This window comes from Enterobacter sp. BNK-29 (genome assembly GCF_048684785.1).
Lineage (GTDB): Bacteria > Pseudomonadota > Gammaproteobacteria > Enterobacterales > Enterobacteriaceae > Enterobacter > Enterobacter cloacae_M.
Map to the genome: position 1 here is coordinate 3,083,339 of NZ_JBLQTU010000001.1, position 906,858 is coordinate 3,990,196.

Consider the following 906,858-nt stretch of genomic DNA (forward strand, 5'->3'; position numbering starts at 1 on the left):
TATAGACAGGGTGGCCCGAACGACGGAATGCGGCGATAGCCGGTGCGCTAATTTTGGGATCGGCAAAGCCGCGCTCGGTGAGCTCAAGGGCGATTTGTCGGGGATGGATTTGCCACTTATTCAGGAGCTGACTCAGCAGAGGCGGCAGGATGCCGGAGGTTAAATCGGCAGGGGCGAGGTTAATGGAGATATGCTGATCCGGATAGCGTTGCAGCCAGTGGCCCATATCTTCAAACACCTTTTCGATGACTAACTGCGTCAGCTGCGAGATGAGCCCCGTTTGCTCGGCAAGGGGGACAAAGATATCAGGCGACAGACTGCTTCCGTCTGGCTGCGGCCAGCGCGTTAGCGCTTCAGCGCCCACAATTTTTCCGCTACACAGCGCCACGATGGGTTGATAGTGCACCACAAAATCCCGGCTGTTAATGGCGTCAAGCAGGCGATTGCGCGGCGACTGGATACGCCGCAGGATCCGCAGGACAAACAGTGCGGCGAGCAGGCTTATCAACATGCCGAACGGTAACCAGAAAAGAAGCTGCCGGTGCCAGGTTTCAGCGAGCGGTTTGAGCGTTGCCCATGCGACGACGGTAAATCCAAGCTCAGGTACAGACTTCATGACGTACATTGAACCGTTGTACTGCACGCTTTTCACACCCCGCTCCTGAACCATGTCGCGGATGTGAGAGTCGAGCTTGCTGCTGCTGGCAAATATGCGGTGCGTTGCGCTTCCTACCAGGGCGGCATCAATCGCTATCTCGCCGAAAGGGATCACGTCCACCAGCGAGGCAGGATCGATCATGACAAGGTAGTGGCCTTTTCCCAGCACCGTCATATAGCGGTTAAACCCAAGATCGTTTTGCGTGGTCAGCCACGCGCTGTAACCATCTTCGGTAATGCGCATTGGAGGAGGGAAAGGGGACGCATGGCTGGTTTGCTCCAGGGAGGAGCAGAGCGGTCGAAGGTTGTCGATATATATCACTTCCTGGACATATCGCCACGAGAAAGCGACCCGGCGCATTTCCCGCAATTGCAAGGGGCTACACGGCACTCCCTCAAAAGCCTGCAGGTGATCGAGCGCTTCTTTTGCCTGATCCACAACCCTGTCGGTGCGTACCAGCACGCGGGAGGCATAGTTATCCAGCGCATCGGCGAATTTATCTTCCGCCTGGCGGTGGGCCAGCCAGATGCTCAGGCAAATGGGGACCAGCACAGAAAAGATAAGTACGCCAGTCACCAGACTGACCAGATGTCGGGTTTTCATGCTGTCGTGTCCTTCCTCGTATACCCGTTCCTGGGCATTGAGTTCCCTGCCTGAAGAGAAAGATTTTACCGCGAAATGATATAGTTATAGCACGAGGTTGGCATGGTTTTCATTTTATCTCAGGCGACCAGAAAATATCGTCAGAAGAGAGGGGTTGTTTTTTCAACCTCGCCTGGATATTATTTTGTTATGTTATAACAAAACATAAAGGATTTACGATGAAACCCGATATCCACCCAGCCTATCGCACCGTGGTATTCCACGACACCAGCGCTAATGAATACTTTAAAGTCGGCTCAACCATTAAAACCGACCGCGAAATTGAACTCGACGGTGAAACGTATCCGTACATCACCATCGAGGTTTCTTCAAAATCGCACCCGTTTTATACCGGTAAGCAAAAAACGTTCTCCACGGACGGCAGCGCAGCGCGCTTCCGCAAGCGTTTTGGCGGTTTTCTCAATGCGAAGCGGGGCTAACCATGCAGGTACTTAACTCATTACGCAGTGCAAAGCAGCGTCACCCGGATTGCCAGATAGTCAAACGCAAGGGACGCTTGTACGTGATTTGCAAATCTAATCCGCGCTTTAAGGCGGTTCAGGGACGTAAAAAAAGACGCTAAACGCGCGTTTCTCGCCAGCTTTCCAGGGATCTTTTCTGTTTGCCATCGGCAGTAAAATTGTCGGTGGCAAGCCAGCTTTCAAAGGCGCTCGCCAGCGCAGGCCACTCTTTGTCGAGAATCGAAAACCAGTCGGTATCCCGGTTACGGCCTTTTATGACCAGCGCCTGACGAAAGCGCCCCTCAAACTGAAAGCCCAGACGCAGCGCCGCTTTGCGGGAAGGCTCGTTCAGGCTATTGCACTTCCACTCATAGCGCCGGTACCCCAGGGTATCGAACACGTACCGCATCAGCAGATACTGCGCTTCTGTCGACCCTGGCGTGCGGCTTAACAGAGGAGAAAAGTGAACGTGCCCCACTTCCACGACCCCGTTTTTAGGATCGATCCGCATCAGGGACAGCGTCCCGACAGGAGACTGGGTCCGGTTATCCATAACGGTAAAGTGGATGGGATCGGATAACTCACTTACGCTCGCCACCCAGTCGGCAAACTCCTCTGCGGTGGCATCGGGTTCACGCAGCAGCCACGTCCAGCTGCGGGTATCTTCGGCCAGTGAATAGGCGGAGAACAACGCGTGGGCATGCTCCACGCGCAGCGGCTCAAGCCGACAATAGTGACCCTGAAGGACCACCCGGGACGGGTACTGACGAGGCTGCCAGTCGATAAGGGCTTCGCCTACGGGCTGTCCAAACGCATTGAATGTATTCATCTTTATTTCCATGACGTTGAAAAGATCTCCAGATTAGTGAATTGCTGGTTCCTTAAAAAGAACCACCAGGCTATGTTTTTCTGGTACCACAAGGAGGGAAGATGAATATACCGGGTGATGAGCTTTACGCTTTGTTCCATGCTGCGCTGAAAAAGCGTGGGCAAGAGACGCTTCAGCGTGCGCTCTATCTTGCTTTGCGGGAGGCCATACTGGGCGGAAGGCTTCGGTCCGGCAGCCAGCTGCCCGGTTCACGAACGCTGGCGCAGCAGATCTCGGTTTCCCGAAACACGGTCAATGCGGCGCTGGACCAGCTCACGCTCGAAGGCTATTTGCTGCGTAACCGTCAGGGTACGCGGGTGGGGCAATTCACTCATCGTACGATTGCCCGGGCATTGCCGGATCCTGACGTCAGGCTGACAAAACGGGTCGCCCTGCTGCCCGCGCCCGTGCCGCGCGACACCCCGGTGATGGCGTTTACGCCGGGAACGCCTGCCATTAACTACTTCCCCTTGCCGCTGTGGCGGCGATTGTACGATCGCGTCCTGCGCGAGGAGGGGAGTGCCCTGTTAGGCTATGGCGACCCGGCCGGCGAGCCGTCGCTGCGTGCCGCGATTGCCCGGCATCTCGCCCTGTCCCGCGGTATCGACTGCGACGCCAGCCAGATTGTGATAACCGAAGGAGCACTTGAGGGCGTCAACCTCTGCACGATGCTGTTAAGCGAGCCTGGCGATGTCGCCTGGGTAGAAAACCCCGGCTATAGCGGGGCAAAGAGTGCGTTTGTTAAAACCGGCCTGGCAATGACGGGAATACCGGTTGATGACGAGGGAATGTGCTGGGAAGGGCTGGATGCGCCTGCGCCCTCAATGATTTTTACCTCTCCTTCGCATCAGTTCCCTTACGGGAGCGTGCTCAGCGCGCGGCGGCGGCTGGCGCTGCTGGAGCTGGCCCGGCAGCACAACGCGTGGATCATTGAAGACGATTACGACAGCGAGTTCCGCTATGCCGGTGAGCCCGTACCGGCGATGCTGGGAATGGTCAACAATGCCCCCGTTGTGTATCTGGGGACGTTCAGTAAAACGCTGTTTCCCTCGCTCAGAATGGGGTTCATGGTGCTACCGCCAGCGCTGGCGAAAGCGGCTCGCCCGGCCATCGGCTCGCTGTTGCGCGGGGGGCATCGTGCGGAGCAGCGTACCCTGGCGCTGTTTATTGAAGAAGGCCATTACGCTCGTCATCTTGCCGCCATGCGTAGGCTCTACCGTAAGCGCTACCGCCAGCTGCGGGAGGTGCTGGGCGCAGAGCTGTATTCTCCGCACCGCATTCTGGCAGGCGAAGGGGGAATGCATCTGGCGCTGGCGATAGACGGTATTGACGACCAGAGGCTGGTGGAGCAGGCGAGGGCGTTTCAGCTGGCACCCGCTGCGCTGAGCGGGTACTACCTGGAGGCGAAGCAGGGGCAAACCGGTCTGGTTTTAGGTTACGGCAATACCTCTGCTTCTCAGTTTGCGCCGGGGATCCGACGTCTGCAGACGTTAATTACGCAGCAGCAGGGCGGGAAAGGGTAAAGACATCATAGAAAGAGAGCTGACCTTTGGTGGAGACCATTTTCTGCAGCTTCTCTTTTTGCCCGGCTTCAACCGCCGGAGAGTGCATAATGTTTTCGATCAGCTCTTCTGGCACGTAACGCGTGTTGTACCATTCGCCGTTATAGCAGACCCGAAAATCGAGCACGTCGATATCTTCGTAACGGTAGCGCGGATTCACGTCGAAAAAGAAAAAGGCGTTAAAGACGACAAACAGTACAACCAGCAGCCAGACGGAGTCCACCAGCGTTTCGGACTTCAGCATCACAATCAGCGTCGCCAGCCAGGCGGCATACATGGCGACAAACAGTCCAGGATGTTTGCGAATAAAGCTAATGCTAAAGCGCGGGCGATTGTCGCGCTTTTCGCGGAGGTTGAGATCGTCGATGGTGGCGGTAAGCAGGCGCTGTATCTCGGTCATTTTTTGCCTTCATGAGAGTTGACAATACAGGGTGTCTGCCAATTTTAGGGGAGCCATCAGGCTGAAAAAAGTAACAGTCTGGCGCTAAAAGACTATAACAGTTGACTCCCCGCAACCTCACAGCGTTTTGATGATTTTTGCCGGGTTGCCGCCAACGACGACGTTAGCCGGGACGTCTTTCGTCACGACGGCGCCGGAGGCCACCACCACATTATCACCAATGGTAACGCCGGGGTTAATGACCGCCCGGCCACCAATCCAGACGTTATTGCCAATATTGACGGGTTTTCCAAACTCCACGCCGCTGTTTCGTTCTTCCGCGTCCAGGGGATGGGTAGCCGTATAAATATGAACACCCGGCGCGAGCATGCAGTTATCGCCAATATGAACAGGGCAGACATCCAGCATCACGCAGTCGAAGTTAGCATAAAAGTTTTTGCCCAGATAAATGTTATATCCGTAGTCGCAGCGGAAGCTCGGCTCTATATAAGCTCCTGCGCTTTGTCCCAGAAGTTCCGCCAGAATGTTCTGTCGTTCTGTTTTTTCATCAGGCGCAGTGTGGTTATAGCGGTAAACCAGATGGCGGGCCCGCAGTCGGTCAGCCCGTAACGTCTCATCGCCGGGGCGGTAATGTTCACCGGCAATCATTTTCTGTTTTTCTAAGCTCATTGGAAACCTCTGTGGATGTTATTACCGAAGGGTAATCGGAACAGGCCAGAAGGGGAACGTTCCCGAAAAGCCGATGTGACTGTCGTCACAACATTGCTGCTGATGAACACGTTTTACACGGAGACCTGGCTTACGCACAGGGAGCATAACGGGACAGGTAAATACTCAGAACGAGGCGTAGAACTCTACAGACACCCTTCAAAGATTAACGGACAAATTTCCACACAGAAGTAGGGATTTTGTCATACAGTTTATTCATTGTCAGTTCAGCAAGACGATGGTCAGCGGCTGAATAAAATACCGCCAGCTCATTATCAGAAAGCTCGTATTTATTCTTTTCAATGACGCGCTCAAGCGTGTCAATTGACTGACAACGTCGTAAGCGCATCAAATAATCGATTTTTGTGAGTGGTTTATCAGACATAAATTCACCTTAGTAATTGTAATAATTTTAACAGGAAAGACTCACCGGGTTAGCTCTGCTCACGTTGACGAAACAGCGGAATAGCCGATTTCCCGATTTACGCCATTTTTGCAAATCCTGAGCGTTAATGCCGTAACTGCTGAACAACATAAAGGTGTCGTCCAGGTATTCATCAATTTGCTCAATGAGCTTATTATCTTCATTGTACTTAATTTTATAATTAAGTGCGAAGGTTGCGATATGCTCTATCAGCTCATTCAACTGTAAATTGATGGCAGACGTTGGGTCGTTTACCCAGCCATGGTTGCTTTCATCAAGATTGGCAAGGCAGTCATGGTACAAGGATTCGCAGAGAAATTTCAACTGCGCGATATCATGCCTTTTTGGCGAGTACTCGTCCATAGCGCATCCCCTTCTGAGTGATTTCTTACTCACCGAACATCATTGTCGGGATGGATACAACTGACTTAGCTACATGAGTGCTGTGTTCCTGATAACCTAACTATAAGCCACTCCTTCCTGGATTTCACCGCGCTATTACGAAAAATTACAAATAAAACCGCAGCCTGGGAGCGTGTACGCAAATGGTCACCCTGGACTCAACGTTTTTATCCAAATTAACGACGGGGTTTTATCGCTTCCTTACGTTTCATCATCTTAGCAAAAATGATGAGAAAAGTTCAGATTCAGACTTATCTTTGCAAGAACTTCTTATTAGGAATATTCCTAATACCTTAAGCGGGGAAATGAAATTAAAAAAATCCTGAATTCACCGATTAAGTTATCAGTTAATTATGATATGTCTATTTAAGATGGCAGAAAATAAATAGAGCCACAATAAGCGTAATTTATGATTTTTTCAGAAAATGAAAAAGGCCGCTAATGCGGCCTTTTTATCATGTGGAACCGGTATCAGTGAGGTTCTACCGAATGACTGTGTTCAACATCTTCATTCTTGCGGCTAAAGCGGCGGCGAACCACCACGAAGAACACCGGTACGAAGAAGATAGCCAGTACGGTCGCGGTAACCATACCGCCCATCACGCCTGTACCTACCGCGTTCTGCGCGCCGGAGCCTGCACCGGAGCTGATAACCAACGGCAGTACGCCGAGGATGAACGCCAGCGACGTCATCAGGATTGGACGCAGACGCATACGAACCGCTTCAAGCGTCGCCTCAATAAGGCCTTTGCCTTCTTTTTCCATCAGATCTTTGGCGAATTCAACGATTAGTATCGCGTTCTTCGCCGACAAGCCAATGGTTGTCAGCAGGCCTACCTGGAAGTAAACGTCGTTGGTCAGTCCACGGAACGTTGCCGCAAGCAGCGCACCGATAACCCCCAGTGGAACCACCAGCATAACGGAGAACGGAATCGACCAGCTCTCGTACAGTGCCGCCAGGCACAGGAAGACCACAATCAGTGAAATGGCGTACAGGGCAGGGGCCTGGTTACCGGACAGACGTTCCTGATAGGACATACCGGTCCAGTCATAGCCGATACCCGCAGGCAGTTTGCTTGCCAGTTCTTCCATCAGGTTCATGGCTTCACCGGTGCTTCGGCCCGGAGCAGCCTGACCCAGGATCTCCATCGATGGCAGACCGTTATAGCGTTCCAGACGCGGTGAACCGTATTCCCAGCGTGAGGTTGAGAACGCCGAGAACGGAACCATCTGACCATTGCTGCCGCGCACGAACCAGCTGTTGATATCGTTCGGCAACATACGGTACTGCGCCTCGGACATCACGTACACTTTCTTCACACGACCGCGGTCGATGAAGTCGTTAACGTAGCTACCGCCCCAGGCTGCGCCCAGCGTGGTGTTGATGTCACTGATGGATACGCCCAGCGCCTGGGCTTTCTCCTGGTCGATATCGATCTTGTACTGTGGCGTATCTTCCAGGCCGTTTGGACGCACGCCGACCAGCAGGTCAGGGTGTTTAGCGACTTCACCAAACAGCTGGTTACGCGCCTGCGTCAGTTTTTCGTGACCCAGACCGCCCTGGTCAATCAGCTGGAAGTCGAAGCCGGTCGCCGTACCCAGTTCAACAATCGCTGGCAGGTTAAAGGCGAAGACCATCGCATCTTTAATCTGCGAGAAGGTGCCCATTGCACGGCCGGTGATGGCTTCAACCTTGTTCTTTTCGCCCGGACGTTCAGACCAGTCTTTCAGAGAAACGAAGGCAATACCGGTGTTCTGACCACGACCCGCAAAGCCAAAGCCGTTAACCGCAAACACGGACTCAACGTTGTCTTTCTCTTTGGTGAGATAGTAGTCCGTCACTTCATCCAGCACTTTCTGGGTACGCTCTTGCGAGGCGCCCGCCGGAAGCTGTGCCATCGTCAGGAACACGCCCTGGTCTTCATCTGGCAGGAACGAGCTTGGCAGACGAACGAACAGGAAGGCCATGCCCACCACGATGATGATATAGAGCAGCAGGTAACGACCGGTGCTGCGCAGGATGTTGCCCACGCTGTCGGTGTAGTGGTGCGTGCTCTTATCGAACATGCGGTTAAACCAGCCGAAGAAGCCTTTATGCTCGCCGTGACCGCCTTTCTGAATCGGCTTCAGCATGGTGGCACACAGGGCAGGTGTCAGGATCAACGCCACCAGCACCGACAGCGCCATCGCGGAAACGATGGTAATAGAGAACTGACGGTAAATCGCACCGGTAGAGCCCCCGAAGAAGGCCATCGGGATAAATACCGCAGACAGCACCATCGCGATACCGACCAGTGCGCCCTGGATCTGGCCCATTGATTTACGGGTTGCTTCCTTCGGCGGCAGACCTTCCTCCGCCATCACACGCTCGACGTTCTCGACCACGACGATGGCGTCATCCACCAGCAGGCCGATGGCGAGCACCATCCCGAACATCGTCAGGGTGTTTATCGAGTAGCCAAATATCGACAGGATCGCAAAGGTCCCGAGCAGAACAACCGGCACGGCAATCGTTGGGATAAGCGTCGCGCGGAAGTTTTGCAGGAACAGGTACATCACCAGGAATACCAGGATGATCGCCTCAACCAGCGTCTTAACCACTTCGTGAATCGAGATTTTGACGAACGGCGTGGTGTCGTACGGGTAAACGATTTTCAGACCTGACGGGAAGAACGGTTCCATCTTCTTCAGCTCTGCGCGGATCGCCGTGGCGGTGTCCAGGGCGTTAGCGCCTGTCGCCAGTTTGATACCCAGACCGGAAGCCGGTTTACCGTTAAACTTCGCGATGATGTCGTAGTTCTCACCGCCCAGCTCAACTTTCGCCACGTCGCGCAGGCGAACCTGCGAACCGTCCTGATTCACTTTCAGCAGAATTTTGCTGAACTCATCGGCAGAGGTCAGACGGGTCTGCGCGATGATCGAGGCGTTAAGCTGCTGGCCTTTCACCGGCGGCGTACCGCCTAACTGACCGGCCGCTACCTGGGCGTTCTGCGCTTTAATCGCGCTGATCACGTCAACCGGCGTCAGCTGGAAGTTGTTCAGCTTGTTTGGATCCATCCAGATACGCATCGCGTACTGGGAACCGAACAGCTGCACGTCACCCACGCCGGAAGTACGGCTGATGGCGTCCTTCATGTTGGCGCCCACGTAGTCGGAAATATCCTCCTGCGTCATGGTGCCGTTGGTGTTGATAACGCCGACAACCATCAGGAAGCTACTGGACGATTTCTCGACGCTCACACCCTGCTGTTGTACTTCCTGCGGCAGCAAAGGCATTGCCAGCTGCAGTTTGTTCTGCACCTGAACCTGCGCAATGTCAGCATCCGTACCTGACTGGAAGGTCAGGGTGATCTGAACCGTACCGGTGGAGTCACTGTTTGAGGACATGTACATCAGGTTATCGATACCGTTCATATTCTGTTCGATAACCTGGGTAACGGTGTCCTGCACCGTTTTCGCATCAGCCCCCGGGTAGGTTGCGGAAATTGTCACCGCCGGTGGCGCAATCGTTGGATATTGCGCGACAGGCAGCTTCAGGATCGCAAGTCCCCCGGCCAGCATGATGATAATGGCGATCACCCACGCAAATATGGGGCGATCGATAAAGAAATTAGGCATGTCTTAACGGCTCCTGTTTAAGTTAAGACTTGGTTTGTTCTGACTGGCCAGCGGCCGAAGCTTGTTGTTTATCGTCAGATTTCACTTCCTGTGCTTTAACCTGCGCGCCAGGACGAACTTTTTGCAAACCAGTAACAATCACGCGATCGCCATCTTTCAGACCTTCCGTCACCAGCCATTTATCACCAATCGCCTGGGTGGCGGTGATATTGCGCGTTTCGACTTTGTCATCAGCCCCAACAACCAGCGCGCTCGCATCGCCGCGTGGCGTACGGGTCACACCCTGCTGTGGAACCAGAAGTGCGGTTGGATTCGTTCCTTCTTCCAGACGCGCGCGAACGAACATACCTGGCAGCAGATTTTTGTCAGGGTTCGGGAAAATCGCACGTAAGGTGATGGAACCGGTAGTCTGGTCGACCGTCACGTCAGAGAATTCCAGGGTACCTTCCTGCGGGAACTTAATACCGTCGTTGGTAATCAGCTCCACCTTGGCCTTGCCGTTTTCCTGTTTCAGGGTGCCGTTTGCCAGCTCCTGTTTCAGGCGCAGGAAATCGTTGCTGGACTGCGTCACGTCAACGTAGATCGGATCGAGCTGCTGCACGGTCGCCAGCGCATTGGTCTGACCGTTCTGCACCAGCGCCCCTTCCGTGACGGAAGACTTACCAATACGACCGCTGATAGGGGAGGTCACTTTGGTATAGGCCAGGTTAATGCGCGCGGTTTCGACGGCCGCTTTGGCTGCCACCACGGCCGCGTTAGCCTGCTGTGCATCGGCCAGAGCGGTATCGTAATCCTGTTGGCTGATGTACTTGGTACCGAGCAGCTTTTGGTAGCGGTTCAACGTCAGCTGAGCAATTTTGGCTGCGGCTTGTGCTTTCGCCAGGTCGCCTTTCGCACTTTCATAAGAGGCCTGATAGGTTGCTGGATCAATCTGATACAGAGACTCACCGGCTTTCACATCACCACCTTCGGTGAAGTTACGCTTCAGGATAATGCCGCTAACCTGAGGACGCACTTCCGCAATGCGGTAAGCATTGGTACGGCCTGGTAATTCGGTGGTGATTTGCAGAGGTTCAGATTTGAGCGTCACGACGCCTACTTCTGGCGCCTGCTGAGCTCCTTGTTGAGCTGGTTTGTCGTCACATCCTGTTAGCGCTAAGCTGCCTGAGAGCATCAGAACGACCGCCAGAGGCGTTAACCCTCTGTTTTTGTTCATATGTAAACCTCGAGTGTCCGATTTCAAATTGATCAAGGGTCCTGAGTCTAAAAACCCATTGCTGCGTTTATATTATCGTCATGCTATGGTACATACATTCACAAATGTATGTAAATCTGACTCCTGTAAATTCACCCACCTATGGCACGAAAAACTAAACAACAAGCGCTGGAAACCCGACAACACATTCTGGATGTAGCAATACGTTTGTTCTCGCAGCAGGGTGTTTCATCCACCTCGCTGGCGCAGATTGCTCAGGCTGCCGGTGTGACGCGAGGAGCGATTTACTGGCATTTTAAAGATAAGTCAGATCTGTTCAGTGAAATCTGGGAGCTTTCAGAGTCCAGCATTAGCGATCTCGAGAGTGAGTATCGGGCAAAATTCCCTGACGATCCACTCTCAGTATTGAGAGAAATATTAGTATATATCCTTGAAGCAACGGTAGTTGAAGAACGTCGCAGATTAATGATGGAGATTATTTTTCATAAATGCGAGTTCGTGGGCGAGATGGCGGTGGTGCAGCAGGCACAGCGCAGCCTTAGCCTGGAGAGCTATGATCGTATTGAACAGAATCTTAACCTCTGTATGCAGGCAAAACTATTACCGGCCAATCTTTTGACCCGACGGGCGGCAATCCTGATGCGCAGCTACATTTCAGGTCTGATGGAAAACTGGCTTTTCGCGCCGCAATCCTTTGACCTCAAAGAGGAAGCCCGCAGCTACGTGGCGATTTTACTGGAAATGCTACAGCTCTGCCCCACGCTGCGCAGCGACGCGCCTTCGCTAACGGCCTGATCCCTTTCCAGGATTTATCTCAGAGGATAACGTTCGCGCTATTCTGCTTTCAGCGAGCGTGATATTCTTCACGCCGGACTATTTTCGGTCATCTTCTGACATCATTCACAACTATGCTGCCCATCAATCGCTCGCAACATCCTGTTTTTGCATTGCTCTTTGCGATGCTGTTTTTCTTCGCCACGGCGCCGCTGACCTGGGCCCGCGCCGATAACAGCAACGATATTCCCTCGCGCGGCGATGTTCAGTCGCAGCTCGACACGCTGAATAAACAAAAAGATCTCTCCCCTCAGGATAAACTCGTCCAGCAGGACCTGACGGAAACGCTGGAAACGCTGGATAAAATTGAACGCGTCAAAGCGGAAACCGTCCAGCTTCGTCAGAAGGTGGCGCAGGCGCCTGAAAACATGCGTAAGGCCACCGACGCGCTGAATGCCCTCAGCGATGTGGATAACGACGACGAGACGCGCAAGACGCTCTCGACGCTCTCTTTACGCCAGCTGGAGTCCCGCGTCGCACAACTGCTCGACGACCTGCAAACCGCGCAGTCGGATCTCGCAACCTATAACAGCCAGCTTGTCTCGCTGCAGACCCAGCCCGAGCGCGTGCAAAACGCGATGTACGCCGCGTCTCAGCAGCTGCAGCAGATCCGCAACCGTCTGAACGGCACGACGGTCGGCGAAGGCACGCTGCGCCCGACGCAGCAAACCCTGCTGCTGGTTCAGCAGACCTTGCTCAACGCACAGATTGAACAGCAGCGTAAAAGCCTTGAAGGGAATACGGTGCTGCAGGACACGCTTCAGAAACAGCGTGATTACGTCACTGCGAATATTAACCGCCTGGAACACCAGCTTCAGCTGTTGCAGGAGGCGGTAAACAGCAAACGCCTGACCCTGACGGAAAAAACCGCCCAGGAGGCCGTATCGCCTGACGAAACCGCCCGCATTCAGGCGAATCCGCTGGTGAAACAGGAGCTCGAGGCCAACCACCAGCTTAGCCAGCGCCTGATACTGGCGACGGAAAACGGCAACTCGCTGGTTCAGCAAAATATCAAAGTGAAGAACTGGCTGGATCGTGCGCTGCAGGCTGAGCGCAACATCAAAGAGCAGATTGCGGTCCTGAAGGGCAGCCTCCTGCTGTCGCGTATTCTCTACCAGCAGCAGCAGACGCTCCCGTCCGCCGATGAGCTGGAGGACATGACCAACCGCATTGCGGATTTACGTCTGGAACAGTTTGACGTCAACCAGCAGCGCGATGCCCTTTTCCAGAGCGATGCCTTTGTCGCCAAAATTGAAGAGGGGCATTCCAGCGACGTGAACCCGGAAGTGCACGACGCGCTGCTCCAGGTCGTCGATATGCGTCGCGAGCTGCTGGACCAGCTCAACAAACAGCTTGGCAACCAGCTGATGATGGCCATTAACCTGCAAATCAACCAGCAGCAGCTGGTGAGCGTCTCGAAAAGTCTGCAGGAGATCCTGACCCAGCAGATTTTCTGGGTAAACAGCAACAAGCCGATGGACTGGGACTGGGTTAAATCCTTCCCGGAGACGCTGAAAACGCAGATTAAGAGCATGAAGATCACCGTAAACTGGGAGAAAGCCTGGCCTGCGGTGACGATTGCCCTGCTGGCGGGATTACCGCTGCTGCTGATTGCCGGTCTGATCCGCTGGCGTCTGGGCTGGCTGAAAAAATATCAGGCGAAGCTGGCCTCCGAAGTGGGTCAGCTGCGCAACGATAGCCAGCTCCATACGCCAAAAGCGATTCTCATCGATCTCATCCGCGCCCTGCCGGTGTGTCTGATTATTCTGGCCGTGGGCCTGATTCTGCTCACCATGCAGCTCAACGTCAGCGACCTGCTGTGGGCGTTCAGTAAAAAACTGGCGCTGTTCTGGCTGGTGTTTGGCGTGTGCTGGAAGGTGCTGGAAAAAGACGGCGTGGCGGTGCGTCATTTCAACATGCCAGCGCAGCTGACCAGCCACTGGCGTCGTCAGATTGTGCGCATCAGCCTGGCGCTCCTGCCGCTGCACTTCTGGTCGGTTGTCTCTGAGCTTTCTCCGCTGCATCTGATGGATGACGTGCTGGGCCAGCTGGTCATCCTGTTGAACCTGCTGCTGATTGCGATCCTGATGTGGCCGATGTGCCGCGACAGCTGGCGTGATAAAGAGTCCCACAATATTCGCCTGGCCACCGTGACGGTGCTGGCGATCATTCCGCTGGCGCTGATGGTGCTGACGGCAACGGGCTACTTCTATACCACGCTGCGCCTGTCCGGGCGCTGGATTGAAACGGTCTATCTGGTGATCGTCTGGAACTTGCTCTATCAGACCGTGCTGCGCGGCCTGAGCGTGGCGGCTCGCCGCATTGCCTATCGCCGTGCCATCGCGCGTCGTCAGCATCAGGTGAAAGAAGGAGCCGAGGGCGCGGAGCCGCAGGAAGAGCCGACTATCGCGCTGGAGCAGGTTAACCAGCAGACGCTGCGCATCACCATGCTGGTGATGATCGCCCTGTTTGCGGTGATGTTCTGGGCTATCTGGTCCGATCTTATTACCGTTTTCGCCTATCTCGACAGTATTACCCTCTGGCAATACAACGGTACCGAAGCGGGCGCGGCGGTCATGAAAAGCGTGACCATGGGCAGCCTGCTGTTTGCGCTGGTGTCGTCGGTGGTGGCCTGGGCGCTGATTCGCAACCTGCCAGGCCTGCTTGAAGTGCTGCTCCTGTCACGTCTGAATCTTCGCCAGGGGGCGTCCTACGCCATTACCACGATCCTCAACTACGTGATCATTATTGTCGGGGCGATGACGGTCTTTGGCTCGCTTGGCGTCTCGTGGGATAAACTGCAGTGGCTGGCGGCCGCCCTCTCGGTCGGTCTTGGTTTTGGCCTGCAGGAGATCTTCGGTAACTTCGTGTCCGGCCTGATCATCCTGTTCGAACGTCCGGTACGAATCGGCGATACCGTCACCATCGGCACTTTCTCCGGTACGGTCAGCAAGATCCGTATTCGTGCCACCACCATCACCGACTTCGATCGTAAAGAGGTGATCATCCCGAACAAAGCGTTCGTGACCGAGCGCCTGATCAACTGGTCGCTCTCCGATACGGTGACGCGCGTGGTGATCCGCCTGGGCGTAGCCTATGGATCGGATCTGGAGAAGGTGAAAGAGGTGCTGCTCAAGGCTGCGTCAGAACATCCGAAAGTGATGCACGATCCGGCTCCGGCGGTCTTCTTCACCACCTTTGGGCCGAGCACGCTGGATCACGAGCTGCGTTTATACGTGCGCGAGCTGCGCGACCGCAGCTACACGGTGGATGAGCTTAACCGCTCTATCGATCGTTTGTGCCGTGAAAACGATATTAATATCGCCTTCAACCAGCTTGAGGTTCACCTGCGCAACGAGAAGGGTGATGAGCATACGGAAGTGAAGCGCGACATTAAGGGTGACGATCCTACGCCTGCATAATCTAATTTCCCTCTGCCCTCAGGGGCGAGGGAACGATTTTCCCCCTCTCCCTCAGGGAGAGGGCCGGGGTGAGGGTAATTTACCTTCAAAATCCCGCCGTACAATCTCCAGCGCCTTAAGCACCGTTTCGGCGGGGATCTCATGATTCTCCAGCAGCATAATCAAATCGACGGCCAGCTTGACCTCATCGGGTGCATTTTCCAGCGACATTGGTGTGGCTCCTGTTAACGGGTCAAACGTTCTATGACGCGCTCAATCTCATCCCGCGCCTGACGGCAGCGGACGATACGTCCTTCCAGCGCGCTAATCTCGCGCATCAATAGCTGCTGCTCTTCCAGCGTTTCGCTGTTGTTCAGCCGCGTCTCGCGCTCGCGCTTCATCTCAAACAGCCGGCGCTCAAACTCCTGGTTCTCCAGCCGCTTGCGCTGCCATTTACCGAGCCCCGGCGAGGCGCTGTCCCAGGCGCGCAGCGGCCAGGCGGCTATTTCGCGATGCAGAGCGGTGATCTGTTCAGTGAGATGCTCCGCAAGCCACGCCACCTGTTCCTGCTGTTCACTCTCAACCGCATGGCGAAGCTCGTCGAGGTTCGTCTGCGCTTCCGCCAGGTAATCCTGAATGACGGTGCTGCGGGTACGAAAAAGCTGCCGGTCAAAGCGCGGTTTCAGCGTGGCGTGCCCCATCAGCGGTGTAGCCTGCTCCCGCAGAGCAATGAGCTGATTTTGCAGCCTCTCAAGAAGCAGTGCTGTTTTCAAGGCGCTCTCCAGTGGTAAAGTAGCCGTTCAGTTTGATAACGATTCGCATTATGAAGCGTACTATTTTAATCATCATTGGCTGGCTCGCGGTAGTGCTTGGCACGCTGGGCGTATTTTTACCTTTGCTGCCGACCACGCCGTTTATCCTGCTGGCGGCCTGGTGCTTCGCCCGCTCGTCGCCGCGTTTTCACCACTGGCTGCTCTATCGCTCATGGTTTGGCGGCTATCTGCGGCACTGGCAAAAACACCGGGCCATGCCACCCGGCGCGAAGCCGCGCGCGATCGCGGTGACCCTCATCACCTTCGCTATTTCATTATGGCTGGTGAAAATGATGTGGGTACGTATTCTTCTGCTGGCGATCCTCTCCTGCCTGCTTATCTTCATGTGGCGGATCCCCGTGGTTGATGAAAAGCAACAAAAGCACTGAAGCCTTATCATGACTGTTGCAATTATTGCGCACAGCCAGTAAATTCGACCGTTTTCGAGCACAGGTGCGCCTGGTCAAAGGTTAAACAATTGTTGCCTTGGCCGACTCGTTGCGCGCTGTGAGTAACACTGTTTCATTTAGGCAAAACCGATGACCGCAACTGCACAGCAGCTTGAATATCTGAAAAACAGCATCAAAAGCATCCAGGACTATCCAAAGCCTGGCATTCTTTTCCGTGATGTCACCAGCTTGCTGGAAGACCCGAAAGCGTACGCGCTCAGCATTGAACTGCTGGTCGAGCGTTATAAAAACGCCGGGATCACCAAAGTAGTAGGTACCGAAGCCCGTGGCTTCCTGTTTGGCGCACCGGTTGCGCTGGCGATGGGCGTGGGTTTTGTGCCGGTGCGTAAGCCGCGCAAACTGCCGCGTGAAACCATTGCTGAGAGCTATGAACTGGAGTACGGCACCGATCAGCTGGAGATCCACGTTGATGCGATCAAGCCTGGCGACAAAGTGCTGGTGGTCGACGATCTGCTGGCAACCGGCGGTACCATTGAAGCGACCGTGAAGCTGATCCGTCGTCTGGGTGGTGAAGTGACCGACGCGGCATTCATCATCAACCTGTTCGATCTCGGCGGTGAACAGCGCCTGGAAAAACAGGGCATCACCAGCTACAGCCTGGTGCCTTTCCCGGGTCATTAATCCCGGTTTTCACAACCTCGCTCAATGGGTGAGGTTGTGATAGCATTCCCCTCCATAAATTCACCTTCCAGCGTTGCAGAGCCTGCCCATGAGTTATCAGGTGTTAGCCCGTAAATGGCGACCACAAACCTTTGCTGACGTTGTCGGTCAGGAACATGTGCTGACGGCCCTGGCGAACGGCTTGTCGCTAGGTCGCATCCATCACGCCTATCTTTTCTCCGGCACCCGCGGCGTCGGTAAGACCTCTATTGCCCGTTTGCTGGCAAAAGGTCTCAACTGCGAAACCGGGATCACCGCCACGCCGTGCGGCGTATGTGATAACTGCCGCGAGATCGAGCAGGGGCGTTTTGTCGATCTGATCGAGATCGACGCCGCCTCGCGCACCAAAGTGGAAGATACCCGCGATCTGCTCGATAACGTGCAGTACGCCCCGGCGCGCGGCCGCTTCAAGGTCTACCTGATCGATGAAGTGCACATGCTGTCGCGCCACAGCTTTAACGCCCTGCTGAAAACGCTGGAAGAGCCGCCCGCGCACGTGAAGTTCCTGCTGGCGACCACCGATCCGCAAAAGCTGCCGGTCACCATCCTGTCGCGCTGCCTGCAGTTCCACCTGAAGGCGCTGGACGTTGAGCAGATCCGCGCGCAGCTTGCGCACATTCTTGATGAAGAGAAAATTGTCCACGAACCGCGCGCCCTGCAGCTGCTGGCCCGCGCGGCGGACGGCAGCCTGCGTGATGCGCTCAGCCTGACCGACCAGGCGATTGCCAGCGGTGACGGCAAGCTCTCCACCGAGGCGGTCAGCACCATGCTCGGCACGCTGGATGACGATCAGGCGCTGTCGCTTATCGAGGCGATGATCGCCGCCAACGGCGAACGCGTGATGTCGCAGGTGAATGCCGCCGCTGCCCGGGGTATCGAATGGGAAGGACTGCTGGTTGAGATGCTCAGCCTGCTGCACCGCGTGGCGATGCTGCAGCTTTCTCCGTCCGCCATCGGCGCGGATATGGCCGCTATCGAACAGCGGATGCGTGAACTTGCCCGCACCGTGCCGCCTGCCGACGTGCAGCTGTACTACCAGACGCTGCTGATTGGCCGCAAAGAGTTACCGTTCGCGCCGGATCCACGGATGGGCGTTGAAATGACGCTGCTGCGCGCGCTGGCGTTCCACCCGCGCATGCCGTTGCCGGAGCCGGAAGCGCCGCGGCAGTCTTTCGCGCCGGTCGCCCCTACGGCGGTGATGTCGCCGCAGCAGGTGCCGCCGCAGCCGACACCGCCGCCGCAGCAAAACGTGCCGCTGTCGGATGCCACCAGTTCGGTGCTTGCCGCACGCAGCCAGCTGCAGCGTGCGCAGGGAGTAACCAAACCAAAAAAGAGTGAACCGGCAGCGCCAGCAAGAGCGCGGCCGGTGAACAACGCCGCGCTTGAACGACTGGCCTCGGTAACGGAGCGCGTACAGTCGCGTCCGGCACCGTCCGCGCTCGAGCAGAAAGCCCCGGTGAAAGAAGAGGCTTACCGCTGGAAGGCAACCACCATCACTGAAACGGTGAAGGAAGAGGTCGCCACGCCGAAAGCGCTGAAAAAGGCGCTGGAGCATGAGAAAACGCCGGAGCTTTCCGCGAAGCTTGCCGAAGAGTCCATTGCCCGCGACGCCTGGGCCGCCGAGGTCAGCAAACTCCAGCTGCCGAAGCTGGTCGAGCAGGTCGCGCTGAATGCCTGGAAAGAGCAGGACGGCAATCAGGTGCGTTTGCACCTGCGTCCGGGTCAGCGGCACCTCAATTCCCCTGGCGCGCAAAAGGCGCTGGCGGAGGCGCTCGCCGCATTACAGGGCGCGCCGGTTGAATTGACTATCATTGAAGATGATAATCCGGCAGTGAAAACGCCGCTCGAGTGGCGCCAGGCCATTTATGAAGAAAAGCTCGCGCAGGCGCGCGAGGCGATTATTGCGGATAACAACATTCAGACCCTGCGCCGGTTCTTCGACGCCGATCTGGATGAAGAGAGTATTCGCCCCATTTGATCGTGAGTCTGACTTACGGTTGTAATCCTTAAACGTGAAAAAGAGAGAAGCCTATGTTTGGTGGAAAAGGCGGTCTGGGTGGCCTGATGAAGCAGGCTCAGCAGATGCAGGAAAAAATGCAGAAGATGCAGGAAGAGATCGCTCAGCTGGAAGTCACGGGTGAGTCCGGTGCCGGTCTGGTCAAGGTGACCATCAACGGTGCGCACAACTGCCGTCGCGTGGAAATCGACCCGAGCCTGCTCGAAGACGACAAAGAGATGCTGGAAGATCTGGTTGCAGCCGCGTTTAACGATGCCGCTCGCCGTATCGACGAAACTCAGAAAGAGAAAATGGCCTCTGTTTCCAGCGGTATGCAGCTGCCGCCTGGCTTCAAGATGCCATTCTGATGCAAACCAGTCCGCTGCTCACGCAGTTAATGGAAGCACTGCGCTGCCTGCCGGGCGTTGGCCCGAAGTCGGCGCAGCGCATGGCGTTTACGCTATTGCAGCGCGACCGCAGCGGCGGGATGCGCCTGGCGCAGGCTTTAACCCGCGCCATGTCAGAAATTGGTCACTGTGCGGATTGCCGCACCTTTACCGAGCAGGACGTGTGTAACATCTGTACGAACCCGCGTCGTCAGGAAAACGGTCAGATTTGCGTGGTGGAGAGTCCCGCGGACATCTACGCCATCGAACAAACCGGGCAGTTTTCCGGCCGCTACTTCGTGCTGATGGGGCATCTCTCCCCGCTGGACGGTATTGGCCCGGATGATATCGGTCTTGACCGCCTTGAACAGCGTCTTGAGTCCGAAACCATCAAAGAGGTGATCCTCGCCACCAACCCGACGGTGGAAGGGGAGGCAACCGCTAACTACATCGCCGAACTGTGCTCGCAGTACGGCGTTGACGCCAGCCGCATCGCCCACGGCGTGCCGGTGGGCGGCGAGCTGGAAATGGTCGACGGCACCACGCTGTCGCACTCTCTGGCCGGGCGACACAAGATTATTTTCTGACCAAATGGAGGCTGCGCGCGCGGCCTCCGCTTGAAAATTTCCCCCCTTATCCCCATCTCTCACTCAACGTTTTAAAACCCCATTAAATGGCATTGTTGAGGTCGACATAGATGAAAGGACAAGAAACCCGTGGTTTCCAGTCAGAAGTAAAACAGCTTCTGCACCTGATGATCCATTCCCTGTATTCCAACAAAGAAATTTTCCTGCGTGAGCTGATTTCCAACGCCTCGGACGCGGCGGACAAGCTGCGCTTCCGCGCGCTGTCTAACCCGGACCTGTACGAAGGCGACGGCGAGCTGCGCGTGCGCGTCTCGTTCAATAAAGAGAACCGCACCCTGACCATCGCCGATAACGGCATCGGGATGAACCGCGACGAGGTGATCGACCACCTCGGCACCATCGCCAAATCCGGCACCAAAGCGTTCCTCGAGTCCATGGGCTCTGACCAGGCGAAAGACAGCCAGCTCATCGGCCAGTTCGGCGTCGGCTTCTACTCGGCGTTTATCGTGGCCGACAAAGTCACCGTGCGCACCCGTGCGGCAGGCGACAGCGCCGAGAACGGCGTGCTGTGGGAATCCAAAGGGGAAGGCGAGTACACCGTTGATGACATCACCAAGGCGGATCGCGGGACCGAAATCACCCTGCACCTGCGCGAAGGGGAAGACGATTTCCTGAACGACTGGCGCGTGCGCTCCATCATCAGCAAATATTCCGATCACATCGCGCTGCCGGTTGAGATTGAAAAACAGGAAGAGAAAGACGGTGAAACCGTGGTCTCCTGGGAGAAGATCAACAAGGCGCAGGCGCTGTGGACGCGCAACAAGTCTGAAATTAAAGACGACGAATACAACGAGTTCTACAAGCACATCGCCCACGACTTTACCGATCCGCTGACCTGGAGCCACAACCGCGTGGAAGGTAAGCAGGAGTACACCAGCCTGCTGTACATCCCGGCACAGGCGCCGTGGGACATGTGGAACCGCGATCACAAGCACGGCCTGAAGCTGTACGTGCAGCGCGTGTTCATCATGGACGACGCCGAGCAGTTCATGCCGAACTACCTGCGCTTTGTGCGCGGTCTGATAGATTCCAACGATCTGCCGCTGAACGTTTCGCGTGAAATTCTGCAGGACAGCACCGTCACCCGTAACCTGCGCAACGCCCTGACCAAACGTGCGCTGCAGATGCTGGAAAAACTGGCGAAAGACGATGCGGAAAAATATCAGACCTTCTGGAAACAGTTCGGCCTGGTGCTGAAAGAAGGCCCGGCAGAAGACACCGCGAACGTTGAAACGATCGCCAAACTGCTGCGCTTCGCCTCTACGCACACCGACTCCTCCGCGCAGACCGTGTCGCTGGAAGAGTACGTCTCCCGCATGAAAGAAGGGCAGGAGAAGATCTACTACATCACCGCCGACAGCTACGCGGCGGCGAAGAGCAGCCCGCACCTGGAGCTGCTGCGTAAGAAAGGCATCGAAGTGCTGCTGCTTTCTGACCGCATCGACGAGTGGATGATGAACTACCTGACCGAGTTCGACGGTAAATCCTTCCAGTCCGTAGCCAAAGCGGACGAATCCATCGACAAGCTGGCGGATGAAGTTGACGAAAGCGCGAAAGAAGCCGAGAAGGCGCTGGAGCCGTTCGTTGAGCGCGTGAAAACCCTGCTGGGCGAGCGCGTGAAAGAGGTGCGCTTCACGCACCGTCTGACCGACACCCCGGCGATTGTCACCACCGATGCGGACGAAATGAGCACCCAGATGGCGAAGCTGTTCGCGGCGGCGGGCCAGGCGATGCCGGAAGTGAAATATATCTTTGAGCTTAATCCGGATCATCCACTGGTGAAACGCGCGGCGGATACCCAGGACGACGCCCGCTTTGCCGAGTGGGTTGAGCTGCTGTTGGATCAGTCCCTGCTGGCCGAGCGCGGCACGCTGGAAGATCCTAACCTGTTCATTAAACGTGTGAATGCGCTGCTGCTGGCGTAATTGACCAAGCCTCCCCTGGTCTTCTCCCTCTCCCGTGGGAGAGGGCCGGGGTGAGGGCACCAGACCGCATTAACCCAAATAATCTCCCCTCGTTAACCGTTTCAGCCTTCCCGCCTTCCTTGAGCGATGCCCGTTCTGGTGGTATTGTTTAGCGCTTTTGAAAAATTGAAACGACTTTTGAGGGGATTTTCGCAATGCGTATTATTCTGCTTGGCGCTCCGGGCGCGGGTAAAGGAACTCAGGCTCAGTTCATCATGGAGAAATACGGTATTCCGCAAATCTCCACCGGTGACATGCTGCGCGCCGCTGTAAAATCTGGCTCCGAGCTGGGTAAACAAGCGAAAGACATCATGGACGCAGGCAAGCTGGTGACCGACGAGCTGGTTATTGCTCTGGTCAAAGAGCGCATTGCTCAGGAAGACTGCCGTAACGGTTTCCTGCTGGACGGCTTCCCACGCACCATTCCTCAGGCTGACGCCATGAAAGAAGCGGGCATCAACGTGGACTACGTTCTGGAGTTCGACGTGCCGGACGAGCTGATCGTTGACCGTATCGTTGGCCGTCGCGTACACGCTGCTTCTGGCCGCGTTTACCACATCAAATTCAACCCACCTAAGGTTGAAGGCAAAGACGACGTGACCGGCGAAGAGCTGACCACCCGTAAAGACGATCAGGAAGAGACCGTGCGTAAACGCCTGGTGGAATACCATCAGATGACCGCGCCGCTGATCGGCTACTACACCAAAGAAGCGCAGGCGGGTAACACCAAATACGCCAAAGTTGACGGCACCAAAGCCGTGGCTGACGTACGTGCAGAGCTGGAAAAAATCCTCGGCTAATCGCGCGCCTCTCACCCGGGCTCCCGGGTGAGAAATATTCTCATCTTACCTATTACAGCAATGGGTTTCGTTTAAACGCATTTCCGCTACAATTGACAACCTATCAAATGGTTAAGAGGCGTGAATGAGTCAGGCGAAAACCGGCATCCTGCTTGCCAATCTGGGCACTCCAGAAGCACCTACATCAGACGCGGTAAAACGCTACCTGCGACAATTTTTAAGCGACACGCGCGTCGTGGATTTCCCGAGACTGCTGTGGTGGCCGCTGCTGCGTGGCGTCATTCTGCCGATTCGTTCTCCGCGCGTCGCCAAACTCTATCAGTCCGTCTGGATGGAAGAGGGCTCGCCGCTGATGGTTTACAGCCGTCGTCAGGAAAAAGCGCTGGCCGCCCGCCTGCCTGATATGCCCGTCGCGCTCGGCATGAGCTACGGAAAACCGTCCCTGCAAAGCGCGGTGGAATCACTGCTGGCGCAGGGCGTGGACCATATCGTCGTGCTGGCGCTCTACCCGCAGTACTCCTGCTCGACGGTGGCCGCCGTCTGGGACGAGCTGGCCCGCATTCTGGCGATCCGCCGCCGCATTCCGGGCGTGACCTTTATTCGCGACTACGCGGATAACGATCTCTACATCAAGGCGCTTGCCAACAGCGCGCGCGCGTCGTTTGAAAAGCACGGCGAGCCGGATCTGCTGCTCCTTTCCTATCACGGTATCCCACAGCGTTTCGCCAATGAAGGGGATGATTATCCGCAGCGCTGCCGCGATACCACGCGCGAGCTGGTCTCCGCCCTTGGCCTGCCGCCGGAGAAGGTGATGATGACCTTCCAGTCGCGCTTCGGCCGCGAGCCGTGGCTGACGCCGTACACCGATGAAACCCTCAAAATGCTGGGTGAGAAGGGCGTGAAGCACATTCAGGTGATGTCGCCGGGCTTCTCGGCCGACTGTCTGGAAACGCTGGAGGAGATCGCGGTGCAAAACCGGGAATTTTTCCTTGAGGCTGGCGGCGAAAAGTACGAGTACATTCCGGCGCTTAACGACTCGCCTGAGCATATCGACATGATGGTCTCGCTGGTAACGAACAGCCGCTGATCGCACTCCGGGCCGGGTTTGTGCTACCATTCCCGGCCCATATTCTTCGTACAGTTCAGACCATGAAATTTCCCGGTAAACGCAAATCCAAACACTACTTCCCCGTCGATGCCCGCGATCCGCTCCTGCAGCAAATCCAGCCTGAAAACGAAACCAGCGCGGCATGGGTCGTCGGTATCGATCAGACGCTGGTGGACATTGAAGCGAAAGTGGATGATGCGTTTGTCGCCCGTTACGGTCTGAGCGCCGGTCACTCGCTGGTGATTGAGGACGACGTTGCCGAAGCGCTGTACCAGGAGCTGGTGCGCGAAAACCTGATTACCCATCAGTTCGCCGGTGGCACCATCGGCAATACCATGCATAACTACTCCGTGCTGGCCGACGACCGCTCGGTGCTGCTCGGCGTGATGTGCAGCAATATTGAAATCGGTGGCTATGCCTACCGCTATCTCTGCAACACCTCCAGCCGTACCGATCTGAACTACCTTCAGGGCGTCGACGGGCCTATTGGCCGCTGCTTTACGCTGATTAGCGATTCCGGCGAGCGCACTTTTGCCATCAGCCCGGGTCATATGAACAAGCTGCGCGCCGAGAGTATTCCGGAAGAGGTGATTGCGGGCGCCTCGGCGCTGGTGCTGACCTCCTACCTGGTGCGCTGTAAGCCGGGCGAGCCGATGCCGGAAGCGACCATGAAAGCGATCGAGTACGCGAAGAAATACAACGTGCCTGTCGTTCTGACGCTGGGCACGAAATTCGTTATCGCCGATAACCCGGAGTGGTGGCAGGCGTTCCTGAAAGAGCACGTCTCGATTCTGGCGATGAACGAAGAAGAGGCCGAAGCGCTGACCGGCGAAAGCGATCCGCTGCTGGCGTCTGACAAAGCGCTGGACTGGGTAGATCTGGTGCTTTGCACCGCCGGCCCGGTTGGGCTGTACATGGCGGGCTTCACGGAAGAAGAGAGCAAGCGCAAAACCCAGCACCCGCTGCTGCCCGGTGCGATTGCCGAGTTCAACCAGTACGAGTTCAGCCGCGGCATGCGCTACAAAGATTGCGTGAATCCGCTGCGTATATACTCTCATATCGCGCCATATATGGGCGGACCGGAGAAGATCATGAACACCAACGGTGCGGGCGACGGCGCGCTGGCCGCACTGCTGCACGACATCACCGCGAACGCCTACCATAAAACCAACGTGCCGAACTCCAGCAAGCACAAGTTCAGCTGGCTGACCTATTCCTCGCTGGCGCAGGTGTGTAAATATGCCAACCGCGTGAGCTATCAGGTACTGAATCAGCATTCTCCGCGCTTAACGCGCGGTCTGCCTGAAAGAGAAGACAGCCTCGAAGAGGCCTACTGGGACAGATAAAAGCAAAACGGCAACCTGGGGTTGCCGTTTTTAGTGTTCGTTCCCTCTCCCTGTGGGAGAGGGTCAGGGTGAGGGCATCAGGCCGCACCAAAATTAACCCGTCACAGCCTCTTCAACCGGCGGTTTCTCCAGCAGCATCAGCATCGTATTCGCAATCTCGCGCTCGCCCATCACCACCTTATTCGCACCGCGCTCGGTAATATACTCCACCTCGTCATCATAATGCGCCCGGGCGATAATCTCAATCGTTGGGCACTTCTCGCGCGCGGAAGCCACGATCTCGCCTGCTTCATAGCCGTTAGGTATGGTCAGCAGCAGCCAGCGCGCGCAGTCCAGGTGCGCCAGATTCATGATCTCTTCGTTTGCCGCATTGCCTAGTACTGCACGAATGCCGCGCTCGCGCAGCTCGTCGACGCGGGTGCGGGAGGTCTCAATCACCACCAGCGGGATCCCTTGCGCCATAAGCTTCTCACCGAGCAGGCTGCCCACGCGGCCAAAGCCGACCAGCAGGGCGTGATTGCAAATATCCACCGGGATCTGCTTCTCTTCTTCGATGGCCTCTTCGAGCGTCTGTTCTTCCAGCGTTTCGGTTTTATCGAGGTATTTTTCCAGCAGGGCAAACAGCACCGGGTTCAGCATAATCGACAGAATCGCCCCCGCCAGCACCAGGTTTTGTCCCGCCTGCGGCAGCAGGTTCAGGGCCATGCCCAGGCCGGCCAGAATAAAGGCGAACTCACCGATCTGCGCCAGGCTGGCGGCGATGGTCAACGCCGTGCGCGGAGAGTGGCCGAACATCCGTACCAGGAAGAAGGCGGCAAGCGACTTACCAAAGATGATGATTGCCAGCGTGCCCAGCACGGCCAGGGGTTGATGAATCAGGACCATCGGGTCAAACAGCATCCCGACGGAGACGAAGAACAGCACGGCGAAGGCATCGCGCAGCGGCAGAGTGTCGTGCGCCGCGCGGTGGCTCAGCTCGGACTCGTTCAGCACCATCCCGGCGAAGAACGCGCCCAGGGCAAAGGAGACATCAAACAGCTCTACGGCACCAAAAGCGATACCCAGCGCCAGCGCCAGCACGGAGAGGGTGAACAGCTCGCGGGAGCCGGTTGCCGCGCTGCGGGACATGATCCACGGCACCAGACGGCGCCCCACCAGCATCATGATGGCGATAAACGCCACCACCTTACCGATGGTGATACTCATATCCAGCGCCAGCGAGGCCAGGCCGACGTTGTCTTTTTCCATCATCCCGGCGACGGCTGGCAGCAGCACCAGCGTCAGGACCATGACCAGGTCTTCCACAATCAGCCAGCCTATCGCGATTTGCCCGCGCTGGCTGTCTATCAGCTGTCTCTCTTCAAGCGCGCGCAGCAGCACCACCGTGCTGGCGGTTGAGAGACACAGCCCAAATACGATACCGGTCATTAACGACCAGCCCAGTACCGCCGAAAGCGCCATTCCCAGCAGCGTCGCCACCCCAATCTGGGCGATCGCTCCCGGTATGGCGATCGACTTTACCGCCATCAGATCCTTCAGGGAGAAGTGCAGGCCGACGCCAAACATCAGCAGAATCACGCCCAATTCCGCCAGCTCAGGGGCCAGCTTGGTATCCGCCACGAAGCCTGGCGTAAAGGGTCCCGCCAGTACACCCGCTAACAGATAGCCGACAAGAGGAGAAATACGCAGCTTATTGGCAATCATGCCGAGGATAAAAGCGAGCACAAGTCCACCAACAATGGTGGTGATAAGCGGTGTGGCGTGGTGCATTCCGTCTCCTTTCGTTGTAGGTGTTCCTTTTTGGCGAAAACCAAAAAACCGAGTAATAGTTTATGACAATTTTTACCCTTATGTTTATGAATTATTGTTGAAGTTTGAATAAAACAGCAATATGCACGTAAAAAAGCGCGTTTTGATAAATTCAGCGAGGGGAAGAAGAAGAAACCCTTATGGCATCAGGGTATCAGGTAGCCAAAGTTAAACTTTGGCTACCCGTAATTTAGGCTTTATGACGGTTATCAGGCAGGAATATGGTCAACATCCCAAGAAGCGGCAGGAAAGCGCAGATTTTATAAACCAGGAAGATGCTTGTGTGATCCGCCACCATCCCTAACACCGCCGCGCCAAGCCCGCCCATGCCGAAGGCGAAACCGAAAAAGAGCCCGGAAACCATACCGATACGGCCAGGCAGCAGCTCCTGGGCATAGACCAGAATGGCGGAAAAGGCGGATGCGAGGATAAAACCAATGATCACGGTTAAAATCCCCGTCCATTCAAGGCTGGCGTACGGCAAAATAAGGGTAAACGGCGCCACGCCGAGGATAGAGCCCCAAATGACATATTTACGCCCAATCTTATCCCCCACAGGCCCGCCAATAACCGTACCGGCCGCGACGGCGAACAGGAAGGCAAACAGGTGGATCTGCGCATTCTGTACCGATAATCCGAATTTTTGCATCAGATAAAAGGTGTAATAGCTGCTGATGCTCGCCATATAGAAGTATTTCGAGAAAATCAGTACCAGCAGCACGGAAACCGCCAGGATAACCTTGTTGCGCGGCAGGGGATTGATAACCTTCGCTTTAGGTTTACCTTTATTCACGCGATGCTGAGCGGCATACCAGCGACTGATCTGCGCCAGCACGATAATCGCCAGCATTGCGGCCAGCACAAACCAGGCCACGTTGCCTTTGCCGTAAGGGGCAATAATCACCGCGGCCAGCAGCGGGCCGAGAGAGCTACCAAAGTTACCGCCCACCTGGAAGAGAGACTGCGCCAGACCGTGACGTCCCCCGGAGGCCATGCGCGCCACGCGGGAAGACTCCGGATGGAAAACGGACGAGCCGGTACCCACCAGCGCGGCGGCAATCAGCACGGCTTCAAAGCTCCCCGCCATGGCCAGCAGCACCAGCCCGCTTAGGGTGAAGCACATGCCAATCGGCAGCGACCACGGCATCGGATATTTATCCGTCCAGTAGCCCACCACCGGCTGCAGCAGTGAGGAAGCCAGCTGGAAGGTCAGGGTGATCATCCCGATCTGCACGAAGGTGAGTGAGAACTCGGACTGCAGCAGCGGATAAATGGCCAGAATCAACGACTGGATCATGTCGTTGAGCAGGTGCGAGAGACTGATTGCGCCTAAGACTTTAAAGGAGGTGCGCGACGCCGGCGCGCCCGGAACGGGCTGGGTTGATTCACTGATTGCCATAGAGAGAAGTACCACGTTTTTCGTTATTAGATATGCAGGGTGTAATTATTATCCGACTAACATACCCGCCCGGGACATTTGAAGAAAGTCGCAATTCTGAAAACTTATTTGTCTATTCTTGTTAGTCACTGTAATTTTTGCCTTTGTCTATTGGTCAGGGAGAGAGAAGATGAAGTTAATGAAGCGGGGCGTCGCGCTGGCGCTCATCGCCGCATGGGGCCTGGTAAGCCTGCCCGCGCAGGCGTATGAAAAAGACAAAACCTATAAAATCACCATCCTGCATACCAACGATCACCACGGTCATTTCTGGCGCAGCGAATACGGCGAATATGGACTGTCGGCACAAAAAACGCTGGTGGACGGCATTCGCAAAGAGGTGGCGGCCCAGGGGGGCAGCGTGCTGCTGCTGTCGGGTGGTGATATCAATACCGGCGTGCCGGAATCCGATTTACAGGACGCGGAACCTGATTTTCGCGGCATGAACCTGATTGGCTACGACGCGATGGCCGTGGGTAACCACGAATTCGATAATCCGCTGACCGTGCTGCGTCAGCAGGAAAAATGGGCCAAATTCCCCTTCCTCTCCGCCAATATTTACCAGAAAAGCACCGGCGAACGCCTGTTTAAGCCGTGGGCGCTGTTTAAGCGTCAGGACCTGAAGATTGCGGTCATCGGCTTAACCACCGACGATACGGCGAAAATTGGTAACCCCGAGTTCTTTACCGATATCGAATTCCGTAAACCGGCAGACGAAGCGAAGCTGGTAATTCAGGAGCTGCAGCAAAACGAGAAGCCGGACGTGATTATCGCCACCACGCACATGGGGCACTACGACAACGGCGAGCACGGCTCTAACGCGCCCGGCGACGTGGAAATGGCGCGCAGCCTGCCTGCGGGCTCGCTGGCAATGATTGTGGGCGGTCACTCACAGGATCCGGTGTGCATGGCCTCGGAGAACAAAAAGCAGGTGGACTACGTGCCGGGCACGCCGTGCGCGCCGGACCGTCAGAACGGGATCTGGATTGTTCAGGCGCACGAGTGGGGAAAATACGTCGGCCGGGCGGATTTCGAGTTCCGTAACGGCGAGATGAAGCTGGTGCACTATCAGCTCATCCCGGTCAACCTGAAGAAGAAAGTCACCTACCCGGACGGGAAAAGTGAGCGCGTACTCTACACGCCAGAGATCGCTGAAAACCAGCAGATGCTCTCCCTCCTGACGCCGTTCCAGAGCAAAGGCAAGGCGCAGCTGGACGTGAAAATCGGCACGCTGAACGGTCGTCTGGAGGGGGACCGCAGTAAAGTTCGCTTCGTGCAGACCAACATGGGCCACCTGGTGCTGGCGGCGCAAATGGCGCGCACCGGCGCTGACTTCGGCGTGATGAGCGGCGGCGGTATTCGTGACTCTATCGAAGGCGGAAACATCACCTATAAAGATGTCCTGAAGGTGCAGCCGTTCGGCAACGTGGTGGTCTATGCGGACATGAGCGGGAAAGAGGTGATCGACTACCTGACCGCCGTGGCGCAGATGAAGCCGGATTCCGGGGCCTATCCGCAGTTTGCCAACGTCAGCTTTGTGGCGAAAGACGGCAAGCTTAACGACCTGAAGATCAAAGGCGAACCGGTTGATCCGGCTAAGACTTACCGTCTGGCGACGTTAAGCTTTAATGCCTCCGGCGGCGACGGCTATCCGCATATCGATAACAAACCTGGATACGTGAATACCGGCTTTATCGATGCGGAAGTGCTGAAGCAGTTTATCGAGCAGAATTCGCCGATTGACGTGAATGCGTATGAGCCGAACGGTGAGGTGAGCTGGCAGTAGTGGTGTGCGGCCTGATGCCCTCATCCCAACCCTCTCCCACAGGGAGAGGGCGCGAACACAAAAAACGGTAACGCCTGTTACCGTTTTGCTTTTACCTCGTAGCCGCCACCCGGCTTTTTCTTTTACTCCCGGCGCGCAATATCCGCAAACTTCGCGTCCAGCATTTTCGCCAGGTCGCCCGCCGCCAGCTCAATATCCAGCCCGCGTTTGCCGCCGGATATAAAGATGGTTTCAAACTCCTGTGAAGGGGCATCAATCAGCGTCGGCAGGCGTTTTTTCTGCCCGAGCGGACTGATCCCGCCCACCAGATAGCCCGTGGTGCGCTGCGCCACCATCGGATCCGCCATATCCACCTTCTTCGCCCCCAGGGCTTTGGCGACTTTCTTCAGATCCAGCTGCCCCGCCACCGGAGTAACCGCGACGGCGAGGTGTTTCATATCGCCATTCACCGCCACCAGCAGCGTTTTATAAACCTGGTCAGCATTCAGCCCCAGCTTGCGCACCACTTCATCACCAAAGTTAGTTTCATTCGGATCGTGATCGTAAGTGTGGATCCGGAAAGAAATGTTGTTTTTTTCGAGTAATTTAACGGCGGGAGTCATAGCTATCCTTCTTACGACAGACAAATCATGCCCACAGCATACGCCTGACGTTTGTCTAAAAAATAGCACCATCTTGCGCAATAGTATTGGCAGTGATGGTCACTTTGAGCGACAATCGGCTCAACCGAAGGTCTCCTTCGGCATAATAAAAACGATGAAATTCCTCTTTGACGGGCCAATAGAAATATTGGCCATTTTTTTATTTCAACAGTGACGGCAAATTCCCTTCTCCGTACAAATGTAACGCCCCAACCGCCACCACGTAATGCCCCGCGGGCAAAGCGTGCAGCGTCTGCCGCCAGGCTTTGTTGCGCGCGTTCATCAGCACATCATACAGAGATTCGCTGAAGGTCGACGGTAACGCCAGCTTACCGTCCTCAGGCGGCGCGTCCAGCCACCAGCCAATCATGGTCTGCAGCAGGCGCGCGTTGGTGTGCCAGTGGGTCAACGTATCATCCAGCAGCATCAGGCCGTCGTCGGGAAGCTGCCGCAGAAGCGCAATCTGGCTGTCCGTCCCTTCCAGCTCGATGACGGGCAGGCTGCGTGCCCTTGCCGCGTTCAGCAGCTGGTAATCAATGCCGTAGTCACCGCGCAGTCCCAGACGCTGCGCCTGCGTGGCCTGTAGCACCATCGCAATTTGCCAGAGCGGCAGGGTGTCAATCATGGAGAGCGACACGCCGGTTTCATCCGCAACGCGCGTAAGTTCGGCAAGCCGGGTACCATCCAGACGTTCCGCCAGGCTGAGATCGCTTTCCAGCCCGGCAAACGGCGACTCCTGACCCGAAATGTCCGCCTCAACGACCAGCGCGTCGGCGTGTTTCAGCAGTTTAATCAGCCCGGGTGGCAGGGGAGACATATCCTGCGTACCCATATGAATACTGCCGACCAGATGCAGGTGCTGCCCGCCGGGGAGAGAGATATCCAGACCGGGCCAGGCATAACGGCGAGGAAAGAGGGCGCGAAACGATGCTTTTATACGATTAAACAGACCCATACGCGCTCCATGAATGGAAAGGTTCATGCTAGCGCGTACGGGTACAAGGTTCAATCCTTCGGTTTAAAGCGCAGCAGACGGTTGGCGTTGCTCACCACGGTTATGGAGGAGAGTGCCATCGCCGCGCCCGCGACCACCGGGTTAAGCAGCGTGCCGGTCAGCGGCCATAAAATCCCGGCCGCGATTGGGATACCGAGGGTGTTATAGACGAACGCTCCCAGCAGGTTCTGCTTCATGTTGCGCAGCGTGGCTTTTGAAATGGCCAGCGCGTCGGCAACGCCCATCAGGCTGTGGCGCATCAACGTAATCGCAGCGGTTTCGATGGCGACATCGCTCCCGCCGCCCATGGCAATCCCCACGTCCGCCTGGGCCAGCGCCGGGGCATCGTTGATGCCGTCGCCGACCATCGCCACCTGACGGCCCTGACTTTGCAGCTTCTTGATGGCGTCCGCTTTACCGTCCGGCAGCACGCCTGCAATGACCTCATCAATTCCGGCTTCTTTCGCGATGGCGTTGGCAGTGGTCGGGTTATCCCCGGTCAGCATCACCAGACGGTAGCCCGCGCGGTGCAGGCGCTGCAGGGCGTCCACGCTGTCCTGGCGAAGCGGATCGCGCACGGCCAGCAGCGCGGCGGCTTTGCCATCCACCGCAAGCAGAACCGGCGTAGCGCCCTGAGACGCCTGCGCCTTCAGCTCGCTTTCCAGCGCGGCGGTATCAATACCGTTTTCATTAAGCAATGCCTGGTTGCCCAGCAGCAGCGCGTGGCCTTCTGCTTCACCGCTGACGCCGAGCCCGCGCAGGGTGCGGAAATTGCTGACCTGCGGCAGGGCAGAAGCATTGGCTTTATCGAGAATGGCGCGCGCCAGGGGATGGCTGGATCCTTGCTCCAGCGCGGCGGCGAGGCGCAGCGCCTCCTCTTGCGCAATGCCTGCGGTAGTGACGGCTACCACCTGCGGTTTGCCTTCGGTCAGCGTGCCGGTTTTATCAAACACCAGCGTGTCCAGGGTGCTGGCCCGCTGCAGCGCGTCGGCATCCCGCACCAGTACGCCAAATTCGGCCGCGCGGCCTACGCCGGAGATAATCGACATCGGGGTTGCCAGGCCAAGGGCGCAAGGACAGGCGATGATCAGCACCGTGGTGGCAATCACCAGGGTGTAAACAATCTGCGGTGCCGGGCCGAAGAAATACCAGATAGCCGCGCTCAGCAGGGCAATGCCGACCACCACCGGCACAAAAATGGCCGAGATTCTGTCGGCAAGCTGGCCAATTTCCGGCTTGCTGCTCTGGGCCTGACGCACCATGCGGATAATACGCGACAGCGTCGTGTGGCTGCCGACGGCGCTGGCGGTAAACAGCACGCTGCCGTCCTGCACCACCGTACCCGCATGAACGGCGTCGCCGTCTGATTTCTGCTGGGGAATGGGCTCGCCGGTCAGCATCGCTTCATCCAGCCAGGCTTCGCCCTGGGTTATCTTGCCGTCAACGGGAACGCGATCGCCCGTCGTCAGGCGCAGCGTCATGCCGGGCTGAACTTCCGCCAGCGGGACGCTTTTCTCTCCCTCGTCCGTGACCACGCGGGCCGTCGGCGGGGTTAAATCGAGCAATCTTTCCAGCGCTTTCGAGGAGCGCTGACGGGCGCGGGCTTCCAGCATATGGCCCAGGTTAATCAGGCCGATAATCATCGCACTCGCTTCATAGTAGAGATGGCGAGCCTCCATCGGGAACCACTGGGGCCAGACGTTCACGCTCATCGAATAGAGCCACGCCGCGCCGGTACCGAGCGCCACCAGCGTATCCATCGTCGCGGTGCGGTTTTTCAGGCTCTTCCAGGCGCTGGTATAGAAATGCCCGCCTGCAAACACCATCACCGCAAGGGTAATCAGACCAATCACCAGCCACAGCGTGCGGTTGTCAGCGGTGACCATCATGTTGTCACCCATCATGCCCCACACCATCACCGGAATACCCACCAGCAGGGCGACAATCGCCTGCCAGCGGAAGCGCTTCATGGTGGCGATAGCCGTTTCCTGCTGGCGCTCGCGGCGTTCGGCATCATCTTCGATGGCCTCCGCGCCGTAGCCCGCTTTTTCAACGGCCTGCACTAAATCTGCGGCGGAGGCGCTGCCCATCACCAGCGCAGTGCGCTCCGCGAGGTTTACCCGTGCCTGCGCGACGCCCGGTATGGCCTGCAAGGCGTTTTGTACCCGGGAGACGCAGCTGGCGCAGCTCATGCCGTTGATCAGCAGCTGTTGGCTGTCGTCAATATCATCAGCTGCCGGAAGCTCAGGAGTGGCCGCTGTCAGCGCTTCCGACGGGGATGATGACTCTGCCAGCGGTTTAGCCTTTGGGTGGCTTAACTCCGCCCCGTAACCGGCCTGCTTGATGGTATCAATCAGCGCATCCGCGCTGGCGCTGCCGGTGACGGCTGCATGATCGATAGTCACGTCAGCGCTTTCAACGTCAGGGCGCTGTTCCAGGCTTTCTTTAACGCGTTTGACGCAGTGGCCGCAGGAGAGGCCGACCAGCGTCAGGTCGATAGTGTGAGACATAGTAAAACTCCCGTATAATGATCTGGTCAGTTGTTGACCGATACAGTGCTTTTCACTGACTGTTATAAAGGTTAAACCTTCCATCAAGGGGAAGGTCAAGGGGGAAATGTGAATATCAGTGACGTGGCAAAAAAAACTGGCTTAACCAGCAAGGCAATCCGCTTTTATGAAGAGAAGGGGCTGGTAACGCCACCGCTGCGCAGCGAAAACGGCTATCGCAGCTATATGAAACTGCATATTGATGAGCTGACGCTGCTGCGCCAGGCAAGACAGGTCGGTTTTAACCTGGAAGAGTGCGGCGAGCTGGTTAACCTGTTCAACGATCCGAAGCGTCACAGCGCCGACGTGAAAAAACGCACGCTGGAAAAAGTGGCCGAGATCGAACGCCATATTCTCGAGCTGCAGGCGATGCGCGAACAGCTGCTACAGCTCGCGGAATCCTGTCCGGGGGATGACAGCGCCGACTGCCCGATTATCGATAATCTTGCCGGCTGCTGTCATCGTAAGGCTTCTGCTTAGCAGGCTTTCACCCGCAGGGTAATGCCTTCCACCGCAATGACCTCAACCCGCGTGCCGGCGCTGAGGTCGTCGTCGGCGACCACCGGCCACGAGCTGTCGCCCACGCGCATGTGCCCGCGCCCGTTCACCAGCGCGGTGTCGAGCGTAAAACGCTTGCCGACAATCTGCTGCCCGCGCTGGTTAAGGTGCGCGTCCAGCGGCTTCTGCTCGTTAACCCGCCGGTTTAGCCAGCGCCACCACAGCCACGCGGCCACCAGCGTCAGCACGGCAAATAGCGCGCCCTGCCACGCCCAGTCCAGCGGAAGGATCCAGACCAGAAGGCCAGTAATGACGGCGGCGACACCGCTCCAGAGCAGGTAGCCGTTGCCGCCCAGCATCTCCGCCGCCAGCAATAAGCCGCCGAGGCTTAGCCAGAAGGCATGAGGATGTGCAGCGATCAGCTCAATCATTTTTTACGCTCGTTTCCGCTGTCTTTAATCAGTTCGGCAATACCGGCGATAGAGCCCATCAGGCTGCTGGCCTCCAGCGGCATCATCACCACTTTGCTATTGTTCGCCGAGCCGATCTGTTTCAGCGCGTCGGTATATTTTTGCGCGACAAAGTAGTTCACGGCCTGGATATCACCGGCGGCAATCGCCTCGGACACCATCTGGGTGGCGCGGGCTTCCGCTTCTGCCGAGCGTTCACGCGCTTCCGCCTGTAAAAACGCGGACTGACGGTCGCCTTCCGCTTTCAGGATCTGCGACTGTTTTTCCCCTTCCGCTTTGAGGATCTCCGCCTGACGCACCCCTTCTGCTTCCAGAATGTAGGCGCGCTTGGTTCGCTCGGCCTTCATCTGGGCGTTCATGGAGGCGATCAGCTCCGCCGGCGGGCGCACGTCGCGGATCTCGATACGGGTGACCTTGATCCCCCACGGGTTGGTTGCCTCATCGACAATATGCAGCAGGCGGGTATTGATGCTGTCGCGCTGGGAAAGCATCTCGTCCAGCTCCATCGAGCCGAGCACGGTACGGATGTTGGTCATCGTCAGGTTGACGATCGCCAGCTCCAGGTTGCTGACCTCATAGGCCGCTTTCGGCGCATCAATCACCTGAATAAAACAGACGGCGTCGATGGTAACGTTGGCGTTATCCTTGGAGATGATCTCCTGAGAAGGAATGTCCAGTACCTGTTCCATCATGTTGATCTTGCGACCGATTCTGTCCATGAACGGAACAATCAGGCTTAAGCCTGGCTGGAGGGTATTGGTGTAGCGACCGAAACGCTCGACGGTCCACTGATAGCCCTGAGGGACAATTTTGACGCCTGCGCCCACGATAACCAGCGCAACGAAAATAAGGACAGGAACAACGATAAGCATAAAAACCTCCTGTTTTGCATGCTGTGACGAGTGAAAGTGTGTATTTATTGCTCGTAAGTATAGGTAAAGTCAGAGATGAATCCATCACCCGCTTCGACAATGGCTTTGGATAATCCCTGGTAGTACTTCTCCAGCCCCAGCGCTTCGATACGCTGGATCTGTTCGCGGATAGGGGCGCAGAACAGAACGGCATTCCCCGCTTCTACGCGTTTGTTATTCGGTGGAAGATCGCCCGCGATGGCCTTGAACCACGTCCTGATACCCTGCTTTAAATTATGCGGCGCTTTAGTCAGGTTATCCATGCCCGTCAGGACCTGCAGGGTGGGAAACTCATCGGCCAGCACGGCGGTTTTCATGCGCGCAAAGAACTGGCTGAACAATTCAAACGATCCCAGATCGGTCACGCGCGGTTTGGTCGTTTTGCCGTTCTTATTGCCGATTTTCCCTGCGGCTGACGCTGCGGCCGGAACCGCATTCACCTTTTCCAGCTCCAGCCCGAATAACAAATTACAGTGCGCACGGCGCTCTCTCAGCGGGTAGGACATCAGCACGTCAATGAATTGGGTGGCCTTTACATCGGCAAGATCGTGGTTGATAAGCCACTGGGTACGAGAAAATTCAGCCGGAGAGACGAACCAGTCGGGTACTTCATTGAAACGTTTTGATTTTCCCTTGCCGTCAAATTCCAGGAAGTGTGTCCCGTTGTCGAAGGCGAAATAGCAGTTTTTGAAACTGCCAATCGTGGTGTTCACGATGAGCGCCTTCTTTACAAAATCCACCACCTCTGCACCAATGACAAAACGCGTGAGTTCCGAAGATTTGATGACTTCCATTAATGTTTCGACATCAGGAACACCAGGCTTCAGGGAAGGAAACTCATAAAAGATATGTGCCATGCTGCTTACTTCCTGTAGTGATGGTGGAGACAAATGACAAACAAAAAGTTTAACACTTGCTTTAGCGTGAGGCTATTCGCTCTGTGCGCACGAAAGGATTATGCTACAGGCGGTTATTACACGAAGCGGTTAACGGAAGCGTAATGAACGATAAAAAAGAACTATTACATCTCAGGGATATCGGATTTCGTGCTGGAGAAAACATTATTCTTCAGCACGTCGGGTTTAGCCTATCGCCGGGCGAGTTTAAATTAATCACGGGTCCTTCAGGCTGCGGTAAAAGCACGCTGCTGAAAATTGTAGCCTCACTCCTCAGCCCGACTGAGGGCACCCTTCTGTTTGAAGGACAGGATATCGCAACACTGTCCCCGGAAAACTATCGCCAGCAGGTCTCCTACTGCGTGCAAACCCCCGCGCTTTTTGGCGACACGGTCTACGACAACCTGATTTTCCCTTGGCAAATCCGCAATAAAACGCCGGAGCCGGAAAAGTTTATCAGCGATCTGGCCCGCTTTGGCCTGGCGCAGGAGACGTTAACCAAATCCATCACCGCGCTGTCGGGCGGAGAAAAGCAGCGCGTCTCGCTGATCCGCAACCTGCAGTTTTTACCGAAGGTGCTTTTGCTGGACGAAATTACCAGCGCGCTCGATGACGTCAACAAGCGCAACGTTAACGAGATTATTCATCGCTACGCCCGGGAGCAGAATATTGCCGTGCTGTGGGTGACGCACGACGCTAACGAAATAACCCATGCGGATGACGTGATTATGCTTCAGCCGCACGGCGGGAAAATGCAGGAGGCTAACCGTGGGTGAGCATAACATTACCAATGAATCCCTGGCGTTTTCGATGGTGCTGGTGCTGATTGCGATTGTGGTCAGCTACCGGGAAAAGCTGGGACTGGAAAAAGATATTGTGTGGAGTATCTGCCGCGCGGTGGTTCAGCTCATTATCGTCGGCTATGTGCTGAAGTATATTTTCAACGTCAACCACGCGGTGCTGACGCTGCTGATGGTGCTCTTTATCTGTTTCAACGCGGCGTGGAATGCGAAAAAACGCAGTAAATACATTGATAAGGCGTTTATCTCGTCGTTTATCGCCATTACCACCGGGACGGCGCTCACGCTGGCGGTGCTGGTGCTCTCCGGCTCGATTGCCTTTACGCCGATGCAGGTTATCCCCATCTCGGGAATGATTGCGGGGAACGCCATGGTGGCCGTTGGGCTCTGTTATAACAATCTCGGCCAGCGTTTCAGCAGTGAACAGCAGCAGCTGCAGGAGAAGTTAAGCCTTGGGGCAACGCCTAAAGTGGCCTCGGCGCGGCTGATTCGTGAGAGCATTCGCTCATCGCTGATCCCAACTGTAGATTCAGCCAAAACGGTGGGGCTGGTGAGCCTGCCGGGCATGATGTCGGGGCTGATTTTTGCCGGCATCGATCCGGTAAAAGCGATTAAGTATCAGATCATGGTGACGTTTATGCTGCTTTCCACGGCAAGCCTGTCAACCATCATTGCCTGCTACCTGACCTATCGGAAGTTCTACAATTCACGGCATCAGCTTGTGGTGACGCAGTTGAAAAACGTGCGCTGATTGTGCCGGGCGGCACTGCGTTTGCCCGGCCTACGATTCGTGCTTTTGTAGGCCCGGTAAGGCGAAGCCGCCACCGGGCAAAGTGCATCAATATAACAACGCGTAAAGCTGACGACGATACTTCGACGCCAGCGCGTCTCCGGTGCCCAGCGCGGCCAGAATTTCCTGGAACATCTTACGCGCCTGACCGTCTGCGGCTGCCAGGTCTTTTTGCAGGTGGCTGAACAGCAGCTCCAGCGCCTCTTCGTTACGCCCCACCTGGTGCAGCTGCAGCGCCAGCTGGCTTGCCAGCGCAGCGTCGGCCGGATTGTCGGCAACCTGCTGCTGCAGCTGCTGAATTTCCGGGGTGTCCGCGGCCTGTTTCAGCAGCTCAATCTGCGCGACCAGACCCTGATAGCGGGTGTCCTGATCCTGCAGCGGAACCGTTTTGAGTACGGCTTCCGCGTCTTCTGAACGGTGCAGGGCGATCTGCGTTTCCGCCAGCAGCAGGCCGATCTGGCTGTTCTGATTCGACAGCTGCCACGCCTCTTTGAGCAGCGGCAGCGCCTCGTCGTATTTACCTTCCTGCATCATCGCCATGCCTTCCTGCGCTTTCAGCTCTTCTTCGCGCGGCAGCACTTTATCCAGCAGGGCGCGAATCGCCTCTTCCGGCTGCGGCCCCTGGAAACCGTCAACGGGCTGACCGTTCTGGAACAGATAGACGGTAGGAATGGCGCGCAGACCAAACTGAGACGCCACCATCGGCTCGGCGTCACAGTCCAGTTTGGCGAGAATGAACTGACCGTTGTACTGGGCGGCAAGGCTTTCCAGCACCGGCGTCAGCTGCAGGCAGTGTTGGCTGCGTTCAGACCAGAAGTAGAACAGGACCGGTTTGGTCATCGACTGTTCAAGGGTCTGTTGCAGGTTAGCTTCTGTAATATTGACGATATTCTGTACGGACATGCGGCTTTCTCTTTTGTCGGTTTGTTCTTTACATGGGGATGAGCGTCGTCGCTTCAACTCAACCGTGCAAAATTTTGTCCATCACCCGGCCCGGCAGCAGGCGCTTTAACCAGCCTACGGCGTGGGTGACCAGCGTTACCGGATAGCGCATTTTGGGATGTTCACTCTCAAAAGCATGGCGCACTTTGGCCACCACCGCCTCTGGCCCGAGGGTAAAACGTGCGGCAATGCCGGGGTTCTCGACCGGTTTATCCGCCTGGGTCTGGTTCACGTTTTCGGTAAAGCGGGTGCGGATCGGGCCGGGCTCAATCAGGCTGACCTTAATGCCGCTGTGGCGCAGCTCCATGCGCAGGGCGTCGGACCAGGCCTCCAGCGCATATTTGCTGGCGGCGTAGGCGCCGCGGCCCGGGGTGGAAATCAGCCCCATCACTGACGATGTCATCACGATGCGCCCTTCACCGTGCGGCAGCATCGCGGGGAGCAGACGCATGGTGAGCTGATGCACGCCGAAGAAGTTGGTCGAAAACTGTTTCTCCAGCGTTTCGCGGGAGAGCGTATCCAGCGGGCCATACACCCCGTAGCCGGCATTGTTAAAGAGCCCGTACAGACGATTGTCGGTCAGCGCGATCACTTCATCGGCGGCGCGTTCAACGCTCTCCGGCGAGTCCATATCCAGCAGCACGCCGGTAAAGCCCAGCCCGTTCATGCGTTCGACATCGTCGGGTTTGCGACACGCCGCCAGCACCCGAAACCCCTGGCGCTTCAGTTCGAGCGCGCTTTCCAGGCCGATTCCACTGGAACATCCTGTAATTAAGACCGATTTTTGCATAACTTTACCTGTCAGGATCTCCGCTTAATCAGGAGTCATGTTTAACTAAAGGAGCCAGCCGCGTTGCCATCCAGTCGGCAATAAACGGCTGAGCATCGCGATTGGGGTGGATCCCGTCGTCTTGCATCCACTGGGGTTTGAGATAGACCTCTTCCATGAAAAATGGCAGCAGCGGAATATCAAACTCTTTGGCAAGCTTAGGGTAGATCGCGCTAAAGACTTCATTATACCGACGACCGTAGTTGGCGGGCAGGCGAATTTGCATCAGCAGCGGCTGGGCGTTTGCCGCTTTGATATCCTGCAAAATGGTGCGCAGCGTTTGCTCGGTTTGCTGAGGCTGGAAACCGCGCAATCCATCGTTACCGCCAAGCTCCACCAGCACCCAGCGCGGCTGATGCTGTTTGAGCAGCGCAGGCAGGCGCGACAGGCCCTGCTGCGAGGTATCGCCGCTGATGCTGGCGTTGATTACCGACGTCTTGCTCTGCCATTTGTCGTTGAGCAGAGCGGGCCAGGCCGCGCTGGCCGCCATGCGATAGCCTGCGCTGAGGCTGTCGCCGAGAACCAGTAACGTGTCCGCTGCCGCCGCGCGGAAGGTCATCAGAATCAAAAACAGGAAGGGCAAATGCCAGCGGAAAACAGTGTTGAAGTTCATCATCTTAAGAAGTCCGTCGGTCAGGGGGAACACGAGCTTTCCATCCTTACTGGAGTTGAACTCGTTGTCAAACGCGCTGAAACCATCGCGCTGATTGGCGAATCCGGTTCCGGCAAGTCCACGCTGCTGGCGATTTTGGCCGGTCTGGACGACGGCAGCAGCGGCGAGGTCCACCTGGTCGGGCAACCGCAGCACCAGCTTGATGAAGAGGCCCGGGCCGCGCTGCGCGCGCGTCACGTTGGTTTTGTCTTTCAGTCCTTTATGCTGATCCCCACTCTGAACGCGCTGGAAAACGTCGAACTCCCGGCGCTGCTTCGCGGTGAAAACAGCCGTGAAAGCCGGGCGCACGCGAAGGCGCTGCTGGAGCAGCTCGGTCTGGGCAAGCGTCTCGACCACCTTCCCGCACAGCTTTCCGGCGGTGAGCAGCAGCGCGTGGCGCTGGCGCGGGCGTTTAACGGTCGTCCCGAAGTCCTGTTTGCCGATGAGCCCACCGGTAACCTTGACCGTAAAACCGGCGACAAAATTGCCGACCAGCTGTTTTCGCTCAACCGCGAGCATGGCACCACGCTGATCCTCGTAACCCACGATCCGCAGCTCGCCGCCCGCTGCGATCGCCGCCTGCGGCTGGTGAACGGTATTCTTCAGGAGGAGGCATGATTACCCGCTGGTTCTGGCGCGAGTGGCGCTCGCCCTCGCTGCTGATTGTCTGGCTGGCGCTAAGCCTGGCGGTGGCCTGCGTGCTGGCGCTCGGCAGCGTCAGCGACCGCATGGAAAAAGGGCTTAGCCAGCAGAGCCGGGAGTTTATGGCGGGTGACCGGGCGCTGCAAAGCTCCCGCCCTGTGCCGTCGGGCTGGATTGCAGAGGCGCGTAAACAAGGGCTGAAGGTGGGGGAGCAGATAAGCTTCCAGACCATGACCTTTGCGGGCGACACGCCTCAGCTCGCCAGCGTTAAAGCCGTCGATGATATCTACCCGATGTACGGCGAACTGCAGACCAGCCCGCCCGGGCTGAAGCCCAAGCCCGGCACGGTGCTGCTGGCATCACGTCTGATGGCGCTTCTGAACCTGAAACCCGGCGACAGTATCGACGTCGGTGACGCCACGCTGAAAATCGCCGGGGAAGTGGTGCAGGAGCCCGATTCCGGCTTTAACCCCTTCCAGCTCGCGCCGCGCCTGCTGATGAATACCGCGGATGTCGCGGCAACCCATGCTGTACAGCCGGGCAGCCGCGTCACCTGGCGCTATAAGTTTGGCGGCACGCCTGCCCAGCTTGACGCGTACGAAAAATGGCTTCTGCCGCAGCTCAAACCAGAGCACCGCTGGTACGGGCTGGAGCAGGACGAAGGAGCGCTCGGTAAATCTCTTGAGCGTTCTCAGCAGTTCCTGCTGCTTTCGGCACTGTTGACCCTGCTGCTGGCGGTGGCGGCGGTTGCCGTGGCGATGGGGCATTACTGCCGCAGCCGCTACGACCTGGTGGCAATCCTCAAAACCCTGGGGGCGGGCAGGGCGCAGCTGCGCAAGCTGATTGTCGGCCAGTGGCTGATGCTGCTGATTCTGTCCGCGCTGACCGGCGGAATAATGGGGCTGCTGTTTGAAAAACTGCTGATGGTGATGCTGAAGCCGGTGCTCCCGGCCGCCTTGCCGCCGGCCAGCCTCTGGCCGTGGCTGTGGGCGATGGGCGCAATGACGGTGATTTCGCTGCTGGTGGGGCTACGCCCCTATCGCCTGCTGCTCGCGACGCAGCCGCTGCGCGTGCTTCGCAACGATGTGGTGGCGAACGTCTGGCCGCTGAAGTTCTATCTTCCGGTGATTATTGCCGTGGCGGTGGGGCTGCTGGCGTGGCTGATGGGGGGCAGCACGCTGCTGTGGGCGGTACTGGCCGGGGCGGTTGTGCTGGCGCTGCTGTGCGGCGTGCTGGGCTGGATACTGCTCAACGTCCTGAAGCGGCTCACGGTGAAATCGCTGCCCGTGCGCCTGGCGGTCAACCGCCTGCTGCATCAGCCGTGGTCAACGCTCAGCCAGCTGTCGGCGTTTTCGCTGTCGTTTATGCTGCTGGCGCTGCTGTTAGTGCTGCGCGGCGATCTGCTGGATCGCTGGCAGCAGCAGCTTCCCCCGGAAAGCCCGAACTATTTCCTGATCAACATTGCCCCTGAGCAGGTCACGCCGCTGAAGGGCTTCCTGTCGGAGCATCACATTATCCCTGAGTCGTTCTATCCCATCGTGCGCGCGCGTCTGACGCAGATCAACGGTCAGCCAACGGAGGGGAATAAGGACGAGTCGCTGAACCGCGAGCTGAACCTGACCTGGCAGGATAAACGCCCTGACCACAACCCGATAACCGCCGGCACCTGGCCGCCGAAAGCGGGGGAAGTCTCGATGGAAGAGGGGCTGGCGACGCGGCTGAACGTGAAGCTCGGGGACAGCGTGACCTTTACCGGCGATACCCAGGATTTTACCGCGAAAGTCACCAGCCTGCGTAAAGTGGACTGGGAAAGCCTACGGCCAAACTTCTTCTTTATCTTCCCGCCGGGCGCGCTGGACGGGCAGCCGCAGAGCTGGCTGACAAGCTTCCGCTGGGAAAACGGCAACGGCATGCTAACCCAGCTCAACCGGGAGTTTCCGACGGTCAGCCTGCTGGATATTGGCGCGATCCTGAAGCAGGTAGGGCAGGTACTGGAGCAGGTGAGCCGCGCGCTGGAGGTCATGGTGGTGCTGGTGACGATCTGCGGCGTGCTGTTGCTGCTGGCTCAGGTACAAGTGGGCATGCGCCAGCGCCATCAGGAGCTGGTGGTCTACCGCACGCTGGGGGCCGGAAAGCGACTGCTGCGGATGACGCTATGGAGCGAGTTTGCGCTGCTGGGGCTGGTGGCGGGTCTGGTAGCGGCCATTGGCGCAGAGACGGCGCTGGCGGTGCTGCAGACAAAGGTTTTCGACTTCCCGTGGGAGCCTGACTGGCGTCTCTGGTTGATCCTGCCTCTCAGCGGCGCGGTGTTGCTTTCTCTCTGCGGAGGCTGGCTCGGCACGCGGCTGTTAAAGGGGAAAGCCCTGTTCCGTCAGTTTGCGAGTTGATTTAGAACCGTGATAGTTGCGCGCCGGGTTTTAATGCCGGTGCGCAGTGTTTAAATAGCACAAAGTGATAATACCCACTCATTTAGTAGCACAAAACATTAAAAAACCGACCACACAGCCCGATTATTTCCAGTTAATATTCACCCGCTAAATATTTAGCAGCGTGTCTATTAAGGAAAAATAATGACTATAAAAAAATCAGCGCTGGCGGCAACGATCGGCGCGGCAGTGGCATTGACTACCTTCGCTTCTCAGGCAGAAATCACCGTTCTTAAGCAGGATCCTCAGGCGGGTAACCCGCTGAGCCGCCTGAACTTCACCGTTGGCGGCAGTATTCGTCCTCAGTTCCAGAACATGACCGGCGACGACGGTAAAAACAGCTACAAGCGTAACGGCTTTGACGGCGGCACCCGTTTCCGTTTCGCGGCTGATTACTACCTGTTTGATGACATCAGCTGGATCAGCTACTACGAGCTGGGTGTCAATATTCCTGCGCAGTTTAACTGGGATCACCATTACGCCGACGGCGCACACGACACCACGCGTCGTATGCTCTACACCGGTCTGAAGAGCGACACCTGGGGTACGCTGACCTTCGGTCAACAGAACAGCGTTTACTATGATGTGGTGGGCGCGAAAACCGATATCTGGGACTACGACATGATCGGTCAGGCGCCAGGTAACGGGATCAATGGCGATTACGACGGATCTTACCGTTCACGCCAGATGCTGAAATATAAGAAAACCGTGGGTGATGCCGATATTTATGCATCCTACCTGTTTGAAGACAGCGAATACCTGCCGGGCAACGGCCTGCGCTACAAGCGTAAAGGCGGCGGTTCACTGGGTCTGGATTACCACCTGACCACCGACCTGACCTGGGGCGCGGCGTGGAACTACACCCGCGCGGACATGCGTAACCCGGACAACGGCGACAGCAAAACCTACGACCAGAACATCCTCGGTACCGCGCTGAGCTGGACGCCGGACAACTGGACCTTCTCCGCTGGCGGCGGCTGGTACCAGAACTTCCTGACCACCAAAAAAGTGTCTGTTAACGACTACTTCGCCGGTGATGCATGGGGTATTGAATACTTTGCGGGCTACAAGTTCCCAATCGGTCAGTACGCGGTTAAATCCATCCAGCCTTACTTCATGGGTGACCGTATTGAGTACGTGAACGGCCGTAACTACCAGCGCATCGACAACGGCGTGGGTATCAGCTTCCAGCTGGATTACGGTTTCCGCGTGGATTACGAACACGTGTTCACCTCCAGCACCGACAACCTGGGCGACATGAACCTGGTGCGTCTGCGTTACGACTTCTAAGTCGTCTTGTAGGGTGCGGCCTGATGCCCTCACCCTGACCCTCTCCCACGGGGAGAGGGAACAAACATTAAAAACGGCAACCCTGGTTGCCGTTTTGCTTTTACCTCGCCACCCGGCTTTGTTTTAGCGATTAAGCCAGTCAGCGACCTCGCCATACGTCCCGCGATACACAATCTTCACCGCCTTTTTCTCCAGCTGATAGCCGTACATCGGGTCGTAATAGTCCTTCAGCAGCGGCGCGAGCCAGCTGAAGTGCGCCTCTGTGCTGCCGGAGCGTTGCTGTTCCAGCAGCGCGGAATCTAACAGCGCGGTGAATTCTGCATACCGCTGCAGCCCCAGACGGCGGCGAATGGCGAACAGGCCGTGATGCAGATACTCGCTGTACTCCTTCCAGCCCGCGTCTTCACCGTAGGCGGCAGAAAAATCCGCCCACATGTGGTCGAAATACTCTTCGCGCAGGCGCTCAAGGCGGACGTCAAACGGGTCTTCGACGACAACGATAGGGGCTTCAACCATGCGGTCGCGCAGGCACTCCGGCAGGTGGTTGGAGCCAATCATCCGGCCTTCATCTTCCAGCACCCAGCGCGCGGCGTCTTTTTTCAGGAGCTCAGCCGCAAGGTGATTTTCAAAGCTGGCCTGGGAAAGCTGCGGCGTGAGCGTGCGGCCAAACGACGAACCACGATGGTGCGCCAGCCCTTCCAGATCGATTCCCTGAGCGTGCTGTTTCACCAGCAGGGTTTTACCGTTTCCGGTACAGCCGCCAATAAGCACCATCGGCTTTTGTGACTGCTCGATGGTCACCTGAATCGCCGTCTGACGCAGGGCCTTATAGCCGCCGCGGATCAGCGGGTAGTCGACGCCCGCCTCTTTCAGCCAGGCCTGAGAGATATGCGAGCGCTGGCCGCCGCGCGCGCAGCAGAGAAAGCCCTCAGGATGGGCAAGGCTGGCCTCGCGCCAGGCGTTGATGCGTGCCTCACGCGTCTCGCCGCTCACCAGCTGATGGCCGAGCGCCAGCGCGGCCTCGGGGCCCTGGCGCTTATAGCAGGTGCCGACGGCGGCGCGCTCGTCGTCGTTCATTAAGGGCAGGTTGATCGCCGCAGGCATCGCGCCCTGGGCAAATTCGATCGGCGCGCGAACGTCAATTAAAGGGGTATCAGACGCGAGGATCGCGCGATAGTCCGTTCCATCGTTCATGGTTATTCCAGAAGAAAACTCAGCAGCAATGGGCGGGGATTGTACGCCGGGGAAGGGGAAGGTCAACTCCCCGGCGCAGATGTCTTACTTGAGCTTTGACTGTGCCCAGACAATACCGCTCGCATATTCCGGCGGCAGGAGCGGGATCATGGCTTCCAGGGTGGCGCTCAGACGGCCCGTGTCGCTGTCGTTCAGGTTCAGGTGACCGACCTTACGACCCGCGCGGACCTCTTTGTCATACCAGTGCAGATGCACGAGCGGCAGCTTCAGCCAGTCGTAGTTCAGATCGGTGCCGATCAGGTTGATCATCACCGACGGGCTGTTCACCACCGGCTGCGGCAGCGGCAGGTCGGCGATCGCGCGCAGGTGCAGCTCGAACTGGCTGATGGACGCGCCGTTTTGCGTCCAGTGCCCGCTGTTGTGCACGCGCGGCGCAAGTTCGTTGATCAGCAGACCGGACGGGGTGATAAAGCACTCCATCGCCATGACGCCCACATACCCGAGTTCGTGCATGATGGCAGAGAGCATATCTTCCGCCTGCGCCTGCTGGTCAGCATTGGCGTGCGGGAAGGCGACGCTGGTGCGCAGAATGCCGTCCTGATGCAGGTTATGCGTCAGCGGATAAAAGACGGTATGCCCGTCGTGCCCGCGCGCGCCAACCAGCGACACTTCACCGCTAAAGTTGATGCCCTGCTCAACGATGCACTCGCCGTAGCAATCGTCCGGCAGTTCTGCCGTTTCATCTGCACGCAGGCGCCACTGGCCGCGGCCGTCGTAACCGCCCACGCGGCGCTTCACGATTGCCAGCTCGCCCAGCATCGCGAAAACGTCATTCCACTCGCTTTTATCGGACAGGAGCTGCCACGGCGCGGTCGGCAGACCGAGCTTGTCGAACAGCTGCTTTTGCGTCAGACGGTCGGCGATGATCGGGAACACGTCGCGGTTAACGAAGGCGTTATGACGCGCCAGCTCGCGGGTCAGAGCCGTTTCCGGCCAGCGTTCGATCTCGGCGGTGATCACACTCTGGTGGAACGGTACGGCTTCCGGTTCGGCGTCCAGCCCGACGGGCCAGACGGCAATACCCAGCGGCTCACCGGCCTGACGCAGCATGCGGCCTAGCTGGCCGTTACCGAGGACGCAAACCTGCTTCATGCCGCACCCCGCGGGTCCGGATTGTCCAGCACCTCGTCGGTCTGGGCTTTACGCCACTCCGCCAGACGCTGGTGTAATGCTTTATCGTGCGTCGCAAGAATTTGTGCCGCCAGCAGGGCGGCATTGGCAGCACCCGCTTTACCAATCGCCAGCGTGCCGACAGGAATACCGCGCGGCATCTGGACGATGGAGTAGAGGCTATCCACACCGCTTAACGCGGCGCTTTGGACCGGAACGCCCAGTACCGGCACCAGGGTTTTAGCGGCAATCATGCCTGGCAGATGTGCTGCGCCGCCCGCACCGGCAACGATCACCTCATAACCGTTCTCTTCGGCGCTTTCGGCGAAGCTGAACAGTTTGTCCGGCGTACGGTGCGCGGAGACCACTTCAACGTGGTGCGGAACATTCAGGATTTCAAAGATTTCGGCGGCGAACTGCATGGTAGCCCAGTCGCTTTTGGACCCCATCACGATGGCGACACGCGCCGGATTATTGCGGGAAGACATGCGTCTTAAAACTCCTGTGGTGCGAAACACACTGCTTTCGAGGGCACAGAGAATAGCATGTTATACGGGCAAGGAAAACGGTTGCGCGGTTAAAAGGCGAGCAGTTATGGCGAGAAAGCGATAACAAAAAAGACCGCACGATGGCGGTCTTTTTTGTGATGTTACTGAAGATCCCCTGCGGGCAGGTTCTCGTTGTCGAACGCGCGGCTGACATCGATATGATTCACCATGCTGGTGTCGGCATTCGAGCCCGATTTTGGCACGGAGAAGCGATTCTCCGCGGCCTGTGCGCCAGTGGACACCACGACTGCCAGCAGCAGGGTACTTACGATGCTGATGTTTTTCATTCTCTGTTCCTTCCTCATCGTATTGTCGCTGTCGCACGTCTTAGCTGGCGGCACGGCAATCAGGATTTTTATTTAGTCAGTTCCGCGGTCATGTACACGCGGTTGTTGACCTTCGCGCTCGTGATTTTATAAGAGGCATTCTGCTCGGCGGCCTGAGCGGCAATTTTCGCTTCTGCGCGGTCAAGGGTAGAGGCGGTTGCGCTCACGCTTTGAGCGAAAGAACCGAAAGAAACCAGGGAAAGAGCGGCAACTGCAACGAAAGTTTTGATGGATTTCATGGTCGTATTCCTTAAGTATTTTATCTGGGATAGGGCGTGTTGCCCTGATGTGATAAATAATAGGCCGACCACGGGCTGATTAAAATCGAAACAATTTGCCGATATTGTTCAAAAAAATAGAATGATGGTGTGAGGGGTTAAAACGGAAACGCGATCAGCTCCACGCCCTCTGGCGTGACTTTGACCATGGAGCCTTCGGTGTGCCAGGCACCCAACACCACGCGATGGGCCGCTTCGCCGTTGGCGATAAGGGAATGGACGTCAGGACGGTGCGTATGACCGTGGATCAACCACTGAACGCCATGCTTTTCCATCACGCTCACCACGGCCTGCGGGTTCACGTCCATGATGGTCATGGATTTGCTGCTGTTGGCGGCTTTACTGCCCGCGCGCATTCTGGCTGCGATGCGGTTGCGGATAAACAGCGGCAGCGCAAGGAACACCTTTTGGATCCAAGGGGTGTGGACTTTGGCGCGAAACGCCAGGTACCCGGTATCGTCGGTGCAGAGCGTGTCGCCGTGCATGATCAGGACCCTGCGGCCATAGAGGTCGAGCACCTGCTCTTCCGGCAGCAGCGTCATGCCGCTTTCGCGGGCGTAGCGCTTGCCGATCAGGAAATCACGGTTGCCGTGAATGAAGTAGCAGGGAACGCCGGAATCCACGAGCGCGTGAATGGCGTCTGCCATTTCACGGTGCAGCGGGTTAGGGTCGTCGTCGCCAATCCAGGCTTCAAAGAGGTCGCCCAGGATGTACAGCGCATCGGCGCTTTTCGCTTCACCGCGTAAAAAACGCAGAAAACCGGCGGTTATCGCCGGTTCTTCTGTTTGCAGATGCAGATCCGCAATAAAGAGTGTCGCCACGAATTACTCGCTGACGGTCACGCTTGTAATCACAACGTCTTCTTTAGGAACGTCCTGGTGCATACCGCTGCGGCCAGTAGCGACGGCTTTGATCTTGTCAACCACGTCCATACCTTCAACCACTTCTGCGAATACGCAGTAGCCCCAACCCTGCAGGCTTTCGCCGGAGAAGTTCAGGAAGTCGTTATCAGCCACGTTGATGAAGAACTGCGCGGTGGCAGAGTGCGGAGCCTGAGTACGGGCCATTGCCAGCGTACCGCGGGTGTTTTTCAGACCGTTGTTCGCTTCGTTTTTGATCGCTTCTTTGGTCTCTTTCTGGTTCATGCCAGGTTCGAAACCGCCGCCCTGGATCATAAAGCCGTTGATCACGCGGTGGAAAATGGTGTTGTTGTAGAAACCTTCGCGGCAGTAGTCCAGGAAGTTTTTAACTGTTTCAGGCGCTTTGTCATCAAAGGTTTTGATTACGATATCGCCATGATTAGTGTGGAAAGTAACCATTTTTGCATCCTGTTCCGTTATTGTGGTACGTCGACCCGCGTTCGGGTCATCTATAGGGGCTTGTTATAGCATAACCACAGGATGCGATCACCTTGCATTGTGTGCTGCTTCGGGTTTGAATTACGGGTAGAATAGCCGGTTTTCAACCACACACGTGTTTACATGGAATCTTCGATGTTAAAAATCTTTAATACAATGACGCGCCAGAAAGAGGAATTTAAACCTATCCATGCCGGGGAAGTCGGCATGTACGTGTGTGGTATTACGGTTTACGATCTCTGTCACATTGGCCATGGCCGTACCTTTGTCGCCTTCGACGTGGTGTCACGCTACCTGCGTTTTCTGGGCTACACCCTGAAATACGTGCGTAATATCACCGACATCGACGACAAAATCATCAAGCGCGCTAATGAAAACGGCGAAAGCTTTGTTGCGCTGGTCGATCGCATGATCGTCGAAATGCACAAAGATTTCGACGCCCTGAATATTCAGCGCCCGGACAGCGAGCCGCGCGCGACCCACCATATTCACGAAATCATCGAGATCACCGAAAAGCTGATCGCACGCGGCCACGCGTACGTTGCGGACAACGGTGACGTGATGTTCTCGGTGCCGACGGACCCAACCTACGGTTCGCTTTCCCGTCAGGATCTGGACCAGCTTCAGGCCGGCGCGCGCGTTGACGTGGTTGACGTGAAGCGTAACCCGATGGACTTCGTGCTGTGGAAAATGTCCAAAGAGGGCGAGCCAAGCTGGCCATCCCCGTGGGGCGAAGGCCGCCCGGGCTGGCACATTGAATGTTCCGCGATGAACTGCAAGCAGCTGGGCAAGCACTTCGACATTCACGGCGGCGGTTCGGATCTGATGTTCCCGCACCATGAAAATGAAATCGCGCAGTCCACCTGCGCCCACGGCGGCGAGTACGTGAACTACTGGATGCACTCCGGGATGGTAATGGTTGACCGCGAGAAGATGTCTAAATCGCTGGGTAACTTCTTCACCGTGCGCGACGTGCTGAAATATTACGACGCTGAAACCGTGCGCTACTTCCTGATGTCCGGCCACTATCGCAGCCAGCTGAACTACAGCGAAGAGAACCTGAAACAGGCGCGCTCGGCACTGGAGCGTCTGTACACCGCGCTGCGCGGTACCGACAGGTCTGTTCCTGCTGCAGGCGGCGAAGCGTTCGAAGCACGCTTTGTTGAGGTGATGAACGACGACTTCAACACCCCGGAAGCCTACTCCGTGCTGTTCGACATGGCGCGCGAAGTAAACCGCCTGAAGTCAGAAGATATGGCCGCGGCAAATGCGCTGGCGTCCCATCTGCGTAAGCTCTCCTCCGTGCTCGGCCTGCTGGAGCAGGATCCGGACGCGTTCCTGCAGAGCGGTGCGCAGGCGGACGACGGTGAAGTGGCGGAAATTGAAGCGTTGATCAAAGCGCGTCTGGAAGCGCGTCAGGCAAAAGACTGGGCGGCGGCAGATGCGGCGCGCAACCGTCTGACCGAGATGGGCATCATTCTGGAAGATGGCCCGCAGGGCACCACCTGGCGCCGTAAGTAATTTTCCCCTCACCCTAACCCTCTCCCGCAGGGAGAGGGAATTGTTAGGTTTTCTCCCTCTCCCCGTGGGAGAGGGCCGGGGTGAGGGCATCAGCGCGCACGTTTCCTCCACCACAGCAACCCCGTCAGCACGACTCCCGGCAGCCACACCCACAGCAGCTCCGACACGATCACCTGATGCCCGTAAGGCGTGGTGTAGCGCGACAGCGCAAACGGCGCGACCTTAATGACCTGCCACGGCGCAAAGAAGCGTTCATCTGACCACGGCCACAGCCAGCCGACACCTTTTCCGCCCGTGGTAATCGAATCCAGCAGGCTGTGCGACAGCAAAGACACGGTTAAAAACAGCCAGCACCGCGTCAGGCTGGCCCGGAACCATCGTCGGCCGATCAGCACGCAGAGTATCGGCACCACAAAGGCGAACAGCAGGGAGTGGGTAAAGCCGCGATGGCCGAAAACATTGCCGTACGCGACGCCGAACTTGAACGCCAGCACGTCGGCATCCGGCAGCATGGCGAGGACAATCCCGGCAAACAGCAGGCGGGGAGGAATCACTTTGGTTCCCAGGCCTAAGCCCAGACAAAGCGGAACAGCGGCGTGTGTAATAACGGTAGGCATTGCGATTATCCATGGCAAATCATGGAAATATAGCAGCAATCCCGCGCCGGCAGACCCGCGTCAAATTCTTATTTTTACGCCGACTCGCGTGCGATAAGCTGCCCGGAAAGCGTAATGCGCTGGGTTTGCAGCATCGGCTCCTTCAGCGTGCGAATAATCAGCCCGGCAGCCTGACGCCCGGTCTCTTCGCTGGCGGACGACACGTAGGTGAATGACGGCGAGGTGAGGTTAACGTGGAGCATATCTTCGAAACCGACCAGCGCGACCTGCTGCGTCAGAAACACATCTTTACCCACCGTTCGTCCCACCTGATGAATACCGGAGATGGAGCCGATCATGGCATCCGGAGAGTGGCAGAGGAGGGCGGTGATGGTGTTGTTTTTTTCCAGCAGCTGGCGGGTGGCGAAACCCGCAGCCAGGGTGTCATCGCTGCAGGCCGGAGAGTATTCATCGCGCCAGACCAGCCCGTTCTGCGTCATCGCGCTGCGAAAACCGAGCAGGCGCTGCTCGCGGATAAGGCAGCCTTCACGTCCGCCTATGTAGGCGATATTGCGATGGCCGCGCTCGATAAGATAACGCACCGCCAGATTTGCCGCCTGACGGTTATCGCGCATCACCAGATTGCATTTTTCATCCAGCAGCGACTGAGAGACCACCACCAGCGGCAGCGGGCAGCGGCGAATCTGTTCCGGCAAGGTAGACGTGCGGGTATCGGAGGCCAGATAGATAACCCCGGCGACGCCCTGCTGCTTAAACGACAGCAGGCAGCGCTCAAGATGGTCATGGTCGTTCTGGGGCTGGCCGAGAAAAACCATATACCCCTGTTTTTCAAGATCCTGGACGATGCTCGCCATCACCTTGATGGAGAAACTGTCGCTAAAGTCACGGAGGATCAGGCCAATCAGATTGGACGTATTGGCGCGGAGATTGGCAGCGGCAACGTTATGAACATAGCCCAGCGTATTGATGGCAGCGTTGACCTTCTCGATCGTTGCCTCTGAGATTTTCCCTTTCTGGCGCAAAACCAGCGAGACGGTTGAGACCGACACGCCCGCGTGCTTTGCGACATCAATAATGCTGACTTTCTTCAAAACCGCTCCCTGAAATTCACCCATTATCAGTCAGATACGACAATGCGTCTCCCAGACTACAGGAGACGCGTCGTTCAGGCATCTTATTATTTGCCGATCATGGTGGACATGGTCTGGGCGATAAACTGTGCTCTGGCACCGAAAATCACCTGAATTCCGTTGTCGCCGACGAAGACCACGCCGCGCGCGCCGAGTCCGTTCAGGCCATCCTTATCGACCACCTCGCTTTTTGCCACTTCCAGGCGAAGGCGGGTGATACAGGCGCCGACGGAGTCGATGTTGTGCGCCCCGCCCAGCAGGGTGATGATCTCGGTCGCGAGTTCTGAATCAGACTTATCATCCGCGTTGGCGGTCACTTCAGTGCGGCCCGGCGTTTTCACGTCGAAACGACGGATCACAAAGCGGAACGTGAAGTAATAAATCAGGCCCATTGGAATGCCGATGATAATCGCATTCAGGAAGTTGGTCTTGTAGCCGTTAAAGGACGGCAGGATCCCGAATGACAGATAGTCGATAAAGCCCGCCGAGAACGACTTGGCGATATGCGCATGCAGCAGATACATGGTCATGTAGGCCAGGCCCGCCATGATGGCGTTAAAGACGTACAGAATCGGCGCCACGAAGATAAAGGTAAACTCGACCGGTTCGGTGATCCCCGTCAGGAAGCAGGTCAGCGCCGCAGAGAACAGAATACCGGCCGCGATTTTCTTATTCTTCGTATGGGCTTCGTGATACATCGCCAGGCACGCGGCGGGCAGCGCGAACAGCATCAGCGGGAATTCGCCCTGCATGAATTTACCGGCATTCTGGTAGGTGTCGCTGCTGAAGGACTTCACTCCTTCTTCCAGCATCTTGAACCAGATGGTCTGGTCGCCGTGGATCACCTGTCCTGCCTGGGTGGTGTAATCCCCGAACGAATACCAGAAGGACGGATACCAGATGTGGTGCAGGCCGAGCGGGATCAGCGCGCGCTCTACCAGACCGAAGATAAAGGTCGACGCCGCCTGATTATCGCCGTTCACCACCACTGAGAGCGCGTCGATACCGGCCTGGATATGCTGCCACACGTACGGCAGCAGCAGCCCCATCAGGAACGACAGAAACGCCGTTGCAATGGCCACGAAGCGCTTGCCGGAGAAGAAGCCCAGGAACTCCGGCAGCTGCATGGTGTGGAAGCGGTTATAGCACCAGGCCGCGAGAATACCGCAGATCAGGCCGCCGAAGACGCCCATCTGCAGCGTCGGGATGCCGACGACCATGGCGTATTTCCCGCCCTGGGAGGCCATTTCCGGCGTGATGCTCAGCACGGTGCTGATGGTGATATTCGTGACAAACACCGACACCGCAGCAGACAGCGCCGCGATGCCGGATTCTGACGCCAGACCCACGGCGGAGCCAATGGCAAACAGCATCGGCAGGTTATCAAAGATAACCCCGCCCGCGTTCATCATCAGCGGCAGATGGAACTTATCGCCGAAGGCCAGCAGCAGGCCCGCAGCGGGAAGCAGTGAAATTGGCAGCATTAAGGCGCGACCAATCATCGATAACTTAGACAGCGATTTAACAAACCCTGATATCAGACTCATGCTGATTTCCCCCGAGTAGCGCTTTTTTGGCGCTGTTATTGTAAGTAGAACGTTTTAGTAGAACGTTCTACTTATCGTGGGCAAAGAGTGAAAAACGCGCAACAGAATTTTCATGTTTCAACAGATGAAATAGTGATTATTTGAAGTTGATCGATAAATAACCGCGATGGGTGTGAGGGGATTTAATATCCCCTCTCCCTGTGGGAGAGGGTTGGGGTGAGGGCATCAGACGGCTCAGGCCGTAACGGTTACGCTCTGTCCTTCAAAGCTCACGGTCTGACCCGCGACAATCTTGCAGCGCTTGCGCGTTTCTACCACGCCGTCGACTTTTACCAGCCCGTCGGCGATAACGATTTTCGCCTGCGCGCCGCTTTCGCTCCAGCCTTCCAGCTTCAGCAGATCGCACAGCTCAACGTGCGGGTGTTTACCTAATGAAAAAGTCGCCATCTTACGCGTCCTCTACGTCGTGATATTCTTCGCACGCCTGCAGCGTGTTCTGAATCAGCGTTGCTACGGTCATCGGGCCTACGCCGCCCGGTACTGGGGTAATGTAAGAGGCGCGAGCCGCGGCATCTTCGTACACTACGTCGCCGACCACTTTGCCGTTTTCCAGACGGTTAATCCCAACGTCCACGACAATCGCGCCCTCTTTGATCCACTCGCCAGGAATAAAGCCCGGCTTGCCGACCGCGACGATCAGCAGATCGGCGTTCTCGACGTGGTGACGCAGGTTTTTGGTGAAGCGGTGGGTCACGGTGGTGGTGCAGCCCGCCAGCAGCAGCTCCATGCTCATCGGGCGGCCCACGATGTTGGAGGCACCGATAACCACGGCGTTCAGACCGTAGGTGTCGATGTTATAGCGCTCCAGCAACGTCACAATGCCGCGCGGCGTGCACGGGCGCAAACGCGGCGCGCGCTGGCACAGGCGGCCAACGTTGTACGGATGGAAACCGTCCACGTCTTTATCCGGCGCGATACGCTCCAGCACCTTCACGTTGTCGATACCCGCCGGCAGCGGCAGCTGAACCAGAATACCGTCGATCTCTTTATCGGCATTCAGGGTGTCAATAAGTTCCAGCAGCTCTGCTTCGCTGGTGGTTTCCGGCAAATCGTAAGAGCGGGAGACGAAGCCCACCTCTTCACACGCTTTGCGCTTGCTGCCGACATAAATTTGCGATGCCGGGTTGCTGCCAACCAGCACAACGGCCAGCCCGGGGGCGCGTTTTCCGGCAGCTTTACGCGCCTTCACTTTTTCCGCGACCTCAGAGCGCACCTGCTGCGCAATCGTTTTACCGTCAATAATCTTTGCTGCCATCAGAGAGAAGATTCCGTCTGTAACGTTTGAAAGGGGGGATGGCGTGTATTTTGTCAGAAGCGAGCGTCGCTGTCAGTCACCCTTTACGCGTTTTTATCAGGGAGACGCAAAAACCCTTCTTAGGGGATGGTCAATTTCTTAGGTGGTATTAGGATGTGACCTGGCGAAATGGCAGCGTTTTGACATATTTAAAAAACGCGTCCTGAGCTACTTTGTCTCCTCCGAAATAAGCTTTCAATTAATCAATTGAACGTATTTCTTATTCCCGATTATTCGCGGGAAGGGTTATTTACATTTTAAAGGAATAGACATGAAACTCAGCAACATTGCTTCTACTGTTATTGCTACTTTGGCCCTGGTTGCAGGTGCCGCAAATGCAGCAGATCCTGCTGCGCCGGTTTCCGTTAATGGCGGTACCGTACATTTTAAAGGTGAGCTGGTTAATGCGGCTTGTTCAGTAAATACTGATTCTTCCGAGCAGACCGTTAATCTGGGCCAGTATCGTACCGCGAAATTTACCAAAGTGGGCGACACCACCTCTAATATTCCATTCAACATTGAACTGAATGATTGCGATCCGCTGGTTGCCAAAACTGCCGCTGTTGCGTTCACCGGTCAGATCGACCCAACCGACAAAACCCTGCTGGCCGTGACCTCCGGTAACAACGACAACACCGCGAAAGGCGTGGGTATCGAGATCCTCGACAGCAAATCCAGCGTTCTGACCCCAGACGGTGCGACCTTCTCTGCTGCGCAGACGCTGATCGAAGGGACCAACACCCTGAAGTTCACCGCACGTTACAAATCAACGGCTGCCACCACTGAGCCAGGCCAGGCGAACGCTGACGCCACCTTCGTAATGAAATACGAGTAATTCCTCCGCACAGGGATGTTCAGGCCTCAGGGACGAGGCCCGTCATACGCAAATGCCAGGAACGAAGGATGACAAGGACTGGAACACTACTGCTGTTAACCCTTGCGATGGCTTGTCCGGCATCGGCGCATACCGTGGTGATCGAAGGTGGCAAGGTTCATCTCCGGGGTGAACTGGTGAACGGCGGCTGCGCCGTGGCGCCCGACAGCCAGAATATGCGCATCGACATGGGGCAGTACCGAACCAATTCATTTTCCGGTGTGGGCAGTTTTTCCACGGTTAACGTGCCTTTTACCGTGCGGCTGCTGGACTGCAGCGTTGATGTTTCGCGCACCGTGGGGATCCAGTTTCAGGGCGTGACGCCCGCAGAAGATCCGCAGGTCTTTCTGGCGACATCGCGGCCGGGTGAAACGCCCGTCAGCAGCGGCGTGGGGCTGGCGCTCTTTGACGAACAGCAGCGTCAGATTATCCCAAACGCCACGGCCGTCAGCTGGCTGCCGATCGATACCCGCGAGCTCGCGTTCCATTTTAGCGCCCGCTATCGGGCTATTTCCGAACACCTCGAGCCAGGCAAAATTCAGTCGGATGTCTGGTTTACGTTGATTTATCCATAACACCTGCGAACACATTATTAAAGGTACGGTTGTGATGAATACCCTAATTAAACCAGGACTTTTTTTATCGTTTATTTTGATGATGGTTTCTGCCTGCGCAAATGCTTCCGGCGGTATTGCGCTGGGGGCCACGCGCGTTATTTATCCCGCAGAGGCGAAGCAAACGTCGCTGGCGATCACCAACAGCAACAAACAGGAACGCTATTTAATTAACGCGTGGATCGAAAATGCGAGCGGGCAAAAAGAAAAAACCTTTGCCGTCACTCCGCCCCTGTTTGTCAGCGAGCCGAACAGTGAAAACACGCTGCGTATTATTTACGCCGGGCCAGCGCTGCCAGCCGATCGTGAATCGCTCTTTTACATGAACGTGAAGGCGATCCCGTCGGTGAACAAAGCGAAAACGGAAAACAATAACGTGCTGCAGCTGGCGATCCTGTCACGCATCAAGCTGTTTGTGCGCCCGAACAACCTGGCGATGCAGCCGGAAGAGGCGCTTTCCCAACTGCGGTTTGAGCGCGCGGGCAGCCATCTCAAGGTCAGCAACGCTTCCCCGTATTACATCACCCTCGTCAATCTGAAGATGGGCGGGCAGACGCTGGAAAACCTGATGGTTGCGCCGAAAAGCTCGGCACAGCAGGTGCTGCCAGCCGGTGCCAGCGGCACGCTTTCCTGGCAGAGCGTGAATGACTACGGTGCCATCACCCCGGCGCGTAGCGTTAACCTGTGAGCAGAGTCAGGGCGATGAAAAACCACCAGAGACGTTACTGCCCGGTTGCACTGGCGCTGATGGCTGCGCTCTGGCCGCAGGCTGGCTGGAGCGAAAGTTATTTCAACCCGGCCTTCTTGTCTGACGACACCGCCAGCGTGGCGGATTTGTCGCGTTTTGAACAAGGACACCAGCAGGCACCCGGCGTTTATCGCGTGGATATCTGGCGTAACGATGAGTTTATCGGTACCCAGGACGTGCGTTTCGAGCAGGCCGAGAACACGCCGCCGGTGGCGGGCGGTTTGTCGGCCTGCATTACGCGCGCGATGCTCGATCGCTTTGGCGTCAACGTCGCGGCGTTTCCCGAGCTGGCTAAGGTGCAGGGCGACACCTGCGTTCCGTTGACCACGGCCATACCCGGCAGCGAAACGGTATTCAACTTTGCCTCACAGCGTCTGGACGTCAGCCTGCCGCAGGTGGCGTTGCAAAACAGCGCCCGGGGCTACATTCCGCCTGAACAGTGGGATGAAGGCATTCCCGCCGCGCTGGTGAACTACAGCTTCACCGGTAACCGGGGAAGCGAAGACGACAGCTATTATCTGAACCTGCAGAGCGGGTTGAACTATGGCGCCTGGCGTTTACGTAACAACGGCGCATGGCGGTACACGCAGAATAACGGGCAGCGGCACAGCGAGTGGCAGAATATTGGCACCTGGGCGCAGCGCACCGTCATCCCGCTTAAAAGCGAACTGGTGCTGGGCGACAGCAATACCGGGAATGACGTCTTCGACAGCATGGGTTTTCGCGGCGGGCGGCTCTTCTCCTCTGACAGCATGTACCCGGACAGCCTGCAGGGCTACGCGCCGACCGTGCGCGGGATTGCCCGTACGCCAGCAAAAGTGGTGGTTCGCCAGAACGGCTACGTTATCTATCAAAGCTATGTCCAGCCGGGCGCATTTGCCATTACCGATCTTAACCCGACCTCCTCAAGCGGCGACCTGGAAGTCACGGTCGAAGAGAAAGACGGCACCCAGCAGCGCTATACCGTGCCGTACTCTACCGTGCCGCTCCTGCAGCGTGAAGGTCGCTGGAAGTACGACCTCGTCGCGGGGGATTACCGCAGCGGGAACAGCGATCAGGATACGCCGTTCTTCACCCAGGGCACCCTGGTTACCGGTCTTGCCAACGGTTACACGCTCTACGGCGGTACGCAGCTGGCGTCACGCTATACCGCGGTGGCCGTCGGGGCAGGGAAAAACCTGGGCGACTGGGGCGCGGTCTCGCTCGATATCACCCACGCCCGCAGCCAGCTCGCGGACGACAGCAGGCATGAAGGCCAGTCTCTGCGCTTCCTCTACGCGAAATCTCTTAACGGCTTCGGCACCAACTTCCAGCTGCTGGGCTACCGCTACTCCACAAAAGGGTTTTACACCCTCGACGATGTCGCCTGGCGTTCAATGGAGGGCTATCAGTATGCCGATAGCCAGAACGATAACGATGTGCCGGACGTGCAGAGCTATCACAACCTGACGTGGAATAAAAAAGGCCGTTTCCAGCTCAACGTTTCTCAGTCTCTCGGGGACTACGGCTCGGTCTATATCTCCGGCAGCGAGCAGACCTACTGGGGAACAGACGAGACGAACCTCTGGTACCAGTTGGGCTACGCGGGCGGCGTGAAGGGGATCAACTATTCCGTCTCGTGGTCGTGGAACAAATCCGTTGGGATAGACGGCACCGATCGGATCGCGTCGTTTAACGTCTCCGTGCCGTTCAGCCTCTTTACCCGTCAGGGCTATCGCCGGGACAGCGCGATTGACCGCGCCTACGCTACGGCATCCGCCAGTCGAAACAGCGATGGCGACACAAGCTGGCAAACCGGCGTCAGCGGAACGCTGTTGGAGGACCGCAACCTGAACTACAGCGTGACCCAGGGACACGCCAGCACCAACGGCTCAAGCGGAAGCGCCAGCGCCAACTGGCAGGCGACCTACGGCACGCTGGGCGTGGGCTACAACTATTCCCGCGATCAGCACGATCTCAACTGGCAGCTCTCCGGCGGGGTGGTCGGCCACGCCGACGGCGTGACCTTCAGCCAGCCGCTGGGCGACACCAACGTGCTGATCAAAGCGCCGGGGGCATCGGGCGTCAGTATTGAAAACCAGACCGGCGTGAAAACCGACTGGCGAGGCTACGCGGTGATGCCGTATGCCACCGTCTATCGTTACAACCGCGTGGCGCTGGATACCAACACCATGAGCAACAACACCGATATCGAAAACAACGTGAGCAGCGTGGTGCCGACCAAAGGCGCGCTGGTACGCGCCAGCTTTGATACCCGCATTGGCGTGCGCGCCCTGCTGACGGTAACGCGCGGTAACCAGCCGGTGCCGTTCGGCGCGGTGGTGCGTGAGACCAAAAGCGGCGTGACCAGCATGGTGGGGGATGACGGGCAAATTTACCTGAGTGGGCTGCCGCTGGAGGGCGAACTGCTGATCCAGTGGGGCGACGGGGCGCAGTCCCAGTGTCGCGCACCTTACAGCTTGTCTGAACAGAGCCTGCAACAGGCAATCACACTTAAGGGGATCGGCTGTGATTAAAACTCAACTCTTTGCCTTGTCGCTGCTGGCGTTACTGCCTGCGACAAATGCGTTAGCGACCGTGTGCGTCAATGAAAACGGCGTGCCGACGGAAGTACATTACGACCTGACGGATAAATTCAACAGCTCGAATAACCAGATTGGGCAGGTCGTGACGCTCAGCGAGAAATCGCAGTGGGTAGGGGTAAATGCCGTCTGCCCGAAGGGCACGACCGGGAATACCACCAAGCGCAGCTATGTGACCGATTATCCGGTAACGGGGACCAGCGATGGCTACCAGTATCTGAAGCTTAACGACTATCTGGACGGGGCGATGAAAATTACGGACAGCTATGCTGGCGTATTTTATCCGCCAAAAAGCTATATCCAGATGGGGAGCCATCCTAACGTCTCCAAAAACAAACCGTTTGGCGTTCAGGACTCCAGCCTGGTCTTCCGTCTTAAGGTGACCCGACGTTTTATCAACATGGTGGTGATCCCGCGTGCCACCATGTTCCGCGTTTACGTCACCACTACCTCTTCCGATCCGTTAACCACGCCGGTCTATACCATTAGCTACAGCGGAACCATTCAGGTACCGCAAAGCTGCGCCATCAATGCCGGAAACGTGGTGGAGTTTGATTTCGGCGACATTGGCGCCTCCTTGTTCAGCAAGGCGGGCGTGGGTAACAAGCCGGAGGGCGTCTCATCGCAAAGCAAAACCATCGCCATCAAATGCACCAACGTGGAGGCGAACGCCATGCTGACGATGCGCGTCGAGGCGGAAAAAGTCTCTGATAATGTGCTGGTGTCGGATAACCCGGATGTGGGGTTCATCATCGCCAACGAGAGCGGGGCGCCGCTGACGCCCAACAACCTGACAAGCAAAATTCCGTTCCGCCTCGACGACAGCGCGCAGGCGCAGGTGGGGATCCGGGTCTGGCCGGTGAGCGTGACGGGCAATAAGCCAGCGGAAGGGCGCTTCACCTCGCGCGGGTATTTGCGCGTGGATTACGACTAAGGAGCCGATATGCGAAACGGGATCCGTTTTATCACCGTAGCGCTCTTTGCGCTTTGTACCCAGGCTCAGGCAGACACCGCGTTGGGCGAGATTAACATTCGGCTCTACGGCAATATCGTCGATTTTACCTGCGTTGCCGAGGGCAGCGACAGCGACAAGGCCGTCCCGCTGGGCACATGGCCCACGAAACAGCTCAGCACCACCGGGAGCCGCACGCAGCCTATGCCGTTTACGCTGAAGCTGACCGGCTGCCCGCCGGGCGCGGCGTCCATTACGTTTTCGGGTAAAGCTGACGGGAGCAATAGCGGCCTGCTGGCGCTGAATGACGCCAGTACTGCAAGCCATGTTGCCGTTGAGATCAGGGATGCGGATAAAACGCGCCTGGCGCTTCAGCAGGCCAGCCAGCCGGTCTCGGTTGACGCACAGGGAAATGCGACGCTGTCGTTTTATGCCAATTATATTGCCACTGCCGATAACCCTCAGCCCGGACGGGCTGATGCGGATGCCACCTTCATGATTAATTATAATTAGCACTGACCGCACTCCCTGCAGCTCAGATAAGCTGCAGGGAGTGAATTCAGGTTATAGCAGCTCGTGGGCTTTGGCGTAATCAATTAATTCCACGATGCTTTGCACACCCAGCTTGGAATAAATATTGGATTTATGCGCGCTAATGGTCTTGTTGCTTAATAGTAGCTGCTCAGCTATTTCCTTGTTGGATAATCCATTCGCCAGATACCGTAATACCGTGACCTCGCGATTCGATAATGGCATATCTACTGCCATCCCTTTCCCGGAACCCAAATGGTTTATAAAGTTCAACGTCTCCGACGGGAAAAAGGAATAGCCCATCAGAATCATTTCTACGGCGTTGTAGATCTCACCCAAATCTTTTCGTTTACTGACGAAGCCATTTGCCCCGGCGCGAATGGCGCGACCAGCGTAAAACAACTCTGATTTAGACGAGAGGAACAGAACCTTAATGTTTTTGTTTAAGTTCCTGATTCTCTTTAGTAAAGAAAAGGCATCCGTGCCCGTGAGTTCAATGTCAAGGATCACCAGATCGATAGGGTGATTGCGGATACAGTCAAGGACTTCATGGCTATCGCCAGACTTGAGCTTGACTGTGATATTCTTATTTTTCTGTAGCAGGACTTCTATCGACATTCTGACGATAGGATGTTCGTCCATAATGATAACGGATGCCGGTTTCATTTTTAATGCCTCAGATTGTTAAAAGCGTTATGCAGAGTTTGGTAAAACTCTCGAAATGCCGGAAGGATATAATGTGCAGATCCCTGTACCGTAGTATTTCCCTGGGAAGAGCGAAAGCATCCTTGTTTACGTAATGAAAAGAACTATGCCTCAGCGCGGTCATCTCATTAGGCTGGTGTTGGCAAAAAGGTTTTTCTTATTCAGATTTGATACGCATCTTATTATACAGGGTAAGTTTTTTCCGAAAACCCTGTAAATTAATATGAGGGTATTGGTTTGTATTATCTTCTGGATATGAATCGCTATTTTTTTAAAAATAGCGGAAATATCCTGTTATCCCATTTACCGCATATTTTCATCTTTATGTAATAACAAAAAATAACAGATATCGCTGTATGTTGATTAATTGTTAACAAAAATGCGCGTGTTTTTAAGTTGCGAACCCGCAAAGGTGAGGTTAAAAATTGCCCTCGCAGGCCGTCATACCTTCATCCGAAAGTGCTTACGTTGACCAGGACAACGGCGTCTGATGCACAGGAGAACATGCTACCCGCTTCGCTTTTTACTACTGGCTGTTGTCGCTAAGCTGCTTGTTTTTACATCATTATCATCTTGTTAACGCCTTCTGCATTCACTTAACGGATGGAGGAAAGTGCTGCCGTTCCGTTAATCTGTGGCATTTCACAAGGTTCACGCCCATAAATTAGGAATAGTTATAATTTCGAGTTTATTGTTAAAAATTAACATTTTTGCAACGCTGGTGGTAAGTAATTTCCTAAACCGCTTTAGGAAATAAGGGGTTAGGTGGTGAGTGAAAACGTGCAGTCTGAGAGGTTATTAAGAAGATGGAGCAATTCCTGGCGATGGCTTAGCCCCAGCTTTAAGAGGATGCAGCTGAGACGATAGATAATGCGGCTATAGGGGCGATTCTGCATAAGGGCAATCTGACGCAATGTCTTCCCCCGGGAAAGCTCCTGCAGGATGGGCCACTCGTTGCGCGAGAACCAGTCTTTCTCGGTACCCAGCGGAGGTAGGGTATCCAACAGGCTGTGCTGGAGCGCAGCGGCGCTCAGCTGACGTTCGAGCACATGAAAGGGACCCGCCGCTTTGCAGAAGAGGCGGGTATCGTAATTATCGGCCCGGACCAGCAGCCAGGGCGTCAGGAACGGAGGAAACAGGCTATGCCGTCTCAACTGATCCAGTTTCTCCAGAAGCCCCGTGGACCGGCTTTCAATATCCACGACCAGGCGGGCTGAAGGCCACTGCGTTTGAGCGATAAGGGCGTCGTCCAGCGTGGCGTAGTCGCAGCAGCTGCTCAGGGGAAACTGCGCGTTGATAAAACCTGTGCGCAGGTAGTGATCCTCCGTCACCAGAAGGATAAACGGGGCGTCGGTTTTGCGGGGCTGGCTGATAGACTGGCTCAAAAATTCGAGCCGGTCAAAAAAGGGGGGAGCAAAAGGTGAGCGCGTAAATCCCAGTGCATCACTTCCTGTACGCCGCCGCCGGTAACGGCGCACTGTCATTCGCATGGTCTCCCTCCTGGAAATGGCTTTTTAATCCTCCGGCCATGTCCAGGACGGCCAGTAATATCCCTGGCCGAGGTCTGCGCCTGCCTGCAGTGCCCAGGTACGATCGCGTTCAGTCTCAATACCTTCAATAAGCACTTTCCCGGCAAGCTGAAAGCAAAGGGAAACCAGTTGCCTCAGCGCAGGGGTGTCGCGTAAACGCCAGAATGCTTCCTTATCTATTTTGATGCCGCTTAACGGGAGTCGGCAGGATAAAAACGACTGCACTGTGACGTCATCCACGTCATCAAGCCAGATTGCGTGCCCCTGTCTGCTAAGTTGCCGCAAATTTTGAACGACATGCTGCTTCTCGACGAGGGTCAGCGCTAAAAAGGACGCGAGATCGACAATCTCAATATTGAGCGACACGTCTGGCAGCCGGATAAGTCGCTGAAAAGAGGCTGTCTCTGTCAGGACGGTTATCGGCAGATTAATAAAAAGATTATGGCCGTGCGGCGCATTTTTTAACGCGGCAAGCTGCGCTTCAAGCAGCGCTATCGACCAGTCTGCGGACCGTTCGCAAAAAAAGTCCTCGCTGTGCCGCGTGTCGGACAGAACGCTAAGTACCTCCACGCCAACCAGGCGCAGGGAGGAAAGGGCGACGATGGGCTCAAGCTTAATGCCGACGATGTCCTGAGAAATGTACTGTAACCGGGGGGGCGTATCGATCAGGTTTTGCGCTGTCACTCCATGGTCCTGTTGTCTGCCAGCCTCCAGGCGGCCGGGATACCTGACTCTAGTGTGACGAGCTGACGTTCAGGAAAACAGCAGGCGTTACTTAAATGCAACTAAGCCTTTTCGCAGCGCCAAATTTTACGGTGAAACAGGGCGAAATGTTGAGAAAATAGCCGTATTTACAATCGGCTAGTGGTAATTGCCGTGTAAAGCGGAAAAGGCATTGACTCACCTGCCATTGACCGTATAATTCTTCGCGTTTCACCACCGCGAAGTACACGCATATCAGTGCGCCCTTAGCTCAGTTGGATAGAGCAACGGCCTTCTAAGCCGTAGGTCGTAGGTTCGAATCCTACAGGGCGTGCCATTTCATTTCATAGAGTCACGCCTCCTTCACATCCTCCTGATTTCCGTTGTGGGACATATTTGGGACATCGCCCCTAAAATTTACCGGTCAAGAAGGACTTTTATGTGGTATCTACTCGCAACTTCGCTTGCCGCACTCTTCCTTAATAAAAGCCTGGCTTATCTAATGCTGGGATTAACGGCATTTCTCGGCTGGAAACAAGGCATTCTTGACGCCCCGGCGCTGCTGGTTATTGCATCAATCGTTGTCGGCTGGTGTGCTGTTGAATGGCTACGTAATAAAAATAATAAATATACATATCTGGTCGAAGGCCTGTGCGTGGCCATCGCCGTTGCCCTGGTTTTGCATGTGATCCCAGGCTTCCATAACCCCAAAGTGCTGGATGCTGTCGACGTTGGTCCGCAAAGCATACCGTTCAGTATGTACTTTAATATGGACAAGGCAGTGGTGCCGTTCTTTTTAATTACGTGCATGCCAACGTTATTCGTAGCAAAACCCCTCTATAAAGCTGGCAAGGTCGGCTGGGGAATATTGGTTCTTGCGATACCCGCGCTGTTACTTCTGGCTGTTGCATTGGGCGGACTTAGAATTGAGCCGCATGCGCCAGAATGGTTCGCTCAATTTGCCCTTGCGAATATTTTCTTCGTCTCTTTGGCCGAGGAAGCCTTGTTCAGAGGCTACCTGCAGCAACGCTTGTCCCGGATTATTCATCCTGTTGTCGCGCTGTTGATTGCCTCAGTCATCTTTGGACTGATGCATTATAGCGGCGGTTTACTACTGATTATTTTTGCCAGCCTCTCCGGCATTATTTACGGCCTGGCGTGGATGTGGAGCGGTAAGCTCTGGGTTGCAACGTTATTCCATTTTGGCCTGAACTGCGTGCATTTATTGTTCTTCACCTATCCGATGTATGCCCCTCATGCGGCGATGTAATGCTTTTTAAATGAGTAGTCTTAAAAACTTAGCTACCTCCAGATAAGCATAAAAAGCCCCGCAATATCGGGGCTTTTATATCTGGCGGGCGCATGAATAACAGATTTACCTTTGCGTCATAATGAATAGAAGGCTAATGAATTTCATTGTAGGCAGGCTTAAGGTTTTCTTAATCTAAAAATTATCTCTCATTAAAATTTGGATTTTTATCATTCTAAAATCTGCTAAAAAGAAATTTTACACTTTTACGCCTAAACTGGATTGATACTAATTATCATTAGCGTTGTTGTATGCTTTAATCCTGTCCCACAAAGCTATGAGTCGTTAATCACGTTGGTCTATTAAGGATATGTTCATGAATTCTCGCCTGCTGTCCTGCTTCTCGCTTGCCTTGTTGTCTTCATCACTTTTCCTTTCTACACAATCGGTTGCGGCCGATAACAACGAAGGTATCGTTGTTTATAACGCGCAGCACGAAAACCTGGTGAAGTCGTGGGTGGACGGTTTTACTAAAGAAACCGGCATTAAAGTCACTCTGCGTAATGGCGATGACAGCGAGCTGGGTAACCAGCTGGTTCAGGAAGGCAGCGCGTCACCGGCCGACGTATTCCTGACGGAAAACTCACCGTCAATGGTGCTGGTGGATAATGCCAACCTGTTTGCGCCGCTGGATGCAGACACCCTGAAGCAGGTACCGGCGGAATATCGTCCGGCGCACGGCCGCTGGATCGGCATTGCCGCCCGCAGCACGGTGTTTGTGTACAACCCGCAAAAACTGAACGAACAGCAGCTGCCTAAATCGCTGATGGATCTGGCAAAACCCGAGTGGAAAGGCCGCTGGGCGGCATCACCGTCGGGCGCAGATTTCCAGGCCATCGTGAGCGCGATGCTGGCGCTGAAAGGCGAGAAGGCCACGCTGGAATGGCTCAAGGCGATGAAAGCCAATTTCGTTGCCTATAAAGGCAACAGCACCGTGATGAAAGCGGTCAATGCCGGTCAGATTGATGGCGGCGTGATTTATCACTACTACCGTTTTGTCGACCAGTCCAAAACCGGTGAAAACAGCAAAAACACCCAGCTCTACTACTTCAAACACCAGGATCCGGGCGCGTTTGTGAGCCTCTCCGGCGGCGGCGTGCTGGCATCCAGCAAGCATAAAGCGCAGGCGCAGGCCTTCATCAAATACATTACCGGTAAAGAAGGTCAGGAAAGCCTGCGTACCAACAACGCCTTTGAGTATGCGGTGGGCGTGAACGCGGCCTCAAACCCGAAACTGGTCCCGCTGAAAGATCTTGATGCACCGAAAGTTGAACCTTCGACGCTTAACAGTAAAAAAGTTATCGAGCTGATGACGCAAGCCGGCCTGCTGTGATCCTGAGAGTGAAGTGAACGTCTTATGTCTGGTCTGAGTCTCGACATCGGAAAAAACAGAGTGCAGGAGCCTGCCCGCAGGCGTCCTGCACTGCCGATGGTTGCGTTAGCTGTGTTGTTTTCATTAATGGCGCTTCTGCCTCTGGGTTTTATCATTGCCATTGGCATTGAGACCGGCTGGGAAACCATTAAGGCGCTGGTGTTTCGCCCGCGTGTTGCTGAGCTGCTCAGCAACACGCTGTGGCTGACGGCTTTAGCGGTTCCGCTGTGTATCGTGACGGGCGTGGCAATCGCCTGGCTCACGGAGCGCACGCAGCTTGCCGGGCGAGGGATCTGGTCCGCACTGGCGGTCGCCCCGCTGGCGATCCCCGCGTTTGTGCAAAGCTATGCCTGGGTGAGCGTTGTCCCGTCCATGCACGGGCTCTCCGCGGGCGTGTTCCTCTCGGTTCTTGCCTACTATCCGTTTATCTATATGCCGGTTGCGGCGGTGCTGCGTCGCCTTGACCCGACTCTTGAAGATGTCGCCGCTTCGCTGGGTACGCCGCCGTGGCGGGTCTTTTTCCGCGTGGTGCTGCCCCAGCTCAAGCTGGCTATCTGCGGCGGCGCGCTGCTGGTGGCGCTGCACCTGCTGGCGGAATATGGCCTGTACGTGATGATCCGCTTTGATACCTTCACCACGGCAATTTATGACCAGTTCCAGTCTACCTTCAGCGGCCCGGCGGCGAACATGCTGGCGGGCGTGCTGGCCTTGTGCTGTCTGGCTATTTTAATGCTGGAGGGCGTGACGCGCGGAAAAGCACGCTACGCGCGCATTGGCGCCGGGGCCGCGCGCGAGCAGAAACGCTGGCCGCTGAAGCCTGCGGCCGCCGCGCTGGGCCAGCTGTTTTTCATCGTGCTGATCGTTCTGGCGCTGGGCGTGCCGCTAGTTGTCCTGTGTCGCTGGATTTGGCTCGGCGGCGTACAAAACTGGATGAGTGCCGATCTCTGGCATTCGCTGCGCCAGACGCTGATGCTCGGCGTGGGCGGTGCGCTTCTGACGACCGCGTGCGTGATCCCCATCGCGTGGCTGGGTATCCGCTATCCGCACCGCATCTTCCGGATGCTGGAAGGGTGCATCTATATCACCAGCTCGCTGCCGGGCATCGTCACGGCGCTGGCGCTGGTCACCGTCACCATTCATTATGCCCGTCCCATTTACCAGACGGAAATTACCCTGTTCCTGGCCTACCTGCTGATGTTTATGCCCCGTGCGCTCATCAACCTGCGGGCGGGGATTGCGCAGGCGCCGGTTGAGCTGGAAAACGTGGCGCGCAGCCTGGGCAGCACGCCCGCGAAGGCGCTCTGGAGCGTCACGATGCGGCTGGCCGCGCCGGGTGCGGCGGCAGGGGCCGCGCTGGTTTTCCTCGGCGTCAGCAACGAGTTGACCGCCACGCTGTTGCTCTCTCCGCTGGGCACGCGCACGCTCTCTACCGGATTCTGGGCGCTGACCAGTGAAATTGACTATGTTGCCGCCGCGCCTTACGCGATGCTGATGATCCTGATTTCCCTCCCGCTGACCGCCATTCTCTATATGCAGTCGAAAAAAATTGCAGGGCTATGACATGCTTGAATTAACCGCCATTTCTAAATCGTTTTCTGATGTGCAGGTGCTCGACAGCTTAAACCTGAGCGTGGCGCCGGGGAGCAGGACGGCGATTGTCGGGCCGTCCGGGTCGGGGAAAACCACGCTGCTGCGTATTCTTGCCGGGTTCGAAACGCCTGACACCGGGCGCATTGTCATGCAGGGGAGAACGCTGTTCGATGAAAACAGTTTTGTTCCCGCCCACCTGCGCCGGATCGGTTTTGTGCCTCAGGAGGGTGCGCTGTTCCCGCACCTCAACGTGGCAGACAACATTGCCTGGGGGCTGGACGGCACCCGCCACGAAAAGCGCCAGCGCGTTGCGGCGCTGATGGAGATGGTTTCTCTGGACAGGCAGCTTGCAACGCACTGGCCCCACGAGATTTCCGGCGGACAGCAGCAGCGCGTGGCCCTTGCCCGTGCGCTGGCCCAGCGTCCTTCACTGATGCTGCTGGATGAACCGTTCTCGGCGCTGGATACCGGCCTGCGCGCCATGACGCGTAAGGCAACGGCCGATCTGCTGGCCGAAGCGGGCGTGGCCTCGATTCTGGTCACCCACGATCAGAACGAAGCGTTGTCCTTTGCCACGCAGGTTGCCGTCATGCGCTCCGGGCGCTTCACGCAGGTCGGTACGCCTTATGACGTTTACACCCGTCCCGTTGACGAAGAGACGGCGCTGTTTCTTGGCGATGCCGTGATCCTGCCTGCTCAGCTTGCCGCCGGGTATGCCGTGTGCGCGCTGGGTGAAGTGCCGACGGACAACGCGCATGCGACAGGACAGGGCAGGGTAATGATGCGCCCTGAACAATTACGCGTGACGGCATGTGCAGCGGATGAAAGTTCGATCTCGATTCTCGACGTGGACTTCACCGGCCAGCTGTCGACGCTCACCCTGGGATTGGCCGGACAGCAGCAGCCGGTGATTCTGAAGACCGTAAGCCAGCCAGGATGGAACCCGGGCACGGCGGTACGCGTTGATATTGCTGGCACCGCGCGGGTATTCGAATATTCTTAATATTCGTTAGTAATTTCATGCAACGGGTTGTTATAAAAGATTTTTCCCGAACGTATGGCAATTCCTGAGATTCTCTACCATGCTCATAAAACCTCACCACACTGCGTGAGGTTTTTCGTAGTTGCTGATTAATCTCAAGGAAAAAGGTTATGAAAAAGACGACTGCTATTTTGTTGGGAACGGCATTACTGTTTACGACCAATGCTTTTGCTGCACAGCTACTTACTAAAAGCGAGTTCAAAAAAGTTGCATCTCAATATAAAAAAATCGGTACGGTAAACACCTCGAATGAAGTATCGGTGGATGATGCGAAAAAGGAACTGATTGAGAAAGCCGATAAGAAAGGCGCAGATGTCCTGGTGCTCACTTCAGGGAACACCAACAATAAAATTCACGGTACGGCCAATATCTACAAGAAAAAATAACGTCATTGCAGCCACCTCCATGCAGGGTGGCTGTGCTTTATCAGGTGTGAATACTTCCGATGAGTTCATGAATTTTCATCGGTTTGCAGAAAAAATAACCTTGTAAAAAATCGCTGTTCTTTAAGCGCAGGTAGTTAGCCTGAGCCTCTGTTTCAACGCCTTCTGCAATAATGCTGAGATGCATTCTTTTTGCCAGCTCGATGAGACTGTCCACCAGCCGGGTATCGCCATTTTCACTAATCTGGCTAACAAACAGTTTGTCTATCTTGATAAATTCGGGGTTCAGCGCGTGAATATAAGCGAGGTTTGAATAACCTGTCCCAAAGTCATCCAGCGCCAGAGCTATATTTGATTGTCGAAGCGTTGCAAACCATTCGCTCAGCTGTGGCGTAACATGCAGCGGATCTCGTTCCGTGATTTCGATAACCAACTGAATCTGACCCGACGCAAGTTTTTGCAAAAGCTCAAGAGTATCCGTTTCAAAGCGCGGATCGAGACAGTTATGCGTGCTCAGATTAAGGCTGATATAGAGCCGCTCAGGAAAAAGGTGGATGCGAGGCTGGAGATCGGCAATAACCTGTTGAATCAGATGATGCATTAGTGGGGCAATCAGCCGGTGCTTCTCCGCCAGCGGGATAAACGTATCCGGAGACACCGGGCCATACAGCGGATGATTCCAGCGAGCGAGCACTTCGATACCCGCAATCTTGCCCGTCTGGCTGTCAAAAAAGGGCTGGTAGACCGGTTCAATCTCGCGCTTTTCAATGGCAACCCTCAAGGTGTTTTCCGGGGATAGGGTAAAGAGGCGAGCCAGCAGGGTGTTCAAGCTGCCGAGCAATCCCGGACTTGATTTTGTCATGATTATCATCTAAAGCCTTAAACGCGCGGCGGCCTGTCCCGGTAGCCGCGCGGCAGTTATCAGAATTTAACCCATTCGTCCTGGTCACGGGCGGTAGGGCGTTTAAAAGGGGCCACGCTTGCGGTTTGCATGCCCTCTTTTTTCAGGGTTTCAGGACGCGTGGTATGAGCTTTTGAGACACGGAAAATCGACACCACTTTTTCAAGCTGAACAGCCTGATCCTCCAGCGAACTGGCCGCAGCAGAAGACTCTTCTACCAGGGCGGCGTTCTGCTGAGTCGTGGTGTCCATTTCAGCCATGGCCTGGGCAATTTGTGAAATTCCGCGGCTTTGTTCATCAGTAGCAGCGGCAATTTCGTTCATGATGTCGCGTACCTGCGCCACGGATGTCTCAATTTTCGTCATTGCATCACCCGCGCTTTCAACCAGACTAAAGCCGTTATCCACATGTAGGACCGATTCGTTGATCAGGTTTTCAATCTCTTTTGCGGACTGCGCGCTGCGCTGGGCAAGCGTCCGTACTTCGGCGGCTACAACGGCGAAACCTTTGCCCTGATCGCCTGCCCGGGCGGCTTCAACGGCGGCATTCAGTGCCAGAATATTGGTCTGGAAGGCGATACTGTTAATGACGGTGGTGATCTCAGAAATTCGGTGCGAACTACTGCGCACGTTTTTCATCGTATCTATCACCTTCAATGAGAGCTGGCTTCCTTCAGTCGCATTTTGCGCAGCTTCATCTGCCAGGCGTCGCGCGTGGTTAGCGTTTTCAGCGTTGAGTGCGACGGTAGAGGTTAACTCTTCCATGCTGGCGGCGGTTTCGACGACGGCGGCTGACTGCTGCTCGGTCCGCGACGACAAATCCATATTGCCTGCGGCAATTTCCGAAGACGAACGCGCGACGCTATCTACTCCATTACGTACATCATTAATGATGTTTTTCAGGTTTGCATTCATGGTAGCAACGGCCTGCATTAACAGTCCGGGCTCATCACGACGTGTGCTGGTCACCGTGCTGGTGAGATCGCCACTGGCGATTTGCTCCGCGACGCGCAACGTTTCATTAAGCGGACGGGTGATGGACAGGGTGATACCCATTGCCAACAAGATGCCAAGCGCAAGACCGATTGCGGCAACTATGCCCATCTGTAGTTGAACGCTATCCACCGTATCGGTCACTTTTTTCTGCTGCAGATTAAATAACGTCTGTATGGCATGCGTGAGCGTTATGGCTTTTCCAGTTAAGGTATCGGAGAGCGTCGACTGTTGATTCCAGACTTTTTGGTAATTCAGAAGCTCAGCTGCGACGTTTTCCATGGTTGCAATACCAGATTGCAACCAAACCTTTTGTTCCGTGGTAGCAACCAGTAACAGTTGTTCGGTATCTGATTTCGCGCTATCCAGGCGATCGCGGATCTCTTTCATTAACTCATCCGTAGGTTGCTGTTTATAAAGCGTTACCTGAGAGTCAATGTCGCTCATGATAAAAGCAATCTGTGCAGCCACAAGAGTGTGCTGAGCGTCCAGCATACCATTACGGCTGAGCGCTGAAGCCAGCACGGAGTTATCGCATAAACGCTGTGTGCTGAGTTTTTTTTCACTGATTCTTTTTTCTGAAAGGGATTTTGTGAAAGGTAACAGGGTAGCGACATAGCTATTCACTGCATTTGCTGTATCATCCAGCGCTTTTTTCCCTTCCGGAGACCAGCGCAATTTTTCCATACTGGCGACAATGCTCTGCATGCGCAGCATGCCTGCGTTGGTCTGCTCCAGGTACTTTTGATCCAGTGTGTATTGGAAATTAGTGCGCCCTAAGCGGATCTGCGAAAGTGCGTTAAAGAGATCGGTGGTATGGCCGTTCTTTTCGACTTTATCCTGAATGTTGTTAAGGCCCAATAAACCTGACATCAGAATAAAAATTGTCACGAGCAATACGACGGAAAAACCAAAAAATAACTTCTTACGGACTTTTAAATTGGCAAAATGGTTGATTATGCTCATATATAATTCCAGTGTTGGTATAAACCAAACAACAGTGCTAATACATCATTAACGAAAGAATTGATACCGAAAAGAGATAATGAAAAAAAAGCCCCTCACACAGTTGTGCTCAGGGCAAAAAACCTGAGTTGACATCACTCGCTCAGGCTATCTGTCGTCTCCTCTTTTTTAACGGAATGAGCCGGGAGTTCGCTCATTCTGTAATAAACAGGGATTACATTCGGGTAATTAATGATGTAACCACGCCCTTTAATGTTGCGAATGAAATCTTCGGGTAAGCCTAAGACATTCAGCTTGTTCGTTAGATTATGCAAAACTTGCCATAACCGCTGTGTGGAAGGACTCAGATTATGTGCCTCCCAAATTTCTTCAAATAACTCTTCTTTTGAGACTGGTCTTGTTCTGCCATTCATTAATAAAAAAAGAAAAAGTCTAAGCATCGTTTCATTAAAGTAAATAGATGCGAATGCAATGCTTTTATCAGTGTGACTGCCTGTGAGTCGGTATAGTCTGCGATTAGAAATATCAAAATGAATCTCTTCGCCAATCATAAATCCATATAGACGATAGCCCATATCATTTGCCCACAATTGAGAAACTAACATGCACTCCTACATATAAGCCTGAGATAACCCGCACTCTTTATGTGGTGGATTATATGGCTGCTATGAATGCTTTCCAATACACATCCCTACGCGCTATAAGAAACAGGGTATGCCTTACCCCGGCATGAAGTTTTTGTCGATGTAAGTCGTATTTTTAGATTAAAAAACTACCCGGAATGCATTCGTAGTGCACTCATTCTGAAAATTAATATCTACCCGATGACTCAAGATAAAATGCTTATTTTAGAAAAGTCTCAGCATTTGTCTCTCTTCTTAGCCTGCGATGGTCTTCAAAAGCATCGTTTCGATGGCCCTTACGTTACGGCGCGTCAGCGATAAAGTGGAGTGAAGTTAAATGATTTATACTGATTGAGGTGAACCTTAAGCATGGCGCTGCGATACAAAGCCTCGTCTTCGGAAGGGTGTAGTGGATTGATGTGAAAGCCTTATTTCCTGAATCAGAAAACGGACACGGACGCGTAAACATAACAATGATGAATGTACTATCCCTCTTTACACTAATGGTTGATGCGTCATGAAGCCTGTCTTTTTGATAAATGGGTTAGTGTTTTTTGAACCCGAACAACGTCGACTCTGCCCGCTTTCGGGCTACCCCGAGCGTGCGGTTATCCTTCACGGTCCGGTTAGTGAGTGCCTGCTGCAACTGCTTGAACACAACGGCGAAGTGCTGACGCAGCGTTATCTTTTTTCGGCGGTATGGGAAAAACAGGGGGCGATAGTCTCGACTAATGCGTTATACCAGACTATTGCTTCCATTCGTAAAGCGCTCAAGATGGCGGGTCTGGCAGAGAATGTTGTGCTAACGGTACCAAAGGCAGGGTTTAAGCTCGTTGCACAAATACAAACGGGGACCGTCGATAATTTTATCTCGCTGGCCGTCGCAACGCCGGAGAGTTTACCTTCTAAACCTGATGCCCCGTCACTATCCGTAACAGATAGCAGGTTCCATTTTTTCTCAAAAAAAATTGCGTTTTGGGTGAGCGCTGCGGTTTTATTTGTCTTCTCTTCCACGGTACTATTTCAACAGCTTCATGTACAGGATGCAGGATTTAAGGCATATCAACCGATAGGTAATATTGCAGGTTGCGACGTGTACTCTTCGTGGCATGACAATATAAAAAGCCAGCGTATTTATACCGACTTGATAAAACGTTATCCCATTCATTGCAATGCTGGTGGGGTAGCCTATATGACGATCAATCGTTTTCAAAATGGTAATTCGGTGATCGTATGCGATAAGTTGCCCGATGTTGCTGGCGCTCACTGTGATTCAATCATGTACAGGAAGCAATATAATGAAAATGACTAGTCGGAGTGCGTTCGGATTGATCATCATATTGATGATTGCCGCGCCATTGTTATACGCCTGGTATATTCATTATCAGCAGAATCACTTTACCTGCGAGAGCCATTTAATCATTGTTGAAGATGATTCCTGGGTGGATTCCCTTATGACGTTTACATTTAATAATGGAAATGGCACATACGATTCCACCGGAGAATACAGTCAGTCGGGCCAGCAGACGGTCATCGTCAGCAATAAGATAGCCTTCAATTACTGGCGTGAATTTGGGCGAGTGATTATGGTTTCCAATGAGACTAACGAACTGCCGAAAAAAGACGAACGTTTTCGCCAACATATTCCTGATTTTTTCCATTATCGCGATCATGGTATTAGTGTGGAAATCCTTCCGATAAATGCTTCTGGTTATCTCTTCACCTTCGGAAATTCCCCCGCGTTCTACTGTGCCAAAGGGTGAGCAGAAGCCCCTTTTGTTATGCGTTCTTTGTGCAAGCTCTTACCGATATTTACGCTTGATCAATCAAAGATAATGCGTATAGTTCTCATTTGCATTGCATTCAAAACATTCTAAGGCCCGACAACGGGTCATTTTTGCGCGCACTTTAAAATGAGTTAACGATGAACAACACCATCATGCACAAAACGCTGCTGGCGCTCGCCGTTGGCGCGGCGACACATTCCGCCATTGCGGCGGACGATCAAAAAGAGGACACCCTCGTTGTCCAGGCTGCACCAGCCAGCGATTTCAAACCCGGCGGCGACCAGCTGGTACCGGCCTTTCTTGACGGACAGGTGGCGAACGGCGGGCGCATGGGGATGCTGGGCCAGCAGAACGCCATGGACGTGCCGTTCAACATCATCAGCTACACCTCGAAGCTGGTGGAAGATCAGCAGGCGAAAACCATTGCCGATGTCGTCGCGAACGACGCGGGCGTGCAGTTCGTTCAGGGATACGGCAACAGCGCGGAGACCTACCGCATCCGCGGCCTGAAGTTTGACGGCGACGACATGACATTTGGCGGCCTGTCCGGCGTGCTGCCGCGCCAGGTGGTGGATACCCAGATGGTTGACCGCATCGAGATCTTCAAAGGGGCCAACTCGCTGATGAACGGCGCGGCAAGCTCCGGCGTGGGCGGAATGATCAACCTTGAGCCAAAACACGCGGGCGAACTCCCGCAGGCGAAGGTCGGCGTGGACTACACCTCGGATTCCCAGATTGGCACCACGCTGGATGCGGGCCGTCGCTACGGCGACAGCGACCAGTTCGGCGCGCGGGTGAACCTGGTCCATCGCGAAGGGGAAACCGGCATACCGAATGACCGCCGCCGCACCACGCTGCTCTCTACGGGCCTGGATTACGCTGGCGACCGCTTCCGCACCTCGCTGGATCTGGGCTATCAGAAGAAAACCTTCCACGGCAGCCCGACCAGCGTCAATATTTCTGCGGTGGATTTCGTTCCCGAGCCGCCGAAAAACGATCGTAACTTCTCGCAGAAGTGGGCCTACAGCAATATCGAAAACGAATTTGGGATGTGGCGCAGCGAGTACGACATCACCGACGGCTGGACGGCCTATACCGGTCTTGGCGCGCAGCACGCGCACGAGGAAGGCATCTACAGCGCGCCGAAGCTGGTGGATAAAAGCGGCAAGGCAACGGTCAGCCGTCTTGATACCAACCGCATCAGCGATTCCGTCAGCGGCATGGCGGGCGTTCGCGGTAACTTCAATACAGGCTTCGTCTCGCACAAGGTCAACGTTGGCTATTCGGCGATGACCAAAAACGAAAAAATCGCGTGGAAAATGTCGGCGGCGAAGGATAACCCGACCACCAACATCTACCACAACACCGGCGTCGATATGCCGGACAGCACCAACTTCAACGGTTCCGGCGGAAAGTACAGCGATCCGCTGACCAGCGGGCGCACCCGCACCCAGGGCTGGCTGCTGAGTGATACGCTGGGCGTGCTGGACGACAAGCTGCTGTTCACCGCAGGCGCCCGCCATCAGAAGGTGGTTATTCGCGGGTATAACAAAGTCACCGGTGCGGAAAACGCGGCGGACGGCTTCGACGGCAGCCGCTGGATGCCCACCTACGGCGTGGTCTACAAGCCGTGGGAGGCGATCTCACTCTATGCAAACCACACCGAAGCGCTACAGCCGGGCAAAACTGCACCTAACACCGCCACCAACTACGGCCAGAGTACCGGTATCGTTCACTCTAAGCAGAACGAAGTGGGCGTGAAGGCGGACTTCGGCCGCGTGGGCGGATCGCTTGCGCTGTTTGAGATCAAAATGCCGTCGGCGATCCTCGACGACAGCGGCCATTACGGCCTGGATGCCGAGCAGCGAAACCGTGGCGTGGAGCTGAACGTCTTCGGCGAGCCCGCGCTGGGGATGCGCCTGAACGCCAGCGCCACCTGGCTGCAGGCCGAGCTGACCAAAACCAAAAATGGCGTGAATCAGGGTAACGATGCGATCGGGATTCCGAACTTTTACGCCGTGCTGGGCGCAGAGTACGACATCAAGCCGATTGACGGCCTGACCGCGACCGCCCGCGTGAACCATTCTGGCGCGCAGTACGCTGACCTGGCAAACACCAAAAAGCTGGACAGCTACACCACGCTGGATCTGGGAATGCGCTATCGCTTCGCGGTGAACCACAATGAAAACCAGATGACGGTTCGCGCGGGCATCGACAACGTGACCAATGAAAACTACTGGGCCAGCGTGGACGATTCCGGTACCTATATTACGCAGGGCGAACCGCGCACCTTTAAGGTCTCGGTTGGCTACGCGTTTTAAGCGTTCCACCTCGTTATCCGGGGCAGGGATGCCCCAATCCCTTGCTACCTCCAGCATGAAGTGTTAAAACGTGCCCCTTCTAAAAAAGAGACAGGGGTAGGACGTGAAAGACGCGTCATCCGCTTCAGGCCATGGTAGCGCTGAAGCCTCGTCGGATCAGAATCCGACGCTGCAACGTGGTTTGCAAAATCGACATATTCAGTTAATTGCCCTTGGCGGCGCGATCGGTACCGGGCTGTTTCTCGGCATCGGCCCCGCTATTCAGATGGCTGGCCCGTCGGTGCTGCTGGGTTACGGTATCGCCGGGATTATCGCCTTCCTGATCATGCGCCAGCTTGGCGAAATGGTCGTTGAAGAGCCGGTTTCAGGCTCCTTCGCGCACTTTGCTTATAAATACTGGGGCCCGTTTGCAGGCTTCCTGTCCGGCTGGAACTACTGGGTGATGTTCGTGCTGGTGGGGATGGCGGAGCTGACCGCCGCAGGCATTTATATGCAGTACTGGCTGCCGGACGTCCCGACGTGGATCTGGGCGGCGGCCTTCTTCATCATTATTAACGCCGTTAACCTCGTCAACGTGCGCCTGTATGGCGAAACCGAGTTCTGGTTTGCGCTGATCAAGGTGCTGGCGATTATCGGGATGATCGGCTTTGGCCTGTGGCTGCTGTTCTCCGGCCACGGCGGCGACCGCGCCACGATCGACAACCTGTGGCAGCACGGCGGCTTCCTCGCCACCGGCTGGAAAGGGCTAATTCTCTCCCTGGCAGTGATCATGTTCTCCTTCGGTGGACTAGAGCTGATCGGCATTACCGCCGCGGAAGCGCGCGACCCGCATAAAAGCATTCCCAAAGCGGTCAACCAGGTGGTGTACCGTATTCTGCTGTTCTACATCGGCTCGCTGGTGGTGCTGCTGGCGCTCTATCCGTGGGTGGAAGTGAAGTCCGATAGCAGCCCGTTCGTGATGATTTTCCACGATCTAAACAGCAACGTGGTGGCCTCGGCGCTGAACTTCGTCATTCTGGTGGCGTCTCTGTCGGTCTATAACAGCGGCGTTTACTCCAACAGCCGCATGCTGTTCGGCCTCTCCGTGCAGGGCAACGCGCCGAAGTTCCTCACCCGCGTCAGCCGTCGCGGCGTGCCGGTGAATTCCTTGTTCCTTTCCGGCGCTATCACCTCGCTGGTGGTGCTGATTAACTATCTGCTGCCGAAAGAGGCCTTTGGCCTGCTGATGGCGCTGGTTGTCGCCACGCTGCTGCTGAACTGGATCATGATTTGCCTGGCGCACCTGCGCTTTCGCGCCGCGATGCGCCGCAAGGGACGCGAGACGCAGTTCAAAGCGCTGCTTTATCCGGCGGGGAACTATATCTGTATCGCTTTCCTGGGGCTGATTCTGGTGCTGATGTGCACCATGGATGAGATGCGCCTTTCGGCGATGCTGCTGCCTGTATGGGTTATCTTCCTGTTTGTGGCGTTTAAGCTTTCCCGCAAAAAGTAGCGCGGTTTTCTCCTCTCCCTGTGGGAGAGGGCCGGGGTGAGGGCACCAGACTAAACCTCACCTGCCTTCACGCCCGGTGGCGCTTCGCTTACCGGGCCTACAAACGGATTATCTGGCGATAACGCCCGTCAGGGATCGAATATCGTTTCCGGTCGGGGACTGGTGAATACGCAGCCCAAATTCATCCACCACCGCGAATATATGGTCGAAGATGTCGGCCTGAATCTCTTCATATTCTGCCCAGACCACCGTGTTGGTGAAGGCATATATTTCAATCGGCAAACCATTCGCATCAGGCGCTAGCTGGCGCACCATCAGCGTCATATCTTTGCGAATACGCGGATGGTTGCGCAGATATTCATTCAGGTAGGCGCGGAAGGTACCAATATTGGTCATCTTACGCAGGTTTAATACCGACTCCCCTTCACCGTTCTTCTGATTCCACAGGTTAATTTCCTCATGTCGCGCGGCCAGATAGGGCTTCAGCAGCTTCGCCTGAATGAGTTTCTGCTGCTCCTGCTCGTCGAGAAAATGAATGCTGGTGGTATCAATATTCAGGCTGCGCTTAATGCGTCGCCCGCCGGAGGCCGACATGCCGCTCCAGTTGATAAAGGCGTCGGAGACCAGGGCCCACGTCGGAATGGTTGTAATCGTATTATCGAAGTTGCGTACTTTAACGGTGGTCAGACCGATGTCCGTCACCGTGCCGTTGGCACCGTATTTCGGCATCTCCAGCCAGTCGCCGAGCTTGAGCATATCGTTGGCGGAAAGCTGAATCCCCGCCACAAGTCCGAGTATCGGGTCTTTAAACACCAGCATCAGAACGGCGGCCATGGCGCCCAGACCGCTGATCAGAATCGCCGGGGACTGGCCGATCAGCAGCGAGATAATCAATATCCCCACCAGGATGGCGCTCACCAGCTTGATGCCCTGAAAGATCCCCTTCAGCGGCAGCTGTGATGCGGTGGCCATTTTCTGCGACAGATTAAAAATCACGTCCAGCAGCGAGAAGAAGGAGAGCAGGGCATACACCATGACCCACAGCTTTGCGCAGGTAGTGAGAATTTCCGCCGCTTCGCTGCCCTTTTGTAGCCACAGTACCGCCTGAACGTTGACGATTATCCCCTGAAGGGTGAAGGCCAGACGGTGAAATAATTTATTCTGGGTAATGATCTGCAGCCACAAATGGCTGCTGGCCTGCGCGCGTTTTTCGAACGCGCGAAGCACCACTTTGTGAAGAATAAAATGAACGATGATGGCGGTAAGAAAAATAATACCAAAGATAATCACTAAAGAGGTGGTGTGATTAATTTCAATGCCTAACTCTTCAACCTGAGCAATTAATTCCTGCATAACGTCTCCTGTATTGATGCAGCCCCATAATGGCGGCTGCGGATCTATTATGCAAATTCACGGGATTATTTGGTGGACTGGCAGACCTTTACCACCGGCAGGCACAGGCGATGGCGGATGCGCAGCGTCGCCAGGGCAAGCACCACCATCATCGCCGTTTCCACCATCAGGAAGACGTTCACCGCCTGGGTGTAATCCCCGTGATGGTTCTGCAGCGCGTGTAGCAAAATCGCGCCAAAAATGGCCGGGCCAAGCCCCAGCGCGGCCTGCTGCAGCGTGCTGAGAATAGCGCTGGCGGCCCCCGCGTCGTCAGGCTGAATATCGCGCATCCCGATGCGGTAGAAGCTGTTCACGATCAGCGCCTGCCCGTAGCCGACCAGCCCGGTCGCGGGCGCCAGCGTCAGGGCGGTATTCTCCATTCCCCAGACGCGGAACGTGGCGATCAGCGCCAGCAGGCCGGCAATCTGGATCGCCAGACCCGTCAGCAGAATGGTACTGGTGCTGTAGCGAGCAATCAGCCTCGGCGCGAACCACGCCGAAATAAAGTAAGTTACGCCCAGCGCGATAAAACTGTTTCCGGACTGCCACGGTGCCATCCCCAGACCGGTTTGCATGGTCAGCGCCATACAGAACATAAACCCGGACCAGACGCTGAAAAAGAGCATCGCAATCAGAATGCCAAAGCGAACGCTGCGAAGCTGCAGCAGGCGCGGCGGGATCAGCGGATGGGCATTCTCACGCTCCTTTTTGCGCGCATTCAGCGCCGTCAGCCAGCCCAGCGGAATAATGGCGAGAAGCATAACCTTCAGCGGCCACGACCAGCGCCACTGGGGGCCGAGCGCCATCGGGAACAGCAGGCAGCAAAGAATGATCGCCAGCAGCACGGTTCCGGTCCAGTCGATCCGTGACGGCGTCTCGCGACGGGTTTCGGGTACGAAATGGCGACTCAGCGCCAGCACCACCAGACAGATCGGCACGTTGATAAAGAAGGCGTTACGCCAGCCCAGCCCGGCGATATCCGCCGACACCAGCCAGCCGCCGCCCATCTGGCCGACGATAAACGCAATCCCACCGATGCCGCCAAACAGGCTGATGGCCTTAGCGTGCGCCGTACCTTTCAGCGTCACGTGCAGCGTGGCAAGAATTTGCGGCACGATCAGTGCGGCTCCCGCCCCCTGAACGATGCGCGCGGCCAGCAGCTGTTCAATGTTCCCCGCCATCCCGCAGAGCAGCGAGGCCAGGCCAAAGCTCGCGACGCCCCACATGAACAGACGCCGACGGCCAAAGTTGTCCCCCAGCTTGCTGCCGAGCGCGAGGCAGACGGCGAAGGCCACGCCGTAGAGGGCGACAATCAGCTCCAGCTCGGTGGCGGTGGCGTTCAGCGAATGGGTAATGGCGTCCAGCGCGACGTTGGTGATTGAGGTATCAATCATCGGCAGCATCTGGCCGGTTAGCAGCAATATCAGGCCAGCGCGGCCCGGTGAAACAACTGACGTATTCATGGTAACTCCATTGCGTCATTCAACAGATGGTCGTAGCATCAATCATCTGATAAACGGGTACCAGTTCTTGCTTATACTGGTACTGGCACTACCATGCAGGGGGATTTATGGCCTTGATGTCTGAACCCGTCGTCTCACTTCAGGATGACACCCGAAAACAGCTGGGGGCATTTTTACGTGCACGACGTGAAAGCCTCGATCCGCAGCGTCTTGGCCTGCCGCGCAGCGGTCGTCGCCGCACGCCGGGTCTGCGCCGGGAAGAGGTGGCGATGCTCGCGGATGTGGGCGTGACCTGGTACACCTGGCTGGAGCAGGGCCGGGACGTCAATCCGTCGAGCGCGGTGATGGCCGCTGTGGCAAAAGCGCTGCAATGCACCCCGACCGAGGCCCGACACCTGTTTGTGCTGGCCGGGCTGCCGCCGGGTGAAGCGCCGCAGGCGGTCTGCTGCGAGGGTATCAGCGAGGGCACGCGCCGCCTGCTGGATACGCTTATGCCTAAACCCGCCAGCATTCAGAAACCGAATTTCGACATCGTGGCGTGGAACGACAGCTTCGGGCATCTGATGGGCGTCGATTTCAATGAAATCCCGCCGGAAGACCGCAACTGTATTTACCTGTTTCTCACCCACCCGGCGTGGCGCGCGCGTCTCGGCAGACGTGACGATGTGCTGCCCATATTTGTCTCCTATTTCCGGGCGGCGATGGCCGAACACCGGGGTGACCCGCTGTGGGAGGCCAGGCTGGCGCGCTTCTTTGCTGTGTCGGAAGAGTTTAAAACCCTGTGGCACCAGCGCAACGACGTGCGCGGGGTGGAGAACCAGCTCAAGCTGTTTACCCATCCCGAGCTGGGGGATTTTACGCTGCAGCAGATGTACTGGTACTCCGCGCCGCGAAACGGATCGCGGCTGCTGGTTTATCTGCCGGTGGATGAGGCGGGAGAGCGGGCGATGGACTGGCTGGCAGAAAAAAGCCGATCGTAATACTCATCGCCCGAAGTGTTAATTTTTCACTGTGCCCTCAGTACTGCCATTGCACCGAAAATCCAAGCGTGACGGGACTGGTATGCATCTCATCCGGTTTTGCCAGAGGCACACCCGCAAAAAGGTCATACCCCAGATGGCCTTTTACCCCGCGCACGCCTGCGACCGCACCGGCAATGTGCGCCCCGCTCCAGTAATCATTTTCTGAGCCGCTGACTTCGCCATAGTCTGCGCCAATATAGGGCTGCATTCCCCATACCGGCAGATTCAGGTTGATATCATTACGCAGATACCAGCCTTTGTCGGCATACAATGAGGACTCTCCGTCAAAGCCGCGCACCGTCCAGCGGTTGCCGATGGTGAACTTATCGGGCTGAGTCAGCCTGTCCGGAGTGGTCTGTTGCTTGAAATGCGGTTCATAGCTGAGGGCTAACTTGCCCAGTTTGAACGGGAAAGTACCGTCTGCACTCAGCGTAATGATGCGCGCCTGCGCGTCGGCACTGCCCACCATCTCTTCAGCATCGGGTTCTTCACCAAACCACGGTGCGGAATGTTGATAACCGAGGCCTGCCGTAAGCTGACCGAAGGGAAGATAGGCTAAATGCTCCAGACTAAGCTGCCAGCTGCTGGTGTCCCGGTGCTGAACCTCCACTTCCACGTCGTTAAGATCGTAGCGGGAATCACGCTTGATCCCTTTAAAGCCCAGCGTGGTTTTCTGGCTCGCGCTGCGGTAAACCACGCGGTTAAGCGCGGCGGTCATTAACTTTTCATCGCTACTGTACCGGTAGTGAAAATCACCGCTATGGAGAGTCTGCGTCGTTCTGTACTGGCTGGCATAAAGTTCCAGCGCCCAGTATCCCCAGGGAACGGAGTAAAACGCCGAGGTATTATCGTTACGCTTGCCGTTTTCATTTTTGAAGCCACCGCCATACGCGGCATAAAACATATCGTTGAGCGAGGTGGGGTTATCCAGATATAGCGCCAGGCCCCCCTGATATCGTCCGGTGTATTTACTACCGGAATCATCAAACCAGCTGCCCAGTCGCCAGGCTTTACGCTGGTCGCGCTTGATCTCTACGCGTGTATCACCGGGATTTTCCCCCGGCATCAGACGAATACTCGCCTGCGAACCGGGAATACGCTGCAGGTTTTCCAGCCCCTGTTCCAGACCGCGTAAATCGAGGAGATCGCCCGGCTCTTGCGGGACGTTATTCCAGCGATGAACGGGGAGCCCGCTTTGATCCTGAATAATGACATCACTGACGCGTCCAGGCAGAATTTGCAGGGTTAGCGTTCCCTTATTCAAATTTTGCTCCGGTATTAATACGCGGGTGGTAATAAATCCGTGGGATATTAATCGATCCTGCACGACCGTATGTATGGCTTTAATTCCCTTCACGCCGATACAGTTATTCTCAGCCTGACGAATGACATCGCGAAAGGTGAGCCAGTGTGGAAGCGACTGCGTATTGTCGATTCTCACATGGCGAATGTCATAGCAAACAGACTCTTTCGGAAGAACAAGCGCGTCGCCATTAGACGTGCTTTCAGCCGTAAGCAGCGGCTTACCCTGAGGCGCGAGTTGTTCGTGTCGGGCTTGATCCTGCTGCTGTATCGTTGCTGGTTCGGCATGAAGAAGAGAGGATTGCATTAAGCATAAGGACAAAAAAAGGAAACTGAGGCCCGCTTGATAATTGTTCATTATAATTTACAACGTCCTGGATATATTCATCGCAGAAACATAGTTAGGAAATAAAGCCTCACGAAAATGTGAGGCTTTTTATTTAAAAAGAATTACGCTGCGGTAGCGATGACATAGCCGCCAGGATAATAAATAATGTCCTGAACAACATAGCCGTAATAGATATCACCCGGGTGGTAAACTACGCCATTTTCCCAAACGCCATTACCTTCAGGTGTGCCGTTTGGCTTAACAGTGGTATTTCCACTGTTATCCGCCGTGGCATTTGAATCGGTATTGGTATTACTGTCGTCAGGCGTCGTTGCACCGTTATCCGGGGTCGTTGCACCGTTATCCGGGGTCGTTGCACCGTTATCCGGAGTCGTTGTACCGTTATCCGGAGTCGCAGCACCGGTCTCGTTAATAACACCCATATTATTAACATAGCCTGTGGTGTAAACGCGATCGCCGGTAATTTTACCGCTGGCTTCGTTGTTAATGCCGTTAGTCGTATTCAGCGTAATATCGCTTGCACTGGTGATATTACCGCTGTTGGTCAGGTAGTTGCTGACCAGGGTAATACCGTTATCAGCGGACAGCGTGCCGCCGTTGATAAGGGTTACGCGGTCCATCTGTGCGTTCAGTTTATTACCCGCAGTCATCGTGCCGTAGTTATACGCGGTGCTCTGAGACCAGCCGTAGCTGCCCATCACGTTGAGATTAATGTCATGTGCCGCACGGATATCACCGCTGTTGTCCAGGTTGTTCATCACGAACAGCGTGGCATCAGAACCGGCGTTGATCTTGCTACCTGCATCCGTCATCAGATAAGAGGTGGTGACGTTGATGTTATGGTCGGCGCTAATCGTGCCGTGTCCCCGGTTCTCCAGATTAGTGGTGTTCAGGTTGAAATCATTCTTGCTGACGATCGAGCCGCTGTTGGAGAGGTCTGCCAGCTGAAGATCCAGCTGATTAGCGGTAATGTCGCCGCTGTTGTCGAACTGACTGCTGTTCATCTGCAGCGCCAGGCGACCGCCAGCCGCGATGGAACCGCTGTTCTGCGCCGGGCCGCCATAGCTATTCCAGCCATTAGAACCGATGTTTAACATCATATCCTGACCCGCTTTAAGGGTTCCGGCGTTCTGGAACGTACCGGTCACGGTCATGTCGATGTTGCCGCCTGCTTCCATCTTACTGGCAAGGTCAGAATAGTAGGACGTGCCGTACATAAAGAGGTCTTTGCCGGCTGCAATGGTGCCGGACATATTATCCAGGGCGCCATTGATTGAAACAGAGCCGTCGCTGTGGATTGAACCATTGCGGTTAGAGAGCATGTTGTTGCCGCTCACCTGAAGCTGGCTGTCAGATCCCAGAGACTGAATCACACCGTTATCATTATTCAGCATGGAGGCGCTGATCATGTTCCAGCCGTTCCCGGCGGAGATGAGACCGTTGTCGTTCGCCAGCGTGTCGACATTCACGGCCATCGCTCCGTCGGTTTCTACGCGGCCAGCGGAGTTGTTCAGGCTGGCAGCGTCAACATTGAGGGCACCCTTAGCATCAATGCGGCCACGGGTATTATTCACGCCCTGTGCGTTGTAATTCCTGGAGGCGCGGCCGATCGTCAAATCACCATTGCTGAGAATTTCACCGTCGCTGTTGTCCAGTGAGTCAGCGGTAATAAAGGTATTCTGGCTGCCCTGGATGGAACCATGGCTGTTAACGGTATTTTTGCCGGAAACGTTAACCATCGCGGCTTTAATGACGCCGTTAGTGTTGTCCAGCGTGTTGTCTGCGGCAACGGACACCATACCTTCAGAGGTAATCTGACCGTTATGGTTCAGGACATCACTTCCCATCACGGTAGCTGCATTTTTACCGCTGATATGTCCACCGTTGTTTTCGACCACACCATCAACGTTGATTGACAGCGTGTCGGATGCCGTCAGGTCAGCACGATCGATATGCACGCCAACGCCGGCGTCAGTGCCTTCCATATAGATTTTATTCGCGTACATGGAGCCCAGCGCAGACACATCCAGCGCTACGTCAGGGGTATTGCTGCTGTCATACTTCTTCTGCACGCGACCATATTTATCGATGTGGTTGTTACCCGTGACGATATTCAGCTCGTTAGCCTGAACTTTCGCATTGACCTTCACTGAACGGGCAATAATGTCGGTGTACTGCGTAGAGCGGGTATCCATCCCTTTACCGGTGATGGTCACCTGACCTTTGCTCACATCCAGACCGCTAACATTACCCTTGTTATCGTAGGTGGCTGTACCGGTGGTCAGCGTAGCGTGGTTGGTATTGATAAAGCCGCAACCGTCACAGGTGATGCCTGATGGGTTGGCGATAATCACCTGTGCGGACTGGCCTGCCACTTCGACCATGCCGTTCAGCTGGCTCGGATCGGATGAACGTACTTCGTTCAGGATCACCTTAGCGCTGCCGCCGGCCATATTAGCGTTGCCATCGATCTGGCCCGCTAGCTGGGTGTTGGTTGCCGTGCCGCTGTTATTCAGGATCACGCCGTTGCTGTCGACGTTAAATTCGGAAAAAACGTTATGGGAAACCCCACCTGCGCTCGCCTTGTTGATATCAACGATGGTGGCGCCACTTGCATCGGTATGAATGGCCGGTTTATCGGTATTACCTGCCACGATGGCGGCCTGAGCAGGCATGATCATGCCCAGTGCAAGCATGGTCGCAAAACAGGTCGGCGCCAGTTTAGCGTGTAATACCTTTGTATTAGACCGAGTGCTCACTGCACTTTTATTTTTCATATATCTATCCTTGTTATTCCTTGAAAAAGTGTTCCCATTTCTTTTCATGCGAAATGGGAGCATATAAAAACATGCAGAACCCCGATTCCAAAAATAGACATGTAACAATTCATGCAAAGTTCGCGTTAATTAATGATGTACCAGAGTGGAATAATTAATTTGGGCGCGGGGAAAAATAAGGGGATATATTTTTGAGGGTTATTGATTGGGATGCTGAGAGATTATAGCAGGGGTATATAAAATAGAATAAGATACTCATTAATTAAAAAATTGTATGCGAAATTTCTGATGTGAGTATTTCTGTGCTGTTACAAATTATTTGACTGTAACAGCAAGCAATCGATACACAACGGCAAACCGAGGGATCTAACCTGAATGTTCCACGCTGAGAGAAACGCCGCAGCGAGAGGAAGGCGTAATGGCGAGAGCAGGAGGGTCTGACGCGTGTTCAGGCGCAGAGCGAAAAGGATGCAGCATCCTGAGAGTATGCTGTAGTGAAAACAGGCACGCCGGAACCCAGCGTGCCAGAAAGGATCAGCACTCAGTTACAATCGTGCTCAGCGGCAGGCGAGACTTCGGCAGCGTGGCGTTGAAATCTTCCACGCTGTGGTGCCCAACCGGTACCACCACCAGGCTGGTAAAGCCTTTCTCTTTCAGGCCAAACTCTTCGTCGAGGATCGCGGCGTCGAAACCTTCAATCGGTACCGCGTCCAGGCCCATCGCGCCCACGCCCAGCAGGAAGTTACCGACGTTCAGGTAAACCTGCTTCGCCATCCACTGGTCGTCATCTTTCAGATCCACGCGGTGCATGTCGGCGAAGTAGGTGCGGCCCTTATGGTTTGCGGCTTTGGCTTCCGGCGTGTTGAAACGGCCATCGGCCTCTTCCTGATCCACGACGCGCTCCAGCCAGGCGTCATCCAGCGCGGTTTTCGCGCAGAACACCACCACGTGGGAAGCATCCAGCATTTTGCGTTCGTTGAACACATAGGTGCCCGCGGCGGATTTTGCCACGCGCGCTTTTCCTTCCTCGGTGCTGGCTACAATGAAGTGCCACGGCTGGGAGTTGGTGCTGGACGGGCTGTACTGCAGCAGGGTTTTGATTTTTTCCGCTTCTTCCGCGGTCAGTTTTTTGCTTGCGTCGAACGCCTTGGTAGAGTGGCGTTTCAGGGCGACAGAAATGATATCCATAACAACTCCTGGTGATGAAATTCGCCCGCTCGCGGGCGCGAAAGGAAAGCAGATTACAGCGGGACGCGGAAAAAGATAAGTGCAATTCGAGCGCTTAATCTGTTCGTCTCAGACGAACAATCAGACCGGACGGATCCACTTCTGGTCTTTTTTCGGCAGCTTATCTACCACCAGATTCCAGGAATCAGAAATGAGGTCGGTAACCAGTTCCGGCGTCACGTCGTCAGTGCCGTAAAGGGAAATCCAGTGCTTTTTACTCAGATGGTAACCCGGCTCTATCCCGCGATAGATCTGCTGATTTAACAGTGATTTCTCCGGGTCTGACTTCAGACTGACGTGCGGTCGCCCGTGTGCGACCGCGACGATCATGAAAATCTTTCCGCCCACTTTAAACACGTCAAACTCCGGCCCAAACGGCCAGCAGTGTTCGGTAAAGGGCAACTCAAGGGCCACGCGCATTGCGTGCTCCTGCAAGGATTTACTGTCCATCGCTCTCTTCCTGGGCCAGCCCGCGCCACATCACTTCAAAACCGAGCGCTTTAAAATCAACGGCGCGGGAAGGGTCGCGAGTGGCAAATTCCATCGTGGATTCGGCCAGCGATAAGAAAAGCGCATCGCCAAACGTTTTAAATTCATCTGACATAAACACCTGACGCACCGAGCGGCGGCACAGTTCATGGAGTTCCGGGAACATCTCCTTCACCGCCTGTTCCGTTTCGGCGCTCAGCTTTTCACTGACGCCGATCTGGCGGATAGCCGCATGAGAAACGGGGTTACGAATACCCCAGTCCACGTAGCTGTTCCAGATATTGCGGGTATGTTCTTTGGGCAGCGTGATGGTGCGATCGAGGTTTGCCAGCATGGCCTGGCAGAGATCCTGCTTCAGGTGCAGATAGAGGGCATTCAGCAGATCGTCTTTAGTGGGAAAGTAGCGAAACAGGGTCCCTTCGGCGACGCCCGCGTTACGGGCGATTAACGACGTTGAGGCGGCAATGCCTGACTGTGCAAATGCCACCGTTGCGGCTTCCAGTAAGGCCTGTTTTTTATCTTCACTCTTCGGACGTGCCACTAAATTTTTCCCCCTGTCAATTATAAAAACCCTGATTGAAACACGTGCTTTGACACGCTGCAACGCGGAATGTCAAAGATCGAAAACGTCTTGACGACTTTATCATCATATCTATAATGAGTGCTTACTCACTCATAATCAAGTTTACCCCGCGCAAACTATCGGATGGGGCGCGTTTTCGGGTCTGGATATGAAAAAACCTCTCTTCATCTGCGTGGTGTTAATCATGATTATTGCTTCAGCTGCGAGTTTACCGTTTGTACTGAATGCCGGATTCGGCCAGCCGCCGCAGGGTGAGCAGCTCACTGAAGTGGAGGCCTCTCCCCAGTATCGCGACGGGAAATTCCACAATACGCTGCCAACACCGGGCTATAACGGCGACAAAAACATGCTGGTCGCGACGTGGGATTTTCTGACCAAAAAAACCGAAAACGCGCGCCCGGCCCAGCCGCTGCCGCTGGTGAAAACCGATCTTGCGAGCCTGCCGCTGGAGGAGGAAACCCTGGTGTGGCTCGGCCACTCCTCGTGGTACCTGCAGCTCGCGGGCAAACGCATCCTGATTGACCCGGTGCTCGGCAACTATGCCGCGCCGTTCTCGTTTCTGAATAAAGCCTTTGCCGGGGAGTATCCGTGGCGCGCTGAAAGCATGCCGGAAATCGACCTGCTGATTATCTCGCACGATCACTACGATCATCTGGATTACGCCACCATCAGGGCGCTACTGCCGAAGGTGAAGCGCGTGGTGACGCCGCTGGGCGTGGGATCTCATCTGCGCTACTGGGGGATGAAGCCTGAGATTATTGACGAGCGCGACTGGAACCAGTCGGTACGCATCAGCGATGAACTGACGGTGCATGTTCTGCCGGCGCGTCACTTCTCCGGGCGCGGCATCAAGCGCGATCGAACCCTGTGGGGCAGCTTTATGTTCGTCACGCCAGAGCAGAAGGTTTATTACAGCGGGGACTCCGGCTACGGTCCGCACTTTAAGGCCATCGGCGAGCAGTTTGATGGCGTTGATGTCGCCATCATGGAAAACGGCCAGTACGACCAGGACTGGAAGTATATCCACATGCTCCCGGAGGAAACGGCGCAGGCCTCGGTGGATCTGAACGCGAAAGCCGTGGTGCCCGGGCATAACGGACGCTTCGTGCTGGCAAAACATACGTGGAACGATCCGCTGATCCAGCTGGCTAAAGCCAGCAAGGATAAAAACTATCGGCTACTGACGCCGGCGCTGGGCGAGCCCGTCCGGGTGAATGACGCCACGCAAACCTTTCGCGCGTGGTGGGAATAATGTTTAAGCGAGAAGCAGAGGGGGACAGCAGCATGACCATTTCCGCTCAAGTCATCGACACTATCGTCGAATGGATCGACGACAATCTGCACCAGCCATTACGTATAGAAGAGATTGCCCGCCACGCGGGCTACTCGAAGTGGCACCTGCAGCGGTTGTTTATGCAGTACAAAGGGGAGAGCCTGGGGCGTTATATCCGTGAGCGCAAGCTGCTGCTGGCGGCGCGCGATCTGCGTGAATCCGACGCTCGGGTCTACGACATCTGCCTGCGTTACGGGTTTGACTCGCAGCAGACGTTTACCCGTATCTTCACCCGGACGTTCAACCAGCCGCCTGGTGCGTACCGCAAGGAGAACCACAGTCAGACGCACTGAGCTGTTTTCCGCCCTGGCGGGTCTGGAAAATTGCCATCACCGGCCGGGTAAGGCGAAGTCGCCACCCGGCTTTTTTATTGGCTTACGACGCCAGTGAAAACCAGCGGCGCCAGACGAAACGCAGGACGAAGAATTCGATGGCACCCAGCAGTAAAAACCACACGCAGAACAGAATGGTGTAAAGCTGGTTCAGATCGACCATGTGAAAGGTCTGAACCAGCTTCTGCGCCAGCACCAGACCCAGCGACGGCGCGGGTAAAAGCAGGCAGGAGAGCAGGGCCAGCAATAAAATGCCGCCTGCCGTAAGCAGCGATTCTAACGGGTGTTTCATCGTAATGTTAATCGTCAGTTAAAAATGTCATTGTCCGGCATCCTGTAACGTAAAGCAATATCAGCGATTCAGGCGTTATTGAATAAAACGAGGATATTATTTAGCGGATAAATAACAAAATACGACCCGGTATTTATATTAATATCGCGTTATGTAAATAAACGTCTTTATCAGGAAAATAATTTTACAAATGTATAGGTGCTATAACCAATTAACGTGGCAATAACAATGGCTGCGACAATGTATAACGCCAGGCGTCGTCCGCGATAAATACCAAACATGGTTCCCCCTCGTTTAATGTTGGTTTAGAAATATTTTGTAAAAATCAGGTCATCGAAATAGTTTTAATCAGTTTTGAATAACCGTGAAGTCATTATATTGCGGTAGATCAATTTTACCCGCAAGACTTTAAAATGAATTTATTTAAGCCAGAAAGGAATTCAGGCTTCTGTTCACCGGATATTGAAGGAAAAATACGATGACCGAAAAAAAATTGTCCCCAAACGTGCCGCCTTCCGGCGGGCTGGCATACCAGCAGACCGTAGAGCAGGTGCTTACCCACACGCAGAGCCAGGCCAGCGGTCTGGATCGTGCAGAGGCGCAGGCGCGTCTGCAAAAAACAGGGCCGAACGCGCTGCCGGAGAAAAAAGGCAAACCCGCCTGGCTGCGTTTTTTGGCCCATTTTAATGATGTGCTGATTTATGTCCTGCTGGCCGCCGCCGTATTAACGGCAGTAATGGGCCACTGGGTTGATACGCTGGTTATTCTGGGCGTGGCGGTAATCAATGCCTTAATTGGCCATATTCAGGAAAGCAACGCGGAAAAATCCCTGAAGAGTATTCGCAATATGCTCTCCAGCGAGGCGCGCGTTATTCGTAACGGCACTCACGAAACTATACCTACAACTGAAATAGTCCCGGGCGATATTATTGTATTACGCGCGGGGGATCGTATTCCGGCGGATATGCGTTTAATCGAAGCGCATAATTTACGCGTGGAAGAGGCGATTCTGACCGGTGAATCCACCGTGGTGGATAAACATATTAATCCGCTGAGCGGTGAACTGCCGCTGGGCGATCGCACCAATATGGTCTTCTCCGGGACGACCGTAAGCGCGGGCGGCGGCGTAGGCGTGGTCACCGCGACCGGTAAGGATACGGAGCTTGGCCACATCAACCAGATGATGGCGGGCATCGAAAAGCACCGCACGCCGCTGCTGGTGCAGATGGACAAGCTGGGTAAAGCGATCTTCGCCATTATCCTGGCGATGATGGCCGCGCTGTTTGTCTTCAGCCTGGCGTTTCGCGAGATCCCGATGGGCGAGCTGCTGCTCTCCCTGATTAGCCTGGCGGTGGCCTCCGTGCCGGAAGGCCTGCCGGCGATTATCTCCATCATCCTCTCCCTGGGCGTGCAGGCGATGGCGCGCAAGCGGGCGATTATCCGCAAGCTGCCGACGGTTGAAACCCTGGGCGCGATGACCGTGGTCTGCTCGGATAAAACCGGCACCCTGACCATGAACGAGATGACGGTCAAAGCCATTATCACCGCTGACGCCTGCTACCGCGTGGACGGCAACAGCTACGAGCCGGTGGGCAACATCTACCTAGAAGGCAGCGATGAGCCGGTCCACATCCAGCCGGGCACCGTGCTGGAGCACTACCTGCGCACCATCGACCTGTGTAACGACAGCCAGCTGATCCAGGACGAGCGCGGCCTGTGGGGCATCACCGGTGGGCCGACCGAGGGCGCGCTGAAGGTGCTGGCGGCGAAGGCCAGCCTTGAGCCGGTCATGACCACGCTGGTTAACAAGATCCCGTTCGACTCGCAGTACAAGTACATGAGCACCCACTATCAGATTGGCGGTGAGGAGCAGATCCTGATCACCGGCGCGCCGGACGTCATTTTCGCCCTGTGCGCCGAGCAGCAGACCCGCAACGGTGCGGAAGCCTTCAACCGCGCGTACTGGGAAAGCGAGATGGAGCGCTATGCGCGTCAGGGGCTGCGCATGGTCGCCGCGGCGTTCAAGCCGGCGAACGGCGAGCAGACGCTGACGCACGACGACCTGAGCCACGGCCTGATCTTCCTCGGCATCGCCGGGATGATGGATCCGCCGCGTCCGGAAGCCATTGATGCGATTAACGCCTGCCAGCAGGCGGGGATCCGCGTGAAGATGATCACCGGGGATCACCCGCAGACGGCGATGAGCATCGGCCAGATGCTGGGGATCACCAACAGCGAGCAGGCGGTCACCGGCTACGAGCTGGAGAAAATGGACGACGCCGCGCTGGCGGAAGCGGCGGTGAAGTATGACATCTTCGCCCGTACCAGCCCGGAGCATAAGCTGCGCCTGGTGAAAGCGCTGCAGGACAAAGGCGAAATCGTTGGCATGACCGGCGACGGCGTGAACGATGCCCCGGCGCTGCGTCAGGCTGACGTCGGCATCGCGATGGGCATCAAGGGCACGGAAGTGACCAAAGAGGCGGCGGACATGGTCCTGACGGACGATAACTTCGCCACCATCGCCAGCGCGGTGAAAGAGGGGCGTCGCGTTTACGACAACCTGAAGAAGACCATCCTGTTCATCATGCCGACCAACCTCGCGCAGGGGCTGCTGATTGTGATTGCGCTGCTGGCGGGGAACATCATTCCGCTGACGCCGGTGCTGATTCTGTGGATGAACATGGCCACCTCCGCCACGCTCTCCTTCGGCCTGGCCTTTGAGGCCGCCGAGCGCAACATCATGCGCCGTCCGCCGCGCCAGACCGGGCAGCACGTGATGGACGCCTACGCCGTCTGGCGCGTGGCCTTCGTCGGCACCATGATTGCCATCGCCGCCTTTGCGCTGGAAGCCTGGCTGGCCCCGCGCGGCCACAGCGCGGAGTTCATCCGCACCGTGCTGCTGCAGATGCTGGTCTGCGCCCAGTGGGTGTACATGATTAACTGCCGCAATACCGAAGGGTTCTCCCTGAACCGCGGCCTGCTGGCGAACAAAGGGATCTGGCTGGTGACGGGCGTGCTGTTCCTGCTCCAGGCGGCGATTATCTACCTGCCGTTGATGCAGATGCTGTTCGGCACCGAAGCGCTGCCGCTGCGCTACTGGTTTGTGACTCTGGCGGTGGCGGGCGTGATGTTCTTCGTCGTCGAAATCGAGAAGCGACTGACCCGCAGGTTCCGTAAGGCTGCATAACCAAAACCTTACCCCTCACCCTATCCCTCTCCCCTTAGGGGAGAGGGGACCGCCCGGTTTTCTCCCTCTGCTCTGAGGTGAAGGGGCGGCTCGGTTTTCTCCCTCGCCCCTTTGGGGAGAGGGCCGGGGTGAGGGGAAAACATCTGAGGTACCTCTTAATGAAACTCCCACTCCTGTTCGCACTTCTCGCCTGCACCCTGCAACCCGCATTCGCTGCCGCCATCCCCGTTCGCGTCGCCACCGTGGAGCAGACCGCCCACGCCGCCGAGCGCCAGATCCCGGGCCGCATCGAAGCCATCCACACCGTTGAGCTGCGCGCGCGCACCGAAGGCGCGATCGCCAAAATCCACTTCCGCGACGGGCAGTACGTGAAAAAAGGCGACATGCTGTTTGAGCTGGACGACGCCGAGCCGCGCGCCGCCCTGCGCCTGGCACAGGCCGAGGTAAGAAGCGCCGAAGCCACGCTGCGTCAGGCGCAGCAGCAGCTTTCCCGCTTTGAAAGCCTGGGCAGCAGCAACGCCATTAGCCGTCACGACGTGGACAACGCCCGCATGCAAAGGGACGTGGCGAGCGCCGCGCTGGAGCAGGCTAAAGCCCGGCTCGAAACCCGTAATGTCACCCTGAACTACACCCGCATCACCTCGCCGATCGACGGTCGCGTAGGGCACAGCCGGTTCCACGTCGGTAGCCTGGTCAACCCTGCCAGCGGCGTGCTGGTGGAGGTGGTGCAGCTCGATCCCATCCGCATCGCCTTTGCGCTGGAAGAGGGCGCGTTTGCCACCAAAGCCGGACAGCATGCGGATATCAGCGCCATGAAGCAGGCCTGGCAGGCGTTCATTGACAGCAACGGCCAGCGCGTCAGCGGCGAGCTCACCTCAGTGGACAACCGCATCGATCCGCGCACCGCCAGCGTGATGCTGCGCGCCGAGTTTGCCAACCCGCGCCATCAGCTGTTGCCCGGCGGCAGCGTGAACGTGACGCTGCGCCCGGCCAGCGAGCTGCCGGTTCTGACCCTACCCGCCGCCGCGGTCCAGCAGAACGGCGACGGGTTCTTTGCCTGGGTGGTTAACGCCGACGGAAAAGCCGAAATGCGCCCGCTGAAGATCGCCGGACAGATCGGCCAGCAGTTCCGGATTTCATCCGGCGTGAAGTCCGGTGAGCGAGCGATTACTGACGGCGCGCAGCGCGTGCAGCCAGGCGCGGCCGTCCAGATACTGAATTAAGGAGCCATCATGCTGACGTTTTTCATCAAACGCCCGCGCTTCGCGATGGTGATTGCGCTGGTCATCACCCTGGTGGGGGCCATTGCGCTGAGGATTATCCCGGTGGAGCAGTACCCGCAGATCGCGCCGCCGGTGGTGAATGTGTCTGCCAGCTGGCCGGGCGCCAGCTCGGCTGACGTGGCGGAGGCTATCGCCACGCCGCTGGAGACCCAGCTGAACGGCGTGGATCACATGCTCTACATGGAGTCCACCAGCTCGGACGAAGGCTCGTACAGCCTGAACATCACCTTCGCGGCGGGCACCGATCCGGACCTCGCCGCCATCGACGTGCAAAACCGCGTCTCGCAGGCCGTGGCGCAGCTCCCGACCGAGGCGCAGCAAAACGGCGTGCAGGTGCGCAAGCGCGCCACCAACCTGATGATGGGGGTAAGTCTTTACTCACCGAACAACACCCATACGCCGCTGTTCGTCAGCAACTACGCCAGCACCCAGGTGCGCGAGGCGCTGTCTCGCCTGCCGGGCGTCGGGCAGGTGCAGATGTTTGGCGCGCGCGATTACAGCATGCGCATCTGGCTGCGTCCGGACCGCATGAATGCCCTGAACGTCACCACCGACGACGTGGCGCAGGCGCTGCGCGAGCAGAACGTGCAGGGGGCGGCAGGCCAGGTCGGCACGCCGCCGGTGTTTAACGGCCAGCAGCAGACCCTCACCATCAACGGCCTGGGGCGCTTAAGCCAGGCCGAAGACTTTGCCGACATCATCATCCGCGCGGGCGAGATGGGCCAGCTGGTGCGCCTGAAGGACGTCGCCACCATCGAGCTCGGCTCGCGCAGCTACAGCTCCGGCGCGCAGCTGAACGGGCACGACTCCGCCTACCTCGGCATCTACCCGACGCCGTCCGCCAACGCCCTGCGCGTGGCCGACGCGGTGCGGGCGGAGCTGGATCGCCTCTCGACGCGCTTCCCGGACGACCTGGTCTACGAGGTGAAGTTCGACACTACCTCATTTGTTGCGGCCACGATTAAAGAGATCGGCGTCTCGCTGGCGCTAACCCTGCTGGCGGTGGTGGTCGTGGTGTCCCTGTTCCTGCAAAGCTGGCGCGCGACGCTGATTGTCGCGCTCGCCATTCCGGTATCGCTGGTGGGCACCTTCGCGGTGCTCTACACGCTCGGCTACTCCGCCAACACGCTCAGCCTGTTCGCCATTATTCTGGCGCTGACCATGGTGGTGGATGACGCCATCGTGGTGGTGGAGAGCGTCGAAACGCTGATGGCGGAAGGGCAGAGCCGCACGGCGGCGACCGCGCTGGCGCTGCGCCAGATCGCCGGGCCGGTCATCGCCACGACGCTGGTGCTGCTGGCGGTGTTTGTGCCGGTAGCGCTCCTGCCGGGGATTGTCGGCGAGCTGTACCGCCAGTTTGCGGTGACGCTCTCGACGGCCGTCACGCTCTCAAGCCTGGTGGCGCTGACCCTGACGCCCGCCCTGTGCGCGATGCTGCTGCGTCCGCGCCCGGCGCAGCCCGCGGCGATTTTCCGTGGGTTCAACCGGGGGCTGGAGGCCACGCGTGGCGTCTACACCCGCATCGTGACTATCTTCAACCTTCGCCCGTGGCTGGCGCTGCTGGCCACCGCAGGCGCGGCGACCGTGGTGGCGTTCAGCTTTACGTCGATGCCTAAAAGCTTCCTGCCGCAGGAGGATCAGGGCTACTTCTTTGCCAGCGTTCAGCTGCCGGAGGCGGCCTCGCTGAAGCGCACCGAAGCGGTGATGAACACGGCACGCGAACTCATCGCTAAAAATCCGGCGGTGGAAGATGTGATTCAGGTCTCTGGATTTAACATTCTCAACGGCACCAGCGCCTCCAACGGCGGGTTTATCTCCATCATGCTCAAAGACTGGAGCGAGCGTCCGCCGCTGGATGAGGTGATGGGTACCCTGCAGCGCCAGCTGCTGGCCCTGCCGGAAGCGACCATCATGACCTTCGCGCCGCCGACGCTGCCGGGGCTGGGCAACGCCTCCGGCTTCGACCTGCGCATACAGGCGCAGGCGGGGCAGAGCCCGGCAGAGCTGGAGCGCGTGACGCGTGAAGTGCTTGCGAAAGCCAACCAGCATCCGCAGCTGAGCCGCGTGTTCACCACCTGGAGCAGCAACGTGCCGCAGCTGACGCTGACCGTTGACCGCGAGCGCGCCGCGCGCCTCGACGTGCCGGTGTCGCGCATCTTTAGCAGCCTGCAGACCGCCTTTGGCGGCACGCGCGCCGGGGATTTCAGCGTCAACAACCGCGTCTACCACGTGGTGATGCAGAACGAGATGCAGTGGCGCGAGCGCGCCGAGCAGATCGGCGAGCTGTTCGTGCGCAGCAACAGCGGCGAGCGGGTGCGCCTGAGCAACCTGGTCACTATTACGCCGACCGTCGGCGCGCCGTTCCTGCAGCAGTACAACCAGTTCCCGTCCGTGTCGGTGAGCGGCTCGGCGGCGGACGGTGTGAGCAGCAGCACCGCGATGGCGGCGATGGGCGAGATCCTGGCGGAAAACCTGCCAGCCGGGTACGACTATGCCTGGAGCGGCATGTCGTATCAGGAGCAGCAGACCGGCAATCAGGCGATGTGGATCGTGCTGGCGGCGGTGGTGATGGCGTGGCTGTTCCTCGTTGCCCAGTACGAGAGCTGGACGCTCCCGGCGAGCGTGATGCTCTCGGTGCTTTTCGCCATCGGCGGGGCGCTGGTCTGGCTGTGGATGGCGGGCTACGCCAACGACGTGTACGTGCAGATTGGTCTGGTGCTATTGATAGCCCTTGCCGCCAAGAACGCGATCCTGATCGTGGAGTTCGCCCGCGCGCGGCGCATGGACGGAATGGCGATTGTCGATGCCGCGCGGGAAGGGGCATCGCGCCGCTTCCGCGCGGTGATGATGACCGCCGTGTCGTTCATTATCGGCGTATTGCCCATGATGCTGGCGACCGGGGCGGGTGCCCAGAGCCGCCGCATCATCGGCACCACGGTGTTCAGCGGCATGCTGGTGGCGACCGTGGTGGGGATCCTGTTTATCCCGGCGCTTTTTGTCCTGTTCCAGCGCCTGCGCGAGTGGGGCCACGGACTTACGGACTCGTCGCCCACAGCTCGCAGTGCTTCTGAACCAGAGAAATCAGCGAGCCGCCGTCGGCGATAAACTCCCGCATGCGCTGCGCCTCGCTCTTGCCCTGTTTTAACAGCAGGGCAATTTCATTGACTGCGCTCGTCGCGCCGAGCTTCTCGGCCGACGGCGCAACCTGCTCCAGCAGCCACGCAATGTCTTCCGCCACGGTTTTGTGCTCGCCGGTGTGCACGTCCGTCAGGATCCCCTCCAGCCCGTAGCGACAGGCCTGAAAGCGGTTAAAGCGGTACAGCAGAAAATCTTTTTCCTGATGCTTATAGGGCCGCGCGGTCAGCAGCCAGTGCGACGTCGCCTGAATAAGCCCGGCGATGTTAATGGCGTGGCCGAGCGTCAGCGGCGTATCCATCACCCGCACCTCGACGGTGCCGAAGTGCGGGCTGGGGCGGATGTCCCAGTGCAGATCCTTAATGCTGTCGATCATGCTGGTGGAACTCAGGCGGCGGAACAGCCCCTCGAACTCCTGCCAGCTGTTGACCCACGGCATCTGGCCGTTATCCGGAAATCCCGAGAAGATGTTGAGCCGCGACGAGGAGAACTTCGTGTCCGTGCCCTGCATATACGGCGAGGCGGCCGCCAGGGCGATAAAGTGCGGCACGAAGCGCGACAGGCCGTGCAGCAGGTAAATCGCGTCGTCCCCGGTCCGGCAGCCGACGTGCACGTGCTGGCCGAATACCGTCGCCTGCAAAATCAGGTAGCCAAAGCGCTCCAGCGTGACGTTATAGCGCTCGTCGTCGCATACCTCCTGACGCTGCCACTTCTGGAAGGGGTGCGTCCCGCCGCCGCAGATCTGGATATGCTGCTCCGCCGCCGCGCGCAGGATACTCTGCTGCATCACCGAGAACTGCGCCGCCGCCTGGTCGATGTTCTGGCATACGCCGGTGGCGATTTCGAGCATGCTTTCGGTGATGTCGTGTTTGACCTCGCCGCCTTTGATGTCGTCTTTGACGGCGGCGATAAGCGCGGAGGAGTCCTGGCTCAGATCGTAGCCCGGCGGGTTAACCACCTGCAGTTCGAGTTCGATGCCGAGGGTGAAGGGTTCAGAGGACTTAAAATCGGGTAAAGGCATGGCGCACTCCGTTGTCTGTTGTGTGTTGAGTATAGACAACGACGTGGCGCTCACTTTTCAGGGTGGTATAACTGTTAGCAGGCTTAGCGAAAAGGGGAGTTAACCATGTCTGACAATCCAGTGATTGCGCTGATTGGGCCTGGCGCAATTGGTACCACCATCGCCGCGGTGCTGTATGACGCAGGCCGCACGCCGCTATTGTGCGGGCGCACCGCGCACGCGGAATTACGCCTGCGTCACGACGAGGGTGAAACCGTGGTGCCCGGCCCGGTATTGACCGATCCGGCCGTCATCACGCGCCCCGTCGATCTCGTTTTTGTTGCGGTAAAAACGACGCAAAATGCCGACAGCGCCGGATGGCTGCGGGCCCTGTGCGATGAAAACACCGTGGTCTGCGCGCTGCAAAACGGCGTGGAGCAAAAAGCCCAGCTTGAGCCGTGGGTTAACGGCGCAGCGGTGCTGCCGTCGGTGGTCTGGTTCCCGGCCCAGCGCGAGCCGGATGCCTCCGTGTGGCTGCGGGCGAAGCCGCGCCTGACGCTGCCGGACGTGCCGCAGGCGCAGCGGGTGGTGGAGGCGCTTCGCGGTACGCGCTGCGCGGTTGAGCTCTCGGCAGATTTCGCCACCGTCGCCTGGCGCAAGCTGCTGCAAAACGCGGTCGCCGGGCTGATGGTGCTTTCTAACCGCCGCGCCGGGATGTTCAGGCGCGAGGATATCAGCGAGCTTGCGCTGGCCTACCTGCGCGAGGGGCTTACCGTCGCCCGCGCCGAAGGGGCGAAGCTGGACGATGACGTGGCCCAGGAGATCCTGGCGAACTTCCAGCGTGCGCCTGAGGACCTGGGCACCTCGATCCTGGCCGACCGCCAGGCCGATCGCCCGATGGAGTGGGATATCCGCAACGGCGTGATCCAGAGCTACGGCCGCAAACACGGTATTGCGGTGCCCATCAGCGATGTGGTGGTGCCGCTGCTGGCGGCGGGGAGCGAGGGGCCGGGCTAACGGCCGCTGTTTTTCCGTTCGGCAAAGTAATGGGCGGGCGTGCTGCCCATCGCTTTTCGGAACATGGTGATAAACGCATTCACCGATTCATACCCGAGCGTTGCCGCCACGTTCTGGACGGGCACGCCGCTGGCCAGCTCCCGCAGGGCAATAATCAAATGCAGCTGCTGGCGCCATCGCCCGAAGCTCAGCCCGGTTTCGCGCTGCATCAGGCGGGCAAACGAGCGCTCGCTGAGGGCGAGCCGTTTCGCCCAGTCCTTCAGGGTGCTTCTGTCCTCAGGGCGGCTGACCAGCGCGTCCGCCATGGCGCGAATTTTCGGATCGGTTGAGACCGGCAGGCTCAGCTTCTGCTGCGGCATGCTGACGAGCTCGTCAAGCGTGACCCGGGTCAGCCTCGCGACGTGGCCGTCGGCGGGATAATCCACGCCTTCGCGCGTCAGACGATCGACCAGCTCCTTAATCAGCGGCGAGATCGCCAGCGTGCAACACTTCTCCGGCAGCGCCGCCGCGCCGGGCTCAATAAACAGATAGTTTAGATGCGCGTTCCAGGTCGCTTTGGCGCTGTGCGGGATCCCGCCGGGGATCCAGACGGCGCAGTCCGGCGGCACGATCCAGATATCATTCTCCGCGTAACAGCTGACCGCACCGTATCGGGCAATAATCAGCTGCCCCTTGCGGTGGGTATGCACCGGCACTTCCGCGGCGTAGTCCACGAAGTCCAGATGACGTGCGACCGCCGGGCTGGCGGTAGAGTCAGGGTCATACAGCGTAGTAGCAGGTTGAGGCTTCACGATTCTGGCAACATTTAGGTATTTTTTGACAGAATAGAGTATTTAAGCGGGTCTGCAAGCCGGTAATAATCCCGGCATGAAAAACATCCTATCTCATCCCGTTCGTCTCCCCGCCGCGCTGCGAAACGATGCGGGCGCGCTGATCTATTCCGCGAAGAGTTTTGCCGCGGCGATGCTGGCTTATTACCTCGCGCTGTCGATCGGTCTTGAGCGTCCCTCGTGGGCCATTATTACGGTTTACATCGTGTCGCAGACGTCGGTCGGAGCATCGCTGAGCCGAAGCCTCTACCGGCTGGCCGGTACCGTGGCGGGTGCCAGCGCGACCGTTGTGATTGTGCCTGCCTTCGCGAATACGCCAGTCCTGTGCAGCGTGGTGCTGACGGGCTGGATCGTATTCTGCCTGTGGCTCTCCCTGCTGGAACGCACGCCCCGGGCCTATGCCTTCGTGCTGGCGGGCTACACCGCGAGCCTGATTGGTTTTCCTGCGGTGTCCGATCCCGGCGGCATCTTTAACGTTGCCATCGTCCGCGTGCAGGAGATCGCGATTGGGATTTTCTGCGCGGCGCTGATCCACCGCTACGTGCTGCCCGCGCGCGTATCAGGCCAGTTCAACGCTAAGCTATCCCAGACGCTACAGGCCGCGCGCGGGCGGGTGGCGGATACCTTAGCAGGCAAACCCGACGCGGCTTCCGGCCCCCTGCATCTGGCCCTGGCGCTGCAGTTCCTGCAGGGCATCAGTCACCATATTCCGTATGATTTTGCCCTTTCAGCCCCGGTGCGGCAGGCCAGAAAAGCGATTCACGATCGGCTGGCGCGGCTGGTTATCGTCAACTGTGAACTGCACGATCGCCTGCCAGCGATCGAAACCCTGCCCGCCGACGTGCAGGAATTGCTGGGCGACGTTCAGGCCTGGCTGGCCGCTGAAGGCGCTGATGCCAGCAGTACGGCAGAGTCGCTGCGGCTCCGCTGTGCGCTTCTCATCGATCGGTATGCCGCGCAGGCGCAGACGTTTGACGACGCGTTGCAGGTCAGCTTTATCCGCTACCTCTCGGAGGCTATCGCGCTTCTGCAGCAGTGCGAGCGTCTTTCCGGGGCCATCCACCGTGCAAAACCTGTATTTGGTGAGATGCAAACCCGCGCGGCGAAAGGCTACGTTTTCCACCGCGACCCTCTAACTGCCGCCCGCACGGCGATGGGGGCTTTCGCCATCATCCTGAGCGGCTGTCTGGTCTGGATCTTCTCGGCGTGGCCGGATGGCGGTACGGCGGTTTCGATACTCGGCGTCTGCTGCACGCTGTTTGGCAGCTTCGACACCCCGGCGCCGCACATCGTGAAATACATCATTGGCTCGTTCTGGGGCGTGGTCATTAGCCTGTTCTACAGCTTTGCGCTGCTGCCGCTGGTAAGCGATTTCCCGGTGCTGGTGGCGGTGCTTGCCCCGGCGTATCTGCTGGCCGGGTCGCTTCAGGCGCGCCCGCCCACCACGTTTATGGCGATGGGGATCACCCTGACGCTGCCCATTCTGTGCGAGCTGGGGGCGCACTACAGCGGAGACTTCGCCGTTGCGGCCAACACCGCCATTGCGCTCTTTGCCGCGACCGGTTTTGCCGTCATCAGCATGAGCCTGCTGCAAACCGTGCAGGCGGATGGCGCCATCGCGCGTCTGCTCAACCTCTGCCAGCGCGACATTCGCCGCAGCGTGAAGGGCACGCTGCGGGTTGATGAAACGTACTGGATCAACCTGATGATGGACCGAACCGCCCTGCTGCTGCCGCGCCTGCAGCGCAGCGAGCGTGCGCCAGAGCTGGCGCTCGATCGGCTATTACACGCGCTGCGTCTGGGGCTGTCGGTCATGCATTTACGCCGCAGTAACACGCCGCCCGGCAGGGAGGTTGACGCGCTTTTTCATCGGATAAACGCCGCGGACCGCAACGCCTTGCGCGAACGCATCGCCAACCTTATCGCACGCCATCTGCCTGCGGCAGATGAACATACGCGCCAGTTGGTCTTCAGGCTGGTGGATCTGCACTGCGCATTACGGGGGCCAGACCATGGTTAACGATCTCAATATCGGCGGGGTTTTTATTCCGGGACTGCTGACGGTCGCCCTCGCGGCGCTGGTCTGCACGCTGGGCCTCGTCGCGCTTTTCTCGCTCAGCAGGCTCTACCGGCGCTTGCCGTTTCGCCCGCTGATGGATGTTTCAACCTGGATTGTCACCTTTTTCCTGCTGATGCAGGGCCTGATCGCGTTGGGGTTATTGTCATGAAATCACTGCTCTCTTTACTGGCTCGCTATGCGCTGACCTTAAGCGCGGCCGCGGCGGCCACGCTTCTGGCCTTTATGATGTGGAAACACTACGCACAAACGCCGTGGACCCGCGACGGCCGCGTGCGGGCGGATGTGGTGCAGATTGCGCCGGACGTCTCCGGGCCGGTCATCAGCGTGGCCGTGCGGGACAATCAGTGGGTGAACCGGGGCGATGTGCTTTACACCATCGATCCGCGCTGGCTTAAGCTGGCGGTGGTCAGCGCGCAGGCGGACGTCGAGTCGAAACGCCATGAGATGCTGATGCGCCAGGACGCGGCCCGCCGCCGCACGCTGATTAAAAACGCCATATCGAGCGAGGATTTACAGCAAACCGGCAGCGCGGCGAACGTCGCGGCGGCCAATTATCACGGCGCGCTGGCCGCGCTGGATCTGGCAGAGCTGAATCTGGCGCACGCCACCGTGCGCGCGCCGGTCTCAGGGTTCGTCACGCACCTGCGGCTTCGCCCCGGAGACTACGCGACGGCGGGGGAGACAAAGGTCGCCATTGTCGATGCGCACAGCTTCTGGGTGGTGGGGTACTTTGAGGAGACCAAGCTGCGCCATATTCGCGTCGGGGATGCCGCGCAGGTGGTGCTGATGGGGTACGAGCCTGTCATCACGGGTCACGTGGAGAGTATCGGGCATGGGATCGGGGACAGCAACGACGAGACGGGCGGGCTGGGTCTGCCCGACGTCGAGCCCACCTTCAGCTGGGTGCGGCTGGCGCAGCGCGTGCCGGTGCGCATTCATATCGACAGGTTGCCGGCGGGCGTTGAGCTGGTGGCGGGGCTGTCGGCGAGCGTGGCGGTGGGGGGATAGGGAGGGAGGGGGATAAAAGTGAATATGAATGTCTGCTTTGTGCCAAAAGCAGGCGTTGAATACATTGTAGAATCGTGTATAGCTATAAAAGGTGGAAGAATTAATAAGCCGCCAGCAGACGGCTTATGTGCCGAAAGATAGATTCAGCTGTATTCAACGATATTAAACCCTTCATCAGCTGTTGGTTCTGAGAAATAATGCGTTATGATTTCAAATTGTTGATCTGAGGCCGAAAATTCATGTTCTCCTTCTGCGTTACGAACGCGTAAGCGGGATTTACATACTTCATCAGAAACTTTTAGATAGTGCAGCTGATTACTGGCTCCTGACTCCTTAATAATGCTCATCATCCATTCACGATTTGTTTGTGTGTTTGCCGGAAAATCAAGAACTACTGATAAACCAGCTTTTAGTAGTGAAACAAGATGAGGCTTCATGGCATTTCTTAGTCTTAATGAATACTGCACATAATCAGATATGGATTGCATTTCATTGGCAAAGAGGGTCGCCAGCCAGTGATCCTCGCTGACAATTACAGTCCCAGGTGATGATCCTAATTTTGCTGACAATGTGGATTTTCCTGATGCAATTTTGCCACATAACAAGTGCAAGACCGGTTTTTCAGGCGTCGTTACTGCAGTTGTATCCATTGTTTACCTCACTGGATTGTTACCGGTAAGGCCCGCCTTACCGGCGGGAAAATGGCGATCGTTATCCCACCTGAATTCGACAGGTGATAATAATGATTGATTTGAATAGCACAAAGTTTGTTTTCATCGACATTCAAGTTAACAGGGTCTGGATGAAAAACCAGCACTTTTTTCACTTATACATTTAATGTCCGCTGTTCGCTTTTAACGGACATTCAACAAACAACTCTGTACTTTGAGTAAGGCTGAAATCCTGCTTCTTACTTCGCAGAATTCCGGCTTTCAGTCATCCGCCTCAGTGCGCCTGGATATAAGGCTCCTTCACAAACTCCGCCAATAACCAAACCATATCATGTAGCAGCCCGGTGAGTTCTTTCTCCACGCTCGCAGGCAGCGTCCCGCCCATCACCGCCAGCGTTAACGCTACGGCATAATCCACCTGTAGCGTTGTCTCTTGCCAGCAGTCCGGCACGCAGGAGGTTATCTTTTCACCCGCAATCAGTTGTTCAACCAGATGCGAAGGCAGTTCTGCATTGCAGCATTCCCGCAGCCGCTTCAGCGCAGCCAGCAATCGCGTACAGAGCGTGGCAAACGTCACTGCGTCGTCAGTTTCCACCAGCACGCTGACATACGCAGTACAGGCGTCGGCCAGTTCGAAGAGATCCGCAGAATCGGAAATTGAAGTGTTGATGAGATGATGAACTGCGCTTTCCTCAGAGAGCGCGTAAGAAAATCCAGGAGTAGTCGCCATTTAGCATCCTCTTTGTCTAAAAAAACGTCATGTTATGCTAACGGGTTCCTACGCCCGGTTACGGATGTGCCGCAACGCAGGCACTTTACGGCGGCGAAAAAGGGAAGGAAAGGGATAACCCTGAATTACATAAGGTTGCTTGAAAGTTTGCGAGGCGGCTTCCAGAAGGGCACTGCCGGGTGGCGGCTACGCCTTACCCGGCCTACAAAACCACCAACCAACTTACCCGCGACACAACCCGTAGGCCCGCGCAAGCGCAGCGCCGCCGGGCACAGTTTTCACCGTCGCTACTCCTTCACGCAGACCTTTTCATTTTGAGCAACCCTTCTAACAACGTCTGCGTCGCGCGGGAGGATTTGCCCGCCTGCGAACAAACCAGCCCAAACTCCCGGCACAGCGAAGGCGTCACGGGCACGACGCACAAGCCGCGTAATTCATCCGGCAGAGCGGATTCAGGTATCAGCGCGACGCCCATGCCTTCGCGCACCAGCAGGCAGGCGCTGATCCAGTCGCGGACGGTCACGCGTACGTCAGACATCTGCAGGCCAGCCTGTTCCATCAGGCTTTTTCCATTGACGGCGCAACCGCCGGTTGCGAGCACGAAGGGCTGGTCTGCCAGTTCCTCAAGGGTGATGCCCCGCGAACGCGCATAGCGAGCCTGACGGTGACTGGCTGGCAGCACCGCGACCCACGCATCTTGCCCCAGGAGCGCTTCAGCACGCCCGGGAAGAGGGTTCATGACCACGCCCACATCAACCGTATCTGCCGCCAGCCACTCTTCGACTTCCTGGTCCGTCCCTTCGAGTACGACCACCTCGATTTCAGGATGCAGACGCCGAAAATCACGCAGCAGTCCGGGCAAAAATGTGGATGTCACTGAAGGAAAACTGGCAAGACGAATACGCCCGCCGCTCAGCCCCCGGCTCTCATCCGCCAGCACACGGATAGCGTCCAGCCGCGCCATCATACTCTTTGCTTCTTTGACAACCCGCTCGCCCAGGGCGGTTACGCCGATGTGGCGCCGCTCTCGCGTGAATACCGCAAATCCTAATGAGGCCTCTAACTGAGCGATCGCCTGGCTGGCGCCCGACTGCGTCATGCCGACCTCTTCAGCGGCACGGGAAATATTACTGGCATCGGCCACTGCAACCAGCAAGCGCCAGTGTAAAAGATTCATCATGGATATCAGTAGCTCAGCTAATAGCTATTTTATGAATCATTAATTTTACAGTGAGAATGGCTTTAAGCACAGTGTATGTAAATCACACAACCGCTTTAACGGAGAGATCATGAAACTCTATTACGCCCCGGACACTTGCTCACTCTCACCCCATATCGTGCTTCGCGAACTGGCGATTGAGTTTGATCTGGTAAAAGTGGACAACAGGAGCAAGCTTACCGCTGACGGGCGCGACTTCCTGACCATCAACCCCAAAGGTTATGTCGCAGCGCTTGAGCTGGATGACGGGAAAATCCTGACCGAGGGGCCAGCCATTTTGCAGTACCTCGCGGACCTCAAGCCGGAGAGGGGTCTGGCACCGCGAGCAGATAGCTGGGAGCGAGTGCGGCTTCAGGAATGGCTTAACTTTATCACCAGCGAAATACACGCCGGATCGGCACCCCTTTTCAACCGCGGGCTGCCCGAAGAGGCCAAATCGATTTTTCGTGAGAAGCTGTTCAGGCGGTTCGATTTTCTTCAGGAAACGCTCTCCACTAGCGCTTATCTGGCGGGAGCGTCATTCAGTGTGGCAGATGCCTATCTTTTCACCGTGCTGGGGTGGGCCAGGTTCTTCGCCATTGAGCTGAGCCCCTGGCCTGCGCTGCTGGCGTACAGGGAAAAAATCAGTGCCCGTCCAGCGGTGCAGGCCGCATTAGGTGCGGAAGCGACTCAGTAAGACTCTAAAGCGGGTTTTTGCCGATCGTGAGTGAATATCTGCCATTTAATATCCGACTTACTCAGGATAAAAATGGCCGTGGCCAGCGTGTTCTCTTCATCCGGGTCGTGTGGCGAGAGACGATAAATCGGGAGCGCGGGATCATGCTGGTCTGAAAGAATACCCAGTGCTGCCGCACCATCAAGGTGAGATTGCGTCTCCAGCCAGGCGTTTAGCCGCTGCTGGCGTGACCGGGAGCTGTCAGTGATTACCTGCTCAACCGCATCAAGCTGAGGGTGGATAAGGTGATTAGCATGGGCGAAAACCTCCCGCAGCGGCATAACGGAACAGCCTGTTCCCGTAGCCTCCACGCTAAACAGTCGACTGTCTCCCATTTGTCCCACCGTATGGTGAAATGCACCGGCGCGTGGCTCGGTAGTAAGTATGGAGATGGCTTCATCCAGCGTGGCGGCATTCAGCGCGGCGCGGGCTAATACCTGACGCGGTATGCCGCGTGGACGGTGCAAAGCGCGTATGTTATTCACCGTATTCACCACGCCCTTTTCGTTTACGGCGAAGGTATGTCCGCAAATCGACCCCGGGTAGGCAAAACTGGTAAACGCCAGGCCGTCATCCGGGGTAATGCTGACGATGGCGCAGTCATGCCGAAGCTGCGGGAAACCGTCTTCATTATGCGCAATAATCAGCTCTCCCTCAGCGGTGCTTCCCGCTACCGTGGTACAGCCGTCAGAGGTCGAGCGCACCAGATCGCCGCGGCAGTTCCAGGCAAACACCTCATCAAACGGTGCTTCCAGCCCCTCGGCTAATCCCTCCAGCTCCTGCCAGATAAGGGGGTACTGAGACTGGACCAGCGAGCGCATGCTCCGGGTCTGTTCTGCGTCTTTCATGGCGGTAACGGTTTGCCACAACGCCGTTTGCGTCAGTTTTGCATGCCAGGCTTCGCGGCCGAACGCGCCAAGCGCCTGACCTACTGCAAAAGCGGAACCACGAATGTCTATTTTTTTCATAGTGTTATCATTCACTTCTGTTCAGGATACGTGTTGCAAAAATTCTTTCAGGCGTGGATTGCGACTGTTATTCAGCAGCATATCAGGTGGACCATCTTCGGCAATGGTGCCGCCATCAATAAAGATTAGCCGCGATGCCACATCGCGGGCGAAGCCGATTTCATGGGTCACAATCACCATGGTCATGCCTTCTTCGGCCAGCGAGCGCATGACTTTCAGTACCTCATGCCGTAATTCGGGGTCCAGCGCTGAGGTCGGCTCATCGAACAGCATCATTTTCGGTTTCACCGCCAGGGCTCTGGCAATGGCCACGCGTTGCTGCTGACCGCCAGAGAGCTCTGATGGGTAGTGGCTGGCGCGTTCGCGTAAGCCAACGCGGTCCAGTAACGCGAGTGCCTGTTCCCGCGCGGCGGCTTTGCTCTGTTTGCGTACGCGAACCGGACCAAACATCACATTCTCCAGCGCCGTCAGATGGGGAAACAGATGGAACTGCTGAAACACCATCCCGGCTTCACGGCGGATATCACACTCGTTAGCGTGAGGATCGGTAAGATGCATTCCCGCTACCAGCAGCGTGCCGGAGGAAATTTCCTCCAGCTTATTAATGCAGCGCAGCAGCGTCGACTTACCCGACCCGGAAGGACCGATGATCACCACCACTTCGCCGGCGTCAATTTTTAAATTGATGTCGTGCAGCACCTGAGTGGCGCCGAAATTTTTCGACACTGCGCTAAACTCAACCATGCTCATAAAATATGGATCCTTTTCTCCAGTTGCTTCAGCAGGAAACTCAGGCACAGCGTCACCAGCAGGTAGATCATTGCCACGGCGGTCCAGACTTCCAGCGCGCGAAAATTACCGGCAATTATTTCTTGCCCCTGACGAGTCAATTCCGCTACACCAATCACAATAAACAGCGAGGTGTCTTTAATACTGATAATCCACTGATTACCTAACGCCGGGATCATACGGCGCAATGCCAGCGGCATAATGACATGCCATAGCGTGCTGCGTTGGGATAATCCCATTGCCAGGCTGGCCTCTCTAAATCCTTTATTAATTGAGAGGATCGCCCCTCGGGTGATTTCTGCAATATAGGCACCCGAGTTAATCACAATGGTCGTAATGGCCGCGGTTACCGGGTCGATATGAATCGGTAGCACCATGGGGAGTGCGAAGTAAATAAACATCACTTGCACCATAATAGGCGTTCCGCGGATTAACTCGACAAAGACTAACGAGACTGTCTTTGATATTTTCCCTCCGAGCGCCCGGCAGGTTCCCGCCAGCAGGCCAATAACAAAACCACCCAATAAACCTGATAATGAAATAATCAGCGTCAGCTGTAGTCCTTGCAACAACAGCGGCAGGGACTCCCAAATATATTTACTGTCGAAATTCATATGTTACCCGTTAAGATGCAACGAGGTCGGATCGCTCCGACCTGGCGGGATTATTTTGGCTGTTTAGCAAACCACTTCACGTAAATCTTGCTGTAAGTTCCGTCTGCACGTAACGCCTGTAGCGCTGCGTTGATCTTCGGCGTCAGACTGCTGTTTTTCTGCATCGCAAAGCCGTAGTGCTGCGGCAGAATGCTGTCAGTTTCACCGGTTGATTTCACTTTTCCATCACCTGCCGTTTTTACGTAATAGAGCACGTTGGGGGAATCATGCACCACGGCGTCAAGGTTACCTGCCTGCAAATCAAGATAGGCGTTATCAATATTCGGGAATTCGACATAATTCGCCTTATATTTGCTTTTCATAAAGCTGGCCGCCGCCGTTCCCTGCTTTAATCCCACTTTTTTTCCTGCTAAATCGCTGAATTTAGTAATGGTATTGTCGCTGCTTTTAACCGCCATTAATAAATCAGCATCATAATAACCGTCGCTGAAATCGACAACCTGTTTACGCGCGTCGGTTATCGTAATGCCCGCCATGGCGACATCCAGATTCCGTGATTGCAACCCCGGAATTAGCCCGCCGAAGTCCATCGGGCGTAATTCGTAGCTGACATTCATTTTTTTAGCGATGGCATCCCACAAATCAATATCAAAGCCGACGTATTTATCGCCTTGTTTAAATTCAAAGGGGACAAATGCGGTATCAACGCCAACCGTTAATTTATCCTGTGCTTGTGCCACAAAACTGGCGGAGCAAGCGACCAGCGCTAACGTAACTTTTAATTTAGTCAATAATCCGGACATAATAACCCTCGGCGTCAGTGAAGTAGCGTGCATGAATGTCACCCGGCGAAATACATTGGCGGGGTGGGAAAATAAAACGTTGATATGCAGGGCGCACTTTCATGCGCCAAATTTAAAGCGAAAACTTATGCGGGAATAATCTCATCCCAGGTGTCGGGTACCGGCGTCTGTGCGCCGTTCATAATCATTGAGAGAAAACTGTAATAACCATTGATTCCGATCAGATCCACCACGCCTTTCTCGCCCCACAGCGCGATAGCGTGCTGCCAGGTGGTATCGCTGACCTTCTGCTGTTCATGTAACTCCTTACAAAAGTGATAAACCACCCATTCATCCGGCTGCAGATCCTCTGGAAGACGTTTTTCATTAATCGCCTGCACCGCCGCAGCAGAAATACCCTTCTCGCGCGCTATCGGTGCATGAATCGCCCACTCTACAGGCTGCGACCAGTGCCGCGCGGTCATCAAAATCGCCAGTTCCGACAGGCGCTGTCCCAGCGCGCTGCGATAACGCAGGTATTCTCCCATGCGTTGTGCATGGGCCATCAGCTCTGGGCTGCGCAGCAGCGGCTCGAAAGGGGGCAGCAGCGCACCGCGGGGCCCGTTGATTATCTCTTCGGCCAAAGTACGCTGTTGGTCGTCCCACTCATGCTCCGCCAGCGGCGGTAAACGATTGATCATAATCTGCTCGTCTCTTCGCGAATCACGGTGTTCAGCGTATCCACCACAAAGTCGAGCTGGCCAGGCGTGACAATAAACGGGGGCGCGATCAGGATATGGTCGCCATATTGCCCGTCAATTGTTCCACCCATTGGATAGACCATCAGCCCACGTGACATACAGTTTGCTTTGATTGCTGCATGCAGCTTCAGGGCAGGATCGAAGGGGGTTTTGCTGGCTTTATCGCGTACCAGCTCAACGCCGGCAAACAAGCCGCGTCCACGCGTATCACCGACGTGCGGTAATTCCCCCAGTACCTCGCGCAATGCGTTGTGCAGGTAAGCCCCCTGTTGCTTAACCGCCTGCAGCAAATTATCGCGCGCAATCACCTGCTGGACTGCCAGGGCTGCGGAAGCGGCGGTCGCGTGACAAATGTAGGTGTGCCCGTGCTGGAACAGACCGCTACCGGCCTGCAGGGCTGAGACAATCTTCTCGCTCGCTAATACTGCGCCAATCGGCTGATATCCGCCTCCCAGCCCCTTCGCGATGGTCACCAAATCCGGCACCACATCATCCTGTTCAAACGCATGCAATGTGCCGGTACGTCCCATGCCACACATGACTTCATCCGCGATATAGAGGATGCCGTATTTATCACACAGGTTGCGTACACCTTTAAGATAGCCCGGGGTAGGCGGGGTGGCGCCAGTGGTGGCCCCCACCACGGTTTCTGCACAGAAACCAATAATGGTGTCGGGACCGGCCTCAATAATGGCCTGCTCCAGCTCGTTGAGCAGACGCGTGGTGTATTGCTGCTGGGTTTCGTCTGCGCGGCGGTCGCGATACTCATTGCAGGCCGAAACGCGGATCACGTCGATCAACAAGGGAGCAAACTGGCGGCGGCGCCATTCGTTGCCTCCCACCGCGAGCGCCCCAAGGGTATTGCCATGATAGCTCTGTTTACGGGCGATAAATTTGGTGCGCGACGGCTGGCCGATCTCAACAAAATACTGACGCGCCAGCTTGAGTGCGGTTTCGACCGCTTCCGAACCACCCGAAACGAAATAAGCATAGTTAAGATCGCCTGGCGCCGTACGCGTCAACTGTTCAGCAAGCTGTTCAACGGTGTCACTGGTAAAAAAACTGGTATGGGCATAGGCCAGTTGATCGATCTGGCGATGCATCGCAGCCAGCACGTCAGGATGCGCGTGACCTAAACAGGACACGGCGGCGCCACCGCAGGCATCCAGATACTGTTTTCCCTGTGCATCGAAAATGTACGCCCCCTGAGCGCGTACCGCCACGGCGGGCGTGTTGCGTAGACTGCGGTGAATAATATGGCTCATGCTGGTCCTGCTCCTGAATACGCTGTGCTAATGAAGCGCATCTTGCAGGATCCATTTGTATCACGTCAATTTCATTTTTGATCCAAATGCATTCTGTTTTCTTATGCCAGATGCATATGAATCATTATTCAGGGGTTTCCGGGCACCACATAGGCGCCAGAGTCGATAAGATAGCGTTCAGCATTTTCGATTTTATTCACTGCGTCCCGACCATGGCGCGCGACCAGCATCGCCAGTAAACACTCGGCGAGCCCCATGCCTGACACCACGGAAGGGAAAAACGACGGGCTGTCGATAGAGAACAGCAGCGTGCAGTCGGCGGCCTGTGCTAATGGCGAGACGGGAGAATCCGTGATGGCGACGATTGTTGCGCCCGCCTGCTGAGCCGCGCGCAGGACATCGAGCGACTCACGTGAATAGGGCGCAAAGCTGGTGAGTAACAGGCAATCCTGTGCTGTTAATTCGCGGGTGAACACCTCGATATTGCTCGCCAGCCCATCAATGAGCGAGACTTGCCGATTGAACAGTCGATAGACATAAAACAGCGACCAGGCGATAGGGAAACTGGCCCGGAAGCCGCAAATATAGACATTCTCGGCCGCGTCCAACAGCGATACAGCCTGCTCCATGGCCTGATGGTTTTCATGCTGTGTAAAAGCCAAATTTCTCTGATGCGCCTGAAATACCTCTTCATACAGCTGCGGCTGAGTGCCTTTGGCGATCAGCTTCTCGGCTTTGGAGACATATGTATCATTGCGCAGCCCGAGTTCATCAATGAAAGCGTCCTTGAGTTCACCCCAGCCGTTATAACCCAATCGCTGCGCTAACCGCAGCAATGTGGCGGGTTTTACACCGGCTTCACTGGCGAAGGCACGCATTGATAGCACAACCAGTTGATTGGTATTCTGTAGCGAGAACTCGGCAGCACGCTGTAATTCTGCAGACAACTCGCTGAATGTACTGACAATATTTTCCCTTGGATTCATAGCAAATAGTCCCGCTCTTTAAGGTTAGCGCTGCTGTCGTTAGCGTACGTTCGATCTTCACAGACCGAACGGGTTCGCGTTGTCCCGGAAACGGATGATGAAAACACAGAGTCAATAAGTCAACGGGGAGCTGAACAGGGATTATCAGCCAGGCTATTTTTCATTCAAATAGATATCAGGCCGCGTAATCGTCCATGCATAGTTTTTTCTGTTTACGGGCTCGTAGCCAAATTTTTCATAGAGCCAGGGTGCAGTCGTGGTAAATAACATGATCCTGCGAAGCTGCTCAAACACAGGGTGATGATGTATGCATTCCATAACCCATCTTCCAAGCCCTTTGCCCTGATGTTCTTCAAGGATATAGACATCGCAAAGGTAGGCGAAGGTCGCATAATCTGTTATCAGACGCGCGAAACCAATCTGGTGTTCATTATGATAAAGGCCAAAGTTAAGACTGTTCTCTATTGAAGCAGAAACAATGTCCAGGTGAATGCCTTTTGCCCAGGTTGACCTCGTCAGATATTGATGAATAGCTCGTACATCAAGCTTTTCTCTGTCTGTACTCACCAGATAGTTATTCTTATAGCATTCGTATTACTCTGAAACCTGATAGGGTTTTCTATGAAGCATAGCTTCGCTCCTCGCTCATTCCAGCCCTTCAATATTCAACTTAACCGCTTTCAGCGTCCTTTTACGGATCCAGCCGCTCCCGGCCCGTATTGCCAGCCAGTAGGCTGCCATTTTGAGTTGAGTACGTTTGTCCGGACAATAGACGAAGGTTTCCGTACAGAGTTCATGTTGACCTGGGGCCAGTTCCGTTACCTGGTAGCGCAGCAGCAATGTCGCGCTACCCGGCGCGGCTGGCGACTGAAAAGCCATGGCGTCCGGTGCGTTTTCCAGACCGAAATTTGTCCGCCAGAATTGTCCTTTTAAGCCATAGCAGAGCTCAGATGCAGAGTTTTTCAACAGGGTAAAACTGTGCAGGCCAAAGTTGCTGATTGAGTCAGCCTGCTGATTACGTAGTAATTTTTGCGGTAATTGCCGTAAAGCCATCAGTCGACGAATCACGGCATCTTGCCGGACGTCAAAGTCTGCAATCAACGGCAGAATATTTTCAGGATGCGCGGTATGAATGACCGCTCGGTGTTTTTCATGGAACTGGAACTGGGGGAGAAAAGCGGGAACATCCTGCCACTGAGCAAGCGCTTTGCGGGTAACGAATCCGGGGTTCAGCATTCCTCTTCCTTGTCATCCTTTGAGTCCTGCCAGAGTATCAGATGGTTTGCGGCAGACAATTACCAGGAAAATGTAGTACCGAAGCGTGCATCAGTAAGACCTTTACCGTTCCAGGATCCCGTGATTTGACAACAAAAGCTGACTTGCCGGGTGGCGGCTGCGCCTTACCCGGCCTACAAACCAGCGGCGCTGCGCCGTCACCCCTCGCTCATCATCATCAAAAACCGCTTCACCGTCCGCGAGCGTTCAAAGCGCCGCCAGCAGAGCGCGATATCGGTATAAAGCTCCGGCGAGCTCAGCGCGTGATAGGTGACATTCGGCGGTGAAATGGCCGCCATGGATTTCGGCACCAGCGCGAACCCGCCGCCTGCGGAAACCATGCTCAGGGAGGAGGAAAGCTGCGACGACTGCAGCGCGTGCTGCACGTCGATCCCGGCCCGCTCGCAGCAGCCGTGGACCCGTTCGTACAGCCCCGGCGCGACCTCCTGCGGGAACAGCACCACCGGCGTATCCCGAAGCTGCTCTAACGCCAGCGAATCGCACGCCGCCAGCGGATGCTCGCGATGCAGCGCCACCACCATCGGCTCCCGGTCGAGGATTTTTAACTCGAACGCCTTGCTGCTCTCGCACGGCAGGCGCACGAAGGCGATATCCAGTTCACCCTCCGCCAGCATCGTCGTCAGCGACGACATATTGGCTTCCACCTGATGAACCTGCACCGCCATGTTCTGCACCTGAAACTGGCGGATCAGCGCGAAAATTTTGGGATGAAAAGCGTCGGAGCTGGTGATGCCAATCGACAGGTTGCCGTTCAGCCCGCGCGCGATGCCGCGGGCTTTTTCCAGCGCGGCGTCGCTCAGCGCCAGGATCTTGCAGGCGTCCTCGTAGAAGGCTTCTCCCGCCTCGGTCAGCTCCACGCCCCGCGTCAGGCGTCTGAACAGCGGCGTGCCGACTTCCTCTTCGAGCCGTTTGATCTGCTGACTCAGAGGAGGCTGTGAAATACCCAGCGCTTCGGCCGCCCTGGTGAAGTGTCGCTCGCGTGCAACCGCGACAAAATACCGCAGATAACGAAGTTCCATATCTAAAACGTCTCAAACCAGCATGGTTTCTATATTGGAACTCTCTGCTGAATCGGGTCAACATTTATTTAACCTTTCTAAATAAAGTTGAAGAGGACGAGCACGATGTTGCATTCATCTGCCTGCGACTGTGAGGCCAGCCTGTGCGAGACCCTGCGGGGGTTCTCTGCCCAGCATCCTGACAGCGTGATCTATCAGACATCGCTAATGAGCGCCCTGCTAAGCGGCGTGTACGAAGGAGAGACCACCATCGCCGATCTGCTGGCACACGGCGATTTTGGTCTGGGCACCTTCAACGAGCTGGACGGTGAAATGATTGCCTTCAGCAGCCAGGTGTACCAGCTGCGCGCCGACGGCAGCGCCCGGGCCGCGAAGCCGGAGCAGAAAACGCCGTTTGCGGTGATGACCTGGTTCCAGCCGCAGTACCGCAAAACCTTCGATGCGCCGGTCAGCCGTCAGCAGATCCACGACGTCATCGACCAGCAGATCCCCTCCGACAACCTGTTCTGCGCGCTGCGCATCGACGGCAACTTCCGCCACGCCCACACCCGCACGGTACCGCGCCAGAAGCCGCCGTACCGCGCGATGACCGACGTGCTGGACGACCAGCCGGTGTTCCGCTTTAACCAGCGCGAAGGGGTGCTGGTCGGGTTCCGCACGCCGCAGCACATGCAGGGCATTAACGTGGCCGGCTATCACGAGCATTTCATCACCGACGACCGTCAGGGCGGGGGCCATCTGCTCGACTACCAGCTGGAGAGCGGCGTGCTCACCTTCGGTGAAATTCACAAGCTGATGATTGACCTGCCCGCCGACAGCGCGTTCTTACAGGCCAACCTTCACCCCAGCAATCTTGATGCAGCGATCCGTTCCGTCGAAAACTAACAGGAGAACTACCGTGAACAGTGAGAAACAGTCACGTCAGTGGGCGCACGGCGCCGATATGGTTGTCGGCCAGCTGGAAGCGCAGGGCGTGAAGCAGGTGTTCGGGATCCCGGGTGCGAAAATCGACAAGGTCTTTGACTCCCTGCTGGATTCCTCCATCGAGATTATTCCGGTGCGTCACGAAGCGAACGCGGCGTTCATGGCGGCGGCGGTAGGGCGTCTGACCGGCAAGGCCGGGGTGGCGCTGGTGACCTCCGGGCCGGGCTGTTCTAACCTGATCACCGGCATCGCCACCGCCAACAGCGAAGGCGACCCGGTGGTCGCGCTGGGCGGGGCGGTGAAGCGGGCGGATAAAGCCAAGCTGGTGCACCAGAGCATGGACACCGTCGCCATGTTCAGCCCGGTCACTAAATACGCCGTGGAGGTCAGTTCGCCGGACGCGATTGCCGAGGTGGTATCGAACGCGTTTCGCGCCGCCGAGCACGGCAGGCCGGGGGGCGCATTCGTCAGCCTGCCGCAGGATATTGTCGACCAGTCCGCGACGGGGGCGATTTTACCCGCCAGCGGCCCGGCGCTGATGGGCCCGGCACCGGAGTCCGCCATTAACGACGTGGCGAAGCTTATCGAAAACGCCAAAAACCCGGTCATCTTGCTCGGCCTGATGGCCAGCCAGCCCGCCAACAGTGCCGCGCTGCGCAAGCTGCTGGAGAAAAGCCGTATTCCGGTGACCAGCACCTATCAGGCCGCCGGGGCGGTAAACCAGGAGCACTTCACCCGCTTCGCCGGCCGCGTCGGTCTGTTCAATAACCAGGCGGGCGACCGGCTGCTGCATCTGGCGGACCTGATTATCTGCATCGGCTACAGCCCGGTGGAGTACGAGCCGTCCATGTGGAACAGCGGCGACGCGACGCTGGTGCACATTGACGTGCTGCCCGCCTATGAAGAACGCAATTACGTGCCGGATCTGGAGCTGGTGGGGGATATCGCCGAAACGCTGAACCTGCTCGCTAACCGGATCGACCACAAGCTCGAGCTGAGCCAGCGGGCCTCCGAAATTCTGGTCGATCGCCAGCATCAGCGCGATCTGCTCGACCGCCGCGGCGCCTCGCTCAACCAGTTTGCCCTGCACCCGCTGCGCATCGTGCGCGCCATGCAGGACATCGTGAACAACGACGTGACGCTCACGGTCGACATGGGCAGCTTCCACATCTGGATCGCCCGCTACCTCTATAGCTTCCGGGCGCGTCAGGTGATGATCTCCAACGGTCAGCAGACCATGGGCGTCGCGCTGCCGTGGGCGATTGGCGCGTGGCTGGTGAACCCGGGCCGCAAGGTGGTTTCGGTCTCCGGCGACGGCGGCTTCCTGCAGTCGAGCATGGAGCTGGAAACCGCGGTGCGCCTCAACGCCAACGTGCTGCACATCATCTGGGTGGATAACGCCTACAACATGGTGGCGATTCAGGAAGAGAAAAAATACCAGCGCCTTTCCGGCGTGGAGTTTGGCCCGGTCGATTTCAAAGCGTATGCCGACGCCTTCGGTGCGAAAGGCTTTGCCGTGGAGAGCGCCGAGGCGCTTGAGCCAACGCTGCGTGCGGCGATGGATGTGGATGGCCCGGCCGTGGTGGCCATTCCCGTCGACTACAGCGATAACCCGCTGCTGATGGGCCAGCTCCATCTCAGCCAGATTTTGTGACTCAATATAAGGACAGAGAAATGCAAAAAGTTGCTCTCGTAACAGGCTCAGGCCAGGGGATTGGTAAAGCGATCGCGCTTCGCCTGGTGAAAGACGGGTTTGCCGTCGCCATCGCCGACTATAACGTTGAGACGGCAAGAGCCGTCGCCGATGAAATCATCCGTAACGGCGGCAACGCCGTTGCCGTGAAGGTCGATGTCTCTGACCGCGAACAGGTGTTTGCGGCGGTGGAGAAAGCGCGCACCGCGCTGGGCGGTTTTAACGTTATCGTGAATAACGCCGGGATTGCGCCGTCTACCCCTATCGAATCCATCACGCCGGATATTGTCGACAAGGTCTACAACATCAACGTGAAAGGGGTGATCTGGGGGATCCAGGCCGCGATTGACGCCTTCCGCAAAGAGGGGCACGGCGGCAAGATCATCAACGCCTGCTCCCAGGCGGGCCACACCGGCAACCCGGAACTGGCGGTCTACAGTTCCAGCAAGTTCGCGGTGCGCGGCTTAACCCAGACCGCGGCACGGGATCTCGCGCCGCTGGGGATCACCGTTAACGCCTACTGCCCGGGCATCGTCAAAACGCCGATGTGGGCGGAAATCGACCGTCAGGTCTCCGAGGCGGCGGGTAAACCGCTCGGCTACGGGACCGAAACCTTTGCCAAACGCATTACGCTTGGCCGCCTGTCCGAGCCGGAAGATGTCGCCGCCTGCGTTTCATACCTGGCAGGACCGGATTCCGACTACATGACCGGCCAGTCTCTGCTCATCGATGGTGGGATGGTGTTTAATTAAATTCTAATAAGCTCTGACATGAGTTTTCCCCTGCCCCCGTGCAGGGGCTTTTTTTTGTCTCCTCCGTCATTGTGCATTACACTGCGCGCTGCAAAACTTTAGTCATTACGATCTGACAGGCGGTAACAGCGATGAACGGTACAATCACAACGTGGTTTAAAGATAAAGGCTTTGGATTTATCAAAGATGAAAACGGCGACAACCGCTATTTTCATGTGATTAAGGTCGCGAACCCCGATCTGATTAAGAAAGATGCCGCGGTGACCTTTGAGCCAACCACCAACAACAAAGGCCTTTCCGCCTACGCGGTGAAGGTGATCCCGGAAAGCAAACATCTCTTTATTGCGGGCGAGCGCGTGAAGCTCTCCTCCATCAAATCCTTCGTGGTGTTTAACGAAGAAGAGCCGGCTGATACCAAAATCGACAAAGAGAACGCGGTGCTGTCGGTTGGGCTGCTGATGAACAGCATCAAGCCTAAATCCGAGAAAAAGCCGGGCGAAATGCGCACGGTGAAGAAGCTGGCGATCACCACCTTCCAGAACACGACGCTGATCTTCACCGAAGATGAGATCGACATCGATGCCACGGTGAAGCTGCTTAAGTAACGTTTTGCCGGGTGGCGGCGACGCTTACCCGGCCTACGAAAAACCATCAACGCGGCACGAAACGTAGGCCCGGTAAGCGCAGCGCCACCGGGCACCGCCGCGCGCACTTACCCCATCCGGTGATCGCCCCGTAACATCGCCTCGCGGTCAAACACCCTCTGGATCTCCCCGTGCGCCATAAACGCCGCCCGGTCGGACATATGGGCAATCACGTCCGCGTCGTGGCTCACCAGCAGATAGGTCATGCCGTGCTCGGTCTTAAGGCGGTTGAGCAGGTTCAGGATCTCCGCCTGCACCGACATATCCAGCGCCGAAGTCGGCTCGTCCAGCAGCAGAAGCTGCGGGCGCAGCAGCAGCGCGCGGGCAATGGCAACGCGCTGGCGCTGGCCGCCGGAAAGCTGGTGCGGATAACGCCTGCCCGCGTTGGCGGAAAGCCCGACCTGCTGCAGCGCATCCGCCACTTTCTCCGCAATCTGCGTTTCGCCGTGGATGTTTAACGGCTCCGACAGGGTGCGCGCAACGGTGTGGTTTGGGTGCAGCGACGCCCACGGATCCTGAAACACCATCTGCACGTTGCGGCGAAGCTCGCCTTCAAAACGCCGTCCTGGCCGTAGCGCCTCTCCAAGGATCGAAATGCGGCCGTTCCACTCGCGCTGCAATCCCGCCAGCACGCGCAGAATAGTCGATTTCCCGCAGCCGGATTCGCCGATCAGGCTGAAGGTTTCACCTTTCTCGATGCCAAAGCTGGCGGCGGACACCGCCGTTTTCTCCCCGAATCTCACCTGGAGATCGTTAACCTCAACGAGCGCCATTATCGGCCTCCTTCCACGACTGCGTGCGGTCCAGCGTCGGCAGCATCTGGCCGAAGGTGCTGGCGTTCGGACGGCAGGTCCACAGGGTGCGCGTATACGGGTGCGTCGCCTGCGGCAGCCGGTTCGCCGCCATCTCATCGACCTTTTCGCCCTGATACATTACCAGCATGCGGTCGCAGTGTTCCGCCACCAGCGGCAGATCGTGGCTGATGAGCAGCATCGCCATCTGGCGTTCTTCGCTCTGCTGCACCAGCAGCTCGAGGATCTGATTGCGCAGGCGGGCGTCCAGCGCGGAGGTGGGTTCGTCGGCAATCAGCACCTGCGGGTTGTTGATCAGCGCAATCGCGATCATCACCCGCTGGCCCATGCCCCCGGAGAGTTCGCCGGGATAGCGCTGGAGGACATGTTCGTTGAGCCCGACGGCGCGGATGATGTCGTGAATGCGCGCCAGGCGCTCGGCGCGGGGCAGGCGCTGGTGCAGGGTCAGCGCCTCATCAAGCTGAGCGGCGACGTTTTTCGCCGGATTCAGCGCGTAGCGCGGGTCCTGCAGGACCATCGCAATCCCGTTGCCGCGCAGCGCCTGCCAGCGGCGGGTGCTCAGGTTCAGCAGGTCGTTGCCGAGCACGTTAAGCCGGTTCGCGCTCACGATGCCGGGTTTGCGCACCAGCCCCATCAGGGCGCGGGCGGACATTGATTTGCCCGAGCCGGATTCCCCCACCAGCGCCAGCCGCTCGTTGCCAAGCGTGAAGCTGAGGTTGTTGACCACGCGCGCGGCGGGGTAGTCGATATTCAGCGCATCGACGATGACGCGTTGTTCAGTCATGCTGTGGCTCCAGTACGTCGCGCAGGCCGTCGCCCAGCAGGTTAAAGGCCAGGCTGGCAAACAGAATCGCGCCGCCCGGAATGGCGGCAATCCACCACTGGTCGAAAATGACCTGCATGCCGTCGGCGATCATCGCGCCCCATTCGGCCATCGGCGGACGCGCGCCAAGACCGAGGAAGCCCAGCCCGGCGGCCGCCAGAATAATGCCCGCCAGATCCAGCGCCAGCCGCACAATCGCGGACGGCAGGCACAGGGGCAGAATATGGCCGACCAGCAGGCGCGGACCGCGAATGCCCATCATCTCGGCGGCGGCGAGGTAGTCGCTGTGGCGCAGACGCTGGATCTCGCTCCGCGCCTGCCGCGCGTAGGCAGGCCAGGTAGTTAAGGCCAGCGCCAGCGCGCCGTTGACCAGCCCCGGGCCAAGCATCGCCACAAACGCGAAGGCGAGGATCAGGCGCGGCATCGACATTACCACGTCGGTAAAACGCATCAGGATGCGCTCCAGCCAGCCGCCGTAGTAGCCGGACAAAATCCCCACCAGCAGCCCGGCGGGCAGGGTGATTACGGTAACTAATGCCACCAGCCCGAGCGCCGGACGGGTGCCGTAAATCAGACGCGAAAGCAGGTCGCGCCCGTAGCTGTCGGTGCCCAGCCAGTGCTGGTGATTCGGTGCCTGCAGGCGCGCGGCGGCGTCCTGCCAGTTCGGGTCAAGCGGCGCGAGCCACGGCGCGAACAGGGCGATAACCAACAGCAGCGCGATGGCAGCCAGCCCGCAAAACGCGGCAGGGGAGCGGCGCAGGCGGCGTAAGAAAAGATAAAACGGCATCAGCGCACCCTGGGATCGGTCGCCCGCACGAGCAGGTCGGTGAGGTTATTGATCAGCACAAAGCAGACACCAATCAGCAGCGTGCCGCCCATGACGGCGGTGGTGTCTCCGGCGAACAGGGCGGTGGTGAGGTAGCGCCCGATCCCCGGCCAGGAGAAGACGGTTTCGGTTAATACCGCGCCTTCCAGCATGCTGGTGTAGGCGAGGGCGATTACCGTCAGCAGGGTACCGCGAATGTTCGGCAGCACGTGGCGCAGCAGAATGGTCATCTCCCCGGCGCCCTTGGCGCGGGCAAGCAGGATGTACTCTTTGTTCATTTCGCTCAGGCAGGCGGAACGCGTCAGACGCGTGATGCTCGCCAGCGAGTAATAGGCCAGCAGCAGCACCGGCAGCACCAGGTGGCTGAGGGCGTTGCGGAACGCCTCGCGATCGCCGGAAAGCCAGGTATCCACCAGCGCAAAGCCGGTACGCGGCTCGACGGTGAACTGCCAGATATCGTCCAGCCTGCCGGGACCCGCGCTCCACTGCAGCTTCGCGTAGAACAGGGCCAGCATCAGCAGGCCGAGCCAGAAAATCGGTACCGAGTTGCCGAGCAGGGTGAGGGTTCTGATGGTGAGATCGAGCGGCGAACCGGCGTAGCGGGCGCACAGCACTCCGGCAATCACGCCGAGCACGGCGCCGATGATTAACGCCAGCGTGGCCAGCTCCAGCGTGGCGGGGAACGCGTGCAGCAGGTCCTGCAGCACCGGCTGCCCGGTGGCGCTGGCGGTGCCTAAATCACCGTGGGCAAGGTTTTGCAGGTAGTGCCAGAACTGAACGGGCAGGGGACGATCCAGCCCAAGCTGGTGGCGAACCTGATCGTAGGTTGACTGGCTGGCGTGATCGCCCACGATCTGCAGCACGCGATCGACAGGTGAAAACGCCGAGAGCGCAAACGTGACGAGCAGCAGCCCGAAGAGCGTGAGCAGCAGGGTCAGCAGACCCTGGAGCACGCGGGTGGAAAAATGTGGCATGGGAAATCTCTTCATACCGGGTGGCGGCTTCGCCTTACCCGGCCTACAAAAACTGAAAATATGCACGGACGACCCCCTCTCCCTGTGGGAGAGGGCGGGGGTGAGGGGAAACAGGCGGCTCTGTTGCGCTATGTTGCTCTCACCCCAACCCTATCCCACGGGAGAAGGAGAAGGGCTATTTCGTGACGCGGTCGTACCAGACCATATCCGCGTTCAGCCCCTGCTGATACCCCTTCACGTTATCGCGCACCACGATCTGGGTTTTACCCTGATCGACAAATACGTACGGCGAATTCTGCTGCAGCTGCTCCTGCATCTTCTTGTACAGATCCAGACGCTTCGCCGGATCCGGCTCGGCTACCGCCGCCAGCGTGGCTTTGTTCAGCTCCGGGATTTTCCAGCCGTTCAGCCCGGCCACGGTGCTGGATTTACCGTCGTTCCACGCGAAGGCGCTGGCGTTAGAGTGCGCGTCGAAGTAGTCCGGGATCCACAGACGAATCGCCGCCTGATGCTGCTTCGCGCGCACGCGGGCATAGACCTGGCTCCCGGCGGCAGGCAGCAGATCGACCTTCACGCCGCCCTGAGCAAAGCTCGCCTGCATCGACTGGGCGATGGTGATAAACGGCGGCTTGTTCTCCACGTCCAGCGTGAAGTGCGCGTCTTTAATGCCCGCTTTGGCGAGAATGGCTTTCGCTTTTGCCGGGGCAAACTTAAACGGGTTGTCTTCCAGCGCGCCCGGCAGGCCGACCGGCAGGAAGCTCTGATGAACAAAATACTGGCCTTTCAGCAGATTCTTGGTGATGCCTTCATAATCGACCAGCCAGCGCGAGGCTTCCCAGAACGCCGGGTTGTTCAGCAGCGGGTTGGCGCTGTTGCCGGTGTTAAACACCAGGTAATTTTGCTCGGCTGACGGAATGCTCAGCACCTTCACGCCAGGCTTGCCGTCCAGGGCGCTTATCTGATCTGCTCCGAGATCGCGCGCCACGTCGGCATCACCCTGCTGGATCAGCAGGCGGCGTGAAGCCGGATCGGGGACGTTTTTAATGATGATGCTTTTGAGCTTCGGCGCGCCGCCGGGTGCAGATTCGTTGGCTTCCAGCACGATGGCCTGATGCGGCTGATAGACGCGCATTTTGAACGCGCCGCTGCCCGCCGAGTGCATTTTCAGCCACGCGTTGCCGAAGTCATTATCCTTCACGTTTGCCGCTACCTGCTTTTCATCGACGATGGAGGCAATCGGCGTGGAGAGAATATTCAGCGCCACCGACGGGCTAACGTCCGCCGTCCAGTGAAGCTGGAGGGTATGATCGTCCACCTTTTTCAGCTGGCTGGCGATGTTGCTCGCGTCCCAGCCCAGCACGTTCAGAATAAAGGCCGGGGATTTGTTCAGCGTCACGGCGCGGGTGTAAGAAAAAATCACGTCTTCCGGGCGCAGCGGGTTGCCGGAGGCGAATCTGGCATCGGGCTTAAGTTTGATCGTCAGCGTTTTTGCTGCCGCGTCCGCTTCCCAGCTTTCTGCCAGAATCGGGGTGATTTTTTCCGGGTTATCGCGGTCCGGCTGTACCAGACGCTGATACAGGCTCGGCACGGTCTGGATGCTGGAAAGCTCGTTAGCTTCGGCCGGGTCGAGGCTCACGATGTCATCCAGCCCCTGGGCAACAACCAGCGTGTTGGGCGGAGTAGCGGCGTGGACAGCGCCTGAGAGCGCAGCCAGCACCAGTAACGGCAACAGTTTTTTCGTCATAGCGATCCCTGAGAAGAATATATTGTGATTGTTTTATGCTCCGCTACGTTAGGTCGACTCTGACATTCCGCAAAGTCGAAATTCAGCTTTGCTTATATCTTGCGGGAATATCGCATGCGCTTGGGCTATTAAAATGTGCTGCTTTTCGCCCGCTTTTTAACCTGCTATAACAAATTCTTTACCTTTCAGGGAGTCACCGCCGTGCCCGAAATCAATCAACATGGTCAAACCGTTAACGATATCGTTCCAGACTGGAGAGGCGCGCGCGTATTAACCCGCACGCCGCTGTTCGGCCAGTATTGCCGCCTGGAGCCGCTGGATGCCGATCGTCACGCGGCCGATCTCTATGAGGCCTACGCGCTGGGCGACGACAGCGACTGGACGTGGCTTGCCAGCACGCAGCCAGCGAGCGTGGAAGCCACCGCCCACTGGATCGTGGCTAAGGTGATGGACGATGAGCTGGTGCCGTTTGCCGTCATTGATTTACGCACCGAACGCGCGGTGGGGCTGGTGAGCTATATGGCCAACGAGCGGCTGCTGGGGTCGGTGGAAATTGGTCACGTGACCTGGTCGCGCAGGATGAAAGGAACCCGGATGGGCACCGAAACGGTGTGGCTGCTGCTGAAAAATGCGTTTGAGCACGGCTACCGGCGCGTCGAGTGGAAGTGCGATTCCATGAACGTTGCGTCACGCAATGCGGCGGAGCGGCTGGGGTTTGTCTGGGAAGGACGCCTGCGCCAGAAGCTGGTGCGCAAAGGGCGCAACCGCGACAGCGATATGCTTTCTATTATTGACGGCGAGTGGCCGCAAAGAGACGCCGAGCTGCGCGCCTGGCTGGCGGCGGAGAATTTTGACGGGGAAGGGCGGCAGATTAAGCGGCTTGAGGCGTTTCGGTTATAAGTGTTTTATGTAGGGTACATCTGAAACGGTCGATCAATCTGCGGAAATGGCAATTTCGATCAAATTGGTTTTTCCGGACTGTAGCCCCTGCGTCACCGCCGTGGCGATATCCGCGGCCTGGGTCACCCGGCAGCAGCGGATACCCATCGCGGCGCCCAGCGACTGGAAATCAATTCGCGGGTTAATCAGATCCATCCCGATAAAGCGACCCAGCTTTGTCGAACTGTAGCCCGGCTGTCCTTTCATGAAGTTTTTCAGGATGTTGTACTCCAGGTTATTCATCACGATAAAGGTGACGGGCAGATTTTCGTGCGCCGCCGTCCAGAGCGCCTGCGGCGAGTACAGGGAGGCGCCGTCGCCAACCAGACACACTACCGGCTCGCGTTCTAGCCCCAGCGAGTGCCCTACTGCTGCAGGCATTCCCCAGCCCAAACCGCCGCCGCGCATAAAGTAGTAGCGCGGGTGCTGCTGGTCGGAAATAAACCGGCGAACGTGTCTGGCCGTTGCTATCGCCTCGTCGACAATCGTGGTGCCCGGCGGAACGGACTTTATCACCTCGTAGGCCGCGACCATCGGCGAAATCGCCGGGCGCAGCCGCTCGGCTGCCAGACGCTCTTCCTGCAGTTGCCACTCTTTTTCTCGTTCAGCGCGTGCCGCTTTGAGCAGCCGCTGATGCGTCAATTTGCTTGCCACCCGGCGTTGCTCAAGCTTCGGCAACAGTTCCTTCAGGGAGAGTTTTATATCCCCCATCACCGAGAGGCGTGTGGCGTAGGTGCGGCCAAGTTCGTTCATATCCGCCGAGAGCTGATACACCGCGCAGGTTTCCGGAATGGCCTCGCCCTCGCTATACAAAATGGTAATCAGGCTTCTGCCGCCGATGATAAACACCGCATCGTAGGCATTAACGACGCTGGCGATTTCATTTGCGGTGGTGGGCATATTGCCTCGCCATAGCGCGTGCTGCGTGGGAAAGGGCAAATTCAACGGCCAGGAGGAGCCGTAGACGTGGGCGCCGAGCGCTTCAGCAAGCTGGACAATCTCCTGCGTCGAGCCGCTGGAGTGAACTTCATCCCCCGCCACAATCATGATCCTGCCGGGCGTAACCTGGCTCAACTCTTCGGCCAGTTCGTCCAGCGAGCCCGCCACGGTGTGGTAGTTCACTTTAGAGGCCGTTTGTATCCCGGCGTCGCTCAGCTCTTCCATCACGTTCATTGGCAGGGATAGCAGAACCGGACCCGCCGGAGGGTAGCTGGCGGCATGAAAGGCCCGGCGCACAAGAACCGGGAGTTGATCTGCGCTGGTGACCTCCTGCGCCCATTTCACCACCGGCGATCCAATGGAGACAATGTCATCGTACAGGAGCGGGTCGCGCACGTAGTGCCGGGTATCCTGCTGCCCGACGGTGACAACCAGCGGCGTTTTCATGATCCGCGAATTAATGAGATTCCCCATGCCGTGCCCAAGACCGCTGGCGGTATGCAAATTGATAAAACCGGTCTTGCCGGAGGCTTTCGCGTAGCCGTCGGCAATGGCGACCACGCTGCTCTCCTGGAGTGCCAGAATATAGTGAATATTTTCATGGCGAAGAAGGGCATCAATGAGCGGGAGTTCGGTGGTGCCGGGGTTGCCAAAAATATATTCCACACCTTCACTCTCCAGCACTTCAAGGAGAATATCGGCACCCGATCGCATATTTAAATCTGATAAGGACGTTAATGATTTAATCATAATGACACCTCATTCAGTATTATTTAAGGCATGCTAAAATTCTTCCTGCGTAGGACGGATAATTATTTCATTTACATCAACGTCGCCAGGCTGTTCGATAGCAAATAATACGGCTCTGGCAATCGACTCTGCCGGAATAGCCTGCTTATAAAATTCATGCAGGAACTGTTTGCTCGGGGCATCAGAGCTGCCAAACTGCAGCTCGCTTTCAACGGCGCCGGGGGAAATAAGGGTCGTCCGAACGGTTTTCCCCGCTTCCTGACGTAAGCCTTCACTCAGGGCGCGGACGGCGAATTTCGTGGCGCTGTACACCACGCCGCCGGGGGCAAGGACCTTGACACCCGCCACGGAGGCCACGTTAATAAAGTGTCCGCTCCCCTGGCGCTGGAATACCGGGAATGCCGCTGCGATACCGTACAGCACGCCTTTGATATTGGTATCGATCATCCGGTCCCACTCGTCGGTTTTCAGCTCGCTGAGGGGAGCAATCGCCATAAAGCCCGCGTTGTTGATCAGTACGTCGACGCGCTGGTATGCGGCGACGGCAGCGTCAATCGCGCGCTGAACCTCCTCCTGTCGGGTCACGTCCGCCTTCACGGCAATCGCCTGGCCGCCCTGCTGAATAATGCGATCCACCAGGGCGTTAATTCTCTCCAGACGACGGGCAACCAGCACCAGAGAAAAAGGTTTATTTGCCAGATGAAGCGCAATGGCCTCACCAATACCGCTGCTGGCACCGGTGATAACAACAACTTTGTTTGCACTATTATTCATGATCTTATCTCACTGTTGTGTGATTCAAAAAAAATAAAATGCAGAGAAGGATTAAAGAATGATGACGAATTCTTTAACCCTTTTTAAAAATATATTGTATATATCGAATTAAATAGTATTCGATTTAAACTTAATGGAGTTGCAGGGAGAGTGTCAATAAAGTTTCTAATAATAAAATTCATTGCGGTGCTAATATTTAATTCTTATATGTAACAGCCAATATTAGGTACAGGATTGAGTATTGAAAAATCTCTCTTTTCTTATCACGCGGGCGTAAATCCGGAGAAGGCAGATTAAGAGGCGCGCGGCCCTGCGAACAAGGCCGGAGGATTAAATCTTGCCGCTGTACAGCACGGGGCCGGTGGGTTGACCTGTGGGTGATCCCCCTTTAGGTTCAAGGCTTATGGCTATCATCGCGTCAGGGGTAAGGGTGTTGTTCCTGAGGGCAACATCAGTCGGTATATCACTTTGCAGCAGCCCAAGGGATATCGGGGCCTTCCCGGCAGGAATAAGCCAAAGCTGCAGGCTATTTTGCGCCGCGACAGCGTTCGGTCTGAGAGGGGTGATGCTCAGATACTGGCGGCGGCTGTCCGCACTGACGATCCATTGCCCGTGCTGTTGGGCATCGTTGAGCACCATCAGCGGTGCGAGTTCCGGCGTGCGGGTGGAATACCAGGTCACGACGGTAACGGCGGCGAGGCCGGCCGCGACCATCCAGCCGAGATAGGGCCGGCTTTGACGCAAAGGCTTTTTCGGTGGCAGATCGAGGGCGATTCTCTTCCACACCGTCTCGGGTGGGTTAACGGGCGCGAGATGACTGTCGAGCGTGCTGAACGTCTCCTGCCAGTACGCCACGCGGGCGGCCAGACCGGGCTCCGCGGCAAGCCTTTTCTGGAACTGAAGCCGCGCCCCTCCGCGCAGGGTACCGAGGGCATATTCCGCAGCCAGCATGTCATCGCGTTTTTCGCTGTCATTCATAGGCCCACGCACTCCCGAAGATGATCCATCGCGCGGCGGATCCAGCTTTTTACCGAGCCCACGGGCTGCTGGAGCCAGTCGGCAATGTCGCTGTGGGACATGCCCTGATAGTAGGCGAGCGTAATGCTTTGACGCTGTTCATGACTCAGATGATCCAGACAATGCCTGAGCCGTGCTGCCTGCGCGTCGTCGTGCCAGTTGTTTTGCTCATCGCTTTCGCTCAGCAGAATATCTTCCGAATACGACTCCTCGCGGGCGGCAGCCCGGGTTTGCCCGCTGCGCAGCCAGTCAATACAGCGGTTGCGAACAATATGCGTAAGCCAGGTCATCGGAGAGCTCAGGGCGGCGTTATAGGTTTCGGCTTTACTCCAGACGGTGACAAAACAGTCGTGAAGGATCTCTTCTGCCCAGGCGCGATGGCGTAGCATGCGCAGCGCGACGGCAAACAGGTGAGGCGATGTGAGTCGGTAAAGTTGTTCAAATGCGCGGCGATCGCCGTTAGCGACCGCCTGCATTAATTTCAACTGCTGTTCAGCCAACGCGTTATCCATGTTTTTCCCGGAAGGCAACGTCACACTTCCGAAGTATAGACAACTACTTAGGCATCAGGACGGTATCAATCACATCGATCACGCCATTTTTCTGATGGACGTCATAGGTGCTGATATTCGCCACGTTGCCTTTACCATCCTTGAGCTGAATATTGTGCGGGCCGTTACTCATGATCCACAGCGGTTGACCGTTAACGGTTTTCAGCTCCGCGTGGCCGCCGCCCTGTTTAATTTTCTGCTCCAGCGCTTTCATATCGTAATTACCGGCGATCACGTGATAGGTCAGGATACTGGTGAGCAGCGCTTTATTTTCCGGCTTCACCAGATTGTCGACCGTACCCGCAGGCAATTTCGCAAACGCCGCATCGGTGGGCGCAAAGACGGTGAATGGCCCTTTACTCTGGAGCGTATCCACCAGCCCGGCCGCTTTGACCGCCGCCACCAGCGTGGTGTGATCTTTTGAGTTCACGGCGTTTTCAACAATGTTTTTGCTCGGGAACATTTCCGCTCCGCCCACCATCACGGAGCCTGACGTCATGGCCGCTGATGCGCCTGCACAGAAGAGTAAAGCGCTGGATACGAATGCAACACTGAGTAGCTTTTTCATCATTTATCCTCGGATTAAGGAGCAAAGGCGTTGCTCACATACTCACATACGAGGGCAGGGGGGAAACTGGATGCAGGCAAATGAAAATAAATTTTGGGCGTGGACATAAACTCACTCTCCCGTATGGAGTGAAAGATCCCCAGTCATTTTTTAACCTGAAGCGATGAATGTTGCCTCAGGAAAATGAATGCCTTGCAGCGATGTCCTGGTCCGGCTGTAAATCGCCGAAGCGTTTCCGTAAGGCCGGGGCGAGGCGCAGGGATGCGCCGAGAGGGCGTGGCCTGCAGGGATGCAGGCTCATGCCCGACCCGATAGCCTGAAGGAATAAGCTGAGGGCACCGCGAAGCGGCGATTTACCGCCGGGAGCCCGGGTTGCCAGGGCGGTGGCGATTGAGCCGCCCTGACACGTTCACAAGTTACGCCGTTACAGAGTGGCAAGGAACGTCAAGTGAACGGAATGACCACCACAGCCGTATGTTCCCCCTCACCCCAGCCCTCTCCCTCAAGGGAGAGGGGGCCGTCGGTGCAGGCATTATTTTGTGGGGATCCCTCTCCCGTATGGAAGAGGGTTAAGGGGAGGGGAAATACCCTCAGCGTCGAACCGGTGCCCCGTTCGCCACATAATACGCCGCCGTGCTCTTCGCCAGCGGCTCGCGCCCGCGGATCGCGTCGGCAATTTTTTCGCCAATCATAATAGTGGTGGCGTTCAGGTTGCCGGTGATGATCTGCGGCATGATCGACGCATCCACCACGCGCAGCCCTTCCAGCCCGTGAACGCGGCCTTCGCCGTCGACCACCGCCATCTCGTCATAGCCCATCTTGCAGGTGCCGCACGGGTGGAAGGCGGTTTCCGCGTGGTTGCGCACGAACTCGTCCAGCTGTTCGTCGGTCTGGCATTCGACGCCCGGGCTGATTTCGCGACCGCGATATTTGTCCAGCGCGGGCTGGTGCATGATCTCGCGGGTGATGCGGATAGCGTCGCGGAACTCCTGCCAGTCCTGCTCGTGTGACATATAGTTGAACAGGATCGCCGGATGCTGGTGCGGATCGCGGGACTTGATGCGCACGTGCCCGCGGCTCGGGGAGCGCATGGAGCCAACGTGGCACTGGAAGCCGTGCTCTTTTACCGCGTTCGAACCGTTGTAGTTAATCGCTACCGGCAGGAAGTGGTACTGAATGTTCGGCCATTCGAACTCTTCGCGGCTGCGGATAAAACCGCCCGCTTCGAAGTGGTTGCTCGCGCCCACGCCGGTGCCGCCAAACAGCCACTCGGCGCCAATCTTCGGCTGGTTCCACCACTGCAGGGCAGGGTAGAGGGAGACCGGCTCTTTGCATTCGTACTGGAGGTACATCTCCAGGTGATCCTGCAGGTTTTCGCCCACGCCGGGCAGGTCGTGCACCAGTGGAATATCGAACTGCTTCAGCAGCTCCGCGCTGCCTACGCCGGAGCGCTGGAGGATCTGCGGGGAGGCAATGGCACCTGCGCACAGCAGCACCTCTTTATTCGCCGTCGCTCTGGACGGGATAGTGCTTTCGCCCTCCAGCCACTCGACGCCCACCGCGCGCTTGCCGTCAAAAATAATATGATCGGTCATGGCGTAGGTGCGGATGGTCAGGTTCTGGCGCTTTTTGGCCTGGTCCAGATAGCCGCGCGCGGTGCTGGCGCGTCGGCCCTGCGGCGTGACAGTGCGGTCCATCGGGCCGAAGCCTTCCTGCTGATAGCCGTTGAGATCGTCGGTGCGCGGGTAGCCCGCCTGCACGCCCGCCTCCACCATCGCCTCAAACAGCGGGTTCACGCCCGGCTTAGAGGTGGTGACGCTCACCGGACCGTCGCCGCCGTGATAGTCGTTCGGCCCCACGTCGCGCGTCTCCGCCTTGCGGTAGTAGGGCAGGCAGTTGAGGTAGCTCCAGTGCTCAAGGCCAGATTCTTTGGCCCAGTTGTCGAGATCCATCGCGTTACCGCGGATGTAGCACATGCCGTTGATCAGCGACGAGCCGCCCAGCCCTTTACCGCGTCCGCACTCCATGCGGCGGTTGTTCATGTAAGGCTCTGGTTCGGTTTCATACGCCCAGTTGTAGCGCTTGCCCTGCAGCGGAAACGCCAGCGCGGCGGGCATCTGGGTGCGGAAGTCAAAGCGGTAGTCCGGCCCGCCCGCCTCAAGCAGCAGGACGGTGGTGTTCGGATCTTCAGTCAGTCGCGTTGCCAGTACGTTGCCGGCAGAGCCGGCCCCGATAATGATGTAGTCAAATTGCAAATAAACCTCCCGGTTAAAATATGGACTGGAATTTACCCATCTCAACCTGGATGGACTTCACCTGGGTGTAGCTCTGGAGCGTCATCACGCCGTTCTCGCGGCCAATGCCGGAGTGTTTGTAGCCGCCGACCGGCATTTCTGCGGCGGATTCACCCCAGGTGTTGATCCAGCAGATGCCCGCTTCGAGCTGATGAATGGCGCCGTGCGCGCGGTTCAGGTCGGCAGTGACGATGCCCGCCGCCAGACCGTAGTCGGTGTCGTTGGCGCGGCGGATCGCTTCTTCTTCGCTTTCATAGGTGAGGATGGACATCACCGGGCCGAATATCTCTTCGCGCACGATGGTCATCTCGTCGGTGCAGTCGGTGAACACGGTCGGGGCAACCCACGCGCCGTTGTCGAAGCCTTCGCCCTTCAGCACGTCGCCGCCGCACAGCACGCGCGCGCCTTCCTCTTTGCCTTTGGCGATGTAGCGCAGCACGCTGTCGCGGTGCGGGAAGCTGACCATCGGGCCGAAGTTGGTGCGTTCATCGAACAGATCGCCCGCGCGGATGCGGCCCACGCGCTCGACGATTTTCTGCTCGAACGCGGCCTTGAATTTCGCGGGCACGAACACGCGGGTGCCGTTGGTGCACACCTGGCCGGAGCTGAAGAAGTTCGCCATCATGGCGATGTCTGCCGCGAGATCCAGATCGGCGTCGTCGAAAACGATCAGCGGAGATTTACCGCCCAGCTCCATCGTCACCTCTTTCAGGGACGAGGCCGCCGAGTTGGCCATCACCTTTTTGCCGCTGGCGACGCCGCCGGTGAAGGAGACTTTCGCGATGCCCGGATGCTCGGTCAGGTACTGGCCGGTCTCCGCGCCCACGCCCGGCAGGACGTTAAACACGCCGTCCGGCAGGCCCGCTTCGGTGTAGATTTCTGCGAGCTTCAGGGCGGTGAGCGGCGTCACCTCGCTCGGCTTGAAGATCATTGCGTTGCCGGCCGCCAGCGCCGGGGCGGATTTCCACAGGGCGATCTGGATCGGGTAGTTCCACGCGCCGATGCCCGCCACTACGCCCAGCGGCTCGCGGCGGGTGTAGACGAACGAGGTCTCACGCAACGGGATCTGGCTGCCTTCCAGCGCCGGGATCAGCCCCGCGTAGTACTCCAGCACGTCCGCGCCGGTGACGATATCGACGGTGGAGGTTTCGGAATACGCTTTACCGGTGTCGAGGGTTTCCAGCTTCGCCAGCTCATCGTTGCGCTCGCGCAGGATATCGACGGCGCGACGCAGAACGCGCGAGCGCTCCATGGCGGTCATCGCCGCCCAGATTTTTTGCCCGCGTTTTGCGCTTTCGACGGCGCGATCGACGTCTTCGCGTCCGGCGGCCTGTACGCTCGCCAGAACTTCACCGTTGGCCGGGTTGATGGTCTCGAAGGTGCGACCGCTGGTGGCGGAGGTATAACCACCATTGATATAAAGCTGCTGTTCTGCCATTCGGGACATAAATTCTCCTCGGTTATTCGGTCGGTAAATGCTGGCTGATAAAGTGGCTGGTGAGCGACTGCGCCAGGGTTTTATCCAGCGGCTTGCCGCTCAGCGCGGCGCGTAGCCACAACCCGTCGATCAGCGCCGCCAGGCCGTAGCCCGCCTCTTCGGCCTGTTCGCGCGGCAGCTCACGGCGGAACTCGTACACCAGGTTTGACAACAAGCGACGGCTGCTCACCTGCTGCAGGCGGTAGAGCATCGGCTGGTGCATGCTGCTCGCCCAGAAGGCCAGCCAGGCCTTCATTGCCGCGCCGCTGGTCTGGGTTTCATCAAAATTGCCGCCGACAATCGCCTGCAGGCGCTGCTCCGCGCTGCCGTCCGGAAGGGCGCGTAAGCGGCTCAAAACCGCGTCGCGCAGCTGGCCGGTGATGTCGCGCATGGTCGCTTCCAGCAGACCGTTTTTGTCTTTAAAGTAGTGACTGATGATCCCCGTGGAAACGCCCGCCCGACGGGCGATCTGCGCGATCGTCGCGTCATGCATTCCCACTTCATTTATTGCTTCCAGCGTGGCGTCGATAAGCTGCCTGCGCCGGATCGGCTGCATCCCCACTTTGGGCATTTTTGCCACTCCATTCATCAGCGTTGGTAATACATTAAAGCGGTTTTTGATTGGACGTTCAATATAAAATGTGTCTTAATTGTTGCGGATTTGGATTTCAATAGTTACAAAAACAGTGGGGATACTGGATGACAGACCTTTCACAAGACAGAGAAAAAGACAAAATCAACCCGGTCGTTTTTTATACGTCCGCCGGGCTGATTTTGTTGTTTTCCCTGACGACCATCTTCTTTCGTGATTTTTCTGCCGAGTGGATTGGGCGCACCCTGAACTGGGTGTCGAAGACCTTCGGCTGGTACTATCTGCTGGCCGCGACGCTCTATATCGTCTTCGTGGTCTGCATTGCCTGCTCGCGCTTCGGCTCGGTGAAGCTCGGGCCTGAGCAGTCCAAGCCCGAGTTCAGCCTGCTGAGCTGGGCCGCGATGCTGTTTGCCGCGGGCATCGGCATCGATCTGATGTTCTTCTCCGTGGCGGAACCGGTTACGCAGTATATGCAGCCGCCGGAAGGGGCGGGGCAGACGATGGAGGCCGCGCGCCAGGCGATGGTCTGGACGCTGTTCCACTACGGCCTTACGGGCTGGTCGATGTACGCCCTGATGGGCATGGCGCTCGGATACTTTAGCTATCGTTATAATTTACCTCTCACCATCCGCTCCGCGCTGTACCCGATCTTCGGTAAAAAGATTAACGGCCCGATTGGCCACAGCGTGGATATCGCGGCGGTGATCGGCACCATCTTTGGTATCGCGACGACGCTCGGGATAGGCGTGGTGCAGCTCAACTACGGGCTGAGCGTGCTGTTTGATATCCCGGATTCGATGGCGGCCAAAGCGGCGCTGATTGCGCTCTCCGTCATTATCGCCACCATTTCGGTGACGTCGGGCGTCGATAAAGGCATCCGCGTGCTCTCTGAGCTGAACGTGGCGCTGGCGCTGGGCCTGATCCTGTTCGTGCTGTTTATGGGCGATACCTCGTTCCTGCTCAATGCCTTAGTACTCAACGTGGGCGACTACGTGAACCGCTTTATGGGCATGACGCTGAACAGCTTCGCCTTTGACCGTCCGGTGGAGTGGATGAACAACTGGACGCTGTTCTTCTGGGCGTGGTGGGTGGCGTGGTCGCCGTTTGTCGGCCTGTTCCTGGCGCGTATTTCTCGTGGCCGCACCATCCGCCAGTTTGTGATGGGCACGCTGATTATCCCGTTCACCTTTACCCTGCTGTGGCTGTCGATTTTCGGCAACAGCGCGCTGCACGAGATCATCCATGGCAATGCAACCTTCGCGCAGGAAGCGATGGCGCACCCGGAGCGCGGCTTCTACAGCCTGCTGGCGCAGTACCCGGCGTTTACCTTTAGCGCCTCCGTGGCGACCATCACCGGCCTGCTGTTCTACGTCACCTCGGCGGATTCCGGCGCGCTGGTGCTGGGCAACTTCACCTCGAAGCTGAAGGACATCAACAGCGATGCGCCGAACTGGCTGCGCATCTTCTGGTCCATCGCCATCGGCCTGCTGACGCTCGGCATGCTGATGACCAACGGCATTTCGGCGCTGCAGAACACCACGGTGATCATGGGCCTGCCGTTCAGCTTCGTTATCTTCTTCGTGATGGCCGGGCTGTATAAATCGCTCAAGGTGGAAGACTACCGCCGCGTCAGCGCCAGCCGCGACACCGCGCCGCGTCCGATGGGCGCGCAGGACAGGCTGAGCTGGAAGAAACGCCTTTCGCGCCTGATGAACTACCCGGGCACGCGCTACACCAAACAGATGATGGAGACGGTCTGCTTCCCGGCGATGGAAGAGGTCGCGCAGGAGCTGAAGCTGCGTGGGGCCTACGTGGAGCTGAAAAACCTGCCGCCGGAGGAGGGAGAGACCCTGGGGCACCTGGATCTGCTGGTGCATATGGGCGACGAGCAGAACTTTGTTTATCAGATCTGGCCGCAGCAGTATTCAGTACCCGGGTTTACCTACCGGGCGCGCAGCGGGAAATCGACCTACTACCGGCTTGAGACCTTCCTGCTGGAAGGGAGCCAGGGGAATGATTTGATGGACTACAGCAAGGAGCAGGTGATTACGGACATTCTGGACCAGTATGAACGGCACCTGAACTTTATCCATCTGCACAGGGAGGCGCCGGGAAATAGCGTGATGTTCCCGGATGTCTGAGATTTGAGCTGAATACCTATAAAGGCATCGCCGTCGCCCTCAGGCCGGGTGGCGGCGATGCCTTACCCGGCCTACAAAACCGGTTTACCGTAGGCCTGATAAGCGCAGCGCCATCAGGCATTTAGCAGCGTCCACACGTTCTCATCATTATGCTGCCAGACGAGGGTGAAGCGTTTACCTTCAGGATAGTCTCCAGCAGGGTGCGAAAGCGCCAGCGTGATTGTTTTTTCCGTTAACTCTGTGACTCTCGCACACTCAAACCCCATGTAAATTTTTACCTGCGGGAAGAGGGCTTTAAACAAACTCTCTTTGGCGCTAAAAGCGAGCGTCAATGCCAGCGCAAAAGGGTAGCCCGAGTGCGTCAGGCACATCGCCTCCTGCGCATCAATGATGCCGTCCTGGATTTCGCGGGCTTCGTGGTCTGGAAGAATGGCTTCGCAATCAATACCTACGAGCGCATCTGGATGACGGACGACAACCGCCATCGCCTGCGTGCCGCTGTGGGTAATGCTCCCCGAAACCCCTTTCGGCCAGAGCGGTTCGCCGCTGGGACCGATGCCGGGGATCGCGCGTTCATTTATCGCACCGAGCGCATGCGCGGCGGCGATGCGGCCTGCCAGATGCTCGGCTTTGCGTTTGCGTCCGGCGTTTGAAAGCTCTGCGTGGTGGGGGAGCCAGAGGAGATCGGCATCGGTGAAGGTGGTGGGGTCGAAGGTGACGTGGTGGACGGGGTGGCCGGCAAGAATGAACGTGGTGTGGGTTATGTGCATGTTTTTCCCTTCAGAATTGTGCGGCCTGATGCCCTCACCCCGTCCCTCTCCCACAGGGAGAGGGAGCAAACACTAAAAACGACAACGGGGTTGCCGTTTTGCTTTTACCTCGCCCTCACCCCGGCCCTCTCCCACGGGGAGAGGGGGCAAACACTAAAAACGGCAACTGGGTTGCCGTTTTGTTTTTACCTTAGAAGCGCGTATTCACGCTCATGTACCAGGTACGGCCCGGCTCATTATACGTATACGCTCCCGCACCGTACATATACGCACCGGTGGTGGAATTTCCGGTCGTCTGGGCATTACCCGCGCGCCACTGGCGTTTGTCGAAGACGTTATCAACGCCGCCGGTCAGACTAACGTTTTTGGTCATATCCCAGGTCGCGCTCAGGCCAACGATGCTGTACGGGCTGACTTCGTCTTTCTCAGACCCGGTCACCGGCTGACCTTTGTAGTTGTACTTCTTCGGCTGCTGCTTGCCGTACCAGGTAAAGGTCGACTGGAGCGACACGTCCTGATGAACCTGCCAGCTCAGGGTCGAGTTCAGCGTGTACTCCGGAATGATCGACAGACGGTCGCCGGTCTCCTTGTTTTTGCTCTGCAGCATATAGGTGATGTTGTTGGTCCAGTTGATCGTGTCGCTGACCGGCACGTTCAGGGAGCCTTCCAGCCCTTCGACGACCGCTTTCGGAACGTTTTCCCACTGGTATATATCCGTCTGCACTTTACCGGAAGAGGTATGGCCAATCGGCGCGTAGCCCGCTTCAATCTTGTCGCGATAGTCGTTGCGGAACCAGGTCACGCCCGCCAGCCAGCCGTCGCGTTTCCACTCCAGACCAATCTCTTTGTTGATGCTGGTTTCCGCTTTCAGGTCGTCGTTGCCCATCATGTAGCAGCCCACGCCGTCCGAGCTGGCGTAGCAGCCCTGGCCTTTGCTGTAGAGCAGGTAGTTCGGGTTGGTCTGATACAGGCTCGGCGCTTTATAGGCGCGCGCGATCCCCATCTTCAGCGTGAAGTCATCGCCCAGACCTTGCGACAGGTTCAGGGATGGGCTCCAGTTGTTGCCGACGATGGTGTGGTGATCGAAGCGCAGGGCAGGGGTCAGCATGGTGCTGTCGGTCAGCTCCATGTTGTTTTCGGCGAACAGGGAGAAAATCTCCGCCGAGGTGTACGGGCTGCGGTCGTTGCTCATGCCCGGAATAGTGCCGCCCTGCAGGGTTTGCGTGAAGGAGGTGGAGTCCTTCATGCGCTGCTGGTTCCACTCGGTGCCCAGGGTCAGGTTCTGGTTGACGAGGAAATCAATCGGCAGGTTGATCTCGCTGTGCAGCATCACGTCGGCCAGGTCGGTGTCGGTGAATTTATTGCTGTTGAATAACCCTTCCGTCCCGCCCGCCAGACCTTCGCCCAGGCGGGAGTTGCGGGTGTGTTCGTACTGTGCCCAGCTGCTGGTGGTGATGCCGTTATCCCAGCCGCCGTTCCAGGTCACCGCGAAGTTCTGACGATAGATCCGGTTAGTCTCTTTGCCGTAATTCTTCTTCACCAGCGCGCTGTCGTTGTTGGTGTTCTGCGTGTCGCCCGCGTAGAGGTTGTTCTGGCGGCTGTAGCCCGCCTCAAACTCCAGGGACTGCATGGGCGCGAAGTCCCAGCGCACCACGCCGTTGATGTCTTTGTTTTCCACGCCCTCACGGCCAGCCGGCAGGGTGTTGGCGTAGGCACCGGTACGATCGGACTGGTGGCCCTGGTTAATGTCCCACGCGTCGGCCTGGGTTTTATCGAGATTACCGAACATGCGGAAGCTGAAGTCGCCGCCCAGCGGGCCGCTCAGGCTGAAGTTGGTGCGCTTGGTGGAACCTTCGTCCTTATGCTCAGGCGCGTTCAGGTAGGTGTTCCAGGAGCCGTGCCACTGGTCATCGAATTTTTTGGTGATGATGTTCACCACGCCGCCTGCCGCGCCGTTGCCGTAGCGCGCGGCGGCCGGACCGCGGATCACTTCGATGCGCTCGATCATCTCCGGCGGCACCCAGCCGGTATCGCCGCGGGTGTCTCGCTCGCCGCGCCAGCCCAGACGAATAGAGTTGCGGCTGGTCACCGGCTTGCCGTCGATCAGGATCAGCGTGTTTTCCGGCCCCATGCCGCGAATGTCAATCTGACGGTTGTTTCCGCGCTGGCCGCTGGTGGAGTTCCCGGTCAGGTTAACGCCCGGCATGGTGCGGATGATTTCCGCCACGTCGCGCGCGGGCGGGTTTTTGCGGATCTCGTCGGCGGTGATGGTCGACACGCCCGGCGCCTGTAAATTCTGCTCGGCGGCGGTGATCACCATGGTGTCTTCGTGCTGCGCAGAGGCGGTGTTGTCGTCTGCCACGGCGGGCAGCGCGACACCATAAATCCCTAAATTGACCAGCAAGGCCAGAGAGTGAATCTTCTTATTCATTGTACGTCCCGCTTTTATGGTTATTTAATGAGCGCGCTTCCCACAGCGCGGGCATTACGCTATTGCAAATGCAAATAGTTATCAATAATATTATCAATAAAATTTGCTCTGAAACAAAAAAGTCTGTTAAACATGGGGTTATAAGGGTGACGACGTTAACAACCGGAAGTGAAGCGTGGTGGCAGTCGAAAAACGGACCTGAATGGGAACGTCTGAAGGAGAACTGTCGCGTCACCTTCTGGTGGCGGGATCCGGCAGGAACGCAGAAAACCTCATCGGTCAAACGCGTCTGGCTCTACGTTACCGGCGTGACCGATCACCATCAAAATGCCCGCCCGCAGTCCCTCGAGCGCATCCCGGATACCGACGTCTGGCAGTGGCAGGGCAAATTCAGCCCCGAGTGGCGCGGGAGCTACTGTTTTATCCCTTCTGAAAATGAAAACGATTTTGCCGATACCGTGTTTGAAGGCGAACTGCCGGACCGCATGGCGCTGCGCGAAGGCTGGCGCAAGCTGCTGCCGCACGCGGTGTCCGACCCGCTGAATCCGCAGAGCTGGCGCGGCGGGCGCGGTCATGCCGTTTCGGCGCTTGAGATGCCGGATGCGCCCGTTCAGCCCGGCTGGGACCGTCCCGATACGCCGTATCACCAGCCGGTCTGCATTGAGTGGAACAGCGAGCGTCTCAACAACCGTCGCCGCGTGTGGATTTTTACCACCGGGGACGACGGCCCCGAGCGCCCGATGGCGGTGCTGCTCGACGGGCAGTTCTGGGCCGAAAGTATGCCCGTCTGGCCTGCGCTGGCGTCGCTCACCAACGGGTGCCAACTGCCCCCTGCGGTCTACGTATTAATCGATGCGATCGACATGGAACACCGCAGCCGCGAATTGCCCTGTAATCCCGATTTCTGGCTGGCGGTACAGGAAGAACTTCTCCCTCAAGTAAATAATATTGCGCCATTTAGCGACCGCGCCGATCGTACCGTGGTGGCGGGCCAGAGCTTTGGCGGACTCGCTTCACTTTATGCTGGCCTCAGCTGGCCGCAGCGGTTTGGCTGCGTGCTGAGCCAGTCCGGCTCGTACTGGTGGCCGCACCGCGGTGGGCAGCAGGAAGGGCGCCTCATTGAACAGCTCAGAGCCGGTGAGCTGACCGCGAGCGGGCTGCGTATCGTCCTCGAGGCCGGGCGCAACGAGCCGCTGATTTTCAATGCCAATCAGGCGATTTATGCCGAACTACGCGCGCAGCAGGTGACCTGGAGTCAGGTTGACGGCGGACACGATGCGCTTTGCTGGCGCGGTGGGCTGACGCAGGGGCTGATGACCCTCTGGCAGCCGCTCATTCAATAACGGAGTCTGTATGGAATTCAGCAATCCTTTCGATAATCCGCAGGGACAGTTCGCCATTTTGCAAAACGACCAGGGGCAGTACAGCCTGTGGCCGCAGCAGTGCGAACTGCCGGCGGGGTGGCGCGTGGTGTACGAGGCGCAGTCTCAGGAGGCGTGCCAGCAGTGGCTGGCCGGGCACTGGCGCACGCTTGAACCGTCCCATTTTGCGGAGGGGAGCGCATGAACCGTCTTCCTCTCGTTGCCGCCCAGCCGGGTATCTGGATGGCGGAACAGCTGTCCTCCCTGCCAAACGCCTGGAGCGTGGCGCACTACACCGAACTGAAAGGCGATATCGACGCGCCATTGCTGGCAAAAGCCATCGCTGAGGGCATGATGCAGGCCGATACCCTGCGAATGCGTTTTGCCGATGATAACGGCGAGGTGTGGCAGTGGGTGGATGACACCCTCATTCTGCCGGAGCCGTCCATCGTTCGCGTTGCCTCTCACGACGACGCCGTGGCGCTGATGGAGGCCGATCTTAACCAGAACCTGCGCATCGACAGCGGGCAGCCGCTGGTGTTTCACCAGCTGATTCAGGTGGGGGAAAGCCACTGGTACTGGTATCAGCGCTATCACCATCTGGTGGTGGATGGCTTCAGCTTCCCGGCCATTACCCGCCAGATCGCCGCGATTTACGCCGCCTGGAAAGAGGGTGAACCGACGCCCGCATCTCCGTTTACGCCATTTGCCGAAGTGGTGGAGGAGTATCAGCGCTATCGCGACAGCGAGGCGTATCAGCGCGACGGCGCCTTCTGGGCGGAGCAGCGCAGGCAGCTTCCTTCTCCGGTCTCGCTCTCTTCCGCGCCGCTGCCGGGACGCGCCGCCACCACCGATATCCTGCGCCTGAAAGTCACCGCCGACGGTCGCGCCTTTAGCCAGCTTGCGCAGGCGGCAGGGCAGGCGCAGCGTACCGATCTGGCCCTTGCGCTGGTGGCGCTGTGGCTGGGCCGCCTGACCGGAAGGCTGGACTACGCCGCCGGGTTTATCTTTATGCGCCGCATGGGCTCCGCCGCGCTGACCGCGACCGGGCCGGTGCTCAACGTCCTGCCGCTGGCGGTGAATATCAACCCGCAGGAGAGCCTGCCGGAGCTGGCGCTGCGCCTGGCCAATCAGCTGAAAAAAATGCGCCGCCATCAGCGCTACGACGCCGAGCAGATCGTGCGCGACAGCGGGCGTGCCGCAGGCGAAGAAGCCCTGTTTGGCCCGGTGCTGAACGTGAAGGTGTTTGATTATCAGCTGGATATCGACGGCGTGGAGGCCATCACCCATACGCTGGCAACCGGCCCGGTGAACGATCTGGAGCTGGCGCTGTTCCCGGACGAGCAGGGCGGATTGAGCATTGAGATCCTCGCCAGTAAGCAGCGTTACGATGAAGCGACGCTTTCCCGTCACGTCGCGCGCCTGAACGCGATGCTGATGCAGTTTGCGGCCAACCCGGACCTGCGCTGTGGCGACGTGGAAACCGTATCAGAGCAGGAATACCAGAGGCTTGCGCGCATCAACGATACCGGACTGGCGCTGCCGGCCACCACGCTGGCGGATCTGGTGGCGGAGCAGGCGAGCAAAACGCCGGACGCCCCCGCGCTGGCGGATGCAAACGTCGAATTGAACTATCGTCAGATGCGCGAGCAGGTGGTCGCGCTGGCAAACCTGCTGCGCGCGCGCGGCGTGAAGCCGGGCGACAGCGTGGCGGTGGCCCTGCCGCGCTCGGTGTTCCTGACGCTGGCGCTGCACGGCATCGTCGAGGCCGGTGCCGCCTGGCTGCCGCTCGACACCGGCTACCCGGACGACCGCCTGAGGATGATGCTCGAGGACGCGAAGCCGTCCCTGCTCATTACCACTGACGAGCAGCTCCCGCGCTTTAGCGATCTGCCGATTAGTGCATTTAGTTACAACACCCTTTTACCGGCTGCGGGTGCTGAACCGCTGCGCCTGGCTAAGCCGGAGCAGACGGCGTACATCATCTTTACCTCCGGTTCGACGGGGCGTCCGAAAGGGGTGATGGTCGGCCATACCGCCATCGTTAACCGCCTGAAGTGGATGCAGGACCACTACCCGCTGGACGCGACGGACGTGGTGGCGCAGAAAACGCCGTGCAGCTTTGACGTGTCGGTGTGGGAGTTCTGGTGGCCGTTTATCGCCGGGGCGAAGCTGGTGATGGCCGAGCCGGACGCGCACCGCGACCCGCAGGCGATGCAGAGCTTCTTCGCCCGGTACGGCGTGACTACTACCCACTTCGTGCCGTCGATGCTGGCGGCGTTTGTCGCCTCGCTGACGCCGGAAAACGTCGACTGCTGCAGGACGCTTAAGCAGGTGTTCTGCAGCGGCGAAGCGCTGCCGACCGAGCTGTGCCGCGAGTGGGAGCAGTTGACCCATGCGCCGCTGCACAACCTCTATGGCCCAACCGAAGCGGCGGTTGACGTCAGCTGGTATCCGGCGTTTGGCCCCGAGCTGGCGGCGGTGGAAGGCAACAGCGTGCCGATCGGCTTCCCGGTGTGGAACACGGGGCTGCGCATTCTGGACGCGATGATGCGCCCGGTGCCGTTCGGCGTGGCGGGCGATCTGTATCTCACCGGCATTCAGCTGGCGCAGGGGTATCTGGGCCGTCCGGACCTCACCGCCAGCCGCTTTATTGCCGACCCGTTCGCCCCCGGCGAGCGGATGTACCGCACCGGCGACGTTGCCCGCTGGCTGGACAACGGCGCGGTGGAATATCTCGGCCGCAGCGATGACCAGTTAAAAATTCGCGGACAGCGCATCGAGCTGGGCGAAATCGACCGGGCGATGCTGTCGCTGCCGGACGTGGCTCAGGCCGTGGCCCACGCCTGCGTGTTCAACCAGGCGGCTGCCACCGGCGGCGATGCCCGCCAGCTGGTGGGATACGTCGTCTCCGAATCCGGCTTACCGCTGGACCGCGACGCGCTGCTGGCGTCGCTCAAAGCCCAGCTGCCGCCGCACATGGTGCCGGTGGTGCTGCTGCAAATCAGCGCGCTGCCGCTCAGCGCGAACGGCAAGCTTGACCGCAAGGCGCTGCCGCTGCCGGAGCTGACGAGCAAAAGCTCCGGGCGGCGGCCGCAGTCGGCAACCGAAGTCGCCGTCGCGCAGGCGTTTTCCGCCCTGCTGGGCTGCGAGGTCAACGACATTGAGGCCGACTTCTTTGCCCTCGGCGGACACTCGCTGCTGGCGATGCGCCTGGCGGCACAGCTTAGCCGCGCGTTCGAGCGCAAGGTTACGCCGGGACAGATTATGGTCGCCTCCACGGTGAGCAAGCTCAGCGCGCTGCTGGACTCGCAGATGAGCGACGAACAGGCGCAGCGTCTGGGGTATGAAACCCTTCTGCCGCTGCGCGAAAGCGACGGGCCGACGCTGTTCTGCTTCCACCCCGCCTCCGGCTTTGCCTGGCAGTTTAGCGTGCTGGCGCGCTACCTCAGCCCGCGCTGGTCCATCGTCGGCATTCAGTCGCCGCGTCCGGAAGGGCCGATGCAGCAGCGTGCGGATCTGGATGGAGTCATTGAGCATCACCTGGCTACGCTGCGTAAGCAGCAGCCGCAGGGGCCGTATTACCTGTTCGGCTATTCCCTCGGCGGCACGCTGGCGGAGGGTATTGCCGCCCGTCTGCGCGAGCAGGGTGAAGCGGTGGCCTTCCTCGGCCTGCTGGACACCTGGCCGCCGGAAACCCAGAACTGGTCGGAGAAAGAGGCCAACGGCCTCGACCCGGAGGTACTGGCGGAAATCGAACGCGAGCGTCAGGCATTTATCGCCGCCCAGCAGGGGCAGGGCTCCAGCGAGCTGTTTAACGTTATCGAGGGCAACTACGCCGACGCGGTGCGGCTGCTGACCACGGCGCGCAGCGCGCGCTTTGACGGCAAAGCGACGCTGTTCGTCGCCGAGCGGACGCGAACGATGGATCCGCAGGTCGCATGGGCGCCGTGGGTGGCGGAGCTTGAGGTGTACAGCCAGGACTGCGCCCACGTGGATATCATTTCACCGCAGGCGTTTGAGAAGATAGGGCCGGTGTTGAGGGAGATATTGGGATAACGTCAAAAGCGCCGGGTGGCGGCTGCGCCTTACCCGGCCTACGGATCCGTGGTTGATGTTTGTTGGGTTTGCTCCCTCTCCCTGTGGGAGAGGGCCGGGGTGAGGGCATCAGACCTCCCCGGGGTTACTGAAGCAGAATGTAGGCCGGGTAAGGCGTAGCCGCCACCCGGCAATTACCGCCGACCCAGCGGCACCACCAACGGCGTACCCGCCACCGGATCGTCAATAATCATGCAGCGCATGCCGTAGATCCGCTCGATCAGCTCCGGCGTCACAATCTCTTTCGGCGCGCCCTGCGCCACAATCTCACCGTCGCGAAGCGCAATCAGATGCGTGGCGTAGCGGCACGCCTGGTTTAAATCGTGCAGCACCGCCGCCAGGGTATAGCCCTGCGTGCGGTTCAGCTCGCTCAGCAGCTCCAGCAGGTCAATCTGATGGCTGATGTCGAGCCAGGTCGTCGGCTCGTCCAGCAGCATAATCGACGTTTCCTGCGCCAGCACCATCGCGATCCACGCGCGCTGACGCTGCCCGCCGGAGAGGGTGTCCACGCTCTGCTGGGCGAGCTCGGTAATACCCGTTGCCTGCATCGCGCGGTTCACCGCCTCGTCATCCTCTTTACGCCAGCGGGTAAATAGCGGCTGGTGCGGATAGCGTCCGCGCGAGACCAGCTCCTGCACCGTGATGTCTCCCGGCGTGGTGGCGTTTTGCGCCAGCAGACCGATGCGTCTGGCCACCTCTTTACTGGCGAAGCGCTGGATCTGCTCTCCGTCAAGGAACACGCTGCCTTCAGCCGGCGTCATCAGGCGGCTCAGCGTGCGCAGCAGGGTCGATTTTCCGCAGCCGTTCGGGCCGATAATGGCCGTGAAGTGGCCGTCCGGAATGGCAACGGATAAGTCACGGGCAATGATTTTTTTGCCGTAGCCGAGGGTGAGGTTTTCGCCGCGCAAGCGGGTGGTTGAATCAGTCATTTCCTGCGTGACTCCTGAACGAGCAAGACGATGAGGTAAATCCCGCCGAGGCTGACGGTCACCACGCCCACCGGCAGTTGATAAGGCATAAACAGCCGCTGGGCGCAGAGATCGGCGGCCAGCAGCAGCAGCGCGCCGCACAGCGCCGCCTGGGTTAATCCCCAGCGCGCCGTCCCGCTAAGACGGCGGGCGATGTGCGGGGCCACCAGAGCGATAAACGAGATTGGCCCGGCAATCGCGGTGGAGGCGGCGGTCAGCAGTACGGCGACCAGCATCAGCATCAGGCGCGAGCGTTCGACGCCCACGCCCAGCGCGCAGGCGCTGTCGTCGCCCATTTCCAGCAGACGCATGCGCCGCACCAGCAGCAGAGCGCCGATAAGCATCAGCAAAATCAGCGGCGCGGCGGGCCAGATTTTGCCCCACGTCAGGCCGTTGAGCGACCCGGCGTACCACAGCCCGGCGGAGAGCGCGGTTTCCAGCGAGGCCTGCAGTAAAAGCCAGGTGTTAAAGGCCATCAGCATGGCGCGGATGCCAATCCCGATGATGATCAGGCGGAAGGTGTCGATACCGTTGCGCCAGGCCAGCGCCCAGATCAGTAAGGAAGTCAGAATGCCGCCCGCCATCGCCGTAAAGGTAATGGCCGTCAGGTGCTGACCAAACAGCACCATCGCCACCAGCACGCCGCTCCAGGCCCCGGTGTTGAGGCCCATCACGTCCGGGCTGCCGAGCGGGTTGCGCATCAGCGACTGGAATATCGCGCCGCTGACGCCGAGCGCCGCGCCGACCAGAATCGCCATCGCCACGCGCGGCAGTCGCCACTCCGTCACCACCATGGTGATGTTGCGCGGCGCGCTGTCGAGCAGGGCGTTGAAGACCTGAGTAAAGTCGAGCGTCACCGCGCCGCTGCGCAGGCTCCAGACCGCCAGCAGCAGAATGGCGATAAGCAGCAGCAAGACGCTGGTGAGTAAACGACGGGACGGGGCCATCATGCGCCACCTCCGCGTTTACGGCGAACCAGGAAGATCAGCACCGGCGCGCCGATAAAGGCGCTGACCACCGAGACGCGCAGTTCGCCGGGCACCAGCAGGCGGCCCAGCACGTCTGCAAACAGCAGCAGGGCAGGGGTCGCCAGCAGCGTCACCGGCAGCGACCAGCGGTGATCCGCTCCCACCAGCCAGCGCGCCATGTGCGGCATCATCAGGCCGATAAAGGCGATCGGGCCGACCACGGAGGTCGCGCTGCCGCACAGTACGGTGATGGCAAACAGACCAATCAGCTGCGTGCGCGCCACGCGGTTGCCGAGGGCGGTCGCGGTGTCGCTGCCGAGGCTCAGGCTGTTGAGCGACCGGCTTAAAAACAGCGCCACGGCGGCAGCGATTATGACCGGGATCGCCACTACTTTTAGGGTTTCAAGGGTGCGGATATCCAGCGAACCGGCCTGCCAGAAGCGCAGCTGGTCGTAGACGTCCGGGTTGAGCAGGGCGATGCCGTTGGACAAGCCCTCCAGCACCGCCGCGAGCGCCACGCCCGCAAGCGTCAGGCGGACCGGACTCAGCTGCCCGCCGCCCTGGCTGCCGGTAAAGGCGACCACCAGCGAAGCGGCCAGCGCGCCGCAGAAGGCCATCACCAGCTGTTCGGAGGGTGACGTCAACCCGAACAGCGCCGCGCCGAGCACGATGGCAAAGCTGGCGCCGGAGTTAACGCCGAGAATGCCGGGGTCCGCCAGCGGGTTACGGGTAAGGGTTTGCATCAGGGCACCGGCAAGGCCGAGCGCGCCACCCGCCAGCAGTCCGGCAAGCGTGCGGGGCAGTCGGGCGTCGAGCACGATGACGCAGTCGGCGCTCTGGCAGGTACCGGAGAGCGCATCAACGATAACGGACGCGGGCAGAGGCTTCGCGCCGACCAGCAGGCTGAGTGCAGCCGCAAGGCTCAGGAGCAGCAGTAAAACGGGCACGGCAACGGCGCGCACCGCAGAAGAGGAAAACGACATAGCAACATCCATGATTTGATAATGATAGTGATTATCGTTATCTATCTTATTTGGCTATGTTAGCATGTGCGCCCATGGAATGGGTAGAAATAGACTCAAGGCTTTGTCATGAATCAAAAATCCTGGCTGCTCAACCTCAGCCTGCTGAAAACGCACCCGGCGTATCGCGCCGTTTTTATCGCTCGCTTTATCTCCATTTTGTCCCTCGGGCTGCTCGGCGTGGCCGTGCCGGTACAGATCCAGACCCTGACGCACTCCAGCTGGCTGGTGGGGTTATCCGTCACCTTAACCGGCGGGGCGATGTTCATCGGCCTGATGGTCGGCGGCGTGCTGGCGGACCGCTACGAGCGTAAAAAGCTGATCCTGCTGGCGCGCGGCACCTGCGGCGTGGGCTTTATCGGGCTGTGTCTGAACGCGATGCTGCCGGATCCGTCGCTGATCGCCATTTACGCGCTGGGGCTGTGGGACGGTTTCTTCGCCTCGCTGGGCGTGACGGCGCTGCTGGCGGCGACGCCCGCGCTGGTCGGGCGCGAGAACCTGATGCAGGCGGGGGCGATCACCATGCTCACCGTGCGTCTCGGCTCGGTGATTTCGCCGATGGTGGGCGGCCTGCTGCTGGCGACCGGCAACGTGGCGTGGAACTACGGGCTGGCGGCGGCGGGAACCTTCATTACCACGCTGACGCTGCTGCGTCTGCCGCTGCTGCCGCCTCCGCCGCAGCCGCGCGAGCATCCGCTGAAATCGCTGATGGCCGCTATTCGTTTCCTGTTCAGCAACCCGCTGATTGGCGGGATTGCGCTGCTCGGCGGTCTGCTGACGATGGCGAGCGCCGTGCGCGTGCTCTACCCGGCATTAGCGGGAGAGTGGCAGATGAGCGCCTCGGAGATTGGCATTCTCTACGCCGCCATTCCGCTCGGCGCGGCGTGCGGGGCGCTGACCAGCGGCAACCTGGCGCAGAGCGTGCGTCCGGGGTTGGTTATGCTGCTTGCCACGCTGGCCTCGTTTATCGCCATCGGCTTCTTCAGCCTGATGCCGGTGTGGGCTCTCGGGGCGCTGTGTCTGGTGATTTTCGGCTGGCTGAGCGCCATCAGCTCGCTGCTGCAGTACACACTGATCCAGACCCAGACGCCGGAAGGGATGCTCGGGCGCATTAACGGTCTGTGGACGGCGCAGAACGTGACGGGGGATGCGATTGGTGCGGCGATCCTCGGCGGGCTGGGCGCGATGATGACCCCGGCGGCATCCGCGAGCAGCAGCGGGTTTGCGTTAGCGATGGTTGGCGTGATTTTGTTAGTGGCGCTGGTGGAGTTGCGGAGGTTCAGGCAGGAGGTTGTGTTGAACGACGGGGCGGTCTGATGCCCTCACCCCCTCCCTCTCCCACAGGGAGAGGGAGGGGGAAATGCCTACTTAAACAATGCATTCAATCTGTCTAACACCAACATCGCGCTGTAATAATCCAGGCGGAACGTCTCCGTTCCCAATGCCCAGACCCGTTTGTTTTTCACCGACGGCAAATGCGCCAGCAGCGGGTTGGCGTAAATCGCATCCACGTCTTTCTGATCGCCGGCAAACACAAACAGCCCTTCGCCGTTCAGCCCCGTCGCCAGGTTTTCACCGCCCAGCTGAATAATGTCGTGGCGTTTGCCCTGGCTTTTTGAGGTGTGCAGTCCGGCGGGCAGCTCCGCCAGCGTAAAGCCCAGCTGGTGCAGCAGCTTGCCCTGCGCCGATTCCGCGGTCCACAGGTTGGCGCTGTGAGCAGCGGCGGTGTAGACGATGGCGTTCACCGGCTGCGGCGGCAGCTTCATCTGCTGTTTCACCTGCGCGAGCTGTTTATCAAAGGCGGCAATGCGCTCTGCGGCCTGTTTTTCCTGCCCGGTGAGGGTGCCCAGCTGCGTCAGCAGTTCCTGCCAGCTCTTGTCGTCGTAGTTGATGATAAGCGTTGGGGCGATGGCGGACAGCTGATCGTACAGCGCCAGCGCGGAATCCCCGCCGGTAGCGCTGATCAAAATCAGATCCGGCATTTGCGCGGCGACCGCTTCGGCGCTCGGCTCGCCGATGTACAGCCGCGCAACCTTGCGCTGTTTTGCAATATCACCCCACTGTCGCAGAAAACCCTGCGCATCCGCCACGCGGTTGTTCGGCGTGGTCGCGCCGCTGGCAATGACCGGCGCGTCAATCGCCAGCAGGGAGCCGGTTAAGGTCACGCTGGTGGAGACAATGCGCGTCGGTTTGCTCTCAAGCGTGTGAACGCCTCGGCTGTCGGTCACCTGACGCGGCCAGTCGGCGGCAGCGGCTGAGGCAAGTCCTAAAACAAAAAGTCCAGATAAAAGCAGGGTATTACGGAATAGAGCAGGGAATTTCACAGCGCGACATCCTGTTTTTGTTGAAGATAATGCTTCTCATTTTCATGGTTGCCGTGAAGGGATGCAAGCTTTTGTCGCACAAGTTATTTGTCCGACGGTTGACAGCGAAGCGATGTGGGATTAGGTTAGCCGACGAAAATATAAATGATAATCATTATTGCTTCTTTTATCATTTTGAGGAGGATGATATGGACACGTCCCTGGCTGAGGAAGTTCAGCACACAGCGGCCACGCTGCAATCAGACAGCTTTTTCTTTATGTCGCCATACCGCAGTTTTACTACCTCAGGCTGTTTTGCCCGCTTCTCTGAACCCGCCGTCGGCGGTGACGATCCGGCCGGGCAATTCCAGCAAAAATTAGCCCAGGCCTTCCGGAATGCGAAAACTAACGGTATCGCTCATCCGGTAATGGTAGGGGCTATTCCGTTCGATACCCGCAAGCCATCTTCTCTGTTTATTCCGCAGCGCTGGCAGACCTTTTCCCGCCCGGCGCGTCAGCAGTCCGCACGCTATTTTTCCGGCTCGCAGGCGCTGAAGGTGGAACAACGCACCGAGATCCCGCCGCAGCCCGTGTTTGAAGAGATGGTCGCTCGCGCCGCGTCGCTCACCGCTACGCCGCAGGTGAACAAGGTGGTGCTGTCGCGCCTGATTGATATCGCGACCGATAAACACATTGATAGCGGTGCGCTGATGGAGCGGCTGATCGCCCAGAACCCGGCGAGCTTTAACTTCCACGTGCCGCTGGAAGACGGCGGCGTGCTGCTCGGCGCCAGCCCCGAATTGCTGCTGCGTAAAGAGGGCGCGCACTTTAGCTCGCTGCCGCTGGCAGGCTCTGCGCGCCGTCAGCCGGACGACGTGCTGGATCGCGAAGCGGGCAATAAGCTGCTGGCCTCCGAAAAGGACCGTCACGAGCACGATCTCGTAACCCAGGCGATGAAGGCCATTCTGGCACCGCGCAGCCACCACCTGAGCATGCCGTCTTCCCCTCAGTTGATTACCACGCCGACGCTGTGGCATCTGGCGACGCCGGTTGAAGGTGACGCGCGTGACAACGAAAACGCCCTGACGCTGGCCTGCCTGCTGCACCCGACCCCGGCGCTGAGCGGCTTCCCGCATGAGGCGGCAAAAGAGCTCATTGCCGAGCTGGAGCCGTTCGACCGCGAGCTGTTCGGCGGCATCGTCGGCTGGTGCGACAGCGAGGGCAACGGCGAGTGGGTGGTGACTATCCGCTGCGCGCGTCTGCATAAAAACACCGTTCGCCTGTTTGCCGGCGCGGGCATTGTGCCTGCCTCTTCGCCGGTGGGCGAGTGGCGCGAAACGGGCGTGAAGCTCTCCACCATGCTCAACGTGTTTGGCTTGCACTAAGGATCGCTCATGACCATTCCCTTTACCCGCTGGCCTGAGGAATTCGCCCGCCGCTACCGTGAAAAAGGCTACTGGCAGGATCTGCCGCTGACCCACATCCTGACGGATCGCGCGGACAGCGATGCCGTGGCGATTATCGACGGCGAGCGGCACATCACCTACCGCGCGTTTAATCAGGCGGTAAACAATCTGGCGTCCGCTCTTCAGGCGCGCGGGCTGCAACGCGGCGAGACGGCGCTGGTGCAGCTCGGAAACGTGGCCGAGTTCTACGTCACTTTCTTTGCGCTGCTGCAAATCGGCGTCGCGCCGGTGAACGCGCTCTTTAGCCATCAGCGCAGCGAGCTGAACGCCTACGCGGAGCAGATCAAACCCGCCGCGCTGATTGCCGATCGCGACCACGCGCTGTTTGCAGGCGATGATTTTCTTAACACCTTTGTGGATGCGCACCGCTCGGTTCGCGTCGTGCTGCTGCGCGGCGATAAGGACGAACACGCCCTGGAAGCGGCGATTGCGTGTCCGGCGGACAATTTCATCCCGAACCCGACGCCCGCCGACGAAGTGGCGTTTTTCCAGCTTTCCGGCGGCAGCACCGGCACGCCGAAGCTGATCCCGCGCACGCACAACGATTACGACTACAGCATTCGCCGCAGCAACGAGATTTGCGGCATCACCGCCGAAACGCGTTACCTGAACGCGCTGCCCGCAGCGCATAACTACGCCATGAGCTCGCCGGGATCGTTAGGCGTCTTCACCGCGGGCGGCTGCGTGGTGCTGGCGAACGATCCGAGCGCCACGCTCTGCTTCCCGCTGATTGAACGGCATCAGATTAACGTCACCTCGCTGGTTCCTCCGGCGGTGAGCCTCTGGCTGCAGGCGATTGCCGACGGCGCGGGCAACGCGCAGCTCAAATCCCTCAGGCTGCTGCAGGTGGGAGGCGCACGTCTCTCCGCCACGCTCGCGGCGCGCATTCCGGCGGAAATCGGCTGCCAGCTTCAGCAGGTGTTCGGCATGGCGGAAGGGCTGGTGAACTACACCGCGCTCGACGACGCGCCGGAGCGCATCATCAACACCCAGGGCCGCCCGATGTGCCCGGACGACGAAGTTTGGGTGGCGGACGAGCACGGTAACCCGCTGCCGCGCGGTGAGGTCGGGCGTCTGATGACGCGCGGGCCGTATACCTTCCGCGGCTATTTCAACAGCCCGGAATACAACGCCAGCGCCTTTGACGCCGACGGCTTTTACTGCTCCGGCGATCTCATCGCCATCGACGAGCAGGGCTACATCACCGTGCAGGGACGAGAGAAGGATCAGATCAACCGCGGCGGCGAGAAGATCGCCGCCGAAGAGATTGAAAACCTGCTGCTGCGCCACGAGGCGGTGATCCACGCCGCGCTGGTGAGCATGGAGGACAGCCTGCTGGGCGAAAAAAGCTGCGCGTATCTGGTGGTGAAACAGCCCCTGCGCGCGGTCGAGGTGCGCCGCTTCCTGCGCGAGCAGGGCGTTGCCGAATTCAAGCTGCCGGACCGCGTGGATAGCGTGGATGCGCTCCCGCTGACGCCGGTCGGCAAAGTCGATAAGAAACAGTTGCGCCTGTGGCTTGCTGAACGCGCCCGGGGCTGAGGAACAGAGTATGGCCATTCCAAAATTAACCGCTTACGCGCTGCCGACCGCCGCAGAGCTGCCGACCAGTAAAGTGAACTGGGCGTTTGAGCCTGAACGCGCCGCGCTGTTGATCCACGATATGCAGGAGTATTTCCTGAACTTCTGGGGCGAAAACAGCGCGATGATGCAGCAGGTGGTGGCGAATATCGCCAGACTGCGCGCTTACTGCAAAGCGCACAATATACCCGTGTACTACACCGCTCAGCCGAAAGAGCAGAGCGACGAAGACCGCGCCCTGCTGAACGACATGTGGGGGCCGGGCCTGACCCGCTCGCCGGAGCAGCAGCGCATTGTCCGTGAACTGACCCCGGACGAAGCGGACACGGTGCTGGTGAAGTGGCGCTACAGCGCGTTTCACCGCTCGCCGCTGGAGCAGATGCTGAAAGAGACGGGACGAAACCAGCTGCTGATTACCGGCGTGTACGCCCACATCGGCTGCATGACCACCGCCACCGATGCCTTTATGCGCGACATCAAGCCGTTCTTTATCGCCGACGCGCTGGCGGATTTCACCCGCGACGAGCACCTGATGTCGCTCAACTACGTGGCCGGACGCTCGGGTCGCGTGGTAATGACCGACGAGCTGCTGCCGTCCGTTCCGGCGACCAAAGCCGCGCTGCGTGAGCTGATCCTGCCGCTGCTGGACGAGTCCGACGAGCCGATGGATGACGAAAACCTGATCGACTACGGTCTGGACTCGGTGCGCATGATGGCGCTGGCCGCCCGCTGGCGCAAAGTGCACGGTGACATTGATTTCGTAATGCTGGCAAAAAATCCAACAATCGACGCCTGGTGGGCGCTGCTGTCCCGCGAGGTGAAGTGATGGGTCTGGATTTCACCGGTAAAACCGTCTGGGTGACGGGCGCGGGTAAGGGGATTGGCTACGCGACGGCGCTGGCGTTTGTGGAGGCGGGCGCGCAGGTGACCGGCTTCGATCTGGCGTTTCCGCTGGGGGATTATCCGTTCGCCACCGAAACCCTGGACGTGGCGAATGCCGCGCAGGTGCAGGAAGTGTGCGGGCGCGCGCTGGCGTCGCTTGAACGGCTAGACGTGCTGGTCAACGCGGCGGGCATTCTGCGCATGGGGGCGACGGATCAGCTTTCGCAGGAGGACTGGCAGCAGACCTTAGCGGTTAACGTCGGCGGCGCGTTCAACCTGTTCCAGCAGACGATGGGCCAGTTCCGCCGTCAGCAGGGCGGGGCGATAGTCACCGTGGCGTCCGACGCGGCGCACACGCCGCGCATCGGCATGAGCGCCTATGGCGCGTCGAAGGCGGCGCTGAAAAGCCTGGCCCTGACCGTCGGGCTGGAGCTGGCGGGCAGCGGCGTGCGCTGTAACCTGGTGTCGCCGGGCTCAACGGACACCGATATGCAGCGCACCCTGTGGAAAAGCGACGACGCGGAGCAGCAGCGTATTCGCGGCTTTGGCGAGCAGTTCAAGCTCGGCATTCCGCTGGGCAAAATCGCTCGTCCGCAGGAGATAGCCAGCACGGTGCTGTTCCTTGCTTCCGATGCCGCCAGCCATATCACCCTGCAGGATATCGTGGTGGACGGCGGTTCCACGCTGGGAGCGTAAGATGATCTGGAAACGTCATTTACCGCTCGAGGAGCTGAACGCGACCAGCCTGAACACCCTGGTAGCGCATCTCGGCATTGTCTATACCCGTATCGGTGACGACACGCTGGAAGCGGAGATGCCGGTGGATGCGCGTACCCATCAGCCGTTTGGCCTGCTGCACGGCGGCGCGTCGGCTGCGCTGGCGGAAACGCTGGGATCGATGGCCGGTTTTCTGATGACCCGAGACGGGCAGAGCGTGGTGGGGACGGAGCTTAACGCCACGCACCATCGTGCGGTCTCTCACGGCAAAGTGCGCGGCGTTTGCCAGCCGCTGCATCTGGGGCGTTCGAGCCAGAGCTGGGAGATTGTGGTATTCGACGAGCAGGGGCGGCGGTGCTGCACCTGTCGGTTGAGCACGATGGTGTTGGGCTAAGCCAGGCAGATCAAAGTGATCGGCTTAACACTGTGGTGTAAATCTCTGGTTTGACCACGCATTATTGCGTTTCAAAGTTGTTAAATTTTTCCGGTTGTTCTAGAAACAAAATGTAACATCTCACTGTTTCACAACAACGGACAACAACTATGAACAACTCAGGGAAATACCTTATATGGGCAGGGCTCTCCGTTGTGGGAGCCTTTGCCCTGGGCTATATCGCCCTCAACCGGGGGGAACAGATCAATGCGCTCTGGATCGTCGTCGCCTCCGTCTGCATTTATCTGATCGCGTACCGTTTTTATGGCCGCTATATCGCGAAGAACGTTCTGGGCGTTAACGCGACGCGCATGACGCCTGCCGTCCGCCATAACGACGGGCTGGACTACGTGCCGACCGACAAAAAAGTGCTGTTCGGTCACCATTTTGCGGCAATTGCCGGAGCGGGGCCGCTGGTAGGGCCGGTGCTGGCGGCGCAGATGGGCTACCTGCCGGGGATGATCTGGATCCTCGCAGGCGTGGTGCTGGCGGGCGCGGTGCAGGACTTTATGGTGCTGTTCGTCTCGACCCGCCGCGACGGGCGTTCGCTGGGTGAGCTGGTGAAAGAGGAGATGGGGGCAACCGTCGGGGTGATTGCGCTGGTGGCGACCTTTATGATCATGGTGATCATCCTCGCGGTGCTGGCGATGATCGTGGTGAAAGCGCTGACCCACAGCCCGTGGGGGACCTATACCGTTGCCTTCACCATTCCGCTGGCGCTGTTTATGGGGATTTATATTCGCTACCTGCGCCCGGGCCGCATTGGTGAGGTGTCGGTAATTGGCCTGGTATTCCTGGTGTTCGCCATTATCTCCGGCGGCTGGGTGGCGGAAAGCCCTACCTGGGCGCCGTTCTTCGACTTTACCGGCGTCCAGCTGACCTGGATGCTGGTGGGCTACGGCTTTGTGGCGGCGGTGCTGCCGGTATGGCTGCTGCTGGCTCCGCGTGACTATCTCTCTACGTTCCTGAAAATCGGCACCATCGTCGGGCTGGCGATCGGCATTCTGATTATGCGCCCGACCCTGACCATGCCTGCGTTAACCAAATTCATCGACGGTACCGGCCCGGTCTGGACCGGTAACCTGTTCCCGTTCCTGTTTATCACCATCGCCTGCGGCGCGGTGTCCGGCTTCCACGCGCTGATCGCTTCCGGAACCACGCCGAAGATGCTGGCGAATGAAAATCAGGCCTGCCTGATCGGCTACGGCGGCATGTTGATGGAATCCTTTGTCGCCATCATGGCGCTGGTCTCTGCCTGCATCATCGACCCGGGCGTATATTTCGCGATGAACAGCCCGATGGCGGTACTGGCACCGGCTGGCACCGTTGACGTGGTGGCGTCCGCCGCGCAGGTGGTGAGCGGCTGGGGCTTTGCGATTACCCCTGATACGTTGACGAGCATCGCCAGTGAAGTGGGCGAGCAGTCGATTATCTCCCGTGCGGGCGGGGCGCCGACGCTGGCGGTCGGCATGGCGTATATTCTTCACGGCGCGCTGGGCGGGCTGATGGACGTGTCGTTCTGGTATCACTTCGCCATCCTGTTCGAGGCGCTGTTTATCCTGACGGCGGTGGATGCCGGAACCCGTGCGGCGCGCTTTATGCTCCAGGATTTGCTTGGCGTGATCTCCCCGAACCTGAAGCGTACCGATTCGCTCCCGGCGAACCTGCTGGCAACGGCGCTGTGCGTGCTGGCGTGGGGATACTTCCTGCACCAGGGCGTGGTCGATCCGCTGGGCGGGATTAACACCCTGTGGCCGCTGTTTGGTATCGCCAACCAGATGCTGGCGGGCATGGCGCTGATGCTCTGCGCGGTGGTGCTGTTCAAGATGAAGCGCCAGCGTTACGCCTGGGTGGCACTGGTGCCAACCGCGTGGCTGCTGATCTGTACCCTGACGGCGGGCTGGCAGAAGGCCTTCAGCCCGGACAACAAGGTGGGCTTCCTGGCGATCGCCAACAAGTTCCAGACGATGATCGACAGCGGTAAGATCCCGGCGCAGTACACCGAGTCGCAGCTGTCCCAACTGGTGTTTAACAACCGTCTGGATGCCGGGCTGACCATCTTCTTTATGGTGGTGGTCGTGGTGCTGGCGTTGTATTCTCTCAAGACGGCGCTGGCGGCGTTGAAAAACGATCAGCCAACGGCGAAAGAGACGCCGTACGAGCCGATGCCTGAAAACCTGGAAGAGATTGTGACCCAGGCGAAAGGGGCGCACTAACCTGTGTGCCGGGTGGCGGCTTCGCCTTACCCGGCACACATTTCTTCTCCGGCCTTTCCCTTTGGGAGAGGGCCGGAAACAAACGAGACACTGATTATGTTCGACACCCTTTCAAAAGCAGGTAAGTACCTGGGCCAGGCCGCCAAAATGATGATTGGCGTGCCGGACTACGATAATTACGTCGAGCATATGCGCGTCAACCATCCGGACCAGACGCCCATGACCTACGAAGAATTTTTCCGCGACCGCCAGGATGCCCGCTACGGCGGCAAGGGCGGGGCGAAGTGCTGTTAACCCTCTTTCGGTAAATAGAGGCTGATCTGTTCCTGTCTGCAGCCGTAGATCGCTGCCAGCTTTTCACGGGTGCGCTTTTGCGGACGGGAGTCGAGCGCTTCCAGCTGCGACACGGCGGACTGGGTGATGCCGAGTTTCTCAGCCACCTCCTGCTGGGACATGCCGCGCAGGATACGCCACGCGGCCTGCAGGCTGACGTTCTCGTTATGCATGACGTCGCACACTTCACCAGGTAATCCTACGTCATCATAACAATCGTGTTCGACTTCAATATCCTCTAGATCATCATCGGTTTCGTCGTCGATTTCTGCCATCTGTAAGCACATACGAAAGTATTCATCATAGGGAATAACGACGTACTGCGCTTTTCCGTCATCGTCCTTAATTAGCTGAACAGCCATAGGGGGCTTTCTCCTCGTGAAGGTAGGTCGTTGATTTTCTGCGCTTGACGGCCAAAACATAACAATGGTTATCGGGATCGTCCCGAAGTGTAATCAGAATGCGGTAATCGCCAACGCGTAGCCGGAATTGATTTTCTGTTGCCGATATTTTTTTGATATCGGGCCGGGGAGCTGAGCGATCGTCCAGCTCAGCAAGTTTTGCTTTGATTCTTCGCTGATATCGGCCATCGATTTTGAAAAACTCTTTCTTTGCATTCTTTGACCAGACAATCTTCATCCGTACCTCCACTGTACGCCCACACAAAGCATAAGGAAATAATAAGGCTATTAGATAAATTCCGAATTTCTAATGGGATACTGTAGAGCGGTGAAATAACCGGAGAAAGCGGCAAAACGCGAACCGTCGAGGGCGCTCGGAAACGCCTCTGCCGGGCGACAGAGGCTTGCAGGGAGATTGCGATCAGGCGTTCAAACCGCCGTCCACGTCCAGGCCGGTACCGGAGATCTGCCCGGCCGCCGGGCTGGCAAGAAACGTGACCGCCGCCGCGACGTCTTCCGGCTGACCGTAATGACCCAAAGCAATAAGCTGACGCTGAGAGTCAGCCTGTTCCCCGTCTTCCGGGTTCATATCGCTGTTGGTGGGGCCGGGGTGCACCAGGTTAACGGTAATGCCGCGCGGCCCTAAATCACGAGCCAGCCCGCGGGTGAGGGAGTTCAGCGCCGATTTGGTCATCGAGTAAACGGCAATACCCGGCTGCGCCACGCGGTTTGCCAGACAGCTTCCGATGTTGATAATGCGCCCGCCGTCGGACATGTGTACCAGCGCTTCCTGAATGGCGATCACCACGCCGCGAATGTTGACGTTGATAAGGGCGTCAATGTCCGCCAGCGTCATGGACTCCAGCGGGCCGCCGCGCGCGATCCCGGCGTTGTTGACCAGAATGTCCAGCCCGCCAAGGGAACGCGCCGCATGGGTGACGGCATCCTGAATCGCCTGCGCGCTGGCGCTGTCGGCCTGCACGGCTTCGCTGTGTCGTCCCAGCGACTTAATCTCATCGGCGACCGCCTGGGCTTTATCGGCAGATTTTTCATACGTAATAATCACATCCGCACCGGCGCGCGCCAGCGACAGGGCAATCGCACGACCCAACCCGCGGCTGGCACCGGTAACCAGCGCCTTTTTACCTGTTAAATCGATCTGCATGATGACCTCGTTACGAGAGTGGTAAGAATCATCATTAGGTATAGCCTGTCGGCGCGATCAGCGGCTGAAGGATTCCACTTTCTCAAACGCGGCGCGCAGAACCTCAGGCGTTAACGCAACCGGTAAATAGTGAATCGACTCCACCGGGCGCAGGGTGTGGGCGATGACCCGATCCAGCTCGTCGCGGTTATCGATGTCGACGTCCAGCTCGCGAAGCGTGGTCGGCAGGTTAAAACGCTGGTACGCCGCCACCAGCTGCGCCAGCACGTCGTCCTGGCCGAGCAGTGCGCTCTGCACCAGAATCCCGTAGGCTACCTTGGTGCCGTGCAGGTATTTTTCCGTCTGCGGCAGCACGGTTAAGCCGTTGTGCACCGCATGCGCCGCCGCCACGCGGGTATAGCGCTCGCCCAGGCCGCCAACCATTCCGCCACCGGCGATAATCGCATCTACCACGTCCCGAAACGCCTGCGTCTGTTCGCCGCGCTGCTGGTCGGCCAGCGCCTCTTCGCTGCGCGTCAGCAGCACGTCGCGGATCGCCAGCGCGCCGTTGATGCCCAGCCGCACCGTCAGCGGCAGGTTCTCCGGCTCAGGTGCCAATACCACCGCTTCGTACCACTTCGCCAGCGTATCGCCGATGCCCGCAAGCAGATACTCCGCCGGGGCGTTAAGGACGATCTGCGGCTCCACCAGCACCAGGAAGTTGGCGTCGTCGAAGATCTCAAAATGCAGCGCCTGACCGGCATCGTTGTACCAGACGGAGAGCGGGGTCCACGCCGCGCAGGTGGCGGCAATGGTGGGGATGCCCACGAACGGCACCCCTAAGCGGCGCGCCACGGCCTTGACGGTATCCATCACCGCGCCGCCGCCGACGCCAATCACCACGCTGGCGTCGCTGCCGGATTCATTCACCAGATGGGTGACGTCGCGCTCGCTGCAGTGGCCTTTAAACAGCAGGCGTTTCGCCCCCGGCGCGTTAAAGCTCTCGGGCAGGAAAGGGCGCGCGCCTTCGATAGCGCGCTCGCCGTAGATCCACACCGCGCGGGAAAGCTGTTCCGGGGTAAAGAAGTTATCCAGCCTCGCAAGGCTTCCGGGATGAGAGAAGTAGTTCGCCGGGCCAGGCACGACGCGGATATCGGTGTTGCTCATGATGGTGTCCTTTTGCGGAAGCGCTAACCCGATGTTATGTCTGGACATCCGGATGGCTAATAATATTTCGCTTTAACTTATGCCTTTTCCGTCGTTGTCAGTCAACCGGAGCTGTGAAAAATTCGATAAATCAGAAGAGTAATGAAGGATTTACGCGGATGGTTTCCAGTCGCCTTGAGATGCGCGGTATCAGCCTGGCCTTTTCCGGCTTTCAGGCGCTGTCGCGCGTGGACTTTACCTTAACTGGCGGATCCGTACACGCGCTGACCGGCGCCAACGGCGCGGGGAAATCGACGCTGATGGCGGTGCTGTGCGGCACGCACGACCACTATGAGGGCGAGATCAGCATTAACAACCAGCCGGTGAGCATCCGTGAACCGCTTGACGCCAAACGGCTGGGGATCCACCTCGTTCAGCAGGAGGTGGACGTGGCGCTGATCCCGGGGTTAAGCATCGCCGAAAACATCATGCTCGACCAGCTGGCGCAGCCGGGGCATCGCTTCAACTGGCGCGCGATCCGCCAGCAGGCGAGACAGGCGCTGGCGCAGCTCGACGTGACGCTGGACGTTCGCCGTTCCATCGACGGCTGTTCGCTGGCCGAAAAGCAGCAGATTTTGCTGGCACGCGCCTTGTCCCACCACTGCCGTTTTTTGATTCTTGATGAGCCCACCGCGCCGCTGGACGCGCATGAGAGCGAGCGCCTGTTTGCGGTAGTGAGGCGCTTAAAGCAGCAGGGCATCGGCGTGGTGTTTATCTCTCACCGCATTCACGAGCTGAAGGCCATCTGCGACACCCTGACGGTGTTGCGCGACGGCAAGCTGATCGAGTCCGGCCCGATGGCCGATCTTAGCGGCGAAGCGATCGTCGAGAAGATGCTCGGCCACGTGCTGAGCGATATCTATCCGCCCGCGCGTCCGCCTCACGGCGAAGAGACGCTGCTGCGCGTTGAGGGGCTTCACGACGACGCGCTGCTGAAAGATATCTCCCTGCACCTGCGCAAAGGCGAAATTCTCGGGATTGCCGGGCTGGCGGGCGCGGGAAAAACTGAACTCTGCAAGGCGCTGTTTGGCGCCACCAAAAGCCGCGTGGCGCGCGGTGAGCTGAATCATCAATCCTGGCAGCCGCGCGACCCGGCCGATTCCGTGCTGCGAGGTCTGGCGCTGGTGCCGGAGGAGCGGCGCAAAGAGGGCATTTTTATCGACGAGCCGGTGAGCATGAACCTTGCCGTGTGCGCCGATAACAGCTTTTCGCGCTGGAGCCTGTTTGGCCATCGTCAGGCGTGGCGCTGGGCGGAAGAGGTGGTAGCCCGCATCGGCGTGCGCGCGCGTGGGCCGGGGCAGGTGCTGCGCCGTCTCTCCGGCGGCAACCAGCAGAAGGTCGCCATCGGTAAATGGCTGCGCAATGACGCCAGCGTGCTGATATTCGACGAGCCGACCAAAGGCGTGGACGTGAAGGCCAAAACCGATCTGTTCCAGCTGATTGACGGCCTGGCGCGCGAGGGCAAAGGGGTAATTTACGCCTCGGGCGAATTTGCCGAACTGGTCGGGCTGTGCGACCGCATCTGCGTCCTGTGGGACGGGCGCATCGTGGCGGAAATCGCCGGGGCCGAGGCCCGCGAAGAAACACTACTTTATTATTCAACCGGAGGAACGGCGTCGTGAGCAAGGCCCTTTCAGTGAACGCGGCGGCGTCTGGCCGCCAGCAGATTTTCGATTTTCTCTACAGGTGGGGCATGCTGTTGACCGTCGTCGCGCTGGTGGCCGTCTTTGGCCTGGCGTCGGACAGCTTCCTCGATCCGAACAACATCATCAACATTCTGCGTTCGATTGCCATCGTGACGGTGATTGCCATTGGCGTGTCGATCTCGTTGACCATCGGCGGGTTCGATCTCTCTGTCGGATCCACCGCGTCGCTGGCGAACGCGCTGGTGATTTCACTTTTCGTCTGGCACGGCTTTGGTACCACCGAGTCGATTCTGATCACCCTCGCGCTCTGCACGCTGGTGGGGCTGTTTAACGCTTTTCTGATCGTCATCCTGCGTATTCCGGATATGCTCGCGACGCTTGCCAGCCTGTTCGTCATTCAGGGCGTGGCGATGACATACAGCTACGGTGGGTCGATTACCGAGAACATGGTGCTGCCGAGCGGCGACATGGCGGAAGGCACTATTCCGGCGGCGTTCAGCCTGCTGGGGCAGGTGCCGACCATCGTGATCGTCATGCTGGTGGTGACCGTGCTGGCGCAGCTGGGCCTCTCGTTGACCACTCACGGGCGCCGGATGTACGCCATCGGCGGCAACCCCGAAGCCGCGCGTCTCTCCGGCATTCGCACCACGCGCTACAAGGTGGCGGCCTACGTGATTGCCTCGCTGCTGGCGGGCCTGGGCGGGATTTTGCTGGCTTCGCGCATCGGTTCGTCGCAGGTGAATGCGGGCGGCGGATACCTGATGGATGCGGTGGCGGCGGCGTGGATTGGCTTCTCGCTGGCCGGATCCGGCAAGCCGAACGCGCTGGGAACCCTGGTCGGGGCGGTCATTCTCGGCGTGCTGTCGAACGGGCTGGTGATGCTCTCCGTGCCGTACTACGCCATGGACATTATAAAAGGGCTGGTGCTCGCGGTAGCGCTGGCGATTACCTATATACAAAAACGCTGACAACACAACGGGATAAAAAAATGAAAAAGATTGCACTCTCTTTGGTGGCACTTGGGTTGCTCACTGCTCTGCCAGGCTTCGCGGCTACGCCCGCGCCGCTTCCGGCTGCCATTGCGAACCATGACGGCCCGATCCGCATCGCGGTGATCCGTAACCTCGGCTCAGACGACAACACCACGCAGTTTATTGCCGGGGCAATTCAGGAAGGGAAAAAGCTCGGCTTTAAGGTCAGCACCTTTTTAAGCAACGGAGACGACGCCAAATTCCAGGACTTCGTGAACCAGGCGATCAGCCAGAAATATGACGGGATTATTCTTTCTCAGGGGCGCGATCCGTACTCCACCGCGCTGGTGAAGAAAGCGGTGGATGCCGGGATCAAAGTCGCCGTCTTTGATACGGCGGTTAACGGCGAGATCCCGGGCGTAACCGTCACCCAGCAGGACGATGCCTCCCTGACGAACCTCTCCTTCGGCCAGCTGGCGAAAGATTTCAACGGCAAGGCCAATATCGTCAAGCTGTGGGTGGCGGGCTTCCCGCCGATGGAGCGTCGTCAGGCGGCCTATAAAGAGCTGCAAAAGCAGTATCCGGACATCAAAGAGCTGGAGTCTATCGGCGCCGTTTCCTCTGACGTGCAGGGCGATACCGCCAACAAGGTGGGTGCGATCCTCGCGAAATATCCGAAAGGCAAAATCGACGCCATCTGGGGCACGTGGGACGCCTTCAGCCAGGGCGCGTATAAGGCGCTGAAAGAGAACGGCCGCACCGAAATCAAGCTCTACAGCATCGACATCTCCAACCAGGATCTGCAGCTGATGCGCGAGCCGGGCAGCGCGTGGAAGGTGAGCGTGGCGGTGGATCCGAAGCTGATTGGCGCGACTAACGTGCGTCTGGTGGCGAACAAGATTGCCGGGGAAGCCACGCCTGCGACCTACGATTTCAAAGCGGCGGCCATTCCGCAGGCGCTGCTGACCGCCCAGCCGGGCCCGGTGAACGTGGCGTCGCTGGGGAAAATCATTCCGGGCTGGGGCCAGACGGAAGATTTTATCGCGCCGTGGTTTGCGACGCTGGAAGCGAAAAATAAATAAAACCAGGTCGGGTGGCGTCAGGTGCGGCCTGATGCCCTCACCCCGGCCCTCTCCCACCGGGAGAGGGGGAAAACCCAAAGGAGCTAACGGTGACGCAACTACCCCCACCCGAATACAGCCGCAATATGCGGCTGATTGGCCATAGCGATCAGGGCGGTCGTCCGGACGGCGTACAGCTGATGGTGCATCGCGGTTTCGCCTATATCGGCCATATGGTGTCGCAGGGCTTTTCGATTGTCGACGTGCGCGACCCGAAGAACCCGAAAGCGGCGGGCTACGTGCCCGCGCCGCCCGGCACCTGGAACGTGCACCTGCAGGCGCATGACGACCTGCTGCTGGTAATTAACGCCCGGGATTTGTTTGCCGATGCCCGCTTTGCCGACGAGAAGGTCTACTACACCCGCCAGGTGGGGGAGACCGTCAGCGACGTGCAGGACAAAGGCTGGAGCGCCGGGCTGCGCGTGTTTGATATCTCCACGCCCGACAGGCCACGCGAAATCGGCTTTCTGTCGCTGAGCGGCATCGGCATCCACCGCATCTGGTACGTCGGCGGCCGCTGGGCGTACGTTTCAGCGCTGATTGACGGCTTTACCGACTACATCTTTCTGACCATCGACCTGGCGGACCCGCGCAAGCCTGAAGTGGCGGGGCGCTGGTGGCTGCCGGGGATGAACCAGGCGGAAGGGGAGAAGCCGAACTGGCCGGAAGGGAAACGCTACGCGCTGCACCACGCGATTATCGCGGGCGATACCGCCTACGGCAGCTGGCGCGACGGCGGCCTGACGCTGCTGGACGTGAAGGACCGCACCCGGCCGAAGCTGATTAGCCACCGCAACTGGAGCCCACCGTTTGGCGGCGGGACGCACACCGCGCTGCCGCTGCCGGACCGCGATTTGCTGGTGGTGCTGGACGAAGCGGTGCTGGATAACCAGGAGGACGGCGAAAAGCTGATCTGGCTGTTTGATATCCGCGAGCCGTCGAACCCGGTCAGCATCTCGACCTTCCCGCAGCCGGATGAAACCGACTATGTGGCGAAAGGGGCGCATTTTGGCCCGCACAACCTGCACGAGAACCGGCCGGGGAGCTTCGTCAGCTCGACGCTGATTTTTGCGACCTATCAGAACGCGGGCGTGCGGGCTTATGACATTTCCAATCCGTATCGACCGGTGGAAACGGGGGCGCTGGTGCCCGCCGCGCCGGAGAGAATGATGGACACGCGGCCGAATCGCCCGCAGGTGATCCAGTCGTGCGACGTGTTTGTGGATGCGCAGGGGATTATTTACAGCACGGATTATAACGGCGGACTGTCGGTGATTGAGTATCTGGGATGAGTGCGGTTTGATGCCCTCACCCCGGCCCTCTCCCACAGGGAGAGGGAGAAAATCAGAATCGTAGGCCCGGTAAGCGCAGCGCCACCGGGCACAAAGCCGGCACTCAGCTGTACTGCCGCACTCGTGCCACCAGATCTTCCGCGCTGTCGATGCGGTCGGCAATGACAATCAGCGCTTTACCGAGAGTTATCGCGTGGCGCAGGCACTCGTGGCGCATCGCCTCGTCCTGAATGGTGTCGATATCCGCGACGTGGGAAAGCCCGACGCTGCGGCGAATCAGCTCGGTGCCGCAGAAGCCGATGGCGTCATGCCAGACCTTTTTCAGGAACGCGGAGGCATAGCCCGGTGCGCCGAGCGCGGCGTCGCGCGTTTTCTCGTTTGCCAGCGCCTGGAAGCGTTCCGCGAAGGTGTTCCACAGCTCCTGAATATCGGTCAGGCGCTGCTCGCGCGCGGCGGCGGCATCGCGAATGCCCAGGTGCCCCGGCAGCCCGCAGAAGTTCAGCAGCAGGTTGCCGATGGCGGTGCCGACGTCAAAGCCAATCGGGCCAAAGTAGCCGAACTCGGCGTCGATGGCCTTCAGGCTGCCGTCGGCCACAAAAATCGAGCCGCTGTGAATATCGCCGTGCAGGAGCGCTTCGGCGTGCGAGAAGAAGCGGTGCTTCAGTGAGGCCACGGCAATTTTAAGCTGAGCGTCGTCGCGCAGGGCCGCGACGTCATTTTCCAGCTCGGCCGGGTAGCTGTTGCGTTCGTGGATCTGGTACGGATCGTTGAAGAACAGATCTTCGGTGATCTCGCACATCTCCGGGTTGATGAATTTCGCCACCTGCGCTTTCTTCTCGTGCGGGTGCAGGAAGAAATCGCTGGTGTGGAACAGCGCGTGCGCGAGGTATTCACCCAGCTGACGGGCCGCCTGCGGGTAGTAATTGTTTTTAATCAGCTCGCCGCGCCAGATGCGATGGCTGGAGAGGTCTTCCATCACCATCACCGCCAGCTCCGGGTCAAAGTGGTGGATTTTCACGGTGTGCTGCGGGCTGTGCTGGTAGTGCTCGACCAGGGTTTGCGCTTCAAGGCGGGCGCGGTCCAGCGTCAGCGGCCAGGATTCGCCGACGCAGCGCACGTAGGGCAGCGCCTGCTTAACGACGATGCGGCTCACGCCCGCGCCGTCGAAAATTTTGAATACCAGATTGAGGTTGCCGTCGCCTACTTCCTGCGCCTCTACCAGCGATGAAGGATCGTCAAGTCCGCCATACTGCCTGGCATACTCCACGGCGTCCTGAGCGGTAAAGGTACGGTATTGCGACATGGCCTGCTCCTCACGAGTTTTCTAATTAAGACATGTAGACGTCTATACATCTGGATTTCATCCTGACACAATGTGCTACAACAACGCAACAGGGAATTAACGACATGCAGACATTACAGACGACCAGCCTGCGGGTGACGGATAATCAGCTCTTTATTCTCGATCAGCAGGCGCTTCCGCAGGAGAAACGCTGGCTGGATGTCTCGACGGTAGAGGCGCTGGTCGGACATATCCACGCCCTGCGCGTGCGCGGCGCGCCGCTGATTGGTCTCTCTGCAAGCCTGCTGCTGGCGCTGCTGGCGGAAAACGGCAAAAGCCGCGACGAGCTGGCGGCGGCGCTGGAAACCCTGCGCGCCTCCCGCCCGACGGCGGTGAACCTGATGAACAATCTCGACCGCATGAAGATTGCGCTGTGGCAGGAAGAGTATGTTCCGGCGCTGGTGGCGGAAGCGCTGCGCCTGATTGACGAAGACAAACGGCTTTGCGACGCGATTGCGAAAGCCGGCAGCGCGCTGGTGAAGCCCGGTAGCCGTCTGCTGACCCACTGCAACACCGGCGGGCTGGCAACGGCGGGCGTCGGCACCGCGCTGGGCGTGATTGCCCGCGCGCATCAGGACGGCAACGTCAGCAATGTCTGGGTGGATGAAACCCGTCCGCTGCTGCAGGGCGGTAGACTGACCGCGTGGGAGCTAGGCGAGCTGGGGGTGCCGTATCAGCTGATTACCGATTCCATGGCCGCCAGCCTGATGGCAAAAGGGGAAGTGGACGCCGTGTGGGTGGGGGCAGACCGCATTGCCGCCAACGGCGACGTGGCGAACAAGATCGGCACCTATTCCCTGGCGGTGCTGGCGAAATTCCACGGCATTCCGTTCTACGTGGCTGCCCCGCAAACGACCCTCGATCCGGACTGCCCGAACGGGGACTCGATCCCGATTGAGCAGCGCGCCGCCAGCGAGGTGACGGGCGTGGCCGGAAGCTTTGGCGCGGTGCAGTGGGCGCCGGAAAACGCGCAGGTCTATAACCCGGCGTTTGACGTTACGCCTGCCTCGCTGATTAGCGGCTGGGTGCTGGATACAGGCGTGGTCACGCCGGAAGCGGTGGCAAACGGGAAATTCGCCTGAGTCCGGCTATCCTTTAAGGGGTTCCCTTAAGAGGACAATATCGTGACGCTCGATCCTGAAACTGACTTAAAACTGGAGCGCGTGGTGGATGCACCGCGCGACCTGCTGTGGCTCTGCTGGACCACGCCGGAACACATCAAAAACTTCTTCATTCCTGCTCCCCATAAGGTGACCGAATGCGATCTCGATCTCCGCGTGGGCGGGCGGTTCAACACCGTGTTTGATGTGGACGGTCAGCGGATGGATAACCGGGGCGTCTTTCTGGAAATCGATCCCGGTCAAAAGCTGGTCTTTACCGACGGCTATACCGAAGGCTGGAAACCGGCCGAGAAGCCGTTTATGACGGCGATCCTGCTGCTGGAGGATGTGGGCGAGGGCAAGACCCGCTACACGGCGATTGCGCGTCATCCGACGAAGGAAATCCGCGAACAGCATGAACAGATGGGCTTCCACGAAGGGTGGGGGATTGTGCTGGATCAGCTGGTGGGGTATGTGAAAGGACTGGAGCGTTGAAGCCCGAGCGGCCTGATGCCCTCACCCTGACCCTCTCCCACAGGAAGAGGGAGCAAACACTAAAAACGGCAGCTATAGCTGCCGTTTTGCTTTTACCTATGCGAGGCGTGGATACGCATCCGCGATGGCATCGCCCGTGAACTGCGCCACCCAGCCTTCCGGGTTATCGAAAATACGAATGGCGGTAAAATTCGGCTCGGAGCCCATATCAAACCAGTGTGGCGTGCCCGCGGGAACGGAAATCAGGTCGTTTTTCTCGCACAGCACCTGATACACCTCATCGCCAATGTGCAGGCAGAACAGCCCCGCGCCTTCCACGAAGAAGCGCACTTCGTCTTCGCCGTGGGTGTGTTCGTTCAGGAACTTCGCGCGCAGCGCCTCTTTCTGCGGGTTGTCGGCGCGCAGGCTGATCACGTCCCAGCTCTGATAGCCTTTTTCCACCACCAGTTTGTCGATCGCATGCTGATACGCCGCGATCACGGCTTCGGGCGCGGGATCGTGTCCTAAATCGCGATCCGCAGCCCAGCGTTCAAACCGCACGCCTTTGGCGTTGAGCTGTTGGGCGATCTCGGCGGCGTCGGTGCTGTACCACTGGTGTTGACTGGCGTCTTTATCGGAATAAATGGTCAATGCGCTCATGAAGGGATCTGCTCCGGATTAATCTCGTCAAACTGGTGGACCTGATGGTGATGGCTTGCGCCGTCATCATCACCGCGAATCAGCTGCAGGGTGCGAAAACCTGCCTGTTCAGCCGCGTCCAACTCCTGATGAATATCGGACAGGAACAGGATCTGCGACGGGGCGATACCCGTTTGTGCCGCAATGTTCTGATAGGACTGCACCTCGCGCTTGGCGCCGATGTGGGTATCAAAATAGCCGCTGAACAGATGAGTAATATCACCTTCGTCGCTGTAGCCAAATAACAGTTTCTGCGCGGCGACGGAGCCAGAGGAATAAACATAGAGATCAATCCCTTGCGCCTTCCACTTTTCCAGCGCAGGCAGTACGTCCGGATAGAGGTGGCCGGTAAAGTCGCCGTTCACATAGCCGTCATGCCAGATGATTCCCTGCAGGGCTTTGAGCGCCGTGGATTTGCGGTCCTCATCCATAAAGGCAAAAAGGGCCTCGATAAGCTCGCTGACGCTGGCGTGCGGGTTACCGATTTCATCACGCAGGTTGTCCAGAATGGATTTGACCGGCTCGGCGTACTGCTGTGCGGTCACGAAGGCCGCCAGCCGCTCACGCGCGTAGGGGAACAAAACGTCATGGACAAAACGGATATCGCTGGTGGTCCCTTCAATATCCGTCACAATCGCGCGAATCATACTCTCTCCAGTTGTCGTAAACGCATTTCGCATTCAAATAAGAATTCTAGTCCTTCCAGATGACGGCGGGCCTCGGCCACGTCGCGTCCCCAGCAGGTTAAGCCATGACCGCGCAGAAGAAAACCATAATTAAGCGGGCGTTCCTGTGCGTAATGGGCGATTCGGGAGGCGAGGGCGTCAATATCCTGGTCGTTATCAAAGACCGGGATAGCCACCGTATCCAGATGGGTGATCTGCCCGGAGAGGGACTTTTGCATCTCAAAGCCGCTGATGTTGAGCTCGGCTTCTTTGACCAGACGCGACAGCACCGTGGCGTTGACGGTATGAACGTGCAGGACGGCGTTGGCCTCCGGGAGCAGGCGATAAATCAGCGTGTGAAGACCGGTTTCCGCCGACGGCCTGCGGCCAGACGGCGCGCGGTTGGTGGCAATCTCCACCTGCAAAAAATCCTCCGTCGTCAGGCTGCCTTTGTCTTTGCCGGATTCGCTGAGCCAGCAGAGGTGTTCGTCCTGACGCACCGACATGTTGCCCCCGGTGGCGGGTGCCCAGCCTTTAGCGCCAATCCAGCGGCAGGCGTCAACAAGATGTGTGAGTTGCAGGTTGTCTGTCATTTCCTTTTACCCTCGCGGCCAGGAATATTCATATGGTTTAGACGTCTAAGCGTCTTGATTGCCAAAGACTAACATCGTGTTATAGTGGCAGCAACATAAGTATTACAAGCAGGCACGACACAATGAGCAATAACGCATTGATTCCGCAGAGTAAACTTCCTAATCTCGGTACTACCATCTTTACGCAGATGAGCGCTCTGGCGCAGCAGCACAACGCCATTAACCTTTCTCAGGGCTTCCCGGATTTCGATGGCCCGACGTATCTGCAGGAGCGTCTGGCGTACCATGTGGCGCAGGGGGCGAATCAGTATGCGCCGATGACGGGCGTGCAGGCGCTGCGGGAAGCCATTGCGGATAAAACGGCGGAGCTGTACGGCCATAAGCCCGATGCGAACACCGACATTACGGTGACGGCAGGGGCGACCGAAGCGCTGTATGCGGCCATCACCGCGCTGGTGCGTAAGGGCGATGAAGTTATCTGCTTTGACCCGAGCTACGACAGCTATGCGCCTGCGGTTGAACTCTCCGGCGGCGTGGTGAAACGCGTGGCGCTTCAGCCGCCGCATTTTCGCTCTGACTGGCAGGCGTTTGCCGCGCTGCTGAGCGACAAAACTCGCCTGGTGATCCTGAACACCCCGCACAACCCGTCGGCTACGGTGTGGCAAAAGGCCGATTTCGCCGCGCTGTGGCAGGCGATTGCGGAACGTGAAATTTACGTGCTCAGCGATGAGGTCTACGAGCACATCTGCTTTGCAGAAGAAGGACACGCCAGCGTGCTGGCCCATCCGCAGCTTCGCGAGCGCGCTATCGCCGTCTCGTCATTCGGTAAGACTTACCATATGACCGGCTGGAAAGTGGGCTACTGCGTTGCACCGGCGGCTATCAGCGCCGAGCTGCGCAAGGTGCACCAGTATCTGACCTTTGCCGTGAACACGCCGGCTCAGCTGGCGCTGGCGGATATGCTGCGCGCCGAGCCGGAGCACTATCGCGAGCTGCCGCACTTCTATCGTGAGCGTCGGGATCTGTTTGTGGCGGCGCTAAGCAAAAGTCGTCTGGAAATTTTGCCCTCAGAAGGGACCTATTTCCTGCTCGCCGACTACAGCGCGATTTCGGATCTGGACGACGTGAGTTTCTGCCAGTGGCTGACGAAAGAGGTGGGCGTGGCCGCCATTCCGCTGTCGGTGTTCTGCGCCGATCCCTTCCCGCATAAGCTGATCCGTCTTTGCTTTGCGAAGCAGGAATCGACGCTGCTGGCGGCGGCAGAGCGTCTGAACACGCTCTGATTATTTCACCGTCCAGGCTTCTGAGTAACGACGGTCTGCAAACAGCTCCAGCAGACCGTTTATTTGCCTGAGGCGCAAGACTTCATCGCCGTCCATTCCCAGCTCCTTGCTTATTCTCTCGTCATTCCAGCCAAGCTGCACCAGCTCGCGAACGATCTCCGACATGGCGTTAATCTGGTGTCGACCCCGCGCCCGGTTGTGACGAATAGTGGCAGCCATACGGTTATGTTTATCCTGTCGATCCTGGCGCAGGAAGGTGACAGGGAGATAACCCTTGAGCTGATGCTTCAGCGCCGCCCGGTTTTTACCGATTTCATGGCGATGAAAACCATCCACAATTTCGTAGTGTTGCGGTCCATTTTCTGTCACAACGATAGGTTGGGTGAATCCATCGAGTTCCAGCGACTTAATGAGCAGCTGCTTTTCTGGAGGAGCAACGTTATTGGGGTTGTAGTCGTTAGCGGTAATAGCGTCCTGTCTGATCCAGAGAACGCAGTCTATCGGTTGCGCACGAAACGGACTGTGTTTATGGATCGCTTCACGAAAAGCATTTATGGCGTTAATGCGTTCCTCTTCGGGAAGTGACTGAAGGTACGTTTCCATCTCATTGATTAGTTTTTGTCGCATAATATGCCCCACTCCTTGCGTTTCGCCTTCACTCTTTCGCTGTAGCGCTGATAATGTTTGGGTTTATTTGGGCTGAACGATAGCGCCCTGCACCAGTAGTCGTTATTAAGGAGAACCTTACAAATACGGCGCCATGAAGGAATATCTTTGGAGCCGATATCACCGTCCTGCGTATCGGGAATATCCTTTATGCCTCTCTTCTGATACCAGTGCAGATAAATGGCGATTTTATTGCGGTAATGCTCAGCCGTATTTTGCGGCATGCTGTCGAGGAGCAGCATGGCATATTGGCGCCAGCACAGGTGTTCGGGTTTCAGAATTTTTCGGTGACCATAAAAATGGTTATCGTGTCCGGCGTACATCCCCCCGCTGCGCGCACCGCTCACGCGCTCACACATGGCCGCCCAGCGATCGGGCTCAACAACGTGGTAGAGCCATAATCCCTGACGCTGTTCAGGACCAAAGGGTTCACAGATACGCATGTAGCGTAGCGGTACGCCAGCCTGAAACATCAGGTCATAGAGTGGGTTATAGCAACACCCTGATTTGGCGAACCAGGTCCATATATCGGCGGTTTTCCAGTCGTAGAGAGGGTAGATATACCAGGCATGTCCTCCCGGTGCGACGGTTGTCCAGGGTTTATCGTCGGCAAACCGCTGTTTACGCGCCGACGCGATAGCCAGGAAACGGTTGTAAGACTCATCGGCGCGGATGCCAATCAGTATTGCCGCCGGGCGATTGCAGGAGAACCAGTCGGAGAAACTGCGGACAAAGGTTTCAAACGTCATGCCTGGCTGGTAGAAGGAAAAAAAAGCGGGATCGGTTATCGCATCGTCAGGAGGCTGGCGGACCCATCGGGCGCCGGGTTCCCAGCATTGCCATTCCGGCTGGAATTGTGACAGTGAATTTTGCGTTGTCAGGGGAAGCGCGACCCACCAGAAATGGTCGATGACATCGCTGTACAACTCGCGCATATGTTCCACATGGGTAATAGTATGGGAAAACTGCGCTTCCCAGTCGATAAAGAGCACATCTATTTTGATTTTCATCAGTCGCGCCTGTTGGGCAACCAGATGCAGCATAATGGTGGAGTCTTTACCTCCTGAAAAAGAAACACAGGTTTTGGGAAAATTTTCGAGAGTCCATTTTATTCGCTCCCGAGCAGCAGTAAGAACATCCTGATTTAAAGAGTATTTATAAAGTGACATGCTTATTCTCATCCTGAGGGATAAATACCTGACTGTAGCGTCAATGCTAATGAGAGAGTTATATCAGTCAATTTTAATTAGATATGCTACGGTAATGATATCTCTTCAATAAAACTCGCGAATGCCGAGCTATTGAGCGCGGAACGGTTGTACATCATGTAAATATCAATGCTGGGGAATTGAATGTCAGTTTCCACTTTTCGCAGGTTGAGGGCTGGCCCATATTTTTCGAAAGCCGGCGCGGGTACTAATCCTATGAGATCGGACGAACCGATCACCGACAGAAGGGATATAAAAGAGTCGCTACGATAGACGATATTTCTTTTGGTTAACAGGCTTTCGGCCTTTTCCTGATAGTCTTTGAAGCTGTTCTCATCGTTCAGGTAGGCGGTGAAGTTTTCATTCAGAATCTCTTCACGCGTGGGATTTTCACAAAGACGGGGATGGCCCTCCCGACAAACGAGGACGAAAGGAAGTTTATGGTAGAGGCTACAGGCGACAGAATGATTGTTAGAAGAAGAAAATGAAAATATCAAGTCGGCTCTTCTGTAGGCTAAAAGATCTTCTGCTGAATCAGACGAAAGGAAAACATCATGTAATTCAATTGAATAGTTATGGTTTTCCATCAGCAATTTTATAGGGTCAAGCGTTGCTTTCGTACTCATAAAATGCGGGCAATAAATGACAAAGTTCTTCTTCAACCCGCTGCTGTGCATGATATTGATAGTCTGCTCCAGCTGGTTCAGGTTCTGTTCCAGATGATGATGCAGATTGACGCCGACGGTCGTGGGCGTGATCCCTTTACCGGAACGGATAAACAGAGGATCGTTGAGTTGCCCTCTCAGACGCTGCAGTGACTGGCTCACGGCAGAGGGTGTGATATACAGCGTCTCGGCGGCTTTACTGATACTAAGGTGCTGGTAAATGCACTCGAAAATGACTAACAGATTAAGATCGAATTTTTTAAGGTCATAGAGGTTTGCCATGTTTCGTCCTGAGGGCGCTGCGTTTGCTGTGGTTATCATATAACTGATAACAATAGTTTGAGGCTAACCATTTATAATTCTTTCGGTTAATTCTCTTAGTTTTAAATTAAAAACATCTTAATATATCACGGTGGCAGATTATTGAAATAGCGCTTCAAAGGTGAGGAGGATAATTTTATCTTAAAAGAGGGAGTGATCGTATTAAATGACAATTGTCATTTATATATTGTGATAGTTTTATAATAAAAATAAATTTATAACGCTACGGAATGGTGTTCGACACAACCTATCACAGCCATAGGCAGGAATGCCTCTCTTATGGATTGCTCAATCCCTGCGCGGGTGGTGTAATCAAAAGGCTGTTACCGCCTTGATATAAAGGGTTGTAGAGCGCAACGCAACGCCAGTTTCGGCTGGCACTGAATGTACCTGCGGGGAATTCAGGTATCAGGGCCGCCCGTTGAGGCGGCCTTTTTACTTTCAGGCTTTCCTGTAAAAGGTTCACCTTGTTGTCTTGTCGACGTTGTAAGGTTTGGCTGATTGATTTGATAAAGCATACGCATTAGCCCCGATGAATAAAGTTGGTTACCTTACATCTCAACGAAAACACGGAGGAAGTACAGATGTCTTTGATTAACACCAAAATTAAACCTTTCAAAAACCAGGCGTTCAAAAACGGTGAGTTCATCGAAGTTACCGAGAAAGATACCGAAGGCCGCTGGAGCGTCTTCTTCTTCTATCCTGCTGACTTCACCTTCGTTTGCCCGACTGAACTGGGTGACGTTGCAGACCATTACGACGAACTGCAGAAGCTGGGCGTAGACGTTTACTCTGTCTCTACCGATACCCACTTCACCCACAAAGCATGGCACAGCAGCTCTGAAACCATCGCGAAAATTAAATACGCGATGATCGGCGACCCGACTGGCGCCCTGACCCGTAACTTCGACAACATGCGTGAAGATGAAGGCCTGGCTGACCGCGCCACCTTCGTTGTTGACCCGCAGGGCATTATCCAGGCTATCGAAGTTACCGCTGAAGGTATCGGCCGTGATGCTTCTGACCTGCTGCGTAAAGTGAAAGCTGCTCAGTACGTGGCTTCTCACCCTGGCGAAGTGTGCCCGGCGAAATGGAAAGAAGGCGAAGCGACGCTGGCTCCATCTCTGGACCTGGTTGGCAAGATCTAAGTCTGTAAAGCCTGGCGGCGCTGCGCTTGCACAGGCCTACAGTATCGTAGGCCGGGTAAACGAAGTGCCACCCGGCAATCAATGGGCGCACCCGCGCCCATTTCATTCCAGCACCATGATGCAAGTTGCATTCAGGCCGCCCGTATAAGGCAGCTTGCATGATGACGTCTTAAGAGAGGGAAGAACAATGCTCGACACTAACATGAAAACCCAGCTCAAGGCCTACCTTGAGAAACTGACCAAACCCGTTGAGCTGATTGCCACGCTGGACGACAGCGCCAAATCGGCAGAGATCAAGGAACTGCTGGCGGAAATCGCCGAGCTGTCGCCGAAAGTGTCCTTCAAAGAAGATAACGCGCTGCCGGTCCGTAAGCCCTCTTTCCTGATTACCAACCCAGGCTCCGACCAGGGACCGCGCTTTGCCGGCTCGCCGCTGGGGCACGAATTTACCTCACTGGTGCTGGCGCTGCTGTGGACCGGTGGTCATCCGTCGAAAGAGGCGCAGGCGCTGCTGGAGCAGATCCGCGATATCGACGGTGATTTCGAATTTGAAACCTATTACTCGCTCTCCTGCCACAACTGCCCGGACGTGGTGCAGGCGCTGAACCTGATGTCGGTCCTGAACCCGCGCATCAAGCACACGGCGATTGACGGCGGTACTTTCCAGAATGAAATTACCGATCGCAACGTGATGGGCGTTCCGGCGATCTACATGAACGGCAAAGAGTTCGGCCAGGGCCGTATGACGCTGACCGAAATCGTAGCCAAAGTGGATACCGGTGCTGAAAAACGTGCGGCCGAAGAGCTGAACAAACGCGATGCCTACGACGTGCTGATCGTCGGTTCCGGCCCTGCGGGCGCGGCGGCAGCGGTGTACTCCGCGCGTAAAGGTATTCGTACCGGCCTGATGGGCGAACGCTTTGGCGGCCAGGTGCTCGATACCGTGGACATCGAAAACTACATTTCCGTGCCGAAGACCGAAGGCCAGAAGCTGGCGGGGGCGCTGAAGGCGCACGTCAGCGACTATGACGTAGACGTGATCGACAGCCAGAGCGCCAGCAAGCTGGTTCCGGCAGCGGTTGAGGGTGGTTTACACCAGATTGAAACCGCCTCTGGCGCGGTGCTGAAAGCGCGCAGCATTATCATTGCCACCGGCGCGAAATGGCGCAACATGAACGTTCCGGGCGAAGATCAGTACCGTACCAAAGGCGTGACCTACTGCCCGCACTGCGACGGCCCGCTGTTTAAAGGTAAACGCGTGGCGGTGATCGGTGGCGGTAACTCCGGCGTGGAAGCGGCTATCGACCTGGCGGGGATTGTTGAACACGTTACTCTTCTGGAGTTCGCTCCAGAGATGAAGGCCGACCAGGTTCTGCAGGATAAAGTTCGCAGCCTGAAAAACGTCGACATCGTACTGAACGCGCAGACCACGGAAGTGAAGGGCGACGGCAGCAAAGTGACCGGCCTGGAATACCGCGACCGCGTGAGCGGCGACGTGCACAGCGTTCAGCTGTCAGGGATCTTCGTGCAGATTGGTCTGCTGCCAAATACCACCTGGCTGGAAGGCGCGATTGAGCGCAACCGCATGGGCGAAATCATCATCGATGCGAAATGTGAAACCAGCGTGAAAGGCGTGTTTGCGGCGGGTGACTGCACCACCGTGCCGTACAAACAGATCATTATTGCCACGGGCGAAGGGGCGAAGGCGTCTCTGAGTTCCTTTGACTATCTGATTCGCACCAAAACCGCATAACAGAAGAAAGTAAGGCTACACCTGCAATAGCGAGAGGCCACCTGAAGGTGGCCTCTTTTTTTATCTTACGACCATCACCGGTATGTGGGTGTGGCGGATCACGCTGGAGGCGTTAGAGCCCAGCAGATGCGTGGTAATGGAAGGGTTGCGCGAACCGATGACCACCACGTCTGCTTTCAGTTCGTTCGCCAGTTCGTTTACCGCATCGCGTACGCTGCCGAATCTGACGTGAGTTTTGATGCGCGAAGGGTCGATGCTGAAGTGGCTGACCATGGTTTGCAGACGAGTTTCCGCTTCATGCTGCAAATGCTCCTCGAAGCGACGCACGTCGGCGGCAAAGCGGTGCAGGCTCAGGCTGGCGGAGCCCGGCAGTACGTGCAAAAGATGGATAACACCGTCCTGCTGCGCCAGGAACTCCGCATGGCGAACGGCCTTGTCGCTCAGCTCCATCTCAAAAACATCAACCGGCATAATGATTCTCTGATACATACCCGTTTCTCCTTGTTTATAAACGCTGAACTCATTCAACCATAAAATAAAAGTGGTTTCTGTAAGCGCCCCGTCAGTTTTCTTATCTCGCCAGGATAAATCTCAAAAGGCCCATATTCCGGGGCAGACCTTGAGGGGTAGCTACCCTTATACACTTACCTGGAACCTTTCGGAGGTCGCATGAAAGCACTTACGTATCACGGTCCGCACCATGTTCGCGTCGAGAATGTCCCCGATCCCATTATCGAGCAGCCCGACGATATCATTTTGCGCGTCACGGCCACGGCGATCTGCGGCTCCGATTTGCATCTCTATCGCGGAAAGATCCCGAAGGTGCAGCACGGCGACATTTTTGGCCATGAGTTTATGGGGGAAATCGTCGAGTGCGGCGCAGAGGTAAAGAATTTGCAAAAAGGCGATCGCGTGGTGATCCCCTTTGTCATTGCCTGCGGAGACTGTTTCTTCTGCCGTATGCAGCAATACGCGGCCTGTGAGAATACCAATGCAGGACAGGGCGCCGCGCTGAACAAAAAGCAAATTCCCGCTCCGGCCGCGCTGTTTGGCTACAGCCATCTCTACGGCGGCGTGCCGGGGGGACAGGCGGAATATGTCCGTGTGCCAAAAGGCAACGTCGGGCCATTTTAGGTCCCGCAACTCCTTTCTGATGATAAGGCGCTGTTCCTGTCCGATATTTTGCCCACGGCCTGGCAGGCCGCAAAAAATGCGCAGATTGAAAAAGGCTCAAGCGTTGCGGTTTTCGGCGCCGGGCCGGTGGGGCTATTGACTATTGCCTGCGCGCGGCTGTTAGGGGCTGAGCAGATCTTTGTTATCGATCACCACCCGTACCGTTTGCGATTTGCCGAGGCGCGTTACGGCGCAATCCCCATCAACTTTGATGATGATAACGACGCAGCGGAAAAAATCATCGAGCAAACCGCTGGCCAGCGCGGCGTTGACGCCGTGATTGATGCGGTAGGGTTCGAAGCGAAAGGCAGCACCACCGAAACGATCCTCAGCAATCTTAAAATTGAAGGTAGCAGCGGCAAAGCGCTGCGGCAGTGCATTGCTGCCGTTCGACGCGGTGGCGTAGTTAGCGTACCCGGCGTGTACGCCGGGTTTATTCATGGTTTCCTGTTTGGCGATGCCTTTGATAAGGGGCTGACGTTCAAGATGGGCCAGACCCACGTCCATGCCTGGCTGGGCGAGCTGCTGCCGCTGATCGAAAAGGGGCTGCTTACGCCGGAAGAGATCGTGACCCATTATCTTCCTCTTGCCGATGCGGAACGCGCCTATAAGGTATTCGAAAAACGGGAGGAGGAGTGCCGGAAGGTGATTCTGGTCCCTGGTGCAGAAACGCCCGAGGCCGCAGAGCAGAAAGTTAAGGGCCTGGTGAATGCTTTCCCCGGCGGGGTTGCATGAATACTCGCCTAGCTGTGGCGTTCAAGATAAAGCACGGCCAGGACGATAATCGCCGCAATAATCAGAAAAATAAGTGTGATAGCCAGTATCTCACTCATGACCGTCCCCACGGCACCAAAACAGATTAAGCGTGGATTAAGGGCTTTTTGCGCGATATAAGAAAATGGGGTGAATTTACGGAAAGAGGATGCGGCTGCATCCTCTGTGCAAAGCGGGTGGGCGCTTGTTCAGAAGTGTTTAACGCAGGTAATCGCCCGCGGCTTCTGGCTGGTAGAGCAACGCCAGCACTTCAAGGTGGGCAGAGGCGCCGCCCGGCAATTCCCAGTGGATGGTATCGCCCGTGCGCAGGCCCAGCAGTGCGGCACCCACAGGCGCAAGAACAGAAAGCTGTGCGCTGCTGTCGGTCATCTGAGCCGGGTAAACCAGCGTGCGGGTCAGCTCTTCACCGGTGGTCAGGTTGCGGAATTTTACCTGGCTGTTCATGGTGACCACGTCATGCGGCATTGTCTCAGGCGTGCACATCTGCGCCCGGTCGAGCTCCTCATTCAGGGCGTCGGCCACGGGAAGTGAGGCGAACTCTGCTTTTTCCAGCAGCCTGTCGATACGTTCTGCGTCGAGCTCGTTAATGATAATTGTAGGTCTGGACATTTTTACTCCATGTCGTTAATGCTGCGTGTCACGCAGAAACCAATCCAAAAGAAAACCCTCGCCGTCTGGCAGCGAGGGTTTAACTCTCCCGATGATACTGGCTGAGCGCGCAAGTTTGAAGTGATGAAGGTCACATTCATGGTCCATATGAATTTTCGCTGAAATTTATTCAGTCTTCATTCCGGACGGAATACGTTACGCTGAGAGTCCTGAACCCGGGCGTTGCGCGAAGCGCAATTCGCGTCAGCCCACCAACGAGAGAGAATTATGTACTTCTACCAACCGTCTCAGGGTCACGGCCTGCCGCACGATCCGCTGAACGCCATTATTGGTCCACGTCCGATCGGCTGGATCTCCTCATGCGATAAGGCCGGTCAGCTCAACCTCGCACCGTATAGCTTCTTTAACTGCTTTAACTATCGCCCGCCGATCATCGGCTTTTCCAGCAACGGCTGGAAGGACAGCGTGCGTAATATTACCGAAACAAAGGAATTTGTCTGGAACCTGGCGACGCGCGATCTCGCGCAGGCGATGAACCAAACCTCTGCGATGCTTCCCCACGATCGGGATGAATTTAGCTTTGCCGGGCTAACGCCAGCGGTGAGCCAGCTGGTTAACGCGCCCCGCGTCGCCGAAAGCCCGGTGAACTTTGAGTGCCGCCTGTCGCAGTGCATTCAGCTTACTGGTGCCGACGGCACGCCGGTGGATACCTGGCTGGTGCTGGGGGAGGTGGTCGGTATCCATATTGCCGAAACGCTGCTGGAAGAGGGGATTTACCAGACGGCTAAAGCGCAGCCCATCCTGCGTGCGGGCGGGCCGACGGCGTATTATGGCATCAGTGATGACAACCGGTTTGATATGGTGCGCCCGGGCGCGGATCAGTAACCGGCTTTATCAATCACGAACTGTTTTCCGCAGTTACCCGGATGTGGCTGCGGTACAAATGACGCCGCAGAAAGCGGGTTGTTAATGGTGTCCGCCTTAAGCGAAATCTGCATCTCGGTCAGATACGCCGGATTGCCGTTGCAGGTCAGCTTGATCGCTTTGATGTTCTCCTTGCCCCAGCTTTTGGCAACGGCACTGTCAAAGTCGCTGCGATTGACGGTTTTCCCGTAATTATCGGCGAGGAATTTACCGACCGCGCTGTTTTTAACTTCCTGATTCATCCGCACCATCGTGCCGAAATAGGCATCCGGATCGAAACCAAAGCAGACGCCATGTTTGGCATATTCGTAACGTTCCAGGCAGGAATTACCGCCCGCACCCGGCATGACGTCGTTGAGCTTAGCGGCAGCGGAAAGCGAGAGTCCGGTTTCGGCGGCATCGCATTTGCGGCTGGCCTTCACTTCCGGCATGTTTGGAATCGGGCGTGTGGCACAGCCAAAACGCATCCATCGACGTTCATCCACGCCGCGTGCGGCAATAGATTTTGGCAGGCCAGGCCATAGACCGTGGACGGTCAGAAAATCGGCTTTATTATCGCGCTCTTTTTGCAGGCGACATTCGTCAGGTTCATTGCGGTTGCGCTCGACCATGCTCTGGCAAAACCCGGTTTGCCAGGACAGAGCCAGCACATAGCGATCGAAATCGCCATACTGTGTTGCCTTCAGCGGTTCCGCCTGTGCGGAGAAGAGACAGAGAGAAAGCGCCATTGCGCCAGACGGGATGACGATATCCTTCCTGAACATATGATTTCCTGATCGAATGAGCACGATTTATTTCTGGAAGTTATTAAAGCACAAAAAGCGCCCGCAGGCGCTTTTTGGATATCCATAATTTAGCTTAGGCCGCGCCGGGTACCAGCACTTCCGTGGCGATAATCACGATAATCAGACCAACTATAACGGGCACTGAGGTGCGTTTGACGACTTCGAATGGCGAAATTTTCGCCATCCCGGCAACGGCGACGACCACACCCGACACCGGCGAAATGGTCCGGCCGAGGTTTGAGGCCTGCAGCATGGGAATGGAGAGGTAGGCCGGGTTAATACCGGAGGAGTGAGCCAGTTTCGGGATCATCTCAACGAAGGCGTAGAAAGGCGCATTACCGGAACCGGTGGTCATCGCCGCCAGCATGGTGAGCACCACCAGAACAAGCATCAGGATAATACTGGCCGAGCCGAACGAGGTGGCGATAGAAATCAGGCTCTGGATAAAGCCGATCGTGCTCAGACCCTGGGCAAAAACGCCCGCTGCAACCAGCAGGATCACCACGCCAGCGAAGGCATCCGCCATACCGCGATACGCCACTTCCAGACCCGAGAAGACTTTTTGCGTGTTAAAACCGCGCACAAACTCCAGCACGGCGGCCAGCAGCATACAGATGACCAGAATGGTGATGATGTGCAGCTGTGGACCCCATTTGCCGTCAAAAATCAGCACTCCGACGATCGGGGTGAACGGCAGAATGGCATAGAACGCGGGAGCGGTCGTGGTGATTTCACTCACGTCCATCATTTCATGGCTGATGTTTTCTTTCTTATCGAGATAGCGCTGCCAGAAGAAATGTGCGATCCCCATGCCCACGATGGCAACGATCGAGATCGGTAACGTGGTTTTAAAGGCGAAGTCGATGAGTGACATCTCCGCCGCCTTTGCCGCCAGCACAACGTCGCCGGAGGTAGGGGAGAGAATAATCGCTGCCGGAGACGCGCAAATTGCCGCGGCCGCGCCGCGGCTGATACCGACGTTCACCATGACCGGGAACAGCGTTGCCATGAGCAGTACGCCAAGTCCGGTAGCTGACGAAACGGCCAGCGACATGAGGCAGGCGAGGAAATAGGCGGCGACCATCAGCAGATAAGGCGAGTTGATGTATTGCAGGGGTTTGGAGGCAAGCTTAACGACCATGTCGTTGGCGCCGATGTGGGTCATGTAGGCTGCAAAACCGCACAGCATCATGATCATCATACCCAGGTCACCGCCGCGGCTCATGAGCAATATTTTAATGTATTCAACAATATCTGTAGCAGTGTAACCGGTGCTGGTCGCGCTGGCAGGTAACACCTGGTGCCCCATTATTGCGCTGATAATCAGCAGCGTTAGACCGCCGACAAATAATACGCCCGTGGCCGAGTAGCCTTTAATGATGTAGCGTGCGACGCCGACAATGACGACGACTCCAATAAGGAGTTCGAATAACGTAAGCATGATTTCCCCTGTATCTCTGCTGCTATGGAGCACAAAAAATCAATAAAAAAAGAAGGATGAAAATGTGCCGAATAATTGGCCTGTTCTTGCTGATTAAAATCAATAAACAGACGACTAGAGAACCGAACAACCGTGTTTTGCCATGGCCCGTACATTTATGCCATGTGGCCCTTGACCGTCAGAAATAGCGCAACATGTCCCATTAATGATAACAAATTGTTAATGTTTTGTATGGTTTTTCATGTTGCTGATTAACAAGGAGTAATGTGAAAAGTCACACCCCTTGTAGGCTTATTTGCACGTATCTCTCGCTTTCTTTAAGAATATTCCCGGAAAGGGCCCGAATAATTAGGAATAACGCTGATGTCGTTAAGCTTTGATTCAACTACTTTATGATAAACTTTGCCTCGAATACTAAGAATGGTAATTGCATTGTGATTGTACGTAATACATTTTTCTCTATTTTGTTGTTTATTTTTGGGCAGTTAACGTTTTCTTCTGTTGCACAGGCAGAAGGCAACGCGACGGATAAAGGCTGGTTCTCAACCTTTACGGATAATGTTTCCCAGACATGGACGGCACCTGAACATTATGATCTCTATGTCCCGGCGATAACGTGGCATGCGCGTTTTGCTTATGACAAAGAGAAAACCGATAAATACAACGAGCGTCCGTGGGGCGCGGGTTTTGGCCAGTCGCGCTGGGATGAAAAGGGAAACTGGCATGGCATCTATCTGATGGCCTTCAAAGACTCGTTTAATAAATGGGAGCCGATTGGGGGGTATGGTTGGGAGAAAACCTGGCGTCCGCTAGCGGACGAGAACTTCCACGTCGGTTTGGGCTATACCGCCGGGGTCACTGCACGTGACAACTGGAACTACATTCCGATCCCGGTCCTGCTGCCTTTGGCCTCTATTGGCTATGGTCCCGCAACGTTCCAGATGACCTACATCCCGGGTACGTACAACAACGGTAACGTTTACTTCGCCTGGATGCGTTTTCAGTTTTAACTGACAAAACGTTACATACTGGTGATAAAACGCGCAGTTGTTGATTCATAAGCGATAAAAATCTGTCAGTGAAAATTAACGCGACTTTAGTCACTTTTTATCAAAGATCCGCTGGACAAAAGGTCCCACAATTGATGTACTGATAACCGACACAGCATTTGTGTCGTTTTTTAATGTAAAGGTAATTTTGATGTCTAAGATTAAAGGTAACGTTAAGTGGTTTAATGAGTCCAAAGGATTCGGTTTCATTACTCCTGAAGATGGCAGCAAAGACGTGTTCGTACACTTCTCTGCAATCCAGTCTAATGGTTTCAAAACTCTGGCTGAAGGTCAGCGTGTAGAGTTCGAAATCACTAACGGTGCCAAAGGCCCTTCTGCTGCTAACGTAATCGCTCTGTAATTCAGACGCGTCAGCAAGAATTTCAAAACCCGCTCACTGAGCGGGTTTTTTTCGTTTTGAATCAGCCAAGCAGATACATTCTCAGGAAGCTGGCTACGATCAGCACGCTCAACAATACCATTCCTGCGCTCATCAGACTCTGTTTCATTCTGTCACCCTCGTTCAGTATTGCATTCAGAGTGACAGAGAAAAATTAAGCCAACATTAACGGTTCGGCTGTTAATGCGCGCTTGCGGAAGAAAATAGCCAAAATGCGATCCCCGTCATCGCAAACGAGCCGAACATATTGATCGCCATATTCATCAGCGCCCAGCCAATGCGGCCTTCCTGAAAGAGAAAAACGGTTTCCGCAGAAAAGGTTGAGAAGGTGGTTAACCCGCCGCAGAAACCCGTCGTAATCAGCACTTTCCACATTGGGTCGATGTGCGTCATTCGGTTAAACCAGGCCAGCCCCATGCCGATGATAAAGGCACCAATCAGGTTAGCGGCAAGCGTCCCCATGGGAATCGCCTGATGCAGGGGGTTAAACCGCATACTCAGAAACCATCGCGCAACGCTACCCGTTCCCCCACCAATAAAAACGGCTAAAAGTAGTTGTAACACGCTAAATACCTGCTATTTGATGTGTAAGAGTAGCGAGTTTAACGCCGTTTATGATGAGGGGACAAATATGTATGTAGCGGTAGGGCAGTTTGCCGTCACGCCTGACTGGCATGAGAATGCGAGAACATGCGTCGAACTGATGATGCAGGCCCGGCAGAAAGGCGCGTCGCTGTTGGTTCTCCCCGAGGCGCTGCTGGCCAGAGATGATAACGACCCGGATTTATCCGTGAAGTCCGCGCAGCCGCTGGACGGCGAATTTTTGCAGCAGCTGCTTGCCCAGAGCACAGGCAATACGATGACGACGATTTTAACGATCCATGTTCCCTCAATGCCGGGTCGAGCAGTCAATACGCTGGTGGCGATTCGTAACGGGATCATCGTCGCACGCTACGCCAAGCTTCATCTCTATGATGCGTTCAGCATCCAGGAGTCGCGTCGCGTTGACCCCGGAGACAGTATCCCTCCGCTGCTGGAGATTGACGGATTTAAGATCGGACTGATGACGTGCTATGACCTGCGTTTCCCCGAGCTGGCGCTGCATCTGGCGCAGCAGGGGGCAGACGTACTGGTGCTGCCTGCCGCGTGGGTCAAAGGGCCGTTAAAAGAGCACCACTGGGCAACGCTGCTTGCGGCGCGCGCGCTGGATACAACCTGCTATGTCGTTGCTGCAGGGGAATGTGGCACGAAAAACATCGGGCAAAGCAGGGTGGTTGATCCGCTGGGGGTGACGATCGCCGCCGCCGCTGAAGCCCCGCATTTGCTGGTGGCGGAGATAAACTTAGAGAGAATTGCGCTTGCGCGTCAGCAATTACCCGTTCTTCGCAATCGTCGGTTTGCGCCACCGCAATTATTGTGATGTTTTTTTCAACAATGCTTGATTCACCTTGTTACAGATTGCTATTGTGTGCACGCGCTAAATGACCGTTAATACAGTCAGGTTTTGGCGCTGAATGCAGCCTGTTTTAAGTAAAGAAGGTATCTATGGGTGAGATTAGTATTACCAAACTGCTGGTGGTTGCCGCACTGGTCGTCCTGCTGTTTGGTACCAAGAAGTTACGCACGCTGGGTGGTGACCTGGGGGCTGCCATCAAAGGCTTTAAGAAAGCGATGAACGATGATGATGCAGCGGCGAAGAAAAGCGCCGAGGATGACGTCCCGGCAGACAAGCTTTCTCACAAAGAGTGACAGCAACGCCTGAGGGCTTGCGAAAAAAACCGGCTCATGAGGCCGGTTTTTTTTGTATTACTGTAAATGAATATTACAGCATTATTTAACTTCTTCGCCTTTAGCCTGCATATCGGCATGGTATGAGGAGCGAACGAATGGGCCGCAGGCAGCGTGGGTGAAGCCCATCGCCATCGCTTCGGCTTTCATTTCATCGAATTCGTCAGGGCTCACGTAGCGCTGTACCGGCAGGTGGTGGCGGCTTGGCTGCAGATACTGTCCCAGGGTCAACATGGTCACACCGTGGCGGCGAAGATCGCGCATCACCTCGATGATTTCATCATTGGTTTCACCCAGACCCACCATCAGACCAGACTTGGTCGGAATATGCGGATGCGCTTCTTTGAAACGCTCCAGCAGCTTCAGGGACCAGTTATAGTCAGCGCCCGGACGGACCTGACGGTAAAGACGCGGCACGTTCTCCAGGTTGTGGTTAAACACATCTGGCGGCGTCGCGGTCAGGATATCCAGCGCGCGGTCCATACGGCCGCGGAAGTCAGGCACCAGCGTCTCGATTTTGATGTTAGGGCTTTTCTCGCGAATGGCCGTAATGCAGTCGGCGAAGTGCTGAGCACCACCGTCACGCAGGTCGTCACGGTCAACTGAGGTGATAACCACATAACGTAGCGCCATGTCGGCGATGGTCTGCGCCAGTTTCTGGGGTTCATTAGCATCAGGCGCGACTGGACGGCCATGAGCAACATCGCAGAACGGGCAGCGACGGGTACAGATAGCACCCAGAATCATAAACGTCGCGGTACCATGATTGAAACATTCAGCAAGGTTCGGGCAAGAGGCTTCTTCACAGACGGAGTGAAGGCCATTCTTGCGCATCGCCGCTTTGATCCCCTGGATACGCGAAGAGTCGGCCGGAAGTTTGATTTTCATCCATTCCGGTTTTCTTAACAGCGCCTCGCGCTCTGTAGCCACGTTTTTAACCGGGATAAGGGCCATTTTATCGGCATCGCGGTATTTAACACCGCGTTCCATCACAATGGGTTTACTCATAGCGTGCGTGTTCCAGTTGCGAATATCGAAGGAAAGCGTTTCAATTCAAGGGAATGTTGTATTTATCAACTATTTTTGAACGAACGACAGGCAGTATATCATTGAAACGGTCGTTAAAGCAGCCTGCCAGATCGCCAATTTGTAAAATAGTTGTTGTTTTGTGCCTTTTGCCCTGCGGGTTGCAGGGACTTGTGCTGGCTAAACCTGTCAGAAGGCCTGACGGATAATGCGGATAACGTTTTCCAGGACCGGATCGCGCAAACTCAGCTTGTTGTAATGCAGTGAAATCTCGATAGATTCCGCGTTAAGCTGACTGAGCGGGATGCTTTCCAGCGGCCAGCATTTTTGTAGCAGGCTGTACAGGCGTGATGGCATAACGCACAGCATGTCGCTGCTGCCGATCAGGGATGCGGTGGTAAACATATTGTAACTGCTGAAGCTGATCTGACGTTCCGGGAAAATTTCATCAATACGCTGACGAAGTGCATGATTAGATTGCCCTTCGGTCATGAAAGATGAGTGATCGTAGTTGCGCAGGTTTTCGATGGTTAACGGCTCGCTAAGAGCAGGATGCTGCTGGCGGCAAACCAGTACCAGGTTATCCGCATAAAGCACATTTTGCCCCAGCGCTCTGGCACTGAAGCTGCCGCTTTCAATAATCAGGTCCGTCTGGAACTGGGCAAGCTGAATGTCTGGTTCATTGAGAGGCACGTTGCGAAGCAGGAGCTGCGGAGCATGTTCTTTCACGGCCTGGAAGATCGCCGGCATCACCAGCACCCCTACAGAAGGGGAACAGCCGATGGTGATGGTTCGCTGCTTATCATAGCTCCCGGTTAAATCCAGCGCGCCCAGAATCGACTCCAGCCCCTGACTGATGTACTCATGGAGATGCGTGGCGTAAGCCGTCGGCGTTACCCCCTGGCCCTTGCGGATAAATAATGGGTCAGGAAATATAGCGCGAAGCTTTTGGATTGACTGGCTTATTGCTGATGGCGTGAGATTAAGAATTTTCGCAGCGTTAACGATACCCTTATGGACATATACCGCCTCAAAAATAGTCAGTAAATTGAGATCAATATTACGTAAAGTCCGAAAAATTTGTGGCTTGTCTTCGCCACCGGGTTCATTCAGTCGTTTGGCTGGTAAATTATTATACTCCACGCTTTCACTCCGTATACATTCACAATATGAATGATAGTTGAATTTATTTATTATGCTTGTAGAGATTCGTAAAGTGTTGGTTTTGTTTCACTTGTTTATCAAAAGCAAACAGTTGAGTGATTATTGCTCACGTTACTTATGCCGTGTTTGCCGTGCTTGCTGGAGGCTAAATAATATGTAGCGGTAATATTCGGGCGCTTCGAAAATATAGAATCTGCGGATTATTGTAAAGTGCAAAAGCGGTAAATAAACAGTGGCCCGCCAAATTATCGAGCCATGTTGTATGATATATTAAGCAGGGATATATTCGTGTGGTGGATTGTTAAGTAGTGCTAAAACGTTCTTCAAAAGCACTGGACGAATAGTTTCTGGTGTAGCGGTTTCAACCCACTGGCGTACCTGCGTCATTTCCATGCCGGCATAGCCGCAGGGGTTAATGCGCTGGAAAGGCGCGAGGTCCATATTAATATTCAAGGCCAGGCCATGGAATGAGCAGCCTTTACGAATACGCAGCCCCAGGGAGCAGATCTTCATTTCCCCAACGTAAACGCCCGGCGCATCGGCGCGTGGATGCGCGTCAATACCATATTCCGCCAGCGTGTTGACGACAGTTTGTTCCAGTAAGGTAACCAGTTCACGTACGCCAAGCTTTCTGCGTTTCAGATTGAGCAGGACGTACATCACCTGCTGCCCGGGCCCATGATAAGTGACCTGACCGCCGCGATCGCTCTGAATAACCGGGATATCTCCCGTCATTAGCAAATGCTCTGCTTTACCCGCCTGGCCCTGCGTAAATACCGGCAGGTGTTCGACCAGCCAGATTTCATCCGGGGTGCTGTCATCGCGTGAATCGGTGAAGTCATGCATAGCCTGGGAGACAGGCTCATAAGGTTGCAGGCCGAGGTGACGGACCAGAATTTTATCCTGATACAAAACTGCGTCTCCGAAGACGAGGGACAAAAGGTGTGGGGGAGTATATCACAGCGGGGAGAGGGGTTACCCGGCAAACCGGGTAACCGCAAAGGGACTACAGCACCATACGAACAATTTCGATATTGCCGAGCTCTTCGTACAGCGTTTCAACCTGCTCAATGTGTGTCGCAGTGATGGTAATAGAGACAGAGTGGTAGTTGCCCTTGCTGCTTGGTTTTACTGACGGAGAGTAGTCACCCGGCGCATGGCGCTGTACCACTTCAACCACCTGATCAACCAGCTCAGGTTTCGCCAGACCCATTACTTTGTAGGTAAATGAGGTAGGGAATTCAAGCAGTTCGTTAAGTTTGGTTTTCATGTCAGCTCCGGCGTAACGTCAAAAAATAATAACTCCCACGTCAGGTGGGAGTTATCAGGATACTTAGTATATGGGGATCAAAATCACACTTTCAAGTGTTCAATTTTTAACCAAACCAGTGGTGGAACATCAATTTAATGTAATCAATGATTTTGCCGAAGAAATTGCCTTCAGGAATTTCTTGCAGGACAACCAGCGGACGCTGATCGATCGTTTTTCCATCCAGCTGGAAGTTGATCGTGCCCACAACCTGGTTTTTCTGCAGCGGGGCATGCAGCTCGGTGCTGTTCAGCACGTAGCTGGCTTTCAGATCCTTCATGCGACCGCGTGGAATGGTCAGGTAGAGATCTTTATCAACGCCGAGTGAAGCACGGTCGTTGTCGCCGAACCAGACGGGTTCAGACGCAAACTCTTTGCCTGCTTTCAGTGGATTCACGGTTTCGAAGAAGCGGAAGCCCCAGGTCAGCAGTTTCTTGCTTTCTGTTTCACGACCTTTAAAGGTGCGGCCGCCCATCACGGCAGAGATCAGACGCATTTGACCTTCAGTGGCAGAGGCCACCAGGTTGTAGCCCGCTTTGTCGGTGTGGCCAGTTTTGATGCCGTCAACGTTCAGGCTGTTATCCCACAGCAGGCCGTTACGGTTGGTCTGACGAATACCGTTGAAGGTGAACTCTTTCTCTTTATAGATAGAGTATTCGTTAGGTACATCGCGGATCAGCGCCTGACCAATCAGGGCCATATCACGTGCGGAGCTGTACTGACCGTCTGCGTCCAGGCCGTGTACGGTCTGGAAATGGCTGTTTTTCAGACCCAGCGCGGTAACGTAGCTGTTCATCAGACCCACAAAGGCATCCTGGCTACCGGCGGCGAAATCGGCCATCGCCACGCAGGCATCGTTACCAGATTGCAGGTTGATACCGCGAATCAGCTGGGACACAGGAACCTGCATACCCGGCTTCAGGAACATCAGAGAGGAACCTTTGAAAACAGGGTTTCCGGTTGCCCACGCATCGTTACCGATGGTGACCAGATCCGATTCTTTGAATTTACCTGCCTTCATCGCCTGGCCGATAACGTAGCTGGTCATCATTTTGGTCAGGCTGGCCGGATCACGGCGGGCATCGGCATTCTGTTCTGCCAGCACTTTGCCAGAGTTGTAATCGATCAGGATGTAGGATTCCGCGTCGATTTGCGGAACGCCAGGGATCATGGTCTTGATATTCAGGTCATCGGCGTGAGCTGCAGAGAGCGCAGCAGCGCAAAGGGCCGTGGTCAGCGCCATGCGCTGCACAAAACGAGCAGAAAAAGTGGTCTTCATGGTCAGAACTACGACATCCGTGATGGAATTAAAAAAAGTGCCTTACTATAGCAAATGCTATTCAGGCAGGCATCCGACTTTAAGCATGAGTTTGTGAATGTGTTTTACACTAACTGACAATTCGGATACCGCCGGTTAGTTATTTTGCAACAGCGATAAATGACTGAAGTTGAGCTTCATTCTGCAGACGCTGCTGCAGGGATGCGGCCTGCGATTTGCTGGCAAACGGCCCCATCTGAATGCGCCAGACCGCGCCGTTCTGCTCAACGCGTCCCGGTACGCCAAACTGCTGGCTCAGACGCTGTTGATACTGTTTGGCCCGAGCCTGATCGCTCACTGCGCCTACCTGAACCACATAGCTGCCGCTGGCCGCTGCTGGAGCCGCCGCCGCACTTTGCGTGGCCGCTGGCGCCGTTACGGGAGCCGGCTGGGTCGCTGGCGCAGCAACGGGAGCAGGGGCCGGAGTCGGCTCGCTGCCTTCCAGCACGCCCGAGGCTAAGGTCGTCGGTGCGCCAAGAAAGCCGCTACTCTTTACCGGCGCGCCGGTAGAATCCTCGCTTTGCAGCGTGTCATTGCTGATCGGGCGAATTTCTCCCCCGGCTGAGCAGGCTCTGCCGGAGACGAGACGCTTCCCATTCCGCCGTCAAGATTTGGGCGGTCAGGAAGGGCATAGGTCTGTTTTGCCACCGTCGTACACGCGGTACCCGGCCCGGAGAGCGAACCATCCTGTGCGACGATAATCGGATCAATACGGACTTTGGTGTTGTTCGAGGTGTTCAGGCGATCGGCAGACGCGCGCGACAGGGAAATCACCCGGTCATTCCCGTAAGGTCCACGGTCGTTGATCCGCACGACGATCATACGGCCATTCGCCAGGTTGGTGATACGGGCGTAGCTCGGGATCGGCAGCGTCGGGTGTGCCGCCGTCAGCTGCATTGGGTCGAACGCTTCCCCGGAAGCCGTCAGGTTACTTCCTGGCTCGGCATCATAAATGGCGGCAAAGCCCGCCTGACTGAAACGGGAAGGATCCTGAACAATTTTATAGCTTTTGCCATCGCGCTCGTAATCCTGATTGGCACTGGCATTCAGCGGTTCATAAACGGGATCGGCACCGCTGATTTCAACGATCGGGCCATTACACACCGCAGGCTGCGGCGGCGCGACGGTTGCCTGTTGCTGACCATCATCACTTGTGCAGGCCGCAAGTAAACTTGCCGCGATGCAGATCCCCAGCCACTGCTTACGCATTCCGATCCCCTTATTTTTATACGCTTTTTGACAACATTTTTCTGTGGGTATGGATCGACATCACGATACCAAACCCGGCCATCAACACGATCAGTGCCGAGCCTCCGTAACTCACCAGCGGCAGCGGTACGCCTACCACCGGCAGAATACCACTCACCATACCAATATTTACGAAGACATAAACGAATAAAATCAGCATCAACCCGCCGGCCATGACGCGACCAAAGGTGGTTTGCGCGCGTGCTGCAATCCACAATCCCCGCATGATCAACAGGACGTACAGCGCCAGCAATATTAAGATGCCAACCAGCCCCAGCTCTTCCGCCAGTACCGCAAAGATAAAGTCGGTGTGGCGTTCCGGTAAAAACTCCAGCTGCGACTGCGTGCCGTGCAGCCAGCCTTTACCGCGCAGGCCGCCGGAGCCAATCGCAATCTTGGACTGAATAATATGATAGCCCGCGCCCAGCGGATCGGTTTCCGGATCGAGCAGCATCATAACGCGCTGGCGCTGGTAATCATGCATCAGGAAGAACCAGAGGATAGGAATGAACGCCGCAATCAGCACCACCGCGATACCAATCAGGCGCCAGCTCAGTCCCGACAGGAAAAGGACAAACAGGCCGGAGAGGGCGATAAGAATTGAGGTACCGAGGTCAGGTTGTGCCGCAACCAGCAGCGTCGGCAGGAAAATCAGCACCAGCGCGATGGCGGTATTTTTCAGCGACGGCGGACAGACGTCGCGGTTGATAAAGCGTGCCACCATCAATGGAACGGCGATTTTGGCAATTTCCGAAGGCTGGAAGCGGACAACGCCCAGATCCAGCCAGCGCTGCGCCCCTTTTGAAATGGCACCAAACGCATCTACCGCAACCAGCAAAATAATACAGAAGATGTAGAGATAGGGCGCCCAGCCTTCGTAAACGCGCGGCGGGATTTGCGCCATCACTACCATGATGATCAGACCCATGGCGATCTGGCCGATTTTGCGCTCCATCATGCCGATGTCCTGGCCGCTGGCGCTCCAGATAACCAGGGCGCTGTACACCAGCAGAGCCAGCAGGATCAGCAGCATGGCTGGGTCGATGTGGATTTTATCCCACAGCGATTTTTTATTTGGATTATCCGTCATGATTATTGGTCCTCCGCCGCAGCGGCGGCCGGGTTTTCAGCCGGCAGTTCGGTGTTGTTATCACCCAGCATAATGTGGTCAAGGATCTGGCGCATGATGGTCCCTACTGCTGGCCCGGCACCGCCGTTCTCCAGAATCATCGCCACCGCGACCTGCGGGTTATCATAAGGGGCAAACGCCGTCATCAGCTTGTGGTCACGCAGACGTTCAGCAATGCGGTGCGCGTTATAGGTTTCGTTGGCTTTCAGACCAAACACCTGCGCGGTACCGGACTTTGCGGCCACTTTGTACGGCGTACCGGCGAAGTACTTATGCGCGGTCCCATTCGGGCGGTTTGCCACGCCGTACATACCGTCTTTCGCAATTTCCCAGAAGCCGGAATGGATGTCACCCACCGGGGCCTCGTGCGGCTGATTCCACGGCACTTTTTTGCCGTCTTCAACCGTGCTCTGCAGCAGATGAGGCACTTTTACCACGCCGTCATTGATGAGGATCATCATGGCTTTGTTCATCTGAATCGGCGTCGCTGTCCAGTAACCCTGGCCGATACCCACCGGAATGGTGTCACCCTGATACCACGGTTTTTTAAAGCGCTTCAGCTTCCATTCACGCGTTGGCATGTTGCCAGAACGTTCTTCTGAAAGGTCCACGCCGGTGTAATGCCCGTAGCCGAATTTGCTCATCCACTCTGACAGGCGGTCGATACCCATGTCATACGCTACCTGATAGAAGAAGGTATCCGCGGATTCCTCCAGCGATTTGGTGACGTTCAGATGACCGTGGCCCCATTTTTTCCAGTCACGATAGCGCTTATCTGAACCCGGCAGCTGCCACCAGCCCGGGTCAAACAGGCTGGTATTACGGTTGATAACGCCGGCACTCAGCGCAGAGACCGCCACATACGGTTTAACCGTTGATGCTGGCGGGTAAACCCCTTGCGTCGCGCGGTTCACCAGCGGCGTGTTCGGGTCATTCAGCAGACCGGAATAGTCTTTACTGGAAATGCCGTCAACAAAGAGGTTCGGGTCATAGCTAGGCATGGAGACCATTGCCAGGATGCCGCCGGTACGAGGATCGGTGACCACAACGGCTGCACGGCTGCCCGCCAGCAGGGTTTCGATATACTGCTGAAGTTTAAGATCTAGCGTCAGATAGACGTCATGCCCCGCCTGAGGCGGCACTTCTTTCAGCTGGCGGATCACGCGTCCACGGTTGTTAACCTCAACCTCTTCATAGCCGGTTTGCCCGTGCAGAACGTCTTCGTAGTAACGTTCGATCCCCAGCTTACCGATATCGTGCGTAGCAGCGTAGTTGGCCAGCTTGCCGTCTTTATCAAGGCGGTCGACGTCTTTGTCGTTAATCTTGGAAACGTAGCCAATCACATGCGTCAGCGCGGAGCCGTAGGGATAGTAGCGACGCTTATATCCCTTCACTTCCACGCCGGGGAAACGATACTGATTCACCGCAAAGCGGGCCACCTGGACTTCCGTAAGATTGGTTTTAACCGGAATCGAGGTGAAGCGGTGAGAGCGGGCGCGCTCTTTTTTGAAGGCAGCAATATCGTCATCGTTAAGGTCGACAACGCTTTTCAGCGCTTCCAGCGTATCCTGAACATTATCGACTTTTTCCGGCATCATCTCGATTTGATAGATGGTGCGGTTCAACGCCAGCGGTGTGCCGTTACGATCGTAAATAATGCCGCGACTGGGTGCGATAGGCACCAGCTTAATGCGGTTTTCGTTTGAACGCGTCTGGTAGTCGGTAAAGCGGACAATTTGCAGATTATAGAGGTTGGCGATCAGCACGCCGGTAAGCAGCAAAATCCCGGTAAAGGCGACCAGCGCCCGGCGCACAAACAGCGCGGACTCAGCCGTATAGTCGCGAAAAGAATTCTGTAGTTTCATCCGCTGCTTAATCTACCCTGGTCAGTCATTACTCGCGGTGATAGGGGTGGTTGGTAGTAATGCTCCACGCGCGATACAGGCTTTCTGCCACCAGTACCCGAACGAGCGGGTGGGGAAGCGTCAGCGCGGAGAGAGACCAACTTTGTTCAGCCGCCGCTTTGCAGGCAGGGGATAACCCTTCTGGTCCGCCAATCAACAGACTGACGTCACGACCATCCTGCTTCCAGCGCTCCAGTTCTTGCGCCAGCTGCGGCGTATCCCAGGGTTTACCTGGAATATCGAGGGTGACGATGCGGTTTTTGCCTGCGGCAGCCAGCATCAGTTCGCCCTCTTTATCGAGAATACGTTTGATATCGGCGTTCTTGCCGCGCTTACCGGCGGGAATTTCCACCAGCTCGAACGGCATGTCTTTTGGAAAACGACGCAGATATTCAGTAAAACCGGTTTGTACCCAGTCCGGCATTTTGGTGCCGACGGCGACCAGCTGCAACTTCACGCATTAACCCCAGAGTTTTTCCAGCTCATACAGGCGACGGCTCTCGTCCTGCATGACGTGGACAATCACATCGCCGAGGTCGACTACCACCCAGTCAGCCGTCGCTTCACCTTCAACACCCAGCGGTAACAGCCCTGCTGCACGCGATTCCTGAACCACGTGATCGGCAATTGAAACAACATGACGCGTCGATGTACCGGTGCAGATGATCATGCAGTCGGTAATACTGGATTTACCCTTAACGTCGATAGCGATGATGTCCTGACCTTTCAGGTCATCAATTTTGTCAATAACAAAATCCTGGAGTGCTTTACCCTGCAAGTTTTCCCCCTGGGGTGAATGAGATTGTAAAACTTTGAATTCGTAGCCAGACAGTATACCTGAACTCACGCCTGCGTCGGGACAAATGTCTTCGGCCGGGCTTTTGAAGGCGGGTATCATCCCACCCTCCGCCTGAGATTGCATCGCCATTTTTGTAAAACAATTTCTGTAAAGCAACGATCGGCGGGAAAGTCTGGCAGCGGAGAATAACAGTATGGCTTACCCTGTCAAGGCAGGATAAACAATAAGCCGCTTTTTATGCTCTCCGGCTATTCATCTGCGCTTTTCTGATACAAACCGTGCGCATGGATATAGGCCAGCACCGGGGTTGGCAGCAGATCGTCACACGCTAAACCCTGCTGTAAACGCTCGCGAATGAGAGTCGCAGAGATATCGAACCACGGCGTTTCCGCCAGATAGATCTTCCCGGCAGGCTGGTTGTGAAGATCTTCAACATTATCGGTGAGATGGTCTTCCAGCCACTGCTGGTACTGCTCTTCGCGCATGGTCAGCGGATAGCCGGGACGGCGGCAGACGAGCAGGTGGCTGTTCTCCAGGATGGTTTCATACTGATGCCACGTAGGGAAATTCAGCAGAGAATCCTGGCCGATGATAAAGGCAAGCGGCTGGTCTGGTCCTTGTTCGGCGCGCCACTCCTGAAGCGTCTGAGACGTCCAGGAGGGCGTGTCGCGACGCAGCTCACGCTCGTCAAGTCGGAAGAGCGGTTTATCTGCGATGGCAAGGGCAAGCATCTCTTTTCGCTGCTCGCTCGTCGCCTCGGGCTGTGGACGATGGGGCGGGACATTGTTGGGCATGATGGTGACGCGCTGAAGTCCGATCAGATTCGCCAGAATTTCAACCGGCTTCAGATGCCCGTAATGTACCGGGTCGAAGGTGCCGCCATATAAGGCCTGTAACGAATGCATGCTATCCATCAATAAAAACGTCTGCCAGCGCCTTGTGGCAGAGCAGCAGAGAAAGGCTTTCCAGCTCCGCCCAGACCGACTGACCGTAATCTTGTTTTAACGTGAGCTCAGCGCGCATCAGAAGCTGTACAGCCTGACGAAGCTGTTCGTGACTCAGGCGGTTGACGGCCTCGGTGGTCAAAGCCCGGCGATTTTGCCACACGCGGTGTTTATCAAACAGCGAACGCAGCGGCGTATGGGCAGACTGACGCTTCAGAGTAATCAGCAGCAGCAATTCGCGCTGCAGCGTACGCAGCAGAATAACCGGTTCGCTCCCTTCGAGACGCAGCTGTTGCAGAATATGCAGGGCGCGTTTGCTCTTCGCCGACAGCAGCGCGTCCACCCAGTGGAACGGCGTGAAGTGTGCCGCGTCGTTAACGGCCTGCTCGACGCGCGGCAAGGTCAGCTTGCCATCCGGCCAGAGCAGGGAGAGTCTGTCCAGCGCCTGCGCCAGGGCCAGCAGGTTACCTTCATAGCAGTAGCAGAGCAGTTGGTTCGCCGCATCATCCAGCTGAAGGTTGTTCTGCTTCGCTCTCGCTGCCACCCATTTGGGCAGATGCGCCTGTTCAGGCGTCTGACAGGTCACCTGCACCGCGTGGGCAGCGAGTTGGGTGAACCACGCCGCATTTTCCTGCGCTTTGGTGAGCTTGTTGCCGCGCACAATCAACAGCAGATCGCTGTGAAGCAGGCTGACCAGCGTGGCCAGCTGTTCATTGATGGCCGCGTTAGGGCCGTTCTCAGGCAGCAGGATCTGAATAGTCTGGCGCGAGGCAAAAAGGCTCATCGCCTGACAGAGTGAGAAGAGGGCATTCCAGTCGGTGTTGTTATCCAGCTGGACGGTGTGGTGTTCATCGAAGCCCTGAGAGGCGGCCTCATGCCGCACGGCATCCAGGCTTTCCTGAAGTAATAACGGATCGTTTCCAAGAAGCAGATACGCCGCGCGCAGCCCTTCTTTGAGCTGCGCGCGGAGTTGTTCAGGATACAGCCTGATCATCATTTACCCAGAGAGTTAGCAGCAGGAAGCGTGCCGGCAACCGGTTTTTCAACAATGTCAGAGCCTTGTCTGGTAGACGCTGCAATACCTGGCAGTTTACGGATCAGCTGTTCCGCCGCCTTGTCGTACATTTCGTTGATGATAATCTGCTGTTCGGCATCTTTTGCCAGCGCCGTCTGCGGGTTATCGAAGAACGAACGGTACACTTTCGTGCTGATCGGATAGATGTCTTTACCCGGGATCAGGACCGCTGCGTTGACCGTCAGCACCATCTGATATTCAGCTGTACGGCCATCCTGGAAGATAGAGGCCGTATCTCTCGACAGACCACTTCCTGTAACGCGCAGAGACGGTACATCCTGGCGCAGCGTTTGTTTCTCAACAAGCTCAACGCCGTTCAGACGCAGCTGATTACGAATTGCCCGGCTGAGTGGACCATTCGGATCTGATGAGTCGAAAATCATCGTTTTCATCTCAGCAGGCACCGCCGTGGTATTGCGCAGGTGCCAGCCGCAGCCGGCGGTGACAAGCACCGCCAGTGATAAGAGTATTGTTGCCAGTTGTCGCACGTTTCCTCCCGCGCTTAGCCAACGACCAGATTGAGCAGTTTACCCGGTACGTAGATCACTTTACGTACGGTAACGCCCTCAAGATATTTTGCGACCAGAGGTTCCTGGCCCGCGCGCTCGCGAACCTGTTCTTCGGTTGCATCGACCGCCACGGTAATTTTACCGCGGACTTTGCCGTTTACCTGGACCACAACCAGCGTTGTGTTTTCTACCATCGCTGATTCGTCAGCCTGCGGCCACGGCGCGTTGTCGATATCGCCTTCGCCTTTCAGCTCCTGCCACAGGGTGAAGCTGACATGCGGAGTGAACGGGTTCAGCATGCGAACAACAGCAAGCAGCGCTTCACGCATTAAGGCACGATCCTGCTCGCCGTCCTGCGGAGCCTTCGCCAGCTTGTTCATCAGTTCCATAATAGCCGCAATTGCGGTATTGAAGGTCTGACGACGACCAATATCATCGGTCACTTTCGCAATCGTTTTATGAACATCACGACGCAGCGCCTGCTGATCTTCAGTCAGTGCGGCGGCGTTCAGCGCCGGGGCATCGCCCAGTGCAGTGTGTTCGTAAACCAGTTTCCAGACGCGTTTCAGGAAGCGGTTCGCCCCTTCCACGCCGGACTCCTGCCATTCCAGGGTCATGTCCGCCGGAGAGGCAAACATCATGAACAGACGCACGGTATCCGCACCGTAACGCTCAACCATCACCTGCGGATCGATACCGTTGTTTTTCGACTTGGACATCTTGCTCATGCCGGTGTAGACCAGTTCATGACCTTCGGCGTCTTTCGCCTTAACGATACGGCCCTTCTCGTCACGCTCGACGATCGCATCAACCGGTGAAACCCAGTTACGCTCGCCGTTGGCACCAACGTAATAGAACGCATCTGCCAGTACCATGCCCTGACACAGCAGCTGTTTTGCTGGTTCGTCAGAGTTCACCATGCCTGCATCGCGCATCAGTTTGTGGAAGAAGCGGAAGTAGAGCAGGTGCATGATGGCGTGTTCGATGCCGCCGATATAGATATCTACCGGCAGCCAGTAGTTTGCCGCATCGGAATCGAGCATACCGTCCTGATACTGCGGGCAGGTGTAGCGCGCATAGTACCAGGATGACTCCATAAAGGTGTCAAAGGTGTCGGTTTCACGCAGCGCAGGCTGTCCGTTAACGGTGGTTTTTGCCCACTCAGGATCGGCTTTAATCGGGCTGGTGATACCGTCCATGACCACGTCTTCCGGCAGGATCACCGGGAGCTGATCTTCCGGGGTTGGCATCACGGTGCCATCTTCCAGCGTCACCATCGGAATTGGCGCACCCCAGTATCGCTGACGGGACACGCCCCAGTCGCGCAGACGGAAGTTAACTTTACGCTCGCCCACGCCCAGAGAGGCCAGTTTATCGGCGATGGCGTTGAAGCCCTCTTCGAAGCTCAGACCGCTAAATTCACCGGAGTTGAACAGGGTGCCTTTTTCAGTCAGAGCGTGTTCAGACAGGTCTGGTTCTGAACCGTCAGCCGCCAGAATAACAGGCTTGATGGTCAGGCCATATTTGGTGGCAAATTCGTAGTCGCGCTGGTCGTGACCCGGAACAGCCATCACGGCGCCAGTGCCGTACTCCATCAGAACGAAGTTGGCGGCCCAGACAGGGATTGCTTCGCCTGTCAGTGGGTGAATGGCTTTAAAGCCGGTATCAACCCCTTTTTTCTCCATTGTCGCCATGTCGGCTTCGGCCACTTTGGTGTTGCGGCACTCGTCAATGAAGGTCGCCAGCTCCGGGTTATTTTCTGCCGCTTTCTGCGCCAGCGGGTGACCTGCGGCCACGGCCAGGTAGGTCGCGCCCATGAAGGTGTCCGGGCGGGTGGTGTAGACAGTCAGAGTCTGGTCGTAGTTCTCAACGTTGAAGGTAATCTCCACGCCTTCAGAACGGCCGATCCAGTTGCGCTGCATGGTCTTAACGGTATCTGGCCAGTGATCCAGGTTATCCAGATCGTTCAGCAGCTCATCAGCGTAAGCGGTGATTTTGATAAACCACTGTGGGATCTCTTTACGCTCAACTTTGGTGTCACAGCGCCAGCAGCAGCCGTCGATAACCTGTTCGTTCGCGAGAACGGTCTGGTCATTTGGACACCAGTTAACGGCTGAGGTCTTCTTATACACCAGGCCCTTTTTGTACAGCTCGGTGAAGAACTTCTGCTCCCAGCGATAGTATTCCGGGGTACAGGTTGCCAGCTCGCGGCTCCAGTCATAGCCAAAGCCCAGCATTTTGAGCTGGTTTTTCATGTACGCGATGTTGTCGTACGTCCACGGCGCCGGTGCGGTGTTGTTTTTGACCGCCGCGCCTTCCGCAGGCAGACCGAACGCATCCCAGCCGATAGGCTGCAGAACATTTTTACCCAGCATGCGCTGGTAGCGTGCAATCACATCGCCGATGGTGTAGTTACGCACATGGCCCATGTGTAGTCGACCAGAAGGATAGGGAAGCATCGACAGGCAGTAATACTTCTCTTTGCTCTCGTCTTCGGTTACTTCAAAGGTGCGCTTCTCGTCCCAGTGTTGCTGGACTTTTGATTCTATCTCTTCCGGGCGGTATTGCTCTTGCATGGCAGCCAGTGGTCCTGTTTTCAATACAGCTACAAATGTAGCCAATGGATGTGGTAATTCAGATCCGCATAGCATAGCCCAAACGCCCGCGTCAAAACAGCCTTTCGCACAAATGCGCTTTGCAGGAATTTACCGGGTCTGTGCTTCACCTGACAAAGCGGCGATGAAATAAGGTCTATTATTAGAAATAGTTACTTACCCGGGAGGCAAAATGATGAACAAGGTTGCTCAATTTTACCGCGAACTGGTGGCGACACTGACGGAACGGCTGCGTAACGGCGAGCGAGATATCGACGCGCTGGTGGAGCAAGCGCGTGCCCGCGTGACGCAAACGGGTGAGTTAACGCGAACCGAAGTGGAAGAGGTGACGCGCGCCGTGCGTCGCGATCTGGAAGAGTTCGCGCGCAGCTACCAGGAGAGTCAGGAGGAGGTCACGGACAGCGTTTTTATGCGGGTGATTAAAGAGAGCCTGTGGCAAGAGCTGGCCGACATCACGGATAAAACGCAGCTGGAGTGGCGCGAGGTCTTTCAGGATTTGAACCATCACGGTGTTTATCACAGTGGTGAGGTGGTCGGCTTGGGAAATCTGGTGTGCGAGAATTGCCACCACCATATTGCGGTGTATACGCCGGATGTCCTGCCGCTGTGTCCGAAATGCGGCCACGATCAGTTCCAGCGTCGGCCGTTTGAGCCATAATTAAAAGCAAAACGGCAACCATGTTGCCGTTTTTAGTGTTTGCCCCCTCTCCCCGTGGGAGAGGGTTGGGGTGAGGGCATCAGGCCGCACAAGGTCAAAGCAAAACGGCAACCATGTTGCCGTTTTTAGTGTCTGCCCCCACTCCCCGTGGGAGAGGGTTGGGGTGAGGGCATCAGGCCGCACTATAGTAAGCCAGCCTCTCCGCCAGCAAATCCACAAACGCCTCGCGGTCGATGTCCACCATCACCGTGGTATTCGGTTTATTCCCCGTCAGCGAGTAGTAATCCACCACCGTCATTCCCTGGGTGTATTTTCCCTGCGTCTCAACACCAACCCATCTGTCCACCGTGGTGAACATCTCGGGCTTCAGTAGCCAGGCAATGGTGCACGGGTCGTGCAGCGGCGCGCCGTGGAAGCCCCATTTCTCGGCTTTGTGATACTCCATAAAGAAGTCGAGAAGTTCGGCCACGGTTGTCGCGACCGTATTACCCACGGAGCGGAATCGCTCAATATCGTCCGCCATAATCTGCGCGCGATGGGTAACGTCCAGCCCGGCCATCACGATCGGTAAGCCGGACTGAAAGACGATTTCCGCCGCTTCCGGGTCGACAAAGATGTTGAACTCCGCCGCAGGCGTCCAGTTCCCCAGCCCCATTGCCCCGCCCATAATCACAATTCGGGCAATTTTATTATGCAGCTCAGGATGGCTGTTCAGCAGCAGCGCAACGTTGGTTTGCGGTCCGGTTGCCACCAGCGTTACCGGTTCTGCACTCTCACGTAGAACCTTCGCCATCAGCTCCACGGCGGTACTGTTTTGCGGCGTGAAACCCGGCTCCGGCAGTGCCGGACCATCCAGCCCGCTTTCACCATGAACGTTGTCGGCAATAATCAGCTCGCGCATTAGCGGCTTCACGGCCCCGCCGGCGACAGGAATATCGGTGCGTTTAAGCAGCGTGAGCATTCGCAGCACGTTGCGCAGGGTTTTGTCTGGCGTCTGGTTTCCGGCGGATGAGGTGACGGCTTTTACCTCTAGTTCAGGGGAGGCAAGAGCGAGGACGAGCGCGATCGCGTCGTCATGACCCGGATCGCAATCGAGAATAATAGGCTGTGCCATAGCGTTCTCCATACGTAGCGTTATTTTGTGACAAGGTTAACGCTGCAATGTGACGCCGACGAGAGGAACTGAGTGAAAGCGTGAAGCAGTGCGCAATCCGCAGATTGCGCACCGGGAAGGTTAGTGCAGGATTTTTGCAAGGAAATCTTTCGCACGCTCGGATTTCGGGTTAGCGAAGAACTCTTCTTTCGGTGAGTCTTCGACAATTTTCCCTTCGTCCATGAAGATCACGCGGTTGGCCACTTTACGGGCAAAGCCCATTTCGTGGGTCACCACCATCATGGTCATCCCTTCGTGCGCCAGCTCGACCATCACGTCCAGCACTTCGTTGATCATCTCTGGATCGAGCGCCGACGTTGGCTCATCAAACAGCATTGCCACCGGATCCATACACAGCGCGCGGGCGATCGCCACACGCTGCTGTTGGCCGCCAGAAAGCTGTGCCGGGAACTTATCGGCATGCGCCGAAAGCCCAACACGTTCCAGGAGTTTCAGACCTTTCTCGCGCGACGCTTTTTTATCACGCTTAAGCACTTTTACCTGCGCCAGCGTCAGGTTCTCAATAATGGAGAGGTGAGGGAACAGCTCAAAATGCTGGAACACCATGCCAACGTGAGAGCGAAGCTGAGCGAGGTTGGTTTTCTTGTCGTTGACCTTTGTGCCGTTGACGACGATCTCACCCTGCTGCACCGGCTCCAGTCCGTTGACGGTTTTGATCAGCGTCGATTTACCGGAGCCGGACGGCCCGCACACTACCACCACGTCCCCTTTTTTCACTTCGGTGGAGCAGTCGGTCAGCACCTGAAAGTGCCCATACCATTTAGAAACATTTTTCAGGGAAATCATTATACCGTCCTTTTCTTCAGCCAGCTGACCAACAGCGACGCGCTTAAACTAATCACAAAATAGACCGCCCCCGCAAAGAGCACCATCTCGACCTGCGTACCATCACGTTCACCGATGGTTGACGCGGTACGGAAGAAGTCTGCCAGACTCAGAACGTAGACCAGCGAGGTATCCTGGAACAGCACGATACCCTGGGTCAGCAGGAGCGGAACCATGGCGCGAAACGCCTGCGGCAGAATAATGAGCTGCATGGACTGCCAGTGCGTCATTCCCAGCGCCAGCGCGGCGCTGGATTGCCCGCGGGAGATACTCTGAATGCCCGCTCGGATAATCTCAGAGTAGTAAGCGGCCTCGAACATTGAGAACGCCACCATGGCGGAGATCAGACGGATATCGGTTTTCGGCGACAGCCCCAGCACGTTCTGCAGGAAGCCGGGCACAATCAGGTAAAACCACAGCAGCACCATCACCAGCGGGATGGAGCGGAACACGTTAACGTAGGCGGTCGCAAACCAGGCGAGCGGCTTAAAGCTCGACAGGCGCATGACGGCCAGCAGGGTGCCCCAGACGATACCAATGATGATGGCAATAACGGTGATTTTTAAGGTAATCACCAGGCCATCAAGCAGGTAAGGCATGGATGGAACGATAGAACTCCAGTCAAATTCGTACATTATTTGCCCCCCAGATTACCCGGCAGGCGGATTTTGCGTTCAACCAGGTTCATCACCAGCATGATGAAAGCGTTAATCAGAACATACGCGAGCGTGATCGCGGTGAAGGATTCCCACGCGTGAGCGGAGTAATCCAGCAGCTTGCCCGCCTGCGCGGCCATGTCGACCAGGCCGATAGTCGAGGCGATGGCCGAGTTTTTCACCAGGTTCATCATCTCAGAGGTCATCGGTGGAACGATAACCCGGTAGGCGTTAGGCAGCAGCACATAGCGGTAGGTTTGGGGCAGCGTCAGGCCCATTGCCAGGCCCGCGTTTTTTTGTCCACGCGGCAATGACTGAATGGCGGCACGCACCTGCTCGCAAACGCGCGCAGCGGTAAACAGCCCCAGACACATCATGGAGGAGACAAAGAACTGCACGTTCGGATCCAGCTCCGACTTGAACCACATGCCAATATTTTCCGGCAGCAGTTCCGGGATGACCAGATACCAGGTAAAGAATTGCACGATCAGCGGAACGTTACGGAACAGTTCCACATACAGGGTGCCAAGCGTTGAAAGAAAACGGTTAGGGACGGTGCGCAGAATACCGAACAGAGAACCGACAAGAAACGCGATAATCCACGCCGTTATCGATAATGCCACGGTAACCTGAAAGCCGCTCCACAGCCAGCCAAGATAGGTGGTGTTGCCGAACGGGGCTTGTTGCAGGAATATGCCCCAGTTCCAGTCTATTGACATAATAAACTCCAGAAAAAAAAGGGTAGCAGCGCTACCCTCGAAGATTGGTGAGAAGCTCATTTTTCGCGCTGAGTGGGGAACGACCACTCAACGTATAGTCTGTCCATGCTTCCCGACAATCGAGAGGGCAGGAGATCCCGCCCCTGTAGTTCTAATTAGTTAAGAGCCTTGTCATTTGGAGATTTGAACAGCGCTTTCATGTCGTCAGACAGTTCAAAATTCATGTTCAGGTTTTTTGGTGGAATCGGGTTCTTGAACCATTTGTCGAACCATTTTTCCGCTTCGCCGGAGGTCTGTACCTGAGCGATAGTGTCATCGATCAGCTTTTTGAACTGCGGATCGTCTTTACGCAGCATACAGCCGTAGGCTTCTTTGGACTGCGCGGTACCGACGATATCCCAGTTGTCTGGTTTTTTCGCTTTCGCACGTTCACCCGCCAGCAGAGCATCATCCATCATAAACGCGACGGCACGACCGCTTTCCAGGGTACGGAAAGAGTCGCCATGGTCTTTCGCGCTGATGATGCGCATATCCATTTTCTTCTCGTCGTTCAGCTTGTGCAGCAGCACTTCTGACGTGGTACCGGAGGTCACAACAACCGCTTTCCCTTTCAGGTCAGCGAAGTCTTTGATCTCACCGCCTTTCTTCGTCAGCAGACGGGTGCCGACGACAAAGATGGTGTCAGAGAAGGCAGCCTGTTTTTGGCGCTCGAGGTTGTTGGTGGTGGAGCCACACTCGAAGTCAAAGGTGCCGTTTTGCAGCAGTGGAATACGGTTCTGTGAAGTGATTGGGATCAGCTTCACCTGCAGGTCAGGTTTGTTCAGCTTTTTCTTCACAGCTTCAACGATGGCGTTGGAGTAATCCTGTGAATAGCCCACGACTTTTTGCGTGTTGTCGTAGTAAGAGAACGGGACAGAAGATTCACGGTGGCCGACCACGATCACGCCGTTTTTGGCAATCTTGTCGAGAGTGCTGCCTGCTGCCGGAGCATCTTCAGCGTGAACCACGCCTGCAGACATTCCCATAACCAGCATTGCTGTGGCCAGTTTACGTAATTGCATACCCAACTCCTTTTTTATCAGCGCCAGAGACGCTTTGATACCCATTGTGATGTTGTTATATCTCGCGCAATGCGAGTGCAGTGTTATGCAAGCTTGTTAACATTTAGTCTGGCTTAATGTAAAGATTTTGCTGCGTTATTGTTTATTTTTGCGAAGCGCGCCGCACCATTCAGAGGCAAATATCTCCCGTTGCACCGTTTCGGTGCTACCGATGATCTACGCTGGTGCGACAAAGTTGCACGTTAAGCCAAACTGCGTTTACCTGAATAAACTAAGCAATAGGCGTGCCAGAATGGGAGTCTGGAGAAAATTGTCGGGTGGCGGCTACGCCACCCGACAACAGAAGGAAAGGTTATTTACGACGCTGACGCAGGCTCATCAGCACTGCGCCAAAGCCGAACAGCGCGGTCAGTACCCACAGCGGCCAGTTGCCGGTGCGCGCATATGGCGTCAGCCCCGTGGTTGGCGTGACTTTAGTGGTCAGCACCTCGCGGGTAAACTGCGGGATCATCGCCTGAATCTCGCCCTGCGGACCAATCACAGCGGTGATGCCGTTGTTGGTGCTGCGCAGCAGCGGACGCGCCAGCTCCAGAGAGCGCATACGTGCCATCTGGAAGTGCTGCCAAGGGCCGATTGACTTACCAAACCACGCATCGTTGGAGATGGTCAGCAGATAGTCGGTATCCGGGCGGAAGTTATCGCGTACCTGCTCGCCGAGAATGATTTCGTAGCAGATGGCCGCCGTCAGGGCCATGCCGTGCGCGTGCAGCTGAGGCTGTACGTACGGGCCGCGGCTGAAAGAGGACATCGGCAGGTCAAAGAACGGGGCCAGCGGGCGCAGAATCGACTCCAGCGGGACAAATTCACCAAACGGCACCAGGTGGTTCTTGTTGTACCGGTCAGTGGAGTGGTAGCTGTACTCGCTGTCTTTTCCTAGCGTAATGATGCTGTTGTAGGTGTCGTAGCGGTTCTGCTGATTCAGACGCGCATCGACAATCCCGGTGATCAGCGTGCTGCCGCGCGCCAGCAGCAGGTCATTCATCATGTTGAGGAACGGCTGCTGGTTAATTTCCAGATCGGGGATAGCAGATTCCGGCCAGATAATCAGCTGGGATTTACCCATTACCTCTTCGGTGGCGTTGGCGTAGATCTTCAGCGTATTCAGCAGCTCTTTCTCATCCCACTTCATAGACTGCGGAATATTCCCCTGCACCATGGAAACCTGCATGGCGCGCTCTGGCTCGGGCGTGAACCACTGGATATAGCGCAGCGGGAAGGGCAGGGCGAACAGCACCAGTGCCACAGCCAGCGGCTTCCAGCAGCGTGTGACCAGCGCTAATACCAGCAGGCCGCTCACCACCATCAGCAGGAAGTTAATGGCCTCAACGCCCATTACCGGTGCCAGGCCTTTCAGCGGGCCGTCAATCTGGCTGTAGCCGAACTGTAGCCACGGGAAGCCCGTCAGCACCCAGCCGCGCAGGAACTCGGTTATTTGCCAGACCACCGGCGCGGCAATGGCGACGCGCAGCCAGGTGGTTTTTGGCCACAGGCGAGAAAGGATGCCGGCGAACAGACCGGTATAGAGCGAGAGATACGCGGCGAGCAATACCACCAGGAAGACGTTTACCGGGCCTGGCATACCGCCAAACTGGGCGATGCTGACATAGACCCAGTTGATGCCTGAGCCAAACAGCCCCAGCCCCCAGAAGTAACCGATGGCAGCGGCCTGTACCGGACGACGATTCAGGGTCAGGCCCTGAAGCCCCATCAGGGAGAGAATAGCCGCAGGCCAGATATCGTAAGGAGAAAAAGCCAGCGTACCGCTGGCTCCGAGTAACAGCGCCAGCAGCAAACGGACGCGCTGGCGTTCAAGCAGTGGGGCAAATGCCATTTACATTAATCTTCCAGTTTTGGCACCGGTGAGTCGTCCGGCGTTCTGACGTGAACCTGTATAATACGTCGGCTGTCGGCCATTGCCACTTTGAACTGGTAACCGTCGATGTCAACGGTCTCACCGCGCGCCGGGAGGTGGCCAAAGGCCTGCATCACCAGCCCGCCAATGGTATCGACCTCTTCATCGCTGAAGTGGGTACCGAAGGCGTCGTTGAAGTCCTCAATCGAGGCCAGCGCACGCACGGTCCAGGTGTGGCGGCTAAGCTGACGGAAGTCGATATCTTCTTCTTCGTCGTACTCGTCTTCGATTTCGCCCACGATCAGCTCAAGAATATCCTCGATCGTGACCAGACCGGAAACGCCACCAAACTCATCAATAACAATCGCCATGTGGTAACGCTGAGAGCGAAATTCTTTCAGCATCCGATCCACACGTTTACTTTCCGGCACAACCACAGCCTGGCGTAACACTTTTTCCATGCTGAAGGCTTCGGCATCGCTGCGCATAAACGGCAGCAGATCTTTGGCCATCAAAATCCCTTCGATGTGATCTTTGTCTTCGCTGATGACCGGGAAACGCGAGTGGGCGGATTCGATGATCACATCGAGGCACTCGTCCAGGGTCTGGTTACGTTTCAGGGTGATCATCTGCGAGCGGGGGATCATGATATCGCGAACGCGCTGGTCGGCGATGTCCATAACCCCTTCGAGCATTTCGCGCGTATCTTCGTCGATAAGGTCGTTCTGCCCGGAATCACGAATCAGCTCCAGCAGTTCATCACGGTTTTTGGGTTCGCCGTGGAAAAGCTGGTTCAGAATGAGGGAGAAAAATCCCTTTTTACTGGTTGTCGTGTCGCTACTGTGTGAATTGTCGTCGCTCATGGCGTTTGTTAAGGGTTCTCTTGTTAGTTCAACGTTTACCGCCACGCGATATCCTTTCGTGGCGGCATGTGAGTCAGTCAGGTGACGGACTATTCTTTCTCGGCAATGTACGGATCCTCATAGCCCAGAGCAAGCATTATCTCTGTCTCGAGGGACTCCATCTCTTCCGCTTCGTCATCTTCAATGTGATCGTAGCCGAGCAGATGCAGGCTGCCGTGTACCACCATATGCGCCCAGTGGGCCTCAAGCGGCTTTTGCTGCTCTTTCGCTTCCTGTTCAACCACCTGACGGCAGATGATCAGATCGCCCAGCAGCGGCATCTCAATGCCCGGAGGCGCTTCAAACGGGAAAGAGAGTACGTTGGTCGGCTTATCTTTCCCGCGATAGGTCAGGTTAAGCTCATGGCTTTCTGCTTCATCCACCAGGCGAATCGTAACTTCTGATTCTTCCTGAAACTGAGGAATAACGGCATCCAGCCATTTCTGAAACTGTGCCTCATCTGGCATGCCGGAATTGTCTTCACAGGCCAGCTGTAAATCGAGGATCACCTGACTCATTTCTGTTCTTGCTCCTGCGCTTCGCGCTTACGTTCTGCGGCCAGTTCGGCCTTACGCTTCTGATCCGCCTCTTCCCAGGCTTCATAGGCGTTAACGATACGCGCGACCACCGGGTGGCGTACCACGTCTTCACTGTGGAAGAAGTTAAAGCTGATTTCGTCGACCTCGGCCAGTACCTCAATGGCGTGGCGCAGGCCTGATTTGGTACTGCGCGGCAGGTCGATCTGGGTGACGTCACCGGTAATGACCGCTTTCGAGTTAAAGCCGATACGCGTCAGGAACATCTTCATCTGTTCGATGGTGGTGTTCTGGCTCTCATCGAGAATGATGAACGCATCGTTCAGCGTACGACCGCGCATGTAGGCGAGCGGGGCAACTTCGATAACGTTACGCTCAATGAGCTTCTCGACCTTCTCAAAACCGAGCATCTCGAATAGCGCATCGTATAAAGGACGCAGATATGGGTCGACCTTCTGGCTCAGATCGCCCGGTAGGAAGCCGAGTTTTTCACCCGCTTCGACGGCAGGGCGGGTCAGCAGGATGCGACGGATCTCCTGGCGTTCCAGCGCATCTACCGCAGCGGCAACGGCCAGATAGGTTTTACCCGTACCCGCCGGACCCACGCCGAAGGTGATGTCGTGGTCGAGGATATTGGCGATGTACTGCGCCTGGTTTGGCGTACGCGGCTTAATGACGCCACGTTTGGTCTTGATGTTAATGGCCTTGCCGTAGTCCGGCACGCTTTCCGCGCTTTGCTCAAGCACGCGCGCCTCTTTAATGGCGAGGTGGATCTGTTCCGGCTCTATATCCTGCGTTTCGCCGCGCATTGGGGCGGTATCAACATACAGGCTACGCAGAATGTCCGCAGCGGCGTTGACGCAGATAGGGCGTCCGGTAAGTTTGAAATGATTATCGCGACGATTGATTTCGATACCCAGACGTCGCTCCAGTTGTTTGATGTTGTCATCAAACGGCCCGCACAGGCTCAGCAGGCGAGCGTTGTCTGCTGGCTCAAGGCTAATTTCACGCGTATCTATATTCAAACTGTTCCTCTTTAATTGGTTGACTGACCCATTGCGATAGGACGTAATAAAACGGTCATTACCGAAATTATTCACGCCACAGAATAAAGGCGCAAGCGTTGTGGAAGATATTGGGGACGATGAGAGGAAATACAAGGCCTGCCGGAAAGGCAGGCCAGGAGGATTAAGGCTGGTAAATCCCCACGCCAGAATCGTTTTCTTTACGGGTTCGAGAGATCACGGATTCCGGTGACTCGGCAATACGCAGGCCCATTTCGTCCTCGGTGCGTACCAGCTTCGCGCGCAGCGAGTTGGTCAGCACTTCGACAATCTCGACGTCCACGAATTTACCGATCATATCCGGGGTGCCCTCAAAGTTCACCACGCGGTTGTTTTCGGTACGACCGGAGAGTTCCATAATGCTCTTGCGGGAGGTGCCTTCCACCAGAATGCGCTGAACGGTGCCGAGCATACGACGGCTCCACGCGTTGGCCTGCTGGTTAATACGCTCCTGCAGAATATACAGACGCTGCTTTTTCTCTTCTTCCGGCACATCGTCAACCATATCGGCCGCAGGTGTTCCAGGACGCGCAGAGAAGATGAAGCTGTAGCTGACGTCAAAATTCACTTCACCGATGAGCTTCATGGTGCGCTCGAAGTCATCAGCGGTTTCGCCAGGGAAGCCGACGATAAAGTCGGAGCTGATCTGGATATCCGGACGCGCTTCACGCAGCTTACGAATGGTGGACTTGTACTCCAGCACCGTATGCGGGCGGCCCATCAGGTTCAGCACGCGGTCAGAGCCACACTGAATCGGCAGGTGCAGGAAGCTCACCAGCTCTGGCGTATCGCGATACACGTCAATGATGTCGTCAGTAAACTCCATCGGATGGCTGGTGGTAAAGCGAATGCGGTCGATACCGTCAATCGCGGCCACCAGACGCAGCAGCTCGGCAAAGCTGCCGGTGGTGCCGTCGTAGTTTTCCCCGCGCCAGGCGTTAACGTTCTGGCCCAGCAGGTTCACTTCGCGAACGCCCTGTGCGGCAAGCTGCGCAATTTCAAACAGAATATCGTCTGCCGGACGGCTGACTTCTTCACCGCGGGTGTAAGGCACCACGCAGTAAGTGCAGTATTTATTGCAGCCTTCCATGATGGAGACGAAGGCGGTCGGGCCATCGGCGCGCGGCTCCGGCAGACGGTCAAACTTTTCGATTTCCGGGAAGCTCACGTCAACGACCGGGCTACGGTTGCCGCGAACCTGATTGATCATCTCCGGCAGGCGGTGCAGGGTCTGAGGGCCAAAGACAATATCCACATACGGGGCTCTCTGGCGGATCAGCTTGCCTTCCTGCGACGCGACGCAGCCACCCACGCCGATGATCAGGTCCGGATTTTTTCGCTTGAGAAGCTTCCAGCGGCCTAACACGTGAAAGACTTTTTCCTGCGCTTTTTCACGAATCGAACAGGTGTTCAGCAGCAGCACATCCGCTTCTTTCACATTTTCTGTCAGCTGGTATCCGTGGGTTGAATCCAGCAGATCGGCCATCTTGGATGAATCGTATTCGTTCATCTGACAGCCCCAGGTTTTTATATGGAGTTTTTTAGTCATCGACTTGCTCAGCTCAGGATTGCAAGCCGCGTATTGTAATGCTTTGGTGGGGTTGTGACCAGTATGAAGGTTATGTGTCTCAGGACCGCAAAAATCCGGTAAACTTAAGGGATTCTCCAATAAGGAAAATTGACCATGACACTCCTACACACCGAAGTTGCCGTTGTCGGCGGCGGTATGGTCGGCGGCGCGCTGGCGCTGGGGCTGGCGCAGCAGGGATTTGAGGTAACGGTAATTGAACAGGCTGCTCCGCCGGCCTTCGATCCCGCCAGCAAACCGGATGTGCGCATATCCGCTATCAGCGCGGCGTCCGTCGATCTGCTGCGCGGGCTGGGCGTCTGGGAGGCGGTGCTGGCGATGCGCGCCCATCCTTACAGCCGTCTTGAGACCTGGGAGTGGGAAAATGCCCACGTCGCGTTTGATGCCGCTGAGCTGAAGCTGCCGCGCCTGGGTTATATGGTGGAAAACAACGTACTTCAGCAGGCGCTCTGGCAGGCGCTGGAGGCGCACCCGAAGGTGACGCTGCGCGTTCCGGCGTCGATTAAGGCTCTGCATCCCCAGGAGAGTGGGTATTCGCTGACGCTCGACAGCGGCGATGAACTGGCCGTGAAGCTCGTCGTCGGAGCGGACGGCGCTAACTCGCAGGTCAGACAGATGGCGGGAATTGGGGTCCATGCCTGGCAGTATGAGCAGTCCTGCATGCTGATTACCGTCGAGTGCGAGAATGCGCCGGGAGAAAGCACGTGGCAGCACTTTACGCCGAATGGCCCGCATGCGTTTTTACCGCTGTTTGATAACTGGGCATCCCTGGTCTGGTACGACAAACCGGCACGCATTCGTCAGCTGCAGGGGCTTTCAATGGAACAATTGCAGCGGGAAATTCGCCTGCATTTTCCGAGCCGTCTGGGCAACGTTACGCCGGTGGCTGCCGGGGCGTTTCCCCTCACGCGACGCCATGCTTTGCAGTATGCCCGTGAAGGGCTGGCGCTGGTGGGCGATGCGGCACACACCATTCATCCGCTGGCCGGGCAGGGCGTGAACCTGGGGTACCGTGATGTCGATGCGTTACTGGATGTGCTGGGCAGCGCCCGCGGGCACGCGGAAAACTGGGCCAGCCATCAGATTCTGAAGCGTTACCAGACGCGACGCATGGCGGATAACTTTATTATGCAGTCGGGGATGGATCTGTTCTATGCCGGATTCAGCAATGACTTAGCCCCGGTGCGCATTCTGCGTAATATTGGACTGATGGCAGCGGAGCGTGCAGGTGGTTTGAAGCGTCAGGCGCTGAAATACGCCTTAGGACTTTAGTTTTCATTTCCTCTCCCCGTGGGAGAGGGTCAGGGTGAGGGCATCAGGCTGCACAATACTAACAACAAAAACAAAAAAGCCCGCAGAGCGGGCTTTTTTGTTACTTAAGTGGCTGGGGTGCAGGGATTCGAACCCCGGAATGCTGGTATCAGAAACCAGAGCCTTACCGCTTGGCGACACCCCAATTGCGTTAAACAAACTGCTTAACGACTTTTTAAATTGGCTGGGGTACGAGGATTCGAACCTCGGAATGCCGGAATCAGAATCCGGTGCCTTACCGCTTGGCGATACCCCAACAATTTGTCTTGATTACCGAAAAATCGACAATCTTAATTTGGTGGCTACGACGGGATTCGAACCTGTGACCCCATCATTATGAGTGATGTGCTCTAACCAACTGAGCTACGTAGCCAGTACTGCAATCTTCGATGGCTGGGGTACCTGGATTCGAACCAGGGAATGCCGGTATCAAAAACCGGTGCCTTACCGCTTGGCGATACCCCAATACCGCGGAGAACCGCAAAATCGAAGAAATATGGCTGGGGTACCTGGATTCGAACCAGGGAATGCCGGTATCAAAAACCGGTGCCTTACCGCTTGGCGATACCCCATCCGTGCAACGCTTACCCGGGAATGGTGCGGGAGGCGAGACTTGAACTCGCACACCTTGCGGCGCCAGAACCTAAATCTGGTGCGTCTACCAATTTCGCCACTCCCGCAAAAAAGATGGTGGCTACGACGGGATTCGAACCTGTGACCCCATCATTATGAGTGATGTGCTCTAACCAACTGAGCTACGTAGCCATCTTTTTTCGCGTTACCTTATCGGCGTTGCGGGGCGCATTATGCGTATAGACCCTTGCAGCGTCAACACCTTTTTCAACGAAAATAGCCGGAATGTGACTGTTTGGTTAGGTTGCGAACAGCGTGACCGAATATTCGGCAATTATTGGTTATTAATCAGATTTAGGCGGTGAAATGTGAGGCAAAAAAATCAGGCCCCTGAGGGGCCTGATTGCGATCTGAGTGATTATTTGTAGGCTGACTGGTGAACGCCTACCGCGCGTCCTGATGGATCGTTCATGGATTTGAAAGATTCATCCCATTCAATCGCTTTGGCAGAAGAGCAGGCGACGGACGGGCCACCCGGTACGCACTCCGCAGCACTCGGTACCGGGAACAGCTCTTCAAAAATTTCACGGTACAGATAGGCCTCTTTCGAGCCCGGCGTGTTGTACGGGAAGCGGAAGCTTGCGGTTTCCAGCTGTTGGTCAGAAACCTGTTTTGCCGCGACCTCTTTCAGGGTGTCGATCCAGCTATAGCCTACGCCATCAGAGAACTGCTCTTTCTGACGCCATGCCACGCTCGCCGGCAGGTAGGATTCAAAACATTCGCGCAGGATATGTTTTTCCATTTTGCCGTTGCCGCACATCTTGTCCTGCGGGTTGATGCGCATCGCGACGTCGAGGAATTTCTTATCCAGGAACGGCACGCGCGCTTCCACGCCCCATGCGGACATCGCTTTGTTGGCACGCGCACAGTCAAACATATGCAGGGCCTGCAGCTTGCGCACGGTCTCTTCGTGCAGCTCTTTGGCGTTCGGCGCCTTATGGAAGTACAGGTAGCCGCCAAACACTTCGTCAGAACCTTCACCGGAGAGCACCATCTTGATGCCCATCGCTTTGATCTTACGCGACATCAGGTACATTGGGGTCGAGGCGCGGATGGTGGTCACGTCATAGGTTTCAATGTGATAGATCACATCGCGGATCGCATCCAGACCTTCCTGCACGGTGAAGTGAATCTCATGGTGCACGGTGCCGAGGTGGTTCGCCACTTCCTGCGCGGCCTTCAGGTCAGGTGCGCCTTCCAGGCCAACGGCAAAAGAGTGCAGCTGTGGCCACCAGGCTTCTGAGCGCTCCTGATCTTCCACGCGACGGGCCGCGAATTTCTTGGTGATCGCGGAGATCACGGAGGAGTCCAGACCGCCGGAGAGCAGCACGCCGTACGGCACGTCGGACATCAGGTGGCTTTTCACGGAATCTTCCAGGGCCTGACGCAGCTCGGCTTTGTCCGTGACGTTGTCTTTTACCGCATCATAGTCGAACCAGTCGCGCTGGTAATAGGAGCGGATCTCGCCGTCTTTGCTCCACAGATAGCTGCCCGCCGGGAACTCTTTAATGGTGCGGCAGACCGGCACCAGGGCTTTCATTTCAGAGGCGACGTAGAAGTTGCCGTGCTCATCGTGGCCCATGTACAGCGGGATAATGCCGATGTGGTCACGGCCAATCAGGTAAGCGTCTTTTTCGCTGTCGTACAGGGCGAAGGCAAACATGCCCTGCAGGTCGTCCAGGAACTCGGGCCCTTTCTCCTGATACAGCGCCAGGATCACTTCACAGTCAGAACCGGTCTGGAACGCGTAGCGGTCGCCATATTCGGCGCGCAGCGCCTGGTGGTTGTAGATTTCACCGTTGACAGCCAGCGCGTGCGTTTTTTTCTCGTTATACAGCGGCTGTGCACCGGCGTTGACGTCAACAATAGACAGACGTTCGTGAGCCAGAATCGCTTTGTCACTGGCGTAAACGCCTGACCAGTCCGGACCGCGGTGGCGCATCAGGCGGGACAGTTCGAGTGCCTTTTTACGCAGTTCGCCCGCGTCAGTTTTAATATCCAGTACGCCAAAAATTGAACACATAACCTTCTCCGTTAACCCTGTTGCTTTGTAATGTTGCTTGCTTATGAAAATGCCGCAAAGGGGCAGGGCGCGCAAGCGTTTTACGGGGGAAAACGGAAATAGTGCAATAGTGATTGCGGAATAGTGAAAAAAGAGTACGTCATGGACTCTTTTATTGATGATTATGCAATAAAACGTGTTTTTTGTTAGATGGCGTTCTATTTGTGTAGGCTATAAATGAAAAACCACGCCCTGTGGCGTGGTTCGTTATCAGATAATGTCGATTTCATCGACGGAGGGGTAAATCCAGCTTGGCCGGAACGGCATCGAATCAATGTCATCAAGTTGAGAGACGCCGGAGAGGACCAGAATCGTCTCCAGACCTGCCTGAAATCCGGCCAGAATATCGGTGCGCAGGTTGTCGCCGACAATAACGGTTTCTTCAGAGTGGGCCTGCATCTTGTTGAGCGCGGCACGAATGATCCACGGGCTCGGTTTACCGACCACAAACGGCTGACGACCTGAGATTTTTTCGATACCGGCGCACAGCGCGCCGCAGGCCGGATAAAAACCACGGCCGTGCGTATCCGGGTTGGTAGCGATAAAGCGCGCGCCGCTGGCGACAAAGTATGCTGCCTTATGCATCATCTCCCAGTTAAAGGAGCGCGTTTCGCCGACAATCACAAAGTCCGGGTTCACGTCAGTGATGGTAAAGCCAGCTTTGTACAGCTCGTGTATCAGCGCACCTTCACCCACCACGTAGGCTTTTTTCCCTTCCTGACGCTTCAGAAAATCCGCCGTGGCCATTGCCGAGGTATAAAACACGCTGTCCGGAACGTCGACGCCCGCCGTGGCAAAGCGGTTAGCCAGATCCTGACCGGTTTGGGAAGGGTAGTTCGTGAGCAGAACCAGAGGCATTCCTTTGTCGATGATGCGGTGAAGAAACTCCGCAGCACCCGGCACGGCAACGTTGTCGTGCATCAGCACGCCGTCGATATCACAAATTACATTCTTAATGGTCATGGACAGTCCGACATCAAAAAAAGAAGGCGTTACTATAAGGTCCGATCAACTTTCCAGCAAATGCTGCAGCAGAATTCCGTTGAGCATGGCGCGTTTGACCAGCGCGAACGCGCCGATCGCCGAGCGATGGTCAAGCTTTGAACGAACCACCGGGAGGTTCTGGCGGAATGCTTTCAGCGCCTGGGTGTTAATACAGCCTTCAATGGCGGGGAGCAGCACCTTTTCCGCTTCCACAATTTCACCGGCGATCACCACTTTTTGTGGGTTAAACAGGTTAATGGCGATGGCGATGGTTTTCCCCAGGTGGCGTCCTACCTGCTCAATCACTTCGCAGGCCAGCGCGTCACCCTTATTGGCGGCTTTGCAGATGGTGCCAATTTTGCAATCGTCCAGCGTGACGCGGCTTTGGTAACCCTGTTCAAGGAGATGGCGAACGCGCTGCTCGATGGCCGTGTTGGCGGCAATGGTTTCAAGACAACCGAAGTTGCCGCAGTGGCAGCGCTCGCCGAGTGGCTCAACCTGAATGTGGCCAATCTCGCCGACGTTACCGTTGCGACCAATAAAAATACGGCCGTTAGAGATAATACCGGCGCCCGTTCCGCGGTGAACGCGCACCAGAATAGAGTCTTCGCAGTCCTGGCTCGCACCAAAGTAGTGCTCTGCCAGCGCCAGCGAGCGAATGTCGTGGCCCACAAAGCAGGTCACTTTAAAACGCTTTTCCAGCGCGTCGACCAGCCCCCAGTTTTCAACCTGAATGTGTGGCATATAGCGGATAACGCCGCTTTCCGGGTCGACCAGGCCGGGCAGAATCACGGAGATGGCGATGAGTTCGCGGATCTTGCGCTGACAGCTTTCAATAAACTGCGCGATGGTATTCAGCAGCGCATGCTCCAGCGTCTCCTGGGTGCGCTCCGGAAGAGGGTAGTGCTCTTCCGCAATGGCTTTACTGCTCAGATCGTAAAGCGTGAGCGTGGTGTCATGGCGGCCCAGACGGACGCCAATGGCCTGAAAATTGCGGGTTTCGGTGATAATGGAGATGGCGCGGCGGCCGCCGGTGGAGGCCTGCTGATCGACTTCTTTGATCAGACCGCGCTCAATGAGCTGGCGGGTAATTTTTGTCACGCTGGCGGGAGCAAGCTGGCTTTGTTCGGCTATCTGAATTCGCGAGATTGGTCCGTGCTGGTCAATCAGGCGGTATACCGCCGCACTGTTAAGTTGTTTAACGAGATCGACATTACCGATTTGAGCTTGTCCGCCAGGTGTCATACTTTTACTTACTCAGTGACGACCTCGTTACCATTAACGATGGTCTTAATAATTTTATAATCGTGTGTGAATGCCGTCAGGTTTGCAACCATACCTGGTGCAATTCCGCCAAGCTGTTTATCCACGCCCATTGCGCGAGCCGGATAAAGGGTTGCCATACGCAGGACTTCATCAAGCGCAATCCCGCAATGTTCAACCAGGTTACGCACCCCTTCAATCATGGTCAAAGAGGAACCGCTCAGCGTACCGTTTTCATCCACACACAGTCCATTGCGGTAGTATATTGTTTTACCGGCAAAAATGAACTGCTCAATATTTGCACCTGCCGGTGCTGTGGCATCCGTCACCAGACAAAGCTTGTCACCTTTCAGCCGCTTAGCGTTGCGGATGTTGGTGTAATCGACGTGCATGCCGTCAGCAATAATGCCGCAGTAGACGTCTGGCTCATCCAGAATCGCCCCGACCAGACCCGGTTCACGGCCTGTGATATACGGCATGGCGTTGTAAAGGTGCGTCGCGAAGGTAATGCCTGCGCGGAAACCGGCTTTCGCTTCTTTCAGCGTCGCGTTTGAGTGACCTGCTGAAACGATAATCCCGGCACCAGCCAGTTTGCTGATGACATCCGTACCCGTCATTTCAGGCGCCAGCGTCACTTTGGTGATCACATCGGCGTTCGCACACATGTAGTCAACCAGCTCCGCATCAGGTTTACGCACGTAATTCGGGTTATGCGTTCCTTTCTTGACCATATTCAGCCATGGCCCTTCAAGGTGCAGACCCAGCGCCTGATTAGGATGTTTGGCCAGGTATTCGCGCATCACGCGGATACCCTGCTTCATTAGGTCATCACTGCTGGTGATGAGCGTTGGCAAATAGCTGGTGCAGCCCGATTTCTCGTTGGCTTTCTGCATGATCTCCAGCGTTTCGACCGTCACCGCATCCGCGGTGTCATTGAATTGCACACCGCCGCAGCCGTTGAGCTGTACGTCGATGAAACCGGGGGAGATTACTGCTCCATTGAGTGAGCGCTGTTCAATCTCCGGCGGCAGTTCTGCCAGCGGGCAAACACGTTCAATCAGGCCATCAGCGATAACAATCGCATGGTCATCCAGAATTTCATGGCCGGTATAAATCCGACCGTGGGTTAAAGCGTACATAACGACCCCCGGTTAAAAAAAGCGGCCGCCTCTTGTTGAAGAGGCGGTTATTCAATTACAGACCTTTGATGTTCTCAGCTTCTAACTCGTTGAAGTATTTCAGCGTTTTAACCTTCAGTTCCATCGTGGACGGTTCGTCGCAGACGATGACTGATTTCGGATGCAGCTGCAGGCAGCTGATGGTCCACATATGGTTAACGTTGCCTTCAACGGCAGCCTGGAGCGCTTGCGCTTTCACGCCGCCCAGCACCAGAATCATCACTTCTTCGGCATCCAGCAGGGTGCCTACGCCTACGGTCAGGGCGTATTTTGGAACCTGGTTAACATCACCGTCAAAGAAGCGGGAGTTTGCCACGCGCGTGTCATGGGTCAGCGTTTTGATACGGGTGCGGGAAGCCAGAGATGACGCCGGTTCGTTAAACGCAATATGACCATCATTGCCTACGCCACCCATGAACAGGTGGATCTTACCGTAAGAACGGATTTTTTCTTCATACTGACGGCATTCTGCGTCAATATCAGGCGCGTTTCCATTCAGCAGGTTAATATTTTCAGATGGAATATCAACGTGATCAAAGAAATTGCGGTGCATAAAGCTATGGTAGCTTTCCGGGTGGTCTTTCGGTAAGCCAACGTATTCATCCATATTGAAGGTCACAACATGTTTAAAGCTAACCTGGCCTGCTTTATGCATCTCAACCAGCGCCTTATAGGCGGTCAGCGGCGTGCCGCCTGTCGGAAGTCCAAGAACGAAAGGACGATCGGCGGTCGGTTTAAAGGCGTTAATACGGTTAACGATATGGCGAGCGGCCCATTTACCGACTTGTTCAGCAGTTGCCAGGGGAATCAGTCTCATTGTTCACCTCAAGAGTTAAAGTATAAGAGTGGGCGGATGGCTATCGGAACCTGATACTTAAGCGTAACCTGGAAACTTTCAGGCCGGATCAATCCGTCTTGATTTTTTGAATGATAAAATAAGTTTTCGCTGTTAGCCAGTATAAGGGAGGGTAAATAACGATATTTGGTGACAAAAATCACAAAAAGTACGCGTTTAATTTGCGATACGAATTAATTTTTCACACACTCACAATGCCAGTGAAGCATCAACTGTATCTATAGTTCGTGACACAATAAAAAACAGAGCTGAGAACATGCCTTAAACGGGGTCTCATAGGGGGAAGAAAGTGAGTATTCTAGGTTATTTACAAAAGGTTGGCCGCGCGCTTATGGTGCCGGTCGCCACGCTGCCTGCCGCAGCCATCCTGATGGGTGTCGGCTACTGGATCGACCCCAACGGCTGGGGTAATACCAGCGCGCTGGCGGCGTTCTTTATCAAGTCAGGTTCCGCCATTATCGACAACATGTCCGTGTTGTTCGCGATTGGTGTGGCTTACGGTATGTCCAAAGACAAAGACGGTGCCGCTGCGCTGACCGGTTTTGTCGGTTTCCTCGTGTTAACCACCCTCTGCTCGCCTGCAGCGGTGGCCATGATCCAAAAAATTCCGGCGGACCAGGTTCCGGCGGCGTTCGGTAAGATCAGCAACCAGTTTGTCGGTATCCTTGTGGGTATCATCTCCGCCGAACTGTATAACCGCTTCAGCAGCGTAGAGCTGCCGAAAGCGCTCTCCTTCTTTAGCGGTCGCCGCCTGGTTCCTATCCTGACCTCGTTTGTGATGATCGTTGTCGCGTTCATCATGATGTACGTCTGGCCGATGATCTTCGACGGTCTGGTGAACTTCGGTGAGCATATCCAGAAACTGGGTTCTGTCGGTGCGGGCGTGTACGCGTTCTTCAACCGTCTGCTGATCCCGGTCGGTCTGCACCACGCGCTGAACTCCGTATTCTGGTTCGACGTTGCCGGTATTAACGATATCCCTAACTTCCTGGGTGGCGCACAGTCCATCGAAGCAGGTAAAGCGGTTGTCGGTATCACCGGTCGTTACCAGGCGGGCTTCTTCCCGATCATGATGTTTGGTCTGCCGGGTGCTGCGCTGGCTATCTACCACTGCGCGCGTCCAGAGAACAAAGCAAAAGTGCTGGGTATCATGATGGCGGGGGCGTTCGCGGCCTTCTTCACCGGTATCACCGAGCCGCTGGAGTTCTCCTTCATGTTCGTGGCGCCGGTTCTGTATGTGATCCACGCCGTGCTGACCGGTATCTCCGTGTTCATCGCTGCCAGCATGCACTGGATTGCCGGTTTCGGCTTCAGCGCCGGTCTGGTGGATATGGTGCTGTCGTCCCGTAACCCGCTGGCGACCCACTGGTGGATGCTGATCCCGCAAGGTCTGGTGTTCTTCGCGATCTACTATATGGTGTTCCGTTTCACTATCACCAAATTCAACCTGATGACCCCGGGTCGTGAACTGGCCGTGGCCGGTAGCGAAGCGGATGGTCAGGATGTGAACGTGAGCGGTGCTCAGGATCAGGACGTTTCAGGCCTGGCGCGTCAGTACATCGCCGCTGTCGGCGGTTCTGAAAACCTGACCGGTATCGACGCCTGTATCACTCGTCTGCGTCTGAACGTCAAAGACTCTTCCCTGGTGAACGAAGCGCTGGCTAAACGTCTGGGTGCTTCCGGTGTTATTCGCCTGAACAAAACCAGCGTGCAGATTATCGTTGGCTTCGTGGCAGAGAAAATTGCTAACGCCATGAAAACCACTGGTCCGGTAGCCGCAGCAGACGCTTCTGCCGCCCCTGCAGTCGCGCCAGCGGCTGCAAAACCGCAGGCGGTACCAAACGCCAAAACGGTAGCCGCGCTGGTTTCACCGGTAACCGGTGAAGTCGTTGCGATTGAGCAGGTGCCTGATGAAGCCTTCGCCAGCAAAGCGGTTGGTGACGGTGTGGCGGTGAAACCAACGGAAAAAACCGTTGTGTCTCCGGCGGCCGGTACCATCGTGAAAATCTTCAACACCAACCACGCGTTCTGCCTCGAAACCGAAAATGGCGCGGAGATCGTTGTCCATATGGGTATCGATACCGTTGCGCTGAACGGTCAGGGCTTTACTCGCCTGGTGGAAGAGGGCGCTGAAGTGGTGGCCGGGCAGCCGATTCTGGAAATGGATCTGGACTTCCTGAACGCCAACGCGCGCTCCATGATAAGCCCGGTCGTTTGCAGCAACATCGACGACTTCAGTGGCCTGGTCATTCAGGCGAAAGGTCAGGTTGTTGCGGGTCAAACACCGCTGTATGAGATTAAAGGCAAGTAATCGCTCCTGAGTAGAGTCATGCCTTAAGCGGCGGGGGATATCCTCCGCCGCTTTTTTTTGCAGCAAAAGCCCCCATTATTTTCTTCAGAGACGTTTTAAGGGTTGTCACTACGTCCGGCTTATAAGATCATATGCCGTTATACGTTGTTTACGCTTTGAGGAATCCACGATGAGTGAGGCAGAAGCCCGCCCGAGTAACTTTATTCGTCAGATCATCGATGAAGATCTGGCCAGTGGTAAGCACACCACAGTTCATACCCGTTTCCCGCCGGAGCCGAACGGCTACCTGCATATCGGGCATGCGAAGTCCATCTGCCTGAACTTTGGCATTGCGCAAGACTACCAGGGACAGTGCAACCTGCGTTTCGATGACACCAACCCAGTAAAAGAAGACATCGAATACGTTGAGTCCATCAAGAATGACGTGCAATGGCTGGGCTTCAACTGGTCTGGCGATATCTGCTACTCCTCTGACTATTTTGATCAGCTGTACGCCTACGCGGTTGAACTGATCAACAAGGGTCTGGCGTATGTTGACGAACTGTCTGCTGATGAAATCCGTGAATATCGCGGTACGCTGACCGCCCCGGGCAAAAACAGCCCGTTCCGCGATCGCAGCGTGGAAGAGAACCTGGCGCTGTTTGAAAAAATGCGTGCCGGTGGCTTCGAAGAAGGCAAAGCGTGCCTGCGTGCCAAAATCGACATGGCGTCTCCGTTCATCGTGATGCGCGATCCGGTGCTGTACCGCATTAAGTTTGCGGAACACCATCAGACCGGCAACAAGTGGTGCATCTACCCGATGTACGACTTTACCCACTGCATCAGCGATGCGCTGGAAGGCATTACGCACTCCCTGTGTACGCTGGAGTTCCAGGACAACCGTCGTCTGTACGACTGGGTTCTGGACAACATCACCATTCCTGTGCATCCGCGCCAGTACGAGTTCTCTCGTCTGAATCTGGAATACACCGTGATGTCCAAGCGTAAGCTGAACCTGCTGGTCACCGACAAGCACGTTGAGGGCTGGGATGACCCACGTATGCCAACCATCTCGGGTCTGCGTCGTCGTGGTTACACTGCCGCCTCTATTCGTGAGTTCTGCAAACGCATCGGCGTGACCAAGCAGGACAACACCATCGAGATGGCCTCCCTTGAATCCTGCATTCGTGAAGATCTCAACGAAAATGCCCCGCGCGCGATGGCCGTTATCGACCCGGTGAAGCTGGTTATCGAAAACTATCCGCAGGGTGAAAGCGAGCTGGTCTCCATGCCTAACCATCCGAACAAACCGGAAATGGGTAGCCGTGACGTGCCGTTCAGCGGTGACATCTGGATTGACCGCGCTGACTTCCGCGAAGAAGCCAACAAGCAGTACAAGCGTCTGGTGCTGGGTAAAGAAGTGCGTCTGCGTAATGCCTACGTCATCAAAGCCGAGCGCGTAGAGAAAGATGCAGAAGGGAATATCACCACCATCTTCTGTTCTTATGACGCTGAAACGCTGAGCAAAGATCCGGCGGATGGCCGCAAGGTGAAAGGCGTTATTCACTGGGTGAGCGCTTCCCACGCGCTGCCGGTAGAAATTCGTCTGTACGATCGTCTGTTTAGCGTGCCTAACCCAGGTGCAGCGGAAGACTTCCTGGCGACCATCAACCCGGAATCTCTGGTGATCAAGCAGGGTTATGCGGAGCCTTCGCTGAAAGCCGCTGAAGCGGGCAAAGCGTTCCAGTTCGAACGTGAAGGGTACTTCTGCCTGGACAGCCGTTACAGCACGGCGGAAAAACCGGTATTCAACCGTACCGTAGGTCTGCGTGATACCTGGACGAAGATCGGCGAATAATATTGCTGGTCTGGTCAATGAGAGACAAACGCCGCACCATGCGGCGTTTTTTTATTTAACGATCAGGGTATTAAGACAGGGCCTAAAGAGGCGTGATAAAAATATCAGGTCAATGAGGTGCTACTTATTTTTTTAAAAAAAGTTTGTGTCATTACGAAAAACAAAAAGGTGATAAAAAAGGAAAGAGATCTCACGTCTAGCTACTGAAATACCTGATAATTCCCCGCCATTCCTCGCCTCCCCGCAAATGTTACAAAGCACTACCAATTATGTGCACTTCGTCATAATCCTGACTTTTGTCCGCTAAAAAGCATTGATAATTCGCGTCGCGAAAAATAACCTAAAGACGGTAGTTAATTCGAGGGTATTTAAAACTACCCCTGACCATTTGGTCTTTTTTATTTACGCCGCTTCAGGCGTTTTAATTCGTCAAAGAGGAATAATCTATGCGTACGTTCAGTGGCAAACGTAGTGCGCTGGCGCTGGCTATTGCCGGTGTGACAGCAATGTCGGGCCTGGTGGTGACACCAGAGGCGAAAGCGGCAGGCTTCATCGACGATTCTACCCTCACGGGCGGTATTTATTACTGGCAGCGTGAACGTGACCGTAAAGACGTCACCGAAGACAAATACAAAACCAACCTTTCTCACTCCACCTGGAACGCCAACCTGGACTTCCAGTCAGGCTATGCCGCGGATATGTTCGGTCTGGATATTGCTGCGTTTACCGCGATTGAAATGGCGGAAAACGGTGACAGCGCCCACCCGAACGAAATTGCCTTCTCCTCCAGCAACAAAGCCTATAAAGAAGACTGGTCCGGGGATAAGAGCGGTATCAGCCTTTACAAAGCCGCAGCAAAATTTAAATACGGTCCGGTTTGGGCGCGCGGTGGTTATATTCAGCCAACCGGTCAGACTCTGTTAGCGCCGCACTGGAGCTTTATGCCGGGTACCTATCAGGGTGCAGAAGCCGGGGCGAACTTTGACTACGGTGACGCGGGGGCGTTGAGCTTCTCCTATATGTGGACCAACGAGTACAAAGCGCCGTGGCACATCGAAATGGACAAGTTCTACCAGAACGATAAAAAAACCAAAGTTGATTACCTGCACTCGCTGGGCGCGAAGTACGACTTCAAAAACGATCTGGTGCTTGAAGCGGCATTTGGTCAGGCACAAGGCTATGTCGATCAGTACTTTGCCAAGGCCAGCTACAAATTTGATGTCGCGGGTAGCCCGCTGAGCACCAGCTACCAGTTCTACGGTACGCGCGACAAGGTCAGCAACGGTGGCGTCAACGACATTTATGACGGCACCGCGTGGCTGCAGGCGTTAACCTTCGGCTACAAGGTCGGTCAGGTTGATTTACGTCTGGAAGGCACATGGGTGAAGGCGGAAGGGCAGCAGGGCTACTTCCTGCAGCGTATGACCCCGACCTACGCCTCCTCCAACGGTCGTCTTGATATCTGGTGGGATAACCGCTCTGACTTCAACGCCGACGGCGAGAAAGCGGTCTTCTTCGGCGCAATGTATGACCTGAAAAACTGGAACCTGCCGGGCTGGGCGGTGGGTGCCTCTTACGCTTACGCCTGGGACGCAAAACCTGCCGATATGGCCACGCCGGACGCATACTACGATCCCAACTATCGCCTGAAAGAGTCTTCCTACAGCCTCGATGCTATCTATACCCTGCAGGATGGCCGCGCGAAAGGTACGATGTTCAAACTGCACTTCACTCAGTATGACAACCACTCCGATATCCCGAGCTATGCGGGCGGTTACGGCAACATCTTCCAGGATGAACGTGACGTGAAATTCATGGTTATCGCCCCATTCACCATCTTCTGATGAACGCACCGGCGGGCTGAGTCCCGCCGGTATGGAGACTGCACATGATGAAAAAAATCGTAATCGTCGCGTTGCTGGCATCAGGGCTGGTGGCGTGTGCTCAGAATCAGGCGCCGAAAGAGGACTCCCGTCTGAAGGAGGCGTATAGCGCCTGTATTAATACTGCGGAAGGATCGCCGGAGAAAATTCAAGCCTGTCAGAGCGTGCTGAACGTGCTGAAGAAAGAGAAAGCGCATGAGCAGTTCGCGACGCAGGAGAACGTCCGCGTAATGGATTACCAGGCCTGTATCCAGGCGCGTAAAACCGGTAACGATCAGGAAGTGGCGAAGCGGTGCGATAAGATCTGGAACGAGATACGCAGTAACAATAAATAAGTGCTTTAAACCCGGTGGCGCTGCGCTTACCGTGCCTACAAAGGTGTCATAGCCCGTAGGCCCGGTAAGCGCAGCGCCACCGGGCTTTTTCAAGCAAAAAAAAGCCAACCTTGCGGCTGGCTCAGAGTATGAATACTGATTATTTCGCGTCGTGCGCGTGGTCGTCTTCGCGGCAGTCGCCTTCAGCGCAGTGACCGTAAAGATACAGGCTGTGGTTCGTCAGGCGGATGCCATGACGCGCCGCGATTTCACGCTGGCGTGATTCAATGGAATCATCGCTGAATTCAATGACCTTGCCGCAATCGAGGCAAATCAGGTGATCGTGGTGCTGCTGCTGGGTCAGTTCGAAAACAGATTTACCGCCTTCGAAATTATGACGGGTAACAATGCCCGCGTCATCAAACTGGTTCAGCACGCGATAGACGGTAGCCAGCCCAATCTCTTCACCCATGTCGATAAGACGTTTATAGAGGTCTTCCGCACTGACATGGTGATTGTCTGGACCCTGAAGCACTTCAAGGATTTTTAACCGAGGAAGCGTAACTTTCAGGCCAGCCTTCTTTAATGCGGTATTGTTGTCAGTCATGCGGAATCTGTCCTGTTGCTAAACGATTCACTTCTGTAGGAAGTGACAGAAAATGCACCCGGGATAATGCGTCTCATTATAGAACTGCCATGGCTAAATGAAAACTGCAAGTCTCAGGCAAAATATGCTTATAAAAACGTGGTATCACCAACAAACTTGCTCATCGGAAAACCACGTTTTATCAGGGAGACATTGTACAGGTCTGGGCGAAAAAGTTAAAAGATTGTAGCGATTAATTTAATCGGTTTGACCTGGAGCACGGGCGCAGCCGCCGCTGCGCCGCGATAAAATCAGGCGTTCAGAATATCGTCCAGGTGCAGTTCTTCACGGATCTGCTTCACCCACTTCTCAACACGCTCTGCGGTCAGTTCTGGCTGACGGTCTTCGTCGACGGCCAGACCCACGAAATGATCGTCATCGGCCAGGCCTTTAGACGCTTCGAAGTGGTAACCGGCGGTCGGCCAGTGGCCTACGATAACCGCGCCGTTCGGCTCAATGATATCGCGGATGGTGCCCAGCGCGTCACAGAAGTATTCGGCGTAGTCTTCCTGATCGCCACAGCCAAACAGGGCGACCAGCTTACCGTTGAAGTCCACTTCTTCCAGCGTCGGGAAGAAATCATCCCAGTCGCACTGGGCTTCACCGTAGTACCAGGTTGGGATACCCAGCAGCAGAATGTCATAGCCTTCCAGATCTTCTTTGCTGCTCTTGGCGATGTCATGCACATCAGCAACGTCTTTACCGAGCTGTTTTTGAATGTTTTTTGCGATATTTTCGGTATTGCCGGTATCACTGCCAAAGAAAATGCCGATGATTGCCATGAGTAAAATAACCTCTTGAAACTTAATAGTATGGTGGCGCAATTTGGCCACGGATAAGGGCAATAATAGCAGAACTGGCAACCCTGCGGAAACAGCTATCGCGCAGGACTGCACTCTGTGCTACATGAAAAGAGCGATAAAGGGGATTTTCAGACTTATGCCTGGCTGCGTAACGTCTCAAGCTGTGCGATCAACATCTCTTCAATGAGCTCGCTGCGGCTGATATTTCGCGCGTCAGCCAGCTCGTTAAGTGCATCGACGGCGTCGGCGTTAAGCTTCAGTTCGACACGCTTAAGCCCACGATTTTTATCGCGTTTAAGCTGGTTGCGTTTATTGATACGCAGCTGTTCATCGCGCGAAAGCGGATTCGTCTTGGGTCGTCCCGGGCGACGCTCATTCGCGAACAGATCTAGTGTCGTACGGTCCGTTTGTTCTTTGGCCATGATTCTGAGACTTCGGGGGAAACACGCCGCCCTGCTAATGCCCGGGCGATAAGCGCGCCATCATACATCACCAAAAACGGCACGCCAACGACTGGAAGCCCGCAGCCTTCCAGTCGCTTTCTTTTTAATCAATTTGCAGTATCAGAGAGATAGCGGCGGATGGCGCGCAGCACAGCATCCGGTTTTTCCGCATGCACCCAGTGCCCTGCACCGGCAATCACGTGGGCGCGAGCCTGCGGGAATTGGGCCAGCAGCGTGTCGCGGTACGCGTCGGTAACGTAAGGCGAGTTGCCGCCGCGAATAAAGAGAGTAGGGTGTGGCCAGGCGGGGACGGTTTCCCAGCCCACGATGTTATTGTACTGGTCCCAGAGCACCGGCACGTTAAAACGCCATTGCCCGTCAACAAACGACTTCAGCAGGAACTGAACGACGCCTTCTTCATCAAGATGCTCACGCATGACGGCGGCCGCCTGTTGGCGCGTCGCAACACCCGCTTCTGTGACTGCATTAATGGCGGCAAAAATCTCGTCGTGACGACGGACGTCGTAATCCACGGGCGCGACGTCAATCACCACCAGGCCGCTAATACGGTCCGGGGCCAGCGCCGTCAGGGCCATCACCGCTTTGCCACCCATTGAATGCCCGATGAGGGTCACCTTTTGCAGGTCGTGGGCATCCAGCGTATCCAGCAGATCCTGCGCCATCGCCGCGTAGGTCATCTCGTCGGAACGCCCGGAAAGACCATGATTGCGCATATCGACCTGTAAAATATCGTGGTCGGTAACCAGATCGCGCGCCAGCACGCCCAGGTTATCCAGACTGCCAAAAAGCCCGTGAACCAGTACGATGGGAGAATTATTGTTCGGCGATTGTGCAGTTTGCGCTCGGGTATTCAATTTCATGGCAAAGTTCTTTTTTTACGTATGTCAGGTTAGGGTATCATGTTGACCATTCTGCCGCCCGGCTGCAAGGTTCCAGTTTAATCTGACTTTTGCTGCCAACCTGGTTTGACGCTATCCGCTGTTGGGATTTGACCTTATAATCCCAATGACTTGTATTCAGATAAGATATCGCACTGGATTAAGATGAAAACAATCGAAGTTGATGACGAACTCTATCAGTATATTGCCAGCCAGACGCGGCATATCGGGGAGAGCGCGTCCGACATTTTACGGCGCATGCTTAAAATTTCCGCCGCTTCACAGCCTGCTACCCCAGTCACCAAAGATGTCGTGTCTCAGCCGAGCGTTGTTGCACAAGCAAAACCTGCGGTGACGCCGGCAAAAGATAAAGTGCGCGCGATGCGCGAGCTGCTGCTCTCCGATGAATACGCGGAGCAGAAAAAGGCGGTTAACCGCTTTATGCTGGTGCTGTCTACACTTTACTCACTGGATAACAAAGCGTTTGCTGAAGCGACCGAGTCGCTTCACGGCCGTACTCGCGTCTATTTCGCGGGCGACGAGCAGACGCTGCTGCAAAATGGCAATCAAACCAAACCCAAACATGTTCCTGGCACCCCGTACTGGGTGATCACCAATACCAATACGGGCCGCAAGTGCAGCATGATTGAACACATCATGCAGTCCATGCAGTTCCCGGCGGAATTGATTGAAAAGGTTTGCGGTACAATTTAACCCTTGCATCAGAAGGACCCGGTAATGGCAAATCACAGCCGTGCAGGCCAACCTGCACAACAAAGCGATTTGATTAACGTCGCTCAGCTGACCGCGCAGTATTATGTGCTGAAACCGGTCGTGGGCAACGCAGAACACGCAGTGAAGTTTGGTACATCTGGTCACCGCGGCAGCGCGGCGCGCCACAGCTTTAACGAACCGCACATTCTGGCCATTGCTCAGGCCATTGCGGAAGAGCGCGCTAAAAACGGCGTTACCGGTCCGTGCTACGTGGGGAAAGATACCCATGCCCTGTCTGAACCGGCGTTCATCTCTGTTGTGGAAGTGCTGGCGGCAAACGGCGTCGACGTGATTGTTCAGGAGAACAACGGCTTCACCCCAACGCCTGCGGTCTCTAACGCCATCCTGGTGCACAACAAAAAAGGTGGCGCGCTGGCTGACGGTATCGTTATCACGCCATCCCACAACCCGCCGGAAGACGGTGGTATCAAATACAACCCGCCTAACGGCGGCCCGGCCGACACTAACGTCACCAAAGTGGTGGAAGATCGTGCGAACGCGCTGCTGGCTGACGGTCTGAAAGGCGTGAAGCGCATTTCTCTGGATGCTGCCATGGCGTCCGGTCACGTGAAAGAGCAGGATCTGGTTCAGCCGTTCGTGGAAGGGCTGGCGGATATCGTCGATATGGCGGCCATCCAGAAAGCCGGGCTGAAGCTGGGCGTGGATCCGCTGGGCGGCTCCGGTATCGAATACTGGAAACGTATCGCCGAGCATTACAAGCTGGATCTGACCATCGTGAACGATCACGTCGATCAGACCTTCCGCTTTATGCACCTGGACAAAGACGGCGCGATCCGTATGGACTGCTCATCCGAGTGCGCGATGGCGGGACTGCTGGCGCTGCGTGATAAATTCGATCTGGCGTTTGCTAACGACCCGGATTATGACCGTCACGGTATCGTCACCCCTGCCGGGCTGATGAACCCGAACCACTATCTGGCTGTTGCAATTAACTATCTGTTCCAGCACCGCCCGCAGTGGGGCAAAGAGGTGGCCGTCGGTAAAACGCTGGTTTCCTCCGCGATGATCGACCGCGTGGTCGAGGCGCTGGGTCGCAAGCTGGTGGAAGTGCCGGTGGGCTTCAAATGGTTCGTTGACGGTCTGCACGACGGCAGCTTCGGCTTCGGCGGTGAAGAGAGCGCGGGCGCATCTTTCCTGCGTTTCGACGGCACGCCATGGTCAACCGATAAAGACGGCATCATCATGTGCCTGCTGGCGGCGGAAATCACCGCTGTCACCGGTAAGAACCCGCAGGAACACTACAACGACCTGGCGGCACGCTTTGGTGCACCAAGCTATAACCGTATTCAGGCTGGCGCGACGTCAGCCCAGAAAGCGGCCCTGTCCAAACTCTCTCCTGAGATGGTCAGCGCAAGCACCCTGGCGGGCGATCCGATCACTGCTCGTCTGACGGCGGCACCGGGCAACGGCGCATCCATTGGTGGTCTGAAAGTGATGACCGAGAACGGCTGGTTCGCCGCGCGTCCGTCCGGTACGGAAGATGCGTACAAAATCTATTGCGAAAGCTTCCTCGGCGCTGAGCACCGTCAGCAGATTGAGAAAGAAGCGGTAGAGATTGTCAGCGAAGTGCTGAAAAACGCGTAAGTGATGTTCGGGTGCGGGCTGATGCCCTCACCCCGGCCCTCTCCCACAGGGAGAGGGAGAAAACACTAAAAACGGCAACCCTTGGGTTGCCGTTTTGCTTTTACTTAACTGTGCTTATTCTTCAATTCAAACCGCGGTGACACCAGACCGTACAGCGTCCAGCCCATAAAGGTCACCATTGCCCCGTAGAGCATCGCTTCCTGGCCGGATGAGTAGAGCGCATAGAAGCTGTAGACTGCCCCAATCAGCGCCACGATATTGGCCGCACGCGCTTTGCGTGGATCCACCTTCGCCACCTTCTGGATGATCACCAGCGCTGCCATCGACAGAATATACGGAATGATGTTCGTCACCACCGCCAGGTTGACCAGCACGTTGAACTGGCTGTTCAGCGACGGGCTAATGGTCATCAGAGACAATCCACTCTGGAAGATAACAATCGCCAGCATGCCCTGCACCGGCGCATCCGCTTTGGTCACGCGGGAGAAGATTTTCGGGAAGTAACCTTCATCAGCCGAGGATTTAAACACCTGCGCGATGGTGAACTGCCAGCCGAGGAGCGAACCGCAGCAGGACATGACCATCAGACCCATAATCACCTTCCCGACTTCCGGGGTGAACATCTGCGCGAAGGCCAGCCCAAACGGCGCCGTAGAGTTTGCCAGATCCATGTTTGGCACAATACCCGCAATCACGTTAGTCGAGACGATATAGATCACCGCCGCGCCCAGCGTGCCGCCGAGGACCGCAATCGGCACGTTCTTTTCCGGATTCTCTACCACTTCCGCGTTCGCGCAGGCGGATTCCAGACCCAGGAAGGCCCAGAGCGTCATGGCGATAGAAGAGCCGACCGCGGTAAAGAACGGCACATGGTGCGGGTTCCAGGAGTTGGCGTAGAGCGTCGGGCTAAACCAGAACCAGCCGATGATGCACAGGCCGACAACCGGAATAATCACGCCCCAGACGGTGATGCTGGATAGCTGTCCGGTGATACGCGCGCCGCCAAAGTTAGCCACGGTGCAGATCCACAGCACGCCGATGGTCGCCAGCCCAATTTGCACCGGGCTGAGCGTCGCGCCAAACAGCTCCGTACCGTAACCCACGGCGGAGATGGCAATCGCCACGTTGGCGATCAGCAGCGACACCCCGTAGGTATAGTTGGCCATAAAGTTGCCCGACTTGCCAAAAGCGTATTCGGCATAGCCGCCCATGCCGCCTGACTTACGGCTGAACATTCCGCACTTGGCAAATGCCCACGCCAGCGCCATTGAACCGACTGCCGTCACCAGCCAGGAGATGATAGAGATGGTGCCCACCTCTGCCAGTTTGGTAGGCAGCATGATAATCCCGGAGCCCATCATGTTCACCATGGTGAGGATGGTCAGCTGCACCACGCCCATCTTATTGGACTTACTCATAATTTCTCTCCTTTCAGCAGCGCGGGCTGAGCGGCGGGTTGTTTGATGACGTTACAGCGAACCTGCTTGCGACCCTCACACTCCTCGACGTACACACCCTGCAGCTCCGGCGCGAAGCCCGGCAGCAGGTTGATGCCTTCTTCCAGCGCGGCAAAGTAGCGCAGCACGGAACCGCCCCAGACTTCCCCTGGGACCACGCACAGCACCCCCGGTGGATAAGGAAGGGCGCCTTCGGCGGCGATGCGGCCTTCCGCGTCGCGCAGGGAGACCAGTTCAACTTCACCGCGCAGATAGGCGTAGTTCGCGACCTGCGGGTTCATCATCACGCGCGGGAAGTGAGACTTGCGGAACATCTCTTTCTGCAGCTGTTTCACGTTGTGGCGGGCGTACAGGTCATGCATCTCCTGGCAGATCTGGCGCAGGGTGTAATCCGCGTAACGTTCCGGATGTTGTTTGTAGAGAGAAGGCAGGACGTCTTTCAGCGGAACATCGCTCTCGAGCAGTTTTTCGAAGCGCACCAGCTGCGCCACCAGCTGTTGCAGTTTGCCCATATCTTCCGCAGGCGTGAGCAGGAACAGGATCGAGTTGAGATCGCATTTTTCCGGCACGATGCCGTTTTCACGCAGGAAGTTGGCAAGGATAGTGGCGGGCACGCCGAAGTCGTCATACTCCCCGGTGCGGGCGTTAATGCCCGGCGTGGTCAGCAGGAGCTTGCACGGGTCGATAAAATACTGATGCTCAGCGTAGCCTTCAAAAGCGTGCCAGTTTTCACCCGGTACGAAGTGGAAGAAGCGCAGATCGGTCGCAATTTCCGCCGTGTCCCAGCTTTCCCACGGGCGGCCATCTACCGTCTCCGGCACGAAGGGGCGCAGATACCGGCAGTTCTCCAGGATCAGCTTGCGCGCTTCGATACCGTTCACCACGCAGTCCATCCACATGTTGCGGCCGCTCTGGCCTTCATGCATACGGGCGTTAATGTCCAGCGCAGCGAACAGCGGATAAAACGGGCTGGTGGAGGCGTGCATCATAAAGGCATTGTTCAGCCGCTTGTGCGGGACATAGCGCTGTTGCCCTTTGATATGGCTGTCTTTCTTATGGATTTGCGAAGTCTGCGAGAAGCCGGCCTGCTGTTTATGCACGGACTGGGTGACCAGGATCCCCGGATCGTTTTCGTTCAGCTCCAGCAGCAGCGGAGAGCAGTCGGCCATCATCGGAATAAACTGCTCGTAACCCACCCAGGCCGAGTCAAACAGAATGTAATCACACAGGTGCCCAATCTTATCCACCACCTGACGGGCGTTATAGATGGTGCCATCGTAGGTACCCAGCTGGATCACCGCCAGACGGAACGGACGCGCATCGCGTGCACGGCCCGGCGCCACCTCTGCCACCAGCTCGCGCAGATAGCTTTCTTCAAAACAGTTGGCGTCAATGCCGCCAATAAAGCCGTACGGGTTGCGCGCGGTTTCCAGATAGACCGGCGTTGCGCCAGCCTGGAGGAGGGCACCGTGATGGTTAGATTTGTGGTTGTTACGGTCAAACAGCACCAGGTCACCCGGGGTGAGCAGGGCGTTAAGCACTACTTTGTTGGATGACGAGGTGCCATTCAGCACGAAGTAGGTTTTATCGGCATTAAAGACCTTTGCCGCATGCTGCTGGGCGATGCACGGCGCGCCTTCGTGGATCAGCAGATCGCCCATCGCCACGTCGGCGTTACACAGGTCGGAGCGGAAAAGCGTCTCACCAAAGAAATCGACAAACTGATTACCGGCAGGATGACGGCGGAAGAACTGGCCACCCTGATGCCCCGGGCAGTCAAACGCGCTGTTGCCCTGCTTCACATAGTCGACAAGGGCGCGGAAAAACGGCGGGCGCAGCTGGGTTTCATACTTCTGGGCTGCCGCTTCCAGCTGGCGTCCATAAAAGTCGTTGCTGGTGTCTGAATACTCAAATACGCCGTGAATGCGCGATAAATAGTCTGCCGGAATGAATTCCTCTTTGTGCGTCGCGACAAAAACAGGAATGCCAAAACCGGTGGCTTCTATTTCGTCCAGGATACCGCTGGCAATATCCGTGACCGCCAGAACAATGGCGGCAACATCAATATAATCAGAGGCGCGGACATCTACCAGTTCACGCTGGGTAGTAAAGCAATCCGGACATGCACGGCTGGCTGCGATTTTTAAACTTTTCATCTTTCTCTCTTTATTTTAGGTAATAAGCGTCCCTCGATTTCTTGCAAGAAAGAAATCGATAATTTACCGGAAAAAAAGCAAAGGGTGGCCGCTGATTAAAATCAGTGAATTGCTTTTTGATGATTGAAATTCAGTCCGCCCGGTGCGGATGAGTCTGAATTAAAATGAATGAGCGCACGAGTTCACAGGCAATGGCCTGTAAAATAAGGTGTTTCAGGATAACCTGTAAGCGAGTGCGCCAGAAGTCGAAGGACTACCGGGCATTAAAGAGATGAAAGTCAAAGCAGTTTCGGTGGGCAAACATCATAATATGTGTTGTCCGCCTTATATGGGGCATTAAGCGATTGTTGTTTTCCATGTTTCATTTTCCTTTCAGTAATTGAAAGCATGGTCATTTTATCCAGGGAAAGGCGATTAACCGTGAGGTAGATCACCGTTAACCGATCAAATTAGAAATAAATATTCGTTTTAGATGAATATCGCAGATCAAAATTCTGATTTGTTGGTGTTACGTTAACAGGTTGTGTTATCAATGTTTTAAATGAGCAAGAATAACCCGTAAAAATAATGCATGGGTTATTTATGAAATATTTTCTGAGGTATTTTGATTTTATTTAAAAATAAAATGAATAGTTATTCAAAGCATAAACCGATAACCGATACCGGTTTCAGTTAATAAATGGCGAGGGCGAGCGGGGTCAACTTCGAGTTTCTGACGAAGATGTCCCATATATATGCGTAAATAATGACTATGTTCCACCGCGTTGGGCCCCCACACCTGACTTAGCAGCTGGCGTTGGGTGAGAACCTTGCCGTGGTTGTTGAGCAGAACGGCGAGCAGGCGAAATTCTATTGGCGTCAGATGGATTTCTTCTTCACCGCGCACAATGCGTCGCGCGGCCAGGTCAACCCGGATATCCCCAAACGTGTAGGTTGGGTCAGCTGGCGTGGTTGCGCTGTGGCGACGCAGCGCCACGCGAAGGCGAGCCTGTAACTCGCCGATACCAAAAGGTTTAATCAGATAGTCATCCGCCCCGGCATCCAGCGCCGCGATTTTATCCGTCTCTTCCGTACGCGCGGAGAGCACGAGGATCGGCATCTGGCTCCACTGACGAACTTCCCGGATAAAGTCGATGCCGTCGCCGTCCGGCAGACCAAGATCGAGGATCACCAGGTCCGGCTTGCGGGTGGCGGCTTCAATTAAACCCCGTTGAAGCGTACCCGCATCATGAACGCGCAGACCGTCCCCTTCCAGCGCAGCGCGCAGAAAACGGCTAATGGCGATCTCATCTTCAACAATCAGAACGTTGATCACAAATCCTCTGGTAATTCATTAAGTTCTGGCGGGGTTTCCAGAGGAAGTGTAACACAAAACCGCGCGCCGCCTTCGGGACGATTCTCTGCGGAGATGGACCCGCCATGGACGTCAATGATCGCCTGGCAAATCGCCAGCCCCAGCCCCACGCCCGGAATGGCCGACTCCTTATTGCCGCGCGCGAATTTTTCGAAAATAGCCAACTCCTGCCCGGCGGGAATGCCGGGTCCGGTATCCCAGACGTCAAGGTGAAGCGTGCCGTCGTCCACCGTCGCATCCACGCCAATTTGCGCGCTGGCGCCCGCATATTTGCCGGCATTTTCCAGCAGGTTGATCAGCACCCGCTCAAACAGCGGACCATCAACGTGAATTAAGGTCAGGGGCTCGGGCATGTTCAGCGCAATATGCCGCCCGCCCAGGCCGGGTTCGAGCATTTTCAGGGCGCTGCCCACCACCTCTTCAAGCGTGAGCCACTCTTTTTTGAGGTTAAAACCGCCTGACTGGATACGCGCCATATCGAGCAGGTTATTCACCAGACGCGTGGTATTCAGCACATGCTGGCGGATCTCGCTGGCCTGAAGGGCGTGTTTAGAGCCTTCCGCCGCCAGGTCCAGCGTCAGGATTTCTGACTGACCAAACAGGACGGTGAGCGGGGTTCGCAGATCGTGAGAGAGTGCCGCCAGCAGCGAGTTACGAATGCTTTCACGCTCGCTCGCCAGCCGGGCCTGTTCTTCGCTGGCGGTGAGGGCCAGCCGCTCCAGCGCGCTGGCAACCAGCAGCGTAAAGGTCTCCAGCAGCCGCTGCTGTTCGGGGATCATCAGCTGGCGCAGGTTTGAGGGCTCAACAATCACCAGCCCCTGATTTTTATCGGCGCTGCGCAGCGGCAGAATTTGGTAGGGCACGCCGGGCAGGGTGTCGGTCCCTGCGCCCGCCGGTAGCCCTTTATCAAAGCTCCAGCGCGCGATGGCTTCGTCCCAGGGCGTCATGCCTGAGGCCGACGTCAGCGGGCGCAGTTTGCCGTGTTCGTCCGGGAGCAAAATCAGGTTGCTGGCATGAAACGTCGAGCGAATGAACTGCTCGCTGGTCTGCACGATATCCAGCGGCGTGCGTCCCACCGCCAGCGATTTCGACATCTCATAGAGATGGCGCGTGCGCTGCTCGCGGTAGCGGGCGATACGCGCCTGGTAGCGCACGCCCGCCGTCAGATTCCCGATCACCAGCCCGACGGTGAGCATCACCGCAAAGGTGAGGATGTACTGCACATCCGACACGGCGAGCGTCCCGCGCGGGGCAATAAAGAACAGATCGAAGCTGATGACGTTGATCACCGTCGCCAGTACCGACGGCCAGCGCCCGTAAAAGAGCGCCACCACCACTACGCCAAGCAGGTAGATCATCACCAGGTTGGCGGCATCAAACGCGATCAGCCACTGGCTGGCAATCACGGTAATCAGGGCGCAGAGCACGACGGCGACAAGGCAGCCGCGCAGCTGAATGCGCCATTTATCGCTGAAGGCACGGCTGTCCGGCGCGCGGCTGGGTAACGGCGTGGGCTTATCATCCAGCGCCACGATCACCAGGTCCAGATCCGGTGCGCGGCGGGCCAGCTTGTCGGCAAAGGATTCGCGGCTAAACCAGCGGCGATGCTGGCGACGGCCAATCACGATTTTCCCCAGATTGTGCTCACGGGCGTAGCGCAAAATGGCTTTATCTTCCTGAGGGTCGGAAAGGGTGGCGGTTTCGGCACCCAGCTCCTGCGCCAGGCGAAGCGAACTCAATATCGCGCGACGCTGGTTCTCGGGCAGCGCGTGCAGCTGCGGCGTTTCGACATACACCGCATGCCAGACGCTGCCAAATTTGGCCGCCAGGCGCGCGGCGGTGCGGACAAGCTTTTCATTGCCGCTGCCGTGCCCTACGCACAGCAGGATGGCATCTCGCGTATGCCAGACGCGCTCCTGACCCTGCAGGTCGCGCCAGGCACGCATCTGATCGTCGACGCGATCGGCAGTACGACGCAGGGCCAGCTCGCGCAGGGCAATCAGGTTGCCTTTACGGAAGAAATGTTCGATGGCGCGCTCGGCCTGGCCGGCGATATAGACTTTGCCTTCATGCAGGCGCTGGCGCAAATCGTCAGGGGGCAGGTCGACCAGCACCACTTCATCGGCGGAATCAAAGAAGGGGTCGGGCACCGTCTCGCGCACCTGAATGCCGGTCACGCCGCTGACCACGTCGTTCAGGCTCTCCAGATGCTGAACGTTAACCGTCGTGAATACATCGATGCCGGCTTCGAGTAGTTCTTCTACATCCTGCCAGCGTTTTGGATGGCGTGAGCCTGGCGCATTGCTGTGCGCCAGTTCGTCCATCAGGATAAGGGCGGGACGGCGGGCGAGGGCGGCATCGAGATCGAATTCGGTGACTAGCCGACCGCGGTGGCTGATACGGCGGGGCGGCTGGGTGGCCAGCCCCTTCAGCAGCGATGCGGTCTCTTTGCGTCCGTGGGTTTCTACCACGCCAATCAATATATCGAGCCCCTGCGCCCGAAGCCGCTGGGCTTCCGTCAGCATGGCGAAGGTTTTCCCGACGCCTGCGCAGGCGCCAAAGAAAATTTTCAGTTTGCCGCGATGGGCTTCGGCCGTCTGTTCAAGCAGCCTGTCCGGATCCGGGCGCATGGGCTCGTCGGTCATTTAGTTTTTCCTTAGCGCGTCCAGCGCCAGATTCAGCTCAACAATATTCACCACGGGCATGCCGATAAAGCTGACCAGCGGCTTTTGCGTGTGCTCTGCAACCAGCTGGCTAACCTGCTCGACGGTCAGCTGACGGGCCGCGGCGACGCGCGGGATTTGCCATGCCGCGGCTGCCGGTGTCAGGCTGTAGTCCAGCCCGCTGGCCGAGGCGGTCACCAGCTCTACGGGCACCTCACGGCTGGCCTGCGGATTAGCGGCGCGCAGGGCTGCCACGCGCTCAGCAACGGCTTTGTCCAGCTCGGGGTTGCTGCCCGCCAGGTTACTGCCGCCGGATGCCATCGGATTATACGGGCTTTCGGCAGTGGCGGAAGGGCGTCCCTGGAAGTAACGGGCATCCGTAAAGTTCTGACCAATCAGGAGTGAACCGCGGTTTTCACCGTTTTGCATTATCAGCGAGCCGTTGGCCCGATCCTTAAACCACCACTGGCCCAGCGCGGTGGTCACCAGCGGGTACAGCCCGCCGGTAATGAGAGACAGCAGAATAAACAGAAGTATAGCGGGGCGTAACATCGTCATTTGATTCACCTTTTAAACCAGGCCGAACAGCGTTAACAGCAGGTCGATAACCTTGATACCGATGAAAGGCACCACCAGCCCGCCCAGGCCGTAAATCCACAGGTTGCGGCGCAGCATGGCGGCGGCCGTGAGCGGCTTATAGCTCACGCCTTTCAGCGCCAGCGGGATCAGGAAGACAATAATCAGGGCGTTAAAGATCACTGCGCTCAGAATGGCCGATGCCGGAGAGTGCAGGTGCATCACGTTCAACGCGTTTAACTGCGGGTAGGTCGCAGCAAACGCCGCCGGAATGATGGCGAAATATTTCGCCACGTCGTTGGCGATACTGAACGTGGTCAGCGACCCGCGCGTCATCAGCATCTGCTTGCCGATGTGCACCACTTCAATCAGCTTGGTCGGGTTAGAGTCGAGGTCGACCATGTTGCCCGCCTCTTTTGCCGCCTGGGTACCGGAGTTCATCGCCACCGCCACGTCGGCCTGCGCCAGGGCTGGGGCATCGTTGGTACCGTCGCCGGTCATCGCCACCAGACGACCTTCCGCCTGATACTGACGAATCAGTGCCAGTTTCGCTTCCGGTGTGGCTTCAGAAAGAAAATCATCCACGCCCGCTTCGGCGGCAATCGCCGCGGCGGTAAGGCGGTTATCCCCGGTGATCATCACCGTTTTGATCCCCATTTTACGCAGCTGGGCGAAGCGCTCCTTGATGCCGCCTTTGACGATATCCTTCAGGGCAATTACCCCCAGCACGTGTGCGCCCTCGGCCACCACCAGCGGCGTTGCCCCCTGACGGGCAACGCTTTCGACCAGGCTGTCCACTTCCGGTGGGAAGTGGCCGTTGTTGGCCTCAATGTGGCGACGGATGGCATCAACAGAGCCTTTACGGATCATGCGATCCTGAATGTTAATGCCGCTCATGCGGGTTTGCGCCGTGAAGGGCACGAAAGTGGCGTGCAGGCTCTGAACGTCGCGCTGGCGCAGGTTAAAGCGCTGCTTGGCGAGGATCACGATGCTGCGGCCTTCCGGGGTTTCATCGGCAAGCGAAGAGAGCTGGGCGGCATCCGCCAGCGTTTTTTCATCCACGCCCGGGGCGGGCAGGAAATCTGACGCCTGGCGATTACCGAGGGTAATGGTCCCTGTTTTATCCAGCAGTAAGACGTCCACGTCACCGGCGGCTTCCACCGCGCGCCCGCTGGTGGCGATGACGTTGGCACCGAGCATACGGCTCATGCCGGCTACGCCGATGGCTGACAGCAGGCCACCAATGGTGGTGGGGATCAGGCAGACCAACAGCGCCACCAGCACCGTGATGGTGACCGCGGTGCCGCCATAGGCGGAAAACGGCCACAGCGTCGCGGTTGCCAGCAGGAAGACGATGGTCAGGGCCACCAGCAGGATGGTCAGGGCAATCTCGTTCGGCGTTTTACGACGCTGCGCGCCTTCCACCATGGCGATCATCCGGTCGAGGAAGGTTTCCCCCGGATTAACGCTACACTGGATCACCAGCCAGTCGGAGAGAATGCGCGTCCCGCCCGTCACGGAGGCGAAATCGCCGCCGGATTCGCGGATAACCGGCGCGGATTCCCCGGTAATGGCGCTTTCGTCCACCGAGGCGCCCCCTTCGATGACTTCACCGTCGCAAGGGATAATGTCCCCGGCTTCCACCAGCACCACATCGCCTTTGCGCAGTTCATCCGCCGGAACGTGGTCCATCTGCGCGCCGTATTTCGGTTCACGTAGCTTGCGCGCGAAGGCGGTTTTCTTCACCCCTTTCAGGCTGTTGGCCTGGGCTTTACTCCGGCCTTCCGCCAGCGCTTCCGCAAAGTTGGCGAACAGCACGGTAAACCACAGCCACAGGCTGATGGCGCCGGTAAACATCGCATTTCCCGGCATGTGGCCCGTTCCCATGGCAATCGCCAGGGCGGTGGTCAGTACGCTTCCCGCCCAGACAATAAACATCACCGGGTTGTGCCATTGCACGCGCGGGCTCAGCTTTTTCACCGCATCCATGAGCGCCTGGCGAACTAATGACGGTTCGAACAGGGCCAGTTGTTTACGACTCATGACAATTTCTCCGCAAAATCAGCGTAAAGAGAGGTATTCCGCGACCGGGCCTAACGCGAGGGCGGGGATAAAGGTCAGGGCGCCGACCAGTAAAACGGTACCCGTCAGCAGGCCGATAAACAGCGCGCCGTGGGTCGGCAATGTCCCGGTGGTGGTCGGTTGGATTTTTTTATTCACCAGCGATCCGGCAATCGCCAACACCGGCACAATGATCCCGAAGCGACCCACAAACATGCAGAACGCCAGCAGGCAGTTCCAGAACGGTGAGTTGGCGCTTAAGCCCGCAAAGGCGCTGCCGTTGTTGTTGGCGGCAGAGGAGACGGCATACAGCACTTCGCTAAAACCGTGAATGCCGGGGTTAAAGATGCCGCTGCGTCCGGCCTCGGTCATCAGCGCCAGCGCGGTGCCGAGCAGCACAAGCGCCGGGGTGACCAGAATCGCCAGCGCGGTTAATTTCATCTCGCGAACGTCGATTTTTTTACCGAGGTATTCAGGGGTGCGGCCAATCATCAAACCGGCAATAAATACCGCCAGCAGCACGAACAGCAGCATGCCGTACAGACCCGAGCCCACGCCGCCAAAGACGACTTCGCCAATCTGCATCAGCCACATCGGGATCATGCCACCCAGCGCCGTAAAGGAATCGTGCATGGCGTTGACTGCCCCGCACGAGGCCGCCGTGGTGACCACCGCATACAGGCTGCTGGCGAGAATGCCAAAGCGGCTCTCTTTACCTTCCATGTTGATATTGCTGTTGGCCCCCAGCTGCATGAAATGGCTGTTGCCGTTCCATTCAGCCCACATCACCAGCGCCACGCAGACCACAAAGATCAGCGACATGGTCCAGAGCAGGGTGCGGCCCTGACGGCGATCGTTAACCACATCACCAAAGGCAAAGCAGAGCGCGGCGGGGATCAGGAAAATCGCCAGCATCTGCACAAAATTGGTTAATGCGGTAGGGTTTTCAAACGGATGCGACGAGTTGGCGTTGAAGAAGCCACCCCCGTTCGTCCCGAGCATTTTGATGGCTTCCTGTGACGCTACTGGCCCCATCGGCAGGAGCTGTTTTGCACCTTCCAGCGAGGTATAGGGTGCGTAAGGCATCAGGTTTTGCAGGGTGCCCTGCTGGATGAAGAACAGCGCGATCAGCAGCGCAATTGGCAGCAGGATCCACAGCGTAATGCGGGTCAGATCCACCCACGCGTTACCCAGGGTATTGATTTTCTGACGCGCAAACGCACGCGTCAGCGCGAAGATCACGGCGATACCGCTGGCGGCCGAGAGGAAGTTTTGCACGGTTAACCCGACCATCTGGCTGAAATAGCTCAGCGTGGTTTCACCGGCGTAGGACTGCCAGTTGGTGTTAGTGACAAAGCTCACCGCCGTGTTCAGCGCAAGATGCCAGGACAGGCCCGGTAACTGTTGCGGATTCAGCGGCAGGATGCCCTGCAACATCAGCATGGCAAAAAGCGCAATGAGGCCAACGATATTCAGCAGTAGAATGGCGATCAGATACTGACGCCAGTTCATCTCCCGATCGTCTATTCCCAGTACGCGCCAGATCCCTTTTTCAATGCTTCCCGTGCCGGGCAAAGGGACATTGTTGATTAATCGTGCCAGTCCCGATCCCAGTGGCCTTGCCAGAATGAACAGTACCACTAAGAAGCTGGCAATAAGCAGAAACGCCTGAGCAGCCATCAGAAGGCCTCCGCATTTATCAGGGCATAGACCAGATAACCCAATAACAGGAACACCAGCACGATGCCGGCAATAAGACCTGCACTCACAATCCACCTCCGGGTGACTTTCGTTGTTGTACTAACGGTAGGATTTTCGGCGCAAAGATTTCGCAAAAATGGGGAGGGCGGGTGTAAAAAAAGTATAAAAATGGCAAAGCCCACAATTTAACTATTGGTAAGTAAATCGTTAACTTTTTTGTAACTTAATTACGGAGGGAATGTAAATATTCACTAAATGGGCAAAAATAAGTGGTCGGATGAGTAGTAAAATTACAAACAAAGCGATATTATTTTAGCCAGGTCACAGATTTTGAATTTTCCGGATGACGTTTCCGGCCAACTATAGGGGAGAAAAATATGGATCTTTATAAAGAGTATCCGGCTCATATCGTGTTCTTGCGCCGCGCTTTCGCCGTAGTGGCTGGCGTGCTGGCTCTGCCGGTGATGCTGTTCTGGAAAGATCGTGCACGTTTTTACAGCTATCTGCACCGCGTCTGGGCGAAAACCAGCGAGAAGCCGGTGTGGATGGATCAGGCCGAGAAAGCGACCTGCGATTTCTACTGATACGAAGACTACACATAGCAATAAAAAAACCGCCAACAGCAATGTGGCGGTTTTTTTGTCCCTCGGGATTCGCGGTCCGTTGGGTGGTTTTGCAGCCCCTACCCGGGATTTTTATCATACCCTCATGTAAGCAGATGGCAATCCCTCGAAGCCTTTATAAATTCCTAAGTTTATTCGAGTATCTTACCTTCGCAGCGGATGTTAATTATGATGCTGCGTCCCTTTCCGCCATCTCGCAAATGGGCATCGGTCCTGGGAAAGGTGTATTTACAGCCGTAAAGCAGCCCGCCTACCCGGGCTTGTGTCCACCGCCTTATCACCGGTGGTGAACGGTGGAGCGGTTAGCAGCAGGGACCGCATAATGAAACGCTATTTTTGCATCGCGTTCATTGTCGCCAGCGTACTCGTTGTAAAGAGCGATGAGCCGAATGGGTTTGTCGCTTTATCCTCGATAGCGCAGGACAAGTAGCGCTAAGGCCGCCTCGGGCGGCCTTTTTTATTTCATCCCGTCTACACTTCATGGCAAAGTAGTTCAATGCATGCTTTTTCCTTTTACGGCATGCCCTTACGGACATAATGGATAATTGCCTGGAGTTTTATGCCCACCCATCTGGTTTGGTTTCGCGCGGACCTGCGCGTACATGACAACATCGCCCTTGCGGCAGCCTGCCGCGCCAAAGACGGTAACGTACTGGCACTGTTTATGGCCACGCCCGAGCAGTGGCGGCAGCACGATATGGCCCCCCGGCAGGCGGCCTTGCTCCGGGCGTATCTGAACGATCTGCAGCACTCGCTTGCCGGAAAAGGCATACCGCTTCTCTATAAAGAGGTGGGTGATTTTGCCGCACAGCTTCAGACGGTTCAGGAGATCTGTAAGCAGCACAACGTCACGCATCTTTTTTACAACTATCAGTACGAATTCAACGAGCAGCAGCGCGACCGTCAGCTGGAGAAGATGCTGGAAGGGGTGGTCTGCGAAGGGTTTGATGACAGCGTGATGCTGGCACCGGGCAGCGTGATGACCGGCAACCACGAGATGTATAAAGTTTTTACGCCGTTCAAAAATGCCTTTATCAAACGTCTGAAAGAGGCGCTGCCGGAGTGCGTTGCCGCGCCTGCCGTGCGAGGCGAAGCCATAAAAGAGCTGCCTGAGCTGACGTTTGATTACCCTCAGCAGCCGTTTGATGAAACGCTTTTCCCCGCCGATGAGAAAGCGGCCATCGCCCAACTGCGCCAGTTCTGCAAGCAGGACGCGGCCAGTTACGACGCGCGTCGGGATTTTCCCGCCATCGAGGGCACCAGCCGCCTGTCGGCCTGTCTGGCGCTGGGCGCGATCTCACCGCGCCAGTGTTTGCATCGTCTGCTGGCGGAGCAGCCGCAGGCGTTGGAGGGCGGCGCAGGGTCTGTCTGGCTGAATGAGCTTATCTGGCGCGAGTTCTACCGCCATCTGATGACGTATCACCCTGATTTATGTAAACATCGGCCCTTCATTGGCTGGACCGATAATGTAAAGTGGCAATCGAATGATAAGCAGCTGAAAGCCTGGCAAAGTGGGCAGACGGGCTATCCAATAGTCGATGCCGCCATGCGTCAGCTTAATGAGACGGGGTGGATGCACAACCGCCTGCGGATGATTACCGCCAGCTTTCTGGTGAAGGATCTGCTTATCGACTGGCGTATCGGAGAGCGCTATTTTATCTCTCAGCTGATCGATGGCGATCTCGCGGCGAATAACGGCGGCTGGCAGTGGGCGGCCTCTACCGGCACCGATGCCGCGCCCTATTTTCGGATATTTAACCCGACCACTCAGGGACAAAAATTTGATGCGGACGGCGAGTTTATCCGCCGCTGGGTGCCTGAGCTTAACGGTATACCTGCTAAAGCGATCCACGAACCGTGGGCATGGGCGGATAAACAGCGTGTAAAGCTGGATTACCCTCGTCCGATTGTCGACCATAAACAGGCGCGTGTCGCCACGCTGGCGGCGTACGAAGCTGCCCGCAAAGCATAAGAGAGTGATGATGAAAAACAGCGAACTGGAAAGCCTGATTAACGAAAAACTGAACAGTACCTCTTTCAGCGATTACGGCCCGAACGGGCTCCAGGTTGAAGGCCGTGAGACGGTGCAAAAAATTATCACCGGCGTGACGGCAAGCCAGGCGCTGCTGGACGAGGCCGTTCGTCAGAACGCCGACGCGGTGATTGTTCATCACGGTTACTTCTGGAAAAACGAATCGCCGATTATTCGCGGGATGAAGCGCAATCGCCTGAAAACGCTGCTGGCAAATGACATCAACCTGTACGGCTACCATCTGCCGCTGGATGCGCACCCGGAGCTCGGCAACAACGTCCAGCTGGCGCAGCTACTGGGAATTACCGTGATGGGTGAAATTGAGCCGCTGGTGCCGTGGGGCGAGCTGGCGATGCCGGTTCCGGGGCTGGAGCTGGCCTCGTGGATTGAAGCGCGCCTGGGCCGTCGTCCGCTGTGGAGCGGTGATACCGGTCCGGATACGGTGAAGCGTGTCGCATGGTGTACCGGTGGCGGTCAGGGCTTTATCGACAGCGCCGCGCGTTTCGGCGTCGATGCTTTTATCACCGGCGAGGTTTCCGAGCAGACCATTCATTCGGCGCGTGAACAGGGGCTGCATTTTTACGCCGCTGGCCATCATGCCACCGAGCGCGGCGGCATTCGCGCCCTCAGCGAGTGGCTGACGGAAAATACCGATCTGGATGTGACCTTTATTGATATCCCTAACCCAGCCTGACGAGAGGTAGTTAAGTGCAGCGAGCGCGTTGTTATCTTCTGGGTGAAACCGCAGTGGTTCTGGAGCTTGAACCACCGGTGACGCTTGCCACGCAAAAGCGTATCTGGCGGCTGACCCAGCGTCTGGCCGAACTACCGGAGGTGGTTGAAGCCATTCCGGGTATGAATAACATAACCGTCGTGCTGCGTAGCCCGCATACCCTGGCGCTGGATGCCATTGAACGTTTGCAGCGCTGGTGGGAAGAGAGCGAGGCGCTGGAGCCGGAGTCGCGCGCCATTCAGATCCCGGTCGTTTATGGCGGTGCGGGTGGGCCAGATCTTGGCGTGGTGGCAGACCACTGCGGGTTAACAGAAAAGCAGGTTGTTGAGCTGCACAGCTCGGTTGACTACGTGGTCTGGTTCCTGGGGTTTCAGCCCGGATTCCCGTATCTGGGCGGATTATCTTCCCGGCTGCATACGCCACGCCGTGCCGAGCCGCGCGTGAGCGTGCCGGCGGGGACGGTAGCTATCGGCGGTGAGCAGACCGGCGTTTATCCGCTGACATCGCCTGGCGGCTGGCAGCTTATTGGGCATACCGCTACACCGTTATTTGAACCCGGGCTGGAGACGCCAATACTCCTGCGTCCCGGGGATACCCTTCGCTTTATTCCGCAGAAGGAGGGGGTATGTTAACGCTTATTCGCGCCGGGCTTTACACCTCCGTACAGGATGCAGGTCGCTTTGGTCTGCGCCAGTCGGGCGTGAGCTACTGCGGTGCGCTTGACCGTCCTTCGCTGGAGATTGCCAACCTGCTTGTGGGCAACGAAGGCAGCACGGCGGCGCTAGAAATTACGCTGGGTCAGTGTGTGATTGAGTTTGGTCAGGAAACCTGGTTTGCCTTAACCGGCGCAGGGTGTGATGCGACGCTGGATGGCAAAGCGGTGTGGACCGGCTGGCGGCTACGGGCCAAAGCCGGGCAGCGCCTGACGCTCAAACGTCCGCTGCACGGCGTGCGTAGCTATCTCGCGGTGGCTGGCGGCATTGACGTGCCGGAGGTGCTGGGTTCATCCAGTACCGATCAGAAGGCCGGGATCGGCGGTCACGAAGGACGTTTGTTGCGCGATGGCGATCGGCTGGCAATCAAACCCTCCGCGCGCCATTTCTCGACCACGCAGGGCGTAAAACAGCTGCTGTGGGGAAACCAGATCCGCGCCTTACCGGGGCCGGAATATCATGAGTTTGACGAGGCGTCTAAAGAGTCCTTCTGGCGCGCGCCGTGGAAGATCAGCCCGCAGAGTAACCGCATGGGCTACCGCCTTCAGGGGCAGCCGCTGACCCGCACGACGGACCGGGAGCTGCTCTCCCACGGTTTATTGCCTGGGGTTATTCAGGTGCCGGGAAACGGTCAGCCCATCGTGTTAATGAACGATGCACAAACTACCGGCGGCTATCCGCGCATTGCCTGCATCATTGAAGCGGATCGCTACCATCTGGCGCAAATTCCCCTCGGCCAGCCAATTCACTTCGTGCAGTGTTCGCTGGAGGAGGCGCTTAAGGCGCGGCAGGATCAGCAGCGTTATCTGGAGCAGCTGGCGTGGAGGCTTGATGGTAAAGATTGATTTGAACGCCGATCTGGGGGAGGGAAGCAGCGCTGATTCGGAACTGATGACCCTGGTCACCTCGGTCAATATCGCCTGCGGTTTCCACGCGGGTGATGCGCAAACCATGCTGGAGAGCGTACGTAATGCCATTAAAAACGGCGTCGCGATTGGGGCTCACCCCAGCTTTCCCGATCGGGAAAACTTTGGCCGTACGGCGATGGATCTGCCCCCTGAGACGGTCTACGCTCAGGTGCTCTACCAGATCGGCGCGCTTGAGGCGATGGTGCGTGCGGAGAACGGTGTGATGCGCCACGTGAAGCCGCACGGCATGCTCTACAATCAGGCGGCGAAAGCTCCGGCGCTGGCAGAGGCGATTGCCCGCGCGGTGCGGGACTGTAATCCGCAGCTGATTCTGGTAGGCCTTGCGGGCAGCGAGCTTATTCGTGCCGGAGAACGGCTGGGCCTGACCACCCGTCAGGAAGTGTTTGCCGATCGGGGATACCTGCCGGACGGCAGCTTGGTTCCACGTACGCAGGCCGGGGCGCTGCTTACCGACGAAGCTAAAGCGCTGGCGCAGACGCTTGAGATGGTGCGCACCGGGCGGGTGACCGCCGTGGACGGAACATTGGCGAACGTGCAGGCCGATACGGTGTGTTTACACGGCGACGGCGAGCATGCGCTCCAGTTCGCGCGCCGCTTGCGGGCAGCGTTTTCTGAAGAGGGTATCCTCGTCAGCGCCGAATAATGACGATAAGGACACAAAAATGCCTGAAGGTCCGGAGATCCGCCGCGCGGCGGATAGCCTGGAGGCGGCGATAAAGGGCAAACCCCTGACGGATGTCTGGTTTGCTTTTCCTCAGCTAAAACCGTTTGAATCACAGCTGGTGGGCCAGACGGTGACCCATATAGAAACGCGCGGCAAGGCCTTGCTCACGCACTTTTCCCATAACCTGACGTTATATAGCCATAACCAGCTTTACGGCGTCTGGCGCGTGGTGGAGGCGGACGAGCAGCCGCAAACCACCCGCGTGCTGCGCGTCAGGCTGCAAACGGCGGATAAAGCGATCCTGCTCTACAGCGCGTCGGATATCGAAATGTTAACGCCGGAGCAGCTGCTGACGCACCCGTTTCTACAGCGGGTCGGGCCGGACGTGCTGGACATGCGCCTGACGGCGAGCGACGTGAAGGCCCGGCTGTTATCACCTAAATTCCGTAACCGACAGTTTTCCGGCCTGTTCCTCGACCAGGCCTTTCTGGCCGGGCTGGGCAACTACCTGAGGGTAGAGATCCTCTGGGAAGTCGGGCTGGCGGCGCAGCATAAAGCATCTGAGCTGAATGATGAACAGCTGGAGGCGCTATCCCACGCGCTGCTGGATATTCCGCGGCTCTCGTACAACACGCGCGGCGTGGCGGATGAGAACACGCATCACGGGGCGCTGTTCCGCTTTAAGGTGTTTCATCGGGCGGGGAAAAAGTGCGAGCGGTGCGGTGGGATTATCGACAGGATTATGCTCTCTTCCAGACCTTTTTACTGGTGCCCGCACTGCCAGAAATAAAAGTAAAACGGTAACCCTTGGGTTACCGTTTTTAATGTTTTCACCCTCTCCCTGTGGGAGAGGGCCGGGGTGAGGGCATCAGGCCGCACCCAACATCTTTTAGCGCTTCAGGTCAGACTTAAAATCACGCTGCTCGTAGCCGGTATACAGCTGACGAGGACGGGCGATTTTCATGCCTTCGCTGTGCATTTCGTTCCAGTGCGCAATCCAGCCTACGGTACGGGCCATAGCGAAGATCACGGTGAACATGGAAGACGGAATGCCCATCGCTTTCAGAATAATGCCAGAGTAGAAATCGACGTTCGGGTAGAGTTTCTTCTCGATGAAGTACGGATCGTTCAGCGCGATGTGTTCCAGCTCCATCGCCACTTCCAGCAGATCATCTTTGGTACCCAGCTCTTTCAGCACTTCGTGGCAGGTCTCACGCATGACGGTGGCGCGCGGGTCGTAGTTTTTGTAAACACGGTGACCGAAGCCCATCAGGCGGAAGGAGTCATTCTTGTCTTTCGCGCGACGCACGAACTCAGGAATGTGCTCAACGGTGCTGATCTCTTCCAGCATCTTCAGTGCCGCTTCGTTCGCGCCGCCGTGCGCCGGTCCCCACAGGGAGGCGATGCCCGCAGCGATACAGGCGAACGGGTTCGCGCCTGAAGAGCCCGCGGTACGGACGGTAGAGGTAGACGCGTTCTGTTCGTGGTCAGCGTGCAGGATCAGAATACGGTCCATCGCGCGTTCCAGCACCGGGTTCACTTCGTACTCTTCGCACGGCGTGGAGAACATCATGCGCAGGAAGTTACCCGCGTAGGAGAGGTCGTTGCGCGGATACACAAACGGCTGGCCGATGGAGTATTTGTAACACATCGCCGCCATGGTAGGCATTTTGGACAGCAGGCGGAACGCCGCGATATCACGGTGACGCGGGTTATTCACGTCAAGGGAGTCGTGGTAGAACGCCGCCAGCGCACCGGTGATACCGCACATCACCGCCATCGGGTGAGAGTCACGGCGGAAAGCATGGAACAGACGGGTAATCTGCTCATGGATCATGGTGTGACGGGTCACGGTGGTTTTGAATTCATCGTACTGTGCCTGCGTCGGTTTTTCTCCGTTCAGCAGGATGTAGCACACTTCCAGATAGTTGGATTCGGTGGCTAACTGATCGATGGGGAAGCCGCGATGGAGCAGGATACCTTCGTCACCGTCAATGTAGGTGATTTTGGATTCGCAAGATGCGGTAGAGGTAAATCCAGGGTCAAAGGTGAATACACCTTTAGAGCCCAGCGTACGGATATCAATAACATCCTGACCGAGCGTGCCTTTTAGCACATCCAGTTCAATAGCAGTGTCACCATTTAGGGTGAGCGTTGCCTTTGTATCAGCCATTTACGGTCTCCTTAGCGCCTTATGCTTAAGACTGCGCTTTACCGGATTTGCTTTCAGCTGTTAATCACCGTTACCAGATTGTTATTTGGCTTACCGCTCAGCTCACGAGGACAAACCAGGGTACAGAGCTATGGCGCCTTGCAGGTAAACGAATGAAATATCAGTGAAACAACAGCAAATCAGCGTTTTTGCAGTCCGAATTATTCAAACCTGTATATCACTAATAACTGTCCTGATAACTTCGGTCAATACCATCACACTGTTACATAACTATTTGTCAGGTGAAAGAGAGACCTCATAACTTTTGCGCATTATATGCCTTTTCTGATGACGTTTGTAACAATATTGTTTAACATTTGTCAAATCAGATGATTAAAAATTAAAAAGATGTTGTTATCGTGACCCTGATCACTGTTCCAGAGAAAACCCGACAAACTGTATGTAGGTTAATTGTAATGATTTTGTGAACGGCCTATACTGCCGCCAGGTCTCCGGAACACCCTGCAATCCCGAGCCACCCAGCGTTGTAACGTGTCGTTTAAGCATCTGGAAGCAGTGTTTTGCATGACGCGCAGTTATAGAAAAGGAACGCTGCTTGACCCGCATCGCAGTCCGGAGGAAGGAAACAATAAGAACAGCATGTGGGCGTTATTCATGATAAGAAATGTGAAAAAACAAAGACCTGTCAATCTGGATCTCAAAACGATCCGGTTCCCTGTAACAGCAATAGCGTCCATTCTGCACCGTGTTTCTGGTGTGATTACGTTTGTGGCGGTCGGTATTTTACTGTGGTTACTGGGCACCAGCCTCTCTTCCCCTGAAGGATTCCTCCAGGCCTCTGCCATCATGAACAGCTTCTTCGTGAAATTCATCATGTGGGGCATTCTGACCGCGCTGGCGTACCACGTTGTCGTGGGTGTTCGCCATATGCTGATGGACTTTGGCTACCTGGAAGAGACTTTCGAAGCCGGGAAACGCTCCGCTAACATTTCATTTGTGATTACTGTCGTGCTTTCACTTCTCGCAGGAGTTCTCGTATGGTAAGCAACGCCTCCGCATTAGGACGCAACGGCGTACATGACTTCATTCTGGTCCGTGCTACCGCCATCGTTCTCACTCTTTACATCATCTATATGATCGGTTTCTTCGCGACCAGCGGCACGCTGACGTGGGAAATCTGGAGTGGGTTCTTCGGATCCGCCTTCACCAAAGTGTTCACCCTGCTGGCTCTGTTCTCCATCCTTATTCATGCCTGGATTGGCATGTGGCAGGTGTTGACCGATTACGTTAAACCGCTGGCGATTCGCCTCCCACTGCAGCTGGCCATTGTTGTTGCACTGGTGGTTTACGTTATTTATGGATTCGTTGTGGTGTGGGGTGTGTAATGAAACTGCCAGTCAGAGAATTTGATGCTGTTGTAATTGGTGCCGGTGGCGCAGGTATGCGTGCCGCACTGCAAATTTCCCAGAGCGGCCAGACCTGTGCGCTGCTCTCTAAAGTTTTCCCGACCCGTTCCCACACTGTGTCTGCGCAGGGCGGTATCACCGTTGCGCTGGGTAACTCCCATGAAGATAACTGGGAATGGCACATGTACGACACGGTAAAAGGTTCCGACTACATCGGCGACCAGGATGCCATCGAATATATGTGTAAAACCGGCCCGGAAGCGATTCTGGAGCTGGACCACATGGGTCTGCCGTTCTCCCGTCTGGAAAATGGCACTATCTATCAGCGTCCGTTTGGCGGCCAGTCGAAAAACTTCGGCGGCGATCAGGCGGCACGCACCGCGGCGGCGGCTGACCGTACCGGTCACGCACTGCTGCACACCCTGTATCAGCAGAACCTGAAAAACCATACCACCATCTTCTCCGAGTGGTACGCGCTGGATCTGGTGAAAAACGCCGATGGCGCAATTGTCGGCTGTACCGCGCTGTGCATCGAAACCGGTGAAGTGGTTTACTTCAAAGCCCGCGCTACCGTGCTGGCTACCGGCGGTGCAGGCCGTATCTATCAGTCCACCACCAACGCCCACATCAACACCGGTGACGGTGTCGGTATGGCTATCCGCGCGGGCGTGCCGGTGCAGGATATGGAGATGTGGCAGTTCCACCCAACCGGTATCGCCGGTGCGGGCGTTCTGGTAACAGAAGGCTGCCGCGGTGAAGGTGGTTACCTGCTGAACAAGCACGGCGAGCGCTTCATGGAGCGTTATGCCCCGAATGCGAAAGACCTGGCGGGTCGTGACGTGGTGGCGCGTTCCATCATGATCGAAATCCGTGAAGGCCGCGGCTGTGACGGCCCATGGGGTCCACACGCGAAGCTGAAGCTGGACCATCTGGGTAAAGAAGTTCTGGAGTCCCGTCTGCCGGGCATCCTGGAACTGTCCCGCACCTTCGCACACGTCGACCCGGTGAAAGAGCCGATTCCGGTTATCCCAACCTGCCACTACATGATGGGCGGTATTCCGACCAAAGTGACCGGTCAGGCACTGACCGTAAACGAGCAGGGCGAAGACGTGGTTATTCCTGGCCTGTTCGCGGTAGGCGAAATTGCCTGCGTATCCGTACACGGTGCAAACCGTCTGGGCGGCAACTCCCTGCTGGACCTGGTGGTGTTTGGTCGTGCAGTCGGTCTGCATCTGCAGGAATCCATTGCCGAGCAGGGCGCGCTGCGTGACGCGACCGACGACGAAATTGATGCCTCTCTTGAGCGCCTCAACCGCTGGAACGGTAACCGCAACGGCGAAGATCCGGTGGAAATCCGTAAAGCGCTGCAGGAATGCATGCAGCACAACTTCTCGGTATTCCGCGAAGGCGACGCGATGGCCAAAGGTCTTGAGGAGCTGAAAGCGATCCGCGAGCGTCTGAAAAATGCCCGTCTGGACGACACCTCCAGCGAATTCAACACCCAGCGCGTTGAGTGTCTGGAGCTGGATAACCTGATGGAAACCGCGTTCGCGACGGCGATGTCGGCAAACTTCCGTACCGAAAGCCGTGGCGCGCATAGCCGCTTCGACTTCCCGGATCGTGATGACGAAAACTGGCTGTGCCATTCCCTGTATCTGCCAGAGTCGGAATCCATGACGCGTCGTAGCGTCAATATGGAACCGAAACTGCGTCCGGCGTTCCCGCCGAAGATTCGTACTTACTAATGCGGAGACAGGATAATGAAACTCGAATTCTCAGTTTATCGTTATAACCCGGATGTTGATGACGCTCCGCGTATGCAGGACTACACCCTGGAAGCGGAAGAAGGTCGCGACATGATGCTGCTGGATGCCTTAATCCAGCTGAAAGAAAAAGATCCTACGCTGTCGTTCCGACGCTCCTGTCGTGAAGGGGTTTGTGGTTCTGACGGTGTGAACATGAACGGCAAAAATGGCCTGGCCTGCATTACGCCAATTTCAGCGCTGCAGCGTCCTGGTCAGAAAATTGTTATCCGTCCTCTGCCAGGCCTGCCGGTCGTGCGTGATTTGGTGGTAGACATGGGGCAATTCTATGCACAATATGAGAAGATTAAGCCTTACTTATTGAATAATGGGCAAAATCCACCCGCTCGCGAGCACTTACAGTCTCCTGAGCAGCGTGAAAAACTCGATGGGTTGTACGAGTGTATTCTCTGCGCATGCTGTTCAACGTCCTGCCCGTCGTTCTGGTGGAACCCGGACAAGTTTATCGGCCCGGCCGGTTTGCTGGCTGCCTATCGCTTCCTGATCGATAGCCGCGACACCGAAACCGATAGCCGTCTGGAAGGATTGAGTGACGCTTTCAGCGTATTCCGCTGCCATAGCATCATGAACTGCGTCAGTGTGTGTCCGAAGGGGCTGAACCCGACGCGCGCCATCGGCCATATTAAGTCGATGCTGCTGCAGCGCAGTGCGTAAGTATTGAGAGGGGAGCACTGTTCCCCTCACCCTAACCCTCTCCCTAAGGGAGAGGGGACAGATTGCAGGAAATCTTTAAAAACTGCCGACGGCATTCCCCCTCTCCCTTAGGGAGAGGGTAGGGGTGAGGGTAAAGACCCTTAGACAGTTTCTAAAGGTTCCTTCGCGGGCCAAAGTAAAAGAGCTCGCAGGTGAACCCCGGCACGTACACGTGGTGTGCGTGGTAGTTTCTACGGCGAAAGTAAGCATAAAAATGCTTAAGGGATCACGATGCAGAACGGCGCAATGAAAGCCTGGCTGGACTCTTCTTTCCTTTCTGGTGCGAACCAGAGCTGGATTGAACAGCTCTATGAAGACTTCTTAACCGATCCTGACTCAGTGGACGCAAACTGGCGTTCCATGTTCCAGCAGTTGCCTGGCACAGGGGTCAAACCGGATCAATTCCATTCCAAAACACGTGATTATTTCCGTCGTCTGGCGAAGGATGCCTCACGTTACTCTTCTGCGATTTCCGACCCTGACACCAATGCGAAGCAGGTTAAAGTCCTGCAGCTTATCAACGCTTATCGCTTCCGCGGTCACCAGCATGCGAATCTCGATCCGCTGGGACTGTGGAAACAAGACCGTGTGGCCGATCTCGATCCGGCATATCACGATCTGACCGAGGCCGATTTCCAGGAAAGCTTTAACGTAGGTTCCTTTGCCATCGGCAAAGACACGATGAAGCTGGGCGATCTGATTGACGCGCTCAAGCAAACCTACTGCGGCTCCATCGGCGCGGAATACATGCACATTACCTCTACCGAAGAGAAACGCTGGATCCAGCAGCGCATCGAATCCGTAGCGGGCCACGCGACCTTCTCGGCTGACGAGAAAAAACGCTTCCTGAACGAACTGACCGCAGCGGAAGGGCTTGAGCGCTATCTGGGCGCGAAATTCCCGGGCGCAAAACGCTTCTCGCTGGAAGGCGGCGACGCGCTGGTGCCAATGCTGAAAGAGCTGATTCGTCACGCAGGCAAGAGCGGCACCCGTGAAGTGGTACTGGGCATGGCGCACCGTGGTCGTCTGAACGTGCTGGTCAACGTGCTGGGTAAAAAACCTCAGGACCTGTTCGACGAGTTCGCGGGCAAACATAAAGAACACCTCGGCACCGGCGACGTGAAGTACCACATGGGCTTCTCGTCAGATATCGAAACCGAAGGCGGTCTGGTTCACCTGGCGCTGGCGTTTAACCCGTCACACCTGGAAATCGTTAGCCCGGTGGTTATCGGTTCCGTGCGTGCGCGTCTGGATCGTCTGGACGAGCCGAGCAGCAATAAAGTACTGCCAATTACCATCCACGGTGATGCGGCGGTAACAGGGCAGGGCGTGGTTCAGGAAACCCTGAACATGTCGAAAGCGCGTGGTTACGAAGTGGGCGGTACCGTTCGCATCGTGATCAACAACCAGGTGGGCTTTACCACCTCTAACCCGCTTGACGCGCGTTCTACCCCGTACTGCACCGACATCGGTAAGATGGTGCAGGCGCCAATCTTCCACGTTAACGCGGATGACCCGGAAGCCGTTGCTTTCGTTACCCGTCTGGCGCTGGATTTCCGTAATACCTTTAAACGCGATGTGTTCATTGACCTCTTCTGCTACCGCCGTCACGGCCACAACGAAGCGGACGAGCCAAGTGCAACCCAGCCGTTGATGTATCAGAAAATCAAAAAACACCCGACCCCGCGCAAAATCTATGCTGACAAGCTGGAGAGCGACAAAGTGACGACGCTGGAAGATGCGACCGAAATGGTCAACCTCTACCGCGACGCGCTGGATGCGGGTGAATGCGTGGTCAAAGAGCTGCGCCCGATGAACATGCACTCCTTTACCTGGTCGCCGTACCTCAACCACGAGTGGGATGAGAGCTACCCGAACAAGGTTGAGATGAAGCGCCTGCAGGAGCTGGCTAAACGCATCAGCACCGTACCGGACGCTATCGAGATGCAGTCTCGCGTGGCGAAAATCTACGCTGACCGTCAGTCCATGGCGGCAGGCGAGAAGCTGTTCGACTGGGGCGGTGCGGAAACGCTGGCCTACGCAACGCTGGTTGACGAAGGCATTCCTGTTCGTCTGTCCGGTGAAGATGCCGGCCGTGGGACCTTCTTCCACCGTCACGCGGTTGTTCACAACCAGTCCAACGGTTCAACCTACACCCCGCTGCAGCACGTGCACAACGGTCAGGGCCAGTTCAAGGTCTGGGACTCCGTGCTGTCTGAAGAAGCGGTTCTGGCCTTCGAATACGGTTATGCCACCGCTGAACCACGCACCCTGACCATCTGGGAAGCGCAGTTCGGTGACTTCGCCAACGGTGCGCAGGTGGTTATCGACCAGTTCATCTCCTCCGGCGAGCAGAAGTGGGGCCGTATGTGTGGCCTGGTAATGCTGCTGCCGCACGGTTATGAAGGTCAGGGTCCGGAGCACTCCTCCGCGCGTCTGGAACGTTATCTGCAGCTCTGCGCCGAGCAGAACATGCAGGTCTGCGTGCCGTCCACCCCGGCTCAGGTCTACCATATGCTGCGTCGCCAGGCGCTGCGCGGTATGCGCCGTCCGCTGGTGGTGATGTCGCCAAAATCCCTGCTGCGTCACCCGCTGGCGGTGTCGAGCCTGGAAGAACTGGCGAACGGTACCTTCCTGCCAGCCATCGGTGAAATTGACGAGCTGGATCCGCAGGGCGTGAAGCGCGTGGTGATGTGTTCTGGTAAGGTTTATTACGACCTGCTGGAACAGCGCCGCAAGAACGATCAGAAAGATGTCGCCATCGTGCGTATCGAACAGCTTTATCCGTTCCCGCATCAGGCGATGCAGGAAGTGCTGAAACAATATGCTCACGTACATGATTTTGTCTGGTGCCAGGAAGAGCCGCTCAACCAGGGCGCATGGTACTGCAGCCAGCATCATTTCCGTGAAGTGATTCCATTTGGGTCAGCCCTGCGCTATGCAGGTCGCCCGGCCTCCGCCTCTCCGGCGGTAGGGTATATGTCCGTTCACCAGAAGCAGCAACAAGATCTGGTCAATGACGCGCTGAACGTCGATTAATTAAAGGATACAAAATGAGTAGCGTAGATATTCTTGTTCCCGACCTGCCTGAATCCGTAGCAGATGCGACCGTCGCTACCTGGCACAAAAAACCAGGCGATGCCGTTAAGCGCGATGAAGTGCTGGTAGAAATCGAAACTGACAAAGTGGTACTGGAAGTACCGGCTTCGGCGGATGGCGTTCTGGACGCGGTGCTGGAAGATGAAGGTACCACCGTAACCTCTCGTCAGATCCTGGGTCGCCTGCGTGAAGGCAACAGCGCGGGCAAAGAGTCCAGCGCGAAATCTGAAGAGAAAGCCTCTACGCCGGCTCAGCGCCAGCAGGCTTCTCTGGAAGAACAGTCTAACGACGCCCTCAGCCCGGCGATCCGTCGCCTGCTGGCTGAACACAGCCTCGACCCGGCAGCCATCAAAGGCACCGGTGTGGGCGGCCGTCTGACCCGCGAAGACATCGACAAACACCTGGCGAAAGCGCCTGCTCAGGCAGAAGCGAAAGCCCCTGCTCAGGCACCGGCAGCACAGCCTGCTCTGGGTGCCCGCAGCGAAAAACGCGTGCCGATGACTCGTCTGCGCAAGCGCGTGGCCGAGCGTCTGCTGGAAGCGAAAAACTCCACCGCGATGCTGACCACCTTCAACGAAGTGAACATGAAGCCAATCATGGATCTGCGCAAGCAGTACGGTGACGCGTTTGAAAAACGTCACGGTATCCGTCTGGGCTTTATGTCCTTCTACGTGAAAGCGGTAGTTGAAGCGCTGAAACGCTACCCGGAAGTGAACGCGTCTATTGACGGCGATGACGTGGTTTACCACAACTATTTCGACGTCAGCATGGCGGTTTCTACTCCACGCGGCCTGGTAACGCCGGTTCTGCGTGATGTGGATACCCTGGGTATGGCTGACATCGAGAAAAACATTAAAGAGCTGGCTGTTAAAGGCCGCGACGGCAAGCTGACCGTAGACGACCTGACCGGCGGTAACTTCACCATTACCAACGGCGGCGTATTCGGCTCGCTGATGTCTACCCCGATCATTAACCCGCCGCAGAGCGCGATCCTGGGTATGCATGCCATTAAAGATCGCCCGATGGCGGTAGACGGTAAAGTTGAGATCCTGCCAATGATGTACCTGGCGCTCTCTTACGATCACCGCCTGATCGACGGCCGCGAGTCCGTGGGCTTCCTGGTCGCGATTAAAGAGCTGCTGGAAGATCCAACCCGTCTGCTGCTGGACGTCTAGTTTTGCAGTCTTGCCCGGCGGCGTATGGCTGCCGGGCCAATAAAAGCACGACCTAACGATTACCTGAAGGATGGATAGAACACATGAACTTACATGAATATCAGGCCAAACAGCTGTTTGCCCGGTATGGCTTACCGGCTCCGGTGGGTTATGCCTGTACTACCCCGCGTGAAGCAGAAGAAGCCGCATCTAAAATCGGTTCCGGCCCTTGGGTAGTTAAGTGTCAGGTTCACGCTGGTGGCCGTGGTAAAGCGGGCGGTGTGAAGGTTGTTAAGAGCAAAGAAGAGATTCGTGCGTTTGCTGAACATTGGCTCGGCAAGCGTCTGGTAACGTACCAGACAGATGCGAACGGCCAGCCGGTTAACCAGATCCTGGTTGAAGCGGCGACCGACATCGCGAAAGAACTGTACCTGGGCGCGGTTGTTGACCGTAGCTCCCGTCGCGTGGTGTTCATGGCGTCTACCGAAGGCGGCGTGGAAATCGAAAAAGTGGCGGAAGAAACCCCGCACCTGATCCACAAAGTGGCAATCGATCCGCTGGCGGGCCCAATGCCTTACCAGGGTCGCGAGCTGGCGTTCAAACTGGGCCTGGAAGGCAAGCTGGTTCAGCAGTTCACCAAGATCTTCATGGGTCTGGCGAACATCTTCCTGGAGCGCGACCTGGCGCTGATCGAGATCAATCCGCTGGTGATCACCACTCAGGGCGACCTGATCTGCCTCGATGGCAAGCTGGGCGCTGACGGTAACGCGCTGTTCCGCCAGTCGGATCTGCGCGAAATGCGCGACCAGTCTCAGGAAGATCCGCGTGAAGCGCAGGCTGCACAGTGGGAGCTGAACTACGTAGCGCTGGACGGCAACATCGGCTGCATGGTTAACGGTGCGGGCCTGGCAATGGGCACCATGGACATCGTTAAGCTGCACGGCGGTGAACCAGCAAACTTCCTCGACGTAGGCGGTGGCGCAACCAAAGAGCGCGTAACCGAAGCGTTCAAAATCATTCTCTCTGACGACAACGTGAAGGCCGTTCTGGTTAACATCTTCGGCGGCATCGTTCGTTGCGACCTGATCGCCGACGGTATCATCGGTGCGGTAGAAGAAGTGGGTGTTAACGTTCCGGTTGTTGTGCGTCTGGAAGGTAACAACGCTGAACTCGGCGCGAAAAAACTGGCTGACAGCGGCCTGAATATTATTGCAGCGAAAAGTCTGACGGATGCAGCTCAGCAGGTTGTTGCCGCAGTGGAGGGGAAATAATGTCAGTTTTAATTAATAAAGATACCAAGGTTATCTGCCAGGGCTTCACCGGTAGCCAGGGGACTTTCCACTCAGAACAGGCGATTGCCTACGGCACGCAGATGGTTGGCGGCGTAACGCCAGGTAAAGGCGGTACTACGCACCTGGGCCTGCCGGTATTCAACACCGTGCGTGAAGCCGTAGAAGCGACGGGCGCAACCGCGACCGTGATCTACGTTCCGGCACCGTTCTGCAAAGACTCCATTCTGGAAGCGATCGACGCAGGCATCAAACTGATCATCACTATTACTGAAGGCATCCCGACGCTGGATATGCTGACCGTGAAGGTGAAGCTGGATGAAGCAGGCGTGCGCATGATCGGCCCGAACTGCCCTGGCGTTATCACCCCGGGCGAGTGCAAAATCGGCATCATGCCGGGCCACATTCACAAGCCGGGTAAAGTGGGCATCGTGTCCCGTTCCGGTACGCTGACCTATGAAGCAGTGAAGCAGACCACCGATTACGGCTTCGGCCAGTCCACCTGCGTGGGCATCGGCGGTGACCCGATCCCGGGCTCTAACTTCATCGACATCCTGAAGCTGTTCCAGGAAGATCCACAGACCGAAGCGATCGTGATGATCGGTGAGATCGGCGGTAGCGCGGAAGAAGAAGCCGCTGCTTACATCAAAGAACACGTCACCAAGCCAGTTGTCGGTTACATCGCGGGTGTGACCGCGCCGAAAGGCAAGCGTATGGGTCACGCAGGCGCGATCATCGCCGGCGGTAAAGGTACGGCTGATGAGAAATTCGCAGCGCTGGAAGCCGCAGGCGTGAAAACCGTTCGCAGCCTGGCGGATATCGGCGAAGCACTGAAATCCATCATTAAGTAAGTCCTCTCTGCTCCCCGAAAGGGGGGCGTTGAAGTATAAAAATGTCCGTTTCGACATGGTTGGCCGCTGTAAAGCGGCCTTTTTTATTGCCTCTCGGGCGACATGCAATAGTCACTAAATGGTGTTAATTAGAGAGGGGGATAAAAGTAAAATAATTGTTATTTATTTACCTTAAAGAGAGCGGATGGAAAAAAACGAAAAACGCACTAAAATTTATGTCCTGAATAAATTAGGCATTCGGGCTTCTGAGTTAATAAAAATCACTTCTGTTTATATTCATCAATCGACTTGATAACCTTAATTGTATTTTATATACATATCTTTAACATGGTTTTTACTATGTTCACCGCATCAAAACACATTTAACACAACGGATTGTTTTTGATTTAAATCAATGTTTAATCCTTGGAAAAACCCATCAAAAGGCGGTAAATTGTCCCCGATCAAAATGGCCGAAAAGTGGTAATTTTGCTATAAATTGATCGCCGTCGAAAAACGTAAATGTGATTCAATAAAAACCTGTTTATTGTAAGGGTTTTGCAGCGTATTATATTTGCGGGATCAATTTGAGTTTTTTATTAACGTATTTGTAACCTCACGTCATCGTTTTTATCCTCCTTCAGGGTAATAACGACGACAAGGATGCGAATAATTTGTATTGGGGCATGCGTGTGGATCTCTCTCTGACGGGGTTCACTCTCGGAGTCTTCATGCGATGAGCAAGGAGTCATGATGTTAGATATAGTCGAACTGTCGCGCTTACAGTTTGCCTTGACCGCGATGTACCACTTCCTGTTTGTGCCACTGACGCTCGGTATGGCGTTCCTGCTGGCCATTATGGAAACGGTATACGTTCTCTCCGGCAAACAGATTTATAAAGATATGACCAAGTTCTGGGGCAAGTTGTTTGGTATCAACTTCGCGCTGGGCGTGGCAACCGGTTTGACCATGGAGTTCCAGTTCGGGACTAACTGGTCTTACTATTCCCACTATGTCGGGGATATCTTCGGTGCGCCGCTGGCCATTGAAGGTCTGATGGCATTCTTCCTCGAATCCACCTTTGTAGGTCTGTTCTTCTTCGGCTGGGACCGTCTGGGTAAAGTCCAGCATATGGCGGTAACCTGGCTGGTGGCATTAGGTTCGAACCTGTCCGCGCTGTGGATCCTGGTGGCGAACGGCTGGATGCAGAACCCTATCGCGTCTGATTTCAACTTCGAAACCATGCGTATGGAGATGGTCAGCTTTGCCGAGCTGGTCCTGAACCCGGTTGCGCAGGTTAAATTCGTTCACACCGTCGCTTCTGGCTACGTGTGCGGCGCGATGTTTATCCTGGGTATCAGCTCTTACTACATGCTGCGCGGTCGTGACTTCGCGTTTGCTAAGCGCTCCTTTGCTATCGCTGCAAGCTTCGGTATGGCTGCAATCCTCTCTGTTATCGTTCTGGGTGATGAATCCGGTTACGAAATGGGTGACGTGCAGAAAACCAAACTGGCCGCCATCGAAGCCGAATGGGAAACCCAACCGGCGCCTGCTGCCTTTACGCTGTTCGGCATTCCCGATCAGGACGCGCAGGAAAACCGCTTCGCCATTCAGATCCCTTACGCGCTGGGTATCATCGCCACCCGTTCTGTTGATAAGCAGGTGACAGGTCTGAAAGAGCTGATGGTTCAGCACGAAGAGCGTATCCGTAACGGTATGAAAGCCTACTCGCTGCTGGAACAGCTGCGTGCCGGTTCTACCGACCAGGCCGTTCGCGACCAGTTCAACAACGTGAAGAAAGATCTGGGTTACGGTCTGCTGCTGAAGCGTTATACCCCGAACGTTTCTGATGCGACAGAAGCGCAGATCCAGATGGCAACCAAAGATTCGATTCCACGCGTTGCGCCACTGTACTTCGCATTCCGTATCATGGTGGGCTGCGGCATCATCATGCTGCTGATCATTGCGGCGTCCTTCTGGTCCGTGATTCGCAACCGCATCGGCGAGAAAAAATGGCTGCTGCGCACCGCGCTGTACGGTATTCCACTGCCGTGGATCGCTATCGAATCCGGCTGGTTTGTTGCGGAGTACGGCCGTCAGCCATGGGCGATTGGTGAGGTACTGCCAACGGCGGTAGCGAACTCGTCCCTGACCGCAGGCGACCTGATCTTCTCCATGCTGCTGATCTGTGGTCTGTACACCCTGTTCCTGGTGGCTGAACTGTTCCTGATGTTCAAGTTCGCGCGCCTTGGCCCAAGCAGCCTGAAAACCGGTCGCTATCACTACGAGCAGTCCACTGCGACTACTCAGCCGGCACGCTAAGACAGGAGTCATCAAATGATCGATTATGAAGTATTGCGTTTTATCTGGTGGCTGTTGATCGGCGTTCTGCTGATCGGTTTTGCCGTCACGGATGGTTTCGACATGGGGGTGGGGATGCTCACCCGTTTCCTCGGTCGTAATGACACCGAGCGTCGAATCATGATCAACTCCATTGCCCCTCACTGGGACGGTAACCAGGTGTGGCTGATCACCGCTGGCGGCGCGCTGTTCGCTGCCTGGCCGATGGTCTACGCGGCTGCGTTCTCCGGCTTCTACGTGGCGATGATTCTGGTGCTGGCCTCTTTATTCTTCCGTCCGGTTGGTTTCGACTACCGTTCCAAGATTGAAGACACCCGCTGGCGCAACATGTGGGACTGGGGCATCTTTATCGGTAGCTTCGTTCCACCGCTGGTGATCGGCGTGGCGTTCGGTAACCTGCTGCAGGGCGTACCGTTCCACCTGGACGAATACATGCGTCTTTACTACACCGGTAACTTCTTCCAGCTGCTGAATCCGTTTGGTCTGCTGGCCGGCGTGGTGAGCGTGTCGATGATCATCACTCAGGGCGCAACCTATCTGCAGATGCGTACGGTTGGTGAACTGCACCTGCGTTCTCGCGCGACGGCTCAGGTCGCTGCGCTGGTCACGCTGGTTTGCTTTGCACTGGCCGGCGTGTGGGTGGTGTACGGCATTGATGGCTACGTGGTGACGTCTGCAATCAACCATACTGCGCCGTCTAATCCGCTGACCAAAGAAGTGGCGCGTCAGGCAGGTGCATGGCTGGTGAACTTTAACAATACCCCTGCGCTGTGGGCTATCCCGGCTCTGGGCGTATTGCTGCCGCTGCTGACCGTGTTGACGTCTCGTCTGGAGAAAGGCGCGCTGGCGTTCGTGTTCTCATCACTGACCCTGGCATGCATCATCCTGACGGCGGGTATTGCGATGTTCCCATTCGTCATGCCATCCAGCACCATGCTGAATGCTAGCCTGACCATGTGGGACGCAACGTCCAGCCATATGACGCTGAACCTGATGACGTATGTTGCTTGCGTGTTCGTTCCGATTGTTCTGGCTTACACCATCTGGTGTTACTGGAAAATGTTCGGTCGTATCACTAAAGAACATATCGAAAGCAACACCCACTCTATGTACTAAGTAAGGAGCTGAATATGTGGTATTTCGCATGGATTTTAGGGACGCTTCTTGCCTGTGCATTTGGTGTCATCACTGCCCTGGCGCTTGAGCACGTTGAAGCGACCAAAGCGGGTGAAGAAAAACACTGATGAATATTATCGCGACGCTTTACGCGGTAATGGACAAGCGCCCGTTACGGGCGCTTTCTTTAGTGATGGCATTACTGCTGGCAGGTTGTATCTTCTGGGACCCTTCGCGCTTTGCAGCGAAAACCAGCGAGCTTGAAATCTGGCACGGCTTTCTCATTATGTGGGCGGTGTGCGCAGGTGTGATCCACGGCGTGGGCTTTCGTCCGAAAGCCGTTCACTGGCAGGGAATTTTTTGCCCGCTGATTGCCGATCTGGTGCTTCTCGCCGGTTTGATTTTCTTCTTCTTCTGAATAAGAAATGTCCGTTAACGTTATGGGCTTACCCGAGCCCATAAAAATTTACTCTCCGTTTACTTTCTCCCATTCCCAACCCTCTTTCCCGCGCGTATAGTAGCGAAGTTTAAAAGCATTAACTTTTGTTGCATTACCGGGATGTAAAGTGAATACAACGCTGTTTCGATGGCCGGTTCGTGTCTATTACGAAGATACCGATGCCGGTGGTGTGGTTTACCACGCCAGCTACGTTGCTTTTTATGAACGGGCACGCACAGAGATGCTGCGCCATCATCACTTTAGTCAACAGGTGCTGTTGGCTGAGCGAGTTGCCTTCGTGGTACGCAAGATGACGCTTGAGTATTTTGCGCCTGCCAGACTCGACGATATGCTCGAAGTCCAAACTGAAATTACATCAATGCGCGGGACCTCACTGGTTTTCACGCAGCGGATAGTCAACGCAGAGAATACCGTACTGAACTCAGCTGAAGTGCTGATTGTTTGTGTTGATCCAACCATAATGAAGCCTCGTGCGCTTCCTAAGTCTATTGTCGCGGAGTTTAAGCAGTGACTGACATGAATATCCTTGATTTGTTCCTGAAGGCAAGCCTTCTGGTTAAACTTATCATGTTGATTTTGATTGGTTTTTCAATCGCATCCTGGGCCATCATCATCCAGAGAACGCGTATCCTCAATGCCGCTGGCCGTGAAGCTGAAGCGTTTGAAGATAAGTTCTGGTCGGGTATTGAGCTTTCTCGTCTGTATCAGGAAAGCCAGGGGCGCCGTGAAAACCTTACAGGCTCCGAGCAAATTTTTTATAGCGGTTTCAAAGAGTTTGCTCGTCTGCATCGTGCAAACAATCATGCTCCGGAAGCGGTGGTAGAAGGTGCCTCGCGTGCGATGCGCATCTCTATGAACCGCGAGCTGGAAAATCTCGAAACGCATATTCCATTCCTCGGCACTGTCGGTTCCATCAGCCCGTATATCGGCCTGTTTGGTACCGTGTGGGGGATCATGCACGCCTTTATCGCGCTGGGCGCGGTGAAGCAGGCGACGTTGCAGATGGTTGCACCGGGTATCGCTGAAGCACTGATTGCGACCGCTATCGGTCTGTTTGCGGCAATTCCTGCGGTTATGGCTTACAACCGTCTGAACCAGCGCGTGAACAAACTGGAACTGAACTACGACAACTTTATGGAAGAGTTCACAGCGATTCTGCACCGTCAGGCGTTTACCAGCACCGAGAGCAACAAGGGGTAAACCATGGCCAGATCGCGTGGACGAGGTCGTCGCGAGCTCAAGTCCGAAATCAATATCGTTCCACTGCTGGACGTCCTGCTGGTACTGCTGCTGATCTTCATGGCGACAGCGCCAATCATTACCCAGAGTGTGGAGGTGGATCTGCCGGATGCGACAGAATCACAGGCGGTGAGCACCAATGACGATCCTCCGGTTATCATTGAGGTTTCCGGCGTAGGGCAATACAGCGTCGTGGTTGAGAAAGATCGTATGGATCAGCTGCCGCCTGAGCAGGTTATTGCTGAAGCGCAGCGTCGTCTGGAGTCAAATCCGAAAACGGTCTTCTTAATCGGTGGCGCGAAAGACGTACCCTACGATGAAATTATTAAAGCGCTGAACTTGCTACATAGTGCGGGTGTTAAGTCAGTTGGCTTAATGACCCAACCTATTTGATCATCCGCGTAGTTTTTGGGAACCGATAGTGTCAAAGGCAACCGAACAGAACGACAAGCTTAAGCGAGCGATAATCGTCTCCGCAGTGCTGCACGTGATTCTCTTTGCAGCGCTGATCTGGAGTTCGTTCGACGAGCATATTGATGCATCAGCCGGCGGCGGTGGAGGGTCTTCCATTGACGCCGTGATGGTGGATCCCGGTGCGGTAGTACAGAACTATAATCGCGAACAACAGCAGAAGGCGAGTGCCAAACGGGCTGAAGAGCAGCGTGAAAAACAGTCGCAACAGCAGGCGGAAGAACTGCGTGAAAAGCAGGCCGCAGAGCAGGAGCGTCTGAAGCAGCTTGAGAAGGAGCGTTTGCAGGCGCAGGAAGCTGCGAAAGAGCAGGCGGAACAGCAGAAGCAAGCCGAAGAGGCCGCGAAGAAAGCCCAGGAACAGCAAAAGCAGGCGGAAGAGGCGGCAGCAAAAGCCGCAGCGGACGCGAAAGCACAGGCTGATGCCCAGGCAAAATTAGCGGCAGAAGCGGCGAAGAAAGCCGCTGCTGATGCTCAGAAGAAAGCTGAAGCTGAAGCCGCGAAGAAAGCCGCTGCTGATGCCCAGAAGAAAGCTGAAGCGGAAGCCGCGAAGAAAGCCGCAGCTGATGCTCAGAAGAAAGCCGAAGCGGAAGCCGCGAAGAAAGCCGCTCAGGAAGCAGAGAAGAAAGCTGCTGCCGAGGCCGCGAAGAAAGCGGCTGCAGAAAAAGCTGCCGCTGCTGAAAAAGCCGCAGCCGATAAAAAAGCTGCAGCTGAGAAGGCTGCCGCCGATAAGAAAGCTGCAGCTGAGAAGGCCGCTGCCGATAAGAAAGCTGCTGCTGATAAAGCGGCTGCCAAAAAGGCCGCAGCCGCTGAAAAAGCCGCTGCCGCCGCAGGGGTTGACGATCTGCTGGGCGATTTGAGCTCCGGTAAGAATGCACCGAAAACGGGCGGTGGGGCGAAAGGAAACAACGCAGCGCCGACGGGAAGTGGTAACACTAAGAGTAACGGTGCGACAGGGGCTGAAATCAACGGTTATGCCGCGCAGATTAAATCCGCTATTGAAAGCCGATTTTATGATGCGTCTTCCTATACCGGTAAAACGTGTACGTTGCGTATAAAACTGGCTCCGGACGGCATGCTGCTGGATATTAAGTCTGAAGGTGGCGACCCGGCTTTATGTACTGCGGCCCTGGCTGCAGCGCGTCAGGCGAAGATGCCTAAACCGCCGTCTCAGGCAGTTTACGAAGTCTTCAAAAATGCGCCGCTGGACTTCAAACCTTAAGTTACATTTTCCCCGTGCAAACGGGGAAAAATAGACCAGGTTTAGTCACAGGGTTCTGGTAGTTTTGTCTATTTGAGTTTGTTAACATTCTGCTAAATTATCGTGGGTAAGGTTACCCGGATAAGGGAGATATGATGAAGCAGGCATTACGTGTAGCATTTAGTTTTTTAATGCTGTGGGCAGCAGTACTGCACGCAGAAGTACGTATCGAGATCACCCAGGGGGTGGACTCGGCACGCCCAATCGGGGTTGTTCCGTTCCAGTGGGCCGGTCCTGGCGCTGCACCTGAAGATGCCGGCGGCATCGTAGCGGCTGACCTGCGTAACAGCGGTAAATTCAATCCGTTAGATCGTTCTCGTCTGCCTCAGCAGCCGGGTAGCGCGCAGGAAGTACAGCCTGCAGCATGGTCTGCACTGGGTATTGATGCCGTGGTTGTGGGTCAGGTTACGCCTAACCCGGACGGCTCTTATAACGTGGCCTGGCAACTGGTGGATACCGGCGGTGCACCGGGTACCGTTCTGGCACAGAACTCTTACAAGGTCACTAAGCAGTACCTGCGCTACGCGGCACACGCTGCCAGCGATGCGATATTTGAAAAACTGACCGGCATTAAAGGGGCGTTCCGTACCCGTATTGCTTATGTGGTACAGACCAACGGTGGTCAGTTCCCGTATGAGCTGCGCGTATCTGACTACGACGGCTACAACCAGTTCCTGGTGAAACGTTCTTCTCAGCCGCTGATGTCTCCAGCCTGGTCTCCGGACGGTTCTAAACTGGCCTATGTAACCTTCGAAAGTGGCCGTTCAGCGCTGGTTATCCAGACGCTGGCAAACGGTGCTGTTCGTCAGGTGGCCTCTTTCCCACGTCACAACGGTGCGCCTTCCTTCTCTCCGGACGGGTCTAAACTGGCGTTTGCGCTGTCAAAAACCGGTAGCCTGAACCTGTACGTGATGGACATTGGCTCTGGCCAGATCCGTCAGGTGACCGACGGTCGCAGCAACAACACCGAACCTTCATGGTTCCCGGACAGTCAAAACCTGGCGTTTACCTCTGACCAGGCTGGCCGTCCACAAATCTATAAAGTCAACATCAACGGCGGTGCTCCGCAGCGTATTACCTGGGAAGGTTCGCAGAACCAGAACTCAGACGTGAGCAGCGACGGTAAATTTATGGTAATGGTGAGCTCCAACGGTGGGCAGCAGCACATTGCCAAACAGGATCTGGTAGCGGGTGGCGTTCAAGTTCTGTCGTCAACGTTCCTGGATGAAACGCCGAGTCTGGCACCTAACGGCACGATGGTAATCTACAGCTCTTCTCAGGGGATGGGATCTGTGCTGAATCTGGTTTCTACAGATGGGCGTTTCAAAGCGCGTATTCCGGCAACTGATGGACAGGTAAAATCACCTGCCTGGTCGCCGTATCTGTAAATAATAATTAATTGATTACTAAAGGAATCATAGAAATGCAACTGAACAAAGTGCTGAAGGGGCTGATGATCGCTCTGCCTGTAATGGCAATCGCAGCGTGTTCTTCTAACAAGAACGCCAGCAATGACCAGAGCGGCGAAGGCATGATGGGTGCCGGCACCGGTATGGACGCGAACGGCAATGGCAACATGTCTTCTGAAGAGCAAGCGCGTCTACAGATGCAGCAGCTGCAGCAGAACAACATCGTTTACTTCGATCTGGATAAATACGACATCCGTTCTGACTTCGCTGCGATGCTGGATGCTCACGCTAACTTCCTGCGTAGCAACCCATCTTACAAAGTCACCGTAGAAGGTCACGCGGACGAACGTGGTACTCCAGAGTACAACATCTCCCTGGGTGAACGTCGTGCTAACGCTGTTAAAATGTACCTGCAGGGTAAAGGCGTTTCTGCTGACCAGATCTCCATCGTTTCTTACGGTAAAGAAAAACCTGCAGTACTGGGTCACGACGAAGCGGCTTACTCCAAAAACCGTCGTGCCGTACTGGTTTACTAAGAGAATTGCATGAGCAGTAACTTCAGACATCATCTGTTGAGTCTGTCGTTACTGGTTGGAATAGCGGCCCCCTGGGCCGCTTTTGCTCAGGCACCAATCAGTAGTGTCGGCTCAGGCTCGGTAGAAGACCGGGTCACTCAACTCGAGCGTATTTCTAACGCTCACAGCCAGCTTTTAACCCAACTCCAGCAACAACTTTCTGATAACCAAAACGATATTGACTCTCTCCGCGGCCAGATTCAGGAAAGCCAGTATCAGTTGAACCAGGTTGTCGAACGTCAGAAGCAGATTTTGCTGCAGATAGATAGCCTGAGTAGCGGTGGTGCAGCAGCACAAGCACAGCCAGCCGCGGGCGATCAGACCGGTGCGGCGACATCAGCTCCGGCTGCGGATGCTTCTGCTTCAACAGGGGCGCCTGTACAGAGCGGTGACGCGAATACGGACTACAACGCGGCCATTGCCCTGGTGCAGGATCAATCTCGTCAGGATGACGCCCTTGCTGCGTTTCAGAACTTTGTTAAGAAATACCCTGATTCCACTTATCAGCCAAATGCGAATTACTGGCTCGGTCAGCTGAATTACAACAAGGGTAAAAAGGACGATGCGGCGTTTTATTTTGCCTCCGTGGTAAAAAACTACCCGAAATCGCCAAAAGCGCCTGATGCGATGTACAAAGTAGGCGTCATCATGCAGGACAAAGGCGACACTGCGAAAGCCAAAGCGGTTTACCAGCAGGTAGTCTCCAAATTCCCAGGTACCGAAGGTGCCAAGCAGGCGCAAAAACGTCTGAATTCGATGGGATGATTATCGCATGACCAGAAATCGCGTTATTTCTGGTCGTGCAGCATGATTCGTAAGCAGTTAAGTGATCTTCATCGAAATTTTTGTTGCGCTGAATTCTTAAATCAGTAATATATGCCGCCGTTGCCACGGGATATCAAACAACGTGAAAACAGCGTAAAAGTGGGTCGTTAGCTCAGTTGGTAGAGCAGTTGACTTTTAATCAATTGGTCGCAGGTTCGAATCCTGCACGACCCACCACTTAACGCACACCAGCAGTACAGAGTGGGTGATTAGCTCAGTTGGTAGAGCATCTCCTTTACACGGAGGGGGTCGGCGGTTCGAGCCCGTCATCACCCACCACTCGGGTCGTTAGCTCAGTTGGTAGAGCAGTTGACTTTTAATCAATTGGTCGCAGGTTCGAATCCTGCACGACCCACCAATTTTATTGGTTCCGAGTGATAATTCAGGCAACACCCAAAAGGGTCGTTAGCTCAGTTGGTAGAGCAGTTGACTTTTAATCAATTGGTCGCAGGTTCGAATCCTGCACGACCCACCAGCCTGAATAAATTTGAAGTACATCCCGCAAGGGGTCGTTAGCTCAGTTGGTAGAGCAGTTGACTTTTAATCAATTGGTCGCAGGTTCGAATCCTGCACGACCCACCAGTGTAGAAAGGCGCCCTAAAGGCGCCTTTTTGCTATCTGCCCTCTGTGCAGGTCGGGCAAGGCGAAGCCGCCGGCCGACAAATGCTATCCGCACCTATTTCCGGTGACTTTTCCTCTCATATTCGCTATCTTGTTTAGTATACAAAACACAATTGCCACGCGTTTTGCTATGTCATGCAAAAGAAAGGCAATATTGTTAAGCCCGTAAAACGAGAAGCCATAATGAGTGTGATGTTTGATCCTGAAGCCGCAATCTATCCGTTTCCGCCAAAGCCTGTCCCGCTAAGCCAGGACGAAAAGCAATTCTACCGTGAGAAGATCAAACGTCTTCTTAAAGAACGAGATGCGGTGATGGTGGCCCATTACTACACCGACCCGGAAATTCAGCAGCTGGCGGAAGAGACCGGGGGCTGTATTTCTGACTCACTGGAGATGGCACGCTTCGGTGCAAAACATCCTGCTTCCACGCTGCTGGTCGCTGGCGTGCGTTTTATGGGTGAAACGGCAAAGATCCTGAGCCCTGAAAAAACCATTCTGATGCCGACGCTTAATGCAGAGTGTTCTCTGGATCTCGGCTGTCCGATTGACGAATTCACGGCCTTCTGTGACGCCCACCCTGACCGCACCGTGGTGGTTTACGCCAACACCTCTGCGGCGGTAAAAGCGCGGGCAGACTGGGTTGTCACCTCCAGCATCGCCGTTGAGCTGATTGAACATCTGGATAGCCTTGGCGAGAAAATTATCTGGGCGCCTGACCGCCATCTTGGAAATTATGTCCAGAAGCAGACGGGGGCTGACGTTCTCTGCTGGCAGGGGGCCTGCATTGTGCACGACGAATTCAAAACCCAGGCGCTGGCGCGCATGAAGGCACTTTATCCTGACGCCGCGATTCTTGTTCACCCTGAATCACCGCAGTCGATTGTCGACATGGCGGACGCCGTGGGCTCAACCAGCCAGCTTATCAACGCGGCCAGAACGCTGCCTAACGGGCAGCTCATCGTGGCAACCGATCGCGGTATCTTCTACAAGATGCAGCAGGCCGTGCCGGAGAAAGAGCTCCTTGAAGCGCCAACGGCGGGTGAGGGCGCAACGTGCCGCAGCTGTGCGCATTGCCCGTGGATGGCGATGAATGGCCTGAAGGCCATTGCCGAAGGGCTCGAGACGGGCGGTGCAGCACATGAAATCCATGTGGATGCCGCCCTGCGTGAAGGTGCGTTAATTCCGCTTAACCGCATGCTGGATTTTGCGGCTACACTACGTACTTAATTCAAAACGCCCCGGGGAAAAGATGGATTTTTTTAGCACGCAGAACATTCTGGTTCATATACCGATTGGTGCAGGTGGCTATGACCTGTCATGGATTGAGGCCGTTGGCACGCTGGCGGGATTACTCTGTATCTGGCTGGCAAGCCTGGAGAAGATCAGCAACTACGCGTTCGGGCTGATTAACGTTACGCTGTTTGCGATTATTTTCTTCCAGATCCAGCTGTACGCCAGCCTGCTTTTGCAGCTGTTCTTCTTCGCCGCCAATATTTACGGCTGGTACGCGTGGTCGCGTCAGAACAGCCAGCAGGAGGCAGAGCTGCAGATCCGCTGGCTGCCCTTGCCGAAAGCCATCGCCTGGTTTGTCGCCTGTCTGGTCGCCATTGGTTTAATGACCGTCTATATCAACCCGGTGTTTGCGTTCCTGACCCGCGTTGCCGTTTCGGTCATGTCCGGTTTTGGCCTGAACGTGACGATGCCCGAGCTCCAGCCGGATGCCTTCCCGTTCTGGGATTCCTGCATGATGGTGCTGTCGATTGCAGCGATGATCCTGATGACCCGTAAATACGTTGAGAACTGGCTGCTGTGGGTCATCATCAACCTGATCAGCGTGGCGATCTTCGCCCTGCAGGGCGTCTATGCGATGTCGCTGGAATATCTGCTGCTGACCTTCATTGCGCTGAACGGCAGCCGGATGTGGATTAAGAGCGCGCGTGAGCGAGGTTCTCACGCGCTTTCCAGCTAGTGGTGATGCTGATGTGAATGTCCGGACTGCGCCTCGTTAAGGTGGCAGTCCGGCCCGTTACAGGGCTGATACTCCATCTGGATGGTGGCGTGGCCAATTTCGTAGTGATGTTCAAGAAAATGCTGGATGCGTTCAAGCAGCGCATCGTGGTCGTGAGGCGGGATCACCTGGACGTGCAGCGTCATGACCGGTTTTTCCCCAACCAGCCAGACGTGCACGTGATGAACATTGCGGACTTCCGGGACTGAACGGCGCAGGTTGCGCTTCAGCTCGTCAATATCCATCGATGCCGGTGCCCCTTCAAGCAGTTCATTCACGCTCTCCTTCAGCAGCCGCCAGGCGCTGCGCAAGACCAGACACGACACCAGCACGGACAGAATCGGATCGACAGGCGTCCAGCCGGTGTAGAGGATCACCAGCGCGGCGACAATCGCCCCGACTGAACCGAGCAAATCACCCAGAACATGCAGAGCCGCAGCGCGCACGTTGAGGTTCTTTTCCCCGCTGCCGCGGTGCAAAATCCAGAAGGCGAGGATATTTGCCAGCAGCCCCGCCACGGCAATCACCATCATGGTTGCCCCGGCGATTGGCTGCGGGTGTCTGAAGCGCTGTACGGCTTCCCAGACGATAAGAACGGTAATGACCACCAGCGCAATAGCGTTAACAAACGCGGCGAGGGTTGTCAGCCTCAGCCAGCCGAAGGTATGGCGCGCATTGGGAGGACGACGCGCAAACTGCACCGCCAGCAGGGCGAAGAGCAGCGCTGCGGCATCGGTCAGCATGTGTCCGGCATCAGCCAGTAGCGCCAGAGAGCCGGAGATCAGGCCGCCAATGACCTCGATAACCATAAACGTTGCCGTGACGCCAAAGGCCAGCATCAGTCGTTTAGCGTTGTCGTTGACGGGTGAGTGTGAGTGGGAATGGGAGTGCGCCATGTCTGCTTTCCTGATGTGTTATTGTTTTTAGTGTAGCGTTTTTAATAGGTTACTCCAAAAAGAAAGGAGAGCCAGAGCTCTCCTTTTTCTTCCCGAACACCCCCGTTACTGGGTGGTGCCATCGGTTTTGGTATTCGCGTCGTTTCCTACTTTGTCATTAGGGTCAGGGCATTTTCCGTCCTTGCACATTGAGTTCTTATGAACCTCGTCCGAACTCATATTGTCATGATTCATGGTGCCGGAACCACTGCCGTTGGGATGCAGCATGGTGCCGCCGGTGTTGGTATTACCGGTATTGATCTGGTTGTTGTCGACATTATTCGGGGCGATATTCTGTTTCGCATCAGGTGCGGGCTGGCCTGCTGCCGCAGCGGCATTCGCATCACCGTTGCTGTCTGATGTGCCCGTTTCCGCGGCCAGGACGCTGCCGCTGGCCAGAGTGAGTGTGGCGGTCAGGAAGAGGGTTGCCAGTTTCGTCATTTTCATCATGGTGCTCCTGTTCTTGTCGTTACGCTGGATAACATTCTCCAACAGTGCATCTTTTTCTGAGGCGAAAGATTCCGCCTTACGGACTTACGTCAGTAGGGAATCGCGTTTAAGCGTGTAAAATTGGTTGTTACAGTTAAAAAGCTTAGGTTAGATCTCATATTTCGCTATTTTGTGGCGATTTTTAGGCGAATTCCAGGAATTATCTGCGTGAAGTGTAAAACCGTGTTTACACTTCCTGGTCGACAAGATAGATTGAAAGGATTGCTTTCATTACTAAAGATATGGCAGAGCTGGAAAGAAAATGAATTATCAGAACGACGATTTACGCATTAAAGAGATCAATGAGTTATTACCTCCTGTAGCGCTCCTTGAGAAATTCCCCGCCACTGAAAATGCCGCAAATACGGTTTCTCATGCTCGTAAAGCGATCCATAAGATCCTGAAAGGTAATGACGATCGTCTTCTGGTGGTGATTGGCCCGTGCTCCATTCACGATCCTGCAGCTGCGAAAGAGTACGCTGCCCGTCTGCTCACCCTCCGTGAAGAGCTGAAGGACGAGCTGGAAATCGTGATGCGCGTCTATTTTGAGAAACCGCGCACCACCGTGGGCTGGAAAGGGCTGATTAACGATCCGCATATGGATAACAGCTTCCAGATCAACGACGGTCTGCGCATTGCACGCAAGCTGCTGCTGGAGATCAACGACAGCGGCCTGCCTGCGGCCGGTGAATTCCTGGACATGATTACGCCACAATATCTGGCAGACCTGATGAGCTGGGGCGCAATTGGTGCCCGCACGACCGAATCTCAGGTGCACCGCGAGCTGGCGTCCGGACTCTCTTGCCCGGTGGGTTTCAAAAACGGCACTGACGGCACCATTAAGGTGGCTATCGACGCCATCAACGCAGCGGGTGCGCCGCACTGCTTCCTGTCCGTAACCAAATGGGGCCATTCCGCCATCGTTAACACCAGCGGTAACGGTGACTGCCATATCATTCTGCGCGGCGGCAAAGAGCCGAACTACAGCGCGAAACACGTGGCAGAAGTGAAGGTCGGGCTGGAAAAAGCCGGGCTGCCACCGCAGGTGATGATCGATTTCAGCCATGCTAACTCCAGCAAGCAGTTTAAAAAGCAGATGGAAGTAGGGGCAGACGTTTGCCAGCAGATTGCCGGCGGTGAGAAGGCGGTAATTGGGGTGATGATCGAAAGCCATCTGGTTGAAGGTAACCAGAACCTGGAAGGCAGCGAGCCGCTGGTATATGGCAAAAGCGTCACCGATGCCTGCATTGGCTGGGACGATACCGATGCTATCCTGCGTCAGCTGGCGAATGCGGTAAAAGCGCGCCGCGGCTGAATTCTCAGGCACAAATAAAAAAGCGCGGAAGGCTCCGCGCTTTTTTTATGCCTTGCGAAAATTACTTCGCTTTACCCTGGTTCGCGACAGCCGCTGCTTTCGCCGCGATCTCTTCTGCGTTACCCAGATAGTAGTGTTTGATTGGTTTGAAGTTTTCGTCGAACTCATACACCAGCGGTACGCCAGTTGGGATGTTCAGTTCAAGGATTTCGTCTTCACCCATGTTGTCCAGGTATTTCACCAGCGCACGCAGGGAGTTACCGTGAGCAGCGATGATCACGCGCTCGCCGCTTTTCAGGCGTGGCAGAATGGTTTCGTTCCAGTAAGGCACAACGCGGTCGATGGTCAGCGCCAGGCTTTCGGTGGTTGGCAGCTCAGCGTCGGTCAGCTTCGAGTAACGCGGATCGTGGCCCGGGTAGCGCTCGTCATCTTTGGTCAGCTCTGGCGGGGTGATTGCGAAGCCGCGACGCCATTGTTTAACCTGCTCGTCGCCATATTTCTCAGCGGTTTCCGCTTTGTTCAGGCCCTGCAGCGCACCGTAGTGACGTTCGTTCAGTTTCCAGGACTTCTCAACCGGCAGCCAGGCCTGATCCAGTTCGTCCAGCACGTTCCACAGGGTGTGGATGGCACGTTTCAGCACAGAGGTGTAAGCAAAATCAAAGCTGAAGCCTTCTTCCTTCAGCAGTTTACCTGCTGCTTTTGCTTCGCTTACGCCTTTCTCAGACAGATCAACGTCGTACCAACCGGTAAAGCGGTTTTCGTTGTTCCATTGGCTTTCGCCGTGACGCACCAGGACCAGCTTAGTAATAGCCATCTCTTACTCCTCAAGCATTTTTAGAATGATAACAATTCTCATTATATTGCCGTGGCCGTGCCACCAGCAACGCTTAACCCTAACCATAGCGAAAATAGTCTCTGAGTGTAAGATGCTTGTGAATCCAGGGTTATGATTTTGTCTGCGATCGGCGCTATTTTCAGCAAGGCGAGCAGAAAAAAGCCCTCCGGAGGGAGGGCTGGATATTAATGTGGAATAAAATGATATTCCGTCACGCTCACGTACTCTTCACCCGGACGCAGCACGCAGTCCGGCTGCGGCCATTCCGGATGGTTCGGGCTGTCCGGCAGGAACTCGCTCTCCAGCGCCAGGCCTTGCCAGTCGCTGTACTCATCGTGTTCGCGCGCCGTGGTGCCGCCGAGGTAGTTGCCTGAGTAAAACTGCAGGGCAGGTGCGGTGGTATAAACCGTCATCTGCAGTTTCTCATCCGCAGACCAGACCTGTGCGGCAGGCTGTTTCACATCGCCTTTGGCCTGCAGCAGGAAAGCGTGGTCGTAGCCTTTCACCTTGCGCTGATCGTCATCGCTCATGAAATCCTGGGCGATGGACTTCGCGCTGCGGAAGTCAAAGCTGGTGCCGCTCACGTCTTTGAGGCCCTGATGCGGAATGCCCATCTCGTCAACCGGCAGATACGCATCCGCCAGGATCTGCAGCTTGTGGTTGCGAACGTCGCACTGGCTACCGTCCAGGTTGAAATACGCGTGATTGGTCAGGTTGACCGGACACGGCCTGTCGACCGTCGCACGGTATTCGATGGCGATACGGTTGTCGTCGGTCAGCGTAAAGCGCGCGGACGCGACAAGGTTCCCCGGGAAGCCCTGATCGCCATCAGGCGAATCCAGCGAGAGCAGCACTTCGCCATCGTTTTGACGAACAATCTTCCAGCGGCGTTTATCAAACCCGTCCGGTCCGCCGTGCAGCTGGTTCTCACCCTGGCTTGGAAGCAGGGTGTACTGCACGCCGTTGAGTTCAAAACGGCTTTTCGCGATGCGGTTAGCATAGCGCCCAACGGACGCGCCCAGATAGGCGGACTGATTGACGTACTGCTCAGGCGAGGCGCAGCCGAGCAGAGTCTCGCGTACGCTGCCGTCCGGCATCGGTACGCGGGCAGAAAGAAGGGTTGCCCCCCAGTCCATCACCGTAACGACCATCCCCGCGCTGTTGCGCAGGGTTAACAGGCGATACGGCAGACCATCCGGTGCAAGGGTAGGTGTTTCGTTTAGCACTGTCCGGCTCCTTGTGATGCTTTACAAACATAGAAGGTTTCTTTGATGCCCGTTTTTGCTTCGTACTGCTTCGCCACGGCATCCTGTACGGCAGGGACCAGCTCTTCTGGCACCAGCGCAACGATGCAGCCGCCAAAACCGCCGCCCGTCATTCGCACGCCGCCTTTGTCGCCAATGGTGGCCTTAACGATGTCCACCAGGGTGTCGATCTGCGGAACGGTGATTTCAAAATCATCGCGCATGGAGGCGTGAGATTCCGCCATCAGCTCACCCATGCGTTTCAGATCGCCTTTCGCCAGCGCGGACGCGGCTTCAACGGTACGGGCATTTTCCGTCAGCACGTGGCGAACGCGTTTGGCGACAACCGGATCCAGCTCGTGCGCCACTTTGTTAAATTCATTGAGCGTCACGTCGCGCAGGGCAGGCTGCTGGAAGAAGCGGGCGCCGGTTTCGCACTGCTGGCGGCGGGTGTTGTATTCGCTGCCCACCAGCGTGCGCTTAAAGTTGCTGTTGACGATCACCACAGCCGCGCCCTTTGGCAGGGGAACGGCTTTGGTTCCCAGCGAGCGGCAGTCAATTAACAGGGCATGCTCTTTTTTGCCCAGCGCGGAGATCAGCTGGTCCATAATGCCGCAGTTACAGCCCACGAACTGGTTTTCTGCTTCCTGACCGTTCAGGGCGATTTGCGCGCCATCCAGCGGCAGATGATAAAGCTGCTGGAATACGGTGCCCACGGCGACTTCCAGGGACGCAGAGGAGCTTAAGCCCGCACCCTGCGGCACGTTGCCGCTGATAACTAAATCCGCACCGCCAAAGTTTTTGTTGCGCTTCTGAAGGTGTTTCACCACGCCGCGCACGTAGTTAGACCACTGCTGGCTGTCATGCGTCACAATCGGGGCATCGAGGGAAAACTCGTCCGTCTCATTACCGTAATCCGCCGCAATCACGCGAACTTTACGGTCGTCGCGCTTCGCGCAGCTGATGACGGTCTGGTAATCGATGGCGCACGGCAGCACGAAACCGTCGTTATAGTCGGTGTGTTCACCGATCAGGTTAACGCGGCCAGGTGCCTGGATAACGTGGGTGGCAGGGTAGCCAAATTTCTCAGCAAACAGGGATTGTGTTTTATCTTTCAGACTCATTTTTTAGACTCCTGATTCGCGATAGTGGACGTCGCTAACGGCACGCAGACGTTCTGCCGCCTGTTCCGCCGTCAGGTCACGCTGGGTTTCCGCCAGCATTTCATAGCCCACCATAAATTTACGTACCGTCGCAGAGCGCAGCAGCGGCGGATAGAAATGGGCGTGCAGCTGCCAGTGTTGATTCTCTTCGCCGTTAAACGGGGCGCCGTGCCAGCCCATGGAGTACGGGAAGGAGCACTGGAACAGGTTGTCGTAACGGCTGGTGAGCTTTTTCAGCGCCAGGGCAAGGTCGTCGCGCTGCGCGTCGCTAAGATCGGTGATGCGCTGCACGTGCGCTTTCGGCAGCAGCAGCGTTTCAAACGGCCAGGCGGCCCAGTAGGGGACGACGGCCAGCCAGTGTTCGGTTTCCACCACGGTACGGCTGCCGTCGGCCAGCTCGCGCTGGGTGTAGTCCACCAGCATCGGCGAACCGTTTTCCGCGAAATACGCTTTCTGCAGACGGTCTTCACGCTCGGCTTCGTTAGGCAGGAAGCTGTTCGCCCAGATCTGGCCGTGCGGGTGCGGGTTTGAGCAGCCCATGGCCGCGCCTTTGTTTTCGAACACCTGCACCCACGGATAGCTCTGCCCCAGCTCTGCGGTTTGCGCCTGCCAGGTGCTGACGACCTCTTTCAGCGCGTCCACGCTCAGCTCCGGCAGCGTCTTGCTGTGATCCGGCGAGAAGCAGATCACGCGGCTGGTTCCGCGCGCGCTTTCGCAGCGCATCAGCGGATCGTGGCTTTCCGGCGCGTCCGGCGTGTCGGTCATCAGGGCGGCAAAATCGTTGGTGAACACGAAGGTGCCTTTGTAGTCAGGGTTTTTGTCCCCGGTGACGCGCGTGTTGCCCGGACAGAGGAAGCAGTCCGGGTCGTGCTGCGGCAGGGTCTGTTTTGCAGGCGTCTCCTGCGCCCCCTGCCAGGGACGCTTGGCGCGATGCGGAGAGACCAAAATCCATTGCCCGCTTAACGGGTTAAAACGACGATGCGGATGATCGACGGGATTAAACGAAGTCATGACGGATCCTTAGTCCGGATAACCCTGCGGGTGGCGTGACTGCCAGTGCCAGGTATCCTGTGCCATTTCATCAAGCGTGCGGGTGACACGCCAGTTAAGTTCTTTATCGGCTTTGGTGGCATCGGCCCAGTAAGCAGGCAGGTCGCCATCACGACGCGGAGCGAAGTGGTAGTTAACCGGCTTGCCGCAGGCTTTGCTGAAGGCGTTAACCACGTCCAGCACGCTGCTGCCGACCCCGGCGCCAAGGTTGTAAATATGCACGCCCGGCTTGTTGGCCAGCTGCTGCATGGCCGCAACGTGACCGTCGGCCAAATCCATCACGTGGATGTAGTCGCGCACGCCGGTACCGTCTTCGGTAGGGTAGTCATTGCCAAAAATCGCCAGCGAGTCGCGGCGACCCACGGCAACCTGGGCGATATACGGCATCAGGTTGTTCGGGATGCCCTGCGGATCTTCACCCATGTCTCCAGAAGGATGCGCGCCGACCGGGTTGAAGTAGCGCAGCAGCGCGATGCTCCACTCCGGCTGCGCTTTTTGCAGGTCGGTCAGGATCTGCTCAACCATCAGCTTGCTTTTACCGTACGGGCTTTGCGGGGTACCGGTCGGGAAACTTTCAACGTAAGGGATTTTGGGCTGATCGCCGTAGACGGTGGCGGAGGAGCTAAAGATAAAGTTTTTGACGTTGGCCGCGCGCATGGCGGAGATGAGACGCAGGGTACCGTTGACGTTGTTGTCGTAATACTCGAGCGGCTTCGCAACGGATTCACCGACCGCTTTCAGACCCGCGAAGTGGATCACCGCTTCGATGGCGTGGTCGTGAAGGATCTCGGTCATCAGCGCTTCGTTACGGATGTCGCCTTCCACGAAAGTCGGTTGTTTACCGCCAAGGCGTTCAATCACCGGCAGCACGCTGCGCTTACTGTTGCACAGGTTGTCGAGGATGATGACGTCGTGACCGTTTTGCAGCAGTTGCACGCAGGTATGACTACCTATGTAACCGCTACCACCTGTTACCAGAACTCGCATATTTCGCTCCATTGGGCTTATGGTATGTAATAACCATAGCATAACAGAGACGCGAAAAGTGTGACATGGGATAAAATAGTGGAATCGTTTACACTCGTTTTCACACTCGCTTTTACAATGACTCCGAGCATTCTAGATCAAAGAGATAGCGATGTATTGATGCAGGTTATCTGAAAAAGAGGAGGGCAGAGCCCTCCACGGTTAATCGACGTTGCTGAGAAGGTAGCGATAACCCTCACCGTCCGGAACAAACTCCAGGCGATGCGTGATGCAGGCGGGGGCATCTTCGGCATGATGTGAAACGAACAGCAGCTGCGTTTCACCTTCGCTAATCAGCACGTCCACAAAGCGGCGGATAAGCTGTCGATTCAGCGGATCGAGTCCCTGCAGCGGTTCGTCGAGGATCAGAAGCGTAGGGTGTTTCACCAGCGCGCGAACGATCAGGGCCAGGCGCTGCTGCCCCCACGACAGACTATGAAACGGCGCGTCAGCGACCCGGTTGTCCATGCCCAGGATATCCAGCCACTGCTGGGCCAGCTTGTGCTGTTTGTCCGACACCGCCTGATAAATACCGATGGAATCAAAATACCCGGAAAGGATCACGTTGCGTACCGTGGTACTGACCCGGTAATCCAGATGCAGGCTGCTGCTGACGTAGCCGATATGTTTTTTAATATCCCAGATGGTTTCGCCGCTGCCGCGACGCCGACCAAACAGCGTCAGATCGTTGCTATAGCCCTGCGGGTGATCGCCGGTGATCAGGCTCAGCAGCGTGGATTTTCCCGCGCCGTTAGGGCCGACAATCTGCCAGTGTTCGCCGGGATTGACCGTCCAGCTAAGACGGTTGAGGATCGGGCGATCGTCATAAGAGACTATCCCATCCCGCAGCACGATGCGCGGCTGGTGGGGATCGAGCGCATGGCGGGCCGAAGGGGCGTCAGGTTCCGGAAGAGTAATTCCGTCGAGTTGTTCACTGTGCGCGAGCTGGGCAATGAGCGCCTGCTTGAGCAGCGCTGTTTTTTCACCGGTCTCGGTCAGGTTACAGTCGGCCAGTACGCCCGCGTGCTGAATAAAGTCCGGAATTTCATCGAAGCGGTTAAGCACCAAAACCAGGGTATAGCCCTGCTGGTTAAGCGACTCCAGCAGGGCCGCCAGCTGCGCACGGGACTGCACGTCAAGGCCGTCAAACGGTTCGTCGAGGATAAGCAGTTCGGGCTCGCTCATCAGCGCCTGGCAAAGCAGCGTTTTTCGCGTCTCGCCGGTAGAAAGGTATTTAAAGCGCCGGTTAAGCAGGGCGGTGATGCCGAACCGTTCTGCCAGGCGCTGACAGCGGGCGGGATCTTTCACCTCATCCTGAATAATTTCCGCCGTCGTACGGCCGGTATCTTCTTCGCCTGGGCTGAGTAAATCAGTGTTATTGCGCTGCCACTCGTCGCTTACCAGCTTTTGCAGCTGTTCAAATGACAGGCGCGTCAGGCGCGTAAAGTCGCTCTGGTATTCGCCCTTGAGGAGGGGGAGCTCGCCGGCCAGCGCGCGGGCCAGCGCGGATTTACCGCTGCCGTTAGTGCCGACAAACGCCCAGCTTTCACCCGCGCGTATCGTCAAATCAGCAATCGTCAGCGTTCGGGTATCGCTAAGACGAAACGTGCCTTGCGAAATATGCAATGATGACATGATTTATCCCTGTTTTTGCAGCAATAGATATCAGGGATACGCACTGTCGGCGCGATTGTCAATGCGCTCAGCACAATGTGGCGATAATCACCCGGTCTGCGTTGAACCAGGCGGTAACAACAGAACCTTCTTCTAAACCGTCCGCTTCGCTAAGCGGTATCGTCGCGCAAAGCGGTTGCCCGTCTGCCAGGGTCATCAGCACTTCGCACTGCGCCTGGCCGCGTTCGATATGGCTAATTGCACCCTGAAGCTGGTTATCGGCTGCCTTTGCGGCGTCGGGATCGCGCGTGATATTGACCCACGGCGCTTTCAGCAGCACCAGCACCTCTTTACCTTCATCGAGCTCAAGGCGCTCTGCGCTCTGCGCCGTTATTGCGGCCTTCAGACGGGTGGTGCCATCGGCAAGCAGGATCTCAATATGCTGCTGTATCTGGAGATTGTCGCGCGCCGTCACCTTACCAAACCACTGGTTGCGGGCGCTGGTTTGTAACGAGAAGCGGGAAATGGCGGCCAGCAAGCTGTCCAGCGGAACGTTATCGTCGTCGCTCAACGCGTCAAACGCCTTTTGCTGGATCTGGGCCAGCAGATCGTAAAGCTGAATAAGGCGCTGGCCATAGCGCGTCACGATCGCACCGCCGCCGCCTTTGCCGCCTGTGGCTCTGTCCACCAGCGGTTGTTCGCTCAGGGTGTTCATTTCGTTAATGGCGTCCCAGGCACTTTTGTAGCTGATGCCCGCGTTTTTCGCCCCCTGGCTAATCGAGCCCGTTTGTTCTATTTGTTTAAGCAGGGCGATACGTCGCGGATCGGCGAAAAGCTTTTGCTGAAGTCGTAGAGTGAGGAGAATTTCGGCCTGCATAACAGTGTCCTGGCAAAAAGAGTATTGTGACCCAAATGGTGCAGGGCGCAAAGGGTACCGCACAAAAGGGGATGTTTTTCTCACTTGAAAAGGTAGAATGAGCTATTCACAATATCTGGAGAAAACCATGTTAGAGTTGTTGAAAAGTCTGGTATTCGCCGTGATCATGGTACCAGTAGTGATGGCCATCATCCTCGGTGCCATCTACGGCCTGGGTGAAGTGTTCAACGTCTTTTCGAACATTGGTCACAAAGACCAGGCTAAAAAGCAGCATTGATTCCCCACAAAACGCCCGGCGAGTCCGGGCGTTTTGCTCTCAAGATTTTCCCGTTTACGCCGATATTATTTAACGCATCACCCCGGTTTACCCCTTCAGCGGTACGATTAAACGCTGGGATCTCCCTGACGTTACCGTTATATTAATATGTATATAACGCTACTCACAGGAGTTACAGATGGCACGTTCATGGGTACGCCTTTTCGCAGGGGCAACGCTGACGCTTTCACTTACCGGACACGCGCTGGCGGACGAAGGTAAAATCACGGTCTTTGCCGCGGCGTCTCTGACCAACGCGCTGCAGGACATCGCGGCGGCGTATAAAAAAGAGAAAAACGTCGAGGTGGTCTCCTCGTTTGCCTCTTCCTCTACGTTGGCGCGCCAGATAGAAGCGGGCGCACCGGCGGATCTGTTCATCTCGGCTGACCAGAAGTGGATGGATTACGCGGCGGAGAAGAGATCGATTGATGCCACAACCCGCGAAACGCTGCTGGGGAATAGCCTGGTTGTCGTGACGCCAAAAGCCAGCGCGCAGGCGGACTTCACCATCAACAAACAGACCAACTGGACGAGCCTGCTGAACGGTGGCCGTCTGGCTGTGGGCGACCCGGAGCACGTTCCGGCCGGGATTTATGCCAAAGAAGCGCTACAAAAGCTGGGCGCATGGGAGACATTGTCACCGAAGCTGGCCCCGGCGGAAGACGTGCGCGGCGCGCTGGCGCTGGTTGAGCGCAACGAAGCCCCGCTGGGCATTGTGTATGGCTCTGATGCCGTTGCCAGTAAAGGGGTAAAAGTAGTCGCAACGTTCCCGGAAGACTCCCACAAGAAAGTGGAATATCCTGTTGCGATTGTTGATGGACATAAAAATGCGGCCGTGACGGCCTTCCGCGATTACCTGAAAGGGCCGGAGGCGTCCGCAATCTTTAAACGCTATGGATTTACGACTCACTGATGATATTGACCGATCCTGAATGGCAGGCTGTTCTGCTGAGCCTAAAAGTCTCCTCCCTGGCGGTTGCGCTGAGTTTGCCCTTTGGGATCTTCTTTGCCTGGCTACTGGTTCGCTGTCAATTTCCCGGCAAAACGCTGCTCGACAGCGTGCTGCATCTTCCGCTCGTTTTGCCGCCCGTGGTGGTCGGTTACCTGCTGCTGATTTCGATGGGGCGACGCGGTTTTATCGGCGAGAAGCTCTACGACTGGTTTGGGCTGACGTTTGCATTTAGCTGGCGCGGTGCGGTGCTGGCGGCGGCGGTGATGTCATTCCCGCTGATGGTGAGGGCGATACGCCTCGCGCTGGAAGGCGTGGACATGAAGCTCGAACAGGCGGCCCGCACGCTGGGCGCAGGGCGCTGGCGCGTCTTTTTCACCATCACGCTCCCGCTTACGCTACCGGGCATTATTGTCGGGACGGTGCTGGCCTTCGCCCGCTCGCTGGGCGAGTTTGGCGCGACGATCACCTTTGTGTCGAATATCCCCGGCGAGACGCGAACTATTCCGTCGGCAATGTATACCCTGATTCAAACGCCGGGCGGTGAAGGCGCAGCGGCGCGGCTATGTATTATTTCAATTGTGCTGGCGCTGGCATCGCTAATGGTGTCTGAATGGCTGGCGCGGCTCAGCCGCCAGCGGATGGGGAAATAAGCATGCTGGAACTCCATTTCACCCAGACGCTGGGAAACCATACCCTTACGCTTAACGAGACGCTGCCGGCAAGCGGAATCACCGCTATCTTTGGCGTGTCGGGGGCGGGAAAAACGTCGCTGATTAATGCCATCAGCGGCCTGACCCGCCCGCAGTCTGGCCGTATTGTCCTGAATGACCGCGTCCTGAATGACGTGGAGAACAAAATTTACCTCTCGCCGGATAAACGCCGCATCGGCTATGTTTTCCAGGACGCGCGCCTGTTCCCGCACTACAGCGTGCGCGGCAACCTGCGTTACGGCATGGCGAAAAGCATGGCCGGGCAGTTTGATAAGCTGGTGACGCTTTTAGGCATTGAGCCTCTGCTCGACAGGCTGCCATCCTCGCTTTCCGGCGGAGAAAAACAGCGTGTGGCCATTGGCCGCGCGTTGCTCACAGCCCCCGAGCTGCTGCTGCTCGACGAACCGTTGGCCTCGCTCGATATTCCGCGTAAACGCGAACTTCTGCCTTATCTACAGCGCCTGACGCGGGAAATTAATATTCCTATGCTCTACGTCAGCCATTCGCTGGATGAGATCCTCCATCTGGCCGACAAGGTGCTGGTGCTGGAAGAGGGCAGCGTGAAGGCGTTCGGCAACCTGGAAGAGGTGTGGGGCAGCAGCGTAATGCACCCCTGGTTACCCAGGGAACAGCAGAGCAGCATTCTTAAAGTGAGCGTTCTGGAACATCATCCGCACTACGCGATGACCGCGCTGGCGCTGGGCGACCAGCATCTGTGGGTCAATAAGATCGACAAACCGCTACAGTCCGCGCTGCGGATTCGCATCCAGGCGTCGGACGTCTCGCTGGTTCTGCAGCCGCCGCTGCAAACCAGTATTCGAAATATTCTGCGCGCCAAAGTCGCGGAGTGTTTTGATGATAACGGGCAGGTGGAAGTGAAGCTTGAAGTCGGCAGCAGGACGCTCTGGGCGCGCATCAGCCCGTGGGCGAGGGACGAGTTAGGGATCAAACCCGGCCTGTGGCTATACGCGCAAATTAAGAGCGTCTCGATCACCGCCTGATTACAGCAGGTGGGTATAAATGTACTGCGCGATGCTGTCGGTGGTGTTGTCACCAATTACCACGTTGGCGCGGGCTTTTACCGCGTCGTCGGCATTGCCCATCGCCACGCCGGTACCGGCGGCTTCGAGCATGCTGATGTCGTTGTAGTTGTCACCGAAGGCGATCACGTCACGCATCGACCCGCCCTGAGATTCTACATACTGCGTCAGGCGCTTGCCTTTGCTGTTGCCTTTGCGGGCAATGTCCACCTGGTCATGCCAGGACCATTCGCACTCCAGACCCAGCGTTTGTTCCACGTGTTTTGCGAAGGTATTCAGTTTGGTGGTGTCTTCATCGGTCAGGGCGAATTTCCAGATAGCCTCAACGTCCTGGGCTGCCTGACGCAGGGAGGAAACCTGGGTAAAGACCGGACGCTGCGCTTCAGGCAGGGACAACGCCCAGTTGCTGGTGCGCACCACATGGCCAGTAGGGCGCTCGTACACCATCGCGTTATCCACGTACATCAGGCCGTGAACGGCATGCTCATCCAGCAGATCGATCAGCTGCAGCGCCTGGGGAACCGGCAGCGGGTCGGATTCTAAAACCTTTTTTGCCTGATAATCATACAAATAAGTGCCATTACAACAAATTGCAGGTGTATCTAACGCCAGTGCCTGATAAAAAGGGTGAATGGCAACGTGATGTCGACCCGTTACGATAAGGAGTTGATATCCCACTTCCTGCGCGCGTTTTAGCGCCTCAAGGGAGGAGGGGAGAAGGGTTTTTTGCGGCGTCAGTAAGGTACCGTCTAAATCCAGAGCAATCACACGCGAGGTCATCTGTTTTCCCGGGTTAATATTGAATTTACGTTTTGATGGGATGGTACACCGAGAGGCGAACGCTTCAAAACTCCTGTCGACAATTCAGCATTCACCGTCAAAAGTTAACTACTTTCATGCGCAGTGAGGAGTGAATATTCATGAAACAAACCGTTTATACCGCCAGTCCTGAAAGCCAGCAGATCCACGTCTGGCGTTTAAATACCGAAGGGACACTCACGCTGGTTCAGGTTGTTGATGTGCCAGGCCAGGTGCAACCGATGGTCATCAGCCCGGATAAACGTTTCTTGTACGTGGGTGTGCGCCCGGAGTTCCGCGTGCTGGCCTATCGCATTTCTCCGGACGATGGCGCGCTGACGTACACTGCCGAAGCCCCGTTGCCGGGCAGCCCAACCCATATCTCGACCGATCGTAAAGGCAACTTTGTCTTCAGCGGCTCGTATAACGCGGGCTGCGTCAGCGTAACGCGTCTGGAAGATGGTATTCCGGTCGAAACCGTGGATGTGGTGGAAGGGCTTGAAGGCTGCCACTCGGCGAATATCTCTCCGGATAACCGCACGCTGTGGGTGCCTGCGCTGAAGCAGGATCGTATCTGCCTGTTCACCCTGAGCGACGATGGTCATCTGGTGGCGCAGAATCCTGCCGAAGTGACTACCGTTGAAGGTGCCGGCCCGCGCCATATGGTCTTCCATCCGAACCAGCAGTATGCCTACGTGGTCAATGAGCTGAATAGCTCTGTGGACGTATGGGAACTGAAAGATCCAAACGGTCAGATTGAGTGCGTGCAGACGCTGGACATGATGCCGTCTGATTTCTCCGATACCCGCTGGGCGGCGGATATCCACATTACGCCAAATGGTCGCCATCTGTACGCCTGTGACCGTACCTCCAGCCTGATTACCGTCTTTAGCGTCTCTGAAGACGGCAGCGTGCTGGCGATTGAAGGGTTCCAGCCAACGGAAACCCAGCCGCGCGGCTTTAATATCGATCACAGCGGTAAATACCTGATTGCGGCGGGGCAGAAATCCCACCACATCGCGCTGTATGAAATTAAAGGCGAGCAGGGGCTACTGGAAGAGAAAGGGCGTTACGCCGTAGGCCAGGGGCCAATGTGGGTCGTGGTCAACGCTCACTAAGCGGTTAAAAACAAAAAACCTCGCGAATGCGAGGTTTTTTTATGCCCGGAGGCAGTGCGTCTACCTGGCCTACGGGTTATGTATGCCGGGTAAGGCGAAGCCGCCACCCGGCAAAACAGCTTACTGCTTCGGCTCAGCAACCACTTTGCTACCCAGACCGCGGTTGTTGTATTCCCACATGCGGTTGAAGTTAGCGTCGTTCAGGTTGCGCTGCACGTTCCCTTTATCATCCACTGCGCCGGTATTGCCGGAGAATGGACGTTTGGAGATTGCGGCATCAGCCCACGGCTTCGCCATGTTGAAGCCTTCGTTGATCACGCTGTCGCGGATCACGACCTGGCCGTTGGTCGCAGAGTCCACGTCCAGGGAGCGTCCCAGCTGCGCCACGCCGTCACCGGCAGCATTAAAGCGGCTGTTCACGGCCAGGAAGCCGTAGAAGAGGTTAGACTGGGTTGCCGGAGCAAACACGTAACCTTCCTGCTGAGTACGTGAGTTCACCACGCGGAAATCGGTATTATCAAACACCACCGCGCCGCGACCGGACACCAGATCCACGTCACCTTCAACGTAGCTGTTGGTCACCAGGGTACGGGTCAGGCGGTTATTCTGCAGGGTGTTCTGCACGCCGCTGTTGGTCACGAAGAAGGTGTTCTGACGGCCAAGAATGTTGACGTTATTAATCTGCACCTTATCGCCATCGCTACGTAGCGCAACGGCCTGGTGGCTGCCGGCATCAACGCTGTCGCCCAGGGTATTCTGAATGGTCAGGTTCTGCAGCTGCAGACCGTTATTCTGAGACCAGAACACCGCCGAGCACATCACGCCAATGGTGGCGGAACGCTTGCTCTGGCAGTTATCAAACATGTACCACGCCGGTTTACCCGGCATATATTTACCGGCCGGGTTCACCAGGTGACGCCAGGCGTTGCTGTCGATTTCGGAATCAATCGCCAGGCCAATTTTTACGTCGATCGCTTTTTCGCCCAGACCGTAAAGCGTAATGCTGCCAGGGGCCGCCGGAACATACACGGTGCCCTCATATTCACCCGGCAGGATCGCGATGTACTGGCGAGACGCGCTGTGTTTAGTGATGGCAGCATCAACCGCAGCCTGAATAGAGGTATGCGTTACGCCCTGCACACCCGCCGGGCCAACCACGAAGTCAGGCTGTTTAGGCAGGTTAATAGAAGACGGTGTCCACGGCGCAGCGTTAGGATCCATCGCCGAGAAGTAGTGCGCACGATCGAAGTTCTTCGCTTCATCAGCGGACAAAATCGGGCGGGAGGCGGTACCGGGCGCAACCTGCTCAGAAGGACGCTGATCCGGTGGTGTTGAACTACATGCGGATAAGGTCACGCCAAAGGCGAGTGCTAACGCCAGACGGGAAATCCTGGAAATGTTCAAGGTAGAGCTCCTGGGTATGCAAGTCTTAAACGGGATAGACGAAATAGCCTGCTTTTTTATACTAAGTTGAGCGAAACGGGAAGATAAAAAGGGTAAAAGTTGCATTTTTAGCCCCGGAGCGGCAGGTAAGTGATCACAAATAAATAACATTTTCAGTCAAGGCGGTTGACAGTAGACGGTGGATGCAAATAAATGTCTATACAACCTAAGACAAGTGGAATGCCCCATGCAGCAGATTCATCCCGACGATGTAATATGGCGAAATGCGCGACTGGCTACGATGGCGCCGGACGTACCTGCGCCTTATGGACTGAAAGAGCAACACGCCCTGGTCGTGCGCGGCCACACTATTCTGGCCGTGATCCCTGAATCTGACATTCCTTCCGGACACCGTCACTGTGTCGATCTTCAGGGACGTCTGGTCACGCCTGGCCTGATTGACTGCCACACCCACCTGGTATTTGGCGGCGACCGCGCGGCGGAGTGGGAGCAGCGTCTGAACGGCGTCTCTTATCAAACCATCAGCGCCCAGGGGGGCGGGATTAACGCTACCGTGACGGCGACGCGCAGCAGCTCAGCCGAAACCTTGCTGAAACTGGCGCAGCAGCGGCTCCAGCGTCTCATGAATGAAGGCGTGACGACCGTTGAAATCAAATCGGGATACGGGCTCAACGCCGAGGCCGAAGAGAAGATGCTGCAGGTTGCCCGCCAGCTGGGCCTCAATAATCCGATCGATATCAGCCCAACGCTGCTGGCGGCCCATGCGGTTCCGCCGGAATACCGGCAGGATCCGGATGCTTACCTCACGCTGGTCTGCGAGCAGATACTGCCCACGCTGTGGCAAAAAGAGTTATATGAAGCAGTCGACGTGTTTTGTGAAAACGTCGGCTTTACCCCGTCGCAAACCGAGCGCCTTTTCCAGGCTGCCGCCGCGCTCGGTATCCCGGTGAAAGGACATGTCGAGCAGCTGTCGAATCAGGGCGGCGCGGCGCTGGTCAGCCAGTATAAGGGCCTTTCCGCCGATCATATTGAGTATCTCGACGACGCAGGCGTGCAGGCGATGGCGGAAAGCGGCACGGTTGCCGTCCTGTTGCCGGGGGCGTTCTATTTTCTTCAGGAGCGCCAGCGTCCGCCGGTTGAACAGCTCAGAAAACAGGGCGTGCCGATGGCGGTCGCCACCGACTATAACCCCGGCACCAGCCCGTTTGCGAGCCTGCACCTGGCGATGAACATGGCCTGCGTCCAGTTTGGCCTGACCCCGGAAGAAGCCTGGGCTGGCGTCACGCGCCATGCCGCGCAGGCGCTGGGCCGTGGCGCAACCCACGGGCAGCTGCGGGAAGGGTTTGTTGCCGATTTTATCGTCTGGGATGCTCATCATCCGGTTGAGATGGTCTACGAGCCGGGACGCAACCCGCTGTATCAACGTATTTTCCGTGGGGAGGCAGTATGAGGTTATGGCGGCCCGTAGCCGAAACCGTCTGGCAGGGGCGCGACGACAGCGCCGAGGCCAGCAGTGCAAAGCGCATTTTCCAGACGATAAAGCAGCAGGGCCAGTTCACGCCGCTTTCATCCGGCATCGCGCTGATAGGCTTTGAATGTGATGAAGGGGTAAAACGCAATCAGGGCAGGCCCGGCGCCGTGCAGGCACCGGATATGCTGCGAAAAGCGCTGGCAAATATGGCTAGCCATCAGGGGCATGACCGGCTGGCGGATATGGGCTCGGTGTACGTTGAAGGCGGAGAGCTGGAAGCGGCACAGCAGGCGTTAAGCGATGCCGTCACGGCCTGTCAGCAGTCCGGGATGCGGACGCTGGTGTTTGGCGGCGGGCACGAAACCGCGTGGGCGCACGGTCGCGGCGTGCTGGACGCCTTTCCGAACGAGCGGGTTGTCATTATCAACCTTGATGCCCATCTCGATCTGCGCAAGGCCGATCAGGCCACATCCGGCACCCCGTTTCGCCAGCTGGCGCGCTACTGCGATGAGCGCGGGCGGGAATTTCACTATGCCTGCCTTGGCGTAAGCCGGGCGGCGAACACGCTGGCGCTGTGGGATGAGGCCGAACGCCTGAACGTCACGCTGGTGGAAGATCTCCATTTCAGGCGCGATGCGCTATCCGCGCTGGAAAAGGTACTGGCACAGGCCGACCGTATCTATCTGACGATCGATCTGGACGTCCTGCCCGCCAGCGAAATGCCTGCCGTGTCCGCACCGGCTGCGTTAGGCATACCGGCGCTGGATCTTCTCCCGGTTATCGAACAAATCTGCCGCAGCGGTAAGCTACAGGCCGCCGATTTGGTAGAGTTTAACCCGCAGTACGATCGGGACGGGCAGGGCGCTAAGCTCGCCGCCCGCCTGGCCTGGCAAATTGCTCACTGGTGGGCATAACACTATTCAAGGAGTCACGATGTTTTCACGCTCACCTCTGCCGCAGTCGAGCCCTCCCGCGCCTTTCTATGAAAAGGTGAAGCAGGCAATTAGCGAAAAAATCGCTACCGGCGTCTGGCGGCCGCACGATCGCATTCCTTCGGAGGCCGAGCTGGTGGCGCAGTTTGGTTTTAGCCGGATGACCGTCAACCGGGCGCTGCGCGAGCTGACCGACGAAGGGCTTCTGGTGCGCCTGCAGGGCGTGGGGACGTTTGTGGCGGAACCGAAAGGACAGTCGGCCCTGTTTGAAATCCGCAGCATTGCGGACGAGATAGCCGCGCGTAATCATCAGCACCGCTGCGAGGTGCTGGTGCTCGAAGAGACCCAGGCCAGCGCCGAGCAGGCCACGGAGCTTAACGTCAAGGAGGGAAGCCGCATTTTCCACTCCGTGATGGTGCATTTCGAAAACGACATTCCGGTGCAGATTGAAGATCGCTGCGTTAACGCTGAGCGGATACCGGACTATCTGAACCAGGATTACACCCAGACCACGCCGCATGCCTATCTCTCGCTCGTCGCACCGCTGACGGAAGGGGAGCACATTGTGGAGGCCGTGCGCGCCACGCCGCAGGAGTGCGAAAGGCTGCGCATTAAAGAGCACGATCCGTGCCTGCTGATCCGCCGCCGAACCTGGTCCTCGTCGCACATTGTGTCGCATGCCCGGCTGCTTTTCCCGGGGAATCGCTACCGGCTGCAGGGCCACTTCATGTCATAAGTTTTATAAGCGTGATCGCTAACGCAATATAACAAAATTGTATCTTTTTTGTTAAATCTGACCTTGTGTGTGCTTGTCTATACAAGTATATCTAAATGCATCATCTGTCCCCTATGAGGAGCACACAATGTCGTCAGGTAAATACCGCCAGCAGGACGTCCGCGCCGCGCGCGGCACCACGCTTACCGCCAAAAGCTGGCTCACCGAAGCCCCGCTGCGCATGTTGATGAACAACCTCGACCCTGAGGTGGCGGAGAACCCCCACGAGCTGGTGGTCTACGGCGGCATAGGCCGCGCCGCGCGCAACTGGGAATGCTATGACGCAATTGTAAAATCCCTGACCGAACTCGAAAACGACGAAACCCTGCTGGTACAGTCCGGCAAGCCGGTTGGCGTGTTCAAAACGCACAAAAACGCGCCGCGCGTGCTGATCGCTAACTCTAACCTCGTGCCGCACTGGGCCACGTGGGAACACTTCAACGAACTGGACGCGAAAGGGCTGGCGATGTATGGCCAGATGACCGCGGGGAGCTGGATCTACATCGGCAGCCAGGGGATCGTGCAGGGCACCTACGAGACCTTCGTGGAAGCCGGTCGCCAGCACTATAACGGCTCGCTGAAAGGCCGCTGGGTATTGACCGCGGGTCTCGGCGGCATGGGCGGCGCGCAGCCGCTGGCCGCCACGCTTGCCGGCGCGTGCTCGCTCAACATTGAGTGCCAGCAGAGCCGCATTGATTTCCGTCTGCGCACCCGCTACGTCGATGAGCAGGCAACCGATCTGGACGATGCGCTGGCGCGTATCAAAAAATACACCGCCGAAGGCAAAGCGGTGTCGATTGCCCTGTGCGGCAACGCGGCGGACATTCTCCCGCAGCTCGTCGCCCGCGGCGTACGTCCGGATCTGGTCACCGACCAGACCAGCGCCCATGACCCGCTGCACGGTTATCTGCCAAAAGGCTGGACGTGGGAAGAATATCAGCAAAAAGCGGAAACCGACCCGGAAGGCACGGTACTTGCCGCGAAACGCTCTATGGCCGAGCACGTCTCCGCCATGCTGGCCTTCAGCCAGATGGGCATTCCGACCTTTGACTACGGCAACAACATCCGCCAGATGGCGAAAGAGATGGGCGTGAATAACGCCTTTGACTTCCCGGGCTTTGTTCCTGCCTATATTCGTCCGCTGTTCTGCCGCGGCATCGGTCCGTTCCGCTGGGTTGCCCTGTCCGGTGACCCGGAGGATATCTACAAAACCGACGCCAAAGTGAAGGAGATCGTCGCTGATGACGAACATCTTCACCACTGGCTGGACATGGCCCGCGAGCGCATTAACTTCCAGGGCCTGCCGGCGCGTATCTGCTGGGTAGGGCTGGAGTGGCGTCAAAAACTCGGCCTCGCCTTCAACGAAATGGTGCGCAGCGGTGAAGTCTCCGCGCCGATCGTCATCGGCCGCGACCACCTGGACTCCGGCTCCGTCGCCAGCCCGAACCGCGAAACCGAAGCCATGCGCGACGGCTCGGATGCGGTCTCCGACTGGCCGCTGCTGAACGCTCTGCTGAATACCGCCAGCGGCGCGACCTGGGTGTCGCTGCACCACGGCGGCGGCGTGGGGATGGGCTTCTCCCAGCATTCCGGGATGGTCATCGTCTGCGACGGAACCGATGAAGCCGCCGCGCGTATCGCTCGCGTACTGCACAACGACCCGGCAACCGGCGTGATGCGTCACGCGGATGCGGGTTACGAAATTGCCATTGACTGTGCCAAAGAGCAGGGCCTAAACCTGCCGATGATCCCTGCCACACAAGGAAAGCATTAATGAACGCATTAACACTCACCCCCGGCTCGCTGACGCTCAAGCAGCTGCGTAACGTCTGGCGTAAACCGGTTACCCTTTCGCTGGATGCAAGTGCCCACGCCGCCATTAACGACAGCGTCGCCTGCGTCGAAGCCATCGTTGCCGAAGGGCGCACCGCCTACGGGATTAACACCGGCTTTGGCCTGCTGGCACAGACCCGCATCGCGACACACGATCTGGAAAACTTACAGCGTTCGCTGGTGTTGTCACACGCGGCGGGCGTGGGTCAGCCGCTGGACGATGAGATTGTCCGTCTGATGATGGTGCTCAAAATCAACAGCCTGGCCCGCGGCTTCTCCGGCATTCGACTGAGCGTGATTCAGGCGCTGATGGCGCTGGTGAATGCGGAAGTCTATCCGTGGATCCCGGCGAAAGGTTCCGTCGGCGCATCCGGCGATCTTGCGCCGCTGGCGCACATGTCTCTGCTGCTGCTGGGGGAAGGCAAAGCGCGCTGGCAGGGCGAGTGGCTTCCTGCGAAAGAGGCGCTGAAAAAAGCCGGGTTAAACCCGATCACCCTGGCGGCGAAAGAGGGGCTGGCGCTGCTGAACGGCACGCAGGCATCGACCGCTTTCGCGCTGCGCGGCCTGTTTGAAGCGGAAGATCTGTTTGCCTCGGCGGTGGTGTGCGGTGCGCTGACCACCGAAGCCGTGCTGGGCTCGCGTCGCCCGTTCGATGCCCGCATCCACGAGGTGCGCGGTCAGCGCGGGCAGATTGATGCCGCCGCGATGTACCGTCACGTGCTTACCGACACCAGCGAAATTGCCGATTCACACCATAACTGCGAGAAGGTTCAGGATCCTTATTCCCTGCGCTGCCAGCCGCAGGTGATGGGCGCGTGCCTGACGCAGCTGCGTCAGGCGGCAGAAGTGCTGCTGGTGGAGGCCAACGCGGTGTCCGACAATCCGCTGGTGTTCGCCCAGGAAAACGAGGTGGTCTCCGGAGGCAACTTCCACGCCGAGCCGGTGGCAATGGCGGCGGATAATATCGCCCTGGCGATCGCCGAAGTCGGCGCGTTGTCCGAGCGCCGCATCGCGCTGATGATGGATAAACATATGTCCCAGCTGCCGCCGTTCCTCGTGCGTAACGGCGGGGTCAACTCGGGCTTTATGATTGCCCAGGTGACCGCGGCGGCGCTGGCGAGCGAGAACAAAGCCCTGTCGCACCCGCACAGCGTGGACAGCCTGCCAACGTCAGCGAACCAGGAGGATCACGTTTCGATGGCGCCAGCTGCCGGGCGTCGTCTCTGGGAAATGGCCTCCAACACCCGCGGCGTGCTGGCGGTGGAGTGGCTGGCGGCATGTCAGGGTGTCGATCTGCGTGAAGGGCTAAAATCCAGCCCGCTGCTGGAACAGGCGCGTCATGTGCTGCGCGAGCACGTATCGCACTACGATGATGACCGCTTCTTTGCGCCGGATATTGATAAGGCGATGCAGCTTCTGGAAGAGGGAAGCCTTGTAGGACTGCTACCTTCGGTGCTGTGATTTTTTGCCCTCACCCTCTCCCACAGGGAGAGGGAATTCCCGGTTTTCTCCCTCTCCCTGTGGGAGAGGGCCGGGGTGAGGGCATCAGCCCGCACTATTAAGAATACATTGCCGTAATCGACGCGCTGCCCAGCGAATGGAAATGCACGTTAAACCCTACCATCGCGCCGCTCGCCCCTTCATCGACCTCAATCTTCTCCACATCCAGCGCGTGCACCGTGAAGATATAGCGGTGGGTTTCCCCTTTTGGCGGCGCCGCGCCGCCATAGCCCGCTTTACCAAAATCGGTGCGCGTCTGAATGGCGCCTTCAGGCAGGGCAACCAGGTCTGAACCGGAACCCTGCGGCAGGACGCGCGTGTTGGCAGGCAGGTTCGCCACAATCCAGTGCCACCAGCCGGAGCCGGTCGGCGCATCCGGGTCGTAGCAGGTCACGACAAAGCTTTTGGTTCCGGCCGGAACCTCGTCCCACGCCAGGTGCGGGGAGATATTGTCTCCCTGATACCCCATGCCGTTGAATACGTGGCGTTCCGGCAGTTTTTCACCGTCGCGCAGATCTTTACTGATGATTTTCATACGGTTTACCCTCGTTGATCGCTCGTCCAGCAAGTGTAATGCATAGGGTTACATCGTGAAATGCGCGGGAATGTTAACGGCTGTTACAACCGCGTCGGTTAATTTACGCAGCTGCTCCGGCGTAATGCTGTACGGCGGCATCAGGTAGATAAGCTTGCCGAAAGGCCGCACCCAGACGCCCTGCTCAACGAAGAAGCGCTGCAGCGCCGCCATATTCACCGGATGGGTGGTTTCAATCACGCCGATGGCGCCCAGCACGCGCACGTCTGCCACGAAATTCGCACCCGAGGCGGCGCTCAGCTCGTCTTTCAGCTGCGCCTCAATCGCCGCAACCTGCGTCTGCCACTCGCCGCTCTCCAGAATGGCGAGGCTTTCGCTTGCAACGGCGCAGGCCAGCGGGTTGCCCATAAACGTCGGGCCGTGCATAAAGCAGCCCGCCTCGCCGTCGCTGACGGTGTCGGCAACGTGACGGGTCGTGAGCGTGGCGGAGAGCGTCATGGTGCCGCCGGTCAGCGCTTTACCCAGACACAGAATATCCGGCGCAATGCCCGCATGCTCGCAGGCAAACAGCCTGCCGGTGCGGCCAAAGCCGGTGGCGATCTCATCGGCAATCAGCAGAATGCCCTCGCGGTCGCACATCTTGCGAATACGCCTCAGCCATTCCGGATGGTACATCCGCATTCCGCCTGCGCCCTGCACAATCGGCTCCAGGATCACGGCGGCGATTTCATGGCGATGCGCCGCCATCAGCCTGGCGAAACCGACCATGTCCATCTCGTTCCACTCGCCGTCGAAACGGCTCTGCGGGGCCGGGGCGAACAGGTTTTCCGGCAGATAGCCTTTCCACAGGCTGTGCATGGAGTTGTCCGGATCGCACACCGACATCGCCCCGAAGGTATCCCCGTGATAGCCGTTGCGGAAGGTGAGGAAGCGCTGGCGCGTTTCACCCTTCGCGTGCCAGTACTGCAGCGCCATTTTCATCGCCACTTCCACCGCCACGGAGCCGGAATCGGCCAGGAACACGCACTCCAGCGATTCAGGCGTCATCGCAACCAGGCGACGGCATAAATCCACCGCGGGCTGATGGGTTATCCCGCCAAACATCACGTGCGACATCTGGTCAATCTGCGCCTTCATCGCCGCATTCAGGCGCGGGTGGTTGTACCCGTGAATGGCCGCCCACCACGAAGACATCCCGTCAACGAGCCGTTCGCCGCTGGCGAGGTGCAGCTCGCAGCCGTGGGCCGAGGCCACCGGATAAACGGGAAGAGGGCGGGTAGTGGAGGTGTAAGGGTGCCAGATATGCTGCTTGTCGAAGGCGAGATCGTCCTGGGTCATAATCGACTTGTAAACCATTTTGAAAAGTTTTAGGTTTACGAGTATAAACCGAACCGAAAATTAACAAAACCCTTTGGAGAAGCCCGATGGCTCACCACGCACGCTGGACGATGTCGCAAGTCACTGAATTATTCAACAAACCTTTTCTTGAGCTGATGTTCGAAGCCCAACAGGTGCATCGTCAGCACTTCGATCCGCGCCATGTTCAGGTCAGCACGCTGCTGTCGATCAAAACCGGTGCCTGTCCTGAAGACTGCAAATATTGCCCGCAGAGCGCGCGCTATAAAACCGGCCTGGAGTCCGAACGGCTGATGGAAGTGGAGCAGGTGCTCGACTCCGCCCGCAAGGCGAAAAACGCCGGCTCGACCCGCTTCTGCATGGGCGCGGCGTGGAAAAACCCGCACGACCGCGACATGCCGTATCTGGAGCAGATGGTGAAGGGCGTGAAGGAGATGGGCCTCGAAGCCTGTATGACGCTCGGCACGCTGAACGAGGAGCAGGCGCTGCGCCTCTCTGCGGCGGGGCTGGACTACTACAACCACAACCTCGACACCTCGCCGGAGTTTTACGGCAACATCATCACCACGCGGACCTATCAGGAGCGTCTGGACACGCTGGATAAAGTGCGTGACGCGGGGATCAAGGTCTGCTCGGGCGGTATCGTGGGCTTAGGCGAAACGGTGAAAGACCGCGCGGGCCTGCTGCTGCAGCTGGCGAACCTGCCGACCCCGCCGGAAAGCGTGCCGATCAACATGCTGGTGAAGGTCAAGGGCACGCCGCTGGCGGACAACGACGACGTGGATGCGTTTGATTTTATTCGCACCATCGCGGTGGCGCGCATCATGATGCCGACCTCTTTCGTGCGCCTCTCTGCCGGTCGCGAGCAGATGAACGAGCAGACCCAGGCGATGTGCTTTATGGCCGGAGCCAACTCCATCTTCTACGGCTGCAAGCTGCTGACCACGCCGAACCCGGAAGAGGACAAAGACGTTCAGCTGTTCCGCAAGCTGGGGCTTAACCCGCATCAGACGGAGGTGCTGACGGGCGATAACGAGCAACAGCAGCAGCTGGAGCAGCAGATTTTCAACGCCGACACCGACCAGTTCTACAACGCGGCAGCCGTATGACCTGGCAGGCACGAATAAATACCGCGCTGGACGAACGCCGGGCGGCAGAGGCGTTTCGCGTTCGCAGGGTGGTGGAAAACGGCGCGGGCCGTTTTCTTACCCGCGAGGGGCGGCAGTTTTGTAATTTCTCCAGCAACGACTATCTCGGGCTGAGCCAGCATCCGGCCATCATCCGCGCCTGGCAGCAGGGTGCGGAGCGGTTTGGCGTGGGCAGCGGCGGCTCGGGACACGTCAGCGGCTACACCACGGCGCATCAGGCGCTGGAAGAGGCGCTTGCCGACTGGCTCGGCTACCCGCGCGCGCTGCTGTTCATCTCCGGCTTTGCCGCCAACCAGGCGGTCATTACCGCCCTGATGGGAAAAGAGGACCGGATTGTCGCCGACCGCCTGAGCCACGCCTCGCTGCTGGAGGCGGCAAATTTAAGCCCGGCGCAGCTGCGCCGCTTTGCCCATAACGATGCGGGGCAGCTCGCCGCGCTGCTGGATAAACCCTGCGACGGACAGCAGCTGGCGGTCACCGAAGGTGTGTTCAGCATGGACGGCGACAGCGCGCCGCTTGCCGCGCTGCACGAGGCAGCAAAGCGGCAAAACGCATGGCTGCTGGTCGACGATGCCCACGGCATTGGCGTAATGGGCGACGAAGGTCGCGGCAGCGCATATCAGCAAAACGTGAAGCCGGAGCTGCTGATTGTCACCTTCGGCAAAGGCTTTGGCGCCAGCGGCGCCGCCGTGCTGTGCAGCGAGTCCGTCGCCGACTATCTGCTGCAGTTTGCCCGACACCTGATCTACAGCACCAGCATGCCTCCGGCGCAGGCCGTGGCGCTGTCTGCGTCGCTGGCGGTGATCCGCAGCGCAGAAGGGGATGAACGTCGCCAGCAGCTGGCAGAGCATATCTCCCGCTTCCGCAAGGGGTTAGCGGCGCTGCCCTTCCACAGTCCCGATTCGCAAAGCGCCATCCAGCCGGTGATTGTCGGCGAAAACGGCCGCGCGCTGGCGCTGGCACAGGCGCTGCGCGAGCGCGGCATGTGGGTGACCGCCATTCGCCCGCCAACGGTCCCGCCGGGTACCGCGCGGCTGCGTTTAACCCTGACGGCGGCGCATGAGGCTCGGGATATCCAGACGCTGCTGGAGGCGCTCCATGACGCCGGTGAATAAGCAGGCCGTCGCGGCGGCATTTGGCCGGGCCGCGCAGAGCTATTCGCAGCACGATGAGCTGCAACGTCAGAGCGCGCAGGGGCTTCTGGTCGCGCTTGGCGAGAACCGTTTTCCGCAGGTGCTGGACGCCGGCTGTGGTCCCGGCAGCAACAGCCGCTACTGGCGCGGGGCGGGAAGCCAGGTCACGGCTATCGACCTCTCAGAGCAGATGCTCGATGAGGCGCGTCAGCGGCAGGCAGCGGATCGCTATCTGCTGGCGGATATCGAGGCGATCCCGCTGGCGGATGCGCAGTTCGATCTGGTCTGGAGTCATCTGGCGGTCCAGTGGTGCAGCAGCCTGCCGCAGGCCTTGCGCGAGCTTTATCGCGTGGCGCGACCGGGCGGGAAGGTGGCTTTTACCACCCTGCTGGAAAGCTCGCTGCCGGAGCTGAATCAGGCGTGGAAAGCGGTGGATGAGCAGCCGCACGCTAACCGATTTTTATCGCATGAGCAGGTGACGCAGGCGCTGGCAGGCTGGCGCTATCGCAGCACGGTGCAGACCATCACCCTCAATTTTAGCGATGCGTTGAGCGCGATGCGATCGCTGAAGGGCATCGGGGCCACGCACCTGCACGCCGGGCGGGAGAAAAAACCGCTGACCCGGGGACAGCTGCAGCGTCTGGAGCTGGCCTGGCCGCAGCAGCGGGGACATTTCCCGCTCTCTTATCAACTTTTTCATGGGATTATCGAACGTGAGTGAACGTTATTTTGTCACCGGAACGGATACGGAAGTGGGAAAAACGGTGGCCAGCTCGGCGCTGCTGCAGGCGGCGCGAAAGCTTGGGAAAAACACCGCCGGATATAAGCCGGTTGCTTCCGGCAGCGAGATGACGGCGGAAGGGTTACGCAATACCGACGCGCTGGCGCTCCAGCGTAACAGCACGCGTGAGCTTGCCTATTCAGCGGTGAATCCGTACACCTTTGCCGAGCCGACCTCGCCGCACATCATCAGCGCTGACGAAGGTCGTCCGATTGATTTCACCGTGCTGTCAGCCGGGTTACGGACGCTGGAAAGGCAGGCCGACTGGGTGCTGGTGGAAGGTGCAGGGGGCTGGTTTACGCCGCTTTCGGACACGCAGACGTTTGCTGACTGGGTGCAGGCCGAGCAGCTTCCCGTCATTCTGGTCGTCGGCGTCAGGCTGGGCTGCATCAATCACGCCATGTTGACCGCGCAGGCCGTACAGCAGGCCGGGCTGATGCTGGCGGGCTGGATAGCCAACGACGTGGTTGCGCCGGGGAAACGACACCAGGAGTATCTGGCGACGCTCAGGCGAGTACTTCCCGCCCCGTGCCTCGGGGAAATTCCCTGGCTTGCTGATGGCGTGGAAAATGCCGACACCGGGCGTTATCTCGATCTCAGCGTCTTGCTTCCCGCGACATCCAGTGCGCGATAAGCTCGTCATCCAGCTCGTTAACGTGGCCCTGCGCCACGTTACGCCCGCGATAGAGCATGCAGAAACGGTCCGCAACCCGGCGGATAAACGACAGCTGCTGCTCCGCTAGCAGCACCGTCATACCTAACTCCCGGTTTAAGCGCGCCAGCAGCTGCCCCAGCTTCTGGGCGAAGCTGTGTCCTGCGCCGTGCAGGGGCTCATCGAGGATCAGCAGGTGCGGACGGTTCACCAGCGCATTAGCCAGCGCCAGCTGGTACTGGTCGTCCGGAGAGAGCGTGTTCGCACGGGCCTGTCGCAATGCGTAGAGCGCCGGAAACAGGTCGTAAACGTCACTTTTCGCTTCCGGGTTGGGTTTCCCCATCGCCCGCATGGCGATATGCAGATTTTCCTCAATCGTTAACTGGGAGAAGATCCGCCTGTCCTGAGGGACATAGCCTATCCCCGGTCCTGAGCGCTGTTCTGGCGGCAGGTTAAGCAAGTCGCGCGGCGGCGCGCCCGCCTCGTGCCAGATGATGCTGCCGCTTTCAACGGGCACTCTCCCGGCGATGCAATTCATGAGGGTGGTTTTCCCCATCCCCGGCAGGCCAACGACGCCTGTACACATCCCTTGCGGAAAATCCAAATTCACGTTCCATAGCGTATGTTGGCTTCCGTAAAACTGATTCACAGCACGCAGACTCAACATCTTTTTCTCCTTAAAAATGTGTGTAGGTGAGGCTCGTGTTTGAATCTGCAAAACCCCTGCCAGAAACCGAAAAGTGTTCAAAAAAACGGCTTTTTTAGGAATAAGTCACCAGAGAGGGGCTGAGAAAAAAGGGAATTGCACATCGACGGTGCTGGTGGTGGTGAGTTGTGGTGCAGAACCCGAAATGATGAAAATGTGAGCAAGATCCCATCGGTTGGTTATGAATGACGCAACTGTTAATCATCAAAAAATAGCTATAAAAATTTTTTACTGCCGTCTCGTGGGAAAAACCGGGAATTTGCCGAGCGCCAGTCTGCATGGGCTGGAAGCAGTTATCCACTATTCCTGTGGATAACCATGTGCATTAGAGTTAGAAAACACGCGATAAGCGAGAGAAGACGCGGCTTACGCCCAAATTGGCGCGAAACGCGGCTTTAGAAAATATCGTTTATTATTTAATTGCTTAGATAAAAGCAATTCCCGTCATGAAAGTGTCACCGGTTGCCACAAAACTATCATTACCTGGCTTGACAAATGTTAAAAAAGAAAAAGTTCTGGGGATAACCTGACCTGACTGGTGTTTTATATTGTCACAGTCCAAATTTTGGCCGCTATCGCGCTAATCATTCAGGCGCTATGCTAAATATCCTGACATGCCACTGGTTTTTCATCCAGTGTTTTTTACTGGCATTCCTGGCAACAACGAGTAAAATTACTCTCCTGCCGCTTATAACGTCATCAGGTTGTCGCCCATGAGTAAACCGTTCAAATTGAATTCTGCTTTCCGTCCATCTGGCGATCAGCCTGAGGCGATCCGTCGTCTGGAAGAGGGGCTGGAAGACGGGCTGGCGCACCAGACGCTGCTGGGGGTAACCGGCTCGGGTAAAACGTTCACCATCGCCAACGTGATTGCGGATCTCCAGCGCCCAACGATGGTGCTGGCACCCAACAAAACCCTGGCCGCGCAGCTTTATGGCGAGATGAAAGAGTTCTTCCCGGAAAACGCGGTGGAGTATTTCGTCTCCTACTACGATTACTACCAGCCTGAAGCCTACGTACCGAGCTCTGACACCTTCATCGAGAAGGATGCCTCGGTGAACGAACACATCGAGCAGATGCGTCTGTCGGCCACGAAGGCGCTTCTGGAGCGTCGCGATGTTGTCGTCGTCGCGTCGGTTTCCGCGATCTACGGTCTGGGCGATCCGGATCTTTATCTCAAGATGATGCTGCACCTGACGCAGGGGATGATTATCGACCAGCGCGCCATCGTTCGCCGTCTGGCGGAGCTGCAGTACGCCCGTAACGATCAGGCGTTCCAGCGCGGGACGTTCCGGGTGCGTGGTGAAGTGATCGACATCTTCCCGGCGGAATCGGACGATATGGCGCTGCGCGTCGAGCTGTTTGACGAAGAGGTTGAACGCCTGTCGCTCTTCGACCCGCTGACCGGACACGTTGAATCAGTGATCCAGCGCTTCACCATCTACCCGAAAACGCACTACGTGACGCCGCGCGAACGTATCGTGCAGGCGATGGAAGAGATCAAAGTGGAGCTGGCCGAGCGCCGTAAGGTGCTGCTGGCGAACAATAAGCTGCTGGAAGAGCAGCGCCTCAGCCAGCGCACCCAGTTCGACCTTGAGATGATGAACGAGCTGGGCTATTGCTCCGGCATTGAAAACTACTCGCGCTTCCTCTCCGGGCGCGGGCCGGGCGAGCCGCCGCCGACGCTGTTTGACTACCTTCCGGCAGACGGTTTGCTGGTGATCGACGAATCCCACGTCACGATCCCGCAGATCGGCGGGATGTACCGCGGTGACCGGGCGCGTAAAGAGACGCTGGTAGAGTACGGGTTCCGCCTGCCGTCAGCGCTGGATAACCGTCCGATGAAGTTTGAAGAGTTTGAGGCATTAGCGCCGCAAACCATTTACGTCTCGGCCACGCCGGGCAACTACGAGCTGGAGAAATCCGGTGAAGACGTTGTCGATCAGGTTGTGCGTCCGACCGGGTTGCTCGACCCAATTATTGAAGTTCGTCCAGTGGCTACGCAGGTGGACGATCTGCTCTCTGAAATTCGCGCCCGTTCCGCCATCAACGAGCGCGTGCTGGTGACCACGCTCACCAAGCGTATGGCGGAAGACCTCACCGAGTATCTCGAAGAGCACGGCGAGAAGGTGCGTTATCTGCATTCGGATATCGACACCGTGGAGCGCATGGAGATTATCCGCGATCTGCGTCTGGGTGAGTTTGACGTGCTGGTGGGGATCAACCTGCTGCGAGAAGGTCTGGACATGCCGGAAGTCTCGCTGGTGGCGATTCTGGATGCGGACAAAGAGGGCTTCCTGCGTTCTGAACGCTCCCTGATCCAGACCATCGGCCGTGCGGCGCGTAACGTCAACGGTAAAGCGATTCTGTACGGTGACAAAATCACCCCGTCGATGGCGAAAGCGATTGGCGAAACGGAGCGCCGCCGCGAGAAACAGCAGCGCTACAACGAAGAGCACGGCATTACCCCGCAGGGGCTGAACAAGAAGGTGGTGGATATTCTGGCGCTGGGTCAGAACATTGCCAAAACCAAAGCGAAGGGTCGCGGCAAGGCGCGTTCAGTGGTGGAAGAAGATACCGTCGTGCTGACGCCGAAAGCGCTGCAGCAGAAAATCCACGAGCTGGAAGGGCAGATGATGCAGCACGCTCAGAACCTGGAGTTCGAAGAGGCGGCGCAGATCCGCGACCAGCTTCATCAGCTGCGGGATCTTTTCATTGCGGCATCGTGAGTAAAGCGTTGTTTTCTCCCTCTCCCCGTGGGAGAGGGCTGGGGTGAGGGCAACAGGCCGCACAAAACGAACCTAACCCAGCGCCTGAATCGCCTTCTCCAGCGCCTCGCGCAACAGGTGACGGTCATGGCGATATTTAATGTCACTCGCTTCCAGCGGCTCCTGCACCACCACGCGGTCGCCAATACCCGACACATCCACCTTCGGCCCGACCACGACGCCGTCGATAATTTTTTTACCGACGTACTGCTCCATTAATTCAAGTTTATCTGCCAGCGACAGGCTCGCCGCCGCCGGACTCAGTTCACGTCCCAGGTTACCGATGTAAACCATCGGGGCAGGGGTGCGGCGCAGCGCCTGCGCCAGCTCTTTCACCAGCAGAATGGGCATCAGGCTGGTATAAAAACTGCCCGGACCGATCAGGATAAGATCCGCTTCTCCGATGGCCTCCACCGCTTCTCGCGTGGCGGGCACGCTCGGATAGGTCATTAACTCCGTGGGTGGCAGAATGAGCTGGTCAATATTCACCTCGCCGTAAACTTCATGCCCTTCGGCGTCGATGGCCATCAAGTCTACCGGTTGTTCTGACATGGGGATCAGGAATGCGTCCACTTTGAGCAGATTACGGATCAAGTTGATGGCTTCCAGAGGCCGTACGCTCAGGTGATCGAGCGCCTTTAACATCAGATTTCCGAGGTTATGTCCGGAAAGTTCGCCATTACCGCCAAAACGGTACTCAAACATCGCCGACGCGACGCTTGGCTCGGTAATTAACTGGTTCAGGCAGTTGCGCATGTCTCCCCAGGCAATGCCGCCTTCGGCACGACGAATGCGTCCGGTTGAGCCGCCGTTATCGGTGGTGGTCACTATCCCTGTCAGCCTTGAGCCGAGTGACGACAAAGAGGACATAACCCGGCCTAAGCCGTGTCCTCCGCCAAGAGCGACCACTCGGTCAAGATCCGCAAAAGTGCGATTGCGCATACGTATTCCTTATCTCGTTCGATCGCGTAACAGTAACCTAACTACCCCTAAAAGACGATGCCTCACCCGATGCAAAATGACGTATATCAATGTGAAAATGCGGTTTTTAGGTATTCTGTAGCGAAAATGCAGGATCGATTCGCTATATAGATAATTATATAGCGAAAGGCGATAATGGCGCCGTGAGAATTTCCGCGCTACTATCGCCCTAACCACGTTTTCAAAATTGAAAACATACACTCTAGCCCTTGTGCCTGTGTCGAAAGATATGGCGCTCTGGCCGTGGCGAATTTGCCACCAGGGTACAGAAAGAAATGACTGTGCCTCCCGATCTGGAAAGGTGTACATGGCTTCACAACTTACTGATGCTTTCGCGCGTAAGTTTTATTACTTACGTCTGTCGATTACCGATGTGTGCAACTTCCGTTGCACCTACTGCCTGCCCGATGGCTACAAACCGGGCAGCGTCACCAATAACGGCTTTCTCTCCGTGGATGAAGTGCGCCGCGTCACGCGCGCCTTCTCTGAGCTCGGCACCGAAAAAGTGCGTCTGACCGGCGGCGAACCCTCTCTGCGTCGCGATTTCCCCGACATCATTGCCGCCGTGCGTGAAAACGAACGCATCCGCCAGATTGCGGTGACCACCAACGGTTACCGCATGGCGCGTGACGTGGCGAACTGGCGCGATGCGGGGCTGACGGCGATCAACGTCAGCGTCGATAGCCTTGACGCCCGTCAGTTCCACGCCATTACCGGCCAGGATAAATTTCATCAGGTCATGGACGGCATTGACGCCGCGTTCACGGCGGGCTTCGAAAAAGTCAAAGTCAACACGGTGCTGATGCGCGATGTAAACCATCATCAGCTGGACACCTTCCTGGCGTGGATTAAATCACGCCCCATTCAGCTGCGTTTTATCGAGCTGATGGAAACCGGCGAGGGCAGCGAACTGTTCCGTCGCCATCACATCTCCGGCATGGTGCTGCGCGACGAGCTGCTGAAACGCGGCTGGATCCATCAAATCCGCCAGCGAAGCGACGGCCCGGCGCAGGTCTTCTGTCACCCGGATTACGAAGGTGAGATTGGGCTGATCATGCCCTATGAGAAAGACTTCTGCGCCAGCTGCAACCGCCTGCGCGTCTCCTCCGTTGGCAAGCTCCATCTTTGCCTGTTCGGCGACGGCGGCGTGGATCTTCGCGATCTGCTGGAAGACGATGCGCAGCAGGACGCGCTTGAAGCACGCATTTCTGACGCGCTGACGCATAAAAAACAGACCCACTTCCTGCATCAGGGCAATACCGGCATTACTCAGAACCTGTCTTACATCGGCGGGTAATCAGGCTTAAGAAGGAATCAGAAGATGAGTCAGGTAAGCGCAGAATTTATCCCGACACGCATTGCTATCCTTACCGTTTCCGACCGCCGGGGCGAAGAGGATGATACCTCCGGCCACTGGCTGCGCGAGGCGGCCCATGACGCGGGGCATCACATCGTCGATAAAGCGATCGTGAAGGAGAACCGCTACGCCATTCGCGCTCAGGTTTCGCAGTGGATTGCCAGCGATGAGGTGCAGGTGGTGCTGATCACCGGCGGCACCGGCTTTACCACAGGCGATCAGGCTCCCGAAGCGCTGATCCCGCTGTTCGACCGCGAGGTAGAAGGCTTCGGCGAAGTGTTCCGCATGCTCTCCTTTGAAGAGATTGGTACCTCCACGCTCCAGTCGCGCGCCGTTGCCGGGGTGGCTAACAAAACCCTGATTTTCGCTATGCCGGGCTCGACCAAAGCCTGCCGCACCGCGTGGGAAAACATTATCGCTCCGCAGCTGGATGCCCGTACCCGTCCGTGTAATTTCCATCCCCATTTAAAGAAATAAGCTATGTCACAACTGACCCACATTAACGCCGCCGGCGAAGCGCATATGGTGGACGTCTCCGCCAAAGCGGAGACGGTGCGCGAGGCGCGCGCGGAAGCGTTCGTCACCATGCTGCCGGAGACCCTGGCGATGATTATCGACGGCAGCCACCACAAGGGCGACGTCTTTGCCACCGCCCGTATCGCCGGTATTCAGGCCGCCAAACGGACCTGGGATCTCATTCCGCTGTGCCATCCGCTGATGCTGAGCAAGGTGGAAGTGAACCTGCAGGCGCAGCCGGAGCATAATCGCGTGCGCATTGAGTCACTCTGCCGCTTAACCGGCAAAACCGGCGTGGAGATGGAGGCGCTGACGGCGGCCTCAGTCGCCGCGCTGACCATCTACGACATGTGCAAAGCGGTGCAGAAAGATATGGTGATTGGCCCGGTTCGCCTGCTGGCAAAAAGCGGCGGCAAATCCGGTGATTTTAAGGTGGATAGCCATGATTAAGGTGCTCTTTTTTGCGCAGGTGCGCGAGCTGGTGAATACCGACAGCCTGACGCTGGACGCGTCCTTCGAAAACGTCGCGGCCTTGCGCGCGCATCTGGCGGCACAAAGCGACCGCTGGGCGCTGGCGCTGGACGAAGGCAAGCTGCTGGCCGCCGTTAACCAGACGCTGGTGGAATTCACCCATCCGCTGAACGCAGGGGATGAAGTGGCCTTCTTCCCGCCGGTTACGGGGGGCTAAGATGGCTGAAACCCGAATTCTGGTAGGTCCCGAGCGTTTTAACGTGGGGACCGAATACAGCTGGCTGGCGGAACGCGATGAAGACGGCGCGGTCGTCACCTTCACCGGCAAAGTGCGCAATCACAATCTCGGTGACAGCGTGAAGGCACTGACGCTGGAGCACTATCCGGGGATGACCGAGAAATCGCTGGCGGAGATTGTCGACGAGGCGCGAGGCCGCTGGCCGCTTGGCCGCGTCACGGTTATTCACCGCATCGGCGAGATGTGGCCTGGCGAAGAGATTGTCTTCGTCGGGGTGACCAGCGCGCACCGCAGCAGCGCGTTTGCGGCAGGGGAGTTCATTATGGATTACCTCAAAACCAAAGCGCCGTTCTGGAAGCGCGAAGCCACGCCGGAAGGTGACCGCTGGGTAGAATCTCGCGACAGCGATAAACAAGCTGCCAGCCGTTGGTAGTCGGTTTACGTGGATGTGTTAATCTTAACGTGTGTGTCTACTTAAACTTAATCAGGAGTGAATCATGGACCGATTTCCGCGTTCCGATTCAATAGTACAGCAGACCCGTAGCGGCCTGCAGACGTATATGGCTCAGGTGTACGGCTGGATGACGGTTGGCCTGCTGCTTACCGCGTTTATCGCGTGGTATGCGGCGAACACGCCTGAACTGATGATGTTTATCTTCTCCAGCAAAATTACCTTCTTTGGGCTGATTATCGCGCAGCTGGCGCTGGTGTTTGTGCTTTCGGGTCTGGTGCAAAAGCTGAGTGCCGGAATGGCGACCACGCTGTTTATGCTCTATTCAGCGCTAACGGGGCTGACTCTTTCCAGTATTTTCATCGTCTACACCTACTCCTCCATCGCCAGTACCTTCGTGGTGGCGGGCGGGATGTTCGGTGCGATGAGTCTCTACGGTTACACCACGAAGCGCGATCTGAGCGGCTTCGGCAGCATGCTGTTTATGGGGCTGATTGGGATTGTGCTGGCGTCGCTGGTGAACCTGTGGCTGAAGAGCGAAGCGCTGATGTGGGCTGTGACCTACATTGGAGTGGTGATCTTCGTTGGGTTGACGGCGTATGACACCCAGAAGCTGAAAAACATCGGCGAGCAGATCGACGTACGCGACAGTTCAAACCTGCGCAAATACGCGATCCTGGGCGCGCTGACGCTGTATCTGGACTTCATCAACCTGTTCCTGATGCTGCTGCGGATTTTAGGCAACCGTCGTTAAATACCGACCCTCACCCTAACCCTCTCCCATAGGGAGAGGGGATTGCACGGTGCGGGCTTTTCTCCCTCTCCCTGTGGGAGAGGGCCGGGGTGAGGGCATCAGACCGCCGCGCTGGCCGACTAAAATTATTTCGCCATTACCTTCTCGTTCTTCGCTCTCAGCTTTTTCGCCCGACTCTCCAGTACCAGATAACAGACCGTTGCCAGCGCCAGCGGCAGGAAGTAATACAGCATGCGGTACGCCAGCAGGGCGGCGATAATCGTTCCCTGAGAGACATGCTCCCCGGCCAGCAAAGCGATAAAGACCGCCTCCAGCACGCCGATCCCCGCCGGAATATGCACAATCACGCCCGCAATACTACTCACCAGCAGCACGCCCAGCACGAAGAAGTAGTTCACGTCCTCGCCAATCAGCAGCCAGATAATGGCCCCCATTGCCATCCAGTTGGCGCTGGAGACCGCCATCTGCAGCACCGCAAACTTCCACGAGGGCAGCACCAGCTTTTGCCCCTTGATGGTCATATGACGGCGTTTAGCAAACGCGCAGGCCCACAGATAAACAGCGATAATCAGCAGCAGCACAATGCCCAAAATGCGCAGCGTGGCCTCATCGATATACCAGTGCGCGGGCAGCTGCACCACGCCGATGGTGAAGATCACCCCTCCGAGCAGAATATAGCCCAGCCAGTTGGTGGTGATGCTTAACGAGAAAATGCGCGTGATGGTCCCGCCCGGCAGGCCGAGCCGCGAGTAGAGGCGATAGCGCATGCCAATGCCGCCGACCCAGGTGCTCAGCGTCAGGTTGAAGGCGTAGCAGATAAACGACACCAGCATAACCTGACGTTTGGCCAGCTTGTGGCCGCAGTAAGCGCGGCCCAGCAGGTCATAGCAGCCGTACATCAGGTAGCTGACAATAACCAGCCCCACAGCGCCCAGCAGCACCATCCGGTTATAGTTGCGGATGACTTTCCACACCTCTTCCCAGTCAACTTTCTGCGCGTAGACCACCAGCAGAACCGCAACTGCAATAAAAAACAGCCACGTCAGGATTTTTTTTGCCAGCCGCCAGCGCGGATGCGATTTCGACATCAGGGTTTGCCTCCGTCTTCCGCTTCAATACGGTCCTGGGTTTCCATTTCGGGTTGTACCGGCGGGTCCACCTGCGCAAGCTTAGGCGTATGCGCCGGCAGCCAGCCGACCATGGCCGGGAAATGACGCAGAAAGTGGAACACCACCACGCTGATGCCCAGATTCCACCAGGTGCGTTTGGGAACCATGGATTCGTCCACGCGCACGCAGTCGTTAACGATTAGCGCCTGCAGGTTATCCCGCAGGGTCTGATTAAACTGGCGATCGTGAATGATCAGGTTAGCCTCGAGATTGAGCGATAAGCTCAGCGGATCGAGATTGCTGGAACCCACGGTGGCCCAGTGATCGTCCATCAGCGCCACTTTGCCGTGCAGCGGTCGGCGGCGATATTCGTAGATCTGTACGCCGCCCTTCACCAGATAGTTATACAGCAGCCGTGCGCCCACTTTGACAATCGGCATATCCGGCTCGCCCTGCACAATCAGCTTCACGCGTACCCCGCGCCGGGCCGCATTGCGCATGGCGTGCAGCAGACGGTAGCCCGGGAAAAAGTAGGCGTTGGCGATGATGACCTCGCGCTTCGCGTTGGCGAGCATCTTGAGATAATGACGTTCAATGTCGTCCCGGTGCTCGCCGTTATCCCGCCAGACGAAAAGGGCCTGCGCTTCGCCGGGCTTGCGGTTCTCTTCCGGGCGATGGCGACGTTTCCACCAGCGGCGAACGGCCTCTTTACCCGGCAGGTTCTCCAGTTCAAAGAGCAAAATGTCCTGCACCACCGGGCCTTCAATGCGAATGGCGTAGTCCTGCTTCGCCTCCGGGCCGTAGTCGGACATATGCTCAGCGGAGTAGTTAATGCCGCCGACAAACGCCACCGTCTCATCCACCACCACAATTTTGCGGTGCATCCGGCGGAAAAGATTGGTACGCATGCCGAACAGGCGAGGGCCGGGATCGTAGTAGCGGAACACCACGCCCGCGGAGGTCAATTCATTCACAAACGCATCGCTGAGATCCGGCGAGCCATAGCCATCAAGCAATACTTCAATTTTGACGCCGCGCCGGGCGGCCCGCAGCAGCACGCTGTGCAACTGCTTGCCCACGTCGTCTTCGAACCAGATAAAGGTTTCGAGGATTACCTTCTGCTGAGCATGGTCAATTGCTTTAAACACGGCCGGATAATACTCGTCCCCGTTGACCAGCAGCGTGATCCGATTGCCTTCCTGCCAGGAGCATTTCATAGGTGGATCTCCGCGCTGAGCGGGGCGTGGTCGGAAAGATGTCGCCAGTTAAGAAGCGCCAGTGCGGTTGGGCTGCTGGCGTGGGCATTTTTCACGTAGATGCGGTCAAGCCGAAGCAGCGGGAAACGGACCGGGAAGGTGCGCGCAGGCCTGCCGTTGGCGCGAGTAAAAATCTCCTCCAGCCCGGCATCTACCTTCAGCGGATGGTTTGCCCGCTGTCGCCAGTCGTTGAAATCGCCCGCCACCACCACCGGTTCACCTTCGGGAAGCGCGTTGGCCCATTCGGCCAGCATTTTCAGCTGCGCCTGACGATGGGCTTCGCGAAGGCCCAGATGAACACAGCCGACATGGACTGGTCGCTCGAGGTCTGGCGGCGTAATGCGGCAGTAAAGCAGGCCGCGTTTTTCGCTTTCCCCGACGGAAACGTCGCGGTTTTCGTAATGTTCAATAGGGTAACGGGACAGTACCGCGTTTCCATGATGTCCTTCCGGGTAGACCGCGTTGCGGCCGTAGGCGTAGTCACTCCACATGGTGTCGGCCAGAAATTCATAGTGCGGCGTGTCGGGCCAGTTCTCAAAGTGGAGCGGATGCACTTCGTGTGCGCCCATCACCTCCTGCAGGCAGACAATATCCGCGCTGACGGTGCGTACCGCGTCGCGCAGCTCCGGTAAAATGAAGCGGCGATTAAATGCTGTGAAGCCCTTATGAATGTTTATCGTCAGCACCTTAAGCGAGAAATGCTGCATTTTTTGAGTCATAAGCTCCTTCCTGAGTGACTATCCCAATGAAAATAAAGTGTAGTCGTCGTCACAAAAAGATGCGGCGTTACGGAATTTTCCGTAAAGTGCGGTAGTCTGATTAAGCAGAGAAAAATCCTTCAGGAGAGAAGCCATGAAGTGGCAACAACGTGTTCGTGTCGCAACTGGCCTGAGTTGCTGGCAGATAATGTTGCATTTACTGGTCGTGGCCGTACTGGTGATGGGCTGGATGAGCGGCACGCTGGTGCGTGTTGGCCTGGGGCTATGCGTCCTTTATGGCGTCACCGTGCTGTCGATGCTGTTCCTACAGCGCCACCATGAAGCGCGCTGGCGCGAGGTGGGTGATGTGCTCGAAGAGCTCACCACCACCTGGTATTTTGGCGCGGCGATGATCGTGCTTTGGCTGCTGTCGCGCGTGCTGCAAAACAACCTGCTGCTGGCCCTGGCGGGTCTGGCTATCCTCGCAGGGCCTGCGGTCGTCTCGCTGCTGACCAAAGAGAAAAAGCTACGCAATGTTGCGTCTAAACATCGCGTACGCCACTGAGCCCGTCGTGGCCGCTATGACCAGTAGCGGCCACAAACTTCCCCAGACAATATCCAGACTCGCATCCTTCAGATAGATTTGCTTGGTGATGTCCGTAAAGTGCCGAATCGGGTTTACCCACGTCAGATCCTGTAGCCACACCGGCATGTTCTCGACGGGTGAAACATAACCCGAGAGCAAAATCGCGGGCATCATAAAGACGAATACCCCAATAAACGCCTGCTGCTGCGTCGAGCAGAGCGCCGAGATCAGCAGTCCAAATCCCACCAGCGACAGCCCGTAAATCACCATAGTGAAGTAAAACAGCGCCAGCGAACCGGCAAACGGGATTTGGTAGGCCCAAATGCCTACCCCCAACACGATGGTGGCCTGGAACGTCGCGACGATCAGCGCCGGGACCGCTTTGCCGACGAAAATTTGCCAGGTGGCGAGCGGGGAGACCAGCAGCTGGTCCAGCGTGCCCTGTTCGCGCTCGCGGGCGACGGAAAGGGAAGTCACGATCATCACCCCAATAGTGGTAATCATGGCGATCAGCGACGGCACCACGAACCACTTGTAGTCCAGGTTCGGGTTGTACCAGTTACGCACCACCAGCTCGCTGTTGTTGGGCTTCGGTTTGCCCTCCATCAGCTCCTGCTGGTAATCCTTCACCACCTGCTGCAGGTAGTTGGCGGCTATCTGGGCGCTGTTGGAGTTACGCCCGTCGAGGATCAGCTGCATCGGCGCGGTCTGGAAGGTATCCAGATTGCGGGAGAAATCCGCCGGGAACCGCACCAGCAGCAGCGCTTTTTGCGTGTCAATGGTGGGCTGGATTTCCTGCGGGCTTTTCAGCAGCAGGATGTGGGTAAAGGCTTTTGCACGGGCAAAGCGCTGCGTCAGCTCGACGGAATGTTTGCCGTTATCTTCGTTGTAAATGGCAATGGTGGCGTTGGTCACCTCAAGGGTGGCGGCAAACGGGAACAGCAAAACCTGGATCAGCACCGGCAAGACCAGAATGGCGCGGGTTTGCGGCTCGCGCAGCAGGGATTGCAGCTCTTTGCGTATCAACGTCCATAATCGGTGAAACATGTTCGCTCCTTAATCTAACCGCCGTTTGGTTTTCATCCACGTCAACCCGATAAACATCGCCGCTGACGCCATTAAAAACAGCGTGTTGACGATCAGCACCACCGGAATATTCCCCGCCAGGAACAGGCTTTGCAGCGTGCTCACAAAGTAGCGCGCCGGAATAACATAGGTCACGGCGCGGATCACCGCAGGCATACTGTCTATCTGGAAGATAAACCCGGACAGCATAATTGACGGTAAAAAGGCGGCGTTGAGGGCCACCTGCGCGGCGTTGAACTGGTTGCGAGTGATGGTGGAGATGAGCAGCCCCATGCCCAGCGTGCTGAGTAAAAACAGGCTGGTGATAAAAAACAGCACCACCAGCGAGCCGCGATACGGCACGCCGAGGATAAAGACCGAGACAAGCATACAGAGCAGCATCGCCAGCATGCCGAGGAAATAGTACGGGATGAGCTTGCACAGCAGCAGCTCGACCCGCGTCACTTCGGTAGAAAGCAGCGCCTCCATGGTCCCGCGCTCCCACTCGCGGGCGATCACCAGCGAGGTCAGGATCGCGCCAATCACCGTCATGATAATCGTCACCGCGCCCGGAATAATAAAGTGCTGACTGATGGCGGCGGGGTTAAACCAGTAGCGCGTCTGCACGTCGATGAGCGGTTTAAATTCTTCACCCCGATCTTCCGCCCGCTGCATCTGCCAGAGCTGCCAGATCCCCTCCGCGTAGCCCTGCACGAAGTTGGCGGTGTTTGGCTCGCTGCCGTCGGTGATCACCTGGATCGGCGCATCGGTATTCGCCCGCGCCATATTGGCGGCGAAATCCACCGGAATGACGATCAGGCCGCGAATTTTCCCGGCCTGCATTTTCTGAATCAACTCCTGCCTGTTATCGCTGATGGTGGCGTCAATGTAGGGCGATCCGGTCATGGCGTGAGTAAAGTCCAGCGCATCCTCACTCTGCTGCTCCAGCAAAATCCCGACCCGCAGCTTGCTGGAATCCAGATTAATGCCGTAGCCAAAGATAAACAGCAGCAGCAGGGGGATCACCACCGCAATCAGCCAGCTGCTGGGGTCACGCACGATCTGCCGCGTCTCTTTAATGCACAGCGCGCGCACCCTGCGCCAGGAAATGGCATTACTGCGCATGGGCATTCTCCTTATCCCAGTCGTGGATGAGGGTGATAAACGCCTGCTCCATGGTCGGGTCCGGAACTTCATCGTCGGCGGCCTGGTTTTTCAGGTCGTCCGGGGTGCCGTGGGCAATTAGCTTGCCGCGATACACCAGCCCGATGCGGTCGCAGTACTCCGCCTCGTCCATGAAGTGTGTGGTCACCATCACGGTCACCCCTTTTTCCACCATGCTGTTGATGTGCAGCCAGAACTCGCGGCGGGTAATAGGGTCAACGCCTGAAGTCGGCTCATCAAGAAACAGAATATCCGGCTCGTGCATCAGCGAGCAGGCCAGCGCCAGCCGCTGCTTAAAGCCGAGCGGCAGCTCGTCGGTGGCGTGGGAGGCAATGTTGGTTAAGGCGAAGGCGTCGCTCATGCGTCGGATTTTCTCGTTCTGCGCCCGCCCGCGCAGGCCGTACACGCCGGAGAAAAAGCGCAGATTCTGCTCGACCGTCAGGTTGCCGTACAGAGAAAACTTCTGCGCCATATACCCGAGATGCTGACGCGCCTTGCCGGAGCTGACCTTCAGGTCCATATCCAGCACCAGCGCCTTGCCGGACGTCGGCACCAGCAGGCCGCACATCATCTTAAAGGTGGTCGATTTTCCCGCGCCGTTCGGCCCGAGCAGGCCAAAAATCTCCCCGCGTTTCACCGCGAAATTGACGTTATCGGTAGCGGCGAAATCCCCGAACTTTTTGGTGAGGGATTTGGCTTCAATCACCGTTTCGCCCGGCGTGCCTTCCACCGTATGCAGAATGGCGGCAAGCGGCGACTCTGACGTACCCGCGCCGCCCAGCAGGTCGATAAACGCGTCTTCAAAGCGCGGCGCGGTCTCTTCCATCTCGATCTCAGGCATGCCGGGCGCTCGGCGAATCTCGTCGGCGGTGGCCTCTTTTTTGAGGATCACCCGTACCGAGCGGCCCTGGATCATCCCGTCGCTGACCTGCGGCAGCCTGAGCACCCGCTGCAGCAGCCTGCGGTTGGACTCCTGCGGGCTGTGCAGCAGGAAGCTGCGCCCGGCCATGCTCTGCGTCAGCGTCGTCGGCTCGCCCTGATAAAGCAGTTCGCCTTCGTTCATCAGCAGCACGTCCCGACACTGTTCCGCTTCGTCGAGGTAGGAGGTGCTCCAGAGGATCAGCATCCCGTCGCCCGCCAGCTCGTGCACCATCTGCCACAGTTCACGGCGCGAAATCGGGTCTACGCCGACGCCGGGCTCGTCCAGCAGCAGCACTTTCGGCTCGCCGACCAGCGTGCAGGCCAGCCCCAGCTTTTGCTTCATCCCGCCGGAGAGCTTGCCCGCCAGCCTGTCGGTGAACGGTCCGAGGGAGGTAAACTCCAGCAGGCGCGCGAAGGTTTTCTGCCGCGTTTCGCCGGTGACGCTGCGCAGGTCGGCGTACAGGTTCAGGTTTTCCATCACCGTCAGGTCTTCATACAGGCCAAACTTCTGCGGCATATAGCCGAGCATGGCGTGAAGGGCTCCGTCATCCTCGATCGGGTCAAGACCGAGCACGCTGGCGCTTCCTTCATCCGGCTTGAGCAACCCCGCCAGCATCCGCATCAGCGTGGTTTTCCCCGCGCCGTCCGGGCCGACCAGCCCGGTCACATAGCCTTTCTGGATAGTGCAGTTCAGCGGCGCGACGGCCGGTTTGTCCATTCCCGCGAAGCGTTTAACCAGATTGTTGAGCTGAATAACCGCGTCATTCATGTCGTTCCCCGCTGTCTACTTTTACGGTGACGGGCATGCCCTGACGCAGCGCGTCGTCCGCATCGGTGACGATGATGCGCAGGCGATACACGAGGTCGGTACGCAGGTCCGGTGTTTCAACGGTTTTCGGCGTGAATTCGGCGGTAGGGGAGACAAAGCCCACCTTGCCGTGATACGGCTTGTCCGGGCGACCGTCGGTATAAAGCAGCAGTTCGCGGCCCGGCTGCATCTGGCCGAGGTTTGGCTCGTCAACGTAGGCGCGTACCCAGACCGGGCGGGTCAGGGAGAGCGTTAAGACGGTGCTGCCCGCGCTGAGCATGCTGCCCGGCTCCACGGCGCGGGTCATCAGCATGCCGTCAGACGGCGCGATTAAGGTGGTGTCGTGCAGATCCAGCTCTGCCTGGGCCAGCTGCGCCTGCGCCTGTTCAAGGCTGGCTTTCGCCTGGGCAATATCCTGCGGGCGGTTACCGGTGTGGTACTGGCTTAATTTATCCTGCGCGGACTTCAGCGTGGCCTGCGCCTGGTCGCGGGACGAGCGCGCATTTTCCAGATCGTTGGCGGAAATGGTGCGGCTTTTCCACAATCCCTGCTGGCGCGTGTAGAAGTTCTGCGCGTAGTCATAGGCGGCTTGCGCCTGCTTAACGGCGGCGGCGGCCTGGGCGATCTCTTCGTCGCGATAGCCTGCCAGCATCAGGTCATACTGCGCCTGGGCGACGGACACGCCCGCTTTGGCCTGCAGCAGCGCATTTTCATAGGGCGCTTTATCCAGCATCCCCAGCGTCTGCCCGCTTTTAATGGCATCGCCTTCGTCCACGCTCAGCGAGGCGAGACGTCCGCCCACGCGGAAGCTCATATTCACCGTACGAATATCCACGTTACCGTACAGCGTCAGGCCTTTATCCTGATGGCTCTGATACCACAGCCATCCACCGACTCCGGCGGCAAGCAAAACAACAACCACCAGAATGATGGCGACAGGTTTTTTCATGACTTCAGGCTCCTTTGCGTTAAGCCTTGCAGGATCAGATCGACGTGACAGGCGATGACCTTGCTAATCTGCGCGGCTTTATCCTCATCAAATTGTGTCCAGCCGGTGCGTAACAGGATGGTTTCCCTGCCCAGACGGAAGGCAAGAATTTCACCCAGCAGGGCGTGGGTATGCAAAATTGTCTCGGTATCACTGGCGTCCCGACCGGTATAGGCGGCGATCAGCCGGGTCAGGTGCGAGTGCATTGGCTCAATCACCCGATCGTGTACCCGCTGGTAGGCGACTGTAGGGGAGAGCTGCTCCCGGGAGATAAACTTGCTCAGGTTGAGCGTATCGTCGTGCGTTAGTAGGCGGATCATATCGTGGCAGGCATTGAGAATAAGCTGGCGAACGGCGGCGCGATCGGGCGACGGCTGGCCGAGCAGCGCGGTGGCTTCCTCAACGTGCGGGTGAAACTGCGTGCCGATAAAATCGGCGATCCACTCGGCGCAGGCGAGGTATAAATCCTCTTTTGAGCCAAAATAGTAGGTAATCGCCGCAATGTTCTGCCCGGCCAGCGCGGCAATATCGCGCGTGGTTGCATGTAACCCGTACTCACCAAACTGCGCCAGCGCGGCGGCGATAAGCTGATTTTTGGCCTGTTCACCTTTGGTTGTTGTGGGTGTCGTATTCATGGCGGCATTAAGAATTAATCAATCGATTGATTAAGATTATGCCTGATTCCCGCTAACGTCGAGGGAACGCTGAGGGATATTTTATGCGCTACGTCACAAAAGCTGCTACACTCCGCTCCTTCGCGACATTGTGGTTTTTGTCCTCCCCTATTCGTTATATCTCCCTGAAAACTACACCTGTGATGGTCGGGGCGGTTCGGAGTTTTTATGTCTTTTGATTCCCTTGGCCTGAACCCGGAAATTCTGCGCGCGATCGCAGAGCAGGGCTACGTTGAGCCAACCCCAATCCAGCAGCAGGCGATCCCCGCCGTTCTTCAGGGCCGTGACCTGATGGCGAGCGCCCAGACCGGTACCGGCAAAACCGCGGGCTTTACCCTGCCGCTGCTGGAACTGCTGGTAAAAAACCAGCCGCATGCCAAAGGCCGTCGTCCGGTTCGTGCCCTGATCCTGACCCCAACCCGCGAGCTGGCGGCGCAGATTGGTGAGAACGTGCGTGACTATAGCCGCTATCTCAACATCCGCTCGCTGGTGGTTTTCGGTGGCGTCAGCATTAACCCGCAGATGATGAAGCTGCGCGGCGGCGTGGACGTGCTGATAGCAACGCCGGGCCGTCTGCTGGATCTCGAACACCAGAACGCGGTGAAGCTCGATGGCATCGAAATTCTGGTGCTGGACGAGGCCGACCGCATGCTCGACATGGGCTTCATCCACGATATTCGTCGCGTGCTGGCCAAGCTGCCTGCGCGTCGTCAGAACCTGCTCTTCTCCGCGACCTTCTCCGACGAGATCAAGGCGCTGGCGGAAAAGCTGCTGCATAACCCGCTGGAAGTGGAAGTGGCGCGCCGCAACACCGCCTCCGAGCAGGTGACGCAGCATGTTCACTTTGTGGATAAAAAGCGCAAGCGGGAACTGCTCTCCCAGATGATCGGTCAGGGCAACTGGCAGCAGGTGCTGGTCTTTACCCGCACCAAGCACGGCGCCAACCACCTGGCGGAACAGCTGAATAAAGACGGCATCCGCAGCGCCGCCATTCACGGTAACAAGAGCCAGGGCGCGCGTACCCGTGCGCTGGCGGACTTTAAATCCGGCGACATTCGCGTGCTGGTGGCGACCGACATCGCTGCCCGTGGCCTCGACATTGAAGAGCTGCCGCACGTGGTGAACTACGAGCTGCCAAACGTGCCGGAAGATTACGTTCACCGTATCGGCCGTACCGGCCGCGCGGCGGCAACCGGTGAAGCGCTCTCTCTGGTCTGCGTGGACGAGCACAAGCTGCTGCGCGACATCGAGCGCCTCCTGAAGAAAGAGATCCCGCGCATCGAAACCCCGGGTTACGAAGTGGATCCGTCGATCAAAGCCGAGCCGATTCAGAACGGTCGTCAGGGCGGCGGTGGACGCGGTCAGGGCGGCGGCGGTCGCGGTCAGCAGCCGCGTCGTGCCGAAGGTGGCGCGCCGAAATCATCCGGCAAACCGCCGCGTCGTAACAACGACAGCAAACCGGCGGGTGAAAACCCGTGGCGCAGCGGCGAAGGGAAACCGGCAGGAGAAGGGCAGCGTCGACGCCGCCCGCGCAAGCCTGCTAACCCGCAGTAATCTGGAAGCCCGGTCGTAAAGCCGGGCTTTTCTTTTTGCGGCAGCGAAGAGAAAGTGCCACAATAGTGGCTGTTTATACAGTATTTCAGGTTTTCCGATGGCTTTAACCGCTGCGCTCAAGGCGCAAATTGGCGCATGGTATAAGGCGCTACAGCAGCAGATCCCCGATTTTATCCCCCGAGCGCCGCAGCGGCAGATGATTGCCGACGTGGCAAAAACGCTCGCCGGGGACGACGGGCGACATCTGGCGATTGAAGCCCCGACCGGCGTCGGGAAAACCCTGTCGTATCTCATTCCCGGCATCGCGATTGCGCGGGAAGAGGACAAAACGCTGGTGGTCAGCACCGCCAACGTGGCGCTGCAGGACCAGATCTTCAGCAAGGATTTACCCCTGCTGCGCAAAATCATCCCCGACCTGCGGTTTACGGCAGCCTTTGGGCGCGGGCGTTACGTGTGTCCGCGTAACCTGGCGGCGCTGGCCAGCAGCGAGCCGAATCAGCAGGATCTGCTCGCGTTTCTGGATGACGAGCTGACGCCAAACAATAAGGCCGAGCAGGAGCAGTGTGCAAAACTCAAAGTCGAGCTCGACGGCTATAAGTGGGACGGCCTGCGGGATCACACCAGCCAGGCCATCAGCGATGACCTGTGGCGCAGGCTCAGCACCGACAAAGCCAGCTGCCTGAACCGCAACTGCCACTACTACCGCGAATGCCCGTTCTTTGTCGCCCGGCGCGAAATTCAGGAGGCGGAGGTGGTTGTGGCAAACCACGCGCTGGTGATGGCGGCGCTGGAGAGCGAAGCGGTGCTGCCGGAGCCTAAAAACCTGCTGCTGGTGCTTGATGAAGGCCATCATCTGCCGGACGTGGCGCGCGACGCGCTGGAGATGAGCGCGGAAATTACCGCTCCGTGGTTCCGCCTGCAGCTGGATCTCTTCTGTAAGCTTGTCGCCACCTGCATGGAGCAGTTCCGCCCGAAAACCACGCCGCCGCTGGCGGTTCCGGAGCGTCTGAGCGACCACTGTGAAGAGGTCTATAGCCTCATTTCATCCCTGAACAACATCTTGAATCTTTATCTTCCGGCAACTCAGGAGGCCGAACACCGCTTTGCCATGGGCGAACTGCCGGAAGAGGTGATGGCGATCTGCCAGCAGCTGGCGAAGCATCTGGAAAAGCTGCGCGGGCTGGCGGAGATGTTCTTAAACGATCTCAGCGAGAAAACCGGCTCGCATGACGTGGTGCGTCTGCACCGCGTCCTGCTGCAGATGAACCGCGCGCTGGGGATGTTTGAAGCGCAGAGCAAGCTCTGGCGGCTGGCCTCGATGGCGCAGGCGTCCGGCGCGCCGGTCACCAAATGGGCGACCCGCGACGTGCGGGACGGGCAGGTTCATCTCTTTTTCCACTGCGTGGGCATCCGCGTGGCCGATCAGCTGGAAAAGCTGATCTGGCGCAGCGTGCCGCACGTGGTTGTCACCTCTGCCACGCTGCGTTCCCTGAACAGCTTCTCAAGGCTGCAGGAGATGAGCGGGCTAAAAGAGAAAGCGGGCGACCGTTTCGTGGCGCTGGAATCGCCGTTTAACCACTGCGAGCAGGGCAAGCTGGTCATTCCGCGCATGAAATTCGAGCCGCTCATCGACAACGAGGAGCAGCACATCGCGGAAATGGCGGCCTACTTCCGCGAGCAGGTCGAGAGTAAAAAGTACCCCGGCATGCTGGTGCTGTTTGCCAGCGGGCGGGCGATGCAGCGTTTCCTCGAACACGTCACCGATCTGCGTTTACTCCTGCTGGTGCAGGGGGATCAGCCGCGCTACCGGCTGGTCGAAACCCACCGTAAGCGCATTGATAACGGCGAGCGCAGCGTGCTGGTGGGGCTGCAGTCGTTTGCTGAAGGTCTGGATTTGAAAGGCGACTATCTGACGCAGGTGCATATCCATAAAATCGCCTTCCCGCCCATCGACAGCCCGGTAGTGATCACCGAGGGGGAATGGCTGAAAAGCCTCAACCGCTATCCGTTTGAAGTGCAGAGTTTGCCTGCGGCGTCGTTTAACCTGATTCAGCAGGTCGGGCGCTTGATTCGTAGCCACGGCTGCTGGGGCGAGGTGGTGATTTATGACAAACGTCTGCTCACCAAAAATTACGGCCAACGGCTCCTGAACGCGCTGCCGATCTTTCCGATTGAACAGCCAGAGGTGCCCGAGGTAAAAAAACAGCCGGTCAAACTGACCGCCGGGCGCAAGAAAAGCATCCGAGCTAAGGGGCGCGGTCCTACTGGTAAATGAAGGTCACCTGCACCACGCTGCTGAACGTTCCTGCCGTGACCGGCAATGAGGTGGCGTAATAGCGGGCGGCCAGCGGGAAATCCGCCGTGTGATTGTCCTGGTTGATCAACACGCTGAAGCTGGCGTCCGGGGCAAGCGAGATCTGATCCTGCGGGTCGGCAAGCTCCAGCGCCAGTCCTTTCGCGGTTCCGGTGCTGGCGAATTTAGTCGGATGAATACTGTCTGGCTGACCGTGAAAGGTGGCCGTGGCCAGCACGGAAGTGGTTGGACATTTCGACAGGGTTAAGTCGAATGAATTCCATTGTCCGGTATCGCCCACGTCCTTAAAATCGCCGGTATTCGCTTTGCCGAGATTGACCGTCAGGTTCTGGCTGGTGCTGTCTACCTGGCAGGCGTTGGCGTAAATGTTTCCGCGAATATCGAGCTGAATCTCTTCCGCCAGGCTCTGGCTGGCCACTCCAAGGAGTAAAAGGGCTAATAAGGTTTTCATTTGTAGGCCACCGTAATGGTTGCGACGGCATTCGCCGTTCCGGGCGTCACCTCCGGGCTGGTTTGTTCGTAAGAGACGCTGAAGGGATATTGCGAGCGGATATTGGCATAGGCGGTAAAGGTATTCATATATTGCCCGAAAACAGGTATCTGACCGTTAAAGAGCATTTTCACCCCCACGCCGGTCGCCACGCCGTTTTCCGGCGTTAATTTGATCACGCCAGGAAAATTCGTTTCATAGCCATTGGCGCTGGTGACCATCATTTCCGGCTGCACATCCTGATCGCAGAGCATGTCGATATTGAATACCGACTGGGAGACCAGGGTTCCCGGACCGGTAAAACGGCTCACCGGAAAATCCCCCAGCGTGACGGTCAGAGATTTGGGTGATACGTTGCAGGTTACTGCTTTAACCACTACGTTACCTGAATAGGAGAGGGTGTTTGGATAACTCAAGCTTTCTATTTGCTCAACACCAAAGCCAAATTGCGTATTACTGGATGTGAGTGTACCGGCGGTTACCACCTCGCTGGTTTTCACCAGTTCCAGCGAGACGTCGAAGCTAAACGCAAATGAACCATCGCTACCCGTCGAATCAGACACTTGACCCACGGAAGACTTAGTTGTGCAGATTTGGTCTGCTGCTCCCATCACACGCTCCCCTTTACTATTTCGGAGCGACACGCCGATCCCGGCAACACCCGATTCATAAACACCAGGGATATTGGGAGTCTCTCTACCCAGGCCGTGGTAACAGGCAATGATCTGACGGCCTGCGTCTTCGGCTGTATAGCAGCCCCCCGCAATGTGAGCCGAACGTTCCGTTCCCGGAATGGTCTCTCCCACGGGAAGGCTGGTAGGTACTGAAATAGACGCTAACGATAGCAGCGCTGGTAAATTTGGTGAGACACAGTTGGCCTTTGCGTGCGGCATAAAGAGTGCTGCCGTCGCCAGAACTACAAGTAAGAAAAACGATTTTGCTATCTGCATCATGATCGGTCCGGTGTTAATCAGTGACACTGCGCGGCAGCGTTAATAATGTTGGTGTCATCCTTCTCTTGCGTCAGGGCGTAATCGGCGACGCAATGCTCGCTCGCCTCCTTGCCCCAGGAAACGAAAAGGCGTCCGTGCTGCGGCAGTCCGGTGAGATACACCAGGCCGTCGTTACCGACGATAAATTCACTGCTCTTGTCTTCCGTGGTGACCGTTGCGCCGAAGGGCAGCGGTTTGTCTTTCCAGGCCAGCGTCATTAAGACGCGGTTGCCAACGCGAGTATCGAAGCTGGCACGAACTATCGCGCCGCGTGTTGGTGTTACCGTCTGCGAGGCGTGTGTCACGTCGGCATCTTCTGGCAGCGTCTCGGTATCCAGAGAAATTGGGTTGTGGCGCCACGGAGTGACAAAGGGCACAAGCGTATAGCCGCGATAGTCCGTTTCCACGCCCGTCTGGTTGGCAATGTGCGTGCCATGTGTTCCCGGCGCTTTAATCAGCACCACGGTTTCGCCCAGGGTCTGACCAAAGGTGACGCCGTCAGAGTGGGCGACGATGCCGCCCTGGATCCCGGCGTTCACGGTATGCTGATGGCTGTCCTGGCTTACGCCGCCCTGCACTTCACCGTAGGTGCCTTTGTAATCCGCATTCATACTTGTGGATGTGTTGTTATTGGCGCTGTCCAGTCCCTGCTGAACGTTCCAGCTCAGCTTGTCTCCCTCCAGCGCGGTACCATTCAGGCCCAGGTTGTGGGTGGTGCCGTCTTTACTGTTGTTCAGGCTGTAGTTTGCCCAGGTGTTAGGCAGCCAGCGGTCGAGCGGAACCGACACGTTGAGGCCGATTTGTCGGTCATAGCTGATGGATTTACCGTCCTCGTTCATGTCGTCGCTGTTTTTATTGACGCTGTAGCTCAGGCTATAGCTCACGCCGTGCCAGCTATTGTTGTAGTTAACGCTCAGGGAGGTCATATCCTGGCTCTGGCTCCAGTAACTCTCTTTCACCAGGCTTAGCGCCACCGAACCCCACTTGTCGCCCAGCGTTTGGTCGATGGTGGCCTCCGCCCGTGCGCGGCGCTGCTGTGGAGCGGACCAGTCGTTTGCACTGGTCCAGGACTCCATGGTGTCCTGCAGGGTGTAAAAGCCTTTGCTGTTGTAGCGATAACCCGCCAGGGAAAAGTTAGTGCCGGTCGCGGTAATATTTTTGCTGTAGCGCAGACGAAGAGATTGCCCTTTGCTGGTTTTGCGCTTTTTCAGTAACGCTTTGGCGCGGGTAATGTCTAAGGAGAACGCGCCGAGGTCACCAAAATTTTTCCCTGCGCCGAGCGCGGCGGAGTGGTAATGCGAACTCTGCTGCGCACCGCCGTAAACGGTGACGCCGTGTGACAGACCATAGATGGCGCTGCCCTGGGCGAAAGGGGTCTTCTCAATCTCTTTATCGTATGAACGGTAGCGCCCTGCAGCGATGCTGTACTTCAGGTGTTTTTCCCGCTGCAGCACCGGCACGGAGGCAAACGGCACCACGAAATGACTCTCGCTGCCGTCTGTCTCTTTTACCGTGACGTTCAGATCGCCGCTGCTGCCGGTGGGGTAGAGATCGTTAATCTCAAACGCGCCGGGGGCGACGGTGTTTTGATAGATAACGTAGCCATTCTGGCGAACCACCACCTGGGCGTTACTGTGCGCCGTACCGCGTACCACCGGGGCATACCCGCGCTCGCTGTCGGGCAGCATGTCGCTTTCGGTAGCCAGCTGTGCGCCAGTATAAGAGACACTGTCGAAAACGTCGGCCTGGGTGCTGCTCTGCCCCACGGTCAGTTCGCTCTTCAGCCCTACGATATCGCGCTGGGCATAGGTATAGACCGGGGTCAGCTTGCCGTCGTCCTGACCGCCATCCGAATTGTGGTTCCAGGTGCTGTAATTACGCACGCGCCAGGCACCGGTGTTAAAACCGGGTCGCAGGTTAATAAACTGGCTGCTGTTGTCCGCTTTCCCATGCTGGCGGGCGTGGCTTTGGCTGGCGTTAACGCTATAATTCAGGATGCCCGCGGTGATCCCTTCGTCATACTCTTTCGGAGCGATGTAGCCGCGAGGCACCTGGCCCAGCGCCGACTGGGGAATACTCAGCAGTAGTTGCTGGTTTTTGATGCGGAAAGTCGCCGAGGCCGAAGGGATGGCGCTGAGATCCGCGCATTCCCCTTTTGCCGCCAGCTTTGGATAATCTTTTGTTTTGATGCCCAGATGCGTTAATTCATCCAGACTCAGGCAGGGCTGCAGGGAATCATCTCCCTGCGCATCTTTTTGTAATGTAAAAAGGACGTCACGGGTGTCGATTTTATTGTTATTGACGAACATCGTGACCTGATATTTACCTGGCGCCTGACCTGGACCTTTTTCATAAACAGAGAGATCGGTCTTTGCCTGCTCTGGATTATCAATATCCAGCAGGGCAGGGTTAAAATAATCATCAGCGTGGGCCTGGAGCGCGCAGCATGTCACCGCTATCCCACAAAAAGTGGGCAGCATTTCACGCAGTCGACGTAATAGCGGCTTAGTTGTGCTGTACATGATTATCCAGGCGTCGAATAGAGTATTAACGAACGGATGCAGACCAGGTTTTACTGATGCTTCCGTAATCGTTAATGACCGACCAGCTCACGGTGTTACCGCTCATATTTGCCGGAAGGGCAAAGCGGGTAGAGGTATCTGGCACAGCCCAGGTAGCTTTTGCCACTTTTTGGCCGTTCAGCGTTACGCTCTGGAAATTCATATAGAAAGGCGTGGGGTTGTTAACCACCAGATCGTTACCTTCGCGGTGCCATTCCAGTTTATCTGCCACTTCTTCGGGTTTGCCTTTAATCGATGCAGGGCGATACAGCAATTTAATACGTGTATTTATGGCTATTTGTAATGTATTAACGCCCTCTTCATGACGTGAAGAAGGAATGGCTTTAATATTTAACCAGTATAACGACTCGCGATCTTCTGGCATATTTCCGCCGGTGCGCACCACACGTAACACGTTATCTTCTTTAGCGTTCAGACGGAACAGAGGCGGGGTAATCAGAAATGGCGCTTTACCGGCTTTTTTCAAACCGGTATCTACCCCGGACTGTACCAGATAGTCAACATCATCCGGATTGGAAATCCCAATCGAAGACTCTTTTTTCTCTCCCTGATAAACCAGTCGGGTGCCATTAATAATCACACCTGCATGGGCTGTTACTGCAGTCAGTAAAAGTGCGCTTAATAAATAACGGTGTCGCATAAATCTGTCTCAAAGAAAGAGGAGATATTAACCTTTACGTGAAGGTTAATATCTCCTTATTGATCGTATCAGTTATAAATAACTGTAAAAGTAGACGCTGAGTTAGCCTGGCCGGCAGTGATCGATGCCTGAGTCTGAATATAACGTGCGCCAAACCCCAGATTATTTACCGTCGTGCCAGCAGCTAAAGGATACTGCTTCGAAGGCGTATATAAACTGACGGGCTGGTCGGAAGAATCAACCAGCTGAATCGCCACGCCAGTTGCAGCCGTAGCACCCGGGGTCAAGGCCAGCGTGGTGTTATTATCCGCATCTGGCGTACCACCGAAGTTGATGGCTGCAGACGTGACCGTTTCCGGGCAGTCTTTTAACTGAATATCAAATTTCGTTAAGGTGCTGGTAGAGCCTGCGCCAGTAAATGCTGTTTTGGAGACTTTGCCCAGCGCAACATTCAGCGGACTGCTTATGCCGTTAACCACCTGACAGGCGGAATCGATAATTTCACCTGTGAAGTTAATTTGCCCCTCACCGGTGGATGCCGCGAAAGAAGATGCAGAGCATCCCAAAGCGGCAGCAATGAATAAACCTAAAGTGACCTTTTTCATATTTAAACCTGTATGTTTCTCCTTTCGACCTTTGCATCCCGCATTATTCGAAGTTATGTCTCAACTACTCACCGCTGGCTATTTAATCAGAAAACTCAGGCAGGGAAAGATCCCGCGCGGCTTCCAAATAATTCAATTAATTCTTGAAAAATAATTTTTCTTACCAAAACAATTGATTATAAAAAAACGCATGGTAGTCAAAAAAACTAACAGCGAAGTCATCATCAGGGCTATATTGTTGATAACCTGCTGTAAGGAGAAATGTCGTGGATTATCGTAAAATTATCAAAGAGGTAGGGCGCGGGAAAAATCATGCCCGCGATCTGGACCATGAAACCGCGCGTGCGCTTTATACCCGCATGCTGGAGGGCGACGTCCCCGACCTGGAGATGGGGGGCATTCTGATCGCGCTGCGTATCAAAGGCGAAGGTGAAGCGGAGATGCGCGGCTTCTATGAAGCCATGCAGGCGCAAACGCTGCGCTTAACGCCGCCGGTGGCAAAACCGATGCCGATCGTGATCCCGAGCTACAACGGCGCGCGCAAGCAGGCAAATTTAACCCCGCTGCTCGCTATCCTGTTACACAAGCTGGGGTTCCCGGTGGTGGTGCACGGCGTAAGCGAAGATCCCACCCGCGTGCTGACGGAGACCATTTTCGGGATGCTGGGCATCGAGCCAACGCGTCATGCCGGTCAGGCGCAGGCGAAGCTGGATGGCCATCAGCCTGTTTATATCCCGGTCGGCACGCTCTGCCCGCCGCTGGAAAAGCAGCTCGATATGCGCTGGCGCATGGGCGTGCGCAACAGCGCGCACACGCTGGCGAAACTGGCCACGCCGTTTGGCGAAGATGCCGCCCTGCGTCTTTCCAGCGTTTCGCATCCGGAATACGTGGCGCGCGTGGGGCAGTTCTTTGAGGCAATTGGCGCAAGGGCGTTACTGATGCACGGCACGGAGGGCGAGGTTTATGCGAACCCGCAGCGCTGCCCGCAGGTGATGCTGATCGATTCTGCCGGCACGCGCGCCGTTCTGGAACGCGGGGAAGAAAATACCGGTGTGATATTACCTGAGGCAAAAGATCCCCATACCACAGCCCACTGGATTGAGCAGTGCCTTGCCGGAAATGTTCCTGTTCCGCATTCGATCAAGCTGCAGATGGCCTGCTGTTTGCTGGCAACCGGAGAAGTGGAATCCGTTCAGGCCGGGCTTGAACGCGTGGCGCAGGCGTTTTAGACAAAAAAAAGCCCGTCCAGTGGCGGACGGGCAAGCAAGGGTAACAACAACAGGGTCAATGAGGGTGGAGCAGCTCACCAGAGGGTATGGCGAGGGTACAGCATTCGTTCAGGCGATTATTTGTAGATAACCGCGGTACCGCTCAGCTTGTTATTGCCGTTAGCGGAGGTAATGGTGTATCCGCTTGCACCGGCAGCAGCGGCTTTCTCAGCCAGTTTGGCTTCCAGACCGTCCAGCGTGGTTGCGCCATCAGCACTCACCACACCGACTTTGTTCATGTTCTGTGCCTGAGTAGAAGAGACAGGCTCTACAGCGAAAGCGCCGAAAGACAGAGCGGACAGGGCAACAGCAGCTACAGCATATTTGATGGTTTTCATAATTAATCTCTCGCAGGTGTTTCTGTTAAGGGGACGATGTTCCGTCGATGTGATAAGTATCACGGTTTTTTGCGAGTGATAAAATCGAAGAGAATTGACGTGGTTGCTCAAAAAAATTGAATGACAAATAACTTATTGAATATTAATAAATTCAAAGCACCACTTTACACTTCTTGCGGATGCGCTTTACAGAAGCGATGCGAAGGGCACGTTTTGCTACGCGTCTGGCTAAAAACCGTGAGCGTAAAGGAACGCGCGCGCTCGGTTAGCTTTGGTAAAGCAAAGTCAACGTAACTGGCTGTCTTTAGAACCTCTGCGATTATATCCTGAGTGTGATGCATTTTTTGAATCTTTCTGCTGCTGGCACGTGATGCAAAGCCTTACGCCGGGAATGGCTTTTCGGCGCGCCTCCGGAATGGGCTCTCCGCATTCTTCGCATTCCGTTAGGCTTTCACCGCGCGGAATTTCACCGCGGGCACGCGCAACCGCATCTTCAATAGTACTGTTGATCTGTTCGTTAACAGCGTCGTCATTTGCCCAGCCGGAAGCCATAGCGTCCTCCTGAAATCGGTTTAGGCCATACGTTTACTATGGGGTTAAAAAATGAACAATCAAGGCGAAGGGAGAAGAGAACTGCACCCGTTGGGCAGATGCAGTCTTGCGGAAGAGACAGGTTATTTATAGATGGTCGCAGTGCCGTACATATGGTTATCTCCGCCAGCGGAGTTCACCACGAATCCTTTTGCACCTTCCTGACGGGCTTTTTCGGCGAGCTTAGCCTGTAGATCGTCAAGGTTACTGGCACGGCTTACCGAAACGGTGCCTGCAGGACGTAGCTGGCTCGTATCGGTACTTTGGGTCAGTGACTGAACGGCCATGGCAGAGAAGGACGCGGTCGCCAGTGCGGCTGCGATAACAGCAAGGGTCAGGTACTTTTTCATAATCACATCCTCATGAGGAAACAACAGGTGATTCCCTTTAAGTTTAGAAGCCTGACGAGTGTGACTTAGCGCAAATATTTGATGATGATCTGCTTATTTTTTGAACGATGTAAATTGACAATTCGCTGACGGATCATAGACATAAAGGTGTTTGATTTATGACGACTTTTTGAACACCGCAGAGAAAGATTTACCGTTGGGTCAGCAAAGGGTATCTTACGCCGCTGTTTAAAGGAGAATGCCATGACTGCCCAAAAGCCGGGATTGCACCCGCGAAATCGCCACCGCAGCCGCTACGACATGAACGCGTTATGCCTGAGCTGCCCGCCGCTGCAGGACTATCTTGTTCAGACCCCAGCGGGTGAACCCTCGGTCAACTTTGCTGACCCGCAGGCGGTTAAAATGCTGAACAAAGCCCTGCTGGCGCATTTTTACGGTGTGGCTCACTGGGATATTCCGGAAGGCTTTCTCTGTCCACCCGTGCCGGGCCGCGCGGATTACGTTCATCACCTTGCCGACCTTCTTGCCGAAGGCAATGAGGGTGTCGTTCCACAGCAGGCCACCATTCTGGATATTGGCACCGGGGCGAACCTGATTTACCCGCTGATCGGCGCGCATGAATATCAGTGGCGCTTTACCGGAAGCGAAATCGGTGACGAGTCCTTTGCCAGCGCCCAGGCGATTATCAGCGCCAACCCGGGATTGAGCCGCGCCATTCGCCTGCGTCGTCAGAAAGACGCGGCGTCGATCTTCAACGGCATTATTCACAAAAACGAAAGCTATGACGCCACGATGTGCAATCCGCCGTTCCATGATTCGGCGGCATCGGCCCGTGCGGGCAGCGAGCGCAAGCGCCGTAACCTGGGTCAGGATGAAGACGCCGCGCTGAACTTCGGCGGACAGCAGCAGGAGCTCTGGTGTGAAGGGGGCGAAGTGGCGTTTATCCTGCGCATGATTGCGGAAAGCAAACAGTTTGGCCGTCAGGTGAAGTGGTTCACTACGCTGGTTTCCCGCGGGGATAACCTGCCGCCGCTCTACCGCGCGCTGACCGAAGCGGGCGCCGTAAAAGTGGTGAAAAAAGAGATGGCGCAGGGCCAGAAACAGAGCCGCTTTATCGCCTGGACGTTTATGGACAATAGCAAACGTCGCAAATAGCACTCCGTCGTAAGCCGGGTAGGGCGAAGCCGCCACCCGGCTTGGTTACAGCGTCGGCTCCTGCGGAGGGAGCGGCAATGCGGGCGGCGGCAATACCTGATACGTCTGCACGGGCATCCGCACGTTCGCCAGATCAAAGTGTTTTTTCACCATGCTGTCGAGGGCAAAGCGCACCGTCCACTGCTTCAGCGGCTGGGTGGTGAACGACACGCGCAGGGTAAACGCCGTGTTCGTCAGCCCGACGATGCCGGCAAATGACGGCTCTCCGATCACCAGCCCGCGAATATCCTCCATCTCCATCAGTTCTTCTACCGCATCGCGCAGCGCCTGCTTCGCTTTGTCCGCATCCTCGTGGCGATCCACATCATAGTTCGCCACAACGGAACCAATGCCGCGCACAAAGTTGGCGAAGGTGGTGATCGAAGACCAGGGAATGATGTGGTAGGCGCCGGTGTCCTGACGCACGCCAACCGAACGGATGGACATCCTCTCCACGGTGCCGGTTAACGGCCCGATGGTCACCAGATCGCCGGTGTTCATCCCGTTTTCAAACTGGATAAAGATGCCGGTAATAATATCCTTCACCAGCGTTTGTGAGCCGAAGGAGATGGCCAGCCCCAGAGCACCGGCACCCGCCAGCAGCGGGGCGATATTCACGCCGATTTCCGACAGCACGATCATGATGGTGATGGTGCTGATAATCACCGCCAGCGCGTTGCGGAACAGGGTTAACAGCGTTCTTGCCCGAGCGCTGGGCAGGGGCCTGCCGTGAATATCCGATACCAGGCGGTTCTCAATAAGGCTCGCCAGCAGCGTCCAGCCGACGGCGGAGAAGAACAAAATCAGCGCGATGCGAATCAGGATATCGACCGTTTTTTCACCCGCACCGTTGTGCAGCCAGTTCCAGAAATCAAACAGGCTCCAGGCATTCAGAAGCAGCATAATCGCCACGCAGACGGTGAGAATGCGCGCCACTTTGAGCGATACCGACATCCAGCCGTTTACCCGTTTTTGCAGTTCCGGGTAATTACGCTGCACCTGTGGCGACAGGGTGATGGTTTTCGAGATCCAGCGCGACAGCAGCCCCGACACAAACGCCGCGATGCCGATAATGGCCAGGCTTTTGAACGTCGCCCCCATCATAAATTTCAGGCTATTGCCCGGGTCAAACAGCGAGAAGAAGCACAGCACGATGAAGTAAGCGCTTGCCAGCCAGTGCCACACCAGGGCGAACGCGCGAATAAAGAGGCTAAAGAACGAGAGTGAGCGATCGGCCAGATTCAGCAGGCTTTGGGTAATGGTTTTTTTGTTGTGGAAGATAAGGTACAGCGACCAGACGGTAATGCAGATCATGATCAGCACGTTTGCCAGCGCGCCAAACTGGACGTTCACCTGGTTGGAGATGATCGGCACGGCAACCAGCAGGCCGTAGCCAATCAGCCCGCTGAGCACGCTCAGGCGCAGCGCCCAGTACTTCGCGCTCGCATCCCGAATGGAGAAAGGCCGCAGCTCCGGCACGTGCGGACAAAAGAGTATCCGCAGCAGCGCCTTGAAGAACTCAATCAGGGCAAAGGCATTCAGGAAAAGCGACTGCTGGAAGGCGATGGTTTTGTTGCCTGCATTCAGCCTGTCTGCCAGCATCTGGCCTAAAAACAGCGTCAACGCCAGCAGCAGTAAATCGATGATAAACGCTGAGGCTATCATCAACGGCAGGTGCAGCCAGCTGCTTTTATGCTGATTCTTCCTGCGTCCCCATTGCCCCATTTTGCGGTACAGCGGCCACGCGCACAGGCGCACCAGCCAGTAAAAAAGAAACACCGCCCCCGCCAGCATCAGGAACTGCGTGGCGGCGGCGGTAAACGTTTGCGGGTTAAATGCCTTATGCGGTGAGCCAATCAGGTTGCGGTAAAGCTGAGCGAAGCGCGAGGAGAGCGCTTCCCCATAGTGGCGGCTCACGTCGGTGACGTTTTCCAGCACCGTTTTTTGCTCCTCAACCTGCGGAGGGGTGAGGGTTGGCACCGACTCCTGCGGCGGCGTGGCGGCGGCTTTGCGCAGCTGAGCAATGAGCTCCTGCCGGGAGGTGTCGTTTTCAAGGACGTCGGCAAGCGCACCGTAGGCGGCTTTTTTCTGTTCAACATCGGGTTCCGGAGGCGGCGTACTTTGCTGGGTAGCGGTGTTTCCGGTGGTCACTCCGGGGATCGCGACGGCGAACGATGGCGCACTAAACAGGCTAATCAACAGCAACAGGATCCACGGCACGGAGTCCTCCGGTGAAAATGTCGAACAAAATGATAAGTATAGAAGTCGGGACGCGGCGGGGGATTTTTGGGAACAATCTGGCGTAAAAAAGCCGGGCAAGCCCGGCTTAGCGTAAAGCGATGGATCAGGAGACGTGCTGCAGGAACTCCTGCAAACGCTGGCTCGGCGGGTTCGCAATCAGCTCCTGCGGGTTACCGTCTTCCGCGATACGGCCTTTATCAATAAAGATCAGGCGGGACGCCACTTTTTCAGCAAAGCCGATTTCGTGGGTCACGATAACCATCGTCATCCCTTCTTCCGCCAGATCTTGCATGACTTTCAGCACCTCGTGGCGCAGCTCCGGGTCGAGGGCGGACGTAGGCTCATCAAACAGCATCATTTTCGGTTTGACCGCCAGGGCGCGGGCAATCGCCACACGCTGCTGTTGGCCGCCTGACAGCTCGGAAGGGTAGTGGTGCGCACGTTCTGCCAGGCCGACTTTCGCCAGCAGATCTTTTGCCAGCGCTTCCGCCGCCGCTTTGCTGGCACCGCGCACGCGCAGTGGGCCAAACATCACGTTTTCCAGCGCCGTGAGGTGCGGGAACAGGTAGAACTGTTGGAACACCATGCCCGCTTCCTGACGAATCAGACGGTCGTCCACTTTTGGGTCGTTTACCTTCAGGCCGTCGACGATCAGATCGCCGCTGGTGATCTCTTCCAGCTTGTTTATGCAGCGCAGCAGGGTGGATTTACCAGAGCCGGATGGCCCAATAATCACCACCACTTCACCCTGTTTGATGTTCAGATCGATATTGTGCAGCACCTGGGTTGGACCAAAGTGCTTGGAAACGTTTTTAAATTCAATCACAGGATTTTCATCCTTCTTTCAAGACGACGCAGAACGAAGCTCAGAACCAGAGTAATGATCAGGTAGACAACGGCTACCGCACTCCAGATTTCCAGCGCGCGGAAGTTGCCAGCAATGATCTCCTGCCCCTGACGGGTCAGCTCTGCCACGCCGATAACAATGAACAGCGACGTATCTTTAATGCTGATGATCCACTGGTTACCGAGCGGCGGCAGCATGCGACGCAGCGCCAGCGGCAGAATAACGTGGCGGATCGTTTCGCGACGAGAAAGACCTAGCGCCAGACCGGCTTCACTGAAACCTTTATGAATCGACAGCACCGCACCGCGGGTGATTTCCGCAATGTAGGCGCCTGAGTTGATCATAATGGTGACGACGGCCGCGCTGAACGGGTCGATGCGCAGGTCGGTGAACGCCATTGGCAGGGCGAAGTAGATGAACATGACCTGCACGACAATTGGGGTGCCGCGGATCACTTCGATGAAAACCAGTGCGATGTGGTTTGCGATCCAGCCGCCGTAGGTGCGGGCGAAACCGGCGACAAGACCGATAATCAACCCACCAACCAGACCCAGGACCGAAATCCACAGGGTCATTTTAGCGCCTTCAAGCAAGATAGGAATGGCAGGCCAGATGGCGCTCCAGTCAAACTGCATGATAATTTCCTGTTACTGTTACCGTGTTTCAAAAATAGCAGGGGCGAAAGGTCGCCCCCGAGTGAACGTCATTTTTACGTCTTATTATTTAGGCTCGGTACCGAACCATTTTTTGTAGATTTCGTTATAGGTGCCGTTCTCTTTCAGCGTTTTCAGCGCGCCGTTAACTTTCGTGCGCAGGTCGTCGCTGCCTTTCGGGAATGCGATACCGTACTGCTGCGCTTCCAGAGACTCGCCAACGGCTTTGAACTTGCCGTTACCGGCTGTCTTGATGAAGTACAGGATGTTAGGCGTGTCGTGCAGAACAGCGTCAGCACGGTTGGTGCCGAGTTCCATGTACGCATTGTCGATATTCGGGAACTGACGCAGGTCTTTAGTTTTGATATTTGCTTTCGCGTAATCAACAGAACCGGTGCCGCTCTTCACTGCCACCACTTTGCCGTCGAGATCTTTCACGCTTTTTACGTCGTTATTATCGGCTTTGACCATGACCAGCAGGCCGCTTTTGTAGTAGCCGTCAGAGAAGTCGATCGCTTTTTTACGTTCATCGGTAATGGTGATGCCTGCCAGTGCCAGATCAACGTTTTTGGTTTGCAGTGCCGGGATGATGCCGCTGAAGTCCATAGGCTTCAGGGTGTAATCCAGCTTGAGTTCTTTTGCGACAGCGGCCCACAGATCCACATCAAAACCAACGTATTTATCACCCTGTTTGAATTCAAACGGAACGAACGCCGTGTCGGTCGCCACAACCAGTTTGTCGGCAGCCTGAGAGGACACTGCAAAAGCCAGGGTAAGTGCAGCCAGTGAAACTTTTAATACAGACTTCATAGCATTTCCTTTTATATCCACGGGGCGATCCCCTGCGAGAACAGGTGGTACAATGAAAAAATCGTGCCAACTTTACAAGCTATTGTTTTGCAAAGGGGATGATGTCATGCATTGCACAATAAATGGGGCAATGAGGTGTTATTGCACCAAACTGGAGCACCGTTTTGGTGCGCTTCGTTTGGCTCAACTGACGGGGAGATATTTAGCGTAAATTCTGACGAAAAAACAATCTTCCGTTAACGGTTGTGTGAGGTGATTATTACATTTCGTTCACTTTTGCAGGTGTGCAGGCAAAAACTGTGCACCATAGATGTGCAAAACCCTCACCGGAGGGCGAGGGTTTGATAGAAAATTCGTATGAATTACTCGATGTTAGATTCGATAAACCACAGGAACTGATCCAGGTCGCGGGACGCGGCGGTGAAAATGTCTGCGGTATCTTCGTCTTTGGCTTCGCCAATCGCTTTGCGCACGTCATTGGCCACAATCGCATAGCGGTCCGCCAGCTCTTTCAGGTGATCCTGAACGGTATGGATATCCAGCGGATAACTCTTCAGTGGCGTTTTGCTGTTGATCACCTGCGTGGTGCCCAGCGCCACGCCGCCCAGCTGAACGGCACGTTCAGCCATCGTATCGAGGTGGGTAACCAGTGCTGTGCGGAAGCCATCCAGCATTTCATGAACGGCAATAAAGTTTGCACCGCGCATATTCCAGTGGGCCTGTTTGGTGATCAGCGAAAGATCGATGAACTGGATCACCTGGCGATTCAGCAACTCAATGGTCGCCTTTTTGTCGCTATCCGATACATCGTTACGGGTATAAAGCAGATTAGACGCTTTCGTTTTCACCAGTTTAGCGGTACTCATAATCTCATATCCTCTTGATGTTTATGTCCCAAGTAATTACAAAACTAAGTATAGCACCGGATTTTTTCTCTGCGGTTTGGCTATGCCTATCGGTTTAATAGCGAGAAGTGGGTTGAGAATTTAATTTGTTGAAATTAATGAGTAATTTTAAAATTGATACAGATCAATCTTAATTGCTGGTTGGGGATGTAAACGCAGAGGGATATTTCGAAAATAGCGCAAAGTGTGTAAGAAATTATAACGTCTGTCTTTCTGGCCTTTATTCTGCATGGCGTGGAAGCCATGCAGAATATATGGCCTTAGCTGATATCCACTTTCTCAACTTTAGGCTCCGGGCGCATGGTGAGCGTCGAGCCCATTGATGCCGCGATAATCGAGCAGAGAGCCAGCGTCTGGGTCAACGTGAGGGTTTCGCCGAGAAACACCATCCCGGAAATGGCGGCTAACGCAGGCTCCATGCTCATCAGGGTACCAAATATGCGCGTCGGCAGACGCGTAAGGGCAATCATCTCCAGAGAGTAGGGGAGTGCGGTAGAGAGAATCGCGACCGCCAGTCCTATGGGCATGACGGACCATTGCCAGATAGATTCGGTCGCCTGCGCCATGCCGATAGGCACGAAGACGATGGCAGCGATCAGGGAACCTAACGCGACGGTAGCCGGACCGTGCTCTTCTCCTGCACGCTGGCCCGTAAGTATATAGACGGCCCAGCAGGCGCCAGCACCCAGCGCCAGGGCTGCACCCGTCAGATCGATCTCAGCGACGCTCTGGCCCAGCGGCAGCAGGAACCATAAACCCAGAACGGCTAACACGACCCAGATAAAATCGACCGGACGTCGCGAGGAGAAAAGCGCCACCGCCAGCGGGCCGGTAAACTCCAGCGCGACGGCGATCCCCAGCGGTATCGTCTGAATAGAGAGATAAAACAGATAGTTCATTGCCCCAAGGGAGAGTCCATAAAACAGCAGGGGTAAACGCTGCTCCTTTTTGAAGCGCAGACGCCAGGGTTTGAAAATGACCACCAGTATCGCCGTGCCCAGCACGATACGCAGGGCAGTCACCCCAGGCGCACCGACCAGCGGAAAAAGGGATTTTGCAAGCGAAGCACCGCTTTGAATGGACAACATGGCAATGAGTATGACTGCTACCGGCAACCAGACCGACGACGTGCGGGATAACCCAGGCATCCTTTCTCCTGTCAGCTTATGTCAAATGAGGTAAAGGTTGCAGTGTAAAGGAAATAAGCGGCAACGGTTGAGGTGCTGTTGAAAAAAAACCTCGTGAAATCCGTAAAATGGTTAAGCGCTGGTGGATTTATCGCCTGATAGATTAGGAATAATCTGGATGAATGTAACGGCGCTTGCGCGCACTATGCGCATTTAGTAGTGAAAATTGCATGTGATTTGAAAGAGATAGCTGACGCTGGAAACGTTCTGTTACAGGAAAGGTTTCATTAGACATCACGAATCACAAAGAGTTTCGCAAATTTTTTTGATATATTTAAAACTTACGGACTTACTTGAAGCACATTTGAGGTGGTTATGAAAAAAATTGCATGTCTTTCAGCACTGGCCGCTGTACTGGCTGTTTCCGCAGGTACCGCTGTAGCTGCTACTTCTACTGTTACTGGTGGTTACGCTCAGAGCGACTATCAGGGCGTGATGAACAAAGCTAACGGTTTCAACCTGAAGTATCGCTACGAGCAGGACAACAACCCACTGGGCGTGATCGGTTCTTTCACCTACACCGAGAAAGATCGTTCTGAAAACGGCGCATACAACAAAGGCCAGTACTACGGTATCACCGCTGGTCCAGCTTACCGTCTGAATGACTGGGCGAGCATCTACGGTGTTGTAGGTGTTGGCTACGGTAAATTCCAGCAGACTGAAAACCAGAGCGAAAGCCGCACTGCAAGCAACAGCGACTATGGCTTCTCCTATGGCGCAGGCCTGCAGTTCAACCCAATCCAGGACGTTGCTCTGGACTTCTCCTATGAGCAGAGCCGTATCCGCAACGTTGACGTTGGCACCTGGATCGCGGGCGTAGGTTACCGCTTCTAATCACTCCGGTGAGCTAATAAAAAATCCGCCCAATGTGGCGGATTTTTTTTTGTCTTTTCCCTCTCCCTGTGGGCTGAGGAATTCCCAGTAATTTTTTTAACCTGTAGCGATGAATGTTGCGTCAGGAAAATGAATGGTTTACAGCGATGCCTTGGTCCGGCTGTAAATCGCTGAGGCGTTTCCTGCAGGCCGGGGCGAGGCGCAGGGATGCGCCGAGAGGGCGGGCTTTACAAGGATGTTACCTCCGCCCGTCCCCGATAAGCCGGAAGGAATAAGACGAGGACACCGCGAAGCGGCGATTTACCGCCGGGAGCCCGGGTCGCCAGGGTGGTGGCGACTGAGCCACCCTGGCACGTTCACAAGCCATGTCGTTAAAGAGTAGCAAGGAACATAAAGTGAACGGAATGACCACAAGAGCCGTATGTTCCCCCTCACCCCATCCCTCTCCCTCAAGGGAGAGGGAGCCGACTGTGCTGATATTATTTTGTGGGGATCCCTCAGCCCACAGGGTGAGGACATTGGACCGCTACTTATTCTTAATATCGAAAATATCAGTACCCAGATGGTTGTAGTCAACTTTCTGTAACTTGAAGTTGGTAACGTACACTGGGGGAGCTTTCTTGTTTGAGACAAACGGGTAAGCCGTTTTTATCTGCTCGGCTGTAATCCCCGTCCACTGCGAGAAGAACTGCAGGAAATCATTTGCCGAACGGCGCGCTTTAATCACGCGATGCGTTTTATCATCACTCGACAGCACCATAAACGGCACCTGGAAGTTCTGCTGGAACTTGTCATCGTGCGCCAGGTACTGCACCTCTTTACCACGCTCTTTAAACGCCAGCCCGTGATCAGAGAAATAGACCATGGAGAAGCTGTCGCCCGTATTGCGTAGCTGATCGTACAGCTTGCTCAGCAGGTCGTCGGTTTGCGTCATGGTGTAGAGATAGCAAGAGGTCTCTTTGGACTGCACGAACTCCGCGTACTTCCCGCCGGTCCGATCGCAGGCCTGCGGGTGCGACCCCATCAGGTGCAGAACGATCAGCTGAGGCTGGGTGCGCGGAGTGGCGAAGACCTGTGCCGTCATTTTCAACAGCGCTTCGTCTTTGGTATTTTTGTCGGCTTCAAAGTCACCGTTCTTCAGGAACTGCACTTCGTCGGCACGTTTGGCGATACTGGCGATGGCCGTATCGTATTCGCCAATTTGCCCCTGATTGGAGAACCACCAGGTTTGATAACCCGCGCGGTTTGCCAGGGTGACAAAATTATCCTGATACTGAGGTTTGCCGTCGACGACCCGGTTAAGGGTCAGGCCGAGCGATTTCTGCGTCGAGCCGCTGGCTGCGACATAATCGGTGAACAGCGTGCCTTTGACCGAACTGGCAAACGGTGTGTTATCCCAGTGTCCGCCGAAGGCTCCCATTGCATCGCGACGGGCACTTTCCCCAATCACCACCACATAGGTGTGATACTTCGGCTTAACGGCCAGCACGTTCCAGGTGTCTTTCATATTGGAAAGCTCAGCCATGCGCGCCTGCTCGTCGAGAACCTCTTTATTATTGACAACGACGTCCTTCACGAAGCGGAAAACCGGATAGCCGATATTGGTGAGCCTTAGCTTACCGTCCCAGGGAATATTCTGGATGGGGGCGACAAAGGCCACGGCAACGCTGAACACCAGACAGAGTATTTCGATCTTACCCCAGGATTTTTTCTCGCCCGAATGACGGCGGATGGCGATAACGCCCAACGCGAAGATAAAGATCCCGACCACGTAGCTGTACCACGGGAAGATCGTCAGGATCTCCGTTGACTCTTCCATATTGGTCGAGTGCAGCGCCAGCAGGGTATTAAAGTTTGGCGCGCCGTAAGCCTGGCCAAACGGGAAATAGAGTGCAGCGACCAGCGAGCAGATCCCGATTAACGCTTTTTGCACGCGCTGTGCGGTTCGCCACAGCACATGCAGAACGCAGGTGAAAGCCACCGCGTAGAGCAAACTAAAGGGATAACCCAGCGCAAAGTTAATCAGTAATGACTGCAAAAAGTAAAAACCCGTCCACGGGCTTAAGGCCCGGCTGCGGGTCACAACGGTATCTATCAGGGTTACATTCATAGGTCACTATCATGGATGAAAACGCCATGTGCTCACCCTGGCGTCAAGGGTCATAACCTGCCTGACAGTGCGTGGAGAGGGAATGAGGGTCCGCTTCAGCGAGCCGCAAATTGTGCAGGGCTGCAAGAAGATAGTGCGAGCGCTAAATAATATCAACAGTTGCTAAGCAGATGTTTTGCGAAGGGGATTGCAAATCCGTAAAAAAGATCGGGAATAAGGCGGCTAGAAGCCAGTTTACAGCGAGATTGTGACGGGAAAATGAAGCGGCGTACCGCAACGCCGCTTAGTGGGAAGGTTTGTCGTCCTGATGCGGTTTGTTGTTAAACATATCGCACAGCATGTTCAACAGCATTAAGCGCACTTTAAAGGGAGAGTGGGTAAACACGGTCATGCACCTCTTGAATTCGTTCATAAGACCTCCTGAGTTTTGATCCCTTCGATCCGTGAAGGGTGACTGCATTACATACAGATATAGCACAGGCTATATTGTATAGCTATGGCTATTTCGTTAATTTTTTGTGCTTGCGGAGCTATGGTTTACAATGTGCGCTCTCGAATCCGGGCGCTGGAAGCGTCACCCCACTGAGGAAGTACAATGAACCGTCGCGCAGGTCATCCGACAATGAGGAAAACGACGCAACTGGTGAATGTTGAAGAACATGTCGAAGGTTTTCGCCAGGTCCGTGAAGCGCACCGGCGTGAACTGATTGATGATTATGTTGAACTCATTTCCGATCTGATTCGTGAGGTTGGTGAAGCGCGCCAGGTCGATATGGCCGCCAGGCTGGGGGTTTCACAGCCAACTGTCGCTAAAATGTTAAAACGCCTGGCCTCCGTGGGCTTAATTGAAATGATCCCCTGGCGCGGTGTTTTTCTGACGCCGGAAGGGGAGAAACTCGCGCAGGAGAGCCGCGAGCGCCATCAGCTTGTCGAGAATTTTTTACTGGTGCTGGGCGTCAGCCCGGAGATCGCCCGCCGGGATGCGGAAGGCATGGAACACCACGTCAGCGAAGAGACGCTGGTGAAGTTTCGCGAATTTACCCTTAAATATGGTTCCTCCGCTGAATGAAAATCCCCGGACTGCAGGCCCTGGCACGCGATCGTTTCTTCCATCTATTATTAATTATTGGCGCAGGGTTAAGCCTCTTTGTGCCGTTTGCGCCACGCGCCTGGCCCGCCGCAATTGACTGGCGCACCATCATTACCCTGAGCGGCCTGATGATGCTCACCAAAGGGGTCGAGCTGAGCGGCTATTTTGACGTTCTTGGCCGTAAAATGGTGCGCCGCTTTGCCACCGAGCGCAGGCTGTCCCTGTTTATGGTGTTCTCCGCCGCGGTGCTGTCGACGTTTCTGACCAACGATGTGGCGCTGTTTATCATCGTGCCCCTCACGCTCACGCTGCGTAAGCTTTGCGAGATCCCGGTCAGCCGGCTGATCATCTTTGAAGCGCTGGCCGTCAATGCTGGCTCGCTTCTGACGCCAATTGGCAACCCGCAAAATATCCTTCTCTGGGGACGGTCCGGGCTGTCGTTCGCCGCCTTTACCTGGCAGATGGCCCCTCTGGCGCTGGTGATGATGCTGTCGCTGCTGGCGGTATGCTGGTTCGCGTTTCCGGATAAAAAGCTGCAGTACCACAGCGGCACAACCGGCCCGCAGTGGCAGCCGCGCCTGGTGTGGAGCTGTCTCGGGTTATACATCGTCTTTCTGTTCGCGCTGGAGCTGAAGTATGAGCTGGCGGGCGTCCTGCTCGTTGCCGCGGGGTTTGTCGTCCTGGCGCGTCGCGTGCTGGTGAGCGTGGACTGGACGCTGCTGCTGGTCTTTATGGCGATGTTTATTGATGTGCATCTCCTTATCCAGCTTCCGGTGCTGCAAAACGTTCTGCACAGCGTCAGCACGCTGTCTCAGCCGGGGCTGTGGCTGACGGCGATTGGCCTGTCGCAGTTTATCAGCAACGTGCCTTCCACCATTCTGCTGCTCAACTATGTTCCGCCCGATACGCTTCTGGCCTGGGCGGTCAACATCGGCGGGTTTGGGCTGCTGCCCGGCTCGCTGGCAAACCTGATTGCGCTGCGTATGGCCAACGACCGTCGTATCTGGTGGCGTTTCCACGTCTGGTCGATTCCGATGCTGGTTTGGGCCGCGGCGATCGGTTTCGGAATATTCCTTCTCATATAGTGCGCAATTTGTCAGTTTTTCCTGGCAAACGTATAGCAACGTCCTAGCTTTAGTGAACGGCATAGTGTGATGCCGCTCACTGACAGGACCGTTGCTGAACTATGGCTGAAGATCAAAACCCGCCTGCTGACGAGCAGGACAAAAACAATAATGAGCGTAAGCGCCCGGGCAAGAAACCGTTAATTATCCTCGGCATTGTCGTGGTGGTAATGGTGGTCGTGGCGCTGGTCTGGTGGTTTTTAACCCGTAACGAAGAGACGACCGACGACGCCTTTACCGACGGCGACGTGGTGACGATTGCCCCCAAAACGGCGGGCTACGTTACCGAGCTGCGCGTGCGTGATAACCAGCGCGTGAAAAAGGGCGATCTGCTGGTGGTTATCGATCCGCGGGACACCACCGCGCAGCGCGATCAGGCTCAGGCCCAGTTTGGGCTGGCTATCGCGCAGCTGCATCAGGCCCAGGCGCAGCTGGCGCTTTCAAAAGTCCAGTATCCCGCCCAGCGTGACGAAGCCAAAGCGCAGGTGCTGAAAGCGCAGGCCGATCTGGCGAACGCGCAGGCAGAGTACCGTCGCCAGCGCGGCGTCGACCCGCGTGCAACCACTCAGCAAAGTATCGATTCCGCGAACGCTCAACTGCGTAGCGCACAGGCAGGGCTGGCCAGCGCTCAGGCGCAGCTGGAAGTGGCAGAGCAGGTACAGCTGCAAATCCGCCAGCAGGAAACCAACGTTGAAGCGCGCGAGCGTCAGGTCGATCAGGCTAAAGCGCAGCTGGAAACCGCCAACCTTAATCTCTCCTATACCGAAGTCCGCGCCCCGTTCGACGGCGTCGTCACCAAACGCAACGTGCAGCCCGGTACGCTGGTGCAGGCGGGAACGGCGCTGTTCTCGCTGGTTTCCCCGAACGTGTGGGTGGTCGCGAACTTTAAAGAGTCGCAGCTTGAACGCATGAAGCCGGGCGATAAGGTCACCGTGTCCGTCGACGCGTGGCCGGATATGGAGCTTGAGGGCCACGTAGACAGTATCCAGCAGGGCAGCGGCTCGCGCTTCTCCGCCTTCCCGGCAGAAAATGCCACCGGTAACTTCGTCAAAATTGTGCAGCGCGTGCCGGTCAAAATCGTGATTGATAAGGGCCTGGATCCAAACAAACCGCTGCCGCTGGGGCTGTCGGTTGCACCGAAGGTGACGGTGGAATGACGGATCACAGCCACGACAGCTGGAAACCCGCCAGCAATCCGTGGGCGGTGGCGATTGTCGTCACCCTGGCGGTATTCATGGAAATTCTGGATACCACCATCGTCAACGTCGCGCTCCCCCATGTGGCAGGATCGCTCTCGTCCAGCTATGACGAATCTACCTGGGTGTTAACCAGCTATCTGGTCGCGAACGGCATCGTGCTGCCCATCTCGGCGTTTCTGAGCCGGGTGTTTGGCCGCAAGCAGTTCTTCCTGATTTGCATCGTCATGTTTACCGTCTGCTCGTTCCTGTGCGGGATTGCCACCGAGCTGTGGCAGATCATCCTGTTCCGCGTTATGCAGGGCTTTTTTGGCGGCGGGCTGCAGCCCACGCAGCAGTCGGTGCTGCTCGACTACTTCAAACCCGAAGACCGGGGCAAAGCGTTTGGTCTGTCCTCCATTGCGATTATCGTTGCGCCGGTGCTCGGCCCGACGCTGGGCGGCTGGATCACCGACAACTATTCCTGGCGCTGGGTGTTCTTTATCAACATTCCGGTAGGGATTGTGACGGTGCTGGCGATCTACCAGCTGCTGGAAGATCCGCCGTGGGAGAGCAAATCAAAAGAGAAGCTGACTATCGACTGGACGGGGATCGGCCTGATCGCGCTGGGGCTGGGCTGTCTGCAGGTGATGCTCGACCGGGGAGAAGACGAGGACTGGTTCTACTCGAACTTTATCCGCACCTTCGGCGTGTTGACGCTTGTCGGCATTATCGGCGCCATCTACTGGCTGGTGTATGCCAGAAAGCCGGTGGTGGATCTGCACTGCATGAAGGACCGCAACTTTGCCATCTCCAGCCTGCTGATGGCGGGGATGGCGATGATTTTGTACGGCAGCTCGGTGGTGATCCCGCAGCTGGCGCAGCAGGACCTGGGCTACACCGCTACCTGGTCGGGGCTGGTGCTGTCGCCCGGCGCGGTGCTGATCGTATTAACTATCCCGCTGGTGCTGAAGCTGATGCCGGTGGTGCAGACGCGCTGGATTATCGCCTTTGGCTTTACCTGTCTGGCGGTGTCGTTCTTCTGGTCGCGAACGCTGACGCCGGATATCGACTTCGAAACCCTGGTGCTGTTCCGCAGCGCCCAGTCGATAGGGCTGGGGTTCCTGTTTGTGCCGCTCACGACTATTGCGTTTATCTCGATACCGAGGCGGCTGAATGCCGATGCGGCGGCGCTGTTTACCATGTTCCGCAACGTCGCGGGCTCGATTGGCATATCCCTTTCGACGGCGGCCATCACCGAACGCGCGCAGGCGCACAGCGCGCATCTGGCGTACCACGCCTCGCCGCTTAACGAGCAGTTCCAGCAGGCGATACGCGAAAGCGCCCAGGCGATCCAGAACTTTACCACCCAGGTGGGCGACCCCACCGGCATCGCCACCGGACGCATGTACCAGACGATGATCGAGCAGTCGCGCTTCCTGGCCTACATCGACGTCTTCACCATTCTGAGCGCGGTGGCCTTGTTACTGATTCCGTTTTGTTTGTTGCTCTCGCCGGTTAAGAGCGAGGGGAGTGCAGGAGCACATTGATGATACACAGACGTTTACACCCCCTGATGATAATGATGCTGCTGGCGGGCTGCGCCGTCGGGCCTGACTACCAGCAGCCTGCGCCGCCCGCCGTTACGCACTGGAACGATAAGGGCGACAGCGCGGTGAAATCGCAAACCACCTCCGCCGCGACCAATCCGCGCTGGTGGAAGACCTTCGGCTCGCCGCAGCTCGACAGCCTGGTTGAGCGCGCCATCGCCGGAAACCTGACGCTGCAGCAGACGGTGCTGCGCATCGCCGGGGCGCGAGAGCAGATTAATCAGGCGGGCGGGGCGTTTTATCCGTCGGTGAACGGCAATCTGCAGGCGACGCGACAGCAGCTTGGGCTTGAAGGGGAGCTGAAATCTCACGGCGTGTACGACCAGCTTGATAATGTCGATCCTGAACTGCGGGGCGCGTTAGGGCCGCTGACGCAGCCGATTAATCTCTACCAGGGCAGCTTCGACGCCCAGTGGGAAATTGACCTGTGGGGCAAGGTGCGTCGTCAGGTGGAAGCCGCCGAAGCGCAGCAGAAAGCCGCCATCGAGCAGCGTAACGACGCGCTGGTGTCGCTGGAGGCCGAAGTGGTGCGCGCGTGGCTCCAGCTGCGCGGGGCGCAGAGCATTATCGCCACGCTGAACACCCAGATTAAAAGCGCGCAGCAGACGCTGGAACTGACCGAAAGCCGCCAGCGCGGCGGGCTGTCGCCACAGATGGATGTGGAAAACGCCCGGGCGCAGTTAGGCAATCTTGAGGCCCAGCTTCCGCAATATCAGGCGCAGGAGCGGCAGGCGATGAACGGTCTGGCGATCCTGCTCGGCAAGCCGCCGGGGGCGCTGGATGCGGAATTGCAAAGCGTGCAGCCTATGCCAGCCCTGCCGGATATCGTGCAGACCGGCATTCCGTCCACGCTGGCGCGACGCCGTCCGGACGTGCGCGAAGCGGAGGCGAACCTCCACGCCGCGACGGCGCAAATCGGCGTCTCGGTGGCGGAGCTGTTCCCGAGCTTTACGCTCTCCGGGCAGTTTGGCCTGCGTAACAGCGAAACCAACTGGCTGACCGACTGGAGCAGCCACTTCTACAGCTTCGGCCCGCAGGTCTCCATTCCCATCTTCCAGGGCGGTCGACTGGTCTCCAGCGTTAAGGTGGCGCGCGCGCAGCAGGGAGCGGCGGTGCTGGACTATCGCCAGACGGTGCTGACCGCGCTCGGGGATGTGGAAAACGCGCTGGTGAGCTATCGCACCGACCAGCAGCGTGAAGCGGGTCTCGCAAAAACGATCGACGCCCTGCAAAACGCCTTTGATTTAGCGAGCGACAGCTACCGACAGGGGATCGCCAGCTTTATCGACGTGCTGGACGCCCAGCGTCAGCTGGCGCAGGCCCAGCAGCAGCGCGCGCAGGCGCAGGTGCAGAGCGCGCTCGATCTGGTGGCGCTCTACAAGGCCCTCGGCGGCGGCTGGGAGCCGTATCAGCAGGTGCAGTTACCGGACTACAGCGTCTTTGGCGACGCCCCGCGCGGATAAATTCAGAGGATTGGGCAAGAAACGGACAGGAACACCACATTCGCGATGGCTGAGGGGCGGGTATAACTATCGGGTACCCAATCGACATGCGAGGAATAAGTTATGCGTTATCAAAAACTGGGCAACACCGGTCTGTTTGTTTCTGAACTGTGCCTCGGCACCATGACCTTCGGCGGCGAGGGCGGCATGTGGGGCAAGATTGGCCAGCTCCAGCAAAGTGAAGCCGAGCAGCTGGTGGGCCGCGCGCTGGATGCCGGGATCAACTTTATCGACACCGCGGACGTTTACTCGGAAGGACGCTCGGAGGAGATCACCGGTCAGGCGCTGAAAAACCTGAAGATCCCTCGCGAGAACGTGGTGGTCGCCACGAAAGTGTTCGGTGAAACGGGAACGGCAGGGGTGAACTCGCGCGGCAGCTCGCGCTATCACATCATCAGCAGCGTGAAGGAGAGCCTGCGCCGCCTGCAGCTCGATCATATCGATCTCTACCAGCTTCACGGCTTCGACCCCGCAACGCCGATTGAAGAAATGCTCTATGCGCTGGATAACCTGGTGCAGCACGGTCACGTGCGCTACATCGGCGTCTCGAACTGGGCGGCGTGGCAGATTGCCAAAGCGCTCGGTATTTCTGAACGTCTTGGGCTGGCGCGTTTCGCGTCGCTGCAGGCGTATTACACCATTGCCGGGCGCGATCTTGAGCGCGAGCTGGTGCCGATGATGCAGAGCGAAGGCGTCGGGCTGATGGTCTGGAGCCCGCTGGCGGGGGGGCTGCTGAGCGGAAAATATGGCCGCGACGGGCAGAGCGAAGCCGGCGGCCGCCGTCTGGAGTTCGACTTTCCGCCGGTGAACAAAAATCGAGCCTTCGACTGCGTGGACGTGATGCGCACTATCGCCGAAAGCAAGGGCGTCTCCGTCGCGCAAATCGCGCTGGCCTGGCTGCTGCATCAGAAAGCGGTGACCAGCGTCATCATTGGCGCAAAACGCGTTGAACAGCTGAACGACAATATCGCCGCGACCGGAATCCGACTGAGCGAAGATGAGCTCAAGCAGCTTGATGCGGTGAGCGCGCTGCCGCGCGAATACCCGGGCTGGATGCTGGAGCGGCAGGGGGAATATCGCCGCAATCAGCTCGCGCAACAATAATCTTCCTTGCCCCGGTAGTGCATCGCTAACCGGGGCTTTTTTTCCCGCATTGCTCACAAAAAACGATCCTCCTCTTTGATCCCCATTTCATCTTCGCCTATATGACTAGTCATGATATTTTAAATGACTAGTCATATAGGGAGAGAGCATGAACAATTCACTGCCGGCCAACTTTTTATGGGGCAACTCGGTGTCCAGCATGCAGACGGAAGGGGCCTGGAACGAGGGCGGGAAAGGGATGTCGGTGTACGACATTCGCGAAGCCGGGGAAAACGTCTCCGACTGGAAAGTTGCGACCGACTCCTACCACCGCTACCGGGAAGATTTCGACCTGATGCAGGACCTAGGCATGAACTGCTACCGCTTCCAGATCTCCTGGAGCCGCGTCTGCCCGCAGGGTGACGGCGCGTTCAACGACGAAGGCATCGCGTTTTACGACCGTTTTATCGACGATCTGATCGCCCGCGGCATCGAGCCGATGGTATGTCTTTACCATTTTGATATGCCGCTGGCGCTGGCGCAGGAGTACAACGGCTTCAACGACCGCCGCGTGATGGAGGCCTTTATCCGCTACGGCAAAAAGATGATCGACTGCTATGGCGACCGCGTGAAGTACTGGCTGACCTTCAACGAGCAGAACATCTTCCATATGCCGGAAGCGTTCCGTATTTCCGGCTATATGCACGGCGAGAAAACCCTGCGCGAGCTGTACGAGCTGCAGCACCATACGATGGTGGCGCACATGGCGCTGACCGAGTATCTGCACCAGACCAGACCCGGCCAGCTGATGGGCGGGATGCTGGCGCACCAGCTGATCTACCCGGCCACCTGCAAACCGCGCGATATCTTCTGCGCCCAGCAGTACGACGAGTTCCTCAACCAGAACCTGCTGCGCGTCTTCGCTGGGCAGGGCTACAGCCCGGCGGTGATGGCGGTGGTGGAGCAGGAGGGCTTTGGCGATATCTACCGCGCTGAGGATTTAGCGCTGCTGGCGCGGACCAGAAACGACTATATGGCCTTCAGCTACTACGCCAGCAAAACGCTGGACAGCGATGCGATCCCGGAAGGCACGCCGGTGAACTATTACCTGCTGCACGGCGAAAAAAACAACCCGTACCTGAAGGCCACCGAGTGGAACTGGCAGATCGATCCGCTGGGCTTTCGCACCATCATCACCCGCTACGCCAACGACTGGCGGATGCCGGTCTTCCCGATCGAAAACGGCATCGGAGTGATTGAGTCCTGGGACGGCGTCAATCCGATTGAGGACACCTACCGCATCGACTACCACCGGGCGCATATCAATGCCATGAAGGAGGCGATGTTCGAGGACGGGGCGGAGGTGATCGGCTACCTCGGCTGGGGGTTAATCGACATTCTCAGCTCCCAGGGCGACATGCGTAAGCGCTACGGCGTGGTCTATGTCAACCGTGAAAACCACGACCTGAAAGACCTGAAGCGCGTGCCGAAGAAGAGCTACGCGTGGTTAAAACAGGTTATCCATACCAACGGACGCGAGATGTAAGCCGTACGCTGCCGGGCCGTTTTTGTGACTGATTGATGGGAACTATCCGCTATGTCTGAAACAAAAATAACACCGCACATGCAGTCTTTTGTCGATAAATTTGTTGAGTTCTCGGCGCGCCTGGCTAACCAGGTGCACCTTCGCTCCCTGCGCGACGCCTTCGCCACGGTGATGCCCATTTTCATCCTCGCCGGTCTGGCGGTGCTGGTGAACAACGTGGTGTTTCCGTGGATTTTTCACGGCGACACGCTCGCGCAGTTTAAGGTGTGGGGCGAGGCGATTATCAACGGCACGCTGAACATCGCCGCGCTGCTGCTGGCCCCGATGATTGCCTGGTCGCTGGCGCGCAACAAAGATTTCGACAATCCGGTCTCGGCAGTGGTTATCGCTGTCAGCAGCTTCATCATCATGATGCCGATGCGCCTGCAGATTACGCCCGTCGGCAGCGATGCCGCGGTGAACGTCACCCAGGTGCTGACGTTCGCCAATATCGGCTCAACCGGGATTTTCGCCGGGGTGCTGATCGGGCTGCTCTCAACGGAACTGTTTATCGCCATTTCGCGGCTGAAGGCGCTGCACATTTCCCTCGGGGAAAACGTGCCTCCGGCGGTGAGCAAATCCTTTACCGCGCTGATCCCGACCATCCTCACGCTCTCCCTGTTCGCGGTGCTGGCGGCCGTGCTGGCAAACGTGCTGCACACGGACCTGATCCATCTCATTACCACCTTTATCCAGCAGCCACTGCGGCTGATCAACACCAGCCTGCCGGGGACGATTTTCATCTACAGCTTCGGCAACTTCCTGTTCACGCTCGGCATTCATCAGTCAGTCGTTAACAGCGTGGTGCTGGAGCCGTTCCTGCTGATCAACACCAACGAGAACATGCTGGCCTTCGCCAACGGCCAGCCCATCCCGCACATCATCAACAACATCTTCGTGCCGACGTTTGGCATGGTGGGCGGCACGGGCAGCACGATCTCGCTGCTGATTGCCATCTTTATCTTCTCCCGACAAAAATCGGCGAAGCAGGTGGCGCGTCTGTCGCTGGCGCCCGGTTTATTCAACATCAACGAGCCGGTGATTTTCGGCCTGCCGATCGTGTTTAACCTGCCGCTGATGATCCCGTTTGTGCTGCTGCCCGCCATCGGCATTTACTTCGCCTGGCTCTGTACCACGCTGGGGTTAATGTCGCGCTGCGTGGTGATGATCCCGTGGACCACGCCGCCCATTCTCAGCGCCTGGCTTGCCACGGCGGGGGACTGGCGGGCGGTGGTGGTGCAGTTGGCAATCATCGTATTTGGTGTATTCTTCTACCTGCCTTTCCTCAAGATTGCCGAGAGAGTGGCGTTGAAAAACAGCGGGATAGAAAACTAACTGAAAGGAAGAACGATGGCGGCGAAGTACATCACCATAGCGCGGGAAATTAAGAAACGCATTATCAGCCAGCAGTACGCCGCCAACGAACCCCTGCCGGACCAGTTTGCGCTGGCGGCGGAGTTCAACTCCAGCCGGATGACCATTCAGCAGGCGATGCGCCAGCTGATCGTCGAAGGTCTGGTCTATACCCGCCAGGGGCAGGGCACGTTCATCCGTAAAAACTTCCTTCAGCTCTCGCAGTGGGATCTCTCCGGCAGCGACTACTTTGGTGCGACCAAAACCTGGGAACATCTGGGCAAGGTGACCAGCCGGGTGGTGCATTTCGAGCTGCGCTTCCCGAACGAAAAAGAGCAGGCGTCGCTGATGATTAACGCCGATGCGCCGATCTATGACTTCATTCGCCTCCGCCTGCTGAACGGCGAGCCGATGTCGCTGGATTCCACGGTGATGCCGATGAATCTGGTGCCGGGCCTGACGAAAAACCATCTTGAAGGTTCGGTGTTCCAGTACGTGCAGGAGACGCTGGGGCTGAAAATTATGGGGTCATACCGGGTGGTGCGGGCGCTTAAGCCCAGCGCGCTGGACAGAGAGCATCTGGTCTGCGAAGAAACCGATCCGGTGCTGGAGGTGGAGCAGGTTATTTATCTGGAAGATGGCACGCCGCTGGAATATGCCCACTGTCACTATCGGTACGACCACGGCGGGATTGTGATCGTGAATAACGGGTAAAAAAAAGCGGGCAACGAGGCCCGCTTTTTTAATGCTTCGCTATCAGTTCAAACGCACCGGCATACCGGAGCGGTTCTGCACGGCCTGGTCAACAATCGCCGTTTCTACGTCTGGCTGAGAAGTCACCGCCTGCACCGCGCTGTTCAGCGTAACAGGGACGATTTCGTTGTTGTTGATCTGGTCTTCGCTGGTGGACAGCGGGTTGTGCACTTCGATGTAGCGGCTGCCGTCTGGCTCAGAGGTCGCTTTCACCGGTTCGTTGATGAACTGCACGCGCGTACCGACCGGCACGTTTTCGAACAGGAATTTGATGTCGTCGTTACGCAGGCGCACGCAGCCGTGGCTTACGCGCAGGCCAATACCGAAGTTGGCGTTGGTACCGTGGATAGCATACAGACGGCCAATGTACAGCGCGTACAGACCCATTGGGTTATCCGGGCCTGCCGGTACAACGGCTGGCAGCGGTTCGCCCGCAGCGATGTATTCTGCGTGCATTTTGGCAGTCGGCGTCCAGGTTGGGCCCGCTTTCTTACGCTCAACCTTGGTGGTCCAGTTCATTGGGGTGTCTTTACCCAGCTGGCCGATACCGATTGGCAGCACGATAACGGTGTTGGTGCCTTTCGGGTAGTAATACAGACGCATTTCGGCGCTGTTAATCACGATACCTTCATGAACGGTATCCGGCAGGATCAGCTGCTGAGGAATATTCAGCACGGTACCCGCTTTCGGCAGATACGGGTCAACGCCCGGGTTCGCTTCCAGCATGTTAGACAGGCCCAGCTGGTACTGCGCAGCGAAATACTCCAGTGGCTGAGAGTTACCTTCTGGTACCGTCACAACCTGGTTCTGGCCTACCAGACGGCTACCGTCTGTTGGCAGGGGATACGTCACCGCAGACGCGGTCTTACAAAAACCTACTACGGCTAACGCCGCCGCTAAAAGCGTTGTTAATTTCATGTTCATGTTGTGCGAGGTATCTAAGCCATTCTGGCGATGAGTTGATAAGTCTGAATCTGTGATGGGAGCGCATTATATGTGCATTCCCGCTTACAGGGAATTCAGATGTGTACGAAATCACATTTTTTTCGATTTTGTTAAAGTTTAGTGGATTGCCGCAACACGGGATCTCAATTCGGAATTGTGGCATAATGCCGTGTTTATCACACTTTTCGCAGGAATCTCCCCGTGTTAGTTACCAGCAACGTCACTATGCAGTTTGGCAGTAAGCCGCTGTTCGAAAACATTTCCGTCAAATTTGGCGGCGGCAACCGTTACGGCCTGATTGGTGCCAACGGTAGCGGAAAATCCACCTTTATGAAGATCCTCGGCGGTGACCTGGAGCCGACGCTCGGCAACGTATCGCTCGACCCTAACGAGCGTATCGGTAAGCTGCGTCAGGATCAGTTCGCCTTCGAAGAGTTCACCGTGCTCGACACCGTGATCATGGGGCATGGGGAACTGTGGGAAGTGAAGCAGGAGCGCGATCGCATCTACGCGCTGGCCGAAATGAGCGAAGAAGACGGCTATAAAGTGGCCGATCTGGAAACGCAGTACGGCGAGATGGACGGCTACTCTGCGGAAGCGCGCGCGGGCGAGCTGCTGCTGGGCGTGGGTATTCCTGTCGAACAGCATTACGGCCCGATGAGCGAAGTTGCGCCAGGCTGGAAGCTGCGCGTGCTGCTGGCACAGGCGCTGTTCTCTAACCCGGACATCCTGCTGCTCGACGAACCGACGAACAACCTGGACATCGACACCATCCGCTGGCTGGAGCAGACGCTGAACGATCGCGACAGCACCATGATCATCATCTCGCACGACCGTCACTTCCTGAACATGGTCTGTACGCACATGGCGGATCTGGACTACGGCGAGCTGCGCGTTTATCCGGGCAACTATGACGAGTACATGACGGCGGCCACCCAGGCGCGTGAACGTCTGCTGGCGGATAACGCCAAGAAGAAAGCGCAGATTGCTGACCTGCAGTCCTTCGTCAGCCGCTTTAGCGCCAACGCCTCTAAGTCGCGTCAGGCGACCTCGCGAGCGCGTCAGATCGACAAAATCAAGCTGGACGAAGTCAAAGCCTCCAGCCGTCAGAACCCGTTCATCCGCTTCGAGCAGGACAAGAAACTGTTCCGTAACGCGCTGGAAGTGGAAGCCCTTGAAAAAGGCTTTGAGAACGGCCCTCTGTTTAAAAAATTCAACCTGCTGCTGGAAGTGGGCGAGAAGATTGCCATCCTCGGCGCCAACGGCGTGGGTAAATCCACCATGCTGAAAACCCTGGTTGGCGAACTGCAGCCGGACAACGGCACCGTGAAGTGGTCTGAAAACGCGCAGATTGGCTACTACGCGCAAGACCATGAGTACGAGTTTGAAAACGACCTGACCGTGTTCGACTGGATGAGCCAGTGGAAGCAGGAAGGCGACGACGAGCAGGCGGTGCGCAGCATTCTGGGTCGTCTGCTGTTCAGCCAGGACGACATCAAAAAGCCGGCTAAGGTGCTCTCCGGTGGTGAGAAGGGCCGCATGCTGTTCGGCAAGCTGATGATGGAAAAACCAAACATCCTGGTGATGGACGAACCGACTAACCACCTGGACATGGAATCTATCGAATCCCTGAACATGGCGCTGGAGATGTATCAGGGTACCCTGATCTTCGTCTCTCACGACCGTGAGTTCGTCAGCTCGCTGGCGACCCGCGTGATCGAAATTACGCCAGAGCGCGTGGTGGACTTCACCGGTAACTATGAAGATTACCTGCGCAGTAAAGGTATCGAAAACTAAAAAAAGCCGGGTGGCGGCTTCGCCTTACCCGGCCTGCGTTCTGTTCCCTCTCCCAGTGGGAGAGGGTTAGGGTGAGGGCATTAGGCCGCACTAGATCACCCACTCGCCCCCTTCAACTCCGTTCACCAGCAGCGTACGTTTTTCCCCTGCAGGCAGCGACACCTTAAGCGATTTCCACGCCGGACGATAATCCCCGCGCGCGTTGACCTTCAGGTTGATGGTTGCTCCGTCGCACACCATTTCCCACTCCACCCACAGCGCGTTGCCGTTCTGGTAGCCCCAGCTTTCGCCGTCGTCTTCAAACAGCATTCCGGTGGTCGTGCCGACGCCCTTCACCGGGAACAGCTTCAGCTCACGGGTCGTATCTTTTTCGGCACTCACATGCGTGATGCGTTCGCTCAGCGGAAGACCGGCACCGGCGCGCACCAGCAGCGGCAGTTTTTCCAGCGGCGCGTCGAGGACGATCGACTGGCCGCCCGCATACCACGCGTGGGTGTAAAAATCATACCAGCCGGTGTCGTTATCCGGCAGCCAGACGCGTCGCTCGCGCTGCCCGGCTTCGACGACGCTTGCCACCAGCAGGTCGCGGCCCAGCAGGAAGTCATCGCACTCCTCAAACGTCTGCGCATCGTGCTCGTGGTCGAGGAAGATCGGGCGCAGCATCGGCTCGTCGTCGGCATGCGCCTGCCAGAGCAGGGTATAGAGGTACGGCAGCAGGCGGTAGCGCAGCTCAACCGCGCCGCGAATGGCTGGCGTGACGCCCGGGTACATCCACGGCTCGTTCACGGTGTGGTCATCGTTCCACGAGTGAATGGTAAAGCGCGGGTGCATCACGCCGTTCTGCACCCAGCGCACGAACAGCTCGGCGTCCGGCTTGTCGCCGGAGAAACCGCCGACGTCGTGACCGACGTTGAACAGGCCGGACAGGCTCATGCCCAGCCCCATGCGGATGTTATAGCGCAGGGTGTCCCAGCTGGTGCGGTTGTCGCCGCTCCAGGTCTGAACGTAGCGCTGCATCCCGGCGCAGCCGGAGCGGGAGATGAGATACGGACGTTTTTCCGGCGCGAAACGCTGCTGCGCTTCTAGCGAGGCGCGCATCATCAGCAGCGGCATCACCGGGCGAATGTGCTTGATGGCGATCTCCTTGCCGAAGCCAAAGCAGCGCGCCTCCCCGTCCCACACTTCATATTCGTTGTTGTCGTTCCAGGTAGAGTCGATGCCCATCTCCAGCAGCTGCGTGGTCACGCCGTTCTGCCACCACTGCACCGTCTGCGGGTTGGTAAAGTCGAGGTGCGAGCCTTCGTCATCCCAGAAGCTGGAACGTTCCGGTGCATCGGTTTCTGAATCGCGAATGAACAGGCCGCTCTCCGCCACTTCGTTATAGCGCGGATGGTCCTGCAGCAGGCACGGCTTGATGTTGGCCGCCAGCTTCAGCCCAGCGTCGTGGAACGCCTGACTCATCACCTTCGGCTGCGGCACCTTGTCATAGTTCCAGTTGAAGACGTAGCGCTTGCCGTTGATAGAGGTATAGCCGGAGGAGAGCTGGAACGAGTCGCACGGAATGGCGTGCTCTTCGCACAGGCGGATGAAGTTCATCAGCTGGTTCTGGGCGTCCGGCGCGTCGGTGTAGTGCATGGTCGAGCCGCTGTAGCCCAGGCTCCATTTCGGTCCGAACAGCGTTTTCCCGGTCAGGCGCACGAAGGCTTTGGTGACGTCCAGCACGCGCGTGCCGGTAAAGATGTAGTAATCGATATCGCCCGCTTCCGCCTGCCAGCGACGATAGGCGGTGTGGTAGTTGTCGATTTCGTTACCCAGATCCAGCCAGCAGCTGCTCAGGTTGTCATAGAACAGGCCGTAGCTGACGTCGTCGCGGCGGGTGATGGTGAACGGAATATGCTTGTAGAGCGGGTCGGTGCTGGCCGCGTTGTACCCCATTGCGTCGAGGTTACGCATCTCATAGCGCTTGCCGTTGCGCTGCAGATCGCCCGCTTTTTCGCCCAGGCCATAGAAACGCTCGTCCTTGCGGCGGCTGAGGTAGTGCGCCACGCCGTCGCCGTGGGCGTTCAGCAGGTAGGCGCTGGTTGGACGGTCGTTGACCAGCGGCTGCCACTCGCCCGCGTCATTGCGGTAGTGCCACTCCAGCCACAGCGGCTGGTGGACCGTTACGCGCAGCTGTTCGGTAGCCACAGTGAGCGTCTCTTCCTGCTGCGTCAGGGTCCAGGCCGGGCAGGAGAAACCGCTTATATCGTCACGACGGCGGCCTTCCCACGGCACGTCTTTTTCCGGCGCGATGCTCCAGGTGCGGTCCAGCGCCAGCTCGCCTTTGCGTTTGATCAGCACGCGGAACAGGTTCTCTTCCAGCACATACAGGCACAGGCGGTGCTGGTTATCGACCAGCAGTTCCAGATGGTTTGCCGACTGCGTATCAAGGGTCCAGTTTTTCAGGGTTTTCATATGCAATACATCCACTATCAGGCGCGCTTGGCGCGACGTTCAGCAATAAATGCTACCAGGAAGACAGCGCCAATCAGGTCAAAGAAGCCCATGGCAATAAAGAGCGGGTTAAAACCGATTTTGTCGGCGGTCACACCGATTAACAGCGAGAACAGGAAGCTGGCGATCCACGCCGCAGAGCCGCGCATGCCGTTTACGGTCGCCATCTGGCCTTTGTCGAACGACTCAACGACCAGGGCGCTCAGCATGCAGGAGATAATCTGGTGCCCGAAGCCGCCGATGGAGATCAGCACGATAGTGATATACGGGTCGCGGGTAATGGCCACGATGCCCAGCGAGATCATCAGGAATGCGCCCGTCACGGAGCTGGCAACGACCGAGTTAACGCGGGAGCAGCCGAACAGACGGGTATACAGACGCGTCAGGTAGCCACTCGCCACGCTGCCGAGGTCGGCGGCGAGGAACGGTAGCCAGGCAAACATCGCAATCTGCTTCAGATCCATGCCGTGCTCTTTGGCGAGGTACAGCGGCACCCAGAAGCTCAGCACCGCCCAGGCCGGTTCCGCCATAAAGGCCGGGATGGCGATACCGTAGAAGCGTTTGTTTTTCGAGACGGTTTTCAGCGCGGTCAGGAAGGGCAGTTTGACCGCAGGCGGCTCGTTATCCTGCTTGATGAACGCCAGCTCGTCCTTGCTCAGGTTCGGGTGCTGCTCCGGGTTATGGTAGAACGCCCACCACAGGATCACCCACAGCAGCGCCAGCACGCCGGTAAACATAAACGCGCCCTGCCAGCCGAACGAGGCGTGAGCAAAGTAGATGATAGGCGGAGCCAGCATCGCGCCGATGGAGAAGCCCACGCCAGCCCAGCCGGCGGCAACGGGTCGCTCTGATTTCGGGAACCATTCGCCGATGGTTTTGGCGTTCGCCGGGGTAGCGGCGGCCTCAGAGGCACCCATAAAGAAGCGCAGAATAGCGAGGTGCAGCCAGCTTCCGGCGCCCGCATGGAAGATACACATCAGCGCCCAGATCCCGGCGCAGACCATAAAGCCAATCTTCAGGCCGATGACGTCAATCAGCCAGCCGCACAGGGGCTGGAAAATGGTATAGGCGATCTGGAACGCGCCGACGATCCAGGAGTATTGCTCGGTGGTGATCCCGAGGCTCTCTTTCAGTTCCGGGGCGAGGATCCCGAGTGAGTTTCGGGTGATGTAGTTAACGGTGACGCCAAGTAAGAACAGCACCAGCACGTACCAGCGCAGGTTCTTAATGACGCGACGGGTTTTGCTTGTCGCTATGGTGTTATTGATGTCCTGACTCATTTTACTCTCCACAAGACGGACGGTAAGGGAACGGAGGTTCAGGTGTCACACGGTTTTTTATGCATTTGATTTCTATCCGTTTAAACTGCTTAAGTTGCTATACAACTAGTATGGAAGTTGTGTGACAAGTTCACCTTAAGGAAGAAAATGAGTGGGCAAAAGTGGATTTTGTGCAAAATTTCTCATAACTGACGTAAACCCTCTGGCATGATGGCTTTTATGTCAGCTATTGCCTGACCAATACGCTATGAAAATTTTTTCATTTCGCAAATGGAGCCAGATCACAAAATGGACAAAAGGCTAAAAATCACCGAAATCGCGGCCCGGACGCAGCTCTCGATCAGCACCGTATCGCGGGTGCTGGCGGGAAAAGCGAATACCAGTGAAAAAGCGCGCGCGAAGGTGCTGGCTTGCGCGCGGGAGCTGGGGGTGATGGACGGCATGGCGGCAGGGCGTCTGCTGCTTAACAGCCTGGTGGTTTTTGCCCCGCAGCGGGCGTTTGACGAGCGGTCCGACATCTTTTACTACCGCGTGATCCAGAGCGTGAGTAAAGGCCTGGCGTCCCACGATGTGCGCCTTCGCTACTGCGCGCTGGAGGAGAACGACAGCGACGCGCAGCTGTTTCTGGCGCGCATGAACGAAGCGGACACTCAGGCGGCAATCCTTCTTGGCATCGACGATCCCCATATCCACGATCTGGCGGTGGACGTCGGTAAACCCTGCATGCTGATTAACTGCCGCGACCGGCACATGCGTCTGCCTGCCGTCGCGCCGGATCATCGCGCCATTGGCGAGCGGGCGGCGGAATATCTGTTCGAAATGGGACATCGTGAGGTGATGAACGTGCTGTGCCTGCGCCGCTACACCATGGAGCTGCGCCTGGCGGGGATCCGCGACGCGTGGCAGTCTCACAACCTGAAATTCAACGATAAACGCGATCTGCTGGTGGTGCCCAGCTTCAGCGCGCGCGAAACGGAACAGATGGTTAGCAGCTGGCTCAGTGAAGTGCAGGGGAAGGATTTACCTACCGCGTTCCTGGTCGGCGGCGACTTTATGGCGGCGGGCACCATTAGCGCATTACAAAACCACGGCCTGCGCGTGCCGCAGGACGTGTCGGTGATGAGCATTGATGGCTTTAACCTGGCGGCGATTCAGGATGTTCCATTAACGGCGGTGCACGTTCCGCGCGATGAGCTGGGAACCGAAGCGGTATATATGCTCCAGCAGCGGCTTATGCGCCCGGACGCGCCGGTCGGGACGTTACTGCTTAACGGCACGCTGGCCGTGCGGGAATCGGTACGGCGGATACGTCAGGGGAAACGACGCACCGCCGTGGAGCGGGAAGGGCTGTACGACAGTTAAACCATGCCCAGCGCGCGCTTGCCGTGGATGTTGAGATCGTTCACGGTAAAGCGGTCCTGCCAGGTTTTTTCATAATCCTCGCGCGGGAAGTCTCCCGGCGACGCGCCGGTTTCCAGCGCTTCCTTGACCTTCTTCGCGTAGGCGAGGTTTTTCTCGCACATCGGCGCGGCAGGGATGTACATCACGTTGCCCCACCCTTGCTGATTTTCCACCGGCGCCACGGAGTGGATCACATCGCAGTGCCACCACACGGAATCACCCGCCTCGAGTGCCGGAATGCTGCTTAATGCCTCGATCAGCAGCGGGTGCCACTTCTCTGAAACCGGCAGCACGCGCCCCGGCGCTACGCCGCACAGCTCGTCTTCCGGCACGTCGTCCAGCAGCGGCCGCAGCAGAATGTAAGCCATCGCTTCCGGGATTGGCACCACGTGCAGCAGCCCCTGACCTGGGATCATGTCCGACAGCGCCGTCCAGCCCTGGAAGGTCCGGAACACCGAGCATTTAGTGGTGTTATCGACGGTGTACTCTTCCACTTCGGTACGGTGCGCGGCGTTCCACGGATCGTATTTCTCGACGTTGCCGTCAAACACGCGGGCAAACACCTGCTGATAGGCCGGAAGCAGCCAGCGCTCCAGCGCGCCGGAGTCGGTATGCGCCCCAAGCCCTTTCGAGGTCGTTCCCGGCGGACGGCGGCGGATACGGTCCGGGTAAATCACGCTCACGTCCGGGTCGAACCACTGCTTGCCGTTGCTCTCGAATGTCCATAAACGGTTCAGGAACGACTGCACCTGCGCCATCTCTTCGCTCTGGCGCGCCTGCATCTGCGCCTGAGACCAGTAAATCGGGTAAATCTCCGGACGAGAGGCCGTCAGGGTGCCGAAGAAGTTATCGCCCGGGCCTTTGTAGACCTCGTCAAACTTATTCAGATCGAGGTAGTCGAGCATCGACTGATCCCACGCCAGCGCCTGCTCGCGCGGGAAATGACCTTTAATCACCGCGCAGCCGCGGCGTTTAACGGCCTCACGCTGTGCGTCGGTAATCGTGCCGTTTTTCACATCCGCAAACGGAATCACCGGCCAGACGGATTCGCCTTTGTTCTTAAGCGCGTTGATTTCCGCCACGCGGGTGGCAATTTTGTCGCTGAGCTTATTAAGCACCGTCTGCACGTCGCCGATCTGCGCGCGCAGCTCACGTTTTAACTGACGGATTGCCGCTTTGTGATCCGCTGGCAAAGTTTCACTGGTAAAGGTCATAACTGCCTCGCATCTTTCATTCGAAAGTAAAAATGTCTACAAGTGATACTTTAAGTTAAAAATAAGTTAATGCAAGTTTAAAAACTTGACGCAAGCCACAGGACGGAAAAAGAGTGAGAGGCCGGAGCGACGCTCCGGCGAGGAAAGGATCAGAGGTCGAACGGGGAATGGTTGTCGAGCACGGCCTGAATGACGTTCAGCGCGCCCTGATGGTTGTTGTCGTCGGTACCGTAGCGGCTGATTTCTTTGATGCTCTCTGCCGCGTTGCCCATCGCAAAGGAATATTTCACCAGCTTCAGCATCTCGGCATCGTTGCCGCTGTCGCCAATGGCCACGCACTCCTGCGGGGAGATTTTCCAGCGTTTCAGCAGACGACTGATGCCGTTGGCCTTGTGCAGGCCGGGGATAATCAAATCGACAAAACCAAAGCCGCTGGTGACCGGCTTCATGATGCCGTCCAGGGAGACGTGCAGTTTATCCACCAGATTAGGGATATCGCTGTCCGGCAGGTTCAGGGAGAACTTAAACAGCACGTCGTCAATTTCGCGGTAATCGCTGATGCGCTTTAAGCGGTGATAGTGCTTTGACATCAGCGCCACGAATTCTTCAGGAGCCTGGTCGCTGACCCAGGCGCTCTCCAGCCCGCAGGCCACGAAGTTCAGCCCTTTATCTTTCAGCAGTTCGCCAATCACGATCTGCGATTCATGACGCGTCAGCTCGCCGTGGAAAATCTGTTCGCCGCGATCGAACACCAGCGCGCCGTTTTCCGCCACGAAGGAGATCCGGTCTTTCAGCTCCGGAAAGAAGGAGATGAGCTGGTAATACTGGTTGCCGCTGGCGACAACGAATTCAATGTCGCGGGCTTTAAGCTGATCAAACTGTGCCTGGAAGCGGTCACGATCGTACTGCTTGGCATCATCAAGGAAAGTTCCGTCCATATCGGTGACGATAACTTTAACGGTCATACTGTGCTCCTGGGTCACTGCGTTTTGAAACATTCTAATAACAAGGTGACGGGGAGCACAAATTTAATTTCATTCGAAAGTAAAAGCAAAACGGCAACCGAGGTCGCCGTTTTTAGTGTTTTCTCCCTCTCCCCGTGGGAGAGGGCCGGGGTGAGGGGACATGCCGTTACAGCGTATGCTCAGTACGGGCGATAATATCGTCCTGCGCATCCGGCGACAGGGCGGTGAAGAACGCCGAGTAGCCCGCGACGCGCACCACGAGATCGCGATACTGGTCAGGATGTTTCTTCGCTTCCAGCAGCGTTTCGCGCGAGACGATGTTGTACTGAATATGCCAGCCCTTATGCACCTCGAAGAAGGTGCGCAGCAGCACCATCAGCTTCTGGCGATCGCTGTCGTTTTCCAGCGTCGACGGGTTCAGCTTCTGGTTAAGCAGCACGCCGCCGAGAATCGCTTCCGTCGGCAGTTTACCCACCGAGCCAATTACCGCCGTCGGGCCGAGGTGGTCCGTACCGGAGGCCGGGCTTGCCCCTTCCGCCAGCGGGGTGTGCGCCTTACGTCCGTCCGGGGTGGCCATCGTTGCCGCACCAAACGGCACGTTTGCAGAGATGGAAGAGGTGCCCGCGTAGTAGTTACCGCCAATCGGGCCGCGACCGTAGCGCGGGTTGTGGTACTGCTTCAGCTCTTCGATGTAGGTCTGATAGGCGCGCGTCAGCAGCATGTCCACGCTGTCGTCGTCGTTGCCGTACTTCGGCGCGCCGTTGATCAGACGCTGGCGCAGCTGCTCGTGGGTCAGCCCGTCGAAGTCATCCGCCAGCGCGGCCGCCAGCTGCTGCTGACCGATAGTGCCCTGCTCGAACACCAGCTTTTTCACCGCCGCCAGGCTGTTGCCGAGGTTAGCGATACCCACCTGCAGGCCGGAGACCCAGTCATACTTCGCGCCGCCCTGCTTGATGCTTTTCGCACGCTCGATGCAGTCGTCCACCAGCGCCGAGCAGAGAATATCGTGGACGTTCTCCTCCAGCATGGTGTCCACCACGTACTCAATCTCGATGGATTTGCGGGTGTAGTAGCGGATCTGGCTGTCCCAGGCCGTCATCACCTCCTCGAAGTTGTCGAAGTTACCGGCGGAGAGCGCTTTTTCCTGCGGCAGGAATACCTTGCCGCTGGTGGCGTCGCGCCCGCCTTCCAGCGCCGCCAGCATCACGCGGGCGAAGTTGATAAAGCTCATGCCGGTGCAGCGGTAGCCCCACTTGCCGCCCACCGCGGTTTCGATACAGCCGATGGCCGCGTAGTCGTAGGCGTCGTCTCGTTCAACGCCGAGCTTGATGAATTCCGGAATGACGATTTCATCGTTGTTGAACGCGGGCATGCCGAAGCCGCAGCGGATGACCTGCACGCAGGCGTCGAGGAAGTCGTTGCTCATGCCCGCGTGGTAACGCACGCTCAGGTTTGGCTGGGTGGAGCGCAGGCGACCGCAGGACTCCAGAATCGCGTAGGAGAGCGGGTTCACCGCGTCCATCGGCTCGCCGTTGACCAGCTTCTGGCCGCCGATGGTGACGTTCTGGTACAGCGGGCTACCGGCAGAAGCCTTGGAGTGCGAGCCGGAGCGGATCTTGTTCACTTCCAGCAGCTTCAGCCAGCAGCTGTGCAGCAGCTCGATGGCGTGCTCGCGATCCAGGCTCTGATTCAGCTCCACGTCGCGGCGGTAGTAGGGATAGAGATACTGGTCCATACGCGCAAAGGAGACGGAATGGCCGTTGGACTCAATCTGCAGGATCAGCTGGATGAAGTAGCACAGCTGCAGCGCCTGCCAGAAGGTTTTTGGCGGCTCGTGGGCAATCACGTCGCAGTTTTCCGCCATCGCCAGCAGCTCGTCGCGGCGGCTTTCGCGGGTTTCAGTGGACGCCATTTCACGCGCCAGGTTGGCAAAGCGTTTGATGTGCAGGCTTACGGCTTCCAGCACGATATCGATCGCCTTCAGGAACTGATCGCCGTGCAGGTCTTCCAGCACCGTCAGGTTGATGCGCGTGCGGCGCTCGGCCACTTTGGCGCGCAGGCCGTCGAGGCCTTTCTCCAGCATCAGCGGGAAGTTGACCGCCAGGTGCGCGTCGCCGGAGGTCATGTTGCCTTCGGCTTTGATAATGCCGGTTTCCAGCAGGCCTTTCTGCTCGTCGGTGAACATGCCGTAGCAGCGATCCTGCACCGTCTGGCCGCGCCACCACGGGCAGATCTCATGCAGCACGCGCTTGTTCTCTTCGCTCACCGCAAAGCCCGCGCCCGGGCGGTCCGCCAGATCGTCGATCTCTTTCTCAATCCAGGAGACGGTGTATTCCGGGAAAATCGGCGCGGCGCGCACTTCGCTTGCCTGGTTACCGATGATCAGCTCGTCGTGTTTGATCCAGATGGTTCGCTCGGCCAGGTGATGCGCCAGCGCCAGGGCGCGACGAACCGGGATCGGCTTGTCCATGTGTTGCTGGTACATTTCGGTGTAATGCTGCGCGCGCTCGGTACAGACCGGCGGCTTAACGATATGCACCAGGGCCGTTTTGTGCGCCTTAATGCGCTCGCTGAGGGTGTTGAGATTCAGGGTGGTCATAGGTTTATCCTCGTAAGGTCGCGGTTAACCCTTTCTGGCAGGCGTACTGCTGCGCGAAGTCCAGCAGGGCAGGGTTATCCAGCGGTTTGTCAGGGGCAGAGTAAGGTTGGCCGAGCAGGGTGTATTTGTTCATGCCCAGCGTGTGATACGGCAGAAAATGAATATCGTCGACGCCGAGCTCGTCGGCGGCGAAGTTTGTAATGGCGGTGATGGACGCTTCGTCAGCGTTAAAGCCCTGGATTAGCGGCACGCGAATGGTGATTTTTTTCCCGGCGACGGCAAGGCGCTTCAGGTTATCCAGGATCCGCTTGGCCGAACCGTCCGTCCACTGTTTGAACACCTCACCGTCGACGTGCTTCAGGTCGGCGAGGAACAGATCGATGTAGGGTAATGATGGCTCGATATAATGCCACGGCACGTGAAGGCAGGTTTCAACGGCGGTGTGGATCCCCTGTTCGTGGCTGGTTTTAAACAGGACGTGCGCCAGCTCAGGGTTCATAAACGGCTCGCCGCCGGAGAGGGTGATCCCGCCGCCGCTGCGGTCGTAGAAGGGTTTGTCGCGCAGTACGGTCGCCATGATCTCCTCGACCTGCTGTTCTTCACCGCAGACGGTCAGCGCCTGCGTCGGGCAGCAGTCGGTAAGGGCGTTGAGCGCGGCTTCATCAAGCTTCTCGCGGTGGATAACCAGGCCATTCAGCGCGCGTTCGATGCAGCCCGGCGCCGCCTGCTGGCACAGGTCGCAGCCGTCCAGGCACAGGCGCGCATCAAACAGCACGTCCCGGCTGCGGGAGCGGCTTTCCGGATTCTGACACCAGCGACAGCCCAGCGAGCAGCCTTTCAGGAACACCACGGTTCGAATACCGGGGCCGTCGTGGGTAGAGTAACGCTGAATATTGAAGATCATGATTTCGCCTCTCATATTGCATATGAAGATTAAATTACTTTCGAATGAAAGTTATCTTGATGCAGGTCAACTACTGAGCAGGTTTTGTCGTGATAGGGTAAGTGCAGGCTAATTTTGAGGGTTACATCATGGAACTTTATCTCGACACATCTGACGTTGCGGCAGTCAAAAAGCTGGCGCGTATCTTCCCGCTGGCGGGCGTGACCACCAACCCAAGCATTGTGGCGGCAGGTAAAACGCCGCTGGACGAGCTGCTGCCGGCGCTGCACGACGCGCTGGGCGGCAAAGGCCGTCTGTTCGCCCAGGTGATGGCGACCACCGCCGAAGGGATGGTAGAGGACGCGCGCAAGCTGCGCGCCATCATTAACGACCTGGTAGTAAAAGTGCCGGTGACCGCCGAAGGGCTGGCGGCGATCAAGATGCTGAAAGCGGAAGGGATCCCGACGCTGGGTACGGCGGTATACGGCGCCGCGCAGGGGATGCTCTCCGCGCTGGCGGGTGCAGAGTATGTGGCGCCTTACGTTAACCGTGTGGACGCGCAGGGCGGGGACGGGATCCAGACCGTGGTTGAACTGCAACAGCTGCTGACGCTGCACGCCCCGCAGTCAAAGGTGCTGGCCGCGAGCTTCAAAACGCCGCGTCAGGCGCTGGACTGCCTGCTGGCAGGCTGCGAGTCAATCACGCTGCCGCTGGACGTGGCGCAGCAGTTTATTACTTCTCCTGCCGTGGATGCGGCGATTGTGAAGTTTGAGCAGGACTGGCAGGGCGCGTTTGGACGGAAGACTATCTGATGCTATTGCCGGGTGGCGCTCACGCTTACCCGGCCTACGGTTTTCTCCCTCTCCCTGTGGGAGAGGGCTGGGGTGAGGGCATCAGGCCGCAACAGAGTTTAACCTCCGCAAACCTCACACCCCGGGTTACGCATCAGCTTCATCTCGCGGAACTGGCAGGTCATCGCGTCATACATTACGATTTTCCCCGCGGCAGGCGTGCCGTAGCGCGCCAGCACCTTGATCGCTTCCATCGCCTGCAGGGAGCCAATCACGCCGACCAGCGGCGCCATCACGCCCGCTTCAATGCAGGTCAGCGCGTTCTCGCCGAACAGGCGGCTCAGGCAGCGGTAGCAGGGTTCGCCTTCCGCGTACGTGAAGACGCTGATTTGTCCCTCCATGCGGATCGCCGCGCCGGAGACCAGCGGGATTTTGTGGGCAAAGCAGCCCGCGTTCAGCTGGTTACGGACGTTTACGTTATCGGTGCAGTCCAGCACCAGGTCATGCTGCGCAATCTGCGCGGAAAGCGCCTCGTCATCCAGCATCGCGTCAATCAGGGTGAACTGAACGTTGGGGTTGATGCGCGCCAGCGCCGAGCGGGCAGAGTCCACTTTCGGCTGGCCAACCGTCGCATCGCTGTGCAGCGTCTGGCGCTGAAGATTTGACACCGACACGGTATCGAAATCCAGCAGCGTCATCCTGCCCACGCCCGCCGCCGCAAGATACTGCGCGGCGGCGCAGCCCAGACCGCCGAGCCCGACAACCAGCACGCTTGCTGCCTTAAGCGCTTCCTGGCCCTCGAAGTCAAACCCGCGCAGCACAATCTGGCGGTTGTAGCGCATCATCTCCGGGTCGCTCAGCTCCACCGTCATGTCAGCCTCCGAACAGGTGGTTAAAACTTTCTACCTCAACCCACTCGCCGGCTTCCACATTGCCGCGCTCGCGCTCCAGGACGATAAAGCAGTTGCCCTGGCTGAAGGAGCTGAAAATGTGCGAGCCCTGGTGCCCGGTGGTGCTCACTTCCAGCTCGCCGTCCCCGTTGCGCGCCAGAATCCCGCGCTGGAAATCGAGACGACCCGGCGATTTTTTCAGGCGCGTGGCGGCGCGCACGCGCTGGCGTTCCGGGAGCGGGCTGGCGCTGTTGCCTGAAAGCTTCGCCAGCAGCGGGATCACCAGCTGGTAGAAGGTGAGTGCCGCCGAGACCGGATTACCCGGCAGGCCGCAGAACCAGCCGCGCGTGAGCTTGCCAAACGCGAACGGTTTTCCCGGCTTGATGGCCAGCTTCCAGAAGGCGATTTCCCCCAGCTCTTCGAGGATGGTTTTGGTGTAATCCGCTTCGCCCACGGAGACGCCGCCGGAGCTGATAACCACGTCGGCAGCGTTATCCGCCTCGATAAACGCGGCGCGCAGTTTTTCCGGATCGTCAGGAATAATGCCGAGGTTAATCACCTCGCAGCCCAGCTGCTCAAGCATCAGGTGTACCGCCAGGCGGTTGGTGTCGTAAATCTGACCGTCCTGCAGCGGCTGGCCCGGAAGCTGCAGCTCGTCGCCGGTGGAGAAAACGGCAACGCGCACTTTACGGATAACGTCGATTTCAGCAACCCCGAGCGACGCCAGCACCGGCAGTTCACCAACCGTCAGCTTCTGTCCGGCAGAAAAGACCGTCGCGCCAAGGGTGATATCTTCGCCCGTGCGGCGGATGTTCTGGCCCGCTTTAACGTTCGCGGTAAAACGCACGCCGCCGTCGGTCTGTTCGGTCTCTTCCTGCATCACAACGGCGTCGCAGCCGGCCGGAACCGGCGCGCCGGTCATGATGCGCACGCAGGTGCCCGCAGGCCATTCACCGCTAAACGGCTGGCCCGCAAAGGCTTTACCCGCCACCGGCAGGGCGTCACCCGTCTGGAGATCCGCCAGGCGTACCGCGTAACCGTCCATCGCGGAATTATCAAACCCCGGCACGTTAAGCGGAGAGACGATATCGCGTGCGGCAATACGGCCAAAACAGCGCACGAGGGGCAGCGTCTCAACGTCATGCAGCGGGGAAACTCGGTCAAGCATCTGCGTGAGTGCCGTCTCAAGCGGCATCAGTCCGGCGGTAAAATCCATGGTGGGCTCCTGCGGAGTAACAACGAAAGCGGCCATTATGGCAGAAAAGTGCGGCTAACTGTATGACCCGATGGGTGTACGCTTTACATCACAGTTACGTCTTTCTATATTCAAAAATCATCTGAAGTTTCATCGACGATAATGATATTTATAGAAAAAGCCGCAAATCAGGCTAACGGGTGATGCGAATGGTTAATGCGGTAATCGCAATTCATGGTGGCGCCGGGGCAATCACCCGAGCACAGCTCAGTCCCGAGCAGGAAAAGCGCTATATCGACGCGCTGTACGCCATTGTGGAAACGGGTCAGAAAATGCTGGAAGCGGGCGAAAGCGCGCTGGACGTGGTCACCGAGGCGGTGCGCCTGCTGGAAGAGTGTCCGTTATTTAATGCGGGGATCGGTTCGGTCTTTACCCGGGATGAAACGCACGAGCTGGATGCCTGCGTGATGGACGGCGTCACCCTGAAAGCGGGCGCCGTGGCGGGCGTGAGCCATCTGCGCAATCCGGTGCTGGCCGCGCGTCTGGTGATGGAGGCGAGTCCGCACGTGCTGCTCACAGGGGCTGGGGCGGAGGCGTTTGCCTTCGAGCACGGGATGGAACCGGTATCGCCGGAACTGTTTTCCACCGAGGAGCGCTATCAGCAGCTGCTGGAAGCCCGTTCGGCGGGCATGACGCAGCTTGACCATACAGCGCCGCTGGATGAAACCACCAAAATGGGCACGGTCGGCGCGGTGGCGCTCGATAAGGCGGGAAACCTCGCGGCGGCGACCTCAACGGGCGGGATGACCAACAAGCTGCCCGGGCGCGTCGGCGATAGCCCGCTGCCGGGCGCCGGGTGCTATGCCAATAACGCGACGGCGGCGGTGTCGTGTACCGGAACCGGAGAAGTGTTTATCCGCGCCCTCGCGGCCTACGACATCACCGCGCTGATGGATTACGGCGGTTTAAGCCTCAGCGAAGCCTGCGAGCGCGTGGTGATGGAGAAACTACCTGCCCTGGGCGGCGTCGGCGGGCTCATTGCGGTTGATCGCGAGGGCAACGTGGCCCTGCCGTTCAACAGCGAAGGCATGTATCGCGCCTGGGGTTATGCCGGTGATGAACCGAGCACGGGCATCTATCGTGAATAAGGGGGCAGCGCGTGCCGCACAGTGAAGAACTGGACAACCGCGAAGTGCTGGCTGTCCATCAGCTCAATATTGCGTTTCAGGAAGAGCGGCAGTTCATCCCCGCAGTACAGAATTTATCGTTCACGCTCAGGCGCGGCGAGACGCTGGCGATTGTTGGCGAATCTGGTTCCGGTAAATCGGTCACCGCGCTGGCGCTGATGCGCCTGCTGGAACAGACGGGCGGGCAAATCAGCAGCGAGAAAATGCTCCTGCACCGCCGTAACCGTCAGGTCATTGATTTAAATGAGCTGAGCGGTTCGCAGATGCAGGGCGTGCGCGGGGCGGATATTGCGATGATCTTCCAGGAGCCGATGACCTCCCTGAACCCGGTTTTCCCGGTCGGGGAACAAATCGCCGAGTCGATCCGCCTGCATCAGGGGCTGAGCGGCGATGAAGCGCTCAAAGAGGCCCGACGGATGCTGGAGCTGGTGCGCATCCCGGAGGCGCAGGCCATTCTGGGTCGCTACCCGCATCAGCTTTCCGGCGGCATGCGCCAGCGGGTGATGATTGCCATGGCGCTCTCCTGCCGTCCGGCGGTGCTGATTGCCGATGAACCGACGACGGCGCTGGACGTGACGATTCAGGCGCAGATCCTGCAGCTCATTAAAGTGCTGCAGCAGGAGATGGAGATGGGGGTGATTTTCATCACCCACGATATGGGCGTAGTCGCCGATATCGCCGATCGGGTGCTGGTGATGCACAAAGGCAGCGCGGTGGAAACCGGCCCGGTCGAGCAGATTTTTCACGCGCCCGTGCATCCTTACACCAAAGCGCTGCTGGCGGCGGTTCCGCGCCTGGGGGCGATGAACGGCAGCGATTTGCCGCGCCGCTTCCCCCTGATTTCTCTCGAGGCGTCTGAGCAGCAGGAGGATGAGCGCGAGCAGGACACCGTGGTGCCGGGTAAGCCCATTCTGGAAGTGCGCGATCTGGTCACCCGTTTTCCGCTGCGCAGCGGCATACTGAACCGCGTTAAGCGCGAAGTGCACGCGGTGGAAAACGTCAGCTTCGATCTCTGGCCGGGCGAAACGCTGGCGCTGGTGGGGGAGTCCGGCTGCGGTAAATCCACCACCGGACGCGCGTTGCTCCGTCTGGTGGAATCACAGGAAGGCAGCATTACCTTTAACGGCGAGCGCATTGATACCCTTCCGGACAGCAAGCTGCAGGCGGTGCGGCGGGATATTCAGTTTATTTTCCAGGACCCGTATGCCTCTCTCGATCCGCGCCACACGGTGGGGTATTCGATCATGGAGCCGCTGCGGGTGCATAACCTGCTCGACGGCGAAGCGGCCCAGCGTCGCGTGGCCTGGCTGCTGGAGCGCGTCGGCCTGAAGCCGGAGCACGCCTGGCGTTATCCGCACGAGTTTTCCGGTGGGCAGCGGCAGCGTATCTGCATCGCTCGCGCGCTGGCGCTAAACCCGAAAGTGGTGATTGCCGATGAGTCCGTCTCGGCGCTGGATGTCTCTATCCGGGCGCAAATCATCAACTTACTGCTGGATTTACAGCGGGATATGGGCATTACCTTCCTGTTTATCTCGCACGATATGGCCGTGGTCGAGCGCATCAGCCATCGCGTAGCGGTGATGTTTATGGGGCAGATCGTGGAGATTGGGCCGCGAAGGGCGGTGTTTGAAAACCCGCTGCACCCGTACACCCGCAAGCTTATCGCGGCGGTCCCGGTAGCCGATCCCGCGCATCGTCACGGCCAGCGCGTGCTGCTGCAGGATGAAATGCCGAGCAATATTCATAAACGCGGCGAGGCCGTGGAGCGCGTGACGCTGCGCGAGGTCGAGCCGGGTCATTTCGTCGCTCCCCCGCGTCAGGACAACGCTTTTTCGCGGTTATAACTTACAACAGGCAGGAGAACACAATGGTTACATTTGTAGCGCGTAGATGGTTGTTAGCCGCGAGCGTGACGGCAGCCCTGGCCGCTGCCCCCGCGTTCGCTGCCAAAGACGTGGTGGTTGCCGTCGGCTCGAATTTCACCACGCTCGATCCGTATGACGCTAACGACACGCTCTCTCAGGCGGTGGCGAAATCGTTCTATCAGGGCCTGTTTGGCCTCGATAAAGAGATGAAGCTCAAAAACGTGCTGGCGGAGGGGTACACCGTATCCGAGGACGGGCTGGTGTATACCATCAAGCTCAGAACCGGCGTGAAGTTCCAGGATGGGACAGACTTCAATGCGGAGGCGGTGAAGGTTAACCTGGACCGCGCCAGCAATCCGGAAAATAGCCTCAAGCGCTATAACCTGTATAAAAATATCGCCAGCACCGAGGTGGTCGACCCGGCGACGGTCAAAATCACCCTGAAAGAGCCGTTCTCCGCGTTTATCAATATTCTGGCGCATCCGGCAACCGCGATGATTTCCCCTGCCGCGCTGAAAAAATACGGCAAGGAGATCGGCTTCCACCCTGTTGGCACCGGCCCTTATGAACTGCTCACCTGGAACCAGACCGATTTTGTGAAGGTGAAGAAATTCGCGGGATACTGGCAGCAGGGGCTGCCGAAGCTCGACACTATCACCTGGCGTCCGGTGGTGGACAACAACACCCGCGCGGCGATGCTGCAAACCGGCGAGGCGCAGTTTGCCTTCCCGATCCCGTATGAGCAGGCCGCCATTTTGCAGAAAAACAGCAAGCTGGAGCTGGTCGCCAGCCCGTCAATCATGCAGCGCTACATCAGCATGAACGTCACGCAAAAGCCGTTCGATAACCCGAAGGTGCGTGAAGCCATCAACTACGCCATTAACCGTCAGGCGCTGGTGAAGGTCGCCTTTGCTGGCTATGCCACTCCGGCCACCGGCGTGCTGCCGCCGGCGATCGCCTATGCGCAAAGCTATCAGCCGTGGCCGTACGATCCGGCTAAAGCGCGCGAGCTGCTGAAAGAGGCGGGCTTCCCGAACGGTTTCAGCACCACGCTGTGGTCCTCGCATAATCACAGTACCGCCCAGAAGGTGCTGCAGTTTACCCAGCAGCAGCTGGCGCAGGTGGGTATCAAGGTACAGGTTACCGCAATGGATGCCGGACAGCGTGCGGCAGAAGTGGAGGGGAAAGGGCAGAAAGAGAGCGGCGTGCGGATGTTCTACACCGGCTGGACGGCCTCGACAGGTGAAGCCGACTGGGCGCTGTCGCCGCTGTTTGCCTCGCAGAACTGGCCGCCAACCCTGTTCAACACCGCGTTTTACAGCAATCCGCAGGTGGATAAAGACCTGGCCGATGCCCTGAAAACCACCAAACCGGAAGAGAAGGCGCGCCTCTACAAAGACGCGCAGGATATTATCTGGAAAGAGTCACCGTGGGTGCCGCTGGTGGTGGAGAAACTGGTGTCAGCCCATAACAAAGCGTTGACCGGGTTCTACATCATGCCGGACACGGGCTTTAGCTTTGACGATGCGGATTTAAAATAAACCTCATGCTGAATTATGTTTGTAAACGCCTGCTGGGGCTTATTCCGACGCTGCTGATTGTGGCGGTCCTGGTGTTTTTGTTTGTCCATATGCTGCCGGGCGATCCGGCGCGTCTGGTCGCCGGGCCTGAGGCGGATGCCACCGTTATTGACCTGGTGCGTAAGCAGCTTGGCCTCGACCAGCCGCTGTATATGCAGTTTATCCACTATATCTGTAACGTTCTGCAGGGCGATTTTGGTATTTCGATGGTGTCGCGCCGTCCTGTGTCGGAGGAGATTGCCAGTCGCTTTATGCCGACATTCTGGTTAACGATTGCCAGTATGAGCTGGGCGGTCGTGTTTGGGCTTGGCGCCGGGATTATCGCGGCCGTCTGGCGCAACCGCTGGCCGGACAAGCTCGGCATGGCGCTGGCGGTGACCGGCATCTCCTTCCCGGCGTTCGCGCTGGGGATGCTGCTGATGCAGGTCTTCTCCGTCGAACTGGGCTGGCTGCCGACCGTCGGAGCCGATACCTGGAAGCATTACATCCTGCCTTCCATGACGCTGGGCGCTGCCGTTTCGGCGGTGATGGCGCGCTTTACCCGCGCCTCGTTCGTTGACGTGCTGAGCGAAGATTATATTCGCACCGCGCGGGCGAAAGGGGTCAGCGAGAAGTGGGTCATTCTCAAGCACGGCTTTCGCAATGCGATGATCCCGGTGGTGACGATGATGGGGCTGCAGTTTGGCTTCCTGCTCGGCGGCTCGATCGTCGTGGAAAAGGTCTTCAACTGGCCGGGGCTGGGACGCCTGCTGGTCGATTCCGTCGAGATGCGCGACTACCCGGTGATCCAGGCGGAAGTCCTGCTTTTCTCGCTGGAGTTTATTCTTATCAACTTAGTGGTGGACGTGCTCTACGCCGCCATTAACCCGGCCATCAGGTACAAGTAAGATGCGATTGTTGAACTGGCGACGTCAGGCCGTTTTAAACGCCATGCCGGGGCTAAAACCGGACCACGTCCGCACCCCGTGGTCTGAATTCTGGCGGCGTTTTCGCCGTCAGCCGGTCGCGATGACCGCGGGGCTGTTTGTGCTGCTGCTGATTGCGGTGGCGGTGATTGCGCCGTGGGTGGCGCCGTTTGATGCGGAAAACTATTTTGACTATGACCGTCTGAACGACGGACCGTCGATGCTGCACTGGTTCGGCGTGGACTCCCTCGGTCGCGATATCTTTAGCCGCGTGCTGGTGGGGGCGCAGATCTCGCTTGCCGCCGGGGTGTTCGCGGTGCTGATCGGCGCGGCCATCGGTACCGTGCTGGGTCTCGTTGCCGGGTATTACGAAGGCTGGTGGGACCGCATCATCATGCGCATCTGCGACGTGCTGTTTGCTTTTCCCGGCATTCTGCTGGCGATTGCCGTGGTGGCGATCATGGGCAGCGGCATGGCAAACGTCATCATTGCGGTCGCGGTCTTTTCGATTCCGGCGTTTGCGCGTCTGGTGCGCGGCAACACGCTGGTGCTGAAACAGCAGACCTTTATCGAGTCCGCCCGCAGCATGGGGGCCAGCGATGCCACCATCCTGTTCAGCCATATTCTGCCGGGTACGGTATCGTCCATCGTGGTCTATTTCACCATGCGTATCGGCGTGTCGATTATCTCGGCGGCCAGCCTGTCGTTTCTGGGGCTAGGCGCGCAGCCTCCGACGCCGGAGTGGGGCGCGATGCTGAACGAGGCGAGGGCGGATATGGTGATTGCACCGCACGTGGCGATCTTCCCGAGTCTGGCAATTTTCCTGACCGTGCTGGCGTTTAACCTGCTGGGGGACGGGCTGCGCGACGCGCTGGATCCGAGGATTAAGGGGTAGGCTTTTGCTTGCCCCTCACCCCGGCCCTCTCCCCAGTGGGGAGAGGGTGAGGGGGAAAGGAGATTAAACCCGGCTACCCCACAGGTCATACTCGTCCGCGTTTTCAACCTTGACGCGAATAATATCACCCGGCTTGACGTTGGTTTCGCCGTTCAGGTACACCGCGCCGTCGATCTCAGGGGCGTCCGCCATGCTGCGGCCAATCGCGCCTTCTTCGTCCACTTCGTCAACGATCACCATGATCTCGCGGCCCACTTTTTCCTGCAGACGCTCGGCAGAGATTTGCTGCTGCAGCTGCATGAAGCGGTTCCAGCGCTCTTCTTTCACCTCTTCCGGCACCTGGTCCGCCAGCTCGTTGGCGGTTGCGCCTTCTACCGGGCTGTACTTGAAGCAGCCTACGCGGTCCAGACGCGCTTCTTTCAGGAAGTCGAGCAGCATCTGGAAGTCTTCTTCGGTTTCACCCGGGAAGCCGACGATGAAGGTGGAGCGCAGGGTCAGATCCGGGCAGATTTCACGCCACTGCTTGATGCGCGCCAGCTGGCGATCAACGGAGCCAGGACGCTTCATCAGCTTCAGGATACGCGGGCTGGCGTGCTGCAGCGGGATATCCAGGTACGGCAGAATTTTGCCTTCCGCCATCAGCGGGATCACGTCGTCAACGTGCGGGTACGGATAGACGTAGTGCAGACGCGTCCAGATACCGAGTTTAGACAGCTGCTCGCACAGGCCGACCATGCTGGTTTTCACCGGCTCGCCGTTGTGGAAACCGGAGCGGTGTTTAACGTCCACCCCGTAAGCCGAGGTGTCCTGGGAGATGACCAGCAGCTCCTTCACGCCCGCGTCGGCCAGACGTTTAGCTTCCGCCAGCACTTCGCCAATCGGACGGCTCACCAGATCGCCACGCATGGACGGGATGATGCAGAAGGTGCAGCGATGGTTGCAGCCTTCGGAAATTTTCAGGTACGCGTAGTGGCGCGGCGTCAGCTTCACGCCCTGCTCCGGCACCAGGCTCAGGAACGGGTTGTGCTTTGGTTTAGGCACGTAGTGATGAACATGTTCCAGCACCTGCTCGTAGCTGTGCGGGCCGGTGATCTCCAGCACCTTCGGGTGCACTTCGCGGATCTGGTCTTCTTTCGCGCCCAGACAGCCGGTAACAATCACTTTGCCGTTTTCCGTCAGGGCTTCACCGATGGCTTCCAGTGACTCTTGAACCGCGCTGTCGATAAATCCGCAGGTGTTCACGATCACCATATCGGCGTTGTCGTAGCTTGGCACCACGTCATAGCCCTCGGTGCGCAGTTCGGTCAGGATGCGTTCGGAATCCACGAGGTTTTTCGGGCAGCCCAGGGAGACGAAGCCGATTTTCGGCTGGTGCGTAACATTGCTCATAGGTTAAAAATTCATCAATTATGGAGTTATCAGGGCGGGATTTTACAGCGTATCGCGGGGGATTTATACACTCTTTGCAAGGCGGATGCGCCGGGCAGACGTTGTAACATTGTAAATAATGTTAATCAGTTAATAAAAATTGATCCCAGGCATTAAACTGTACAAAAAATGTACTTATCCTGACTATGCACAATGGCTGACAGAGGAGGAAAGAGCATGACCGTTGACAGACTTAAACGCGATCTGCTTAACAAGCTGATCAACGCCCGGATCGACCTCGCCGCGTATCTGCAGTTGAGGAAGGCGAAAGGGTATATGTCAGTCAGCGAAAGCGAACATCTGCGTGATAACCTGTTTGAACTTTGCAATTTCATGCGTGAAAAAGCATCGACCCTGAAGGCGAAATACGGCGAAAGTGAGCTGATCGCCCTGCGCCGCGCCGCTGAGGTGCTTTCCATCGCTGGGGTATGTTTGATGAACGGACGCCACGACTGCCCGAATTTTATCGCTGTTAACGCGGAGAAGCTTGAAAACTGCCTGACCACGCTCTCTCTATGCATCATGTGCCTGAACGAGCACGAGAAGCTTGAACAGCACTGACCCAGGGGGAGGCAACTCCCCCTTCTGATTAAGCTTTTGTAAAAGTGGTAACGCGCCCGGATGCAGTGGCTAACCTTTATGCCATATGCCGATAAAGGAGCGAGTTATGCCTCGATCCTCGCTAATTTCCCTGCCTGCGCTGTTCATTCCGTTTTCGCTTCTTGCTGCCCCAGAGGCGGTCAAGGTCGAGGTGCTGCAAAACAAACTCGATCATCCCTGGTCTCTGGCGTTTCTGCCGGACAATAAAGGCCTGCTGGTGACCCTGAAGGGCGGTCAGCTCAAACGCTGGCAGGCCGGAAAAGGGCTGTCCGATCCGATTGTCGGCGTGCCGAAGGTCTGGGCAAACGGTCAGGGAGGATTGCTGGACGTGGTCCTCGCCCCGGATTTTGAAAAATCGCGCCGCATCTGGCTGAGCTTCGCCGAAGCAGGAAGTGACGGCAAAGCCGGAACGGCGGTGGGCTATGGCCGGTTAAGCGATGATTTTACGCGCATTGAAGCCTTCCAGGTGGTGTTCCGCCAGATGCCGAAACTCTCCACCGGGAACCATTTTGGTGGGCGGTTGGTGTTCGACGGCAAAGGCTCGCTCTTTATCGGACTCGGCGAGAATAACCAGCGTCCGACGGCGCAGGATCTGGATAAATTGCAGGGTAAAGTGGTGCGCCTCACCGAAGACGGAAAAGTGCCGCCGGATAACCCGTTCGTGAAAACTCCCGGCGCGCGACCCGAAATCTGGTCTTACGGCATTCGCAACCCGCAGGGGATGGCGATGAATCCCTGGAGCGATGCGCTGTGGCTGAACGAGCACGGCCCGCGCGGCGGGGATGAGATCAACATCCCGGAGAAAGGAAAAAACTACGGCTGGCCGCTGGCGACGCACGGCATTAACTACAGCGGTCTGAAAATTCCGGAAGCCAAAGGCGAGCACGTTGAGGGAACCGAAAAACCGCTGTTCGTCTGGAAAGTATCACCTGCCGTGAGCGGCATGGCGTTCTACAACAGCGACGTCTTCCCGCAGTGGAAAAACAAGCTGTTTATCGGCGCGCTGAAGGAAAAGGACGTTATCGTGCTGAGCGTGGAGGGCAATAAGGTAACGGAGGACGGGCGAATTCTGGGCGACCGGGATAAACGTATTCGCGATGTGCGGGTGGGGCCGGACGGCTATTTATATGTGCTGACCGACGAGACGGACGGGCAGCTGTTAAAAGTTAGCCCGTCCGGTGCGTAATCAGGTGACCGGGATCATTACCACATTGCGGTACGCCGGGCGATCGCTCAGCTGTTTTAGCCAGCGCTCAAGGTGAGGGAGCGGCGTCCACTTCAGGCCGAGGTTGGTCAGGTTCCAGACGAACGGCGCCACGGCAATATCGCCCACGCCGAACGCCTCACCGGAGAACCAGGCGTGCTTCGCCAGTTCGTCATCCATCATCACAAACAGGTTTTCACACGCATCCTGAGCGGCATGAATGGCAGGGTAGTCGCGCTCGGCTTCAGGGGTTCTGACTAACCCCATCAGGATCACGCGGTGGGTTGGCGAAAGCGTCTGGTTCGCCCAGTCCATCCACTTTTCGCCCTGGGCGCGACGGGCCGGGCTTTCTACCCACAGGCGGCCCTGACCGTACTGGGCGGCGAGGTAACGCACAATGGTGTTAGATTCCCAAAGCGTGGCGTCGGTTTCATCATCGCGCAGCAGCGGCACCAGGCCGTTCGGGTTCATCGCCAGATAGTCGGCCTCTTTGTTCACGCCGAACGACATGCCGGCCATGATTTGATTGAACGGTAAATCCAGCTCCTCGAGCGTCCAGAGCACTTTCTTAACGTTGGTCGAGTTGTTCCTGCCCCAAAGCGTAATCATATTTACTCCTGATGAGATGTGAATCCGGGTCAGCTTTCGCCATGGTGAGATAAACCTAACAATTACGCAACAGAAGACAAAAAAATCGTCTGAATCAAAGCGTATCTGAATGTTATTGCATAAACTTTAATAACTTTACCCTCGTTGGGTTTCTTTAACCGTTTTAGTGCGCTATTACTCATCGCTTCTTGCGACACGGTGATGTGACGTAATTTTTGAATGGACACTCGGGTGGCATTTATGACGCGTAAAATGACTTCTCTGCGCAGCCTTGCGACAGGCTCTGCGCTCCTTTTCCTGTTTGCACCAACGCTCTACGCAGCTGAACAGGCTGCGCCCGAAGCGCCGCCTGTGGATGCGCGCGCCTGGATCCTGATGGACTACTCCAGCGGTAAAGTGCTGGCGGAAGGGAATGCGGATGAGAAACTGGATCCGGCAAGCCTGACCAAAATCATGACCAGCTATGTGGTCGGCCAGGCGTTAAAAGCGGGCAAGATCAAGCTGGACGATATGGTCACCATCGGTAAAGATGCCTGGGCGACCGGCAACCCGGCGCTGCGGGGCTCTTCGGTAATGTTCCTGAAGCCGGGGGATCAGGTCTCCGTTTCCGATCTGAACAAAGGGGTAATTATTCAGTCGGGAAATGATGCGTGCATCGCGCTGGCAGACTACGTTGCCGGCAGCCAGGATTCTTTCATTGGTCTGATGAATGGCTACGCGCAGAAACTGGGCTTAACCAACACCACGTTCAAAACGGTTCACGGTCTGGATTCGCCGGGACAGTTCAGTACCGCGCGCGACATGGCGCTGCTGGGGAAAGCGTTGATCCACGACGTGCCGGATGAATACGCCATCCATAAAGAGAAAGAGTTTACCTTCAATAAAATCCGCCAGCCGAACCGCAACCGCCTGCTGTGGAGCAGCAACGTTAACGTGGACGGAATGAAAACCGGCACCACGGCGGGCGCGGGCTATAACCTGGTGGCCTCCGCGACCCAGGGCGACATGCGCCTGATTTCGGTGGTGCTGGGCACCAAAACCGACCGTATTCGCTTTAATGAGTCAGAAAAACTGCTGACCTGGGGCTTCCGCTTCTATGAAACCGTGACGCCGATTAAACCGGATGCCACCTTCGTCAGCCAGCGCGTCTGGTTTGGCGACAAGAGTGAAGTCAATCTCGGGGCGGGTGAAGGTGGCTCGGTGACTATTCCGCGTGGTCAGCTAAAAAACCTGAAGGCCAGCTATACCCTGACCGACCCGCAGCTCACGGCTCCGCTGAAAAAAGGCCAGGTGGTCGGGACGATTGATTTCCAGCTAAACGGGAAGTCGATTGAACAGCGTCCGCTGATTGTGATGGAAGCGGTGGAAGAGGGCGGCTTCTTCAGCCGGATGTGGGATTTCGTGATGATGAAATTCCACGGCTGGTTCGGCAGCTGGTTTAGCTAAGTTTTTTGCCGGGTAGCGCTGCGCTTACCCGGCCTACGTTTTTTCTCCCTCTCCCTGTGGGTGAGGGCCGGGGTGCGGGCATCAGACCGCACCCTATTAATACATCAACTTCACCTGCTGCGCCTTCGCGTGGGCCACAATCTCGTCGTCCGGACGGCAGTCGCTGACGATGGCGTCAAACTGCGCCAGCTCGCCCATTCTTGCCGAACGCACCTTGCCAAACTTGCTGTGATCGACCACCAGCACATGGTACTGCGCGGCGCTTAACGCCCAGTGCTTCACCGGCAGCTCTTCCAGGTTAAAGCAGGTCGCACCCTGACGCACGTTGACGCCTGCGGCGGAATAAAACGCGATATCCGGGCAGAGATTGCTGAGCGTGTCGTGCAGGTTAAGCGGCTTAAAGATGGCGTTGCTGGCGTGAAACTCGCCGCCGCAGAGGATCACCCGGCACTCGGGTTTCTCCTGCAGCGCCAGAAAGGTGTTCAGGGAGTAGCACACGGCGGTAAAAGGGATGCTGCTGTCGATGGCTTCAATAATCCACGGCGTGGTGGTTCCGCAGTCAAAAAACAGCGTCTGGTGCGGCTGTACCAGTGAGGCCGCAAGCCGGGCGGCTTTGCGCTTCTCTTCCACCAGGCGCGTCTTCTGGTCGCTGATCAGATAATGGCTGGCGCTACGCGGCTCAAGCACAATATACCCGCCCAGCAGCACGACGGGCGCGCTTTCGCTGTTCAGATCCCGACGAATGGTCATCTCTGAGACGCCGAGGAGGTTGGCGGCTTCCTTAAGATGCAGCTTATCGCTGCGCTTCAGCGCCTGTAGCAGCTGAGCAATGCGGTCATCGCGACGTGTTTCCATAGTTCCTCGGGATAAAAAAGTGAACCCCCGCAGGGCGGGGGTTCAAGTGTAACCTGTCAGGTTGGGGTTAGTCACGTATCCAGCCTTTGCGGATCGGGATAGCGAAAATGGCGCGATAGAGCGAAGACAGCGTGCGGTAAAGCGCTTCACCGAAGAGGCTCCACAGGATAGCCGCGCTCACGCAGCCAATCATCCCGACCAGGAAACCGCCCACCATATCCAGCGGCCAGTGAACGCCCAGGTAAACGCGAGACCAGGCGATTGCCAGGGCCGCCACCATCAGGACCGCGCCGGACCACAGGCGATGCCAGAACAGGAAAGCCAGCGCGAAGGTAAAGATCACCGTTCCGTGATCGCTCGGGAACGAGTCATCCGGCGCGTGGTGCAGGAAGGTATAGCCCACGTGAGCCACAAAAGGACGGGCGTGCGGGAACGCATGGCCGAGAATGTAGCTGACCAGGACGCTTACCCCGAGCGCCATCGCGACTTTAATCACCAGCTGGCGCTGCGCCTTCACCTGGCTGCGGGGCCCCCACAGCCAGAGAATCGCAGCCAGTGCAGGCACGATACTGATCAGATCTTTTGCCAGAAAGGTAGCAAAATCGATCGTCCACTCAGGCGAGGCTGGCGTGGCGTTGATCAGATAAAACAGCTGATAATTCAGATTCTCTAACATAGCGTTATCACTCTTTAGCATACCGGGTGGAAATAAGTCCGTAGACCGCCACCTGGGAAAACCAGACCCACCACCCGGCCCACAGGTTGTGAGAGAAAAAATGCGCCCCGCGCATGACCTGGCCGTAGCCCATCGCCAGACCTAATACCACGCCCAGCGCGACGAAGCACCAGGCGAGACGCGGACGCTCGCGCCAGAAGGCAAAAAACAGCCCCATCACCATAAAGCCGCTGGAGGCATGACCGCCGGGAAAACAGCGCCCCGGACCGCTGTCAGCAGGGACGGCGCTGAACAGGGGATAAGAGACAGCCTTACCGCCATATTCCACCAGATCCCACGGGCAGCTGTGATGGCTCACGCTTTTCAGCACGCCTACCACCAGCGCGCCAACGCCCATCAGCAGCGCCGCCGTGACCAGCCTTGCGTTGCGCTTGTAGGCGCCGTAAAACAGCGCTACAGCACCTAAGCCGATGGCGATGTACTTCGCCAGGCGGTGGTTCAGCAGATCCAGCAGGTGGTCCTTCTGCAGCGGAAAGCTCTGCGTTGCCGCGTCATACCAAAAGCCGGTGATCCATCTGTCGAGCGCTTCATTGCGCGATAGCCACGTAAAGACCACGGCAAGGGCAATCAGTACGAAAAGCTGATAACCATAAAAGCGGGTCGGCAAGCGGTAAAGTCGTTTTGTCTTATTTGTCTGTAAGTTAGACAATTCTGAACGGCTGGAGGTGAGTGCCATAATTTGGGATCGTTGACGAGTAATCGGGCTATCATAAAACTGTCAACTTAAGGAAACCTTAAACGAAGACGATATGTGCTTTATTTCTGTTTATCCTCGATAAATCACTATCTCGGGCTGCGGCATTTCATTAAACTCGTCGCGATTTTGTCATTATAAAGAGATTGCATGTTAAACCGTTCTTCTTCTGGTTCACGTCTGGGTCGTCAGGCGTTGCTTTTCCCTCTGTGTCTGGTGCTCTACGAATTCTCTACCTATATCGGCAACGATATGATCCAGCCCGGTATGCTGGCCGTTGTGGCGCAGTACAACGCGGGTATTGAGTGGGTGCCGACCTCTATGACCGCCTATCTGGCCGGCGGCATGTTTTTACAGTGGCTGTTAGGCCCGCTGTCGGATCGTATTGGCCGTCGTCCGGTGATGCTCACGGGCGTGGTGTGGTTTATCGTCACCTGTCTCGCCACGCTGCTGGCGCAAAACATTGAACAATTTACCCTGCTGCGCTTCCTGCAGGGGGTGAGCCTGTGCTTTATCGGCGCCGTGGGGTATGCCGCCATTCAGGAGTCGTTTGAGGAGGCGGTGTGTATCAAGATTACCGCGCTGATGGCGAACGTGGCGCTGATCGCCCCCTTACTCGGGCCGCTGGTGGGTGCCGCGTGGGTGCACGTTGCGCCGTGGGAAGGGATGTTTGTGCTCTTTGCGCTTCTCGCCGCCTTCGCGTTCTTTGGCCTGCACCGGGCGATGCCGGAAACGGCCACCCGCATCGGCGAGAAACTCTCGCTGAAAGAGCTGGGTCGGGATTACAAAGAGGTGCTGAAGAATGGCCGCTTTGTGGCGGGCGCGCTGGCGACCGGGTTCGTTAGCCTGCCTCTGCTGGCGTGGATCGCGCAGTCGCCGGTCATTATCATCAGCGGTGAAAAGCTCAGCAGCTACGAGTATGGCCTGCTGCAGGTGCCGATCTTTGGCGCGCTGATTATCGGGAACCTGGTGCTGGCACGTTTGACGTCACGACGCACCGTGCGTTCTCTGATTATCATGGGCGGCTGGCCGATTGCGGCAGGGCTGATTCTGGCTGCGGTGGCGACCGTCGCGTCATCCCACGCCTACCTGTGGATGACTGCGGGGCTCAGCCTCTATGCCTTCGGGATTGGCGTGGCCAACGCCGGGCTGGTGCGCCTGACGCTGTTTGCCAGCGAGATGAGTAAAGGCACGGTGTCAGCTGCGATGGGGATGCTGCAGATGCTGATTTTTACCGTCGGTATCGAAGTGAGCAAGCATGCCTACGCGATGGGCGGCAACGGGCTGTTCAGCCTGTTTAACCTCGCCAACGGCGTGCTGTGGGTTGGCCTGATGGTGGTGTTCCTGAAAGACAAACGCGTCGGGAACGCCCTGCAACCTTAATTCTTATTTCCTCTCCCTGTTGGCGAGTACGGAACAGCCCCTCTCAATCTGGGCGAGTACGGAACAGTCCCCTCTCCCTGTGGGAGAGGGCCAGGGTGAGGGGTGAGGGCACCAGACCGCACGGTATCAATTAAACGGCGCCTCCCCGTTCAACACCTTCTCAATCACGTTTAAAACGCCTTCATCATTATTATGCGGCGCTTCAAAACGCGCGGCCGCTTTAATATGCGGTCTGGCATTCGCCATCGCAAAGCTGAACCCGGACTGGTGCAGCATCTCCACGTCGTTGCCGCTGTCGCCGAAGGCCACCACTTCGCTATCGTCAATGCCCCAGCGCTTTTGCAGGATCCGCAGACCGTTAGCTTTGTGCACGCCGGGGATAATCAGATCGATACTGCCGTGGCCGGTGGTGACGGGCACCATAATGTCGCTCAGCTTTTCATGCAGCAGCGTCTGAATTCGCGGAATTTCATCGTCAGACACGTTAAGCCCGAACTTGAAGAAAATATCGTTCAGGTTTTCGAAATCGCTGACCATTTCGAGGCGGTGGTAATACTTCGCCGCGATATCCTTAAAGCCCTCGTCATAGCATTTCAGCGTGTACGCGCTGCTTTTGCCGCAGGCGATAATCTCAATGCCCGGAACCTCGTTTAGCACGTTCGCGACGGTCTCGAAATGGGCTTTCGACAGTTCGCCGTTAAAGACGTCTTCACCTTCGCTTACGACCCAGCCGCCGTTTTCGGCGACGAACGCAATCTCATGCGCAATCTCCGGGAAAAAGGAGATCAGCTGGTAATACTGGTTGCCGCTGGCGACCACGAAGCGAATGCCTTGCGCCTTCATGCGGGCATACTGCGCCAGAAAGCGCGGGCGGTTATAGGTTTTGGCATCGCTCAGAAAAGTACCATCCATGTCGACGGCGATCAGTTTAACGCTCATATCCCTTCTCCAGTGTCGTTTGATTCGTTTCCGGCTTTGCCACCGCGCGGGCCACCAGCGCCGCGATGATGACCAACCCTAACACCACCAGCATGGCGCTGCGCAGCCCGTAGTGCTCGCCTAGGAAGCCGAGCAGCGGCGGCCCGACCAGGAAGGCGAGATAGCCCGTGGTCGCCACCACGCTGACGCGCGTCGGGGCATCCGGGCCGGTGTCGCTGGCGGCTGAAATGGTCAGCGGGAAGCCGAGCGACGCGCCCAGTCCCCAGAGGATCACCGAGACGCCGGCAATCCAGTCCACATCCACAAAGATGATCATCGCGATACCCAGGCCGCCCAGCAGGGCGCTGGCGCGCACCACCGCCACGCGGCTGTAGCGGTCGATAAACCAGCCGCCTGTGAAGCGCCCGACGGTCATCCCCAGCGTAAACCCGGCGTAAATCAGCGAGCCGGAGGTCGGGCTAAAGCCGTGACCGTCGACCATCAGCAGCGGCAGCCAGTCGTTGGCGGAACCTTCCGCGAACGCCATCGCCAGCACCACCACGCCGATGAGCATCAGCTGGAAGTCGCGGTAGAAGGGCAGCCCTTTTTCAGCCGAGTGCTGTTCGTCAGCGGAGTTCTTACCTGTGCCGTCCGGGATGGCCCGGATGCCGGTCAGAATCGGAATGATGCACACCAGCGCCGCCAGCAGGATATGCAGGTTCGCGCTCACGCCGGTGGCCGTCAGCGCCATCCCCACGCCCGCACCGGCCAGCGTGCCGAGGCTGTAAAAACCGTGCATCATCGGCAGCACGGTTTTATTCATCTCACGTTCGACCGCCGCCCCTTCCACGTTGATAGCAACTTCCGCCGAACCGAAGCTGCCGCCAAATACCGTCAGGCCCAGGGCGAACAGCACCGGTGAGGCAAACCACAGCGCCACGCTTAATATTCCCATTCCGAACACGGCAAAGCACATGGTGGTGCGGATCACCGCTCGCGTACCAAAGCGCTTTACCAGCCACGCGGAGCAGAGGATGCCGCTCATGGAGCCTATCGACAGCCCGAACAGCACAATGCCCATCTCGGCGGTAGAAACGGACAAAATATCGCGAATGGCGGGGGTGCGCGTGGCCCAGGAGGCCATCAGCAGGCCGGGAATGAAGAAGAACATAAACAGCGCCCACAGGCGTCGCTGCAGGGCTTTACGGGGAGAGGTCTGCGTCATTGGGATAGCACCAGAAGTACAACAATAGCGACAACACTAGCAAGTTTGTGTACATTTGTACATAAACCACGTGAGGAATTTATGAGCAGACCACCGAACGATCCGCATCGCCGGGAGAAGATCCTGCAGGCAACGCTCGATACCATCGCCGAGCACGGCATTCACGCCGTCACGCACCGTAAAATCGCCACCTGCGCGGGCGTGCCGCTGGGGTCGATGACCTACTATTTCGACGGCATGGAGCCGCTGCTGGAGGAGGCCTTCACGTGGTTTACCCGGCAGATGTCGCAGCAGTACCGAGATTTCTTTGCCGGCGTCACCGGGCCGGAAATGGCGTGCGAATCTATCACCACGCTGATCCACAGCTCCCAGGTGACCACGCCGCACAACATGGCGCTGATGTATCAGCTCTACGCCTTTATGCACCGCAGCGCGGCGCTCAAAACGGTGATGCAGGACTGGATGAAGATGAGCCAGACCACGCTGGAGCAGTGGTTCGACCCGGTTACCACCCGCGCGCTGGACGCGTTTATCGAAGGGATGACGCTGCACTATGTCACCGATCGGGCGCCGTTAACCCGCGAAGAGATCCGGGCGATGGTGTCCAGGATTGCGGGCCAGAGCGGCCGCTAGGTTGCGCCCGCGGTCATATTGACGGTGGTTCCCGTCATAGCGCATGCCGCATCTGAGGCCAGAAACGCAATCGTGTCTGCCACCTGTGCCAGCGTCGGCAGGCGATGCGTCAGGGTACTTTGCGCTGCACCGCCGAGAAACTGCTCGACCGTAATCCCCATCGCCTGCGCCTTGGCGGCGAAAATGGCTCCCACATACGAACCCGCCTGTACCGCGTCGGCTATCGCGTGTGAACGCACGCACAGCACGCGAATATTGTGTGTCCCCAGTTCCGCAGCCAGCGCCCGGGTCAAGGCTTCCGTTCCCGCGCAGCCGACGATATGCCCGAGGTGGCCCGCCATCGCCATGTTGGCGGCGGGGGCGACGACGGTAATAATGACTCCACCATGCTTGCCGCCCATGCGGGGCGACACGGCTTTTGCAATGTTAAAATACGCGGCCAGAAAGGGATCGAAACCCTGCCTGAACTCGCCGAGCGTTAACGCCTCAAGGCGTTTACCCTGATTGTGCATAAAGCCCGTGGCGTTGACGACGATATCAATGCGGGCAAGGTCCGGGAGCAGCGAGGAATCATCGAGCGCATCGAAAACAAACGTGCTGGCAGACCCTCCGGCGGCGCGAATACGGCTGGCGACCTGCTCCAGCCTCGCGTGGTCACGCGCGGCGAGGTATACATCCGCCCCTTCACGCGCCAGAGCGTGCGCCGCTGAACTGCCGATAGCGCCGCTGCCGCCGAAGATGACGGCGGTTTTGTTTTCAAGACTCATGGCAACACACTCTTCACAGGCGGATCCCTAAAGAATTATGTGCCGGAATTCAACCGTTGCAACTCAACCAGCTAGCGGAAACGGGTGGCAGTTGATCTCTTCGTTGAACAATCAATATGTTATTAACGGGGGATATTTACAGACAACAAAAAACCCATCAACCTTGAACCAAAACGGCGGGGTTGATGGGCTCCACAAATTGGGGACATCAAAGAAAAGCAGTGGCACTAGTTATGACTGCCCCCTGATAAAAAAGTTCTGCGCGTAACGAAAATAATTTCGCCACGCGCAAACTTAGGAGTTATCCGAGTCCAGGCCAGATGATAACGATCAGCGTACCCGCCAGCGTCAGCAGCACGTTCGCGATAGCGTAGGTGCCCGCATACCCCAGCGCCGGGATGTTGCTGCGCGCGGTGTCGCTGATGATTTCCATGGCTGGCGCACAGGTACGCGCGCCCATCATTGCCCCGAAGAGCAGGGCGCGGTTCATGCGCAGCACGTAGGCGCCGAACAGGAAGCAGATCACCACCGGCACCAGGCTGACGATAAGTCCGGAAACCAGCATTTGCCAGCCGACGGCACCCAGGCTGTGGCCGATACCGCTTCCCGCGCTTAAGCCCACGCCCGCCATAAAGACCATCAGACCGAACTCTTTCACCATGTTCAGCGCGCCCTGCGGAATGTAGCCGAAGGTCGGGTGGTTGGCTCGCAGGAAGCCCAGCATGATCCCGGCAAACAGCAGCCCGGCGGCGTTACCGATGCCGAAGCTAAAGTTGCTGAACTGGAAGGTGATCATCCCGATCATCAGGCCAACAATAAAGAAGGCGCAGAAGGCCAGCAGGTCGGTGACCTGGCTGTGAATGGAGATAAAGCCGATGCGGTCGGCAACGGTTTTCACGCGTCGCGCGTCGCCGCTGACCTGCAGAACGTCGCCTTTATTGAGCACGACGTTGTCGTCGATAGGCATCTCAATCTGGCTGCGGATCACGCGGTTGAGGAAGCAGCCGTGGTCGGTCAGCTTCAGCTGTGCCAGACGGCGGCCCACGGCGTTATGGTTTTTCACCACGATCTCTTCGGTGACGATACGCATGTCGAGCAGGTCGCGGTCGAACACCTCTTTGCCGTTACGGAAGCTTGGGTCGAGACGGGCGTGAGCGTCCGGGTAACCCACCAGCGCGATGTCGTCGCCCATCTGCAGCACCGCGTCGCCGTCCGGGTTCGCCAGAATGCCGTTGCGGCGGATACGTTCGATATAGCAGCCCGTCTGGCGGTAAATCCCCAGCTCGCGCAGGTTTTTGCCGTCAGCCCATGCCACCAGCTCTGGCCCGACGCGATAGGCGCGGATCACCGGGAGATAGACTTTACGTTTGGAATCGGTATCGAGACCGCGCTCGCGCGCGATTTGCTGGGCGCTGGTCTGCAGATCCTGGTGCTGTAGTTTTGGCAGGTAGCGCGCGCCGACGATCAGGCTAACCAGACCAATCAGATAGGTCAGGGCATAGCCCAGGCTCAGGTGGTCAAGGGCGGTAGAGAGCTGCGCGCCGGCCATGCCGGAATGGCGCAGGGTATCACCTGCACCCACCAGCACGGGGGTGGAGGTCATGGAGCCTGCCAGCATACCGGCCGTTAACCCGATATCCCAGCCAAACAGTTTACCCAGCCCTAAGGCGATCAGCAGCGCGCTGCCGACCATCACCAGCGCCAGCATCAGATAATTTTTGCCGTCGCGGAAGAAAATTGAAAAAAAGTTCGGTCCCGCTTCCACGCCAACACAAAAAATAAACAGCATAAAGCCTAAGTTGAGCGCGTCCGTGTTAATGCTGAAGTGCTGCTGGCCTAATAATAAGGAGACGACTAAAACGCCAATGGAATTACCAAGTTGAACTGAACCCAGGCGCAATTTACCCAGGCAAAGGCCCAGCGCCAGTACCACAAATAATAACAGGATGTAATTCCCATTTAACAAGTCTGCGACGTTTATATTCACGGAGGCTAACTTCTTGTTTACCAGTAAGTTGTTGAATGAAAGGACTATTTGGGCTACTGTTTTCTGGGCCAGGGAACGCGTTCAACCCTCCCTGTTACCTAATTTATTCCCTAAAACATTAGCTGGCCGATAGTTTAATCGTATTAGCTACTGACAGCTACCTATTATCGCATCACCCTGTGCGTACTTTGGCAAGGATTGCCGCACTGCTTTATCTGACTGGGCGTCTACCCGACGAAGGTGTATTTGATAGAGATAAGTCAGGAGGATAGTTTGAACATTAAACGAAACTGGGCGGGGGTGATCAGCTGCTTTTTGCTGTTTACCGTCGTGTGCATGTCGCTCGCTTTTAATGTGAAAGGGGCATTCAGGGCTGCCGGACACCCGGAGCTGGGGCTGCTCTTTTTTACCCTGCCGGGAGCCGCTGCCAGTTTTCTTTCCCGTAAAGGGGAGGTGGTCAAGCCGCTTATTGGCGCAATGCTGGCGGCACCGCTGTGTCTGCTGCTGATGCGCATGCTGTATGTATCAACGCGAAGTTTCTGGCAGGAGCTGGCGTGGTTGCTGAGCGGTGTCTTCTGGTGCGCCCTTGGCGCGCTGTGCTATTTGTTTGTGTGCAGTCTGATTAAGCATCGACGGCACCACAATTAAAAACGCCCTCAGGGTGAGGGCGTCTTAGCATTACTGAGCGGCAAACAGGCCCAGATGTTCTTTGGCGTAAGCTTCAAAGTCAGTGCAGCCGCCGATGTGTTTCTGATCGAGGAAGATCTGCGGTACGGTTTCAACCGGCTTGCCGACGGTTTTTTCGAGATCCGCTTTGGTGATGCCTTCCGCGTGGATATCCACGTAGCGGAAGTTGAAGTCATCGCGCTCTTCGGTCAGTTTCTCAGCCAGCTCTTTCGCGCGCACACAGTAAGGGCACCCTGGACGACCAAAAATTACTGCAAACATTTCTCTCTCCTCAAAAAACAAGCCTGACGGCGAATAGGACATATAGTGCCCGATAACCTGCCGCCATTAAAGAAGGTTTCGCCTGTCGCTTTGATATAGTAAGGCTATGTTTCGCCAATTACACCGCGCAAATCATTGCCTATACTGGCTGCCATACGGTTTAAGCAAGACAAAGAGAGACAAGATGACGCCAACCATAGACCTGCTCACATCCCACCGTTCCATTCGCCACTTCACCGATGAGCCGATTACCGAGGCGCAGCGCGAAGCGATTATTAACAGCGCCAGGGCGACCTCCAGTTCCAGCTTCCTGCAGTGCAGCTCGATTATCCGCATCACCGACCCGACCATGCGTGAACAGCTGGTCACGCTGACCGGCGGGCAGAAGCATGTGGCCCAGGCCGCGGAGTTCTGGGTGTTCTGCGCCGACTTTAACCGCCACCTGCAGATCTGCCCAGAGGCGGAGCTGGGGCTGGCCGAACAGCTGCTGCTGGGCGTGGTGGATACCGCGCTGATGGCGCAAAACGCCTTTACGGCGGCGGAGTCGCTGGGTTTGGGCGGTGTCTACATCGGCGGCCTGCGTAACAACATCGAAAGCGTGACCGAGCTGCTGAAGCTGCCAAAACACGTCCTGCCGCTGTTCGGCCTGTGCCTCGGCTGGCCTGCGGATAACCCGGATCTGAAGCCGCGCATTCCTGCCGCCATGCTGGTGCACGAAAACCACTACCAGCTGGTCGATCAGGACGTCCTGAATCAATATGACGAAGAGCTGGCGAACTACTACCTGACGCGCGGCAGCAATAACCGTCGCGATACCTGGACTGACCATATTCGTCGCACCATCATTAAAGAAAACCGCCCGTTTATTCTTGATTACCTGCACAAACAGGGCTGGGCGACGCGATAGTCCATTCCGCCTGCGCCTGCCTGCGTATATGATATGCAGGCTTTTTCCATGTCTTCAGAGAGGTGCAGGGTGAAAATTGCCATATTGTCCCGGGATGGAACGCTCTATTCATGCAAGCGCCTGCGAGACGCGGCGGCGAAACGCGGCCATCAGGTTGAGATCCTCGACCCGATGTCCTGCTATATGAACATTGACCCGGCCGCCTCGTCGATTCACTACAAAGGCCGCAAGCTGCCGCACTTTGATGCGGTGATCCCCCGCATCGGCTCCCAGATCACCTATTACGGCACCGCCGCGCTGCGCCAGTTTGAGATGCTGGGCAGCTATCCGCTTAACGAATCCGTCGCTATATCCCGCGCCCGCGACAAGCTGCGCTCGCTGCAGCTCCTCGCCCGTCAGGGGATCGATCTCCCCGTCACGGGGATTGCCCATTCACCGGACGACACCAGCGATCTTATCGATATGGTGGGCGGTGCGCCTTTGGTGATTAAGCTGGTGGAAGGCACGCAGGGTATTGGCGTGGTGCTGGCGGAGACGCGTCAGGCGGCGGAGAGCGTCATTGACGCCTTTCGCGGCCTCAATGCCCATATTCTCGTGCAGGAGTACATCGAAGAGGCGAAAGGGCGCGATATTCGCTGCTTCGTGGTCGGCAATGAGGTGGTCGCGGCCATTGAGCGCCAGGCGAAAGAGGGCGATTTCCGCTCTAACCTTCACCGCGGCGGCGTGGCGCGGGTAGCCGATATTAGCGATCGCGAACGGGAAATTGCCGTGAAAGCGGCGCAAACCCTGGGGCTGGACGTGGCGGGCGTAGACCTTCTGCGGGCGACGCGCGGGCCGCTGGTCATGGAGGTGAACGCCTCGCCGGGGCTGGAAGGCGTGGAAAAAACCACAGGTGTCGATATTGCGGGTAAAATGATCTCATGGATCGAGCGTCATGCCACGCCGGGCTACTGTCTGAAAACGGGCGGTTAAATGGTATTGAACGCACTTTTTGCGTACCCTATGCACAGATTATATTGAAGAGGCTGCACAGCGATGGATTTACAGGTCGTACCTACACTGGATACGTTACGTCAATGGCTTGATGATGCCGGAATTACGTTCTTCGAATGCGATTCCTGCCAGGCGCTGCATCTGCCTCATATGCAGAATTTCGACGGCATTTTCGATGCCAAAATCGATCTCATTAACGACGTGATCCTTTTCTCCGCGCTGGCCGAAGTGAAGCCGTCCGCGCTGCTGGCGCTGGCCTCCGACCTGTCAGCGATCAACGCCAGTTCTTTGACGGTGAAAGCATTTCTCGACATACAGGATGATAATCTGCCAAAACTGGTCGTTTGCCAGTCTTTATTCTCCGGTGCCGGGCTGTCGTTCAAGCAGTTCTCCTGGTTTATGCGCTTGAGCGAAGAGCAAATTTCCATGGTCATGATGGAAGCCAATGCACACCATCTGCTGTATAGCGCGGAAGATGATGCAGAGAATAATGATGCATCTCCCAATTTTCTTCACTAAGCCTGTCTGACTTTTGCGCAGTCGCTGCCATAGCGGCTGCAGAAGGCCATTTTTTCTGCTGCTTTTAACCTTTCTTTAAAGAATTTTTCACCTCCCTGAAGGCCGTTTCGGCTTATCACGTAGACATAACCTGCATAAAAAATTGATAAAAGGCGTTTTTTCGTCTGGGCTATAGCCGGAGACACGGGCTACAGTTATTCTTGCGATGCTTAAAAAAGCGAGCGGAAGCTGCCGGGTAAAGAGGTTTCTTTTTATTTTGGGCAGAGCGACAAACTATGCATGATTATTGCATATCTTCAGATTGCACAGTTTTAGTTCGTTTGTTAACGAGCTTTCAGAAGGAATAAAGATATGATCGCCTTGAATAAAAAATGGTTATCGGGTCTGGTTGCGGGTGCTCTGATGGCCGTCTCTGCCGGCTCGCTCGCTGCGGAACAAAAAACGCTGCACGTTTACAACTGGTCTGACTATATTGCGCCGGACACGGTGGCGAATTTTGAAAAAGAGACCGGCATTAAAGTGGTCTACGACGTTTTCGATTCCAACGAAGTGCTGGAAGGAAAACTGATGGCGGGCAGCACCGGGTTTGATCTCGTGGTGCCTTCTGCAAGCTTCCTCGAGCGCCAGCTGACGGCAGGCGTCTTCCAGCCTCTGGACAAGAGCAAGTTACCGAACTGGAAAAACCTCGATCCGGAAGTGCTGAAGCTGGTGGCGAAGCATGACCCGGACAACAAATACGCGATGCCTTACCTGTGGGCGACCACCGGTATCGGCTACAACGTGGATAAAGTCAAAGCGGTGCTGGGCCCGGACGTCAAGCTGGACAGCTGGGACGTGGTGCTGAAGCCGGAAAACCTTGAGAAGCTGAAAAGCTGCGGCGTCTCCTTCCTCGATGCGCCGGAAGAGATTTTCGCGACCGTGCTGAACTACCTGGGCAAAGACCCGAACAGCAGTAAAGCCGATGATTACACCGGCCCGGCGACCGATCTGCTGCTGAAGCTGCGTCCAAACATTCGTTACTTCCACTCGTCTCAGTACATCAATGACCTGGCGAACGGCGACATCTGCGTCGCGATCGGCTGGGCAGGGGACGTGTGGCAGGCGGCTAACCGCGCTAAAGAGGCGAAAAACGGCGTGAACGTCTCTTACTTCATTCCGAAAGAGGGGGCGCTGGCCTTCTTCGACGTCTTCGCGATGCCGGCTGATGCGAAAAACAAAGACGAAGCGTATCAGTTCCTCAACTACCTGATGCGTCCTGAGGTGATCGCCCACATCAGCGACCACGTTTACTACGCGAACGGTAACAAGGCCTCCGTGCCGCTGGTAAGCGAAGAAATCCGTAACAACCCGGCTATCTATCCGCCAGCGGATGTGTTCGCCAAGCTCTTCACCCTGAAAGTTCAGGATCCAAAAATTGACCGCGTGCGTACCCGCGCGTGGACCAAGGTGAAAAGCGGTAAATAACGGCGTTGGGTATTGTTGCCCGGTGGCGCTGTCGCCTACCGGGCCTTTACAACCCGTAGGCCGGGCAAGCGTTAGCGCCGCCCGGCGATGCGCACCCTGACGGTGCGTTTGCACCAGTACTGATCTATGCCGGAGAACACCCCGTGAATGACGCGATCCCCCGCCCGCAGGCGAAAGTCCGTAAAGCGCTGACCCCGCTTCTTGAAATTCGTAACCTCACCAAATCTTTCGATGGCCAGCATGCCGTGGACGACGTCAGCCTGACTATCTATAAAGGCGAAATTTTTGCCCTTCTGGGGGCTTCTGGCTGCGGTAAATCGACCCTGCTGCGTATGCTGGCCGGGTTTGAACAGCCCACCGCCGGGCAAATCATGCTTGATGGCGTGGATCTCTCCAGCGTGCCGCCGTATCAGCGCCCGATTAACATGATGTTCCAGTCCTACGCGCTGTTCCCGCACATGACGGTGGAGCAGAACATCGCCTTTGGCCTGAAGCAGGACAAGCTGCCGAAGGCCGAAATTAACGCGCGCGTGGCCGAAATGCTGAGCCTGGTGCACATGCAGGAGTTTGCGAAGCGTAAGCCGCATCAGCTCTCCGGCGGCCAGCGCCAGCGCGTGGCCCTGGCCCGCAGTCTGGCAAAACGCCCGAAACTGCTGCTGCTCGACGAACCGATGGGCGCGCTGGATAAAAAACTGCGCGACCGTATGCAGCTTGAAGTGGTGGATATCCTGGAGCGCGTGGGGGTGACCTGCGTGATGGTCACCCACGACCAGGAAGAGGCGATGACCATGGCCGGGCGTATCGCGATCATGAACCGCGGGAAGTTCGTGCAGATCGGCGAGCCGGAAGAGATTTATGAGCACCCGACGACCCGCTACAGCGCGGAGTTTATCGGCTCGGTCAACGTTTTCGAAGGGCTGCTGAAAGATCGTCAGGAGGATGGCCTGGTCATCGAATCGCCGGGGCTGCAGCATCCGCTTAAGGTCGATCCTGATAACTCCGTGGTGGACAACGTGCCGGTCTACGTCGCGCTGCGTCCGGAGAAAATCATGCTTTGTGAGGATCCGCCTGCCGATGGCTATAACTTTGCCGTGGGCGAAGTGGTGCACATTGCCTACCTGGGCGATCTGTCTATCTACCACGTGCGGCTGAAAAGCGGGCAGATGCTCAGCGCGCAGTTACAGAACGAACATCGCTACCGCAAGGGGCAGCCAACATGGGGTGACGAAGTGCGCCTGTGCTGGGATGCTGACAGTTGCGTCGTGCTGACGGTATAAGGAGCGGCAAATGAGTGCACTTGAACCTCCAGCCCGCGCAGAAAAGCCGGGCGGCTTTGCCCAGTGGCTGATGCGCATGCAGATGAAACACGGCCGCAAGCTGGTGATCGCCATGCCGTACGTGTGGCTAATCCTGCTGTTCCTGCTGCCGTTCCTGATTGTTTTCAAGATAAGCCTGGCGGAAATGGCGCGGGCGATCCCGCCCTATACCAACCTGCTGGACTGGGCCGATGGGCAGCTGACGCTGACGCTTAATCTCGGCAACTTCCTGCAGCTCACCGACGACCCGCTCTATTTCGAAGCCTATCTGCAGTCGCTGCAGGTGGCGGCGATTTCGACGCTCTGCTGTCTGGTGATGGGCTACCCGCTGGCGTGGGCGGTGGCGCACAGCAAACCGTCGACGCGTAACATCCTGCTGCTGCTGGTGATCCTGCCGTCGTGGACCTCGTTCCTGATCCGCGTTTACGCCTGGATGGGGATCCTGAAAAACAACGGCGTGCTGAATAACTTTCTCATGTGGCTTGGGGTTATCGATCAGCCGCTGACGATCCTGCACACCAATCTCGCGGTCTATATCGGCATTGTGTACGCCTACCTGCCGTTTATGGTGCTGCCGATCTATACGGCCCTGACGCGCATTGATTATTCGCTGGTGGAAGCGTCGCTCGATCTCGGCGCCCGCCCGTTAAAAACCTTCTTCAGCGTCATTGTCCCGCTGACCAAAGGCGGCATTATCGCCGGGTCAATGCTGGTCTTTATCCCGGCGGTCGGGGAGTTTGTGATCCCGGAACTGCTCGGCGGCCCGGACAGCATTATGATTGGCCGCGTGCTGTGGCAGGAGTTCTTCAATAACCGCGACTGGCCGGTGGCCTCTGCGGTGGCGATTGTTATGCTCCTGCTGCTGATCGTGCCGATCATGTGGTTCCACAAGCATCAGCAGAAACAGATGGGAGATCACGGATGAACAACTTACCGGTAGTGCGCTCCCCGTGGCGGATAGCAATCCTGGTGATCGGCTTTACCTTCCTGTATGCGCCGATGCTGATGCTGGTGATCTACTCCTTCAACAGCTCCAAGCTGGTGACGGTCTGGGCAGGATGGTCGACGCGCTGGTACAGCGAGCTGTTCCACGACGATGCGATGATGAGCGCGGTGGGGCTGAGCCTGACCATTGCCGCCCTGGCGGCGACAATGGCGTCGGTGCTGGGCACGATCGCCGCGCTGGTGATGGTGCGCTTCGGGCGTTTTCGCGGCTCAAACGGGTTCGCCTTTATGATCACCGCGCCGCTGGTCATGCCGGACGTGATCACCGGTCTCGCGCTGCTGCTGCTGTTCGTGGCCCTGGCGCACGCCATCGGCTGGCCGGCGGATCGCGGCATGCTCACCATCTGGCTGGCGCACGTCACCTTCTGTACGGCCTACGTGGCGGTAGTGATCTCCTCGCGCCTGCGCGAGCTGGATCGCTCCATTGAAGAGGCGGCGATGGATCTTGGCGCGACGCCGCTGAAGGTCTTTTTCATCATCACCCTGCCGATGATTATGCCGGCGGTGATCTCCGGCTGGCTGCTGGCGTTTACGCTGTCGCTGGACGATCTGGTTATCGCCAGCTTTGTCTCCGGACCGGGCGCGACGACGCTGCCGATGCTGGTCTTCTCCAGCGTGCGTATGGGGGTCAACCCGGAGATTAACGCTCTGGCTTCCATCATCCTCGGCGTGGTCGGAATTGTCGGATTTATCGCCTGGTATTTGATGGCGCGCGCGGAAAAACAGCGCGTGCGCGATATCCAGCGTGCAAGACGCGGCTGAAGGATTTAAAATTTCCAGTGATGTGCCGCGCATGACGCGGCACTGTTTTTCAGGGAAGTAAAACATTGGGATTATTAAAAAAATCACGTACTACGCACGCGCGTCCTAACGTACCTGCTCTGGTTCAGGTGGCGGCGCTCGCCATTATTATGATCCGCTGCCTGGACGTGCTGATGATTCTGAACACCCTGGGCGTGCGCGGCATCGGTGAATTCATTCACCGCAGCGTGCAGACGTGGAATCTGACGCTGGTCTTTTTGAGCAGCCTGGTGCTGGTGTTTATCGAGATCTACTGCGCGTTTTCGCTGGTCAAAGGGCGCAACTGGGCGCGCTGGGTCTATCTGCTGACGCAAATTACCGCCGCCAGCTATCTGTGGGCCGCCTCGCTGGGATACGGCTACCCGGAGCTGTTCAGCATTGCCGGTGAATCCAAACGCGAGATCCTGCGCGCGCTGTTTATGCAAAAATTGCCGGATATGCTGGTGCTCTGTCTACTCTTCGTTCCGGCCTCAAGCCGGCGGTTCTTCCGCCTGCAATAATGTGTATAATCGCAGCCCTCGTGATTCTTAAGGTTTTCATATGCAGTGCGCACTCTATGACGCCGGACGCTGCCGCTCCTGTCAGTGGATAGAACAGCCGGTTTCTCAACAACTCACCGCCAAAATGGCCGACCTGCAACAGCTGCTGGCAGCGCACGCGGTGGGCGAGTGGTGCGCACCCGTCAGCGGCCCGGAGCAGGGCTTTCGTAATAAAGCCAAAATGGTGGTCAGCGGCAGCGTTGAAAAACCGCTGCTGGGGATGCTGCACCGCGACGGCACGCCGGAAGACTTAACCGACTGCCCGCTGTATCCCGCCTCGTTTGAACCCGTCTTTGCCGCGCTGAAACCGTTTATCGCGCGTGCAGGGTTAACGCCTTACAGCGTCGCCCGCAGGCGCGGCGAGCTGAAATACCTTCTGCTGACGGAAAGCCAACTCGACGGGGGCATGATGCTGCGCTTCGTGCTGCGCTCGGAAGCCAAGCTGGAGCAGCTGCGCGCGGCGCTGCCGTGGCTGCAGGAACAGCTGCCGCAGCTGAAGGTCATTACGGCGAATATTCAGCCGGTGCATATGGCGATCATGGAAGGAGAGAAAGAGATTTTCTTCACCGACCAGCACGCGCTGGCCGAAAGCTTCAACGGCGTGCCGCTGTGGATCCGCCCGCAAAGCTTCTTCCAGACTAACCCAACCGTGGCTAGCAGCCTCTACGCCACCGCCCGCGACTGGGTTCGTGCGTTAAACATCCAGCATATGTGGGATCTCTTCTGCGGCGTGGGCGGCTTTGGCCTGCACTGCGCCACGCCAGAGATGCAGCTCACCGGAATAGAGATTTCTGCCGAAGCGATAGCCTGCGCGAAACAGTCCGCCGCCGGGCTGGGGTTAACGAATCTGCACTTCCAGGCGCTGGACTCCACGCAGTTTGCGACCGGCCAGGGCAACGTGCCGGAGCTGGTGCTGGTCAACCCGCCGCGTCGCGGCATCGGCAAGGCGCTGTGCGACTACCTGAGCCAGATGGCGCCCGAGTACATCGTCTATTCCAGCTGTAACGCCCAGACCATGGCGAAAGACATTGCCAGCCTGCCGGGCTACCGCATTGAACGCGTTCAGCTTTTCGATATGTTCCCGCATACCGCGCATTATGAAGTGTTGACGTTGCTCGTGAAATCTTAAACAAAATGTGAACTCTTCCCCCGCTCGAAATCAGGTAAGCTTACGTCATAAGAAATGATTGAAGGCTTACCCATGAAGCAGATCCTGCTGGTGGAAGACGACCACGATATCGCGGCGCTTCTGCGACTCAATTTAGAAGACGAAGGTTACGCCATCACCCACGAGCCCGACGGGGGCAAGGCCTTACTGCGTCTTGAAAAACAGCCGTGGGATGCGGTGATCCTCGACCTGATGCTGCCCAGCGTTGACGGTCTGGAGATTTGCCGCCGCATCCGTCAGATGACGCGCTACCTGCCGGTGATCATCATCAGCGCCCGCAGCAGCGAGACCGACCGCATTACCGGGCTGGAAACCGGCGCCGATGATTATCTGGCTAAGCCGTTCTCGGTGCAGGAACTCATTGCGCGCATCAAAGCGCTGTTCCGTCGCCAGCAGGCGATGGGGCAGGCGCAAACCGACGGTCAAATTCAGGCCCACGGTCTGACCATCGATCCTCTGGCGCGCAGCGTGCTGCTTCACGGTCAGGTGGTGGATCTCACCCCGCGTGAATTCGAGCTGCTGTACTTTTTTGCCCGTCATCCTGGCGAGGTCTTTTCGCGTCTGGCGCTGCTGGAGCAGGTCTGGGGCTATCAGCACGAAGGCTATGAGCATACCGTTAACACCCATATCAACCGCCTGCGCATCAAGATTGAGAAGGACGCAGCCGAGCCGGAGATTATTCGCACCGTCTGGGGCAAGGGCTATAAATTTGCGGAGCCAAATCATGATGCGCCGCTTTAGCCTGAGTCAGCGCCTGACGCTGCTGTTCATTCTGCTGATGATGCTCTGCGCCACCGTCGCCTGCGCCGTGCAGCTCTACACCAGTACGCAGTACGGTAACGCGATGGTGCAGCGGCTGTCGGGCGGGCTGGCGCAGCAGATAGTCCAGCGTGAACCGATTCTGGACGCGCAGGGCAGGGTCGACCGAAGGGCTCTCAAGCCGCTGTTCGATCGGCTGATGACCTTTAATCCGAGCGTTGAGCTGTACGTTGTCTCCCCGGACGGCGATATCCTGGCCGATGCCGCACCGCCGGGCCACATTCAGCGGCAAAAAATCGATCTGGCACCGGTTCAGACCTTCCTGAGCGGTACCGCCATACCGGTCCTGGGCGACGATCCTCGGAGTCAAAATAAAAAGGTCTTTAGCGCCACGCCGCTGCGGCAGGACGGCGAGCTTAAGGGCTACCTGTACATTATTTTGCAGGGCGAAGAGTCAAACGCCCTGGCGGAAATGGCCTGGCATAAGGCGCTGTGGAGCACGGTGCTGTGGTCATTGCTGTGGGTCGCGCTGTTTGGCCTGCTGGCAGGTTTACTGATCTGGTACTGGGTCACGCGCCCGGTAAAACAGCTGACGGTGGAGCTCGCCGGGCTGGAGCAGGACAGCATCAGCGCTATCAGACAGCTGGCGGCGCAGCCGTCGGACGCGGCGGCAAAGGATGAAGTGGCGATCCTGCGCAACAGCTTTATCGAGCTGGCGCGCAAAATCACCCGCCAGTGGGACCAGCTGGCCGACAGCGATCGCCAGCGCCGGGAGTTTATCGCCAACATTTCGCACGATCTCCGTACGCCGCTGACCTCGCTGCTGGGCTATCTGGAAACCCTGTCGCTAAAAGCCGCAACGCTGACGCCGCAGGAGCACCAGCAATATCTCGCCACCGCGCTGCGTCAGGGACAAAAAGTCCGTCATCTTTCGCAGCAGCTGTTCGAGCTGGCGCGCCTTGAGCACGGCGGCATTAAGCCGCAGCGCGAGCGTTTCGCGATGGGGGAGTTAATTTCCGACGTGGCGCAGAAGTTTGAGCTCACCGCCCGCACGCGAGAAGTGAATCTGCATATTGACGTACCGGGACCGCTGCCGCTGATTAACGCCGACGTGTCGATGATCGAACGCGTGGTGACCAACCTGCTCGATAACGCGATGCGCCATACGCCATCTGGTGGGGAAATTCGTCTGGCGGTCTGGCAGGAGAATGAACGGCTTCAGGTCGAAGTGGCTGACAGCGGAACGGGCGTGGATGCCGCGCTGCGCGACGATCTGTTCCAGCGGCCGTCGGCATTGAATACCCAGGCATCGCGGGAGAATCGCGGCGGGCTGGGGCTGTTAATCGTGAAACGTATGCTGGAGCTGCACGGCGGCGGGATCAGGCTGATGGAGTCGGTGAGCGGGGCGCGGTTCAGGTTCTTTGTGCCGCTTTGAGAGAGTGCCGGGTGGCGGCTTCGCCTTACCCGGCCTACAGACTACCACCCCCGTAGGCCGAGCCACCCGGCAAAAAAATCTTACTGCGGGAACCACTGATCGCTGATTTTCTGATACGTCCCGTCAGCTTTAATCGCTTTCAGCGCGCCGTTCAGTTTTTCCAGCAGGGCCTTGTTATCCGGACGTACCGCGATGCCGAGACCCGTACCGAAGTACTGCGGATCGGTCACTTTCTCGGTTGCGGTGCCCAGCTGCGGATTGGTTTTCAGCCATTCGTTCACCACGGCGGTATCGCCGAACACGCCGTCGATACGGCCATTTTTCAGGTCGATAATCGCGTTCTGGTAGCTGTCATAGGCCACGGTTTTCACTTCAGGATGTTTGTCCTGGAGGTATTTCTGGTGCGTGGTGCCGTTTTCCATCCCGATGCGTTTGCCTTTCAGCTGATCGAAAGAGGTATAAGCGCCTTTCTTCGCAATCACGACCGCCGAGTTGGCGTAGTACGGGTCGGTAAACGCAACCTGCTTGCTGCGCTCAGGCGTGATGTCCATCCCGGAGATCACCGCGTCGTATTTTTTGAATTTCAGCGACGGGATCAGGCTGTCGAAGGCATGGTTGGTAAAGGTGCAGTCGGCCTGCATTTGTTTGCACAGCGCTTTCGCCAGATCGATATCGAAACCCACGATCTGGTTGCTGGCATCCAGCGATTCAAACGGCGGATAGGTGGCGGACACGCCAAAATTGATTTTATCAGCTGCGGATGCGCCAGCGGCGAAGGTGGCGAGTAATGCGGCCAGAACTAACTTTTTCATTGTAATGCTCCCGTCTGTCTTATTTATGCGCCGTGTCTGCGGCATGGATGTACAATGCCATTTAATGAATTTATATGCAATAAAAATGATTAAGTATTATTTTTTTGGCAAAAAAAAGCGGATAACCAGAAAGTTACCCGCATTGATTAATCACATTTATGCACTTCTTGCCGGGTGGCGCTGCGCTTACCCGGCCTACGATCTGCGCTCAAACGCCAGCGCTTTACGCTCGATCAGGCGCATCATCAGCGTCAACAGGCCGTTAACCACCAGATAGACCACGCCTGCCGCACCGAACACCATCACGTCATAGGTGCGCCCGTACAGCAGCTGTCCGTGGCCCATTACCTCCATCAGGGTGATGGTGTAGGCCAGAGAAGTACTCTTGAACACCAGCACCACTTCGTTGGAGTAGGAGGAGAGCGCGCGCTTAAAGGCGTACGGCAGCAGGATCGCCAGCGTGTCTTTCTTGCTCATGCCCAGCGCTCCGCAGGACTGCCATTGTCCTTCCGGAATGGCGCGGATCGCGCCGTAGAACAGCTGGGTGGTATAGGCCGCACTGTTGAGCGAAAGGGCAATCAGGGCACACAGCCACGGTTCAGAGAGCAGATGCCAGATAACCGGATATTCCTGCAGCGACGGGAACTGGCCCGGGCCGTAGTAAATCAGGAAGATCTGCACCAGCAGCGGCGTACCGGTAAACAGGGTGATGTAGCCGCGCACAATCCACACCAGCACCGGCGTTTTCAGCGTCAGGATGATGGTGAAGATAAGGGCCAGGATCAGCGCCACGATAATGGACGCCACGGTCAGCGTCAGGCTGGTGTGCAGCCCTTTCATCAGCTCGGGGAAATATTCAAGCATCAGCCTGGTCTCCGTTCAAAGCGCGTCGCACGCAGGTCAATACGCTTGAGGATGTACTGACTGAGCAACGTGATTACCAGGTAGATAGCCGCCGCCACAATGTACCAGGTAAACGGCTCCTGGGTGCGGGTGGCGATGCTTTTGGTTTGCAGCATCAAATCGTTAACGCTTATCAGGCTCACCAGCGCGGTATCTTTCAGCAGCACCAGCCACTGGTTGCCGAGGCCCGGCAGGGCATGGCGCCACATCTGCGGCATGACCAGACGGAAGAAGATGGCTGATTTCGACAGGCCTAACGCCTGACCCGACTCCCACTGACCCTGCGGCACGGCTTTCAGCGCACCGCGCAGCGTTTGCGACGCGTACGCGGAGTAGAGCAGGGAGAGGGCAATCACGCCGCACAGGAACGGGCTGACGTCGAAGTTTTCAATCTGCATCTGCACCGGGATCTGCGCAAAACCAAGATTGATCGTGAAGCCGTCCGACAGCGTCAGCAGCAGCTGTGAAGAGCCGAAATAGATAAACAGGACCACCAGAATTTCCGGTAGCCCACGCAGCACGGTGACCAGCGCGGAGCCTGTCCAGGCGACGGGGAACCATTTCGCGGATTCCCACACAGCAAAGAACATCGCCAGCACGAGGCCGATAATCAGTGCGCAAACGGCAAGGCCGACGGTCATCCCGGCGGCGCTTGCTAAAGGAAAAATTTCATTCATCAGGAATTACTTCTGGAACCATTTTTTGTAGATGGTTTCGTAGGTGCCGTCTTTCTTCACTTTTTCCAGCGCAGCGTTGAATTTCTGCTGCAGCTCAGTGTTGCCCTGACGAACGGCAATCCCCAGACCGGTACCGAAGTAATCCTTATCGGTCACTTTGTCGCCCACTGGCGCCAGCTTATCGTTGGCTTTCAGCCACTCGGTCACGACTGCGGTATCACCAAATACGCCGTCGATACGGCCATTTTGCAGATCCAGCTTCGCGTTCTGGTAGCTGTCATACGGAACGGTGGTGATTTCCGGATGTTTATCCATGATGAATTTCTGGTGCGTGGTGCCGTTCTGCACGCCAACTTTTTTGCCTTTCAGCTGATCGACAGAGGTGAATTTACCTTTCTGACCAATGAACAGGGCGGAGTTGTCGTAGTAAGGGGTGGTGAACAGCACCTGCTTTTCTCGCTCCGGGGTGATGTCCATACCGGCCATCACGGCGTCGATACGGCGGAACTTCAGGCTTGGGATCAGGCTGTCGAACGCCTGGTTGCTGAAGGTACAGGTCGCGTCGATCTCTTTACACAGGGCGTTAGCCAGGTCCACGTCGAAGCCAACAATTTTGTTGTTCGCATCAATCGACTCAAACGGAGGGTAAGAGGCTTCCGTGGCGAAACGAATGGTCTGGGCTGCGGTAGCAGAAAGGGTAACGCCAGCAAGCAGCACGGCAAGTAATACTTTTTTCATTATATTTCCCCTGACACAATCAATGAGATAAATAGTTTTTGAAGGCATCGGTTTGCGGGTTCGCGAAGCAGCTCGCATCACCTTGCTCAACGATATACCCGTTTTCCATGTAGACCACACGGCTGGCGGTTTTACGCGCCACTTCCACTTCGTGGGTGACGATAACCTGCGTAATATTGGTTTCCGCCAGCTCGCGAATGATGCTGACGATCTGGGCGGTAATTTCCGGGTCCAGCGCCGCGGTTGGCTCATCAAACAGCAGTACCGCAGGCTCCATCATCAGCGCGCGGGCAATGGCTACGCGCTGCTGCTGACCACCGGAAAGGTGCAGCGGATAGCGGTCGCTGTAGGGCTTAAGGCGCAGACGATCCAGCAGCTTTTCAGCGCGCGCGATCGCCTGATCCTTGCTTAACCCCAACACGCGACAAGGCGCTTCAATCAGGTTTTGCAGGACGGTCAGATGCGGCCAGAGATTGTATTGCTGGAAGACCATGCCGACGTTTTGACGCAGTTCGCGAATCGCTTTATCAGACGGCGTTTTCGAGAAATCAAAGTGGTTACCGGCAATCGCCAGCGTACCTGAACGGGGCATTTCAAGCAGATTAAGGACGCGCAGAAGGGAGCTTTTGCCTGCACCGCTTGGGCCAAGCAAAACCAGCGTTTCGCCTTCCGGGCAGTTCAGCGTGATGTCAAACAGCGCCTGGTGTGCGCCGTAGAAGCAGTTAATGCCGTTTAGTTTAATACTCATCGGGGCAGTCTTTACTCATCCAGGCAATCTATAGCAATTGAGGCCGCAGATAGTACCGTTGACAGAATAGTTATGCAATATTTATGCGTTAAAAGTTAAATATAACCCGTGTTTCCTCTTAAACATAGCACAAAATAGCGAACGGTAAGGTCGGCGAGTATAAATGTCGGCATTCCGCATGAAATGCCGCACATTTTACGGGGGTTACCGGGTTGTATCGGCGAGTTTAGCGATTCTCAATCGACTGGCGAAGCGTGCCTGCCGGGGCATGAACGCTGCCGCCAACGTAGCGCACGTCGTCTACCGCCCAGCACTGTCCTTCACGGATCATCAGCACTTCATCCTGCCAGGTTTGGGTTCCCTGCATCAGCTTCACGCGCAGCGGAATATTACGCGCATCCGTGTTCGGGATGGTTGACGCGCTGGCCACTTCGGCGCTGTCCGGCAGCGTGGTTCGGCTGGAGAACGGATCGGATTTCAGCAATGTGTTGTGCTGAGGATCGCGGGTGGCGTCATTAAGCAGTTTTGCCAGACCGTCGCTCAGATACGGGCGCAGGCCGGTGAGATCGTTGCTGCGGTGCTGAATGCGATAATCATAGAACTGCTGCGCCACGGCGTCCGGGCCGCCCTCAATGCAGGGGCCGCTGCGGGTACCGATATCCTTAAAGGCTGGCGTGACCGTGGTGGTACAGGCGCTGAGCACCAGCGCGCAGGGCACCAAAAGTGTTAAAGCAGAATAGCGCATGTTGATTTCCTTATTTATTAACTATCCTTTCAATCATAGCGTAACGAACCGATAATGCTGTGCCTAAGGCATTGAACGCTAAAGAAGGAGAGAAACCATGCAGTTTTCAACAACGCCAACCCTGGAAGGGCAGACAATAACCGAGTATTGCGGTGTGGTCACCGGCGAAGCCATTCTCGGCGCCAATATCTTCCGCGACTTTTTTGCCGGTATCCGCGATATCGTTGGCGGCCGCTCGGGCGCATACGAAAAAGAGCTGCGCAAAGCGCGTGAAATCGCCTTTAAAGAGCTTGGCGAGCAGGCGGAAGCCCTCGGCGCTGATGCGGTCGTGGGGATTGATATCGACTACGAAACGGTCGGAAAAGATGCCAGCATGCTGATGGTGAGCGTAAGCGGTACGGCGGTGAAAACCCTCCGATGAGGCGTTCGCTTGCCACGCTCCTGCTGGCGCTGCTGCTGGCAGGGTGTGCCACTGAAAAAGGGATCATCGATAAAGGCGCCTACGAGCTGGACACGCGCCATCAGGCGCAGGCGGCTTACCCGCGCATCAAGGTGCTGGTGATCCACTACACCGCGGATGACTTTGACAGCTCGCTGGCCACGCTGACGGATAAGAACGTCAGCTCTCACTATTTGATCCCGGCTAAACCCCCGGCACCGGACGGTAAGCCGCGCATCTGGCAGCTGGTACCCGAAAGCGAACTGGCCTGGCATGCGGGCATCAGCTTCTGGCGCGGCACCAACCGGATTAACGATACGTCGGTCGGCATTGAGCTTGAGAACCGCGGCTGGCAAAAAACGTCGGGCGTTAAGCATTTTACGCCGTTTGAGCCTGAGCAAATTGCGGCGCTGGTTCCGCTCGCCAAAGACATTATTACCCGCTACAACATCAGGCCTGAAAATGTGGTGGCCCATTCGGACATCGCTCCGCAGCGCAAAGACGATCCCGGCCCGCTGTTCCCGTGGCAGGCGCTGGCCATGCAGGGTATCGGCGCGTGGCCCGACCCGGCGCGGGTGGCGTTTTACCTGAACGGCAAGCCGCGCGATGAGCTCGTGGAGCCGAAGGTGCTGCTCGATCTGCTGGCGCGCTACGGCTATGAGGTGACCGATAACATGACGAACGCACAGCAGAAGCGCGTTATCGTCGCGTTTCAGATGCATTTTCGCCCGGCGCGCTGGGACGGCGTGGCCGATCGCGAAACGCTGGCCATCGCGGAGGCGCTGTTAGAGCGCTACGGGCAGGGGTAATCCTTCGGGTTACCCGACGCCACTTTACACGATCTTCTTTTGGACTGATTTGTTAATCACATTCACGGTGTAAATGTTTTATAGTTTCCTCAGTCGAAATTACTCGCAAACGTGGTTGACAATATATCAGCACGACAAATAAGAAATACGGATGTTCTAACGTCTTAGCTTTACATTAAATTTTTTAAATGGACTACGCATTTATGCGCTGTGATTGCACACGTTCACCTTTTTCAATTTAATATTAATAGGTATAACAATGTTAAGTATCTACAGTAAAAATAGCCGTCCACAAGCAGAACTTGACGCCCTTATCGCGGCAACTGAAGGTTTTGAAGAAAGAACCTTACGCAAATGGCAGCGTATCAGTACCGAGAACAACGAAGATATTCATTTTATCGTGAGCGGTGAAGTTGAATTCCGCCGCGAGTCGGATGAACTGTGTATGTTCACCTTACAGAATAAGTGTATTTTTGGTCTCTCCTCTATTTATTACAACTCAACGCATATGTACGGCCTGGTTCGTGCCAATACCGTGGTGCGCACCATTAAAAAAGATGATTTTGTCCGTCTGATAAGCGAAAAAAATCTTTGGGAAGCCTTGAGTAAAGTCCTCTCCTGGTATGTTTGCCTGCTCAGCAAGCGTGACGAAGTGCTGGTGGCCCGCAGCGCCTACTCGATTGTTCGCGAGTTCTTGCTGGAAATTAACGAACTGATAGTGCACCATCAGCGCGATATCAATATTTATGACTATATTCAGGAATATACCAGCCTGGCTCGCAGTACCATTATTAAAATCCTCGCCGACCTGAAAAAAGGTAATTATATTCAGGTTGAGAAAGGTCGTCTTATGTATTTGTCAGCATTGCCGGAGAAATATTAATCGCTTTTATCTCCTTTTTAACTGAAAGGAGGGCTATGTTTCAGTAAATTATTTGCCTGCGTTCCTGACGTGGTTTCATCCACGGGAGGCGCGGGCATTTTCCCCTGCGAATAATCTTTTTCCTGTTCTTTTAACGCCTTCAACAATAATGCCTTGATCGCCCCGTCATCAACTGTCTGACCGGCATTATCCTGTTCGGGGAGAGCAGAATTCTTCACTTCTGTTCCTGGCAATATATCCCGGGAAATATCATGCGGCATTTCACCGTCGGGCGCCTGCTGCCAGTCGGCATCGCCGCTATCAATGGGCATCTCATGCAGCGGCGGCATCTCTTTGGTCACCGGTTCTTGCTTTGGTTCAGGCTGCGGGAACGGTTTACTGACATAGACATAATGCATATCCGATAGCGTCGTTTCTGGCTTAACGGCGCTCGCTTTTATTGGCTCAGGTACCGGATGGCGCAGATCCCAGTAGAGATGAGCGTAGAGTCCCGCAGCGATCGTCATCACGATTCCCACCACCCAGATCAGGGTGGCACAGACCACTTTTTTCAGCGAGGGGCGCCGGTAAGAAAACCAGACCGGTGCGTTCAGGGTAGCGCTGCGCTGGGCAGCCAGAGTAATTGTCGACATTATGAATGCTTCTCCTGCGCGTTGGGGGTCGCAGATATATTTGCGGACTGAATAAGTACGCTTGGCGTAGTCCGGGTTTCACGCATTAACTGCATCAATGTATCTTCACCCGCAATCCCGTCCACATGCAGATGCATTTTCTGCTGAAACTCGCGGGTACGTTGCATCAGTTCGGCCGTCCACACCTTTGTGTGGGTTTCGGGTAGATTCAGCGCCAGGCTAAGCTGCTGATCCATCCAGCCCAGATCTTTGGCGCTGCTTTCGGCGCTCACGGCGTCTTTCCCCTGCGGCGTAAGGCGGTGCAACTGGGTGTAATTGCCCGTTGCATGCTGATTAAACCAGCTGCGGCTCACCTGCCAGGTACGATTATTCATCAGCAGATCCAGCGATTTATCATCTACTCTGGCCACCACGGCATAATTCAGGTGATCGCCTGTTTTGATCTCGCCGATCCACGGGTAACCCTCTTTTGCCAGCTCCTCGACCGGAGCGCTGCCCTCCTTACACATCAGGTTGACCTGCCCGGCGTTCTGGCAGAGCGCCTCTTCCATCGTGGCGTCATAACCCCACATGGTATAGAGCTGATGCATCGCATCGGGCTTATTCACCACTTCATTATCAATAACCGGCACCGCTGGGGCGTCGGTTTTTGGTGCCTGCGGTTTCCAGCTGGCCATCACGGGCAGCTGTACCGGCAGTCTGGCGGTAATGGTGGGCATCAATGTCCAGCCGCAGGCGGCAAACAGTACTGAGGCAAAAAGCCCCATAACGGCAAGGCGTTTGCCCTTCGGCTTCGCCGGCAGAACTTCTCCTGCGGCGAGGCGCAGATGGCGCGGCGATACCTGCGCTGAACGTTCGGTCCAGGCGGCTAGCATCGCAAGGTGCGCCAGCTCGTTGAGTTTGCCTGTCTGTCCTTTGGACAGAACATGCATCTTGCGCACGCGGGCCCGAGTAAACGGCGTCTCGTCGCTGCCATGCGCTTCACACTGGGCCTGAACATAGCTCAGGGACTCGCGGCAGGTGAGGGGCCGGAGCGTGTGATGCGTATGAAGAGATTCACGCAACCCGGACTGCTGGAGGGTGGCTTCCTGGTCGGCCGATCCCATCAGCACAACCGACAGAGGCACATCCAGCTCCTGCGCGCGGGTTAACAACATGGACAGAGCGTCGTGGCAATTCGCTTTCATTGACTGAATATGCGAAATGACCAGCACTTTACGCGTGGTTTTGCGGGACAACATCTCGTCCTTCCACTGACGCAGCACAGCATCAATAGCCTGGATCCGGGTTTTGCTCTCTTTAGTGGTGGTGTTGAGTTTATAGAGCAGGCCGCTGGCGCTGAGTTTCGGGAAGGCGTTAATGGCAAGCAGCGTGTCGTCATGCTTTTTCAGCGCATCGCAAAACTGCGAGGCGAGATAGCTGTCGTCGCTTAAGAGCGCAGTGACGCCTGTTGTCTGGCACTTCTCTTTCAGCAAACCGAACACATCCTGATGATACGGAACAAAAAAATCACCTGGCATCCGGGTGATAGTCCGGAAAGGCTGGGTAGTGAAATTAAAATGGCGCATATACATAGCGTATTACCGTCTCTTTGATTCATAGCAAGGAGCCGGAAAAGTAAAGGATATAGGCGGAAGGGGCAATTTGAATACAGGATAAAAATATTCTGTCTGCGCCTCTATCATGAGTTTATTTAACGATCAACCTTTTTCTAAATTATTGTTAGCGGAAGTGTGAATGGGCGGGGGCGAGAAAACACATTAGTATTTACGCCACTCACTCATACAGCCCTGTGCTGTGAATTACTGACTGGCAGAAAGGCTCGTTAAAAAATGCGGATGTCATTTGTTACTCAATTGATTATGCCCTGCGTCATGTTTGTGCTGCTTATATTCTGCGGCCAGCAAGGGTATATGGTTTATAAAGATTATAAAAAAGTGACGAACAGGTTATCTGATTCAAAAAAGACTATGCAAAAAAAAAGTCACGATGAAAATCAGTTTGTACTTTTTTCTCCGGCGGTGATGCCAGCGAAACAGCCAGCGGCGGTGAAAACGCCGCTCAGTGCGGAAATAGAAGGTATTCTCAGCAGCGATGAAGCCTGGCTGTCCTTTGCGGTGATAAAAACCCCCGCCGGACAAAAGAGCTATCGCGAGGGCGAAATGCTCGCCGGTTTTGACAATGCCTATATTGCCGAAATTCATCCTGATAATGTGGTGGTGAGTTATGAAGGCGCGCCGCAGGTTATTTCACTTAAAAAACCAGACTATTTCAAAGGCGGCGTTGACAGCGCCCCGGTAACCAAATCGAAGAAAGATGCAGGGTTAGATAATCTGCATCTGGATGATTATCTGGTGTTAAAACCAATAATCGAAAAAGGCCAGCTGGAAGGCTACAACATTAATCCACGCAATGCGTCGCCTTTCTACAGCCATGCTGGCCTGGAAAAGGGTGATGTAGTGGTAAAAGTTGACGATGTGGATATGACTAAAGAGGCGCAGGCAAAAGAGCTCGTTGCGCGCTGGTCAAAGATGAAAGAGGCGGATGTCGTTATTCGGCGTCACGCTCACCTTGAAAATATTCGGGTCAATGTTCTAAACAATTAATAAGTGTACAGACATGAAGAAATTTCCATGGGCGTGCGTAGCGCTGACCGCATTGTCGTTATATTCAGGTTCGCTGTTCGCGGCGAACTTTAGCGCCAGTTTTAAAAATACCGATGTCCGCGAATTTATCGATACCGTCGGGCGTAACCTTAATAAAACCATTCTGGTCGATCCTTCCGTTCAGGGAACGGTGTCGGTTCGCACCTACAACGTACTGACGGAAGATGAATATTACCAGTTCTTCCTGAGCGTGCTGGATCTCTATGGTCTGTCGGTGATTCCGATGGATAACGGGATGGTGAAAGTCGTGCGCTCTTCGGTGGCCCGCATGTCGGGCGCACCGATTGCCGACAGCAAAAACCCTGGCAAAGGCGACGAAGTCATCACCCGCGTGGTGCGGATGGAGAACGTCCCGGTACGTGAGCTGGCCCCCCTGTTGCGTCAGCTGAACGACGCCTCCGGCATCGGCAACGTGGTCCATTTTGAACCGTCAAACGTGCTGCTGTTAACCGGCAAAGCCTCGGTGGTTAACCGCCTGGTGGATCTGGTGCAGCGTGTGGATCAAAGCGGCGTCCAGCGCCGTGAAATCGTGCCACTGCGTTTTGCCTCGGCCAAAGAGCTTTCTGACATGTTGAACAACCTCAACAACGAAGAGCAGAAAGGGCAAAACGCCCCGCAGCTGGCGACCAAAGTGGTCGCCGACGATGAAACCAACAGCCTGGTGATCAGCGGCAGCCCGGACGCGCGTCAGCGCACCCGGACGCTGATCTCCCAGCTCGATCGCGAGCAGAACAACGAGGGCAACACCCGCGTCTTCTACCTGAAATACGCCAACGCTAGCAAAGTGGTGCCGGTGCTGACGGGGATCGGCGAGCAATTGAAGGATAAAGCGGGCGGTGGCAAGAGCAAAGCCGCGCCGATGGCAGGCGATCTGAATATTTCCGCCGACGAGTCTACCAATTCGCTGGTGATCACCGCCCAGCCAAACGTCATGAATTCACTGGAAAAAGTGATCGACAAGCTGGATATCCGCCGTCCGCAGGTGCTGGTGGAGGCGATCATCGCCGAAGTACAGGACGGTAACGGTCTGGATCTGGGCGTGCAGTGGACCAGTAAACACGGCGGGGTTCAGTTTGGTTCGACCGGCCTGCCGATCAGCCAGATCAAGAAGTCAAAAGTCATTGGCAGCTATACGGGCCTGGCGACTGGTTTCTTTAACGGCGACTTTGGCGCGCTGATGACGGCGCTGTCCACTAACGGCAAAAACGACATTCTGTCGACACCGAGCGTGGTGACGCTGGATAACAAAGAGGCGTCGTTCAACGTCGGTCAGGATGTTCCGGTCCTCTCCGGTTCACAGACCACCAGCGGCGATAACGTCTTTAACTCGGTGGAACGTAAAACCGTCGGCACGAAGCTGAAAATCGTACCGCAGATCAACGATGGCGACATGATCCATCTGAAGATCGAGCAGGAAGTTTCCAGCGTGGATAACACCTCGACGGCCGATGCCAGCCTGGGCCCAACGTTCAACACCCGCACCATCAACAACGAAGTGATGGTCCACAGCGGGCAGACGGTGGTGCTGGGTGGTTTGATGGAAAACGTCACCAAGCAGTCGGTCTCGAAAGTGCCGCTGTTGGGCGATATTCCGGTTGTGGGGCAGCTGTTCCGCTATACCTCCCAGGACAGCGCCAAACGTAACCTGATGGTGTTTATCCACACCACCGTACTGCGCGACGACGACAACTACGGCGCGGCGTCGAAAGAGAAATATGAGCAGATCCAGGCGCGTCAGCAGCAGCGTATGGAAGAGCACAAGCTGGGTATCGTAGAGAATGCGGATTCACCGATGCTGCCAGCCTATCCGTCCCAGAGCCGCGCCGCGCCGGTGAGCGCCAGTGCGCCGGTGTCGTCCCGCAACCCGTTTAAAGAATAAGGCGCAAGCGACATGACCGAGATGAGTAATGCGTTCTGTACCAGCACCTGGGCGAAAGAGAACGGGGTCCTGTTCTATAACGACGAGGTGTATATCCGCGAGGATGCGCAGGCGTATGCCCTGCTGGAGATGCGCCGCGTGCTGGGGCGCTCCTATGCCCCGACGATCTTGACGGCGGAAGCGTTTGACGAACTGCTGACCAACATCTGGCAGCAGAACAGCGGCGTCTCGCAGCAGCTGGTGGACGACATGGACGCCGATATTGACCTGATGGCGTTAACCGAGGAGATCCCTGACAACGAAGATCTGCTGGATAACGACGAGAACTCGCCGGTGATCCGCCTGATCAACGCCATTATGGGCGAAGCGGTGAAAGAGGGGGCCTCCGATATTCATATCGAGACCTTCGAGCGCACCCTGAGCATTCGTTTTCGCGTTGACGGCGTGCTGCGTCCGGTGCTGCAGCCGGCGCGCAAGCTCGCACCGCTGCTGGTGTCGCGTATCAAAGTGATGTCCAAACTGGACATCGCCGAAAAACGTCTCCCCCAGGACGGTCGTATCTCGCTGCGCATTGGTCGTAAGGCCATTGACGTGCGTGTCTCCACTATCCCGTCTCAGTACGGCGAACGCGTGGTGATGCGTCTGCTGGACAAAAGCAACCTTAAGCCGGACATCAACAAGCTCGGTCTGATTGACGAAGAGCTGGTGAAGTTAAAGGGACTGATTGAACGTCCGCACGGCATCATCCTGGTGACCGGCCCGACCGGTTCGGGGAAAAGTACCACCCTGTACGCGCTGCTTTCGGCGCTTAACGGCCATGAACGCAACATTCTGACCGTGGAAGACCCTATCGAGTATGAACTGGAAGGGGTCGGGCAGACCCAGGTCAACCCGCGCGTGGACATGACCTTTGCGCGCGGGCTGCGCGCCATTCTGCGCCAGGACCCGGACGTGGTGATGATCGGGGAAATTCGTGACGGTGAAACCGCGCAAATCGCGGTACAGGCCTCGCTCACCGGTCACCTGGTGATGTCCACGCTGCACACCAACAGCGCCGCGGGCGCCATTACCCGTCTGCGTGATATGGGGCTGGAGTCATTTTTAATTGGTTCGTCGCTGCTTGGCGTCATTGCCCAGCGTCTGGTGCGTCGGCTGTGTCCGCACTGTCGCACGACCAGTCCGCTGGATGACAATGAGAAAGCGCTGTTCACCTTTATGGAAACGCCGCCGAAAGCGATTTATCGCGCCGTGGGCTGTGAACAGTGTCGCCAGAGCGGCTACCAGGGACGCGCAGGCATCCATGAATTTCTGGTGGTCGACAGCGCCATGCGCCGTGCGATCCATGAAGACAAAGATGAGATGTCCATCGAAACGCAGCTTTTCAAAGAGGCCTACAGCCTGCGTGAAAACGGTCTGCTGAAGGTGATCTCCGGCGTAACCTCGCTGGAAGAGGTGATGCGCGTCACCGCCGAGCGCGGGGGGGATGCGTAATGGCGTGGTATGCGTGGTCCGCGACGGACGCGGCGGGGAAAACCCAGCGCGGCACACTTCAGGCCGAAGGGCCAAAGCAGGTGCGCCAGATGCTGCGCGAACAGAAGCTGATGCCCGTGAACATTGCGCCGACCAGCGATCCGGCGGCGGGAAAAAGCGCCCGTAAAGGGGCAAAACTGTCGATTCCGGTGCTGTCGATGTTTACCCGACAGCTCGCGACGCTGGTCAATGCCGCACTGCCGCTGGAGAGTGCGCTGAAGGCGATTGCGAAGCAGACGGAAGATAAAACCCTGGCGGCGATGGTGACCGAGATCCGCGACAAAATTGTGGAAGGTCATACGCTGTTCGACGCTTTCAGCCAGTTTCCGCGCAGCTTCGACAAGCTCTACTGCACCCTGGTGATGGCCGGTGAAAAGACCGGTCATCTCGGTGGCGTGCTGGAAAAGCTCGCCGAGTACAACGAGCAGCGCCAGAAGATGAAAAGCAAGCTCACCCAGGCGATGGTCTACCCCATCACCCTGACGGTGGTGGCGATCGCGGTGATCTCCATTCTGCTGGTCGCCGTGGTGCCGCAGGTCATCGACCAGTTCACCCACATGAAACAAGAGCTGCCGGTGACCACCCGCACGCTGATTGCGGTGAGCGACTTTCTACAGGCCTGGGGCATCGTTATCGCCGGCGGCCTGTTCGGGGCGTCGGCGAGCTTTAAATTTTGGATAAAAGTAGAAAAGAACCGGTTTGTTTATCATCGGTGGCTGTTGCTAAAGTCACCGCTGAAAAAACTGGTCTGCGCCATCAACAGCGCGCGCTACATCCGTACGCTGAGTATTTTGCAGGCCAGCAGCGTTCCGCTGCTGGAGGGGATGTACATCGCGATGGACGGGATTGAAAACCTCTATGCCCGGCAGGTGCTTGAGCAGGCGGCGGATACCGTGCGCCAGGGGGCATCCCTCTACAACGCGCTGGAACAGGCGAGAATTTTTCCACCCACCATGCTCTACATGGTGGCCTCCGGGGAGGAGAGCGGCGAGCTGGGCTCGCTGATGGATCGTGCGGCGGAAAACCAGGAATCTGCATTACAGCATCGAATTACGTTAACGCTGTCGGTATTTGAACCGGCACTGGTAGTAACTATGGCGACCGTTGTTTTATTTATCGTTCTTTCAATATTACAACCGCTTCTTCAACTTAATAATATGGTGGGTTAAACATGTCTTTGAAAAAAAATAGCCTGAAGCGTCAGGCGGGGTTCACGCTGCTCGAATTAATGGTAGTTATCGTTATTCTCGGCGTTCTGGCCAGTATGGTTGTGCCTAATTTAATGGGCAATAAAGAAAAAGCCGATATTCAGAAAGCGACCAGCGATATTGTGGCGCTGGAAGGTTCGCTGGATATGTACAAACTCGACAACCATCGCTATCCGACCACCGAGCAGGGGCTGCAGGCGCTGGTGACCAAACCTGAGATTGCGCCCATTCCGAAAGGCTACCGTGACGATGGCTATATTCGCCGCCTGCCGCAGGACCCGTGGGGCAATGACTATATTCTGGTTAGCCCGGGTGAGCATGGCGCTGTCGATATTTTCTCAGCCGGTCCGGATGCAGAAGCTAATACTGCCGACGATATCAGCAACTGGTCTTTTGATAAAAAAGATAAGTAATGAATAAGCAACGTGGATTTACCCTGCTGGAAATTATCGTGGCGCTGGTGATATTCGCCCTGAGCGCCATGATGGTGGTCACCACCATTCCATCACGCAGCGGCGCAGATACATTTGGTCAGCAGCTAAAATCCCTCGTTGAATATGGTTCTGACCGTGCGGTAATGGACGGAAATATTGTCGGGCTGGTGATGACCTCGTCAGAATTTGAACTGGTGACGCAGGTTGTAAATAACGGCGAGCGCCACTGGGCACCGTTAAAGTCGGGGCGGATCGCCACCCGCGGCGAGTTTCCTGAGGAGATGCATGTCTCCCTCTCATCGCGAACGCTGGCGGCCACGCTGGACGATGAACCGCAAATCATTTTTTTGCCGGACGGCGAGCTTAGCCGCTTCACGCTCAGCATCGAAAGCCTGGATAAAAAGCAGCGCTTTCACGTGACGTCGCAGGGCTCTGTTCCCGTGATGGTGGAAAACGATGACTAAACGCAAATCCAAAGAGCAGGGGATGACCCTGCTGGAAGTGATGGTGGCGCTGGTGATTTTCTCCACCGCGGCGCTGGCGCTGATGAACTCTGTCACCCTGAACGTGCGCTTTACCCACAGCCTGTCGGAAACGCTGCAGGCGGGCTGGGTGGCGGAAAATCAGCTGGCGCAAGCGCAGCTGGCTCAGACCGATTTCCCGGACGCCGAGCAGGTGGGCACCGAAACCATGGGCGGACAAACCTGGACCTGGCATATCCAGCGGGTGAAAACCGCCGAAAATACCTTTGCCGATGAGGTACGGGTTTACAGCGAAGCAAGCGATGCGCAACCGGTGGTGGCGCTTCAGCTCGCCGAACCGGAGGTGGATCGTGAGTAAGGTGCAGCGTCAGCAGGGCTTTACCCTGCTGGAAATTATGATTGCGCTGGCCATCTTCGCGGTGATCAGCATTCTCGCCTGGCAAACTCTCGACGGCGCGATGCGCACCTCGACGGCCAGCGACGAGGCGGCGACAAAAGTGACGGCGCTTCAGCGCACGTACAACCTCCTCTCGCGTGACTTTTATCAGCAACAGGCGCGCGCGCCGCGCAACAGCGGCGAGGTGTTCGTCCAGCAGCAGAACGGTGTGGAAATGACAACCCTGAACGGCATCAGCGGCCAGGTGCAGCTGGAGCGGGTGCGCTGGACGTTAAAGGACAAGCGCCTGTGGCGCAACGTCTGGGCTGCTATCGACGGTCCCGCCAGCGCGCAGCCGGAAGAAGTGCCGATTTTGAGCGATGTGAAAGAGATGAAATGGCGCTTCTGGCACGAGGGCTGGCAGGAAAAATGGACCGACACCGCCCGTCAGCCTGACGGCGTTGAGCTGAATCTGACCATGGAAAACGGGGAAAACTGGCGCTGGGTTTTTATCACTCCCGGCGATATGCCTGAGATTCAGACCGCGCCAAAAGAGACGAATGCGGACCCGGCGCAGCCGGCAGCGGAGAATGCGGCCCAGCCCGTAACAACCCCGCAGCCCGATACGACAGCAGAGCCAGGAGTGAGTTCATGAGCGGCAAAACAGCGCGAAAAGAGCGTGGCGTGGCGCTGCTGGTGGTGCTGATCCTGCTGGTGATGATGTCCGCCCTGGCGGCGGAAATCAGTCAGCAGTTCTGCCGCCACCTGCAAAAAACGCATTACCAGGTCAGCCAGCAGACGCTGCGCTGGGCCATTGCCCGTCAACAGAAAGTACTGGAAAACGTGTTGCAGAAAGCAGCCAGTTCAGAAGGGGCGGGGCTGTCGCCGCAAGGTGACTGGGCGCAGCCGCTGGAAACCCACGGGGATAATTACACCGTGGTGAGTCAGGTGGAGGATGCCCGGACCTGCTTTAACGTCAATAGTCTGCTGGCCGGTGACGCGGCACCAGCGGCCCCGGCCGACCCAACTGCGCTGCCGGAAAAACCGGTCAAAGAGCAGATTATTGAACAACTGCTGGCTGAAAGTGGCGTTGGTACGCTGGCGGCAGAAGAGATTTACCAGCAGCTGGTGGATTATCTCGACGCCGACGACGTGACGGCGAAACAGGGCCAGGAGGCTGATGGCTGGGCGAGCGTGACGCCCGCCCGCGGTCCGGCGAATCAAATGATGCGCACTATCAACGAAATCAGACTGCTGCCCGCCTTTCCGCAGGCAGCGTGGCCGAAGGTCGGCAAGCTACTGTGCGCCTTGCCGGATACGGATGGCACCATAAATGTGAATACCTTAACGCGCGAACAGGCGCCGCTGCTGGCGGCGGTTTTTACCGGCGTGTTAAACACGGACGACGCTGCCCGCCTGATCGATTCACGCCCGGAAGAGGGGTGGGCGTCGCTGGAGGCATTCAGCAAAGTGCTGGAGAGCAACTATCCGCAGACCAAAGATATCCTGGCGCAGATCCAGGACAGGATTGCGGTCAACAGTCGCTATTTTCGGGTGGATACCACCGGCAATACCGATGATTTAACGCTGCGCGTCGTCAGCCAGCTTCACGTTGACAGTGAGGCTGGCAAGGTCGTGACCTGGCAACGCCGCTACCGAATGGTTGAATAAGATAAGTAGAAGATAATGAAAAAGGTGCTTTTTATTCGTCCTGACACCCGTGAGGACGGCAAAATCTGGTGGTGTGAATCCGGTAACGATCGGGTGGAATTTCTGACGGGCTGGAGCGCACTGAGCGAACTTTCCTGCCATCCGCTTTCTCAGCAGGTGTGCCTGCTGCTGCCGGCGAGCGAGACGATCTTTCGTCATTTTACCCTGCCGAAAAAAGGGCTTTCCGCCCAGACGGCGCAGTTCTCGTGGATGGCGGAAGAGACGCTGCTCGGCGAGGTGGAGACGCTGCACTGGACGGTGCTGAACAAAAAGGGGCCGGAGGTGGATGCCGTGGCCATCGACGCTGAACGTCTGCGCCACTGGCTTGAGCTGTTCGCTCAGGCGGGGCTCGCGGTGGTCCAGGCGCTGCCGGATGCCTGGCTGCTGCCGGTGAGCGAAGGGGGCACTACGCTGGTGAGCCTGGAGGAGAGCTACTGGCTGCGCTTTACCCCCGGCAGCGCTGGCGAAGCCGATACGGTTCTGCTGCCGCTGCTGTTGAGTAAATGCCCGGCGGGTGAGGTGTGCTGCTACGGCGATGTGCCGCATGAGGTACAGGTGGATGAACGGCTGGCGTGGCAGCATCCGCTGGTGCTGATCCAGCCCCAGTGGCAGGGCTGTCGTATCAACATGCTGCACGGGGAGTTTTCCGGGCGCAGCGCCAGCGGTCCGCGTTTTCGCCACGCGAAAACGGCCCTCGCGGCGGCGGCGCTGCTTTGCTTTGGCCTGCTGATCGGCCCCCGCGTTGGTATGGCGTGGATGCTCACTCATCAGCAAAACGAGATCCACCGGGAGATGACCACCGTAGCGCAGCACTATTTCCCGACCCTGCGCCAGACCAGCAACCTGAAGTACTACGTCGGGCAAAATATCAGCAAGGCGAAGAAAGGGGTCTTCCTGCAGCTCGAAGCGCTGAATCAAATCAGGCAGTCATTGCCGTCTCTGGAGATTAACAACGTGGAATATGACGAAACGCAAAATCAGCTGACGTTGAACGTGAAATCCATGGATAAACAAACTCTGCAGGATTTTGTCGCCCGCAGCGCCGAAACCTTTGAATTTACGATGCAGCCGATTTCCGGCGAGGCGCCTTATACCGCCATTATTACCGGGAGCTATAAATGAAAATGCAAATAGCCCAGTTAAAACACCGCTGGCAAAATTACAGTCTACGCGAGCGTAATTTATTTAAACTCTGCGGCGGGGCACTCTGCTGTGCGATGGTTTATTACGGCGCGATGATGCCGCTCGATACTTTGATCAAAAATAACGAGGCCGTGTTATTTAAGCAAAAGCAGACGCTGAACTGGATGCGCCAGGAAATTGATAAGAACCATCTCCAGTCCAGAATCGTCAATACCCCGAACCCGCGCAGCGTGGTGGAAGAAAGTGCCAAAGTCGTGCACGTCGCGTTGACAGACGTGCGTCAGCAAGAGCAGTCGCTGACCTTTGATGTCGAGCGCGTCAACGTTTCTGCCCTGCAAAACTGGCTGCGTGAGATGAACGTCTCTTCCGGTATCCATCTGGAGAAACTCGCGTTAACGCCGGTGGATCGTCAGAGTGACGTGAAAGCGCACATTACGCTGAGCTGGGCGAAAAGCGCATGAACCCGCTAATGCTGTTGCAGCAGGCAAGTCTGCCGGGCCTGTGCGTGATGAGCGGAGCGCTGGGCGCGATCCTCGGCAGTTTCCTGGGCGTAGTGGCGGAGCGTATTCCGCCGCTGGTAATGGAAGAAGAGGGAGCAGGCAATCTGCTCTTTCCCGCCTCTCACTGCCCGGATTGCCACCACGCCCTGAGCGCGTGGGAAAATATTCCCATCATTAGCTGGTGTGCGCTGCGCGGCCGCTGCCGCCACTGCCATAGCGCGATTCCGCTGCGATTGCTGCTGGTGGAAGTATTTAGCGCCCTCTTCTTTGCCGCCAGCGCCGCGCTGGCACCCTCGTTTACGGCGCTGATTGCGCTGTGGTTGATGTGGAGTCTTCTGCTGCCGCTGGTGGTGATCGATGCGCGCCATATGCTGCTGCCGGACTGCCTGACCCAGCCGCTGCTGTGGACGGGGCTGATGTTCCATGCCCTGTTCCGTACGCTACCGCTGACCGAGGCTATCTACGGCGCGGTGGCGGGATATCTGTCGCTCTGGCTGGTTTACTGGGCATTCCGCCTGCTGACCGGGCGGGAAGGATTAGGCTATGGTGATTTTAAGCTGCTGGCGGCGCTGGGCGCCTGGTGCGGCTGGCAGGCGTTACCCTCTATTGTGCTGATCGCAGCGCTGGGAGGCATTATCATGCATAGCCTGTTAAAGCCCTTTGAGAATAAAAATAACCTTATTTCCTTTGGTCCATATATTGCGTTTTCCGGGCTGGTTGTATTTATCTCGCAAATTTCACACCTCATCTTTTAAATAATGCGGTCAAGTTTTTTTTGAAGTTTTTTCATCTGGGGAATGAAAGGATAAAATAAATTCTCCACTGTATTCTTCTCTACGCAATAAAACATTTGTCGAAGGTTTTATGAGTGGAGGAAGGTACAGCGCAATAATAAGAAGGTCTTTCGCGAACCCGAAGCGTTCACGATTAATTTATCAGTAATTAACGTTCGTCCATGTTTAATGGAAAAACATGGGTATTTAATTTCAAAAATCGTATTATCAGGATCAAATAATGAAATTTCTGAAGCCTAAATATCTGGCACTCTTCGTTGCAGCGGCTGCAAGCCCGGTGTTCGCAGCCGTGCCAGGTAAAGCAACTATCGCCAGCGGTAATGATAAATTTGCCATTGTCGAAGTCGATCAGTCTGCTTCTGCTTACAACAGCCTCGTCAAAGTCCATGACGGCGCCGATGTTAAAGTGCAGTGGGATGTCTGGAGCGGCGCGGCGCCGACGTCAGCGAAAGTGTTGCTCGACGGCAAAACCGTCTGGACCGGTGCAGGCAGCATGTCCGGCACGGCAACATTTAAAGTGACCAAAGGCGGTCGCTATCAGGAAACGGTTGAACTCTGCAATGCCAGCGGGTGCAGCACCAGCGCCAGCAAACTGATTATCGTCGCGGATACCGACGGTAGCCATCTGCTGCCGCTCAACACCACCATGCAGGAAAATAATAAAACCCTCTCTAAGCACACCGATAAAGTGGTCGGTGCCTATTTCCCTGAGTGGGGTGTTTATGACCGTAATTTCCCGGTGGATAAAATCCCGGCGGCTAACCTTAACCACATTCTGTATGGCTTCATTCCAATCTGCGGCGGCGATGGCATCAACGACAGCCTGAAAACCATCGAAGGTGGTAACAGCTTCGAAGCGCTGAAACGCGCCTGTGCGGGCCGTCAGGACTTCCAGGTGGCGATTCACGACCCGTGGGCCGCGCTGCAGAAACCTCAGGCTGGCGTCAGCAGCTGGGACGACCCCTACAAAGGTAACTTCGGCCAGCTGATGGCAATGAAGAAAGCCAATCCAGGGCTGAAAGTGCTGCCGTCTATCGGCGGTTGGACCCTCTCCGATCCGTTCTTCAAAATGCATGACAAGGCGATCCGCGATCGCTTCGTGGCGTCCGTGAAAGATTTCCTGAAAACCTGGAAATTCTTCGACGGCGTGGACATCGACTGGGAATTCCCGGGCGGCGGCGGTCAGAACGAAACGCTGGGCAACCCGCAGCAGGATAAAGAGACTTATACCGCACTGATGCGCGAACTGCGCGCCATGATGAATGAACTGTCAGCCGAAACCGGCCGTACCTTTGAACTGACCTCAGCAATCGGTTCAGGCAGCGACAAAATTGAAGACGTTGATTACACCACTGCCCAGCAGTACATGGATCACATCTTCCTGATGAGCTACGACTTCTACGGCGGCTGGAGCAATACCGATCTGGGTCACCAGGCGGCACTGCGTGCGCCGGCGAACAAACCGGATACCAATTACACCACCGAAAACGGCGTGAATGCGCTGCTGGCGCAGGGTGTACAGCCCGGCAAAATTGTCGTGGGGACGGCTATGTATGGTCGCGGCTGGACCGGCGTTCACGGTTACAGCAATAACAACCCGTTCACCGGCACGGCAACGGGCATGGTGAAAGGGACCTGGGAACCGGGCGTGGTTGACTATCGTCAGATCGTTAACGAGTACAAAGGCAAAGCGGGCTGGGAATACAACTATGACGCTACCGCTGAAGCACCGTATCTGTTTAACAAAACCACCGGCGATCTGATCACCTATGAAGATGCGCGTTCCGCAACGGCGAAAGGTCAGTATGTGCTGGCGAAAAACCTGGGCGGTCTGTTTGCCTGGTCTATCGACTCCGATACCGGAGACATTCTGAACGCGATGAATGAAAGCCTGACAGGCGGCGCTGCGCCGGTTGATCCGGTGGTGACCAACCATGCGCCGGTGGCGACTTCCGCTGACCAGAGCGTAACCGGTCCGGCGACGGTGACCCTGGATGGCTCGGCTTCCACCGATCCGGATGGCGATGCCATCACCTACAAGTGGACGCAGATCTCTGGCCCGTCGGTGACCATCACCAACAGCACCAAAGCGAAAGCGACCTTCAACGTTGCCGCTGTCACCAGTAACCAGACTCTGGCGTTCCGCCTGACGGTCACTGATGCGAAAGGGTTGAGCAGCACCGCTGACGTCCAGGTGGTGAACAAAGCGCCGAAAGCAAACCAGGCGCCGGTCGTGAACCAGATGGAAGCCGTGACGCTGGAAGCGGGCCAGAGCTACTCTCTGCACGCTCAGGCTAACGATCCTGATGGCGACGCGCTGACCTACTCCTGGAGCGTTCCTGCGAATATGCAGGCGACAGGCGCAGACACCGCGAACCTGAACATCACCGCGCCGGACGTGGACACGGAATCAACGTACACGCTGACCCTGGTGGTAAGCGATGGCAAGTCCAGCGTACAGACTAACGTACAGGTGACGGTAACGCCTAAAGCGGCGGAAACGCCGTCTGACGAAGGTAACACCCCATCCGATGAAGGCAATACGCCGTCTGACGAAGGTAATACCCCGTCTGACGAAGGTAATACCCCGTCTGACGAAGGCAACACCCCATCCGATGAAGGCAATACGCCGTCTGACGAAGGTTCTGCCACCAATAGCTGCGATAAGCCTGTTGACGCCAACGCCAGTAAATATGCTGCCTGGAGCGCAAGCAAGGTTTACAACGCCGGGAATACCGTCAGCTTCGACAACCTGGTCTGGAAAGCAAAATACTGGACTCAGGGCAACCAGCCGGGCTTCGGCGTGGATGCATGGGAGCTGGTCAGTCAGGTGAAATTCAACTGGCGCTCCGACGTGGTCTATAACGGCGGCGACACCACTACCTACAACGGTTACACCTACACCGCGAAATGGTGGACGAAGGGTGATAAACCAGATAGCAGCGATGTATGGGTGAAAAAAGGCCCTGCGACTGACTGCCAGTAAGTCATTACCATAACGATGCGGGTAAGGAACTTGCCCGCCATCACGGTCCACGTCCTGCGACGGACGTGGACCGTAAATCAGGAAACAGAGCAATAAGCGCGTAAGGAGACAATGAAAAAGAGCCGGACTGAAAATGAAAACGTTATTTTTATTGTTGCTGATAATAAGCCATAGCGTCTTTGCCAACTGCTGGGATAAAGCCGCCAGTTATTATCATGTGGATCCTTATCTGTTGTATGCCATTGCTAATGTTGAATCGGGAATGAATCCCAACGCGATTGGACAGAATAATGATGGCACGCGTGATGTCGGACTGATGCAGATTAACAGTTCACATTTTTCCGAGCTGGAGCGAAAAGGCATTAATGAGTACCGGTTAATTACCGAGCCCTGCACCTCGATTATGGTTGGCGCATCGATATTATCCGGAATGATTAAAGTTTATGGCTATAACTGGGAGGCGGTCGGCGCCTATAACGCGGGTCTCAAAAAAGAGAATTACCCGCAGCGCATGGTCTATGCCCGTAAGGTCTGGAATAAATATCAGACGTTAAAACGTAGCACCCGTAACCGTTATTATTATTGATTTTTGTTTTTTGAAGAGTACCGACTGGTGTTCTTCATAAAACGAAAACTGCTCCCTGGTTTATTTATTAAATGATTAATAAATAAACCGCGAAACAAATTAACTTTTATAGACCCTTAATATAATTAAGAGGACCATTGACATGAACAAAAGAACATTACTCAGTGTTCTTATTGCGGGCGCATGTGTTGCACCGTTTATGGCTCAGGCAACCCAGCTGCAGGCCAGCAGCGAACCTTACACCGTTAAGGCCAGCGATCTGCAGAAGAAAGAGCAGGAGTTGACCAACTTCCCGCTGATGGCTTCAGTGAAGTCAACCATCCGCACGCTGGACAACAGCCTGGTGGAACAAATTGAGCCGGGTAAATCGACAAACCCGGAAAACGTCAAGCGCGTGGAAGGGATTATCAAGGCCAGCGACTGGGAATACCTCTTCCCACTGCGTGCGCCGGAATATACCTACAGCAACTTCCTGAAAGCGGTTGGTAAATTCCCGGCGCTGTGCCAGACCTATACCGATGGTCGTAACAGCGATGCCATCTGCCGTAAGTCTCTGGCAACCATGTTCGCGCACTTCGCGCAGGAAACCGGCGGCCACGAGTCCTGGCGTCCGGAAGCCGAGTGGCGTCAGGCGCTGGTTTACGTGCGTGAGATGGGCTGGAGCGAAGGTCAGAAGGGCGGCTATAACGGCGAATGTAACCCGGATGTCTGGCAGGGGCAGACCTGGCCGTGCGGTAAAGACAAAGATGGTGATTTCGTTAGCTACTTTGGTCGCGGTGCGAAACAGCTCTCCTATAACTACAACTACGGCCCGTTCTCTGAAGCGATGTACGGCGACGTCCGCGTATTGCTGGACAAACCTGAGCTGGTGGCTGACACCTGGCTGAACCTTGCTTCCGCGATCTTCTTCTTCGCCTACCCGCAGCCGCCAAAACCGAGCATGCTGCAGGTTATCGACGGCACCTGGCAGCCGAACGATCACGATAAGGCGAATGGTCTGGTACCGGGCTTCGGCGTGACCACGCAGATCATCAACGGCGGCGTGGAGTGCGGTGGCCCGACTGAGATCGCCCAGTCTCAAAACCGTATCAAATACTACAAAGAGTTTGCCAACTACCTGAAAGTGCCTGTTCCGTCTAACGAAGTGCTGGGCTGTGCCAACATGAAGCAGTTCGACGAAGGCGGTGCCGGCGCGCTGAAGATCTACTGGGAACAGGACTGGGGATGGAGCGCGGATACCCCGTCAGGCCAGACCTACTCTTGCCAGCTGGTGGGTTACCAGACGCCATTCAGCGCCTTTAAAGAGGGTGACTACACTAAATGCGTGAAGCATTACTTCAACGTCAACGTGGTGGGTGAAGACGGGACTTCCGACGGCGGTAGCGTCACGCCAGCCCCGACGCCGACTCCTGTCGACCCAACGGACGAAGGCAATACCACGCCGGTGCCAGATGATAACACCCCGGCTCCGGATGATAATACGCCAGTGCCGGTAAACCATGCGCCGGTAGCAAAAATCGCCGGTCCAGTGGGGGCGGTTGAAGCGGGGAAATCTGTTTCTCTGAACGCGTCTGGCTCGACTGACGAAGACGGTAACCACCTGACTTATACCTGGACGGCTCCGAACGGCCAGACCGTAAGCGGCGATGATAAAGCGATTATTACGTTCAATGCACCGGAAGTGGCGGCGGCGACGCAGTACCCGATCAACCTTACCGTCAGCGACGGCGAGCTGAGCAGCACCACAACCTATACGCTGAACGTACAGGCTAAGCAGACCAACGGCGGCCAGACCGGGACTTACCCGACCTGGACTTCCAAAACCAAATGGAAAGCAGGCGATATCGTTAACAACCGCGGCCAGCTGTTCCAGTGCAAACCTTATCCGTACAGCGGCTGGTGCAATAACGCGCCATCCTACTACGAGCCAGGTAAAGGGATTGCATGGCAGGACGCGTGGACTGCGCTGTAATCAACAAAACAGCAAAATGACAAACGGCAACCTTCGGGTTGCCGTTTTTTTCTCATCGTAAAAAGGCAGGACCCGATCTACCGATGAAGCTTCCCGTGATCCCGCAGCCACGCCGCCGTACGCGTAATCCCCTCATCCAGCGTCACGATCGGTTTATATCCCAGCTCGTTCTCCGCTCGCGAAATATCCAGGGTGAAATCAAAGTTAAGCTTCGATACGCCGTAATGCGTCAGCGCAGGCTCTTTGGCCGATTTACTGCCAAAACGCTCCATGCTGCGGGCAATCATATCCAGCATTGGGTAAGGGACTGAACGGATGCGGCAGTCGATCTGCAGTTCGTCAATTAAGCGCTGCACAATGCTGCGCAGCGTACAGGGTTCGCCGTTCGTGATGTTGTAGGCGCGACCGGAGATGAGCTTATCGCAGTCCGGCTGGCTTGCCAGCCACATGGCGTGGACGGCGTTTTCGTAATAGGTCATATCCACCAGCGCATCGCCGCCGCGCGGCAGCAGCACGCTGCCGTAGTGGTGCATCATCTGCGCCAGGCGCGGAATAAACACTTTGTCGTGCGGCCCGAACAGGCTCTGCGGACGTAAGACCGTAAAACGGGTGTGCGGGTTCGACTGTGCCAGCAGGTCAATCACTTCTTCGCTGGCCGCCTTGCTGCGGGCAAACTCGCAGGCAAAGCGAGCCGGACGGAAATCTTCCTGCACGTCACGATGGTGGTGATAGTCGAAATAGAGCGACGGTGACGAGATATGAATAAAGTTGCGCACGCCCCAGGCAACGGCCCATTCGCCCAGACGGCGGGTTGCCCGCACGTTGGCGAGATCGAAGGCTTCCTGGGTACCCCACGGGGAGGTGAAACTGGAGCAGTGCCACAGCGTGTCGATACCGGCAAGCATCACTTTCGCCTGCGAGGAGACCAGCTCCGTCAGGTCAGCATGGACGAACTCCGCGCCCATTTTTTGCAGCAGTTTTCCCATCGCTTCGTTGCGACCGGTAGCCCTGACGCTGATGCCCTTGTTGCGCAGAAATTCGACCGCATTTCGGCCTAAGCCGCTGGTCGCCCCGGTAACCAGTACCTTCATATCAATCCACTGTGTTGAAAAGAATTTCGTGCGCATTCTTTCGTGAATTACGGCGCTATGCAATGGGAAAGGTGAAAGAAAGAGAGTTTTATTTAGATCTTTTCCGTCTTTTGTTCTGCCCGTTGCGCAATCCGCTTTGCCATCCCGCGGAAGATAAACAGGTGGGCGGGGATCATCAACAGCCAGTAGAACAGACCCGGCATTCCGTGGGGATGCCACCAGGCGCGGACGTCCAGTTCACGACAATCGCCTTTGTCTTTCAGGGTAAAGCAGAGCCGGCCCAGCCCCGGAGCTTTCATGCCGAACAGCAGCGCCAGCTGTTTTTCCGGCTCGACGATGATCACCTTCCAGCTGTCGACCGCATCGCCCACCTCAAGATACGGGCGTGCCGGGCGGCCTTTTGCCAGCCTGTGCCCCACCAGCAGATCCATTGCTCCGCGCGTTTGCCACAGGATATTGCCGAAGAAATAACCGTCTTTGCCGCCAATCTGGTTGACCACCTCCCACAGCGCGGCCAGGCTGGCGTGGGTTTTCACCGTGCAGCCCGCCTGTTTCGGGTAATAGCCGTACTCCGGCCGCCAGCGGGCAAACGCCTGAGCGTCGTAACCCCAGTCGCTGGAGTTCACCAGCTGCTCTTCTTCTTTCAGCGTATTGCGCACGGCATCGTCAAAGCGGAACAGGTCCTGGGGAATGAGTGCCCGCAGTTCGCGATCGTCCGCCAGTAAATCGTGTTTGAGCCCCTGGATCAGCGCTTTGGCGGTCGTCGGCGGCACCGAGGTGATCACATTCAAAAACCACACCGAAATCCAGCGGGTCGGAAAGGGGATGGGGATCAGCCAGCGGCGGCGGCCGCTGACGCGCATGAAATGTTCGAACTGCTCCTGATAGCTCAGCACTTCAGGGCCTGCCGCCTCGAGCACGCGGTGTTGCTCCGCCGGGTGATCCAGCAGGGCCACCAGATAATGCAGTAAATTCTCAAGCGCAATCGGCGTGGTGCGCGAGCGCACCCAGCGCGGCGGCGTGAGTACCGGCAGGTTGTAGACCATATCGCGCATCACTTCGAAGGCGGCGGAGCCTGCGCCAACGATAATGCCGGCGCGCAGTTCGGTAACAGGGATAGCGGCGCCGCGCAGGGTGTCAGCCGTCAGCTGGCGGGCGCGCAGGTGATCGGACTGCTCGTGTTCAGGCGCCTGTAGCGAGCTTAAAAAAATCACCTGCTTCACCGGGGTTTGCAGCAGGGCATCGCGGACGTTCATCGCCACCTGTCGCTCGTGGGCGATAAAATCTCCGCCTTCGCCCATGCTGTGCACCAGGTAGTAAAGCGTGTCGACCCCTTCGAGCAGCGCGGGAAGCTCCTTCGGCCAGTTGAGGTCAACGTTGTGGCAGGTGACGCCGGGCAAACCGAGCTTTTGCAGGCGTTCGGTGTTGCGTGCCGCTGCCAGCACCTGGTGTCCCTGCTGGCTTAACGCCGCGGTAAGATGCTGACCGATGTACCCGCTGGCGCCGAGCACCAGAATGCGTTGCGGCACGTGATGCTCCTTATCGCTGTAAAAACGCCTGCCAGTGTTTCACCACGTCCGCCAGCTGTTCGCGACTCACATCAAGGTGCATGACCAGGCGCACAACGGGTGAGGCGTTGATCAGCACGCCACGTGATTTCATAAATTCACCCAGCGCGGCGGCGTGGTCATCGCCCACGCGAATAAACAGCATGTTGGTGTCGTGACGCATCACGTCGGCGCCAATTTCGCGCAGCTGCGTAGCCATCCACGCGGCGTTGTCGTGGTCGTCCTTCAGGCGCGCCACGTTGTTTTTCAGGGCATACAGCCCGGCAGCTGCCAGAATACCCGCCTGGCGCATGCCGCCGCCGGTCATCTTACGCCAGCGGTTGGCGCGCTTGATGTAGTCTGCGTTACCGACCAGCAGAGAGCCGACCGGCGTGCCCAGACCTTTAGAGAGGCAAATGGTGAACGAGTCGCAGTATTGCGTAATCTCTTTCAGCTCGCAGCCGTACTCCACCACGGCGTTGAAGATACGCGCGCCGTCCACGTGCAGGCCGAGCCCGCGCTCGCGGGTGAATTCCCACGCTGCTTTCAGGTACTCGCGCGGCAGCACTTTGCCGTTGTGGGTGTTTTCGAGGCTGAGCAGCCTGGTGCGGGCGAAGTGAATATCGTCGGCCTTGATTTTCGCCGCGACCTTATCGAGCGGCAGGGAGCCGTCCGGCGCGGCGTCAATCGGCTGCGGCTGAATGCTGCCGAGCACCGCGGCACCGCCTGCTTCATACAGATAGTTATGCGCGCCCTGGCCGACAATGTACTCTTCCCCGCGCTCGCAGTGGCTGAGCAGCGCCACCAGGTTAGCCTGCGTACCGGTTGGCAGGAACAGGGCAGCCTCCTTGCCGCTCAGTTCAGCCGCGTAGCGCTGCAGTTCGTTGACCGTCGGGTCATCGCCGTAGACGTCGTCCCCGACCGGGGCGGCCATCATCTCTTCGAGCATGGCGCGGCTCGGGCGGGTTACGGTATCACTGCGTAAATCGATCATGGCATGTCCTTATTATTAAAAAGGCGATGCCAGATGTTTTACCTGAGCCAGTTGGTTTTTGCCAGTTCGATCACCTCATCGCCGCGCCCACTGATGATGGCGCGCAGCATATACAGGCTAAAGCCTTTGGCCTGCTCGAGCTTGATCTGCGGCGGGATCGCCAGCTCCTCTTTGGCGACGACGACATCCACCAGCACCGGTCCGTCAATGGAGAAGGCGCGCTGCAGGGCTTCATCCACCTCTGAAGCTTTCTCCACGCGAATGCCGGTGATGCCGCAGGCCTCGGCGATGCGCGCGAAGTTGGTGTCGTGCAGCTCGGTGCCGTCCGTCAGGTAGCCGCCGGCCTTCATCTCCATCGCCACGAAGCCCAGCACGCTGTTGTTAAAGACCACGATTTTCAGCGGGAGCTTCATCTGCACCACCGAGAGGAAATCCCCCATCAGCATGCTGAACCCGCCGTCGCCGCACATTGCCACCACCTGACGCTCCGGCGCCGTCGCTTTTGCACCGAGCGCCTGCGGCATGGCGTTGGCCATCGAGCCGTGGTTGAACGAGCCGAGCAGGCGGCGTTTGCCGTTCATCTTCAGATAGCGGGCCGCCCAGACGGTTGGCGTGCCCACGTCGCAGGTAAATATGGCATCGTCGTCAGCGAAATGGCTGATCTGCTGCGCCAGATACTGCGGGTGAATGGCTTTGTCGCTCGGTTTGGCGAGGTCGTCCAGCCCTTTGCGGGCGTCGCGATAGTCGCTCAGGGCTTTATCAAGGAACTTGCGGTCCGTTTTTTCTTCCAGCAGGGGCAGCAGGGCGGCAAGGGTGGATTTGATGTCGCCCACCAGCGCCATATCGACCTTGCTGTGCGCACCGATGCTGGCCGGGTTGATATCAATCTGAATGATTTTCGCATCCGTCGGGTAGAACGCGCGATACGGGAACTGGGTACCCAGCAGGATCAGCGTGTCGGCGTTCATCATGGTGTGGAAGCCGCTAGAGAAACCGATCAGACCGGTCATCCCCACATCAAAGGGGTTGTCGTACTCGACGTGCTCTTTGCCGCGCAGGGCGTGAACAATGGGGGCATTAAGCTTACCGGCGAATTCAAGCAGCTCCTTGTGCGCGCCCGCGCAGCCGCTGCCGCACATCAGGGCGATATTGCTGGAGTACCGCAGCAGCTGGGCCAGCTTTTTCAGCTCCTCTTCAGCAGGCGTCACCACCGGCTGTGGGGCATGATACCAGTGGGTGCTGGCCCCTTCCGGCGCGGCCTTGAGGGCCACATCGCCCGGGATAACAACCACAGAAACGCCGCGGTTCAGCACGGCCTTGCGCATGGCTATCGCCAGCACCTGCGGGATCTGCTCCGGGGATGAAACCAGCTCGCAATAGTGGCTGCATTCACGGAACAGCTCCTGCGGATGCGTCTCCTGAAAATAGCCGCTGCCGATTTCGGAAGAGGGGATGTGGGCGGCAATCGCCAGCACCGGCACGTGATTGCGGTGACAGTCAAAGAGGCCGTTGATCAGATGCAGGTTGCCGGGACCGCACGAGCCCGCACACACGGCCAGTTCCCCCGTAAGCTGTGCTTCAGCGCCTGCGGCGAAGGCGGCAACCTCTTCATGACGGGTGGGCATCCATTCGATAGTCTTCATCTTGTTGAGGCTGTCGCTGAGCCCGTTCAGGGAATCGCCGGTTACGCCCCAGATACGTTTCACGCCAGCCTGTTCGAGCGTTTTCGCTATATATGCAGCCACGGTTTGTTTCATGGTTGTCCGTCTCCTTTTTGTGATATCGCTTACAAGCTTAGAAGAAAGTCTCCGTATTGCCCGTCGCATCCCCCCAATTAAAAGGTGCTTTTCATGCGCAATTATTCGGCATAATCTGGTGTTACCTCGGTAAAAACAGGAATTATTTCAAATGGTTAAATCATTGTTAATCGCTGTTAATGAAAAGCTATCGTGCGACGATCTTGGCAAACTCTTGTTACGACTTGCCGTCGGCGGGCTGATGCTTTTTCACGGTTTGCACAAGCTTTTTGGCGGCGTGGGCTTTATCAGCGGCATGCTGGTGGAAAAAGGGCTGCCGGGATTTATCGCCTACGGCGTCTTGGTTGGCGAAGTAGTGGCACCGATCCTGATTATTGTCGGGCTCTTTACGCGTCCTGCCGCGCTGGTGCTGGCCTTTACGATGATTGTTGCGTGGCTGATGGTGGGAATGGGGGAAACGCTCGCCCTCGATAAGGTAGGCGCATGGGCGATTGAAAGCCTGGTGTACTTCTTTATCGGCTCGCTGGCAGTCGCGTTTTTAGGGGCGGGGCGGTTTGCGCTGGGTAAAGCACCCGCGTGGTGGTAGGGGTGTTGTAGGTCGGGTAAACGCAGTGCCACCCGACAAAAAGCCCGGTGGCGCTGACGCTTACCGGGCCTACGATCGAACGTTTACCGTTTATGCGAGGACCAGATCCCCTTGCGGATGGCATGAGCACGCCAGCACGTAACCCTCGGCAATTTCCGCGTCGGACAGCGTCATGGTGCTGGTGACGGTGTACTCCCCGGAAACCACCTTCGTCTTACAGCAGCCGCACACGCCCGCGCGGCAGGCCGCCGCTACCGGCACCTTGTTGCTTTCCAGCGCCTCCAGCAGCGTGGTCCCCACGCGGCCAAAGAAGGTCTGCGCAGGCTGCAGTTTGGTGAAGGTAATGCCGCTGGTTGCCGCTTCCGCCACCGGCGTGAAGAACTGCTCTTTGAAGAAGCGGGTCACGCCAAGCGCTTTCACCTCTTTTTCCACGATGTCCATGTACGGCGCCGGGCCGCAGGTCATCACGGTGCGGTTCGCGATATCCGGCACGCTTTGCAGCAGCTTGCGGCTCAGGCGACCGGGCACAAAGCCGTGGGTCGCGTTGTGCTCCGCCACCAGCGTCACCGGATAATCACGCCATTCCCCGGCAAAAATCACATCTTCCGGGGAACGGACGCTGAAGATCGTCTGCACGTCGGCCTGCGGGCGGTTCTTCGCCAGCCAGCGGCGCATCGACATAATCGGCGTCACGCCACAGCCCGCCGCCAGAAGCAGGAATTTATCGTCTGCTTTGTCGTCACAGGTGAAATTACCCTGTGCGTCAGACAGCCAGATGTAATCCCCGCGCTTGACGTCCCGCGTCAGCCACTGCGAGCCCGCGCCGTCGTCAATGCGGCGGACGGTGAGCATAATGTACTCGCTCACGCCCGGCGTTGAGGAGATCGTGTAGGCGCGCAGCGTATCCGCCGAATTGCGAACGCTGACCAGCGCGTACTGGCCTGCACGGTACGGATAGTAGTCATGGCACAGCAGCGACAGCGTCCACACATCCGGCGTCTCCTGATGGATGTGATGAACCTGCATCCGCCACGGACATTGTGAGGTTGGCATGGTCATGAATAACTCCTTACGCGCTCAGCAGCTGTTTCATATCATCTTCAACGTTGGTCACGGAACGCAGGCCGAATTTCTCGTTCAGCACCGCCAGCAGGTCCGGCGTCAGGAAGCCAGGCGCGGTCGGACCGGTCACGATGTTGGTGACGCCGAGAGAGAGCAGGGTCAGCAGGATGACAATCGCTTTCTGCTCGAACCATGACAGCACCAGCGACAGCGGCAGGTCGTTCACGCCGCAGCCCAGTTTCTCCGCCAGGGTAACCGCCAGAATGATGGCCGAGTAAGCATCGTTACACTGGCCCGCATCGATCAGGCGCGGCAGACCTTCGATGTCGCCGAAGTCCAGCTTGTTGAAACGGTATTTGCCGCACGCCAGGGTCAGGATCAGGCAGTTTTCCGGCACGCTGGTGGCGAAATCGGTGAAGTAGTTACGCTCGCCGCGCGCGCCGTCGCAGCCGCCGACCAGGAAGATGTGGCGCAGCTTTTCACGGCTGACGAGATCGATCAGCGAATCAGCGGCACCCAGCAGGGTTTCACGACCGAAGCCGACGGTAATGAGGTGTGGGATTTCGCTGTACGGGAAGCCCGCCATCTGCTGAGCCTGGGCGATAACCGGACCGAAATCGTCACCTTCAAGATGGCTCACGCCCGGCCAGCCGACAATGCTGCGGGTCCAGATGCGGTCATCGTACGCGCCGACGGTCGGGTCGATGATGCAGTTTGAGGTCATCACGATAGGGCCAGGGAAGCGGGCGAACTCAACCTGCTGGTTCTGCCAGCCGCTGCCGTAGTTACCGATCAGATGCTTAAATTTACGCAGTTCCGGGTAGCCGTGCGCCGGCAGCATTTCGCCGTGGGTATAAACCTTAACGCCGGTGCCTTCGGTTTGTTTCAGCAGGTTGTAGAGATCTTTCAGGTCGTGACCGGAAATCAGGATGCACTTGCCTTCGGTCGCCTTGACGTTGACCTGGGTTGGCGTCGGGTGGCCGTAGGTGCTGGTTTCACCGGCATCAAGAATGCTCATCACGCGGAAGTTCATCTGGCCGATTTCCATTGAGCATTCCAGAAGCGCGTTCATATCGGCAGGCCAGGTGCCCAGCCACGCCATGATTTTGTGGTACTGGGCGTAAATCTCATTGTCGTACTGACCCAGAACGTGCGCGTGTTCCATATAGGCCGCAGCGCCTTTCAGGCCGTACAGGCACAGCAGGCGCAGGCCGAGAATGTTCTCGCCAATCGCCGCTTTGTCTTTATTCGGGGTGAATTCTGCCGCCTGACGCTGGAGGTCGCCGAGATCGTCGCTGACCAGCTGCAGTTCAGACATCGGGTTTTCCACGCGGGCGCTGGCGTCCGCCTTCAGGCACTGTGCTTTCAGCGCTTCACGCAGGGCAATCGCTTCGCGGGCATAGCCGACAATGCGCGGAGAGTCGAAGTTGACGTTGGTCAGCGTGGAGAAGAAGGCGCGCGGGGCGAAGCTATCGACGTAATGGTCGACAATGCCGTATTCGCGGGCTTTGAACGCCCATGCGGAAAGGCCTTGCAGGGCCGCAATCAGCAGGTCCTGCAGGTCAGATGTTTCTGCGGTTTTGCCGCACATACCCTGTGCGTAAGAGCAGCCATTGCCTGCCGGGGTACGGATGGTTTGTTCACATTGCACACAAAACATAATCACACCTGTTAAAGTTATATTTGATATACATGTTTAAGGTTATGCCTGTGCCAGAACGGAGAAAAGAGCTTTCTGCTACAAAATAGAGGGAGATTGATTTAGCGCAATTTTGGCGGCAGGAAACCTACCGCCAAAGAAGTATCAGGCAGAGAAGAAGGCCATCAGGACCGGAACCAGCAGGCTTAAAATAAAGCCGTGCACGATAGCCGCGGGCACCATCTCCAGACCTCCGGAGCGCTGGAGTACCGACAGGGTAAAGTCCATCGACGTTGCACCACACAGGCCCAGCGCGGTAGAACGACTGCGGCGAACCAGGCTCGGGATCAGCATGATGGCAATCAGCTCTCGCGCCAGATCGTTAAAGAAGGCGGCGCTGCCGATCACCGGGCCGAATGATTCGGTCAGCAGAATACCGGAGAGGGAGTACCAGCCAAAACCGGATGCCATCGCCAGGCCGGTTTTCAGCGGCAGATCGAGAATAAAGGCGTTGATGACGCCCGCCACCATTGAACTGGCGACAACCATAACGGCAACCATCATCCCCCGACGGTTCAGGACAATTTGTTTCAGCGTCATGCCATTATTTCGTAGCTGAATACCAATCAGGAACAGCAGGAAGATTAGCGTATATTCACTGGCCTCTGTCGCGTGCTGTAAAAATGCCCAACCTGTCAGCCCAAGAAGAAAACCGATCACCACGACGCCGCATAATTTTAATGATTCAAGCGCCATTGCAATTCGTGAAGGGAGTTTTTCCTGATGATGGTGATTTTTCCATGGAATAGTGCGTTCCAGCCACAGCAGCGCGGCAATATTGCACAGCAAAATAACCACTACGGTGACGACAGAATAATGGAGGATGGAGAGTAAATTCGCCGACAGGTTGTCCAGAAATGCCAGGCTAATCCCCATAAAGAAAAGAATAACGTAGACAATCCAGCTCAGGAATCGATTAATGAGCCTTAATGCGGATTCACGATGCAGCGGAATAAGATAGCCCACGATCAAGGGCAGCAAAATGATGAGGAGTCCTGAAAACATGAACAGCCGGTCCTTTTTGAGTATCGGTTAAGCGCCAGTGACACTACCCAATAAAGGCTGTTCAGTAAAGCGGCAAAAGAAAGCCGGGTGGCGGCTGCGCCTTACCCGGCTTGTGTCTATGTGGGGAGTACGGCCTGAGGCCCTCACCACGGCCCTCTCCCACGGGGAGAGGGAGGGAAAGATTAATCGCGTTTTTCCAGCAGGGTGCGATACAGCACGCCACCCAGGATACCGCCGATAATTGGCATTACCCAGAACAGCCACAGCTGCTCAAGCGCCCAGCCGCCCTGGAAGATGGCGACGGCGGTGCTGCGTGCCGGGTTAACGGAGGTGTTGGTGACCGGAATAGAAATCAGGTGGATAAGCGTCAGCGCCAGACCAATGGCAATCGGGGCAAAACCGGCTGGCGCGTGTTTGTCCGTTGCGCCGTGGATCACCAGCAGGAAGCCGGCGGTCAGAACGATTTCAATCACGATGGCAGACAGCATGGAGTAACCGCCCGGAGAGTGTTCGCCGAAGCCGTTAGAGGCAAAGCCGCTGGCCGCCGCGTCGAAGCCGGCTTTACCGCTGGCAATCACGTACAGAACGCCCGCCGCAATAATACCGCCAACTACCTGCGCCACAATGTAGCCAATTACGTCTTTCGCCGGGAAACGGCCCCCCGCCCATAAACCTAACGTCACTGCCGGGTTAAAATGACCGCCGGAAATATGTCCCACGGCAAATGCCATGGTTAATACGGTTAAACCAAACGCCAGCGCGACGCCGACAAAACCGATACCTAATTCCGGGAATGCTGCTGCCAGAACGGCGCTACCGCAGCCACCAAATACCAGCCAGAATGTACCAAAGCATTCTGCTGCCAATTTTCTAAACATAACCACCTCAAATAATTTTCCGCACGCTTTCCCGCGCACGGGATATATCGCCATAAAGGGATGACGACTCAAAGAGCCCGTATTTTAAAAACCAACAACACCCCTTCGCCACTTAAATAAATTCGATTAATTTGATTTAAGGCAATGTGATGTCAATCCTTGTTCAAATCAGCGGTAAATAGAGCATAGACCAATTTGCGGGCGGTAGTATCTTGTGAGATGTGGGTTATTTCAAATGAAACCTGATGGATAAATTCTGAATTTTTCGTGCTTCCGCCAGGTTATGAAGGCGGATTGCAGTGTCAAGCCCGTCTGCATCCCGCTATACTGCTGATTACTTGAAGGAAAAAGTGATCATATCGCGGGGGATTTATGCTTCTCGAACGTGTGGAAATTGTCGGGTTTCGCGGTATTAACCGCCTGTCGCTGCAGCTGGAGCAGAACAACGTCCTGATCGGCGAGAACGCGTGGGGTAAGTCCAGCCTGCTGGATGCATTGACGCTACTGCTTTCGCCCGAAGACGATCTGTATCACTTCGTCCGCGACGATTTCTGGTTCCCGCCCGGCGACGTAACGGGGCGCGAGAAGCACCTGCATATCATCCTGACGTTCCGCGAATCCGAGCCCGGACGTCACCGCGTGCGTCGCTTCCGCCCGCTGTCACCCTGCTGGGTGCCTTGCGATGACGGTTTCCACCGGATTTTCTATCGGCTGGAAGGCGAGATGGCGGAGAACGAGGGGGTGCTCACCCTGCGTGATTTTCTCGATGAGAAAGCCAACCCGATCCCGCTGGACAATATCGACGATCTGGCCCGTCACCTGATCCGCCTGACGCCGGTGTTACGCCTGCGCGATGCGCGGTTTATGCGGCGTATTCGTAACGGAACCGTACCCAATATGCCGGAAGTGGAAGTCACCGCCCGCGAGCTGGATTTTCTGGCCAGAGAGCTGGTGTCGCGTCCGCAGAATCTGACCGACGGACAAATCCGTCAGGGGCTGTCCGCGATGGTACAGCTCCTTGAGCACTATTTTTCCGAGCAGGGAACGTCGGAGTCGCGCCACCGTCTGATGCGCCGCCGCTCTCATGATGAGCAGCGAAGCTGGCGCTATCTCGACATCATTAACCGGATGATCGACCGGCCCGGCGGCCGTACCCATCGGGTAATTCTGCTGGGGCTGTTTTCAACGCTTCTGCAGGCCAAAGGCACCGTTCGTCTTGACCGGGACGCCCGGCCGCTGCTGCTGGTGGAAGACCCGGAAACGCGCCTGCATCCCATCATGCTCTCCGTGGCATGGCATCTGCTGAATCTGCTGCCGCTCCAGCGTATAACGACCACCAATTCCGGGGAGCTATTATCGCTGACGCCGGTAGAACACGTTTGTCGCCTGGTGCGTGAATCCTCCCGCGTCTCCGCTTTCCGGCTTGGGCCGGGCGGTTTGAATGCGGAAGACGGGCGGCGCATCGCGTTTCATATTCGCTTTAACCGGGCGTCGTCGCTCTTTGCCCGCTGCTGGCTGCTGGTGGAGGGGGAAACGGAAACCTGGGTCATCAACGAGCTGGCGCGCCAGTGCGGCCACCATTTTGATGCGGAAGGCATTAAGGTGATTGAATTCGCGCAGTCGGGATTAAAGCCGCTGATAAAATTCGCCCGCCGGATGGGGATCGAGTGGCACGTGCTGGTAGACGGTGATGAGGCGGGTAAAAAATATGCCTCGACCGTGCGGAGCCTGCTGAATAACGAGCGCGAGGAAGAGCGCGACCATTTAACCATGCTCCCCGCGATGGACATGGAACATTTTATGTATCGTCAGGGGTTCGACGACGTCTTCCACCGCATTGCCATGGTGCCGGTCGATGTCCCGATGAACATGCGGCGGGTGATCGCGAAAGCCATTCACCGTTCGTCAAAACCGGATTTAGCCATTGAAGTGGCGACGGAAGCGGGCAGGCGGGGCGTGGAGGCAGTACCGACCCTGCTACGGAAGATGTTCTCCCGCGTGCTGTGGCTGGCACGCGGGAAAGCGGATTAGCGTTGGGTCGCCTGTTTCACCTGCTGAATCAGGCTATCCAGCAGCGCGTAGCGGCGGCGATATTCGGAGCGTTTTTTGCTGGCGATCTCTTCCATCGGTTTACGCGGCATGACGAGTGGCAGCATAAAATTACCGTTATCCTGCTTTTCACCGCCGATGGAGAGCCAGAAACTGTCGTAATCGGCCAACAGTTTGCCCTCTTTTTTCTTGCGGTAGCGCCAGCTGCGATAAATATGGGTATCGTTACTGACGGCGACAATCTGCTCTACCGGGAACGCGGCGCCGAGCGTCATTGCGGCCTCGACCAGCAGACGTTTCGGGAACAGGCCGTGGCAGGCTTTCGTCGCTCCCTGGATCAGCTCATGGGGAACATGCGCTTTTGCGCCCTGTAAACCGCCAATGAACAGCGTCGATTTTCCCTCAAACTGGCATAGCGTAAAGGTTATCTCCGCCAGCGCCGTATTTTGACTGTCACAGAAAACGAGGGTAGCTTCTCCCTCTTTATCCATAAACGCGTCGGCACACAGGCGGACGGTAAATTGCTGTTCATCTTTTCCGGTTAAGGTCAGCAGAGTCACGCCCTGCTTTGAAAGGTAACCCTTTGTCAGCGTCGCCGGCAGCTGGCGGCACATCATCTGATAGTGCCAGGACAGCGATTCCAGCACACGCTGTCGATCCATATTGACCGTTAACCACGGACGATGAAGGCGGCAGGGCAGCCCTGGCTGAACCTGGAGCATTTGCATCAGGTGCGGATGTTTCGCAAGATCAGACAGCAGGCGAGCGGTGCTGAGCGGTGTCGCCAGTGAACGCAGCATGAACTTGCGTCGATAGGCGGTTTTTTCCCATGCCAGCCCGGGTGCGATCTCACCGAAAGCCAGGTTTTTGAAGAGCTGCCAGCCGGATTTTGGCTGCGGCAGGTTTGAAAGTGATGTATCGACGATAGAAGACATGGTAGATCCTGATCCTTTTGGAATATCGCTATTTCAGCAGGAGAAATGTCAACATCTCGTAAACAAATTAGGACGATTTCGGAGAACAGGGGTTTCGTTGAGGAGTCGTTTAGTTAGAATCAACGCTTATCATTGCCAGAACATTTATTTGGAATATTTATGAACCTCAAGGGAAAACGCAGAACGCTGTTTCTGCTGCTGGCGGTCGTGGTTTTAGCCGGTGGATACTGGCTATGGCAGGTGCTGAATGCGCCGGTGCCGCAGTATCAGACGCTGATTGTTCGCCCGGGCGAACTGCAGCAAAACGTCCTCGCGACGGGCAAGCTTGACGCGCTGCGCAAGGTTGACGTCGGCGCTCAGGTCAGCGGCCAGTTGAAAACGCTGTCGGTTGAGATTGGCGACAAGGTGAAAAAAGGCCAACTGCTCGGCGTTATCGATCCTGAGCAGGCTGAGAACCAGATCCGCGAGGTGGAAGCCACGCTGATGGAGCTGCGCGCGCAGCGTGCCCAGGCTCTGGCAGAACGTAACCTGGCTCAGGTAACGCTGACCCGTCAGCAGGCGCTGGCCAAAACCCAGGCTATTTCGAAACAGGATTTAGATACTGCCACCACTGAACTGGCGGTGAAACAGGCGCAAATTGGCACGATTGACGCGCAGATCAAACGCAATCAGGCCTCGCTGGATACGGCAAAAACCAACCTCGACTACACCAAAATCGTCGCGCCGATGGCGGGCGAAGTGACCCAGATCACCACGCTGCAGGGCCAGACGGTGATTGCCGCGCAGCAGGCGCCGAACATTCTGACGCTGGCGGACATGAGCACCATGCTGGTAAAAGCCCAGGTCTCAGAAGCGGATGTGATCCATCTTAAGCCGGGGCAGAACGCCTGGTTTACGGTGCTTGGCGACCCGCAGACGCGCTACGAAGGCGTGCTGAAAGACATTCTGCCGACGCCGGAAAAAGTTAACGACGCTATCTTCTACTATGCCCGCTTTGAGGTGCCAAACCCGCAGGGCGTGCTGCGTCTGGACATGACCGCACAGGTGCATATCCAGCTGACCGGCGTGAAGAACGTGCTGACCATTCCGCTCTCTGCGCTCGGCGAGTCCGCCGGTGATAGTCGTTATAAAGTGAAAGTGCTGCGCAACGGCGAAACGCGCGAGCGCGAGGTCGTGATCGGCGCGCGCAACGACACCGACGTGGTGGTGGTGAAAGGTCTGGAAGAGGGCGAGGAGGTTGTTGTCAGCGAAAGCCTGCCCGGAGCCGCTAAATGACGGCGCTGCTTGAGCTGAATAACATTCGTCGCAGCTATCCGTCAGGCGACGGTCCGGTGGAGGTGCTGAAGGGCATCTCCCTGCGCGTGGAGGCGGGCGAGATGGTGGCGATTGTCGGCGCGTCGGGTTCCGGTAAATCGACGCTGATGAACATTCTCGGCTGTCTGGATAAACCGACCAGCGGGACCTATCGGGTGGCCGGGACGGATGTCTCCACGCTGGACGGCGACGCGCTGGCGAAGCTGCGCCGGGAACACTTCGGCTTTATCTTCCAGCGTTACCATCTGCTTTCTCACCTGAATGCGGCGCAGAACGTGGAAGTGCCTGCGGTGTATGCGGGCGTCGAGCGTAAAAAGCGCCTTGAGCGCGCGCAGATGCTGCTGACGCGTCTGGGGCTGGCGGAGCGGGTAGAGTACCAGCCGTCGCAGCTGTCCGGCGGCCAGCAGCAGCGCGTGAGTATTGCCCGTGCCCTGATGAACGGCGGGCAGGTGATCCTCGCGGATGAACCGACCGGCGCGCTCGACAGCCATTCCGGCGAAGAGGTGATGGCGATCCTCCATCAGCTTCGCGATCAGGGGCACACGGTAATTATCGTTACCCACGATCCGCAGGTAGCGGCGCAGGCGGAACGCATTATTGAGATCCACGACGGCGAGCTGGTCAGCAATCCACCGCCGCGTGAGTCCAGGGCTGCGGCGCCGAAAGAAGCGCTACCGGCATCAACCGGCTGGGGACAGTTCTCCAGCGGCTTTCGCGAGGCGCTGACCATGGCCTGGCTGGCGATGGCGGCCAACAAAATGCGTACCCTGCTGACGATGCTCGGCATCATCATCGGTATCGCCTCGGTGGTATCGATCGTGGTGGTGGGCGACGCGGCCAAGCAGCTGGTGCTGGCCGATATTCGCGCCATCGGCACTAATACCATTGACGTCTATCCGGGCAAAGATTTTGGTGACGACGAGCCGCAGTATCAGCAGGCGCTGAAGTATGACGATCTGGCGGCGATTCAGAAGCAGCCGTGGGTGAACTCCGCCACGCCTGCGGTTTCGCAGAACCTGCGTCTGCGCGTGGGCAACGTTGACGTGGCCGCCAGCGCTAACGGCGTCAGCGGAGACTACTTCAACGTCTACGGCATGACCTTCAGCGAAGGCGCCACCTTCAACGCCGAGCAGCTGGCGGGCAGGGCGCAGGTGGTGGTGCTGGACGCGAACTCGCGCAGGCAGCTCTTCCCCAATAAAGCCAGCGTGGTAGGCGAAGTGATCCTGGTCGGCAACATGCCTGCCACGGTCATCGGCGTGGCGGAAGAGAAGCAGTCGATGTTCGGCAGCAGCAAGATCCTGCGCGTCTGGCTGCCCTATACCACCATCTCCGGGCGGATTATGGGGCAGTCATGGCTCAACTCCATCACCGTACGCGTGAAGGAGGGTTACGACAGCGCGCTCGCCGAACAGCAGCTTGAGCGACTGTTAACCCTGCGCCACGGGAAGAAAGATTTCTTCACCTGGAATATGGACGGCCTCTTGAAAACGGCGGAAAAGACCACACGTACTCTTCAGCTGTTTCTCACGCTGGTGGCGGTGATCTCGCTGGTCGTCGGCGGCATCGGGGTGATGAATATCATGCTGGTGTCGGTCACCGAGCGCACGCGAGAGATCGGTATTCGCATGGCGGTCGGAGCCCGGGCCAGCGACGTGCTGCAGCAGTTTTTGATTGAGGCGGTTCTGGTGTGTCTGGTCGGCGGGGCGATGGGCATTGCGCTCTCGATGATGATCGCGTTTGCGCTCCAGCTCTTTTTACCCGGCTGGGAGATTGGCTTCTCGCCGGTTGCCATTATCACCGCGTTTTTGTGTTCGACCTTTACCGGCATTTTGTTTGGCTGGTTGCCCGCCCGCAACGCGGCGCGGCTGGATCCGGTGGACGCGCTGGCTCGGGAATAACCCGAAAATAAAAATGCCAGCCGATCGGGCTGGCATTTTGACTGCGGGATGTACACAATAAAACAGAGAGCTATGCAACCGTCTCTGCTTCAACGGGTACGATTAGGCTTGCATGATTGCCTTTTGGTCCCTGATGTACATCGAACCGGACGGACTGCCCGGCTTTGAGCGTTCTGTAACCATCCATCTGAATGGTGGAATAGTGAGCGAAGATATCCTCGCCGCCGCCTTCGGGGCAGATGAAGCCAAACCCTTTGGCGTTGTTGAACCACTTAACAGTACCCATTTCCATGCTTCGACATCCTTCGTAAATCTTATAAGTTAAGATGGAATGAACCGGTGGTGGAGTGGGGGCTGTTCAAAACCTCGCCATCTCACGCTTGTACAATTTAGAGAAACGAAAGAAGTCGTCAAGCGTTTGGCGTTGGAGATGGGACAATAATCAACCAAAGTTTGAAGCAGTTAACGCTATTGCAACAGTTTGTGACAGACATCGCGGATGACAGTAATAGATGATTGTTATCTAACATCTGAGGTAGATTCAAAGTGGTTATGCATAATGGGTAAGACCAACGATTGGCTGGATTTCGACCAGCTGGCGGAAGACAAAGTGCGCGACGCGCTAAAACCGCCATCTATGTATAAAGTTATGTTAATGAACGATGATTACACGCCGATGGAATTTGTTATTGACGTGCTACAAAAGTTCTTTTCTTATGATGTAGAACGTGCAACGCAACTGATGCTTACCGTTCATTATCGTGGCAAAGCTATCTGCGGCATCTTCACAGCCGAAGTGGCGGAAACCAAAGTGGCGATGGTGAACGACTATGCGAGGGAGAACGAGCATCCGTTGCTGTGTACGCTGGAAAAGGCCTGATAAGGCATAAAATTGGGGGAGGTGCCTATGCTCAATCAAGAACTGGAACTCAGTTTAAACATGGCTTTCGCCAGAGCGCGTGAGCACCGACATGAGTTTATGACCGTCGAGCATTTACTGCTCGCACTGCTTAGCAACCCATCTGCCCGCGAAGCGCTGGAAGCCTGCTCCGTGGATCTGGTGGCGCTACGTCAGGAACTCGAAGCCTTCATCGAACAAACCACACCGGTGCTGCCAGCCAGTGAAGAAGAGCGCGACACGCAGCCGACGCTAAGCTTCCAGCGCGTGCTGCAGCGCGCGGTATTCCACGTCCAGTCTTCCGGGCGTAGCGAAGTGACTGGCGCAAACGTCTTAGTCGCCATCTTCAGCGAGCAGGAGTCACAGGCTGCATACCTGCTGCGCAAACACGAAGTCAGCCGCCTCGACGTGGTTAACTTTATTTCTCACGGAACGCGCAAAGACGAGCCTAACCAGGCATCGGATTCCAGCAATCAGGTCAATAACAATGAAGAGCAAGCAGGCGGGGAGGATCGTATGGAAAACTTCACCACCAACCTTAACCAGCTTGCTCGCGTTGGCGGTATCGACCCGCTGATTGGTCGCGATAAAGAGCTGGAGCGCGCGATCCAGGTGCTGTGCCGTCGCCGCAAGAACAACCCGCTGCTGGTGGGTGAGTCAGGCGTGGGTAAAACCGCGATTGCCGAAGGGCTTGCCTGGCGCATTGTGCAGGGCGACGTGCCGGAAGTGATTGCCGACTGCACCATCTACTCGCTGGATATCGGCTCGCTGCTGGCGGGCACCAAATACCGCGGTGATTTTGAAAAACGCTTCAAGGCGCTGTTAAAACAGCTGGAGCAGGACACCAACAGCATCCTGTTTATCGATGAGATCCACACCATCATCGGCGCAGGTGCGGCCTCCGGTGGCCAGGTGGATGCCGCGAACCTGATCAAACCGCTGCTCTCCAGCGGCAAGATCCGCGTGATTGGCTCCACGACCTACCAGGAGTTCAGCAACATCTTTGAGAAAGACCGTGCGCTGGCGCGCCGCTTCCAGAAAATCGACGTCACCGAACCGTCCGTCGAGGAAACGGTGCAGATCATCAACGGCCTGAAGCCGAAGTACGAAGCGCACCACGACGTGCGTTACACCGCGAAAGCGGTCCGTGCGGCGGTGGAGCTGGCGGTGAAATACATCAATGACCGTCATCTGCCGGATAAGGCGATTGACGTGATTGATGAGGCCGGCGCGCGCGCGCGCCTGATGCCGGCCAGCAAGCGTAAGAAAACCGTTAACGTGGCGGATATTGAGTCCGTGGTGGCCCGCATCGCGCGTATCCCTGAGAAGAGCGTTTCTCAGAGCGACCGCGATACGCTGCGCACCCTCGGCAATCGCCTGAAAATGCTGGTCTTTGGTCAGGATAAAGCCATTGAGGCCTTAACCGAAGCGATCAAGATGGCCCGCGCCGGGCTGGGGCATGACCACAAGCCTGTCGGTTCCTTCCTGTTCGCTGGCCCGACCGGCGTGGGGAAAACCGAGGTGACGGTTCAGCTCTCCAAAGCGCTGGGCATTGAGCTGTTGCGCTTTGATATGTCCGAGTATATGGAGCGTCACACCGTCAGCCGTTTGATTGGTGCGCCTCCGGGCTACGTGGGCTTTGACCAGGGCGGCCTGCTCACCGACGCGGTGATCAAGCATCCGCACGCGGTCCTGCTGCTCGATGAAATCGAGAAGGCGCACCCGGACGTGTTCAACATCCTGCTGCAGGTGATGGACAACGGGACACTGACCGACAACAACGGGCGCAAGGCGGACTTCCGCAACGTAGTGCTGGTGATGACCACCAACGCCGGGGTGCGTGAAACCGAGCGTAAATCCATCGGCCTGATTCACCAGGATAACAGCACCGATGCGATGGAGGAGATCAAGAAGATCTTCACTCCGGAGTTCCGTAACCGTCTGGACAACATTATCTGGTTCGATCACCTGTCTACCGAGGTGATCCATCAGGTTGTGGACAAGTTCATCGTCGAGCTGCAGGTTCAGCTGGATCAGAAAGGCGTGTCGCTGGAAGTGAGCCAGGAGGCCCGCAACTGGCTGGCCGAGAAAGGCTACGACCGCGCGATGGGGGCCCGTCCGATGGCGCGCGTGATTCAGGACAACCTGAAGAAACCGCTGGCGAACGAGCTGCTGTTTGGCTCGCTGGTGGACGGCGGTCAGGTGACCGTGGCGCTGGATCAGGCGAAGAACGAACTGACGTACGATTTCCAGAGTGCGGCGAAGCACAAGCCGGAAGCGGCTCACTGAGTGAATTGAACGTTAATGTTAAAAACCGGGCATTTGCCCGGTTTTTTTATGCCTGCTTTTCGCCCTCTCCCTGTGGGAGAGGGCCGGGGTAAGGGCATCAGGCCCAGGTAAAAGCAAAACGGCAACTGGGTTGTCGTTTTTAGTGTTTTCTCCCTCTCCCTGTGGGAGAGGGTTGGGGTGAGGGCATCAGGCCGCAGAGGAATTTTGCGAGGCGCTTTCCAGTTTCTTTCGAAGTCAGTTGCTGGATAAATCTACAGTAATAAAATGGCGGCGCACCTGCAAAATCAGGTGTCAGGATTGGCGTCCTGATTACACACGAGAAATGATGTTGATACGTCAACTATCATCAGGTTCGTTCACACTTTTGAAAGCTAGCGATATAATCCGCAGACTCAATTATGGTGGGCTGAACCGGGGCTTCTTTTGAAGCGCCGATTTTCCCGTGTGGGTCGGTACGCCAAACCGGTTCAGTCTGCCACCTGAGTTGGCGTTCGGGTGGAGATCTCATCATTTCACACGGAGTCATAATCAAATGGAACATAACAATCTTTCACTGCTTTATAGCGAACTCTCCCTCAACCCCGATCTCCCAACCCTTGCAGAGCGCTGCAAATTGCTCACCGAAATCCTCCTCGATTGCACATCACTCCCACAAACGCAGCCCATCTGTCGCTGCCTTGGGGCGTATCTGGAAGAAATGAAATCCGGCCTCACAGAGTCAATGCGTGATTTTCAGGTGGTGGAATTTGAGGACGAAGCGGAACAACCGAGACAAAAAGAGTGGCTGCTTGAAGACACCGAAGCACAGTGTGATTACTGTCGGGCGTTAAACCACATACTGCTGGTATCGCATTTTGACCGCGATATGTTGCCGCATCTGACGGGACTGCTGCATGACATTACGCATTCGATGGCCGCAGATGTCGTTGCGCCTCAACTTGCAGAAACGGTAATTCACATTATTTCCTGACGTCGATCCGAGGCGTCGGGGGAGTTGCTCTGACGCCAAATGGATTAATCTTCGTAAAAATGGGTAGTACAGGAAGACGTTAATAACTTTTGATGACAATAAAATAGTGCAGTTCGCTTTCAGTTCGCTGCCGTACAGCTCGCGTTATGTAGCCCTTAACTGCCTGAATTTTCCTTCATCTGTTGGTTATAAATACAGCCAAGACCCACTAAATGCTGGCTCACTACCCGCGGCCCAAAGTTATGACACTGTAATGACCATGGATGGGATTTCAGCCAGACAGCAAATGCAGTGCAGGATGCAAGTGAAATCAACGCGGGTTCCGCTGTACTTTGCTGTCCGGTCAGCAGGCCAATCATCTTGCATATCTCGCCATTATCCCAACGCTGCCACACATTTTTCCACCATCCCATTTTCCAGCTACCAGTAAGGCAAAATGCTTTGTCAGAGAGGTTGGCGTTTTCAATATTTTCAGACACAAACCAAAGATCGGTTTTCCCAAGTCGGACTTCTGTTGACCAGGCAGTTATAGCCCCGCCGCGCAAAACGCACTCATGGGCGAGATAATGATCGGCTACATCCGGGAAGCGTCGTTTTAATCGCTGGAAATGACTGTGTATGGTAATGACAGGACGGACCATGCTTCCCCGGTCGTTTCGCTTAAGCTCGGCACTACCGTACTGAATTTCATCAAATTGACTCCGTTTAAGAAATTGCATTTCTTGCTCCCGAATAAGATCGGTATCGCTCGACGGTAGTATCGAAGAAGGGAAAGACTTAGAACCCTGATAGAGCAATGAATCACCTGCCTTCCAGTCGCAATAGTTGGTTGTTATTTGAATAATTTTGCCGGAGTCAGCATCGGCACTGATCACAACATACAGTTTCTGCCTCGCAGAATGACCCTGAAACGGTATAACCATTGTGGTCGTTGACACCCTTGTTAGCGCAGGGAATGAAACATGCAGATCGTGTTCGAACCCGTTAACCGCTTGCGCGAGCACCCTTTGGTTTGTCGTTTCACCAGAGTGCACCCCTTGTTCGAGCTGGGAAAGAAGGGTGATATTTTTATTCAGGCCTACAGCATTGTCATAGTGGGGAGTAAATACATAACGGCAGGTACAACATTGAAAGCGGGGTGTTCTGGCTTTTGTGTATCCATAGCGAATGATGTGCGCTGTAAAACAGCGGGGACAACCTTGTCCTGTATTTCCTAATTTTCGTTGCATGAATTGACTGAACCACTCGTCACATTCTTTTGTATTAAACAGTGGAGGAAGACTGCCACATTTTTGACATTCAAGTGCAGCGTAGCCCAGACGATAAACAGGAAAAACATAATCACTCGCATCTGGTATTCCGAGATTTGGACATGACCAGCTTTTACAAACATTGAGATCTATTTTTGGAGCGGATTCCATGTGCTTCACCAACTGATTCTGTTAGTCGTAAATTTTCGCGTCTCCCTTTTCCATATGTCGTGAGAAGGTTCACAAAATCTGTTTTTTGCTAATCGATAATGAAATTCTTTCTTTAATTCGAGAGTTAAAAAATGAAAAAAACTGTAATCGCGGTTTTATTACTATCGGGGTATGCTTCGCTAAGTCCAGCGCAGGACGTTACCGTCATTTATACCAATGACCTGCATGCACATGTTGAGCCCTATAAACTCCCTTATGTTGCAGAAGGTAAAAGAGCTGTCGGTGGCTTCGCAAATATTGCGACTTACGTCAAGCAAGAAAAGCAAAAGAATAAGGCTACTTTTTATTTCGATGCTGGAGATTACTTTACCGGTCCATACATTAGCAGCCTGACAAAAGGGCGGGCAATCATAGATATTATGAATACAATGTCATTTGATGCTGCGTCTGTCGGCAATCATGAGTTCGACCATGGTTGGGATAATACGCTGATACAGCTCAGCCAGGCTAAATTCCCGATACTGTTAGGTAACGTGTTTTATAAAAATAGTAATGTCCTTTTCTGGAATAAGCCGTATACAATCCTTGAAAAGGATGGCGTTAAAATTGGGGTCATTGGGTTGCATGGCGTATTCGCTTTCGATGATACCGTTTCATCGTCAATGCGTCAGGGTATTGAAGCGCGTGACGAGGTTAAATATCTCCAGCGTTATCTGGATGAACTACGTGGAAAAGTAGATATAACCGTTGCACTCATGCATGAAGGTTTCCCTGCACGCCAGTCCAGTATCGGCAATACTGATGTCAAACGCGCCCTTGATAAGGATATCCAGACGGCGAAGCAGGTGAAAGGACTGGATATTCTGATTACCGGACATGCGCATGTTGGAACGCCGGAGCCGCTTAGAGTAGGTAACACGCTGGTGCTTTCGACTGACAGTGGTGGGATTGATATTGGTAAGCTGGTCCTGGATGTGGATCTAAAAAAACATCACAACAAAATAAAAAGCTTCGAACTTAAGACCCTTTATGCTGATGAATGGAAACCCGATCCGGCAACTCAGAGTGTTATTGATAGCTGGAATAAAAAGCTCTCCGAAACGGTTCGCCAAAAAGTTGGAGAGACGCCTGTTACGCTTACGCGCGCCTACGGGGAATCATCTTCGCTGGGCAATTTATTTACCGATGCAATGCTTGCTGCTGCGCCTGATGCGCAACTGGCGCTCACTAATTCAGGTGGTCTGCGTGCTGATTTGAATGCCGGTACGATAACCCTCGGCGATGTTATTAGCGCGTTCCCGTTTCCAAATGAGCTTACCGTAATGGATTTGAATGGGAAATCCTTACGAAATCTTATGGAGCACAGTGCATCACTCACTAACGGTGTTTTGCAGATGTCGAAAGGACTGGAGATGCGCTACGACCAACATAAACCAGTTGGGCAACGCGTTGTACTATTTACGCTTAATGGCAAGCCAATTGTAGACTCTGAAACCTATCGCGTAGCGACAAATAGTTTCCTTGCTCCTGGTGGCGATGGCTTTACTGCATTCATTGATGGTCAGAACAAACAGGTAAAAGGTGGATATAACCTTTCCGATGCGGTTATTGATTATCTGGTGAAAGGAAATAAGATCATTCCCCAACAGGTGAATGAGATGCGAGTAAAAGAATTTACACAGTAATAATTAACAACAGGTGAATAATATGGCAATTACCTATCTTGGAATGGAACTCGCCCCTGCTAACAACCAGCTTGCGGTCTATCTGAAGTTTATAATTGATGAGGCGATAACATATTCCTATACGGTACTGGGAAGATCGACTAGCACGACAAGTTTAGACTTTACGTATTCTTCAAATGACATTGTCTCTTTACCTAAGATAAAAATTCCGGTTATTGGGCTGTATGCAAACTACCTTAACCAGGTGCAGGTTGTCTTTAAAAACCTTAGCGGAGTGGAAGTTTTTAATCAAACCATCCAGGTAAGCACACAGGAGCAACTCTACCGCGATGGGACAATTTTCCATATCGATATTGAGCAAACGGATCCCGCTAACTTCACGACCGTATGGGGAAACAGTTGGTTAATGACTACCAATTGTGATGGCTACGACCGGAACGGCGATCTTCGCTGCTATTATGCTCAGCCCTACCGTAACCAGATGCTAAAAACCCATAATGGTTATTTCTATATCGGCAGTGATGAAGATGAACACTGGTATGGGCGACGCTTTTTCAAAATCGATATTTTGGGCAACGAGATTCTGGAGTTTGATTTACGTGACCGCGATGGCAACCGCTATGCTAACACCCACGATCTGATTTGGGATTCCGCCGATAATCTTTTCATGATTGGTAATGATAACCCGGACCGTTCGACCAACACGATGAGACAGGACGCATCAATTTTAAAATTTGATGAAAAGACAGGCTTGATGCTGTGGGCAAAAAATTACACTCGTGCATTTGATAATACTCAGATCCTGAATAATAGCCCCACAAACGATGCTCACCTTAACTCGCTTTCCTGGATCCCCGCGGGCGAGGCAAATGCTGAAGCGATTGTTGTTCATACTCGCTCTGCAGGCCTGACGTTTGGTATTTCTCCTGCCGACGGCAAGATATTATGGAGTATTAATACCGGGGGATTTAACAGTAATTTCGCAGCAGGACAGGGTGTTACGCAGATAGATACTTCCGGTATTGAGAGTTTTGAAAATGGTGCTCATACCGTATTCGTCACTAAAAATAGCGCTTTTGCTGGGTTAAGCAATGAGACTGAAGGAAAATTTGTTCTTTCGCTCTTTGATAATCGCTCCTGCGTTGATAATGAAGGCAATGCGGTTACTCGAGATATTACACGTGATTCAACGGCTGATTCTTACAAAACCGATCCTGCGAGAGTCATGTTCTATGCTGTTGATCTCGTCGCCAATACAGCAAATCAGGCAGGAAGCATTATTCAGTTACCCTCCGATCGTGTTCCTCAACTCACTGATTTTATGGGGGCAGCAATAGATTATGGTGACTACTATGGCATCTACACCAACCACGCACGCTCTTTCTTTATCAGCGATGCAACAGGCCATATTATTGCCACAATCTACGATCTGATTTGCTCGATGGATGGCTATCCAGAGTTCCCTGGTGAATGCTACCGGGCAAGGTTGTTTGCAAAAGACGAGCTTGATGCTTTGATAAATATAGTTTATCAGGTGGCAAACGGCTGATAGCATAGCCAGACACAGCCATTAAAAGGGCATTGCGGCTGCTAATGTCGGTTACTTACGGTGGCTGGCATTGCTGTCGAACAGACAGTCCTGACGCTGAATCGAACGGCCAAATAATTGTTCAAATAATAACCTGTAGCACAAAAAAGTAAGGCCGGGAAAATCCCGGCCTTATTTAATATTCATCTGCCATTACAGGCGAAAACAATTAGCGACTACGGAAGACAATGCGGCCTTTGCTCAGGTCGTACGGGGTCAGTTCAACAGTCACTTTGTCGCCCGTCAAAATGCGGATGTAGTTTTTGCGCATTTTACCGGAGATGTGCGCAGTTACCACGTGACCGTTTTCCAGCTCTACGCGAAACATGGTATTAGGCAACGTATCAAGTACGGTACCCTGCATTTCAATATTGTCTTCTTTGGCCATCTAATCCTCTGGGGTATCACTACCAAGTTTTGAACCGGCAAGATAATGCCGAAATTCATCAATTAAGTAAAGAATTGCGCGATTAAAACGCAGCAAAACAGTTTCGGCGCATTGCCCAAGCGTCACGGTACAACCGAACAGGAAGCGCATTCGTAAAGGGGAGACAACAGGATAAACGTCAGGACGTTATCTGAAGCGAGGGTCCCAAACGGCGGCGGGGCAACAGGCAGAAGCTACTCTGCGGCATAATTATAACACCCTCACAAAAAATATGCGGAAAACATTTAGGCATTGGGCATAAAGAGCGTTCTCGGTATCCAGAAGTCGCGCGGGAGCTTCTCCTGACGGCTGGCATCCAGCTGTTCGATGTACTGGCGTCGCGGGATTTCAACAGCACCCAGGGAGGCCGTATGCTCGTTGAGCACCTGACAATCGATCAGGCGTCCGCCGCGCTGGGCAAACGCCTCGCAGAAGACCAGCAGCGCGGTTTTCGAGGCGTTAACCGCACGAGAGAACATCGACTCGCCGCAAAACAGCGTCCCCTGCGCCACGCCGTACATGCCGCCGACGAGTGCTCCGCCTTCCCACACCTCGATGGAGTGGGCGTAGCCAAGCTCATGAAGCTGGTGGTAGGCGGTAATGATATCGCGGGTTATCCATGTCCCTTCATAGCGGTCTTCGGCACAGCCTTCAATGACCTGACCAAAGGCATGATTGAGGGTGACGCAGTAGGGTGATTTCGCATGGAAACGCTTCATGCTGCGGCTCGCGTGAAACTGCGCTGGCCACAGCACGGCACGCGGATCGGGGGACCACCATAAAATCGGATCGCCGGGGGAAAACCAGGGAAATATACCGCGCTGGTACGCCATTAAAAGCCGTGCGGGACTGAGATCACCACCAAGGGCCAGCAGCCCGTTGGGCTCACGCAGCGCCCCTTCCGGAGAAGGGAACGCGATGTTATGACGAGAAAGCTGGACCAGGCGCATGACAGCAAAACTCCAGTACGCGAGTAAGGACGCTACAAATATAGTCTACAGACGCTGTTTAAACTGGTAGTAGCGACCTTGTTTCGCCAACAGCTCTGCGTGACTACCTTGCTCAATAATGTGTCCGTTGTCCATCACAATTATCCGATCAAAACTCGCCAGTCCGCGCAGGCGGTGTGTGACCATCAGTACGGTTTTGCCGGTCATGACATTCGCCAGCAAATCAAGGATTTGGCTCTCGGTTGTTGCGTCCAGCCCTTCGGTGGGTTCGTCGAGCAGCATCAGCGGCGCATCGTGCAGCAGCGCGCGCGCAATTGCCAGACGGCGTAGTTCACCGCCGGAGAGCTGACGGCCGCCTTCGCCCAGCCAGCTGTTCAGCCCGTCGTCCTCAAGCAGTTTTTGCAGTCCGACCTGCTCCAGCACGGCGCGAAGCGCATCATCAGAGGCCTCTGGCGCGGCCAGCAGCAGGTTATCGCGCAGGGTGGCGCTAAACAGATGCACGCGCTGCGGAACGACGCTCACCGTCTTGCGCAGGGCCTGCTCACTGAAATCGGTCAGCAACGTGTTATTAAAACGAATATGACCGCGCTGCGGATCCCAGGCGCGGGTCAGCAACTGCAGCAGCGTCGATTTACCACAGCCGGTACGGCCGAGGATCGCAATCCGCTGTCCTGCATTAACTGAAAGATTGATACCGTCCAGCGCGTTCTGCGCCTGTTTGTCATAGGCGAAGGTGACATCTTCAAGCGTCAGCGCAACCTGCTCTGGTACCGCAGTTTGCCCGGCACTGAACGTGACTTCTGGCTCCTGTTCGGCAATCTGCGTGATGCGCAGGGCAGAGGCGATCACCTGACCCAGATGCTGGAAGGCGCCCGTCACCGGGGCCAGCGCCTCAAACGCCGCCAGCGCGCAGAAGACGAAAAGGGCAATAAGTGGACCCGGCTGTGAATTCCCCCCGACATCGCCGGAAGCCAGCCACAGCATGGCAATCACCGCCACGCCGCCGATTAACATCATCAGCGCCTGAGAGAAGGCCGTCAGCTCCGACTGGCGGCGCTGGGCCTCATGCCAGTTAAGCTCCGTACTTTCCATCCGCGCACGGTAGCGCTTGCTGGCGCCAAAAATCGTCAGCTCTGCCTGCCCCTGAAGCCAGGAGGTGAGCTGCTGGCGGTAGTCTCCGCGCAGGCGCGTCAGGTTTTCCCCGGTGGATTTCCCGGCGCGGTAAAACAGCGGCAGCAGAATGATGAGCGTCAGCAGCATGATCCCGCCCAGCGTCAGCGCAACGGAAACATCCAGAACAGACAGCCCCAGCGTGACCACCACAATCACCACAAACGCGCCCACGATCGGGGAAATCACGCGCAGGTAAAGGTGATCCAGCGTGTCGACATCCGCAACAACACGGTTAAGTAATTCACCCTGACGAAAACGCGCCAGCCCGGCAGGGGAGAGGGGCAGCAGTTTGCTGAAGGTGTAGATGCGCAGGTGCTGCAGCACGCGGAAAGTGGCGTCGTGGCTGACCAGCCGTTCGAAATAGCGTCCGGCAGTCCGCGTGATGGCGGTACCGCGAACACCGGCAGCCGGGAGCATATAGTTGAAGCTGTATAAACCGGCAAAGCCCGCGACGGCCGAGGCCGACAGGAACCAGCCGGAAAGCGTGAGCAGGCCAATGCTGGCGAGCAGCGTGACAATCGCCAGCACAATCCCCAGCGTCAGCATCCATTTGTGGCGTTTATAGAGCGCAAGATAAGGCAGCAGAGCACGCATCAGATGTCCTCCTGACGGTTCGCCAGCAGGGCGGCAAACGGTCCCTGCGCGGCAACGAGAGAGGCGTAATCGCCTTGCTCAACAATACGGCCGTTCTCCATGACCCAGATCTGGTCCCAGTCGGCAATCCCCTCCAGCTGATGGGTGACCATCAGGGTGGTTTGCTGCCGGGAGGCGGCGTTCAGGGCCTCCATTACGCGCTGTTCGCTGTGGGCGTCCAGGCTGGCGGCGGGCTCATCCAGCAGCATCAGCTGGCATGGATTAAGCAGCGCGCGGGAAACGGCTACGCGCTGCGCCTGTCCGACCGACAGCCCGGCGGACTGATCGCCGACAACGGTATCTACCCCCTGCGGAAGCAGCGGCAGAAACTCGCTGACCCAGGCGCGGTCGAGCACCGATTGCAGTTCATCTTCACGCGCGTCCGGGCGCGCCAGCAGAACGTTTTCACGCAGCGTAGAGGCTGGAAGCTGCGGGTTTTGTCCTACCCAGCTGAGCTGTTTACGCCAGGCGTCTGGATCGAGGTTGCGCAGTTCGGTTTTGTTGATCCGCAGTGAACCCGTGTAGGCCATAAAACCGGATAGCGCATTCAGCAGAGAACTTTTCCCGGAGCCGCTGGTGCCGACGAGCACCACGCGTTGTCCGGCAGGTAAGGTAAAGTTCAGCGGACCCGCGAGTACTTTGCCTTCCGGTGACAGAATGGAAAAATCCTGCGCTTCAATGGTCACGGGGTCTTTAGCATTCAGCGTTACGTCACCCCGCTCCGGGTGCGCCAGCGGCGTTTCCAGGAACGTTTTCAGGCTATCGGCTGCGCCAACCGCCTGCGCTTTGGCGTGATAGAAGGTCCCCAGATCGCGAAGCGGCTGGAAAAACTCCGGGGCCAGGATCAGCGCCAGGAACCCGGCGGAAAGAGTCACCGCCGTGCCGTAATGGCCGAAATCCAGCGCGCCGAGGTAGGAGAAGCCAAAGTAGACCGCCACGAGGGCAATCGACAGTGAGGTAAAGAATTCCAGTACGCCGGAAGACAAGAAGGCGAGGCGTAACACTTCCATGGTGCGCTGACGGAAGTCCTGCGATGCCTGGCGAATGTTTTCGGTTTCCGCTTCACCGCGGCCAAAAATGCGTAACGTCTCCATGCCGCGCAGACGGTCGAGGAAATGGCCGCTCAAGCGACCCAATGCCAGGAAGTTACGGCGGTTGGCATCCGCAGCCCCCATGCCGACCAGCGCCATAAACAGCGGGATCAGCGGGGCGGTGCCCATCAGAATCAGCGCAGCCATCCAGTTCACCGGGAAGATGGCGATCACGATCAGCAGCGGAACGAAGACGGCAAGGGCCATCTGCGGCAGATAGCGCGCATAGTAGTCGTGCATATCGTCAATCTGCTCAAGGATCAGCGTCGCCCAGCTACCGGCCGGTTTACCCTGGATCCACGCGGGCCCGGCTTCCTGAAGGCGATCCAGTACCTGACGGCGGATCTCGTAGCGGATGTGCTGTCCGGCGTGAAAACCGACGCGCTCACGCAGCCACACCACCCAGGCGCGCAGGATAAAAATCAGGATCAGGACAATAAAGGGCAGCAGGAGTGCCTCGCGCGGGATGTTCTCCATGATCATGTGATTAAGAATGCGGGCCAGCAGCCATGCCTGGGCAACAATCAACAGACCGCTAACGAACCCCAGGAGACGGGAAATCGTAAGCCAGCGGCGGGAAATAACGCTTTGCTGTTTCAGCCAGCGTGTTAACTCTTGTTGACGGGTTTTTTCCATTGCGTACTTTGCAGGTGACGTTATTAGAAATTGGGCAGCGCAATGTTACAACGGGGAGACAATAAAGGCGACTTATCGCCGCCTTTATTTACGTTTGTTACTGACTTGTAAAGATTATTTACCTTGTTCAGCCAGTCCATCAAGGTAGCGTTCAGCGTCCAGCGCGGCCATACAGCCGGTGCCCGCAGAGGTAATCGCCTGACGATAGATGTGGTCCATCACGTCGCCAGCCGCGAACACGCCCGGGATGCTGGTCTGGGTCGCGTTACCGTGAATGCCTGACTGCACTTTGATGTAGCCGTTTTCCAGCTCCAGCTGACCGTCGAAGATCGCGGTGTTCGGGCTGTGACCGATCGCCACAAACAGGCCCGCCACTTCAAGCGTTTCGACGTTATCGGTGTTCTGGGTATCGCGGATACGCAGACCGGCAACGCCCATCTGGTCGCCCGTCACCTCTTCGAGGGTACGGTTGGTGTGCAGCACGATGTTGCCGCTTGCCACTTTATCCATCAGACGTTTGATCAGGATCTTCTCCGCGCGGAAGGTTTCGCGACGGTGGATCAGGTGCACCTCAGAGGCAATGTTCGCCAGGTAGAGCGCTTCTTCCACTGCGGTGTTGCCGCCGCCGATGACCGCGACTTTCTGGTTGCGGTAGAAGAAACCGTCGCAGGTTGCGCAGGCAGAGACGCCGCGGCCTTTGAACGCTTCTTCGGATGGCAGACCGAGGTAACGGGCAGAGGCGCCGGTGGCGACGATCAGCGCGTCACAGGTGTATTCGCCGCTGTCGCCCGTCAGGCGGAACGGACGGTTCTGCAGATCGACCTTATTGATGTGGTCGAACAGAATTTCGGTTTCGAATTTGGCGGCATGCTCGTGCATACGTTCCATCAGCAGCGGCCCGGTCAGGTCGTTCGGGTCCCCTGGCCAGTTTTCCACTTCGGTGGTGGTGGTCAGCTGACCGCCTTTTTCCATACCGGTGATGAGTACCGGGTGCAGGTTAGCGCGTGCAGCATAGACCGCTGCGGTATATCCCGCAGGTCCAGAACCAAGGATTAGCAGCTTACTGTGTTTGGCCGTGCCCATGAGATCCCCATTGTTGTTGGCAGACATTTGGCTGGATTGTAGGGAATTTGTTGTCGTAAAAAAAGAGCGCAGCAATTTTGATATCAATCTGTGTAATAGCCACGGACGATGAATGAGGCGCTATAACATCACGCTTTCTCCTGAAAATCGCTCGTTTGTAAGGCAATAAAATGAGGATTAATACCCTGCCGTAATGAATATCCGGCATGTTGTACTAAAAAACGATGTTTTGCTTTGACAATCCCCTGCGCTTTTGCGAAAACATTCAAGGAAGAAAAAAACCGCGTTAACCGTATGCCGCATAGGCATGCACGTAAATGCCATTTTTACCGGGTCAGTGAAATCTACGCATGGCGTGGACAGACGCCATACGTGATGTCGGTGACTGCCTTCGGGCAACGGTCTTCTTACCAACAGAACCCGAATCCGCATCGCGTCTAATACATAATCAGGCGATGTGATGACTAACGGGTACAGGCTCTGAACAGTGATGTGCACAGGGTCCAGGCAGGAGTAGGGAAGGAATACAGAGAGACAATAATAATGGTAGATAGCAAGAAGCGCCCTGGCAAAGATCTCGACCGTATCGATCGTAACATTCTTAATGAATTGCAAAAGGATGGGCGTATTTCCAACGTCGAGCTTTCAAAACGTGTGGGACTTTCCCCGACGCCGTGCCTTGAGCGTGTGCGCCGACTGGAAAGACAGGGTTTCATTCAGGGCTATACTGCTCTGCTGAACCCGCATTATCTGGATGCCTCACTTCTGGTATTTGTTGAGATTACTCTGAATCGTGGTGCGCCGGATGTGTTTGAGCAATTTAACGCCGCTGTACAAAAACTTGAAGAAATTCAAGAGTGTCATCTGGTATCCGGTGATTTCGACTACCTGTTGAAAACCCGCGTGCCTGATATGTCCGCCTACCGTAAGCTGCTGGGGGAAACCCTGCTGCGTCTGCCAGGCGTGAACGACACCCGTACGTATGTGGTGATGGAAGAGGTCAAACAGAGCAATCGTCTGGTTATTAAGACGCGCTAACACGGAACAGGTGCAAAATCAGCGTAGTTTGATTACACTCCTGTTAATCCATACAGCAACAGTGCCGGGGAGTCCCGGCGCTGTTGTCCGTTTTAGCAAAAAGGCAGGATATGCCTGATACCTGGAGAGCCTTTTTTGAGCCAGGAATACACTGAAGACAAAGAAGTCACACTATCGAAGCTAAGCAGCGGACGTCGTCTCCTCGAGGCTTTGCTGATTGTTATTGCCCTTTTTGCCGTCTGGCTGATGGCAGCCTTACTCAGTTTCAACCCCTCAGATCCCAGCTGGTCACAAACTGCATGGCATGAGCCTATCCATAATTTAGGCGGTGTCCCCGGTGCCTGGCTTGCGGACACGCTGTTCTTCATTTTCGGTGTGATGGCCTACACCCTTCCCGTCATTATCATTGGCGGATGCTGGTTTGCGTGGCGTCATCGTCAGAACGATGATTACATCGACTATTTTGCCGTGTCGCTGCGCCTGATTGGCGCGCTGGCGCTGATCCTCACCTCGTGCGGGCTGGCGGCAATCAATGCGGATGATATCTGGTACTTCGCCTCTGGCGGGGTGATCGGCAGTTTACTCAGTTCTGCGCTGCAGCCGATGCTGCACAGCAGCGGCGGCACGCTGGCGCTGCTCTGTATCTGGGCGGCCGGGCTGACGCTGTTTACCGGCTGGTCCTGGGTGAGCATTGCCGAGAAGATCGGAAGTTTTATCCTCACCATTTTGACCTTCGCCAGCAACCGTACCCGCCGTGACGATACGTGGGTTGATGAAGAAGAATACGAAGATGAAGAGGAAGATGACGCGCCTGTGCAGCGTCGCGAGTCTCGTCGCGCGCGTATTCTGCGCGGCGCGCTGGCGCGTCGCCAGCGTGTTGCTGAGAAATTTGCCAACCCGCTGGGTCGTAAAACCGATGCGGCGCTCTTCTCCGGTAAGCGCATGGATGAAGACGAGCAGGTGGCGTATCGCGCTGCGGGTGTCGCCGTCGATCCTGACGATGTGCTCTTCTCCGGCAGCCGGGCCACTCCGGGTGACTTCGACGAATACGATCCGCTGTTAAATGGCCATTCGGTTACCGAGCCGGTTGCGGCCGCCGCAGCCGCGACGACCGCTGCGCAGGCGTATGCCGCGCCTGTCGACGCCGTGATGCCATCCGCGCCGGTTTCGCCGCCTGAATCCGTTATTCAGCAGCCTCAGGTTGACTGGCAGACTGCGCCAGGCGTTCACACGCCGGAGCCGGTTATCGCGCCTGAACCTGAAAGCTACATTCCTGTGCAGCAGGAGCAGTGGCAGCAGCCTTATCAGCCGCCGCAGCCCGCGTATGAACCGCAAGATTACCCGCACTATGAACAGCCTGTGGCCCAACCTTATCAGGAGTATGTGCCTGAGCCGGTTGAACCTGTGCAGCCTTATGTAGAGCCACAGCCTGAACCTGAAATCGTGGAAGAGGTAAAACCCTCTCGTCCACCGATGTACTATTTTGAAGAAGTTGAAGAGCGTCGCGCGCGTGAACGCGAGCAGCTGGCGGCCTGGTACCAGCCTGTGCCTGAACCGGTGCAGGAGCCGGTGACGAAAGCGCCTTCTGTTTCCGTTCCACCGATCGACCCGACGCCTGCAGTCGCACCCGTAGCGGAAAGCGTGAAGCAGGCTACCGCGGCCGCTGCCGTAGCTGCACCTGTCTTTAGCCTGGCAACAGGGGGCACGCCACGTCCTCAGGTGAAGGAGGGGATTGGTCCGCAACTGCCTCGCCCTAACCGCGTTCGTGTACCCACCCGCCGTGAGCTTGCCTCTTATGGCATCAAGCTGCCTTCCCAGCGTATGGCCGAAGAAAAAGCGCGCGAGCCTGAGTACGAAGATGACGCCGATGAAATGCAGCAGGACGAGCTGGCCCGCCAGTTCGCCGCGCAGCAGAATCAGCGCTACGGTGAAGAATATCAGCACGATGAACCGGTGCTGGAAGACGAAGAGGACGCGGCTGAAGCAGAATTAGCGCGCCAGTTTGCCGCCACCCAGCGGCAGCGCTATTCCGGTGAACAACCGGCTGGTGCAAATCCGTTCTCGCTGTCTGATTTTGAATTCTCGCCGATGAAGGATCTGGTGGATGATGGCCCGAGCGAGCCGTTATTTACCCCGAGCGTGATGCCGGAAGCGGAGCCTGTGCGCCAGCAGCCAGCACCACAGGCCTACGCGCAGCCGCACCAGCCTGTTCAGCAGCCGTATGCGCAGCCGCATCAACCTGTTCAGCAACCGCAGCAATCGCAGCAGCCACCGCAGTTCCAGCAGCCTGCGCCTCAGCCGCAGGAAAGTCTGATTCACCCGCTGTTGATGCGTAACGGTGACAGCCGTCCGCTGCAGCGTCCAAGCACGCCGCTGCCGTCTCTGGATCTGTTAACGCCGCCGCCGTCAGAAGTGGAGCCAGTCGATACCTTCGCGCTGGAGCAGATGGCGCGTCTGGTGGAAGCCCGTCTGGCTGACTTCCGCATCAAGGCGGACGTGGTGAACTACTCACCGGGTCCAGTGATCACCCGTTTTGAACTGAACCTGGCGCCCGGCGTTAAAGCTGCGCGTATTTCCAACCTGTCCCGCGACCTGGCGCGTTCTCTGTCGACCGTGGCGGTGCGTGTGGTGGAAGTTATCCCTGGCAAGCCGTACGTTGGGCTTGAGCTGCCGAACAAGAAACGTCAGACCGTCTACCTGCGTGAAGTGCTGGATAACACCAAATTCCGCGATAATCCGTCCCCGCTGACCGTGGTGCTGGGTAAAGATATCGCGGGCGATCCGGTCGTGGCCGATCTCGCTAAAATGCCTCACCTGCTGGTTGCGGGTACCACCGGTTCCGGTAAGTCAGTCGGTGTGAACGCCATGATCCTCAGCATGCTCTATAAAGCGCAGCCGGAAGATGTGCGTTTCATCATGATCGACCCGAAAATGCTCGAACTGTCGGTCTACGAAGGCATCCCGCATCTGCTGACCGAAGTGGTCACTGATATGAAGGACGCCGCCAACGCCCTGCGCTGGAGCGTCAACGAGATGGAACGCCGCTACAAGCTGATGTCTGCGTTGGGCGTGCGTAACCTGGCCGGTTATAACGAGAAAATTGACCAGGCTGTGCGCATGGGGCGTCCGATCCCGGATCCTTACTGGAAGCCGGGTGACAGCATGGATGCTCAGCATCCGGTGCTGGAAAAACTGCCTTATATCGTCGTGCTGGTTGATGAATTCGCTGACCTGATGATGACCGTCGGTAAGAAAGTAGAAGAGCTGATTGCCCGTCTGGCGCAGAAAGCGCGTGCGGCCGGTATTCACCTTGTGCTGGCGACCCAGCGTCCTTCCGTGGACGTTATCACTGGTCTTATCAAAGCGAACATCCCGACGCGCATCGCCTTTACCGTATCAAGTAAAATTGACTCCCGTACCATTCTTGACCAGGGCGGCGCAGAGTCGCTGCTGGGTATGGGTGACATGCTCTATTCAGGCCCGAACTCCACCTCTCCGGTGCGCGTCCACGGTGCGTTCGTCCGCGATGAGGAAGTTCACGCCGTCGTGCAGGACTGGAAAGCGCGCGGTCGTCCGCAATACGTTGACGGTATTACCAGCGACACGGAAAGCGAAGGCGGCGGCGGTGGCTTCGACGGCGGCGAAGAGCTGGATCCGTTATTCGATCAGGCGGTTAACTTCGTTACCGAAAAACGCAAAGCGTCCATTTCTGGCGTGCAGCGTCAGTTCCGTATCGGCTATAACCGCGCGGCGCGGATCATCGAGCAGATGGAAGCGCAGGGCATTGTGAGCGAGCAGGGGCATAACGGTAACCGCGAGGTGCTGGCACCGCCGCCGTTTGATTAACCTTCAGCGATTGCAAAGAAGGGTAAATCAGCCAAAATTAAGCATTTTCTTCTGTCGCCTGCCTTCGGGCAGGTCCAGAATAGAAGACGGAAACCCCATATCGGGAAGACGTATTTTAAGGAATAACAATGAAAAAAATCGCCATCGCCTGTGCATTACTCACCAGTTTTGTCGCCAGCAGCGTCTGGGCTGATGCAGCCAGCGACCTTAAAAGCCGACTGGATAAAGTAAGCAGCTTCCACGCCAGCTTCACGCAAAAAGTGACGGACGGCAGCGGCAACGCGGTGCAGGAAGGTCAGGGAGATTTGTGGGTAAAACGCCCGAATCTGTTCAACTGGCACATGACCCAGCCGGATGAAAGCATCCTGGTCTCTGACGGTAAAACCTTATGGTTCTTCAACCCGTTCGTTGAGCAGGCTACGGCGACCTGGCTGAAAGATGCCACCAGCAATACGCCGTTTATGCTGATTGCTCGTAACCAGTCCAGCGACTGGCAGCAGTACAATATTAAACAGACGGGTGACGAGTTTGTCCTGACGCCGAAAGGCAGTAACGGCAACCTGAAGCAGTTCACCATTAACGTAAGCACCAACGGTACGATTAATCAGTTCGGCGCGGTTGAGCAGGACGATCAGCGCAGCAGCTACCAGCTCAAGTCTCAGCAGAACGGCGCCGTTGATGCATCGAAATTCACCTTTACCCCGCCGCAGGGCGTAACGGTGGACGATCAACGCAATAAGTAAGAGGCGTGAGTGGGCAATCTGTCGCTCGATTTTTCAGATAACGCGTTTCAACCTCTGGCCGCCCGTATGCGGCCAGAAAATTTAGCGCAGTACATCGGCCAGCAGCATCTGCTGGCTGCCGGTAAGCCATTGCCGCGCGCCATTGAGGCCGGGCATCTTCACTCCATGATCCTCTGGGGACCCCCTGGCACCGGCAAGACTACGCTTGCAGAAGTGATCGCCCGCTATGCCAACGCGGACGTCGAACGTATCTCGGCGGTCACCTCCGGCGTGAAAGAGATCCGTGAGGCGATCGAGCGTGCGCGGCAGAACCGCAATGCCGGGCGGCGTACCATCCTCTTCGTGGACGAAGTCCACCGCTTCAACAAGAGCCAGCAGGATGCCTTCCTGCCGCATATTGAAGACGGCACGATCTTCTTCATCGGTGCGACCACCGAAAACCCATCGTTTGAACTGAACTCGGCGCTGCTTTCCCGCGCGCGCGTTTACCTGCTCAAATCGCTCACCACCGATGATATCGAAAAGGTTCTCACCCAGGCGATGGACGACAAAGCGCGCGGCTACGGCGGACAGGATATCGTTCTGCCTGACGACACGCGTCGTGCGATTGCCGAGCTGGTCAACGGCGATGCGCGTCGTGCGCTGAATACGCTGGAAATGATGGCCGATATGGCCGAAATCGACGATGCCGGGAAGCGGGTGCTGAAACCGGAACTGCTCACCGAAATTGCGGGGGAGCGCAGCGCGCGTTTCGATAACAAAGGCGACCGTTTTTACGACCTGATCTCGGCGCTGCATAAGTCCGTGCGCGGCAGCGCGCCGGATGCGGCGCTTTACTGGTACGCGCGCATTATCACTGCGGGCGGCGATCCGTTATATGTCGCGCGTCGCTGTCTGGCGATTGCGTCAGAAGATGTCGGCAATGCCGATCCTCGCGCCATGCAGGTTGCGCTGTCGGCCTGGGACTGCTTCACCCGCGTTGGACCTGCGGAAGGCGAACGAGCCATTGCGCAGGCGATTGTCTATCTGGCCTGTGCGCCGAAAAGTAATGCGGTTTATACCGCGTTTAAAGCGGCGATGTCCGATGCGCGTGAACGTCCGGACTACGATGTGCCGGTTCACCTGCGTAACGCGCCGACCAAACTGATGAAAGAGATGGGATATGGGCAGGAGTATCGTTACGCTCATGATGAACCCAATGCCTACGCTGCCGGGGAGGAATATTTCCCGCAGGAGATGGCACAAACGCGCTATTATCACCCCACAAACAGAGGTCTTGAAGGCAAGATTGGTGAAAAGCTCACCTGGCTCGCCGGACAGGATCAAAATAGCCCTATAAAACGCTACCGTTAGTTCAATCGTTGCGGTAATGTTGGCAATGTATCCTTGTGGCCGCAGGCTGTGGTCACATTTTCCTATTTTAATTCGATAAGCACAGGATAAGCATGCTCGATCCCAATCTGCTGCGTAATGAGCCAGACGCAGTCGCTGAAAAACTGGCACGCCGGGGCTTTAAGCTGGATGTAGATAAGCTGCGCGCTCTCGAAGAGCGTCGTAAAGTTCTGCAGGTACAAACTGAAAATCTGCAGGCAGAGCGTAACTCTCGATCGAAATCCATCGGCCAGGCGAAAGCGCGCGGGGAAGATATTGAGCCATTACGCCTGGAAGTGAACAAACTGGGTGAAGAACTGGATCAGGCGAAAGCTGAGCTGGACGTTCTTCAGGCCGAGATTCGTGATATTGCCCTGGCTATCCCGAATATTCCTGACGACAGCGTGCCTGTCGGCAAAGATGAAAACGACAACGTTGAAGTGAAACGCTGGGGTACGCCTCGTGAGTTTGACTTCGAAGTGCGCGATCACGTGACGCTGGGTGAAATGCACGCGGGCCTGGACTTTGCGGCAGCGGTTAAGCTGACCGGTTCTCGCTTCGTGGTGATGAAAGGCCAGATTGCCCATCTGCACCGCGCGCTGGCGCAGTTCATGCTGGATCTGCACACCGAGCAGCATGGCTACAGCGAAACCTACGTGCCGTATCTGGTTAACCACGATACGCTGTACGGTACGGGCCAGCTGCCGAAATTTGCCGGCGATCTGTTCCATACCCGTCCGTTGGACGAGGAAGCCGACAGCAGCAACTACGCGCTGATCCCAACCGCTGAAGTGCCGCTGACTAACCTCGTGCGTGATGAGATCATTGATGAAGACGACCTGCCAATTAAGCTGACGGCACACTCTCCGTGCTTCCGTTCTGAAGCAGGTTCTTACGGTCGCGACACGCGCGGTCTGATCCGTATGCACCAGTTCGACAAAGTTGAGATGGTGCAGATCGTCCGTCCTGAAGAGTCCATGGACGCGCTGGAAGAGATGACCGGTCACGCTGAGAAAGTGCTGGAGCTGCTGGGTCTGCCGTACCGTCGTATGGCCCTGTGCACCGGTGATATGGGCTTTGGCGCCTGCAAAACCTTCGATCTGGAAGTTTGGGTGCCTGCGCAGAACACCTACCGTGAAATATCCTCCTGCTCTAACGTCTGGGATTTCCAGGCGCGTCGTATGCAGGCACGCTGCCGCAGCAAATCTGACAAGAAAACCCGTCTGGTGCATACCCTGAACGGTTCTGGTCTGGCTGTGGGCCGTACGCTGGTTGCCGTGCTGGAAAACTATCAGCAGGCAGACGGTCGTATTGAGATCCCTGAAGTGCTGCGTCCATACATGAAAGGCCAGCAGTACATCGGCTAATTCTTTGCCTCACAACAAAAAAGCGCCTTTAGGCGCTTTTTTTATGCCGCGGAATTGACACGACGCAATACCCCCTCCCTCTAAAGTAGTAATACTCCTCCGAATGAAAGTCAGCATAAAAAGCTGATTACATAAAAATTCGTTGTATATAAAACTACATAGCGGTTTTGCGCCGCCACTCTTTTCTTTGTGAGCAACCAAAGTGAGTCTCTATGAAAATCAACGCGCCTGAAGCATTAATGGCTGCCGAGGTCACTCGCCGTGGGTTGATGAAAACCACGGCAATAGGCGGCCTGGCCGTAGCCAGCAGCGCTTTCACGCTCCCTTTTACCCGACTGGCCTCAGCGGCGGATGCATTATCCCCTGCTTCAGCTCCGGAAAAAGTGGTGTGGAGTGCCTGTACCGTTAACTGCGGTAGCCGTTGTCCGCTGCGTATGCATGTGGTGGATGGCGAAATTAAATATGTCGAAACCGACAATACCGGGGACGATAACTATGAAGGGTTACATCAGGTTCGCGCCTGTTTGCGCGGCCGATCAATGCGTCGTCGCGTGTATAATCCGGACCGCCTGAAATATCCGATGAAGCGCGTCGGTAAGCGTGGGGAAGGGAAGTTCGAGCGAATTAGCTGGGATGAAGCCTACGACATTATCGCCACCAATATGCAGCGCCTTATCAAAGAGTACGGCAACGAATCCATCTACCTGAACTACGGCACCGGGACGCTCGGCGGTACGCTGACCCGCTCCTGGCCACCGGGTAAAACGCTGGTGGCCCGCCTGATGAACTGCTGCGGCGGTTATCTCAATCACTATGGTGACTACTCATCGGCGCAGATTGCTGCGGGACTCAACTACACCTACGGCGGCTGGGCGGACGGCAACAGCCCGTCCGATATCGAAAACAGTAAGCTTGTGGTGTTGTTCGGGAATAACCCGGGCGAAACCCGCATGAGCGGCGGCGGGGTAACCTATTACCTCGAACAGGCCCGCGCCAAATCCAATGCCCGCATGATCATTATCGATCCGCGCTATACCGACACTGGCGCCGGACGTGAAGACGAGTGGATCCCAATCCGTCCGGGTACCGATGCGGCGCTGGTCTCAGCGCTGGCGTGGGTGATGATCACTGAAAACCTCGTCGATCAGCCTTTCCTGGATAAATACTGCGTCGGCTATGACGAGAAAACCCTGCCAGCCAGCGCGCCGGCTAACGGTCACTACAAGGCGTATATTCTCGGTCAGGGCAGCGATGGCGTAGCGAAAACGCCCGAGTGGGCGTCCACCATCACCGGTATTCCGGTGGAGCGTATCGTTCAGCTGGCGCGTGAGATTGGCTCGGCCAAACCGGCCTATATCAGCCAGGGCTGGGGACCGCAGCGCCATGCGAACGGCGAAATCGCGACCCGTGCCATCTCCATGCTCTCCATTCTAACCGGCAACGTCGGTATTCACGGCGGTAACACCGGCGCGCGTGAAGGCTCGTATGAAGTGCCGTTTGAACGTATGCCGACGCTGGATAACCCTGTTCAGACTAGCATCTCCATGTTTATGTGGACCGATGCGATCGAACGTGGTCCTGAAATGACCGCCCTTCGCGACGGCGTGCGCGGCAAGGACAAGCTGGACGTGCCGATCAAGATGATCTGGAACTATGCCGGTAACTGTCTCATCAACCAGCACTCCGAAATCAACCGCACCCATGAAATCCTGCAGGATGACAAGAAGTGCGAGATGATTGTGGTGATCGACTGCCACATGACCTCCTCGGCGAAATATGCCGATATCCTGCTGCCGGACTGCACCGCTTCTGAGCAGATGGATTTCGCGCTGGACGCCTCCTGCGGCAACATGTCTTACGTGATCTTTACCGACCAGGCGATCAAACCGCGCTTCGAGTGCAAAACCATTTATGAGATGACCTCTGAGCTGGCGAAACGTCTTGGCGTTGAGCAGCAGTTTACCGAGGGGCGTACTCAGGAAGGGTGGATGCGCCATCTGCATGAACTCTCCCGTAAGGCGGTCCCTGACCTGCCGGATTTCGATACCTTCCGCAAGCAGGGTATGTACAAACAGCGCGATCCGGAAGGGCACCACGTGGCGTACAAAGCGTTCCGTGAAGATCCGCAGGCAAACCCGCTGACCACGCCGTCGGGCAAAATCGAAATCTACTCCGAAGAGCTGGCAAAAATCGCGTCGACCTGGGAGCTGCCGGAAGGGGACGTTATCGATCCGCTGCCGATCTACACGCCAGGTTTCGAAAACTACAACGATCCGCTGACGGCGAAATTCCCGCTGCAGCTGACCGGTTTCCACTACAAAGCGCGCGTGCACTCCACCTACGGTAACGTCGACGTACTCAAGGCCGCCTGCCGTCAGGAGATGTGGATCAACCCGATGGATGCCAAAGCACGCGGCATCAGCAATGGCGATCGCGTGCGTATCTTCAACGGTCGCGGCGAGGTGCACATTGAAGCTAAGGTAACGCCGCGCATGATGCCAGGCGTGGTGGCGCTGGGGGAAGGGGCCTGGTACAGCCCTGATGCCAACCGCATCGACCAGGCGGGCAGTATTAACGTGCTGACCACGCAGCGTCCGTCGCCGCTGGCGAAGGGCAACCCATCCCACACAAACCTTGTCCAGGTTGAAAAGGTTTAAGGAGTAGCCGATGACAACCCAGTATGGATTTTTTATCGATTCCAGCCGTTGCACCGGGTGCAAAACCTGCGAGCTGGCCTGTAAAGATTACAAAGACCTGACTCCTGACGTCAGCTTCCGCCGCATCTACGAATACGCCGGGGGCGACTGGCAGGAAGATAACGGCGTCTGGCATCAGAACGTCTTTGCCTATTACCTGTCGATTGCCTGCAACCACTGTGAAGATCCGGCCTGCACCAAGGTCTGCCCGAGCGGGGCGATGCACAAGCGTGAAGACGGCTTTGTGGTGGTGGATGAAGATGTCTGCATCGGCTGCCGGTACTGCCACATGGCGTGCCCGTACGGCGCGCCGCAGTACAACGCCGCCAAAGGTCATATGACCAAATGCGACGGTTGCCACACCCGCGTGGCGGATGGCAAAAAGCCGATTTGCGTTGAGTCCTGCCCGCTGCGCGCGCTGGACTTCGGCCCTATTGAAGAGTTGCGTCAAAAACACGGTCAGCTTGCCGCAGTGGCACCGCTGCCGTCTGCGCACTTCACGAAGCCGAGCATTGTGATTAAACCTAACGCCAACAGCCGTCCTACAGGTGACACTACCGGCTACCTGACAAATCCGAAGGAGGTGTGAGATGGGAAGTGGATGGCATGAATGGCCGCTGATGATCTTCACGGTCTTTGGTCAGTGCGTGGCGGGCGGTTTCATTGTGCTCGCGCTGGCGCTGTTAAAAGGGAACCTCAATGCCGAACAGCAGCAGCGTTTAGTGTTGAGCATGTTTGGCCTGTGGGTGCTGATGGGAATTGGCTTTATCGCCTCTACGCTGCACCTGGGTTCGCCGATGCGCGCGTTTAACTCTCTGAACCGCGTGGGCGCCTCGTCCCTCAGTAACGAGATTGCCAGCGGGGCAATTTTCTTTGCCGTCGGTGGGCTGGGCTGGCTGCTGGCCGCTTTGAAGAAATTGCCTGCGGGTCTGCGCAGCCTGTGGCTGATCGTGACCATGGTACTGGGCGTGGCATTCGTGTGGATGATGGTGCGCGTCTATAACACTATCGATACCGTTCCAACCTGGTACAGCGTCTGGACGCCGATGAGCTTCTTCCTGACGATGTTTATCGGCGGGCCGCTGTTGGGCTACCTGCTGCTGCGCGTGGCGGGCGTAGACGGGTGGGCAATGCGTTTGCTGCCCGCTATTTCTCTGCTGGCGCTGGTGGTGAGTGCGATGGTCGCCCTGATGCAGGGGGCTGAACTGGCAACCATTCACAGCTCTATCCAGCAGGCTTCTGCCCTGGTGCCGGACTACGGTTCTCTGATGGCCTGGCGCATCGTTCTGCTGGTCGCGGCGTTGGTATTCTGGATCGCGCCTCAGCTCAAAGGCTATCAGCCCGCGCTGCCGCTGCTGTCACTGGCTTTTGTGCTGGTCCTGGCGGGTGAACTGATTGGCCGCGGTGTGTTCTACGGGTTGCATATGACCGTAGGTATGGCTATCGCCAGCTAACGTTGCATTTAGTTATATCAAGCCGGGCCTGAGTGCCCGGCTTTTTCTTTTTTCGATCATGAAATTTTTCGACTGTCGTTTTGTTTTAATTTTGTCCATTAATAAATAAAAACAGATACATAATTAATATCTATAGCAGGCGTGGCATTAGCAGGATAAGTTTTTTAAATCGACAGGGAACATATTGTGCGAGGCTGCTAAATCAGTGGATTGACTTTGTTTTTGCCAGTGGCATGATGCGCACGAAATCTGAACTTCCTCACGGTTTTTAATCCATGACCACCTATACCCGGCCAGTGCTTCTGTTGCTCTGTGGCCTGCTTCTGTTGACCCTGGCGATCGCAGTGTTAAATACGCTCGTCCCGCTGTGGCTCGCCCATGAAAATTTACCGACCTGGCAGGTGGGTATGGTCAGCTCGTCCTTTTTTACCGGGAACCTGCTGGGTACGCTAATGACCGGGAGCCTGATTAAGCGCTTTGGCTTTAATCGCAGCTATTATCTGGCTTCGCTGATTTTCGCCGCCGGGTGTGCAGGGCTGGGCCTGATGGTCGGCTTCTGGAGCTGGATGGCGTGGCGCTTTATCGCTGGCGTAGGCTGCGCGATGATTTGGGTGGTGGTTGAAAGCGCGCTGATGTGCAGCGGCACCTCCCGCAACCGTGGACGCCTGCTGGCGGCCTATATGATGGTTTATTACGTCGGCACCGTGCTGGGGCAACTGATGGTCAGCAAGCTGCCAACCGATCTGATGAGCGTTCTGCCGTGGGTAACGGGCATGGTGCTGGCCGCGATCCTGCCGCTGCTCTTCACGCGCATTGTGAACCAGAACAGCGAGCATCAGGAAGCGACCCACGTCTGGCCGATGCTCAGACTCCGTCAGGCGCGCCTGGGCGTTAACGGCTGCATTATCTCGGGGATTGTACTGGGCTCGCTCTACGGCCTGATGCCGCTCTATCTGAATCATCAGGGCGTCAGCGATTCCGGAATTGGCTTCTGGATGGCGGTGATGGTGAGTGCGGGGATCGTCGGGCAGTGGCCGATTGGCCGTCTGGCGGACCGCTTCGGACGTCTGCTGGTGCTGCGCGTTCAGGTCTTCGTGGTCATTATGGGATGCCTTGCCATGCTCAGCAACGCCGCGATGGCGCCTGCGCTGTTTATTCTCGGGGCCGCCGGCTTTACGCTCTATCCGGTCGCGATGGCCTGGGCCTGTGAGAAAGTTGAACATCACCAGCTGGTGGCAATGAACCAGGCGCTGTTACTGAGCTATACCATCGGCAGTTTATTAGGGCCGACGTTTACCGCGATGCTGATGCAGAATTATTCCGATAATTTATTGTTTATCATGATCGCCAGCGTGTCGTTTATTTATCTCTTAATGCTGCTGCGCAAAGTGGGCGAACACCCAACGCCTGTCGCACATGCCTGATTAAATAAAAGCCTGTCGATGACAGGCTTTTTTGTCCCAGTCACAACTAAGAGTTTTACTTATTGTTTGTTTATTGCGCCAGGCGATAATTCATGTGAGTCCTACCACTATAAGGCAGCAATCATGTCTATTCGTCGTTTTTCCGCTACCGCACTTGCCGTAGTGTTGTCTTTAACGTTTGCAACGGCTCCAGTCATGGCTAATCCTGGTAACGGGAATGGCGGTGGTCACGGAAACGGTGGCGGGCAAGGTAATGGCGGTAATCATGGTAACGGGAATTCTGGTAACCATGGCAATAAGCAAAATAACGGCCAGGATAACCCTGGGAAATCGGATAAAAGCTTTAAAAGCAGTAAAGATGTCGGCAACGATGTCGACGCTCGTGTGAGCTTCGATCATGCCCGCCACCTGGCGTTGAATTATGGCTTAACGGGCTATGACTCTCTGCCTCCGGGTATCGCGAAAAACCTGGCGCGCGGTAAGCCGTTGCCTCCGGGCATTGCGAAGAAAACCGTGCCGGCCTCAATGCTGGGCCAGCTTCCTTCCTACCCTGGCTATGAATGGCGCGTGGTCGGAGACGATCTTGTCTTAATTGCGCTGAGTACAGCCATCGTGACCTCCGTTATTAACGGCGTCTTTAAATAGAATATAAAAAGGCCCGGTTCTCACCGGGCCTTTTCTTTAATACATCACCTTGTGGCCGTACTGTTCAAGAATACCTTTGACGCGTTCCATCGTCTCTTTCTTCGGCGGCTTCACGCCATCGAGTTTGTACTCTTCGCCCATCGCCACCCATTTATGTTTACCCAGCTCGTGATAGGGCAGAAGCTCGATTTTTTCGACGTTGCCCATGTCGCGGGTAAATTCCCCCAGGCGGTGCGCGGAGTCGTCATCATCTGACCAGCCGGGAACCACCACGTAGCGGATCCAGGTTTTGATGCCTTTATCGGCAATGTATTTGGCGAATTCCAGCGTGCGGTGGTTTGAGACGCCAACGAGGTTCTGGTGGATCTCATCGTTCATCTGTTTGAGATCGAGCATGACCAGATCGGTCACTTCAAGCAGCTCGTCGATAACCGGATCGTAGCGGCGTACAAAGCCGTTGGTGTCGAGGCAGGTATGAATGCCTTCTTTATGGCAGGCGCGGAACCAGTCGCGGACAAATTCAGCCTGCAGAATGGCTTCACCGCCGGATGCGGTGACGCCGCCGCCGGACGCGTTCATAAAGTGGCGGTAGGTCACCACCTCTTTCATCAAGTCTTCAACGGTCACTTCTTTACCGCCGTGCGTATCCCAGGTGTCACGGTTATGGCAGTACAGGCAGCGCATCAGGCAGCCCTGGAAAAAGGTGATAAAGCGGATGCCCGGGCCATCGACGGTGCCACAGGATTCAAAGGAGTGAATGCGACCAATAATTGACATTGCGGTGATATCTCCAGCATCGGCCCGTCCGGGGCCTGAGTATGCACAGCTCAAAGCCGGCTGTGTTGAAGTCTGTTTTGGCTGATATCCATAGAGTATAGATAGCGGACAAAAGAGACTGAGGTGGAGAGGGTGCTAAAAAGGCCCCACTGACGTGGAGCCTTTATTGTACGCTTTTTAACGCGTGATTTCAGTCAATTCCACTTACATGGACTGAGTGAAAGTACGGGTGATAACATCCTGCTGCTGTTCTTTAGTCAGGGAGTTAAAACGTACTGCGTAGCCAGATACGCGGATGGTCAGCTGAGGATATTTCTCAGGGTGTTCCATCGCGTCGAGCAGCATTTCACGGTTCATTACGTTCACGTTCAGGTGCTGACCACCTTCGATAGACGCTTCGTGGTGGAAGTAACCATCCATCAGACCCGCGAGGTTAGTTTTACGCACTTCGTCGTCTTTACCCAGCGCGTTTGGCACGATAGAGAAGGTGTAAGAGATACCATCTTTCGCGTAAGCAAACGGCAGTTTAGCAACGGAAGTCAGAGAGGCAACCGCACCTTTCTGGTCACGACCGTGCATTGGGTTAGCACCTGGGCCGAATGGCGCGCCAGCACGACGACCGTCTGGGGTGTTACCGGTTTTCTTACCATACACAACGTTAGAGGTGATGGTCAGAACAGACTGAGTCGGGATAGCGTTACGGTAAGTAGTCAGTTTCTGAATTTTCTTCATGAAACGTTCTACCAGGTCAACCGCCATGTCATCAACGCGAGAGTCGTTGTTACCAAACTGCGGATATTCACCTTCGATTTCGAAGTCTACAGCCAGGCCGTCTTCGTCACGAATTGGTTTAACTTTCGCATATTTGATTGCAGACAGGGAGTCAGCAGCAACGGACAGACCAGCGATACCACACGCCATGGTGCGGATAACGTCACGGTCGTGCAGCGCCATCAGAGAGGCTTCGTAGCTGTACTTGTCGTGCATGTAGTGGATAACGTTCAGTGCAGTGACGTACTGTTTAGCCAGCCAGTCCATGAAGTGATCCATACGTTCCATGACTTCGTCGAAGTTCAGAACGTCGCCTTTGATCGGCTCAGACTTAGGACCAACCTGCATTTTCAGTTTTTCATCAACGCCGCCGTTGATTGCGTACAGCATGGTTTTCGCCAGGTTTGCACGCGCACCGAAGAACTGCATTTGTTTACCAACAACCATTGGGCTTACGCAGCAAGCGATAGCGTAATCGTCGTTGTTGAAGTCCGGACGCATCAGGTCATCGTTCTCGTACTGCAGAGAAGAGGTATCGATGGACACTTTAGCCGCGAATTTCTTGAAGTTCAGAGGCAGTTTTTCAGACCACAGAACGGTGATGTTCGGCTCCGGAGAAGGACCCATGGTGTACAGGGTGTTCAGGAAGCGGAAGCTGTTTTTGGTTACCAGAGTACGGCCGTCAACGCCCATACCGCCGATTGATTCTGTTGCCCAGATTGGGTCACCAGAGAACAGCTCATCGTATTCAGGAGTACGCAGGAAGCGAACCATACGCAGTTTCATGACCAGGTGGTCAATCATTTCCTGAGCGTCTTGCTCGGTGATTTTGCCTGCTTTGATGTCGCGTTCGATGTACGCATCCAGGAAGGTGGATACGCGACCGAAGGACATTGCTGCACCGTTCTGAGACTTAACAGCGGCCAGGTAGCCGAAGTAGGTCCACTGGATGGCTTCCTGAGCGTTGGTCGCAGGACCAGAGATATCGCAGCCATATTTAGCCGCCATCTCTTTGATCTGACCCAGCGCGCGGTGCTGTTCAGCGATTTCTTCACGCAGACGGATAGTCGCTTCCAGGTTTACGCCATTTTCCAGGTCAGACTGCAGGGAAACAAACTGCGCGTACTTGTCTTTCATCAGGAAGTCGATACCGTACAGCGCAACGCGACGGTAGTCACCGATGATACGGCCACGGCCATACGCATCTGGCAGACCAGTCAGAACGCCAGATTTACGGCAGTTCAGAATGTCTTTGGTGTAAACATCGAATACACCCTGGTTGTGGGTTTTGCGGTATTCGGTGAAGATTTTTTTCAGCATTGGATCCAGCTCGCGGTTATACGCTTTGCAGGAACCTTCAACCATTTTGATACCACCGAACGGGATGATTGCGCGTTTCAGTGGTGCTTCAGTCTGCAGACCAACGATTTTCTCAAGGGCTTTGTTGATGTAGCCAGCATCGTGAGAAGTGATGGTGGAAGCAACGGAGGTGTCAAAATCAACTGGCGCGTGAGTGCGGTTTTCCAGTTTAACGCCTTCCATTACGCTGTCCCACAGCTTGGTGGTCGCGTCAGTTGCGCCAGCCAGGAAGGATTCGTCACCTTCATACGGGGTATAGTTTTTCTGAATGAAGTCACGTACGTTTACTTCATTCTGCCAGTCACCTTTCGCAAAACCTTCCCAGGCTGTGGCTAACTTTTCATTAAGCTCGGACATGTAACACCTACCTTCTTAAGTGGATTTTTTATTTACTGCCTGAGAAAACCATCAATGATGATCGTCGCCACGCAGGTAAATGACCCAGTATGTCAACCCAACTAACAGACCCCCACCGATAATGTTCCCGATAGTGACAGGGATCAGGTTATCAGTAATGAAATTCATAATAGTCAGGTGAGAGAAACTTTCCGGGGATGAACCAACTGCGGTCCAGAACTCCGGGCTCGCAAAGTCGCGGATGACAATGCCCATTGGGATCATGAACATATTCGCGATACTGTGCTCAAAGCCGCTGGCAACAAACATCGCAACCGGCAGAACCATAATTAAGGCTTTGTCCATCAGGCTACGACCCGAGTAGCTCATCCATACAGCCAGGCAGACCATCAGGTTAGCGAGGATGCCGAGAGCAACGGCTTCGATAAATGTGTGGTGCATTTTGTGGTCGGCGGTTTGCAGGACGTTAAGGCCCCAGCCACCGTTGGCGGTCATGTACTCGCCAGAAAGCCACATCAACAAAACAAAGAGCAGACAGCCAACCAGGTTACCCACGTAGACGTTAAGCCAGTTACGTGCCAGCTGACCCCAGGTAATTCTTCCGCTGGCCTTTGCCACGACAATCAGCACCGTTGAGGTGAAGAGGTCGGCGCCGCAGATGACGCAGAGAATCAGACCCAGTGAGAAGCAAATGCCGCCAATCAGTTTGGCCATGCCGAAAGGCATTCCGGCAGTACCGGTGGTGGCGGTGATGTAGAAGACGAAAGCGATAGAGATGAACACACCAGCCGTGATCGCCAGATAGAACGTCTTCATCGGGTGTTTCGTTGCTTTATAGACACCCGCTTCTTCGGCAACTTTGGCCATCGCAGCAGGGAGTAAAAGATCAAAAGGGTTGTCAGCTTTCACACTAACTCTCTCTTTATTAAGTCGGCGACGAGATACTAACAAAGCATTATAGAAGAGAAATTGATATAGATCATATCTCGCCTGGCTTATAGGCCCGCAGTGTGTATGGTTTTACAACAAATGCGGAGTAAGTGATTGATTATCCGTATAAAAATAAATTTTAAAAGTTATGAAAAGAGTTGAATTTTTTCGTTCGGCCACCCCTGACGCAGTTAATTAATATGGAGTATTTACCATAAAAAGTAACAGTAAAGCCCAGGTAAATATTATTATATTTACCCATGTTTAACTTTATTATTACAATCAACAGTCATTGCCGAAGAAAATAAAAAACGGGGCAATGAAATTGCCCCGTAATATAGCCCAGACGATTGAATACGCCTACTGCTGGTAATGTTATCTGCGCTTATTTTAACCAGTAAGCGGCTTTTGCTTTCTGCAGCTTTTCGTAGGCCTTCAGCAGCGACTGATGCGCCGGGAAGGCTTTCAGATCGCTATCAACAGCCTGCAGGCCATAGAACGGCGCTTCGCCGCTCAGGGCCGCGCTGGCTGCTTCAACGGCTTCAGCACCGTACATACGCACGAAAGCATTCAGATATTGCAGCGGCTCGCGATCCTCTTCCTGGGCCAGCAGCAACAGGGTTTGCAGGCAACGGTAATAATTGGTGCGTTCGGCAGAGAAGACAGACTGGTTGAATTCCATGGTCCACTCGGTCCAGGCCAGGGCCTGATCCAAATCGCCACCCGCCAGGGCCAGCATCGCTTTCAGCTCACCGATGCGCAGGGTATACCAGCCGTTGTCTTTACCGGTCGCCAGGCCCAGCAGTTCGCGTACGCGGGTAAAGTCATCATGGCCTTCTTCGTCCAGCTGGGCGATCAGGTTCAGATAATCTTCTTTCTCCCACTCGCTGCCCGGCAGAGCCAGCAGCGTTTCGCGCAGGTGCGCGCCCATGCTGTTATTCGCCAGCCACAGATCTTCAGCCGGGTAGATATCGGACATGCCCGGAACGATAATGCGGCACGCGTAGACGCCAAGATGTTCGTAGTCGGCAATGTAGACTTCCTGATCTTCTGCGTTGAAGATAGCCATCAGCGTGGCGAACTCTTCTTCCGTGGTACCGGCAAAGCTCCAGTCCACGAACGGATAGTCGGCGTCCTGCTTGAACATATCCCAGGAAATTAAACCGCTGGAGTCAATGAAGTGGGTTTCAAGGTTGGTATGCTCGGCCACTTCTTCATCGTCAAACGTTGGCGGAGTGAAGACGTCGAGATCTTTCAGGCTACGGCCCTGCAGCAGCTCGGTAACGGTACGCTCCAGCGCCACGCCGAAGTCAGGGTGTGCACCGAAGGAGGCGAAGCAGGTGCCGTTGGCCGGGTTAAACAGCACCACGCAGATAACCGGATACTTGCCGCCCAGCGAGCCGTCATAGGCAAAGATTGGGAAACCTTCGGCTTCCAGCTTAGCGATGGACTCCACTACGCCCGGGTAGCGCGCCAGCACGTCTGCCGGAATTTCAGGCAGGCTGATTGATTCAGCGATGATGCGGTTTTTAATGTGGCGTTCAAAGACTTCAGACAGACCCTGCACGCGCGCTTCATTGCGGGTGTTACCGGCGGACATACCGTTGGACACATACAGGTTGCCGACGATGTTCATCGGAATATACACGGTCTGCTCGTCAGACTGACGGGTGAACGGCAGGGCGCAGATCCCACGGTCTTCATTGCCAGACTGCAGATCGATCAGCATGCTGGCGGTCAGTTCGCTGTCTGGATCGTAGAAGGCACGCAGGCGCGCGTCGAGAATACCTTCCGGCAGCTCGTCATCTTCGGTCAGCGGGAACCATTTTTCATTTGGATAGTGAACGAACGGGCCGTTAGCGATGGTTTCGCCCAGCCAGAAGTCAGCGAAGAAATAGTTGGTGGACAGACGCTCAAAATACTCACCCAGCGCAGAGGTCAGTGCCGCTTTTTTTGTCGCGCCTTTACCGTTGGTAAAGCACAGGGCACAGTCTTTATCGCGAATATGCACGGACCAGACATGAGGCACCGGATTGAGCCAGGAGGCTTCTTCGATGTTAAAACCCAGGTCGGTCAGTTTCTGCTGGAAGCGAGCGATGGAGTCTTCCAGAGCGGCGTCTTTGCCGGGGATAAACGTTTGAGTCATGGCGTTCACTTTTATCGTACGTAAAGCGCGCAATGATACGGGTTTTGCGTGACGGGTGCTATCTTCGGCGAAAATAAAAGGCTGGGCTATGCTTAGTGGCAGTAACTGACTGTTAAGGCATAGAAAAATGAAAGCATTTGATCTCCAGCGGATGGCGTTTGATAAAGTTCCTCCTGAATTTCTGGGCGAAGTGGCGCTGCGCAGCCTGTATACCTTCGTCCTCGTCTTCCTGTTTCTTAAAATCACCGGCCGCCGCGGCGTGCGGCAGATGTCGCTCTTTGAGGTGTTGATCATCCTGACGCTGGGCTCGGCGGCGGGTGACGTCGCCTTTTATGATGACGTGCCGATGGTGCCGGTGTTTATCGTTTTTGTCTCACTGGCGCTACTTTACCGTCTTGTCATGTGGCTGATGTCGAAAAGCGAAAAGCTCGAAGATCTGCTTGAAGGGAAGCCGGTCGTTATCGTCGAGGACGGACAGCTGGCCTGGGAAAATGTACAAAGCGCCAATATGACCGAGTTTGAGTTCTTTATGGAGCTTCGCCTTAACAGCGTTGAACAGCTCGGGCAGGTGCGTCTGGCGATCATGGAAACCAACGGGCAGATCAGCGTCTATTACTATTCTGACGACGAGGTGAAGCCGGGACTGTGTATCCTGCCGGATATGCTCATTGAGCGTTTCAGAACGGTACCGGAATCCGGCGAGTATGCTTGCGTAAGATGTAGCCATGTTGTCGCGATGCAGCCGGGGGATCGCCAATTATGCCCCCGCTGTGCAAATCCGGAATGGACGAAGGTTAGCCGGGCCAAACGTATTACCTGACAGCCATTTTGTCGGTTTTGTCTTAGCGAGGCGGCAGATTGTTTTGTGTGACGCGGGGCACATTTCACGGGTCATAAGTTTTAGACATTGCGGCGCGTGTCACTGAATGATAAAACCGATATCCACAGTTATAACTTATGGCTTTTAGCGTGGTGAGGGGAAATGGCTCAAGTCTTTAATTTCAGTTCAGGTCCGGCAATGTTACCGGCAGACGTGCTTAAACAGGCTCAACAGGAACTTTGTGACTGGAACGGTCTCGGTACGTCGGTGATGGAAATCAGCCACCGTGGCAAAGAGTTTATTCAGGTGGCGGAAGAGGCAGAAAAGGATTTTCGCGATCTGCTGAATATTCCCTCGAACTACAAAGTATTGTTCTGTCACGGCGGTGGACGCGGCCAGTTTGCAGGCGTTCCGCTGAATATTCTCGGTGATAAAACGACGGCTGACTACGTTGATGCGGGTTACTGGGCGGCAAGCGCGGTTAAAGAAGCGCATAAATACTGCACGCCGAATGTTATCGACGCCAAAGTGACCGTTGACGGTCTGCGTGCCGTGAAGCCAATGAGCGAGTGGCAGCTTTCCGATAAGGCAGCGTATCTTCACTACTGCCCGAACGAAACCATTGACGGGATTGCCATCGACGAGACGCCAAACTTCGGCAGCGATGTCGTAGTTGCCGCCGACTTCTCCTCCACCATTCTGTCTGCGCCAATTGATGTCAGCCGCTACGGCGTTATCTATGCGGGCGCGCAGAAAAATATCGGCCCGGCCGGTTTGACTATCGTCGTCGTGCGTGAAGACCTGCTGGGTAAAGCGCATAAATCCTGCCCGTCGATTCTTGATTACACCGTGCTGAACGATAACGATTCGATGTTCAACACCCCACCAACGTTTGCCTGGTATCTCTCCGGCCTGGTCTTCAAATGGCTGAAGCAAAACGGCGGCGTGGCGCAGATGGACAAGGTCAATCAGCAGAAAGCTGAACTGCTGTATGGCGTGATCGACAAGAGCGATTTCTACCGCAACGATGTGGCGAAAGCGAACCGTTCCCGCATGAACGTGCCGTTCCAGCTGGCGGACAGCAGCCTGGACAAAGTGTTCCTGGAAGAGTCCTTCGCGGCAGGCCTGCATGCGCTCAAAGGCCACCGTGTCGTTGGCGGCATGCGTGCCTCCATCTATAACGCGATGCCGCTGGAAGGCGTTAAAGCCCTGACGGATTTCATGATCGACTTCGAACGTCGTCACGGTTAATTTGCTGTTTTTCACCCCCGCAGCGTCCCTGCGGGGTTTTTATTATGTTGAGTTGAGAGTTTAGTTTTCATGGAATCCCTGACGTTACAACCTATCGCGCGGGTAGATGGCACCATTAATCTGCCTGGTTCAAAAAGTGTCTCGAACCGCGCTCTGCTGCTGGCAGCTCTGGCAAACGGCACCACCGTCCTCACAAACCTGCTGGACAGCGATGACGTGCGCCATATGCTCAATGCGCTGAAAGCGTTGGGCGTTCATTACACTCTCTCCGACGATCGTACCCGCTGCGAAGTGACCGGCAACGGCGGCGCGCTGCAGACGGATGAAGAGCTTGAGCTGTTTCTGGGCAACGCCGGTACCGCGATGCGCCCGCTGGCGGCGGCCCTGTGCCTGGGTAGCAATAACATTGTGCTGACCGGCGAGCCGCGCATGAAAGAGCGTCCGATTGGTCACCTGGTGGATGCTCTGCGTCAGGGCGGCGCGCAGGTTGAGTATCTGGAGCAGGAAAACTATCCGCCACTGCGTCTGCGCGGCGGTTTTACCGGCGGTCACGTCGAGGTGGACGGCAGCGTCTCCAGCCAGTTCCTGACGGCACTGCTGATGACCGCGCCGCTGGCACCGCATGATACGGTTATTAGCATCAAGGGTGACCTGGTTTCTAAACCGTACATTGATATCACCTTGCACCTGATGAAAACCTTCGGCGTTGAGGTGGAAAACCAGTCCTATCAGCGCTTCGTGGTGCGCGGGGCGCAGCAGTACCAGTCTCCGGGCAACTACCTTGTTGAGGGGGATGCGTCATCTGCGTCCTACTTCCTGGCCGCGGGTGCGATTAAAGGCGGCACGGTAAAAGTGACCGGTATTGGCCGTAACAGCGTGCAGGGCGACATCCGTTTTGCGGACGTGCTGGAAAAGATGGGCGCCATTGTCACCTGGGGCGATGACTTCATCTCCTGTACCCACGGCGAGCTGAACGCCATCGACATGGACATGAACCATATCCCGGATGCGGCGATGACCATTGCCACGGCGGCGCTGTTTGCCAAAGGCACTACCACGCTGCGTAACATCTACAACTGGCGCGTAAAAGAGACGGACCGCCTGTTCGCGATGGCGACCGAGCTGCGAAAAGTCGGTGCCGAGGTGGAAGAGGGCGAAGACTACATTCGCGTGACGCCTCCGGCAAAACTGCAGTTTGCGGAAATCGGCACCTACAACGATCACCGTATGGCGATGTGCTTCTCGCTGGTGGCGCTGTCAGACACGCCTGTCACCATTCTTGACCCGAAATGTACGGCGAAAACGTTCCCGGACTACTTCGAACAGCTGGCACGCATTAGCACGCTGGCCTGATAACGTATTGCCGCATCGCCCGATGCGGCATTTCCTTACGCTTCATTACGAACACCTCCGCTCATTTCTTCTACACTCTGCTTCAATCATTCCGTAATTTGCACGCAAAGGTAACAGTTGCGCACGTTGGCGCGTATAATGCGCGGCGTTCATGTAAACGGTATGCCTTATTTAAGGAGAAAAAGATGACGGCAGTTGCCCCGGTAATCACCATTGATGGGCCGAGTGGCGCAGGGAAAGGTACTCTGTGCAAAGCGATGGCGGAAGCATTGCAATGGCATCTTTTAGATTCGGGAGCAATCTATCGCGTGCTGGCGCTGGCCGCGCTGCATCACCATGTGGATGTCGCGTCTGAAGAAGCGCTGGTTCCGCTGGCTGCGCATCTGGATGTGCGTTTCGTATCGACCGATGGCAACCTGGAAGTCATCCTTGAAGGGGAAGACGTGAGCGGCGAAATCCGTACGCAGGAAGTGGCTAATGCGGCCTCTCAGGTTGCGGCGTTTCCGCGCGTTCGCGAGGCGCTGTTACGTCGTCAGCGCGCGTTCCGTGAAGCCCCGGGGCTGATCGCTGACGGACGCGATATGGGAACGGTGGTATTCCCTGATGCGCCAGTGAAAATTTTCCTTGACGCCTCTTCGGAAGAACGTGCTCAACGCCGCATGCTTCAGTTGCAGGAAAAGGGGTTTAGTGTTAACTTTGATCGCCTTTTATCCGAGATAAAAGAGCGCGATGACCGCGATCGTAACCGCGCCGTCGCCCCACTTGTTCCTGCAGAAGATGCATTAGTTCTGGATTCAACCAGTTTAACTATTGAGCAAGTGATTGAAAAAGCGCTACAATATGCGCGCCAAAAACTGGCACTCGCGTAATCGCGACCGATTTAGTAGTACCCCCGCTGCAATGGATTGACGGCGGGTATGTGAAACAACCCCATCCGGCACGGAGCCAGGTGGACGTTAATATTAACCTGAAGATTAAACATGACTGAATCTTTTGCTCAACTGTTTGAAGAATCCTTAAAAGAAATCGAAACCCGCCCGGGTTCCATCGTTCGCGGTGTTGTTGTTGCTATCGACAAAGACGTAGTACTGGTTGACGCCGGTCTGAAATCTGAGTCCGCCATTCCGGCAGAGCAGTTCAAAAACGCCCAGGGCGAGCTGGAAATCCAGGTTGGTGACGAAGTTGACGTTGCTCTGGACGCAGTAGAAGACGGCTTCGGTGAAACCCTGCTTTCTCGTGAGAAAGCTAAACGTCACGAAGCATGGATCACGCTGGAAAAAGCTTACGAAGAAGCTGAAACTGTGGTCGGTGTTATCAACGGCAAAGTTAAAGGTGGCTTCACTGTTGAGCTGAATGGTATTCGTGCGTTCCTGCCAGGTTCTCTGGTAGACGTTCGTCCAGTTCGTGACACTCTGCACCTGGAAGGCAAAGAGCTTGAGTTCAAAGTAATCAAGCTGGACCAGAAGCGTAACAACGTTGTTGTTTCCCGTCGTGCCGTTATCGAATCCGAAAACAGCGCAGAACGCGATCAGCTGCTGGAAAACCTGCAGGAAGGCATGGAAGTCAAAGGTATCGTTAAGAACCTCACTGACTACGGCGCATTCGTTGACCTGGGCGGCGTTGATGGCCTGCTGCACATCACCGACATGGCGTGGAAACGCGTTAAGCACCCAAGCGAAATCGTGAACGTGGGCGACGAAATCACTGTTAAAGTGCTGAAGTTCGACCGCGAGCGTACTCGTGTATCCCTCGGCCTGAAACAGCTGGGCGAAGATCCATGGGTAGCTATCGCTAAGCGTTACCCAGAAGGTACTAAACTGACTGGTCGCGTAACCAACCTGACTGACTACGGCTGCTTCGTTGAAATCGAAGAAGGCGTTGAAGGTCTGGTGCACGTTTCCGAAATGGACTGGACCAACAAAAACATCCACCCATCCAAAGTTGTTAACGTTGGTGATGTAGTGGAAGTGATGGTTCTGGATATCGACGAAGAACGTCGTCGTATCTCCCTGGGCCTGAAACAGTGCAAAAACAACCCATGGCAGCAGTTCGCGGAAACCCACAACAAGGGCGACCGTGTTGAAGGTAAAATCAAGTCTATCACTGACTTCGGTATCTTCATCGGCCTGGACGGCGGCATCGATGGCCTGGTTCACCTGTCTGACATCTCCTGGAACGTTGCAGGCGAAGAAGCAGTTCGTGAATACAAAAAAGGCGACGAAATCGCTGCAGTTGTTCTGCAGGTTGACGCAGAGCGTGAGCGCATCTCCCTGGGCGTTAAACAGCTCGCAGAAGATCCGTTCAACAACTGGGTTGCACTGAACAAGAAAGGCGCAATCGTAAACGGTAAAGTGACTGCAGTTGACGCTAAAGGCGCAACCGTAGAACTGGCTGACGGCGTTGAAGGTTACCTGCGCGCTTCTGAAGCTTCACGTGACCGCGTTGAAGATGCCACTCTGGTTCTGAACGTAGGCGACGACGTTGAAGCTAAGTTCACCGGTGTTGACCGTAAGAACCGTGCAATCAGCCTGTCTGTTCGTGCTAAAGACGAAGCTGATGAGAAAGATGCAATCGCAACTGTTAACAAACAGGAAGATGCAAACTTCTCTAACAACGCAATGGCTGAAGCTTTCAAAGCAGCTAAAGGCGAGTAATATCAGGTTCTCAGCATCATTTGCGCTGTAACGCATTTACAGCGTGAAGGATGAGGAGCAAACTTGACAGATTGCAGGATTCGTCCTGTAATCAATAACAAAGGGCGGCTACGGCCGCCCTTGTTTAATGAGCTGTTCAGCTAATTGGTTTGAAAGGAACCGGAGGAATCATGACCAAGTCAGAATTGATTGAAAGACTTGCCAGTCAGCAACCGCATATCCCTGCCAAGGCAGTGGAAGATGCCGTAAAAGAGATGCTGGAGCATATGGCCTCCACTCTTGCCCAGGGCGAGCGCATTGAAATCCGCGGTTTCGGTAGTTTTTCTCTGCACTATCGTGCTCCACGTACCGGGCGTAACCCGAAAACTGGCGATAAAGTCGAGCTGGAAGGCAAGTACGTTCCACACTTTAAGCCGGGTAAAGAACTGCGCGATCGCGCCAATATTTACGGCAACTGAGTTTAGCCAGCCGGTTAAACTGGGTTCGAAAGAAAGCACCTGCGGGTGCTTTTTTTGTCTCTGTCGCTTTCCTTCTGAAGGTGCCCCGCAGTTTTCCGTTTCGTTTTCTGCAAACCGATAAAAACAGAACAGCGCGCGCTGTAAAACGCACTTTTCCCATCTGACAATTCGCTCTGCCTGATTACATACTGCCCCTCTGAAACAGGGAGGTAGCAATGGGAATTCCCGCGCTTAGCGTCTGCGTCATTCTGGCAATAGCCCCGTTACTCTGGTTACCTGAACTGCCATCACGTCATACCGTGTGGATAATGATTGTTGGCGGGAGCGTGCTGGCCGCACGGCGAAACGTACGACTGAAGTATGCGGGTCTCACGCTGTTATTTTGCGTGTGGGGTATTTTGGCTGCGAAGGAGAGCGTCTGGCCGATGCAGCATTTAACCACGGGGGCCGTGCAGGCTGAGGTAGAGATCACCGCCACAGATGGCGCAACGCAGCATCAGGGAAACATTCTTCGCGTTGATGGTAAGCGCTGGTGGGCCTCTACCGGCATAACGCTGTATGGCAATTATCTGCCACAGAAAGCGTGTGCCGGTCAGCGCTGGAGCATGACGCTCAGGCTCAGACCTGTCCACGGCGAACTGAACGACGGCGGTTATGATTCCCAACGCAGCGCTTTTGCCCGGCACCAAACGCTGAGCGGGCGCTTCACCCGTGCGGAACTCGTCGATGGACGCAGCAGCCTGCGAGCGCAATATCTTATGTCACTGCAAAACCGCCTTTCTGCTTACCGATGGGGGGCGGTTATTCTCGGACTGGGAATGGGCGAACGTCTGGATGTGCCCCGGGAAATAAAAGACCTGATGCGTGAAACAGGGACGCTGCATCTGATGGCGATTTCGGGTCTGCATATCGCGCTGGCGGCATCCCTCGCCTGGTTACTCGCGCGTGGGATTCAGTTTTTATTACCCAGCCACTGGATCCACTGGCAAATGCCTCTTCTGGCCGGGTTATGCTTTGCCGCGTTCTACGCCTGGCTTACCGGTCTGCAACCACCTGCGCTACGAACGGTCATCGCGCTTGCTGTGCTTGCAATGTTGCGGATCGCTGCCCGGCAATGGTCTCCCTGGCAGGTATGGGGGTGCTGTATCGCGGCGATCCTGATAAGCGATCCCTTAGCCATACTCTCGCAGAGTCTGCTCTTGTCTGCATTTGCTGTCGCCGCGCTGATTTTCTGGTTTCAGTGGCTGCCTCTTCCTGGCTGGCACCGGGTACGACGTATACGGCTGCTGCTGAACCTGATCTATCTGCAGGTCGGCATGCTGATGCTGCTGATGCCGCTACAGGTTCTGATTTTCCATGGCTTCAGCATCTCCTCCCTGGTCGCGAATCTCTTTGCCGTTCCCCTGGTGACGTTTGTCTCCGTGCCGCTGATCCTGCTCGGCATGCTGCTTCATCTCCTACCGCTGGCGGCACCGGAAAGCGTTGTCTGGTTCGCAGCCAATAAGTCACTTGCGGGGCTGTTCTGGCTCCTCATGCGCCTGCCTGACGGCTGGCAAAATGTCGACCAACGCTGGCAGTACATGACATTACTGCCCTGGCTTATCATCATCGGCTGGCGCTTTCGTGCCTGGAAAACCCTTCCTGCCGTTTGTCTTGCAGGAAGTGTTTTACTCACATTTCCTCTCTGGAGAACGGAAAAAAACGAGAGCTGGACGCTGCATATGCTGGATGTAGGGCAGGGGCTGGCGATGGTCATTGAACGGCAGGGAAAAGCCATTCTCTATGATACCGGGCTTGCCTGGCCGGGCGGGGATAGCGCGCAGCGGTTAATTATCCCGTGGCTTCGCTGGCATCACCTGAGGCCTGAAGGCGTTATTCTCAGTCATGAACACCTCGACCATGCGGGAGGCCTCGCATCGTTGCAAAAAGCGTGGCCGGACGTGTGGGTAAGAAGCCCATTGCGCCAGGCGGGACATCGGCCCTGCTTTCGCGGGCAGAGATGGCGATGGCAGGGACTCTCCTTCACCGTCCACTGGCCCCCCGAAAATTACCCGGCTCAGGGAAATAACCATTCCTGCGTGGTAAAGGTGGACGACGGTGAGCAGAGTGTTCTGCTAACGGGGGACATTGAAGCGCAAGCGGAACAGGCTATGCTTAGCCATTACTGGCGTTATCTGACGTCCACGCTCATACAGATTCCTCATCATGGCAGCAATACTTCGTCGTCATTGCCGCTGGTACAGCGGGTGGAAGGTCAGATAGCCCTGGATTCCACGGCCCGCTATAACGCATGGCGATTCCCGTCGGCAAAAGTTGTCCGACGCTATCGAAAAGAGGGGTACATTTGGCACGATACCCCTCATTCTGGACAAATATCGGTGACATTCTCGCAACATCACTGGCAAATCCGGCGCTTGCGAGAGCAATTTTTACCCGTTTGGTATCATCAGTGGTTTGGCGAGCCCGTCGATAACGGGTAGAATATGCGGCTATTTCAACGAATGCTGGTTTTTTGAATGCATAACGACAAAGATCTCTCCACGTGGCAAACCTTCCGCCGACTCTGGCCGATGATTGCACCCTTTAAAGCAGGCCTGATCGTGGCGGGTGTAGCGTTAATCCTCAACGCAGCCAGCGATACTTTTATGCTATCGCTCCTCAAACCGTTACTGGACGACGGTTTTGGTAAAACGGATCGCTCAGTGTTGCTATGGATGCCTCTGGTGGTTATCGGACTGATGATCTTACGCGGCATCACCAGCTATATCTCCAGCTACTGTATTTCCTGGGTATCAGGGAAAGTGGTGATGACTATGCGCCGTCGCCTGTTCAGCCACATGATGGGCATGCCGGTCTCGTTCTTTGACAAGCAGTCTACCGGGACGCTGCTGTCTCGTATTACCTACGATTCCGAGCAGGTTGCCTCCTCTTCCTCAAGCGCGCTGATCACCGTTGTACGTGAGGGCGCGTCAATCATCGGCCTGTTCGCGATGATGTTCTATTACAGCTGGCAGCTGTCGATCATCCTTATCGTTCTGGCTCCGATAGTTTCTATTGCTATCCGCGTCGTCTCAAAGCGCTTCCGCAATATCAGTAAGAATATGCAGAACACGATGGGCCAGGTGACGACCAGCGCGGAACAGATGCTGAAAGGGCATAAAGAAGTTCTGATTTTTGGTGGTCAGGACGTCGAAACCAAACGCTTTGATAAAGTCAGCAACAAAATGCGTCTGCAGGGGATGAAAATGGTCTCGGCCTCTTCCATCTCTGATCCGATTATTCAGCTGATTGCCTCCCTGGCGCTGGCATTCGTCCTGTATGCAGCAAGCTTCCCGAGCGTCATGGAGACGCTGACGGCGGGTACTATCACCGTGGTCTTCTCCTCAATGATCGCCCTGATGCGTCCGCTGAAATCCCTGACGAACGTCAACGCCCAGTTCCAGCGCGGGATGGCCGCCTGTCAGACGCTGTTCAGCATTCTGGATTCCGAACAGGAAAAAGATGAAGGTACACGCGAGATTGAGCGCGCCCGTGGCGATGTTGAATTCCGCAATGTCACTTTCTCCTATCCTGGACGTGAAACGCCGGCACTGCGTAATATCAACCTGTCCATTCCGGCGGGTAAAACCGTGGCTCTGGTGGGCCGTTCCGGCTCGGGTAAATCGACCATTGCCAGCCTGATCACCCGTTTCTACGATATTAACGAAGGTGAGATCCTCCTGGACGGTCATGATCTGCGGGAATATACCCTGCAGTCGCTGCGTAACCAGGTGGCGCTGGTCTCCCAGAACGTGCACCTGTTCAACGATACCGTGGCTAACAACATTGCGTATGCGCGCACGGATGAATACAGCCGTGAGCAGATTGAGAATGCCGCGCGTATGGCCTACGCAATGGACTTTATCAACAAGATGGATAACGGTCTGGATACGATAATCGGTGAGAACGGGGTGCTGCTCTCCGGCGGTCAGCGTCAGCGTATCGCCATTGCGCGTGCGCTGCTGCGCGATAGCCCAATTCTGATTCTGGACGAAGCGACCTCTGCGCTGGATACGGAATCTGAACGCGCTATTCAGTCTGCCCTGGATGAGCTGCAAAAGAACCGTACCTCGCTGGTGATTGCGCACCGTCTGTCGACTATCGAGCAGGCTGACGAAATTGTCGTTGTTGAAGACGGCATCATTGTTGAACGCGGAAGCCATGCTGATTTGCTGGAACACCGCGGCGTTTACGCCCAGCTTCATAAGATGCAGTTTGGCGAATGATTGCACGCATCTGGTCCGGTGAATCCCCGCTGTGGCTGCTGCTTTTGCCGCTCTCCTGGCTATACGGCCTGGTGAGCGGCACTATCCGTCTGTTTTACCGTCTGGGGCTGAAGCGTGCCTGGCGCGCGCCGGTTCCGGTTGTGGTGGTCGGTAATCTTACGGCGGGTGGCAACGGTAAAACGCCGGTGGTGATCTGGCTGGTGGAGCAATTGCAAAAACGCGGTATCCGCCCGGGGGTGGTATCGCGCGGATATGGCGGTAAAGCGGCGCGTTATCCGCTGCTGCTGACGGCGGAAACCACGACTGCCGAAGCGGGTGATGAGCCGGTATTGATTTTTCAGCGTACCGGCGCGCCGGTTGCGGTCTCCCCGGTGCGCAGCGACGCCGTTCAGGCACTGCTTGCTGAACACGCGGTACAAATCATTATCACTGACGATGGCCTGCAACACTACGCCCTGGCGCGTGATAAAGAAATTGTGGTGATCGACGGGGTTCGCCGTTTCGGTAACGGCTGGTGGCTGCCGGCCGGACCCATGCGCGAACGCGCTTCGCGCCTTAAGTCCGTTGATGCGGTGATTGTGAACGGCGGTGAGGCAAACTCGGGTGAAATCCCGATGTACCTGCAGCCAGGCCTGGCGATCAACCTGGTGACGGGTGAGCGCCGGTCGGTTGCTGAGCTGCCTTCACCGGTGGCGATGGCGGGGATTGGCCATCCGCCGCGCTTCTTCGCGACGCTGGAACAGTGTGGTGCCCGGCTGGAAAAACGCGTTCCGCTGGCCGACCACCAGGCGCTGGTGGAAGGGCAGGTAGACGCCCTGACCGTACCCGGGCAGTCTCTGATCATGACCGAAAAAGATGCGGTGAAATGCCGTGCCTTTGCGAAAGATAACTGGTGGTATCTGCCGGTTGACGCTGAACTCAGCGGCGAGCAGCCGGAACGTTTGCTCAAGGAACTGATTGCGTTGGTGAAATAAACGCTTACGCGGTTCTGGTGGCGCTTTGACTGACAGGAAAACGCATGTCTTTACCGCAACTCTCGCTTTCAGCCGCACGTCATTTACACCTTGCCGCGCAGGGGCTGCTTAAAAAGCCCCGCCGCCGCGCGCAGCCTGCCGATATTCTCTCGACCGTCCAGCGCATGTCGCTGCTTCAAATCGACACCATTAACATCGTGGCCCGTAGCCCTTACCTGGTGCTGTTTAGCCGCCTGGGGAATTATCCTTCGCAGTGGCTGGATGAGGCGCTCAGCAAGGGAGAGTTAATGGAGTACTGGGCGCACGAAGCATGCTTCCTGCCCCGCAGCGATTTTGCCCTGGTTCGCCACCGTATGCTTGCTCCGGAAAAGATGGGCTGGAAATACCGTCAGGCGTGGATGCTGGAACATGCGGCCGAAATTGAGCAGCTAATCGCGCATATTCAGGATAACGGTCCCGTACGCTCCGCCGATTTTGAACACCCGCGCAAAGGCACCAGCGGCTGGTGGGAGTGGAAGCCGCATAAGCGTCATCTCGAAGGGCTGTTTACCTCTGGCAAAGTCATGGTGATTGAGCGGCGTAATTTTCAGCGCGTCTACGACCTGACGCATCGCGTGATGCCGCACTGGGACGACGAGCGTGACCTGCTTACCCAGGAGGCGGCCGAGGCCATCATGCTCGAAAACAGCGCCCGCAGCCTGGGGATTTTCCGCCCGCAATGGCTGGCTGATTATTATCGCCTTCGCCAGCCCGCGCTGAAACCGCTGCTGGACATCTGGCAATGCGAACAGCGCGTCATCCCGGTCACGGTGGAAACGCTGGGCGACATGTGGCTGCATGCGGATCTCCTCCCGCTACTGCCTCTGGCCCAGGAGGGGAAACTTCAGGCAACCCACAGTGCGGTGTTGTCGCCTTTCGACCCGGTCGTCTGGGACAGAAAACGCGCCGAGCAGCTGTTCGACTTTAGCTACCGGCTGGAATGTTATACCCCGGCGTCAAAGCGCCAGTATGGTTACTTTGTACTCCCGCTGCTGCATAAGGGGCAACTGGTCGGGCGCATGGACGCCAAAATGCACCGCAAGACCGGCACGCTTGAAATTATTGCGCTTTATCTGGAAGAGGGCGTCAGGGTGACGGCGAGCCTGGAAAAAGGGTTAACGTCCGCCATTAGCGAATTCGCGCGCTGGCAGGGTGCCCGCGACGTGACGCTGGGTAGGGTGCCCGACGGGCTGTTTACATCCTGTCGAAGTGGCTGGGAAACAGGCACTCCCTGAAAAGGGAATGTGTTAAGCTTTAGCGATTACCCATACGGAGGAACTATGGATCACCGTTTACTTGAAATTATTGCCTGCCCGGTATGCAACGGCAAACTCTACTACAGCCAGGACAAACAGGAGCTGATCTGCAAGCTGGACAGCCTGGCTTTCCCGCTGCGTGACGGCATTCCGGTACTGCTGGAAAATGAAGCTCGTTCCCTGGTGGCAGAAGAGAGCAAACCATGAGTTTTGTTGTCATTATTCCTGCGCGTTATGCCTCAACGCGTCTGCCGGGTAAACCGCTGGTGGATATCAACGGCAAGCCGATGATTGTGCATGTTCTTGAGCGTGCGCGTGAATCCGGTGCCGATCGCGTGATTGTTGCTACCGATCATCCTGACGTCGCCCGTGCGGTTGAGGCGGCAGGCGGTGAGGTATGCATGACCCGCGCCGATCACCAGTCCGGCACCGAGCGTCTGGCGGAAGTGGTTGAGAAATGTGGCTTCAGTGATGATACGGTCATCGTTAACGTGCAGGGTGACGAGCCGATGATCCCGGCAGTGATTATCCGTCAGGTGGCAGAAAACCTGGCTCAGCGTCAGGTCGGTATGGCGACGCTCGCGGTGCCTATTCACCACGCCGAAGAGGCATTCAATCCGAATGCCGTGAAGGTGGTCATGGATGCCGAAGGCTATGCGCTTTATTTCTCACGCGCCACCATCCCGTGGGATCGCGATCGCTTTGCGCTCTCTAAAGAGACCATCGGCGATACTTTCCTGCGTCATATTGGGATCTACGGCTATCGGGCCGGTTTTATTCGTCGGTATGTTACCTGGGCGCCGAGTCCGCTGGAGCATATCGAAATGCTGGAGCAGCTTCGCGTGCTCTGGTACGGCGAAAAAATTCACGTTGCCGTTGCCAGCGAAGTGCCTGGAACGGGCGTTGATACGCCGGAAGATCTTGAGCGCGTTCGCGCCGAGTTGCGCTGATATCGCCTGCATCCCTCCTGACGGGGGGATGTCCTCTCCCCGTTAATTCCCCTTTCTTTTTCCTAATTGTTCTCTTCCGGGTGACATATCCCTTCAGGACGCTCATTATAAAAGCAGTAGTCTTAATGGGGGTAATCTCATATGGAACAGCTGCGTGCCGAACTTAGCCATCTGCTGGGTGAGAAATTAAGCCGGGTCGAATGCGTGAGTGAAAAGGCCGATACCGCGCTTTGGTCGTTGTATGACAGTCAGGGCAACCCAATGCCGCTGATGGCCAGAAGTTTCACCTCGCCGGGCGTTGCCAGGCAGCTTGCATGGAAAATGTCGATGCTGGCGCGGGAGGGAACCGTCCGTATGCCGACGGTGTACGGCGTGATGACCCACGAGGAACACCCCGGCCCGGACGTGCTGCTGATTGAGCGTTTACGCGGCGTGCCCGTTGAAGCGCCCGCGCGCACGCCGGAACGCTGGGAGCAGTTAAAAGACCAGATTGTCGAGGCGCTGCTGGCCTGGCATCGTCAGGATAGCCGCGGGCTTGTCGGTCCGGTCGACAGCACTCAGGAAAACCTGTGGCCGCTGTGGTATCGCCAGCGGGTGGAAGTGCTTTGGGGAACGCTTAACCAGTTCAACAATACCGGTTTAACCATGCAGGACAAACGTATTCTGTTTCGCACCCGCGAGTGCTTACCGGCGCTGTTCGACGGGTTTAATGACAACTGCGTGCTGATCCACGGTAATTTCACCCTGCGCAGCATGCTCAAAGACTCCCGCAGCGATCAGCTTCTGGCGATGCTCGGGCCGGGGATCATGCTCTGGGCTCCGCGCGAATATGAGCTGTTCAGGCTCAGCGACAGCGGGGCGGCGGAAGGTTTACTGTGGCACTACCTTCAACGCGCGCCCGTTGCAGAAGCGTTTCTCTGGCGGCGCTGGCTTTACCTGCTCTGGGACGAAGTCGCGCAGCTGGTGAATACCGGACGTTTTAACCGCGCAAACTTCGATCTGGCAACAAAATCACTCTTGCCCTGGCTCGCCTGACGATCCTTTCAGCCTCTGCCAGAGGCGTCCGAGCGTCTCATAACCGACGCGATCGCTATGCATTAGCCACGCCGGGGATGGGATCGCCCGTTCCCACGGGTTGAGCGGCGCGTCAATGGCCATCTGGTTTGCCGGTGCGGGAAGCGGGTGCAGGCCTTGCTTCTCAAAGAAAATCATCGCGCGCGGCAGGTGTGAGGCGGAGGTCACCAGTAAGAACGGGACATCGCCTATTGCCTGCTTCACTGCGGCAGCCTCTTCTTCGGTATCTTTTGGGCTGTCGAGAGTGATAATTGAGGAACGCGGCACGCCGAGTGATTCCGCTACTCTGGCACCTGCCTCAGCCGTACTCACCGGGTTCGTTTTGGCCGCCGCGCCGGTGAAGATCATTTTTGATCCCGGATTTGCCAGCCAGAGGCGAATGCCTTCGTTTAGCCGTGGCAGACTGTTGTTGATCAGGTTTGAACTGGGGGCCCAGTCAGGATCCCAGGTATATCCGCCGCCCAGCACCACGATATACGCCACTTTCTGATTTCCCTGCCATGTTGGGTACTTATTTTCGATGGGGCGCAACAGACCATCCGCGACCGGCTGCAGGCTCAACAGTAGCAGGACAAACCAGCCGAGCGTGATAAGCGTTTTGCCACTCTTCTGAAAGCGACTGAACCACACCAGCGCCAGCCCCAGCGCGATGATGATGAGCAGCAGCGGAAGGGGAAGCATCATCCCTCCAATGTATTTCTTAAGGGTAAAAAGCATCCTTTTTGGTTCCTTTTTTGACCATATAGCAGGTGATTACCCGTGATATTACACCAGAGAGGTTCATTCTCCGCGCGGGTGTGACAAAATAGCGGTTTTGAAGTTAGCGAGTGGAACTCTCCCAATGCGGGATCGCAATTTTGATGACATCGCGGAAAAGTTTTCGCGCAACATTTATGGCACCACTAAAGGGCAGCTCCGTCAAACGATCCTCTGGCAGGATCTGGACACCATTCTGGCCACCTTTGGTGGGCAAACGTTGCGCGTGCTGGACGCCGGTGGCGGTGAAGGGCAGACGGCGATAAAAATGGCCGAGCGCGGTCATCACGTCACGCTTTGCGATCTTTCTGCTGAAATGGTCGCCCGCGCGACGCGTGCTGCAGAAGAGAAAGGTGTGAGCGACAACATGCATTTTATACAATGCGCCGCTCAGGACATCGCGCAGCATTTGGAAACCCAGGTTGATCTGATATTGTTTCATGCGGTGCTGGAGTGGGTTGCCGATCCGCAAAGCGTGTTACAAACCCTGTGGTCGATGTTGCGCCCGGGCGGCACGCTGTCGCTGATGTTCTACAATGCTAACGGCTTCCTGATGCACAACATGGTTGCAGGCAACTTCGACTATGTGCAGGTCGGGATGCCCAAAAAGAAAAAGCGCACGCTTTCCCCGGACTATCCGCGCGATCCACAGCAGGTTTATGGCTGGCTGGAAGCGATAGGCTGGCAGATCGTCGGGAAGACGGGCGTCAGGGTGTTTCATGATTATCTGCGTGAAAAACACAAACAGCGTGACTGTTTTGACACCTTAACAGAATTAGAAACGCGGTATTGCCGTCAGGAGCCTTTTATCAGCCTTGGCCGCTATATTCACGTCACCGCGCACAAGCCGCAGATGCAAGGATAACCTATGAGTGAATTTTCCCAGACAGTCCCCGAACTGGTTGCCTGGGCCAGGAAAAACGATTTCTCCATCTCGCTGCCGGTAGACAGACTCTCTTTCCTGCTGGCGGTTGCCACGCTGAACGGCGAACGGCTGGACGGTGAAATGAGCGAGGGTGAACTGGTGGATGCGTTCCGCCATGTCAGTGATGCGTTTGAGCAAACCAGCGAAACCATTAGCGTGCGTGCCAACAACGCGATCAACGATATGGTGCGTCAACGTCTGCTGAACCGCTTTACCAGCGAGCAGGCGGAAGGAAACGCCATCTATCGCCTGACGCCGCTGGGCATCGGCATCACCGATTACTACATCCGCCAGCGTGAATTTTCCACGCTGCGTCTTTCCATGCAGCTCTCGATCGTGGCGGGTGAGCTTAAGCGTGCCGCCGATGCCGCGGATGAAAACGGTGACGAATTCCACTGGCACCGTAACGTCTACGCGCCGCTGAAATATTCGGTGGCCGAGATTTTTGACAGTATCGATCTCACCCAGCGCCTGATGGACGAACAGCAGCAGCAGGTGAAAGACGATATTGCCCAGCTGCTGAATAAAGACTGGCGAGCGGCCATCTCTAGCTGTGAACTTCTGCTGTCAGAAACCTCCGGCACGCTGCGCGAGCTCCAGGATACGCTGGAAGCCGCAGGGGACAAGCTGCAGGCGAATCTGCTGCGCATCCAGGACGCGACGCTGGCGCACGACGATCTGCATTTTATCGATCGTCTGGTCTTCGATCTGCAAAGCAAACTCGACCGCATTATCAGCTGGGGCCAGCAGTCAATCGACCTGTGGATCGGCTACGACCGACACGTGCATAAATTTATCCGTACCGCGATTGATATGGATAAAAACCGCGTCTTTGCTCAGCGTCTGCGTCAGTCGGTGCAGACCTATTTCGATGCGCCGTGGGCGCTGACCTACGCCAATGCCGATCGTCTGCTGGATATGCGCGACGAAGAGATGGCGCTGCGCGATGAAGAGGTGACCGGTGAACTGCCGCCGGATCTGGAATACGAAGAATTTAACGAAATTCGCGAGCAGCTTGCGGCGATGATCGAAGAACAGCTCGCTGTCTACAAAACCAGACAAGTGCCGCTGGATCTTGGTCTCGTGGTGCGCGACTATCTGGCGCAATATCCACGCGCGCGCCACTTCGACATTGCCCGCATTGTGGTAGACCAGGCGGTGCGCCTGGGCGTCGCGCAAGCAGATTTCACCGGACTGCCGCCGAAGTGGCAGCCAATTAACGATTACGGAGCCAAGGTACAGGCGCATGTCATTGACAAATATTGAACAAGTGATGCCCGTTAAGCTGGCACAGGCGCTGGCGAATCCGTTATTTCCGGCGCTGGACAGCCAGCTGCGTGCCGGTCGTCACATTGGCTTAGACGAGCTGGATAATCACGCCTTTTTGATGGACTTCCAGGAGTACCTGGAAGAGTTTTACGCGCGCTACAACGTGGAGCTTATCCGCGCGCCGGAAGGGTTTTTCTACCTGCGCCCGCGCTCCACGACGCTGATCCCGCGTTCCGTGCTCTCCGAGCTGGATATGATGGTCGGTAAAATTCTCTGCTACCTCTACCTCAGCCCGGAACGTCTGGCGAATGAAGGGATCTTCACCCAGCAGGAACTTTACGACGAGCTGTTGACGCTGGCTGATGAGAGCAAGCTGCTCAAGCTGGTGAACAACCGCTCCACGGGGTCGGATCTTGACCGTCAGAAATTACAGGAAAAGGTTCGCTCTTCCCTGAACCGTCTGCGTCGTCTGGGGATGGTCTGGTTTATGGGCCACGACAGCAGTAAATTCCGCATTACGGAATCTGTCTTCCGCTTCGGCGCCGACGTGCGTGCGGGCGATGACGCGCGTGAAGCGCAGCTTCGCATGATCCGCGACGGTGAAGCGATGCCGGTGGAAAACCATTTGCAGCTCAATGACGAGCATGAAGAGAATCTGCCGGATAGCGGGGAGGAAGAGTAATGATTGAACGCGGTAAATTTCGCTCACTGACGCTGATTAACTGGAACGGCTTCTTTGCCCGAACATTCGATCTGGATGAGCTGGTCACGACGCTCTCCGGCGGTAACGGTGCGGGTAAATCCACCACCATGGCAGCCTTTGTTACGGCGCTGATCCCTGACCTGACGCTGCTTCACTTCCGTAACACCACCGAAGCGGGTGCAACAAGCGGCTCACGTGATAAAGGTCTGCACGGTAAGCTGAAGGCCGGCGTCTGTTATTCGGTTCTGGACGTCATTAACTCCCGTCATCAGCGTGTGGTGGTGGGCGTGCGCCTGCAGCAGGTCGCCGGTCGCGACCGTAAAGTGGATATCAAACCGTTTGCAATCCAGGGGCTGCCAACCTCCGTGCAGCCGACGTCGCTGCTGACGGAAACCCTGAACGAACGCCAGGCGCGCGTGCTGACGCTGCAGGAGCTGAAGGACAAGCTTGAAGCCATCGAAGGCGTGCAGTTCAAGCAGTTCAACTCCATTACCGACTACCACTCGCTTATGTTCGATCTGGGCGTGGTGGCGCGTCGTCTGCGCACCGCATCAGACCGTAGTAAATACTACCGCCTGATCGAAGCGTCTCTGTACGGCGGTATCTCCAGCGCGATTACCCGCTCCCTGCGCGACTACCTGCTGCCGGAAAACAGCGGCGTGCGTAAGGCCTTCCAGGATATGGAAGCGGCGCTGCGCGAAAACCGCATGACGCTGGAAGCGATTCGCGTTACCCAGTCTGACCGCGACCTGTTTAAACACCTGATCAGCGAAGCCACCAACTACGTGGCGGCGGACTACATGCGCCACGCCAACGAGCGCCGCGTGCATCTCGATCAGGCATTAGAATACCGCCGCGAGCTGTTTACCTCCCGTAAACAGCTGGTGGCCGAACAGTATAAGCACGTCGAGATGGCGCGCGAGCTGGGCGAGCACAACGGTGCTGAAGGCGACCTGGAAGCCGATTACCAGGCTGCCAGCGATCACCTGAACCTGGTGCAGACCGCGCTGCGTCAGCAGGAAAAAATCGAGCGCTATGAAGCGGACCTCGATGAGCTTCAGATTCGTCTCGAAGAGCAAAATGAAGTGGTGGCCGAAGCCGCCGACATGCAGGAAGAGAACGAAGCCCGCGCCGAAGCGGCCGAGCTGGAAGTGGATGAGCTGAAAAGCCAGCTTGCTGATTACCAGCAGGCACTCGACGTGCAGCAGACGCGAGCGATTCAGTACAACCAGGCACTGCAGGCATTACAGCGTGCGAAAGAGCTGTGCCATCTGCCTGACCTGACGCCGGACAGCGCCGACGAATGGCTGGATACCTTCCAGGCCAAAGAGCAGGAAGCCACCGAGAAACTGCTCTCCCTCGAACAGAAAATGAGCGTCGCGCAAACGGCGCACAGCCAGTTTGAGCAGGCTTACCAGCTGGTGGTCGCAATTAACGGCCCGCTGGCGCGTAGCGAAGCCTGGGACGTTGCCCGCGAACTGCTGCGCGACGGTGTGAACCAGCGCCATCTGGCCGAGCAGGTTCAGCCGCTGCGTATGCGTCTGAACGAGCTGGAGCAGCGCCTGCGCGAGCAGCAGGAAGCCGAGCGTCTGCTGGCGGAATTCTGCAAGCGTCAGGGAAAAAATTACGATTTCGACGAGCTTGAGGCCCTGCATCAGGAGCTGGAAGCGCGTATTGCGGCCCTGTCCGATACCGTATCAAACGCCAGCGAACAGCGTATGACCCTGCGTCAGGAGCTGGAGCAGATTCAGTCCCGTTCGAAGACGCTCCTGGAGCGTGCGCCGGTCTGGCTGGCGGCTCAAAGCAGCCTGAACCAGCTCAGCGAGCAGTGCGGCGAGCAGTTCGAATCCAGCCAGGAAGTGACCGAATACCTTCAGCAGCTGCTGGAGCGCGAACGTGAAGCCATCGTTGAGCGTGACGAAGTGGGCGCCCGCAAGCGCGACGTTGATGAAGAAATTGAGCGCTTAAGCCAGCCGGGCGGGTCAGAAGATCCGCGCCTGAATGCGCTAGCGGAGCGTTTTGGCGGCGTGCTGCTGTCAGAGATTTATGACGACGTTGGCCTTGACGATGCCCCGTACTTCTCCGCGCTGTACGGTCCATCCCGCAACGCGATTGTGGTCCCGGATCTGTCGCTGATTTCTGAGCAGCTTGCCGGCCTGGAAGATTGCCCGGAAGATCTCTACCTGATCGAAGGGGATCCGCAGTCGTTCGATGACAGTGTGTTCAGCGTCGACGAGCTGGAAAAAGCGGTGGTGGTGAAAATTGCCGACCGTCAGTGGCGTTACTCCCGCTTCCCTGAGCTGCCGCTGTTTGGCCGCGCCGCGCGCGAAAGCCGCATCGAGAGCCTGCACGCCGAGCGTGAAACGCTGTCTGAACGTTTTGCGACCCTGTCGTTTGACGTGCAGAAAACCCAGCGTCTGCACCAGTCGTTCAGCCGCTTTATCGGCAGCCATCTCGCCGTAGCGTTTGACGCGGATCCGGAAGCCGAAATCCGCAAGCTCAATACCCGCCGTGGCGAGCTGGAACGTGCGATTGCAAGCCATGAAAGTGATAACCAGCAGAGTCGCGTTCAGTTTGAACAGGCAAAAGAGGGCGTTGCTGCCCTTAACCGTATTCTGCCGCGCCTGAATCTGCTGGCGGATGACACGCTGGCTGACCGCGTGGATGAGATCCAGGAGCGTCTGGATGAAGCGCAGGAAGCCGCGCGTTTCGTTCAGCAGCACGGCAATCAGCTGGCGAAGCTGGAGCCCGTCGTGTCTGTCCTGCAGAGCGACCCGGAACAGTTCGAGCAGTTAAAAGAAGATTATGCCTGGTCGCAGCAGGTGCAGCGCGAAGCGCGTCAGCAGGCGTTTGCCCTGACGGAAGTGGTGCAGCGTCGGGCCCACTTTGGCTACTCCGATTCGGCTGAAATGCTGAGCGGTAACAGCGACTTGAATGAAAAACTGCGTCAGCGCCTTGAGCAGGCGGAGGCGGAACGTACTCGCGCCCGCGAAGCGATGCGCAGCCATTCCGCTCAGCTGAACCAGTACAACCAGGTGCTGGCCTCGCTGAAAAGCTCCTTCGATACCAAGAAAGAGCTGTTAAACGATCTGCAGAAAGAGCTTCAGGACATCGGCGTGCGTGCCGACAGCGGGGCAGAAGAGCGCGCGCGTATTCGTCGTGACGAGCTGCATTCTCAGCTCAGCAATAACCGCGCGCGTCGCAATCAGCTGGAAAAAGCGCTGACCTTCTGCGAAGCCGAAATGGATAACCTGACCCGTCGCCTGCGCAAGCTGGAACGCGACTACTTTGAGATGCGCGAGCAGGTCGTGACCGCCAAGGCGGGCTGGTGCGCGGTGATGCGCATGGTGAAAGACAATAACGTTGAGCGTCGTCTGCACCGCCGCGAGCTGGCGTATCTCTCTGCCGATGAGCTGCGCTCCATGTCGGATAAGGCGTTGGGTGCGCTGCGTCTGGCGGTGGCGGATAACGAACACCTGCGCGACGTGCTGCGCATGTCGGAGGATCCTAAACGTCCGGAACGTAAAATTCAGTTCTTCGTGGCGGTTTACCAGCACCTGCGCGAGCGTATTCGTCAGGACATCATCCGTACCGACGATCCGGTTGAAGCCATCGAACAGATGGAAATCGAGCTGGGCCGCCTGACGGAGGAACTGACCTCCCGCGAACAGAAACTGGCGATCAGCTCCCGCAGCGTGGCGAACATCATTCGTAAAACTATTCAGCGCGAGCAGAACCGTATCCGCCAGCTGAACCAGGGTCTGCAGAGCGTGTCGTTTGGCCAGGTGAACAGCGTGCGCCTCAACGTCAACGTGCGTGAGGCCCACGCGACGCTGCTGGAAGTGCTCTCAGAGCAGCATGAGCAGCATCAGGATCTGTTCAACAGCAACCGTCTGACCTTCTCCGAAGCGCTGGCGAAGCTGTATCAGCGCCTGAACCCGCAGATTGATATGGGGCAACGTACGCCGCAAACCATCGGTGAAGAGCTGCTCGACTACCGTAACTACCTGGAAATGGAAGTTGAGGTAAACCGTGGCTCAGACGGCTGGCTGCGTGCGGAATCCGGGGCACTCTCTACCGGTGAAGCGATCGGTACCGGGATGTCAATTCTGGTGATGGTCGTACAGAGCTGGGAAGATGAAGCTCGCCGCCTGCGCGGCAAAGACATCTCGCCATGCCGACTGCTGTTCCTGGATGAGGCGGCGCGACTTGATGCCCGCTCAATTGCCACGCTGTTCGAGCTTTGCGAACGTCTCGATATGCAGCTCATTATCGCGGCGCCGGAGAACATCAGCCCCGAGAAGGGCACCACCTACAAACTGGTGCGTAAAGTGTTCCAGAATAGCGAACACGTTCACGTTGTGGGTCTGCGTGGCTTTGCGCCGCAGCCTCCGGAGTCATTGACGGAAACCACGGCGGACGCTTCCTGAAGCATGTTCTGTCCCGAAGCGGCGCACTGGCGCCGCTTTTTTTTTAAACTTAACTTGTGCTTGGGGCTGCGTTATCTTTAAACTTCTTTACATAAGGTAAGGCAACAGCTTAGCCGTCTACCTATAATGAAAGAAAGCCCCACGTGATGGGCATGTCGTGAAAACAGGGGGCAAGGGATGTTGCTAAAGAAAGAATGTGGTCGTCAGCTGTCTGCGCTGAGTTTATGCCTGGCAGTGATGTTTGCTCCGCTGTTAACCGCCCAGGCCGACGAGCCTGAAATTGTGCCGACTGACAGCTCGGCAACGACAGGCGCTCAGCCAACGTCGTTGTCCCAGCCGCTGGAGCAGTCTCCGGCGACGGCTATCATGGCCGGTATTAAACCGCTGCCGGAAGGCATCGACGCAGAATCGCTCAATCAGCAACTGCAGTCGGGGCTGCCGTCAGGCTATACGCCTGTTTATATCAACCAGCTCACGCTCCTCTATGCTGCCCGCGATATGAAACCGATGTGGGAAAACCGCGATGCCGTGCGCGCCTTCCAGCAGCAGCTGGCAGAGGTTGCGATTGCAGGGTTTCAGCCGCAGTTTACAAAGTGGGTTGAGCTGTTAACCGATCCTGCCGTCACCGGGCAGGCGCGTGATGTGGTGCTTTCCGATGCCATGATGGGCTACCTGCAGTTCGTGGCGGGTATTCCGGTCAATGGCAACCGCTGGCTGTACAGCGATAAGCCGTACAAGCTGGCGACGCCGGCGCTGTCGGTGATTAACCAGTGGCAGCTCGCGCTGGACAATGGCGAACTGCCGCGCTTTATTGCCAGCCTGGCACCGGCGCATCCACACTATACCACTCTGCACCAGTCGCTCCTCGCGCTGGTGGGGGACACGCGTCCATGGCCGCAAATGCGCGGTACCGCGACGCTGCGTCCGGGGCAGTGGAGCAGCGATGTTCCTGCCCTGCGCGAGATCCTGACGCGTTCCGGTCTTCTTGACGGCGGGCCAAAAATTGCTCTTCCGGGTGACGATCCACAAAACGTCGCCGTCAGCCCATCAGCGCCAGTAAAAGAGAAGAAAGCCGTTGCCCTGAGCAACAAACCCGCGGCTTACGATCGCGAGCTGGTTGCGGCCGTTAAACAGTTCCAGGCCGCTCAGGGGCTGGGGGCCGATGGCGTCATTGGCCAGACGACGCGCGACTGGCTGAACGTATCGCCTGCGCAGCGGGCAGGGGTGCTGGCGCTCAATATCCAGCGTTTGCGCTTGCTGCCGGGAACGCTCTCTACCGGGATTATGGTAAACATCCCGGCGTATTCCCTGGTCTATTATCAGGATGGTAGCGAAAAACTGGCGTCGCGCGTAATTGTCGGGCGTCCGGATCGTAAAACACCGATGATGAGCAGCGCGCTGAATAACGTGGTGGTTAACCCGCCGTGGAACGTGCCGCCGACCCTGGCACGAAAAGACATTCTGCCGAAGGTCTGGAACGATCCGGGTTATCTGGAACGTCATGGCTATACGGTGATGCGTGGATGGAACAGTAAAGAGGCCATCGATCCTTATATGGTCGACTGGTCGACGATCACAGCGTCGAATCTGCCGTTCCGCTTCCAGCAGGCTCCCGGAGCGCATAACTCTTTAGGGCGCTACAAATTCAATATGCCGAGTTCAGAAGCGATCTACCTGCATGATACGCCGAACCACAACCTGTTCCAGAAAGATACGCGCGCGCTGAGTTCTGGCTGCGTGCGCGTGAACAAAGCCTCGGAGCTGGCCAATATGCTGTTGCAGGATGCGGGCTGGAACGATACGCGCATCTCGGATGCCCTGAAGCAGGGGGACACGCGTTACGTTAATATTCGCCACAATATTCCTGTCAATCTTTACTATCTGACGGCGTTTGTGGGCGAAGACGGGCGTACCCAGTATCGTACAGATATTTACAATTATGATCTCACCGCGCGATCCGGCGCACAAATTTTGCCAAAAGCGGAACAATTAATCAGGTAAATGAAGTAGTTCGGGAAAAATGATTGTCGTAAGTTATGGTGAATAAGGGGCTATATCGCTGCAAGCCGCGTATTCACTGGGGTTGGGCGCCTTGACGTACCTGGTTTTGCCAGTTAAGGTGCCCTTCGTGCGCTAAGCATATTACGATTTCTTTTACCTGTAGACCTGATTATCATGGACAAATTTGACGCTAATCGCCGCAAACTGCTGGCGTTAGGTGGCGTTGCGCTTGGCGCAGCGGCCATCCTGCCGACGCCAGCATTTGCCACCCTCTCGACACCTCGTCCGCGAGTTTTAACGCTCAACAATCTTCATACCGGTGAGTCGCTAAAAGCGGAGTTTTTTGATGGCAGAGGCTATATTCAGGATGAATTAGCAAGACTTAACCATTTTTTCCGTGATTTCCGCGCGAATAAAATAAAAGCCATCGATCCAGGACTGTTTGATCAGATTTTCCGCCTTCAGGGCCTGCTGGGCACCAGCAAGCCGGTTCAGCTCATTTCTGGCTATCGTTCAATTGATACCAATAATGAACTGCGCGCCCACAGTCGCGGGGTAGCCAAAAAAAGCTATCACACGAAGGGACAGGCAATGGATTTCCATATTGAAGGCGTTTCGTTAGCCAATATTCGCAAAGCCGCGTTATCTATGCGCGCAGGTGGTGTAGGATATTACCCCAGCAGCAACTTTGTGCATATTGATACCGGTCCGGTTCGGCATTGGTAATAACGAAACACAGGAGCAGTATGAACTATCGTATTATTCCGGTTACCGCGTTCTCCCAGAATTGTTCATTGATCTGGTGCGAACATACTAAACTGGCCGCGCTTGTCGATCCCGGCGGTGACGCTGAGAAAATCAAGCAGGAAGTCGCAGCAAGCGGCGTCACGCTGATGCAGATTTTGCTCACTCATGGTCATCTTGACCATGTAGGTGCTGCGGCTGAACTGGCTGAACACTATGGTGTGCCGGTGATCGGCCCGGAAAAAGAAGATGAGTTCTGGCTGCAGGGGTTACCCGCCCAAAGCCGCATGTTTGGCCTTGATGAGTGTCAGCCCCTGACGCCCGATCGCTGGCTGAACGAAGGAGAGCGCGTTAACGTAGGGAATGTGACTTTACAGGTGTTGCATTGTCCTGGGCATACGCCAGGCCATATCGTCTTCTTTGATGACCAGTCCCGTCTGCTGATTTCCGGCGATGTGATCTTCAAAGGTGGCGTAGGACGCAGCGATTTTCCGCGCGGCGATCACGGGCAGCTGATCCAGTCGATTAAACAAAAGTTATTGCCGCTGGGTGATGACGTTACGTTTATCCCTGGACACGGTCCGATGTCGACGCTGGGCTATGAACGGCTCCATAATCCGTTCCTTCAGGATGAGATGCCTGTCTGGTAACCAGAATAAAAAAAGCCTGCATAACGCAGGCTTTTTTATGGGCGGAAATTACAGTACGGCGACAATCGCTTCGCACAGTGGCGCCATGTTGTCAGGCGTCATACCAGCAACGTTCACGCGGCCAGAGGCCACGGCGTACACGCCAAACTCTTCACGCAGACGCAGAACCTGCTCTTTGGTCAGGCCGCTGAACGAGAACATGCCGTTCTGTTTGATGATAAAGCTGAAGTCGCGGTCCGCGCCTTTCTCAGCCAGGGTATTCACAAACAGCAGGCGCATGCGCTGAATGCGTTGGCGCATATCGTTCAGCTCTTGTTCCCAGATAGCGCGCAGCGCATCGTTGCTCAGGATAGTGGCAACAACAGACGCACCGTGTGCCGGTGGGTTAGAGTAGTTAGCGCGGATAACCGATTTCATCTGGCTGAACGCGCGATCGACGGTCTCTTCGTTAGCGGCAACCAGCGTACAGGCACCCACACGCTCATTGTACAGACCGAAGTTCTTGGAGTACGAGCTTGCGACAATCAGCTCCTGATGCACGGCTGCGAACGCGCGCAGGCCTTCGGCATCTTCTTCCAGACCACGGGCGAAGCCCTGGTAGGCAAAGTCAAACAGCGGCAGCCAGCCTTTTTCAACGGACAGCTTCGCCAGGTGTTGCCACTGCTCAAGCGTCGGATCGATACCGGTTGGGTTATGGCAGCAGCCGTGGAACAGCACCACGTCACCTGCCTGCGCTTCGCTCAGGCTCGCCAGCAGGCCGTCAAAGTCGAGAGAGTGGTTTGCCGCATCGTAGTATGCATATTCACGCACTTCCAGACCCGCAGAGTTAAACACGCTCTTGTGGTTCGGCCAGCTTGGGTTGCTCACCCATACGCGCTTAACAGAGGTATTTTTCGCAAGGAAATCCGCCGCCACGCGCAGCGCACCGGTACCGCCCGGGGTCTGTGCTGTACGGGCACGTTTGTCACTCACAATTGCGCTGCCTTTACCGAACAGCAGCTCCTGGGTGCAGCGACCAAATTCAGGGATACCATCAATACCGAGGTAGTTTTTGGTGGTTTCGTTTTCCAGCAGATACTGCTCAGCTTTCTTAACGCTGGTCAGTACCGGTGTTTTGCCGGTTTCATCTTTATATACACCAATACCCAGGTTGATTTTGCCAGGGCGGTCGTCGGCACGAAACAGATCGGCCAGGCCCAGAATAGGGTCGGCAGGAGCGGCGGTAATGTTCTCAAACATGACGAAGTTCCATTGTGATTACAGAAGTGAAATCCGCTATCAGGTTAACGGTAGATTTACAAAATGCCAACCGTTTGCGACGAAAAGCGTGCGGCTTTTCAAAAGTCGCCATTATTTTCTGTCACGCATAAAAAAACAGGGCCGAAGCCCTGTTCATTAAGCATATAACAAAGTGGTCTACTGATTAGAACTGGTAGGTTACGCCCACAGCAGCCATATCGTCGTTGCCGTTCAGACCGCCAACAGCTTTCGCGTAGTCGGAGTCTTTGTCCAGCAGGTTGATGTAGTAGTCAGCCCACACGTTGAAGTTCTTGTTGAAGTAGTAAGTGGTACCAACCTGGATGAATTTAGCCAGGTCTGCATCGCCACCGCTGAAGCCATTGACGGCAGCCAGGTCTTTACCTTTGGTCTGCACGTAGGAGATGGCTGGACGCAGGCCGAAGTCGAACTGGTACTGAGCAACAACTTCGAAGTTCTGCGTTTTGTTAGCGAAGCCAGCGTCACCGTTAGAACCGGTACGAGTGGTGTTACGGGTTTCTGCATAGGTGGTTGCCAGGTAGATGTTGTTAGCGTCGTATTTCAGACCAACACCCCATGCTTCAGCTTTATCACCTTCCCCATCAGCTTTCTGGTTCAGAGTACGGTTAGCGTTGCTGTAAGATGCGATTGCACCGAAGCCTTCGCCGAAATCGTAGCCCAGGGAGTAGCCTACGCCGTCACCGTTAGAGGTTTTAACGTCAGTACGGTCGTTTTTGCCCTGGTACTGAACGCCCAGGCTCAGACCGTCAACCAGACCGAAGAAGTTGCTGTTACGGTAGGTCAGCAGACCGGTGCTGCGGCTGGTCATAAAGTTATCAACATAGTTACCGCCCCAGGTCATACCAGAGAAGGACGGTGCCATATCGGTGTAAGATTCTACGTCGTAAACGATACCGTAGTTACGACCGTAGTCGATGCTGCCAGCGTCGCCCGCTTTCAGGCCAGCAAATGCCAGACGGTTTTTGTTAGTCTGAGCACCACCTTCAGCCTGGTTGGCCACGAAACGGTATTCCCACTGGCCGTAACCGGTCAGCTGGTCGTTGATCTGAGTTTCGCCTTTGAAACCGATCTGCGCGTAGGTAGCGTCGTTGTTGTTGGTGTTATCACCAGAAGTCACGAAATCGTGCTCGGCGTTAACTTTACCGTAGAAGTCCAGTTTGTTGCCGTTCTTGTTATAGATTTCTGCAGCGTTAGCTGCACCGGCTACCAGCAGGGCAGGGATTACCACTGCCAGAATATTGCGCTTCATCATTATTTATTACCCTCATTGGTTTTTTTATGACACTCGCCACTGCCGTCAATAAATTCTGTCAATAAATATTTCCGGAACTATTGATGAGAGTTTGGTGTCTTTATGTATCTGACAGGCATCTTTCCATTCGGCGAAGCGTTTCGCTAGCCTGAAAGTGCTACAATTCTCAAGATTAAGTAACCAAAAGAAAATATGTGTAACTAAATGTGTATTTTTGGGAACTTTGTGAACCACCTCAAACTTCAGAACGCCCTGGCGAATTAAACAACAAGCACTATCCTATATATATGAATTCCTTATGATTAATTGAGATAAAGGCGATTCATATAAACAGACCTTAAACGGCTCGTTTTTTCTTATGACTGCGAAAGGCCTTCTGGATGGCTGTAAAAGTGGTTGAAATTTGTGCTATCGGTTGAGGATGTAATAATCGCAATAAGAATGGGGTTTATTTTTTGTGGCTGGATATTTCGCGGAAACAAAACGTAACAGGTAGTGGTTGTGACGGGGTGAAGGTTTAAAGACGCTGACTTTACGCTGACGAAAACTGACAATACAGAATAAAATAATGGCCAGCATAAGCTGGCCATTTTAGTCTTGTACCGATTAGAAGCTGGCGTTACGGGGAGTACGTGGGAACGGGATCACGTCGCGTACGTTCTGAACACCGGTAACGTAGGCAATCAGACGCTCAAAGCCCAGACCAAAACCGGCGTGCGGTACGGTACCGTAACGACGCAGATCGCGGTACCAGCTGTAGTCAGCTGGGTTGAGCCCCATCTCTTCCATACGCGCGTCCAACACGTCAAGACGTTCTTCACGCTGAGAGCCACCGATGATTTCACCAATGCCCGGCGCCAGTACGTCCATCGCTGCCACGGTTTTACCGTCTTCGTTAAGGCGCATATAGAAGGCCTTAATGTCTTTCGGGTAATTTTTAACGACAACCGGCGCTTTGAAATGTTTCTCGGCCAGATAGCGTTCGTGCTCAGACGCCAGGTCAACGCCCCAGTAAACCGGATTCTCGAACGTCTCACCGCATTTCTCGAGGATCGCCACCGCGTCGGTATAGTCCACCTGCGCAAAGTCGGCAGAGACGAAACGCTCCAGACGCGCCACAGCATCGCTGTCTACGCGTTCTGCGAAGAATTTCATGTCGTCAGGACGCTCTTCCAGCACTGCTTTGAAGACATACTTCAGCATGGCTTCTGCCAGGCCAGCAACATCGTCCAGGTCGGCGAACGCCACTTCAGGCTCCAGCATCCAGAATTCCGCCAGGTGACGGCTGGTATTGGAGTTTTCGGCGCGGAAGGTTGGGCCAAAGGTGTAGATCTTAGACAGCGCACAGGCGTACGTTTCGCCGTTGAGCTGACCAGATACCGTCAGGAAGGCTTCTTTACCAAAGAAGTCTTTGTCATAGTCCACTTTACCTTCTGGCGTGCGCGGCAGGTTTTCCATGTCCAGCGTCGAGACGCGGAACATCTCGCCCGCACCTTCCGTATCGGACGCGGTGATCAACGGGGTAGAGACCCAGAAGTAACCCTGCTCGTCGAAGAAACGATGCAGCGCCTGCGCCAGGGTATGACGCACGCGCGCCACCGCACCAATCAGGTTGGTACGCGGACGCAGGTGGGCGACTTCACGCAGATATTCGATGCTGTGGCGTTTTGCCGCCATCGGATAGGTGTCCGGATCTTCAACCCAACCAGTGACTTCAATCGCAGAAGCCTGAATTTCGAAGCTCTGGCCCTGGCCCGGTGATGCCACAACCACGCCGGTAACAATGACGGAGCAACCGGTTGTCAGGCGCAGAACGTCATCATTGTAATTGGGCAGAGAATTATTAATGACGGCCTGTACAGGATCAAAGCAGGAACCGTCATAGACGGCAAGGAAGGAGATGCCAGCTTTAGAATCTCGGCGGGTACGCACCCATCCGCGCACGGTGACTTCCTGGTCAACGGCGACACGGCCCTGGAGTACGTCGGCTACAGGCACAACGCTCATAATATTCTCTCTGTTAATAGTCGGAAAAAATAAACACTTGTCCACCCTAATGGGGGGATATCTATGTTACCTGCCATCCGCTATCAGACAAGTAAATTTCGCAGTCAAAAGAGAAGAATTGAGAAATAAATAAGAAGAGGGGAGCCATGAAGGCTCCCGTAAGCGCTTAACTGGCTTTTTTGATCAGGGGGAGATCGAACGCTTTGCGCAATGCGCGGACAAACGCTTTGTCATGGCAGATGGTTTTACCCGGGCTGTCGGAGAGTTTCGCCACCGGCTTGCCGTTACATTCCACCAGTTTGATGACGATATTCAGAGGTTTTACCTGAGGAATATCGCAGGTCAGACGGGTACCAATCCCGAAGCTCAGGTTCACGCGGGTATTGAAATGACGATAGAGGTCGACTGCTTTCGCCAGGTCGAGATTATCCGAGAAGACCAGCACCTTGCTCATCGGGTCAATGCCGAGTTTTTCGTAATGGGCAATGGCTTTCTCGCCCCATTCAACCGGATCCCCGGAGTCGTGGCGTAATCCCTGGTAACGTTCAGCGAACTCGGGACCAAAGTCGCGCAGGAAGGCATCCATCGTAATACAGTCGGTGAGGGCGATCCCGAGCTGATTCGGGTACTCCTCTAGCCATGCGGCCAGTGCCGCGCGCTGGCTGTTAGCCAGATCGGGGCTGATCTGCTGATGCGCCTGGAACCACTCGTGTGCCTGGGTGCCCATTGGCGTCAGGTTGAGGCGACGCGCCAGATCGTAGTTGCTGGTGCCAACGAACCACGGCTCCTGCTGCAGACGTTTAACGATGGCCTCCTGAACGTCACGCGAGAAACGGCGACGCGTGCCAAAGTCCATCAGGCGGAAGCGGGACATGTCCAGCCCTTCGGTCAGCGTGGAGAAGGCTGCGAGTTTATTTTCCAGCGCGGCGACCGCCTGCTCGACGCCTTTTTCCGGCGAACGGTAGCGGTGAGCCAGTTCACTGATCACCGCCAGAAGCGGCACTTCCCACATGATCACTTCCCGCCACGGACCTTCAAGGCGAATATCCAGCTTGCCGTTATCGTTAAGCACGGTGACCTGCTCCGGCTTATAGCGGAAATCGCGCAGCCAGTTCAGGTAGTCGGCTTTGAAGAAAGGCAGGCCAGAAAGCCACTGATATTCCTCGTCCTGCAGCGTCAGATGCTGCATAGCATCGACCTGTTCACGAATGGCGTCTGCGTAGATACCGAGCAAGTCGTCGCCACGACAGCGGAATTCCGCCGCGACGTGAACGTCATAGTAGTGGTGGAAAACGGCTTGCTGCATATGCAGTTTATACGCGTCGGTATCCAGCAACGTATGCAGAACTGGAGAAGCGAATTGAGTCATAGGTGCGCAGTAGCATCCTCTCACAGGAGCGTTTAGTACAATAAACAACTCCGGAGTATACCTTGTTTAGTGATTTATTGAACCCCGATCACAACATAAGCGCGTTTTATGGTCGAGGGCATTTTGTGCCCCGTGTTATACAAATGTAGCAAAAAAGGTTTTGACCCTGAAAAGATGAACATTCTGCATAGCGCGTTTTGCGCAACAGGAATATATTGAAACGTTACTCGACAAACGATGCATAAGGTTTTCTATGACACAACAGCCACAAGCCAAATACCGCCACGACTACCGTGCGCCGGATTACCTGATTAGCGAAATCGATCTGACTTTTGACCTTGATGCCACTAAAACCGTTGTCACGGCGGTGAGCCAGGTGACGCGCCATAGCGCAACTGCGGTGCCGCTGCGTCTGGATGGTGAAGACCTGACGCTGGTCTCCCTGCATATTAATGATGAAGCCTGGTCGGACTATAAAGAAGAAAACAACCAGCTGGTCATCGACAACCTGCCGGAACAGTTTACGCTGCGCATCGTGAATGAAATCAGCCCGGCCGCCAACACCGCGCTGGAAGGGCTTTACCAGTCGGGCGTGGCGCTGTGTACCCAGTGTGAAGCGGAAGGGTTCCGCCATATAACCTGGTATCTCGACCGTCCGGACGTCCTGGCGCGCTTCACCACCAAAATCATCGCCGATAAAACCCTGTATCCCTTCCTGCTCTCCAACGGTAACCGCGTAGGCGAAGGCGAGCTGGAGAATGGCCGTCACTGGGTGCAGTGGCAGGATCCCTTCCCGAAACCGTGCTACCTGTTTGCGCTGGTGGCGGGGGACTTCGACGTGCTGCGCGACACCTTCAAAACGCGCTCAGGCCGCGAGGTGGCGCTGGAGCTGTTTGTTGACCGCGGCAACCTTGACCGCGCGCCGTGGGCGATGACCTCACTCATCAACTCCATGAAGTGGGACGAGGAGCGCTTCGGCCTCGAATATGACCTCGACATCTATATGATCGTCGCCGTCGATTTCTTCAACATGGGCGCAATGGAGAACAAAGGCCTTAACGTCTTTAACTCCAAATACGTGCTGGCGCGTACCGATACCGCAACGGACAAAGACTACCTTGATATCGAACGCGTTATCGGCCACGAATATTTCCACAACTGGACCGGTAACCGCGTCACCTGCCGCGACTGGTTCCAGCTGAGCCTGAAAGAGGGCCTGACCGTCTTCCGCGATCAGGAGTTCAGCTCCGACCTGGGTTCACGCGCGGTGAACCGCATCAATAACGTGCGTACCATGCGTGGTCTGCAGTTTGCGGAAGATGCCAGCCCAATGGCGCACCCGATCCGCCCCGATAAAGTCATCGAGATGAACAACTTCTACACTCTGACGGTGTACGAGAAGGGCGCTGAAATTATCCGCATGATCCACACCCTGCTGGGCGAGGAGAACTTCCAGAAAGGGATGCAGCTGTACTTCGAGCGTCATGACGGCAGCGCGGCCACCTGCGACGATTTTGTGCAGGCGATGGAGGATGCCTCTAATGTCGATCTTTCTCACTTCCGCCGCTGGTACAGCCAGGCCGGGACGCCGGTTGTCACCGTCAAAGACGATTACAATCCGGAAACCGAGCAGTACACCCTGACCATCAGCCAGCGCACGCCGCCGACGGCGGAGCAGGAAGAGAAATATCCGCTGCATATTCCGTTCAGCATTGAGCTGTACGATAACGAAGGCAAAGTCATCCCGCTCCAGAAGGGAGGCCACCCGGTACACCACGTGCTGAACGTGACTCAGGCCGAACAGACCTTTATCTTCGATAACGTCTACTTCCAGCCGGTGCCTGCGCTGCTGTGTGAATTCTCCGCGCCGGTGAAGCTGGAGTATAAGTGGAGCGATCAGCAGCTGACGTTCCTGATGCGTCACGCGCGTAACGACTTCTCCCGCTGGGACGCGGCGCAAAGCCTGCTGGCGACCTACATCAAGCTCAACGTAAACCGCCATCAGCAGGGCCAGCCGCTGTCGCTGCCTGTCCATGTGGCTGACGCGTTCCGCGCGATCCTGCTGGATGAGAAGATTGACCCGGCCCTGGCCGCTGAAATTCTGACCCTGCCATCAGCGACTGAAATCGCCGAGCTGTTTGACATCATCGACCCGATTGCGATCGTGGCGGTGCGTGAAGCGTTGACCCGTACGCTGGCTGCTGAGCTGGCCGATGAGTTCCTGGCCATTTATAACGCCAATAAGCTTGACGCTTATCGCGTTGAGCACGCGGACATTGGTAAACGTTCTCTGCGCAATACCTGCCTGCGCTATCTGGCGTTTGGTGAAACCGAGCTGGCGAACACCCTGGTGAGCAAGCAGTATCACGAAGCGGATAATATGACCGACGCGCTGGCCGCGCTGGGTGCAAGCGTTGCCGCCGAACTGCCGTGCCGTGATGCGCTAATGCAGGAGTACGACGACAAGTGGCATCAGGATGGCCTGGTGATGGACAAGTGGTTCATCCTGCAGGCGACCAGCCCGGCGGCCGATGCGCTCAGCAACGTGCGCAGCCTGCTGAAGCATCGCTCCTTTACCCTGAGCAACCCAAACCGCGTGCGTTCTCTGATTGGCGCGTTTGCCAGCAGCAACCCGGCGGCGTTCCACGCCGAAGACGGCAGCGGTTATCAGTTCATGGTGGAAATGCTGACCGAGCTGAACAGCCGTAACCCGCAGGTGGCGTCGCGCCTGATTGAGCCGCTGATCCGTTTGAAACGCTACGACGCGAAGCGTCAGGCGAAGATGCGTGCCGCGCTTGAGCAGCTGAAAGGGCTGGAGAACCTGTCTGGTGATTTGTACGAGAAGATTGCTAAAGCCTTAGCGTAATAAAAAATTGCCCGGTGGGCAGGTAAAAGCAAAACGGCAACCTCGGTTGCCGTTTTTTGTGTTTTCTCCCTCTCCCCGTGGGAGAGGGCCGGGGTGAGGGCATCAGGCATTAGCCTTGGCTCGCTGTAACTCCGTCCCCCCGCGCTTCATCACCCGATCCAATACCTCAGCTTCCAGCTCCGCCAGCCTTGCCGAGCCCACGCGGCGAGGGCGCGGAAGATCCACCGTCAGATCCAGGCCTATTTTCCCGTCCTCTATTAACAGCACCCGGTCAGCCATCGCGACGGCTTCGCTCACGTCATGCGTCACCAGCAGTACCGTAAAGCCGTGCGCCTGCCACAGGGATCCAATCAAATCCTGCATTTCGATCCGCGTCAGGGCGTCGAGCGCGCCGAGCGGTTCATCAAGCAACAGCAGGCCCGGACGGTGAATTAGCGCACGCGCCAGCGCCACGCGCTGCTTCTGCCCACCCGAGAGGGCTGCCGGCCATTCGCCCGCACGATTTTCCAGCCCAACGGCGGCCAGCGCCTGGCGGGCTTCATCCCGCCAGCTGCCCTTAAGACCGAGCCCGACATTGTCGATAACCGTTTTCCACGGCAGCAGGCGTGCATCCTGAAACATCATGCGGGTATCGTCCTGAATATTCGAAAGCGGCGTCGTTCCTGCCAGAATGTCACCGCCGTTGGGGGCTTCCAGCCCGGCCAGAAGGCGTAGCAGGGTACTCTTGCCGCCGCCGCTGCGACCAACAACGGCCACAAATTGTCCGGCGGGAATATGCAGATCCAGCCCGTTAAGAATGGTGTTTTCGCCGTAGCGTTTGGTCACGCCGTTCAGCAGTAACGGCGTTCCCTGGTTCAGTCGTGCAGTATTCATGCTTTCGCCTCCTGAAGGGTGTAGGCCGGGTTCCAGCGCAGCCAGCTGCGCTCCAGCCACTGGGCGCTAACGTCGGCGAGTTTGCCGAGCAGGGCATAAAGAATGATGGCAACCACCACCACGTCCGTTTGCAGGAATTCGCGGGCGTTCATCGCCAGGTAGCCAATGCCTGAGTTGGCCGAGATGGTCTCCGCCACAATCAGCGTCAGCCACATCAGGCCGAGCGCAAAACGCACCCCGACCATAATGGAGGGCAGGGCGCCCGGCAGGATCACGTGAATAAAGAGGGAAAAGCCCGATAAGCCGTAGCTGCGCGCCATCTCCACCAGACCGCGATCGATATTGCGGATGCCGTGCCAGGTGTTGATGTAGATCGGGAACAATGTGCCCAGCGCCACGAGGAAGATCTTGGCGCTCTCATCAATCCCAAACCACAGGATAACCAGCGGGATCAGCGCCAGATGCGGCACGTTGCGCAGCATCTGAATAGAGGTATCCAGCAGCCGCTCGCCCCAGCGGGAAAGGCCACTGATCAAGCCCAGAACCAGACCTATGCTACCGCCGATGGAAAACCCAATCACGGCGCGCCAGGAGCTGATCGCCAGATGCTGCCACAGCTCACCGCTCACGCTCAGCGACCAGAACGCTTCTACGACGCCCTCCGGAGAGGGCAGAATGCGGCTCGACAGCCAGCCGGTGGATGACGCGAGCTGCCAGAGAGCCACAATGCCGACGGGTAAAAACCACGGCGCGGCGCGCAGCAGCCATTTTTGGGAGGTGGCAGACATGGTCGCTCCTTAGCTCTGTGCGGCTTTGCGTGGAATAAACTCGTTCGCCACGGCTTCGCCCTGAAGCTGAAGCCGCTGCGGCTGCGGAATTTCCGGAATGGCAACATCCAGATGCGGGAATAACAGCTCGCCCACCTTGTACGCCTCTTCAAGATGCGGGTAACCGGAGAGAATAAAGCTGTCGATACCCAGGTCAGCGTATTCATTAATCCGGGCAGCTACGGTCGGACCGTCGCCGACCAGCGCCGTGCCCGCACCGCCGCGCACCAGGCCGACGCCCGCCCACAGGTTCGGGCTGATCTCCAGATTCTCGCGCTTGCCGTTGTGCAGGGACGCCATTCGGTGCTGTCCGACGGAGTCGGTTTTGGCAAACGCGGCCTGCGCCCTGGCGATGGTCTCATCGTCCAGATGGGAAATCAGACGGTCGGCGGCCTGCCAGGCTTCTTCATTGGTTTCGCGTACGATTACGTGCAGGCGAATACCGAAGCGCACCTTGCGGCCATGGGCGGCCGCCTTAGCGCGTACCTGGGCAATTTTTTCTTTCACCAGCTCAGGCGGTTCGCCCCAGGTAAGATAGAGATCGACCTGCTCTGCCGCCAGATCCTGGGCCACATCCGAAGATCCGCCAAAATAGAGCGGCGGTCGCGGCTGCTGAACCGGTGGGAAGTAGAGTTTCGCGTCACGAACGTGAATATGCTTGCCTTCAAAGGTGACGGTTTCACCTTCCAGCAGACGTCGCCAGACGCGGGTGAACTCGGCGGAGGCTTCATAGCGCTCGGTATGGTCGAGGAACACCCCATCGCCCGCCAGCTCCTGCGGATCGCTGCCCGTCACCAGGTTAAACAGGGCGCGACCGTTGGACAGCCTGTCCAGCGTTGCCGCCTGACGCGCCGCCACGGTGGGTGAGACCACGCTCGGGCGTAACGCAACCAGGAACTTCAGACGCTGGGTGACCGGGATCATCGACGCGGCGACCAGCCAGGCATCTTCACATGAACGTCCGGTCGGGATCAGCACCCCGGTGAAACCGATTCGGTCCGCCGCCTGCGCAATCTGCTGCAGGTAGCCGTGGTCAACCGGGCGCGAGCCCTCTTCTGTACCAAGATAGTGTCCATCACCGTGGGTGGGTAAAAACCAGAAAAGATTCAGACTCATGATTTAGCTCCTTCTTTGCCTGCGGGCTGCCAGATGCGTTCGCGAATAGTGACCTGTTTTGGCACCAGGTGGTTTTGATAGAAAAGGTCAGCCGTTTGTTGCTGAAGCGCAGCGACGTGCGCGTCTACTGGCGTAATGGTGGTCGGCGGACGGTGGTTGAGATAGCTCGCGATCACCGGCTCAGGTAAGCCCATGGTTTTCGCCAGCAGGGCAATGCTCTCCTGACGCTGGGTCTGGGTCAGCGCATCGGCCTGGGTAAAGGTATCCAGTACGCCCTGAATAAATGCGCCGTTCTTTTCAGCATAAGGACGCGCGGCCAGATAAAACGAGCCTGTCTGCTTCAGCGTGGTACCGTCTTTCAGCACGCGAACGCCGCCCTGCAGCAATGCGGCGGAGTAGTACGGATCCCAGATGGCCCAGGCATCAACGTTCTTCTGCTGGAACGCGGCGCGGGCGTCGGCAGGCGTCAGGTAAACAGGCTGAATGTCAGTGAACTTCAGCCCGGCTTCCTGCAGGGCACGCAGCAGCAGGTTGTGTGAGCTGGAACCTTTCTGGAAAGCCACTTTATGCCCTTTGAGGTCGGCGACGCTTTTGATGTCGCTGTTTTCAGGCACCAGAATCACTTCGGCCTTCGGTTTGGGCGGCTCAACGCCAACATAGACGAGGTCCGCTCCCGCCGCCTGGGCAAATATCGGTGGAATATCGCCCGTGCTGCCGAGATCGATACTGCCGACGTTCAGGGCCTCCAGCATCTGCGGGCCAGCTGGGAACTCCACCCAGGAGAATTTGGTGTCCGGGAAGCGTTTTTCCAGCAGCTGGTGGCTTTTCGCCAGCACCATGCTGACGCTGCCTTTCTGATAGCCAATGCGCAAACTTTCCGGAGCCGTTTCTGCGGCATGGGCCAGCGAGGTAAGTACCATCAGACCTGCCAGTCCGATACGGGTTAACGTTTTAAACATGTGCGACTCCTTGAGGCTGACCAAACGCCGGGGCCTGGATATCCCTGCGGTGCAGAGCGTGCCAGAAGGTTTCCAGTGCGTTATCGAGGCGGGTTTGCAGGTTCGGCGTAAAATGAGGTTTATGTTGATAATCGATAACCTGGGAGTCATCTGCGAAAACTCCATGGAGGATCTCCTGCGCTTTCAACGCGTTCAGCACCGGCTTCAGGGCATAATCCACGGCCAATAAATGGGCAACCGTACCGCCCGTTGCCAGCGGCAGTACGACTTTGCCGTCCAGGGCGCGCTCCGGAAGCAGATCGAGCAGGGTTTTCAGCGCCCCGGAAAAGGAGGCTTTATAAATAGGCGTTGCCACAATTAAGCCGTCAGCGCCGTTAAGCTGCTCGATGAGCGTTTTAAGCGCAGGGCTGTCGAAACGGGCATAGAGCAGATCTTCAGGTTCGAAGTTATGCAGGTTCCAGTGGCACACTTCCACATCCAGGGCATTGAGTTTTTCGCGGGCATATTCCAGCAGGGCGCTGGAGCGCGAAGGGAATCGTGGACTTCCGGCCAGGGTAATGACGCGCATACTTCCTCCTTATAACCAATTGTTTGCTTTTATCTAACATTCATAACAATTTTCAGGAGTGTGACACCGCGCGGTTATTCCACTAAATGATTTATCTGCAATTAAAATGCGAAAAAGTGCATAAGAAATAGACGGGAAGGTAAACGATTGCGTTTTGCGCTGATTTTTTGCCGCAGGTCAATTCCCTTTCGCGCGTGGATCGCCCATAATCCCCTCCCGGTTTGCACACCGGGAATCCAGGAGAGTTCATGTACTACCCCTTCGTTCGTAAAGCCCTTTTCCAGCTCGACCCTGAGCGCGCTCATGAATTTACATTCCAGCAATTACGTCGTATTACCGGAACGCCGCTGGCCGCTCTGGTGCGTCAGAATGTGCCGGAAAAACCTGTGCAGTGCATGGGTCTGACCTTTAAAAATCCGCTGGGTCTGGCGGCCGGTCTGGACAAAAATGGCGAGTGCATTGATGCCCTGGGCGCGATGGGCTTTGGCTCCATTGAAATCGGCACCGTCACGCCGCGCCCGCAGCCGGGAAATGACAAGCCGCGCCTGTTCCGCCTGGTTGAAGCCGAAGGGCTCATCAACCGCATGGGCTTTAATAACCTCGGTGTTGATCACCTGGTTGAGAACGTAAAAAAAGCCCATTTTGACGGGATATTAGGCATCAATATCGGTAAAAATAAAGACACGCCGGTAGAGCAGGGTAAAGATGACTATCTGATTTGTATGGAAAAAGTCTACGCCTATGCCGGTTATATCGCGGTGAATATTTCTTCACCCAATACTCCGGGTCTGCGTTCCTTACAATATGGCGAAGCGCTGGACGATCTTCTGAGTGCCATTAAAAATAAACAAAATGAACTCCAGACGATCCACCATAAATATGTTCCGGTCGCGGTTAAGATCGCCCCGGATCTTTCTCCTGAAGAATTGATCCAGGTTGCCGACAGTTTGGTTCGCCATAATATTGATGGTGTTATTGCGACCAATACCACTCTCGATCGTTCCCTCGTGCAGGGAATGAAAAACTGTGACGAAGCGGGTGGGTTAAGTGGACGTCCGGTGCAATTAAAAAGCACCGAAATTATTCGCGCCCTGTCTGCGGAATTAAAAGGACGTCTGCCGATTATTGGCGTCGGCGGCATTGACTCAGTGATTGCTGCACGCGAGAAGATGGCGGCAGGTGCGTCACTGGTGCAAATCTATTCCGGCTTTATTTTTAAAGGACCGCCGCTGATTAAAGAAATCGTTACTCATATCTAATCTTTTCTCTTAATCAGACAACCAGGGCTTTATTTCCAGCCCTGGTTGTTTTATATTCCGTCACTGTTGCTTATTTAGTCATTATAGTCTTTTATTAATGGTGTTATAAACGAGGCGGCAAACAGGACATTTTTAGTACAGGACGTTTGGGGACGGGAGAGACACATGCGAATTAAACCTGACGATAACTGGCGCTGGTATTTTTGCGACGAGCATGACCGAATGATGCTCGATTTAGCCAATGGTATGTTGTTTCGTTCTCGTTTTGCCCGCCGAATGTTAACCCCGGATGCATTTTCCCCGTCGGGCTTTTGCGTTGACGATGCGGCGCTTTATTTCTCCTTTGAAGAAAAATGCCGGGATCTGGTGCTCTCTAAAGAGCAGCGTGCCGAGCTGGTATTAAATGCGCTGGTGGCTATCCGCTTCCTGAAACCACAAATGCCAAAAAGCTGGCATTTTCTTGCGCATGGTATGAGCTGGACCCCGGCAACGGGTGACGCGGCCAGCGTCAATCTGAGCGATACCGCAGAAGAGGTGAGCCTGCTGGTGGTTGAGCCTGGCGAAAATGCTGCGCTCTGCCTGCTGGCACAGCCCGGCGTAACCATTGCCGGGCGGACGATGCAGCTTGGCGATGCCATTAAAGTGATGAACGACAGGCTGAAGCCGCAGCTGCGCGTAGACTCCTTCAGCCTTGAACAGGCGGTTTAAGCTTCCAGCTGTACGGACGTTTTCGGTATGCAGCTACAGCACAGAATTGTGCCGTCATTTCCAATTGCCGATTTTTTCAGCGCACTGACCTCTCCATCCACCAGCCTGATGCGGCAGCATCCGCAAATGCCTGCGCGACAGGAATAGGGTACGCGAATACCAGCCTGCTCCAGTTGCTCCAGTAATACCTGCTGGTTGTTGCCACGGATGACGTTGCCCTGCCAGTGAATATCTACCGCAGAGGCGACATTCGTCACAACGTCGACCGTTTCTTCTTCCTGACCTGAGCCGTACGCTTTTGCAGGCCCTCTGGCAAGAATTTCTACCTCATCACCGACGCGGATTGCGCCGCTGGAGCGCGGGATCAGGTTCTGGCCGAAATCCACATCGCCGTTGTCCTGCGCGGTGCGGAACGACTGCAGCGTCTTCAGCGGTTCGCCGGAAGGGTGCTTCTGGCCTTTCTCAGGGCTCACCGTAGTGAAAATGCAGCGGCTGCAGGGTTTTACGACATCAAAGATGACGCTGCCGATGCGGATCACTTTCCATGTGTCTTCTTCCCAGGCGTCGGCGCCCGTGACCACCAGGTTCGGACGGAACTGTTCCATCTGAACGCTGGCCTTGCAGCGGCCTTGTAAATCACGCAGCGAGGCTTCGTTAGTCAGCAGGAACGGGAAACCATCGGCGAAGGAGAGGGGAACGGCGTCATGGCGCTTAACGCGACGCGTCAGTTCAGGACCTACCCAGCGCAGCTGCACGTCACGAGAGAAGAAACCGCTCAGCCAGCGGTTAATCTCATCCGGGGCGATGCGCGCGGTAAAATGATTGCCCCACACTTCCGTTGGCGCATCGACAGGCGCAAAATCAGCAAAGCGAATGACCGCGCTGGAACCGTCCGGTGCGGTAAGGTGTAAACCGTCATGTAGCGGGGAAGGGGTAAAGCGAACCATCTGCGGGAACTGGCGTGCGGTAATGAACGTGCCGTCAGGCTCGGTGACCATAAAAATACGATCGAAGGCGAATCCGCTCATGTCGGCCAGCGCGTGAGAGACGCCGATGCCGCGCATGGATTTCACCGGATGAATAAAAAGCCTGGATAACGTCGCCACTGCACACTCCCACAAATGAAAATAAGCCTTCAACTTTATGACATACACGCCATATTAGCTATAATGCGCGACAATTTTCTAAGAGTAAAAGTGACGATATGAATTCTCTGTTTGCCAGTACGGCCCGTGGGCTGGAAGAGCTGTTAAAAACTGAACTGGAAAGCCTGGGCGCGCAAGAGTGCCAGGTGGTTCAGGGTGGTGTCCATTTTGAGGGCGACACGCGGCTTATTTACCAGAGCCTGATGTGGAGCCGTCTGGCGTCGCGCATCATGCTGCCGATGAAGGAGTGCAAGGTCTATAGCGACCTGGACCTCTATACCGGCGTACAGATGATCGACTGGACAGAGATCTTCACGCCCAATGCCACCTTTGCGGTGCATTTCAACGGCGTGAACGACGAGATCCGCAACAGCCAGTACGGTGCCCTGCGCGTAAAAGACGCCATTGTGGACTGCTTCACGCGTAAAAATAAGGAACGTCCAAACGTCGATCGCGAAAACCCGGATCTGCGTATTAACGTCTGGCTCAACGGCGACACGGCGAGTATTTCTCTCGATCTGAGCGGCGCGGGCCTGCACCTGCGCGGCTACCGCGATCGTACCGGTATGGCGCCAATTAAAGAAACCCTGGCCGCCGCCATTGTAATGCGCTCCGGCTGGCAGCCGGGCACGCCGCTGCTCGATCCTATGTGTGGTTCCGGTACGTTGCTGATTGAAGCGGCCATGCTGGCAACCGACCGCGCGCCGGGCCTGCATCGCGGCCACTGGGGCTTTAAAGGCTGGGCGCAGCACGACGAAGCGCTCTGGAAAGAGGTCAAAGACGACGCGCAGACCCGCGCGCGTAAAGGTCTGGCGGAGTACACCTCCCACTTCTACGGTTCGGACAGCGACCCGCGCGTAATCGAACGCGCGCGCAGCAACGCCCGTCGCGCCGGTATCGGCGAGCTGGTCACCTTTGAGGTGAAAGACGTGGCGAATCTGACCAACCCGCTGCCAAAAGGTCCGTACGGTACCGTGATCAGCAACCCGCCATACGGCGAGCGTCTGGACAGCGAGCCGGCGCTGATTGCCCTGCACAGCCTGCTGGGCCGCAATATGAAGGACTACTTCGGCGGCTGGAACCTGTCGCTGTTTAGCGCCTCGCCGGAGCTGCTGAGCTGCCTGCAGCTGCGTGCCGATCGCCAGTTTAAAGCGAAAAACGGCCCGCTGGACTGCGTGCAGAAAAACTACCATCTGGCGGAGAAAGCGGCGGACAGTAAGCCATCCGGCGTGGCGGAAGATTACGCCAACCGCCTGCGCAAGAACCTGAAGAAATACGAGAAGTGGGCGAAGCAGGAAGGGATTGAATGCTACCGCCTGTACGACGCCGATCTGCCGGAGTACAACGTGGCGGTTGACCGCTACGCGGACTGGGTGGTGATTCAGGAATATGCTCCACCGAAAACCATTGATGCGCAAAAAGCGCGTCAGCGCATGCTGGATGTGATTGCGGCCACCATCGCCGTGCTCGGCATTGCGCCAAACAAGCTGGTGCTTAAAACCCGCGAGCGTCAGAAAGGAAAAAATCAGTATCAGAAGATGGGCGAGAAGGGCGACTTCATCGAAGTGGGCGAATACAACGCTCGCCTGTGGGTGAACCTGACCGACTATCTGGATACCGGCCTGTTCCTCGACCACCGTATCGCCCGTCGCATGCTGGGCCAGATGAGCAAGGGCAAAGATTTCCTCAACCTGTTCTCCTATACCGGCAGCGCGAGCGTGCATGCGGGTCTGGGCGGTGCGCGGAGCACCACCACGGTGGATATGTCCCGCACCTATCTGGAGTGGGCGGAGCGCAACCTGCGTCTTAACGGGCTTACCGGACGTCAGCACCGACTGATGCAGGCCGACGTGCTGGGCTGGCTGCGTGATACCGACGAGCAGTTCGACCTGATCTTTATCGATCCGCCGACCTTCTCCAACTCCAAGCGCATGGAGGATAGCTTTGACGTTCAACGCGATCACCTGCGCCTGATGACCGACCTGAAGCGCCTGCTGCGTAAGGGCGGCACCATTATGTTCTCGAACAACAAACGCGGCTTCCGTATGGATCATGACGGCTTAGCAGCCCTGGGACTGAAAGCACAAGAAATCAGCCAAAAAACGCTGTCTCAGGACTTTGCCCGTAACCGTCAAATTCATAACTGCTGGTTGATTACCGCGGTCTGAAAGGAAAAATAAATGTCTTTAATTAGTATGCACGGCGCGTGGCTCTCTTTCAGCGACTCGCCGCTTCTCGATAATGCAGAGCTGCATATCGAAGATAACGAGCGCGTCTGTCTGGTGGGCCGTAACGGCGCGGGTAAATCCACGCTGATGAAAATCCTCAACCGCGAACAGGGGCTGGATGACGGCCGCATCGTTTACGAGCAGGATCTGATCGTCTCCCGCCTCCAGCAGGACCCGCCGCGTCACGTGACCGGCAGCGTTTACGATTTCGTGGCGGAAGGGATCTCTGAGCAGGCCGAATATCTGAAGCGCTATCATGAGATTTCGCATCTGGTGATGACCGATCCGAGCGACAAGAACCTCAACGAACTGGCGAAAGTGCAGGAGATGCTCGATCATCACGGTCTGTGGCAGCTTGAAAACCGCATTAACGAGGTTCTGGCCCAGCTTGGTCTGGAAGCGGACATGGAGCTGTCGGCGCTCTCCGGCGGCTGGCTGCGTAAAGCGGCCCTGGGCCGCGCGCTGGTCAGCGGGCCGAAGGTGCTGCTGCTGGACGAACCGACGAACCACCTGGATATCGAAGCGATTGACTGGCTGGAAGGTTTCCTGAAAACCTTCAGCGGCACCATCATCTTTATCTCGCACGACCGTTCGTTTATTCGCAACATGGCAACGCGTATTGTCGATCTCGACCGCGGCAAGCTGGTCACCTATCCTGGCGATTACGACACCTATCTGCTTGAGAAAGAAGAAAACCTGCGCGTGGAAGAGCTGCAGAATGCGGAGTTCGACCGCAAGCTGGCGCAGGAAGAAGTGTGGATCCGCCAGGGCATCAAGGCCCGCCGTACCCGTAACGAAGGCCGCGTGCGCGCTCTGAAGGCAATGCGCCGTGAGCGCAGCGAACGCCGTGAAGTGATGGGCAGCGCCAAAATGCAGGTGGAAGAAGCGTCCCGTTCCGGCAAGATTGTCTTCGAAATGGAAAACGTCAACTATCAGGTTGATGGCAAAGTGCTGGTGAAAGATTTCTCCGCCCAGGTTCAGCGCGGTGACAAAATTGCGCTTATCGGCCCGAACGGCTGCGGTAAAACCACGCTGCTGAAGCTGATGCTGGGCCAGCTGCAGGCCAACAGCGGCCGCATTCACTGTGGGACTAAGCTGGAAGTGGCCTACTTCGACCAGCACCGCGCGGAGCTGGATCCGGACCGCACGGTGATGGATAACCTCGCCGAAGGCAAGCAAGAGGTAATGGTAAACGGCAAGCCGCGCCACGTGCTGGGCTATCTGCAGGACTTCCTGTTCCATCCGAAACGTGCGATGACCCCAGTCCGTGCGTTATCTGGCGGAGAGCGTAATCGTCTGCTGCTGGCGCGTCTGTTCCTGAAACCAAGTAACCTGTTGATTCTCGATGAACCAACGAACGACCTGGATGTCGAAACGCTGGAATTACTCGAAGAACTGATTGACGGTTATCAGGGGACCGTGATGCTGGTCAGCCACGATCGTCAGTTCGTGGATAACACCGTAACCGAGTGCTGGATCTTCGAAGGTGAAGGGCGAATTGGACAATACGTAGGCGGTTATCATGATGCAAAAGGGCAGCAATCGCAGTCTCTGGCGCAGAAACAGTCAAAGTCCAAAATAAGTTCAGAACCCGCTGTAACAAAAGCAGAAACTGTCAAGAAAACCTCGGCTAAACTAAGCTATAACCTGCAGCGCGAACTGGAGGGGCTACCGCAGCGTCTTGAAGAGCTGGAAGCCGCGCTTGAGGATCTGCAAAAACAGGTCGCTGATGCGTCATTCTTTACCCAATCGCATGACTATACTCAGAAAGTACTGGCTGAACTGTCCGCGGCTGAAAAAGCCCTGGAAGAAGCATTTGAGCGCTGGGAGTACCTTGAGTCTCTGAAAAACGGCGCATAAACAGGGATAACATATGTGTGACCAGCACCATGCCGACAGGCATATTTTATGCTCGCAATGCGATATGCTCGTGGCGTTGCCAGAGCTTGGTCATGGACATAAAGCCCTGTGTCCACGTTGCGGCGCAACGTTGACAACCGAGTGGGACGCGCCGCGGCAGCGTCCCACTGCTTACGCTCTGGCAGCATTGTTCATGCTGCTGCTCTCTAATCTCTTCCCCTTCATCTATATGAAGGTGGGGGGGATAACCAGCCAGGTGGATTTGCTTGAAATCCCAGGCGTGATGTTCTCGGAAGATTACGCCAGCCTCGGCACCTTTTTTCTCCTGTTTGTCCAGATAGTCCCGGCTTTTTGCCTGGTCGTTATCCTTTTGCTGGTCAACCGCGTCAGGATGCCCTCATTACTGAAAATCCGGCTCGCGCGTATCCTTTTTCAGCTCAAAAGCTGGGGCATGGCCGAGATCTTTCTGGCGGGCATTCTGGTCAGTTTCGTGAAGCTCATGGCGTACGGCGATGTGGGGATCGGCAGCAGCTTTATTCCGTGGTGCCTGTACTGTGTCCTGCAGCTGCGCGCCTTCCAGTGCGTGGACAGGCGCTGGGCGTGGGATGATATCGCCCCGGCACCGACGCTTGCGCAGACGGTAAAAGTCGGCGTGCCCGGAATTCGTCAGGGGCTGCGTTCCTGCCCATGCTGCACCGCCGTGCTGCCCGCCGATCTCGACGTTTGTCCGCGCTGCGAAACGAAAGGTCACGTACGCCGTAAAAATAGCCTGCAGTGGACGATGGCGCTGCTGGTCACCTCCATCATGCTGTATCTGCCTGCCAATATTCTACCGATCATGATCACCGATTTGCTCGGCGACAAAATGCCCTCGACGATCCTGGCCGGGGTGATACTGCTGTGGGGCGAAGGTTCCTATCCTGTCGCCGGCGTGATCTTTATCGCCAGTATTATGGTGCCAACCTTGAAAATGATCGCCATCGCCTGGCTCTGTTGGGATGCGAAAGGGCATGGAAAACGCGACAGCGAACGCATGCACCTGATTTATGAAGTGGTCGAGTTTGTCGGACGCTGGTCAATGATTGACGTGTTTGTCATCGCCGTTCTCTCTGCACTGGTGCGGATGGGCGGTTTGATGAGTATTTATCCCGCGATGGGGGCTTTAATGTTTGCACTGGTCGTGATTATGACCATGTTTGCGGCCATGACCTTCGACCCTCGTTTATCGTGGGATCGTGAGCCTGAATCAAGCCATGAGGAAGAGTAAGAGCATGGAAAATAAGAGTGGAGAGGCGAAAGTGCAGAAGGTCAAAAACTGGTCGCCGGTGTGGATTTTCCCCATCGTGACCGCGCTGATCGGTGCATGGATCCTGTTTTATCATTACAGCCATCAGGGACCGGAAGTCACGCTGATAACCACCAATGCCGAGGGGATTGAGGGCGGTAAAACGACCATCAAAAGCCGTAGCGTGGACGTGGGCGTGGTCGAAAGCGCAACCCTGACCGACGATTTAACCCATGTGGAAATTAAGGCGCGCCTTAATGCCGGCATGGAAAAACTGCTGCATGGCGATTCCGTTTTCTGGGTCGTTAAACCGCAGGTGGGGCGCGAAGGGATCAGTGGTTTAGGGACGCTGCTCTCCGGGGCCTATATTGAACTGCAGCCCGGCACGAAGGGTAGCCAGCCGGGAAAATACCAGCTTCTGGATTCACCGCCGCTTGCGCCGCCTGATGCCAAGGGTATCCGCGTGATCCTCGACAGCAAAAAAGCGGGTCAGCTCACGGCGGGTGACCCGGTACTGTTCCGCGGCTACCGCGTCGGTTCCGTTGAAACCAGCACCTTCGATGCGCAAAAGCGTACCATTAGCTATCAGCTTTTCATCAATGCGCCAAACGATCGTCTGGTGACCAGCAACGTTCGCTTCTGGAAGGACAGCGGGATCGCGGTCGATCTTACGTCGGCGGGGATGCGCGTAGAAATGGGATCATTAACCACGCTGTTTGGCGGCGGGGTGAGCTTTGATGTGCCGGAAGGGCAGGATCTCGGGCAGCCGGTTGCCGAAAAAACGGCGTTCAGACTCTTTGACGATCAGCGAAGCATTCAGGACGCGCTTTATACCGATCACATCGACTTCCTGATGTTCTTTAAAGATTCCGTCCGCGGTCTGCAGCCGGGCGCGCCCGTTGAGTTCCGCGGCATTCGTCTCGGTACGGTTGGACAAGTTCCGTTCTTTGTCCCGGGCCTGAGTCAGATGCTGGACGATGATTATCGTATTCCGGTGCTGATCCGTATCGAGCCGGAGCGTCTGCTGAACCAGATTGGCGAGAACCAGGATATCGCGGCGCATATTAACGAACTGATGAACCGTGGTCTGCGCGGGTCGCTGAAAACGGGTAACCTGGTGACGGGCGCGCTGTATGTGGATATGGACTTCTACCCGAAAGCACCGCCGATTACCGGTATTCGTGAATTCGGTGGCTACAAGATCATCCCAACGGTGAGCAGCGGTCTGGCTCAGATCCAACAGCGCCTGATGGAGACGCTGGATAAGATCAACAATCTGCCGCTGAATCCGATGATTGAAGCGGCGACGAACTCGCTGAGCGAAAGCCAGGCAACGATGCGTCGTCTGCAAACCACGCTGGATAACATCAACAAGATCACGGCGAGCCAGAGTATGCAGCAGCTGCCGCAGGATATGCAGAAAACGCTGCGTGAGCTGAACCGCAGTATGCAGGGCTTCCAGCCGGGTTCAGCGGCCTACAACAAGATGGTGGCAGATATGCAGCGTCTTGATCAGGTCTTACGTGAACTGCAGCCGGTGCTGAAAACGCTCAACGAGAAGAGCAACGCGCTGGTGTTCGAAGCGAAAGATAAAAAGGATCCTGAGCCGAAGAGGGCAAAAGAATGAAAAAGTGGCTATTGATGGTTGGCGCTCTGCTGTTAACGGCATGCAGTTCAGGGGTAGATAATAAAAGCTACTATCAGCTGCCTGTGGCTACCCACAGCGGTGGGCAAAGCACGGCCAGCCAGGGAAACCGCCAGCTGTGGGTTGAGCAGGTTGCCGTGCCGGATTATCTGGCAGGAAACGGGGTGGTCTATCAGACCAGCGACGTAAAATACGTGATAGCGACGAACAACCTGTGGGCCAGCCCGCTGGATCAGCAGCTGCGCAATACGCTGGTGGCCAATCTGGGCAGTCAGCTTCCGGGCTGGGTTGTCGCGTCGCAGCCGCTGGGTAACGACCAGGATACGCTTAACGTCACGGTAACGGGCTTCCACGGCCGTTATGACGGTGCGGTGGTGATTAGCGGGGAGTGGTTGCTGAACCATCAGGGGCAGCTGATTAAGCGTCCTTTCTATCTGGAGCTGAAGCAGCAGAAAGATGGCTATGACGAAATGGTGAAAGTCCTGGCTCAGGGTTGGGCACAGGAGTCGGCCAGTATCGCAAGGGAAATTTCCCGGCTGCCATAAGTAAAATTCATCATCAAAAACCGCAGTTGGCCTGTTGCTGATTGCGGTTTTTTTTCGTTTTCAGTTCAGTTTGTTACTTGTGCCACGTCACAATTTTTGTACAAATGAACTTCCAGCTAGCTCACAAATATGACACCCGTATGAATTTTGAACATTGACGATGCGACTAATTCGGGGTATTCGTTATCTGTGCCTGTGCATTTAGTGCAGACACTGTTTTCTTTCCACCAGACAAAAGAATGAGGGAAACGAGGCATGAAGAGACAGAAACGAGATCGCCTGGAACGGGCTCATCAACGTGGTTATCAGGCCGGCATCGCTGGACGTTCTAAAGAAATGTGTCCTTATCAGACGATAAATCAAAGGTCACAATGGCTTGGAGGCTGGCGAGAAGCCATCGGCGACAGGGCACTCATAGCCTGATAACGTCTCTTTCAAAAAAGAAACCTCCGCAATGCGGAGGTTTCGCCTTTCTGGGGGTGCCAAAAGCACGATCAGAAAGCTGAAGTATCCTGGAACAGGCCAACTTTCAGGTCGCTTGCGCTATAGATCAGACGACCGTCGACCAGCACTTCGCCATCTGCCAGGCCCATAATCAGGCGGCGGTTAACGATGCGCTTGAAGTGAATACGATAGGTCACTTTCTTCGCCGTAGGCAGAACCTGGCCAGTGAATTTTACTTCGCCCACGCCCAGCGCGCGGCCTTTACCTTCGCCGCCCAGCCAGCCCAGATAGAAGCCAACCAGCTGCCACATGGCATCCAGGCCCAGACAGCCAGGCATTACCGGATCGCCAATAAAGTGGCAACCGAAGAACCACAGGTCCGGGTTGATATCGAGTTCTGCTTCTACGTAACCCTTATCGAAGTTGCCGCCGGTTTCGGTCATTTTCACGACACGGTCCATCATCAGCATGTTCGGGGCCGGTAACTGTGGGCCTTTAGCGCCAAACAGTTCACCGCGACCAGAGGCAAGAAGATCTTCTTTTGTATAGGATTCGCGTTTATCTACCATGTTCTCAGTAAGCCTTATTTTAGTGAAGGACGCAGGATAGCTAACACGTGTACGCTGAACAAGTCCGATCAGTTCGAACTAAACCAGCCCAGCCAGCGTAACGGCCATGGATAACGATGACGAGCATCCTGCTGTGTCGCCTGAGCTATGCGCTCCTGGATAGTCTGCATCAGGGTAGTTTGCCCTTCGCCATCCCAAACCAGATTTGTCAGTAAGGGTAGCGCATCCTCAATCCCTTCGATGGCCCAGATGGCGAATTGCTCTTGCTCAACCGCATCCAGAATATCCTGACTGAGGCTCAAATGGCGTGCGTTGGGAGCAGGAATAATCACACCCTGTTTGCCGTTTAAACCGCGCTGCTGACAGATAGAGAAGAAGCCTTCAATTTTTTCGTTGAGGCCCCCCACTGGCTGTGCACGACCGAACTGATCCACCGAACCGGTGATCGCGATGTTCTGATTGATGGGCACTTCCGCCAGGGCGCTGATTAAGGCGCACAGCTCGGCCATAGAGGCGCTATCGCCATCCACTTCGCTGTAGGACTGCTCAAACGTCAGCGAGGCGGAGAAGGGGATCTGTTGCTCAAGCTGCAGCTCTGACATCAAAAACGCCTGCATGATCATCATGCCTTTCGCGTGAATGTTGCCGCCCAGCTCGGCTTTTCGTTCAATATCGGTGAATTCGCCATCGCCAATGTGCACAACGCAGCTGATACGGGACGGTTCCCCGAATGCGCGCGGATGGCCAGGAAATTCAATCACCGACAGGGCGTTGATTTGCCCGACGCGTTCGCCTTCGGTTTCCACCAGAATTTGTTCCAGCAGAATTTCATCCTGCATACGGTCAGCAAGATAGCCTTCTCGCCACTCACGCTGAGCCAGCATCTGAGTGAGCTGTTCTCCGGTAAACGCCCCGTTACCGCTGATCACACCCACTTCACGCAGCTGTTTGCCGATCCAGAGCGGGCAAAGCGGCAGCGTTTCCTGGTCACCGGTGTAGCGTACCGCTTCGCGGATTAAGCCCGGCCACGCGTCAGCCGCAGGGGTTGGCAGCGCAAAACGTTCAGCAACGGCCATCACCCACTGGCACCACTGCGCCATATCGTCGGCGTCAGCAATCTGGACGTTGTCTTCGTATTCGCTATACACCGCCTGCTCAGCCAGTTCCGGCTCCATTTCCTGGAAGTCCGCCAGCGATTCGCGGTCGCCCGTCAGCACGACGGTCAGCGACAGCGGCATAGACGGAACAGAGACAGGCAGAGGACGAGACTCATCGTAGCCGACCCAGTCGAAACGCTGCTGGTGGACGATGGTTTTCAGACGCATCCACAGCAGCGGCTGCGAGAGCAGGGTACGCAGTGAGATGATGAGAACACCGCCATTTGCGCGATGTACCAGCCCCGGCTGCAGCGAAAGTTCGCCATTAAACTGGCGCAGACAACCAAAGAGTTGTTCCGCCTCGACCCAGTTAGCGGTAATCACTTCGCCCTTAGCGGCAAAACGGCCATCGGCCTGCGCCGCCGGTTCGAAAGTGACATCATGTCCCGCAATACGATACTGGCCGCCAAAAACTGCGTTCGCTTCCGGCTTCAGCTGGCGCACGGCATCACCGAGCAGCGTCAGGTATTCCGCTTCTTCCGGGGCCTTGAGCAGCATGAAGGGCGCTGTTGCCCATGGGCTTAACACCTGCTCCAGCGCATAATGCAAACGAGGCTGCGTATCGCTAAGGATGAATTCGTGTTCTTTTGCGAGTTCGGGCTGTGCAAACAGTTCCTGGTAACTTTCGGTATCCGGAACAAGGTCACGCCATGCAAGTTTCGTAATGGTCAAAGTTGATGTTTTTTAGTCAGATGTAAAAGCGTGGAGTATACCGTAAGCGGGGGGCTGTACCCAAGCAGGATCGGGGATTTCGACAGGGCGATTGGCTGCATTCACTCACAGGATATGATTTCTTTTCAGCAGATTGCTAAAAAACTGATATTCTGAACAGAGTTACGTGGTAACACTGAGATCGCAATGAAATATCAACAACTGGAAAATCTCGAAAGCGGCTGGAAATGGAAGTACCTGGTCAAAAAGCACCGTGAAGGGGAGCTGATCACCTGCTACATCGAAGCCAGCGCTGCGCAAGAAGCCGTGGATATTTTGCTGACCCTCGAAAATGAACCGGTACAGGTTAACGGCTGGATTGAGAAACACATCAATCCTGCGCTGTTGAACCGGATGAAGCAAACTATCCGTGCCCGACGCAAACGGCATTTTAATGCTGAGCATCAGCACACTCGCAAAAAATCAATCGATCTGGAGTTCGTTGTCTGGCAACGCCTGGCTGGGCTGGCACAACGGCGGGGCAAAACGCTTTCGGAAACCATCGTGCAGCTGATTGAGGATGCCGAACATAAAGAGAAGTACGCCAACCAGATGTCGACGCTGAAGAACGACCTTCAGGCTCTGTTGGGTAAAAAATAGATTTTTCTTTTCTTCAGACAATAAAAAACCCCGCATGGCGGGGTTTTTTTATAAGACGATAACTTATGCCGCTGGCTGAGTTACAACGTCTTTGATGCCTTTAACTTCGATCTCTACGCGACGATCTGGAGCCAGGCAGTCGATCAGTGCAGCGCGAGCTTTCACGTTGTCACAGGTGTTGCCAGTAACTGGGTTAGATTCGCCCATACCACGTGGGGAGATCTTGTTAGCTGGGATACCTTTAGAGATCAGGTAATCAACAACAGACTGAGCACGTTTCTCAGACAGTTTCTGGTTGTAAGCGTCAGAACCGATACGGTCGGTGAAGCCCAGAACCACTACGGAACCGTCTTTAGGATCCAGGTTGCTCAGCTGAGAGTACAGCTGATCCAGTGCCTGCTGGCCTTCTGGTTTCAGAGTCGCTTTGTTGAAGTTGAACAGAACGTCAGACTTCAGAGTGAAGTGCTTGGTCTGTACTTCTGGAGCTGGAGCCGGCGCTGGAGCAACAACTGGAGCTGCTTCTTCCTGCTGGCCGAAACGGTAGGAAACACCTACGCTCAGCATGCCGTTGTCTGGACGAACACCAACGGTGTTGCCGTCGCCGATGTTGTTAACCCACTGGTATTCCAGACGGGTTGCGATGTCACGGGTCATAGCCCACTCAACGCCACCAGCGAATACTGGGGAAACACCGGTGTCATGGTTGTCACCAGAGATGTTGTTGCTGGAATCTGCGCGCCATACCATGCCGCCCAGACGGGTGTACACGTCCAGATCGTCAGTGATTGGGTAGCCCAGTTTAGCGGTCAGCTGAACGCCCTGTGCTTTGAAAGCGCCGTTGATGGTGTCGCCTTTGTATGGCATACGACCTAACCAGTCGTAACCCATTTCAAAACCAACATACGGGTTAACCTGATAGCCACCGAACGCACCTGCACCAAGCTGGCTCTCGTGAGTTGGGCCATCATTGTTCAGGCTGCTGTTGTACCAGCCGGTGTCATGGAACTGAGACCAGCCCAGTTTACCACCTGCATACCAGGTATTATCTTTCGGAGCGGCCTGCGCTACGGTAGCGAAGCCAGCCAGTGCCACTGCAATCGCGATAGCTGTCTTTTTCATTTTTTGCGCCTCGTTATCATCCAAAATTCGCCATGAAAGTCTCAGGAGAGAATCACGGTTAAATCCTTCACCGGGGGGCGTGGTCAAATATAAATCTACCGATATCTTCGGCTTAGGCCGAGCACCCCTGGCGATGTAAAGTCTACAACGTAGCTGAAAACTTACAAGTGTGAAGTCCGTCAGGCATATGAAAAAAAAAGTTCCGTATACCGATTATTTAACATTTTTCGAACGAATTTTGTGCAATAAAATTAAGGAGAACCGCACCAGACAAGCCTTGCCGCGATTTTCAGGCTGGGAACTTTAATGCCATCTCGTGGTCAAAAAAAATTCCAGGAAAAATCTTAATTTCACTCAATGATATAAATTTGAGTGAATTTTTAGCCCAGAAAGTTGTCCTCTGCGGTAAGAATCCGATCGAACCGGACGCATAATGAACCCGATCGCACTCCCTTCTTCGGCTGCTTCCGTCAGACGGAAATGTTCCTCTTCCGTCAATTCTTCTGGTAGCCATCCAATCACCACGCTGTAATTTCCGGTGCGTAACGCGCGGATCATCGACTCAACGGTATCGCACGGCGGGAGCTGATTAATTTGCATGACCTTGGTAAGCGGAAGGCCTGCGGACTGAACCCACTCACGGCTCAGTTTTTGCTGAGGCGTGAGCCAAAGCTGCCAGCGCGATTGCTGACCAAGCTGTTGTAATAACGGCAACAACAGAAGTTGCGTCAACAGGGGCTGGTCTTCACGATAAACCACTTCACTGATTAGCCCCGTGGAAACACGCTCGACGGAATTCTGCGCGACATTGCCTGCGGTAGAAGAGAGAGAGGTTGAGCGATTTGCATAGCCTGAAGTGTGCATATTCATTCCAGCCCTGTAGTTACTGTATGGATATACAGTAACCCCTGTATGCATAAAGATCAACCTCATTTTCGGAAAGCGACTCGCAAAATTCATTCAATGTTGATGTCCCTCGAAAAATCATCTTGCTCATCGGCGATAAGTTGCCTATTTTCCTGCTAACGGATCCGCTAGTAAGAAATTTCGTTGTTACTTTATGATTTTGAAGGGAAATATCATGAAAAAGATATCTTATGAACGGATTTATAAATCTCAGGAATACCTCTCCCCGTTGGGCGAGATTCATCACCGCGCGCTGTTTGGAGGCTATACCCTGGCGGTGGATGATGCTGTTTTTGCCATGGTGTCAGACGGCGAGCTTTATCTCCGCGCCTGTGAGGAGAGTGCGAAATACTGTGTAAAAAATGCCTCCTCTTTTTTGACGTTGATGAAGCGAGGCCGCCCGGTGCTGCTCAACTATTATCGTGTGGATGACGGATTATGGCAGGACAGGGAGCGGCTGCTTCAGCTCTCCTCGTTTGCGCTCAGTGCGGCAAGAAAAGAACGCTATCAGCGCCATCAACGAAACCGACTTAAGGATCTGCCAAACCTGACCTTTCAGCTTGAGGTTTTGCTCTTTGAAGCTGGCATTACCAATGAGGAAACGCTGCGGGCGCTGGGTGCAAGAGCGAGCTGGCTAAAGATGCGGGCAAAAAACAAAGCGCTCAGTATTAAAGTTCTCTTCGCACTGGAAGGGGCTATCGAGGGGCTGCATGAGGCGGCACTCCCGGCGGGCATTCGCCGGGAGCTAACGGAGTGGTTTAATGCGCTGCCTGAGCCACAGGAGAATCACTCCTCCAGGTAGCGATTTGCTGTTGCAGCCGGCAAATTTCAGGCAGCAGAGCGATAAGCAGGCCTATCTGCTGAAGTACCAGCGGCGCTTTGCTGTCGTTTCCAGGATCAAGATGCGCAATGCGTTGAGCCAGTTCATTCAGCGCCTGTTGAACGCGCGGCTCATCGGCTGGTCGGTGATGAAGCGCGTCATCGACATAACAGACGGCGTCATCAAGCAGATTGAGAATGCCCGGGTTGGTGAGTTTCTCACGGTGGGCACCGAGCGTCGAAATATAGCTGGTGAACGTATGGTTGAGGCAGAGCAGGCGGAACGCAGTCTCACGAATCTCCGCCGTGGCGCGAGGCTCCGTTGACATGTTAGAGACAACGGAGGCCAGTTCTGCATCACTGTTGTGCGCGTCGCGACGGGCTATCCGGTAAGCCAGGCGGTTATCGCGCCCCTGGTGGTACTGCTCCAGGATTGCGTCAAGGTATCGACAGTTGGCGTTCATCGCCCTGTCCACCACGCGCGGCAAATTGCGGAAACGCCAGTCTGGCCAGATAAAGCTGACCGCAGCCCAGGCAATCGCGCAGCCAATCAGGGTATCGATCACGCGGGGCAGGGCGACTTCGAACCCTTCACCCAGCAGGTTAAAGCAGAGCAGCACCAGCAGCGTGATGAACATGGTGGCGTGCGCGTACTGCACGTTGCGAAACGCGAAGAACAGCACGCCGGTGATCACAATCAGAATCAGTTGACCTTCAACGGAGGGCACGAAATAGAGCACCGGAAGGCCGATCGCGACGCCGACCAGCGTGCCGATAATACGCAGCGCAAGACGGTGTCGGGTGGCGTTATAGTTCGGCTGGCAGACGAACAGGCTGGTCAGCAGGATCCAGTAGCCGTGGTGCAGCCCGGTTATCTGGATAAAAGCATACCCCACGCACAGCACCAGCGACATTCTCACCGCGTGGCGAAAGAGTGCCGACTCCGGCGTAAAGTTACGACTCAGACGCAGCCACATATCGCTAACGCTGTGCACGCTGTCATCAGCAAGCTGATTTTCCACCTCACTGCCCTGCAGCGCCATCGCCTGTTCGGACTCAATGGTCGCCAGCTGGGCATCAATCGCCCGCAGGTTGTTCAGCAGAAAGCCCAGCGCTTTGATGTGTTCCGGTGACGTTCCGCTGGCCTGGACGCGGTCGAGCGCCGCATCAAGATGGCTGAATACGCGTTCAAAGCGGGGATCATGCTGATAGGGCGTGCGCAGCAGAATGGAGCGCGAGAGCTGCTGGCACGCCTGGGACTGCATGGACAGCAGGCGCTGGAAGCGGAACATTACGTCGCTGTACCGGAACTTCTCGCGCAGGGCCGCGTACTGAACGTGTGAGGAGCTGGCACGTTCATGGATGTCCTGGGCGGCAAAATAGTAGTGTAAGGTCCTTCGCGTTCCGCGCTGACCGCGATCGCCGCGCAGACGGGTAAGCAGAGAGGCTTTTGTCTGGTTAAGGGTGGCGACCAGCTGGCCGTTTGCCAGCGCCAGATCGTAGAGCGGAGCCTGGCTTTCTTCCTCAATATCCGGGTCGAACAGCCGGGATTTCAGTTCCAGATAGTGGGCTAACTGCTCAAAGCTGCGGGCAAGGTTATCCTGCAGCGGGCGAACCGGGAAGATCAGATGACCGGTTAGCGTCAGCAGGTTATACCAGATGGCGCCCAGCAGCAGGAGAACCGGCTGCTGGTACCACTGGTCGTACAGGGAAACGCCCAGCATGGTGTAGATAGCGATCAGCAATGCACCAAACGCGATGGTGGCATAGCGCTGCCCGAGGCCGCCCAACAAAATAAACCCGCTGGTTGAGAGCGTAAGGCCCAGGGCAAACAGCCAGGGCCAAGGGAAAAGCAGCTCAACGGACGCTGACGCAATGAAAAAGCAGACGAGCGTAATAACCAGGTTACGTAAGCGCCCGGCCAGACGATCGTCCAGGTCCGCAAGCGCCCCGGCAACTACCCCCAGCGTGAGCGGAATGGTGAGCTTGACATCATTCAGCCACCAGGGCAGTGCAACCGTGCCGCAAAGCGCGATAAATATCCTGACGTTGTATAGCCAGGTGCTGTTCCAGGTATAACGGCGAAGCAGTGGGCTTAGCATAAACGCGGCCGGTCCTTATTTACTGAAAACGACGACGCGCGTTTGCTTCACGCGCCGCCTGGGCCACTTCTACCGGAACAACCCTGCGACCGACGGGCCAAAGGGCGATGGCGGCGATCTTAAAGTTTGCGATCCCCACCGGAATACCAATAATCGTGATGCACTGTGCAATACCGGCAAAAATATGCATGATGCACAGCCACCAGCCGAAGAAAATCAGCCACAGAATGTTCAGCAGGGTTCCGCCCGTATTCATCAGGGCGTTTTTGCTCTCCGGATTCAGCTCGTCAACGTGGATGGCTTCATTCCCGTAAGGGATTAAGGAGAGCTTTGTGATTTCCCAGCAGGAACGGGTCAGGGGAAGCGTGAAAATCAGGACGATGCTCACCAGCGTGGCGAAAAGCCAGGAAAGGGTGGTGGCAAAACCGCCCAGCACAAAATTCAACACATTCAGAACGGTACGCATAAACCCTCACTTCCTTTCGATAAAATTAACGCCCAATGATTGTAACGTTTTTTTAGGCTGGAGCACCTTAAAACTGGCAGTTAAACTGTCAGGTAAATTATCTCTTCGTGGATTTGGCGGAACATGGAACTGAAAGCAACCTCGTTAGGCAAACGCCTGGCGCAACACCCTTACGACAGGGTGGTTCTCCTTAATGCCGGGGTGAAAGTGTCCGGGGAACGCCACGAATACCTTATTCCGTTTAACCAGCTTCTGGCTATCCACTGTAAACGCGGGCTGGTGTGGGGCGAGCTGGAGTTCGTTCTGCCTGACGATAAAGTCGTGCGTCTTCACGGCACCGAGTGGGCGGAAACCCAGCGTTTCCATCATCACCTGAACGCACTGTGGCAGCAGTGGAGCCAGGATATGAGCATAATTGCCGCCCAGGTGCTGCAGCAGGTGCTGGACGATATCGCGCAGAGCAACGCACAGCACGCGTGGCTGACCCGTCAGCAGACCGCCGGGCTGCAGCAAAAGATCCGACACGCACTCTCGGCGCTGCCGCTCTCCGTGACGCGTCTCGACGAGTTTGACAACTGTCGCGACGCCTGGCGCCAGTGTCAGGCCTGGCTAAATGATAAGGATAAAAGCCGTCTCGCTCATAATCAGGCCTGGACGGACGCCATGCTCACCCAATACGCCGACTTTTTCAGTACGGTGGAATCTTCACCGCTCAATCCGGCCCAGGCGCGCGCGGTGGTCAACGGCGAGCAGTCGCTGCTGGTGCTGGCGGGGGCCGGTAGCGGTAAAACGTCGGTGCTGGTGGCGCGTGCCGGCTGGCTGCTGACGACCGGAGAAGCGGTAGCCGATCAAATTCTGCTTCTGGCCTTTGGCCGCAAGGCTGCCCAGGAGATGGACGAACGTATCCAGGAGCGCCTGCACACCCGCGATATCACGGCCAGGACCTTCCATGCCCTTGCGCTGCATATTATTCAGCAGGGCAGTAAAAAAGTGCCTTCCATCAGTAAGCTGGAAAACGACGCGCAGGCGCGTCAGGCGCTGTTCATCAAAACGTGGCGCCAGCAGTGCAGTGAGAAAAAGGCGCAGGCGAAAGGGTGGCGTCAGTGGCTGGAGGAGGAGCTCGGCTGGGAGGTGCCAGAGGGGAGCTTCTGGCAGGATGACAAACTGGCGCGTCGTCTGGGTTCGCGACTTGACCGCTGGGTCAGCCTGATGCGAATGCACGGTGGAACGCAGGCAGAGATGATTGAAAGCGCGCCGGAGGCGATCCGCGATCTGTTTTCGAAACGGGTCAAGCTGATGGCTCCGCTGCTGAAAGCCTGGAAAACCGCGCTGAAAGAGGAAAATGCCGTCGATTTCTCCGGTTTAATCCATCAGGCCATCATCATTCTTGAGAAGGGACGTTTTGTCAGCCCGTGGAAACACATTCTGGTGGATGAGTTCCAGGACATCTCTCCGCAGCGTGCTGCGCTGCTCTCGGCGCTACGGGCGCAAAATAAACATACGTCGCTGTTTGCGGTGGGTGACGACTGGCAGGCCATCTATCGCTTCAGCGGGGCGCAGCTCTCCCTGACGACCGCGTTCCACCACTATTTTGGCGAAGGGGATCGTAGCGATCTGGACACCACCTACCGCTTCAATTCACGCATTGGTGAGATCGCCAACCGCTTTATCCAGCAAAACCCGCATCAGCTGGCCAAGCCGCTCAATAGCCTGCGCCCAGGGGATAAAAAAGCGGTCACCCTGCTGGCGGATGACCAGCTGGAGCCGCTGCTGGACAAGCTCAGCGGCTACGCGAAGCCCGATGAACGTATTCTGGTGCTGGCGCGCTACCATCACCTAAAGCCCGTGGCGCTGGAAAAAGCCGCCACCCGCTGGCCGAAACTGCAGCTTGAATTTATGACCATTCACGCCAGCAAAGGGCAGCAGGCTGACTATGTGATTGTGGTGGGGCTGAAAGAGGGGAGCGACGGTTTCCCGGCTCCGGCCCGCGAGTCGGTGATGGAAGAGGCCCTGCTGCCGGTCCCGGAAGACTTCCCGGACGCCGAAGAGCGGCGTTTGCTGTATGTGGCCATCACCCGCGCGCGGCATCGCGTGTGGTTGCTGTTTAATAAAGAGGAGCCATCCGTGTTTGTCGATATCCTGAAGAGTATTGATGTGCCGGTGGCGCGTAAACCATAAAGATGTCAGGCAAGATTTTCCAGGCCGGGTAAGGCGTAGCCGCCACCCGGCAAAAAAGCTACTTCAGTCTGTCAGAAAGATAACGCTGATAGTCCGGAATAAGGATATCAACCGGCGAGTTAAACTGCGGCGATTCGATGATGAAATCCGCCGTCGACAGGTTCGTCGCCACCGGAATATTCCATACCGTCGCCAGGCGCAGCAGCGCTTTGACATCCGGATCGTGCGGAACCGCGTTCAGCGGGTCCCAGAAGAAGATCAGCACATCAATTTTCCCTTCGGAAATCTGCGCGCCGACCTGCTGATCGCCGCCCATCGGACCGCTCAGCATGGCATTCACCTGCAGACCCGTTTCGCGCTGGATCAGGTTACCGGTGGTGCCTGTCGCCGACAGGGCGTGCTTTTCCAGCGAAGACTGATGGCGGCGAACCCAGTTAAGCAGCATTTGTTTACAGTGATCGTGCGCCACAAGAGCAATGTGTTTGCGCTCAGGCAGCGTGCGTGTTGTCAATTCCATAATCATATCCATCAGGTTAACTGACTACACGATGACGGGAACCGTCTGACGCTGCAAGAGAAAGGCGTAAAAAATGTGGCTTATGATGAAGGTTGTTGTTTTGCCCACTGTAAAAATCGGGCCCGCGTGTCGGGATCGGCCTGCTGGAACCAGAATTTAAGGCGCTGTTCCGTCAGGGTCTGGGACTGGGGAGGAATAACGTCCAGTTCAGAGACGCCGGATAAAAGCGTACTGTCGTCCGCCATCATGGTGGCAAATTGCGGAAGCGAGGCGCGTTTCCCCGCTTTGTTATAGGTCTGGGTCGCGGCCTCGTAATCCGGGCCTTTCGGTGAGGTCGTCAACGCCAGAATATCCAGCTTCACCGGAATCGGCATCGCATCCCCGTCCAACAGTTCAACGCGGGGTGACGCGTTGAAGGCCGCAGATTCCTTCTCCGTTTCAAGGCGAGGCAGGGTGATATTCACCTGACTGATTTGCCGGGTATTAAAGCTGACGATCAGCGGCGGGGAGATATACATCCGTTGCTCGTGATTAGCCAGACCGATCGGCTTTTCTACCCGGAAGACCAGCTGATGCGGCCCGTTATCTAACTCGATGCTGTCTGCACCGCGCAATAACGAGCTGGAGACCTTTTTTCCGTCCAGTACAAGGAGATCAATGTCGGTAGAGAGCCGGAGCGTGGTAGCAAAAACGCAGACCGGCATCACTAACGCAATCAGAGCAGTGGCAATACCGGTTTTCATAGAAGGCTCCCGTCAGAAATCCTGTCGCCGCATTAATGTATCTAAATTTTTCGATAATCACGTTTACTAACATATAGACATATTTCGCCGTTTTGCCCTCATGCATCTGTATGGGATGGATGGTTGAGATGTGCGGTTTGGCGTACACTTTTAAAAAAGCCAGGAGAAAAACCATGAAAGAGAACGATATTGCCGAGATTCTGACATCCACGCGTACCATTGCGCTGGTGGGCGCGAGCGATAAACCCGATCGTCCAAGCTATCGGGTGATGAAATACCTTCTCGATCAGGGCTATCACGTTATCCCAGTCTCGCCAAAAGTAGCGGGGAAAACATTGCTGGGCCAGCAGGGTTACGCCACGCTCGCTGACGTGCCGGAAAAAATTGATATGGTCGATGTCTTCCGCAATTCCGAGGCGGCGTGGGAAGTGGCGCAGGACGCTATCGCCGTAGGCGCGAAAACGCTGTGGATGCAGCTGGGCGTGATTAACGAGCAGGCCGCCGTGCTGGCGCGGGATGCGGGGTTGAAGGTAGTCATGGACCGCTGCCCGGCGATCGACATCCCCCGTTTGGGGCTGGCGAAGTAATAAAAAAAAGCCCGTTCATCGGGCTTTTTTTACACGCTTAGTTCCGCAGGCGCGGGGCCTGTAACTGTTTGCGGATAGTCTGAGCAAGTTCATCCATTGTGGGTTGCTCCGGATGCTCTTCCTGCAGCTCGCTACTCAGCTGCGCTTCGGCCAGATAGGTGTGAACGGGTTGTCCATCATCACCTTCCATTACCACGTGGTACCAGGGCGCGGCGCGAAGCTCTGCGTTCACCGCCAGCTCGTCTGCTGACGGTTCATCAAGGGAATACTCCGGGTCGATATCCACGACCACACCCAAATACCCTAGCAAAGTGTGGCGGACCTGCTGGCCGATACCGAATTTGCTGGCAATCATAGTCACCTCCCGGGAAATACGACTTACACGTTATGTGCGGGCAATATTTCTCTTTTCAAGTTACATGACGCGACAGGCAAACCCTTTCAGATACAGTCCTTCCGGGTAGGTAGCAATCACGGGGTGATCGGCTGCCTGACGGAACTGCTCTATAAATTGTACATCACGGCCAGCATCTATTGCGGCATCGGCGATGATTTTCTGAAATAAATCTGTGGTCATCAGGCCGGAGCAGGAGAAGGTGAGCAGAACCCCGCCCGGGTTCAGCAGCTGGATAGCCAGCATGTTGATATCTTTATACCCGCGGCACGCGCCCATCAGCTGGCTTTTGTTTTCCACAAACTTTGGCGGATCCATCACGATGACGTCGAACTTCTCGCCCTGGTCGCGATATTTACGCAGCAGCTTGAATACGTCATCGCGTACAAACTCAGCTTTGCTCAAGTCCAGCTTGTTGAGCTCGACGTTCTGTTTTGCCACGTCCAGCGCTTCCTGTGAGGTGTCCACGCTCACCACCTGGGCACAGCCGCCCATCAGCGCCGAAACGGCAAAACCGCCGGTATAGGAGAAGCAGTTCAGCACGCGTTTGTCGGCAACGTACTGACGCGTAGCCAGACGGCTGTCGCGCTGGTCGAGGTAGTAACCCGTTTTGTGCCCGCCCTGAATATCCACCAGCAGCTTCATGCCGTGTTCTTCAATCGGCAGCAGGGCCGGTGGCAGTTCGCCCGTTACGGGCCCCTGAGTCAGCTCCATGCCTTCTTTTTTGCGCACCGCCACATCGCTGCGGTCGTAAATGGCACACTGCGGGAACAGCGTTTGCAGCGCGCCGATCAGCGCGGCACGCTGGTATTCCGCTCCGGCGCTCAGGAGCTGCAGCACCAGAAAGTTACCGAAGCGATCGATGGTCACGCCCGGCAGACCGTCGGACTCACCGGCAATCAGGCGGTAGCTGTCCAGCCCGTCGCGTTTTGCCAGCCAGTCGCGCCACTGCTGCGCCTGCTGCAGACGGCGAACGAAGAAATCGATGTCGATGGTTTCATCTTTATCAAACGTCCAGACGCGAGCACGGATCTGGGACGCTGGCGAGTAGGCGCCGCGCGCTAACCATTTCCCCTGATGGTCAACGATATCAATGGTTTCACCGAGGCTGGCTTTGCCTTCCATACGGGCAACCGCGCCGGAAAAGACCCAGGGATGACGGCGCAGTAATGATTTCTCGCGCCCTTTGGCTAACACTAAACGTACACTCATAATTTGCTGTTCTGTCGATTTCAGGAAATGGCGCGTAGATTACCACATTCAGCAAGGCGCAATCATCTGCGGATGCCGTTGAGCGTTTCGGCACAAAATCAAATCGCTTAGGCACATTACGATATTGCCGCTGGGTTTAGAGTGGGGCTTCCGGTACAGCAGAGGGAGCACCCATGAAAAAGCGCAGTGTGATAGCAATAGCCGCTCTGGCGGCGATGAGTTTTCAGGTTTTAGCAACAACGCCTTTCGACGTCACCAGCCAGGATATTTCCGGCGAAAGGCGACTGGCGCAACAGCAGGTATTTGAGGGGTTTGGCTGCCACGGTGGGAATATTTCTCCACAGCTGGCATGGAAAAATCCGCCTGCCGGTACGAAAAGTTTTGCCGTCACGGTATATGACCCGGATGCGCCCACCGGCAGCGGCTGGTGGCACTGGACCGTAGCCAATATTCCGGCGAAGACAATGACGCTGCCCGCTGATGCCGGTAACCCGAACGGCGAGAAATTACCTGCCGGCGTTGTGCAGGGGCGTAATGATTTCGGCTATTCTGGATTCGGCGGCGCATGTCCACCCGAAGGGGACAAGCCTCACCGCTATCAGATTACCGTCTGGGCCCTGGACGTGGATAAACTGCCCGTCGACAACAATGCCAGCGGCGCGCTGGTCGGTTTTATGCTCAATAGTCACGTTCTGGCAAAGGCTCAGTTAACGGCAACCTACAGCAGATAAGGATGACAGGGTGCAGGAGTTTCATTTTCGACATAACCATCTTACCGCGGGTGAAGTGACTGCCAGCAAAATGCATCGCCTGCACCAGGTTAAACTGTTTTTTCCGGCTATTTGTCATATCACCCACGGCAGTAAGGTGATAGTTCAGGATGATAACCGTCTGGAGGCGACACGGGATCAGCTCATCATTATCCCGGCCAATACGGCGATGGAGATAATCAATCAGCCTGTAAACGGTCTGTTTCACTCGGATTTGCTGATGTTGTCCCCGGAGATTGTCGCCGAGTTTAAAGCGCATTACCTGAAGTCCTGGCCGCGCACGACGCTGCATTCGCTCTGCGCCCCGCTGAGCGAGGGGCTGGCGTTTATGTGGGACAATCTGCTGCACGCCGTGCGTCAGGATTTACCGGAGGCGCTCCAAAAGCATCAGGCTTTCGGCCTTTTGCTGGCCCTGCTGCACGATGGCGTGGCGGGTCCGCTGCTTGTTGAGCGTAACAGTAACCTGACCGAGCAGGTGCGGCAGTTCATTATGCTGTCGCCCGCCAGAGCCTGGACCGCCCAGGACGTTGCCAGCCGTCTGGCCTTAAGCGTGCCGACGCTGCGCAGACGCTTGCGTGACGAGTCGCAGAGTTTTCGCCTGATCGTGGAGGAGGTGAGGATGGCCGTTGCTTTGTCGCAGCTCCAGTCAACCCGATTACCAATTGGCGAAATCGCATTACAATGTGGGTATCTTTCCAGCTCTCGTTTCACCGCCCGTTTCCGGCAGCACTATGGCTGTTTGCCGAAAACGCTACGATAAGGAGAAGAAAAATGTCAAAAGTCTGCACCATTGCCTGGGTTCACGGCGTTGTTCAGGGCGTGGGGTTCCGCTACAGCACCCAGCGCGAAGCGGTTGAGCTTGGGCTAACGGGATACGCGCGAAATATGGACGACGGCAGCGTTGAGGTGGTCGCCTGCGGCGAAGCGGAGCAGGTCGACAAGCTTATGGCGTGGCTGAAAGCGGGCGGGCCGCGCAGCGCACGGGTTGATAAGGTGTTAACGGAACCGCATCAACCCGGGCGCGAATACGTAAACTTCGGGATTCGGTATTAAATACACTTCACCGGCTTAGGCAGGCCGGCAATTTTGGTGGCCTGTTTTGCCGGGCCTTTCGGGAACAGACGATACAGATAGCGGCTGTTGCCTTTCTCTTCGCCGAACTTATTGGCCATGGCTTTGACCAGCATGCGGATCGCCGGAGAGGTGTTGAATTCAAGATAGAACTCGCGAACAAAACGCACCACTTCCCAGTGTTCGGGGGAGAGGATAATCCCTTCGTTTTCCGCAATTTTCTCCGCCAGCGGCTCGCTCCAGAGCGTCGTATCTTTCAGATAGCCTTCGCTATCGGTCTCAATTTCCTGGCCTGCAAAAATGAACATAATCTTCTGTCGTCTGTGAAAAAAACGGCGACAGTGTAGCAAAAAAGCCGCCGAAGGATAAGCCGTGCCCTACAGGAGCAGCTGCAGCAGATTGTTGGCATTGAGCTTTTTCAGCGCGTTGCATTTATGGGTTGAAACCTGTTTCTCAGACATACGCGTCACGATGGCAATGTGGCGTACCGGCAAGCCGGTAAGCATCAGATCGAGCACGTTGAATTCAAGGCCGGTAAGACAGCAGTCAAGACTTCGGACGCGGCGAGGCTCTTTTGCCAGCAAATATGCCGCATCAGCGACGGCGATCCGGTCATCGATGATATAAAGGGTCAACGTACTGAAACGCTTGCGTAAATGCGTCGCCAGCGCCCACCCCTTTTCATTGCAGACCAGATACAGGCTGCCTTGCCAGCGGGCGGCTTCCAGTCTGAGCAAAATGTTTATCAATGCCTGATGCGTACCCGCCACGGAAAAACGGCAGCGCACAACAAGCACGCGGCGGGTAAGCAGCGCTGGCTGCCATTGCACGGTGTCGCTTTGGACCTCTAACTGAACGCCCCGACGCAGCAGCGCATAGCGCAACCCTTCAGCGTAAAATCGATTATTGTCGAGAATAGCGTAACTCACGGGGACCTCGTTATAACGTGCTGGGCGTATAGATAACGCGCAGCGTGCCGGTATAGTCGCCCGCGTTTTTGCTGCTGGCGGCAAACGCGGGGGTTTTCAGGATAATAGGGGCAGGAATGCACAGTACGCTCTCGCGTCCGCCGGGCAGCACGACCTGACGCAGATGCTGCGGATCGTTTGTGCCTTGCCAGACCAGGGTTTTACCGTTCGCGACGGCTTCGGTTGCGCCTGTGATTGGGTTGGTGACGGAGACCCGGTAATCGAGACGATCCCGCGCATCGGTCTGGCTACCGCCGCGTCGCCTGATAGAAAACGCGTCTTCGGCACGATCCGCTGAGGGGAGTCCGTCATCCTCAAAGCGAAGATAGGCGCGGGTGCTGGTGCTGTTATTACCGTCGTACAGGCACATATCCAGCGAGTTTTCACCCTGGATCTCACTACCACCCGGCCGCCCCGGGAAGTTGGTCAGGTTGAGGTTAACGATGGGCGTTGAGTGCGGAAATGCCGGCAGATAAATTTGCTGATTACCCGGATCGACCACCTCAATGCGAATGTTTGCCTGCCACCTGGCGATAGTGAGATAGCCAGGGCATCCGACGTTTACGTCATTGAAGTTTCCGCCACAGTCGGCGCTCCCCCATTGACGCAGGTTCTGCTTCAGCGTTGCGGTCCAGATCCCCGGCAGGGCGAGCTTATCCAGTTCGCTTTTCACAATATAGAAATCAAAATAGGGCTCTCTGTTCCAGGCGCTGAGATCGCCCGTTCCCCCTGTGACAAAACTGGCGAAGGTAAAAACTTTATTGTTGATAAACATGTAGTGATCGCCATACACCTTGATATCCACCGTCTTGCTGGTGAGGGCATGCGTGAAACGTAAATTGATGGCATAGGGCGCGGCCGGGTTACCCGAGAACCAGACCGGAGAGTTCATGCAGGCCCCGTTCGTGGCGTCAGTCCGGGACTCACAGGTCAGGGTATTACGTCCCCACTTTTGCGGGTCGGCGGCGTCAAAGCCGCCCGATTCATGAAACCAGATATCGAAACGCGCAGGCGGTGCCGTGCGATCGAAGCTGATCCCAACGCTGGTGTTTCGTCCCGCAGGGGCACCCGCCAGCGCCTGGCCTGTCCACAGGCTTAAGCACAGTAAAATAAAGAAGCACTTAATCACATCATTTCCCTTTAGTGAGGTTGTCGGCGTTCATGGCAGTTGGACCGGTTGGTAACGATCGTCCGGCGAGCATCAGCTGCGCCTGCTGCTGGACGGCATCCGGCAGGGCGGAGAAGGTTAATTCCCGGCAAGGAATTGAGCCGACATAGCGCACCACGTCGCGCATACTTTTCACGTTGAGTTCGCACTGATAAAACTGCTGCTGGCGCACCAGGTAGAGGTTATGCAGCAGGGCATCGCTCTGGGCGCTGAATCCGCCGTTTCCGAGATCGCTCCAGCCGTTAACGTTCAGCGGCACGCCACCGATAAACGGCGAATGACGCTCGTCGGTCAACTGGCCGAGCCAGGTGTAGCTTGCGGTGGTTTGCACATCCCGACGCAGCAGTTTGCCCGGCACCATAAACAGCGTTCTGCTGCCTGAACCTTGCGTGATCTCACTGCTGGCCCCCCGGGATACGTCCAGCGATTCGTTAATCGTCAACGTCGTCTGCTGGTAGCCCGGCACTGCGAAGAGGGCGCGGCTATTGCCCGGGATGTCTGCGCTCCCGCTGTTATCCAGCGACACGGCAACGCTTGGAGCCTGGGTATCTTCCGGTGTGGCAACGTTAACCGCGACGGCGGAAGCGGGACGACCGTCGCTCCAGCGGCCCAGCCACAGGCCAGAACGCGACAGCGCAAGGGTTGAGCTGTAGTTGCCGCTGCTGCTCAGCGTATGGCGACGATCCTGTCGATCCCAGGCGTCGCTGACGGTCAGGCTGCCGTTGCCATATCGCCCGCCCTGGCGCGTATAGGCTGAGGTATTCAGCGAGTCGCTGTTAATGCCCGACGCGCTCAGACCGTACTCGTTTTCGCCGCGTGCATCGGCGTACCAGTTATGCGCCACGTTGTAGCTCAGCTGATTTTTTTCACGCTGCTGGTGCTGCCAGGTCGCGCCCATAGAGGTATAGCTCGACGCATCGCCCTGACGGTTATGCGCCATGGACAGGCTCACGCTCAGGTAGCCGCCTTTGTCCCTGCCGTCGCGGGCGTCATCGTGACGCATGAACAGGTTAATGCTGCTGTTAATGTTGAGGCCTCGGGTGCTAAAGGCATTGCTCAGGCCTCCCTGCCAGGCCCGCGAGCGCGAGCGGGTCATATAGACCGATTCCCACGGCAAACCCGCATCGTGGCGATCGTCGCTATCCGGGAGCTCCCGACGTGAAACGTACCGTCCTTCGTTGCGGTTATCCGAATACCCGAGGCTCGCATACCAGGCGCCGACAGGGACGGAAAACATCACTGAGAGGGTGCGATAACAGCCGTTCACGGCGTCAAACCCCGCGCTTCGGGTGTTGCAGTTTTCCGCTGACAGCGCGTTGCGATAGAGGCTCACTGAAAAACCGTCGTTGTAGCTGATTTGCTGAATATTGCCGCGCTGGCCTTCGCTGCCGTAAAGGTAGCTAAACCGGGTACTCAGCACGCCGTCGATCGGGCCCGCGTTGAAGCCCCGGCTCCAGTCGAGCGCATTTTCCAGGAAACGCTGGTTTTTCTTTATCGTTGCTCCACTGGTCAGCGCCAGGGGCGGGGTGACGGGCAGGCGCACACCCGCCTGCGCAACCGCGCTGCGTTCTTCGTTTTGATCGCTATTGTCGGTTTCACCCGCCTGCAGGAACCACTCGACGCGGTCGAATGGCGTAATGCCGGTTCGGGTAAACGGCACCTGCTCGGTACGCGTCAGCCGGTTATTTTCATAGACCGACAGCGTGACGGTGTAGCTCCCGTCCGGAAACGATCGCGTGTCCAGGGTTTGCGCCCCGGCATTCAGGTAAAAGCTGGCCAGCAGCTGATTGCCACGGCGGGCGTCGATACGCGCGTCATGGGAAAGCAGTACGGTGACAGGAGTTCCCTTTGACTGCTGAACCGGATTCATCCACGCTCTTGTTGAACCCGTGCGGAGACCGCGAATTTTGCCCAGCGGCAGCTGGCTGAGGTTGATATTCCCGCCGGCATTACTGAACAGATCGCGGGTATCCATCTCGCCCAGCTGGACATAGTACTGGCGCAAGATATCCTGGCGGAACCAGGCGTTGTTGACGGTGATTTCCTGTTGCTGCTGGCGCCTTGAACGCTGTCCCAGCCAGGTCCAGTCGAGGTTAACATAGCCGTCCTTCGTGAGCGCCAGCGCGCCATTGCCCTGTACGGTAGCCGACTGATAATCCCTGTCGGCAACGAAGTTAATATTCTGCTGATGGATCAGCGCATTTTCGGTGTCCTGCGTGGGCTGATACCACTGATTTTCCGCGGTGACTTTAGGCAGAAATTTCTTGTCCAAAAACAGGCTAATACGGGCGTTATTCTCGTCATAGATAATGGCCGCGCGGTCGGTATCAATGTAATCGCAGCCCGCTGCGGAGCCGTTGCTGCTGCAGGCCAGGTTGCCGTTACGGGCAAGCGGAACGGCCAGCGCGGCAGACACGGTGCCAACGAGAGCAGGGTCGTCGTTAAACCGTCGTTTGATGGCCGCAACCACGGTTTCAGGTGCGACAAAACTGACCGTTTCAAGCGTGATATCCGTTTCAAAAAGTCCAAGCGACTCGCCGTAGAGGTTGACCTCTGTCCACAGGCGCTGCGTTTTCGCCAGATCTTCAAAACCCGCCGGGACGGCCATCCCGGCGCAGGCGAGTTGGATGGATGCGGGTAACAAAGCAACAAAGAGGAGAGTATTTCTGTGAAACGCCATGAACGAGCCTCGACATCATCCTGACGTCAGAGGGTGGGCACCCTCTGACGTTATTCCTTAGGTGCTGTGGTGTTACGCACCGCCTTCCGTGGTAGTCGCCTGCGTCAGCATCAGGCTGACAACGCCGCTGTATTGACCGGTTTTCAGAATGCCTTTGGTGGTCTGAGAAATGGTCAGCGGCAGTACCGCTGAACCGTTTTCGATGCTACCCGGGAACAGTTCGGTACCGGTATATTCCACATCGGCGGTAGAGAGGGTTTTATCGCCCAGCTTCACCGTCATTGGGATAGTCTCAGCACCGTCGGCATTTGCCAGCTTCGCGGCGCTTACCAGACGGACTTTCACGTTGCTGGTGGCGGAGTTAGACCACACCTTGGTATTCAGGCGATAGCTTTCCAGACCGCGGCCAGGCAGATACTGCATATCGATGCTTGCCGGCAGCGGCGTGTTATCGGCCTGGGTCATATCCAGCTGTGAATCAACGCTGGCGTTGACGGTAATATCTTTTTGGATCGCCAGCGCGCTAACGGACGTGGTCATCGCGGCAACAATCATCAGAGGTTTAAAGTACTTACGCATTGATATCTCCATATTTACAAATGAGCACCCTGGCTCTTTAACAACCCACATGGGTTTTACAGTGACGCCGTGTTAATACACGACGGGTAAGTCAGCTTCTTCAGCGGTTTTATTCACCCAGTTGAAGTAGCGGAATTTATATTTCTGGCCTTGTGTATTTGTGAGCGTTTTTAATTTCCGTTCGGTATCCGGATAAATCGTCGCGTCTTCTTTAACCCATTTACACGACGAATTTGCGTCACAAATACCGATCTCCCTCAGCGGTACGCGCAGCGTACCGTTGTTTTTTAACGTGCCCCTGCGAGGGTCTATCGAGAGTGAAACCACACTTTTTTCCGGAGCGAGGTGGATCAGGGCGCCCCAGATCACATTGACGCCCAATGTTGCCGTCGCAGCCGGGCTTTCTGTCTTGCCGGGAATAATGCTGTCAGGCTGCTTTACCCCTTCAAAATAGACGCGCCAGGTGGTCTCTTTTTCCGGTGGCGTAAGCGATACCAGACGAACCACTCGCATTGCGCCTGCCGCGAGGGCAAATTTTTCGGGCGTGACAACAACGCCGCCTTCTTTCCACGAGGCCACATCAATTTCTTTTTCCTGGGCCGTGCCGGGATTAAGAATTTTCTTTTGCCTCACCCGAATGAACTGAATATCATCCGTTTTCGACGCTACCTTAATTTGTGCCGCACCGGACTTGTCCATATTCAATTCCATCGGGTACACGCTCATATTGGCCATTGCCATTTCTGAGAAAAATGGCAATGACAGCGCGGCGACATAAAAGGCGGTTGTCATGTTCACTCTATTTTTCTGTTTCACATTCAGTCTGCCTGCTCTGAGTTCATCGGCGGCGCGTTAACACCAGGACACCGTCTGCTTTCGTATTGCTTCAGGGCAGGGAAACTTTAACCAGAACAGCGGTTTGTGAAAATTTGTATTAATTAACTCGTTAAATACAGGTTTTTATCCTGCTTTTCTGGCTTTAAGGTTGTATAGTTAAGCGAAAATACCGCGGCCAGGGATAGGAAGAAAATTCCTTCTGATGAAAAAATAAGCAGATCAGGAGGCGGTTTTCATGTCGATGTACCAGGGATTAAAAAGCATGCGGTAACAGCCGAGAATAAAAGATGTTTTTTATATGCAATAATTCGTTGTTATTCGATCCTGAAGCACATGCAATAAGTCTTGTTGGACAACCAGAATCTGTATTAACGCTTTCGGCGCCAGCCGTGCGGCTTTTGCAGGAATTTATAAAACACAAAGGGCACGACCTGAGTCGGGAGGAATTGATCACTCGCGTTTGGGAGGAATTTGGCTTTACGCCATCGGGAAATAATCTCAATAAAGCGGTAAGCGAATTACGTAAAAGCTTCCAGTCTCTGGGAGAGGGGCACGAATTTATTGTGACCGTACCCCGTTACGGATTTCGCTTTGATGCTGAGGTGATTTTTCAGCCTGGAGAGAATATTCCATCCGTCGATCCGCAGCCCTCGGTCGCACCGCAAGAAGTAAAGCCTCAACGCGCCTCCATTAAAAAATGGGCGATTGTGGCCGTATTGATCGTCGCTGCGCTGGGGACGAGTCTCTACTTTAGCCGACAGCAGGGGATTTACGTTCCGGCGAAACTCAAGCCGGTTAAGGAAAAAATCGCGCGTTGCAGCATCTGGATTATCAACGATCACGGACGACCGCTGGTGCTATCGAAATTAGCGGAGCGGCTGGAGGCTAATAACATAGCGTGCGGACGGGAGGCGTACGACATTTATTATTTCAGCGCCCGTTTTACTATTTCCGCTGCAGATGAGGTGTTTATTGGTGCCTGTCCGGTCAGCAAAACCAGCCTGTGTAAAACCATACGTTATAAAAGCGGGGCACAAAAATGAAAATAAAACTTCTTTTTGGCGTGGGCGGTGTCCTGGTTGGTTGTTCGCTGGCATTTTTTTACTATTCCGGCAGCGTGGGTAAAAAGGATGTGCTGGCCTGCAGCACTGAATTTAATTTCACGCGCAATGAGGGAAAAGCCAGTGAAGTGAAGGTCAATACCGTTGCCCAGTTCTATTTTCATCGGGACGGTACCGGGTTGACCACCTATAAAGGCGCGGCAAGGGCTGGCGGGCAATGTTTGATCGTTGACAGGGATGTGGATTTTACCTGGCAGCAGCGGGACGATGATAACGTCATCGTATTGAGCTACACCAAAACCTGGCGTCGGCACAATGACAATACGCCTGATGCTCAGTGGGGTAGCTTCGCCAATCCGACCGCTCGCTACTACCTTACAATCTCTGAACTCTCGCCTTCCGTGTGGCTGATTCAGGATCGGCGCTATCCCACCTATATTTGCCGGGGTGAGTAGGGCATAAAAAAGGAGAATGCCACAGGCATTCTCCTTTTTCGTATCCGTTGTGCTTAATCGCGGCTGGCGAAGCCCAGGATGCTTAGCAGGCTGACGAAGATATTGTACAGCGACACATACAGGCTCACGGTGGCGCGGATATAGTTCGTCTCACCGCCGCGAATGATGTTGCTGGTTTCAAACAGGATCGCGCCTGAAGAAATCAGAATAAACACGGCGCTGATTGCCAGATGCAGGGCAGGCAGCTGCAGGAAGATGTTTGCCACCATGCCCACCAGCACTACCACAACACCCGCCATCAGCATACCGCCGAGGAAGGACATGTCCTTACGGGTGGTCAGCACGTAGGCCGAGCAGCAGAAGAACACCAGCGCGGTGCCGCCCAGCGCCATGCCGATAAGGTCACCCATACCGGCAGACAGATACGCATTCAGCATCGGCCCCAGGATGTAGCCCAGGAAGCCGGTGAAGGCAAACGCGGACAGAATACCGACGGGCTTGTCAGCGGTTTTGTAGGTCAGGAACATCAGACCATACATACCCAGCAGCGTCAGGATCAGCCCCGGAGATGGCAGCATCAGCACGGTGCTGGCGGTGGCGGTGATCGCTGAGAATGCCAGCGTCAGGCTGAGCATGAAATAGGTATTGCGCAGCACCTTGTGGGTGCTGAGTAGCGATGTGCGGTCGCGTGAAGAAGTAATTATACGATCCATGAGTCACTCTCTTATGACAGATGTAATTAGCGGAAAGAATAGGAAACGGCACGCCAGTCTCAAAGTGGTTTTACCCATCTTTACTCAGCACGTTAGCGCTGGAGGTGGTTATTTCTTCTGCAGAAATCCATTTCGCCAGTATGAACAGCGGTTTGCGACAATTTACCAGATCAAGCTCTTATAGGTTACTGAAAAATATTGCGTTATTACTCTTCGAACGCTAAGAGTTATTTCCGGATCGTCATAAAACAGACTATAAGGCGAAGGAAATGAAACCACAAACACGCACTCACTTTACGCTCTCTTTGTTAACCGCAGGGATCCTGTGCGCCAGCACGGCAGCCTGGGCGGCTAACGTGCCGGCAGGAACCGCGCTGGCCGATAAGCAGGAACTGGTCAGAAACAACGGCAGTGAACCGGCTTCGCTCGACCCGCATAAAGTCGAAAGCGATGTCGAATTCAATATTATCAGTGATTTATTCGAAGGACTGGTAAGCGTCTCCCCGACAGGCGAAGTCCAACCCCGACTGGCGGAAAAATGGGAGAACAAGGACAACACCGTCTGGACGTTCCATTTGCGCCCGGGCATCACCTGGAGCGACGGCACGGCGATTACCGCTGAGGATGTGGTCTGGAGCTGGCAGCGCCTGATCGATCCGAAAACGGCTTCGCCTTATGCGAGCTATCCGGGCAACATGCATATCGCCAACGCGGCCGATATTGCTCAGGGGAAAAAAGCGCCCGATACGCTGGGCGTAAAAGCGATTAACGACACCACGCTGGAAGTGACGCTCTCGCAGCCAAACGCGGCCTTCCTCGCGATGCTGGCGCACCCGTCGCTGGTGCCGGTGGATAAAGTGCTGATTGGCCGCTTCGGCGATAAGTGGACCAAGCCGGAGCATTTCGTCAGCAGCGGGGCGTATAAGCTGTCGCAGTGGGTGGTCAACGAACGCATCGTGGCGGAGCGCAATCCGCGCTACTGGGATAACGCACATACCGTGATTAACAAAGTCACCTACCTGCCCATCACGTCCGAGGCCTCGGATGTGAACCGCTATAAGGCGGGCGAAATTGACATCGTGTACACGGTGCCGATTAACCAGTTTGCCCAGCTCAAGAAAACCCTGGGCAGCGAGCTGGACGTCTCTCCGCAGCTGGCGACCTATTACTACGAATTCAATACCACCCGGCCGCCGTTCAATGACGCGCGCGTGCGCAAGGCGCTGAACATGGCGCTGGATAAAGACATCATTGCCGGGAAAGTATTGGGGCAGGGGCAGCGCCCGGCGTGGCTCATCAGCCAGCCGGATATCGGCGGCGTTAAGCTACAGAACCCGGATTACGCCAGCTGGCCGCTGGACAAGCGCATCGCGGAGGCGAAAAAGCTGCTGAACGAGGCCGGATATAACGCCAGCCATCCTCTGAGCTTCAACCTGCTCTACAACACCTCTGAATCGCACCAGCGCATCGCGATTGCGGCCAGCTCCATGTGGAAGAAAAACCTCGGCGTGGATGCGAAGCTGCAAAACCAGGAGTGGAAAACCATGCTGGACACCATGCACACCCACAACTTTGATGCGGTGCGCTATGCGTGGATTGCCGATTACGACGATGCGGCGACCTTCCTGAACAACTTCCGCACGGGCGACAGCGAAAACACCAGCCAGTACAGCAATCCGGACTACGATGGGGCGCTGGTGAATGCCGCAAAAGCCAAAACGGCGGAAGAGCGGGGTAAGTACTACCAGCAGGCGGAAGATCTGCTGGGGCGTGATGTGCCGGCCATTCCGGTTTATCACTACGTCCGCACGCACCTGGTAAAACCGTGGGTCGGTGGATTTACGCCGGATAAGCTGGGGTACTATTTCACGAAAGACATGTACATCAAAAAACACTAGGTCTGTGCTGATAAAATCGTCGATGTGTCGTCAGTTCAACCGATTAAACACGTTTTGACTATTTTTACAGCGAACGAGTGCAGCCACTCTTTACAGCACGCGGTGAGGTGTTTATAGTTCGCCTCACTTAGGAAGCGTGGCCGAGCGGTTGAAGGCACCGGTCTTGAAAACCGGCGACCCGAAAGGGTTCTAGAGTTCGAATCTCTACGCTTCCGCCAAACATAAACCCCAGGTTACTCGTTAACCTGGGGTTTTTCTTTTTGTCTGAACGCGGATTAACCCATTACCAGATTCTGGCCATTCCTTCGCTTGCGGGGCGAACGAGCGTAAAACCAAATTTTGCATAAAGCTCTGGCACATCCGCCATTAAACAAACGTAGGCACCTTTGCAGGCATGGTTATCCAGCCAGGCAACAAGCGTTTCCATAATGACTCTGCCAAGCCCTTTGCCCTGATGAACAGGATCAACGGCGACGTCGACAATATCGAAATTCAACGCACCGTCCCCCACGATTCGCCCCATACCCACCGGTTTACCCTCACACAAAATATGCATGCCGTAACAGCTGCCGGGCAACGCTTTTCGTGCCGCCTCCAGCGGGCGAGGGCTAAGGCCCGAGATTTCGCGCAGGCGGCAAAAAGCCTCCGCAGTGGGGACGGTTTCAACCACGGTATAGTTATCAGGCATAATAAAGCTCCGGTCAGTGTTCAGTTGGGTGCTCCAGTCTGGCAGTAAAACTGACTAAAGACGATTTGAAGGACCGATCCAGATCACACTTTTAAAACCCCGCTATTCCCCTGTAAAAATCAGACATTATCATTCACCCCGTAAATACCTTTTCATCTCTCACCGAGGCTTTGATGCTGGAGAATGTTTTCATCAGATAATCAGTTTCCCGCCCTTTTCAGGACGGACTGGTTATCGCTGCGCTTAAACCTTACGCACGCACCTGCGGGTGTGGGCTCGTTTTTACGCATGATGATTACACAGGTTTTCCAGTATGAATTTATCCCGTCAGGAACAACGTACCTTACACGTTCTCGCCAAAGGTGGACGAATTGTGCACGTCCGCGACAGTTCTGGCCGCGTCACGTCCGTTGAGTGCTACACCCGTGAAGGGCTGGTACTGAGCGACTGCACGCTCAGCGTCTTTAAAAAACTCCGCACCAAAAAGCTGATCCGATCCGTGAACGGGCAGCCTTACCGCATCAACACCACCGGGCTGAACAACGTTCGCGCCCAGCTGGATAATCGCTAAGGAGAAGTGATGAATACACCTTACACAGATAGCTACGACCGCGCTTTTTTGCTCGATACCATGATGGGCCCAAACGCCATGCGGCTTACCGAGGAGCTGGTTGCTCAACTGCAGATTGATCCAGGAATGCGCATACTCGATCTCGGCTGCGGGAAAGGGATCTCTTCTATCCTGCTCGCCGAAAAATATGACGCCACGGTTTTTGCCGCCGATCTATGGATTACGCCGAGCGAAAACGCAGCGCGTTTCAGCGAACGGGGTCTGGACGGAAAAATTTTTCCGCTACGGGTTGATGCCACGAAAGCGATCCCGTTCGCGCATGATTACTTCGACCTGATCGTGAGCGTGGATGCGTATCAATACTTTGGCAACAATGACGCCATGCTGGGCACGCTGCTACCTTTCCTGAAACCCGGAGGACATATTGCGGTTGCCGTTCCCGGGTTTATCGGGGAATACAGCGAAACGCATCTTCCGGAGGTGGTTAAGCCTTTCTGGACGCCAGAGTGGTATTTCTATCCGCTCTCCTGGTGGAAAGCGCTGTGGGAAAAAGAGCCCGGTTCGGTTCTGACCACCGTGCGGGAGATGGATACCTGCCAGCAGGCGTGGGATGAGTTTATGCAATGCGAGATCGCCCAGGAGATGATGGTACCCATTATGGACGCGTGCGCCGGGACTTATTTCAACATGATCCAACTGGTTGCGCAGAAGCGCTAAAAGCTCATAAACAACGCCACCCTCGGGTGGCGTTCATGCATTGAATTGTGCAAATGTAGGCCGGGTAAGCGCAGCGCCACCCGGCAAGAAACGCGGCGTTATGAGCGGATAAAGGCCAGAATGTCCGCGTTGATGGTGTCCGCATGGGTGGTATGCATCCCGTGCGGGAAGCCCGGATAAATTTTCAGTACGCTGTTCGCCAGCAGTTTATCCTGCAGCAGGGCAGCGTTTTTATACGGCACGACCTGATCGTCATCGCCCTGCAACACCAGAACGGGAACCGTGATGGTTTTCAAATCTTCCGTCTGGTCGGTCTCTGAAAACGCCTTAATCCCCTCGTAGTGGGCCTTAGCGCTGCCGATCATCCCCTGACGCCACCAGTTCTGGATCGTACCCTGTGAAACGTCCGCGCCCTCCCGGTTAAAGCCGTAAAACGGGCCGCTGGCGACGTCGAGGTAAAACTGGGCGCGGTTAGCCGCCAGCGCTTTGCGGAAGCCGTCGAAAACCTCAATAGGCGTTCCGCCTGGGTTCGCGTCCGTTTTGACCATCAGCGGCGGCACGGCGCTGACGAGTACCGCTTTGGCGACGCGACCCTGCGGTTGTCCATACCGGGCAACATAGCGGGCGACCTGGCCGCCGCCGGTGGAGTGACCGACGTGTACTGCATTGCGCAGATCCAGGCTTTCAACCACGGCCGACGCGTCGGACGCATAATGATCCATGTCGTGGCCTTCACTCACCTGGTCCGAACGCCCGTGACCACGGCGATCGATAGCGATAACGCGATAGCCTTCTGCGAGGAAGAAGAGCATCTGGTTATCCCAGTCATCGGCACTCAGCGGCCAGCCGTGGTGGAAAACAATGGGTTGAGCCTCTTTTGGGCCCCAGTCTTTGTAGTAAATATTGACGCCGTCTTTCGTTGTTACGAATGCCATACCGCAGACTCCTCTGTTAAAGGCAAAACGATCCCCGGCTGAGCGCACAGCGAATCATTAATGCCTTAATTAAGTTGGCTTTTTTCTGTTTCCCGTACCGACAGTACTCCTAAAGTGTAGGAGAAATAGTAAAAGCGGTTGGTTTCATTGCTGTTAAAGGCATCCATTGCCAGCCCTATCATCGTTCTCCCGGCGTTACCCGCTTGCGGGTATACATCGCCTTGTCTGCGCTATTGAGCAACGTATCGGCATCACCTGCGTCATGAGGAAAGCGGGCAATGCCAATACTGCCGGAGATGGTAATCACCTGTTCGTTAATCAAAAAAGATTGTGCCAGCGCGGCGCTGACCTTTTCCGCCGTTTGTGTGGGTAAGGGATCGGCGGGGGTTAAATCGGGGAGCAGGGCGACAAACTCATCGCCGCCGAGGCGGGCCACCGTGTCACCTTCGCGCAGTACGCTTTGCAGACGAAATGCCACCAGCCGCAGCAGCTCGTCGCCGACGGCATGACCATGGAGATCGTTCACCGGTTTAAACCGGTCGAGGTCGATAAACAGCAGCGCCACTTCTTTATCGTGGGCGATAGCCTGGGCGATCGCCAGCTCCAGACGGTTAACCAGTAATCTCCGGTTCGGTAAACCCGTCAGGGCATCAAAGTTTGCATGCAGCCACGCGATATGTTCACGCTGTTTGCGATCGGTAATATCGCGAATAAAGGCTGAAAATATTTGCTTACCCGCTTGCTGATGCGGCCATATCGAGAGCTCAATAGGGAACTCGCCTTTGGTGCGATGCAGCGCAGCGATCTCGATAGTGCGGTTGAGAATATTCGACGGTTGCCCGGCCTGGAAGCGCATCAGGCCGCGTGCGTGCTGCTCGCGAAACGCTTCTGGTACGATCATCTTGCCAAGGCTGTTGCCTGTCGCTTCTTCCGCTGACCAGCCGAACATTCGCTCTGCCGCCTGGTTCCAGTTCACAACGTTACCGGCATGATCGATGGTAATCACCGCATCCTGCGCGGTTTCAACCAGCTGACGGTGGTACTCTTCACTCTCTTCCAGCGCCTGCTTCATCGACTCTATCTGGCTAATGCTCTCCTGCAGCTCGCGGTGCATTTCCGCCAGCGAAAGGGAGAAGAAGCGGATCCGCTCTTCAACGGACATATTTTTCATTTCTGAATAAAGATCGCCGGCGGTACGTGGCGGCATACTGAATTCCTGACAAAAGAGTTAGGTACCTATCAATTATGGCGCTTTAGATAACTTTTTGTATCGGGAGTGTGGCTGGGCAGCGGTAGGGGGCTTGCAGGTAATTTGGGCAGCAGCGATAAAACAGGCTCTGGAGCATGCCTCCAGAGCCTTCCGGGTTAGCGGTTTTCTTCAATATAGCGGGCCAGGTCCGCCGGGGTTTTCAGCACCGTCGCCACGTCAGTTGGCGGGATCATACAGCCGTAAACGTCCTGCACTTCCAGCACCATATCGACCGCGAGGATGGAGTCGAGAATGTCGGATTCAATCAGTTCATCGTGAAAGCCCACCTTACGGGATAACACTTTTTCGAACAGGGCGAGAATTTCTTGTTCCATAATTTTTCCTGGAGTCATTAATTTGTGCGGGCGTAAGCGTCCAGCAGCTTGCGGTCAATTTTGCCGTTAGGATTCAGCGGCAAAGCGTCTTTTACGATAATTTGTGAAGGCACCATATAGTGCGGAACCACCTTCGAAAGCGATGTTTTGATGGTGTCCGGCGCCATATCCGTCACGCAGAACGCGGCAATGCGCAGCACGCTGCCGCAGGATTTCATCAGCGGCAGGACCACCGCTTCGTTGATGCCGGACATGGCCAGCAGGCGGTTCTCGATCTCGTTGATTTCAATACGGTAACCGTTCAGTTTGACCTGGCTGTCGTTGCGGCCCTGGCAGTAGATCAGCCCCGCTTCATAGCCCAGATCGCCGGTACGGTAGCCGCGAAACGCTTCATCTTCCCGATGGAGTAATTTCGCCGCGTTCTCCTGCGGCAGGCCGAGATAGCCGCGCATGACGTTTTTACCCCAGATAATCAGCTCGCCGTCGGCGGAAATTTCCATTTTGCTCTCAGGCATCATGACGCCCACCGGCAGCACGGCGCTGTCGCTGTTCAGGATCGCATCCGTGATTTCAACCACGGTCGTCGCAATCGTCGCTTCCGTAGGGCCATAGGAGTTAATGATTTTGGCCTGCGGGAAGCGGCGGCGAAGCTGTTTAACCAGCGCTTTGTTGAGCACTTCACCAATGAAGATAAAGACGTTGAGCGCGGGCAAATACTCGCTGTTGAACTGCGGGGAAAGCAGCTGCTGGTAAGCAAAAGAGGGGGTCGAAACCCAGGCGGAGACCGCGTTGCTTTTCAGTCGCTCCAGCCAGTTCTCTTTCTGAATGTCTTCTTTGGCGTTCAGCACGATATGTCCGCCCATCGCCAGATTCGCCAGCAAAGGGATCAGGGAGAGGTCAAAGCTGAATACCGCGTGGTTCATCAGGACCGGTTTTTCCGGCAGTGAAAAGTCCTGGCTGACCCATTTCATGAAGTGCCATACGCTTTCACGCCCAATCTGCACGCCTTTAGGTTTACCGGTGCTGCCTGAAGTAAACATGATGTAGGCCAGATCCTGCTCCTCCAGTACCTTGCCCGGTTCCCCGGTGGCGATGAACTGCCGGGTCGCGACGTCGTAATAGTAAGGGGCGCTGGCCAGATGGCAGATCTCCCGGAGGCGCTCCTGCGGATAGATGCAGTCCACCGGGATGTAAGGAATGTTGTGCAGCAGGCAGCTATAAATCGCCACGGCGAAATCGGCCTGCTGGTGTCCGTACAATATGACCGGCGTACCGGCAACAGGCTGGCAGCGCTGATAGCGCTGCGCCCAGTCCGTCACGGCAGCGGAAAGCTGTAGCCAGCTTAAGGCTTCGTCGCTGCCGCTGATGGCCAGCTGCTGCGGGGAGGCGGGATCGCATAATGCCGCACGTAAGAAATCCTGCAGTTCCTGAAGGTCGGAGTGATTTTTCATAGAGGTGACATTCCACTAAAGATGTAAAGGGATCCCGCGGCGCTTCCCAGCGTCAGAATTCGCCCTAAAAACGCAACGGCCGGATACTGCAGGCCGCGGTGCAATGCCGGGCTGCGTTTGGCTGACCACAGCAGCATGTTGTGAGCGACGGAAATCGCGCCAAACAGCGCGCCGCTGATGACGTAATGGCGTTCCAGTCCATTCCATGCCCCCATGCAGAATAAGGTGCAAAAAATACCGATATTTTGCGCCAGCGTTTTGTTCTGACGGAAAAAGTTGAATTTCATCAGGTTCATATAAATGGGCATAAAGACCACATCGCGCAGCCATTCAGACAGGCTGATGTGGAAGCGGCGCCAGAAATCCTGCGGGTTCTTTGCCAGAAGCGGCATGTTGAAGTTTGCCGGAATATTGAGTCCAAACAGGCGGCCTGCGCCGATGGCCATATTGCTGTAGCCGGCAAAATCAAAGTACAGGTAGGTGCTGTAGGCAATCGACATCACCACGCCCACGGTCAGCGTAAACGGCTTATGGCTCCAGGGCTGTACGACAAGCGAATCAATCAGCATGGCAAACAGGAACTTCTGGACAATGCCGGTAATGATTTGCTCTAACGCAACTAAAAACTGTTCGCGGTTAAGGGCAAATACGGGCTTGCTGACGTCACTCATCCATGTCCGCCAGCGGTACATTGGGCCGGCCAGGATAATAAAGGGCATAAACAGATAGCAGAAATAGTGCAGGAAATTCTGACCTTCTTTTTTACTGCGATAGAGCAGCACGTCCAGCGCGCGGAACGTCATAAACGAGAGGCCGATCATGCCCCAGTGGTTATTTAAATGTAATTTCACCAGCAGCAGCGGCAATAATGTCAGAACGACCGCCTGCCACGTTTTTAACCATCCCTTCTCTTTTAGCGTGGCAAAAACATAAAAGCTGAAAAAAACGGTGGCGGGGACAATATAATCACCCTGAAATATATATCCCCATCCCAGCGCCGTCAGAACAGAGAGCGCAGATAACCAGGTCAGACGATGGCGTAATACGCGATTAACCAGCGCAAACGCCAGCGCGGATGAAAACAAATAAACAAAAAACATTCCTGAGCTGTACATCATTCGGCCTCAGAACTTTTGATATTCAAAATGCAGCTGCATACTCATGCTGTCATCGACAGAGGTCCACGCGACGATGGTGATCGCCAGCAGGAGATAAAGGAAAAAAAGACGGATCGCGATTTTCATCATTTAAAACTCTGTGCAATAAAGCGAATCATAGGAACCCAGGCCAGTTCGGAAGGGTGCAAACGATCCCAGTTCCAGCCATTCTGATAAGGCATGGCGTACATATCTAAATAAGGGATCTGGTTCTTTTCCAGAATGGTTTTTATTTGTTTATCAACCGGACGGAAGGTATCGGTATTGTAAAGCGCCCAGGGATTAACCGGGTCGACGATAGCAATCACCTGCACGTGACGTTCTTTCAACAGCTGGACGGTTTTACTGAAAGCGGCGATTTGCGCAGGCACAACCGGGGTGTCGTCCCACTGTTGCGGCTTGCCGTCCTCTTCGTAAATCGTTTTGTCCATCCACAGCGTAGCCGCGCTCTGCTGGCGTTTTTTATTTAACTCGCGCGCATTCGCCAGCTCTTTATCCCAGTCGGGGGCAATGTGGGCGGTTGGCTGCTGCGGCCAGGGCTGTACCGTCTGGGGCGTGACGTTGAGCAGCGCCAGCCAGTCGTTTTTTATCAGGGTGCAGACGTTGGCAAACTGGAAGCTCAGCTCGTCCCACATCAGATCGGGGTGCCAGCCAAAGACGCGCATTTGGCCAAAGGTTAAATGGCTTATTTCTTTACTATCAATATGCTTTAAATAATTAACCAGCAGCGGGCGCGCCTGCGGATCCTTCATCAGCGGATTAAAAATAGAGCCGGGAAAATTATCGGCATAGATAGCCGGTGGCAGCCCTTTTGAGTAAAAGCTGTCAGGGGCCAGAAGCAAAACAACTTTACTGTTTGCGTTAAGGCTATTTTTAAAACGTGAGAACAGTAAAAATTGCGTTTCATCATCGACGAACGCATCGCCATACGCCACGACGGGTTTGTGCAATTGCTTATTAAAGTAATTATATACAGCGTAATGTTCATCTTCTGAGGTGGCCACCTCAGACGCGCCAATGAAGAAAATAGCATTCCCTTCTAAGGCATGGGAAATAGTCGCAATTTTTTCCGCTTGTTCTTTAGGCGTGCCTGCCATTGATTTAATCAACGGCTGGAAGGTGAGGGGCGGATTGAAGCTCGTCACCAGCGGGTGAACACAGAGGAACAAAATGGCCAGGGTCGCCATCAGGATATGTAAGCAAAGCGTATTTTTGATTTTCATCATCAACCAGTAACACTGCATGGCAGTAATTTCTAAATCTGTGGGTACGCAGATTTATAACAATTACACAACAAATGACCGTTTATTTTTGTGGCATTCTATACCAGAGCGATTTAAAAGGATGAGCGTTGCTGTGTAACGGTATGTACAAGGGGGCTGTGACCGATGCGCGGCAAGCGTCTGGGTGATTTTTGCGCAGTCAAACGCCGGTGGGTAAAAATAGAAAAATTCCTGCTTTACAAGGTGCTAATAGATGTTTATAGTGCGCCTCACTTTGGAAGCGTGGCCGAGCGGTTGAAGGCACCGGTCTTGAAAACCGGCGACCCGAAAGGGTTCTAGAGTTCGAATCTCTACGCTTCCGCCAAATTCGAAACCCTGCGATAGCAATATCGCAGGGTTTTTTCGTTTTACAGCGCAATCACCAGTTCCCCGGAATGGCTTCGAGAACAGCACAGAGCCACCTGCTGGTTTGGCGCGACTTTTTCCGCCTCCGACTGCACGCTATCTCGATGATCCACCACGCCGTCAATCACCGGCGTCAGGCACGCCCCGCAGATCCCCATTTCGCATGACAGCGGTACGTCCACGCCGTTTTCCTGTAATACCTGAGCGATGGTCTTATCCGCGGGCACCGGCCAGCGCTCCCCGGTCGAGGCGAGTTTGACCGTAAAGATCTCGCCCGCGTCACCGCGTGTGGCAGGGGCCGCGGGCTGAAACGCCTCGCTGTGAAGATGGCCATCATCCCATCCCCTGGCCGTCGCCACGTCTCGCACTTTTTCCATAAACCCTGCCGGACCGCAGATCCAGGCGTGAAGACCCGCCTCAGCCGCCGGAAGATGTTCTGCCAGCGCCGTGCGCGGGCTGGCGGTATGAATGTGGCACTCACCGAACCGGGAGAGTTCGCGCGTAAACGCCGCGCTTGCGCGGCGTTTGACGTAATAGTGCAGCTCAAACGGCGTTCCGGCCGCCTTCAGCTGCAGGGCCATTGCATACAGCGGCGTAATGCCAATGCCTGCCGCCAGCAGCAACACCCGCTCAGCCTGATGCAGCGGAAACAGATTGCGCGGGGCAGAGATCGCTAATTTCTGCCCGGGTCGCAGCGTCTCGTGAACGTAGCGCGATCCGCCGCGCGAGGCGGTTTCCCGCCCCACGCAGATAAGATAGCTCTCGTCTCCACATGCCCCGGTAAGGGAATACTGGCGCACCGCGCCGCAGGGCAGGTGCACATCAATGTGCGCGCCGGGCTGCCACGCCGGCAGCGCGTTACCGTCTTCAGCTACCAGCCTGACGGCGAGGCTTTTATCGCCCTCGCGCCAAAGCCCGTCAACAATTACGCTCAGCATATCGGCCTCCGTCATACGAGGAAAAATTCGCCAAAGCCCATCTTCTTCAGTCCCCGACGGTAGGCAATTGAGCTTTTATCGGCGGGAATATGGGCTTCCAGCGTCAGGTCCAGCGGCAGACTTTCCGGGCGCTGGGTTTCGACCATCAGGCGATCCTCTTCAAAAATGCGCAGGTTAAAGGCATGTACATCCTCCACCGGAATATGCAGGTCAAAGTTACGCGCGATAGGGGCGAACATGCGGGTGACGCGCGATGACACCGGCGACGCGGCGTTCATGATGACCAGTCGCGATTCTCCCGGAAAATGAATCGTCAGGGTGGCGGTAAACGGCAGATGCATTTCAAAATGGCGCAGCCACTGGAACCCTTCTGGCGCCTGCACGGGTGAACTGGCGGGATAGTTGCTCACGGAGCTCCAGTAATCGGCAACAAAACCGAACGGCGTCTCCTGCGGCTGATAGGTGGGGACCAGCTGATTATTGGGGTCGGCAAAAGTATCGGTGTGGATCCAGGCAAAGTGCGCCACGTCCAGAAACCCCTCTACCTGACGACCGGCAAAGCCGTTCACCTCAAACGCCGGGCAGTTGATCTGCTGAAATCCGTCGTCATCCCAGTGCGGCATGGTGGGCAGCGGTACAGGATTGTCCGGGTCAAACGCCAGGCAGATCCAGATCAGGCCGAAGCGCTCTTCCACGGCGTAGTTAATCAGGTTCAGCTTCGCCGGAACGGGCTGGTCGGGGCTGGACGGAATACGGTTGCAGCGCCCGTCCTCCCCAAAGCGTAAGCCATGATAGGGGCAGATAATTCCGTGCTCATCGTGAAAGCCGAGCGTCAGCGGCACGCCGCGGTGCGGGCAGACGTCACGGGCGACCACGACCTGGTCGTTAATTCGGTAAATCACCAGCTGCTCGTCCAGCAGGGTCGCCTTGACCGGTGCCGGGCCGACGTCGCAGGCGCGCGCGACCGGATGCCAGCATTTCGCCAGGCGCAGCCAGTCCTCAGGCTCAAACGTGCAGTGGGCGGGTGGAGTCGGTTCTCTTTTCATCGTTGTCCCTCTTGCGTTCAGCCTAACGGGCCGCCCTGAATGGTTTCGCACAGACCGTTGATGATGCGCTCCCCGGTCTCCTCTTTCAGCTCCTGATACCAGGCCTGCGTCAACGCCATGTCTTTACCGTGGGTGACGTCGCAGCGTTTACGCGCCTTCAGCACCAGGTCGCGCACCCGGTCGCAGCGCAGCGCTTCGTACTGCCGCAGCGCCAGCGTAATGTTGTGGTTTTCATGCAGGCACTCACCCAGCACCACGGCGTCTTCCATCGCCGCACAGCCGCCCTGGCCGATATCCGGCGTGGTGCTGTGCGCGGCATCGCCGAGCAGCGCGATGTTGCCGCGCACCAGGCTGTCGAACGGCTCAATGTCGTGGATTTCAATGCGGTTGGTCGTTTCAGGATCCAGCGCCGCGATAAGCTTCTGCACCGGCGGCGCCCATCCGCGGAAGTAGCCCGTGAGATCGGCGCGCAGGGTGGTGCGATCCTCCGCCAGGCCCGCGGGCAGCGGCACGTCAAAAAAGAAGTAGAAGCGTCCGCCGGAGACGGGCATCAGCGACACGCGTTTGCCTTCGCCAACGAAGGTGGTCCACTGGTGCGCCGGGGCAATCTCTTCGTCAATCTTCACCAGCCCGTTCCAGTTCACGTACCCGGCGTAGCGGCGCTCCGGGGTATACCCCAGCACGTACGGGCGCACGGCGGAGTGGCTGCCGTCGGCGGCAATCAGAAAATCGCCGGCTGCCGTGGTGCCGTCGGTGAAGGTCACGCTCACGCCCGCGTCGTCTTCGCTTACGCGTTCGACGCGCTTGCCGAACTGCACCCTGTCGCGCCCCCAGAAGTCCAGCATTTCGCGCTGAAGCTCAGCGCGCGAGACGGGGCAGGGACGCCCGCCGGTACGCTCAACCAGCGGGGCAAGGCTGAAGCGGGTCAGGGTCTCGCCGCGCCGGTAATCCTTGTAGGCCATAAAACGCATCGGACCGCCGTAGGTCTCGATGATGTCGCCCATGCCGAGGTGCTGCATGCATTTCACGCCGTTAGGCCAGATGGAGATGGCCGCCCCGACGGGCCTGATCTCTTTGACGGCTTCAAACACGGTACAGTCGATGCCCGCTTTCTTCAGCGCGACGGCGGCGCTCAGGCCGCCAATACCCGCGCCAATTACGATTGCTCTCATGCTTCTCTCCTTTTGCAGGGTGTAAAGACATTCAGCAATTTGCGTACCAGGCTGCAGAGTGGTGAAAACGGCGTTGTGGGGGAGACGTTTGCACTGCTAAGGTGCGCAAACGCGGTGAACGTGCCTTTTTTTGAATCAAAAATTTCCAGTTGAGCTATACGGAATCGACTGTTTCACGCCCGCGTTCAGAGTGGCGTGGTTTGTGCAATAACCCGGAGGAAGACAATAAAGGAGACACTATGATCGCACTGCATGACTTCAATCACCTTCACCACGAAAAGGCGTTAGCGCTGATTCACCCCTGCGTGGCGCTCCCCGAGTGGGCAAATGCGCTGGCTCTGGGGCGACCCTACGCCAGCCGGGACGAATTGTTCCGTACGGCAAACGCGCTGACGCAAAACTGGGACGAAGCGGCGCTGGCGCAGGCCCTTAGCGCCCATCCGCGCATCGGGGAAAAGCCCGCAGGTTCACAGGCGGAGGCGGCGCTGTCGCGCCAGGAGCAGGGTGCGGTGAACGATCGCGATGCTGACCTTGCCCAGGCGCTGCGCGAGGGCAATGCCCGCTACGAGGCCCGCTTCGGACGCGTCTTTCTGATCCGCGCGAAGGGCCGCAGCGGCGAGGAGATTTTACAGGCGCTGCACGCGCGGCTGGAGAACAGCGACGCGCAGGAAGTCCGTGCCGCGCTGGAACAGCTGCGGGAAATTACGCTGCTACGGCTGGAAGGAGTCATTAGCGAATGAGCACACTCAGCACCCATATTCTCGATATCTCGACGGGCAAACCCGCACAGGGCGTGACGGTCCATCTGCAACAGGACGGGAACACGCTGGCCACGGGCGTGACCAACGCCCAGGGGCGCATCGCCGCGTTCGTTCCCTCTCTGCCCGCAGGCCGCTATCGGCTGGTGGCCGAGATCGGCGCGTGGTTTAGCGAAACCGGTCGCGACACGCTCTATCCCTGCGCGCAAATTGATTTTTTGACGGGAGAAACGGCAGACGAGCATTTCCACCTGCCGTTTGTGATTGCGCCCGGCGGGTGGTCAACCTACCGGGGAAGTTGACCACACCCGCTCGCCGTTGACCCAGGTCTCGCTGATGTTGCGCTCGTCGCCGAGGGTCATCAGCACAAAAAGCTGCTCGTAGATATCCTGACAGCGGCGATTGCGCAGGCGCTGCAGCGGCGTCACGTCAGGGTCGATCACCACGAAATCCGCCTCTTTGCCGGGTGCGAAGTTGCCAATCTTATCGTCGAGCCTGAGGGCGTGCGCGCCGCCCAGCGTGGCGTGATAAAAGGCCTCGCTGGCGCGCAGGCGGTAGCTCTGAAGCTGGCCGACCTTGTAGGCCTCACCCAGGGTGCGCAGCATGCTGAAGGTGGTGCCCGCGCCGACGTCGGTGCCGATGCCCATCCGCACCCTGTGCTGCCAGCAGGCGGGCAGGCGAAACAGCCCGCTGCCGAGAAACAGGTTTGAGGTGGGGCAAAACGCGACCGCTGAACCGGTGTCGTGCAGGCACTGCCACTCGCTGTGGTGAAGATGGATCGCGTGGGCAAACACGCTGCGCTCGCCGGTCAGCCCGTAGTGGTGATACACGTCCAGATAGCGCTCGTGCTCCGGCCAGAGGTCGCTCACCCAGGTCACTTCGTTGGGGTTTTCACTCAGGTGGGTCTGCATCCAGGTATCCGGGAATTCCTCTCTGAGCAGGCTGACCGCGGCGAGCAGCTCGGGGGATGAGGTCGGCGCAAAGCGCGGGGTAATGGCGTAGCCCAGCCGTCCCCGGTGGTGCCAGCGCTGGATCAGCGCCCGCGTCTGACGGTAGCTCTGCTTCGCGTCTTCGCTCAGGTAGTCCGGCGCGTGTCTGTCCATCATCACCTTTCCGGCGATAAGGCGCATGTTCAGGCGCAGGGCTTCGGTAAACAGAGCCTCGACCGATTCCGGATGCAGCGTGCAAAACACCAGCGCGGTGGTGGTGCCGTTGCTCACCAGCTGCTGAATGAAAAATTCGGCGATCTCTTTCGCGTAGGCTTCATCGGAAAACTGGCTCTCCACCGGGAAGGTGTAGGTGGTCAGCCACTCCAGCAGCTGTTCGCCAAAGGCGCCGATCATCTCCGTTTGCGGATAATGGACGTGGGTGTCGACAAAACCGGGCAACAGCAGCCTGCCGCGCAGGTCGGTGTAGCCCTTGTGGGGGTCAAGATACTGCTCGCCCTCCTGCCACGGCATCTGCGCCAGAATTTTCCCGCTCTGTATAAACAGCAGCCCGTCCTCAAGGTAGCGCGCGTGTTGGGCAATCGCGTCTGCGCTGTCGCAGACCTGGGCAATATCAAAAAATGCGCCGCGGATCGCTGTCTGGTAATCCATCATGGTTCCTGCCTTAGTGTTTGCGTAGCGGGGTGATAAGGCGCAGCAAGAACGGTGCCAGAATGAACGGGCCGCAGATACGCTGCGGCCGGAAGGAGGAAGTTACTCTTTTTGCGTCGCCACGCGGGAGCTGAACGACGTCGCGCCCGCCGTCTCGCGATCTTCCCGCGCCAGCCAGCGGTAGGTCACGCCGCCGAGGAAGACGCCGATAAACCAGCTGAAGTTCGCCACCTCATGCAGGGCCGGGATGAAGCTAATCACCAGGCCCACGGCAACGGACGGGATCAGCGCGCCAATGGCTTTCGGGTTGAAGCCGTTGCGGTACCAGTATTTGCCCTTTGGCGTGTCGTCGAACAGATCGTCAACCGACACCTTGCCGCGCTTAATCAGGTAGAAGTCGGCAATCAGAATGCCGAACAGCGGGCCGATAAACGCCCCGAGCACGTCCAGGGTGTAGTGGATAAGCTCCGGCGAGTTGAACAGATTCCACGGGGTGAGCAGGATCGAGCCGACGGCGGCAATCATGCCCCCGGTGCGGAAGCTGATCTTCTGCGGCGAGCAGTTAGAGAAATCAAACGCCGGGGAGACGAAGTTCGCGACGATGTTGATCCCGATGGTAGCGGTGATCATCGTCAGCAGGCCGATCGCCACGGCCAGATCGTTGCCCACGCGGCTGACGGTTTCGATCGGGTCGGTGATCATGCGGCCAAACAGCGACTGGGTGCCGGAGACAATGACCACGGTGACGATGGAGAACAGCAGGAAGTTAAACGGCAGCCCCCAGCGGTTGCCGCGGCGGATCTCGCCCATGCTTTTGCCGTAGCGGGAGAAGTCGCCAAAGTTGAGCAGCGGGCCGGAGAAGTAAGACACCACCAGCGCGGTCGCGGTGATCATCTGCCAGGTTTGCTCGCCCGCGCTCAGGGATTTGCTGGCGAGAGTGAAGGAAATGCCGTCAAAACCGGTCTTGTATACAATCCAGCCTGCGAGGGCCAGCATCACCACGTAGACCGCCGGACCGGCGATATCAATAAAGCGCTTGATGGCGCTCATGCCGTGCCAGAAAACCATCGCCTGCAGTACCCACATAATGGCAAAGCAGATCCAGCCGAGATGCGACAGGCCCAGGAACGCGCCTGTGGTAAGCGAAGAGAGCGACGGCCAGAACTTCAGCGCCACCAGCATCAGGGCGTTGGCGGCCAGATAGGTCTGAATACCGTACCACGCGAAGGCAATCAGCCCGCGGATCACCGCCGGAATATTGGCCCCGAACACGCCAAACGCCTGACGGCTGATCACCGCATAGGGCACGCCCGCCATCTGGCTCGGTTTGGCCACCAGGTTGGCGCACAGCTGCACGATGCAAATCCCCACCAGCAGGCAAAGCAGCACCTGCCAGCTTGCCAGCCCGAGCGTAAAGAAGCTCGCGGCGACAACATAACCCCCCATGCTGTGAACGTCCGACATCCAGAACGAAAAGATGTTGTACCAGCTCCAGTTCTGGTCACGCGTTGGTGCCAGATCCTCATTGCAAAGACGTGGGCTGTAAACCGCACCGGAATCAGCGGCCGTACCCTGCTGTGCGTTTTGACTGTTTGGCATGAAACCTGCTCCTGTGAATGAAAACCCGTTAAGCGGGAGTGCAGACGGTGTTGCAGGATCCAGGCCAAAATATTAAATCTTGTATGCAATATTTTATTTTTATGTATACGATTCGATAACGAAGAGTAAAAGACGGAGTGGTGAATGAACAACATAAACGCCCTGCAGACCGCGCCAGACCTGCATGACAAAGACGAATCGATCTTTCAGGCGCTGATGACCGCGATTGTCGAACATCAGCTGCTGCCGGGGAGCAAACTGCCGGAGGAAGCGCTGGCCGAGGTCTTTGGCGTAAGCCGCACGGGCATCCGCAAGGTGCTTCAACGACTCGCGGCTGTGCAAATGGTCACCTTAACGCCCAAGCGTGGTGCACACGTTGCCAGCCCGACGGTGGAAGAGGCGCAGCATATCTTCCGCACCCGCGCCCTGCTGGAGGTCGCCAATCTGCCGGACGTGCTGGCCCGCTGCCAGCCGCCGCACCTTGCCGCGCTGGAGGCCATCATTCGCCAGGAGCAGCAGGCGCACGAGGCGTACGACGGCCCGGCGGCAATTCGCCACTCCGCCAATTTCCACATTCAGCTGCAGGCCATCTCCGGCAACCAGGTGCTGACGGAGATGGTGACCGGCCTGAGCCAGCGCTCGTCGCTGGTGATTGCAACCTGGGGCGCGCCGTGGCGTCAGGGGTGCCGCTGCAACGATCACGAACAGCTTGTGGATCTGCTGCGCCAGAAGGCGCTCCAGCCGCTAAGCGATGCTTTGATGCACCATTTTGAACATATCGTCGCCAGCCTCTGCTTCGAGCGGGCGGGCGAGTGCCTGCCCGATTTTGCCCGGCTGTTTGCCGGCCACAAGGAGTCGTAATGTCATCTGTCTGTATACAAGTGATCAACCCCAACACCAGCCTCGCGATGACGGAAACCATCGGCGCGGCGGCCCGCGCGGTGGCGGCGCTGGGTACGGAGATCCTCGCGGTCTGCCCGAGCGCGGGCGTGCCGTCGATAGAGGGCCACTTTGATGAGGCCATCGCCGCCGTGGGGGTTCTCGAACAGGTTAAGCTCGGCAGAGAGCAGGGCGTGGACGGTCACGTCATCGCCTGCTTTGGCGATCCGGGCCTGCTGGCGGCGCGCGAGCTGGCGGAGGGGCCGGTGGTGGGTATTGCGGAAGCCGCCATGCACATGGCGACGCTGGTGGCGACGCGCTTTTCGGTGGTCACCACGCTGCCGCGCACGCTGATTATTGCCCGCCATCTGCTGCACCAGTATGGCTTTCACGATCGCTGCGCGGCGCTGCACGCTATCGATCTCCCGGTGCTGGCGCTGGAGGACGGCAGCGGTCTGGCGCAGGAGAAGGTGCGCGCGCGCTGTATACAGGCGCTGAAAGAGGACGGCTGCGGCGCCATCGTGCTGGGCTGCGGCGGCATGGCGACGCTGGCGCAGGAGCTGACGCGCGAGCTGCGCGTGCCGGTCATCGACGGCGTCAGCGCGGCGGTGAAGATGGTGGAGTCGCTTGTGGCGCTGGGGCTGTCGACCAGCAAGCACGGGGATCTGGCGTTCCCGGAGAAAAAAGCGTTAAGCGGACAGTTTCAGGCACTGAATCCATTTTAATTTTTTGGGGGTGGCAATGGGGCTTTTTGAACAGGATTACCCGCGGGATCTGCGCGGCTACGCGGGCAACCCGCCGCACGCGCGGTGGCCGAATCAGGCGCGCATCGCCGTGCAGTTTGTGCTCAATTATGAGGAAGGGGCGGAAAACCACGTTCTGCACGGCGATGCAGGATCCGAGCAGTTCCTGTCGGACATTATCGGCGCGGCCAGCTACCCGGATAAACACATGTCGATGGACTCCCTCTACGAATACGGCAGCCGCGCCGGATTCTGGCGGATCCACGGTGAATTTCAAAAGCGCGGCCTGCCGCTGACGGTCTTTGGCGTGGCGATGGCGCTGGCGCGTCACCCGGATATCGTTGAGGCTATCAAGAATGCGGATTATGACGTGGTTAGCCACGGCTGGCGCTGGATCCACTACCAGAGCATGGATATCAGCCAGGAGCGCGAACACCTTCACAAGGCGGTGCACGTGTTGACCGACCTTTTCGGAAAGCCGCCGACGGGCTGGTACACCGGGCGCGACAGCCCCAACACCCGCCAGCTGGTGGTGGAGCACGGCGGCTTCGACTATGACAGCGACTACTACGGCGACGATCTGCCCTTCTGGACGGAAGTGGCCTGCAGCGACGGCACCCGCAAGCCGCACCTGATCGTGCCGTATACGCTGGATGCTAACGACATGCGCTTCGCCACCGCGCAGGGGTTTAACACCGCCGAGCAGTTTTATACCTACCTGAAGGACAGTTTTGACGTGCTGTACGAAGAGGGGGAAAGCGCGCCGAAGATGATGTCCATCGGCATGCACTGCCGCCTGCTGGGGCGGCCGGGGCGTTTTCGCGCGCTGCAGCGTTTCCTGGATTACGTGCAGCAGCATGAGCGGGTGTGGGTCTGTACCCGCCAGCAGATTGCCGACCACTGGCGGGAAGTGCATCCGTTTCAGAAGTAAGTGTGCCGTGTTTAGCCGGGGGGCGGCTGCGCCTTACCCGGCCTACAGGACCCACAGGGCATACTGGACATCGCAGGCCCGGTAAGCGCAGCGCCACCGGGCAGGTTTTTCAGCTTTACACCATCAAACTCACCTGCGCCGCCACGATCCGCCACCCGTAGGCAAACCGCACCCACGTCTGCTGCTGGCGGCCAATGCGTTCCGTGCTCTCGCGGGTAAACTCGGTGCTGCACACCGCGTAATCCTCACCGAAGGTGGTGATGACGGTGTGGCGCAGCGTCCGCTGCAGCCCGACGGACGGGCGCGCCGCGCGAAAGGCGCGGATTTCATCAATCCCGTACAGGTTTTCACCCGCCCCCAGCCGCACCGTGTTTTTGTCGTGCCAGAACAGCTCGTCCAGCACCGCAACGTTGTTGCTCACCAGCGCGTCTTCATAGCGGTAAAACGCGGCGGTCACCTCGGCGACTACCCACGGAAGGTTAATGTCATCGTGATTCATCATGCGGCCACCTCCGCCGGGCGGGCATCGGCGATCCCACTCTCTTCCAGCACGCGCGCGACGCGCAGGCAGGCCTGCTCGTTAAACGGCGCGGCAATAAGCTGCAGGCCAATCGGCGCACCCTGCGCTGTGCGCAGCGGAACGGTGGTCACGGGCAGGCCCAGAAATGAAATCGGCTGGGTCAGCATCCCCATGCTGGCGCGAATGGGGAGCGGCTGACCGTTAATCTCCATGGTCTGCTCACCCGCGAGCGTGGCGCTGCGCGGCGTTGCCGGAGCGATCAGCACGTCGGCCTGCGCGAACAGGGTTTTAAACGCCTGGCGGGCGTGCGCGCGAAACCGCTGGGCCTGAATGTACCAGGCGGAGGGGATCATCGCCCCGGCCAGCAGCCGTTCGCGGGAATGCGGCTCAAACCGCTCGGGCTCGCGGCGAAGCGCGGGCAGGTACTGGTTTCCCCCTTCGGAGGCGCTGATGATAAACGCCGCGGAACGCGCCAGTTCGGCGTCCGGGAACTGCAGCTCATCCTGCACGTCGAGCGCCTTTGCCACCCGCGCCACGGCGTCTATGGCATCCGCGTCGCACCAGGTGGTGAAGTAGCCGCCGAGCACCGCGCAGCGCAGGCCGTCAAGCCCGCGGTCGAGCAGGGGACGCGTCTGCTCGCGCGAGCTCTCTGCCTGAAAAGCGTCGCTGCTGTCCCGGCCCTGCAGCGCGTCGTACACGGACGCCAGGTCGCACACGCGGCGGGCAAAGGGGCCGATATGATCGAGGCTCGCGACAAACGGATGGCTGCCGGATCGCGACAGGCGGCCAAAGGTGGGCTTCAGGCCGTAGATGCCGCACAGGGAGGCCGGAACGCGAATCGAGCCGTTGGTGTCGGTGCCGAGCGAAAAGTGCACCAGCCCGGCGGCCACGGCGGCGGCCGAGCCGCCGGACGACCCGCCCGCAATGCGCGCCAGATCGTGCGGGTTACGCGTGGTGCCGTAGTGACTGTTTTCGGTGGTAAAGCCGTAGGCGTAGGCGTCCATGTTCACCATCCCGGTCAGCAGTCCGCCCGCGCTGCGCAGCTGGCGCACCGCGAAGCTGTCGGCGGCCGCGGCGGGGCGCTGGCTAAACAGTTCTGCCCCGGTAAGGGTGGTGTGACCGGCAACGTCGAACAGATTTTTTACCGCGTACGGCACGCCCGCCAGCGGCGGCAGGGGGCGCTTCTCGCGGCGCAGGGTGTCGATGCTCTCGGCCTCGGCGAGCATGCGCGCTTCCGTCACGGCGGTCCAGGCGTTAATCTGCGGGTTCACGCGCGCAATCGCCTCCAGCGTCTGGCGGGCAATCTCGCGAGCGCTCAGCTCGCCTGCGCTCAGCGCATGCTGGATCGCGCTGATACTCATCTCGTGTAGCCTCATGCTTTATACACTCCTGCGATCTCCAGACGGTCGTCGAGCGGCAGCGCCATCAGCGGGGCGGCCAGGGTGGCAATGCGGCTGAACTGCAATTGCAGCTCGACGCGGCGGGCATCGTCCAGCTCTACGCCGAGCACGGACTCCATTTGCGCCAGATACGCCTGCCAGTCGGGTTGTTGTGTCGTCATTGTTTTCTCCTCAGAATCCGGCGGCCGCGCCGTTGCTGCGCGGGTCAAATGCCCCTTCGAACAGCCCGTTGGGGTGGCGGACAATCGCGCCCGCGTGGCCCATCGCTTCACTGAAGTCAGGGAACATTTCCACCTCGTGTCCGAGTGCCTGAAGCCGTGAGACCGTCTCAGCGCTAAAGCGTCCTTCCAGCTTTAACGTATCCGAGGTTTGTCCCCAGGTGCGCCCCAGCAGCCAGCGCGGGCGGGAAATGCTTTCCTGTAAAGGCACGCCCTGAATCGCGTAGCGGGTGAAGAGCGCGGCCTGGGTTTGCGGCTGTCCGTCGCCGCCCATCGATCCGTAGACCATCACGCGCCCGTCCTTAAGACGCGCCGCCGCCGGGTTCAGGGTATGGAAAGGCTGCTTGCCCGGCGCGAGGGCCAGAAGACTATCGGGATCGAGGCTGAACGATGCCCCCCGGTTCTGCCAGACGATGCCGGTGTCGGGCAGCACCACGCCGCTGCCGAACTCGTGATAGATACTCTGGATAAACGACACGGCGAGCCCGCTGTTATCCATTACCCCCATCCACACCGTATCGCCGGGGCCTTTTCCGGTGCCCCACGGCACGGCGCGGCCGTCGTCAACCCTGTCGGCAAGCGCCTGCAGGGCGGCGGGATCCAGCAGACCCTGAATATCGGTTTTCAGCTCGCGCGGGTCGGTGATGTGGGCATCGCGCAGGCCAAAGGCCAGCTTGGTGGCTTCAACGATGCGGTGAACGGTGTCGGCGTCATCGGCCTCCGCCATATTCAGGCGGTCGGTGATGCCGAGTATCGCCAGCGAGACTAGCCCCTGCGTCGGCGGGGCGTGGTTAAAGATCACCCCCTGCTGATGCTGCAGCCTCAGCGGCGCGGTGCGCCGGGCGACGTGCGCGCGTAAATCTGCCAGCGTCACGGGCAGGCCCAGCGTCTCCATGCCGTGCGCCAGCACGTCCGCCAGCGGGCCGCGGTAAAAGCTGTCCAGACCGTCTTCCACCAGGCGCGTCAACGTCGTGGCCATGGCGGGCTGGTAAAAGCGGCTCCCGACCTCTGGCGGCTTGCCGTCCACCAGCCAGGTTTCCGCGAAACCGGGGACGTCCTTCAGCTCGTCGAATTTGCTGGCCGTGGCATGGGCCTGAGAGGCCGTGACCGGCGTGCCGTTCTGTGCGTAATCAATGGCGTCGGCCAGCAGGCGAGCCAGCGGCAAGGCCTTGCCGGTTATCTCGCGCGAGACCTTCAGCGCCTCGTCCCAGCCGCTCACCGTGCCGGCGACGGTCAGCGCCGCGCGGGGGCCGCGATGAGGGATGTGCGCCAGCCCGTCGTAGGCGGCGAGCGTTGCGCGCGATCCCGCCGCGCCGCTGGCATCAATGGCGACAGGTTCGCCTTCCGGCGGCACGATAAGCCAGAAGCCATCGCCGCCCAGCCCGTTCATGTGCGGGTAAACCACGGCAACGGTGGCCGCCGCGGCGACCATCGCCTCTATCGCGCTGCCGCCTTCGCGCAGCACCGCCAGCGCGCTCTGGCTGGCAAGATGGTGGGGCGCAACGGCCATGCCGTGCGTGGAGACATTACTTTGCATGAAAAGTCCTCGTAACCCTGAAAGTCACAAGGCGCTGCAAAAGCTGTTCCAGTTCTGAAAGAAAAGTTTCAGTAAACTGGCACGTATAATGAATACGCATAATAAAAGGTACAATGTGATGAAACAAAAGTTACAGAGGCGCTATGGAACAACTGGATGAACGTCTGAAAGCACAGTACCCGTCGCTGTCGCCGCAGGAGCAGCGGGTGGCAGACTTTATTTTCGACCATTTTGACGACCTGATTAGCTACAACAGCGCCGAGCTGGCGCAGCTGAGCGGGGTGTCGAAAGCCACGGTCAGCCGTCTGTTTAAGCGTCTGGGCTATGAGAAATATAAGGACATGCGCGACGAGCTGCGCACCCTGCGCCAGAGCGGGATGCCGCTCACCGATAACCGCGACGCGGTGCAGGGCAATACGCTGCTGGCGCGCCACTATAAGCAGGAGATGGCGAACCTGACCCAGTGGGTCAATGCCCTTGACGCGCAGCAGTTTGCCGACGCCATGGCCTGCATGGTGAAGGCGCGGCGCATCGTCATTATCGGCATGCGTAACGCCTATCCGGCGGCGCTGCACCTGCGCCAGCAGCTGCTGCAGGCGCGCGGTCAGGTGCTGGTCCTGCCGCAGCCGGGGCAGAGCCTGGGCGAAGAGCTGGTGGATTTAACGCCGGACGATCTGGTGGTCATGATGGCCTTTCGCCGCCGCCCGCGCATCATCCGCCCGCTGATGCAGCAGCTTCAGAGCAGCGGTATTCCGGTGCTGCTGATGTGCGAGCCGCAGGCGCACAGCCTGTTTCCGCTGGCGAGCTGGCAGCTCTGCGCCCCGCTGGACAGCGTCTCGGCCTATGACAGCTACTCCTCAGTCAATAGCCTGATCAACCTGCTGGCAAACGCCTTCCTGCATGAAATTCTCGATAAAGGCCGTCCGCGCATTCACGAAATTGCCTCCCTCTACCAGCAGCTGGACGAACTCGAACAACGATAATGGGGCATCAGGCTGGTGCTTTGCATTGAAATGGTGCATATGGCGGGTCGGGAAAACGCAGGTTTTTTCGACCCGTCCGCGTTTTATCAGGCTTTACAAGAATATTCCCCGCTTCGCCCTATCTGGCACATTAGTTGCAAAATCACATTCAAAGAATCTTTTGTTTCATGTTAACGTTACGGGGAAGCACCATGAAAAAAATGTTGATTGCACTGGCCGGGGCCGCATGTCTCTTCACACAGCTGCCGGCAAAGGCTGACCAGCTTCAGGATATCGAGAAGCGCGGCACCATTCGCATTGCCGTTCCGCAGGACTTCCCGCCGTTTGGCTCGGTGGGGACCGATCTGCAGCCGCAGGGCTATGACATCGACATGGCGCGCTATCTGGCCAAACAGATGAAGCTCAAGCTGCAGCTGGTGCCGGTGACCAGCGCCAACCGCGTGCCGTATCTGCAAACCGATAAGGTGGATCTGGTCATTTCAAGCCTCGGTAAAAACCCGGAGCGCGAGAAGGTGATCGACTTCAGCCGCGCCTACGCGCCGTTCTTCCTCGGCGTGTTTGGGCCGAAAGGGGCCGAGCTGAAAGACGCCGCCGCGCTGAGCGGAAAAACCATCGGCGTGACGCGCGGGGCGGTGGAGGACATGGTGCTGACCGGCCTGGCGCCGAAAGACGCGGACGTGAAGCGCTACGAAGATAACAACACCACGCTCTCCGCCTACCTCTCCGGACAGGTGCAGTACGTGGCAACCGGCAACCTCGTGGTGGCGGCCATTTCGCGCCAGAACGCGGATAAGGCCCCGGTGCCGAGCTTTATGCTGAAAGATTCGCCGTGCTTTATTGGCCTGAAGAAAAACGAACCGGCCCTGAAGGCAAAGGTGGATGCGCTGATTGAGCAGGGCATCAAGGACGGCACGCTGAACGGTCTGTCCGAGCAATGGCTGAAGGCCCCGCTGCCGGCAAACCTTGGCGCCTGAGCCGATGACGGAGCAACTTGATTTTTCCGCGCTCTGGCCGCACTGGCCGGAGCTGCTGGCGGGGCTGTGGGTCACTATTCAGCTGACGGTGATGGCGACCGTCGGCGGGCTGGCGATAGGGATTTTCGGGGCGGCGATCCGCAGCGGACGCACCACCTGGTTCAGCCGGATCTGGGGCGCGTACGTGGAAATCATCCGCAACACGCCGTTTGTGGTGCAGCTGTTTTTCATCGTCTTCGGCCTGCCGAATCTCGGGTTGAAGATGACGGCGGGGGAAGCGGCGCTGCTGGCCATGGTGGTGAACCTGGGCGCCTACAGCACCGAGATTATCCGCGCGGGCATTCAGGTTACGCCGAAAGGGCAGTGGGAAGCCGGACGCGTGCTGGGGCTGACCCGCCTGCAGACCTTTATTCGCGTGGTGCTGCCGCCCGCGCTGCAGCGCATTTACCCGGCGCTGGTGAGCCAGTGCATTATCGTGATGCTCGGCTCGTCGGTGGTGTCGCAGGTCTCGTATGAAGAGCTGACCTTCGCCGCCAACCTGATCCAGTCGAGAACGTTTCTGAGCTTTGAGGTCTATCTGGTGACAACCGGGATTTACTTAGCGCTGTCGATTACCCTGCGCCAGCTGATGATGGCGGCAGGACGCAAATGGCTGGGGGTGCAGGCATGATGACCACCTTTACCGACTGGGACATTATTCGCAACCTGCTGCTGGCCGGACGCTGGACGGTGCTGCTGTCGCTGGTGGCGTTTGTCGGCGGGGCGGCGGTGACGCTGCCGCTCCTGCTGCTGCGCCTCACGGGCGGGCGCACGGTCAGGCGCATCATCCGCGGCTATATTGAGCTGTTTCAGGGCACGCCGCTGCTGATGCAGCTGTTCCTGGCCTTCTTCGGCGTGGCGCTGTTCGGCATCGACGTTTCGCCTTGGACCGCCGCCTCGCTGGCGCTCACCTTCTACACCAGCGCGTTTCTGCTCGATATCTGGAACGGCAGCATTCGCGCCCTGCCGAAAGGGCAGTGGGAAGCGTCGCGCTGTCTGGGGCTGACCTTTGGCCAGACCCTGTTTCGCGTCGTCGCCCCGCAGGCGCTGCGCATCGGTATCGCCCCGACGGTCGGCTTTGCCGTGCAGGTGATTAAAGGCACCGCGCTGGCGTCGATCATCGGCTTTATCGAGCTGACCAAGGCCGGGACCATGCTGACCAACGTGACGTATCAGCCGTTTAAGGTTTTTGCGCTGGTGGCGCTCGGCTACTTTATTCTGTGTTATCCGCTGTCGCGCTACAGCCGCTATCTGGAGACGAAATTCAATGCCTCTCATCACCATTAATCAGGTGCAGAAGTACTACGGCGATAACCACGTGCTCAAGGGCGTCGATCTGGATATCGACATGGGCCAGGTGATCTCCATTATCGGGCGCAGCGGATCGGGCAAAAGCACGCTGCTGCGCTGCATCAACGGACTGGAAGGCTATCAGGACGGCAGCATCAAGCTGGGCGGCATGACCATTACCGATCGGGATTCTCAGGCGCGCGAAATCAGCCGCTCGGTCGGGATGGTGTTCCAGAGCTTCAATCTGTTCCCGCACATGACGGCGCTGGAAAACGTGATGCTCGCCCCGCGTCGGGTGCTGAAGAAAAGTGCCGCCGAATGCCGCGAGCTGGCGCAGCGCATGCTGGAGAAAGTGGGCTTAGGCGATCGCCTGGATTACTACCCGTCGAGCCTCTCCGGCGGCCAGCAGCAGCGCGTGGCGATTGCCCGGGCGCTGGCCATGTCGCCTAAAGTTTTACTCTGCGACGAGATCACCTCCGCGCTCGACCCGGAGCTGGTGGGCGAAGTGCTCAAGGTGCTGGAGCAGCTGGCGGCCGAGGGGATGACGCTCATACTGGTCACCCATGAAATGAATTTTGCCCGCGAAGTGGGCGACCGCGTGGTGTTTATGCACCAGGGGAAAGTCTGGGAGCAGGGCGACAGCAAAACGCTGTTCGCCAATCCGCAGACCACGGAACTGAAGCAGTTCATCTCCTCCGTGCGCGGCCTCAACTGATAAGGACTTAACAATGGATATCGCACAATTTCCGCAAATCAATCCGCCCCAGCGCCTGCTGATGGGGCCGGGCCCGATCAACGCCGACCCGCGCGTGCTGCGCGCCATGTCGAGCCAGCTGATCGGCCAGTACGATCCGGCCATGACCCACTACATGAACGAGGTGATGGCGCTCTATCGTGGGGTGTTCCGCACCGAGAACCGCTGGACGATGCTGGTGGACGGCACCTCCCGCGCGGGAATTGAAGCCATTCTGGTCTCCGCCATCCGCCCGGGAGATAAGGTGCTGGTACCGGTCTTTGGCCGCTTTGGCCATCTGCTGTGCGAAATTGCCCGCCGCTGCCGCGCGGAGGTGCATACCATCGAGGTGCCGTGGGGCGAGGTGTTCACCCCGGACCAGGTCGAGGATGCGATTAAGCGTATTCGCCCGCGCCTGCTGCTGACCGTGCAGGGCGACACCTCCACCACCATGCTGCAGCCGCTCGCCGAGCTCGGCGCGATCTGCCGCCGCTACGACGTGCTGTTCTACACCGACGCCACCGCGTCGCTCGGCGGCAACGCGCTGGAGACCGACGCCTGGGGGCTGGACGCCGTCTCTGCCGGGATGCAGAAGTGCCTCGGCGGGCCGTCGGGCACGTCTCCGATCACCCTGAGCGCGCGCATGGAGGAGGCGATCCGCCGCCGCAAATGCGTTGAGGAGGGCATCCGCACCGACGCCCACCGCGACGGCGACGAGGAGATGATCTACTCCAACTACTTCGATCTCGGCATGGTGATGGACTACTGGGGGCCGGAGCGCCTGAACCACCACACCGAAGCCACGACCGCGCTGTTTGGCGCCCGCGAGTGCGCGCGGCTGATCCTGCAGGAAGGGCTGGATAACGGCATCGCGCGTCATAAGCTGCACGGCGATGCGCTGCTGAAGGGCATTCAGGCGATGGGGCTTGAGACCTTCGGCGACCTGAAGCACAAGATGAACAACGTGCTGGGCGTGGCGATCCCGCAGGGCGTCAACGGCGACCAGGTGCGCAAGCTGATGCTGGAGGATTTCGGGATTGAAATCGGCACCTCGTTTGGCCCGCTGCACGGCAAAGTGTGGCGCATTGGCACCATGGGCTACAACGCGCGCAAAGACTGCGTGATGACCACCCTGAGCGCGCTGGAGTCGGTGCTGAACTACCTGAAATTCACCACCACGCAGGGTGCCGCCATGCAGGCCGCGTGGGACCACTATCGCCGCGAGACGCCGCAATGAGCCCGGCGGCAGAACGGGTGATGGCGCGCGCCGACGCGCTTGCCGCCATCAGCGAAACCCCGGATGCGCTGACGCGGGTCTATCTCTCCACCCAGCATCTGCAGGCCAACCAGCTAGTAGGGCAGTGGATGAGCCAGGCGGGAATGACCGTCTGGCAGGACAGCGTGGGCAATATCTGTGGACGCTATGAGGGCGCGCAGGAAGGGGCGCAGGCGGTGCTGCTCGGCTCGCATCTCGATACCGTGCGCAATGCCGGGCGCTACGACGGCATGCTCGGCGTGCTTGCCGCCATTGAGGTGGTGGACAGCCTGCACCAGCAGGGGGTGCATCTGGCGCAGGCCATCGAGATTGTCGGCTTTTGCGACGAAGAGGGAACCCGCTTCGGCATTACGCTGTTAGGCAGCCGGGGGATGACGGGCACCTGGCCGCAGGGCTGGCTGGAAAAAGCCGACGCCAGCGGGATCAGCGTGGCGCAGGCGATGACCCTGGTGGGGCTCGATCCTGCCCGCGTGCTGCATGCCGCGCGCCGTCAGGAGGATTTCAGCGCCTATCTGGAGCTGCATATTGAGCAGGGGCCATGCCTTGAGCAGGAGGCGCTCGCCCTTGGCGTGGTGGAAGCCATTAACGGCGCGCGCCGTCTGAACTGCCGCTTTACCGGCGAGGCCGGGCACGCGGGAACCGTACCGATGCTCCACCGCAGGGACGCGCTGGCCGCCGCCGCCGAGTGGATGGTTATCATTGAAAACGCTACCCGACAGCAGGGCGGCAACCTGGTGGCGACGGTTGGCAAGCTGCGCTGTCTGCCGGGGGCGGTGAACGTGATCCCCGGCGAGGTTCAGCTCTCGCTGGATATTCGCGGGCCGCAGGATGCGCCGCTGGATCGGTTGCTTAACGACCTGCTGGAACATGCGCAGGCGATCGCCTCGCGCCGCGGTCTGGACTTCAGCGCCGAGGAGTTTTACCGCATTGCCGCCACGCCGTGCGATATCCACCTGCAAAACGTGCTGGGGGAGGCCGTTGCAGCGGTACAGGGGCGCTCGCTATCGCTGCCCAGCGGTGCGGGCCACGATGCGATTGCCATCGCGGAACGCTGGCCGGTCGGCATGCTGTTTGTGCGCTGCAAAGGGGGCGTCAGCCACCATCCGGCGGAATCGGTGATGGCTGAAGATGTCGCCCTGGCGATTGAGGCGTTTTCACTAGCGGTGTTCCAGCTGGCGGACCGCGTTATTCCAGCCCCAGCGTATATTGCGCGATCTTGAAGTAGATAATCAGCCCGGTGCCGTCGATAAGCGTCGCGATAAACGGCGCGGAGACGACCGCCGGGTCAATGCCGCAGCGCTTGAGCACCATCGGAATGACCGACGACACGATCGCACTCCAGAGCGTAATGCACACCAGCGTCAGGCTGACGATAAGCGTGATTTCCAGCCCAATCCCCATCATCCAGGCGCGAATGCACCCGGCGACACCGAGCGTGGCGGCAATCATCAGCGAGGTGGTCATCTCTTTACGCAGCACGCGGCCAACGTCGCGCAGGCGGACTTCCCCCAGCGCCATGGCGCGCACCAGCGTGGAGGTGATCTGCGTCCCGCTGTTGCCGCCCGTGCCGATCAGCAGTGGAATAAAGAACGCCAGCGCGATGGCGGACTCCAGCGCCTCTTCAAAATGCTGGATCACCGAGCTGGTGTAGGCCTCCGCGACAAACAGCAGCAGCAGCCAGACGGAGCGTTTCTTCCACAGACTATACGGGCTGGTGTCCAGATAGGGCTTCTCCAGCGGCAGCGTCGCCCCCTGAAGCTGGGCGTCTTCGGTGACGTCATCTTCCAGCAGATGGGCGATTTCGCGCTCGGTCAGGCAGCCGACGAGCTTGCCGTGGGTGACCACGGGCACCACATCCGCGCCGCCGTGCGCCAGCAGTCCGGCAACGTCGGCACGTTCATCCTCCGGTTTGACCTGCAAAAACTGCGAAATCATCAGCGATTTCACCGGCTGTACCGTGTCGGCGGTCTGCAGCAATTTACGCACGGCAATCATGCCCGCCAGGCGGCCATTGTCTTCAATAAAAATATGAGACGGAATATCGTCGTCTTTTAATTTTTCGAAGAATTGCTCGCGCGCCAGCGCCACGCATAATGAAATATCGAGGACAATAAAATCGGTATTCATATATTGCGCAATGGCGCTGTCATTGAATGCCAGATTCTGGTTGTGAATAGCGTAAGACATAGTGAATTCCCTTTGAATAATAACTTCTCTCAGGGGCGAGCAAGACAGGGCATGTCGAAGAGGAGATCCCCACGTCCTGGGTTCAGCACTGTACACCGTATCCCGCGAGGGAAGTTATACTGACAAAGCCTTGATTCGACAGTGCCTGTTTTACCCTGTGTCGGTTCTCTCGAACCTACCAGAGCGATAACGTGTATTTGTACAGGAGCCTCGCCATAACGAGATCGTTGTAAAACGAGAGGAATAATACGCTTATTAAAATTTACCGCTCAGGAAATTAAATAATGTTTAAGAACGGTTTAGACGATTTTTATTAATAAAATGTTGAGGGTTTATTTAGGTTAATTCATTTCTAATGGAGGATTAAATAATCAACGAAGGAGAGGGTAATGGCGTGGTTTGATAATCTGCTGAATCATTTTGCGCTGTATCCGGCACATCTTTTCGCGCTGTTATTTGTGATGGCGCTGAGTAAATCGACGGTGCTGATCTCCTCCGTGCTGCCGCCCGCCTCGGTGATGCTGCTGGCGGGCATTACCGTTAGCCAGACGAGCATGCATCCTGCGCTGGCGTGGCTGGCCATAGTTTTGGGGGCAACGGCGGGTTCGGTGCTGAACTACCATATCGGCCAGCTGATGGGGCACACCCGGCTGGTCACGCGTTTCACCTCAAAGCATGCCGATAAGTTCTTGCGGGTACAGCATCAGCTGCAAAAGAACGGTGTCATCGTGCTGTTTACGTCGCGTTTTCTGGCGGTGTTGCGCTACATCGTGCCGCTGGCGGCGGGGATGCTCAGGCTGAATGCAGTCAGGGTCTACGCCGTCAGCCTGCTTTCCGCCTGCGCATGGGCGGCGCTGTATGTCGGCATCATCACCGGCATCAGCGCCTTTTGAGTTACAAACTCCCCATTCCGCCGTCCACCAGCAGCTCCGTTCCCACCGTGTAGCTCGACTCGTCGGACGCCAGATAGAGCGCGGCTTTTGCCAGCTCCGTCGTCGAGCCCATTCTGCCGAGCGGCACCAGCTTGATGATCTCCGCCATCATCGCGTTAAGCGCCTCGTCGCTTAAGCCCGTTTTGGTAAACGCCGGGGTTTCCACCGGACCGGGGCTCAGCCCGTTGACGCGGATCCCGCGCGGCAGCAGCTCCGCCGACAGCGTGCGCGCTAGCGACAGCAGGGCGGCCTTGCTCGCGGCATACACGCTGCTGGTGGGCAGGCCGATGCGCGCGCTCACCGAGCCGCAGAGGATCACCGACGACGGGTTATTCAGCAGCGGCAGCAGCGCCTGAATTAAAAAGAACGGCCCCTTCAGGTTAATGCTCATCAGGCGGTCCCACGCATCCTCCTGCCAGGCTTCCAGCGGCGCGTGCGTCACGTCACCGGCGTTGAGAAACACCGCGTCCAGGCGTGGCCAGCGGGCGGCGAGGGTTTCCGCCAGCGCTTTTTGCGAGGCGATATCTCCCGCATCGGTCGGGATCACCCAAGCCTTATCGCCAAGAATACGTTCTGCTTCGGCGAGGGTGTCCGGGTTGCGTCCGGTCACGGCGACGCGCGCGCCTTCGGCGATAAACGCCTGCGCGGTGGCAAGACCGATGCCGCTGGTGCCGCCGGTAATCAGCGTATATTTATCTGTTAAACGACCCATGTTCTTCTCCTGAAATGTCACTGGAGAAAGCACTATAGAAACGTTAGTATCGAAAGGAAACCAGGTACCAAATGGATACTAAAGAGGCAAGAGGTGTGCTATGGCAGAAATGCTGGAGGAGTGCTGTGAAAAAAAATCTGAGGCGTATACCTGCCCGATGACGCAGTTTGTTAACCTGATTTCCGGTAAATGGGCGATCCCCATTCTGTACCGTTTGATTGTGTTCAACACGCCCGTACGCTTTGGCGATCTGCTGCGGGCCGCTGCCCCCATCACGCAGAAAGAGCTGACGAAGCAGCTGCGCCTGTTTGAGCAGCGCGGGCTGGTGACGCGGACGGTCTACCCGGAGATCCCGCCGCGCGTGGAGTATCAGATCACCGAGCTGGGGTTAACCCTGCAGGACGCACTCTCCCCGCTGGCCGCCTGGATGAGCGAGTACGGCGACCAGCTTGAGCGTTAGGCTACCGTTTTGCGTAGCGCGGTGCCGGAATGCCGGTGCGCGCGCTGTTGAACAGCTCAAGACGTGCCGCTTCGTAGCGATCCCACAGGCTGGCGTCATGCATCGGCGGGATGGTGATCGTTTCACCCTGATCCAGACCCGCCAGCGATGCATCCACCATATCGTCGGTGGTCATCACCGATCCTTCCGGCAGATCGTTCACCGTGACGCCCGAATGGCTCCAGATTTCCGTCGCCGTGGCGGCGGGCAGCACGGCCTGAATGCGCACGCTGCTGTCGGCAAATTCTTCCTGTAACCCACGGGTAAAGCTCAGAACCCACGCCTTGGTGGCGCTGTAGAGCGCGCTGCCCGCCCGGACGTGCAGGGCCAGCACGGATGCGATATTGATCAGCGTGCCGCGATTGTTCTGCGCCAGGCGGGGCAGGATGGCGTAGGTCAGACGCATCAGCGCCGTGGTGTTCAGGGTGTTAATGGCCTGATGCTGTGCCACATCGCCTGCGAGGAACGGCGCCATCTGGGCGGTACCCGCGTTGTTAATGAGCGTATCAATGGCGGTGTTGCTGCGCAGCTCCTCTTCCACGGCGCGGATCCCGGCTTCATCGGTAAGATCGGCCACCAGAATATCGACGGCCACGCCATAGCGCGCGCGAAGGTCGGCGGCAAGGGTTTTCAGGCGATCTTCGCGACGGGCGACCAGCACCAGGTTAGCGCCGCGCGCGGCAAGGCGATCGGCATAAACGGCACCAATCCCGGAAGAGGCACCCGTAATCAGGGCGGTGGTGATTTGCGTAGTCATCGTGTGTTACCTCAGGGCAAAGTGGGTTATTTGGTTTCAAGATGAAACTGAATAAACTCTCTGCTATTTGGTTTTATAATGCAACCATTTTGCTGAGCATTTTGTGCTTTTGCCGCGGTTACGATCAGGTGGGAAGTTTTGCCACGATCTCTTCAGGCGTCAGTTCGCGCCCATCGTCGGCGATAAGCGCCAGCTTGCGCAGGGGTTTGCGCTGTTCAGCATCGACCAGCACGGTGCCGCATTCGTTTTCAGCAAACAAAAATTCATTGCCCCACTGGGAGAGGGCAACCAGCACCGTTTGCAGGGCGCGCCCTTTCTCGGTCAGGACATACTCCTGCCAGGCGCTGCCGTCGGACGCGGGCTGAAGCCGGAGGATGCCTTCGTCGACCAGCAGTTTTAGCCGCGCGGTCAGCATGTTTTTGGCGATGCCGAGGCTTTTCTGGAACTCGCCGAAGCGTTTAATCCCGCGCAGCGCGTCGCGCACGATCAGCAGCGACCACCAGTCGCCGATGATATCCAGTGAACGGGCGACGGGGCAGGTGCTCTCTTCGAGGCGGGTACGTTTCACGGTCAATTCTCCGGTGGGGTGTGGTTTTATTATAAAACTTATTGGTGCACACCGTAAGCACGTTAATCATCAGTTTGAGAAATGCTTCCCGGAAAATTGTCACGAATCTGTCACACTGAACGCGACATTTTAAAACGAGTGAGGAATTAGGGATGAGAAAAGCACTACTCGCGCTGGCGGTCGCCGGTTCCATTTCAGCAACGTTTGGCGTGCAGGCGCAAGAGACGCCGGAAGGGTATCAGCTGGAGCAAGTTTTAATCATGAGCCGTCACAACCTGCGCGCACCGCTCGCCAATAACGGCAGCGTGCTGGAGCAGTCCACGCCGAAGCAGTGGCCGGAGTGGGAGGTGCCGGGCGGCCAGCTCACCACCAAGGGCGGCGTGCTGGAAGTCTATATGGGCCATTACATGCGCGAGTGGCTGGCGCAGCAGGGGATGGTGAAGACGGGAGAATGCCCGGCGGCGGATAGCGTTTATGCTTACGCCAACAGCCTGCAGCGTACCGTCGCCACCGCGCAGTTCTTTATCACCGGCGCGTTCCCTGGCTGCGACGTTCCCGTGCACCATCAGGAAAAAATGGGCACCATGGATCCGACCTTTAATCCGGTGATTACCGATAACTCGCCGGAATTCCGCGAAAAAGCGCTCAAGGCGATGGAGTCCGAGCGGCAGAAAATGCAGCTTACCGAAAGCTATAAGCTGCTGGAGCAAATGACGAACTACGCCGATTCTCCGTCCTGCAAAGAGAAAAAGGTCTGCTCGCTGGCGGACGCGAAAGATACCTTCAGCGCCGACTATGAAAAAGAGCCTGGCGTATCCGGGCCGCTGAAGGTGGGCAACTCGCTGGTGGATGCGTTCACGCTGCAGTATTACGAAGGCTTCCCGGCCGACCAGGTGGCCTGGGGCGAAATCAAAACCGACCAGCAGTGGCGCGTGCTGTCGAAGCTGAAAAACGGCTATCAGGACTCGCTGTTTACCTCTACCGAGGTGGCGCAAAACGTGGCGAAGCCGCTGGTGAAGTACATTGATAAAACGCTGGTTACCGAACAGGCAAAAGCGCCGAAAATCACCCTGCTGGTGGGGCATGACTCGAACATTGCTTCCCTGCTGACGGCCCTGGATTTCAAACCGTATCAGCTGCACGACCAGCAGGAGCGCACCCCGATTGGCGGCAAGATTGTCTTCCAGCGCTGGCATGACAAAAATGCCAACCAGGAGCTGATGAAAATTGAGTATGTCTACCAGAGCTCAGAGCAGCTGCGTAACGCCAGCGTGCTGTCGCTGCAGTCGCCCGCGCAGCGCGTGACCCTGGAGCTGAAAGGCTGCCCGGTGGATGCGAACGGCTTCTGTCCTGTCGATAAATTCAATGCGGTAATGAATAACGCGGCGAAGTAAAGGAGAACCCCCCGCTGCGGCGGGGGGAAACGCTTAGACGTTTTTACGTTCGATGGTTTGCTCGCCCCAGAAGAGCGAGTCTTTATCCGTTTTTTCGAAGGCGCGCACCAGCACCTCATCGTTACCTTCCTCCCAAATCTGCTCGGCCAGCTTTTCATCGTACTTCGCGACTTCAAAGATAGCTTCGGCAATCTCCGGAGAGGTGTTGCGTAAACTTGCCCATTCGCCCACGTGATGAGCTTTGGATTCTTGAGTTGGCATGCTTGTCCTCCTGTTGGGTGTTAGCCGTTCAGTTTTTTGGCCAGACCCGCGACGTATTCACCCTGATAGCGGGCGATAGACAGTTCTTCATTGCTTGGCTGACGTGAGCCATCCCCACCGGCAATGGTGGTTGCGCCGTACGGCGTACCGCCTCGCACCTGGGAAATGTCAAACAACTCCTGGGCGCCGTAGCCAATCGGCACAATCACCATCCCGTGATGAGCAAGGGTAGTCCAGGTTGAGGTAATCGTCTGCTCCTGACCGCCGCCGGTGCCGGTAGAGCTGAATACGCTGGCGAGTTTGCCGTAGAGCGCGCCGGATGCCCAAAGTCCGCCGGTTTGATCGAGGAAGGTGCGCATCTGGCCTGACATATTGCCGAAGCGGGTCGGTGTGCCGAAGATAATGGCATCATAGTCCGCCAGCTCCTGCGGGGTGGCGACCGGGGCGTTTTGCGTTTTCCCCCCGGCTTTCAGGAAGGCTTCCGCCTGCATGGTTTCCGGTACGCGTTTCACCACAACCTCAACGCCATCAACCCTGTTCGCACCTTCTGCTACCGCGTGAGCCATGGTTTCAATGTGTCCATACATGGAATAATAGAGCACCAGAACTTTTGCCATTTTGCATCACTCCTCGTTGGTTTTTCTGACAGCGGATCGCTGCGTTCTTTTAAAGATATGCCATCACAGCCAGACTGCAAAAATGAACGGCATTTCTTTGATTTATAACAATATGGTTACAAAAAGGCTTTGTAGCAAAATGAAACAACTTTTTGGCGGCGGATTTTTGAAATGATAAGAAAGGTTTATGAATCGCCGCCGCGTCATATCACCCGAAAGGCTGAGTTCATGTTGCAGAATATTACCTGCGGCTTGCCGGATAGCGGCATTCCACTAAGCTTAGTTTCACGCGGCACAGATAAAGGCACTGTCCTTGTGTTGCGAGGTGAAAGAATCCTCTTTTACTGAATGCAATATGATGTCTAATGTTTCACATTCTGGAGGTTAGAGATGGCAAACCATCGTGGTGGTTCAGGTAATTTCGCAGAAGACCGTGAAAGAGCATCAGAAGCAGGCCGTAAAGGTGGCCAGCATAGCGGGGGCAACTTCAAGAATGACCCGCAACGCGCATCTGAAGCTGGCAAGAAAGGGGGAAAAACAGCCACGGCAGCAGTAAGTAACACGCCGGGTTGAACCCCTGCCGCCGGGATCTCCCGGCGGTTTTTTTATTTCTGCAACATTGAACTGTAACCAAAGGCAACGCACACTAGAGAATTGATCTTAACCGCGAGTGCCGCATGTCTGTCTCACGCTTCAAATTCTCCGTAAAACCGCAGGAAGCCATCCTCATTCTCATCACCATGTTCTGGGGCGGGACGTTTCTGGCCGTTCAGTACGCGGTGACCCTCAGCGATCCGTTCTTTTTTGTTGGCCTGCGCTTTGCGACGGCGGCGCTTGCCGTGGGGCTGATTTCGCTTAAAACGCTGCGGGGGCTGACGCTGAAAGAACTTAAGGCCGGCGTGGCGATTGGGGTGGCGATAGCGATGGGCTACAGCCTGCAGACGTGGGGATTGCAGACCATCTCCAGCAGTAAATCCGCGTTTATCACCGCCATGTATGTGCCGCTGGTGCCGCTACTGCAGTGGCTGTGCCTGGGGCGGCTGCCGGGGCTGATGTCCTGTATTGGCATCGTGCTGGCGTTTATCGGCCTGATCTTACTGGCCGGGCCGGAAAATAACCTGCTTGCACTGGGGCCGGGCGAAATCATCACCCTGATTGGGGCGATTGCGATTGCGGCGGAAATTATTCTGATTAGCGCCTGGGCGGGCAAGGTCGACGTCAAAAGGGTGACGGTGGTGCAGCTTGCCACCGCGTCGCTGGTGGCGTTTGCGACGATGGTTCCGGCAGGGGAATCCGTGCCGCCGATGTCCACCGGCCTGGTGGTGGTCGCACTGGGGCTGGGTATCTTCAGCGCCATTATTCAGGTCACCATGAACTGGGCGCAGCGCAGCGTATCGCCAACCCGCGCGACGGTGATTTATACCGGCGAACCGGTCTGGGCGGGGATTTTCGGACGCATTGCAGGTGAGCGTTTGCCGCTTCTGGCGCTGGTGGGCGCGGCATTTATTGTCGCGGGGGTGCTGGTGAGCGAGTTAAAGCTCAGAAAGCGTCGGGGTGAGGTCAGGGATTTGACTGCAAAAGAAGGTTTAGATTGAAAAAATGGACAGGCTTATTTACGATGTGTACGGATAAATACCGTACACGGTGATGTAAACCATGCCAGCACTTAAAAAACAGCGTATCGATCTTCGCTTAACGGACGAAGACAAAACAATGATTGAAGAAGCGGCGGCGATGACGAACCAAACGATCACCCAGTTTATGGTGAACAGTGCGTCAGAGCGTGCTGCAGAGGTCATCGAGCAGCACCGTCGTCTCGTATTAAACGAAGCATCATGGACTGCGGTGATGGATGCCATCGACAATCCGCCTGAGCCAAATGAACGCCTGAAACGAGCAGCAAAACGGCTTCGAAACATGGAGTGAAGCGCCGTGGAGAATCTCACGATCGAAATGTTATCAGAGGGAACCGATTATGACTTCGAGGATTTTGATTGTGGCGAACCCTCGCTAAATGCCTTCCTTGCTGAACATCTGGTGCGTCAGCACAATGGGCGTATTTTACGAGCCTACCTGCTTAAAGAGCGCGATCGTCCGCGTGTCCTGGGTTATTACACGTTATCGGGAAGCTGTTTTGAAAGAGCGATGCTTCCTTCTAAGACTCAGCAGCGCCGGATCCCTTATATCAACGTACCCAGCGTGACGCTGGGACGTCTGGCTGTAGATAAAACACTACAGGGAAACGAGTGGGGAACAACGCTCGTTGCGCATGCTATGCGCGTTGTCTACCTGGCTTCACAGGCTGTGGGGGTACACGGAATATTTGTTGATGCCCTTAACGAGCGGGCAAAACGATTTTATCTGAAGCAGGGTTTTATCCCGCTGACAGCGGAAAACAGCCATTCTTTGTTCTTCCCTACAAAATCTATCGAACGGCTGTTTGAGCAAGAGTGATTGCTTTACTACCTGTTGTTCTGAAAGAGTGTACATGACGGGTAAGGCCTGGCCGTCACCCGACATGTTGATTTCACGAATCCTGATGCACCACGGCGCCCTGCGGCGCGGAGGCCATCCGGCGGCTCAGCAGGGCGTTAAGCAGGATCGCGCCGAAGGTCGCCGTGCCAATCCCACCAATCGTAAAGCCGCCCAGCGTCAGGGCAAAATCACCCGCGCCCAGCACCAGCGTGACCGCCACCATAATCAGGTTGCCGTTCTGGCTGAGATCGACGCGATGCTGCACCCAGATACGCGCGCCGGCTACGGCGATCAGCCCAAACACCACAATCGATGCCCCGCCGATGACCGGGGACGGAATGGTGTGGATCAGCGCGCCGAACTTCGGTGAGAAACCGAGCAGCATCGCCATCACCGCCGCCGCCACGAAGACCAGCGTCGAGTAGACCTTGGTCACCGCCATCACGCCGATGTTTTCAGCATAGGTGGTGACGCCGCTGCCGCCTACGGAACCGGAGAGCATGGTCGCCAGACCGTCACCGACGAACGCGCGGCCCATGTACGGATCCATGCTGCGCCCGGTCATTCCCGCAACCGCCTTCAGGTGGCCTAAGTTCTCCGCCACCAGGATCACCGCCACCGGTGCGATAAGCATCATCGCCTGGGTGTTAAAGGTGGGAGAGGTCACCTTCGGCAGGCCGAACCAGGCGGCCTGGTGGAGCAGCGTAAAATCAACCGGCTTGCCCAGACCGAAAACGTTGGCCAGCAGGGCGTAGACCAGGCAAGCCACGATGAGTCCGACCAGAATCAGCAGCCGCTGGATCATGCCGCGCGTGAACACCGCCACCAGACCGATGCACAGCACCGTGATCACCGCCATCCAGCTTTCAAACGGCGAGGCGGAGACGCTCCTGACCGCAATCGGCGCGAGGTTGAGGCCTATCGCCATCACCACGGCGCCCGTCACGACCGGGGGCATCATTCGCTCGATCCAGCGCGTGCCGATTTTCATCACCACCAGACCAATCAGGGTGTACACCAGGCCGCAGGCGATGATGCCGCCGAGGGCCACGCTCAGGTTGGGGTTGATCCCCTGGCCGTTAAACCCGGTGGTGGCGATGACCACCCCGACAAAGGCGGCGCTGGAGCCGAGATAGCTGGGCACGCGCCCGCCGGTGACGAAAAAGAACAGCAGGGTACCGATACCCGACATCAAAATAGACAGGTTGGGATCGAGTCCCATCAGCATCGGCATCAGCACCGTGGCGCCAAACATGGCGACCGCGTGCTGAACGCCCATCACCATCGTCTGCCCGAGCGGGAGACGTTCATCCGGCGCGACCACGCCTGCTTCTGTGGAGGTCGATTTCAACTGCCAGTGGGGAAATCCGAACATGGTCTGTCTCCTTAAGGCGGGTTAACAGGCGGGTCGCATAAGCGCGTGATAGCCGCGGTCAAACCACACCAGCCCTTGCGGCGCGGGGTGGCGAATAATCGAAATAATGTCGCAAAACAGAATGTCGTGGGTGCCGACGCTCACCACCTGGCTTATGCGGCAGTCAAACGAGGCCAGCGCATCTTCCAGGCGCGGACAGCCCGTGTCGCCCGTCTGCCAGCGGGCGGCGGCAAAGCGTTCCGCCATCGGCGTTTTCCCGCCAAACAGGTTAGATAAAGGCTCCTGTCCGGCGCTCAGGGTATTCACGCAAAGGGTGCGGTTTTCGCTAAACGTTGGCCAGACGGACGCGCCGCGGTTCAGGCACACCAGCAGGGTGGGCGGTGAATCCGTTACGCTGCACACCGCGCTGGCGGTGAAGCCTGCCATCCCCGCCGGGCCGTCGGTGGTGATGATGTTGACCGCCGCGCCAACGCAGGCCATGGCGTCGCGAAAGGTTTGTTTATCCGGTGTTGTCATCATCGCTCCTTACGCCAGCCCGCAGGCATCGTCGAAGTCCAGGCGCGGCAGGCGCCCGTAAAGTTTGCGGGTATCGCCGTAGCCAATGTTGATCAGCAGATTGCTTTTAAGCGTCGTGCCGGAGAAAAAGGCTTCGTCGACCTTTTGGCGGTCAAATCCCGACATCGGGCCGGTGTCCAGCCCCAGTGCGCGACAGGCGAAAATCAGGTAAGCGGCCTGCATTGAGCTGTTGCGAAAGGCGGTCTCTTCCGCATGCGCGGGGCTGGTGGTAAACCAGCTCTTTGCATCGCCGTGCGGGAACAGCTCGGGCAGGCGCTCGTAGAATTCACCGTCCCAGGCGACAATCGCCGTGACCGGGGCGGTGAGCGTTTTCTCGAGGTTGCCGCTGGAGAGCGCCGGGCGCAGCTTCTCTTTTCCCTCCGCGCTTCGCACAAACACAATTCGCGCCGGGGAGCAGTTGGCGGACGTTGGCCCCCATTTCATCAGGTTGTAGATTTCGCGCAGCGTTTCGTCGCTGACGGCAATATTCTGCCAGCCGTTATGGGTGCGGGCGCCGGTGAACAGCGTTTCCAGCGCGGCGGGGGTAATGGCTTCGCTCATTAAAGCTCCTTATAAAGCGGGTTCCGGGCTGTGCAGCAGGCTGGCAAGCCCGTTCAGCAGCAGGGTGTTGAAGGTATCCGGCTCGGTGACGTTGCAGGCGTGCCCGCCCTGGCGCATCACCGCGACGTGGCTGTGCGGGATCGCCGCCTGCAGCTCGGACGAGCAGACGGAAGGCACCAGCATGTCGTCGGCGGAACAGACGATCTGGACCGGGCAGCGAATGCGCGCCGCATGGCGGCTGAAGTCGGCCTTTTTCAGGGCACTGAGCCTGTGCAGCAGATTGGTTTTGCCCTGGAAATGGGCCAACGCCAGCGCCTCTTCTGCCTCCAGGCGGGGAGCGCGGGCGGCCATCCAGTCCGCAGGGTAGAGAAACAGCGGCTGCGCCTCGACCCACGCCTGTGCGCCGCCGTAATGCAGCAGGCGCTCGCGGATCTGAAAGCAGCGGCGGGTGTGGGCGTTGAGGGTCAACCAGCCGTTGACGCACACCAGCGCGGTGAGGGCGTCGGGCCTGTCGAGGGCCAGCTGCAGGCCGACCAGCGCCCCCAGCGCGTGACCCACGACGCTGTAGCGGACAATTCCGGCTTCAGCCAGCGCCTGGGCCAGCTCGTCCGCCATCTGCGCAAGGCTGTAGCCTTCTGGCAGGGGGGCGGGGTTATTGCCCGTTCCGCGCTGGTCATAGCAAACCACCTGATACTCCGGCTCCAGCGCGGCCAGCTGGGGCAGCCAGTAGCTGCCGCTGCCCCCGAGACCGGAAATAAAGACCACCACGGGCGCGCCTTCATACGGGGGCGGCGAGACGGAAAGTTTCATACCTGCCTCACTTCGCGATGTGCGCAACGGTGGCGATTTCAACCAGCGCCTCTGGCTTCACCAGCCCGCACTGAATGCAGAACCGCGCCGGTTTATCGCCGGGGAAGAACTCGGCGTATATCTCGTTAATCGCGGCGTAGTTTTTCCAGTCGGTGATAAAGATGCTGTTGAAGGTCACATCCTCCATCGTGCCACCCGCCGTTTCGATCACGGTTTTGATCGTCTCCAGCACGTGGCGGGTTTGCGCCTTTGGGTCGTTGATAAACACCACGTTGTTGTCTTTATCAAACGGCAGCGTGCCGGAGACATACACTACGCCGTCGGCGAGGGTGCCGGGGACAAACGGGGCAATCGGCGTACTGGTACCCGGCGGGATGATTACGGATTTCGGCATCAGGTGTCTCCTCAGGCGATACGGGCGAGCGGGGGATTCAGGGCGTCGCAGAAATCGGCGACGTTACTGACCCAGCCAAAAAAGGTTTCGATATTGAACAGGGCCGCTTTCTGGGCGAATTCCGGCCCGGCCTGATGGGTCGCGTCTTCCAGCACCACGCCAAAATACTCGAGGAAAAAGCCGTCGCGCAGGGTCGACTCCACGCAGACGTTGGTGGCGATGCCGGTGAACACCAGATGGCGAATGCCCCGGCTGCGCAGCAGGCTGTCGAGCGGCGTGTTGAAAAAGCCGCTGTAGCGCGGTTTGGGCAGGACAATATCGCTCGCCTGCGGGACCAGCTCATCCACCAGCTGATAGTCCCAGCCGCCTTTCGCCAGCAGCTTGCCCTGCAGTTCGGGCCGTTTACGCATGGTTTTCAGGGCGTTCGACTTGTGGAAGTTGGGCGAGCCGGGGCCGCCGGCCTCGACGTACTGGTCATCCCAGCCGTTCTGGAACCAGATGATGAGCATGCCCGCGGCGCGCGCGGCGGCGACGGCAGTTTTAATGTTCTCAATCACCGGCCGGGTGGCGGAGACGTCGAACCCCGCCAGATCCAGATAACCGCCCTGGCTGGCGTAGGCGTTTTGCATGTCCACCACGATCAGCGCGCTCTGCTGAGGCGCGAAGGTGATGGCTTCCGGGCGTGCGTTAAGAGTGGTCATTACGCCACCTCCTTCGTGACGGCAGGGATGTGGGCGCGGCACTGCATCAGCGGCTGGATGCGCTCGCCGAAGGTCTCCACGCCGGTCAGGAAATCGTCGAAGGTCAACAGAACGCCTTCCGCACCGGGCACGGCCGCCACTTCGTCGAGCATTCTGGCGACGCTGGCGTACGAGCCGACCAGCGTGCCCATGTTGATATTGACGGCGGAGGTCGGGTCGGCCATCTGGCGCACGTTGGTATCCGCCCCGGAGCGGGTATCTTTCTGGCTCTGCTCGGTGAGCCAGCTCAGGGCCTCCTCGTCGGCGCCGTCCTTATAGCGCTCCCATTTCGCGCGCGCGGCGTCGTCGGTTTCGTCGGCGATCACCATGAACAGCACGTAGGAGCCCACGTCGCGCCCGGTCCTGTCGGCGGCCTCTTTCATGCGCGCGGCGGTCGGGGCGAAGGCGGCTGGCGTGTTCACCCCTTTACCGAAGCAGAAGTTAAAGTCGGCGTATTTGGCGGAAAACTCCATCCCCGCGTCGCTCTGTCCGGCGCAAATCACCTTCATCGGCACCGATGGCTGCGGGCTGACGCGGCAGTCGTTCATGGTGAAGAAATCGCCCTTGAAATCGCTTTTTCCGGTCCCCCACAGATCGCGCAGCACCTGCACGTATTCGGTCAGGTAGTCGTAGCGACGCGAGAAGTAGTCGTCACCCGGCCAGAGCCCCATCTGCTCGTACTCCGGTTTTTGCCAGCCGGTGACCAGGTTGACGCCAAAGCGCCCGCCGGAGATCGAGTCGATGGTAGAGGCCATGCGCGCGACGATCGCCGGGGGCAGGGTGAGGGTGGCGGCGGTGGCGTAGATTTGGATCCGCGAGGTGACCGCGGCCAGCCCGGCCATCAGGGTAAAGGACTCCAGGTTGTGGTCCCAGAATTCGGTTTTGCCGCCAAAGCCGCGCAGCTTGATCATCGAAAGCGCAAAGTCGAAATGGTAGTGTTCCGCTTTCTGCACGATGGCTTTATTGAGCTCAAAGGTCGGCATGTATTGCGGTGCAGTGGTCGAGATAAGCCAGCCGTTGTTGCCGATGGGTACAAATACGCCAATTTTCATCACGAACCTCTCTTCATTACGTCGCAGGTGTAACGGTGTTTTTGCAAAGGCAGTGCCAGTTTTGAAAATGGCTGTGTTATTAATGTGTTAATTAGAAGTTGGTGGATTGATGCGGTTAAATGTGGACTAACTGGTCAAAAACATTGCACAGAAAACAGGCATTCATGCGCGATCGGAGTGCAGGATGTCGTGGCGAGACGGGGGTTTTGCTATGCTGAGGGCAACGCAGAATAAGGAGAGCGGGAATGACACAAGGCGCAGTGAAAACACCAGGTAAACGTTCGCAGGCGGTGAGCGCCAAGAAGCAGGCGATCCTCAGCGCGGCGCTGGAGACTTTTTCGCAGTTTGGTATTCACGGCACGCGCCTGGAGCAGGTGGCGGAGCAGTCCGGCGTATCCAAAACCAATCTGCTTTACTATTACCCGTCGAAAGAGGCGCTCTATGTGGCGGTGATGCAGCAGATCCTCGATATCTGGCTGGCGCCCCTCAAAGCATTCCGCGCAGAGCTGGCCCCGCTGGTGGCGATCAAAGAGTACATTCGCCTGAAGCTGGAGGTGTCGCGCGATTACCCGCAGGCGTCGCGACTGTTTTGTCTTGAGATGCTGCAGGGCGCGCCGCTGCTGCAGGCGGAATTAACCGGAGATTTAAAACAGCTGGTGGACGATAAGTCGGCCATTATTGCCGGGTGGGTCGCCAGCGGAAAGCTGGCCCCGGTCGACCCGCATCATCTGATCTTTATGATTTGGGCCTCCACCCAGCATTACGCTGACTTTGCGGCCCAGGTTGAGGCGGTGACCGGTAAAACGCTCCAGGACGAGGCGTTTTTCCACAGCACGCTGGAAAACGTGCAGCGGATGATTATTGAAGGGATCCGTTTACGCTAGTTTCCCGGCGGAAGAGGGAGTTCCAGGAATTTTTTAACCAGAAGCGATTCCGGTTTTCGAAGCCAAATGATTTACTCTCAGCGACGCTCTGGTCCGGCTGTAAGTCGCTGAGGCGTTTGCCTTCCGGCCGGGGCGAGGCGCAGGGATGCGCCGAGAGGGCGGGCTTTACAGGGATGTTACCTCCGCCCGTCCCCGATAAGCCGGAAGGAATAAGACGAGGGCACCGCGAAGCGGCGATTTACCGCCGGGAGCCCGGGTTGCCAGGGGGGTGGCGACTGAGCCACCCCGGCACGTTCACAGGCTATGACGTTACAAAGTAGCAAGGAACGTAAAGTGAACGGAATGACCACCAGAGCTGTATGTTCCCCCTCACCCCAGCCCTCTCCCTCAAGGGAGAGGGGGCCGTCTGTGCAGGTATTATTTTGTGGGGATCCCTCAGCCCGGCGGGAGAGGGCAGCTTAAGTCGCCCTCTTCACACTGCATCAGCGAGGCCAGAAACGCTTCTCGCTCCACGGTTTTTTCCGCCAGGCACTGGTTAACAATCATTGGCTGGACGCTCCCGCCTTCCGTCCCTGAACCGATAAACGCGCAGTCCGCATCGCGCAGGGTAATCCACGCCTGCTGCGCTTTTTTCAGCAGGTCTCGCTGGGGCGCTGCCGCACGCTTAACGGCGGCCTGATAGGTCTGGTTGAGCTTTTTATCGGCAGCCTGGTACTGCTGCGCGCTACAGGTATTCAGTTCAAGCTGGGTGGTCGCTTTGTCGCACTCGTCGGCCAGCGCGCTGGCGCTCATTAGCAGTGCTGCACTGGCGATAAGATATCGTTTCATATACTCCCCAATAAAATAAGGCTCCGTCTCCGGAGCCTTATTAACACAGCGTTAGCCTATTGTCATCAGGCTGGCGTTACCGCCTGCCGCCGCGGTGTTGACGCTGAGCGAACGCTCCACGTACAGACGCTCCAGCAGCAGGTTGGTTTCCCCGCGCGCAAAGCCCTGCACGGAAACGATGGCACCGCTGCGGGCCGCAACCTGCTCGCACAGTTCGCGCAGCTGGTCGGAATCACCGTGATAAATCACCGCATCAAACGGCTGGGTCAGCAGGTTGTCGGCTTTCGCAAAGCGAATGCGGGCAGAGACCGCCTTCGGCAGCTGTTTGGCGAGATCGCGATGCAGGGCATCTTCCGGCCACAGCACTTCACAGCCGGTTGCCATCGCGGCGGCCAGCTGCACCAGCGCGTCCTGCTCGTTATCGGCCACGCACAGCACGCGCTCGCGCGGCATCAGCGTCCAGGTGTTGCGCTCGCCGGTTGGACCCGGCAGCAGACGCTGCGTGCCCGCCTGCGCCAGCTCGCCGTACTGCTGGGCAACGGCACGCAGTTCAGGGCGTTTTTCCGCCCAGGCGATCAGCGCCTCCAGCGGCTGGGTCAGCACGGTTTTCAGCTGCGCATCCACCGGATAGTCCGCATCCTGGCGTGCCAGGGTGACGCCCAGGGCGTTCTCCGGTCGGTTCGCCAGCAGACGGTACAGGTAGAGCGGACCGCCCGCTTTCGGACCGGTGCCGGAGAGACCTTCGCCGCCGAACGGCTGCACGCCCACGACCGCGCCGACCATGTTGCGGTTGACGTACAGGTTGCCCACTTTGGCGCTGCCGGTCACCTGCGCGATAGTCTCGTCGATACGGGTATGCACGCCGAGCGTCAGGCCATAGCCGGAGGCGTTGATCTGCTCAACCAGCTCGTTCAGGTTGTTACGGTTGTAGCGCACCACGTGCAGCACCGGGCCGAAGACCTCTTTTTTCAGCTCGTCGAAGCTTGCCAGCTCAATCAGCGTTGGCGGCACAAAGGTGCCGGTCCGCCATTCGCGGGCATCTTCGCTGTTCTCACGCACCGCCTGGAATACCGGACGTCCTTTCGCGCGCATGGTCTGAATGTGGTTTTCGATGTTGGCTTTGGCTTCCGCGTCGATCACCGGCCCGATATCGGTGGTGAGACGGCCCGGGTTGCCCATGCGGCATTCGGCCATCGCGCCGCGCAGCATCTTCAGCGTGTGGTCCGCCACGTCGTCCTGCAGGCACAGCACGCGCAGGGCGGAGCAGCGCTGACCGGCGCTGTCGAACGCGGAGGCCAGCACGTCGACCACCACCTGCTCGGTGAGCGCGGAGGAGTCAACGATCATGGCGTTCATCCCGCCGGTTTCCGCGATGAGCGGCGTAGGGCGGCCCTGCGCATCCAGACGGGTGGCAATGTTGCGCTGCAGCAGCGACGCCACTTCGGTCGAACCGGTAAACATCACGCCGCGCACGCGGTTGTCGGAGGTCAGTTTGGCACCGACCGTTTCACCGCGGCCCGGCAGCAGCTGAACCACGCCCGCCGGCACGCCGGCTTCCAGAAGAATGTTGATACCCTGCGCGGCAATCAGCGGGGTCTGCTCTGCCGGTTTTGCCAGCACGCTGTTGCCTGCAGCCAGCGCGGCGGCAATCTGGCCGGTGAAGATCGCCAGCGGGAAGTTCCACGGGCTGATACAGACGACCGGACCCAGCGGACGGTGGGTTTCGTTATCGAAATCATCGCGCACCTGACCGGCGTAGTAGTGCAGGAAGTCGACGGCCTCGCGCACTTCGGCAATCGCGTTGCTGAAGGTTTTACCCGCCTCGCGCACCAGAATGCCGATGAGCGACTGCATCTGATCTTCCATCAGCACCGCCGCACGCTCCAGAATTGCGGCGCGCTCCTGCGGCGGCGTGGCAAACCAGATAGGGGCGTTGTTCACCGCGCTGTCCAGCGCCTGATCCACTTCCGCTTCGGTCGCTTCACGCGCGTAGCCGACGATATCCTTCGGCTCGGCCGGGTTGATCACCGGCTGCATTTCGCCGTCTGCAACGGGCTGCTCCAGCATCGGTTTGGCCTGCCACTTCTGCAGCGCGCTGTTGAGCAGGGCAGAGGAGAGGGACGCCAGACGGTGTTCGTTGGCGAGATCCAGACCCGCCGAGTTGACGCGGCCTTTGCCGTAAAGCTCGCGCGGCAGGGCAATCTTCGGATGCGGCAGGCCAACCTGGCCTTCCTGCGCCGCCATCTTCTCAACGGCCTGCACCGGGTCGGCCACCAGCTCGTCCAGCGGCAGCGTGGTGTCGGCGATACGGTTAACGAAGGAGGTGTTCGCGCCGTTTTCCAGCAGACGACGCACGAGGTACGCCAGCAGGGTTTCGTGCGTTCCCACCGGAGCATAGATTCGGCATGGGCGGTTCAGCTTGCCGTCCGCCACTTTACCGGTGACCTGCTCGTACAGCGGTTCACCCATGCCGTGCAGGCACTGGAACTCGTACTGGCCCGGATAGTAGTTTTGCCCGGCCAGGCTGTAGATCGCCGCCAGGGTGTGGGCGTTGTGGGTAGCGAACTGCGGATAGATCAGGTTCGGCACGCCGAGCAGCTTTTTCGCACAGGCGAGGTAAGAGACGTCGGTGTATACCTTGCGGGTATAGACCGGATAGCCTTCCAGCCCTTCCATCTGGGCGCGTTTGATTTCGCTGTCCCAGTAGGCGCCTTTCACCAGACGGATCATCAGGCGACGGCGGCTGCGGCTGGCCAGGTCAATCAGGTAATCAATGACGAACGGGCAGCGCTTCTGGTAGGCCTGGATAACGAAGCCAATGCCGTTCCAGCCTGCCAGCTCCGGCTCGAAGCACAGTTTTTCCAGCAGATCGAGGGAGATCTCCAGACGGTCGGCCTCTTCGGCGTCAATGTTGATCCCGATGTCATACTGGCGCGCCAGCAGGGTCAGGGATTTCAGGCGCGGGTAGAGTTCTTCCATCACACGGTCGTACTGCGCGCGGCTGTAGCGCGGGTGCAGAGCAGAGAGCTTGATAGAGATGCCCGGGCCTTCATAAATACCGCGACCGTTGGACGCTTTACCGATGGCGTGGATCGCCTGCTGGTAAGAGACCATGTAGGCCTGCGCGTCGGCGGCGGTCAGGGCCGCTTCGCCCAGCATGTCGTACGAGTAGCGGAAACCTTTATCTTCCAGCTTGCGGGCGTTCGCCAGCGCTTCGGCAATGGTTTCCCCGGTCACAAACTGCTCGCCCATCAGGCGCATCGCCATGTCCACGCCTTTGCGGATCAGCGGCTCGCCGCTCTTGCCGATGATGCGGTTCAGAGAGCGGGAGAGGTTGGCTTCGTTATGGGTGGAGACCAGTTTGCCGGTAAACAGCAGGCCCCAGGTGGCGGCGTTGACGAACAGCGACGGGCTACGGCCAATGTGGGAATGCCAGTTGCCGTTGCTGATCTTGTCGCGGATCAGCGCGTCGCGAGTGGCTTTATCCGGAATACGCAGCAGCGCTTCCGCCAGACACATCAGGGCCACGCCTTCCTGAGAGGAGAGGGAAAACTCCTGCAGCAGACCCTGAACCATCCCGGCGCGGCCGGTGGCGGTTTTCTGGTTGCGCAGCTTGTCGGCTAACTGATACGCCAGGCTGTGCGCCTGTGCGGCAATGGCTTCCGGCAGGCGGGCCTGCTCCAGCAGCATCGGCACGGCGTCGGTTTCGGCACGGCGGTAGGCGCCGGTAATGGCGGCACGGCTGACGGACTGCGGCAGGATCTGCTCGGCGAATTCAAGGAACGGCTGATGGTTCTCGTCGCCAGCGGCCGGGGCTTCTTCGCTTTCATTCGCCGCGCCGGCCAGCAGGGCAGGCAGCTCCGGCAGGCCCTCATCGCTCTCGAGTCTTTCGAGATAGTTAAAAATCGCCTGCTTAATTAACCAGTGCGGCGTGCGGTCAATGCGGGTTGCTGCGGTCTTAATCCGTTCGCGGGTTGCGTCATCCAGCTTAACCCCCATGGTGGTCATACCCATGCCAAAGCTCCTGTTGTTCTGTAATAGCGTTCTGTAGATAGCGTGAAATATCCCCCATGTTGCAACTTTGTGCAACCATGTTAAATGTGACCTGGTTTGCAACCCGGAAAATGAATGGATTGTTAACGAATGGTTAGCTGGGAAAACGTGCTGGCTTTTGTGCGGGAAGCCTGGTTTTATGCGGTAGTTAACACTTTTCAAAGGTGCAACCCGTAAAAGCGTGAGCGAGTGCAACCTATAGGAAACTCGTATCAAACCGGGGATGAAATTGATGTAAATGCAGTGTTAAATCGTTTGTCAGCGGAAGGCGCATACGGCAGGATAGCGCGCCCAACCGAAACACAAGATACATTCACCTCGTTCCGGTGATCATATAACAAGGCAGCCCGGATGGTTGTCGCTCGACATTTTGGAGAATTTGAATGGCTATTAGCACACCGATGCTGGTGACATTTCTCGTTTATATTTTTGGCATGATCCTGATAGGGTTTTTGGCGTGGCGTTCTACAAAGAACTTTGACGACTACATTCTGGGCGGACGCAGTTTAGGCCCAATGGTGACCGCACTCTCTGCGGGCGCCTCCGACATGAGCGGCTGGCTGCTGATGGGGCTGCCCGGCGCGATTTTTATCTCCGGTATCTCTGAAAGCTGGATCGCCATCGGCCTGACCGTCGGCGCGTGGATCAACTGGAAGCTGGTGGCAGGCCGTCTGCGCGTGCATACCGAGGCCAACAACAACGCCCTGACGCTGCCGGATTACTTCACCGGACGTTTTGAAGATAACAGCCGCATCCTGCGCATTATCTCTGCGGTAGTTATCCTGCTGTTCTTCACCATCTACTGTGCCTCCGGCATCGTGGCCGGCGCGCGTCTGTTCGAAAGCACCTTCGGCATGAGCTACGAAACCGCCCTGTGGGCCGGTGCTGCGGCGACCATCCTCTATACCTTCGTGGGCGGATTCCTGGCGGTAAGCTGGACCGACACCGTGCAGGCGAGCCTGATGATCTTCGCCCTGATCCTGACCCCGGTGATTGTGATTTTCACCGTTGGCGGCTTTGGCGAATCGCTGGAAGTGATCAAGCAGAAGAGCATCGAAAACGTCGACATGCTGAAAGGGCTGAACTTCGTAGCCATCGTCTCCCTGATGGGCTGGGGCCTGGGCTACTTCGGTCAGCCGCATATCCTGGCGCGCTTTATGGCGGCGGATTCTCACCACACCATCGTTCATGCCCGTCGCATCAGCATGACGTGGATGATCCTGTGCCTGGCGGGGGCGTGTGCGGTCGGCTTCTTCGGCATCGCGTACTTCAACAACAACCCGGCGCAGGCGGGCGCGGTCAACCAGAACGCCGAGCGCGTGTTCATCGAGCTGGCGCAAATTCTGTTTAACCCGTGGATTGCCGGTATTCTGCTCTCCGCAATCCTGGCGGCGGTGATGTCTACCCTGAGCTGCCAGCTGCTGGTCTGCTCCAGTGCGATCACCGAAGACCTCTACAAAGCCTTCCTGCGTAAAAACGCGAGCCAGAAAGAGCTGGTATGGGTAGGGCGCTTTATGGTGCTGCTGGTGGCGCTGATTGCCATCGCGCTGGCGGCCAACCCGGAAAACCGCGTGCTGGGCCTCGTGAGCTACGCGTGGGCGGGCTTCGGTGCGGCGTTTGGTCCGGTAGTGCTGTTCTCCGTCATGTGGTCACGTATGACCCGTAACGGCGCGCTGGCGGGGATGATCATCGGTGCGGTGACCGTTATCGTCTGGAAACAATTCGCGTGGCTGGGCCTGTACGAAATCATTCCGGGCTTCATCTTCGGCAGCATCGGCATCGTGGTGTTCAGCCTGCTGGGTAAAGCTCCGTCTGCCTCCATGCAGAAACGCTTTGCTGAAGCCGACGCGCATTACCACACTGCGCCGCCGTCTAAGCTCCAGGCAGAATAATTATTCTCGCTGCACAATGCAGGCCGGGTGAGCGCAAGCGCACCCGGCTTTTTTCTTGCCAAAATCCGTAATTTCCTGTGATATCCATGTGCTTATAACAATGAGGATAGCGAAGCATGACAATCAAAACAGGGGTAATGGCAGCAGCATTATTGATGCTCGCTGGCTGCACGGCGCCATCGCAACACGCGGCGGTGGAGACCTGCAAAGCGGATAATCAGATGCAGCAAACCACGCTCTATTTCGGCTTAAATCGTCCTGCCGGGGCGCAGATCACCAGCAACGAGTGGCAGCAGTTTGTTGACCAGGACGTGACGCCGCGTTTCCGCGATGGCTTAACGGTGTTTGACGCGCGCGGGCAGTGGCTGGGGAACGACGGGAAAGTGGCGCGCGAACCCAGCAAAGCGCTGATGCTGATCCACGGTAAAGATGCGCAGAGCGAGAAGAACATCGAAGCGTTACGCGGGATTTATAAATCTCGCTTCGCGCAGGAGTCGGTGATGCGCGTCGATCAGCCGGTGTGCGTGCAGTTCTAATAAAAACGGCGGGAAATCCCGCCGTTGCTGTATCGTAGGCCCGTGCAAGCGAAGCGCCGCCGGGCAAAAACACTTACAACACCAACCCCGCAAAGCTCGCCGACAGCAGGCTCACCAGCGTCGCGCCGTACACCAGACGCAGACCAAACCGCGACACCACGTTCCCCTGCTGCTCGTTAAGGCCCTTAATCGCCCCCGCCACAATGCCGATGGACGCGAAGTTCGCGAAGGACACAAGGAAGACGGATAAAATGCCCAGCCCGCGCGGGGACATCTGATGCGCGATTTTTTGCAGCTCAATCATCGCCACAAATTCATTCGCCACCAGCTTGGTCGCCATAATACTGCCCGCGTTTAAGGCATCACTCAGCGGAATACCCACCAGCCACGCCAGGGGATAAAATACATAGCCCAGGATCTGCTGGAAGCTCATGCCAAATACGCTGGAGAAGAGGGCATTAACGGCGCTAATAAGCGCGATAAAACCGATCAGCATGGCCAGAATAATCATCGCCACCTTAAAACCGGCCAGAATATACTCGCCGAGCATTTCGAAGAAGCTCTGCGATTCATGCAGTTTTTCCAGCCTGATATCCGGCTCCGCTTCCGGGCGCGCCGGGTTGATGACGGAGAGAATAATAAAGGTGCTGAACATGTTCAGAATCAGCGCCGCGACGACAAATTTGGCGTCGAGCATGGTCATATAGGCGCCGACAATCGACAGGGAGACCGTCGACATTGCCGTGGCCGCCATGGTGAAGAGACGACGAGAGGAGAGATCGCCCAGCACGCCCTTATAGGCAATGAAGTTTTCCGACTGGCCGAGGATCAGCGAACTCACCGCGTTAAAGGATTCCAGCTTGCCCATACCGTTCAGTTTTGACAGCAGCGTGCCGATTACCCGAATAAAAATCGGCAGGATCCGCCAGTGCTGAAGAATACCAATCAGCGCGGAAATAAAAATAATTGGGCAAAGCACGCCGAGGAAAATGAACGCCAGCCCTTTTTCCCCCATTCCGCCAAAGACGAAATTGGTCCCTTCCGAAGCAAATTTCAGCAGCGACTCAAAGAAGCCGGAAACATATTTAATCAGGAATAACCCGCTTTCGGCGTGCAGGAAAAAGAACGCCAGGGCAATCTCAATGACAATAAGCTGTAAAACATAACGAATGCGAATTTTTCGGCGGTCGAAACTCACCAGCCAGGCGAGCGCAAGAATAATCACCAGCGCCAGCAGGAAATGGACAATCTTAAACATGGTTTATTTTCAGTTGGTTTTTGAGAAGGATATTTAGCCACAGCGCTGGTTAACCGTAAATGGGCAATTTTATTATAACTTATAAACTTAACGGTAACGTCGGCAACTATTAACAGGCTTTGCGTTTACAACTCGTCATCAAAACACCACACATTTCGCTTGTGTTTCTTTTCGCCGTAATGATAATCACTATCACAAGAATTTACCTTTCTTTGCATCAGTTGACCGCGATAAACATTTAAGGTGTCGGCATGTTTGTTCCATTTCTCATTATGTTACGTGAAGGGCTCGAAGCTGCCCTCATCGTGAGCCTCATCGCCAGTTATCTGAAGCGAACCCAGCGCGGACGCTGGATTGGCGTCATGTGGGTCGGGGTATTCCTTGCCGCGGCGCTCTGTCTGGGCCTCGGTATCCTCATCAACGAAACCACCGGGGAGTTCCCGCAGAAAGAGCAGGAACTATTTGAGGGGATCGTCGCCGTAATTGCGGTGGTGATCCTTACCTGGATGGTGTTCTGGATGCGTAAAGTCTCCCGCAACGTGAAGGTGCAGCTGGAGCAGGCGGTGGATAACGCGCTGCAAAAGGGCAATAACCACGGCTGGGCGCTCATTATGATGGTCTTTTTCGCCGTCGCGCGTGAAGGCCTGGAGTCCGTTTTCTTCCTGCTGGCGGCGTTTCAGCAGGATGTCGGTATCTGGCCGCCGGTTGGCGCGATGCTCGGGCTGGCAACCGCCGTTGTGCTGGGCTTTCTGCTCTACTGGGGCGGCATTCGTCTCAATCTGGGCGCCTTCTTCAAGTGGACCAGCCTGTTTATTCTGCTGGTGGCGGCAGGGCTGGCGGCGGGCGCAATCCGCGCCTTCCACGAGGCGGGCCTGTGGAACCACTTCCAGGACGTGGCGTTCGATCTCAGCAACGTTCTCTCCACCCATTCTCTGACCGGCACCCTGCTCGAAGGTATCTTCGGCTATCAGGAAACACCGAGCGTCAGCGAAGTGGCGATGTACTTTATTTATCTGGTTCCGGCGCTGGTGCTTTTCGCAATGCCGCCGCGTACCGGCTCGCAGGCGTCGCGCGTTACGCCATAATTTTTGTTTTAGTTACAACATACTTTTAAAGGGAAGAGTCATGGCAATTCAGTTCCGTCGTAGTGCGTTATGCGCAGGCATTGCCGCGCTGTTCGCTTCTGCATTCTCCGCCTGGGGCGCGGATGTACCTCAGGTTAAAGTCACCGTTAATGACAAGCAGTGTGAGCCGATGACCCTCACGGTGAACAGCGGCAAAACCCAGTTCATTATTCAGAACCACAGCCAGAAGGCGCTGGAGTGGGAGATCCTGAAAGGGGTTCTGGTGGTGGAGGAGCGCGAAAACATCGCCCCTGGCTTCAGCCAGAAGATGACCGCCAACCTGCAGCCGGGCGAGTATGAGATGACCTGTGGTCTGCTGACCAACCCTAAAGGGAAGCTTATCGTCAAAGGTGAAGCGACGGCCGATGCGGCGAAAGGCGCTGCGGTGCTGAGCCTGGGTGACGCGATTACCGCGTATAAATCCTACGTCACGAAAGAGACGGCGGACCTGGTGACGGCAACCAAAGCCTTTACCGATGCGGTGAAAGCGGGTGACATCGCAAAAGCGAAATCCCTTTATGCGCCAACCCGTCAGCACTACGAGCGTATCGAGCCGATTGCCGAGCTGTTCTCTGACCTTGATAGCAGCATTGATGCTCGCGAAGATGATTTCGAGCAGAAGGCCGCCGATCCGAAATTCACCGGTTTCCACCGTCTGGAGAAAGCCCTGTTTGGCGACAACTCCACCAAAGGGATGGAGAAATACGCCGAGCAGCTGAACGGCGACGTGCTGGAGCTGCAAAAGCGCATCAGCGAGCTGGCCTTCCCGCCGTCAAAAGTGGTGGGCGGCGCGGCCGGTCTGATTGAAGAAGTGGCCGCGAGTAAAATCAGCGGTGAAGAAGATCGCTACAGCCATACCGATCTGTGGGACTTCCAGGCCAACGTCGACGGCGCGCAGAAAATTGTTAACCTGCTGCGTCCTCAGCTGCAGAAAGAGAACGGCGAACTGCTGGCCAAAGTGGATGCCAACTTCAAAAAAGTTGACACCATTCTGGCGAAGTACCGGACTAAAGACGGGTTTGAATCCTACGACAAGCTGACCGATGCCGACCGTAACGCGCTGAAAGGCCCGATTACCGCCCTGGCGGAAGATCTCTCTCTGCTGCGTGGCGTACTGGGTCTGGACTAAGCACGATGAATAAGCATAACGAGAACGACGTGGTTGAGCCTTCGCGTCGTCGATTGTTAAAAGGGGTAGGGGCGCTGGGCGGCGCGCTTGCCCTGGCCGGTGGCTGTCCGGTAGCGCATGCGGCAAAACCGCAAAGCGCGCCCGGCACGCTGTCACCCAATGCCCGCATGGAGACGCAGCCGTTTTATGGCGAGCATCAGTCGGGCATCCTGACGCCGCAGCAGGCGTCCATGATGCTGGTGGCCTTTGATTCGCTGGCAAGTGATAAAGCCGATCTGGAGCGCCTGTTCCGCCTGCTGACGACGCGCATCGCGTTTCTTACCGCGGGCGGACCGGCGCCCGATACGCCGAACCCGCGTCTGCCGCCAATGGACTCCGGTATTCTGGGGCCATTTATCGCCCCGGATAACCTGACCATTACCGTTTCGCTCGGGGAGTCTCTGTTTGACGCGCGCTACGGGCTGGCAAAACAGAAGCCGAAAGCGCTGCAGAAAATGACGCGTTTCCCGAATGACTCCCTCGACGCGGCGCTGTGCCACGGCGACCTGCTCCTGCAAATTTGTGCCAATACCCAGGACACGGTGATCCACGCCCTGCGCGATATTATCAAGCACACGCCGGATCTGCTGAGCGTGCGCTGGAAGCGGGAAGGTTTTATCTCGGACCACGCCGCCCGCAGCAAAGGGAAAGAGACGCCGGTTAACCTGCTGGGCTTTAAGGACGGTACGGCCAACCCGGACAGTAGCGATACGGCGTTGATGAAAGACGTGGTATGGGTGACGGCAGATCAGGGCGAACCGGCGTGGGCGGTGGGCGGCAGCTACCAGGCGGTGCGCATTATTCAGTTCCACGTGGAGTTCTGGGACCGCACGCCGCTGAAAGAGCAGCAGACGATCTTTGGTCGGGATAAGCAAAGCGGGGCACCGCTCGGCATGAAGAACGAGCACGACGTGCCTGACTACGCCAGCGATCCCAATGGCGATACCATCGCGCTGGACAGCCACATTCGTCTGGCCAATCCGCGTACCAAAGAGACGCAGTCCAGCCTGATGATGCGTCGGGGCTACAGCTATTCGCTGGGCGTGACCAACTCCGGCCAGCTTGATATGGGGCTGCTGTTCGTCTGCTATCAGCACGATCTGGAGAAAGGTTTCCTGACCGTGCAGAAGCGGCTCAACGGCGAAGCGCTGGAAGAGTACATTAAGCCTATCGGCGGCGGCTATTTCTTTGCCCTGCCGGGCGTGCGCGACAGCAACGCGTACCTCGCTCAAGGTCTTATTGAAGCCTGATAATTGTCCCCGCAACCGTTCGCGGGGACATTATTTTTTCATATGACTATCTTGTTGTTATATTTCTGTAATATTCATATATGAGACTGATTCCGCTGCAGGAGCAGTCTTAAAAGTTGCATTCAGGTAAAATAAATGTTGCATTTATGATAACTCCTGATGTACTTAAGATAAGACAGCGGTAGTTCCCGGCAGTGATGCTGAATCACTATGGAGATCGCGAATGGTTGCGTCCTGTACTGGACAAGGTAAACATAACAACCGCAGCACCCGGCGCGGAGGCTCAGACTCCGGCAGCGATTTCCTCACCACTAAATTCTCCCCCTTCCTCAAGAATCTGATTCGACCGACGTGCAGAACGGTGCGCGTAGCTGTTCCGTATCGTTATCCGATAAAGCAAGCAATGGCTTACAAGGAAGCCAACCCTCTGATGTTCGTGCGCATAATCGTGCCGAAGCTGGCGCGTGTGATGAATACCAACAACTCAAGGTGCTATCCATGGGAAGACAAAAAGCAGTGATCAAAGCTCGTCGCGAAGCAAAACGTGTGCTGAGACGGGATTCACGTAGCCATAAACAGCGTGAAGAAGAATCGGTCACCTCGCTTGTGCAGATGAGTGGCGTAGAAGCAATTGGCATGGCCCGAGACAGCCGTGATAATTCTCCAATTGTGGCGCGCAATGAGGCTCAGGCGCACTACCTGAATGCTATCGAGAGTAAACAGCTCATCTTTGCAACCGGTGAAGCCGGATGCGGGAAAACCTGGATCAGTGCAGCCAAAGCGGCGGAGGCGCTAATTCATAAGGACGTGGAGCGCATTATTGTTACCCGTCCTGTACTGCAGGCTGATGAAGATCTCGGCTTCCTGCCCGGAGATATTTCGGAGAAGTTTGCTCCGTACTTCAGGCCCGTCTATGACGTGCTGGTGAAGCGACTGGGCGCATCCTTTATGCAGTACTGCCTGCGACCAGAGATTGGCAAGGTGGAAATCGCGCCGTTCGCCTATATGCGCGGACGTACATTTGAAAATGCGGTCGTCATTCTTGACGAGGCTCAGAACGTGACCGCTGCGCAAATGAAGATGTTTTTAACGCGCCTCGGGGAGAACGTGACGGTTATCGTTAACGGCGATATTACCCAGTGTGACCTGCCATCCGGCGTGAAATCCGGGCTGAGCGACGCCATGTCACGTTTTGAGGAAGATGAGATGATTGGGGTGGTACGCTTCACCAAAGAGGACTGCGTGCGTTCAGCGCTCTGTCAGCGCACGCTGCAGGTCTATTCCGACTAAAGGTAAAGCATTATCGCTTTACCTCTTTCCTGTAATGTCTTCCCGGCGTAATGCCGGGAAGCGTCGTTTATACTCCACAGAAACCCCCATTATTTAAACACCGAGTTGCTGAATTAATAATTTCGATTATTAAGCGGGTGGGCGTTTTTATTCTTTTTTGCAGAAGTGTGATATGAAGTGATAATACCCACAAAATACCTGTGAATATAATGAGCGCGCTAATTGTTAGTTAAAAATTAAACGTGAATGTTGTCACAGAACATTACTACGAAGTAAAAATTAAGTTGGTGTCTTCAGATGAGTTATCTATGTTTCGTACTTGTTTGAAAAAAATTCTAAGAAGAAACACAACAGGGGAGCCTTTTCCCTGAAACATCACGCTGAGGGTCATACATGAACGAACTGGTTGGTGCTATTAATGGTATAATCTGGAGCCCTGCGTTAATATTTTTATGTCTGGGTGTCGGCCTCTATTTCTCGCTTCGTAGTCGCTTCCTGCAATTACGCCATATCAAACATATGATTACCCTGATGTTCCAGGGGCGTCCTACCGATGCAGGCGTATCGTCGTTTCAGGCGCTGACGATGACGCTGGCAGGCCGCGTGGGGACAGGGAATATCGCCGGTGTAGCCACGGCAATTACCTTTGGCGGTCCGGGCGCGCTTTTCTGGATGTGGATAGTCGCTTTTTTAGGTGCCAGCTCCGCATTTGTCGAATCCACCCTGGGACAAGTTTATAAAGAAAAAATTAACGGTGAATATCGCGGCGGTCCTGCCTTTTATATTGAGAAAGGTTTAGGCGTTAAGTGGTACGCATGGTTATTTGCTATTGTGACTATTTTCTCCTGCGGATTATTACTTCCTGGCGTGCAGGCAAACTCGATTGGGGCGAGCCTGGATATTGCTTTTGGTTTGAGTCCGAACGTTACGGCGGCATTACTTGCGGTGCTATTAAGTTTTATTATTTTCGGCGGTGTGAAAAGGATCGCCAGCTTTAGCAGCATGGTCGTTCCATTTATGGCGCTGGGGTATATTATTGTCGCCTGCGTGATTATCGCTATTAATATTAACCAGCTCCCTTCGGTTATTCTGCTGATCTGGAAAAGTGCGTTCGGCCTTGAAGCAGGTTTCGGTGCCATCCTGGGTCAGGCCATCATGTGGGGCGTTAAGCGCGGCGTCTATTCCAACGAGGCCGCGCAGGGGACCGGGCCGCACGCGTCATCGGCGGCGGCGGTGAGCCACCCTGTGAAGCAGGGGCTGGTTCAGGCATTCTCGGTCTACATCGACACGCTGTTTGTCTGCTCCGCGACCGGGTTTATGCTGCTGATCACCGGGCTGTATAACGTCCAGGGCGTCGACGGCGCAGCGCTTTATACCGGGATTGCAGGCGTGGCCGCGGGTCCTGGCTATGTGCAGACGGCGATGGAAAGTATGATGCCAGGCTTTGGTAATTACTTTGTTGCCATAGCGCTGTTCTTCTTTGCCTTCACGACGATTATTGCCTACTACTATATTGCCGAAACTAATATCGCCTTCATTAACCGTAAAATTCACCGTCCGTGGCTGACATTCCTGCTCAAGCTATGTCTGATGGCCTCCACGGTATATGGCACGGTTCGCACCGCGGATCTGGCATGGGGACTGGGGGATATCGGGGTAGGGCTGATGGCGTGGCTCAACATTATTGCCATTGTTCTGTTGCATAAAAAAGCGTTTGCCAGCCTTAAGGATTATGAAATCCAGAATGCGCAGGGGCTGGATCCGCAGTTTGACCCGGTTCGGCTGGGAATTAAAAATGCGGATTACTGGCTTGATGGGCGTAAGGATGAGGATGGTGTTCAGCCCGAACAGGTTTCATCGCTTGAAAGAAAGCAGCCGGCAGCAAAGTTGAATAGCTGAGTAGCGGTTTGAGACGGGCCCGTACTTTAGTGCGGGCTTTTTTTGACGCTAAGGCGGCTGAGTCCGCACCGGGGGGGATTGACTCGCTTCGCTCGCCCTGCGGGCAGCCTGTTCGCTGCGCTCTCAGTCTGTCCAACTGGCTGTCGCCAGTTGTCGAACCCCGGTCGGGGGTTCTCATCCCCTCTTTTCGGAGAATATAAAAGAAAAAAGCCCGTACTTTCGTACGAGCTCTTATCTTAAATATGGCGGTGAGGGGGGGATTGACTCGCTTCGCTCGCCCTGCGGGCAGCCTGTTCGCTGCGCTCTCAGTCTGTCCAACTGGCTGTCGCCAGTTGTCGAACCCCAGTCGGGGGTTCTCATCCCCCCCCTTTCGGAGAATACAAAAGAAAAAAGCCCGTACTTTCGTACGAGCTCTCATCTTAAATATGGCGGTGAGGGGGGGATTCGAACCCCCGATACGTTGCCGTATACACACTTTCCAGGCGTGCTCCTTCAGCCACTCGGACACCTCACCATATTGTTTTGCTGCCTGACCGCTTGGGGGGCAACGGGGCGCTACTATAGGGAGTTGCGCTAACACGGTCAAGCAGATTTTCAGCTTTAGTGCCTGTTCGGTTAAGCATTAATCAGCTCCACGGTTTTTACGTCGTGGGGCAGGGGATTAACGCTGTGAATCGAGCACTTCGCTGTTTTTAACCACTTCCTGTGCTTTGCCGTAGCTTTCGATCAACAGCCGGTAAGCCGGGAAGATGTGGGTATATACCTCAGCCCACTCAGCCGCGTCCTCACGGTTCCAGGTTCTCTGGATCTCGGAGGCCACCGCTGCCGTATCCATCGGGACCACGCCGGCCTGCACCACGCGCGCCAGGGTGATCTCCTGCGCCATTTTGCTGTAGGTACCGGAGGCATCAATCACCGCAAACACTTTATAGCCGTCCGCCACCGCGCTGATTGACGGGAAAGCCATGCAGACGCTGGTGATTGTGCCCGCGATAATCAACGTCTTACGCCCTGTCGCTTTCACCGCCGCTACAAACTCCGGGTTATCCCAGGCGTTGATCTCGCCTTTACGGGCAACATACAGCGCATGCGGCGCGTTGGCGTGGATCTCCGGGATAAGCGGTCCGTTCGGTCCCTGTGGGACGGACGCGGTGGTGATCACCGGGATCTTCGCCAGGGTAGCGATTTTTGCCAGCGCAGCCGCACGGGCGCGCAGTTCCGGCATTGGCATATCCCCAACGGTCTGGAACAGACCGCTCTGGTGATCGATAAGCAACATCACCGCATCGTTCACATCAATAACCGGACGTGCGCCATTAAAATTTGCAGGTGTAGACATTATCTTCTCCTTTATTACGTTCAGATCTGGCCGAAGCGGCCGGAGTTAAAATCACGAATGGCTTCGTTGATTTCGCTTTTACTGTTCATCACAAACGGGCCATAGCCCACGATGGGTTCATTCAGCGGCTCGCCGGCCATCAGCAGCACTTTGGCATCGCTGTTCGCCTCCAGGTACAGTTTGTCGCCTTCCTGACTCAATACGACCAGCTGAGCTTCACCCGCCTTCGTTGTGCCGTTCACCGTGATGTTGCCTTCAAGCACGACCAGCGCGGTGCTCCAGCCTTCGGGCTGATTGAGCGTCAGGTGGCTTCCCTGGTTCAGCGCAATATCCCAGACGTTGAGCGGTGAGAAGGTGTGCGCCGGGCCGGTTACAGCCTCGTAGCGACCGGCAATGACCCGCAGCGAACCGCTGTTGTCCGGTAGCGTCACAACCGGGATCGCATCCTTCGTAATGCTCTGGTAGCCCGGTGCCGCCATCTTGTCTTTGGCCGGCAGGTTGACCCAAAGCTGCATCATTTTTAGTTCTCCGCCTTTCTGCGAGAACGCGCTGGAGTGGAACTCCTCGTGCAAAATGCCTGCACCTGCCGTCATCCACTGCACGTCGCCGGGGCCAATGACGCCGCCTTTGCCCGTAGAGTCGCGATGCTCCACTTCACCGGAATAGACGATGGTGACCGTTTCAAAACCCCGGTGAGGGTGTTGGCCTACGCCGCGTTTCGCCCCATCTGCCGGAAAGGTGTACGGGCCCGCGTAGTCCAGCAGCAGGAACGGGCTTAGCGGCTCGCCGTGCGTCTGATAAGAGAACATTGAGCGGACCGGGAAACCATCGCCAACCCAGTGCTGGCGGGGAGCGGTATAAACGCCTGTTACGTTTTTCATGATTAACTCCTGATGTTCTGTTGATGTAATTAGCTTATATTCAGAGTTAATATCCCGGTAGATAGTGAAAATGGCATTCACTGTTCTGAAAATGGAACGATGAGGATTTATGCAGGATCTCAATGACTTCGTCTGGTTTGTGAAGGTGGTGGACTACGGTGGCTTTGCCGCGGCGGGAAGGGCGCTTGATCTGCCAAAGTCCAGGCTAAGCCGCCGGATAGCGCAGCTGGAAGAACGCCTTGGCGTGCGGCTTATCCACCGAACAACCCGACAGTTTACGGTGACCGAGGTCGGGCAAACTTTCTACCAGCACTGTAAAGCGATGATGGTGGAGGCCGAGGCCGCGGAGGAAGCCGTTGCGGCACTGCAGGCTGAACCGCGCGGTGTTGTCAGAATTACGTGCCCGATAACTCTTTTGCATGTCCACGTGGGTCCGATGCTGGCCAGATTTATGGCGCGCTACCCCGGGATCAATCTTCAGCTTGAGGCGACCAACCGGCGGGTAGACTTGGTGGGTGAGGGGGTTGATATCGCTATCCGCGTACGCCCGCGTCCGTTTGATGACAGCGACCTGGTATTAAGGGTGCTGGCTGACAGGGGACATTGTCTGGTCGCGGGGCCGGCCTTAATTCAACGCATGGGCGAACCCGTTGTGCCATCTGAACTCAGTGCCTGGCCCGGGTTAAGCATGAACGAGGGGAAACATATTCATAAATGGGCGCTGTCCGGTCCCGGAGGTGCCAAAGCGGAGATCCATTACCACCCCCGATTGATTACCACCGATATGCTGGCGCTACGTGAAGCTGCCATGGCAGGCATCGGCGTGGTGCAGCTGCCGATTTTGATGGTCAAGGACCAGCTGGCGTCAGGGGAACTGGTACGGGTGCTGGATGCGTGGGAACCCCGACGGGAAGTGATTCACGCGGTTTATCCTTCGCGGCGCGGCCTGCTGCCGTCCGTCAGGACGCTGGTGGATTTTCTGACCGAAGAGTATGCAAAGATGGTGGAAGAATAATACTTCCCTCTCCCTTGGGGAGAGGGGCAGGGTGAGGGGCTCAGGCCGCACCGAGCTGCATATAGCACCGGGGGGGATTGACTCGCTTCGCTCGCCCTGCGGGCAGCCTGTTCGCTGCGCTCTCAGTCTGTCCAACTGGCTGTCGCCAGTTGTCGAACCCCGGTCGGGGATTCTCATCCCCCCTTTTCGGAGAATATAAAAGAAAAAAGCCCGTACTTTCGTACGAGCTCTCATCTTAAATATGGCGGTGAGGGGGGGATTGACTCGCTTCGCTCGCCCTGCGGGCAGCCTGTTCGCTGCGCTCTCAGTCTGTCCAACTGGCTGCCGCCAGTTGTCGAACCCCGGTCGGGGGTTCTCATCCCCCCCTTTTCGGAGAATATAAAAGAAAAAAGCCCGTACTTTCGTACGAGCTCTCATCTTGAATATGGCGGTGAGGGGGGGATTCGAACCCCCGATACGTTGCCGTATACACACTTTCCAGGCGTGCTCCTTCAGCCACTCGGACACCTCACCATATTGTCATCCCGTTGTTGCAGGGACGGGCGCTAATGTAAGGAAAAGCCGAACTGCCGTCAACTCACTTTTTCAGTAATTTAGCGCGTTTAGACAAACTTCAGGCAACATGATTCTTAAATGTGCTGAAAGCGTCTTTTTTATCAGCAGCACAGTCGCGCTATAAATTTGTTATGCTGACAATCCAGTGAAAAAGCAAAATAAATCAGCGCAATAAAAGGCAGGAATGACTATGGATATACTTTTCTATCACCCCACGTTTGATACGGCATACTGGATCAAGGCGCTTTCGGCGGCGTTACCCGGCGCACGCGTTCGCGAGTGGAAGCGTGGCGATAATGAACATGCTGACTATGCGCTGGTCTGGCATCCTCCGGTAGAAATGCTCCAGGGCCGCAAGCTGAAGGCCGTTTTTGCCCTGGGAGCCGGCGTGGATTCCATTCTGAGCAAACTGAAGGCACATCCTGAAATGCTGCCGGAAGACGTCCCCCTTTTCCGCCTGGAAGATACCGGAATGGGCCAGCAGATGCAGGAGTATGCCGTGAGCCAGGTGCTGCACTGGTTCCGTCGCTTCGATGACTATCAGCTATTTAAACAGCAGGCCCACTGGGAACCGCTTCCGGATTACCGTCGCGAAGACTTTACGATCGGCATCCTCGGTGCGGGCGTGCTGGGCTCAAAAGTGGCCGAAGCGCTTGCCCCGTGGGGATTCCCGCTGCGCTGCTGGAGCCGCAGCCGCAAGGATTATCCGGGCGTTGAGAGTTTTGCCGGAACGGATGAGCTTCCTGCATTCCTGAAAGGGACACGCGTGCTTATTAACCTGCTGCCAAACACGGCGGAAACGGTAGGTATCATCAATGAAGCCCTGCTCAATCAGCTCCTCGACCAGAGCTACCTGATGAACCTTGCGCGCGGGGTCCATGTCGTGGAAGGCGATCTGCTGAAGGCGCTGGACAGCGGAAAGCTCAAAGGCGCCATGCTGGATGTCTATAGCCGTGAGCCGCTGCCCGCGGAAAGCCCGCTGTGGTCGCATCCACGCGTCGCGATGACCCCGCACGTGGCTGCCGTGACGCGTCCGGCAGAAGCGGTGGCGTATATATCCCATACCATCAGCGAAATGGAAAAGGGTAACGCGGTCACCGGACAGGTCGACAGACAGCGCGGCTACTGAGAGAAACCCGGCGTTCGCCGGGTTTTTGCTAATATTCGCCGCTGATAACTGCTATCCTTTGGAAAAACCGCAGAGGAGAAAGAGATGTATCCCGTTGACCTGCATATGCACACCGTCGCCAGCACCCACGCGTATAGCAACCTCCATGATTATATCGCCCAGGCGAAGCTTAAAGGCATCAAGCTGTTCGCGATCACCGATCATGGCCCGGACATGGCGGATGCGCCGCACTACTGGCATTTTGTGAATATGCGGATCTGGCCACGTCTGGTGGACGGTATTGGGATACTGCGCGGCATTGAGGCGAACATCAAAAATACCGACGGTGAGATCGACTGCACCGGCCCGATGCTGACGTCTCTTGACCTTATCCTCGCCGGTTTCCATGAGCCGGTTTTCCCTCCCCAGGATAAAGACACCAACACCGCGGCGATGATTGCTACCATTGCCAGCGGCAATGTGCACATTATCAGCCACCCCGGGAACCCGAAGTATCCGATTGATATTCAGGCTGTCGCGCAGGCGGCAGCGAAGCACCGCGTGGCGCTGGAGATTAATAACTCCTCCTTTGTTCACTCGCGTAAGGGCAGCGAAGCCAACTGTCGCGACGTGGCGGCCGCCGTGCGTGACGCGGGTGGCATGGTGGCGCTGGGATCAGACTCTCATACCGCGTTTACGCTGGGTGATTTCAGCGAGTGCCTGAAAGTGCTGAATGATGTTAACTTCCCGGAAGCGCAAATCCTGAACGTGACCCCACGCCGCATGCTCGATTTCCTCGAGTCGCGCGGAATGGAGCCGATTGCCGAATTTGCCGATCTTTAATTGTGTAATGGAATCATAAAAATGAACGAGTTTTCCATCCTCTGCCGCGTGCTGGGTACGCTCTATTATCGTCAGCCGCAAGACCCGCTGTTGGTTCCGCTCTTTACGTTAATTCGTGAAGGCAAACTGGCGCAGAACTGGCCGCTGGAACAGGATGATTTACTGGAACGTCTGCAAAAAAGCTGCGACATGCAGCAGATCGCGACGGACTACAATGCGCTGTTCGTCGGCGATGAGTGCCGCGTTTCGCCATACCGTTCAGCCTGGCAGGAAGGGGCAACGGAAGCGGAAGTCCGCGCGTTCCTCTCCACGCGCGGTATGCCGCTGAGCGATACGCCGGCCGATCATATCGGTACGCTGCTGCTGGCGGCGTCCTGGATCGAAGACAACGCTGGTGATGATGAGAACGAAGCCATTGAAACCCTGTTCGAAACGTACCTGCTGCCGTGGGTCGGGACATTCCTGGGTAAAGTCGAAGCGCATGCCACCTCGCCATTCTGGAGAACGCTGGCTCCGCTGACCCGCGACGCTATCGCGGCGATGTGGGATGAGCTGGAAGAAGAAAACGAAGAGTGATTAAGATCACATAAATTCTGCAACTCAACATTCCAAATTGCATGTAATGTGCTGCTGATCTCATTTCTATGGTGCGCTTCTGCTAAGATGCGCGCCATGAACATATTACTTTGTATCGCAATAACGACAGGTATTCTCTCCGGGCTCTGGGGATGGGTGGCCGTGTCTCTCGGATTGCTCAGCTGGGCCGGGTTCCTCGGCTGTACCGCCTATTTCGCCTGTCCGCAGGGGGGCGTCAAAGGGCTCTTTATCTCTGGCTGCACGCTGATGAGCGGTGTTATCTGGGCGCTGGTGATCATGAAGGGCAGCGCGCTGGCACCGCATTTGGAGATGCAGGGGTACGTCATGACGGGTGTCGTTGCCTTTTTAATGTGCATCCAGGCTAAGCATCTGCTGCTTTCATTTGTGCCGGGGACCTTTATGGGGGCGTGCGCGACCTTTGCAGGGCAGGGGGACTGGAAGCTGGTGGTTCCCTCCCTGGCGCTGGGATTGCTGTTTGGCTATGCCATGAAAAACAGCGGTCTATGGCTGGCGTCGCGGCGGGAAAAAGCGCAAAACATCACGGCGGTGAGCGAATAAAAAAAGGCGAGATAATCATCTCGCCTTTTTTATGCGCTTCCTGTCAGGATTCTGGAGGGACTGACATATCGCGGTATTTCACCAGAATCGGGTTCTGCACGTCTGCTTTGTTTTGCAGATCCCACAGCCCGCGGTCTATACCGTCGTTGATTAAGTAGATCACGCCGGTTTCAATGGCTGACATCAGACACATCATGACCGGTTCGTTAGAGGTGTAGCCGATTTCACCTTCCAGTAAACGCTGGTAATCGATGAAGCGGAATACCCCAGCCTGAACTTCATAAGACAGAATGGTTTTGCTGGTGTTCACTGAAGAGAGCACTTCGCCTGTACTGACGTTAACCACACGCAGGTTAACGGCGATTTGGTCGAGCTGATACTGGGTATCCGCACCGATACCGAAGTAACGTGCTCCCGCACCACCTGATTTAACGTTACTTTCGTAGCCAATAATCGATCCTTCAATCATCACGTTCGCTGCTGCCAGAGATTCCAGAGGCGTTCGGTTATTGGCCGCGACGGTACCATTTTCCTGTGCGGCGCGAATGATTTTCCGTTCATTCAACAGGTTCTGGAGACCCTGACGTTCCAGCGGAATAAACCAGTGCGAATCCTTGAGCGCGGTAACCAGCATCGCGGTGGCGCTTTGCGGCACGGCCGTGGAGAAGTTACTTGCCGGGTAAGGTTTAAATTGCCCGGTTTCATCCTGAATGTTGTATACGGAGACAAATATTTTCCCCGTTGGAGCAGGTAAATGCGTTAAATCACGATAACTCTGAGCCCGAGGCATTAATGTAGGTTTTGCAGCTTCTTTAGGTGGAGCAGTTAAACAACCGCTCAATAAGCACACTGCAACAAATATCAGGAAGCGCTGCATGATCGTTGTCCTTATTTAGCTATTGTTTAAAAGTCAGTTGAATTACTTTGTAGACCGGAAACCTGAATGGTGGAGATTCTTCCGGTTTTACGATCGGTTACGTTCAACTGAAGCTGTCCGTCCGTGTTGGCGATATCAACGATAAAGTCGTTGGTCACCATCCGGCCGGGTTTACCGGTATTAATGTTGGTCAATAACCCACCTAAAATCTGCGACTGGATGGCCTGCGTGAAGTTGTCCAGTGCGGACGGGGTATCAATGCTAAAATCCTTTAAGCTCGGATCCTTATAGGAGTTTTGCGCCTGGGCTTCGTTCAGCAGGAACGCGCCGTTATTAGGGTTACCGCCAAAGTTAGGGTTACGGAACTGAAACGTCATGTTTCCGGCCCAGCTGATGGGTGTTATCAGCATTATAGAAACAACTGCATATGCAATACGCATGACAGCCTCCGCATATCGGTTCGCTAGAACTCGTCTTTTGCTAAATCGCTGGTGCTTAATAGGGCTTTATCTATTTGCAGGCGATTAATAGCGTCTTCTGATTGTTCCAGTGCTAAGACGACGTTTTTATCGAAGTCTATTTTGGTCGGGAATAAAAACGTTTGATAAATAACGTTCTGATTAGCCGTTATTGTTATCCAACTTCCCCATCGTGCACTGGGCCGCTCGTTGATTGTTATATTACCCGTGTAGGTACTGTCCCATTTGTCACTGAAGGCACGGTAAAAAGTGTGCCCGACCGATGAGACAGTGTGGTCTGTTAACAATCCGGGAACTTCGACCTCGACGGCCCTCAGATTCCCGGCAGCGAGCAGGAAACTCGCTGCGGCGATCCAACTCAACGTGCGCTTCATGTGATTAACGCCTGAGGTTATCGTTTGCCCACGAAACAGCCTGAGTTCGGTTTTTCACAGCTATCTTCTTGAAAAGATTATAAAGGTGCGTCTTAACCGTATTTTCGCTGATAAATAACGAACGGGCGATTTCAATATTTGAAGCACCAATGCGTAACTTGTTCAGGATCTCTTTCTCACGGTGCGTGAGCAGGGCTGACTCTGAGCTGTTATAGCGATAATTTCCGGAGTGCGTGATGAGATAGCTGGCAAGCTTTTGCGAAAAATAACACTCTCCACGCAATATACCTTGCAACCCCTCTACCACCCGGTCTTCTTCTTCCGTGACGTAGAACACGCCATTGATATGCGGCCAGCTTTCAATATCTCTGAAAGGATATTCATCAGGCGTATTCAACAATAGCACGCGGATATTATTGTTTTTCCTGCTTAAAATATCTTGCCAGTAATGGATAAGCTTTTTATCAGCTTCCATCATATCGAAAAGAATGATGCTGCCAGGTGCAATATCATCAAAAGAACGTTGAATATTATGCAATTTCCCGTTCAGTGATAATGATTGCTTTAAATGTTGTAATAAAGCTGTCGCTTGCAAAGAAGGTTTTGTGATCAACAGTAATGTATGACCATGTAAACTATGGACTTCATTATACATGATGAAACCCCACTTTTTTTTGGCACCTGGCAGCTGTCCTCCTGTTTAAAAGAGGACACCAGAAGTACTGACAGATGTTGCACTGCTGTGTGTAGAATCAGACCATAACCTCCACAGGGAGGTAAATATAAAACCAATTTCGTACATCTAATTTCAATCTAGCTTTTACGAAGTTTAAAGCAAGTGTTAAACATGTAACGAGATGTAAAAATCAATATTAATTTGTGAAATTCGGTTGTTTGTAATGGCAATAATTGATGAGAAAGTTGTACACATAAATAGAGGTGCACAGATTTTAAAAATCATACAAATATTTTTAATGGATTGATTTTTAATATTATTTTTTATTTTTGTAAAGCGATAATTAAGTATGAGTTTCAGATAATTTCTAAGCCCACGAATGAGTGACTGTCTGGCTTAAGAAAAGAGGCTTCGTGTCACGCGTTGAGAAAAATGTTCTCCTGCCGTTACGTTTAAACAACCCGGGAGGAAGCGTGGACAGCCTTCGTGTCGTTGTACAACCCTTCCGTAATACACCTTTAATAAAAAATATAAGCTGGCCTGATTAAAGTGATTTTTGAGGTAAATTACGACTTTGTGGTGAGCCGATAAATAAAAATAAGCCGCGTGGGTGAGATATTTAAAATGTTTCAGCGGACATACTCTTCACCGTAACGACGCGTTAACACAATACGAGTCGTTTTAACAAGTAACATTGTTAAAGGGTTATGGCACGATTAAATAGCCAGGTCCAGGGTGACAACATGAAAAACGCATCGTTAATTATGATGTTTACATTACTGGGTGCGCCTGGATTTGTAACCGCAGCGAATTCAGATTTGGCAAATTCTGAATATAACTTTGCGGTTAACGAATTAAGTCTTTCATCACTAAATCAGGCAGCCATTATTGGTCAACGGGGCGTTTTCAATAACGCTGAGGTTAGCCAGGAAGGTTCAAGACTCTTATCCATTGTATCCCAGGATGGGGTAGGTAACAGAGCGAGAGTTGATCAATCAGGGGGTTACAATATTGCCTGGATCGATCAGAGCGGTAACGCGAATGATGCAGGTATTACGCAAGATGGATATGGTAATAGCGCGAAAATTATCCAGAAAGGGTCGGGTAATAGAGCAAATATTACGCAGTACGGTACGCAGAAAACCGCAGTTGTAGTGCAGAAACAGTCGCAAATGGCGATTAACGTTATTCAACATTAGCGCGTTGGCGACGACTTTAATCAATCCGATGGGGGTTTACCATGAAATTTCTCAAAGTGGCAGCGCTTGCAGCAATCGTAGTTTCTGGTAGTGCTATGGCGGGTTCTATTAATCAGGGCGGCTGGGGTCATGGACATGGTCATGGCGGATACAGTGGCCCAAATTCCACCCTGAATATTTATCAGGACGGTGGCGGTAACTCAGCGGTAGCTCTGCAGACAGACGCCAGAAATTCTGTCCTGAATATTAGCCAGAAAGGTGGCGGTAACGGCGCTGACGTTGGTCAGGGTTCTGATGATAGTAAAATCAACCTGTCCCAGAAAGGTTTTGGCAACAGTGCGACACTTGATCAGTGGAACAGTAAAAAATCCGTCATGAACGTTAGCCAGTCCGGCGGCTTTAACGGTGCACTCGTAGACCAGACTGCTTCCAACTCGACTGTCAACGTGACCCAGATCGGTTTTGGTAACCACGCGACAGCTCATCAGTACTGATACTGAAATCTGTACTACAAAAAAACAGGGCTGATGCCCTGTTTTTTTTCGGGAGTTCATCATGAATACCTTAATTCTCCTTGCCGCGCTTTCTAGCCAGATTACCTTCAAAACGTCACAGCAGGAAAATATGACCACCATTATTCCTCAGGTCACTCTGGCGCAGTCGTGTGATTGTCAGGTTCAGATTGTTTCTTTACGAGAAGGGCAGGGGGGGCAAAGTTCTTCCCGGCAGCAAAACACACTTTTTATACCCGCTAATCAGACGATTGATTTAATGCGCCTGAGTTTAAATATTAGCGCGGGAGACACGGTGAAAATCGTTGTCACCGTTTCAGACGGTAAATCGCTACATTTATCACAACAGTGGTCGCCAACGGAACGCTCGCTCTAAACATTCACGAAATCAATGAGTTGAGAATATGGCGGGTCTGTACCGTTGAGCTATGCTGATATCACGGACCTGGTCGTTATGTTCCGTAACGTGAAACTTCGTTTGCCCTAATAAATGAAGCGCGTTTACCCCTCATGGACGATTTTCATTGAGGAGTACCTATAATGAACAACTATTTTGCTCGACTCGTGGCAGGTCTGGGTCTGGTCGTTTCAGCTTTGAGTATCCCGGCTTATTCGGCCACGGTTGTTGACGGTGGCGTCATTCATTTCCGCGGTGCTATTGTTGCCGACCCCTGTGAAGTCGCCCCCCAGAAGCAACAGATTGCAATGTCATGTCCAAATAATAACCGTATGCAAACGCGTATGGTCAGCTATGCAGAGGCGCTCAACGGGAAAGTGAGCGACTCAAACCTGGCAACGCTCAATATGAAATACCTTAATCCTGAAAAAACGCTCGCGGTTGTCGAAATCCAGTATCGCTAGTGCGCGTTCTCGCGCCCTGCGGTGAAAGAGGATTTTTTCTGATAGTTTTTTCTCCCGGTCTCCTCTGCGATACACTTAAGAAAATGGCGGGTTGCAGAGGGGCTTTATGAAACCGCAAATTGAAATTATTCATGGCGATATTACGACAGTGCACGTCGATGTCATCGTCAATGCGGCCAATCCATCCCTGATGGGAGGGGGCGGCGTGGACGGGGCTATTCACCGGGCTGCCGGACCGCAGCTGCTGGAAGCCTGTAAAACCGTGCGCCAACAGCAGGGCGAATGTCCTCCCGGTCACGCGGTGATTACGCTGGCGGGCAATCTGCCTGCGAGAGCGGTAATTCACGCCGTAGGGCCTGTCTGGCATGGCGGGGATCAGCACGAAGCGAGTATTCTGGAAGAGGCTTACCGGAACTGTCTGCGACTTGCCGCCGACAATGGTTATAAAACGATGGCGTTTCCGGCCATCAGCACAGGCGTGTATGGTTACCCTAAGGCCGCTGCCGCAACGATTGCCGTAGAAACGGTTTACCGCTATTTGTCGTTAAAACCGCTGCCAGAGAAGGTGATTTTTGTCTGTTTCGACGACGACACCACGCATCTTTATCAGCGGCTTCTGACTCAGCGCAGACAAGAACTGGAGAGCTGATGCAAACGCGGCGCATCTGATGCGCCGCGGGATTTATGAGGCTTTTGCCTGTGGTTTTCCTGAAAAGAGGAAGCGCAGGAGCGGGATCCGCAGATGGATTTCGTAGAGTACGATTGCTACCCCTACAACAAACACCAGCCCGGTAAAGAACCCCAGCGTGTTGGAAGCGATGTGCGGTGTGATGTAAGCCCCGAAGAAAAGCGTCAACGGATGATGCACCAGATAGATAAACAGTGACGCATTAACGAAGTAGGTCACGCGACTGGACTTAAAGTTCAGCAAGCGGTGGCCCAGCGCGAATACCACGTTCACCATCCACAGCCCAAGCAGCATAGTGATCACGCTTTCCGTTTCATACATCCAGGCATCGCCGCTGCCGTAGCGCTGATTCAGCAGATAGGCCGCGAACGCGAGGCTTGCCCCCAGCGCGCACCACGGTGACGGGGTGACAAACAGCGACTTAAGCTTCGGATGAATAAAGGCCAGCGCGCCGATTAAAAAGAACGGAATGTAGAACAGTGACTGCATCACCACAAAATTAAATAACCCGTCGCTCAAAATCGGCGGGTAGACGATAAGCAGCGTTCGGCGCACGGCGGCATAGGCAATCCCCAACAGCAAGAAGAGCACTGACAGTTTGCCCATCGTAACGTTGGCGAAGAAGGTGTCGGCTTTTGTACTCAGACGGTGGCGCAGGCGGCTGAAAATCAACAGGCTCACCGTTGTGAGCACCACCAGGACCAGCAGGAACCACAGGTGAGACACCAGCTCCCAGACCAGCGTATTGTACTTTTCATACAGCGACAGATTTGGCCAGTTCTCCGCTTTGCCTTTGACGTATTGCAACATAATGAACTGAGGCAGCGTCAGCAGTGGAATTGCGGTCAGCATGGGGATCCCCACGCGCTCTACGCGCACTTTCCACCAGCGCTTGAGCGGGTATCGCAGAAACAGCATGTAAGAAAAATAGCCGGATATGACGAAGAACACCTGCATACGGAAGGCGTGAATAAAGTCATTAAACAGCGTCAGCCACCAGGAGGGCATCTGGCTATTCACATGCCAGGTGTGGCTGGAGTAAATCAGTGAAATGTGAAAGGGGATCCCCAATAGCATCAGCCAGGCCCTGATCGAGTCGAGGAAATATTCACGTTCTGTTGGTGTTGTGCTCATATAACGTTGTGCATTCTCAGACTTTTCGTCTTATCCCTAAGACTCATAATGGTTACATTCGAAGCCAACCCTACACCAAGACCGACACCCTGTCTCCAGGATAAGCACGCAAAGTGAATAGCGGGTTCTTTCATTTGCTTAATCCATGAGCCAGCAGCTGAACAAAGCAGTGATAATGTTGTCGGATTGCCTGAGTTTCCATTAAAATGGATCGGATCGATATAAGCACACAAAGGGGGAAGTGCTTACTTATTATGAAACATAAACCACAGATGATGAAAATGCGTTGGTTGGGTGCTGCAGTGGTGTTATCACTGTATACCTCATCGGCACTGGCCTTTAACATCGACGATGTCGCAAAACAGGCAAAATCGATGGCAGGCAAGAGCTACGAAGCGCCGAAAAGTAACTTGCCCTCCGTTTTCCGCGACATGAAGTATGCGGACTATCAGCAGATCCAGTTCAATCACGACAAAGCGTACTGGAGCAATATTAAAACCCCGTTCAAGCTTGAATTTTATCATCAGGGTATGTACTTCGACACGCCTGTTGCCATCAATGAAGTGACGGCAACCGCGGTACGTAAGATCAAGTACAGCCCGGATTACTTCAATTTTGGCAATGTGCAACACGACAAAGATACGGTGAAAGACCTGGGCTTCGCAGGCTTTAAGGTGCTTTACCCAATCAACAGCAAAGATAAAAACGACGAAATCGTCAGCATGCTTGGAGCCAGCTATTTCCGCGTCATTGGCGCGGGGCAGGTGTACGGGCTTTCTGCGCGCGGTCTGGCTATTGATACCGCGCTGCCATCAGGTGAAGAGTTCCCACGTTTCCGTGAGTTCTGGATTGAACGTCCAAAACCAACGGATAAGCGTCTGACCATTTATGCACTCCTGGATTCCCCGCGTGCAACCGGTGCCTATCGCTTTGTGATTATGCCGGGTCGTGACACGGTAGTTGACGTGCAGTCCAAGGTTTACCTGCGTGATAAAGTGGGCAAGCTGGGCGTTGCGCCGTTGACCAGTATGTTCCTGTTCGGGCCGAACCAGCCGTCTCCGGCTACCAACTTCCGCCCGGAACTGCACGACTCCAACGGTCTGTCTATTCATGCCGGTAACGGTGAGTGGATCTGGCGTCCGCTGAATAACCCGAAACATCTGGCGGTTAGCAGCTTCGCAATGGAAAACCCGCAAGGTTTTGGCCTGCTGCAGCGTGGTCGTCAGTTCTCCCGCTTTGAAGATTTGGACGATCGCTATGACCAGCGTCCAAGCGCCTGGGTCACGCCAAACGGTGACTGGGGTAAAGGCAAGGTCGAGCTGGTAGAAATTCCAACCAACGACGAAACCAACGATAACATCGTCGCTTACTGGACGCCGGATCAGCTGCCGGAAGCCGGTAAAGAGATGAACTTCAAGTACACCATTACCTTCAGCCGTGACGAAGATAAGCTGCATGCGCCGGATAACGCGTATGTAATGCAGACTCGCCGCTCAACGGGTGATGTGAAGCAGTCTAATCTTATCCGTCAGCCTGACGGTACCGTGGCGTTTGTCGTGGACTTCACAGGCCAGGATATGAAGAAACTGTCACCGGACACCGCCGTTGCCGCTCAGGCCAGCATCGGTGATAACGGTGAAATCGTTGAGAATACCGTGCGTTACAACCCGGTAACCAAAGGCTGGCGTCTGACCCTGCGCGTGAAAGTGAAAGATCCGAAACAGACCACTGAAATGCGTGCTGCGCTGGTCAGTAACGATCAGCCGCTGAGTGAAACCTGGAGCTATCAGCTACCTGCCAATGAATAATACATCTGAATATATTGATGCCATGCCGCTGACGGATATCGAAAAAGCGGCACTGCCAAAGAGCGACATCCGCGCGGTTCACACCGCGCTGGATGGTGAACATCATACGTTTTCCCGTGATGATGATACGCCGCTCGGGTCAGTCAAGGCGCGTCTGGAGCAGGCCTGGCCGGACTCGCTGGCGGAAGGGCAGTTGATTAAAGACGATGAAGGACGCGATCAGCTTCAGGCGATGCCGAAGGCTACGCGTTCCTCTATGTTCCCCGATCCATGGCGCACCAACCCGGTGGGCCGCTTCTGGGATCGCCTGCGCGGGCGTGATGTGACGCCGCGCTATCTGTCGCGCCTGACGAAAGAAGAGCAGGCCTCCGAACAGAAATGGCGTACCGTCGGGACAATCCGTCGCTATATCCTGCTGCTTCTGACGCTTGCGCAGACGGTCGTCGCGACCTGGTACATGAAAACTATCCTGCCTTACCAGGGCTGGGCGTTTATCAATCCGACGGACATGATGGGCCAGGATCTTTGGGTCTCCTTCATGCAGCTGCTGCCGTATATCCTGCAGAGCGGCATTCTCCTGCTGTTCGCGGTCCTCTTCTGCTGGGTCTCGGCCGGTTTCTGGACCGCGTTGATGGGCTTCCTGCAGCTGCTCATGGGGCGTGACAAATACAGCATTTCAGCGTCAACGGTCGGGGATGAACCCCTCAATCCCGAGCACCGTACCGCGCTGATTATGCCTATCTGTAACGAAGACGTTGACCGCGTATTTGCGGGCCTGCGTGCGACCTGGGAGTCCGTGAAGGCGACCGGCAACGCGGAGCATTTCGACGTTTACATCCTGAGCGACAGCTACAACCCGGATATCTGCGTTGCGGAACAAAAAGCGTGGATGGAGCTGATTGCAGAAGTGCAGGGCGAAGGCCAGATCTTCTACCGCCGCCGCCGTCGTCGCGTGAAGCGTAAAAGCGGTAACATCGATGACTTCTGCCGTCGCTGGGGTAACCAGTACAGCTACATGGTGGTGCTGGATGCTGACTCCGTCATGAGCGGAGACTGCCTGAGCGGTCTGGTGCGCCTGATGGAAGCCAACCCTAACGCGGGTATCATTCAGTCTTCGCCAAAAGCGTCCGGTATGGACACGCTCTATGCGCGCTGCCAGCAGTTCGCCACCCGTGTTTACGGGCCGCTGTTTACGGCGGGTCTGCACTTCTGGCAGCTGGGTGAATCGCACTACTGGGGCCACAACGCCATTATCCGCGTGAAGCCGTTCATTGAACACTGTGCGCTGGCGCCGCTGCCGGGTGAGGGTTCGTTTGCCGGTTCTATTCTGTCGCACGACTTCGTAGAAGCGGCGCTGATGCGTCGTGCTGGCTGGGGCGTCTGGATTGCCTACGACCTGCCGGGATCGTACGAAGAGCTGCCGCCGAACCTTCTGGACGAGCTCAAGCGCGACCGCCGCTGGTGTCACGGTAACCTGATGAACTTCCGCCTGTTCCTGGTTAAAGGGATGCACCCGGTTCACCGTGCGGTGTTCCTGACCGGCGTGATGTCCTATCTCTCTGCACCGCTGTGGTTTATGTTCCTGGCGCTGTCGACTGCCTTACAGGTGGTTCATGCCCTGACGGAGCCGCAATACTTCCTGCAACCGCGTCAGCTGTTCCCGGTGTGGCCGCAGTGGCGTCCGGAGCTGGCGATTGCGCTGTTTGCCTCCACCATGGTGCTGCTGTTCCTGCCTAAGCTGCTCAGTATCATCCTTATCTGGTGCAAAGGCTCGAAAGAGTACGGCGGTTTCTTCCGCGTGACCCTTTCTCTGCTGCTGGAAGTGCTGTTCTCCGTCCTGCTGGCGCCGGTACGTATGCTGTTCCACACCGTGTTTGTGGTCAGTGCGTTCCTGGGCTGGGAAGTGGTCTGGAACTCACCGCAGCGTGATGATGACTCCACGCCGTGGGGTGAAGCCTTTATGCGCCACGGTTCTCAGCTGCTGCTGGGTCTGGTGTGGGCGGCCGGGATGGCCTGGCTGGATCTGCGCTTCCTGTTCTGGCTGGCGCCGATTGTCTTCTCGCTGATCCTGTCGCCATTTGTGTCCGTGATTTCCAGCCGTTCAACGGTGGGGCTGCGAACCAAACGCTGGAAACTGTTCCTGATCCCGGAAGAGTATTCCCCGCCGCAGGTGCTGGTGGATACCGATCGTTACCTGGAACAGAACCGCAGTCGCTCGCTGGATGACGGCTTCATGCACGCCGTGTTTAACCCGTCATTCAACGCCCTGGCAACGGCAATGGCGACTGCGCGTCACCGCGCCAGCCAGGTGCTGGAGATTGCCCGCGATCGTCACGTTGAGCAGGCGCTAAACGAGACCCCGGAAAAACTCAACCGTGACCGTCGTCTGGTGCTGTTGAGCGACCCGGTGACTATGGCGCGTCTTCACTACCGCGTGTGGTCCGCTCCGGAGAAATACTCTTCGTGGGTGAACTACTATAAAGACGTGAAGCTGAACCCGCTCGCGCTGAAGGCGAAGTAAGTTGTTAAAAAGGGGCGGGTAAGCGAATCGCCACCCGCCAGATAAAATACCGGCTTAATCGCCGGTATTTTTTTAGAGGTTAAAGATGAGAATAATCATCGTCGTTATGATGGCATGCCTGCTCAGCGGCTGCGGCAGTATCATCAGTCGCACCATTCCAGGGCAAGGCCACGGAAATCAGTATTACCCGGGCGTGAAATGGGATCTTCGTGATTCCGCATGGCGCTACCTGACCGTGCTCGATCTGCCGTTCTCGCTGATTTTCGACACGCTGTTGCTGCCGATCGACGCCAGCCACGGCCCTTACGAATAGCGTAAATTAACGCTCGTCCCACTCATCGGCTGCGGTTTGACCTTCTTCCGTATCCAGCGGCGGCTCGAGCTGAAACTCACCCTCATCCCACTCGTGCAGGGTGTTCTCTTCCAGCCATTCCTGCCGAAGTTCGATTTCGTCATAGTCGCCATCAAAGACGGCCTGCGCACCTTCACCACTTAATATCGGCAAACATTCCCCTTCTTCACCTTCATCGGCAAAGAATTCGGCCTGCCACATAATATCTCCATCCTGCAGAACGTATTTTTGGATATTAAGCTGTTGCACGTCAGCATCTTCTTCTTCAACGCCGGGGTTGTCGGCGAGGAACTCTTCACGAGCGGCATCAATAGCTTCTTCCAGCGTGGCGTACATGGTCATTGGTGTCTCCCTGTTTTCCAGAAGGTTTCAGGGAAAGAATAGCTGAATATAAGATTCTGCAAGTATGAATGCGAAAATAAGCTGTCAGGCGTTCGTCTTATTCCGTCACGGGCCGCAGCGCGCGGGATAAACTGAACCATGAATAAATGGCATTGAACAACACGACGCCCGCCGTCACGATAAAGACGGCGCGAAAACCGAAGCTGGCGGAGATCCCGGCTCCGAGCAGCGGTCCGGTGACGTTACCGATATCGCGGAATGACTGGTTATAGCTGAAAATACGCCCGGCAATCTGGTTCGTGGAGTTGTAAACCAGCAGGGTCTGTACGGCGGGAAGCAATGCGCCGTCGGCGGCTCCCAGCAAAAAGCGCAGGACGCCCAGCTGCCATGGCGTTTGCACCATCGACATCGGGATAAGCAGCAGGACGGAGATCACCAGCGCGCAGATCAGTATTTTTTCCGGACCCACCCGGTCCCCCAGTTTTCCGAGCCTCGGGGCGCTCAGCAGCGCCGCCACGCCGGGTACGGAAGCAATCAGCCCGCTGATGAACGCAATATTGCTGACGTTACCCGCCAGGTCGCGAACGTACAGCGTCAGAATAGGGGCAATCGACCCGGTAGCCACCTGGATAATCATTGTCGTCACGAACAGGCTCAGCACCAGTCTGGGATTTTTGAGCGAGGTCAGCACCTCTCTGGCGTGGAGCATCTCTTTTTTGGCGACAGGCGTGAAGTTTTCCCGGATACAGAGCAGGGTGACGATAAAGCACAGGAACAACACGCTGGCGGTGATAAAGAAGACCGGGCGCAGGCCGTAGTTATCCGCCAGTAATCCACCGGCCAGCGGTCCAAGCAGAGCACCGCTCACGCCGCCGGTGGAGAGTGTTCCTAGCGCCCAGCCGCTCTTATGGCGGGGAATTTGCGTGGCAATCAGAGCATTCGCGTTGGGAATAAATCCTCCCAGCAGGCCCAGCAGCGCGCGCAGGATCAGAAACTGCCAGACGTTCTGCGCCACGCCCATCAGCGCCATGATAATGGCCATCCCCAGCGCCGAACGCAGCAGCATGATTTTACGTCCCTTGCGATCGGCAAGGCCGCCCCAGAAGGGCGAGGCCATCGCGGAAAAGAGAAACGTGATGCTGAATACCAGACCGGACCACATATTGAGCGCGCTGTGGCCCGTCACGCCTAGCTGTTCGACGTAGAGCGGCAGGAAGGGCATAACCAGGCTAAAGGCCGCGCCGGTAAGAAAACAGCCAAGCCACGCAACCGCGAGGTTACGCTTCCAGTTTATGGGGGCATCTGAGGGTGACATAACTATCCGCATAATGAGGTGCAGAGCACCTGAAGCATAAAGTAATAAGCCTGCTAATTATGCGCCTGGGTTATGATTGCCGCAATGACGAGGAGCTTTTAAAGCTAAAACGGCATGCGGCCCTGAGGACCGCATGAGGATTAATAGCGGGACGGCGTGCCTTGTGGACGCGTTTTAAAACGGCGGTGCAGCCACATATACTGCTCGGGCGCCAGCATGATGCACTTCTCCACAACGCTGTTCATCCAGCGTGCGGTGGTTTCCGCATCATCGAGCGGCGGCGCGAGTTCCGGCTCCAGCATCATCAGCTCGTAGCCTGAACCATCCGGCTTACGGCGGGGAACAAAAGGCACGATGGCGGCTTTGGACATGCGCGCCAGCATCCAGGTACCGGTCGTTGTGGCGGCCTCTTCAACGGCGAAGAAGGGAACAAATACGCTGGCCTGTGGGCCATAGTCGTGGTCGGGGGCATACCAGACCACTTCACCGGATTTCAGCGCGCGGATCATCCCCTTCAGATCCTTACGGTCGATCATGCTTTTGTTGGAGCGCATGCGGCCGTTGGTCTGGATTAAATCGATGACCGGGTTATCGTTAGGACGATAAACGCCAATGCCCGGCGCCTGCATGCCGAACATGCGCGCCCCGATTTCCAGCGTAAGGAAATGGACTCCGATCAGCAAAACGCCCGTCTGGTTGGCCTGAAGCGTATGCACAGGCTCCATGCCGGTTCCCGTCACCTCGCTCCAGCGGGCCATGCGTTTGTCCGGCCAAAACCACGCCATGCCGGTCTCCATAAGCCCCATCCCGACGGATTCGAAATTCTTCGCGACCATATCGTGACGCTCTGGCTCGCTCATCTGCGGAAAACAGAGCTCAAGATTGCGGTACGCGATTCTGGCGCGACGCTTCATAAACAGTTGCGCGAAACGGCCCAGAAATTTACCCAACCGAAAAATAACAGGGTAGGGAAGCTGTACCAGAAGCCATAAAAAGCCGATGCCAAGCCAGGTCAACCAATAGCGGGGATGCAAAAGGGCGGCAGTAAATTTTGGTAACTGGGTCATGTCTTTCCTGTGTTCAAACGTCCTGTTTTGCTAGTGTCTCATTTTTTGAGACATAGCCAAAATATCTGCTTTCGAAGCGTGCACGAATACAGCAATTGTTAAGCCTGATTAATCAGGGTGTGTGAAATGTAGCGTAAATTGTGTGGATGTAAATTGGTTTTGTTTGCTATATGATGCCGACCGATTTTTAATTCTCTCTAACGATTCCAGGACTGTACACCATGCCAGTGTTACACAACCGCGTGTCGAATGAGATGTTGAAAGCGCGTATGTTGGCTGAAACCGAACCGCGCACAACCATCTCTTTCTATAAATACTTCACGATCGACGATCCGCAGGCGACCCGCGATGCGCTTTATCAGGCGTTCACGGCCCTGAACGTCTTCGGCCGCGTCTACCTTGCCCGTGAAGGCATTAACGCGCAAATTAGCGTACCGGAAAGCAAAGTCAGCGCCTTCCGCGACGTGCTTTATCAGTTCGATCCGGCCCTCGACGGCTTGCGCCTGAACATTGCTCTGGACGATGACGGGAAATCCTTCTGGGTGCTGCGCATGAAGGTGCGTGAGCGCATCGTGGCGGACGGTATCGACGATCCTGAGTTTAACCCGGCGGATGTCGGTGAATATCTCAAGGCAGCGGAAGTGAATGCGATGCTGGACGATCCGGATGCCGTGTTCATTGATATGCGTAACCACTATGAGTACGAAGTGGGGCATTTCGAGAACGCGATGGAAATCCCGGCCGACACCTTCCGCGAGCAACTGCCCAAAGCGGTTGAGATGATGCAGGAACATAAAGATAAAAAGATCGTTATGTACTGCACCGGCGGTATCCGCTGTGAGAAAGCCAGCGCGTGGATGAAGCACAATGGCTTTAATAAGGTCTGGCATATTGAAGGCGGCATTATCGAGTACGCCCGCCGCGCCCGCGAGCAGGGTTTACCGGTGCGCTTTATCGGGAAAAACTTTGTCTTTGACGAGCGTATGGGTGAGCGTATCTCGGAAGACGTTATTGCCCAGTGCCACCAGTGCGGCGCACCGTGCGATACCCACACCAACTGCAAAAATGACGGGTGCCATCTGCTGTTCATTCAGTGCCCGGCCTGTGCCGAGAAGTTTAACGGCTGCTGCAGCGAACTGTGCAGCGAAGAGAGCATCCTGCCGGAAGAAGAGCAGCGTCGCCGTCGCGCAGGACGTGAAAACGGCAACAAGATTTTTAATAAATCACGCGGCCGTCTGAATACCAAACTGGGTATCCCTGACCCGGAATGATAATAACGCCCGGCACGGCAAAAGCCTGCCGGGCGAATCTATTATGATTTCTGCTGTACACCTTCAACGGAAATAATCAGCTCAACGTCCTGAGACGCCGGGCCTAAATCCGTTGTGATATTAAAATCTTTCAGGTGAATTTTACCCGCCGCTTCAAATCCTGCGCGTTTACCGCCCCACGGATCGTCACCCTGACCCAGTAATTTAGCATTAAGCGTGACCGGTTTTGTTACGCCGTTAAGCGTCAGGTTGCCGGTAATATTCAGCTTATCACCCTCGTTTTTCACTTCCGTGGAGGTAAAAGTAGCCTGTGGGTATTTCCCGACATTGAGGAATTCGCCACTGCGCAGATGTTTATCACGTTCAGCATGATTGGTATCCACGCTGTTAGTATTAATGGTCACGCTGACCTTGTCGGCGGCAGGATTTTTCTCGTCAAAGGTGAATGTGCCGTCAAAATCCTTAAAGGTACCGTACAGCCAGCTGTATCCCAGGTGCTGAATACGGAAATTGACGAAAGCGTGCTGGCCCTCTTTATCAATTTTATAATCGGCCGCCACGGCGGAACCGGCGGTGAATAACAGAGATCCCAGGGCGATACCCAGCAGGTGTTTTTTCATTTTATGCTCCAGAGTCAACTGACGAGCGGCCAAGCATGCGCTTTAGCGTATCGTCTTTATCAATAAAATGGTGTTTGAGGGCGGCAAGCCCGTGCAGCACGGACAGGATCACGACGCTCCACGCAAGCCAGAGGTGAACGACCCCGGCGGTGTCAGCCTGAGCGCCCGCATCGCTGAGCGTTGCCGGGACGTCAAAAAGGCCAAAGACGCTAATCGGCTTACCGTCCGCCGTCGAGATAAGGTAGCCGCTAATCAGAATGGCGAAGAGCAGCGCATAGAGCGCGATATGCGCGGCAACGGCACTGACGCGGGTAAATTTGCCGTGGGTCTTTGGCGCGGCGGGCGGCGGGGAAATATGTCGCCAGATCACGCGAAAAACCAGACCCAGCATCAGGAGAACGCCAATGCTTTTATGTAACTCCGGTGCCTGGTGATACCAGCCGTCGTAATAGCTGAGCGTGACCATCCAGAGTCCAAGTCCAAACATACCGTAGACGGCAATAGCAAATAACCAGTGCAAACTTACGGATATTATTCCGTAGCGCCGGGAGGTGTTACGCAGTTGCATCAGAATGTCCATTTTCATATTAACCGAAGGGTAAAAATGAACGGGAAGATGTGACATTGCAACTGAAATAATTGTCTATTGATTTTTATTTTATTTATTTCAGCGCTTTTGAACAGGATCGATAAAGGTAATTCAATGTCTTCGTGCAAGTAAAATAAAGAGCTTCAATAAAGCTAAATTAATGTCAATTATTGTCAGTCAAAGTTTTCAATAAAATACAATGTAAACAAAATCAATAATGGCCAACAGCGCCCACAATAAGATATAGAGCATGAAATGCTCGCGAATATTATTCATCAGAAAGCTAACGATCCTGCGCATAACGCCCCGTAATGCAGTGTGAATGAAACGGGCCCCGAAACCTCCGGAGCCCGTGGCGGATTATCCGTTAAAACGCGAGAGTGAGAAGGGCGTCAGATCAAACTGCGGCGCGATGCCCTGGCCAAACTGTGCGGCGATCTCGCCCAGCACGGATGCGAACTTAAAGCCATGGCCGCTCAGCCCGGTAATCAGCAGGACGTTGTCATGCCCGGGCAGCGTATCAATGATAAAGTCTTCATCCGGCGTGTTGTCGTAGGTACAGGCCGCGCCATACAGCAAGCCACCGACGCCCGGAAGAATAGTACGCAGGAACGAGAAGGCTTCCGAACCATCCTGTGGACAGGCGCCAAAAGGCTTACGCTCTTCAGGGGAGGCGATAGCCTGGCCACCGTTGTGTTTACCGATTTTCAGCGCATCTTTCTCGGAAGGGAAACCGTAGAACTGATCGCCATTCGGCAATTCGCCGGTAAAGGCCGGGAATTTATTCTGCGCGCTGTAGCGACCATCCGACTGGAACCAGGAAAAGACCTTGCGCACCGGCTGGATTGGCAGTTCCGGCAGCAGGCGAGTGACCCAGGTTCCTGCGCTGACGAGCAGGCGGGACGCTGAATAGTCGCCGTCAAGAGTCGTTACCGTGACGCCATTCTCGTCATGGGCGATGGCCTCCACCGGACAGTTAAACAGCTGCGCACAGCCGGCCTTCGCGGCAAGATCGATCCAGGTTTTGATTGCCGTTTCACAATGCAGCACGCCGGAGTGGGCTTCAAAGAGGCCGATGTAATCGTCCGGGACGGTAATTTCAGGCCAGCGCGCGGTAATGCCCGTTGCGTCCAGCTTCTCAACATCCAGATTAAAGGCTTTTGCGCTGCGCTCGACGCCGGCGAGAAAATCAGAATGAGCAGGGCCAAGGTTGACGACGCCGGTACGCTCGAAAATACGCTCTTCGGTCTGTGTCGCCAGTTCATCCCACAGCGTCTGGGCGCGAAGCACCAGCGGCACATAGCGCTCGCCTTCTCCATACGCATGGCGCATGAGACGGGTATCGCCATGATGGCTGCCCTCCGAATGAGGAGGAAGGTGGGCATCGATCATCAGGACCTTCAGACCTGCCTGTGTTGCGTAATAACCGGCAGCGGAACCCACGGAGCCGCTACCAATAATGATTAAGTCGTATCTCATATGCATCTCATAAACTGATGTTTTGTTAGCAGAGTAATTAACAACGCGGGGTTAGACAAGGGAGAAATAAATAAGGCACCGCGAGGGTGCCTGTAGAGAGAAAAGTGGGCATAAGCTTAGTGCCGTTTATACTCATTTTCCTGATAGTCGCCAGATTCTATTTTTGCAATACCTGCCTCTAAAATAGAAATAAACTGACGGGCGACGTCTGTTGTTAGCCACAGCGTCTGTCCAACTTCCGCTTCTTCACGGTTGAGTTGATTCGGGGTCTGGTAGTGCAAACGCAGCATCAGCGCATCGTAGCTATCTACGGTACTGATATCCCAGCCAACCAGTGGATGGGTCTGGATCACTTCACTATTCTTTTCCATTATAACCCCCTTAATGCGTGTTAGAAGACAACGGCTTTGAGGTTCAATGCATGTTTTTCTGAAAGCATCTTCAGTATACCAAGTAATAAGGGTTCCAACGGGAAAAATAAACAGGTGGCAACACATTTTTCTGCTTTTTAGGATTGTTCGAACAATAAAACACCATCTCGTTCACGATTTTTAAAGAAGATGCCGAATTAATTTGAACTTGCAGGATTTTTAGACAAAAAAAGCCGGGGCGACCCGGCAAAAAAACACAATGAGGGAGCAGTGTTAATCTGTGATAAACCAGTCGTCTGCGCTTTCCCACGTTTCCTGCAGGATTTCGCTGATGCGATCTTTATCTTCTTTCGCAGCACCAATGACGGAGAGGTTGTTCGCCGCGGCGTAACGCACCGTTACGGCACCCGCGTTGTCGGGAAAGGTGTTGTTAATACGGCGGGATAACTCGCCTGCCAGTGCATCAAGCGCGCCGGCAGGCAGAACGGTTGTTTTGGCTATGGTGACTTCAATACGCATAAATGCCCCCTGTGTAATATACTGTTTATTTATACAGGTATATTATCGGTTTGACAACAAGGGGCATTGATTTTTTAACGTTTTACCGTCCAGTTAACGGTTTCGCCCGCCAGGAATGGGATCAGCGTGTCATCCGTCAGCGCAATGGACTCCTCAACGTGGCTCGCTTTACGCTCCAGTTCGATGAAGGTGTCGTTGACCGGCAGGCCGTAGAAGCGCGGGCCGTTAAGGGAGCAGAACGCTTCAAAATGTTCGAGCGCGTTCATCTCTTCAAAGACGGTCGCGTAGCTGGCCAGTGCCGTTGGGGCGTTGAAGCAGCCTGCACAGCCGCAGCTCGCCTCTTTGCGGTGGCGGGCGTGAGGTGCGGAATCGGTGCCGAGGAACGCGCGGGAGAACCCGCTGGCAACCAGCTCGCGCAGCGCCTGCTGGTGGATGTTGCGCTTGAGAATAGGCAGACAGTACAGGTGAGGACGCACCCCGCCCACCAGCATGTGGTTACGGTTAAACATCAGGTGCTGTGGCGTAATGGTCGCGGCGATAAGATCGTTGCCGTCGCGCACATACTCTGCCGCGTCTTTGGTAGTGATATGCTCAAAGACCACTTTAAGCGCGGGCAGGCGCTGGCGCAGAGGCTCCATCACGGTCTCGATAAAGCGGGCTTCACGGTCGAAGATGTCAATCTCGGCATGCGTGACTTCACCATGGACCAGCAGCGGCATGCCCAGTTTCTGCATGCGTTCCAGAACCGGCATGATGGCATCAATGCTGGTGACGCCGTGGCTGGAGTTGGTGGTGGCATTTGCCGGGTAGAGTTTCGCCGCCGTAAATACGCCTTCGTTAAACCCGCGCTCCACTTCGTTCGGATCCAGCGAGTCGGTAAGATAGCAGGTCATCAACGGGGTAAATTCGTGTTCCGCAGGGACGGCATCCAGGATGCGCTGGCGATAGGCAATCGCGGCATCGACGGTGGTGACTGGTGGAACCAGGTTAGGCATGACAATCGCGCGGCCATAAATTTCGCTGGTATAAGGCACGACGGTTTTCAGCATATCGCCATCGCGCAGATGGATATGCCAGTCGTCAGGGCGGCGGATTTTAAGAACCTGGGGTTGTGCAGTCATGGAAGCTCCGGCTTGTCAGGAATCAGTCATAAGGATGGCTGTTTTTGCCGGACACAAATCATAAGCGGAAACGTTTTCGTTTGCACACTTTTCCGTAAAAAAAGGGCGCCGCAGCGCCCTTCAGGTTAATCGGTGAAAGGAATGATAATTTCTCCCGGTTTCACCTCTATACCTTTTGCATATTTTTTCGCCAGAGCTTCACCCTTGCTTTTGTCTTCGCTTAAGACGTACGCGGGCTGCTGGTTAAAGTAATTTCGCAGCGACTGGTTGAGATAGGGCATCAGGGTTTGCAGAACCGGTGCCATCTTGTCCGGCGACACCTGCGCATCGACGACTTCCATCTCCTGCAGGAAAATTGCCCCTTTCTCTTTGTTGAAAACGGGCAGGGCCTTCAGCTTGAGCTTGATGTTGGCCTTCTGATTGCCAAAGAGGGATGACATATCGAGAGCCGCGTCACCGGCCAGGGTAACTTTGTTTGGCTCTTCACGTCCAATCTGGCTGGTCAGGTTCGTAAGGACGATATGCGCGTCCGCCAGTCCCGGCACGCCAATGTCTTTAGAGAAATTGTTATGTTTTTCCAGCGCCTGATTAATTTCCTGTTCACTGACGGTATATTGCGTGAGCTGGTTACAGCCAACCAGCAGGCCGCTGACAACTAATGCCGCGGCAAAGACAATTTTCTTCATAGTGTTCCTCAACGAAAAATCGGCGCTTCTGTCCTGTTACGCCAGTATGTCAGTGTGAATTGGCAGAAACCAGCAGAAAAAACTGAGAAGTGGGGCGGGAGTGGCTCCCGCCCGAGGGAAAGGCTACGCGCCAGGCTCGAGCATCCCGCTCGCGCTGCGTTTCTGGCTGAACTGCCACCACAGGGCAAGGAGCGTCATAAAGCCCACCGCGCCGAGCATCACCCACGGGAGTTCGGGCTGGTTAAACGCTTTGCCGGCATCAAACAACCAGCCGCCACCGGCGTAACCTAATGCACCGCCAAGCGCCAGCCCGAGCCGGCTGAAACCCATATAGCTGCCGCGCGCACGCGCATCCGCAAGCGAGGCGCTCAGCGTTTCACGCGCAGGCTCGGCGATGATTGAGCCAATATAGAACGTGCAAATCAGCGTAAAGAGCTGCTGGAGAGAGTTCACCAGACCGATCGGCATCATGCTCAGCGTCATCAGGAGCAGCCCGGCCATCAGGCGATGCTCCAGACGAAAACGCCGTTCGCTCCAGCGGGCAATCGGATAGAGCAGCGTCAGGGAAAGTGCGGCTTCGATGGCGTACATCCATTTAACGGCAGCAGGCGTGCCAGCAATGTCGTTAACCATGATCGGCAGCATCAGCATGACCTGCACAGCCAGCATGTAGTAGCCCGTCAGGGTCAACACATAGGTGACAAAACGCCTGTCGCGCAGGACGCGGCCAAGACCTTCCCGGACCGGCGCTTTGACCGTCGACAGTTTCCAGGCGGGCAGGAACAGGCCATTAAACAGCGCGCACAGAATAAAGAGCACCGCACCGGCGGCGCAGACCAGTCGGAAATCATACTGCAGCAGCCAGCTTCCCAGCAGGGCGCCGATAACCGCCCCGGCACTGTCCTGCATCATCAGAATCGAGAAGAAACGGCCGCGGTGCTGGGGGCGAATAAGCTTTACCACCAGCGCGGTGCGCGGCGGATCGAACAGCGTGCCGCCGATACCGGAGAGGAAACAGGAGAACCAGAGCAGCCAGGGCTCCTGAGCGACCGCCATCGTGGCAAAACCTGCCGCGCGCAGCAGCATACCGGTAACGATCATCGGTTTAGCGCCAAAGCGGTCGGCGATGGCCCCGCCAAAGACCCCCAGGCCCTGCTGGACAAACTGGCGTAACCCCAGGGCAATGCCAACCATTAATGCCGCCCAGCCCATCTGATCGACAAAGCGGATCGATATCAATGGAAAAACGACAAAAAAGCCGAGCACGACCAGCATGTTATCGACGAGCAGGAAATATTTACCCAGGCTCCTGGCCTGTGATACGCGGGACATTTTCCCTCCAGGGAAAATAAGAAGGTGAGCACGCTAACATTCTGCGGTGTCGCCGCGTTTTTTCCCACCCCCGGGGGTGACAATATTTTTTTATCAAAAGGGTGCTTTGATAGAGAGTTCTCATCGAAAAATGTGAAAAGAGGTGAAAATGGTATGTCACTGTTTTCACAGACGGCGCAGGCGCAGGTATAGTAAAGCTAATGGGTCAGCAGAAGTGACGGGAAGGAGTGGTATCGATGTTTGGCTATCGCAGTAATGTGCCAAAAGTGCGTCTGACAACGGACAGGCTGGTCGTTCGTCTGGTGCATGAGCGTGATGCCTGGCGTCTGGCGGATTATTACGCCGAGAATCGCCAGTTTTTAAAACCCTGGGAACCCGTTCGGGATGAGAGCCATTGTTACCCTTCCGGCTGGCAGGCGCGCCTCAGCATGATTACGGAATTTCACAAGCAGGGCAGCGCGTTTTATTTCGCGCTGCTGGATCCTGAAGAGAAAGAGATTATCGGGATCGCCAATTTTTCAAACGTGGTGCGCGGGTCGTTTCACGCCTGCTACCTTGGCTACTCCATCGGCCAGAAATGGCAGGGACAGGGGCTGATGTACGAGGCGTTAACGGTGGCGATCCGCTATATGCAACGCACGCAGCATATCCATCGCATCATGGCGAACTATATGCCGCATAATCAGCGCAGCGGCAATTTGCTGGCGCGTTTAGGGTTCGAGAAAGAGGGTTACGCCAAAGACTATCTGCTGATAGACGGAGAGTGGCGCGACCACGTTCTGACGGCGTTAACCACCCGGGACTGGACCGCAGGTCGTTAAGGAGAAAAGATGAAGTATCAGCTAAACGGTACAGAAGCGCGCGTGATTGGGTGCTTACTCGAAAAACAGGTCACCACGCCGGAGCAGTATCCGCTCTCCGTCAACGCCGTAACCATGGCCTGCAACCAGAAGACCAACCGCGAGCCGGTGATGAACCTCAGCGAGCATGAGGTTCAGGACGTGCTGGATGCGTTGGTTAAACGCCACTATCTGCGCACCGTCAGCGGCTTCGGCAACCGCGTGACCAAATACGAACAGCGCTTCTGTAACTCCGAATTTGGCGACCTGAAGCTGAGCAGTGCGGAAGTGGCGGTCATAACCACGCTGTTGCTGCGCGGGGCGCAGACGCCGGGAGAGCTGCGCACGCGCGCTTCCCGCATGCATGAGTTCAGCGATATGCAGGAAGTTGAGCAGACCCTGGAAGGGCTGGCTTCTCGCGAAGACGGCCTATACGTGGTGCGTCTGGCGCGCGAGCCGGGCAAACGTGAAAGCCGCTATATGCATCTGTTCAGCGGCGACGTCGATGTCGCTACCGTTACCGCGGAGAGCGACGCGGGATCCTCAGCAAGCAATGACACTCTTGCCGCGCGCGTAGAGGCGCTGGAAGACGAGGTCGCCGGGCTGAAACAGCGCCTGGATGCATTGCTGGCACATCTGGGAGACTGACGGTGAAAAAATTACGCGTAGGCGTGGTGGGGCTCGGCGGCATCGCGCAAAAAGCCTGGCTGCCTGTATTAGGTGCGGCGACGGACTGGACCCTGCAAGGGGCATGGTCACCCACCCGAGAAAAGGCAGAACGTATCTGCGAAACCTGGCGCATTCCGTATGCCGCCTCTTTGCAGGATCTGGCCCGCGAGTGTGATGCGGTCTTTGTACATACCTCAACGGCAACCCACTATCAGGTGGTGAGCGAGCTGCTCAATTTGGGGGTTCACGTCTGCGTGGATAAGCCGCTGGCGGAAAATGTTCAGGATGCCGAACGGCTGATTGAGCTGGCCGCGCGCAAAAAACTGACGCTGATGGTGGGCTTCAACCGCCGCTTCGCGCCGCTTTACCAGCTGCTGAAGGCGCAGTCGAACACGCTCGCCTCGCTGCGGATGGATAAACACCGCACCGACAGCATTGGGCCAAACGATCTGCGCTTCACCCTTCTGGATGATTACCTGCACGTTGTGGATACGGCGCTGTGGCTGAGCAACGGTAATGCGCAGCTGAAGAGCGGTACCCTGTTAACGAATGACCAGGGGCAGATGGTCTACGCGGAACACCACTTCGCCGTTGAGCATCTTCAGATTACCACCAGCATGCACCGTCGTGCGGGAAGCCAGCGTGAATCCGTGCAGGCGGTGACCGACGGCGCGCTGTACGACATTACGGACATGCGCGAGTGGCGGGAAGAGAAGGGCAACGGCGTGGTGACGCTCCCGGCGCCAGGCTGGCAGAGCACCCTCGAGCAGCGCGGTTTCGCAGGATGCGCCCGCCACTTTATCACCTGCGTGCAAAATCAGACGGTTCCTGAAACGTCCGGCGAGCAGGCCATTATGGCGCAACGCATTGTGGAAAGGCTCTGGCGCGATGCCATGAGCGAATAACTCGCTGTAACATCTGCGGATAGTAATTCGTTGAAATCCGGGTAGACTAAGCGCCGCTTGTTGGCTTTGCCGGGTGGCGCTTACGCTTGCCCGTCCTGGAAATCCGTATGGTTCTGGAAATTCACGTTAATGAACTTATTAAAATCGCTGGCGGCCGTCAGCTCGATGACCATGTTTTCCCGCGTGCTGGGTTTTGCGCGCGACGCCATTGTGGCAAGGGTATTTGGTGCAGGGATGGCCACGGACGCCTTTTTCGTCGCGTTCAAATTGCCGAACCTGCTGCGTCGTATTTTTGCTGAAGGGGCGTTTTCTCAGGCATTCGTGCCCATTCTGGCAGAATATAAAAGCAAGCAGGGTGAAGACGCGACGCGCGTCTTTGTTTCTTATGTCTCCGGGCTGCTGACGCTGGCTTTGGCGGTGGTGACCGTACTCGGGATGCTGGCCGCGCCGTGGGTGATTATGGTGACCGCGCCCGGTTTTGCCGATACGGCTGACAAATTTGCGCTGACCTCGCAGCTGCTGCGCATTACTTTCCCCTATATTCTGCTCATCTCGCTGGCCTCGCTGGTGGGGGCGATCCTGAACACCTGGAACCGCTTCTCTGTTCCGGCGTTTGCGCCGACGTTTCTCAACGTCAGCATGATCGGTTTTGCCCTGTTCGCCGCGCCGCACTTTAACCCGCCGGTGCTGGCGCTGGCCTGGGCGGTCACCGTCGGCGGCGTGCTGCAGCTGGCGTATCAGCTGCCGCATCTGAAAAAAATCGGCATGCTGGTGCTGCCGCGCATCAATCTCAAAGATGCCGGGGCGATGCGCGTGATCAAGCAGATGGGGCCCGCCATTCTCGGCGTCTCCGTCAGCCAGATCTCGCTTATCATTAACACCATCTTTGCCTCTTTCCTCGTGTCCGGCTCGGTTTCCTGGATGTACTACGCCGACCGTCTGATGGAGTTCCCGTCCGGGGTGCTGGGCGTGGCGCTGGGGACCATCCTGCTGCCGTCGCTGTCGAAAAGCTTTGCCAGCGGCAACCATGATGAATATTGCCGCCTGATGGACTGGGGTTTACGTCTCTGCTTCCTGCTGGCCCTGCCGAGCGCGGTAGCGCTGGGTATTCTGGCCAAACCGCTGACGGTGTCGCTCTTCCAGTACGGGAAATTCACCGCCTTTGATGCCGCTATGACCCAGCGCGCGCTGATTGCCTACTCGGTCGGCTTGATGGGGCTGATCGTCGTCAAGGTGCTGGCGCCCGGGTTCTACTCGCGTCAGGACATCAAAACGCCGGTGAAAATTGCCATCGTGACGCTGATTATGACCCAGCTGATGAACCTGGCGTTTATTGGTCCGCTGAAGCATGCTGGCCTGTCGCTGTCTATTGGTCTGGCGGCCTGTCTGAATGCCGGGCTGTTGTACTGGCAGCTGCGCAAGCAGGATATCTTTACGCCGCAGCCGGGGTGGGGAAGTTTCCTGGTACGTCTGATCGTTGCGGTACTGGTGATGTCGGCCGCGCTGCTCGGCATGATGTACGTGATGCCGGAGTGGTCCCTGGGCACCATGCCTTATCGTCTGATGCGGCTGATGGCCGTGGTAGGCGTCGGGGTGGTGGCTTACTTTGCCACGCTCGCGGTGCTGGGGTTCAAAGTGAAAGAGTTTGCCCGCCGTACGGCATAAACGCCAAAAGGGGAGTTCACCTTATGGCGCTCCCCGCTGCATGATTTGTCGCCCAGGCGTCAAATCGAAATCTTTTTAACTCCCGCAATACGCGCAGTCGCTGTTTGACCATCCGCACCGTACAGTCCGGTTTCTTTATGCGGTTTCAATACCTCAAGCGCCTGCTGATTACGCTCAATCTGACCTTCCAGTAGCCAGCCGTTGTGCTGGTTAAGGTCGCGCAGGTGCTGGGTTTTTTCGGTAATGGTTTGCCAGCGCTCAATAATATCGTCATTGGCGCTACGCTTAGGATCCTGCTCAGCGCGGCGCTGCTGCTCCAGATAATCCAGCGTCGCCAGTAGCGAACTCTTATCTTCAGTAATACGCTGCAGCGCGCTGCCGTTGATGTGACCGGAAGAGAGATGCTGCTGTTCAGCGTCCATTACCGTTTTCAGGTCGTTAAGAACAACCGTCATTTGATCCAGTATTTCTGACAGTCGACTCATACGGTTAGTTACTCTGTAAGAAACTCTGTGCTTCCTGAATCAGGGCATCAGCAATCTTGCTGGTGTCCATTTTCAGCTCACCGTTACGAATAGCTGTTTTCAGCGCTTCAACACGTTCCATATTGATATCGTTGCTGCCTGGCTGCATCAGTTTTGCCTGCGCGTCGCTCAGGGTTACGCTGGTGCTGTTGGACGTTGACGGTTTTTCCAGACGCGTTTTCTGCGCAGGAGCGTCATTCGTTTCGCGAGGTTGTACAGCGCTTACCGGCTTCAGGGCTGATGTACGATCAATGCTCATAGTGTTGTCCTCATCGAGGGTTCGCGGCGTTTGCGCCTGACATCATCATTAGTGGAATATTTATCGGCACGCGCCGCGAAATCTTTAAAAAGATTATAGGTTAATCAGAATATTCCCATCAGAATCGACGGTTCCGCTCACCACCTGGCCTGAGGACATTCTGACGCGGGCGTTTTGCGCCACCGCGGCATTGTTTAACGCTTTCCCTTCACTGTTGATGCTAAAGCCATCTCCGTTGGCCACCACCATCACCTGTTGACCCGCTTTTACCCGCCATGACTGACGCAGCATTGAGAGCTGTATCGGCTGGCCGGGGGCGACATCGCGCAGGCTGACGGCGTCCTGTGCCTGGTTCATTTCCAGCATGGTGCGTGGAGGCAGTTGATCCAGACGGCCGCGCTTTAACGTCACGCTGTTCGTCTGCAGCACGCTGCCGCGCGCAATGGGTACGGCGGCGACAACATAATTGCCCGTCGCCTGAACTGCAACCTGTAAATAGCGTTTTTCGTTCGCGCAGCGTGCCAGCACGTTCACATTTCCCCACAGCCGGGTGGTTCCCGTCACGCTGAATGACGGTTGGTCACAGGTCGGGTACAGATTCGGTGGGGTGCGCACGGTAACGTTAACCTCATCGCTAAAGCCCGCCAGCTTTTCAGCAAAAAAAGCCGTCAGCCGATCCTGTAAGCCTTCAGCCTGCACCAGAGGGCTAAACAGCAAGAAAGTTGCCACCAGGCCACGTTTTAACGTTTGCATCGCAAGTTCCACCGTTTCCAGAGTTGAATGAATTCTACCTGCAGTGGTTTTGCATCAACGCAATAAATAGCGACGCATTTTGCGCTTATTCCGTCGATAGGGGAGACCGGGTGAGATTTAAGCTGTGAACTGAAATTTTGCCATCAGCGGAGGAGACATGCTCGATAAACTCGACGCCGCGTTACGTTTTCAGCAGGAAGCGCTCAATTTACGCGCCCAGCGGCAGGAGATTTTAGCTGCCAACATCGCTAACGCCGATACCCCAGGGTTTCAGGCGCGCGATATTGATTTTTCCAGTGAACTCAAAAAGGTGATGGAGCGTGGACGTGCCGAAGGAACGGGTGTTGCACTTGCCATGACATCCTCTCGTCATATTCCTGCTCAGGCGATGACCGCGCCAGCGACCGATTTACTTTACCGCATTCCCGATCAGCCCTCACTCGACGGTAACACCGTGGATATGGACCGGGAGCGTACGCAGTTTGCCGATAACAGTCTGAAATACCAGACGGGCCTGACCGTACTCGGCGGACAAATCAAAGGCATGATGAACGTCCTGCAGGGGGGGAACTGATAGATGGCCTTGTTGAATATTTTTGATATTGCCGGTTCGGCGTTAACCGCGCAGTCCAAACGCCTGAACGTGGCTGCCAGTAACCTGGCGAACGCCGACAGCGTAACCGGACCAGACGGCCAGCCTTATCGTGCCAAACAGGTTGTCTTTCAGGTCGATGCTGCGCCGGGCGCGGCGACGGGCGGCGTGAAGGTGTCTGATGTGGTAGAGAGCCAGGCGCCGGACAGGCTGGTGTATGAGCCGGGTAACCCGCTCGCGGATGCCAGCGGATACGTGAAAATGCCAAACGTGGATGTGGTAGGTGAGATGGTGAACTCCATGTCGGCTTCCCGTAGCTACCAGGCCAACGTCGAAGTGCTTAATACCGTGAAGAGCATGATGCTCAAAACGCTCACTCTCGGCCAGTAAAGGAGACATGCATGTCCATCGCCGTAAATGTGAATGATCCTACGAACTCGGGTGTTAATAACACCAAGAGTACGACGGGTTCTAACTCCCTCACCGGGAGCAATGCCTCCGATCTTCAGGGCAGCTTTCTGACGCTGCTGGTGGCGCAGCTTAAGAACCAGGATCCCACCAACCCAATGCAGAACAACGAACTGACCACGCAGCTTGCGCAGATCAGCACCGTTAGCGGCATTGAGAAACTCAACACTACCCTCGGCTCCGTCTCCGGGCAGATTAACAGCGCCCAGTCTCTGCAGGCGGCAAGCCTGATTGGCCACGGGGTGATGATCCCGGGAACCACGATTCTTGCGGGCACCAGCACCACCGAAGGCAACACCACCACGACGACCACGCCGTTTGGCGTTGAGTTGCAGCAGGCGGCGGAGAAAGTTACCGCCACCATTACCGACAGCAACGGCACGGTCGTGCGCACTATTGATATCGGTGAGCTGAAGGCGGGCGTTCACACCTTTACGTGGGATGGCAGCCTGACCGACGGCACTAAAGCACCAAACGGTTCTTACAAAGTAGCGATCAGCGCCAGCAACGGGACGACCCAGCTGGTGGCGCAGCCGCTGCAGTTCGCGCTGGTCCAGGGCGTGATTAAAGGAAGCGACGGCAACAAACTGGATTTGGGAACCTCTGGTTCCACCACACTCGACGAAGTTCGGCAGATTATCTAAGCCTTAACACTTATCAGGAGTAAGTCATGGCCTTTTCTCAAGCGGTCAGCGGCCTGAATGCTGCGGCCACCAACCTGGACGTCATTGGCAACAACATCGCCAACTCCGCGACCTATGGTTTTAAATCCGGTTCTGCTTCATTTGCGGACATGTTTGCCGGTTCCAAAGTCGGCCTGGGCGTGAAAGTTGCGGGCATCACTCAGGACTTTACCGACGGCACCACCACCAACACCGGTCGTGGTCTGGACGTTGCTATCAGTCAGAACGGTTTCTTCCGTATGGTCGATTCCAACGGTTCTGTGTTCTACAGCCGTAACGGCCAGTTCAAGCTGGATGAAAACCGTACGCTGGTTAACATGCAGGGCATGCAGCTGACGGGCTACCCGGCAGCGGGAACGCCTCCAACCGTTCAGACCGGTGCGAACCCTCAGGCGATTACTATCCCGAACACCCTGATGGCGGCGAAATCAACCACCACCGCGACGCAGCAGATCAACCTGAACTCAACCGATCCTGTTCAAACTGCCCCGTTCGATGCGACCAACCCGGATACCTATAACAAAAAAGGTACCGTGACCGTATTCGACAGCCAGGGTAACGCCCACAACATGTACGTCTACTACGTGAAGACGGCCAACAATAAATGGGATCTTTACACTCAGGACGGCAGCGTTGCGGGTTCAACAGCGGCAAAAGCGGCGCAGATGAACTTTGATGCGAACGGTAACCTGGCGGGTGTCTACAACTACGACGCTGCGGGTGTACTGAGCGCAACGCCAAACGCCACGCCGGCCATTAACATCACCACGGGTTCTGTCAGCGGTGCGACGGCGGCGACCTTCTCCCTGAGCTTCCAGAACTCCATGCAGCAGAACACCGGTGCAAACAGCGTTGTGGCAACCAATCAGAACGGCTACAAGCCTGGCGACCTGGTGAGCTACCAGATCAACGACGATGGCACCGTGGTGGGAAGCTACTCTAACGAACAGTCTCAGGTTCTGGGTCAGATCGTGCTGGCAAACTTCGCCAACAACGAAGGTCTGAAATCGGAAGGCGACAACGTCTGGTCTGCCACACAGTCCTCCGGCGTGGCGCTGCTGGGTACCGCAGGCACCGGTAACTTCGGCAAGCTGACCAACGGCGCGCTGGAAGCCTCCAACGTGGATATGAGTAAAGAACTGGTGAACATGATCGTCGCACAGCGTAATTATCAGTCGAACGCGCAGACCATCAAAACCCAGGATCAGATCCTCAACACGCTGGTTAACCTGCGTTAAGCGGCTAACAGGAAAGCGCAATGGATCACGCAATATATACCGCGATGGGCGCGGCAAGTCAGACGCTCAATCAGCAGGCCGTTACCGCCAGCAACCTGGCAAACGCCTCTACGCCGGGCTTTCGTGCGCAACTTAACGCGCTGCGCGCGGTGCCGGTTGAAGGGCTGTCCCTGCCGACCCGTACGCTGGTGACGGCATCAACCCCTGGCGCAGATATGACGCCAGGGCAGATGGACTACACCTCGCGCCCGCTGGACGTTGCCCTGCAGCAGGACGGCTGGCTGGCGGTGCAAACTGCCGACGGCAGCGAAGGCTATACCCGTAACGGCAATATCCAGGTGAGCGCGACGGGCCAGCTGACGATTCAGGGTCATCCGGTGATGGGGGAAGCGGGTCCGCTGACCGTGCCGGAAGGCTCTGAGCTGACTATCGCCGCGGACGGCACCATTTCGGCGCTGAACCCGGGCGATCCGGCCAACACCGTTGCACCCGTCGGACGTCTGAAGCTGGTTAAAGCGGAAGGCAAAGAGGTGCAGCGCGGCGACGACGGCATGTTCCGTCTGACCCAGGCGGCGCAGGCGACGCGTGGTGCCACGTTACAGGCCGATCCGAGCATCCGCGTGATGTCCGGCGTTCTGGAAGGCAGCAACGTCAAGCCGGTAGCCGCCATGAGCGACATGATTGCCAGCGCCCGTCGTTTTGAAATGCAGATGAAGATCATCAGCAGCGTGGATGAAAACGCGGGCAAAGCTAACCAACTTCTGGCTATGAGTTAACAGGACTCCTTATGATCAGTTCCTTATGGATCGCGAAAACTGGCCTGGACGCCCAGCAAACCAATATGGACGTGATTGCCAACAACCTGGCAAACGTTAGCACCAATGGTTTCAAGCGTCAGCGTGCCGTTTTCGAAGATTTGCTTTATCAAACCATCCGTCAGCCGGGCGCGCAGTCTTCTGAACAGACGACGCTGCCGTCGGGCCTGCAGATCGGTACCGGCGTTCGCCCGGTGGCCACCGAGCGTCTGCACAGCCAGGGCAACCTGTCTCAGACCAACAACAGTAAAGACGTGGCCATCAAAGGCCAGGGCTTCTTCCAGGTGCAGCTGCCTGACGGGACCTCTGCCTATACCCGCGACGGCTCATTCCAGGAGGATCAAAACGGCCAGCTGGTGACGGCGGGCGGTTTCCAGGTTCAGCCTGCGATTACCATCCCGGCGAACGCCCTGAGCATCACCATCGGACGTGACGGTGTGGTCAGCGTAACCCAGCAGGGACAGGCCGCGCCGGTTCAGGTTGGGCAGCTCAACCTGACCACTTTCATGAACGATACCGGTCTGGAAAGCATTGGTGAGAACCTCTACACCGAAACGCAATCCTCCGGTACGCCGAATGAGAGCACTCCGGGCCTGAACGGTGCGGGTCTGCTGTACCAGGGTTATGTTGAAACGTCCAACGTGAACGTGGCGGAAGAGCTGGTGAATATGATCCAGGTCCAGCGCGCGTATGAAATTAACAGTAAAGCAGTGTCGACGACCGACCAGATGCTGCAGAAACTGACGCAACTCTAAGGTGTAGCCCGGTGCGGTAAACGCCGCACCGGCTCCCTGTTTTCGAAGATGAAGGCAATGCAAAAAAACGCGGCGTTTCGTTATCCGATACTGACTGTTCTGGCTGTCACCCTCAGCGGGTGTGCTTTGATCCCGTCTAAACCATTGGTCCAGGGTGCGACGACTGCCCAACCCGTTCCTGGCCCCGCGCCAGTGGTAAACGGCTCTATTTTCCAGACCGCGCAGCCGATTAATTACGGCTATCAGCCGCTGTTTGAAGATCGCCGCCCGCGTAACGTCGGCGATACATTGACCATTGTGCTGCAGGAAAACGTCAGCGCGAGCAAGAGCTCGTCGGCGAACGCCAGCCGCGATGGCAAAACCAATTTTGGCTTCGATACCGTGCCACGCTATCTCGAAGGGCTGTTCGGCAACGCGCGTGCTGATGTGAACGCGTCCGGCGGCAACACCTTTAACGGCAAAGGCGGCGCGAACGCCAGCAACACCTTCAGCGGTACGCTGACGGTCACGGTTGACCAGGTACTGGTTAACGGCAACTTGCACGTTGTGGGTGAAAAACAGATCGCCATCAACCAGGGCACTGAATTCATTCGCTTCTCGGGCGTGGTTAACCCTCGCACCATCAGCGGCACCAACACCGTTCCGTCCACCCAGGTGGCGGATGCGCGCATTGAGTACGTCGGTAACGGCTATATCAATGAAGCGCAAAATATGGGTTGGCTGCAGCGCTTCTTCCTTAATTTATCGCCGATGTAAGCGAGGTGACCCATGTTTAAATCGATCTTCGCCGTGGCGCTCGCGCTGGTGGCCACGTTTGCCCAGGCTGACCGTATTCGCGACCTCACCAGCGTTCAGGGCGTACGTGAAAACTCCCTGATTGGCTACGGCCTGGTGGTTGGCCTGGATGGTACCGGTGACCAGACGACCCAGACGCCGTTCACCACCCAAAGCCTGAACAACATGCTTTCCCAGCTCGGCATTACCGTGCCGGCGGGAACCAACATGCAGCTGAAAAACGTGGCCGCGGTAATGGTCACCGCGTCCTACCCGGCGTTTGCGCGTCAGGGGCAGACCATTGATGTGGTGGTCTCCTCAATGGGTAACGCCAAAAGCCTGCGCGGCGGTACGCTGCTGATGACCCCGCTGAAAGGCGTTGATAGCCAGGTCTATGCGCTGGCGCAGGGGAACATTCTGGTTGGCGGTGCGGGGGCATCCGCAGGCGGAAGCAGCGTGCAGGTGAACCAGCTGAACGGTGGTCGTATCACCAACGGTGCAATCATTGAGCGTGAACTGCCGACCCAGTTTGGCGCGGGCAACACCATCAACCTGCAGCTTAATAATGAAGACTTCACGATGGCGCAGCAAATTGCCGATACCATCAACCGCAGCCGCGGCTACGGTAACGCAACGGCACTCGATGCGCGCACCGTGCAGATCCGCACCTCCACCGGCAGCAGCAACCAGGTGCGCATGCTGGCTGATATTCAGAATATGGAAGTTAACGTTCCGGTCCAGGATGCGAAAGTGATCATCAACTCCCGTACCGGCTCGGTGGTGATGAACCGGGAAGTGTCGCTGGACAGCTGTGCCGTGGCGCAGGGTAACCTCTCCGTGACGGTTAACCGCTCCGCGAACGTGAGCCAGCCGAACACGCCATTTGGCGGTGGTCAGACGGTGGTAACACCGCAAACGCAGATTGATATGCGCCAGAGCGGTGGGTCGCTGCAGAGCGTTCGCTCCAGCGCCAACCTGAACAGCGTGGTGCGTGCCCTGAACGCTCTGGGCGCAACGCCGATGGATCTGATGTCCATTCTGCAATCCATGCAAAGCGCGGGCTGCCTGCGCGCCAAACTGGAAATCATCTAATGCTGACCGATAGCAAACTGTTGACCAGTGCAGCCTGGGACGCCCAGTCGCTCAACGAACTGAAAACCAAAGCTGGCAAAGACCCGGCGGCGAACATCCGCCCGGTCGCCCGCCAGGTGGAAGGGATGTTTGTACAGATGATGCTGAAAAGCATGCGCGAAACCCTGCCGAAAGACGGGATGTTCAGCAGTGATTCAACGCGTCTCTACACCAGCATGTATGACCAGCAGATTGCGCAGCAGATGACTGCCGGTAAGGGCCTCGGTCTGGCTGACATGATTGTGAAACAGACCGAAGCCGCGCAGGGCATTCAGCCTCAGGAACAGACGCAGCAGGTGCCGATGAAGTTCGACCTGGAAACGGTGACCAGTTATCAGAACCAGGCTCTGACGCAAATGGTGCGTAAAGCGATGCCAAAAGCCACGGGCAGCGGCGATGAGCCGCTCTCCGGTGACAGCAAAGACTTCCTGGCGCAGCTTTCTCTGCCCGCGCGTCTCGCCAGCGAACAGAGCGGCGTGCCGCATCACCTGATTCTGGCGCAGGCCGCGCTGGAGTCGGGCTGGGGTCAGCGGCAGATCCGCAAGGAAAACGGCGATCCGAGCTTCAACATCTTCGGCGTGAAGGCCACCTCCAGCTGGAAGGGGCCAACAACGGAGATCACGACCACCGAATACGAGAACGGTGCGGCGGTGAAGGTCAAAGCAAAATTCCGCGTCTACAGCTCCTATCTGGAAGCATTGTCCGACTACGTTGGCCTGCTGAGCCGCAATCCGCGTTATACCGCCGTTACGCAGGCGGCGACGGCGGAGCAGGGCGCTCAGGCCTTACAAAACGCGGGCTACGCGACTGACCCGAACTATGCGCGCAAGCTCACCAGCATGATCCAGCAGCTGAAATCCATGGGCGAGAAGGTCAGCAAAGCCTATAGCACAGATATTGAAAATCTGTTCTGAAAGTTCTCAAGTCCCGGTGGAGGTTGCCGATAACCTTCATCAGGACTCGTGTCTGAACGTATAAAAGGAACCCCCATGTCCAGTTTGATTAACAGCGCCATGAGTGGCCTCAGTGCTGCGCAGTCGGCACTCAATACCGTCAGTAATAATATTTCAAGCTATAACGTGGCAGGTTACACCCGCCAGACCACGGTGCTGGGCGCATCTAACAGCACGCTGACCGGCGGTGGCTGGGTAGGTAACGGGGTTTATGTCTCCGGTGTCCAGCGTGAGTATGACGCCTTCATCACCAACCAGCTGCGCGCCGCGCAGACGCAGAGCAGCGGTCTGACGACGCGCTATCAGCAGATGTCAAAAATTGACGATGTGCTCTCCGATACCACCAACTCGCTCTCCACCACTCTGCAGGACTTCTTCAAAAGCCTGCAAACCCTGGTGAGCAACGCGGAAGACCCGGCTGCACGTCAGACGGTGCTGGGTAAAGCGAGTGGTCTGGTCAATCAGTTTAAAACCAACGATCAGTATCTCCGTGACCAGGACGCGCAGGTTAATACCGCCATCTCAAGCAGCGTGTCTCAGATCAACAACTACGCGGCACAGATTGCGAATCTGAACGATCAGATCTCCCGTCTGACCGGCGTCGGTGCGGGCGCGTCACCTAACGATCTTCTGGACCAGCGCGATCAGCTCGTGACTGAACTGAATAAAATCGTGGGCGTGGAAGTCTCCGTGCAGGATAGCGGCACGTTTAATATCTCTCTCGGTAACGGTTACAGCCTGGTACAGGGCAGCAAAGCTAGCCAGCTGGCGGCCGTGAAGTCCAGCGCCGATCCGGCTCGTACGACTATCGCCTACGTCGATGACGTGGCGGGTAATATTGAGATCCCCGAGAAATTTATCACCACCGGTTCTTTAGGCGGTTTACTGACATTTCGTGCTGAAGATCTGGATAAAGCGCGTAACACCCTGAACCAGATGGCGCTGGCCTTTGCCGACGCGATGAACACGCAGCATGAAGCCGGTTTTGATGCGAACGGTGATGCGGGCGGTAAGCTGTTCAACTTCGGTTCTCCGGCGGTCCTGTCCAACAGCAAGAACGGCGGCTCTGCCGTTGTTACGGCTTCTGTGGCGGACAGCAAACAGGTCCAGGCGACAGACTATAAGCTGCAGTTTAACGGCACTGACTGGACGGTCACCCGCACGTCAGACAAAACTAGCTTTACGATGAGCCCGGATGCCAGCGGTAATCTGTCGTTTGATGGCCTTAACGTCAACGTGAGCGGCACGGCAAATACCAAAGACAGCTTTACCGTGAAGCCGGTTTCCAACGTCATCATGAACATGGACCTCGCGATCAGCGACGAGTCCAAACTGGCGATGGCGTCGGTGCAGAACGGCGGCGAAAGTGACAACCGTAACGGCCAGAAACTGCTCGATCTGCAAAACGGCAAAGTGGTGGGTGGGAACAAAACCTTCAACGATGCGTATGCCTCTCTCGTCAGTACCGTCGGTAGCTCAACGGCGTCACTGAAGGTGAGCAGCCAGACGAAAGCCAACGTGGAAACGCAGTTAATCAAGCAGCAGCAGACCATCTCTGGGGTAAACCTCGACGAAGAGTATGGCAATTTGCAGCGTTATCAGCAGTATTACCTGGCCAATGCCCAGGTTCTACAAACTGCCAGTACGCTCTTCGATGCAATTATCAACATTCGTTAAGGTTGAGGTGAACAATGCGTATTAGCACCCAGATGATGTACGAGCAGAACATGCGTGGGATCACCGATTCCCAGAGCAGATGGCTGAGCTACGGTGAGCAGATGTCCACCGGCAAGCGCGTCAATCGTCCTTCGGACGATCCTATTGCCGCGTCGCAGGCCATCGTTCTGTCACAGTCTCAGTCGCAAAACAGCCAGTTTGCGCTAGCGCGTACCTTTGCAACGCAGAAGGTCTCGCTGGAAGATAACGTGTTAACCCAGGTCAACACTGCGATCTCAAGCGTGCGCGAGAAGCTGGTTTATGCCTCAAACGGCACATTAAGCGATGACGACCGTCTTTCTCTGGCGACCGATATTCAGGGGATCCGCGATCAGCTGATGAACCTGGCCAACACGACGGATGGTAATGGTCGCTTTATCTTTGCGGGATACAAAACCGAGAGCGCACCGTTTGATGCCGCGACCGGAGATTACAACGGCGGCGCTGAGGCCATCACGCAGCAGGTTGATACGGCGCGAAATATGACCATCAGCCATACCGGCCAGCAAATTTTCGAAAGCATTACCAGTAATGCGGAACAGCTGCCGGGCGGTGGATATGGCCAGACCAACATGTTCAAAATCCTGGACTCTGCTATTGCCTCGCTGAAGACACCGATTGAGAACGATCCGGCTGCCGCAACGGCGCAAAGCCAGGTGATTGCCAATGCGCAAATCGGCATCAAAAACTCCCAGAACAATGTCCTGACGGTCGTTGCGGATGTGGGAACCAAGATGAACGAGCTGGAAAAACTCGATACGCTGGGCGATGACCGCGCGCTGGGTCAGACCAAGCAGATGAGTGACCTGGTTGATGTTGACTGGAACGAAGCGATTTCCTCTTACACCATGCAGCAGGCGGCCCTGCAGGCGTCTTATAAAGCGTTTAGCGATATGCAGGGCATGTCTCTGTTCCAGCTGAACAAATAACATCTTGACCTCTTGGAACATGTCTTGAAACTGGGCATGTTTTACTGCCCAATCCGTCTGGATTGGGCATTTTTTTATACAACTTCTGCTGATGCGGAGGTGACTCGTGCGCTTTCTATCTGACGGATTGCCAGCGCAATGACGCCACAGACCGTCGCCAGCGCGACCACGCCCGTCCAGCCGGCCAGCGAGTAAATATTGCTGCCTAACGCGGAACCCAGCGCCATCCCGATAAAGACCACCGTAAAGAGCAGGGCGTTGAGACGGCCCCGCGCCTGCGGTTCAAGGCTGTATACCAGGTTCTGGTGAGCGACCAGGCTGGACTGCAGACCCAGGTCGAATCCAACGGCGGAGATGGCGATCAGAATCAGCTGTCCATGAACGCCCAGCGCGGGCATCAGGAACATCAGGGCGAATGAGACGGTCACAAGAGCGGCACCAATCTGCGTGACTTTTCCTGCGCCCAGTTTGTCCGCCAGACCCCCTGCCAGCGGGGCAGCTAACGCACCGGCGGCACCTGCAATACCAAAACCACCCGCTACGGCACTACCCAGGTGATAGCGTTCCAGCAGCATGACCGCAAGCGTAGACCAGAAGGCGCTAAAGGCAATCGACAGAAAGCCCTGAGCCAGCGCCGCACGGCGCAGCGCCGGATAGCGACGCCACAGATGTTCCATTGAGCGCATCAGCGCGGGGTAGCTCAGCGTGGAGTGAATGGCAAAACGGGGAAGCACAAACCACATCATCACCCCGATGAACGCAATGCTCGCCGCCGCCAGCTGGTACATGACGCGCCAGCCAAACGCTTCGCCCACCACGCCGCTCACGGTTCTGGATAATAAGATACCCATCAGCAGCCCGGTCATTACCGTACCCACGGTTTTCCCCTGTTTACCTTCCGGCGCAAGGATGGCTGCGGCAGGGACGATATCCTGTGCCATGGTGGCGGCCATGCCGATGAGCAGGCTGGCCAGCAACAAAGAATGGATCTGCCCGGTCAGGCTACAGCCGAGAAGAAACAGCGCCAGCGCCGCACTCTTTATCAGGATTAACGTCCTGCGGTCGTGGCGATCGCCGAGCGGCAGCAGGAACAGGATCCCCAGGGCATATCCCGCCTGGGTGAGCGTCGGAACCAGGCCCATTCCTTCGATACTCAGGTGAAGGTCTGCGCCCATCAGCGGCAGCAGAGGCTGGGCATAATAGATAGATGCCACGCTGAAACCTGCACCTATCGCCAGCATTAAGATTACCCAGCGGCTCACGGCATGGGCGGCGGTTGTTGTGTTCATAAGATGTTCCTCATTCGTCGTGTGAGGCTATTTTTTATCAGTACGCCTTGCGACGGTAGCGGGCCCGGTGGTAAAACGCTTATACGTTGAACGTATAAGTGAAAATGCGATGAAAAGAGCTGAGCGTATAGACAGGGTGGAGTTAATGAGGACGTTTGTTCGTATCGTTGAGGCGGACTCCCTCTCAGCGGCGGCGCGGCAGCTGGCCACTACCCAGGCCACGGTAAGCAGACGGTTACAGTCGCTTGAGACCATGCTGGGCGTGCGCCTGATGTTGCGCACCACCCACACGACGCGGCTGACGGATGACGGCGAACGCTGCTATCAGCACGCCCGTCGGGTGATTGACAGCTGGCTGGCGCTGGAAGATGAGGTGGGGCAGACGGAAGATGAGCCGGTAGGCGTGCTGCGGGTGCGCGCTCCGCACGCGTTTGGTCAGGACCAGCTTCTGAAACCCGTAACCGAGTTTTTGCAACGCTATCCGCAGCTTTCGATTGAGTGGATGCTCAACGATCGGTCGGCGGACTTTCTCGGCGACAACCTTGACTGTGCGATTCGGGTGGGCGTGGAAGTCGATCCGGCGACCGTGTCCGTGCTGCTGGCCGAAGTACCGCGCTCGGTAGTGGCTTCACCGGCACTGCTGGCCCGTTTCCCGACGGTGACCACGCCGGAGGATTTGCAGCAGTTTCCCTGGATAGCGATCAGCTCATTCTACCAGCGCCATGTGGAGCTGTTTCACGATGCATCACCCGCCACCGCGCGGATTGCTATTACGCCACGGCTGAGCACCGACAGCCTGTATGTCGCACGCAATACGGCACTCACCGGGCTTGGCGTGGCGGTGGTATCCAGCTGGACGGTACAGGATGATATTCGGGAAGGGCGGCTGGTGCATTTGCTGCCAGAGTGGCAGCCAGCGGCGTTACCGGTGCATCTGGTTTACCCCTGGTCCCGCTATTATCCGGCACGCTTGCGGCGTTTTCTGGAGTTGATGCGGCAGGTCATGCCTGAGGTGACCGGAATGAGAAAGCCCGTGCAGCAGCCATAAAAAAAGCCGACCCGAAGGTCGGCTTTTTGCTTTCAGCGTCGTTATTCGACAGACTGCGGACGCGTCGCCGGTGCAGTCGCCTGATGCGTTGCACTGTGGCCGCCTGCAGCGCCTTTACCGTCGAAGCTGAACGCCGGGCGTACCCAGTCACTGTGACGCGGGGCTTCAGGCACGTAATCCGGCGCCGGGGCGCGCGTCATTGGTGCTGTCGCCACGTGGGCTGCGGCTGGTGCAGAAACAACCGGCTCAGGTTTCACCTCAGGCGCTTTCGCTTCTTCGACAACCGGTTCAACCTGAATCTCAACGTCCTGAACGACTTCTTCAGTGGTGGTTTCAACGAGGGTTTCTGCGGTGTCTTCCACTGCGGCTACAGGTTCAGCCTCTTCAGCGACTTCCTCAGCCACCACGGCATCTTCTTCGGCGATAAGCTGCGGTGCGGCATCAACCGGCGCGGCAATCACTTCTGGATGGGTGGTTTCAACTTCCACTGCGTGAGGTGCTTCAGCTTCAACAACCTCAGGTTCAACCACGGTTGCCGCTTCAGTCACGACAGCTTCTACCGCAGCTGCTGGTGCAATCACCTCTTCGGTTACAGGCTGTTCTTCAACAACCTGCTCCGGGCGAGCAACCGGGTAGCGGATCCAGACTTTGCCGGAGGCCATTTCTGGTGAAGCACAGGCAATGGTCAGCGGCATTGGCGACTGAGTCGGGTAACGCTCGTCACGATAGCGACGACGGCGCTGGCCGCTGACGCGCAGATGACGTGGAGAACGACGTGAACGGCGGGGCATACCGGCGTTATCACGGTTTTCACCGTTATCATCCTGCTCAACGTTGTTTTCAACGACCGCTGGCAGGTCAACTTTCGCCAGCTGTGTGCCGGTTGTGCTCTCGCTGGTTTCAACCGCGATAGCGCCTGACTCTTCGGTTGCTTCAGAGGCGAAGCGAACTTTCTGAGAAAGCTGGCGCTGCTTACGACGCGGCATTACCTGAGTGCGTTCTTCCTGCTCGCCGTCCTGCTGTTCAACAGGCTCTTCGCGGTTCAGGTTTTTGACTTCCTGCTGTGCCTGACGCTTCTCGTCGTTACGGCGACGGCTGCGTTCACGGCGCGGCTGCTGGTCGTCACGCTGTTTGCTCTTCTCAGACTCATCGCCCGCCTGCTGGCGAATTTCACGATCTTCAACATTCGGCTGTTGTTTCTCGCGACGGTTGCGGCGGTTGTCTTCGCGTTGCTCACGGCCTTCGCCATTCTCAGAGCGGTTGTCACGGTTGTCACGACGCTCGCTGCGGTCATTGCGATCGCTGCGGTCATTGCGATCGCGGCGGTTGTTCTGACGCTTGCGACGGTCCTGCTGACGCTCTGGCTTGGCTGCTTTTGGCTCTTCTTTCGGCTGCTCTGGCTGAACTTCTTCTTCAGCAAACATCTTCTTCAGCGCGCCAAAGAAGCGGCTCAGCAGACCCGGCTGTGCCGGCTGGGCTTTCGCTACCGTGGCTTCTGGTTTATGCGCTGCAGGTTTGGCAGCTGGTTTTTCCAGAGCTGCTTCCGGTGGTGCTTCAGGCATGATGAAGGTCGCTAACGCAGGCTGCTCTGGCAGTTTGCGCTCGGCTGGCTCTTCATCGGAAGGCAGGGACATCTCTTCTTCATGCAGCTTCGGCAGCAGGTAGCTGAGGGTGGTCGTCTCTTCGCCCTTACGCACGCGCAGCACGTGATAGTGTGGGGTCTGCATCTGGTCGTTTGGCACGATGATGCAGCGAACGCCACCCTGACGCGCTTCAATCGCACTTACCGCTGCACGTTTTTCGTTAAGCAGGTAAGAGGCAACGGGCACCGGCACAATGGCGTGAACCTCTTTGGTGTTCTCTTTCAGCGCTTCTTCTTCAATCAGACGCAGAATGGAGAGGGACAGTGATTCATTATCACGCACGGTACCCGTGCCGGAGCAGCGCGGACAAACGTGATGGCTGGACTCGCCGAGAGACGGGCTCAGACGCTGACGTGACATCTCCAGCAGGCCAAAGCGTGATATATGGCTAATCTGGATACGCGCCCTGTCCTGACGCACCGCTTCGCGCAGACGGTTTTCAACCGCACGCTGGTGGCGAACAGGGGTCATGTCGATGAAGTCGATAACAATCAGACCACCCAGGTCGCGCAGGCGGAGCTGGCGGGCGATTTCATCAGCGGCTTCGAGGTTAGTGTTGTAGGCGGTCTCTTCGATATCGCCACCGCGCGTTGCACGCGCGGAGTTGATGTCGATAGCGGTCAGCGCTTCAGTGGTATCGATAACAATAGAACCGCCGGATGGCAGACGCACTTCACGCTGGAAGGCGGACTCAATCTGGGATTCGATCTGATAGTGGCTGAACAGCGGGATTTCGCCGGTGTACAGTTTAATTTTGCTGGTGAAATCCGGACGACCCAGCGCGGCGATGTGCTGGCGCGCCAGCTCGAGCACTTTCGGATTATCGATCAGAATCTCACCGATGTCCTGACGCAGGTAATCACGGAAGGCACGCACGATAACGTTGCTTTCCTGGTGGATCAGGAACGGAGCAGGGCGGCTTTCGGCTGCTTTCTGAATGGCTTCCCAGTGCTTCAGACGGAAGCTCAGGTCCCACTGCAGCGCTTCAGCTGATTTGCCAACGCCTGCGGTACGCACGATAAGCCCCATGCCATCAGGCAGTTCGAGGCTTGCCAGCGCTTCTTTCAGCTCGGTACGGTCATCACCTTCGATACGGCGAGAGATGCCACCCGCACGCGGGTTGTTAGGCATCAGAACCAGATAGCTCCCTGCCAGGCTGATAAAGGTGGTCAGTGCGGCACCTTTGTTGCCACGCTCTTCTTTATCAATCTGAACGATAACTTCCTGACCTTCACGCAGAACATCTTTGATGTTTGGGCGGCCATGGGCGTTGTAGTTTGCAGGGAAATATTCGCGGGCGATTTCTTTCAGAGGGAGGAAACCATGACGCTCAGCACCGTAATCGACAAATGCAGCTTCAAGGCTTGGTTCAATGCGTGTGATTTTACCTTTGTAAATGTTCGCTTTTTTCTGTTCGTGTCCAGGACTTTCGATATCCAGATCGTACAGGCGCTGCCCATCCACAAGGGCGACACGCAACTCTTCTTGCTGAGTTGCGTTGATTAACATTCTTTTCATCGTAACTTACTCGTTATTCTTACATTGACGACAAAGCTGCGGGCAAGGTGACGCTTTCCGGGGTATGAACCGATGGCCTCGTGTCTGTTCACGTCGCCAACCTCACGGTTGTCGCTCGCTTAAGAGGCGCAGAGTGTCGGTTGCCTGTGTTTCATACGGAAACACAGCGCAATTATCAGGGGAATTGCCTGGGTAGAACTCTCCAGAGAACAATCCTTATACCGGGAAGTACTGCAACCCGCAGCCCGCTAACTGCCTGAAAGATCAATACGTCTTACGCCATTGCTGCGTGGATGATCGGTCAGACAAAATTGGTCATTCCGTCAACATCCTTACTTAACCAGGATTTAACACGGAAAACAGCCTCATTATTCCACTGCTCGCCGGGTTATAGCAAGATGACTTTTACCAATTATCACCCGGTTACTCACAGTTTCTTCACTTCAGAATGGCGATTGGTTTAATAACCACCAAATCGGTTGCGCGAAACGGGGAGCTGGCCGGATAAAAGTAAATATAAGCATAGAAAAATGAGTGGCGCTAATGGCTGACGATATTTAGAATCGCCAACCATGAAAACAGAGACTCCAGCCGTAAAAATGGTTGCCATCGCCGAAGATGAAGCGGGGCAACGTATCGATAACTTTTTGCGCACCCAGTTGAAAGGTGTACCAAAGAGCATGATTTACCGCATCCTGCGCAAGGGCGAGGTGCGGGTGAACAAAAAACGCGTGAAGCCCGAGTACAAACTCGAGGCGGGGGATGAAGTGCGTATTCCGCCGGTGCGCGTTGCGGAACGTGAAGAAGAGACCGTTTCACCGAAGCTACAGAAAGTGGCGGCCCTGAGCGATGTGATCCTGTACGAAGATGACCACATTCTGGTGCTCAATAAACCGTCAGGAACGGCTGTTCATGGCGGTAGCGGTCTGAGCTTCGGCGTGATTGAAGGGCTGCGAGCCCTGCGTCCGGAAGCGCGCTTCCTTGAACTGGTACACCGTCTTGACCGTGATACCTCTGGCGTACTGCTGGTGGCGAAAAAGCGTTCTGCGCTGCGTTCGCTGCATGAACAGCTGCGTGAAAAAGGGATGCAGAAAGACTACCTGGCGCTGGTGCGCGGTCAGTGGCAGTCCCATGTAAAAGTGGTGCAGGCGCCGCTGCTGAAGAACATTCTGCAAAGCGGCGAACGTATTGTCCGCGTGAGCCAGGAAGGAAAACCGTCTGAGACGCGCTTTAAAGTTGAAGAGCGCTATGAGTTTGCCACGCTGGTGCGCTGCAGTCCGGTGACCGGTCGTACCCACCAGATCCGCGTGCATACGCAGTTTGCAGGGCATCCAATTGCCTTTGATGACCGCTATGGCGACCGCGAGTTTGATAAGCAGCTGGCGGGGACGGGGCTGTCGCGTCTGTTCCTGCATGCAGCAGCGCTGAAGTTTACCCATCCTAATACGGGGGAAGTTATCCGTATTGAAGCGCCGCTGGACGAGCAGCTGAAACGCTGTCTTAAGGTTCTGCGCGGCTGATTTTGCTTCCCTCCCTCTCCCTGTGGGAGAGGGCTGGGGTGAGGGCATCAGGCCGCAACCTTCCAGTCACATGGTCAGCGGATTACACTCTTCTCGTCTTAACATCTGACACAAAGCAATCAGCGGTAACCCCACTAGCGTGTTGGGATCGCGTCCGTCCAGCTTGTCGAACAGCGCAATCCCCAATCCTTCACTTTTAAAGCTTCCCGCACAGTTCAGCGGACGTTCCCGGCGCACATAATCCACGATCTCTTGCTCGCTGAGATGGCGGAAGTGTACGTCGAACGGCTCGCATTCGGTTTGCAGATGACCGGTGGCGGAGTTATAGAGCGCCAGGCCGGTATAAAAGGTCACGATAGTGCCTCGCGCCCGCAGAAGCTGCTGACAGGCGTTCTCCTCCGTATGGGGCTTGCCGGTGATTTCGCCGTCCAGCACGCAAACCTGGTCTGAGCCTATAATCAAATGTGCGGGGTAACGTGCGGCCAGCGACTGCGCTTTCTCTTTAGCAAGACGCATCACCAGATGACGCGGGGATTCGCCCGGCTGTGGCGTCTCATCAACCTCTGGCGCGGCGCATTCAAATGGGATCCCGAGCTTTTCCAGCAGCATTCGGCGGTAGGGAGACGTGGAAGCAAGGACGAGATTTGGCATATTTTTATCACCAGATATAGCGTATCGATGCCAGCCATTTTAAACTACAGGCCGCAATGTGTGCGAATAATTGGCAAAAGGCAGCTCTGGTTGCCTTTTTCTTTGACTCTATGACGTTACAAAGTTAATATGCGCGCCCTATGCAAAAGGTAAAATTACCCCTGACTCTTGATCCGGTTCGTACGGCTCAAAAACGCCTCGATTACGAAGGTATCTATACTTCCGATCAGGCTGAGCGTATTGCCGAATCCGTAGTCAGTGTGGACAGTGATGTAGAATGCTCCATGTCGTTCGCTATCGACAACCAGCGTCTCGCCGTTTTAACCGGTGATGCAAAGGTGACGGTAACGCTCGAGTGTCAGCGTTGCGGGAAACCGTTTGTACAGCATGTTCACACAACGTATTGTTTCAGTCCGGTTCGTTCTGACGAACAGGCTGAAGCACTCCCGGAAGCGTATGAGCCGATTGAGGTTAACGAATTCGGTGAAATCGATCTTCTGGCTCTGGTTGAAGATGAAATCATCCTCACCTTGCCAGTGGTTCCGGTGCATGATTCTGAACACTGTGAAGTGTCCGAGGCGGACATGGTCTTTGGGGAACTGCCTGATGAAGCGCAAAAACCAAACCCATTTGCCGTATTAGCCAGCTTAAAGCGTAAGTAATTGAGGAGTAAGGTCCATGGCCGTACAACAGAATAAACCAACCCGTTCCAAACGTGGCATGCGTCGTTCCCATGACGCGCTGACTGCAGTTACCAGCCTGTCTGTAGACAAGACTTCTGGTGAGAAACACCTGCGTCACCACATCACCGCTGACGGTTTCTACCGCGGCCGCAAGGTTATCACTAAGTAATCACGCGCAAGCGTGATTAGGCTTAGTGAGGATTTCCCCGTGCAAACGGGGAATTTACCGAACCAGGCTGCGACGATACCTTGACACGTCTAACCCTGGCGTTAGATGTCATGGGGGGAGATTTTGGCCCTTCCGTGACAGTGCCTGCAGCATTGCAGGCACTGAATTCTAATTCGCAACTCACACTTCTTTTAGTCGGCAATCCCGACACAATCACGCCATTACTCGCAAAAGCTGACTTTGAACAACGTTCGCGTCTGCAGATTATTCCTGCGCAGTCAGTTATTGCCAGTGATGCCCGACCCTCGCAGGCCATTCGCAATAGTCGTGGCAGCTCTATGCGGATAGCGCTGGAGCTGGTGAAAGAAGGGCGAGCTCAGGCTTGCGTCAGTGCGGGTAATACCGGCGCGCTGATGGGCCTCTCGAAATTGCTGCTCAAGCCTATTGAAGGTATTGAGCGTCCGGCGCTGGTGACGGTGTTACCGCATCAGCAGAAGGGCAAGACGGTAGTGCTCGATTTGGGCGCTAACGTCGACTGTGATAGTACTATGCTGGCTCAGTTTGCCGTGATGGGATCGGTGCTGGCAGAAGAAGTCGTCGGGATCAACACTCCCCGTGTTGCGTTACTGAACATTGGTGAAGAAGAGACCAAAGGCCTGGACAGCATTCGCGAAGCGGCTGAATTGCTCAAACAGGTTCCCTCCATCAACTATATTGGTTATCTCGAAGCCAATGAGTTGTTGACGGGTAAAACGGATGTTCTGGTGTGCGATGGCTTCACCGGAAACGTCACGTTGAAGACCATGGAAGGGGTTGTGCGCATGTTTCTTTCTCTGCTGAAATCTCAGGGAGAAGGTAAAAAAAGTGCCTGGTGGCTAATTTTATTGAAGCGTTGGTTACAAAAGAGCCTGACGCGGCGATTCAGTCACCTCAACCCCGACCAGTATAATGGCGCCTGTCTGTTAGGATTGCGCGGCATCGTGATTAAGAGTCATGGCGCCGCCAATCAGCGAGCATTTGCTGTCGCGATTGAACAGGCAGTGCAGGCGGTGCAGCGACAAGTCCCTCAGCGGATTGCCGCTCGCCTGGAATCTGTATTAGCTAAAAGTGACTGAGCGTACATGTATACGAAGATTTTAGGTACCGGCAGCTACCTGCCAAAACAAGTGCGTACCAACGCCGATCTGGAAAAAATGGTAGATACGTCTGACGAGTGGATTGTCACGCGCACAGGTATCCGTGAACGTCGTATTGCCGCGCCAGACGAAACCGTGTCGACCATGGGTTACGAAGCCGCACAGCGTGCTATCGAAATGGCGGGCATTGATAAAGAACAGATTGGTTTGATCGTGGTCGCCACGACGTCTGCCACACATGCTTTCCCAAGCGCGGCATGCCAGGTGCAGAACATGCTCGGCATTAAAGGCTGTCCGGCGTTTGACGTCGCTGCCGCGTGCGCGGGCTTCACCTATGCGCTGAGCGTCGCCGATCAGTACGTTAAATCCGGTGCCGTTAAATATGCGCTGGTGATCGGTGCTGACGTGCTGGCGCGTACCTGCGATCCAACCGATCGTGGAACGATCATTATTTTTGGTGATGGTGCGGGTGCGGTGCTGCTGGGGCAGTCCGAAGAGCCGGGTATCATCTCTACGCATCTGCATGCTGATGGCAGCTATGGTGAACTGTTGACCCTGCCTAACGCCGATCGCGTTAATCCGGACAACTCGATTTACCTGACTATGGCAGGGAACGAGGTGTTCAAGGTGGCGGTAACCGAGCTTGCACACATCGTTGATGAAACGCTGGAAGCGAATAACCTTGAGCGTACCGCGCTCGACTGGCTGGTGCCGCATCAGGCGAACCTGCGTATCATCAGCGCGACCGCGAAAAAGCTGGGCATGTCGATGGATAACGTTGTGGTGACGCTGGATCGTCACGGCAACACCTCTGCGGCGTCGGTACCGTGCGCATTTGATGAAGCGGTACGCGATGGACGAATCAAACGGGGCCAGCTGGTCTTGCTTGAAGCCTTCGGTGGCGGGTTCACCTGGGGTTCCGCGCTGGTTCGTTTCTAGTATAAGGAATAAAAAATGACGCAATTTGCTTTTGTGTTCCCGGGCCAGGGCTCTCAAACCGTTGGGATGTTGTCTGAAATGGCAGCAAACTACCCGGTAATTGAAGAGACTTTCCGTGAAGCTTCTGATGCACTGGGTTATGATTTATGGGCGCTGACCCAGCAGGGTCCGGCCGAAGAACTGAACAAAACCTGGCAGACCCAGCCAGCGCTGCTGACTGCGTCTGTTGCGCTGTGGCGCGCCTGGCAGCAGCAGGGCGGTAAAGCGCCAGCGCTGCTCGCGGGTCATAGCCTGGGTGAATACTCTGCGCTGGTGTGTGCCGGCGTGATTGCGTTTGCTGACGCGGTACGTCTGGTTGAACTGCGCGGTAAATTCATGCAGGAAGCGGTGCCGGAAGGCACGGGCGGCATGTCTGCCATCATCGGTCTGGATGATGCTGCAATTGCAAAAGCGTGTGAAGAATCTGCTGAAGGCCAGGTTGTCTCTCCGGTAAACTTCAACTCGCCGGGCCAGGTGGTTATTGCCGGTCATAAAGAAGCGGTTGAACGCGCGGGTGCGGCCTGTAAAGCAGCGGGTGCTAAGCGTGCGCTGCCACTGCCGGTCAGCGTGCCGTCTCACTGTGCGCTGATGAAGCCTGCTGCTGAGAAACTGGCGGTTGAGCTGGAAAAAATTACGTTTAACGCACCGACGATTTCCGTTGTGAACAATGTCGATGTGAAATGCGAAACCACGCCGGAAGCTATCCGTGACGCGCTGGTTCGTCAGCTCTACAGCCCGGTACAGTGGACCAAAACCGTTGAGTTTATGGCCGCTCAGGGCGTTGAGCACCTGTATGAAGTCGGCCCAGGTAAAGTCCTCACCGGTCTGACAAAACGTATTGTTGACACCCTGACAGCCTCGGCGATTAACGAGCCGGAAGCGATGTCAGCGGCACTCTCGCAATAAAAGAGGAATACCATGAGTTTTGAAGGAAAAATCGCCCTGGTCACTGGCGCAAGCCGCGGTATCGGGCGTGCAATTGCTGAAACACTGGTTGCGCGCGGCGCGAAGGTGATTGGTACAGCAACCAGCGAGAATGGCGCTCAGGCCATCAGCGAGTATCTGGGTGCAAACGGTAAGGGTCTGGTACTGAATGTGACCGAACCTGCATCTATTGAATCTGTTCTGGAAAATATTCGCGCAGAGTTTGGTGAAGTGGATATTCTGGTAAACAATGCCGGGATCACTCGCGATAACCTGTTAATGCGAATGAAAGACGACGAGTGGAACGATATCATCGAAACCAACCTGTCATCTGTATTCCGTCTGTCAAAAGCGGTAATGCGCGCTATGATGAAAAAGCGTCATGGTCGTATTATCACTGTCGGTTCTGTGGTTGGTACCATGGGAAATGCTGGTCAGGCTAACTACGCTGCGGCGAAAGCAGGTCTGATTGGTTTCAGTAAGTCGCTGGCGCGTGAAGTTGCGTCCCGCGGTATTACTGTAAACGTTGTTGCTCCGGGCTTTATTGAAACGGACATGACGCGTGCGCTGACTGATGAGCAGCGTGCGGGTACGCTGGCGGCAGTTCCGGCGGGTCGTCTTGGCGACCCTAAAGAAATCGCCAGCGCGGTTGCATTTTTAGCCTCTGACGAAGCGGGTTACATCACTGGTGAGACCCTCCACGTCAACGGCGGGATGTATATGGTTTAACCACGATGAAAAATATTTGCGTTATTAGGGCGAATGGCCTCAAAATAACGTAAAATCGTGGTACGAACTGCCGGGATTTAGTTGCAAATTTTTCAACATTTTATACACTACGAAAACCATCGCGAAAGCGAGTTTTGATAGGAAATTTAAGAGTATGAGCACTATCGAAGAACGCGTTAAGAAAATTATCGGCGAACAGCTGGGCGTTAAGCAGGAAGAAGTTGTGAACTCCGCTTCCTTCGTTGAAGACCTGGGCGCAGATTCTCTTGACACCGTTGAGCTGGTAATGGCTCTGGAAGAAGAGTTTGATACTGAGATTCCGGACGAAGAAGCTGAGAAGATCACCACCGTTCAGGCTGCCATTGATTACATCAACGGTCACCAGGCGTAAGTGAACATCTCCAGGCGGTCATTCGACCGCCTGAGTTTTATCTTTTTTATTCCCACGAATCTCTTTTTTTATCCCTCCCTGGAGGACAAACGTGTCTAAGCGTCGTGTAGTTGTGACCGGACTTGGCATGTTGTCTCCTGTCGGCAATACCGTAGAGTCCACCTGGAAAGCTCTCCTTGCCGGTCAGAGCGGCATCAGCCTAATCGACCATTTCGATACTAGCGCCTATGCAACGAAATTTGCTGGCTTAGTAAAGGATTTTAACTGTGAAGAGATCATCTCGCGCAAAGAACAGCGCAAGATGGATGCCTTCATTCAATATGGAATTGTCGCTGGCGTTCAGGCCATGCAGGATTCTGGCCTTGAGATTACGGAAGAGAACGCAACCCGTATCGGCGCCGCTATCGGCTCCGGGATTGGCGGTCTTGGCCTGATCGAGGAAAACCATACATCTCTGATGAATGGCGGCCCGCGTAAGATCAGCCCGTTCTTCGTTCCGTCCACGATTGTTAACATGGTGGCGGGTCATCTGACCATCATGTTTGGCCTGCGTGGGCCAAGCATTTCTATCGCGACAGCCTGTACGTCTGGCGTACATAACATCGGCCAGGCCGCGCGCATTATTGCGTACGGCGATGCAGATGCTATGGTTGCGGGCGGTGCTGAAAAAGCCAGTACCCCACTGGGTGTCGGCGGTTTCGGTGCGGCGCGTGCGCTGTCTACCCGCAATGATAACCCGCAGGCGGCGAGCCGTCCGTGGGATAAAGATCGTGACGGCTTCGTGCTGGGCGACGGGGCGGGCATGATCGTACTGGAAGAGTACGAGCACGCGAAAAAACGCGGCGCGAAAATTTATGCTGAAATCGTTGGTTTCGGCATGAGCAGCGATGCTTATCACATGACGTCTCCTCCTGAGAACGGCGCGGGTGCTGCGCTGGCGATGGAAAACGCGATTCGTGATGCGGGTATTACCCCAGCACAAATTGGCTACGTGAACGCGCACGGTACTTCTACACCTGCAGGCGATAAAGCGGAAGCTCAGGCGGTTAAGTCTATCTTCGGCGAATCTGCCAGCCGCGTAATGGTGAGCTCCACCAAGTCCATGACCGGTCACCTGTTGGGTGCGGCGGGTGCGGTAGAGTCAATCTACTCCATCCTTGCGCTGCGCGATCAGGCTGTTCCGCCAACCATCAACCTGGATAACCCGGATGAAGGTTGCGATCTGGACTTCGTTCCTCACGAAGCGCGTCAGGTTAGCGGTATGGAGTACACCCTGTGTAACTCCTTCGGCTTCGGCGGCACCAACGGCTCTCTGATCTTCAAAAAGATCTGATCCTGACGTCCCGATAGCATTTAAAAAGGTCCGCTTGCCGGGCCTTTTTTATTAAGCCTAATCTTCTTGTCGGCTGCATGACATCCTGCCAGACTAATTGCCCACGCATAAGGAGCCACCATGTTTTTAATCAATGGCCTTGAGCAGGACACGCTGCCTGCCAGCGACAGGGCGATACAGTTCGGTGATGGTTGCTTTACGACGGCGCGCATTCTGACCGGTGATGTCTGCCTGCTGGAGGCGCACATTCGACGCCTGCAGCATGGCTGTGAAAAGCTAATGATCCCCTTTACGCACTGGGACACGCTGCGTCAGGAAATGTGCCAGCTGGCAATCGGGAAGGACAGTGGCGTACTCAAAGTCATCATCAGCCGCGGCAGTGGTGGCCGGGGTTACAGCGCTGCATCGTGCCTCAACCCAACGCGTATCCTCTCCGTTTCTGCTTATCCCGCGCATTATTCTCGCTGGCGAGAAGACGGCGTCACGCTGACGCTGAGCCCAGTACGACTGGGACGAAACCCGATGCTGGCCGGGCTTAAGCATCTCAACCGCCTCGAGCAGGTGCTCATTCGTACTCATCTTGAACAGACGGACGCCGATGAGGCGCTGGTTCTTGACAGCGAAGGGTTCATTACGGAATGCTGTGCGGCTAATTTACTCTGGCGGCAGGGGGAAGAGGTGTTCACTCCGTCGCTGGAACACGCTGGCGTAAATGGGTTAATGCGTCAGTTTTGTCTGCAACAGTTGGCACGCTCTGGCTTTCGCGTTGTCGAAGTTAGCGCAGGAGAAGCCGCGCTACATACCGCCGATGAAGTCATCATCTGCAATGCGCTGATGCCTGTTGTACCCGTCCGTGCGTATGGCCAACAACGATGGTCTTCGCGCGAACTGTTTCAGTTTTTAGCCCCGATATGTGAGCAAACCAGATAGTCATGAAAAAAATGTTGCGCTTTGTCCTTATCCTCATCGTTGCGCTGGGCGTCGCTGGCGGAGCTGGCGTATGGAAAGTTCGCCAGCTGGCGAACAGCAAGATCCTGGTTAAAGACGAAACGATCTTTACCCTTAAAGCGGGAACCGGCCGTCAGGCGCTTGGGGAACAGCTCTATGGCGACAAGATTATTAATCGTCCACGGGTATTCCAGTGGCTATTGCGCGTGGAGCCTGAGCTGTCACATTTCAAAGCCGGCACCTATCGCTTTACGCCGGGAATGACCGTCAGAGAGATGCTGCAGCTGCTGGAAAGCGGCAAAGAAGCCCAGTTCCCTCTGCGGTTTGTGGAAGGGATGCGTCTGAGCGATTACCTCAAACAGCTGCGTGACGCACCGTATATCAAACATACCTTAAAAGACGATAGCTATCAGACGGTGGCAGAAGCGCTGAAGCTTGAACATCCGGAATGGGTGGAAGGCTGGTTCTGGCCAGACACCTGGATGTACACGGCAGGCACGACCGATGTGGCTATCCTGAAGCGGGCGCACAAAAAAATGGTTGCAGCCGTAGATGCCGCCTGGGAAGGGCGGATGGAAGGATTGCCTTACAGCGATCCGAACCAGTTCGTCACCATGGCCTCGATCATCGAGAAAGAGACGGCCGTCGCTGCTGAGCGCGATCGGGTGGCGTCAGTATTTATCAACCGTCTGCGCATCGGCATGCGTCTGCAAACCGACCCTACCGTAATCTACGGCATGGGCGAGAGCTACACTGGCAAGATATCAAGAAAAGATCTGGAGACGCCAACGGCGTATAATACCTACGTGATTAGCGGTTTACCGCCGGGCCCGATTGCCACGCCGAGCGAGGCGTCGCTTAAAGCCGCCGCGCATCCGGCTAAAACACCGTATCTCTATTTTGTGGCAGATGGAAAAGGGGGACATACCTTTAACACCAACCTTGTCAGCCATAATCGCTCTGTTCAGGACTATCTGAAGGCACTTAAGGAAAAAAATGCGCAGTAAATACATTGTCATTGAGGGACTCGAAGGGGCGGGTAAAACCACTGCCCGCAACGTGGTGGTGGATACGCTTAAAGCGCTTGGCGTGGCGGACATGGTATTTACCCGCGAGCCGGGCGGCACGCAGCTGGCTGAAAAGCTGCGCAGCCTGGTGCTGGATATCAAATCCGTCGGCGACGAAGTTATCACTGACAAGGCCGAAGTGCTGATGTTCTACGCGGCGCGCGTTCAGCTGGTTGAGACGGTGATCAAACCCGCCCTGGCCGAGGGCAAGTGGGTGATCGGCGACCGTCACGATCTGTCGACTCAGGCGTATCAGGGCGGAGGACGCGGCATCGACCAGACAATGCTCGCAACGCTGCGTAATGCCGTATTGGGTGATTTTCGCCCCGACCTGACGCTTTATCTGGATGTGACCCCGGAAGTGGGCCTCAAGCGTGCCCGCGCGCGCGGCGAGCTGGACCGCATTGAACAAGAGTCGTTTGATTTCTTTAACCGCACCCGCGCGCGCTATCTTGAGCTGGCCGCACAGGACAGCTCAATTTGTACCATCGATGCGACGCAGTCCCTGGACAACGTCACGCGCGACATTCAGCACACCATTACGCAGTGGGTGCAGGAGCAGCAGGCATGAAATGGTATCCATGGTTGCGCCCACACTTTGAACAGCTGATCGGCAGCTATCAGGCAGGTCGGGGGCATCATGCGTTACTGATTCAGGCATTGCCAGGGATGGGTGATGATGCGCTGATTTATGCCATCACCCGTTTTCTGATGTGTCAGCAGCAGGAAGGGCACAAGAGCTGTGGTAAATGCCGTGGCTGCCAGCTCATGCAGGCGGGGACGCATCCTGACTACTACACCCTTGAGCCTGAGAAGGGCAAAAGCGCGCTCGGTATTGATGCCGTGCGTGAAGTCAGTGAAAAATTGTATGAACATGCGCGACTGGGCGGCGCAAAAGTGGTCTGGCTTAAAGACGCCACGCTGCTTACCGAGGCGGCGGCTAACGCCCTGCTTAAAACCCTGGAAGAGCCGCCGGTTAAAACGTGGTTTTTCCTCTCATGCCGTGACCCGGGACGATTGCTGGCGACGTTGCGCAGCCGCTGTCGTCTTCATCACCTTGCAGTACCTCAGGAATCGTGGGCGCTGAGCTGGCTTGAACGGGAGGTGACAACGTCACCTGAGAGCGCGCTGTCCGCATTGCGCCTGAGCAGCGGCGCGCCCGCGGCGGCGCTGGCACTACTGCAGCCTGATGTCTGGTCAGAGCGAGAAACGCTCTGCCGGGCCCTGGATGCCTCACTGAACAGTCAGGACTGGCTAAGTTTACTGCCTGCGCTTAACAGCGATCGGGCCGTTGAGCGTCTGCACTGGCTGGCCTCCTTGCTGCTGGATGCGCTCAAAATCCAGCAGGGGGCAACGCTGCTGACTAACCCGGACGCGTGGCCACTGGTGAATACGCTGGCGAACCGGCTCTCAGGGACGGTTCTTCACGCGATGCTCCATGAAATTTGCCAGAGCCGTGAACAGCTTTTAACCGTGACGGGTCTTAATCGCGAGCTTTTACTGACCGACCAGTTACTGCGTATCGAACATTACCTGCAACCCGGCGTCACACCGCCAGTTTCCCATCTCTGAGAGAGACATTATGTTTTTAGTCGACTCACACTGCCATCTTGATGGCCTGGATTATCAATCCCTGCATAAAAACGTGGATGACGTGCTGGCAAAAGCCGCTGCCCGCGATGTGAAATTCTGTCTTGCGGTGGCGACCACGCTGCCGGGCTATCGCTCCATGCGTGAGCTGGTGGGCGTTCGCGATAACGTGGTGTTCTCCTGCGGCGTACATCCGTTGAATCAGGACGAGGCCTACGACGTTGAGGATCTGCGCCGACTGGCAGCCGAAGAGGGCGTGGTGGCGATGGGCGAGACCGGGCTGGACTATTTTTACACGCCGGAAACCAAACCGCGCCAGCAGGAGTCCTTCCGCAATCATATTCGCATTGGCCGGGAACTGAACAAGCCGGTTATCGTCCACACCCGCGATGCGCGTGCGGATACCCTGGCAATCCTCCGGGAAGAAAACGTGACGGATTGTGGTGGCGTACTACACTGTTTCACAGAAGACAGAGAAACGGCGGGGAAGCTGCTTGATTTGGGGTTTTATATCTCGTTTTCGGGGATCGTGACGTTCCGTAACGCTGAGCAGCTGCGTGATGCTGCGCGTTATGTTCCGCTCGATCGTATTCTGGTGGAGACGGATTCTCCGTACCTGGCACCGGTACCGCATCGCGGTAAAGAGAACCAGCCCGCTATGACGAGAGACGTGGCTGAGTACATGGCCGTACTGAAGGGCGTCAGCATCGATGAGCTGGCCCGCGTGACGACGGAAAACTTCTCCACGCTGTTCCATATCGACCCCGCCCGCCTGCAATCTGTCTGATACACCTGTTTTTTTTAGGCTCGTAATTAATAAGTAAAGCGAGTAAAGTTCACCGCCTCATTTGGGGCGGTGAGTGTGTATTTAGACACATCCGGACATGCTTTTTGTAAATAACTGAAAGTTTTTCGACCGCCTTAAGCTGAAACGTGATAGCCGTCAAACAAACTCAGAGGGAATTATTTTACTCTGTGTAATAAATAAAGGGCGCTTAGATGTCCTGTCCACGGCACGGTACTCCCCCCGGGCCAATGCGTGAAAGCGTAAAAAAAGCACAAATACTCAGGAGCACTCTCAATTATGTTTAAGAATGCATTTGCTAACCTGCAAAAGGTCGGTAAATCGCTGATGCTGCCAGTATCCGTACTGCCTATCGCAGGTATCCTGCTGGGTGTCGGTTCTGCTAACTTCAGCTGGCTGCCAGCCGTAGTGTCCCACGTGATGGCCGAAGCAGGCGGTTCTGTCTTTGCTAACATGCCACTGATCTTCGCGATCGGTGTGGCTCTGGGCTTCACCAATAACGACGGCGTTTCTGCGCTGGCTGCAGTGGTTGCCTACGGCATCATGGTGAAAACCATGGCTGTGGTTGCGCCGCTGGTTCTGCATTTACCGGCAGAAGAGATCGCCGCGAAACACCTGGCGGACACCGGTGTTCTGGGCGGTATCATCTCCGGTGCGATTGCAGCGTATATGTTTAACCGCTTCTATCGCATCAAGCTGCCTGAGTATCTGGGCTTCTTCGCGGGCAAGCGTTTCGTTCCGATCATCTCTGGTCTGGCAGCGATTTTCACTGGCGTGATCCTGTCCTTCATCTGGCCACCAATCGGCTCTGCTATCCAGACCTTCTCTCAGTGGGCTGCTTACCAGAACCCGGTTGTGGCGTTTGGTATCTACGGCTTCATCGAGCGTTGCCTGGTGCCATTCGGTCTGCACCACATCTGGAACGTTCCATTCCAGATGCAGATTGGTGAATTCACCAACGCAGCAGGCCAGGTATTCCACGGCGATATCCCACGTTATATGGCGGGCGACCCAACTGCAGGTAAACTGTCTGGTGGCTTCCTGTTCAAAATGTACGGTCTGCCGGCAGCGGCGATTGCTATCTGGCACTCTGCTAAGCCAGAGAACCGTGCAAAAGTGGGCGGTATCATGATCTCCGCAGCGCTGACCTCGTTCCTGACCGGTATCACCGAGCCGATCGAGTTCTCCTTCATGTTCGTTGCGCCGATCCTGTACGTTATCCACGCGATTTTGGCGGGCCTGGCGTTCCCAATCTGTATCCTGCTGGGTATGCGTGACGGTACGTCCTTCTCTCACGGTCTGATCGACTTTATCGTTCTGTCCGGTAACAGCAGCAAACTGTGGCTGTTCCCAATCGTGGGTGCGTGCTATGCCGTTGTTTACTACACCATCTTCCGCGTGCTGATTAAAGCACTGGACCTGAAAACTCCGGGTCGTGAAGATGCGACAGAAGACAGCAAAGCTGGCGCTACCAGCGAAATGGCTCCGGCACTGGTCGCAGCGTTCGGCGGTAAAGAGAACATCACTAACCTGGACGCGTGCATCACTCGTCTGCGTGTGAGCGTTGCCGACGTAGCGAAAGTAGACCAGCCGGGTCTGAAAAAACTGGGCGCAGCGGGCGTAGTTGTTGCAGGTTCTGGTGTACAGGCAATCTTCGGTACCAAATCCGATAACCTGAAAACCGAAATGGATGAGTACATCCGCAGCAACTAAGTTGTGACCTGGGGAGACTAAGGCAGCCGAATGGCTGCCTTTTTTATTTGTGTCTTAAAAAACGCCACTGAGACGCGAGAGCGGTCACTCTTCAGTCAGCTGATGAACATTCAGGAAAGAAATCGAGGGAGGAGGTTGAAAGGACAGGAGAAACTCGCTCATACTCTTGGATTGTGTCACACACCGATCCCGGGAGTGTGTTTACAGCGGACGCATTGCGCCAGATTAAACAAAAAAGGAAAAGGTCATGGCTGAAGAAACGATTTTCAGTAAAATTATCCGCCGCGAAATTCCGTCAGATATCGTCTATCAGGATGAACTGGTGACGGCTTTCCGGGACATTTCCCCTCAGGCCCCGACGCACATCCTTATCATTCCCAATATTCTGATTCCGACTGTAAACGACGTAAAAACCGAGCATGAAGTGGCGTTAGGTCGTATGCTGACGGTGGCTGCCAAAATCGCTGAACAGGAAGGGATTGCAGAAGACGGTTACCGTCTGATCATGAACTGCAACCGCCATGGTGGCCAGGAAGTTTATCATATTCACATGCATCTGCTGGGTGGTCGTCCTCTGGGGCCGATGCTGGCACATAAAGGTCTTTGACATGCTGAAAGGGCGTATTGCAGCGCTGGTAATGGCGATGATGATTGTGGGGTGCAGCTCGCGTCCGGCGATCCCCGTGAATGATGAACAGACGCTGGTCATGGAATCTTCCGTGCTTGCCGCGGGCATCACGGCGCAACAGCCCGCGTTGACCATCAGTGAAATCAACTCATCTGCCTCCTCTACGCTCTTTAATGAAAGACATGAACCCGTGACGGTCCACTACCGTTTTTTCTGGTATGACGTAAGAGGTCTTGAAATGCATCCGCTGGAGGCGCCGCGCAGCGTCACCATTCCGGCCAGGTCGTCGGTAACGCTCTATGGCAGCGCCAACTATCTGGGTGCACATAAGGTGAGACTTTATCTTTATCTCTGAGGGGTGAACCTTGATTAAAAATTTGAGCCGCTATGCGCTCGTGACAGCTTTCGCTCTGTTTCTTGCAGGGTGTGTGACCCGAACTGAACAGCCTGCGCCTGTGGAAGAGGCTAAACCGGGTACTGAACAGCCGACGCCGCCAACGCAGCAGCAGCCAACCGTGCCGTCTGTACCGTCTATTCCGGCGCAGCCAGGCCCGATTGAACATCCGGACCAGACGTCACAGCCCACGCCGCGCGTGCGCCATTACGACTGGAACGGGGCTATGCAGCCGATGGTAGGCAAAATGCTGCAGGCGCAGGGCGTGACGGCGGGCAGCGTGTTGCTGGTCGACAGCGTCAACAACCGTACCAACGGTTCGCTGAACGCGGGTGAAGCCACGGAAACCCTGCGCAATGCTCTGGCTAACAACGGCAAGTTTACGCTGGTCTCGGCTCAGCAGCTCGCGGTCGCCAAACAGCAGCTGGGCCTGTCGCCGCAGGATAGCCTCGGCACCCGCAGCAAGGCGATCGGCATTGCCCGTAACGTTGGCGCACAGTATGTGCTGTACTCTAACGCCACCGGTAACGTGAATACCCCAGCCCTGCAGATGCAGCTGATGCTGGTTCAGACAGGCGAAATTATCTGGTCAGGTAAAGGTGCGGTTACGCAACAATGACAGCACGCGTGAAGAGATTCTGACGCGCTATTTTCCTCAGTACCGCCTTATCGCGCCGCAGGCCCATTCCGGGCTTGGCGGCGCGAGTTGCATTATAGAGCAGGGCGAACGACGTCTGGTCTTGCGGCAAAATCACGACCCCGACGCGCCTGCCTCCCATTTCCGTCGTCAGTTTCGTGCCCTGAGACGTCTTCCGTCAGATCTCGTGCCTGCCCCTCGTTTTTTCAGACAGGGCTGGATGGCCGTGGACTATCTGGACGGTGAAGTTAAAAGCGCGCTGCCGGACACGCCGAAGCTTGCGGCGATGCTGTATCATCTGCACCAGCAGCCACGCCTGGGGTGGCGAACGACGTTATTCCCTCTGCTGGAACATTACTGGCAGCAAGCCCTGCCAGACAGGCGTACTCCAGTGTGGCTGGCACGTCTTAAGCGGCTGCGTAAAACGGGCGAGCCGCAGCCGATTCGGCTCGCGCCGTTGCATATGGATGTTCATGCCGGGAATATTGTTCATACGCCAGCGGGCATCAGGCTTATCGACTGGGAGTATGCCGGAGATGGCGATGTGGCGCTGGAGCTGGCGGCAGTCTGGACGGAAAGTGAAGCCGCGCGGCAGATGCTCATCAGGGAATACGCCCGGGTGGCACATATTGACCCCGATGCGCTGAGGCGTCAGGTCAGGCGCTGGCAGCCCTGGGTCGTCATGTTAATGGCTGGCTGGTTTGAAATGCGCTATCGGCAGTCCAGAGACAAACAATTTATTGCGCTGGCAGACGATGCCTGGCGTCAGTTACAAACTAAAGGATAAGAGAGGTGGATGTGGGTCCAGTCATGTTGGATGTAGAAGGGTTTGAGCTGGATGCGGAGGAGCGCGAAATTCTGGCGCATCCGCTGGTGGGTGGCCTGATCCTGTTTACCCGCAACTATCACGATCCGGCGCAGCTGCGTGAGCTGGTGCGTCAGATCCGCGCCGCGTCGCGCAATCATCTGGTGATGGCCGTCGATCAGGAAGGCGGGCGAGTGCAGCGTTTTCGCGACGGTTTTACCCGTCTCCCGGCAGCCCAGTCATTTGCCGCGCTGCTCGGCACGGAAGAGGGTGGAAAACTGGCGCAGGAGGCCGGCTGGCTGATGGCCAGCGAAATGATTGCCATGGATATCGACATCAGCTTTGCCCCGGTGCTGGATGTAGGGCATATCAGCGCTGCCATTGGCGAGCGTTCATACCATGAAGACCCTCGTATTGCGCTGGCAATGGCCACCCGGTTCATCGACGGCATGCACGACGCAGGCATGAAAACCACCGGGAAACACTTCCCGGGTCACGGGGCGGTGACGGCGGATTCTCACAAAGAGACCCCGCGCGATCCGCGTCCGGAAGCGGAGATTCGCGCCAAAGATATGTCGGTTTTCCAGTCGCTTATCACCGATAACAAGCTGGATGCCATTATGCCCGCGCACGTGATTTACAGCGACGTCGACCCGCGTCCTGCCAGCGGTTCTCCGCACTGGCTGAAAACCGTTCTGCGTCAGGAGCTGGGCTTCAACGGCGTGATTTTCTCTGACGATTTGTCGATGGAAGGGGCCGCGATCATGGGCAGCTACGCTGAACGCGGTCAGGCATCTCTGGATGCGGGTTGCGATATGATCCTGGTCTGCAATAATCGTAAAGGTGCCGTTAGCGTGCTGGATAACCTGTCGCCGATCAATGCAGAGCGTGTTACACAATTGTATCATAAAGGTTCATTTAGCCGTCAGGAGCTGATGGATTCGGCGCGCTGGAAGACGGTCAACGCCCGGCTTGAAGACCTGAATGAGCGCTGGCAGGCACATAAAGCCAGCCTGTAAACCCTCCCGGAAGGCGTAGCGTGGTGAGAAGACAATGATCATCTATTTACACGGTTTTGACTCAAACAGTCCTGGTAATCATGAGAAGGTGCTGCAGCTGCAGTTTATCGATCCGGATGTACGGTTGATCAGCTACAGCACGCGCCATCCGAAGCATGATATGCAGCATCTGCTCAAAGAGGTGGACAAGATGCTGCAGCTCAACGTCGACGATCGCCCGTTGATTTGCGGCGTGGGGCTGGGCGGCTACTGGGCGGAGCGGATTGGCTTCCTGTGCGACATTCGCCAGGTGGTGTTCAATCCTAATCTGTTCCCGAACGAGAACATGGAAGGCAAAATTGACCGCCCGGAAGAGTATGTCGATATTGCGACCAAGTGCGTGAGCAACTTCCGTGAGAAAAACCGCGACCGCTGCCTGGTGATCCTTTCGCGTAATGATGAAGCGCTCAACAGCCATCGGGCAGCAGAGCTCCTGCATCATTACTATGAGATCGTCTGGGACGAAGAACAGACCCACAAGTTCAAAAACATCTCTCCGCATCTGCAGCGTATCAAAGCGTTTAAAACGCTGGGTTAATCAATTACCCGATGCATCAAAGCCCGGCCGCGAAAGCGTACCGGGCTTTCTTTTTGTCCAGAATTGTCTACTTTTAAGCCATCAAAACTTGATGCATATCAATTTTGGTATGACCAATGCGCCTGACGTGGTATTCTCAATGCACCTGAATGGTTTCAGTGCTGTAACCTGTTGTTAATTAAGGGTTATTTTTATAACTTTTAATTAACAATTGGTTAATAATTTGAGGGGGTCACGTTGACTACGCCATTGAAAAAGATAGTGATTGTAGGCGGTGGTGCTGGCGGGCTGGAGCTGGCTACACAGCTGGGCAAGAAGCTGGGTCGCGGTAAAAAAGCCAAAATTACGCTGGTGGATCGTAACCACAGCCACCTGTGGAAACCGCTGCTGCACGAAGTGGCGACCGGTTCTCTGGATGAGGGCGTGGACGCGCTCAGCTATCTGGCGCACGCGCGCAACCATCATTTCCAGTTCCAGCTGGGCTCGGTGGTGGACATCAACCGTGAAAGCAAAACCATCACCCTGGCAGAGCTGCGCGATGAAAAAGGGGAGCTGCTGGTTCCCGAGCGTAAACTGGCGTACGACACGCTGGTCATGGCGCTGGGCAGTACCTCCAACGACTTCAACACGCCGGGCGTGAAAGAGCACTGTATCTTCCTCGATAACCCGCACCAGGCGCGTCGTTTCCATCAGGAAATGCTGAACCTATTCCTGAAGTACACCAGCAATATGGGTGCGAACGGTAAGGTTAATATCGCTATTGTCGGCGGCGGCGCGACGGGCGTTGAGCTGTCAGCGGAGCTGCACAATGCGGTGAAACAGCTGCACAGCTACGGCTACAAAGGGTTAACTAACGAAGCGCTGAACGTCACGCTGGTTGAAGCCGGTGAACGCATCCTGCCTGCGCTGCCTCCGCGTATTTCCGGTGCGGCGCACAATGAGCTCACCAAGTTGGGTGTGCGGGTGCTGACGCAGACCATGGTGACCAGCGCCGACGAAGGCGGCCTGCACACCAAAGACGGCGAGTATATCAAAGCGGATCTGATGGTCTGGGCGGCTGGTATCAAAGCGCCTGACTTTATGAAAGAGATCGGCGGTCTGGAAACCAACCGCATTAACCAGCTGGTAACCGAGCCAACGCTGCAAACCACGCGCGATCCTGAAATCTTTGCCATCGGTGACTGCGCCTCCTGCGCGCGTCCTGAAGGTGGATTCGTGCCGCCGCGCGCGCAGGCCGCTCACCAGATGGCAAGCCTGGTGCTGCACAACATTCTGGCGCAGTACAAAGGCAAGCCAATGAAAGCCTATGTCTACAAAGACCACGGTTCACTGGTGTCGCTGTCAAACTTCTCTACCGTCGGCAGCCTGATGGGCAACCTGATGCGCGGCTCAATGATGGTAGAAGGGCGCATTGCCCGCTTCGTGTATATCTCCCTGTACCGCATGCACCAGATTGCGCTGCACGGCTACTTCAAAACCGGGCTAATGATGCTGGTGGGCAGAATCAACCGCGTGATCCGTCCGCGTCTGAAGCTGCACTAATCTTTCACTCCCTCCGGGCCCTCCGGAGGGAGTTTTTAGCATTTCATGCTGTAGATCACAGTTTGACTGCTTAAGAGTTCTCCTAAATACAATATATCTCCTCTCAACGCCCCTTTTTTGATCCTTTATCTTATTGGCGAAGCCGTGCCTCCATTGCAAAATTGTTACCAATAGCAACAAAGGAGGAAGTCCCGTGAATAAATCAATGTTGGCGGGTATAGGGATTGGCGTCGCGGCTGCGTTAGGTGTGGCTGCCGTTGCCAGTCTCAACGTATTAGATCGCGGCCCGCAGTATGCACAGGTGGTTTCTGCTACACCGATTAAAGAAACCGTAAAAACCCCTCGTCAGGAGTGCCGCAACGTTTCCGTGACGCACCGTCGTCCGGTGCAGGATGAAAACCGCATCGCCGGTTCTGTTCTGGGTGCGGTAGCGGGTGGCGTGATTGGTCATCAGTTTGGCGGCGGCCGGGGTAAAGACGTAGCGACCGTGGTCGGCGCGCTGGGTGGCGGCTATGCCGGTAACCAGGTGCAGGGCGCGATGCAGGATAATGATACCTACACCACGACTCAGCAACGCTGCAAAACAGTCTATGACAAGTCGGAAAAAATGCTGGGCTATGACGTGACGTACAAAATTGGCGATCAGCAGGGCAAAATCCGCATGGATAAAGACCCGGGCACGCAAATTCCACTGGATGGAAACGGCCAGCTGGTTCTGAATAACAAAGTGTAAAAAAGATGTTCTCTGAATTTAGCTCCTCATGCGCTCAGGCTGAGGAGCTTTTTTTTGCTTCAGATTTTCAGTAGCTCAGGCCACAGCCGCAGCGTGGTTTCGCTAATATGCTGCAGTTTTTCCAGCGTGGCCCCTTCACGGGCGCTGATCGACATCCCCTGCAAAATACAGCTCAGGTATTGTGCCAGCAGCTGAGGGTTGCATTGCGCAGGGATTTCACCGCGCTGCTGGCGCTGAGCCAGAAAGGCGCTGAGCGTCTCCTCCTGCATGGCATGCCGTGACTTCACCGTATTAGCAATCTCTTTGGAGGACGCCGCAAGGGTGGCAGATGTGTTAATCATAAAGCAGCCCGCAGGCGTCTCTTTACTGGTAAAGCAGGTCGCGACGGCGGTGAAATAGTCGCGAAGCGCCTGTTCAACGCTTTTCTCTTCGCAGAACAGCTGGGCTTCGTGTTTCGCCGCAAAGCGCGAAATGTATCTGTCCAGCACCGCCCTGAACAGCCCCTCTTTATTGGTAAATTCGGCATACAGCGTCGGCGCTTTGGCTCCGGTGGCTTCTACCAGATCGGAAAGCGAGGTTGCTTCATACCCATGTTGCCAGAAGAGAGTCATGGCCTTATCAAGCGCTGCATCCCTGTCAAACACTTTTGGTCGGCCACGGCTTTTCTTCGCACAACTCGTGACATCGGTTGTCATTTGCCGTTGGTCCTCTGTTGGTTTGGTGAATGACCATTATAAAAATAAACGCAACCCACCACCAGTGCAGAATGCTTAAAAATAAATTAATCATATATGTATGAAAAATAACAATTTTAAAATTAAATTAACGCTCGTTATAAAATTATGTTGACGCGTGACCTGGATCACATTTATGATTTACCTATCGATCGTTAACTAAATGATTAACGACCTCCAAATTCATCTGCTAAAGGTAAACATCATGAAAAACGTAAAAACTCTCATCGCTGCCGCTGTTCTGAGTTCACTCTCTTTCGCAAGCTTTGCTGCTGTACAGGTGCAATCCACCCCTGCTGACCAGCATAAAGTTGGGACAATCTCTGCCTCTGCCGGTACTAACCTGAGTTCCCTGGAAGATCAGCTGGCACAAAAAGCGCAAGAGATGGGTGCAAAATCTTACCGCATCACCTCCGTGACCGGTCCTAACACCCTGCACGGCACTGCTGTCATCTACAAATAAGCCGGGCATAAACCCTCATTTATGCCACTGCAATAAAAAACGCCCTGCTCAGCAGGGCGTTTTTTTATTTCTGATTTACATCGACTGCTGGACGACATCGTGATGCCGGGTGACATCGGTCGGCATACCTGACCGGGCTTCCATCGCGCGCTCCATCACCACGCTGTTGGTATTGGCATTCGTTTTAAAGCTTACCATCGCGGCATTCAGGTTAATGGGCAGCGTCTGCGGATCGTCGCCAATGTTTTTCGATAACGGCTGATGGATCTCAACCAGCCGCACGCCGCCGGGCTCCTCTGAAACCTTAATCGGCGTATTGATAATATTCACTTTAGTTCCCGGCGTAACGACGTTAAACAGCGTTTTGATATCGTCATCGCGCAGACGAATACAGCCGGAGCTGACGCGCATGCCGATGCCAAAGTCCGCATTCGTTCCGTGCAGCAGGTAGACGCCGCCGTATGCCGCGAGGCGTATCGCGTGGTGCCCCATCGGGTTATCCGGACCAGCCGGCACCACGGCAGGAAGATCGATCCCCTGGGCCTTATAGCGGGCACGAATGTTGGCCGTCGGGGTCCAGGTTGGATTCGCGCGTTTATCCGAGACGGTGGTGACCATCGTTGGCGTCAGCGTGTCGCCGCCCAGCTGACCAATACCGATAGGGTAGACGGTGACTTCATTTTTACCCGGCGGGTAATAGTACAGGCGCAGCTCGGCGAGGTTTATCACCATCCCCTCGCGCGGGGCGTCCGGCAGGATAGTCTGTAACGGGATGGTCAGTACGCTGCCCGCGCGCGGGACATACGGGTCGACGCCGGGGTTAGCCTGCAGCAGGGCCAGAAAACCGACGTTATATTTTTTGGCAATCGCTTCCAGTGAACCACCATTATTTTCAACCACATGAAAGCGGTTTTCACCCACGACATTGCTGCCGGGAGGGGGAAGGAGCCAGGTGTTTGCCCGAGCGGGAAGCGCAACCGCGACGGTGGCTGCCAGCGCAAACAGGGTCATCCAGCGAGTAAAACGCGAAGAGGTCATCATCACCATAATCCATGTAAATGATAAGGTTATTGTTTTATAAGGCGTTAAACATAATTATGGCGAATGGGTATGTCGGGAAGATCGGGTGAAGTGCAAAGAGTTTGTAAATTGTCTCTCCGTAGCGCTGGGCTAACAGGGGAAGGGATCCCCATAAAATAATGCCTGTACGGACGCCCCCCTCTCCATTGAGGGAGAGGGCTGGGGTGAGGGGGAAGATACGGCTCTGGTGGTCATTCCGTTCACTTTATGTTCCTTGCTGCTCTGTAACGACATGACCTGTGAACGTGCCAGGGTGGCTCAATCGCCACCACCCTGGCGACCCGGGCTCCCGGCGGTAAATCGCCGCTACGCGGTACCTTCGGCTTATTCCTTCCGGCTTATCGGGGACGGGCGGAGGTAACATCCCTGTAAAGCCCGCCCTCTCGGCGCATCCCTGCGCCTCGCCCCGGCCTGCAGGAAACGCCTCAGCGATTTACAGCCGGACCAGGGTGTCGCTGTAAGCTGTTCATTTTCCGGAAGCAACTTTCATCGCTTCCGGTTAATAAACTACATGAAATTCCTCAGTTAACAGGGGGGAGGGAGGTTATGCGATCGCGTTCTCTTCCAGCTGGCGCATAAAGTTACGCACCCAGTCCATACGGGTTTTGCGCTCCGTCAGCTCCTGGGTAAATTTGAGACGGGTTGGACCATCCAGACGGAAATGCTGCGGCTGTTTTTGCAGCAGGCCGATCAGCCACATCGGGTTGACGTGATTCTTCTCGGCGAATTCAATCACGCCGCCTTTTTCATTGCCTTCGAGCTTGCGGATCCCCAGCTTTTGCGCCTGCTGGCGCAGCCTCGCGATATCCAGCAAATTTCTCGCCGGATCGGGCAGCAGACCAAAGCGGTCGATCAGTTCCACCTTGATCTCTTCCAGCTCGTTCTCCTTCTTCGCGCTGGCGATGCGCTTGTAGAACGACAGTCGGGTATTCACGTCAGGAATAAAATCGTCCGGCAGCAGGGAAGGCATACGCAGCTCGACCTCGGTCTGCTGGCTGGTAAGATCTTCCAGCGACGGCTCGCGTCCGGCCTTCAGGGCATCAACCGCGTTTTCCAGCAGCTCCATATAGAGCGAGAAGCCGATGGTCTCCATGGAGCCGCTCTGGTCTTCACCCAGCAGCTCGCCGGCTCCGCGGATCTCGAGATCGTGCGTGGCCAGCGCAAAGCCTGCCCCGAGGTCTTCCAGCGAGGCGATGGCTTCCAGACGCTTTTGCGCGTCGGTGGTCATCGCTTTCGGATGCGGCGTCAGCAGCCAGGCGTAGGCCTGATGGTGCGAACGCCCGACGCGGCCGCGCAGCTGGTGAAGCTGCGCCAGGCCAAAGTGATCCGCACGCTCAATGATGATGGTGTTCGCCGTCGGAATGTCGATCCCGGTCTCAATGATGGTGGTGCACACCAGCACGTTAAAGCGCTGGTGGTGGAAGTCGTTCATTACCCGTTCCAGCTCGCGCTCGCGCATCTGCCCGTGACCGATAGCGATGCGCGCTTCCGGCACCAGCTCCGCCAGCCTGTCCGCGGCTTTCTGTATGTTTTCCACGTCGTTGTAGAGATAGTAGACCTGACCTCCGCGCAGCACTTCACGCAGAATAGCCTCCCGCACCACCAGATTATCGTACTCGCGGACGAAGGTTTTTACCGCCAGACGGCGCGCCGGCGGCGTGGCGATAATCGACAGATCGCGCATGCCGCTCATCGCCATGTTGAGGGTTCGCGGGATCGGCGTCGCGGTCAGGGTCAGGATATCGACGTCGGCGCGCATCGCTTTGATGCGCTCTTTGTGGCGCACCCCGAAGCGGTGCTCTTCGTCGACGATCAGCAGCCCCAGATCTTTCCACTTCACGTCGCTTTGCAGCAGCTTGTGGGTGCCGATCAGAATATCGATTTTACCTTCGCTTGCCTGTTCGAGGATCTGCGTCTGTTCTTTGGTGCTGCGAAAACGCGAGAGCATCTCGATACGTACCGGCCAGTTGGCGAAACGGTCGCGGAAGTTGTCGAAGTGCTGCTGAGCGAGCAGGGTGGTCGGCACCAGCACCGCCACCTGCTTGTTGTTTTCCACCGCAAGGAAGGCGGCGCGCATTGCCACTTCGGTTTTACCGAAGCCGACGTCGCCGCAGACTAAGCGGTCCATAGCCAGCGGCTGGCACATGTCGCTCAGCACGGCGTTGATGGCCTGGGCCTGATCCGGCGTGGTTTCAAACGGGAAGCTGTCGCAGAACAGCTGGTACTGTTCTTTATCGTGCTTAAAGGCGAAGCCCTGTTTGGCCGCGCGCTGGGCGTAGATATCCAGCAGCTCTGCTGCCACGTCGCGCACTTTTTCCGCCGCCTTCTGGCGCGCGCGCGCCCAGGCATCGCCGCCCAGCTTGTGCAGCGGCGCATTCTCTTCGGCGCCGCCCGCGTAGCGGCTGATCAGATGCAGGGAGGAGACCGGGACATACAGTTTGGCGTCGTTAGCGTAGGTGAGCATCAGGTATTCACCTTTGATGCCGCCCGCTTCCAGCGTGGTCATCCCCTGATAGCGCCCAACGCCGTGTTCCAGGTGAACAATCGGCTGGCCAGGATGCAGCTCGGCCAGGTTACGGATCAGCGTGTCCGGGTTGATGGTCCGACGGCTATCCTGACGGCGGCGCGCGACGCGCTCGCCCAGCAGGTCGCTTTCGCAAATCAGCGCCAGGTTGTTGAGCGTGTCGATGAACCCGTGCTCGGCGGCACCAATCATCAGGTAACGACCGTTTCCGGTCGCTTCGCTCAGGCGCAGGATGCGCTTCGGCGCCACCTTAATGCGTCCCAGCAGCTCACCTAACGCTTCACGGCGGCCTTCACTCTCAACGGAGAACACCACCGGGCCGGTGAAGGACTCCAGGAACTTGCGCAGATTATCCAGCGGAGATTTCTGCTGCGCCTGAACGGCCAGGTCCGGCAGCGTCCGGAAGGCGAGGTTGGTATTGGCGGCCTTATCGGCAAGCGAATCGGTTTTCAGCTGCATGCGCGGCCAGCGCTTCAGCTCGGCGTTGAGCTCGTCGGTGCGCAGCCACAGCGCTTCCGGCGGCAGCAGCGGACGCATCGGATCAACGCCACGGTTTTCAAAGCGGGCGCGGGTTTCGCTCTCAAAGCGGCTGGCGCTGGCGTCGATATCCCCGGTGTTGACAATCAGCGTATTCGCCGGGAAGTAGCTGAACAGGGCAGGCAGCGGCTCGTTGAAGAACAGCGGCTGCCAGTATTCGATCCCGGCAGGAAGCGTGCCTTTACTGACCTGCTGATAAATATGTTCCGCGTCGCGCTTCACCTCGAACTTATCGCGCCACTGGCTGCGGAACAGTTCAATAGCGGTTTTGTCCGTGGGGAACTCATGCGCGGGCAGTAAATTGATGGACTCCACCTCTTCCAGCGTGCGCTGCGTGTCGGCGTCGAATACGCGCAGGCTGTCGATTTCATCATCGAAAAAGTCCAGACGATACGGCTGATCGCTGCCCATCGGGTAAAGGTCGAGCAGCGCGCCGCGGGTGGCGTATTCCCCGTGCTCCATCACCTGGTCGACGTGGCGATAGCCGGCACCGTCAAGCTGCGCGCGCAGGGCATCACGGGACAGGCGCTGGCCTTTTTTCATCACCAGCGCGTGACCGTGCAGATAGCTGTGCGGACAGACACGCTGCATCAGGGTGTTCACCGGCACAATCAGCACGCCGCGTTGCATGGTCGGCAGCTGATAGAGCGTCGACAGGCGCGAGGAGATAATCTCCTGATGCGGAGAGAAGCTGTCATACGGCAGCGTCTCCCAGTCGGCCAGGCTGAACACCAGGCTATCGGTGAACTGGCGAATTTCATCGTGCAGGCGCAGGGCGTTTTGCATATCGGGGGCAACCAGAATCACCGGGCCTGGATGACGCTCGGCGATTTCCGCCACCAGCGTGGCGCACGCCGCGCCCGTGAGTTCACCCAGCTGGCGCTGGTCGCCCGCTTTGACAGGCAAGGAATAACGATAGTGTTCAGGCATGGCTATGTCAGAGTCTCTTATGGATATACCAACAGTATTGGGGCATATCACTGATACGCAATGTCTTTATTATCCTCGATCGTTTTACATAAGCAAATCGTAACCGCACGGCAGGGCTAAACGCCCCCAAAACGGGGGCGGAGAGGGCATTAACGCGTTGAAGGTGACAGGGTCAGCGTAGACGGAGGAGAGAAGAAAACGTCTCCAAAAAGCGCGGTGGAGATTTTACGCACTCCGAGCCCGGCAAGGGTACAGATAAGCAGGCTGGCAAATGGGTAGACCAGCACCAGGGTGAGCTCTCCCCAGACCGGCCACGAGGCGGCATTCATTTCGCCAATCAGGAACAGGCTAAAGGCCTCAATCAGGATGCGGTGGGTGGTATAAATCGCAATGGTATTGGAGCCAATCACGTTCAGCAGATTGTTCTGGTTAACGGCGTAGCGCTGCTCAAGGCTGTAGAACAGCTTCATGATCAGCACAATCGACAGCAATGAGAGCAGCAGCGGAACGTTAGCAAACCACAGCACCACGGAGACGGCGGCGAAAGCCCCGGTTGCCAGCCAGATGCGGCGCAGGTTGAGGCTTTTCATCCACGCCATCAGCTCTGCGCCATACCACGCCCCGAGGCTGTAGTAGATCATGTTGCGGACCACGCTGTTCATTCCCCACCACGGCAGCGGCAGGAAGTTAATCGCGATGCTCGCCAGCGCCAGCAGTCCCAGTACCGGCAGCTTCCAGCGGCTCAGCAGTTTACACAGCGTGAAGTAGACCACCAGGGCATACAGATACCACAGGCTGGTGCTGGCGGTGATCATCCCCAGCACAAAGCCTGAGAACGAGTCGGCGTAGGCCGCGTTCGACGAGGTGGCAAGCTCACGCTCGGGCGCCAGCCAGGCGTTCAGGTGGGTCAACGCCTGCCATTGCAGAACGCCCCACAGCGCCAGGACCCAGACAATGCTCCAGATCCGTTTATCGAGACTGGTTCGCCAGTTCACCTCGTCAATATAACGACGGATCAGATAGCCGGAGATAAAGAAGAAGACCGGCATACGAAACGGTGCGAGATAGAGGTTAAAATAGACCCAGCATTTGGCGAGAAGGCCGGAGAGCGGGTGTTGTAGCCCGAACAGATGCGGATAAAACGTGATAACCGAATGATAGATAACCACCAGGCAGATACACAGCCCTTTTATCTGGTTAATCCATAATGCTTTTTGCTTCATTGTTCGCCACTACCTTATTGCCATAAACGAACGAGCAATTGTTGTAAAACGAAGCCGGGATGTAATGGGTAACAGTCTGTATCCGGCGGTTTTTCGGAAAAGGTGGAGGTTGCGAGGTGAGTATTCAGACAATAGCACTCTGATTTATCTGAATTTTTCGGAAGAATGATTACCAAAGCTTACTGTTTCAGTCATTTACGCTTAACGGATTCGCTTATATACTCGTGGGTCTGCTATCAGCAAACAGACGGATTTCATGTATCAACCTGTCGCACTCTTCATAGGCTTACGTTACATGCGTGGGCGCGCCGCGGACCGCTTCGGTCGCTTTGTCTCCTGGCTTTCGACTATTGGCATTACGCTTGGCGTGATGGCACTGGTGACGGTGCTTTCCGTCATGAATGGTTTTGAGCGCGAGCTGCAAAACAACATCCTGGGGCTGATGCCGCAGGCCGTTCTTTCATCATCCAACGGTTCGGTTAACCCGCAACAGCTGCCGGAAAGCGCGGCGAAGTTACAGGGCGTCACGCGCGTAGCGCCGTTGACGACCGGTGACGTGGTGCTGCAAAGCGCCCGCAGCGTGGCGGTCGGCGTGATGCTGGGTATTGACCCGGCGCAAAACGATCCGCTGACGCCGTATCTGGTTAACGTGAAGCAGACCGATCTGGAAGCCGGAAAATACAACGTGATTCTGGGCGAACAGCTTGCCGGCCAGCTTGGCGTCAACCGTGGCGACCAGCTGCGCGTGATGGTGCCTTCTGCCAGCCAGTTTACGCCGATGGGGCGCCTGCCAAGCCAGCGCCTGTTCAACGTGATTGGTACCTTTGCCGCCAACAGCGAAGTCGATGGCTATCAGATGCTGGTTAACATTCAGGACGCTTCACGCCTGATGCGCTACCCGGCAGGGAATATTACCGGCTGGCGCCTGTGGCTCGACGCGCCGCTGAAGGTCGATACCCTCAGCCAGCAAAAACTGCCGGACGGCACCAAATGGCAGGACTGGCGCGATCGCAAAGGCGAACTGTTCCAGGCCGTGCGGATGGAAAAAAACATGATGGGGCTGCTGCTGAGCCTGATCGTGGCCGTGGCCGCATTTAACATCATTACCTCGCTGGGCCTGATGGTGATGGAGAAGCAGGGCGAAGTCGCCATTCTGCAAACCCAGGGGCTCACGCCGCGCCAGATCATGGCGGTATTTATGGTGCAGGGGGCCAGCGCAGGCATCATCGGCGCGCTGCTCGGCGCCGTACTGGGGGCCTTGCTTGCCAGCCAGCTTAATAACTTAATGCCGATCATCGGCGCCCTGCTCGACGGCGCGGCGCTGCCGGTGGCTATCGAGCCGCTGCAGGTGGTCGGTATTGCGCTGGCCGCGATGGCCATTGCGCTGCTTTCTACGCTTTATCCTTCCTGGCGCGCTGCCGCCACTCAACCCGCTGAGGCTTTACGTTATGAATAAGATCCTGTTGCAATGCGACAACCTGTCCAAACGCTATCAGGAAGGCACTGTGCAAACCGACGTGCTGCACAATGTGAGCTTCAGCGTGGGCGAAGGCGAGATGATGGCGATTGTTGGCAGCTCCGGCTCGGGCAAAAGTACGCTGCTGCACCTGCTGGGCGGGCTGGATACGCCAACCGAGGGCGACGTGATTTTCTCCGGCCAGCCGATGAGCAAAATGTCCTCCGCGGCGAAGGCCGAGCTGCGCAACCGCGAGCTGGGCTTTATCTACCAGTTCCACCACCTGCTGCCGGATTTCACGGCGCTGGAAAACGTGGCGATGCCGCTGCTGATTGGTAAAAAGAAACCGGCAGAAATTAACGCTCGCGCCAGCGACATGCTGAAAGCGGTAGGCCTGGGCCATCGCGGTAACCATCGTCCCTCTGAACTTTCCGGAGGCGAGCGCCAGCGCGTGGCGATTGCCCGTGCGCTGGTCAACAACCCGCGTCTGGTGCTGGCGGATGAGCCTACCGGTAACCTGGATGCCCGCAATGCGGACAGTATTTTCCAGCTTCTGGGCGAGCTGAACGCCTCGCAGGGGACCGCGTTTCTGGTCGTGACCCACGATCTGCAGCTGGCAAAACGCATGGGGCGTCAGCTTGAGATGCGCGACGGCCATCTGAACGCGGAACTGACCCTGATGGGAGCAGAGTAATGGCGTCACCCTTATCCTTACTCATCGGTTTACGTTTTAGCCGCGGCCGCCGTCGCGGCGGCATGGTGTCGCTGATCTCCGTCATCTCGACCATCGGCATTGCGCTCGGCGTGGCGGTGCTGATTGTCGGCTTGAGCGCCATGAACGGCTTTGAGCGCGAGCTGAATAACCGCATTCTAGCGGTAGTGCCGCACGGGGAGATCGAGCCGGTTAACCAGCCGTGGACTAACTGGAGCGATGCGCTCGCCAAAGTCGAAAAGGTGCCGGGCATTGCCGCGGCCGCGCCCTACATTAACTTTACCGGGCTGGTGGAGAGCGGGGTAAACCTGCGCGCCATTCAGGTAAAAGGGGTCAACCCCGCCCAGGAAGCGCGTCTCAGCGCGCTGCCAAACTATGTGCAGAACGGCGCGTGGGCCAACTTTAAGGCCGGCGAACAGCAGATCATCATGGGTAAAGGCGTGGCCGATGCCCTGAAGGTGAAGCAGGGCGACTGGGTGTCGATCATGATCCCGAACGCCAGCGCCGACCACAAACTGCAGCAGCCTAAGCGCGTGCGCCTGCACGTCACCGGTATTCTTCAGCTGAGCGGTCAGCTCGATCACAGCTTTGCGATGGTGCCGATGGAAGATGCGCGCCAGTATCTCGACATGGCTGACAGCGTGACGGGCATTGCCATCAAGGTGAATGACGTCTTTAACGCCAACAAGCTGGTACGCGACGCGGGCAGCGTGACCAATAACTATGTCTACATCAAAAGCTGGATCGGCACTTACGGCTATATGTACCGTGATATCCAGATGATCCGCGCCATCATGTATCTGGCGATGGTGCTGGTGATTGGTGTGGCGTGCTTTAATATCGTCTCGACGCTGGTAATGGCGGTCAAGGACAAGAGCGGCGACATCGCCGTGCTGCGTACGCTGGGGGCGAAAGACGGTCTTATTCGCGCCATCTTCGTCTGGTACGGTTTGCTGGCGGGGCTGTTCGGCAGCCTGTGCGGCGTGGTGATTGGCGTGGTGGTTTCCCTGCAGCTGACCCCGATTATCAACGGGATCGAAAAGCTTATTGGTCACCGGTTCCTGTCGGGTGATATCTACTTTATTGACTTCCTGCCGTCTGAACTGCACTGGCTGGACGTTTTTTATGTGCTGGTTACAGCACTTTTACTGAGTCTGCTGGCAAGCTGGTATCCGGCGCGTCGCGCAAGCCGAATTGATCCGGCGAGGGTATTAAGTGGCCAGTAATTACGTCATGATCTAGCGGCTTCCGGCCGCCAGGTTAAAAGAGGAATGCGTTATGTATTACGGATTTGATATTGGCGGCACCAAGATTGCGCTCGGCGTGTTTGATAAAGATCTCAGGCTACAGTGGGAAACCCGCGTTCCCACGCCGCGCGAAAGTTACGACGAATTTTTAACCGCGATTGCCGCGCTGGTGGCGCAGGCCGATGAACGCTTTGGCGTCAAAGGCAGCGTCGGCATCGGCATTCCGGGTATGCCTGAAACCGACGACGGCACGCTGTATGCCGCCAACGTGCCTGCCGCCAGCGGTAAACCGCTCCGCGCCGATCTCTCTGCCCTCCTTGAACGCGACGTGCGTTTAGACAATGATGCTAACTGCTTTGCGCTCTCCGAAGCCTGGGACGATGAGTTCCGTCAGTATCCGCTGGTGATGGGGCTGATCCTCGGTACCGGCGTCGGCGGGGGGATTGTGATCAACGGGAAGCCAATCACCGGGCGCAGCTACATCACCGGCGAGTTTGGTCATATCCGTCTGCCGGTTGATGCCCTGGAAGTCGTGGGGCGCGATTTCCCGCTGACCCGCTGCGGGTGCGGCCAGCACGGCTGTATTGAGAACACCCTCTCTGGCCGCGGGTTTGCATGGCTTTACGAACACTTCTATCATCAGAAACTTGAGGCCCCTCAAATCATTACCCTGTGGGAGCAAGGGGATGCGCAGGCGTGCGAGCACGTCGAGCGCTATCTGGATCTGCTGGCGGTGTGTCTGGGAAATATTCTCACCATCGTCGACCCGGATCTGCTGGTGATCGGGGGAGGGCTGTCAAACTTTACCGCGATTACGGAACGGTTGTCCGGGCGTTTGCCCCAACATTTATTGCCGGTTGCCCGCGTGCCGCGTATTGAACGCGCGCGACACGGGGACGCAGGAGGCATGCGCGGAGCCGCATTCCTTCATCTCACCGATTAGTTTACGAGGTTTCTATGCTGTCGCGTCGCCAGGGTCGACTCAGCCGTTTTCGCAAAAACAAACGCCGCTTGCGTGAGCGCTTGCGCCAGCGGATCTTTTTCAGAGACAGAATGATGCCAGAAGCGATGGATAAACCCAGAGTGGTGGTACTGACCGGAGCGGGGATCTCCGCCGAGTCAGGAATTCGAACCTTCCGCGCGGCAGACGGGCTGTGGGAAGAGCACCGCGTGGAGGATGTGGCTACGCCGGAAGGCTTTGCCCGCGATCCGGATCTCGTCCAGGCGTTTTACAACGCCCGCCGTCGTCAGCTTCAGCAGCCTGAGGTCGCGCCGAATGCGGCGCATCTGGCGCTGGCGAAGCTGGAAGAGGCGCTGGGCGATCGTTTTCTGCTGGTGACGCAGAATATCGACAACCTGCACGAGCGGGCCGGTAACAAGAACATCATCCACATGCACGGCGAGCTGCTCAAGGTTCGCTGCGCCTGGAGCGGTCAGGTGCTGGACTGGCAAGAGGACGTGCTGCCTGAGGATAAGTGCCACTGCTGCCAGTTCCCGTCGCGCCTGCGTCCGCACGTGGTCTGGTTCGGTGAAATGCCGCTGGGAATGGATGATATCTACAGCGCGCTGGCGATGGCCGACGTGTTTATCGCCATCGGCACATCCGGTCATGTTTACCCGGCGGCGGGGTTTGTCCACGAAGCGCGACTGCACGGCGCGCATACGGTAGAACTCAATCTTGAGCCAAGCCAGGTGGGCAGCGAGTTTGAAGAGAAACACTACGGTCTGGCAAGCACGGTCGTCCCGGAGTTTGTCGACAAGCTGCTGAAAGGGCTGTAACGGCAATCGCCTAAAAGGCACCCGTCCAGCGGGTGCCTTTTTATTTATGAATGGAAGAACGCCAGCGTCTTCTCGAGCGATTTAGCCTGCTCATCCAGCGAGAGCGCCGCCGCAGAGATCTGCTGAACCAGAGAGGCGTTCTGCTGGGTCGTGCTGTCCATTTGGTTAACGGCGGTGCTGACCTGGCTAATCCCGCGATTTTGCTCGTCCAGCGCCTGAACGATATCGTTGATGACCAGATGCACATGCGATACCGCTTCAATCACCTGTTTCATCATCACCCCGGTTTCATTGACCAGCTCAACGCCTTTGCTCACGCGCCCTGAGGACTCGGCAATCAGCTGAGAGATCTCTTTTGCCGCGTTAGCGCTTCGCTGGGCAAGATTGCGCACTTCCCCAGCGACTACCGCGAAGCCGCGCCCCTGTTCGCCAGCCCGTGCCGCTTCAACGGCAGCATTCAGCGCCAGGATATTGGTCTGGAAGGCGATGCCATCGACAATGCTGTTAATCTCGCCGATCTTACGCGCGCTTTCATCAATTTCTCCAATCACTACGACCACGTCGTTCACCAGCGTTTCGCCATGCCCGGCGAGGCTCGCGGCGCGATCGGTCAGCGTGGTCGCCTTGTGGGCGTTGTCGGCGTTATTCTTCACCGTGACCGAAATTTCTTCCATGCTGGCTGCCGTTTCAACAATCGCAGCCGCCTGTTCCTCGGTTCGCGAGGCGAGGTCAAGGTTGCCCGCCGAAATTTCGCTGGTGCCGCCGTGCACGGAGTGGCTGGCTTCGCTGATATTGTCGACGATGCGCTTGAGCTGCATCTGCATGGTGTGCAGGGCATAAAAAATGCTGTGGGTATCTCCGGAACGCACCGGGATGGTGTTGTTCAGATCTCCCCGGGCAACGGCCAGGGCGATCCCGGCGGCCTCCGAAGGTTCGCCCCCCACCGGACGGTCAACTTTGCGGGTGAAGATCTGTGCCATGACCAGGCTAACCGCCACGATGCTTAACACCATCATGATGATGGCTTTCAGTAAAAATGCGCGCGCTTCGGCCATCACTTCGCTGACCGGCGTGATAATGGCGAGTTTCCACGGCGTCTGGCTATTACCGACGGCGATGTCCTGCCAGGTGATAAACACGTCCTCCTTCAGCAGCGGATCGTTTACCCGGGTGACGTCATGACCGGCAATCTGACCGGCGTAAGGCTTGCCTGCCGCGCGCTTGTCCGGGCTGGACACCACGTTATTAGCTGCGGAGAGGAGCAGGGCGTAGCCTGTGCCGTTCCACGGTTTAATCGCGCCGATCGTCGATTGCAGCGTGGCGAGAGAGAAGTCAGAGGTGACCGAGCCCAGAAACTGACCGTCGCGCATGATGGGGGCGGCAATCGAGGTGAGCATCACGTCCACGCCGTTGTAGGGATAGATATAGGGTTCGATGATCACATCTTTATGGCGTTGTTTCGGCAGCAGATAATAATCGCCGCTGCCGGGCGTTTCGATGTCCGTCAGCAGGTGTAATGCCGGTTTGCCGGCGGCGTCGCGGTCAACGTAGCGGGCGTAGCGCCCGGCAGGATCTTCACCGCTCTGACCGGCCCAGACGGCATCTTTATCGTCGAACGCGTTAGGCTCAAAGGCCATCGACATGGAGAGAAACTGCGGGTGAGCCGAAAGGTAGTGGATGAGCAGCTGGTTCAGGCTCTGGCGATCGGATACGCCAGCCTCGCGCAGCGCCAGGGCGCTGTTGCCCATGTCCCGGGCGGCAGTCAGGGCTGAATCCAGCTGTTTGCTGACCTGCAACGCTTGCACCTCGGCAATCTGGCGGATATGTTTTTTGGCCAGAACCTCCTGCTGTGCCATCCACTGCCACATCATAAACCCGATCGTTGCCGTAAAGCCCACCGTTACGGTGAGGAAAATGGACAATAGCATCAACGTCTTGACTCTTATTTTTTTTCTTCGGACCATGGCGTCTTTCATTCTCATCTCCCGTAATATCGTGCATGTCGGGCAGGCACATATTCCTTATCGGATATTTTCTCCTCTTTCTGTAGAGCGTCAGGAATATTTAATTTAAATTTTGATTCGTAAATCCAGTTAATTAGTGTGGATGCTTTTATTTTGTGCATTCAATCAAAATAGTGCTCGATAAAGCTCGTTATCGTCGTGTAGAAAGAGGATGCTAATAAATATAAAGTTGTAGAGGAGGATGGGATATGTACGGATTTATTGCGCGACAACCCATTTTTAACCCTGAGATGAAGACGGTAGCCTACGAGCTGCTGTTCAGAGATGGGATGACAAACCGTTTTCCGGACGTGTCGGCGGAATATGCCACCTCCAGGATGATATCAGATCAGTTTTTATGCGTGCCGTCCCAGCGCATCGCCGGGGCGCATACGTCGTTTATTAATTTCCCGTCGCGAATGGTCATAGACCGCAGTGGAGAAGCGCTGGATAAAGAAAGCGTAGTCATTGAGATCCTGGAAGATGCTGTGCCGGGAGCGGAACTATTGCAGGCTGTCAGGGAGATGAGTGCGGATGGTTATCAGTTTGCGCTTGATGATTTCACGCTTGCGCCAGAATGGGATGTTTTTTTACCCTATATTTCAATACTGAAGTTTGACGTCAGGAATTATACCTTAGCGCAAATTAAACAGTATCTGAAAGAGCGTAAACATTTAACCGGGCATATTAAATATCTCGCTGAAAAAATTGAGACTAAAGAGGAATTCAGCCAATACCGGGAAGAGGGATTCTCGCTGTTTCAGGGCTATTTTTTCTGCCGTCCGGAGGTCATTAAATATAAACGGCTATCGCAAAATCAGCTGGCGATTTTTCGGCTGCAAATGGAGGTCGGACGCAATAAACCCGATTTTCGGATCGTCGAGTCGTTGATTAAAACCGATCTCACGCTGTCCTATAAAATTATGCGCTACATGAAGCACACCGCATTTAAACATATCGGTGCCTGTAATTTCAGCAAGTTAACCCTGAGCGAAGTCCTCCGATACCTCGGGGAAAACCAGCTGAGACGGTTTGTTGCGGTCGTGGTCCTCGCCAGTGCGGGCAATGACACCGTCAGCGAGCTTTACCCGCTGAGCATGATGCGCGGCAAGTTCTGCGAACTGATCGCCGAGACGATGAACGAACCGACGCTGGCTGAAAATGCCTTCATGTGCGGCCTGTTTTCTCTGCTCGATACTCTCTTAGAGCTGCCGATGGCCGAGTTGATGAAGCAAATTGCGGTCCCGCAGAGCGTGAGCAATGCGCTGTGCCATCAGGAGGGACGGTTAGCCGATATGGTGAGCCTGTGCCGTTACTATGAACAGCAGCAGTGGGACGAGGCGACCCGGGTTCGTCAGGCGCTGGGTCTGACGGATGAGGATGTGGTTGAGGCGATGAGAAAGGCGACAATCTGGGCAGGGGAGAATGCGGTCAGTTAATCCTTCCTCACGCCATACAGGCGGCGTGAGGAAGAACGCGATACCGTTTATCGGCCCGCTTTTAATTTCTGGTAATACTCTTCGTAGAGGCGGCTGGCGTCACCGACATCGTTCTGCCATTCACCTTTGCTGATGGTTTCGGCATCCGGGTAGAGCGATTTATCGTTAGCTACCTCAGGCTTCAGCAGCTTGCGTGCGGCGAGGTTTGGCGTCGGGTAGCCAATCGTCTCGGCAACCTGTTTCGCTACGTCCGGGCGCAGCAGGAAGTTAATCAGCTTGTGCGCCCCTTCAACATTTTTCGCGTTGGCGGGGATCGCAAGGCTGTCCATCCAGAAGATCCCGCCTTCTTTCGGCCAGACCACCTCAAGCGGCGTACCGGCCTGGCGGGCAACATACGCGGAGCCGTTCCACACCATCCCCAGGTTCACTTCGCCTTCCATATACGGGTTTGCCGGGTTATCAGAATTAAACGCCGCCACGTTAGGCATCAGCTTTTTCAGCTCGGCATATGCCGCTTCAATCTCTTTAGGATCCGTCGTGTTGCCCGAGTAGCCCAGCTTGCGCAGCGCGACCTGGAACACTTCACGCGCGTCGTCGGTTAACAGCAGGCTACCCTTGTACTCTGGTTTCCAGAGATCGGCCCAGCTTGTCACCGTTTTTGGATCGACGGCCTCGCTGTTCACGCCAATCGCGGTTGCTCCCCAGATGTACGGAATGGAGTAGTCGTTATTCGGGTCGAACGGCTTGTTGAGCATCTCTGGATCGAGGTTTGAAAAATGGGTTAGCTTCGTTTTGTCGATCTTCTGGATCATGCCCTCTTTGCGCATTTTGTCGACAAAGTAGGTGGAAGGAACGACCAGATCGTACGCGCCGTCTTTGTAGGTTTTCAGCTTGGCGTACATGGTTTCATTCGACTCGTAGGTCGAGTAGATAACCTTGATGCCCGTCTCCTTTGTGAACTGTTCCAGCAGGCCCGGCGGCACGTACTCGGTCCAGTTGTAGAAGTAGAGCGTTTTGCTGTCATCAGCGTGCGCGGCACCCATGCCAAGTACCAGCGCCGCAGCGGCGAGCATTTTTTTCATTTCATTGTCCCCTGAGATTTTGTTTTATCACGAGCAATAACCTGGCTGGCAATCACCAGAACCAGCGAAAACACCAGCAGAATGGTCGCCAGCGCGTTCACCTCCGGTGAGACGCCGACTTTCACCATTGAATAGATCTTCAACGGCAGAATTTCATAGCTCGGACCGGTGACGAAGGAGGACACGACCACGTCATCCATCGACAGGGTGAAGCTAAGAAGCCATCCGGCCGCCACGGCGGGCATCGCCAGCGGCAGGATGATTTTGCGCAGGATGATCATCTCGCTGGCGCCCAGATCTTTCGCCGCCTCCAGCATGCGCACGTCGAACCCTTTCAGGCGCGCGAAAACGGTCACCACCACAAACGGCAGGCAGAAGGTGATGTGCGAGAACAGCAGCGACCAGAAGCCAAGCTGTACGCCCAGCAGCATAAACAGCACCAGCAGCGAAATGGCCATCACGATGTCCGGCGACATCATCACCACAAACAGCATGCCGCTGACGAACGGTTTGCCGCGAAAGCGATAGCGGTACAGCGCCACGGCGGTGAGCGAGCCAATCAGCGTCGCGAAGGTGGCGGAGAAGATCGCCATCGTCAGCGAGTGCTGCGCGGCCTGCAGGAGGCTATCGTTGTTCATCAGCAGGCTGTACCAGCTAGTGGTAAAGCCCTGCCAGTTAATCCCGAACCGTGAGCTGTTAAACGAGTTCACGATCAAAATAACGATCGGGATATAGAGATAGGCATAAATGGCGGTCATAAAACCGCCGCGAAGCAGTCGACCGATCATTCGAGTTCCACCTTTTTATTCAGCAAGCGTGAGGCGCGCCAGTAGACCAACAGCATCAGGCCCATGACCACCGTCAGCGTAATGCTGGTCGCGGACCCGAACGGCCAGTCGCGGATGTTCAGGAACTGGCTCTTGATCACGTTACCGATCAGCAGGTTTTTCGCGCCGCCCATCAGATCCGACACGTAGAACAACCCCATCGCCGGAAGCATTACCAGCAAACAGCCCGCAATAATGCCGGGCATGGTCAGCGGGATAATAATGCGGATGAAGGTCTGCAGCTTGTTAGCGCCCAGATCTTTTGCCGCCTCCAGCAGCGGTTTATCCAGCTTCTCGATGCTGGAGTAGAGCGGCATCACCATAAACGGCAGCAGGATATAGACCAGGCCGACAATCACCGCGCTCGGGGTAAACATGATGCGGATCGGCGTATCAATCACTCCCAGCCACAGCAGAAATTCGTTGAGATAGCCTTTAGTGCTAAGGAAGATCTTCAGCCCGTAAATGCGGATTAACGAGTTGGTCCAGAAGGGAACAATCAGTAAAAACAGCAGCAAGGGCCGCACCTTTTGCGGCAGGCCCGCGAGGAACCATGCGAAAGGATACCCCAGCACCAGACAGGCAAGGGTGGCAATCAGCGCCATGTTGAGCGAGTGCAGCAGCACGTCAAAATAGAGCGGATCGAGCAGGCGCGCGTAGTTGTCCAGCGTAAAGACCAGCGAAACGAAGCTAGCGTCGTCGCGGGTCAGAAAGCTGGTGGCAACGATCATCAGGTTGGGCAAAAAGACAAACAGCACAAGCCAACCGACGATCGTGGCAATCACCACATTCTGGAATTTACTTGTGTTCTTCATCAGCCAGCACAACCTCCCAGCTTTCAACCCAGTTGATAACCATTTTCTGGTCGAGAGAGTGGTCGAAGTCAGGGTCGTCTTCGTTAAAGAATTCGCTGACCATCACCATTTTGCCGTTCTCCAGCTCGACAACGGACTCCAGCGTCATCCCTTTGTAGTTGCGCTCGCGGATATAGCCAATCAACCCTTCGGCCTCGGTATTGCCGTGAATTTCATCGACGCGCAGATCTTCCGGGCGTAGCAGAACGTTGAGCTTTTGTCCCTTTTCGACGGGGAAATTCACCGTGATATTGCACTCGCGTCCTTCGACGCTGGCGCGCACGCGCTGGTCGTCCAGACGCTCAATCACCGTGGCGTCGAAAATATTGATCTCGCCAATGAAGCTGGCGACAAACAGATTCTTCGGCTCTTCGTAGATTTCGCGCGGCGTGCCGTCCTGCTCGATTTTGCCGTCGCGCATCACCACGATGCGGTCGGACATGGTCAGGGCCTCTTCCTGATCGTGGGTGACAAACACAAAGGTAATACCGAGCTTGCGCTGCAGGGCTTTGAGCTCGTTCTGCATCTGCTTGCGCAGCTTGTAATCCAGCGCCGAGAGGGATTCATCCAGCAGGAGCAGGCGCGGCTTGTTGACCACGGCGCGGGCGATGGCCACGCGCTGCTGCTGGCCGCCGGAAAGCTGATGGGGTTTACGCTGGGCAAACGTCTCAAGCTGCACCATGCGCAGGGCGTCGGTGACGCGCGGTTCGATCTCGTTCGCAGGCGTTTTTTGCATCCGCAGGCCAAACGCCACGTTTTCAAACACGGTCATGTGCGGGAACAGGGCGTAGCTCTGAAAGACGGTATTGACGTGGCGGTCTTCGGCAGGAACTTGGGTGATGTCCTGGTTTTCAAGATGGATATGGCCGTTATCGACGCTTTCCAGCCCGGCGATAAGGCGCAGTACGGTTGTTTTGCCGCAGCCCGAGGGGCCAAGCAGCGTCAGAAACTCACCGTCATTGATGGTCAGAGTGAGGTCGGAAATGACATCTTTGCCATCAAAGCTTTTACGAATTCGTTCCAGTTGCACCAGCGGTGAACGTGAACGGGATTGTGTATTCAATTTTTGCGCTGTCCCATATAGACGCCTCAGGCAGCAGACTGAAGCGGGGTTTGTGTGTAACCACCTTGGTGACTCGTAATGAGGGCGGACATTCTACGGCAATCCCCTGCGATCGCCAAACCTTGTCACTGATTCATAAGCTACATTTACTAACGCATAACCATATAAACGGAAAATATTCTCGTTTGCGGGATAAAAGTGACCTGACGCAATATTTGCGTTTTGATGCTTATTGATAATGTTGTCACAAAAAGTGAGGGTGACTGCATGGATAAATTACTTGAGCGTTTTTTACAGTACGTTTCGCTGGATACCCAATCTAAGCCGGGTGTTCGCCAGGTGCCCAGCACCGAAGGCCAGTGGAAGTTATTAAACCTGCTTAAAGAGCAGCTTGACGCCATGGGGCTGGTCAACGTCACGTTAAGCGAAAAAGGCACTGTGATGGCAACGCTGCCGGCGAATGTCCAGGGTGATATTCCGGCGATTGGCTTTATCTCCCATGTCGACACCTCTCCGGATTTTAGCGGTAAACATGTGAACCCACAGATTGTGGAAAACTACCGCGGCGGCGACATTGCGCTGGGCATTGGCGACGAGGTGCTCTCGCCGGTGATGTTCCCCGTGCTGCACCAGCTGCTGGGCCAGACGCTGATCACCACCGACGGTAAAACGCTGCTGGGGGCGGATGACAAGGCGGGTATCGCGGAGATCATGACCGCGCTGGCGGTGCTGAAGGGCAAAAATATCCCGCACGGGGATATCCGCGTGGCCTTTACGCCGGACGAAGAGGTCGGCAAGGGCGCGAAGCACTTCGACGTGGAGGCCTTTAACGCGCAGTGGGCCTATACCGTCGACGGCGGCGGCGTCGGTGAACTGGAGTATGAAAACTTCAATGCCGCGTCCGTCACGATCAAAATTGTCGGCAACAACGTTCACCCCGGCTCGGCGAAAGGCGTCATGGTGAACGCGCTGTCGCTGGCGTCGCGAATTCATGCAGAAGTCCCGGCGGAAGAGAGCCCGGAACAGACCGAAGGGTATGAAGGGTTCTATCACCTGACCAGCATCAAAGGCACCGTGGACAGCGCGCAGATGCACTACATCATCCGCGATTTCGACCGCAAAGCCTTTGAGGCGCGCAAGCGTAAGATGATGGAGATCGCCAAGAAGGTCGGTAAAGGATTACACCCTGATTGCTATATTGAGCTGATCATTGAAGACAGCTATTACAACATGCGCGAGAAGGTGATGGCGCATCCGCATATTCTCGATATCGCCCAGCAGGCGATGCGCGACTGCGATATCGAACCGCAGCTGAAGCCGATTCGCGGCGGCACCGACGGTTCTCAGCTGTCGTTTATGGGGCTGCCGTGCCCGAACCTGTTTACCGGTGGCTACAACTACCATGGTAAGCATGAGTTTGTGACGCTGGAAGGGATGGAAAAAGCGGTGAAGGTGATAGTGCGGATAGCGGAGTTAACCGCGAAGCGGTAAGAAAAAGCCCGGTGGCGCTACGCTTACCGGGCCTACGATCCGAATGTAGGCCGGGTAAGGCGAAGCCGCCACCCGGCATTGAGGCAAGGAGTGCCCATGTCAAACTATCGTCGCCACTACGTTCCCGGCGGCACATGGTTTTTCACCGTCAACCTGCAAAATCGTCAGAGCGATTTGCTTACTCGCCATATCGATAGCCTGCGTTCCGCCACCTTAACGGTTAAGCGTGTTAAGCCCTTCATCATCAACGCGTGGGTTATTTTGCCTGAACACATGCACTGTATCTGGACCCTACCGGATGGCGACAGTGATTTTTCTGCCCGCTGGCGCGACATCAAAAAGACGTTCAGCCGCAACATCGACATGCGCCATATCTGGCAGCCACGATTCTGGGAACACACTATCCGTAACGAAGAGGACTACCGGCGGCATGTGGATTACATTTACATCAATCCGATGAAGCACGGCTATGTGAGTAAAGTCAGCGACTGGCCGTTTTCAACGTTTCATCGGGACGTGGCTGAAGGGTTGTATCCGGTGGATTGGGCGGGAGAGAGCGAGGATTTTGCAGCGGGGGAGCGGAGATAAAAACGCCCGGTGGCGCTACGCTTACCGGGCCTACATTCGGATCGTAGGCCGGGTAAGGCGAAGCCGCCACCCGGCAAATATCACGACTCAGTCCTCAAAGAACCAGTACCCGCTGTTGACCAGCGCGGCCAGCATCGCGAGGAAGGAAGGATCTTCCAGCGCATCGCCAAAGGTGTCGGCAGTCAGCACCAGATGGCTGGCAATGGCTTCCAGCGCCGGACGGTGCGGAGAGTCCAGCTTCTCGCCGTTGACGAACACCTCTTCACCAATGCGCAGCACGCGCAACCCGCCCAAACGGGTCAGCTTATCGCCCTGCTGAAGTGCATCATAAATCTCGTCAGCCTGATAAGGCGGCTCCGGCGGCGCAACGTCCAGCTCATGGCGAGACTGGCTGATAAACTCACCAAACCACTGTTTAAAGTGCTCCGGCTCGTTGATCAAATCCAGCATCATGCCGCGCAGCTTATCGAGTTCTTCTGGCAGAATATCCGCCGGATGCTCGCGCGCAGGCACATCAGGGTCGCTGTAACGATAGCTGCCCAGCTCGCGTTGCAGAACGTAGTCGGCAAATCCGCTGATCATCTCGCGGCCGCTCGGCGCGCGGAACCCCACGGAGTAGTTGAGTGAGTTTTCCAGGGAGTAGCCTTCGTGAGGGAATCCCGGCGGGATGTAGAGAATATCGCCCGGCTCCAGCTCTTCGTCGATAATCCCTTCAAACGGGTCAACCTGAAGCAGGTCAGGATGCGGGCAGTGCTGCTTCATCGGCACTTTTTCGCCCACGCGCCAGCGGCGGCGGCCCGTACCCTGAATGATGAACACGTCGTACTGGTCAAGATGTGGACCTACGCCGCCGCCCGGCACGGAGAAGGAGATCATCAGATCGTCCATGCGCCAGTCGGGCAGGGCGCGGAACGGGCGCATTAATGCGGCAGTGGGCTCGTGCCAGTGGTTGACCGCCTGCACCAGCAGCGACCAGTTGTTTTCACCGAGGTGATCGTAGCTTTCGAAAGGACCGTGGCTAACCTGCCATTTCCCGTCCTGGTGGCTGACCAGACGGCTGTCGACTTCGTTTTCCATGGCCAGACCTGCCAGCTCGTCAGGCGAGATAGGGTCGACAAAATTGCTGAACCCGCGTTTCAGAACCACCGGGCGTTTTTGCCAGTAACGTTCAATAAACTCGGGCCAGTTAAGCGTTAAGTGATAATCCATAATTTTTTTATTCCGCAGGCTCTTACTGACTCGGATTATAACGGAAGCTCAGCCCCCCGGCTGCGAGATCCTCGCATTTTTCACATAACGGGTTAACTATCGTTCAATGTGGGCTGCTGGCGACCAAAAATAACCTCCATTCTGGCGCCGCCCAGCAGGCTTTCACTGGTTTCTATTTTCCCGTCGTACTGGTCGACAATCTCACGGGCGACGGCCAATCCTACGCCCTGGCCAGGACGTAGCGTATCGGCGCGCTGACCGCGATCGAACACCACGTCACGCTTATTGCGCGGGATGCCCGGACCATCATCCTCAACGATAATATGCAGTTCGGTTTCCGTCTGACGCGCAGACACTTCCACGAACTCCAGGCAGTATTTGCAGGCGTTATCCAGCAGGTTACCCATCACCTCCATGAAGTCATTTTTTTCACCCACAAAGCTTATCTCTGGCGAGATATCGAGGCTGATGTTCACCCCTTTACGCTGATACACCTTGTTGAGGGCGGACGTGAGGTTATCCAGAAGCGGGGCTACCGGGTGCAGCTCGCGGCTCAGAAGCGCGCTGCCGGAACGCATGCTGGCGCGGTGCAGGTAATAGCCAATTTGCTGGGAAATACGGCTGATCTGCTCCAGCATCACCGGCTCGGCATCATCGACGCTCAGCTTCGAACTGCGCATTGAACGCAGGGTACTTTGCATGACGGCCAGCGGAGTTTTCAGGCTGTGGGTCAGGTCGGTAAGGGTGGTACGGTATTTATCGTAGCGTTCGCGTTCACTTTTCAGCAGGCGGTTGAGGTTACGCACCAGGCTGGTGAGCTCACGGGTGGTTTCCGGGTTCAGCTTCTCGCGATGATGTTCTTCCAGCTCACGAACCTCTTTCGCCAGTGACTCAATGGGGCGCAAGCTCCACCACGCCGCTACCCACAGCAGCGGGATCACCAGCAGGAGATTCGCAGCCAGAACGTAGATGAACCAGCTCCAGACCATATAAGAACGCTTCAGCTCGACCGGGATGGTGTCGATCACCACGATGGTCAGCTGCGGCATGTTCAGCGTCGCCGGATAGAGGTTAATCGCGACGGAGTGCGTCATCTCCGTTTCGGCGTTGTCGGCGCGGATCTCGTTCAGCTTTTGCTGCAGGGAGCGATCTTCACGGATCAGCGAGCTGGTGGTGTTGAGATCGGCTTCAATTTCATGAAACCCGTTGGTTTTGAGCCAGTCCGGACGAATGCTTTTGACCAGCCATGGGATGTCGCGCTGCGCCCACAGCAATTTCCCCTTTTCGTCATAAATCAGGGCCAGCGTAGGGCTCTGCTGGTTGAGGTTTTCCGGCATTTCGACGGTGATTCGGTTGTTTTCCCACTTCGCCAGGGTATAAAACAGATTGCTTTCGCCACGCAACAGGCGAAAGGTGGTTTTATCAAAGCTGACGCTGTAGCCCACCAGGGCGACCATGCCGTAGGAGAGCGACAGCACCAGCACGACGGCGGCTGTTGCCAGTAAGAAACGAACCCGCAGCGAGAGGGGCAGTATGTGGCGTAAAATCCCTCTCATTTAGCGTAATTCGAACAGGTAGCCCTGGCCACGGACGGTGGTAATCACATCCTGCGGATACTGCGCCTGAATTTTCTTACGCAAACGACCCATCAGCACGTCAATGGTATGGCTCTCGCGCAGTTCAGCATCAGGGTAAAGCTGGAGCATTAAGGAATCTTTGCTCACCACTTTGCCATTGTTACGGATCAGCGTTTCCATGATGGTGTATTCGAAGGCGGTGAGCTTAATCACTTCATCATTGATCGCTAATTCCCGGCGGGAGAGATCGACCTGGAATGGCGGGATGGAAATAACCTGTGAAGCCAGCCCGCTGTTGCGGCGTAACAGCGCCTGCATGCGCGCCGCCACCTCTTCAATATGAAACGGCTTGGTGACGTAATCGTCTGCACCCGCGCTGAGCACTTCGACCTTATCCTGCCAGCCTTCACGGGCGGTCAGAACCAGAACCGGCAGGGAGACATCGTGGCTGCGCCAGCGGCGAATTAACGACAGACCGTCTTCGTCAGGCAAGCCTAAATCGACAATGGCGATATCCGGCAGGTGTTCATTGAGATAATAATCGGCTTCTTTTGCATCTTCAGCATCGTCCACCTGATGTCCCATCTCCTGAAGCTGAACCTTCAGGTGATGGCGTAGCAATGCGTTATCCTCAACAACCAGTACGCGCATCATCTCTTCTCCCTAAATAATTGGTATGAATAGTTTAACGCTGATTATGTTGTTGTGGGGATAAACATTGAGTAAACCGGGGAAAAGCATCCCCCTTTTCGGGCGAAAAGGGGGAGAGGGGCGTTACTTCAGCTCGTCGACCATGGTGATGGCGCGGCCAATGTAGTTCGCCGGGGTCATCGCCTTCAGGCGCGTTTTCTCTTCTTCCGGCAGCGCCAGACCGTCGATAAACTGCTTCATGCCTTCGGCGTCAACGCGTTTTCCGCGGGTCAGCTCTTTCAGCTTCTCGTACGGTTTTTCGATACCGTAACGGCGCATCACGGTCTGGATTGGCTCCGCCAGCACTTCCCAGTTGTGGTCCAGCTCGTCCAGCAGACGGTCACGGTTCACTTCCAGTTTGCTCACGCCTTTCAGGGTGGACTGATACGCGATCAGCGCGTAGCCGATGCCCACGCCCAGGTTACGCAGTACGGTGGAGTCGGTCAGGTCGCGCTGCCAGCGGGATACCGGCAGTTTGCTTGCCATATGCTGCAGCACGGCGTTCGCCAGGCCCAGGTTGCCTTCGGAGTTTTCGAAGTCGATTGGGTTTACCTTGTGCGGCATGGTGGAAGAGCCGATTTCACCGGCGATGGTTTTCTGCTTGAAGTGGTTCAGGGCGATGTAGCCCCACACGTCACGATCGAAGTCGATCAGGATGGTGTTAAAGCGGGCGATACAGTCAAACAGTTCGGCGATATAGTCGTGCGGCTCAATCTGCGTGGTGTACGGGTTCCACTGAATGCCCAGAGAGGTCACGAACTCTTCGCTGAACTGGTGCCAGTCCACTTCCGGATAAGCGGCGATGTGGGCGTTATAGTTACCGACCGCGCCGTTGATTTTGCCGAGGATCTCAACCTGCTCCAGCTGACGGTACTGGCGCTCCATGCGGTACGCGACGTTCGCCATCTCTTTACCCATCGTGGATGGGGTGGCTGGCTGGCCGTGGGTACGGGAGAGCAGCGGAATGTCGCGGTATTCCGCGGACAGCGCTTTTACCGCGTCGATGATTTTACGCCAGTAAGGCAGCACCACCTCTTTACGCGCGGTGGAGAGCATCAGCGCGTGAGACAGGTTGTTGATGTCTTCAGAGGTACAGGCGAAGTGAATGAACTCAGACACGGCGTGCAGCGCAGGGACGCTTTCCACTTTCTCTTTCAGGAAGTACTCAACCGCTTTCACGTCGTGGTTGGTGGTGCGTTCGATGGTTTTAATGCGCGCGGCGTCTTGTTCGCTAAACTCGGCAACGATTTTATCAAGGTAATCGTTTGCCTTTTCGTCAAAAGCAGGAACTTCCTTGATTGCTGCCTGGGCGGCCAGCTTCTGCAGCCAGCGTACTTCAACCTGAACACGGAACTTCAGCAAACCATATTCGCTGAAGATCCCGCGCAGCGCGCTGACTTTATCGCCGTAGCGTCCATCGACAGGGGATACGGCGGTCAGTGAGGATAATTCCATAATTCGCAACTCCGGGAGGTTAACAATGAGCAAGAATTTGTTTTGCCTGAGTGGTCAGGCGATTACGAGAAAACATTAACTGCAGGCGGCCACCGCCCACCTGGTGCCACAGCACGGCGGCGCGGATCCCTGCCAGCAGGGACGCGCGCACTTTTGCCTGTACCTGCGGACTTTGCAGCACGGCAGGGGATCCGGTGACCTGAATACGCGGGCCCAGCGGGCTGATGACGTCAACATAAATGCCGGCCATAGCGCTCAGCAGCGTTTCCGACTGCAGGTCAAAATGGTCGAGCTGACGCTGCAGCCCGGCAATGCGATCGCCCAGCGTATTCATTGCGCCTTTTGCGGCGTTCAGCTTACGTTCCAGCACCATCAGGCTCAACGTGTAGCGGGTCAGCTCCGCGTTTAATCCCTGACGGCTGCTGGCGTTAAGCACGCCCAGCAGAGTTTCAAGACCGAGACGAAGATTGGTTTCACTGCCGCCGAACACGCCCAGGGTCGAGCCGGGGTTGAGATCGATAACGCTGTTCAGCGAAACGTGCAGGGCGTCAGCGTCGCAATGACCCTGATGCGCCAGCTGTTGCACCAGACGGGCTGACTGGCAAATTCCCGCCAGCGCCAGGGTGATGTCATAGTAGTTCTTCGCCACACGGTCTCCTTTATGTGTGAATCGTATTAAACAGCAGGCAGCGGCAGGCGCTGTTCAATGATCCCGCCGCCCAGGCAGATCTCACCGCTGTAGAAGACAGCAGACTGACCCGGGGTGACGGCGGCGACCGGCTCGTCGAAACGCACGTCAATGCGATCGTCATCAAGCGCGGTAATGGTGCATGGAATATCGGTCTGACGGTAGCGTGTTTTCACCGTGCAGCGCAGCGTGCCTTTCAGCGGCTCACGATCGACCCAGTGCAGCTGCTGCGCGATAAGGCCAACGGACATCAGACGCGGATGATCGTGTCCCTGGGCAACAACCAGAATATTGTTTTCGACGTCTTTGTCGACAACATACCATGGATCTTCGCTACCTTCTTTGGTCCCGCCAATACCCAGACCTTTACGCTGGCCGAGCGTGTGGTACATCAGCCCCTGATGCTGGCCAATCTCTTCCCCGTCGACGGTGACAATTTTACCCGGCTGTGCAGGCAGGTAACGTCCCAGGAAATCGCGGAATTTGCGCTCGCCGATGAAGCAGATGCCGGTAGAGTCTTTTTTCTTCGCGGTGATCAGATCCAGCTCTTCGGCGATTTTACGCACCTGCGGCTTTTCCAGCTCGCCGACCGGGAACAGGCTCTGGGCGATTTGCTCGTGGCTCAGCGTATAGAGGAAATAGCTTTGATCTTTGTTGCCGTCCAGACCGCGCAGCAGCTGGCTTTTGCCATTCACGTCTGCACGGCGCACGTAGTGACCGGTCGCAATATAGTCTGCGCCCAAATCTTCTGCGGCGAATTCCAGGAAGGCCTTAAATTTGATCTCTTTGTTGCACAGAATATCCGGGTTCGGCGTGCGGCCCGCTTTGTACTCTTCGAGGAACAGTTCAAAAACGTTATCCCAGTATTCTGCGGCAAAGTTAACGGTGTGCAGCTCAATGCCGAGCTTATCGCATACGGCCTGCGCGTCGGCGAGATCCGCTGCGGCGGTGCAGTATTCCTCGCCATCATCTTCCTCCCAGTTCTTCATGAACAGGCCCTCCACCTTATAGCCCTGTTGCTGTAACAGGTAGGCGGAAACGGAGGAATCGACACCGCCGGACATGCCGACGATCACTTTTTTCTGGCTGTTATCTGACATGGAATACTCACGACATTGAACTTCAAGGCGGCGTATTCTATCACGCCCCCCCACCATTGGCACCCTCTGTAAACGGCCAGTTAAATGCGCCGATAATATCCAGCGGCAGGCGTGCGCCTGACTGCCAGCAGCGAATGCTTTCCGCAACCAGCGGCGAGCGCAGGTTTGGCGCGTTCAGGATCTCGTCGGCCGTGACCCACAGACAGCGGTCGATATCGTCATCCTGCGGCTCTGTGGCGCACGTTTCGCTAAGCTCAACGGCGAATAAAAAGCGCAAGAAGGGCGTATGGTCAGGTGCAATCCACTGATGCATACGGATGAAGTGCTGAGGCTCAGCGCGAATGCCGGTCTCTTCCCATAGCTCGCGTTTTGCTGCCTGCAGTAGGGTCTCATTGGCTTCAAGGTGTCCGGCAGGCTGGTTCCACAGCGCTTTGCCGTTAATGCTCTCTTCGACAACAAGGAATTTACCCCGGGCGTGGACCACGCAGGCAACCGTGACATGAGGTTTAAACATAGTGACTCCTTAAGGGGTAACGTCGCGCCATTCGCCGTTTGCCAGCGTTTCCAGGGTGTAGCTGCCCATGGCGTAGCGAATCAGACGCAGGGTAGGGAAGCCGACGTGTGCGGTCATGCGCCGAACCTGGCGGTTGCGGCCTTCATAAAGGGTTATTTTGAGCCAGCTTGTTGGAATGGATTTGCGTTCACGAATCGGCGGGTTGCGCGGCCAAAGCCACTCCGGTTCATTCACGCGTTCAATACCCGCCGGCAGGGTTGGGCCGTCGTTCAACGTCACGCCGCTGCGTAGCGCTGCCAGCGTCGCGTCATCCGGCTCGCCTTCCACCTGGACGAAGTAAATTTTGCCGGTGCGTTTGCCCGGCTGCGTGAGCTTCGCCTGCAACGCGCCGTCGTTGGTTAAGACCAGAAGGCCTTCGCTGTCGCGGTCCAGGCGCCCGGCGGCGTAGACGCCCTGAACGGGGATGTAGTCCTTCAGCGTGCTGCGCCCGGCCTCGTCGGTGAACTGCGGCAAAACATCGTAGGGTTTATTGAACAAAATAACCCGCTTCGGCTGGGTTTCCTGCGGTCTTCTGGCGGCTTGTCGCGAGCTGAATCGCTCAACCCGGTGTTTTGTAAAAGAAGTTTTCTTCATGGTATTTTCAGGCGTTATCAATTGCCGCATTATAGCCTAATAACGAAGACCTTTCATGGCGCAGGACAATCAGGTACTATCGAAGGGCTCATTACAATTTATTAACATAAGATCAGTAACAACCAGAAGCGCTCGAAGGAGAGGTTAATGGAAAGCAAAGTAGTTGTTCCGGCGGAAGGTAAAAAGATCACCCTGCAAAACGGCAAGATTAACGTTCCTCACAATCCGATTATCCCGTTCATCGAAGGTGACGGTATCGGTGTAGACGTTACCCCGGCGATGCTGAAAGTGGTTGATGCCGCTGTTGAGAAAGCCTACAAAGGCGAGCGTAAAATTTCCTGGATGGAAATTTACACCGGTGAGAAATCTACTCAAGTTTATGGCCAGGACGTCTGGCTGCCAGCAGAAACGCTGGACCTGATCCGCGACTACCGCGTTGCTATTAAAGGCCCACTGACGACGCCAGTTGGCGGCGGTATCCGTTCCCTGAACGTGGCACTGCGTCAGGAGCTGGACCTGTACGTGTGTCTGCGTCCGGTTCGTTACTATCAGGGCACCCCAAGCCCGGTTAAGCACCCTGAACTGACCGATATGGTTATCTTCCGCGAAAACTCAGAAGACATCTACGCGGGTATCGAATGGAAAGCGGACTCTGCTGACGCAGAAAAAGTGATTAAATTCCTGCGCGAAGAGATGGGCGTGAAGAAGATTCGCTTCCCTGAGCATTGCGGTATCGGCATCAAGCCATGCTCTGAAGACGGTACTAAACGTCTCGTGCGTGCGGCCATCGAATACGCGATCACCAACGACCGTGACTCTGTGACTCTGGTTCACAAAGGCAACATCATGAAGTTCACCGAAGGCGCGTTCAAAGACTGGGGCTACCAGTTGGCGAAAGAAGAGTTCGGCGGTGAGCTGATCGACGGTGGCCCATGGCAGAAGATTAAGAACCCGAACACCGGCAAAGAGATCATCATTAAAGATGTGATCGCCGATGCGTTCCTGCAGCAGATCCTGCTGCGTCCTGCAGAATATGACGTAATTGCCTGTATGAACCTGAACGGTGACTACATCTCTGACGCCCTGGCAGCACAGGTTGGCGGTATCGGTATCGCCCCTGGCGCGAACATCGGTGACGAGTGCGCCCTGTTCGAAGCGACCCACGGTACTGCACCTAAATACGCGGGCCAGGACAAAGTGAACCCAGGCTCTATCATCCTGTCCGCAGAGATGATGCTGCGTCATATGGAATGGTTCGAAGCCGCAGACCTGATCGTTAAAGGTATGGAAGGCGCGATCAACGCGAAAACCGTAACCTATGACTTCGAACGTCTGATGGAAGGCGCTAAGCTGCTGAAATGCTCAGAGTTTGGCGACGCGATTATCGCGAACATGTAATCCAGATTCTGGGTTAAACAAGAGCGGGGGCCTGAGGGTTCCCGTTTTTTTTGCCTCTGCCTGCGGGAGACAACACGATGTTAGCCACCGTCCTTATCGCTGTCGTTGCATTCATCCATCTTTACATTCTTGTGCTGGAAATGTTCCTGTGGGATACGAAAACAGGGCACAAGGCCTTTAATCTGCGTCCTGATTTTGCGCGCGACACCCGCGTTCTGGCCGCGAATCAGGGGCTGTATAACGGTTTTCTGGCTGCCGGTCTGCTCTGGAGCCTCTGGCTCGGCGAAAAGGGTATTCAGGTGGCCATCTTCTTCCTGACCTGCGTGCTGATCGCCGGGCTCTTTGGCGCAGCCACCGCCAGCCGAAAAATTTTGTATGTACAGGCCGCGCCCGCTCTCGCAGCGCTGCTTGCGTTAATCATCTGAAGCAATGCTTTGGTTGAGATTAGGCGTCCGATATACTGATGGCTTTACCCGTAAAGATTAGCGACGAGACAGATATGAACAACGATATCCCACTGAAATATTATGACATTGCCGATGAGTACGCGACGGAAGCCGCTGAGCAGGTCGCTGAGTCAGAGCGCGACGCGCTGGCACATTATTTCCAGCTGCTGCTCACCCGTTTATCGAATAATGAGGAGATTAGCGAGGAAGCCCAGCAGGAGATGGCCACTGAGGCCGGGATCCGTGCGGGTCGCATCGATGATATTGCGAACTTCCTCAATCAGTGGGGAAATGAATAGTCTGCTTCAAAAGCCGTTATGCTGATGCTTGGCGATACAGCTCAGCATCACGCTATCGGACCACATGCATTTTTTCCGCAGAATATGCGACGCGGGGGCGTCTATAAACAGCGCGAAAATAACGGTCAGACAAAAGAGTACCACTGGTAATAGTAAGGATAATTTCACGTTTTTAACCAAAATATGAGTGTGCTTCAGGGTAATCTACCGTCTGAATGTGACGACTATATGTTTTTGCGTAAAAAATAGAAATGCCCGACTGGAAAAAAACGGACGCGCAAGGCTTCGGATTACGGTGCGACCCCGGTGAGTCGCTTCGCCAGCTCGCTTCGGGTGAGTGCTTTTGAAAAATACCATCCCTGAATCAACGCATCAGGATATCTGCTTGCAATAAACCGATATTGAATTTCATTTTCCACGCCCTCGAAAACAAGCGTTTTATTCAATCTTGCAAGGGCATCGCTGAAGATTACAAAGATGTTTTGCTTATAATGCTCGCTGATGCCGTCCACCAGCGACTTATCGATTTTGATTTCATCATATTCAAGCAGCGAAAGGCGGGCGAGGTTCGAGTTCTGCACGCCAAAATCATCTATTGATATTTTAACGCCGAGCGATTTCAGCTCCTGACAGAATCCCTCGAGGATATCTGCCGTGGAAACGGCTTTCTCAGAGAGTTCGACCTTCATCAGCGAAAGGGGAAGGTGGTTGGCAAAACACGCGCGGCGCAAAATAGTAATGAACTGTCCATCTTCAATTTCCTTGTGCCCAACGTTTATTGAGACTATCAGCTGGTGTTTTATCGCCAGTGGGGCAATTTCGGAAAGGGATTTTTCGATAATATTACTGTAATATTTTTTATACAGACCGATCTTCTTAATTAATGGGATAAACAGCTCCGGAGAGACGTCCCCGTGCTTTTGATCGCGCCATCTCGACAGAACTTCGACGCCCACGATTTTTTGATCGTGAATGCGAATAATGGGCTGATAGTTAACGCTGATGGTATTCGTGATGACGGCTTTTATCAGCGTACGTTCCAGAGAAAAACGGTCTTCATAGATACGGAAGATAAATAACGTTATCGCGATCCAGATAAAACAAAGTATGACCGCGAGAAGCGCAAAGATAAACGGAGGTAGCGAGGCCAGCCCGGCGTCGTGATGCTTCACGATGACGCACAGGTCCCAGAAGGCGCTGCACTGTGTCAGAGTCAGGGTAAACAACGTCGAATGCAGCCAGCTCTGCTGATTTAGCTCCGTGGCGGCCGAAAAAAAGACTCTGCCGAAGTCTTTGGTGGTAGCACTGAGCGAATAGCTTGCGGTGACCGGGGTGAATTTATCGTAAGCATAGCGGGAGGTGAAGATAATAATATTATTATAAATTGCCGCATTGCCCGTGAAAAAGTCTTTTCTCGAAAACTGGGCCAGGAGAAAGCCCCTCGGCGTTTTATGCAGTTCTGCAGGAAGTGCAACGGGCGTCGCGAGTTTCCCCCAAAAAGCGGTACAGACAATTTTTCCCTTCTCAATAAAGCCGATATCGGCAAAATAAAGATTATTAAGCTTAATTTGTCTGTAGCGATCGAGGCTGGTTTTATCACATCCCTGCGTCGTGATGCTTTTGAGACCCAGCGCCACGCTTTGGGACACGTCTTCTGAATAATGTAAAAGGGTACGGGATATTTCACGCTGTTTGCTCTTCTGCTGACCGATGATTACAGCATTGACCGCATAAAGAGACAGGAAGACCAGAAGCGTTGAAGCAATAGCAACGGCAATGAGCTTTTTCATTTTCCAGTTATCCAGTCCGCTCCCTGATTTCACAAATCTTAACACAGCCAGGGCAAGGAACAAGCCTGATAGTCACGTCATGTGAGTAAATGCCGGCAGGTGAACTCATACGAAAGTATCAGTTTTTTAAGACAATTCTCAGCTAAGCTATTTTCATTGTTATAAGCAATACCGGGTTAGCACAGGCTCTTCAACCAGAACATCCATGCTTGATTTTTCTATTAAGGAAAACATCGTGCGCAACGTGATGATCCCTATTCTTAGCGCTCTGTTTCTTTTTCTGAGCGGCATTTTGATTATTAACTGGCAGCTATGGCAGATGGCGAAGCTGAGTAATAGTCATACCGCCACGGCCAGCACCCAAAAAATAGAAAACATTCTGGCTGAAGCAGTCAGTGCGGCCAGCACGGCGAAGCGCGTTGCGGCCGAAGGGTGTACCAGTAGCGGACAGCTGGCGCTGGGGACAGAGGCAGCGCTAAAACCGCATCTGCGCGCCATCATGATCGAGCAGCAGGGTAAAATCATCTGTACTTCCCTTCCCGGGAATGGCGTGTTGATTATTCATCCTGAGACGTTACCTGCCGAAAAATTGATTCTGTTACCGGGCAGTCGACTGGTGAACGGCATTCCGGTGCTTGTCTTTCAGATGCCCATCGCGGGAGGGCGCGTCATCGTCAGCATCAGTGACGCGCATTTGCAGGACGTCATTGCAAGCGCATCGAACAGCATGGATCTGGGGCTTGTTGTCGGCGAAAGCATGCTTGTTCGCAACGGTGCCGTGAGGGGCTGGAAAGCGGCTTCCTGGACGGGGGCGCTTACGGCATCAACGCAATTTCCCTTTAGCCTCGCCTGGCAACCTCCTGCCTTTTTCAGCCTGACGCGGCTTTTGCAACAGGGATGGAGCCTGATACTGCTTATTCTTGCGCTATCGGTGGCGGTGGGTATTTTGATCCGCCGATACAAGGGGAAAAGTACCTCGTTTGAAGACGACTTACGTAAGGCCATTTTGCAGGGGGAGATCGTGCCTTATTACCAGCCGATCGTGAACGGCGATACCGGCGGGTTATACGGCGTTGAGGTCCTGGCAAGATGGAAGCATCCAAAGTCAGGCTTTATCCCGCCGGATGTCTTTATTCCGATTGCCGAACGTAGCGGGTTGATTATACCGCTGACCAAAGGGTTAATGGCAAAAGTGGTTACCCAGCTTAAGCCGCTTTTGCCTAAGCTACCGGACGGGTTTCATATCGGGGTGAACATCAGCGCCAGACATATTAATGCGCCTTCATTTATCGGTGACTGCCGCGTCTTCGGGAAGGGGTTTCAGGGTAAAGAGGTCAAACTGGTTCTCGAGGTGACCGAGCGTGAACCGCTGATCGATAATCCCCACCTCGTGGAAAACCTCAACATGCTGCATAACGCCGGCTTTGTTATTGCCCTGGATGATTTTGGTACGGGTTATTCCGGGCTGTCATGCCTTAATGCGCTGGCCATTGATTATATTAAAATTGATAAAAGCTTTGTGAACCGGGTTTCAGAGGAAAAGGACTCAACGATCCTGCTGGACTGCGTCATTGACCTGGCGAAAAAACTCTCATTGCGCATTGTTGCTGAAGGCGTAGAAACAAAAGAGCAACTGGAGTATCTCAACCGTAATGAGATAACTCTGTTACAGGGATATTATTTTGGTAAGCCCGTCTCCTATATCGATTTTATTAAAGTCATTTTATCTAAACCCAGGGAGACCGTTAGTTTGTAAAACGAAATAAAGACGAGCTTCTGTTGTATGCTTAAGTGCAATTCATTTTCCTCTTATCCCGAGCTTTGTTACAGTGACAAGAGTTGTCAGCCAGGGATGTCAGGCGTGATAAGGTGGAAAAGCTCGTGCATGTGAAAAATACTTTTTACACAACAACCATTACCGTCATCATTGTCTCATTGATCATCTCGCTGTCGCTTGCCGTCCAAATTGCCACGTCCAGACAGCAGTCAATTCAGCAAATTAATACCAGCGTTGCTAACCTGAGCCATACCCTTGATGTCTACACCGAGGGGATCATGCGCCAAAGCGAAATGTTAATTACTACCGTTTCCGACATAATCGAAATTTATGGCATGACGCCGCAACAGGCGACCAATATTCAGCGGATGATAAATGATCAGGATAATCTTCTTACCCAGATTAATAATGTGGTTGTTTACGACGCTCAGGGCGATATCTTTACCGCGTTGCACGAAACTTTTACAGGCCCACGCAAAGGATCGGACAGGTCATTTTTTATCTATCACAAGGAAAATAAAAATCAGCAGATTTTTATTGGTGAGCCCGTGGTAAGCAGAACCAATGGCAAATGGGTCATTACCATTAGTCGTCGCCTTGAAACCCACACCGGGGCATTTAACGGTGTCGTGGTGGTGACGCTGGGTATCGAGAATTTCCTCGCGCTTTACGGGCAGATTAATATTGGTCACCTGGGCGTCATTGGCTTAACGACGCAATCCGGCGTGCTGCTGGTCCGTCACCCCTTTAAAAATACCTACGTCGGCACGATTTTTTCTGATTCACCCCTCTTCAGGAAATACCTAAAGGTACAAAATACTGGTATAGCCAGTTCCGTTTCGCGGTTTGATAAAATCGAACGCATTTACGCCTATGAAAAAAACCGACGCTACGGGCTGGTGACCACCGTGGCCGTCAGCATTGATGAAGCCCTCGCACCGTGGCGCAAGCAGGCCATTCAGCTGGCGCTACTCATTTTCGTTTTCACTGCGATACTTATCGTCGCGTCATACTTCCTGTATTCCGACTTATCCAGAAAAACCAGAGATAATAAGGCGCTGAAGATTATCGCTTCCGAGGATGCGTTGACCGGGCTGTACAATCGTCGCATCTTTGATGAAAGAATCCTCTCTGAAATCGCGACGTGTGCCGCACATGACGCAGCGATTTCGATACTGATTGTGGACGTGGACTACTTCAAAAAATACAACGATAACTACGGCCATCCGGAAGGGGACCGGTGTCTGGCGCTGCTGGGAAACAGTCTCAGGGAGAGCCTTACCCATGATAATCAGATTGTGGCGCGCTACGGCGGAGAGGAGTTTGCGCTGATATTACCTGATACGGATATCCAGGAGGCGCTTCGACTGGCGCAGACGATCATTCGCAACGTGTTTTCCCTGCAAATCGCGCATGCTTTTAGCCCCTTCGGACGGGTGACGGTAAGCGTCGGGATTTCCACCGCGCGTGCGGTCGACATCGCGGGCAGCCAGCAGAATATCATTATTGCCGCTGACCAGGCGCTCTACCAGGCAAAACGCGCAGGACGTAACCGGTACGCGTTTGTTGGGGTATGAACACAAAAAAAGCCCACTCAGGAGTGGGCAAAAAATACTGGAAGCAATGTGAGCAATGTCGTACTGAATACCTGAGTGTTACGCTCAACTATTCAGTGTTGAGAAAGATAATCTTTCTCAACAAAAGATGCAACCCCACAGTTTATGCGGCAGGCTCTTTTTGTTGGTGAATAATTGCGCACTCTCTCATTGTGATGCCTATCACAAATTTCCTTTCTGAAATCCTGTGCTATTCTTTTTTGTGTCGTTGATTTAATGACAAAAACCATACAGAGAGGAAAGTTATGGGAATTTTATCCTGGATTATCTTTGGGCTTATTGCGGGTATTCTGGCGAAGTGGATTATGCCGGGCAAAGATGGCGGTGGTTTTATCGTCACCGTAATACTGGGTATTATCGGCGCGGTAGTCGGCGGCTGGATCAGTACGCTGTTCGGTTTTGGCAAAGTCGATGGCTTTAACTTCGGCAGCTTTGCCGTCGCGGTCATCGGTGCGCTGGTTGTTCTGTTTATCTACAGAAAAATCAAAAGCTAAGGCTTAAAAGCGTTAAAAAAGGCTGCCAGATGGCGGCCTTTTTTACGTGGGGGGTTTACCACCAGCCAAGCTGCGCGCCGGCAAACGCCGCGATGGCAACGATCAGCATAATGAGGGTCGTTTTTCTCATTTATGCCCCAGGCGCCGCGTAACCACCGACAAAAAACCATGCTAAAAAAATCACCGCCGTTATAAAAATAACGACCGGGAAGAGGATCCCTATTCTCATATCATCACCTGTTTCGGTTCTTGTAACGCCGTAGAGTGTACGGGGTTAATCCATAGTGAGAAAGCGTGTTTTGCTTTTTCCTTTCTTATCCTGATACATCGCGACATCCGCGTCGCGTAATGCGCTGTCCGGATCGGTTACCCGAGGGTCCACTTCGATAACGCCGACGCTGGCGCCGGGGTAAATGAGGTTGACGCTACCCAGCCAGTATTCACCGGCAATACAGGCGCTGAGGCGCGTTTTGAGCAGCGTGACCTGCGCGTTATCTCCTTCGCTGTGGGATGTGCTCAATGACGCGACCAGAAACTCATCGCCGCCCAACCGGCCAATGATATCGTCCTGCTGTTTTTCTTCCGTCAGACGCTTGCCCACTTCAATCAGGAACTGGTCGCCAGCCTCGTGGCCGTAGCGATCGTTAATCAGCTTGAAATCATCCAGATCGATGAACGCGATGACGGTATTACGCTTAAGGTGCCGCGCCAGGGAAAACAGCGTGGTCAGATCTTCAAAAATGGCGCGACGGTTGGGTAAACCGGTAAGGGCATCCGTGTAAGAGTGCGCGATGAGGGCCGCATTGGCTTCGCGAAGCTGGGTTACCAGCGACTCTTTCTGAATGGACTGGGCAATCAGCCCGGCGAATAACTTCAGAACCTGTTCACCACGCTCGCTAAGCGGCTTTCTGGCGGTGCTGGTGGCACAAAGCGTTCCGTAGAGTGAACCATCCGCAAGATGGACAGGAATACTCATGTAGGTCGTAATGCCGAGCGCTTTCGCTGCCTCGCACTCCGGCCAGCGTTCGGGAACGTCGTTGCTGAATACGGTGTCGCTATCCAGCGCGCGCTTACACAGTGTTTCATCCCACGGTACGCTCAGCCCCTCAGGGATTGTCATCTGCTTGCTGTTGCGGGCGTAGAGGATATGCTGCAGTCGGGCTTCGATATCTACCTTGGTGAGGTAAGTCGACTCCATGTCAGTCACGATCTCCAGCATCTCCAGCAGCTGGCGAACGAGACCTTCAAGGGATTGTTCAGTGGCGAGGGTTTCTGAAACACGGGCAAGGATAATATCCGACATGACGTAGAATGACTCCCAGGCAGAAGACGTCTGCATCTGCATGTTATGCTGAGTTTTTAGACTTCAGGCATAGTAAAACATGAATATAAAAAATTTAATATATGCAGGGAGAGGGCAGCAGCAGAGAAAAAAGGCCCCGTTGTTGAGACCGGGGCAAAGACATCTTGATTACGGAATGATGTTCTCTGGTCATATCGAGAACATGCCACACTATAGTGTTGAAAAGTGCAGTTAAAATGGAGAAATCATGGAGAAAGCGGCGATGACCCGTTACCCTTAGACTGTCATGATGTCACAAGGATCAATGAGATGAGATTTCTGCTTCTGGCGCTGGCGCTTCCCCTGGCTGCCTGCACCGCGAAAACAACCCCACCCGATGCGCCGAAACCGCCTCACGCTATCGGTATGGCGAACCCGGCCTCCGTGTACTGCCTGGAGAAAGGCGGGGAACAGATCCCGGTTCAAAGCCCGCAGGGCGTACGCACGGAGTGCAAACTACCGGGCGGCGAAGTGATTGATGAATGGACGCTCTACCGTCGCGATCGTCCGCAACCCGCCAGGTGACAGACGTATATTGCCTGCGATACACTTCTCTTTAGGATTATTCTTAGCCATTTCCTGGCTACCGTTACCGTGAGAGAAGTATGTTTCAGCTTAAACCGGGCAGCATGGCGATGATCATCGGTGCCCGCACGGCGTCAGGCCGTCGCAATATTGGTAAATCTGTTGAGCTGTTTGGCCTGTGTCAGCCCGGCCTGCGTTTCGTTAACCCGGTCAACGGCGTGATGACGCAATTACCCGCTACCGCCGATCGCGCCCTTTGGCTGGTGACTGGCGATGTTTACGCCTTTGACAATCAGCACGGCTTTGCCTTTGTCCGCGCCGAACATCTGATGCCGCTCACTCCCGATGAAGCGCCGCAAATTCTCGATGAGCTGGCGATCGGCTGATCAGAGATGGCGCAGCCAGTCGGCTAATACCAGGGCGTGATTTTGCTTCGTGTCTTTGGCAGCGTAGAGCAGGGTGACGGTCTGCCTGTTCGCCAGCGTCGCCAGACGCATTCCCTCGTCAGCATGCTGCGCCAGCTCTTCCCTATAGGCTTTACTGAAGGCGGCGAAATCAATGGTTTCGCTGTGAAAGGCCTTGCGTAATTCATTTGAAGGCGTGAGCGCTTTACACCATTCATCATACGCGAGGTCCGTTTTTTTAACCCCGCGCGGCCACAGTTTGTCCACCAGCACCCGATAGCCGTCGTCCGGACCAGCCTGCTCGTATACGCGTTTGCATTGAATCATAATTCCACCCTCCCAATTTAAGGTATTGTGATAATTGCAGAAGATCGGTAGTCTGAGGTTCCTTATGTTATCTGATAATACTCTGGCATAAGGAACCTTTCATGGAACACCTCCCGGTTAAAACGACGCTGCGTATTGCGCTGGTTGGCGATTACAATCCCAGTGTTATTGCGCATCAGGCGATCCCGCTAGCGATTGACGACGCCGCCGCAGTCCTTGACCTCACCGCCGATTACGACTGGCTTGCCACCACTGAGCTGACAAGCACTGAAGATCTGGTGGGCTACGATGCCATCTGGCTGGTTCCCGCCAGCCCCTATAAAAACACCGAGGCGGCCTTTATCGCCGCGCGCTATGCGCGTGAAAACGGCATTCCATTCCTTGGCACCTGCGGCGGATTCCAGCACGCGCTGATTGAGTATGCCCGCAATGTGTTGGGCTGGGCCGATGCGGCACATGCCGAGACGGATACCGAAGGCACCATGGTGATTGCGCCGCTGACCTGCTCGCTGGTGGAAAAAACCGATGCGATTGAGCTGCGCAAAAATACGCTGATCGCGAAAGCGTACGGCAAGCCGGAAATAGAAGAGGGTTATCACTGTAACTATGGCGTGTCGCCGGCGTTTTCCCAGGCGCTGGAAAGCGGTGATATGCATGTTACGGGCTGGGACGAACAGGGGGAAATTCGCGCCGCAGAACTGGTTACGCATCCGTTCTTCGTGATCACCTTATTCCAGCATGAGCGTGCCGCGCTGGAAGGTCGACCGGTCGTGCTGGTGCAGGCGATGCTGCGCGCGGCGCGCGGGTAGGAAAAGGCAGACCCGATGGTCTGCCACAGTCTCTAACGGGGCGCGATCTCGCGGTCTCGCCCGGCAAGCACGCCGCAGAGCGCCATTATCACGGCGGCCAGGGCGCAGCCCAGAAGCGGGATTTGCCAGTCTCCCGCGCTATCGTGAATTTTCCCCATCAGCGGAGGGCCGCAGGCGGCGAGCAGATAGCCAATCGACTGCGCCATGCCGGACAGCGCCGCAGCCTGGTGCGCGGAGCTGGCGCGCAGACCGATGAACGTCAGGCCGAGGATCATCGTTGCTCCAGAGCCAAAGCCAAACACCAGCGTCCACATCACCGCCATGTCAGGCATAAACCATAGCCCCGCCGCGCTTACCGCGCACATCAGCGCCACCGCGCCGGCGATCCCCCGCTGGTCTTTCAGACGGTGGAGGATCAGCGGAACGGCAAGCCCCGGCACGGCCGTGGCCAGCTGCAACAGTCCGTGCACCGAGCCGGCCTGCGCTTCGCTGTAGCCGTGGCTGAGCAATATCGCCGGCAGCCAGCCGATGATGACGTAGTAAATCAGCGAGTTAATCCCCAAAAAGAGCGTGACCTGCCAGGCGAGGGCCGAGCGCCAGATGGCGCGATTATGCAGCGCGCCAGCGCCCGTTACCGTCGCAACGTGTTTCTGACGCCACTGCGGCAGCCAGAGCAGCAGCGCGACCAGCGGAAACGCCATCAGCATCAGCAGCGCGCCATGCCAGCCTGCGCTACCCTGCGCCAGGGGAACAATCATCGCTGAGCCAAGCGCCGCCGAGACGCCCATCGTCAGGGAATAGGCCCCGGTGAGTCGAGCTACCTGACCCGGGAAGTCACGCTTAATTAATCCGGGTAACAGCACGTTCCCGAGCGCAATCCCGCAGCCGATAACCGCGGTTCCGATGAACAGCAGCGCGGCGGAAGGCAGCGAGCGAACCGCAATTCCGGCGCAAATCAGCAGCAGGGCGACAAACAGGCTGCGCTCCATGCCGATACGTCGGGCTACGCCTGCGGCGAGCGGCGAGACAAGGGCGAAAGCCAGCAGGGGCAGGGTGGTCAGCAGACCGGTTTGCGCCGTGCTTAAGCCATAATCAAGACGAATAGTGTCGAGCAGCGGGGCTGCGCCGGTAAAGGTGACGCGAAGCGTAGTGGCAATCATCAGGATGCCTGCAATCAACAGCGCGCCGTGTTTTCCATAGGTGCGAATAGCAGTAGTCATTATGTTCTCATACGTTCAAGCGAGCGCACACAATACCGATTTTCCCGGCGGTTGAAATCAGGCTAAAATGACAGTTTATCGCTAAAATCGGACAAACTAATGATTGGTCTGGGACTGGACGGCTACGATCCCGATAGCCAGCACGATGCGGCCGTCGCATTTCGCATCCGCGTGGTGGCGGAGGAGCAGTATATTCCCCGACATCATCACCGTAAGGGGCAGCTGATTCTCGCCCTCGGCGGCGCGATCACCTGCGAAGTGGAAAATGCCATGCTGATGGTTCCGCCCCAGTACGCCGTCTGGATCCCCGGCCAAATGCCGCACAGCAACAGGGCTACCCCGGGGGCGCAGCTCTGCTTTTTGTTCATTGAACCGGGGGCGGCAAGCTTGCCCGACCGCTGCTGCACCCTGAAAATCTCCCCTCTGGTGCGGGAACTGATTTTATCCCTGGCGGAAAAATCGCGTGAACAACTCTCTCTTACGACCACGTCGCGCCTGGTGGACGTTCTGTTTGACGAGCTGCCGCTCCAGCGTCAGGAGCATCTGCAGCTGCCCGTCTCGCCCCATCCTAAAATTCGGCTGATGAGCGAGAAAATGGCGGAAGAGCCCGCTGCCTGGCAGACGCTGACGCAGTGGGCGAGCCACTTTGCCATGAGCGAACGCAGCCTGGCGCGGCTGGTGGTGAAAGAGACCGGTTTGAGCTTTCGCCGCTGGCGCCACCAGCTGCAGCTGATCGTGGCCTTACAGCATTTGATCGGTGGGAAATCGGTACAGCAGGTGGCACAGTCACTGGGCTATGACTCTACCACCGCGTTTATCACCATGTTCAGGAAGGGACTGGGCCAGACGCCGGCGCGTTATATGGCCAGCCTGACTACGACTTCCCAATAAACAGAGAGACAAGGCCTGCCGCAATCAGCGGCCCCACCGGAACGCCGCGAAAGAGCGCTACGCCCAGCACGGTGCCCACCAGCAGACCCGCCACCAGCGAGGGCTGGCTGCTCATCAGCGTAACGCCGCGCCCGCCCAGCCACGAAACAAAAATTCCCACCGCGATCGCCACCAGCGACTTCCAGTTTACAAACGAGTGCAGCAGGGTTGAGGCGGGAAGCGTGCCGCTGGCGATGGGCGCCATTACCCCGATGGTTAAAATGATGATCCCGATGGTGAGGCCTTGTTTTTCTATCCACGGGAAGAAGGTATTTAACGGGGTCACGCGAACAATAATCAGCACCAGAATCGAGATGGCGACGGTGGTGTTATGGCTGACAAAGCCGAGCGCGGCGAGTGCCAGAAGAATGAGCAGAGTAGGGTCAAACATAGGGAATCCTTGCCAAAATAATTAACCTGCTTACAGTACGCGCAAACGCGACGCAGGACAGTTTTAAAAAGATTTTATTGTTGTCATAACCTTGTCATTTACACGGATTAAAACGGAGGCAGATATCGCAAAAGGGGTCGCCATCATGAACGATCACATGTTTGTTGAAACGCTGATTATCTCCTCATCGTTTTTCGCTATTGCCGTTATTCTCGTCGCCTCCGTGCTGTTTCTGGAAAGAAAAGGCTGACAGGGTCGCCAGCCATAGCGGTTACGCTTTGTGGAAGGTCACCAGCTCAGGACGGGCGATGCGCAGATAATCCTGGGTATCCATTATCACGGATTTCTCCAGTAAACCGGCGTTAAACGCGATTTCGTCAAAGCGCTCGAACAGCAGCGGGTCGGCAACCAGTGCCAGATCAGGATGGAAGCTAAAGGGCGGGATCGCGCCGAAAACGCAGGCGGTCAGGGTATCGACCTCGGCCGGGCTGGCGAGGGAGGCCTTTAGCCCGCCAAAATGGCTGGCAAGCTGGCTCAGGTCAGCCTGCAGATCGGCGGCCAGAATCGCCAGAACATGCTTTTTTACGCCGTTTCCCTTCACCTTGCAGACCAGGGCTTTGGCGCCTTGCCGCAGATCGGTCCCGCGAATTTCACTTACCGCTTCGCATTTCCCGACCGCCTCGTGCTCCATGACGCGAAACCGAGCGCCCTGCTCGGTGAGTAAGGTAATCAGCTGCTGGTGGGTTCCTGCCCCAATAACGTCGTCAGTCATAACGGTTTCCCGGTGATAATCCTGTATGCAGCTTTCTACATTAGCACGGGATGAACGGGGTCGAAAGAAAACAGCCAGCGCGTTCGCTGGCTGTTGGATTATGCGTTGCTGGTAGCAGATTGTTTATGGAACAGCTCCCTGAACACCGGATAGATATCATCCTGGTCACGGATATGCTGCATGGCAAAATTATCGAACATTGCTTGCAGATGTTCATACTCCCGCCACAGGGTCTGGTGCGCGCGACGGGTAATTTCGATATAGCTGTAGTACCGCACCACCGGCAGAATTTTCTTCGCCAGAATCTCGTGACACAGCGGTGAGTCGTCGGCCCAGTTGTCGCCATCGGACGCCTGCGCGGCATAAATGTTCCACTGCGCCGGGTCGTAACGCTCTTTGACCACTTCATCCATCAGCTTCAGAGCGCTTGATACGATGGTCCCGCCGGTCTCCTGCGAGTAGAAAAACTCATGTTCATCTACTTCTTTCGCCTGAGTATGGTGACGAATATAAACCACCTCCACGTTCTTATAGGTTCTGCTCAGGAACAGGTAGAGCAGAATATAAAAACGCTTCGCCATATCCTTCGTGGCCTGGTCCATCGAGCCGGAAACGTCCATCAGGCAGAACATCACCGCCTGGCTGGAGGGCTCAGGGCGTTTTTCGTAATTCTTGTAGCGCAGGTCGAAGGTGTCGATAAACGGTACCCGTTCGATCTTCGCTCTAAGTTCCGCAATCTCTTTACGCAGGCGCTCCTCTTCCAGCAGTTGCGCCGGTTCCGTGTTCTCCACGACCTTCAGGCTGCTCTCCAGCTCGCGCAGTTCGCGCCGTTTGCCCGCCGTCATGGCCGTTCGTCGCGCCAGCGAATTCTGCAACGAACGCACGACGCTGATATTGGCGGGCACGCCGTTGGCGGTATAGCCCGCGCGATGGGTTTTGTATTCATTAAGCTGACGATGCTGATTCTTTTTCAGATTCGGCAGCGCCAGGTCTTCAAACAGCAGGTCGAGATATTCGTCTTTCGAAATCTGGAAGACAAATTCGTCCTGACCTTCACCGTCCTGGCTGGCCTGTCCCTGACCGCTTCCTGAACCACCGCCGCCGCCCTGAGGACGCTCAATTCTGTCGTTCTGAACGAAGTGGTCATTACCTGGGTGTACGCGATGGCGCAGGCCGCCTCGCCCCTGATGAAACATCGGTTCGCTGATGTCATCGGTGGGGATGGAGACAGATTCGCCGCTGTCGACGTCGGTCACCGAGCGTTTGTTGATGGCCTCGGAGATAGACTGTTTAATTTGCGCTTTATAACGACGCAAGAAGCGCTGGCGGTTCACCGTGCTCTTGTTTTTGCCGTTAAGACGCCGGTCAATAAACCAGGTCATATACCCCCCGTACTGCATTTGCCAACTTGCATTTTGTAGGCCCGGTCAGCGCTAACCGCCACCGGGCACTTGTTTTAAGACGATTTACGCACGCGCAGATACCATTCGCAGAGCAGGCGGACCTGCTTGCGGGTGTAGCCTTTTTCCATCATACGGTCGACAAAGTCGTCGTGCTTTTTCTGCTCATCGGTTGAGGTTTTGGCGTTAAACGAGATCACCGGCAGCAGCTCTTCGGTATTGGAGAACATTTTCTTCTCAATGACCGTGCGCAGCTTCTCGTAGCTGGTCCAGTTCGGATTGCGCCCGTTGTTATGCGCTCTGGCGCGCAGGACAAAGTTGACAATCTCGTTACGGAAGTCTTTCGGGTTGCTGATTCCGGCAGGCTTCTCGATTTTTTCCAGCTCCGCGTTCAGGGATTCACGGTCAAACAGCTGGCCGGTATCCGGGTCACGGTACTCCTGATCCTGGATCCAGAAGTCAGCATAGGTGACGTAACGGTCGAAAATGTTCTGCCCGTATTCTGAATAGGATTCCAGGTAGGCCGTCTGGATCTCTTTGCCAATGAACTCGGCGTATTTCGGGATCAGGTAACCTTTGAGGAACTCAAGGTAGCGTTCAGCCTGCTCCTGCGGGAACTGCTCGCGTTCGATTTGCTGCTCCAGCACGTAGAACAGATGAACCGGGTTGGCCGCCACTTCCGCATGGTCGAAGTTAAAGACGCGGGAGAGGATCTTAAACGCGAAACGCGTGGAGAGACCGTTCATCCCCTCGTCGACGCCAGCGTAATCGCGGTACTCCTGATACGATTTCGCTTTCGGGTCGGTGTCCTTCAGGCTCTCACCGTCATAGACGCGCATTTTTGAGTAGATGCTGGAGTTTTCCGGCTCTTTCAGACGCGAAAGGATGGAGAAGCGCGACAGCGTTTCCAGCGTGCCGGGCGCGCAAGGGGCGTGCACCAGTTCGCTGTGGTTAAGCAATTTCTCATAAATTTTGATCTCTTCGGAAATCCGCAGGCAATAAGGCACCTTGACGATGTACACGCGGTCAAGGAAGGCCTCATTGTTTTTGTTATTACGGAAGGTGACCCATTCAGATTCGTTCGAGTGGGCGAGAATAATCCCGTTAAACGGCAGGGCGGAGATACCTTCCGTCCCGTTGTAGTTGCCTTCCTGGGTAGCCGTCAGCAGAGGATGCAGCACTTTAATCGGTGCTTTAAACATCTCGACGAATTCCATAATCCCCTGGTTAGCACGGCACAGCGCGCCTGAGTAACCGTAGGCGTCCGGATCGTTTTGCGCGAAGTTTTCCAGCTTACGGATATCGACTTTACCTACCAGAGCCGAGATATCCTGGTTGTTCTCATCCCCCGGTTCTGTTTTGGCGATGGCGATCTGCTCAAGGATAGACGGCCAGACCTTCACCACGCGGAATTTGGTGATGTCGCCACCAAACTCGTGCAGGCGTTTTGCCGCCCACGGCGACATGATGGTGCCGAGGTAGCGACGCGGGATGCCATACTCTTTATCCAGAATCTGCGCGTCTTCCTGCGGATTGAACAGGCACAGCGGATGGTCGTTCACCGGGCTGCGTTCACCGTTGGCGCTCAGCACATAGATAGGGACGCGCTGCATCAGCGACTTCAGGCGTTCAGCCAGCGAGGATTTACCGCCACCCACCGGGCCGAGTAAATAGAGGATCTGTTTCTTCTCTTCCAGACCCTGAGCGGCATGTTTTAGATAGGAGACAATCTGTTCGATGGCATCTTCCATACCATAGAACTCTTCAAACGCCGGGTATCGGGCGACCACCCGATTCGAAAAGAGACGGGAAAGCCGAGGCTCCAGGGCAGTGTCAACCATGTTTGGCTCACCAATAGCCATCAATAGCCGTTCTGCCGCATTGGCATAGGCACTGCGATCTTGCCGACAGATGGTAAGAAACTCCTGCAGTGTGAACTCTTCGTCCTTGGCAGCTTCATAGCGCTGGCGATAGTGATCGAATATATTCATGGCATGCCGTCCTTTCGTTTTTTAGCACAGGATAAGAGCCGTTCGTATGAGTAGTGGAGGCTCCCGGAAGAGAATCTCTCGCACCTCACTGCCAGAGCAGCAACCTGTGTGCCAGGTCAGACGCTAAGAACCGCAGGGTGTTCAGGGAAACTCTTCTTAAATTTAAGCGTAGATGGCATTTGCAAAACTTGCATGCCCAGAAAATCTACTTTCAATGACATATCAATAACTCATCCAAAAATTTCCACTGTCGTTATAAGACAAATGCACGTTTTTCATTCAGTGGTCATATAAATGAAAGCGGGTTGTCATCTGAAAAGTTAAAAATAACGGGTTAATCAGACTGATTAGCAGGCAAAAAATTTTGGGATGTACGGGAATGGCGGTTACACTTCATCCGCTGATTATTTGACTACAGGAAAGAATGGATTGTGACCAAACTCAAACTTCTGGCATTAGGCATCTTTGCCGCGACCGCAGTGAACACCGCACAGGCGGAAAGTCAGTGGACGGTTGGCGCGGGTGTTGGCGTCATTAACAGCCCGTATAAACAGTATGACCGTGATGTTTATCCTGTTCCCGTTATCACCTATGAAGGCGACAACGTCTGGTTCCGCGGGCTCGGCGGCGGCTACTATCTCTGGAACGATAAGGCCGATAAGCTCTCCATCATGGCCTACTACGATCCAACGCACTTCAAGCCGGGTGACAGCGACAGCCATGCGCTTCGCCAGCTCGACAAGCGTAAAAGCACCATGATGGCCGGGCTCTCGTATGTACATAACACCGAGTATGGCTTCCTGCGTACGGCCCTGGCGGGTGATACGCTGGACAACAGCAACGGCTTTATCTGGGATCTGGCTTGGTTATACCGCTACACCAACGGCGGGCTCACCCTGACGCCGGGTATCGGTGTGCAGTACAACAGCGAGAACTACAACGACTACTATTACGGCGTCTCTAAAAACGAGTCCCGCCGCAGTGGTCTGAAAAGTTACAGTGCAGATGACGGCTGGGATCCTTACCTGGAGCTGACCGCGAGCTACAACTTCCTTGGCGACTGGAGCGTGTACGGTACCGGCCGCTATGAGCGTCTGAGCGACGAAGTTAAGGATAGCCCGATGGTCGATAAGTCCTGGGCAGGCATCTTCTCTGTGGGTGTGAGCTACAAGTTCTGATTGCGCACTAATATCGTGCAACTGATGCATTAAAACGGGGCGCTTGCGCCCCGTTTGCTTTAGCGTGGTGCAGAGAATTTATCGCTTAACAATGCGAATCGTCTGCCCTAAACGAGACGGTTTTTCCTCACTCGCTTTCTGCGGGTTAGTCACGCGAGCCGTTTCCACGCAGACAAACGTTTTATACCCATCATCCGTCATGTCGGCCATGCTGACGGACAGCGCAGGACCCGGGTTCCAGCCCACCACGTCGCTGTGATGATGATGGACCACTTCAATGCCGCGGTTAAGGGCACCGTCGTGGATCACGCTGCACGCTTCCGGGTGCAGGTAAACGCGATCGGTACGGTCAGGGAATGCCTGAACGCCGTCGCTCAGTTTGCCTTCTTTCGCGTTATCCACTTTGTCGATATAGGTATCGCCCAGGCCACTCACCTTCACTGCGCTGATATCACCCACGTTGAAATAGGTGTGCAGGGCAGAGGTGGTTTCGAACTCGCCGTGAGCTTCCAGTTCGATTTCACAGGTTTTACCCAGCTTGAAGCGGGCATACAGGGTGAAATCGTGCGGCCAGAGGGCGCGGGTTTCATCATTAGCCTGCAGCTCAAAGGTCAGCACTGCGCCGTTGTCATCTTCGTTATGCGCTTTCAGCGTCCACTGCTGGTTGCGGGCAAAACCGTGAGACGGCAAACCCGGCTGTGCGGACGGGCCGAACCACGGCCAGCAGATCGGTACGCCACCGCGAATAGCCGCCCCTTTTTTGAAGGAGGTCGCATCGCTCAGCCACAAACCTTCGGCTTCACCTTCCGGTTTCCAGGAGAGCAGGTGAGCGCCGTTCAGCGCCACGGACGCTTTAACGCGTGGATGGTCAACGACGATAACGTCGGCACCGTCGATCTGACGGCGGGAGAGCACAGGGGTAAGTTGTTCGACTACCGGAAGTGCAAAAATTTTATTAATCATTAAGCAATCCTCTGTCTTATAAATAAAAAAAGGCGACCGAAGTCGCCTTTTTGGATCAAACACTCATCTCAACTTATTTGGAGATGTGAGCGATCAGGTCCAGTACTTTGTTAGAGTAGCCAGTTTCGTTGTCGTACCAGGAAACCAGTTTCACGAAGTTGTCGTTCAGTGCGATACCTGCTTTAGCATCGAATACTGAAGTGCAGATTTCGCCGTTGAAATCGGTAGATACAACGTCGTCTTCGGTGTAGCCCAGAACGCCTTTCATTGCGCCTTCGGAAGCAGCTTTGATTGCTTTCTTAATTTCTTCATAAGAAGCAGCTTTTTCCAGACGAACGGTCAGGTCAACAACGGATACGTTAGGAGTTGGAACGCGGAACGCCATACCAGTCAGTTTGCCATTCAGTTCTGGCAGTACTTTACCTACAGCTTTAGCAGCACCGGTAGAGGATGGGATGATGTTCTGAGCCGCGCCACGGCCGCCGCGCCAGTCTTTGTGAGACGGGCCATCAACGGTTTTCTGAGTAGCGGTGGTTGCGTGAACGGTAGTCATCAGACCTTCGATGATGCCGAAGTTGTCGTTGATAACTTTAGCCAGCGGTGCCAGGCAGTTGGTGGTGCAGGATGCGTTAGACACGATATCCTGGCCAGCGTAAGTTTCGAAGTTTGCACCACGAACGAACATTGGGGTGTTGTCTTTAGAAGGACCAGTCAGAACAACTTTCTTCGCACCCGCAGTGATGTGTTTACGTGCAGTTTCGTCGGTCAGGAAGATACCGGTTGCTTCAGCAACAACGTCAACACCGATTTCGTTCCATTTCAGGTTAGCTGGGTCTTTTTCAGCAGTAACGCGGATGGTTTTGCCATTAACAACCAGGTGGCCGTCTTTCACTTCAACGGTGCCGTCGAAACGACCGTGAGTTGAGTCGTACTTCAGCATGTACGCCATGTATTCAGCGTCCAGGAGATCGTTGATACCAACGATTTCGATGTCAGAACGTTTCTGAGCAGCACGGAAAACAATACGGCCGATACGGCCAAAACCGTTGATACCTACTTTGATAGTCATATATTCCACCAGCTATTTGTTAGTGAATAAAAGGTTGCCTGTAAAATTACAAAAACCTTACGCAGCGTCAAGCGGAATCGTGTCAATCATTGCGACAAATCAATCCTGTGACTAACGTTTGTGCGACTGACTCGCCTCACTTTCCCTTTGAGCTTGCACCCATATGGGGGCTGAGCCGGGATTTTAAAGTCCTCGCAGGATAAAAATGTGAACATGATCACAATTGCCTGACCGCTTATTCGCGACACATAAGTTTAGATCAAAAGTGCACGCAAGGGTGTTAATGTTTTGTTAGAATCCGGGTTGAAAGATGTCTGTTTCTACAGCGAGATGTAAGCATATGTCGAACCAACGTAACCCTGACGATTTGAAAAAAAACCTCACAGAAATGCAGTTTTACGTGACGCAGAATCACGGGACGGAACCGCCGTTCACCGGGCGTTTACTGCACAACAAGCGAGACGGCGTCTACCACTGTCTGGTCTGTGATGCGCCGCTGTTCAATTCACAAACGAAATTTGATTCTGGCTGCGGCTGGCCGAGTTTTTACGAGCCGGTGAGCGATGAGGCCATCCGCTACCTGACCGACTCGTCGCACGGCATGGTGCGCACGGAAATTCGCTGCGGCAACTGCGATGCGCACCTTGGGCACGTCTTCCCGGATGGCCCACAGCCTACGGGCGAGCGTTTCTGCGTAAACTCGGCCTCAATGAGCTTCACCGATGATGAGAACGGTGACCAGATCAAGGGTTGAAAAAACGATTCAGCAAATTATTCCTTTGAAAGGGCGCGAGTGTGAATATTGATGACATGATTAGCGGCATGACGCCGGAAATTTATCAGCGTCTGGTGACCGCCGTAGAACTGGGAAAATGGCCCGACGGCGTCGCGCTGACGCCGGAGCAAAAAGAGAACAGTTTACAGCTGGTGATGTTGTGGCAGGCGCGCAATAACACCGACGCGCAGCACATGACGATCGACACCGAAGGCCAGATGGTGATGAAGAGCAAGCGCGAGCTGAAAGAAGACTTCGGCATTACGCCGAAGCCGATTGCGACGATGAAAATGCAATAACGGTGCGGGTTGATGCCCTCTCCCACAGGGAGAGGGCGTAAAAGACTACGCCTGCGTTTCCAGCCAGTCTTCGAGCGTATACAGCGTCGCGCCTTCCGCAGCCATATCCATAAACGCCTGAGCGCTGTCGTGCGGGTTAATGTTCACCCCGCGGCAGCCGTCGGTGATGACGCTAACGGTATAACCTAACTGGAGCGCGTCCAGCACGGTAAACTTCACGCAGTAATCCGTCGCCAGGCCCAGCACGATCAGCTCCGTGATTTCGTGATGACGTAACCACGCGTCCAGCGCCGTTTTCTGGCGATGCCCGTTATCAAAAAACGCGCTATAGCTGTCGATAGCCGGGTTTTCACCTTTATGGAACACCGCGTCGACGGCTTTCTGATTCAGGAGCGGATGCAGCTCCGCGCCTTCCGTCTGCTGTACGCAGTGATCCGGCCAGAAGGTTTGCGCCAGCCCGTCGAGTTCCCCCTGAGTGAAAGGCTCGACGTTGTGCTGGCTGGCAAAACTGCCGTGGTTCGCCGGGTGCCAGTCCTGGCTTGCGACAACCGCTTCACCGCGGGCTTTGCACCAGTCAATCAGCGTGTTTGCCACGTCAACGGTGCTGTCACCTTCGGCGACGGCCAGCGCACCGCCCGCGCAGAAATCATTTTGCAAATCGACCAGTAGCAGGGCGCGTTGCTTCATGAGTACTCCTTATTCGTCCGGGGTCAGCTCGCCGCGCAGGTTTTGCATCATCGCGCTGCGAATGGACTGAATGTCCAGATCCTGACTCAGTAAATAGTGAAGTTTAGTCAGCGTTGCCTCAACGGTCATATCGAAGCCGCTGATGACTCCCGCATGCGCCAGCGCGTTGCCGGTGGCATAGCCGCCCATGTTGACCTTCCCGGACATACACTGGGTCAGGTTCACGACCACAATTCCGCGCTCGCTGGCTTCCTGGAGCTCTTTCAGGAATTCGCCGTTCTGCGGGGCATTACCTACGCCATAGGAGCGCAGAATCAGCGCTTTCACCGGCTGGCGAAGGAAGTTACGCACCACGTCGGCAGAGATACCCGGGTAGATAGTGACCACGCCAATCGGTTGCGGAGTGATCGGATGCACGATCAGCTCGCCGGCGGTGTTCGGCGCAGGCGGCGTGCCCAGACGACGGATATGAATTCCGGCCTCAAGCAGCGGCTGCAGGTTAGGGGAGGCGAAGGCGTCAAAACCGTCAGCATGGGCTTTGGTGGTGCGGTTGCCGCGATACAGACGGTTATTAAAGAACAGCGACACTTCGTTAATCGGGTAATTCGCCGCCACGTACAGGGAGTTCAGCAGGTTGATCTGCCCGTCCGAGCGCAGCTCCGCCAGCGGGATTTGCGACCCGGTGACGATAACCGGCTTGCTCAGGTTCTCCAGCATGAAGGACAGCGCCGAGGCGGTAAACGCCATGGTGTCGGTGCCGTGCAGGATCACGAAGCCGTCGTACTGGTCGTAATGGGCTTTAATGTCATCCGCGATGTGCTGCCAGTCTTCCGGCGTCATGTCGGAGGAGTCCATCAGCGGCTCGTATTCGTGGATGGTGAAGTCAGGCATTTCCGGACGGTGGAATTCTGGCATCAGCGCAAGCTGACGCTGAAGGTGGCCGGAGACAGGGATATAGCCGTTTTCAGAGCGCTGCATACCGATGGTACCGCCAGTGTAGGCTACATAAATCGATTTCTTCTGCATGGTAGTGAGTTCTTGTTCTTCAAAAGAAAAAAATCCCCTCTTCGCGGGAAGAGGGGACGGTTTTTAACGGACGTTAGCGCAGGTCAGGCAAAACGCGTAACGACTCTGTGGATCGTTAAAGGCCGCGAGCTTATCGCTTTCCGCCTTCATCGCTTTCGCTGCCGTGGCGACCGGCGCAGGCAGGTAAGCCTGCATCGCCTCCGGCAGCATGGCGCGTACCGAGCCGGACATGCTGTCCATGACCATATCGAAGAACGACGGCTCGTCCTGGTAATACTCGATATGCCATTGCTTGAGCTTCGCCAGCTCGGCGGCTTTTTTCACCGCGTCATCGAAGTCGCCCAGGCTGTCCACCAGACCGTTGCTCTTCGCATCCTGGCCGGTCCAGACGTGTCCCTGTGCGATCTGGTCGATCTGCTCAGGCGTCTTTTTACGCGAGTCCGCCACCAGGGTGATAAAGCGCTTATAGCCGTTCTCAATGCTGAGCTGCATCATCTCAGAGACTTCCGGCGGCAGGGATTTGGTCACCGACACATCCGCCAGCGGAGAGGTGGCCACGCCATCGGTATGCACGCCCAGAGAATCCAGGCTGTTTTCCACGGTGTTGATCACCCCGAAGATGCCAATCGAACCGGTCAGCGTGCTTGGGTTGGCCACGATGTAGTTGGCTGGGGTTGAGATCCAGTAACCGCCGGAGGCGGCCATTCCGCCCATGGATACAACCACCGGCTTGCCAGCGGCGCGCGCCGCGGCCAGTTCGGCGCGGATCACCTCGGAGGCGCTGACGCTGCCGCCAGGGCTGTTCACCCGCAGGACAATCGCTTTAACTTTCGGATCCAGACGAGCATCGCGGATTTGTGACGCGGTAGTATCGCCGCCCACGTTCCCCGGAGTCTCCTGGCCGTCCATGATGGCGCCGTTGGCAAAGACCACCGCGACGCTGTCACCGCTGTCATCCGGCTTTTTCGTAGAGTAATCATACATGCTGATGGCGCTGTAATTTTTATCCTCTTTGCTCCAGCCAAACTGCTTGCTCAGTGCTTTTTCAATCTCGGCGCTGGTGCCCAGGGCATCAACCAGTTTGTTATCGAGCGCATATTTTGCGGTATCACCGTCAACTTTACGCAGGCCTTCGAGCACGCCCTGCGCGCCAGGGAATGCCTGCTCAGGCGTAATCTGGCGGTTGGCGGCAACGGTGCCGAGATAGTTCTGCCACAGCTCGCCAATCCAGCGGCTGTCCGCTTCACGGGCGGCTGGAGACATGTCGTCGCGGATAAACGGCTCGACGGCGGATTTATACGTGCCGACGCGGAAGACGTGGGTGGTGACCTTCAGCTTGTCGAGCAGGGATTTGTAGTACAGGCCGTTGGTGGCAAAGCCGTGCAGATCGACGGTCCCCTGTGGGGAGAGCCAGATTTTATTGGCGAAGCTCGCCAGGTAATATTGCCCCTGGCTGTAGCTGTCGCCCACGGCAATCACCGGCTTGCCGCTGTCGCGGAATTCGCGCAGCGCTTTACCGATGTACTGCATTGAAGGCTGATCGCCTCCGGCAAAATCTTTCAGATCCAGCACGATCCCGGTGATGTTCCGGTCGTCTTTGGCCTGGCGGATGGTATCGACGATATCGAACAGGGAGTTTTCCTGCAGACGGTCTGATGTCGCGCCAAACAGCTGGCGGCTGATTGCCCCCAGACGGTTGCTGGCGGACGGTTTATCAACGATAACGCCGGTGATATCGAGTAACAGGGCCCCGCGAGTCGAATGCTGCGCCTGATTCGCGTTGCTGATGTGCATCCAAATACCCGCGCAAACCAGAACCAGCAGGATGAAGAAGATGTTCATCACCAGGTTGCGGACGAAGTTGAGCAGTCGCCACGTCCATTTAAAGAAACCGGCAATGATTCGCCAAAGGGTTCGCATGTATTCTCCCTAACCAGAAAATGACTGTTTCCGTCGCCACTGGACGGTAATGTTGGGTTATCGTAATGACCCAACCGCCACTTGTCAGCAGGAATCGCCTGCCAGGCTGTAACAAAATCTGCCGTCGTGTTAATTTTGTGAGTAAATTTCAATAAAGGAGTTAACCAATGGACGCACTCGAACTGCTTGTTAACCGCCGTAGCGCTTCCCGTCTGGCCGAACCTGCCCCGGCAGGCGAGCAGCTGGAGAACATTCTGCGTGCCGGCATGCGTGCCCCCGATCACGGCACGCTGCAGCCGTGGCACTTCTTTGTGATTGAAGGCGAAGGCCGCGATCGTTTCAGCCAGCTGCTGGAGCAGGGCGCGATTGCCGCCGGGCAGGATGAGAAAGGTATCGACAAAGCGCGCAATGCCCCGTTCCGCGCCCCGATGATTATCGCCGTCGTGGCGAAATGCCAGGCTGACCATAAGGTGCCGGTCTGGGAACAGGAAATGTCCGCAGGCTGTGCGGTGATGGCGATGCAGATGGCCGCCGTCGCGCAGGGCTTTAACGGTATCTGGCGTACCGGTGCGCTGACCGAAAGCCCGGCGGTCCGTGACGGTTTTGGCTGCGGTGAGCATGACAAGATTGTCGGTTTCCTCTATCTCGGTACCCCGCAGCTTAAAGCCTCCAGCACCATCAGTATTCCGGACACCACGCCTTTCGTCAGCCATTTCTGATAACGCGCCTAAACTGTCTGGATTCTGAGCATCTGCCGCAGAATTCAGACAGTCATACTTACCTCTTTATGGAATGAGCGCTACCATAGCGCGATTGAGATGACAGGAGACGTCCATGAGCGAGCAAACCATTCGTTTAACGCAGTACAGCCACGGAGCCGGTTGCGGTTGTAAAATTTCCCCGAAAGTGCTGGAGACCATCCTGCACAGTGAACAGGCGAAGTTTGTCGACCCGAACCTGCTTGTCGGCAACGAAACGCGTGACGATGCTGCAGTTTATGACTTAGGTAACGGCACCAGCATTATCAGTACTACCGACTTCTTTATGCCGATTGTCGACAACCCGTTCGACTTCGGGCGCATTGCGGCCACCAACGCCATCAGCGATATCTTCGCGATGGGCGGTAAGCCGATCATGGCGATTGCCATTCTGGGCTGGCCGATCAACACCATCCCGCCGGAAGTGGCCCGCGAGGTGATTGATGGCGGACGCTTTGCCTGCCAGCAGGCGGGGATTGCCCTGGCCGGCGGTCACTCTATTGATGCACCGGAGCCTATCTTTGGCCTGGCCGTTACCGGCGTAGTGCCGACCGAACGCGTGAAGCGCAACAGCACCGCGCAGGCGGGCTGCAAACTGTTCCTCACCAAGCCGCTGGGCATTGGCGTGCTGACCACCGCCGAGAAAAAATCCCTGCTGAAACCGGAGCACAAAGGTCTGGCAACCGAAGTCATGTGCCAGATGAACCTCGCCGGTGCGGCGTTTGCCAATATCGACGGCGTGAAGGCGATGACCGACGTCACAGGTTTTGGTCTGCTGGGGCACCTCTCTGAAGTGTGTCAGGGCGCGGGCGTGCAGGCGCAGGTCTGGTATCAGGACGTGCCGAAGCTGCCGGGCGTGGAGGAGTATATTGCTCAGGGCGCGGTGCCGGGCGGTACCCAGCGCAACTTCGCCAGCTACGGTCACCTGATGGGCGAAATGCCTGCGGAGTGGCGCAGCCTGCTGTGCGATCCGCAAACCTCCGGCGGCCTGCTGCTGGCGGTCACGCCGGAATCCGAAGCCGAGGTTCAGGCCACTGCCGCCGAGTTCGGCATCACCCTGACGGCAATCGGCGAGCTGGTGACCGCGCGCGGCGGTCGTCCGATGATTGAGATCCGTTAATTCGATGCGGTTGTTTATTGCCGAAAAGCCGAGCCTGGCCCGTGCCATCGCCGACGTGCTGCCTAAGCCGCATCGCAAAGGTGACGGCTTTATCGAATGCGGTAACGGGCAGGTGGTCACCTGGTGTATTGGTCACCTGCTTGAGCAGGCGCAGCCGGACGTCTATGACAGCCGCTACGCCCGCTGGAATTTAAACGATCTGCCCATCGTGCCGGAAAAATGGCGCCTGCAGCCCCGTCCCTCCGTCACCAAACAGCTCAACGTGATCAAGCGCTTCCTGCATGAAGCCGCTGAGATCGTGCACGCGGGTGACCCGGACAGGGAAGGGCAGCTGCTGGTGGATGAGGTGCTGGACTATCTTGAGCTGGCGCCGGAGAAGCGCCAGCAGGTGCAGCGCTGCCTGATCAACGACCTCAACCCGCAGGCCGTCGAGCGGGCGATTTCGCGCCTGCGTGCCAACAGCGAATTTATTCCGCTGTGCGTCTCGGCTTTAGCCCGCGCCCGCGCCGACTGGCTGTACGGTATCAACATGACCCGCGCCTACACCATTCTTGGGCGCAACGCGGGCTATCAGGGCGTGCTTTCAGTGGGGCGCGTGCAGACGCCGGTGCTGGGGCTGGTCGTGCGTCGCGACGAAGAGATTGAGAACTTCGTCGCCAAAGATTTCTTTGAGGTGAAAGCGCATATCGTCACGCCTAAAGATGAGCGCTTTACCGCCGTCTGGCAGCCGAGCGATGCCTGCGAATCGTACCAGGATGAAGAGGGGCGTTTGCTGCATCGTCCTCTGGCGGATCATGTGGTTAACCGCATTACCGGCCAGCCGGCTATCGTCACCAGCTATAACGATAAACGGGAATCAGAACCCGCGCCGCTGCCGTTCTCGCTGTCGGCCCTGCAGATTGAGGCCGCGAAGCGCTTTGGCCTCAGCGCGCAGAACGTGCTGGACATCTGCCAGAAGCTCTATGAAACCCACAAGCTCATCACCTACCCGCGTTCGGACAGCCGCTATCTGCCGGAAGAGCACTTTGCCGGACGCCATTCGGTGATGAACGCCATCAGCGTCCACGCGCCGGATCTGCTCCCGCAGCCGGCGGTAAACCCGGACACCCATAACCGCTGCTGGGATGATAAAAAAGTCGATGCCCACCACGCGATTATTCCGACGGCCCGCGCCAGCAACGTCAACCTGACCGAGAACGAAGCGAAGGTCTATAACCTGATCGCCCGTCAGTACCTGATGCAGTTCTGCCCGGACGCGGTATTCCGCAAGTGCGTGATTGAGCTTGAGATTGCCAAAGGCAAGTTTATCGCAAAAGCGCGTTTCCTTGCGGAAGCGGGCTGGCGCACGCTGCTCGGCAACAAAGAGCGCGACGAAGAGAACGACGGCACGCCGCTGCCGGTGGTCGCCAAAGATGACGAGCTGCTGTGCGAGAAGGGCGAAGTGGTTGAACGTCAGACCCAGCCGCCGCGCCATTTCACCGATGCGACGCTGCTGTCGGCGATGACCGGGATCGCCCGGTTTGTGCAGGATAAAGATCTGAAGAAGATCCTGCGCGCCACCGACGGTCTCGGTACGGAAGCAACCCGCGCGGGGATCATCGAGCTGCTCTTTAAGCGTGGCTTCCTGGAGAAAAAGGGACGCTACATCCACTCAACGGAGCCGGGCCGGGCGCTAATCCACTCTCTGCCGGAGCTGGCCGCCAGGCCGGACATGACCGCGCACTGGGAATCGGTGCTGACGCAGATCAGCGAGAAGCAGTGCCGCTATCAGGACTTTATGCAGCCGCTGGTTGGGACGCTTTATCAGCTGATCGATCAGGCGCGCAGCACGCCGGTGAAAACGTTCCGAGGGATGGTTGCACCCGGTGGCGGCGCGAAGAAACCGTTCAAGAAGAAAAAGAGCGCGGCCTGACACACGTTTTTTCTCCCTCTCCCCGTGGGAGAGGGCCGGGGTGAGGGCACCCGGCCGCACGCGATAAACCTTAAATCACACCCTGACCAATCATCGCATCCGCCACCTTCACGAACCCGGCGATATTCGCCCCGCGCACGTAGTTGGTTTGCGATGCCTCGCCGCCGTACTCCACGCAGGCATGGTGAATATCGAGCATGATGTGGTGCAGGCGCGCATCCACTTTCTCCGCCTTCCAGCCGAGACGCGCTGCGTTTTGCGCCATCTCAAGGCCGGAGGTCGCCACGCCGCCCGCGTTAGCGGCCTTGCCCGGCGCAAACAGCACGCCCGCCTCAAGGAACAGATCCGTCGCGTCGATGGTGGTCGGCATATTCGCCCCTTCGGCCACCGCTTTTACGCCGTTGCTAATCAGGGTACGCGCGGCGTCTGCATCCAGCTCGTTTTGTGTTGCGCACGGCAGGGCGATATCCACCGGCACGCCCCACGGCTGTTTCCCTTCCAGGTAGGTCAGGCCAAGCTCCCGGGCATAATCCGCCACGCGACCGTCGCGGCTGGCTTTGATTTCACACAGGCGCGCCAGCTTCTCTGCCGTGAAGCCCGCTTCATCCACCACCGTGCCGCTGGAGTCAGAGGCGGTCACCACGCGAGCGCCAAGCTGCATCGCCTTCTCAATAGCATACTGCGCCACGTTACCGGAGCCGGATACCGCGACGCGCATGCCTTCAAAGCCTAAACCGTGACGCTTGAGCATCGCCTCGGTGAAGTAAACCAGGCCGTATCCTGTCGCTTCCGGGCGGATCAGGCTCCCGCCAAACGACAGCCCCTTGCCGGTAAAGACGCAGGCGCTGTTGTTGGAGAGCTTTTTCATCATCCCGGCCATAAAGCCCACTTCACGTCCGCCCACGCCGATATCACCGGCAGGAACGTCGGTATCCGGGCCGAGGTGGCGGTAGAGTTCGGCCATCAGCGCCTGGCAGAAGCGCATCACTTCGCCTTCGCTTTTGCCTTTCGGGTCGAAATCGCTGCCGCCTTTCCCGCCGCCCATCGGTAGCGTGGTGAGGGCGTTTTTAAAGGTCTGCTCGAAGCCGAGGAATTTCAGAATCGACAGGTTCACGGACGGATGAAAACGCATGCCGCCCTTAAACGGGCCAATGGCCGAGTTAAACTGAACGCGCCACGCGCGGTTAACCTGTACCTGGTTGCGATCGTCAACCCACGTCACGCGGAACTGGATCACGCGCTCTGGCTCGACAAGGCGTTCAAGCAAAGACATCTGGCGATAACGCGGGTTTTGTTCAAGGAAGGGCCACAGGGTGGTCATAACTTCACGCACGGCCTGCGCGAACTCGCTTTGGTGCGGGTCGCGCTGCTGAACATGGGCAAGGAAACTTTCCAGAGAGCGTGTCTGATCCATAGATATAAGAACCTCTTATCGTATTTTATGTTTATTACTTATGCGATTTGTGTTGTTTTTTTGACTATACCACCCGTACCGCTTTGTGAGGCAAGCAGAAATTTATGACGAAAGGGAAATTAATGAGAGGGCGGGCGTCATAACGAAAAGCGATGAAGAGATAAATTAAAGGTTCCGCTCTGGTTTACCGTTATAGTCATTATCAAGGAACTACTGGAAGATGTGTCTATGAAACGTTATCTACTCACCGCGTTATGTCTGATCTTTACCGCAGGCGTGCAGGCCAACCCCATTCTCCCGGACGTGGAAGTGAATGTGCCGCCGGAAGTGTTTAGCTCCAGCGGCCAGAATCAAACGGTGCAGCCCTGCAATCAGTGCTGTATCTATCAGAATCAGAACTACTCGGAAGGGGCCGTTGTGAAAGCGGACGGCATTCTGCTGCAGTGCCAGCGCGACGAGCGCGCCATCAGCACGAACCCGCTGGTCTGGCGTCGCGTAAAACAATAAAGGCTTCCAGCAGCGGAATATCCGCGGGGGCTAAGGCGTAGCCAAACGCCTCTTCCGGCGTACACCACGCGAGCGCGCTGTGGTAGTGCGCCGTGAGCTCGCCGCGAAAAGCAGGAACGTGCCAGGCATGCAGGTTAATCAACCGCTGCGAGACTTCCCGCTGGTGGCTTGCCACGTATTGTCCCGGCAGGGCGTCAATGCCCAACTCTTCACGCAGCTCGCGGATAAGCGCTTCTGGCTGGGTTTCTCCGGCCTCGACTTTACCGCCTGCAAATTCCCACATTCCCGGCTGGTCGGCGTGGGCAGGGCGCTGCGCCAGTAAAATGTTGCCGTCTTTTTCGATGATGGCGGCAACGACATCGAGTGTTTTCAGCATGGTCGTCAATAATTGATAGCGAAAAAAGACATATTATCGTGCCCTTTCTCAGAGTCCAGTAAACAGGAGAATCAGGTGAAAGAGTCCACCGCCTGGGTTGCCCCCCTCGAATCCCTTCCCGCCAGCCTTAAACCGATTGCCGCCATGCAGAAAAAGCATTTTGGCGCGGTGCTGAATCCCACCCGCTGGTGGGGGCGAATGCCGCGTCTGTTCTGGCTGGTGGCGCTGTTTGTCGGCTTTCTGGAGCGCCGTCACGCGCGCCTGACGCCCGCGCTGCGTTCGCTGCTCATGACGCGGGTATCCCAGCTCTGTCACTGCGCTTTCTGTATTGATGCCAACAGCCTGCGTCTGGCCGAGCGCTGCGGCGCGCTGGATAAGGTTCAGGCCGTGAGCGACTGGCAGGATTCCGCCTTGTTCACCGAGCAGGAGCGCGCGGCGCTGGCCTACGCCGAGGCGATGACCGCCACGCCGCCCCGGGCGGATGAGGCAGTCAGAACGGCGCTGAAACGCCACTTCACGGACGATGCCATCACCGAGATGACGGCGCTGATTGCGTTTCAGAATCTCTCCGCCCGTTTTAATGCCGCGCTGGATATTCCGGCGCAGGGGCTGTGCGCCACGTTTAACGAGGCTCCCCATGCTTGACCGTCATCTTCATCCGCGAGTAAAGCCCGTTCTGAATCGTCTGGTTTCCGTGCTGGATAAGCCGGGCATCACGCCCGACGGATTGACCCTGACCGGGTTTGCCATCGGCGTGCTGGCGCTGCCGTCTCTGGCACTCGGCTGGTATCCGGCGGCGCTGGCTGCCATCGTGCTTAACCGCCTGCTGGATGGTCTGGACGGCGCGCTGGCGCGCCGGAGAGGGCTGACCGACGCGGGCGGATTTCTCGACATCGCGCTCGATTTTCTGTTCTACGCCCTGGTGCCGTTTGGCTTTGCGCTCGCGGCTCCCGCAGAGAATGCGCTCGCGGCCGCCTGGCTGCTGTTTGCGTTTATCGGTACCGGTAGCAGCTTTCTGGCGTTTGCGGCGCTGGCCGCGAAGCACGATATCGACAACCCCGGCTATGCGCACAAGTCGTTTTATTACATCGGTGGGTTAACGGAAGGGACGGAGACCATCGCGCTGTTCGTGCTGTGCTGCCTCTTCCCGGCGCACTTTACGCTGTTCGCGTGGGTATTCGGCGCGCTGTGCTGGCTGACCACCACAACGCGCGTCTGGAGCGGCTATGTGACGCTAAAGTCACTCACCCGTTAGAGCGCACTCTCGGGCCCGCGCGCGCCGGTGGTGACCGGGTTCTGCGGATGACTGCTCCATTCGTACCAGCCGCCGTCATAGACGGCGACATTCTTCCAGCCCATCGCCCGGGCGTAGATAAAGGTTTCTGACGCCCGCCACCCGGTGCCGCAGTAAAACGCGACGTGCTGTTCCGGCAGAATATTCCAGCGCTTCCACTGGGCGGCGATATCGTCCGCGCTGCGCATGGTGCCATCCGGGTTATGGAAATCTTCCATATGGGTCGCGTCGCTGCCCGCATGACCCCAGCGGGCACCGGCTATTTCACCTTTTGGCTTGATGTAGCTGTAGCCGCTGGTTTCGCCGATGAACTCCGGCCACGAACGAATGCTGACCAGGGAGGCATCCTGACGGTGCAGCATCCCGCGCGCCTGTTCCATATCAACCATCAGCTGCGGCTGGCCGGGGATCGGCGCGCCGAAATCGGGGGCTGGCGCCACTTTGCCGGGCGTGCCGCGTTCAACCGGCAGGCCTGCATCGGACCACGCCTTCCAGCCGCCGTCGAGAATACGCACATCCTTCACGCCCGCATACAGCATGATCTGCGCCACGCGCGCGGCGGCGTAAACGTCACGTCCATACAGAATGACGGTGGTGTCGTGACGGATCCCGCGCTTCTCCAGCATCGCTTTCAGCTTGTCGTCGGAGACTTTATTCCACAGCGGCTCGCTTTCTACCTCGTTGGTGTCGATGTAGCCCGCGCCGGGAATGTGGTTCAGCAGGTAAAACTTCGGTGCGCCCCAGGCGGCTTCAATCACTTTCCAGTCACCCGCCGGCGCGGCGGTCACGGGTTTACCCTGCTGGAGGCGGTGGATCCACTGCGGGTAAACCAGCTGTTCAAAGTGAGGCAGGCGCTGAAGGCGGTCGGGCGTCTGCAGCGCGTCGCTGAGCAGCGAGACGTGGCGGTATCCGGCTTTCTCCAGGCGGGATTTCACCGCCAGGTTATCGTTCTCGTCGCCGTACAGGGCGATGGCGGTTGCAGGCGTAAGCTGATGCTGTTTTGCCCAGCTCGCAATCTGCTCGTCGCTCATTGCGCCCAGCCAGGCGGCAGCCAGGTTGAGTGCGGCGGGTTCATGTCCTGAGGGGCCGCTGAGGGTTTGCGGCCAGCCGTTATAGAACGCGCTGGGGCGGGTGTCGACAGGCGTGCCGTGCTGCGCCTGAAGCTGGGAGAGCGTCATCACGTTGGCCATATCAGCCGCCAGAGAGGAAAAGGAAGCGAGGCCGCAGAGCAGGGCCAGCGCGGTCAGTTGAGAAACACGTTTCATCGAATAACCTGACGTCAGTAAAAGAGGGGGGCATTGTCGTCTCTCCCGAAACGGAAAACATTGCGTTAGCACATTATTGCCAGCGAGAAATCTCAATCAGCTCGCCGCCGGGCGGAATATCGTCCTCATCGTGCGTGACCAGCACCACCGGGATATTGCGCGCGCGGACGGCTTCAAAAACCCATGTCCGAAACGTCGTGCGCAGCGTTTTATCGAGGCGGCTGAACGGTTCGTCCAGCAGCAGCGCCTGCGGCTCTGCGAGCAGGGCCCGCAGCAGGCTGACACGGGCACGCTCCCCGCCGGAGAGGGTGGCCGGATCGCTGGCGTAATGACCGCTCAGGCCGGCGGAATCCAGCGCCTGCTTGACCGCTTCCCGACGCGCTCTCCCGACGATCCGCTCAGGCAAGGCCAGCAGCAAATTTTGCCCGACGCTGAACTGTTCAAACAGCAGCGCATCCTGAAAGAGAATGCCCAGCCCGCGGGATTCAACAGGGAGGCTATCGCAGCGACGCGCGTCGAGCCACAGTTCGCCCCGCGCCTGGAAATCGTCTGACAGCGCGCCGACCATCCACGCAAAAAGGGTCGATTTGCCGCTGCCGGACGGCCCCATCAGGGTAACGATCTCCCCGCGAGGAACGCAAAAATTGACCTCGCGGAAAAGCGGTTCGATGGTGAGATCTTTAACCTTCAGCATTAACGTAATCCTTGACGATAGCGGCCCGCGAGCCGGGATAACAGGGCGGCAAGACCGAACACCGTTCCCGTGACCAGCAGTAATCCCAGCGCCCTGCTGGCGAGAACAGGGATGCTGCCCCCGCTGCTGAGCGCGACGGTTTCGGTGGTCAGCGTGGCGAAGCGCCCCGCGCCCAGCCAGAGCGTCGGCATGTATTGCGCTATGCTGACGGAAAAACCAATAGCAAAGGCCAGCAGCGCCGGGCGCACCAGCAGGGGGCATTTCAGCAGTAAGAATATTTTTGCCCGTCGCCAGCCGAGCGTTCTGGCGGTAAGGATAAGCCGGGGGTCGATCCGCCGCCAGGCGGGCTGCAGAACCAGCAGCATCCACGGCAACACCCACAGCAGATGGCTCCAGAGCACGGCGACATAGCGCCCGTCGAGCCCCAGACGTAATGCAATAAAGTATTGCCCGGTGACGAGCGGCAGCGCCGGAAGGGCGAGCGGTGACCACACCCACGCTGCGCCGCGCTGCGGTCCCCATTCCAGCCAGAGAAAAATGACGATGAGGGCGATCAGGCTCGACAGCAGGCCGAAGGAGAGGCTGTTCCCCACGGAACCCACGTCGCCCCCTTGCGCCAGCATCAGCAGTACCGCAGCGCACAGGATGCCGCACGCGGGCAGTAACCCGCTGAGTGCCCGCTCAGGCAGGACGCGCTGAGACCTTCGGCGCGTCCCCGCGAGGTCTGGGATTGTGCGCCGCCATGCCTTCCAGAGGCCGTATCCGAGGGCGGCAAGCGCGGCCAGCAGCATAAGGAGAAGCAGGCACAGCAGCATTCCTTTTGCCTGCTGCTGCGCGTCGCCCTGGCTTAGCCACTGCCAGGCCAGCACGGCCAGGGTGGGCGGGTTACCGGGCCCGAGAACGATCGCCACGTCCACGACCGAGAGCGACCATGCCAGCACCGCCAGCATCACCGCGCCGAGGACAGGCGCGATCGCCGGGAGGATCAGCCAGCTGAGCGTCTGATAACGCCCGTAGCCAAAGGTCTGCAGGACGATCTTCTGCTGCGCGAGCCGTTGTTCCGGCAGTACGGCGTAAATGGCCCACAGCACGAACGCGCTCTCTTTGACCGCGAGCGTCAGGCCCAGCCCGACGCCGTAGCGGTCAAACGGAGCCGTACAGACGGTACAGAGCTGATAAAACAGACCGCCCTCGGCAAACAGCAGTAACGCGCTGGTGGCGAACGCCACATGGGGGATCGCCAGCAGCCAGGGCAGCCGGGTCGTGAGGCGTCGCCAGCGTTGACCTGGCCACAAAAGGCAGACGAAGAAAAGGGCAATCAGCAATGCCCCCAGCGTGGCGATGAGCGTTGAGACCAGCGTGGCGACGGTCGCCTGCGGCAGCTGCGGATCGTTCAGCAGCCGCTGCCAGTTTGTCGCAGAAAGCGCCGGTGCGAACAGCATCACGCCGGCGGGCAGGAGCGGCAGATAAATCACCGCCATCGCCAGCCAGACGAGGCCGCTCAGCGGGTGCCGTAACGACGCAGCCATTCCTGCTCCAGCGCGTTCACCCAGGCGGACTGCGGCTCTGCAAGCACCTGCGGCAGCCCCTGAGGCGTATGGTCCAGCAGCTGTTTCGCTTCCTCTTCGGGGAGCGTTTTCGCATCCAGGACGCTCGGGTCTCCCCAGATGGCCGGGTCGGCCTTGCGGATTTGCGCCAGCGGTGACAGCAGGAAATTAGCGACCACCTTTGCACCCGCGCTCGCGCTGGCATTGGCCGGGATAGCCACAAAATGGACGTTGCCGAGCATCCCGCTCTGGAAACCAAAGCTGTAGCTGTCGGCGGGCAGTTCGCCGCTCGCCACTTTCTGCTGCGCATGCGCCGGGTTAAAGGTCAGCGACAGGTTCAGACTGCCGCTGGCAAGCAGGGTATCCATTCGGGCAGGCGAGGGAGGGAAATCTTTTCCTTCGCGCCACAGCAGCGGTTGCAGCTTATCGAGGTAGGCCCAGAGCGGCGCCGTAACCTGAGCAAACGTTGCATCGGGCGCTTTTTGTAACACCTCTGGATGCGCCGTAAGCGTCAGCAGCAGCTGCTCAAGAAATGCCGTGCCGGTAAAATCGGGTGGGCGGGGATAGCTAACTTTGCCCGGGTGCTGCTGCGCGTACGCCAGCAGCGCCTGCGGATCCACCAGCGGCGTCGGCATGCTGGCTTTGCGGGCGATAAAGGTCAGCTGCGCGCCGCCCCACGGCGATTCCGCCCCGTCTGTGGGAATCGCAAAATCTTCCGTGACGGGTTTACGGGTATCGACATAGCGCCAGTTTGGCAACGACTGCGCCCATCCGGTTTGCAGCAGGTTCGCCTCTTTTAACGTGCGGAAGTTTTCGCCGTTGACCCACAGCAGGTCAACCGAGCCGTTGGCCTTACGCCCCGCGGCGGCTTCCGTCTGGATCCGTTTTACCGCATCGGCGGCGTCCGCCAGCGGGACAATTTTTAGGGTAATGGCGTAGTGCGTTTGCATCTCACCGCTGACCCACTCAAGGTAGCGGTTGACCGCCGGATCGCCGCCCCAGGCGTTAAACCAGACGGTCTGGCCTTTGGCCTGCTGTTGGATAGCGTGCCAGCTTTCGGCGGCACAGAGGGGGGCTGCCAGCAGCAGACCTGTCAGGAACGCGCAAAAACGCACACGGCGCATAATGCCTCACTTTTTAACAGACGGGAGATAACGGGAAAACAGCCGGCGCGTCGCCAGCGGCAATAACCCCAGTAGTGTAAAGGCGATTAGCATGCCCGGCGACAAAATATCGCGCAGGGACGCCACTTTCCCCAGCTCGCGCCCGGCGTTGAGAAAGACCACCGTCGCGGGCAGCATGGCGACCTGGCTGACCCACCAGTAGCGGCAGACTCCAATGCGGGTCAGCCCCATCAGCAAATTCACCAGGAAAAACGGGAACAGCGGCATCAGGCGCAGGGCAAAAAGATAGCCCGCGCCGTCATGCGCCATACCGGCGTTCACCGTTTTCATCTGTTGAGCAAACCGCCGCTGGACCCCGTCGCGCAGCAGATAACGGCTGGCTAGCATCGCAAGCGTCGCCCCGAGCGTGGAGGCAAACGAGACCAGAAGGGTGCCTTCCCACAGGGGAAATAACGCTCCGCCCAGCAGGGTGAGGATCGCCGCGCCGGGGATCGACAGGGCAGAGACCGCCACGTAGAGGGCAAAAAAGATCAGCGCGCTTTGCAGCGGCGCGTGGTCAACATGGGAGAGGAGTGCCTGCTGGTGGGTTTTAATCCCTTCCAGGGAGAGTGTGCCTGGGGGAAGCATGACAAACGTCAGAATAAATGCGCCCAGAAGGGCGCACAGGAAAGCGAGTTTTCGAATGTTCACGCGTCATTACAGCTTGAATTTAGCCCACACCGGCGCGTGGTCAGACGGTTTTTCCATGCTGCGGATCTCGTAGTCGATCCCGGTTTCGATGCAGCGCTCTGCCAGCGGCGAACTGGCGAGCAGCAGGTCGATACGCAGGCCGCGGTTGTCGTCAAAGCCTTTTGAGCGGTAGTCAAACCACGAGAAGCGATCCTGCGTGTCCGGGTTGGCGGTACGGAAGGTATCCACCAGCCCCCAGTCCAGCAGGCGCTGCATCCACTCGCGCTCTTCCGGCAGGAAGGAGCATTTGCCGGTACGCAGCCAGCGTTTGCGGCTGTCTTCACCGATGCCAATATCCAGATCGGTCGGGCTGATATTCACATCACCCATGATCAGCACCGGATTATCTTTGTTCAGTTCGGTGGTCAGATAGTCCTGCAGATCCTGATAAAACTTGGCTTTGGCCGGGAATTTGGTCGGATGGTCGCGGCTCTCGCCCTGGGGAAAGTAACCATTAATCACTGTGATGTTACCCAGCGGGGAAGGCAGTTCCGCCATAATGATGCGGCGCTGTGCTTCTTCGTCATCGCCGGGAAACCCACGGCGGACTGAAACTGGCGTCTCTTTGGTCAACAGCGCAACGCCGTAATGGCCTTTCTGCCCATGATAGAAGACGTTGTAGCCGAGCTTAGCCACCTCTTCGAGGGGGAACATGTCGTCGTGAACCTTGGTCTCCTGCAGACCGATCACATCTGGCTGATGTTGTTCAACGATAGCTTCAAGCTGATGAGGGCGGGCGCGCAGGCCGTTGATATTAAAAGAGACAAATTTCATAGTCGCTGCCAGTGCAAGGTGAATAGTGCATGGATGGTAGCAGAATTTGCGTCAACTGTTACCGGGTTCGGCCAATAACTGCGACAGATAATGCCGGTGGTGCAATATTTGCACCATTCTGACGCGCATCGCCCTCAAACAGGGCGTAAATGACCGATAAATTTCGCGAGCGATCACAATTCCAGAATTATATTTGGCCTGTGCATACTCTTTCTGATTTTCATGCGGCAAAGCGCCGCTTGTCGTAAAAATATTCACTTTTTATGCACTAACAGTGAATAACTCCATATTGTAACTTATTGATATTGTGTTACCTCAACCCGTTTATGCAATTTTATCGCTGGCTGGCACGAAGGCTGCAATCTACATTCACAGTGCAAACACTCAATTATTTAACATTCAAATAACTTTTTATTTACCGGATGAGGTCGCTATGTCTCTGTCAATTACGCGTGAAAATTTCGATGAATGGATGATGCCGGTTTACGCTCCGGCGGCTTTTATTCCGGTTCGTGGGGAAGGCTCGCGCCTGTGGGATCAGCAGGGCAAAGAGTATATCGACTTTGCAGGTGGGATTGCGGTCAACGCGCTGGGGCATGCGCACCCTGCGCTGCGTCAGGCGCTGAATGACCAGGCGGCGAAGTTCTGGCATACCGGCAACGGCTTTACCAACGAGCCCGCGCTGCGTCTGGCCAAAAAACTGATCGACGCGACGTTTGCCGAAAAGGTCTTTTTCTGTAACTCGGGGGCGGAAGCCAACGAAGCGGCGCTGAAGCTGGCGCGCAAATATGCGCACGATAAATTTGGTACCCACAAGAGCGGCATCGTGGCGTTTAAAAACGCCTTCCACGGGCGCACGCTCTTTACCGTCAGCGCGGGCGGCCAGCCTTCCTACTCGCAGGATTTCGCCCCGCTGCCGCCGGATATTCGCCACGGTGTCTATAACGATCTGCAGTCCGCCAGCGAGCTGATTAACGACACCACCTGCGCGGTGATCGTCGAGCCGATGCAGGGCGAGGGCGGCGTGCTTCCGGCGCAAAAAGCCTTCCTGCAGGGGCTGCGCGAGCTGTGCGATCGCCACAACGCGGTCCTGATTTTCGACGAAGTCCAGACCGGCGTGGGCCGCACCGGCGAGCTGTATGCCTATATGCACTACGGCGTGACGCCGGACGTGCTTTCGACCGCCAAAGCGCTCGGCGGCGGCTTCCCGATTGGCGCGACGCTGACCACCGATAAATTCGCCAGCGTGATGACCGTGGGCACCCATGGCACCACCTACGGCGGCAACCCGCTGGCCACCGCCGTTGCCGGGCAGGTTCTCGACATCATTAACACGCCTGAGGTGCTGAAAGGCGTTAAGCAGCGTCACGACTGGTTTGTCGAGCGCCTGAATGCCATCAACGGCAAAACGGGGCTGTTTAAAGAAATTCGCGGTCTGGGGCTGTTAATCGGCTGCGAGCTCACCGCTGAGTTTGCCGGGAAAGCTAAACTTATTTCACAGGAAGCGGCAAAAGTGGGCGTGATGGTGCTGATTGCCGGTGCCAACGTGGTGCGTTTTGCGCCCGCGCTGATCGTCAGCGAGGAAGAGGTGCAAACCGGTCTGGACCGTTTTGCGCTGGCGTGTGAAAAAGTGAAATCCGGGGTGTCATCATGATGGTCATCCGTCCCGTTGAGCGCGGCGATCTCGCCGGGCTCATGCAGCTTGCCGGTAAGACGGGAGGCGGGCTGACCTCGCTTCCTGCTGATGAAAAAACGCTGTCGGCGCGCATTGAGCGCGCCCTGCAAACCTGGCAGGGGACGTTGCCAAAAAGCGAACAAGGGTATGTGTTCGTGCTGGAAGACACCGACACGGGGACCGTGGCCGGGATCTGCGCCATTGAAGTGGCCGTCGGGCTTAACGACCCGTGGTACAACTACCGCGTCGGCACCATGGTTCATGCCTCGAAAGAGCTGAACGTTTATAACGCGCTGCCCACGCTGTTTCTCTGCAATGACCACACGGGCGCCAGCGAGCTATGCACGCTGTTCCTCGACCCGGCGTGGCGCAAAGAGGGCAACGGCTATCTGCTCTCCAAATCGCGCTTTATGTTTATGGCCGCCTTCCGCGATCGCTTTAACGAAAAAGTGGTCGCGGAGATGCGCGGCGTGATCGACGACACCGGCTACTCGCCGTTCTGGGAGAGCCTGGGCGAGCGCTTTTTCTCGATGGAGTTCAGCCGGGCGGACTATCTCTGCGGCACCGGCCAGAAAGCCTTTATCGCCGAACTGATGCCGAAGCATCCTATCTATACCCATTTCCTCAGCCCGGAAGCGCAGGCGGTGATTGGCGAAGTCCATCCGCAGACCGCGCCTGCCCGCGCGGTGCTGGAGAAAGAGGGGTTCCGCTACCGGAACTATGTCGACATCTTTGACGGCGGCCCAACGCTTGAGTGCGATATCGACCGCGTGCGCGCGATCCGTAAAAGCCGTCTGGTTGAGGTCTCTGAAGGTCAGCCCGCGCCGGGTGACTGGCCCGCCTGTCTGGTGTCGAACGAAAATTACGCCAACTTCCGCGCCATGCTGGTGCGTACCAACCCGAAATGTGAACGTCTGGTGCTGACGGCTGCAGAACTGGATGCCCTGAAATGTAACGCCGGCGATACGGTTCGCCTGGTGCGTCTCTGCCCTGAGGAGAAAACAGCATGACATTATGGATTAACGGTGACTGGGTCACGGGCGAAGGCGAAGAGCGCGTAAAGACCAATCCGGTTGGAAAAGAGGTGCTCTGGAAGGGGCATGACGCCAGCGCCGGGCAGGTAGAACAGGCCTGCCGTGCCGCGCGCCGCGCGTTTCCGGCGTGGGCAAAACAGCCTTTCGCCGTGCGCCAGGAAATTGTTGAAAAGTTCGCCGGCCTGCTGGAGGCAAACAAGGCCGAACTGACGCGCATCATCGCGTCTGAAACCAGTAAACCGCGCTGGGAAGCGACAACCGAAGTGACGGCGATGATCAACAAAATCGCCATTTCGGTTAAGGCGTACCACACCCGCACCGGCGAACAGCACACCGACATGCCGGACGGCGCGGCCACGCTGCGCCACCGTCCGCACGGCGTGCTGGCGGTATTTGGCCCGTATAACTTCCCGGGACACCTGCCGAATGGCCATATTGTGCCTGCGCTGCTGGCGGGCAATACCGTCATCTTCAAACCGAGCGAGCTCACGCCATTCACCGGCGAGGCGGTGGTTAAGCTATGGGAACAGGCCGGCCTGCCGCCGGGCGTGCTGAACCTGGTTCAGGGCGGGCGGGAAACCGGTCAGGCGCTGAGCGCGCTGAGCGATATCGACGGTCTGCTGTTTACCGGCAGCGCCGGTACGGGCTATCAGCTGCACCGCCAGCTGGCAGGGCAGCCGGAGAAAATCCTGGCGCTGGAGATGGGCGGCAACAACCCGCTGATTGTGGAAGACCCTGATGATATCGACGCCGCGGTGCACCTGACGATTCAGTCCGCCTTTATTACCGCCGGACAGCGCTGCACCTGTGCCCGCCGCCTGCTGGTGAAACGGGGCGCACAGGGGGATGCCTTCCTGAAGCGTCTGGTTGAAGTGAGCGCGCGTCTGGTGCCTGCCGCGTGGGATGCCGACCCGCAGCCGTTTATCGGCGGGCTGATTTCCGAACAGGCCGCGCTGAACGTGCTGAAGGCCTGGCAGGACCACGTCACGCGCGGCGCGAAAACCCTGCTGGAGCCGAAGCAGGTTCAGCCGGGTGCTTCGCTGCTGACGCCGGGCATTGTAGAGATGAGCGGCGCAAGCAGCGTGCCGGATGAAGAGGTCTTTGGCCCGCTGCTGTGCGTCTGGCGTTACGACGATTTCGATGCGGCCATTGCGATGGCGAACAACACCCGCTACGGCCTGTCGAGCGGTCTGATTTCACCGCATCGCGAGAAGTTTGAACAACTGCTGCTGGAAGCGCGCGCCGGGATTGTGAACTGGAATAAACCGCTGACCGGGGCCGCGAGCACCGCGCCGTTCGGTGGCGTAGGCGCGTCGGGCAACCATCGCGCCAGCGCGTGGTATGCCGCCGATTACTGCGCGTGGCCGATGGCGAGCCTGGAAACCCCGGCGCTGACGCTGCCGGAGACGCTTAATCCGGGGCTGGATTTTACCGGAGGGGATCGTCATGAAAGCGCGTGAGGTTAACTTTGACGGGCTGGTGGGGCTGACGCACCACTATGCCGGTCTCTCTTTTGGTAATGAAGCCTCGACGAAGCACCGTTTTCAGGTCTCGAACCCGAAGCTGGCGGCGAAGCAGGGGCTGCTGAAGATGAAAGCGCTGGCGGATGCCGGTTTCCCGCAGGCGGTGATCCCGCCGCAGGAACGCCCGAACGTGGCAGTCCTTCGTCAGCTCGGCTTTAGCGGTACCGATGAGCAGGTCGTCGAAAAAGCGGGTACGCAGACGCCGCACCTGCTCTCCGCGGCAAGCTCCGCCTCCTCGATGTGGGTAGCAAACGCCGCGACCGTCGCGCCGTCAGCCGACACGCTGGATGGCAAAGTTCATCTGACGGTGGCGAACCTGAACAATAAATTCCACCGCGCCACAGAAGCGGAAACCACCGAGCGCGTGCTGCGCGCCATTTTCAACCATGACGCCCATTTTGAGGTGCATCAGGCTCTGCCGCAGGTGGCGATGTTTGGCGACGAAGGCGCGGCCAACCATAACCGCCTGGGAGGCGACTATGGCGACCCGGGCCTGCAGCTGTTTATCTACGGGCGAGAAGAGGGGGGCCACGCTGCGCCAACCCGTTATCCTGCTCGTCAGACGCTGGCGGCCAGCCAGGCGGTTGCTCGCCTGAACCAGGTCAATCCTTCCCAGGTGGTTTTTGCCCAGCAAAACCCGCATGTGATTGACCAGGGCGTGTTCCATAACGACGTGATTGCCGTTTCTAACCGCCAGGTGCTGTTCTGCCACGAGCAGGCGTTTGCCCATCAGGAGAAGCTGCTCGCCACGCTGCATGAGCGCGTGCGCGGCTTCACGCCAGTCCAGGTGCCAACGGAGGCGGTGAGCGTGCAGGACGCGGTAGAAACCTATCTGTTCAACAGCCAGCTGCTGAGCCGTGACGATGGCAGCATGATGCTGGTCCTGCCGCAGGAGTCCCGGGATCATAAAGGCGTGTGGCGCTACCTGACGGAGCTGGTGAAGGCCGATAACCCGATTGACGAACTGCGCGTGTTTGATCTGCGCGAAAGCATGGCCAACGGCGGCGGTCCAGCCTGTTTACGTCTGCGCGTGGTCTTGACTCAGGACGAAATGCAGGCGGTGAACCCCGCGGTCATGATGAACGATACGCTCTTTACGCGGCTGAATGACTGGGTCGATCGCTACTATCGCGATCGTCTGACGCAGGCGGATCTGGTTGACCCGCAGCTTCTGCGTGAAGGGCGCGAGGCGCTGGACGCGTTATCGACAATCCTGCAGCTGGGATCGGTTTACCCGTTCCAGCGCTAAAGGAGTGGATATGGAAAATTTACTGGCGCTGACCCTGGCCGATGAGACGCCGGAACAGAAAGAGGGGGACGGCCCCTCATTTCGCTGGCGGTGGCTGGGGCGCGGGGTGCTTGAGCTGACGCCGTTCGTAAAAAGCGATCTCTCGCTGCTGCTTTCAACGGGTATCCACGGGAATGAAACCGCGCCCGTTGAGATTGTTGATCTGCTGCTGCGTGCGCTGTATCGCAATGAGATCGAACTAAAGTGCCGCGTGCTGGTGGTGCTCGGCAATCCCCCTGCGCTGGCGCAAAACAAACGCTATCTGGTGAGCGACATTAACCGCATGTTCGGCGGCCGCTGGTCGCAGTTTCCCCAGAGCGATGAAACGGCGCGGGCCGAGTGGCTGGAGAACGTCGTGACCGCGTTTTTTGCCGCCGCGGGGCCGGCGCGCTGGCATCTGGATCTGCACACGGCAATCCGCGCGTCTTACCACGTACGCTTCGGCGTTCTGCCGCAGCGCAATCAGCCGTGGGATGAAGCGTTCCTGAGCTGGCTGGGTGACGCCGGGCTGGAGGCGCTGGTATTTCATCAGTCGCCGGGCGGAACCTTTACCCATTTCACCTGTGAACGTTTCGCTGCGCTGGCCTGCACGCTGGAGCTGGGAAAAGCGCTGCCGTTCGGCCAGAACGATCTGACCCGCTTTGCGCCTACGCATCTCGCCCTTCGGGCGCTGCTGGGAGGAACGGCTCCCGAGCATGCGCATCAGCCCGTTGAGCGGTATCGGGTCGTGCAGCAGATCACGCGCCGCAGCGATGCTTTTCAGCTCCACATGGCCGCGCACACCCTGAACTTCACCCCGTTCCGCAAAGGGGCGCTGCTGGCTGAGGATGGCGAGGAACGTTACGAGGTGCAGAACACCACCGAGTATGTCTTATTCCCTAACCCCACCGTCGCGTTTGGCCTGCGGGCCGGGCTGATGCTGGAAAAAATATCCTGAACCTTTCCCCTCTCATCATCCGGGAGGGGGAGGTAAAAAACTTTTCTTAACGATTAAAGCGCTTGCGATTATTTTGCAGAATATTCCTGGTGAATTGCTTTATTATTGATCTGCAATTCGCTATACTTCTGATAAATCTCTTTAAAATCATCCAATTGAATATTTTTTGTTTCAACTCTCCACGCTTTATCCTTATTTCCTCCACATTTGGCGAAAATTTGTTTTTTACACTTTCATTGTTTTACCGTTGCTCTGACTAATTGACGATAAACCCCGTAAAGTTAATCTCGTCAACACGGCATAGCGCCGAAGAATAACTGAAAGAAAGGAAATAAATTATGCGTAAGTTTACTGCACTGTTTGTTGCTTCTACCCTGGCTCTGGGCGCTACCAGCATGGCGTTCGCCGCAGATACTGCGACCACTACGACTGCCGCGCCTGCTGAAGGCAAAATGATGATGCATCATAAAGGTCCGGGTATGCACAATGAGATGATGATGTTTAAGGATCTCAACCTGACGGATGCGCAGAAGCAGCAGATCCGCGACATCAGAAAAGGTGAACGCGACCAGATGAAACGTCCTCCGCTTGAAGAGCGCCGTGCGATGCATGACATCATCGCCAGCGACAGCTTCGATAAGGCGAAAGCCGAAGCGCAGATCGACAAAATGGCCGAGCAGCACAAAGCCCGCATGCTGGCTCACATGGAAACCCAGAACAAGATCTACAACATTCTGACCCCGGAACAGAAAAAACAATTTAATGCGAATTTTGAGAAGCGTCTGACAGAACGTCCGGCGATGGAAGGTAAAATGCCAGCACCAACCGAATAATCGGTTCACACTCTTAAGACCGCCGGGATCCTGTCCACAAAAGCGCAACCGCTGTGGACAGGACCGGCGGTTTTTCTTTCCTGCCCTCTTGCCTGCCGCCGCCAGCGCGGTATCCTCCTGTAGTCGCTTCAGAGAATGTTTGCAGAGTCATGGCGTTAGAATATTTATTAACGTTCCGCTAAGGCCTGCCCGCTCTGCTGCCGATACTGTTTCTGTGAATACCCAACGATAACAAACAAGACAGCAACGATAGCGATATCCTTGCCCTGGCACGGGTTGTGCCATTCAGGAGTGGTGATGGAGTTCTTTGATATCCGTAAGATGCCGGTCAGCCTCTGGCGCAATGGTGCTGGCGAAACGCGTGAGATTTGCTGCTTCCCTCCCGCGACGCGCGATTTCCACTGGCGTGCCAGTATCGCGACGATTGCCAGCAACGGCGAATTCTCCTCGTTTCCCGGTGTTGACCGGGTGATTACCTTGCTGGAAGGGGGAGAGGTGACGCTGGACGCGGGTCAGGCGTTCTCCCATACACTCAAGCATCATCAGCCCTACAGTTTTGCCGGCGATTTGCCGGTGAAAGCGCTGCTTTCAGATGGGCGGATGGCGATGGACTTTAACATCATGACCCGGCGCGACTGCTGCCGGGCGAAGGTGCGCGTTGCTGACCGAACCTTTACCACCTTTGGCTCACGCGGGGGCGTGGTGTTCGTGCTAAGCGGGGCGTGGCAGCTGGGCGATAAATTGCTGACGGCCGATCAGGGTGCCAGCTGGGAGGAGGGTACCCATACGCTGCGTCTGCTGGAGGCTCAGGGCACCTTATTGTTCAGCGAAATCACGTGGCTGCCGGGTCATTGAGTACAATGATCTCAAACTTTCCTGCCAGGACCGGTTTACAGAGAATTTTATAGCCATCGTGGTCAAATCCGGCGGGCGTGCGCAGCAGGGTTGCCGCGTCGTTGAGGTCGTCGACAGCGCCCAGCCAGAGCCAGTTGTTGACGATGTGATACTGGGTCATTGCCTCGCCCACTTCTTTTAGCGCAACGGCGCTTTCCCAGGGCCAGCAGTTTACGCTGATGGCCGCCAGACCGGTGAGGAGCCGGGCGTGATGCGCCTCAACGCTCTCTTTCCCGCAGCAGGCACCGGCGCAGCGCTTCAGCGCGGATCGAAAACAGGCGCGTCCGCGGGTAGTTGCCTCCAGACCTAAAAGGCTGTAGCAAAGCTGTAAATCGTCCGCCAGCGTCTGCAGCGCCTGGAGCGCGGCGCGTTTATTGGCAAACAGCCCATAGAGATTCGGGGCATGAGAAAAATCGACGTCGCGCGCGTAGACGACCTGCGGCTTGCCATCGTTTATCTGCAGGGAGCAGAGCTGACGGTTGCGGCGCAGGCGCTTATTGAACAACGGCTGTTGTTCTTTGATCAACCGCGCCTCCAGCAGCAGCGCGCCCATTTCTCCCGCCGTCTGGAACCAGGTAATGCGTCGCGACTGGCGCAGCATGGCGGCCTCGTCCGGCGTACGCAGATGGGATAACACCCGGCTGCGAATGTTAACGCTCTTGCCGATATAGAGCGGCAGGGTGTCGCTTTCACCGTGAAAGATGTACACGCCCGGCTGTTTAGGCAGCGCCTCAAGCCAGGGGCGAAGGTGTTCGGGATATTCGTAGATAGCCGCCGCTTCAAACTCAAGACGCGGGGCGGATTGACGCCTGCTCACATACTGCTCCATATACTGTTCAGACATACAGTGTAGCAGGAGTGTGGTGGTTAAAAAAGAGCCGGGAGGCGGTTACGCCTTACCCGGCCAGGACGTGCGGCCTGATGCCCTCACCCCAACCCTCTCCCACGGGAGAGGGCGCAAACATTAAAAGCGGTAACCTGGTTACCGCTTTGCTTTATTTTTTCCAGAAGTCGTCAAACACCGTAATTGGCGTATGGCGCTTGTGCTCGGTTTTCAGATACCAGCCTTCGATGATTTTCGCGGTACCTTCATCCAGCTTTTTGCCTTCCAGATAATCATCAATGTTGTCATAGGTGACGCCAAGGGCCGCTTCATCCGGCAGGGAAGGGCGATCGTCTTCAAGGTCCGCTGTCGGCGCTTTCTTATACAGATGCTCAGGACAGCCCAGCGCGGCCAGCAGCTGCTTACCCTGACGCTTGTTGAGACGGAAGATAGGGTTAATGTCGGTGCCGCCGTCGCCATATTTGGTGAAGAAACCGGTGATCGCTTCTGCCGCATGGTCGGTGCCGACGACAACGCCTTTGGTCATCCCGGCGATGCTGTACTGCGCTTTCATGCGCTCGCGGGCTTTCTCGTTGCCGCGAACAAAATCGCTCAGCTCAATGCCCGCTTCGCGAAGCGCCTGCTCGCTTGCCAGCACCGAGCCTTTAATATTCACGGTCAGCACGCGGTCAGGCTGAATGAAGGCAATGGCATCCTGGCAATCCTGCTCGTCCGCCTGTACGCCATAAGGAAGACGCACCGCGATAAACTGCAGTTTCTCATCGCCCGTCTCTTCGCGAAGCTCTGAAATCGCCATCTGGCAGAGTTTACCGGTCAGGGTAGAGTCCTGGCCGCCGCTGATGCCCAGCACCAGGGATTTCAGGAACGCGTTCTTTTTTAAGTACGATTTTAAAAAATCCACGCTGCGGCGGATCTCTTCATGTGCATCTACCGTAGGCTTCGCGCCCAGTGCCTGAATAATCTCTTGTTGCAGAGCCATCACGCCCTCCATATGCAGTACATAAACAGAATGTGTTAGCTGTTAAAACTAACCCTTTGGGCGAGAAACGACAAGGATCACAGTTTCGAGTGCGCTAATTTGCGCCGATTTAGCAGGTTATCGTTGTTTTATTAGAATTTTCCGAAATTCGTCTGGCGTAATCCACAAAGTTGAACAATAGTATTTTTTATCCCATGCTTAGATAACACGCTGATAAACAAGAGGACGGAATATGAACAAGAACGTAGCAGGAATTCTTAGCGCAGCGGCGGTACTGACTATGCTGGCAGGGTGTACGGCTTACGATCGCACCAAGGATCAGTTTACGCAGCCCGTAGTAAAAGACGTTAAAAAAGGCATGACCCGTTCGCAGGTGGCTGCGATTGCCGGTAAACCTTCTTCTGAAGTGACCATGATTCATGCGAAGGGGACCTGCCAGACCTATATCCTGGGTCAACGTGATGGTAAGGCAGAAACCTACTTCGTCGCCCTGGATGATACCGGTCATGTGATCAACTCCGGCTATCAGACCTGTGCTGAATACGACACCGATCCGCAGGCACCTAAGGCGCAGTAACCCTGCTTCCCTGAGGATGTTAACAAACCGGCCCATGGGCCGGTTTTTTTATGCATCAGAAAATCTTATTTCTTTGCGCGAATTATTTGCCCGAAATGTGAAGGGAGTCAACAAGCCAGGTCAATGAGAGACAATTTGAGCCTATCCAGAATTATCCCCTGTCTGTACCATTGCGTATACTCACTCCAACGATAAACAACAGTACGCAAGCTACCTGTCTGCCGGGACAGCGAGTCGAGTGATAGCGCGATGGCAGGTAGTTATATAAGAGGGAAATCACGATGGAAAAGAAACATATCTACCTGTTCTGCTCAGCGGGCATGTCAACGTCGCTTCTGGTGTCAAAGATGCGTGCGCAGGCTGAAAAGTATGAAGTACCTGTGGTGATTGAAGCGTTTCCAGAGACGCTGGCGGGCGAAAAAGGCCAGACAGCCGATGTTGTTTTACTGGGGCCGCAAATTGCCTATATGTTGCCCGAAATTCAACGACTGTTACCCAATAAACCGGTCGAAGTGATCGACTCGGGGCTGTACGGCAAAATTGATGGTTTAGGTGTTCTTAAAGCTGCTGTGGCAGCCATTAAAAAAGCTGCTAATTAATTTTTATTTTTCCCGTCAAAGAGTTATTTCACACACAATACGCCGTAACATGCGTTACGGCATTTAAGGGTATTTTCCTATGAGTAAAGTCATCGCTTCACTTGAAAAGGTACTCCTTCCTTTTGCTGTTAAAATAGGAAAGCAGCCTCACGTTAACGCCATCAAAAACGGCTTTATTAAATTAATGCCGTTGACGCTGGCCGGGGCCATGTTCGTTTTAATTAACAACGTTTTTCTGAGCTTTGGTGAAGGTTCCTTCTTTTATTCATTAGGAATTAGGTTAGACGCTTCCACTATTGAAACCCTTAATGGTTTTAAAGCCATTGGCGGCAACGTCTATAACGGTACGTTAGGGATTATGTCGCTGATGGCGCCTTTCTTTATTGGGATGGCACTGGCAGAAGAGCGTAAAGTGGATCCGCTGGCTGCCGGGTTATTATCGGTTGCCGCTTTTATGACCGTAACGCCTTACAGCGTGGGTGAAGCCTATGCCGTTGGCGCCAACTGGCTGGGCGGGGCCAACATCATCTCCGGTATTGTTATCGGCCTGGTGGTGGCAGAAATGTTCACCTTTATTATCCGCCGCAACTGGGTTATCCGCCTGCCGGATAGCGTACCGGCTTCCGTTTCTCGTTCATTTTCCGCGTTGATTCCAGGCTTCATTATTCTCTCCATCATGGGGATTATCGCCTGGGCGCTCTCCCACTGGGGCACTAACTTCCACCAGATCATCATGGACTCTATCTCTACGCCGCTGGCGTCGATGGGTGGCGTGGTCGGTTGGGCGTATGTGATTTTCACTTCTCTGCTGTGGTTCTTTGGCGTGCATGGTTCACTGGCACTGGCCGCGCTGGACAGCGGGATTATGACCCCCTGGGCACTGGAAAACGTTGCGCTTTACCAGCAGTACGGCTCCGTTGACGCGGCGCTGGCAGCGGGTAAAACCTTCCATGTGTGGGCGAAGCCGATGCTTGACTCCTATATCTTCCTGGGCGGTACCGGGGCGACCTTGGGTCTGATCATCGCGGTCTTTATTGTCTCTCGTCGTGCTGACTACCGTCAGGTCGCGAAGCTGGCGCTGCCATCAGGCATCTTCCAGATTAACGAACCGATTCTGTTCGGTCTGCCAATCATCATGAACCCGGTAATGTTCATTCCGTTCATCCTGATTCAGCCGCTGCTGGCCGCCATTACCCTGACGGCGTATTACATGGGCATCATTCCACCGGTCACCAACATTGCGCCGTGGACCATGCCGGCGGGCCTGGGCGCCTTCTTCAACACCAACGGTAGCGTCGCGGCCTTCCTGCTGGCGATATTCAACCTCGGGATTGCCACCCTGCTGTACATGCCGTTCGTGGCGATTGCCAACAAAGCCGCCACCATTATTGATGAAGAAGAGAGCGAAGAGGATATTGCCCTCTCACTGAAATTCTAAGATTGACCGGCGCGGGGAAGCCTGCGCCAGCCACAAGGAGCTTAAACATGTTAGATTTGGATAGTATTGTCGCAGACGAAGCCGTCGAGAACGATCTCGAAGAAGTGGTGATGGGGCTTATCATCAACTCCGGACAGGCCCGCAGCCTGGCCTATGCCGCACTGAAGCAGGCCAAGCAGGGGGATTTCGCCGCGGCGAAAACCATGATGGACCAGTCCCGCACGGCGCTGAACGAAGCGCACCTGGTGCAGACAAAGCTGATTGAAGGCGATCAGGGCGAAGGGAAGATGAAGGTCAGCCTGGTGCTGGTCCACGCGCAGGATCACCTGATGACCTCGATGCTGGCGCGTGAGCTGGTGGCAGAGCTCATCGAGCTTCACGAGAAAATGCACTGAGTCGGATTTCGCAGCAGGAGGTCAGCACGATGGAAATTAAAACCGCACTTGAACAGCAGCTGTTTAATGGCAAAAATTTTCACGTGGTTATCTACAACAAGACGGAGAGCGCCAGCGGTCTGCACCAGCATGACTACTACGAGTTCACGATTGTTCTGACCGGGCGCTATTACCAGGAGATCAACGGTAAGCGCGTTCTGCTTGAGCGAGGGGATTTTGTCTTCCTGCCGATGGGGTCTTATCACCAGAGCTTTTACGAATTTGGTGCCACCCGTATTCTGAATGTGGGCGTCAGCAGACGTTTCTTTGAGAAGCACTATCTGCCGCTGGTGCCGTTCTGCTTTGTGGCCTCCCAGGTCTATCGGGTCAAAAACGAGTTCATGACCTGGATTGAAACGGTTATCGCCTCGCTTAACTTCCGCGACAATGAATTTGATGAGTTTATTGAAACGGTAACCTTCTACGTGATGAACAGACTGCGCCATCATCGTGAGGAGCAGCAGGTGACGGATGATATTCCACAGTGGCTGCGCAGCACCGTTGAGCTGATGCACGATAAAGGCCAGTTCAGCGAAAATGCGCTGGAAAATATGGTGTCACTGTCGGGGAAATCCCAGGAATATCTGACCCGCGCGACGCAGCGCTATTATCGTAAAACGCCCGTGCAAATTATTAATGAAATCCGCATTAATTTTGCGAAGAAACAGCTGGAAATTACCAACTACTCTGTCACCGATATTGCGTACGAGTCAGGATACAGCAGTCCCAGTCTGTTTATTAAGACCTTTAAGAAATTGACTTCATTTACACCGAACAGTTACCGGAAGAATTTAACGGTAATTAATTAACTTTCGGCGGATTACCCGCCACAAATATTGCTTTAATGGCTTGCCCAAATAGCGGGAAGAGTACGCTATACCTTGCAGGCGATTAACCTGATACGCTAAGGGAGATATTATGCAGAAGAAATTAAAAGTCGTAACCATTGGTGGCGGCAGCAGCTATACCCCGGAATTACTTGAAGGTTTTCTGAAACGTTATCATGAATTACCGGTCAGCGAATTATGGCTGGTTGACGTTGAGGAAGGTCAGGAAAAGCTGAATATTATTTTCGACCTGTGCCAGCGCATGGTGGAGAAAGCGGGCGTGCCTCTGACCGTGCATAAAACTCTGGACCGTCGTCTGGCGCTGAAAGATGCGGATTTCGTCACCACCCAGCTGCGCGTCGGCCAGCTGAAGGCGCGCGAGCTGGACGAACGTATCCCGCTGAGCCACGGCTATCTCGGGCAGGAGACCAACGGCGCGGGCGGTCTGTTCAAAGGCCTGCGTACCATCCCGGTGATTTTCGACATCGTCAAAGACGTACAGGAGATCTGCCCGAACGCGTGGGTGATTAACTTCACCAACCCGGCCGGGATGGTGACCGAGGCGGTCTATCGTCATACCGGTTTCAAACGCTTTATCGGCGTCTGTAATATTCCGATTGGTATGAAGATGTTTATCCGCGACGTGCTGGCGCTGAAAGACAGCGACGATCTCTCCATCGACCTGTTCGGCCTGAACCACATGGTGTTCATTAAAGACGTGATCGTGAACGGTAAGTCGCGCTTTGCCGAACTGCTCGACGGCGTGGCTTCCGGTCGACTGACGGCGGCATCGGTGAAAAACATCTTTGACCTGCCGTTCAGCGAAGGGCTGATCCGCTCGCTGAACCTGCTTCCGTGCTCGTACCTGCTTTACTACTTCAAGCAGAAAGAGATGCTGGCCATCGAAATGGGCGAGTACTATAAGGGCGGCGCGCGCGCGCAGATCGTTCAGAAAGTCGAGAAGCAGCTGTTCGATTTGTATAAAGATCCGAACCTGAACGTCAAACCGAAAGAGCTGGAGCAGCGCGGCGGGGCCTACTACTCCGATGCGGCGTGCGAGGTGATTAATGCCATCTACAACGACAAGCAGGCGGAGCACTATGTTAACGTGCCGCACCACGGCCATATCGACAATATCCCGGCGGACTGGGCGGTCGAGATGACCTGCATCCTGGGACGCGATGGCGCTAAACCGCATCCACGCATCACCCACTTCGATGATAAGGTCATGGGCCTGATCCACACCATCAAAGGCTTTGAAGTGGCGGCAAGCAACGCGGCGCTGAGCGGCGAGCTCAATGACGTGCTGCTGGCGCTGAACCTCAGCCCGCTGGTACATTCCGACCGCGATGCGGAGCAGCTGGCCGGCGAGATGATCCTGGCGCATGAAAAATGGTTGCCGAACTTTGCCGCCACGATCGAGAAGCTGAAGTTCAAACACCACTGAGAGGACGCACAATGGAAAACCTGCTGATCGTTAATGCTGATGATTTTGGCCTCTCGAAAGGCCAGAACTACGGCATTATTGAAGCCTGTCGCCGGGGTGTTGTGACCTCTACCACGGCACTGGTGAATGGTGAGGCGGTTGAACACGCGGCGCAGCTGAGCCGCGAGGTGCCGGAGCTGGGCGTCGGCATGCATTTTGTGCTGACGCTCGGGATGCCGCTTTCGCCAATGCCGGGCCTGACGCGCGACGGCCAGCTGGGCAAATGGATTTGGGAACAGGCGGAGCAGGGCGCTCTGCCGCTCGAAGAGATTGCCGGCGAGCTGGAGCGTCAGTTCAACCGCTTTGTTGACGCGTTTGGTAAGGCGCCGACGCACATCGACAGCCATCACCACGTGCATATGATCCCGGCGATTTTCCCGATTGTCGCTGAGTTTGCGCAGCGCAAAGGCGTGGCGATGCGCGTGGACAGGGAGGCGCACGGCGTGCCCAACTGCGCCGTGACCACCACTGAGGGGTTCAGCAGCGCATTTTACGGCGACGAGATCGACGAAGCGCTGTTCCTGAAGGTGCTGGATGATTCCGCCGCGCGGGGGGAACGGTCGCTGGAGGTCATGGCGCATCCTGCTTTTGTCGATAACACCGTACGTAAGAGCGCCTACTGCTGGCCGCGACTGGCGGAGCTGGACGTGCTGACGTCGGCGTCGCTGAAGTACGCGATTGCCGAGCGTGGGTATCGGTTGGGGACGTTCAGGGAGCTGTAAGAGTTGCCGGGTGGCGGCTTCGCCTTACCCGGCCTACGAACGACCTGCTAACTCTTGTAGGCCCGGTAAGGCGAAGCCGCCACCGGGCTTTTTTTTACGCCGGTATCTGGTCAACCTTACTGCTGCGTGACCAGACGCGGTGCGCCGCGAGCAAATCAAACAGCTTCGTCATGAACGCATCGTCAACGTTGTCGCCCTCGACAATACCGTCCTCACCCTGATCGGCCACCTTCAGCTGCGCCTTAAACCGTCGCGCGTCGCCGGACAGCGCGATCGGTTTCAGGTGCTTGTAGGCTTCCAGCAGATAATACACCGCGTCACCGTTGTTCAGCAGGCTGTCAATATCCCCGCACGGCACAATCACCGCATCAACGGTCAGCGATGGCGCCCCGGCAAAGGTTGCCGCCACCGGCAGCACGGAGCCGTCATCGGCGGTCACTTCCCCCATGCGGGAATAAAGCAGTTTCGCATGCACGCCCTGGGTTTTCAGCGCCTGCATGATCCCCAGCACGTCGCTGGCGCGGGTTTTGTCGTTCAGCAGGATGGCGACCACGCGGCCTTTAATCGAGCCACCCGGCACGGCATACAGGCTCAGCGACGGATCTTTCTTCACGCCGTTAACCTCTTTCGGCGGGGCAAGGTTGCGCTGCTCATCGGTCAGCGTGATGCCCAGGTTATCCGCAACGCTCTGGGCGAGCTGAATATCAATGCGCGCCAGCTGATCGACCACACGCTCGCGGATATAGGTACGAACCACTTTGCTTAGCTCAAAGCTGAAGCCGCCGATAATGTGCTGCTGCTCAATCGGCGTCTGGCTGTTCCAGAACAGGCGGGGGTGGGCGTAATACTCGCCGAACGACGGGCTGCGCTCGCGAATTTTATTGCCGTCGATACGCTCCTGGTACGATTCGAATCCACCGCGTTTCGGCGCCGGCGGCGTTTCGCGCGGCCAGTTATCGTTGATCGAGTTCGGCTCATAGTTAGCCGGATTGGTATCAATATCCTGACGATGCATCCCGTCGCGCTGGAAATTATGGTACGGGCAGGTTGGGCGGTTAATCGGGATTTCGTGGAAGTTCGGCCCGCCAAGACGGCTGATCTGCGTATCGGTGTACGAGAACAAGCGACCCTGCAGGAGCGGATCGTTGGTGAAGTCCAGCCCCGGCACGATATGCCCCGGGTGGAATGCGGCCTGTTCGTTTTCGGCGAAGAAGTTATCCGGGTTGCGGTTTAGCACCATTTTACCCACCAGCTGTACCGGCACCAGCTCTTCCGGAATCAGCTTCGTCGGGTCAAGCAGGTCGAAATCGAACTTAAATTCGTCCTCTTCCGGTATGAGCTGCAGGCCCAGCTCGTACTCCGGGAAGTCACCCGCTTCAATGGACTCCCACAGCTCGCGGCGATGGAAGTCCGGATCGCGTCCGGTCAGCTTCTGCGCCTCGTCCCATACCAGCGAGGCTTTACCCGCCACCGGCTTCCAGTGGAAACGGACGAACGTGGCTTTACCCTCGGCGTTGATCAGACGGAAGGTGTGGATGCCAAACCCCTCCATGGTGCGATAGCTGCGCGGAATGCCGCGGTCTGACATCGCCCACATCACGTTGTGCAAGGTTTCAGGCTGCAGGGAGACGTAGTCCCAGAAGGTGTCGTGCGCACTTTGTCCCTGCGGTATGGCCCAGTGGGGCTCCGGTTTTACCGCATGGACAAAGTCAGGAAATTTATGCGCATCCTGAATGAAGAACACCGGGGTGTTATTGCCCACCAGATCAAAAATACCCTCTTCGGTATAAAACTTGGTGGCAAAGCCGCGGATATCCCGAACCGTATCTGCCGAACCGGCGCCGCCCTGCACGGTGGAGAAGCGCACAAACACCGGGGTAATTTTATCCGGGTCAGAGAGGAAGTCCGCTTTGGTAATCGCTTTCAGGCTCTTGTATGGCTGGAAGTAGCCGTGCGCAGCGGAACCTCGCGCGTGGACGATGCGTTCCGGAATTCGCTCATGGTCGAAATGGGTGATTTTTTCCCGCAGAATAAAGTCTTCCAGCAGGGTTGGCCCGCGCGCGCCTGCGCGAAGGGAGTTCTGATCGTCAGCAATGCGCACGCCCTGATTGGTGGTGAGCGCAAAACCTTCGCCGCCTTTGCGGTGCGGCTCAAGCGATTTCAGCTTCTCGTTTCCCGCGTCCGGCGACTTCATGCTTCCCGGTGCGGTAGGCTGTTCGCCCTGTGCGGAAGGGCCAGGGGAGGGGCGGTGAGAGCCGTCAGCAGGGGCGAGAGAGTCCATACCCGGTTGAGATTCCTCAGTGCCATGAATCGGTGATTGATGAGTTTTATCTTTGTTCGACATTGCACGCTTCTCCTTTATCCATTGCTAAAAACCCCTATTAAGGATAGAACAATGTCGCGAGATGGCTCGCGAACTAAGAGTTTTCACATGCCGTCATTAACGAAAGGAGCCATCCCACCCACTCGGAGCGCGACGGAAGGCAGCAGGATCGGCTATCATAGAATTTTCCTGCTTCAAGAATTTGCTTTAGTGAACCAGTCGCTTATGAAACCTCTTCGTCAACAAAACCGCCAGGTTATTAGCTATGTGCCCCGCGTTGAGCCCGCGCCGCCTGACCATGCCCTGAAAGTGGAGGGTTTTCGCGATGTCTGGCAGCTTCGGGGGAAATACGTGGCCTTCGTGCTGATCGGCGAACATTTCCGCCGCTCGCCCACGTTTACGGTGCCGGAGTCAGCGCAGCGGTGGGCGATGCAGATCCGCCAGGATGAAGAGGTCGAAGAATAACAGCCATAAAAAAACCGCCATCAGGCGGTTTTTTTATTTCTACCGAGTTTAACGGTGCGCCAGCTCGGCGTCGTCTTCACTTTCCAGAATCGCTTTGTCGGTCTGCTTCAGCCACTGGCTGGTCAGCGTACCGGCGGTCATGGAGCCGCTTACGTTCAGCGCGGTACGGCCCATGTCGATCAGCGGCTCAACGGAGATCAGCAGCGCGACCAGCGTCACGGGCAGGCCCAGCGCGGGCAGCACAATCAGCGCGGCGAAGGTTGCGCCACCGCCAACGCCCGCAACGCCTGCGGAGCTTACGGTAACAATCCCGACCAGCGTGGCGATCCAGACCGGATCCAGCGGGTTAATCCCAACGGTAGGGGCGACCATCACCGCCAGCATCGCCGGATACAGACCCGCACAGCCGTTCTGACCAATGGTGGCACCAAAGGAGGCAGAGAAGCTGGCGATGGATTCAGGCACGCCCAGACGGCGGGTTTGCGCTTCAACGTTCAGCGGAATAGACGCGGCGCTGGAACGGCTGGTGAAGGCAAAGGTCAGTACCGGCCAGACTTTACGGAAGTATTTCAGCGGGCTGACGCCGTTTACGCCCAGCAGGATGCCGTGCACCACGAACATAATGCCCAGGCCCAGATAAGAGGCGACAACGAAGCTGCCCAGCTTGATGATGTCCTGCAGGTTAGAGCCGGCAACCACTTTGGTCATCAGCGCCAGCACGCCGTAAGGCGTCAGCTGCATAACCAGACGCACCAGCTTCATCACCCAGCTTTGCAGGGTGTCAATCGCGGTCAGCACGCGTTCGCCTTTAGGCGCGTCGTCTTTCAGCAGCTTCAGCGCCGCTACGCCCAGGAACGCGGCGAAAATAACCACGCTGATGATCGAGGTTGGGCTCGCACCGGTCAGGTCAGCAAACGGGTTCTTCGGAATGAAGGAGAGCACCATCTGCGGCACGGTCAGGTCAGCCACTTTTCCAACGTAGTTGGTTTGAATCGCGGTAAGACGCGCCGTTTCAGCGGTACCCTGAACCAGACCTTCTGCGGTCAGGCCAAACAGGTTGGTGACCAGCACACCCACCAGCGCGGCAATCAGCGTGGTGAACAGCAGCGTACCAATGGTCAGGAAGCTGATTTTTCCCAGCTGCGTGGCGTTATGCAGGCGGGCCACGGCGCTCAGAATAGAGGCGAACACCAGCGGCATAACGATCATCTGCAGTAGCTGGACATAGCCGTTACCGACGATGTTGAACCACTGAATAGAATCTTTCAGAACTGGATTATCGGAGCCATAAATTGCCTGTAATGCCAGACCAAATACGACACCCATGGCCAGACCAACCAGCACTTTTTTCGCCAGGCTCCACTGTTTGTGGCGCGCCTGCGCGAGAAGCAATAGCAATACAGCGAACACAACGACGTTCGCGATGAGTGGAAAATTCATCCCCGTTCTCCTGATTTATTATTGGGTCGGTTTTTACCGATCCTGTTGGCGGAAGGTTAGCAGAAGTGTGATGTAGCGCTTATATCCAAATGGAATGGTTTATGACAAATGGGATAATTTTGTCGGTTTACTGTTCAATCTGGTGATGAATAAAGCGATTGAACTGAAATTGCAGCGAATTAATCATCTGGGATGACCAGCGAACTGCACTGTTTTCGGGCAAGGTTTGCGGCATCCAGACGGCGTAGGCAAACAGCGCCATGCACAACACCCGCTCTAGCTGGTTGCCTTTCTGCGGTGCGAGGATGGGAAAACGGAAACGCCAGCGGCAGGGCCAAAGCAGCGGCACGCCCGCAGGCGTCAGCATATCGGCGAGAATATGGCTTAAATAGCCCAGCACCATCCCCTGGATGGCATCGGCGGGGACTATCCAGCTTTCGGGCACTTTTAAATAGAAAAGCGTCAGCAGGCCAAAGACGGCCAGCAGGCTGTGCGTAAACCCCCGGTGGCCGAACGCGCGGGCGATGGGTTTCGATACCCACTTCAGGCGTTGTCCGAGAAAAGATTTGGGATGGTCAATGTCGGGCAGCAGGCAGGTCAATACGGCGGAAGGGACAATATGCCACCAGTCCCCCTGTGCCAGCACGGGGGTGAGTTCAGCGTTTTTGGCAAATACCGCGCACGCAATAGAAAAAAGCAGGTGGCCTTCCGCCGTCATGATAAAACCCACAAAACTGTCAATTCATACAGTATAGGGTTTTTATACAGTAGGCGGAAGAGGTGACGGTGTAACTGTTTGTCACAAACCAGAGAAGGGCGTTAACCGCCCTGCAGGTGATGCGCCGTGAGTTCTGCCAGTGAGTTAAGCTTCACGTCGGCGAGGGCAAACCGGGGGTCGTGACGGCCTTCTTCTGCGGGCACCACAATGGAGCGCATCCGCGCGGCTTTAGAGGCGACCATGCCGTTAACGGAGTCTTCCAGCGCAACGCAGTTGAGGGGATCCAGGCCCAGCTTTGCGGCGCAGTCCAGATAGACCTGCGGGTGCGGCTTGCTGTAAGGCAATTTCTCAGCGGACGCCAGCGCGTCGAAGCTGTCGCGCAGTTCAAACATCGTCAGCACTTTTTCCAGCATGTGCAGCGGTGAAGCCGAGGCCAGGCCAACCTTCAGCCCCTGGGCTTTACACAGCGCGACGGCCTCACGTACGCCGGGCAGCAGCGGCCGGTTCTCTTCCACCAGAGAAATGGCGCGGCTGATAATGCGTGCGGTCACCTCATCGCGATTGGGACCTACCCACGGCTGTTGGGCAAACCACAGGTCAACCACCATATCGATGCGCAGGCCCAGCGTATCGGGAAGTTCATTACGGCGGCTGATATCCACGCCCAGGCTGGCCATAACGTCCAGTTCGGCGCGATCCCACAGCGGTTCGGAATCGATCAGTAATCCATCCATGTCAAAAATTGCGGCAAGAATTTGGCGCGGTGTCGACATCACAACGTCTCCTTATCCAGGGTGTTCGACAGACGATACGTGCTAAGCACAATCTGCAATTTAGCATATTGCTTTTAAAGAGCGGGCGAAATTGATGACCAGCAGGTAGACTTAGGCACAAATAACGCGTCTTTATGAAGAGGAACTGATGACGTATCAACAAGCTGGACGCATTGCGGTCTTAAAACGTATTGCTGGCTGGGTGATTTTTATTCCTGCCGTCATTTCTACGCTGATTTCTGTACTCAAATTTATGTACGATCACAGCGAAAAACAGCCGGGTATCAATGCGGTAATGCTTGATTTCGCTCATGTCATGATTGAGATGATGCGTTTTAATACGCCATTTTTGAATGTCTTCTGGTTTAACTCACCCACCCCGGATTTTCATCAACAGCTGAACATCGGCTTTTGGGTGATATACGCCCTGATCTTTGTCGCGCTGGCACTGCAGGCCTCTGGCGCGAGAATGAGTCGCCAGACGCGCTTTTTACGCGAAGGCGTTGAGGATCAGTTGATTCTGGAGCAGGCCAAAGGCCCGGAAGGAATGAGTCGGGATCAGATTGAATCCCGCATCGTTGTGCCGCGTCACACTATTTTCCTGCAAATTTTCCCGCTCTATATCCTTCCCGTGATTATCATTGTGGCGGGATACTTCTTCTTCTCACTGCTCGGTTTTCTGTAAGCGATAAGGGTGGCGGCAAGGCCACCCTTTCTCTTCTCAGGCGGCAAGCATACGCTCGAGTGCCCGCTGCGCGTTAACAAGGTGTTCTCCGCCAAAAAGAATGGCACGGTTCATCAGCGTATAAAGCTGATACACCGGCTGGCGGTCGAGGAAACCGGACGGCAGGGGGGAAACAGACTGGTATCCGTCGTATATCTGCGGCGGCTGCTCAGGATGAAGCGGCAGCATGGCTAGATCGCACTCTCTGTCACCCCAGTAGCAGGCCGGGTCAAAGATGTACGGGCCGTTGGGACCCAGCGCGCAGTTATTGGACCACAAATCGCCGTGAAGCAGCGACGCCTGAGGCTGGTGGGATGCCAGACGCTGTTGAACGTGCTCGACGATGGCGTCGATATTGCCAAACTCCAGCCCTTTTTCGGCGGCAAGCTCAAGCTGCCAGCCAATGCGCTGCTCGGCAAAAAATGTCGACCAGCGACGCTGCCAGGCATTGGGCTGTGGCGTGGTGGAGAGGTCGTTGTCAAAGTCGAGACCAAACTGCGGCTGGTCGCTCCATTGATGCAGGCGCGCTAGCTGTTGGCCAAGGATGAACGCATTATGGGCATCCAGCGGGCGGGCGGGGAGATATTCCATCACCAGGAAACTGTAGTCGCGGTCGCTCCCCACGGCCAGAACCTGCGGGACCGTGACCGTTTTACTGCGGGACAACAGCTCCAGCTGGTCGGCTTCGGCGGTAAATATTGGAAGCAGCTCTCGCTCATCGCACTTAACGAAAAGATCGCGCCCTGCGTAGCGTAAATGCCACGCGGCGTGGATCTCACCGCCTGGCAGTTCGTTACGCAGTTCAATTTCACCTTCACCCAGCTGCTCACGTAAAAGATGACTGATAGCCTGCCACATGTTGTCTCTCCCATGTTGTCTGCCAGATCATAAAGTTAGCGCATAACTGCGGTAAAAAAATACGAACTAACGCACACCTGAGCGGTTTAAATTCATACAGCGCACTTATTGTTCTTTTTTCCGCCAGCCTTCCCAGGTATCCACGTCAATTTCGGCAGGCTTGTCGGTCACGCTCTCCACCAGACTGGCGGCCAGCGCATGAACCTCTTCCTTGCTCAGGGCGCCGATCAGACCAAATGTCAGGGTGCCTAAATCATGAATATTGCCCTCGTCATCCGTCAGGGTGAGGAGAAAATTAGCCCGGGTGAAAGCATTGTTGAGCTCATTCAGCTCGGTCAGCGATGCTTCATGAAGGTTGATGGTCACGACATAGCGTGTGATGTCACCACTGCTCATAATTCACCTCATTGTTATCATGGAAGTTTTCTTAGCATAGTCGATAGTTTGCGTTTGGCGACTCAGAGAGGACATTCCCCTCCGTAAAGACGAAGGGGAAAAGGCGTTAATTTCGGGACAGGTAATCGACGATTTTTTGCGTATCGGCAAGCGAACAGAGACGCGTGCCCTGGTTGATGGTGGCGGCGCTACCCGCCGCCACGCCGTAGCGTGTCATTTCGAGCAGAGACGCACCCTGCGCCAGTTTTAGCGTCATCGCACCCACCATACTATCGCCCGCGCCAACCGTGCTTTGGCTCTTCATCGGCGGTGGGACAACCTGAACGGACGACGATTCATCGACTGCCAGCGCCCCCTGAGGGCCAAGGGAGACGACTACGCGCCGCGCTTTTCCGCTGCGCACCAGCTCCTGCGCGGCGGTGCGCACATCATCAGGCTGCGTCAGTTCGCGGTTGACCAGCGCGCTTAACTCTTTCTGGTTGGGTTTGACCAGCTCCAGATTGCCCGGCACCAGGGCCGCCTGCAGGGCCTCGCCGCTGCTGTCGACAATGCAGCGGATGCCGCGCTGCTGCGCGGTCTGAATCAGCGCCGTTAATTTTTCCGTGCTTACGCCGGGCGGCAGGCTGCCGCTTATCACCAGCAGCGCGCCGCTTTCTATCGTCAGCACTTTCTCTTCAAGCTGACGAAACTCGTCATCGCTGAGTTTCGCGCCCGGCATGACAAAACGGTACTGCTCGCCGCTGGATCCCACGTGGACGTGCAGGTTTTGCCGCGTCCAGTCTTTGGCCTCAACGGTTTCAACGGCCACCTGTTCATCGGCCAGCAGAGAGACCAGGTGTTCACCGGTAGCACCGCCTGCGGGGAAAATTGCCGTAGCTTTGCCGCCGAGATGTGTAATGGCGCGCGCCACGTTGATCCCGCCGCCGCCGGGCTCAAAGACCGGGGCGCTGCAGCGCAATTTACCTTCCGGGTAAATCTGCGGCGTCAGGGTGGCGGAATCCAGGGAAGGGGAGAGCGTCAGAGTATAAATAGAAACCATCATTACCTCCTTTTAGCATGGGTTCTTATTAGCCTGGCACCATTTGTCAGGAAGGCAATGTAAATAACAGTATGATTTTAAATATGAATACTGACAAAAAGTGAGGCGGAGGATATATAAAATAAAACGCTTTTTGAGATCGTTCTTATTCAAAAAATGAAATAAGAAAACATTGCTATGTTATTTGCGGCTTTTTATAATTTGTTACCTTTCTCTGGACGCCTTGTCATTGATCCTCAAGAAAGATTCCGGGACCGTGTGGTCTCTTTTTTTGTTGTACGGACTCCTTAATAAAATGAAGCTTTTAAAGACAGTGCCCGCTGCACTGATGCTGGCGGGTGGCGTGTTTGCGGCTATGAACGCAACCGCTGATGATACCGTTTTTACTGTCATGGACGATCCTTCCACCGCGAAAAAACCGTTTGAAGGTAACCTGAACGCCGGGTACCTGGCACAATCCGGTAACACGAAAAGCTCTTCTCTGACGGCGGACAGTACGCTCACCTGGTACGGCAACACAACCGCCTGGTCTCTGTGGGGTAATGCCAGCAACACTTCCGCTAATGACGAACGTTCTTCCGAGAAATATGCGGTAGGCGGACGTAGCCGTTACAACATGACCGACTATGACTACCTGTTTGGACAGGCAAGCTGGTTAACTGACCGTTACAACGGTTATCGCCAGCGTGATGTGTTCACCGCCGGTTATGGTCGCCAGTTCCTGAACGGTCCGGTACACAGCCTCCGTTTTGAATTCGGTCCTGGTGTACGTTATGACGAGTACACTAATGGCGATACCAAAACCCAACCGCTCGGTTACGCTTCCGGTACCTATGCCTGGCAGATGACTGACAACACCAAATTTACCCAGGGTGTTTCTGTATTTGGTGCCGACGACACGACGCTGAACTCTGAGACGGCGCTGAACGTGGCTATCAACGAACACTTTGGCCTGAAAGTCGCCTACAACGTGACCTGGAACTCTTCACCACCAGAATCTGCGCCGGATCATACCGACCGCAGAACCACGGTTTCACTGGGTTATAGAATGTAACAAAAGCGGGCCGATGATAATGTCGGCCCGTTTATTGTCTGCGGTCTTTTGACGTCCCTTCTGATGACTTGTCTTCGCCCCTAGCCCCAAATCATTGCCGCCCAACGGAGTAGCAGCATTGCGCCGCAGATGGCAATCAGCACCAGCACCATTTTCCAGTGTTTTACGGCAAATCGTTTAGTTGGCATAACCTAATCCTTATTGGTTGATACCCACAGTCTACCAAACAGGGCCGAAATATGCCCCTTCTCAGGTTCGATTGGGTTATGCCAGCGCAGGGTTCGGTTCAGAACCAGTGGAATCGTTCGGCGAGAATCAACAATAAACCTGTGGCGGAAAGGATGTTCAATATCACAACCGTTCTACTGGATACGTTCATGGTATGCACCTTTGGGTTTAAAGACCTGTTCAAGAGTAGCCCAGCATCTTCGAAATGCGAGCGCAGGGGAGAAGCAACCTGCAAATTCGTGCGAAAGCGCCAGCCCATCAATCTGACCGCAGAGGGTGCAATCTCCTTTCCGTTAGTGTTAACATTACGTCGCTTGCCGTAAATCCACATTAATCTGAATTCGGCTGGTGAATGATGACGAACCAATTTGACGATTGTTGGTCAGATGGTGTCGTAATCTATTGTCAAATCACGATTATTTTCTTTGTATATGCTCTTATGTGTGGGGCATCACTGCAAATAAGGATATAAAATGCCTGTAATTACTCTTCCTGATGGCAGCCAACGCCATTTCGACCGTGCTGTTAGCCCAATGGATGTTGCCCTGGACATTGGTCCTGGTCTCGCGAAAGCGACTATCGCTGGCCGCGTTAACGGTGAGCTGGTGGATGCTTCCGATCTGATCGAAAACGATGCGACGCTTGCAATCATCACTGCGAAAGACGAAGAAGGTCTGGAGATCATTCGTCACTCCTGCGCGCACCTGTTAGGCCATGCCATCAAACAGCTGTGGCCAAACACCAAAATGGCGATCGGTCCGGTTATCGATAACGGTTTCTACTATGACGTTGACCTTGACCACACCCTGACTCAGGAAGATATCGACGCGCTCGAAAAACGCATGCACGAGCTCGCCGAAACGAACTATGACGTCATCAAGAAGAAAGTCAGCTGGCACGAAGCGCGTGAAACCTTCGTGAAGCGCGGCGAGAGCTACAAGGTCTCTATTCTTGACGAAAACATTTCGCATGATGACAAGCCTGGCTTGTACCATCACGAAGAATACGTCGACATGTGCCGTGGACCGCACGTGCCGAACATGCGCTTCTGTCATCACTTTAAGCTGATGAAGATCGCGGGCGCCTACTGGCGTGGCGACAGCAACAACAAGATGTTGCAGCGTATTTATGGTACCGCGTGGGCTGATAAAAAAGCCCTGAACGCATACCTGCTGCGCCTGGAAGAGGCGGCGAAGCGTGACCACCGTAAAATCGGTAAGCAGCTTGACCTGTACCACATGCAGGAAGAAGCGCCGGGTATGGTGTTCTGGCATAACGACGGCTGGACTATCTTCCGTGAACTGGAAACTTTCGTACGCTCCAAGCTGAAAGAGTACCAGTATCAGGAAGTGAAAGGCCCGTTCATGATGGATCGTGTGCTGTGGGAAAAAACCGGCCACTGGGACAACTACAAAGATGCGATGTTCACTACCTCGTCTGAGAACCGTGAATACTGCATCAAGCCAATGAACTGCCCGGGCCACGTGCAGATCTTCAACCAGGGTCTGAAATCCTACCGCGACCTGCCGCTGCGTATGGCGGAGTTCGGTAGCTGCCACCGTAACGAGCCATCAGGTGCGCTGCACGGTCTGATGCGTGTTCGTGGCTTTACTCAGGATGATGCGCATATCTTCTGTACTGAAGATCAGGTTCGTGACGAAGTTAACGCCTGTATTCGTATGGTCTACGATATGTACAGCACCTTTGGCTTCGAGAAGATCGTCGTCAAACTCTCAACGCGTCCGGAAAAACGTATCGGTAGCGATGAGACATGGGATCGCGCAGAAGCGGATCTCGCCGTGGCGCTGGAAGAGAATGGCATTCCGTTCGAATACCAGCTGGGCGAGGGCGCATTCTACGGTCCGAAAATTGAATTTACCCTGTATGACTGCCTCGATCGCGCATGGCAGTGCGGTACTGTACAGCTGGACTTCTCCCTGCCGCAGCGTTTAAGCGCCTCTTATGTTGGCGAAGACAACGAGCGTCAGGTACCGGTAATGATTCACCGTGCAATTCTCGGTTCTCTGGAGCGCTTCATCGGCATCCTGACCGAAGAGTTCGCTGGCTTCTTCCCAACCTGGCTTGCGCCAGTGCAGGTCGTGGTGATGAACATTACCGATTCTCAGGCAGATTACGTTAAAGAATTGACGCAGAAACTACAAAATGCGGGCATTCGCGTAAAAGCAGACTTGAGAAATGAGAAGATTGGCTTTAAAATCCGCGAGCACACTTTACGTCGTGTCCCGTATATGTTGGTCTGTGGTGATAAAGAGGTGGAAGCAGGCAAAGTTGCCGTTCGCACCCGCCGTGGTAAAGACCTGGGCAGCCTGGACGTAAGTGAAGTGATTGAGAAGCTGCAACAAGAGATTCGCAGCCGCAGTCTTCAACAACTGGAGGAATAAGGTATTAAAGGCGGAAAACGAGTTCAAACGGCACGTCCGAATCGTATCAATGGCGAGATTCGCGCCCAGGAAGTTCGCTTAACAGATCTTGAAGGTGAACCACTGGGGATTGTGAGTCTGAGAGAAGCGATCGAAAAAGCTGAAGAAGCTGGAGTAGATTTAGTTGAAATCAGCCCTAACGCCGAACCGCCAGTTTGTCGTATCATGGACTACGGCAAGTTCCTTTATGAAAAGAGTAAGTCTTCTAAGGAACAGAAGAAAAAGCAAAAAGTTATCCAGGTTAAGGAAATCAAATTCCGTCCTGGTACCGACGATGGCGATTATCAGGTAAAACTCCGCAGCCTGATTCGCTTTCTGGAAGATGGCGATAAGGCCAAGATCACACTGCGTTTCCGCGGTCGTGAGATGGCCCACCAACAGATTGGTATGGAAGTGCTTAACCGCGTCCGTGACGATCTGAGTGAACTGGCAGTAGTCGAATCCTTCCCTACGAAGATCGAAGGCCGCCAGATGATCATGGTGCTCGCTCCTAAGAAGAAACAGTAAGGCCTTCAAGCAGCAAAACCTGTGGAGCCTTTGGGTTTCATAGGTTTTGTTCGCCTATGTTTCGTTTATTTAACAATGCGAAGTGGAAGTTATTAAGATGCCAAAAATTAAGACCGTACGCGGTGCTGCTAAGCGCTTCAAAAAAACCGGTGGTGGTGGATTTAAGCGTAAGCACGCAAACCTGCGTCATATTCTGACCAAAAAATCTACTAAGCGTAAACGTCACCTGCGTCCAAAAGGCCTTGTTTCTAAAGGCGATCTGGGTCTGGTTATCGCGTGCCTGCCGTACGCATAAGCCGTTAACGTTTAATTTTTTTACTAAGAATATAGATACAGGAGAGCACATATGGCTCGCGTAAAACGTGGTGTAATTGCACGTGCACGTCACAAGAAAATTTTGAAACAAGCTAAAGGCTACTACGGTGCGCGTTCACGCGTTTACCGCGTTGCCTTCCAGGCTGTTATCAAAGCAGGTCAGTACGCTTACCGTGACCGTCGTCAGCGTAAGCGTCAGTTCCGTCAACTGTGGATTGCGCGTATCAACGCAGCAGCACGTCAGAACGGTATTTCTTACAGCAAATTCATCAACGGCCTGAAAAAAGCCTCTGTTGAAATCGACCGTAAGATCCTGGCTGACATCGCAGTATTCGACAAAGTAGCGTTCACCGCTCTGGTCGAAAAAGCGAAAGCAGCACTGGCATAAGCCAGTTGAAAGAGGGGGCTTTGCTCCCTCTTTTCATTTAACACCATCAGAAGATTGACATTTATCCGTCCAGGCTTTTCAATAAGGTCTTAACGGTTTTTACCAGACAAGGTAACGCAAGCATGAATGCTGCTATTTTCCGCTTCTTCTTTTACTTTAGCACCTGATTTCAGGAGGCTAGCGCGTGAAAGATGAAACGAAAAACAGCGCCAGATAAGCCTCCCGATGGAGGCTTTTTTTGTGCCTGAATTTGAGAGAATAACTCCACCAAATCGGTGTCTGCACCGACATAATGAGGAAAATCATGTCACATCTCGCAGAGCTGGTTGCCAGTGCAACAGCCGCCATTAATCAGGCCTCAGATGTTGCCGCGTTAGACAATGTCCGCGTCGAATATCTTGGGAAGAAAGGGCACCTGACCCTTCAGATGACAACCCTGCGTGAGCTGCCGGCAGAAGAACGCCCGGCAGCGGGTGCGGTGATTAACGAAGCCAAAGAGCAGGTACAGCAGGCGCTGAACGCGCGCAAAGCCGAGCTGGAAAGCGCGGTGCTGAATGCGCGTCTGGCCGCAGAGACGATCGACGTTTCTCTGCCGGGTCGCCGTATCGAAAACGGTGGTCTGCATCCGGTTACCCGCACCATCGATCGCATTGAAAGTTTCTTCGGTGAGCTCGGCTTTACCGTGGCGACTGGCCCGGAAATCGAAGATGATTACCATAACTTCGACGCCCTGAACATTCCTGGCCATCATCCGGCACGCGCTGACCACGACACTTTCTGGTTCGACGCTACGCGTCTGCTGCGTACTCAGACCTCCGGCGTTCAGATCCGTACCATGAAGGAGCAGGCGCCGCCAATCCGCATTATCGCTCCGGGCCGCGTCTATCGTAACGACTACGATCAGACCCACACCCCAATGTTCCACCAGATGGAAGGTCTGATTGTTGATAAAAATATCAGCTTCACCAACCTAAAGGGCACGCTGCACGATTTCCTGAACAACTTCTTTGAGGAAGACCTGCAGGTTCGTTTCCGCCCGTCCTACTTCCCGTTCACCGAACCGTCTGCGGAAGTTGACGTGATGGGTAAAAACGGCAAATGGCTGGAAGTGCTGGGCTGCGGCATGGTGCATCCAAACGTGCTGCGCAACGTGGGTATCGATCCGGAAGTTTACTCCGGCTTTGCCTTCGGCATGGGCATGGAGCGTCTGACTATGCTGCGCTACGGCGTGACCGACTTACGTGCATTCTTCGAAAACGATCTGCGTTTCCTCAAACAGTTTAAATAAGGGCAGGACAGAACAATGAAATTCAGTGAACTGTGGTTACGCGAGTGGGTGAACACCACGCTGGACAGCGACGCGCTTTCTAACCAGATCACCATGGCGGGTCTGGAAGTGGACGGCGTTGAGTCGGTTTCCGGAGCCTTCAACGGCGTGGTCGTCGGCGAAGTAGTCGAATGCGGTCAGCACCCTAACGCTGACAAACTGCGCGTAACAAAAGTAAACGTGGGCGGTGACCGTCTGCTGGATATCGTCTGCGGTGCGCCAAACTGCCGTCAGGGCCTGAAGGTGGCCGTGGCGACCGTCGGCGCAGTGCTGCCGGGCGATTTCAAAATTAAAGCGGCTAAGCTGCGCGGCGAGCCGTCTGAAGGCATGCTGTGCTCCTTCTCCGAGCTGGGTATTTCCGACGACCACAACGGTATCATTGAGCTGCCGCTGGATGCGCCAATCGGCACCGATATCCGTGAATACCTGAAGCTTGATGACAACACCATTGAAATCAGCGTCACGCCAAACCGTGCCGACTGCTTAGGTATCATCGGCGTGGCGCGCGACGTGGCCGTGCTCAACCAGACCGAACTGAACGCGCCGGAAATCGCGCCGGTTGAAGCGACCATCAATGACGTGCTGCCTATTCAGGTTGACGCTGCGGATGCTTGTCCGCGCTACCTCGGTCGCGTGGTGAAAGGCATCAACGTGAAAGCGCCAACCCCGCTGTGGATGAAAGAGAAGCTGCGCCGCTGCGGTATTCGCTCTATCGACGCAGTGGTCGACGTGACCAACTACGTTCTGCTGGAGCTGGGCCAGCCAATGCACGCGTTCGATAAAGACCGTATCGACGGCGGCATCGTTGTGCGCATGGCGAAAGAGGGCGAAACCCTGGTTCTGCTGGACGGCAGCGAAGCGAAACTGAACGCCGACACCCTGGTGATTGCTGACCACAGCAAAGCGCTGGCAATGGGCGGTATCTTCGGTGGCGAGCACTCAGGCGTCAACGACGAGACGCAAAACGTCCTGCTGGAATGTGCGTTCTTCAGCCCGCTCTCCATCACCGGTCGCGCACGCCGTCACGGCCTGCATACCGATGCCTCTCACCGCTACGAGCGCGGCGTTGACCCTGCTCTGCAGTATAAAGCGATGGAACGTGCGACCCGCCTGCTGATCGACATCTGCGGCGGCGAAGCGGGCCCGGTTATCGACGTCACCAACGAAGCGACGCTGCCGAAGCGTGCGAGCATCACCCTGCGCCGCAGCAAGCTGGATCGCCTGATTGGCCATCACGTTGCCGATGCGCAGGTAACTGACATCCTGAAACGTCTGGGCTGTGAAGTAACCGAAGGGCAGGACGAGTGGAAAGCCGTTGCGCCATCATGGCGTTTCGACATGGAAATTGAAGAAGATCTGGTGGAAGAAGTGGCCCGCGTTTACGGCTACAACAACATCCCTGACGAGCCTGTCCAGGCGGGTCTGGTAATGGGCACCCACCGTGAAGCCGACCTGTCCCTGAAGCGTGTGAAAACCATGCTGAACGACAAAGGCTACCAGGAAGTGATCACCTACAGCTTCGTTGATCCAAAGCTGCAGCAGCTGATCCACCCGGGTCAGGAGGCGCTGATCCTGCCAAGCCCAATCTCCAGCGAAATGTCCGCGATGCGTCTGTCTCTGTGGACGGGCCTGCTGGGCACTGTCGTTTATAACCAGAATCGCCAGCAAAACCGCGTGCGAATTTTCGAAAGCGGTTTGCGCTTTGTACCGGATAATCAGGCAAATTTAGGCATCCGTCAGGATCTCATGCTGGCTGGCGCCATCAGCGGCAACCGCTATGAAGAGCACTGGGACCTGGCAAAAGGCACGGTTGATTTCTACGATATGAAGGGCGATCTGGAAGCGATTCTGGATCTGACCGGTAAATTATCTGAAATTGAATTCCGCGCAGAAGCCATTCCGGCCCTGCATCCGGGTCAGAGCGCAGCCATCTATTTAGACGGCAAACGCGTTGGTTTTATTGGGGTTGTTCACCCTGAGCTGGAGCGTAAGCTGGACCTGAACGGCCGTACCATCGTGTTAGAGCTTGAATGGAACCCGGTGGCTGACCGCGTTATTCCTCAGGCTCAGGACGTCTCCCGCTTCCCGGCAAACCGCCGTGATATCGCGGTTGTGGTCGCGGAAAATGTGCCTGCAGCAGATATTTTGGCCGAATGTAAGAAAGTTGGCGTAAATCAGGTAGTTGGCGTAAACTTATTTGACGTGTACCGCGGCAAGGGCGTAGCAGAAGGTTTCAAGAGCCTCGCTATTAGCCTTATCCTTCAGGATACCAGCCGTACACTCGAAGAAGAGGAGATTGCCGCTACCGTCGCCAAATGTGTAGAGGCATTAAAAGAGCGATTCCAGGCATCATTGAGGGATTGAACCTATGGCGCTTACAAAAGCTGAAATGTCAGAATATCTGTTTGATAAGCTTGGGCTTAGCAAACGGGATGCCAAAGAGCTGGTAGAGCTGTTTTTCGAAGAGATCCGTCGTGCTCTGGAAAATGGTGAGCAGGTAAAACTCTCCGGTTTTGGCAATTTTGATTTGCGAGACAAAAACCAACGTCCGGGCCGCAACCCGAAGACGGGGGAAGATATTCCCATTACAGCCCGCCGCGTGGTGACCTTCAGACCCGGCCAGAAGTTAAAAAGCCGTGTCGAAAACGCAACGCCCAAAGCAGAGTAATATGAACTAACTAAAAAGGCCGCCCACGCGGCCTTTTTTCTTTGCGCTCTCCGGCAAATCCGCCGTAAAATCAATTACATCTCACGCTACTAAAACCGTACACATGCTTGATTATGCCCATCGCCAGCACCGTTCCGATAAGCGTCGCCTGTTTTTGCTGGTGCTGTTGCTCATTGTCGCCGCAGGCGTGAGCCTCTGCGCGGGCGACAGATGGATCGGGCCTGAAAGCTGGTGGGGGCCGGACGGGCAGCTCTTCGTCTGGCAAATTCGCCTGCCGCGCACCGTCGCGGTGGTTCTGGTCGGCGCCGCGCTGGCGCTGTGCGGTACCATAATGCAGGCGTTGTTTGATAACCCTCTGGCGGAGCCCGGGCTGCTCGGCGTGTCAAACGGCGCAGGCGTAGGCCTGATTGCGGCGGTAATGCTCGGCGGAGGAGAACTCTCCGGATGGAGTATTAGCCTGAGCGCTATCCTCGGCGCGCTGCTAATCACCGCGATCCTTCTTCGTTTCGCCAGACGGCACTTATCGACCAGCCGTCTGCTGCTTGCTGGCGTGGCGCTGGGGATCATCTGCAGCGCGCTGATGACCTGGGCGGTCTACTTCTCAACATCCTTTGACCTGCGTCAGCTGATGTACTGGATGATGGGCGGCTTTGGAGGCGTTGACTGGCACCAGGGCTGGCTGATGGTGCTGCTGGTACCGGTTATCGTGTGGGCTGCCCTGCAGGCGCAGCCGCTGAATATGCTCGCGCTGGGTGAAACCTCTGCCCGCCAGCTCGGCATGCCGATTGGGTTATGGCGTAATGTGCTGGTAATAGCCATTGGCTGGCTGGTCGGCGTCAGCGTGGCTCTGGCGGGTGCGATCGGCTTTATCGGGCTGGTGATTCCGCACATGCTGCGCCTGTGTGGCCTCACGGACCATCGGACCCTGCTTCCGGCCTCGGCGGTTGCCGGGGCCGTCACGCTGCTGGTGGCCGATATCATCGCCCGGCTTGCCCTGACGGCCGCCGAGCTGCCGATTGGCGTGGTGACCGCCACGCTGGGCGCGCCGGTATTTATCTGGCTACTATTAAAAGCTGGACGTTAAATCAACAAGCCGTAAGACAACCTGAGGGAATGCTATGCAGTCAGACATCCTGAATACTGAAGTGACCACCATTGATGGCGATAACACCACGCTGGAAGGCTACAAAGGCAACGTGCTGCTTATCGTCAACGTGGCATCGAAATGTGGCCTGACGCCGCAGTACGAGCAGCTGGAAAACATTCAGAAGGCCTGGGAGAAAGACGGTTTCACCGTGCTGGGCTTCCCGTGCAACCAGTTTCTGGGCCAGGAGCCGGGCAGCGAAGAGGAGATTAAAACCTTCTGCAGCACCACCTATGGCGTGACGTTCCCGATGTTCAGCAAAATCGATGTCAACGGCGAAGACCGCCATCCTCTGTATGCGAAGCTGATCGCTGCCGCGCCGAAGGCCGTTGCGCCGGAAGGAAGCGGTTTTTATGAACGCATGGCCAGCAAAGGCCGCGCGCCGCTTTACCCGGACGATATCCTGTGGAATTTTGAAAAATTCCTGATTGGCCGCGACGGCCAGGTCGTTCAGCGTTTTTCGCCGGATATGACCCCTGAGGATCCGATCGTTATGGAATCGATCAAGCTGGCGCTGGCGAAATAATGTCGTTGCTGATGCAGCTCACGGACGTTGCCGAGAGGGGACGTCTGGAGCCGATAACCGGTACCATCAATGCGGGAGAAATCCTGCATCTTGTCGGGCCAAACGGTGCAGGGAAGAGTACGCTGCTGGCACGGATGGCAGGCATGACCGACGGAGAAGGGCAAATAACGCTGCTGGAGCATACGCTCGCCGACTGGTCGCCGGTCTCGCTGGCGCACCGGCGCAGCTACCTCGTGCAGCAGCAGGTGCCGCCCTTTGCGATGCCGGTCTGGCACTATCTGATGCTGCATTTGCACGACAAACAACAGACGGCACTGCTGACGGAGGTTGCCGAGGCCCTGGGGCTGGAAGATAAACTGTCCCGGCATGCCAGCCAGCTTTCCGGCGGAGAGTGGCAGCGGGTGCGTCTGGCGGCGGTCATTCTTCAGATCCACCCTGTAGGTAATCCTCACGGGCGAATGCTGCTTCTCGATGAACCCATGAGCGGTCTGGACGTGGCGCAGCAGGCGGCACTGGATACGCTGTTAAGCACCCTGAGCCGAAAAGGTATCGCCGTGGTGATGAGCAGTCATGACCTCAACCACACCCTGCGTCATGCCCACCGGGTGTGGCTGCTGTCGCAGGGAAAGATGATCGCCAGCGGCGCGCGGGATCGGGTTCTTACGCCGCCCCATCTTGCCCGCGCGTACAACATGTCGTTCCGCAGGCTGGATATTGAGGGACATAAGATGCTGATTTCTACCGGGCAGACGTAACCGTTTCTTGCCTCTTAGCACAATTGCACGCTAAATTACGAAAAGAACAAAAAAAGCAGAGGATTCGTCTGAAAATGCGATTCTGGTTTCTCCTGATGGCCGCACTTTTTCTTGCGGGATGCAGTAGCCATCGTGCGCCGCCGCCTAACCCACGGCTTTCAGATTCGATCACCGTCATTGCCAGCCTCAACGATCAGCTGAGCAACTGGCGCGGCACGCCTTATCGCTACGGCGGAATGAGTCGCGGCGGCGTGGATTGCTCCGGCTTCGTGCTGATGACGTTTCGCGATAAGTTTGATTTACAGCTTCCGCGCGAAACGCGCAAACAGGCAGAAATAGGCACTGAAATTGATAAAGACGATCTTCTGCCCGGGGACCTGGTTTTCTTCAAAACCGGATCGGGTGAAAGCGGTCTTCATGTGGGGATATATGATACAGACAATCAGTTCATTCACGCCTCGACAAGCCGCGGCGTGATGCGCTCTTCTCTTGATAATGTTTACTGGCGTAAAAATTTCTGGCAGGCTCGACGTATATAGTCTTTGTCAGACACTTCTCTTATGACGGCATGGTATCTAATAAATCATGCCGTTTTTTCTCAAATAAGATGCTTAAAGTTAAATTTATCTAAAATTAGAGAATCCTGCATGTGTCTGTTTTATCTAAAACTGGCTATTATTCGACAACCAGGATAAAATTAATTTAGATTCAGGGATAAATCTGAAAATAAATACGGAACTAATGAAATTAATCTTATTAAAATCAAGACAGTGGAATTGTGTCGGCAATTGCTCCAGGATGTCCTCTCTCATCTTTAATGTGGAGCGAGTGCAATGATTATTACGCTAGATAATGCTTACCAGTCTGAACTGCTGCTTCTGCCTGCTCGTAATAGCGCAGGGGAGCTTAAAGGTTTAGAGGTTCTGGTTAACTTTACTGGCGTCGGCAGCGATGTGCGGATCCCCACTGAGCTTGTTATCCCTCGGCTTTCAGCAGCTGAAGAGTTAGTGCTGTTTAACGAAAAATTGCAATTGCTTGATACCTGTAAACTGTTTTTTATTCAGCATCAGTTAATTGCATGGATCAATATTACACCTGCAATAGTTGAATTTTTATTAAGTAATGGAAACGCTGTTTCAATCCTTGAGCGTTACCCGTTTCTTGAGTTTACTGTTAATGAGAATTATCCAGGTTTAAATAACGGAAAGGACGATCTGCAGCTGGCGAGAATGGCAATCCATTTCCCGTTGGTCCTGGCAAACTTTGGCGCAGGCGCCGCATCGCTCAAAGCGGTCTATGATGGATTATTTAAACGGGTTATTCTCGACAAAGGCTTCATTCAGCAGCGTGCCCCGGAGCTCTCTTTTGAGCCTTTTATGCGCGCCATCCTCTGGCAAATCACACCGCACTGCCAGTCAGTGATCGTCTCGGGCATTGACGACCACGGCCTGTTGCAACGCGTTTTGTCCTTCAATTTTGGCGCCATGCAGGGCGCACTCTGGCCAGCCGTCTCTGCGGAGCACGTTACATCGCTGGTTCAGCAGCGATAACCCTTGCTTTCGCCCGTGTTTAAGTCCGGGTAAACCCTCTACACTAAAAGCAGGAGGACCTATGACCCTGTCTTTTACTGCTCACTGGCATGACGAGTTGCCTGGCTTTTACACCGCACTCAAACCAACGCCGTTACAAAATTCACGCCTTATCTGGCATAACGATTTGCTGGCAGAAGAGCTGGCCATTCCGCCTGAGCTGTTTCAGCGTTCAGAAGGCGCAGGCGTCTGGGGCGGGGAAACGCTTCTCGCCGGTATGCAACCTTTGGCTCAGGTCTATAGCGGACATCAGTTTGGCGTCTGGGCGGGGCAGCTGGGCGACGGCAGGGGGATCCTGCTCGGCGAACAACGGCTTCCCAACGGGGAGACGGTTGACTGGCACCTGAAAGGCGCAGGCCTTACTCCCTGGTCGCGAATGGGCGACGGGCGCGCGGTGCTGCGTTCAACGATTCGCGAGTGCCTGGCGTCTGAAGCGATGCATGCCCTGGGGATTCCCACTACGCGCGCGCTGTCGATTGTCACCAGCGATACGCCGGTAGCGCGTGAAACGGTGGAAAAAGGGGCAATGCTGATGCGTATTGCGCAAAGCCATTTGCGCTTTGGTCATTTCGAGCACTTTTACTATCGCCGCGAGCCGGACAGCGTTCGCCAGCTGGCTGACTTTGCCATTCGTCACCACTGGGCGCATTTGCAGGACGAGGCGGACAAATACGTTCTCTGGTTCAGGGACGTGGTTGCCCTTACCGCAAGCCTGATTGCCCGCTGGCAAACGGTGGGCTTTGCGCATGGCGTCATGAATACGGACAACATGTCGATCCTCGGGCTGACCTTTGATTACGGTCCGTTTGGTTTCCTGGACGATTATCAGCCTGGCTATATCTGCAACCACTCCGACTATCAGGGACGTTACAGCTTTGACAATCAGCCCGCGGTTGGCCTGTGGAACCTGCAGCGGCTTGCGCAAACCCTGTCGCCGTTCATCGATGTAGATGCCCTCAATGATGCGCTCGACAGCTATCAGGACATATTGCTGCGAGAATATGGCACGCTGATGCGCAACAAGCTGGGGCTGATGACGCAGGAGAGGGGCGATAACGACATCCTCAACGGTCTGTTTGCCCTCATGGCGCGCGAGGGCAGCGATTATACCCGTACCTTCCGGATGCTGAGCCAGACGGAGCAGCATAGTTCGGCCTCGCCGCTGCGCGACGAGTTTATTGACAGACAGGCGTTTGACGACTGGTTTGCCACTTACCGCGCGCGGCTGCAGCAGGAGCAGGTGGATGACGCCACTCGCCAGACGCAGATGAACGCGACGAATCCAGCGATGGTGTTGCGCAACTGGCTGGCGCAGCGGGCGATTGAACAGGCTGAGCAGGGTGAATACGACGAGCTACACCGCCTGCATGTGGCGCTGCGTACGCCGTTTGCCGACCGGGATGATGACTACGTCAGCCGCCCGCCCGACTGGGGCAAGCGGCTGGAGGTCAGCTGCTCAAGCTAACCATGTTTGCCGGGTGGCGGCGTCGCTTTACCCGGCAAAAATTACTGCGCAACCCAGCCGCCATCCATATTCCACGCGGCGCCGCGAACGTTCACGGCGCCCTCGCTGCACAAAAACAGCGCCAGTTCACCCAGCTGCTCCGGGGTGACAAACTCGCCCGAAGGCTGTTTCTCTGCCAGAAGCAGCTCGCGAGCCTGCTCCGGCGGGACGCCCTCAGCGATACGCTGGTCGATTTGCTGTTGCACCAGCGGCGTCAGTACCCAGCCGGGGCAGATGGTGTTGGCGGTAATACCGGTGCGGGCGGTTTCCAGCGCCAGCGATTTCGTAAAGCCCACTACGCCATGCTTGGCGGCCACGTAGGCTGACTTCTCTTTTGACGCGACCAGCCCGTGAACGGAGGCGATATTGATGACGCGCCCCCAGTTTTTCTCGCGCATTGCGGGCAGCGCCAGCCGGCTGGTGTGAAACACCGAGGAGAGATTAATGGCGATAATGTCGTTCCATTTCTCCACCGGAAACGCATCAACCGGGGCGACATGCTGTATCCCGGCGTTGTTGACAAGAATGTCCACGCCGCCGAACTGCGATTCGGCGTAGCGCATCATGGCTTCAATTTGCAGCACGTCACGCAGGTCCGCATCGTGATAGCCCGGCTTTTTGCCCAGCTGTGCAATCTCTTCTCTTGCTGATTCGCTGTCGCCGAAACCGTTGAGGATCAGCTGCGCCCCGGCCTTCGCCAGCACGCGGGCGATCCCAAGTCCAATGCCGCTGGTTGAGCCCGTCACCAGCGCGGTCTTACCGTTCAGATTCATCTTTCTCTCCTTACACAATGCCGGTCAGATAGAACACGGCAATGACAAAAAGCACTGCCAGACTTTTAATGAGGGTGATAGCGAAAATGCCGCCGTAGGCCTGACGATGGCTCAGGCCGGTAATCGCCAGCAGGGTAATCACCGCGCCGTTATGGGGCAGCGTATCCATCCCGCCGCTCGCCATCGAGGCCACGCGGTGCAGCACCTCAAGCGGGATATTGGCGGCGTGGGCGGCGGCGACAAACGAGTCGGACATGGCGGCGAGGGCAATACTCATCCCGCCGGACGCCGAGCCGGTGATCCCCGCAAGCACCGTCACGCTGATGGCTTCATTCAGCAGCGGATTGGGGATGGCCGCCAGCGCTTTGGATAACACCAGGAACCCGGGCAGGGCGGCGATCACCGCGCCGAAACCGTATTCCGAGGCGGTATTCATCGCCGCCAGAATGGCACCGCTCACCGCGGTCCGGCTGCCTTCAGCCAGACGCCCCCGGATATTGCGAAAGCCAAAAATCAGCACCAGCACGATACCGGAGATCAGCGCCGCCTCGACGGCCCAGATGGCGGTGATCTTGCCCACCTCGGTCACAATGGGTTTCGCCAGGCCTGGCAGAGTTAGCTCGTGGGTCGTGCCGTACCAGCCGGGGATCCAGCGGGTAAACAGCAGGTTCAGTATGCCCACTACAAGCAGCGGGGAGATAGCAATCAGCGGGTGTGGAAGGTTAATGTTATCCGGCGTTTCGGGTTCATTTTTCAGATCCGTGCCGTAGCCTTCGTTATTATTGAACGCCTTACGACGCTGGCGCTCCAGCCAGAGCAGGCCAAAGATGATAATAAACAGAGAGCCGATAAGCCCCAGCCACGGCGCGGCCCAGGCGTTTGTGCCAAAGAAGCTGGTGGGGATGATATTCTGGATCTGCGGCGTGCCGGGCAGGGCGTCCATGGTAAACGAAAACGCCCCCAGCGCCACGGTGGCCGGGATCAGCCGCTTAGGGATGCCGCTCTGGCGGAACAGCTCCGCGGCAAAAGGGTAAACCGCAAACGCCACCACGAACAGCGATACGCCGCCGTAGGTTAACAGCGCGCACACCAGGACGATTACCGGAATAGCGTGGCGACGACCGAGGATCTGAATCGCGGCGGCTACGATGGAGCGTGAGAAACCGGAAAGCTCAATCAGCTTGCCGAAAACGGCCCCCAGCAGGAACACCGGGAAGTAGAGCTTAACAAAGCCGACCATCTTTTCCATAAACAGACCGGTAAACGTCGGGCCGACGGCACCCGGATCGGTCAGCAGCACGGCGCCGAGCGCCGCAATCGGCGCAAACAAAATAACGCTGTATCCGCGATAGGCCGCCAGCATCAGCAGCGACAGCGCCGCCAGGGCAATTAACACACTCATTACGACTCCTCACTTTAATTATTATTAGGGTATCAACGAGATGCTTAACGCTCGACGGTCAGAGCAATGCCTTGCCCGCCGCCCACGCACAGGGTGACGAGCCCTTTTTTGACGTCACGGCGCTGCATTTCGTACAGCAGCGTCACGAGGATGCGGCAGCCGGAGGCGCCAATCGGATGACCCAGGGCGATAGCGCCGCCGTTAACGTTCACCCTGCGCTCATCCCAGCCGAGCTGCTTGCCCACCGCCAGCGCCTGGGCGGCAAAGGCTTCATTGGCTTCAATGAGGTCCACGTCATCGAGCGTCCAGCCCGCCCGCGCCAGCGCCGTCCGGCAGGCGCTGACCGGTCCGATGCCCATTACCGACGGGTCAACGCCCGTCACGGCGTAGCTCACGATGCGACCGAGGATCGGCAAGCCGCTCTCCCGCGCCTTTTCGCCGCTCATCAGCAGCACCGCGGCGGCACCGTCGTTGAGCGTTGACGCATTTCCGGCCGTGACCGTGCCTTCCGCCTGCAGAAAGGCGGGGCGCAGCTGCGCCAGCTGCTCAGCGGTAGTGCCTGGCCGGGGCTGTTCGTCACGCCTGACGATAAGCGGCGGTTTTTTGCCCTGTTTTACCGTCACCGGCGCTATCTCGGCGTCAAACCGACCCGCTTCGATGGCGGAGGCCGCTTTGTGCTGCGACCGGGCGGCGAAGGCGTCCTGCTGCTCGCGGGAAATGGCATTCTCCCGGGCGACGTTTTCAGCGGTGATCCCCATGTGATAATCGTTGAACGCGTCCCACAGGCCGTCGGTAATCATGCTGTCCTGCAGGCCCGTATGGCCAAAACGCAGCCCTGAACGCGCGCCGTCCAGCAGATAGGGGGCGTTGCTCATGCTCTCCTGACCGCCAGCGATAGCCATGTCCGCGTCGCCGCAGCGGATCGCCTGCGCGGCGAGCTGCACCGCTTTTAGGCCCGCGCCGCACACCAGGTTGACCGTTGTCGCCGGCGTGCTGACGGGTAATCCGGCGTTGATGGCCGTCTGACGCGCCGGGTTTTGCCCGCATCCCGCCGTCAGCACCTGTCCGAAAATCAGTTCATCTACCTGTTCTTCGCGAAGATCGCTGTTCTCCAGCAGGTGCCGCACCGCTACGGCCCCCAGCTCAACCGCTGAAAGGGACGATAGCGATCCGCGAAAACTGCCAATGGGGGTTCGCGTTGCCCCGACAATCATGACTTCTTTCATCGTGAGTCCTCAGTTGAAGCGCATCTCGCGAACGTCGTCCGCCACAATCATTTTCCCGGCTGTCTTAGCCGCAATTTCGTCGATACTGACCCCGGGGGCGTATTCCCGCAGGATGAACGCGCCGTCCTCGATCTCCAGCAATGCAAGGTCGGTTAAGACCCGACGGATACAGCCCGCGCCCGTGAGCGGCAGCGTGCAGCGCGGCAGCAGCTTTGACTCACCGCTTTTCGAGGCGTGGGTCATCACCACAATGATGTTCTGCGCCCCGGCCACGAGATCCATCGCGCCGCCCATGCCCTTCACCATCTTTCCGGGGATCATCCACGAGGCGATATTGCCCTCGACGTCCACTTCAAACGCGCCCAGCACGGTCAGATCCACATGACCGCCGCGGATCATGGCAAACGACTGGGCCGAGTCGAAAATGGCCGCGCCGGTGCGCGCGGTCACGGTTTGTTTACCGGCGTTGATCATGTCGGCGTCAAGGCTCCGCTCGTCAGGAAAAGCCCCCATCCCCAGCAGCCCGTTTTCGGACTGAAGCATCACGTCCATCCCGTCCGGAATGTAGTTCGCCACCAGTGTAGGGATGCCGATCCCCAGGTTGACGTAATACCCGTCGCGCAGCTCGCGGGCGACGCGCATGGCCATCTGTTCACGGGTTAACATCGTCAGACTCCTTCCGCGCGCAGGGTGCGCTGTTCAATGCGTTTTTCGAACTGGCCGACAATCAGCCTGTCGACGTAAATTCCCGGGGTATGAATGGCTGACGGGGGCAGCTCACCCGGGGGAACTATCTCTTCTACCTCGACGACCGTTATCCGGCCCGCCGTTGCCATCAGCGGATTAAAATTTTGCGCGGTATGCCGATAGACAACGTTGCCGTACCAGTCCGCTTTCCAGCCCTTAATGAGCGCGAAATCGCCGGTAATGGCCTCTTCAAGGATGTAGTGCTTCCCCGCAAACTGGCGCACGTCTTTGCCGGCAGCCACGGGCGTGCCGTAGCCGGTGGCCGTGTAAAAAGCCGGAATGCCCGCGCCGCCCGCGCGCACTTTTTCCGCCAGCGTGCCCTGAGGCGTGAGTTCAATCTCCAGTTCGCCGCTCAGCACCTGCTGCTCGAACAGGGCGTTCTCGCCGACGTAAGAGGCCACCACTTTGCGAACCTGCCGCGTTTCGAGCAGTATCCCGAGACCGAAACCGTCCACGCCGCAGTTGTTTGATACCACCGTCAGATCTTTCACCTGACGGCGTCTGACCTCTGCAATCAGGTTCTCCGGAATCCCGCACAGGCCGAAGCCGCCCGCCAGCAAGGTCATTCCGTCCGTCAGTCCATCCAGCGCCTGCGCATAGCTGCCGACGCGCTTATCCAGTCCCGCCATAGTCATCCCTCCCGTTATCCGTGCCGGTATCATTGGGGGCGGCGACTCATTTGTTAATTTTGAATTTGTGACCCACTCATTTGGTTTTTTTATTAATTTCCTGTTAACTAAATTTTTTCAATTAGTTAACAGGATGAAAAATGAGAATGAGTGTCAAACAGTTACGCGCGTTTTTAGCGGTAGCTCACACTCTCAATTTCGCGCACGCCAGCGAACGGCTGAATCTTTCCCAGCCGGCCCTGAGCCTGACGATTAAAGCGCTGGAGGATGCGCTCGGCGGGCCGCTGCTGCAGCGGAGCACGCGCAAGGTCGCGCTGACGCAGGAGGGAGAGACGTTTTTGCCGATGGCGCGTCAGCTGCTTGCCGACTGGGATAACGTCGAAGAGGCGATGCACCAGTGCTTTACCCTGCAGCGCGGTAAAATCTCGGTCGCGGCCATGCCGTCGTTTGCCGCGAATGTCCTGCCCGAGGTGCTAAAAGCGTTTCGCGATCGTCATGCCGGGATCAACGTCACAGTGCATGATGTCATTAACGAGCAGGTGATAGAGATGGTGCGGGAAGGGCGGGTCGAGATGGGCATCGCCTTTGAGCCCGCGCCAACGCACAACCTGCTCTTTACTCCGTTGGGCCTCGACAGGTTTGTTGCCATTGTGCCGAAAGATTCCTCGCTGGCAGGCAAGAAGCGCCTTTCATGGGAAGATCTGCTGACGCTGGATTTCATCACGCTGCAGCGCCCGTCGGCGGTACGTCTGATGATGGAGGAGGAGCTGGCGCGAAGCGGCAGAAAGCTGGACGTGGCGCTGGAGAGTCATCAGCTGGTGACGGTCGGGCGAATGGTCGCGAGCGGGCTGGGCGGCAGTGCCGTCCCGGCGCTCTGCGAGGCGCAGATGACGGCGCTGGGCGCGGTCTGTATCCCGCTGGATAACCCGCCTATTGAAAAGTGCATCGGGGCGATCCATCCAGGGCATACGCAGCTCTCTAAGGCGGCGCATGCCCTGCTGGAAACGCTGAAGGATTTTTACCAGCCCAATCAGGGGGCAAGAAACACCTGCGGCGCGGCGTGAGCCGGATGCCTGCCGACGATAACCTGCGCGCCGTACCAGCGTGCCAGCGCGTCGGCCTGCAAAACGGTTTCCGGTGCTCCCTGGGACACGATTGTGCCGCCATGCAGCAGCAGGATGCGGTCCGCCCACAGCGCCGCCAGATTAAGGTCGTGCAGCACCGCGCATACGTGCAGATGACCCCGACGGGTCAGGGATTTCAGCAGGCGCAGCAGATGCTGCTGGTGGTAGAGATCCAGCGCAGACGTGGGTTCATCAAGGAACAGCCAGCCGCGCGGCGCGCCGTCGCACCAGAGCTGAGCCAGCGCGCGGGCGAGCTGGATGCGCTGCTGCTCGCCGCCGGAGAGCGCGGCAAACTGCCTGCCCGCCAGCGGTAAACAGCCGGTGACGTCCATGACCTCCTCAATAACCGACGCTTCGGGCGTGCGTGTCCAGGGCGCGCGCCCCATACCGACTACCGCCTCAACCGGCCAGTCAAATCCGAGCTGCGTGTTCTGGCGCATTACCGCCCGGTAGCGGGAGAGCCTGTTCGGCTGCCAGGCCGCAAGCGGTGTGCCCGCCAGGCTGCACCGTCCGCCCGCAGGTTTAAGGTAGCCGGTCAGCAGCCGCAACAGCGTTGATTTCCCGGCGCCGTTGGGGCCAATCAGCGCCACCAGCTCGCCCTGAGATAAGGTCAGCGACACATCGTCAATCAGCGTGCGTTGTCCGGCGCGAAAAACAAGGTTTTCAGCACAATAGCGTTCAGCCATGCGCACCTCCGCGACGAAAGATAAGCCACAGAAACCACGGCGCGCCGAGAAGGCTGGTCAGTAAGCCGACCGGCATTTCCGCCGGGGCGACCAGGCTGCGCGCCAGCGTATCGGCAACCAGCAGGAGCAACGCGCCGGCCAGCACCGAGCCGGGGAGCACGGCCCGGTGGTCGGCTCCCAGCCACATGCGCACCAGGTGCGGCACCACCAGGCCGACAAAGCCGATCACGCCGCTGACCGCAACGGCGGCGGCCACCAGCAGGGCGCTGCACAACAGCAGGATCCGCTGCACGGCGGCAACCTCCACGCCGAGGTAATGTGCCTCTTCGTCGCCCAGCTGCAGCAGGTTGAGGGCGCCTGCCAGACGCCAGATCGCGAGCGCGGTGGGAACCATCAGCGACGCGACGGCCAGCAGCGTTGACCACTGCGCCTGGCCGAGGCTGCCCATTCCCCAGAGCGAAAGCTGGCGAAGCTGGGCATCATTGCTGAGCCATGACAGCACCCCGACGGCCGCGCCGCACAGGGCGTTGATGGCAATTCCCACCAGCAGCAGGCGCGACAGGGAAGCGTCACGCTGTCGGCTGAGCAGGAAAATCACGAAGGTGGCGGCCAGCGCGCCGAGAAACGCCGCCAGCATCGGGGCATACAGCATCACCAGTGCAGGCAGCGAGAGCGGAAGAACCACCCACAGCGCAACGGCGAGCGCCGCGCCGCTGCTGATGCCGAGCAGTCCCGGGTCCGCCAGCGGATTTCGAAACAGCCCCTGCATCACGCAGCCCGCCAGCGCCAGTGAACCGCCGATCGCCAGCGCCAGCAGCACGCGAGGCAGGCGGATCGTCAGCCAGATTTGACGCAGCGCCTCGTCGGTGCCGTTCCACAGCAGGCTGATCGGCAGATGTAATGCCCCAACCCCGGTCGCTGCGAGCGTCATGATGGTCAGGATCGCGGTCAGCATCCACAACGATAAGGCGATCCTCCGGGACATCAGGGCAGCAGCTCCGCTTTGGCACGCAGCTGCTGGATGGCTTCCGGCGTTCGCACGCTGAAGCCCAGCAGCGCCATATCGTCAATCGCCAGCACCTGCTTGTTCCGTCCCGCCGGGGTTTGCGCCAGGCCGGGCAGCGTCCAAAGATTTGCTTCACCGCCCAGGGCGTTGAGACCGTCCTGAGAAATCACAATCAGATCGGGTCGGCTGGCGATCGTGCCTTCCTGAGACAGCGGCTGATAGCGGGTAAACCCCTGCATCGCGTTCTGCAGCCCCGCCGCACGAATTGCAGCATCCGCGCCAGTCTGTTGTCCGGCGGCCATGGCGGTCATCCCGCCGTGGTTGAGAATAAACAGCACCCGCTTATTGAGCGGCGACTCGGGAAGCGCCGACAGCGCCTGGCGCAGGGTGCTGCGCAGGACCTCCCCCTCGGCCTCGCGGTGCGTCGCTTCAGCGACGATCCGCACCTTTTCGTCAATGACGTTCAGGTCGTTAACGGCAGGAACAGCGATCACCCTGACGTGGCTTTGCTCAACCTGCTTTAGCGCCAGAGACGGCTGCGCCTGGGCGCTGGCCAGCACCAGCGTGGGGCGCATGGACAAGATCCCTTCCGCATTGAGCTGGCGCAGATAGCCCACGTCAGGCAGTGAATTCGCCGCCTGCGGCCACTGGCTTGTGCTGTCGCGGGCCACCAGCGAGGACGCCGCGCCGAGAGCGTAGACAATCTCGGTGACGTCGCCGCCGAGGGTAACAATTTTCTCCTGCGGCGCAGCAAGCGCCAGCAGGGGCAGGGCGCTGAGCAGGGCAAGCCACCGTTTCATGCGGCCAGCCCTTTCGCCGTTAAGGCGTCAATCTGGCTGCGCCACTGGCTCTGCTCCGGTTCGCCTTCCGTACGCTGGCCGTACAGCTGGGCGATTTGCGTTCCATCGGCGGCAAACAGCTCCAGGCTGGTGACATGCCCGTCAGCCGTCGGCTTGCGCGTGACCCACGTTTCCGCAATGGATCCTTCGAGCAGATGCAGGGTAAAGGTTGGGTTAAAGACGTTCAGCCAGCCTTTCATTGGCACCAGCTTTTCCACCGCGCCGGTGAAAATCTGCACGCAGCCGCGGTTGCCTACGAAAACCATGATTTCGTTACCGTCCCGACGCGCCGTCTCCAGGAGCTGCGCCAGCGCGGTGTTTTCTACCCGGCAGGCCAGATCGTCACCCACCAGGCGAAACGCCTGCTGGCGGCTGAGGTTATGGCGCTTGAGCAGGCTGAAGAACTGATGAACGTCGGTCATGGCGCGCCACTCGTTATCCACGAGAGCAGCATTTGCGTTTTCAGCGTGAGCCGGGGCATCGGCCATCTTCAACGCCAGCGGAGGATTCTCGGCAAAGATAAAGCGGGTCAGCACGTCGCCCCAGGCGGAAACGTCGGTATTATCCGTGGCGTAGACCTTCAGCAGGGCATCGCCCTGGTGGTCGAAGAACTGAATGCTCTGCCGCTCGCCGCGGGCGGTGGCTTCACTGATGTGAAACGCGCTCGCCCACTGATTGAGGAACAGGCGCAGATCCAGCGCGCGCGGGTTCAGCACCAGCCCGGCGTGGCCGTTCAGGTGCTGGTTGGTAAATCTCCCGACCTGCTCGTGTACGGCGTATTCGTTGCGGCAGATACATTTGGTTTCGCCCACCGCCTCCAGCGCGCCCAGGATCTCGCGGATTTCACCGCGCAGTCGCCAGGCGTCGTGACCTACGCGGGCAAAGGTCAGCTCTGCTTCACTGATGTTCATTAACCCCGCGACGTCGCGCGCGTACTTACCCGGATTGGCTTCTTTTAGCTCAAGCCAGCGCGTGTAGTGATTCATTGTCTCTTCCTTCTGAATAGTTGCCCCGAAGGGAATTACCACTGATAGCTTACGAAAATCTTGCCGTTACGACCGTCCTGCGGAATGCCCTGAGGTGACCAGTACGCTTTGTCAAAGGCGTTGCCCAGCACCAGCGTGGTGGTCACGCCCTTGAGCTTCTCCTGGCCTTTATAGCTGACGTAGAAATCGTTGACCGCATAGCCCGGCTGCTTGCTGTAGCTGCTGCTGACGTGGGTTGAGCGATCGGCAAAGGTGCCGATCCAGCCGACGGAGAACCCGCTTTGCGCCACCGGGATATCCAGCTTGCTGGTGACGGTGTCCGGATTAATGCTGGAGATGTATTCGCCCGTATCGGTGTCTTTCCCGCGCGTGCGGTTATAGGCCAGATCGAGGCTGAAGAGGTCGGCAGAGTATTTTGCCATCATATCCCAACCCCAGATTTTGGCATTCGGGACGTTGTACGACATGGTGGTCGCGGCGGCAAAATCGACGGTGGTGGAGATATAGTCTTTGGCTTTGGTATCGAAATAGCTGGCTTTAAACTCCAGCGCATCGTTGGCAAGCATCAGATCGTCAAAGCGCAGGCCAAAACCAAACTCCTGCGTTTCGTTGGTTTCCGGGCGCAGGTTCGGGTTTGGCACCCAGTAGTTGGTATAAAAGCGGCCAATGGAGAAGTGTTTGGCGTCGTTATACATCTCGCCCATGGTCGGCGCGCGGAAGGCCTGCGCGTAAGAGCCAAACAGCATCAGCCAGTCGGTTGGGCTGACGGTTAACCCGGCGCGGGATGACCACTTATCGGCATCCACATCGTTGTAGCCGTCGCTGCTGCCGCGGTAGCTGTCATAGCGCGTGCCGCCCAGCAGGGTAACAGGCAGATCGCGCAGGGTGATCTCATCCTGCAGCCAGCCGGAGCTGAAGTCGATTTTCGCGTCCGGGAAGCCGGTGGTTGCCCCACCCGGATGCTGCTCCTGACGATAGTATTCCCCGCCGTAGGTCAGAAGGTGTGCTGCAAAGGTGTCGCTGAACAGACGGGTGCGGTTTTCCACCTTGCCGCCTTTGGTCGTCTGCTTGCGGAACTCACCGCTGCCGTCGACGTTCTGGGCATTAATGCGCGCTTCGGACCAGTAGACCTTCGCGTCGGCGTCCAGCCAGTCGTACCCTTCCGGTGCAATGTGGTAGCCAACCTGCGCATCGCGCTGGATGGTGGAGCGGTCGGTCATCGGGTTACTGCTGTCCGCCCCGGTGGTTTGCGGGTTTTTCGGTTCCTGAGCGGCGTTGTTGTAGTAGCGCAGGGAGCCGCTCAGGGTCTGGGCCGGGTCGATTTTCCAGCTGCCTTTTGCCAGCATGTTGTTGATGGATTCGTCGTTAGGCGCGGTTGCACCGTCGCTCTGGCGAATATCACCGCGATCCCGGCTGGACCAGGAGACCAGACCGTCCAGCGTATCGGTGCGGCCGTAGGCGCTGGCCCCCATCCCGAGGCTACGATCGCCCGTCGCGCCCGTTCCAAACACGCGGTAGCCGCTGTTTTTACCGGGTTCGAGTAGATCTTTCGCATCGGCGGTGTCATAGGAGATCACGCCGCCCAGCGCGCCGCTGCCGTACAGCAGGGCCGACGGGCCGCGGACCACCTCGATACGTTTGATTAGCGCGGGATCGAGGAAGGTGCTGTTCAGGTGGCCGGTATCGGTTCCCTGGCGCACGCCGTCAACCAGCACCAGCACGCCGCGGCGGTCATAGCCGCGCAGGTTGACGTCCTGCCCGTTGGTGCGACCGGTGCCGTCCAGCGTCAGACCGGGGACGTTACGCAGCAGGTCGGCCGCCGAGCTGGCGGTTTGTTTCTCCGGCGCGCTGGCGTCAATCACGCTTACCATCATGGGCGCTTCAAAGGCGCTGCGGGCGTTGCCCGTGGCGGTGACGGTAATGTCGTCTGTGGCGGCGAACGCGATGCCCGGCAGGGCGCTAACAATCGCCAGCGCCAGAAGTGACGGACGTAAAGATGCGGAAGGCAGGTGTGGCATAGCAACTCTCCATAAGAAGTGAAAAGCGCTGGCTGCCTGGGTATCACCTGGGTGGCTGGCGTATTTTTAGGTGTTGTTTATTTTGTGAGGATCAGTTTTCCGGCATGGGTCTGGCGCAGAAGATAGCGCTGTCCGTCATGCTCGATAATGACCCGTCCCTCATCGCCGAGGAGGGTTTTGCTGTCAATGCGACGCTCGGCGGGGGGTGGCGCTGTGTGTGTTTTTGCTGGCGTTGCCGCGCTGTTATCCGTACGTGACATAATGTTTATAAATAACAATCAATGTAACAATGATAATCATTATCAATAAACTGCAAATTGACGGCAAGCGTTTTTGTGAAAAAAGGGTGAGGGGATCAAATTTGAGGGTGAGGTACGGTCTGATGCCCTCACTCCGACCCTCTCCCACAGGGAGAGGGAGAAGGGCACAATCGTAGGTCGGGTAAGCGCAGCGCCACCCGACAATAACATCAGAAGCGAGAATCAACCGCAGCTGCCAGCTTTTCCAGCAGCAGTTCGCTGTCTTCCCAGCTCAGGCACGGGTCGGTGATCGACTGGCCGTAAACCATCTGCTGTCCGGCAACGATTTTCTGCGTGCCTTCTTTGATAAAGCTCTCAGCCATAATCCCTGCAACGGCGGTCGAGCCGCTGCGGATCTGCTGACAGATCTCATCGCAGACGTCCAGCTGGCGGCGATGCTGCTTCTGGCAGTTGCCGTGGCTGAAGTCCACCACCAGATGTTCCGGCAGGTCGAACTCGGCCAGCGTTTCACAGGCCGCCGCAATATCTTGGGCATGGTAATTGGGTTTCTTCCCGCCGCGCATAATGATATGCCCGTAAGGGTTGCCGCTGGTCTGGTAGATGGTCATATGACCGCTCTTATCCGGCGACAGGAACATGTGGCTGGCACGGGCAGCGCGGATGGCATCAACCGCGATACGGGTGTTGCCATCGGTCCCGTTTTTAAAGCCGACCGGACAGGAGAGGGCGGAGGCCATCTCACGGTGGATCTGGCTTTCGGTAGTGCGCGCGCCAATCGCGCCCCAGCTGATCAGATCGGCGATAAACTGCCCGGTCACCATATCGAGAAACTCGGTCGCCGTCGGAACGCCCAGCTCGTTGACCTGTAAAAGCAGCTTCCGCGCCAGCTCGATACCGTGGTTAACGCGATAGCTGCCGTTGAGGTCAGGATCGGAAATCAGGCCTTTCCAGCCCACCACGGTGCGCGGTTTTTCAAAGTAGGTGCGCATCACGATCTCAAGGCGATGCTGGTACTTATCCCGCAGTCCCTGAAGTCGTTTTGCATAATCCATCGCGGCATCCAGATCGTGGATGGAGCAAGGCCCAATCACCACCAGAAGACGTTTGTCTTCACCGTTCAGGATTTTTTCAATGCGGCGGCGGGAGGCCGTCACATGTTCCGCGACGGCGGCGGAAACGGGATGCCGCTGTGCCAGTTCAGCCGGCGTGACCAGGCTGTCAATGCGCGCAGTGCGGAGTTCATCGGTTTTATTCATGGAATGTCTCAGAAAATTTTTGCTTCATCGGCAGACTACCGGGAAGTGATGGGCATCACCTTAAACCAATCCCTGCTGATTTCAAGTTCGGGGCGACACCGCCCCGTGGTTGCAGATGATGATACCTGAATCTGAGTTAACGTACTAGCATATTAGTACATGCGGCGATTAAGCCCCATGATGTCGAGAATTTTGGTGGCAATTTCTTCAACCGAATAGTTGGTGCTGTTCAGCCACGGGATCTGGTTTTTGCGGTACAGCGCTTCCACTTCCGAGACCTCCATCCGGCACTGGCGCATGGAGGCGTAGCGGCTGTTCTCGCGGCGCTCTTCGCGGATGGCCGCAAGGCGTTCCGGGTTGATCGTCAGGCCGAACAGCTTGTGCTGCAGCGGCTTAAGGGCGGCGGGCAGCACCAGGTTATCCATGTCGTCGGCGATAAACGGGTAGTTTGCGGCGCGAATGCCAAACTGCATCGCCAGATAAAGGCTGGTCGGGGTTTTGCCGCAGCGCGACACGCCAAGCAGGATCACCTGCGCCTGGTCGAGATTTCGCAGCGAAATACCGTCGTCGTGGGCCAGGGTGTAGTCGATAGCGGCGATACGCGCGTCGTACTTGGTCAGGTTGCCGGGGTTCAGCCCGTGGGTACGGTGGGCAATGGGGGTCGGGTCGAGCTTAAGCTCGCTCTGCAGCGGAGCCACCAGCGCCTGCACGATATCCTGGCAGAAGCCTTCACTTTGCAGAATGATGGAGCGAATCTCCGGGATCACGATAGAGTAGAACACCAGCGGGCGGACGCCGGTCTGCTGGTAGATGGCGTCAATCTGGTCCTTCACCGCTTTAGCGCGGCTCTCGTTTTCAACAAACGGCAGCGTGATGCTGTTAATCGAAACGGGAAACTGCGACATCACCGCGTGGCCCAGCACCTCGGCGGTGATCGCCGTACCATCAGAAATATAAAAAACGTGGCGATCGACAGCACTATCCATTTTACTCACCCTGAATATCAGACCTAATTGTCTGAAAGCATAAATTAAAAAAGTAAATTACACAGCAAAGAACTTATCCTAATTATGAATGAAACGCTGTTTTTGATTTTCCTGAAAAGTGGATTTCATTTTTCAAATAGCGACTTTATTTTTGGGGTTTCTGGCTGAATATAGAGGAATCATCGGGTTAATCGTTGATGGGAAAGTATCCGAAAAGTTGAAATTTTAAATTGCTTACACGATTCACCGTTTTTTTAGCGGAAATAAATATGCCAGTATAAATACGTAGTCAGGTGTTACTTACTCCGATCAAATATCACAAAAGGATTGTTTCGATGTCCAACAATGGCTCGTCACCGCTGGTGCTTTGGTATAACCAACTCGGCATGAATGATGTAGACAGAGTTGGGGGCAAAAATGCCTCCCTGGGTGAAATGATTACAAATCTGTCAGGTATGGGTGTCTCCGTACCGAACGGGTTTGCCACCACCGCCGATGCCTTTAACCTGTTTTTAGACCAGAGCGGTGTTAACCAGCGCATTTACGACCTGCTGGATAAAACGGATATTGATGACGTTACCGAGCTTGCCAAAGCCGGGGCGCAGATCCGCCAGTGGATCATCGACACACCTTTCCAGCCGGAACTGGAAAAAGCCATTCACGACGCGTACAACCAGCTCTCTGCTGACGATGCGCAGGCCTCCTTTGCCGTACGTTCCTCTGCGACCGCAGAAGATATGCCGGACGCCTCGTTTGCCGGACAGCAGGAAACCTTCCTGAACGTCCAGGGTTACGATGCGGTGCTGGTGGCGGTGAAGCATGTGTTTGCTTCCCTGTTCAACGACCGCGCCATCTCCTATCGCGTGCACCAGGGCTACGACCATCGCGGCGTGGCGCTCTCCGCTGGCGTACAGCGCATGGTGCGCTCGGACGTGGGCTCATCCGGCGTGATGTTCTCCATTGATACCGAATCCGGCTTCGACCAGGTGGTGTTTATCACCTCCGCGTGGGGGCTGGGTGAGATGGTTGTGCAGGGTGCGGTAAACCCTGACGAATTCTATGTCCACAAGCCAACGCTGGCCGCTGGCCGTCCGGCGGTGGTGCGCCGCACCATGGGCTCGAAAAAAATCCGCATGATCTATGCCCCGACCCAGGAGCATGGCAAGCAGGTTAAAATTGAAGATGTACCGCAGGAGCAGCGCGACCGCTTCTCCCTGACCGACGCCGAAGTGCAGGAACTGGCGAAGCAGGCGGTGCAGATCGAAAAACACTACGGCCGTCCGATGGACATCGAATGGGCGAAAGACGGTAACACCGGCAAGCTGTTTATCGTGCAGGCGCGTCCGGAAACCGTCCGCTCGCGCGGTCAGGTGATGGAGCGTTATACGCTGCACGCGCAGGGTAAAATCGTGGCGGAAGGCCGCGCCATCGGTCACCGCATCGGTGCCGGTCCGGTCAAAGTGATCCATGACATCAGCGAGATGAACCGTATTGAGCCAGGCGACGTGCTGGTAACCGACATGACCGACCCGGACTGGGAACCGATCATGAAGAAAGCGGCGGCTATCGTCACCAACCGCGGCGGTCGTACCTGCCACGCGGCGATCATTGCCCGCGAGCTGGGTATTCCTGCGGTTGTCGGCTGCGGTGACGCCACCGAGCGCATGAAGGACGGGCAAAACGTGACCGTCTCCTGTGCCGAAGGCGATACCGGCTACGTCTACGCCGATATCCTCGACTTCAGCGTGAAGAGCTCAAGCGTGGATACCATGCCGGACCTGCCGCTGAAGATCATGATGAACGTCGGCAACCCGGACCGCGCGTTTGACTTCGCCTGCCTGCCGAACGAAGGCGTTGGCCTGGCGCGTCTGGAATTTATCATCAACCGTATGATCGGCGTCCACCCGCGCGCGCTGCTGGAGTTTGACGACCAGGATCCGAAGCTGCAGAACGAAATCCGCGAGATGATGAAAGGCTACGACTCGCCGAAAGAGTTCTACGTCGGCCGTCTGACCGAAGGGATCGCGACGCTGGGCGCTGCCTTCTATCCAAAACGTGTGATCGTGCGTCTGTCTGACTTTAAGTCTAACGAGTACGCCAACCTGGTCGGCGGCGAGCGCTACGAGCCGGAAGAAGAGAACCCGATGCTGGGCTTCCGCGGGGCCGGACGCTACGTGTCCGACAGCTTCCGCGACTGCTTCGCGCTGGAGTGTGAAGCGGTGAAACGCGTGCGCAACGACATGGGGCTGACCAACGTCGAAATCATGATCCCGTTCGTGCGTACCGTGGATCAGGCGAAAGCCGTTGTGGACGAGCTGGCGCGTCAGGGTCTGAAGCGCGGCGAGAACGGGCTGAAGATCATCATGATGTGCGAAATCCCGTCCAACGCCCTGCTTGCCGAGCAGTTCCTCGAGCACTTCGACGGCTTCTCTATCGGCTCGAACGACATGACGCAGCTGACGCTGGGTCTGGACCGCGACTCCGGCGTGGTCTCCGAGCTGTTCGACGAGCGCAACGAGGCGGTAAAAGCGCTGCTCTCCATGTCCATCCGCGCGGCGAAGAAGCAGGGTAAATACGTCGGGATCTGCGGTCAGGGTCCATCCGACCATGAAGACTTTGCCGCATGGCTGATGGAAGAGGGGATCGATAGCCTGTCCCTGAACCCGGACACCGTGGTGCAAACCTGGCTGAGCCTGGCGGAACTGAACAAGTAACGCCACGCTGACCCGAAAAGGCGAGGATATTATTCCTCGCCTTTTTTATTTCATTTCTTATTTGCTCCCCATCACAAATAAAGTAAAAAACCAAATATCATAATTTGTCAGTCAATTTAGACAATTGTTAGCGCGCAAACCGTTGCTAATACTTGAGCCTTACTGCGCATTTCCCTTAAGAAGATGCGCAACTGGTTGAAATACGTTTTAACCTGATAAAAAGGCAAATAACAATGACACTCTCCTCTGTATTGCGTACCAAAGATAAAATAGGTTATGGCTTAGGCGATATGGCCAGCGCGCTGGTCTGGCAAACGGCAACGTTATTTCTCGCTTATTTTTATACAGACGTATTTGGGCTACCCGCCGCGATTATGGGCACCATGTTTTTAGTGGTGCGCGTGGTCGATGCGTTTGTCGATCCGTGCATTGGCGCCCTGGTTGACCGCACCCGGACGCGTCACGGACGTTTCCGTCCCTGGCTGCTGTGGTTTGCCATCCCGTTTGGCGTGAGCTGCCTCATTACCTTCTATGTGCCGGACGTTGGGCCGACGGCAAAAATCGTTTACGCCTGCATAACCTACGCCATCTTAAGCCTGATTTACTCCGCGATTAACGTGCCTTACTGCGCCATGCCCGGTGCGCTGACTCTGGATCCGCGCGAGCGTCATTCTCTGCAGTCGTGGCGCTTTGGCCTGTCGTTTATCGGCGGGCTGATCGTGACGGTTATTGCTCTGCCGCTGGTTTCACTGTTAGGCCAGGGCAACGTGCAGAAAGGCTATTTCTATGCCATGAGCCTGATGGGGCTGCTGGGAATTGTGCTGTTCTTCTGCTGTTTCCTGATGACCCGCGAGCGTTATTCTCCGCGCAATGATACCTCCGGCTCCATGCTCACCGATTTAAAACTGCTGGCCGGGAACAGCCAGTGGCGTATTGTGTTCCTGTTTAATATTTTGCTGTTAACGGCGGTGGTGACGCGCGGTTCCGCCACCATGTATTACGTGAACTATGTGCTGCTGCGTCCGGATCTGGTTTTTGCCTTTATTGTTTCCGGCATGGTGGCCTCCTTAAGCGGCGCATTATTATCTGAACGGCTGCTGGGGAAATTTGACCGCGTGCGCGCCTACCAGTGGACGATTATCTCCTTCGTTATCTTCGGCGCGCTGATTTTCTTCCTGCCACCTTCACAGGTGTGGCTAATCTTTGGCCTTAACATCGTCTTTAGCTTTATTCAAAACCTCACCACGCCGCTGCAGTGGACCATGTTCTCCGATGTGGTCGACTACGAAGAGCACCGCAGCGGCCGTCGTCTGGACGGGCTGGTTTTCTCCACCGCGCTGTTTGCCATTAAGTTTGGCCTGGCGCTGGGCGGGGCGGTCGTCGGCTGGGTGCTTGGCATGGTGGATTATGCCCCGGGCCAGGCAACCCAGGCGCCAGGCGTTCTCTCGACCATCAACGCGCTTTTCACCCTTATCCCGTGCGCGCTGTTCCTCTGCATGGTCGCGCTGCTTGCCATCTACAAGCTAAACAGCCGGCTGGTGGATTCCATCGCCCGGGAGCTGGCCAGCAAGCGTGAAGTCAGACCCGAAGCGGGGCAGCTCAGCCCGGCAACCCCTTCCGCACTACAGGAGTAAAACATGACGACTATCTATAAGGACGCGGGACGTCCCGTGCACGAGCGCGTCGCCGATTTACTGGCGCGCATGACCCCGGAAGAGAAGTTCGCCCAGATGCACGCGTACTGGCTGATCCTCGATGAAAACGGTAACCACCGCGAGCGCAGCGACCTCAGCGACGAATTCGCCGGCGTGAGCGAGCAGGCTGCGCTTAGCGAACGGCTTAAGCTGGGCGTCGGGCAGATCACGCGGCCGCTGGGCACCCACATCGTTGACGCGAAAACCGGCGTGCGCGCGGCGAATCGCCTGCAGCGCATGATGATGGAAGAGACGCGGCTCGGCATTCCGGCGCTGTTTCATGAAGAGTGTCTGGTGGGGCTGCTGTGCAAAGACGCCACCCTGTTCCCGTCGTCATTGAACTACGGTTCGACCTGGGATCCGGAGCTGGTGCAGCGGGCGGCAGAGCAGATCGGCAAAGAGGCGCGCTCCGTCGGCTGCCAGCAGGGGCTTGCGCCGGTGCTGGACGTGTCCCGAGACGTGCGCTGGGGGCGAACCGAAGAGACCTTCGGGGAAGATCCCTGGCTGGTGGGCGTGATGGCGACCGCCTACGTGAAGGGCTTACAGGGCGATAAGCGCGACCTGCTGGCAACCCTGAAACATTACGTGGGTCATTCGTTCAGCGAAGGAGCACGCAACCACGCGCCGGTCCATCTGGGGTTCAGCGAGCTGAACGACACCTTCCTGCTGCCGTTTGAAATGGCGGTCAAGCTGGCAAACGCCGGTTCGGTTATGCCCGCGTACCACGATATTGATAACCAGCCGGGGCACAGCGACAGCTTCCTGCTGACCACCGTCCTGCGCGAGCAGTGGGGGTTCGACGGGATTATTGTGGCGGACTACGGCGGCGTCAGCCTGCTGCACCAGCACCATGGGATTTCCCACGACGCGGCGGAATCTGCCGCGCTGGCGTTCAACGCCGGGCTGGACGTTGAGCTGCCGAAAGATGACTGCGCGCGGCATCTGGCGGAAGCGGTAGAGCGCGGGCTGATCTCTATGGCGAAGGTCGATGAGATCGTGGCGCGTACGCTGACGGAAAAATTCCGCCTTGGCCTGTTTGAGAACCCGTACGCGGATGAAAACGGTATCGATCTGCAAAACGATATGACCCGCCGGGCCGCGCGGGAGGTGGCGACGAAATCGCTCACGCTGCTGGAAAATAACGGCATTTTACCGCTCGGCGGCAAACCTCGGGTCGCGGTAGTGGGGCCGACGGCAGACGATCCGCTGGCGTTACTAAGCGGCTACAGCTTCCCGGTGCATTTGATCATCAGCGATATGGTGGAAGAGACCTCGCAGGTCACGACCCCGCGCGCGGCGCTGGAGCAGTATCTCGGTGCTTCGAACGTCCGCTATGCCAAAGGGTGCCACATCATCGAAAAACGGATGGCGGGCGCGCCGGTCTTCCCGGGCGACAGCGGCGGCAAACCGATGCAGCAGTCACCGGTATCGCAAAGTACCGCTCTGATCCCCGAGGCCGTGAACGCCGCGCAGGAGAGTGATGTGGTGGTGGCCTGCGTGGGCGATCTCGCCGGGCTGTTCCAGAGCGGTACCGTGGGGGAAGGTTCCGATACCGATTCCCTGAACCTGCCGGGCGTGCAGCAACAGCTGCTGGAAGCGCTGGTCGCCACCGGTAAACAGGTGATTGTCGTGATGACCGGTGGGCGTCCATACAACCTGCAGGGTCTGGAAGACAAGGTCGCGGCGCTGATGATGGCCTGGGCGCCGGGGCAGGAAGGGGGCTGGGCGATTGCGGACGTGTTAACCGGACGCGCGGAGCCGCAGGGTCGCCTGGTGGTGAGCGTGCCGAAAAGCGCCGGGGCGATGCCGTATTACTACAATCACAAGCTCAAAAGCGGCGGTACGCCGTTTGCGTTCCATTTCGGTTCGCGTTACCCGTTTGGCTTCGGCCTCGGCTGGACGACGTTTAGCTGGAGTGCAGCCCGCGTCGCCGAAAGCAGCGTGCCGGTAGACGGTGAGGTAACGCTGAGTGTGGATATCACCAATACCGGGGAGCGCAGCGGCAGCGAGGTGGTGCAGGTTTACGTCAGGGATAAGGTCGCCACCCAGGTGCGGCCGCTTCAGGAGCTGAAGGCCTTCCAGCGCGTCACGATCTCGCCGGGAGAAACCGCCACGCTCGTCTTTACGCTGCCGGTTGAGATGTTCAACTTCACCCGTCGCGACGGAAAACGCATCGTTGAGCCGGGCGAGTTTGAGCTGCAGGTTGGCGCATCGTCGACGGATATCCGCGAGGCGGTGACGGTCAATGCGACAGGGGAAACGCGGGTGCTGCCTGCTGAGTGGCGGATGCTCAGTACCTGTGAGGTCAGACGCGCGTAGTCAGGATAAAAAAAAGCCCATCGTGGGAGATGGGCAAAGACTACACACAGCAATTCGTTGTTTCACTCAGGGGATTTCCATGCTTATAAATCAAGGTGTTGATTTATAACCGTGTGCTAATAGTAGGCATTGTGTTATTTAGCGTCGATCGGATTCGTCTCAATAGTTTAAGAGACGTAAAGATTTCTTGAGGTTATTTGAAGACATACTGCTGAAAAGGTGGGTCTGACCAGTGGGTAATGAATAAATACTTTAGCAGTGTTTAAGTATCATGCGGGAGAGTGTAGGCCGGGTGAGCGTTAACGCTACCCGGCAGCATACCTTAATGCGTGTTCTTCTCTTCCAGCTCTTCCAGTTCGCTCAAAATCACGTCCGGGTCAGTTCCCGGCGGCGGAATTTCATGCACCCAGGCAGAGAACAGACGCCAGGTGACGGCGAGCAGCACCGGGCCAATAAACAGGCCAATCATGCCAAAGGCAATCAATCCGCCAATGACCCCGGAGAGGATCAGGATCAGCGGCAGGTCTGCGCCCATGCGGATGAGGATCGGACGAATGACGTTATCCATGGTGCCGACCACGCAGCTCCAGACCAGCAGCACCGTTCCCCACGTGGTATCGCCCGTCCAGTAGAGCCAGATAATGCTGGGGACCAGCACCAGCAGCGGTCCCAGCTGTGCAAGACAGGTCATCAGCATGACAACGGTGAACACGGTGGCGTACGGTACGCCGGAAATTGCCAGACCGATCCCGCCCAGCACCGCCTGCACCAGCGCGGTGACCACCACGCCCAGCGCAACCGCGCGCACGGCCTGTGCGGCCAGCAGCACCGCTGCGTCACCGCGTTTGCCCGCCAGGCGGGTGGCAAAGTGACGAACGCCTAAAGCCACCTGCTCGCCGCGCCAGTAGAGCAGGGCGCTGAAGAGCAGCATCAGGGTACAGTGCATCATAAAGCGGCCGATATGCGCCGCCTGACCGACAAACCAGGTGGTGGTGGTGCCAATGTACGGGCGGACTTTTGCCATCAGCGCGCTGCCGCCCATCTCCAGCAGGCTATGCCAGCCGCTGTAGAGTTTTGAGCCCACCACCGGAATGCTGTTCAGCCAGGCGAGATCCGGCAGCGTCAGGTCACCGCTGCTAATGGCGCGAATAACCGGGCCACTGGAATCCACCAGGCTATTCACCAGCAGGGCAATCGGAATAATAAACAGCAGGAACAGCAGAAGCGTCATGACCAGCACGGCGAGCCCGCGGCGGCCAAACAGCAGCTTCTGCAAGCGCAGCAGCAAAGGCCACGTGGCAACGACAACGGTCGCAGCCCACGCAAAGCCGAGAATAAAGGGTTGAACAATCCACAGACACGCAATAATCATGAGGGCCAGAAACAGCACCGACAGCAAAATTTGCGCAACATCCCTGGGCTGGCGAAGATTGACCATAAATGAAACTTTCCTTAAAAGAACGCCAGTACAACTGGCGGGAACGGAAAACCGCGTCTCTTTAATCATTAATGATCTCAGCGGTTTTTAACAGGCGAATTCTGCCTGTAATTCAGCAGAGATTATAAGAAAAAAATGTGATAAAACTTTTAAGATACACGCAAACGATTTCATACAACTCTAATTAGGGTCGACAGTCATGATCCCACAGATTTCTCAGGCACCTGGCGTCGTTCAGCTGGTGCTTAATTTTTTGCAAGCACTGGAGCAACAGGGTTTTACAGGTGATACCGCCACGAACTATGCCGACAGGCTGACGATGGCGACCGATAACAGTATCTACCAGCTTCTTCCCGATGCCGTGGTTTTCCCCCGTTCAACGGCCGACGTCGCGCTTATCGCCCGGCTGGCCACGCAGGAGCGGTTTGCCTCGCTGGTCTTTACGCCGCGCGGCGGCGGCACCGGGACCAACGGTCAGGCGCTGAACCAGGGCATCATTGTTGATATGTCGCGCTATATGAACCGCATCATTGAGATCAACCCGGAAGAGGGGTGGGTGCGGGTCGAAGCGGGCGTCATCAAAGATCAGCTTAATCAGTATCTCAAGCCTTACGGTTACTTTTTTGCCCCTGAGCTTTCCACCAGCAACCGCGCGACCCTTGGCGGGATGATTAACACGGATGCCTCCGGGCAGGGCTCGCTGGTCTACGGTAAAACCTCCGATCACGTGCTGGGCGTGCGTGCGGTGCTCCTGGGCGGCGATATCCTCGATACCCAGCCGATGCCGGTCGAACTGGCGGAAACGCTGGGCAAAGACAACACCGCCAGCGGGCGCATCTATCGCACCGTGCTGGAACGCTGCCGCGACAACCGCCAGCTTATTCTCGATAAATTCCCCAAACTGAACCGCTTCCTGACCGGGTACGATCTGCGACACGTCTTCAACGATGACCTGACCCAGTTTGATTTAACCCGCGTGCTGACCGGCTCCGAAGGAACGCTGGCGTTTATTACCGAAGCGCGGCTGGATATCACCCGGTTGCCGAAAGTGCGCCGTCTGGTGAACGTCAAATATGACTCCTTCGACTCCGCGCTGCGCAATGCGCCGTTTATGGTGCAAGCGCAGGCGCTGTCGGTGGAAACCGTCGACTCTAAGGTGCTCAATCTGGCCCGGGAAGATATTGTCTGGCACTCCGTAAGCGACCTCATTACAGACGTGCCGGACAAAGAGATGCTCGGTCTCAACATTGTGGAATTTGCCGGCGATGATGCGGAGCTGATTGAGCGTCAGGTCACCACGCTCTGCCAGCGGCTGGATGAGCTGATTGCGCAGGGTGAAGGCGGCGTGATCGGCTGGCAGCTCTGTAACGATCTGGCCGGGATTGAGCGTATCTATGCGATGCGTAAAAAGGCCGTGGGCCTGCTCGGCAATGCGAAAGGGGCGGCGAAGCCCATTCCCTTTGCCGAAGATACCTGCGTGCCGCCCGAGCATCTGGCGGATTATATCGTGGAGTTTCGCGCCCTGCTGGACAGCCACGGCCTGAGCTATGGCATGTTCGGCCACGTCGACGCCGGGGTACTGCACGTGCGTCCGGCGCTGGACATGTGCGACCCGCAGCAGGAGATCCTGATGAAGCAGATCTCCGACGACGTGGTGGCCTTAACCGCCAAATACGGCGGTCTGCTGTGGGGGGAGCACGGGAAAGGGTTCCGCGCGGAGTACAGCCCGGCATTCTTTGGCGAACAACTCTACGCGGAATTGCGTAAGGTGAAAGCGGCGTTCGACCCGCATAACCGCCTCAACCCGGGTAAAATCTGCCCGCCTGAAGGCGTAGACGCGCCAATGCTGCAGGTGGATGCCGTCAAGCGCGGCACCTACGACAGGCAGATCCCTATTGCGGTGCGCTCGTCCTGGCGCGGCGCGATGGAGTGCAACGGCAACGGCCTGTGCTTTAACTTTGATGTGAAAAGCCCGATGTGCCCGTCGATGAAAATCACCAGCAACCGTATCCACTCGCCGAAAGGGCGGGCGACGCTGGTGCGCGAGTGGCTGCGTCTGCTGGCCGACCGCGGGGTGGATCCGCTCAAGCTGGAGCAGGAGCTGCCGGAAAAACGGGCCAGCCTGCGCTCGCTGATTGAGCGCACCCGCAACAGCTGGCATGCCAACAAAGGCGAGTATGATTTCTCCCATGAGGTGAAAGAGGCGATGTCCGGCTGTCTGGCCTGTAAAGCCTGCTCCACCCAGTGCCCGATTAAAATCGACGTGCCGGAATTCCGCTCGCGTTTCCTGCAGCTTTACCACACCCGATACCTCCGCCCGGTGCGCGACCATCTGGTGGCGACGGTGGAAAGCTACGCGCCGCTGATGGCGCGGGCGCCAAAGACCTTCAACTTCTTTATCAACCAGCCGCTGGTGCGCAAGCTCTCCGAAAAACACATCGGCATGGTCGATCTCCCACTGCTGTCGGTCCCGTCTCTGCAGCGCCAGCTAGTCGGTCACCGTTCGGCGAACATGACCCTGGAACAGCTGGAGGCGCTCGCTCCGGAGCAAAAAGCGAATGTGGTGCTGGTGGTGCAGGATCCGTTCACCAGCTACTACGATGCGCAGGTCGTGGCCGATTTCGTCCGTCTGGCGGAGAAAGTGGGTTACCAGCCGGTTGTGCTGCCGTTCTCTCCCAACGGCAAGGCGCAGCACATTAAGGGGTTCCTGAAGCGATTTGCGAAGACAGCGCAGAAAACGTCTGACTTCTTAAACCGCGTGGCGCAACTCGGGATACCGATGGTCGGCGTGGATCCGGCGCTGGTGCTTTGCTATCGCGATGAATACAAGCAGACGCTGGGCGATAAGCGCGGCGATTTCAACGTCATGCTGGTGCACGAGTGGCTGCCGGTGGCGCTGGCAGATAAGGCCGTTCAGGATGTCAGCGGTGAACCCTGGTATCTGTTCGGCCACTGCACGGAAGTGACCGCGCTGCCGGGTGCCCCCGCGCAGTGGGCGTCCGTTTTTGCCCGCTTCGGTGCGAAGCTGGAGAGCGTCAACGTAGGCTGCTGCGGGATGGCCGGAACCTACGGACACGAAGTGAAAAATCACGCCAACTCGCTCGGCATCTATGAGCTGTCCTGGCATCAGGCGATGCAGCGTTTGCCGCGAAACCGCTGTCTGGCGACGGGCTACTCCTGCCGCAGCCAGGTAAAACGGGTAGAAGGTAACGGTGTGCGTCACCCATTGCAGGCTTTACTGGAGATAATTGGATGATCTGGAAACGTGCCGTGACGCTGCAGGCGCTGAACGCCATGGGCGAGGGGAATATGGTTGGGCTGCTGGATATTCAGTTCATCCGAATTGGCGACGATGAAATTGAGGCCACCATGCCCGTCGACAGTCGCACCCACCAGCCGTTTGGTTTATTGCACGGCGGTGCCTCCGTCGTGCTGGCCGAAACGCTGGGCTCGGTGGCGGGGTATCTCTGTACCGAAGGAGAGCAGAAGGTTGTCGGGCTCGAGGTGAATGCTAACCACATTCGCTCGGTGCGCAGCGGGCGCGTGCGCGGTGTGTGCCGCGCGCTGCATGCCGGAAGCCGCCATCAGGTGTGGCAAATAGATATTCTCGATGAGCAGGATCGCCTGTGCTGCTCGTCGCGGCTGACCACGGCGGTTGTGTAAAGTTTTCAGATGTTTTGCCTTTGGTCAAAAACTAGCCAGTCCGTTGTGATATACTGGTCAGGTTTTGTACATAAGCGAGGACATCATGGATACTGAAATAACCCCAACACAGCTGGCAATTGAATATTTACGTCGCGATAAGAGCAACCTGTCTCCGGCGCAGTATCTGAAAAAGCTGAAACAGCTTGAGCTGGAATTTACAGATTTGCTGGCGCTCTCTTCGAATGAACTGAAAGAAGAGATCTACTTTGCCTGGCGGTTGGGCGTTCACGTCCATTGAGTACATGAGAGTAAAAGGGCCGCGAGTGCGGCCTTTTTTGTGTCTGAAATTCAGTATCGGGCGGCGGTGAGGCCACCCGGCATTGTCTTCAGACATTCACCGCGTTAATCAGCCGCGACTTCATGGACTGATACGCCGACGCCGCAAAATCCTCCGCCCAGCGCTGGTCCTCAATCGCCTCCAGTTGCACCGCGCAGTACTTCGTTTCCGGCGTTTTGGAGATGGGGTCGAGGTTGTCCTGGGTCAGCTCGTTGCAGGCGCCAATCCACCATTGATAGGTCATGTAGACCGCTCCGGCGTTGATACGCTCGCTAATGCTGGCGCGGGTAATCACTTTGCCGCGACGCGAACGCACCCAGACCAGCTGGCCCTCCGAGATGCCCAGCTTTTCCGCATCGGCTGGGTTCATTTGCACCCGGCCCGGCTCATCGGCCAGGCTTTGCAGCGCGGCGCAGTTCCCGGTCATCGAGCGGCAGGAGTAGTGTCCCACTTCACGAACCGTACACAGCACCAGCGGGAAATCCGCGTCCGGAGTTTCTGCCGGCGCGCGCCACGGGGCGGCAAAGAGCTGCCCTTTACCGGTTGGGGTGTCGAACTGATTATCTTTATACAGGTACGGCGTTCCCGGATGATCCAGCGTCGGGCACGGCCACTGCACGTGGCCCATCTCGCCCATTTTTTCATACGTCACGCCGTAGAAGAGCGGGCACAGCTCACGCATCTCATCCCAGATCTGCTGGTTGTCGTCATAATGCATCGGGTAGCCCATCTCGGTGGCGAGCAGGCTGATGATTTCCCAGTCGCGCTTCACGTTGCCGCTGGCCTCAATGGCTTTGCCAAAACGCTGGAACCCGCGATCGGCACAGGTAAAGACGCCGCCGTGTTCACCCCAGGAGGTGGCAGGAAGCAGGACGTCCGCCACTTCTGCCGTTTTGGTCATAAAGATGTCCTGAACCACCACAAAGTCGAGCGCCTCAAAACCGCTGCGAACGAGACCGAGATCGGCTTCGGTCTGAAGCGGATCTTCCCCCATGATGTAGTAGGCCTTGACCTTGCCTTCCAGCGCCAGATGGGGCACCTCGGTAATGCGCGTTCCGACCCGATCGTCCATTTTATTGACGTCAATTCCCCAGGCATCGGCAAACTTCTGCCTGACCGCCGGATCGGTCACATCCTGATAGCCCGGGAACATATTCGGCAGAACGCCCATATCGCAGGCGCCCTGAACGTTGTTTTGTCCGCGCACCGGCCCGACGCCGACGGCAGGGCGCCCGAGGTTGCCGGTCAGCAGCGCCAGGCTTGAAAGCCCTTTGACCACATCCACGGCCTGACCAAACTGGGTTACGCCCATCCCCCACATCACGGTAGCGGAAGGGGCTGCCGCGAAGGTGCGCATCGCCTGACGAACGTCGCGGGCGGGAATGCCGGTAAGATGCTCAACCTTCTCCGGCGCATAGTCTTTCACCGTCTGGCGATAGGCCTCAAGCCCCTCGGTAAAGCGCGCCACGTAGCTTTTGTCGTAGAGCTCCTCCTCCAGCAGCACGTAGCCAAAGGCGTTTACCAGCGCCATGTTGCTGCCGTTTTTCAGCTGCAGATGCTGGTCGGCGATGCGCGCCGTTTCAATACGCCGCGGATCGCAGACGATAATTTTCGCGCCGTTTTCCCGCGCTTTCAGCACGCGTCGGGCGACGATAGGGTGGGAGTCCGCGCAGTTATAGCCAAACACCAGCAGGCATTTTGAGTTTTCAATATCGTTGATTGAGTTGCTCATCGCGCCGTTGCCGAGCGTTTCCTGTAAACCGGCCACGGAAGGGCCGTGACAAACGCGCGCGCAGCAGTCCACGTTGTTGGTGTTCAGCACCGCGCGGGCAAATTTTTGCATTACATAGTTTGTTTCATTGCCGGTTCCGCGAGAGGAGCCGGTGGTCATGATCGACCGCGGCCCGTGCTGCGCTTTAATGCTGCTGATCCTGTGGGCGGTGTAGCGGATAGCCTCTTCCCAGGTAACGGGAGTAAATGCCTCGCCTTTGCGGTAGCGGATCATCGGCTGGGTCAGGCGCGGGGTGAGCAGACGGGTATCGTTGAGGAAGTCCCAGCCGTAAAAGCCTTTCAGACACAGGGTACCCTGGTTTGTGACGCCTTCTGCGGCTTCGGCACGGATGATACGGTTATTTTCAACGACAAGGTTTAATTTACAGCCTGCACCGCAGTAGGGGCAGACGCTGGCGATCTTTTTCATCAATAACAGACCTGTTAAGAAATGAAGCAAAGTTGACTGGAAAACCCAGTCCCGTAAGCAGAGGTAAGCAGGAACCGTGCCAGGTTGGCTTAGCTGATTTAACAGGGTGTTAAGCGGGGAAGACGCGTGTCATCGTCAGAACATTCGTCAGTTTTGACGATGACACGAAAGCAGGATGAGTGGCCGTGAAATTACAGGTCGTCCATGGTGTAGCCCACGACAATTTCCAGCGTCTTGCGAATCACATCCGCCTGGACAACATCGTGGGTCGCTTCCAGCGTCTGAATGAGCCAGAGGATTATCGCTTTGTTGGTCAGATGGCCTTCGGAGGCCAGAACACAGCGTACTGCAGTAGAAAAAACAGCGGACTCTTCAGCAAAACGATCGCCTGCGTGACGGAAATATTCCGACAGCGCACTGTCTAAAAAAGCAGAGTGGTATTCGGGTTGAAGCTGAATATTTTGTCTCATTTGTTCTCACCGTAGCTGTTAAATTGCAGTCAATGTATTTTTTTGGGGTCGGACGGTTTTCCACTTCCAAATAACGGCACTACATTGTCTCTGTTATCGTTGAGAGGTCCCTCTCTGTTCGTTCGTCCTTGCGCGGTTCTGCGACGTTTAAAGGCGATGCTGTTTGAGCCGATCTCGGCAATCACCACCGCAAGTGTCTCCCGCCGCCGGGGATCCTTTTCATGTTCTTTCATAACCCGCAGACGCTGCAGCAATCCTTCGGTTGTTACAGGCCCCCGCTCTTTCAGAAGAGAGAGAACGGCTTCACCGATAAGCTGGTCGATCAGTCGGTCTGCGTCACTGCTATTCATCACGTTATCGTTCGAAGAGCAGACCAAGCAGCATGTGGTAGTGCTCTTCCTCTTCCGGACCATCGGCCCTTTCGAGGCGGCTGAGCAGCTTGGTACAGAGCGATTTGCGATTCAGGTTTCGCCCGTCGCTGAGGATTTCGACAACTACCTGGCCCAGCGTCTCCTGCTGGGTGGGAAGCGCAGCCTTTTCGAAGTACTGTGCGATCGCTGCTGCGGAATCTGTGGCGTAACCTTTCTGCTGCATGTTTCGCTCCTGTAAAATTTTGTAATCACTAACGTTACAATTAAGGTATACACAATTCTTAAATCTGTACACTTAAAATGTACAGATTTTTAATATTTTTATGGTGTATTTTATAAATTGCTTTATTTTCATATGGTTAATTGGTTGGTTTTAACCGGTAATGTTACAGGATATATTGTACAAAAAGGTCTGACACTGGTAAGTTGTACAGCGCAGAAAAATGTTTCATTAACTGCCGTAAATGATTGAGATGTAAATTATTTGTCAGGCAATGAATGTGCTATAAATGATACTTATCCACCTTTTTGTGGCCAAAACCCTAACCCCAGGAATCGCATGCTCACAACCATCATTTACCGCAGCCATATCTGCGAGGACGTTCCAGTGAAAGCGCTGGAAACCATGGTCGCTGCAGCAAATAGTAAAAACCGGCAATCCAACGTCACGGGGATCCTGCTGTTTAACGGCACACATTTTTTTCAGCTGCTTGAAGGGCCAGTGGAACACGTCTCTGCCATCTATGAGCAGATCTGCAGCGACCCGCGCCACCATAACGTGGTGGAGCTGATGCGCGATCACGGACCTGTCCGGCGTTTTGGCAACGTGGGCATGGAGCTTTTTGATTTGCGCCACTTCGACAGGGACGAAGTGCTGCAGCAGGTGCTCAACAGGGGGACGACACGCTATCAGCTGACGTATAACGACCGCCCGCTGCAGTTTTTCCGCACCTTTGTCGAGGCCACGGAAAAAGCGAACTATTTTGAACTGCCGCCTGCGGATTCCTGGGAGTTCGTTCGCGAGGAAACGCGTTTGTCCGCGCAGCCCGAAGTGGTCGCGAAAGGGGCGGATTGCAGCTTTGCGTTCCAGCCGATAGTCGATCCGTTTATGCAGCAGGTCGTCTCCTGGGAGGCGCTTCTCCGCACGCCTGACGGCGGCGCTCCGGGAGATTACTTTGCTAATCTGCCGCATGACGAGGTGTATGCCTCTGATTTACACAGCAAGCAGGTGGCGCTCTCCATGGCCAGCGCGCTGGGGCTCCAGGACCAGACGTTATCCCTCAATCTGCGGCCCATGACGCTGGTCAATATTCCCAACGCCGTGGATTTCCTGCTCACCGCGATTGAAGCTAATGGGTTTGTCCCCGAGCAAATTGTGGTGGAGTTCACCGAGAGTGAAGCCATTTCCCGTTTTGATGACTTCACGGACTCGGTCAGGCAGTTAAAAAGCGCGGGTATCAGCGTGACGATCGATCACTTTGGCGCCGGTTTTGCCGGGCTACAGCTGCTGGCGCAGTTCCAGCCGGACAGAATTAAGATTAATCGCGATCTGGTCGCGAACGTGCATAAAAGTGGCCCCCGGCAGGCCATTATTCAGGCGATTATCAAATGCTGCTCCTCGCTTGAGATCCAGTTCTGCGCGGTAGGAGTAGAGAAGGCTGAAGAGTGGATGTGGCTGGAGTCCGCCGGGATTTCCCAGTTCCAGGGACATCTTTTTGCCAGCCCGCGACACGGCGGTATTCCCGCGATTGCATGGCCGGAGAAAAAGTTCGACTTCTGATAAAGCTGTACACATTACGGCAGAGTTAACTGTACGAATGGTAAATTTTATACAACAATGTATTAACAGGTGAAGAGGGGAGAAGCCCATTCACCTGAGCAAAATGCGGTCTTAGTTATACAAATGGTGTGTACAATCTGATAAGGTTGGTGCAGTTAGGTATGGAAGTTCTGAGCGTGAGGGAGTTAATGGCCTATTACAGTATCGGCGAAGTGGCCGAACGATGCGGTATCAACCCCGTTACGCTGCGTGCCTGGCAGCGCCGTTATGGATTGTTGAAGCCGCAGCGCAGCGAAGGGGGGCATCGTCAGTTTGACGATGAAGATATCCTCCGCATAGAAGAGATCAAGCGACTGATGAAAAGCGGCGTCTCGGTCGGAAAAGTCAAAGCCTTGCTGGAAAACAAAGAAGTATTGACTCAGGGCAACTGGGTATCGTTCCAGGAAGAGATGATGACCGTTCTGCGTTACGCCAGCCCGGCAAAGCTGCGCGCCAAAATGGGCGAATTCCGCCGCGATCACGCGATAGATGCGCTGATTGACAATATTATTTCTCCCGTTCGTCAGCGCATGAATCAGGATCAAAACACCGTGCGTCACATGGCGAGCCTGTTTGACGGCGTCCTGATCGAATTCGCGATTGCAAGCCTGGCGGAATCCCGCAAAAAAGCCGGTAAAGACGCCCTCCTGATTGGCTGGGAATGCGATGACCGCACCCACCTGTGGCTGGAAGCCGCGCGCTTATCGCAGAAGGGCTGGCACATTGACGTCCTGGCGGAACCTATTGATTCGCCGCGTCCTGAACTGTTCCCTGGGCAAAAAATCTTCGTCTGGACGGGGAAATCCCCAACGCCTCGCCAGCAGGAACAGCTCGACCACTGGCGTGAACAGGGGTTTGCTGTCTCATTTCATCACTGATCGTCAGAGGCCCAGAGGGCCTTTTTTTGTTTTAGTCATTTACTGAGCAAAAGCTATCTCAAAAATAGGCATTTCCGATGCATATTTTATTTTTCTCTTCCCCGTCATAACTGCCGCGATGAAATGCATTATTAATCAATGTATTGAACAAATACATCCATCCTGACTGCATCCTCTCACAGGGTCTATGCTTAATAAAAGTAGGCAAAAAGGGCGGTTTAGCCGAATGCCCCTGCTGACAGAGGGTTGAAGTGATAATCGTTATCACTAACATGGTGTTATGCCCTGATGGCTTATCAGATGAGGTGGACCTATGGAACTGCATTCAGAAACCTTTAATCCTGCCGATTTTGCCTGGCGCGGCTTAACGCTCACGCCAGCGGCGGCGGCACATATTCACGAGCTGGTGGCGAAAAAGCCCGAGATCCTCGGCGTACGTTTGGGCGTCAAACAGACCGGCTGCGCGGGTTTCGGCTACGTGCTCGATACCGTCACCGAGCCCGAGAAAGATGACCTGGTGTTCGAGACGGACGGCGCGAAACTGTACGTCGCGCTGCAGGCCATGCCGTTTATTGACGGTACCGAAGTGGACTACGTCCGCGAAGGCTTAAACCAGTTATTCAAATTTCATAACCCGAAAGCCCAGAACGAATGCGGCTGCGGCGAAAGCTTTGGGGTATAGGCGGAACTATGTCTCGTAATACTGAAGCATCGAGTGATGTAAATACCTGGAGCGGTGGGCACCTCAACTATAAAGAGGGGTTCTTCACCCAGCTGCAGACCGATGAGCTGGCGAAAGGCATTAACGAAGATGTCGTGCGGGCGATCTCGGCGAAACGTAACGAGCCGGAGTGGATGCTGGAGTTCCGCCTGAGCGCCTTCCGCGCCTGGCTGGAGATGGAAGAGCCGCACTGGCTGAAAGCGCATTATGACAAGCTGAACTATCAGGATTACAGCTACTACTCTGCGCCCTCCTGCGGCAGCTGTGACGACACCTGCGCCTCGCAGCCCGGCGCGGTGCAGCAAACCGGCGCTGAAAACAGCTTCCTCAGTAAAGAGGTGGAAGAGGCCTTTAACCAGCTTGGCGTGCCCGTGCGTGAAGGGAGAGAGGTGGCGGTGGACGCCATTTTCGACTCCGTCTCGGTGGCGACCACCTACCGCGAGAAGCTGGCAGAGCAGGGGATCATTTTCTGCTCCTTCGGCGAAGCGATTCACGATCATCCGGAACTGGTGAAAAAGTACATTGGGACCGTGGTGCCCTCTAACGACAACTTCTTTGCGGCGCTCAACGCGGCGGTAGCCTCTGACGGCACCTTTATCTATGTGCCGAAAGGCGTGCGCTGCCCGATGGAGCTGTCGACGTATTTCCGCATCAATGCCGAAAAAACCGGCCAGTTCGAACGCACGATTCTGGTCGCGGATGAAGGCAGCTACGTCAGCTATATCGAAGGGTGCTCCGCCCCGGTTCGCGACAGCTACCAGCTGCACGCGGCGGTGGTGGAGGTCATCATCCACAAAGATGCCGAGGTGAAATACTCCACGGTGCAAAACTGGTTCCCGGGCGACGGCAATACCGGCGGTATCCTGAACTTCGTCACCAAGCGCGCGCTGTGCGAAGGTGAAAACAGCAAGATGTCGTGGACCCAGTCTGAAACCGGCTCTGCCATCACCTGGAAATACCCGAGCTGCATCCTGCGCGGGGATAACTCCATCGGTGAATTTTACTCCGTGGCGCTGACCAGCGGCCACCAGCAGGCCGATACCGGCACCAAGATGATCCACATTGGTAAAAACACCAAATCGACCATCATCTCGAAAGGGATCTCTGCCGGGCATAGCCAGAACAGCTATCGCGGGCTGGTGAAAATCATGCCGACGGCCACCAATGCGCGAAACTTTACCCAGTGTGACTCGATGCTGATTGGCGCAGACTGCGGGGCGCATACCTTCCCGTACGTCGAGTGTCGTAATAATACGGCCCAGCTTGAGCACGAGGCGACGACGTCGCGGATTGGGGAAGATCAGCTCTTCTACTGCCTGCAGCGCGGGATCAGCGAAGAAGACGCCATCTCGATGATCGTCAACGGCTTCTGTAAGGACGTGTTCTCTGAACTGCCGCTGGAATTTGCCGTTGAAGCCCAGAAACTCCTCGCCATTAGTCTTGAACACAGCGTCGGTTAAGGAAAGCACATGTTAAGCATTAAAGATTTACAGGTCAGCGTAGAAGACAAAGCCATCCTGCGTGGCCTCAATTTTGACGTTAAGCCGGGTGAAGTTCACGCCATCATGGGGCCGAACGGCTCCGGGAAAAGTACGCTTTCTGCGACGCTGGCAGGGCGCGAAGATTATGAGGTGACCCACGGCTCGGTGGAGTTTAACGGCAAGGATCTGCTGGAGATGTCGCCGGAAGATCGCGCGGGAGAGGGCATCTTCATGGCCTTCCAGTACCCGGTCGAAATTCCGGGCGTCAGCAACCAGTTCTTCCTGCAGACGGCGCTGAATGCGGTGCGCAAGTATCGCGGCCTGGAGGCGCTGGACCGCTTTGACTTCCAGGACCTGATGGAAGAGAAGATCAAGCTGCTGAAAATGCCGGAAGATCTGCTGACCCGCTCGGTGAACGTTGGCTTTTCCGGCGGCGAGAAAAAGCGTAACGACATTCTGCAGATGGCCGTGCTGGAGCCCGAGCTGTGCATTCTGGATGAGACCGACTCCGGTCTGGATATCGACGCCCTGAAGATTGTCGCTGACGGGGTGAACTCCCTGCGCGACGGCAAGCGTTCGTTCATTATCGTCACCCACTACCAGCGCATTCTGGACTACATCAAGCCGGATTACGTTCACGTGCTTTACCAGGGGCGTATTGTGAAATCCGGTGATTTCACGCTGGTTAAACAACTGGAGGAGCAGGGCTATGGCTGGCTTACCGAACAGCAGTAATGCGCTCCAGCAGTGGCACCGGCTGTTTGAAGCCCAGGGCGGCACGCGCTCTGAGCAGGCGCAGCAGCATCTGCAGCAGATGCTGCGTCTCGGCCTGCCGACGCGTAAGCATGAGAACTGGAAATATACCCCGCTTGATGGCCTGCTGAACGCCGAGTTCGTGACCCGTCTGGCGGATCTCACCCCGGCGCAGCGTGACGCGCTGGCCGTAAACGTGGATGCCGTGCGCCTGGTGTTTGTCGACGGTGAGTTCCGTCCGGAGCTGAGCGACGCCCTTCAGGGGGGCGGATTTGAGATTGAGATAAACGACGATCGCCAGCGCCTGAGCGCCCCGGTTCAGCCTGAGGTTTTCCTCCACCTGACCGAGAGCCTGGCCCGCAGCGTAACGCACATCCGCGTGAAGCGTAACCAGCGTCCGGCAAAACCGCTGCTGCTGATGCACATCACCCAGGGGCTGGACGGCGACGAAATCAACACCGCGCACTATCGTCACCATCTGGAGCTGGCCGAGGGGGCGGAGGCCACGGTGATTGAACATTACGTCAGCCTCAACGAGACGCGCCACTTTACCGGCTCGCGTTTGACGATGAACGTTGCCGCCAACGCCCAGCTCCACCACGTCAAGCTGGCGTTCGAGAACCCGCAGACCCACCACTTTGCCCATAACGACATTGTGCTGGGTCAGGATGCCGCAGCCTACAGCCACAGCTTCCTGCTCGGCGGGTCGGTGCTGCGCCACAACACCAGCACGCAGCTTAACGGTGAAAACACCACGCTGCGCATCAACAGTCTGGCGATGCCGGTTAAATCTGAAGTGTGCGACACGCGCACCTGGCTGGAGCACAACAAGGGCTACTGCAACAGCCGCCAGCTGCACAAAACTATCGTGAGTGATAAAGGGCGCGCGGTGTTTAACGGACTGATTAACGTGGCGCAGCACGCCATCAAAACCGACGGGCAGATGACCAACAACAATCTGCTGTTAGGTCGCCTGGCGGAGGTGGACACCAAACCGCAGCTGGAGATCTACGCCGACGACGTGAAGTGCAGCCACGGTGCGACGGTCGGGCGCATCGACGACGAGCAGATGTTCTACCTGCGTTCCCGCGGTATCGACCAGCAGGCGGCGCAGAAAATGATTATCTATGCGTTTGCCGCCGAACTGACGGAAGCGCTGAACGATGGTCAGTTGAAACAGCAGGTGCTGGCGCGTATCGGTCAGCGTCTGCCTGGAGGCGAAGCATGAGTTTTCCCGTCGAGAAAGTACGGGCAGATTTTCCGGTTCTGACCCGTGAAGTGAACGGTCTTCCTCTGGCCTATCTGGACAGCGCGGCCAGCGCGCAGAAGCCGAACCCGGTCGTGGATGCGGAAGCCGAGTTTTATCGCCACGGCTACGCCGCCGTGCATCGCGGTATTCATACCCTGAGCGCCGAGGCGACCCAGCGTATGGAAAACGTGCGCACGCAAATTGCCGCCTTCCTCAATGCAAAATCGCCTGAGGAGCTGGTCTTCGTGCGCGGAACCACCGAAGGGATCAACCTTGTCGCTAACAGCTGGGGCAACGCGCAGGTCCACGCGGGGGATAACATTATCATCACCCAGATGGAGCACCACGCCAATATCGTGCCGTGGCAGATGCTCTGCGAGCGCGTTGGCGCGCAATTGCGGGTCATTCCGCTCAACGTTGATGGGACGCTGCAGCTCGAGCAGCTCGACGCATTGCTTGATGACCGCACGCGGCTGGTGGCGGTCACCCAGGTCTCTAACGTGCTCGGGACTGAAAACCCGGTGGCAGAGATTGTCGAAAAAGCCCATCAGGCCGGCGCGAAGGTGCTGATTGACGGCGCCCAGGCGGTCATGCACCACGCGGTTGACGTTCAGGCGCTGGACTGCGATTTCTACGTCTTCTCAGGCCACAAGCTCTATGGGCCGACCGGGATTGGCGTACTGTACGTGAAAGAAGATATCCTGCAGGCGATGCCGCCGTGGGAAGGGGGCGGGTCGATGATCGCCACCGTCAGCCTGACGGAAGGCACCACCTACGCGCGCGCGCCGTGGCGTTTTGAGGCGGGTACGCCCAACACCGGCGGGATTATCGGGCTGGGGGCGGCGGTTTCCTACGTCTCCGCAATCGGCCTTGATAGCATTCAGGAGTACGAACAGCTGCTGATGCACTATGCGCTTGCCGAGCTTGCCAGCGTGCCGGATCTGACCCTCTACGGGCCTGCCGACCGGCAAGGGGTGATCGCATTCAATCTCGGGAAACATCACGCCTATGACGTGGGCAGTTTCCTCGATAACTACGGCGTGGCGGTCCGTACCGGGCACCACTGCGCCATGCCGCTGATGGCGTTTTACCAGGTACCGGCAATGTGCCGCGCGTCGCTGGTGATGTACAACACAACGGAAGAGGTCGACAGGCTGGTGGCGGGACTTAAGCGTATTCACCAGCTGCTGAGCTAACGGAGAGGCAAAAGATGGCAGAACTGCCGGACAGAGACAAATTGCTGCGCAACTTTGGGCGTTGCGCAAACTGGGAAGAGAAGTACCTTTATATCATCGAGCTGGGGCAGCGTCTGCCGCCGCTCGGTGAAGAGGCGCATAACCCGGAAAATATTATTCAGGGCTGTCAGAGCCAGGTGTGGATTGTGATGGAACAGTCTGACGACGGCACGATAGCACTGCACGGCGACAGCGATGCGGCCATTGTAAAAGGGCTTATTGCGGTCGTCTTTATTCTTTACCACCGGATGTCGGCGCAGGATATTGTCGCGTTTGATGTCCGCCCGTGGTTTGAAAAAATGGCCCTGACCCAACACCTCACCCCGTCTCGTTCCCAGGGACTGGAAGCGATGATTCGCGCGATCCGCGCCAAAGCTGCAATCCTTAGCTAGACTTACAGAACAGCATTCATTCTGTTTCGCGAGGTGGTTCCCGCCTCGCTGGTTTTTCAGCTTTCTGGCGTCCTGTCAGTGAATAAGGAATCTCAGCATGAAGCGCGCGTCTCTCATAACTCTATTACTCCTCAGTTCGCTCGGCGCACTTAATTCGGCCCGCGCGATGGACTATCCGTTGCCGCCCGCAGGCAGTCGCCTGATTGGGCAAAATCAAACCTACACGATACAGGAAGGGGATAATAAGCTGCAGACCATCGCCCGCCGGTTTAATACCGCGGCGCAGGTGATCCTGGAAACGAACAATACCATTGCGCCGGTAAACCCTGCGCCGGGAACCGTCATTACCATCCCGTCGCAGATGCTGCTGCCGGACACGCCGCGCGAGGGGATTGTGGTGAACCTCGCTGAGCTGCGGCTCTACTATTTCCCGCCGGGAGAAAACATCGTTCAGGTCTTCCCGCTCGGCATCGGACAGCTGGGGCTGGAAACGCCGGTCACGACCACGCGCGTAAGCCAGAAAATCCCGAATCCCACCTGGACACCCACGCCGGGCATCAGAGCACGCTCTCTGGAGCAGGGAATTAAATTACCTCCAGTGGTACCTGCCGGGCCAAATAACCCGCTGGGACGCTTTGCACTGCGTTTAGGCGTGGGCAACGGGGAATATCTCATCCACGGCACCAGCGCGCCGGACAGCGTTGGCCTGCGCGTCAGCTCCGGCTGTATGCGGATGAACGCCCCGGATATTAAGGCCCTGTTTGAACAGGTGCGGGTTGGCACGCGGGTACAGATTATCAATGAACCCGTGAAGTTCTCCGTGGAGCCGGATGGTAAACGCTATATTGAAGTCCACCGCCCGCTGGCGCAGGCTGAGGGAGAAAACCCGCAGGTCTCGCCCATTACCCACTCCGCCGACTTTGCAACCTTTGTTTCTCAGGCGGGAAGCGATAAGGCGCTGATTGAGAAAGCCCTGTCGCGCCGCGCCGGGATCCCGGTTATCGTGTCGTCAGGGAGCGGCCCGTCGGCCAGCAATAGCGTGTTATCGGTGCAGAACAGTCGGGTGTCCGCTGCGGTAGCGGAAGATGAAGGGGAGAAGGTGACGCAGTAGCCGTTTGACGCAGGCAAAAAAAATGGCGCACAATGTGCGCCATTTTATTAACAGGTACTATTACTTACGGTATTTAGTAGCCTGGTTGTCCAGACGCTGGTTAGCGCGAGCTGCGTCGTCTTTAGCAGCCTGAACGTCGGAACGGATTGCGTTCACGTCGTTGCTCAGCTGGTCAACTTTAGCGTTCAGAGTCTGAACGTCAGAAGACAGCTGATCGATTTTAGCGTTGCTGGAGCAACCAGCCAGCAGAGTAGAACCCAGGATTACCGCGCCCAGTACCAGTTTAGTACGATTCATTATTAATACCCTCTAGATTGAGTTAATCTCCATGTAGCGTTACAAGTATTACACAAACTTTTTTGGGTTGAGAATATTTTTTTGATGGGAATACACCTATTTTTGATCGTTCGCTCAAAGAAGCATCGAATCGGCCCTTTTTGAGCAAAAATCTATGTAAAAAAAGGCATTTATCATCGGATTCATCTTAGATAATTCGCAATTAAATAGAGAAACCCGATTTGCAATTTGAATGACTTTGGCTAATGCGAGGAATAAAAAAAGCGCCCGGAGGGCGCTTTTTATCAAAATTAATTCGTTCGGGAATTATTACAGCACGTGAACAGATGCGGTATTGGTGGTTCCGCTTGGTACCAGCGCGCCAGAAACCATGACCACAACGTCACCTTTCTGTGCCAGACCTCGATCAACCAGCTCCAGAGCCACTTCTTTACCCAGACGGTAGAAATCATCCGTAGACGCGATCTCTTTCACCAGGTGAGGGATCACGCCTTTGCTCAGCACCAGCTGACGAGCCGTGGTTTCGTTGGTGGTCAGTGCCAGGATAGTCGCATCCGGGAAGTATTTACGCACCGCGCGAGCTGATTTACCGCCCTGGGTGGCAACCACGATCAGCGGCGCTTCCAGCTTCTCAGCTGTTTCTACTGCACCGCGGCAAACCGCTTCGGTGATGCGCAGCTTACGGCTGTCGTTGTTGTAGTCCAGACGGCTTTTCATTACGCGGTCGGTACGTTCGCAGATGGTGGCCATGATGGACACCGCTTCCAGCGGATATTTACCTTTTGCGGATTCGCCGGACAGCATAACGGCATCAGTACCGTCCAGGATGGCGTTAGCCACGTCGCCTGCTTCTGCGCGGGTTGGGCGTGGGTTTTTGATCATGGAGTCCAGCATCTGCGTTGCGGTGATAACCACTTTGCGCGCACGAACGCATTTCTCGATCATCATCTTCTGCGCGAAGATCACTTCTTCAACCGGGATTTCTACGCCCAGGTCGCCACGTGCAACCATGATGCCGTCAGACGCTTCGAGGATTTCGTCGAAGTTGTTCAGGCCTTCCTGGTTTTCAATTTTGGAGATGATCTGGATCTTCTCGCCGCCGTGCGCTTTCAGGTGCTCACGAATTTCAACCACGTCTGAGCGCTTACGGATGAAGGAGGCCGCAACAAAGTCAACGCCTTGTTCGCAACCGAAGATCAGGTCCTGTTTGTCTTTTTCAGCCAGTGCTGGCAGTGCGATAGAAACGCCCGGCAGGTTAACGCCTTTGTTTTCGCCCAGGTCGCCGTTGTTCAGCACTTTACAGATAACCTTGTTGCCTTCGATAGCGGTGACTTCCATACCGATCAGACCATCGTCTACCAGCACGGTGTTACCGACGGACAGGTCGTTGGTGAAGCCTTCATAGGTCACTGCAACGATTTCGCTGTTGCCGACAACGGATTTGTCGGTGGTGAAGGTGAAGGTCTGGCCCGCTTTCAGAGAGACGTCGTTACCGCCTTCCAGTTTGATGGTACGGATTTCTGGACCTTTGGTGTCCAGCAGGATGGCAGCTTTTTTACCGGTCTTGCTCATCACGTTGCGCAAGTTCTGGATACGCTGACCGTGTTCTGCGTAATCACCGTGGGAGAAGTTCAGACGCATCACGTTCATGCCGGCGTCCAGCATTTTGGTCAGCATCTCTTCAGATTCGGTTTTCGGGCCGATAGTACAAACAATTTTCGTCTTTTTCATGACAGTCTTAGTCTTTAAGTTGGGAAGGATATGGAAATCTCGCTCCGGGGGCGCACCGCCGCGGAGTCAAACCTGTGTTGCAAAAGAGTATATGACACGCACTAAGGATAGGAGACATCAAATGAGCGTGCAGAAGAAAGTGTGCCTGAGTGACAGCCCAACGAAGGAGAGGAGAAGTTGTACGTTGTTTTTTGTATTCCAAGCGCTGAAACCATTCAACAGGGATTAGGCGCGCATTATACGCTGATTTTAAGATAAAAGGAAAATGGAAACGGTGTTTCAGAAATAATCTGTGCAGTTTCACATAATATTGTTATCAAGGCGTTAAGCCATGATGACAACTTATGGCGGCAGGTGATTGACCTGCCGCGTTTTGCTTATTTTTGCAGCGCCTGGCTGAGATCGGCAATCAGGTCTTTGGGATCTTCAATCCCGACTGACAGACGGATCAGCTGTGGCACAATGCCGTTTGCCAGGCGTTGCTCCAGCGGAATCGAGGCGTGCGTCATGCTGTAAGGCTGGCTCACCAGACTTTCCACCCCGCCGAGGCTTTCCGCGAGGGTGAACAGCTTCAGGTTGCGAATGACCTCGGCGGCGCGTTGCGCATCCCCTTTTACCACGACGGAAATCATCCCACCGGGCAGAGCCATCTGCGTGCGGGCAAGCTGATATTGTGGATGCGATTCCAGGCCGGGATAGAACACCTTTTCGACCAGAGGATGCTGCTCCAGCCATTGCGCAATCGCCAGCGCGTTGGTGCTGTGCTTTTCTACCCTCAACGCAAGCGTTCGAATACCGCGCAGCGTCAGGAAGCTGCTGAACGGATCCAGTACGCCGCCCACCGCGTTTTGCAGATAACCCAGCTTATCCGCCAGTTCACTGTTGTCCCCGACAATCGCCAGCCCGGCCACCACGTCAGAGTGGCCGTTCAGGTATTTGGTGGCGGAGTGCACCACGATATCGAAACCCGACTCCAGCGGACGGTGGATCACCGGCGACGCGAAGGTGTTATCCGCCACGCTGATGACGTTATGACGGCGGGCGATCGCCGCAATGGCCGCCAGATCCGCCAGCTTCAGCAGCGGGTTGGTTGGCGTTTCGACCCACACCATGCGGGTATCCGGGCGAATGGCGGCCTCGAGACCGGCTAAGTCGTCCGGTTTAACCCAGCTGACCTGCAGGCCGGTGCTGCGCTTGCGCACGTTTTCAATCAGGCGGTACGTCCCGCCGTAAACGTCATCAATGGCGACAATATGGCTGTCTTTATCCAGCAGTTCGAGCACCGTGGAGATGGCCGCCAGACCGGAGGCGAAGGCGTAGCCGCGCGTGCCGCCTTCCAGTTCGGCGATGGCGGTTTCCAGCGCATGGCGTGTAGGGTTGCCGCTGCGGGAATATTCATAGCCGGTATGCTCGCCGGGTGACGGTTGCGCAAACGTTGAGGTGGCGTAAATCGGCGGCATGACGGCGCCGTGCTGGTCGTTAAACTCGCCGCTGTGTACGCTCAGGGTAGCCAGGTTTTTCATCATCGATTCCTTTATTGCTGAAGACGGTTGCGCCAGGCGGTCAGAACGTCGCTGCGCGTAATCAGACCGAGAAAACGGTCGTTGTCATTAATCACGGCCACCAGACCGCGGTCGAAGATGGCGTTCAGGGCGCTTTCCGGGGCGTGTTTATCCAGGAACTCCACCTGACGCGTCATGGCTGCCGTCACCGGAAGCGAGAAGCGATCGCCGTCGCCGCCGATATGCCGCAGGAGATCCCACTCGTCGATAATGCCCACCACCTTGCCGTTCTCCAGCACCGGCAGCTGGGAGATGTCATACAGACGCATGCGTGCCAGGACGGTGGAGAGCGTGTCGTCCGGGGCGGCGGTGACGGTGGCGCCTTCATCGTGGCGCAGGGCGATATAGTCAGAGAGATCGCCGGCCTGAGGGCGGGTGATGAGCCCTTGCTGACGCATCCAGTCATCGTTGAACATCTTCGAGAGGTACTTATTGCCGCTGTCGCAGGCGAAGGTCACCACGCGTTTCGGCGCAGTCTGCGCCTGGCAATATTTCAGCGCGGCCGCCAGCAGCGTGCCGCTGGAAGAGCCCGCCAGAATGCCTTCCGTTTTCAGCAGGTCGCGCGCGGTGGTGAAGGCCTCGCGGTCGGTGATGCGCCAGGCGCGATTCACCCCTTCAATGTGGGCCAGCGGCGGAATAAAGTCTTCGCCAATACCTTCAACCAGCCAGGAGCCCGCGTCGTGATAGCGTCCGGTTTCCACCTGGTCGGCGAGAACCGATCCGGCCGGGTCTGCCAGGACGAACTCCGTGTGCGGAGAGTGCTCGGCGAACCACGCCTGCAGGCCGCCCAGCGTACCGCCTGAGCCGACGCCCACCACGATGGCGTCGATCTGGCCGTCAAGCTGCTCGTACAATTCCGGAGCCGTGGTGGTGCGGTGCGCCAGCGGGTTGGCCTCGTTATTGAACTGGTCGATGTAAAACGCGCCGGGCAGCTCGTTGGCCAGGCGCTGGGCGTAATCCTGGTAATAGGCGGGATGGCCCTTGTTGATGTCGGAGCGGGTCAGCACCACCTGGGCACCCAGCGCGCGCAGGTGGAAAATCTTCTCGCGGCTCATTTTGTCCGGCACCACCAGGATCAGCGAGTAGCCTTTCTGGGCGGCGATCAGGGCCAGGCCGAGACCGGTATTCCCCGCCGTCGCCTCAATAATCGTGCCGCCCGGCTGCAGCTGGCCGGTACGCTCCGCTTCGTTAATCATCGACAGCGCAACGCGATCCTTAATAGAGCCGCCCGGATTCTGGTTTTCCAGCTTCAGGAACAGCGAGCAGGGGCCGGTATCAAGCTTGTGCAGCTGGATAAGCGGGGTACGGCCAATCAGTTCGGTGACGGAGTGGTAAATCGTCATGATGTTTTCCTTTCTGGATGTCATGACGGGATGATAGAGCGGCGAAATTTTCGCAATAAAGAACCATTCACTGCTCTTTAGAACAGAAAAGAATATAAATGCCATTTTTGGATGTCAGGACAGCAAGACGTAAAGTTGTCTGGATGTGAGGATGGCTATATCGGCATGAAATGCTGAAAAAATGACCGTTTTTAGCGGGCATCTACCAGCAGATATGCATCCGGCAGATAATCATTGCTGAAATTGATCTAAATGCTTCCCACCCTGTAAATCCGCTGTTTATTTCCGAAAGTTATAACAAATTCTTTTTTGTTCATTTGAAAGCTGATAACGCCTGTTTACTATCGTTTGGACATCCATACTGCTAAACAGCCATGCGCGAAACGGATAAAGAATAAGAATGATCGTACTCAGGAATATTTCGAAGGTTTTTGACAACGGAAAGGTCGCGCTGACTGCCGTTGATAACGTCAATTTGACGATAGAGCAGGGACAGATTTACGGAATTATTGGCTACAGCGGAGCCGGGAAAAGCACGCTGATTCGTCTGCTGAACGGTCTGGAAAAACCCAGCGCCGGAAGCGTGACCATTAACGGGCAGGATATCTCTGCGGCAAAGGGTGAAGCGCTGCGCCAGGCGCGCCTGAAAATCAGCATGGTGTTCCAGCACTTCAACCTGCTGTGGTCGCGCACGGTGAGCGAGAATATCGCTTTCTCGATGCAAATCGCCGGTGTGCCAAAAGCCCGCATCAAGGCGCGCGTCGCCGAGCTGGTGGATCTGGTCGGCCTGAAGGGGCGCGAGAATGCGTACCCGTCCCAGCTGAGCGGCGGGCAAAAGCAGCGCGTGGGTATTGCGCGCGCTTTGGCTAACAGCCCTGACGTGCTGCTCTGCGATGAAGCCACGTCCGCGCTCGACCCGCAGACCACCGATCAGATCCTCGATCTGCTGCTGGATATTAACCGCCGCTTCAGGCTGACCATCGTGCTGATCACCCACGAGATGCACGTAGTCCGCAAAATCTGCGATCGCGTGGCGGTGATGGAGAACGGTAAAGTGGTGGAAGAGGGCGACGTGCTGAGCGTCTTTACCCATCCGCAGCAGCCGATTACGCAGCAGTTTGTCCGACAGGTGAGCCAGTACGCCGAAGAAGAAACTTTCAATACCGAACTGGCAAAGGATCTGGAAGGCACGGTCATCAGGCTGACCTTTACCGGGCACAGCACCCATAAGCCGATCGTGGGTGAACTGACCCTGCGCTACGGCCTGCCGTTTAACATCCTGCACGGGAAAATGACGCAAACCGCCCACGGGGTGTTTGGTCAGCTCTGGGTACATGTCGTGGCATCCGATGAACAACTGAACAATATCCTCGCCGACCTGCAGCACAGCGATATTGAAGGCGAGGTGATTAAACATGGCTGAGAATCTCTTTCCGCATCTCAAGTGGGATCAGCTCTGGGCGGCGACGCTTGAGACGCTGTACATGACCGCGCTGTCCGGCGTGGCGACCTTTGTGCTGGGCATCGTGCTGGGACTGGCGCTTTTTTTAACCGCGCGCGGCGGGCTGTTCCACAACCGCACGGTTTACAGCGTGATTTCGATTGTGGTGAACGTGTTCCGCTCTATTCCGTTCATCATTCTGATTGTCCTGCTGATCCCGTTCACCAAGACCGTCGTCGGCACCATTCTTGGCGCTAACGCGGCGCTGCCGGCGCTGATTGTGGGCGCGGCACCGTTCTACGCACGCCTGGTGGAGATCGCCCTGCGTGAAGTGGATAAAGGCGTCATCGAAGCAACGCGCTCGATGGGCGCACGACTGAGCACGTTAGTGTTTCGGGTTTTACTGCCGGAATCATCACCCGCACTGGTATCGGGTATTACGGTGACGCTCATTGCGCTGGTGAGCTACAGCGCAATGGCGGGGGTGATTGGCGCCGGTGGTTTGGGAAATCTGGCTTATCTGGAAGGATTCCAGCGCAACCATGGTGACGTCACGCTGGTGGCAACGGTGACCATTCTGATCATCGTTTTCATTATCCAGTTCTGCGGCGATGTCATTACTTCACTGTTAGATAAACGCTAATAAATACACACAGGAACCACATCATGAAAAAAACACTGACACTAATCGCCGCCGCAACCCTGAGCGCCCTGAGCTTCGCTTCCTGGGCTGACACCCTGACCGTGGGCGCATCCAACACGCCGCACGCCGAAATTCTGGAGCAGGCAAAGCCAATTCTGGCGAAGCAGGGTATCGACCTGGAGATCAAACCGTTCCAGGACTACATTCTGCCAAACACCGCGCTGGCGGGTCATGACATCGACGCGAACTATTTCCAGCACATTCCTTACCTGAACAGCGTACTGAAGGATCATGCGGGCGATAAAGACTACGATTTCGTCAGTGCGGGCGCGATCCACATTGAGCCAATCGGCATCTACTCCAAAAAATACAAGTCTCTGAAAGACCTGCCGGAAGGTGGCAAGATCATCATGCGTGACGCGGTTTCTGAAGAGGGGCGTATTCTCTCCATCTTTGAGAAAGAGGGCGTGATCAAGCTGAAGCCGGGCATCGACAAAGTGACCGCGCGCATCAGCGACATCGTTGAGAACCCGAAAAAGCTGAAGTTCACGCCGAACGTGGAAGCTTCTCTGCTGCCGCAGATGTACAACAACAACGAAGGCGATGCGGTGGTGATTAACGCCAACTACGCAATTGACGCGGGTCTGGATCCGGTTCACGACCCGATTGCGGTAGAGAGCGGTGAAAATAACCCGTACGCCAACATCATTACCGTGCATCGCGGCGACGAGAAGAAGAAAGATATCGTTGCGCTGGTGAACGTGCTGCACTCGAAAGAGATTCAGGACTGGATCCGCACCAAGTACAAAGGCGCGGTCATCCCAGTAAACAACTAATTTACTGATTTTACAGATGAAGCCCGGCGAGTCTCTCGCCGGGCTTCTTTTTTGTATCCGGCAGGAGAATCATTTAAGCTCAACGTTTAAAAGGCAATGGAGTGATGACGATGGGTAACGTGACCAAAGATGAAGCGCTGTACCAGGAGATGTGCCGGGTTGTCGGGAAGGTGGTGCTTGAGATGCGTGATTTAGGGCAGGAGCCAAAGCATATTGTCATTGCCGGAGTCCTGCGTACCGCGCTGGCGAACCAGCGCGTGAAACGCAGTGAACTGACAACCGAAGCGATGGAAACGGTGGTTAAAGCGCTGGCCGGGTAATGCGCCAGCGTTTCGCAAGCTGTTCGAGCGAGCAGCAGAGCAGGTAGAAGACCACGCCCGTAAAGATAAAAATGGCCGCCGGGTAGATTTGCACCCGGTTGTTGACCTGTCCCGCCACCGTGGTCAGCTCCGGTACGTTCACGATGAACGCCAGCGACGTATCCTTCAGCAGGCTGATAAAAATCCCCACCAGCGACGGCAGAATATTCCTCAGCGCCTGCGGCAGCAGCACGCGCAGGAGGGTTTGCTGGGTGCTGAAGCCCTGAGAAAGTGCGGCCTCGTACTGCCCGGACGGTAGCGCGTTAAGCCCGGCCAGCACCGAATGCATCACGGTTGCTGCGGTAAACCAGGCCAGAGCCAGCGTGACGGTCAGCGCTCCCGGCAGATCGCCTCCGGTCATAAGCGGCAGGAGATACCACATCCAGAAAATTACGAAGATGAGCGGGATACCGCGAATCAGCTCTGCCCACAAAAAGAGGACCTTTCGCACGAGCCCGGTAAAGCGCCAGGCCAGACATGCGAGCACTATCCCACCGGGCAGGGCGATAACGGCGGCCCCGGCAGCCATCATCAACGACAGCAATACTCCCCCTGGTTCACCCGTTGCCGCGCGTCCCCACAGCAGATAGTCGAGGTTATCGGTGATGACGTTAAGTCCGGCAATCATGTTTTTCACTCCCTGAGATGGCGGCGCCTGGGCGTTTACGTTTCGCGTCAGGTCCGATGCGAACCAGCACCATCCCCATGACCAGGCCGGTCAGCAGATAGAGCGCGGTACCGAGGGTAAACGCCTCCAGCGCGTGCGCGTTATAGCTCTCGATCTGTCTGACCTGATAGGTCAGCTCGGCGAAGCCAATCCCGCTGGCGAGCGAGGAGAGCTTCATCAGATTAAGGTACTGGCCCACAACCGGCTGCCAGGCGTTGGACAGGCCCTGCGGCAGAAGAATGTAACGAAACAGACGCCACGCGGAGAATCCCTGCGCGAGCGCCGCCTCCCGCTGTCCGGCGGGCACGGAACGTAACCCCGACTCCACCTCTTCGATTAAAAACGCCGAGGTAAAGACGCCCAACCCCCAGGCAGAACATAAAAACTCGGGCGTAAACCACCAGACGTCACCGGGCAGAATTGACCAGCTGTGATCCGCGTTCACCGCGTCGCGGAACGCCTGCGGTAGCCCGTTCCAGGCGGCAAAATACCAGAACAGTAGCTGTACCAGCAGCGGCGTATTGCGAAACAGCGACACCCAGCTGCTGACGACCGCGTTCCCGGGGCGTCCGCCGGAAAGGCGCAGGAGCATAAAAAGCAGTGCGAGCAGGCTGGCCAGCAGCATCCCGGCAAGCGTGACCCAAAGGGTGGTGAGGAATCCGGAGAGTATCCACTGCAGAGGCTGTCCGGTCAGTACCCCCTGCCAGTCGAGCGCGGGCATTACAGATGCTCCTGATGCAGCGGGTTGAGCACCTTCTGCAGGAACCGCTGCGCGCGCGGATGCGACGGCTGGCTGAAAAACTGCGCCGGGGGCGCGGTTTCCAGAATTTGCCCGCCGTCGATAAAGACAATCCGGTCGGCAATTTCCCGGGCAAACTGCATCTCGTGGGTCACCACGATCATCGTGATCCCGCTGTGGGCGAGGGCTTTCATCACGTACAGCACTTCACCAATCATCTCCGGATCCAGCGCGGAGGTGGGTTCATCGAACAGAATGATTTGCGGTGAAGAGGCCAGGGCGCGGGCAATCGCGACGCGCTGCTGCTGTCCACCGGAAAGTTCTGCCGGGAAATGGTGGGCTTTTTCCAGCATCTCGACCTTCTCCAGCAGGGCCAGCGCGCGCTCCCGGGCAGGCTGCGGCTTCCAGCCGTGAACCTGCTCCAGCGCCAGGGTGATGTTCTGGCTGGCGGTGAGGTGGGCGTAAAGATTGAACTGCTGGAACACAAACCCCACCCGGCTGCGCAGCTGGCGCAGCCCGGTACCAGAGAGCTTTGCGGTAGGCTTGTTGTCGACCAGAATCTCCCCGCTGCTCAGGGTTTCAAGCTGGTTGATGAGACGGATCAGGGTGGATTTACCGGAACCTGAAGGGCCGAGGATGGCGACCACTTCACCGGGCGTGATGGTGAGGTTAATGTCGTTTAAAACCTGATGGTCACCGTAGCGTTTGTCCACGTGACGAAACTCGACGCTGGCCTGTTCCAGATGTGAAAAATCCGCGGCACCGGCCGCGGAGTGTGAAAATAAACCTGAGAGCATAATTATCTGGCTTCTATTTTAAAGGCGCGAGGCTGTGGGGAAGGCGTGTTTGGGCCAAACCAGACATCGTAGATTTTTGCTGCCTGACCGTTCTTCTCGAGGTTAACCAGCTCGTCGTTAACGGCCTTCAGCAGCGCCGTTTCACCTTTTTTCACCCCAACGCCAATCTCTTCTTTACTGAGCAGGTCGGGCAGGATTTTGAAGTTCGCTTTATCCGGCGCCTGCGCCAGCAGACCGGCCAGAATGGTGCTGTCCTGGGTGATGGCCTGTACGTTACCGTTGCGCAGTGCCGTCAGCGCCAGCGGAATATCGTCATAAGAGAGCACGCGTGACTGTGGGAAACGCTGGTGCAGCGCCTGCTCGCCCGTCGTTCCTTTGACCGCGCCAATACGCGCCCGGCTGTAGTCATCAAGCTTGTCCGGTGATTTCGCCGGCACGAGGAACTGCTGGCCGGTGACAAAGTAAGGCGTCGAGAAGTCAATCACCTGCGCGCGTTCCGGGGTGATAGTGATATCCGCCACGATCAGGTCGGCTTTACCTGACTGCAGCAGCGGAATGCGGTTAGCCGGATTGGTGGCAACCAGTTCAAGCTTCACGCCGAGCGATTTTGCCAGCGCTTTGGCGAAGTCCACGTCATAGCCCACGATCTCGTGCGTTTTTGCATCAATAGAGCCAAACGGCGGGTTGGCGTCAAACGTGGCCACTTTCACCACCCCTGCGGCCTTAATATCCGCCAGCTGATCGGCCTGTGCCTGCGCTGAAAGCAGGCTGCCCGCCGCCAGTAATCCCAGAACCAGTGTCCGTTTTGTAAACCCTTTCATGTTTGCTGCCATAGTCATTCGCCATCCCGTTGTTTTTGTTTTACCCCGCTACGCTCCCATAAGCGAAAGCTATCGCCAAATAAGAAATCGTTCTTTGCTATGAGCAAAAAAGCATTAGTGAACAAGGTGTTAATTAAGAGTGAAAAGAACGGGAGGCTATTTGCAGATCCTGCACATCGACAGTGGATTTTGGTATTTCCCCCGCGCGGCATTTGAGTGCTTAACTTAGATCAGACACGGCGAGAGAGGGTAAGACGATGAAAAAATGGATCAGCACGTTACGGCGGTTTTTTGCGACCCGACCAGTGAATGCGGAGAACAGCGCGCAACGTGTTCTTGAGTCAATCCTGCCTGTCGCCAGCCTGTATGGCGTCGACGTCGCCAACATTGACCCGGAGTGGTTCCATGATAAAACGTCACGCTGAACTGCGCCGCACGCGCGAAACGTACTGGAACGAGGTGTGCGTGACGTTTAACGAGTGAAATAAAAAAGCACCGGTTTCCCGGTGCTTTTTTATTAGATTTTGCAGGCGTCGCCGCAGTCATCGTCGGCGACAATCGCCTGCGCTTTTTTGTCTGCATCGTCCAGACGTTCCGCATTACGCTCTTCGGCTTCATCCAGACCGTTAAAGACTAAGTTATCGAGATCAATTTCCATGTGGCACCTGCTCTGTTCAGTTTTCGATACTGGCACAGTATAGGGCAAAAAAAGCCAGCAATGTACCTCGCAGCACATAAGGATAATCCCTGCCATACTCAGTGCTTTATCGCTGAGGAGAGCACATGATTACACTCTGTAAAACCTGCGGAACCGCCTACGATGCCCGCCCGGACAGATGCCCAATTTGCGAGGATGAACGCCAGTACGTGCCCGCCACGGGCCAGGCATGGACCGATCTCGACACCGTCACCGCCACGCATAGCAACAAATGGCAGCAGCTGGAGCCGCGGCTGTTTGGAATCAAAACGGTCCCCGCGTTTGCGATAAACCAGCGGGCGCTGTTCCTGCAAACGCCCCACGGCAATATCCTCTGGGACTGCATCGCCAACCTCGACCCCGCAACCAAAGCGCTCATTACCGCCCTCGGCGGCATCAGCGCGATAGCGATTTCACATCCGCACTATTACACCACCATGCAGGAGTGGGCTGCGGCGTTTGACGCGCCGGTGTACCTGCACGCCAGCGACAGAGAGTGGGTTATGCGCGACAGCCCGGACATTCATTTCTGGGAGGGGGATGCGCTGGAGATTTTGCCGTCGGTCACCTTGCTGCGTCTGGGCGGGCATTTTGCCGGTGGAACGGTGCTGCACTGGCAGGAGGGGGATGGGGTGTTGCTGGTGGGCGATATTCTGCAGGTCACGCCGGGTAAAGACGCCGTCTCGTTTATGTGGAGCTACCCGAATTATCTTCCGCTGCCGGCCCGCACCGTGGCGTCGGTGGTGAGTCATCTCGAAGGCAAAACCTTTGAACGTCTTTACGGCGCGTTCGAAGGGCAGAACATCGAGGCCAGTGCGGACGAGATTGTGCAGCGGTCGGGCCAGAAATATATTGCTTGTCTGAAGTAAACCACGATGGGTAAACTTTACGAGTGTGATCTCGATCATGCCTAAACTAAAACAGATAAAAGAGACATTGCTATGCAACATATCATTGAAGGTTTTCTCAGCTTTCAAAAAGAGATTTTCCCGCAACGTAAAGAACTCTTCCGCAGTTTAGCGTCCAGCCAGAATCCCAAAGCGCTGTTCATCTCATGCTCCGACAGCCGTCTGGTCCCGGAACTGGTCACCCAGCAAGAGCCAGGACAACTCTTTGTCATTCGTAATGCTGGCAACATCGTGCCGCCTTTCGGGCCGGAGCCTGGCGGCGTGTCCGCCACTATCGAATACGCCGTGGTGGCGCTGGGCGTCACGGATATCGTGATTTGCGGTCACTCCAACTGCGGCGCGATGAAGGCGATTGCCGATAACGCGAACCTGGAACCGATGCCTGCTGTGTCACACTGGCTGCGCTATTCCGACGCGGCGAAAGCCGTGGTAGAGAAGAAAACCTGGGATAAGCCGATCGATAAGGTCAATGCGATGGTGCAGGAGAACGTGTTTGCGCAGCTGAGCAACATTAAGACCCACCCGTCCGTCGCGGTGGGCCTGCGTAATAACTCCATCCGACTGCACGGCTGGGTGTACGACATTGAAAGCGGCAAAATCCTCGCCCTGGATAAAGCGACGAAAACCTTCGTTTCGCTGTCTGAAAACCCGGAAGTCTTCTTCGAGTAATCCGCGACAGCAGGGCATGGAAGCCCTGTCAGTTCTCGATATACGGTAGTCTGCGCCGCGATCGCGACGCGGGTTTTTCCGCCGCCTTCGCCATTGCTTCCGCAATCTCTGCACACTCCGCCAGCCCCTGAACGAAGGGACGATCGTGCATCAGCCACGGTATCGCGCCGAAGGCGATGCGCCCGCGAACGGCGTCAGGCGCTTTTAAGGTGTAATCCTCACCGATGTCGGGTATCTCTTCGCCCGTGGCTTCCAGCTGTTTGCGCAGCGTCGGGAAGGGCAGATCCTTCGTTTTGAGCGGCTTCTGCCCGCGCGCATCAATAAACACGTCGAAACGGTAAACGGTCTCTTGTGTGGTGATTACCGTTCGATCGCTGCCAATATCCAGCGTGTAATCGTCACCGAGCGTCGCCACGCTGATGATGCCGGCTTCGCGAAGCGCGAGCAGCCTGCGGATAGACTGCGGAGGAATGGCCGCATAGTTGTCGATAAATACGCGGGCGAGGCCTTGCTTAAAGCGCTCGCTGTCCCGTTCGTTGAGGTGGGGAACAATCTCCTGAACCACCTCATGCAGCCGAAGCACGGTATAGCGCCAGGCTACGGTGCGCCGCTCGCGTTTGTTCCGCTCAACCTCGTTGAGATTTTCTTCCGCCCAGGTAAAGGGGCCGTGCCGTTTACGATCCTCAAACCAGGCCTCACGAATGCTGTCCGCATTCTGCTTATGCAGCGATATTTTCTCGCACCACGTCAGGTCAGCGAGCTGAAGCTCTTTGACTATCAGGGTAAATATACGGTCGAGCAGGCCATCCGATCCTTTGGCAATCTCGCTTTCAGCCGCGCCTTCGGTCAATACCGACAGCGGTTCGTAAGGGATAGGGCAGTAAAAATCGGCTTCCGGCAGAATACCCGTTCGGGACATCAGGACAATCTTCAACGCGTCGCTACCTTTATCCAGCACGAATTTATCGTCACGAAATTCACCGTGCTGCATCACCACCGCCATGGCCGCGTCGAGACCGCTTAACGAAGTCCCCATGATACCGACGCGGCAGGGAGGGATACTGGCGTCCATCAGACCGGACCAGGGGCTTGGGAAGAAGATTCGCGTGGCTTCGTCCTCGTCTGGCCAGACGTGGCCGGTGGCAATAACCGCAAGGTCGAATTGTTCGGGCAAGACGCTGCCGTTGACGGAAAGCGTAACGCCGGTTGTCGCGGGAATGATGTCTGTGACCTTCGCAGATTCATGGACATCAACGTTGAATCCCAGCCTTTTTGCCTCTTTTACGATGGAAAGAAAGCTGTCGCGGAAATACTGACCCAGCAGAAGCCGGGGCAGGAACTGCCGGTCATGCAGGCGGGTTTTATCAACCTTAAAGCGCGCAAGATGGGCGTCACTCTGTTCCTTGAGCCAGTCGAGGTAGGTGATAAAAATGGGCGGGATTTCAATGCTCGCAATGTTCGCCAGCATCAACCGGGAATTATCGTCGTCGTTATAGGGCATACCCACGCCAGCGTCTTCGGATTGTTCGAAAACGGAAACGGAGAGCGGCGTGCTGTTCTTGAGGAGGTGATAAAAGGTGTAAATCCCTGTGGGGCCGGAGCCGATAATCGCGATCTTCTTCATCAACACGTTTCCTGTGTTTTTTTCCATAAGAAAAAGCGTAGCAGGAGAATAATGATGAAAATAAGGGATTAGGAAAATTCAGGATATCAGAAGAGGATTTGCACCATTTCAGGACTGAAATGGTGCGTCCGAGTGGACTCGAACCACCGACCCCCACCATGTCAAGGTGGTGCTCTAACCAACTGAGCTACGGACGCAGAATGGTGCGTTCAATTGGACTCGAACCAACGACCCCCACCATGTCAAGGTGGTGCTCTAACCAACTGAGCTATGAACGCAACGTGTTGTCGGTGACAACGGGGACGAATATTAGCGGCACAGCACCGAGGTGGCAAGAGGGAAAATGCATTTTTCTCTCTGATTTCACGCGATTGCTTCATTACCGCGCAAAGTGAAGAGAAAGTAGCCGCCGGGCGGCGGCTACCGCGTCGTTAACGTGCCGCGCGCTGCAAAATGATCGTTGATGGCTGGCGCTGCAGGAAGCGCATTCGCATCATCATCATAATCGCCGCCGACGTCAGGCCGATGATAAAGCCCATCCAGAACCCTGCCGGCCCCATGCGCTCAACCACTAAGTCAGTCAGGGCCAGAATATAGCCACTCGGCAATCCCAGCACCCAGTAGGCGATAAAGGTGATAAAGAAGATGGAGCGCGTGTCTTTATATCCGCGCAGCACGCCGCTGCCAATCACCTGGATGGAGTCAGAGATCTGGTAAATCGCGGCCAGCAGCATCAGGTGTGATGCCAGCGTGACCACTTCCGGGTTGTCATTATAGAGCAGGGCAATCTGCTCGCGTAATGCAACGGTAAAGAGCGCCGTACAGACAGCCATGCAGACGCCGACGCCCAGCCCGGTCCGGGCGGCCGTTTGCGCATCAAGCGTTGAGCCCTGGCCCAGGCGGAAGCCGACGCGGATCGTCACCGCCGCCGCCAGCGACATCGGCAGGACGAACATCAGGGAGCTGAAGTTCAGCGCAATCTGGTGCCCGGCTACGTTCACAATGCCCAGCGGGGAGACCAGCAGGGCGACCACGGCAAACAGGGTAACCTCAAAGAACAGGGCGAGGGCGATCGGCAACCCTAACTGCACCAGACGCGTCATGATGTTCCAGTCCGGCGTGCTAAATCTTTTCTCGTTGCGAATATCGCGCATGGAACGGGCGTGTTTTACAAAGGCGATCATGGAGAAGAACATCACCCAGTAAACGGCTGCCGTCGCCACGCCGCAGCCGACGCCGCCGAGCTCCGGCATCCCGAAATGACCGTAAATAAAGACATAGTTCACCGGAATGTTGACCAGCAGGCCGATAAAGCCCATCACCATCCCGGGCTTGGTTTTCGCCAGGCCTTCACACTGGTTACGCGCCACCTGGAAAAAGAGGTAGCCGGGCGCACCCCAGAGCAGGGCGCGCAGATAGCCCACGGCCTTATCAGCCAGTGCCGGGTCAATGTTATGCATAGCGCGAATGATGTGGCCAGCGTTCCAGAGCACGACCATGATCAGCACGGAAACAAACCCTGCCAGCCAGAAACCCTGACGAACCTGATGGGCAATGCGCTCGCGACGACCCGAGCCATTGAGCTGAGCGATAACCGGCGTGAGCGCGAGCAGCAGACCGTGGCCGAACAGGATGGCCGGAAGCCAGATTGACGTGCCGATAGCAACGGCCGCCATATCGGTGGCGCTGTAGCCACCTGCCATTACCGTATCCACAAATCCCATTGCGGTCTGGGCCACTTGCGCGACGATCACTGGTATAGCCAGTGCCAATAGCTGGCGCGCTTCATTCATGTACTTCTGCACGTGAACACCTTTATTTTGTTGTTATTTGAGAGACTAAAAAAGCCGCCGAAACGGGCAGCAAGAAGAAAATGCAGGGGGGTGCCAGCTATTGTAGCGGGCTTTAGCTATTTATCTAGTGAAAAAATCGCCAGAAAATGCGCTCCGCTGGCAACCTCTTTTTCCAACTGTTATTGTGGTGGGATTAAACGGTGTCACCACCGTCCGGAAAAAACAGGAGTTGTAAGCATGTTTACTGGTATTGTGCAGGGCACCGCCAAAGTGGTGTCCATTGATGAAAAACCTAATTTCCGTACTCATGTTGTTGAGCTGCCGGAATATATGCTTGAGGGCATTGAAACAGGCGCGTCGATTGCTCATAACGGCTGCTGCCTGACCGTTACCGAAATTAACGGCAACCAGATTAGCTTTGATTTAATGAAAGAGACGCTGCGCATCACCAACCTGGGCGAGCTGGCGGTAGGAGATACCGTTAACGTTGAGCGGGCGGCGAAGTTCAGCGATGAGATTGGCGGCCACCTGATGTCCGGGCATATCATGACCACCGCTGAAGTGGCAAAAATCGTGACCTCGGAAAATAACCGTCAAATCTGGTTTAAAATGCAGGATCCTTCATTAATGAAATACATCCTCTATAAAGGATTTATTGGCATCGATGGGATTAGCCTGACGGTGGGTGAAGTAACGCCAACGCGTTTTTGCGTGCATTTAATTCCTGAAACGCTGCAGCGCACCACGCTGGGCGCGAAAAAACTGGGGCATCGCGTGAATATTGAAATCGATCCGCAAACCCAGGCGGTGGTGGATACGGTTGAGCGCGTGCTGGCCGCAAAAGAAGCGGCAATAATAAAGACCGCCGCAGAAGAAGAATAAAAAAATAACCCCGGGTATCCGGGGTTATTTTTTTAGCGTGCGACACGTAGTCCGTGTTCAATCCCACGGCTGAATACCACCTGCCAGAGCTGAATATCCCGTGCGCGAAACGCCCCCGCGCAGGCATTCAGATAATAGCTAAACATCCGCCTGAATCGTTCAGAATAGTTGTCCGCAATCTCAGGCCAGGTCTCCTGAAAACGCGCATGCCAGGCCATCAACGTGGTGTCGTAATCTGCGCCAAAGTTATGCCAGTCTTCCATCACGAAATGGGGTTCACTGGCGTTGGCAATCTGGCGGACGGAAGGCAAACAGCCATTCGGAAAGATGTATTTGTTGATCCACGGGTCAACGTTATTGTCGGTTCGCTTAGAGCCGATGGTGTGCAGCAGGAAGATGCCGTCCGGTTTAAGATTTCGATCCACCACCTCAAAATAGGTAGCGTAGTTTTTCGGCCCGACGTGCTCGAACATGCCGACGGAAACGATCCGGTCAAACTGTTCGTTCAGGTCACGGTAATCCTGCAGCCGTATATCCACATCAAGACCCTGGCAGCGCTCCCGCGCCATTTTTTGCTGTTCCGCTGAAATCGTGACGCCGACGACGCTGACGCCATAGTGCTTCGCCATAAAATACGCCAGCCCACCCCAGCCGCAGCCGATGTCCAGCACGCGCATACCCGGCTGGAGCTGGAGCTTCTCGCTGATCAGACGCAGCTTGGCCTGCTGGGCCTCTTCAAGCGTCGACGCCTCTTTCCAGTAGGCGCAGGAGTACTGCATGAAAGGGTCCAGCATACGGCTGAACAGGTCGTTGCCAAGATCGTAGTGTTCTTTACCAACGATCCACGCGCGTTTTTTACTTTGCAGATTGAACAGTCGGGCAGAGGCGACGCGCAGGGTATCTTTGAGATTGCGAGGGAGTTGATTTTCAAGACCGGCACGCAGCACGCTGGCGAAAAAGGTGTCCAGACGTTCGCACTCCCACCAGCCGTCCATATAGCTTTCTCCCAGGCCTAACGATCCCTCTCGCAGCACGCGTTTAAAAAAGTCGGGATGTTTAACCTGAGGATCGGATGGCGATGATCCATTGATAGTGATGCCTGCTCGACCTAACAGTTCACTGACGATCCGGGACCAGTTGTCGTCCGGAACGCTGACTTCTTCTATACACGATGAACTCATAGCTTCTCCATCACCCTACTGTGATCAGAACCTTAAAACAGCGTAGACGCTTTTTTTGGTTTGTGAGAAATCTCACGGTAAATACCGCGAGGCTAATATCCGACGTAGAACAGAGGAAGGGAGATAACCCTTGCCGAAATGCCTTCCATGGTAAAACGGGAGCACTCCGGCTCCCGTTAACACTTAATATTTATCGTATTTAATCGAACCAAATTTAGTATAGGCCTCAAAATTTGGTGATTCAATAGAAAATTCTTAGCAACCTAATCACTGAAAATTAACATGATTTCTGGCGCAATCAGGCATGTGACGTTTCAACCTGAGCACTCTTTTCCTGCTCACGCTGCGCGGAGGCCTGCATGCGATAGCCCAACACCGCCAGCGCAACGGTCACCAGCATCACGCTGGTGGTGGTCAGGAGCGGCGTGGCAATCAGCGCCGAGACCACCAGGCTTGCCAGGAAGCACAGCCCCAGCTGCAGGGTGTTCTGCAGCGCGGCGGCGCGGCCTGTCGCCTGCGGGAAGGGACGCAGCGCCTGGGCTACAACGATAGGGTAAATCGCCCCGTTCGCGACGGCCATCACGCAGAATGGGATCAAAATTTCGGCCAGACCGGCGCCAGGAATAAAGCCAACGGCCCAGGTCCCGATAACGCTCAGCGCATACAGCACCAGCAGCCACGGCAGCATCTGCTGACCTTCCCATTTTTGCAGCGCCGCGCGACAGCCGTACCCGCCAACCAGGAACGCGATGGTCTGCGGAACATAGCTCAGGCCGATGGCTGCCGGGCTGTAGCCCATATCGTGCAGAATGAACGGCGAGCCGGTGAGCCACGCGAAGAAGCTTGCCGAGCAGGCGGCATAGATCAGGACATTACCGCGATACGCTTTGGTGCTGAGCAGAGACGTGAAGGTAATCGGCTTCGCGTCTGCATGCGCTTCTTTTTTATGCGCGGGCTTGAGGGCGAACGCCGGCAGCATCAGGACCAGGGTAATGGCAAACAGCGTGGCGAAAATGGCCTGCCAGTCGAAATGCGCGAGGATCCAGCTGCCCAGCAGGGGAGCGAGGGCAGGCGAGAGACCCACCAGCGGCATAATGGTGGCGAAAATACGGTTTGTGCGGTTAGCCGGGTAATAGTCGGTGACCAGCGCCTGCCATGTCACGGCCGCGGCACAGACGCCCACGGCCTGAATAAAACGCAGCACCAGCAGCCAGGTGGCATCGCGTACCCATAACATCCCCAGGCAGCCCACGGCAAAAATGGCCAGGCCCAGCAACAGTACCGGTTTACGACCAAAGCGATCCGAGAGCGGTCCCCAGAGCAGCTGAGCGAAGGCAAAGCCGGCGAGGAATAAACTCAGGCTGGCGCTGATGGCGGCAGCAGGCGTTTGTAAATCTTCCTGCATGGCGGCAAACGCCGGCAGGTACATATCGGTGGCCAAAAAGCCCAGCACGCTCAAGCCGCCGAGCCAGACTAAAAAACCGTTCCTGGGTTGCATTATTTTATTCTCCTGAGGAGGCAGGTATACATTGGCGCTGAGTGTAGGGAGTGCAAAGCCGCTTGTGAAACGCTAATATTTGGCGGGTGCATTCAAAAATTTTGCAGGCAGAAAATGTGGTCAGATTATTCTCTTGAAGTGGTCGATGCTGTTGCACGTAACGGCAGCTTCAGCGGTGCGGCGCAGGAGCTGCACCGCGTCCCTTCGGCAATCAGCTACACGGTGCGCCAGCTGGAGGAGTGGCTGGCGGTTCCGCTGTTTGAACGGCGGCATCGTGATGTGGAATTAACGCCCGCAGGCGCGTGGTTTTTGAAGGAAGGGCGTTCTGTTATCAAAAAAATGCAGATCACCCGCGAACAGTGTCAGCAGATCGCTAACGGCTGGCGGGGACATCTTTCGATCGCGGTGGATAATATCGTTAAGCCGGAACGCACCCGGCAGATGATCGTCGATTTCTACCGTCATTTTTCTGACGTCGAGCTGCGGGTCTCGCAGGAGGTGTTTAACGGCGTCTGGGATGCGCTGGCGGACGGCAGGGCAGAGATGGCGATTGGGGCAACGCAGGCGATCCCGGTCGGGGGACGTTACGCCTTTCGCGATATGGGAATGCTGAGCTGGAAATGCGTGGTGGCAAGCGACCATCCGCTGGCGGCGATGGAAGGGCCGCTGAGCGATGACACGCTGCGCAACTGGCCGTCGCTGGTGCTGGAGGATACGTCCCGTTCATTGCCCAAGCGTATCACCTGGCTTCTCGACAACCAGCGGCGGGTGGTGGCCCCTGACTGGGAATCGTCGGCGACGTGCCTCAGCGCCGGGCTGTGCGTCGCGATGGTGCCCGTTCATTTTGCGCGTCCGCGCATCGATACCGGAGAGTGGGTTGAGCTGACGCTGGAGAATCCGTTCCCGGATGCGGCCTGCTGCCTCACATGGCAGCAAAATGACGTCTCGCCTGCGATGGCCTGGCTGCTGGATTATCTGGGAGACAGCGAAACGCTGAACCGGGAATGGTTACGGGAGCCAGCATAGCTGGCCCCGTAAAGCGATTAACGACGGTAGTCGCGGAACGGACCATCCGCAACGGAACGGCGTTCGATAAGACGCGGGTGAACTTCAATGGACTGCGACTCTTCACGCTTGTTGACGATTCTGTCCATCAGCATGTTAAAAGCCGTTTCGCCCAGCGAGTCTTTTGGCTGGTGAATGGTGGTTAGCGCCGGGGTGAAGAAGCGCGCGTTACGCACGTTGTCATACCCGATCACGGAAATATCCTGCGGGACGCGCAGGCCCAGCTCGTCGGCAGCGCAGAGCGCGCCCATGGCCATGATGTCGCCTCCGCAGAACACGGCGGTCGGACGGTGCGGCTGGGAGACGATCTGCTGCATCGCGCGGTAGCCCGATTCCGGCTCAAAGTCGCCCTGCACAATCCAGTTTTCCGGCACGTTGATCAACGCTTCTTCCATCGCTTTCATAAAACCGGCCAGACGGCCCGCGCCGGTGTTGCGCTCTAGCGGGCCGGGGATCACGCCAATCTCGCGGTGGCCGCGTTCGATCAGATAACGACCGGCCATATAGCCGCCTTCAAAGGCGTTATCGATAACGGAATCGGTGAAGTCTGCGCGCGCTTCGCCCCAGTCCATCACCACCATCGGAATATGGCGATACTCTTCCAGCATCGACAGCACGGATTCCGGATACTCGGAACACATCACCAGCAGGCCATCAACGCGCTTTTGCGCCATCATCGACAGGTAGGCACGCTGTTTTTCAATGCTGTTCCACGCGTTGCCCAGAATCAGGGTATAGCCTTTCTGGAAGCAGTTCTTTTCGACCGCTTCAATGATCTCGGCAAAATAGGCCGCTTCACTGCTGGTCGCCAGCAATCCAATGGACTTGGTGTGATTAACCTTGAGGCTACGCGCAACCGCACTTGGCGAATAGTGCAGCTCTTTGATCGCTGCCCAAACGGCGTTGCGCGTCTCTTCCGCCACAAAGCGGGTTTTGTTAATTACATGTGATACGGTTGTAGTGGAAACGTTTGCGCGTTTTGCTACGTCTTTAATTGTTGCCATTAAATGTCACTCCAGACCATATCCTAAGCTCCTGAAAAACTTGAAGGTAAACGTTTGCCTTCTCTCACCCTTATCTCGCAATGTTGAATTGCGGCACGCCGGGAAAACGACACGGGACGTCAGGAGGGGGTCAATGGCCGGTACGCTAATAAATTTAGCGTGGAATTTTGTCCTATCTTGATGAAAAGGGGAAGAGGTAAAGTGGTTATCAGTATAAATCCAGGAAGATTTTTGACGTAATCTGTGCAAAAATGAGCAAGCTCACTTTTCGTGTGGGGATTAAAAGGAGAAAAATTGATGAGTTCCGATCTTAAGTTTTCGCTGTTCACCACCGTTGTTGTGCTGGCTCTGATTGTTGCGGCCGGTCTGACGGCTGCGCTGCACTGATTTACGCGGAGGGAGAGCCTTCTCCCTCCCGACTCCCCGGATTGTTACTTCTCTGGCAAAAATCTTTTGCCATTTTGTTAACTTCTCATTTTTTGTGATTGATGTCATGCTTTCTGCTTCTTTGTTCTGTGTCACCACATGACACGGCATCCGGAGTTGACGCATGAAAATCAATTTTCCCCTGCTGGCCCTGGCGATTGGCGCTTTTGGGATTGGCACCACTGAATTCTCCCCGATGGGGTTACTGCCTGTTATTGCCCGGGGCGTAGATGTCTCTATCCCTGCGGCAGGGATGTTAATTAGCGCCTACGCTATCGGCGTGATGGTCGGGGCGCCGCTGATGACGCTTCTGCTTTCGCACCGCGCGCGCCGCAATGCGCTGATTTTCCTGATGGCGATTTTCACCCTGGGCAACGTGCTTTCGGCCATTTCGCCAGACTACACCACATTGATGCTGTCGCGCATTCTGACCAGCCTTAACCACGGCGCGTTCTTTGGGCTGGGGTCGGTCGTGGCTGCCAGCGTGGTGCCAAAACACAAGCAGGCGAGCGCCGTGGCAACCATGTTCATGGGGCTAACGATTGCCAACATCGGCGGGGTGCCTGCGGCAACCTGGCTGGGGGAAGCGATCGGCTGGCGTATGTCTTTCCTGGCGACGGCCGGGCTGGGCGTGATTGCGATGGTAGCGCTGTTCTTCTCCCTGCCGAAAGGCAATGCCGGAGAACGTCCGGAAGTGCGTAAAGAGCTGTCGGTGCTGATGCGCCCGCAGGTGCTCTCCGCGCTGCTCACCACCGTGCTGGGGGCAGGGGCGATGTTTACCCTCTACACCTATATTTCACCGGTGCTGCACGATATCACCCACGCAACGCCGCTCTTCGTTACCGCGATGCTGGTGCTGATTGGCGTGGGCTTCTCGATCGGCAACTATCTCGGCGGGAAATTTGCCGACCGTTCCGTGAGCGGGACGCTGAAGGGCTTCTTAACCCTGCTGATTGTCATCATGGTTGCCATTCCGTGGCTGGCACGTAATGAGTTCGGGGCCGCGATTGCGATGGTCGTCTGGGGAGCCGCCACCTTTGCCGTGGTGCCGCCGCTGCAGATGCGCGTGATGCGTGTCGCGCACGAGGCGCCGGGACTTTCATCTTCCGTGAATATCGGTGCGTTTAACCTGGGTAATGCCCTGGGCGCCGCGGCCGGTGGGGCCGTGATTTCAGGTGGTCTGGGATACAGCTTTGTGCCGGTGATGGGGGCGATTATTGCCGCGCTCGGCCTGATGCTGGTGATGATGTCGGGTCGTAAACAGCCTGAAGCAGCCTGCGCTGCGGAATAAACCAAAAACGCAGAAGGGCGAACCCTTCTGCGTGTCTCTTACGCGGCGAAGTTCTTCGCGACAAAGTCCCAGTTAACCAGTGCCCAGAAGTGCTCCAGGTAGTTCGGGCGCGCGTTGCGGTAATCAATGTAGTAAGCGTGTTCCCACACGTCCACGGTCATCAGCGGCTTAGCGCTGGTGGTCAGCGGGGTACCCGCGTTTGAAGTGGACACGATAGCCAGTTTGCCATCCGCTTCTTTAACCAGCCACGTCCAGCCAGAACCGAAGTTCTTGATGGCTGCATCGGTAAATTTCGCTTTGAAATCCGCGAAGCTGCCAAATGCGGCGTTGATAGCGGTAGCCAGTTCACCGGCAGGTTCACCGCCGGCATTCGGCGCCAGGCAGTGCCAGTAGAAGGTGTGGTTCCACACCTGAGCCGCGTTGTTAAAGACGCCCCCCTCTGAGCTGCGGACGATCTCTTCCAGCGTTTTGCCTTCAAAATCGGTGCCCTTGATCAGATTGTTCAGGTTGGTGACGTACGTCTGGTGATGCTTGCCGTAATGATATTCCAGGGTTTCCGCAGAAATGTGCGGTGCCAGGGCGTCTTTTGCATACGGTAGTGCAGGTAATTCGAACGACATTGCTTCTCTCCTTATTGTATTTTGCGTTGCCAATAACCACACAGACAACATGGACAGGATAGCAAATTGAAAGGGTATGCAAAAGAGGAACTTACCCTGCCACGGATGCGGCAGGGCAGGGGTTAGCGAATGGTTTTCGGCGTCATCACGCGACGCGCGCCGACGTAGTGGCGTACCCAGTAGTCTTCACTGAGAGAGGTGATCTGAATATCCTGGCCGCTACGTGGAGACTGGATGAACTTCCCGTTGCCGACATACACGCCAACGTGGTCAGCCGTGCCGCGACCCTGAGTGCGGAAGAACACCAGATCGCCGTTTTCCAGCTCACCGCGGTCAACCGGTGAGGCATCGCGCAGGTGGTACATCTCATTGGCGGTACGCGGAATGCGGAATTTGACAAGATCTTTATAGGCGTAATAGACGAGGCCGCTGCAGTCAAACCCGGTACGCGGCGAACTGCCACCCCAGTGATAAGGTTTGCCAATCTGCCCCATCAGTTTGTTCATCGCGGTTTTTTGCGCTTTCTGTACACGCACTTTATGCACTTCCGCTATTTTCGTGACCTTCGTGCATTTCGCCTTGTGGCCTTTACGCGTGATGCATTTTTCAGTAACGAGGTTAGCGGCGGTTTGCGAAGCTTTACTTTTAGCGGAGTGGGCAGTGCGGGAAGGTTTTGTTTTCGTCTTGCTGGAAGCGGTCTGTTTCGTCTGAGCCGGTGTTTTTTTCTTGTCGTTCTTAGCGGTGGTTTTTTTCTTACGTTCTGTGGCTTTTACCAGATGGTTTTTTTGTACAGCAGAATGCCGCGCCTGCTGAGAGGCGTTTGCCACTGGCGTGAAAGTGAGTGAAGTAAACAGTAAAGCACAGAGCGTGATCGAGATTTTATTTATCCGCGCCACTGGGCAGTCCCCTGATAAATGCAGGTCATCAATAATACCCGCGTGTGATTTACAAAGCCCGTCGATTCTAATCTATAAAAACCCAGAAAGTTAATAGCATTTTTCAATCTACAATCGTGTTTCGTTAGCAAGTGCAAAAAAATTCATCGTTCTGTCGCACATTTGCCCACTCCCTAAGCAAAACCCTGACTGCCGCAGGGGTAAACACCATTTGCAATGCAACTTTTCGTGACTCGGGGTAGAATGTATAAACGTGACAAAAATGTTATTTTCCGATGCCAGTCTGAACCGCTACAATGTCAGACGAATGCCGTAACAGAAGTTAAAGGAAGCAAGACATGAGCACCACTATTGAAAAAATCCAGCGCCAGATCGCTGAAAACCCGATTCTGCTGTATATGAAAGGCTCTCCGAAGCTGCCAAGCTGCGGCTTCTCCGCACAAGCAGTTCAGGCGCTGTCAGCCTGTGGTGAGCGTTTTGCTTACGTTGATATCCTGCAGAATCCGGACATCCGCGCTGAGCTGCCTAAGTACGCTAACTGGCCGACTTTCCCACAGCTGTGGGTTGACGGTGAGCTGGTTGGCGGCTGCGATATCCTGATTGAAATGTATCAGCGCGGCGAACTGCAGCAGCTGATCAAAGAGACGGCGGCGAAGTACAAAACCGAAGAGCCGGACGCAGAGTAATTTTCTGCGCAAATAAAAAAGCGACCTGATAAGGTCGCTTTTTTTTATTCTTCGCTGTCGCCCATCGGCAGCGGCCAGCCGCCCAGACGCTTCCAGCGGTTGACGATCTCACAGAACAGCTCTGCGGTGCGCTCCGTGTCGTATAAAGCGGAATGCGCCTGCGTACCGTCAAAAGGTATACCCGCCGTGATGCAGGCTTTTGATAACACCGTTTGTCCCAGGGCCAGGCCGCTCAGTGCGGCGGTGTCGAAGGTCACAAACGGATGGAAGGGGTTGCGTTTAAGCGCGGCGCGCTCGGCGGCGGCCATGGTAAAGCTGTGATCGAAGGTGGCGTTATGGGCCACCATAATGGCGCGGCTGCAGTTACTCTCTTTCATGCCTTTACGCACCATTTTAAAAATGGCGTGCAGCGCATCATATTCACTGACTGCACCACGCAGCGGGTTATGCGGGTCGATACCGTTAAACGCCAGCGCTTCCGGCTGTAGGTTTGCCCCTTCGAAAGGTTCAACGTGGAAATGTAGCGTGGTGTCCGGTGTAAGCCAGCCCTGTTCATCCATCTTCAGCGTGATGGCGGCAATTTCGAGCAGCGCATCGGTTTTAGCGTTAAATCCGGCTGTTTCTACATCAATGACAACGGGATAAAAACCACGAAAACGGTCGCACAGACCGCTAAATTGAGCGTTATCGGACATCAGGGTCTCTTACAAGGGGAAAAAGCAGAGCGCATTATGGCAAATTTTGCAGGGTGATGCAGTAAAACTACGGGCGCATGTTGCGCCCTGAGGGATCAGTTGCCCAGACCGCGACCCGCGTCTTTGGCTTCAATCAGCTCGATTTTGTAACCGTCCGGGTCTTCCACGAACGCAATCACGGTGGTGCCACCTTTTACCGGGCCCGCTTCGCGCGTAACGTTACCGCCGTTGCTGCGAATGCGCTCACACGCTTCGGCCGCGTTGTCCACTTCCAGCGCGATGTGGCCGTAGGCGGTGCCCAGCTCATAGCTGTCTACGCCCCAGTTGTAGGTCAGCTCGATCACCGCTTCATCCGTTTCCGGGCCGTAACCCACAAACGCCAGCGAGTATTTGTATTCCGGGTTTTCGCTGGTGCGCAGCAGCTTCATGCCCAGGACGTTAGTGTAGAAATCAATGGAACGTTGCAGGTCGCCAACGCGCAGCATGGTGTGAAGTAGGCGCATAATTTCCTCATTAACCAATGGAATAGACTGTCTTTTTGAACAGAAACGATGTTTTAGTATAGCGGCGAAGTATCGCCGCTATCAATGAACAATGGCGAGATTACAGAGAAGGGTAGTCGGTGTAGCCTTCCGCGCCGCCGCCGTAGAAGCTTTCCGGGCGCTGCGGGTTCAGGGCCGCTTTTTTCTGCAGGCGGGCAACCAGATCCGGGTTGGCGATGTAGTCGCGGCCAAACGCGACGGCATCGATCAGCCCTTTGCCGATCAGATCTTCGGCTTTCTCCGGGGTATAAGCCCCCGCACCGATGATCACCCCGTGGAAACGCTCGCGCACTTTCTGACGGAAAGCGTCCGTGTAAGGCTTACCGCCAGCCCAGTCCGGCTCGGACATGTGCAGATAGGCGATGCCGCGTTTTGCCAGCTCTTCGATCAGGTACAGGGCATCGGCTTCTTCGTTCGGACCGTTGTCGACGTTCTGGAAAGAACCGATTGGAGAGACGCGGATCCCGATACGATCCGGGCTCCACTCCTGGCACACGGCATCAACTACTTCCAGCACCAGTCGAGCGCGGTTTTCGACGCTGCCGCCGTACTGGTCGGTGCGGTGGTTGGACGACGGTGACAGGAACTGGTGCAGCAGGTAGCCATGCGCGGAGTGCAGCTCAATCAGGTCAAAACCGGCTTCACGGGCGTTGGCCACGGCCTGGCGGAAGTCGTTCACGATACCCGGGATCTCGTCCAGCTCAAGCGCGCGCGGCATAGAGGTATCCACGCGGATCGCATTGCCGTTTTCATCACGCAGGGACGTACGGGTATTTGCGCTCAGGGCCGAAGCGGAGACCGGTGCCTGGCCGCCAGGCTGAATACTGCTGTGGGAGATACGACCGGTATGCCACAGCTGGACCGCAATGCGGCCCTCTTCAGCGTGAACGCCCGCGGTGATTTTCTGCCATGCGGCGATCTGCTCCGGGCTGTGAAGACCCGGCGCACCCGCATAGCCTTTAGCCTGAGCGGAAATCTGCGTGGCTTCGGTGATGATCAGGCCAGAGCTTGCGCGCTGACGATAGTATTCACCCATCAGTGGGGTTGGGATGTCGCCCGGCTCAATGCTGCGCAGACGGGTAAGCGGAGCCATAAACACGCGGTTTGGCGCAGTGACGGCACCCACTTTTAAGGGGGTAAATAATTTTTCAGCTGACATAAAGACTCCTGAGTAGACCAGTCGACTAGTAGTTGGGTAAATAAAAACGCCTGTTAAATGCCAGGCGCAGTAATGCTGTTTTTCACATGTGCCAGCGCGCTTTCCAGCGGCACGGCACTGCGCGAAATTTTTGCCTGCAGGTTAGCGCCTAGCCAGAGCGCATATAACACCTGCGCCTGGGTTAACGGTTCGCCGGAAAAGGCCAGCGTTTTTTCATCGCGGCCTTTCTCCAGCGCCTGGGCCAGCAGGGCGATAACGCCGCGGGCACCTTTATCCATCGCCGTGCGCATATCTTCAGAAAGATCGCACACTTCTGCAGACAGCTTAACGGTCAGGCATCCGCTGATAATGCCCTGCTGGCAGAACTGGTTCAGCGTTTCCTGATAGTAGTTCAGAACACGATCCCGGTAGTTACCTTCACCTGAAGCAAAGTGGGTCGCCAGACGCTGGTGGTAGCCAGCATAATGACGCTCCAGCATCGCTACGCCAAAAGCCTCCTTGGACCGGAAGTAGTGATAAAACGACCCCTTCGGTACCTCAGCGGTTTTTAAAAGCTCGCTCAACCCCATACCGGTAAACCCGCGATGCATGCAAAGTCGCTCGCCGGTTGCCAGTAAATGTTCGCGGGTATCGTGTTCAGTATTTCTGCTCATGGCCGCACTCTAATAGACCGTTCGGTCTAATGCAAGCGAGTTTACTGACGACATGCGCTCAGTATATCCAGCTGCGGTTGATAAACCGTTGATTTCACGTCCATCATACCCAATACGGTTGAGAATAAATTGTCCTGGGAAACCGCATTTTTTGCTGCATGGTCGCGCAAACACTGTTCGTTGATGCCATAGTTTTTCGCGTAATCCGGTGACAGCCAGAACATAAACGGAATATGCGTTTGCTGCTCCGGCGCCAGCATGTACGGCGTACCGTGCAGATAAATACCGCTTTCGCCCAGCGATTCACCGTGATCTGAGAGATAAATCAGCGCGGTGTTCATGCTCGACTGGCGCGCTTTCAGCGCATCAATGGTTTTGCTGACCATGCTGTCGGTATAGAGGATAGTGTTGTCATAGGTATTGATCAGCGCCTGATGATCGCAATCCTGAATTTCATTGGTATCGCAGGTTGGGGTGAATTTACGGAAGTTGTCCGGGTAACGGCGATAGTATGCTGGACCGTGGCTCCCCATCAGGTGGATAACCAGCACCGTATCTTGCTTCACGCCATCCAGCACGTTGTCCAGACGGTAGAAGTTCACATCGTCAATACAGGATTTGTCTTTGCAGAACTGATCCAGCTGCCACTGCGTCATGTCGGTATGGGGCACGCGATCGCAGGCACCTTTACAGCCGCCGTCGTTGTCGCGCCACAGCAGGTTGATACCCGCATGCTTAAGCACGTCGAGCAGTCCCTCGCGATGGTGAGCCAGGTCGGCATCGTATTTGCTGCGCGTCATACCGGAGAACATGCAGGGAACGGAAACTGCGGTTTCGGTACCACACGAGGAGGCCTGCGGGAAGTTAATCACGTCCTGCTTTTTCAGCTCCGGGTTGGTTTCGCGTTCGTAACCGTTCAGGGAGTAGTTTGCCGCGCGAGAGGCTTCGCCGACGACAAGCACCAGAACGGTTTTCTTTTGTTGACCGGTAATCAGTGACCCTTTATGGGCATCTTCACCAATGCGCACCAGCGTTTGATCGCCGGCAAACCAGCGCATCTTGCTGTACTTCAACACGGCGCTGACATAGTTCGCCGGGGTGACCATTTTGACGATGCTTTTGTTATTGCGGAACAGCGACGCGTAATCTTTATAAAACAGCGCGGCAATCAGGATAATCACCAGCAGAGCGCCGAGCATCGCGGCAACGCGCGTCAGCAGCGCGTACCACCATTTTCCGGTACGAATCCGGGTCAACGCCAGCACCACGGAGGGAACGATGCCGGCTATAACAATCCACAGAATCATCTGCGGGGTCACCAGGGCGGTCGCTTCCTGAGAGTTGGTTTCGAACACGTTCACAATCATGTTCTGATCGATCACCGCGCCGTAGGTGTACATAAAGTAGGTTGCCGCGGCGCATCCGATCGTCAGTACAATCAGCAGCGGCTTGCGGAGATACGGGATGTTAAGCAGGCTAAAGACAATCACCCAGCCGCAAAACAGCACCAGCGGTACGGAGGCGGCAAAGAGGAAGTCGTGCAGATGCACTGGGCCGATAATGGCCCAGCTGCGCTGGATAAACAGTCCGTTCAGCAGAGTAAAAAAGAGTGCACAGCCCAGAGTAAATTTAATGTCGTTACATTGTAACTTTTTGATTAACCACATCGATCGGTAAACCCGTTATTGTCATGATGGGCCGAGTATAGAGAGGGAAGATTAGTGAAACCTTAATGCCACAAATCTGTGATATACGCCTTGCACGTGATGCGATTAACGTCTTCACTGTAGGTGAGAGGAGCTTTCGGGAGGTGAGTGTGGCAGAGCAGCTGGAGTTTTTCCCCATCCAGAGCCCGTGCCGGGGTATTTGTCAGGTCGATGAACGCGGATATTGCCGCGGGTGCATGCGTACCCGCGATGAGCGTTTTAACTGGCAAAACTTTAGCGACACGCAAAAGCAGGAGGTGTTACGCCTCTGCCGACAGCGTCTTCTGCGCAAAATACGCGCAAACAAAGCGGGTGAAACCGAAGAACCCCAGCAACCTTCACTTTTTTAACACGGTAATTGCGTATACTCATGACATTACGTCCTTGAGGAAAATGTTATGGTTCAGCGAATTACCCTTGCCCCCCAGGGGCCAGAATTCTCCCGTTTTGTTATGGGCTACTGGCGCCTGATGGACTGGAATATGTCCCCCCTCCAGCTGGCGAGCTTTATTGAAGAACACCTTGATTTAGGCATCACTACGGTCGATCATGCGGATATTTACGGTGGATACCAGTGCGAGGCCGCCTTCGGCGAGGCGCTCAAGCTGGTTCCGGCCCTGCGCGATCGCATGGAGATCGTCACGAAGTGTGGGATTGCCACCACGGCAAAACCTGAACACGCCCTCGGTCATTACATCACCGACAGCGCGCATATCATCAAGAGCGCCGAGCAGTCGCTGGTCAATCTGGCGACCGATCGTATCGACCTGCTGTTAATCCACCGCCCCGACCCGCTGATGGATGCCGATGAGGTGGCGGAAGCCTTCCTGAACCTGCACCAGAGTGGGAAAGTGCGTCACTTCGGCGTTTCTAACTTTACCCCGGCACAGTTTGCGCTGCTTCAGTCTCGTCTGCCGTTTACTCTGGCCACCAACCAGGTTGAGATCTCCCCGGTACACCAGCCGCTGCTGCTGGATGGCACGCTCGATCAGCTGCAGCAGCTGCGCATTCGCCCGATGGCGTGGTCCTGCCTGGGGGGCGGACGTCTGTTTAATGATGATGAATTCCAGCCGCTGCGCAACGAGCTTGAAACCATCGCCCGCGAACTGAACGCGGAGAGCATCGAACAGGTGGTTTACGCATGGATCCTGCGCCTGCCGTCAAAACCTCTGCCTATTATCGGCTCCGGCAAAATAGAACGCGTGCGTTCTGCGCTGGCCGCTGAAGAGCTGGAGATGACCCGTCAGCAGTGGTTCCGCATCCGTAAGGCCGCGCTGGGTTACGACGTACCATAAACCGCCTGAAGGTGACTTTTCGGTGAAATCTTTGCCCCTGGTATACACTTAAGGGGCAAAAAATAACCCGCGGAGGTCATATGAAGCGTTTTGCTCTGTCACTGGTCACGCTGGTTGTTTGCGCAGGGGCGCAGGCAGCCAGTGACGAAGTGGAAATGAATCTCGTCACCCCACAGGGTGTGGGTCAGTCCATCGGAACGGTGAAAATCACTGAAACCGATAAAGGACTGGAATTTGCCCCCAACCTCAAAGCCCTCCCTCCCGGTGAACATGGTTTCCATGTTCATGCCAAAGGCAGCTGTCAGCCCGCTTTAAAAGAAGGTAAACCGTCTGCTGCGGAAGCGGCAGGAGGGCACCTCGATCCGCAGCATTCCGGCAAGCATGAAGGCCCGGATGGAATGGGGCATTTAGGCGATCTGCCAGTGCTGGTGGTGAATAACGACGGTAAAGCCACAGACCCCGTCGTCGCGCCTCGACTGAAAAAGTTGGATGAGGTGAAAGGCAAAGCGCTGATGATCCATGTCGGCGGCGACAATATGTCCGATCGGCCTAAACCGCTTGGCGGCGGCGGGGCACGCTATGCGTGCGGCGTGATCTGATCCCCAATCGTTCCCGGTGGCGGTGCCTGTTCCAGCTGCGAGAGCGAGCAGTGCAGGCGCCAGATTATCGAGGCCAAATCACGGGCTGCGGGCAGATGATGCTGTGCCAGCGTATCGCAGATCCGCTGCAGTTCATTCAGCGTGGCTTCGAGCGGCCGCTGCTGGACACCGCGCTCGCTCATTACATCGCGCAGCAGGGAGATGCAAACATCACGAACCTGCGACAGCGGATCGGAGCGCGTTTCCCACGCGCGAAGCTGCCAGACCACGTGCGAGCAGTTCAACAGCACCACGCCCCAGCGCAGCAGCCAGCGCCGGGACAGCGCGTCCTGGCTGTTATTCAGCTGACTGACGTGATGATAGACCAGAGACTCATACTCGTTTTCACCCAGATGCGGTTTACGGCTGAGCTGGTCGACAAAACCCCTGCGTAACTCCCGAATATGCCTGCGACTCTTGCGTGCATCGGAGCCGGGGCGTAACACCGCAAAAGCCAGCCACGCCAGCCCCACGCCGAGGATCTTCGCCAGGTTATCATTGAGAAAATCGGCGTAATCATAAACCGGTGGATTCGTCACGGAGATAAACGAGCCCATAAAGACAATCAGCTGTCCCCAGAGGCCCGCCAGCTTAGGCATTTGCAGCTTCAGAAGCTGCATGGTGGTTAACAGGGGAAACAGGAACAGCAGGAACTGCCACAGATCGCTTATTTGCACCATCAGGCCAAACTTCACCACGAAGCTGAACAGCGACAGCAGCACCAGCGTGCGCAGTAGCAGCGTAAGCGAGTTGAACGGCGAGGCCGCGACGGAATAAAGCACGCAGCTGATGGCGGCAAGCGTCAGGGCCGCCGTACCGGACTCCCACTGCGTGGTAATGCTCCACGCCCCCACCAGCATCAGCGCGCAGAAGGTGCGAAAACCGCCCCACAGCGCTTCCAGATAGTCGGTATGGCGCGCGAGTGCCGGGCTGCCTGGGACGTTGAACTCCGTTAATGGGGTCGCGTTTTCGACGGCCGTAATCCAGCGGCTGCTGCGCAGGTACAGCCGGCAGAAGTAATTCAGGCGCTGCCAGAAGGCGCGATGGCGGTAGTCGTACTCATCAACCGGGGCGAGCGGAGCGATAATCCGCGCTACGGTGTAAATGTCCGCATCCGGGCGCGCAAGGGCCGCGAGCAGCGTTTCAATCACGGCACGGGTATTTTCAGGCGGCGTCGGCCAGTTGAGCAGCATCCGACGCAGGCTGGAGATGGCGCTGGTCATGCGCAGCTGCTGGTGCAGCAGATAGTTAAGCAGGGTGTTCTGGCGGCGAAAGCGGTAGTGGCTCCAGAACGCCTGAATGCGTAACAGATTCATCGTCAGGATCTGCCCGATCACCTTTTCATGCGCGAGGCGGATATCGTCGCTGGTATCCGGTTGCCACAGCAGACTCGCGTGTTCCAGTAACCGGGTATGCATGGTTTTCAGCGCGGTGATGAGCGTGGTGCCGTCGGATGTGCTGGGGAGGATCATCATCATGAAGCCGCCGCTGAGGATCCCGACAATCACTTCGCAGACGCGCGCCTGCGCGATATCCCACAGCTCGGTGGTGTCGAGCACGTTAACCACCGGAAAGGCGATAATGGCGGCGGTATAGCCCGCCAGCTGGAATGCGTAGGCGACGTTATTGGTAAAATGGGCGCAGGCCCAGGTACAGAACCCCAGCCATGCGGCCATGCTCAGCAGGAACAGCCACGGATCGTTCAGCGTATGGCCGGCGATAATTAGCGCTGCGGTGGCGCCCAGCAGGCTGCCTGCGATGCGGCCAAGACTTTTACTGATCACCCCGCCGACCGTCGGAAAACTGACTACCGCCGCAGACGTCATCGCCCAGTAGGGCTCATCCAGGTTCAGGTAATAAGCCACAGTTAGCGCAAGACACATGGCAATGCCGTTACGCAGCGCGTAGCGCCACTGGGGACGCGTCGCTTTCATCCACGGCGTGTTTTGCCAGGAGAGACCCTGCAGCTTCATCACCGGTTGCCGATGGAGACAGTGCAGGTGGTGCCGGACACAAGGGTAATGTCCTGCGGTAAATGGTCAAACTCCACGCGAACCGGAACGCGCTGGGCCAGACGCACCCAGGGGACGTTCGGCTTTATGTCCGGCACCAGCCCTGAATCCGTTTCAACGCTTTGATCGTAAATGGCGCGGCCAATGCTGGATACGTGACCCTGTAACTTCTGCGATCCGCTGTAAAGCGTTATTGCGGCTGGAGAACCCTCGCGAATATGTCGAAGCTTGGTCTCTTCGAAATAGCCCACGACGTAGAAGGAGTGGCTGTCGACGAGGGCGAATATCGGTTGTCCCGTGGTGGCATAATTCCCCACGCGGGCCGAGAGGTTGGTCACCCATCCATCAACAGGTGCCGTAATCACGGTTTGGGTCAGTTGCCACTGCGCCTGCTTAAGCGTCGCCTCCGCCACGTTGACGTTCGCCTGCATGGCCTTCACATTGATGTTCGCGGTGTCTAAATCTTCCGCTGAGATGTAGTTTTGCGACAGGTGGCGGCGGCGGTTGGCCTCGTTGTTGGCCTTTGCCAGATCCGACTGGGCTTTAGCCAGCTGCGCCTGGGCGTTCAGGATCGCAATGTGGTACGGGGTGTCGTCGATGCGGAATAAAATGTCTCCCTTTTTGACGAACTGGTTATCCTTAACCAACAGCGTCGTAATACTTCCCGACACCTGAGGGGTAATGCTGACCTGCTCGGCGCGGACTTTGCCGTCACGCGTCCAGGGCGACTGCATATAAAAATTCCACATCCACCAGCCCGCAACCAGCGCGAGGGCAAGGACAAACAGGGTGGAAAAGTACTTTAGCGTTTTCAGGGACATATTCACCACGCAGTCAAAACGGCAAGGCCCAGGCATACGGAAAGGGCAAACAGGGAAAGATCCATCAGCATGGGATGCCAGATTTCGCCGGAGTACATCCAGTCGCGAAGCAGACGATGCGCGATGAGCCAGAGGATAAAGCCCACCAGAACGGCTTTAAACAGAGGAGGAAAGTAGACTGACGCACCGAAGATCAGGTCCTGAAGGGGTAAACCCTCTGAGCGATGAAAAAACGTCACGGGCAGAAATCCTTTGCAGTGAACAGAATGCCGCGTTGGCTTGTCTTAGTATGATGAAGCATCACAATTCAGTGTAAGTCATACTTTTAAGTTCGATGAATGCAGTATTGCATTTGTTTTGGCAATACAAATGCTGCACACTATTCTAAAATCAGTAGAATAACTTAGCAAGCTAATTATAAGGAGATGAAATTGGAATCGCCATTAGGTTCTGATCTGGCAAGGTTGGTACGCGTCTGGCGTGCTCTGATTGACCATCGCCTGAAACCTCTGGAACTCACACAGACGCATTGGGTTACGCTGCACAACATTCATCAGCTGCCGCCCGATCAGTCGCAAATTCAACTGGCAAAAGCGATAGGGATTGAGCAACCGTCGCTGGTGCGCACGCTTGACCAACTGGAAGAGAAGGGGTTGATCTCGCGGCAAACCTGCGCCAGCGATCGTCGCGCCAAGCGGATTAAACTCACCGAGAAAGCGGCGCCTATCATCACGGAAATGGAAGCCGTGATCACCAGGACGCGCGGTGAAATTCTGTCTGGCGTTTCACCGGCGGAGCTGGAAATGCTCATCAGCCTCATTGGGCGCCTCGAGCAAAACATCCATGAGCTGCAGTCGCGCGACTGACAAACAACAAGGCCTTGCAGCAGCAAGGCCTTTTTTTTACTTAAAGACCACCACGCGGTTACGGCCGGTCTCCTTCGCTTCATACATCGCTTTGTCGGCATTTTCCACGCACGTTTCTGCGGCTACTGCGGCTGACGTCGCCGTAAACACCCCCATGCTGATGGTGATTGGCTCCGGTAGTTGACCGCCGCTGCTGGTGTTATCGAAGCAGCTCAGATTTAACCGAATGCGTTCTGCCACCTGGTACGCCGCGTCTGATGAGGTGTTGGCCAGCATCAGAACAAACTCCTCACCACCGATACGGGCCGCGATGTCCTGTGGGCGCACGGAATCCATCAGCAGGTTAGCGACAAACTGCAGGACCTTGTCGCCCTGAAGATGTCCGTACGTGTCGTTGATACGCTTGAAGCGATCGAGATCGCTGACGATGACGGACACTGGGCGGCTGGGTTTGGCGATATCCAGCGCCTGCTTTAATGATTCATAAAAATAACTGCGGTTATACAGGCGCGTGAGCGGGTCGCGAATCGAATTCTGGTAAGACTGCTGGTATTTTACGTGCGAGTCGCGATATAGCCTGAAGACATCGTAGAGCAGAACAAAAATAATCAGCAGCGTGGCGGCCGTTTCAAATAAGCGGGCGCGATACCAGGAGATACCTTCGGCATGTCCCCCCATCAACAGCATTGAGAGCGTGACGATATAGCAGACGCACAAAAAATTACCGCCCACCCAGAATAAATTGCGTACGCGCGTAATAAACATCAGAGTTGCTAATGTCACTACCCACAGAGCAATTAATGCAATATTAATAAACTGGCTCCAGAGAACCATAAACTGACGCGTTTCATTATCAACCAGGTCAATTGATAAGAGTTGTGAATGACTGGAATAGAACCAGGCCAATCCCACCGCACAGACCGTAAAGAGAAATTCGCCGCTCACAATCGCGATATGTGCTAATCGTGAAAGGGGAGAATTGCGCATGGTATAAAGTATTGCCGCAACGATGATGAGCACCGCCATTATTAGATGGCGGAACATATAGTAGATCATCGCATCGTTGTAGTTCACGACGTTAAACTGGTAGAGGTCCAGCCAGGCGGGAAAGCTGGACAGCGTTCCGACCATCAGCAGTGCGGAGCCCGCAAAGGCAAAGGCGAACGCCACCAGATACAACCGTTTTCTGTCGCACCAGTATTTCATCGCCATGAAACAGGCAATAAACAGGTGGAATACCAGCAGAAAAATGGTAAGCGTAGGGAATAGCAGCGGTGAAAAGGAGGGAACCCATTCAACGAGTTTTAAAAACAGAGTTTGTAATATCCCGATGACAACAATGCAACCGAGGCAGAACGCGATATAACGACTCTTTAAAGAACGACGATTCGCAAGCATATACGTTTTTAACGACTTTATAATGAATGAAGGTAAGAAGATTGCGAAGAGTTTAATCAATTAGCGCGCTAAATACTTTGCGCAGAAACAATGTATGCCGTGGTAAATAATAGGTGTGGTGAATGTATTTTGTAAATATATTTGTGGGAGTGATATATATTGTAAATGGATGTGGCACGATGGCCACATCCATTTTTAATTAACGTGGAGAAACGGTCACCTGACTTCCGTTGCTTGCCAGAACAACGCGCTGGCCTGCAGAGAAGCGAGTGCTGCCTTGTTTCTGTACAACCATGATCGTGCTGCCGTCGTCTTTACGAATTTCAAGCTCTACGCCCTGGGTTTTGTTCATCGCACCCTGAACGCCCTGGCCGGCTACGCCACCCGCAACAGCGCCTGCGGCTGTTGCCAGCGAGCGACCTGTACCGCCACCGACGGTATTACCGAGGAAACCACCCAGAACGGCACCGCCGATTGCGCCCATCACGTTGCTTTCATCACCACCCTGGATCTGTACAGGGCGTGCGTTAACAACGGTACCGTAAGTCACGTTCTGAACCTGTTTCGCTTCAGAAGCGCTGTAAACGTCGCCAGAAAGTGAACTGTCATTCACACAGCCAGCCAGAGTTAAACCAATCAGCGAAACGCCCAGTACACGTAAAATCATTTGAATCTCCTGTTCACCAAAAACGCCCGATTGGGGGCATCCGTTATGGCTAAATTATATGGCATAAGGGGCCATAGTTCATATCTTTGCACTAACAATAAGAAAATTGTACTTGAATTTGACTTAACGAGACATAAACAGGATCCGCCCGTATTACCCGTCTGACATTGTTAAAAAATATTATCGCCGGATGGCAAAGCTGCGCCGTTTATGGTTGAGTGGATATCCTTAGCCCACGCAACGTAAGGAAAGCGCATGAAATCGGGTCGCTACATTGGTGTGATGTCAGGCACCAGTCTGGATGGGGTAGATGTCGTTCTGGCCGCCATTGACGAAAACATGGTGGCGCAGCAGGCGAGCCTGACCTGGCCAATCCCCATTTCACTGAAAGAGGATATTCTGAGTATCTGTCAGGGGCAGCAGCTAACCCTTTCCCAGCTTGGACAGCTTGATGTCCGCCTTGGGGCGCTGTTTGCGGATGCGGTGCAGGCTTTGATGCAAAAAGAACATCTTCGCCCACAGGACGTGGTGGCCATCGGCTGTCACGGACAAACGATCTGGCATGAGCCCGGCGGCGATGCCCCGCATACACTGCAAATCGGCGATAACAACCAGATTGTGGCGAAGACGGGCGTGACGGTGGTAGGCGATTTCCGTCGTCGCGATATCGCCCTTGGCGGGCAGGGCGCGCCGCTGGTACCCGCGTTCCATCAGGCGTTACTGGCGCACCCTACAGAACGCCGCATGGTGCTCAACATTGGTGGGATTGCCAATCTGTCGATGCTCATCCCGGGGCAGCCCGTCCGCGGTTATGATACCGGCCCGGGCAATATGTTAATGGATGCCTGGATCTGGCGTCAGTGCGGACAACCGTATGATAAAAACGCCGAGTGGGCGAGCGGGGGGAAAGTGATTATTCCGCTGCTGCAGTCGATGCTGAGCGATCCATATTTTGCCCTGCCGGCCCCTAAGAGCACGGGGCGTGAATACTTCAACCTGGGCTGGCTTGAGCGTCAGCTGGCGCCATTCCCGGCGCTCGCGCCGCAGGATGTCCAGGCGACGCTTGCCGAGCTGACGGCCGTGTCGATCTCCGAACAGGTTCTGCTGAGCGGCGGATGTGAACGCCTGCTGGTGTGCGGCGGAGGAAGCCGCAACCCGCTGGTGATGGCGCGTCTTGCGGGGCTACTGCCGGGTACCGAAGTGACCACGACCGATGAGGCCGGCATCAGCGGTGATGATATGGAGGCGCTGGCCTTCGCCTGGCTCGCCTGGCGCACCATTGCCGGGCTGCCGGGCAACTTGCCGTCGGTAACCGGCGCGCGTGAAGCGAGCGTCCTCGGGGCGATTTTCCCGGCAAATCCTCGTCATAATCAGAGTTAACTGAAATTCAGCGCGGCGCGTCATCGTTAGAATGGAACGAAACAGGAGGGCAGCCATGCCCTCCAGGACCAGGAAAGTCTTCGGAATACGCCCATGAAAAAACTTCTTCTTATTGCCGCGCCTTTATTGCTGTCAGGATGCAGCGTCTATAACCAGCTCATTGAACGCATGCAGACCGATACGCTGGAGTATCGCTGCGACGAAAAACCGCTGACCGTGAAGCTGAATAACCCACGCCAGGAAGCCAGCTTTGTTTACGACAATAAACTGCTGACGCTGAAGCAGGGCATGTCGGCCTCCGGCGCGCGTTATACCGACGGTATCTACGTCTTCTGGTCAAAAGGCGACAGCGCCACGGTCTACAAACGCGACCGCATTGTGCTGAACAATTGCCAGCTCGAAAATCCGAAGCGTTGAGATTTTTACAGGGGCGGCGCACAATAGCGCCACCCACTTTCAATGTCAGCTAACGCCATGTCAGATAACGACGAACTGCAGCAAATTGCGCATCTGCGCCGTGAATACACTAAAGGCGGCCTGCGTCGCCAGGATCTTCCCGCTGAACCCCTCGTGCTTTTCGAACGCTGGCTGAAACAGGCCTGCGAAGCGAAACTCGCCGACCCAACGGCCATGGTTGTCGCGACGGTGGATGAAAACGGTCAACCGTATCAGCGCATCGTATTGCTCAAGCATTATGACGAGAAAGGGCTGGTGTTCTATACCAACCTCGGCAGCCGCAAGGCGCACCATTTAGAAAACAATCCGCGGATTAGCCTGCTGTTCCCCTGGCACATGCTGGAACGTCAGGTAATGGTCACCGGCAAAGCGGAACGTCTCTCGACGCTGGAAGTGGTGAAGTATTTCCATAGCCGCCCGCGCGACAGCCAGATTGGCGCCTGGGTATCAAAACAGTCCAGCCGAATTTCTGCGCGCGGCGTGCTGGAAAGTAAATTCCTGGAGCTGAAACAGAAGTTCCAGCAGGGTGAAATTCCTCTGCCAAGCTTCTGGGGCGGGTTCCGCATCCCGATTGAGCAGATGGAGTTCTGGCAGGGGGGCGAACATCGCCTGCACGACCGCTTTTTATACCAGCGCGAGAATGGCGGCTGGAAAATCGACAGACTGGCACCGTAATCCCCGAAATTTGTTGATTTAAGCGCTAGCGCACACCGCGCTTGCGCTTTATTCTATGGTCCTTTCGCATCAGGCGAAAAGTCGTGTACCGGCAAAGGTGCAGTCGTTTATACATGGAGAATTTGATGGCAAGCAGTAACTTGATTAAACAATTGCAAGAGCGGGGCCTCGTGGCCCAGGTGACGGACGAGGAAGCGTTAGCAGAGCGACTGGCGCAAGGCCCGATCGCGCTCTATTGCGGCTTCGATCCCACCGCTGACAGCTTGCATTTGGGGCATCTTGTTCCATTGTTATGCCTGAAACGCTTCCAGATGGCGGGCCATAAGCCTGTTGCGCTGGTGGGCGGCGCGACCGGTCTGATTGGTGACCCAAGCTTTAAAGCCGCTGAGCGTAAACTGAATACCGAAGATACCGTGCAGGAGTGGGTGGATAAGATCCGCAAACAGGTTGCACCGTTCCTCGACTTCAACTGTGGTGATAACTCTGCCATTGCCGCGAACAACTACGACTGGTTTGGCAGCATGAACGTGCTGACCTTCCTGCGCGACATCGGCAAGCACTTCTCCGTTAACCAGATGATTAACAAAGAAGCCGTGAAGCAGCGTCTGAACCGTGACGACCAGGGGATCTCCTTTACCGAGTTCTCCTACAACCTGCTGCAGGGTTATGACTTTGCCTGCCTGAACAAGCTGCACGGCGTTTCCCTGCAGATTGGCGGTTCCGATCAGTGGGGTAACATCACCTCCGGTATCGACCTGACCCGTCGTCTGCACCAGAACCAGGTCTTCGGTCTGACCGTTCCGCTGATCACCAAAGCAGACGGCACCAAATTTGGTAAAACCGAAGGCGGCGCGGTGTGGCTGGATCCGAAGAAAACCAGCCCGTACAAATTCTACCAGTTCTGGATCAACACGGCGGATGCCGATGTTTACCGCTTCCTGAAGTTCTTCACCTTTATGGACATCGAAGAGATCAACGCGCTGGAAGAAGAAGACAAAAACAGCGGTAAAGCACCGCGCGCCCAGTACGTGCTGGCGGACGAAGTGACCAAACTGGTTCACGGTGAAGAAGGTCTGGCCGCGGCAAAACGTATTACCGCAAGCCTGTTCAACGGTACCCTGAGCGATCTGAGCGAAGCGGACTTCGAACAGCTGGCGCAGGACGGCGTGCCGATGGTTGAGATGGAAAAAGGGGCTGACCTGATGCAGGCGCTGGTGGACTCTGAGCTCCAGCCTTCGCGCGGTCAGGCGCGTAAAACTATCGCCTCTAACGCTATCACCATCAACGGTGAGAAACAGGCCGACCCGGAATACACCTTCGTTGACGGTGACCGTCTGTATGGCCGCTACACGCTGCTGCGTCGCGGTAAGAAAAACTACTGCCTTGTCTGCTGGAAATAAATAACAGTCTCCAGGGGCGTGGGAAACCACGCCCCTTTTGTTTTTTCAGGGTTTGGTAAGAAAAAAATGAAGAACATCCTCGCCATTCAGTCCCACGTTGTTTTTGGACACGCTGGCAATAGCGCCGCGGAATTCCCGATGCGTCGCCTCGGCGTCAACGTCTGGCCCCTTAATACCGTGCAGTTCTCTAACCACACGCAATACGGCAAATGGACCGGCTGCGTAATGCCGCCTTCGCACCTCACCGAGGTTGTGCAGGGGATTGCCGATATCGACCAGCTTAAACGCTGTGACGCCGTGCTGAGCGGCTACCTCGGCTCAGCGGAGCAGGGGGAGCATATCCTCGGCATCGTACGCCAGGTGAAAGCCGCAAACCCGGCGGCAAAATACTTCTGCGACCCCGTTATGGGCCACCCGGAGAAAGGCTGCATCGTGGCGCCTGGCGTTGCAGAGTTTCACGTCCGCCACGCGCTGCCCGCCAGCGATATCATTGCGCCAAACCTGGTCGAACTCGAAATTCTCTGCGAGCATCCGGTTAACAGCGTTGAAGAGGCGGTAAGCGCTTCTCGTGAGCTGATCGCTCAGGGGCCGGAAGTTGTGCTGGTAAAACACCTTGCGCGCGCAGGGCTGAGTCAGGACCGTTTTGAGATGCTTCTGGTGACGAAAGATGACGCCTGGCATATCAGCCGTCCGCTGGTGGATTTCGGCCTGCGCCAGCCGGTTGGGGTCGGGGATGTCACCAGCGGTCTGCTGCTGGTGAAATTACTGCAGGGGGCAACGATGCGCGACGCGCTGGAGCACGTTACTGCAGCGGTGTACGAAATCATGATTGCGACGAAAGAGATGCAGGAATATGAACTGCAGGTGGTTGCGGCACAGGATCGTATCGCGAAGCCGGAGCACTATTTCAGCGCAACCCGGTTATAACCGGCCAAAACGTGTAGGCCGGGTGAGCGTCAGCGCCACCCGGCAACACAGGCCGCTCTGTTAGTTCAACCCTTCCGCTTTCAGCGCCGAAGCTACTGCAGGACGCTCTGCCACGCGTTTCATATACGATGCGATATGGTCTAACCCTTCCAGGTTCAGCTTAACCGCGCGCGCCCAGCGCAGCACGGTAAACAGATACGCATCGGCAATCGTGAAGCGCGAACCACAAATCCACTGTTCGTCTTTCAGCGATTCGTTAACGTACTGCAGCTTTTTCTCAAGAAGCGCACGCAGGGTAGGTTTGAACTCCTCTGGCGTATCCGGGCGGAACAACGGCGTAAAACCTTTGTGCAGTTCGGTCGCAATGTAGTTCAGCCATTCCAGCGTCTTATAGCGAGAAATGGTACTGACCGGAGCAAGCAGCTGGCGATCGGGTACGCTATCGGCCAGAAACTGCATAATCGCGACGCCTTCGGTCAGCAGAGTACCGTCATCCAGCAGGAGAGCCGGAACTTGTCCCTTGGGGTTAATGGCAAGAAAATCATCGCCATTTTCCAGACGCTTTTTCATCAGATCAACGCCATCCAGCGTGAAATCTTTGCCGCTCTCGCGCAGGGTGATATGGGAAGCAAGAGAGCACGCGCCCGGTTTGTAGAACAGTTTCATCGGTAACTCCTTTTTGCTGAGGTTTCAGCTATGTTAGTGCGCCAACGGACAAAAAAAAAGCCGCTAATATGCATTAGCGGCTCGTCGTTTCTCAATAATCTTACGCGGTAGCGGTTTTGGTCGCTTCAGCCGTCTTGTCGTCGTCCTGAGTCATACGATTCAGTTTCGGCGCGGTCAGCAGCATCAGAACTGCAATAACCGCAGTAGCGATACCAATCTGCATGAACACGGTGCCGTAGACGTTCAGGGAGACCAGTGGGTCTGTGACGTTTTCAGGCACAGCCATTAGGTTCGCAATTTTACCCGCAATGATTGCCGCACCGGCAGTGGTCAGGAACCAGCTACCCATAATGAAGCCCATCAGACGCTGCGGCACCAGCTGTGCAACCATCGCCAGACCCAGACCGGAGATCATCAGCTCACCGATAGACTGCAGCGCGTAGCTCAGGATCAGCCAGTTAACGGACACGATACCCGCGTCGGTGGCAAATTTGGTACCCAGCGGCAGCACCAGGAACGCGCCGGAGCACAGCACCATACCGATCGCAAACTTGTGCGGCATCGGCAGACGGTCGCCCATCTTGTTATAGATAGCTGCCAGAATCGGGCTACCAATCATGATCCAGAACGGGTTCAGAGCCTGATACTGTTCCGGCTCGAACGCGATGCCCAGAATTGAGTGCTCAACGTTACGAATGGCGAAGAAGTTCAGTGAGGTTGGCATCTGGCTGTACAGCACGAAGAAGATAATCGCTTCCAGCATCAGAATGAACGCCACAATCATCTTGCGACGGGCAGCACCCTGCATGGCGAACGCTTCTTTCGCAAAGATAACCACGATACCCAGCGCAACCACGCCCAGAACGGCACGGGCGATACCCTGGTTGTGCAGCAGCCAGGTGGCGATTGCCGCGAGGACAACAACGCCCACGATGGTGGCCAGCAGTTTGCCCATATGCACAGGCTCGAAGTCAGGTTTTGAACCGTAGTCTTTAACCCAGCTGCGGCAGAACAGGAAGTTCACCACGGTGATCAGCATACCCACGAAGCTCAGCGCGAACGCCACGCTCCAGCCGAATTTCGCTGCAAGCCATGGGGTGGCCAGCATTGAGAAGAACGAACCGATGTTGATGGACATGTAGTACATGGTAAATGCACCGTCCAGACGCGGATCGTCTTTGCTGTAGCAGGTAGAGAGCAGGGAGGACGGGTTCGCTTTGAACAGACCGTTACCGACGGCAATCGTCGCCATACCCATATACACGACAGCGGCATCGTGCCCTGACCATGCAACCAGACCATAGCCAATCGCCAGGACAATGGCGCCCAGCATGATGACACGTTTAGTCCCGAGGACTTTATCACCCAGCCAGCCGCCAATTGCGACCAGACCGTACACCAGAGCACTAAAGGAAGAGAACAGCGTGATGGAATCGGCTTCGGACATACCCAGCTGTTTTACCAGGTAAACCGCCATGATCCCTTGCAGGCCGTAATAACCAAAACGCTCCCATAACTCGATAGAGAAGATGAGATAGAACGCTTTAGGCTGTTTAAAAGCGTTAAGACTTACGCTTTCATCTGTTGGTTTATTGTTTGCAGTAGACACATATACCTCTTTTTTTACATCCCATATTAACGGGGGTGTTCATAGCGTGATGGCCGTAGTCCATACGCCTTATAGTTATATTGGGAGGAGAAACGGCGGGTAATGTTCACTATCCTGCCCCATCTGGCAATACGTTTGTAATAATCTGTTACATATATCTGAAGTGGTATAATCGTCGGTTCATATAAATGTTATTCAGCGTTAAATTTCATACGATGATTAAAGGTAGTTTTTTCGACTGGCAGTAACCCACTCCAACCGGTCTTTGGCGATATGTTCTGCTATTTGCCGCTTATCGCAGTGATATAGCCCATATTCCGAAAAATAGCTGGTCTTATCTTCGGTAATGAAAGGAGAGTATCTTGTCAGACAAAGGGTTTAGGCGGATTTTGACAACAAAAATTCAACATGAAGTTATCAGGGTGATCGCGATCACAGATGTATAGAAATTTTTGGCTATGAAAAAAGTATTAACCTGTTTGAGCGTTAAACAACCGAACAAGTGACAGGTCAGGGGGAATGAAAGACGGACAAATAACGGCCAAAAGAAGGGTGCCTGGTAGCCCTTCTTTTGGTAAGGGATTGTGACGATCAGGGATACACTTTTTCTTTGTATTCGCAGAGATCTTCAATAATGCAGGAGCCGCAGCGAGGCTTACGGGCAATACAGGTATAGCGACCGTGCAGAATCAGCCAGTGATGGCAATCAACCTTAAATTCGGCCGGAACCACCTTTAACAGCTTCTCTTCGACCTGCTCAACATTTTTCCCCGGCGCGAAGTTAGTCCGGTTAGACACGCGGAAAATATGCGTATCCACGGCGATGGTCGGCCAGCCAAACGCGGTGTTGAGCACCACGTTCGCAGTCTTACGCCCCACGCCCGGTAAGGCTTCCAGCGCGGCGCGATCTTCCGGTACTTCGCCCCCGTGCTGTTCCAGCAGGATCCGGCAGGTCTTAATGACGTTCTCGGCTTTGCTGTTAAACAGGCCGATGGTTTTGATATAGGACTTCACGCCTTCCACGCCCAGCTCCAGCATGGCTTTTGGCGTATTGGCGACCGGATAGAGCAGGGCAGTGGCTTTATTGACGCTCACATCGGTCGCCTGCGCAGAGAGCAACACCGCGATCAGCAGCTCAAACGGGGAGGTAAAGTTCAGCTCCGTCGTCGGATGCGGGTTCTCGTCCCGCAGACGGGTCAGGATCGCAATGCGCTTTTCTTTATTCATGAAGCCTTCTCGGGTGTCCCTTCCAGAACGCTACGCTCAGCCGCGCGGCGCTTACGTTTCTCATCAATCAGGTATTTTATCGCCAGCATCATGCCAAGGCCAATAAACGCGCCAGGGGGCAGCATTGCCAGCAGGAATGGCGTATCGGTGTGGAACACTTCAACGCGCAGCGCTTTGGCCCAGCCGCCCAGCAGCGCATCTGCGCCGTCAAACAGCGTACCGTTACCGAGGATCTCGCGCAGCGAGCCCAGCACGAACATGGCGCAGGTGGCGCCCATTCCAATGGAAAAACCATCCAGCGCCGACATGGCGGGGCTGTTTTTCACCGCGAACGCTTCCGCACGGCCAACGACGATACAGTTGGTGACGATAAGGGGGATAAAGATCCCGAGCGACTGGTACAGGCCGAATGCGTAAGCGTTGATGAGCATTTGTACGACGCTAACAACAGACGCAATGATCATGACGTAAATCGGAATACGAATTTCCGACGGCGTCCAGCGGCGCAGGGCGGAGATGGAAAGGTTGGTCAGGGTTAGCACCAGCGTGGTTGCCAGACCCAGACCGAGCGCGTTGGTGGCGGTGGACGTTACCGCCAGCAGGGGACACATCCCCAGAAGCTGCACCAGAGCGGAGTTGTTCTTCCACAATCCCTGGACAATAACCTCTTTAACCTGGCTCATGATTACTCCCCACAGGCCGGAAGATTGTTGATTTGCGCGGGCAGCGTTTCGGCATACAGCCCAGCTCGTTTTACGGCGTTCACCACGGCGCGCGGCGTGATGGTCGCGCCGGTGAACTGGTCGAACTCGCCGCCGTCTTTCTTCACCGCAAACGCGGTATCCCCTTCGCCATGGATAACTTTACCGGCGAAGTGCAAAATCCAGTCGCTCAGACGGGTTTCAATTTTATCGCCCAGGCCCGGCGTTTCATGATGCTGCGTCACGCGGGTACCCAGTATTGTGCCGGAGAAATCGCTGCCGACGAGCAGCTGAATGGCGCCGGAATAGCCGTCGGGCGCAGTCGCTTCCATCACCGCGCCTACCGGTTTATCCCCTTTGCGGGCAATAAAGAGGCGGTGAGAGCCTTTCCCAAGCTGCGGCGCGTCTACCACAAAGCAGCTCTTTTGCAGGTCATTATCGTAGAAATCTGACGGGATCACCTGATCGAACAGCGCCTTTTGCTGCTTTGAAGCCTGCTCTTCGATGGTCGTTTTGGTTAACGAGTTAACCAGGGCCGTCAGCCCGGTCAGGACCGCGGCGAAGACAGCCAGCGTGACGCCGTGTTTTTGCATCGTTTTTAACATGGCGAAACCCTTAGCGATGGCCGTACACGCGCGGGCGCGTGTAATAGTCGATGAGCGGAACGGTAATGTTGGCGAGCAGGACGGCAAACGCGACGCCGTCCGGGTAACCGCCAAAGCTGCGGATCAGCCATACCAGCAGGCCCGCCAGCGCGCCGAAGATCAGGCGGCCGCGGTTAGTCGTTGACGCCGTAACCGGGTCCGTCAGGATAAAGAATGCACCTAGCATGGTCGCACCGGAGAGCAAATGCATCTGCGGGCTGGCCAGTGATTCAGGAGAGAAGACCCAACCCAGCGTGGCGCAAACCGTCAGCGTCACGAGGAAGCTGACCGGAATATGCCAGCGAATGGCTTTCTGCTGCAGCAGGAACAGGCCGCCCAGCAGATATGCCAGGTTGACCCACTGCCAGCCCGCACCCGCCAGCATACCGCTGTAGATGGCGGATTTCATGATCTGCTCAACGCTGTGCCCGGCATGCAGGGACGTTTTAAAGGTATCGAGAGGCGTGGCCTGGCTGATGCCGTCCACGCCCATACGCAGCGCGTTCATGTCAGCGCCCAGCGCCGTATGGCCGGTAAAGATAACGTGCAGGGCATCCATAAAGCCCGGAACCGTGGCCGCAATCTCGTGCGGTGGCAGCCAGCTGGTCATCTGCACCGGGAAGGAGATCAGCAGCACCACGTAGCCAATCATCGCCGGGTTAAACGGGTTATGGCCGAGCCCGCCGTACAGCTGTTTGGCAATGATCACGGCAAAAACGGTACCGAGCACGACCATCCACCACGGGGCAAACGGCGGAATACTGATGGCGAGCAGCAGGCCGGTCAGCAGCGCGGAGTTGTCAGCCAGAATGCGTGACACCGCCATCTTACGCAGCTTCAGGACGAGTGCTTCCGCCGCGACGGCGCTGGCGCAGCCCAGGGCTATCTGGAACAGGGTTCCCCAGCCGAAAAACCAGCACTGAACGGCAATGCCCGGCAGCGCGGCCAGGCAGACCAGCATCATAATGCGTGATGTCTGACGCTGGTTGTGGGTGTAGGGGGAACTTGCGATTCTGAAAACCATTTAATCCTCGTTTACGGCTTGCTGTGCGGCTTTCTTCGCCTGAACGCGCGCAATGGCGGCGGCGACGGCGGCCTTGCGCGGGTCATCGTTGGCGGCCTGCGGCTGCTCTTCCTGCTGCGCTGCCTTACGGGCTTTGGCGCGGGCAATCGCTGCTTCTACGGCGGCTTTACGCGGGTCGACCGGTGGTACTTCTGCTTCTGATACTGCCGTTGGTGCCTGCTGCGCAGCCTTACGGGCTTTAGCCCGTGCAATCGCCGCTTCGACGGCGGCTTTGCGCGGGTCGACCGCATCCTGCTCGATGACCACGCTTTGCTCACCCGATTTGCGGGCTTTGGCGCGCGCAATCGCCGCTTCAACGGCCGCTTTACGCGGGTCGATCTCAGTATCTGCCTGAACCGTTTGCGCTTTTTCCGCCTGACGCGCGCGAGCCGCAGCCTTTCGCGCTTCGCGAGCGGCAATCGCTTCGCTGTTATCCGGTTTTTCCCCGGCCTGGATCACTACCGTCTGGGCGGCATCGGCTTTTTTCTCACGAACGCGCGCCAGTGCGGCGTTGATCGCATCCTGATCTTTCCCGGCAGGCTGAACGGCGGCCTGCTTATGGCGTTCCTGACGGGCGATTTTTTCGCGCTCCAGTCGCGCCTGACGCGCTTCGAAACGTGCCTTGGCTTCCGCGGCGCGTTTTTCTTCCATGGAGATGGCATAAATCTCGGCCTTCTCCTGACGGAAGTATTGCACCAGCGGAATGTTGCTTGGGCAGACCCAGGCGCAGGCGCCGCATTCAATGCAGTCGGCCAGGTTATGGGATTTTGCCTTGTCGTGCAGCTGGCCTTTGCTGTACCAGTACAGCTGCTGCGGGAGCAGATCCGCCGGGCAGGCATCGGCACAGGCGCTGCAGCGGATGCAACCTTTCTCTTCCTGTTCTTCACCCATTTCGGTGGGGGAAGGGGCGAGCAGACAGTTCGTGATTTTCACTACCGGAACGTCCAGCCACGGCAGCGTAAAGCCCATCAGCGGGCCGCCCATGATCACCATCTGGTCGCTGCCCGGGCAAAATTCAGCCTGTTCCAGCAGATGTCGCACCGGCGTACCCAGACGCGCCCAGACGTTGCCCGGACGGGAAACCGACTCGCCGGTCAGCGTCACCACGCGCTCGGTCAACGGCTCGCCGTCAATCACCGCGCGTTTCACCGCATAGGCAGTGCCGACGTTTTGCATCAGCACGCCGATATCCGAAGAGCGTCCGCCGTGCGGAACCTGCTTGCCGGTGAGAATTTGCGTCAGCTGTTTTGCGCCGCCAGAAGGGTACTTGGTCGGGATAACGCGCAGGCTAATATCGTGACTGCCCGCCAGCACGGCGCGCAGCATCGAGATGGCCTGCGGTTTATTGTCTTCGATACCAATCAACACTTCCCGCGGCTTCAGAATATGCGCCAGGATGCGAATGCCTTCCACCACCTGAGCGGCGCAATCCTGCATCAGACGATCGTCTGCGGTGATATAGGGCTCGCACTCGGCGGCGTTGATAATCAACGTCTGGATGTTATCGCCCCCGCCGCGCAGCTTGACGCCGGTCGGGAAGCCCGCGCCGCCCAGCCCGGCGACGCCGAACTGATGAATACGCTCAATAAGCGCTTCGCGGCTCTGGCTGCGGTAGTCGCTCCAGCCGTCACGATCGATCCAGCGGTCTTCACCGTCGGCTTCAATGATCACGCTCAGCTCCGATAGAGCGGACGGATGAGCCACCGTATGAGGGGCAATCGCCACCACTTTACCGGAGGTGGGGGCGTGTATCGGCAGCATGCGTCCACGGCCAAAGGTCAGAGGCTGACCGCGAAGAACCGTATCGCCTTCTTTCACGCACAGCTCGCCCTCAGCGCCAATATGCTGCTTGAGCGGCATGACGTAACGCGTCGCCAGCGGAATTTGACGCAGCGGCGTGCCGTTGGACTGGGTTTTCATCTCTGGCGGATGAATACCGCCGTCAAAGTCCCAAATCTTCTCTTTTCTGAAAGCAGAAAATAACTTAAGCATGTTGTTCCACAGGAATGATGCGAACCGGAATGGTTTGAAGATCCCACTTCCAGCTTTCGGTAGTCGTTTCAACCGGGCGCAGCTCAATACATTGCGTCGGGCAGGGGGCCACGCAGAGGTTACAGCCGGTGCACAGATCCGCCACGACGGTGTGCATGGCGCGGGTGGCGCCAACAATGGCGTCAACCGGGCAGGCCTGAATACATTTGGTACAGCCGATGCAGTTTGCCTCGTCGATCACGGCGAGGGCGCGAACCGGCTCCTGCACCTCCGCATCGCCATCAACGGGCTGCGGATCGACGTTGAGCAGGGCCGCGATTTTCAGCATCACCGCTTCGCCGCCGGGGGCGCAGCGGTTAATTTTTTCACCCTGAATGCCTACCGCTTCAGCGTAGGGACGGCAGCCCGGGTAGCCGCACTGCCCGCACTGGCTTTGCGGCAAAAGCTCATCAATTTTTTCAACAACAGGATCGTCCTCTACCGCGAAACGGCGGGAGGCGTAACCCAGGATAAGGCCAAACACCAACCCCAGAACGCTGATAGAGGCGATGGCAATCCAGATAGCATTCATTACAACTTCACCAGACCACTAAAGCCCATAAAGGCCAGAGACATTAAACCCGCGGTCACCAGCGCAATCGCGTTACCGCGGAAGGGTGCAGGGATATCCGCTGCCGCCAGACGCTCGCGAATCGACGCGAAGAGGACCATAACAAATGAGAAACCGACGGCGGCGGAAAAACCGTACAGCGCCGACTGCATGAAGTTATGGCCAAGGTTGATGTTCAACAGCGCAACGCCGAGAACGGCGCAGTTGGTGGTGATCAGCGGCAGGAAGATACCCAGCAGGCGATAGAGGGCCGGGCTGGTTTTACGCACCACCATCTCAGTAAATTGCACAACCACCGCAATGACCAGAATAAAAGCCAGCGTACGAAGATAGATTAACCCCAGCGGGATGAGGATCCAGGTATCAATCAACCACGCGCAGATGGACGCCATCGTCATGACGAAGGTTGTCGCCAGCCCCATGCCCATCGCCGTTTCCAGCTTTTTGGACACGCCCATAAACGGGCACAGGCCAAGGAACTTCACCAGAACGAAGTTGTTAACCAGCACGGTGCCGACAAAGAGCAGTAAGTAATCGGTCATTATTTAGCCTGAAATAAAAAAGCCGCCTATTATCGGACAAACTCACGCAGGCGACAACAGGTTATCTGTAAGGTTATTACGGGTTCACGAAGGTGTTTTTCACCCGCGTCGAACGCTTGAAATAGGGGACCAGCAGCGCGGCGGCCAGTAACGGGAAAAGCAGCTGACGAACGGCCAGAGCGTCTGATACGGGCGAAAAAGCAAAGGCTTTCAACGCCAGCAGAACCGAAATCAGCAGCCAGATAATGTAGTGTTTAGGTACACTTTTGCGGCGCTTAAAGAAGGCAATGGTCAACCACAGGGTGTAGTACCACATACCAATCGCGAAAACGAACGACACAAACCACAGCGCAATATTCAGCACGCTTTGCGACATCAGTGTCTGGATGGCGTGAGGGGTAATCAGTGCGGTGGTATACAGCAGCAGCGCAAGCGATGCGCTTAATAAGGCAACCAGCAGCCATGCCAGTGGGGCGATTAACCAGCCTCCAATGCGTTCTCCAGGCGTTGCGGTCATGAACTCTCCCATAATCTGCGCGAAATGTTGTACAGCCAGTTTGCAGGGCGGAGAGTATATAACATTTCGCGCGGATGGCTACTTTCTTATAAAACGTAACGCCATACGGACTTAGGCACTTCACCCACGTTGAACAAACGACCTCCGGAAACCAGCTCCGCACGGCGATGGTCAGCGGCGCGATACATATTAATGATGTCCTGATTATCCGACAGGGTGTAGTTCAGATGGTCAAACAGTTTTTCCAGGCTCTCAAGCGAATTGATCTTGCGAAATTTTAATAAATAGTCCTGAACTGTCATATTAATAAGTTTCCATATAAAAGTGAGTAATACCAGTTAAGGTAATTCGTTCGAATAATAAACGGATTAATAAAGACGTAAACAGCCCACTCAGGTAACGCGACGAAATTAGGAGTTTTCTTTGCTGAAATTCAGGCATCAGACGATGCCTGGAAGAGAAGGTTAACCGTGTTCACCAGGGCTGGCAATAAGTAACTGACATATTATGTCACTCTTTATTGCAGTAACCGGTTACTTAGGTTGGGCGACTGTGACAGGCTCCGGCGGCTGGTAGTTATCGATATGGCTGGCAACGCCCAGCAAAATGACCGAAACCCCAAGGACAATCCATCCCGCTAATTCAATGATTCGATTAATAATTGACGTCATGATTCGTAGTTGTACTTTATCCATAAATACAGGTCGCAAATGTTACAGCGACGTTTCCCCGACGGCAAGCGCTTTGGGAACGGTTCCCTTAAACAAAATCAGTGGGTTAATACTATGTAACAAAAACAACCCGTACAACCTGCTATTTTAAGTCATATGACACATTATTAATCTGTGGTAATGCCAGGCTAGCCAGTGTGAAATAAGAACGTCATAAAAGAGGACGGCACTATGAGTGATAATATCCGCGTCGGGCTTATCGGCTATGGGTACGCGAGCAAAACGTTTCATGCGCCTCTGATAGCCGGAACGCCGGGGATGGCGCTGGCGGCAGTATCCAGCAGCGATGCCGGTAAAGTCCATGCCGACTGGCCTTCCGTGCCGGTTGTCTCTGAGCCAAAACACCTTTTCAACGATCCGAATATTGATTTAATCGTTATCCCCACCCCGAACGACACCCATTTTCCGCTGGCAAAGGCCGCGCTGGAGGCTGGTAAACACGTGGTGGTCGATAAGCCCTTTACCGTCACCCTGTCTCAGGCTCGCGAGCTGGATGCGCTGGCAAAGAGTCTCGGCAGGCTGCTGTCGGTGTTTCATAACCGCCGCTGGGATAGCGACTTTCTGACGGTAAAAAGGCTTCTCAGTGAAGGCACGCTAGGGGAGATCCTCTTTTTTGAATCGCACTTTGACCGCTTCCGTCCGCAGGTACGAAACCGCTGGCGCGAGCAGGCTGGTCCAGGCAGCGGCATCTGGTACGATTTAGCCCCGCATCTGCTGGACCAGGCCGTCAATCTTTTTGGTCTGCCGGTGAGCATGACGGTCGATCTGGCCCAGCTCCGGCCCGGAGCGCAGACCACCGATTACTTCCACGCGGTGCTCAGCTACCCGCAGCGGCGGATTGTGCTGCACGGCACGATGGTCGCGGCCGCGGAATCGGCCCGCTATATTATTCACGGCACGCGCGGGAGCTACGTGAAGTTTGGCCTCGATCCGCAGGAGGACCGGCTGAAAAGCGGCGAACGTTTGCCGCAGGAAGACTGGGGCTATGATATGCGCGACGGCGTGATAACGCGGGTGGAAGGTGAGGAACTCGTTGAGGAGACCTTGCTGACGATCCCGGGCAACTATCCGGCCTATTACGCGGGCATCCGCGATGCGCTGAACGGCACTGGCGAAAATCCGGTTCCGGCCAGCCAGGCGATTCAGATTATGGAGCTGATTGAGCTGGGTATTGAATCTGCCAAACATCGCGCCACGCTCTGTCTGGCATAAGCTTTAAGGGCTGTTGTAGGCCGGGTAAGCGCAGAGCCACCCGGCAAATGCTCAACCGCGAGCCACTTTATCTTTAAGCGCCTGCTTCTCTTCAGGCGTCAGGAAGGCGATCTCCAGCCCGTTGATCTGCGCCTGACGGATCTGCTCGCGGCTCAGACCCGCCTGCGGTGCGGCGATGTTGTATTCGTGGATGATATCCACGCCCTGTACCGCCGGATCGTCAGTGTTCAGTGAGGCCAGCACGCCGTGCTCAAGGAACGTTTTCAGCGGATGATGCGCCAGCGTTGCGACGGTGCTGGTCTGAATGTTAGACGTCAGGCATGACTCAATCCCGATACGCTGCTCCGCCAGGAAATCCATCAGGGCGCGATCTTCTACCGCCTTCACGCCGTGACCGATACGCTCGGCGCCCAGCTCGCGGATGGCCTGCCAGATGCTTTCCGGGCCAGCCGCTTCACCCGCATGCACGGTAATGTGCCAGCCGGCATCGCGCGCGCGGTTGAAGTGGGAGAGGAACAGACTGCCCGGGAAGCCCAGCTCGTCACCGGCGAGGTCGACGGCGGTGATGGCATCGCGATGGGCCAGCAGCGCTTCCAGCTCCTGCAGGCAGGCGGCTTCGCCGAACGTACGGCTCATAATGCCAATCAGACGGGCCTGAACGTCGAAGGTTTTACATCCTTCGCGCACGCCTTCAATCACGGCTTCCACCACGCCTGCAACGGGCAGGTTGTGGGTCATCGCCATATAGCCCGGCGAGAAGCGCAGCTCGACGTAATGCAGGCCGTTACGGGCCGCATCTTCAATGTTTTCAAACGCCACGCGGCGGCAGGCATCCAGCGAGGCCAGCATTTTCACGCCCCAGTCGAGTTTGCTCAGGAAGCTGACCAGGTCCGGCTCATTGGAGGTCACCTGTACGTGAGGGATCAGAGACTCAAGCGTCTGCGCAGGAAGCGTTAAATTGAACTGGCGGCCAAGATCGAGGATGGTTTGGGCACGAATGTTACCGTCAAGGTGACGATGAATATCAGTTAAAGGCAGGCGTGTATCAATCATGGTCGCACTCTTTTCTGGTTAAAGTGCGCCATATTATAAAAACAAAACGGGGTAAAAAGCTATTTGCGCAAGGGAATATTCCGTTGCGCAAATTGATTACAGGAGCGTGTTAATCCCGGCAATGAGGCGTTGCACCCCTTGTTCAAGCTTGCTGCGCGGACAGCCGGCGTTCAGGCGAACAAAGCCGTTTCCCTCTTTGCCGTAGGTATATCCCGGCATGATGGCGACTTTTTGCTGCTCGATCAGCACTTTTTGCAGCGCCCGATCGTCAATCTTCAGCGGGCGCAGGTCAATCCAGGCCAGGTAGGTCGCTTCGGGCGGCTGCCAGTTCAGCTTCGGAAAGGCGCGGTTTACTTCCTGCGCGATATACAACAGATTCTCTTCCAGATATCCCCGCAGGGCATCCAGCCACGGCGCTCCCTGCTGATAGGCGGCGATATGCGCCGTTAGCGCCAGCACGGAAGGGGAAGAGAGTCCGTCCCGGCCTTTTAGCGCGCTGAGATAACCGTTACGGCTCGCTTCATCGCCGATCAGGCCGTAAGCGCCCGTCAGCGCCGGAATATTAAAGCTTTTCGAGCCGGAGGTGAGAAGCGCCCATTTACCGCGCGCCACCGCGTTCCAGGGCGTGTGACGATGCTCTCCCCACACCATATCCATATGGATTTCATCGCTGATAACCGCCACGTCATAGCGTGCGCACAGTTCAGCCATCTGCGTCAGCTCGTCCCGCGTCCAGACCTTGCCGGTCGGGTTTTGCGGGCTGCACAGCAGCAAAATTTTGTTTTCAGGTTTCGCCAGGGCCACTTCCAGCGCCGCCATATTTCCCTGCCAGCCTGCGGCATGCTTTTCCATCTCCACGGGCACCACATGACGCGCATTCCCTTCAATAGCTTTGTAAAACGCGTCGTATGCCGGGGTGTGAACCACTACGCCATCGCCGGGGTGTGACCAGAGACGAATCAGCTCTGACACCATGTAGATAACGGAAGGACCATAAATGACGGTTTCCGTATCAATCGTGCTGTTAAAGCGCTGCTGGAACCAGTGCGCGACGGCGGCGAGAAACTCATCGTTCTTCCAGCGGCTGTAGCCCAGCACGCCGTGATTAATGCGCTGATGCAGCGCGTCGGTAATGCAGGGCGCAGTGGCGAAATCCATATCCGAGATGGTGAAGGGCAGCAGATCGGCCGCGCCAAAGCGGTCGGCGACGTAGTCCCACTGCGTACACCAGGTGCCGTGTCGATCCACGACGGTAGAAAAATCAAACATGACGTGAGTCCTTAAAGTAAAACCCCCTCAAGAGAGGGGGCTGAGGCATCAGGCTTCAACTGTTCGCATCAGGGTAGCCAGCTCATCCTTCACCGACTGGACCTGCGGGCCGATAACCACCTGCAAATTGTGCTGATTTAACTGTACCACGCCGATGGCCCGGTTGGCTTTCAGGGCGTTGGTATCCACTTTTGACATATCCGCCACCGACAGACGCAGGCGGGTGATGCAGTTATCGAGCGAGGTGATGTTATCCGCGCCGCCCAGCGCCGCCAGAATGGCCGGTGTGTTGTAGCCGGATTTGCCCACGGTCCCGGCAACCGCCTGTTCAACGCTGCTCGCCGTATCGGTATCGCGGCCAGGCGTTTTCAGGTTAAAGCGGGTGATGGCGAAGCGGAAGATGCCGTAGTACACCGCAAACCAGATAGCCGCCACGACCGGCACCAGATACCACTTGGTGGACAGGCCGTGCAGGATCCCGAACACCACGAAGTCGATCACGTTGCCGTCGGTGTTGCCGATGGTCACGCCCAGCACCGCCATCACGGTAAAGCCCAGACCGGTCAGCACCGCGTGGATGAGGTACAGCACCGGTGCGACGAACAGGAACAGGAATTCGATTGGCTCGGTGGTACCGCCCACGACGCAAGCGATCACGCCGGAAATGAGCAGGCCTTTAATTTTATGACGGTTTTCCGGGCGCGCGCAGTGGTACATCGCCAGCGCGGCACCCGGCAGGCCGCCGAGGAACGCAGGCATTTTACCCTGGGACAGGAAGCGGGTGGCGCTTTCCGAGAAGCCGTGGGTGGTCGGGCAGCTCAGCTGCGCCTGGAAGATGGTCAGCGCGCCGCTCACGTCGTGACCGCACACCTCCATGGTACCGCCCGCTTCGGTGAAGCGAATCAGGGCCACCAGAATATGCTGCAGGCCAAACGGCAGAAGCAGACGCTCGCCGGTGCCGAAGATCATCGGACCGAAATCTCCCGCGCCGTTGATGATGCGGCCGATGCCGTTGATGCCCATAGCGAAGACCGGCCAGATCAGCGGAATGATCAGACCAAACAGGCCCATCACCACCAGGGTAACAATCGGCACGAAGCGGGTACCGCCGAAGAACGCCAGGGCATCCGGCAGACGGATATTGTGGAAGCGCTCGTGCAGCATCCAGATAATCACACCTGCGATCACTGCCCCGAGGATCCCGGTATCAATAGACTGGATACCGATCACGCTCTGAATGTTGTTGGCTTTCAGCACGGCGGCGTCGGTGGTCGGCAAAATGCCTTTCGCGGTCAGCCAGAAGTTAACCGCCAGGTTCATCACGGCGTAGCCCACAAACCCGGCAAACGCCGCGACGCCTTTGTTCTCGCGCGCCAGGCCCAGCGGGATAGCGATACAGAACATCACGGGCAGGAAGCTAAACGCAAAGGAGCCGACTTTACTCATCCAGATGAAGATCGCCTGCAGCACCGGGGTACCGAGGAACGGGATCAGCGTGATGACGTCTTTACTGCTCAGCGAGCTGCCGATCCCGAGCATGATCCCGCAGAACGAGAGGAGTGCCACGGGCAGCATAAAGGTTTTACCCAGTTGCTGGAAAAATTCCCACAGCGATATTTTTTGTGCTGCTTTCGCCGTCATAAAACGACTCCTTTATTGTTAAAATCAGTTTGCCTGCTTCAATGCTGCGAGAAGATAAAACGTTTTATCAAAGTTTAGTGCGCGCTAAATCACATTCTCAGGCTTTGACTGGTAGTATAAAGATAACGTATTGATAAAACGTTTTACCGATCTCATTTCAGGGAGTCACGCCAACACATGGCTGTAGCGAAAAAAATCACCATCAACGATGTCGCGCTGGCGGCGGGCGTTTCCGTCAGCACCGTTTCTCTGGTGCTAAGCGGAAAAGGGCGCATCTCTCCTGCGACCGGTCAGCGGGTTAACGAGGCGGTTGAGCAGCTGGGTTTTGTGCGTAACCGTCAGGCGTCGGCGCTGCGCGGCGGGCAAAGCGGTGTGATTGGCCTGATTGTTCGCGACCTGACGTCACCTTTCTATGCGGAGCTGACCGCCGGGTTAACCGAAGCGCTTGAAGCGCAGGGGCGGATGGTCTTTCTTCTGCACGGCGGTCGCGAGGCCGATCAGCTTCTCTCCCGGCTCGATATGCTGCTGAACCAGGGGGTGGACGGGGTGATCGTCGCCGGAGCATCGGGCGTGGGCAGCGAGCTGTGCGAGCGCGCCGCCGAAAAAGGCGTGCCGCTGGTGTTTGCTTCGCGCGCCAGCTACCTGGACGAGGCCGATACGCTGCGCCCGGATAACATGCAGGCCGCACAAATGTTGACCGAGCATCTTATTCGTCGCGGGCATCAGCGCATCGCCTGGCTGGGCGGGAAAAGCTCGTCCCTGACCCGCGCCGAGCGGGTCGGCGGCTACTGCGCGACGCTGATTAAATACGGCCTGCCGTTCCACAGCGAATGGGTAGTGGAGTGTGAATCCAGCCAGAAGAAAGCGGCGGAAGCGATAGGCGCGCTGCTGCGCAGCAGTCCGACGATCAGCGCCGTGATTTGCTACAACGATGTGATTGCCATGGGCGCCTGGTTTGGCCTGATCCGCGCCGGGCGTCAGAGCGGCGAGGGCGGGGTGGAAACTTTCTTCGGCCACCAGGTGGCGCTCGGGGCGTTCGCCGACGTCGGTGAAAACGCGCTAGACGATCTGCCGATCGTCTGGGCTACCACCCCTGCGCGGGAGATGGGCTACACGCTGGCGGACAGGATCATGCAGCGCATCGACAACACGGACGTTCAGGCCGGACACCAGATTGTGGCGGCGCGGTTAGTGACGGTGAAATAATATCAGGTGGGTTGCGTTAGCGGATTGAGCAACAGTTCGGCTTCCAGCGCTTCCACAAACTTTCGTACTTTTGCCGGGATCAGCCGGGAGGTCGGGTAAACCGCCCATACGGCCAGCGATTCCGGCTGGGCATCTTCCAGGACGATCCGCACGAGTTTACCCTCTCTGAACGCCGGCTCTACGTACCAGCGGGATAAATTGGCGATGCCCATCCCTCCCAGGCAGGCTTCGAAAATTGCCTCAATAGAGTTCGCGGAGAATCGGCCCGAAACCTTTTGTTTGTAGCGCTGTTCGCCCTGTTCGAATGACCAGTGGACGGTATCTGACGTGGTCAGACAGCTGTGTGCCGCCAGATCGTTAAACGATTTTGGATAGCCATTCGCGGCAAGATACGCCGCGCTGGCGCAGAGATCGCGAGGGTTGTGACACAGGCGATGGGCAACCAGCCGGTTATCGCGCAGCGGCGCAATGCGTAACGCCACGTCTATGCCTTTTCCGACAATATCAACCTGTTCGTCGGTGGCGAGCAAATCGACCTGCAGGGCGGGATGTTGCTGCATGAACCGGGTCAGCATGGGAGCAACGATCTTACGGCCAAACCCCGCTGAGGCGGTAATGCGCAGTCGTCCGGAAAGGTGCGTCCCCTCGGGAAACAGATCGGCCAGCGCGTTATTTTTATCTTCCAGCAACGCCTGCGCATGGGGCAAAAAAACGGCCCCATCGCTGGTGGGTGAGAGGGAACGCGTGGTGCGGTGCACCAGCCTGACCCCCAGTTCAGCCTCAAGATTATTAAGAGACCGTGATGCCGCCATGGCGCTCACAGAGAGCCGACGCGCGGCGCCTGCCAGGCTACCCGCCTTGACGGCTTCGACAAACACTTCAACGTCTTCCAGTTTCATTGCATTGATTTTCGTTATGCTGACTTATCAAAGTACATATCTACATTATTTATCGTTACGCTGCCATAGTCTCTTCACAACCTGAAAAATATCAATCTGGAGTGAAGATGAAAAAGTTGAAAACGGTTCTGGCGCTCAGCGGCCTGCTCCTGGCAGGCACATCGTGGGCAGATGCCCCGGCGCAGGTGAAACAGCAGGTTCCGGGCTATTATCGTCTGGCGGTCGGGGAATATGAGGTGACGGCGCTGTTCGACGGCTATAACGATCTTTCGCCTGCCTTACTACACGGGCTCTCAGGCGACAAGGTTCGCGAACTGCTGGCTCAACACAAAATTGATGCCGAACGCATGCCTACCGCCTTTAACGCCTTTCTGGTGAATACCGGTAAACACCTGGTCATGATTGACAGCGGGGGTGGCCACTGCATGGCGGAAACGGCCGGCCAGCTGGTCAGCAATATGAACGCATCAGGGTACCGTCCCGAGCAGGTTGATACCATTTTTCTGACCCACCTGCATCTTGACCACGTGTGCGGTCTGAGCGATGCAGAGGGTAAGGCGTTGTTCCCCAATGCCACCGTCTACGTACCGCAGGGGGAGGCCGACTACTGGCTTGATCCCGCAAAAGAAGCGAGCGCGCCTGCTAATGCGAGGGAGTATTTCGCTATCGCGAGGAATGCGCTGTCCGCGTATAAAGCCGCCGGGCACCTTAAAACCTTCGTCCCGCCAGCTTCGCCTGTCCCGGAAGTCCAGACGGCATATGCCATTGGGCATACGCCTGGCAGTACCGTCTATCGCTTCGCGTCGCAGGGGACGGCTATCAACTTCATTGGGGATTTGATTCATGCTCCTGCCGTCCAGTTCCCGCACCCTGAAGTGTCTATTCGCTTTGATGTCGATCCGATAAAAGCCATCTCATCCAGGGCGCAGGAGTTTAACGCGCTGGCGAAAGACGTTGAGTGGATGGCCGCAGCGCATCTGCCTTTCCCCGGTATCGGGCATATCACCGCCTTGCAGCAGGGCTATAGCTGGAATCCTGTCAATTACGGTCCTTATCAGCGTGCGGCCAACGTGCCTCTGCTGAAATAAAGTGAGGTGACGAGCATGAAAAGTTACACCGTAACGGCAAGCGGTATCCGTCAGTTTGTGGTTGAAGAGGGTGAAGGTGCACCGGTTATTCTCCTGCATGGTTTTCCTGAAACAAACTATGCCTGGCGCTACCAGATACCCGTACTGTCCCGGCACTACCGCGTGATTGCACCGGATTTACGCGGGTATGGCGAAACGGATAAACCTGCTTCTGGCTATGATAAGCGCAACATGGCGCGGGACATCCGGGAACTGATGCGTGTCCTGGGTTTACAGAAAGTGGTGCTGGTGGGGCACGATCGCGGGGCGCGCGTCGCGACGCGGTTTGCAAAAGATTACCCTGAGCTGGTGGATCGACTGGTGGTGATGGATAACGTGCCAACGCGTATTGTGGCGCGCGATCTGAATGCGTCGATTGCGCGTGCGTACTGGTTCTTCCTGTTTCATCTTGTGCCAGACCTGCCGGAAGCCCTGATTGCCGGTCGGGAGCATATCTGGCTGCGCCACTTTTTCTCGGACTGGACCTACAATCCGTCGACCATCAGCGGCGAGGCGTTTGACACCTATGTTCGGGCGTATCAGGCGCCGGGTGCCGTGCGTGGCGCAATGGCTGACTATCGCGCCAACGCAGAGGATGTGGCGCAGGATATGGCTGACGCTGAGGTGAAAATCACCTGCCCGGTAATGTCGCTGTGGGGTAATGATTTTCATGCGGTCGGCAAGCTTTTCGATATGGAAAGCGTCTGGGCCGAAATGGCGGATAACCTGCGGGCGCAGGGGATTGATGAGTGCGGCCATCTGCCGCAGGAGGAGCAGCCAGAGAAAGTGAACGCGCTTCTGCTGGATTTCCTGGCGGGATGGAAAAGTTAGCGGGCAATAAAAAACCCCTCATGTGAGGGGTTTTGCTGTTTACTGCTGCGGTGCCGCCGGTGCCGCCGGTGCTGCCGGTGCAGCCGGTTCCGGCATCCCCAGCGTCGGCATACCAAACATGCCGACAAAGTCTTCCAGCGGCATCTTGTCGCCGTTGAGCGTTACCTGGCCGTTGGCGTACTGCAGGCTGGTGGAGATCGTGTTGTTTTCCACTTTGGTTATGCGGAACATCTGGCCCATTGCCGCCAGACCTTTCACCTGCTGGTTTGCCAGCTTGCCGGCGTCTTCATCGCCGTAGCCTTCCAGCTTCGCAATCTGGGTCATAAACTCGGTCGCCATATCCATCGGGATGGTCAGCTTGCTGTCGAGCGACTTCACGCTGCGATCCACTTCCTGCGCCAGCGTCTGCGGTTCACCCGTTGCGGTTGCCGGATCTTTCAGGAACAGCGACAGGTTAAAGCTGGTTTCGCCTTTGCTGTTTTTCCAGCTCAGCGGCGCAACGGTGATCACCGGCTCGCCTTTCAGCAGGACAGGCAGGTTGTTGAACAGTACCGCCATCGCCTGCTGCTGATACACCTCAGGGTTCTGCTGGAGTGCGGCATCGGTCAGCAGCGCCTGGCTCTCTTTGCTGTATTTCTGGCTAAACTCGTGCCACGCCTGGCCGTCGATATTGCCGATCTTCAGCGACAGCTTGCCGGTGCCCAGATCCTGATTCTGCACCTTCAGGCTCTTCAGCGTGTAATCCAGCTGCGTGTTGATGCTTTTACCGTCTTTGGAAACGTCGGATTTGCCGTTGACGTCCATGCCTTCCAGCACGGCCATCTCTTTTCCTTCAACCGCAATGGCTACCTTGTCGAGAGAGAGTTTTTGATCGCCGATACGCTCCTGGAAATCGGTCATTCGGCTGTTGCCGTCGGCTTTCAGGTTGTTGAAGGTGAGCTGAACCTTTTGGTTATATTCGTTCACGGCATTGACCAGACCGCTTTCCGCTTCACCCGTCAGGGAGAACACATTTCCGTCTCGGTCAGCGTCAAGTTTGAATTGACCGCCGCTGAAGGCGACTTTCTCATTCTCTTTCTCGTAGTTCAGCGCTTTCAGGGCAATATTGGAACTCGTGTCACCGGCATAGCTAATTCGGGTATTAATATCGAAAGGCGATTCATTCTTCGCCAGGTCAAACAGCGGTTTGGTGACGTCGTTATTCACCAGCACGGTATGAACGGACGCCATCGACGGGATCAGGTTAAAGGACTTCAGCTGCGCCAGCGGCAGCGGACCGTGGCTCACCACCTCATCCAGCACCACGCTCTGGCCCGGTTTCAGCCAGCCGTTTTCAGCACCGGCAACTGGCTTCACCACCAGCTGCATACTGCTGGTAAACACGCCGCGATGATAATTCTGGTAGCTCAGCTCAAGGCCCGCCTCCGGCGCGCTGCGCTTAATCTCTCCGTTAGCCTGCGCCACCATCTCAGCCAGACGGCCTTCCAGCTGTTTCCCGGTAAACCAGGAGGCACCCGTCCAGACCACGCCTAACGCTACAATCACTCCAACCGCTACGACCGATTTTTTCATTGCGACTATCCCTAAAATGAAACCAGGCGGTAAAAACCGCCTGGAGATATTAAGCCTGCAACTAGCTTAGCAAGAGTTGTTAAAAAATTCAGTAAGTGCTTAAAGCTTATTGAAAACGCGCGCCAGGCGACCGGTGCCGCTTACGCTAACCGGTGATTCATTGGCTGCAACGAATGCTGACTCACCGGGCTTAAGCACCAGACGCTGTTCGCCATTGCGCAGCGTCGCTTCGCCCTCGGCGCAGAACAGAATCGCCGCGCTTTCCTGCGCGATGGCGGTTTCGGCCTGGCTCAGGTCATGCAGGGAGAAAGCAAAATCCTCAACCGGAATCGGGAAGTCCAGCTCTGCGCCGTTTTTCACCGGCTGAGTCAGCAGCTCCGCGGCAGGTTTCGCCACAAACTTCACGTTGGCAACCAGCTCAGGAATATCGATGTATTTCGGCGTCAGGCCCGCGCGCAGCACGTTATCGGAGTTAGCCATTACCTCCAGCGCCACGCCCTGCAGGTAGGCGTGCGGGGTTTCAGCGAACAGGAACATCGCTTCGCCCGGGTTCAGCTTCACCACGTTCAGCAGCAGAGGGGAGAACAGGCCGCTGTCGTCCGGGTAGAATTCGGAGATCAGACGGATAGTCTCCC

General features: G+C 56.5%; 860 protein-coding genes, 19 tRNA genes, 3 other RNA genes, 4 pseudogenes, 2 riboswitches and 2 other annotated features (2 of these 890 only partly in view). Of the genes and pseudogenes, 446 read left to right on the forward strand and 440 right to left on the reverse strand.

Annotated elements, in window-relative coordinates; translation table 11 throughout:
• Positions 1 to 1,261 carry the 5' portion of an EAL domain-containing protein gene (locus tag ACMGGX_RS14705; RefSeq protein WP_181594512.1) on the reverse strand. The gene continues 305 nt to the left of window position 1, outside the view, so 1,261 of the gene's 1,566 nt are visible here — the first part of the coding sequence; it begins with the start codon at positions 1,259 to 1,261; the stop codon falls past the left edge of the window.
• A 218-nt stretch (positions 1,262 to 1,479) separates the two neighbouring features.
• On the opposite strand from ACMGGX_RS14705, the gene ACMGGX_RS14710 reads away from it, so the two are divergent.
• Positions 1,480 to 1,740, forward strand: a complete 261-nt coding sequence (locus tag ACMGGX_RS14710) for a type B 50S ribosomal protein L31 (RefSeq protein ID WP_010428154.1) — start codon at positions 1,480 to 1,482, stop codon at positions 1,738 to 1,740.
• A gap of 2 nt (positions 1,741 to 1,742) precedes the next feature.
• Positions 1,743 to 1,883 (forward strand): type B 50S ribosomal protein L36, encoded by a 141-nt coding sequence (gene ykgO / locus ACMGGX_RS14715; RefSeq protein ID WP_003859006.1) that lies wholly within the window; start codon positions 1,743 to 1,745, stop codon positions 1,881 to 1,883.
• Here the strand turns inward: ykgO and ACMGGX_RS14720 are convergent.
• Positions 1,880 to 2,590, reverse strand: a complete 711-nt coding sequence (locus ACMGGX_RS14720) for a GNAT family N-acetyltransferase (protein WP_181594513.1) — start codon at positions 2,588 to 2,590, stop codon at positions 1,880 to 1,882. The two genes, ykgO and ACMGGX_RS14720, sit on opposite strands and share 4 nt — an antisense overlap.
• A gap of 101 nt (positions 2,591 to 2,691) precedes the next feature.
• Between ACMGGX_RS14720 and ACMGGX_RS14725 the strand changes: the two genes are divergently transcribed.
• Positions 2,692 to 4,152: a PLP-dependent aminotransferase family protein gene (locus tag ACMGGX_RS14725; protein WP_420298535.1), complete on the forward strand. Its 1,461-nt coding sequence runs from the start codon at positions 2,692 to 2,694 to the stop codon at positions 4,150 to 4,152.
• On the opposite strand, the gene ACMGGX_RS14730 is transcribed toward ACMGGX_RS14725, so the two are convergent.
• The 6 genes from ACMGGX_RS14730 to acrA form a co-directional block, all read right to left on the reverse strand.
• Positions 4,124 to 4,591: a YlaC family protein gene (locus tag ACMGGX_RS14730; protein ID WP_023310598.1), complete on the reverse strand. Its 468-nt coding sequence runs from the start codon at positions 4,589 to 4,591 to the stop codon at positions 4,124 to 4,126. The two genes, ACMGGX_RS14725 and ACMGGX_RS14730, sit on opposite strands and share 29 nt — an antisense overlap.
• Positions 4,592 to 4,708: 117 nt before the next feature.
• Positions 4,709 to 5,260, reverse strand: coding sequence for a maltose O-acetyltransferase (maa, locus tag ACMGGX_RS14735; RefSeq protein WP_023310599.1), 552 nt, complete (start codon positions 5,258 to 5,260; stop codon positions 4,709 to 4,711).
• A 205-nt stretch (positions 5,261 to 5,465) separates the two neighbouring features.
• The gene (locus tag ACMGGX_RS14740) at positions 5,466 to 5,684 is read right to left on the reverse strand and encodes an HHA domain-containing protein (protein ID WP_008499287.1); all 219 of its coding nucleotides are present in this window, start codon (positions 5,682 to 5,684) and stop codon (positions 5,466 to 5,468) included.
• A 27-nt stretch (positions 5,685 to 5,711) separates the two neighbouring features.
• Positions 5,712 to 6,086, reverse strand: coding sequence for an Hha toxicity modulator TomB (tomB, locus tag ACMGGX_RS14745; protein WP_008499288.1), 375 nt, complete (start codon positions 6,084 to 6,086; stop codon positions 5,712 to 5,714).
• A gap of 510 nt (positions 6,087 to 6,596) precedes the next feature.
• Positions 6,597 to 9,743, reverse strand: coding sequence for a multidrug efflux RND transporter permease subunit AcrB (gene acrB / locus ACMGGX_RS14750; RefSeq protein ID WP_029741964.1), 3,147 nt, complete (start codon positions 9,741 to 9,743; stop codon positions 6,597 to 6,599).
• A 22-nt stretch (positions 9,744 to 9,765) separates the two neighbouring features.
• Complete coding sequence (acrA, locus tag ACMGGX_RS14755) at positions 9,766 to 10,959, reverse strand: multidrug efflux RND transporter periplasmic adaptor subunit AcrA (RefSeq protein ID WP_029741963.1); 1,194 nt, start codon at positions 10,957 to 10,959, stop codon at positions 9,766 to 9,768.
• A gap of 141 nt (positions 10,960 to 11,100) precedes the next feature.
• Here acrA and acrR point away from each other — a divergent pair, with 141 nt between their 5' ends.
• Positions 11,101 to 11,754 (forward strand): multidrug efflux transporter transcriptional repressor AcrR, encoded by a 654-nt coding sequence (acrR, locus tag ACMGGX_RS14760; RefSeq protein ID WP_023310602.1) that lies wholly within the window; start codon positions 11,101 to 11,103, stop codon positions 11,752 to 11,754.
• A gap of 113 nt (positions 11,755 to 11,867) precedes the next feature.
• Positions 11,868 to 15,215: a mechanosensitive channel MscK gene (gene mscK, locus ACMGGX_RS14765; protein ID WP_063439801.1), complete on the forward strand. Its 3,348-nt coding sequence runs from the start codon at positions 11,868 to 11,870 to the stop codon at positions 15,213 to 15,215.
• Positions 15,216 to 15,256: 41 nt separating this feature from the next.
• Here the strand turns inward: mscK and rsmS are convergent.
• Both rsmS and priC read right to left on the reverse strand, forming a co-directional pair.
• Positions 15,257 to 15,425 (reverse strand): annotated as a pseudogene (rsmS, locus tag ACMGGX_RS14770) (pleiotropic regulatory protein RsmS); the annotation flags it as partial.
• Positions 15,426 to 15,439: 14 nt separating this feature from the next.
• Positions 15,440 to 15,967, reverse strand: a complete 528-nt coding sequence (priC, locus tag ACMGGX_RS14775) for a primosomal replication protein N'' (RefSeq protein ID WP_033144793.1) — start codon at positions 15,965 to 15,967, stop codon at positions 15,440 to 15,442.
• Between the two features lie 50 nt (positions 15,968 to 16,017).
• Between priC and ACMGGX_RS14780 the strand changes: the two genes are divergently transcribed.
• The 9 genes from ACMGGX_RS14780 to ACMGGX_RS14820 all read left to right on the forward strand — a co-directional run bounded on the left by ACMGGX_RS14780 (position 16,018) and on the right by ACMGGX_RS14820 (position 25,383).
• Entirely contained in the window at positions 16,018 to 16,395 is a 378-nt protein-coding gene (locus ACMGGX_RS14780; protein ID WP_325760494.1) for a DUF454 family protein, read from the forward strand.
• A 150-nt stretch (positions 16,396 to 16,545) separates the two neighbouring features.
• Positions 16,546 to 17,097, forward strand: a complete 552-nt coding sequence (gene apt, locus ACMGGX_RS14785) for an adenine phosphoribosyltransferase (protein WP_000127359.1) — start codon at positions 16,546 to 16,548, stop codon at positions 17,095 to 17,097.
• Between the two features lie 88 nt (positions 17,098 to 17,185).
• A complete protein-coding gene (dnaX, locus tag ACMGGX_RS14790) occupies positions 17,186 to 19,114 on the forward strand; it encodes a DNA polymerase III subunit gamma/tau (protein WP_348560689.1) in 1,929 nt (642 codons plus the stop codon).
• Positions 18,444 to 18,508, forward strand: a sequence feature (DnaX frameshifting element). It overlaps the preceding gene by 65 nt.
• 53 nt (positions 19,115 to 19,167) lie before the next feature.
• Positions 19,168 to 19,500, forward strand: a complete 333-nt coding sequence (locus ACMGGX_RS14795; RefSeq protein WP_003858972.1) for a YbaB/EbfC family nucleoid-associated protein — start codon at positions 19,168 to 19,170, stop codon at positions 19,498 to 19,500.
• Positions 19,500 to 20,105 (forward strand): recombination mediator RecR, encoded by a 606-nt coding sequence (gene recR, locus ACMGGX_RS14800; protein ID WP_008499298.1) that lies wholly within the window; start codon positions 19,500 to 19,502, stop codon positions 20,103 to 20,105. Before ACMGGX_RS14795 ends, recR begins: the two co-directional genes overlap by 1 nt.
• A 110-nt stretch (positions 20,106 to 20,215) precedes the next feature.
• Positions 20,216 to 22,090 (forward strand): molecular chaperone HtpG, encoded by a 1,875-nt coding sequence (gene htpG, locus ACMGGX_RS14805; protein ID WP_039263967.1) that lies wholly within the window; start codon positions 20,216 to 20,218, stop codon positions 22,088 to 22,090.
• A gap of 194 nt (positions 22,091 to 22,284) precedes the next feature.
• Positions 22,285 to 22,929 (forward strand): adenylate kinase, encoded by a 645-nt coding sequence (adk, locus tag ACMGGX_RS14810; protein ID WP_006809841.1) that lies wholly within the window; start codon positions 22,285 to 22,287, stop codon positions 22,927 to 22,929.
• Positions 22,930 to 23,053: 124 nt separating this feature from the next.
• Positions 23,054 to 24,016: a ferrochelatase gene (hemH, locus tag ACMGGX_RS14815; RefSeq protein WP_420298536.1), complete on the forward strand. Its 963-nt coding sequence runs from the start codon at positions 23,054 to 23,056 to the stop codon at positions 24,014 to 24,016.
• A gap of 62 nt (positions 24,017 to 24,078) precedes the next feature.
• On the forward strand, positions 24,079 to 25,383 hold the full coding sequence (locus ACMGGX_RS14820; RefSeq protein WP_029741032.1) for an inosine/guanosine kinase: 1,305 nt from the start codon (positions 24,079 to 24,081) through the stop codon (positions 25,381 to 25,383).
• A gap of 93 nt (positions 25,384 to 25,476) precedes the next feature.
• On the opposite strand, the gene ybaL is transcribed toward ACMGGX_RS14820, so the two are convergent.
• Both ybaL and ACMGGX_RS14830 read right to left on the reverse strand, forming a co-directional pair.
• Positions 25,477 to 27,153 carry a YbaL family putative K(+) efflux transporter gene (gene ybaL, locus ACMGGX_RS14825; protein ID WP_181594522.1) on the reverse strand — a complete coding sequence of 559 codons (1,677 nt, stop codon included), beginning with the start codon at positions 27,151 to 27,153 and terminating at the stop codon, positions 25,477 to 25,479.
• 229 nt (positions 27,154 to 27,382) lie between these two features.
• The gene (locus ACMGGX_RS14830; protein ID WP_348560691.1) at positions 27,383 to 28,591 is read right to left on the reverse strand and encodes an MFS transporter; all 1,209 of its coding nucleotides are present in this window, start codon (positions 28,589 to 28,591) and stop codon (positions 27,383 to 27,385) included.
• Between the two features lie 169 nt (positions 28,592 to 28,760).
• On the opposite strand from ACMGGX_RS14830, the gene ushA reads away from it, so the two are divergent.
• Positions 28,761 to 30,413, forward strand: a complete 1,653-nt coding sequence (gene ushA, locus ACMGGX_RS14835) for a bifunctional UDP-sugar hydrolase/5'-nucleotidase UshA (protein WP_420298537.1) — start codon at positions 28,761 to 28,763, stop codon at positions 30,411 to 30,413.
• A gap of 122 nt (positions 30,414 to 30,535) precedes the next feature.
• Here ushA and ybaK read toward each other — a convergent pair whose 3' ends face one another.
• The 3 genes from ybaK to copA form a co-directional block, all read right to left on the reverse strand.
• Entirely contained in the window at positions 30,536 to 31,015 is a 480-nt protein-coding gene (gene ybaK, locus ACMGGX_RS14840; protein WP_059311188.1) for a Cys-tRNA(Pro)/Cys-tRNA(Cys) deacylase YbaK, read from the reverse strand.
• A 199-nt stretch (positions 31,016 to 31,214) separates the two neighbouring features.
• On the reverse strand, positions 31,215 to 32,009 hold the full coding sequence (locus ACMGGX_RS14845) for a TraB/GumN family protein (protein ID WP_420298538.1): 795 nt from the start codon (positions 32,007 to 32,009) through the stop codon (positions 31,215 to 31,217).
• Positions 32,010 to 32,059: 50 nt separating this feature from the next.
• On the reverse strand, positions 32,060 to 34,558 hold the full coding sequence (gene copA, locus ACMGGX_RS14850) for a copper-exporting P-type ATPase CopA (protein WP_420298539.1): 2,499 nt from the start codon (positions 34,556 to 34,558) through the stop codon (positions 32,060 to 32,062).
• 108 nt (positions 34,559 to 34,666) lie between these two features.
• Between copA and cueR the strand changes: the two genes are divergently transcribed.
• A complete protein-coding gene (gene cueR, locus ACMGGX_RS14855; RefSeq protein WP_420298540.1) occupies positions 34,667 to 35,077 on the forward strand; it encodes a Cu(I)-responsive transcriptional regulator in 411 nt (136 codons plus the stop codon).
• On the opposite strand, the gene ACMGGX_RS14860 is transcribed toward cueR, so the two are convergent.
• Genes ACMGGX_RS14860 through ACMGGX_RS14870 form a run of 3 tightly spaced genes read right to left on the reverse strand, consistent with a single transcriptional unit; the run spans position 35,074 to position 37,333 of the window.
• Positions 35,074 to 35,526, reverse strand: coding sequence for an NfeD family protein (locus ACMGGX_RS14860; protein WP_023310619.1), 453 nt, complete (start codon positions 35,524 to 35,526; stop codon positions 35,074 to 35,076). The two genes, cueR and ACMGGX_RS14860, sit on opposite strands and share 4 nt — an antisense overlap.
• A complete protein-coding gene (locus ACMGGX_RS14865; protein ID WP_023310620.1) occupies positions 35,523 to 36,437 on the reverse strand; it encodes an SPFH domain-containing protein in 915 nt (304 codons plus the stop codon). Before ACMGGX_RS14865 ends, ACMGGX_RS14860 begins: the two co-directional genes overlap by 4 nt.
• 44 nt (positions 36,438 to 36,481) lie before the next feature.
• Positions 36,482 to 37,333 (reverse strand): hypothetical protein, encoded by an 852-nt coding sequence (locus ACMGGX_RS14870; protein WP_181594527.1) that lies wholly within the window; start codon positions 37,331 to 37,333, stop codon positions 36,482 to 36,484.
• 143 nt (positions 37,334 to 37,476) lie between these two features.
• On the opposite strand from ACMGGX_RS14870, the gene fetA reads away from it, so the two are divergent.
• A complete protein-coding gene (gene fetA / locus ACMGGX_RS14875) occupies positions 37,477 to 38,148 on the forward strand; it encodes an iron efflux ABC transporter ATP-binding subunit FetA (protein ID WP_420298541.1) in 672 nt (223 codons plus the stop codon).
• Entirely contained in the window at positions 38,141 to 38,923 is a 783-nt protein-coding gene (gene fetB / locus ACMGGX_RS14880) for an iron efflux ABC transporter permease subunit FetB (protein ID WP_032641920.1), read from the forward strand. The genes fetA and fetB overlap by 8 nt, the downstream gene beginning before the upstream one ends.
• An 87-nt stretch (positions 38,924 to 39,010) precedes the next feature.
• On the opposite strand, the gene ACMGGX_RS14885 is transcribed toward fetB, so the two are convergent.
• Genes ACMGGX_RS14885 through tesA form a run of 3 tightly spaced genes read right to left on the reverse strand, consistent with a single transcriptional unit; the run spans position 39,011 to position 41,346 of the window.
• Positions 39,011 to 39,865, reverse strand: coding sequence for a co-chaperone YbbN (locus tag ACMGGX_RS14885; RefSeq protein ID WP_420298542.1), 855 nt, complete (start codon positions 39,863 to 39,865; stop codon positions 39,011 to 39,013).
• A 58-nt stretch (positions 39,866 to 39,923) separates the two neighbouring features.
• Positions 39,924 to 40,694, reverse strand: a complete 771-nt coding sequence (locus tag ACMGGX_RS14890) for an SDR family oxidoreductase (protein WP_048991462.1) — start codon at positions 40,692 to 40,694, stop codon at positions 39,924 to 39,926.
• A gap of 28 nt (positions 40,695 to 40,722) precedes the next feature.
• Positions 40,723 to 41,346: a multifunctional acyl-CoA thioesterase I/protease I/lysophospholipase L1 gene (tesA, locus tag ACMGGX_RS14895; protein WP_420298761.1), complete on the reverse strand. Its 624-nt coding sequence runs from the start codon at positions 41,344 to 41,346 to the stop codon at positions 40,723 to 40,725.
• Between tesA and ybbA the strand changes: the two genes are divergently transcribed.
• The 3 genes from ybbA to ACMGGX_RS14910 all read left to right on the forward strand — a co-directional run bounded on the left by ybbA (position 41,317) and on the right by ACMGGX_RS14910 (position 45,743).
• Positions 41,317 to 42,003: a putative ABC transporter ATP-binding protein YbbA gene (gene ybbA, locus ACMGGX_RS14900; protein ID WP_420298543.1), complete on the forward strand. Its 687-nt coding sequence runs from the start codon at positions 41,317 to 41,319 to the stop codon at positions 42,001 to 42,003. The genes tesA and ybbA overlap by 30 nt on opposite strands.
• Positions 42,000 to 44,414: a putative ABC transporter permease subunit YbbP gene (ybbP, locus tag ACMGGX_RS14905; RefSeq protein WP_420298544.1), complete on the forward strand. Its 2,415-nt coding sequence runs from the start codon at positions 42,000 to 42,002 to the stop codon at positions 44,412 to 44,414. The genes ybbA and ybbP overlap by 4 nt, the downstream gene beginning before the upstream one ends.
• 183 nt (positions 44,415 to 44,597) lie before the next feature.
• Positions 44,598 to 45,743, forward strand: coding sequence for a porin (locus ACMGGX_RS14910; RefSeq protein WP_023310628.1), 1,146 nt, complete (start codon positions 44,598 to 44,600; stop codon positions 45,741 to 45,743).
• 123 nt (positions 45,744 to 45,866) lie between these two features.
• On the opposite strand, the gene mnmH is transcribed toward ACMGGX_RS14910, so the two are convergent.
• The 7 genes from mnmH to ppiB form a co-directional block, all read right to left on the reverse strand.
• On the reverse strand, positions 45,867 to 46,937 hold the full coding sequence (gene mnmH / locus ACMGGX_RS14915; RefSeq protein ID WP_420298545.1) for a tRNA 2-selenouridine(34) synthase MnmH: 1,071 nt from the start codon (positions 46,935 to 46,937) through the stop codon (positions 45,867 to 45,869).
• A gap of 84 nt (positions 46,938 to 47,021) precedes the next feature.
• Positions 47,022 to 48,089 carry a 5-(carboxyamino)imidazole ribonucleotide synthase gene (gene purK, locus ACMGGX_RS14920; protein WP_058841201.1) on the reverse strand — a complete coding sequence of 356 codons (1,068 nt, stop codon included), beginning with the start codon at positions 48,087 to 48,089 and terminating at the stop codon, positions 47,022 to 47,024.
• Positions 48,086 to 48,595: a 5-(carboxyamino)imidazole ribonucleotide mutase gene (gene purE, locus ACMGGX_RS14925; RefSeq protein WP_023310631.1), complete on the reverse strand. Its 510-nt coding sequence runs from the start codon at positions 48,593 to 48,595 to the stop codon at positions 48,086 to 48,088. The genes purK and purE overlap by 4 nt, the downstream gene beginning before the upstream one ends.
• 161 nt (positions 48,596 to 48,756) lie before the next feature.
• Positions 48,757 to 48,942, reverse strand: a complete 186-nt coding sequence (locus ACMGGX_RS14930; protein ID WP_126796970.1) for a hypothetical protein — start codon at positions 48,940 to 48,942, stop codon at positions 48,757 to 48,759.
• Between the two features lie 68 nt (positions 48,943 to 49,010).
• The gene (locus ACMGGX_RS14935) at positions 49,011 to 49,220 is read right to left on the reverse strand and encodes a YdgH/BhsA/McbA-like domain containing protein (protein ID WP_023310633.1); all 210 of its coding nucleotides are present in this window, start codon (positions 49,218 to 49,220) and stop codon (positions 49,011 to 49,013) included.
• Positions 49,221 to 49,357: 137 nt separating this feature from the next.
• A complete protein-coding gene (gene lpxH, locus ACMGGX_RS14940) occupies positions 49,358 to 50,080 on the reverse strand; it encodes a UDP-2,3-diacylglucosamine diphosphatase (RefSeq protein ID WP_126796971.1) in 723 nt (240 codons plus the stop codon).
• Positions 50,081 to 50,083: 3 nt separating this feature from the next.
• Complete coding sequence (gene ppiB / locus ACMGGX_RS14945; RefSeq protein WP_023310635.1) at positions 50,084 to 50,578, reverse strand: peptidylprolyl isomerase B; 495 nt, start codon at positions 50,576 to 50,578, stop codon at positions 50,084 to 50,086.
• A gap of 174 nt (positions 50,579 to 50,752) precedes the next feature.
• Between ppiB and cysS the strand changes: the two genes are divergently transcribed.
• A complete protein-coding gene (gene cysS, locus ACMGGX_RS14950; protein WP_029741052.1) occupies positions 50,753 to 52,138 on the forward strand; it encodes a cysteine--tRNA ligase in 1,386 nt (461 codons plus the stop codon).
• Positions 52,139 to 52,227: 89 nt separating this feature from the next.
• Here the strand turns inward: cysS and ACMGGX_RS14955 are convergent, their stop codons facing one another.
• The 5 genes from ACMGGX_RS14955 to folD all read right to left on the reverse strand — a co-directional run bounded on the left by ACMGGX_RS14955 (position 52,228) and on the right by folD (position 56,747).
• Entirely contained in the window at positions 52,228 to 52,755 is a 528-nt protein-coding gene (locus tag ACMGGX_RS14955) for a metal-dependent hydrolase (protein ID WP_348560698.1), read from the reverse strand.
• A 74-nt stretch (positions 52,756 to 52,829) separates the two neighbouring features.
• A complete protein-coding gene (gene malI, locus ACMGGX_RS14960) occupies positions 52,830 to 53,846 on the reverse strand; it encodes a Mal regulon transcriptional regulator MalI (protein ID WP_181594532.1) in 1,017 nt (338 codons plus the stop codon).
• Between the two features lie 86 nt (positions 53,847 to 53,932).
• Positions 53,933 to 55,432: a PTS transporter subunit EIIC gene (locus tag ACMGGX_RS14965; protein ID WP_029741054.1), complete on the reverse strand. Its 1,500-nt coding sequence runs from the start codon at positions 55,430 to 55,432 to the stop codon at positions 53,933 to 53,935.
• A gap of 234 nt (positions 55,433 to 55,666) precedes the next feature.
• The gene (gene ybcJ / locus ACMGGX_RS14970) at positions 55,667 to 55,879 is read right to left on the reverse strand and encodes a ribosome-associated protein YbcJ (protein WP_023334767.1); all 213 of its coding nucleotides are present in this window, start codon (positions 55,877 to 55,879) and stop codon (positions 55,667 to 55,669) included.
• 1 nt (position 55,880) lies between these two features.
• Positions 55,881 to 56,747: a bifunctional methylenetetrahydrofolate dehydrogenase/methenyltetrahydrofolate cyclohydrolase FolD gene (gene folD, locus ACMGGX_RS14975; protein ID WP_008499332.1), complete on the reverse strand. Its 867-nt coding sequence runs from the start codon at positions 56,745 to 56,747 to the stop codon at positions 55,881 to 55,883.
• A 310-nt stretch (positions 56,748 to 57,057) separates the two neighbouring features.
• On the opposite strand from folD, the gene fimA reads away from it, so the two are divergent.
• The 6 genes from fimA (at position 57,058) to sfmF (ending at position 63,069) form a co-directional block, all read left to right on the forward strand.
• Positions 57,058 to 57,621 carry a type 1 fimbrial major subunit FimA gene (gene fimA / locus ACMGGX_RS14980; RefSeq protein ID WP_023310641.1) on the forward strand — a complete coding sequence of 188 codons (564 nt, stop codon included), beginning with the start codon at positions 57,058 to 57,060 and terminating at the stop codon, positions 57,619 to 57,621.
• A 68-nt stretch (positions 57,622 to 57,689) separates the two neighbouring features.
• Positions 57,690 to 58,235: a type 1 fimbrial protein subunit FimI gene (gene fimI / locus ACMGGX_RS14985; protein WP_023310642.1), complete on the forward strand. Its 546-nt coding sequence runs from the start codon at positions 57,690 to 57,692 to the stop codon at positions 58,233 to 58,235.
• A 34-nt stretch (positions 58,236 to 58,269) separates the two neighbouring features.
• On the forward strand, positions 58,270 to 58,962 hold the full coding sequence (gene fimC, locus ACMGGX_RS14990) for a type 1 fimbria chaperone FimC (protein WP_023310643.1): 693 nt from the start codon (positions 58,270 to 58,272) through the stop codon (positions 58,960 to 58,962).
• Between the two features lie 14 nt (positions 58,963 to 58,976).
• A complete protein-coding gene (locus ACMGGX_RS14995; RefSeq protein WP_348560699.1) occupies positions 58,977 to 61,538 on the forward strand; it encodes a fimbrial biogenesis usher protein in 2,562 nt (853 codons plus the stop codon).
• Positions 61,531 to 62,538, forward strand: coding sequence for a type 1 fimbria D-mannose specific adhesin FimH (fimH, locus tag ACMGGX_RS15000; protein ID WP_047061271.1), 1,008 nt, complete (start codon positions 61,531 to 61,533; stop codon positions 62,536 to 62,538). The genes ACMGGX_RS14995 and fimH overlap by 8 nt, the downstream gene beginning before the upstream one ends.
• Before the next feature lie 9 nt (positions 62,539 to 62,547).
• A complete protein-coding gene (gene sfmF / locus ACMGGX_RS15005) occupies positions 62,548 to 63,069 on the forward strand; it encodes a fimbria assembly protein (RefSeq protein WP_023310646.1) in 522 nt (173 codons plus the stop codon).
• A gap of 51 nt (positions 63,070 to 63,120) precedes the next feature.
• Here the strand turns inward: sfmF and fimZ are convergent, their stop codons facing one another.
• From fimZ to ACMGGX_RS15020, 3 genes are all read right to left on the reverse strand, one after another.
• Entirely contained in the window at positions 63,121 to 63,753 is a 633-nt protein-coding gene (gene fimZ / locus ACMGGX_RS15010) for a fimbria biosynthesis transcriptional regulator FimZ (protein ID WP_032661427.1), read from the reverse strand.
• A gap of 800 nt (positions 63,754 to 64,553) precedes the next feature.
• Positions 64,554 to 65,282, reverse strand: coding sequence for a helix-turn-helix transcriptional regulator (locus tag ACMGGX_RS15015; protein WP_063440719.1), 729 nt, complete (start codon positions 65,280 to 65,282; stop codon positions 64,554 to 64,556).
• A 24-nt stretch (positions 65,283 to 65,306) separates the two neighbouring features.
• The gene (locus ACMGGX_RS15020; protein WP_126327570.1) at positions 65,307 to 66,005 is read right to left on the reverse strand and encodes an EAL domain-containing protein; all 699 of its coding nucleotides are present in this window, start codon (positions 66,003 to 66,005) and stop codon (positions 65,307 to 65,309) included.
• Positions 66,006 to 66,283: 278 nt separating this feature from the next.
• Here ACMGGX_RS15020 and ACMGGX_RS15025 point away from each other — a divergent pair.
• From ACMGGX_RS15025 to yahO, 6 genes are all read left to right on the forward strand, one after another.
• Positions 66,284 to 66,360 (forward strand) — tRNA-Arg (locus tag ACMGGX_RS15025).
• Between the two features lie 102 nt (positions 66,361 to 66,462).
• The gene (locus ACMGGX_RS15030) at positions 66,463 to 67,293 is read left to right on the forward strand and encodes a CPBP family intramembrane glutamic endopeptidase (RefSeq protein WP_348560700.1); all 831 of its coding nucleotides are present in this window, start codon (positions 66,463 to 66,465) and stop codon (positions 67,291 to 67,293) included.
• 355 nt (positions 67,294 to 67,648) lie between these two features.
• On the forward strand, positions 67,649 to 68,665 hold the full coding sequence (locus tag ACMGGX_RS15035; RefSeq protein WP_420298546.1) for an iron ABC transporter substrate-binding protein: 1,017 nt from the start codon (positions 67,649 to 67,651) through the stop codon (positions 68,663 to 68,665).
• 24 nt (positions 68,666 to 68,689) lie between these two features.
• Entirely contained in the window at positions 68,690 to 70,264 is a 1,575-nt protein-coding gene (locus ACMGGX_RS15040) for an ABC transporter permease (protein WP_181594541.1), read from the forward strand.
• A 1-nt stretch (position 70,265) separates the two neighbouring features.
• Entirely contained in the window at positions 70,266 to 71,297 is a 1,032-nt protein-coding gene (locus ACMGGX_RS15045; protein WP_420298547.1) for an ABC transporter ATP-binding protein, read from the forward strand.
• A 149-nt stretch (positions 71,298 to 71,446) separates the two neighbouring features.
• The gene (gene yahO, locus ACMGGX_RS15050) at positions 71,447 to 71,722 is read left to right on the forward strand and encodes a DUF1471 family periplasmic protein YahO (RefSeq protein ID WP_023310654.1); all 276 of its coding nucleotides are present in this window, start codon (positions 71,447 to 71,449) and stop codon (positions 71,720 to 71,722) included.
• A 40-nt stretch (positions 71,723 to 71,762) separates the two neighbouring features.
• Here the strand turns inward: yahO and ACMGGX_RS15055 are convergent, their stop codons facing one another.
• The 3 genes from ACMGGX_RS15055 to ACMGGX_RS15065 form a co-directional block, all read right to left on the reverse strand.
• On the reverse strand, positions 71,763 to 72,581 hold the full coding sequence (locus tag ACMGGX_RS15055; protein WP_420298548.1) for an EAL domain-containing protein: 819 nt from the start codon (positions 72,579 to 72,581) through the stop codon (positions 71,763 to 71,765).
• 59 nt (positions 72,582 to 72,640) lie between these two features.
• Entirely contained in the window at positions 72,641 to 74,578 is a 1,938-nt protein-coding gene (locus tag ACMGGX_RS15060) for a methyl-accepting chemotaxis protein (protein WP_348560704.1), read from the reverse strand.
• Positions 74,579 to 74,712: 134 nt separating this feature from the next.
• Positions 74,713 to 75,183: a winged helix-turn-helix domain-containing protein gene (locus ACMGGX_RS15065; protein WP_420298549.1), complete on the reverse strand. Its 471-nt coding sequence runs from the start codon at positions 75,181 to 75,183 to the stop codon at positions 74,713 to 74,715.
• Between the two features lie 535 nt (positions 75,184 to 75,718).
• Between ACMGGX_RS15065 and ACMGGX_RS15070 the strand changes: the two genes are divergently transcribed.
• From ACMGGX_RS15070 to pheP, 4 genes are all read left to right on the forward strand, one after another.
• Positions 75,719 to 76,513: a winged helix-turn-helix domain-containing protein gene (locus tag ACMGGX_RS15070; protein ID WP_348560705.1), complete on the forward strand. Its 795-nt coding sequence runs from the start codon at positions 75,719 to 75,721 to the stop codon at positions 76,511 to 76,513.
• A complete protein-coding gene (locus tag ACMGGX_RS15075) occupies positions 76,500 to 76,964 on the forward strand; it encodes a hypothetical protein (RefSeq protein ID WP_420298550.1) in 465 nt (154 codons plus the stop codon). Before ACMGGX_RS15070 ends, ACMGGX_RS15075 begins: the two co-directional genes overlap by 14 nt.
• 161 nt (positions 76,965 to 77,125) lie before the next feature.
• Positions 77,126 to 79,309 carry a TonB-dependent receptor gene (locus ACMGGX_RS15080; RefSeq protein ID WP_420298551.1) on the forward strand — a complete coding sequence of 728 codons (2,184 nt, stop codon included), beginning with the start codon at positions 77,126 to 77,128 and terminating at the stop codon, positions 79,307 to 79,309.
• A 103-nt stretch (positions 79,310 to 79,412) separates the two neighbouring features.
• Positions 79,413 to 80,801 carry a phenylalanine transporter gene (gene pheP, locus ACMGGX_RS15085; RefSeq protein WP_420298552.1) on the forward strand — a complete coding sequence of 463 codons (1,389 nt, stop codon included), beginning with the start codon at positions 79,413 to 79,415 and terminating at the stop codon, positions 80,799 to 80,801.
• Between the two features lie 108 nt (positions 80,802 to 80,909).
• Here the strand turns inward: pheP and ACMGGX_RS15090 are convergent, their stop codons facing one another.
• On the reverse strand, positions 80,910 to 82,154 hold the full coding sequence (locus ACMGGX_RS15090) for a mechanosensitive ion channel family protein (RefSeq protein WP_181594545.1): 1,245 nt from the start codon (positions 82,152 to 82,154) through the stop codon (positions 80,910 to 80,912).
• A gap of 65 nt (positions 82,155 to 82,219) precedes the next feature.
• A complete protein-coding gene (locus ACMGGX_RS15095) occupies positions 82,220 to 83,656 on the reverse strand; it encodes an MFS transporter (protein ID WP_348560708.1) in 1,437 nt (478 codons plus the stop codon).
• A gap of 107 nt (positions 83,657 to 83,763) precedes the next feature.
• Between ACMGGX_RS15095 and ACMGGX_RS15100 the strand changes: the two genes are divergently transcribed.
• The gene (locus ACMGGX_RS15100; protein WP_348560709.1) at positions 83,764 to 84,636 is read left to right on the forward strand and encodes a helix-turn-helix transcriptional regulator; all 873 of its coding nucleotides are present in this window, start codon (positions 83,764 to 83,766) and stop codon (positions 84,634 to 84,636) included.
• Between the two features lie 37 nt (positions 84,637 to 84,673).
• On the opposite strand, the gene ACMGGX_RS15105 is transcribed toward ACMGGX_RS15100, so the two are convergent.
• The 5 genes from ACMGGX_RS15105 to ACMGGX_RS15125 form a co-directional block, all read right to left on the reverse strand.
• Positions 84,674 to 86,338 carry a ShlB/FhaC/HecB family hemolysin secretion/activation protein gene (locus tag ACMGGX_RS15105; RefSeq protein WP_420298553.1) on the reverse strand — a complete coding sequence of 555 codons (1,665 nt, stop codon included), beginning with the start codon at positions 86,336 to 86,338 and terminating at the stop codon, positions 84,674 to 84,676.
• A gap of 92 nt (positions 86,339 to 86,430) precedes the next feature.
• Complete coding sequence (locus ACMGGX_RS15110; RefSeq protein ID WP_420298554.1) at positions 86,431 to 89,106, reverse strand: filamentous hemagglutinin N-terminal domain-containing protein; 2,676 nt, start codon at positions 89,104 to 89,106, stop codon at positions 86,431 to 86,433.
• A 534-nt stretch (positions 89,107 to 89,640) separates the two neighbouring features.
• On the reverse strand, positions 89,641 to 90,294 hold the full coding sequence (nfsB, locus tag ACMGGX_RS15115) for an oxygen-insensitive NAD(P)H nitroreductase (protein ID WP_047061288.1): 654 nt from the start codon (positions 90,292 to 90,294) through the stop codon (positions 89,641 to 89,643).
• 120 nt (positions 90,295 to 90,414) lie between these two features.
• On the reverse strand, positions 90,415 to 90,783 hold the full coding sequence (locus tag ACMGGX_RS15120; RefSeq protein ID WP_063440695.1) for an MmcQ/YjbR family DNA-binding protein: 369 nt from the start codon (positions 90,781 to 90,783) through the stop codon (positions 90,415 to 90,417).
• Entirely contained in the window at positions 90,773 to 91,363 is a 591-nt protein-coding gene (locus ACMGGX_RS15125) for a TetR/AcrR family transcriptional regulator (protein ID WP_039264021.1), read from the reverse strand. Before ACMGGX_RS15125 ends, ACMGGX_RS15120 begins: the two co-directional genes overlap by 11 nt.
• 190 nt (positions 91,364 to 91,553) lie before the next feature.
• Between ACMGGX_RS15125 and ACMGGX_RS15130 the strand changes: the two genes are divergently transcribed.
• Both ACMGGX_RS15130 and ACMGGX_RS15135 read left to right on the forward strand, forming a co-directional pair.
• Positions 91,554 to 92,657: an MBL fold metallo-hydrolase gene (locus ACMGGX_RS15130; RefSeq protein ID WP_348560713.1), complete on the forward strand. Its 1,104-nt coding sequence runs from the start codon at positions 91,554 to 91,556 to the stop codon at positions 92,655 to 92,657.
• 32 nt (positions 92,658 to 92,689) lie between these two features.
• Positions 92,690 to 93,031, forward strand: a complete 342-nt coding sequence (locus tag ACMGGX_RS15135; RefSeq protein ID WP_010428317.1) for a RamA family antibiotic efflux transcriptional regulator — start codon at positions 92,690 to 92,692, stop codon at positions 93,029 to 93,031.
• Positions 93,032 to 93,113: 82 nt separating this feature from the next.
• Here the strand turns inward: ACMGGX_RS15135 and ACMGGX_RS15140 are convergent, their stop codons facing one another.
• Positions 93,114 to 93,362, reverse strand: a complete 249-nt coding sequence (locus ACMGGX_RS15140; protein ID WP_013097677.1) for a DUF1158 domain-containing protein — start codon at positions 93,360 to 93,362, stop codon at positions 93,114 to 93,116.
• A gap of 478 nt (positions 93,363 to 93,840) precedes the next feature.
• Here ACMGGX_RS15140 and ACMGGX_RS15145 point away from each other — a divergent pair, with 478 nt between their 5' ends.
• The 3 genes from ACMGGX_RS15145 to ACMGGX_RS15155 all read left to right on the forward strand — a co-directional run bounded on the left by ACMGGX_RS15145 (position 93,841) and on the right by ACMGGX_RS15155 (position 100,937).
• The gene (locus ACMGGX_RS15145; protein ID WP_420298555.1) at positions 93,841 to 96,549 is read left to right on the forward strand and encodes a cation-transporting P-type ATPase; all 2,709 of its coding nucleotides are present in this window, start codon (positions 93,841 to 93,843) and stop codon (positions 96,547 to 96,549) included.
• Between the two features lie 158 nt (positions 96,550 to 96,707).
• Positions 96,708 to 97,772, forward strand: a complete 1,065-nt coding sequence (locus ACMGGX_RS15150; protein ID WP_348560715.1) for an efflux RND transporter periplasmic adaptor subunit — start codon at positions 96,708 to 96,710, stop codon at positions 97,770 to 97,772.
• A gap of 9 nt (positions 97,773 to 97,781) precedes the next feature.
• Positions 97,782 to 100,937 (forward strand): efflux RND transporter permease subunit, encoded by a 3,156-nt coding sequence (locus ACMGGX_RS15155; RefSeq protein ID WP_420298556.1) that lies wholly within the window; start codon positions 97,782 to 97,784, stop codon positions 100,935 to 100,937.
• On the opposite strand, the gene ACMGGX_RS15160 is transcribed toward ACMGGX_RS15155, so the two are convergent.
• Positions 100,867 to 101,988: a YbdK family carboxylate-amine ligase gene (locus ACMGGX_RS15160; protein WP_063440685.1), complete on the reverse strand. Its 1,122-nt coding sequence runs from the start codon at positions 101,986 to 101,988 to the stop codon at positions 100,867 to 100,869. The genes ACMGGX_RS15155 and ACMGGX_RS15160 overlap by 71 nt on opposite strands.
• Before the next feature lie 105 nt (positions 101,989 to 102,093).
• On the opposite strand from ACMGGX_RS15160, the gene ACMGGX_RS15165 reads away from it, so the two are divergent.
• Positions 102,094 to 102,984 carry an oxidoreductase gene (locus ACMGGX_RS15165; RefSeq protein ID WP_420298557.1) on the forward strand — a complete coding sequence of 297 codons (891 nt, stop codon included), beginning with the start codon at positions 102,094 to 102,096 and terminating at the stop codon, positions 102,982 to 102,984.
• Here the strand turns inward: ACMGGX_RS15165 and ACMGGX_RS15170 are convergent.
• The gene (locus ACMGGX_RS15170; RefSeq protein WP_420298558.1) at positions 102,981 to 103,775 is read right to left on the reverse strand and encodes an AraC family transcriptional regulator; all 795 of its coding nucleotides are present in this window, start codon (positions 103,773 to 103,775) and stop codon (positions 102,981 to 102,983) included. The genes ACMGGX_RS15165 and ACMGGX_RS15170 overlap by 4 nt on opposite strands.
• 76 nt (positions 103,776 to 103,851) lie before the next feature.
• Here ACMGGX_RS15170 and ACMGGX_RS15175 point away from each other — a divergent pair, with 76 nt between their 5' ends.
• Genes ACMGGX_RS15175 through ACMGGX_RS15185 form a run of 3 tightly spaced genes read left to right on the forward strand, consistent with a single transcriptional unit; the run spans position 103,852 to position 106,902 of the window.
• Entirely contained in the window at positions 103,852 to 105,834 is a 1,983-nt protein-coding gene (locus tag ACMGGX_RS15175; protein ID WP_420298559.1) for an FUSC family protein, read from the forward strand.
• The gene (locus ACMGGX_RS15180) at positions 105,827 to 106,042 is read left to right on the forward strand and encodes a DUF1656 domain-containing protein (RefSeq protein WP_199029091.1); all 216 of its coding nucleotides are present in this window, start codon (positions 105,827 to 105,829) and stop codon (positions 106,040 to 106,042) included. Before ACMGGX_RS15175 ends, ACMGGX_RS15180 begins: the two co-directional genes overlap by 8 nt.
• The gene (locus ACMGGX_RS15185; protein WP_420298560.1) at positions 106,039 to 106,902 is read left to right on the forward strand and encodes an efflux RND transporter periplasmic adaptor subunit; all 864 of its coding nucleotides are present in this window, start codon (positions 106,039 to 106,041) and stop codon (positions 106,900 to 106,902) included. The genes ACMGGX_RS15180 and ACMGGX_RS15185 overlap by 4 nt, the downstream gene beginning before the upstream one ends.
• A 143-nt stretch (positions 106,903 to 107,045) precedes the next feature.
• Here ACMGGX_RS15185 and ACMGGX_RS15190 read toward each other — a convergent pair whose 3' ends face one another.
• The 3 genes from ACMGGX_RS15190 to ACMGGX_RS15200 form a co-directional block, all read right to left on the reverse strand.
• Positions 107,046 to 107,552 (reverse strand): ATP-binding protein, encoded by a 507-nt coding sequence (locus ACMGGX_RS15190; protein ID WP_348560722.1) that lies wholly within the window; start codon positions 107,550 to 107,552, stop codon positions 107,046 to 107,048.
• Positions 107,553 to 107,847: 295 nt separating this feature from the next.
• Positions 107,848 to 108,303, reverse strand: coding sequence for a hypothetical protein (locus tag ACMGGX_RS15195; RefSeq protein ID WP_420298561.1), 456 nt, complete (start codon positions 108,301 to 108,303; stop codon positions 107,848 to 107,850).
• A gap of 295 nt (positions 108,304 to 108,598) precedes the next feature.
• On the reverse strand, positions 108,599 to 109,483 hold the full coding sequence (locus ACMGGX_RS15200) for a LysR family transcriptional regulator (RefSeq protein ID WP_420298562.1): 885 nt from the start codon (positions 109,481 to 109,483) through the stop codon (positions 108,599 to 108,601).
• Positions 109,484 to 109,592: 109 nt separating this feature from the next.
• Between ACMGGX_RS15200 and gstA (ACMGGX_RS15205) the strand changes: the two genes are divergently transcribed.
• Positions 109,593 to 110,198, forward strand: coding sequence for a glutathione transferase GstA (gstA, locus tag ACMGGX_RS15205; protein WP_420298563.1), 606 nt, complete (start codon positions 109,593 to 109,595; stop codon positions 110,196 to 110,198).
• Here the strand turns inward: gstA (ACMGGX_RS15205) and ACMGGX_RS15210 are convergent.
• The 10 genes from ACMGGX_RS15210 to ACMGGX_RS15255 form a co-directional block, all read right to left on the reverse strand.
• Positions 110,192 to 111,205, reverse strand: coding sequence for a C45 family autoproteolytic acyltransferase/hydolase (locus ACMGGX_RS15210; protein WP_420298564.1), 1,014 nt, complete (start codon positions 111,203 to 111,205; stop codon positions 110,192 to 110,194). The two genes, gstA (ACMGGX_RS15205) and ACMGGX_RS15210, sit on opposite strands and share 7 nt — an antisense overlap.
• 21 nt (positions 111,206 to 111,226) lie before the next feature.
• Complete coding sequence (glnQ, locus tag ACMGGX_RS15215) at positions 111,227 to 111,949, reverse strand: glutamine ABC transporter ATP-binding protein GlnQ (RefSeq protein ID WP_085841534.1); 723 nt, start codon at positions 111,947 to 111,949, stop codon at positions 111,227 to 111,229.
• Positions 111,950 to 111,951: 2 nt separating this feature from the next.
• Positions 111,952 to 112,608: a glutamine ABC transporter permease GlnP gene (gene glnP, locus ACMGGX_RS15220; RefSeq protein ID WP_024906945.1), complete on the reverse strand. Its 657-nt coding sequence runs from the start codon at positions 112,606 to 112,608 to the stop codon at positions 111,952 to 111,954.
• A 50-nt stretch (positions 112,609 to 112,658) separates the two neighbouring features.
• Complete coding sequence (glnH, locus tag ACMGGX_RS15225; RefSeq protein ID WP_116341327.1) at positions 112,659 to 113,411, reverse strand: glutamine ABC transporter substrate-binding protein GlnH; 753 nt, start codon at positions 113,409 to 113,411, stop codon at positions 112,659 to 112,661.
• Positions 113,412 to 113,536: 125 nt separating this feature from the next.
• Entirely contained in the window at positions 113,537 to 114,091 is a 555-nt protein-coding gene (locus tag ACMGGX_RS15230) for a carboxymuconolactone decarboxylase family protein (RefSeq protein WP_183078932.1), read from the reverse strand.
• The gene (locus tag ACMGGX_RS15235; protein WP_126796998.1) at positions 114,088 to 115,416 is read right to left on the reverse strand and encodes an aspartate aminotransferase family protein; all 1,329 of its coding nucleotides are present in this window, start codon (positions 115,414 to 115,416) and stop codon (positions 114,088 to 114,090) included. Before ACMGGX_RS15235 ends, ACMGGX_RS15230 begins: the two co-directional genes overlap by 4 nt.
• Before the next feature lie 128 nt (positions 115,417 to 115,544).
• A complete protein-coding gene (locus tag ACMGGX_RS15240) occupies positions 115,545 to 116,402 on the reverse strand; it encodes a MurR/RpiR family transcriptional regulator (RefSeq protein WP_420298565.1) in 858 nt (285 codons plus the stop codon).
• Between the two features lie 153 nt (positions 116,403 to 116,555).
• Positions 116,556 to 116,969 carry a GNAT family N-acetyltransferase gene (locus ACMGGX_RS15245; protein WP_407065661.1) on the reverse strand — a complete coding sequence of 138 codons (414 nt, stop codon included), beginning with the start codon at positions 116,967 to 116,969 and terminating at the stop codon, positions 116,556 to 116,558.
• A gap of 78 nt (positions 116,970 to 117,047) precedes the next feature.
• Positions 117,048 to 117,638: a hypothetical protein gene (locus tag ACMGGX_RS15250; RefSeq protein WP_348560728.1), complete on the reverse strand. Its 591-nt coding sequence runs from the start codon at positions 117,636 to 117,638 to the stop codon at positions 117,048 to 117,050.
• 197 nt (positions 117,639 to 117,835) lie between these two features.
• Positions 117,836 to 118,717: a LysR family transcriptional regulator gene (locus tag ACMGGX_RS15255; protein ID WP_063439659.1), complete on the reverse strand. Its 882-nt coding sequence runs from the start codon at positions 118,715 to 118,717 to the stop codon at positions 117,836 to 117,838.
• A 105-nt stretch (positions 118,718 to 118,822) separates the two neighbouring features.
• Here ACMGGX_RS15255 and budA point away from each other — a divergent pair, with 105 nt between their 5' ends.
• The 4 genes from budA to ACMGGX_RS15275 all read left to right on the forward strand — a co-directional run bounded on the left by budA (position 118,823) and on the right by ACMGGX_RS15275 (position 122,691).
• Positions 118,823 to 119,602: an acetolactate decarboxylase gene (gene budA / locus ACMGGX_RS15260; protein WP_096149764.1), complete on the forward strand. Its 780-nt coding sequence runs from the start codon at positions 118,823 to 118,825 to the stop codon at positions 119,600 to 119,602.
• Positions 119,574 to 121,295, forward strand: a complete 1,722-nt coding sequence (gene alsS, locus ACMGGX_RS15265; RefSeq protein WP_407065662.1) for an acetolactate synthase AlsS — start codon at positions 119,574 to 119,576, stop codon at positions 121,293 to 121,295. Before budA ends, alsS begins: the two co-directional genes overlap by 29 nt.
• Before the next feature lie 20 nt (positions 121,296 to 121,315).
• Entirely contained in the window at positions 121,316 to 122,086 is a 771-nt protein-coding gene (locus ACMGGX_RS15270) for a (S)-acetoin forming diacetyl reductase (protein WP_024906954.1), read from the forward strand.
• Positions 122,087 to 122,217: 131 nt separating this feature from the next.
• Entirely contained in the window at positions 122,218 to 122,691 is a 474-nt protein-coding gene (locus ACMGGX_RS15275; RefSeq protein ID WP_023310683.1) for a cold-shock protein, read from the forward strand.
• Between the two features lie 107 nt (positions 122,692 to 122,798).
• On the opposite strand, the gene ACMGGX_RS15280 is transcribed toward ACMGGX_RS15275, so the two are convergent.
• The 5 genes from ACMGGX_RS15280 to ACMGGX_RS15300 form a co-directional block, all read right to left on the reverse strand.
• Positions 122,799 to 123,503 (reverse strand): ABC transporter ATP-binding protein, encoded by a 705-nt coding sequence (locus ACMGGX_RS15280; RefSeq protein ID WP_348560730.1) that lies wholly within the window; start codon positions 123,501 to 123,503, stop codon positions 122,799 to 122,801.
• Positions 123,490 to 124,326 (reverse strand): ABC transporter ATP-binding protein, encoded by an 837-nt coding sequence (locus ACMGGX_RS15285; protein WP_348560731.1) that lies wholly within the window; start codon positions 124,324 to 124,326, stop codon positions 123,490 to 123,492. The genes ACMGGX_RS15280 and ACMGGX_RS15285 overlap by 14 nt, the downstream gene beginning before the upstream one ends.
• On the reverse strand, positions 124,319 to 125,152 hold the full coding sequence (locus ACMGGX_RS15290; RefSeq protein ID WP_325760447.1) for an ABC transporter permease: 834 nt from the start codon (positions 125,150 to 125,152) through the stop codon (positions 124,319 to 124,321). Before ACMGGX_RS15290 ends, ACMGGX_RS15285 begins: the two co-directional genes overlap by 8 nt.
• Positions 125,152 to 126,165, reverse strand: a complete 1,014-nt coding sequence (locus ACMGGX_RS15295) for an ABC transporter permease (protein WP_348560732.1) — start codon at positions 126,163 to 126,165, stop codon at positions 125,152 to 125,154. The genes ACMGGX_RS15290 and ACMGGX_RS15295 overlap by 1 nt, the downstream gene beginning before the upstream one ends.
• 175 nt (positions 126,166 to 126,340) lie before the next feature.
• The gene (locus ACMGGX_RS15300; protein ID WP_420298566.1) at positions 126,341 to 127,909 is read right to left on the reverse strand and encodes an ABC transporter substrate-binding protein; all 1,569 of its coding nucleotides are present in this window, start codon (positions 127,907 to 127,909) and stop codon (positions 126,341 to 126,343) included.
• 201 nt (positions 127,910 to 128,110) lie between these two features.
• Here ACMGGX_RS15300 and ACMGGX_RS15305 point away from each other — a divergent pair, with 201 nt between their 5' ends.
• On the forward strand, positions 128,111 to 128,809 hold the full coding sequence (locus tag ACMGGX_RS15305) for a GNAT family N-acetyltransferase (protein ID WP_126797006.1): 699 nt from the start codon (positions 128,111 to 128,113) through the stop codon (positions 128,807 to 128,809).
• 33 nt (positions 128,810 to 128,842) lie between these two features.
• Here ACMGGX_RS15305 and ACMGGX_RS15310 read toward each other — a convergent pair whose 3' ends face one another.
• The 8 genes from ACMGGX_RS15310 to betI form a co-directional block, all read right to left on the reverse strand.
• On the reverse strand, positions 128,843 to 130,537 hold the full coding sequence (locus ACMGGX_RS15310; protein ID WP_348560734.1) for a thiamine pyrophosphate-binding protein: 1,695 nt from the start codon (positions 130,535 to 130,537) through the stop codon (positions 128,843 to 128,845).
• 33 nt (positions 130,538 to 130,570) lie between these two features.
• Positions 130,571 to 131,311 (reverse strand): SDR family oxidoreductase, encoded by a 741-nt coding sequence (locus tag ACMGGX_RS15315; RefSeq protein ID WP_181594558.1) that lies wholly within the window; start codon positions 131,309 to 131,311, stop codon positions 130,571 to 130,573.
• Positions 131,312 to 131,641: 330 nt separating this feature from the next.
• The gene (locus ACMGGX_RS15320; protein WP_420298762.1) at positions 131,642 to 132,289 is read right to left on the reverse strand and encodes an anti-sigma factor; all 648 of its coding nucleotides are present in this window, start codon (positions 132,287 to 132,289) and stop codon (positions 131,642 to 131,644) included.
• The gene (locus ACMGGX_RS15325; protein ID WP_047650524.1) at positions 132,286 to 132,840 is read right to left on the reverse strand and encodes an RNA polymerase sigma factor; all 555 of its coding nucleotides are present in this window, start codon (positions 132,838 to 132,840) and stop codon (positions 132,286 to 132,288) included. The genes ACMGGX_RS15320 and ACMGGX_RS15325 overlap by 4 nt, the downstream gene beginning before the upstream one ends.
• A 43-nt stretch (positions 132,841 to 132,883) precedes the next feature.
• Positions 132,884 to 133,447: a fasciclin domain-containing protein gene (locus ACMGGX_RS15330; protein ID WP_063439670.1), complete on the reverse strand. Its 564-nt coding sequence runs from the start codon at positions 133,445 to 133,447 to the stop codon at positions 132,884 to 132,886.
• Positions 133,448 to 134,037: 590 nt separating this feature from the next.
• A complete protein-coding gene (betA, locus tag ACMGGX_RS15335) occupies positions 134,038 to 135,702 on the reverse strand; it encodes a choline dehydrogenase (RefSeq protein ID WP_420298567.1) in 1,665 nt (554 codons plus the stop codon).
• A 13-nt stretch (positions 135,703 to 135,715) separates the two neighbouring features.
• Entirely contained in the window at positions 135,716 to 137,188 is a 1,473-nt protein-coding gene (gene betB, locus ACMGGX_RS15340) for a betaine-aldehyde dehydrogenase (protein WP_181594562.1), read from the reverse strand.
• Positions 137,189 to 137,201: 13 nt separating this feature from the next.
• Positions 137,202 to 137,789 carry a transcriptional regulator BetI gene (gene betI / locus ACMGGX_RS15345; RefSeq protein ID WP_032662864.1) on the reverse strand — a complete coding sequence of 196 codons (588 nt, stop codon included), beginning with the start codon at positions 137,787 to 137,789 and terminating at the stop codon, positions 137,202 to 137,204.
• Between the two features lie 128 nt (positions 137,790 to 137,917).
• On the opposite strand from betI, the gene betT reads away from it, so the two are divergent.
• Complete coding sequence (gene betT, locus ACMGGX_RS15350) at positions 137,918 to 139,951, forward strand: choline BCCT transporter BetT (protein WP_023310695.1); 2,034 nt, start codon at positions 137,918 to 137,920, stop codon at positions 139,949 to 139,951.
• Positions 139,952 to 140,064: 113 nt separating this feature from the next.
• Here the strand turns inward: betT and entD are convergent, their stop codons facing one another.
• Both entD and ACMGGX_RS15360 read right to left on the reverse strand, forming a co-directional pair.
• Positions 140,065 to 140,721 (reverse strand): enterobactin synthase subunit EntD, encoded by a 657-nt coding sequence (gene entD / locus ACMGGX_RS15355; RefSeq protein WP_420298568.1) that lies wholly within the window; start codon positions 140,719 to 140,721, stop codon positions 140,065 to 140,067.
• A gap of 190 nt (positions 140,722 to 140,911) precedes the next feature.
• Positions 140,912 to 143,152, reverse strand: coding sequence for a TonB-dependent siderophore receptor (locus ACMGGX_RS15360; protein WP_181594564.1), 2,241 nt, complete (start codon positions 143,150 to 143,152; stop codon positions 140,912 to 140,914).
• Positions 143,153 to 143,298: 146 nt separating this feature from the next.
• Here ACMGGX_RS15360 and fes point away from each other — a divergent pair, with 146 nt between their 5' ends.
• From fes to entF, 3 genes are read left to right on the forward strand one after another with little or no spacing between them, the layout of a single operon-like run.
• A complete protein-coding gene (gene fes / locus ACMGGX_RS15365; protein ID WP_420298569.1) occupies positions 143,299 to 144,495 on the forward strand; it encodes an enterochelin esterase in 1,197 nt (398 codons plus the stop codon).
• 10 nt (positions 144,496 to 144,505) lie between these two features.
• Positions 144,506 to 144,718: an MbtH family protein gene (locus ACMGGX_RS15370; protein WP_181594566.1), complete on the forward strand. Its 213-nt coding sequence runs from the start codon at positions 144,506 to 144,508 to the stop codon at positions 144,716 to 144,718.
• Positions 144,715 to 148,572, forward strand: a complete 3,858-nt coding sequence (entF, locus tag ACMGGX_RS15375; RefSeq protein ID WP_420298570.1) for an enterobactin non-ribosomal peptide synthetase EntF — start codon at positions 144,715 to 144,717, stop codon at positions 148,570 to 148,572. The genes ACMGGX_RS15370 and entF overlap by 4 nt, the downstream gene beginning before the upstream one ends.
• A 173-nt stretch (positions 148,573 to 148,745) precedes the next feature.
• Here the strand turns inward: entF and fepC are convergent, their stop codons facing one another.
• Genes fepC through fepD form a run of 3 tightly spaced genes read right to left on the reverse strand, consistent with a single transcriptional unit; the run spans position 148,746 to position 151,530 of the window.
• Positions 148,746 to 149,540 (reverse strand): iron-enterobactin ABC transporter ATP-binding protein, encoded by a 795-nt coding sequence (gene fepC / locus ACMGGX_RS15380; protein WP_348560740.1) that lies wholly within the window; start codon positions 149,538 to 149,540, stop codon positions 148,746 to 148,748.
• Positions 149,537 to 150,526: an iron-enterobactin ABC transporter permease gene (fepG, locus tag ACMGGX_RS15385; RefSeq protein WP_420298763.1), complete on the reverse strand. Its 990-nt coding sequence runs from the start codon at positions 150,524 to 150,526 to the stop codon at positions 149,537 to 149,539. Before fepG ends, fepC begins: the two co-directional genes overlap by 4 nt.
• A complete protein-coding gene (gene fepD / locus ACMGGX_RS15390) occupies positions 150,526 to 151,530 on the reverse strand; it encodes a Fe(3+)-siderophore ABC transporter permease (RefSeq protein WP_420298571.1) in 1,005 nt (334 codons plus the stop codon). The genes fepG and fepD overlap by 1 nt, the downstream gene beginning before the upstream one ends.
• Before the next feature lie 108 nt (positions 151,531 to 151,638).
• On the opposite strand from fepD, the gene entS reads away from it, so the two are divergent.
• A complete protein-coding gene (entS, locus tag ACMGGX_RS15395) occupies positions 151,639 to 152,886 on the forward strand; it encodes an enterobactin transporter EntS (protein WP_420298572.1) in 1,248 nt (415 codons plus the stop codon).
• A gap of 47 nt (positions 152,887 to 152,933) precedes the next feature.
• Here the strand turns inward: entS and fepB are convergent, their stop codons facing one another.
• Positions 152,934 to 153,893 carry a Fe2+-enterobactin ABC transporter substrate-binding protein gene (gene fepB, locus ACMGGX_RS15400; RefSeq protein WP_420298573.1) on the reverse strand — a complete coding sequence of 320 codons (960 nt, stop codon included), beginning with the start codon at positions 153,891 to 153,893 and terminating at the stop codon, positions 152,934 to 152,936.
• Positions 153,894 to 154,081: 188 nt separating this feature from the next.
• Here fepB and entC point away from each other — a divergent pair, with 188 nt between their 5' ends.
• The 7 genes from entC (at position 154,082) to ACMGGX_RS15435 (ending at position 161,458) form a co-directional block, all read left to right on the forward strand.
• Entirely contained in the window at positions 154,082 to 155,257 is a 1,176-nt protein-coding gene (gene entC, locus ACMGGX_RS15405) for an isochorismate synthase EntC (protein ID WP_420298574.1), read from the forward strand.
• A 9-nt stretch (positions 155,258 to 155,266) separates the two neighbouring features.
• Positions 155,267 to 156,877: a (2,3-dihydroxybenzoyl)adenylate synthase EntE gene (gene entE, locus ACMGGX_RS15410; RefSeq protein ID WP_420298575.1), complete on the forward strand. Its 1,611-nt coding sequence runs from the start codon at positions 155,267 to 155,269 to the stop codon at positions 156,875 to 156,877.
• 10 nt (positions 156,878 to 156,887) lie between these two features.
• Positions 156,888 to 157,742 (forward strand): isochorismatase, encoded by an 855-nt coding sequence (locus ACMGGX_RS15415; RefSeq protein ID WP_033144898.1) that lies wholly within the window; start codon positions 156,888 to 156,890, stop codon positions 157,740 to 157,742.
• A complete protein-coding gene (gene entA, locus ACMGGX_RS15420; RefSeq protein WP_181594575.1) occupies positions 157,739 to 158,494 on the forward strand; it encodes a 2,3-dihydro-2,3-dihydroxybenzoate dehydrogenase EntA in 756 nt (251 codons plus the stop codon). Before ACMGGX_RS15415 ends, entA begins: the two co-directional genes overlap by 4 nt.
• Before the next feature lies 1 nt (position 158,495).
• A complete protein-coding gene (gene entH / locus ACMGGX_RS15425; RefSeq protein ID WP_029740111.1) occupies positions 158,496 to 158,909 on the forward strand; it encodes a proofreading thioesterase EntH in 414 nt (137 codons plus the stop codon).
• A 149-nt stretch (positions 158,910 to 159,058) separates the two neighbouring features.
• The gene (gene cstA / locus ACMGGX_RS15430; protein ID WP_420298576.1) at positions 159,059 to 161,164 is read left to right on the forward strand and encodes a pyruvate/proton symporter CstA; all 2,106 of its coding nucleotides are present in this window, start codon (positions 159,059 to 159,061) and stop codon (positions 161,162 to 161,164) included.
• Between the two features lie 96 nt (positions 161,165 to 161,260).
• Positions 161,261 to 161,458 carry a YbdD/YjiX family protein gene (locus ACMGGX_RS15435; RefSeq protein WP_006809671.1) on the forward strand — a complete coding sequence of 66 codons (198 nt, stop codon included), beginning with the start codon at positions 161,261 to 161,263 and terminating at the stop codon, positions 161,456 to 161,458.
• Here the strand turns inward: ACMGGX_RS15435 and ACMGGX_RS15440 are convergent.
• The 4 genes from ACMGGX_RS15440 to ACMGGX_RS15455 all read right to left on the reverse strand — a co-directional run bounded on the left by ACMGGX_RS15440 (position 161,455) and on the right by ACMGGX_RS15455 (position 164,209).
• Positions 161,455 to 161,859 (reverse strand): helix-turn-helix domain-containing protein, encoded by a 405-nt coding sequence (locus ACMGGX_RS15440; RefSeq protein ID WP_033144901.1) that lies wholly within the window; start codon positions 161,857 to 161,859, stop codon positions 161,455 to 161,457. The two genes, ACMGGX_RS15435 and ACMGGX_RS15440, sit on opposite strands and share 4 nt — an antisense overlap.
• Positions 161,840 to 162,136, reverse strand: coding sequence for a type II toxin-antitoxin system RelE family toxin (locus ACMGGX_RS15445; RefSeq protein ID WP_420298577.1), 297 nt, complete (start codon positions 162,134 to 162,136; stop codon positions 161,840 to 161,842). The genes ACMGGX_RS15440 and ACMGGX_RS15445 overlap by 20 nt, the downstream gene beginning before the upstream one ends.
• A 183-nt stretch (positions 162,137 to 162,319) precedes the next feature.
• Complete coding sequence (locus ACMGGX_RS15450) at positions 162,320 to 163,063, reverse strand: SDR family NAD(P)-dependent oxidoreductase (RefSeq protein ID WP_420298578.1); 744 nt, start codon at positions 163,061 to 163,063, stop codon at positions 162,320 to 162,322.
• A 57-nt stretch (positions 163,064 to 163,120) separates the two neighbouring features.
• Complete coding sequence (locus ACMGGX_RS15455; RefSeq protein WP_420298579.1) at positions 163,121 to 164,209, reverse strand: oxidoreductase; 1,089 nt, start codon at positions 164,207 to 164,209, stop codon at positions 163,121 to 163,123.
• Positions 164,210 to 164,367: 158 nt separating this feature from the next.
• Here ACMGGX_RS15455 and ACMGGX_RS15460 point away from each other — a divergent pair, with 158 nt between their 5' ends.
• The 4 genes from ACMGGX_RS15460 (at position 164,368) to ACMGGX_RS15475 (ending at position 169,278) form a co-directional block, all read left to right on the forward strand.
• Positions 164,368 to 165,870, forward strand: coding sequence for a sugar ABC transporter ATP-binding protein (locus tag ACMGGX_RS15460; protein ID WP_420298580.1), 1,503 nt, complete (start codon positions 164,368 to 164,370; stop codon positions 165,868 to 165,870).
• Complete coding sequence (locus ACMGGX_RS15465; RefSeq protein WP_023334863.1) at positions 165,867 to 166,862, forward strand: ABC transporter permease; 996 nt, start codon at positions 165,867 to 165,869, stop codon at positions 166,860 to 166,862. Before ACMGGX_RS15460 ends, ACMGGX_RS15465 begins: the two co-directional genes overlap by 4 nt.
• A gap of 20 nt (positions 166,863 to 166,882) precedes the next feature.
• A complete protein-coding gene (locus ACMGGX_RS15470; RefSeq protein ID WP_033144906.1) occupies positions 166,883 to 167,947 on the forward strand; it encodes a sugar ABC transporter substrate-binding protein in 1,065 nt (354 codons plus the stop codon).
• A gap of 89 nt (positions 167,948 to 168,036) precedes the next feature.
• A complete protein-coding gene (locus tag ACMGGX_RS15475; RefSeq protein WP_420298581.1) occupies positions 168,037 to 169,278 on the forward strand; it encodes an LVIVD repeat-containing protein in 1,242 nt (413 codons plus the stop codon).
• 103 nt (positions 169,279 to 169,381) lie between these two features.
• Here ACMGGX_RS15475 and mtnK read toward each other — a convergent pair whose 3' ends face one another.
• Entirely contained in the window at positions 169,382 to 170,581 is a 1,200-nt protein-coding gene (gene mtnK / locus ACMGGX_RS15480; RefSeq protein WP_202772218.1) for an S-methyl-5-thioribose kinase, read from the reverse strand.
• A gap of 104 nt (positions 170,582 to 170,685) precedes the next feature.
• On the opposite strand from mtnK, the gene mtnA reads away from it, so the two are divergent.
• Both mtnA and ACMGGX_RS15490 read left to right on the forward strand, forming a co-directional pair.
• The gene (gene mtnA / locus ACMGGX_RS15485; RefSeq protein ID WP_420298582.1) at positions 170,686 to 171,702 is read left to right on the forward strand and encodes an S-methyl-5-thioribose-1-phosphate isomerase; all 1,017 of its coding nucleotides are present in this window, start codon (positions 170,686 to 170,688) and stop codon (positions 171,700 to 171,702) included.
• Between the two features lie 42 nt (positions 171,703 to 171,744).
• Positions 171,745 to 172,215: an SRPBCC family protein gene (locus ACMGGX_RS15490; RefSeq protein ID WP_134866672.1), complete on the forward strand. Its 471-nt coding sequence runs from the start codon at positions 171,745 to 171,747 to the stop codon at positions 172,213 to 172,215.
• Positions 172,216 to 172,311: 96 nt separating this feature from the next.
• Here ACMGGX_RS15490 and ACMGGX_RS15495 read toward each other — a convergent pair whose 3' ends face one another.
• The 3 genes from ACMGGX_RS15495 to ACMGGX_RS15505 are packed head-to-tail and all read right to left on the reverse strand — an operon-like array spanning position 172,312 to position 174,151.
• Positions 172,312 to 172,854 (reverse strand): 1,2-dihydroxy-3-keto-5-methylthiopentene dioxygenase, encoded by a 543-nt coding sequence (locus ACMGGX_RS15495; protein ID WP_420298583.1) that lies wholly within the window; start codon positions 172,852 to 172,854, stop codon positions 172,312 to 172,314.
• Positions 172,851 to 173,540, reverse strand: a complete 690-nt coding sequence (gene mtnC / locus ACMGGX_RS15500; protein WP_029740121.1) for an acireductone synthase — start codon at positions 173,538 to 173,540, stop codon at positions 172,851 to 172,853. Before mtnC ends, ACMGGX_RS15495 begins: the two co-directional genes overlap by 4 nt.
• Complete coding sequence (locus tag ACMGGX_RS15505) at positions 173,537 to 174,151, reverse strand: methylthioribulose 1-phosphate dehydratase (protein WP_420298584.1); 615 nt, start codon at positions 174,149 to 174,151, stop codon at positions 173,537 to 173,539. The genes mtnC and ACMGGX_RS15505 overlap by 4 nt, the downstream gene beginning before the upstream one ends.
• Before the next feature lie 122 nt (positions 174,152 to 174,273).
• Here ACMGGX_RS15505 and ACMGGX_RS15510 point away from each other — a divergent pair, with 122 nt between their 5' ends.
• Positions 174,274 to 175,434 (forward strand): pyridoxal phosphate-dependent aminotransferase, encoded by a 1,161-nt coding sequence (locus ACMGGX_RS15510; RefSeq protein ID WP_181594587.1) that lies wholly within the window; start codon positions 174,274 to 174,276, stop codon positions 175,432 to 175,434.
• Here the strand turns inward: ACMGGX_RS15510 and ACMGGX_RS15515 are convergent, their stop codons facing one another.
• The 3 genes from ACMGGX_RS15515 to citR all read right to left on the reverse strand — a co-directional run bounded on the left by ACMGGX_RS15515 (position 175,435) and on the right by citR (position 178,255).
• Positions 175,435 to 176,061 (reverse strand): IbrB-like domain-containing protein, encoded by a 627-nt coding sequence (locus ACMGGX_RS15515; protein WP_181594588.1) that lies wholly within the window; start codon positions 176,059 to 176,061, stop codon positions 175,435 to 175,437.
• On the reverse strand, positions 176,046 to 177,269 hold the full coding sequence (locus ACMGGX_RS15520) for a phosphoadenosine phosphosulfate reductase (protein ID WP_202772224.1): 1,224 nt from the start codon (positions 177,267 to 177,269) through the stop codon (positions 176,046 to 176,048). Before ACMGGX_RS15520 ends, ACMGGX_RS15515 begins: the two co-directional genes overlap by 16 nt.
• An 86-nt stretch (positions 177,270 to 177,355) precedes the next feature.
• Positions 177,356 to 178,255: a DNA-binding transcriptional repressor CitR gene (citR, locus tag ACMGGX_RS15525; protein ID WP_348560752.1), complete on the reverse strand. Its 900-nt coding sequence runs from the start codon at positions 178,253 to 178,255 to the stop codon at positions 177,356 to 177,358.
• 623 nt (positions 178,256 to 178,878) lie between these two features.
• Between citR and ahpC the strand changes: the two genes are divergently transcribed.
• Positions 178,879 to 179,442 carry an alkyl hydroperoxide reductase subunit C gene (ahpC, locus tag ACMGGX_RS15530; protein WP_008501015.1) on the forward strand — a complete coding sequence of 188 codons (564 nt, stop codon included), beginning with the start codon at positions 178,879 to 178,881 and terminating at the stop codon, positions 179,440 to 179,442.
• 187 nt (positions 179,443 to 179,629) lie between these two features.
• Entirely contained in the window at positions 179,630 to 181,195 is a 1,566-nt protein-coding gene (gene ahpF / locus ACMGGX_RS15535; RefSeq protein WP_348560753.1) for an alkyl hydroperoxide reductase subunit F, read from the forward strand.
• Between the two features lie 60 nt (positions 181,196 to 181,255).
• Here ahpF and uspG read toward each other — a convergent pair whose 3' ends face one another.
• Positions 181,256 to 181,684, reverse strand: coding sequence for a universal stress protein UspG (gene uspG / locus ACMGGX_RS15540; RefSeq protein WP_023310731.1), 429 nt, complete (start codon positions 181,682 to 181,684; stop codon positions 181,256 to 181,258).
• A 180-nt stretch (positions 181,685 to 181,864) separates the two neighbouring features.
• Between uspG and ACMGGX_RS15545 the strand changes: the two are divergent.
• A pseudogene (locus tag ACMGGX_RS15545) lies at positions 181,865 to 183,103 on the forward strand (zinc-dependent alcohol dehydrogenase).
• An 8-nt stretch (positions 183,104 to 183,111) separates the two neighbouring features.
• Here ACMGGX_RS15545 and yldA read toward each other — a convergent pair.
• Both yldA and rnk read right to left on the reverse strand, forming a co-directional pair.
• A complete protein-coding gene (gene yldA, locus ACMGGX_RS15550) occupies positions 183,112 to 183,201 on the reverse strand; it encodes a small membrane protein YldA (RefSeq protein WP_023310733.1) in 90 nt (29 codons plus the stop codon).
• A 139-nt stretch (positions 183,202 to 183,340) separates the two neighbouring features.
• Positions 183,341 to 183,751, reverse strand: coding sequence for a nucleoside diphosphate kinase regulator (gene rnk, locus ACMGGX_RS15555; protein WP_023310734.1), 411 nt, complete (start codon positions 183,749 to 183,751; stop codon positions 183,341 to 183,343).
• 267 nt (positions 183,752 to 184,018) lie between these two features.
• On the opposite strand from rnk, the gene ACMGGX_RS15560 reads away from it, so the two are divergent.
• The gene (locus ACMGGX_RS15560; RefSeq protein ID WP_420298585.1) at positions 184,019 to 184,636 is read left to right on the forward strand and encodes a flavin reductase family protein; all 618 of its coding nucleotides are present in this window, start codon (positions 184,019 to 184,021) and stop codon (positions 184,634 to 184,636) included.
• On the opposite strand, the gene rna is transcribed toward ACMGGX_RS15560, so the two are convergent.
• Entirely contained in the window at positions 184,630 to 185,439 is an 810-nt protein-coding gene (rna, locus tag ACMGGX_RS15565) for a ribonuclease I (protein ID WP_059446436.1), read from the reverse strand. The two genes, ACMGGX_RS15560 and rna, sit on opposite strands and share 7 nt — an antisense overlap.
• A 94-nt stretch (positions 185,440 to 185,533) precedes the next feature.
• Positions 185,534 to 186,901, reverse strand: a complete 1,368-nt coding sequence (dcuC, locus tag ACMGGX_RS15570) for an anaerobic C4-dicarboxylate transporter DcuC (protein ID WP_023310737.1) — start codon at positions 186,899 to 186,901, stop codon at positions 185,534 to 185,536.
• 392 nt (positions 186,902 to 187,293) lie between these two features.
• Here dcuC and pagP point away from each other — a divergent pair, with 392 nt between their 5' ends.
• Entirely contained in the window at positions 187,294 to 187,911 is a 618-nt protein-coding gene (gene pagP / locus ACMGGX_RS15575) for a lipid IV(A) palmitoyltransferase PagP (protein ID WP_286089297.1), read from the forward strand.
• A 190-nt stretch (positions 187,912 to 188,101) separates the two neighbouring features.
• Positions 188,102 to 188,311, forward strand: a complete 210-nt coding sequence (gene cspE, locus ACMGGX_RS15580; protein ID WP_002439184.1) for a transcription antiterminator/RNA stability regulator CspE — start codon at positions 188,102 to 188,104, stop codon at positions 188,309 to 188,311.
• Positions 188,312 to 188,530: 219 nt separating this feature from the next.
• Here the strand turns inward: cspE and crcB are convergent, their stop codons facing one another.
• Positions 188,531 to 188,914 (reverse strand): fluoride efflux transporter CrcB, encoded by a 384-nt coding sequence (gene crcB / locus ACMGGX_RS15585; RefSeq protein ID WP_023310740.1) that lies wholly within the window; start codon positions 188,912 to 188,914, stop codon positions 188,531 to 188,533.
• A 67-nt stretch (positions 188,915 to 188,981) separates the two neighbouring features.
• Between crcB and ACMGGX_RS15590 the strand changes: the two genes are divergently transcribed.
• Positions 188,982 to 189,770 carry a deaminated glutathione amidase gene (locus ACMGGX_RS15590; protein ID WP_420298586.1) on the forward strand — a complete coding sequence of 263 codons (789 nt, stop codon included), beginning with the start codon at positions 188,982 to 188,984 and terminating at the stop codon, positions 189,768 to 189,770.
• Between the two features lie 125 nt (positions 189,771 to 189,895).
• A complete protein-coding gene (gene tatE, locus ACMGGX_RS15595) occupies positions 189,896 to 190,099 on the forward strand; it encodes a twin-arginine translocase subunit TatE (protein ID WP_023310742.1) in 204 nt (67 codons plus the stop codon).
• Positions 190,100 to 190,180: 81 nt separating this feature from the next.
• Here the strand turns inward: tatE and lipA are convergent, their stop codons facing one another.
• The 14 genes and pseudogenes from lipA to leuS all read right to left on the reverse strand — a co-directional run bounded on the left by lipA (position 190,181) and on the right by leuS (position 205,139).
• The gene (gene lipA / locus ACMGGX_RS15600) at positions 190,181 to 191,146 is read right to left on the reverse strand and encodes a lipoyl synthase (RefSeq protein ID WP_013097595.1); all 966 of its coding nucleotides are present in this window, start codon (positions 191,144 to 191,146) and stop codon (positions 190,181 to 190,183) included.
• 207 nt (positions 191,147 to 191,353) lie between these two features.
• Positions 191,354 to 192,307, reverse strand: a complete 954-nt coding sequence (locus tag ACMGGX_RS15605; RefSeq protein ID WP_032665064.1) for a YbeF family transcriptional regulator — start codon at positions 192,305 to 192,307, stop codon at positions 191,354 to 191,356.
• A 291-nt stretch (positions 192,308 to 192,598) separates the two neighbouring features.
• A complete protein-coding gene (lipB, locus tag ACMGGX_RS15610; RefSeq protein ID WP_126785959.1) occupies positions 192,599 to 193,240 on the reverse strand; it encodes a lipoyl(octanoyl) transferase LipB in 642 nt (213 codons plus the stop codon).
• A gap of 94 nt (positions 193,241 to 193,334) precedes the next feature.
• Positions 193,335 to 193,598, reverse strand: coding sequence for a DUF493 family protein YbeD (gene ybeD / locus ACMGGX_RS15615; RefSeq protein ID WP_006177135.1), 264 nt, complete (start codon positions 193,596 to 193,598; stop codon positions 193,335 to 193,337).
• Positions 193,599 to 193,704: 106 nt separating this feature from the next.
• The gene (gene dacA, locus ACMGGX_RS15620; protein ID WP_014069323.1) at positions 193,705 to 194,916 is read right to left on the reverse strand and encodes a D-alanyl-D-alanine carboxypeptidase DacA; all 1,212 of its coding nucleotides are present in this window, start codon (positions 194,914 to 194,916) and stop codon (positions 193,705 to 193,707) included.
• 139 nt (positions 194,917 to 195,055) lie between these two features.
• Positions 195,056 to 196,164 (reverse strand): annotated as a pseudogene (gene rlpA, locus ACMGGX_RS15625) (endolytic peptidoglycan transglycosylase RlpA).
• A 16-nt stretch (positions 196,165 to 196,180) separates the two neighbouring features.
• Positions 196,181 to 197,293, reverse strand: a complete 1,113-nt coding sequence (gene mrdB, locus ACMGGX_RS15630; RefSeq protein WP_023310746.1) for a peptidoglycan glycosyltransferase MrdB — start codon at positions 197,291 to 197,293, stop codon at positions 196,181 to 196,183.
• Between the two features lie 2 nt (positions 197,294 to 197,295).
• On the reverse strand, positions 197,296 to 199,197 hold the full coding sequence (mrdA, locus tag ACMGGX_RS15635) for a peptidoglycan DD-transpeptidase MrdA (protein ID WP_023310747.1): 1,902 nt from the start codon (positions 199,195 to 199,197) through the stop codon (positions 197,296 to 197,298).
• 28 nt (positions 199,198 to 199,225) lie between these two features.
• Positions 199,226 to 199,693: a 23S rRNA (pseudouridine(1915)-N(3))-methyltransferase RlmH gene (gene rlmH, locus ACMGGX_RS15640; protein ID WP_023310748.1), complete on the reverse strand. Its 468-nt coding sequence runs from the start codon at positions 199,691 to 199,693 to the stop codon at positions 199,226 to 199,228.
• Positions 199,694 to 199,696: 3 nt separating this feature from the next.
• Positions 199,697 to 200,014 carry a ribosome silencing factor gene (gene rsfS, locus ACMGGX_RS15645; RefSeq protein WP_023334893.1) on the reverse strand — a complete coding sequence of 106 codons (318 nt, stop codon included), beginning with the start codon at positions 200,012 to 200,014 and terminating at the stop codon, positions 199,697 to 199,699.
• Between the two features lie 269 nt (positions 200,015 to 200,283).
• Complete coding sequence (nadD, locus tag ACMGGX_RS15650; protein WP_029740134.1) at positions 200,284 to 200,949, reverse strand: nicotinate-nucleotide adenylyltransferase; 666 nt, start codon at positions 200,947 to 200,949, stop codon at positions 200,284 to 200,286.
• Positions 200,942 to 201,973: a DNA polymerase III subunit delta gene (gene holA, locus ACMGGX_RS15655; protein WP_059446433.1), complete on the reverse strand. Its 1,032-nt coding sequence runs from the start codon at positions 201,971 to 201,973 to the stop codon at positions 200,942 to 200,944. The genes nadD and holA overlap by 8 nt, the downstream gene beginning before the upstream one ends.
• Positions 201,973 to 202,542: an LPS assembly lipoprotein LptE gene (gene lptE, locus ACMGGX_RS15660; protein WP_023310752.1), complete on the reverse strand. Its 570-nt coding sequence runs from the start codon at positions 202,540 to 202,542 to the stop codon at positions 201,973 to 201,975. Before lptE ends, holA begins: the two co-directional genes overlap by 1 nt.
• Before the next feature lie 14 nt (positions 202,543 to 202,556).
• Positions 202,557 to 205,139 carry a leucine--tRNA ligase gene (gene leuS / locus ACMGGX_RS15665; RefSeq protein WP_023310753.1) on the reverse strand — a complete coding sequence of 861 codons (2,583 nt, stop codon included), beginning with the start codon at positions 205,137 to 205,139 and terminating at the stop codon, positions 202,557 to 202,559.
• A gap of 214 nt (positions 205,140 to 205,353) precedes the next feature.
• Here leuS and ACMGGX_RS15670 point away from each other — a divergent pair, with 214 nt between their 5' ends.
• On the forward strand, positions 205,354 to 205,836 hold the full coding sequence (locus ACMGGX_RS15670; protein ID WP_032661386.1) for a zinc ribbon-containing protein: 483 nt from the start codon (positions 205,354 to 205,356) through the stop codon (positions 205,834 to 205,836).
• A 172-nt stretch (positions 205,837 to 206,008) separates the two neighbouring features.
• Here the strand turns inward: ACMGGX_RS15670 and rihA are convergent, their stop codons facing one another.
• The 10 genes from rihA to miaB all read right to left on the reverse strand — a co-directional run bounded on the left by rihA (position 206,009) and on the right by miaB (position 216,234).
• On the reverse strand, positions 206,009 to 206,950 hold the full coding sequence (gene rihA, locus ACMGGX_RS15675) for a pyrimidine-specific ribonucleoside hydrolase RihA (protein WP_223534719.1): 942 nt from the start codon (positions 206,948 to 206,950) through the stop codon (positions 206,009 to 206,011).
• A gap of 120 nt (positions 206,951 to 207,070) precedes the next feature.
• A complete protein-coding gene (locus tag ACMGGX_RS15680; protein ID WP_014883001.1) occupies positions 207,071 to 207,796 on the reverse strand; it encodes an amino acid ABC transporter ATP-binding protein in 726 nt (241 codons plus the stop codon).
• Positions 207,796 to 208,470, reverse strand: coding sequence for a glutamate/aspartate ABC transporter permease GltK (gltK, locus tag ACMGGX_RS15685; protein ID WP_014883002.1), 675 nt, complete (start codon positions 208,468 to 208,470; stop codon positions 207,796 to 207,798). The genes ACMGGX_RS15680 and gltK overlap by 1 nt, the downstream gene beginning before the upstream one ends.
• The gene (locus ACMGGX_RS15690; RefSeq protein WP_023310756.1) at positions 208,470 to 209,210 is read right to left on the reverse strand and encodes an amino acid ABC transporter permease; all 741 of its coding nucleotides are present in this window, start codon (positions 209,208 to 209,210) and stop codon (positions 208,470 to 208,472) included. The genes gltK and ACMGGX_RS15690 overlap by 1 nt, the downstream gene beginning before the upstream one ends.
• Before the next feature lie 155 nt (positions 209,211 to 209,365).
• Positions 209,366 to 210,271, reverse strand: a complete 906-nt coding sequence (locus ACMGGX_RS15695) for an amino acid ABC transporter substrate-binding protein (RefSeq protein WP_008501049.1) — start codon at positions 210,269 to 210,271, stop codon at positions 209,366 to 209,368.
• A 352-nt stretch (positions 210,272 to 210,623) separates the two neighbouring features.
• A complete protein-coding gene (lnt, locus tag ACMGGX_RS15700; RefSeq protein WP_420298587.1) occupies positions 210,624 to 212,162 on the reverse strand; it encodes an apolipoprotein N-acyltransferase in 1,539 nt (512 codons plus the stop codon).
• Positions 212,163 to 212,167: 5 nt separating this feature from the next.
• A complete protein-coding gene (corC, locus tag ACMGGX_RS15705) occupies positions 212,168 to 213,046 on the reverse strand; it encodes a CNNM family magnesium/cobalt transport protein CorC (protein ID WP_021242574.1) in 879 nt (292 codons plus the stop codon).
• Between the two features lie 89 nt (positions 213,047 to 213,135).
• Positions 213,136 to 213,603: an rRNA maturation RNase YbeY gene (ybeY, locus tag ACMGGX_RS15710; RefSeq protein ID WP_008501052.1), complete on the reverse strand. Its 468-nt coding sequence runs from the start codon at positions 213,601 to 213,603 to the stop codon at positions 213,136 to 213,138.
• Complete coding sequence (locus ACMGGX_RS15715; RefSeq protein ID WP_023310759.1) at positions 213,600 to 214,646, reverse strand: PhoH family protein; 1,047 nt, start codon at positions 214,644 to 214,646, stop codon at positions 213,600 to 213,602. Before ACMGGX_RS15715 ends, ybeY begins: the two co-directional genes overlap by 4 nt.
• 163 nt (positions 214,647 to 214,809) lie before the next feature.
• On the reverse strand, positions 214,810 to 216,234 hold the full coding sequence (gene miaB, locus ACMGGX_RS15720; RefSeq protein WP_032641703.1) for a tRNA (N6-isopentenyl adenosine(37)-C2)-methylthiotransferase MiaB: 1,425 nt from the start codon (positions 216,232 to 216,234) through the stop codon (positions 214,810 to 214,812).
• A 135-nt stretch (positions 216,235 to 216,369) separates the two neighbouring features.
• On the opposite strand from miaB, the gene ubiF reads away from it, so the two are divergent.
• The gene (ubiF, locus tag ACMGGX_RS15725) at positions 216,370 to 217,545 is read left to right on the forward strand and encodes a 3-demethoxyubiquinol 3-hydroxylase (RefSeq protein ID WP_348560763.1); all 1,176 of its coding nucleotides are present in this window, start codon (positions 216,370 to 216,372) and stop codon (positions 217,543 to 217,545) included.
• Between the two features lie 109 nt (positions 217,546 to 217,654).
• Here the strand turns inward: ubiF and ACMGGX_RS15730 are convergent.
• The 12 genes from ACMGGX_RS15730 to nagB all read right to left on the reverse strand — a co-directional run bounded on the left by ACMGGX_RS15730 (position 217,655) and on the right by nagB (position 224,521).
• Positions 217,655 to 217,729, reverse strand: a tRNA-Gln gene (locus ACMGGX_RS15730).
• A gap of 36 nt (positions 217,730 to 217,765) precedes the next feature.
• Positions 217,766 to 217,840: transfer RNA gene (locus ACMGGX_RS15735), tRNA-Gln, on the reverse strand.
• A 40-nt stretch (positions 217,841 to 217,880) separates the two neighbouring features.
• Positions 217,881 to 217,957 (reverse strand) — tRNA-Met (locus tag ACMGGX_RS15740).
• Between the two features lie 17 nt (positions 217,958 to 217,974).
• Positions 217,975 to 218,049 (reverse strand) — tRNA-Gln (locus ACMGGX_RS15745).
• A gap of 32 nt (positions 218,050 to 218,081) precedes the next feature.
• Positions 218,082 to 218,156, reverse strand: a tRNA-Gln gene (locus ACMGGX_RS15750).
• Positions 218,157 to 218,179: 23 nt separating this feature from the next.
• Positions 218,180 to 218,264 (reverse strand) — tRNA-Leu (locus ACMGGX_RS15755).
• A gap of 8 nt (positions 218,265 to 218,272) precedes the next feature.
• Positions 218,273 to 218,349 (reverse strand) — tRNA-Met (locus ACMGGX_RS15760).
• A 226-nt stretch (positions 218,350 to 218,575) separates the two neighbouring features.
• Positions 218,576 to 220,240 carry an asparagine synthase B gene (gene asnB, locus ACMGGX_RS15765; protein ID WP_023310762.1) on the reverse strand — a complete coding sequence of 555 codons (1,665 nt, stop codon included), beginning with the start codon at positions 220,238 to 220,240 and terminating at the stop codon, positions 218,576 to 218,578.
• Positions 220,241 to 220,489: 249 nt separating this feature from the next.
• Positions 220,490 to 221,242: a ribonucleotide monophosphatase NagD gene (gene nagD, locus ACMGGX_RS15770; RefSeq protein ID WP_023310763.1), complete on the reverse strand. Its 753-nt coding sequence runs from the start codon at positions 221,240 to 221,242 to the stop codon at positions 220,490 to 220,492.
• 45 nt (positions 221,243 to 221,287) lie between these two features.
• Positions 221,288 to 222,508 (reverse strand): DNA-binding transcriptional regulator NagC, encoded by a 1,221-nt coding sequence (gene nagC / locus ACMGGX_RS15775; protein WP_021242995.1) that lies wholly within the window; start codon positions 222,506 to 222,508, stop codon positions 221,288 to 221,290.
• 8 nt (positions 222,509 to 222,516) lie between these two features.
• Positions 222,517 to 223,665: an N-acetylglucosamine-6-phosphate deacetylase gene (gene nagA, locus ACMGGX_RS15780; RefSeq protein ID WP_063439306.1), complete on the reverse strand. Its 1,149-nt coding sequence runs from the start codon at positions 223,663 to 223,665 to the stop codon at positions 222,517 to 222,519.
• Positions 223,666 to 223,720: 55 nt separating this feature from the next.
• Positions 223,721 to 224,521 (reverse strand): glucosamine-6-phosphate deaminase, encoded by an 801-nt coding sequence (gene nagB, locus ACMGGX_RS15785; RefSeq protein WP_023310765.1) that lies wholly within the window; start codon positions 224,519 to 224,521, stop codon positions 223,721 to 223,723.
• Positions 224,522 to 224,849: 328 nt separating this feature from the next.
• Here nagB and nagE point away from each other — a divergent pair, with 328 nt between their 5' ends.
• From nagE to chiQ, 4 genes are all read left to right on the forward strand, one after another.
• Entirely contained in the window at positions 224,850 to 226,871 is a 2,022-nt protein-coding gene (nagE, locus tag ACMGGX_RS15790) for an N-acetylglucosamine-specific PTS transporter subunit IIBC (protein ID WP_420298588.1), read from the forward strand.
• 169 nt (positions 226,872 to 227,040) lie between these two features.
• Positions 227,041 to 228,708 (forward strand): glutamine--tRNA ligase, encoded by a 1,668-nt coding sequence (gene glnS, locus ACMGGX_RS15795; protein WP_029740147.1) that lies wholly within the window; start codon positions 227,041 to 227,043, stop codon positions 228,706 to 228,708.
• A 446-nt stretch (positions 228,709 to 229,154) separates the two neighbouring features.
• Entirely contained in the window at positions 229,155 to 230,552 is a 1,398-nt protein-coding gene (chiP, locus tag ACMGGX_RS15800) for a chitoporin ChiP (RefSeq protein WP_023310769.1), read from the forward strand.
• Positions 230,553 to 230,599: 47 nt separating this feature from the next.
• Positions 230,600 to 230,926, forward strand: coding sequence for a ChiQ/YbfN family lipoprotein (gene chiQ, locus ACMGGX_RS15805; protein ID WP_181595156.1), 327 nt, complete (start codon positions 230,600 to 230,602; stop codon positions 230,924 to 230,926).
• Between the two features lie 139 nt (positions 230,927 to 231,065).
• Here chiQ and fur read toward each other — a convergent pair whose 3' ends face one another.
• From fur to ybfF, 4 genes are all read right to left on the reverse strand, one after another.
• On the reverse strand, positions 231,066 to 231,512 hold the full coding sequence (fur, locus tag ACMGGX_RS15810) for a ferric iron uptake transcriptional regulator (RefSeq protein ID WP_023310771.1): 447 nt from the start codon (positions 231,510 to 231,512) through the stop codon (positions 231,066 to 231,068).
• Between the two features lie 290 nt (positions 231,513 to 231,802).
• The gene (gene fldA / locus ACMGGX_RS15815) at positions 231,803 to 232,333 is read right to left on the reverse strand and encodes a flavodoxin FldA (protein WP_181594610.1); all 531 of its coding nucleotides are present in this window, start codon (positions 232,331 to 232,333) and stop codon (positions 231,803 to 231,805) included.
• A 155-nt stretch (positions 232,334 to 232,488) separates the two neighbouring features.
• The gene (ybfE, locus tag ACMGGX_RS15820; RefSeq protein ID WP_023334913.1) at positions 232,489 to 232,776 is read right to left on the reverse strand and encodes a LexA regulated protein; all 288 of its coding nucleotides are present in this window, start codon (positions 232,774 to 232,776) and stop codon (positions 232,489 to 232,491) included.
• Between the two features lie 128 nt (positions 232,777 to 232,904).
• The gene (gene ybfF, locus ACMGGX_RS15825; RefSeq protein ID WP_420298589.1) at positions 232,905 to 233,678 is read right to left on the reverse strand and encodes an esterase; all 774 of its coding nucleotides are present in this window, start codon (positions 233,676 to 233,678) and stop codon (positions 232,905 to 232,907) included.
• A 183-nt stretch (positions 233,679 to 233,861) separates the two neighbouring features.
• Between ybfF and seqA the strand changes: the two genes are divergently transcribed.
• A complete protein-coding gene (gene seqA, locus ACMGGX_RS15830) occupies positions 233,862 to 234,410 on the forward strand; it encodes a replication initiation negative regulator SeqA (protein ID WP_008501070.1) in 549 nt (182 codons plus the stop codon).
• 24 nt (positions 234,411 to 234,434) lie between these two features.
• On the forward strand, positions 234,435 to 236,075 hold the full coding sequence (gene pgm, locus ACMGGX_RS15835) for a phosphoglucomutase (alpha-D-glucose-1,6-bisphosphate-dependent) (RefSeq protein ID WP_045356603.1): 1,641 nt from the start codon (positions 234,435 to 234,437) through the stop codon (positions 236,073 to 236,075).
• Positions 236,076 to 236,179: 104 nt separating this feature from the next.
• Here pgm and potE read toward each other — a convergent pair whose 3' ends face one another.
• From potE to kdpF, 9 genes are all read right to left on the reverse strand, one after another.
• On the reverse strand, positions 236,180 to 237,493 hold the full coding sequence (gene potE, locus ACMGGX_RS15840) for a putrescine-ornithine antiporter (protein ID WP_252047288.1): 1,314 nt from the start codon (positions 237,491 to 237,493) through the stop codon (positions 236,180 to 236,182).
• Positions 237,490 to 239,688, reverse strand: a complete 2,199-nt coding sequence (speF, locus tag ACMGGX_RS15845; RefSeq protein WP_420298590.1) for an ornithine decarboxylase SpeF — start codon at positions 239,686 to 239,688, stop codon at positions 237,490 to 237,492. The genes potE and speF overlap by 4 nt, the downstream gene beginning before the upstream one ends.
• 253 nt (positions 239,689 to 239,941) lie before the next feature.
• A complete protein-coding gene (gene speFL / locus ACMGGX_RS15850; RefSeq protein ID WP_003858645.1) occupies positions 239,942 to 240,046 on the reverse strand; it encodes a leader peptide SpeFL in 105 nt (34 codons plus the stop codon).
• A gap of 279 nt (positions 240,047 to 240,325) precedes the next feature.
• Entirely contained in the window at positions 240,326 to 241,003 is a 678-nt protein-coding gene (kdpE, locus tag ACMGGX_RS15855) for a two-component system response regulator KdpE (protein ID WP_008501074.1), read from the reverse strand.
• Positions 241,000 to 243,687, reverse strand: a complete 2,688-nt coding sequence (kdpD, locus tag ACMGGX_RS15860; RefSeq protein ID WP_023310777.1) for a two-component system sensor histidine kinase KdpD — start codon at positions 243,685 to 243,687, stop codon at positions 241,000 to 241,002. Before kdpD ends, kdpE begins: the two co-directional genes overlap by 4 nt.
• Positions 243,688 to 244,263 (reverse strand): potassium-transporting ATPase subunit KdpC, encoded by a 576-nt coding sequence (kdpC, locus tag ACMGGX_RS15865; RefSeq protein ID WP_181594613.1) that lies wholly within the window; start codon positions 244,261 to 244,263, stop codon positions 243,688 to 243,690.
• 12 nt (positions 244,264 to 244,275) lie between these two features.
• Positions 244,276 to 246,324 (reverse strand): potassium-transporting ATPase subunit KdpB, encoded by a 2,049-nt coding sequence (kdpB, locus tag ACMGGX_RS15870; protein ID WP_023310779.1) that lies wholly within the window; start codon positions 246,322 to 246,324, stop codon positions 244,276 to 244,278.
• 18 nt (positions 246,325 to 246,342) lie between these two features.
• Positions 246,343 to 248,022: a potassium-transporting ATPase subunit KdpA gene (gene kdpA, locus ACMGGX_RS15875; RefSeq protein WP_181594614.1), complete on the reverse strand. Its 1,680-nt coding sequence runs from the start codon at positions 248,020 to 248,022 to the stop codon at positions 246,343 to 246,345.
• A complete protein-coding gene (gene kdpF, locus ACMGGX_RS15880; protein WP_014069365.1) occupies positions 248,022 to 248,111 on the reverse strand; it encodes a K(+)-transporting ATPase subunit F in 90 nt (29 codons plus the stop codon). The genes kdpA and kdpF overlap by 1 nt, the downstream gene beginning before the upstream one ends.
• 309 nt (positions 248,112 to 248,420) lie before the next feature.
• On the opposite strand from kdpF, the gene ACMGGX_RS15885 reads away from it, so the two are divergent.
• The 7 genes from ACMGGX_RS15885 (at position 248,421) to nei (ending at position 254,527) form a co-directional block, all read left to right on the forward strand.
• Positions 248,421 to 248,627 (forward strand): YbfA family protein, encoded by a 207-nt coding sequence (locus ACMGGX_RS15885; protein ID WP_023310781.1) that lies wholly within the window; start codon positions 248,421 to 248,423, stop codon positions 248,625 to 248,627.
• A gap of 598 nt (positions 248,628 to 249,225) precedes the next feature.
• Complete coding sequence (gene phrB / locus ACMGGX_RS15890) at positions 249,226 to 250,638, forward strand: deoxyribodipyrimidine photo-lyase (RefSeq protein WP_420298591.1); 1,413 nt, start codon at positions 249,226 to 249,228, stop codon at positions 250,636 to 250,638.
• A gap of 10 nt (positions 250,639 to 250,648) precedes the next feature.
• Positions 250,649 to 251,392 carry a type 2 GTP cyclohydrolase I gene (locus tag ACMGGX_RS15895; RefSeq protein WP_023310783.1) on the forward strand — a complete coding sequence of 248 codons (744 nt, stop codon included), beginning with the start codon at positions 250,649 to 250,651 and terminating at the stop codon, positions 251,390 to 251,392.
• A 14-nt stretch (positions 251,393 to 251,406) separates the two neighbouring features.
• A complete protein-coding gene (pxpB, locus tag ACMGGX_RS15900; protein ID WP_181594616.1) occupies positions 251,407 to 252,063 on the forward strand; it encodes a 5-oxoprolinase subunit PxpB in 657 nt (218 codons plus the stop codon).
• Positions 252,057 to 252,989: a 5-oxoprolinase subunit PxpC gene (gene pxpC, locus ACMGGX_RS15905; RefSeq protein WP_023310785.1), complete on the forward strand. Its 933-nt coding sequence runs from the start codon at positions 252,057 to 252,059 to the stop codon at positions 252,987 to 252,989. Before pxpB ends, pxpC begins: the two co-directional genes overlap by 7 nt.
• Positions 252,976 to 253,716, forward strand: coding sequence for a 5-oxoprolinase subunit PxpA (gene pxpA, locus ACMGGX_RS15910; RefSeq protein WP_420298592.1), 741 nt, complete (start codon positions 252,976 to 252,978; stop codon positions 253,714 to 253,716). Before pxpC ends, pxpA begins: the two co-directional genes overlap by 14 nt.
• Positions 253,717 to 253,735: 19 nt before the next feature.
• Positions 253,736 to 254,527 (forward strand): endonuclease VIII, encoded by a 792-nt coding sequence (gene nei / locus ACMGGX_RS15915; RefSeq protein ID WP_023310787.1) that lies wholly within the window; start codon positions 253,736 to 253,738, stop codon positions 254,525 to 254,527.
• Between the two features lie 99 nt (positions 254,528 to 254,626).
• Here nei and ACMGGX_RS15920 read toward each other — a convergent pair whose 3' ends face one another.
• A complete protein-coding gene (locus ACMGGX_RS15920) occupies positions 254,627 to 255,910 on the reverse strand; it encodes a citrate synthase (RefSeq protein WP_023310788.1) in 1,284 nt (427 codons plus the stop codon).
• A 639-nt stretch (positions 255,911 to 256,549) separates the two neighbouring features.
• On the opposite strand from ACMGGX_RS15920, the gene sdhC reads away from it, so the two are divergent.
• The 26 genes from sdhC (at position 256,550) to pnuC (ending at position 278,508) form a co-directional block, all read left to right on the forward strand.
• Positions 256,550 to 256,954 (forward strand): succinate dehydrogenase cytochrome b556 subunit, encoded by a 405-nt coding sequence (gene sdhC, locus ACMGGX_RS15925; RefSeq protein WP_020684965.1) that lies wholly within the window; start codon positions 256,550 to 256,552, stop codon positions 256,952 to 256,954.
• Positions 256,948 to 257,295 carry a succinate dehydrogenase membrane anchor subunit gene (gene sdhD, locus ACMGGX_RS15930; protein WP_008501088.1) on the forward strand — a complete coding sequence of 116 codons (348 nt, stop codon included), beginning with the start codon at positions 256,948 to 256,950 and terminating at the stop codon, positions 257,293 to 257,295. Before sdhC ends, sdhD begins: the two co-directional genes overlap by 7 nt.
• Positions 257,295 to 259,061, forward strand: a complete 1,767-nt coding sequence (gene sdhA, locus ACMGGX_RS15935; RefSeq protein ID WP_420298593.1) for a succinate dehydrogenase flavoprotein subunit — start codon at positions 257,295 to 257,297, stop codon at positions 259,059 to 259,061. The genes sdhD and sdhA overlap by 1 nt, the downstream gene beginning before the upstream one ends.
• 15 nt (positions 259,062 to 259,076) lie before the next feature.
• Complete coding sequence (gene sdhB / locus ACMGGX_RS15940; RefSeq protein WP_008501090.1) at positions 259,077 to 259,793, forward strand: succinate dehydrogenase iron-sulfur subunit SdhB; 717 nt, start codon at positions 259,077 to 259,079, stop codon at positions 259,791 to 259,793.
• Positions 259,794 to 260,063: 270 nt separating this feature from the next.
• Complete coding sequence (sucA, locus tag ACMGGX_RS15945) at positions 260,064 to 262,871, forward strand: 2-oxoglutarate dehydrogenase E1 component (protein ID WP_023334931.1); 2,808 nt, start codon at positions 260,064 to 260,066, stop codon at positions 262,869 to 262,871.
• Positions 262,872 to 262,885: 14 nt separating this feature from the next.
• On the forward strand, positions 262,886 to 264,106 hold the full coding sequence (gene odhB, locus ACMGGX_RS15950) for a 2-oxoglutarate dehydrogenase complex dihydrolipoyllysine-residue succinyltransferase (RefSeq protein ID WP_063439318.1): 1,221 nt from the start codon (positions 262,886 to 262,888) through the stop codon (positions 264,104 to 264,106).
• Positions 264,107 to 264,189: 83 nt separating this feature from the next.
• Positions 264,190 to 265,356: an ADP-forming succinate--CoA ligase subunit beta gene (sucC, locus tag ACMGGX_RS15955; protein ID WP_023310791.1), complete on the forward strand. Its 1,167-nt coding sequence runs from the start codon at positions 264,190 to 264,192 to the stop codon at positions 265,354 to 265,356.
• Positions 265,356 to 266,225, forward strand: a complete 870-nt coding sequence (sucD, locus tag ACMGGX_RS15960; RefSeq protein ID WP_008501094.1) for a succinate--CoA ligase subunit alpha — start codon at positions 265,356 to 265,358, stop codon at positions 266,223 to 266,225. Before sucC ends, sucD begins: the two co-directional genes overlap by 1 nt.
• A gap of 732 nt (positions 266,226 to 266,957) precedes the next feature.
• Positions 266,958 to 268,526, forward strand: a complete 1,569-nt coding sequence (gene cydA, locus ACMGGX_RS15965) for a cytochrome ubiquinol oxidase subunit I (protein WP_032661145.1) — start codon at positions 266,958 to 266,960, stop codon at positions 268,524 to 268,526.
• 15 nt (positions 268,527 to 268,541) lie between these two features.
• The gene (cydB, locus tag ACMGGX_RS15970; RefSeq protein WP_348560772.1) at positions 268,542 to 269,681 is read left to right on the forward strand and encodes a cytochrome d ubiquinol oxidase subunit II; all 1,140 of its coding nucleotides are present in this window, start codon (positions 268,542 to 268,544) and stop codon (positions 269,679 to 269,681) included.
• Positions 269,682 to 269,695: 14 nt separating this feature from the next.
• The gene (gene cydX / locus ACMGGX_RS15975; RefSeq protein ID WP_003858598.1) at positions 269,696 to 269,809 is read left to right on the forward strand and encodes a cytochrome bd-I oxidase subunit CydX; all 114 of its coding nucleotides are present in this window, start codon (positions 269,696 to 269,698) and stop codon (positions 269,807 to 269,809) included.
• Positions 269,809 to 270,099, forward strand: a complete 291-nt coding sequence (gene ybgE, locus ACMGGX_RS15980; protein ID WP_010428735.1) for a cyd operon protein YbgE — start codon at positions 269,809 to 269,811, stop codon at positions 270,097 to 270,099. Before cydX ends, ybgE begins: the two co-directional genes overlap by 1 nt.
• A gap of 148 nt (positions 270,100 to 270,247) precedes the next feature.
• Entirely contained in the window at positions 270,248 to 270,652 is a 405-nt protein-coding gene (gene ybgC / locus ACMGGX_RS15985) for a tol-pal system-associated acyl-CoA thioesterase (RefSeq protein WP_003858593.1), read from the forward strand.
• Positions 270,649 to 271,341 carry a Tol-Pal system protein TolQ gene (tolQ, locus tag ACMGGX_RS15990; protein ID WP_008501101.1) on the forward strand — a complete coding sequence of 231 codons (693 nt, stop codon included), beginning with the start codon at positions 270,649 to 270,651 and terminating at the stop codon, positions 271,339 to 271,341. Before ybgC ends, tolQ begins: the two co-directional genes overlap by 4 nt.
• Before the next feature lie 3 nt (positions 271,342 to 271,344).
• A complete protein-coding gene (gene tolR, locus ACMGGX_RS15995; RefSeq protein ID WP_003858589.1) occupies positions 271,345 to 271,773 on the forward strand; it encodes a colicin uptake protein TolR in 429 nt (142 codons plus the stop codon).
• A 28-nt stretch (positions 271,774 to 271,801) separates the two neighbouring features.
• Complete coding sequence (gene tolA / locus ACMGGX_RS16000; protein WP_214538227.1) at positions 271,802 to 273,070, forward strand: cell envelope integrity protein TolA; 1,269 nt, start codon at positions 271,802 to 271,804, stop codon at positions 273,068 to 273,070.
• Positions 273,071 to 273,204: 134 nt separating this feature from the next.
• Entirely contained in the window at positions 273,205 to 274,497 is a 1,293-nt protein-coding gene (gene tolB, locus ACMGGX_RS16005) for a Tol-Pal system beta propeller repeat protein TolB (protein ID WP_348561649.1), read from the forward strand.
• Between the two features lie 35 nt (positions 274,498 to 274,532).
• Positions 274,533 to 275,054 carry a peptidoglycan-associated lipoprotein Pal gene (pal, locus tag ACMGGX_RS16010; protein ID WP_003858578.1) on the forward strand — a complete coding sequence of 174 codons (522 nt, stop codon included), beginning with the start codon at positions 274,533 to 274,535 and terminating at the stop codon, positions 275,052 to 275,054.
• 9 nt (positions 275,055 to 275,063) lie between these two features.
• Positions 275,064 to 275,858: a cell division protein CpoB gene (gene cpoB / locus ACMGGX_RS16015; RefSeq protein ID WP_029740420.1), complete on the forward strand. Its 795-nt coding sequence runs from the start codon at positions 275,064 to 275,066 to the stop codon at positions 275,856 to 275,858.
• A 161-nt stretch (positions 275,859 to 276,019) separates the two neighbouring features.
• Positions 276,020 to 276,095, forward strand: a tRNA-Lys gene (locus ACMGGX_RS16020).
• A gap of 26 nt (positions 276,096 to 276,121) precedes the next feature.
• Positions 276,122 to 276,197 (forward strand) — tRNA-Val (locus ACMGGX_RS16025).
• A 3-nt stretch (positions 276,198 to 276,200) separates the two neighbouring features.
• Positions 276,201 to 276,276, forward strand: a tRNA-Lys gene (locus ACMGGX_RS16030).
• A 41-nt stretch (positions 276,277 to 276,317) separates the two neighbouring features.
• Positions 276,318 to 276,393, forward strand: a tRNA-Lys gene (locus ACMGGX_RS16035).
• 31 nt (positions 276,394 to 276,424) lie between these two features.
• Positions 276,425 to 276,500, forward strand: a tRNA-Lys gene (locus ACMGGX_RS16040).
• Between the two features lie 222 nt (positions 276,501 to 276,722).
• Complete coding sequence (nadA, locus tag ACMGGX_RS16045) at positions 276,723 to 277,766, forward strand: quinolinate synthase NadA (protein ID WP_248182336.1); 1,044 nt, start codon at positions 276,723 to 276,725, stop codon at positions 277,764 to 277,766.
• A 22-nt stretch (positions 277,767 to 277,788) separates the two neighbouring features.
• A complete protein-coding gene (gene pnuC, locus ACMGGX_RS16050; protein ID WP_420298594.1) occupies positions 277,789 to 278,508 on the forward strand; it encodes a nicotinamide riboside transporter PnuC in 720 nt (239 codons plus the stop codon).
• On the opposite strand, the gene zitB is transcribed toward pnuC, so the two are convergent.
• Complete coding sequence (gene zitB / locus ACMGGX_RS16055) at positions 278,505 to 279,443, reverse strand: CDF family zinc transporter ZitB (protein WP_420298595.1); 939 nt, start codon at positions 279,441 to 279,443, stop codon at positions 278,505 to 278,507. The two genes, pnuC and zitB, sit on opposite strands and share 4 nt — an antisense overlap.
• Positions 279,444 to 279,548: 105 nt before the next feature.
• Positions 279,549 to 279,929: a protein YbgS gene (locus tag ACMGGX_RS16060; RefSeq protein WP_024908789.1), complete on the reverse strand. Its 381-nt coding sequence runs from the start codon at positions 279,927 to 279,929 to the stop codon at positions 279,549 to 279,551.
• 304 nt (positions 279,930 to 280,233) lie between these two features.
• On the opposite strand from ACMGGX_RS16060, the gene aroG reads away from it, so the two are divergent.
• A complete protein-coding gene (gene aroG / locus ACMGGX_RS16065; protein ID WP_008501110.1) occupies positions 280,234 to 281,286 on the forward strand; it encodes a 3-deoxy-7-phosphoheptulonate synthase AroG in 1,053 nt (350 codons plus the stop codon).
• A gap of 61 nt (positions 281,287 to 281,347) precedes the next feature.
• Here aroG and gpmA read toward each other — a convergent pair whose 3' ends face one another.
• The 7 genes from gpmA to modE all read right to left on the reverse strand — a co-directional run bounded on the left by gpmA (position 281,348) and on the right by modE (position 289,095).
• The gene (gene gpmA / locus ACMGGX_RS16070) at positions 281,348 to 282,100 is read right to left on the reverse strand and encodes a 2,3-diphosphoglycerate-dependent phosphoglycerate mutase (RefSeq protein WP_348560774.1); all 753 of its coding nucleotides are present in this window, start codon (positions 282,098 to 282,100) and stop codon (positions 281,348 to 281,350) included.
• 206 nt (positions 282,101 to 282,306) lie between these two features.
• On the reverse strand, positions 282,307 to 283,347 hold the full coding sequence (galM, locus tag ACMGGX_RS16075; RefSeq protein WP_348560775.1) for a galactose-1-epimerase: 1,041 nt from the start codon (positions 283,345 to 283,347) through the stop codon (positions 282,307 to 282,309).
• Positions 283,341 to 284,489: a galactokinase gene (galK, locus tag ACMGGX_RS16080; RefSeq protein ID WP_029739550.1), complete on the reverse strand. Its 1,149-nt coding sequence runs from the start codon at positions 284,487 to 284,489 to the stop codon at positions 283,341 to 283,343. Before galK ends, galM begins: the two co-directional genes overlap by 7 nt.
• 3 nt (positions 284,490 to 284,492) lie before the next feature.
• Positions 284,493 to 285,539, reverse strand: coding sequence for a galactose-1-phosphate uridylyltransferase (gene galT, locus ACMGGX_RS16085; protein WP_348560776.1), 1,047 nt, complete (start codon positions 285,537 to 285,539; stop codon positions 284,493 to 284,495).
• Positions 285,540 to 285,548: 9 nt separating this feature from the next.
• Positions 285,549 to 286,565, reverse strand: coding sequence for a UDP-glucose 4-epimerase GalE (gene galE, locus ACMGGX_RS16090; RefSeq protein WP_023334950.1), 1,017 nt, complete (start codon positions 286,563 to 286,565; stop codon positions 285,549 to 285,551).
• A 201-nt stretch (positions 286,566 to 286,766) separates the two neighbouring features.
• Positions 286,767 to 288,239: a molybdate ABC transporter ATP-binding protein ModF gene (gene modF, locus ACMGGX_RS16095; RefSeq protein WP_059346360.1), complete on the reverse strand. Its 1,473-nt coding sequence runs from the start codon at positions 288,237 to 288,239 to the stop codon at positions 286,767 to 286,769.
• 67 nt (positions 288,240 to 288,306) lie between these two features.
• Entirely contained in the window at positions 288,307 to 289,095 is a 789-nt protein-coding gene (modE, locus tag ACMGGX_RS16100) for a molybdenum-dependent transcriptional regulator (protein ID WP_420298596.1), read from the reverse strand.
• Positions 289,096 to 289,222: 127 nt separating this feature from the next.
• Between modE and ACMGGX_RS16105 the strand changes: the two genes are divergently transcribed.
• From ACMGGX_RS16105 to modC, 4 genes are all read left to right on the forward strand, one after another.
• Entirely contained in the window at positions 289,223 to 289,372 is a 150-nt protein-coding gene (locus ACMGGX_RS16105) for an AcrZ family multidrug efflux pump-associated protein (protein WP_023310811.1), read from the forward strand.
• Positions 289,373 to 289,550: 178 nt separating this feature from the next.
• Entirely contained in the window at positions 289,551 to 290,324 is a 774-nt protein-coding gene (gene modA, locus ACMGGX_RS16110; RefSeq protein WP_420298597.1) for a molybdate ABC transporter substrate-binding protein, read from the forward strand.
• Positions 290,324 to 291,013, forward strand: coding sequence for a molybdate ABC transporter permease subunit (gene modB / locus ACMGGX_RS16115; RefSeq protein WP_063440592.1), 690 nt, complete (start codon positions 290,324 to 290,326; stop codon positions 291,011 to 291,013). The genes modA and modB overlap by 1 nt, the downstream gene beginning before the upstream one ends.
• Positions 291,014 to 291,015: 2 nt before the next feature.
• Positions 291,016 to 292,074 carry a molybdenum ABC transporter ATP-binding protein ModC gene (gene modC / locus ACMGGX_RS16120; RefSeq protein ID WP_029742082.1) on the forward strand — a complete coding sequence of 353 codons (1,059 nt, stop codon included), beginning with the start codon at positions 291,016 to 291,018 and terminating at the stop codon, positions 292,072 to 292,074.
• Here the strand turns inward: modC and ACMGGX_RS16125 are convergent, their stop codons facing one another.
• The gene (locus tag ACMGGX_RS16125; protein ID WP_126795114.1) at positions 292,075 to 292,893 is read right to left on the reverse strand and encodes a pyridoxal phosphatase; all 819 of its coding nucleotides are present in this window, start codon (positions 292,891 to 292,893) and stop codon (positions 292,075 to 292,077) included. It abuts the gene before it with no gap.
• 140 nt (positions 292,894 to 293,033) lie between these two features.
• Here ACMGGX_RS16125 and pgl point away from each other — a divergent pair, with 140 nt between their 5' ends.
• Positions 293,034 to 294,029, forward strand: coding sequence for a 6-phosphogluconolactonase (pgl, locus tag ACMGGX_RS16130; RefSeq protein WP_023292974.1), 996 nt, complete (start codon positions 293,034 to 293,036; stop codon positions 294,027 to 294,029).
• A gap of 120 nt (positions 294,030 to 294,149) precedes the next feature.
• Here the strand turns inward: pgl and ACMGGX_RS16135 are convergent, their stop codons facing one another.
• On the reverse strand, positions 294,150 to 295,433 hold the full coding sequence (locus ACMGGX_RS16135) for a putative acyl-CoA thioester hydrolase (protein ID WP_420298598.1): 1,284 nt from the start codon (positions 295,431 to 295,433) through the stop codon (positions 294,150 to 294,152).
• Positions 295,434 to 295,659: 226 nt separating this feature from the next.
• Here ACMGGX_RS16135 and hutI point away from each other — a divergent pair, with 226 nt between their 5' ends.
• From hutI to hutH, 5 genes are all read left to right on the forward strand, one after another.
• On the forward strand, positions 295,660 to 296,883 hold the full coding sequence (gene hutI / locus ACMGGX_RS16140) for an imidazolonepropionase (protein WP_420298599.1): 1,224 nt from the start codon (positions 295,660 to 295,662) through the stop codon (positions 296,881 to 296,883).
• Positions 296,880 to 297,818, forward strand: a complete 939-nt coding sequence (gene hutG / locus ACMGGX_RS16145; protein WP_348560778.1) for a formimidoylglutamase — start codon at positions 296,880 to 296,882, stop codon at positions 297,816 to 297,818. The genes hutI and hutG overlap by 4 nt, the downstream gene beginning before the upstream one ends.
• 19 nt (positions 297,819 to 297,837) lie before the next feature.
• The gene (locus tag ACMGGX_RS16150) at positions 297,838 to 298,572 is read left to right on the forward strand and encodes a histidine utilization repressor (protein WP_023310841.1); all 735 of its coding nucleotides are present in this window, start codon (positions 297,838 to 297,840) and stop codon (positions 298,570 to 298,572) included.
• A gap of 127 nt (positions 298,573 to 298,699) precedes the next feature.
• On the forward strand, positions 298,700 to 300,385 hold the full coding sequence (gene hutU, locus ACMGGX_RS16155) for a urocanate hydratase (protein ID WP_420298600.1): 1,686 nt from the start codon (positions 298,700 to 298,702) through the stop codon (positions 300,383 to 300,385).
• Positions 300,385 to 301,905: a histidine ammonia-lyase gene (gene hutH, locus ACMGGX_RS16160; RefSeq protein WP_063440577.1), complete on the forward strand. Its 1,521-nt coding sequence runs from the start codon at positions 300,385 to 300,387 to the stop codon at positions 301,903 to 301,905. The genes hutU and hutH overlap by 1 nt, the downstream gene beginning before the upstream one ends.
• 97 nt (positions 301,906 to 302,002) lie before the next feature.
• On the opposite strand, the gene ACMGGX_RS16165 is transcribed toward hutH, so the two are convergent.
• Complete coding sequence (locus ACMGGX_RS16165; protein WP_348560781.1) at positions 302,003 to 302,479, reverse strand: kinase inhibitor; 477 nt, start codon at positions 302,477 to 302,479, stop codon at positions 302,003 to 302,005.
• A 48-nt stretch (positions 302,480 to 302,527) separates the two neighbouring features.
• The gene (gene bioA, locus ACMGGX_RS16170) at positions 302,528 to 303,817 is read right to left on the reverse strand and encodes an adenosylmethionine--8-amino-7-oxononanoate transaminase (protein WP_420298601.1); all 1,290 of its coding nucleotides are present in this window, start codon (positions 303,815 to 303,817) and stop codon (positions 302,528 to 302,530) included.
• 86 nt (positions 303,818 to 303,903) lie between these two features.
• Here bioA and bioB point away from each other — a divergent pair, with 86 nt between their 5' ends.
• The 4 genes from bioB to bioD are packed head-to-tail and all read left to right on the forward strand — an operon-like array spanning position 303,904 to position 307,531.
• Positions 303,904 to 304,944 (forward strand): biotin synthase BioB, encoded by a 1,041-nt coding sequence (gene bioB, locus ACMGGX_RS16175; protein WP_181594633.1) that lies wholly within the window; start codon positions 303,904 to 303,906, stop codon positions 304,942 to 304,944.
• Positions 304,941 to 306,098: an 8-amino-7-oxononanoate synthase gene (gene bioF, locus ACMGGX_RS16180; protein ID WP_181594634.1), complete on the forward strand. Its 1,158-nt coding sequence runs from the start codon at positions 304,941 to 304,943 to the stop codon at positions 306,096 to 306,098. Before bioB ends, bioF begins: the two co-directional genes overlap by 4 nt.
• The gene (bioC, locus tag ACMGGX_RS16185; protein ID WP_126795096.1) at positions 306,082 to 306,837 is read left to right on the forward strand and encodes a malonyl-ACP O-methyltransferase BioC; all 756 of its coding nucleotides are present in this window, start codon (positions 306,082 to 306,084) and stop codon (positions 306,835 to 306,837) included. The genes bioF and bioC overlap by 17 nt, the downstream gene beginning before the upstream one ends.
• On the forward strand, positions 306,830 to 307,531 hold the full coding sequence (gene bioD, locus ACMGGX_RS16190) for a dethiobiotin synthase (protein ID WP_420298602.1): 702 nt from the start codon (positions 306,830 to 306,832) through the stop codon (positions 307,529 to 307,531). The genes bioC and bioD overlap by 8 nt, the downstream gene beginning before the upstream one ends.
• Here the strand turns inward: bioD and ACMGGX_RS16195 are convergent.
• Entirely contained in the window at positions 307,494 to 308,216 is a 723-nt protein-coding gene (locus ACMGGX_RS16195) for an ABC transporter ATP-binding protein (protein ID WP_032661226.1), read from the reverse strand. The genes bioD and ACMGGX_RS16195 overlap by 38 nt on opposite strands.
• Positions 308,217 to 308,968: 752 nt before the next feature.
• Here ACMGGX_RS16195 and uvrB point away from each other — a divergent pair.
• Positions 308,969 to 310,984 carry an excinuclease ABC subunit UvrB gene (gene uvrB / locus ACMGGX_RS16200; RefSeq protein ID WP_029742168.1) on the forward strand — a complete coding sequence of 672 codons (2,016 nt, stop codon included), beginning with the start codon at positions 308,969 to 308,971 and terminating at the stop codon, positions 310,982 to 310,984.
• 72 nt (positions 310,985 to 311,056) lie between these two features.
• Here uvrB and yvcK read toward each other — a convergent pair whose 3' ends face one another.
• Entirely contained in the window at positions 311,057 to 311,965 is a 909-nt protein-coding gene (gene yvcK, locus ACMGGX_RS16205) for a uridine diphosphate-N-acetylglucosamine-binding protein YvcK (RefSeq protein ID WP_023310851.1), read from the reverse strand.
• Between the two features lie 225 nt (positions 311,966 to 312,190).
• Positions 312,191 to 312,324, forward strand: a riboswitch (molybdenum cofactor riboswitch).
• Here yvcK and moaA point away from each other — a divergent pair.
• From moaA to ACMGGX_RS16235, 6 genes are all read left to right on the forward strand, one after another.
• Entirely contained in the window at positions 312,312 to 313,301 is a 990-nt protein-coding gene (gene moaA / locus ACMGGX_RS16210) for a GTP 3',8-cyclase MoaA (protein WP_420298603.1), read from the forward strand. (Overlaps the previous riboswitch by 13 nt.)
• Before the next feature lie 24 nt (positions 313,302 to 313,325).
• A complete protein-coding gene (gene moaB, locus ACMGGX_RS16215; RefSeq protein ID WP_047648328.1) occupies positions 313,326 to 313,838 on the forward strand; it encodes a molybdenum cofactor biosynthesis protein B in 513 nt (170 codons plus the stop codon).
• 3 nt (positions 313,839 to 313,841) lie between these two features.
• The gene (moaC, locus tag ACMGGX_RS16220; protein ID WP_008501142.1) at positions 313,842 to 314,327 is read left to right on the forward strand and encodes a cyclic pyranopterin monophosphate synthase MoaC; all 486 of its coding nucleotides are present in this window, start codon (positions 313,842 to 313,844) and stop codon (positions 314,325 to 314,327) included.
• The gene (gene moaD, locus ACMGGX_RS16225) at positions 314,320 to 314,565 is read left to right on the forward strand and encodes a molybdopterin synthase sulfur carrier subunit (RefSeq protein WP_023310854.1); all 246 of its coding nucleotides are present in this window, start codon (positions 314,320 to 314,322) and stop codon (positions 314,563 to 314,565) included. Before moaC ends, moaD begins: the two co-directional genes overlap by 8 nt.
• Position 314,566: 1 nt before the next feature.
• Positions 314,567 to 315,019: a molybdopterin synthase catalytic subunit MoaE gene (gene moaE / locus ACMGGX_RS16230; protein ID WP_181594640.1), complete on the forward strand. Its 453-nt coding sequence runs from the start codon at positions 314,567 to 314,569 to the stop codon at positions 315,017 to 315,019.
• A gap of 64 nt (positions 315,020 to 315,083) precedes the next feature.
• The gene (locus tag ACMGGX_RS16235) at positions 315,084 to 315,791 is read left to right on the forward strand and encodes a Bax inhibitor-1 family protein (RefSeq protein ID WP_047347027.1); all 708 of its coding nucleotides are present in this window, start codon (positions 315,084 to 315,086) and stop codon (positions 315,789 to 315,791) included.
• A gap of 125 nt (positions 315,792 to 315,916) precedes the next feature.
• On the opposite strand, the gene ACMGGX_RS16240 is transcribed toward ACMGGX_RS16235, so the two are convergent.
• Genes ACMGGX_RS16240 through ACMGGX_RS16250 form a run of 3 tightly spaced genes read right to left on the reverse strand, consistent with a single transcriptional unit; the run spans position 315,917 to position 318,875 of the window.
• On the reverse strand, positions 315,917 to 316,879 hold the full coding sequence (locus tag ACMGGX_RS16240; RefSeq protein ID WP_301510899.1) for a lysylphosphatidylglycerol synthase domain-containing protein: 963 nt from the start codon (positions 316,877 to 316,879) through the stop codon (positions 315,917 to 315,919).
• Positions 316,879 to 318,117: a cardiolipin synthase ClsB gene (gene clsB, locus ACMGGX_RS16245; RefSeq protein ID WP_126795086.1), complete on the reverse strand. Its 1,239-nt coding sequence runs from the start codon at positions 318,115 to 318,117 to the stop codon at positions 316,879 to 316,881. Before clsB ends, ACMGGX_RS16240 begins: the two co-directional genes overlap by 1 nt.
• Positions 318,114 to 318,875, reverse strand: a complete 762-nt coding sequence (locus ACMGGX_RS16250) for an endonuclease/exonuclease/phosphatase family protein (RefSeq protein ID WP_023334979.1) — start codon at positions 318,873 to 318,875, stop codon at positions 318,114 to 318,116. Before ACMGGX_RS16250 ends, clsB begins: the two co-directional genes overlap by 4 nt.
• 133 nt (positions 318,876 to 319,008) lie before the next feature.
• On the opposite strand from ACMGGX_RS16250, the gene ACMGGX_RS16255 reads away from it, so the two are divergent.
• The gene (locus ACMGGX_RS16255) at positions 319,009 to 319,419 is read left to right on the forward strand and encodes a YbhQ family protein (RefSeq protein WP_014883088.1); all 411 of its coding nucleotides are present in this window, start codon (positions 319,009 to 319,011) and stop codon (positions 319,417 to 319,419) included.
• On the opposite strand, the gene ACMGGX_RS16260 is transcribed toward ACMGGX_RS16255, so the two are convergent.
• From ACMGGX_RS16260 to cecR, 5 genes are read right to left on the reverse strand one after another with little or no spacing between them, the layout of a single operon-like run.
• The gene (locus tag ACMGGX_RS16260) at positions 319,381 to 320,487 is read right to left on the reverse strand and encodes an ABC transporter permease (RefSeq protein ID WP_023310860.1); all 1,107 of its coding nucleotides are present in this window, start codon (positions 320,485 to 320,487) and stop codon (positions 319,381 to 319,383) included. The genes ACMGGX_RS16255 and ACMGGX_RS16260 overlap by 39 nt on opposite strands.
• A 9-nt stretch (positions 320,488 to 320,496) precedes the next feature.
• Complete coding sequence (locus tag ACMGGX_RS16265; RefSeq protein ID WP_045142921.1) at positions 320,497 to 321,630, reverse strand: ABC transporter permease; 1,134 nt, start codon at positions 321,628 to 321,630, stop codon at positions 320,497 to 320,499.
• Complete coding sequence (locus tag ACMGGX_RS16270; protein WP_126795084.1) at positions 321,620 to 323,359, reverse strand: ATP-binding cassette domain-containing protein; 1,740 nt, start codon at positions 323,357 to 323,359, stop codon at positions 321,620 to 321,622. The genes ACMGGX_RS16265 and ACMGGX_RS16270 overlap by 11 nt, the downstream gene beginning before the upstream one ends.
• Positions 323,352 to 324,347 carry a secretion protein HlyD gene (gene hlyD / locus ACMGGX_RS16275; RefSeq protein ID WP_348560790.1) on the reverse strand — a complete coding sequence of 332 codons (996 nt, stop codon included), beginning with the start codon at positions 324,345 to 324,347 and terminating at the stop codon, positions 323,352 to 323,354. The genes ACMGGX_RS16270 and hlyD overlap by 8 nt, the downstream gene beginning before the upstream one ends.
• On the reverse strand, positions 324,344 to 325,021 hold the full coding sequence (gene cecR / locus ACMGGX_RS16280; RefSeq protein ID WP_064672132.1) for a transcriptional regulator CecR: 678 nt from the start codon (positions 325,019 to 325,021) through the stop codon (positions 324,344 to 324,346). Before cecR ends, hlyD begins: the two co-directional genes overlap by 4 nt.
• A 207-nt stretch (positions 325,022 to 325,228) precedes the next feature.
• On the opposite strand from cecR, the gene rhlE reads away from it, so the two are divergent.
• Positions 325,229 to 326,614, forward strand: coding sequence for an ATP-dependent RNA helicase RhlE (rhlE, locus tag ACMGGX_RS16285; RefSeq protein ID WP_029739818.1), 1,386 nt, complete (start codon positions 325,229 to 325,231; stop codon positions 326,612 to 326,614).
• Positions 326,615 to 326,711: 97 nt separating this feature from the next.
• Positions 326,712 to 328,889: an ATP-dependent DNA helicase DinG gene (gene dinG, locus ACMGGX_RS16290; RefSeq protein WP_348560791.1), complete on the forward strand. Its 2,178-nt coding sequence runs from the start codon at positions 326,712 to 326,714 to the stop codon at positions 328,887 to 328,889.
• On the opposite strand, the gene ACMGGX_RS16295 is transcribed toward dinG, so the two are convergent.
• The 5 genes from ACMGGX_RS16295 to ACMGGX_RS16315 form a co-directional block, all read right to left on the reverse strand.
• Complete coding sequence (locus ACMGGX_RS16295) at positions 328,876 to 329,379, reverse strand: fimbrial protein (RefSeq protein ID WP_063442302.1); 504 nt, start codon at positions 329,377 to 329,379, stop codon at positions 328,876 to 328,878. The two genes, dinG and ACMGGX_RS16295, sit on opposite strands and share 14 nt — an antisense overlap.
• On the reverse strand, positions 329,376 to 330,371 hold the full coding sequence (locus ACMGGX_RS16300; RefSeq protein WP_320338381.1) for a fimbrial protein: 996 nt from the start codon (positions 330,369 to 330,371) through the stop codon (positions 329,376 to 329,378). The genes ACMGGX_RS16295 and ACMGGX_RS16300 overlap by 4 nt, the downstream gene beginning before the upstream one ends.
• 17 nt (positions 330,372 to 330,388) lie before the next feature.
• Entirely contained in the window at positions 330,389 to 332,932 is a 2,544-nt protein-coding gene (locus ACMGGX_RS16305) for a fimbria/pilus outer membrane usher protein (protein ID WP_407065664.1), read from the reverse strand.
• 25 nt (positions 332,933 to 332,957) lie between these two features.
• Positions 332,958 to 333,632 (reverse strand): molecular chaperone, encoded by a 675-nt coding sequence (locus ACMGGX_RS16310; RefSeq protein WP_325760236.1) that lies wholly within the window; start codon positions 333,630 to 333,632, stop codon positions 332,958 to 332,960.
• Positions 333,633 to 333,700: 68 nt separating this feature from the next.
• Positions 333,701 to 334,237 carry a fimbrial protein gene (locus tag ACMGGX_RS16315; protein WP_420298604.1) on the reverse strand — a complete coding sequence of 179 codons (537 nt, stop codon included), beginning with the start codon at positions 334,235 to 334,237 and terminating at the stop codon, positions 333,701 to 333,703.
• Positions 334,238 to 334,503: 266 nt separating this feature from the next.
• Here ACMGGX_RS16315 and ybiB point away from each other — a divergent pair, with 266 nt between their 5' ends.
• Positions 334,504 to 335,466: a DNA-binding protein YbiB gene (ybiB, locus tag ACMGGX_RS16320; RefSeq protein WP_063442308.1), complete on the forward strand. Its 963-nt coding sequence runs from the start codon at positions 334,504 to 334,506 to the stop codon at positions 335,464 to 335,466.
• A gap of 116 nt (positions 335,467 to 335,582) precedes the next feature.
• Here ybiB and ybiJ read toward each other — a convergent pair whose 3' ends face one another.
• From ybiJ to mcbA, 3 genes are all read right to left on the reverse strand, one after another.
• The gene (ybiJ, locus tag ACMGGX_RS16325; RefSeq protein ID WP_023310874.1) at positions 335,583 to 335,843 is read right to left on the reverse strand and encodes a DUF1471 family protein YbiJ; all 261 of its coding nucleotides are present in this window, start codon (positions 335,841 to 335,843) and stop codon (positions 335,583 to 335,585) included.
• A gap of 285 nt (positions 335,844 to 336,128) precedes the next feature.
• Positions 336,129 to 336,395 carry a DksA/TraR family C4-type zinc finger protein gene (locus ACMGGX_RS16330; RefSeq protein WP_023310875.1) on the reverse strand — a complete coding sequence of 89 codons (267 nt, stop codon included), beginning with the start codon at positions 336,393 to 336,395 and terminating at the stop codon, positions 336,129 to 336,131.
• A gap of 122 nt (positions 336,396 to 336,517) precedes the next feature.
• A complete protein-coding gene (mcbA, locus tag ACMGGX_RS16335; protein ID WP_032661263.1) occupies positions 336,518 to 336,784 on the reverse strand; it encodes a DUF1471 family periplasmic protein McbA in 267 nt (88 codons plus the stop codon).
• A gap of 243 nt (positions 336,785 to 337,027) precedes the next feature.
• Between mcbA and rlmF the strand changes: the two genes are divergently transcribed.
• Positions 337,028 to 337,939, forward strand: a complete 912-nt coding sequence (gene rlmF, locus ACMGGX_RS16340; protein ID WP_420298605.1) for a 23S rRNA (adenine(1618)-N(6))-methyltransferase RlmF — start codon at positions 337,028 to 337,030, stop codon at positions 337,937 to 337,939.
• Between the two features lie 45 nt (positions 337,940 to 337,984).
• Here the strand turns inward: rlmF and ybiO are convergent, their stop codons facing one another.
• From ybiO to rhtA, 6 genes are all read right to left on the reverse strand, one after another.
• Entirely contained in the window at positions 337,985 to 340,198 is a 2,214-nt protein-coding gene (gene ybiO, locus ACMGGX_RS16345) for a mechanosensitive channel protein (protein WP_420298606.1), read from the reverse strand.
• A 124-nt stretch (positions 340,199 to 340,322) separates the two neighbouring features.
• A complete protein-coding gene (glnQ, locus tag ACMGGX_RS16350; protein WP_023310879.1) occupies positions 340,323 to 341,045 on the reverse strand; it encodes a glutamine ABC transporter ATP-binding protein GlnQ in 723 nt (240 codons plus the stop codon).
• A complete protein-coding gene (gene glnP / locus ACMGGX_RS16355; protein ID WP_014169254.1) occupies positions 341,042 to 341,701 on the reverse strand; it encodes a glutamine ABC transporter permease GlnP in 660 nt (219 codons plus the stop codon). Before glnP (ACMGGX_RS16355) ends, glnQ (ACMGGX_RS16350) begins: the two co-directional genes overlap by 4 nt.
• Before the next feature lie 84 nt (positions 341,702 to 341,785).
• Positions 341,786 to 342,529 carry a glutamine ABC transporter substrate-binding protein GlnH gene (gene glnH, locus ACMGGX_RS16360; RefSeq protein WP_023310880.1) on the reverse strand — a complete coding sequence of 248 codons (744 nt, stop codon included), beginning with the start codon at positions 342,527 to 342,529 and terminating at the stop codon, positions 341,786 to 341,788.
• 362 nt (positions 342,530 to 342,891) lie between these two features.
• Positions 342,892 to 343,395: a DNA starvation/stationary phase protection protein Dps gene (gene dps / locus ACMGGX_RS16365; protein WP_010428924.1), complete on the reverse strand. Its 504-nt coding sequence runs from the start codon at positions 343,393 to 343,395 to the stop codon at positions 342,892 to 342,894.
• Between the two features lie 299 nt (positions 343,396 to 343,694).
• Positions 343,695 to 344,582, reverse strand: coding sequence for a threonine/homoserine exporter RhtA (gene rhtA, locus ACMGGX_RS16370; RefSeq protein ID WP_023334998.1), 888 nt, complete (start codon positions 344,580 to 344,582; stop codon positions 343,695 to 343,697).
• Between the two features lie 354 nt (positions 344,583 to 344,936).
• On the opposite strand from rhtA, the gene ompX reads away from it, so the two are divergent.
• Positions 344,937 to 345,455, forward strand: a complete 519-nt coding sequence (gene ompX / locus ACMGGX_RS16375; protein WP_023310884.1) for an outer membrane protein OmpX — start codon at positions 344,937 to 344,939, stop codon at positions 345,453 to 345,455.
• Positions 345,456 to 345,981: 526 nt separating this feature from the next.
• On the opposite strand, the gene ACMGGX_RS16380 is transcribed toward ompX, so the two are convergent.
• Both ACMGGX_RS16380 and mntS read right to left on the reverse strand, forming a co-directional pair.
• The gene (locus ACMGGX_RS16380; protein ID WP_420298607.1) at positions 345,982 to 347,565 is read right to left on the reverse strand and encodes a phosphoethanolamine transferase; all 1,584 of its coding nucleotides are present in this window, start codon (positions 347,563 to 347,565) and stop codon (positions 345,982 to 345,984) included.
• A 283-nt stretch (positions 347,566 to 347,848) separates the two neighbouring features.
• Entirely contained in the window at positions 347,849 to 347,977 is a 129-nt protein-coding gene (gene mntS / locus ACMGGX_RS16385; RefSeq protein ID WP_014831181.1) for a manganase accumulation protein MntS, read from the reverse strand.
• 183 nt (positions 347,978 to 348,160) lie between these two features.
• Between mntS and mntR the strand changes: the two genes are divergently transcribed.
• The 9 genes from mntR (at position 348,161) to ACMGGX_RS16430 (ending at position 358,801) form a co-directional block, all read left to right on the forward strand.
• Positions 348,161 to 348,634 carry a manganese-binding transcriptional regulator MntR gene (mntR, locus tag ACMGGX_RS16390; RefSeq protein WP_109846323.1) on the forward strand — a complete coding sequence of 158 codons (474 nt, stop codon included), beginning with the start codon at positions 348,161 to 348,163 and terminating at the stop codon, positions 348,632 to 348,634.
• The gene (locus tag ACMGGX_RS16395; protein WP_047742416.1) at positions 348,631 to 349,740 is read left to right on the forward strand and encodes an anion transporter; all 1,110 of its coding nucleotides are present in this window, start codon (positions 348,631 to 348,633) and stop codon (positions 349,738 to 349,740) included. Before mntR ends, ACMGGX_RS16395 begins: the two co-directional genes overlap by 4 nt.
• Positions 349,741 to 349,841: 101 nt before the next feature.
• Entirely contained in the window at positions 349,842 to 350,936 is a 1,095-nt protein-coding gene (locus ACMGGX_RS16400) for an HlyD family secretion protein (RefSeq protein ID WP_234651292.1), read from the forward strand.
• A complete protein-coding gene (locus ACMGGX_RS16405; protein ID WP_033145003.1) occupies positions 350,933 to 352,504 on the forward strand; it encodes a DHA2 family efflux MFS transporter permease subunit in 1,572 nt (523 codons plus the stop codon). The genes ACMGGX_RS16400 and ACMGGX_RS16405 overlap by 4 nt, the downstream gene beginning before the upstream one ends.
• A complete protein-coding gene (locus tag ACMGGX_RS16410) occupies positions 352,504 to 354,027 on the forward strand; it encodes an efflux transporter outer membrane subunit (RefSeq protein WP_420298608.1) in 1,524 nt (507 codons plus the stop codon). Before ACMGGX_RS16405 ends, ACMGGX_RS16410 begins: the two co-directional genes overlap by 1 nt.
• Positions 354,028 to 354,129: 102 nt before the next feature.
• Complete coding sequence (locus tag ACMGGX_RS16415) at positions 354,130 to 355,170, forward strand: aldo/keto reductase (RefSeq protein WP_420298609.1); 1,041 nt, start codon at positions 354,130 to 354,132, stop codon at positions 355,168 to 355,170.
• A 148-nt stretch (positions 355,171 to 355,318) separates the two neighbouring features.
• Positions 355,319 to 356,695, forward strand: a complete 1,377-nt coding sequence (locus ACMGGX_RS16420; protein ID WP_087822223.1) for a glycoside hydrolase family 1 protein — start codon at positions 355,319 to 355,321, stop codon at positions 356,693 to 356,695.
• 51 nt (positions 356,696 to 356,746) lie between these two features.
• Positions 356,747 to 358,069 carry a PTS sugar transporter subunit IIC gene (locus tag ACMGGX_RS16425; protein ID WP_202782195.1) on the forward strand — a complete coding sequence of 441 codons (1,323 nt, stop codon included), beginning with the start codon at positions 356,747 to 356,749 and terminating at the stop codon, positions 358,067 to 358,069.
• A gap of 15 nt (positions 358,070 to 358,084) precedes the next feature.
• Positions 358,085 to 358,801, forward strand: a complete 717-nt coding sequence (locus tag ACMGGX_RS16430; protein ID WP_348560798.1) for a GntR family transcriptional regulator — start codon at positions 358,085 to 358,087, stop codon at positions 358,799 to 358,801.
• 42 nt (positions 358,802 to 358,843) lie between these two features.
• Here ACMGGX_RS16430 and ldtB read toward each other — a convergent pair whose 3' ends face one another.
• On the reverse strand, positions 358,844 to 359,764 hold the full coding sequence (gene ldtB / locus ACMGGX_RS16435; RefSeq protein WP_023310896.1) for a L,D-transpeptidase: 921 nt from the start codon (positions 359,762 to 359,764) through the stop codon (positions 358,844 to 358,846).
• A gap of 222 nt (positions 359,765 to 359,986) precedes the next feature.
• On the opposite strand from ldtB, the gene ACMGGX_RS16440 reads away from it, so the two are divergent.
• Positions 359,987 to 361,582, forward strand: coding sequence for an ABC-F family ATPase (locus ACMGGX_RS16440; RefSeq protein WP_039261438.1), 1,596 nt, complete (start codon positions 359,987 to 359,989; stop codon positions 361,580 to 361,582).
• Positions 361,583 to 361,672: 90 nt separating this feature from the next.
• Here the strand turns inward: ACMGGX_RS16440 and ACMGGX_RS16445 are convergent, their stop codons facing one another.
• Positions 361,673 to 364,036, reverse strand: coding sequence for a glycoside hydrolase family 31 protein (locus ACMGGX_RS16445; RefSeq protein ID WP_348560799.1), 2,364 nt, complete (start codon positions 364,034 to 364,036; stop codon positions 361,673 to 361,675).
• A 17-nt stretch (positions 364,037 to 364,053) separates the two neighbouring features.
• A complete protein-coding gene (locus tag ACMGGX_RS16450) occupies positions 364,054 to 365,355 on the reverse strand; it encodes an MFS transporter (RefSeq protein ID WP_420298610.1) in 1,302 nt (433 codons plus the stop codon).
• Positions 365,356 to 365,643: 288 nt separating this feature from the next.
• Between ACMGGX_RS16450 and ACMGGX_RS16455 the strand changes: the two genes are divergently transcribed.
• Positions 365,644 to 366,717, forward strand: coding sequence for a LacI family DNA-binding transcriptional regulator (locus ACMGGX_RS16455; protein WP_033145014.1), 1,074 nt, complete (start codon positions 365,644 to 365,646; stop codon positions 366,715 to 366,717).
• Here ACMGGX_RS16455 and ACMGGX_RS16460 read toward each other — a convergent pair.
• The 4 genes from ACMGGX_RS16460 to ACMGGX_RS16475 form a co-directional block, all read right to left on the reverse strand.
• Positions 366,714 to 367,970: a DUF1479 domain-containing protein gene (locus ACMGGX_RS16460; protein ID WP_348560803.1), complete on the reverse strand. Its 1,257-nt coding sequence runs from the start codon at positions 367,968 to 367,970 to the stop codon at positions 366,714 to 366,716. The genes ACMGGX_RS16455 and ACMGGX_RS16460 overlap by 4 nt on opposite strands.
• Before the next feature lie 149 nt (positions 367,971 to 368,119).
• The gene (locus ACMGGX_RS16465) at positions 368,120 to 368,935 is read right to left on the reverse strand and encodes a Cof-type HAD-IIB family hydrolase (protein ID WP_047648275.1); all 816 of its coding nucleotides are present in this window, start codon (positions 368,933 to 368,935) and stop codon (positions 368,120 to 368,122) included.
• Between the two features lie 166 nt (positions 368,936 to 369,101).
• Positions 369,102 to 371,534 carry a formate C-acetyltransferase/glycerol dehydratase family glycyl radical enzyme gene (locus tag ACMGGX_RS16470; protein WP_420298611.1) on the reverse strand — a complete coding sequence of 811 codons (2,433 nt, stop codon included), beginning with the start codon at positions 371,532 to 371,534 and terminating at the stop codon, positions 369,102 to 369,104.
• Between the two features lie 4 nt (positions 371,535 to 371,538).
• Complete coding sequence (locus tag ACMGGX_RS16475; RefSeq protein ID WP_181594660.1) at positions 371,539 to 372,438, reverse strand: glycyl-radical enzyme activating protein; 900 nt, start codon at positions 372,436 to 372,438, stop codon at positions 371,539 to 371,541.
• A 128-nt stretch (positions 372,439 to 372,566) separates the two neighbouring features.
• Between ACMGGX_RS16475 and fsa the strand changes: the two genes are divergently transcribed.
• A complete protein-coding gene (gene fsa / locus ACMGGX_RS16480) occupies positions 372,567 to 373,229 on the forward strand; it encodes a fructose-6-phosphate aldolase (protein WP_181594661.1) in 663 nt (220 codons plus the stop codon).
• 98 nt (positions 373,230 to 373,327) lie between these two features.
• Here fsa and moeB read toward each other — a convergent pair whose 3' ends face one another.
• Positions 373,328 to 374,080: a molybdopterin-synthase adenylyltransferase MoeB gene (moeB, locus tag ACMGGX_RS16485; RefSeq protein WP_181594662.1), complete on the reverse strand. Its 753-nt coding sequence runs from the start codon at positions 374,078 to 374,080 to the stop codon at positions 373,328 to 373,330.
• 1 nt (position 374,081) lies between these two features.
• Complete coding sequence (gene moeA / locus ACMGGX_RS16490) at positions 374,082 to 375,314, reverse strand: molybdopterin molybdotransferase MoeA (protein WP_420298612.1); 1,233 nt, start codon at positions 375,312 to 375,314, stop codon at positions 374,082 to 374,084.
• A 188-nt stretch (positions 375,315 to 375,502) separates the two neighbouring features.
• Between moeA and iaaA the strand changes: the two genes are divergently transcribed.
• Genes iaaA through gsiD form a run of 5 tightly spaced genes read left to right on the forward strand, consistent with a single transcriptional unit; the run spans position 375,503 to position 381,725 of the window.
• Positions 375,503 to 376,441 carry a beta-aspartyl-peptidase gene (iaaA, locus tag ACMGGX_RS16495; RefSeq protein WP_420298613.1) on the forward strand — a complete coding sequence of 313 codons (939 nt, stop codon included), beginning with the start codon at positions 375,503 to 375,505 and terminating at the stop codon, positions 376,439 to 376,441.
• 11 nt (positions 376,442 to 376,452) lie between these two features.
• Entirely contained in the window at positions 376,453 to 378,324 is a 1,872-nt protein-coding gene (gsiA, locus tag ACMGGX_RS16500; protein WP_420298614.1) for a glutathione ABC transporter ATP-binding protein GsiA, read from the forward strand.
• A gap of 23 nt (positions 378,325 to 378,347) precedes the next feature.
• Positions 378,348 to 379,886: a glutathione ABC transporter substrate-binding protein GsiB gene (gene gsiB / locus ACMGGX_RS16505; RefSeq protein WP_045355709.1), complete on the forward strand. Its 1,539-nt coding sequence runs from the start codon at positions 378,348 to 378,350 to the stop codon at positions 379,884 to 379,886.
• A gap of 5 nt (positions 379,887 to 379,891) precedes the next feature.
• Positions 379,892 to 380,812 carry a glutathione ABC transporter permease GsiC gene (gsiC, locus tag ACMGGX_RS16510; RefSeq protein WP_032661329.1) on the forward strand — a complete coding sequence of 307 codons (921 nt, stop codon included), beginning with the start codon at positions 379,892 to 379,894 and terminating at the stop codon, positions 380,810 to 380,812.
• A gap of 1 nt (position 380,813) precedes the next feature.
• Entirely contained in the window at positions 380,814 to 381,725 is a 912-nt protein-coding gene (gene gsiD / locus ACMGGX_RS16515; protein WP_024908682.1) for a glutathione ABC transporter permease GsiD, read from the forward strand.
• Between the two features lie 63 nt (positions 381,726 to 381,788).
• Here gsiD and rimO read toward each other — a convergent pair whose 3' ends face one another.
• Positions 381,789 to 383,114, reverse strand: coding sequence for a 30S ribosomal protein S12 methylthiotransferase RimO (gene rimO / locus ACMGGX_RS16520; protein ID WP_023310913.1), 1,326 nt, complete (start codon positions 383,112 to 383,114; stop codon positions 381,789 to 381,791).
• Positions 383,115 to 383,330: 216 nt separating this feature from the next.
• On the opposite strand from rimO, the gene bssR reads away from it, so the two are divergent.
• Together bssR and ACMGGX_RS16530 are read left to right on the forward strand one after the other, a co-directional pair.
• Entirely contained in the window at positions 383,331 to 383,714 is a 384-nt protein-coding gene (gene bssR, locus ACMGGX_RS16525) for a biofilm formation regulator BssR (RefSeq protein WP_181594668.1), read from the forward strand.
• Positions 383,715 to 383,820: 106 nt separating this feature from the next.
• The gene (locus tag ACMGGX_RS16530) at positions 383,821 to 384,939 is read left to right on the forward strand and encodes a PQQ-dependent sugar dehydrogenase (protein ID WP_181594669.1); all 1,119 of its coding nucleotides are present in this window, start codon (positions 383,821 to 383,823) and stop codon (positions 384,937 to 384,939) included.
• Here the strand turns inward: ACMGGX_RS16530 and ACMGGX_RS16535 are convergent, their stop codons facing one another.
• Positions 384,940 to 385,566: a glutathione S-transferase family protein gene (locus tag ACMGGX_RS16535; protein ID WP_420298615.1), complete on the reverse strand. Its 627-nt coding sequence runs from the start codon at positions 385,564 to 385,566 to the stop codon at positions 384,940 to 384,942.
• Between the two features lie 240 nt (positions 385,567 to 385,806).
• Here ACMGGX_RS16535 and dacC point away from each other — a divergent pair, with 240 nt between their 5' ends.
• Entirely contained in the window at positions 385,807 to 387,012 is a 1,206-nt protein-coding gene (gene dacC / locus ACMGGX_RS16540; protein WP_032661393.1) for a serine-type D-Ala-D-Ala carboxypeptidase, read from the forward strand.
• A gap of 96 nt (positions 387,013 to 387,108) precedes the next feature.
• Here the strand turns inward: dacC and deoR are convergent, their stop codons facing one another.
• The 3 genes from deoR to ACMGGX_RS16555 form a co-directional block, all read right to left on the reverse strand.
• Positions 387,109 to 387,867, reverse strand: coding sequence for a DNA-binding transcriptional repressor DeoR (deoR, locus tag ACMGGX_RS16545; RefSeq protein ID WP_029739929.1), 759 nt, complete (start codon positions 387,865 to 387,867; stop codon positions 387,109 to 387,111).
• 67 nt (positions 387,868 to 387,934) lie between these two features.
• Complete coding sequence (gene ybjG, locus ACMGGX_RS16550) at positions 387,935 to 388,543, reverse strand: undecaprenyl-diphosphate phosphatase (RefSeq protein ID WP_252047377.1); 609 nt, start codon at positions 388,541 to 388,543, stop codon at positions 387,935 to 387,937.
• A 7-nt stretch (positions 388,544 to 388,550) separates the two neighbouring features.
• Positions 388,551 to 389,279, reverse strand: coding sequence for a phosphatase PAP2 family protein (locus tag ACMGGX_RS16555; protein ID WP_348560809.1), 729 nt, complete (start codon positions 389,277 to 389,279; stop codon positions 388,551 to 388,553).
• 168 nt (positions 389,280 to 389,447) lie between these two features.
• Between ACMGGX_RS16555 and ACMGGX_RS16560 the strand changes: the two genes are divergently transcribed.
• Positions 389,448 to 390,680: an MFS transporter gene (locus ACMGGX_RS16560; RefSeq protein WP_029739435.1), complete on the forward strand. Its 1,233-nt coding sequence runs from the start codon at positions 389,448 to 389,450 to the stop codon at positions 390,678 to 390,680.
• A 126-nt stretch (positions 390,681 to 390,806) separates the two neighbouring features.
• On the opposite strand, the gene ACMGGX_RS16565 is transcribed toward ACMGGX_RS16560, so the two are convergent.
• Complete coding sequence (locus tag ACMGGX_RS16565; protein WP_181594671.1) at positions 390,807 to 391,619, reverse strand: Cof-type HAD-IIB family hydrolase; 813 nt, start codon at positions 391,617 to 391,619, stop codon at positions 390,807 to 390,809.
• On the reverse strand, positions 391,609 to 392,823 hold the full coding sequence (locus tag ACMGGX_RS16570) for an MFS transporter (RefSeq protein WP_032661348.1): 1,215 nt from the start codon (positions 392,821 to 392,823) through the stop codon (positions 391,609 to 391,611). The genes ACMGGX_RS16565 and ACMGGX_RS16570 overlap by 11 nt, the downstream gene beginning before the upstream one ends.
• Positions 392,824 to 392,904: 81 nt before the next feature.
• On the opposite strand from ACMGGX_RS16570, the gene ACMGGX_RS16575 reads away from it, so the two are divergent.
• Positions 392,905 to 393,456 (forward strand): TetR/AcrR family transcriptional regulator, encoded by a 552-nt coding sequence (locus ACMGGX_RS16575; protein WP_348560810.1) that lies wholly within the window; start codon positions 392,905 to 392,907, stop codon positions 393,454 to 393,456.
• Here the strand turns inward: ACMGGX_RS16575 and ACMGGX_RS16580 are convergent.
• Positions 393,453 to 394,223 carry an SDR family NAD(P)-dependent oxidoreductase gene (locus ACMGGX_RS16580; protein ID WP_348560811.1) on the reverse strand — a complete coding sequence of 257 codons (771 nt, stop codon included), beginning with the start codon at positions 394,221 to 394,223 and terminating at the stop codon, positions 393,453 to 393,455. The genes ACMGGX_RS16575 and ACMGGX_RS16580 overlap by 4 nt on opposite strands.
• Positions 394,224 to 394,524: 301 nt before the next feature.
• On the reverse strand, positions 394,525 to 396,210 hold the full coding sequence (locus ACMGGX_RS16585; RefSeq protein ID WP_029739442.1) for an aspartate:alanine antiporter: 1,686 nt from the start codon (positions 396,208 to 396,210) through the stop codon (positions 394,525 to 394,527).
• Positions 396,211 to 396,483: 273 nt separating this feature from the next.
• Here ACMGGX_RS16585 and ACMGGX_RS16590 point away from each other — a divergent pair, with 273 nt between their 5' ends.
• Entirely contained in the window at positions 396,484 to 396,858 is a 375-nt protein-coding gene (locus tag ACMGGX_RS16590) for an inner membrane protein YbjM (protein WP_023310928.1), read from the forward strand.
• Between the two features lie 30 nt (positions 396,859 to 396,888).
• On the opposite strand, the gene ACMGGX_RS16595 is transcribed toward ACMGGX_RS16590, so the two are convergent.
• A complete protein-coding gene (locus ACMGGX_RS16595; protein ID WP_006809455.1) occupies positions 396,889 to 397,158 on the reverse strand; it encodes a GrxA family glutaredoxin in 270 nt (89 codons plus the stop codon).
• A 184-nt stretch (positions 397,159 to 397,342) separates the two neighbouring features.
• Between ACMGGX_RS16595 and nfsA the strand changes: the two genes are divergently transcribed.
• The 11 genes from nfsA to ACMGGX_RS16650 all read left to right on the forward strand — a co-directional run bounded on the left by nfsA (position 397,343) and on the right by ACMGGX_RS16650 (position 408,064).
• Positions 397,343 to 398,065, forward strand: coding sequence for a nitroreductase NfsA (gene nfsA / locus ACMGGX_RS16600; protein ID WP_420298616.1), 723 nt, complete (start codon positions 397,343 to 397,345; stop codon positions 398,063 to 398,065).
• Between the two features lie 69 nt (positions 398,066 to 398,134).
• Positions 398,135 to 399,037, forward strand: coding sequence for a 30S ribosomal protein S6--L-glutamate ligase (gene rimK, locus ACMGGX_RS16605; RefSeq protein ID WP_063439195.1), 903 nt, complete (start codon positions 398,135 to 398,137; stop codon positions 399,035 to 399,037).
• A gap of 63 nt (positions 399,038 to 399,100) precedes the next feature.
• The gene (locus tag ACMGGX_RS16610) at positions 399,101 to 399,577 is read left to right on the forward strand and encodes a YbjN domain-containing protein (protein ID WP_014169308.1); all 477 of its coding nucleotides are present in this window, start codon (positions 399,101 to 399,103) and stop codon (positions 399,575 to 399,577) included.
• Positions 399,578 to 399,928: 351 nt separating this feature from the next.
• Positions 399,929 to 401,041: a spermidine/putrescine ABC transporter substrate-binding protein PotF gene (potF, locus tag ACMGGX_RS16615; protein ID WP_063439196.1), complete on the forward strand. Its 1,113-nt coding sequence runs from the start codon at positions 399,929 to 399,931 to the stop codon at positions 401,039 to 401,041.
• A gap of 143 nt (positions 401,042 to 401,184) precedes the next feature.
• Complete coding sequence (gene potG / locus ACMGGX_RS16620) at positions 401,185 to 402,318, forward strand: putrescine ABC transporter ATP-binding subunit PotG (RefSeq protein WP_023310932.1); 1,134 nt, start codon at positions 401,185 to 401,187, stop codon at positions 402,316 to 402,318.
• A gap of 10 nt (positions 402,319 to 402,328) precedes the next feature.
• On the forward strand, positions 402,329 to 403,282 hold the full coding sequence (gene potH / locus ACMGGX_RS16625; RefSeq protein ID WP_420298617.1) for a putrescine ABC transporter permease PotH: 954 nt from the start codon (positions 402,329 to 402,331) through the stop codon (positions 403,280 to 403,282).
• Positions 403,279 to 404,124, forward strand: coding sequence for a putrescine ABC transporter permease PotI (potI, locus tag ACMGGX_RS16630; protein ID WP_023310934.1), 846 nt, complete (start codon positions 403,279 to 403,281; stop codon positions 404,122 to 404,124). Before potH ends, potI begins: the two co-directional genes overlap by 4 nt.
• Before the next feature lie 65 nt (positions 404,125 to 404,189).
• Positions 404,190 to 404,663 carry a YbjO family protein gene (locus ACMGGX_RS16635; protein WP_023310935.1) on the forward strand — a complete coding sequence of 158 codons (474 nt, stop codon included), beginning with the start codon at positions 404,190 to 404,192 and terminating at the stop codon, positions 404,661 to 404,663.
• 40 nt (positions 404,664 to 404,703) lie between these two features.
• Positions 404,704 to 405,831 (forward strand): 23S rRNA (uracil(747)-C(5))-methyltransferase RlmC, encoded by a 1,128-nt coding sequence (gene rlmC, locus ACMGGX_RS16640; protein WP_143347321.1) that lies wholly within the window; start codon positions 404,704 to 404,706, stop codon positions 405,829 to 405,831.
• A 72-nt stretch (positions 405,832 to 405,903) separates the two neighbouring features.
• Positions 405,904 to 406,611: a response regulator transcription factor gene (locus tag ACMGGX_RS16645; RefSeq protein WP_033145045.1), complete on the forward strand. Its 708-nt coding sequence runs from the start codon at positions 405,904 to 405,906 to the stop codon at positions 406,609 to 406,611.
• Positions 406,595 to 408,064: a sensor histidine kinase gene (locus ACMGGX_RS16650; protein WP_223534559.1), complete on the forward strand. Its 1,470-nt coding sequence runs from the start codon at positions 406,595 to 406,597 to the stop codon at positions 408,062 to 408,064. Before ACMGGX_RS16645 ends, ACMGGX_RS16650 begins: the two co-directional genes overlap by 17 nt.
• 80 nt (positions 408,065 to 408,144) lie before the next feature.
• On the opposite strand, the gene artJ is transcribed toward ACMGGX_RS16650, so the two are convergent.
• The 6 genes from artJ to ACMGGX_RS16680 all read right to left on the reverse strand — a co-directional run bounded on the left by artJ (position 408,145) and on the right by ACMGGX_RS16680 (position 412,687).
• Positions 408,145 to 408,876: an arginine ABC transporter substrate-binding protein ArtJ gene (gene artJ, locus ACMGGX_RS16655; RefSeq protein WP_033145047.1), complete on the reverse strand. Its 732-nt coding sequence runs from the start codon at positions 408,874 to 408,876 to the stop codon at positions 408,145 to 408,147.
• 195 nt (positions 408,877 to 409,071) lie between these two features.
• Positions 409,072 to 409,740, reverse strand: coding sequence for an arginine ABC transporter permease ArtM (gene artM / locus ACMGGX_RS16660; RefSeq protein ID WP_033145048.1), 669 nt, complete (start codon positions 409,738 to 409,740; stop codon positions 409,072 to 409,074).
• Complete coding sequence (artQ, locus tag ACMGGX_RS16665) at positions 409,740 to 410,456, reverse strand: arginine ABC transporter permease ArtQ (RefSeq protein ID WP_023310941.1); 717 nt, start codon at positions 410,454 to 410,456, stop codon at positions 409,740 to 409,742. The genes artM and artQ overlap by 1 nt, the downstream gene beginning before the upstream one ends.
• Before the next feature lie 6 nt (positions 410,457 to 410,462).
• Positions 410,463 to 411,194 carry an arginine ABC transporter substrate-binding protein ArtI gene (gene artI / locus ACMGGX_RS16670; RefSeq protein WP_008500032.1) on the reverse strand — a complete coding sequence of 244 codons (732 nt, stop codon included), beginning with the start codon at positions 411,192 to 411,194 and terminating at the stop codon, positions 410,463 to 410,465.
• Between the two features lie 19 nt (positions 411,195 to 411,213).
• A complete protein-coding gene (gene artP / locus ACMGGX_RS16675; RefSeq protein WP_325760202.1) occupies positions 411,214 to 411,942 on the reverse strand; it encodes an arginine ABC transporter ATP-binding protein ArtP in 729 nt (242 codons plus the stop codon).
• 226 nt (positions 411,943 to 412,168) lie between these two features.
• Positions 412,169 to 412,687, reverse strand: coding sequence for a lipoprotein (locus ACMGGX_RS16680; RefSeq protein WP_348560816.1), 519 nt, complete (start codon positions 412,685 to 412,687; stop codon positions 412,169 to 412,171).
• A gap of 97 nt (positions 412,688 to 412,784) precedes the next feature.
• On the opposite strand from ACMGGX_RS16680, the gene ACMGGX_RS16685 reads away from it, so the two are divergent.
• The 3 genes from ACMGGX_RS16685 (at position 412,785) to ACMGGX_RS16695 (ending at position 414,818) form a co-directional block, all read left to right on the forward strand.
• Positions 412,785 to 413,108, forward strand: coding sequence for a heavy metal-binding domain-containing protein (locus ACMGGX_RS16685; RefSeq protein ID WP_023310944.1), 324 nt, complete (start codon positions 412,785 to 412,787; stop codon positions 413,106 to 413,108).
• A complete protein-coding gene (locus ACMGGX_RS16690; RefSeq protein WP_199029011.1) occupies positions 413,105 to 413,935 on the forward strand; it encodes an N-acetylmuramoyl-L-alanine amidase in 831 nt (276 codons plus the stop codon). Before ACMGGX_RS16685 ends, ACMGGX_RS16690 begins: the two co-directional genes overlap by 4 nt.
• A gap of 259 nt (positions 413,936 to 414,194) precedes the next feature.
• A complete protein-coding gene (locus tag ACMGGX_RS16695) occupies positions 414,195 to 414,818 on the forward strand; it encodes a helix-turn-helix domain-containing protein (protein ID WP_202770326.1) in 624 nt (207 codons plus the stop codon).
• A gap of 17 nt (positions 414,819 to 414,835) precedes the next feature.
• Here the strand turns inward: ACMGGX_RS16695 and ACMGGX_RS16700 are convergent, their stop codons facing one another.
• Together ACMGGX_RS16700 and ACMGGX_RS16705 are read right to left on the reverse strand one after the other, a co-directional pair.
• A complete protein-coding gene (locus ACMGGX_RS16700) occupies positions 414,836 to 415,450 on the reverse strand; it encodes a hypothetical protein (RefSeq protein ID WP_420298618.1) in 615 nt (204 codons plus the stop codon).
• Positions 415,450 to 417,024, reverse strand: a complete 1,575-nt coding sequence (locus ACMGGX_RS16705) for a peptidoglycan-binding protein (RefSeq protein ID WP_420298619.1) — start codon at positions 417,022 to 417,024, stop codon at positions 415,450 to 415,452. The genes ACMGGX_RS16700 and ACMGGX_RS16705 overlap by 1 nt, the downstream gene beginning before the upstream one ends.
• Before the next feature lie 300 nt (positions 417,025 to 417,324).
• On the opposite strand from ACMGGX_RS16705, the gene gspC reads away from it, so the two are divergent.
• The 15 genes from gspC (at position 417,325) to ACMGGX_RS16780 (ending at position 433,716) form a co-directional block, all read left to right on the forward strand.
• Positions 417,325 to 418,056, forward strand: coding sequence for a type II secretion system protein GspC (gspC, locus tag ACMGGX_RS16710; protein WP_420298764.1), 732 nt, complete (start codon positions 417,325 to 417,327; stop codon positions 418,054 to 418,056).
• 13 nt (positions 418,057 to 418,069) lie between these two features.
• Positions 418,070 to 419,995, forward strand: coding sequence for a type II secretion system secretin GspD (gene gspD, locus ACMGGX_RS16715; RefSeq protein WP_202782154.1), 1,926 nt, complete (start codon positions 418,070 to 418,072; stop codon positions 419,993 to 419,995).
• Positions 419,996 to 420,016: 21 nt separating this feature from the next.
• Positions 420,017 to 421,486 carry a type II secretion system ATPase GspE gene (gene gspE, locus ACMGGX_RS16720; RefSeq protein WP_407065667.1) on the forward strand — a complete coding sequence of 490 codons (1,470 nt, stop codon included), beginning with the start codon at positions 420,017 to 420,019 and terminating at the stop codon, positions 421,484 to 421,486.
• Entirely contained in the window at positions 421,486 to 422,694 is a 1,209-nt protein-coding gene (gene gspF / locus ACMGGX_RS16725; RefSeq protein WP_348560820.1) for a type II secretion system inner membrane protein GspF, read from the forward strand. Before gspE ends, gspF begins: the two co-directional genes overlap by 1 nt.
• A 2-nt stretch (positions 422,695 to 422,696) precedes the next feature.
• Complete coding sequence (gene gspG / locus ACMGGX_RS16730; RefSeq protein WP_029739462.1) at positions 422,697 to 423,146, forward strand: type II secretion system major pseudopilin GspG; 450 nt, start codon at positions 422,697 to 422,699, stop codon at positions 423,144 to 423,146.
• On the forward strand, positions 423,146 to 423,631 hold the full coding sequence (gene gspH, locus ACMGGX_RS16735; RefSeq protein ID WP_420298620.1) for a type II secretion system minor pseudopilin GspH: 486 nt from the start codon (positions 423,146 to 423,148) through the stop codon (positions 423,629 to 423,631). Before gspG ends, gspH begins: the two co-directional genes overlap by 1 nt.
• Positions 423,624 to 424,007 (forward strand): type II secretion system minor pseudopilin GspI, encoded by a 384-nt coding sequence (gene gspI / locus ACMGGX_RS16740; RefSeq protein WP_126794989.1) that lies wholly within the window; start codon positions 423,624 to 423,626, stop codon positions 424,005 to 424,007. The genes gspH and gspI overlap by 8 nt, the downstream gene beginning before the upstream one ends.
• Positions 424,000 to 424,680 carry a type II secretion system minor pseudopilin GspJ gene (gene gspJ, locus ACMGGX_RS16745; protein WP_420298621.1) on the forward strand — a complete coding sequence of 227 codons (681 nt, stop codon included), beginning with the start codon at positions 424,000 to 424,002 and terminating at the stop codon, positions 424,678 to 424,680. Before gspI ends, gspJ begins: the two co-directional genes overlap by 8 nt.
• On the forward strand, positions 424,677 to 425,696 hold the full coding sequence (gspK, locus tag ACMGGX_RS16750) for a type II secretion system minor pseudopilin GspK (RefSeq protein WP_420298622.1): 1,020 nt from the start codon (positions 424,677 to 424,679) through the stop codon (positions 425,694 to 425,696). Before gspJ ends, gspK begins: the two co-directional genes overlap by 4 nt.
• A 15-nt stretch (positions 425,697 to 425,711) precedes the next feature.
• Positions 425,712 to 426,857 carry a type II secretion system protein GspL gene (gene gspL, locus ACMGGX_RS16755; protein WP_420298623.1) on the forward strand — a complete coding sequence of 382 codons (1,146 nt, stop codon included), beginning with the start codon at positions 425,712 to 425,714 and terminating at the stop codon, positions 426,855 to 426,857.
• Positions 426,854 to 427,339, forward strand: coding sequence for a type II secretion system protein M (locus ACMGGX_RS16760; protein ID WP_348560824.1), 486 nt, complete (start codon positions 426,854 to 426,856; stop codon positions 427,337 to 427,339). Before gspL ends, ACMGGX_RS16760 begins: the two co-directional genes overlap by 4 nt.
• Positions 427,336 to 428,133, forward strand: coding sequence for a prepilin peptidase (locus ACMGGX_RS16765; RefSeq protein WP_420298624.1), 798 nt, complete (start codon positions 427,336 to 427,338; stop codon positions 428,131 to 428,133). Before ACMGGX_RS16760 ends, ACMGGX_RS16765 begins: the two co-directional genes overlap by 4 nt.
• Before the next feature lie 259 nt (positions 428,134 to 428,392).
• The gene (locus tag ACMGGX_RS16770) at positions 428,393 to 431,158 is read left to right on the forward strand and encodes a glycosyl hydrolase family 18 protein (protein WP_420298625.1); all 2,766 of its coding nucleotides are present in this window, start codon (positions 428,393 to 428,395) and stop codon (positions 431,156 to 431,158) included.
• A 133-nt stretch (positions 431,159 to 431,291) separates the two neighbouring features.
• Positions 431,292 to 431,744, forward strand: coding sequence for a type III secretion system invasion protein IagB (gene iagB, locus ACMGGX_RS16775; RefSeq protein ID WP_205915482.1), 453 nt, complete (start codon positions 431,292 to 431,294; stop codon positions 431,742 to 431,744).
• Positions 431,745 to 431,886: 142 nt separating this feature from the next.
• Positions 431,887 to 433,716, forward strand: coding sequence for a glycoside hydrolase family 19 protein (locus ACMGGX_RS16780; protein WP_420298626.1), 1,830 nt, complete (start codon positions 431,887 to 431,889; stop codon positions 433,714 to 433,716).
• A 77-nt stretch (positions 433,717 to 433,793) separates the two neighbouring features.
• Here ACMGGX_RS16780 and ACMGGX_RS16785 read toward each other — a convergent pair whose 3' ends face one another.
• The 4 genes from ACMGGX_RS16785 to poxB all read right to left on the reverse strand — a co-directional run bounded on the left by ACMGGX_RS16785 (position 433,794) and on the right by poxB (position 439,105).
• Complete coding sequence (locus ACMGGX_RS16785) at positions 433,794 to 434,807, reverse strand: NAD-dependent epimerase/dehydratase family protein (RefSeq protein ID WP_045354430.1); 1,014 nt, start codon at positions 434,805 to 434,807, stop codon at positions 433,794 to 433,796.
• A 92-nt stretch (positions 434,808 to 434,899) separates the two neighbouring features.
• Positions 434,900 to 436,336: a DUF2867 domain-containing protein gene (locus ACMGGX_RS16790; protein WP_420298627.1), complete on the reverse strand. Its 1,437-nt coding sequence runs from the start codon at positions 436,334 to 436,336 to the stop codon at positions 434,900 to 434,902.
• A 10-nt stretch (positions 436,337 to 436,346) separates the two neighbouring features.
• Positions 436,347 to 437,348, reverse strand: coding sequence for a low-specificity L-threonine aldolase (gene ltaE / locus ACMGGX_RS16795; protein ID WP_420298628.1), 1,002 nt, complete (start codon positions 437,346 to 437,348; stop codon positions 436,347 to 436,349).
• A gap of 38 nt (positions 437,349 to 437,386) precedes the next feature.
• Positions 437,387 to 439,105 (reverse strand): ubiquinone-dependent pyruvate dehydrogenase, encoded by a 1,719-nt coding sequence (gene poxB, locus ACMGGX_RS16800; RefSeq protein ID WP_420298629.1) that lies wholly within the window; start codon positions 439,103 to 439,105, stop codon positions 437,387 to 437,389.
• 151 nt (positions 439,106 to 439,256) lie between these two features.
• Between poxB and ACMGGX_RS16805 the strand changes: the two genes are divergently transcribed.
• Complete coding sequence (locus ACMGGX_RS16805; RefSeq protein WP_420298630.1) at positions 439,257 to 439,691, forward strand: DoxX family protein; 435 nt, start codon at positions 439,257 to 439,259, stop codon at positions 439,689 to 439,691.
• Between the two features lie 90 nt (positions 439,692 to 439,781).
• Here ACMGGX_RS16805 and hcr read toward each other — a convergent pair whose 3' ends face one another.
• The 4 genes from hcr to aqpZ all read right to left on the reverse strand — a co-directional run bounded on the left by hcr (position 439,782) and on the right by aqpZ (position 444,335).
• Complete coding sequence (gene hcr / locus ACMGGX_RS16810) at positions 439,782 to 440,750, reverse strand: NADH oxidoreductase (protein WP_181594690.1); 969 nt, start codon at positions 440,748 to 440,750, stop codon at positions 439,782 to 439,784.
• Between the two features lie 10 nt (positions 440,751 to 440,760).
• Entirely contained in the window at positions 440,761 to 442,413 is a 1,653-nt protein-coding gene (gene hcp, locus ACMGGX_RS16815) for a hydroxylamine reductase (RefSeq protein WP_420298631.1), read from the reverse strand.
• A gap of 144 nt (positions 442,414 to 442,557) precedes the next feature.
• Positions 442,558 to 443,457, reverse strand: coding sequence for a lysine exporter LysO family protein (locus ACMGGX_RS16820; RefSeq protein ID WP_420298632.1), 900 nt, complete (start codon positions 443,455 to 443,457; stop codon positions 442,558 to 442,560).
• A 182-nt stretch (positions 443,458 to 443,639) separates the two neighbouring features.
• Positions 443,640 to 444,335 (reverse strand): aquaporin Z, encoded by a 696-nt coding sequence (aqpZ, locus tag ACMGGX_RS16825; RefSeq protein WP_014883193.1) that lies wholly within the window; start codon positions 444,333 to 444,335, stop codon positions 443,640 to 443,642.
• 372 nt (positions 444,336 to 444,707) lie between these two features.
• On the opposite strand from aqpZ, the gene ACMGGX_RS16830 reads away from it, so the two are divergent.
• Entirely contained in the window at positions 444,708 to 446,366 is a 1,659-nt protein-coding gene (locus ACMGGX_RS16830) for an ATP-dependent endonuclease (RefSeq protein WP_029739481.1), read from the forward strand.
• Here ACMGGX_RS16830 and ACMGGX_RS16835 read toward each other — a convergent pair.
• Positions 446,363 to 447,319: a VirK/YbjX family protein gene (locus ACMGGX_RS16835; protein WP_420298633.1), complete on the reverse strand. Its 957-nt coding sequence runs from the start codon at positions 447,317 to 447,319 to the stop codon at positions 446,363 to 446,365. The two genes, ACMGGX_RS16830 and ACMGGX_RS16835, sit on opposite strands and share 4 nt — an antisense overlap.
• Before the next feature lie 159 nt (positions 447,320 to 447,478).
• On the opposite strand from ACMGGX_RS16835, the gene macA reads away from it, so the two are divergent.
• Positions 447,479 to 448,594 carry a macrolide transporter subunit MacA gene (macA, locus tag ACMGGX_RS16840; RefSeq protein WP_059445587.1) on the forward strand — a complete coding sequence of 372 codons (1,116 nt, stop codon included), beginning with the start codon at positions 447,479 to 447,481 and terminating at the stop codon, positions 448,592 to 448,594.
• The gene (gene macB, locus ACMGGX_RS16845; protein ID WP_109846005.1) at positions 448,591 to 450,531 is read left to right on the forward strand and encodes a macrolide ABC transporter ATP-binding protein/permease MacB; all 1,941 of its coding nucleotides are present in this window, start codon (positions 448,591 to 448,593) and stop codon (positions 450,529 to 450,531) included. Before macA ends, macB begins: the two co-directional genes overlap by 4 nt.
• Before the next feature lie 70 nt (positions 450,532 to 450,601).
• Here macB and cspD read toward each other — a convergent pair whose 3' ends face one another.
• The gene (gene cspD, locus ACMGGX_RS16850) at positions 450,602 to 450,823 is read right to left on the reverse strand and encodes a cold shock-like protein CspD (protein WP_006809408.1); all 222 of its coding nucleotides are present in this window, start codon (positions 450,821 to 450,823) and stop codon (positions 450,602 to 450,604) included.
• Positions 450,824 to 451,090: 267 nt separating this feature from the next.
• Here cspD and clpS point away from each other — a divergent pair, with 267 nt between their 5' ends.
• From clpS to ACMGGX_RS16865, 3 genes are all read left to right on the forward strand, one after another.
• Positions 451,091 to 451,411: an ATP-dependent Clp protease adapter ClpS gene (clpS, locus tag ACMGGX_RS16855; RefSeq protein WP_006174393.1), complete on the forward strand. Its 321-nt coding sequence runs from the start codon at positions 451,091 to 451,093 to the stop codon at positions 451,409 to 451,411.
• A gap of 27 nt (positions 451,412 to 451,438) precedes the next feature.
• A complete protein-coding gene (clpA, locus tag ACMGGX_RS16860; protein ID WP_008499992.1) occupies positions 451,439 to 453,718 on the forward strand; it encodes an ATP-dependent Clp protease ATP-binding subunit ClpA in 2,280 nt (759 codons plus the stop codon).
• Between the two features lie 532 nt (positions 453,719 to 454,250).
• Positions 454,251 to 454,688, forward strand: a complete 438-nt coding sequence (locus tag ACMGGX_RS16865; protein ID WP_420298634.1) for a hypothetical protein — start codon at positions 454,251 to 454,253, stop codon at positions 454,686 to 454,688.
• A 155-nt stretch (positions 454,689 to 454,843) separates the two neighbouring features.
• On the opposite strand, the gene ACMGGX_RS16870 is transcribed toward ACMGGX_RS16865, so the two are convergent.
• The gene (locus tag ACMGGX_RS16870; RefSeq protein ID WP_420298635.1) at positions 454,844 to 456,109 is read right to left on the reverse strand and encodes a transposase; all 1,266 of its coding nucleotides are present in this window, start codon (positions 456,107 to 456,109) and stop codon (positions 454,844 to 454,846) included.
• 131 nt (positions 456,110 to 456,240) lie between these two features.
• On the opposite strand from ACMGGX_RS16870, the gene ACMGGX_RS16875 reads away from it, so the two are divergent.
• Both ACMGGX_RS16875 and ACMGGX_RS16880 read left to right on the forward strand, forming a co-directional pair.
• On the forward strand, positions 456,241 to 457,794 hold the full coding sequence (locus ACMGGX_RS16875) for a bifunctional UDP-sugar hydrolase/5'-nucleotidase (protein ID WP_348560833.1): 1,554 nt from the start codon (positions 456,241 to 456,243) through the stop codon (positions 457,792 to 457,794).
• A 22-nt stretch (positions 457,795 to 457,816) separates the two neighbouring features.
• Entirely contained in the window at positions 457,817 to 459,343 is a 1,527-nt protein-coding gene (locus tag ACMGGX_RS16880) for an aryl-sulfate sulfotransferase (RefSeq protein WP_420298636.1), read from the forward strand.
• Between the two features lie 208 nt (positions 459,344 to 459,551).
• Here ACMGGX_RS16880 and infA read toward each other — a convergent pair whose 3' ends face one another.
• From infA to trxB, 5 genes are all read right to left on the reverse strand, one after another.
• Positions 459,552 to 459,770 (reverse strand): translation initiation factor IF-1, encoded by a 219-nt coding sequence (gene infA / locus ACMGGX_RS16885; RefSeq protein WP_002211347.1) that lies wholly within the window; start codon positions 459,768 to 459,770, stop codon positions 459,552 to 459,554.
• A 284-nt stretch (positions 459,771 to 460,054) separates the two neighbouring features.
• A complete protein-coding gene (aat, locus tag ACMGGX_RS16890) occupies positions 460,055 to 460,759 on the reverse strand; it encodes a leucyl/phenylalanyl-tRNA--protein transferase (RefSeq protein WP_348560835.1) in 705 nt (234 codons plus the stop codon).
• A 45-nt stretch (positions 460,760 to 460,804) separates the two neighbouring features.
• Positions 460,805 to 462,526: a heme ABC transporter ATP-binding protein/permease CydC gene (gene cydC / locus ACMGGX_RS16895; protein ID WP_420298637.1), complete on the reverse strand. Its 1,722-nt coding sequence runs from the start codon at positions 462,524 to 462,526 to the stop codon at positions 460,805 to 460,807.
• Positions 462,526 to 464,292 carry a heme ABC transporter permease/ATP-binding protein CydD gene (gene cydD, locus ACMGGX_RS16900; protein WP_420298638.1) on the reverse strand — a complete coding sequence of 589 codons (1,767 nt, stop codon included), beginning with the start codon at positions 464,290 to 464,292 and terminating at the stop codon, positions 462,526 to 462,528. Before cydD ends, cydC begins: the two co-directional genes overlap by 1 nt.
• Before the next feature lie 114 nt (positions 464,293 to 464,406).
• Entirely contained in the window at positions 464,407 to 465,375 is a 969-nt protein-coding gene (trxB, locus tag ACMGGX_RS16905; protein ID WP_023616696.1) for a thioredoxin-disulfide reductase, read from the reverse strand.
• 543 nt (positions 465,376 to 465,918) lie between these two features.
• Here trxB and lrp point away from each other — a divergent pair.
• The 10 genes from lrp (at position 465,919) to ACMGGX_RS16955 (ending at position 479,959) form a co-directional block, all read left to right on the forward strand.
• On the forward strand, positions 465,919 to 466,413 hold the full coding sequence (gene lrp / locus ACMGGX_RS16910; protein WP_000228469.1) for a leucine-responsive transcriptional regulator Lrp: 495 nt from the start codon (positions 465,919 to 465,921) through the stop codon (positions 466,411 to 466,413).
• Positions 466,414 to 466,548: 135 nt separating this feature from the next.
• Entirely contained in the window at positions 466,549 to 470,259 is a 3,711-nt protein-coding gene (locus ACMGGX_RS16915; protein WP_420298639.1) for a DNA translocase FtsK 4TM domain-containing protein, read from the forward strand.
• 128 nt (positions 470,260 to 470,387) lie between these two features.
• Positions 470,388 to 471,002, forward strand: a complete 615-nt coding sequence (lolA, locus tag ACMGGX_RS16920) for an outer membrane lipoprotein chaperone LolA (RefSeq protein WP_023310983.1) — start codon at positions 470,388 to 470,390, stop codon at positions 471,000 to 471,002.
• Positions 471,003 to 471,011: 9 nt separating this feature from the next.
• Complete coding sequence (gene rarA / locus ACMGGX_RS16925) at positions 471,012 to 472,355, forward strand: replication-associated recombination protein RarA (RefSeq protein WP_023310984.1); 1,344 nt, start codon at positions 471,012 to 471,014, stop codon at positions 472,353 to 472,355.
• Positions 472,356 to 472,447: 92 nt separating this feature from the next.
• On the forward strand, positions 472,448 to 473,740 hold the full coding sequence (gene serS, locus ACMGGX_RS16930) for a serine--tRNA ligase (protein WP_008499983.1): 1,293 nt from the start codon (positions 472,448 to 472,450) through the stop codon (positions 473,738 to 473,740).
• A 212-nt stretch (positions 473,741 to 473,952) separates the two neighbouring features.
• Positions 473,953 to 476,397, forward strand: a complete 2,445-nt coding sequence (gene dmsA / locus ACMGGX_RS16935) for a dimethylsulfoxide reductase subunit A (RefSeq protein WP_199027737.1) — start codon at positions 473,953 to 473,955, stop codon at positions 476,395 to 476,397.
• Positions 476,398 to 476,407: 10 nt separating this feature from the next.
• Entirely contained in the window at positions 476,408 to 477,025 is a 618-nt protein-coding gene (locus ACMGGX_RS16940) for a DMSO/selenate family reductase complex B subunit (RefSeq protein WP_420298640.1), read from the forward strand.
• 1 nt (position 477,026) lies between these two features.
• Positions 477,027 to 477,890 (forward strand): dimethyl sulfoxide reductase anchor subunit family protein, encoded by an 864-nt coding sequence (locus tag ACMGGX_RS16945; protein ID WP_348560841.1) that lies wholly within the window; start codon positions 477,027 to 477,029, stop codon positions 477,888 to 477,890.
• 275 nt (positions 477,891 to 478,165) lie between these two features.
• On the forward strand, positions 478,166 to 479,314 hold the full coding sequence (locus ACMGGX_RS16950) for an MFS transporter (RefSeq protein ID WP_033145087.1): 1,149 nt from the start codon (positions 478,166 to 478,168) through the stop codon (positions 479,312 to 479,314).
• A 123-nt stretch (positions 479,315 to 479,437) separates the two neighbouring features.
• On the forward strand, positions 479,438 to 479,959 hold the full coding sequence (locus ACMGGX_RS16955; RefSeq protein WP_045404123.1) for an anti-virulence regulator CigR family protein: 522 nt from the start codon (positions 479,438 to 479,440) through the stop codon (positions 479,957 to 479,959).
• A gap of 36 nt (positions 479,960 to 479,995) precedes the next feature.
• Here ACMGGX_RS16955 and pflA read toward each other — a convergent pair whose 3' ends face one another.
• From pflA to ycaO, 4 genes are all read right to left on the reverse strand, one after another.
• Positions 479,996 to 480,736, reverse strand: a complete 741-nt coding sequence (gene pflA / locus ACMGGX_RS16960; RefSeq protein ID WP_023310991.1) for a pyruvate formate lyase 1-activating protein — start codon at positions 480,734 to 480,736, stop codon at positions 479,996 to 479,998.
• Between the two features lie 204 nt (positions 480,737 to 480,940).
• Positions 480,941 to 483,223: a formate C-acetyltransferase gene (gene pflB / locus ACMGGX_RS16965; protein WP_033145088.1), complete on the reverse strand. Its 2,283-nt coding sequence runs from the start codon at positions 483,221 to 483,223 to the stop codon at positions 480,941 to 480,943.
• 51 nt (positions 483,224 to 483,274) lie between these two features.
• Positions 483,275 to 484,132 (reverse strand): formate transporter FocA, encoded by an 858-nt coding sequence (gene focA, locus ACMGGX_RS16970; RefSeq protein ID WP_008499974.1) that lies wholly within the window; start codon positions 484,130 to 484,132, stop codon positions 483,275 to 483,277.
• Positions 484,133 to 484,538: 406 nt separating this feature from the next.
• Positions 484,539 to 486,299 carry a 30S ribosomal protein S12 methylthiotransferase accessory factor YcaO gene (ycaO, locus tag ACMGGX_RS16975; protein WP_420298641.1) on the reverse strand — a complete coding sequence of 587 codons (1,761 nt, stop codon included), beginning with the start codon at positions 486,297 to 486,299 and terminating at the stop codon, positions 484,539 to 484,541.
• A 127-nt stretch (positions 486,300 to 486,426) separates the two neighbouring features.
• Here ycaO and ACMGGX_RS16980 point away from each other — a divergent pair, with 127 nt between their 5' ends.
• The 13 genes from ACMGGX_RS16980 to ACMGGX_RS17040 all read left to right on the forward strand — a co-directional run bounded on the left by ACMGGX_RS16980 (position 486,427) and on the right by ACMGGX_RS17040 (position 501,354).
• A complete protein-coding gene (locus tag ACMGGX_RS16980; RefSeq protein ID WP_023310994.1) occupies positions 486,427 to 487,119 on the forward strand; it encodes a DUF421 domain-containing protein in 693 nt (230 codons plus the stop codon).
• A 162-nt stretch (positions 487,120 to 487,281) separates the two neighbouring features.
• Positions 487,282 to 488,370 carry a 3-phosphoserine/phosphohydroxythreonine transaminase gene (gene serC, locus ACMGGX_RS16985; RefSeq protein ID WP_368743687.1) on the forward strand — a complete coding sequence of 363 codons (1,089 nt, stop codon included), beginning with the start codon at positions 487,282 to 487,284 and terminating at the stop codon, positions 488,368 to 488,370.
• Positions 488,371 to 488,439: 69 nt separating this feature from the next.
• Entirely contained in the window at positions 488,440 to 489,723 is a 1,284-nt protein-coding gene (gene aroA, locus ACMGGX_RS16990) for a 3-phosphoshikimate 1-carboxyvinyltransferase (RefSeq protein ID WP_181594710.1), read from the forward strand.
• Positions 489,724 to 489,908: 185 nt separating this feature from the next.
• Entirely contained in the window at positions 489,909 to 490,592 is a 684-nt protein-coding gene (gene cmk, locus ACMGGX_RS16995; RefSeq protein WP_013097305.1) for a (d)CMP kinase, read from the forward strand.
• Between the two features lie 111 nt (positions 490,593 to 490,703).
• Entirely contained in the window at positions 490,704 to 492,377 is a 1,674-nt protein-coding gene (rpsA, locus tag ACMGGX_RS17000; RefSeq protein ID WP_008499966.1) for a 30S ribosomal protein S1, read from the forward strand.
• 170 nt (positions 492,378 to 492,547) lie between these two features.
• Positions 492,548 to 492,835, forward strand: coding sequence for an integration host factor subunit beta (gene ihfB / locus ACMGGX_RS17005; RefSeq protein ID WP_008499965.1), 288 nt, complete (start codon positions 492,548 to 492,550; stop codon positions 492,833 to 492,835).
• A gap of 215 nt (positions 492,836 to 493,050) precedes the next feature.
• Positions 493,051 to 495,315: a ComEC family protein gene (locus ACMGGX_RS17010; protein WP_420298642.1), complete on the forward strand. Its 2,265-nt coding sequence runs from the start codon at positions 493,051 to 493,053 to the stop codon at positions 495,313 to 495,315.
• 36 nt (positions 495,316 to 495,351) lie between these two features.
• A complete protein-coding gene (gene msbA, locus ACMGGX_RS17015; protein ID WP_063441480.1) occupies positions 495,352 to 497,100 on the forward strand; it encodes a lipid A ABC transporter ATP-binding protein/permease MsbA in 1,749 nt (582 codons plus the stop codon).
• Entirely contained in the window at positions 497,097 to 498,074 is a 978-nt protein-coding gene (gene lpxK, locus ACMGGX_RS17020) for a tetraacyldisaccharide 4'-kinase (protein WP_202770279.1), read from the forward strand. The genes msbA and lpxK overlap by 4 nt, the downstream gene beginning before the upstream one ends.
• 44 nt (positions 498,075 to 498,118) lie before the next feature.
• Positions 498,119 to 499,348 (forward strand): winged helix-turn-helix domain-containing protein, encoded by a 1,230-nt coding sequence (locus tag ACMGGX_RS17025; protein ID WP_348560845.1) that lies wholly within the window; start codon positions 498,119 to 498,121, stop codon positions 499,346 to 499,348.
• 45 nt (positions 499,349 to 499,393) lie between these two features.
• The gene (ycaR, locus tag ACMGGX_RS17030) at positions 499,394 to 499,576 is read left to right on the forward strand and encodes a protein YcaR (protein ID WP_006174474.1); all 183 of its coding nucleotides are present in this window, start codon (positions 499,394 to 499,396) and stop codon (positions 499,574 to 499,576) included.
• Entirely contained in the window at positions 499,573 to 500,319 is a 747-nt protein-coding gene (gene kdsB, locus ACMGGX_RS17035) for a 3-deoxy-manno-octulosonate cytidylyltransferase (RefSeq protein WP_023311001.1), read from the forward strand. Before ycaR ends, kdsB begins: the two co-directional genes overlap by 4 nt.
• A gap of 141 nt (positions 500,320 to 500,460) precedes the next feature.
• Complete coding sequence (locus ACMGGX_RS17040) at positions 500,461 to 501,354, forward strand: YcbJ family phosphotransferase (protein ID WP_023311002.1); 894 nt, start codon at positions 500,461 to 500,463, stop codon at positions 501,352 to 501,354.
• On the opposite strand, the gene elyC is transcribed toward ACMGGX_RS17040, so the two are convergent.
• Positions 501,331 to 502,110 (reverse strand): envelope biogenesis factor ElyC, encoded by a 780-nt coding sequence (elyC, locus tag ACMGGX_RS17045; RefSeq protein WP_420298643.1) that lies wholly within the window; start codon positions 502,108 to 502,110, stop codon positions 501,331 to 501,333. The genes ACMGGX_RS17040 and elyC overlap by 24 nt on opposite strands.
• Positions 502,111 to 502,234: 124 nt before the next feature.
• Between elyC and cmoM the strand changes: the two genes are divergently transcribed.
• From cmoM to ACMGGX_RS17080, 7 genes are all read left to right on the forward strand, one after another.
• Positions 502,235 to 503,014, forward strand: coding sequence for a tRNA uridine 5-oxyacetic acid(34) methyltransferase CmoM (cmoM, locus tag ACMGGX_RS17050; RefSeq protein ID WP_023311004.1), 780 nt, complete (start codon positions 502,235 to 502,237; stop codon positions 503,012 to 503,014).
• 3 nt (positions 503,015 to 503,017) lie between these two features.
• Complete coding sequence (mukF, locus tag ACMGGX_RS17055; RefSeq protein ID WP_023311005.1) at positions 503,018 to 504,340, forward strand: chromosome partition protein MukF; 1,323 nt, start codon at positions 503,018 to 503,020, stop codon at positions 504,338 to 504,340.
• Positions 504,321 to 505,025 (forward strand): chromosome partition protein MukE, encoded by a 705-nt coding sequence (mukE, locus tag ACMGGX_RS17060; RefSeq protein WP_008499954.1) that lies wholly within the window; start codon positions 504,321 to 504,323, stop codon positions 505,023 to 505,025. Before mukF ends, mukE begins: the two co-directional genes overlap by 20 nt.
• Entirely contained in the window at positions 505,025 to 509,476 is a 4,452-nt protein-coding gene (mukB, locus tag ACMGGX_RS17065; RefSeq protein WP_420298644.1) for a chromosome partition protein MukB, read from the forward strand. The genes mukE and mukB overlap by 1 nt, the downstream gene beginning before the upstream one ends.
• Before the next feature lie 177 nt (positions 509,477 to 509,653).
• Positions 509,654 to 511,477 (forward strand): L,D-transpeptidase, encoded by a 1,824-nt coding sequence (gene ldtD / locus ACMGGX_RS17070; RefSeq protein WP_126794823.1) that lies wholly within the window; start codon positions 509,654 to 509,656, stop codon positions 511,475 to 511,477.
• 174 nt (positions 511,478 to 511,651) lie between these two features.
• Entirely contained in the window at positions 511,652 to 512,203 is a 552-nt protein-coding gene (locus ACMGGX_RS17075) for a YcbK family protein (protein ID WP_023335137.1), read from the forward strand.
• A gap of 20 nt (positions 512,204 to 512,223) precedes the next feature.
• Positions 512,224 to 512,871: an MBL fold metallo-hydrolase gene (locus ACMGGX_RS17080; RefSeq protein WP_420298645.1), complete on the forward strand. Its 648-nt coding sequence runs from the start codon at positions 512,224 to 512,226 to the stop codon at positions 512,869 to 512,871.
• Positions 512,872 to 512,919: 48 nt separating this feature from the next.
• Here the strand turns inward: ACMGGX_RS17080 and aspC are convergent, their stop codons facing one another.
• The 4 genes from aspC to pncB form a co-directional block, all read right to left on the reverse strand.
• Positions 512,920 to 514,110 (reverse strand): aspartate transaminase, encoded by a 1,191-nt coding sequence (gene aspC / locus ACMGGX_RS17085; protein WP_033145106.1) that lies wholly within the window; start codon positions 514,108 to 514,110, stop codon positions 512,920 to 512,922.
• Between the two features lie 184 nt (positions 514,111 to 514,294).
• A complete protein-coding gene (locus ACMGGX_RS17090) occupies positions 514,295 to 515,401 on the reverse strand; it encodes a porin (protein WP_063442094.1) in 1,107 nt (368 codons plus the stop codon).
• Positions 515,402 to 516,007: 606 nt separating this feature from the next.
• The gene (asnS, locus tag ACMGGX_RS17095; RefSeq protein WP_029739509.1) at positions 516,008 to 517,408 is read right to left on the reverse strand and encodes an asparagine--tRNA ligase; all 1,401 of its coding nucleotides are present in this window, start codon (positions 517,406 to 517,408) and stop codon (positions 516,008 to 516,010) included.
• 166 nt (positions 517,409 to 517,574) lie between these two features.
• Positions 517,575 to 518,777, reverse strand: coding sequence for a nicotinate phosphoribosyltransferase (gene pncB, locus ACMGGX_RS17100; protein ID WP_063442092.1), 1,203 nt, complete (start codon positions 518,775 to 518,777; stop codon positions 517,575 to 517,577).
• A 253-nt stretch (positions 518,778 to 519,030) separates the two neighbouring features.
• Between pncB and pepN the strand changes: the two genes are divergently transcribed.
• Entirely contained in the window at positions 519,031 to 521,643 is a 2,613-nt protein-coding gene (pepN, locus tag ACMGGX_RS17105) for an aminopeptidase N (protein ID WP_023311014.1), read from the forward strand.
• A 102-nt stretch (positions 521,644 to 521,745) separates the two neighbouring features.
• Here the strand turns inward: pepN and ssuB are convergent, their stop codons facing one another.
• Genes ssuB through ssuE form a run of 5 tightly spaced genes read right to left on the reverse strand, consistent with a single transcriptional unit; the run spans position 521,746 to position 525,986 of the window.
• Positions 521,746 to 522,516 carry an aliphatic sulfonates ABC transporter ATP-binding protein gene (ssuB, locus tag ACMGGX_RS17110; RefSeq protein ID WP_032658179.1) on the reverse strand — a complete coding sequence of 257 codons (771 nt, stop codon included), beginning with the start codon at positions 522,514 to 522,516 and terminating at the stop codon, positions 521,746 to 521,748.
• Entirely contained in the window at positions 522,513 to 523,304 is a 792-nt protein-coding gene (ssuC, locus tag ACMGGX_RS17115; protein WP_023311016.1) for an aliphatic sulfonate ABC transporter permease SsuC, read from the reverse strand. Before ssuC ends, ssuB begins: the two co-directional genes overlap by 4 nt.
• A 9-nt stretch (positions 523,305 to 523,313) precedes the next feature.
• Entirely contained in the window at positions 523,314 to 524,459 is a 1,146-nt protein-coding gene (gene ssuD, locus ACMGGX_RS17120; protein WP_039261601.1) for an FMNH2-dependent alkanesulfonate monooxygenase, read from the reverse strand.
• The gene (locus tag ACMGGX_RS17125; protein WP_348560850.1) at positions 524,456 to 525,418 is read right to left on the reverse strand and encodes a sulfonate ABC transporter substrate-binding protein; all 963 of its coding nucleotides are present in this window, start codon (positions 525,416 to 525,418) and stop codon (positions 524,456 to 524,458) included. Before ACMGGX_RS17125 ends, ssuD begins: the two co-directional genes overlap by 4 nt.
• Entirely contained in the window at positions 525,411 to 525,986 is a 576-nt protein-coding gene (ssuE, locus tag ACMGGX_RS17130; RefSeq protein ID WP_008499940.1) for an NADPH-dependent FMN reductase, read from the reverse strand. The genes ACMGGX_RS17125 and ssuE overlap by 8 nt, the downstream gene beginning before the upstream one ends.
• Positions 525,987 to 526,234: 248 nt before the next feature.
• Here ssuE and pyrD point away from each other — a divergent pair, with 248 nt between their 5' ends.
• Together pyrD and zapC are read left to right on the forward strand one after the other, a co-directional pair.
• Complete coding sequence (pyrD, locus tag ACMGGX_RS17135) at positions 526,235 to 527,245, forward strand: quinone-dependent dihydroorotate dehydrogenase (RefSeq protein WP_023311019.1); 1,011 nt, start codon at positions 526,235 to 526,237, stop codon at positions 527,243 to 527,245.
• 165 nt (positions 527,246 to 527,410) lie between these two features.
• A complete protein-coding gene (gene zapC, locus ACMGGX_RS17140; protein WP_023311020.1) occupies positions 527,411 to 527,953 on the forward strand; it encodes a cell division protein ZapC in 543 nt (180 codons plus the stop codon).
• On the opposite strand, the gene ACMGGX_RS17145 is transcribed toward zapC, so the two are convergent.
• Positions 527,950 to 529,059, reverse strand: a complete 1,110-nt coding sequence (locus ACMGGX_RS17145) for a YcbX family protein (RefSeq protein WP_420298646.1) — start codon at positions 529,057 to 529,059, stop codon at positions 527,950 to 527,952. The two genes, zapC and ACMGGX_RS17145, sit on opposite strands and share 4 nt — an antisense overlap.
• A gap of 98 nt (positions 529,060 to 529,157) precedes the next feature.
• On the opposite strand from ACMGGX_RS17145, the gene rlmKL reads away from it, so the two are divergent.
• From rlmKL to rmf, 6 genes are all read left to right on the forward strand, one after another.
• On the forward strand, positions 529,158 to 531,266 hold the full coding sequence (gene rlmKL, locus ACMGGX_RS17150) for a bifunctional 23S rRNA (guanine(2069)-N(7))-methyltransferase RlmK/23S rRNA (guanine(2445)-N(2))-methyltransferase RlmL (RefSeq protein WP_126787253.1): 2,109 nt from the start codon (positions 529,158 to 529,160) through the stop codon (positions 531,264 to 531,266).
• 12 nt (positions 531,267 to 531,278) lie between these two features.
• Positions 531,279 to 533,186: an ABC transporter ATP-binding protein gene (locus ACMGGX_RS17155; protein WP_368743673.1), complete on the forward strand. Its 1,908-nt coding sequence runs from the start codon at positions 531,279 to 531,281 to the stop codon at positions 533,184 to 533,186.
• Between the two features lie 13 nt (positions 533,187 to 533,199).
• Positions 533,200 to 534,453 carry a membrane integrity-associated transporter subunit PqiA gene (pqiA, locus tag ACMGGX_RS17160; RefSeq protein ID WP_325760170.1) on the forward strand — a complete coding sequence of 418 codons (1,254 nt, stop codon included), beginning with the start codon at positions 533,200 to 533,202 and terminating at the stop codon, positions 534,451 to 534,453.
• Positions 534,454 to 534,457: 4 nt separating this feature from the next.
• Complete coding sequence (gene pqiB, locus ACMGGX_RS17165; RefSeq protein WP_023311025.1) at positions 534,458 to 536,098, forward strand: intermembrane transport protein PqiB; 1,641 nt, start codon at positions 534,458 to 534,460, stop codon at positions 536,096 to 536,098.
• A complete protein-coding gene (gene pqiC, locus ACMGGX_RS17170; protein ID WP_420298647.1) occupies positions 536,095 to 536,661 on the forward strand; it encodes a membrane integrity-associated transporter subunit PqiC in 567 nt (188 codons plus the stop codon). The genes pqiB and pqiC overlap by 4 nt, the downstream gene beginning before the upstream one ends.
• A 255-nt stretch (positions 536,662 to 536,916) precedes the next feature.
• Positions 536,917 to 537,084: a ribosome modulation factor gene (gene rmf / locus ACMGGX_RS17175; RefSeq protein WP_013097261.1), complete on the forward strand. Its 168-nt coding sequence runs from the start codon at positions 536,917 to 536,919 to the stop codon at positions 537,082 to 537,084.
• A gap of 71 nt (positions 537,085 to 537,155) precedes the next feature.
• Here the strand turns inward: rmf and fabA are convergent, their stop codons facing one another.
• Positions 537,156 to 537,674: a 3-hydroxyacyl-[acyl-carrier-protein] dehydratase FabA gene (fabA, locus tag ACMGGX_RS17180; RefSeq protein ID WP_008499931.1), complete on the reverse strand. Its 519-nt coding sequence runs from the start codon at positions 537,672 to 537,674 to the stop codon at positions 537,156 to 537,158.
• 68 nt (positions 537,675 to 537,742) lie between these two features.
• Positions 537,743 to 539,503: a Lon protease family protein gene (locus ACMGGX_RS17185; protein WP_348560854.1), complete on the reverse strand. Its 1,761-nt coding sequence runs from the start codon at positions 539,501 to 539,503 to the stop codon at positions 537,743 to 537,745.
• 186 nt (positions 539,504 to 539,689) lie between these two features.
• On the opposite strand from ACMGGX_RS17185, the gene matP reads away from it, so the two are divergent.
• A complete protein-coding gene (gene matP / locus ACMGGX_RS17190; RefSeq protein WP_008499929.1) occupies positions 539,690 to 540,142 on the forward strand; it encodes a macrodomain Ter protein MatP in 453 nt (150 codons plus the stop codon).
• A 63-nt stretch (positions 540,143 to 540,205) separates the two neighbouring features.
• Here matP and ompA read toward each other — a convergent pair whose 3' ends face one another.
• A complete protein-coding gene (gene ompA, locus ACMGGX_RS17195; protein WP_115504044.1) occupies positions 540,206 to 541,261 on the reverse strand; it encodes a porin OmpA in 1,056 nt (351 codons plus the stop codon).
• A 354-nt stretch (positions 541,262 to 541,615) separates the two neighbouring features.
• Positions 541,616 to 542,125, reverse strand: a complete 510-nt coding sequence (sulA, locus tag ACMGGX_RS17200; protein ID WP_038417560.1) for an SOS-induced cell division inhibitor SulA — start codon at positions 542,123 to 542,125, stop codon at positions 541,616 to 541,618.
• A gap of 217 nt (positions 542,126 to 542,342) precedes the next feature.
• Here sulA and ACMGGX_RS17205 point away from each other — a divergent pair, with 217 nt between their 5' ends.
• Positions 542,343 to 542,969, forward strand: a complete 627-nt coding sequence (locus ACMGGX_RS17205) for a TfoX/Sxy family DNA transformation protein (protein ID WP_023311030.1) — start codon at positions 542,343 to 542,345, stop codon at positions 542,967 to 542,969.
• On the opposite strand, the gene yccS is transcribed toward ACMGGX_RS17205, so the two are convergent.
• Together yccS and ACMGGX_RS17215 are read right to left on the reverse strand one after the other, a co-directional pair.
• The gene (gene yccS / locus ACMGGX_RS17210; RefSeq protein WP_420298648.1) at positions 542,926 to 545,088 is read right to left on the reverse strand and encodes a YccS family putative transporter; all 2,163 of its coding nucleotides are present in this window, start codon (positions 545,086 to 545,088) and stop codon (positions 542,926 to 542,928) included. The two genes, ACMGGX_RS17205 and yccS, sit on opposite strands and share 44 nt — an antisense overlap.
• 19 nt (positions 545,089 to 545,107) lie before the next feature.
• Positions 545,108 to 545,554 carry a YccF domain-containing protein gene (locus ACMGGX_RS17215; protein ID WP_023311032.1) on the reverse strand — a complete coding sequence of 149 codons (447 nt, stop codon included), beginning with the start codon at positions 545,552 to 545,554 and terminating at the stop codon, positions 545,108 to 545,110.
• A gap of 123 nt (positions 545,555 to 545,677) precedes the next feature.
• Between ACMGGX_RS17215 and helD the strand changes: the two genes are divergently transcribed.
• Positions 545,678 to 547,732 (forward strand): DNA helicase IV, encoded by a 2,055-nt coding sequence (gene helD / locus ACMGGX_RS17220; protein WP_420298649.1) that lies wholly within the window; start codon positions 545,678 to 545,680, stop codon positions 547,730 to 547,732.
• Between the two features lie 58 nt (positions 547,733 to 547,790).
• Here the strand turns inward: helD and mgsA are convergent, their stop codons facing one another.
• Positions 547,791 to 548,249, reverse strand: coding sequence for a methylglyoxal synthase (gene mgsA / locus ACMGGX_RS17225; protein WP_023311034.1), 459 nt, complete (start codon positions 548,247 to 548,249; stop codon positions 547,791 to 547,793).
• A gap of 80 nt (positions 548,250 to 548,329) precedes the next feature.
• Positions 548,330 to 548,992: a curli synthesis inhibitor gene (gene csgI, locus ACMGGX_RS17230; RefSeq protein WP_181594755.1), complete on the reverse strand. Its 663-nt coding sequence runs from the start codon at positions 548,990 to 548,992 to the stop codon at positions 548,330 to 548,332.
• 173 nt (positions 548,993 to 549,165) lie between these two features.
• Here csgI and ACMGGX_RS17235 point away from each other — a divergent pair, with 173 nt between their 5' ends.
• Positions 549,166 to 549,579, forward strand: coding sequence for a CoA-binding protein (locus ACMGGX_RS17235; protein WP_028012609.1), 414 nt, complete (start codon positions 549,166 to 549,168; stop codon positions 549,577 to 549,579).
• A gap of 37 nt (positions 549,580 to 549,616) precedes the next feature.
• Here ACMGGX_RS17235 and hspQ read toward each other — a convergent pair whose 3' ends face one another.
• Positions 549,617 to 549,934, reverse strand: coding sequence for a heat shock protein HspQ (hspQ, locus tag ACMGGX_RS17240; protein ID WP_008499919.1), 318 nt, complete (start codon positions 549,932 to 549,934; stop codon positions 549,617 to 549,619).
• Positions 549,935 to 549,994: 60 nt separating this feature from the next.
• A complete protein-coding gene (gene rlmI / locus ACMGGX_RS17245; protein ID WP_045354514.1) occupies positions 549,995 to 551,185 on the reverse strand; it encodes a 23S rRNA (cytosine(1962)-C(5))-methyltransferase RlmI in 1,191 nt (396 codons plus the stop codon).
• Between the two features lie 173 nt (positions 551,186 to 551,358).
• Between rlmI and ACMGGX_RS17250 the strand changes: the two genes are divergently transcribed.
• Genes ACMGGX_RS17250 through yccX form a run of 3 tightly spaced genes read left to right on the forward strand, consistent with a single transcriptional unit; the run spans position 551,359 to position 553,008 of the window.
• Positions 551,359 to 551,916: a kinase inhibitor gene (locus tag ACMGGX_RS17250; protein WP_217072740.1), complete on the forward strand. Its 558-nt coding sequence runs from the start codon at positions 551,359 to 551,361 to the stop codon at positions 551,914 to 551,916.
• Between the two features lie 10 nt (positions 551,917 to 551,926).
• Entirely contained in the window at positions 551,927 to 552,715 is a 789-nt protein-coding gene (locus tag ACMGGX_RS17255) for a helix-turn-helix transcriptional regulator (RefSeq protein ID WP_420298650.1), read from the forward strand.
• An 11-nt stretch (positions 552,716 to 552,726) separates the two neighbouring features.
• Positions 552,727 to 553,008, forward strand: coding sequence for an acylphosphatase (gene yccX / locus ACMGGX_RS17260; protein WP_023311040.1), 282 nt, complete (start codon positions 552,727 to 552,729; stop codon positions 553,006 to 553,008).
• Here the strand turns inward: yccX and tusE are convergent.
• The 6 genes from tusE to ACMGGX_RS17290 all read right to left on the reverse strand — a co-directional run bounded on the left by tusE (position 553,005) and on the right by ACMGGX_RS17290 (position 559,213).
• Positions 553,005 to 553,334 carry a sulfurtransferase TusE gene (tusE, locus tag ACMGGX_RS17265; protein WP_023617862.1) on the reverse strand — a complete coding sequence of 110 codons (330 nt, stop codon included), beginning with the start codon at positions 553,332 to 553,334 and terminating at the stop codon, positions 553,005 to 553,007. The two genes, yccX and tusE, sit on opposite strands and share 4 nt — an antisense overlap.
• 69 nt (positions 553,335 to 553,403) lie before the next feature.
• Positions 553,404 to 553,955: a LuxR C-terminal-related transcriptional regulator gene (locus ACMGGX_RS17270; protein WP_420298651.1), complete on the reverse strand. Its 552-nt coding sequence runs from the start codon at positions 553,953 to 553,955 to the stop codon at positions 553,404 to 553,406.
• A 10-nt stretch (positions 553,956 to 553,965) separates the two neighbouring features.
• Positions 553,966 to 555,123 (reverse strand): CfaE/CblD family pilus tip adhesin, encoded by a 1,158-nt coding sequence (locus ACMGGX_RS17275; protein WP_420298652.1) that lies wholly within the window; start codon positions 555,121 to 555,123, stop codon positions 553,966 to 553,968.
• A gap of 1 nt (position 555,124) precedes the next feature.
• Positions 555,125 to 557,842, reverse strand: a complete 2,718-nt coding sequence (locus ACMGGX_RS17280) for a TcfC E-set like domain-containing protein (RefSeq protein WP_420298653.1) — start codon at positions 557,840 to 557,842, stop codon at positions 555,125 to 555,127.
• Between the two features lie 72 nt (positions 557,843 to 557,914).
• On the reverse strand, positions 557,915 to 558,421 hold the full coding sequence (locus ACMGGX_RS17285) for a CS1 type fimbrial major subunit (protein ID WP_021240847.1): 507 nt from the start codon (positions 558,419 to 558,421) through the stop codon (positions 557,915 to 557,917).
• A gap of 72 nt (positions 558,422 to 558,493) precedes the next feature.
• Complete coding sequence (locus tag ACMGGX_RS17290) at positions 558,494 to 559,213, reverse strand: fimbrial protein (RefSeq protein WP_223537914.1); 720 nt, start codon at positions 559,211 to 559,213, stop codon at positions 558,494 to 558,496.
• 332 nt (positions 559,214 to 559,545) lie between these two features.
• On the opposite strand from ACMGGX_RS17290, the gene ACMGGX_RS17295 reads away from it, so the two are divergent.
• Together ACMGGX_RS17295 and ACMGGX_RS17300 are read left to right on the forward strand one after the other, a co-directional pair.
• Positions 559,546 to 560,301, forward strand: a complete 756-nt coding sequence (locus ACMGGX_RS17295; RefSeq protein WP_420298654.1) for a winged helix-turn-helix domain-containing protein — start codon at positions 559,546 to 559,548, stop codon at positions 560,299 to 560,301.
• A complete protein-coding gene (locus tag ACMGGX_RS17300; RefSeq protein ID WP_033145135.1) occupies positions 560,298 to 560,774 on the forward strand; it encodes a hypothetical protein in 477 nt (158 codons plus the stop codon). Before ACMGGX_RS17295 ends, ACMGGX_RS17300 begins: the two co-directional genes overlap by 4 nt.
• A gap of 53 nt (positions 560,775 to 560,827) precedes the next feature.
• On the opposite strand, the gene yccA is transcribed toward ACMGGX_RS17300, so the two are convergent.
• A complete protein-coding gene (gene yccA, locus ACMGGX_RS17305; RefSeq protein WP_420298655.1) occupies positions 560,828 to 561,487 on the reverse strand; it encodes an FtsH protease modulator YccA in 660 nt (219 codons plus the stop codon).
• 269 nt (positions 561,488 to 561,756) lie between these two features.
• On the opposite strand from yccA, the gene ACMGGX_RS17310 reads away from it, so the two are divergent.
• Both ACMGGX_RS17310 and ACMGGX_RS17315 read left to right on the forward strand, forming a co-directional pair.
• Positions 561,757 to 563,385 (forward strand): ABC transporter substrate-binding protein, encoded by a 1,629-nt coding sequence (locus tag ACMGGX_RS17310; protein ID WP_420298656.1) that lies wholly within the window; start codon positions 561,757 to 561,759, stop codon positions 563,383 to 563,385.
• A 130-nt stretch (positions 563,386 to 563,515) separates the two neighbouring features.
• A tRNA-Ser gene (locus tag ACMGGX_RS17315) sits at positions 563,516 to 563,603 on the forward strand.
• A 65-nt stretch (positions 563,604 to 563,668) separates the two neighbouring features.
• Here the strand turns inward: ACMGGX_RS17315 and ACMGGX_RS17320 are convergent.
• Positions 563,669 to 564,073, reverse strand: coding sequence for a GNAT family N-acetyltransferase (locus ACMGGX_RS17320; RefSeq protein WP_181594765.1), 405 nt, complete (start codon positions 564,071 to 564,073; stop codon positions 563,669 to 563,671).
• A 313-nt stretch (positions 564,074 to 564,386) separates the two neighbouring features.
• On the opposite strand from ACMGGX_RS17320, the gene ACMGGX_RS17325 reads away from it, so the two are divergent.
• The gene (locus ACMGGX_RS17325; RefSeq protein WP_021240841.1) at positions 564,387 to 564,644 is read left to right on the forward strand and encodes a YjhX family toxin; all 258 of its coding nucleotides are present in this window, start codon (positions 564,387 to 564,389) and stop codon (positions 564,642 to 564,644) included.
• Between the two features lie 9 nt (positions 564,645 to 564,653).
• Positions 564,654 to 565,361: an SAM-dependent methyltransferase gene (locus ACMGGX_RS17330; RefSeq protein ID WP_348560863.1), complete on the forward strand. Its 708-nt coding sequence runs from the start codon at positions 564,654 to 564,656 to the stop codon at positions 565,359 to 565,361.
• A gap of 98 nt (positions 565,362 to 565,459) precedes the next feature.
• On the opposite strand, the gene ACMGGX_RS17335 is transcribed toward ACMGGX_RS17330, so the two are convergent.
• The 7 genes from ACMGGX_RS17335 to ACMGGX_RS17365 all read right to left on the reverse strand — a co-directional run bounded on the left by ACMGGX_RS17335 (position 565,460) and on the right by ACMGGX_RS17365 (position 571,711).
• Positions 565,460 to 566,296 (reverse strand): alpha/beta fold hydrolase, encoded by an 837-nt coding sequence (locus ACMGGX_RS17335; RefSeq protein ID WP_063439613.1) that lies wholly within the window; start codon positions 566,294 to 566,296, stop codon positions 565,460 to 565,462.
• 178 nt (positions 566,297 to 566,474) lie between these two features.
• Entirely contained in the window at positions 566,475 to 567,503 is a 1,029-nt protein-coding gene (locus ACMGGX_RS17340) for a diguanylate cyclase domain-containing protein (protein WP_348560864.1), read from the reverse strand.
• Positions 567,504 to 567,661: 158 nt separating this feature from the next.
• The gene (locus ACMGGX_RS17345; protein ID WP_008499867.1) at positions 567,662 to 567,880 is read right to left on the reverse strand and encodes an acyl carrier protein; all 219 of its coding nucleotides are present in this window, start codon (positions 567,878 to 567,880) and stop codon (positions 567,662 to 567,664) included.
• 17 nt (positions 567,881 to 567,897) lie between these two features.
• Positions 567,898 to 569,331, reverse strand: a complete 1,434-nt coding sequence (locus ACMGGX_RS17350) for an AMP-binding protein (RefSeq protein WP_348560865.1) — start codon at positions 569,329 to 569,331, stop codon at positions 567,898 to 567,900.
• Positions 569,328 to 570,446: an MBOAT family O-acyltransferase gene (locus ACMGGX_RS17355; protein ID WP_420298765.1), complete on the reverse strand. Its 1,119-nt coding sequence runs from the start codon at positions 570,444 to 570,446 to the stop codon at positions 569,328 to 569,330. The genes ACMGGX_RS17350 and ACMGGX_RS17355 overlap by 4 nt, the downstream gene beginning before the upstream one ends.
• 9 nt (positions 570,447 to 570,455) lie before the next feature.
• Positions 570,456 to 570,578 carry a hypothetical protein gene (locus tag ACMGGX_RS17360; protein ID WP_023335174.1) on the reverse strand — a complete coding sequence of 41 codons (123 nt, stop codon included), beginning with the start codon at positions 570,576 to 570,578 and terminating at the stop codon, positions 570,456 to 570,458.
• Positions 570,575 to 571,711, reverse strand: a complete 1,137-nt coding sequence (locus tag ACMGGX_RS17365; RefSeq protein WP_063439616.1) for a D-alanyl-lipoteichoic acid biosynthesis protein DltD — start codon at positions 571,709 to 571,711, stop codon at positions 570,575 to 570,577. Before ACMGGX_RS17365 ends, ACMGGX_RS17360 begins: the two co-directional genes overlap by 4 nt.
• Positions 571,712 to 571,987: 276 nt before the next feature.
• On the opposite strand from ACMGGX_RS17365, the gene ACMGGX_RS17370 reads away from it, so the two are divergent.
• Positions 571,988 to 572,075 (forward strand) — tRNA-Ser (locus ACMGGX_RS17370).
• Positions 572,076 to 572,118: 43 nt separating this feature from the next.
• Here ACMGGX_RS17370 and ACMGGX_RS17375 read toward each other — a convergent pair.
• The 3 genes from ACMGGX_RS17375 to hpxO are packed head-to-tail and all read right to left on the reverse strand — an operon-like array spanning position 572,119 to position 575,272.
• On the reverse strand, positions 572,119 to 573,054 hold the full coding sequence (locus ACMGGX_RS17375; RefSeq protein ID WP_348560866.1) for a PDR/VanB family oxidoreductase: 936 nt from the start codon (positions 573,052 to 573,054) through the stop codon (positions 572,119 to 572,121).
• 11 nt (positions 573,055 to 573,065) lie between these two features.
• The gene (gene hpxD, locus ACMGGX_RS17380) at positions 573,066 to 574,100 is read right to left on the reverse strand and encodes a molybdenum cofactor-independent xanthine hydroxylase subunit HpxD (RefSeq protein ID WP_348560867.1); all 1,035 of its coding nucleotides are present in this window, start codon (positions 574,098 to 574,100) and stop codon (positions 573,066 to 573,068) included.
• Positions 574,101 to 574,117: 17 nt separating this feature from the next.
• Complete coding sequence (gene hpxO, locus ACMGGX_RS17385) at positions 574,118 to 575,272, reverse strand: FAD-dependent urate hydroxylase HpxO (protein WP_420298657.1); 1,155 nt, start codon at positions 575,270 to 575,272, stop codon at positions 574,118 to 574,120.
• 239 nt (positions 575,273 to 575,511) lie between these two features.
• Between hpxO and uraD the strand changes: the two genes are divergently transcribed.
• A complete protein-coding gene (uraD, locus tag ACMGGX_RS17390; protein WP_420298658.1) occupies positions 575,512 to 576,012 on the forward strand; it encodes a 2-oxo-4-hydroxy-4-carboxy-5-ureidoimidazoline decarboxylase in 501 nt (166 codons plus the stop codon).
• The gene (gene uraH, locus ACMGGX_RS17395; RefSeq protein WP_420298659.1) at positions 576,009 to 576,332 is read left to right on the forward strand and encodes a hydroxyisourate hydrolase; all 324 of its coding nucleotides are present in this window, start codon (positions 576,009 to 576,011) and stop codon (positions 576,330 to 576,332) included. The genes uraD and uraH overlap by 4 nt, the downstream gene beginning before the upstream one ends.
• Here the strand turns inward: uraH and guaD are convergent.
• Both guaD and ACMGGX_RS17405 read right to left on the reverse strand, forming a co-directional pair.
• A complete protein-coding gene (guaD, locus tag ACMGGX_RS17400) occupies positions 576,312 to 577,631 on the reverse strand; it encodes a guanine deaminase (protein ID WP_420298660.1) in 1,320 nt (439 codons plus the stop codon). The two genes, uraH and guaD, sit on opposite strands and share 21 nt — an antisense overlap.
• Positions 577,632 to 577,730: 99 nt before the next feature.
• Positions 577,731 to 579,227, reverse strand: a complete 1,497-nt coding sequence (locus tag ACMGGX_RS17405) for an NCS1 family nucleobase:cation symporter-1 (RefSeq protein WP_029741848.1) — start codon at positions 579,225 to 579,227, stop codon at positions 577,731 to 577,733.
• A gap of 144 nt (positions 579,228 to 579,371) precedes the next feature.
• Here ACMGGX_RS17405 and ACMGGX_RS17410 point away from each other — a divergent pair, with 144 nt between their 5' ends.
• From ACMGGX_RS17410 to puuE, 3 genes and pseudogenes are all read left to right on the forward strand, one after another.
• Positions 579,372 to 580,088 carry a GntR family transcriptional regulator gene (locus ACMGGX_RS17410; protein ID WP_010429412.1) on the forward strand — a complete coding sequence of 239 codons (717 nt, stop codon included), beginning with the start codon at positions 579,372 to 579,374 and terminating at the stop codon, positions 580,086 to 580,088.
• Positions 580,088 to 580,963: pseudogene (gene hpxA / locus ACMGGX_RS17415) on the forward strand (allantoin racemase). The gene ACMGGX_RS17410 and the pseudogene hpxA overlap by 1 nt, the downstream one beginning before the upstream one ends.
• Entirely contained in the window at positions 580,881 to 581,780 is a 900-nt protein-coding gene (puuE, locus tag ACMGGX_RS17420) for an allantoinase PuuE (RefSeq protein WP_249414617.1), read from the forward strand. The pseudogene hpxA and the gene puuE overlap by 83 nt, the downstream one beginning before the upstream one ends.
• A 115-nt stretch (positions 581,781 to 581,895) precedes the next feature.
• On the opposite strand, the gene hpxZ is transcribed toward puuE, so the two are convergent.
• Genes hpxZ through hpxW form a run of 4 tightly spaced genes read right to left on the reverse strand, consistent with a single transcriptional unit; the run spans position 581,896 to position 585,455 of the window.
• Positions 581,896 to 582,282 carry an oxalurate catabolism protein HpxZ gene (hpxZ, locus tag ACMGGX_RS17425; protein ID WP_181594778.1) on the reverse strand — a complete coding sequence of 129 codons (387 nt, stop codon included), beginning with the start codon at positions 582,280 to 582,282 and terminating at the stop codon, positions 581,896 to 581,898.
• On the reverse strand, positions 582,279 to 583,676 hold the full coding sequence (locus ACMGGX_RS17430) for an AtzE family amidohydrolase (protein WP_420298661.1): 1,398 nt from the start codon (positions 583,674 to 583,676) through the stop codon (positions 582,279 to 582,281). The genes hpxZ and ACMGGX_RS17430 overlap by 4 nt, the downstream gene beginning before the upstream one ends.
• Positions 583,673 to 583,861: an oxalurate catabolism protein HpxX gene (gene hpxX / locus ACMGGX_RS17435; RefSeq protein WP_181594780.1), complete on the reverse strand. Its 189-nt coding sequence runs from the start codon at positions 583,859 to 583,861 to the stop codon at positions 583,673 to 583,675. The genes ACMGGX_RS17430 and hpxX overlap by 4 nt, the downstream gene beginning before the upstream one ends.
• Positions 583,862 to 583,871: 10 nt before the next feature.
• Positions 583,872 to 585,455 carry an oxamate amidohydrolase gene (hpxW, locus tag ACMGGX_RS17440; RefSeq protein WP_420298662.1) on the reverse strand — a complete coding sequence of 528 codons (1,584 nt, stop codon included), beginning with the start codon at positions 585,453 to 585,455 and terminating at the stop codon, positions 583,872 to 583,874.
• Positions 585,456 to 585,598: 143 nt separating this feature from the next.
• On the opposite strand from hpxW, the gene hpxU reads away from it, so the two are divergent.
• From hpxU to hpxK, 7 genes are all read left to right on the forward strand, one after another.
• Positions 585,599 to 586,438, forward strand: a complete 840-nt coding sequence (gene hpxU, locus ACMGGX_RS17445) for a MurR/RpiR family transcriptional regulator HpxU (protein WP_023311063.1) — start codon at positions 585,599 to 585,601, stop codon at positions 586,436 to 586,438.
• 191 nt (positions 586,439 to 586,629) lie between these two features.
• Complete coding sequence (locus tag ACMGGX_RS17450) at positions 586,630 to 587,412, forward strand: transporter substrate-binding domain-containing protein (RefSeq protein ID WP_420298663.1); 783 nt, start codon at positions 586,630 to 586,632, stop codon at positions 587,410 to 587,412.
• 4 nt (positions 587,413 to 587,416) lie between these two features.
• Complete coding sequence (locus ACMGGX_RS17455) at positions 587,417 to 588,082, forward strand: amino acid ABC transporter permease (RefSeq protein WP_032658112.1); 666 nt, start codon at positions 587,417 to 587,419, stop codon at positions 588,080 to 588,082.
• Positions 588,082 to 588,738: an amino acid ABC transporter permease gene (locus tag ACMGGX_RS17460; RefSeq protein ID WP_064791110.1), complete on the forward strand. Its 657-nt coding sequence runs from the start codon at positions 588,082 to 588,084 to the stop codon at positions 588,736 to 588,738. The genes ACMGGX_RS17455 and ACMGGX_RS17460 overlap by 1 nt, the downstream gene beginning before the upstream one ends.
• Positions 588,719 to 589,456 carry an amino acid ABC transporter ATP-binding protein gene (locus ACMGGX_RS17465; RefSeq protein ID WP_008499843.1) on the forward strand — a complete coding sequence of 246 codons (738 nt, stop codon included), beginning with the start codon at positions 588,719 to 588,721 and terminating at the stop codon, positions 589,454 to 589,456. Before ACMGGX_RS17460 ends, ACMGGX_RS17465 begins: the two co-directional genes overlap by 20 nt.
• Positions 589,457 to 589,469: 13 nt before the next feature.
• Positions 589,470 to 590,711: a pyridoxal-phosphate-dependent aminotransferase family protein gene (locus ACMGGX_RS17470; RefSeq protein ID WP_420298664.1), complete on the forward strand. Its 1,242-nt coding sequence runs from the start codon at positions 589,470 to 589,472 to the stop codon at positions 590,709 to 590,711.
• Positions 590,708 to 591,970 (forward strand): allantoate amidohydrolase, encoded by a 1,263-nt coding sequence (gene hpxK / locus ACMGGX_RS17475; RefSeq protein WP_420298665.1) that lies wholly within the window; start codon positions 590,708 to 590,710, stop codon positions 591,968 to 591,970. Before ACMGGX_RS17470 ends, hpxK begins: the two co-directional genes overlap by 4 nt.
• Here hpxK and ACMGGX_RS17480 read toward each other — a convergent pair.
• Positions 591,936 to 592,937 carry a magnesium transporter gene (locus ACMGGX_RS17480; RefSeq protein ID WP_023311069.1) on the reverse strand — a complete coding sequence of 334 codons (1,002 nt, stop codon included), beginning with the start codon at positions 592,935 to 592,937 and terminating at the stop codon, positions 591,936 to 591,938. The two genes, hpxK and ACMGGX_RS17480, sit on opposite strands and share 35 nt — an antisense overlap.
• Positions 592,938 to 592,997: 60 nt before the next feature.
• A riboswitch (M-box (ykoK) riboswitch) is annotated at positions 592,998 to 593,167 on the reverse strand.
• Between the two features lie 159 nt (positions 593,168 to 593,326).
• Here ACMGGX_RS17480 and ACMGGX_RS17485 point away from each other — a divergent pair.
• Complete coding sequence (locus ACMGGX_RS17485; protein ID WP_032658101.1) at positions 593,327 to 593,830, forward strand: DedA family protein; 504 nt, start codon at positions 593,327 to 593,329, stop codon at positions 593,828 to 593,830.
• 1 nt (position 593,831) lies between these two features.
• Here ACMGGX_RS17485 and ACMGGX_RS17490 read toward each other — a convergent pair whose 3' ends face one another.
• Entirely contained in the window at positions 593,832 to 594,581 is a 750-nt protein-coding gene (locus ACMGGX_RS17490; protein WP_181594787.1) for an SDR family oxidoreductase, read from the reverse strand.
• Positions 594,582 to 594,681: 100 nt separating this feature from the next.
• Here ACMGGX_RS17490 and ACMGGX_RS17495 point away from each other — a divergent pair, with 100 nt between their 5' ends.
• The gene (locus ACMGGX_RS17495; protein WP_032658098.1) at positions 594,682 to 595,041 is read left to right on the forward strand and encodes a winged helix-turn-helix transcriptional regulator; all 360 of its coding nucleotides are present in this window, start codon (positions 594,682 to 594,684) and stop codon (positions 595,039 to 595,041) included.
• A 1-nt stretch (position 595,042) separates the two neighbouring features.
• On the opposite strand, the gene ACMGGX_RS17500 is transcribed toward ACMGGX_RS17495, so the two are convergent.
• Both ACMGGX_RS17500 and ACMGGX_RS17505 read right to left on the reverse strand, forming a co-directional pair.
• Entirely contained in the window at positions 595,043 to 595,837 is a 795-nt protein-coding gene (locus ACMGGX_RS17500; RefSeq protein WP_420298666.1) for an SDR family NAD(P)-dependent oxidoreductase, read from the reverse strand.
• A gap of 124 nt (positions 595,838 to 595,961) precedes the next feature.
• The gene (locus ACMGGX_RS17505; RefSeq protein ID WP_181594790.1) at positions 595,962 to 596,405 is read right to left on the reverse strand and encodes a winged helix-turn-helix transcriptional regulator; all 444 of its coding nucleotides are present in this window, start codon (positions 596,403 to 596,405) and stop codon (positions 595,962 to 595,964) included.
• A 152-nt stretch (positions 596,406 to 596,557) separates the two neighbouring features.
• On the opposite strand from ACMGGX_RS17505, the gene agp reads away from it, so the two are divergent.
• Positions 596,558 to 597,799, forward strand: coding sequence for a bifunctional glucose-1-phosphatase/inositol phosphatase (gene agp / locus ACMGGX_RS17510; protein WP_063439636.1), 1,242 nt, complete (start codon positions 596,558 to 596,560; stop codon positions 597,797 to 597,799).
• 33 nt (positions 597,800 to 597,832) lie between these two features.
• Here the strand turns inward: agp and ACMGGX_RS17515 are convergent, their stop codons facing one another.
• Together ACMGGX_RS17515 and wrbA are read right to left on the reverse strand one after the other, a co-directional pair.
• Complete coding sequence (locus ACMGGX_RS17515) at positions 597,833 to 598,060, reverse strand: YccJ family protein (RefSeq protein WP_008499832.1); 228 nt, start codon at positions 598,058 to 598,060, stop codon at positions 597,833 to 597,835.
• Between the two features lie 20 nt (positions 598,061 to 598,080).
• Positions 598,081 to 598,677 carry an NAD(P)H:quinone oxidoreductase gene (gene wrbA / locus ACMGGX_RS17520; RefSeq protein WP_023311076.1) on the reverse strand — a complete coding sequence of 199 codons (597 nt, stop codon included), beginning with the start codon at positions 598,675 to 598,677 and terminating at the stop codon, positions 598,081 to 598,083.
• A gap of 390 nt (positions 598,678 to 599,067) precedes the next feature.
• Between wrbA and ACMGGX_RS17525 the strand changes: the two genes are divergently transcribed.
• From ACMGGX_RS17525 to ACMGGX_RS17540, 4 genes are all read left to right on the forward strand, one after another.
• Positions 599,068 to 599,250, forward strand: a complete 183-nt coding sequence (locus ACMGGX_RS17525; RefSeq protein WP_420289722.1) for a general stress protein — start codon at positions 599,068 to 599,070, stop codon at positions 599,248 to 599,250.
• Positions 599,251 to 599,354: 104 nt separating this feature from the next.
• Positions 599,355 to 600,272, forward strand: a complete 918-nt coding sequence (locus ACMGGX_RS17530; RefSeq protein WP_045354558.1) for a DMT family transporter — start codon at positions 599,355 to 599,357, stop codon at positions 600,270 to 600,272.
• Between the two features lie 61 nt (positions 600,273 to 600,333).
• Positions 600,334 to 600,603: a DUF1778 domain-containing protein gene (locus tag ACMGGX_RS17535; RefSeq protein WP_023311079.1), complete on the forward strand. Its 270-nt coding sequence runs from the start codon at positions 600,334 to 600,336 to the stop codon at positions 600,601 to 600,603.
• 27 nt (positions 600,604 to 600,630) lie between these two features.
• Positions 600,631 to 601,131, forward strand: coding sequence for a GNAT family N-acetyltransferase (locus tag ACMGGX_RS17540; protein WP_172421424.1), 501 nt, complete (start codon positions 600,631 to 600,633; stop codon positions 601,129 to 601,131).
• A gap of 73 nt (positions 601,132 to 601,204) precedes the next feature.
• Here ACMGGX_RS17540 and rutG read toward each other — a convergent pair whose 3' ends face one another.
• The 7 genes from rutG to rutA are packed head-to-tail and all read right to left on the reverse strand — an operon-like array spanning position 601,205 to position 606,639.
• The gene (gene rutG / locus ACMGGX_RS17545) at positions 601,205 to 602,527 is read right to left on the reverse strand and encodes a pyrimidine utilization transport protein G (RefSeq protein ID WP_420298667.1); all 1,323 of its coding nucleotides are present in this window, start codon (positions 602,525 to 602,527) and stop codon (positions 601,205 to 601,207) included.
• Between the two features lie 21 nt (positions 602,528 to 602,548).
• Positions 602,549 to 603,043 carry an NADH-dependent FMN reductase RutF gene (rutF, locus tag ACMGGX_RS17550; protein ID WP_023311082.1) on the reverse strand — a complete coding sequence of 165 codons (495 nt, stop codon included), beginning with the start codon at positions 603,041 to 603,043 and terminating at the stop codon, positions 602,549 to 602,551.
• Positions 603,044 to 603,052: 9 nt separating this feature from the next.
• Positions 603,053 to 603,643, reverse strand: a complete 591-nt coding sequence (locus tag ACMGGX_RS17555) for a malonic semialdehyde reductase (protein ID WP_420298668.1) — start codon at positions 603,641 to 603,643, stop codon at positions 603,053 to 603,055.
• Between the two features lie 9 nt (positions 603,644 to 603,652).
• Positions 603,653 to 604,453, reverse strand: coding sequence for a pyrimidine utilization protein D (gene rutD, locus ACMGGX_RS17560; protein WP_420298669.1), 801 nt, complete (start codon positions 604,451 to 604,453; stop codon positions 603,653 to 603,655).
• A gap of 7 nt (positions 604,454 to 604,460) precedes the next feature.
• Complete coding sequence (gene rutC, locus ACMGGX_RS17565; RefSeq protein WP_010429508.1) at positions 604,461 to 604,847, reverse strand: pyrimidine utilization protein C; 387 nt, start codon at positions 604,845 to 604,847, stop codon at positions 604,461 to 604,463.
• Positions 604,848 to 604,858: 11 nt separating this feature from the next.
• Positions 604,859 to 605,548, reverse strand: a complete 690-nt coding sequence (gene rutB / locus ACMGGX_RS17570) for a pyrimidine utilization protein B (protein WP_181594794.1) — start codon at positions 605,546 to 605,548, stop codon at positions 604,859 to 604,861.
• Positions 605,548 to 606,639, reverse strand: a complete 1,092-nt coding sequence (gene rutA, locus ACMGGX_RS17575; protein ID WP_100167076.1) for a pyrimidine utilization protein A — start codon at positions 606,637 to 606,639, stop codon at positions 605,548 to 605,550. Before rutA ends, rutB begins: the two co-directional genes overlap by 1 nt.
• A gap of 245 nt (positions 606,640 to 606,884) precedes the next feature.
• On the opposite strand from rutA, the gene rutR reads away from it, so the two are divergent.
• Positions 606,885 to 607,523, forward strand: coding sequence for an HTH-type transcriptional regulator RutR (rutR, locus tag ACMGGX_RS17580; protein WP_023311087.1), 639 nt, complete (start codon positions 606,885 to 606,887; stop codon positions 607,521 to 607,523).
• Between the two features lie 435 nt (positions 607,524 to 607,958).
• Here rutR and ACMGGX_RS17585 read toward each other — a convergent pair whose 3' ends face one another.
• Together ACMGGX_RS17585 and putA are read right to left on the reverse strand one after the other, a co-directional pair.
• Positions 607,959 to 608,351, reverse strand: a complete 393-nt coding sequence (locus ACMGGX_RS17585; RefSeq protein WP_063439641.1) for a lysozyme inhibitor LprI family protein — start codon at positions 608,349 to 608,351, stop codon at positions 607,959 to 607,961.
• Between the two features lie 51 nt (positions 608,352 to 608,402).
• The gene (putA, locus tag ACMGGX_RS17590; RefSeq protein WP_181594796.1) at positions 608,403 to 612,365 is read right to left on the reverse strand and encodes a trifunctional transcriptional regulator/proline dehydrogenase/L-glutamate gamma-semialdehyde dehydrogenase; all 3,963 of its coding nucleotides are present in this window, start codon (positions 612,363 to 612,365) and stop codon (positions 608,403 to 608,405) included.
• Positions 612,366 to 612,787: 422 nt separating this feature from the next.
• Here putA and putP point away from each other — a divergent pair, with 422 nt between their 5' ends.
• On the forward strand, positions 612,788 to 614,296 hold the full coding sequence (putP, locus tag ACMGGX_RS17595; RefSeq protein WP_023311090.1) for a sodium/proline symporter PutP: 1,509 nt from the start codon (positions 612,788 to 612,790) through the stop codon (positions 614,294 to 614,296).
• A 116-nt stretch (positions 614,297 to 614,412) separates the two neighbouring features.
• A complete protein-coding gene (locus tag ACMGGX_RS17600) occupies positions 614,413 to 614,832 on the forward strand; it encodes a DUF3574 domain-containing protein (RefSeq protein ID WP_028019107.1) in 420 nt (139 codons plus the stop codon).
• 73 nt (positions 614,833 to 614,905) lie between these two features.
• On the opposite strand, the gene ACMGGX_RS17605 is transcribed toward ACMGGX_RS17600, so the two are convergent.
• Positions 614,906 to 616,090 carry a NupC/NupG family nucleoside CNT transporter gene (locus tag ACMGGX_RS17605; protein WP_054830147.1) on the reverse strand — a complete coding sequence of 395 codons (1,185 nt, stop codon included), beginning with the start codon at positions 616,088 to 616,090 and terminating at the stop codon, positions 614,906 to 614,908.
• Positions 616,091 to 616,341: 251 nt separating this feature from the next.
• Here ACMGGX_RS17605 and efeU point away from each other — a divergent pair, with 251 nt between their 5' ends.
• From efeU to ACMGGX_RS17635, 6 genes are all read left to right on the forward strand, one after another.
• Positions 616,342 to 617,175, forward strand: coding sequence for an iron uptake transporter permease EfeU (gene efeU, locus ACMGGX_RS17610; RefSeq protein ID WP_032658068.1), 834 nt, complete (start codon positions 616,342 to 616,344; stop codon positions 617,173 to 617,175).
• A 40-nt stretch (positions 617,176 to 617,215) separates the two neighbouring features.
• Entirely contained in the window at positions 617,216 to 618,343 is a 1,128-nt protein-coding gene (gene efeO / locus ACMGGX_RS17615) for an iron uptake system protein EfeO (protein WP_348560888.1), read from the forward strand.
• 5 nt (positions 618,344 to 618,348) lie between these two features.
• Positions 618,349 to 619,632: an iron uptake transporter deferrochelatase/peroxidase subunit gene (gene efeB, locus ACMGGX_RS17620; RefSeq protein WP_348560889.1), complete on the forward strand. Its 1,284-nt coding sequence runs from the start codon at positions 618,349 to 618,351 to the stop codon at positions 619,630 to 619,632.
• 223 nt (positions 619,633 to 619,855) lie between these two features.
• On the forward strand, positions 619,856 to 620,152 hold the full coding sequence (locus ACMGGX_RS17625; RefSeq protein WP_420298670.1) for a hypothetical protein: 297 nt from the start codon (positions 619,856 to 619,858) through the stop codon (positions 620,150 to 620,152).
• On the forward strand, positions 620,131 to 620,922 hold the full coding sequence (gene phoH / locus ACMGGX_RS17630) for a phosphate starvation-inducible protein PhoH (protein WP_029740192.1): 792 nt from the start codon (positions 620,131 to 620,133) through the stop codon (positions 620,920 to 620,922). The genes ACMGGX_RS17625 and phoH overlap by 22 nt, the downstream gene beginning before the upstream one ends.
• A 393-nt stretch (positions 620,923 to 621,315) precedes the next feature.
• Positions 621,316 to 622,821 (forward strand): alanine/glycine:cation symporter family protein, encoded by a 1,506-nt coding sequence (locus ACMGGX_RS17635; RefSeq protein WP_420298671.1) that lies wholly within the window; start codon positions 621,316 to 621,318, stop codon positions 622,819 to 622,821.
• A gap of 243 nt (positions 622,822 to 623,064) precedes the next feature.
• Here ACMGGX_RS17635 and ACMGGX_RS17640 read toward each other — a convergent pair.
• The 4 genes from ACMGGX_RS17640 to ACMGGX_RS17655 form a co-directional block, all read right to left on the reverse strand.
• Positions 623,065 to 623,202, reverse strand: a non-coding RNA gene (locus tag ACMGGX_RS17640) — RtT sRNA.
• A gap of 45 nt (positions 623,203 to 623,247) precedes the next feature.
• Positions 623,248 to 623,335: transfer RNA gene (locus ACMGGX_RS17645), tRNA-Ser, on the reverse strand.
• Positions 623,336 to 623,482: 147 nt separating this feature from the next.
• Positions 623,483 to 624,160, reverse strand: coding sequence for an isochorismatase family protein (locus ACMGGX_RS17650; RefSeq protein WP_420298672.1), 678 nt, complete (start codon positions 624,158 to 624,160; stop codon positions 623,483 to 623,485).
• 20 nt (positions 624,161 to 624,180) lie between these two features.
• Positions 624,181 to 625,041 carry a pirin family protein gene (locus tag ACMGGX_RS17655; protein WP_420298673.1) on the reverse strand — a complete coding sequence of 287 codons (861 nt, stop codon included), beginning with the start codon at positions 625,039 to 625,041 and terminating at the stop codon, positions 624,181 to 624,183.
• 109 nt (positions 625,042 to 625,150) lie between these two features.
• Here ACMGGX_RS17655 and ACMGGX_RS17660 point away from each other — a divergent pair, with 109 nt between their 5' ends.
• Positions 625,151 to 626,056 carry a LysR family transcriptional regulator gene (locus tag ACMGGX_RS17660; RefSeq protein WP_063439161.1) on the forward strand — a complete coding sequence of 302 codons (906 nt, stop codon included), beginning with the start codon at positions 625,151 to 625,153 and terminating at the stop codon, positions 626,054 to 626,056.
• Between the two features lie 242 nt (positions 626,057 to 626,298).
• On the opposite strand, the gene ACMGGX_RS17665 is transcribed toward ACMGGX_RS17660, so the two are convergent.
• A non-coding RNA gene (locus tag ACMGGX_RS17665) (RtT sRNA) lies at positions 626,299 to 626,436 on the reverse strand.
• 45 nt (positions 626,437 to 626,481) lie between these two features.
• A tRNA-Ser gene (locus ACMGGX_RS17670) sits at positions 626,482 to 626,569 on the reverse strand.
• A 232-nt stretch (positions 626,570 to 626,801) separates the two neighbouring features.
• Here ACMGGX_RS17670 and ghrA point away from each other — a divergent pair.
• From ghrA to ACMGGX_RS17690, 4 genes are all read left to right on the forward strand, one after another.
• The gene (gene ghrA / locus ACMGGX_RS17675) at positions 626,802 to 627,740 is read left to right on the forward strand and encodes a glyoxylate/hydroxypyruvate reductase GhrA (protein WP_063440399.1); all 939 of its coding nucleotides are present in this window, start codon (positions 626,802 to 626,804) and stop codon (positions 627,738 to 627,740) included.
• 84 nt (positions 627,741 to 627,824) lie between these two features.
• The gene (locus ACMGGX_RS17680) at positions 627,825 to 628,562 is read left to right on the forward strand and encodes a phosphatase (protein ID WP_047174857.1); all 738 of its coding nucleotides are present in this window, start codon (positions 627,825 to 627,827) and stop codon (positions 628,560 to 628,562) included.
• A gap of 21 nt (positions 628,563 to 628,583) precedes the next feature.
• Complete coding sequence (locus tag ACMGGX_RS17685) at positions 628,584 to 629,138, forward strand: TorD/DmsD family molecular chaperone (protein ID WP_029740002.1); 555 nt, start codon at positions 628,584 to 628,586, stop codon at positions 629,136 to 629,138.
• Positions 629,139 to 629,234: 96 nt separating this feature from the next.
• The gene (locus tag ACMGGX_RS17690; protein ID WP_420298674.1) at positions 629,235 to 629,717 is read left to right on the forward strand and encodes a DUF1097 domain-containing protein; all 483 of its coding nucleotides are present in this window, start codon (positions 629,235 to 629,237) and stop codon (positions 629,715 to 629,717) included.
• A gap of 43 nt (positions 629,718 to 629,760) precedes the next feature.
• Here ACMGGX_RS17690 and csgG read toward each other — a convergent pair whose 3' ends face one another.
• From csgG to csgD, 4 genes are read right to left on the reverse strand one after another with little or no spacing between them, the layout of a single operon-like run.
• On the reverse strand, positions 629,761 to 630,594 hold the full coding sequence (gene csgG / locus ACMGGX_RS17695) for a curli production assembly/transport protein CsgG (RefSeq protein ID WP_024908984.1): 834 nt from the start codon (positions 630,592 to 630,594) through the stop codon (positions 629,761 to 629,763).
• 26 nt (positions 630,595 to 630,620) lie between these two features.
• A complete protein-coding gene (csgF, locus tag ACMGGX_RS17700; RefSeq protein ID WP_023311106.1) occupies positions 630,621 to 631,034 on the reverse strand; it encodes a curli production assembly/transport protein CsgF in 414 nt (137 codons plus the stop codon).
• Between the two features lie 23 nt (positions 631,035 to 631,057).
• Positions 631,058 to 631,447, reverse strand: coding sequence for a curli production assembly/transport protein CsgE (csgE, locus tag ACMGGX_RS17705; RefSeq protein ID WP_023311107.1), 390 nt, complete (start codon positions 631,445 to 631,447; stop codon positions 631,058 to 631,060).
• 4 nt (positions 631,448 to 631,451) lie between these two features.
• Entirely contained in the window at positions 631,452 to 632,102 is a 651-nt protein-coding gene (gene csgD, locus ACMGGX_RS17710; protein WP_021240790.1) for a biofilm master transcriptional regulator CsgD, read from the reverse strand.
• 764 nt (positions 632,103 to 632,866) lie between these two features.
• Between csgD and csgB the strand changes: the two genes are divergently transcribed.
• The 5 genes from csgB to ymdB all read left to right on the forward strand — a co-directional run bounded on the left by csgB (position 632,867) and on the right by ymdB (position 635,344).
• Positions 632,867 to 633,322 carry a curli minor subunit CsgB gene (gene csgB / locus ACMGGX_RS17715; RefSeq protein ID WP_023311109.1) on the forward strand — a complete coding sequence of 152 codons (456 nt, stop codon included), beginning with the start codon at positions 632,867 to 632,869 and terminating at the stop codon, positions 633,320 to 633,322.
• A 41-nt stretch (positions 633,323 to 633,363) separates the two neighbouring features.
• Positions 633,364 to 633,816: a curli major subunit CsgA gene (csgA, locus tag ACMGGX_RS17720; RefSeq protein ID WP_023311110.1), complete on the forward strand. Its 453-nt coding sequence runs from the start codon at positions 633,364 to 633,366 to the stop codon at positions 633,814 to 633,816.
• A gap of 61 nt (positions 633,817 to 633,877) precedes the next feature.
• A complete protein-coding gene (gene csgC, locus ACMGGX_RS17725; protein ID WP_023311111.1) occupies positions 633,878 to 634,210 on the forward strand; it encodes a curli assembly chaperone CsgC in 333 nt (110 codons plus the stop codon).
• 164 nt (positions 634,211 to 634,374) lie between these two features.
• Positions 634,375 to 634,695 carry a type 1 fimbrial protein gene (locus tag ACMGGX_RS17730; RefSeq protein ID WP_420298675.1) on the forward strand — a complete coding sequence of 107 codons (321 nt, stop codon included), beginning with the start codon at positions 634,375 to 634,377 and terminating at the stop codon, positions 634,693 to 634,695.
• A 106-nt stretch (positions 634,696 to 634,801) separates the two neighbouring features.
• Complete coding sequence (gene ymdB / locus ACMGGX_RS17735) at positions 634,802 to 635,344, forward strand: O-acetyl-ADP-ribose deacetylase (RefSeq protein ID WP_023311113.1); 543 nt, start codon at positions 634,802 to 634,804, stop codon at positions 635,342 to 635,344.
• A gap of 33 nt (positions 635,345 to 635,377) precedes the next feature.
• On the opposite strand, the gene mdoC is transcribed toward ymdB, so the two are convergent.
• The gene (mdoC, locus tag ACMGGX_RS17740; protein WP_023311114.1) at positions 635,378 to 636,517 is read right to left on the reverse strand and encodes a glucans biosynthesis protein MdoC; all 1,140 of its coding nucleotides are present in this window, start codon (positions 636,515 to 636,517) and stop codon (positions 635,378 to 635,380) included.
• Between the two features lie 254 nt (positions 636,518 to 636,771).
• Between mdoC and mdoG the strand changes: the two genes are divergently transcribed.
• The 3 genes from mdoG to ACMGGX_RS17755 all read left to right on the forward strand — a co-directional run bounded on the left by mdoG (position 636,772) and on the right by ACMGGX_RS17755 (position 641,159).
• A complete protein-coding gene (mdoG, locus tag ACMGGX_RS17745) occupies positions 636,772 to 638,325 on the forward strand; it encodes a glucans biosynthesis protein MdoG (protein ID WP_021240787.1) in 1,554 nt (517 codons plus the stop codon).
• Positions 638,318 to 640,846 carry a glucans biosynthesis glucosyltransferase MdoH gene (mdoH, locus tag ACMGGX_RS17750; protein WP_023311116.1) on the forward strand — a complete coding sequence of 843 codons (2,529 nt, stop codon included), beginning with the start codon at positions 638,318 to 638,320 and terminating at the stop codon, positions 640,844 to 640,846. Before mdoG ends, mdoH begins: the two co-directional genes overlap by 8 nt.
• Positions 640,847 to 640,931: 85 nt before the next feature.
• Positions 640,932 to 641,159, forward strand: coding sequence for a YceK/YidQ family lipoprotein (locus tag ACMGGX_RS17755; protein ID WP_024908995.1), 228 nt, complete (start codon positions 640,932 to 640,934; stop codon positions 641,157 to 641,159).
• Between the two features lie 6 nt (positions 641,160 to 641,165).
• Here the strand turns inward: ACMGGX_RS17755 and ACMGGX_RS17760 are convergent, their stop codons facing one another.
• The 3 genes from ACMGGX_RS17760 to ACMGGX_RS17770 all read right to left on the reverse strand — a co-directional run bounded on the left by ACMGGX_RS17760 (position 641,166) and on the right by ACMGGX_RS17770 (position 643,922).
• Positions 641,166 to 641,540: a MysB family protein gene (locus ACMGGX_RS17760; RefSeq protein ID WP_023311118.1), complete on the reverse strand. Its 375-nt coding sequence runs from the start codon at positions 641,538 to 641,540 to the stop codon at positions 641,166 to 641,168.
• 97 nt (positions 641,541 to 641,637) lie between these two features.
• Complete coding sequence (gene mdtG / locus ACMGGX_RS17765; protein ID WP_048979209.1) at positions 641,638 to 642,855, reverse strand: multidrug efflux MFS transporter MdtG; 1,218 nt, start codon at positions 642,853 to 642,855, stop codon at positions 641,638 to 641,640.
• 140 nt (positions 642,856 to 642,995) lie between these two features.
• Positions 642,996 to 643,922, reverse strand: a complete 927-nt coding sequence (locus tag ACMGGX_RS17770) for a Kdo(2)-lipid IV(A) acyltransferase (RefSeq protein ID WP_023311120.1) — start codon at positions 643,920 to 643,922, stop codon at positions 642,996 to 642,998.
• A 221-nt stretch (positions 643,923 to 644,143) separates the two neighbouring features.
• Between ACMGGX_RS17770 and ACMGGX_RS17775 the strand changes: the two genes are divergently transcribed.
• A complete protein-coding gene (locus ACMGGX_RS17775) occupies positions 644,144 to 645,193 on the forward strand; it encodes a rhodanese-related sulfurtransferase (RefSeq protein WP_039261862.1) in 1,050 nt (349 codons plus the stop codon).
• 41 nt (positions 645,194 to 645,234) lie between these two features.
• On the opposite strand, the gene ACMGGX_RS17780 is transcribed toward ACMGGX_RS17775, so the two are convergent.
• From ACMGGX_RS17780 to mdtH, 9 genes are all read right to left on the reverse strand, one after another.
• Positions 645,235 to 645,813 (reverse strand): YceI family protein, encoded by a 579-nt coding sequence (locus tag ACMGGX_RS17780; protein ID WP_420298676.1) that lies wholly within the window; start codon positions 645,811 to 645,813, stop codon positions 645,235 to 645,237.
• Position 645,814: 1 nt separating this feature from the next.
• Positions 645,815 to 646,381, reverse strand: a complete 567-nt coding sequence (locus tag ACMGGX_RS17785) for a cytochrome b (RefSeq protein WP_126794676.1) — start codon at positions 646,379 to 646,381, stop codon at positions 645,815 to 645,817.
• A gap of 207 nt (positions 646,382 to 646,588) precedes the next feature.
• Positions 646,589 to 646,702 carry a YceO family protein gene (locus ACMGGX_RS17790; RefSeq protein ID WP_032638658.1) on the reverse strand — a complete coding sequence of 38 codons (114 nt, stop codon included), beginning with the start codon at positions 646,700 to 646,702 and terminating at the stop codon, positions 646,589 to 646,591.
• Between the two features lie 60 nt (positions 646,703 to 646,762).
• A complete protein-coding gene (solA, locus tag ACMGGX_RS17795; protein WP_348560896.1) occupies positions 646,763 to 647,881 on the reverse strand; it encodes an N-methyl-L-tryptophan oxidase in 1,119 nt (372 codons plus the stop codon).
• A 116-nt stretch (positions 647,882 to 647,997) separates the two neighbouring features.
• Positions 647,998 to 648,252: a biofilm formation regulator BssS gene (gene bssS, locus ACMGGX_RS17800; protein WP_008500827.1), complete on the reverse strand. Its 255-nt coding sequence runs from the start codon at positions 648,250 to 648,252 to the stop codon at positions 647,998 to 648,000.
• 273 nt (positions 648,253 to 648,525) lie between these two features.
• Positions 648,526 to 648,771: a DNA damage-inducible protein I gene (gene dinI / locus ACMGGX_RS17805; protein ID WP_008500826.1), complete on the reverse strand. Its 246-nt coding sequence runs from the start codon at positions 648,769 to 648,771 to the stop codon at positions 648,526 to 648,528.
• Between the two features lie 74 nt (positions 648,772 to 648,845).
• On the reverse strand, positions 648,846 to 649,892 hold the full coding sequence (gene pyrC, locus ACMGGX_RS17810; RefSeq protein ID WP_348560897.1) for a dihydroorotase: 1,047 nt from the start codon (positions 649,890 to 649,892) through the stop codon (positions 648,846 to 648,848).
• A 125-nt stretch (positions 649,893 to 650,017) separates the two neighbouring features.
• Positions 650,018 to 650,578 (reverse strand): lipoprotein, encoded by a 561-nt coding sequence (locus tag ACMGGX_RS17815; RefSeq protein WP_029740355.1) that lies wholly within the window; start codon positions 650,576 to 650,578, stop codon positions 650,018 to 650,020.
• Between the two features lie 123 nt (positions 650,579 to 650,701).
• The gene (gene mdtH, locus ACMGGX_RS17820) at positions 650,702 to 651,910 is read right to left on the reverse strand and encodes a multidrug efflux MFS transporter MdtH (protein WP_348560898.1); all 1,209 of its coding nucleotides are present in this window, start codon (positions 651,908 to 651,910) and stop codon (positions 650,702 to 650,704) included.
• A gap of 236 nt (positions 651,911 to 652,146) precedes the next feature.
• Between mdtH and rimJ the strand changes: the two genes are divergently transcribed.
• From rimJ to murJ, 4 genes are all read left to right on the forward strand, one after another.
• Positions 652,147 to 652,731 (forward strand): ribosomal protein S5-alanine N-acetyltransferase, encoded by a 585-nt coding sequence (rimJ, locus tag ACMGGX_RS17825; protein ID WP_008500822.1) that lies wholly within the window; start codon positions 652,147 to 652,149, stop codon positions 652,729 to 652,731.
• Positions 652,732 to 652,740: 9 nt separating this feature from the next.
• Positions 652,741 to 653,397, forward strand: a complete 657-nt coding sequence (locus ACMGGX_RS17830) for a YceH family protein (RefSeq protein ID WP_420298677.1) — start codon at positions 652,741 to 652,743, stop codon at positions 653,395 to 653,397.
• Positions 653,398 to 653,399: 2 nt separating this feature from the next.
• Complete coding sequence (locus ACMGGX_RS17835) at positions 653,400 to 654,323, forward strand: Gfo/Idh/MocA family oxidoreductase (RefSeq protein WP_348560900.1); 924 nt, start codon at positions 653,400 to 653,402, stop codon at positions 654,321 to 654,323.
• 129 nt (positions 654,324 to 654,452) lie between these two features.
• Positions 654,453 to 655,988 (forward strand): murein biosynthesis integral membrane protein MurJ, encoded by a 1,536-nt coding sequence (murJ, locus tag ACMGGX_RS17840; RefSeq protein WP_023311131.1) that lies wholly within the window; start codon positions 654,453 to 654,455, stop codon positions 655,986 to 655,988.
• A gap of 59 nt (positions 655,989 to 656,047) precedes the next feature.
• Here murJ and flgN read toward each other — a convergent pair whose 3' ends face one another.
• From flgN to flgA, 3 genes are all read right to left on the reverse strand, one after another.
• Entirely contained in the window at positions 656,048 to 656,473 is a 426-nt protein-coding gene (flgN, locus tag ACMGGX_RS17845; RefSeq protein ID WP_008500818.1) for a flagella biosynthesis chaperone FlgN, read from the reverse strand.
• 4 nt (positions 656,474 to 656,477) lie between these two features.
• A complete protein-coding gene (gene flgM / locus ACMGGX_RS17850) occupies positions 656,478 to 656,771 on the reverse strand; it encodes a flagellar biosynthesis anti-sigma factor FlgM (protein WP_023311133.1) in 294 nt (97 codons plus the stop codon).
• Between the two features lie 93 nt (positions 656,772 to 656,864).
• Positions 656,865 to 657,524 (reverse strand): flagellar basal body P-ring formation chaperone FlgA, encoded by a 660-nt coding sequence (gene flgA, locus ACMGGX_RS17855; protein ID WP_023311134.1) that lies wholly within the window; start codon positions 657,522 to 657,524, stop codon positions 656,865 to 656,867.
• Between the two features lie 157 nt (positions 657,525 to 657,681).
• On the opposite strand from flgA, the gene flgB reads away from it, so the two are divergent.
• The 11 genes from flgB to flgL all read left to right on the forward strand — a co-directional run bounded on the left by flgB (position 657,682) and on the right by flgL (position 667,578).
• Positions 657,682 to 658,098 carry a flagellar basal body rod protein FlgB gene (flgB, locus tag ACMGGX_RS17860; RefSeq protein ID WP_023311135.1) on the forward strand — a complete coding sequence of 139 codons (417 nt, stop codon included), beginning with the start codon at positions 657,682 to 657,684 and terminating at the stop codon, positions 658,096 to 658,098.
• Between the two features lie 3 nt (positions 658,099 to 658,101).
• Positions 658,102 to 658,506: a flagellar basal body rod protein FlgC gene (flgC, locus tag ACMGGX_RS17865; RefSeq protein ID WP_008500814.1), complete on the forward strand. Its 405-nt coding sequence runs from the start codon at positions 658,102 to 658,104 to the stop codon at positions 658,504 to 658,506.
• A gap of 11 nt (positions 658,507 to 658,517) precedes the next feature.
• A complete protein-coding gene (flgD, locus tag ACMGGX_RS17870; RefSeq protein WP_045401867.1) occupies positions 658,518 to 659,228 on the forward strand; it encodes a flagellar hook assembly protein FlgD in 711 nt (236 codons plus the stop codon).
• A 26-nt stretch (positions 659,229 to 659,254) separates the two neighbouring features.
• Positions 659,255 to 660,505, forward strand: coding sequence for a flagellar hook protein FlgE (gene flgE / locus ACMGGX_RS17875; RefSeq protein ID WP_023311137.1), 1,251 nt, complete (start codon positions 659,255 to 659,257; stop codon positions 660,503 to 660,505).
• Positions 660,506 to 660,525: 20 nt separating this feature from the next.
• Entirely contained in the window at positions 660,526 to 661,281 is a 756-nt protein-coding gene (locus ACMGGX_RS17880) for a flagellar basal body rod protein FlgF (RefSeq protein WP_023311138.1), read from the forward strand.
• A gap of 11 nt (positions 661,282 to 661,292) precedes the next feature.
• Positions 661,293 to 662,075 carry a flagellar basal-body rod protein FlgG gene (flgG, locus tag ACMGGX_RS17885; RefSeq protein ID WP_420298678.1) on the forward strand — a complete coding sequence of 261 codons (783 nt, stop codon included), beginning with the start codon at positions 661,293 to 661,295 and terminating at the stop codon, positions 662,073 to 662,075.
• A gap of 57 nt (positions 662,076 to 662,132) precedes the next feature.
• A complete protein-coding gene (gene flgH, locus ACMGGX_RS17890; protein WP_024909015.1) occupies positions 662,133 to 662,831 on the forward strand; it encodes a flagellar basal body L-ring protein FlgH in 699 nt (232 codons plus the stop codon).
• A 12-nt stretch (positions 662,832 to 662,843) separates the two neighbouring features.
• Entirely contained in the window at positions 662,844 to 663,941 is a 1,098-nt protein-coding gene (locus ACMGGX_RS17895) for a flagellar basal body P-ring protein FlgI (RefSeq protein ID WP_029740346.1), read from the forward strand.
• The gene (gene flgJ, locus ACMGGX_RS17900) at positions 663,941 to 664,894 is read left to right on the forward strand and encodes a flagellar assembly peptidoglycan hydrolase FlgJ (RefSeq protein ID WP_023311141.1); all 954 of its coding nucleotides are present in this window, start codon (positions 663,941 to 663,943) and stop codon (positions 664,892 to 664,894) included. The genes ACMGGX_RS17895 and flgJ overlap by 1 nt, the downstream gene beginning before the upstream one ends.
• A 75-nt stretch (positions 664,895 to 664,969) precedes the next feature.
• Entirely contained in the window at positions 664,970 to 666,610 is a 1,641-nt protein-coding gene (gene flgK, locus ACMGGX_RS17905) for a flagellar hook-associated protein FlgK (RefSeq protein WP_348560902.1), read from the forward strand.
• Positions 666,611 to 666,624: 14 nt separating this feature from the next.
• Positions 666,625 to 667,578, forward strand: a complete 954-nt coding sequence (gene flgL, locus ACMGGX_RS17910; RefSeq protein ID WP_033145208.1) for a flagellar hook-associated protein FlgL — start codon at positions 666,625 to 666,627, stop codon at positions 667,576 to 667,578.
• Positions 667,579 to 667,652: 74 nt separating this feature from the next.
• On the opposite strand, the gene ACMGGX_RS17915 is transcribed toward flgL, so the two are convergent.
• Positions 667,653 to 668,867, reverse strand: coding sequence for an MFS transporter (locus tag ACMGGX_RS17915; RefSeq protein ID WP_420298679.1), 1,215 nt, complete (start codon positions 668,865 to 668,867; stop codon positions 667,653 to 667,655).
• Positions 668,868 to 669,012: 145 nt separating this feature from the next.
• On the opposite strand from ACMGGX_RS17915, the gene ACMGGX_RS17920 reads away from it, so the two are divergent.
• Positions 669,013 to 669,915 carry a LysR family transcriptional regulator gene (locus ACMGGX_RS17920; protein ID WP_420298680.1) on the forward strand — a complete coding sequence of 301 codons (903 nt, stop codon included), beginning with the start codon at positions 669,013 to 669,015 and terminating at the stop codon, positions 669,913 to 669,915.
• A 41-nt stretch (positions 669,916 to 669,956) separates the two neighbouring features.
• Here the strand turns inward: ACMGGX_RS17920 and rne are convergent, their stop codons facing one another.
• Positions 669,957 to 673,076: a ribonuclease E gene (gene rne / locus ACMGGX_RS17925; protein ID WP_420298681.1), complete on the reverse strand. Its 3,120-nt coding sequence runs from the start codon at positions 673,074 to 673,076 to the stop codon at positions 669,957 to 669,959.
• Positions 673,077 to 673,648: 572 nt separating this feature from the next.
• On the opposite strand from rne, the gene rluC reads away from it, so the two are divergent.
• Positions 673,649 to 674,596: a 23S rRNA pseudouridine(955/2504/2580) synthase RluC gene (rluC, locus tag ACMGGX_RS17930; RefSeq protein WP_021240761.1), complete on the forward strand. Its 948-nt coding sequence runs from the start codon at positions 673,649 to 673,651 to the stop codon at positions 674,594 to 674,596.
• A 66-nt stretch (positions 674,597 to 674,662) separates the two neighbouring features.
• On the opposite strand, the gene ACMGGX_RS17935 is transcribed toward rluC, so the two are convergent.
• On the reverse strand, positions 674,663 to 675,247 hold the full coding sequence (locus ACMGGX_RS17935) for a Maf family protein (protein ID WP_047648098.1): 585 nt from the start codon (positions 675,245 to 675,247) through the stop codon (positions 674,663 to 674,665).
• A gap of 140 nt (positions 675,248 to 675,387) precedes the next feature.
• Between ACMGGX_RS17935 and yceD the strand changes: the two genes are divergently transcribed.
• From yceD to ACMGGX_RS18045, 22 genes are all read left to right on the forward strand, one after another.
• The gene (gene yceD / locus ACMGGX_RS17940; protein ID WP_014883375.1) at positions 675,388 to 675,909 is read left to right on the forward strand and encodes a 23S rRNA accumulation protein YceD; all 522 of its coding nucleotides are present in this window, start codon (positions 675,388 to 675,390) and stop codon (positions 675,907 to 675,909) included.
• Positions 675,910 to 675,925: 16 nt separating this feature from the next.
• Positions 675,926 to 676,099, forward strand: coding sequence for a 50S ribosomal protein L32 (gene rpmF / locus ACMGGX_RS17945; protein WP_003857964.1), 174 nt, complete (start codon positions 675,926 to 675,928; stop codon positions 676,097 to 676,099).
• Positions 676,100 to 676,179: 80 nt separating this feature from the next.
• Positions 676,180 to 677,214 (forward strand): phosphate acyltransferase PlsX, encoded by a 1,035-nt coding sequence (plsX, locus tag ACMGGX_RS17950; RefSeq protein WP_059290957.1) that lies wholly within the window; start codon positions 676,180 to 676,182, stop codon positions 677,212 to 677,214.
• A gap of 6 nt (positions 677,215 to 677,220) precedes the next feature.
• Entirely contained in the window at positions 677,221 to 678,174 is a 954-nt protein-coding gene (locus tag ACMGGX_RS17955; RefSeq protein ID WP_023311150.1) for a beta-ketoacyl-ACP synthase III, read from the forward strand.
• 15 nt (positions 678,175 to 678,189) lie between these two features.
• A complete protein-coding gene (gene fabD, locus ACMGGX_RS17960) occupies positions 678,190 to 679,119 on the forward strand; it encodes an ACP S-malonyltransferase (RefSeq protein WP_348560906.1) in 930 nt (309 codons plus the stop codon).
• 12 nt (positions 679,120 to 679,131) lie between these two features.
• Positions 679,132 to 679,866 carry a 3-oxoacyl-ACP reductase FabG gene (gene fabG / locus ACMGGX_RS17965; protein ID WP_008500795.1) on the forward strand — a complete coding sequence of 245 codons (735 nt, stop codon included), beginning with the start codon at positions 679,132 to 679,134 and terminating at the stop codon, positions 679,864 to 679,866.
• Between the two features lie 154 nt (positions 679,867 to 680,020).
• Positions 680,021 to 680,257, forward strand: coding sequence for an acyl carrier protein (gene acpP, locus ACMGGX_RS17970; protein ID WP_003857954.1), 237 nt, complete (start codon positions 680,021 to 680,023; stop codon positions 680,255 to 680,257).
• Between the two features lie 91 nt (positions 680,258 to 680,348).
• The gene (gene fabF, locus ACMGGX_RS17975; protein WP_023335279.1) at positions 680,349 to 681,590 is read left to right on the forward strand and encodes a beta-ketoacyl-ACP synthase II; all 1,242 of its coding nucleotides are present in this window, start codon (positions 680,349 to 680,351) and stop codon (positions 681,588 to 681,590) included.
• A gap of 120 nt (positions 681,591 to 681,710) precedes the next feature.
• Positions 681,711 to 682,520, forward strand: coding sequence for an aminodeoxychorismate lyase (gene pabC / locus ACMGGX_RS17980; RefSeq protein WP_348560907.1), 810 nt, complete (start codon positions 681,711 to 681,713; stop codon positions 682,518 to 682,520).
• 2 nt (positions 682,521 to 682,522) lie between these two features.
• Positions 682,523 to 683,545: a cell division protein YceG gene (gene yceG / locus ACMGGX_RS17985; protein ID WP_420298682.1), complete on the forward strand. Its 1,023-nt coding sequence runs from the start codon at positions 682,523 to 682,525 to the stop codon at positions 683,543 to 683,545.
• Positions 683,535 to 684,176 (forward strand): dTMP kinase, encoded by a 642-nt coding sequence (tmk, locus tag ACMGGX_RS17990; protein WP_181594831.1) that lies wholly within the window; start codon positions 683,535 to 683,537, stop codon positions 684,174 to 684,176. Before yceG ends, tmk begins: the two co-directional genes overlap by 11 nt.
• Positions 684,173 to 685,177, forward strand: a complete 1,005-nt coding sequence (gene holB / locus ACMGGX_RS17995) for a DNA polymerase III subunit delta' (protein WP_348560908.1) — start codon at positions 684,173 to 684,175, stop codon at positions 685,175 to 685,177. The genes tmk and holB overlap by 4 nt, the downstream gene beginning before the upstream one ends.
• A gap of 10 nt (positions 685,178 to 685,187) precedes the next feature.
• Entirely contained in the window at positions 685,188 to 685,982 is a 795-nt protein-coding gene (locus ACMGGX_RS18000) for a metal-dependent hydrolase (RefSeq protein ID WP_029739870.1), read from the forward strand.
• Between the two features lie 297 nt (positions 685,983 to 686,279).
• Positions 686,280 to 687,713: a PTS glucose transporter subunit IIBC gene (gene ptsG / locus ACMGGX_RS18005; RefSeq protein WP_023311158.1), complete on the forward strand. Its 1,434-nt coding sequence runs from the start codon at positions 686,280 to 686,282 to the stop codon at positions 687,711 to 687,713.
• A 247-nt stretch (positions 687,714 to 687,960) separates the two neighbouring features.
• The gene (hinT, locus tag ACMGGX_RS18010; RefSeq protein ID WP_006809243.1) at positions 687,961 to 688,320 is read left to right on the forward strand and encodes a purine nucleoside phosphoramidase; all 360 of its coding nucleotides are present in this window, start codon (positions 687,961 to 687,963) and stop codon (positions 688,318 to 688,320) included.
• 1 nt (position 688,321) lies between these two features.
• Positions 688,322 to 688,696, forward strand: coding sequence for a YcfL family protein (locus tag ACMGGX_RS18015; protein ID WP_023311159.1), 375 nt, complete (start codon positions 688,322 to 688,324; stop codon positions 688,694 to 688,696).
• A gap of 10 nt (positions 688,697 to 688,706) precedes the next feature.
• Positions 688,707 to 689,354: a penicillin-binding protein activator LpoB gene (gene lpoB / locus ACMGGX_RS18020; protein WP_023311160.1), complete on the forward strand. Its 648-nt coding sequence runs from the start codon at positions 688,707 to 688,709 to the stop codon at positions 689,352 to 689,354.
• Complete coding sequence (thiK, locus tag ACMGGX_RS18025) at positions 689,335 to 690,159, forward strand: thiamine kinase (RefSeq protein WP_420298683.1); 825 nt, start codon at positions 689,335 to 689,337, stop codon at positions 690,157 to 690,159. The genes lpoB and thiK overlap by 20 nt, the downstream gene beginning before the upstream one ends.
• 11 nt (positions 690,160 to 690,170) lie before the next feature.
• A complete protein-coding gene (nagZ, locus tag ACMGGX_RS18030) occupies positions 690,171 to 691,196 on the forward strand; it encodes a beta-N-acetylhexosaminidase (protein WP_420298766.1) in 1,026 nt (341 codons plus the stop codon).
• A 34-nt stretch (positions 691,197 to 691,230) separates the two neighbouring features.
• Positions 691,231 to 691,773 carry an alpha/beta hydrolase YcfP gene (ycfP, locus tag ACMGGX_RS18035; RefSeq protein ID WP_008500781.1) on the forward strand — a complete coding sequence of 181 codons (543 nt, stop codon included), beginning with the start codon at positions 691,231 to 691,233 and terminating at the stop codon, positions 691,771 to 691,773.
• Positions 691,774 to 692,010: 237 nt separating this feature from the next.
• Positions 692,011 to 693,315: an NAD(P)/FAD-dependent oxidoreductase gene (locus ACMGGX_RS18040; RefSeq protein ID WP_023335290.1), complete on the forward strand. Its 1,305-nt coding sequence runs from the start codon at positions 692,011 to 692,013 to the stop codon at positions 693,313 to 693,315.
• A 193-nt stretch (positions 693,316 to 693,508) separates the two neighbouring features.
• Positions 693,509 to 694,048, forward strand: coding sequence for a glycine zipper 2TM domain-containing protein (locus ACMGGX_RS18045; RefSeq protein WP_008500779.1), 540 nt, complete (start codon positions 693,509 to 693,511; stop codon positions 694,046 to 694,048).
• 59 nt (positions 694,049 to 694,107) lie between these two features.
• On the opposite strand, the gene ACMGGX_RS18050 is transcribed toward ACMGGX_RS18045, so the two are convergent.
• Positions 694,108 to 694,743 (reverse strand): TetR/AcrR family transcriptional regulator, encoded by a 636-nt coding sequence (locus tag ACMGGX_RS18050; protein ID WP_029739866.1) that lies wholly within the window; start codon positions 694,741 to 694,743, stop codon positions 694,108 to 694,110.
• 244 nt (positions 694,744 to 694,987) lie between these two features.
• Between ACMGGX_RS18050 and bhsA the strand changes: the two genes are divergently transcribed.
• Positions 694,988 to 695,245 carry a multiple stress resistance protein BhsA gene (gene bhsA, locus ACMGGX_RS18055; RefSeq protein WP_032639138.1) on the forward strand — a complete coding sequence of 86 codons (258 nt, stop codon included), beginning with the start codon at positions 694,988 to 694,990 and terminating at the stop codon, positions 695,243 to 695,245.
• Between the two features lie 75 nt (positions 695,246 to 695,320).
• On the opposite strand, the gene ldtC is transcribed toward bhsA, so the two are convergent.
• From ldtC to ACMGGX_RS18070, 3 genes are all read right to left on the reverse strand, one after another.
• The gene (ldtC, locus tag ACMGGX_RS18060) at positions 695,321 to 696,286 is read right to left on the reverse strand and encodes a L,D-transpeptidase LdtC (protein ID WP_420298684.1); all 966 of its coding nucleotides are present in this window, start codon (positions 696,284 to 696,286) and stop codon (positions 695,321 to 695,323) included.
• Positions 696,287 to 696,869: 583 nt separating this feature from the next.
• Positions 696,870 to 700,316 (reverse strand): transcription-repair coupling factor, encoded by a 3,447-nt coding sequence (gene mfd / locus ACMGGX_RS18065; RefSeq protein ID WP_023311167.1) that lies wholly within the window; start codon positions 700,314 to 700,316, stop codon positions 696,870 to 696,872.
• A gap of 149 nt (positions 700,317 to 700,465) precedes the next feature.
• Complete coding sequence (locus ACMGGX_RS18070; RefSeq protein ID WP_420298685.1) at positions 700,466 to 701,539, reverse strand: acyltransferase family protein; 1,074 nt, start codon at positions 701,537 to 701,539, stop codon at positions 700,466 to 700,468.
• A gap of 256 nt (positions 701,540 to 701,795) precedes the next feature.
• On the opposite strand from ACMGGX_RS18070, the gene lolC reads away from it, so the two are divergent.
• Genes lolC through cobB form a run of 5 tightly spaced genes read left to right on the forward strand, consistent with a single transcriptional unit; the run spans position 701,796 to position 706,733 of the window.
• Entirely contained in the window at positions 701,796 to 702,995 is a 1,200-nt protein-coding gene (lolC, locus tag ACMGGX_RS18075; protein WP_348560912.1) for a lipoprotein-releasing ABC transporter permease subunit LolC, read from the forward strand.
• The gene (gene lolD, locus ACMGGX_RS18080; protein WP_010429765.1) at positions 702,988 to 703,689 is read left to right on the forward strand and encodes a lipoprotein-releasing ABC transporter ATP-binding protein LolD; all 702 of its coding nucleotides are present in this window, start codon (positions 702,988 to 702,990) and stop codon (positions 703,687 to 703,689) included. The genes lolC and lolD overlap by 8 nt, the downstream gene beginning before the upstream one ends.
• A complete protein-coding gene (gene lolE, locus ACMGGX_RS18085; protein WP_420298686.1) occupies positions 703,689 to 704,933 on the forward strand; it encodes a lipoprotein-releasing ABC transporter permease subunit LolE in 1,245 nt (414 codons plus the stop codon). The genes lolD and lolE overlap by 1 nt, the downstream gene beginning before the upstream one ends.
• A gap of 52 nt (positions 704,934 to 704,985) precedes the next feature.
• Positions 704,986 to 705,897: an N-acetylglucosamine kinase gene (nagK, locus tag ACMGGX_RS18090; RefSeq protein ID WP_420298687.1), complete on the forward strand. Its 912-nt coding sequence runs from the start codon at positions 704,986 to 704,988 to the stop codon at positions 705,895 to 705,897.
• Positions 705,898 to 705,911: 14 nt separating this feature from the next.
• Entirely contained in the window at positions 705,912 to 706,733 is an 822-nt protein-coding gene (gene cobB, locus ACMGGX_RS18095; RefSeq protein ID WP_054829824.1) for a Sir2 family NAD+-dependent deacetylase, read from the forward strand.
• 44 nt (positions 706,734 to 706,777) lie between these two features.
• Here the strand turns inward: cobB and ACMGGX_RS18100 are convergent, their stop codons facing one another.
• Complete coding sequence (locus tag ACMGGX_RS18100; RefSeq protein ID WP_420298688.1) at positions 706,778 to 708,709, reverse strand: methyl-accepting chemotaxis protein; 1,932 nt, start codon at positions 708,707 to 708,709, stop codon at positions 706,778 to 706,780.
• A gap of 236 nt (positions 708,710 to 708,945) precedes the next feature.
• Between ACMGGX_RS18100 and ACMGGX_RS18105 the strand changes: the two genes are divergently transcribed.
• Positions 708,946 to 710,175 (forward strand): EAL and HDOD domain-containing protein, encoded by a 1,230-nt coding sequence (locus ACMGGX_RS18105; RefSeq protein ID WP_193525276.1) that lies wholly within the window; start codon positions 708,946 to 708,948, stop codon positions 710,173 to 710,175.
• A 47-nt stretch (positions 710,176 to 710,222) separates the two neighbouring features.
• Here the strand turns inward: ACMGGX_RS18105 and potD are convergent, their stop codons facing one another.
• From potD to potA, 4 genes are read right to left on the reverse strand one after another with little or no spacing between them, the layout of a single operon-like run.
• A complete protein-coding gene (gene potD, locus ACMGGX_RS18110) occupies positions 710,223 to 711,257 on the reverse strand; it encodes a spermidine/putrescine ABC transporter substrate-binding protein PotD (protein WP_121931266.1) in 1,035 nt (344 codons plus the stop codon).
• Positions 711,254 to 712,045, reverse strand: coding sequence for a spermidine/putrescine ABC transporter permease PotC (gene potC / locus ACMGGX_RS18115; protein WP_029739855.1), 792 nt, complete (start codon positions 712,043 to 712,045; stop codon positions 711,254 to 711,256). The genes potD and potC overlap by 4 nt, the downstream gene beginning before the upstream one ends.
• Positions 712,042 to 712,899 (reverse strand): spermidine/putrescine ABC transporter permease PotB, encoded by an 858-nt coding sequence (potB, locus tag ACMGGX_RS18120; RefSeq protein ID WP_023311177.1) that lies wholly within the window; start codon positions 712,897 to 712,899, stop codon positions 712,042 to 712,044. The genes potC and potB overlap by 4 nt, the downstream gene beginning before the upstream one ends.
• Complete coding sequence (gene potA, locus ACMGGX_RS18125) at positions 712,883 to 714,031, reverse strand: spermidine/putrescine ABC transporter ATP-binding protein PotA (protein WP_172421426.1); 1,149 nt, start codon at positions 714,029 to 714,031, stop codon at positions 712,883 to 712,885. The genes potB and potA overlap by 17 nt, the downstream gene beginning before the upstream one ends.
• Before the next feature lie 237 nt (positions 714,032 to 714,268).
• Between potA and pepT the strand changes: the two genes are divergently transcribed.
• Together pepT and ACMGGX_RS18135 are read left to right on the forward strand one after the other, a co-directional pair.
• Positions 714,269 to 715,492 carry a peptidase T gene (gene pepT, locus ACMGGX_RS18130; RefSeq protein ID WP_032665021.1) on the forward strand — a complete coding sequence of 408 codons (1,224 nt, stop codon included), beginning with the start codon at positions 714,269 to 714,271 and terminating at the stop codon, positions 715,490 to 715,492.
• 96 nt (positions 715,493 to 715,588) lie between these two features.
• A complete protein-coding gene (locus ACMGGX_RS18135) occupies positions 715,589 to 716,080 on the forward strand; it encodes an REP-associated tyrosine transposase (protein WP_181594842.1) in 492 nt (163 codons plus the stop codon).
• 87 nt (positions 716,081 to 716,167) lie between these two features.
• On the opposite strand, the gene ACMGGX_RS18140 is transcribed toward ACMGGX_RS18135, so the two are convergent.
• From ACMGGX_RS18140 to rluE, 8 genes are all read right to left on the reverse strand, one after another.
• A complete protein-coding gene (locus tag ACMGGX_RS18140) occupies positions 716,168 to 717,289 on the reverse strand; it encodes a cupin domain-containing protein (protein ID WP_023311180.1) in 1,122 nt (373 codons plus the stop codon).
• 92 nt (positions 717,290 to 717,381) lie between these two features.
• Positions 717,382 to 718,845, reverse strand: coding sequence for a two-component system sensor histidine kinase PhoQ (gene phoQ / locus ACMGGX_RS18145; RefSeq protein WP_420298689.1), 1,464 nt, complete (start codon positions 718,843 to 718,845; stop codon positions 717,382 to 717,384).
• Positions 718,846 to 719,517, reverse strand: coding sequence for a two-component system response regulator PhoP (gene phoP, locus ACMGGX_RS18150; protein WP_028019015.1), 672 nt, complete (start codon positions 719,515 to 719,517; stop codon positions 718,846 to 718,848).
• A 123-nt stretch (positions 719,518 to 719,640) separates the two neighbouring features.
• Entirely contained in the window at positions 719,641 to 721,011 is a 1,371-nt protein-coding gene (purB, locus tag ACMGGX_RS18155; RefSeq protein ID WP_420298690.1) for an adenylosuccinate lyase, read from the reverse strand.
• Between the two features lie 19 nt (positions 721,012 to 721,030).
• The gene (gene hflD / locus ACMGGX_RS18160; RefSeq protein ID WP_023311236.1) at positions 721,031 to 721,660 is read right to left on the reverse strand and encodes a high frequency lysogenization protein HflD; all 630 of its coding nucleotides are present in this window, start codon (positions 721,658 to 721,660) and stop codon (positions 721,031 to 721,033) included.
• Positions 721,661 to 721,686: 26 nt separating this feature from the next.
• A complete protein-coding gene (gene mnmA, locus ACMGGX_RS18165; RefSeq protein ID WP_032657963.1) occupies positions 721,687 to 722,799 on the reverse strand; it encodes a tRNA 2-thiouridine(34) synthase MnmA in 1,113 nt (370 codons plus the stop codon).
• Positions 722,800 to 722,839: 40 nt separating this feature from the next.
• Positions 722,840 to 723,313, reverse strand: coding sequence for an NUDIX hydrolase (locus ACMGGX_RS18170; RefSeq protein WP_181594873.1), 474 nt, complete (start codon positions 723,311 to 723,313; stop codon positions 722,840 to 722,842).
• Between the two features lie 9 nt (positions 723,314 to 723,322).
• Positions 723,323 to 723,976, reverse strand: coding sequence for a 23S rRNA pseudouridine(2457) synthase RluE (gene rluE, locus ACMGGX_RS18175; protein ID WP_023311239.1), 654 nt, complete (start codon positions 723,974 to 723,976; stop codon positions 723,323 to 723,325).
• Between the two features lie 117 nt (positions 723,977 to 724,093).
• On the opposite strand from rluE, the gene icd reads away from it, so the two are divergent.
• The 3 genes from icd to ACMGGX_RS18190 all read left to right on the forward strand — a co-directional run bounded on the left by icd (position 724,094) and on the right by ACMGGX_RS18190 (position 726,089).
• Positions 724,094 to 725,344, forward strand: coding sequence for an NADP-dependent isocitrate dehydrogenase (icd, locus tag ACMGGX_RS18180; RefSeq protein ID WP_032657958.1), 1,251 nt, complete (start codon positions 724,094 to 724,096; stop codon positions 725,342 to 725,344).
• A gap of 77 nt (positions 725,345 to 725,421) precedes the next feature.
• A complete protein-coding gene (locus ACMGGX_RS18185; RefSeq protein WP_348560944.1) occupies positions 725,422 to 725,769 on the forward strand; it encodes a DUF1304 domain-containing protein in 348 nt (115 codons plus the stop codon).
• Positions 725,770 to 725,843: 74 nt separating this feature from the next.
• Positions 725,844 to 726,089: a DUF2543 family protein gene (locus ACMGGX_RS18190; protein WP_063440335.1), complete on the forward strand. Its 246-nt coding sequence runs from the start codon at positions 725,844 to 725,846 to the stop codon at positions 726,087 to 726,089.
• Between the two features lie 290 nt (positions 726,090 to 726,379).
• Here ACMGGX_RS18190 and ACMGGX_RS18195 read toward each other — a convergent pair whose 3' ends face one another.
• Positions 726,380 to 727,879 (reverse strand): EAL domain-containing protein, encoded by a 1,500-nt coding sequence (locus ACMGGX_RS18195; protein WP_420298691.1) that lies wholly within the window; start codon positions 727,877 to 727,879, stop codon positions 726,380 to 726,382.
• Positions 727,880 to 728,084: 205 nt separating this feature from the next.
• On the opposite strand from ACMGGX_RS18195, the gene ACMGGX_RS18200 reads away from it, so the two are divergent.
• From ACMGGX_RS18200 to ACMGGX_RS18210, 3 genes are all read left to right on the forward strand, one after another.
• A complete protein-coding gene (locus ACMGGX_RS18200; RefSeq protein ID WP_420298692.1) occupies positions 728,085 to 729,635 on the forward strand; it encodes an EAL domain-containing protein in 1,551 nt (516 codons plus the stop codon).
• Positions 729,636 to 729,748: 113 nt separating this feature from the next.
• Complete coding sequence (locus tag ACMGGX_RS18205) at positions 729,749 to 731,233, forward strand: sensor domain-containing diguanylate cyclase (RefSeq protein WP_407065665.1); 1,485 nt, start codon at positions 729,749 to 729,751, stop codon at positions 731,231 to 731,233.
• A gap of 284 nt (positions 731,234 to 731,517) precedes the next feature.
• Positions 731,518 to 731,766 (forward strand): GlsB/YeaQ/YmgE family stress response membrane protein, encoded by a 249-nt coding sequence (locus tag ACMGGX_RS18210; RefSeq protein WP_006174788.1) that lies wholly within the window; start codon positions 731,518 to 731,520, stop codon positions 731,764 to 731,766.
• 130 nt (positions 731,767 to 731,896) lie between these two features.
• Here the strand turns inward: ACMGGX_RS18210 and ACMGGX_RS18215 are convergent, their stop codons facing one another.
• On the reverse strand, positions 731,897 to 731,995 hold the full coding sequence (locus ACMGGX_RS18215) for a YoaK family small membrane protein (RefSeq protein WP_029739841.1): 99 nt from the start codon (positions 731,993 to 731,995) through the stop codon (positions 731,897 to 731,899).
• A 45-nt stretch (positions 731,996 to 732,040) separates the two neighbouring features.
• Positions 732,041 to 733,069 (reverse strand): sensor domain-containing diguanylate cyclase, encoded by a 1,029-nt coding sequence (locus tag ACMGGX_RS18220; RefSeq protein ID WP_032658325.1) that lies wholly within the window; start codon positions 733,067 to 733,069, stop codon positions 732,041 to 732,043.
• Between the two features lie 309 nt (positions 733,070 to 733,378).
• On the opposite strand from ACMGGX_RS18220, the gene ACMGGX_RS18225 reads away from it, so the two are divergent.
• Together ACMGGX_RS18225 and ACMGGX_RS18230 are read left to right on the forward strand one after the other, a co-directional pair.
• Complete coding sequence (locus tag ACMGGX_RS18225; protein WP_039262011.1) at positions 733,379 to 733,633, forward strand: DUF333 domain-containing protein; 255 nt, start codon at positions 733,379 to 733,381, stop codon at positions 733,631 to 733,633.
• 80 nt (positions 733,634 to 733,713) lie between these two features.
• Complete coding sequence (locus ACMGGX_RS18230; protein ID WP_039262013.1) at positions 733,714 to 734,019, forward strand: periplasmic protein; 306 nt, start codon at positions 733,714 to 733,716, stop codon at positions 734,017 to 734,019.
• Here ACMGGX_RS18230 and ACMGGX_RS18235 read toward each other — a convergent pair whose 3' ends face one another.
• Complete coding sequence (locus tag ACMGGX_RS18235) at positions 734,020 to 734,364, reverse strand: DUF488 domain-containing protein (protein WP_023311248.1); 345 nt, start codon at positions 734,362 to 734,364, stop codon at positions 734,020 to 734,022.
• Between the two features lie 101 nt (positions 734,365 to 734,465).
• Here ACMGGX_RS18235 and ACMGGX_RS18240 point away from each other — a divergent pair, with 101 nt between their 5' ends.
• Positions 734,466 to 735,173 carry a CTP synthase gene (locus tag ACMGGX_RS18240; protein ID WP_181594878.1) on the forward strand — a complete coding sequence of 236 codons (708 nt, stop codon included), beginning with the start codon at positions 734,466 to 734,468 and terminating at the stop codon, positions 735,171 to 735,173.
• A 32-nt stretch (positions 735,174 to 735,205) separates the two neighbouring features.
• On the opposite strand, the gene ACMGGX_RS18245 is transcribed toward ACMGGX_RS18240, so the two are convergent.
• A complete protein-coding gene (locus tag ACMGGX_RS18245) occupies positions 735,206 to 736,393 on the reverse strand; it encodes a CynX/NimT family MFS transporter (protein WP_420298693.1) in 1,188 nt (395 codons plus the stop codon).
• A 99-nt stretch (positions 736,394 to 736,492) separates the two neighbouring features.
• Between ACMGGX_RS18245 and ACMGGX_RS18250 the strand changes: the two genes are divergently transcribed.
• Complete coding sequence (locus ACMGGX_RS18250; protein WP_348560948.1) at positions 736,493 to 737,284, forward strand: helix-turn-helix transcriptional regulator; 792 nt, start codon at positions 736,493 to 736,495, stop codon at positions 737,282 to 737,284.
• Here ACMGGX_RS18250 and ACMGGX_RS18255 read toward each other — a convergent pair.
• The gene (locus ACMGGX_RS18255; RefSeq protein WP_024908579.1) at positions 737,268 to 737,714 is read right to left on the reverse strand and encodes a DUF441 domain-containing protein; all 447 of its coding nucleotides are present in this window, start codon (positions 737,712 to 737,714) and stop codon (positions 737,268 to 737,270) included. The two genes, ACMGGX_RS18250 and ACMGGX_RS18255, sit on opposite strands and share 17 nt — an antisense overlap.
• A gap of 145 nt (positions 737,715 to 737,859) precedes the next feature.
• Here ACMGGX_RS18255 and yoaI point away from each other — a divergent pair, with 145 nt between their 5' ends.
• The gene (gene yoaI, locus ACMGGX_RS18260) at positions 737,860 to 737,964 is read left to right on the forward strand and encodes a small membrane protein YoaI (RefSeq protein WP_010430055.1); all 105 of its coding nucleotides are present in this window, start codon (positions 737,860 to 737,862) and stop codon (positions 737,962 to 737,964) included.
• Positions 737,965 to 737,985: 21 nt separating this feature from the next.
• Here the strand turns inward: yoaI and ACMGGX_RS18265 are convergent, their stop codons facing one another.
• The 3 genes from ACMGGX_RS18265 to yeaG form a co-directional block, all read right to left on the reverse strand.
• Positions 737,986 to 738,486 carry a YbaK/prolyl-tRNA synthetase associated domain-containing protein gene (locus ACMGGX_RS18265; protein WP_047651996.1) on the reverse strand — a complete coding sequence of 167 codons (501 nt, stop codon included), beginning with the start codon at positions 738,484 to 738,486 and terminating at the stop codon, positions 737,986 to 737,988.
• A gap of 98 nt (positions 738,487 to 738,584) precedes the next feature.
• Positions 738,585 to 739,868 (reverse strand): YeaH/YhbH family protein, encoded by a 1,284-nt coding sequence (locus tag ACMGGX_RS18270; protein WP_032651499.1) that lies wholly within the window; start codon positions 739,866 to 739,868, stop codon positions 738,585 to 738,587.
• Positions 739,869 to 739,942: 74 nt separating this feature from the next.
• Positions 739,943 to 741,877 carry a protein kinase YeaG gene (yeaG, locus tag ACMGGX_RS18275; RefSeq protein WP_008500713.1) on the reverse strand — a complete coding sequence of 645 codons (1,935 nt, stop codon included), beginning with the start codon at positions 741,875 to 741,877 and terminating at the stop codon, positions 739,943 to 739,945.
• Positions 741,878 to 742,308: 431 nt separating this feature from the next.
• Between yeaG and ACMGGX_RS18280 the strand changes: the two genes are divergently transcribed.
• On the forward strand, positions 742,309 to 743,055 hold the full coding sequence (locus ACMGGX_RS18280) for a MipA/OmpV family protein (protein WP_023311255.1): 747 nt from the start codon (positions 742,309 to 742,311) through the stop codon (positions 743,053 to 743,055).
• A gap of 78 nt (positions 743,056 to 743,133) precedes the next feature.
• Here the strand turns inward: ACMGGX_RS18280 and ACMGGX_RS18285 are convergent, their stop codons facing one another.
• Both ACMGGX_RS18285 and gapA read right to left on the reverse strand, forming a co-directional pair.
• Positions 743,134 to 744,018, reverse strand: coding sequence for a D-hexose-6-phosphate mutarotase (locus tag ACMGGX_RS18285; RefSeq protein ID WP_121931280.1), 885 nt, complete (start codon positions 744,016 to 744,018; stop codon positions 743,134 to 743,136).
• A 73-nt stretch (positions 744,019 to 744,091) separates the two neighbouring features.
• A complete protein-coding gene (gene gapA, locus ACMGGX_RS18290; protein WP_023311257.1) occupies positions 744,092 to 745,087 on the reverse strand; it encodes a glyceraldehyde-3-phosphate dehydrogenase in 996 nt (331 codons plus the stop codon).
• A 340-nt stretch (positions 745,088 to 745,427) separates the two neighbouring features.
• Here gapA and msrB point away from each other — a divergent pair, with 340 nt between their 5' ends.
• Positions 745,428 to 745,841 (forward strand): peptide-methionine (R)-S-oxide reductase MsrB, encoded by a 414-nt coding sequence (gene msrB, locus ACMGGX_RS18295; protein ID WP_008500710.1) that lies wholly within the window; start codon positions 745,428 to 745,430, stop codon positions 745,839 to 745,841.
• 56 nt (positions 745,842 to 745,897) lie between these two features.
• Positions 745,898 to 746,161 carry a YeaC family protein gene (locus ACMGGX_RS18300; protein WP_420298767.1) on the forward strand — a complete coding sequence of 88 codons (264 nt, stop codon included), beginning with the start codon at positions 745,898 to 745,900 and terminating at the stop codon, positions 746,159 to 746,161.
• A 45-nt stretch (positions 746,162 to 746,206) separates the two neighbouring features.
• On the opposite strand, the gene pncA is transcribed toward ACMGGX_RS18300, so the two are convergent.
• From pncA to sppA, 3 genes are all read right to left on the reverse strand, one after another.
• Entirely contained in the window at positions 746,207 to 746,848 is a 642-nt protein-coding gene (gene pncA / locus ACMGGX_RS18305; RefSeq protein WP_063440295.1) for a bifunctional nicotinamidase/pyrazinamidase, read from the reverse strand.
• A gap of 9 nt (positions 746,849 to 746,857) precedes the next feature.
• Positions 746,858 to 747,874 (reverse strand): asparaginase, encoded by a 1,017-nt coding sequence (gene ansA / locus ACMGGX_RS18310; protein WP_008500705.1) that lies wholly within the window; start codon positions 747,872 to 747,874, stop codon positions 746,858 to 746,860.
• Between the two features lie 63 nt (positions 747,875 to 747,937).
• Complete coding sequence (gene sppA, locus ACMGGX_RS18315) at positions 747,938 to 749,794, reverse strand: signal peptide peptidase SppA (protein WP_348560951.1); 1,857 nt, start codon at positions 749,792 to 749,794, stop codon at positions 747,938 to 747,940.
• Between the two features lie 167 nt (positions 749,795 to 749,961).
• Here sppA and ACMGGX_RS18320 point away from each other — a divergent pair, with 167 nt between their 5' ends.
• The 3 genes from ACMGGX_RS18320 to ACMGGX_RS18330 all read left to right on the forward strand — a co-directional run bounded on the left by ACMGGX_RS18320 (position 749,962) and on the right by ACMGGX_RS18330 (position 753,584).
• Positions 749,962 to 750,513 (forward strand): NAD(P)H nitroreductase, encoded by a 552-nt coding sequence (locus ACMGGX_RS18320; RefSeq protein ID WP_045401546.1) that lies wholly within the window; start codon positions 749,962 to 749,964, stop codon positions 750,511 to 750,513.
• 115 nt (positions 750,514 to 750,628) lie between these two features.
• Positions 750,629 to 751,672 (forward strand): selenide, water dikinase SelD, encoded by a 1,044-nt coding sequence (gene selD / locus ACMGGX_RS18325; protein ID WP_181594899.1) that lies wholly within the window; start codon positions 750,629 to 750,631, stop codon positions 751,670 to 751,672.
• 4 nt (positions 751,673 to 751,676) lie between these two features.
• Complete coding sequence (locus ACMGGX_RS18330) at positions 751,677 to 753,584, forward strand: DNA topoisomerase III (RefSeq protein ID WP_181594900.1); 1,908 nt, start codon at positions 751,677 to 751,679, stop codon at positions 753,582 to 753,584.
• Between the two features lie 70 nt (positions 753,585 to 753,654).
• Here ACMGGX_RS18330 and gdhA read toward each other — a convergent pair whose 3' ends face one another.
• Positions 753,655 to 754,998: an NADP-specific glutamate dehydrogenase gene (gene gdhA / locus ACMGGX_RS18335; protein ID WP_420298694.1), complete on the reverse strand. Its 1,344-nt coding sequence runs from the start codon at positions 754,996 to 754,998 to the stop codon at positions 753,655 to 753,657.
• A gap of 228 nt (positions 754,999 to 755,226) precedes the next feature.
• On the opposite strand from gdhA, the gene ACMGGX_RS18340 reads away from it, so the two are divergent.
• The gene (locus ACMGGX_RS18340; RefSeq protein ID WP_029742006.1) at positions 755,227 to 755,505 is read left to right on the forward strand and encodes a DUF1496 domain-containing protein; all 279 of its coding nucleotides are present in this window, start codon (positions 755,227 to 755,229) and stop codon (positions 755,503 to 755,505) included.
• Here the strand turns inward: ACMGGX_RS18340 and ACMGGX_RS18345 are convergent.
• Entirely contained in the window at positions 755,465 to 755,881 is a 417-nt protein-coding gene (locus ACMGGX_RS18345; RefSeq protein WP_032657918.1) for a pyrimidine (deoxy)nucleoside triphosphate diphosphatase, read from the reverse strand. The genes ACMGGX_RS18340 and ACMGGX_RS18345 overlap by 41 nt on opposite strands.
• 75 nt (positions 755,882 to 755,956) lie before the next feature.
• Between ACMGGX_RS18345 and ACMGGX_RS18350 the strand changes: the two genes are divergently transcribed.
• On the forward strand, positions 755,957 to 756,526 hold the full coding sequence (locus tag ACMGGX_RS18350; RefSeq protein WP_420298695.1) for a carboxymuconolactone decarboxylase family protein: 570 nt from the start codon (positions 755,957 to 755,959) through the stop codon (positions 756,524 to 756,526).
• Positions 756,519 to 757,136 carry a CDP-alcohol phosphatidyltransferase family protein gene (locus tag ACMGGX_RS18355; protein ID WP_420298696.1) on the forward strand — a complete coding sequence of 206 codons (618 nt, stop codon included), beginning with the start codon at positions 756,519 to 756,521 and terminating at the stop codon, positions 757,134 to 757,136. Before ACMGGX_RS18350 ends, ACMGGX_RS18355 begins: the two co-directional genes overlap by 8 nt.
• Here the strand turns inward: ACMGGX_RS18355 and ACMGGX_RS18360 are convergent.
• From ACMGGX_RS18360 to xthA, 6 genes are all read right to left on the reverse strand, one after another.
• Positions 757,133 to 758,440, reverse strand: a complete 1,308-nt coding sequence (locus tag ACMGGX_RS18360; protein WP_348560955.1) for a sulfurtransferase — start codon at positions 758,438 to 758,440, stop codon at positions 757,133 to 757,135. The genes ACMGGX_RS18355 and ACMGGX_RS18360 overlap by 4 nt on opposite strands.
• Before the next feature lie 73 nt (positions 758,441 to 758,513).
• Positions 758,514 to 759,134 (reverse strand): ATP-binding cassette domain-containing protein, encoded by a 621-nt coding sequence (locus tag ACMGGX_RS18365; RefSeq protein WP_348560956.1) that lies wholly within the window; start codon positions 759,132 to 759,134, stop codon positions 758,514 to 758,516.
• Positions 759,134 to 760,663: a thiamine ABC transporter permease gene (locus ACMGGX_RS18370; RefSeq protein ID WP_420298697.1), complete on the reverse strand. Its 1,530-nt coding sequence runs from the start codon at positions 760,661 to 760,663 to the stop codon at positions 759,134 to 759,136. The genes ACMGGX_RS18365 and ACMGGX_RS18370 overlap by 1 nt, the downstream gene beginning before the upstream one ends.
• Positions 760,636 to 761,796, reverse strand: a complete 1,161-nt coding sequence (locus ACMGGX_RS18375; protein WP_420298768.1) for an ABC transporter substrate-binding protein — start codon at positions 761,794 to 761,796, stop codon at positions 760,636 to 760,638. The genes ACMGGX_RS18370 and ACMGGX_RS18375 overlap by 28 nt, the downstream gene beginning before the upstream one ends.
• Before the next feature lie 15 nt (positions 761,797 to 761,811).
• Positions 761,812 to 762,495 (reverse strand): TVP38/TMEM64 family protein, encoded by a 684-nt coding sequence (locus ACMGGX_RS18380; RefSeq protein WP_348560959.1) that lies wholly within the window; start codon positions 762,493 to 762,495, stop codon positions 761,812 to 761,814.
• Positions 762,496 to 762,501: 6 nt separating this feature from the next.
• Positions 762,502 to 763,308, reverse strand: a complete 807-nt coding sequence (gene xthA / locus ACMGGX_RS18385; protein ID WP_045401521.1) for an exodeoxyribonuclease III — start codon at positions 763,306 to 763,308, stop codon at positions 762,502 to 762,504.
• Positions 763,309 to 763,741: 433 nt separating this feature from the next.
• Here xthA and astC point away from each other — a divergent pair, with 433 nt between their 5' ends.
• From astC to ves, 7 genes are all read left to right on the forward strand, one after another.
• Positions 763,742 to 764,962 carry an aspartate aminotransferase family protein gene (astC, locus tag ACMGGX_RS18390; protein ID WP_039262052.1) on the forward strand — a complete coding sequence of 407 codons (1,221 nt, stop codon included), beginning with the start codon at positions 763,742 to 763,744 and terminating at the stop codon, positions 764,960 to 764,962.
• Positions 764,959 to 765,993: an arginine N-succinyltransferase gene (gene astA, locus ACMGGX_RS18395; RefSeq protein ID WP_023311275.1), complete on the forward strand. Its 1,035-nt coding sequence runs from the start codon at positions 764,959 to 764,961 to the stop codon at positions 765,991 to 765,993. The genes astC and astA overlap by 4 nt, the downstream gene beginning before the upstream one ends.
• Positions 765,990 to 767,477 carry a succinylglutamate-semialdehyde dehydrogenase gene (gene astD, locus ACMGGX_RS18400; RefSeq protein ID WP_420298698.1) on the forward strand — a complete coding sequence of 496 codons (1,488 nt, stop codon included), beginning with the start codon at positions 765,990 to 765,992 and terminating at the stop codon, positions 767,475 to 767,477. Before astA ends, astD begins: the two co-directional genes overlap by 4 nt.
• Positions 767,464 to 768,789, forward strand: coding sequence for an N-succinylarginine dihydrolase (gene astB / locus ACMGGX_RS18405; RefSeq protein ID WP_094935579.1), 1,326 nt, complete (start codon positions 767,464 to 767,466; stop codon positions 768,787 to 768,789). The genes astD and astB overlap by 14 nt, the downstream gene beginning before the upstream one ends.
• Before the next feature lie 10 nt (positions 768,790 to 768,799).
• Entirely contained in the window at positions 768,800 to 769,765 is a 966-nt protein-coding gene (gene astE, locus ACMGGX_RS18410) for a succinylglutamate desuccinylase (RefSeq protein WP_181594911.1), read from the forward strand.
• A gap of 338 nt (positions 769,766 to 770,103) precedes the next feature.
• On the forward strand, positions 770,104 to 770,598 hold the full coding sequence (spy, locus tag ACMGGX_RS18415) for an ATP-independent periplasmic protein-refolding chaperone Spy (protein ID WP_023311279.1): 495 nt from the start codon (positions 770,104 to 770,106) through the stop codon (positions 770,596 to 770,598).
• A 297-nt stretch (positions 770,599 to 770,895) separates the two neighbouring features.
• Entirely contained in the window at positions 770,896 to 771,453 is a 558-nt protein-coding gene (gene ves / locus ACMGGX_RS18420; RefSeq protein WP_023311280.1) for an environmental stress-induced protein Ves, read from the forward strand.
• Here ves and cho read toward each other — a convergent pair.
• The gene (cho, locus tag ACMGGX_RS18425; RefSeq protein ID WP_023311281.1) at positions 771,431 to 772,309 is read right to left on the reverse strand and encodes an excinuclease Cho; all 879 of its coding nucleotides are present in this window, start codon (positions 772,307 to 772,309) and stop codon (positions 771,431 to 771,433) included. The two genes, ves and cho, sit on opposite strands and share 23 nt — an antisense overlap.
• A 178-nt stretch (positions 772,310 to 772,487) precedes the next feature.
• The gene (gene nadE, locus ACMGGX_RS18430) at positions 772,488 to 773,315 is read right to left on the reverse strand and encodes an ammonia-dependent NAD(+) synthetase (RefSeq protein WP_023311282.1); all 828 of its coding nucleotides are present in this window, start codon (positions 773,313 to 773,315) and stop codon (positions 772,488 to 772,490) included.
• Positions 773,316 to 773,547: 232 nt separating this feature from the next.
• Between nadE and osmE the strand changes: the two genes are divergently transcribed.
• The 7 genes from osmE (at position 773,548) to chbG (ending at position 779,398) form a co-directional block, all read left to right on the forward strand.
• Positions 773,548 to 773,892 carry an osmotically-inducible lipoprotein OsmE gene (osmE, locus tag ACMGGX_RS18435; protein WP_010430142.1) on the forward strand — a complete coding sequence of 115 codons (345 nt, stop codon included), beginning with the start codon at positions 773,548 to 773,550 and terminating at the stop codon, positions 773,890 to 773,892.
• 281 nt (positions 773,893 to 774,173) lie between these two features.
• Entirely contained in the window at positions 774,174 to 774,491 is a 318-nt protein-coding gene (gene chbB / locus ACMGGX_RS18440; protein WP_008500676.1) for a PTS N,N'-diacetylchitobiose transporter subunit IIB, read from the forward strand.
• A 79-nt stretch (positions 774,492 to 774,570) separates the two neighbouring features.
• The gene (gene chbC / locus ACMGGX_RS18445; RefSeq protein ID WP_023311283.1) at positions 774,571 to 775,929 is read left to right on the forward strand and encodes a PTS N,N'-diacetylchitobiose transporter subunit IIC; all 1,359 of its coding nucleotides are present in this window, start codon (positions 774,571 to 774,573) and stop codon (positions 775,927 to 775,929) included.
• A 47-nt stretch (positions 775,930 to 775,976) separates the two neighbouring features.
• Positions 775,977 to 776,324 (forward strand): PTS N,N'-diacetylchitobiose transporter subunit IIA, encoded by a 348-nt coding sequence (gene chbA, locus ACMGGX_RS18450; RefSeq protein ID WP_023311284.1) that lies wholly within the window; start codon positions 775,977 to 775,979, stop codon positions 776,322 to 776,324.
• A gap of 5 nt (positions 776,325 to 776,329) precedes the next feature.
• Positions 776,330 to 777,172, forward strand: a complete 843-nt coding sequence (gene chbR / locus ACMGGX_RS18455; RefSeq protein WP_071789366.1) for a transcriptional regulator ChbR — start codon at positions 776,330 to 776,332, stop codon at positions 777,170 to 777,172.
• Between the two features lie 109 nt (positions 777,173 to 777,281).
• A complete protein-coding gene (locus ACMGGX_RS18460) occupies positions 777,282 to 778,637 on the forward strand; it encodes a 6-phospho-beta-glucosidase (RefSeq protein ID WP_420298699.1) in 1,356 nt (451 codons plus the stop codon).
• An 11-nt stretch (positions 778,638 to 778,648) separates the two neighbouring features.
• Positions 778,649 to 779,398 (forward strand): chitin disaccharide deacetylase, encoded by a 750-nt coding sequence (gene chbG / locus ACMGGX_RS18465; protein WP_420298700.1) that lies wholly within the window; start codon positions 778,649 to 778,651, stop codon positions 779,396 to 779,398.
• A 94-nt stretch (positions 779,399 to 779,492) separates the two neighbouring features.
• Here the strand turns inward: chbG and katE are convergent, their stop codons facing one another.
• Complete coding sequence (gene katE, locus ACMGGX_RS18470) at positions 779,493 to 781,742, reverse strand: catalase HPII (RefSeq protein ID WP_420298701.1); 2,250 nt, start codon at positions 781,740 to 781,742, stop codon at positions 779,493 to 779,495.
• An 87-nt stretch (positions 781,743 to 781,829) separates the two neighbouring features.
• Here katE and cedA point away from each other — a divergent pair, with 87 nt between their 5' ends.
• Positions 781,830 to 782,186, forward strand: coding sequence for a cell division activator CedA (cedA, locus tag ACMGGX_RS18475; protein WP_074166726.1), 357 nt, complete (start codon positions 781,830 to 781,832; stop codon positions 782,184 to 782,186).
• Positions 782,187 to 782,234: 48 nt separating this feature from the next.
• Here the strand turns inward: cedA and ACMGGX_RS18480 are convergent, their stop codons facing one another.
• The 3 genes from ACMGGX_RS18480 to hxpB all read right to left on the reverse strand — a co-directional run bounded on the left by ACMGGX_RS18480 (position 782,235) and on the right by hxpB (position 785,117).
• Complete coding sequence (locus ACMGGX_RS18480) at positions 782,235 to 783,626, reverse strand: L-cystine transporter (protein ID WP_045336125.1); 1,392 nt, start codon at positions 783,624 to 783,626, stop codon at positions 782,235 to 782,237.
• 127 nt (positions 783,627 to 783,753) lie between these two features.
• The gene (locus tag ACMGGX_RS18485; protein WP_014883483.1) at positions 783,754 to 784,344 is read right to left on the reverse strand and encodes a metal-dependent hydrolase; all 591 of its coding nucleotides are present in this window, start codon (positions 784,342 to 784,344) and stop codon (positions 783,754 to 783,756) included.
• A 101-nt stretch (positions 784,345 to 784,445) separates the two neighbouring features.
• Positions 784,446 to 785,117: a hexitol phosphatase HxpB gene (hxpB, locus tag ACMGGX_RS18490; RefSeq protein WP_033145270.1), complete on the reverse strand. Its 672-nt coding sequence runs from the start codon at positions 785,115 to 785,117 to the stop codon at positions 784,446 to 784,448.
• Positions 785,118 to 785,265: 148 nt separating this feature from the next.
• On the opposite strand from hxpB, the gene ACMGGX_RS18495 reads away from it, so the two are divergent.
• Positions 785,266 to 785,802 carry a YniB family protein gene (locus tag ACMGGX_RS18495; RefSeq protein ID WP_047648045.1) on the forward strand — a complete coding sequence of 179 codons (537 nt, stop codon included), beginning with the start codon at positions 785,266 to 785,268 and terminating at the stop codon, positions 785,800 to 785,802.
• Between the two features lie 36 nt (positions 785,803 to 785,838).
• On the opposite strand, the gene ACMGGX_RS18500 is transcribed toward ACMGGX_RS18495, so the two are convergent.
• From ACMGGX_RS18500 to pfkB, 3 genes are all read right to left on the reverse strand, one after another.
• The gene (locus tag ACMGGX_RS18500; RefSeq protein WP_420298702.1) at positions 785,839 to 786,699 is read right to left on the reverse strand and encodes a fructosamine kinase family protein; all 861 of its coding nucleotides are present in this window, start codon (positions 786,697 to 786,699) and stop codon (positions 785,839 to 785,841) included.
• Between the two features lie 105 nt (positions 786,700 to 786,804).
• Positions 786,805 to 787,095 (reverse strand): type V toxin-antitoxin system endoribonuclease antitoxin GhoS, encoded by a 291-nt coding sequence (gene ghoS, locus ACMGGX_RS18505; protein ID WP_420298703.1) that lies wholly within the window; start codon positions 787,093 to 787,095, stop codon positions 786,805 to 786,807.
• A gap of 106 nt (positions 787,096 to 787,201) precedes the next feature.
• Positions 787,202 to 788,134, reverse strand: a complete 933-nt coding sequence (pfkB, locus tag ACMGGX_RS18510) for a 6-phosphofructokinase II (protein ID WP_348561654.1) — start codon at positions 788,132 to 788,134, stop codon at positions 787,202 to 787,204.
• Positions 788,135 to 788,429: 295 nt separating this feature from the next.
• Between pfkB and ACMGGX_RS18515 the strand changes: the two genes are divergently transcribed.
• On the forward strand, positions 788,430 to 789,188 hold the full coding sequence (locus ACMGGX_RS18515; protein WP_029740435.1) for a DUF481 domain-containing protein: 759 nt from the start codon (positions 788,430 to 788,432) through the stop codon (positions 789,186 to 789,188).
• Positions 789,189 to 789,268: 80 nt separating this feature from the next.
• Here the strand turns inward: ACMGGX_RS18515 and yniD are convergent, their stop codons facing one another.
• Positions 789,269 to 789,376, reverse strand: coding sequence for a small membrane protein YniD (gene yniD, locus ACMGGX_RS18520; RefSeq protein ID WP_008500658.1), 108 nt, complete (start codon positions 789,374 to 789,376; stop codon positions 789,269 to 789,271).
• Positions 789,377 to 789,474: 98 nt separating this feature from the next.
• Positions 789,475 to 789,747, reverse strand: coding sequence for a stress response membrane protein YncL (gene yncL / locus ACMGGX_RS18525; RefSeq protein WP_348560967.1), 273 nt, complete (start codon positions 789,745 to 789,747; stop codon positions 789,475 to 789,477).
• Between the two features lie 142 nt (positions 789,748 to 789,889).
• Between yncL and thrS the strand changes: the two genes are divergently transcribed.
• From thrS to selO, 14 genes are all read left to right on the forward strand, one after another.
• Positions 789,890 to 791,818 (forward strand): threonine--tRNA ligase, encoded by a 1,929-nt coding sequence (gene thrS, locus ACMGGX_RS18530; RefSeq protein ID WP_008500657.1) that lies wholly within the window; start codon positions 789,890 to 789,892, stop codon positions 791,816 to 791,818.
• 3 nt (positions 791,819 to 791,821) lie between these two features.
• Positions 791,822 to 792,364: a translation initiation factor IF-3 gene (infC, locus tag ACMGGX_RS18535; RefSeq protein ID WP_014069901.1), complete on the forward strand. Its 543-nt coding sequence runs from the start codon at positions 791,822 to 791,824 to the stop codon at positions 792,362 to 792,364.
• Positions 792,365 to 792,461: 97 nt separating this feature from the next.
• A complete protein-coding gene (gene rpmI, locus ACMGGX_RS18540; RefSeq protein ID WP_003030583.1) occupies positions 792,462 to 792,659 on the forward strand; it encodes a 50S ribosomal protein L35 in 198 nt (65 codons plus the stop codon).
• Positions 792,660 to 792,710: 51 nt separating this feature from the next.
• The gene (rplT, locus tag ACMGGX_RS18545; protein WP_000124850.1) at positions 792,711 to 793,067 is read left to right on the forward strand and encodes a 50S ribosomal protein L20; all 357 of its coding nucleotides are present in this window, start codon (positions 792,711 to 792,713) and stop codon (positions 793,065 to 793,067) included.
• Between the two features lie 117 nt (positions 793,068 to 793,184).
• Positions 793,185 to 793,309 (forward strand) — a sequence feature (Phe leader region).
• Positions 793,190 to 793,234, forward strand: coding sequence for a pheST operon leader peptide PheM (gene pheM / locus ACMGGX_RS18550; protein ID WP_001386830.1), 45 nt, complete (start codon positions 793,190 to 793,192; stop codon positions 793,232 to 793,234). It overlaps the preceding feature by 45 nt.
• A gap of 62 nt (positions 793,310 to 793,371) precedes the next feature.
• Positions 793,372 to 794,355, forward strand: a complete 984-nt coding sequence (pheS, locus tag ACMGGX_RS18555; protein WP_022647837.1) for a phenylalanine--tRNA ligase subunit alpha — start codon at positions 793,372 to 793,374, stop codon at positions 794,353 to 794,355.
• A gap of 15 nt (positions 794,356 to 794,370) precedes the next feature.
• On the forward strand, positions 794,371 to 796,758 hold the full coding sequence (gene pheT / locus ACMGGX_RS18560; protein ID WP_420298704.1) for a phenylalanine--tRNA ligase subunit beta: 2,388 nt from the start codon (positions 794,371 to 794,373) through the stop codon (positions 796,756 to 796,758).
• Positions 796,759 to 796,762: 4 nt separating this feature from the next.
• A complete protein-coding gene (ihfA, locus tag ACMGGX_RS18565; protein WP_003857805.1) occupies positions 796,763 to 797,062 on the forward strand; it encodes an integration host factor subunit alpha in 300 nt (99 codons plus the stop codon).
• Between the two features lie 103 nt (positions 797,063 to 797,165).
• Complete coding sequence (gene btuC, locus ACMGGX_RS18570) at positions 797,166 to 798,146, forward strand: vitamin B12 ABC transporter permease BtuC (protein WP_023311297.1); 981 nt, start codon at positions 797,166 to 797,168, stop codon at positions 798,144 to 798,146.
• Positions 798,147 to 798,180: 34 nt separating this feature from the next.
• Positions 798,181 to 798,732: a glutathione peroxidase gene (locus ACMGGX_RS18575; RefSeq protein ID WP_023311298.1), complete on the forward strand. Its 552-nt coding sequence runs from the start codon at positions 798,181 to 798,183 to the stop codon at positions 798,730 to 798,732.
• Positions 798,732 to 799,487 (forward strand): vitamin B12 ABC transporter ATP-binding protein BtuD, encoded by a 756-nt coding sequence (gene btuD / locus ACMGGX_RS18580; RefSeq protein WP_420298705.1) that lies wholly within the window; start codon positions 798,732 to 798,734, stop codon positions 799,485 to 799,487. Before ACMGGX_RS18575 ends, btuD begins: the two co-directional genes overlap by 1 nt.
• A gap of 74 nt (positions 799,488 to 799,561) precedes the next feature.
• Complete coding sequence (locus ACMGGX_RS18585; RefSeq protein WP_008500650.1) at positions 799,562 to 800,026, forward strand: NlpC/P60 family protein; 465 nt, start codon at positions 799,562 to 799,564, stop codon at positions 800,024 to 800,026.
• Positions 800,027 to 800,320: 294 nt separating this feature from the next.
• Positions 800,321 to 801,037 (forward strand): EAL domain-containing protein, encoded by a 717-nt coding sequence (locus ACMGGX_RS18590; protein ID WP_032657851.1) that lies wholly within the window; start codon positions 800,321 to 800,323, stop codon positions 801,035 to 801,037.
• Positions 801,038 to 801,098: 61 nt separating this feature from the next.
• Positions 801,099 to 802,541, forward strand: a complete 1,443-nt coding sequence (selO, locus tag ACMGGX_RS18595) for a protein adenylyltransferase SelO (protein WP_420298706.1) — start codon at positions 801,099 to 801,101, stop codon at positions 802,539 to 802,541.
• A 41-nt stretch (positions 802,542 to 802,582) separates the two neighbouring features.
• Here the strand turns inward: selO and ACMGGX_RS18600 are convergent, their stop codons facing one another.
• The 5 genes from ACMGGX_RS18600 to ACMGGX_RS18620 are packed head-to-tail and all read right to left on the reverse strand — an operon-like array spanning position 802,583 to position 807,357.
• Positions 802,583 to 803,353, reverse strand: a complete 771-nt coding sequence (locus ACMGGX_RS18600; protein WP_420298707.1) for a 3-hydroxybutyrate dehydrogenase — start codon at positions 803,351 to 803,353, stop codon at positions 802,583 to 802,585.
• 10 nt (positions 803,354 to 803,363) lie between these two features.
• The gene (locus ACMGGX_RS18605; RefSeq protein WP_348560971.1) at positions 803,364 to 804,755 is read right to left on the reverse strand and encodes a GntP family permease; all 1,392 of its coding nucleotides are present in this window, start codon (positions 804,753 to 804,755) and stop codon (positions 803,364 to 803,366) included.
• A gap of 44 nt (positions 804,756 to 804,799) precedes the next feature.
• Positions 804,800 to 805,981 (reverse strand): acetyl-CoA C-acetyltransferase, encoded by a 1,182-nt coding sequence (locus ACMGGX_RS18610; RefSeq protein ID WP_348560972.1) that lies wholly within the window; start codon positions 805,979 to 805,981, stop codon positions 804,800 to 804,802.
• Between the two features lie 9 nt (positions 805,982 to 805,990).
• Complete coding sequence (locus ACMGGX_RS18615) at positions 805,991 to 806,647, reverse strand: CoA transferase subunit B (protein ID WP_023311306.1); 657 nt, start codon at positions 806,645 to 806,647, stop codon at positions 805,991 to 805,993.
• 2 nt (positions 806,648 to 806,649) lie between these two features.
• A complete protein-coding gene (locus ACMGGX_RS18620) occupies positions 806,650 to 807,357 on the reverse strand; it encodes a CoA transferase subunit A (RefSeq protein WP_133550353.1) in 708 nt (235 codons plus the stop codon).
• A 140-nt stretch (positions 807,358 to 807,497) separates the two neighbouring features.
• Between ACMGGX_RS18620 and ACMGGX_RS18625 the strand changes: the two genes are divergently transcribed.
• Positions 807,498 to 808,421: a LysR family transcriptional regulator gene (locus tag ACMGGX_RS18625; RefSeq protein ID WP_045353748.1), complete on the forward strand. Its 924-nt coding sequence runs from the start codon at positions 807,498 to 807,500 to the stop codon at positions 808,419 to 808,421.
• Here ACMGGX_RS18625 and ACMGGX_RS18630 read toward each other — a convergent pair.
• The 8 genes from ACMGGX_RS18630 to ppsR form a co-directional block, all read right to left on the reverse strand.
• Positions 808,388 to 809,167, reverse strand: a complete 780-nt coding sequence (locus ACMGGX_RS18630) for a heme ABC transporter ATP-binding protein (RefSeq protein ID WP_348560973.1) — start codon at positions 809,165 to 809,167, stop codon at positions 808,388 to 808,390. The two genes, ACMGGX_RS18625 and ACMGGX_RS18630, sit on opposite strands and share 34 nt — an antisense overlap.
• Complete coding sequence (locus ACMGGX_RS18635) at positions 809,160 to 810,152, reverse strand: FecCD family ABC transporter permease (RefSeq protein WP_064672330.1); 993 nt, start codon at positions 810,150 to 810,152, stop codon at positions 809,160 to 809,162. The genes ACMGGX_RS18630 and ACMGGX_RS18635 overlap by 8 nt, the downstream gene beginning before the upstream one ends.
• Positions 810,152 to 810,973 (reverse strand): heme/hemin ABC transporter substrate-binding protein, encoded by an 822-nt coding sequence (locus ACMGGX_RS18640; protein ID WP_420298708.1) that lies wholly within the window; start codon positions 810,971 to 810,973, stop codon positions 810,152 to 810,154. Before ACMGGX_RS18640 ends, ACMGGX_RS18635 begins: the two co-directional genes overlap by 1 nt.
• Positions 810,970 to 811,998 carry a hematinate-forming heme oxygenase ChuS gene (chuS, locus tag ACMGGX_RS18645; RefSeq protein ID WP_047742119.1) on the reverse strand — a complete coding sequence of 343 codons (1,029 nt, stop codon included), beginning with the start codon at positions 811,996 to 811,998 and terminating at the stop codon, positions 810,970 to 810,972. The genes ACMGGX_RS18640 and chuS overlap by 4 nt, the downstream gene beginning before the upstream one ends.
• Positions 811,999 to 812,033: 35 nt before the next feature.
• On the reverse strand, positions 812,034 to 814,016 hold the full coding sequence (locus ACMGGX_RS18650) for a TonB-dependent hemoglobin/transferrin/lactoferrin family receptor (protein WP_420298709.1): 1,983 nt from the start codon (positions 814,014 to 814,016) through the stop codon (positions 812,034 to 812,036).
• A gap of 77 nt (positions 814,017 to 814,093) precedes the next feature.
• On the reverse strand, positions 814,094 to 814,276 hold the full coding sequence (gene hemP, locus ACMGGX_RS18655) for a hemin uptake protein HemP (RefSeq protein WP_202769979.1): 183 nt from the start codon (positions 814,274 to 814,276) through the stop codon (positions 814,094 to 814,096).
• 209 nt (positions 814,277 to 814,485) lie between these two features.
• Positions 814,486 to 815,532 (reverse strand): 3-deoxy-7-phosphoheptulonate synthase AroH, encoded by a 1,047-nt coding sequence (gene aroH / locus ACMGGX_RS18660; protein ID WP_033145292.1) that lies wholly within the window; start codon positions 815,530 to 815,532, stop codon positions 814,486 to 814,488.
• Between the two features lie 152 nt (positions 815,533 to 815,684).
• Positions 815,685 to 816,518 carry a pyruvate, water dikinase regulatory protein gene (gene ppsR / locus ACMGGX_RS18665; protein WP_023311315.1) on the reverse strand — a complete coding sequence of 278 codons (834 nt, stop codon included), beginning with the start codon at positions 816,516 to 816,518 and terminating at the stop codon, positions 815,685 to 815,687.
• 335 nt (positions 816,519 to 816,853) lie between these two features.
• Here ppsR and ppsA point away from each other — a divergent pair, with 335 nt between their 5' ends.
• From ppsA to ACMGGX_RS18680, 3 genes are all read left to right on the forward strand, one after another.
• Positions 816,854 to 819,232 carry a phosphoenolpyruvate synthase gene (gene ppsA, locus ACMGGX_RS18670; RefSeq protein WP_023311316.1) on the forward strand — a complete coding sequence of 793 codons (2,379 nt, stop codon included), beginning with the start codon at positions 816,854 to 816,856 and terminating at the stop codon, positions 819,230 to 819,232.
• 233 nt (positions 819,233 to 819,465) lie between these two features.
• The gene (locus ACMGGX_RS18675) at positions 819,466 to 820,866 is read left to right on the forward strand and encodes an MFS transporter (protein WP_063440772.1); all 1,401 of its coding nucleotides are present in this window, start codon (positions 819,466 to 819,468) and stop codon (positions 820,864 to 820,866) included.
• Positions 820,867 to 820,869: 3 nt separating this feature from the next.
• Entirely contained in the window at positions 820,870 to 823,245 is a 2,376-nt protein-coding gene (locus tag ACMGGX_RS18680; protein WP_348560975.1) for a glycoside hydrolase family 3 N-terminal domain-containing protein, read from the forward strand.
• A 5-nt stretch (positions 823,246 to 823,250) separates the two neighbouring features.
• Here ACMGGX_RS18680 and rprA read toward each other — a convergent pair.
• An RNA gene (gene rprA, locus ACMGGX_RS18685) (antisense sRNA RprA) lies at positions 823,251 to 823,358 on the reverse strand.
• A gap of 209 nt (positions 823,359 to 823,567) precedes the next feature.
• Complete coding sequence (ydiK, locus tag ACMGGX_RS18690) at positions 823,568 to 824,683, reverse strand: AI-2E family transporter YdiK (RefSeq protein ID WP_023311319.1); 1,116 nt, start codon at positions 824,681 to 824,683, stop codon at positions 823,568 to 823,570.
• 199 nt (positions 824,684 to 824,882) lie between these two features.
• On the opposite strand from ydiK, the gene ACMGGX_RS18695 reads away from it, so the two are divergent.
• The 3 genes from ACMGGX_RS18695 (at position 824,883) to ACMGGX_RS18705 (ending at position 828,626) form a co-directional block, all read left to right on the forward strand.
• Complete coding sequence (locus ACMGGX_RS18695; RefSeq protein WP_059445193.1) at positions 824,883 to 827,939, forward strand: FAD-binding and (Fe-S)-binding domain-containing protein; 3,057 nt, start codon at positions 824,883 to 824,885, stop codon at positions 827,937 to 827,939.
• A complete protein-coding gene (gene menI, locus ACMGGX_RS18700; protein ID WP_023311321.1) occupies positions 827,936 to 828,346 on the forward strand; it encodes a 1,4-dihydroxy-2-naphthoyl-CoA hydrolase in 411 nt (136 codons plus the stop codon). The genes ACMGGX_RS18695 and menI overlap by 4 nt, the downstream gene beginning before the upstream one ends.
• 85 nt (positions 828,347 to 828,431) lie before the next feature.
• Positions 828,432 to 828,626, forward strand: a complete 195-nt coding sequence (locus ACMGGX_RS18705) for a YdiH family protein (protein ID WP_003857766.1) — start codon at positions 828,432 to 828,434, stop codon at positions 828,624 to 828,626.
• 88 nt (positions 828,627 to 828,714) lie between these two features.
• On the opposite strand, the gene fdhF is transcribed toward ACMGGX_RS18705, so the two are convergent.
• The 4 genes from fdhF to ycgZ all read right to left on the reverse strand — a co-directional run bounded on the left by fdhF (position 828,715) and on the right by ycgZ (position 831,929).
• Positions 828,715 to 830,865: a formate dehydrogenase subunit alpha gene (gene fdhF, locus ACMGGX_RS18710; protein WP_420298710.1), complete on the reverse strand. Its 2,151-nt coding sequence runs from the start codon at positions 830,863 to 830,865 to the stop codon at positions 828,715 to 828,717.
• Between the two features lie 191 nt (positions 830,866 to 831,056).
• A complete protein-coding gene (locus ACMGGX_RS18715; RefSeq protein WP_420298711.1) occupies positions 831,057 to 831,335 on the reverse strand; it encodes a biofilm/acid-resistance regulator YmgB/AriR in 279 nt (92 codons plus the stop codon).
• A gap of 29 nt (positions 831,336 to 831,364) precedes the next feature.
• On the reverse strand, positions 831,365 to 831,685 hold the full coding sequence (locus ACMGGX_RS18720) for a hypothetical protein (RefSeq protein WP_126794387.1): 321 nt from the start codon (positions 831,683 to 831,685) through the stop codon (positions 831,365 to 831,367).
• A gap of 4 nt (positions 831,686 to 831,689) precedes the next feature.
• Complete coding sequence (gene ycgZ / locus ACMGGX_RS18725) at positions 831,690 to 831,929, reverse strand: regulatory protein YcgZ (RefSeq protein ID WP_029739771.1); 240 nt, start codon at positions 831,927 to 831,929, stop codon at positions 831,690 to 831,692.
• 336 nt (positions 831,930 to 832,265) lie between these two features.
• Here ycgZ and ACMGGX_RS18730 point away from each other — a divergent pair, with 336 nt between their 5' ends.
• The 9 genes from ACMGGX_RS18730 (at position 832,266) to ldtE (ending at position 841,345) form a co-directional block, all read left to right on the forward strand.
• A complete protein-coding gene (locus ACMGGX_RS18730) occupies positions 832,266 to 833,486 on the forward strand; it encodes a diguanylate phosphodiesterase (protein ID WP_420298712.1) in 1,221 nt (406 codons plus the stop codon).
• A gap of 188 nt (positions 833,487 to 833,674) precedes the next feature.
• Positions 833,675 to 834,403 (forward strand): MerR family transcriptional regulator, encoded by a 729-nt coding sequence (locus ACMGGX_RS18735; RefSeq protein WP_033145300.1) that lies wholly within the window; start codon positions 833,675 to 833,677, stop codon positions 834,401 to 834,403.
• A gap of 313 nt (positions 834,404 to 834,716) precedes the next feature.
• Complete coding sequence (gene sufA, locus ACMGGX_RS18740) at positions 834,717 to 835,085, forward strand: Fe-S cluster assembly scaffold SufA (RefSeq protein ID WP_008500631.1); 369 nt, start codon at positions 834,717 to 834,719, stop codon at positions 835,083 to 835,085.
• A gap of 8 nt (positions 835,086 to 835,093) precedes the next feature.
• Positions 835,094 to 836,584 (forward strand): Fe-S cluster assembly protein SufB, encoded by a 1,491-nt coding sequence (gene sufB, locus ACMGGX_RS18745; protein WP_420298713.1) that lies wholly within the window; start codon positions 835,094 to 835,096, stop codon positions 836,582 to 836,584.
• 9 nt (positions 836,585 to 836,593) lie between these two features.
• Positions 836,594 to 837,340, forward strand: a complete 747-nt coding sequence (gene sufC / locus ACMGGX_RS18750; protein ID WP_014831592.1) for a Fe-S cluster assembly ATPase SufC — start codon at positions 836,594 to 836,596, stop codon at positions 837,338 to 837,340.
• Positions 837,315 to 838,586, forward strand: coding sequence for a Fe-S cluster assembly protein SufD (gene sufD, locus ACMGGX_RS18755; RefSeq protein WP_420298714.1), 1,272 nt, complete (start codon positions 837,315 to 837,317; stop codon positions 838,584 to 838,586). Before sufC ends, sufD begins: the two co-directional genes overlap by 26 nt.
• Positions 838,583 to 839,803, forward strand: a complete 1,221-nt coding sequence (gene sufS / locus ACMGGX_RS18760; protein ID WP_420298715.1) for a cysteine desulfurase SufS — start codon at positions 838,583 to 838,585, stop codon at positions 839,801 to 839,803. The genes sufD and sufS overlap by 4 nt, the downstream gene beginning before the upstream one ends.
• A gap of 14 nt (positions 839,804 to 839,817) precedes the next feature.
• Positions 839,818 to 840,234 carry a cysteine desulfuration protein SufE gene (gene sufE, locus ACMGGX_RS18765; protein ID WP_028012869.1) on the forward strand — a complete coding sequence of 139 codons (417 nt, stop codon included), beginning with the start codon at positions 839,818 to 839,820 and terminating at the stop codon, positions 840,232 to 840,234.
• A gap of 97 nt (positions 840,235 to 840,331) precedes the next feature.
• Positions 840,332 to 841,345: a L,D-transpeptidase LdtE gene (gene ldtE / locus ACMGGX_RS18770; protein WP_033145307.1), complete on the forward strand. Its 1,014-nt coding sequence runs from the start codon at positions 840,332 to 840,334 to the stop codon at positions 841,343 to 841,345.
• 60 nt (positions 841,346 to 841,405) lie between these two features.
• Here the strand turns inward: ldtE and lpp are convergent, their stop codons facing one another.
• The 5 genes from lpp to ACMGGX_RS18795 form a co-directional block, all read right to left on the reverse strand.
• Entirely contained in the window at positions 841,406 to 841,642 is a 237-nt protein-coding gene (gene lpp / locus ACMGGX_RS18775; protein WP_010430241.1) for a murein lipoprotein Lpp, read from the reverse strand.
• A 309-nt stretch (positions 841,643 to 841,951) separates the two neighbouring features.
• Positions 841,952 to 843,373, reverse strand: coding sequence for a pyruvate kinase PykF (gene pykF / locus ACMGGX_RS18780; RefSeq protein WP_029739779.1), 1,422 nt, complete (start codon positions 843,371 to 843,373; stop codon positions 841,952 to 841,954).
• Between the two features lie 7 nt (positions 843,374 to 843,380).
• Complete coding sequence (locus tag ACMGGX_RS18785) at positions 843,381 to 843,677, reverse strand: hypothetical protein (RefSeq protein WP_420298716.1); 297 nt, start codon at positions 843,675 to 843,677, stop codon at positions 843,381 to 843,383.
• 73 nt (positions 843,678 to 843,750) lie between these two features.
• Positions 843,751 to 844,896 carry a PLP-dependent aspartate aminotransferase family protein gene (locus ACMGGX_RS18790; protein WP_348561655.1) on the reverse strand — a complete coding sequence of 382 codons (1,146 nt, stop codon included), beginning with the start codon at positions 844,894 to 844,896 and terminating at the stop codon, positions 843,751 to 843,753.
• Between the two features lie 11 nt (positions 844,897 to 844,907).
• A complete protein-coding gene (locus ACMGGX_RS18795) occupies positions 844,908 to 846,278 on the reverse strand; it encodes a pyridoxal-phosphate dependent enzyme (protein ID WP_420298717.1) in 1,371 nt (456 codons plus the stop codon).
• A 400-nt stretch (positions 846,279 to 846,678) separates the two neighbouring features.
• Between ACMGGX_RS18795 and ACMGGX_RS18800 the strand changes: the two genes are divergently transcribed.
• The 4 genes from ACMGGX_RS18800 (at position 846,679) to fumD (ending at position 849,518) form a co-directional block, all read left to right on the forward strand.
• Complete coding sequence (locus ACMGGX_RS18800) at positions 846,679 to 847,701, forward strand: methionine ABC transporter ATP-binding protein (RefSeq protein ID WP_126794371.1); 1,023 nt, start codon at positions 846,679 to 846,681, stop codon at positions 847,699 to 847,701.
• A complete protein-coding gene (locus ACMGGX_RS18805) occupies positions 847,694 to 848,362 on the forward strand; it encodes a methionine ABC transporter permease (RefSeq protein ID WP_008500617.1) in 669 nt (222 codons plus the stop codon). Before ACMGGX_RS18800 ends, ACMGGX_RS18805 begins: the two co-directional genes overlap by 8 nt.
• A gap of 23 nt (positions 848,363 to 848,385) precedes the next feature.
• Entirely contained in the window at positions 848,386 to 849,198 is an 813-nt protein-coding gene (locus ACMGGX_RS18810) for a MetQ/NlpA family ABC transporter substrate-binding protein (protein ID WP_008500616.1), read from the forward strand.
• Positions 849,199 to 849,308: 110 nt separating this feature from the next.
• Positions 849,309 to 849,518: a fumarate hydratase FumD gene (gene fumD, locus ACMGGX_RS18815; protein WP_008500615.1), complete on the forward strand. Its 210-nt coding sequence runs from the start codon at positions 849,309 to 849,311 to the stop codon at positions 849,516 to 849,518.
• Here the strand turns inward: fumD and ACMGGX_RS18820 are convergent.
• The 4 genes from ACMGGX_RS18820 to ACMGGX_RS18835 are packed head-to-tail and all read right to left on the reverse strand — an operon-like array spanning position 849,499 to position 852,593.
• Positions 849,499 to 850,185 (reverse strand): amino acid ABC transporter permease, encoded by a 687-nt coding sequence (locus ACMGGX_RS18820; RefSeq protein ID WP_348560980.1) that lies wholly within the window; start codon positions 850,183 to 850,185, stop codon positions 849,499 to 849,501. The genes fumD and ACMGGX_RS18820 overlap by 20 nt on opposite strands.
• Positions 850,169 to 850,945 carry an amino acid ABC transporter permease gene (locus tag ACMGGX_RS18825; protein ID WP_348560982.1) on the reverse strand — a complete coding sequence of 259 codons (777 nt, stop codon included), beginning with the start codon at positions 850,943 to 850,945 and terminating at the stop codon, positions 850,169 to 850,171. The genes ACMGGX_RS18820 and ACMGGX_RS18825 overlap by 17 nt, the downstream gene beginning before the upstream one ends.
• Entirely contained in the window at positions 850,945 to 851,760 is an 816-nt protein-coding gene (locus tag ACMGGX_RS18830) for an amino acid ABC transporter ATP-binding protein (RefSeq protein WP_420298718.1), read from the reverse strand. The genes ACMGGX_RS18825 and ACMGGX_RS18830 overlap by 1 nt, the downstream gene beginning before the upstream one ends.
• Before the next feature lie 2 nt (positions 851,761 to 851,762).
• Positions 851,763 to 852,593, reverse strand: coding sequence for an ABC transporter substrate-binding protein (locus ACMGGX_RS18835; RefSeq protein ID WP_161798672.1), 831 nt, complete (start codon positions 852,591 to 852,593; stop codon positions 851,763 to 851,765).
• A 245-nt stretch (positions 852,594 to 852,838) separates the two neighbouring features.
• On the opposite strand from ACMGGX_RS18835, the gene ACMGGX_RS18840 reads away from it, so the two are divergent.
• Positions 852,839 to 853,006, forward strand: a complete 168-nt coding sequence (locus tag ACMGGX_RS18840) for a hypothetical protein (RefSeq protein ID WP_014831607.1) — start codon at positions 852,839 to 852,841, stop codon at positions 853,004 to 853,006.
• A 92-nt stretch (positions 853,007 to 853,098) separates the two neighbouring features.
• On the opposite strand, the gene ACMGGX_RS18845 is transcribed toward ACMGGX_RS18840, so the two are convergent.
• The gene (locus tag ACMGGX_RS18845) at positions 853,099 to 853,239 is read right to left on the reverse strand and encodes a hypothetical protein (protein WP_003857665.1); all 141 of its coding nucleotides are present in this window, start codon (positions 853,237 to 853,239) and stop codon (positions 853,099 to 853,101) included.
• A gap of 125 nt (positions 853,240 to 853,364) precedes the next feature.
• On the opposite strand from ACMGGX_RS18845, the gene ACMGGX_RS18850 reads away from it, so the two are divergent.
• A complete protein-coding gene (locus ACMGGX_RS18850; RefSeq protein ID WP_420298719.1) occupies positions 853,365 to 854,147 on the forward strand; it encodes an MBL fold metallo-hydrolase in 783 nt (260 codons plus the stop codon).
• Between the two features lie 72 nt (positions 854,148 to 854,219).
• Entirely contained in the window at positions 854,220 to 854,855 is a 636-nt protein-coding gene (locus ACMGGX_RS18855; RefSeq protein WP_023311344.1) for a carbonic anhydrase, read from the forward strand.
• Between the two features lie 28 nt (positions 854,856 to 854,883).
• Here the strand turns inward: ACMGGX_RS18855 and ACMGGX_RS18860 are convergent, their stop codons facing one another.
• From ACMGGX_RS18860 to mdtK, 4 genes are all read right to left on the reverse strand, one after another.
• A complete protein-coding gene (locus tag ACMGGX_RS18860; protein ID WP_420298720.1) occupies positions 854,884 to 856,479 on the reverse strand; it encodes an FAD-NAD(P)-binding protein in 1,596 nt (531 codons plus the stop codon).
• 120 nt (positions 856,480 to 856,599) lie between these two features.
• Positions 856,600 to 856,676, reverse strand: a tRNA-Val gene (locus ACMGGX_RS18865).
• Positions 856,677 to 856,680: 4 nt separating this feature from the next.
• Positions 856,681 to 856,757, reverse strand: a tRNA-Val gene (locus ACMGGX_RS18870).
• 153 nt (positions 856,758 to 856,910) lie between these two features.
• Positions 856,911 to 858,284 (reverse strand): MdtK family multidrug efflux MATE transporter, encoded by a 1,374-nt coding sequence (gene mdtK, locus ACMGGX_RS18875; protein WP_420298721.1) that lies wholly within the window; start codon positions 858,282 to 858,284, stop codon positions 856,911 to 856,913.
• Positions 858,285 to 858,509: 225 nt separating this feature from the next.
• On the opposite strand from mdtK, the gene ACMGGX_RS18880 reads away from it, so the two are divergent.
• A complete protein-coding gene (locus ACMGGX_RS18880; RefSeq protein WP_023311347.1) occupies positions 858,510 to 859,154 on the forward strand; it encodes a riboflavin synthase in 645 nt (214 codons plus the stop codon).
• 32 nt (positions 859,155 to 859,186) lie between these two features.
• On the opposite strand, the gene cfa is transcribed toward ACMGGX_RS18880, so the two are convergent.
• Both cfa and punC read right to left on the reverse strand, forming a co-directional pair.
• Positions 859,187 to 860,335: a cyclopropane fatty acyl phospholipid synthase gene (gene cfa, locus ACMGGX_RS18885; RefSeq protein ID WP_023335428.1), complete on the reverse strand. Its 1,149-nt coding sequence runs from the start codon at positions 860,333 to 860,335 to the stop codon at positions 859,187 to 859,189.
• 298 nt (positions 860,336 to 860,633) lie between these two features.
• Positions 860,634 to 861,833, reverse strand: a complete 1,200-nt coding sequence (punC, locus tag ACMGGX_RS18890; protein WP_133550369.1) for a purine nucleoside transporter PunC — start codon at positions 861,831 to 861,833, stop codon at positions 860,634 to 860,636.
• 114 nt (positions 861,834 to 861,947) lie between these two features.
• Here punC and punR point away from each other — a divergent pair, with 114 nt between their 5' ends.
• Positions 861,948 to 862,859, forward strand: a complete 912-nt coding sequence (gene punR, locus ACMGGX_RS18895; RefSeq protein WP_023311350.1) for a DNA-binding transcriptional activator PunR — start codon at positions 861,948 to 861,950, stop codon at positions 862,857 to 862,859.
• Between the two features lie 17 nt (positions 862,860 to 862,876).
• Here the strand turns inward: punR and purR are convergent, their stop codons facing one another.
• Positions 862,877 to 863,902, reverse strand: coding sequence for an HTH-type transcriptional repressor PurR (gene purR / locus ACMGGX_RS18900; RefSeq protein WP_023335431.1), 1,026 nt, complete (start codon positions 863,900 to 863,902; stop codon positions 862,877 to 862,879).
• A 297-nt stretch (positions 863,903 to 864,199) separates the two neighbouring features.
• On the opposite strand from purR, the gene ACMGGX_RS18905 reads away from it, so the two are divergent.
• A complete protein-coding gene (locus tag ACMGGX_RS18905; protein ID WP_008500596.1) occupies positions 864,200 to 864,289 on the forward strand; it encodes a YnhF family membrane protein in 90 nt (29 codons plus the stop codon).
• 163 nt (positions 864,290 to 864,452) lie between these two features.
• Positions 864,453 to 865,619 (forward strand): MFS transporter, encoded by a 1,167-nt coding sequence (locus tag ACMGGX_RS18910; RefSeq protein ID WP_420298722.1) that lies wholly within the window; start codon positions 864,453 to 864,455, stop codon positions 865,617 to 865,619.
• Between the two features lie 38 nt (positions 865,620 to 865,657).
• Here the strand turns inward: ACMGGX_RS18910 and sodB are convergent, their stop codons facing one another.
• The gene (gene sodB, locus ACMGGX_RS18915; RefSeq protein ID WP_023311353.1) at positions 865,658 to 866,239 is read right to left on the reverse strand and encodes a superoxide dismutase [Fe]; all 582 of its coding nucleotides are present in this window, start codon (positions 866,237 to 866,239) and stop codon (positions 865,658 to 865,660) included.
• A 122-nt stretch (positions 866,240 to 866,361) separates the two neighbouring features.
• Positions 866,362 to 867,135, reverse strand: coding sequence for a C40 family peptidase (locus ACMGGX_RS18920; RefSeq protein ID WP_023311354.1), 774 nt, complete (start codon positions 867,133 to 867,135; stop codon positions 866,362 to 866,364).
• 338 nt (positions 867,136 to 867,473) lie between these two features.
• Between ACMGGX_RS18920 and grxD the strand changes: the two genes are divergently transcribed.
• Positions 867,474 to 867,821, forward strand: a complete 348-nt coding sequence (grxD, locus tag ACMGGX_RS18925) for a monothiol glutaredoxin 4 (RefSeq protein WP_003832760.1) — start codon at positions 867,474 to 867,476, stop codon at positions 867,819 to 867,821.
• Positions 867,822 to 867,865: 44 nt separating this feature from the next.
• Here grxD and rnt read toward each other — a convergent pair whose 3' ends face one another.
• From rnt to eptA, 5 genes are all read right to left on the reverse strand, one after another.
• Entirely contained in the window at positions 867,866 to 868,516 is a 651-nt protein-coding gene (gene rnt, locus ACMGGX_RS18930) for a ribonuclease T (protein WP_023311355.1), read from the reverse strand.
• Positions 868,517 to 868,611: 95 nt separating this feature from the next.
• Entirely contained in the window at positions 868,612 to 869,019 is a 408-nt protein-coding gene (gene gloA, locus ACMGGX_RS18935; protein WP_013096923.1) for a lactoylglutathione lyase, read from the reverse strand.
• A gap of 100 nt (positions 869,020 to 869,119) precedes the next feature.
• Entirely contained in the window at positions 869,120 to 870,217 is a 1,098-nt protein-coding gene (locus tag ACMGGX_RS18940; protein WP_023311356.1) for an alkene reductase, read from the reverse strand.
• 53 nt (positions 870,218 to 870,270) lie between these two features.
• Positions 870,271 to 870,870, reverse strand: a complete 600-nt coding sequence (locus tag ACMGGX_RS18945; protein ID WP_029739798.1) for a TetR/AcrR family transcriptional regulator — start codon at positions 870,868 to 870,870, stop codon at positions 870,271 to 870,273.
• A 41-nt stretch (positions 870,871 to 870,911) separates the two neighbouring features.
• Positions 870,912 to 872,537, reverse strand: coding sequence for a phosphoethanolamine transferase EptA (gene eptA, locus ACMGGX_RS18950; RefSeq protein WP_420298723.1), 1,626 nt, complete (start codon positions 872,535 to 872,537; stop codon positions 870,912 to 870,914).
• A 149-nt stretch (positions 872,538 to 872,686) separates the two neighbouring features.
• Between eptA and ACMGGX_RS18955 the strand changes: the two genes are divergently transcribed.
• The 3 genes from ACMGGX_RS18955 to sodC all read left to right on the forward strand — a co-directional run bounded on the left by ACMGGX_RS18955 (position 872,687) and on the right by sodC (position 874,470).
• On the forward strand, positions 872,687 to 872,926 hold the full coding sequence (locus ACMGGX_RS18955; RefSeq protein ID WP_008500587.1) for a DUF1289 domain-containing protein: 240 nt from the start codon (positions 872,687 to 872,689) through the stop codon (positions 872,924 to 872,926).
• Positions 872,927 to 872,974: 48 nt separating this feature from the next.
• Positions 872,975 to 873,871, forward strand: coding sequence for an aldo/keto reductase (locus ACMGGX_RS18960; RefSeq protein WP_045401379.1), 897 nt, complete (start codon positions 872,975 to 872,977; stop codon positions 873,869 to 873,871).
• Between the two features lie 80 nt (positions 873,872 to 873,951).
• A complete protein-coding gene (sodC, locus tag ACMGGX_RS18965; protein WP_181594953.1) occupies positions 873,952 to 874,470 on the forward strand; it encodes a superoxide dismutase [Cu-Zn] SodC in 519 nt (172 codons plus the stop codon).
• Here the strand turns inward: sodC and ACMGGX_RS18970 are convergent.
• The 3 genes from ACMGGX_RS18970 to ACMGGX_RS18980 are packed head-to-tail and all read right to left on the reverse strand — an operon-like array spanning position 874,449 to position 877,581.
• Entirely contained in the window at positions 874,449 to 876,482 is a 2,034-nt protein-coding gene (locus ACMGGX_RS18970) for an FUSC family protein (protein WP_348560988.1), read from the reverse strand. The two genes, sodC and ACMGGX_RS18970, sit on opposite strands and share 22 nt — an antisense overlap.
• Positions 876,482 to 877,342 (reverse strand): HlyD family secretion protein, encoded by an 861-nt coding sequence (locus ACMGGX_RS18975; protein ID WP_059346602.1) that lies wholly within the window; start codon positions 877,340 to 877,342, stop codon positions 876,482 to 876,484. The genes ACMGGX_RS18970 and ACMGGX_RS18975 overlap by 1 nt, the downstream gene beginning before the upstream one ends.
• 2 nt (positions 877,343 to 877,344) lie before the next feature.
• Entirely contained in the window at positions 877,345 to 877,581 is a 237-nt protein-coding gene (locus tag ACMGGX_RS18980) for a DUF1656 domain-containing protein (RefSeq protein ID WP_126328353.1), read from the reverse strand.
• A 186-nt stretch (positions 877,582 to 877,767) separates the two neighbouring features.
• Between ACMGGX_RS18980 and slyA the strand changes: the two genes are divergently transcribed.
• Positions 877,768 to 878,208, forward strand: a complete 441-nt coding sequence (gene slyA, locus ACMGGX_RS18985) for a transcriptional regulator SlyA (RefSeq protein ID WP_032651029.1) — start codon at positions 877,768 to 877,770, stop codon at positions 878,206 to 878,208.
• Between the two features lie 36 nt (positions 878,209 to 878,244).
• Here the strand turns inward: slyA and ACMGGX_RS18990 are convergent, their stop codons facing one another.
• A complete protein-coding gene (locus tag ACMGGX_RS18990; RefSeq protein WP_420298724.1) occupies positions 878,245 to 879,606 on the reverse strand; it encodes a GGDEF domain-containing protein in 1,362 nt (453 codons plus the stop codon).
• A 199-nt stretch (positions 879,607 to 879,805) separates the two neighbouring features.
• Complete coding sequence (gene slyB, locus ACMGGX_RS18995) at positions 879,806 to 880,273, reverse strand: outer membrane lipoprotein SlyB (RefSeq protein WP_023311367.1); 468 nt, start codon at positions 880,271 to 880,273, stop codon at positions 879,806 to 879,808.
• Between the two features lie 255 nt (positions 880,274 to 880,528).
• Between slyB and anmK the strand changes: the two genes are divergently transcribed.
• The 5 genes from anmK to pdxY all read left to right on the forward strand — a co-directional run bounded on the left by anmK (position 880,529) and on the right by pdxY (position 885,111).
• On the forward strand, positions 880,529 to 881,653 hold the full coding sequence (anmK, locus tag ACMGGX_RS19000) for an anhydro-N-acetylmuramic acid kinase (protein ID WP_420298725.1): 1,125 nt from the start codon (positions 880,529 to 880,531) through the stop codon (positions 881,651 to 881,653).
• Positions 881,654 to 881,746: 93 nt separating this feature from the next.
• Complete coding sequence (gene mliC, locus ACMGGX_RS19005; protein ID WP_032640014.1) at positions 881,747 to 882,070, forward strand: C-type lysozyme inhibitor; 324 nt, start codon at positions 881,747 to 881,749, stop codon at positions 882,068 to 882,070.
• Between the two features lie 57 nt (positions 882,071 to 882,127).
• A complete protein-coding gene (pdxH, locus tag ACMGGX_RS19010; RefSeq protein WP_024909355.1) occupies positions 882,128 to 882,784 on the forward strand; it encodes a pyridoxamine 5'-phosphate oxidase in 657 nt (218 codons plus the stop codon).
• Between the two features lie 125 nt (positions 882,785 to 882,909).
• Entirely contained in the window at positions 882,910 to 884,184 is a 1,275-nt protein-coding gene (gene tyrS, locus ACMGGX_RS19015) for a tyrosine--tRNA ligase (RefSeq protein WP_047648003.1), read from the forward strand.
• A gap of 66 nt (positions 884,185 to 884,250) precedes the next feature.
• The gene (pdxY, locus tag ACMGGX_RS19020; RefSeq protein ID WP_325760054.1) at positions 884,251 to 885,111 is read left to right on the forward strand and encodes a pyridoxal kinase PdxY; all 861 of its coding nucleotides are present in this window, start codon (positions 884,251 to 884,253) and stop codon (positions 885,109 to 885,111) included.
• A gap of 60 nt (positions 885,112 to 885,171) precedes the next feature.
• Here pdxY and gstA (ACMGGX_RS19025) read toward each other — a convergent pair whose 3' ends face one another.
• The 12 genes from gstA (ACMGGX_RS19025) to blr form a co-directional block, all read right to left on the reverse strand.
• A complete protein-coding gene (gene gstA / locus ACMGGX_RS19025; protein ID WP_045887812.1) occupies positions 885,172 to 885,777 on the reverse strand; it encodes a glutathione transferase GstA in 606 nt (201 codons plus the stop codon).
• Positions 885,778 to 885,877: 100 nt separating this feature from the next.
• The gene (dtpA, locus tag ACMGGX_RS19030; protein WP_023311373.1) at positions 885,878 to 887,386 is read right to left on the reverse strand and encodes a dipeptide/tripeptide permease DtpA; all 1,509 of its coding nucleotides are present in this window, start codon (positions 887,384 to 887,386) and stop codon (positions 885,878 to 885,880) included.
• A gap of 591 nt (positions 887,387 to 887,977) precedes the next feature.
• On the reverse strand, positions 887,978 to 888,613 hold the full coding sequence (gene nth, locus ACMGGX_RS19035) for an endonuclease III (RefSeq protein ID WP_008500570.1): 636 nt from the start codon (positions 888,611 to 888,613) through the stop codon (positions 887,978 to 887,980).
• Positions 888,610 to 889,296, reverse strand: a complete 687-nt coding sequence (locus ACMGGX_RS19040) for an electron transport complex subunit E (RefSeq protein WP_023311374.1) — start codon at positions 889,294 to 889,296, stop codon at positions 888,610 to 888,612. The genes nth and ACMGGX_RS19040 overlap by 4 nt, the downstream gene beginning before the upstream one ends.
• 2 nt (positions 889,297 to 889,298) lie before the next feature.
• Positions 889,299 to 889,919 (reverse strand): electron transport complex subunit RsxG, encoded by a 621-nt coding sequence (gene rsxG, locus ACMGGX_RS19045; protein ID WP_023311375.1) that lies wholly within the window; start codon positions 889,917 to 889,919, stop codon positions 889,299 to 889,301.
• A 10-nt stretch (positions 889,920 to 889,929) separates the two neighbouring features.
• Positions 889,930 to 890,982 carry an electron transport complex subunit RsxD gene (gene rsxD / locus ACMGGX_RS19050; RefSeq protein WP_047648002.1) on the reverse strand — a complete coding sequence of 351 codons (1,053 nt, stop codon included), beginning with the start codon at positions 890,980 to 890,982 and terminating at the stop codon, positions 889,930 to 889,932.
• Positions 890,983 to 893,013, reverse strand: a complete 2,031-nt coding sequence (rsxC, locus tag ACMGGX_RS19055) for an electron transport complex subunit RsxC (RefSeq protein ID WP_348560993.1) — start codon at positions 893,011 to 893,013, stop codon at positions 890,983 to 890,985. It abuts the gene before it with no gap.
• On the reverse strand, positions 893,006 to 893,584 hold the full coding sequence (gene rsxB / locus ACMGGX_RS19060) for an electron transport complex subunit RsxB (protein ID WP_023311378.1): 579 nt from the start codon (positions 893,582 to 893,584) through the stop codon (positions 893,006 to 893,008). Before rsxB ends, rsxC begins: the two co-directional genes overlap by 8 nt.
• Positions 893,584 to 894,165: an electron transport complex subunit RsxA gene (rsxA, locus tag ACMGGX_RS19065; protein WP_014883581.1), complete on the reverse strand. Its 582-nt coding sequence runs from the start codon at positions 894,163 to 894,165 to the stop codon at positions 893,584 to 893,586. Before rsxA ends, rsxB begins: the two co-directional genes overlap by 1 nt.
• A gap of 76 nt (positions 894,166 to 894,241) precedes the next feature.
• The gene (locus ACMGGX_RS19070) at positions 894,242 to 894,682 is read right to left on the reverse strand and encodes a DUF2569 domain-containing protein (RefSeq protein ID WP_420298726.1); all 441 of its coding nucleotides are present in this window, start codon (positions 894,680 to 894,682) and stop codon (positions 894,242 to 894,244) included.
• Between the two features lie 86 nt (positions 894,683 to 894,768).
• Complete coding sequence (gene ydgT, locus ACMGGX_RS19075; RefSeq protein ID WP_013096896.1) at positions 894,769 to 894,984, reverse strand: transcription modulator YdgT; 216 nt, start codon at positions 894,982 to 894,984, stop codon at positions 894,769 to 894,771.
• 231 nt (positions 894,985 to 895,215) lie between these two features.
• Complete coding sequence (gene blr, locus ACMGGX_RS19080) at positions 895,216 to 895,341, reverse strand: division septum protein Blr (RefSeq protein WP_168112406.1); 126 nt, start codon at positions 895,339 to 895,341, stop codon at positions 895,216 to 895,218.
• A gap of 243 nt (positions 895,342 to 895,584) precedes the next feature.
• Between blr and ACMGGX_RS19085 the strand changes: the two genes are divergently transcribed.
• Complete coding sequence (locus tag ACMGGX_RS19085; protein WP_126794313.1) at positions 895,585 to 896,625, forward strand: oxidoreductase; 1,041 nt, start codon at positions 895,585 to 895,587, stop codon at positions 896,623 to 896,625.
• A 51-nt stretch (positions 896,626 to 896,676) separates the two neighbouring features.
• On the opposite strand, the gene add is transcribed toward ACMGGX_RS19085, so the two are convergent.
• The 3 genes from add to malX form a co-directional block, all read right to left on the reverse strand.
• Positions 896,677 to 897,678 carry an adenosine deaminase gene (gene add, locus ACMGGX_RS19090; protein WP_045353860.1) on the reverse strand — a complete coding sequence of 334 codons (1,002 nt, stop codon included), beginning with the start codon at positions 897,676 to 897,678 and terminating at the stop codon, positions 896,677 to 896,679.
• Positions 897,679 to 897,774: 96 nt separating this feature from the next.
• Entirely contained in the window at positions 897,775 to 898,947 is a 1,173-nt protein-coding gene (locus ACMGGX_RS19095; RefSeq protein WP_420298727.1) for a MalY/PatB family protein, read from the reverse strand.
• A 48-nt stretch (positions 898,948 to 898,995) separates the two neighbouring features.
• Entirely contained in the window at positions 898,996 to 900,588 is a 1,593-nt protein-coding gene (gene malX, locus ACMGGX_RS19100; RefSeq protein ID WP_029740306.1) for a maltose/glucose-specific PTS transporter subunit IIBC, read from the reverse strand.
• A 177-nt stretch (positions 900,589 to 900,765) separates the two neighbouring features.
• Between malX and ACMGGX_RS19105 the strand changes: the two genes are divergently transcribed.
• A complete protein-coding gene (locus ACMGGX_RS19105; protein WP_023311457.1) occupies positions 900,766 to 901,794 on the forward strand; it encodes a Mal regulon transcriptional regulator MalI in 1,029 nt (342 codons plus the stop codon).
• A gap of 2 nt (positions 901,795 to 901,796) precedes the next feature.
• Here the strand turns inward: ACMGGX_RS19105 and ACMGGX_RS19110 are convergent, their stop codons facing one another.
• On the reverse strand, positions 901,797 to 902,693 hold the full coding sequence (locus ACMGGX_RS19110; RefSeq protein ID WP_181594965.1) for a LysR family transcriptional regulator: 897 nt from the start codon (positions 902,691 to 902,693) through the stop codon (positions 901,797 to 901,799).
• A 107-nt stretch (positions 902,694 to 902,800) separates the two neighbouring features.
• Between ACMGGX_RS19110 and ACMGGX_RS19115 the strand changes: the two genes are divergently transcribed.
• The gene (locus ACMGGX_RS19115; RefSeq protein WP_420298728.1) at positions 902,801 to 903,781 is read left to right on the forward strand and encodes an MBL fold metallo-hydrolase; all 981 of its coding nucleotides are present in this window, start codon (positions 902,801 to 902,803) and stop codon (positions 903,779 to 903,781) included.
• A 15-nt stretch (positions 903,782 to 903,796) separates the two neighbouring features.
• Positions 903,797 to 904,651 (forward strand): alpha/beta fold hydrolase, encoded by an 855-nt coding sequence (locus tag ACMGGX_RS19120; protein ID WP_420298729.1) that lies wholly within the window; start codon positions 903,797 to 903,799, stop codon positions 904,649 to 904,651.
• A gap of 39 nt (positions 904,652 to 904,690) precedes the next feature.
• Here the strand turns inward: ACMGGX_RS19120 and ACMGGX_RS19125 are convergent, their stop codons facing one another.
• Both ACMGGX_RS19125 and manA read right to left on the reverse strand, forming a co-directional pair.
• Positions 904,691 to 906,223: a YdgA family protein gene (locus ACMGGX_RS19125; RefSeq protein ID WP_420298730.1), complete on the reverse strand. Its 1,533-nt coding sequence runs from the start codon at positions 906,221 to 906,223 to the stop codon at positions 904,691 to 904,693.
• A 99-nt stretch (positions 906,224 to 906,322) separates the two neighbouring features.
• Positions 906,323 to 906,858: the 3' end of a mannose-6-phosphate isomerase gene (gene manA / locus ACMGGX_RS19130; RefSeq protein ID WP_420298731.1), read on the reverse strand. It continues 640 nt past the right edge of the window; 536 of the gene's 1,176 nt are visible here — the last part of the coding sequence; its start codon lies beyond the right edge, outside the window; it ends in the stop codon at positions 906,323 to 906,325.

Bases quoted from the DNA above. Each gene is read 5' to 3' on its own strand.
- ACMGGX_RS14710 (WP_010428154.1), top strand. From the start codon at position 1,480: ATGAAACCCGATATCCACCCAGCCTATCGCACCGTGGTATTCCACGAC.
- ykgO (WP_003859006.1), top strand. From the start codon at position 1,743: ATGCAGGTACTTAACTCATTACGCAGTGCAAAGCAGCGTCACCCGGAT.
- ACMGGX_RS14720 (WP_181594513.1), bottom strand. From the start codon at position 2,590: ATGAATACATTCAATGCGTTTGGACAGCCCGTAGGCGAAGCCCTTATC.
- ACMGGX_RS14725 (WP_420298535.1), top strand. From the start codon at position 2,692: ATGAATATACCGGGTGATGAGCTTTACGCTTTGTTCCATGCTGCGCTG.
- ACMGGX_RS14730 (WP_023310598.1), bottom strand. From the start codon at position 4,591: ATGACCGAGATACAGCGCCTGCTTACCGCCACCATCGACGATCTCAAC.
- maa (WP_023310599.1), bottom strand. From the start codon at position 5,260: ATGAGCTTAGAAAAACAGAAAATGATTGCCGGTGAACATTACCGCCCC.
- ACMGGX_RS14740 (WP_008499287.1), bottom strand. From the start codon at position 5,684: ATGTCTGATAAACCACTCACAAAAATCGATTATTTGATGCGCTTACGA.
- tomB (WP_008499288.1), bottom strand. From the start codon at position 6,086: ATGGACGAGTACTCGCCAAAAAGGCATGATATCGCGCAGTTGAAATTT.
- acrB (WP_029741964.1), bottom strand. From the start codon at position 9,743: ATGCCTAATTTCTTTATCGATCGCCCCATATTTGCGTGGGTGATCGCC.
- acrA (WP_029741963.1), bottom strand. From the start codon at position 10,959: ATGAACAAAAACAGAGGGTTAACGCCTCTGGCGGTCGTTCTGATGCTC.
- acrR (WP_023310602.1), top strand. From the start codon at position 11,101: ATGGCACGAAAAACTAAACAACAAGCGCTGGAAACCCGACAACACATT.
- mscK (WP_063439801.1), top strand. From the start codon at position 11,868: ATGCTGCCCATCAATCGCTCGCAACATCCTGTTTTTGCATTGCTCTTT.
- ACMGGX_RS14780 (WP_325760494.1), top strand. From the start codon at position 16,018: ATGAAGCGTACTATTTTAATCATCATTGGCTGGCTCGCGGTAGTGCTT.
- apt (WP_000127359.1), top strand. From the start codon at position 16,546: ATGACCGCAACTGCACAGCAGCTTGAATATCTGAAAAACAGCATCAAA.
- dnaX (WP_348560689.1), top strand. From the start codon at position 17,186: ATGAGTTATCAGGTGTTAGCCCGTAAATGGCGACCACAAACCTTTGCT.
- ACMGGX_RS14795 (WP_003858972.1), top strand. From the start codon at position 19,168: ATGTTTGGTGGAAAAGGCGGTCTGGGTGGCCTGATGAAGCAGGCTCAG.
- recR (WP_008499298.1), top strand. From the start codon at position 19,500: ATGCAAACCAGTCCGCTGCTCACGCAGTTAATGGAAGCACTGCGCTGC.
- htpG (WP_039263967.1), top strand. From the start codon at position 20,216: ATGAAAGGACAAGAAACCCGTGGTTTCCAGTCAGAAGTAAAACAGCTT.
- adk (WP_006809841.1), top strand. From the start codon at position 22,285: ATGCGTATTATTCTGCTTGGCGCTCCGGGCGCGGGTAAAGGAACTCAG.
- hemH (WP_420298536.1), top strand. From the start codon at position 23,054: ATGAGTCAGGCGAAAACCGGCATCCTGCTTGCCAATCTGGGCACTCCA.
- ACMGGX_RS14820 (WP_029741032.1), top strand. From the start codon at position 24,079: ATGAAATTTCCCGGTAAACGCAAATCCAAACACTACTTCCCCGTCGAT.
- ybaL (WP_181594522.1), bottom strand. From the start codon at position 27,153: ATGCACCACGCCACACCGCTTATCACCACCATTGTTGGTGGACTTGTG.
- ACMGGX_RS14830 (WP_348560691.1), bottom strand. From the start codon at position 28,591: ATGGCAATCAGTGAATCAACCCAGCCCGTTCCGGGCGCGCCGGCGTCG.
- ushA (WP_420298537.1), top strand. From the start codon at position 28,761: ATGAAGTTAATGAAGCGGGGCGTCGCGCTGGCGCTCATCGCCGCATGG.
- ybaK (WP_059311188.1), bottom strand. From the start codon at position 31,015: ATGACTCCCGCCGTTAAATTACTCGAAAAAAACAACATTTCTTTCCGG.
- ACMGGX_RS14845 (WP_420298538.1), bottom strand. From the start codon at position 32,009: ATGGGTCTGTTTAATCGTATAAAAGCATCGTTTCGCGCCCTCTTTCCT.
- copA (WP_420298539.1), bottom strand. From the start codon at position 34,558: ATGTCTCACACTATCGACCTGACGCTGGTCGGCCTCTCCTGCGGCCAC.
- ACMGGX_RS14860 (WP_023310619.1), bottom strand. From the start codon at position 35,526: ATGATTGAGCTGATCGCTGCACATCCTCATGCCTTCTGGCTAAGCCTC.
- ACMGGX_RS14865 (WP_023310620.1), bottom strand. From the start codon at position 36,437: ATGCTTATCGTTGTTCCTGTCCTTATTTTCGTTGCGCTGGTTATCGTG.
- ACMGGX_RS14870 (WP_181594527.1), bottom strand. From the start codon at position 37,333: ATGGCACATATCTTTTATGAGTTTCCTTCCCTGAAGCCTGGTGTTCCT.
- fetA (WP_420298541.1), top strand. From the start codon at position 37,477: ATGAACGATAAAAAAGAACTATTACATCTCAGGGATATCGGATTTCGT.
- ACMGGX_RS14885 (WP_420298542.1), bottom strand. From the start codon at position 39,865: ATGTCCGTACAGAATATCGTCAATATTACAGAAGCTAACCTGCAACAG.
- ACMGGX_RS14890 (WP_048991462.1), bottom strand. From the start codon at position 40,694: ATGCAAAAATCGGTCTTAATTACAGGATGTTCCAGTGGAATCGGCCTG.
- ybbA (WP_420298543.1), top strand. From the start codon at position 41,317: ATGCCAGCGGAAAACAGTGTTGAAGTTCATCATCTTAAGAAGTCCGTC.
- tesA (WP_420298761.1), bottom strand. From the start codon at position 41,346: ATGAACTTCAACACTGTTTTCCGCTGGCATTTGCCCTTCCTGTTTTTG.
- ybbP (WP_420298544.1), top strand. From the start codon at position 42,000: ATGATTACCCGCTGGTTCTGGCGCGAGTGGCGCTCGCCCTCGCTGCTG.
- ACMGGX_RS14910 (WP_023310628.1), top strand. From the start codon at position 44,598: ATGACTATAAAAAAATCAGCGCTGGCGGCAACGATCGGCGCGGCAGTG.
- mnmH (WP_420298545.1), bottom strand. From the start codon at position 46,937: ATGAACGATGGAACGGACTATCGCGCGATCCTCGCGTCTGATACCCCT.
- purK (WP_058841201.1), bottom strand. From the start codon at position 48,089: ATGAAGCAGGTTTGCGTCCTCGGTAACGGCCAGCTAGGCCGCATGCTG.
- purE (WP_023310631.1), bottom strand. From the start codon at position 48,595: ATGTCTTCCCGCAATAATCCGGCGCGTGTCGCCATCGTGATGGGGTCC.
- ACMGGX_RS14930 (WP_126796970.1), bottom strand. From the start codon at position 48,942: ATGAAAAACATCAGCATCGTAAGTACCCTGCTGCTGGCAGTCGTGGTG.
- ACMGGX_RS14935 (WP_023310633.1), bottom strand. From the start codon at position 49,220: ATGAAATCCATCAAAACTTTCGTTGCAGTTGCCGCTCTTTCCCTGGTT.
- ppiB (WP_023310635.1), bottom strand. From the start codon at position 50,578: ATGGTTACTTTCCACACTAATCATGGCGATATCGTAATCAAAACCTTT.
- cysS (WP_029741052.1), top strand. From the start codon at position 50,753: ATGTTAAAAATCTTTAATACAATGACGCGCCAGAAAGAGGAATTTAAA.
- ACMGGX_RS14955 (WP_348560698.1), bottom strand. From the start codon at position 52,755: ATGCCTACCGTTATTACACACGCCGCTGTTCCGCTTTGTCTGGGCTTA.
- ACMGGX_RS14965 (WP_029741054.1), bottom strand. From the start codon at position 55,432: ATGAGTCTGATATCAGGGTTTGTTAAATCGCTGTCTAAGTTATCGATG.
- ybcJ (WP_023334767.1), bottom strand. From the start codon at position 55,879: ATGGCGACTTTTTCATTAGGTAAACACCCGCACGTTGAGCTGTGCGAT.
- folD (WP_008499332.1), bottom strand. From the start codon at position 56,747: ATGGCAGCAAAGATTATTGACGGTAAAACGATTGCGCAGCAGGTGCGC.
- fimA (WP_023310641.1), top strand. From the start codon at position 57,058: ATGAAACTCAGCAACATTGCTTCTACTGTTATTGCTACTTTGGCCCTG.
- fimI (WP_023310642.1), top strand. From the start codon at position 57,690: ATGACAAGGACTGGAACACTACTGCTGTTAACCCTTGCGATGGCTTGT.
- fimC (WP_023310643.1), top strand. From the start codon at position 58,270: ATGAATACCCTAATTAAACCAGGACTTTTTTTATCGTTTATTTTGATG.
- ACMGGX_RS14995 (WP_348560699.1), top strand. From the start codon at position 58,977: ATGAAAAACCACCAGAGACGTTACTGCCCGGTTGCACTGGCGCTGATG.
- sfmF (WP_023310646.1), top strand. From the start codon at position 62,548: ATGCGAAACGGGATCCGTTTTATCACCGTAGCGCTCTTTGCGCTTTGT.
- fimZ (WP_032661427.1), bottom strand. From the start codon at position 63,753: ATGAAACCGGCATCCGTTATCATTATGGACGAACATCCTATCGTCAGA.
- ACMGGX_RS15015 (WP_063440719.1), bottom strand. From the start codon at position 65,282: ATGCGAATGACAGTGCGCCGTTACCGGCGGCGGCGTACAGGAAGTGAT.
- ACMGGX_RS15030 (WP_348560700.1), top strand. From the start codon at position 66,463: ATGTGGTATCTACTCGCAACTTCGCTTGCCGCACTCTTCCTTAATAAA.
- ACMGGX_RS15035 (WP_420298546.1), top strand. From the start codon at position 67,649: ATGAATTCTCGCCTGCTGTCCTGCTTCTCGCTTGCCTTGTTGTCTTCA.
- ACMGGX_RS15040 (WP_181594541.1), top strand. From the start codon at position 68,690: ATGTCTGGTCTGAGTCTCGACATCGGAAAAAACAGAGTGCAGGAGCCT.
- ACMGGX_RS15045 (WP_420298547.1), top strand. From the start codon at position 70,266: ATGCTTGAATTAACCGCCATTTCTAAATCGTTTTCTGATGTGCAGGTG.
- yahO (WP_023310654.1), top strand. From the start codon at position 71,447: ATGAAAAAGACGACTGCTATTTTGTTGGGAACGGCATTACTGTTTACG.
- ACMGGX_RS15055 (WP_420298548.1), bottom strand. From the start codon at position 72,581: ATGACAAAATCAAGTCCGGGATTGCTCGGCAGCTTGAACACCCTGCTG.
- ACMGGX_RS15060 (WP_348560704.1), bottom strand. From the start codon at position 74,578: ATGAGCATAATCAACCATTTTGCCAATTTAAAAGTCCGTAAGAAGTTA.
- ACMGGX_RS15065 (WP_420298549.1), bottom strand. From the start codon at position 75,183: ATGTTAGTTTCTCAATTGTGGGCAAATGATATGGGCTATCGTCTATAT.
- ACMGGX_RS15070 (WP_348560705.1), top strand. From the start codon at position 75,719: ATGAAGCCTGTCTTTTTGATAAATGGGTTAGTGTTTTTTGAACCCGAA.
- ACMGGX_RS15075 (WP_420298550.1), top strand. From the start codon at position 76,500: ATGAAAATGACTAGTCGGAGTGCGTTCGGATTGATCATCATATTGATG.
- ACMGGX_RS15080 (WP_420298551.1), top strand. From the start codon at position 77,126: ATGAACAACACCATCATGCACAAAACGCTGCTGGCGCTCGCCGTTGGC.
- ACMGGX_RS15090 (WP_181594545.1), bottom strand. From the start codon at position 82,154: ATGCAGGAATTAATTGCTCAGGTTGAAGAGTTAGGCATTGAAATTAAT.
- ACMGGX_RS15095 (WP_348560708.1), bottom strand. From the start codon at position 83,656: ATGAATACGTCAGTTGTTTCACCGGGCCGCGCTGGCCTGATATTGCTG.
- ACMGGX_RS15100 (WP_348560709.1), top strand. From the start codon at position 83,764: ATGGCCTTGATGTCTGAACCCGTCGTCTCACTTCAGGATGACACCCGA.
- ACMGGX_RS15105 (WP_420298553.1), bottom strand. From the start codon at position 86,338: ATGAACAATTATCAAGCGGGCCTCAGTTTCCTTTTTTTGTCCTTATGC.
- ACMGGX_RS15110 (WP_420298554.1), bottom strand. From the start codon at position 89,106: ATGAAAAATAAAAGTGCAGTGAGCACTCGGTCTAATACAAAGGTATTA.
- nfsB (WP_047061288.1), bottom strand. From the start codon at position 90,294: ATGGATATCATTTCTGTCGCCCTGAAACGCCACTCTACCAAGGCGTTC.
- ACMGGX_RS15120 (WP_063440695.1), bottom strand. From the start codon at position 90,783: ATGGACAGTAAATCCTTGCAGGAGCACGCAATGCGCGTGGCCCTTGAG.
- ACMGGX_RS15130 (WP_348560713.1), top strand. From the start codon at position 91,554: ATGAAAAAACCTCTCTTCATCTGCGTGGTGTTAATCATGATTATTGCT.
- ACMGGX_RS15135 (WP_010428317.1), top strand. From the start codon at position 92,690: ATGACCATTTCCGCTCAAGTCATCGACACTATCGTCGAATGGATCGAC.
- ACMGGX_RS15140 (WP_013097677.1), bottom strand. From the start codon at position 93,362: ATGAAACACCCGTTAGAATCGCTGCTTACGGCAGGCGGCATTTTATTG.
- ACMGGX_RS15145 (WP_420298555.1), top strand. From the start codon at position 93,841: ATGACCGAAAAAAAATTGTCCCCAAACGTGCCGCCTTCCGGCGGGCTG.
- ACMGGX_RS15150 (WP_348560715.1), top strand. From the start codon at position 96,708: ATGAAACTCCCACTCCTGTTCGCACTTCTCGCCTGCACCCTGCAACCC.
- ACMGGX_RS15155 (WP_420298556.1), top strand. From the start codon at position 97,782: ATGCTGACGTTTTTCATCAAACGCCCGCGCTTCGCGATGGTGATTGCG.
- ACMGGX_RS15160 (WP_063440685.1), bottom strand. From the start codon at position 101,988: ATGCCTTTACCCGATTTTAAGTCCTCTGAACCCTTCACCCTCGGCATC.
- ACMGGX_RS15165 (WP_420298557.1), top strand. From the start codon at position 102,094: ATGTCTGACAATCCAGTGATTGCGCTGATTGGGCCTGGCGCAATTGGT.
- ACMGGX_RS15175 (WP_420298559.1), top strand. From the start codon at position 103,852: ATGAAAAACATCCTATCTCATCCCGTTCGTCTCCCCGCCGCGCTGCGA.
- ACMGGX_RS15180 (WP_199029091.1), top strand. From the start codon at position 105,827: ATGGTTAACGATCTCAATATCGGCGGGGTTTTTATTCCGGGACTGCTG.
- ACMGGX_RS15185 (WP_420298560.1), top strand. From the start codon at position 106,039: ATGAAATCACTGCTCTCTTTACTGGCTCGCTATGCGCTGACCTTAAGC.
- ACMGGX_RS15190 (WP_348560722.1), bottom strand. From the start codon at position 107,552: ATGGATACAACTGCAGTAACGACGCCTGAAAAACCGGTCTTGCACTTG.
- ACMGGX_RS15195 (WP_420298561.1), bottom strand. From the start codon at position 108,303: ATGGCGACTACTCCTGGATTTTCTTACGCGCTCTCTGAGGAAAGCGCA.
- ACMGGX_RS15200 (WP_420298562.1), bottom strand. From the start codon at position 109,483: ATGATGAATCTTTTACACTGGCGCTTGCTGGTTGCAGTGGCCGATGCC.
- gstA (WP_420298563.1), top strand. From the start codon at position 109,593: ATGAAACTCTATTACGCCCCGGACACTTGCTCACTCTCACCCCATATC.
- ACMGGX_RS15210 (WP_420298564.1), bottom strand. From the start codon at position 111,205: ATGAAAAAAATAGACATTCGTGGTTCCGCTTTTGCAGTAGGTCAGGCG.
- glnQ (WP_085841534.1), bottom strand. From the start codon at position 111,949: ATGGTTGAGTTTAGCGCAGTGTCGAAAAATTTCGGCGCCACTCAGGTG.
- glnP (WP_024906945.1), bottom strand. From the start codon at position 112,608: ATGAATTTCGACAGTAAATATATTTGGGAGTCCCTGCCGCTGTTGTTG.
- glnH (WP_116341327.1), bottom strand. From the start codon at position 113,411: ATGTCCGGATTATTGACTAAATTAAAAGTTACGTTAGCGCTGGTCGCT.
- ACMGGX_RS15230 (WP_183078932.1), bottom strand. From the start codon at position 114,091: ATGATCAATCGTTTACCGCCGCTGGCGGAGCATGAGTGGGACGACCAA.
- ACMGGX_RS15235 (WP_126796998.1), bottom strand. From the start codon at position 115,416: ATGAGCCATATTATTCACCGCAGTCTACGCAACACGCCCGCCGTGGCG.
- ACMGGX_RS15240 (WP_420298565.1), bottom strand. From the start codon at position 116,402: ATGAATCCAAGGGAAAATATTGTCAGTACATTCAGCGAGTTGTCTGCA.
- ACMGGX_RS15250 (WP_348560728.1), bottom strand. From the start codon at position 117,638: ATGCTGAACCCCGGATTCGTTACCCGCAAAGCGCTTGCTCAGTGGCAG.
- ACMGGX_RS15255 (WP_063439659.1), bottom strand. From the start codon at position 118,717: ATGGAACTTCGTTATCTGCGGTATTTTGTCGCGGTTGCACGCGAGCGA.
- budA (WP_096149764.1), top strand. From the start codon at position 118,823: ATGTTGCATTCATCTGCCTGCGACTGTGAGGCCAGCCTGTGCGAGACC.
- alsS (WP_407065662.1), top strand. From the start codon at position 119,574: ATGCAGCGATCCGTTCCGTCGAAAACTAACAGGAGAACTACCGTGAAC.
- ACMGGX_RS15270 (WP_024906954.1), top strand. From the start codon at position 121,316: ATGCAAAAAGTTGCTCTCGTAACAGGCTCAGGCCAGGGGATTGGTAAA.
- ACMGGX_RS15275 (WP_023310683.1), top strand. From the start codon at position 122,218: ATGAACGGTACAATCACAACGTGGTTTAAAGATAAAGGCTTTGGATTT.
- ACMGGX_RS15280 (WP_348560730.1), bottom strand. From the start codon at position 123,503: ATGGCGCTCGTTGAGGTTAACGATCTCCAGGTGAGATTCGGGGAGAAA.
- ACMGGX_RS15285 (WP_348560731.1), bottom strand. From the start codon at position 124,326: ATGACTGAACAACGCGTCATCGTCGATGCGCTGAATATCGACTACCCC.
- ACMGGX_RS15290 (WP_325760447.1), bottom strand. From the start codon at position 125,152: ATGCCGTTTTATCTTTTCTTACGCCGCCTGCGCCGCTCCCCTGCCGCG.
- ACMGGX_RS15295 (WP_348560732.1), bottom strand. From the start codon at position 126,165: ATGCCACATTTTTCCACCCGCGTGCTCCAGGGTCTGCTGACCCTGCTG.
- ACMGGX_RS15300 (WP_420298566.1), bottom strand. From the start codon at position 127,909: ATGACGAAAAAACTGTTGCCGTTACTGGTGCTGGCTGCGCTCTCAGGC.
- ACMGGX_RS15310 (WP_348560734.1), bottom strand. From the start codon at position 130,537: ATGATTAAATCATTAACGTCCTTATCAGATTTAAATATGCGATCGGGT.
- ACMGGX_RS15315 (WP_181594558.1), bottom strand. From the start codon at position 131,311: ATGAATAATAGTGCAAACAAAGTTGTTGTTATCACCGGTGCCAGCAGC.
- ACMGGX_RS15320 (WP_420298762.1), bottom strand. From the start codon at position 132,289: ATGAATGACAGCGAAAAACGCGATGACATGCTGGCTGCGGAATATGCC.
- ACMGGX_RS15325 (WP_047650524.1), bottom strand. From the start codon at position 132,840: ATGGATAACGCGTTGGCTGAACAGCAGTTGAAATTAATGCAGGCGGTC.
- ACMGGX_RS15330 (WP_063439670.1), bottom strand. From the start codon at position 133,447: ATGAAAAAGCTACTCAGTGTTGCATTCGTATCCAGCGCTTTACTCTTC.
- betB (WP_181594562.1), bottom strand. From the start codon at position 137,188: ATGTCCCGAATGGCAGAACAGCAGCTTTATATCAATGGTGGTTATACC.
- betI (WP_032662864.1), bottom strand. From the start codon at position 137,789: ATGCCCAAAGTGGGGATGCAGCCGATCCGGCGCAGGCAGCTTATCGAC.
- betT (WP_023310695.1), top strand. From the start codon at position 137,918: ATGACAGACCTTTCACAAGACAGAGAAAAAGACAAAATCAACCCGGTC.
- entD (WP_420298568.1), bottom strand. From the start codon at position 140,721: ATGCACATAACCCACACCACGTTCATTCTTGCCGGCCACCCCGTCCAC.
- ACMGGX_RS15360 (WP_181594564.1), bottom strand. From the start codon at position 143,152: ATGAATAAGAAGATTCACTCTCTGGCCTTGCTGGTCAATTTAGGGATT.
- ACMGGX_RS15370 (WP_181594566.1), top strand. From the start codon at position 144,506: ATGGAATTCAGCAATCCTTTCGATAATCCGCAGGGACAGTTCGCCATT.
- entF (WP_420298570.1), top strand. From the start codon at position 144,715: ATGAACCGTCTTCCTCTCGTTGCCGCCCAGCCGGGTATCTGGATGGCG.
- fepC (WP_348560740.1), bottom strand. From the start codon at position 149,540: ATGACTGATTCAACCACCCGCTTGCGCGGCGAAAACCTCACCCTCGGC.
- fepG (WP_420298763.1), bottom strand. From the start codon at position 150,526: ATGGCCCCGTCCCGTCGTTTACTCACCAGCGTCTTGCTGCTGCTTATC.
- fepD (WP_420298571.1), bottom strand. From the start codon at position 151,530: ATGTCGTTTTCCTCTTCTGCGGTGCGCGCCGTTGCCGTGCCCGTTTTA.
- entS (WP_420298572.1), top strand. From the start codon at position 151,639: ATGAATCAAAAATCCTGGCTGCTCAACCTCAGCCTGCTGAAAACGCAC.
- entC (WP_420298574.1), top strand. From the start codon at position 154,082: ATGGACACGTCCCTGGCTGAGGAAGTTCAGCACACAGCGGCCACGCTG.
- entE (WP_420298575.1), top strand. From the start codon at position 155,267: ATGACCATTCCCTTTACCCGCTGGCCTGAGGAATTCGCCCGCCGCTAC.
- ACMGGX_RS15415 (WP_033144898.1), top strand. From the start codon at position 156,888: ATGGCCATTCCAAAATTAACCGCTTACGCGCTGCCGACCGCCGCAGAG.
- entH (WP_029740111.1), top strand. From the start codon at position 158,496: ATGATCTGGAAACGTCATTTACCGCTCGAGGAGCTGAACGCGACCAGC.
- cstA (WP_420298576.1), top strand. From the start codon at position 159,059: ATGAACAACTCAGGGAAATACCTTATATGGGCAGGGCTCTCCGTTGTG.
- ACMGGX_RS15435 (WP_006809671.1), top strand. From the start codon at position 161,261: ATGTTCGACACCCTTTCAAAAGCAGGTAAGTACCTGGGCCAGGCCGCC.
- ACMGGX_RS15440 (WP_033144901.1), bottom strand. From the start codon at position 161,859: ATGGCTGTTCAGCTAATTAAGGACGATGACGGAAAAGCGCAGTACGTC.
- ACMGGX_RS15445 (WP_420298577.1), bottom strand. From the start codon at position 162,136: ATGAAGATTGTCTGGTCAAAGAATGCAAAGAAAGAGTTTTTCAAAATC.
- ACMGGX_RS15450 (WP_420298578.1), bottom strand. From the start codon at position 163,063: ATGCAGATCGATTTAACAGGTAAAAAGGCGCTGGTTACCGGTGCCAGC.
- ACMGGX_RS15455 (WP_420298579.1), bottom strand. From the start codon at position 164,209: ATGAGCAACACCGATATCCGCGTCGTGCCTGGCCCGGCGAACTACTTC.
- ACMGGX_RS15460 (WP_420298580.1), top strand. From the start codon at position 164,368: ATGGTTTCCAGTCGCCTTGAGATGCGCGGTATCAGCCTGGCCTTTTCC.
- ACMGGX_RS15470 (WP_033144906.1), top strand. From the start codon at position 166,883: ATGAAAAAGATTGCACTCTCTTTGGTGGCACTTGGGTTGCTCACTGCT.
- mtnK (WP_202772218.1), bottom strand. From the start codon at position 170,581: ATGTCGCAATACCGTACCTTTACCGCTCAGGACGCCGTGGAGTATGCC.
- mtnA (WP_420298582.1), top strand. From the start codon at position 170,686: ATGCAGACATTACAGACGACCAGCCTGCGGGTGACGGATAATCAGCTC.
- ACMGGX_RS15495 (WP_420298583.1), bottom strand. From the start codon at position 172,854: ATGAGCGCATTGACCATTTATTCCGATAAAGACGCCAGTCAACACCAG.
- mtnC (WP_029740121.1), bottom strand. From the start codon at position 173,540: ATGATTCGCGCGATTGTGACGGATATTGAAGGGACCACCAGCGATATC.
- ACMGGX_RS15505 (WP_420298584.1), bottom strand. From the start codon at position 174,151: ATGACAGACAACCTGCAACTCACACATCTTGTTGACGCCTGCCGCTGG.
- ACMGGX_RS15510 (WP_181594587.1), top strand. From the start codon at position 174,274: ATGAGCAATAACGCATTGATTCCGCAGAGTAAACTTCCTAATCTCGGT.
- ACMGGX_RS15515 (WP_181594588.1), bottom strand. From the start codon at position 176,061: ATGCGACAAAAACTAATCAATGAGATGGAAACGTACCTTCAGTCACTT.
- ACMGGX_RS15520 (WP_202772224.1), bottom strand. From the start codon at position 177,269: ATGTCACTTTATAAATACTCTTTAAATCAGGATGTTCTTACTGCTGCT.
- citR (WP_348560752.1), bottom strand. From the start codon at position 178,255: ATGGCAAACCTCTATGACCTTAAAAAATTCGATCTTAATCTGTTAGTC.
- ahpC (WP_008501015.1), top strand. From the start codon at position 178,879: ATGTCTTTGATTAACACCAAAATTAAACCTTTCAAAAACCAGGCGTTC.
- ahpF (WP_348560753.1), top strand. From the start codon at position 179,630: ATGCTCGACACTAACATGAAAACCCAGCTCAAGGCCTACCTTGAGAAA.
- uspG (WP_023310731.1), bottom strand. From the start codon at position 181,684: ATGTATCAGAGAATCATTATGCCGGTTGATGTTTTTGAGATGGAGCTG.
- yldA (WP_023310733.1), bottom strand. From the start codon at position 183,201: ATGAGTGAGATACTGGCTATCACACTTATTTTTCTGATTATTGCGGCG.
- rnk (WP_023310734.1), bottom strand. From the start codon at position 183,751: ATGTCCAGACCTACAATTATCATTAACGAGCTCGACGCAGAACGTATC.
- ACMGGX_RS15560 (WP_420298585.1), top strand. From the start codon at position 184,019: ATGTACTTCTACCAACCGTCTCAGGGTCACGGCCTGCCGCACGATCCG.
- rna (WP_059446436.1), bottom strand. From the start codon at position 185,439: ATGTTCAGGAAGGATATCGTCATCCCGTCTGGCGCAATGGCGCTTTCT.
- dcuC (WP_023310737.1), bottom strand. From the start codon at position 186,901: ATGCTTACGTTATTCGAACTCCTTATTGGAGTCGTCGTCATTGTCGGC.
- pagP (WP_286089297.1), top strand. From the start codon at position 187,294: ATGATAAACTTTGCCTCGAATACTAAGAATGGTAATTGCATTGTGATT.
- cspE (WP_002439184.1), top strand. From the start codon at position 188,102: ATGTCTAAGATTAAAGGTAACGTTAAGTGGTTTAATGAGTCCAAAGGA.
- ACMGGX_RS15590 (WP_420298586.1), top strand. From the start codon at position 188,982: ATGTATGTAGCGGTAGGGCAGTTTGCCGTCACGCCTGACTGGCATGAG.
- tatE (WP_023310742.1), top strand. From the start codon at position 189,896: ATGGGTGAGATTAGTATTACCAAACTGCTGGTGGTTGCCGCACTGGTC.
- lipA (WP_013097595.1), bottom strand. From the start codon at position 191,146: ATGAGTAAACCCATTGTGATGGAACGCGGTGTTAAATACCGCGATGCC.
- ybeD (WP_006177135.1), bottom strand. From the start codon at position 193,598: ATGAAAACCAAACTTAACGAACTGCTTGAATTCCCTACCTCATTTACC.
- dacA (WP_014069323.1), bottom strand. From the start codon at position 194,916: ATGAAGACCACTTTTTCTGCTCGTTTTGTGCAGCGCATGGCGCTGACC.
- mrdB (WP_023310746.1), bottom strand. From the start codon at position 197,293: ATGACGGATAATCCAAATAAAAAATCGCTGTGGGATAAAATCCACATC.
- mrdA (WP_023310747.1), bottom strand. From the start codon at position 199,197: ATGAAACTACAGAATTCTTTTCGCGACTATACGGCTGAGTCCGCGCTG.
- nadD (WP_029740134.1), bottom strand. From the start codon at position 200,949: ATGGATAGCATGCATTCGTTACAGGCCTTATATGGCGGCACCTTCGAC.
- holA (WP_059446433.1), bottom strand. From the start codon at position 201,973: ATGATCAGGCTGTATCCTGAACAACTCCGCGCGCAGCTCAAAGAAGGG.
- leuS (WP_023310753.1), bottom strand. From the start codon at position 205,139: ATGCAAGAGCAATACCGCCCGGAAGAGATAGAATCAAAAGTCCAGCAA.
- ACMGGX_RS15670 (WP_032661386.1), top strand. From the start codon at position 205,354: ATGAACAAGGTTGCTCAATTTTACCGCGAACTGGTGGCGACACTGACG.
- rihA (WP_223534719.1), bottom strand. From the start codon at position 206,950: ATGGCACAGCCTATTATTCTCGATTGCGATCCGGGTCATGACGACGCG.
- ACMGGX_RS15680 (WP_014883001.1), bottom strand. From the start codon at position 207,796: ATGATTTCCCTGAAAAATGTTTCTAAATGGTATGGGCACTTTCAGGTG.
- gltK (WP_014883002.1), bottom strand. From the start codon at position 208,470: ATGTACGAATTTGACTGGAGTTCTATCGTTCCATCCATGCCTTACCTG.
- ACMGGX_RS15690 (WP_023310756.1), bottom strand. From the start codon at position 209,210: ATGTCAATAGACTGGAACTGGGGCATATTCCTGCAACAAGCCCCGTTC.
- ACMGGX_RS15695 (WP_008501049.1), bottom strand. From the start codon at position 210,271: ATGCAATTACGTAAACTGGCCACAGCAATGCTGGTTATGGGAATGTCT.
- lnt (WP_420298587.1), bottom strand. From the start codon at position 212,162: ATGGCATTTGCCCCACTGCTTGAACGCCAGCGCGTCCGTTTGCTGCTG.
- corC (WP_021242574.1), bottom strand. From the start codon at position 213,046: ATGAGCGACGACAATTCACACAGTAGCGACACGACAACCAGTAAAAAG.
- ybeY (WP_008501052.1), bottom strand. From the start codon at position 213,603: ATGAGTCAGGTGATCCTCGATTTACAGCTGGCCTGTGAAGACAATTCC.
- miaB (WP_032641703.1), bottom strand. From the start codon at position 216,234: ATGACTAAAAAACTCCATATAAAAACCTGGGGCTGTCAGATGAACGAA.
- ubiF (WP_348560763.1), top strand. From the start codon at position 216,370: ATGACACTCCTACACACCGAAGTTGCCGTTGTCGGCGGCGGTATGGTC.
- asnB (WP_023310762.1), bottom strand. From the start codon at position 220,240: ATGTGTTCAATTTTTGGCGTACTGGATATTAAAACTGACGCGGGCGAA.
- nagD (WP_023310763.1), bottom strand. From the start codon at position 221,242: ATGACCATTAAGAATGTAATTTGTGATATCGACGGCGTGCTGATGCAC.
- nagC (WP_021242995.1), bottom strand. From the start codon at position 222,508: ATGACACCTGGCGGACAAGCTCAAATCGGTAATGTCGATCTCGTTAAA.
- nagA (WP_063439306.1), bottom strand. From the start codon at position 223,665: ATGTACGCTTTAACCCACGGTCGGATTTATACCGGCCATGAAATTCTG.
- nagB (WP_023310765.1), bottom strand. From the start codon at position 224,521: ATGAGACTGATTCCCCTGGCAACTGCTGAACAAGTCGGTAAATGGGCC.
- glnS (WP_029740147.1), top strand. From the start codon at position 227,041: ATGAGTGAGGCAGAAGCCCGCCCGAGTAACTTTATTCGTCAGATCATC.
- chiP (WP_023310769.1), top strand. From the start codon at position 229,155: ATGCGTACGTTCAGTGGCAAACGTAGTGCGCTGGCGCTGGCTATTGCC.
- chiQ (WP_181595156.1), top strand. From the start codon at position 230,600: ATGAAAAAAATCGTAATCGTCGCGTTGCTGGCATCAGGGCTGGTGGCG.
- fur (WP_023310771.1), bottom strand. From the start codon at position 231,512: ATGACTGACAACAATACCGCATTAAAGAAGGCTGGCCTGAAAGTTACG.
- fldA (WP_181594610.1), bottom strand. From the start codon at position 232,333: ATGGCAATCATCGGCATTTTCTTTGGCAGTGATACCGGCAATACCGAA.
- ybfE (WP_023334913.1), bottom strand. From the start codon at position 232,776: ATGGCCAAAGAACAAACGGACCGTACGACACTAGATCTGTTCGCGAAT.
- ybfF (WP_420298589.1), bottom strand. From the start codon at position 233,678: ATGAAATTGAATACCCGAGCGCAAACTGCACAATCGCCGAACAATAAT.
- seqA (WP_008501070.1), top strand. From the start codon at position 233,862: ATGAAAACAATCGAAGTTGATGACGAACTCTATCAGTATATTGCCAGC.
- pgm (WP_045356603.1), top strand. From the start codon at position 234,435: ATGGCAAATCACAGCCGTGCAGGCCAACCTGCACAACAAAGCGATTTG.
- potE (WP_252047288.1), bottom strand. From the start codon at position 237,493: ATGAGTAAGTCCAATAAGATGGGCGTGGTGCAGCTGACCATCCTCACC.
- speF (WP_420298590.1), bottom strand. From the start codon at position 239,688: ATGAAAAGTTTAAAAATCGCAGCCAGCCGTGCATGTCCGGATTGCTTT.
- speFL (WP_003858645.1), bottom strand. From the start codon at position 240,046: ATGGAAAACAACAATCGCTTAATGCCCCATATAAGGCGGACAACACAT.
- kdpD (WP_023310777.1), bottom strand. From the start codon at position 243,687: ATGACCGACGAGCCCATGCGCCCGGATCCGGACAGGCTGCTTGAACAG.
- kdpC (WP_181594613.1), bottom strand. From the start codon at position 244,263: ATGACGATGTTACGCCCCGCTATACTTCTGTTTATTCTGCTGTCTCTC.
- kdpB (WP_023310779.1), bottom strand. From the start codon at position 246,324: ATGAGTCGTAAACAACTGGCCCTGTTCGAACCGTCATTAGTTCGCCAG.
- kdpA (WP_181594614.1), bottom strand. From the start codon at position 248,022: ATGGCTGCTCAGGCGTTTCTGCTTATTGCCAGCTTCTTAGTGGTACTG.
- ACMGGX_RS15885 (WP_023310781.1), top strand. From the start codon at position 248,421: ATGGATCTTTATAAAGAGTATCCGGCTCATATCGTGTTCTTGCGCCGC.
- phrB (WP_420298591.1), top strand. From the start codon at position 249,226: ATGCCCACCCATCTGGTTTGGTTTCGCGCGGACCTGCGCGTACATGAC.
- ACMGGX_RS15895 (WP_023310783.1), top strand. From the start codon at position 250,649: ATGAAAAACAGCGAACTGGAAAGCCTGATTAACGAAAAACTGAACAGT.
- pxpC (WP_023310785.1), top strand. From the start codon at position 252,057: ATGTTAACGCTTATTCGCGCCGGGCTTTACACCTCCGTACAGGATGCA.
- pxpA (WP_420298592.1), top strand. From the start codon at position 252,976: ATGGTAAAGATTGATTTGAACGCCGATCTGGGGGAGGGAAGCAGCGCT.
- nei (WP_023310787.1), top strand. From the start codon at position 253,736: ATGCCTGAAGGTCCGGAGATCCGCCGCGCGGCGGATAGCCTGGAGGCG.
- ACMGGX_RS15920 (WP_023310788.1), bottom strand. From the start codon at position 255,910: ATGGCTGATACAAAGGCAACGCTCACCCTAAATGGTGACACTGCTATT.
- sdhC (WP_020684965.1), top strand. From the start codon at position 256,550: ATGTGGGCGTTATTCATGATAAGAAATGTGAAAAAACAAAGACCTGTC.
- sdhD (WP_008501088.1), top strand. From the start codon at position 256,948: ATGGTAAGCAACGCCTCCGCATTAGGACGCAACGGCGTACATGACTTC.
- sdhA (WP_420298593.1), top strand. From the start codon at position 257,295: ATGAAACTGCCAGTCAGAGAATTTGATGCTGTTGTAATTGGTGCCGGT.
- sdhB (WP_008501090.1), top strand. From the start codon at position 259,077: ATGAAACTCGAATTCTCAGTTTATCGTTATAACCCGGATGTTGATGAC.
- sucA (WP_023334931.1), top strand. From the start codon at position 260,064: ATGCAGAACGGCGCAATGAAAGCCTGGCTGGACTCTTCTTTCCTTTCT.
- odhB (WP_063439318.1), top strand. From the start codon at position 262,886: ATGAGTAGCGTAGATATTCTTGTTCCCGACCTGCCTGAATCCGTAGCA.
- sucC (WP_023310791.1), top strand. From the start codon at position 264,190: ATGAACTTACATGAATATCAGGCCAAACAGCTGTTTGCCCGGTATGGC.
- sucD (WP_008501094.1), top strand. From the start codon at position 265,356: ATGTCAGTTTTAATTAATAAAGATACCAAGGTTATCTGCCAGGGCTTC.
- cydA (WP_032661145.1), top strand. From the start codon at position 266,958: ATGTTAGATATAGTCGAACTGTCGCGCTTACAGTTTGCCTTGACCGCG.
- cydB (WP_348560772.1), top strand. From the start codon at position 268,542: ATGATCGATTATGAAGTATTGCGTTTTATCTGGTGGCTGTTGATCGGC.
- cydX (WP_003858598.1), top strand. From the start codon at position 269,696: ATGTGGTATTTCGCATGGATTTTAGGGACGCTTCTTGCCTGTGCATTT.
- ybgE (WP_010428735.1), top strand. From the start codon at position 269,809: ATGAATATTATCGCGACGCTTTACGCGGTAATGGACAAGCGCCCGTTA.
- tolR (WP_003858589.1), top strand. From the start codon at position 271,345: ATGGCCAGATCGCGTGGACGAGGTCGTCGCGAGCTCAAGTCCGAAATC.
- tolB (WP_348561649.1), top strand. From the start codon at position 273,205: ATGAAGCAGGCATTACGTGTAGCATTTAGTTTTTTAATGCTGTGGGCA.
- pal (WP_003858578.1), top strand. From the start codon at position 274,533: ATGCAACTGAACAAAGTGCTGAAGGGGCTGATGATCGCTCTGCCTGTA.
- cpoB (WP_029740420.1), top strand. From the start codon at position 275,064: ATGAGCAGTAACTTCAGACATCATCTGTTGAGTCTGTCGTTACTGGTT.
- nadA (WP_248182336.1), top strand. From the start codon at position 276,723: ATGAGTGTGATGTTTGATCCTGAAGCCGCAATCTATCCGTTTCCGCCA.
- pnuC (WP_420298594.1), top strand. From the start codon at position 277,789: ATGGATTTTTTTAGCACGCAGAACATTCTGGTTCATATACCGATTGGT.
- zitB (WP_420298595.1), bottom strand. From the start codon at position 279,443: ATGGCGCACTCCCATTCCCACTCACACTCACCCGTCAACGACAACGCT.
- ACMGGX_RS16060 (WP_024908789.1), bottom strand. From the start codon at position 279,929: ATGAAAATGACGAAACTGGCAACCCTCTTCCTGACCGCCACACTCACT.
- aroG (WP_008501110.1), top strand. From the start codon at position 280,234: ATGAATTATCAGAACGACGATTTACGCATTAAAGAGATCAATGAGTTA.
- gpmA (WP_348560774.1), bottom strand. From the start codon at position 282,100: ATGGCTATTACTAAGCTGGTCCTGGTGCGTCACGGCGAAAGCCAATGG.
- galK (WP_029739550.1), bottom strand. From the start codon at position 284,489: ATGAGTCTGAAAGATAAAACACAATCCCTGTTTGCTGAGAAATTTGGC.
- galT (WP_348560776.1), bottom strand. From the start codon at position 285,539: ATGACTTCGTTTAATCCCGTCGATCATCCGCATCGTCGTTTTAACCCG.
- galE (WP_023334950.1), bottom strand. From the start codon at position 286,565: ATGCGAGTTCTGGTAACAGGTGGTAGCGGTTACATAGGTAGTCATACC.
- modF (WP_059346360.1), bottom strand. From the start codon at position 288,239: ATGTCATCATTGCATATTTCGCAAGGCACGTTTCGTCTTAGCGATACC.
- modE (WP_420298596.1), bottom strand. From the start codon at position 289,095: ATGCAGGCCGAAATTCTCCTCACTCTACGACTTCAGCAAAAGCTTTTC.
- ACMGGX_RS16105 (WP_023310811.1), top strand. From the start codon at position 289,223: ATGTTAGAGTTGTTGAAAAGTCTGGTATTCGCCGTGATCATGGTACCA.
- modA (WP_420298597.1), top strand. From the start codon at position 289,551: ATGGCACGTTCATGGGTACGCCTTTTCGCAGGGGCAACGCTGACGCTT.
- modB (WP_063440592.1), top strand. From the start codon at position 290,324: ATGATATTGACCGATCCTGAATGGCAGGCTGTTCTGCTGAGCCTAAAA.
- modC (WP_029742082.1), top strand. From the start codon at position 291,016: ATGCTGGAACTCCATTTCACCCAGACGCTGGGAAACCATACCCTTACG.
- ACMGGX_RS16125 (WP_126795114.1), bottom strand. From the start codon at position 292,893: ATGACCTCGCGTGTGATTGCTCTGGATTTAGACGGTACCTTACTGACG.
- pgl (WP_023292974.1), top strand. From the start codon at position 293,034: ATGAAACAAACCGTTTATACCGCCAGTCCTGAAAGCCAGCAGATCCAC.
- hutI (WP_420298599.1), top strand. From the start codon at position 295,660: ATGCAGCAGATTCATCCCGACGATGTAATATGGCGAAATGCGCGACTG.
- hutG (WP_348560778.1), top strand. From the start codon at position 296,880: ATGAGGTTATGGCGGCCCGTAGCCGAAACCGTCTGGCAGGGGCGCGAC.
- ACMGGX_RS16150 (WP_023310841.1), top strand. From the start codon at position 297,838: ATGTTTTCACGCTCACCTCTGCCGCAGTCGAGCCCTCCCGCGCCTTTC.
- hutU (WP_420298600.1), top strand. From the start codon at position 298,700: ATGTCGTCAGGTAAATACCGCCAGCAGGACGTCCGCGCCGCGCGCGGC.
- hutH (WP_063440577.1), top strand. From the start codon at position 300,385: ATGAACGCATTAACACTCACCCCCGGCTCGCTGACGCTCAAGCAGCTG.
- ACMGGX_RS16165 (WP_348560781.1), bottom strand. From the start codon at position 302,479: ATGAAAATCATCAGTAAAGATCTGCGCGACGGTGAAAAACTGCCGGAA.
- bioA (WP_420298601.1), bottom strand. From the start codon at position 303,817: ATGACCCAGGACGATCTCGCCTTCGACAAGCAGCATATCTGGCACCCT.
- bioB (WP_181594633.1), top strand. From the start codon at position 303,904: ATGGCTCACCACGCACGCTGGACGATGTCGCAAGTCACTGAATTATTC.
- bioF (WP_181594634.1), top strand. From the start codon at position 304,941: ATGACCTGGCAGGCACGAATAAATACCGCGCTGGACGAACGCCGGGCG.
- bioC (WP_126795096.1), top strand. From the start codon at position 306,082: ATGACGCCGGTGAATAAGCAGGCCGTCGCGGCGGCATTTGGCCGGGCC.
- ACMGGX_RS16195 (WP_032661226.1), bottom strand. From the start codon at position 308,216: ATGTTGAGTCTGCGTGCTGTGAATCAGTTTTACGGAAGCCAACATACG.
- uvrB (WP_029742168.1), top strand. From the start codon at position 308,969: ATGAGTAAACCGTTCAAATTGAATTCTGCTTTCCGTCCATCTGGCGAT.
- yvcK (WP_023310851.1), bottom strand. From the start codon at position 311,965: ATGCGCAATCGCACTTTTGCGGATCTTGACCGAGTGGTCGCTCTTGGC.
- moaA (WP_420298603.1), top strand. From the start codon at position 312,312: ATGGCTTCACAACTTACTGATGCTTTCGCGCGTAAGTTTTATTACTTA.
- moaB (WP_047648328.1), top strand. From the start codon at position 313,326: ATGAGTCAGGTAAGCGCAGAATTTATCCCGACACGCATTGCTATCCTT.
- moaC (WP_008501142.1), top strand. From the start codon at position 313,842: ATGTCACAACTGACCCACATTAACGCCGCCGGCGAAGCGCATATGGTG.
- moaD (WP_023310854.1), top strand. From the start codon at position 314,320: ATGATTAAGGTGCTCTTTTTTGCGCAGGTGCGCGAGCTGGTGAATACC.
- moaE (WP_181594640.1), top strand. From the start codon at position 314,567: ATGGCTGAAACCCGAATTCTGGTAGGTCCCGAGCGTTTTAACGTGGGG.
- ACMGGX_RS16235 (WP_047347027.1), top strand. From the start codon at position 315,084: ATGGACCGATTTCCGCGTTCCGATTCAATAGTACAGCAGACCCGTAGC.
- ACMGGX_RS16240 (WP_301510899.1), bottom strand. From the start codon at position 316,879: ATGTCGAAATCGCATCCGCGCTGGCGGCTGGCAAAAAAAATCCTGACG.
- clsB (WP_126795086.1), bottom strand. From the start codon at position 318,117: ATGAAATGCTCCTGGCAGGAAGGCAATCGGATCACGCTGCTGGTCAAC.
- ACMGGX_RS16250 (WP_023334979.1), bottom strand. From the start codon at position 318,875: ATGACTCAAAAAATGCAGCATTTCTCGCTTAAGGTGCTGACGATAAAC.
- ACMGGX_RS16255 (WP_014883088.1), top strand. From the start codon at position 319,009: ATGAAGTGGCAACAACGTGTTCGTGTCGCAACTGGCCTGAGTTGCTGG.
- ACMGGX_RS16260 (WP_023310860.1), bottom strand. From the start codon at position 320,487: ATGTTTCACCGATTATGGACGTTGATACGCAAAGAGCTGCAATCCCTG.
- ACMGGX_RS16265 (WP_045142921.1), bottom strand. From the start codon at position 321,630: ATGCGCAGTAATGCCATTTCCTGGCGCAGGGTGCGCGCGCTGTGCATT.
- ACMGGX_RS16270 (WP_126795084.1), bottom strand. From the start codon at position 323,359: ATGAATGACGCGGTTATTCAGCTCAACAATCTGGTTAAACGCTTCGCG.
- hlyD (WP_348560790.1), bottom strand. From the start codon at position 324,347: ATGAAAAAACCTGTCGCCATCATTCTGGTGGTTGTTGTTTTGCTTGCC.
- cecR (WP_064672132.1), bottom strand. From the start codon at position 325,021: ATGAATACGACACCCACAACAACCAAAGGTGAACAGGCCAAAAATCAG.
- rhlE (WP_029739818.1), top strand. From the start codon at position 325,229: ATGTCTTTTGATTCCCTTGGCCTGAACCCGGAAATTCTGCGCGCGATC.
- dinG (WP_348560791.1), top strand. From the start codon at position 326,712: ATGGCTTTAACCGCTGCGCTCAAGGCGCAAATTGGCGCATGGTATAAG.
- ACMGGX_RS16295 (WP_063442302.1), bottom strand. From the start codon at position 329,379: ATGAAAACCTTATTAGCCCTTTTACTCCTTGGAGTGGCCAGCCAGAGC.
- ACMGGX_RS16300 (WP_320338381.1), bottom strand. From the start codon at position 330,371: ATGATGCAGATAGCAAAATCGTTTTTCTTACTTGTAGTTCTGGCGACG.
- ACMGGX_RS16305 (WP_407065664.1), bottom strand. From the start codon at position 332,932: ATGTACAGCACAACTAAGCCGCTATTACGTCGACTGCGTGAAATGCTG.
- ACMGGX_RS16310 (WP_325760236.1), bottom strand. From the start codon at position 333,632: ATGCGACACCGTTATTTATTAAGCGCACTTTTACTGACTGCAGTAACA.
- ACMGGX_RS16315 (WP_420298604.1), bottom strand. From the start codon at position 334,237: ATGAAAAAGGTCACTTTAGGTTTATTCATTGCTGCCGCTTTGGGATGC.
- ybiJ (WP_023310874.1), bottom strand. From the start codon at position 335,843: ATGAAAACCATCAAATATGCTGTAGCTGCTGTTGCCCTGTCCGCTCTG.
- ACMGGX_RS16330 (WP_023310875.1), bottom strand. From the start codon at position 336,395: ATGGCTTCCGGCTGGGCAAATGACGACGCTGTTAACGAACAGATCAAC.
- mcbA (WP_032661263.1), bottom strand. From the start codon at position 336,784: ATGAAAAAGTACCTGACCCTTGCTGTTATCGCAGCCGCACTGGCGACC.
- rlmF (WP_420298605.1), top strand. From the start codon at position 337,028: ATGACTGCCCAAAAGCCGGGATTGCACCCGCGAAATCGCCACCGCAGC.
- glnP (WP_014169254.1), bottom strand. From the start codon at position 341,701: ATGCAGTTTGACTGGAGCGCCATCTGGCCTGCCATTCCTATCTTGCTT.
- glnH (WP_023310880.1), bottom strand. From the start codon at position 342,529: ATGAAGTCTGTATTAAAAGTTTCACTGGCTGCACTTACCCTGGCTTTT.
- dps (WP_010428924.1), bottom strand. From the start codon at position 343,395: ATGAGTACCGCTAAACTGGTGAAAACGAAAGCGTCTAATCTGCTTTAT.
- rhtA (WP_023334998.1), bottom strand. From the start codon at position 344,582: ATGCCTGGGTTATCCCGCACGTCGTCGGTCTGGTTGCCGGTAGCAGTC.
- ompX (WP_023310884.1), top strand. From the start codon at position 344,937: ATGAAAAAAATTGCATGTCTTTCAGCACTGGCCGCTGTACTGGCTGTT.
- ACMGGX_RS16380 (WP_420298607.1), bottom strand. From the start codon at position 347,565: ATGAATGTAACCCTGATAGATACCGTTGTGACCCGCAGCCGGGCCTTA.
- mntS (WP_014831181.1), bottom strand. From the start codon at position 347,977: ATGAACGAATTCAAGAGGTGCATGACCGTGTTTACCCACTCTCCCTTT.
- mntR (WP_109846323.1), top strand. From the start codon at position 348,161: ATGAACCGTCGCGCAGGTCATCCGACAATGAGGAAAACGACGCAACTG.
- ACMGGX_RS16395 (WP_047742416.1), top strand. From the start codon at position 348,631: ATGAAAATCCCCGGACTGCAGGCCCTGGCACGCGATCGTTTCTTCCAT.
- ACMGGX_RS16400 (WP_234651292.1), top strand. From the start codon at position 349,842: ATGGCTGAAGATCAAAACCCGCCTGCTGACGAGCAGGACAAAAACAAT.
- ACMGGX_RS16405 (WP_033145003.1), top strand. From the start codon at position 350,933: ATGACGGATCACAGCCACGACAGCTGGAAACCCGCCAGCAATCCGTGG.
- ACMGGX_RS16410 (WP_420298608.1), top strand. From the start codon at position 352,504: ATGATACACAGACGTTTACACCCCCTGATGATAATGATGCTGCTGGCG.
- ACMGGX_RS16415 (WP_420298609.1), top strand. From the start codon at position 354,130: ATGCGTTATCAAAAACTGGGCAACACCGGTCTGTTTGTTTCTGAACTG.
- ACMGGX_RS16420 (WP_087822223.1), top strand. From the start codon at position 355,319: ATGAACAATTCACTGCCGGCCAACTTTTTATGGGGCAACTCGGTGTCC.
- ACMGGX_RS16425 (WP_202782195.1), top strand. From the start codon at position 356,747: ATGTCTGAAACAAAAATAACACCGCACATGCAGTCTTTTGTCGATAAA.
- ACMGGX_RS16430 (WP_348560798.1), top strand. From the start codon at position 358,085: ATGGCGGCGAAGTACATCACCATAGCGCGGGAAATTAAGAAACGCATT.
- ldtB (WP_023310896.1), bottom strand. From the start codon at position 359,764: ATGAACATGAAATTAACAACGCTTTTAGCGGCGGCGTTAGCCGTAGTA.
- ACMGGX_RS16445 (WP_348560799.1), bottom strand. From the start codon at position 364,036: ATGAAAACCCTGAAAAACTGGACCCTTGATACGCAGTCGGCAAACCAT.
- ACMGGX_RS16450 (WP_420298610.1), bottom strand. From the start codon at position 365,355: ATGAGTCAGGACATCAATAACACCATAGCGACAAGCAAAACCCGTCGC.
- ACMGGX_RS16455 (WP_033145014.1), top strand. From the start codon at position 365,644: ATGGACAAAAGGCTAAAAATCACCGAAATCGCGGCCCGGACGCAGCTC.
- ACMGGX_RS16460 (WP_348560803.1), bottom strand. From the start codon at position 367,970: ATGACCTTTACCAGTGAAACTTTGCCAGCGGATCACAAAGCGGCAATC.
- ACMGGX_RS16465 (WP_047648275.1), bottom strand. From the start codon at position 368,935: ATGACCGTTAAAGTTATCGTCACCGATATGGACGGAACTTTCCTTGAT.
- ACMGGX_RS16470 (WP_420298611.1), bottom strand. From the start codon at position 371,534: ATGACCACCCTGAATCTCAACACCCTCAGCGAGCGCATTAAGGCGCAC.
- ACMGGX_RS16475 (WP_181594660.1), bottom strand. From the start codon at position 372,438: ATGATCTTCAATATTCAGCGTTACTCTACCCACGACGGCCCCGGTATT.
- fsa (WP_181594661.1), top strand. From the start codon at position 372,567: ATGGAACTTTATCTCGACACATCTGACGTTGCGGCAGTCAAAAAGCTG.
- moeB (WP_181594662.1), bottom strand. From the start codon at position 374,080: ATGACGGTGGAGCTGAGCGACCCGGAGATGATGCGCTACAACCGCCAG.
- moeA (WP_420298612.1), bottom strand. From the start codon at position 375,314: ATGGATTTTACCGCCGGACTGATGCCGCTTGAGACGGCACTCACGCAG.
- iaaA (WP_420298613.1), top strand. From the start codon at position 375,503: ATGGTTAATGCGGTAATCGCAATTCATGGTGGCGCCGGGGCAATCACC.
- gsiB (WP_045355709.1), top strand. From the start codon at position 378,348: ATGGTTACATTTGTAGCGCGTAGATGGTTGTTAGCCGCGAGCGTGACG.
- gsiC (WP_032661329.1), top strand. From the start codon at position 379,892: ATGCTGAATTATGTTTGTAAACGCCTGCTGGGGCTTATTCCGACGCTG.
- gsiD (WP_024908682.1), top strand. From the start codon at position 380,814: ATGCGATTGTTGAACTGGCGACGTCAGGCCGTTTTAAACGCCATGCCG.
- rimO (WP_023310913.1), bottom strand. From the start codon at position 383,114: ATGAGCAATGTTACGCACCAGCCGAAAATCGGCTTCGTCTCCCTGGGC.
- bssR (WP_181594668.1), top strand. From the start codon at position 383,331: ATGACCGTTGACAGACTTAAACGCGATCTGCTTAACAAGCTGATCAAC.
- ACMGGX_RS16530 (WP_181594669.1), top strand. From the start codon at position 383,821: ATGCCTCGATCCTCGCTAATTTCCCTGCCTGCGCTGTTCATTCCGTTT.
- ACMGGX_RS16535 (WP_420298615.1), bottom strand. From the start codon at position 385,566: ATGATTACGCTTTGGGGCAGGAACAACTCGACCAACGTTAAGAAAGTG.
- dacC (WP_032661393.1), top strand. From the start codon at position 385,807: ATGACGCGTAAAATGACTTCTCTGCGCAGCCTTGCGACAGGCTCTGCG.
- deoR (WP_029739929.1), bottom strand. From the start codon at position 387,867: ATGGAAACACGTCGCGATGACCGCATTGCTCAGCTGCTACAGGCGCTG.
- ybjG (WP_252047377.1), bottom strand. From the start codon at position 388,543: ATGTTAGAGAATCTGAATTATCAGCTGTTTTATCTGATCAACGCCACG.
- ACMGGX_RS16555 (WP_348560809.1), bottom strand. From the start codon at position 389,279: ATGGCACTCACCTCCAGCCGTTCAGAATTGTCTAACTTACAGACAAAT.
- ACMGGX_RS16560 (WP_029739435.1), top strand. From the start codon at position 389,448: ATGTTAAACCGTTCTTCTTCTGGTTCACGTCTGGGTCGTCAGGCGTTG.
- ACMGGX_RS16565 (WP_181594671.1), bottom strand. From the start codon at position 391,619: ATGAGCGTTAAACTGATCGCCGTCGACATGGATGGTACTTTTCTGAGC.
- ACMGGX_RS16570 (WP_032661348.1), bottom strand. From the start codon at position 392,823: ATGACGCAGACCTCTCCCCGTAAAGCCCTGCAGCGACGCCTGTGGGCG.
- ACMGGX_RS16575 (WP_348560810.1), top strand. From the start codon at position 392,905: ATGAGCAGACCACCGAACGATCCGCATCGCCGGGAGAAGATCCTGCAG.
- ACMGGX_RS16580 (WP_348560811.1), bottom strand. From the start codon at position 394,223: ATGAGTCTTGAAAACAAAACCGCCGTCATCTTCGGCGGCAGCGGCGCT.
- ACMGGX_RS16595 (WP_006809455.1), bottom strand. From the start codon at position 397,158: ATGTTTGCAGTAATTTTTGGTCGTCCAGGGTGCCCTTACTGTGTGCGC.
- nfsA (WP_420298616.1), top strand. From the start codon at position 397,343: ATGACGCCAACCATAGACCTGCTCACATCCCACCGTTCCATTCGCCAC.
- ACMGGX_RS16610 (WP_014169308.1), top strand. From the start codon at position 399,101: ATGGATTTACAGGTCGTACCTACACTGGATACGTTACGTCAATGGCTT.
- potF (WP_063439196.1), top strand. From the start codon at position 399,929: ATGATCGCCTTGAATAAAAAATGGTTATCGGGTCTGGTTGCGGGTGCT.
- potH (WP_420298617.1), top strand. From the start codon at position 402,329: ATGAGTGCACTTGAACCTCCAGCCCGCGCAGAAAAGCCGGGCGGCTTT.
- potI (WP_023310934.1), top strand. From the start codon at position 403,279: ATGAACAACTTACCGGTAGTGCGCTCCCCGTGGCGGATAGCAATCCTG.
- rlmC (WP_143347321.1), top strand. From the start codon at position 404,704: ATGCAGTGCGCACTCTATGACGCCGGACGCTGCCGCTCCTGTCAGTGG.
- ACMGGX_RS16645 (WP_033145045.1), top strand. From the start codon at position 405,904: ATGAAGCAGATCCTGCTGGTGGAAGACGACCACGATATCGCGGCGCTT.
- ACMGGX_RS16650 (WP_223534559.1), top strand. From the start codon at position 406,595: ATGATGCGCCGCTTTAGCCTGAGTCAGCGCCTGACGCTGCTGTTCATT.
- artJ (WP_033145047.1), bottom strand. From the start codon at position 408,876: ATGAAAAAGTTAGTTCTGGCCGCATTACTCGCCACCTTCGCCGCTGGC.
- artM (WP_033145048.1), bottom strand. From the start codon at position 409,740: ATGCTTGAATATTTCCCCGAGCTGATGAAAGGGCTGCACACCAGCCTG.
- artQ (WP_023310941.1), bottom strand. From the start codon at position 410,456: ATGAATGAAATTTTTCCTTTAGCAAGCGCCGCCGGGATGACCGTCGGC.
- artI (WP_008500032.1), bottom strand. From the start codon at position 411,194: ATGAAAAAAGTATTACTTGCCGTGCTGCTTGCTGGCGTTACCCTTTCT.
- artP (WP_325760202.1), bottom strand. From the start codon at position 411,942: ATGAGTATTAAACTAAACGGCATTAACTGCTTCTACGGCGCACACCAG.
- ACMGGX_RS16680 (WP_348560816.1), bottom strand. From the start codon at position 412,687: ATGCGCTATTCTGCTTTAACACTTTTGGTGCCCTGCGCGCTGGTGCTC.
- ACMGGX_RS16685 (WP_023310944.1), top strand. From the start codon at position 412,785: ATGCAGTTTTCAACAACGCCAACCCTGGAAGGGCAGACAATAACCGAG.
- ACMGGX_RS16690 (WP_199029011.1), top strand. From the start codon at position 413,105: ATGAGGCGTTCGCTTGCCACGCTCCTGCTGGCGCTGCTGCTGGCAGGG.
- ACMGGX_RS16695 (WP_202770326.1), top strand. From the start codon at position 414,195: ATGTTAAGTATCTACAGTAAAAATAGCCGTCCACAAGCAGAACTTGAC.
- ACMGGX_RS16700 (WP_420298618.1), bottom strand. From the start codon at position 415,450: ATGTCGACAATTACTCTGGCTGCCCAGCGCAGCGCTACCCTGAACGCA.
- ACMGGX_RS16705 (WP_420298619.1), bottom strand. From the start codon at position 417,024: ATGTATATGCGCCATTTTAATTTCACTACCCAGCCTTTCCGGACTATC.
- gspC (WP_420298764.1), top strand. From the start codon at position 417,325: ATGTTTGTGCTGCTTATATTCTGCGGCCAGCAAGGGTATATGGTTTAT.
- gspD (WP_202782154.1), top strand. From the start codon at position 418,070: ATGAAGAAATTTCCATGGGCGTGCGTAGCGCTGACCGCATTGTCGTTA.
- gspE (WP_407065667.1), top strand. From the start codon at position 420,017: ATGAGTAATGCGTTCTGTACCAGCACCTGGGCGAAAGAGAACGGGGTC.
- gspF (WP_348560820.1), top strand. From the start codon at position 421,486: ATGGCGTGGTATGCGTGGTCCGCGACGGACGCGGCGGGGAAAACCCAG.
- gspG (WP_029739462.1), top strand. From the start codon at position 422,697: ATGTCTTTGAAAAAAAATAGCCTGAAGCGTCAGGCGGGGTTCACGCTG.
- gspH (WP_420298620.1), top strand. From the start codon at position 423,146: ATGAATAAGCAACGTGGATTTACCCTGCTGGAAATTATCGTGGCGCTG.
- gspI (WP_126794989.1), top strand. From the start codon at position 423,624: ATGACTAAACGCAAATCCAAAGAGCAGGGGATGACCCTGCTGGAAGTG.
- gspK (WP_420298622.1), top strand. From the start codon at position 424,677: ATGAGCGGCAAAACAGCGCGAAAAGAGCGTGGCGTGGCGCTGCTGGTG.
- gspL (WP_420298623.1), top strand. From the start codon at position 425,712: ATGAAAAAGGTGCTTTTTATTCGTCCTGACACCCGTGAGGACGGCAAA.
- ACMGGX_RS16760 (WP_348560824.1), top strand. From the start codon at position 426,854: ATGAAAATGCAAATAGCCCAGTTAAAACACCGCTGGCAAAATTACAGT.
- ACMGGX_RS16765 (WP_420298624.1), top strand. From the start codon at position 427,336: ATGAACCCGCTAATGCTGTTGCAGCAGGCAAGTCTGCCGGGCCTGTGC.
- ACMGGX_RS16770 (WP_420298625.1), top strand. From the start codon at position 428,393: ATGAAATTTCTGAAGCCTAAATATCTGGCACTCTTCGTTGCAGCGGCT.
- iagB (WP_205915482.1), top strand. From the start codon at position 431,292: ATGAAAACGTTATTTTTATTGTTGCTGATAATAAGCCATAGCGTCTTT.
- ACMGGX_RS16780 (WP_420298626.1), top strand. From the start codon at position 431,887: ATGAACAAAAGAACATTACTCAGTGTTCTTATTGCGGGCGCATGTGTT.
- ACMGGX_RS16785 (WP_045354430.1), bottom strand. From the start codon at position 434,807: ATGAAGGTACTGGTTACCGGGGCGACCAGCGGCTTAGGCCGAAATGCG.
- ltaE (WP_420298628.1), bottom strand. From the start codon at position 437,348: ATGATCGATTTACGCAGTGATACCGTAACCCGCCCGAGCCGCGCCATG.
- poxB (WP_420298629.1), bottom strand. From the start codon at position 439,105: ATGAAACAAACCGTGGCTGCATATATAGCGAAAACGCTCGAACAGGCT.
- ACMGGX_RS16805 (WP_420298630.1), top strand. From the start codon at position 439,257: ATGGTTAAATCATTGTTAATCGCTGTTAATGAAAAGCTATCGTGCGAC.
- hcr (WP_181594690.1), bottom strand. From the start codon at position 440,750: ATGACCATGCCAACCTCACAATGTCCGTGGCGGATGCAGGTTCATCAC.
- hcp (WP_420298631.1), bottom strand. From the start codon at position 442,413: ATGTTTTGTGTGCAATGTGAACAAACCATCCGTACCCCGGCAGGCAAT.
- ACMGGX_RS16820 (WP_420298632.1), bottom strand. From the start codon at position 443,457: ATGTTTTCAGGACTCCTCATCATTTTGCTGCCCTTGATCGTGGGCTAT.
- aqpZ (WP_014883193.1), bottom strand. From the start codon at position 444,335: ATGTTTAGAAAATTGGCAGCAGAATGCTTTGGTACATTCTGGCTGGTA.
- ACMGGX_RS16830 (WP_029739481.1), top strand. From the start codon at position 444,708: ATGCTTCTCGAACGTGTGGAAATTGTCGGGTTTCGCGGTATTAACCGC.
- ACMGGX_RS16835 (WP_420298633.1), bottom strand. From the start codon at position 447,319: ATGTCTTCTATCGTCGATACATCACTTTCAAACCTGCCGCAGCCAAAA.
- macA (WP_059445587.1), top strand. From the start codon at position 447,479: ATGAACCTCAAGGGAAAACGCAGAACGCTGTTTCTGCTGCTGGCGGTC.
- macB (WP_109846005.1), top strand. From the start codon at position 448,591: ATGACGGCGCTGCTTGAGCTGAATAACATTCGTCGCAGCTATCCGTCA.
- cspD (WP_006809408.1), bottom strand. From the start codon at position 450,823: ATGGAAATGGGTACTGTTAAGTGGTTCAACAACGCCAAAGGGTTTGGC.
- clpS (WP_006174393.1), top strand. From the start codon at position 451,091: ATGGGTAAGACCAACGATTGGCTGGATTTCGACCAGCTGGCGGAAGAC.
- clpA (WP_008499992.1), top strand. From the start codon at position 451,439: ATGCTCAATCAAGAACTGGAACTCAGTTTAAACATGGCTTTCGCCAGA.
- ACMGGX_RS16865 (WP_420298634.1), top strand. From the start codon at position 454,251: ATGGAACATAACAATCTTTCACTGCTTTATAGCGAACTCTCCCTCAAC.
- ACMGGX_RS16870 (WP_420298635.1), bottom strand. From the start codon at position 456,109: ATGGAATCCGCTCCAAAAATAGATCTCAATGTTTGTAAAAGCTGGTCA.
- ACMGGX_RS16875 (WP_348560833.1), top strand. From the start codon at position 456,241: ATGAAAAAAACTGTAATCGCGGTTTTATTACTATCGGGGTATGCTTCG.
- ACMGGX_RS16880 (WP_420298636.1), top strand. From the start codon at position 457,817: ATGGCAATTACCTATCTTGGAATGGAACTCGCCCCTGCTAACAACCAG.
- infA (WP_002211347.1), bottom strand. From the start codon at position 459,770: ATGGCCAAAGAAGACAATATTGAAATGCAGGGTACCGTACTTGATACG.
- aat (WP_348560835.1), bottom strand. From the start codon at position 460,759: ATGCGCCTGGTCCAGCTTTCTCGTCATAACATCGCGTTCCCTTCTCCG.
- cydC (WP_420298637.1), bottom strand. From the start codon at position 462,526: ATGCGTGCTCTGCTGCCTTATCTTGCGCTCTATAAACGCCACAAATGG.
- cydD (WP_420298638.1), bottom strand. From the start codon at position 464,292: ATGGAAAAAACCCGTCAACAAGAGTTAACACGCTGGCTGAAACAGCAA.
- trxB (WP_023616696.1), bottom strand. From the start codon at position 465,375: ATGGGCACGGCCAAACACAGTAAGCTGCTAATCCTTGGTTCTGGACCT.
- lrp (WP_000228469.1), top strand. From the start codon at position 465,919: ATGGTAGATAGCAAGAAGCGCCCTGGCAAAGATCTCGACCGTATCGAT.
- lolA (WP_023310983.1), top strand. From the start codon at position 470,388: ATGAAAAAAATCGCCATCGCCTGTGCATTACTCACCAGTTTTGTCGCC.
- serS (WP_008499983.1), top strand. From the start codon at position 472,448: ATGCTCGATCCCAATCTGCTGCGTAATGAGCCAGACGCAGTCGCTGAA.
- dmsA (WP_199027737.1), top strand. From the start codon at position 473,953: ATGAAAATCAACGCGCCTGAAGCATTAATGGCTGCCGAGGTCACTCGC.
- ACMGGX_RS16940 (WP_420298640.1), top strand. From the start codon at position 476,408: ATGACAACCCAGTATGGATTTTTTATCGATTCCAGCCGTTGCACCGGG.
- ACMGGX_RS16945 (WP_348560841.1), top strand. From the start codon at position 477,027: ATGGGAAGTGGATGGCATGAATGGCCGCTGATGATCTTCACGGTCTTT.
- ACMGGX_RS16950 (WP_033145087.1), top strand. From the start codon at position 478,166: ATGACCACCTATACCCGGCCAGTGCTTCTGTTGCTCTGTGGCCTGCTT.
- ACMGGX_RS16955 (WP_045404123.1), top strand. From the start codon at position 479,438: ATGTCTATTCGTCGTTTTTCCGCTACCGCACTTGCCGTAGTGTTGTCT.
- pflA (WP_023310991.1), bottom strand. From the start codon at position 480,736: ATGTCAATTATTGGTCGCATTCACTCCTTTGAATCCTGTGGCACCGTC.
- pflB (WP_033145088.1), bottom strand. From the start codon at position 483,223: ATGTCCGAGCTTAATGAAAAGTTAGCCACAGCCTGGGAAGGTTTTGCG.
- ycaO (WP_420298641.1), bottom strand. From the start codon at position 486,299: ATGACTCAAACGTTTATCCCCGGCAAAGACGCCGCTCTGGAAGACTCC.
- ACMGGX_RS16980 (WP_023310994.1), top strand. From the start codon at position 486,427: ATGAAAGCATTTGATCTCCAGCGGATGGCGTTTGATAAAGTTCCTCCT.
- serC (WP_368743687.1), top strand. From the start codon at position 487,282: ATGGCTCAAGTCTTTAATTTCAGTTCAGGTCCGGCAATGTTACCGGCA.
- aroA (WP_181594710.1), top strand. From the start codon at position 488,440: ATGGAATCCCTGACGTTACAACCTATCGCGCGGGTAGATGGCACCATT.
- cmk (WP_013097305.1), top strand. From the start codon at position 489,909: ATGACGGCAGTTGCCCCGGTAATCACCATTGATGGGCCGAGTGGCGCA.
- rpsA (WP_008499966.1), top strand. From the start codon at position 490,704: ATGACTGAATCTTTTGCTCAACTGTTTGAAGAATCCTTAAAAGAAATC.
- ihfB (WP_008499965.1), top strand. From the start codon at position 492,548: ATGACCAAGTCAGAATTGATTGAAAGACTTGCCAGTCAGCAACCGCAT.
- ACMGGX_RS17010 (WP_420298642.1), top strand. From the start codon at position 493,051: ATGGGAATTCCCGCGCTTAGCGTCTGCGTCATTCTGGCAATAGCCCCG.
- msbA (WP_063441480.1), top strand. From the start codon at position 495,352: ATGCATAACGACAAAGATCTCTCCACGTGGCAAACCTTCCGCCGACTC.
- lpxK (WP_202770279.1), top strand. From the start codon at position 497,097: ATGATTGCACGCATCTGGTCCGGTGAATCCCCGCTGTGGCTGCTGCTT.
- ACMGGX_RS17025 (WP_348560845.1), top strand. From the start codon at position 498,119: ATGTCTTTACCGCAACTCTCGCTTTCAGCCGCACGTCATTTACACCTT.
- ycaR (WP_006174474.1), top strand. From the start codon at position 499,394: ATGGATCACCGTTTACTTGAAATTATTGCCTGCCCGGTATGCAACGGC.
- kdsB (WP_023311001.1), top strand. From the start codon at position 499,573: ATGAGTTTTGTTGTCATTATTCCTGCGCGTTATGCCTCAACGCGTCTG.
- ACMGGX_RS17040 (WP_023311002.1), top strand. From the start codon at position 500,461: ATGGAACAGCTGCGTGCCGAACTTAGCCATCTGCTGGGTGAGAAATTA.
- elyC (WP_420298643.1), bottom strand. From the start codon at position 502,110: ATGCTTTTTACCCTTAAGAAATACATTGGAGGGATGATGCTTCCCCTT.
- cmoM (WP_023311004.1), top strand. From the start codon at position 502,235: ATGCGGGATCGCAATTTTGATGACATCGCGGAAAAGTTTTCGCGCAAC.
- mukF (WP_023311005.1), top strand. From the start codon at position 503,018: ATGAGTGAATTTTCCCAGACAGTCCCCGAACTGGTTGCCTGGGCCAGG.
- mukE (WP_008499954.1), top strand. From the start codon at position 504,321: ATGTCATTGACAAATATTGAACAAGTGATGCCCGTTAAGCTGGCACAG.
- mukB (WP_420298644.1), top strand. From the start codon at position 505,025: ATGATTGAACGCGGTAAATTTCGCTCACTGACGCTGATTAACTGGAAC.
- ldtD (WP_126794823.1), top strand. From the start codon at position 509,654: ATGTTGCTAAAGAAAGAATGTGGTCGTCAGCTGTCTGCGCTGAGTTTA.
- ACMGGX_RS17075 (WP_023335137.1), top strand. From the start codon at position 511,652: ATGGACAAATTTGACGCTAATCGCCGCAAACTGCTGGCGTTAGGTGGC.
- ACMGGX_RS17080 (WP_420298645.1), top strand. From the start codon at position 512,224: ATGAACTATCGTATTATTCCGGTTACCGCGTTCTCCCAGAATTGTTCA.
- aspC (WP_033145106.1), bottom strand. From the start codon at position 514,110: ATGTTTGAGAACATTACCGCCGCTCCTGCCGACCCTATTCTGGGCCTG.
- ACMGGX_RS17090 (WP_063442094.1), bottom strand. From the start codon at position 515,401: ATGATGAAGCGCAATATTCTGGCAGTGGTAATCCCTGCCCTGCTGGTA.
- asnS (WP_029739509.1), bottom strand. From the start codon at position 517,408: ATGAGCGTTGTGCCTGTAGCCGACGTACTCCAGGGCCGTGTCGCCGTT.
- pncB (WP_063442092.1), bottom strand. From the start codon at position 518,777: ATGACTCAATTCGCTTCTCCAGTTCTGCATACGTTGCTGGATACCGAC.
- pepN (WP_023311014.1), top strand. From the start codon at position 519,031: ATGACACAACAGCCACAAGCCAAATACCGCCACGACTACCGTGCGCCG.
- ssuB (WP_032658179.1), bottom strand. From the start codon at position 522,516: ATGAATACTGCACGACTGAACCAGGGAACGCCGTTACTGCTGAACGGC.
- ssuC (WP_023311016.1), bottom strand. From the start codon at position 523,304: ATGTCTGCCACCTCCCAAAAATGGCTGCTGCGCGCCGCGCCGTGGTTT.
- ssuD (WP_039261601.1), bottom strand. From the start codon at position 524,459: ATGAGTCTGAATCTTTTCTGGTTTTTACCCACCCACGGTGATGGACAC.
- ACMGGX_RS17125 (WP_348560850.1), bottom strand. From the start codon at position 525,418: ATGTTTAAAACGTTAACCCGTATCGGACTGGCAGGTCTGATGGTACTT.
- ssuE (WP_008499940.1), bottom strand. From the start codon at position 525,986: ATGCGCGTCATTACCCTGGCCGGAAGTCCACGATTCCCTTCGCGCTCC.
- pyrD (WP_023311019.1), top strand. From the start codon at position 526,235: ATGTACTACCCCTTCGTTCGTAAAGCCCTTTTCCAGCTCGACCCTGAG.
- zapC (WP_023311020.1), top strand. From the start codon at position 527,411: ATGCGAATTAAACCTGACGATAACTGGCGCTGGTATTTTTGCGACGAG.
- rlmKL (WP_126787253.1), top strand. From the start codon at position 529,158: ATGAATTCTCTGTTTGCCAGTACGGCCCGTGGGCTGGAAGAGCTGTTA.
- ACMGGX_RS17155 (WP_368743673.1), top strand. From the start codon at position 531,279: ATGTCTTTAATTAGTATGCACGGCGCGTGGCTCTCTTTCAGCGACTCG.
- pqiA (WP_325760170.1), top strand. From the start codon at position 533,200: ATGTGTGACCAGCACCATGCCGACAGGCATATTTTATGCTCGCAATGC.
- pqiB (WP_023311025.1), top strand. From the start codon at position 534,458: ATGGAAAATAAGAGTGGAGAGGCGAAAGTGCAGAAGGTCAAAAACTGG.
- pqiC (WP_420298647.1), top strand. From the start codon at position 536,095: ATGAAAAAGTGGCTATTGATGGTTGGCGCTCTGCTGTTAACGGCATGC.
- rmf (WP_013097261.1), top strand. From the start codon at position 536,917: ATGAAGAGACAGAAACGAGATCGCCTGGAACGGGCTCATCAACGTGGT.
- fabA (WP_008499931.1), bottom strand. From the start codon at position 537,674: ATGGTAGATAAACGCGAATCCTATACAAAAGAAGATCTTCTTGCCTCT.
- matP (WP_008499929.1), top strand. From the start codon at position 539,690: ATGAAATATCAACAACTGGAAAATCTCGAAAGCGGCTGGAAATGGAAG.
- ompA (WP_115504044.1), bottom strand. From the start codon at position 541,261: ATGAAAAAGACAGCTATCGCGATTGCAGTGGCACTGGCTGGCTTCGCT.
- sulA (WP_038417560.1), bottom strand. From the start codon at position 542,125: ATGCACACTTCAGGCTATGCAAATCGCTCAACCTCTCTCTCTTCTACC.
- ACMGGX_RS17205 (WP_023311030.1), top strand. From the start codon at position 542,343: ATGAAAAAGATATCTTATGAACGGATTTATAAATCTCAGGAATACCTC.
- yccS (WP_420298648.1), bottom strand. From the start codon at position 545,088: ATGCTAAGCCCACTGCTTCGCCGTTATACCTGGAACAGCACCTGGCTA.
- ACMGGX_RS17215 (WP_023311032.1), bottom strand. From the start codon at position 545,554: ATGCGTACCGTTCTGAATGTGTTGAATTTTGTGCTGGGCGGTTTTGCC.
- helD (WP_420298649.1), top strand. From the start codon at position 545,678: ATGGAACTGAAAGCAACCTCGTTAGGCAAACGCCTGGCGCAACACCCT.
- mgsA (WP_023311034.1), bottom strand. From the start codon at position 548,249: ATGGAATTGACAACACGCACGCTGCCTGAGCGCAAACACATTGCTCTT.
- csgI (WP_181594755.1), bottom strand. From the start codon at position 548,992: ATGAAAACCGGTATTGCCACTGCTCTGATTGCGTTAGTGATGCCGGTC.
- ACMGGX_RS17235 (WP_028012609.1), top strand. From the start codon at position 549,166: ATGAAAGAGAACGATATTGCCGAGATTCTGACATCCACGCGTACCATT.
- hspQ (WP_008499919.1), bottom strand. From the start codon at position 549,934: ATGATTGCCAGCAAATTCGGTATCGGCCAGCAGGTCCGCCACACTTTG.
- rlmI (WP_045354514.1), bottom strand. From the start codon at position 551,185: ATGAGTGTACGTTTAGTGTTAGCCAAAGGGCGCGAGAAATCATTACTG.
- ACMGGX_RS17250 (WP_217072740.1), top strand. From the start codon at position 551,359: ATGAAAAAGCGCAGTGTGATAGCAATAGCCGCTCTGGCGGCGATGAGT.
- yccX (WP_023311040.1), top strand. From the start codon at position 552,727: ATGTCAAAAGTCTGCACCATTGCCTGGGTTCACGGCGTTGTTCAGGGC.
- tusE (WP_023617862.1), bottom strand. From the start codon at position 553,334: ATGTTCATTTTTGCAGGCCAGGAAATTGAGACCGATAGCGAAGGCTAT.
- ACMGGX_RS17280 (WP_420298653.1), bottom strand. From the start codon at position 557,842: ATGGCGTTTCACAGAAATACTCTCCTCTTTGTTGCTTTGTTACCCGCA.
- ACMGGX_RS17285 (WP_021240847.1), bottom strand. From the start codon at position 558,421: ATGCGTAAGTACTTTAAACCTCTGATGATTGTTGCCGCGATGACCACG.
- ACMGGX_RS17290 (WP_223537914.1), bottom strand. From the start codon at position 559,213: ATGACAACCGCCTTTTATGTCGCCGCGCTGTCATTGCCATTTTTCTCA.
- ACMGGX_RS17295 (WP_420298654.1), top strand. From the start codon at position 559,546: ATGTTTTTTATATGCAATAATTCGTTGTTATTCGATCCTGAAGCACAT.
- ACMGGX_RS17300 (WP_033145135.1), top strand. From the start codon at position 560,298: ATGAAAATAAAACTTCTTTTTGGCGTGGGCGGTGTCCTGGTTGGTTGT.
- yccA (WP_420298655.1), bottom strand. From the start codon at position 561,487: ATGGATCGTATAATTACTTCTTCACGCGACCGCACATCGCTACTCAGC.
- ACMGGX_RS17310 (WP_420298656.1), top strand. From the start codon at position 561,757: ATGAAACCACAAACACGCACTCACTTTACGCTCTCTTTGTTAACCGCA.
- ACMGGX_RS17320 (WP_181594765.1), bottom strand. From the start codon at position 564,073: ATGCCTGATAACTATACCGTGGTTGAAACCGTCCCCACTGCGGAGGCT.
- ACMGGX_RS17325 (WP_021240841.1), top strand. From the start codon at position 564,387: ATGAATTTATCCCGTCAGGAACAACGTACCTTACACGTTCTCGCCAAA.
- ACMGGX_RS17330 (WP_348560863.1), top strand. From the start codon at position 564,654: ATGAATACACCTTACACAGATAGCTACGACCGCGCTTTTTTGCTCGAT.
- ACMGGX_RS17335 (WP_063439613.1), bottom strand. From the start codon at position 566,296: ATGGCATTCGTAACAACGAAAGACGGCGTCAATATTTACTACAAAGAC.
- ACMGGX_RS17340 (WP_348560864.1), bottom strand. From the start codon at position 567,503: ATGCCGCCACGTACCGCCGGCGATCTTTATTCAGAAATGAAAAATATG.
- ACMGGX_RS17345 (WP_008499867.1), bottom strand. From the start codon at position 567,880: ATGGAACAAGAAATTCTCGCCCTGTTCGAAAAAGTGTTATCCCGTAAG.
- ACMGGX_RS17350 (WP_348560865.1), bottom strand. From the start codon at position 569,331: ATGAAAAATCACTCCGACCTTCAGGAACTGCAGGATTTCTTACGTGCG.
- ACMGGX_RS17355 (WP_420298765.1), bottom strand. From the start codon at position 570,446: ATGTACAGCTCAGGAATGTTTTTTGTTTATTTGTTTTCATCCGCGCTG.
- ACMGGX_RS17360 (WP_023335174.1), bottom strand. From the start codon at position 570,578: ATGATGAAAATCGCGATCCGTCTTTTTTTCCTTTATCTCCTGCTGGCG.
- ACMGGX_RS17365 (WP_063439616.1), bottom strand. From the start codon at position 571,711: ATGAAAATCAAAAATACGCTTTGCTTACATATCCTGATGGCGACCCTG.
- ACMGGX_RS17375 (WP_348560866.1), bottom strand. From the start codon at position 573,054: ATGCTGAGCGTAATTGTTGACGGGCTTTGGCGCGAGGGCGATAAAAGC.
- hpxD (WP_348560867.1), bottom strand. From the start codon at position 574,100: ATGAAAAGAGAACCGACTCCACCCGCCCACTGCACGTTTGAGCCTGAG.
- hpxO (WP_420298657.1), bottom strand. From the start codon at position 575,272: ATGAGAGCAATCGTAATTGGCGCGGGTATTGGCGGCCTGAGCGCCGCC.
- uraD (WP_420298658.1), top strand. From the start codon at position 575,512: ATGATCGCACTGCATGACTTCAATCACCTTCACCACGAAAAGGCGTTA.
- uraH (WP_420298659.1), top strand. From the start codon at position 576,009: ATGAGCACACTCAGCACCCATATTCTCGATATCTCGACGGGCAAACCC.
- guaD (WP_420298660.1), bottom strand. From the start codon at position 577,631: ATGATGGATTACCAGACAGCGATCCGCGGCGCATTTTTTGATATTGCC.
- ACMGGX_RS17405 (WP_029741848.1), bottom strand. From the start codon at position 579,227: ATGCCAAACAGTCAAAACGCACAGCAGGGTACGGCCGCTGATTCCGGT.
- ACMGGX_RS17410 (WP_010429412.1), top strand. From the start codon at position 579,372: ATGAACAACATAAACGCCCTGCAGACCGCGCCAGACCTGCATGACAAA.
- hpxZ (WP_181594778.1), bottom strand. From the start codon at position 582,282: ATGATGAATCACGATGACATTAACCTTCCGTGGGTAGTCGCCGAGGTG.
- ACMGGX_RS17430 (WP_420298661.1), bottom strand. From the start codon at position 583,676: ATGAGGCTACACGAGATGAGTATCAGCGCGATCCAGCATGCGCTGAGC.
- hpxX (WP_181594780.1), bottom strand. From the start codon at position 583,861: ATGACGACACAACAACCCGACTGGCAGGCGTATCTGGCGCAAATGGAG.
- hpxW (WP_420298662.1), bottom strand. From the start codon at position 585,455: ATGCAAAGTAATGTCTCCACGCACGGCATGGCCGTTGCGCCCCACCAT.
- hpxU (WP_023311063.1), top strand. From the start codon at position 585,599: ATGGAACAACTGGATGAACGTCTGAAAGCACAGTACCCGTCGCTGTCG.
- ACMGGX_RS17450 (WP_420298663.1), top strand. From the start codon at position 586,630: ATGAAAAAAATGTTGATTGCACTGGCCGGGGCCGCATGTCTCTTCACA.
- ACMGGX_RS17455 (WP_032658112.1), top strand. From the start codon at position 587,417: ATGACGGAGCAACTTGATTTTTCCGCGCTCTGGCCGCACTGGCCGGAG.
- ACMGGX_RS17460 (WP_064791110.1), top strand. From the start codon at position 588,082: ATGACCACCTTTACCGACTGGGACATTATTCGCAACCTGCTGCTGGCC.
- ACMGGX_RS17465 (WP_008499843.1), top strand. From the start codon at position 588,719: ATGCCTCTCATCACCATTAATCAGGTGCAGAAGTACTACGGCGATAAC.
- ACMGGX_RS17470 (WP_420298664.1), top strand. From the start codon at position 589,470: ATGGATATCGCACAATTTCCGCAAATCAATCCGCCCCAGCGCCTGCTG.
- hpxK (WP_420298665.1), top strand. From the start codon at position 590,708: ATGAGCCCGGCGGCAGAACGGGTGATGGCGCGCGCCGACGCGCTTGCC.
- ACMGGX_RS17480 (WP_023311069.1), bottom strand. From the start codon at position 592,937: ATGTCTTACGCTATTCACAACCAGAATCTGGCATTCAATGACAGCGCC.
- ACMGGX_RS17485 (WP_032658101.1), top strand. From the start codon at position 593,327: ATGGCGTGGTTTGATAATCTGCTGAATCATTTTGCGCTGTATCCGGCA.
- ACMGGX_RS17490 (WP_181594787.1), bottom strand. From the start codon at position 594,581: ATGGGTCGTTTAACAGATAAATATACGCTGATTACCGGCGGCACCAGC.
- ACMGGX_RS17495 (WP_032658098.1), top strand. From the start codon at position 594,682: ATGGCAGAAATGCTGGAGGAGTGCTGTGAAAAAAAATCTGAGGCGTAT.
- ACMGGX_RS17500 (WP_420298666.1), bottom strand. From the start codon at position 595,837: ATGACTACGCAAATCACCACCGCCCTGATTACGGGTGCCTCTTCCGGG.
- agp (WP_063439636.1), top strand. From the start codon at position 596,558: ATGAGAAAAGCACTACTCGCGCTGGCGGTCGCCGGTTCCATTTCAGCA.
- ACMGGX_RS17515 (WP_008499832.1), bottom strand. From the start codon at position 598,060: ATGCCAACTCAAGAATCCAAAGCTCATCACGTGGGCGAATGGGCAAGT.
- wrbA (WP_023311076.1), bottom strand. From the start codon at position 598,677: ATGGCAAAAGTTCTGGTGCTCTATTATTCCATGTATGGACACATTGAA.
- ACMGGX_RS17525 (WP_420289722.1), top strand. From the start codon at position 599,068: ATGGCAAACCATCGTGGTGGTTCAGGTAATTTCGCAGAAGACCGTGAA.
- ACMGGX_RS17530 (WP_045354558.1), top strand. From the start codon at position 599,355: ATGTCTGTCTCACGCTTCAAATTCTCCGTAAAACCGCAGGAAGCCATC.
- ACMGGX_RS17535 (WP_023311079.1), top strand. From the start codon at position 600,334: ATGCCAGCACTTAAAAAACAGCGTATCGATCTTCGCTTAACGGACGAA.
- ACMGGX_RS17540 (WP_172421424.1), top strand. From the start codon at position 600,631: ATGTTATCAGAGGGAACCGATTATGACTTCGAGGATTTTGATTGTGGC.
- rutG (WP_420298667.1), bottom strand. From the start codon at position 602,527: ATGTTCGGATTTCCCCACTGGCAGTTGAAATCGACCTCCACAGAAGCA.
- rutF (WP_023311082.1), bottom strand. From the start codon at position 603,043: ATGACAACACCGGATAAACAAACCTTTCGCGACGCCATGGCCTGCGTT.
- ACMGGX_RS17555 (WP_420298668.1), bottom strand. From the start codon at position 603,643: ATGAGCGAAGCCATTACCCCCGCCGCGCTGGAAACGCTGTTCACCGGC.
- rutD (WP_420298669.1), bottom strand. From the start codon at position 604,453: ATGAAACTTTCCGTCTCGCCGCCCCCGTATGAAGGCGCGCCCGTGGTG.
- rutC (WP_010429508.1), bottom strand. From the start codon at position 604,847: ATGCCGAAATCCGTAATCATCCCGCCGGGTACCAGTACGCCGATTGCC.
- rutB (WP_181594794.1), bottom strand. From the start codon at position 605,548: ATGACCACTCTTAACGCACGCCCGGAAGCCATCACCTTCGCGCCTCAG.
- rutA (WP_100167076.1), bottom strand. From the start codon at position 606,639: ATGAAAATTGGCGTATTTGTACCCATCGGCAACAACGGCTGGCTTATC.
- rutR (WP_023311087.1), top strand. From the start codon at position 606,885: ATGACACAAGGCGCAGTGAAAACACCAGGTAAACGTTCGCAGGCGGTG.
- ACMGGX_RS17585 (WP_063439641.1), bottom strand. From the start codon at position 608,351: ATGAAACGATATCTTATCGCCAGTGCAGCACTGCTAATGAGCGCCAGC.
- putA (WP_181594796.1), bottom strand. From the start codon at position 612,365: ATGGGTATGACCACCATGGGGGTTAAGCTGGATGACGCAACCCGCGAA.
- putP (WP_023311090.1), top strand. From the start codon at position 612,788: ATGGCTATTAGCACACCGATGCTGGTGACATTTCTCGTTTATATTTTT.
- ACMGGX_RS17600 (WP_028019107.1), top strand. From the start codon at position 614,413: ATGACAATCAAAACAGGGGTAATGGCAGCAGCATTATTGATGCTCGCT.
- ACMGGX_RS17605 (WP_054830147.1), bottom strand. From the start codon at position 616,090: ATGTTTAAGATTGTCCATTTCCTGCTGGCGCTGGTGATTATTCTTGCG.
- efeU (WP_032658068.1), top strand. From the start codon at position 616,342: ATGTTTGTTCCATTTCTCATTATGTTACGTGAAGGGCTCGAAGCTGCC.
- efeO (WP_348560888.1), top strand. From the start codon at position 617,216: ATGGCAATTCAGTTCCGTCGTAGTGCGTTATGCGCAGGCATTGCCGCG.
- efeB (WP_348560889.1), top strand. From the start codon at position 618,349: ATGAATAAGCATAACGAGAACGACGTGGTTGAGCCTTCGCGTCGTCGA.
- ACMGGX_RS17625 (WP_420298670.1), top strand. From the start codon at position 619,856: ATGGTTGCGTCCTGTACTGGACAAGGTAAACATAACAACCGCAGCACC.
- phoH (WP_029740192.1), top strand. From the start codon at position 620,131: ATGGGAAGACAAAAAGCAGTGATCAAAGCTCGTCGCGAAGCAAAACGT.
- ACMGGX_RS17635 (WP_420298671.1), top strand. From the start codon at position 621,316: ATGAACGAACTGGTTGGTGCTATTAATGGTATAATCTGGAGCCCTGCG.
- ACMGGX_RS17650 (WP_420298672.1), bottom strand. From the start codon at position 624,160: ATGTCTACACCTGCAAATTTTAATGGCGCACGTCCGGTTATTGATGTG.
- ACMGGX_RS17655 (WP_420298673.1), bottom strand. From the start codon at position 625,041: ATGAAAAACGTAACAGGCGTTTATACCGCTCCCCGCCAGCACTGGGTT.
- ACMGGX_RS17660 (WP_063439161.1), top strand. From the start codon at position 625,151: ATGCAGGATCTCAATGACTTCGTCTGGTTTGTGAAGGTGGTGGACTAC.
- ghrA (WP_063440399.1), top strand. From the start codon at position 626,802: ATGGATATACTTTTCTATCACCCCACGTTTGATACGGCATACTGGATC.
- ACMGGX_RS17680 (WP_047174857.1), top strand. From the start codon at position 627,825: ATGTATCCCGTTGACCTGCATATGCACACCGTCGCCAGCACCCACGCG.
- ACMGGX_RS17685 (WP_029740002.1), top strand. From the start codon at position 628,584: ATGAACGAGTTTTCCATCCTCTGCCGCGTGCTGGGTACGCTCTATTAT.
- ACMGGX_RS17690 (WP_420298674.1), top strand. From the start codon at position 629,235: ATGAACATATTACTTTGTATCGCAATAACGACAGGTATTCTCTCCGGG.
- csgG (WP_024908984.1), bottom strand. From the start codon at position 630,594: ATGCAGCGCTTCCTGATATTTGTTGCAGTGTGCTTATTGAGCGGTTGT.
- csgF (WP_023311106.1), bottom strand. From the start codon at position 631,034: ATGCGTATTGCATATGCAGTTGTTTCTATAATGCTGATAACACCCATC.
- csgE (WP_023311107.1), bottom strand. From the start codon at position 631,447: ATGAAGCGCACGTTGAGTTGGATCGCCGCAGCGAGTTTCCTGCTCGCT.
- csgD (WP_021240790.1), bottom strand. From the start codon at position 632,102: ATGTATAATGAAGTCCATAGTTTACATGGTCATACATTACTGTTGATC.
- csgB (WP_023311109.1), top strand. From the start codon at position 632,867: ATGAAAAACGCATCGTTAATTATGATGTTTACATTACTGGGTGCGCCT.
- csgA (WP_023311110.1), top strand. From the start codon at position 633,364: ATGAAATTTCTCAAAGTGGCAGCGCTTGCAGCAATCGTAGTTTCTGGT.
- csgC (WP_023311111.1), top strand. From the start codon at position 633,878: ATGAATACCTTAATTCTCCTTGCCGCGCTTTCTAGCCAGATTACCTTC.
- ACMGGX_RS17730 (WP_420298675.1), top strand. From the start codon at position 634,375: ATGAACAACTATTTTGCTCGACTCGTGGCAGGTCTGGGTCTGGTCGTT.
- ymdB (WP_023311113.1), top strand. From the start codon at position 634,802: ATGAAACCGCAAATTGAAATTATTCATGGCGATATTACGACAGTGCAC.
- mdoC (WP_023311114.1), bottom strand. From the start codon at position 636,517: ATGAGCACAACACCAACAGAACGTGAATATTTCCTCGACTCGATCAGG.
- mdoG (WP_021240787.1), top strand. From the start codon at position 636,772: ATGAAACATAAACCACAGATGATGAAAATGCGTTGGTTGGGTGCTGCA.
- mdoH (WP_023311116.1), top strand. From the start codon at position 638,318: ATGAATAATACATCTGAATATATTGATGCCATGCCGCTGACGGATATC.
- ACMGGX_RS17755 (WP_024908995.1), top strand. From the start codon at position 640,932: ATGAGAATAATCATCGTCGTTATGATGGCATGCCTGCTCAGCGGCTGC.
- ACMGGX_RS17760 (WP_023311118.1), bottom strand. From the start codon at position 641,540: ATGACCATGTACGCCACGCTGGAAGAAGCTATTGATGCCGCTCGTGAA.
- mdtG (WP_048979209.1), bottom strand. From the start codon at position 642,855: ATGTCACCCTCAGATGCCCCCATAAACTGGAAGCGTAACCTCGCGGTT.
- ACMGGX_RS17770 (WP_023311120.1), bottom strand. From the start codon at position 643,922: ATGACCCAGTTACCAAAATTTACTGCCGCCCTTTTGCATCCCCGCTAT.
- ACMGGX_RS17775 (WP_039261862.1), top strand. From the start codon at position 644,144: ATGCCAGTGTTACACAACCGCGTGTCGAATGAGATGTTGAAAGCGCGT.
- ACMGGX_RS17780 (WP_420298676.1), bottom strand. From the start codon at position 645,813: ATGAAAAAACACCTGCTGGGTATCGCCCTGGGATCTCTGTTATTCACC.
- ACMGGX_RS17785 (WP_126794676.1), bottom strand. From the start codon at position 646,381: ATGCAACTGCGTAACACCTCCCGGCGCTACGGAATAATATCCGTAAGT.
- ACMGGX_RS17790 (WP_032638658.1), bottom strand. From the start codon at position 646,702: ATGCGCAGGATCGTTAGCTTTCTGATGAATAATATTCGCGAGCATTTC.
- solA (WP_348560896.1), bottom strand. From the start codon at position 647,881: ATGAGATACGACTTAATCATTATTGGTAGCGGCTCCGTGGGTTCCGCT.
- bssS (WP_008500827.1), bottom strand. From the start codon at position 648,252: ATGGAAAAGAATAGTGAAGTGATCCAGACCCATCCACTGGTTGGCTGG.
- dinI (WP_008500826.1), bottom strand. From the start codon at position 648,771: ATGCGTATTGAAGTCACCATAGCCAAAACAACCGTTCTGCCTGCCGGC.
- pyrC (WP_348560897.1), bottom strand. From the start codon at position 649,892: ATGACTGCACAACCCCAGGTTCTTAAAATCCGCCGCCCTGACGACTGG.
- ACMGGX_RS17815 (WP_029740355.1), bottom strand. From the start codon at position 650,578: ATGAAGAAAATTGTCTTTGCCGCGGCATTAGTTGTCAGCGGCCTGCTG.
- mdtH (WP_348560898.1), bottom strand. From the start codon at position 651,910: ATGTCCCGCGTATCACAGGCCAGGAGCCTGGGTAAATATTTCCTGCTC.
- rimJ (WP_008500822.1), top strand. From the start codon at position 652,147: ATGTTTGGCTATCGCAGTAATGTGCCAAAAGTGCGTCTGACAACGGAC.
- ACMGGX_RS17830 (WP_420298677.1), top strand. From the start codon at position 652,741: ATGAAGTATCAGCTAAACGGTACAGAAGCGCGCGTGATTGGGTGCTTA.
- murJ (WP_023311131.1), top strand. From the start codon at position 654,453: ATGAACTTATTAAAATCGCTGGCGGCCGTCAGCTCGATGACCATGTTT.
- flgN (WP_008500818.1), bottom strand. From the start codon at position 656,473: ATGAGTCGACTGTCAGAAATACTGGATCAAATGACGGTTGTTCTTAAC.
- flgM (WP_023311133.1), bottom strand. From the start codon at position 656,771: ATGAGCATTGATCGTACATCAGCCCTGAAGCCGGTAAGCGCTGTACAA.
- flgA (WP_023311134.1), bottom strand. From the start codon at position 657,524: ATGCAAACGTTAAAACGTGGCCTGGTGGCAACTTTCTTGCTGTTTAGC.
- flgB (WP_023311135.1), top strand. From the start codon at position 657,682: ATGCTCGATAAACTCGACGCCGCGTTACGTTTTCAGCAGGAAGCGCTC.
- flgC (WP_008500814.1), top strand. From the start codon at position 658,102: ATGGCCTTGTTGAATATTTTTGATATTGCCGGTTCGGCGTTAACCGCG.
- flgD (WP_045401867.1), top strand. From the start codon at position 658,518: ATGTCCATCGCCGTAAATGTGAATGATCCTACGAACTCGGGTGTTAAT.
- flgE (WP_023311137.1), top strand. From the start codon at position 659,255: ATGGCCTTTTCTCAAGCGGTCAGCGGCCTGAATGCTGCGGCCACCAAC.
- ACMGGX_RS17880 (WP_023311138.1), top strand. From the start codon at position 660,526: ATGGATCACGCAATATATACCGCGATGGGCGCGGCAAGTCAGACGCTC.
- flgG (WP_420298678.1), top strand. From the start codon at position 661,293: ATGATCAGTTCCTTATGGATCGCGAAAACTGGCCTGGACGCCCAGCAA.
- flgH (WP_024909015.1), top strand. From the start codon at position 662,133: ATGCAAAAAAACGCGGCGTTTCGTTATCCGATACTGACTGTTCTGGCT.
- ACMGGX_RS17895 (WP_029740346.1), top strand. From the start codon at position 662,844: ATGTTTAAATCGATCTTCGCCGTGGCGCTCGCGCTGGTGGCCACGTTT.
- flgJ (WP_023311141.1), top strand. From the start codon at position 663,941: ATGCTGACCGATAGCAAACTGTTGACCAGTGCAGCCTGGGACGCCCAG.
- flgK (WP_348560902.1), top strand. From the start codon at position 664,970: ATGTCCAGTTTGATTAACAGCGCCATGAGTGGCCTCAGTGCTGCGCAG.
- flgL (WP_033145208.1), top strand. From the start codon at position 666,625: ATGCGTATTAGCACCCAGATGATGTACGAGCAGAACATGCGTGGGATC.
- ACMGGX_RS17915 (WP_420298679.1), bottom strand. From the start codon at position 668,867: ATGAACACAACAACCGCCGCCCATGCCGTGAGCCGCTGGGTAATCTTA.
- ACMGGX_RS17920 (WP_420298680.1), top strand. From the start codon at position 669,013: ATGAGGACGTTTGTTCGTATCGTTGAGGCGGACTCCCTCTCAGCGGCG.
- rne (WP_420298681.1), bottom strand. From the start codon at position 673,076: ATGAAAAGAATGTTAATCAACGCAACTCAGCAAGAAGAGTTGCGTGTC.
- rluC (WP_021240761.1), top strand. From the start codon at position 673,649: ATGAAAACAGAGACTCCAGCCGTAAAAATGGTTGCCATCGCCGAAGAT.
- ACMGGX_RS17935 (WP_047648098.1), bottom strand. From the start codon at position 675,247: ATGCCAAATCTCGTCCTTGCTTCCACGTCTCCCTACCGCCGAATGCTG.
- yceD (WP_014883375.1), top strand. From the start codon at position 675,388: ATGCAAAAGGTAAAATTACCCCTGACTCTTGATCCGGTTCGTACGGCT.
- rpmF (WP_003857964.1), top strand. From the start codon at position 675,926: ATGGCCGTACAACAGAATAAACCAACCCGTTCCAAACGTGGCATGCGT.
- ACMGGX_RS17955 (WP_023311150.1), top strand. From the start codon at position 677,221: ATGTATACGAAGATTTTAGGTACCGGCAGCTACCTGCCAAAACAAGTG.
- fabD (WP_348560906.1), top strand. From the start codon at position 678,190: ATGACGCAATTTGCTTTTGTGTTCCCGGGCCAGGGCTCTCAAACCGTT.
- fabG (WP_008500795.1), top strand. From the start codon at position 679,132: ATGAGTTTTGAAGGAAAAATCGCCCTGGTCACTGGCGCAAGCCGCGGT.
- acpP (WP_003857954.1), top strand. From the start codon at position 680,021: ATGAGCACTATCGAAGAACGCGTTAAGAAAATTATCGGCGAACAGCTG.
- pabC (WP_348560907.1), top strand. From the start codon at position 681,711: ATGTTTTTAATCAATGGCCTTGAGCAGGACACGCTGCCTGCCAGCGAC.
- yceG (WP_420298682.1), top strand. From the start codon at position 682,523: ATGAAAAAAATGTTGCGCTTTGTCCTTATCCTCATCGTTGCGCTGGGC.
- tmk (WP_181594831.1), top strand. From the start codon at position 683,535: ATGCGCAGTAAATACATTGTCATTGAGGGACTCGAAGGGGCGGGTAAA.
- holB (WP_348560908.1), top strand. From the start codon at position 684,173: ATGAAATGGTATCCATGGTTGCGCCCACACTTTGAACAGCTGATCGGC.
- ACMGGX_RS18000 (WP_029739870.1), top strand. From the start codon at position 685,188: ATGTTTTTAGTCGACTCACACTGCCATCTTGATGGCCTGGATTATCAA.
- ptsG (WP_023311158.1), top strand. From the start codon at position 686,280: ATGTTTAAGAATGCATTTGCTAACCTGCAAAAGGTCGGTAAATCGCTG.
- hinT (WP_006809243.1), top strand. From the start codon at position 687,961: ATGGCTGAAGAAACGATTTTCAGTAAAATTATCCGCCGCGAAATTCCG.
- ACMGGX_RS18015 (WP_023311159.1), top strand. From the start codon at position 688,322: ATGCTGAAAGGGCGTATTGCAGCGCTGGTAATGGCGATGATGATTGTG.
- ycfP (WP_008500781.1), top strand. From the start codon at position 691,231: ATGATCATCTATTTACACGGTTTTGACTCAAACAGTCCTGGTAATCAT.
- ACMGGX_RS18050 (WP_029739866.1), bottom strand. From the start codon at position 694,743: ATGACAACCGATGTCACGAGTTGTGCGAAGAAAAGCCGTGGCCGACCA.
- bhsA (WP_032639138.1), top strand. From the start codon at position 694,988: ATGAAAAACGTAAAAACTCTCATCGCTGCCGCTGTTCTGAGTTCACTC.
- ldtC (WP_420298684.1), bottom strand. From the start codon at position 696,286: ATGATGACCTCTTCGCGTTTTACTCGCTGGATGACCCTGTTTGCGCTG.
- mfd (WP_023311167.1), bottom strand. From the start codon at position 700,316: ATGCCTGAACACTATCGTTATTCCTTGCCTGTCAAAGCGGGCGACCAG.
- ACMGGX_RS18070 (WP_420298685.1), bottom strand. From the start codon at position 701,539: ATGAAGCAAAAAGCATTATGGATTAACCAGATAAAAGGGCTGTGTATC.
- lolC (WP_348560912.1), top strand. From the start codon at position 701,796: ATGTATCAACCTGTCGCACTCTTCATAGGCTTACGTTACATGCGTGGG.
- lolD (WP_010429765.1), top strand. From the start codon at position 702,988: ATGAATAAGATCCTGTTGCAATGCGACAACCTGTCCAAACGCTATCAG.
- lolE (WP_420298686.1), top strand. From the start codon at position 703,689: ATGGCGTCACCCTTATCCTTACTCATCGGTTTACGTTTTAGCCGCGGC.
- nagK (WP_420298687.1), top strand. From the start codon at position 704,986: ATGTATTACGGATTTGATATTGGCGGCACCAAGATTGCGCTCGGCGTG.
- cobB (WP_054829824.1), top strand. From the start codon at position 705,912: ATGCTGTCGCGTCGCCAGGGTCGACTCAGCCGTTTTCGCAAAAACAAA.
- ACMGGX_RS18100 (WP_420298688.1), bottom strand. From the start codon at position 708,709: ATGAAAGACGCCATGGTCCGAAGAAAAAAAATAAGAGTCAAGACGTTG.
- ACMGGX_RS18105 (WP_193525276.1), top strand. From the start codon at position 708,946: ATGTACGGATTTATTGCGCGACAACCCATTTTTAACCCTGAGATGAAG.
- potD (WP_121931266.1), bottom strand. From the start codon at position 711,257: ATGAAAAAAATGCTCGCCGCTGCGGCGCTGGTACTTGGCATGGGTGCC.
- potC (WP_029739855.1), bottom strand. From the start codon at position 712,045: ATGATCGGTCGACTGCTTCGCGGCGGTTTTATGACCGCCATTTATGCC.
- potB (WP_023311177.1), bottom strand. From the start codon at position 712,899: ATGAAGAACACAAGTAAATTCCAGAATGTGGTGATTGCCACGATCGTC.
- pepT (WP_032665021.1), top strand. From the start codon at position 714,269: ATGGATAAATTACTTGAGCGTTTTTTACAGTACGTTTCGCTGGATACC.
- ACMGGX_RS18135 (WP_181594842.1), top strand. From the start codon at position 715,589: ATGTCAAACTATCGTCGCCACTACGTTCCCGGCGGCACATGGTTTTTC.
- ACMGGX_RS18140 (WP_023311180.1), bottom strand. From the start codon at position 717,289: ATGGATTATCACTTAACGCTTAACTGGCCCGAGTTTATTGAACGTTAC.
- phoQ (WP_420298689.1), bottom strand. From the start codon at position 718,845: ATGAGAGGGATTTTACGCCACATACTGCCCCTCTCGCTGCGGGTTCGT.
- phoP (WP_028019015.1), bottom strand. From the start codon at position 719,517: ATGCGCGTACTGGTTGTTGAGGATAACGCATTGCTACGCCATCACCTG.
- purB (WP_420298690.1), bottom strand. From the start codon at position 721,011: ATGGAATTATCCTCACTGACCGCCGTATCCCCTGTCGATGGACGCTAC.
- mnmA (WP_032657963.1), bottom strand. From the start codon at position 722,799: ATGTCAGATAACAGCCAGAAAAAAGTGATCGTCGGCATGTCCGGCGGT.
- ACMGGX_RS18170 (WP_181594873.1), bottom strand. From the start codon at position 723,313: ATGTTTAAACCTCATGTCACGGTTGCCTGCGTGGTCCACGCCCGGGGT.
- rluE (WP_023311239.1), bottom strand. From the start codon at position 723,976: ATGCGGCAATTGATAACGCCTGAAAATACCATGAAGAAAACTTCTTTT.
- icd (WP_032657958.1), top strand. From the start codon at position 724,094: ATGGAAAGCAAAGTAGTTGTTCCGGCGGAAGGTAAAAAGATCACCCTG.
- ACMGGX_RS18185 (WP_348560944.1), top strand. From the start codon at position 725,422: ATGTTAGCCACCGTCCTTATCGCTGTCGTTGCATTCATCCATCTTTAC.
- ACMGGX_RS18190 (WP_063440335.1), top strand. From the start codon at position 725,844: ATGAACAACGATATCCCACTGAAATATTATGACATTGCCGATGAGTAC.
- ACMGGX_RS18195 (WP_420298691.1), bottom strand. From the start codon at position 727,879: ATGAAAAAGCTCATTGCCGTTGCTATTGCTTCAACGCTTCTGGTCTTC.
- ACMGGX_RS18200 (WP_420298692.1), top strand. From the start codon at position 728,085: ATGCTTGATTTTTCTATTAAGGAAAACATCGTGCGCAACGTGATGATC.
- ACMGGX_RS18210 (WP_006174788.1), top strand. From the start codon at position 731,518: ATGGGAATTTTATCCTGGATTATCTTTGGGCTTATTGCGGGTATTCTG.
- ACMGGX_RS18215 (WP_029739841.1), bottom strand. From the start codon at position 731,995: ATGAGAATAGGGATCCTCTTCCCGGTCGTTATTTTTATAACGGCGGTG.
- ACMGGX_RS18220 (WP_032658325.1), bottom strand. From the start codon at position 733,069: ATGTCGGATATTATCCTTGCCCGTGTTTCAGAAACCCTCGCCACTGAA.
- ACMGGX_RS18225 (WP_039262011.1), top strand. From the start codon at position 733,379: ATGAGATTTCTGCTTCTGGCGCTGGCGCTTCCCCTGGCTGCCTGCACC.
- ACMGGX_RS18230 (WP_039262013.1), top strand. From the start codon at position 733,714: ATGTTTCAGCTTAAACCGGGCAGCATGGCGATGATCATCGGTGCCCGC.
- ACMGGX_RS18235 (WP_023311248.1), bottom strand. From the start codon at position 734,364: ATGATTCAATGCAAACGCGTATACGAGCAGGCTGGTCCGGACGACGGC.
- ACMGGX_RS18240 (WP_181594878.1), top strand. From the start codon at position 734,466: ATGGAACACCTCCCGGTTAAAACGACGCTGCGTATTGCGCTGGTTGGC.
- ACMGGX_RS18245 (WP_420298693.1), bottom strand. From the start codon at position 736,393: ATGACTACTGCTATTCGCACCTATGGAAAACACGGCGCGCTGTTGATT.
- ACMGGX_RS18250 (WP_348560948.1), top strand. From the start codon at position 736,493: ATGATTGGTCTGGGACTGGACGGCTACGATCCCGATAGCCAGCACGAT.
- ACMGGX_RS18255 (WP_024908579.1), bottom strand. From the start codon at position 737,714: ATGTTTGACCCTACTCTGCTCATTCTTCTGGCACTCGCCGCGCTCGGC.
- yoaI (WP_010430055.1), top strand. From the start codon at position 737,860: ATGAACGATCACATGTTTGTTGAAACGCTGATTATCTCCTCATCGTTT.
- ACMGGX_RS18265 (WP_047651996.1), bottom strand. From the start codon at position 738,486: ATGACTGACGACGTTATTGGGGCAGGAACCCACCAGCAGCTGATTACC.
- ACMGGX_RS18270 (WP_032651499.1), bottom strand. From the start codon at position 739,868: ATGACCTGGTTTATTGACCGGCGTCTTAACGGCAAAAACAAGAGCACG.
- yeaG (WP_008500713.1), bottom strand. From the start codon at position 741,877: ATGAATATATTCGATCACTATCGCCAGCGCTATGAAGCTGCCAAGGAC.
- ACMGGX_RS18285 (WP_121931280.1), bottom strand. From the start codon at position 744,018: ATGATTAATAAAATTTTTGCACTTCCGGTAGTCGAACAACTTACCCCT.
- gapA (WP_023311257.1), bottom strand. From the start codon at position 745,087: ATGACTATCAAAGTAGGTATCAACGGTTTTGGCCGTATCGGCCGTATT.
- msrB (WP_008500710.1), top strand. From the start codon at position 745,428: ATGTCGAACCAACGTAACCCTGACGATTTGAAAAAAAACCTCACAGAA.
- ACMGGX_RS18300 (WP_420298767.1), top strand. From the start codon at position 745,898: ATGATTAGCGGCATGACGCCGGAAATTTATCAGCGTCTGGTGACCGCC.
- pncA (WP_063440295.1), bottom strand. From the start codon at position 746,848: ATGAAGCAACGCGCCCTGCTACTGGTCGATTTGCAAAATGATTTCTGC.
- ansA (WP_008500705.1), bottom strand. From the start codon at position 747,874: ATGCAGAAGAAATCGATTTATGTAGCCTACACTGGCGGTACCATCGGT.
- sppA (WP_348560951.1), bottom strand. From the start codon at position 749,794: ATGCGAACCCTTTGGCGAATCATTGCCGGTTTCTTTAAATGGACGTGG.
- ACMGGX_RS18320 (WP_045401546.1), top strand. From the start codon at position 749,962: ATGGACGCACTCGAACTGCTTGTTAACCGCCGTAGCGCTTCCCGTCTG.
- selD (WP_181594899.1), top strand. From the start codon at position 750,629: ATGAGCGAGCAAACCATTCGTTTAACGCAGTACAGCCACGGAGCCGGT.
- ACMGGX_RS18330 (WP_181594900.1), top strand. From the start codon at position 751,677: ATGCGGTTGTTTATTGCCGAAAAGCCGAGCCTGGCCCGTGCCATCGCC.
- gdhA (WP_420298694.1), bottom strand. From the start codon at position 754,998: ATGGATCAGACACGCTCTCTGGAAAGTTTCCTTGCCCATGTTCAGCAG.
- ACMGGX_RS18340 (WP_029742006.1), top strand. From the start codon at position 755,227: ATGAAACGTTATCTACTCACCGCGTTATGTCTGATCTTTACCGCAGGC.
- ACMGGX_RS18345 (WP_032657918.1), bottom strand. From the start codon at position 755,881: ATGCTGAAAACACTCGATGTCGTTGCCGCCATCATCGAAAAAGACGGC.
- ACMGGX_RS18355 (WP_420298696.1), top strand. From the start codon at position 756,519: ATGCTTGACCGTCATCTTCATCCGCGAGTAAAGCCCGTTCTGAATCGT.
- ACMGGX_RS18360 (WP_348560955.1), bottom strand. From the start codon at position 758,440: ATGAAACGTGTTTCTCAACTGACCGCGCTGGCCCTGCTCTGCGGCCTC.
- ACMGGX_RS18365 (WP_348560956.1), bottom strand. From the start codon at position 759,134: ATGCTGAAGGTTAAAGATCTCACCATCGAACCGCTTTTCCGCGAGGTC.
- ACMGGX_RS18370 (WP_420298697.1), bottom strand. From the start codon at position 760,663: ATGGCTGCGTCGTTACGGCACCCGCTGAGCGGCCTCGTCTGGCTGGCG.
- xthA (WP_045401521.1), bottom strand. From the start codon at position 763,308: ATGAAATTTGTCTCTTTTAATATCAACGGCCTGCGCGCCCGCCCTCAT.
- astC (WP_039262052.1), top strand. From the start codon at position 763,742: ATGTCTCTGTCAATTACGCGTGAAAATTTCGATGAATGGATGATGCCG.
- astA (WP_023311275.1), top strand. From the start codon at position 764,959: ATGATGGTCATCCGTCCCGTTGAGCGCGGCGATCTCGCCGGGCTCATG.
- astD (WP_420298698.1), top strand. From the start codon at position 765,990: ATGACATTATGGATTAACGGTGACTGGGTCACGGGCGAAGGCGAAGAG.
- astB (WP_094935579.1), top strand. From the start codon at position 767,464: ATGAAAGCGCGTGAGGTTAACTTTGACGGGCTGGTGGGGCTGACGCAC.
- astE (WP_181594911.1), top strand. From the start codon at position 768,800: ATGGAAAATTTACTGGCGCTGACCCTGGCCGATGAGACGCCGGAACAG.
- spy (WP_023311279.1), top strand. From the start codon at position 770,104: ATGCGTAAGTTTACTGCACTGTTTGTTGCTTCTACCCTGGCTCTGGGC.
- ves (WP_023311280.1), top strand. From the start codon at position 770,896: ATGGAGTTCTTTGATATCCGTAAGATGCCGGTCAGCCTCTGGCGCAAT.
- nadE (WP_023311282.1), bottom strand. From the start codon at position 773,315: ATGGCTCTGCAACAAGAGATTATTCAGGCACTGGGCGCGAAGCCTACG.
- osmE (WP_010430142.1), top strand. From the start codon at position 773,548: ATGAACAAGAACGTAGCAGGAATTCTTAGCGCAGCGGCGGTACTGACT.
- chbB (WP_008500676.1), top strand. From the start codon at position 774,174: ATGGAAAAGAAACATATCTACCTGTTCTGCTCAGCGGGCATGTCAACG.
- chbC (WP_023311283.1), top strand. From the start codon at position 774,571: ATGAGTAAAGTCATCGCTTCACTTGAAAAGGTACTCCTTCCTTTTGCT.
- chbA (WP_023311284.1), top strand. From the start codon at position 775,977: ATGTTAGATTTGGATAGTATTGTCGCAGACGAAGCCGTCGAGAACGAT.
- ACMGGX_RS18460 (WP_420298699.1), top strand. From the start codon at position 777,282: ATGCAGAAGAAATTAAAAGTCGTAACCATTGGTGGCGGCAGCAGCTAT.
- chbG (WP_420298700.1), top strand. From the start codon at position 778,649: ATGGAAAACCTGCTGATCGTTAATGCTGATGATTTTGGCCTCTCGAAA.
- katE (WP_420298701.1), bottom strand. From the start codon at position 781,742: ATGTCGAACAAAGATAAAACTCATCAATCACCGATTCATGGCACTGAG.
- cedA (WP_074166726.1), top strand. From the start codon at position 781,830: ATGCCGTCATTAACGAAAGGAGCCATCCCACCCACTCGGAGCGCGACG.
- ACMGGX_RS18480 (WP_045336125.1), bottom strand. From the start codon at position 783,626: ATGAATTTTCCACTCATCGCGAACGTCGTTGTGTTCGCTGTATTGCTA.
- ACMGGX_RS18485 (WP_014883483.1), bottom strand. From the start codon at position 784,344: ATGACGGCGGAAGGCCACCTGCTTTTTTCTATTGCGTGCGCGGTATTT.
- hxpB (WP_033145270.1), bottom strand. From the start codon at position 785,117: ATGTCGACACCGCGCCAAATTCTTGCCGCAATTTTTGACATGGATGGA.
- ACMGGX_RS18495 (WP_047648045.1), top strand. From the start codon at position 785,266: ATGACGTATCAACAAGCTGGACGCATTGCGGTCTTAAAACGTATTGCT.
- ACMGGX_RS18500 (WP_420298702.1), bottom strand. From the start codon at position 786,699: ATGTGGCAGGCTATCAGTCATCTTTTACGTGAGCAGCTGGGTGAAGGT.
- ghoS (WP_420298703.1), bottom strand. From the start codon at position 787,095: ATGAGCAGTGGTGACATCACACGCTATGTCGTGACCATCAACCTTCAT.
- pfkB (WP_348561654.1), bottom strand. From the start codon at position 788,134: ATGGTTTCTATTTATACTCTGACGCTCTCCCCTTCCCTGGATTCCGCC.
- ACMGGX_RS18515 (WP_029740435.1), top strand. From the start codon at position 788,430: ATGAAGCTTTTAAAGACAGTGCCCGCTGCACTGATGCTGGCGGGTGGC.
- yniD (WP_008500658.1), bottom strand. From the start codon at position 789,376: ATGCCAACTAAACGATTTGCCGTAAAACACTGGAAAATGGTGCTGGTG.
- yncL (WP_348560967.1), bottom strand. From the start codon at position 789,747: ATGTGGATTTACGGCAAGCGACGTAATGTTAACACTAACGGAAAGGAG.
- thrS (WP_008500657.1), top strand. From the start codon at position 789,890: ATGCCTGTAATTACTCTTCCTGATGGCAGCCAACGCCATTTCGACCGT.
- rpmI (WP_003030583.1), top strand. From the start codon at position 792,462: ATGCCAAAAATTAAGACCGTACGCGGTGCTGCTAAGCGCTTCAAAAAA.
- rplT (WP_000124850.1), top strand. From the start codon at position 792,711: ATGGCTCGCGTAAAACGTGGTGTAATTGCACGTGCACGTCACAAGAAA.
- pheS (WP_022647837.1), top strand. From the start codon at position 793,372: ATGTCACATCTCGCAGAGCTGGTTGCCAGTGCAACAGCCGCCATTAAT.
- pheT (WP_420298704.1), top strand. From the start codon at position 794,371: ATGAAATTCAGTGAACTGTGGTTACGCGAGTGGGTGAACACCACGCTG.
- ihfA (WP_003857805.1), top strand. From the start codon at position 796,763: ATGGCGCTTACAAAAGCTGAAATGTCAGAATATCTGTTTGATAAGCTT.
- btuC (WP_023311297.1), top strand. From the start codon at position 797,166: ATGCTTGATTATGCCCATCGCCAGCACCGTTCCGATAAGCGTCGCCTG.
- ACMGGX_RS18575 (WP_023311298.1), top strand. From the start codon at position 798,181: ATGCAGTCAGACATCCTGAATACTGAAGTGACCACCATTGATGGCGAT.
- btuD (WP_420298705.1), top strand. From the start codon at position 798,732: ATGTCGTTGCTGATGCAGCTCACGGACGTTGCCGAGAGGGGACGTCTG.
- ACMGGX_RS18585 (WP_008500650.1), top strand. From the start codon at position 799,562: ATGCGATTCTGGTTTCTCCTGATGGCCGCACTTTTTCTTGCGGGATGC.
- ACMGGX_RS18590 (WP_032657851.1), top strand. From the start codon at position 800,321: ATGATTATTACGCTAGATAATGCTTACCAGTCTGAACTGCTGCTTCTG.
- selO (WP_420298706.1), top strand. From the start codon at position 801,099: ATGACCCTGTCTTTTACTGCTCACTGGCATGACGAGTTGCCTGGCTTT.
- ACMGGX_RS18600 (WP_420298707.1), bottom strand. From the start codon at position 803,353: ATGAATCTGAACGGTAAGACCGCGCTGGTGACGGGCTCAACCAGCGGC.
- ACMGGX_RS18605 (WP_348560971.1), bottom strand. From the start codon at position 804,755: ATGAGTGTGTTAATTGCCCTGGCGGCGCTGTCGCTGCTGATGCTGGCG.
- ACMGGX_RS18610 (WP_348560972.1), bottom strand. From the start codon at position 805,981: ATGAAAGAAGTCATGATTGTCGGGGCAACGCGAACCCCCATTGGCAGT.
- ACMGGX_RS18615 (WP_023311306.1), bottom strand. From the start codon at position 806,647: ATGTTAACCCGTGAACAGATGGCCATGCGCGTCGCCCGCGAGCTGCGC.
- ACMGGX_RS18620 (WP_133550353.1), bottom strand. From the start codon at position 807,357: ATGGCGGGACTGGATAAGCGCGTCGGCAGCTATGCGCAGGCGCTGGAT.
- ACMGGX_RS18625 (WP_045353748.1), top strand. From the start codon at position 807,498: ATGAGAATGAGTGTCAAACAGTTACGCGCGTTTTTAGCGGTAGCTCAC.
- ACMGGX_RS18630 (WP_348560973.1), bottom strand. From the start codon at position 809,167: ATGGCTGAACGCTATTGTGCTGAAAACCTTGTTTTTCGCGCCGGACAA.
- ACMGGX_RS18635 (WP_064672330.1), bottom strand. From the start codon at position 810,152: ATGTCCCGGAGGATCGCCTTATCGTTGTGGATGCTGACCGCGATCCTG.
- ACMGGX_RS18640 (WP_420298708.1), bottom strand. From the start codon at position 810,973: ATGAAACGGTGGCTTGCCCTGCTCAGCGCCCTGCCCCTGCTGGCGCTT.
- chuS (WP_047742119.1), bottom strand. From the start codon at position 811,998: ATGAATCACTACACGCGCTGGCTTGAGCTAAAAGAAGCCAATCCGGGT.
- ACMGGX_RS18650 (WP_420298709.1), bottom strand. From the start codon at position 814,016: ATGCCACACCTGCCTTCCGCATCTTTACGTCCGTCACTTCTGGCGCTG.
- hemP (WP_202769979.1), bottom strand. From the start codon at position 814,276: ATGTCACGTACGGATAACAGCGCGGCAACGCCAGCAAAAACACACACA.
- aroH (WP_033145292.1), bottom strand. From the start codon at position 815,532: ATGAATAAAACCGATGAACTCCGCACTGCGCGCATTGACAGCCTGGTC.
- ppsR (WP_023311315.1), bottom strand. From the start codon at position 816,518: ATGGATAGTGCTGTCGATCGCCACGTTTTTTATATTTCTGATGGTACG.
- ppsA (WP_023311316.1), top strand. From the start codon at position 816,854: ATGTCCAACAATGGCTCGTCACCGCTGGTGCTTTGGTATAACCAACTC.
- ACMGGX_RS18675 (WP_063440772.1), top strand. From the start codon at position 819,466: ATGACACTCTCCTCTGTATTGCGTACCAAAGATAAAATAGGTTATGGC.
- ACMGGX_RS18680 (WP_348560975.1), top strand. From the start codon at position 820,870: ATGACGACTATCTATAAGGACGCGGGACGTCCCGTGCACGAGCGCGTC.
- ydiK (WP_023311319.1), bottom strand. From the start codon at position 824,683: ATGGTCAATCTTCGCCAGCCCAGGGATGTTGCGCAAATTTTGCTGTCG.
- ACMGGX_RS18695 (WP_059445193.1), top strand. From the start codon at position 824,883: ATGATCCCACAGATTTCTCAGGCACCTGGCGTCGTTCAGCTGGTGCTT.
- menI (WP_023311321.1), top strand. From the start codon at position 827,936: ATGATCTGGAAACGTGCCGTGACGCTGCAGGCGCTGAACGCCATGGGC.
- ACMGGX_RS18705 (WP_003857766.1), top strand. From the start codon at position 828,432: ATGGATACTGAAATAACCCCAACACAGCTGGCAATTGAATATTTACGT.
- fdhF (WP_420298710.1), bottom strand. From the start codon at position 830,865: ATGAAAAAGATCGCCAGCGTCTGCCCCTACTGCGGTGCAGGCTGTAAA.
- ACMGGX_RS18715 (WP_420298711.1), bottom strand. From the start codon at position 831,335: ATGAGACAAAATATTCAGCTTCAACCCGAATACCACTCTGCTTTTTTA.
- ACMGGX_RS18720 (WP_126794387.1), bottom strand. From the start codon at position 831,685: ATGAATAGCAGTGACGCAGACCGACTGATCGACCAGCTTATCGGTGAA.
- ycgZ (WP_029739771.1), bottom strand. From the start codon at position 831,929: ATGCAGCAGAAAGGTTACGCCACAGATTCCGCAGCAGCGATCGCACAG.
- ACMGGX_RS18730 (WP_420298712.1), top strand. From the start codon at position 832,266: ATGCTCACAACCATCATTTACCGCAGCCATATCTGCGAGGACGTTCCA.
- ACMGGX_RS18735 (WP_033145300.1), top strand. From the start codon at position 833,675: ATGGCCTATTACAGTATCGGCGAAGTGGCCGAACGATGCGGTATCAAC.
- sufA (WP_008500631.1), top strand. From the start codon at position 834,717: ATGGAACTGCATTCAGAAACCTTTAATCCTGCCGATTTTGCCTGGCGC.
- sufB (WP_420298713.1), top strand. From the start codon at position 835,094: ATGTCTCGTAATACTGAAGCATCGAGTGATGTAAATACCTGGAGCGGT.
- sufC (WP_014831592.1), top strand. From the start codon at position 836,594: ATGTTAAGCATTAAAGATTTACAGGTCAGCGTAGAAGACAAAGCCATC.
- sufD (WP_420298714.1), top strand. From the start codon at position 837,315: ATGGCTGGCTTACCGAACAGCAGTAATGCGCTCCAGCAGTGGCACCGG.
- sufS (WP_420298715.1), top strand. From the start codon at position 838,583: ATGAGTTTTCCCGTCGAGAAAGTACGGGCAGATTTTCCGGTTCTGACC.
- sufE (WP_028012869.1), top strand. From the start codon at position 839,818: ATGGCAGAACTGCCGGACAGAGACAAATTGCTGCGCAACTTTGGGCGT.
- ldtE (WP_033145307.1), top strand. From the start codon at position 840,332: ATGAAGCGCGCGTCTCTCATAACTCTATTACTCCTCAGTTCGCTCGGC.
- lpp (WP_010430241.1), bottom strand. From the start codon at position 841,642: ATGAATCGTACTAAACTGGTACTGGGCGCGGTAATCCTGGGTTCTACT.
- pykF (WP_029739779.1), bottom strand. From the start codon at position 843,373: ATGAAAAAGACGAAAATTGTTTGTACTATCGGCCCGAAAACCGAATCT.
- ACMGGX_RS18790 (WP_348561655.1), bottom strand. From the start codon at position 844,896: ATGAAAAACCTGGCTACCCTGAGCGTACACAGCGGCGAGTTTAACGAC.
- ACMGGX_RS18795 (WP_420298717.1), bottom strand. From the start codon at position 846,278: ATGACGATTTACCACTCCGTCACCGAACTGATTGGCCGTACCCCGCTT.
- ACMGGX_RS18800 (WP_126794371.1), top strand. From the start codon at position 846,679: ATGATCGTACTCAGGAATATTTCGAAGGTTTTTGACAACGGAAAGGTC.
- ACMGGX_RS18805 (WP_008500617.1), top strand. From the start codon at position 847,694: ATGGCTGAGAATCTCTTTCCGCATCTCAAGTGGGATCAGCTCTGGGCG.
- ACMGGX_RS18810 (WP_008500616.1), top strand. From the start codon at position 848,386: ATGAAAAAAACACTGACACTAATCGCCGCCGCAACCCTGAGCGCCCTG.
- fumD (WP_008500615.1), top strand. From the start codon at position 849,309: ATGGGTAACGTGACCAAAGATGAAGCGCTGTACCAGGAGATGTGCCGG.
- ACMGGX_RS18820 (WP_348560980.1), bottom strand. From the start codon at position 850,185: ATGATTGCCGGACTTAACGTCATCACCGATAACCTCGACTATCTGCTG.
- ACMGGX_RS18825 (WP_348560982.1), bottom strand. From the start codon at position 850,945: ATGCCCGCGCTCGACTGGCAGGGGGTACTGACCGGACAGCCTCTGCAG.
- ACMGGX_RS18830 (WP_420298718.1), bottom strand. From the start codon at position 851,760: ATGCTCTCAGGTTTATTTTCACACTCCGCGGCCGGTGCCGCGGATTTT.
- ACMGGX_RS18835 (WP_161798672.1), bottom strand. From the start codon at position 852,593: ATGGCAGCAAACATGAAAGGGTTTACAAAACGGACACTGGTTCTGGGA.
- ACMGGX_RS18840 (WP_014831607.1), top strand. From the start codon at position 852,839: ATGAAAAAATGGATCAGCACGTTACGGCGGTTTTTTGCGACCCGACCA.
- ACMGGX_RS18845 (WP_003857665.1), bottom strand. From the start codon at position 853,239: ATGGAAATTGATCTCGATAACTTAGTCTTTAACGGTCTGGATGAAGCC.
- ACMGGX_RS18850 (WP_420298719.1), top strand. From the start codon at position 853,365: ATGATTACACTCTGTAAAACCTGCGGAACCGCCTACGATGCCCGCCCG.
- ACMGGX_RS18855 (WP_023311344.1), top strand. From the start codon at position 854,220: ATGCAACATATCATTGAAGGTTTTCTCAGCTTTCAAAAAGAGATTTTC.
- ACMGGX_RS18860 (WP_420298720.1), bottom strand. From the start codon at position 856,479: ATGAAGAAGATCGCGATTATCGGCTCCGGCCCCACAGGGATTTACACC.
- ACMGGX_RS18880 (WP_023311347.1), top strand. From the start codon at position 858,510: ATGTTTACTGGTATTGTGCAGGGCACCGCCAAAGTGGTGTCCATTGAT.
- cfa (WP_023335428.1), bottom strand. From the start codon at position 860,335: ATGAGTTCATCGTGTATAGAAGAAGTCAGCGTTCCGGACGACAACTGG.
- punC (WP_133550369.1), bottom strand. From the start codon at position 861,833: ATGCAACCCAGGAACGGTTTTTTAGTCTGGCTCGGCGGCTTGAGCGTG.
- punR (WP_023311350.1), top strand. From the start codon at position 861,948: ATGTGGTCAGATTATTCTCTTGAAGTGGTCGATGCTGTTGCACGTAAC.
- purR (WP_023335431.1), bottom strand. From the start codon at position 863,902: ATGGCAACAATTAAAGACGTAGCAAAACGCGCAAACGTTTCCACTACA.
- ACMGGX_RS18905 (WP_008500596.1), top strand. From the start codon at position 864,200: ATGAGTTCCGATCTTAAGTTTTCGCTGTTCACCACCGTTGTTGTGCTG.
- ACMGGX_RS18910 (WP_420298722.1), top strand. From the start codon at position 864,453: ATGAAAATCAATTTTCCCCTGCTGGCCCTGGCGATTGGCGCTTTTGGG.
- sodB (WP_023311353.1), bottom strand. From the start codon at position 866,239: ATGTCGTTCGAATTACCTGCACTACCGTATGCAAAAGACGCCCTGGCA.
- grxD (WP_003832760.1), top strand. From the start codon at position 867,474: ATGAGCACCACTATTGAAAAAATCCAGCGCCAGATCGCTGAAAACCCG.
- rnt (WP_023311355.1), bottom strand. From the start codon at position 868,516: ATGTCCGATAACGCTCAATTTAGCGGTCTGTGCGACCGTTTTCGTGGT.
- gloA (WP_013096923.1), bottom strand. From the start codon at position 869,019: ATGCGCCTACTTCACACCATGCTGCGCGTTGGCGACCTGCAACGTTCC.
- ACMGGX_RS18940 (WP_023311356.1), bottom strand. From the start codon at position 870,217: ATGTCAGCTGAAAAATTATTTACCCCCTTAAAAGTGGGTGCCGTCACT.
- ACMGGX_RS18945 (WP_029739798.1), bottom strand. From the start codon at position 870,870: ATGAGCAGAAATACTGAACACGATACCCGCGAACATTTACTGGCAACC.
- eptA (WP_420298723.1), bottom strand. From the start codon at position 872,537: ATGTGGTTAATCAAAAAGTTACAATGTAACGACATTAAATTTACTCTG.
- ACMGGX_RS18960 (WP_045401379.1), top strand. From the start codon at position 872,975: ATGGTTCAGCGAATTACCCTTGCCCCCCAGGGGCCAGAATTCTCCCGT.
- sodC (WP_181594953.1), top strand. From the start codon at position 873,952: ATGAAGCGTTTTGCTCTGTCACTGGTCACGCTGGTTGTTTGCGCAGGG.
- ACMGGX_RS18970 (WP_348560988.1), bottom strand. From the start codon at position 876,482: ATGAAGCTGCAGGGTCTCTCCTGGCAAAACACGCCGTGGATGAAAGCG.
- ACMGGX_RS18975 (WP_059346602.1), bottom strand. From the start codon at position 877,342: ATGTCCCTGAAAACGCTAAAGTACTTTTCCACCCTGTTTGTCCTTGCC.
- slyA (WP_032651029.1), top strand. From the start codon at position 877,768: ATGAAATTGGAATCGCCATTAGGTTCTGATCTGGCAAGGTTGGTACGC.
- ACMGGX_RS18990 (WP_420298724.1), bottom strand. From the start codon at position 879,606: ATGCTTGCGAATCGTCGTTCTTTAAAGAGTCGTTATATCGCGTTCTGC.
- slyB (WP_023311367.1), bottom strand. From the start codon at position 880,273: ATGATTTTACGTGTACTGGGCGTTTCGCTGATTGGTTTAACTCTGGCT.
- anmK (WP_420298725.1), top strand. From the start codon at position 880,529: ATGAAATCGGGTCGCTACATTGGTGTGATGTCAGGCACCAGTCTGGAT.
- mliC (WP_032640014.1), top strand. From the start codon at position 881,747: ATGAAAAAACTTCTTCTTATTGCCGCGCCTTTATTGCTGTCAGGATGC.
- pdxH (WP_024909355.1), top strand. From the start codon at position 882,128: ATGTCAGATAACGACGAACTGCAGCAAATTGCGCATCTGCGCCGTGAA.
- tyrS (WP_047648003.1), top strand. From the start codon at position 882,910: ATGGCAAGCAGTAACTTGATTAAACAATTGCAAGAGCGGGGCCTCGTG.
- pdxY (WP_325760054.1), top strand. From the start codon at position 884,251: ATGAAGAACATCCTCGCCATTCAGTCCCACGTTGTTTTTGGACACGCT.
- gstA (WP_045887812.1), bottom strand. From the start codon at position 885,777: ATGAAACTGTTCTACAAACCGGGCGCGTGCTCTCTTGCTTCCCATATC.
- nth (WP_008500570.1), bottom strand. From the start codon at position 888,613: ATGAATAAAGAAAAGCGCATTGCGATCCTGACCCGTCTGCGGGACGAG.
- ACMGGX_RS19040 (WP_023311374.1), bottom strand. From the start codon at position 889,296: ATGAGCCAGGTTAAAGAGGTTATTGTCCAGGGATTGTGGAAGAACAAC.
- rsxG (WP_023311375.1), bottom strand. From the start codon at position 889,919: ATGTTAAAAACGATGCAAAAACACGGCGTCACGCTGGCTGTCTTCGCC.
- rsxD (WP_047648002.1), bottom strand. From the start codon at position 890,982: ATGGTTTTCAGAATCGCAAGTTCCCCCTACACCCACAACCAGCGTCAG.
- rsxC (WP_348560993.1), bottom strand. From the start codon at position 893,013: ATGCTTAAGTTATTTTCTGCTTTCAGAAAAGAGAAGATTTGGGACTTT.
- rsxB (WP_023311378.1), bottom strand. From the start codon at position 893,584: ATGAATGCTATCTGGATTGCCATCGCCTCTATCAGCGTTCTGGGGTTG.
- rsxA (WP_014883581.1), bottom strand. From the start codon at position 894,165: ATGACCGATTACTTACTGCTCTTTGTCGGCACCGTGCTGGTTAACAAC.
- ACMGGX_RS19070 (WP_420298726.1), bottom strand. From the start codon at position 894,682: ATGACCGCAACGCCTGGAGAACGCATTGGAGGCTGGTTAATCGCCCCA.
- ydgT (WP_013096896.1), bottom strand. From the start codon at position 894,984: ATGACAGTTCAGGACTATTTATTAAAATTTCGCAAGATCAATTCGCTT.
- ACMGGX_RS19085 (WP_126794313.1), top strand. From the start codon at position 895,585: ATGAGTGATAATATCCGCGTCGGGCTTATCGGCTATGGGTACGCGAGC.
- add (WP_045353860.1), bottom strand. From the start codon at position 897,678: ATGATTGATACACGCCTGCCTTTAACTGATATTCATCGTCACCTTGAC.
- ACMGGX_RS19095 (WP_420298727.1), bottom strand. From the start codon at position 898,947: ATGTTTGATTTTTCTACCGTCGTGGATCGACACGGCACCTGGTGTACG.
- malX (WP_029740306.1), bottom strand. From the start codon at position 900,588: ATGACGGCGAAAGCAGCACAAAAAATATCGCTGTGGGAATTTTTCCAG.
- ACMGGX_RS19105 (WP_023311457.1), top strand. From the start codon at position 900,766: ATGGCTGTAGCGAAAAAAATCACCATCAACGATGTCGCGCTGGCGGCG.
- ACMGGX_RS19110 (WP_181594965.1), bottom strand. From the start codon at position 902,693: ATGAAACTGGAAGACGTTGAAGTGTTTGTCGAAGCCGTCAAGGCGGGT.
- ACMGGX_RS19115 (WP_420298728.1), top strand. From the start codon at position 902,801: ATGAAAAAGTTGAAAACGGTTCTGGCGCTCAGCGGCCTGCTCCTGGCA.
- ACMGGX_RS19120 (WP_420298729.1), top strand. From the start codon at position 903,797: ATGAAAAGTTACACCGTAACGGCAAGCGGTATCCGTCAGTTTGTGGTT.
- ACMGGX_RS19125 (WP_420298730.1), bottom strand. From the start codon at position 906,223: ATGAAAAAATCGGTCGTAGCGGTTGGAGTGATTGTAGCGTTAGGCGTG.